The organism is Natrialba magadii ATCC 43099 (assembly GCF_000025625.1).
Classification (GTDB): Archaea; Halobacteriota; Halobacteria; order Halobacteriales; family Natrialbaceae; genus Natrialba; species Natrialba magadii.
Window position 1 is genome coordinate 2435183 of sequence record NC_013922.1, and the last position, 917533, is coordinate 3352715.

Consider the following 917533-nt stretch of genomic DNA (forward strand, 5'->3'; position numbering starts at 1 on the left):
TCTCCGTCGGCGACCGCGCCGAGGGTCGCGATGGTCGGCAGCAGATCCGGCGTGTCCTCGACCGAGACCTCGATGCCCTCGAGTGTCTTTGCTTGCACGTCGATCGTCCCGCCCGATCGATCCCAGTCGACGGTCGCACCCATTCGGTCGACGATGTCGACGATGGCAGTGTCACCCTGTGCGCTCGGGTGTGCACCCTCGATGCGGACGCCGCCGTCGCCCGCGATAGCGCCCGCCGCGAGCGGGTAGGAGATCGACGAGAAGTCGCCCGGGACGGCGTACTCGCCGTCGGCCGGGTCGTAGGTCTGGCCGCCCTCGACCGAAAATCCGGTGTCCGTTTTGCGTGCCTCGACGCCGAACGCCTCGAGCACTTCGAGCGTGATGTCGACGTAGGGCGCGGATTTGAGTGCCGTCTCGAGTTCGATTACGAGTCCCTCGTCGGTTACCGCACCAGCCATCAGCAAGGCCGTGATGTACTGCGAGGAGACGTCGCCCGGAATCGAGACGGTTCCGCCCGAGAGCGGGCCGGTGACGACGAGCGGTGCCTGACCGTTCCCGCGGGTACTCAGTGCCTCGCCGCCGAGATCGGCGACGGCCTCGAGCAGTGGTCCCTGCGGGCGCGAGCGCAGCGACTCGTCGCCGGTGAGCACCGATGTCCCGTCTGCGAGTGCGGCTGCGGCGGTGACGAGGCGCATCGTCGTCCCGCTGTTGTCACAGTCGATGACGTCCGCGGGGACGCCGGGGCGACCGCTGAAGCCCTCGATCTCGAGTGTGCTGTCCTGGCGCTCGACATTGCCGCCGAACAGATCGACGGCGCGGGCGGTCGCCTGCGTGTCGGCGCTCCAGAGGGCGTCCCGGACGGTCGTCTGCTCGGCGTAGCCGGCGGCGAGAATTGCCCGGTGGGTGTAGCTCTTCGAGGGGGGCGCTCGCGCGGTTCCCGCGACGCGCGAGGGCGTGATGGTGACGGTCGTGTCGTTCATGCTCGGGGTGTGGACCGGCCGGCCTATACCGGTACCGGTCGCGCCAGTATCTGTGCTCGTGCTGTCGGTTGGTGGCAACGCAACGAACCACAGCGTACCACGCCACTGCACACTACACCACTACGAACCACACTACAGCGTACTACACTGCAGCCCACCATACTACAGCGTACACTGCAGCGTACTACACTACAGCCCACCATACGACAGCGTACACACTGCAGCGTACCGCACCACTCCGTGTCTCCGCGGACAGCGAGCTACGGACAGCCCACCGACGCTGCGACCTCATCGAGCGGCTCCTCGACGGTCGCACTCGAGACCTCGTAACTCAGCTCCGAACAGGTCCAGAACAGACTGTCAATCCGGCCCCGCCGACGGTAGGCCGTGTGGCCGTTGACCGCGGTCTGCTCGAGTGTATCCGTGCTGAATCGCGGCTCCGTTCGGACGGCGACGTAGACTTCACGCTCCGGCCGCCCAGGATCGATGTACCACAGCATCGTCGTCGGGCCGGTCTGTCGCTCCTTCTCGACGAGCGTGACTCGATCGAGTTCGTACGGCGCTGGCACGTCGGGTTCGGGAAGGTCGTACGGCGCGTCCGCCGCGGCCGCCTCGATCGAGTCGTAGATCCCGCTCGGCTCGAGTCCGATCGTGACGACCTCGGTCTCCGCGGGCGGCTCGTAGACGAACGTTTCTGGGTCGAGGTCCGGGTCGATCTCGAGATCCTCGTAGGTCACTGTCAGCCGGTGGAGCAACTCTCCATCGCCGCTCCGGACGTCATCGCGCTCTTTGATCGGATACCGGCGCTCGTCGTCGATCCAGATCGTCCGTGAGACGGTGGCCTCGTCCAGCTCCGACTCGGAGACCGTCTCGAGTGGAATCCGATACACCGTTTCGCCAACCAGTAAGTCGATGGAACGCCCAGCATCGTCGCCCGCAGGGTCGATCGGACTTGCTTCGATCCGGCGAGCGTCGCGGCCATCGACAGTGTCGAAGCCGTCGTCGCTGAGGTCGTAGTTCGTGCGGAGGCTCTCGAGTGCGAGCCGTGGCCCGTCGGCGACGACCCGGTTCGGGTGGTGGCGCTTCATCACGAGTCGCTCCTCGGGGTAGTAGTCCCAGGAAATCTCGCGGTTCGTGACCGACACCGTTCCCGCAGCCGGATCATCGTCGTCAGACCGACGAACTGCGCGTCGCTTCTCGGCCGGCGGCTTGCGGTAGATCTCCTCGACCTGTGTCGTCGTCTCGTCAGGTGTTTCTGCCGTCACCCGTCGTCGTGCCTGGAGATCAGTGAGCGCGATGCGAGTCTCGATTGCGTCTTCAATGTACTCCTCGCCGGTCTTCTCGTCGGTTTCGTCTTCGTCCGCAGGCAGTGAGACACAGCCTGCGAGGGCGACAACAACACCCGTCGAAAGGAGCCGGCGGCGGCGCATACTCGTGGGTTGGAACCGTCAGCCATAAGTCTATGGTTCCGCGAACGCTTTCGCTGAATATATCGGTGAACCGCCAGGCAGCGGCGACCCCATCCGAGACCCTCGACATTATGTGCGGTCGGTCACACGAGAACGTATGAACGACCCCGTCGACCTCACCCCGCTGCGGACGGCACTCGAGACAGACGACCTGGACGGCTACCTCATCGACGCCGACGCGTCCGATTCGGACCAGCGCTACGTCTCCGGCTTTACCGCGCCGGATCCCTACCAGACGCTCGTCACTCAGGACGGCGTCCACCTGCTGGTGTCGGGACTCGAGTACGGCCGCGCGGAGTCGGAGGCTGCCGCGGACTCGGTGTCCCGGCTGTCGGCGTACGACTACCACGAGCACCGCGCCGAGCACGGCCCGTACGGCGGAAAACTGCACACGCTCGCGGCGTTTCTGGCGGACCACGACGTCGAGTCGGTCGCGGTTCCACGTTCGTTCCCGACCGGGACCGCGGACGGCCTGCGCGAACAGGGGCTGACGGTGACGGTCGAGAGCGAGGGAATCGTCGAGGGAATTCGCGCGACGAAGACGCCCTGGGAGGTCAACCAGATTCGGGCGACCCAGCAGGCGAACGAGGCCGCGATGGCGACCGCGGAGCGACTCATCGCGAGCGCAGAGATCGATGACGACGGCGGACTCGTCCTGGACGGCACGCCGCTCACCAGCGAGCGCGTCACAGAGGAGATCGAGGTAACGCTGCTGCGCCACGGCTGCGGACTCGACGACACGATCGTCGCCTGCGCCGCGGACGGGGCGGACCCCCACGACCGCGGCAGCGGCCAGCTCACGGCAAACGACCTCATCGTGATCGACATCTTCCCGCGAGACAAAGAGACGGGCTACTTCGGCGACATGACACGGACGTTCGCCCGCGGCGAACCGAGCGAGGAGATGGAGCGACGCTACGAGGTTACTCGAGAAGCCTACGAGGCAGGGCTCGAAGCGGTCGAGCCGGGTGTCACTGGAGAGGCTGTCCACGACGTGGTCTGTGACGTGATCGAAGACGCGGGCTACGAGACGCTGCGCAGTGATCCGAACGCCGAAACCGGTTTCATCCACAGCACCGGCCACGGCGTTGGGCTGGACATTCACGAGGAGCCACGGGTCTCCCCAAGCGGCGGGGAACTCGAGCCGGGCCACGTTATCTCGATCGAACCGGGCATCTACGACCCTGCTGTCGGCGGCGTCCGAATCGAAGACCTCGTCGTCGTCACCGAGGACGGCTACGAGAACCTGACGGAGTACCGCGTTGGACTCGAGCCGGTCGCCGCATAGTCTTGGTTGTCGGCGCTGGCGGACGGCAGAGTCGGCAGCACCGAGCGCAGATTTGCTGGCGCGCGTGACGCTCACGCGAACTGATCGATCGAACGGCTTTTGCAACGGCAGACGGTAGGAGCCACCGATGAACGTCTTGATCGTCGGCGCTGGCTCGATGGGGATCTGGCTTGGGACCGCCATCGGGAGCGTCGCGACGATCACCTACGCCGACGTCGACCGGGAGGCGGCGGCTGCAGCGGCGGCGGCGACTGGCGGGTCCGTAACGACGCTCGACGGCGACGATACCGGCCGCGACGACACTGTCGGCGGCGAGGACACCCAGAAGGAACAGGACACCTACGACGCCGTTTGCCTCGCCGTGCCGATGGCCCACGTCACCGAGGCAATCGCCGAGCAGGCCTCGCGGGCCGATCACGCCGTCATCGACGTCTCGGGCGTCATGGCCCCACCGCTCACAGCAATGCGCGAACACGCACCCGACCACGAGCGCGTGAGTCTCCACCCGCTGTTCGCCCCCGAACGCTCCCCCGGCTCGATTGCCGTCGTCCGCGACGCCGAGGGACCAGTCACCGACGACCTGCTCGCGGCGCTCGCCGCCCGCGGGAACGACCTCGTCGAAACGACCGCGGCGGAGCACGACGACGCCATGGAAACCGTCCAGGCGATGACCCACGCAACCGTGCTCTCGTTCGCCCTCGCGGCCGAGTCAGTTCCCGATGGCTTTGAAACTCCGATCTACGAGCAGCTGCAAACGCTCGCCGAACAGGTAACCGGCGGCACACCCCGCGTCTACGCCGACATTCAGGCCACCTTCGACGGTGCCGAGGCGATCGCCGACGCCGCACGCACGATTGCCGACGCCGACGCTGCCGAACTCGAGTCCCTGTACCAGGAGGCGGGGTCGCGGTGGCACGACGACAGCGAGACCGAGACCGCGACCGACAGCCCGGCGACTGCCGACCAGCCAGCAGAGGGAGCAGACCAATGACCGACCAACGAGAAGCCATTCGATCCAACGCGAAGTATCTACGCAACGTCCGGCCGATCGACCCCGACGAAATCTCCGAATACGTTACCGGCACACCACATCCGGCCGTCGTTCGCCAACATCTCCGCGAGGAGGCGCTGGACCTCGGACTGATCGAGCGCGACGACGGCACGTTCGTTCCCGTCTCTGACGAGCCAGTCCCCCCAAATCGGGGACCTGTCCAGGCGTTCCCCGACCGCTACGCACGGGCACTCGAGGACCTCCTCGTCGAGCGCTACGGCGTGAACTGGCACACGGACAGCGTCGGCGACCTCCTCCGGTCGACGATCCGCCGGTTCAAAGCCCAGTACCTCGACCGCCAGGCAGTGACGTACGACGAAGACGTGGCATCGGGCTATGCGATTTACCACCTGCCGGGCTACTACGCCGCAGTTCAGTACGCGCTCGACGACCTGGCCGAGCGCGGGCTACTCGACCGCACGCTCCGCGTGCTCGACGTCGGCGCAGGCGTCGGCGGCCCCGCGCTCGGACTCTGTGACTACCTGCCCGATGACGCGCTCGTCGAGTACCACGCCGTCGAACCGAGCGCCGCCGCCGATGTACTCGAGTCCCTGCTTGCGGAGACAGGGCAGAACATCCATACGACGATTCACCGCGAAGCGATCGAGGCCGTGGAACCGGCAGCGCTCAGCACTACTGCGCAGGGCGGCGATGAACCGTTCGACCTCATCCTCGCTTGCAACGTCCTCAACGAACTCGCAGATCCTACGGCCGTCGCTCGCTCGCTGCTCGACGCGCTCGCTCCCAATGGCACCGTCCTCGCGATGGAACCTGCCGACAAGAACACGAGCGTCGGCCTGCGCGAACTCGAGCGGACACTCGAGGACGAGCGGGTTCGAGACGCGAGCGAGTTCTCGGCGGAGTCGGTTGCGGGCGACAGCAGGGGTGACGATGGCGGCGACGACGATAGTGTCGATAACGATGACGATGGCGATGGCGATGACAGCGTGATCCCCGACAGCAGAAACGACCGCCGCGGGCGCGTCACCGTCTACGGGCCGACGGTTCGCCTCTGGCCTGACGAGCGACCGACGGATCGCGGCTGGTCGTTCGACGTTCGCCCCGACCTCGAGGTCCCCGACTTCCAGCGCCAACTCGACGAGGCGACGCCCGAAGACGACGAGGAACACGCACCCGGCGAGTTCGTCAACGTCGACGTCCAGTTCTCACACTCGCTGTTGCGCCTGGACGGCACTCGCCGGATCGACCTCGAACTCGACGACGGCGACTGGGCGAAGATGGCCGAGATGGAGCGCCACGTTCCGAACCGGATCGACCTCGTCGCGGCGAAGCTGAGCCATTCGCTGAGTTCGGACGCCGACGCCGAGTACGGCGACTCGTCGAACCCGCTATTCAAGATCAGCGACGGCAGCGAGGCGATCGACCACTACGCCGTCCTCACGAAGGAGACCTCGCTCAACCGACCGCTACTCGAGGCCGAGTACGGTGAGGTCTGTTCGTTCGAGCAGATTCTCGCGCTCTGGAACGACGACGAGGAGGCGTACAATCTGGTGGTCGACGAGGAGACAATCGTCGACCGAATCGGTTGACCGGCCGGAATACAGGCTCTTGTCGCTGGTGCACAACCGGAACTGAGCGAGCGAATCTCCGAAACCAGAGTGCTTTTCGCGTCGGACTCCAAGCCAACCGATATGAGCGACTCTCTCGAGATCCTGCTGACTAACGACGACGGGATCGATAGCGTCGGCATTCGCGCGATTCACGACGCGCTCGTCGACCACGTGAACGCAAACGTCACCGTCGTCGCGCCCGCGAGCGACCAGAGCGCGTGCGGTCGCTCGCTCTCACACAACGGTGAGATCGGCCTCGTCGACCACGAGCTCGGCTACGCCGTCGAAGGTACGCCTGCGGATTGCGTCATCGCTGGCCTCGCAGAACTCGGCCCCGACCCGGACCTCGTTGTTGCTGGCTGCAATCGGGGCGCGAATCTCGGCGAGTACGTCCTCGGCCGTTCGGGAACGATCAGCGCCGCCGTCGAAGCGGCGTTTTTCGACGTTCCTGCCATCGCAACCTCGATGTACGTCCCGGTTGGCGACGTTCCCCTCGGCGAGATCGACCTCACGACCGACGACTTCCGCGAGGCCCAGCTCGTGACGACCTACCTCGCAGAGCACGCCCTCGCCGCTGGTGCGTTCGAGCACGCGGCGTATCTCAACGTCAACGTCCCGATGGCAGACGCCAACGACGGTCCCGCGCCGATCGAGATCACGCGCCCGTCGAAGCGCTACGAGATGGACGCCAAGTCGGATGGCGATCAGGTCACCCTCTACGACCACGTCTGGGAGACGATGGACCCCGAGCAGATTCCGGATCCCGAGGGGACTGATCGGCGCACGATCGCCGAAGGCCGCATCAGCATTTCACCGCTTACTGCGCCGCACTCGACGAACCACCACGAAGTGCTCACTGACCTCGCAGCGACCTATCACGACCGCGTTGCAACGGCTGGCGAGTAACGACATCCCTGGTCGAGACTGGCGCACACACGCAGACACGCAGACACGCTCTCCACCTCTCCACCCGTTCGTATGCAGGCATGACGCTGAGAATGGATGCACACGATAACATATATGAGCGTGCTGGTCACTGGTGGCGACTGTACTACGACGATTCAGACGACCGATAGTCCGCAGCCAGTCATTTCAACTCACGTACCCGTTCTGCCAAGACGCACGGTGGACGAGTATAGTGTCCATCGAAACCACGGTACGTCACTCGCTGCCCACACACAACCGCGTTGCTCGGGCAGAGCACAGATATATAACCGATAGGACAGAAGTAGAGTATACCGACAACACTCCGCGACACGCAGTTCCGGTTCGGGTGATCGACAATGGTATTCAGCACACTCTGGACTCGCCTCTCGTCGCTCTGGCAGGGGAATTCGACAGACGAGAGCGACGCACGCGAGTCAACATCGACATCGGATGCAGTTGACGAATCGACAGACAACGGTGAACAGGAGACGCTCAGTTACGCCGAAGAAATCGAGTACGGCGTCGACGAACACGACCTGCCGGACGAGGACAAGGTATTACGGCTGCTCGTTAAACGCGGCGGCCGCGTCGACGAATCGACCGTCCGCGAAGAAACCGGCTGGTCTGCGGACCGACTCGAGTCGGTGATCGACCGTATGGAGGACGACGACCAGATCAGCGCGATCACGGTCGGCCGAAAGCGCGTCATCTGTCGGCGCGGGTTCGAGCCGAAAGGGTATCGATCGCATCTCGGCGAGTAAGCCGACAGCGAACAACGTACTGAACGCCCTGCACTGGCTGACCCTGTGACCCACTCTCTGCAGCGCAGCACTCCTCGTCTGCGAATGGTCTCTTCGATCTGTCTTGTCGGGTGACGCTTCTCGACACCACCGCGCGCAAACGTGTCTCGCTCTGGTTCCATTTCGTGAGAGTCAGCCGCTCAGGAGAGTTGCTCTCGAGTACCCCTCAGTACGTGAGAGAACGTCGACCGAGAACAGAATAGCAGTGATGTCCAGTGGTTTGGCGTATGCATGCCGAATTCATATCCACGTCTCGGGCTTGTGTCTATCCATGCTAGAACTTGCACTGCTGTTCTTCGTGATCGCAATCATCGCCGGTGCACTCGGTGCGGGCGGCGTCGCCGGACTCACGATGTCCATCGCGAAGTGGCTCGTGTTGCTGTTCCTGGTGCTGGCCGTCGTGTCGTTGCTGCTCTGACCGGCACCATCCGCGCAACCGTGTCCACACAGATCCACAGCGACTGCTTTTGTCGGGTCCCGCAGTCGCCCTCGTCGACCTGTGAAGTGACAGTAATACACTGATACTGACGATACAAAACACGCCTGCTGACGTTTCGGAACTAGATTTGTACTGAACGAGTTCCACCACATAGGAAATCAGCGCTCAGGCTACCGCCGCTATCCACTGTAGTTCTGAGAGCGGTGGAACACCATCTTCGCTGGTAGCCCGTTATGGATTACCCACAGAAACACTCCGATTGCTCAGTTCGACCGGATCATCCGGGTCTCCTTCCCATCGGATTGCGATAGTCACAGCATTGTCGTAGAGGGGCATGAGTTCAACTTCGTCCCCTTCTTCAACGGCCTCGTCGGCTGGCACTCCGGCCACATCCGCCCACGTTTGCCCATCCTCCTCAATAGTACCAGAGAATCGCAGTAGTCCTGCTTGGACTGGCTCACCAATCTCGTGCCATAGGTCTACTGTGTCTGAATCGCCCAGATGATGTCCCCATGCGAACGTCATCTGCGGGTGATCGTTGGTCTCTCCGGTATTTCCACTATCGAGACATCCCGAGAGTAGTGCGAGACCAGTTACCGACAATAGCGTGCGCCGCCCGATGTTCCACACCATATGCGAAATTCATACTTCCCGCAAGTAAGTACTATGGTTCAATACAATCATAACTATGCATTCATCACGCTGAACAAAGCAGGCTAGTCACTCGTGAACAGGGATTTGCGAGATCACTCAGTCCAGCGGGTAGTCGCCAGTAAACCTGTGTAGAATCTCCTCTCTTCGCAACACGTGCTTTTCTCGTACGATTACATCAGTCTCATCTCCTAACGGCTGCTGCAGACCCACAGCAGTCGTAGGCTGTCTTATCAGCAACCCTGAACGACGAACACGTGTTTCAATCCGATACGACGCTCTCCCGAATCAATAAGTACCCACCAGCCGACCGTCCGGACGAATACGATTTCGTCCCCACATGTCTCAGTCTCAACCACCCGCTTCAGACACAGCAGCCCCTCCCCTCACCGGCACGCTCCACATCCTCCCCTTCGGCGGCGGCTCGCTCGCCGCGCGCGTCGCAGGAATCTACTCGAGTACCCTCGAACACGACGCAGTAGCTGGCGACCCGCGGAACGTCCTGGTGCTCAAGCGGTTGCCGACGGCGATCGACGAGTTTGCGGCGTCGTTGCGCGACGAAGCCGGGCTCGAAGGGCGACCGAACGTGAAGTCGTTGCCCCGGCACGCGACGGCGGTTGTGGAGGAAGCAGAGCCGGAGTTGACGCGACTGTCCTACGAGGAGCGGATCGAGTTTCTCGCGCGAGTGCTCGACGGCTACGACTGGTCGTCGTACTTCGAGCGGGCGAGCGAGCACGATTCGTTCGGCCGGGACGTGGGGCAGTTGTTGTTGGATGCGACGTGGAACGGTGGGTTCGGTGTGACTGTAGCTGCGGATACAGGTGCAGATGCAGATGCGAATGCGGATGCGGGTCTGGGTGCCGATGAGGCTGTGGACACCGAGAGTGATGTGACCAGTGAAAGCGACGGCTCCGCCACAGACGACGATCACGACTACGACGACTACCTCCGGGAACTGGCCGACGTCAACGCCTCCTTCCACGACCACCTTGCCGAGCGCAACCTGGCGGAGCAGGCCCAGACGATCGAACGTGCAATCGCGGCACTCGAGCGCGAGGCGATTCGCGAGCGGATCGAGCGCGAGTTCGACGCGGTGCTCGTCGTCGAATACGAGGAGTGTGGCGACCTCGACCGGGAGTACCTGCGTGCGCTCACCCGGAACGTCGACCTGATCTGCGTCGCCGAGGAGCACGCGAGCATCGAGCGGACGAAGACCGAGGTGGGATCGGTTCGGCGATTTGCGGACGAACTCGAGATCGTCGATCACACCGCCGACGCCGCACTCGAGCGAGAAACCGACGCGATTCCCGGCGTTGCCTCGGATGGCGGAACGGCAGCAACACAGCCGGACACGGTGTCCGAACCGGGACGAGTCGGTCAGCCGTTCGGCGCGTTTCTCGCGACTGGACGGCCGACTCGCCGGGGAGAGAACGGCGAGTCTGCAGAACCCGAAGTCCACGGTACGACCACCGCTGCGCGCGTAATCAGTGAACCCACGCTCGACCAGCAAGTCGAGACCGTCGCGAATGAAATCGAGTATCTTCGACAGGAGCAGGGTCTCGAATACGAGGACGTAGCCGTCCTGCTCCGCTCTATCGGGAACCCTGCGCCGCGCGTCCGCAGAGTGCTCCAGCACGCCGGGGTGCCGACGGCCTCCGCCGGTGTCAACGGCCTTGAGCAGGACCTCGCCGTCCGGGAACTGCACGCGCTCGCCCAGTATCACATCGACGACCGCGAGCGGGCCTACGAGCTGCTCGCGGCGCGGGTGCCGGACCTCACCGAGGACCTCGTCCAGCGCTGTGTCGTCAGGAACTCGGTTTCGAAGAGTCTGAAGCGCTGGATCGTCACGACGGATCTCAAACGTCGAATCGCCGAGGAAGCCGACCCGATCGATGCCAGAGAGCAGTTTCGAAACGTCTCCCGGCTCCTTTCGATTGCCGAGTTCGTCGACGAACAGGATATCCTCGCGGGCGACTGGATCCAGTTCGTCACCATGCTCGAGCGGGCGATTACCTACGACGCGCCCTACGCCCACACGGCCGAAGTCGCCGTCCCCGAAGGCGGCGTCACCGTCGGTGACGTAGGGCTCGTAAAACACGATAGCCGGCGCGCCGTCTTCCTGCTCAACGTCGTCGATGGCGAGTATCCGGGGAGCGAACCGCTCTCGCCGCTCTTTCCGACCGCCTGGATCAAACGGATGGACGACTATCCGGCCGTCACGAACCCGAGTCCGGAGGCCGTCGCGGAGACGTACGCCACCGTCGACGTCGAGGAGATCACGGACAACGCGTTCGAGCGCTACCACGCCGAACGGACGCGCCGCCAGCTCGCGATCGGGGCACGCGCCGCCGAGGAGCATCTCTACTTCTGTACCTACCGCCAGACGGACGGCTCGGTTGGCCGTCTGCAACACCGCTCGCGCTATCTCCACGCAATCGACGAACATCCCCATTCCGCGCTCTCGCTCGCTGACCTCGGCGGAGCGGACGTTCCTGATCGCGACCTCTACACCCTCGGCAGCGCCTCCGCCGAAATCCTGTCCCAGCCCTGGAACGCCCTCGAAACAGTCCAGGCCGAAGCCAGCACCGGCGGCGAGGTCGCACTCGAGTCCACTGAAGAAACGCTGGCTGCGATCCAGCGGGTACTCGAGGAGAGCGATGATGTGGACCTGCGGTTCGAGCGGGCGGTCGAGACGCAGTTCGATCTGGCGAGAGGGGCGATTCGGCCGGAGAGTGGTGAGGGCGGTGGTAGTGGCGGTAGTAGTGAGAGCGGTGTGAGCGGTGAGAGCGGTAAGTGCGGTAAGTGCGGTGAGAGCGGTGAGAGCGGTGGGAGTGGTGGGAGTGGTGGGAGTGACAGGAGTGAACGAGTAGATGACGGTGGACGGAGAGATGACGACAAACTGGGCGGAAACGGTGGAGGTGAGACGCGATGACGCCGCCCTCGGCTGTTGAAAGTGAGACAGACGACGAGTTGGCTGCGCAAGCGGACCAAACCGTCGTCACCGCCGACGCGCTCGCGACACACATCGTCTGCCCGCGCCAGTACGAGTTCGCGTTCGAACGCCCGCTCTCGGCGCGCGAAACGAGCACCGACCGGGTTCGCGACCGTCGTCGGCAACTGCTCCGGCGGTCGATTATCGCTGGACTCCGCTCGGAGGCGGATTCTGAGGAGGGGCGTGTCGAGGCCGCACTCGAGTGGCTCGATCACGAGTGGCGACAGGCTAGCGCCGGCGACCGGCAGCCCTACATCGCAGACGCACAGGAGCAGTACGATGCGGACGCGCTGGCGGCTGCGGTGGAGACGTATTTCTCGAACGGCGGACACGAGCACGCCGAGCGGCTGGTCGAGGCGGACACCGTGGTCGGCTACGAACGCGACGGCGTTCGGTACGAGGCGACCGTCGATGCTGTAGTCGAGCGCGACAGGGGCTACCTCGCCATCAGGTACGTCCCGACGCTGCACGGCGTGTTGCAGGTAAGCTGGTCTGACACGCACGTCCGGGAGTTTATGGACGGCCAGTCGTACTATCCGCGCCAGATCGGGAGCTTCGTCAGGGCCGGTGTCGCCATTCGGGGGCTGAAAGCCGAGTACGGCTTCGACCTGCCCTGTGACTTCGCCTACGTCGCGCCGCTGGCTGAGAGTCGACCGGTCTACGAGTCCGAGTCGGGCGTGCGCGTCGAGGTAGAACAACGCCACTTCGAGGACGCCTTCGAGGAGGAGACGCGGGACCTCGTAGACCTGATCGAGGAGCGCGCCGCAGCGATTCGCGACGGGAAGACCGACCCGCGGGCGTGGCGGTTTGCGAAGATCACCGACTCGGCCTGCGAGTACTGTGCCTATCGGGACGCCTGTCCCGATCGGATGGGTGCCGAACTCGCGTTTATCGACCGAGAGCCGACTCGCGGTGAGCGTGGTGGACGAGGTGAGATCGATGACTGAGCGTGAGACAATGAGTGAGCGTGAGACAACGGCTGATACCGCGGACGCTGTCGCAGCGAGCGGTGAAACGGACGCCGAACCCGACGCCGCGGCTCTCGAGCCAAAGGGCAACCAGCCGGCCGTCATCGACGCGACCGGCGGCGCACACACCGTCGAAGCCGTCGCCGGCTCCGGCAAGACGACGACGATGGTCAAGCGCCTGCAGGCCGAAATCGAGGAGCGCGACGTTTCGCCTAACCGCCTGCTGGTGCTCACCTTCGCGAACGAGGCCGCCCACACGATTCAGGAGAAACTCCGCGAGGCGCTCGGCCCGCAGGTCGCCTTCGATATCGACGTTTACACCTACCACTCGTTTAGCTCGAAACTGCTGACCGAGTACGCCTACCACGTCGGCGTCTCACCCGAGTTCGACCTCGTCACCGAGGAAGACCGTCCGCAACTGATCGAGTCCGTCTACGGCGACGTCGACTTCTCGTTCGTCGCAGCCGGCTCGCCCTCCGCCGGCGGCACAAGCGACCAGACGCTCTCCGCGCTCACTTCATTCATCGAGGCGATGCGCCGCGAGGCCGTCACCCCGGCCGATATTCGGTCGTACCTCCCCAGTGACGAGGACCTGCGTGATCTGCTCGGGCTCGTCACCGATCTCGAGGAGATGGCTCACCAGGTCATCAACGTCGACGCGAACGGCATTATGTGGGACGCCGAAGCGCTCGCCGACCGCTGTGACCGCCTGCCGCGCGTCTACCGCGCAAAAGCCAGCCAGTTCGACGGCGACGGTCGGGTTCACTCCGCCGTCAGTGCCCACCTCGAGGCCATGGCCGAAACGGCCGAGAACATGGCCGACCACCTCCGAACTGAATCCGAACTCGAGTGGCAGGCGTTTCGGCTCCCCGAGGCGATGTTCGAGGGCGAGCGGGGGCCACTGACCTCGATCACGCAGACGCCGATGGGGCGGCTGTCGAACTACGTTCACATGCTCCGGCGGGCACGAGCGTTCGTCGGTGCATATGAAGCCTATCTCGAGGCGCTCGACGAGCGCAACGCCTTCGACTACGACGAACTGATTCACCGGACCGTCGACCTGCTTCGTGACGAGCGCGTCCGTGACGACATCCTCGCCGAGTGGGACGCCGTCTACTGCGACGAGTTTCAGGACACGGACGAGTCCCAACTCGAGTTGGTCGAGGAACTGCGCGACGGCCTCGACATCATGGTCGTCGGCGACAGCGATCAGGCCATCCACGAGTGGCGCGGGCAGGATCCCGAGAATATGTCGAAACTGCCCGAGTCGTTCGAGGAGATCGGCCTGGATCTGAACTTCCGGTCGCGCCAGCCGATTCTCGATCTGGCGACGAATCTCGATCCCGACAAGGACGAGATCGAGGCGTACAAGGAGCCGAACCCGCCCAGCGTCGTCACAGTCGACAGCGAGGGCGAGCGTACGCCGGCACAGGTGAGCACGACGATTTCACATCTCCTCACGGGTCGGTTCGAGGACGTTCCCGAGCGCGAACTCGAGGACATCGCGGTGCTCGTCCGCCGAAACCAGAACGCTCGCGATATCGCGTCCCAGCTGGATCGGGACAGCATTCCCTACACCCTCTCGAGCGATGCGTCGGGCGAACTCGGCCACGGCGTGCGGACGGTGCTGTCGTACTTCCGTGTCCTCGTCGAACCCGGCGATGACGTGAGCTGGCAGCGCGTCCTTCTCCACCTCTACCGCGTCCCCGAGGGAGACGTGGATACGCTGTTGCGAGCCGGCGAGACCGTTCCGGCGGGGTACGACGCGCTCGCAGAGCCGGCCGCCGAACTTCGCTGTCCCGACCGTGTCCACGAGGCGCTCACGGACTACAAGACGCTTCGATCGGTCTCGGACACCCACGCAATCTCCGAGCTTTACCGCCACTTCAAGCGCGAGACGCGTATCGACTGGTTCCTCCGGGAACACGACCGAGACGCCCTCGCCAACGTCGAGCGCCTGATCGAGGCGTTCAACGACAGTCCCGTCCAGTCCGAGCTGACGCCGGCGTTCGTCGACTACCTGGAGCGCCAGGCCCACCTGCTCTCGGCCGACGACGAGACGGCGACTAGCCCTGGCTCGCAGTCTGCGGATGCCGTCGACGTCATGACCATCCACCAGGCGAAGGGCCTTGACTTCGATACCGTTCTACTTCCCTTCCTCACCGAATCCGAGTTCGGCCACATCACTCTCGCGAACTATCAGCGAGACCTCTACCGCTACGATATACTGGTTGACGACGTGCAGGGCGAGCTGGCCGACCCGCTGCGGGCCGACTGCAGCGACGACCAGATCGCAGAGGAGTGGCGCGTCCTCCACGTCGCACTCACCCGAGCGAAGGAGCACCTGTTCCTCTTCGGCAACGACGTCGAGGAGCAGGGCCCCGGTGCGGACATGCTGGACGATCACCTGCCCAGTGAACGCAGCGAGACCCCGATCCACTGGTCTGCCGAGGGGCCACGCTTCTCCGTCTGGAACGCGCTCATGGACAGCTACGACGAGATTGCGGCCGACACACCCGACGCCGTCCGGGACTACACCGACGCCGTCAACCGCGGCGTCGACGAGGACCCGGGGACGATCACGTACTACCAAACCGAGGTCTCGACCGACGAAGCGCTCGAGACAGTACTCGAGTTCGCCGACGAGGTCGTCGCCGGGACGCTCGCTGATGGCGACAGCGCCGCAAGTCCGAACACCGCCCGCTTCGCCGACGCCCCCCTCGGCACCAGCGTCGACGTCGAACTCGCCCGCCAGCACAGCCACACCGCACTCGAGTCCGTCCGCAACTGTGAGCGAAAGCACGTCCTCGATCACGTGGTGGACGCGTTCCCCGACCCAACCCCAGCTACCGGCGGGGAAGCAGAGGTGACCCAGGCCGACGTTGGCTCGCTCTTCCACGACGTCGCCGAACTCGCCTACTGGCGCGGCTACGACAGCAAAACCGAGTGGCGCGAGGCCTGCGAGTGGGTCGCCCGTAGCCGCGACCTGACGACCGCACTGGAGCCGGCACTCGAGTGCATCGATCGCTACTTCGAGACCGACGTGCCGGAGTGGCCGGCGGTCGGTGCAGAGGTGCCAATCGCCGTCGACGGCGACGAGATTGCGGAGGTGAACGGCGACATCGCGGCTGTGGACGACGGCATCGCAGCTATCGAAGGCGACATAATCGGCTACGTCGACAGCGTTCGCCGCCACCCTGACGGCGGCCTCGTCGTACTCGACTACAAGACGAGCCAGGCCCAGAAGGACCTGGAGACGAGCCACCAACTCGAGCTCTACGTCCGCGCCTGTCGGGACCGCTTCGACGAGCCACTCAGCCACGCCGGCTACGTATACGTCGGTGACGCCGGGCCAGCAGTCCAGGTTTTCTCGGTCGACGAACTGGCCACGCTGTGGGAGTCGGTACTCGAGGACCTGGCGACGGCGGACGGCTCGTCGTTCGCGAACGCGACGCCGGGACCACACTGCCAGTTCTGTCCGCACCGGTCGCTTGGCTGTTCCGAGGGCGAAGACGAGTCACCGTCTCTGGATGCGTTCCAGATCGATGGCCAGTGAGTTTCGGACCGAGTGCAGTCGTTCGTGCGGACTCGCTCGTCCGTGTTCGGTCGAGTTTCCCGCGGCTCTATCCGTGTCAACGACTACGGCGTCGTATCAGACCCTCCGATTTGACTAGTCTCGGGTCGACGCGGTCGGTCCGGAGCGACCGCGTGCGCAAGCACCTCGAGTCCTGTCCCGAGCGGGTACTCGAGAATTGCCGCCGGCTCCTCGAGCACGCGTCCGAAAACTAGCTCAGACGCCCGTGCAACCGGGTTCCAGGTATCGTAGTAGGCGTCGTAGACGCCCGCCATCTCCGCAGTTTCCATGTACCCACAGAGCACGTACCCCTCCGGTCGTCGCTCGAGCACCACCGACTCAGTGTACATGGCTTCGGTCTCGAGCATCGCCGCGCTCCACCGCTCGACGGGGCCGAGCTCGATCTCACCCGCCGCGACGCGCCGCGAGAGTCCGGCGAATCGGTCCGCGAGCCGCTCAGCCAGCCCCGGTTTCAGGTGCAACTGGACGAGGTCGATATCGACGCCGTTCTCGAGTGCTGCACCGCTGACGGCGAGGGGGCCGTCGTCGGCCCCCATCGCGGTCCGAGGGCGGTTCGGGTTGACCGCGTGGACGAGCAGCTCGCGGTCGACGCGGGCTTCCTCGGCGACGAGCGCGTCGTCCTCGAGTGGGAACGCCGCTTCGATTCGCGATTCTGGATTCTCCCAGCCGGCCATCGCAGAATGTGGCACCTCGACGTACCAGATCAGCTCCGGGTCGTCGCCAGCGTCGAGAAACAGCGTCGCCGTGGCCGCCCCCTCGAGCCCGAGCAGCGGTCGTGGGTCGTCGGGGTCGACACAGCGCTCGGCGACTGCCTCGCGAACGGACTCGAGGCGGTCCTCGTCGATGGGTCGACGGACGAGAAATGCGCTCGCGTGGCGCTCGGTGATGTTCCGAGTTTCGTGCGCTGTCGATGCGACCCGCCGGCGATACCATGCGTAGCTGGCGGTGGCGGCGAGTGCTCCGAGGACGATGCTCCGGCGTATCCACGGTCGAAGGTCCATACTAGATGGTCGGCGCGAGCGGCGTTCGCACTGTTCCCGAAACCTATCGTGATTTTAAGCACCTGTACGTTCTGTGAAAGCAGTTACGTGCCCAGAGGTGGCGAATCCGTTCTCTCCATGGTCCGCACCTTGCGGTGTCGAACCCTGAACACAACGGAGAAATTGGAGTGGACTCGCCGGGATTTGAACCCGAAGGAAGACGGTCGTTCGCTTCGCTCACGCTGCGACTTCCAGGGCTTCAAATCCGCCATCGACGACGATTCGCGGCGCTCACGAATTTGTTCGCGCCGCAAAATAGTGGACTCGCCGGGATTTGAACCCGGGGCCTCTCCCATGCCAAGGGAGTGATCTACCTCTGATCTACGAGCCCGCTTCGCAATACGCACTTTCCCACGGGAATAGATAAACCCCTCGAAATCGTCGGGTCGGCACTGTCGTTGTCACACAGGGGTACTCGAGTACATCGCCGTTTCCGACATCCCAACCATGTCTACGACGGCGTCGGGCTCACAACCCATACCGACTGTGGCCGCTGTCTAGAAACCCTTTAGTCCGTGCCGCGGGAAGCGACGGTGGGAAGCGCACGGCCGCAAATCTGACAGTGCCACTCGCTTGGGTGGCTTGGGATTGCGGAAGTGCATCTTGCACGGAGCCGGATTGCGGTCGGCTGGGTCATTCGATCCAGTGCGAACGCTATCCATCCGAGCGGTCAGTGCGGTTCCTATCCTCACCAATGGCACGAATGCATACCCGCCGTCGTGGCTCGTCCGGTTCGGACAAGCCAGCGGCAGACGAACCACCGGAGTGGAGCGACGTCGACCCAGCAGATGTCGAAGAACGGGTCGTCGAACTGGCAGATCAGGGTCACGACCCGAGTCAGATCGGCATCAAGCTGCGTGACGAAGGCGTCACCGGCACCCCCGTCCCTGACGTGAAGCTGGTGACCGGCAAGAAGATCACCGAGATTCTCGAGGAGAACGACGCCAAGGCGGACGTTCCCGCGGACCTTCGGAACCTGATGGAGCGTGCGGTCCGACTGCGCGAGCACGTGCAGGCGAACCCACAGGACTACCAGAACAAGCGCTCCCTGCAGAACACGGAGTCGAAAGTTCGCCGTCTCGTCGACTACTACCGAGGCAACGAGCTCGAGCCGGACTTCACGTACTCCTACGAGGTTGCAGTCGACCTCCTCGAGGAGCACTGAGTGCTGAGCTGGAAGGAAGCAGACGGGAGGAGCTAGAACCTAGAAGCTGGACGCTGCGTCCGTAGCGTCCGCAGGTGACCCGCGACCGCAAACACGACACCCACAATGTCCACGAACGGCCACCCGGATCAGGAATCGAACACCGAGTTCGGTTCTGACGCCGACACTGCTGTGACAGCCGCCACCGCCATCGAGAGCGCCGGCTTCGTCCGCGTTATCACGCGGGCCGACGGCGACGCCCTCGCGGCCAGCGGCCTGCTTACGGCAGCACTCTCGGCGACGAACACACCGTTCCAGGTGACTGTCGGTCGGACAATCGCCGAGCGAACCGAGCGCGCGACCTGCCGCGCCGACACTGCCGACGCCAGTGACGAACTGACCGTCGTCTTCGGCACCGTCGACGAACCGGCGCGCGAGCACGCGATCCGTCTTGATTCCGACGAGCGGCCGGCCACACTCGCGGCGGCGGACACCGTTCGCGAACTCGGTTCGAGGGACTCGGACGACTCGAGTAGCCCGGCCGAGACACGGACCCAGACACCGACCGACGACCCACCCGGACCCGAGCCCACACTCGATCCGGTGCTCGCACTCGCAGGTCTCGTCGCCGCCGGCGTCGATCCCGGTGCCGGCGAGAGCGAGTGGGTACTCGAGTCCGCACGCGAGCGCGGACTCGTCGAACGCCGGCCGGGCGTCGCGGTGCCGACCGCGGATCCGGTCGACGGGTTGGCACACTCGACCCGACTGCGTGCGCCGTGGTCGGGCGACCTCGAGGCAACACGGGAGGCACTCTCGCCGACCGGACTCGACCTCGACCAGCCCGAGACGTTCGACGGAGACGATCACCGGACACTCGGCTCACTCGTTGCACTCGATGTCGTCGGCGCTGACGACGCAACGGAGACGGCGGCGACGTCGATCCAGCGCGTTCTTCGCCCGTACGCGATCACGAGCGACGAGTACGCGTTCGTAACTGTCGGCGGCTACGCCGCCGTCCTCGAGGCGACCGCCCGCGCGGAGCCCGGCACGGGAGCCGCGCTGGCGATGGGGCTCGATGCTCGGGAGCCAGCGCTCGCCGCCTGGCGGGCATACGGCTCGCGCGCACACGCCGCACTCGAGTCGGCATCGACGGGACGCTACGACGGGCTGTTCGTCGTCGGCATCGACGACGGGCCGGTCGAAGCGGTCGCACAGATCGCACTCGCGTACCGCTCGCCGGAGCCGACGGTGCTCGCCGTGGGTTCGGGCGAGGCGGCGCTTGCGACTCGCGAGACCGGGCCGAGTTCGGGCTCGATCGCAGCCACCGTGGAAGCGATTGTGCGTGACCTTGCCGACGATGGCGTTCAGGCGGCGTACGACGTGGGTCACCGATGCGGCTATCTGCGCTTCGGTGCAGCCGAGTCGGCGTCGGAGCCAGCGTCGGCTGCCGATCCGGACTCACAGGACGCAGTGACAGTGGCCGACGAATCGACGATCATCGCGGCAGTGAGAGGACACTACTGAGCATGCCGGCACACACGGACACGAACACGAACACGAACACGAACACGAACACGAACTCGGACGACGCGCTCGAACGCGCGACGGCGACGATCCGCACGTCCCACGACGATCCTGATCTCGTTGCACGGGCACTACGCCCGGACAACACCGACGAGATGGAGACCGTCACGGACGGCGACAGTGTCGTCACGCGGATCGAGCGCGAGTCGACGAGCGGGCTGCACTCGACGGTCGACGACTACGTCGTCAATCTCGAGGTTGCAGTCGACGTTGCTCGCACGGCACGCGAGGCCGGTGTGGCTACTGACGCCACTGCTCAGGATCCAGCACCACCTGCTTCATCCAGTTCATCTGCTCTATCCACTCCATCCACTTCATCCACTTCGGATGCAGACGCAGCCGACGAACAGCGCGACAACCCAACGGACACGGGTACTGTGTCCGACACAGACACCGACAACACACACGATACCAATGAGTGAACGTTCAGTCTCACGTGCGAAACAGGAAAAGCGGTGGTACACCGTGCTCGCTCCGGAGCAGTTCGACCGGACAGAGCTCGGCGAGACCCCTGCTGACGAACCGGAAAAGGTCTACGACCGAACCATCGAAACGACGCTCGGCGACCTCAACAACAACGCCAGCGAGAACAACACGAAGCTGACCTTCAAGATCACCGACGTGGGCAGCGACGCCGCGTACACGGAATTCAAGGAGCACTCCCTGACCCGTGACTACCTGCGCTCGCTCGTCCGCCGCGGTGCCTCGAAGATCGAGGCCTACGTCACCGTCCTCACGACGGACGACTACCGCGTCCAGATCCAGCCCGTCGCCTTCACGACGAAGAAGGCCGACGCGAGCCAGGAGAAGGCCATCCGCAACCAGATGGTGCAGATGATCGAAGAGGCAGCCGAAGAGCGCACCTTCGAGGAACTGATCGACAGCGTCGTCGAAGGCCGTCTCTCCTCGGCAATCTACGGCGAAGCCAAGACGATCTACCCGCTTCGCCGCGTCGAGATCCAGAAGACGACACTCGAGGCCCGTCCCGAGGAAGTCGCCGAAGAGGAAGCGACCTCCGTCGACGTCGACGACGAAGACGTCGCAGCCGACGACTAACGACTCGAGTCCCGTTTCGAGACGATTTCGTTTTTTAGGGTACTCGCAGGAAGTAGCAGCGGCTATAGTAACAACTGCAACTAGTTACACACTGATCGCCGAGTCGTCTGGCAATCAGGTGTGCATTGACTTGCAATGGCTACTATAGACTGCGTGTCCGTCGAACAATCCGACCGTAGCGGCCCTACCCGAGGTGGATCGGGTCGACCTTCATGAACTCCCGAAGGACGACGGTCGCGTACGATCCCTTCGGCAGCGCAAACGAGAGGGTGAGCGAGTCTGCTGCAGCCTCGGATTCAGACTCCTCTCCTCCACCCGTCTCGACTCCGAGTTCAGTCTGCACGAGGACTGCCCGCCGCGTGCCGGTCGAGTGGAACTCACCGGGCAGGTCGAAGTCCTCGGGGGCGAGATCGAGGTCGTCCAGTACGGCGCGTTCGATCTCGCCCTGTTCGCCGTCGGCGAGTTCTGTTTCGGTGCCAACGAGCGGCGCAGTGACGAACGCGCGGCCGCGCTCACAGTGACGAGTTACAGACCGGACACGGCGCTCGTCGACGCGCTGGAGGCGGTCCGTGTCGGGGAGGACGAGTTCTTCAGGCACGTCGTCGCCAGTATCGGAAAAGCACGCGACGTCACCTGCAACGGGTCGATCGAACGGTAGCCCGCGCTCGAGACGCTCCGAGAGCATCAGGTTGAACGCGTACGACTGCGCGGCGTGGACGAACAGCCGCTGGAGATTCGAGGGCAGACGCTCGAGTGCAGCGCGGAAATCGGCGGGGTCGGGGTCGCCGTTTCCGTCGCTGTTGGCCGTGCACTCTGCGAGTTCGTGAAGCATCGAGCGTTCGTAGCGCAGTCGGTTCGGGAACCGATCGAGGGCTTCCTGCCAGTCTCGCGTCTCCTCGATAAATCGGCGAGCCTCCTGGGTGCTCTCGGGTTCGGCGTTGGTCGGCGCGCCGAGATAGGCCATCACCGCGCCCTCCCAGTCACCGCGGACGATTTCGAGGCCGACCTCGTGGGTGACCGGTCGGCGGCTGCCAAAGCGCTGCTGGCCGAAGAAGTTGGGGACGCCGACGGGTGTTGTTTCCGTTTCCGAGTCCGCGCCAGCGGCCCCAACAGCGTCGAGACCGCCGAACTCGCACAGTTCGTCCGCGATCTGTGACGCGGTCTCTGGTTGGTCGGCATCGCTCACCACGATCTCGAACTGGTTCCCTGCGAGGTCACCGAACTCGAGTGACCGACCGGCGCGCCCGAGGACCTCGAGGTCGGCACCGTCGATGTCGGGGAGGCCGGTGGCACCGGCATCGCTGGTGGTATCGTAGACGGAGAAGAGTTGGGTCGTGACGGCGTACTTGTCCTTGGTGCCGGCCCAGTTGACGCGCTCGCGGGAGATGCCGAGTGCGTCCGAGAGGCGGGTTGCGAAGTCGTTGGTGTCCCAGCCGCGGAGGGTTGCGCGAAAGACGAGATGTGGGTAGGCGTCGGTTGGGGCGTCGATCGGTTCAGTCGCGAAGCGCTCGCGTTCGCGAACGCGAAAGTGGTCGTCGGCTGCGCGGAGGCGGCCGCCGACGCCGTTGGTGTCGCTGACGTAGGCCTGCATTCCGACGGCCTGCTCCGTGGGGTGTGCCGGGCGCATGTTGATGGCGGGGCTTCGGGTGCCGGCGGTAAATCGGTTCGTTCTCGGCGGTCGTGCGACCGGTTCGCCCCGTCTCCCGCTACGGGGGTAGAATCGCCGACACGGTTATTGCTGGTGGTACCCTACAGAGACAGGCGATCGACTGCCGACTACCGACTGCCGATCTGTCTTGGAACCCCATCATGGATGCAAACCACTCTCCAGAGGACCGTGCCGCCGCGACTGATGCGTTCGAGTCTGAATTGAAAACGCTCGTGACGACCAGTTTCGCACGCGGTGCGACGATCGAAGCGACGTGGGTGATCAAAACGCCGATTTCGGATGCGCCCGACTGGACCGTTACAGTCAAGCGAGCGGATACGGAGCCGAAGCCGCCCTACGACGGCGCTCCGGACGATTAGTGTCGGACTGTCCACTCACCGCGACTATTCCTTTCGCTTGTAGAATGAGACAATAAAGACTATAATGGTGCCCATCTAGGGGCACATGTACTCTGCTGAAGTCGGCTAGCGAGAATTGTCGGTGACCGGGAGCAGTGTAGGTGAAGTACGGAGCGAGTATGAAGACCCAGACACGCAATCCTACCGATGAAGCGACAGAGACACGACTGATCGACGCGACCGACCTGTTCGATGCGTTCGCCGTTCTGCGGCGACAGTACGCACTCGCCTCTCTCTCACAGCACCAATCACCGGTTCCGATCACGGACCTCGCCCGGTTCATCGCTCGCCGCGAGCGCGAGGCTGCAACCGGACCGTACGCGATGGACGATCAGTACGAACGAATACTGGTCGACCTTTGTCACGTTCACCTCCCGAAACTGGCCGATATCGGTCTGCTTCGATACGACACGGACACCGAACTCGTCGAACTACTCGTCGATACACACGTCCTCGTCCCGTACCTCGAACTGGCAGATATCGACTACCTGACCGTCGATGTCAGCGTCGACGACACTGACACCGACACACCACCCTCAGCGTGAGCCACAGCGCGCGGTTGCGAGCCGCGGACTCACTTCTATCGCCTGCACGCCGTCTCCGTGCCGTGCGCCGTCGTCGTGGACGGACGCGCTGACGCAGGAACGACCACTTTTCAGGACGGATCGCGACCGATACCGTATGGTTACGCCCGTGAGTCCCCCAGTGAGCCAGACGACGGCGCTCCCAGGTATCCCTGTCATTGCTCCCCTGCTTCCTGCCAGTGCCGTCGGCACCACCGCTGCTGTCATTGTGCTCGCCGCAGGCGTGTACACGCTTGCGTTGCTCGTCGGCCTCGTATACGTCGACGAACCGCTCTCGAGACGAACGGCCTGGTGGGCGGGCCTGTCGCTCTCGGTACTTCTCGTCGCCGCCGCGGTGTGGCAACTGTAGGGCAGGTCGTCGCTAAAACTGAAACTGACCCCCTAGAACAGCGAGAGTTCGCCCGTAATGCTATCGACCCGATCGTCACCCGCCGGTCCGACTGCGAGCGCCGTCACCGTCCCGGGCTCGAGTTGGGTGTGACCAGCGTCGCGGACGACCGCCTTTGGCACGCCGTCGCGTTCGGCGATTTCAGCGAGTTCGTGCAACTGCCGCTCGCTTTCACCCTTGAGTACGACCTTCTTCTGCCCGTTTCGCTTCCACTGGTCACGCAGTTGCGAATCTGCCTTCTCGTAGGCCGACAGCGACGCGTGTGCGACCTGCGCGGCGAGCTTTCCCTGTCCCATGCCGATATCCGTTCGGGCGACGATGGCCTGCTTCATGTCTCCGTACTCGAGTGCGAACGATAAAGCAGCGACGATCGCTCGACAGTGGTCGCCGACCGACGCTGGTGTCAATGTGAGTGGCGTCCCGGTGCCATCGTGCGAGACGATACACATTTGGGGGCCGCATCGCTAGTCCCGAGCATGAATCAGACGCGCCGTGCCTTCCTCGGGACGACGGGCACCGTCGGTCTCGGGGTCGTTGCCGGCTGTCTCGGCAGCGAGGACCCACCCGAGCCACCGGTCGCCGGCAATCCGGACGCAGACGTCACCGTGGCGGTGTACGAAGACTTCTCCTGTCCGTTCTGTCGTGACTTCAAACTCGGCGTCTTACCGGAGCTCGAGGAGCAATACCTCGAATCAGGCGACGTTCGGTACGAGCATCGAGACTTCCCGATCCCGGTCGACGACACGTGGTCGTGGGCGCTTCCGAGCGCGGCCCGCGAGGTCTTCGAGAGTGAGGGGAACGATGCGTTCTGGGAGTTTACGAGCGAGATCTACACCTACCTGGGATCGTACAACTACGGTGCCATCGAGGGCGTCGCAGACGAGATCGGAGCCGACGGCGCGGCGATCCGCGACGCTGCCGAAGAAGAGAGCCACCGATCGACGATCGAGGACGACAAGTCCTACGGCGAATCCAACGGCGTCGGCGGTACCCCCACCATTCTCGTCGACGGTGACGCCGTCGAACTCTACGAATCCGAGGACTTCGAGGCGATGGCACTCGAGGAGACGACCGCCGCGATCGACGCGGCACTCGAGTAACTGTCTGCGCTCGTCTGTTGTCTGCATCCACAATCTGTTCCTGTCGTCTGTTACTGCAATCCGTCCCTGCTGTCTGTTACTGCAATCTCCCCCTCGTCAGTCGTACCCAGTCGTCCATACTCTGCCTCGCTCACCTGCTCTCGCCCCGAAGCAGCTACTCGGGTGCCGCCAACGCTCACCCCTATCCAAACGCTGGATCGAACAGTTTACACACCCGCCGTTCGACTCCTCGGATATGATCCTCTCCGATGCGGACATCCTCCGACGACTGGAGGAAGGCGACCTCGTCGTCGACCCACTCGACGATCCTGAACTGCAGATTCAGCCGGCAAGTGTCGACCTCCGACTGGGACGGGAGTTTCTCGAGTTCCAGCGGACGAACATTCCATGTATCCATCCGACCTCGGAACGAGAGGTCGACGAGTATGTTACCGAGACGGTCGTCGAAGACGGCGACGACTTCATTCTCCACCCGGGCGACTTCGTGCTCGGAACGACCTACGAGCGCGTTGAGATCCCGGCGGATCTGATCGCCCACGTCGAGGGCCGCTCCTCGCTCGGCCGCCTTGCAGTCGTCGTCCACGCCACTGCAGGGCTCTGTGATCCCGGCTACCGCGGCCAGATCACGCTCGAACTGTCGAACCTCGGCAGTGCGCCGGTCGCGCTCACGCCGGGAATGCGAATCTCACAGCTCACGTTTACGGAACTCAAGACGGAGGCAGAGCGACCTTACGGCAGCGAGCGCGGGTCGAAGTATCAGGATCAGGACGGGCCACAGGCCTCGCGCATTCAGAGTGACCACGAGTTCGGTGGTGACCAGTTGGATCGAGACGACTGAACGCGGCCTGGACGCTGGAACCGAAGTTGGAACTGAAACTGGAATCGAAACTGGAACCGCAGTCTACACCTGCGACGAAAGCCACGTTCCGAGAACGATTCCGATACCGATTCCGATCAGAGCGGCCCATGTAAGCGAGTACCCGAGGAGTTCGGTCCCGACAACGACACCGATCAGGAAGCCGATGCTGAGTCCGGCGTAGCTACCGGCACTGCGACGCTGACTCTGAGAGACCTCACCCGTGAGCCCGGCGACGACGCCAGCGACCGCGAGCGCGCCCGCAAGCGCGCCGACCGGCAGCGCGAGGAGCATCGAGAACCCGATCATGTGCGTGAGGAGTCCCTCGACAGCGGCACTGACGACGATGAACGTTGCGAAGCCGGAGGCAATCGCGAGTGCGGGAGCGGGGACGGGTGCCGAAGTAGTGTCGGTCATTCGTTTTTCGTAAGTTTCGGCGACGACCGTATAAATGGTCCGTCGCGCCGCTGTGATTTGCCAGTCGCCTACGGCCGAGAGGAACTCCAGCGCGCGTACGAGGCCCACAACCAACGCACAACGAGACCCACAAGTTATTCCCCACGCGGTCGTACAGACACTCAACAGATGCAATTCGTCGAAGAGATAGTCGTCGACGAGTTCCTGCCGACGATCCGGTCGCTGTTGGCAGGCGAACTCCGCGAACGCGGCCTCACCCAGAGCGACGTCGCAGACGTCCTGGGAATCAGCCAGAGCGCCGTCTCGAAGTACGCCCACGGCGACGTCACGATCAACGAACGGGTCGCCAACGACGAGCGCGTCAGCGCCACCATCGAGGAACTCGCCGACGGCCTCTCGACCGGCGACGTGACGCCCGTCCAGGCGCTCATCGAACTCGAGGTCCTCGTGCGCGAACTCGAGACGGGTGGCGATTTGCTCGCCCAGCTCCACGAGGAGGCAGTACCCGAACTCGCGGATCACGGTGCGAGCTTCCGGGTGCACGACCCCGAGAGCGACCTGCGGACCAGTGAGCGGGTCGTCTCGTCGCTGCGCCGTGGGTTGCGCATCCTCGAAAATGCGAGCGGCTTTGCGAGACTCATTCCGGCGGTTGGGTCGAACCTCGTCGCCTGTACGCCGGATGCGGAGGGTATCGACGACGTGGCCGGCGTCCCGGGCCGTATCTTCGACGTAAAGGGGCGAACGACGGTCCCCGCTGCTCCCGAGTTTGGTGTCTCCGAACACGTCGCAACTGTGTTGCTCGCCGCGCGTCGTCACGGCGCGGACGCCTCGGCGGCGATCAATATCGCCTACGAGGACGATCTGCTCGCCGACCTCACCGAGCGCGGCCACGTTGCCGCCGAGTTCGACGAGGTCGACGACATCGCCTCGAGCGTCGGCGCGGCGATCGACGACCAACCCGAAGCGACTGTGCTGTACCAGACCGGCGGTACCGGTATCGAACCGCTGATTTACGTTCTCGGTGCCGATGCGGAGTCCGTCGCGAACGACGTGCGGTCGCTGCTCTAGCGTTCGCGGTTTCACAGAGCGGTGGTAGCAGACGACGATTTATCTGTCCGGTCGTGGAACTCTGAGCAGAGCACCGATAGCATGTCGATGGGTTCTGATTCTGATTCTGATTCTGATACTGACTCTGGCTCCGGCCCTGGCACTGGCTCCGGTTCCGACGCCACCTCGGACTCCGACACCACATCCACATTCCAGTCCAGATCCGGGCTCGAGTCCGAGTCCGCACAGGAGTTCTACGGCCGTTGGGCACGACTGTACGACCTGATCGCCCGCCGAACGCCCGGCATCGCACGCCTTCGACGACGAGCAGCCGCCGCCTGCCGACTCGAGCGCGGCGACACCGTCGTCGAGATGGGCTGTGGCACCGGGGCAAACCTGCCGTATCTCCGAGAGCAGGTCGGCCCCGAGGGAACCGTCATCGGGGTCGACTTCACGCGACCGGTACTCGAGCGGGCGCGTGCGATGGTCGCCGACCGCGGGTACGAAAACGTTCACGTCGTCCGTGGCGATGCGACAGAGCCGCCGTTTGCAGCCGTCGCTGACGGTGCAGCGGGTACTGAAACCGGTGACGACAAAGACGCCGACGAGGCCGACATCGACGCACTCCTCGCGACGTTCGTCGTCGGGATGCTCGACGACCCTGTCGGCGCGGTCGACGACTGGTGTGACCTCGTCGGTCCCGGCGGCCACGTCGTCCTCGCGAACGCTGCCCGCTGCGACGACAACCGCTGGTATTCGTTCCTGGTCAACGCCGTCTTCCGTGCGATCGTCGTCCTCTCGACGCCGCCGACGACCAAACTGCGCTACGAAAGCGAACCACACCTGCGACTCGATGAACGAATCGACGCGGCACACACCCGACTCAGAGAGAACTCGCGCGCCGTCGCCGACGAGACGCACGTCTTCGGCGTGGTTCGGCTCACCGGCGGTGAACTTCCAACCGACACAAAATAGCTGCGTTCACGAGTTCGGCGGCGACCATCGTGGCTCTCCGTTCGTGCTCGTTCGCTCTCGCTACGCCGGCACGCCGAGCTCTTCGAACTCCCGTACCTGCTCGCGGATCGCGTCCGGAATTGGCGCTGGACGGCCGGTCTCCGGATCGATCTGGACCATCGTCGTCTCCGCCGTCGTCGCCACCTCGTCACCCGTCCGGATTTCGTACGCCATCGTGCAACTGCTCTCGCCGAGCTCGGTCACCTCGAGTGCGACGACTGGCTCGTCGTCGATCGTGATCGGTCGCTTGTAGGTGAGTTCGAGATTTGCGATTACGAAGGAAACCTCGTCCTGCGGAATGTCGAGCACCGCCTCCAGATACTCCGTTCGCGCCGTTTCGATGTAGGTCGCGTGCACCGCGTTGTTCACGTGATCCAGCGGATCGAGATCCCGAAATCGCACGGGGACCTCGGTCGTAAACTTCTCACTCATTGTGTGTTTGAAGGAGAGGCCGACAAAAGTACACGTCGATTCCGTCGACGACTGTCGGCTGTTCTCATGCCCGAGAGGGTGCCAGACGGTCAGTGTGACGTTGTCGCGTCGTACAATGAAGCATGCTCCTCGCAGAACGTTGGTTCTCCAAGCTGGGCCTCGACCAGATCCTCGTGGTAGTGTGCGTTGAAAAGCCGACACCGCTCTTGCTCGCAGAAGGCCTCCCCCGTCTGCAAGTAGTGCACCGCCTGCAACACGTATCCCTTCAGCGCATCCGTCGTCCTCGGGTCGTCTTCGATCAAAAACTCACCTTCGACCTGGTTCTCGAGTACCTCCCGCGGCGGCGAGTCTCCTGATAGAAGCGCGTGGCGCTGTTTCTCCTTGTAGTACGCCTCCGGCTTCGCCGGCGCTTCGTAGAGCCCCGGCACCGACACGAGCGCGGGCTGGCCGAGTACGTTCACGCGCTTGTGCCAGCGGCCGTCGTGCTCGCCCCAGGTCCCAAGAACGCGGTCGAGCACCGGCACGTGAAGCGTCTCGAGGTCGCGCTCCGTCGGCGGAAGCGCCCCGTTCAGCGCCCGCTGGACGCCCACCCCGTCATAGAGCACCCCACCCGCGCGCTCGGGGGACTCGAGTGCCCGCTCCTCGTAGCGGATCGTGCCGAGCATCGTGTTGCCCGTGTCTCGGTCGTAGGGCGATTTTACGCGCGCTTTGGCGAACTGTTCGGCGAGTTCGTCGTCGTCGCTGTGGTGTACATCGAGGAACCGGTCCCGGATTGTGACCGCTGCGTCGACCCGGGGAGCGAGCCAGTTGCCGATGGCGTCGACATCTGCGACAGTCGTCGGCGCTCGGTAGAGAACGATCTGATCGACCATATATTCCCTAGTTGTACCACGCCGTGAATCAGTTACGGTCGCCGCGCTGACCGAGATCCAGTACGCTTATTCCACCCCATAGCCACAGCACTGATGACATGTTCCCGCCGCCCTTCTCGCGCGAGTCGGTAGTTCCCGACGGCGCGAACCCGCTCACTCGCGCGTACCAGGACGTTATCGTCTACGAAAGTGCCGACCCGGACGACGTGCTCTACGAGGGGCCGATCGTGGTCCACGCGAACGGCTGGCTCGAACTCGAGGGCAACCGATTGCTCTCGCCGAGTGCGGTCCATCACATCGACATCTACGACGACGAGACTGATCCCGCGGCTCGTTCAGATGAGCGAACTGATCACGGGGGCAGCGACACTGGCAACGACGCCGACAGAACCGACGAGTACGGCTTCTAACGCCGGTCCCCACGTTACCCGCTTTAGCCACCACTAGCGGTCGACGAACGACGGCCCACTGGCTGGTTCGCCTTCAGCGTCTCGCCAGGAGTGAGTGGGTTCCCATTCCAACTCCGCTCGCGCCTTCGCCGACGAGAACGCAGACTCGTCGCCCTCGAGTGCACACTCCTCGGGCAGGTCACCGAAAACGGTCTCGATCGTCTCGGCAGTCGGCCGATCCAGGAAGTTCTCCGCGGCGACTGCGAGGTAGGTTTCGTGGCCGTCGCTCGCGTTCTCGAGTGCTGCGTCTACGATCGACACCACGTCGCGTACGTCGACGTAGGTCCAGAAGTTGCCGTTTGGCTCCGCGGTTTCGGGGTCGAACTGATCGCGCGCGGCCGCCGTTTGTTGCTCCCCCGGGAAGGTAACCCAGGACGGCCGGATCGATGTCACCGACACGTCGTGCTTGCGGGCAGTCATGGCCGCGATATCCTCGCCGACCAGTTTCGAGGTCGCGTAGGGGTCCTCGGGTCGTCGGGGGTGGTCTTCGTCGACCGGAAAGTACTCGGGCAGCCACGGCTCCGCCGCGAACACCGCGCCGTAGATGCTTTCGCTCGACGCCCAGACCACATCTGCGCCCGCCTGACCGGCCGCCTCGAGGACGTGGTACGTGCTCGTGACGTTCGTCAGGAACGTCTCAGCATCTGGTTCGATTCCCACGCGCGGAATCGCAGCAAAGTGGACCACGGCGTCCGGATCGAACGATAGAATTGCATCCCATGCCTGTCCCTGGTCGGTGAGATCGGCAGCCAGGAACGTCGCGTTCTCGCGCTCTCTGGGCGGCCGATCGAGGTCGAGGCCGAGCACGTCGTGGCCCGCAGCCGCGAAGTGGTCGACGAGCCAGCTTCCGACACCGCCGGTCGCGCCGGTGACGACGATTTTCATATCGCCACCCTGTGGCCCACTGTCGAAAACAGTGTGGATTCGTCGTCCCTGTCGGTGTTTTTCGGTGTGGCTGCCTCGTGAAGATGGCTGTGGCTATGTTGATCGATGGGATCTGTCCGTGATTGTACTCGAGTCCGCCTGGGACTACGTCGCGGCTCGCACTGCTGTTGGAAGCGAACAGTAGCAGTTGCTCCGTGACTCGAAAACCGGTGGGCAAACCCACCGAAAACATGACTGAGAGTGACTGTGGGGAGTCGCTAGTGACTAGTCGTCTGCTGGTGCAGCGCGCGACGTGAGTTCGACAGGCTCGGCGTCGACGCCGAGTTCGTCGAGTGCGACCTGGGCGGCGCGCTTGCCGGAGACGAGCATAGCACCGAACGTCGGGCCCATGCGCGGGAGGCCGTAGGTCGTCGCGGTCGCCATACCGGTCGCGATCAGGCCCTCGTGGACGAGGCCGGTGTGTTCGACGATGGCGTCTTCGGACTTGCCGACCCACATCGAGTCGTGGCCGGGTGAGTCGTGGCCGGGGGCACCGTACGTGTCGTCGTCGGTCTGGTCCATGACCGTTCCGCGCTCTCTGGCGTCCTGAACGCCAGGTGCGTCGAGCACGCCGCGCTCGTCGAGTTTGGTGATCGCCATCGCGTCGTGACCCGTCGCGTCGATGACGAGGTCCGCTTCGACTGCGATCGGGTCGACACAGGTGATCTCACGCGGGAGCGCGTGGACCGGCGTCCAGTTCATGACGATCCCGGAGACCTTGTGGTCCTCACGGATGACGATGTCCGTGAACTCGGTCATGTTCTGCATCTTCGCGCCGGCGTCGCAGGCGGCCTTGATGAGGCCGGAACACGCCTCGGGTCCGTTCGCGACGTAGAGTCCCTCACTGTCCTGGGACTGCTTGTAGGAGACGTCGAGTTCGTCGAGAACCTGCTGTGCGGGATCACGCACGGTGACCTTGTTCATGAGGAAGCCGCCGAGCCAGAAGCCGCCGCCGAGATAGTTGTTCTTCTCGACGACCATCGTCTTGACGCCGCGCTCGGAGAGCTCCTTCGCCGCGGTCAGTCCCGAGGGACCGCCGCCGACAATGATGACATCTGAATCCGAGAAGTCCATGAACTCCTCGGTCCACTCCTGTCCGATTGCGCGCGTTACGTCCGCTTCACCGACGTCGCTGAACTGTTCGAACTCGCTCATACAACTAGGTGGTATCATCCAGTAGTGAAAAGTCTGTCGCGATGATTCGCAAGCAGTCACCCACCGCGAGCGAAACGGACGGGGGCTGGAGGCAACCCTAACGGAAAAAATAAAATTCCCTATTTGCTGTACCGCGAGAACGTCCCCCGTAACACTGTTGATAGCATGCATACAATAGTCGAGACACTGTGACTCCTTCCGTCTTCGATCCTGGCCTCTCTTTCACCGCAGTCGCTGAAACTGGCCTCAGCGAAATCGATGGTAACACCGGCGAATTGCGAATTCAGGGGTTCGACATCGAAGACCTCGCCGAGAACGCGGCGTACGAAGAGGTAATGTGGTTGTTGTTCAACGGACGACTCCCAACCGATACCGAATTGGCCACGTTCACGAACGAACTCTCGTCCGCTCGAAGCCTCACAGATACGATCTACAGTCTGATTCAGGAGGGTGCAGAAGAAGGTGTACCGGCAATAGACGCACTCCGTATGGGGTTGGGAGCGGGAAGCCTCTCTTTCGACAGCGAGGATACCCTCATGGCGACCCGACGCGTCGTCGCAATCTGTCCACCGATCATCGCAGCCTACTGGCGATATCGCCAAGGGAGAGAGCCGATCCTGCCACGAGAGGACCTCTCACATACGGCAAACTTCTTATATATGCTCTCCGGGGTAGAGCCGGCAGAATCGACTGTGAAGGGGGTAGAGACGTATCTCATTACGATCATTGAGCACGGGCTCAATGCCTCAACGTTCGCCGCTCGAATTATTGGCTCAACTGGATCTGATCCCTTTTCGGCGGCCACTGGTGCCGTCGGGGCACTCAAGGGACCACGACACGGTGGCGCACTCGAACGAGTTAGTGAGATGCTCACTGGCCTTGACAACGGGACAGACCCAGCAACGTTCGTTCAAGAGCGACTGGAAGGCGATGGGTCGTTTCCCGGATTTGGTCATATCGTCTATGAGACTCGAGACCCGCGAGCGGAAATCATCGAACAAGCTGCAGAACACGTGGGCGGGAAACAAGATTCGACACCGTTTCTTCGGAACGCACGACAGCTCGAAGCTGTGGCTGCGGAGTATTTCACCGAACAGTATCCCAAGCGACAACTGCACGTGACTGTCGATTACTACGCAGCAGTCCTCCTTTCCGAACTCGATATTCCACCAGAACTGTTCACCGCGATCTTTGCGATCGGACGTTCCGCCGGTTGGATGGCCCACTACCTCGAACAGCTCGAAAGCGAGACACTCCTTCGTCCTCGAACACGATATGTCGGTCCAGACGAACGGTCGTGGATTTCGCGCTCGGACAGATACGTCGCTGGCGATTCGAGTCCTCCTTCATCCACCGATCTGGAGGGAATCTCCTCGATCCTTGGCACGCTTTCAGAACCCGCTCGGTTGGAGATCTCATTGATTCTGTATGAGTCGGCAGAGCCACTTTCGTACTCGACGATTCGAGCGCAGAGTTCGATTGAAGATAAAGGACGGTTCAACTATCATCTCCGGAAACTTCGTCGCATCTATATCACGAATACAGCGGCTGGCTATTCGTTGACTGACACGGGTCGGAAAGTTGTCGAGATGCTTGTCGATGACGAGCAATTGCTCGCACAAACAATCGAATAGGTCGTTCACGCTTGAAGCTACACTCAGCCAACGAGGTTCAATCTATAGTAGCCACTGCAAGTCAATGCACACCTGATCGCCAGACTGCTCGGCGATCAGTGTGTAAACAGTTGCAGTTGTTACTATAGCAGTGCCGACTGTATCATCGTATTAGTTTGTTATATATTACAATGATGGGCACATATAATATCACATTTCTGCCACAGGAGGAAATATATACTGGCTGATACCGATCAGATGAATTATATATCGGATAGTGCCCAAGTCTAGTTTGTTAAATACCCTAATACATACTAGCCATTGAGCTTAATAAATATACCTATACCGATGAGATATGTTATAATATTGGCTTCATTTGATATATAAATAACAATCTTTATGAGGGTTTCAATATTTGACCGATATGCAATGTCAAGGAAATCAAGGCGAAAGGTGCTAAAAGCGATTACAGCAGGATCTACGTTGGGGGTTGCTTCTGGGGTTGGTGCTGCTATGGGTAGTGCGCAAAAGAAGACAGTTAATCCTAGCGAGGCAGAACCCCCATATCCGGACGTTGAGTACAAGACTGTTGGTGAAGATGTTTGGGAAGCAGTCGGTCCACAGTATTGGCTGCTGACCATTGACAGAAGTCGACTTGATGAATTGCTGAAAGTGTCCCCGGGAGGTGACGAACTGACGCAGGATCATGCTGAAACAATTGATGAAATTCGAGACTACTACGAAATTGAACAGTTACGTAGAGGTAACGAATTGATCTATACACTCTCTGACCAGGATATTGAACCTGCTAACAAAGACCGGCGCTCTGACTTCCAGTCAGTTGCAGGAACCGTTCTCGATGGGTTGGCGGCTGAATCAGACAGTGGCGACCCAAGTGTGACCTGGGAACCAGATCATCACGAGGACATGACTCATCCGGCACTGGCTGACTTCGAAATAGCAATTGGGAGAAGAGATGATATCGCCGAAAGCACGCCACAACCGGACGAATTCGGCTGTGAGGAATGTTCCTTCGACTGGCTACCAGGAACCGGCTTCTTAGATGATTTCCTCGTCGATGCTATCGCAGCTGCCGTTAACATGCATTCTGACGCACACACTCACGAGCCATATCACTTCTATTGGCCCGATCCCCCATCTATCGATCTTTATCTATGGGAGATTGGTCCATCGGCCTTCGGCGGCGCACCAGGTGAGGCTCAATATATGATGGACCAGGCCTACGACAGCAGTTTCTCGACGAGACGAGATTATCTCGGATATGCCCTCCACTACGTACAAGATATGGGTGTCCCGCTTCACACCGGTGCAGTCTGGCAGCAGCTCAACCCCGATCCACAAGGCTGTTCCACTTCAGGCTGTGATCAGTACTTTGATCCAAAATTTGACCTTCACTTCGATTACGAGGAATGGGCGGCGGATAACTTCGAAGACGCAGATTGGTACCTAGATGAACCATTCGAAGAATCGTTCAATGATTCGTTCCCGTATCATATCCCCAGCGTTGAGGAAGCGTGCAAAGATCTTGCTGAGTATACCACTCAGTATGCGACAACGGTCTTTGAGGAACTCCTCACAACAGGTAGTGACAATCCTTCGTTGTGGGATAGCAAGATTTACGAGCTTACGCACAACTGTATGTACGAGACCGGCGGCTATACTCGCGGGCTGATCACCCAGTTCTACGACATCGACTCTGACGATTGCGAACCAGGTGAACCGTGTCCAGAATACAATTAAAACAGTAGAACTGCTAGCATAACCAGCGTGATGACGCAGGGGGGGACTATGCTGTAGCGTCCTTTTCGTGCTCATCAGCGCATTAATTAGATAATATTTATATTCCCACAACATTTACCATACTAATATCGATTGTATGGTAATGTCACCCGATCAATTCCAACTCGGTACGAGTACTCGACGGCGACTGATTACAGGTATTGGAGCCGCGACCGTCGGCTCTCTCGCAGGCTGTCTCTCGGCCGGTGAAACGCGATACACACTCAGGAGTCGACCCCAAACTGGTGCAGATGCCATCGAATTATTTGCCCTCGAGCCCGCCGCATACGCGTTTCACCAGCGCCAGGTCGACGACGAGTTTGTCGAGTCCCTGCTCGACGAACTGCACGAGACCGGTTCCGTCGAAACGATCGAAGCGCCCCTCGTTGAAGAACGATCGAACGACGAGGGCGAATACGTCCCTTCCTACGTTCAGGAACAGGAAGACAGCGAGTTCAGCCGCGTTCGAGTCGACCTGGAGCCGGTCACGATGGAGCGTTGGTGCGTGTGGATGGAACCCCTCGAAGAACTGCCGGACGACGCGGAGTACGTGACTGATCCAAGTGAACCGCGAGACGTTCCGACGGAGGATCGTTCTGCACTCGACGCGGAAATCCTCGAGGAAGTGACCAGCACTGCGGTTTCGTCCGTCGTTGGGGACAGGGAGCACACTGACCTGCCGTACCCGCGTCGGGGAGTCGTCTTCTTCGACCCACTGGATCCGGCGGACAGCGAACTCGTGCCGGAACCACCGTTTCAGTACGCGCTAATCGAACCAGAGGGGCATGGAACGCCCGACGAACTCGCGCTGCGCCTGCACGGAGAGAAAGCGGCCGTGGAGACCACCAAGTACAGTCACGAGTTAGTGCCAGTCGCCGACTCGACCGATGGATTCGACGAGCACGTCCGATCCGAACACGTCGCCGTCGAATTTAGTGAGACAACTCTCTCCGAAGAGATGGAAACGATTCTCACCGAGTCGGCCGACTCGTCGAGCGGCCCGATGGAGTACGTCGAGGAGGGCGCTCGATCGGATGCGTTCGACGAGATTCTCGCTGAACTCGGGCTGGACAACACCGCGCTTTCCGATGGGGAGGAGATCGGGAGCTGGTACCGGTATTACGAGTACGACGACAGGTACTACGAGATGCGGTACCGGATCAGCGATTTGGTCTGATATTGTCGGACAAAAGTCAGTGAACACTCGATCGCGTCTCGCAGATCATTGCTAGCGTGACTCATCCCGGCCAGTCCGTTCAGGCGTCCTCGTTGTTCTCGTCGTCACCTTCGTACTCGTCGATGTCGTCGTCAGAGAGCCAGCGGAGGATTTCAGACCGTTCGCTGTGTAGCAGTCCTCAATGGCGATGTGAGAAAGAAGGAGGTAAAAGTCAACCCTCTCGAGTCACACCATCATCAGTCCAGAACCGCCAAGACTCGATGATTGAGGGTGTCAGAATTACCGGATACTTATGTCGATCTGAACACAGGGTTCGATTGTGGATGACATCGGGACGAGGATCGCTAAATTATTAGTTATCCGAGAGGATTCTGGCCTGAAATCCCATAAAACGGTTTGTTCCTTCGAATAGCCATATGTGATCTAGTGGTTTGTAGGAATCTACCTTCCGAACCTGCAGCGATAGGGAAGCAGATTTACCCTGTCGTATTGAGAATCGTTCATAGATCGAGCACTCCTTGAAACCCTCTAATGGAGTGTTCCCACTCGTTTCTGAACGAATACCCACACACGAGAACAATTCATTCACTGCCTGATCTGTTCCTGTGGTCGATGATGCGTGGTGGTCGTGGAGAAATGGCCTTCTCCAAAGCCCTATCCCCAATTCTTCCGTCTCTCGATACGAACTACCATGGGTAACCAAGAGCTCCACCGAGGGTTAGACGGTATCGCCGTCGCGGAAACACGGCTCAGTACGATCGATGGCGAGGCTGGTGAACTCAGTATCGGGGGATACCCTGTTGCAGAACTCGCCAAGAACGCAATCTACGAGGAAAGTGTGTTCCTGTTGTTCAACAACCGGCTTCCGACGAAATCGGAACTCGAGTCGTTCTGCACAGAACTCGCTGGCTACCGGAGCATTTCCACGGAAGTCAGACAGGTGCTTCGACAAGCGGCACGAGAGAACGCGGACCCGATGGATGCGCTTCGAATGGGAGTAGCCGCAGCCAATCTCGGCGTCGACGTGACGGAACCGACGGAGCTCGCCAAGCGACTGGTAAGTGTAATCCCAACTATCGTCACGACCTATTGGCGATATCGCTCGGGCAAAGAGCCGGTCGATCCACGCGACGACCTCGGCCATACCGCGAACTACCTCTACATGCTGTCCGGCGAAGAGCCCGACCCCGCAGCCGTGAGAGGGCTCGAAACCTACCTCAATACGGTTGTTGACCACGGACTGAACGCATCCACCTTCGTCGCTCGGTCTATCACGTCATCCGATTCAGATCTCGTTTCTGCAGTAACGGGTGCAGTAGGATCACTGAAGGGGTCGCTTCACGGTGGAGCGCCTGGGCCGGTTTTGGAGATGCTCCTCACAGCAGACGACTCTGGCGACCCGGAGGGGTATGTACAGGAGAAACTCGATTCCGGTGAGCGGCTTATGGGATTTGGACACCGAGTGTATCAGACGCGCGATCCACGTGCCGAGGTCCTCTCCCACGCCGCTGAACGGTTCTATTCTGGATCGGACGACAGAGCGTTCTTCGAATTTGTCGAAGAATTCGAAGAAACCGCGGTCAACCGACTGGCCGACCACAGGCCTGACCGAAACCTCGAAACAAACGTTGAGTTCTACACGGCTGTGCTCCTGCATGGAGTTGACATTCCACAGGAGTTGTTTACGACCACCTTCGCCATGTCACGAGTCGGTGGTTGGACAGCCCACTGCCTCGAGCAGTTAGCAGATAACAAAATAATTCGCCCTCTGTCCATCTATACTGGTGACCGTGACCGATCGTGGACTCCAGTCGACAGCCGCTAGCGATAGTAGCCACCGCAAATCACTGCACAGTAGATCGAACGACGCCTGTGCGATCAGTGTACAATTAGCTCTACCCAGTTCTACAATTCCATCTCGATCGATGGGAAACGACATGCTCCCAAAGATGGGCGATTGTTCTCGTTCCTACGCTGCTGAAACTCAGAACCAGTGCATACTCCGTAACTCTGATCTGACGACCCTCAACGAGTTCACTCGACCCTGGGTTTTGTATATCAATATACTGTTTACAACACCAGCACGCCGAACCGATGACAGAACGGAGCAGTCTCACACGGCAACAGAGGGACTACCCGATACGAACACAACAGGGCGAAAATCAGGCAGATCGTCACACGAAAATCCGAGAAACCGATTGAATCCGCAGTCTACTCGCGGACGACAACTGTCCCGATCATGTTGCCCTCGACGTGTGGCTCGCAAATGTAGGTGTACTCACCGGGAACCTCGAACGTGTGCTCGTACGTTTCCCGCGTTCCAAGCCGGCCACCGCGGTACTCGTGCCAGGCATCGCGAGCAGTTTGTTCGTCTTCATAATCGCCGGTGGCGAAGTACGCTGCGTCCTCTGGAATGCTGTTCTCGAGGGCCGTCACGGTGTGGTCTGCACCGCTCGTGTTCTTCCAGACGACCGTCTCGCCGACGGTTGTCTCGTACTCAACCGGAACGAACGCGTTGCGAGTCATCCCGATATCGCACTCGTCACCGCTGCAGGGTTCCTCGTCGTCGAAAACGCTCATGACCGAACTACAGCCGGCGAGGCTGGCCGAGAGGGAGGTGCCGACAGCGGCGAGGTAGACGCGCCGGTTCATACCCCACCCTTGGGAGAGTCGCGGTATAACCGCCCCGGTTCGGCGGCCCGGTTCGACGTCTGAACCACCGAAAACGGCCACCACAGGGCCGAACATCATCGCCCCTGAAATTCGACCAGTCACTACCAGAAACACAAGGGCCGTCGAGAAACGAAAACACGTAAGGTACGCGCCCGCCGACTCGGCGATATGCTTCCCCGGTTCGTCGGGCGACTCGGCATCGCCGACGCGGTGACGATCGCCAATGCCGCCCTGGGGTTCGTCGCCGTCGTCGTCGCCTTCGTCGACATCAACCTCGCCGCCCGACTCATCCTGCTCGCCGCCGTCGCGGACGGACTCGACGGACTCCTGGCCCGACGGTACGGCGGCACCGACGCTGGTCCCTACCTCGACTCGCTCGCAGATGTCGCCTCCTTCGCCGTCGCCCCCGCAGCCCTCGCGTTCGTCGTCGTCACCGACGGCCTCGGTATCCCACTCGAGTCCGTCTCCGCTGAATTGCTCCTCGTGTCGGCGATCTGTGCGCTGTTCGTCGCGATGGCAGTCGCTCGGCTCGGCATGTACACGGCCTACGACACCGCCGACGACTACACAGAGGGCGTCCAGACGACGCTCGCGGCGACCGTCATCGGTGCTGCCATCCTCGCGGGCGTCGCAGACCCCTGGCTCGTCCTCGCGGTTACGGGTGCGTTCTGTTACCTGATGGTCTCGCGCATCCCCTACCCGGACCTTCTCGCCCGCGATGCTGGAATCATGGGCGTCATCCACGTCCTCGCAATCCTCATTCCGAACTTCGCCGGCCGCACGTTCCCGTACGCGCTCCTGACGCTTGGAATCGCTTACATGACACTCAGTCCGTGGTTCTACTGGCGCGACCGCGAAGACGCCGGCTCCCAGACGACGACCACGCATGGAAACGCTTAGGACGCTCCTGACACGACCGTAGCGTATGAACAGTGGTACGTCTCGGCGTCGTCCCGCCCCAGGGACGGTGGGAGTATGAGCGACGACGAACCGCAGGACGGAGACGGCGTACAGGAACCAGAGCCAGAACCAGAGCAATCCGCCGACTTAGACGCCATCGAAGCCGATCTCGAGACATTCGCAACAGACATCGAGGCACTCGAGAACGACCTCGAGGAAGCGGAGACCGAAGACGACCTTGACGTCGTCGAAGCCGACCTCGACGAATTCCGGACCGAACTCGAGTCCGTCGAAATTCCGGACCCACCTGAGACGGACGAGGAGGACGAAGACGACGAGGACGACGAACCCGCGCGCGAGGAGGAACTGCAGGACACTTACGACGACATCGAGAGTGACCTTTCGGATCTCGAGTCCGACCTGGAAGACCAGCGCGGTCCCTACGGCGAGGATGTCGTCAGCGAAATCGACGGCGTCAGCGGAACGATTACGGGCACCCGCTGGACGTTTGAAGGCGACGAAGAACTGATCGAGGCGACCGACGCCTTCCTCGCGGACGTGAACGGCCTGCTCGGTACCAGTCTCGAACTCCCGTCCGGCCTCGAACCCGCAAGCGGTGCCGAACTGGGCGAGAAGGGCGACGAAGAGGGCAACGTCCCCGAAAAGCTGGACGAAGCCCTCGACGAGGCGACTGCAGCCGTCGAGAACGCCGACCTCGATGCGGACGACGATGCGGAGACGATCGCCGGCCTCCTCGAGGCGACCGACGACTTCGAGAGCGAGGTCGACGACGCCACCGAGTGGACCGATCTCGAAGTCCGCGAACAGCTCCGCCGCGAGGGCTTTTATGACGTGCTCGACCACATCAAGGACTTCCCGCCGGAGTGGCACGCCCTCAAGGTCCACGAGAAGCGCGGTAACGTCGAGCAGATCCTGCTCGCCTACGACAGCCTCGACTCCGACTTCATGGAGAAACACTGCCTCGAGGCGCTCGAACGCATGGGTCCCGAGGAGGCAATCGACACGATGGTCCAGAAGGCCGGCCGGCGTGATGAACACGCGATCAGCATCCTCGGCAAGATCGGCGTCGCAAGCGACGAGGTCGTCGACGCGCTGGTCGACTACGTCGACTCGAACCCGGCACTTCAGAAGCCATCCTTCCGTGCACTCGGCGAACTGGGTGCCGAGGACGCAGTCGAGCCCCTCGCCCAACAGCTTGCCGCCGACGACGCAGACGTCCGTAGCTGGGCGGCCCGCGCACTCGGGATGATCGGTGACACCCGCACAATCGACCCGCTTGCAGACGTGCTCGCAGACGACGAGGAAGACCGCGTTCGCGCGAGCGCCGCCTGGGCGCTCAACCAGATCGGCACGGCCGATGCACTCGAGATCGTCGCCGAGTACGACGACGACCGAGCGTATCTCGTGCAAGCCGAAGCCGAGAACGCGGATCTCGAGCCTGTCGCCTGAACCGGTTGAGTACCTTCCCACCGCTTCTTTGTGACGCTGCGTCTGGGTGCCTGGTTTCTCGATTACGACTGGGTTTGCGTTTCGCACCTACTTCGCCCGACACTCGCCACTGTCCGCTTCCCTTCGTCCCGTAGTTTAAGTACGAATACGCATCCAGACTCCCTGATGTCCGGCAGTTCGGGACGGGCAATCGCGCTCTGTGCACTCCTCGCGTGTAGTCTCCTCAGTGGACTCACTGTGGGTATCTGGGGCGTTGCTGCCGCGACGCCGTTGTCAGTGAGTTCGGCTGGCCCGTCCGGCTCTCCACCCATGTCCACGCCGGCTGACAGCGTCACCTGCCCCGTTGACCACCGTTCGCCGACCACGCAGGACGCGACACAGCCTCGACTCGTCGAAGTCGCACCCAACCCGACCACCGACCAGAACGTCGGCGAGTTCGTCGTCCTCGAGACGCCACCCAAAACCCACGTCGGGAACTGGACGCTCACCGACGGCCACACGACTGCACCGCTGCCCAACGAGACCGTTTCGGGGCGTACCGCGCTGAGTACGGCCCCGAACGCGACGACAGACCTGACCGACGACCCCGTCATCGAACTCGAGGGCTCGATTCGGTTCGCTGCTGACGGCGACGTACTCGAGTTACGGAACGGATCGACCACAGTCGACACCGTCGAGTACGACCGCGCCCCGCTGGCACAGCGGTGGTATCGGGGGTCGACGGCGGACAGCGACACCGACATCGCTGCCGACGCCAACGCCAGCGTCACCGCTGGTACCGCCGACAGCACCGAACCCGCCGACACCAACGGCCAGTGGTGGCCCCACGACGCAACCTGCGTCCCACCGACCAACAGCAAGGTGTCGACCGCCACCGCGTTCGTCCTTCCTGACGAGCCTGCCGTCCCACTCGAGACGATCCGATCCGCTGAGGACCGACTCCTGCTCGCCGGCTACACGATCACGTCCAGCGAAATCGCGGACGAACTCGTCGCCGCAGCCGAGCGCGGCGTCGAGGTGGCCGTCCTGATCGAAGCCAGCCCCGTCGGCGGCACGCCGGCCGCGAGCGAGCCGGTACTCGAGTCGCTCCTCGAAAGCGACGTCGACGTTGGCGCAACTGGTGGCGAGGGCGCACGCTACCGGTTCCATCACCCGAAGTATGCTGTCGCGGACGACACGGTGCTTGTGACGACCGAGAACTGGGGGCCGTCGGGCGTCGGTGGCGAATCGAGTCGCGGCTGGGGCGTGGTACTCGAGGACCCAACGCTCGCAGCCGAATTGGCGGACATTTTCGAGGCGGATTTCGACGGCTGGGACACCGTCTCCGGTGAGGCGTATCTGGCTGATACCTCGTTCGTCGAAGACGACGATGGTTTCGGTGCGGATGTCTCTCCATCGTACCCGACAGAACACGATGCGGAAGGGGTCTCGACGACGAGCGCTGAGTTACTGGTCGCGCCGGATAACGCCGAGCCCCGACTCCAGACGCTCATCGCCGACGCCGATGACGAGATTCTCCTCAAACAGGCCAGCATCGATCCAAGCCTGTCCCTACTCGAGGAGACGGTCGACGCAGCGCGACGTGGTGTCGACGTTCGGATCCTGCTCGACTCGACGTGGTACCACGAGGACGACAACGAGGCCCTGGCGGCGGATCTCGAGCAACTGGCAGAGACGGAGGAGTTACCGATCGACGTTCGACTGGTCGACGACACTGACCGGTTCGAGAAGATTCACGCCAAAGGCGTCGTCATCGACCGCGAGGTTGCCGTCGTCGGCAGCGCGAACTGGAACGAGAACGCCTTCGAGAACAATCGGGAGGTCATGCTCGCTCTGCACGGCTCGGAGGCAGCAGCGTACTACGCAGCCGTCTTCGATACGGACTGGGAGGGAGACTCCTGGTCGCTCTCGCTGGGAACGGTCGTCATCGTACTGCTCGCGCTCGCGTTCGCAGCGCTCGTCGGTCGGCGATACATTCGGTTCGGTGACGAGACCGAGAGAGTGAAACCGGAGGAAAAATCACGGTAACGAGACCCGTTCGGTGACCGGTGGCGCTCTGGGCGTGAGACGGTCGAACTCCTGGCGTTCAATCACACTGCGTCCCAGTGCCGGGACTCTCGAGTCGCTCGCAGTGATCCAGTTCGGGATCGAAGCAGTCCGGACACTCGTCCGGCCGGTCGATGATCGTATCGAGACGGTCGGCGACCGTATCGTCGATGACGCTCTCCAACGCGCGTGCCTCGTCGCGGAACTCCTCGACCTCGAGGACGTTGGTGAGAAACCGCTCGATGATGCAGTAGGTCTGGAGCGCATCGTGGGCGCGCCCGAGCCCCTCGTCCGTGAGCGTGGCACCTTTGTACTTCTCGTGCTCAACGAGGCCCTGGTCTTCGAGTTTGCCGATCATTTCGTTGACGCTCGCCGGACTGACTTCGAGCAGGTCCGCGAGTGTGCCGGTCGAGGCTGGGCCCTCTTCAATCCGCTGTGCGAGATAGATCGCCTTGAGATATTGGTCTGCCGTGTTCATTGCGTCCCTCCGTCACTGCTGGTTTCGGTCCGTCCACCGAAGCGGTTGGCGACGACCGTCCGTGCTCCGCTCATGCTCTGCGCTCCATGATTTCGGTTACCTCTTCGGCACCTTCCTTTTCCTCCTCACGAAGCGTTCTGAGCGTCTCGAGGAGGCGTTCGCGGTCGACTGCGAACTCGCTGTCCGAAGCTTCGATCGCCTCGATCAGATCGTCGTAGAACTTGTAGGCCGTCTCCTCGTTTGCGAGCTGGTCGTAGAGCACGCCATCCGTGTCCTCCGGCGGCCCGTACTGCGCGTCGACCAGCGCGTTGATTTCCTCGTAGGGGACCGTCTCCGCATCGAGATCTGCGATCAGGTCTTCGAGGCGGTCACGGTGGTCGGCGGACTCCTCGGCGGCATCGACGAGTAACGCACGTACCTCCTCGTCGACGGCATCCCGCTCTTCTGGCGGGAGCGTCTCGAGGTGGTGGGCGGCACGCGACTCGACGACCTCCTCCAGCACGACCCCGATCTGGAGGAGTCGTGTGAGCTGCCGGTCGGTCGAGACACGCTGTCCCAGGCTCATGCTACGGCGTCAGAGCCGCGGCTACTTAATCGTCCCTACTCCTCGCCACCTTCTCTTTTCTCCCCCGAACAACCCACTACTGCCACCGCTGGCACTGGTTGCTGGCGACACGAGAATTAGTCGGTGAGAGTACAGAGACAGCACGAGCGAAAAAACCGAACCGTCGCCCGCAGTCGTTAGTCGCGCTTGCGGAGCCGCGCTGCGATCAGCTCTTCTAAGTCGTCGCGCAGTTCGTCGACGGCAATCTCCTCGAGTACCGGCACGAAGAAGCCTTCGACGAGCATGTTCCGCGCGTCACGTGGCTGGACGCCGCGCGAGGTCATGTACAGGAGGTCTTCCTGATCGATCTGACCCACCGTGGCGCTGTGGGAAGCCTCGGTGTCGTGGTTGTTGATGATCAGCTTCGGCGAGGCGTCGGCCTCGGACTCATCGGAGAGCATGAGCGTGTTCTCACGCTGGTAGGAGCTGGTGTCCCACGCGCTGCGGCCGACGTCCTGCACGCCCTCGTAGACCGAGCGGGCGACGTCGTCGGTGACGCCGCGGGTGACGAGGTCGGCCGTCGTGTGTTCGGCGCGGTGCCAGACTCGCGCGTCGATGTCGAAGTGCTGGTCGTTGTGACCGTAGAACGCACCGACGATCTGGCTCTCGGAGCCGTCGCCGTTGAGTTCGGTCTCGACGCCGGACTTCGTCAGCTGGGTGCCGAGGTTGGCCTCGATCCAGTCGATCGTCGCGTACGTGTCGGCGTCGCCACGCTTGAGCGTGAAGTTGTAGGCCTCCTCCGAGAGGTTCTGGAGGCTGCCGTACTGGACGTTGCTGTTCTCGCCGGCGACGATTTCAACGATGCCGCTGTAGTACTGTTCGTCCTGCTCCTCGCCGGTCGACTGGCGTTCGAGGATCGTGACCGAACTCGACTCCTCGGTGACGACGAGCGTGTAGTTGAACAGCGAGCGGGAGTTCTGCTCGGTCCGGACCGTCACGCCCTCGGCGTCAACACCTTCTGGGACGTAGATGACCGTTCCGGTGCTAAACAGCGCCGTCGAGAGCGCCGTCAGGTAGTTCTCCTGGGGATCGACAACGCTGCCGAAGTGCTCCTTCAAGAGCTCCTCGTGCTCGTTGACGGCCTCGCTCCAGGCGAGGACCTCGGCCTCTTCCGGGCCGACCTGGTCCTTGTTCTCCGCCGCGTTCAGCGGATCCACGAGCGACTCGTAGTCGAGTTCGTGGAGGTTCGTCCAGTCGCGACCCGGCGTCCGGATGACGTCCGGCATGTCGAGGGACTCGAGTGCCTCGAGCGCGTCGAGACGGGTCTCGAGCAGCCACTCGGGCTCGTCCAGCTCGTCGGAGATCTGGCGTACCTGTTCGTCCGTCAGATTGGCGTGTACCTCTGTGTGCGTTGCTGCGCTCATATTATCCGAGGCTACCCTCCATCTCGAGTTCGATGAGGCGGTTGAGTTCGACCGCGTACTCGATCGGCAGTTCTTCCGTGATCGGCTCGATGAAGCCAGCGACGATCATCTTCTTGGCGTCGTCGTCGTCCAGACCGCGGCTCTGGAGGTAGAAGATGTCCTCGTCACCGATCTTGCCGACGGTCGCCTCGTGGGCAACGTCGACCTTCGACTCCTCGATTTCCATGTACGGCATGGTGTCCGAGGTGGACTCGTTGTCGAACATCAGTGCGTCACACTCGACGGCGGTGCTCGAGTTCTCGGCACCGTCGGCGATGTGGACGAGCCCGCGGTAGTTGGTGCGGCCGCCGTCCTTCGAGATCGACTTGGACTCGATGGTCGACTTCGTCTCGGGTGCGTTGTGGTAGACCTTTGCGCCGGTGTCGATGTCCTGGCCCTCGCCCGCGAAGGCGATGGTAATGTGGGTGTCCGTCGCGCCGCGACCCTTGAGGATCGAGCACGGGTAGAGCATGGTGGCCTTCGAACCCATGCTGCCCGAAATCCACTCCATCGTCCCGTTCTCTTCGACGATGGCGCGCTTGGTGTTCAGGTTGAACGTGTTCTTCGACCAGTTCTGGACGGTCGAGTACTGGACGTGAGCGTCTTCTTCGACGAAGACCTCCACACCGCCGCTGTGGAGGTTGTGAACACCGTACTTTGGTGCGGAACAGCCCTCGATGTAGTGGACTTCCGAGCCCTCCTCGGCGATGATGAGCGTGTGCTCGAACTGGCCCATCCCCTCGGAGTTCATGCGGAAGTACGCCTGGACCGGCATTTCGACGGTGACGCCCTCTGGGACGTAGACGAACGAGCCGCCGGACCAGACGGCACCGTGGAGTGCGGCGAACTTGTTGTCGCTTGCTGGGACGCAGGTCGTCATGAAGTGCTCTTTGACGAGCTCAGGGTGCTCCTGGACCGCGCGGTCCATGTTCATGAAGATGACACCCTTCTCTTCCCACTGATCCTGCATGTTCTGGTAGACGATTTCGGACTCGTACTGGGCGCCGACGCCCGAGAGGGCGTTCTTCTCGGCTTCTGGAATGCCCAGCTTGTCGAAGGTGTCCTTGATCTCGTCTGGCAGCTCCGTCCAGTCGTCAACGCCTTCGCGCTTGTCGACGTCCGGGCGGATGTAGGGGACGATTTCCTCGACGTCCAGCTCGGTCAGATCCGGCTGCCCGGGCCAGTCCGTCGGCATCGGCATGTTGTGGTACTGCTTGAGCGCGCGCAGACGCCGCTCGAGCATCCAGTCGGGCTCGTCCTTGTCCTCGGAGATCATGCGGATGACCTCCTCGGTCAGGCCCTTGTCGGACTTGACGGCGGCGTTTTGCTCCTTCTTGAACTCGAAGCGCGCCTCGGTGTCGGTTTCTTTGAGGTGATCTTGTTCGGAACTCATGGTTTGTATGTAGTGGTGTTTACGGCTCTGGCGTTATTACGGTTGTTCTAGCCGAATTCGGTTACGCGGTGCCGTAGACTTCTTCGCGAACCCAGTCGTACCCCTTGTCCTCGAGTTCCGCTGCGAGCGAGGCGTCGCCGCTCTTTGCGATTTGACCGTCGAGCATGACGTGGACGTGGTCTGGCTCGACGTAGTCGAGGATGCGCTGGTAGTGGGTAATCTGGAGAATACCGGTGCCTTGCTCGTCTCGAAGGGCGTTGATGCCGTTCGAGACGTCCTGCAGGCGGTCGATGTCGAGCCCGGAGTCGATCTCGTCGAGGACGGCGATCGATGGCTCGAGGATTGCGGCCTGAAGGACTTCGTTCTGCTTCTTCTCACCGCCGGAGAAGCCGGCGTTGAGGTAGCGCTGTGCGAAGCGCTCGTCCATGTCGAGTTCCTCCATCTTCTCCTGGAGGATCTGCTGGAACTCGGCGACGCCGACTTCGCCTTCGTCCGCTGGGCCTTCCATCGGCGAGGTCTCGAAGCCTTCGTCCTCTTCGTCGTCCTCGTCGGCGTCCTCGTCCTCGAAGAGCTCTTCGCGCTCGTCGATCTTGGCGTTGAGCGCCGTGCGGAGGAAGTTCGTCATCGTGACGCCCTCAATCTCGGCTGGGTACTGGAAGCCGAGGAAAATACCGAGCGCGGCGCGCTCGTTCGGTTCAAGATCGAGGATGTTCCAGCTGCGCTGGTCGTCGTCGATCTCGATTTCGTCACCGAACTCGCCCTCCTCCAGGTGGAGCAGGACCTCACCCTCGGTAACCTCGTAGGCCGGGTGGCCGGCGATGACCTTCGCGGTCGTCGACTTCCCGGAGCCGTTCGGTCCCATCAGGGCGTGAATTTCGCCCGACTTGACCTCGAGGTTGACGCCCTCGAGGATCTTCTCGTCGCCATCTGCTACTTCTGCGTGCAGGTTGGATAGTTCGAGGCGTGCCATAGTATTCTGTCGTCTGAATCGTGGGTCGTCTGACTGATAACGGTTTCGTATTCTGGCCCTATTCGGTTTCGAACACGAAAGATAATTTTCCGGAACCGGAACCTACGCGTTCAGGGTGCTCCCGCGGGCGGGCTCACGGAGTCCTGTTCTTACGGCCCATAAAATGCGAGTAGGCCGTGTGTCGACTCTGTCTGTGGTATCAAGACCGAGGCAAAAAGGTGTGTTGGACGCTGACAGAACCACTCCTTACATGAAATTGCTCAGACCGGTCTGCTCCTGGCCGCTCTTGACCTCCTCCCAGGAGACACCAAGTGCCTCGAGAATCCGCTCGATCGGTCCCTTCAGTGTCTTCTCTAACATTGTGTCGTAGTCGACTTCGAACTCCTCGGGGATCTGGTCGTCGTACTCGAAACAGATCACGTCCGGATCGCGTTTAAACGCGCCATAGATCGGATCCGTTCGTGCGTCGAGGCCCTCTTCCTCCTCGAGTCGCTCGAAGAACGAGGGGCCGACCCGATCCAGGTAGAGCCGCTTTGGCTTGCTGCCACGCTGGAAGTTGGTTCCCAGCAACCGGTTCGCGTACTTCGCGCCACGAACCTGCGCCGTATCGGTGTCGTAGTTGTCCAGTCGCTTGCCGATGCCGCCCGGAATGGCGATCTCCTCGAGTGCGATGTCGCCCTCCTGAACGTCCTCGATGACGCCGTTGACGTACTCCTTTGCGCCCTCAACGTCACCCTCTTTGACGATCATCTCGATGACCTTGTGCTGGACCTCCTTGGTGATCGGCGCGATGTCCGAGCGCTGGTACTCGAAGCCGACGATGTCGATGGTGTCGACGTCCTTGCCCTCCTTCCAGGTGATGTGGCCGGCGTAGCGCTTCTTCTTGCCTGCCTGGAAGAACCGCCGGTAGAGTTTTTCGAACTCGATCTGGAACCGATGGAACTCAGCATTGAGCTCGTCGCGCGCGAAGTCGTCGTAGCGATCGTTGATGTACTCCTCAATTTCGAACGACTGCTCTAAGGCCTCGTCTTTTGAGATATCAGGTCCGAGTTCGAGCATGACGGAGTCGGTATCACCGTAGGCAACCGTGTAGTCGAGTTCGTTCGCAGCAGTCTCGGTGAACTCGATCACTTCGCGCCCGGTAGCCGTGATTGCGGACGCCGCTTCTTTGTCGTAGAGGCGGAATTGCTCCCAACCCGACACGCCGTAGAGAGATTGGCCAACGAATTGGAATTTCCCGTTCCGGCCTGCAAGTAGCGTATGGTTGTCTTCGACGGTGACGCAGTAGACTCCGTTGTCGGCAGTACTCTGGGTCGAACTTCGATGCATTCGAAGCGTGTTCTTTGATCCTTCAGTCACGTAGATTCGCCACGTTCCGCTGTCACGGCTGTAGTTCGCTGTTAGGCCGAGATGTGCACAAAGCCGAAGAACATCGTCCCGAAGACGGTTACTCGAGGTCGTGTACCGCCAGGAGTTTGTCTGTCGGTCACCGTCGCCGTCGATAAGCACCTCAAGGAACCGGCGTTTCTGTCGGTGACTACACTCGAAGACGAGTTCAGGGATCCGTTTCTCGAAGCTTCCATCACCGCAGCACGATGTTAGGAAATTCCCGAGGAGTTTCGACGTGACCGTGTAGGAACGGTCGTCGACGTAGTAGTCGAATCCCATCTCATCGAGCAGTTCACCGATCGTCGCGTGATGACCGAGACCGCCGTCGGCAATCGGTAGTTTGTCCTGCGCCAGTTTCACTGTCGTCGCAGAGCCGCGGAAATTCTCGCCGAACTGCTTGTCTTCAGAGGTGTACACGTTCCCTTCTGTCACGAACCACGCGAGCAGGTCAAGGAACTTGTCTCCATCGTATGTCCGTGGAATCCACTTCCGTCCAGAGTCGCGATGAATAAAGCTCGTCTCACACACCTCTTCGATGTACTCTCGGTGTGCCTCGAATTCTTCGGCGGTGAAGACGTAGCCAGTTTTCCCAACGTCTGCTTTTGGTACGCGACGCGGTTTCCAGCCCAGTTCTGTGGTGAACGTATGACCGTGAACAGACGGCCGAACCCACACCTCGTACTCACCGTCGATTAGCTCCGTCAGATCGACTGTATCGAGTTCGTTTCCGTCTGGCCCGTCCCAATCATGGGGTAGTTCGTAGTTCGTTGCCCGATCAAGATCACCGGCCTCGATGAAACTGTATTCGTCTTCAGTAATTCCGTTCGTTTCGTTCTTGCGGACGAGCATCCGATGGTTCGGGGTGACGCGGAAATCGATCTTGTTAGTCTCGATGTCGACCAGATCCCCGTCGTACTCTGGATAGGCGTGGGTTTCGACGACGGGCTTTACCTCTAACGCTTCAGTCTCCGGATCAAGGGAATACACCTCGTCACCGACCTCAAGATCAGTAATATCGCGCACGCCGTCTGGAGTCAACACCTCTGTATCCGGCGTGAAGCAGTTCATGATAACCTTTACCGCACCTTGTTGGCGGTCGTACTGCTCGTACTCGGGCGTTCCGGGTTCGTGCTCGTTTCGCAGTGCTTTCTTCTCCTCGCGCTCGGCAAGGAGTTCGGTAATCATCGTCCGGTTGACGCCGTCGGGTTCCTTCTGGAAGTGTGTCCCCGTGGGTGCCTCGTAGGTCTCCCCGTCGTAGGAGTCGGGGTCGACCCTCGTCTCCGGCGACGCGTTGATCGTCGTCATGCACATCGGGTACAGCGACTTCAGGTCGAGCACGGTGACGTTCTCCTTGACGCCCGTGATCGGCTCGAAGACGGCCCCGCCCTCGTACTCCTCTCCGGCCTCCTGCTGGCCTTTCGAGGGGAGCGCGAACTCGCCGTAGGCCTGGTGAAGGACGTACATGTCCACCGCGTCGCCGGGCGTGGGAGCGTCCTCTAACTTGCAGCCGACGAACGAACGCACCTCGTCCCAGAACGGGATGATCGACTGCTGGCGATCGAGTTCCACACAGAGTTCCACGTCCCGGAGGTTGTACGCCAGTAGCTGGTAGGGGTCGTCCTCCCAGAGATCGCCGATGTCGCCGGCGTAGCGCTCCTTGCCGACGCCGAGTTCGGACTCGCCGACGGCGTCGAGCCGGTAGGAGTCGAGTTCTGAGAAGACCATCCGCTGGTAGCCATAGAGCAGGTCGAAGACGACCCGCCCCTTGATATCCGGACCGCCCCAGCCGCTGCGCCAGACTTCGTCGACTCGGGAGAGTTGGTCGATCTCGAGGTCGTAGTCGTGGTGTGGGCCCTGAAGCTCCTCGAGGCGATCTAAGAGATATGGTGCGTCGAAATCATCGCAGTTGTGGACCAAACACCCTTCAGCGATGAAGTTGTGCGTCGTCGTTTCGATGTCGTAGGTCGTCTCAGTGCCAGTTACCGAAACGTCCGTTACCTCAACGAAGACGTACTCTTCCCACTCCTCAGAGTGTGTCTCGTGACGTTTAAGGTTAATACCGCGCCGATGTTTGTCGTTACCGATCCGCTTTGCGTCAGACCCGACATCTGCTTCGAACAACGCGTATGGGATGTTCTCGGTTTGACCACTCTTGCCGCCCTCGAATTCCGTGAGGGCGTCTTTCTTTTCGGAATGGCTCATATACGGGAGCACGCAGTCCTTCAGTCGATCGATGTCGCGTTTCGCATCGGGAATTCTAACGACGTTCTCTCGTTGCTGCGCGTAGATCCCAAGGCGCTTGAATAGCTTCACGTACCACGTACCGATCGACCGGTTCTCGGCAGCAACTGTGATCCCGCTTTGCGCAATATTTCCGTCGCCATCGATAGCACCCGCTAAGAAGCGACCGATGTATTCGGACGGCATTTCGTAAATCGTCGAGAGATCGACTGGACCGTCGTTTTTATTCCCAAACGGAATACCGAGTCCGTGAAAGGCATACATCGTCGCATAGTCCAGCACGTTCTGTTTGTAACATCCCTTTCCGTCCGGTTCTAAATGATTCTCGCCGGGGAATTGTCGATGGAGTTCCTCTCGAGTGTTGTAGAACCGAACGCCATCATCTGTCGACATCGACCCGTCCGTGAGGATCAGCCCAGCGTAATAGAGTTCTTCAGGCGTTATTTTTCGTTCGAGAGCAACACCCGTTCCCCGATATTCGACGCCACCATCTGGAACGGGAACGTCGTACTGGCTCGCTGCATCTCGGCAGCGTTTCGGTGTCCAGACACTCGTGTGTGGGTGATGTAAGGTTCCGGTTGTGACATCAAACTGATCGGCTAACTCACTGACGGCACCGTATGGGAGATCCGTCTTGAATTCTGAGACCGACTGTTTGTCGGCGTATCGTTGGTTCTCTATCGGAATGAGGTCCGAAAGGGTAGGAGTGGCCGTCTCTTCGACGGAGAGTCTCCGCGGTTTGAGCACGTAATCACCCGATTCGATTTCGCTCCCTTCTTTCCAGTCCACGGCATCGTCACCCCCGACCATTATCCGATGATCGGCTGACGATCGGAGGGATGTTCCATCAGCTAACGAAAATTCACGTATCTCCTTCTCGCTTTCCCACTTGTTCGTTACTTCTGCAACGCTTGTTTGCTGTGAGTCGGAACCGACTACCGAATCCCCAATCTCGATCTCTTGTATCTCTTTCTCGGTTCCGTCCGCCATGAGGACATCGCTATCCGCTGGAAGGCAGTTCCAACCAGTGATGATGTCTGGGTCGGCCTTATTTCGATCAGCGATGTAGTCGACGAACGCCTCAAGCATCGCTTCCTCCGCGTCGAAGGCGCGAATCTCGTGGTCAATCTCGCCCTCGATTGGCTCGTAATCGGTTATTTCGTCGGGGATCTCGCCGTCGCCCTCGTCGGCCGCACAGACCCACATGATGTACTCGTCGCGGTAGGAGTCGTGGCTCGTCAGACAGACGATCGGCTCCTCGCCGTCCTCTGGGAAGCCATGGCGGTCCTCGACCTCGATGTCGAACGTCAGGACGCGCGGATCGGCGTCGACATCGACGGCCTCCACTTCGGTGTGGGGGACGACGAGCGAGCCGTCCTCGGCGCGGCGCTGGGGGACGCGAATGCCGCTCTGAACGTCCTTGTCGATGAGAAACCGGTTCGGGAACAGGATGTCAGCCTCGTAGTGTTCGAAGTCGTCACGGATCTGACCCACGTCGCGCGGTGTCTGCCCGAAGATTTTGGTGAGTTTCTCACCGCGAATACTCTCGTAGGGCTCGCCGTTCTCGTCTTCCGTCTCGCTCCCGGTGAGGCGGTCGTACTGCTCTTCTGGTGGGCGCTCGAGTGTCTCCGTCGGCGCGTAGAAGTACGGTCGGAAGCCGACGACCTGCACGTGTTCGAGTTCGTTCTCCGGGGTGCGTCCGAAGACGTGCATGATCGGTCGCTCCTCGTCGCCGTAGCCAGCGACGGTGTAGTCGACCTGCATTACCGCGATGTCGACCGCCTCACTCTCGGGTTCCGGCAGCGTTTCCTCGACGACGTCGATCACCTCGGCCGTAGTGGTCCCGCCGTTGCCCGCGACGGCGACAGCCTCTTCGTCCGGCCGCTGTGCGGACTCGTCTGAAAACTCCGTGAGTCCGGTTTGGCCCGCCTCAGTCATGGTATCGGGCTTTGTAGCCGGTGAATAAAAACCCCTGCAATCCGCTCCGGAAATCGGAGACGGCATTGCTGTGAGTCGGACTCTCTCGATTCCGTCTTCTGATCTGATATTGCAGGAGCAAAAAGACATATAATGTGGTAACACATAACACGCAATCAGGTGACCGATATGTCCACCACTCCTGACGACGCGACGGATCGTAGTGAGTCTGTAGACGCCCCGACGATCGAGTCCTACGAGACGGACGACGGCGTCGTCTTCTATGACGCCCAGAACCCGCTCGCGTGGGTCGAAACGACCAGAACACTGGTCCTCAAAGATGTCGCCTAAGTCGATACCCGTGCGACCTCGCGACCGACGCTGATCTACCCACGAACACCCTGCCGCTGTCGCCCCTTTTCTCCCGAACTCGCACCCGAAACGCGAATCCTTTTGCGTGTGGTTGCTCTCTGCTCACCCGTGACGACTGATCGGACCAGTACCGACGCAGATGGCGACCACAATACCGCCAGCGACACCGCTGCCGCCGATTCTTCCACCGACGGCACAGCCGCTGACTCCTCCGACGCCGCCACCGACGGCACAGCCGCTGACTCCTCCGACGCCGCCACCGCCAATGCGTCCACTGCCAACTCCGAATCCGAGTCCACCGCTCGCAACAAAGACGCGAGTACTCCCGACGATTCCCCACCGGGCGAGTGGGATCCCGAAGCATCGTACCGGGACTCGAGTGCCGACTCGCTGACGATTCCGCGAGTCGAGACTGAGGATGCGGGGTCGACGTTCATGTCCGATTTCAAATCCGAGCACGAACACGAACACGAACACGAGTTCGAGGCCGACTCGGTCACCATCCCGGAAGTGTCGACAGCCGAGTCGGACGTGCCGAAAGAACTCCTCAAGCTGTTCTGGGGGATCGTGCTCGTTCTCAACGCGGCGATACTCGCCGTTGCGCTCGGTCTTTTGTTCATCATTTTCGAGGGCGTCTCGCAGATGGCTCTCACACTGATCGCCGGCGGTCTCGTCCTGTTTGGCTTCGCGTACTACCGATACCGGTCGTATCGGAACCAAGAGAACGAGTTCACCGTCGAGGACGCGGACGAACTGAGTGAGGGCGACGACGATGACGACACCGCTTCGGAGAACAGTACCAATGCCGACGAGGAAGACGACGACATCGGCGAGAGCGACACTACTGGGTCCGAACGCGACGAGTCACTACAGCAGGACGACTCCGACCGCCAATACTGACGCCGGCAAAAGTACTTCAGGGACTGACGCCGAAGAACGGATACCGGACGACTCTGACCGACTATGACAACCGTCCAAGACGACACCGGGAAACGATACCTGCTTCTCAAGCGCTCCGAGCACGCGAGCCTCGTACGTGACCCACAGACAGGCGACGAATGCTACGTCCAGAACGACCGACTCGACTCCGTCGACGCCGCAGACGAACTCGACCCGGTCGCACAGGCGGTCAGCAGTCCCGTTCGGACACTGCTTACGACCGTCCACGACGAAGCCACCCTCAGTCTGCTTATCACCCTCGCAGACGAGGGTCCACTCGACATCCGCACGATTCTCGACAGAACCACCCTCTGTGAAAGCGACCTCCACGGCCGACTGACCATCCTCAAGGGTGCCGACCTGCTCGCCGAAACCGACGTCGGCGGCGAGCGTGGGTACCGTCTCACCAACACCTGCGACGCCGCACTCGAGACGATCCGATTCGATCTCGATAAGTCGGCGGCAGCGCCCGATCCAGATTCCGACGACAACGCGTCTTCTGAGTCCGATTCGGCTGCGTCCGCAGCTCCGTCGAGGTCTACGTCCACATCCACCTCCACATCCACCTCGACTCCAGAACCAGCAGGCTCACTCGAGTCGAACTGAAACAGACTCCGGTGAAAAACGAGTTTTGTTGACCGCGCCCCTCCCGACCTGCCTACTCGGACGCCAGCAGCGCCGCCTCCGGCGGCTCGCCGCGTTCGAGTCGCGAGCGGTTCGAGGTCGCGTCCTTCTCGACCCTGACGAGCGAGTCCGCCGCACCGACGAGTTCCTGATCGTGACTGACGACGACGATCTGTTCGACGCCCAGGTCGCGCATCGACTCGACCAGCGAGACGAGCTGGGTGACATGGCCGGAGTCGAGAAACACCGTCGGCTCGTCGAGGATCAGCGGCGGCATCGGCGCAGCACCCTCGACGCCCTCCGCGAGCAGCCGGTAGATCGCACACCGCAGACTGAGGTTGAACAACGCTCGCTCCCCTCCCGAGAGCTGCTCGGGATCGAGGCTCTCGCCATCCTTCTGATACACCGTCAGCTGGTAGTCGCCGTCCAGATCGATCGCCGCGTAGGAGTCGTTCTGGTAGACCAGGTCGAACGTCTCGTTCAGCAATCGCTCTAAGGTCTCGACGTTCTGCTGGCGCAGGTCCGAGCGCAACTCGCCGTAGGTCGTCTGCAGCGTCTCGGCCTCGTCGTACAGCGACTCGAGTGTCTCGCATGTTTCTTCGACTGCAACGAGTCGGTCGCGCAGGCGCTCGAGTTCGTCGAGTTTCTCCTCGACGCCGCCGATTGTCCCCTGCACGTCGTCGCGCTGTTCCTCGAGGTCGTCGAGTTTCTCCTCGACCTGCTCGATGTAGGTGTCGGCGTTCTGGCGGTCCTCGCGGGCAGCCTCGACGCGAGCGTCGTCGAATTCGTCCTCGAGTTCGCGCTTCCGATCGCGCTTTGCCGACAGCGTCTCGCGGCGCTCCTCGTTCATCTCCTGCCAGTCGGCACGACGCTCACGGCGCGTCACGATCTGGCGCTCGAGTTCGGCGCGCTCGTCGGCGATCTCGCGCAGTCGTCGCAGCGCCTGCAGCGTCTCCTTGATCGCGCTGCGCTCGCCGTTGATCTTGCCGAGTTCGACACGGACCTCGTCGACCTCCGACTCGAGTTCGCTCGCTTCTTCGCGTTTCGCTTCGGCGTCGGACTCGAGTTCGTCGGCCTCCTCGCGCAACTCGGTACACTGTTCGCGCCGGTCGGCGATCGTCTCGCGCTTCTGGGCCAGGAGTTGCTCGACGTTGTCGCGGTTGTCTGCGAGCCGTTCGACGCGGCGTTCGGCCTCCTGTAGGTCCTCGACCTGCTCGATTCGCTCGTCGAGCGCTTCGATCTCAGCTGCGAGTGTCTCTCGCTCGGCCTCGAGTTCCTCGGCTTCCTCGCGCTTTTCGGCGAGGACGTCGACGTGTGGCGAGTCCTCGACGGACTGGCCACACTCGGGGCACTTGCCTTCCTCGAGCAGCGCTTCGCCTTCCTCGATGGCGTTTTCGACGGTTCTGAGATCGGCGGTGAGATCGTTGCGTTCGGCGACTGCGTCCTCGCGGTCGGACTCGAGTTCCGCGAGCCGTGTTTCGGCCTCGCCGAACGCGACGGTCAGGTTGTCCGTTGTGTCTTCGTCTTCGTCTTCGTCTTTGTCTTCGTCTTCGTCTTTGTCTTCGTCTTCGTCTTTGTCTCCGCCAACGAACCGCCCTCGAAGCTCATCGATCTCATCCTCGAGCTCCGAGAGCTTCTCCTCGCGATCGCCGATTTCTGACTCGGTCGTCTCGAGTTCGCTCTCGATTTCGTCGGCGTCCGTGCGCGCTTCGTCGGCCCGTGTTTCGAGGTCGTCGGCCTCCTCTCGGAGCCGGTCGGCGGTCTCCGTTTTCGTCTGGATCGAGACGCGAACGTCTGCGAGGTCATCCTGGAGTTCCTCGTCTCGTTCTTCGAGGTCGTCGATATGCTGTTCGACACTCGTCTCGGCACCGGAATCTGCGCCGGGGTCGACCTCGCGCTCGAGATCTGCGAGCAACTCGTTGCGTTCGTCGGCGAGTTCCTCGCGCGCTTCTTTCCGCTCCCGAATCTCGTCTTTCGCGTCCTCGCGGTCGCGTTCGGTCTCGGTGATCTTCGATTGGAGGTCGTCGATCTCCTCGCCGAGCGTCTCGATCTCCTCGCGGGTCTCTTCGTGGCGCTCGAGCACCTCCTGGGCCGTTTCGAGCGTCTCCACGGCCTGGTCTCGCTGGGCCTCGTAGTGGTCGATCTGTTCCGTGAGCTCGTCGCGCTCTTTCTCGAGTGTGTTCAGCGTTTCGTGGAGATCCTGCTCCTCTTTTTGCTCGACCTGCGAGCGGACGTCATCGAGGACCTCCCGCTGGCCGTCGAGGACGGACTTGACGCCGAGCCGTGCATCGCTCGCGCGCTCGCGATACTCCTCGAGTGCACCCAGTTGCAGGAGGTCGTCGATCATGTCCTGGCGCTCGCTCGGCGAGGCGTGGATGAGTTTGTTGACCTCGCCCTGGCGGACGTACGCGCAGTTGACGAACGCCTCGGCGTCCATTCGCAGGAGTTCGGTGACCGTCTTACGCACGTCGCGCGCGCCTTCGATGGTGTCTTCGGGCGTCTCGAGGACGCACTTGGTCGTCGTTGCGCGGTCGCCGCGCAGTTTGAGATGGCGTTCGATGTGGTACTCGCGGTTGTCGTGGGTGAACCAGAGTTCGACCTCCGACTCGTTCTCGCCGGTCGTGATCACGTCGTCGAGCGTGCGGTCGTCGAGCGCCTTCGAGCCGTAGAGGGCGAAGAAGACGGCCTCGAGCAGCGTCGATTTCCCGCTGCCGTTGACCCCGTGGACGACGGTGACGCCGCGCTCTAAGGTGAGGTCGGCGTCGCCGTAGCACTTGAAGTTCAGCATGCGGACGCGGTCGACTCTCATGCGAAATCACCCAGTGAGGCGTGGTCGGCGTCTCGGTCCGGCTCCGTGTCGGATTCTGCCTCGCCCGCTGTGTCATGTTCGGCTGTCTCACGTTCGGCTGTGTTACGCTCGTCTGTGTCACCCTCGGAATCTATCGGGTGTTCATCGTCTGCTGTGGCAGCAGCTGACGTTTTGGTGTCTTCGGTGCCTCCGGTACCCGAGTCAGCGGCGGCCGCCGAGAGCTGATCCGCAACCGTCGTCACATCTTCGTCCTCCGGCGCGCGCTCCGGTGCTGGCTCGAACGCAGACCGGTCGTCCTCGAGTAGGTCGCGAACACGGCGCTCAACTGACTCCCGGACGTTCGAATCGGGCAGGTCGTCGTTGCGGACCGTCTCGTCGATACTGCGCGCAGCGTCGCTGAGCCCGAGGTCACGGATTCGCTCGCGAACGGCCGCGTCCGGGTCGGCGAAGCTCACCGAGACCTCCTCGGCCTCGTCGGGGATGTCGCGTCGGTCGTTCATCCGGGCGACGAGTGCGCCGCGGTCGAGTGCGAGTTCCTCGACAGCGGCGGGAGTGATCGGCCGGCCATCGCCCTCGACGGTGACGATGGCGACGGCGTCTTCGACGTCGTGCTGGCGGACACGCTCCTGGACGCGGTCGATTCCCTCCCCTTCCTCGAGTTCGACGTCGACGAAAACGAAGTCGCGGGTGTCGGTGAGTGAGCGGCGGGTGATGGCGACCGCATTATCGCTGGCGTCCTCGCTCGTGGCCTCACTATCGTCAGCCGCGGACTCGAACTCGACCAGATTGTACCCTCGCGCTTCGCGTTCGCTCGCGCTCGCACGCTCGGTCGACCCGCAGTAGGTCACCCAGGTGTCGCACACCTCGGCGGTGTCTGGCTTGTGATTGTCTCCAAGGAGGACGGCGTCAAACTCGACTGTGGCCTCCTCGAGCATTCGCTCCGTATCCCAGTCGGCGTGGGCGAAGGGCTCGAACAGGCCATGGCTCACCAGCGCCGCGTGACTCGCGGCGTCGGGAACTGGTTCGAACTCGTACTCGAGTCCCTCGCGTCGCGAGCGGGGGACGAAGTCCTGGCCGTAGAAGGCGACATCGCCGACGACTTCGGGGTCGGGACCGAGGCGCGTTGCGAGGCCGATGTCGGCGAAGAGGTCGAGCCACTGGGCGTCGCGTTTGCCCTCGTGGTTGCCGACAACGGCGAGGAAGGGGATGTTAGCGTCCGCGAGCGTTCGGAGGACGTCGATCGTTCCCTGGAGGTCGACCAGTCCAGGCCGACGATCGTGAAAGAGGTCGCCGGCGTGGATGACGGCGTCGACGTCCGCTGAAACCGCGTCCTCGGCGACGTTGCGAAACGCCTCGAGGAAGTCTCGTCGTCGGGCGGGCGAGTTGTACTGCTGGTACCCGAGGTGGGTGTCGCCCGTGTGTATCACCCGTGTCATTGTCCCGTCGTTAGACAGGCGGCCCTAAAGTGGTTCCGCGACCGGAGTGAAAGTAGTCCCCGTTGAGAGGTTCCCGTGATCGACCCGCAGATATGGCTCCGCTCTGTTGTCGCAGCGAGAGAGTTGTCGTCGCCCCAATTCCTGTGCCCGGTTTTTCGACACGGTCGGTTCCGGAATCGAACGCAGACTCGTAACCACCTGAATTCCTGGACCCTCAGCCTCGCAACCTCGCAACCTCGCAACCTCGCAACCTCACGACCTCGCGAACTCAGGCGTCGATATCGAGACTGTAGAGACGCTTTCGCGCGTCCGAGAACGAAAACCGCGAGTCGACGACGTTCTCCTCGTCGAGGCGGTTCAGTGCGTACCGAACCGTCCGCGCCGGCAGCAGTGTCTCGTCTGCAATCTCTTGCTGCGTCATCGTATCGTTGTACTCGAGTACCTTCGCGACTAGCTTCGCACTTGGTGGGAGTTCTCGGACGTCATCCCAACTTCCTCGTTCCTGTTCGGACTCCTGTCGAAACGTTTCTGACGCGCTCATCGTATACCCTTTAGCAAATACGAGGTAATAATATTTTCTGTTTCATATAATGCCTAGCAGTTATATGGCGGACTGTCCGGGTTTTCGTGACAGTCAGCCAGAACGGACTCTCGAGTAGCGAGCGGTTGATCTAGACGTTAGTCGAATCGCGGTGAGCCGGGTACAGACGGGTGAATCTGTCGGTTCTGGCGGTTGCAGTCTGGGTGGGTGACCCGAAGCCTCTTATGAGCCAATACCCAAGGGACGGGTGATGACTGACACTGTGGACGACGTCGACCTCCCATATGACGAGGACGAGGCGTCCCAACAGGAGAAAATCCAGGCACTCGAGGACAAGCTGGAGATCCTCGAGTCGCAAAACGAGGAGATGCGAGACAAGCTCCTCGATGCGAACGCCGAGAACAACAAGTACCAGCAGAAGCTTGAGCGGCTCACGCACGAGAACAAGAAGCTAAAGCAGTCCCCGCTGTTCGTCGCCACCGTCCAAGAGATGACCGACGAGGGCGTCATCATCAAACAGCACGGGAACAACCAGGAAGCGCTGACCGAAGTCACCGACGAGATGCGCGAGGAGATCGAACCCGACGCCCGGGTTGCCGTCAACAACTCCCTCTCTATCGTCAAGACGCTCTCTAGCGAGACGGACGTCCGGGCCCGTGTGATGGAAGTCACCGAGAGTCCCGAGGTCAGCTACGAGGATATCGGCGGTCTGGAAGAGCAGATGCAGGAAGTTCGCGAGACCGTCGAGATGCCACTCGAGAAGCCGGAGATGTTCGACGATGTCGGCATCGACCCGCCGAGTGGGGTCCTGCTGTACGGTCCGCCGGGCACGGGGAAGACGATGCTCGCGAAGGCTGTCGCCAACCAGACCAACGCGACTTTCATCAAGATGGCCGGCTCCGAGCTGGTCCACAAGTTCATCGGTGAGGGTGCGAAGCTGGTCCGTGACCTGTTCAAGGTCGCCCGCGAACACGAGCCAGCCGTCATCTTCATCGACGAAATCGACGCCATCGCGGCCAAGCGGACGGAGTCGAAGACCTCCGGCGACGCCGAGGTCCAGCGGACGATGATGCAACTCCTGAGCGAAATGGACGGCTTCGAAGACCGCGGCGAGATCCGGATCATCGCCGCCACCAACCGCTTCGACATGTTAGACCGTGCGATTCTTCGCCCCGGTCGCTTCGACCGTCTCATCGAGGTCCCCAAGCCGAACCAGGAGGGTCGCGAGATCATCTTCGAGATCCACACCCGCGGCATGAACGTCGCCGACGATGTCGACTTCGCCGAACTGGCTACCGAAGCCGAGGAGGCCTCCGGTGCCGACGTGAAGGCGATCTGTACCGAAGCCGGGATGTTCGCCATCCGCGACGAGCGCACCGAGATCCAGATGGAAGACTTCCTGGGCGCGTGGGAGAAGGTTCAGGCCGAATCCGACGAGACCCAAGAGGTCTCGAAGACGTTCGCCTGAATCGATCACTCCAGTCGGCTCATCTCAGTTTTGTTCGTTCGCTCTTGTGTAGTACTTTGTTGATCTCGAAGCGTAGCTTTGATAGCGTGTTTGAGTGTTACTCTTCCCGGTTTTCGCAGTAGCTTTCGTCGAAGTTGAAACGCCCGGAAATACTGCATGACTTCGTCTTTTGGAATATCTCGATGGGGGAGAGAGTCACGGTTGCAGCAGCGATTCGTGGCTCTCGCAGGTATTGACATGGACGTTTTCATCGGCATATTCACCGTCGCCGTGGACGGCGTATTCGTGGTTGAATGGTCGTCCTTCTCTAAGTGGGTCGTATGCTCGGAATCTGCCAGTATAGACTGCTAGTGGCTCCTTCTCGCTCATTACCGGTCAGAACGTCAGCGAGGGCAAGTAACACCGTTACGCCAGTGAATCTTCTGCAACAGGTCCGCTGCGACCGATTCCGATCCAAGCACACCAAGCAGAATCATGCCTAACTGACACCGCTGACGCCGTGTCCTTGCTCTCTTCAATTCCACAGCGATAGCTGAACAGTATCAATAATCACCCCCGGAAGACAGATGTAATATAATAAATATTCACCATTATATAACTTTCGCAGAAAGATATAAATTGTCCTATAATATTACTTTCAATTGCAATGAATGGTAAAAACCGCCAGGTGAATAGTAGAATTAATCGTCGAAAAATCCTCCAAACCTTTGGTGGAGGAGGGGCTGCCCTTACGGCCGTCCCAGTCATCGGTTCAGCGACGGGTTCCAACAGTTATGTTGGCTATACATACGATACTCTCACCCATGCATCGGGTCATGAGGTAAGAGGGCGAATCAACGAAGACGATCTTACTGGAACCATTAGCGTTGCAGGTTTTGACATCGAACTCAGTAAGTTAGAGAAACTGAACCAGAAAAATGGATCCATTGACATAAGGAGAGTTGGTGTTCTTGATGGGGAGAATTACGTTTATGAAACCTCTGAGAACAAAATTCCACTAAAGGTGAACGTAGTCAAATTTGGACAGTCGATTTCCGGAATGCTAAGTCGTCCATGCGGTGAATTTGGTCATCTTGGTTTCTATCTGTTAGATATAGATGGCATACAAGAAGGTTTTAACATAGATATAATGTCTATTGATTCTAAGTGGAAAGATCATACCTTGGGCTTTAATGTGCCGGAAAAAGGTCTCCCTACAGATTCGAGTCCAGCTCGATTTATTGAGCAAAAGAGAATCGAATATAATACCGAAGATCTGATTAATGAGCTAGCTAACAAAGAAAATGACGATTTCGTTGATCAAGAGAGTTTCCGCATACAGGCTGATGAAGACGCAGGGAATATTCACGAGATCCGTACTGTCAGCGATGATCTCGAGGGTAACTGTGAAGAGTCAAATATGGAGTATTGGATGGGCGTTTCGGCAGATGATGCGACAGCCTACGATTACGATGAGATCGGATTTAGTCAGTCAAACAGATGGCGATTCTGGGTGTTCTTCTCGGAGCGTCCAGACGACGTCTTTCCAGATAGCTGTGATCCAGCAAACTTCATTCACCCAAGCAATTATTCCCTCCACGTAGAACCCCACGATGAAAATCATTATAACGATCTCTACTTCTCACATCCTGAACCAGATGATGGAGATGGAGAAAGCGGTAATGATGAAGTCGGTTTGGCCTTAGACATTATCGGTGCCGCTGGTGGCCGTCTTACTGAGATTGGTGCGAGTATTGCGGACTATGTAATGGCAGGGTCGGGCAGCTCGACGGAAGTTAACTACGAACAGGGTGGTGCAATTTACAATTTCGACGTTGATTTGGATGGAGAGTATGATGATCTTCCCAGAGAGTTGTCTAATGAAGCTCAAACAACCCAATTCTCTCTCCGAGTACACAACGAACTGCATCCAGACGATTCACCCTACCTCGTCTCATTCCATCCACAATACACTTTCCACTATGCAGACAGTAATTCATGTGACTGTTTCCACGCCATGCCAATTGCCGCATACAAAACTATAGGACCCAACATAGCGTGGAGTGCGTTGTACGAATCTGTGCATGTGGACTGAAGTAGGCTATCAGCAGTAAAGTAAGGATATCAAAGACCATCCTAGTTATGTTTGTCTGCAGTTTATTTGGTGAAATTAGTTAATGAACACACAACATAGGTGGTAAATGAATTAACTTAATGAAGCGCACTCGGATCTTGAGTCAATATATTCATCGTGAATTCTGAAACTAATAGCATCTCCTTCGTCTTGTGAGCAATCTAACTCGAAATTGGTTGTTTCTTCTAATCCAGAATCGACTTCTATCGCACCCGTTAATTCCATATTCTTTGATATTCTTTCTATTTCTAGAGTGGTTTTTGATGATGGGTTCAATCCGTTCTGGCCTTCATCAGGTAAGTCAATATTTTGATGGTAAAGTACTTCATTAGAACCATATATTTTGATATTCACATTCATGGGCTCATTCGTGTGATTTATTACGTTTACTTGGAATGTACGTACTTCATTTCGAAAAGAGCATCCAGCCAGGATACCCGAGATGGGAAGAACTGAAGATAGTATTTTTCTTCTATTGAAACCCATGCCTAAAATTTTTGCTAGAAGTGTAAATTGCTTTCGGTCTCAGCCAATTTGTAGATGAAATAATATTCAAACAATTGATTGTTCGTTTTTACCGTTCCGAACATGGACATCGGCTTGAGTCTACAGCGTCGCAAACACGAGCCACGGCACGATGAACAGCGCCACGGTCAACACCGCGAGGATCAACAGATAGCCGATACCGGTGCCGACCGCGGTGATCCAGGACGGATGGTTAAACTCGGAGAGATCGACTGCCATATTCCTACCGTTCGGTGACGAGGCTATAAACGTACCGGAGACGAGTGTCGAGCGAGGCTGGCGTTCTGTACCGTGCGAGACCGGAGACCTGTGTCGGGCGAGACCGGAGACCTGTGTCGGGCGGCAGGCTGAACGACGAGCGGCCGACCGAGAATCGCTTCCGGTCCGTTTTTACCGGATCACTGGCTAGACACTGGCAATGACGAAGATCGTCGTGGTGGACAACCACGGGCAGTTTACACACCTAGAACACCGGGCGCTTCGCGACCTCGGCGTGGAGGCCGAGTTGATCGACAACGACACGCCGCCTGAAGATATCGACGCAGACGGCGTCGTCCTCTCGGGTGGCCCGGACATGGACCGGATCGGGCAGTCCCCGGCGTACCTCGAGGCCGACGTTCCCGTCCTCGGAATCTGTCTCGGCATGCAACTCATCGCCGAGGAACTCGGCGGCCGCGTCGACAGCGGCGACTACGGCGGCTACGCGGACGTAACGGTCGAACTGACCGACGAAGACGACCCCCTCACCGGCAGTCTCCACCCCGAAACGCGCGTCTGGGCGAGCCACGCTGACGAAGTCGTCGAACTCCCCGACGGATTCGAGCGAACCGCGACAAGTGACGTCTGCGGCATCGAAGCCATGAGCGACACCGACCGCGACCTCTACGGCGTCCAGTGGCACCCCGAAGTCGCCCACACCGAGGAAGGCGACGTGATCTTCGAGAACTTCCGCGACATCTGCGAGGCGAACTGAACGCCACGGCACTGCGTCGGCGCTCTCTGCCGTCGCACTCGAGTCCACACTGTCTCACTCACGGCTCGTCTCGAGTCTGATCGCTCTCTACGCTGATTTTCGGCTCTATACACTCTGCAATTGGTCCCCCATCTCACCGTCCGACACACTCGTGTGCGCCCAGATAGTTGAACCCAATCCAACGTTTGCCCCACTGATTGGCACGACCGCCACGCTATTGGGCGCGCGCCCGAATGAGTGTTCTAATGTCAACCGACACTGACGCTGTCGGCCAGTTGAAACACGCACTCGAGGAACTCGAGGTCAGGCTGGAGCGTGTGTCCGCGGCCGACGCGAGCGAGCGACTCGCGGCGCTGCTCACGGAGCCGGCTATCGGGACCACCCTCCCGTTCGAGGGCGTCTCCCTTCCGGAGTCCGTCACGACCGAGCCGACGGCTGCTGTCCTCGCCGACGCACAGACCGGAATCACGCCGGCGACGTTCGCAATTGCGGAGTACGGCACCGTCGCACTCGAGTCCCGCGCGGCTGGCGACGAACCGATCAGCGTCTATCCGGAGCACCACATCGCCGTCGTCGCGGCGAGCGACGTCGTCCCCGACCTCGCGGGCGGGTTCGACCGCCTCGCGGCTCGGTTCGATGCAGGCGGCGACAGCATCGTTTTCGCCACGGGACGGAGCGCGACTGCCGACATGGGTGACCTCGTCCACGGCGTCCACGGCCCCGGCGAAGTGACCGTCGTCGTGCTGGAGGATCGATAAGATGGCCGAACGAAGCCACGCACCCGGTCAGTCGGAAGGGGGTGGGGGTACCGCCAGCCACACACCATCCCACTCGCGCGCCGAAACCGCGGCCCATCTTCGACACCTACTCGAGACGGAAGGCGATGCAATTCACGCCCACACGAGCGTCTCCAACCTCCAGCGTCACGAGGTGTTCGACGAAACCGACGATCTCGACGCGCTTCGATCGGAGGCGCGTGCGGTCAAGGAAGACGCCATCGACCGCCTCCCGGACCTCATCGAGACCGTTCGCGAGGCGGTCGAAGCCAACGGCGGAACGGTCTACGTCGCGGAGAACGCGGCCGACGCGAACGCCTACGTCGCCGACGTGGTCGACGACCGGGCCGCGACCAGCACCGCAGCCGAGAGCGCCAGCGACCGCCCGTCCGTCGTCAAATCCAAGTCCATGACCACCGAGGAACTCGAGCTCAACGATGCACTCGAGTCCGAGGGGATCGAGGTCACCGAAACCGACCTCGGCGAGTGGGTCCTCCAGGTTGCAGACGACACGCCTTCGCACATCGTCGGCCCGGCGATGCACCTGACACGTGAGGAGATTGCCGACCTCTTCACAGAGCAGTTCGACCCCGACGAGGAGTTCGAGACCGCAGAAGAGCTCACCCGGTTCGCTCGCGACCACCTCGGTGAGCGCATCCGCGAGGCCGACGTGGGGATTACGGGCGCGAACTTCGTCGTCGCCGAGAGCGGGACGATCACGCTCGTCACGAACGAGGGCAACGCCCGCAAGTGCGCCGTCACGCCAGATACGCACGTCGCAATCGCCGGCGTCGAGAAGCTCATCCCGTCGATTCGGGATCTCGAGCCGTTCGTCGACCTGATCGCGAAGAGCGCGACGGGGCAGGAGATTTCCCAGTACGTGACGATGCTCTCGCCACCGACGGAGTCGCCGACGCTCACCTTCGACGAACCCGACGAGCCGATCGGAGCGAACACGGACGCCGAGGCCAACGGCTCTACAGACCGCGAGTTCCACCTCGTGCTGCTCGATAACGGCCGCACTGAGATGCGTGAGGACGATCAGCTTCGGGAGACGCTGTACTGCATCCGCTGTGGCGCGTGTTCGAACTCGTGTTCGAACTTCCAGGCCGTCGGCGGTCACGGCTTCGGCGGCGAGACCTACTCCGGCGGCATCGCGACGGGCTGGGAGGCCGGCGTCCACGGCCAGGACTCCGCCGCCGAGTTCAACGACCTCTGTACCGGCTGTACGCGCTGTGTCGACGCCTGCCCGGTGAAGATCGACATTCCGTGGATCAACACCGTCGTCAGGGACCGCGTCAACCGCGATGTGGAGCCGGCGGCCTACGACTTCCTCGTCGACGGACTCACGCCGGACGAGGAATCCGGCGGACTCGACCTCGGAAAACGCTTCTTTGGCAACATCGCCACCGTCGCAAAGCTCGGCAGCGCGACGGCCCCGGTCTCGAACTGGCTCGGCGAGACGGCACCGGTACGCTCACTTCTCGAGCGGACGCTCGGTATCGACCAGCGCCGAGCGTTGCCCTCGTTCGAACGGCACTCACTCGTTGACTGGTTCGATGCCCGCGGCGGTGAAGGCGAGTCGAAACGGCGGGCAGCGGCCGGCCGTCGGGAGTCTCACGACGAACCCACAGACGCGCTCGACCGCGACGTCGTCCTCTACCCCGACGTCTACACCAACTACGTCGACACCGACCGCGGGAAGGCGGCCGTGCGGACGCTCGAAGCCCTCGGTGTTCCCGTCTCGGTTCCCGACCTGCCCGAGAGCGGCCGCGCCCCGCTCTCGCAGGGGATGGTCGCCACGGCAGATACGCAGGCGAGCAAGGTCTACGCCGCCCTCGCCGAGGACCTGGACGCTGGCCGCGATGTCGTCGTCATCGAACCCTCCGACCTCGCCGCGTTCCAGCGCGAGTACGAGCGATTCCTCCCCGAACGCTCGTTCGAACGACTGCGGGACAACAGCTACGAGATTTGTGAGTTCATCTTCGGGCTACTCGAGAACGGTGCGGATCCGGCGGCACTGTCGACGGCTGGTGGTGACGGAGCGAGAATCGGTGACGGGAACGGGAACGAGAACGAGAACGAAAACGGGGACAACGGCCAGCCGATCGCCTACCACTCCCACTGCCAGCAACGCACGCTCGACCTCGAAGCGCCGACGGTCGCCGTCCTCGAACGCTGTGGCTACGCTCCGCGGACCTCGACGGTCGAGTGCTGTGGCATGGCCGGCTCCTTCGGCTACAAGCGCGAGTACTACGAGGTCAGCATGGATGTCGGCGACCGACTGGCGTCGGAGATTGAGCAGGCCAGCACCGATCTAGTCGTCGCGTCGGGTACCTCGTGTGGGGACCAACTCGAGACGCTGCTGGATCGGACGGTGCCCCATCCGGTCGAAGTGCTAGCTCCTAATGCTGGCCCTTGACCACTCCTAACGGTGTTCGGCGGTGATCCGGTCGGCTCGCGCCCGTAACTGCTCGAGGATTCGCGGCGGGCCGCGACACCGAATCGTCACCGTGTCGTCGTAGTCGACCGTCTCGACGCTCGTTCGGTCGTACGCCCGCGAAACCAGTGCCATCGCATCGTCGCAGTTCGGGACCCGAAGGTTCGCTGTCTCGGTCGGAAGCCGTTCCAGGATGGTCTCACAGAGCCGACTGAGGTTCGTCCCCTCGAGTACGCTCACAGGAATCGGGTCGGCAGCTGCGTCCGGCAGGTGCGCCGCGGCGATTGTCAGCCGACGTGCGCTCTCGTCGGCGGAGAGGCAGTCGACCTTGTTCAGCGCAGGGACGATCCGGTCGTCCGCGACAGTTTGGGCGTCGAGCACATCGAGTGCGACCTCGAGCCGCGCTCGGAACCGCGATTCGGGGTCGCTCGCGTCGACCACAAGCACGACGACATCGGCTGCACCCGCTTCGGATAACGTCGCGCTGAACGACTCGACGAGGTCGTGTGGCAGGTCGTCGACGAATCCGACCGTGTCCGTCACGAGCACCGGTCGACCATCGATCGTCGCCCGGCGCGTCGTCGTTTCGAGGGTCTCGAACAGTCGATCCCTGACGGCCGCGGTCGCGTCCTTGTCGGAGCTGTCATCGTTCGACTTCGAACTCGAGTTGGCGTCGGAAATCGATAGTTCGTCTGCGAGTCGGTGCAACAGTGTCGACTTCCCCGCGTTCGTGTAGCCGGCACACGTGACGAGGTCGAACCCTTCTTCGCGACGGCGCTCGCGGAACCGGGCCGCTGGCTCGGGGCGCTCCTCGAGTTTGCGCTCGAGGCGGTCGATCCGGTCGCGGACGTCGTAGACGGGCGACCCCTTCTCGGTTTGTTTGTTGAGTAGCCCCTCGTCGGCCGACTCGATCAGGCGCGGCAGGTCGTACCGGAGTTGTGCGAGTTCGACCTGCAATTTCGCGCGTCTCGAGCCCGCACCCGCCTCGAAGATTTCGAGGACGAGTCGGTGGCGGTCAAGGACCGCGGTGTCGGCTGGCATGGCTGACTCGAGGGTGTGGTGCTGGCTCGGCGTGAGTTCGTCGTCGACGACGACGCGGTTGGCGTCGGTTGCGGCGACGGTCTCGGCGAGTTCGTCGACCTTTCCGTGGCCGAGGTAACTGCCCGGATTCTCACGGCCTGCCTGTGTGATGGTCGCGACGACCTCGTCGCCAGCTGCTCGGACGAGTGCGGCTATTTCGTCGGTTTGGTCGGTCTGGTTGGTCTGGTCGGTTTGGTCGGTGCCGCCAACCTGGCCGGTTTGGTCGGTGTCATCGGTCTCGTTACTCTTGGCGGCGGCATCCAATCTGCTCGCGACGACTGTTCGGTTCGGTGTATTATGCGTTCGTGATCGTGACATGGGTTGCTCGATAGTGGTGGCGTCATGGCTGTCTGGGACAATACTGGTCCGGCGGCTAGCGCCGGAACACACGGCAGTGCTCACCGCTCACACACGTCGCAACTGCTGTGACGTGACGGGGCGAAAGCACCGAACTACTGAGAAGAGGTCTCCATAGTCCTCGTAGTTGTGTTCGAGGAACCGACACTTATCAGTTGTGGGTACGTCAGTAGAGAATTGTATCAGGCGACGGCGAACCGCTACTCGCCGAACAGGTCGTCGACAGCCTCGCGCGCCGTTCGCGCGGCTTCGTCGGCAACCTCGTCCGGGTCCGTGCCGTCGTCCTGTTCCGGTGCGTTGAGATAGACGTCGACCTCGAGGACGCCGTCCTCGAACGACACCGTGACGTCCATATCACGCACGTCGGACTGCTTGTATCGCGAGAAGATCAGTCCCTCAGCGGCCTCGGCGGCCGTCTGGACGACCTCCTCGTCAGTTGGCTCATCCGCCCGCTCGTCGGTCGAGTCGCTGGTCGACATCGCCGATTACGCGCCGCCGGCACCTGGGCCGCCTGGGCCGGCTGGGCCGCCCATGCCGCCGCCTGCGCCACCGAGCAGTTCCTCGAGTTCCTCCTGCAGTCCCTCGAACTGATCCTGGACACGCTCTTCTTGCTTCTCGAGGGTTTCGAGGCGGAGTTCGAGCGAGTCGACCTGCTCGTCGAGGTCGTCCTCGGCTGTGTCGTAGTCCGTCTCGACGAGGAGTTCGCCGACCTGTCGGTACATGGTCGTTTCCTGGTCGATGTCCTCGAGTTCCTTCTGGGCCGTCTGGGCCTCGGTGAGGCTTGACTCAGTTTCCTGTTTCTGGACGGCGACCTGCTGTGCGGTCTCCTGAAGGTCCTGTAGCTGTTCGATTTTCTCCTGTGCTTCTGGCGGCAGATTTCCTTGCATGTCTCGACCGTCGCCCTCCGCACTGATAAAGCCAAGCTTTGCGTTCGGCCGCAGTCTCGGGGTTGCTGGTGCAGCCTGCAGAACTACCGGGTTCGGCAGTGAGAACCCACCAATGCGACGCCGTGACGCGCTCGCTGCGGGAGGTGCACTCGTCGGGTCGCTCTCGGTGCTCCCAACCGCACTTACCGCCGGCTGTCTTGACCGCCAGACACTCCGCCGCGAGGACGCCTGGCGAGAACTGGTCGTCTATCCGTTGGATATCGTCACCCTGGTCGGCCGGTATAGTGACAATTGAAACAAATTCCACCCTGATCGCTGATCAGTCTGGCGATCAGGTGTTCACTGACGTTCAGTGGCTACTATCGTCCTCGACAGCAGCCACACCGATTGCCGCCGTCTGTTCTGCAACGTCAAGCAGCGACAACCAGGTGTTCACCGCCGCGCGAAGCGCGATCACGTCGGCCGCCCCGATTCGAACTGTGACGACCGCTCCCTCGCGCTCGATCGTCGTCTGCGAGCGCTCGTCGTCGATTTCACCGATTTCCCGGGTGACGCTCTCTGCAACGATCCGCGCTCGCGACGGCTGGTCGTACTCGAACTCGAGTGTGGTTTCGTGGGTATCCATACAGCTGTCTGTGTTGCGGTAGTGGTGAAACAGTCGCGACACGGTCTCGAACGGCGAGACGCTGGAGGCTGGACGCTGGCACAGAAGTGAAACAGGCTGGTCTCGTCCTCCGTCCTCAGGTCTCGTCGGTTCAGTGTTGGCCGCGCGTGTCGAGAGCGACGCTCGTGGGTCGGGTGGGCAGCGGTTGCCAGTCGACGATCGGCCGTCGGGCCGTCGGGCCGTCGAGCCGTCAGTTGACGTCGACTTCTTTCACGTCGCGGCTGCGTTCTTTCAGGAGTACGCGGTGACCGCAGTAGGGACAGCGGACGCCGCCGTACTCGTCGAGCTGCACGTCGCGTTTGCAGCGGGAGCACTTGTAGCTCATAGGTACGTTGTGGGGTTAGTGGGTGTCGTCGCAGTCGTAGTCGTAGTCGTAGTCGTGTGTCCGTTCAATTCTCAGTTCCGTCCTACGTTAGACGGTTTATTCGTCGTCTTCGGCGAGCGCAGCGCGGATCGAGCGTCGGACCGTGCGGCCGGCTGGGGTCTCTGGGCGGTAGGCACCGCCGGTGAAGACTTCCCCGGTTTCATCGTTCTTCCAGATGCCGGTTCCGACGCGGGTGACGTCGTCGCCGTCGACCTGTGCGTTCTGCATGTCGTCTTCGATCTCGCTGACGCGTCGTCGTGCAACGCGGCCGTAGCGTGCGCCAAAGCGGCCCGCGCTGCCGACTCGTCCTTTATCGGCCATAGTACTGCTGTCTATCCGCAGTAGATTCTTAAACCTGTTGAGTTGGTATTCTCACTGTGCGTCAGTTCGTCCCGGTTGTCGGTGTCGGCCTCGTCGCGGCAGAGTCGGCCTCGTTGCGGCAGAGTCGGTCGCTGTCGCCGTTTAGTCGTCGGAGTCGTCCGCTGCGTGTGTTGCCACGGGCCCGGTGAGCAACTCGCGAAAGACGAGCGCGAGGGCGGCAAACGGTCCCGCTGCAGTCAACGGTGCCGCGAGGAGTCCCGTTCCGACGCCCGTAGCGGTGATTAGTGATCGAAGCGCGAGTCCACTCACCGCGAGCAACGGGATCGCTGCCAGGATCGCGTCGGCGCGCTCGAACATAGCTAATTAGATCTAATTACAGCCGTCCGGATAAAGAACGGACAAGCAGCAGCGCGTGTCACTTCCATCAGATAGTGACAGTACTTGTCTCAACGTGCCATCCCGTTCGCGGCCACGGCTGGAAAACCGACAAATTCGAACGCTACCGGAAGCTACTGGAACTCGCTTTCCGCGAGCACGTCGTTCAGATCCGCACGAATCCGTTCTCCCATCTCCCGGTCTCGGGCAGTCGTCACGACGCGATTTTCCTGTACACTCGAGCCGTCCCGTAGAAGCATGCGAACGTTGCCGCCGTTGTCGGCGCGGGTGACCTTCGCGCGAAGCCCCGACTGTGAGCCCTTGCCGCCGGCATCGATCGGACCGGGAATGACCTTCTTGACGTGTGGATGGCCGGCGACGGTCTGGATTGCACGCATTCCGGTGCGACCGCCGATCAGCGTCGAGTGGCTGCCACCGATCTTCTCCGCGGGCGGGGTTTCGACAACATCGAGCGCGCGGGTTCCGCGTCGCTTGCGGACAGCCTCAACTGGATTCTCGTCCGCGACACGGTAGAAGTCGTGATGGACGTCCGCTCGAATTGCACGGATCACATCTCGCTCCCCGCCGGCGTAGACCTCCTTAGGGCGCTTGCGTCGAATCTCGTCGCCTACGAGTCCGGCAAAGTTCCGCAGTTCGACGGGTTCGTTCTCGCCGTCTTCCGGTGTGGTCGTAATCGTCGTCTCGCCGAGCACCTGATTCTGCTCACCGTCCGGACCTGAGTTCGAGTTCGGGTTCGGGTTCGAACTCGAGTTAGTGTGCGCTGGGTCGTCGTCTGCCCCAAGCATTGTGAGTGTCACCCGATCGCGTGCGACGTCGAGAACGATCGCCTCGGTGTTCTGTTCCCGGCAGATCAGACAGAAGTCCCCGGGTTTTTCGAGCGGCGAGGCACAGTGGCGACACTCCATGCGATGGTGGGGGTTGGCACCGGACGTGTAAAATCCGTCCGCTTTCGAACATGGTGTGGTTTCGGGCCGGGGTGGCTCACGAGTGGGTGGGTAGGTGGATGGGTGAATGGGTGGGTGCGTCCAGAGACCTGGTGTTGGACAAACGACTCCTACCCGAACGCTGAAGACTCAGCCTCGTCTACACTCTGCAGATGCATCGCCGTTCGGTCCTTGCCGCCGCGAGCGCGGTCGCGTCAGTCGGCATAGCCGGCTGTCTCGAGTTCTTCGAGGACAACGGCGAGGATATCACTGATCCGGGTGACATCGAAATCGTCTGGGACGACCTGGTTCGGGACGATCCGGGCACCGAGGACGAACGCGTGTTCGTCTGGGCCGCCGTCAGAAACGTCGGCGATCGGACGCTGAACTACGTCGAAATTCGGGCAACGTTCTTCGACGGAGAAGGCGAGGAACTCGAGAGCGTCATCGAACACGTCGACGAGGACGTCACGTCGGGCGAGGAGTGGTCGTTCGAAGTCGAGTTCCCCCACTTTGGGGAAGCGGCGGCCGAGGTCGAGGCGTACGAACTCGAACCGGTAACGGGGGTATGAGGTGTGGCTGTCGACGGCGTGCTGGCAGCGGTACGTCACGGCGTGGTGGTGGCTGAATCGCGGTCCGATCCACGGTAACTTACGTGGCCATGACTGACACCGACACCGACACCGACACTGGCACCGAGGCGACACGCGACGAAGGCGTCTCGACGCTCGCGAAACAGGGCAGCATCACGTTCGTCGGGAACGTCGTGAACGGCGCGTTCGGCTTCGCGATCGTCATGTTGATGACGCGATACGTGACACCCTCCGTCTACGGATTGTTCGTCCTCGCGACCTCTGTTATCCTCTTCATGCAGGTCTTTGCGAACCTCGGGTTGCCGCTCGCGATCGACTACTTCGTCCCGCAGTACCTGGACGAGGGCGAGCACGGCAAGGCCAAGGGCGTCATCGTGCAGGTGACCGCGACGGTGCTCATCACCTCTGCGCTCGTCGCGTTCGTACTCGCGGCCGGATCGGAGTACATCGGTGACGTCTTTCAGGAGCCGTCGATGCGGATCGCGCTGTTGTTCCTGTCGGTCACCATTCCGATGCTCGCGATCTATAACGTCTTGCTCACCTCCTATTACAGCATCAAGAAGCTCCAGTACCGCGTCATCATGCGCGATCTGGTCCGGCCGATCGTTCGTTTCGGCGTCACGGCCGCCCTCCTGCTCGCCGGCTTTGGCCTCCTCGGCCTCATCGCCGGCTACGTGGTCGGCCTCTTCGTCGCGATCACCGTCGGCGCGGCGCTGTTCACCTACAAGGCCTGGGACCTGCTCACCGTCGACACCGAACTCGTCGCCTCGCGCCCACTGCTCACCTACTCGCTCCCGCTCGCGATGACCAGCGTCGTCTTCGTCCTGATGGGCCACGTCGACTACTTCGTCCTCGGGTTCTTCCTCGACTCCGACGACGTCGGTATCTACCGCGTCGGCTACATGCTCGGCTCCGGGCTGATGATTATCTTCAACTCCCTGTCGCCCGTGTTCAAACCCCTCATCGCCGAAACGCGCGAGGACACCGCCCTCGTCGAGCAACGATTCCGCGTTGCCGCCCGCTGGATCGCTGGCATCACCCTGCCGATCGCAATCATCCTCTCGCTCGGCGCGAGTTCCTACCTCGCAGTGCTCTACACGCCACAGTACGCCGAAGCGAGCCTCGTCGTCGTCCTGCTCTGTGGCGCGTTCCTGTTCAACGTCACCGTCGGCGGCCCCGACGGCTCGCTCCTGCAGGGTATGGGCTACTCGCGGATCGTCTTCGCAAACACGCTCGTCCTCTTCGGCGCGAACTTCCTCGTCTCCATGGCGCTCGTCCCCATCTTCGGCATCGAGGGCGCTGCAATCGGCTCCGCGACTGCCCTCTTCCTCGTCGGCGGCCTCACGATCGCCGAAATCTACTACCTCGACGGCATCCACCTGTTCACCCGCGACTTCGCCAAGATCATCAGCGCTGGTATTCCCGCGACGATTGCAGGAGTTCCGATCGTGGTGCTACTCGAGTCCGATCTGCTTATCGTGGCCCTGTTGCCGGTCGTCGTGGTGAGTGTCTATCTGGCGACGTTGATCGTGACGGATGCGTTCACGGACGAAGATGCCCAGATGATCGGAGAGTTTAGCCCGACGGTCGAGAAGTGGTTGCCGGTGAGTTGAGTCGATTCTGAAGCCTTTCGTTGGACTGGTTGAGCTCGCTGGATTCGCGGGGTTCTCCTACTCTCACTCTCATTCTCACTCTCACCCTCTGTCTCGCCCTTCTTCCGCGTTCTCGTTCGGTAGCGACTCAGTCGTCGACGGATTCCGTATCGGCGTCCATCTCACCGCGCGAATCGCCGTCGAACGCTGCATCTGACTCCCGTCCCTCGCCGATGACGTCTTGTTTCCACGTTCCCAGCCGGAACCAGCCGACGGCGACGACGAACGAGAGCACCATGCCGATCGAGTACGCCCACCAGATACCCTCGATTCCCCAGTCGAGGGCAGCGATGGTGATGCCGAGGCCAGGAATCGTGATCGTCCAGGCGAACGCGAGCACGAGTGCGATGGGAAGCCGGAAGATCCACCGCGAGAGGAACGAGAGGACCATCGCTTCGCGGGTGTTGCCCGCCCCGCGGAACGCCCCCTGGATGACCATCACGCCGGCGAACAGCGCCCAGAAGGGTGCCATGATGCGCAGGAAGAGCACACCTTCGGCGATCACCGCCGGACTGTCGACGAAAATCCCCATGGCCTGTGCGGGGAAGACGAGCAGAATGGCGGCGACGGCGAAAATGAACGCCATCGTTCCCGCAGTCGCGACGCGCGTGACCGTTGCAGCCCGCTCCGGCGTCTTCGCGCCGAGGTTCTGCCCGACGCCGGTCGCCGTCGCGTTGCCGACTGCGCCCGCGACGGCCCAGGTGACGGACATGAGCCGGACCCCGATCCCGTAGGCGGCCGTCGGATTCGCGCCGAATCGGGCGACGAAGCCAGCCATCGCGACGGAGGCGAAACTGCGCGCCCAGCCGTCGATCGTCGACGGATAGCCGATGTCGACGAGTTTGCGCTGGATACTGAGATTCGGACGGAGGTCACCAAGTCTGAGCCGAACGCCGAACCGACCATCGAGGAGAATGAGGACGCCCACGCCGGTCGCGAACGCCCGCGAGATGAACGTCGCGATAGCCGCACCGCGAGTTCCCATCTCGGGGAACGGCCCCCAGCCGAGGATGAAGAACGGGTCGATCACGACGTTAATCCCGGCCGAGACGAAGACGAGCCACATCGCAGTTTTCGTATCTCCTGCACCCTGTAGCGAGGATCGAAATGCGAAAAACAGGAATGTCAGCGGCAGCGTGAGGAAGATGATCTCGATGTACGCGAGTGCCGCGACGAACACCTCGTCGCGCGCCCCGATGAGGATGAGCAGCGGTCGCCGGAAGTAGAGCCCGATCGCCGCGAGGACTGCCGAGACGGTAACCGTCAGCAGAATAGTCTGGCCGACAACCCGGTCTGCCATCCGATCGTCACCCGAGCCGACGTACTGGGAGACAAGCGCGATAGTGGCTGCGGTGATCCCCATGGCTGTCGAGACGAACATCCACGAGAGCGGAAACATGAGCGAGACCGCAGCGACCGAGACGCCACCGTCACCGATCTGGCCGACCCAGAACATGTCCGCGAGATTGTAGACCGTCTGCAGGAGATTCCCGAGGACGAGCGGCCACGCCAGGTGCAACAGCTTCGGCGGGATCGCTCCCGTCGTCATATCCACCCGCTTTCGCTCGTCCTCCGATTCCGTCGCTGACACGTATCGCTCTTGTCCGTGTCTCAGCCGGGGCCGTGAAAAGGGCTCGCTTCCCGTGTGGAGTTGCCGGCTCGGGTGCCAGAAATTTGACTTGACTTGACTTGACTCGAGTCGAGTCGACTCGAGTACGAACGAGCAAACGGACAGCCAACTCGTCTCGAGTACTGATACCGGTGCGTCCTGTGGGGTACCTGAATATTGATAGCCACCGACTGGGAGGTGGCCACCATGACCGCTGCCGACACACTGGACGCGGCGACGATCGACCGAATCGACTCGTTCCTCCGTGAACGCCTCCGAGAGGACGAACTCCCCGGACTGAGCCTCGCCGTCACGGATGGCGACGAACTGCTGTACGCGCAGGGCTACGGCTCGCGTGACCTCGCTGCTAACGATCCAGCGACGCCTGACACCGTCTACGGCATCGGCTCGGTCTCGAAGTCCTTCGCCGCACTCGCCGTCGCGCAACTCGTCGACGCGGGGGAACTCGAGTACGACGATGCCGCGACCGACTATCTCGATATCGACGTTCCCGACGACGTGACGCTCCACCACCTGCTGAGCCACACCTCCGGCTACCCGTCGCTCGCGGCCAGCGAGGCCCTGATCGCGCGCCAGATGGAGGTCGGCGAGTCGAACGTCCCACTCGGCTCGATGGACGATGTCTACGCCCACATCGAAGGTGCACGAGACGAAATCGCGGGCGAACCAGGAGAGCACTGGCAGTACTGCAACTCGGGCTATACGCTCGCCGGCGAAGTCGTCGAAGCCGTCAGCGACGAGTCGTTCACCGACTACGTCGAAGGGGAGATACTCGAGCCGCTCCGAATGGAGCGCTCGACCTACGACGAAGAGACGTACACCAGCTTCGACGATCGGATGACGCCGTACTTCCCAGGCGATGAGGACGATGACGAGGACGCCGACCTCGAACCGGCAGCGCTCCCCATCCGAGAACAGAGCGCGGCCGCCGGGGGCCTGCTCGCACCCGTCACCGACCTCGCATCGTACCTCCGACTGCACCTGAACGGCGGCGTCACAGACACCAGCGAGCGTCTGCTCGGCGAGGACACCCTCTCGCAGTGTTACGGCGCGTACGCTGACACCCCGTCCGGTCCGTACGGCTACGGCTGGCGGACCCGCGAGGTCTGCGGCCACGACCTCATCGGTCACGGCGGCTCAATCGCCGTCTCCACGGCCGCCGTCGGCTTCGCACCCGAACAGGATCTCGGGATCGCCCTGCTCGCCAACGCCTCACCGGGCTACGGCCTCACCGAACTCAGCCAGGCCGTCTTCGCCGCACTGGTCGGCGAGGATCCCAGCGAAATTCCGTTCTTCGCTCGCCGGCAGGTACTCGAGTCCCTCGCGGGCGAGTACGAGACCTACCGCGGGATCAAGGAGGCCGAAGTCGTCGTCGAGAGTGGTGCGCTGCGCCTGCGCGTCGGTGGTCCGATCGAGGAGGGGTCGTGGACGCCGCTGGTGCCGACGGATCTGGAGTCGGGAGAGTTCTACGTTCCGACGGTGTCGGGCGAGCGTCAGCCGGTGCGGTTCGAGGGTGATGGTGTGGGAGCGGCTGATGGTGGTGACGTGAGCCTGTTTATCGACCGCTGGCATCTGCACAAGCAGTAGCGGACTCCGTTCTCTCGCTTTTTCGTCTTGACCCGACCGCTGGTCTCGTATGACCGACTGCTGTGCAACCAACGTAATTTCGCCCGCCGATCGATAGTGACCTGATGAAGAGTAGGATATTAACAGCTGGTTAGTTGGATTATAGTATGTTGTGGAGGACTTTGGCAATCTTGGCGGTCCTGTATACGATTCTCTTCGGGCCGCTCGCAGCCCTCGTCTACTGGGACAGCAAGCGGTCGGGAATTCACGGACCCGCCAAGTGGGCCGGATTCGTGTTCCTCACGGGACTGCTCGGACTCGTGCTGTACATCTCGGACAAAGACGACGAGTTCCACGATCCCGACGATGCAGACCCGTTCTCCCTTCCAGGCACTCCACCAGCGGGTGCGGCAGACAGTGATGACAGCACGGAGGCCGTCGGAACGGACACAGACCACTCGAGTTGAGCGGCGACACGTGTGGGAAACGCACGCCACGCGACCAACCTACGCGCACGCGAGCGCACCGCCCGCGTATCGCACGCACACCCGCGCAGTCTGCCGATTTTGGCGAAAGCGTTATCAAATCCTCAGTCGTAGCCAGCGAGTATGACCGAGACTCGGCCAGTTGGACTCGAGTACACCGCGCCTGATCGAGGGAGTGATCGGCGGTGGAGCTAATTATCACGGAGAAGGACAACGCCGCGCGGCGGATTGCGGACATTTTGTCGGGTGGAACGTACGATTCGAGCCGCGAAAACGGCGTCAACGTCTACGAGTGGGGTGGCAAGCGCTGCGTGGGCCTTTCGGGCCACGTCGTCGGTGTCGACTTCCCGTCCGAATATTCGGACTGGCGGGACGTCGAACCCGTTGAACTCATCGACGCGAGCATCGAGAAGACGGCGACGAAGGAGAACATCGTCGCCACGCTCCGAATTCTTTCGCGGAAGGCAACCCGTGTCACCATCGCGACTGACTACGACCGCGAGGGCGAACTCATCGGGAAGGAAGCCTACGACATCGTCCGCGAGGTCGACGAGGAGGTGCCGATCCGACGCGTGCGTTTCTCCTCGATTACGGAGAACGAGGTGCAGGACGCGTTCGACGAACCGGACGAACTCGACTTCGACCTGGCCGCGGCGGGCGAGGCGCGTCAGATCATCGACCTCGTCTGGGGGGCCGCGCTCACTCGCTTCCTCTCGCTTTCTGCGGGCCAGCTCGGGAACGACTTCATCTCGGTCGGCCGTGTGCAGTCACCGACGCTCAAGCTGATGGTCGACCGCGAGCGCGAGATTGAGGCGTTCGATCCGGAGGACTACTGGGAGCTTGTGGCCGACGTAGCCAAAGGTAGCGAGGCGCAACGCGCCTCGGAAACGTCGAGCGGTGACGAACCGCGAGAGAGCGAGGCGTTCGAGGCCCAGTACTTCTACCGCGACGAGGACGGCAACGAGGCCGAGCGCGTCTGGGAGGAAGCCGTCGCCGAAGATGTCTTCGAGACGCTCTCTCAGCGCGACACGGCGACCGTGGTCGACGTCAACCGGCGCACCCGTACCGACTCGCCGCCCGCACCGTTCAACACGACCCAGTTCATCCGGGCGGCCAGTGCGCTCGGCTACTCCGCAAAGCGCGCCATGTCCATCGCGGAGGACCTCTACACTGCCGGCTACATCACGTACCCCCGAACTGACAACACCGTCTACCCGGACGATCTCGACCCCGAGGAGCTGCTCGACGACTTCGTCGGGCACCCGACGCTTGGCGAGTCTGCCGAGTCGCTCCTCGAGGCCGACGAGATCGAACCCACAGAAGGTGACGAGGAGACGACCGACCACCCGCCAATTCATCCGACCGGCGAGATTCCCTCCCGCGGCGATGTGAGCGACGACGAGTGGGAGGTCTTCGAGCTCGTCGTCCGCCGATTCTACGCGACGGTTGCCGAAGCCGCCATCTGGGAGCACCTCAAAGTCGTCGCCGAGGTCGCAGCCCACCGGCTCAAGGCAAACGGCAAGCGCCTCGACAAAGCCGGCTACCACGACGTCTACCCGTACTTCAGCACCACGGAGAACTACGTCCCCGACGTCTCGGAAGGGGAGGAGATCACGATCACGGACGTCGAACTCGAGGACAAACAGACCCAGCCACCCCGACGGTACGGCCAGTCGCGGCTCATCGAGACCATGGAGGACATGGGCATCGGGACGAAGTCGACTCGCCACGAGACGATTCAGAAGCTCTACGACCGGGGCTACATCGAGAGCGATCCGCCGCGGCCGACCAAGCTCGCGATGGCCGTCGTCGAGGCCGCCGAGAACTACGCTGACCGCGTCGTCTCGGAGGACATGACGGCCCAGCTCGAACAGGACATGGACGCCATCGCCTCGGGCGAGGCCGGACTCGAGGATGTGACCAACGAGTCCCGGGAGATGTTAGAAGAAATCTTCGCAAATCTCGCGGACTCGCGCGACGAGATTGGTGATCACCTCCGGAAATCCCTCAAGGACGACAAACGGCTGGGGCCGTGTCCGGAGTGTGGCGAGGACCTGCTCGTACGCCGGAGTCGCCACGGCTCGTACTTCATCGGCTGTGACGGCTATCCCGACTGTGAGAACACGCTACCGCTGCCCTCGACTGGCAAACCACTCATCCTCGATGAGGAGTGTGAGAAACATGACCTGAACGAGGTCAAGATGCTCGCCGGCCGGCAGACGTTCGTTCACGGCTGTCCACTGTGTAAGGCCGAAGACGCTGGCGAGGGGCCGGTGCTCGGCGACTGCCCAGAATGCGGGGACGAACACGGCGGCGAACTCGCTGTCAAGACACTCCAGAGTGGCTCTCGACTCGTCGGCTGTACGCGTTACCCCGACTGTGAGTACTCGCTGCCGCTGCCCCGCCGCGGCGAGATCGAGGTCACCGAGGAGTACTGCGGCGAGCACGACCTGCCCGAACTCGTGATTCACAGCGGTGACGAGCCGTGGGAACTGGGCTGTCCGATCTGTAACTACCAGGAGTTTCAGGCGCGCGAGAGCGAGAGCGGCTCCGATCTCGAGTCACTGGACGGCGTCGGCGCGAAGACGGTCGAGAAGCTCGCTGCAGCGGGTATCGAGAGTCTCGCCGATCTGACCGAGGCCGACCCCGATTCGATCGCCGAGGATGTCGACGGCGTCAGCGCGGACCGAATCAGAAACTGGCAGGCGAGCGCGTAGGTGACTGGACACCTGCGGCCGCGCTAGTCGTCTGTCTCTGCTTCCTCGACATCCTCGTTTTCTTCGTTTTCAGCACTATCCCCGCTCTCATCGTCCTCGTCTGTGGCCTCACCCTCACTATCCTCGCCGTCCGATCCCTCGCTGTCCGATCCTTCTTCGTCCGACCCCTCGTCGTCTGACTCTTCCCCCTCCGAATCCGTCCCTGACGGCTCCTCTTCGGCATCGTCAGCATCGTCGGCCGCCTCTGTCCGCTCACGGTACTCGTCGATCACCGGCGCAGCACCGTAGTAGATCTGCCTCGGGTTGATGACACCGTTCTCATCCCAGTGTTTCTCCCCGTTCTCGTCGATAACGATAATCACCGGGTAGCCAACCACCTGATAGGTGACGCCGAGTGTCCGTCCCGGATCGTGGCCGAGGTACCAGTTGCCGTCGTGTTCGTCCCACCACTCGCGTAACTCGTCTTCCGATCGGTTCGACGTAACCGAAACGATGGTGACGTCGTCACCGTACTCCTCGTTCAACTGATCGCTCGCCTCACGAAGGTTCGGCATCAGCGCCTGACAGGAGCCACAGCTTGGCGAAAAGAACATGACAACGGTGACGCCGTCGTTTGGCACCTCGATCGTCCCCTCCTCGCTGCCCGTTGCGTCGATCGTCTCGAGTACAATCGGGCCGTCGCTGTCGTCATCTTCGGTGTCTTCGTCACCGCCCGCATCCGCCGCTGGCGGCTCGTCTCCGACGGGGATACCGCGCCAGAGGACGCCGCCAGCGCCGGCAAGAACGCCAAGACTGCCGACGCCAGCGATGAGATCACGCCGACGCATTCGCTCTCACCTCCAGGGGATTTGTGTGCCGGGTGTGTACGACTCGGGGGTGGTCTGTGTCTGTCTCTGTGTCTTGGCAGGAGTCCGTGTATCGGTCTGAACCTAGACATGGACCTGGGTCTGGGTCGAAGCCCGAACACGGAACAGCCCTCGAACCCGAGTCCGACGAATTCGGCAGTGGATTCGGCCACGAAATCGACGGCGAACCAACTCGCGGGTTCGACGCCGAGCCGACTCGAAAGCGACAAACGAATCGGTGCGGGGAACGAGCGTGTCCCAGCGCAGCGGGTCGCCGGGGTATCATACGTGATAGTACGAACTCCAGGAAAATGGGTGCACTGGTTCGCGCGACGAATGCCAGCTACAATCGTCCCGGTGTCTCGCGACTCGCTGGCAGCCTCGTTGAAATCGCTCTCGCTGTTCGCCTCGATTTCAGCAGCAACCTACTCGTTGGACTCGAGTGCCGACTGCGCTGCGCTCACGTAGCTTCCCGTCGCCGTGCCGCCATCGCTTTCCCACTGGAGTTCGCCCTCGCTGTCGATGATACGCGTCGCTGGTGCACTCCGAACGCCGTAGATGTCGAAGAGTGAGTTCTCTTCGTCGATGCCGACCGTCCAGTTGCCGTCGTGTTCGGCCCACCACTCCCCGAGTTCCTCCTCGGTCGGCGTCGCTCCCGAGACGCCGCTGACGACGGAGATAACTGTGAGGTCCTCTCCTCGGCCGACGGTGTACTCGAGTGGGGTGTTGCCATCGTTGTTGCCATCGTCGCCATCGTCATCATCAGTCTCTTCAGCTTCGCTCTCAGCGATCAGTCGCTCGCGTGCGTCCCCGATCGTTTCGAGGAGCCCTTCACTGGTCGGACAGTGGAGTCGGGTGAAGTTGATGAGCAAGATGCCGTCGGTGGGGACCGTCAGCATGCCAGCCTCGCTGCCGGGGCCGTCGACGGTTGGGACGTCTATGGGGAGCGACGGGGTACCGGCGGAGCCGTCGTTGTCGTCGTTGTCGTCAGTCTCGCTCTCGCTCTCATCACCATTGTCTGTCGGCTCGTTCGACTCCAGAACTCCGAGACAGCCCGCAAGCGTCGACAGCCCGAGTCCCGCTGTTCCGGCAGCGAGTTCACGACGCGTCGGCCCCACACCCGTCATCGCCGCGCGAGGCTGTCCGCCCGTGTCGTTTCGATTCGTGCGGCCAACCGACCGGCACTGTCGTCAGTCTGGTTGCTCGGACGCAGCCGTGGATGCATAGCTAGGGACACGTCAGCGATCGACAAAGGATCATGGGTTCAGATCGCAGGGTGGCGTTCTGGGATGAACAGGCACAAACCCTCACGCTTCAGCGCGGAGAGAATGTCAACGATCGGGTGCGTTGGCAACGCAGACGAACGTCTCCCGCCGGTCGATCGCCCGACGAATCGAGAATCCAGCATCCTGTAGCTGCGAGACTGCATCGCCGAGGGAGAACCGCTCCGTCAGCGGCGGGCCGGCGTCCTGATCGCCGGTTGCAGACCAGTCGACTGTGACGAGTCGGCCGCCGGGTTTGAGCACCCGCGCGAGCTCGGCCAGACTCTCGTCGCTTGCGAACTCGTGGTACGTATCGACCGAGAAGGCCGCGTCGAGGCTGTCGGTGGCCAGCGGGAGATCATCAGTCCCAGCGTGGACGGTTTCGACAGTCTCGGGAACGCCCTTCTCGCGGTAGAACTCGTGCATCTCGTCCTGGATGTCGATCGCATAGAGTGTGTCCACGTGTGGCGCGACATCGTCCGCGTAGAACCCCGTTCCGCTGCCGAGGTCGGCAACGGCGTGCTCGCCGCGCGGGTCGAGCAAGAAAAGGAGTTCCTCGCGTGAACACCAGCGGTAGCGACTCGCGTCCTCGAGTGCAGGTGCGCGCTCGGGGTCGAAGGTGTGAAAACCCATAGCTCTCGTTCGCGGTTGAAGGGTATGATTGCTGTGGCGCGGCACAATACGGCACAGTACGCCACAGTACGCCACAGTACGCCACAGCACGCCACAGCACGCCACAGTACGCCACAGTACGCCACAGTACGCCACAGCACGCCACAGCACGCCACAGCACGCCACAGCACGCCACAGCACGCCACAGCACGCCACAGCACGCCACAGCACGCCACAGCACGGCACGGAGTCGTATTCGGTGGCCGTAGGTAGCCGACGGGGCGAGCGCTCACTCTCGCTCGTCGAGGTTCACTGTAATCGTCCTCGTCTGCAGGTACGAGTCGAGCGCCTCGAGTCCCTTCTCGCGGCCGATTCCACTCGCTTTCACCCCACCGAACGGTGTCTCGACCGATCCGCCGAACCACTCGTTGACGTACACGTTGCCAGCCTCGATCCGGCGCGCCATCGACAGCGCCTGCTTTACGTCGTTCGAGAAGACGCCGCCAGTCAGACCGAAGTCGACGTCGTTCGCGATTTCGATCGCCTCTTCGCGGTCGGCGAACGGAATCACCGTTAGAACAGGGCCGAAGATCTCCTCCTGCGCAAGTCGGGATTGTGGGTCGACATCGGTGAAGATCGTCGGCTCGACGAAGTAGCCGTCGCCCTCGAGTGGCTCGCCACCCGCCGCGAGTGTGGCGTCCGAGTCGCGTCCCGCGTCGATGTACTCGAGTACGGACTCGTAGTGAGCCTCGTGGTTGAGCGGGCCCATGTCGGGGTCGTCGACGCCGGGGCCGAGCTCGGTGGATTCGGCGCGGGCGACGAGGCGGTCGACGACCTCGTCGTAGACGGATTCGTGGACGAGCGCGCGGTCGGTTGCCGAACAGATCTGGCCGGCGTTGGTGAAGATGCCAGTCCCGATCCAGAAGGCGGCCTCGTCGAGGTCGGCGTCGGGCATCACGATGGCTGGGTTCTTTCCGCCGAGTTCGAGCGTGACGGGGGTGATGGTCTTCGCGGCGGACTCCATGACGGCCTGGCCGGTGGCGACGCTGCCGGTGAACGTGAGCGCGTCGACGTCGTCGTGTGCGGAGAGGGCTGCGCCGGGTTCACTGCCGCCGGGGACGACGTTGAACACGCCGTCCGGCAGACCGGCCTCACGGCACAGTTCGGCGAGGTGGAGGGCCGAAAGCGGTGTTGTGGGGGCGGGCTTTGCGACGACGGTGTTGCCCGCGACGATGGCTGGCGCGACGCCGCGGGCGGTCAGGTTCAGCGGGAAGTTCCACGGGATGATCTGGCCGCTGACGCCGTAGGGCTCGCGAGAGGTGACGATGAGCGAGTCCTCGTCAGTTGGGACCTGGTTGCCCTCGAGTTTGTCCGCGGCACCGGCGTAGTACTCGAAGAACCGGGCCGCACCCTCGACATCACTGCGAGCCTGGGTGAGCGGCTTGCCCTGATCGTAGCTCTCGAGGTGTGCGAGGTCGTCGGCGTTGTCGCGGATGGTGTCCGCGATGCGGGTTGCGATCCGTCCGCGTTCGTCGGGGGCGGTCGAGCGCCACTCGGGGGCTGCCTCGCGAGCGACTGCAACGGCCTGGTCGACATCGTCGGCGCTGGCCGCGTCGAGCGTGGTGATCGGCTCGCCGGTCGCGGGATCGGTGGTCGTGAACTGGTCGTCGCCCGCCGAGCGGACGAACTCGCCGTCGATGTGCGGGCCGTAGCTGTCGTACAGGATTGAATCGGGTGTTGGTGCCATGGGTGTCGTATGGGGTTGACTCGTTGCGGGTCGCCGTGCCCGTCGAGTCGTCGTCTCTAGGATGGGTGACCGGTTACATAATTGCTGGTGTCCGGTTCTGGAGGTGTTAACCACACCTGTTTTCATTTCTGGTTCGAATTCGTGTGGTGATACCTAGTGGAGTTACGTTAAATGAATGATTAGTCTCGCTTCAACCCTTGTTTCTCATCGTTCGTCTCTCGTGATGGAAGTGATCCATCTCACAGAGACTCTTCTGTGACAGTGCCGTTGGAGTAGTGAACCGGGCGCTCTTCGTGCAAGGCGGCGCAGCCCGGCTCGGGATCACTGGTTGAATAGCCACAGCCTCGGAACTCGTCGTCGAGGTACCGTTCGGTCCGCATCGCATCTGCTGCATCAGGATACGGGGCGTCGAACTCGACGCTGTAGATGATTCGGCCGGGGCACTCGTCGGATTCGGTCGTCGTATTGTGCGTGTCGACCCATACCCGATACGCCGCGACGGTTGCATCCTCCGGTGTGGTCCGGCGTATTTCGGCCGACACCTCGGTGTCTATCGAGGTGTCGTTGATTGTTCCGACCCACACCCCACTGCTGCTCGATTTCGAGTATGCAGACACCTCATCGTGACACCCTGCCTCGAGAATTTCGACGGACTCAATCTCGGGGTCCGGTGGTGTCTCGTCCAGAATCGACAGTCCGCCGACAGCGAGCGCGCCGAGGGCGAAACTACCGACGATCGCGACACCCAGTAGGAAGGGCAGTGGAACAGATCCGCCCCATCTGGATAGCCTCGATTCTGTGGGACCATCCCAGTCGGTTTCGTGTGTATTTTCTTTCTTCCCGGAACCGTTCATTGTGTTACTGGTCTTCGTAGGAAATGAAAAGGCTGCTGTTTAGTTCTTGGTCTGAGTAGTATGCGGTTTTCTTGGTGATGACCGCACCAACCCTACACAGTACCGTCTTGCAGTCACACGTGGACAAACAGTACTCGAGTGCTCGCGAATGTTGTACCGATGAGAGACGTAGGGAAGGACTGAATTCTCAGTCTGAGCGGTAGATATAAGTCACCACGAGTCAACAATTAGAACGGAAGCCAGCCAGTAAGGGTACGAAAACCCCGGATGGTGATGACATCCGAGGCATGGCTTCCAAGCGGTCAGCTTGCAGCCATGATTGCATACGTTCTACCGGGATATAAACGTCCCGCACGACCACGGAATCGCCATACCTCGTCTCCGTCGCAGACAGTGCTGACTGTCCAGTTCGACGTGTCCAACGTGCTTGTGGGTGAGACTGATGTGTGAGCAGTCGGACGCGGACGACGATACCACCACTACCACCGCCACCGCAACTGCCAGCGACGGCAACACCAACGCCGACACTGATCCACCCGACACGCTCACCCCCTGCCCGCGCTGCCAGACGCCAGTTACCACCGTCAGCGCTATCGGCCCTACCGACGCCATCGCCGGCCCCTGCGGCTGTCGTGTCGCGCCCGGGTTACTCGCTCGGAAGCGAGAGGAGCGACGGAAGCGACGTAACAGACGAGAGCGACGCCACAACCGGAGCCAGCAGGATCAACACAACCAACACGACCAACGGGACCAACGGGACTAGCGAGTCACCCGCTACGAGACCAAATACCGCAAGGGTACTCGAGTCCCGTCGGTCAGCCGGACTCTCGGGTGTGGCGACAGTCTCCGGTCCCCGGAACCACCACAATTCGGGACCGCCTTCGCATCACCACCTACCACCACCACGCCCACCCTACTCCGTCGATACTGTATCGACGGTGGGAGTCCGGTCCGAAACCGGGACGCGAGTGTGCTTCGGATTCGTTCTCGCTGCAGTGGTGAAACTATAGTCGCCACTCAACGTCAGTGCACACCCAATCGAACGATGGCAGCGCGGTTCGGAGCGAGCGCGGTTCGGAGCGAGCGCGGTTCGGAGCGAGCGCGGTTCGGAGCGAGCGCGGTTCGGAGCGAGCGCGGTTCGGAGCGAGCGCGGTTCGGAGCGAGCGCGGTTCGGAGCGAGCGCGGTTCGGAGCGAGCGCGGTTCGGAGCGAGCGCGGTTCGGAGCGAGCGCGGTTCGGAGCGAGCGCGGTTCGGAACGAACGAAGTGAGTGAGAACCGCGGACAGCGAGCGGGGAACAACGTGACCCGCGAGCGAACGAAGTGAGTGAGAACCGCGGACAGCGAGCGGGGAACAACGTGACCCGCGAGCAAACGAAGTGAGTGAGAACCGCGGACGTGCGATTGGTGTGTAAACAGTTGCAGTTGGTACTATACTGACGACCGTTCTTGCCAGGTGTACTCGAGTCGCAACAGCCCCAGGCCAGCAGGTTGGTCACGGTTCGTTGAGGTACGAGAGGAGAATCGACACGGAAACCAGGCTGTTCCGCTTCGCCGAGGTCGCTGTCCTTTTCACATTTTCCCACCTACTAAACTCGACTACACGTGCTTACTCTCGCAGGAACACTCCTGGCGGGCGTCGTCTTCGGCATCGCCCTCGCAGCCCCGCCAGGGCCGATGAACGCCATCATCGCCGAGGAGAGCGTCGTCCGCGGCTGGGCCGCCGGCTTCTGGGCCGGCCTCGGGGCCATGCTCGCCGACGTGCTCTTCTTCGTCCTCGTGCTCGCTGGCGTCGTCACCGTCATCGACCAGTACCCCGCTATCAGACCCGCACTCTACCTCGTCGGTGGTGTCCTCATGTGCTACTTTGCCGTCGGCGCGATCGAGGAAGCCAGAGCCGCCACCTCGTTCACCGACGGCGGCACCACCACGGCCAAGGGCTTCCGGAAGACGTTCGCCCTCTCGCTGACCAACCCCTACCAGCTTGGCTTCTGGCTTACCGTCGGTGTCGGACTCCTCCAGCCCGGCAGCCTCGATATCTTCGCCCACGTCCCCGCACTCGACTCCGTCCTCGCGGGAACGCTCGTCGTCCAGACCGGCTCGCCCGCACTCTTGCTCGGCTTCTTCGGCGGTATCGCGGTCTGGATCGTCGCCTACCCCGCCGGATTGGTCGCGGCGGGTCGTCGAGTCGACGCCCTCGCGCCGACGATCGCAGCGCTCAGCGCGGTCGTACTGGCGGGCTTCGGTGCGCTCTTTCTCGGTATCGGGGCGATGAGTTTCGTTTGATCGGCAGACGCTGCCCTGTGATGCGAGTCGATCGGTGCTGGCCCAACAGTCACCACTCACCACTCAACAGTCGGTGATCGATCCCATCCAGGTTCCGAGGGTACCGGACTCGGTGATTCGTACTTCGGTGCTCGTGCAGTCGGTGTCCAGTCGGTTCGTCACCGAGGTCGTCACCCACTCCTGCTCGTCGGCGAACCGTGTTCGGAGTGTGTAGGCTGTAGGCTCGCCATCGGTTCCGTCGACGACGGCGGCAACCGTCTCCCCACCAGGCGTCTCGTCTGTTCGCCCCGCAACGGTAACCGTGTCTGCGACGAACGGATCGCCGTCCCGATGCATGTCGACCTCGACCGTGTGCTGCTGGCTATCGAGGTTTCGGACAGCGACGGCGTCGAGGCCACGGGCTCGGCGTCCGCCGATCGTGCACTACACCCTGCTCCCAGCACTCCTAGCCCGCTTACTGCTGTCGTGAGTACAGCGCGTCTATGCATCGACTGCGCTATACTACCGAATACATTGTATAAAATCAATAGGTTTGGGCGGCGTTACGAGGGTCTCTGACAGTGTCACAGGTGAAGCAACGAAACCGGGGCTGCAGCCGTCGTGCGCTGTGGACTCAGTCGCCCATCCCGGCAATTTCGTCTTCGAGCCACTCGCTGAACCACTTCACGCGCTTCAGTCGCTGATGGGCGATGCCTTCGGCGGTCTCACTCTCGACGCGTGAGGCCGCATTGTAGCCGCGCTCGAGGACCCGTTCGACCATTTCGTCCGAGTCCATGTGTGTTCGGGCCTCATAGCCCATCCGAAGCAACATCAGGGCCGTGCCGTTCGCACCGACCTTGTCGAGCAGATCAGCCTCGATCAGACACTGCGTCTCGAGTGCCACGTCGCTCAGGTCTCCCTGATAGGAGTGTTGTTCGACGGCACGAGACACCTGCTGGATGAACGATTCGGGGTAGTCACCGCGCGATTCTAGGTACTCACGGGCGACGCGGGCACCGGCTTCGGCGTGGAGTTCCTGGTCGGTCTCGAGTTTCGCCACGTCGTGAAAGAGGGCGGCGACGCGGGTGACGTCGACGTCCGCGCCCTCCTGCTGGGCGATCTCGGTGGCGAGTTCGACCACGTTGAGGATGTGGTTGTGTCGGTACTCGGCGGAGTGCCACGGATACCACCGCATCCTGCCACCTTCCTCTTCTTTTTCGACGCTGGCAGCGAGGTACTCGAAGACGAACTGTTTCATCTCCTCGAACTCTGCATCGGTAACCCTGCGTTCTTTTATTTCGACGCCCACGAGAGATCCCTCCGCAAGAGACGAACGATAGTCATTGACAGAATGTTCGGTCGTTTCGCTCTTTAGCCTTTGGTTCGGGAGAGAGACACATTCGCAGACGAGTGTGTGATCGAACAGTACCTGTTCGCTTCGCTGGTGACAAGTACTCCCCCGCTGCGTCTCTTTCGTCTCCACCGTTTCTCCAGCTACCTTTTTTCATCTGCGTAGGGGTGAAAGAATTCCCGTAGCGGTTACTTCTCGACAAACACAGCCACAACAGTCACGGCAATTGATTGTTCCATTGAAAATAGTAACTAGAAATATCCAATAATTATATCAGTACGTTCGTTATTGGACTCTTATGTATTCACAAGATGTGAAATACTAAATATCGTAGGTGAAGCAGTGGAATGGTGCCATACACGCTGTGTGCGTGGTGGAACGAACACAATCAAAGACAACTACCAAATGACAGACAGACGAGAACAATGGACGGCCATCCTGTTCACGGCCCTCATGGTGCTTTCGCTCGTTGCGATCGCAGGCACCGGCCTGGCAGGCAGTGCGGCCGCAGCCGATGGAATCGACACACAAGCAGTCGACGATGAGACACCAGCAACGATCGACCCCGAACTTGAGGAGGCGACCGGAACTGAGCAAGTGTATATCGTCCTCGATCAGTACGAGGGCGACCTGAGTGACGATCGCGACCGCGCGATCGCCCAACTCCAAGAGCACGCCGAGACGTCGCAGGCGTCCGTCACGGCATCTCTCGACACGATGGCGAACGTGGACGTGGTCAACGACTACTGGATCACGAACGCAGTTCGCGCCGAAGTCGACGCGTCGGAAGTCGACACGGCTGAACTCGCCTCGATCGAGGGCGTCCAGTCGGTCGAGCTCCGCCCGGACTACGAAGTGCCGGAGCCGGAACCATCCGTCGAGCCAGCCGTTGAACCTGACGAAGACGACTACACGTACGGTCTCGATCAGGTCAACGCCTCCGAGACCTGGGCTGACTTTAACACCCAGGGAGAGAACGTGAAGGTCGCAGTGCTCGACACTGGCTTCGACATCGATCACCAGGATCTGGACCTCTACACCGAGGATGCAGATGACCCGACCTACCCAGGTGGCTGGGTCGAGATTGACGAGGACGGTGACCCAGTCGAGGGCTCCGAGCCATACGACACGCACTATCACGGCACGCACGTCGGTGGCACGGTTGGTGCAGCCGCACCGGCTGACGACGATACGCCGGCCTACGGTGTCGCGCCGAACGTCGACCTGCAGCACGGCCTCGTGCTGCCGGACGGTTCGGGCGCAGACTCCGACACCATCGCTGGCTTCGAGTACGTCGTCGAAGAGATGGACTCCGACGTGGTCAGCATGAGCTTCGGCGCTGGCTGTGGCCTCTTCGGTCCAGTGTACGAAGACGCCTGGATTCCCGCAATCCAGAACGCCAACGACATGGACGTCGTCACGGTCACCTCCTCGGGTAACTCCGGCGAGGGCTGTGTCGGCTCGCCAGCGAACACCTACGACTCGTTCAGCATCGGTGCCTCGAACGAAGCCGGCGATATTACCGACTTCTCCAGCGGTAACACCATCGAAGCCCACAACTGGGACAACCCCGACCCAGAGTGGCCCGACGAGTGGATCAAGCCAGACGTCTCCGCACCCGGCGAAGACGTCCTGAGCGCGATGCCAGACGACGAGTACGACTACCTTTCGGGTACGTCGATGTCCGCACCGCACGTCTCCGGCGTGATCGCCCTCATGCTCTCTGCCAACGACGACCTCACGCAGGAGGAAATCGAGGAGACCCTCGAGGAGACCGCCTGGAAGCCTGACGGCGAACCCGACGAAAAGGACGTTCGCTACGGCCACGGCATCGTCGACGCTTACGCCGCTGTCGACGAAGTTGCTGCGGGTGCACTCGAGTACGAACTCGGTGACGTCGACCAGGACGGCGATGTAACGGTCCAGGACGTGCAGCTAACCCAGCAGTACCTCCAGGATATGGATCCTGAGCCGTTCGCCGAGGACCTCGCAGACATGAACCGCGACGGTGAGGTCACGACGGACGACCTGAGCCTGCTCCAGCAGAAGGTACAGGGCATGCTCGACGAGGGTGAGATCGACATTACGGGACTCGACGTGCCCGACGAAGTCGACGATGGTGAGATGTTCGACGTCACCGTCGACCTCGAAAACCTCGGTGAGGAGGGTGCTGTCCAGGAAGTTGACCTCTTCCTTGGCGACGACGATGAGCCGGTCGACACCGAAGTCGTCGACATGGCAGCACCCGGCGTCGACGACCCGATTGACCACCCAGCAGAGACGACGATCACGTTCGAACTCGACGCGGGTGACCTCGACGGCGGTGACCACACTATCACCGTCGAAACCGAGGACGCGGACGCGAGCGACACGGTCACAGTCCTTGCGTCGAACTTCGAACTCTCGAACCTCGACGCACCCGATGAAGCCGACCGCGGTGACGAGATTACCGTCAGCGCGGACGTCACGAACACGGGCAACGTCGATGACACCCAGTCCGTCGAGTACCGCTTCGACGACCTCGGCGACGCACTGGACACACAGAACGTCACGCTCGAACCCGACGAGAACGCGACAGTCTCCTTCGATGTCGACACAGAGAACGTCACTGAAGGAACCTACGACCACGGTGTCTTCACCGAGGATGACGAGGCAACCGCCGCGATCGACATCCTCGAACCGTTCTTCAGCGTCGACCTCACTGACGCGCCCGAGGAACTCGCACCGGGCGACTCCTACAGCGTCAACGCAACCGTCGAAAACACCGGCGACGCGTCGGACGAACAGACAATCGCCTACGAACTCGGCGACGGCGGCGGCGACGTTGCCGTCGTCGACGTCGCAGCCGACACGAGCCAGGGCGACGCCGTTGCCAGCGTGCTCGACGAGCGACTCAACAACGACACCTACGATGTCGACATGGTCGTCGCAGACGACCTGCTCGACGAGATGGACGACTACGACACGTTCGTCGTCCAGCGACTCGGTAGCGACACACTCGCCGAGGACTTCCTCGACGAACTCGAGAGCGCCCAGAGTGCGGTCTATCTCGACTCCCACCAGGGTGGCTCCGCAGAAGCCTACGCAGACGGTATCTACCGCCTGAATAACGTCCGTGAGGACCCCGAAGAACGCGACTCTGAGGGAATCGGAACCTCGAGCGATCCGGTAACGATCGACATCGAACAGAACCACCCAATCTTCACGGGTGTCGGTGACGCCGGCGACGAGGTTGAGATGTTCACCGGCACCACAACCTGGGGGAGCTGGTTCGACGACTACAGCGGTACCACGCTTGCGGATGCCGACTTCGGCGACGGCTACGCCGGCCCGTCGGTTGCCGTCAGCGACGACGGCAGCGAACTGCTGCTCACGGCGACCGCACGCGACTTCTTCACCGACGAAGAGGACTTCACCGAGGAAGCGAACCAGTTGCTCGCGAACTCCGTCGAATTCACCACGACGGGAAGCGTGACCGCAGATGCAGAAACCGCTGACAGCTCGTCTGTCGTCCACCTCGAACCGGGCGAGAGCGAGGACCTGACGTTCTCCGACGTCGTGCCGGAGGACACCGAAGCGGGTGACGCAAGCCACATCGTTGCCAGCGAGGACGAACAGGACTTCGCCCCGGTCACGATCACCGGCGACGAAGCGAACTGGAACGTCAAGGGAACGGTCTCCGACGACGCTACCGACGAACCGATCGAAAACGCTAGCGTCGAACTCGAAGCCGACAACGAAACGTACACGAACGTGACCGACGCTGACGGCGAGTTCGGTCTCGCCGACGTGCCTGCTGGCGAACACGACCTCACGGTCGACGCCGAAGGCTACGCGAGCCACACTGACGCCGTCCACGTTCCCGAGAACGACACCGCCACGGTCGACGTTTCCCTGGAGCAGGCTGCAGGAGCGATCAGCGGCGACGTGATGGCAAGTGACGACGACGCACCAGTCGAGAACGCAACCATCGTCGCCGAGAACGACGACGGCGATGTCCACGAGGCAACGACCGACGAGAACGGCTCGTACGAACTCGACGGCGTCTCGGCAGGCACGTACGTCGTCAACGTCGTCGACACACCACCGGGCTACGAACTCGACGAGATCGTTTCCGTCGCACCCGGCGAACACGTCGACGATGTCGACTTCGTCGTCGACCGCACCGCCGGTTCGATCGAAGGCACCGTCACGAACGCCGCTGGCGTCCCAATCGCTGACGCGAACGTGATTGACGCCGACGACGGCGCGTTCAACGTGACGACCGCCGAGGACGGCTCCTACGAAATCGAGGACGTCACGCCCGGCACGAACGCGCTCCGCGCGGTCGCTGATGGCTACGACGACTCGAACGTCGAGTTCGTCGACGTTGAGACCGGCGAGACGACGACCGCGAACCTCACGCTCGGCACCTACTTCGAGGTCGACGACCTCGCAGCACCTGACACCGCCGAGCAGGGTGAGGAGATCACCGTCAACGCGACGGTCACCAACACCGGCGAGCAGGAAGACACCCGAACGGCGTTCTACTTCCCGCCGGGCACTGACTTCGGCACTGACGTCATCGACTACCAGCCTGAACTGGCCGAGACGGTCACACTCGAGGGCGGCGAGTCGACGACGGTCGAATTCACCTACGAAATTCCGGCAGACGATGAGTCGGGCGAGTACGAACACGGTATCTCGGCTGACGAGGTCGAGTCGACGACGATCACGATCGAGGCTGCTGACGACGGTGACGCCAGTATCGCCCACGACGTGACCGACGTCGCTGGACCGAACGCGAATCAGCTGGGCGCTGCTCCTGCCTGATTCCGGAGTCACGCAGTCACCACAACCTACCGACTTTTTTGACGCTGGCTGTGTCCGACCGCCGCATGTGTGTACACGCTGAATAGCGCCTCCTGTCTCTCACGGCCACCAGTGCCACTCTCACGAACGCTGAACAGTCCGATCACACAACCTCCAGAAACTTCCGTTAAAGTCAAACATGCGGCCACGGAAAGGACGGGTATGAGCAGCGAACAGGACGAGGAGTCGCAGTCACAGCCACAATCGCACGGTCAAGGCGAGGGACGGTCGATCCGCTGTCTCGTCGCCAAAGTGGGTCTCGACGGCCACGACCGCGGCGCACACGTTATTTCACGGGCCTTCCGCGACGCCGGCTTCGAGGTCATCTACTCGGGGCTGCACAAGGCCCCCGACGATATCGTCCAGGCTGCAGTCCAGGAGGACGTCGACGTTCTCGGCATCTCGATTCTCTCGGGCGCACACGACACCCTCGTCCCGAAGATTATGGACGGACTCGAGGAGTACGGCGCACGCGAGGATACGCTCGTCCTCGTCGGTGGCGTCATCCCCGAGGAAGATCGGCCAGAACTCAAAGAAGAGGGCGTCGCCGCCATCTTCGGTCCCGGGACCTCGATCGAAGAGACTATCGAGTTCGTCCGCGAGAACGCACCTGAGCGATGAACGCGGACGATCAAGATCTCTTGGACGCCCTTCTCGAGGGGCACCACCGTGCGCTCGCACGAACAATTTCGAAGATCGAGAATCGTGCGCCAGGCTACCGCAACCTGGTATCCGAACTGTACGCGCACACGGGTAACGCCGACGTGATCGGAATTACCGGCAGCCCTGGCGCGGGCAAGTCGACGCTGGTGGACAAACTCGCCGAAACCTACCGCGAGCGCGGCGAAACGGTCGGGATCATCGCGATCGATCCCTCCTCACCGTTCACCGGCGGGGCCGTTCTCGGAGACCGCATCCGGATGGCCTCGACGATCGGCGATATGGACGTCTTCGTCCGGTCGATGAGCGCCCGCGGCACGCTCGGCGGACTCTCGACGGCGACTGCGGACGCGGTCAAGGCGATGGACGCCTTCGGCAAGGACAAGATCATCATCGAGACCGTCGGCGCGGGCCAGAACGAGGTCGACATCGTCCGCACGGCGGACACCGTCGCCGTGCTCGTCCCGCCGGGATCGGGCGACTCCGTCCAGACGCTGAAAGCCGGTATCCTCGAAATCGCAGACGTATTTGTCGTGAACAAGGCCGATCGCGACGGTGCGGACCGAACCGTCCAGGAACTCCGGGAAATGCTCCACATCGGGGCGGACGTCGGCTTTGGCGGGTCGGGTCACCACGGTGCGGATGCGATGGCTGGTGCTGGGGGTACCAGCACCGACGACACCGACACCGACGCCGACACTGACGCCGACACTGACGCCGACAGCGACGAACCCGACGACTGGACACCACCTATCGTCGAAACCGTTGCGACGAAGGGAACCGGTGTCGACACCTTCATCGACGAACTCGCCGCCCACAAATCGTTCCTCGTCGACTCCGGCACTCACGCCGAAAAAGTCCGCCAGCGCTACGCCGAGGAGATCCGCACCCTCCTTCGCGAGGACGTCAATGCGTTGCTCGAGAGCGAACTCGAGTCCGCCGGCGGCGTCGATGAGTTGGCCGAGGCGGTTCGGACGGGCGAGACCGACCCGTACGCGATTGCAGACGACGTGCTGACGCCGGTCGCGGACTGCCTCTCCGAGGCAGAGATCGAGGCTGTGCAGGCGGAACTCAATTCACAGTAACCCGGCCCTGCCGGCCTCAGTGCCACTCCGGACTCCGGGGCCACTGCATGGCATCCAGACAGTGTGAGACAACCCCAGTTCTAAGAGCGTTCCCGCCGTACCCTCTCTCGTATGAAAGCCCGAACAGTCCTCGGTACGGCCCTTGGAACCGTCGGCGCGGCGATCGTCGGTAATCGCCTTCTCAAACGCCGCGCTGGCGACCTCGAAAACCCCTTCACTGGTGTCGAACGAACCCACCGCTGGCGTGGCATCGAAGTCGCCTACACCGTCGCTGGCGATCCCAACGACCCCGACATGTTGCTCTGCCATGGGGTCCACGCCGGTGCGAGCAGTCACGAGTTCAGGGCTGTTTTTGAGCGACTCGCCGAGGAGTACCACGTCTACGCCGTCGATCTCCCTGGTTTCGGACGCACGGACCGGCCGCCGCTGGTCTACTCGCCCACGCTCTACGCCGAATTCATCCGAGACTTTGCGAACGACGTCACCGATGAGCCAATCCTCGCGGCATCCTCGCTCACCGGCTCGTTCGCCGTGCAGGCAGCAGACGAGGCGGATATCTCGGAACTCGTCCTGATCTGTCCAACCGACGACACCGGCGCGACGCGGCCCTGGGTCCAGCGTCTGCTTCGCACTCCCGTCGTCGGGACAACGCTGTTCAACGTGCTCGCCAGCAAACCCTCGATTCGCTACTTCTACGACCGCGACGGCTACTACGATCCTGACCGGCTCGACGAGTCCGCCGTCGAGTACGCCTGGCGTAGCGCCCACCAGCCGGGAGCGCGGTACGCGCCGGCGTCGTTCGCGGCAGGGATGCTCGATCCTGGGGCTGGCAGTGAGCGCGTCGAATCCGAAGAGCGCCACGATGCCGAGCATACCCTCGACGAGTTCGATCTCGCCACCGAACTTGCAGCGCTCGACGTGCCGACGACGCTCATCTGGGGCCGTGACGCCGAACTCGTCCCGCTGCGTGATGGCCGGGATCTGGCCGAAGCAGCGGACCTCGATCTGGTCGTCATCGATTACGCGACGCAGTTACCCCACGCCGAACATCCCGACGAGTTCGTCGCGTATCTCACGGCGGAGCTACTCGAGGGCGGGGCGGACGATGCAGATATCGACATCGGCGATCGATAGTCGGGCTGGCCTGTTTCAGAATCAGAGTGGGGGGAGATTACGGCCAGGTTAGATCAAATCAAACTAGCCCAGTGCAGTTCAGAAGAGGGGGTCGGGGACGGCTGGCGGCGTCCGTTTGTGTTCGCTCTCCTCGTACATCGTTTCGACGTGTGAGACGTCCGCGACCGTCGTGTCGGTGAGTCGTGCGACGACCGACTTCGGAAGGTTTCCATCGACCGAAAGCGCGAGCACCGCGTCGAGCGTGTCGTAGCCGAGACCGAGTTCCTCCTCGTCGCTTTCGTAGTCGACCATGCCGCCGGTCGGCGTCTTCTGGACGACATCTTCCGAAGCGCCGAGGTGAGCCGCCACCTGCCGCACCTGCTGTTTGTAGAGGTTCCCGAGCGGGTTGCAGTCGACGCCACCGTCGCCGTACTTCGTGACGTACCCCGTCGCGAGTTCGGCGCGGTTACCGGTTCCGAGCACGATCCGATTCTCACGGTTGGCGATCAGGTACGTGATCGTCATCCGCACGCGAGCGCTCGTGTTGCCGACGTACCGACCTTCCCAGCGGTCCTCCGATTTGTTCTGGTTCTCGGCGTCGGCGAGCTCGAGTATCTCGTCCATGATCGGGTCGATCTCGATTACGTCGTACTCGATTCCAAGCTCTTCGGCGACCCGTTCGGCGTCGCTCATGTTTGTGTCTTCGTTGACTGCCTTCGGGAGCGTGATCGCGTGGACGTTGTCAGCACCGAGTGCCTCGACGGCCAGGTAAGCCATCGTCGTGCTGTCGATACCACCAGAGAGAGCGATTTCGGCCCCATTAGCACCCGCAGCGTCGACGCGGTCTCGAATGAAATTGGTGAGATGATCGACCTGTGCTTCGAGTTCGTCGGCGTCGAATCGGAGATCAAGCGGGTCGATGTGGTCCTGAGTCTGCTCGTGGAGATTGGCCATGTGAACGACCGTGTTAGCGGTAGCTATGGGAAAAAGTCGTCTGCCTTCGTACGCACCGTCTCTGGACGATGCGGACAGACTGGGGCTGGTCCTCCTGCGGACTGCGGACTGCGGACTGCGGACTGCGGACTGCGGACTGCGGACTGCGGACTGCGGACTGCGGACTGCGGACTGCGGACTGCGGACTGCGGACTGCGGACTGCGGACTGCGGACTGCGGACTGCGGACTGCGGACTGCGGACTGCGGACAACCCGCAGACCGCCTGCCGGATCAGACCGACGTAAAGCCGATGACGCGCTCGTCCGTCGTCTCCGAGCGAGTAATATCGAGTGCAACCGTCTGGCCGGTCTCGACCTCGTCGGGATCGCGGTCGACGATCTGTCCGGTGACGCGAACCGGGCCGAAGTCGACGATGGCGGTCGCGTAGGGTGCGTCGTCCTCGAAGGCGGGCGTTGGGACGTGCGTGACGGTGAAGGTCGCGATTTCGCCGGTGTCAGGAAGGGGCTGTTCGGTGAGATCCGCCGAACCGCATTCCGGACAGAGCCGGCGTGGCGGCAGCGAGGTGTGCCCCTCGGGACACTCGAGGTAGTAGGCCTCGCCGTCTTCGGCGGCGTCGAGCCAGTCGTCGAAGCCGGCGTCGCGGACGGTGTCTGTGTCTGCGTCTGTATTACTCATTACTCCATCACCTCCAGTACGTGAACCGTCGCACTGGCGACCGTTCCACCCGCGTTGTGGGCGAGACCAGTCGTCGCATCTGCGACGTGCTCGCTGTTCGGGTGCGTCCCCGCCAGTAGCTTCGTGACCTCGGCAATCTGTGACGCGCCGGTCGCACCGACCGGGTGGCCCTTCGCCTTGAGCCCGCCCGAGAGGTTGATCGGAACGTCGCCGTCTGCGGTCGTCCGCCCGTCGCGGGCAGCCGAGATTCCCTCGCCGATCTGGGCGAGATCGAGCGCCTCGATGGCGAGCACTTCGGCGATCGTAAAGCAGTCGTGGACCTCGGCGAGGTCTACGTCGCTGGCGTCGACGCCGGCGTCCGCGTACGCCTCTGTACCGGCCTCACGAGCGGCGGGTGAGCGCGCGAGGTGCTCGCGGTCGTGGAGCGCCATCCGGTCGCCGCCCTGCCCGGTGCCGGTGATGGCAACCGGTGCGTCGAGGTCGTGTTCGTCAGCGTACTCCTCGCTCGTGAGGACGAGCGCCGCCGCGCCGTCCGAGAGGGGACACGAGTCGTAGAGTCCGAGTGGACTCGAGACGGTCGGGGCGTCGAGGGCCTCCTCGACAGAGATTGCCGTCTGGTACTGGGCCTTCTCGTTGGTCAGCGCGTTGTCGTGGTTCTTGACCGCGACGTTGGCCAGGTCCTCGCGGCCGCCGCCGAACTCTTCGAAGTACGCCTGGGCCATCAGCGCGTACGCGCCGGGGAAGGTCATTCCGGCTCGCACCTCCCAGAGGTCGTCGGCAGCGATGGCGAGCGCTTCCGTCGCGCCGGCGGTGCCGAGGTTGGTCATTCGCTCTGCGCCACCGACAAGGACAACGTCATGTTCGCCGTTTCGGACGCGCATCACGGCATCACGAACTGCCATCCCGCTCGAGGCGCAGGCCGATTCGTACCGTGTCGCTGGAGCCTGAACGCCAGCGGCTTCGGCCATCAGCGGCCCCTGATGGCCCTGGTGCTCTGCCAGTTCGCCCATGAAGTTTCCGTAGAACACTGCTTCGACGTCCGCTCGTGGAACGCCGCTCTCTTCGAACGCGGTCTGTGTCGCTTCGGCAAAGAGGTCTCTGCTCGTCCGTTCGGGGGCGTTTCCGAACGGTGTCAACCCCGTTCCGGCGACGCGTACGCCACTCATACGCATTCGTACTGCGTCGTCCCGTTAATACTCCGCGGTTGCACCGAAACTGGACGCGAGGACAAAACTGTTGTCGGATACGCGAGGTAATAACCGAAGCAAATCATCGAGCAGCCGCCTTTCCACGCGTTTATAACAGTCTCGCACCGACGTGCGACTATGTCTCTCACCGACGATACCGTGCCGTTCGATATCGACCTTTTGACAGAACTCACCGAGACCAGCGGTGTTCCTGGATACGAAGACCGCATCCGCGACCTGGTCGTCGCAGAACTCGAGTCCAGTGTCGACGAGGTCCGGACCGACGCGATGGGGAACGTCGTCGGGACACTCGAGGGCGACTCCGACTACTCCGTTGCCGTCGCTGCACACATGGACGAAATCGGCTTTATGGTTCGCCACGTCCGCGGGAAGGAAGGCGAGGACGGCTTCGTCGAACTCGATCCGCTCGGCGGCTGGGACGCACGTGTTCTCAAGGCCCAGCGTGTTACGATCCACACCGACGACGGCGACCTACCGGGCGTCATCGGTTCGCCGCCGCCACACACACTGGACGAGGAAGACCGCAAGAAGACGCCGGAGGTCGAGGACACCTACGTCGATGTCGGTCTTTCCTACGAGGATGCCAACGAGCGCATCTCACCCGGCGACCTCGTGACGATGGACCAGTCGACCGAACTCGTCGGCGAAACGGTCACCGGCAAGGCACTCGACGACCGCATCTGCCTGTTCGCGATGCTCGAAGCCGCCCGCCGACTCGAGACCCCCGACGTGACGATCCACTTCTGTGCGACCGTCCAGGAGGAAGTCGGCCTGCGCGGGGCAAACGCACTCGGCGTCGACGTCGATCCCGACCTCGCTATCGCCCTCGACGTCACCGTCGCGAACGACGTACCCGGCTTCGAGGACGGAGAGCACGTCACCAAACTCGGGGAGGGGACCGCGATTAAACTCAAGGACTCGAGTGTCATCACGAATCCGAAGGTCCACCGTCGACTCCAGTCGGTCGCCGACGAGGAGGGAATCGAGTCTCAACTCGAGATCCTTCCGGCAGGCGGCACCGACACGGCTGGGTTCCAGAATACGGCAGGTGCGAAGCCGGTGGGTGCGATTTCGATTCCGACGCGATACCTGCATACGGTGACGGAGACGGCCCACGTCGAGGACGTGGCGTCGACGATCGATCTGCTCGAGGCGTTCCTCGCGAGCGAGGACGGCGAGCACGACTACACGTTGTAGGCGCACCCGGTGGGGATACCGGGTTCTGTCCCTCATATCTGCTGAGCAGACGCAATACCACGGCCGTCAGGCCGTGGATACGCACCATCACTTGGTCTCTGAGTGCGATCCCGCTGACTCCTCGCTTCTCGGTTTCTGTCGTTGCCGATCAGTGTCACTCAAAGTACCGCCGCGACCGCATCCAACACCATCGTATCGACGAACACGACGACGTGATCGCCCGTCTCGAGTACGGTCTCGCCGCGCGGAGTGATAAACTCGCCGTCGCGCGTGATCGCACCGACGACGACGCCGTCCGGGAGTTCAGCCATCGCCTCGCGCAGGCTGGCCCCGAGGAGGATGCTGTCCTCGCCGACTTCGATCTCGAGAACCTCCGCCCGGTCGTGGTCTAACATCGCGAGGTTCTCGGTTCGCTGCTCGCGGGTAAAGCGCGTGATTTCCTCGGCGGTCACCAGCCGCGGGTTGACCGCAACATCCATGCCGACGGTTTCGAAGAGATCCACGTACTCACCGTACTCGACGACCCCGAGCGTGCGCTCGACACCAATCCGCTTTGCGAGCAGGGAAACGAGCAAATTCTTCTCGTCGCTCTCGAGTGCGGCGATGACGATGTCCGCGTCGGCGACGTGTTCGCGGACGAGGAAGTCGATATCCGTCGCGTCGCTCTCGAGGACGAGTGTACCTGGGAGCTGTTCTGCCAGTTTGCGCGCGCGACGTGGATTGCGCTCGACGAGTCGTGGCTCGAGTCCGTCTGCCTCGAGTAGACGGGCGGTCTGGTAGCCAATTTCGCTGCCACCGATGATGACGACCTCGCTGGCCTGTTCGACCGTCGGGAGCGGTGTCAGTTCGCCGGCGAACTCGCGAGTGCTCTCGGCGGAGCCGATAACGACCAGTTCGTCCCCGTCTTCGATGACTGTCTCACCGCTCGGAATAACGACCTCGTCTTCGCGGATGAGTGCCGCGAACGTCAGCGACTCGAAGCGGTCGGCCTCGGAGACGGTCTCGCCGACGATCGGACTGTCCGCGTCGATACCAAACTCGGCCATTTGGACGACTCCGTTCGCGAAACTGCCGACATCCCGTGCACCCGGCAGGTTGACGATATCGACGATCGTCTCGGCGGTGTAGAGGTCGGTACAGACCATCACGTCGACGCCGAAGGCCTCCTCCGTTCGCTCCCAGGTCCGCAGGAGATCGGTCTTCTTCACGCGCGCGATGGTGAACGGATCGTCGACGGTTTTGGCCGCCCCGCAGACGACGATATTTGTCTCGTCGTCGTCGGTACTCGCGATGACGAGATCCGCCACCTCGATGCCGGCCTCCTCGAGTACCGCGCCCGAGGTCCCGTCGCCCTCGAGTGCCATGACGTCGCACTCGTAGGTGATCGCGTCGACGCGGTCCTCGTCCGTGTCGATGACGACGACTTCGTGGTCATCGTCGAGGTTGCCCGCGATGTTCGATCCGACTTCACCGGCACCGACGACGATGATTCGCATCCGTTACTCACCAGTTCGTAGTACGGGAACGAGACGCAAGAATGAGTTGCCGGCAAATATGGACCGCCCACAGGCCGGAACCGGTGTGTCTGGACAGCACACACTGTGCTCTCTTCTCTCCGCACACTGCTCTGTACTCTCTGCACTCCGCACACTGCTCTGTACTCACTGCTCTCCGCACACTGCTCTCTGCTCTCCGCACACCGCTCTCACGGCAACTCGTGAATCGTCAACTCCACCTCTCGCGGCTCACCCTCGATATCCGCCACCAGCCGCCTGACGACTTCCTGGGCCTCGTCGAGTAACCGCGGTTTGACCTTCCCGATCACCCAGTTGAGCGAAACGAACCGTGGCAGCGAAATCGCGCTCGGATCCGCCGAGTGGGGATCGTACACTGCCTCGAAATAAATCCGACTCGCCGTCTCCTCTCCCGGCGGCGCAGCCGACGGCTCCGCCTCGACCCGCCACTCTCCGCGTGCATCGAGGTTGTTCTGCAGGTGCCACTCGAGTGACTGTGGTGCCTCGATCCCGGTCACCTTCGAGCGGGCGGTGTAGTTGAGTTTCCACCAGGAGAGCCGCAGGTCGTAGACCGTACCGACGCTGCCGTTGCCGTGTGCGCGGACGTCGGTCAGGTGTTCCGTGTAGCGAGGGTAGTCGGAAAAGGATCGCACGTACGGAAAGACCTCCTCGGGTGGGCGGTACGCAACGGTGCTGAGGAGAATTCTGTCCACGGCGAGGAGTATGAGCGGTTTCACTGTAAGGATTCCCATCAGGTTCGGTCGAGGCCTCCACTCGGCGGCCGACAAACAACTTCTATACGCGGGCCTCCGAACGCAGGGACATGCGAGACGTCTGTATCATCGGCGGCGGCGTCGCTGGCCTCGCCGCATCGATCTTCACCGCACGCGCAGGGATGGATACGCTCGTCATCGACGGCGGCGAGTCCATTCTCGCCCGAAACGCGAGTCTCGAGAACTACCCCGGGTTTCCGGACGGCGTCGACGCCCGCCGGTACCTGCAACTGGCCCGCGAGCAGGCCCGAACCGCTGGCGCAGCGTTCGAACTCGGACTCGTGACGAGCGCCGACCTGCGAGACGAGACCGACTCCGACGAAGGGTTCGTACTCGAGACCGAGGGCGGCGAACCGATCGAAGCGCGGCGCATCGTCGCGGCGTCCTGGTCCGATAGTGACTATCTCGTTCCCCTCGACGTTGGCCGAACCCAGCGCGGGAGCAAACACTTTGTGGCGGCCGACGACGCCGGGCGGACGGCCGTGGATGGCGTCTACGCCGCGGGGCGACTCGCCGGCGAACCACATCAGACGATCGTTGCGGCCGGCCACGGTGCGAAGGTCGGACTCGCTGTAATCCACGACTCCGAGGTCAACTTCTACCACGATTGGGTCGTCCCCGAGGGCTACTTCACTGGACGTGACCGGGAGGTGCCACCAGGCTGTGCGGAGATCGACGATGAGGAGCGGCGCGCACGCGACGAACGTGCCCGTGAAACGATGCTCGAGGCGTTCGCGGAGCCACTCGACGAACAGCCGACGATGCATCCGAGCGTCGAGCAGGAGTAGTCAACCGGTAGTCTGGGCGTGGTCCCGAGCAGGTCTCCCTCGACGACGACGCAATGGCCAATCTGTGATCCGCAACCAACAACCAGCAACCAGCAACCGCGACCTCGCTACGCTTAACACACTCCCGTGAGAAGACCAGACGAATGCTCGAGGGAGTCAACGTCGCACTCGGGGTCACGGGCTCGATCGCGGCCGTCAAGACGGTCGAACTGGCTCACGAGTTGCGACGACGCGGTGCCACCGTTCGCGGCGTGATGACCGGCAGTGCTCAGGGGATCATCCACCCCTGGGCCGTGGAGTTTGCCACGGACAACGACGTGGTCACCGAGATCACGGGCAGCGTCGAGCACGTCGACCTCTGTGGCTACGACGGTTGGGCCGACGTGTTCCTGATCGCGCCGGCGACAGCCAACACAGTCGGGAAGATCGCCGGTGCAGTCGACGACACGCCGGTCACGACGTGCGCGACGACCGCGCTCGGCGCTGACACACCAGTCGTCATCGCTCCGGCGATGCACGAACCGATGTACGACCACCCCGGCGTCCTGGACGCCATCGACACAGTCTCCGAGTGGGGTGTTGACTTCGTCGATCCGCGAATCGAGGAAGGGAAGGCAAAAATCGCGAGCGAGGAGGCAATCGTCTGTGATGTCGCGCGCGCGGCAGGCGAACGGCCACTCTCTGGCGAGCACGTCGTCGTCACGAGCGGTGCGACGACCGAGTCGATCGACCCAGTTCGCGTCCTGACGAACCGGTCGTCGGGGAAGATGGGCCGCGCGGTCGCCGCCGCCTGCTACGTCCGCGGTGCGGACGTGACACTGGTCCACGACGGGCCGAACGTCCCCTACGCCGACGTTCAGGCGGTCGAGAGCGCCGAGGAGATGTTTACCGCGACACAAGAAGCCTGTGTCGAGGCAGATGCGCTCGTCTCCGCCGCTGCAATCAGCGACTACACCGTCGAAACGAGCGACGAGAAGATCCGGTCGGGTCAGGAACTGACGCTTGCACTCGAGTCCACTCCGAAACTGATCGACGAGGTGCGGGCGGCCAATCCCGACCTCCCGATCGTTGGCTTCAAGACTGAAACGTCGGGAGAGGACGACCAGATGATCGCCAAAGCCCGAGAGATGCTCGATCGAACGGGGCTTGCGTTCGTCGTCGCGAATGATGCAAGCGTGATGGGCAACGACGAGACGCGAGCCCTGCTCGTCCACGCTGGCGATGTCGCACAGTTTTCGGGATCCAAACAGTCACTCGCGGCGGAGGTTGCAGCGTCGATCGGCGCGCTGCTCGCAGACTAGTTCGACGACTGACGGTTCTAAAGCGGGTCAGGAGAGTTATATAGGTGGCGTTCATCCCATCGAACTAACCCATTAGTACCACCGATTGGATTCGGCAATGGACGGGGATTGAGGTGATTCGGAGTGGCGCAGAAACAACGAAACGATAGTATTGAACGGAAAACAGCGTCGCAGTCCCATGCACGTAGCAAAGCGGCTGCAACGGAGACGACGGAAAGCGATGGAAGCACGGGGGCAGTTGCCGACACGAACAGTGGGAGTGATGCGGATTCCGAGGAGACGGCCGGCACACTGGCTGCCGAGGAGGAAGATGAAGAGAAAGCGGAGAACGAGGAGGAAGAAGAAGAGGAGGAGCCGGCACCGCTCTCGAAAGGTGACGTATTCGAGGTACTTCGTAACCAGCGTCGACGGTACGTACTCCACTTCCTCAAACAGGACGGGCGTCCCGTTGAACTCGGTGACCTCGCTCAGCAACTGGCAGCCTGGGAGTACGACACGACACTCGACGGCGTCACGCCAGCCCAGCGAAAGCGCGTGTACACGACTCTCCAGCAGACCCACCTGCCGAAGATGGACGAGGTTGGCATTCTTCACTTCGACTCCGATCAGGGCGTGATCCGACCGACCGACCGGACACGGGATATCAGTGTCTATCTCGAGATCGTCCCCGGCCGCGAGTTCGCCTGGCGGGAACTGTACCTCTCGCTCGGGGCGATCAGCTCCGCGCTGGTCGCAGCGCTCTGGCTCGAGATCTACCCGCTGACCATGATGTCAAATCTGGCCTGGATGGGGCTTCTCTCCGTCGTCGTGACGCTCACTGCGGTCGTCCACATCTACCACGAGCGACACATGCGACTCGGCCACGGCGAACAGCCGCCAGAACTGAGCTACGGTCCGGGTGACTGATCAGACGGCAACTGCGCTCCGTGAGGCCACCTCGTCACATCGACTCACTGCCCGCACGTATCGTCAACTTTTACTCCGCTTCCGTCCCACCCACGACATGGATCAGTTACAGCAGTCGCTCCTCGACGCGCCGATCATCGAGAAAAACGGCTACCACTACTTCGTTCACCCGATCAGCGACGGTCTCCCGAAACTCGACCCGACGCTCCTTCGTGAAATCGTCATCCGAATCATCCGCAAGGCTGAACTGCAGGATGTCGACCGGATCGTCACCCCGGCTGCGATGGGGATTCACATTTCGACCGCCGTTTCGCTGATGACCGACATCCCGCTAACCGTTATCCGCAAGCGCAAGTACGGGCTCGAAGACGAGGTCGCCATTTCCCAGCAGACCGGCTACTCGGAGAACGAGATGTACATCAACGACGTGCGTGCGGGCGAGCGCGTCCTCGTCCTCGACGACGTCCTCTCGACCGGTGGCACGCTCGCCTCAGTCCTCGAGGCCCTCGACGGCATCGGCGCGGAAGTTATCGACACCGTCGCCGTCATCAAGAAAGTCGGCGGCGAGAACAAGGTCGACGACGCCGGCTACGACGTCAAGACGCTCATCAACGTCGATGTCGTCGACGGTGAGGTCGTTATTGTCGACGAACACGGCGACTCCTGAACAGTTCCAGCCCAGCCCGTTCTGGTGATTGGAAACGTCGTCGTACTCGAGACGGTCGAGATGAGACGACCATGACTGCACAGTCGCAGTCCAAGCAGAAACCACCGATTTTTGCCGTCCCTGCACCACATCACTCAGCAGTATCCTCCCCCCAACCTGCTGTCAGCCGGACGAGATTGGGTGTTCCGTAACGTGTAACGCGTGCAGTGACTCGAGTGCCTACTCTGTGTTGTTCCCGCTGACCGACCCGACCGTCTCCGGAACCAGCGGGGCATAGTCTTTGTGTTCGAACGAGCCGAGAACCGTCCCGTTGAGCGTTTTTGCGTGCGTAAAGAGTACTCCCTCGTCTTCGGTCGCGGCGAGCATCCCCGCGACGTGGCGTCGTTCGTACTGTCCGGCGAGTAAAATTGCCGTCTCGCTCTCGGGATCGAGATACTCGACGACGAGGAAGACCGCACCGCTCACCTCGTTCCGGTATGCTTCGAATCGGGGGAACTCGCCACGATCGAACGCATCAGAGAACGCATCTGCGTGGTTATCCGGAACGACGAAGACGATACCAAAGCGCTCGTTGTGTTTCGGGCCGGCATCGCGGCTGACTGCAGCCGTCTGGATCGCTGGAATTGCGACGGTATCCCATCCCTGTTCGCGACGCTGTTCGGCCAGTATCTCCAGCTCTTCAGTCGTCTGCGCCCAGGCGTCTTTGATTGCGGTCGTGCTGACCCGTTCGACTCGTTCAGCACTGTCGTCGTTCCCAATCCGTGCCATACGAAGGGGTGGGCACAGTAGCCGGATAACTCTTTTCACGCTAGTTCGCTACCGAACTCATCGACCAGTATCGCGGTTACAGACGCCAGTCGAGACACATTCTCTGCACAGCGTCAGACGCAGCCTCGACCGATCAGATCCCGAACACTGCCTCCATCAGAAACGAAACGAGCAAGATGGTAATGCTCCCGAGCAACAGCTTTCCTGGCGCCCGCATCCGCGCTTCCGGTGGCGGTGACTGCACCCACCGAAGCGGCGGTAACTGCTGGACGAACGCCTGAAACCGCGTCTTGTCCGCCGTCTCCGGGATCGAATCACCCTCGACGCCAGCCAGCTCGGTACTCGAGTCCAGATCGCCCGGCGTTGACGGCCAGAGTCGGACTGTCGCGTACCCCAACAGGAGGAAGCCGACGAAAAAGAGGGTGAGCTTCGCCTGTGAGGGGCCACCACCGGTGACGAGACCGAGGAGCAGCGCCGTGATCGTCGCGATCGCGGCGACGGCGCTGGCGTAGGTGAGGGCATCGATCCAGACGGACAGTCGGACGTGGAGCGAACTCCGGTGGTGTTCTGCAGTCATCGTAATCGGCGGTGGGTTCGTGGGTCGGCGTACTGGATGGTAGTCAGAGCGAGCAGAAATGGACTTCGATCGGGCTGCTTTTGTGGTGGTTTGAGTTGGTGTGCTGGGTTGGGTCGGGTTGGGCTGGGTCAGGTCGGGTCGGGTTGAGTCGGATTCGTCTGGACAGAACTGGACACCTCAACTGGGTGGTCATCCGTAGTTGCCACCTCCAGTTCCTGTCGTCCCTTCCTTCAGTGAATCCCTGTCAACCGAAACCGCCTCTCACCGATGGCGTTCGTCGAGTACCTGATCCGGTTCCTTGTGCTCGCTCTTCGGGTCGTGGCGATGGCAGAGGCTCCGCCGTCCCGTGGGGCTGACGGTGTAATACTCCGGGGGTACCGGCTCGTCTTCGGATCGGTCCTGTTCCGGCCCGTAGCCCTCACAAATGCTGCCGAACTCCTCGCCGAGGCGCTCGAGTGCAGCGACTTCGCCCTCGTTGCGCGCGAGGTCTGCAGTTTCGTCGAGGATGTCCTGAACCTCGGCCGGAACATCGTGATCATCGAACAGTTCGCCGTAGATCCCTTCGATCGTTCCGAACCGTGGCTCCTTGCCCAGCAGTTCGCGGATCCGGTCTGTAACCGATTTCTCCGCGCGGTCGCGCTCGCGCAACACCTCACGGAGTGTATCGAGCTGGACCCAGAGATCGTTGTCCAGGTCTTCGTACTCGGGTGGCCGGATACGAGCCGGACAGCGCGTGCTGAACGGACAGCCCTCGGGCGGGAACCGCGGGCTAGGCGGCGTGCCGTGAAGCGTGATCCGATCCTTGTGGGCCGATGGATCTGGCTCCGGAATAGCAGACAGCAGCGAGTGCGTGTATGGATTGGCCGGATTGGTGAACAGTTCCTCTGCCGGACCGATCTCCATGATGTTTCCGAGATACATCACAGCCACACGATCACAGATGTGGCGCACAACCGAGAGGTCGTGGGCGATGAAGAGGTAAGTCAGCCCGAACTCCGTCTGCAGGTCCTCGAGCAGGTTGATAACCTCGGCCTGCACACTCACGTCGAGCGCCGAGACTGGTTCGTCGAGGACGATGAACTCCGGTTCGAGTGTCAGCGTTCGCGCGATACCGATTCGCTGGCGCTGCCCGCCGGAGAACTGGTGGGGGTAGCGATAGTAGTGCTCGCGCTGGAGACCGACCGTGTCGAGCAACTCTTTGACGTGCTGGCGGCGCTCGCGCGGCGTCTTCCAGTCGTGTACGTCGAGCGGTTCGCGGACGATCTCCCCGATGGTCATCCGGTCGTTGAGACTCGAGTCAGGGTCCTGGAACACCATCTGAGCGTTCCGACGCCACTCTTTGAGTTCCGCTCCCGACAGCGTCGTGATGTCCGTGCCGTCGAATCGGATCTCTCCGCCCGTTGCGGACTCGAGTTGGATGAGCGTTCGCCCGAGCGTACTCTTCCCGCAGCCAGACTCACCGACCAGGCCAAGCGTTTCGCCACGCTTGATATCGAAGCTGACGCCGTCGACGGCCTTGACGGGTGTGCCACCGAAGAGACCGTCACCTTCGTAGTAGGTCCGCAGGTCACGAACCTCAACCATGACGTCCTCGTCCTGGGACGACCCTGCCTGTGGCTCCGTTTCAGTTGCGCTTGCTTCGATTGCGTTCTGGCTCATCAGTTGTCACCTCCGGTCGTGTTGGCGTCTGTCTGTGTCTCTGCCTGTACACCCGTTTCCGTCCGAACGTGATTATTCACGTATTTGTCAATGTAGAGGAGGCACGCAGCCGTGTGAGCGGTCTGTTCGTCCTCGCGCGCATCGCCAACCGAAACCGTATCTGGGTGGACCGCCTCACACTCTTCGAACGCCTTCGGACACCGCGGCGCGAACCGACAGTACGTCGCCGGCTCGTTCGGCGTCGGCACGTTCCCTTCGATCGTCTGTAGCCGGTCGCCACTCTGGCGACCCGGGATGGACTCGAGTAGCCCCTGCGTGTAGGGGTGTTTCGGATCGTCGAACAGCGAGTGGACCCCCGCCGTCTCGACGACTTCACCGGCGTACATGACGTTCACACGGTGGGTCACCTCGGCGATGACACCCATGTCGTGGGTGATGAACATGATCCCAAGGTCGCGCTCTTCCTGAAGCTCTCGCAGCAGATCCAGAATCTGGGCCTGAATCGTCACGTCGAGCGCCGTCGTCGGCTCGTCACAGATCAGCAGGTCAGGGTCACAGGCCAGCGCCATCGCGATAACCGCACGCTGGCGCATCCCGCCGGAGAACTGGTGGGGATACTCCGTTACGCGCCGGCGCGCGTCCGGAATCCCAACCGCCTCGAGCAGGTTCATCGCTTCCTTGGTCGCCTCCTGTCCCGACAGATCCTGGTGTAGCCGCAGCGTCTCCTTGATCTGGTTCCCGACTGTATAGACCGGGTTGAGACTCGTCAGCGGATCCTGGAAGACCATCGCGATTCGGCCACCGCGCATCGCCCGCTGGATCTCACCCGTACAACGGGTGAGTTCGACGAACCCGCCGGTGATCGACTCCGGATCGTTCGGACCGCCACCCTCGACAAAGACACAGTCGTCGGCGCCGACGAACTCGAGTACGTCGCCGTAGGCACCGACGAAATCTGCGATCGTTGCCTCCTCGCGGTCGTCGTAGCCGAACGTACTCGGCGTTGCGTCGACGTCGGGGTGGTCGAACAGCGAGGCAGGGTCGTGTTCTGTCTCGAGGTCGTCGAGGCTGACGGTTCGATCCGCGAACTCCGTGGCGAACGCCTGGAGTGTTTCGAGATGCTTGAAGCGAATGCTGCTTCCGGGCATAATCCGGCCAGGCGAGTCGACGAGCCCCATGATCGAGCGAGCGGTGACGCTTTTCCCAGAGCCACTCTCACCGACGATGCCGACGGTTTCGCCGGGTCGAATGTCGAAGCTCACGCCGTCGACCGCGCGGATGACCTCCTTGTCCGTGAAAAAGGAGGTCTGGAGGTTTCTGACGGTGAGGATCGGCTCTTCGTGGGCCGCGTTCCCGGCCGTCGTCGTCGATTCGGCTGTCGTGGTCGCTGTAGATGTGCTTGGAGAGTCAGATTCCATAGACATTATCCACCACCTCCGGCGGCGCCGGCAGTGTCACCGGCGTCACTCTGTGGGTCGATTGCGTCGCGAATGCCGTCACCAAGTGCGTTGAATCCGGTGACGAGCAACACGACGAGGATCCCTGGCAGGGTCGCGATGTGCCACGAGGACGTCGCGATGTAGGACTGGCCCTCGTAGACTGCACGTCCCCACTCGGGCGTCGGTGCCTGCACACCGAAGCCGAGGAACGAGAGTGCAGCGACGCCGATGATGACCCCGCCGAGCGACAGCGAGGCGTAGATGAGCATGTAGCCGGCAATGTACGGCGCCATGTGCTTTCGCATGGTTGCTGCCGGACTCTGACCGTAGCTCTTTGCGGCATCGATCCACTCCTGTTCGGAGACCTGGAGTGCCGGACCACGGACCGACCGCCACAGGAGTGGCCAGCCGGTCCCGGCGAAGATTAACGCCAGTAGTAAGCCGCCGTCGTATATCTCTGCGACCGGGTGGTTGGCCTGCATGAACAGCACGGAGAGCAACAGGACCAGTAAGAATCGTGGTAAGGAGATAATCGAGTCACTGGCCACGATGGTCACCAGGTCGGCGACGCCCTTGTAGTAGGCCGTGATGAGCGCGAGTGCCGTCGCGATGACCGCCATCAGGACGGTTGCGAGCAATCCGATGACGAGCGAGACCTGCGCTCCATACGCCAGGAAGGTAAAGAGATCCTTCCCGTCCGTATTTGTCCCGAACGGATGGAACCGGTCGTAGTCGTCGTAGCTCATCAGGCCGACGTTGTTGTCACCACCCTGGGAGCGGCTATCGGAGTTTGCCTCACCGTGGGTGATCGATTCGAGCCCATCGTCGCCGTAATACTCGAACTCGTGCTCGTACGGCTGGTACAGGTTTGCGTCCGCTGTTGCCGGGCTCACTGCCGGCGCCCACAGCGCCATCACGAGGAATATGATGACGACGACGAGACCGAACATCCCCCAGTAGTGGTTCCGGAGGCGGTCGATACTGTCGTCGCGAGGCGTCCAGTCAGCCTCACGGTAGTGTTCGCGGAAGGTTTCGTAGCCGCGCCAGAGCCAGGCCAGCCAGACAAGTGCGTACGCGTAGACGACAGCGACACGGAGCGCCCACGCAACTGCAGGTGAGAGACCGAGGAAGGTTCCTTCCCAGCTCCCATCAGGCTGCTGGTATCCTTCGTTCGGGATGAGTTCACGGCTCGTAATCGTTGGGAGCGAGCCAACCCATTCGACACCGCGGGTCAGTACGCTCACGGCCATCTCGAGGACGCCACCGACTGGCGTCAGCACGACGAGCGCCGTGGCAACGACGAGTAGCCCGGTGACGATGGCGCGTTCAACAACGTCTTTGACACCGGTACTTGCCTCGATACCGAGGCGGTCGACTAGCGTCCACGGGATCAACAGCCACTTGACGAGGATGGCTGCGATACCGAGCAACACGAGCACCGTGAGGCCGAACGCGACAAGCCCTGCAATCTCACCGAGTGAACTCGCAACGGATTCTTCGACCGATCCCGGGACCGATGCGATCCCGCCGAGTGCAAACCGGGTGGTCTCGCCGACTTGCACGAGCCCGGATGCGAGTCGCCCCAACTCGAGGACGACCAACACGAGCGCACCAGCCAACCAGGCAAGCGCCGGTTGTGGGTTTTCGGTGATTCGTTCTCGAAGCGTCTTGTCGTCGAATTCGTTCATGCTCATCTATTCGTACCCCACGCGTGGATCCAGAACGGTGTAGAGGAAGTCCTGGAGGATGTTTATCGAGACGATCAGGATGATGAAGACGAACATTAGCGATCCGACCAGCGGGAGGTCACCCTGGATGGCTGCCTGGAAGAACAGGTAGCCGAGGCCGTTGATGCCGAAGATGACTTCGACAATGACCGAGCCGCCGATCAAAATGAACGCTTCGTTCGTGATAATCGGGACGAGCGGAACCAGCGCGTTCCGGAAGACGTGCTTCCAGACGATGACGCGGTTACGAAGTCCCTTGGCTTTCGCCGTCTCGACGTAATTCGAATTAATCGTTTCGAGAACTGCCGTTCGGCCGATTCGCATCTCGTTCCCCATCGCGGCCGAACCGAGCACGATCGCAGCAGGCAAGACCTGCTTGATCGATGCCATGAGTGTTTCGAACGAGAAGTACACCCCGATCGGGATACTCACGATTCCGATCGTCATCCAGTCGGTGAACGCGATGAAATCGAGTGGCGGTTGCCCGATGAGATTACTACTGACACCAAGTGACTGCCAGTTGAGTCCGAAGAAGAACCGTTCGGACTGGCGGAGGACGGCCAGGATGATGATCGCGAGCCAGAAGTTTGGCATTGCGCGCCAGACGATACCGCCGAACGATGCGAGGTAGTCACTCTTCGTGTTCGGGTTCAGACCGGCGTAGAAGCCGAGCGGAATCCCGATGAAGATTGCGATCAGAACCGACCAGAACCCGAGCCAGAGTGTCCGTGGTGCGTAGGTCGTCAGCAGGCTTTCGACACTCCTGCCTGGCTGAATGACCCAGGACTGGCCGAGGTTGAACGTCAGCATATCAACCATGAAGTTGATATACTGTTGCCAGAGCGGTTCGTTCAAACCGAGTCGTTCTTCGATACGTCCGCGACTTGCGCCTCCCCCTTCAGGACCAACAATGGCGGCGACAGGGTCGATAGGGCCCATTCGTACGATGACGAACGTAATCGTGAGCCCGAAGAGAACGACAGGGACCGACAGGAGCAGCCGGCGGAAGAAGTACCGCCAGCGACTCACGAATGATCACCCGTCTGCAACATCTGCATCATATCTCGTACTATAGGTTGTTCGAGCATTCCTTGATTATAAACCTCCCTATTGTCGTTGAACGCGCGCGCAGTTGTGCGGGAGAGGGAGAACTCCCGGACTACGTCTGTGCGGAATCTGCTCCGCCTCAGACCGACGTTATTCGTCTAGCGTGACGTGGTTGTACCGCTGCAGGTAGTCGCCCATCGTTCCGAACGGCTCGATGTCGACGTGCTGGTAGTTGAACTGCTCGGCAATCTCGTGGTACAGTGGGAGCATGATCGCGTCGTCCCAGATTGCCTGCTCCATGTCGATGTACGCCTCGTTGCGTGCTTCCTGTCCTTCCTCGGGCTCAGGATTCGCTTCGACAGTTTCCCAGGCTTCCTGGGCCATTGCCGACGCGTCGGAGTCCTCTTCGTGCCAGTCGAGGTAGTAGCCACTCGCATCGCCAGGCATACGCGAGGTGTCGGTGTTCTCCGGCTCGAAGCCGAACATCCCGTAGTCTGCTGCTGGCCAGCTCCACGTCCAGCCGAGCGAGTAGAACTCAAGGTTGCCGTTCTCTCCCTGTTCCTGCAGCGTCGCGAACGGGGTTTCCTCGAGCTGGAGGTCGACACCGAGTCCGGAGAGCCTGTCACGGAGGTCCCGACCGGCTTCCTGGAAGACCTCGTCCTCGTAGGTTGTCAGCGTGAGCTCGTACGGATCGTCGTCATCGTAGCCAGCCTCCTCGATGAGTTCACGTGCGGCGTCACGGTCCGACTCGAACAGTTCGTACGGGTAGTCCTCGATAAACTCATCGCGGCGCTCTGGACCGCCTGGGAACGCACCTGGCGGCGTGAACGTCACTGCCTCTTCGCCACGCCCCTCGAAGATGTCCTGGACGAGGGCCTCACGGTCGAGAACGTATGCGATTGCCTGTCGAATCTCGACTGGGACAGACGGTGCGTTGAACGCGAAGTAGTAGGTCGACAGCTGTGGAACGCCGACGTAGTCGAGCATGTCGCCGTTTTCGACGGGACCGTACTCACCGACTTCACGCCCTTCGTCGTCCGTTTCTGCGTCGATCAGTGACTGATCGTAGTCTGCGGTTGGAATACTGAAAACGTCGGCACTGCGGTCCATCGCGTAGGTGAAGTGTGCAGTGTCGTCTTCGAGAATCTGCCAGTGGACACCGTCGATGTTCGCCACGCTGCCGTGGTAATCGTCGAACGTGGAGACTTCGGCTTCTGCGTCTGGGTCCCAGTTGTCGAACTCGAACGGACCGGTACCGATCGCAACCTCGCTCGAGAGTTCGCTCTGGTCGTAGTCGCCGTCGTAGCCCTCGATGTCGCCGACGATTCCCTCTGGAATCGCGGAGAAGGAGTCGTACGACAGCAGGTCGAGCGCGTTCGGGTTCGCCGAACGGAGCGTAATCTCGAACGTTCGGTCGTCGATTGCTTCGGCCCCAATCGACTCTGGAACGACTGCACCATCGTCGTCCGTCTCGTGTTCGATTGCGAGGAAGATATCGCCGAGGATAAAGTTCGCGCGCTCACTGTTCTCGGATTCAGCGAGTCGGCGGAACGCGTACACGAAGTCGTCCGCGGTCAGTTCGCTTCCGTCGTGGTACTCAGCTTCTTTCAGCGTGAACGTGTACGTCAGCAGGTCGTCGGAGATTTCGACTTCCTCGGCGAGAAGGTTTTCGACCTCTGCCCCACCGTTCGGGAAGTAGGTCAGCCCCTCGTAAATCTGGTTGATGACCTCACCCGAGGCCGTATCGGTCGACTGAATCGGATCGAGCGACGTCATCGTCGAGTTGATCCGGTTCAGAATTCCTTCGTCACCGCTCCCGTCGTCGGAGGGATCCTCGTCGGTAATGCACCCAGCAAACGTTGCCACCGCAGCACCTGCCCCGGCAGTCTTCAGGAACGTCCGCCGAGACTGATCTATTTCATTCGCCATTCGAGTGAGACGAGATGCTCAGGTCCCATAAATTTTTGTTTTGGATCCGGTGTGCTACCATTACGTAAACACAATAACCTATTGTGTGCCTTATGTGGACAATACTCGTAGATAATCACGAAAATCTACAATCGGTCACGTGCGTTTCTGGCCCCGTTACTGGATGACTACGTTTATATAGTGTTGGTTCCATATCACTATCATCAGTCGTTACAATTAAACACTGTTTAACTACCTCCTCCTGAGCAATCGAGTCCCGGGAAGGTCTCGGTGATACTACCGGGTTGCTCAGACTATTTCTCATATAAATGACTAACCGTCTCGTTAGGCATAAACACAACAAATTGTATGTTTATAGCAGTTTGCTCGCGTGTCGTACGACGCATGTTCCAGGTATATTAGTATTACAGGACAGACATCGAGTATCAACAGCCCGCCTCCGGCCTGGTAATGCTTTGTTGACTGAAAAACAACAACATATTTATACCTGTGCTAACACCGTGATTGCATGGTGGAGAATAACAATCGATACCGACCTGGTATCAATCGACGCCGTGTCCTCCAAGGACTTACTGCGGCGGGTGTGATTGGGGCTGCTGGATGTCTCGATAGTGAGGAAACCGACGAGACCGGTGACACGTACACTATCGCCGACGGAACGGACGCCGAATCGATGAACTTCATTCAGGTGTCCGACGACAACACGAACAACCGACTCGCGCTGGTGATGGACAGCGCGTACACGGTTACAACCGACGACCAAATTTTCCCACTGTGGATGGACGTCGAGGACACTGGCGACGCACAGGTGTACGTCGCAACCCTTCGCGATAACCTCCAGTGGGGCGGTGACTACGGACAGATGACCGCCTCTGACTGGGTGTACATGATTCAGGAAATCCATCAGGGTGAGGACAACTGGGCACTCTCCGAAGCAGCCGGCAACTGGGCCGGCACCCACGTCGAAGAAACCGGGGAACTCGAGTTCCAGATCGAACTCGAGAGCCCGAACGCCGACTGGCCGTTCGAGCCGGACCTCTGGGGATCGTACTGTATGCCACAGGGGCTCCTCGAACCGTACGTCGACGAGCAAGACGGTGAGGGTCTCGACCAGGACCAGGAAGTGCAGGAACTGGCCTACGGTGGAAACCTGGGGCCCTATACCTTCGAACGCTGGGACCGCGACTCCGAGTTCGTTGCTGTGAAAAACGACGAGTACTACATGAACGAACTCGACGCTGATGACTTCCCGGACTACATCAGCGACGAGCAGGTGGAAGCCTGGCAGAACGCACCGACCTTCGAGGAGTTCTCCTATCAGGCAATCGACGAGGACAGTACGCGGATGAACGCTCTCGGTCAGGGTGAGATCGAGGAGACCAATATTCCATCGACTCGCGTCGAGCAGTTCGAGGGTCGACCGGACATCGACGTCATGGAGGTACCGTATCCGTACCTGACGATCATGGCGTACAACCAGCGGATGAACGGCTGGGAAGAGCTTCGCACGCGCGAAGTCCGCCAGGCACTCTCGATGGCGATCGACAAGGTCGAGATTTCGGAGAACATCCTCCGTGGCTACGCCGAAGTCGCACACACGTTCCAGCCACAGTGGTCCGAGTGGTACGACGAATCCGAAGTGACCGAGTTTGGTGAGGGAGACAGCTACGACCCAGACGCCGCCCGAGACCTTCTCGAAGAAAACCTGAGCTCGGAGTACGGCTACGACAGCGACGGAACGCTCCTCGGACCGGACGGCGAACAGGTCACGCTGACGATGGTCTACTCGCGTGGGACCGAAACGACGGCAACCACGGCCGAGTTTATGGGCGACGAACTGGGCGAACTCGGCATTGAGGTCGAGTTCGACTCCGTGACGTTCGACCAGATGATCCCGAACTACGTCCAGAACTCCTGGCAGGGCGACGAAGACGATCAGCCATGGACGGGCGGACCAAACAACGACGGTCCGCGTGACAACTCCGCGAGTGCGGAGGACTGGGACCTGATGTACGGCATCAACTTCAACACCTACCCGCGGACGCCGGCGGCAACGGACGCGTTCTGGTCCGAGCAGGCGCCGACGAACTACTTCGGCTACGTCCCTGACGCCGACATGGACTCGCTGTTCAGTACCGTCCGGACAAGCGCAGATCGGCAAGAGCGCGAAGAGACGCTCGCGGAAATCTTCGGTATCCTGAGCGAGGACCAGCCGGTTAACTTCGTCGCCATGAGCGACGACATCATCGGCTATCAGGGCTACGTCGATGGGCCAGAAGAGGAGTTCGGTCAGGCGTGGGACCGCCACACCTGGGCGTTCGACGAGGCCTGATCGACGACCACCGAATCGACTCGAAATCAACACCAGACAGAGATTCAAACGTGTTGCTATGTTTCATACTCTTATTGGAATGCAGTGGTGATGGCGCGTGAGCATGACAACCTACATTCTGCGTCGAGTTGCCTGGGCAGTCGTCGCGTCACTGATCATCCTGACGCTGACGTTTATGCTCCTGTACTTTACGCCGGATACGCAGCTTGCAGAAATGCAGTTCCAGGCCGCACAGGCCGGTGAAGATCCAGAAGAGATCGGAGACGCATACGAGAGCTACTACGGGTACGACCAACCAGTCCACGTCCAGTACGTCGACTTCATGGGGAATATGCTCTCACTCGACTGGGGATGGTCTGAGACCCGTTCACAGCCCGTCACAACAGCGATAGCCGACGCAATACCCTACTCGATGATGTACGGGGTCCCCTCGATCATTATCTCGACGATCCTCGGCATCGGAATCGGGCTGTACTCCGCGACGAACCAGTACACCCGGAGTGACTACGCCGCGACGTTCTTCGCCTTCTTCGGACTGAGCATTCCGGACTTCTGGTTCGCGATCATCCTGCTCGTGATCTTCGGGGTGGTGCTCGGCTGGGTTCCCATCTTGTTCGACACGAGTGTCGCTATCTTCTCGTTAGAGAACGCACAACAGCTGATACTCCCCGTCATCGTGCTCACACTGAGTTCGATTGCAAGCCTGATGCGCTACTCACGTGCAGAGGCACTCGAGTACGTCGAGGCGGAGTTCGTCAAAACAGCGAAGGCGAAGGGTGTGAAGGGACGACGGATCCTATCTCACCACATCTTCCGTCCTGCATCCGTGCCGCTTGCGACGATTCTGGTCGGCGATCTGCTGGGGATTATCCTGGTTTCGTCGTACCTGATCGAAGTGGTCTACGGGATTCCGGGACTGGGGACGCTCAGCTTCCGGGCGATTATCAATCAGGATACACCGCTGGTGATGGGGACAGTCCTGTTGCCGGCGTTCCTGACGATTATCGGAAACCTGGCACAGGACATCGCCTACACGGTGCTCGATCCACGAATCGACTACGGTGATGCCTAATGGCCGTCGACAACGATTCCCGTGGTACGAGCGCAGCCGGTGAAACGTTCGAAGACGTCGACTGGGAACAGGTCGACAGCGAACGGCGGTCGTGGTCGGTCAAGATGGTCGCCATCGCGAGTATCTACCTCGTGTTTGCTGCCGGTGTCATCTACGACTACGTCATCAAGACGCCGGGGACGGAGACGATTGCAACAGTCGGCATCAACCTGCAGGCACTCGACTGGCTGTACATCCTGACTCTGCTGTCGATTCTGTGTTTCGTCGTCGTGCCGCTGTACGAGAACAAGCGCATGACGAAGTATTACTGGCGGCAGTTCCGCAAGAACAAGGCTGCCGTTATCAGCCTCGTCTACCTGGGGATCATCTTCGTCATCGGTTCGATCGGGCCGCGTTTCCTCGATCGACCGACCGTCGATCCGAGTAACGCCTACCAGCCGCCGGTGTTCATGTCGGTCGAAGAGTGGATGCCGGTCGAGTGTGCCGGTGAGGTCTCGGGTGGATACTGTCATGGTACCTGGGATCATCCGTTTGGGACGACCCACGAGGGGAAAGACATCCTCGTTTCGGTTATCTACGGGATGGAAGTCAGTATGCAGGTCGGCCTGATTGCCGCGATGATCACGATCACGATCGCAGCGATCGTCGGCGTGAGTGCCGCCTACTTTGGCGGCTGGATCGACGCCGTGCTCATGCGCTACGTCGACATCCAGATCACGTTCCCGACGTTCTTCCTGTACCTGATGGTCGTCTACCTCTACGGTGGAAGCCTCTTCAGCATGATCGTGATCTTCGGTCTGCTTGGCTGGGGTGGCATTGCCCGTATCGTTCGCAGTGAGGCACTCCAGCGCCGCGAAGAGGAGTACGTACTCGCTGCGAAGAATGCAGGCGCGAGCAGTTACTGGACGATGCGTCGTCACCTCCTGCCGAACGTTTCGAACAGCGTCATCACCGCGGTGACGCTGTTGATTCCCGGGCTTATCCTCTTTGAGGCGAGCCTGGCGTTCCTCGGCCTCGGTGATCCGACAGTCCCATCGTGGGGTGAAGTCATCGCGTCCGGACGTGACGACCTGCAGTACGCCTGGTGGATCTCGACGATTCCGGGGATTTTCCTGTTCTTCACGATCCTCGCGTTCAACTTCATCGGCGACGCGCTTCGTGACGCACTCGACCCACGCTCGGAGGGGAGCAGCGAATGACGCCGGCACCAACACCGCCGTCGTCGCCGAGTCCTGACCGGAATCGCGATGGTGAAGAGAACCAAGACGAACGCGGACACGGACACGAACACAAACACGAACACGAGGATGAGGACGAACAATCCGATTCGGCGAACGCGACGACCACAGTGACTTCGAACGAAAACACGACCACAACGGACCACGCGGCTGCAACCGACGAACCGACCATGGAAACCGCCACGAACACCCATAGAGACATCGAACGAGGCGATCCGCTGCTCACCGTCGAAAACTTGCGAACCGTGTTCGACACCGACGACGGACAGGTACAGGCGGTCGACGGTGTCGACTTCACCGTCCACCGCGGCGAAACTGTTTGCATCGTCGGCGAAAGCGGCTCCGGAAAGACGGTGACGAGTGAATCGATCACGCAACTGTTCAAGAGCCCACCCGGATCGATTGCAGATGGCTCCGTCATCTTCGATGGTGACGACCTGGCCGCACGGTCCGAAGACGAACTTGCCGACATCCGCGGCGCACGGATCAGCCACATCTTCCAGAACCCACAGGGTGCGCTCAATCCGGTCTACACCGTTGGCTGGCAGCTCGTGGAGGCAATTCAGCTCCACCGCGACATCGATAAGGACGGCGCCCGCGAGGAAGCTGTCGACCTCCTCAGCCGCGTCGGCATTCCGGAAGCCAGCGCCCGACTCGACGACTATCCACACGAGCTCTCCGGCGGCATGAAACAGCGCGTGATGATCGCAATGGCGCTTGCGTGCCAGCCAGACCTGCTCATCGCCGACGAGCCGACGACCGCGCTCGACGTGACCATCCAGGCACAGATTCTCAGACTCCTGCGCGACCTGCAGGAGGAGTTCGAGATGGGGATTATCTTCATCACCCACGACCTCGGCGTCGTCGCCGAAATCGCAGACCGCGTCGTCGTCATGTACGCTGGCAAGGTGATGGAACGCGGCAGCGTCTACGACGTCTTCGACTCTCCGTCTCATCCCTACACGAAGGCACTACTCGAGTGCCTGCCGGGTCATGGCTCGCTGGGGGGTATCCCCGGCTCGCTCCCGGACCCGATCGATCCACCCGAGGGCTGTCGGTTCGCAGAGCGGTGTCCGTACGCAATCGAGGAGTGTCGAACCGGGGACCAGCCGGCGTTCGAGTCTGCTGCAGGCGACGGACACGAGGTCTCGTGTGTCCACTACCAGACCGCCGACGATCCGTCGGTACTCGAGTCGGTCACGACTGACACTGCGGATGGCCACAGCGAACGGCGAACTGGTCGGACAGACGGAGGGACGGTGCAAACGAATGGAGGTGATCATCATGAGTGACCGGCGGACCGATCAGCACCGCCGCACCGGCGAACCGCTGCTCTCGGTGCGAAACCTGAAGAAACACTACCCGATTACGGAAGGCATCCTCTCGAAGGAAGTCGGTCGTGTTCGTGCCGTCGACGGGATCGATTTCGATGTCTATCCCGGCGAAACAGTCGGTATCGTCGGCGAGAGTGGCTGTGGGAAGTCGACCGCTGCGAGTTCACTGATCCGACTCGAGGAGCCGACTGACGGGTCAGTGCTGTTCGACGGCGAGGACATCACCGAGTATGACCGGGAGGAGATGAAAGCGTTCAGGCGTCGGGTGCAGATGATCTTCCAGGATCCGGAGTCGAGTTTCGACCCCCGCATGAGTATCGGCGATGCGATTGCCGAGCCGCTGACCGTGCAGGGACTGACCGACACCGCTCGCCGGCGCGAGATCATCGCCGACTTGCTCGAACGAGTCGGTCTCTCTGCCTCGGATGCCGACCGCTATCCACACGAACTCAGTGGCGGGCAGAAACAGCGCGTCGGACTTGCGCGGGCGCTCTCGATGAATCCCGACATGATCATCGCGGACGAACCGGTCTCGGCGCTCGACGTCTCGATCCAGTCTGAGATCCTGGCACTGATGAACGACTTGCAGGAGAAGTTTGGACTCAGTATCCTGATCATCAGCCACAATCTGGCCGTTATCCGCCAGATCTGCGACCGCGTCGCCGTGATGTACCTCGGTGAAATCGTCGAGCTCGGACGGACGGACGAGGTCTTCGCGAATCCCCAGCATCCATATACGCGGGCGCTGCTTGCTTCGATTCCGACTGCCGATCCGACGGATCGCGGGATGGGCGTCGAACTCACCGGTGACGTGCCGAGTCCGTCGAATCCACCGTCGGGCTGTCGCTTCCACACCCGGTGTCCAGAGGTTATTCAGCCCGAGGGCTACGAGTTCGAACAGTCGGTCTGGCGGCGCGTCATGGATCTCCGGCAGAAACTCGACAGTGGCTCTATCGACGTTGAGGCGATTCGCGACATGATCCTCACCGAGACGGATAGCTACGAAACGACCGCGGAGATTCCCACCGCTAAAACCAGGGTTCGAGTGCGCGAGGAGTTCGACATTCCGAAGCCGCTTTCGGATCCACAGGCAGAGTCCGTTCTCGAGGAGGCGATCGAAGAGATCGTTACGGGTAACGACGAGGCCGCCCGTGAGTATCTCGCAGCCGAGTTCGCCACTCCCTGTGAGACCCAGTCGCCGGTACTCGAGGACACGGAGTCCGGTCAGACAGCCTCCTGTCTGCGTATCGAGAACGAACTGCCACCGTCAGAAGTCGAACAAACGGTTCGATCAGACTGATCGCCGGGCTGCTCTCCCGTTTCCGTTCGGTGAGCCCGCGCGGATTTTTCTGGGCTTCAGAAGGTCACCATTGCGGGGTGTGTCAGGACTGTTAGCTGCCAGTTGGCAGTTGGCAGTTGGCAGTTCCAGTCACCAGTACTCCGTCACAAACGTCACAACGAGCACCAGCCCCCCCGCAAGCAAAAACCGAACGCCACGAGACAGGCGCTCGGACTCCGTCAATGGGGTCGAACAGTTCAGCAATGCCGCCAGCCGTTCCTGGTGTGCCGTCGGTGTTTCTGCACCGGACTCGAGTTGTGCCTGTGCTTTCGTCTCCTCGTCGGTCGGTTTGCGTTTGGCACGCGGCTGGACGCCGGGCCGGGTGAGAATCGTCCCGATCGTGACGAGGAGGACGCCGAGGACGAACGTGGCTTCGCGGACCGTTGTCCAGCCACCGCCGCGGACCAGTGAGACACCGATGCCAATGACGACGGCGACACCGGTGACGAGTGCTGCGTAGACCAACGCGTCGGCGGTGCGAAGGAGCCGACGGGACTCCTGTGTCATGGCAGTGTCTCTGCAGGGTGGGTACTTCTAGCGTCCGGTTTGTGCGTCCAGGTCCGATCGAGAACGGACGTGCAAACAGGCAGTGAGTCTGCGTCGCTATCTACTCACCTTGCTCGTCGCTCGGTAGTGAATATCTGAAACGTATCGGGAGGTAGGTCTGAACCATGTCCACTCCGGTTCCGACGCTCGCTCGTGGCCTCTACCAACCACATGCGATGGATGACGCTCACGAATTTGTTCGCGCCAAAACATAGCGGGAGGTAGATTTGAACCACGTCCACTTCGCTCCCTGCGGTCGCTCGTGGCCTACCTCAAATCTACTCGTTGTATTCACAGGGATTCAGACTCACTCCTCACACTGTTCGTCGTTCGTTGTTGAATCCCTGAAAAGTAGCGGGAGGTAGATTTGAACTACCGGTCTGCGGGTTATGAGCCCGCCGGAATCTCCTGGCTATCCCATCCCGCTACCATATCGTAACCCGGTGTGCTAGTTAAGGGTTGTGATTCGGGTGCCGTATGCGGGTTTCTACCGTCCGTCCCGATGCACTTTCCACGTGTAGAGACTCTCACAGGTGTAGTTCACGAAGAATCCAATCCCGATTCCGATGACGTTTGCCAGTACGTAGTTGACGTCGTACCAGTTCACCAGCACCGCAAGCACCGTTAGCGTTACCAGGAACCCGCCAAACCTGACCGCGTTCGAGCGCAGGAATCGCCGCCCGAACGCTGAAACACTCCTCTTCCCGTGCCCGGCAAACGTCCAGTACTCGTTCAGGAGAAAAATCACTATAATCGACAGCTCCCAGGAGATCACCTTCGCAATCACCGGATCCAGACCGGTCAACTCGACCAGCGTAATCAGACCGGCATTGTCGACCGTCGCCCCAACGAGTCCAACGCTCGCAAACTGGCTAAACCGACTCGTCGAAAGCAATGCGTGAACCCGCGTTCGAATGGCGTCGATGAGTGAGTCAGTCATCTGGAACGTGTGAGGTACTCGAGTCCGCTGTCGACACTATCCATCACTGACAGGGGTGGCGGTTTGCCTCTTGTGATAGTGTCTGTCGATGCGGTGGTGGTGATGGGATGTGCGTATTCACGCCGGTACGATGACTGTCGCGGTCGGTGACTGTCACAGTATGGGTCGTACTCCGTGCCTACCGGTCAGCTCTCTCTCTCTCTCTCGCAGGAGAGCGGATGCGGCCTGGAACGGGTGGAAAAAGTGACGGAAGAGTCAACACGGCGAGTGCGGAGTGTGTCTTCGGCCTGCTAGACTGTTCGCCCGCTAGACTGCGAGGTCGCCTTGCGGCCGAACGACCTCGACGGCACTGGCGTCGACGCGCTCGACGTCCAGAAAGTGTGGGATGTAGTTCTGATGCTCGAAGTCCTTGTACTCCGATTCGGCACCGACGGTACACCACAGCTGGACCGTTTCGGGACCGTGCCACTCGCCGTTGCGGTTGATTCCGAAACAGACCAGCTCCTCACCGTCGTGCTCGATGATCGCCCCTTTCCGAATGCCGGGGTCCCCGTGGATGATGAGCTGCTTCATACGGCACAGTTCTCAGGAGAGCGGATTAAACGCTTCGAACACCTGCGGCTATTGGCCGGGTTTCTACAGACGGGTTATATAGTAACAACTGCTACTATAGTAGCCACTCCAAGCCACTCTCCTTCTCATTATCTGCGGTATACGATTGTGGACACAACACACGTTGTGTCGTATGGATACGACACACAACGAAACGCGCGCCCGCGTGAAGGGCGCCCTCGCCCCTTCGCGGTCGACGACGAACCAAACGGGTTTTAAACAGCGCTGTCTTAGCCCACGTCAAGTGAGATAACCATGCAGATGCCACGCCGATTCAATACGTACTGTCCGCACTGCAACGAACATCACGAACACGAAGTCGAGAAATCTCGATCGGGACGTTCCTCCGGGATGAAGTGGGACGCTCGCCGAACGCGGCGCAACACTGCGTCCATCGGTAACTCCGGTCGCTTCTCGAAGGTCCCCGGTGGCGAGAAGCCAACCAAGAAGACCGACCTCAAGTACCGCTGCAGCGAGTGTGGCAAGGCCCACCTCCGCGAGGGATGGCGTGCCGGCCGACTCGAGTTCCAGGAGTGATTCACATGGCAGGAAATTTCTACAGCGTCCGATGCAGTGACTGCGAGAACGAACAGACCGTCTTCGGCAAGGCCTCCACGGAAGTCGCCTGTGCCGTCTGTGGCACGACGCTTGCGCGACCGACCGGTGGCAAAGCCGAGATTGAACACGAAATCGTCGAAACAGTCGAGTCACGATGAAGTACAGCGGCTGGCCCGACCCCGGCGAACTCGTCGTCGGCAAGATCGACGAGATCGAAGACTTCGGAGTCTTCGTCGATCTCGAGGAGTACGAGGACAAGCGCGGCCTGATCCACATCTCCGAGGTCGCCAGCGGATGGATCAAGAACGTCCGTGACCACGTCCGAGAGGGCCAGATCGCCGTCTGCAAGGTCCTAGATGTCGACAAGGAGTCCCAGCAGATCGACCTCTCGCTCAAGGACGTCAACGACCACCAGCGCTCGGAGAAGATCCAGCAGTGGAAAAACGAGCAGAAGGCCGACAACTGGATGGATCTGGCGACCGGCGACGATGTGGGTGACGAAGAGTTCACCGCCATCGCAAACGAGCTTATCGGCGCACACGGCAGCCTCTATGAAGGCTTCAAGCAGGCTGCGATCCACGGCCGCGAAGCACTCGACGACACCGAACTCACGGACGAGGAGATCGACTCACTCGTCGAAACCGCTCGCGAGAACGTCTCGGTGCCGTACGTCAACGTCACCGGCTACGTCGACCTCGAGAACCCGTCGGCAACCGGTGTCGACGGCATTCGTGAGGCACTCGAGGCCGCCGAAGGGAACGGCGAGGTGCCGGAAGAAGTCGACCTCGAAGTGACCTACGTCGGCGCACCCGAGTACCGGATCCGAGTGCAGGCACCGAACTACAAGACTGCCGAGGCCCAACTCGAGGAGAGCGCCGACCGCGCAATCGCTGCAATCCAGGGCCACGGTGGCGACGGCGAGTACCACCGCGAGCGACGGACTGACGAGGAGTAGCCGACTGAAACGGTTCCCGTTTCACAGACAACAGCCATCACTACCAATGAAATCTGATATCCGGGTGTGTTCGGAGTGGCGCGAGCGACACGACCGCCCGCGATATACCCTTTCTGCGACGTGTCCGGACTGTGGCGCTACCACCGAAAACAGCGCCCCGGCACCCTTCGATCCCGAAGATCCCTACGGCGAGTACCGACGCGCTCTTAAACGTCGCCATCGCTGCTAGGGTATATGGACGAACTCGACATCGACGCGGTCGCCGAACTCGAACTGGACGACCCCGTACTCGTCGAGGGGCTGCCGGGTGTCGGACACGTTGGGAAACTCGCCGTCGACCACCTGCTGGAGGAACTCGAAGGCGAGAGTACGCTCGTTCGACGGGTGTACTCCCGCGAGTTCCCGCCACAGGTGACTGTCGAAGACGGCGTCTCGGAACTCACCTGTGCCGAAATCTACGCGGTATCCCCGCCGGAAGGACGTGACCTGCTCTTGCTGACCGGCGATCATCAAGCGCAGACGAACGATGGCCACTACGTGCTGACGAGTGCGTTCCTCGACATCGCCGAGGAGTTCGGCGCGTCTGAGGCGTTCGCACTCGGCGGTATTCCCACGGGCGAGCTCATCGACGAGTACGCCGTCGTAGGTGCCATGACAGCGGAGTCGATGCGCGAGAATCTCGAGGAGTCCGGCGTCGAGTTCAGAGAGGACGAGCCGGCGGGCGGTATCGTCGGTGTCTCGGGTCTACTGCTCGGCCTCGGCGCGCGTCGCGAGTTCGAGGTGGCGTGTCTGATGGGCGAGACGAGCGGCTATCTCGTCGATCCGAAAAGCGCTCGCGCCGTGCTCGAGGTGTTAGAGGAGGTACTCGAGATCGATCTGGATTACGAGACGCTCGATGAGCGTGCTGGGGAGATGGAAGACGTCATCGGGAAGATTCAGGAGATGGAACAGCAACAGCAGATGGACGTACCGACGGACGACGATTTGCGGTATATTGGCTAATTCCGACCCGAAACGCGTCGAACGACGCTGGGTGTCGTTGTTCTGTTCTTCTCTCCTGTATTCTCCTCACCTATCCTCCCCCCTCCTGTACTCTCCTTTCCTCTCCTCTCTTCACCTCTCCGATCATTTCGTTTCGGAACCATTTTCTAGAGACTGGACCGTGGTTGCGATATGCCACTGACGCCGGACCGACGACTACAGGGACGCATCGCCGCTGCGTTCGCGCTGGTCGTCGGAGTCAACGGACTCGTGCTTTCGGTACTCGTCTGGAGTATTCACCGGCTCCTGTCCGCGAGCGGTCGGTCTCTGTCCGTCGAACTCGGCGTCCCGGCCTCCGTCGGCGCGCTCCTGGTCGGTGCAATCGGTCTCGTCGCTGTCCAGGCTCGATACGGGTCGCTGACGGCTGTGTCCGGACTCGAGCCCGAACCGATCGACGGTGACGGTCCCCGAAACGTCGGCGCACGGGTCCGGCGGCTGGCGACGCAGGCGGACGTCCCGCAACCGGCAGTCGCCGTCGCCGACTGTACCGAACCGAACTGTCTAACCGTTGGGAGCCAGCGGTCTCCGACGATCGTGGTCACCACGGGACTGCTCGACGCCCTCGGGGACACCGAACTCGACGCGGCACTGGCCCACGAGGTCGCCCACCTCGCGAACCGTGATCTCACGGTCGTCAGTGCTGTCGCCGCGATCGTCGCAATCGGTGATCGGCTGCTCGAGCGCGAACGCATGCTTCGAGGGGTGCTCGTGGCGATGATCGTATTCGTCATCAGGTTGGGCCCCGTTTTCGGACTAATGCTGTTGTTCGTTCTCGTCGCGCCGTTTGTCGCGATTACAGTGGGCTTTCTGGTTGTGAGCCCCGTCGCGCGATTGCTGCTCGGGATCTACGCCATTACACTCGGCCTGTTCGCAAAGGCCCGCGAGTACGCCGCCGATCGCGGGGCGAGCCAACTCGTCGGCGATCCGGCCGCAGTTGCAAGCGCCCTCGAGACGCTCGACGGTGGCGACCGTCCGAAACGGGACGCACGACTCGACGCGAGCGCAACGCTCGGAATCGTTTCCCAGTCGCTCTCGATCGACTGGGCGGACGGCGAGGGCGACGAAGACGGCGACGCCGATGAAAGTTGGTTCGAACGCCTGTTCGTCGGTCAGTTTGACATGTGGCGGGAGAACGTCTCGGAGTTTGGCAACCGACAGTCCGAGAACGGGTTCGATCAACAGCGGTCTTCCGACCGCGGCGCTGTAGATGCGGATGCGAATGCGAGTGCGGGTGCGGGTGACGACAGCGAATCGAAGTCGTGGATCGTCGAGCCGCTCGTGAAACCCGTTGTCGACCCAATACGAGATCGAATTCGGCAAGTGTTGACGTGGCGGCCTCCGACACACCCCACGACCGAGTCACGAATCGAGCGATTACAGATGCTCGAACGGCGGCGGTGTGACTGAGTGGTGATCACGTACGTACGAGTCGCAGAATATCTCGCTGCGTGCTCTGCTCGACTCCCTGTATCAGCCCTCGAGTACCTCGTACGCCACGTCCGCATCCCGAAGCGCATCCGTAACGCGCCCGACGGCATCCGTCGTCGCGATGGCAGTCACCTCGAGTCCGTGCTCGGCAGCGTCGGCTGCAACCTCACCGACGGCGAACGTCACTGCGGGTTCGACGTCTGCCTGTCGGCAGGCGACGGTCGCTTCGACACCCGTTGCGACGACGATATCCGCGTCGTCACAGGCGTCGCGAACCGTCTCGTCGTCGATCGCACGGCTACCACCCGTTCGAACCGTCGGTACCTGCAGCACCGTCACGGAGCCGGGTTCGAGCTCCATCACGCCCTCGAAACTCGTGACACCAACGTCGGTGCCGGCTTCAGCGTCGGTGGTGGCGATACCGGTTGCGGGACCCGCGCTGCCCGGGGTCGCATGAAGGAGGCCGTCCTCGAGTGTCAGTGAGACCGTATCGCCTTCTTCGATAGCATCGGCAGCGATGTAGGCGTCTTCGCTCATCGCACCGAGGACGTCGCCGGTGACGTGGTCGGCGAAGCGACGCACGTCGTCTGCGGCGCGAAAGAGCCAGTCGACGCCCTCGCGGGTGACGCGGTAGCGCGACCGACCTTCCTTCTCGACGAGCCCGTCGTCGACGAGGTCACGAATGTATTCGCTGACGGCCTGACTCGTCACGCCGACTTCCCCGGCGATCTCCCCCTGGCTGACAGCGGGCTGGCGCTCGGCGATCTGTACGAGGATCCGAAATCGCGTCGCGGCCCGTTTGTTGTCGAGGACGTCGACCATACGCTCTCTTTGTTCCGAGGGGAGCAAAAAGGTACGCGGTCGACGCGCGAGCGACTGGCGCGTCACCACTGCACTGCACGCGCCCCGTCACGAGACACCCATCAGACCACGAGACTCCCATCAGACACCAAACATCAAGTAACTCTCCCACCTATCGATTACCAGTCAGCAGCTTCAAGTAGCCGCTGTTGGGCCCGGAGCGGAGCTTACTCGAGTCCGGTCGCTCACAGCGACGACTGAACAAACTCATTAGGGTTCGAGAGAGTCACACGAGTATGACTGACCGCTACGACGTGGTGATCGCCGGTGCCGGGCCGGCGGGTGCCCAATGTGCCCGTGACCTCGCGACGCGCGGATACGACGTCGTCGTCCTCGAAACCGAATCCGAGGACGAGTTCCCGCGCCAGAGCAACAAATCGACCGCCGGAACGTTCCCCTCGATGATGGCTTCGTTCGGCATTCCAGACGACGTCGTCATGCAGTACACCGACAGCGTCGTCCTCGAGTCGCCGACCGACCACTACGTAAAAGAACAGCCCGGCGCGGTACTCGAGTTCGCCGACTTCAAACGCTATCTCGCCGAGGACGGACAGGACGCGGGCGCGGAGTACTACTTCGATTCGCGCGCGACCGCGCCGATCATGGAGGGCGGTGAAATCGTTGGGATGACCTACAACGGCGATCAGGAGGTGTATGGCGACGTGATGATCGATGCGACGGGGCCAGCAGCACCGATCGCGAAGAAACTCGGCGTGAGTGATCTCAAGCGGGAGAATCACGCCATCGGTATCGAGTACGAGTTCGAGGGTATCGACATCGATCGCCCCGGCTTCGCAGATCTCCACGACGCGATGATGCTGCGCCTGGATCACGACATTGCACCGGGTGGCTACTCGTGGATCTTCCACACCGGCGAGGATACGGCCAAGGTCGGTCTCTGCTACATCCAGAACAACGGACACGACCGATACGCACGCGATGGGTTCGCGATCGACGACTATCTCGACCACTGGCTCGACACCGATCCGCGGTTCCAGAACGCGACGCGGATCGAGGGCAAACAACACCGCGGCTCGGCCCACATCCAGATGCCAGGGCAGATGCACACCGATCGATTCATGGCTATCGGTGACACGGTTCCGACGGTCGATCCGCTCTGGGGCGAGGGGATCAACAAGTGCATGCAGTCCGGCCGAATGGCAGCAGCAGCAGTTGATAGCTGTCTCAAACACGGCGACATCGAGCCGTCCGCGGAGAATCTCGAGGTCTACGACACGCTCTGGCACCGCGAAGTCGCGCCGAACATGCAAAAGCGTCTCTGGATGACGAAACTGCTATATCTCGCCGACAACGAGCGCTACGACGAGTTTATGCAGGATCTGCGCCGACTCGATGGCGATACGCTGTCGAAGGCAAATCAGGGAAGCGTCAGCGCGATTGCGAAACTGTTCGGTCCGAGCGACGTGTCGCTGCTCGCACGCTTTGCGAAACAGGAGTTTAGCTTCGGAACCAGCTTCTAAGCTGGAACGGCGTTTTCCGCGTCGATCCGCTCAGACGTGTTCCGGTAACCAGCCGCCGTCGACTTCGATATTCTCGCCGCTGATGTACCCCGAATCCGGATCGAGGAAGAACAACAGTGGCTGCATCAGATCGTCAAAGCTCGCCGGGCGGTCACGGGGCAGTTCCTCGGGAAATTCGTCCGAGTTCTCGACGACGTACGGCGAAATCGCGTTGACAGTCACACCGTCGTCCTGCGTGTCCGCGGCGAGCATCCGGGTAAACATCAACACGCCTGCCTTCGCGACGAAGTACGGGAAGTTCACCGGGCTGACCAGTCCCTTCTCGCTCGAGGCGTAGCCGATGTTGACGATGCGGCCGTAGTCGTCCTCGTCTCGGTCTCCGTCGCGCATCGTCTCCAGTGCGCGCTTCGAACAGAGGTAGGTGCCGTTGAGGTTCGTCTCCAGCACACGATTCCACGTCTCGAACTCGAGTTCGTCCCAGTGGCTGGGCGCGAAGTCACCGACGTTGTTTACCAGTACGTCGACGGCCCCAAGTTCAGATTCGACGGCACTGAAGAGTCCGTCGACGCTGTCGGGGTCGGTTACGTCACCCTGAACCGTCATCACGTCGCCGGGGCCCCGCTCGCTCGCCGTCTCGGCAACGTCCCGCGCTGCATCGGCGCTCGTGTGGTAGTGAACGGCGGTATCAGCGCCGCGTTCGGCAGTCGCGACCAGCAGTTCGCGGCCGACGCCGCGAGCGCTGCCCGTCACGAGAACAGTCCGGTTCTCGAGTGTGTGGTCGTCCATATGGCATGCTCGTCGAGAGGAGGTAAAAAGCGCCTGGGACGGTGAATCGCCTCGGGGTCAAGTGGTTCGAGAATTGAAGATTCTCGTCATCACGAGAGAGCTTTGCTCTCTCGGTCGACCCCGAGGCTTCCTGATTCAACGACGCGCTTTGCAGACACGCGCTGAAAGCCAGCGGTGTCCGTAGGGAGCACAGTCTCCACAGGCGTTGATTCGGGCCATTCCAGCCCTAGTTCAGAAAAGCCGCGTTGAAGGACGTTCATCGCCGCGTTCGCATCTCTATCCGTCTCGAACCCGCAAGACGGACAGGAGTGTTCACGAACCCAGACGGGTTTCGCTGTCTCCACGCCACACTTCGCACACCCTTTCGTCGTGCCACGAGCAGGCACTTGGACAACGTGCGTACCGTACAAGTCTCCCTTGTATTCGAGGAGTGTGATGAATTGTCGCCACGCTGCATCCTGCTTATTCCGAGCGTTGCCGTCACCCTGAAGCATTCCAGCTACGTCGAGGTCTTCGACGAACACGGCGTCGTACTCACGGACGAGCCACGTTGTGATTTTGTGCTGGTAGTCCAGTACTTTTCGCTGAATCTTGCGCTTGACTTTGGCAACCGTTTGCCGCTGTTTCTCGTAGTTGTTCGACCCGTGTTCTTTCCGGGAGAGTTTACGTTGCTCTCGGCGCAATCGCTCGTACTCGTCTTCGAGATCGAGCCAATCCACTGTCTTGCCGTCGCTCGTGTGGATGTAGTTGAGGATGCCAAGGTCGATTCCCACGCTGTTGCTCACGTCGAGTGTGTCCAACGCAGGTTTCTCTGGGATGTGTTCGTCGTCGGTTTCGAGACTGAACGAGACGAACCACTCACCCGTCGTCTCCTTTTTCAGCGTGACTTCTTTGATCGTTGCGTTTTCGGGGAGTGATCGGTGGTAGCGGATTTTCACCCAGCCGATTTTGCTGAAGCGCACGTAGGCGTATCCGTCGCGGCCCCTCTTGTTATCGAGGTCGAAGCCAGACTGGTTGTACGTGACGCTTCGGTATTCGGCGGGTGATTGCCGTTTGAGCCGACCAACCTTGTACCCTTTCTCTTTCTTTTTACGAAGATTCGAGAGGTTGTCGTGGAAGCGTGCGACGGTGGCTTGTGCGGCTTTCGAGTGAAGTTCCGCGAATACAGGCCACTTGCGCTTCCACTCTGGCAGTTTGTTGTTCTGCTGGTATTCGCTTGGTTTGTCGTCGTCGGGACTGTTCGTGTAGTCCCATCGGACGTGGTTGTAGAGTTGGCGATGAACGTCGAGATGATGTTCAGCAGCCATCGCTACCTTGTCGCTTGGGTAAGCGCGGTAACGGTGGCTGTGTTCCATCGCTGTCTGCGTGTTTGGAATGTATCTACTTAATGGATAGTATCGCTACGCCTATCGGATTCATCCCCGACCTCAAGGGTCGGGGTATTCTCCTGTACCGCTCATAAAATAGGACGTAGGGGCCTCGGAACGGCAGCGGCTCCCGAAGTTAAGTGTCCCCCCGTACATACATGGGACATGACACTGGAAACCGTCTTGCTCGCCGTTGGACCCGGCGATGCAAATCGGAGCACCAAACTGGCGGAAACCGTCGTCGAAGCCGCCGCGCCGGCGGACTCGACTGTGATCCTGGGACACGTCTTTACTGACTCCGAGTACGACGAAGTGCTGTCCCGACTCGAGTTCGATACGGGATTCGACGGGGCCGATCCAAACGAGGTAGCTAGCCGTCACTCCACGATTCGGGAGCTACAGGACGTGCTCGACGAGCACGGACTCACATACGAGGTACGGGGAGCGGTCGGCGAGCACGGACCCACGATTGTCGAGATGGCGACGGACGTCGACGCGGATCGGGTCGTCGTCGGTGGGCGACGACGGTCGCCGACCGGGAAGGCGGTGTTCGGATCGACGGCCCAGGAAGTGTTGCTGTCGGCACCGTGTCCAGTAACGTTCGTGCGTAACGACGAGCGTGAGGTGGATACCTGAGTTCAGGTCATCGGTTGGGCAACAGCACATCCACTCCGTATGGGTCGTGATTCCGAGACACAACTCGGGGTCGAGTACAATATGTGTAGTTAAGTAACGCGGCAGCGCTCATTCGAACAGGATGGTCTACTATGCGGGCGTCGATCTCGGCGCGACGAACGTCCGGGCCGCGATCGCCACGGACGACGGGACGACGATCGGCGTCAGTCGAAACGCCACGCCACGCGGACCAACGGGAATCGACGTAACAGAGGGCGTCCTCCGGACGCTGCGTGAAGCCTGCGGCGACGCCGGCGTCACACCGGAAGCCGTCGCCGCTGCCGGCATCGGCTCGATCGGGCCGTTCGACCTCGCGGAGGGGGCTGTCATCGACCCGGCGAACCTGCCGGACTCGATCGAACGCATTCCACTCACCGGTCCGATCAAAAAGCTCCTCGAGACGGACGAGGTACACCTCCACAACGACACTACTGCTGGTGTCATCGGCGAGCGCTTCCACGCGGAGCGAAACCCCGACGACATGGTCTACATCACGATCTCCTCGGGGGTCGGTGCCGGCGTCTGCTGTGACGGTGACATCCTCAGCGGCTGGGACGGTAACGCCGGCGAGGTCGGTCACTGTATCGTCGATCCCCACGGCCGCCTGACCTGTGGCTGTGGCCACGACGGTCACTGGGAGGCTTACTGCTCGGGCAACGGTATCCCGAACTTCGCGAGACTTCTTGCTGACGACGACCCGACGATTTCGACTGATCTGCCACTCGAGAGCCCTGACTTCACCGCGAAGGACGTCTTCGAGTTTGCCGGCGAGGACGAACTCGCCGACTACGTCATCGAACAGCTCGCCCACTGGAACGCGATCGGGGTAACGAACGTCGTCCAGTCGTTCGCGCCGATCGTCGTCTCGTTCGGCGGTGCCGTTGCGCTGCACAACGAGGAACTCGTCGTCGACCCGATTCGCGAGCGCGTTTCCGAGATGCTGCTCAACAACGTGCCCGAAATTCGCGTCACCGACCACGGCGACGACGTGGTACTCGAGGGCGCGGTTGCGAGTGCGCTGACGAAGGGGACCGGCGACCGGCAGTATCTCGACGCCTGAGACAGTCCGTCGTCGCCCTTCATCGGTGGTTGTTCCGCCAGAGGCGCGGTTACCTGTCGCCCGTCCCACCGATCCGCCCGCGTACGTCCACCGAGTGCTACATTTTTGACCCGTGCACTGTAACGCGGAGTATGCGCCGACGAGCCTTCCTCCGTTCCGGACTCACCGCCTGGGCTGGCCTCAGTGTCGCCCTGTCCGCGTCTTCGGTGTCCGCGACTGACGAGCGCGCCCCCTCGCACGCGACCGTCGCTACCGGGTCACAGTCGCCCACCACGACCACCAACCCCGACTCGTTTTTCGACGAGTCGGTCGAATCGACGCCACAGGAGGCGTTTCCTGAGTCCTACGACCCACTCGGTCGCACGTCGGTCGGCGGCGCGGCCGAAGCGGTCGTCGGCGACGACGGGGAGACAGCCTATCTCGCAACGACGACCGGCTTCGCAACTGTCGACGTCTCCGACCCGACCGATCCGGAGGTACTCGCACGCGACGATTCCATTTCGGTCGACGGTGCCCCACTCACCGAAATCCTCGACGTGAAAGTCAGCGGCGACCGTCTGGTCGTCCCCGGACCGGCGAACCTGGCCAGCGACTCGGTCTTTCACGGCTTCATCTGCTACGACGTCAGCGATCCAGCAGACCCTGTCGCCGTTACTGATCCCTACGAGACCGACTACCACATTCACAACTGCTTCCTCGAGGACACCCTCCTGTACGTCGTCGCGAACAGCGAGGAGCCCGCCGAAAATCCGCTCGTCATCTTCGACATCAGCGACGACACCGTCGAAGAGGTCGGCCGCTGGTCACTACTCGAGTACGAACCCGGCTGGGAGGAGGTCCACTGGCTCCTGCGATACCTCCACGACGTCTATGTCCACGACGGGATCGCGTATCTTGCGTACTGGAACGCGGGGACCTTCCTGATCGACGTGAGCGACCCCGCCGAACCGGCATACATCTCCCACGTCGCGGAGACGGAACTCGAGGACCAGCAGGATATCCCTCACTCTAACGTGACAGACGCCCAGCAGGGCCTGCCGGGGAACGACCACTATTCGGCCGTCGACGACACCGGTACACTGCTTGGGATCGGCCGTGAGGCCTGGGCGACCGGCGGCGACGACCCCGACGGCCCAGGTGGGATCGACCTCTACGACGTGAGCGACCCGAACGAGCCGACCTACCAGGCGACGGTCGAGGCCCCACCCGCCGAGAACGAGAGGTACAGCGACGGCATGTGGACGACCGCCCACAACTTCGAACTGCGAAACGATCGCCTCTACTCTTCGTGGTACCGCGGCGGCGTGATGGTCCACGACGTCTCTGACCCCGCCTCACCCACCGAACTCGCTGGCTGGCGCGACGCCGAGGACCTGGGCTTCTGGACGGCGCGGGTACTCGAGTCCGGTGAGACGTTCGTCGCGAGCAGCACGGAGGCGATTCCGAGCGCCGATACCGAGGGTGCACTGCTGGTGTTCCCGGCGCAGGCAGACGGCGCTGGGTCGGGTGGTGGAGATGGTGGTGGCGATGACAACGAGGGCGGTGGAAGCGGAAGTGACACGGCAGACGCCATCCCAGGATTCACGGCTGCCGGCGTCGCCGGGGCGGCCGGCGTTGCCGGTGGCGCGCTCGGACTCGAAGCGCTGCGCCGACGGGTTGATGCCACGGCAGAGTCGTCACAGCAGTGAGCCGGTTTCGCGTCGAATTCGGTATAGTAACAACTGAAACGGTTTACACACTGATCGCCAGACTGATCGGCGATCAGGTGTGCACTGACTTGCAGTGGCTACTATAGGCACTTCCGTGAATGTCCGCAAAACCCTCGTGATCGTTCCTGATCGTTCGATTTTGTGGTCCAAACCTATTCATCGCTCGAGTTCCTAGAGCGGGTAATGAGTAACGCCGACGCCGACGCCGACACTGACACTGACACTGAGTCCGACACGTCGCTCCGAGAGCGCGTCGAGAGCTGGCTCACTCGCGAGATGCCAATCATCCAGATGCACGGCGGGACGAGCGCCGTTCGCGAGGCTGATCCCGAGACCGGCGAGGTCATCATCGAACTCGGCGGTGGCTGTAAGGGCTGTTCGGTCAGCGACGTGACCACAGGAAACATCAAGGCGGAACTGATCCAGTGGCCCGAAATCGACGAGGTGACGGTTCGAGTCCCCGACGCACGCGAGAGTCTCGGCGGCCCGGAGCAAGCCGAGTCCATCATGGGCATCGACCGGACGGAGGGCGGCCGCGGCGACTGGGGCTCGTCGAATCCCGGGGAAGACCACCTCTGAGGCGGTTTGGCGAACAGGTTCGTCAGTTACAGCGGCGTGTCTCACGTTGACAGGGTCGGTCAGTTTTGAGAATTCCTATATCCTTTTACGCTCGAGTTACGGAGTTAGTCACCATGACGACGTGTGGATGCCCGACTGCGGGAGGTGACGGTGATGGGTAACGAACCAATCGTCGGTCCGAACGACGATCGCGACGCAGAGTCTCACTCCGAAGCAACAGCCGAGACAGAAGCGGAAACCGGCGCTGACGCCGATATCGACACCGAAACCGACGGCGGCGTTCGCCCCTACACCGTCCGCCTCGAACTCGTCGACGAACCCGGCGAGTTGCTCCGTGCGCTCTCCCCAATCTCGGACAACGGCGGCAACCTCCTGAGTATTCACCACGAACGCGGCAACATCACACCACGCGGGCACATCCCTGTCGAGGTCGACCTCGAGTGCCCACCGGAACGCTTCGACGACATCGTCGAGGGCCTGCGCGACGCCGGCGTCAACGTCATCCAGGCCGGTGCCGAGCGCTACGGCGAAGAGATTTCCGTTGTCTTCGTCGGCCACCTCGTCGAGAACGACCTCTCGGAAACACTCTCCCGAATCGAGGCCGAGGCCGAAGCAGCCGTCCTCGACCTCTCGCTCGCCGCCCCCGACGGCACCGACGCCACCTCCAGTGCCCGACTCCGACTCGCCGTCGACTCCGGACGAACCGACGCCGCACTCGAGTCGATCCGATCGATCGGGGCCGATAAGGACCTCACCATCGTCGAGCCACTGCTCGGAGGTGAGGCCTGATGGGAGCCAGCCAGCGACTCGCGATTCTCGGCGCGGGTGACGTCGGTCGCTCCGTTGCAGACCTTGCAAGCGAGTACGGCCACGAGGTCGTCGCACTCGCCGATTCGACGACGGCGACCATCGACCCCGACGGAATCGACGTGGCAGCCGCACTCGACCGCAAACTCGGCGGCGACGACATTGGTGCCGACGATCCGACTGCCGTCTTCGAGACCGACTACGACGTGCTCGTCGAGGCGACGCCGACGACGCTCGGCGACGCCGACCCCGGCTTCACGCACGCGAAACGTGCATTAGAGACCGACCACCACGTCGTCCTCGCAAACAAGGGTCCCGTCGCCGAGCGCTACGGCGAACTCCGGGAACTCGAGGCCGACAGCGCAGGCTCGATTCGTTTCGAGGCGACCGTCGGCGGCGCAATTCCGATTCTCTCGACGATCGAGGACTCGACGCCGCAGGCTGTCACCGCCGTCCGCGGCGTTCTCAACGGCACCGCGAACTTCATTCTCACCCGGATGGCCGCCGAGGGCCTCGACTACGAACACGTGCTCGCAGAGGCACAGGACCTCGGTGTGGCAGAGGCCGACCCGACGTTCGACGTCGACGGCACCGACGCCGCCCTGAAGTTCGTCATCCTCGCGAACGTGCTTGCCGACGGCGGCTTCTCGCTCGAGGATGCGACTGTCGAGGGAATCCAGAACATCCCCGGAAGCGCGCTCAACCTCGCCGCAGAGGACGGGCGGACCATTCGACTCATCGGCGAGGCCACCCGCGACGGCGTCCGCGTCGGCCCGCGCCTCGTCCCAGAGAACGGCGCGCTCGCTGTCACCGGCACGCGAAACATCGTTCAGATCGAGACGCGGAACGCTGGCTCGCTGCACTCGAGTGGGCGTGGCGCTGGCGGCCCGGAGACGGCGACGGCAGTGCTTTCTGACGTCGGTCGACTGCCGCCGCTGTAGCGATCTGCGTGGCCTACAAGACGTATTTGTGGAACGGCCCGAGCGCCTTCCGAGCGGCTTGCAAGTGATGGCCGATCGGTGGCCAGACCGTGTGTACGAGACACAAACCGCAAGCGGGCGTCGGGTTCGACAGAATACGCTTTCGAAATGGTTTTAACCGCAACGAGACAAAGAGACCGATATAAGCGCCTCTGCGCGTGAGCTACAACAATGAGCGAACGACACCAGAACCTGGCCGTAATTGGTCACGTTGACCACGGGAAAAGTACGCTCGTGGGCCGACTCCTCTACGAGACGGGGAGCGTTCCCGAGCACGTCATCGAACAGCACCGCGAAGAAGCAGAAGAGAAGGGCAAGGGCGGATTCGAATTCGCCTACGTGATGGACAACCTCGCCGAGGAGCGAGAGCGTGGTGTCACCATCGACATCGCCCACCAGGAGTTCACCACCGACGAGTACGACTTTACCATCGTCGACTGTCCTGGTCACCGCGACTTCGTCAAGAACATGATCACGGGCGCATCCCAGGCGGACAACGCCGTCCTCGTCGTCGCTGCTGACGACGGTGTCGCGCCCCAGACCCAGGAGCACGTCTTCCTGGCTCGTACCCTCGGTATCGACGAACTCATCATCGGCGTCAACAAGATGGACGTCGTCGACTACAAAGAGTCGACCTACGATGACGTCGTCGACGAGGTTACCCAGCTCCTCAAGCAGGTCCAGTTCAACACGGACGACGCCTCGTTCATCCCAATCTCGGCGTTCGAAGGCGACAACATCGCAGACGCCTCCGACAACACGCCGTGGTACAGCGAGGAGACCCTCCTCGAGGCACTCAACGACCTGCCAGAGCCACAGCCACCAACGGACGCACCGCTCCGACTCCCAATTCAGGACGTCTACACCATCTCGGGTATCGGTACCGTCCCAGTCGGACGTATCGAGACCGGTGTCATGAACATCGGCGACGACGTCTCCTTCCAGCCAAGCGACGTTGGCGGCGAGGTCAAGACGATCGAGATGCACCACGAAGAGGTGCCAAAGGCCGAACCCGGTGACAACGTTGGATTCAACGTTCGCGGCATCGGTAAGGACGACATCCGCCGCGGTGACGTCTGTGGCCCAGCCGACGAGCCACCAAGCGTCGCCGAGACGTTCCAGGCACAGGTCGTCGTCATGCAGCACCCATCCGTGATCACGGCCGGCTACACGCCGGTCTTCCACGCACACACCTCGCAGGTCGCCTGTACGATCGAGTCCATCGACAAGAAGATGGACCCATCGAGCGGCGAAGTCGCCGAGGAGAACCCAGACTTCATCCAGTCGGGTGACGCTGCTGTGGTCACCATCCGCCCACAGAAGCCCCTCAGCATCGAGCCGTCCAGCGAGATCCCAGAACTCGGGAGCTTCGCCATCCGTGACATGGGTCAGACCATCGCGGCCGGCAAGGTCCTCGACGTCAACGAGAAATAAATGCAGCAGGCACGCGTTCGACTCGCGGGCACGAGTCCAGACGACTTAGACGACATCTGTGACGACGTCCGCGAGATTGCGAACAACACCGGCGTCAACCTCAGCGGTCCGATTCCGCTGCCGACCAAGACCCTCGAGGTGCCGACCCGGAAGTCGCCTGACGGCGAGGGCACCGCGACGTGGGAGCACTGGGAGATGCGCGTCCACAAGCGCCTGATCGATCTGGACGCCGACGAACGCGCACTCCGACAGCTCATGCGCATCCAGGTGCCAAACGACGTCTCGATCGAGATCGTCCTCGAAGACTAAGACAAACCGGCGGCGATCTGCCGCTTGGTAGTCGGAACGTCGATCACGATCGACTGTGACGAGATGAGATATCCTCATCGTCGTTGCACTGCGTTTCATCCACTTCATTTCACGACACCCTACACTGCAGAGCGACTGCACTCGTCCAGCGCTGTCACATCACACGGCTTGCTGAGCGTTCTATCCTGCGTCAGTGACAGCCACTCACGCGACAGCCACTGTATCCGGTGTGCAAACTTTTGGTGTGTCCCACCGAAAGCAACGTATGGCGAACCGATCGCGGCCACGCCCTGGCGCATCGGCCTCCCGCTCGACCGGATCCGGTTCCAGCGCCTCCGAATCCCCTGCTGCCAACGACCAGCCAAGCCCCATCTACGAGCTCCTCGTTATCTTCGGACTCGTCTTCCTTATCCAGGTGATCACCGACATTGTCGGTATCATGGCCGGCCTGTTCGTGCTCACTCTCCCACTCGCCGAGAACCCCTGGACCATCGTGACCAGTGTCTACGCCCACGGCGGTCTCTGGCACCTCCTCTCGAACAGTCTCGCGCTCGTTCTCTTCGGCTGGCCAGTCGCCCGCGCAACGTCGCGTGTGCGGTTTCACACGTTCGTCCTCGTCACCGGCTCGATTGCCGGCATTTCGCAGGTTCTCATCAGCGGCTTCGCGGCCGCAGCACCCATTGTCAGTGGCGACCCTGTCGGCGTTCTCGGCGCGAGTGGCGCCATCTTCGCACTCCTTGGCTACCTCATTACCGGCAACCGACTCTCCGCCGGCTTCGCGTCGATTATTGACGTCCCACAGTGGGTAACGATCGCCGTCTTCGTCGGCCTCGCGACCGTCGTCACTCTCATGACCGCTGCACCTCGTGTCGCCCTGATCGCTCACTTCACCGGCTTTCTGCTCGGCTTACTCGCCGGGCGCGCCCGCCTGCTCGAGATTTGAGGGGACTCGAGTACGCGCCGCTCTGTGCTGTAGCATGGAACTCGAGTGGTGAGTGCACTGCGAGAGGGGAGGAAAAGGGAGCGGGGAGGAAGGGAGATGTCTGCAGACGAGAGGCCTTTCAAAACACAAGCTACAAATACAAACCCGGGTTAGAAACGTTCGAGGGCTCGTAGATCAGTGGTAGATCGCTTCCTTCGCAAGGAAGAGGCCTCGGGTTCAAATCCCGACGAGTCCACTATTCTGCGGCGCGAACAAATTCGTGAGCGCCGCGAATCGTCGTCGATGGCGGATTTGAAGCCATGGAAGTCGCAGCGTGAGCGAAGCGAACGACCGTCTTCCTTCGGGTTCAAATCCACAGGAGTTCCCCAAACGATACGAGTACTCGATCTACACGCTGCCGATGCCGGTGCTCAAGGTCGTCGCAGTCGGGAACGTCGTTGTCTCCGTCGTGTTCATGCTGCTCGTCGCCGCCAGCGCACCCTCGGCGCTCGCGTTCGTCATCGTCTGGATCGTTCTTACTTCCGCCGGCGACGTCTACAGAATTCGCTCCTCGGCGCGACGCGATGTCGATCTTCGTGCACGGATGTCGCTGTTGCACAAACACGAATCGATTGGCGGAAGCGATGGCGATGCGAACACCGACGGCGAAACGAACACTGACGGCTGAGCGGACTGCCGTCGCTGTTTCATAGTTTCTCTTTGGCAGTTCGCGGTTTTCAAACCGCGGACAGCAACTCGTCCGAGCGAGGGTGACTCGAGTACCAGGCGACAAAAGAGCGCGACCCAACGGTGTGGGTCGCTATCGGCACTCCGCCGTTCCGATGGTCGGGCCGGCGTGTGGTGTTCGGCCGCGGGAGAGGTAGGATGCGAGGTCGGTCGTCGTTACGATACCGATGACGCCTTCGTCCTCGTCGACCACCGGGAGGTGGTGACAGCCGTGCTCGAGCATGGTGGCTGCGGCGTCGCGGACGCTGTCCTGTGCGGCGGCGGTGACGACGTTCTCGGTCATGTAGCGCTCGACCGTCGTTTCCGCTTTAGGCTGGCTCTGGGCGACGATATCGACAAAATCGGTCGTTGTCAGAATGCCCGCGAGATGGTTGTCTGAGTCGACAACGATCACGGATCCAATATCGTTCTCGCGCATGACCTGTCCGGCGGTTTCGACCAACGTGTCTTGCCGTACCGTGTGGAGTGACGTGGACATGATGCGGCCGACGAAGATATCTTCCATAGTACTGCCTTGTCCTATAGGAACATAATACTTTGCTATAGGTTATCTACTAGCACACCACACCGTCATGTATCAATTATCGCTCACCTTGGTCCTACAATTCACGCGATAACCTATGATCCAGTGGTGAACCTTTACGCTCCCGTGAGTCACACCCATCGGTATGCGAATTAATGAAGCCGTCATCGACCGACTGGTTGCGAACGGGGTCGACACCCTGTTTGGTATTCCCGGGAAACAGACCCTGCCGCTGAACGAAGCGATCAGCGAGCGCACGGACATCGACTTCATCATGGCTCGCCACGAGACTGCCGTCTCCCACCAGGCGTGGGGCTACGCTGAAACGAGCGGTGGTCTTGCTGCGACCGTCGTCATCCCCGGCCCCGGTGACATGAACGCCATGAACGGGCTGAAGAACGCGCTCAACGACTGCACGCCGCTCGTCCACATGGCCGTCGAGACCGAACCCGAGATCCGTGGCGGTGACGGTATCCACGAAACACCACCAGATACCTACGACAACGTCGTCAAGGAGAACGTCACCGTCGAAACGCCCGAGAGTACCATCGCCGAACTCCAGCGCGCGATCGACATCGCGCTCACCGCGCCGATGGGGCCCGTTCGCGTCGGCATCCCCAAGAATTTCCTCCCGATGGACGTTCCGCTCGCCGAACCCGGCGAAACCGAAACCCGAACCGTTGGCTCCCCTGCCGACGAGCGGATCGCCGAGGCTGCAGACCTCCTTGCCGAATCTGAACGGCCGATCATCATCGCCGGCGGTGGCGTCCGCGCGTCCGGCGCGAGCGACGAACTCACATCCCTCGCCGAAACACTCGACGCCCCGGTATTCCCGACCTACAAGGGCAAGGCCGTCCTCCCGGACGATCACGACCTCTTCGCGGGCGTGCTCTGTGGCGGCACCGGCAGCGCGGTCAAACACCAGATCGCCGCCGCAGACGCGGCTCTCGGCGTTGGAACCGACCTCGACGCCGTCACGATGAAACACTGGGAGATCGACGTGCCGGACGATCTCGTCCACGTCACCCTCGATGCCGACGACATCGGCGTCGGCTACGACCCCGCGGTCGGCATCGTCGCAGACGCCGGCCGAACGATGGGTGCACTCGAGTCCGCCCTCGACACTCGTTCGATCGCCTCGACGAACGGTCACGAGCGTGCGCGAGAGACGCGCCAGGCCGTCGAGGATCGCCTCGCAGAACTGGTCGCGGTTGAGGAACCGCCGCTGCCGTCTCCGAGTGCGCTGTCGGCGATTCGCGATGCAGTGCCCCGAGAGGCTGTCGTTGCCGCCGACGCGGGCGGGTTCCGCCTCTGGTCGCTCGTGATGTTCGAGGCATACGAACCTCGTGACTACGTCAACCCGGGCTCGTGGGCCACGATGGGGTCCGGCGTGCCATCGGCTATCGGCGCGAAGGCGGCGAATCCGGACCAGGACGTCGTTGCACTCACGGGCGACGGCGGACTGATGATGTGTGTTCACGAACTACACACGCTGGCCGACGAGGACATCGATGTGACCGTGATCGTGCTCAACAACAGCGATTACGCGATCATCAGCGAGGAGGCCGAACGCAGCTACCGGATGGACGCAAGCGAGTACGGCTGGCAGGACGTCCCGCTCGACTTCGATGCCATCGCGTCCGGGATGGGACTCGAGACGATGCGTGCTGGCACGCCGGATGAGATTCGCGAGACGGTTGCCGCGGCAGTCGAGAGCGACGGGCCAACGCTGGTCGAGATTTCGACGGATCCACACGAACCGCAGGCAAGCGTCTGGATGTCGGACTGAACGCCGGGCGTCTTGCTGGCCGGTTAGTTTCTCTGGCTTGCTAACCGTTATACCACGGGCAGACCGTGGTGCTTGTAGAGATGAGTACTGCGCAGACGGATCGAATGAGCGACAACGACAGGTCGATCACGGGGTTCGTGATGATCTCCCACGCGGTCGTCCACACGTACGAGCTCTCGATCCCGATTCTGATGGTAATCTGGCTCACGGAGTTCAGCGTGAGCACGGCGATTCTCGGCAGTGCGGTCGCGGTCGGCTACGGCCTCTTCGGTGTCGGCGCACTGCCGGCCGGCATTCTGGTCGACCGTTTTGGGTCGCGCGAACTCGTACTGGTCTGTCTGGCCGGGATGGGCGGTTCGTTCCTCCTGCTGAGTGCCGCACAGGGAATCGTGTCGATCACGCTGGCACTCTGTGTCTGGGGTATCGCAGCGAGTATCTACCACCCGGCAGGGCTGTCGTTGATCTCGACCGGCGTCGAACAGCGCGGCACCGGCTTCGCCTATCACGGCATGGCCGGCAACTTCGGCATCGCCTTCGGGCCGTTACTGACGGCGATTCTGCTGTTGTTCTTCGACTGGCGGCTCGTCACCGCAATTCTCGTCGTGCCGGCTGGTCTGGCGATTCTCTACGCCCTGACGGCGAGTTTCGACGAGAAGGCTGCCGTCGAGACGCAGCCTGATGGCGGTCGAGAACCAGCAGACGAGGATACCGACACCGGCGGAACGACCGACGGACAGGTCGACAACCAGATGTCGCTCTCGCGATTCCTGTCGGACAGTCGCGCGCTGTTCACCATCGGCTTCACGGTTGCGATGGTCGTCGTCATGATGAACGGGCTGTTCTACCGCGGGACGCTGACCTTCCTGCCTGACGTGCTGAGCGATTTCATGCCGGACGTCGTCGAACAACTACAGCTGTTCGACCCTGACAGCCCGATGGCCGAGGAGTTCGACCCGGCCTCCTACCTCTACGCCGGGCTTCTGATGGTCGGCATGGCCGGCCAGTACGTCGGCGGGAAGCTCACCGACCGAATCCGGACAGAAACCGGCCTCACGATAATCTTCGCTTCGCTCGCCGTCGTTGCGGTCCTGTTCGTCCCCGTCGCCGAAGCGGGCCTCGTTCCGCTGCTTCTCATCGGCTCGGTGCTCGGCTTCCTGCTGTTCTCGCTCCAGCCGATGTATCAGGCGACCATCGCGGAGTACAGCCCGCCCGGTGAACGCGGGCTCTCTTACGGCTACACCTACCTCGGCGTCTTCGGCGTCGGTGCCGCCGGCGCGGCGATTGCCGGCTTCCTCCTCTCAATCGGTTCCATCTGGCAAACGTTCGCGGCACTCGCCGTCTTCCCCGCCACAGGCGCAGTCCTCGCGATCGTGCTTCGCCGAACCGGCGATCGACGCGCCTGATACGTTCCACTCTCACTCCGGTTGCACTTTTGCTTCCGCGTCTTCGTTCTCGTCGGTTACAATGATACTGTCAACAGCTCATTTCCGCTTCAGCTTGCCACCATTTCGCAAGTCGACACCGCCAGATGTACAGTATCCAGCACCGATCCGCACTCGAGTACGACCCAATACGATTGTGTACTGTTCAACTCCTGCCGCCGAATTCGTCCGTCGAATCAACACAGCGTTTGTTACAGGACAACAATTAACTACCTGTGTCCCGATGGACAGTATATGCTAGAAGAACCAACCGGTGACCTCAACCAAATTCCGACGACGATTCCACACTGGTACGACCCAGACGGAAGCCCGCTGACACTCGAGTCAGGCGACGGTGCGACGGTGTTTGACGACGACGGCGAGGAGTACCTCGATTTCGCCTCGCAGCTGTACTGCGTCAACGCTGGGCACGGTAACCAGCAGATCATCGACGCGATGACCGAGCAGCTAGAACAGATCCAGTACGTTTCGTCCTCGAAACACTCCCCCGTACGGTCCGAACTCGGCGAGCGACTGGTCGACATTGCTCCTGGCGACCTCTCGCACGTCATGTTCTCGGTCACTGGCAGCGAGGCGAACGAACTCGCCGTCCAGCTCGCGCGTAAACACACTGGCGGCTCGAAGATTCTGACCCGCTGGCGCTCCTATCACGGCTCGACCTACGGTGCCGGCAGCCTGACCGGCGACCCCGAAACACGTGCACTCGTCGAGAGTCACGCCGCGACGACCGGGTCGACGAAGTTCCTCCCCCCGATGTCACATCCATCGCCGTTCAACGCCGACAGTCCCGAGGAACTCGCCGAACTGGCCGCCGACCATCTCGAGTTCGTAATTCGCAACGAAGACCCCGACTCCATCGCTGGGATCATGATGGAACCAGTCGCCGGCTCGAGCGGCGGCTACCCAGCACCGCCAGGCTACTTCGAGCGCGTCCGCGAACTCTGTGACAAGTACGACATTCTGCTGATCGCAGACGAGGTCATCACCGGCTTCGGCCGCTGTGGCGAGTGGTTCGGAATCGAAACCGAGGACGTCGAACCGGACATGATCACGTTCGCGAAAGGCGTTACGAGTTCCTACGCCCCGCTCGCTGGCGTGCTCGCCCGGCCCGAACATGTTTCGGGCGTCCAGGAGGACGGCTTCGACCTCGGGCAGACGTTCGGTGGTCACCCCGTCGGCTGTGCGGCCGGCCTCGCCGCGATCGATGTCTACGAGGACGGTCAGATCGACAACGTCCGCGAGAACGCCTCACTCTTCGAGGACGGACTGGCCGAACTCGAGTCCCAGTACGACGTGGTCGCGGACGCGAGAGGTCGTGGCTACCTCTGGGGCGTTGCCTTCGAAGATCCAGCAACGGGCGAACCATTCTACGACCCGCGTGTAGACGGTGACGACGTGGAGAATCCGGTTTCGGACGTCGTCTCGGGGCTCGAAGACCGCGGTGTGCTCGTCGGCACCGGCCGCCCGGCGACGCAGATCCTGCTTTCGCCACCGCTGTGTACGACAGCTGAAGAGATCGAGACGGTCCTCGACGCACTGGACGCGGCGATCACGGACGCGTTCTGAGGTCGCGGCTGCAATCAGCACTCAGTGAACAGCCGCTTTTATCTGACGCACGACGAACGGACAGCTATCAGCATATGATCGAGGCAACACTCTGTTTCGTTCTTCGCGAGTCCGAGATTGACGAGACTAACGAAACCAGCGAGACCAGCGAGACCAGCGAGACCAGCGAGACCAGCGAGACCAGCGAGACTGACTCGAACACCGATGTCCTCCTCATCGAAAAACGCCGCGGCCTCGGCGAAGGCTGGTACAACGGCCCTGGCGGCAAACTCGAATCAGGCGAAACGCCGCGGGAGTGTGCCGTCCGCGAAACCCGCGAGGAAGTCGGCCTCGAGATTGCGCCAGACGCACTCGAGTACGCCGGCGAACTCACCTTCCTGCTCGACGAGGAGATCCACACCGTCTGTCACGTTTTCCGGACGACCGAGTTCGCCGGCGAGCCGCGTCCCTCGGACGAGGCGCGGCCCGAGTGGGTGGCGGTCGACGACGTGCCCTACGACCAGATGTGGGAGGACGACCGCCTCTGGCTGCCGGGCGTTCTCGACGGCGACACCGTCGCCGGCGAATTCCACTTCGCGGGCGGGCCGCCGCTCGACGAGGCGGCGTTCGTGGACCACGAACTCGAGTGGGGGGTTTCGTTCGAGTCACGATAGAAACGGCCAGAGTCGTATTGCTGTGTCAGAACAGAATTAGGTGAGCACAACCTCCGAAACGGAGTAGCTGTGGTGTGATGGCAGAAACTGACGTACTAGCAGGAACGTTGCTGGTCACCGGGTTGTGACCCCGGGGTAGGTAGGATGGGCTGAGATGGGGTGGAACGGGAAAGCACCAGCCTGCAGTCACTCACCGTGGCACTCCAGCGACCGAATCGGACACTCGTCGGTAGAGCTGTAGTAGGAGACACCACCGCCGTGAAGTTCGGCGAGGAGGCTTAGGCAATCCGACCGGTCTGCCGTCGTGAGTGGCTCCCAGTTCTCGTCATCGGCGTCTCGCGTCATCACGCGTAGTGGGTCGTCCGGCCAGACACAGTCGACAGAGACTGCTTCGAACCCGTCCTCGGCCGCCGGCAGTTCGTACGTGTCGGTGTGAACGAGATCGTCTGTCTCGGCCTGCTCGATTCTGAGCTCGGCGACGATTGGGACGTCTCGGATATTCGCAAGGGTGAGTCGCTGTAGCGTCGCGTAGTCGTTCTCGTCGTTACGGCCGAATGCGTCCATGCAGCCAGCGAGCGCTCCTGCGCTACAGACCGCGAGAGAACCGAGCAGCCGCCGTCGATACAAAATATTACCATTGGAGATTGAAAATACATAACCGTTGTCTTCGGGATTGCCACCAGTGACGGACTCCATCCGATACCCAGAGAGGCTGAGACAACCTGTTGACGTGGACGTTCCACCTGCAAAAGGAGGTCTGGATCCGAAGAGCGATAGATCCCTAACCTGTAAAAAGAGTTAATAGTTATTATGTAAAGGTATTACCATAACAAATTCAAACGACAAACCCAAAGGTGGAAAAGACAATCAAGAATTCGGAGAGGATCAGCCACAAAAGAGCAGTGAAAAAACGGAAACGCAGTCCGGACGAATCAACCGTCGAACGGCGCTCAAGGGGCTTGCAGGCGGGGCAACCGTACCCATTGTCGGGCAGCAGTTACCGACCGCGCGAGCCGATGAGTCGAGCGTTTCGTCCGACTTCGATCCGGAATTCACGGCCTCTCGGGAGAGGCGGGTGGAGAGCTTCGACGGGACTGGCGACCCAAATAACCCCTCTAGCGGGTTTTACCTCGCGTCGAACCAGGGATTGACCGTTTCCCGAATCGAATCCAATCAGATCGGTGATCAGGTCCTCCATCAGTTCGTTCTGGGAGCGTCCGCGAGCAGTGAACTCGATAGCGCACCCGATGGAAACTGGGAGCAGACAGAGAACCTCAGTGGCATCTACCTCGAAATAGAAAACGATCAGAGCAGTCACACGTCCTCGATCCTGGCACCAGATCAGGGTGATGAACGGATGGTTGGCGCGACACAGGATGACGGCGACCCAAGCATCGACTGGCGAAGCGGCATCCAGGAGTCGATCGAGGTCGCCGTCACGGAACTGAATCTCGTCGCGAACGTTGCCATTAGTTCGTACAACATCTACGATGCCTTCCGGTACGACGGAGAGGAGTTCGGAGACGGGCAACACGCAGATTACTGGTGGAAGTACAGAACATGGACAGGCGGAGCAGATCCGCGAGATGAATTGGGTGCCGCGTGCCGTTTCTACGTCGAAGCGAACGAACCGAGTGATGGATACGACATCACCGTTCGAACGGATATCGAGTGGGATCACCCGAAAGTCGAAATCATTAGCGAAGAGGACAACACGTATATCGGGTACGACATTTCGGCATCAGGTGACGTCACGGCAGAGAGCACGGTCTCGGTAGACGACATCACCGATCCATACGTCAGGCGAAAAGCCGAGGAAGCGGGTGTCTCCGAGATTACTACAGTCGCGTACAACGACACTATCGAGCCCATCGAAGCGGATCGCGAGCCGAACGAAGAAGTCGACACCGAGTGACAGGGTCACCGAGTAACGGCAACACGCGGTTACGCAACCGTTGGGTTCCTCGGTTTCGCGTCACGCTTCGTAGTGGTGCGCACAGTACGAAGTACGAACGGTTGTTGATTAGCGGCGAAATCGACGAGACCGGCGAACAAAAGTAGCCGACGGTGGGACGGGCAATTCAGAGTAGAACCCGCCCGATAGCTGGCAGCTCAGGGCCGCAACACGACCTTCCCTGAACTCTTCCGATCCTCGATATACTGGTGTGCATCGGCCGCGTCCTCGAGTGCGAACTCCTCGCCGAGGATGACCTCGAGGTCGCCGCTGGTCAGTCCCTGTGTGAGGTCGGGAACGGCTTTCATGATCTTGCTCGGGTCGTGGTAGGAGGCCTGGCCGAGGTGGAAGCCGGAGACGCTCTTGTTCTCGAACAGAAGCCGGCGGTTCTCGGCTTCGGCTGGCACGCCGCTCGCGACGCCGTAGGTGACCATGCGTCCGAAGTGGGCCAGTGCATCGAGACTGCGCTCGAAGACGTCGTCGCCGACGCTCTCGAGGACGAGGTCGACGCCCTCGCCGTCGGTTTCTTCGTCGATGACCTCTCGGAAGTCCGTCTCGGTGTAGTTGATCGGGTGATCACAGCCTAACTCACTTGCGAGGTCGAGTTTCTCCTGCGTGCTCGCGGTACCGAAGACCTCTGCACCCGCATTCGAGGCTAGCTGGACAGCGGCGGTGCCGACGCCGCCGGCGGCAGCCTGGATCAGCACGGTTTCGCCTTCCTCGAGTCCGCCCCACTCGAACAGACAGGAGTGGGCGGTGAGAAACTGAACGGGGAAGCCGGCGGCCTCCGCGAAGCTCATTCCCTCTGGAATCGGGAAGAGCATCTGGGCGTTCGCGGTGGCGTACTCTGCGTAGCCACCGGTGTTGAGCATCGCGACGACGCGGTCGCCCTCGTCCAGGCCGACGCCCTCGCCGGTGGCATCGATCGTGCCCGCGGCCTCCATGCCGGGAACGTAGGTCGGCTCTGGGCCGCTGGGGTAGACGCCGCGGCGCTGCATGATGTCTGCGAAGTTGATCCCGGCGGCCTCGACCTCGATCCGGACCTCGCCCGCGTCCGGTTCGGGCAGGTCGGCATCGGTGACCGCGAGTTGCGAGCTGTCGCCGTACTCTGATACTTCGATGGCCTGCATAGCTTACCAATTGTAACCAAGGTGCATAAGTGTGTGAGAACTGGAAACCATCGGAACAGTGTTTCTTCACGTGGCAGTGGCGGCTGCCTGACCGGTGGGGTGGCGCGTACACGCGTTCGCACACCTTCGCATGGTTTAAGAGCGCGCTGACTGAGTATCGAACTAATGAGCGACGAAAGTCAGGAACTCGGTATCACCGAGTCGAAATCGCACAAACCCGGTGAGTGGTACGCCGAGGTCGTCCAGAAGGCGAACCTCGCGGACTACGCACCGATGGGCGGGTTCATCGTCACGAAGCCCCGCGGCTACGCCCTCTGGGAGGCCATTCAGGACGCCCTCGACGGCTGGTTCAAAGAGACCGGCGTCGACAACGTCTACTTCCCGATGTTCATCCCCGAGAGCTTCTTAGAGCGGGAGAAGGACATCGTCGAAGGCTTCGACCCCGAAGTCGCCTGGGTCACCCACGGCGGCCACGACGAACTCGAGGAGCGTCTCGCCGTGCGCCCGACCAGTGAGTCCATCATCGCGCCGTTCATGGCCGACTGGACCCGCAGCCACCGCGACCTGCCGCTGCGACTGAACCAGTGGTGTTCGGTCGTCCGCTGGGAGGCCACGGAGACGAAGCCGTTCTTCCGCACGAAGGAGTTCATGTGGCAGGAGGGCCACACCGCCCACGCGACCGACGAGAGCGCCTGGGAGGAGGTCTGGACCCGCCTCGACCAGTACGAGAAGGTGTACGAGGAGGTCCTCGCGATTCCCGTCCTGCGCGGGAAGAAGCCCGAACACGACAAGTTCCCCGGTGCGGACACGACCACGACCGTTGAGGCACTGATGCCCGACGGCAAGTCCGTTCAGGGCGCGACCAGCCACAACCTCGGGCAGAGCTTCGCCGAGGCGTTCGACATCTCGTTCGTCGACGAGGACGAAGAAGAACGCACCGCCTACACCACCTCGTGGGGGCTCTCCTGGCGCGCACTCGGTGCCCTCATCATGACCCACTCCGACGACCAGGGGCTCGTCCTTCCGCCCACCATCGCACCCACGCAGGTCGCCATCGTCCCCATCTGGCAGGAAGAGACGAAAGCGGACGTACTCGAGTACTCCCAGAATATCGCGGACGAACTCGAGGAGGCCGGCTTCAGCGTCGAACTCGACGACCGGGACGAGCGCAATCCTGGCTTCAAGTTCAACGAACACGAACTCAACGGCGTCCCGCTTCGACTCGAAATCGGCCCGTACGAGGTCGAGGACGAGGAAGTCACGCTCGTCCACCGGCCTGACAACGAGGAAGCTGTCGAGGATCGAGACGGCATCGTCGATGCGGTCGATGACCACCTGGAGACGATCTTCGACAAACTCTACGACACGGCAGCCGAGAATCTCGAGGAGAACGTTCGCGAGGCCCACAGCCCCGAAGACATCCTCGGAACGCTCGGCAAACACGGCGGCTACGTGAAGACGCCGTGGTGTGGCGACGAGGCCTGTGAGGAGGTCATCAAGGAGAAGATCGCCGCCGAGATCGTCATGCAGCCACTCGAGGACGAGGGCGGCACGACAGCGGGCGAGGTTCCCGAACCCGAGCACGACGAGTGTGGCGTCTGTGGTGACGCAGCCGACGAAATCGCGTACTTCGCGAAATCGTACTGATAGCGCCGCCATACCCCCAGTTTCATTTCTCAGTCGCTGTCGAGTCTTCCGGTGGAGAGACTGACTGCTGTGGCAACGCTCTTGGAGTGCGTGTCCTCGGTGTGGTCAGAACCGACTGCTATAGCAGATACGAATCGCAATACGGCGCGCTGGTGCCCTGTGCGGACTGATTTCTCGGAAGCTGGCGAACGAGTCACTCAGGTACACCTAATGGTTTAACCCAAGAGTGCTTACCAGTGGCGTCGAAACTACGGATGTGGTGTTCACTCTGGTGGGTGAGCACTACGTGCCTCTGACACTTTCTCTCCAAGTCCCACTGCACTCCTCGCGATAGTCACGCGTTCGCAACTGGTGGCGGTCTTTCCTGCACACACAAACTGTCTCTGCCAGTTCAGATACTGTCGAAATATACACCTTATATCCATCAATATGTGTATATAATACACTTAGACATTATGGAGCATCCTCTTATATCCGTCTTCAGAATGACGGGGTATGTCACAGCCACACAGAGCACCATCCACCGGCCGTCACCAGGGACTCGCCAACCCAGCAGACGAACGGTCGAACTGCGGTGTCGGCGTCGTCATGGACCTCGATGGGGGGACGAGCCACGACGTCGTCGCTGACAGTCTTGACTTGCTTGCCAGCCTCGAACATCGAGGCACCACCGGCGCTGAATCGAACACCGGCGACGGGGCAGGAATCATGCTGCAGACGCCCCACGACTTCTTCGAACAGAAACTCGAGGTCGACCTTCCCGAACCAGAGAGCTACGCCGTCGGCTCGCTCTTCCTCCCAACCGACGACACCGCTCGTAGGAGCCTCGTCTCGCTGCTCGAGGACACCGTCGCAACCTACGACCTCGACGTGCTCGCCTGGCGCGACGTCCCGACGGACAACGACGGACTTGGTGCAACCGCACTCGAGTCCGAACCGGATGTCCGGCAGGTCGTCCTCACGGCGACCGACGACGTGAGCGGCGACGAGTTCGACCGGCGACTGTACGTCGCACGGCGGGCACTCGAGAACGCGGTTTCGGCGGCCGATATCGACGGGAGCGAGCGCTTCTACGTCTGCTCGCTCGACTCGCAGACGGTCGTTTACAAGGGATTGCTCAAGGGCGAGCAGGTTCCCTCCTACTACCCAGATCTCACCGACGAGCGCCTGAAATCGACGTTCGCGATGGTCCACGAGCGGTTCTCGACGAACACGCTGGGGGCCTGGCAGTTGGCCCATCCACACCGGAACGTCATCCACAACGGCGAGTTCAACACGATTCAGGGCAACATCAACTGGATGCGCGCACGGGAGACGGATCTCGAGAGCGACGTTCTGTCCGACCTCGACGCCATCAAACCGATCATCGACGATCCGGAGCAGTCAGACACCGCGAGCGTCGACAACGCGCTCGAACTGCTCCTGCAGGACGGCCGCGACCTGGCCCACGCCCTGCGAATGCTCGTTCCCGAGGCCTGGCGCGGCGACGAATCGATGCCACAAGAGCGCAGAGACTGGTACGACTTCCACGCCTCGCTGGTCGAGCCGTGGGACGGCCCTGCGCTCGTCGCGGCGACCGACGGTGACCGCGTCGGAGCCGTGCTCGACCGCAACGGCCTTCGTCCCTGCCGGTACGACGTGACGACGGACAACCGCCTCGTCATGGCTAGCGAGGCCGGCGCACTCGACACCGACCCCGCCGAAATTGCCGAACGCGGCCGTCTCCAGCCGGGACAGCTCTTCCTCGCCGATCCCGAGGAGGGCCGGGTCATCCCCGACGACGAAATCTTCGCGGATCTCACCGACGACCGTTACAGCGAGTGGGTCGCCCAGGAACAGATCCAGCTCGCAGACATTCGAACGGGTGAGGATAGTTCCCCCCGTAACGCCGTCTCGAACCTTCGCAACCAGCAGGCCGCGTTCGGCTACACGCACGACGAACTCGAGAACCTCCTCGAGCCGATGACGACCAAGGGGAAGGATCCGGTCGGCTCGATGGGTGACGATACGCCGCTGTCGGTGCTCACCGAGTACAACCGACCGCTGTTCTCCTATTTTAAGCAGCTGTTCGCGCAGGTGACCAACCCGCCGCTCGACTACATCCGCGAGGAACTCGTCACGAGCCTCGAGAGTCGGCTTGGCTACCAGCGCAACCTGCTCGACGAGTCGCCGGCCCACGCCCGACAACTCGTCGTCGACTCACCCGTACTGACCGACGCCGATCTCGCGTCGATCTGCGACTGTTCGACGAACGAAATCACGGCGGCGACGGTCGATATTACCTACGAGCCAGCAGACTCAGATCCCGATTCAGCCGGAACGGAACTCCGAGACGCCATCGAACGCGTCCGCGAAGACGCTGTCGCTGCAATCGAAGAGGGCCACGATGTGCTCGTCCTCTCGGACCGCGCCGTCGGCGACGAGCGGGTTGCGATGCCGAGCCTGCTCGCGACGGGCGGCGTCCACCACCACCTCGTGCGCAACGGCCTGCGCAATCACGTTGGCCTCGTCGTCGAGTCCGGCGAACCGCGCACCGTCCACCAGCTCGCCACGCTCGTCGGCTACGGCGCTGGTGCGGTCAACCCGTACCTGGCTTACCAGACCATCGCCGACCTCACCGCCGGCCCAGACGGCGCGGACACCGGGGCCGCCATCGACGCCTACATCGGTGCACTCGAGGACGGCCTCCTGAAGACGATGGCCAAAATGGGTATCTCGACCGTCGAGAGCTACCAGGGAGCCCAGATTTTCGAAGCAGTAGGCCTCAACTCGGACCTCGTCGCAGAGTACTTCGAGGGGACCGAGAACCGAACCGAGGGCATCGGCCTCGCCGAAATCGAGGTGGACCTCCGCGAACGTCACGCGACGGCGTTCGCAGCCGACGCAGCCGATGCAGCCGACGCCGACAGCCCCGACCTCGACCGCTACGGCGAGTTCGAACACCGCTCCGACGGCCTCACCCACCAGTGGAACCCAGAAACCGTGGGGACGCTCCAGCAGGCCGTCCGCTCGAACGACTACGAACGCTACCAGGAGTTCGCCGACCTGATCAACGATCAGAACCAGAATCTGCAGACACTCCGGGGGTTACTCGAGTTCGAGTCCGATCACGAATCGGTCCCCATCGAGGATGTCGAGCCAGTCACGGCAATCGTCGAGCGGTTCTCGACGGCCGCGATGAGTCTTGGTTCGCTTTCGCCGGAGGCCCACGAGAACAACTCAATCGCGATGAACCGCATTGGTGGGAAGAGCAACTCGGGCGAAGGTGGCGAGCCACCCGAGCGCTTCGGCACGGAAAGGGAGTGCAACGTCAAGCAGGTGGCCTCCGGCCGGTTCGGGGTCACCTCGACGTACCTCTCTTCGGCCAACGAACTCCAGATCAAGATGGCCCAGGGCTCGAAACCCGGCGAGGGCGGCCAGCTTCCCGGCGAGAAGGTCAACGAGATGATCGCACACGTTCGCAAGTCGACTCCCGGTGTGGGGCTCATCTCGCCGCCGCCGCTGCACGACATCTACTCCATCGAGGACCTCAAGCAGCTGATCTTCGACCTGAAGGCGGCGAACGAAGACGCAGATATCAACGTCAAGCTCGTCTCCGAAGCCGGCATCGGTACGGTCGCAGCGGGCGTCGCGAAGGCCAACGCCGACGTGGTCCATATCTCGGGTCACTCCGGCGGCACGGGTGCCTCGCCGCGCACGTCGATCAAGAACGCGGGGCTTCCGTGGGAACTCGGGCTGGCAGAGGCGAACCAGATGCTCTGTGAAACCGGCCTGCGCGACCGCATCCGTGTCTCCGCCGACGGCGGCATGAAGACCGGCCGCGACGTGGCCGTCGCCGCCCTGCTGGGCGCGGAGGAGTACGTCTTCGGCACGGCCTCACTCGTCACCTCGGGGTGTGTGATGGCCCGGCAGTGTCACAAGAACACCTGTCCGGTCGGCGTCGCCACCCAGCGCGAGGATCTGCGCAAGCGCTTCCCTGGCGAACCCGAGCACGTCATCAACTACATGACGTTCATCGCTCAGGAACTGCGCGAGATCATGGCCGAGCTCGGCTTCCGCACGGTCGACGAGATGATCGGTCAGGTCGACGTTCTCGCCCAGCGCAACGATATCGAGCATCCGAAGGCCCGCACCGTCGACCTCTCGGCCGTGCTTGCCGAGCCTGCCGGTGACGTGCGCCGAAAAATCCGTGAGCAGGATCATGGTCTGTGCGACCAGCTCGACCACGAGTTCATCGAGAGCGCGGCGGACGCGATCGACGGCGGCGAACCGGTCGTCCTCTCCACGGACGTGGCAAACGTCGACCGCGCGGTCGGCGCGATGCTCTCGAACCGGATCACGAGCCGCTACGGCGAGGCCGGCCTCCCGGCGGACACGATCACGGCCGATCTCGAAGGCACCGCCGGCCAGAGCTTCGGCGCGTTTCTCGCGAGCGGCGTCTCGATGCACCTGACCGGTGCCGCGAACGACTACGTCGGTAAGGGCCTCTCCGGTGGGAAGCTCACCGTCCGAACACCGGAGAGTGCGGCCTACGACGCGAGCCAGAACGTCGCGATTGGCAACGTCGCGCTCTACGGCGCGACGGACGGCCAGCTATACGTCAACGGCGTCGCCGGCGAGCGCTTTGCCGTCCGTAACTCCGGAGCGAAGGCCGTCGTCGAGGGCGTCGGCGACCATGGCTGTGAGTACATGACCGGTGGCGTCGTCGCCGTCCTCGGCGAGACCGGCACGAACTTCGCAGCCGGCATGTCCGGCGGTGTCGCCTACGTCTACGACCCAGACAGCGAATTCGACCGAAAGGCAAACACCGGGCTGGTCTCGCTGCACGACGACCTCGAGGACGAAGACGAGGAGATGCTCCGCCGCCTCGTCGAGAACCACGTCGCCTACACGGGCTCCGAGCGCGGTACCGAACTCCTCGACGACTGGGAGCGCGCACTCGACGCCTTCGTGAAGGTCATGCCCGACGCGTACCACGAGGCCATCACCGAGCAAGGATCGGACGACGTTCGTGGTGAACTGCCCGGTGTGCCCGAGACTGAGGGTGACGCCGACGCCGGCGACACCGACGCAGACTCCGCCGGCTTCGCCGCGAGCGACGACTAGCCGAATTGCGATACCGACCCGACTGGTCGTTCGCTGGCAGTCTGTGAGAACGGTGTACTCGAGTTAGGCTGTTATCTGCTCTCCTGCCGTCCGATATCGGTGACAGCCACTCCAATCAGAAATTGTGCACGCTGAACTTTCATGGTCGACCCCAACCCAAACTCACCCATGAGTGACGATCCACTTGACGACGTTGATAGAGGGATCCTCCATCTGTTGCAACAAGACGCGCGCAACTACAGCGCCGCCGACATCGCCGACCACGTGGGCGTGACGGCCAATACGGTGCGTAATCGGATTCAGCGTCTCGAAGAGGGTGGCATCATCGACGGGTATGTCCCACGTATCAATTACGAACAAGCCGGGTACCAGCTCGCGGTGGACATGATCTGTACCGCCCCTATCACCAACCGGTCGGGACTCGCGAGCGAAGCGTTGGACGTAGACGGCGTCGTTCAAGTTCGCGAACGGATGACCGGTCGCCGGAATGTAACCATCACTGCTATCGCCGCCGAGAGCGACGACCTTACCGAAATTGCGACGCAACTCGACGAGATCGGGCTGACGGTCGAATCCGAGGAACTGGTCAAAAACGTCCACGTTCAGCCGTTCGACAACTTCGCCTCCAACGAGATCGAGGAGTGATTTCGGTTTCCGAGATTTCCCACTGAAAAATACACTCGAGTAGAAGGCGAGTTTCGCATATGGCGAACAATATCGGATAGCGTTTCGTAATTAGAATATATATTCGAAATTTCTTTAGCTATCGATCACCCAGGGAGTGTAACGATGCGAGAGATCACCGTGGAGACGCAAGCCGACGATTCCGTCAGCACCGTTGTCGTTGAGGCGGTGGCCGAAGCTGTCGGCGTTGACGCAACAGCGTTGCCACCGCTGTACGAGCGGGTCGACCCCGACGCACTCGACGCGGTGTTCGCGCCGACAGCGACGGGTGCACCACGCACCGGGGAGATTCAATTCTCCTACAGCGAGTACGTGGTCACAGTCGGCTGCGACGGTGATGAGATTGCAATCACACTCGATACGTGATGTGTGGTTCATCGATCGTCTGACTGGTCTGCTGGGGAGGACTTTTGCTAATCGTTTCCCGGGCAATGACGGCTGTATCCGCATGGCTACCGCGGTAGGCGTTCGCCTGTCGCTTCTGTAATTCATCACACGTCTGTTCAAAAAATCGAATCGACGAACGAATACAGGAGCTCAGTCGTCGATCTGACGCGATCGCCGAGACTGACCACGTGATACATGGCGTCGCGTCGCCGCAATGTCGAGTACCGCGGTCTACCTGGCGGCTGTCGGCTGATCCTGGCACGATCTGATCCAGTCACGGTAGTCGCGGTACGAGCCGGCTGTGTGTTTGGTCACCGAGTTCAGGTTCTCACCTCCATTACGATTGGATTATTCACCCCGACTAACTTAATCTTTAGCCCCCTCTAATCAACTATCGGCAGTCGGCGTCAGTCCCGGCCGAGCGTGTGGAACTCGTCGTTCGGCCGCATCTCAGCAAACATCGCCATTCGGTTACTCAGGTTGTAAAACGATGTTACGGCGGCGATGTCCCAGAGTGCCTCCTCGCTGAAGCCAGCGTCGCGGAGTCGGTCGAGATCCGACTCTTCGACCGCCATTGGTCGCTCGGTGAGTGTGACAGCAACGTCGAGCATCGTACGATGGGTCTCGTTGATATCCGCAGTTCTGTAGTTCGCGATCAGTTGGTCCGCTAACTGTGGATCTTGAGCATAGATCCTCACGAGTGCCCCGTGTGCGACATTACAGTAGTAACAGTGGTTGACACCGGAGACCGCGACAACGATCATCTCGATTTCCTCACGCTCGAGTGCGGTGTCCTCGACGAGTGCGTCGTGGTACTGGAAGAACGCCCGGAAGTGTGAGGGTTTGTAGGCGAACGCGGAGAAAACATTCGGTGTGAAGCCAGCGCTCTCGGTTTCCTCGGTGATCCGTTCCTGGAGGTCCTCGGGGAGTTCTCCGAAGTCCGGGACGGGGAAGTTCGCCATGGCGTCGTCTGCGAGGGTTGGTGTGGCGTTCGATTCTCCAGTTGCATCGTTGACTGAACCCGAGTCCGTGTCCGTGTCCGTGTCCGAGTCTGAGTCCGTGTCCGTATCGACTGTGTCGTCCTGATCGCTCATGCACGCTGGTTCACACGTCAGCGTATTAACTCACGGCCCTCGCCCGCGCGTCCTGGACGAAGGCCTCCAGTAACCAAGCGCCGGCGCAGGTAGCGTTGGCGAGCATGTCGAAAAGTAACACCAGTGCGGAATCGCAGCGGCCACGGGATGTCGACTGCGTAGTGAGCCGTCTGTTCGTCAGCTAACACCTATTGCATCCCTATTCTGACCGGAGGTCCTCACGATCTTTGTCCCGGTCGCCAACCGGGTCGCGTTCGTGGACGTGTCGCCGGTTGCTCATATCGTCGTCCGTCCGACCAGTGTTCTCGTTCGCACGCCGCTCCTCGTTCGCACGCCGGTCGTCGCCGTACGTATCGCCCGACCGCTGCGTGTCCGATCGCTCTTCTGTCCAACTACCCTGCTCAGAGCGGCGACCGGTCTGACGGTACTGGAGTCCGCCACCGCTCCGGTCACCGCGACCACGGTCGTCCCGCCGCTCCGTCTCCCGTGTTGTGCGTCGGTCGTCGTGGCCTCGGTCCTGCATCTCCGTTGATCGACGGTCAGATTCCCGAGACCGAGCGTCTCGCTGCCTGCTCCGGTAGTCCGATCCACTATCCTGGCTGTGGGGGCCGGGTTGTGCAGCCGTCGGTCGGGACGACGATCGAGACGAGGACGAAGACGACCGCTGGGAGCGTTGCTCCGTCGGCGGCTCACGCGTCTCCGTCCGCCGCTCACCGCCCGAACCGGTATCCCGACGGCGATCCGGCCGCCCCTCCGGCATCCGCCGGGGCTGGGGCCGAGACTGGCCACGTTCCTGTCGGGACCGGCGCTCGGACTCTCGCTGCTGCCGTCCGTCGTCGTACCCGCCGCCGCGACGATCCATCGATTCATCCCGCTGTGGCGGCTGCTGGCCCGAAAAGCCCTGACTGCGCTGGTGGCGACCCGCCGTCGACTGCCCCTGTCGCGGCCCCTGCTCTCGCCGCCGGTCGTCCTGTGTTCGTTGTGCTCCACTCCTGCCCCTGTCTCCCGACCGGCCGGATGCCGCCATCTCCGGCGGACGGTCGGACCGCCGGTCAGTCGACTCGTCCTGCCGATTCGCCCCGCGTCGCTCGCGACGTTCCTGTTGGCCCTCAGGTCGCGGCATCTCTCCGGTGTGATCCGGTCGCCGCGCCTGCCCGCCGTACTCGAGTGCAGCCGCGTTCTGCACGTCGGCGTCGGTCTCGAATCCCTGTTGTTGCTGCTGTCGTCGGTCGTCCTGGGCGCGATGCCCGCCAGTATCTCGGGGACGCCGTTCAGTCCGACCTGACTGTGACGACCGAGAGTGGGATTCGGAATCGATGGCCGAGCGGCCGGGTTCGTGCTGGTGGCGGTGGGTGTTGCGGTCCTGCGGTTGCCGTCGGCCCTGTCCTCGCGATTCACTGCGTCTGTGTCCGTCGTGGCCGCGATCCTGGCGTGACTGGCCACTCCGTTCTTGTCTCGGTTGCTGCCCACGTTCCTGTGACCGCTGTGACCGCTGTCGCCGCTGTGACCGCCCCTCCCGGCCGCGCCGGCGCTGTTGCTCGTCGACATCGACCGCTTCGTGTCCGCGCTCGTCGTACCGAGAACCGCCGCGGTCGTGGCGAGCCTGCCCACCGTACTCGAGTGAGTCGGCCTCGCCCAGGTCGGTCTCGAATCCCTGTCGTTGTCGTTGCCGCTGTCGCTGTCGCTGCTGGTGGCGCTGTTGCTGGTCGGTTCGAGCTCGCCGTCGGTCGTCTCGACCTCGCTGTCGGCCGCCCTCGCGACTACGCCCGTGTTGCTGCCCGCTATCGCGCTCGCCTCGCCGAGTGCCGTCGCGCGCTCGTCGGCCCTCCGGTTCGCGCCGCCCTTCGTCCTGTGGCCACTGCTCGCGCTCGCCGCGCGGTTGTGACCGTCGGTCGTCGCGGTAGCCCTGTTCGCGCTCGCCCGGGTTCGATGCCTCTCGCTCGTCCGATCGTCGGCGGTCGTTTCGGTTGTGTCGGTCGTTCATAGGTGATTGGTGTCCGGATCTGTCTGAACCGAGTGCTCGGTGCGTGCGCCGCGGTAGTGTTCGGTCGCGGCGCGACGAACTGTTCGCCGACTACAGTACGTGCGTCCGACGGGGATGCTACACAGATCGTGCGGATAAATCCTGAGCGTGCGTAAGCGTGCACCGGAGCTGATATCCGCCATCGACCGCTGAAACCGCCGTTGACGCGACCACCGCTAGTTCGACGCATCCGCTACCGTTTTCCCACATGTCCGCGATGTGCCCGTATGGACACCGCACTCGTCATCGGCGGTACGCGATTCATCGGCCGCCACCTCGTCTCGGAACTGCTCGAGCACGACTACGACGTCACCCTCCTCAACCGTGGCACCCGCGAGAACCCGTTCGCGGACGACGACCGCGTCGACCACATCGAGGGTGACCGCACCAACGACTCCGCACTCGAGGCCGCCGCGACGATCGACCCCGATGCCGTCTTCGACTGCGTCGCCTACTACCCGAAAGACGTGCAGGCAGCCACCCGCATCTTCGCCGACTGCGAAGCCTACGTCTACATTTCCAGCGGCGCAGCCTACGGCCGCGAGGAGATTCCCAAACGCGAAAACGAAACGCCACTCGAGTCCTGTTCGCCCGAGGAGGCCACCGACGACTCGGACGCGACTTACGGCAAGCGCAAGGCGGAGGGCGACCGCGCCATCGAGGCGGCTGCCAACCGCGGCGTGAACGCCATGTCTGTCCGCCCGTGTATCGTCTACGGGCCCGACGACTACACCGAACGGCTCGATTTCTGGATCGACCGGGTGAACCAGCACGACCGCGTCGTCGTGCCGGGTGACGGCACCAACGTCTGGCACCGAGCATTTGTCGACGACGTGGCGAGCGCGCTCCGCATCGTCGCCGAGCACGGCGAGGCCGGCGAGGCGTACAACGTCGGCGACCAGCGACTCGTGACGCTCGACGAGATGGTCGACCTGATCGCCGACGCACTTGACACCACCGTCGACATCGTCCACGCCGGGCCACGCGAACTCGCCGCCGGCGAGATTGACCCCACCGACTACCCACTCTATCGCGAGTACCCCCACGTGCTGTCGACGGCGAAACTCACCGCCCTCGGCTGGGAGTCGACACCACTCGAGTCGGCCATGGAACAGTCGGTCGAGGATCATCTCGAAAGCGACCGCGACGGACGAGAACAGGGGCCAGATCGGGAGGCGGAGGAGCGCGTGCTGGGGATACTCGAGACGCTCTGAACAGCGGACCTGGCGGAGAGACGGTTGTCGGAAAGACATTGTCGAGGAAAAACACGTATATCCCGGGGGTGACTCAGTCCACCTATGTTCGAGAAGTCGACGTGGATTCGGCTCCCCCGAAACGTCGTCGTCGGTCACGGCGTCCGGTCGTCGGTCGTCGAGGTCGTCGACGACTTACACCTGCAGGGACGGCCGCTGCTTGTGACGAGTCCAACGCCGCGACAGGTTGCCGCGGAACCGGTCGCCGCAGATTTCGAGGCGGCTGGCATCGACCCCGCGATCGTGACGATCGAATCCGCGACGTTCGATTCGGTCGAAACCGTCATCGAAACCGCAGAAGCGGAGGAGGTCTCTTACCTTATCGGCGTCGGCGGCGGCAAGGCCATCGACATTGCCAAGATGGCGAGCGACCACCTCGAGATGGGCTTTCTCTCGGTGCCGACGGCGGCGAGCCACGACGGCGTTATCAGCAACCGCGGCTCCGTCCCGGACGGAAACACCCGCCACAGCGTGGCAGCTGAGCCGCCGCTCGCGGTTGTCGCCGACACCGAAATCCTGGCCGAGGCACCCTGGGAGCTAACGACGGCGGGCTGTGCGGACATCATCTCGAACTACACCGCGGTGATGGACTGGCGGCTCGCAAAGCGGCTCAAGAACGCCGAATATTCCGAGTACGCCGCGGCACTCTCGGAGATGACCGCCGAAATTCTCGTGGACAACGCCGACCTCATTCGGCCGGGACTCGAGGAGTCCGCCTGGGTCGTCACGAAGGCGCTCATGTCCTCCGGCGTCGCGATGAGTATCGCCGACTCCTCGCGACCGGCAAGCGGTGCGGAGCACCTTTTCTCCCACCAACTCGACCGAATCGCGCCTACTGCGGCACTGCACGGCCACCAGGTCGGCGTCGGATCGATCATGACGGCCTACCTGCACGGCGGCGAGCGCGGCATCTGGCGGGATATCCGCGACGCGCTCGCGAGCATCGACGCGCCGACGACCGCAGCGGAACTCGACATCGACGACGAGACGGTGATCGAGGCGTTAACGACCTGCCACGAGATTCGCGACCGCTATACGATTTTGGGTGATGGGATGGACGAGCACGCGGCTCGCGAGGTTGCGACGAAGACTGGCGTTATTTCTTGAAAGGGTCTCTGTAACGCCGTTTTCGGTGTTCTCGAAGTCGTCCCAAAAAGCGCCAACAGTACCAGTAAATCGGTACCAGCTGTTTCGCGCTCGGGTGGATTTGTTTTGACATTCCCATAGTGACGACACACTTATTATTTGACACCCTCCATACACACATATGTCGGTTCCCCGTCGTATGATGGGAGCGGCCCTCCTCGGAGTAGTAGCCGGCTGTCTCTCAATCGGTCCTGGAGCCGAAAACAACACTGGCGACGAACACGAGGCGGCCGACGAATCTGACTCTGAAACGAACGAGGAAGACGAAAACGACTGTCGAACCACTACGACCGCACGTGTGTACCTTCGAGGTGAGTTCGTTTCCGAATCCGAGCGGCCCGACGACAAGCACGTGTACGACAGCGACGACGATCGGTTCGACGGCGTTGAACTGTTCGAGGTCCTCTTCGACGCGGCGAGAGACATCCCAGAGGAAGAGCGGTCCGACGGAACGAGCACAGTGACCACGATCGGCGACGGTGGACTGACAGGAGTAGCGCCAGACGATGACCGTGCAACCGCTGCTGAAGCAGCCTACCATACCGAGCCAGCACCACCAACGGATGCGCTCTACGTCGAAGACGAAGCGTTCGTACTCAGAGTTCGGCTGCACAAAGAGCAAGACGAAGCCGAACAGTGTTGACCACCTCAAGGACTTCTGGGCGGAGATCTAACGCGGTACAGGTATCGCTCAGCCGGTCGCAGTTGCACCAAAACCGTCGTCCAGCGACCGGGTCGTGCTCAATCTGCTACTCAATTCTACTCACGGGATCGTCGCCGACGAGACACACGTATGGTCGCCGCTGAGTCGGCCGGGACGTGTTCGAAAAGCCGACGGGGACCCGTCGCCCGCGAAACGTCGCCACCGCCCACGCCGTGATGGATAACGCCGTTGATGTCATCGATGACCGCTACCCACAGAGGTTTGTCCCCGCTACCGCTGAAACCGCTGCGTCCCGAGCAGCGACATCGCGAGCGCGACGACACCACCGATCGCCAAATGCGCCCAGTAGGTCGTCAGCCGGTAGAGGATCGCTCCCGCCGTCGCCACATCCGCCGGAACGCCTGCCGTGGCGACGAGCAAACTCGCCAGCACAACCTCGATGCCGCCGCTCCCGCCGGGCAACGGCACGACGCCGCCGAACGACGCCAGCGGCGCACAGACGAACACCAGCGCCAGCGGCACGTCAACGCCCAGCGCGACCAGCCCGAAATACAGCGGCACCGCGTTGAACACCCAGCTCACGACCGCGATTCCGAACGCCGCGACGAGCGTCCGCGGCGACGCCTGAATCGCTTCTAGCGTCCCGAAGAAGCCGTCGATCCGACTCGTCAGCGCTCCCTCTAACTGCGTCAGCCGCGAGAACGGCAGTTTCCCCACCAGGGTTTCCGCGTGGCCGGCCAACTCGAGTGCCACGTGTCTCGCGACCCCGCGGTGGAAGACGATGACGACGACGCTCGCTGTGAGGAGTCCGCCGCCACCGAGGACGGCGAGGCTGGCACCGATGGAGTCGAGCGAGCCGTCGCCCGTGAGGACGAAGATGGCTGCGCCGAGGCCGGCGATGACGAGGCTGCCGATGACGTTGAATCCCTCCGCGGCGGCGACGGCGGCCAGGTTGTCCTCGAACTCGGAGTCGGAGTTGTTCGCGAGCAGGTAGGCGGTGACGGGGGTACCGGTCGAGCGACCCCAGGGAAGCGCGCTGCGGGCGAAGTAGCCCGAGAGATAGGCGGTCGCGAACGCGGTGCCGCGGGCTGCGCCTTCGACGGGTGCGAGGAGTCGTTTGACGAGCAGGCCCCGGAGCGCGAGCATGCCGAGACCGGTGAGAAGGGCAGCGGTGAGCGCCGCGGGATGGGCTTCGCGGACGTTGTCGAGGACGGCATCCCAGCCGACGCCGTAGATGAAGAGCCCAATGACTACGACGGCAACTGTGAGCCCGCCGACCGCCCGCCGCCAGTGCATACCTTCGCTACGCACCTGCAGCGGGTTAACGCCAGTGAATCGGAAGCGCTGGCCGTTTGTTAGTGTAGAGATGTGTTCTCGACTGCGAACGTCCTGACGCCTCAGACGTGCTCGTCGAGGAAATCTGCAATCTCAGAGTACGCTTCGATCCGGTTCTCGAGCTTCGAGAAGCCATGCCCCTCGTCGTCGAAGAGCAGTTTGCGGACCGGAACGCCCTGCTCCGCCGCCTCCTCGGCGATCTGTTCGGCCTCACCGACCGGCACGCGCGGGTCGTTCTCGCCGTGAAGGACGAACAGCGGTGCCTCGATCTGCTCGACGTTGTTGATCGGCGAAATTTCCTCCAGGAACTCCCGGTCCTCTGCGAGCGAGCCGTACTCCGCCTCGCGTAGTTCGCGACGCCAGTCGCCGGTGTTCTCGAGGAAAGTGACGAAGTTGGCGATGCCGACGATGTCGATGCCGGCTGCCCAGAGGTCGGGATACTCGGTCAGCGAGGCGAGCACCATGAAGCCGCCGTAGGAGCCGCCCTTCGCGACGATGCGGTCAGGATCGACGGCCGGGTGATTCTGCAACCACTCCACGCAGGCTTTGATGTCCGTGACGGAGTCCATCCGCTTTTCGACGTCATCGAGTGCGGCGTAGTCAGCTCCGTAGCCCGCCGAGCCGCGAACGTTCGGCTCGAAGTAGCCGTAGCCCCGGTCGAGGAAGTACTGCTTGACGCTGGAGAAAGATGGCCGGCGCTGGCTCTCGGGACCACCGTGGATGTCGACGATCACTGGCGCGCCGTCGTCGCTGCCAGCCCCGGCTTCGTTCTCCCCGTCCGGAAGCGTGAGAAAGCCCGGCACCTCCAGCCCGTCGAAGCTCTCGATGTGGACGAGTTCTGACTCGTCGAACGTCTCCCGCGGAATCCCCGCCGTCGGCGCGCTCGTCCAGCGCTCGGCCTCGCCGGTCTCGATATCGACGACGAAGACGTTCGTGTTGACCGTATCGCCGGTGGTCGACAGCGCGAATCGTTCGGCGTCAGGATCGAAGCTTACGCCGCCGGAAACGCCTCCCGGCAGGTCGGGTTCAGGGAACTCCTCGAATTCTGTGGGGGCGTCCGTATCGAACTCGCCGACGGTCAACTCCGTATAGCCCTCTACGTTCTGCGAGTAGACGAACCGCCCCGTCTCATCGTCCAGCGCAATGCCGTCGACGTTCCACTCGTCAGCGACGACGGACTCGAGTGCCCCCGACTCGAGATCGAGGTAGGCCAGATAGAGGGTATCGGTGTCGCCGTGGTCGGTCACAAGGTAGATACCCTCGCCATCCGGTGCCCAGCTCGCGCTCTGATAGCGGACGTCGCCCTCGTGTGGAGTAAGGTGCTCGAGTGTTGGCTTCTCGGCTTCGAGGTCGAGTACGTACAGATCCTGGTCGAAGTTGGAGTAGGCCTGGGAAACGAGCAGGCGGGAGTCGTCGGGGCTCCAGCCGGACAGGGAGAGCCAGCCGTCGCCCTCGTAGACGAGTGCTGCCTCGTCGCCCGTTTCGTCCCGGTCCTGCACGTAGACGTCGAAGACGGCCTCGTCGCGGCGATTCGAGGTGAACGCGAACTGGTCGCCGTCGTGGCTCCAGCCGCCCCAGCGGTGTTTGGCGTCGGGCATCGCTGTCACGTTCTCGATTGTACCGGTTTCTGCGTCGAGTCGGAACAGTTGGGCGCGCTCGTTGCCACCCTCGTCCATGCCGAAGATTAGTTCCGGACGCTCTGGCGACCAGGAGGCAAACGTCACTCGTTCGTCGGCGAACGTTCGCTGCTCGGGCCACTCGCGAGGTCCGGTAAGCGTCCAGACCTGCGGCGTTCCCGTTGTATCCATTAGGAACGAGAGTTCGTCGCCGTCCGGACCAAACGAAGCCCCGTAGGCGCTGCGAATGTTGAGATAGCGTTCGATTTCGTACGCTGCCATACCAGACGCTGTGGCGTGGGACCCGGTAGTCGTTTGGGTTGCGGCGAGGCCCCCTCACAGTAGTCACGGACTAGCACTGCCTGGTACGTCGCCAATAGTCGCCACAGCCTCTCCCCACGTCATCGAGTGGGAACGCGACTTGATTCTGACTGCGGTGACGTGAATTGCTGTGCTTAACAAAGGCCGCTCGTCGTCCCTGTTCAGTCGATGACAGCCGACGGCACGGATGGGACGGACACGAGGACGTCATCCATCACCGGTCCACCGAACAGGCACACCACCGCAGGCACTGAACCGAGCAGCAGCGTCGGGGCGGTCGTCGTCACCATTCTAATCGTCCTCGTCGCCTTCGGCATCACCGTCGCCGTCGTCGGACCGGACCTGCTGGGCAGCGACACCGACGCCACCACCACTGACGGCGACGTACTCGACTCCCTCGACACGACTGAAGGTGCTGGCGTGGGAGATTCGAACGAATCAGAGGCAGAGTCTGAGTCAGAACCAGAGTCAGAGTCCGAGCCAGAGTCTGAGTCAGAGTCCGACCCTGACCCAGACGCAGGCGGTGACGATGGAGATGACGACCATGAGCAGGACGACGGCGACGCTGCCGATGCAGGCAGCAGTGACGAAACGACCAACGAGTCTGGGGCGGCCGACGATAACTTGCCGGATGACGACAGCAATGAGACCGGTGGAGAGAGCGTCTTCGACGACTTCGACTCGCTCTTCGACGACATGTTCGACGACGATGACGCGAACGAAACAGACGGGTAGCGAGTAACGACTGACTGAACACGACTAACGAGTAACGACTGACTGACGCCCACTCTCCCGCCTGAGAACGATTCATCACACCTCCAACGCGCACTGTTCAATACCAGTTTCAGGCGGGTAATATCTGATATCGACAGAGATGCCGAGTGTCGCTGGTTTTGCAGTCATTCTTTTGTCCACGTGGCCACAGACCAGCCCGGGGTTTCGTTCCCGTCTTCGGTGCTGAAACGGTTCAACCGTCGCGGAGAAACGGTTCCATCGATCGAAATACCGATTTTCTCGATACTTTAGTTCCTGGGTTCAGGGGCCGAATATAGTGTGCAGACAGCCCCGTTCTCCTGATAGGCCATTACGATCGTGTCTGGTGACCATAACAAAGACCACCTCTCTCAAGTGCTATCGTCGAGGGCCGCGTTGATGAGAGACATACTCGCACAGAAACCAGACGGACGCATAGGGCAGACAGACACACGAAAACGACTGCTGGCGGGCTTCCTCACGATCGTCGTGGTAGTCGGGCTTACCATTGCGAGCGTCGGCGGGGCAGCAGCGATAGGGGCACAGGACGACGAGCCAGTGGATTCTGAGCTCGGCGACGAACTCCTCGTCACAACGGACTGCGAGGACGAACCACACATCACGGTCGAGAATCCGACGGATAGCGATACCGAGCTGACGATGGACTGGACCTCCGAGTACGACCAGTTCCAGGTCCAGACACAGGGGCAGCTCCTGATGAATCTCCAGACTGAGAGTATCGCTACCGACGACGGTCAGGAGACCACCCACTCACTGACCGTGACGGTGCCGGCGAACGACAACGTCACGTTCGTCGGTCTTCCTGACAGCACCTACGAATTCTCCGCGACCGCAGACGGCGACGACGTCGGATTCGATGAGGACGAAGTGGTACTCGAGTGTGAGAGTGAGGTGGACACAGCGGAGCTGTCACTCGATGAGCTCATGGATCGGTACGGACCGAACGTTGTGCTCGTGTCGTTCGTGATGGATGATGTGGATGAGGAACCGGTTGATGATGCACCAGTGGATGAGCCGGAGAAAGACGATGATGCACTGGTTGACGAGCCTGAAAAGGACGAGAAGGATGAGAAGGATGAGAAGGAGGATGATGCGCCAGAGAAGGACGAGAAAGAAGAGCCGGTGAAAGATGACGACGAGGCACCGGTGGATGAACCGGAGAAGGAGGACGAGAAAGAAGAGCTAGTTGATGAGCCTGAAAAGGACGAGAAAGATGACGAGAAGCCAGTAACAGACGACGAGAAACAGGTTGACGAACCGGAGAAAGAAGGGCTAGTTGATGAGCCTGAAAAAGACGAGAAAGATGACGAGAAGCCAGTAACAGACGACGAGAAACAGGTTGACGAACCGGAGAAAGAAGAGCCGGTTGATGAAAAGGACGAAGTCGAGGAGCGGGTGATTGACGAACCAGAGAAGGAAGAGAAAGACGACAAAGAAGAGGCTGAAGCCCTCGACGTTGAGGAGGACGAGAAGGACGACAAGGAGGAGAAAGACAAGGACAAGAAAGCCGACAAGAAGGACGACGATGAGAAAGATGAGAAAGATGTAGCGGCGCTGGAGGAGCCGGACGACGATAAGAAGGACGACAAGTACGAGAAAGACGACGATAAGAAGGACGACAAGTACGAGAAAGACGACGATAAGAAGGACGACAAGTACGAGAAAGACGACGATAAGAAGGACGACAAGTACGAGAAAGACGACGATAAGAAGGACGCTGAACCTCTCGACGTTGAGGACGAAGACGAGAAGGACGAGAAAGACGACGACAAGAAGGAGAAGAAAGCGGATGAAAAGAAACACGATGACAAGAAGGACGACGATAAGAAGGACAAGAAAGACAAAAAAGACGACAAGAAGGACGAACCTGACGCAGAAGCGCTAGAGGAGCCGGAGGAGAAGGACAAGAAGTACGAGAAAGACGATAAAAAGAAGGCTGACGCGGGACACCAGGCCAGCGGCCCATCGTCGATGGTTGAGCAGTTCTCGGACGAAATTGAACTCGCGAACGAACTGTTCGACTGACGCAGTGACGGACGACTGACGTCGTGGTTTCCAACCGGTGGACGCCCGTTCACCGGTCGCTATGCAGTTCTTTTGTAGCAGAAATCGATAGCTGGTGGCAGCTCTGCTGTTGCTGGATCGGCTAGCGTCACCGCGCGAAAGAAGTGACTTTTTATCCTGTCCCTGCGTGGCGATGCCATATGCGAGTCGCGTTCGTCTCCGCTGAAACGGTTTTTCACCGCGACACTGAGACGAACCGACGACTGCAGACCGTTGTCGAACTGCTTGATGAGGCCGGTCACGACGTCCACGTCTACTGTACGCAGTTTTGGGACGGCGAGCACGCAACGTTCGAACGCGAGGGACTCACGTACCACGGCGTTTCCGTCGAACTCGAGGCCACCGCCTCGTTTCTCGTTCGACTGCCGTTCGTCCTCGCCCGTGCGCGTCCCGATATCGTCCACGTCAGCGCACAGCGACCCGGACAGGTCATCGCGGCCAGTCTCGGTGCGACGCTGTCCAGAGCACCAATCGTCGCCGAGTGGTACGGCATGGACGGCATCCCAACGGACCGCTGGCACAAACTCGCCGCCCGATCCGTCGACCGAAGCCTCGTCCCCTCCGAACTCGTCGCAACCTGGGTTCGAGAACTCGGCGTGAGCGAACAGGCGGTCGACCCGATCGCCAATCCGATCGATGTCGAACGGATCCGCGACGTCGAACCTGGCGACCGGGCCGACGTCATCTACGCCCGCCGCCTCGACGACGGAGCAAACCTCGAGAGCCTCCTGCTCGCGCTCGCCGAACACCGCGACCGCGACTGGCGGGCAACCGTCATCGGCGACGGCCCCGAGCGCGAGGCGTACGAACGGCTCGCGAGCGACCTCCGGATCGAAGACCGAGTCACGTTCGCCGGCGACCTCTCACTCGGGGAGCGAATCGCCGCCTACCGAGGCGCCCACGTCTTCGCCCAGACCGCAGAACACTGTGTCTTCCCGACGGAAATGCTCTGGGCGCTCGCCGCCGGCTGTGTCGGCGTCGTCGAGTACCACGCCAACTCGAGTGCCCACGAACTCGTCGAGGGCTGGGATCGGGGCTTCCGGACGACGAGCGAGGACGAACTCAGCGATGCGATTATCGAGGCGGGGGGACTCGAGTACCAGGATGTCGACGACGAGTTCGACGAGTACGATCTGGCAGAGGTTCGGGATCGGTATCTGACGACGTATCGGGCGTTGCAGGATTCGTCGGGGCTGTTGTAGCGAGGTGGGGCACGTCCTCGACAGGAGCAGTCCAGTACGAAGTGGGCGGTGAGTGAACAGACACCCAGGCAAACAGGTATTTAATTGTTTACTGAGTGGCCTCGGTATGGACGATGCTGGGAGTGCGGACGGAAACGAGGGCAGCCAGGCAGACACCGATGCGATCACCGGCACCGAGACGACAGCTGATTCTGCCACCGACACCGACACGACCACCAACTCACACCCGAACTGTGACTTCTGCCAGATAAGCGCAGGTGCTGAACCTGCAGCGCTGCTCTACGAAGACGACCGAACGATCGCATTTCTTGACCGGCGACCCGCAGTCCGCGGACACACAGTAATCGCACCGCGTACGCACGACGAGGAACTGCTGCTCATGGACGAGGCCGACACCGCCGCCGTCTTCGACACGGTCCAAACTGTCGCGACGGCACTCGAGTCCACCCTGGAGCCGGACGGCTTCAGCGTCTTCCACACGAGCGGGCCGCTAGTTGGGACGGTCGATCACGCGCACGTCCACCTGGTGCCGCGGTTCGAGGACGATAACGTAGGCCTCTCGCTGGCTCGACGGGAACTCGAGTCGGCCGACGCAGCGGCGATTGTCTCAGCGGTCCGCGACAAACTGTAATCGGCTGCGCAGTGTGGCTCTGTTGAAACACTTAGTCTTTGATAGGTTTTAGTAGCCGTGTTGAATACACAGCGCGTCTCTTCCACGGGGGTTCGGTCTATTTGTGGTTTCTGTGATCGGTCAAGAGGGCGAGTAGTGCGAAACCGTTCTGCAGACCCAGTATATCAGTGGCCTCGACAGTCGAACACTGACGATGTACTGGTACTGGTACTGGTACTGGTACTGGTACTGGTACTGGGACTGGTACTGGTACTACGTGCGATCGAGTGTTGCATCGAAGAAAATCCAGCTTGCCTCCTCGTCCTCAGCAAGTGTATTCGGAGCGCCGTACTCGGTTTCGATCTGAAACCCTGCGTTCTCCAGTTGCACTCGGGTCGCCTCAGCACCGGCAATGTACCACTGCATCTCGGTAGCAGCGTCTAACCAATCCGGATTCGTCCCCTGCCATTCGCCGGGGCCTTCCGACACGAGTAGCTGACCACCTGGACGAAGCACCCGTGCAAACTCGTCAATGACTGCCTGGTGTTCCCCGGCCGGGACGTGGATCAACGAGTGGTAGGCAAGCACAGCATCAACTGTGCTGTCGGGTAGCGGTAATCGAGTCATATCGCCACGCAGCAATCTCGCTTCCGGAGCATTCGACTGAGCCTTCTCCAGCTGTTGTGCAGAAAAGTCAAGCCCGATTGCCCGTTGTGACTGGCTGCTCAGGTGCTGGAGCACTGGCTCTCCCCCTCCACAACCAGCGTCCAACACCCGTGACTCAGTCGGAATTTTCTTCAGAAACGAGGCCAGGGCCTTCTGCTCCGCATCGCTCGGCGATCTCTCCTCGGCATACACATCCGCAATATCCTCGTATCCCTGTAACACCACTTCTTTATCAACCATATCCGGTGTGTATCGGGGGTGAGCAAGAGTGTTTTGACCGTGTGTATACGTGTGTCATGGCTCCCTCTCCCTCTCTCATATCCAACGCCTGACACGGCAAATCGGTTCCTTCGGCACTCACAGTGTTCTTGTAGTGTTTCTCAGCGTTATTTCATATCGCTCACTGCTGAATCACTGTTCGTTCGTAATGGTTGAAATCAACGGTAACCAACTGCTGACTACACGCTCTGTATTCAGCAGACCGTTTGTGATAGCCGCCGAGCATTTCAACAGAACCAGCAGCTTCAACCAGCCTCAGAATCCACACAGACCCTGCTCAGAGCTCGAATTTCTCCGCAGCCGTCTCCATGTCCTTATCGCCACGACCCGAGAGGTTCACGAGAATCGTCTCGTGTTCGCCTTCCTCGGCGAGTTGAATCGCGCGAGCGATGGCGTGACTGGACTCGAGTGCCGGAATAAGTCCCTCGGTCTCGCTCAGTTCGCGGAAGGCTGCGAGCGCCTCTTCATCTGTAATCCCAGTGTACTCACAGCGGCCGACGGCGTTGAACATGGCGTGTTCGGGGCCGACGCCGGGGTAGTCGAGGCCGGCAGAAACGGAGTGGACCTCGACGTCGTCGTCGAGCACGCGCGTTTTCATGCCGTGGATGATGTCGTCCTGTCCCTTCGCCAGCGGCGCGGCGTGGCGACTCGAGTCCGCACCCTCGCCGCCACCCTCTGCGCCGTAGAAGTCGACAGGATCGTCCCGGAAGGCGTGAAAGAGGCCGATAGCGTTCGACCCACCGCCAACGCAGGCGACTGCGGCGTCCGGGAAGTCGCCGGTTTGCTCTAGTTCCTGGAACTGCTCGCGGGCTTCCTCGCCGATGACGGACTGGAAGTCACGGACCATTCGCGGGAACGGGTCCGGGCCGACGACGCTGCCGACGAGGTAGTGCGTATCGTCGACGTTCTCGGCGAAGTCCTCGAGTGCGACGTCGACAGCGTCGGCGAGTCCCTCACCGCCGCGGGTGACCTCGTTGACCTCGGCACCCATCAGCCGCATTCGGAAGACGTTCATCGCCTGACGCTTGGCGTCCTTCTTGCCCATGTAAATCTCCGTCTCGAGGCCGAGCAGCGCGCCGACCATCGCGGTTGCAACGCCGTGTTGGCCCGCGCCGGTCTCGGCGATGAGTCGGTCACGACCGGCGCGTTTCGCGAGTAGTGCCTGCCCGAGACAGTTGTTGATCTTGTGTGCGCCGCCGTGGAGTAGGTCCTCGCGTTTGAGGTAGATCTCAGCGCCGTAGCGTTCGCTCAGGTTCGCCGCGTGATACAGCGGCGTCGGCCGTCCGGCGAACGACTCGAGATGGTCGCGAAAGTCGGCCTGAAAGTCGTCGGTCGATGCGACCTCGTCATAGGCGGCTGCGAGCTGGTCGAGCGGGTCCTGCAGCGGTTCGGGGACGTAGCGTCCGCCGTATCCCTCGAACTCGCCTGTAGACTCTCGGTCGGTCATATATCCGGTGTGACGCACCTCACCGGCAAGTAAGTTCCGCGCCACTGTGGGCGATGACAGTGCCGCTACCGTCGCTGCCAGCGTTACGGTGACGGCAGTGACAGTGACCGTGACAGTGACAGCGCTGACGAACGTCCAACGACCCACGAGTCAGTGTCACCGTCGCGTGTCGCCTGCCGGCCGATGTATTATCCGAGTCGCTGTGGTACGATATCCGTCTCCGATGACGGCTGATACTGCAGCCCAGCGCTCGACAGCGCACCGACGCGAATCACGCAGACAGGTCGCCACTCGTCCCGGTATCGCCGTCCAGCCCGGGGTGAGCCGACCGTGTCCCTGAGACTCTCTCGGCTGCTGGCCGGCGAAGACTCGACGCCGCCGGGCCTGCCGAACTTCGACTCAACGACGGTGTTCGTCCGTGCGGCGGCGAGCGCGCTTCGCGGCGAGGAGTTTCCCGCACTGGGGATGTTTCCTTCCTGGCTGATCCCCGTCGCAGCCCGGCTCAATTCACTGCCGCGACGCGCTCGAACCGGAATCTACACCACCGGCGGCGCGAACGAGGGCGTCTCACCGGACGAACTGGGAAACGTCGACGTCGAGCGGTTCCGCCAGTGGGTCGTCGACCAGTACCCAGACCGCGGCTATCCCGCCGTCATCGTCGGCTCGAGCAACGGCGCGGCGGTCCACCTCGCCGCGCTGCTTGGCGTTCCCTGGCTTCCACAGACCTTTCTCGTCCCCGTCTCGCGCTCGCTCCCACCCGACGCAATCCACGCGGATCTCGAGTGGGGTGCCGAACACGCCGAGCCCTTCCTCGCGGCCAACCCGGACGTCACCCTCCACCAGATGCACGACCCGAACCAGGACCGGCTGATGGTCCAGAAACTGGCTTACTTCCGGACGAAATCCCGCCGTCTCGGCGACGCCTACGAGGAGTTCATCGAGACGGTGTTAGCGTCCAACGGGACGATCATCACACTCGAGTGCGAGTACGACTGGCCGGTCGCCAGAATCGACGACCGCCACACGTACCAGGTCGGCGGCCACGGTGGGCTCGACCCCGAGGAGTACTACGAGGGGAGCGACGAGATTGCGGCGTTCCTCGAGCAGCAGGGAGCGAACCGCGACCGGTGGTACACGCCCGAACCGGACGAGCGCGTTCCCGAGGCGGAGTGGGGCTTCGAGCCAGCACTGGGTGGGGATATCGACCGCCTTGCGGACGAGAACGGCTACGACGTCCGGCGACTGCGCTTCAACGAGCCACACGAGCTGAGTACCTTCGTCGCCGATCGGTACCGCGAGCGCTACGCGGAACTCGGCCGACCGGTCGACCGGCTGTTCGTCCAGTCGTTCGCACTGGTCGAGCCGTGGTGGACTCTCCGAACCGGTTCGGTGCCCTACTGGACGCCGTTCACCACCGAACCCGACGCCGCACAGTTGGATTCCTATCTGGACGGCGTCGAGCCGTACGACGAAATTTGGACGACTCTGTTCGCCCACGGCGTCGACTCCGCTGGCCTGGGATCGATCGATCGTTGGCGCTCCGTCCTCAGCCGGGCACGCGACCAGTACGGATTCGTCGGCGTCGACGAGACCGAGTTCCCGTACGACATCGAAACACACGTCCGGTATCACGAGGACCTGCCGGAGACGATCCGCGCCCGCTACGCCCACCCCGCACCGATGGCGTTCGACCGGTTCGATTCGATTGCCGACGACGCTGCCTCGGCGTACGGGATCGGCTGGCGTTCGTCGTGAAAGGGAGTGGATCGGCTGGCGTTCGTCGTGAAAGGTAGTGGATCGACTACTGCGTGACTATAGCCGGCTTATCGCCGGCGTCACCGTCCTGCTCATCCGCGCCGGACGCAGCGTCGGACTCGTCTGCGGACCCCTCGAGATACGTCGACGCCCCGTGACCCGAGATGAACTCCTTCGTTCGGTCGGCCTGCGGGTTCTCGAAGAACGTCCGTGCGTCGTTGGCCTCGACGAGTTCGCCGAGGTAGAGAAAGACCACGTCGTCGGCGAGCCGTCGCGCCTGGTCCATACTGTGGGTGACCATGATGATCGTGTACTCCTCCTTGAGGGACTCGAGTGTCTCCTCGACCTGCTCGGCCGAGATGGGGTCGAGCGCGGAGGTCACCTCGTCGCAGAGCAGGATCTCGGGTTCGACGGCGAGCGACCGGGCGAGACAGAGGCGCTGGATCTGGCCGGTCGAGAGCGCTGCGCCGGGGTCGTCGAGTCGGTCTTCGACCTCGTCCCAGAGGTTGACCTTCCGCAGGCAGGTCTCGACGAGATCGTCGAGTTCCTCGCGGGAGTAGTCGCCGTGGATCTTCGGGCCGTAGGCGACGTTGTTGTAGATCGACATCGGCAGCGGCGTCGGGGTCTGTGGGACGTAGCCGATCTGGCGGCGAAGTTCCGGCAACGGTTCGTCGGTGTCGTAGACGGTCTGGTCGCCGAAGTGGACCTCGCCGGAAATTTCTGCGTTTGGCTGGATCTCGTGCAGGCGGTTCAGCGACTTTAGCAGGGTCGATTTCCCACACCCCGAGGGGCCGATGATGGCCGTCAGGGCGTTCTCCGCGAAGTCGACGCTGACGCCGTCGAGTGCGGTGACTGTTCTGTTTCCGGTGTACGTTACGTCGAGATTGTCGGTGCGGAGTGCTGGCTGGTTGCTCATGACTGTCTCCCTCCTGGTGCGAACCGGGCGTAGCGCCCGGCGAGTAGTTTCGATGCGACGATCAATGCGAGGACGGCGACGATGAGGACGAACGACGCCGCGTAGGCGTGCGAGCGGACCTCGGCGTTGAACGACGCGGCCTGCTCGAAGATGAGGATCGGCAGCGTCGTCGCCGGATCGAACGGCCCGCCGGGCATCTGCGTGCTCCGCCCGGCGGTAAACAGCACCGTCGCGGCGTCACCGATCCCGCGAGCGAAGCCCATGATGATGCCGGCGATGATGCCGGGCAAGGCCGCGCGAACGGTCACGCGAGCCGTCTCGAAGCGCGTCGCGCCGACCCCGTAGCTCGCTTCCTTGACCGTATCCGGTGTAGCTTTGAGCGCCTCGTCGGCGTACCGGGTCATGATCGGATACTGGAAGATCGCGATCGCGATGACGCCGAAGATCAGGCTCGTCTGTGCGCCGACGGCGATGATTACCGTCAGCACGAACACCCCGTAGACGATCGGCGGCGTCCCCCAGAGCACGTTCAAGAACATGTTGATGACCTCCGAGGTGCGCTCACTCGAGTAGTCGCTCTGGAGGTAGATCGCCGTCGAGAGCGAGAGCACTATCGCGATGACGGTCGCCGGGACGACGATGAAGAGGCTCCCCAGCACTGCGTGGAGGAAGCCACCGCCGCCATCGAGCATGTAGCGCGAGCCAGGCGGCGTGACCGCGACTGCCGGGTCCGTAAGGAACACGCGGCCGCCGCGGTAGAGCGTTACGCCGACGACGAGCGCCAGCACGCCGACGATGAGCGCGGCGCTTGCGCGAGCGAGCAGGCCGAAGAGCCGCTGTTCGGTGTAGCGATCCATCAGTACTGCCACCTCCGTTTGAGCCGGCGACGAACGAGCATCGCGCCGAAGTTGAACAGCCAGACGATGACGAGCAACATGAGCCCGACGAGGATGAGTGCGGACTGCGTCAGCGGCAGGCTCATCAGTTCGCCGAAGTCGTTGACGATCAGCGTCGGTAGCGTCTCACCGGCGTCGAACGGGCTGTCCGGAATCGCGGTCTGACCGCCGATGAGCATCGCCGGCACGATGGTCGCGCCGAAGACGCGCCCGAAGCCGAGCAGGATGGCCGAGAAGATTCCCGGCCCCGCGGCTCGCAGGAGGACCGAGCGGATGGTCTCCCACTTCGTCGCACCCACGCCGAGCGACGATTCACGAAGTTCGTCGGGCAGCGCCTCGAGTGACTCGACCGACAGCGAGATCATGAACGGCGTGACGATGATCGCCATTACCAGACTCACTGTCACGATACCGAGGCCGATGCTGTGTGCGCCAAGCGCCGGCGCGAGGTAGTCGCCGACGAACGGGACGACGACGATCAGGCCGACGAGCCCGAAAATGACGCTCGGAATCGCCGCGAGCACGTCGATGAACGACGAGACGATCATCTTTGTCCGCCCCTCGGCGTATTCGGCGATGTAGATCGCCGCGAGAATCGCGATCGGCGTCCCCATCGCCATCGAGAGCACGGTGACGTAGATCGTGCCGACAATCGCCGGCAGGAAGCCGAACTCCTCCTGTGCGGGGTCCCAGTTCGACGAGGTGACCATCTCCAGCAGGGAGTGCTCGGAGACGATCGGAATCGACTGCTGGACGAGCGTCAGGACGATGAGCCCAAACAGGGCAATCGCGAACAGGCCGGCACCGAGCAGCCAGTAGCTGCTCAGCCGTTCGATCGTCAGCCGCCACTCGAGTCGGTCCGAGCGAGCGTCGTCTGTGCTCGGTGGCGTCCCGGGGTTTCCATTCGTGCCCGCGCCGTGGTCCGTTGTCGAGGACATCTAGCCCGTCACCTCGAACTCGAGTTCGTCGTGTCGGTCCGCGAGTCGCTCCCGTTCTTCTGCGAGTCGTTCGTCGCTGATCGGGGCGTAGCCGTGGTCGCGGACGTACTCCTGGCCGTCCGTGAGCACCCACCTGGCGAACTCGGCGGCTTCCTCCTCGAATTCCTCGTTGGCCGCGATGAACATTTCGCGGGCCGGCGGGGCGGGGTAGATTTCTTCCTCGACAGCCGTGAGGAACTCGTCGCGGTTATCGTAGAAGTCCTCCTCGGGCGAGAGCGTACCGCTCCCGTCGAGGTCGAGCGGTACCGGCCGAATGTTCATCTCGAGGTCGCCCGTGTTGAAGTCGTAGACGTAGTTCAGATTGTTCAGCGAGATGCCGTGCGAGTCGTTGTTGATCGCCTGGGCGACCTGCTGGTCGCCGTCGAAGTTGCCGTCGGCGTAGTCCTCGAGTTCGTTCTCGGTGTGGGCAGTGTCTTCGCCGCCGAGGAAGTTCCCCCACTGCTTGTAGGCTGCAGAGGAGTCAGACCGGCCGTAGACGTAGATCGGCTCGTCGACGTTCGCGTCGACCAGTTCGTTCCAGTTCGTGACCTCGTCAGTGAAGATGGACTCGAGTTGCTCGCGCGTCAGTCCGTGTTCGCGAATCTCGTCGTAGACGGGGTTGTTGACGTTGATCGTTCCGACGACGGTGTCGATGAGCATGGCCACGGCAAACAGGCCCTGCTCGAGTTCGGCCTCGTCGGGTTCGCGACCCATCATCGCGATGTCGACCTGGTCGTTCAACACGTCGGAGACGCCGACGCCGGTGCCGCCGCCGGAGACGTCGATGCCGACGCCAGTCTCGGACCGGTACTCGTCGGCCCAGACCTGCATCATCGGGAGCGGGCCAACGCCCCCGGAGATGCGAATCGAAGCACTGCCAGAATCAGCACCGGTGAGACAGCCTGCGAGGGCGAGTGTCGACCCGGTTCCGACCGCCTTGAGCGCCGCTCGACGGGACAGTCCGCGTCGGTCGGGTGGAGACGGTGTTCGGTTGGCCGCACGTTCCATAAGTACAGATCCGTAGCCGTCACGCGCTTGAATGGCTGTGTAACCCAGCAACACTTCGGTGAACAACCGAGCCCCTGCAATCCTTTCCGCAGCATCTGGATGGTACCATCCCACATTCGATGGCAATTGTCCTGTTATCGATCGGAACAGGCCCGCTATGGGTCCGTCACATGAGTCTCTGATTCGGAGAGCAGGTCAGTAGCTGGATACCCCGCAAGTGGCCACATCGTCGACTTCTGGGCCGTCTCGGCAGTGTTCGCCTGATGCGGAGAATGTTGCCACCAGTGCCGACAGCGAATCAGGGGCCGGCCGCCGGTGTCGGCAACGCGACACTCACCAGCAAGAGCGAGAGCGAACTCACTACAAGCAGTGCCAGCAGGACGACGACGGCAGGAGTGAGACCAGTCTGGCGGAGTTGTCCGATCCGGATTTCGGTTCCCAGTCCGACGAACGCGAGCAGGAACAGCCAGTTGTAGGCGTTCTCGATCGATGCCTGTTGGTCTGCGGAAAAGACGCCAAGCGTCGAAAGCGCAGCCAGGGCGAGAAAGCCGAGGACGAACTTGGGAAATTCGGCCCAGAGTGTGCCCAGTGTCGACCGGAGTGAACCGAAGGGGGAGGGAGTACCATCAGCTGTCCCCGCCGCGGGCGTCTGTTCGCGAGCGTAGTAACTGGCGTACGCGAGCACGACGACACCGATCAACGCGTTGCGTGCGAGCTTGGTGATCGTCGCCCACTGGCCCGCGAGCTCGGAGTGGGCGAATCCGACCGCCACGACAGGTCCCGTCGAGAACATGCTGAGTCCCGCCCAGATGCCGAATACCTGTCCCGAGAGCCCGAGTAGATCGCCAACCAGCGGGTAGACGACGATCGTAAGCGCGTCGAACAGGAGCACCGTCGCGGCCGCGTAGGCGACGTACTCCTCTCTGGCGCGAATCGCACCGGCGACGGCGACGACAGCCGAGACGCCACAGATGCCACTGCCTGCCGCGAGCAGCGATCCGAGTCGGTCCGTGAGTCCGAAGACGAACCGAGAGAGCGCTTCGACGAGCACCACCGTCGTCACGACGACGAGGCCGATTGCGAGCAACACAAATCCGCCCGCCTCACGAATCGCATCGACCGAAATCGACGCCCCCATGAGCACGATTCCGGCACCGAGCCAGAGCTTGTGCGTTGCAATACCGGGCTCGAGACGCGACGGCACGCCTACCGTGTTCGCGAGGAGAAACCCGAGTGCAATCGCGAGCAGCAGATGATTCCCACCGATCGTCCCAGAGAAGAACCGAGCGACGAGCGCACCGAGACAGAGTGCAGCGATTCCAAAGAGTCGGCGAGAGAGAGCCATTCAGTTCGCTACCAGCTCCAGGTCCAGGGAATGTGGACATCGAGCACCGACACGAACGCAACGATCAGTGCGCCGACCACAACGCTCTGCCAGTCACGCTCGAGTGCGTTCCAGCGCGAACGCACTGCGACGAGCGATGGCAGCCGAGACTCTCCGTTCATACATCGGTTCGGTCCGCTGGCACACTTAACGTTTGCCGATTCCGTCACCGATGCCGGAGATTGTTGCCCCCACCTGTGACGAGAGTGGTGAGATGAGACGCTGCATGCACACCTCGAGTGTCAGCTGTCTCTCCAGTTGGACTCACAGCGACTGGAGTTCGCGCCAGAGTGCCGCTGCAACGGTAAAGTCCCCAACCGCTGCGTAGCCACGCTTGACGTACGGCTCCCCCGTCACCCTGTAGAGTTCGAGAAACGTTCCGACCGGCGCGAGACAGCGTTCAACGCGTTCGGCCTCCCGCCTCGCCCGCTCGTCGAACCCGTACCGACGGAGACCAACCGCGTACGCGAAGCTATTCCAGGGCCAGATCTGGGTGTGGTAGTCCCGGTGAAGCAAGAAAAACGGGTGCACCTCTCGTCGTGAGAACGACGCCTCGCGCAATCTGAGTCCGTTCGACGTCTCGAGTACCCCAAGCGAATCCACAATCGTCTCAGCCACCGACGGCTCGACGAGGCCGAAGTACAGCACGGGGACGTTCGCATCGCACGCGAGCACCGACGAGCCCCGGTGCTCGTCGAAGTACGAGCCGTTCCACAGCCGTCCGAGCCCCTTACGGAGCGCCCCCGAGCGCCCGGTGAACACCGTCTCGATCCCGCGGCACTCGAGTACCCCCGTCGCTGCGAGCAACAGCGCGGTGTTGTAGGCTTCCCGCGGCGCGGCAGCCGAGTCCCACCACGAACTGCCAGCACCGGTGACGAGACCGAGTTCCGAATCGACGAATTTCCGGTCGTGGAGGGCAGCCAGTGTGGCGATGGCGTTGGCGTGGTACTCGAGTCGGTCTGCTTCGGCGAGCAAGAGCACGAGTGCGGGGAACGTGTCGACGCCTTCGGCGGGCGTCGCGGCGTTGACGCTGGTGCCAGTGTGAAAGTCGGTGTAGAAGATATCCGAAAGCTGAGAGACGAGCCAGTCACCGGTTTTGGCGACGGTGTCGCGGTAGCCGGCGGCGACCAGCCCGCGAGCGGCAAAACAGAGGTCTCGGGGCCAGATACCGTGAAAGTGGCCGCCGGATTCGACGCCACCGGTGGCCCGTTCTGCGAGGATCGTTTCGGTGGCCCGCTCGAGTGAGCCGTGGTCGGGGTAGCCGTGTCGGCGAACGTGGCCGTAGTGTGCGAGCCGCCGCCAGAGCTCACGACTGTAGTATCGCGTCGCCGAGAGTGTGCCCATTATCGGGCGTGTGACTCGTCGTTCTCGTCCTCGGGATCGTTCTCATCCCCGTCTTCACTCTCACTCTCACTCTCACTCTCGCTTCCAGCGTTGTCGTCGTCTTCCGTTTCGGATTCGGCCTCGCTGTCGTCTTCGTCCTCGCCAGCGTCTCCTGCACGTTCGTCCGCCAGGTCCTCTCTCGGCGTCGCCTCCGGCTCCGTTCCTTCGGTCTGGGCGGGTTCTGCCTGTGTTGGGTCCGGCCCGGTTGCCTCAGAGGCTTCACTCATCGTCGCTGATTCGGAGACGTCGATTTCGACCTCCCCGTCCTCCGCCTCGGCCCGTCGCGGATCACCGCTCTCGCCGTCGAGACTCGGTTTCGATCGTGGTTCCGAGTCGTCGGTGACGAACTCGATCGGAGAGGATGCAGCGGAATTGTCTCCTGGATCGCTCTCGTCGGCGAACGATTCGAGATCGGTCTGTTCGGAAGCGCCCTCCTGGCGTTTTGAGAGACCGTACTTGAGCAGGCCAACGCCGGCCGCACCGATCGGAATCGACCGGAGTTGACCGCGAAGGAGCGCACGGGCGGCAGAGAGAACCAGAATGCCGCCGCCAACCAGTGGCAGTGTTCCCGGTTTGGAACCCACGTCGGGCGACACCGCCCCGTCGGTTCCGTATTCGTACCCGCTCGATTCGTCGTCGTCCCGATTCTGATCCCGGCCGTGATCGGAGGGTGTGTGTGCTGTCATCGATACAATGGTACCCGTCCCGGACGGTTGAAAGTTGGACCGGCAGATGACTACACTCGCGACCGTCGGCAACGAATCCAGCGGACCGCGACTCGATTCGGTGCTGGACCAACAGGATGGCAGAATGACGGGACGATAGGACAGCAGGACGACAGCACGGCAGCACAGCAGCACGACAACAGCGAACTGACACCGGATGGTTGACTCTGGCACCACCAGACCACCAAAGCGGCTCCCGCGACCCACTATGATTCCCAGTCGAACCGCTCCGGATCCCGCGCTGCAAGCGCCGTCCGGACCGCCGCGACGTTCTCCGGCACGTCGTGGACCCGGATGAGATCCGCACCCCGATCCGCCGCGAGCGCACTCGCCGCAACCGTCGCGTCACGCCGCTCGTCCGGCCCCTGGCCGACGTGGGCGAACATCGACTTGTGCGAGTGACCGACGAGCACCGGATAGCCGAGCGCGCAGAACTCCTCGAGTCGGTCCAGAATCTCGAACGACTCCGCCGCCGACTTCCCGAAGCCAATTCCGGGATCGACGACGATCTGCTCCCGGTCGACGCCTGCCTTCTCGGCAAGCAACAGCCGATCTGACAGCTGATCGATCACGTCCTCGACGACGTCGTCGTAGGTCACCTCGCGGTCCGGGTCGACGATCGAATCGATACTGTGCATCACGATCAGCCCCGCGTCGTGCTCGGCCGCGACGAAGCGCATTTCGGGATCCTCGAGCCCGGAGACATCGTTGATGATGTCCGCGCCGGCCTCGAGTGCGGCCTCGGCGACGACCGCCTTTCGCGTATCGATCGAGATAGCAACATCGAGGTCCGCGATCCGCTCGATAACGGGGACGACGCGCTCGATTTCTTCCTCGACCGGCACCGGCTCTGCACCGGGGCGGGTTGACTCCCCGCCGATGTCGATCACGTCCACGTCGGCCGCGACCATCGCCTCTGCGCGCTCGACGGCGTCCTCGAGTGCGTCGAACTCGCCGCCGTCGTGGAAGCTGTCGGGGGTGACGTTAAGGATACCCATGACGGCGGTGCGGTCGGCCCAGGGCGGTGTCTCGGCGCTGGTGGGTGTGGCTGTAGCGGTGTCTGACTCCGGAGCCGCAGTGGCTGCCGACTCGAGACCGAGCGTCTCGCCAATCTCACGCGCAACCGTCTCGAGTCCGTCCTCGCGATCGAGGGTCGATACCAGTTGCTCGAACTGCGCGAGCGTTCCCATCAACACCGCATCGACGCGCTCCTCGTGTCCGTCCTCGGCTCCCGACACGACACACTCGCCGCCGAGACGCACCAGTTCCGTTCGCAGTCGGTTCGCCTGCGACGACTGCAGGTTCGTCTTGACTACGCGGTGGACCGCTTCGCCGTCGAAGCGGTCGACGTCGGCGTCTGAAACCTGTGCGGACTCGAGTGCATTCCGTGCGTCCGACCGGTCGCGGATTCGCTTGGTGATCCCGGTCGTCGTCCAGCGCGAGCGGGCCTCGGCGACGGCGAACAGCGAGCCCGTGACGAGGACGCAGTCGTCGGGACCGGCGTCGGCGAGCGCCTGCGAGAGCGCGTCGGGGACGCTCCGCGTCGTCTTTACCTGGGCTGTGCCGGCGTCATCGAAGACAGTCGCGAGCACGTCGCGGTCCTCGGCGCGGTCGAGTCCCGGCTCTGCCGTAATTACAGCGTCGGGGGTCGGCAGCGCGGCGACCATCTCGCGGTGGTCCTTGTCGTGCATCGCACCGAAGACGAGGTGGAGGTCGTCGAACTCGTACGTTCCGAGCGTGGCAGCGAGTTGTTCGCAGGCACCGGGGTTGTGCGCGCCGTCGAGGACGACGAGCGGCTCGGTATCCAGCACCTCGAAGCGTCCCGGCCAGTGGGCGTTTCGCAGCCCGCGTGCGAGTTCGTCGGTCGACACGTCGGCGATCTGGCGTGCGAGTGCGGCGGCGATGCCGGCGTTCTCGGCCTGATGAGTGCCCGGCAGCGGAATCTGCGTCGAGACGGACCAGTCGTCGGCGTCGATCGAGACCGCGGCTTCGGTGTGGTTTGCGCGCCCGCCGTACTCGACGCGGACGTCTGGCGCAGTCGTCTCGTCGTCACCGTCCGCTCCCTGCCCCCCACCCCTCGTTCCAACTGTAACGACCTCGCCTGCAACCTCCCGAATGGACTCGAGTACCGGCCCGGTGACGCCTGTAACGAGCGGTGCGTCCGCGGGTGCGACGTGTGCCTTGTCGCGGGCGATTTCGGCTTCCGTCTCGCCCAGAATGCCGGTATGTTCGAGCGTCACGCTCGTAACCGCGCTCGCAACGGGATCGACGACGCTGGTCGCGTCGTACCGGCCGCCGATACCGACCTCGAGGACGGCCACGTCGACGTTTTCGCGGCCGAACTGCCAGATCGCCATCGCGGTCATCGCCTCGAAGAACGTCGGCGAGTTCCCGTCGGCGGCCTGCTCGGTCAGGTAGTCGTGGACCGATTCGACGTACGCACAGACAGCTGAGCGGGGAATCTTCCGGCCGTCGACCTGGACACGCTCGCGGAGGTCCTCCAGGTGGGGAGAGGTGTAGAGTCCGACCGAGAGCCCCGTCTCGCGAAGCGTCTGTTCGACCATCCGCGCCGTACTGCCCTTCCCGTTCGAGCCGGCGACCTGCACGAACGCGACGTCCTCGTGTGGATCGTCGAGGGTTGCAAGTAGCTGCGCCGTCGACGCCGTCCCCGGCTTCGGCCGAAAGCGCCGCAAGCCGAAGAGAACGTCCGCCGCCTCGTGATACTCCATATCCGAACCACAGAGCCAGTCCGCTTTAGGGTGTCGGACTCGACCCCAATTCGGGTGACTGCACGTCGGTCTCTTCACCGGTTCCTCACGTCGACTGGTGGTCTGTGAACCGCCCACCGTCCCAGCCGCCGAGTTTCGCTCGCAGCCAGTACTCGACCGCCGCGGCGATGAGCAGACCGACCGCGTACGGCCCAAACAGAAGGATGTGAACGGGGCTGTCTGTGGTGAGGAACACCTCGACCGCGAGCGCGTATGGAACCAGCGCGAACAGGACAACTGGGATGACCAGCCCGCGCGAAAACAGCGCCGCCAGCGGAACCGCGGCGACGGCAGTCGCGACGACGAAGCCGACGAGTACCGACGCCGACGGCTGAATTCCCGCCCGGAGCACGAGCAGCGCCGTTGCGAGGCCGACGAGTCCGGCAGCGGTGGCGACAGTCCGACCGAGACCGATCCGTGAGAGCGGGAACGATGGCAGGTTTCGAAGTCGTCCATCGCCGACGCCGTACCCCCGCCGAAGTCCGAACTCGACGAGCCCGGCCACGACGACCAGCGAGAGCCAGACGTACCACGTGTGGGCGTAACTCGAGACGTGCGTCGGGCCGTCGACGATCACGTAGCCACCTAGCTCGTCCCACTCTGGCAGCGGTGTCGTGAGTTCGAGGTATGCCGCCCCCGCAAGAACAGCGAGAAAGCCAACGGCAGGAGTCAGTAACCGGGTATAGGACGTGATAAACAGTGCAACGAACCCCAGCGTGAACCCTGCCAGTACGAGCACTGCGAGCTGTGTGGGAGAGTCAAGCACCGGGTAGTTCCCACGGGCGAAGAGCGCCAGTATGCACGTGACGTTCAGCAGGCCACCGATGGCACCAGCAGCGAGCGAGCGCAGTGATGGTCGGCGTGGTGAGTCCGCTGTTGTCATACTCAATCTCTCCTGGGTTCCGATGTGGAGGGGTGTTGGAATCAGTCTGGAACGGGACTGAAATGAGGACTGGATCGAATTCGGATCGAACACGGATCGAATCTGCATCGGACCCGAACCGCATCCGGATCGAACTCGAACCCGACTACTCGAGTCCACCCTCCGCAGCCAGTCCTGCTGAATCGTCGGCGGAATCCTTCGTAATCTCGAGGAACGCATCCTCGAGGCTGCGTGTCTCTGCTGTCTCGGCACGTGACTTCAGCGTCTCGGGGTCGTCCTGTGCGACGAGTTTTCCATCGTGGAGCACGCCGATCCGGTCGGCCAGATCGTCGACGACTGAGAGGATGTGCGTCGAGAGGAAGATGGTCATCTCCTGATCGGCCAGATCCGCAATCGTCTCGCGCATCGTCCGGGCCGCACGCGGGTCAAGCCCACTCGTCGGCTCGTCGAGAAAGGCGACTGCGGGCTCGTGCAGCACCGCCTGAATAACACCGACCTTCTGGCGCATCCCCTTCGAGTAGTCCGAAATGCGCTTATCCGCGTCTTCGGTGAGGTCGAACCGCTCGAGGAGGCTCTCGATTCGCTCGCTCGCTTGCTCGTCCGGCAGGTCCCGCAGACCGGCGGCGTACTCGAGTTGCTCGCGGCCCGAGAGTTCGTCGTAGATCGGCGGCTCCTCGGGGAGATAGCCGATGTGTGGCGTGACGGATTCGCGGTCGGTGATCGGGTGGCCGGCGACGTGGGCAGTTCCCGACGTGGGCTGTGTCAGTGTCGTCAGCATCCGCATCGTCGTGGTCTTACCGGCGCCGTTGGGGCCGAGAAAGCCGTAGACGGTGCCGCGTTCGACTTCGATCGTCAGGCCGGAGACGGCAGTGGTGTCGCCGTACTGCTTCGTGAGATCGTCCGTGACGATGGCAGGGGCTGTTTCGGGCGTCGCCGCCGGTTCAGCGGACTTATCGCGGGCCATACTGATCGTTTCGTGTACAGGGAGTTAAATTTGTGACATACTTATCAGGGTAGCGTCGCCTCGGTTAGTCACCCGGCCCTGACAGAGAATGACAACAGTCCGAATTGTTTATGCCGATCATCGTTCAACGGTCAGTATGGCCCTTCAATTCCTCGCTCTCGCCGTTTTCTCGACGGGGTATACACCACACCCCGGTGATCCCCGATGAGTTCGCCCGCAACCGTCATCGCGCGAACGCAAGTCCGACGGACGATCCGGACGGTCGTCGGCGATCGAATGAAACTGCTCATGATGGCCGGAATCGCCCTCCTCGCGCTCGGTCCCATCACCGCGGTTGGGCTGTTGATCCTCCCTGCCTTCGGTGAGGAGGTCGCGACCGGTGCGGTCGACGCACCGATTGCACTCGAGATCGTCTCGGGCGTCACCGCACTCGCCTGGCTCTTTCTCATCCTCATGGCGGGGATTCGAACGTTTACCGCCGCCGCGAACCTCGACCAGCCCGCGCTCGTGTTGCCCTCCGCGCCACTCCGTTCGACCGTAATCGGCAACATCGTTGCCGAGATCCTCCTCTTTGCAATCTGGCTCGTGCCGCCAGTCGTGGTCTACTCCGCTGCGTTCGCAAGCGGAGCAGGAACGGTACTCCCCGCGCTCGCGATTCCGTTCGTCGCCGTTCTCCTGCTCGTTACTGCCGTTCCCATCGGCTTCGTGGTCGGCACCTGGGCGCGACACTTGCTGACGGTTTACGAACCGATCGCACGTTACCGGACGCCGGTTATCGTTCTCCTCGCACTCGCCTACTTTGGCTCGATCGCCACCGGCTGGTTCGATACAGTCGCCACGTTCCTGTTCGACCTCGTCGGCGACGGCCCACTTGGCTGGTTCGGCCACGTACTTTTCCTCGGGATTCCGACGATCGACCCCGACCCCGCCGCCGTCGTCGGCGCGATAGTTGGCTCGGCCGTCCTGATTCCGGTCGCCGTCGCAATCGGCGTCGTCTCCGCCCGCGTTCACTGGTACGCTGACCCGGCACGCATCCAGGACGACTCAGAGCCTGCCGCGACTGGTGAGGGTACCGACCGACTGTCTGGACTCCTCGATCACGGCCTCTCAAAGCCAGTCAGGACGATGACCGTGACGGCGATCCGCCGAACGAAGCGCGCACCGATTCGGCTCGCCTACGCCGCGTACCCGCTGTTCGGCATGCTCTTTTTCGCACAGGAGATCATCGAGACCGGGACAATTCCTAGCTACATCGCCGTGCTCCTCTGTCTGTACGTCGTCTGGGGAACCGGCGTCCTGTTCGCACTCAACCCGCTCGGCGACTTCGGCCGGGCGCTGCCTGCTGTGATGACCTCGTCAGTCGCCGGGAAGACGGCCGTCCGAAGCCGTCTCATCGCGAGCGCACTCGTCGGCGTCCCGCTCGCCGTCGTCGTCTCGCTCTCGGTTGGCATCATCAGCCCACTCTCACTCGAGGAGACCGCCGTGCTGGCAACCGGAACCATCCTCGGGGCGTTCGTCGCGCCGGCACTCGCAGTCGGTGTCGGCTCGGCGTTCCCCCGATTCGGCTCGGTGGCAGTCACCAGTAACAGCGAGGCGGTCATGCCGAGCAAGATGGCCTTCCTCGTCTACTCAGCGGGGATCATCCTGCCGACGATGGCCGCCGTCGTGCTGTACACGGAGGCCGCACCGGTGGCAGCGGAAATCGCCACTGCACTCATCACTTTGCTCCCGGAACTCGAGTTCACGATTACTGGCGACCAGCTCACGCTGGCCGCGTGGGCGGTGCTGATCGCCGGCATCGTTGCGCCGCCGGTTGCCTACCGCTACGCGGTCGAGCAGTTCGACTGGTATCGGATTGACTAGGGCTGGATTTGAGGGCTGAAACGCTGCTAGAACCGACGTACACCCGTCGTCCGCTCACGACTCCTCCTTTTTCCGATCCTCGATAAACAGCCGCACACCCATCACCGGAATAAACAGGAAGAACGCGAGCAACATCATACCGACAAAGATGGCGTTTGCGAACGCTGGCGACAGTGCCGGTGTCATCATCCACGACGCCAACACGAACCCACCGACGACGGAGATCACCACGAGGGCGTAGAGGTCGGTCCGCCGAACCGGGACTTCCTCAGTCATAGTCGACCGTTGCGACTGGACCCATATAGAGTGTCGTATCTCAGTCGCTGACAGCACGTCCTCGACATCCCTTCAATCTCGCAGTTCGCTCCCGGTACGCGGTTGACCGGTTCGACTGATGCGCCCTCGAGTGACCGGCCATTTCGATCGCTATCTTCGATACTATGAATAAATTTTTGTATTATTGGACGAAATTTCGAATAACGTGCGTCTTGAACGGTCCGTTGTTGCTGGATCTGCCCTCCTCGCTACCGTTGCGCTCGGTTTCTCGGCGTCAGCCCTCGAGACGGCGTCGGTTTCGTCGTCTCCAGCGCCGGACCTAGCGGCTGAGAATGGGGGTGGGTCAGCGCTATCGATCTTCGCCGCGGTCATGGCAGTTCTGGATATGCTGCTCAGTCTTTTTGGTATCGACCTCGAGTCTGCCACGTCTGGTTCCGCACCCGGATCTTCCCTCGAAGTGCTTTTTACCGTTGCCCACGCCGCGTACCCGATTGTTCTTCTCGCCCTCATCGTCCTCGTCGTGGGTGCCACCGGAGTGTTCTCGCGGCGTCGGCTTCCGTCGTCGACACTCGCGCTGGCACCCACCGTAGTGAATCCCCGGTGGTGGGCTCGAAAACCGGCGGAGAACGAGACACCTGCTGATTCCTGGCCTCCCGAAACCGCACCGGACGAAGCCACTCGAGAGTGGCTCGAGTTAATTGAGGGAATCGACGCGAGCAGTCCTCGGTCCCGAACGCCCGCGGAGTGGGCGACCGAGGCCGTCGATTCCGGGTACGACGAGTCGTCCGTCGAAACCGTAACGCAGCGGTTCAGGGAGGCGCGATACGGGTCGGACTGCCAGGCGTCATCGCGGAATCGGACTCCAACCGACGCGGACGAACCCCGTGACGTCTGATGGGGGCGGTTTCTCTCGTTCGAACGACGCTCGTCGGGGTGGGCCTCTTGTCGTTCGCCGCAGGACTCGTTCTCGTGACGAGTTCGACAGCGGCGACGACGATTCGGTGGCCGTGGTCTGACGAGTTGCTCCTGGTTTCAATCTTCACGCTGTGTTTCCTGCTTGCAACCTCACTGATTCCGTTCGGTGTCTTTCCGTTGCAGGATCCATCGGAGACCGAGCCAACCGCACCCGGACAGGTTCCGCCGACGCCAGCCCCAGGACGCGATGTCGAGCGGGTCGTCGATAGTCGCTGGCCAGCGTCCCTGCCACGGCACCGACGCCGCCGACTTCGACAACGGATGCGCGAAACCATCGTTCGAACGCTCGTCCGACGGACCGACTGCGACGAAACGACGGCCGAAGCAATGATAGCGAACGGAACGTGGACGGACGATCCAATCGCAGCAGCGTTCGTCCGCACCGATTCAGAGCGAACTGAAACCCGTCTCGAATCGATGACTGACCGTCTTCGGTTCACTCGCCGATTGCGACGAACAGTGCAGGCAGTACTGGCACTCGAGGACCGGGAGGTGGACGGCCGGTGACGCCACGACGCACCGTCCGGTGGAACGTCCCCATCGTCGCCGGACTGTGCGCAATCGGGACGGGCGTTCTTTTCGAGGAACCGACAACGCTCCTGCTTGCGGTTCCCGCGCTCGTGTTCGCGGCGTACGGCTACCTCGCGCCAATGTCCGCGATGGCACTCGAGATCGATCGAACGCTCTCCGTGGACCGACCCGCGAGCGGCGAGGCGGTCGAGGTCACCGTGACGATTCGAAACGCCAGCCGACGACCGATTTTCGATCTCCGCGTTGCGGACGGGGTTCCTCGACTGCTCGCCGTGGAAGACGGGTCCGCTCGACACACGGCAGTTCTCTCCCCCGGCGAAGAGACGGCGTTCTCGTACACCGTGGTTGTGACCCCCGGCGTGCACCGGTTCGAACCGGCGTCCGTTCTCGTCCGGGGTCTCGCCGGAAGTACCGAAGTTGTGGCCGAACTCGAGACCGAGACGGTACTCGCGTGCCAACCGACCGCTCGAACGATTCCGATCGAACGTACGAGGCGACGCCAGCCCGGATCGAACGCCGCCGTCGATACTGGCGACGGACTCGAGTTCGACGCAGTGCGAGCGTATCGGAGGTGAGATCCGGTAACCCGAATCGACTGGAACAGATACGCTCGCTCCGGAACGCTCTCGACGGTCCGGTTTCGCGACGAGCAATCGCGCTCGGTCGTCCTCTGTCTGGACGCGCGAGCAACGTGTTACGCGTCCACCCCCGACGAACCGCACGCGGTGGCCTACGAGGTCGCAGCCGCCCGTGCAGTGCTCGATACGATCGAAAAACGGGACGAATCAGTTGGTATAGCAGTGCTAGGCCAGGAGTTCGAGTGGATTCCAACGGGCAGCGGCTCACACCACGTCGCGACGGTTCGACGGGCACTCGAGTTCGAAGCCGACGGGTTCGTCCCGATCGATCCGCCGACGTCGGAACGAGGGTCGGAAGCCACACCGTTCGACGAGCAGGTTCGAACGGTCGAAACCCACCTGGTGGGCGGAGCCGCCGTCATCCTCTGTTCCCCGCTTCTGGACGACAAGCCACTCACTGCGGCGCGAACACTCGAGTCAGCGGGGTGTTCGGTGACGGTCCTCTCACCCGATGTGACGACGGACCGGTCGCTTGGATCCGAACTGGCGCGTCTTCAGCGCGACAATCGAATCAACTCGCTCCGTCGAACCGGAACCGGCGTGATCGACTGGCAACCCGACCACTCGCTCGAGGCGGCGATCCAGCGGGGGCTCCGACAGTGACGTCGTTTCCGAGCAGTCCCGAAAGTGGGATCCCAACCGCGACAAGCGGGTATATATCGCTTTTTACCGCCGTTTCAGCATGTTTTGTCGGCATGACGGAACCGTTCCAGATCGCGCCACTTCTCGTCCTCGCGGCGGGAATCGTGTTTTTCACCGGCGGCACAACGCTTCGGCACCGCGGCGTCCGAATCGGCGGCCGAATACTCACAGGAATCGGCATCGTAGTCGGCGGTGGCGCGGTCGTCGGTGCACTCGCTCTCGCCCCGTCACTGCTGGGGCTCGTTTCGATCCTGCTCTGTAGCATTGGCGTCGCCTTGCTGGCGATCGCCCTGTTACCGACGTACGTCCTGTGGCTTCGCGGACTCGCGCTCACGGGTTTGGCGCTGGTATTTCTGGGACTCATCGCGAACACGGTGATCGGAGAGCCGCCGCTCTGGCGATCGGTCTGTGCCGTCTCGCTGCTGTTCGTCTCATGGGATACCGCCGAACGTGGAATTTCGCTCGGCGAACAGGTTGACAGCGAGACCGAAACGGCTGCACTCGAGTTCACGAGCATCGCAGCGACGGGACTCGTCGGCGGGGTCGCCCTTCTCCTGACGCTCACCGTTGCGCTCCTTCCAACAAAATCCCCGTCACTTCTCGGGATCGGCGCACTCCTGATTGCCGTGGTTGCCTTCGGACTCGCGTTCTTCCGGTTTCCGTCGGAACGATAAATTGGTGGCCAGACGACAGGGTTACTCGTTGCGACCCCACTTCGCAGCGTGCTTCGGTCGCTCGCTGATAGAGTCGACCTCGAGTTCTCCCTCGAACGCGTCGAGCGCCTCGACGTACGCCTCGGCGCTGGCTTCCGTCGAGAGATACGGAATCTCCTCTTCGACGGCCATCTCCAGCGAGTCGCGGTCGCGGCTGACGACGAAGTCGACCTCGCCCTCGCGGATCGCCTGCGGCACGTCGTCGAACTCGGCGATCTCGAAGTGGGTCTCGAAGCCATCCACGTCGAAGTCGACAACTGCAGTCCCCTCGCTAACGGCGTTGTACGCAGCCTGCTGAGCCTTCCAGTAGGCCGTACCGAAGTCGCTTGCGGTTCCCATCACTTCGCCGGTGGACTTCATCTCCGGACCGAGACGTGGGTCCGAGCCCGGCAGGCGGTCGAACGGCAGCACGACCTCCTTGATCGAGGTGTGGTCCGGCACCTGCTCGGTCGCCTCGAGACTCGAGAGGGTCTCGCCGGCCATCACCTTCGCGGCGAGTTTGGCGATCGGGACGCCGGTCGCCTTCGAGACGAACGGAACGGTGCGCGAGGAGCGCGGGTTCGCTTCCAGCACGTACACTTCACCGTCCTGAACGGCGAGCTGGACGTTCATCAGGCCCTTCGTCTTTAGCGCCTCAGCGATGTCCTCTGTGACCTCGCGGACGCGAGCCAGCGTGTCGTCGTCCAGCGAGCGCGGCGGGATCATACACGCCGAGTCACCGGAGTGCACACCGGCGCTCTCGACGTGTTCCATGATACCGCCGATGAGGACGTTTCGGCCGTCGGAAACCGCGTCCACGTCGAGTTCGACCGCGTTCTCGAGGAAGTCGTCCACCAGAATCGGCTTTTCTGGACTGACACGCACTGCCTCCTCGATGTAGGTCTCGAGTTCCTCATCGGTGTAGACGACATCCATCGCGCGGCCGCCGAGCACGTAGGACGGGCGGACCAGCACGGGGTAGCCGATATCGTGAGCCAACTCGAGTGCCTCTTCCTTGGAGAAGGCGGTGCCACCCTCTGGTTGGGCGATCTCGAGTTCGTCCATGAGGGCGTTGAAGCGGTCGCGGTCCTCAGCGAGGTCCATCGCCTCGACGCTCGTCCCCATGACCTCGCAGTCGAGGCCACGGCGGTGGAGTTCGTCCTCGAGCGGTTCGCCGATGTTGACGGAGGTCTGGCCGCCGAACTGGACCATGACGCCGTCCGCGCCGGTGGCTTCGGCGACGTCTGCAACCTCCTCGGCCGTGATCGGTTCGAAGAAGAGGCCGTCGGAGGTGTCGTAGTCCGTCGAGACGGTTTCGGGGTTGTTGTTCACCACGTGGGCGTCGATGCCAAGTTCTCTGAGCGCGCGGACCGCGTGGACCGAACAGTAGTCGAACTCGACCCCCTGGCCGATGCGGATCGGGCCGCCGCCGACGACGATCACGCTCTCGATTTCGGGGTCGACTTCGAGTTCGCCGGCAGCGGCCTGGCCCTCGAGCGGGCCGGACTCGAACTCGTTCTGGCGTGCGGAGTAGTAGTACGGCGTCTCGGCCTCGAACTCGCCGGCACAGGTGTCGACCTGCTTGTACGTGCGGCCAGGGACTTCCTGTTCGACGGAGCCGACGTCGGTGCCGGCGGTGGTCGCGATCGAGGCGTTCGTGTGGCCGGCGATCGCGGCCTCGGTGAAGTCACCTTCCTGTGCGGCGCGGACCGACTCCGCGATGCGGCTGTAGCGCTCGGTGTACCACTCGAAGATGCCAGTCAGGGAAACGACTTCTTCGACGCTGTAGCCGCGTTCGAACGCTTCGAACATCGCGTACGGACGGTCGGGGGATGGGCGCTCGAGATAGTGGGACTCGAGTTCCTCGTCGCTCACGTCGGCCCAGGCGACATCCGGCTCGTATTCACTCGAGCGCAGCGCCTTGAGCAGCGATTCCTCGAAGCTGCGGCCGATGGCCATCGCCTCGCCGGTCGACTTCATCGCAGTCGTGAGTTCGAAGTCGACGTCGTCGAACTTGTCCTTGGGCCAGCGCGGCACCTTCGTGACGACGTAGTCGATCGCGGGCTCGAAGGCAGCGGTCGTCTCGCCGGTGATTTCGTTGTCGATTTCGTGGAGGCGCTTGCCGAGGGCGACCTTCGCGGTCACGCGGGCGATTGGATATCCGGTTGCCTTCGAGGCCAGCGCGGAGGAACGGGAGACACGCGGGTTGACCTCGACCACACGGTACTCGCCGCCGGGCGTGCCGTCGTCGTGCCAGGCGAACTGGATGTTACAGCCGCCCTGGATCCCGAGTTCCCGGATCACGTCGAGCGCTGCGGTACGCATCTCCTGGTGACCCTCGTCGGGGACGATCTGGGAGGGCGTGACGACCGTCGACTCCCCGGTGTGGATGCCCATCGGGTCGATGTTCTCCATGTTACAGATGATGATACAGGAGTCGTCGGCATCGCGCATGACCTCGTACTCGTACTCGACCCAGCCCGCGATGGACTCGGTGATGAGCACCTCGCTGTTGCGCGAGAGGCGAAGCCCCTTGCGGACGCGCTCGATGAGTTCGTCCATCTCCTCGACGACGCCCGACCCGGAGCCACCAAGGGTGTACGTCGTGCGCGCGATGACCGGCAGCCCGCCGACCTCGTCGACGGCGGCCTCGACTCGCTCGCGCAGGTCGTCCTCACTCAGACTCGTCGCAGACTCGCCCTCCTCGAGTGTGATCGTCGTCGAGCCGGGAACCGGCTGTCCGATCTTCTCCATGCGCTGGCGGAAGAGGTCGCGGTCCTCGGTCGCGTAGATCGTCTCGAGTGGTGTGCCCATGATCTCGACGTCGAACTCTTCGAGGATGCCCTCCTCGGCGAGTTCGGCGGTGACGTTGAGGCCAGTCTGGCCGCCGAGGCCGGCGATGACGCCGTCGGGGTTCTCCTTCCGAATAATCTCGGCGATGGCGTCGGTGGTGATCGGCTCGATGTAGACTTCGTCCGCCATCTCCGGGTCCGTCATGATGGTCGCCGGATTCGAGTTGACGAGGACGACGCGAGCGCCTTCCTCTTGCAGCGCCCGGCAGGCCTGAGCCCCCGAATAGTCGAATTCAGCGGCCTGCCCGATCTGGATCGGGCCGCTCCCGATCAGCAGGATCGTACGTCCGTCCCCTGGAGTCTCGTCGTGGTCCGTACTCATTGGTCTTGTCCGTTCGAAGTTCGCACATCGTAATAAGCCCCACGATACAATACGATTCTCGAAATGGTTTTTCGAAATTCGAACCGTCCGTGAAACCGAAGCGAATCAACGCGTCGAGCGGCCGTTCTGTCGGTAGCCAGACCGCTCCATGTCGGCTCGGGTATGAGTCGCCCCTGAACTCGAACCGCGTACTGTCCCGACCCGCACCTAGTAACACGCTCGTCAGGCGGTGTCGTCGATGTCCGGGAATTGATATATGTACTCGAGTGCCTACCAGCTACTGCGATGAACTCAGCTACTGTCTGTGACTTTGTATACGTTCGACATGATAACCAAAGCAGTCAAGAAGGAGAGGTGTTTGCCTAATGTTTGACGCGCCTGGTGCCGACGTGCTCTTCGTCCTTGCACGAGTGCTCTTTGGCGGCGTCCTTGCGTTCACCGGTCTGAATCACTTCCTGAACGTCGAGGAGATGGCGGGCTACGCCGAGTTTAAGGGCATTCCAGCGCCGACAGCGTCGGTCCTCCTTAGCGGTCTCCTGCTCGTCTTCGGCGGTGTCTCCATCGTCCTCGGGATTTTCCCAGCAGTCGGCGCTGCGGGACTCGCTATCTTCCTTGCCGTCTCAGCGATCACGATACACGACTTCTGGAACGTCGACGGCGCGGACGCACAGGACGAATTCAACAGCTTCCTCAAGAATATCTACGGCAGCGGTGGTGCGCTGCTGTTCCTCGTCGTGAGTAGCACCCACTGGCCCTACGCGTTGAACGTCGGGCTCTAGAGCAGCTTCAACCAACCTCTCCTCAGAGCGCGCGGTCGTGCTCGCTCTCGAAATCGCGCTGCTGGCGGTACTGCTCGACGAACTCGCTCACGTCGAACTCGAGCATCTGCGACTCGAACTCGCTTACCGCCGTATCGTCCTCGGCGTGGCTGATCGCGTGCTCCATCAATTCGACGACCAGTTCGACGATAATCTCGTGCAGTCGCCGCGCATCGAAGTCCGTCACCCAGACCATCGAATATCCCACGGCGCCGTCGTCACTCGCGTCGTGCGTGACGACTTTCTCCGGAAATTCCTCTAACACCACGCCCATGAGATGGGGCGTGCCGAACTCGCCGAAATCGTCCTCCGTGTCGATCGTCTCCTGGAGAATCGTCACGAGCGACTCCGGGAAGAACCGGGAGGGCGGGTGGACGTCTGTAACGACTGCGTGGGTCTCTCCGCAGGAGTCCGCGTCGGGGCCACCCGGACACGTGAACTCGCGCATCCCCAGATCGATCTCGTGCGGATCGATCGTCGCACCGCAGGGTAACTCGAGTTGCCGTTCGTCCTCGGGACCCGGGACACGGGGAGTTGCCATCGGCGAGGATTAGGTCGGATTGGGGATAAGGGCGACGACTCGATTCGCTCAGAGATCGGCTGCGACAAACCTGGCGTAGCCGACGGCGAGTGGAACGAGCAGCCACAGAGCGAGAATCACGATCCCGATTTCCGGACTCGCATAGAGGGGCTCAGCTTCCGCGGCCGTTACCTCGACGCCAGCGCCGGTCTGGGCCGGTTCAGCGCCGGCCGTCTCCGCGAGGTCAGGCAACAGCGCGACGATCGACGAGAGGTACGCGGACGACGGCGAGAGTTGCGTGACGGTGAACGTCCAGTCCGGCACTGTCGACGGGAACGAAAACCCGTTAACGACGTAGAGAATTCCCATCGGGACCACGTCCCACAGCAGTTCGAACACGACAAAGAAGCCGAGTGCCAGCGTCGTCGCCCGCGATGTCGATCCCGTCATCGCCGAGATGCTGACGACGACGGCCGCGTAGACGGCCGCAAACGACAGCGTAACGAGGACGAACACCGCGAGGGCGACGGCGTCGATCTCGCCGAGCAGTACGGCACCGAATCCGAGTCCGACGACGAGTCCGACGCCAAGCCCAAACGCGAGGACGCCAGCCCGTCCGACGACTTTCCCGGCGAAGACCCGGCCGCGAGTGGTCGGCAAGGAGAGCAAGAGCTTGATGCTACCGAGTTCGCGCTCGCCGGCGAGCGATTTGTAGCAGACGACGATCGCCGCGAGTGGAACGAACAGCCCGACGAGTCCGACGGTAAAGAAGAGCAGGCCGCCGAACGTTGCTCCTTCCGGCGAACCGAACAGCTCGGGGACCTCGACGTACGCGTACGTAGAAACCATCGAGAGCACGACGAAGACGGAGACGAGCGCCCACAGTGCTCGCGACTGCACGGCGTCGCGAAAATCCTTCGTCGCGACGATGCGCCAGGTCATGCCTCGACCTCCTGGTCTTCCGACGTGTACCGAACGAACAGATCCTCCAGCGACGATTCAGTAACCGAGAAGTCCTGCACTCCCGCTTCCTGGTCGATCGCGTGCAGGACGGCGAACTTCGAGTCGCCGTCGACGGTCACTCGTAGCCGGCCGTCGTCGATCGACGCGTCACCCACGCCCTCGAGTTCCCGAACGCGTTCGAGAACTCCCTCGTCGAGTTCGGCGACGTAGACGGTCAGCGTCTCGCCGGTCTCGGTCGAATCCCGGAGGCCGTCGATGGTATCGACGGCGACGAGTCGTCCCCGATTGATGATCGCGACACGATCGCAGACTGCCTCGACCTGTTCCATGACGTGACTCGAGAAGAACACCGTCGTACCGCGGTCGTTTTCCTCGCGAATGATCTCACGCATCTCCCGGGCCCCGTTCGGGTCCAGTCCAGTCGACGGTTCGTCGAGGATCAACAGATCGGGGTCGCCGACCAGCGCCATCGCCAGGACAAGCCGCTGGCGCATCCCCTTCGAGTAGCCGCCGGCCTTCCGGTCGGCCGCGTCAGCGATCCGGACGCGCTCGAGTAGCGCCGCCGGATCGTCGTCGACGCCTTTCATCTTGACGGCAAACTCGACGTGCTGTCGCCCGGTGAGTCGGTCGTAGACGTGATAGCCGTCCGGAAGAACACCGGTTCGGCTCCGAACGGTCTGTCCGGCCGACTGGGCGTCGTGGCCCAGCACGGTCGCTGTCCCGTCGGTCGGTCGGATGAAATCGAGCAGGATGTCGATCGTCGTCGACTTGCCTGCACCGTTCGGTCCCAGAAAGCCGAATATTTCGCCCTCTTCGACGGTGAGGTCGAGTCCGTCGACAGCGACGACATCGCCGAAGCGTTTCGTCAGCCCGGTGAGTTCAATCGCCGCCATACCCACCCTCCTGGAGTGTCAGTATCTCGTGCAGTATCGGTGAGACAGAGAGCATATACGTTCATACGCGGCGATCGAAATAAATATTGTCATCATCCGAACATATTGACAGCGGCGCTACTCAAATTTGTTTGAGTCAGACAGACAGGCCAACACCGGCGGCTCCAGTACAAGCGACAGCAGTTCACGCATCGATCGCACTGCTCACGGCCCTCACTCGATTCGCTCCTCTGAACCGCATACCACGGATCTCTGTTCGGTTGGGCAGCACTCCCCTCAGTGGGTGTTACAGCGCTCGTCGGCCCGGACGGGAGCCACCCGCAGCGAATCGCTCACGTCGAGCATCTCGAGTTGGAGCGTCTCGTGGTCGACCGTGAACTCGACCGTCGCCTCGAGTGGGTCGAGAGTGTTGACATCGGTCGTCACGACATCCGTGATGAGGAACTCGAAAAATTCCCAGAGGGGCAGTTCCGGCACGGAGATTCCGTGTTCCCAGAAGAAGCCGACGGCGGCGGGGTGTGCCGCCGCAACCACTTCGAGCGGCACGTGAATTGTGAGCCAGCACTCGCGGCACGTGCATCCGAGCGTGTAGAGCGTTCGGCCGTCGTGGCGGTGGGAAGTGACACTGGTATCGACCCACCCATAGCATTCCGGACAGACCGATCCCCGAACCAGCATCCCCGTGACCCAGATTCGACGACCGACGCTATCGATGATCTCCGAGGCCGATCTGTGACGTGTCTGGCTTCGAGGGAGCAGGTCAATCAGGAGCGTCGATCCACACCCGTCACAGCGGATGCGGAACTGCTCCTCGTCGACCATCGCGACGAGCGAGGATGCCTCGCAGAATACACAGACGCCGTCCACAGCGGTGTCGTCGAACGAGCTGGTGCTCTCGTACAGTCCGGAGAGAATCGTTCGGACGATCTTGTCACCACCGTACGTCAACCGGTAGCCGTCCGCTGTTTCGGCGACGAAGTGACCGACGAGTCGGTCCAGATGGTACGAAAACTGTGACGTGCTCTCGACACCGACGGCGTCGTAGAGCTCCGTAAACGACAGACGGGGCCACTGTTCCTTTCGTTCCCGTTCCACTTCGGCCAACGCAAGCAGAATCTCGAGCCGCGTTCGGTTTCCGAGCGCACTGATCGACTCGACAACATCCGGATCGATACGCGCCTCGTCTATCGAAGTCATTGATTTTGGCCTCCACTCGTCAATCCTGCTCTGACGAGTTCTGGAGCGAACGGAGGGGGCCGTTCAGCGCTGCGTCCGATCGCAGCTGGAGTGTCGTCTCGCTGGTGGTATCGGTTCCGTCGATGCCGTCGATGCCGTCGATGCCGTCGATGCCGTCGATGCCGTCGATGCCGTCGGTTCCGTCGGTTCCGTCGGTTCCGTCGATGCCGTCGATGCCGTCGGTGCCATCGATACCAGCTTCAGGGCCAGTCGTCTCGAACCGGTTCAGTATCGTCTTCTTCCTCCTCGACGTTCGTCGCGAGAATCCAGTCCGCTGCCTCTGCGGCATCGTCGACAGCGAGATACTCCCAGTCGACCTCCTCGGCTAACTGTTCGTCCTCGTCGTCGACACCGATATAGACGTAGCGGTCGGTATCGAACTGATCTTTGACACCCTCGAGACTCTCTGCCTTCCCGCGCGGACCCGAAAAGAAATCCTGTCGGATGCGGTTCTTTCGGGTGAAGTTCGTCACGACGTAGGTCGGCTTTTCAGAGACCACGCCGATGTACTCGGTCCAGCCGCGTGCGTCCTCGAAGACACTCTCCGGCGAGGCGAACTTCTTGAGCGCCTCGAGTTCGAACGCCAGGGTCATGTCGCTACCGCCGTTCATACTGTCTCAAAACGGCGCACTGGGGAAAACGGCTTCGATACGTCCGACTCGTCGGGTGCCCACGAGCAGGGTACTCGAGTACCAGTGTCCGGCACCGGAACGGCAGATCGGAGTAGTGGTACTGAACAGACATATCGCGTGCGAGGCGTCAAGTTGATAGCGAGAGAGTCCTTCGGATTCGCTTACCTATGCCGCCCGCATCAGCCGGGGCCGACGGGATATCGGCCGCCGGTCTCGAGTTCGCAGGCGACGCTGCGGTTTCGTCCGTGTTCGCGTTCGCATCCGCGTCGGGCTCCGTCTCCGGTCCCGCAATCGCGTCGACGCTCATCGATTCGCCGCTGACTGACGTGCTCGCGTGGCTCGCAATCGGCGCGTTCCTCGCCGCGGTCGTCCTCCAGTGGAACGGTGCCGTCGATGGCGCGCGCCAGCTTGCGGCGGCCGCGTGGGTCGTCTTCGGCGTCTTCTGGCTCACGATGTTTCCGTACTACTACTACGAGATGCAGAGCCCGCTGCAGACGATTCTGACGGTCGTCGCCCTTCCGCTGTGTGTCTACGTTGCCTACCTGCTCTACACCGGCCGGCAATCGCTCCTCTTGCTCTCGAAAGCCGTGGCGCTCATGGGGGTGATCTACCTCCCCGTCGAGACGATTCCGGTCGTTCGCACGTGGCTGATCGAAACGACGGCGATCCAGACCCATTACGGAATGGAACTGCTCGGCCATAGTCCGGGCATCAACGAGGGGGCGAACGGCTACCAGAGTCGGTTCGACTTCGACCCTGACGAGACAGTAACGGGACGAACGACGTACATCATCCTCGCCTGTACTGGAATCGGAAGCATGGCGATCTTTGGGGGACTGATCGCTTCGGTCAGCGCCCCACTCAAGCGGAAGGTTCCGGCGTTCGTGATGGCGATCGGCGTCATCTGGTTCCTCAACCTCCTCCGAAACGTCTTCATCGGCCTCGCCTCGCCGTGGGGCTGGTTCCAGCAGGACTGGGTCGTCTCGTTCATGACAACCTACATGGGCGCAGAAGCCAACCGGGTCTCGTTCCTCGTCGCGCACAACTACATCGCCCAGGCGCTGTCGGTCGTCGCGCTCATCGGGATTACCTACCTCGTCGTCAAACTCGTCCCGGAAGTGCTCGCGCCGCTGGAGGACGTACTCTTCGTCCTGACGGGTAACGAGTACGACCTCTTCGAGGCGCTGAACGTCGAGGAGTATCGGCCGGCGAACGCCCCAAGTGCGCTCGAGCAGTAAGCACCGCTACCGCCAGTGACGTCCGCCACCGATACCAACGATACCGGCACTGACCGCTCGTTCACGCTCCGCTCGCGCGCCGCCTTCATCCCCGCTGCCGAGACGCTCGTCATCGCCGACCTCCACCTCGGTCGCGGCCGTTCCTCCGCCGTCGACGCACCCATCGACGCCACCGAGAATATCCAGTCGCGACTCGCTACGCTTCTCGAGTACACCGGCGCAACGACCGTCGTCGTCGCCGGCGACCTCCTGCACGCGTTCGACTACGTCCCACAAGGTGTCGAAGAATCACTGGGGGTACTCGAGTCCACCGTCGAGTCGGCGGGTGCAGCACTGATCGTAACGCCGGGAAACCACGATTCGATGCTGTCGTCGGTGTTCGAAGGTGAGACGCAGCCAGTGTGGGAACTCGAGCACGAAGACGTACACAAACGCGAACTCGAGACCACCGCAATTGCCGTCTGCCACGGACACGAGGAACCGGACCGTGAGGCAGACCTGTACGTCGTCGGCCACGATCACCCGGCGCTGTCGATCGAGGGCCGAAAGAAGCCGTGCTTTTTGTTTGGACCAGCGGCCTACGATGGGGCAGACGTGCTGATGCTACCGGCGTTTACCGAACTTGCGGGTGGGGCGACGGTGAACGGGATGCGTGCTCGCGACTTTCAGTCGCCGCTCGTAACGGATGCGGACGCCTTCCACCCGATCGTCTGGGACGACGGCGCTGGGGAGTCGCTGTGGTTTCCGCCGCTTGGGGAGTGTCGGCGACTGTTGTAGCACCGTCAGTGTCGACGGCTACTGTCGCCTCCGTGAGTGCCGACTTTATGCTGTTGCCTACACGAACGGCACCGCACTGAGAAACAGCACGGCATTGAACGCGCCGTGGACCAGCGCCGGGACGACGAGCGTTCCCGTCCGTTCGTAGACCACGCCGAAGATTGCCCCCATCACGGAGTAGTAAACGGTCATGTGGGCAATGACCGTAGTGGGTGCCTCGAGCAGGAGAATCGGGTAGAAGTGAAAGAACGCGAAGACGAAGCTCGCGAGGCCGATGGCCGCGACCGGCCCGAATACTGCACGAAGTCGCCCCTGAATCACACCCCGAAAGAGGAACTCCTCGACGGGACCGACGATGAGCAGTGAGAGCACTGCTCCGAGAACCAACACCGACAGTGAGGAGACATTGTATCCCGAATATGCCGTGAAATCTGGCCACAACTCGAGAGCGGGAACCACTACATCGGTGCTGGCAAACGAGAGTGCCACAGCGACCAGTCCGGCCACAAGACCCCCACCGGCCAGAGCCAATTCGTCTCGAGTCGGCCACCGAACTGAGACCGTCATCCCCGGTCGGTACCACAGGTAGCCAACGCCGACAACAAGAAACGACATCTGGATTGCAAGCAGATTTTGTGCAAACGCCAGGCTCTCGTTGCCGAAGTCACCCATCCGAAGAGTGAGTACGCTGGCTGCGGTGTTGGCGACCACTGCTGCAAGACTGAGCGCCGCGACGACGGCCAGTGCCCGAGTGCGTCCGGAGCGGTCAGTTGGAGTGTCGGTACCACCACGTTGTTGGGTTGTCTCAGCCATACCGATTCGTTGGAACCTGACACAATAATTGTTATCTGTATGACATTTAAGTTGAGTGGTTGACAGGTTCGCAACAACTATTCGGACAGGAGACGATACGCGAGTCGTGCCTCCGGAGTACTCCGTCCCCAACGATGCGTACGCGGCCCTCGGTGACGAGACGCGACTCGAGATTCTGTTCGAACTGGCCGACCACTACGATGAGGCGTGGTCGTCCGGGTGGCTCTCCTTTAGTGCACTCTGTGAGCGGGTCAGCGTCGACGACACGAGCCGATTCAGCTACCATCTCGGGAAGCTACAGGATCAGTTCGTCGTCAAGGAGCGCGAACAGTACCGGCCGACGATCGCTGCGCTCGAGGTCGTAACTGCGATCCGCGCTGGTACGTACGACGACACGACGACTCGCGAGACGACTATTGACGCGTCCTGTCCTCACTGCGCCCAGTCGCTGCTCGCCCGTCACCACAACCACATGCTGACGCTTTCCTGTTCAGACCATGGCGTTGCGATGGGCTATCCCGTCCCGCCGATCGCTGCCGCCCACCATTCACTCGAGACGGTGGTCGATCTCGTACTCCAGCGACACGCAGCCCACGTCGAGTCGCTTCGTCGCGGCGTCTGTCCGTACTGCTGGGGTCCAGCCACCCTCTCTCTGCCATACGAGGAGATTCCCGAATTCATCCTTCAGTATGACACCGTCTACGCGACAGCAGCCTGTGAGGAGTGCTGGATGTCCTACCCGCTCCCAGTTCCCGAACTGCTCGTTTCACATCCCGCTGTCCACGCGTTGTACGCCGCTCACGACCTTGAGCCGCCAGCCACCCACCTCGGCTCGAATTCACTGGTGAACCTGAGCGATGTCAATCTTCTCGAGGACGGCGGGGCCAACGTCACAATCTCACTCGAGGAGGCAACGCTCGTCGTCGAGCTCCGCGACGATGGTTCCCTCGAGCAGTGGCACGAATCCTGAACGATGTCCGATCTGGATCTACGCCCTGGCAACGTTTGGGCCCCACGTGGCGACAGTACCCCCTGATACTGAACAGCGCGCAGGTCTCTATAATTGACCAATCGACGGCTGAGAAGCCGTCACCACCGATCACCTCGACAGGTCCTTGAGCACCGCTCTCGCCGCTTGCCGGCCGCTCTCCATTGCGCCCTGAATCGACGACCAGCGCGTGTAGTCGCCAGCAAGATACACCGGCCCCTCGGGATCGCGCACGTCCGGCAAGCGCTCGTACACGCCTGGCGGCTGGGCAAACTGGGCGAATTCGATACGCTCGGTGTGTACCGGCTCGAGTTCACCGACGGCTCGCTCTGGGTACCAGGACTCGAGTGCCGCCTGCGTTCGATCCGTGAGTTCCTGGTCGCTCTCCTCGCGGTGACCGAGATAGGTCGCGCTCAGAAGCGTCTCGTCGGGCGGTGCGTACTCGGGTGCGACCTCGCTGTGGGGAACGACGTGGACGGGGCCGTCGTCGCTGGCGTTCAAGAGGAGCCGCCGACCGGTATTCAGCGTGGTTCGACCAGAGAGCCGATAGTACTGCGTCGTAGACGCCCGGCCCTCGGTTGGGATTGCCGACACGCCGGTGAGTGACTGGGCTGTCGGCGGGTCGGCCGCGACAATGACGGCGTCGACGTCACGGTTGGCTGTTCCGCCGTCGTGGTTGTCGTCGCTCTCGTGGCTGTCGTCGCTGTCGCCGTTATTGTCATCATCACCGTCCTCGAGCGAGACGGTGACAGTCTCGTCACGCTCTCGATACTCAATCGTTTCAACCTCGCACCCTGTTTCGATCGTCGCACCAACTGCTCTGGCACGATCTGCGAGTTGTGCCGGAATAGCACCCATCCCCGCAGCGGGAACCGCGGTCGAACCGGATGCGAGCGCCGCGAACGTGTACTCGAAGACGCGGCTCGACGTCGAGAGCGAGCGATCGAGAGTGATACCGCCGTAGAACGGTGCTACGAAGCGCTCGCGAAACCGATCCGAAAAGCCGCGGTCGCGAAGGAACTGATCGATCGTCGTGTCCTCGCTACGGTCGGCCGCGAACACCGCGTCGGGATCGTGTTCGCGTCCGCGGAGCTCTCGCCACAGCGAGAGCACACGGCGCTTGTCGCCGACCGTGATGTCGGGATTGAGCAGCGTACTGAGGGCGGCACGCGGCTCACGGAGCGGGTCCGACAGCGTCGACCGGTGGCCCGGCCGAGCAATCGTCGCTCCCGGCGCGAACGCTCGCAGGTCGAGCGCCTCGAGATCGAGTTCACGCTGCACCGCAGGATAGGCGGTAAACAGCACCTGAAAGCCCCGATCGAACCGAAAGCCATCCCGCTCAATCGTCCGGACCCGGCCACCGACCGTGTCGCGTCGTTCGAGCAGCGAAACGGTAACACCACCGCCAGCGAGATGCCGTGCGGCAACGAGTCCAGCAAGGCCACCACCGACGACGAGTACTCGAGGAGTCGACTGCATCTGTCTCTGTCTACCTCACCATTGGACGGCCAGGGAATAAACGCTCGACCTAACGAGGGACTCGAGTGTGGCCGGTGGGTTACCATGGATTTCCAGCGAAAGCTGGCGATGGGAGGGAGTGACGTCCACCCACGACTGAAGTCGTGGGCTTTCTCGCCTACTCTCTGGACGATTGGGGCTGGGGTCGGCGTACTTGGGCGTTTCGTCCCCCTTTCTCACAGATCGGTCCCAATCCTGAGGATGATCCCGAGGAGAATTACGATCACGCCCAGAATGGTAGCGATCGGAGGGATTGGGACGAAGAGCAATCCGATACCGACGAGGATGACGACTGTCGATAGTCTGACCATAGTGGGTACTCAACGGACAGGATGGTAGTAGTATGACCGGCATTGTCAGTTCGCACGTCTCACCTGATGTCGTTCTGATCAGCTGGCGTGGACAGAGGCCGGACTAACTGCGTCGTTGTGGCTGTTAGTCGTCCCCGGTTTGGTTTCCATCATCGTTCTCGTCCACCTGATCGCCGTCGCCGTTTGCATCCTGATCTCCATTTTCATCTTCGGACTCATCCTCATCCTCGTCCTCGTCTTCCGCAACAACGATCGCACCTCGCATTCCGTCGGGTTCGTGCGCTGTACAGACGTAGAGGTAGGTCCCCGCTTCGTCGAACTCGTGTTCAAACGTGTGCCCTTCTTCCTCAGTGAGGTCAGTCTCGAATTCGGGTTCCAGATCGTCGTCTTCGTCGACGTCGTCCTCTTCAGTATCATCGTTATTGACGTCATCGCTATCGCCACCGTTCTCGAGTTGCTCCTCCTCTGCATCGGGATCGTGGACGACATCGTGTGAACCCCCGTCGCCGGTCCACTCCCAGACGACCGTCGTTCCCTCGGAAATCCGAACGGCCTCGGGATCGAATCGGTTTCCATTGTCGCCCGCCCCGACGGCGATTTCGACCTCGTCCTCGCCAGTTTCGTCCGCCGGTTCGTCGACGTCTTCGAGCCAGTCGCCGAACTCGGGCTCCCCGCGTTCGTCGTCGTCCTCGTTCTCGCCGGCCACGACACCGCCGAACCCGACGAGCGATGTTGTGATACCGATTCCCTTGAGCGCCGTCCGCCGATCGAGTTGTCGCATACCGCCCTTCCGCGAGACGAAGGGAAAGCGCCGCGGCCTTCACACCAACCGTTTGTCTGTGAGCAATCCCCGCCTGTGGAGTTATACCAGATCAGCAATACGTCTCTCACATCTCAGTAGAAACACGTCACGAGTCACGGGCCACAAGTCGCGAGCCACAACTCCAACAACCGCTCGCCTGCCGCAGCCGGTACGACTTTACCGATTCCACTGGCCCTGCTAGTATGGCAACTGATGACAAGACTGAGGCGACGTTTCAGCCGGTCTTCGAAAACCGCGTTCGCTTCGCCGAAACAGACCTCCAGGGAATCGTCTTCTACGGCGAGTACTTCACCTTCCAGGACGAGGCCATCTCTGCATACCTCCGTGAACTCGAGTACGGCTACGAAGAGATGGTCGACGACGGCTGGCAGATCCACGTCGTCAACGCAGAACTCAATTATCGTGACGGCGCGCAGTTCGGCGACCGTCTGATGAACGAGGCCCGCGTCGTCGAGGTGGGCAACTCGAGTATCACCTTCGAGTATCGCGTGCGGCGGGTGGGGCGAGACGAGGGTCGGCGTGAGCGTGCGGAACTCGAGTTGGAGTCGGAGGAGAGAGGCGAATCGGATGGGACAGACAGAGACGAATTGGATGAGTCAGATACAGACGGACCGGATGGGGGAGACGCGAACGAAACTGGCGAGCCAATTCTCGCCGAGGGGACGGTCACCCACGTTGGCGTCGACCTGGAAACGGAGGAACCGATCCGGATTCCGGATGCGTTCCGGGATGCTGTTGTCGCGCTTCAGGGCGGAATTTGAGGGCGATTTAAGCGCGATTTGAGCACGGTTTGAGGGCGATTTGAGGAGTCGAGGGGATTTGAGGGCGATTTGAGGAGCCGAGGGGATTTGAGGGCGATTTGAGGAGTCGAGGGGGATTTGAGGATAGGGGTGGCGGCGCACGTTCAGGACAATCACTGCGTCCGCTCAGACGGTCCGTCTCAGTCGTCGGCCGTCACCACGTGATCGATCTCGACATCGTCTGCATTGTCGATGAGTCGATACTCGCCGTCGTCGAACTCGACGACGCCTTCGTGGCGCAGGTGATCCAGATGGGCGTAAGCCTCGCCAGGCCCGTGGACGATGTGGATCCCTTCGAGGTCACCGAACAGGTGGGCGCTGACGGTCCAGGCGTCCGCCGGGCCGTGCTCGGCGAGCACGTCGAGGACGTTCTCGGTTCGCTCACGGTGGTGCTCGGCGATGGTCAGCGCACGATCGGTCGGCTCGTCGATCGGATCGCGGTGACCGGGCCAGATGCGGTCGTAGTCGCGGTCGGCGAGTCGGCGAAGCGCCGTGAGGTACTGCTGGAGTGGCCGTTCGACGCGAACGTCTGCACCGCCCACATTCGGGGTGTACACCGGCAGGATGGCGTCGCCGACGAACGCCTCGGCACCGTCGTCGACGGCGTCCGCGTGGGCCGTCTCCGGACCATCCCGGATTTCGTAGCAACAGAGGCCTGCTGCGTGGCCCGGCGTGTGGATCACCTCGAGCGTCCGGCCGCCGACCTCGAGTACGTCGCCGTCTTCGATCGTCGTCACGGCTGCGGGTTCGCCCTCGATTTCGGCGGAGGAATCGAGGAAAGAGAGCAGTTCCGCCTGCGAGTCCTCAGGGACACCCCACTCGTCGAGGTACGCACGCCGGCGCTCATCGAGGGCCGCGAGCGCGTCGGGCTCCTGTTCGACCATCGGGGCGTCGGCCTCGTGGACGTAGACCGTCGCGCCGCTTTCAGCCTGAATTTCGCCGGCAAGCCCGGCGTGATCAACGTGAAAGTGCGTGAGCACGATGTCGTCGACGTCACTGAAGTCGTAGCCGCGTTCGGCGAGGCCGTCCGCGAAGTCTGCGCGGATGTCGGGGGTCGCGATCCCGGTGTCGACGAGCGCGAGCGCGTCGCTGTCGGGGTCTGCGAGCACGTAGGCGTTGTTGTGTCCTTCGAACTCGTCGTTACCCAGCGAAATGCGGTCCATACCGACAGGGATCCGTTGAGCGCTAATAACTCACAGGGTATCGGAACAGCAGTCGGTCCGGGCGTGGTGTGAAAATGGGCTCCTGCAGGCTGTGTGGGTCGTCAGTCGTCGAGTTCGGCTCGCAGCAGCTGATTCACGTCACCCGGATCCGCACTGCCGCCGGTCTTTTGCATCACCTGGCCGACGAGGAAGTTGATCGCGCCGTCGTCGCCAGACTCGTAGTCTGCCACCGCGTCGGGGTTCTCGTCGATCGCTTCGACGACCGCCTGCTGCACTTCGTCCTCGCCCGTCTTGCCGAGTCCTTCCTCGGCGACGACCTCGTCCGGAGTCCGACCGTCGTCGAGCATCGATCGCAGCACAGTTTCGCGGGCGTTCTTCGCCGTAATCTCGTCCGTCGCGACGAGTTCGACGAGTCGCGTGACTTCGTCGAGACGGCTCTCGATCCCCGTAATCTCCATGTCACGGTAGTTGAGTTCGCCGAGCAAGTTGTCCGCAACCCACGTCGCAGCCAGATCCGGGTCGAACTCGCTCGCGATGTCCTCGTAGAAGTCAGCCACCTGCTTCGTCGAGGTAAGCTTCGAGGCAGCCTCCTCACTCAGACTGTATTCGTCCTGGAAGCGCTCCCGGCGTGCCGAGGGGAGTTCCGGAATCGAAATCTCGTCTTTCCAGTGAGAGACCCGCAGCGGCGGCAGATCCGCCTCCTCGAAATACCGGTAGTCCTTCTCTTCTTCCTTCGAGCGCATCGAGACCGTGATCCCACGGGACTCGTCCCAGTGGCGCGTCTCCTGTTCGACCGCTCGGCCGCGCTGGATGGCGTTCTTCTGGCGTGTCTCCTCGTAGGCCAGCGCCTTCTCCGCACCCTTGTGACTCGAGATGTTCTTGACCTCGGTGCGGTTCGCGGCCGCCAGTGCCTCCTCACCGATCTCCGTCACGTCGTCGCTCTCAATTTCGTCTTCCGGGATAATCGAGAGGTTGGCGTCGATCCGGAGACTGCCGTCTCGTTCCGCGTCGAAGACGCCGAGGTACTCGAGTACCTCCTCGAGTTCAGCCAAAAAGGCGCGGACCTCGCCGGGGCTGCGGAAGTCAGGGGCGGTGACGACTTCCATGAGGGGCGTGCCAGCGCGGTTGTAGTTGACGAGCGTGTAATCGGCGGAGTCGATGCCGCCACCGCCGCCGACGTGCTGGAGGCTGCCGGGGTCCTCTTCTAAGTGCGCCCGTTCGATCGTCACGGTTCGGCGCTCGCCCTCGACGGAGATTTCGAGGTCGCCGTCGGCGCAGATCGGTTCGTCGTACTGCGTGATCTGGAAGTTCTTGGGCAGGTCGGGGTAGTAGTAGTTCTTCCGGTGGAAGCGGGTTTCTTCGGGGATGTCGGCGTCGATGGCTTTGCCGATCTTGACAGCGGCTTCGACGGCACCCTCGTTCAGCACCGGCAACGCGCCGGGGAGGCCGAGACAGACGGGGCAGACGTTCTCGTTCGGTTCGTCGGTCTGGTCCGTCGAGCAGCCACAGAAGATCTTCGTGTCGGTTTCCAGCTGGACGTGGACCTCGAGCCCGATGACGGTTACGAGGTCGCCCTGCTGGACGGTTTGGGCAGTCATTGAGCCACGATTCGGCCCGGTGGGGGTAAAGCGTAACGGGATAGCGCTCCCGCCACGCGTGCATGCAATCGGAAACCGACCCCTGGTTGCCGATACTGGCCGTGAGAACCCGGCTGTCGCGCGGCTACTCCGAACCATTATGCTGTCGGATGTACAATATTTCGTATGGAACTCCCTGCCTGGTTTCGCGACCTGCCGCCGGGGACAACGGTTCTGATAGCTCTGTTCGCAGTGTTCGTTGGTTTGACAGCGCTGTCGATGGTTCTCGGAATCGTCTTTGCAGGGATCGCGCTGGGACTCGAGTTCGGTAGTCTGACGCTGGGCATCCTCACTGCCCTCTTTGGATTGGCTATCGTCGTCGTTCCGTTCATCGCGGCTCTCAAGGTGCTCTCGAACGGCGGCAACGACGTGGACAGTACCGACGAGGAGTCAGACCCGGTCGAGGCGCTCCGGGCGCAGTACGTCGCCGGTGAACTCGACGAGGAAACGTTCGAACAACGGCTTACTGCCTTGCTCGACGATCATGGCCGCGACGGTGAACCCGACAAGACATCGGCCATCGCCACCGATGAGGAGCGATCGCTTCTCGAGGACCACGACTAACACACGCTGCAGACAGCAGTTCTCGAACGAGTCCGATCAACTGTGTGCTGTGAGATCGATGCGTATTTTGTCAATTAGTATGGGAAGTCCACCACCGTTGCCATCACTAAACGCCAAACGGTGAGTCAGAACCAGCCGGGACTGTGGGTGCACCGGCTCTGTTTGAATTCGATATACCGATCACCAGTCTCGCGTTCGGTTCGAGCCTCGATGAACAGTACGTCGTCGGTGCGCTCGCTCGCTTCGCAGTCGGGGTAGTACTGATAGGCCGCTCTCGTCGCCGGCGCGTTGTCGAGATGGACCCGAACGAGATAGCGGTCGCTCTCCAGCAGATCCGCCTCAGTATGTTGCTCTGCGGTACGGTCCTCGGGCGGCGTCCCGAGTTCGTACTGTTCTCGAAGCACGACGGCATCGCTGTGCTGGTCGGCGTCGGCTCGAAGCATTTCGACAGCGATCGTATGCGGTTCGGAGTCGAAGTTCAGGAAATGTAGGGTGAGATACTCGGGTTCGGAACGCAGAGCGGTACAGCCAGCGAGCGCCGTCGTACTCAGTGTGGCACCGAGTGCGAGTGTTCGTCGTCGGGAGGGCATCAGCAACTATCGATTCAGCGACGATTGGTTTAATTGTTGTCGTTATTCGAGTGGATGAATTGTGGCCTGAATCGCTGCCACAAACGGCGCGAGCGAGGTCCCGACTGCACCGCAGGTGGACGTGGGATGCAACGGTGCTTCCCGCCTCTGAGCGGGGCTTCAACTAGTCCCTTATTAGTACGGCACCTCCTTCATATCGTCTGGGCACAAACATAAACTCATAGTCATGAAACTGAACGGAGTACAGGACATCGTCCTGCAAACACCGGAAACCCAGCGAGAAATTTTCGAGTTCGTGTTCGAAGATACCCTGCTCGCACTCTCGTTCGTGGCGAACATCGCCCTCGCAGGCCTGACGATCCTCTTTATCGTCGCGATGGCCAGAGGGGTGACCGACCCACGAACGAAACTGATCGTCGTCGCGACCATGTTGATCTCGATCGTCTCGATCTCGAGTTACACCGGGCTCACGTCGGGTCTGACGTTGAGATTCATCGAGATGCCCGCGGGCCACCCGCTCGCAGGTGAGGAGGTCCTCACGATGTGGGGCCGGTACCTCACCTGGACGTTCTCCACGCCGTTCATCCTGCTCGTGCTCGGGATGATCGCTGGCTCGAACCTGACGAAAATACTGACAACCTGCGCGATGACGATTGCGATGTGTGTTACCGGTCTGGCGGCCGCGCTGACCACCTCCTCGTACCTCATGCGCTGGTGGTGGTTCGTGCTCAGTTCGACGTTCTTCCTGGTGATCGTCTACGTTATCCTGGTCGACTGGACCCGCGAAGCCGAACGGACCGGCACCTCGGACCTGTTCACGAAGCTAAAGATCCTCACCGTCGTCGGCTGGTTCGGCTACCCGATCCTGTGGGCGCTCGGCGTCGAGGGCTTCGCCCTGCTCGAGGTGTGGATGACCTCCTGGGGCTACAGCGTGCTGGACGTCATCACCAAATACATCGTCACCGTGCTGATCGTACTGTACGTCATCGACGAACCGGAGACGATCACCGCCGACGCAGACTACGGGTCGACGCTGAAAGGCGTCGGTGCGCCCGCGGACGACTGATCCAGTTCGCTGGTCCCCTGTAACCCGGTGTGCGAAATCGCAGTCGGTCGGCTACCGTGCGTCCTCGAGTTCCTCGAGTGCGGCCGGGTTCTCGATGCTGCTCATGTCACCGAGGTCTTCACCGGTGTAGGTTGCCTCGATAGCGCGGCGAATGATCTTGCCTGATTGCGTTTTCGGGAATTCGTCGACGAACAGGATTTCCCGGGGACGGAACGGCTTGCCGAGTTCCTCGCCGACCTGCCCCCGAAGCGCTTCGCGGAGGTCGTCGGTTTCGTCGACGCTGTCCTCGAGGATGACGTAGGTGACGACCGCGGTGCCGGTGGTGTCGTCCGGCGCGCCGATGGCGGCGGCCTGGTTGACCGCGTCGTGGTCGATGAGCGCGCCCTCGACTTCGGCGGGGCCGACCTTCCGGCCGGCGACGTTCAGCGCGTCGTCGGCGCGGCCGTGGAGGAACCAGAAGCCGTCCTCGTCTTGCTGGGCCCAGTCGCCGTGGTCCCACATCGGCGGCTCCTCGAACGTCGACCAGTATTCGTTCAGGTAGCGTTCGTCGCCCGACCAGAGCGACTTGGTCATGGAGGGACAGGAGTCGCGGGCGACGAGGAAGCCGCGTTCGTGATCATCTTTGACGGACTCGCCCGACGAGTCGACGATGTCGATATCCATCCCGATCCCCGGCCCGCCGAGCGTGCAGGGCTTGAGGGATTCGGTCGGCATCGGCATCAGGAAGCAGCCACAGATTTCGGTGCCGCCGGAGATGTTGATGATCGGACAGTCGCCGCCGCCGACGTGCTCGTAGAACCAGCGCCAGGATTCGGGGTCCCAGGGTTCGCCGGTCGAACCGAGGATGCGCAGCGAGGAGAGGTCGTGACCCTCGAGCCACTCGTCCCCGTGCTTTCGCAGGGCGCGAATTGCGGTCGGAGAGATACCGAACTGGGTGAGTTTGTGGCGGTCGATCATCTCCCAGAAGCGGTCCGGTTCGGGGTGGTCCGGCGCGCCCTCGTACATGAAGACAGTACCGCCGAAGGTGTGGGTCCCGATGAGGGTCCACGGCCCCATCATCCAGCCGATGTCCGAAACCCAGAAGAACCGGTCGGACGGCTTCAGGTCCATTCCGAAGTAGACCTCCTTGGCACACTGGACCTGCACACCGGCGTGGGTGTGGACGATCCCCTTCGGCTTGCCGGTGGTGCCAGAGGAGTACAGCAGCATAGACTCCTGACCCGAGGGAACCGATTTCGTCTCGTAGTCGTCGGACTGCGGATCGACGGCGTCGGCCCACCACTGGTCGCGGACGTCGTCCCACGGAATCTCGTGTTCGCTGGTGTCGTCGCTCGCACCGAGGCGGTCGAAGACGATGGTGTCCTCGACGTAGCCCGCCTCCTCGATGGCATCGTCTGCTGCGCCCTTGAGGTAAACCGGATCGCCGCGGCGGTAGAAGCCGTCACCCGTGAAGAGGACGGAGCACTCCGAATCCGCAATGCGCGTCGCCGCAGCGTCGACGCCGAAGCCCGAGAAGATCGGGACCGCGATCGCGCCGACCTTGAAACAGCCATAGAGGATCGAGACGACCTCCGGCACCATCGGCATGTAGAGCCCGACCGTATCGCCGGTCTCGATGCCGCGCTGTTCCAGGGCGTTCGCGACCTGGTTCGACTGCCGGCGGAGTTCGTGGTACGTAACCTCCCGCACGTTGCCGTCCTCGCCTTCCCAGATGGTGGCGACCTTGTTTCGGCGCTCTTCGTCGACAGCGGCGTGGCGATCGACCACGTTGTGTGCCACGTTGAGTTCGCCGCCGGGGTACCAGTCGGTGAACTGCGGTCCATCGCCGTCATCTCGGACCGTCTCGTAGTCTTCGTAGAACTCGATATCCAGGTAGTCGACGATCTCGTCCCAGAACCAGTCGACGCCGCTGTCTGGCTCTCCCGCAATATCGGTCGTCGTTCGTTCGATTAGCTCCTCGTACCCACCGATCCCGTAGGTCTGCATGAACTCGGCGACGTTCGTCTCGTCGACGAACTCCTGGCTGGGTTCGTGGACGATTTCGTCGACGTCGTCGAGACTCGTGTTCGCTGTCATGGTGATCGTGACTCTCACTCGTACGTTAGCGTCATGCCCCCATCAAACAACAGGTCGCCGCCGTCCAGATGCCGGCCCAGTTCGGAAAAGCCGAGCACAAAGAGATTGCCGACGTCGATTGGCGCCATCATCTCTGTGACGCGGGACTGGCCGAGCATCACGTCCTGAATCACCTCGTCGACCGAGATGCCCCGCTGCTCGGCCGTGTCCTCGAGTTGGTCCATCACGAGCGGCGTCTGGACGTACCCGGTGCTGATCGAGAACGAGCGAACGTCGCCTGCACCTTCAGCCGCTATCGACTGTGTGAGGCCGCGTAGCCCGAATTTCGAGATGTTGTACCCGACCTTGTCGCTCGTGACGTAGTGGCCGTGGACCGATGCCATGTTCCCCACACAGCCATCACCGCTCGCAGTGTCACGGAAGTGAGGAAGACACAGTTTCGAGAGATACAGCGGTGCTCGAACCATCACCCGATGCATGCGATCGTAGGCATCCATCGGGAAGTTTTCGATCGCATCAATGTGTTGCATTCCGGCGACGTTCGCGAGGTACTTGATGTCACCGTGGCTTGCGGCCGTCTCGACGATTTGTTCGATGTCGTCGTCGACCGTGAGGTCACCGACGATTTGCTCGATTTCACCCTGCAGATCGAGTTCGTTGCGTCGGGCGACCGTTTCCGCGAGTGCGTCCTCGTCGATATCTGTCGCCGCGACGGTCAACCCGTTTCCGGCGGCGGCGAGTGCGGTTGCACGACCGATCCCAGAGCCCGCTCCGGTAACGAGACAGACGTTCCGTGCAGTGAACGAGTCGTCGTCGATCGTATGGATATCCGAGCGCGTTACCGACGGTGGCGCGACCTGTTGCTGTGACATAGCTGTATACGATAAAACTCCGTCTAGATGACGCTAAACACAGGCGTTAACATATCAACAGAACACACGACCAGTTTATCGCAGCGGCTGATGACTGGATATATTATAATAAGTATTAATACAACTGTTTGCTAGGTCATACCTAGCAATGATCGATCTCGATATCGACATGCGGCAGTACGATTGCCCGTTCATCGACACGACCGATGACGTCGATATCGCCTTCTCGGCCGTCCAGTGGCAACTCGACACTGACGACGAAACACTCGAAACACGACTCATTGCACGGGGCGATTCGGTAGGTGCACTCGAGAACGGATTGCACACGCTCCGCAATCACTCGAACATGACCGACTGTTACGTCCTCTCGAAGCGGGGGAACGTCGCCCAGATTGGGACGACCATCGAAGAGACGAACGCGATGCGGACGATCCAGCGAAACGGCGGCTACATTACCGGTCCGTTCCAGATCGAAAACGGCCGCGAACACTGGCGCGTCGGGTTCGACAGTGACGAGGACGAGGACCACACGCTCGCCGAACTCGAGCGACACAACGAGTTCAACGTCGAGGACCGAGATCAGTTCGGCCCGGCGGCACTGTTCGATCTCCTCGATAACTCGAGTAGTGCGATGCGATTGCTCGAGGGCTGTCGGTCACTGACCGAGACTGAACGCGAGACGTTCCGGATCGCGTCACAGAACGGGTACTACGAGACGCCGCGCGAGACGACGCTTGGCGAACTTGCAGATCACTTCGGCATCTCGAAGACGGCGGTTTCGATGAACCTCCGTCGGAGCGAACGGAAGATTCTGCAGGGGGCGCTTTCGGTTCTGGACGATATCGACGACGAGTCGTTCTGACAGAGGGCTGTTCTGCTGGCGGGTATTCTGCCGGCCGTTGTTCTGCTAACGGGTTTGTTCTGCGAGTAAATCGTCTGGCGGAGATTGGTCTGGGAGTGAGCCGTTCTGAACTCGATCTGCCAGGGATGTCGGGACCCAACGACACCACCGACCGTCTACAGTATGGCGACAACTGTGGAGCCTGTTTACACAACTGCGTCGGAGGTGCCTCCGTCTCGTCGACGACCTGGAGAGTCGCTCGCGGTCGGCATCTCCCAGTTCTCGCCGAGCGAATGCGCACGATATGCCAAACCGAGAATATGTGTCTGACGTACGTTTATGTGTCAGGCAACAGGCCTAGAACGTATGTCGAACAATCGCGTCGAGCAGCTCGAATCGACGGTCGCCGAACTCGAGTCGACCGTAGAGGGACTGACCGACGAACTCATCGAAGCCAAAGAGCGAATTCGCGTTCTCGAGGCCGAACTCGATACGGAGACGCCGACGCGCGTCCCAGAGCGCCGCCAGAACGAGACAGGAACGACCGAGATCGACGAAACGCCTGAAGCTGCACCGGAAGAAGTCGAAGAAGCGACGGCAGACGCCGACACCGACGCGGCGGAAGACGCCCAGTCCGGTGACGAAGCGGAAGACTCAGGTAGCGACGATATTATTGTCGCATAACTGCACGGCGTACGGCGTCTCGCAGTCGGAAAGAGGGACCTGAGGCGGCCGCGTGGCGGCCGACTCGTTCGCCAACTCGCTGGTCGACTCCGATTGCGAGCCCCGACGGCACGGAGGGCCCGGACAACAAATGTATATCAAGGCAGTCGTTCTGGACAAGTTCAAGAGCTTCGGTCGAAAAACGAAGATTCCGTTCTACGAGGATTTCACCGTCGTTACCGGGCCGAATGGCTCGGGCAAGTCGAACATTATCGACGCCGTCCTCTTCGCGCTCGGACTGGCACGGACCCGCGGCATTCGCGCGGAGAAACTGACTGATCTCATCTACAACCCCGGCCACGAGGACGGCTCGGACTCTACCGGGCCACGCGAGGCCATCGTCGAAGTCATCCTCGACAACTCCGACGAGACGCTCTCCCGCTCGCAGGTCGTCAACGCCGCGGGCAGCGAGGACGTCGGCGACGTCGACGAAATCCGAATTCGTCGCCGCGTCAAGGAAACAGAGGACAACTACTACTCCTACTACTACCTGAACGACCGCGCGGTCAATCTCTCCGACATTCAGGATCTGCTCGCACAGGCCGGCGTCACCCCGGAAGGTTACAACGTCGTCATGCAGGGCGACGTGACCGAAATTATCAACATGACGCCCCACGCACGCCGGCAGATCATCGACGAAATCGCCGGCGTCGCCGAGTTCGACGCGAAGAAGGAGGACGCCTTCGAGGAACTCGAGATCGTCGAGGAACGCATCGACGAGGCCGAACTGCGTATCGAGGAGAAACGCGACCGCCTCGACCAGCTCGCAGACGAGCGCCGCCAGGCCATGCGCTACCGGCGGCTCCGCCGCGAGAAGGAGGAGTACGAGGGCTACAAGAAGGCAAGCGAACTCGAGGAGAAACGCGCCGAACTCGAGTCGGCCGAGGATTCGGTCGACGACCTCGAGTCCGATCTCGAAGACCTCCAGCGCGAACTCGACGAGCGCCAGGGGAAAGTCGTCCGGCTACAGGAGGACCTGGAAGATCTGAACGCCGAAATCGAGCGCAAGGGCGAGGACGAACAGCTCCGGATCAAGAGCGAAATCGAGGAGATCAAAGGCGACATCTCCCGACTCGAGGACAAGATCGAGGCCAGCGAGGAACAGATCGAGGACGCCGAATCCACGCGCCGCGAGGCGTTCGTCCAGATCGATCGCAAGCAAGAGACCATCGAGGAACTCGAGGACGAGATGCGCGAGCACAAACTCGAGAAGGCCCAGCTCAAGACGGAAATCCAGGAGCGAAAGACGAAACGGGACGAACTCGAGGCCGAAATCGACGCCGTCGACACCGAGTTCGACGAGCTCAAGGCCGATCTCGCGGAGCGAAAGAGCGACCTCGAGGAGGCAAAAACCGAGAAGAACGACCGCCAGCGCGAGCAAGACCGCCTGCTCGACGAGGCTCGTCGCCGCTCGAACACGATCAGCGAGAAAGAAAATACGATCGAAGAGCGTCGCAAGGAACTACCGGAACTCGAGAACAGACGCAGCGATCTCGAGCGGGAACTCGAGAAGGCCGAGAAGAATCGCGCGAACATCTCGGAAGTCGTCGACGACCTCAAAACGGAGAAGCGCCGCACACAGTCCGAGATGGACGAGCTGGACGACAAAATCCAGGCCAAACAGCAGGAGTACGCCGAACTCGAGGCCAACGCGGGCGAGAGCGGCGACTCCTCGTTCGGTCGCGCGGTGACGACGATCCTGAACTCGGGAATCAACGGCGTTCACGGGGCAGTAGCCCAGCTCGGAACCGTCTCCGGCGAGTACGCCGTGGCCTGTGAGACGGCCGCCGGCGGTCGACTCGCGAACGTCGTCGTCAACGACGACGTGGTCGGCCAGCAGTGTATCGAGCACCTGAAGTCCAGAAACGCGGGTCGGGCGACCTTCCTGCCGCTGACGGACATGAGCCAGCGTGGGCTCCCGAACGCGCCGACCGACCCGGGCGTCGTCGACTTCGCGTACAACCTCGTCGACTTCGACGACCAGTTCGCCGGCGTCTTCTCGTACGTCCTCGGTGACACCCTCGTCGTCGAGGACATCGAAACCGCCCGGTCGTACATGGGCGACTACCGGATGGTCACCCTCGACGGCGACCTGGTCGAGAAGAGTGGCGCGATGACCGGCGGCTCCCGGAAGGGGTCGCGCTACTCGTTCACCGGCGGCGGCGAAGGCCAGTTAGAACGTGTCGCCAAGCAGATTACGGATCTGCAAGAAGAGCGCGAATCGCTCCGTGAGGACCTGCGCAGCGTCGAAGAGCGCCTCGACGACGCCCGCGACCGCAAGACCGACGCCGCAGACGAGGTGCGCTCGATCGAGAGCGAACTCGAGTCCCTCGACGAGAAACGCGACGCTATCGAAGACGAGATCGAGACACTCGAGCACGAACTCGAGGAGCTCCGCGAGGAGCGCGAGTCGGTCGACGAGCGGATGAACGAGATTGCCGCCGAGATCGACGAGCAGACCCAGGAGATCGAGGCCATCGAGGCCGACATCGACGAGCTCGAAACCGAGCTCGCAGATTCGAAGATTCCGGAACTCACCGCAGAGATCGAGGAACTCGAGGCCGAAATCGACGACCGCGAGGACACGATCGCGGATCTCGACGGGAAACTCAACGAACTCGGACTCGAGAAGGAGTACGCAGAAGACGCAATCGAAGACCTCCACGACGACATCGAAACGGCCCAGAACCGGAAGGCCGAGCACGAAGACCGGATTTCGGAGCACGAGGAGGCAATCGCCGAGAAGCGCGAGACACTCGAGGCGAAACACGAGGCCGTCGAGGAGCTCGAGGCCGAACTCACCGAGCTGAAGGGCGAGCGCAGCGACCTCAAAGAGGAACTCTCTGCGGCCCGCACGAACCGCGATCAGCAACAGGACCGCGTCAACGCCGTCGAGAGCAAACTCGAGGACAAACGTGAGCGTGTCACCAGTCTGGAGTGGGAGATCGAGAGCCTCGAAGCCGAGGTCGGCGACTACGACCCCGAGGACGTGCCCGATCACGAGACCGTCCTCGAGATGATCGACCTCCTGCAGGCCGATATGGAGGCGATGGAACCGGTCAACATGCTCGCGATCGACGAGTACGACGAGGTCCGCAGCGATCTCGACGAACTCGAGGAGGGTCGTGCGACACTCGTCGAAGAAGCGGAGGGGATCCGCGACCGGATCGAGCAGTACGAGACCCAGAAGAAGCAGACGTTTATGGACGCCTACACGGCGATCTCCTCGCACTTCACGGAGATTTTCGAGCAGCTTTCGGAGGGGACCGGCACGCTGCATCTCGAGGACGAGGACGACCCGTTCGAGGGTGGGCTAACGATGAAGGCACAGCCGGGTGACAAACCGATTCAGCGCCTGGATGCGATGTCTGGTGGCGAGAAGTCCCTGACCGCGCTGGCGTTCATCTTCGCGATCCAGCGGCACAATCCGGCACCGTTCTACGCGCTGGACGAGGTCGACGCCTTCCTCGATGCGGTCAACGCCGAGCGGATCGGCGAGATGGTCGAGGAACTGGCCGAGCAGGCCCAGTTCGTCGTCGTCTCACACCGCTCGGCGATGCTCGATCGCTCCCAGCGCGCGATTGGGGTGACGATGCAGGACGACAACGTGAGTGCTGTGACGGGGATCGATTTGAGTGAAGGGGTGCCGGCTGATGACTAGGGAGGGGCCCGAGGAACCGAAGGTGACGCAGGGGTCCTCCCAAAAACCGAGCGGGGAGCGAAGCGACCCGCGAGAGAGCGAGGAACGTAGTTCCTCGAAAAGTGCGAGCGGCAACGCCGCGAGCAGGGAGTCGCTACGCGACTCCGAACAATCGAACGGGGTGCGAAGCGACTCGCAAGAGCGCACGGAACTCCGCACCGACGGCGGCGACGACATCCCCCTCCAGATCGCCGGCCACGAAGACCGGGAGCGACCGGGAACAGCCAGCGACGAAGAAGATGATAATGATGATGGGACGGTACTCGAGTTCGCCGAGTCCGCATCGTCGTCTGAACCGTCGTCTGCGGTGGAAGAGGGAATTGGCGACGGGGATGGCGCGGACGGCGACGACGAAGACGAGGTCGAACCCGTCGAACTCCTCGTACAGCTCGCCGAGGACGGCGAAATCGACCCCTGGGACATCGACGTTGTCCGGGTGACGGACAAGTTCCTGGCGGCGCTCGACGACGCCGACCTGCGGACCTCCGGTCGGGCGCTGTTCTACGCGAGCGTTCTGCTGCGGATGAAAAGTGACGAGTTGTTCGCGACGGACGAGCCCGAGGAAGAGGAACTGCCGCCGTGGGAGGCTCCGTTCGCCGACGACGGGCCGATGGGCCACGGTGGTGGCGCGCCCGACGAGGACGGCACACCCGGGTTCGACCCCGTCGAAGGCCTCGAAGCCGAGATGGAGCGCCGACTCGAGCGCAAGCACGTCCGCGGAAAGCCAGAGACGCTCGACGAACTGGTTCGGGAACTCCGTAGCGCAGAGCGTGGCACCTGGTGGAAGGAATCTCGCAGCTACGACACGAGCGATTCCCCACGGGGCTACGACCGCGGGATGCAGGAACTGAGCTACCACTCGGGCGATGACTTCCGGGTCGACGACGAGCCGACGAGCGACGACGTGACGCATACGACCCACGAGGAGGACATCGAGACGGTGATCGACGACGTCGAAGCCGTACTCGAGGAACACTACGAGAACGGACGTGATGAAGTGCTGTACGCTGAAATCGACGAAGAAGGTGGCTCGCGTGTGATGACCTATCTCGCGTTGCTCTTTCTGGCCCACCGCGGTCGCATCACGCTCGAACAGGACGAACTGTTCGGTGACCTCTGGGTTCAGCAGGCGACACCCGAGGCAGAGTCCGAAGAAGCGGTTGCAGATTGAGCCGGTCTCGAAAAGCGAACCGGGACTGACTGACGGGGTTGAATACGATGGCTACTGGCAGCTGTCAGCGACGGAGTTGAATACGATGGCTACTGGCAGCTGTCAGCGACGGAGTTGAATACGATGGCTACTGGCAGCTGTCAGCGACGGAGTTGAACACGTCGTGACTCGACCTGAAGCCGCGTTTGCGTCCACACGAGAGTCCGCCAGCTCCACCAGGCCGCCTCAGGGAAGGTAGTGTTCCCGATGGACAATCGTCTCGTCACCGTCCTGAGCGATTCTGACGACGATTTGGTCGCCCTCAGGATGGTAGGTGACGGTTCCCCAGGAACGAGACCAGCTGCTCCCGACTTCGAAGTGGCCGCCGTCGATCGTGGATTCGGCCCGGACGGCGTCGGCCTCGATACCGGGCTCGTCCGTGAATTCGACGCGAGCCATCTCGACGTCGTCGAGGTGACCGTGTTCGTCGTCCTGGTCCTCCGGCTGGTCCTGTTCGTGCTCCCAGTCGATCTCCGCGACGACGTCTTGATCTTCGTCGATGATCTCCTCCTCGAAGGCCTCGGTCGGGTCCTCGGGCGGCTCTTCTTCTTCGGCCCCCATGAAGAGGAGCCGCCACTCGTCGTCCTCGGTGGCCAGCGCCCAGGTCGTGACCTCGGGCTCCTCCTCGAAGTCGTAGTCGACGCCAACGCTATCGTCGTCATCGTCGTCCGCGACGGCTTCCGCTTGCTCGAGCCAGTCCTCGTCGGCCCGGACGAGTGCGAGCTGGTCGTCGGCGAGTTCCGCCTCGAGGTCGGTTTCCATGAACAAGAACTCGGCGCCCTCGAGTTCGAGCACGTCGTCGACGGTCCCGTCCGCGGTCACGATCTCACCCTCGAACGGGGACGGCACCTCGCCGTCGCCACCCTGGTATTCCCAGCCGTCTTCCTCCCACTGGGCCGGATTCAAGGGATTCAGGCTGTGCATCACGTCGTCGATCGCCTCGAGGTCGCCCTCTGCAGCGGCCTCGAAGTAGGCGTCCAGCACGGCGAACAGTTCGTCCTCGAGTTCCTCCTGTTGGGTTTCCTCACTCTCTCTACTCGTGCCGTCGCCGTTTCCATCGTCCGCGTTGCCGTCATCGTCACTGGAACCGTTGTCGTCGTTGTCATCGCCGCCAGTTGACTGTTCGTCGAGACAGCCGGCCATTGCAATCGTGGCGACTGCTGCGCCACCAGAGAGGACCGAGCGGCGCGAACGCAGCGTGGGAGTGGTCGATCGGTCGTCGGTACCGCGCGGGGAGTGTGTCGGGCGTTGCGACATAGGTACACGTTCGACGACGACCTCCTTCAGTATTCATCAGTTATCGACTATAGTAATGGTACTTAGATTACTATTGAGACTGTCAGGAGTGTCGACACCGGAAACACCTAAACCAATCGACTACAGCCGCTCGTTTCGAGGCGCATGGTCGCCAACCAACCCACCACATCGGTACCAAACGGCCCTAGAGATAGTCCTCAAAACCTTCCCTGCGGCAGTATCTCTGACGAAAACGTTCCTGCCAGACCCCAATCAAAACTCACAGACCGTCTCGGCGCAATCTTCCTGGGGACTGTCGCCAATCACCCACTCACTCCAGATACTCGCCAACCAGCAGGTCGACCCGCTCGCGCGTTTCGTCCGGAATCGCCTCCGTCGGCGTGTTGATCGTCCCCTCGAGTGCACTCCAGGCGTCGCTCTCGAAATCCTCGGGCATCGTCCGGATCGCTGCTTCGATCACCGCGTTGATCGACTCCTGGTTGGCCGCAGCGTTCTCGAGTACCTCCTCGAGTGTGACCTCGCTATCTTGCTTCCAGACGTCGTAGTCGGTGATGCCTGCGATGGTCGCGTAGCTCAGTTCGGCCTCGCGGGCGAGTTTGGCCTCCGGAATCGTCGTCATGCCGACGACATCCCAGCCCTGGTCGCGGTAAAACTCGCTCTCGGCGCGCGTCGAGTACTGTGGGCCCTCGATGCAGACGTAGGTGCCGCCCTGTTCGGTTTTTGTTTCCGCGTCGGTCGCCGCCTCAGCCGCAGACGCGAGGTGGTCGACCATTGCGGGACAGTACGGTTCGGCAAAGCCCATGTGGACGACGATGCCATCACCGAAGAACGTCGGAGAGCGGTGTTTCGTCCGGTCGAACGTCTGGTCCGGAACGACGAGCGTCTGTGGCGGCAGGTCCTCGCGCAGACTCCCGACCGCGTTCGTCGAGATGACGCGATCGACGCCGACAGACTTGAGCGCGTAGATGTTCGCGCGGTACTGTGCATCCGTCGGCGTGTGCTGGTGGTCCTCGCCGTGGCGCGGCAAGAATGCGACCTCGTTGCCGGCGAGTTCGCCGAGCGTTACGTCTTCGCTCGGCTCGCCGTAGGGAGTCGAGACCGATTCGGTGCGGGTGTTCTCGAGTGGCAGTGCCTCGTAGATGCCGCTGCCGCCGATGACGCCGATAGTCATGCTGGCACGTGGTTGGCGAATCACTGTAAACGGCCCGGGTTTTCCGGACGGATTCCGTGCGTGTGCGCGAGTCAGTGCAGTACGATACCACATCTCCCAAGTGGTCAAGTACGATGAACGACTGTGATCTGGTATGTCTTCCAGCGAGAACTCGGATAACGGCTCTCTCACTGAGGGGGAGTTGGTTGGTCCGATGTTCAAGCTGGCCTGGCCGCTCGTCGTCATCCAGTTGCTGCAGGTCGCCTACAACGTGGGCGACACGATCTGGCTCGGTGCACTCTCAGGCGACGCGGTCGGTGCGGTGAGCCTCGCGTTCCCGCTGTTATTCCTCCTGATCGCAGTCGGCAGCGGCTTCACGACGGCCGGTGCGATCTTGATCGCCCAGCACACAGGTGCAGAAAGTGGCAAAGGCGGTTTGATCGCCGGCCAGACGCTCTCGTTCATCTCGCTTGTCGCCATCGGACTCGGAATCCTCGGCTACTTCCTCACCGTCCCGATGCTCGAGGCGCTGCCCGCGGATCCACAGACCGACGAGGCGATCATCCCGCTCGCGGCGGACTACCTCCAGATCTTCTTCCTGGGGCTGCCGTTCGTGTTCGGCTTCTTCGTCTTTGTCGCGCTCATGCGCGGCTACGGCAACACGCGCGCACCGATGCGAGTGATGTTCATCAGCGTCATCATCAACCTCGCTATCGACCCACTGCTCATCTTCGGCGTCGGACCGCTGCCCCGTCTCGAAGTCGCCGGTGCCGCCGTCGCAACCGTCATCTCCCGCGGCGTCGCGACAGCGATCGGCTTCTACCTGCTGTACTACACCGACGTCGGCCCCGAAATTGAGGCCGCCCATATTCGGCCCCGACTCGAGTACGTCCGAGAAATCACGCGCCTCGGTGTGCCGACGGCGCTGGAGCAGTCGATGACGGCGATGGCGCTGGTCGCGATGACGGCGATCGTCGTGACGTTCCCGCCGGAGGTCGTCGCGGCGTACGGCCTCGGGAACCGGCTGGTCTCGCTGGCGTTCCTGCCGGCGCTCGGAATGGGACAAGCAACTGACTCGATTGTCGGCCAGAATTTGGGCGCGGGGATGGCAGATCGGGCAGAGCGAGCCGTCGGCATAGCTGCGGGTGTGGTCGGCTCGATCATGTTCGTCTCGGCACTGGTTGCGTTTCTGTTCCCGGAGCCGTTCGTTTCGGTGTTCCTGCTGGCGGAGGAAGAGGGACGCGCGACGATTATCGACTACGGGGTGACCTACCTGCAGTTTTCGGCGGTCGCGTTCGTTTTCATGGGTGTTATGCAGGTCGTACAGGGTGCGTTCCGCGGTGCAGGGAACACGAAGACAGCGCTCGCGTTTGCTGTCTTCGGCCTGTGGCTCGTTCGCGTCCCTGTGACGTACTATCTGGCGTTCGTCGCCGGCTGGGGGCCGACCGGGATCTGGGCGGGCGTCGTCACCGGCGATATCGTGGGCGCTATCGCGGCGACCGCGTGGTTCACCCGCGGGACCTGGAAGGAGTCGATCGTCGACGATTCGGATGAAGACACAGGCGACGATTCGGGGAAAGACAACGGCGACGACCCGGATGATGATGATGATGATGACGGGAACGACGACGTGGACGAAGGAATGGACGTGGAGAAGAGTGAAGACACGGACGCTCCAGAGCCGCCAGTAGCGGACGGGAACGAGGGCAAGCGTGAGCCGACGCTCGACTGACGTTCTCGACTGATGGGGTGTAAAAGTAGCGCCACTACCGTTCGCTACGCGCCGACTATTCGTTACTCTGAGTCAGTCTCTGCACACAGCGCCCACTTCCCGGGTTCGGTCATTTCGATTACGTCGCGTCGCTCCATCTCCGAGAGCACCTCGGTCACGCGGTTGGGCTGGGCAATCTCCATCTCGATGCGTTCGATGCCGTGGAACTCCGCGAGGTAGTGGCGGATCTCGTCCGCCGAGAACGACTCCTGCTCGGCCTGCTCCATCGCACCCGAGATCAGGTCGATCATATCTTCGATGAAGTTCCAGGGGTAGACGATCCAGGTCCACTCCTCGAGTCGCTCGCCGACGTAGTCGGGGTCGAACTCGCTCGTGCCGAGTAGTTGCAGGGTCGCCGTACGGACTTCGCCGGCGTTTCGTTCTTCGACGTACTCGTGAGCGCGCTTGATCGAGCCACCGGTGTCTGCGATGTCGTCGATAATCAGCACGTCCTTGCCCTCGACGCTGCCTTCCGGCATCGGGTAGCGGACGGTCGGCTCGCCGGTCTTCTCGGCGGTGCCGACGTAGTGTTCCATCTTCAGGCTCGTCAGGTCGTTCAGCCCCAGGAAGTCACAGAGACATCGGCCCGCGAACCAGCCACCGCGTGCGAGGGCGACGATGACGTCTGGTTCGAACTCGTCGTGACGAACCTCGTCGCTGACGTCGCGACACAGGCTGTAGATGTATTCCCAGTTCGTTATCGTACAGTCGAAATCGTCCGGTAGATCGGACATCTGGTGGCCACCTGGGTGAACAGAACGGGGCAATCCCCATAAGTGGGCTGAAATGCGGCCCGTGACGAACGGGGCGAGACCCCACGTCCCGAACACCGGGGCATCGATCGGTGCCACGAATTTATAATCTAGTAATACAACCTAGTTATCCATGGGTCGAACCCAGCTAGCTGCTGCCCAAAACGGAACCGTAACCACAGAGATGGAACGCGTCGCCACTCGCGAGAACCGCGACTCCGAGTTCGTCCGCCAGCAAGTTGCTGACGGACAGGCCGTGATCCCGGCCAACCGGCATCACGACGCACTCGATCCGATGATCATCGGCCGCGAGTTCGCCACGAAGGTCAACGCAAACATCGGGAACAGCGAGACGACAAGCGACCGCGAGACTGAACTCGAGAAGCTCCACACAGCAGTTCACTACGGCGCGGATACGGTGATGGATCTCAGTACGGGAACGGACTTAGACGAGATTCGCGAGATGCACATTGAGCACTCTCCGGTGCCGATCGGAACAGTGCCGCTGTACGAGGCCGTCAAACGAGCCGAGAGTCCAGGGGACATCACGACAGACCTGCTGCTGGAGGTCATCGAAAAACAGGCCGAGCAGGGCGTCGACTACATGACGATCCACGCCGGAATTCTGGCGGAACACCTCCCGTTGACCGAGGGCCGAACCACGGGAATCGTCTCCCGCGGTGGCTCGATCATGGCGAAGTGGATGGAGGAGAACGGCGAACAGAACCCGCTCTTTCAGGTCTACGACGAAATCTGCGAGATCTTCGCCGAGCACGACGTGACGTTCAGTCTCGGAGACAGCCTCCGCCCAGGATCGCTCGCAGACGCGTGTGACGAAGCACAGTACGCCGAACTCGACACACTGGGCGAACTGACTCGCCGCGCCTGGGAGAAGGACGTGCAGGTGATGGTCGAAGGGCCGGGCCACATCCCGATGCACAAAGTTGCGGAGAACGTCGAGCGCCAGCAGGAAGTCTGCGACGGCGCGCCGTTCTACGTCCTCGGGCCGCTGGTGACTGACATCGCGCCCGGCTACGACCACATCACGAGCGCGATTGGTGCGGCGATGGCGGCACAGGCCGGTGCGGCGATGCTCTGTTACGTGACGCCAAAGGAGCACCTCGGATTGCCGGACGAGGAGGACGTTCGCGATGGGCTGGCAGCCTACCGGATCGCCGCCCACGCGGGCGACATCGGGAACGAACGACCCGGCGCACGCGACTGGGACGACGCCCTTTCGGAGGCGCGATACGCGTTCGACTGGCGCGAGCAGTTCCGCCTCGCGCTGGACCCCGACCGGGCACGCGACTCCCACGATCAGACGCTCCCCGAGGATAACTACAAGGAGGCGCGCTTCTGCTCCATGTGTGGCGTCGAGTTCTGCTCGATGCGGATCGATCAAGACGCGCGAGCGGCCGGCGAGATGGCGGCCCTCGAGACGGACACGAAAACGGACCTCGACGCATCACCGGCCGCCGCCGTCAATCTCCCACCAGTCGGCACCCACGAGGGTGCGGCGTCGGAACTGTTCGGCGCGGGCAGTGACGACGGACCAGCCGATGGTGTCGAGAAAGGCAACGGAATCGATGAAACCGAGGCGGAACTCGAGTTGACTACAGAGACTGGAGCAGAGAGCGACGGCTGATGGCACGCAACCGATAACCACCCCGTCGTTGACACTCGATACAACTCGAGACACGTCCTTCGTACACGTGGTCGGACGAGAGTGAAACAATGAATACCCCCGCGTGAAACGTCACCCTATGAGCACGACGACCACGCGAATTCTCCAGGTCGACGCCTTCACCGATGACCCGTGCACCGGCAACCCGGCCGGCGTCGTCCCCGACGCCGACAACCTCTCGGAGAGCCAGATGCAGGCCATCGCCGACGAGATGGCCGTAAGCGAAACCGCCTTTCTGCAGGCGAGCGACGAGGCCGACTACCGCGTCCAGTACTTCACACCGACACAGGAGGTCGACCTCTGTGGCCACGCAACGATCGGCTCGTTCGCTCATCTCCACGAGGAGGGGCTGGAGCCTGGCACCACCACACTCGAGACGAACGTCGGCGTTCTCGACATCGATGTCAGCGACGACGGCACGGTCTGGATGACGCAGAACACCCCGCAGGTCCGTGAGGTCGACCTCTCCTACGCCCGCGCCGCCGAGGTTCTCGGCGTCGAGCAGGCCGCACTCGAGGGCGCGCGCGACGACATTCCCCTCGCGGTGTCCTCGACGGGACTGCCGTTCCTCGTCGTTCCGATCACGTATCTCTCGGATCTCGGCGACGCAGCGCCTGATATGGCTGCCGTCGAGGAACTCACCGACGAGTTCGACGCGGCCGGCGTCTATCTGTTTACATTCGACGCGCTCGACCGAGAGTCGACGCTGCACGGACGAATGTTCGCGCCTGGTGCTGGCATTCCTGAGGACCCCGTCACCGGCACCGCGAGCGGCGCAGTCGCGGCCTACCTCGACCACTTCGGGGCGTTCGACGACGACCTGCCTGAGGAACTCCGACTCGAGCAGGGCCACTACGTCGACCGGCCTGGCTACGTGCGGGTGCAACTCGAGGGGAGCACGGTTCGCGTCGGTGGGCGCGGGGTGACCACACTCGATGGCTCGATCGTGATCCCCAAGGACGACGAGGACGAGATTCTCGAAGCTTAATTGATCCATTTCCCATGCTGTTATATATGGGTATGGGGGCGAAAGCATCACCTGAATAACAATACATAAGACTCCCCATTATTTAATATATAGTGATGTATTCTGCCTTTATTCATATACAATACACTTTAGGAACAATTAAGTTACATCACCATGTATAACCGCCTATGGTTATGAAGGATAAGTTACCGTCCTCAATCCACAACGAAACGAGCATTGATAAAATGAATAAGAGAGCATTCATGTCTACTCTTGTAGCAGCAGGTTTTTCTGTCGGGTCTGCCATATCGCTCTCTTCAGATAGCGTTGCAGCAGCTGAGAGAGATGAAGTACCAATTGTAGTCGGACACCGAACTATAGTAAAAGTTAGAAATAATTGCTCACTTTTGGTATAGAGATTTGGTCAAGAGCTGTATCAATCGCCGTTGTAAGATCGTCGAGTGACTCAAAGAAACGGTTGCTGAGAGCGGCTTGGAGTTGTCTCCAGCACTCCTCGACAGGATTGAGCTCTGGCGAGTACGCCGGTAACGTGACGAAGTCGAGGTCGTCACGGGCCGCCAGGTCCGTGACGGCCGACGCCTGGAAATACGGCGCTCCATCCAGTACGATGAGCAGATCATCTTCAAATTCTTCACATAATGCAAGAATGAAATGTTTGGCGTGTTCGGCGGTTACGTACTCTTCGAATCGAGCGAAAAAGCGATCACCGTCTTCGGTGATCGCGCCCAGTAGGCACGTCCAGTCGCGTTGGCCGGATAATTTGACGGCCGGCCGCGTGCCGCGAGGAAACCACGCGGCACGCGGCTCGACTTGCACGGATTTTTTGGTTTGATCGATACAGACTACTGTGGCGTCCATCTCCCGCCGCTTTTTTTGAACTCTTCGCGGAAGGTTTCTTGCTCGTCAGCATCAGATTCGGCGGCTGTACGGCGTGGTTTTTGATAGCTCAATCCCGCTTCTTTGAGCAACCGCCGGCAGCTCGGGATCGAATACTCGACATCGTACGTCTCGTCAAGATATTGCTGGACGAGCGCCGGCGTCCACGCCGGCGCGTCGATCCCGACTTCCTTGGGAGGTTCGTGAACGGTTTGTTCGAATTCTTCCTGCTGTGTTTCTGAGAGCTTCCGGTTTCTTCCGGATCGGTGAGCATCAGAAACGGCTTGCTCAAACGGTTCGTCCGTATCGAGTCGCATGAGCCAGCTGTAGATCGTTCTTCGACCGGTGTCGTGCCACTCTGCAAGTTCGGTCTGCGTAACGCCGTTTTTGTACGCGATCGCCGCTAGTAAGCGCTGTGTCGGCTTGTTATCCTCAACCCTGTCGAGAGCGTCTTGGAGTTCTTCGACGGAGATCTCGTCGAGATGGTCCATTGACTACAATAACAATATCTGGGCGGAAAATTCTAACGGTTACTATAGCGGAGATCCCAATCAAGACGTTGAAAGCATTGAAAAAATGGTGCCAGCACGATGGTATGATAATCTCACAAAAGCCAGAAATGTATATTACGATTTCCTTAACGGAGATAACATACACAACCATCAATTATCGGATGACAATGTCAAAGGTGTTTGGGTTTCCGCAGGCACAATTGATGGACAAAAGCCGTTTATTGAGATTGAATCGACTAGTGATGAAACACTTCCCTTAGGATATGTAGAGTCCAATGGAGTACCCATAAAAGTAACAAATCTAGAACCAAAAGAGAAAGCAGAGGACTCAGATAAAGACCCAAATAAATCTGGTAGAACTGAGCCACAGTCCAATTATATCGGCGGAGGTGACCGCTGTGGGAACGGTGATGGATCCGCAGGTACACTAGCAACACCAGTATGGAAATCCGGAAACGCTTCGGACAGATACTTTCTAACATGTGAACATATCGGTGCCGAAATGTCCGATTTTGGTGATGAGTTATTTAGAACGGGCGGAGGGCTCTCAGAAGGGGATAAACTGCACACTGGCGGCTCTTCCTTTTCATCGGAAATTGGAGAAGTGATTGACGCAAGTTGTTCTAATGACTTTGCAGTAGTTGATCCAGAAGATGGATACACACCAGATTTCTCTATTAATGGTGAGTCAAGTCCTATTGTAGGAAGCATTTCCAAGGATGGCTTATCAGATATGGAGAGTAATGGAGAACAGGTGAAGAAATCAGGACAAGTAACAGGAGTAACAAGTGGCGAAGTTAAGGCATACAATGGCACTGTTTTCCCATATCTAGGAACTTGTGGAACGAGACGTACTAACCAGTTAAGATGGGGTACAGAAGATGATTCCAAGGATGGTGATAGTGGTTCTCCAGTATATACTGATGAGTACACTTCTGCCGACGAGATCTTGATTGCGGGAGGACTTGATGGAGGTTGGCCGTCCTATGGCTATGTGGGGGACTATGCTTTTGGGACGGCAGCATATGTTCTTCATCAGGATTATGACTATAGATTCAGCGACCCATCTTATCGACCACGGTCATAATACTGTTATTACAGAACTGACATATGGGATAGTCTTCTGGATGACTTGAGAACCGAAATAGTTAGTGACTTGTTCCTTACTGGGTGATTGGATGGCCTTCACCTAATCCGTAACTTGATCGTAGTTCTAGACAGTGTATCACACTACCAAGCGGCAACCGTCACGGACTTAGCGGCCCATAATGACCTGAGTTTGTCATGTTCCGAAGATATCAATATGAAGTAAATCCGATCGAAGAAGGCTGGAGACAACTTCAATAAGTACGTAGCAATCGGTTCCCCGACTCACTTCTTAACTCACAACAGCGATTGACTCTACTTTGATCAGTTCCGTATCAGAAACGGCGGGTCATTCCTAATGGCTGTTGCAATCTATTGTATGGGAAGTATTAATACTTATTGAACATTTATATATGCTGTGATGGAGAAAGAACGAGTAGAAAAATATCGTACACTATTCCTAGGGTCTGATCCAACAAATCTACAAACTGTGGTGATCTCTGGGATTACTTCATTTGTTGTTCTCGGAATCCTCTTTTCCCAATCAATCCAAAGAATGGGATTATCACAACAAGAAGCGTTTGATATGCCAATCATAGTTTATATAGCATTTGTTGTACTTATAGCAAGTTTAGTCGGACTACTTGTTGTATCCACTGGAGGAACTCGGCCTGTGACGACGGGTCTTGCCGTAGGGTTTTTATCAGTCCTTGTCGTCTTTTCTACCCTCATTATATTAATTGAGATCGTTGAACTCGGTGCAGATGGTCTTGTTCTATTTGGTGTCTTCACACTGATAGGGACAAGTATTCTGGCAGCACATTCCAATAATGGATTGGCAATATGTTGGTACGTCGTTGCGATGCCGACTGCTGGTTTCCTGTCCCCAATTATAATCGGTGGAACCCCAATGGGTGACGGTGGGTCGGTACTCGGTGGGCTACTCGAGGGCATCGCGCTCGGCGTTTTGGTCGGGATCGTCGTGGGTACCATCGGGTTCGCCCTTGAGAAATTGCTCACCAACATCGTCATCCGATGGGACAGAGGGGGTTGAGATAAATTCGAACGCTCTTCGGTAGTACTGCGGAACTGGCTCTAACAAGTGGATGGTCTACTCCGTTTTGCCGCAGTTCCGGCACTGCAGCCTGTAACTCAGGGATGAGAGCTGTTTGTTAACACTCTATCCACCAGTCTACACAAGAGCGAATTCGAAAGTACCCTCATTATGGTTTTCTGAAACTAGTATCGTATCTAATAAGCAGCTAGGAGTCGGATGTAGTCGCGGCTTGCCAGCCATCATCAGATAAGTTCATTCAGTTCTGAGTAGCGAAACATGCCCCTGGTTCGCAACCTTCTTAATCGAATCCGGTGTCCACACGACTACAGATGGCTGTACTCTGGCTGGACGAGATCAGCGCCGGCGACATCGAGAAAGTCGGCGGCAAAGGTGCCTCCCTTGGCGAACTTACCGGAGCCGGGCTCCCCGTCCCCCCAGGTTTCGTCGTGACCGCCGGAACCTACCGATCATTTATCGAATCGGCCGAGATCGACGAGGAACTCTTCGCCGCCGTCGACGTCGATGTCGAGGACTCGAGTGCGCTCGCGGCTGCGGCCGACCGCGCGCAGGAACTCATTCTCGAGACGCCGTTCCCCGACGAGTTGCGCGAGGAAATTCTGGAGTCCTATCGCGAGGTTGGGGACGGCGAGGCGTTCGTCGCCGTTCGCTCCTCCGCGACCGCCGAAGACCTTCCGGACGCGTCGTTCGCGGGCCAGCAGGAGACGTTCCTCAACGTGACCGAGGAGAACCTGCTCGAGCGCGTCCGTGAATGCTGGGCGTCTCTCTTTACGCAGCGTGCGATCTACTACCGACAGGAACAGGGATTCGACCACTCGGCAGTCAACATCGCCGTCGTCGTCCAGCAGATGGTCGACGCCGAGAAGTCCGGTGTGATGTTTACCAGCCACCCCTCGACCGGCGATCCGACGATGATCATCGAGGCCGCCTGGGGACTCGGTGAAGCGGTGGTTTCCGGGGCAGTCTCGCCGGACAACTACGTCGTCGAACGCGAGGACCGCTCGGTCGACGTCACCGTCGCCGAGAAGAAGGTGATGCACGTCAAGGACGAAGAGACGGGCAAAACCGTCGAGCGCGAGGTGTCCCCAGACAAGCGGAACGCTCGCGTCGTCGACGACGACGAAATCGACCGCCTGCTCGACCTCGGCGAGCGCGTCGAGGACCACTACGATACCCCACAGGACGTCGAGTGGGCAATCGCTGGTGGCGAGGTGTACATGCTCCAGTCCCGTCCGATCACGACGATCGACGAGAGCGAGAGCGCACCCGATGCCGCGTCGGGCTCGGGTGCTGCCGGTATCGACGCGACACAGGGACTCACCGACGGCAGCGGCAGTGCTGCAGCTGCCGGGAGTAGCGACAACGGGCCCGATACCGGCTCCGACGACAGTTCCGGCGGCATTCTCGTTGACGGCCTCGGCTCGAGTCCCGGCACTGTCAGCGGGGCCGCCCGAATTATCACGAAACTCGACGACCTCGACAAGGTCAGCGACGGCGACATCATGGTCACCGAGATGACTATGCCCGACATGGTGCCGGCGATGAAACGTGCCGCCGGCATCGTCACCGACGAGGGTGGCATGACCAGCCACGCCGCCATCGTCTCGCGCGAACTCGGCGTCCCCGCCGTCGTCGGCACGACGAACGCGACGACCGTCCTGGAGGACGGCCGCGTCATCACGCTCGACGGCGACAAAGGCGCAATACTCGAGGGCCAGGAGGTCGACCCCGACGAGGAGACCGAACCCGTCGAGGAGGTCCGCCCGCAGTCGCCGGTCAAGCCGATGACCGCGACCGAGGTGAAGGTCAACGTCTCCATTCCCGAGGCCGCCGAACGCGCAGCCGCGACCGGTGCCGACGGCGTCGGCCTGCTGCGCATGGAGCACATGATCCTCTCGCTGAACCAGACGCCAGCCAAGTTCATCGAGGAAAACGGCGAGGACGCCTACATCACGGAACTCGTCGAGGGCATTCGCGGCGTCGCCGACGAGTTCTACCCGCGCCCCGTCCGAACGCGCACCCTCGATGCACCCACCGACGAGTTCCGGCAACTCGAGGGCGGCGCGGACGAACCCGACGAGCACAATCCGATGCTCGGCTACCGTGGCATCCGGCGCTCGCTGGATCGTCCCGAGGTGTTCGCCCACGAACTCGAGGCGTTCCGTCGGCTCTACGAGATGGGCTACGACAACGTCGAGATCATGCTCCCGCTGGTCAACGACGCCGAAGACGTTTACCAGGCCAAGCGCCTGATGGAAGAAGCCGGCATCGACCCCGAGAAACGCAAGTGGGGTGTGATGATCGAGACGCCGGCCTCCGCGCTAGCGGTCGAGGAAATGGCCAATGCAGGGATCGACTTCGCCTCGTTCGGGACGAACGACCTCACCCAGTACACGCTTGCCGTGGATCGGAACAACGAGCACGTCGCAGATCGGTTCGACGAACTGCACCCCTCCGTGTTGCGACTGATCAGCGACGTGATCGAGACCTGTCGCGAGAACGACGTAGACACGAGCATCTGTGGCCAGGCAGGCTCGAAGCCCGAGATGGCACAGTTCCTCGTCAACGAAGGCATTAGCTCGATTTCGGCGAACATCGACGCCGTGCGTGACGTCCAGCACGAGGTCAAGCGCGTCGAACAGAAGTTGTTGCTCGATTCGGTCCGCTAACAGCGCTCCGTCCGGTCACGTTTTCGACTCCGTTGAGGGCTCCTTTCACGCCGCCAGTCAGTAAACGCAACGACTAAACGCCGGACGGCCCACCGACGAGATATGCAACGCGAGCCCCAAGCGTTCGACCGGGTGCTCTCCTCGATGTGTACGACACCCCATCCGGTCGCACGCGAGGCGGCCGAACGATTTCTTGCGACGAACCCCGGCGATCCGGGAACCTACCCCACGATTTCGGCCCTGGAGGACGAGGCCATCGAACTACTGGGAGAGGTGGCGGGGCTTGACGACCCTGCCGGCTACGTCGCAAGCGGCGGCACGGAGGCGAACATCCAGGCCGTTCGAATCGCCCGCGAACGCGCCAGGTCGACGGCTGCGACAGCCGAGACGCCGACCGTCGTCATGCCCCAATCGGGCCACTTCAGCTTCCAGAAGGCAGCGAATGTGCTCGGCGTCGACCTCGAACTGGTCCCCACCGACGACGAGCACCGCGTCGATCTCGAGGCCGTCCGCGCCTGCGTCGACGAGACGACGGCGATGGTCGTCGGCGTTGCCGGCACGACCGAGTACGGCCGCGTCGACCCGATTCCCGAACTCGCTGAGATCGCTCAGTCGGTCGACGCACTACTCCACGTTGACGCCGCCTGGGGCGGGTTCGTCCTGCCCTTTACCGACCACGCATGGCACTTCGACCACGCACCCGTCGACACGATGGCGATCGACCCACACAAGATGGGCCAGGCCGCGGTCCCCGCCGGCGGCTTGCTCGTCCGCGACGAGACGCTGCTCGACGAACTCGCCGTCGACACGCCGTACCTCGAGTCCACCTCGCAGGCGACGCTGACTGGAACCCGGTCCGGTGCCGGCGTCGCGAGCGCCGTCGCCGCGATGGAAGAACTGTGGCCCGACGGCTACCGCGACCAGTACGTCCGCTCGCAGAACAACGCCGAGTGGCTCGCCGCCGAACTGGCAACCCGGGGGTACGACGTCGTCGATCCCGAACTCCCGCTCGTCGCAGCCAACGTGCCAGAAGCCACGTTCGAGGCGCTTCGCGACGCTGGCTGGCGAATCTCCAGCACCGGCAGCGGCGAACTTCGAGTCGTCTGCATGCCCCACGTGACGCGGACACAACTCGAGTCGTTCGTCGCTGCGCTCGATGCACTCGAGTCTGAGTCGGAGACGCCAACTGCGACGACGTAATTCAATTTTCGATACTCGTTTATCACCGCCGCCGCGAGAGGTGTGTATGGCGCTCGATCGGATCGATGGCGTTGCGCTCGTCGGCTTCGCACTGTTGGCCGTCGCATCGCTGACGCTGTCACTCGAGCAAATCGCGGTCGCAGCCGCCTTCGGCGGGTTCGTCCTCTCGCTGTCGGTCTGGCGGCTCTATGGCGGGCGGCCCTGGGAGGCGCTCGGCTGGCTCGCCTGGGTCGGTGCGGCCGTCGCGCTCGTCGTCGATTTCGATCTGCTGACGTTTCTCGTCACCTTCGGTGGGTTTGGGTTGATGGGTGCTGGATTGCTGCTCGGGAGCCGACTCGATCTCTTTCCAGCAATCTGGGACGCGGAACCAGGCTCCGAATCTGACGATAGTGACGCTGTCGACAGTACGACGGATGAATGAGTGATGGTCGTGCAGGACCGCGATTTCTCAACCACCAACAGTTATAGACGCCGACCGTCTAGGGTTGCGTACAGATGACGACGCGCGCTGTCGTTCCGGTCTGTTCTCGCCCGATGCGAATGTAGCGACAGCGCCGTCACCGAGTAGAGCATCACGACCGCACCCGGTCATACGGGTTCTTCGTGGCGCGAAACTCGGTTCGATCGAGTGGACCACTGCTCTGGTCACGGGGCACTGGTCACCGTTTACCGCTTTCCGCTTCCCAGTTGCTGCTCACCGCCGACTGGCGAGCAGACTCGTGAGCGAGCCCACTGGCGAAGCGAGCAAACCGACCCAAATCCCATCCCAAACCGGCGGGTTTTACGCCCGCCACCGACAGAACACGCATATGAGCACGGATTCAACAACAACTGACGACGCATTTCCGACGGATCGTCCCGCCGTCGTGACCTGCGGGTTGCCCTATGCCAACGGCGACCTGCACATCGGTCACCTGCGGGGGTACATCGGCGCAGACGCATTCTCGCGCGCACTCGAGACGCTCGGCCAGGAAACGGCCTACGTCTCCGGCTCGGACATGCACGGCACGCCCGTCGCCGTCAACGCCGAGGAGGAGGGCGTCTCGCCAGAGGAATTCGCGATGGAGTGGCACGAACAGTACGAAGAGACGTTCCCGAAGTTCAACGTCGACTTCGACAACTACGGCCACACGCACGACGAGACGAACACCGAATTCACCCAGGAAATCGTTCGCACGCTGGACGACGAGGGGTACGTCTACGAGAAAGAGATTCAGGTCGCCTACGACCCCGACGCAGATCAGTATCTGCCCGACCGCTACGTCGAGGGGACCTGCCCCTACTGTGGCGAGAAGGCCCGCGGCGACGAGTGTGACGAGGGCTGCCAGCGCCACCTGGAGCCAGGCGAGGTCGAGGACCCAACGAGTACGATCACCGGCAACGCAGCGGAGTACCGCGACCGAACCCACAAGTTCTTCGAGGTTTCCGAATTCGCCGACTACCTCACCGAGTTCCTGGACGGCCTCGAGGGTACCTCGAACGCGCGCAACCAGCCCCGGCAGTGGATCGAAGAGGGGCTGCAGGACTGGTGTCTCACCCGAGATATGGAGTGGGGGATCGACTATCCAAACGGAGATAGCGAGACCACGGAAGACATCGTCCTCTACGTCTGGGTCGACGCTCCCGTCGAGTACATCGCCTCGACGAAGCAGTACGCAGACCGCGTCGGCACCGACGAGTACGACTGGGAGCGTGTCTGGAAAGACGATGGCGACATCGTCCACGTCATCGGCCGCGACATCATCCAGCACCACACCATCTTCTGGCCCGCGATGCTCGAGGGCGCAGGCTACAACAAGCCCCGTGCGGTCGCCGCAACGGGCTTCATCACGATCAACGGCAAGGGGCTCTCCACCAGCCGGAATCGTGCGATCTGGGCAAAGGAGTACCTAGAGGAGGGCTTCCACCCCGACCTGCTTCGGTACTACCTAACTACGACCGGCGGCCTCCAGCAGGACGTCGACTTCTCCTGGGACGCCTTCCAGGAGAAGGTCAACGGCGAGTTAGTGGGGACGGTCGGCAACTTCTGGTACCGCTCACTCCTGTTCGCCTATCGCAACTACGAGGGGACGCCGGAGGCAGACGTCTCCGAAGAAGTCGCAGAGCGTATCAAGGGCGCTATCGGCCAAACCCGCGAGGCCGTCAACGACTACTCGCTGCGCGGCATCGGCCAGGCCGCAACCCAGCTCGCCCAGTTCGGCAACGAGTACATCCAGCGCAACGAACCCTGGAAGCTCACCGACGACGACCCCGAGCAGGCTGCACAGGTTATCCGTGACTGCGTTCAGATCGCCAAGGCCGTCGGCGTCCTCCTCGAACCAATCGCCCCCGACAAAGCCCAGGCGCTCTGGGAGCAGTTAGGCGAGGACGGCGACGTGTCGGACGTTCATCTCGAGGACGCACTCGAGTCCCCGCCGCGAAACTTCGACGAGCCGGGTGAGCTCTTCGAAAAGATCGAAGACGACCGCGTCGCGGAGCTGAACGAGAAGTTGGAAGAGCGAGTTGCGGCGGCCGGCGATGATGACGAGAGCGACGACAACGAGGAAACCGAAAGCGACGACACTGCGTCGGACGAATCGGCGGCTATGGCAGACGAAGATGAAGGCGAAGACGCAGCCACCGGCGACCTCGAGCCGCTCCTCGAGGAGCGTATCGGCTTCGAAGACTTCCAGGAACTCGACATCCGCGTCGGTCGGATCGAGTCGGCCGAGGGGATCGAGGGTGCGGACGATCTCGCGAAGCTCGAGGTCGACATCGGGTTCGAGACGCGCCAGGTCGTCGCGGGCATCAAGCAGCTGCACGACCTCGACGAACTGCCGGGCGAGAAGTGCATCCTGCTCGCAAACATGGAGCCCGCGGAGCTGTTCGGTGTCGAATCGAACGGCATGATCCTCGCGGCGGGCGACGAAGCGGATCTGCTGACGACCCACGACGACGCTGTCGTGGGCGAGAAAGTGCAGTAACGCCGTCCCAAGTCAAGTCTCCCGGACGCGTCGATCCTGGCGCAAAACTCGATTTTCACGTCTTACTCGCGGCGTTTGTTTTGTCAATCTCGAGCAGGCGACAGCCTACAGCGGAATCGTGAGCAGGTTCCAGTACCCCAACAGCAGGCAGAACCCAGCCGTCGCGAGCACGACGAGCGTGTAGTGGACCCGAGAGCGCAGCGTCCACCACGAGAGCCGCCAGGACTGGACGGCGTACCCTGCCGCGACGACCGTTCCGAGCGCGCCGACCAGTGGTAACACGGCGAGCAGCTGGAAACTCGTCGGCGGGTTGCTGAACAGCGTATACGGCTGCAACAGGTAGAGCACGACAGTACCGACGAGGAAGCCGAACAGCGCCCCACTCGAGCCGCCGGCGACCCAGCGCGCCCACCCTGCGTTGTGAAGCGGTGTTGATGACTGCGAGGACTGGGTCCGTGTCTGCGGCTGGGACACCGACTTCGATTGTGACTCCTCGGCTACGGACGCACTCGAGTCCCCGTCTGACTCAGGACTGGCGCTGTCCGAATCTGTGGTACTTGAAGCCGCCGAACCGTCGATCTGCTGCGTCTCAGACGGCGATTCCGTGTCAGGCGCACCACTCGGTGCTGACGCAGCGGAATCGGTGTCGGCCTCGCCAGTAGTTGCGTCGGAAAGCTCGTTCTCACTCCCGCTATTGCCGCCACCGCCGCTCCCATCGCGACCACTACGGAACCGCCGCCAACCACGTGCCAGCGGCCAGCCAACGGCACCCGAGAGCATTCCCAGCATCGTCGCGCCGGCGACTCCGCCGTGCAGCGAGAGTGACTCGTGCCACGACTGGCGTTCGAACGCCTGGAAATCGAGGAAGAGATATCGAACGTCACCATCTTGCTCGCCGAACGCAAGCTGCGTATCGCCCTCGACCGCCTCGAAGCGGAGCGGCTCGACCTCCACCCAGCGGTCGGGACCCCCACCGAAATCCGTGACGAGAAAGCCATCGTCGTCGACGCGGACATCGGCGCTGGCCGCTTGCACCGTCGACGGCAGCTTCCCCATCGTCGTTTCGACGACCCGAACGCTGCGGTAGGTGCCCTCGAGTTCGCCGGCGCGAGCGGGTGGACCATCGGGTTCGCCTGGCGTCAGCTCGTCTTCGCCCTCTGCATCGGACAGAAACTCAGCAGCGAACCCTTCACGGAACTCGCCGCTTGCCACCGCCCCGCTGTCGGTGTTGTACGTGACGAAGACGCCGAGATCGGCCGCGGGAACCAGCCAGAGGTCGCTGTAGAACGAACCCGGAATGTGGCCGTTGTGCTCGAGTGTCCGGTGTGCCTGCGGGCCGATGGTACCCTCGATGAACCCGAAGGTGAAGCCGTCGAGCGCGTCGTGGTGGGTGAACCACTGTTCCTGGAGCTGGGACACGGCATCGGACTCGAGTACCCGACTATCGTCGGTGCCAAGAGAACCGTCCCCAAGCTGTGCGCGCATGAATTGCGCCATGTCGGTCGCCGACGCGCTCATCGAGCCAGCGGGGGCGAACTCGAGGAGCAGACCGGGCGCTTCCTGGGGCGATCCAAGAAGCGCGCTGTATCCCGTGGCGGCGTTCTCGCTCGCCGCCTCGTCCGGGAACGGTTGTGCGAACGACGACTGGGTCATCGACAGCGGGTCGAAGACGTTCTCCTGAGCGTACTGTCCGAAGGGTGTGCCGGCGATATCGGCGACGACCTGGGCGGCGAGTGCGGTTCCGTAGTTCGAGTAGGCGATCACCTCGCCGGGCGGGCGGACACGGGCCGGCTGTTCGTCTGAGAGCACTGTTGGCAAGTCTCGCATGTCGTCGGGATCGGTGACCCACGTTCCCTGAAACCGCTCTTCGAAGCCGGCCGTGTGCGTCGCGAGATGAGCCATCGTGATCGATTCGGTGTGTGTTTCAGGAATCGAGACGGACTCGAGGTACGTCGTTACGTCCTCGTGTGGATCAAGCTGTCCGTCCTCGATCAGTTGCATCGCAGCCGTCCAGACGATCGGTTTCGAGACGGATCCGATTCGGAACCGCGTGTCGGCGGCGTCGACGGGCTCCTCGGTGTCGGCGTCTGCCACGCCGTATCCTTTCGTGAGGATGGCCTCGTCGTCGTGGACGACGGCGACGGACGCGCCGACGATATCGTGTTCGTCGAGGGCCGTGTCCAGTGCGTTGTCGACGAACGACTCGACGGCGTCGGGATCCAGCTCTAGGTCGAGTTCGGCCGCGTCTTGCTGTGCGTGCAGTGTGGCGGTGGTCGGACCGCTTCGTCCGTTTCCGTTGTGCTCCGAGTGTTCACCCGGCTGAGACAGTTCGGATGTCGATGCGTCAGCACCGGCAAGCTCCGTGAGCGGCCCGGCGAGCGATGCCGTTCCGAGAAGCGCCGAGCCGGCGAGAAGCTGCCGGCGGGAGGGATCGGTCGACATTACAGATAGGTGTCGATTCAAACGGGTACAACATATGTGTTTGGAGTAATATTTTACTCCTGTCCGGCGAGTCGATGACGAGAGAGAGAGACAACGGAGAGGTGATGGACAGATGCCGAGCAGACGGCTAGACAACGGGCAGATACCAGACAGACGAACAGGAACTGACAGATGACTTCATAGGCGAATGACAGGACCGAACACGACACCCGACGAAGCGACGCCAGAACGGCCCGCCGACCCGTTCAAACCGCTCGGCAACGAGACCCGACTCGAGATCCTCCGCGTGCTCTACGACCATCTGCAGTCGACCTCACGAGAGGCGACGCTCTCGTACTCGACGCTCCGATCGGAAGTCGGTGTTACGGATAAGGGTAACTTCAACTATCACTTGCGACAGTTAGATGGGTTGTTCGTCGAGCGCGGGAGCGAGACTGAGCCTACGGCCAGTACCGGTTCTGGTACCGGGAGCGACACTGACACCGAGACCACCACCGACACAAATTCCAGTTCCAACAGCCATTCACCCACCAGTACGGACTCCAGTCCCGACGGCTACCGACTCACGTTTGCCGGCTTCGAAATCGCCAAAGTGATCGACGTCGACGCCTGGCGATCACACGAACCGTGTGGGCCCGTCGTACTCGACGACCCGAGAGAGAACCCAGTCGATACCAGTGCGAACGAGACCGACGACGGGCCGACAGCACAGGACCCGCTGACGGCAACCTACGAGGACAGCGTTGTCGAGATCCGACGTGGCGACGACCTCCTGTACGCTCACGCCGTCCGACCCACCGGCGCAGCGGCGCGAGGAATGGCAGTCGACGAACTGCTCGACACCGCCTCGACGCTGTGGCGACACACCGTCGAACAGCTCCTCAAAAACATCTGTCCCTACTGCCACGCGCCCATCGAACGGGCACTCGAGTACACCCCAGACCGGCGCTGGGAACACGCGTTCAGTGCGAACTGTGACGAGTGTGGCTCCCTCGGCGGGTCACACGTCGGCATTGTCGCGATCACTCATCCGGAAGCGATTGCGTTCTGCTGGGACCACGGACTGGATCTCACGAGTACCCGTGTCTGGAGTCTTCCGTTCGTCGACGACGACGCGGTAACGGTTCTCAGTGACGAACCGCGTCGCGTGCGACTCGACATCACGTTCGAAACAGCGCGACTCGAACTGGTCGTTAGCGACGACGTTCGGATCGTCGACACCGAGCGGGTGTGTCGAGCCGAACGATAACGCTCCAGCCGTCACACTTCGTCGACGAGTTGCGAGAAATTGTCAGTGTCGAGGAGTTCCATCGTCTGCGCCTGGAGGCCGTGCCGACGCAGCGTGAGCGCCGATTTGAACGCGGCCTCGCGGTCGCCAGCTTCGAACACGGCGAGAAAGTCGTGCTCGCCGAGGATCGCGTACGACTCCTGGAGGTCGGCGTTGTGCTGTTCGAACTCCGTGCGCACTTCGCCCCAGATCGACGCAAGTTCCTGTGCGTTCTGGACGTCACGGTCCGCAACGTCGATCAGTGATGCGTACGTTGGCATGTCCCAGGACGAACCGGGCAAACGGAAAACAGTTGCCGTGGCAGACGACGGTCGCAGTAAAGGCAAACTCGGCTTTGAGTAAGTCACCTATCTTTTTGCCCGTGCTCGCGCTAGCGCAAGCCATGAGAAACGCAAAGATCGTCTGTACGCTGGGTCCCGCCTCGAGCGATCAGCGGACGATCCGCGACCTCGCCGACGCCGGGATGTCCGTCGCCCGGCTGAACGCGAGCCACGGTAGCCGCGCGGACCGAGCCGAACTCATCGACCGCGTCCGGACGGTCGACGAGCAACGCGAGAAGCCAGTCGCCGTCATGCTCGACATGCAGGGCCCCGAGATTCGCACCGCCCCGCTTCCTGACGGCGAAACGGTGACACTCGAGTCCGGCTCCGAAATCGAGTTCGTCGAGAGCGACCAGGTCTCGGCCGAACGGGTGGGGCTCTCGCTGCCGATCGACGCCGTCGAAGTGGGTGATCGTATTTTGCTCGACGACGGATTGATCGAGACGACAGTTCGCGAGCACGAGGACGAGGGCGACACGATACGGGCACACGTCGACACGGGCGGCGAACTCGGCGGCCGGAAGGGTGTGAACGTCCCCGGCGTCGATCTGGACCTCGATGTCGTCACCGAGTCCGACCGTCGGGACCTGGAACTGGCCGCCGAGAAGGAGGTCGACTTCGTCGCGGCGAGTTTCGTCCGTGACGCCGAAGACGTCTTCGAGGTTAGCGAGGTACTCGAGAGTTTCGGCGCGGAGATCCCGATCGTATCGAAGATCGAGCGCGCAGGTGCGGTAGACAACTTGGACGAGATCATCGACGCGTCGGACGGAATCATGGTTGCCCGCGGCGATCTGGGCGTCGAGTGTCCGATGGAGGACGTGCCGATGATCCAGAAGCGAATGATCCGGAAGTGTCGCGAGGCAGGCCTGCCGGTTATTACGGCGACGGAGATGCTGGACTCGATGGTTCACGCGCGCCGACCGACGAGAGCGGAGGCCTCGGACGTGGCCAACGCCGTTCTCGACGGCACGGATGCGGTGATGCTCTCGGCGGAGACCGCCATCGGCGACCACCCTGTCGCCGTCGTCGACGCGATGGACAGTATCGTCCGCGAGGTCGAGAACTCTGGGGAGTACGACGAACTGTTAGAACAGCGCGTTCCCGCGGCCGGCGAGGCCCGAACGGACGCGCTGGCACGATCGGCTCGCTTCCTTGCACGCGACGTTGGCGCCGACGCAGTCGTCGCGGCAACCGAATCTGGCTACACGGCATTGAAGACCGCGAAGTACCGGCCCGGTGTTCCGGTCGTCGCCTCGACGCCGAGCCACCGCGTTCGGCGGAAACTCGCCCTCTCGTGGGGCGTCACGCCGCTGTATGCCGAAATCTCCGATCAGGGGGCTGATACCGTCGTCGAGAAGGCAGTACAGGCAGCACTCGAGGCCGGGATCGCCGAGAGCGGTGCCACCGTCGTTGTTCTCTGTGGGATGATGACCGAACTCGAGGGTGCGAGCACGACGAACATGTTGAAGGTCCACGTCGCCGCGGAGGCACTGACGACGGGCCGTGTCGTCGTCGAGGGCCGAGCCACGGGACCGCTCGCCCGCGTCCCGGACGGCGACCTCACCGACGTGCCGGACGGTGCTATCATCGCTCTCCCAGCGGATTTCGACGAGGAGTTCACGGGTGATTTGAACACGATTGGTGGCATCGTCAACGCCCAGCGTGGGATGACGGGGTACCCGGCACTGGTCGCCCGAGAGATCAACGTGCCGATGGTCAGTGGGGCAGATATTCCGGATGCTGCTTCCGGAACCGTCGTGACCGTCGACGCAGAGCGTGGCGTCGTCTACGAAGGTAACATCAGTGACCGGCGCAACCAGGACGAGTAAGCGAGTCGGCGTACCCAGTACTTGCACCCAGTTGGGACAAAATACTCTCTCGGACCGGACGATCACCAGGACGGCGGGTTTTTGTCGCCGGCCTGTATACTCCTATGTATGGCAGACGAGACGTCCGACGACGACCATCGCGACGACTGGGGGGCGTCGTGGGGGACGGATTCAGAATCTGGTTCACGGTCGGACTCGACCTCGAACTCGAACTCGAACTCGAACTCGGACCCGAAGCCGGACTCGGACTCGGACTCGGGCTCAAACCCAAACCTGAACTCGAACTCCAATTCCAACTCGAATCCAGCAACTGCGCCTGAGCCACGCGCAGGCCCACCATCCGCATCGGATGACCGCACTGAGACTGATCGCATCTCTATCGATCTCTCACGAGACACCGACCCCGACACGACTCGAGAAACAGCCCAGGACGACGATGAGGAGACCGACGAAGACGACCCCTATGCTCCCGAACCAAGTTCGGCACCGATCGAAGCTGGTGACCCATCGCTCGAGAACGCACTCTTCGTCGCACTTGGCGCGCTCATCATGCTCTTCGTTCTTGTACGCGTCTTCTCGATTATGCTCTGATCGGGACTGATTACAGACTCTCAGTTCTTGACCCCGAACAGCGCCTGACCCAGAACAGCGCCTGACCCAGAACTCGCCACCTAGATCTCAGTCACCTCTTTCGCACGCTCCAGTCCGTTCGTTGCCTCGGTCTTCGTCTCCTCGAGTGGCCCCACAATCTCGTCGGGCAAGTCCATCCGATCCGCAAGCGCCAGTAGCGTCTCGAGTTTCGTGATCTCGAGGCGCTCGATCGTCCGGCCGAGTTCGGCCTCGACGAGGTCGCCGAGTGCCGGGTCCTGTATGTCCGCAATGAGGTCCTCGCGCTCGCTCGTGAGAGTATCGAGCACGTCACTCTCGACGACGCCCGGTTCGGCCTCGACCGCGTCGAACAGCGGTTCTATCCGGCCGATCTGTTCGGTCGTGGTCTCGCTGTGGGCCATGTAAAACGACTCGCGTTCCTCGTCAGTCGCAGCCTCGGCCAGTTCGGTCTGGAGGTCCTCGAGTTCGCGCTCGAGGTGGTAGATGGTAGAACTCGCGCAGTCGCTGGATGAACAGGTCTCGTTCGGTTTCGATCATGTTGGTGTGGGCATTGCCGAGCCCCAAAGCGGTTCGGCCGTCGTGTGACGACCGGGTAGTAGGCCGTTGCAGTAGCCAACCAGTCAGAAATATGAATGTACTTATGCGGTACTGTCGATTATCCAAAACAATCACATGCGACAGCTTGCCGCCCTCCTGTTGGTTGCCTTGCTCGTGATGAGTGCCGGCTGTAGTGCGTTCGACTCATCGCCAGACGGTGATCGAGAGCCACTCAGTGTCGAGAACGACGAACTCGTGCCGGGACTCACCGAAGACGGAATCAACGACACGACCGCCTTCGCGAACGCTCACTACGATGGACTCGAGTACAGCGAGTTCGAACGGACGGAACAGCGAGTAATTCACAACGAGTCGGGCGATGTCGTTTGCACGACGAATACGACACAGACGGTTACCGAGGAGGCGGCTCGTTACGTACTGCGGGTCGACCCGGATTCGCTTGCGGACCCTGAGCCGGATGCGGTGATGACACGCGAAACGTGGCGGGAAGACGGTGATCGGATGAGTATCAGCCGCGTCACCGATGCTGCGGGTACTACTGAATTCCACGGTCAGAACATGGGAATGGAGTCGACGAGCCTTCCAGTGTCGTTATACGAACTCAGCGAAGTCGAGCACACGGTCAGCGTCGACGAGTCTGACAGTGGTACTGAACGGTACCGAATCGAAGGCGCGGGCAACATCACCCAACAGAGTGACCAGCACGTCGAGTTCGACCTTCTGGTCGACTCGTCAGGTCTGATTCAAACCTACGATATTACACACACGATGCGGGTCGACAACGAAGAACAAATCTGGGAGTACGTTGGCGAGTTTACTCGCAACGACGACCTCGAACTTGAGGAACCCGACTGGGTCGAGGAGGGCTGGGCCGAACTCGAGTCCCAGTCGGCTGACGACTGATTAGCCGGCGAGGACGAGCAGCGCGAGCAAGAGCGCGAAGAAGCCGACCCAGATCAGCAGCGAGACTTTTGTGTACGACTACGGTTCGGGCTCGAACTGCTGGCCGCTTTCGACGCAGCCTTCGGAACGGCCTGTTTGAGAACCAGTAGTCAGCCCACAGTACCCCATCCCACAGCTACATACCATCACGACGATATGGCGCAGGTAGTCAATGTACGTCGATCTTACCCACCCAATCGAGTCCGGAATGCCGGTCTTTCCAGACGACCCGTCAGTAGACGTGACCACAGCAGCGACAGTCGACGCGGACGGCTACCGCGTCACGGACCTCCACTGTGGCAGCCATACCGGGACACACATCGACGCACCGAGTCACACCGTCCCCGACGGCGCTGTCCTCGACTCGATGTCGATCGATCGATTCGTCTTCGATGCTCGGGTCGTCGACTACACCGGTCTGGGCCCTCGGGAACCGATTACGACGGCTGACCTGCCTGAACCCGACACCGAGACCGACTGTAACCTCCTGCTCTGTCGAACCGACTGGGACGAGTACTGGGGGACCGACCGCTACTTCGACCATCCCTATCTGACACCGGAAGCCGCCGGCCACTGCCGTGAGGCCGGCTGGAACGTCGGACTCGACACGCTCAACCCCGATCCGACACCAACCGAGAACGCAACGGAATCGGAACCAGCCGGCTTTCAGGTCCACCAGACACTCCTTGGGAACGATCTGCTCATTATCGAAAACCTGACTAATCTCGAGCAACTCCCGACCAGCCAGCCCATCACACTCTATGCCTTCCCGCTCGCGCTCGCTGAGGCCGACGGCGCACCGATCCGGGCGGTTGCAGAAGCCGCATCGACCGCTGACTAATGCAGGCTAATGCAGGCTAACACAGGCTCAACGGACCGCTACTCGAGTGTTGCGTCGGTCACCCGAATCGACCCACGGCCCCCGTCTCTGTCCCACTCCGTCTCGTACTCGAGTGCAATCCGCTGGTCCATGTGCGGGCCGTCGACGACGAGCGTCTCGAACTCACCGCCTTCGCCGAGAATGTGGACGCCGTACTCCTCGTTGAGCGTCTCGAGTTCGGCCAGTGCGTCCTGGTCGAGCGTGCGGCCGAGCCAGGATTCATCTAACCCGTAGGCAGCTGTCTGGATGATTTTGATTTCGAAGCCGGCCTCGAGCATTTCGTCCGCCAGCGTTCGGGGATGTTCCTGCCAGAGTGGCGCGAAGAGATCACAGCCGAGGCGGTCGCACATCGCTTCGATTCGGTTGGTCTGGAACTCGCTCTCGACGGCACCGGCCGTGACGCCCGCGATGCCGCCGTCGAGGTCGGCGTCCAGTTCTTCGAGTGCCGCCTCGAGTGGCTCCAGTTCGGCATCGCCCTGTTCACCGGAGTCGGTCGCGCTGTCGGCGTCGAAATCAGCGGGGTCGACGTCGACGAGTTCGATGCCGGTGCTCTCGGCTGCGAGTGTGGCGAGGTCGGTTGCCGGAACGTGATACATGTAGGAGTCCTCGGACGGGTGGACGGTGACGAGTCGCTGGACGTCGAGGTCGGTCTCGAGGGCCTGATACAGTGCCCACGAGGAGTCCTTGCCACCGGAGAAGAGGCTCACCCACGCGCCCGTGCCGTCTGCATCGCTCATGAAAGACGGTTGTGGTGGGAGAGTAAATGGGTACCGAGTCTCGAATGTCGAATCCAGGACTCGTCGTACTCGAGTAGCCAGGTGTTACGGAGTGGTCAGGGGTTGTTGGGGGTGTCGCGATCGTCGGTGTTGTTGTCGGGGCCGTTGCGGTCGATGGTGTTGTCGGGGGTGTCGGTGTCGGTGTCGGTGTCGGTGTCGTGATCAGTGTCGGTTCCAGTACCCTTACTGGTGTCGTCGCTGCTGCCGTGGCTGGTGTCGTCGGTATCGCTATCAGGGCCACTGCCAGTGTTGGCGTCGGCCCCGGTAACGACGCTACGACTCTGCTCTCGAGTGTGCTCACGGTCGGTGGTCTGGTGGGAGTCTCGAGTGTGTTCGTGCCCCCGATCGGATTCGTGATCGTGGCCACGTTCGTGTTCAGCCCCTGTCTCGCGCTGGGTATCATGGGACGCTGGTACATCGTCGTCCGACGTAACGACCTCGACGTTTGCAGGCGTTGGTGTCGACAGTGGCCCGGCAGAACCCGGACCGCCATCGGTAAGCTCGGAGGGAGAACTGGTGTCTGCGGTGCCGCCAGCGCTGGGAGTGTCTCCCGTCGTCCCCTCCTGATTGGTGCGGTCATCAGAACCGCTCATCGCGCTCGCGATCCACGCACCGAGGAGGCTGATCAGAATCGCGCTCACGACGAAGACGGCGAGTCGCTCGCCCGCTGTCAGCGAGAATCCCTCGACGGTCAGCGGCCCAACCGCCGCCGGCGGGACCGCCAGCGGATCGATCAGTTGCTGTTGTTCGAGGAAGTACGCTGTGAATCCACGGACGACGAGGCCGACCGCGACCACGATGAACGGCAGGTTCAGGTAGGAGCTTCGTATTGGGTCCTCACCGATCACTTCGTCGAGCAGTCGACCGGCGCTTGCGGTGAGCGCTGCCATGGCTAACCAGGGAACGCTGTCGAAGGCAAACTGTACGGCAGGGATCCCAATACCCGCAGGATCGTCGAGATTCGAGACACCGAGTGCCCCGAAGAAGAGGCCGACGAGCGTCAATCCGGCGGCGACGACGTAGGTGACGACCGACACCTGCCCGGAGTACAGCGACTCGCGGACCTGGTGGCCAAAGCCAGTCATGATCTCGTCGATGTTGAACCCCTTGTACAGCAAGAAGAGGCCGATGACAGTCGTAATCGCTGCTGCACCCTCCGCAGGACTTGTCACGGTCGCAAGCATCGGGAAGACGAGCAACGTCAACCCAACCGGGATGAGAACCGTCTGGCGAAGCTCCTCGTCTGCGAGGAACTGCTTCAGCAGATAGTACGTCGACTCGATGTCTCGTGCCTGTCGAACGACGACCCGATCGACCGAGTCGACCCGCACCCGGCTCTCGACGATCGGCACCAGTCGTTCGTCCTCTGCGCTGTCGATCACGACGACCGCGGAATCCGGGTCGTGCTCTGCGATGAGTTCGTCAAGCTGGCGGGCAACTGCCCTGTCTGCCGAGACCATCGACTCTCGGTCACCGGAGACGACCGCTACGACTGTCTCCTCGTCCTCGTCACGAAGCGACTGGGCGACGCGTAAGGTCTCGAGGAGCGTGTTCACTCCCGAGTCCTCCGGATCTGCGAGCCCGATATCGGTGACGAGTGCCCGGACGGCCTCCCATCCGACGATCGGTGATCGGAGACCGGTCTTCCGACCAACATCGTCGGTCCGATCCAGACAGACGACCAGCGTTGTCACGATTGCTGTTGCATTCCGTATAACGATAAAACCACTTACTCGCGACGCACTGTGACCGGTGAGAGTCGCCGCCGGCGCCGTTGCCATCCGATTCGCGACGACTGTGTAGAAACGTCGTGACGCAGAGTGCAATGGTGTTGGTTGCACAATGGGTGGCGGCGCAATGGAACAACAGCGCGGTAACACAATAGCGCGGTGACACAGTGAGTGTCCCAGTGGGCAGACAACAGACACGTATCTGATTGTCTATAGTAACAACTGCAACTAGTTACACACTTATCGCCGAGCAGGCTGGCGATCGGGTGTGCAGTGACTTGCAGTGGCTACTATAGCTTTCCAATCGCCCAGTCGTCAAATAGTCAAATAATCAAATTGTCGGATCGTCGAATCGTCAAATAGTCGAATCGCTGTGACTGACCTCGCTCAATTCCGCAGTCGAAGCCTGAATTCCCTGTCAGCGCCCAGCCCGGCAATACCAGCACCGAACGCATACGCGACCTGCTGGGCACCCGTCCCTAGACGCGCCATCAGCGGCCGCTGGGGCTCGAACTCCTCGATCACGACCTCGTCCGTCTCGAGTTGGTCCGTCAGCTCGTCCTCGAGATCTCGTCGCGTGCCGAGCTCGTCGACCAGCCCCAGCTCGTGGGCCTCTTCGCCGAGGTAGATCCGGGCTTCGGTGTCGCGGACGAACTCGGGATCCATGTCGCGTCCGTCACTGACCCGGTCAACGAACGTCTCGTAGTAGTCGTCGATCAGCCCCTGGAGGTACGCACGCTCGTCCTCCTCGAGTTCTTTCAGTGGCGTCCCGGCGTCTTTGAACTCGCCAGCGGCAAAGCGCTCGTAGGAGAGGCCGACCTTCTCGGCGAGGTCGCTGGCGTTGACGCGCGAGCCGATGACGCCGATAGAGCCGACGATAGAGCCGTCACGAGCCCAGAGTGCGTCACAACCGCTCGCGATCCAGTAGCCGCCGCTCGCACAGACGTCGTTGGTGTAGGCGACAGTCGGCCCGTCGAAGCGTTCGGCGGCGAGCCGAATATCGTCGCTCGGAACGACCTCGCCACCCGGTGTGTTCAGTTTCAGAAGGAGCGCATCGACGTTCTCGTCCTCGTCAGCGCGGTCGATCTGCTCGACGATGTCGTCGGCCGGCGTCGACTGTGGCCGCGAGGGAAGCGGGCCACCGCCACCGCCGTCACGGGTGATCGGCCCCTCGACGGCAACTTCGGCAACGTTGTAGCTCGCGAACATCGAACTCGCGATGCCACTGATAACCTTGATTCCGAGGAGGATCACGACGAGTGCGATAACGAGTCCGAACAGATCCGTCAACGAATCGGGATAGAAGACGAATAACCCGACGCTCAGGATCGCTACTGCTATGATTCCGAGTACGACCACGGCGAGCTGTCCGATCTCTCGCGTCTCAACCATCACAGACACCTCTGTTCATGTCGGTATCTCTGAGTGCTGTCCTGTTAACCGTTGTCGTCGCGTCTGCTGTGAGAGGGGGGACAGGAGAGCGGTGACACATCCACGCGACAATGGAACAGGACAGCACCGTGACAACGGAAAACGACAAAGAGAAAAAAACCGCAGCGTTCTCAGCCAGTGACTGTTACACCGATCGCGTCTCGGCGTGTCTGCCACCACAGCAGCCGCTGTCTCTCGTCAGTTCTTCTCGCCACCATGCCGTCGTCCAACTGGCGCCCGTACTGTCACCAGTAAGAGAAACACGCTCAACAGTACGCCGAGCGTGGGACGAATCGAGCGCAGACGACGCGCTTAGAGCAGTCCCGTCTTCTGGAGCTTCATCAGGTCCTCGGTATCGAGGGTTTCGCCCTCCTTGAACTTCTGATAGATCTCCTCGGCCTCTTCTTTGGCCTCCTCTTTCTTCTTGTCGCGTTCGGACTTGCGCTCTTGCTCTTCTTCCTTGTCGAGCTCGCGCAGGCGCTTCTGGACGCGGACGAAGTCCTCGTGGTGCTGGTCGGCTGCTTCCTGGGCCTCGACGAACTTCTCGTGCATCTCGTCGGCCTCGTCACGGATGTCGTCGGCCTCGCGGTAGGCCTCGATCATCTGATTGTGATGTTCCTGGGCCTTGTCCGCAAGCTCCGTCACCTTCTGGTGGTGCTGGGATGCCTCGGAGCGAACCTCCTCAGCTTCCTCGACGAGTTCCTCGAGATCCTCGTTCTGCTCGAGCTTTCCCTTGCGCTCTTCGTACTCTTCGCGCTTGGACTCGATCTTCTCGATGAGTTCCTGCTCTTCCTCACTCGAGAGGACCTCGGTCTGCTGCTTGAACTCGAGTTGCTCGATTTCCTCTTCGAGCTCTTCGAGATCCTTGCCCTCGTCGAGCTCCATATCGGACTTGAGCTTGTCGACCTTGTCGAAAAGTTCGTTGGCGTCGGCGTTGAGCTCGTTGCGCTTGTCCTTGTGCTCCTGGACTTGCTCGTTGAGCTCGTCGCGCTGTTCGCGGTGTTCCTGGGCTTCGTCGACCTTCTCACGCGTCTTTGCGTTCAGGTCGTCGCGCTTGGATGCGCGCTCGGATGCCATCTGGTTCAGGTCGTTTCGCCGGTCTCGGAGCTGACCGGCCATCTTGATGAGCTGTCCTTTGGAGTTGTTTTCGAGGTCGTCGTCTGTCAGTTCGATGTTTTTCGATTCGTCTACCATGTGTTATTCAAACCTCTGTGCCATACCCGCACCGGCCCGCGTTCGCGTCTGCGTCTGGTTTTGGTTCTGCACCAACTGTACCAACTGCTGCGTTCGCGTTCGTGGTATACAGCGATCGCTCACAATCTGCGAAACCTCGGTGAATAAGATTTCCTGTCATCGATCGTCGAGCGATACGCGCCCCGGTGGCGTTCTGGTACCGGTATCTACTGGTGCCTGTAATTTAAATGTACCGGTCCACAACTCCGTGAAAACCGTTATCAGGGGCCGTGTTCCACCCGCTCGTTCACGATGGCGATTCTACCGGCGTATAAATATGTACGTCGCGTACCTATTCTGTCGGCCACGACTCGACTCAGCCGGTCTACTGTCACGATTTACCGGCGCAACCGCAGGATGGGTCGTGGGACAGAAATGACGGACAGCAGTCCGTCTTAGAAGAGATTCTCGAGTCGGTCGTCCGTAAACTGTTCGATGTGGTCGGGTTCCTCGGTGTCCTGTTCGCGCTGTGCCTCGCGCGCACGCTCCATGAACTCCTCGATGCGCTGTGAGCGCTCTGCCCCACCGAGGAGGACGAGGGCACCGAGTCGGTCGCTCTCGAGTGGGAAGTCTCCACCCCGTACCTGCATGCTCCCGGTTTCGTCCTCGAGCCAGCGCCGAGACTTTTCGACACCCTTGCGCGGGATTTTCTCGGGATCGCCGGCGATGACGAGCAGCGCGGAATCGGCTGTCGTCGCATCCGGAAGGCTCGTCCCGGTCAAGAGTGCCTGTCGGGAGACGCTCATCGCCGTCCGGACGTTCTCGGCGCTGTCGTCGCTTGCAACCTCGCTCGCGTAGCCGAGGGTCGCAATGCCACCGCTTCGCAGCGTGTTGATGACTTCACTCGAGTCAACCACGCTCTCGCCGACGCCCTCGGTTGCTTCGCCGGAGGCGAACAGGAGGCCGACGCGGCGGGCGATTTTCTGGTTGATCGTCTTGAACGCCCCCTCGACGCTCTCGCCCTGCTCGTGCCAGGCGTCGTTGTCGATGAGGAGGGTCGAATCTGCCTCGCGGGCGAGTGTCTTCAGCGAACGGCCGGCGTTGGCCTGGTAGAGCGCGCCTTCGTTGCGTCCCGGGAGGACACCGAGGGCGTAGACGGGGACGTCGTACACTTGCTGGAGGTGATGGACAAGTACCGGTGCGCCACCGCTGCCGGTGCCGCCGCCGAGCCCGGCGACGACGAAGATCGCTTCGGCGCTCGAGGTCACGCGACCATCCAGAGCACCCAACACCTGCTGAATGTCCGATTGCATGACCTCGGTTCCGAGTTCGTTGTCGCCACCGACCCCGTGGCCGTTGACGCGATCGGCACCGATTAGCTGTGTGTCGACAACATCGAGGGACCGAAGGTCGGGTTTCGCGGAGTTGACCGCCAGCGCGCCACGGACTGCACCAAAGCCCATGTCCGCATCGAATCGAGCGAGTCGTTCCGTGACCTTCCCACCGGCCTGACCGACTCCGATCAGGGCTACTTTCATACCGCTATCCTGTGAGTGCAAGGTGTTGAACGTTCCGGTGTGCGTACCAGTCACTCTCCTTTCAATGGTCCATTGACTGCCAGTCAGTCAGTCATCTCGTACCGTTCACCCAGCAGTCAGCCAGTTATCGCGCACCGGTGCCATTGCGGATGATAACCCACTTGTGGCCGCCCGCTGTCACTCCCGATATGTTCTACGAACAGCGGATGGCCGTTCCCGACTCACCTGCAGACCTGCGAGCGGAGTATGCTGCCGACCTCGCCGGCGTCGTCGACCAGCACGGCGCGAGCACCATCGCCGACGACACCGAACTGGATGCAGCAACGCTCGAGGACCTCGATGCCGACACCGTCGCCGACCTCTCACTCGAGGAGGCGGCCCAGATTCAGTCCCAGGTAGACGGCGAACCGGACGCCGGGACGATCGTCGAAATCGCGTGTGAACACCTGCTGCTCGGGATGACGACGGCCGTGCTCGACGTGGACGCCGTCGAGAGCGAGCTGGCAATCGAGATGGACGCAAAGGAAATCCAGCAGAAGATCGAACGCCGCGCGCCAATGAGCTTCGAGGAGTACGTTCAGCTCCAGCACACGATCGTCGATAGCGCGCGATAAGCGGCAGCGTGCGCTCGGTGTCGAATCCAGACACCAAACGCCAACCCGGCTTCGTCTCCGGAGACCATACTCAGCTTCGGCTCCGGTGCCGTTATTGCCTCACGCACGCGACCTGCAACTATGACTATGCGAGTTGCACTCCTCGGCTGTGGCTACGTCGGCCTCGAACTCGGCCGCCAGCTCAGCGCCAACGGACACCACCCGATCGGCATCCGCCGCTCGGACGACGGCATCGCCGCAATCGAAGCCGCCGGTTTCGACGCCGTCCAGGCCGACGTCACCGACCGCGACGACCTCCAGGCAGTTCCGGACGTCGACGCCATCGTCTTCGCCGCCAGCAGCGGCGGCCGTGGGGCCGACGCAGCGCGGGAAATCTACGTCGACGGCCTCCGAACCGCCATCGAAGCCTTCGGCGAGCGCGACTCGCCATCGAAGCCCGACCGGCTCGTCTACACCTCCTCCACCGGCGTCCACGGCGACCACGACGGCGACTGGGTCGACTCCGAGACGCCGATCGAACCCACGACACCCAAAACCGAAGTGCTCGCCGAGGCAGAGCAGATTGCACTCGAGTACTCCGCCGAGTTCGGGATCGACGGCACGGTCGCGCGCTATGCCGGTCTCTACGGGCCGGACCGGTACCGGTTACAGCGCTATCTTGAGGGGCCGGTGACAGAGGGCTATCTCAACATGGTCCACCGCGACGACGCCGCGGGGGCAGTTCGGTTCCTCCTCGAGGAGGATCTCGGTCGCGGAGAGGTCGTGCAGATTGTCGACGACGAACCGGTCGAAAAGTGGGCTTTTGCGGACTGGCTAGCGGACGGGTGCGGGCGTGAGCACCCACCGAAGCGGACGAAAGCGGAGCGACTTGCGGATGGCGACCTCTCGGAGCCGGCACAGCGACGTATTCTGACGAGTAAACGCTGTGCAAACGACCGGCTGCGCGAGTTGGGATACGAGTTTAGCTATCCGACGTTCCGTGAGGGATACCGGGCGGCGATTGAGTCGGTCTGTGACGGTGAGTCGTAGCGATCACGCCGATCACGCCGATCACGCCGATTCGCGCTCTGGGTCGTGATCCCTGTCAATCTGGGTGAACACGTACCAGAATCCGATCAGGATGGCGAAGAACACCACGCCAATCCCGACTCGGAGTGCGATTTCTTCGAACCCGCTCATTTCGGCTTGCACCAGTGCAGCCGCCCAGCCACCGCCGACGATGGCGAAGCCGGTCGCAACGATGATCATGATGAGGAGTCTATCGGTGGGAACGTTCATCACGGTCAGTTCGACTCGAACGTGGGTAAATGACAAGCCTGAGTTCGCCACGGCCGGTCAATGACAGCCATACCGCACTCAGTACCGCCGTGACGGGAGCACCTCACAGTGAATCAACACTCACAAATCGATGACCGTCACAAACGGGGGAAATTTCTTGGTTGTTGAATTTGAGTGTCCGGTATGGACGTTCAGGACGCCTCGACGAAAATGGGGGCCGTCGAGGCGGCAACAGAGCGGCCGGTCGCAGCCATGGAAAGCGCCGTCGATTCGCTCGGAGCGCTCGATCCACTGGTCCTCTCGCTGTTGATTCTCGCACTCGTCGGTCTCGCACTTGGCAGCTGGTGGCTCGTCCGCTGGTTTCGCCGACCACCTGGCGTTCGACTCCAGCGCGTGCTCGCAGACTACGACGACGTGACGGTGTTGATGCACCCGAACCCAGACCCGGACGCGATGGCGTGTGCACTGGGCGTCTCCGCAATCGCACACGACGTGGGGACGGAGACGACGCTGCAGTATCCCGGCGAGATCCGCCACCAGGAGAACCGCGCCTTCCGAACCGTGCTCGGCCTCGACCTCGAGCAGATCGCCTCGAGTTCCGAACTCGCAAGCGACGCCGTCGTGCTGGTCGACCACAACACGGCGCGTGGCTTTACGGGTGCACAGACGGTCGAACCAGTCGCCGTCGTAGATCACCATCCCGGCAACGGTACGGGAACGAAGTTCACCGACGTGCGTACGGACTACGGCGCAGCCTCTACGATCGTCGTCGAGTACCTCGAGGAACTCGGAGCCGTCTCCGAGGCAGACGACGAGGACGGACTCACGCTCGCGGCCGAACTGGCAACCGGACTGCTCTACGGCATCCAGTCCGATACGGACCATCTGACCAACGGCTGCTCACGAGCCGAGTTCGACGCCTGCGCGTACCTCTTCTCGGAGATCGACGAGGACCTCCTGGAGCGAATCGCGAACCCGCAGGTCAGCGACGACGTGTTACAGATCAAGGCCACGGCGATCACCGAAAAGCGAATCGAGGGACCGTTCGCGATCTGCGATGTTGGGACGATATCGAACACCGACGCGATCCCGCAGGCTGCGGACGAGTTGATGCATCTGGAGGGCGTCACCGCTGTCGTCGTCTACGGCGAGAGCGACGGCACGATCCACCTCTCGGGCCGGTCGCGCGACGACCGCGTCCACATGGGCGAAACGCTGCGCCACGCGGTGAACGACATCCCGATGGCGAACGCTGGCGGTCACGCGCGAATGGGTGGCGGCCAGATCTCGGTCGATCATATGCGAGGGCTCGGTCCCTCCGACGGCGTCGACAAGGCCGAGTTCGAAGAACGGCTGTTTGCAGCGCTCTCCGGCGAACGGTAATCCGCCCGTTGTCACTCCCAAACTCACGACTCTCTGAACTGAACAGCACATGCGAACGCTCGCAATCAGTAACCAGTAATCAGTAACCAGTCCAAAAAGTAGTCCGGCAGAGCTCGCGCGGTCGCTCGCTGCAGGCCCGGCGACGGATGTGGTGGCCGTCAGCGGACGAAGCAAAGGGAGAGAGCGGGACTTCGGTCAGTAACGAGTGGAGCGGGAGGTGCGCCCCAATCCAGTCCTATCGGATCTCTTTCCACTCAGCAGCGCAGTCGGGGCAGATCCGAACCGTCTTGATCTGATCCGGATCGTTCTCGGTCTTCAGCGGCTTCTCGCACTCGTTGCAGACGAGTCGGTCGTAGGTGTCTTTGTCGAGTTCGCCCTCTCGAAGTGCCTTTCGGACAGATTTCATGTTCACTGCTTTGGAAGGTCTAGATGAAAAAGACCGGGGCTTCGCCGTTGACATAATTGCCCTCTCAGGTGGGTATCGGGCTCGATATCTGTTGCGATAGAAACATGTTATGGGATACCACGACAGCCGATGAGCCGTGGCCATTTTACCGATCCGCCCGAACACTCTACCGATGGAGTACGTCCAGGAGCGGATCGCGACGCTTCACGACTTCCGCGCCCTCCGCGGACACCACACGGAGACAGCGAGAGAAGGTGGAGGAGACAGAGACGAAGACGCAGACACCGATACCGCCACCACAAACGGCGAGGACGAGCACCAGCGCCCCGTCGCTGCCGCGCCCGACACCGCCACCCCCGCGCTCAATCTCGACGCATATCTCCGCAAGACTGCCGTTATTGTCCCGATGGCCGGCCGCGAACACGAGAGTCCCGCCGCCGAGCGCGTGCTCACGGAACTCGAGTCCCTCTCGCCTGCGCCCGCCGCCGTCTTCGTTCCCGTTCGCACCGCTCCGGACCGAATCGATGCGTTTCGCGAGTGGCTCAGTGGCTTCTCGCTGCCGATCCGACTCCTCTGGTGCAACGCGCCCGGCGTCGAAGCACGACTGGCCGACGCCGGACTGCCCCACGGCCCGGAGACGGGGAAGGGGCGCGACGTCTGGCTCGCGCTCGGTCCGGCTGCCGAGGCGGCCGACTACGTTGTGGTTCACGATGCGGACGCGCGAAGCTACGAGGCCGACCACGTTCGCCGACTGCTGGCACCGCTTTCGATGGCGGACCAGAAGTTCGAATTCGTGAAAGGGTACTACGCGCGCATCGAGGATGAGCAGCTCTACGGCCGGCTGTTTCGGCTGTTCTACCAGCCGCTGTTGCGCGCGCTCGAAGCGGGTCCCGGTGGTGCAACTGGGAGCGACCACGAAACCGACCCCGGTGGTGCAACTGGGGCCGACCACGAAACTGGCACGGCCATCCTCTCGTACCTCACCGCCTTCCGCTACGCCCTGGCCGGCGAGTTCGCCATGACCGCCGCCCTCGCTCGCCGCATCCGCGCCCCGCAGTCGTGGGGCCTCGAGGTCGGCGTGCTCGGCGACGCCTTCGAGCACGCCGGCTTCGCGGGCAGCGCACAGGTCGACCTCGGTCACCACATCCACGACCACCGCGCCGTCGCCGGCGACACCGGCCTCGAAGGCATGAGCCACGAAGTCGGCGCTACGCTCTTGACCGTCCTTGAGTCCGGCGGCGTCGAACCCCACTACGAGACGCTTCCCGAGCGCTACCTCGCGGCGGGCGACGAACTGATCGAGCAGTATCGCGCGGACGCAGCGTTCAACGGACTCGAGTACGAACGGGCGAGCGAGCGGGCGCAGTTGGAACGCTACGCTGGTGCACTCTCCCCGCCAGATTCCGACCCCCGACTCCCCCGGTGGACGGCTGCACCGCTCTCGCCGGCGGCGGTACTCGAGGCCGCCCGACCCTGGTTGGTTGATGGGGCTCGACCCGAACCGAACTCGAGTGACTGACTGTACACGGACGACTGACCGTACACAGACGGCTGACCGTACGCAGACGGCTGATTGTACACAAACGATTGACCGCGGACAACCGTCGCTCGTGTCAGCGCTCCACAGCCATCCAGGACGCCGGCTATCAATCTTTATCTGCGGACCACCCGTTACACCGCGTATGAACGCGACCGCCGACGAACTGGCCGGTGTCGTCGAGCTCTTCGGCGGGCTGACGCGCGCGGAACTCGAGCGCGCCCTCTCGGAGGCCGCCTACCGCGCTGACGGACAGTCCGTCGACGAGGACGCACTCGAGACGGCGATCGAGGAGGCGCTCGCGGCGTTCGCGCTCGTCCGCTACGACGGGAGCGAGGCCGACGCACCGCTGCTCGTCGCCGGTCCGACGGCGTTCCCGACGGTGCCGAACCACGCCGAGGACGTTCCCCATATCCTCGACGTCGAACCGCGCCGTCTCGACCGCGAAGCCCTCGGCGAGACCGCACACGACCGGTTCGCGACGGCAGTCGATCGGGCTCTGACGAACGACGACGCCGATCGACTCGAGACGCTCCTCGACGTTAGCTACGACCTCGAGGCCTGGGCACCGCTCGACCTGGCAGCCGAACGCGACGACCTCTCGGAGGCACTCGAGTGAGATGAGTCGGGTCCCCACCTTCGACCTCGATCCGGTTGCGGCACACGAACCCACCGGGATCGATGACCAGCGGTTCGACGCCGCGGTGCTCGCGCCGGTCATCGACCGAGACGGCGAGGATCACCTGCTGTTTACCCGCCGTGCGGACCACCTCGGCGAGCACCCCGGACAGATGAGCTTTCCCGGCGGCGGTGCCGAATCGGTCGACGATACCATTCTCGACACCGCGCTCCGGGAGGCCAACGAGGAGATCGGCCTCGATCCCGAGGAAGCGGAAATCGTCGGCCAACTCGACGACATCCGAACGATCAGCGAGTACGCGGTCACGCCGTTCGTCGCGCGCGTTCCCGACCGGACGTACGACCGACAGGCCAGCGAGGTCGCCGAAATCGTCGTTCTTCCGCTTTCCGGGCTGCTCGATCCCGAGAACTACGAGTACGAACGACGGGACCATCCGTACTACGGCGACATCGTCGTCCACTACTTCCATGTCGACGGCTCCACCGTCTGGGGCGCGACAGGTCGGATTCTCGTCCAGCTACTCGAGTTAGCGACCGAGTTTGAGGCTCCGGTTTCGGACGACCGCACGCGGAGGTAGGGATCCGTTACCGGCGGTATCCGTGGCCGGCCACCGAAAGAACCGCAGGGAACGTCAGCTTTTTGCGCGCGCCGCTCGCAGCAGGTGTATGGTCGCACAGACGATGGATCGAGTTCCGCACGGGCACCAGTAGTTTCACCCACAGTAGCTCCCGCGACAGGAGCCCACGGAGCCGCCGTCGACCTGTTTCTGTTCAGTTGCACCGTTCACACGGAGCGTTCGCTTCGTCTCGAATCACCAGCAGTCAGACTCTCACAATCACACCCACCAGTATCGACACCTCTCTCCGAGGTGGTCGCCAATGTTGACCACAAGTACCGTCTCGCGCGCCGGTCTGGACGCCATCGCGCTCAAACCAGCCGAGTGCGACGTCGAGCGAGCAACGGCCATCCCAGCCGACACCATCGCAATCGACTACGAGGGCCGCGAACACGTTCCCGACCGGGACACGATCGAGGCCCTCGCAGCCGACGCACGGGTCCTGCTGACGACACCGGTCAGAGCCGACGGCTTCGACCCGATCGGCGACAACTCGCTCGCCACCGAACTGCCGCCCGCGGTCGACCGCATCCTCGTCGCCGGCCACCCTGCCTACCTGACCGACGACGAACGCAGTCGCGCCGTCGCGCCACGGCTCGGGGCTGCACTCGAGTCCGCGCCAGAGTCCTGGGTCGGGACCGAGAGCGTCGAGCGCATCGCGATGGCGACGGGTGCGACCCAGTACGACCTGCTCTCGCGTTCGACGGAACGAGAGCTGCGTGCCCTGCGCGCGGCCGGTTTCGACGGCGACATCGCCGTCTACGCGCCGACGGTGCTCTCGGACGACGAGGACGTGATTCTGGACGCTGTCGGTGACTACGTCTCTCGCCGGCGTCCAGTTGCTTCGGCGCTGCCGGAAAGTGGTGACGAACAGACGGACTCGCGGGCGACGGGGCGTGCACGAGAGGTGTTGCTCGCTGCCGCGAACGACTACGCACTCGTCGGCACCGAGACCGACGTTCGAGAGCAGACCGACGCGCTGCGCGAGGCTGGCGGAACCACCGTGGTCGGCTACCCGGCGCGCGACATCGAGCCGTTTCTCGAGTAATCTCGCCCACCCCCCACACGTTTCGTTTCTTCGCGCGCAACGCCCGACGATATAAGTCACTGCGGCGACCAGAGGTCCGCATGACACTGCTCGCAGAGCGAACCACGACCGACGCCGCCGCCGACCTCGAGGCGGCCGAGGTTGCTGTTGTCCCGACTGGAAGCACCGAACAGCACGGCCCAGCGCTCCCGCTCGGCATGGACCACATGGCCGCGCAGGCGTTCGCCCGCTCCGCTGCCGACCGGGAGGATACGGTCGTTCTCCCAACGATTCCGGTCGGCGTCAGCGTTCACCACCGCCAGTTCGACGGCACGCTGTACGTCTCCGCGGAGACGTTCGAGCAGTACGTCGAGGAGACGATCGCGAGTCTCGCCGAGCACGGCGTCCGCAAGGCAGTCGTCGTCAACGGCCACGGCGGCAACAGCGGCGCGCTCCGGCGTGCTGCCAGAACGCTTCGCGACGAGGAAACTGCCTTCGCCCCGCCGTGGAACTGGTGGGACAGCGTCGAGGACGTCGCAGCCGATCTGTTCGACGAAGACGGCGGCCACGCCGACGCGATGGAGTCGAGCCTACTCTGGCACATCCGCGACGACCTCGTCCAGCCCGACGAACTCGAGGCCGCCGAAGCCGGCGCGAGCGAGTCCTGGGGCGAGTCGGTCCACGGTGCAGCGCTCGGGTTCGACACGATCGACTTCTCCGAGAGCGGCGCGGTTGGCCGGCCGACCCAGGCCGACCCCGAAAAGGGAGAGGCGCTGTTCGAAGCCGGTGCCGACCAGCTCGACGCACTGCTCGACTGGCTCGCAGCACAGCCACTCGAGGACTGCTGGGCGCGTGCGCACAAATGAGCGAGGACGCACCCGAACTCGCGGTCGGTGCCGACGCCTTCGTCGACCAGGGTGCCGGCCACTCTATCGCCGTCGTCGGCGCGGGAGCCGTCGGCGCGACCGCAGCGTACGACCTGGCTCGACAGGGAGCCGACGTAACCCTGTACGAGCGCGGTACCGTCGCAAACGCGTCGAGCGGCCGCGCAGCGGGCGTCTGCTATGACGCCTTCGCCGGGCCGATCGACGCCGAAATCGCGAGCGACGCGATCGAGCGCTTCCGCGCGCTGTCGGGCGACGAGACGTTCCCGTTCACCGAGTGTCCCTACGTCTGGCTCGCCCGCGAGGGCGACGACCGGCGCGCCGACGCGATCCGCGGCCAACTCGAGCGCATGCAAGCACAGGGCGTCGTCGCACTCGAGATGACTGCCGACGAACTCGCGGAGCGATTCCCGGCTGTGCGGGCCGACGACGTCGCGGTCGCGGGCGTCGCGGGCGGTGCGGGCTACACCGATCCCGGCCAGTACACCGCCTGCCTCGCCGCGGCGGCGACCGGCGCGGGCGCGACACTCGAGACGGAGACGCCGGTAAGCCTCGAGACCGATCCGGCACGGATCGTCCGCGACGATGGCACGACGGAGGCGTACGACGCCGTGCTCGTCACTGCCGGTGCACACACGAAGCGCCTGCTCGCGGACGCCGGGATTTCTATCGCGCTCAAGCCCTACCGCGTCCAGGCGCTCGTCGCGAGCTGTGACCATCCGGAGCCGATGTGTTACGACGCGACCGGTGGCTTCTATCTCCGCCCGCATCCCGAGGGGCTGCTCGCCGGCAACGGCACCGAGGAGTGGGAGGCCGATCCGGACGAGTACGACCGGGCGGCGAACGACGGCTTCGCCGACGACCTACTCGAGCGCGTCCGTCACCGGCTCCCCGACGCCGCCGGGATCGAACTCGAGCGCGCGTGGGCAGGGCTCTGCACAGCGACACCCGATCGAGATCCGCTGGTCGGCCAGCTAGAGGAAGGGCTGTACGTCGCGACAGGGTTCCAGGGCCACGGCTTCATGCGCGCGCCGGCGATTGGACAGCGGATCGCGGACCAGATCCTCGGTGGTGAGGGCATCGATGCCTTCGATCCGACCCGCTTCGACGGCGATGAGGAGTTCGACGTCGTCGAGGGGATGGGCGTTACGGACGACTGACAAACGGTTCGCATAGCCAGTTTGAACGGCTGCACACGCGTTTTCGCCACACCGTGGTCTCGCTCCCCTCGCGACAGGCGGGCAAACGTTTTAGTCGTGTGGTGGAGTACCACACCTGCGAACGATGGTTCACGCGTTTATCATGGTCAAGACGGCCGCCGGCAAGTCGGAGGGACTTCTCTCACAGATTACTGACATCGAGTCTGTCGCAGGTGCCCACATCGTCGCGGGGAACTACGACATCATCATCGAGATCGATGCCCCCGAAGTGTACGATGTGCTCAAGGCCGTCTCCTCAGATATTCAGGGCCTGGATGGCGTGACCGACACGAAGACATACATCGCGATGGATCAGAACGACGGCTGATCACGACACACCGGCTGTTTTTCCATATGTCGGCAGTGGCTCGTCCTCGGGACGGCGGGACTACTCTTCAAGTGCCGTCGCCAGCACAGATCGGACCGTCTCGAGTACCGACTCGGGAGATTGCGTCGCATCGACCCGAACGAATCGGTCTGCGTAGCGCTCGGCCAGCAGGTCGTAGTTCTCGCGGACGGATTCGAGATACGCGGCGTGCTCGAACTTGTTCGTCGATCCGGCGCGACGGGCGGCCGTCTCCGGGTCCAGGTCGAGGTAGATCGTCAGATCAGGCTCGATCGAGAACGGTTCGTGGACGTCGACGACGTACTCGAGTGGCTCCGCAATCCGACCGGTTTCTGCGAGCGTTGCGCCCTGGTAGGCGTAGCGGGAGTCGGCATAGCGGTCGGAGATGACGAGGTCGCCGCGCTCGAGGGCGGGTTCGATTTTGCGCGAGAGGTGGTCGGCGTGGTCGGCGGTGTAGAGGAAGAGTTCGGCGAGCGAGTCGGCGTCGTCGTCTTCGATAGAGCGGTAGACGGCATCGCCGTACCAGGAGTCGTTGGTGGGTTCGCGAGTGAAGACGGCGTCGGGATAGGTGTCCTGCAGGGCCTCCCAGACGGTGGTTTTGCCGCTGCCGTCGAGTCCCTCGAGCGTGACGAGCGTGGCCATGGATCTGCTCGCACGTCGTCGGGTGAAGTATTACAATCTGTCGAGAATCCGTCGTCGGTTTGGATACTCGGTGACGTGGATTTCCAACAGCACCGGCAGGATCGTCCCGAGTATCTGAGGGTGGCCCAAATACATCTTAATTAAATAAAAATAAATAATTCGAGTGGTTTAATAGAACGTAGTGAAGCGCCATACCGTGATAGTGATCGCAGTAGTGATCCCACTGTTCGTACTGGTCAGCGCCGGCAGCCTTGGATTCTATCTCAGTCCGTACGAACCGCTCGCTCCGGAGTATGCGGTCGCACACGAATCCACGAATGCGTTCGACGACGTACTCGAAAACCAGGAACTCGAGACGGACAATGCGAGACACGTGGGCTCCCTCTCACCGAGTGCACAGCGCGTCTTCGAAGACGCGACTGATCGCCCACCCGAAGTGAGAGGCGGTGTGTCGGGATGGCAGATAGCCGATGTCTCGGTCTGTCAGGACACGATGCTCGTCTGTGATGCGGTTCGCGACCCACCACTCGTTGACGATGGCACGTACACCGTGGTCGAACAGGACGACGAGCTGTACGTCGTGGAGACACAGCAGAATTTCCCACCGGCGCTGGGAACGACGGCGGTTAGCTACCTCACGTTCGCATTGGTCGCCGTCTTTGCTGGACTCCTCGCGCTGGTCGGGTACAAACACCGAGACGCGCGGACACTCGAGTCCGGTCTGCTCGCCGCCGCAGCCATCGGCGTGACCGTTGGCCTCTGGCCGTATCTCCTTCTGGTCGCCGGAATCGCGTCCTACTGGTGGCTGGTTTTGCCACTTATCTGTCTCGGGATTGGGCTGCTCGTCCGCCAGATTCAACTCCTGTTTCAGTACGCGGAGGCGAGGGCGTCTGAGACGCGGACCCGCAACTGATGCTGTTGGGACGCCGATCGCACCGCCGGGCCACGGCAACTACTTATTTGAGGAATCGGGCCCATAGAACAGCTATGAAGGTCCTCGTCGCCGGCGGCACTGGCTTTATCGGCTCCCATCTCTGCACCGAACTCGTCGAGCGTGGCCACGAGGTCACGTCCCTCTCTCGAAACCCAACGAGCGAGGACGCGGCCGACCTCCCCGACGAGGTCGATCTGGCCAGTGGCGACGTGAGCGACTACGATACAATCGTCGACACCGTTGCCGACCACGACGCCGTCGTCAACTTCGTCTCGCTCTCGCCGCTCTACCAGCCACCGAGCGGGACGGATCACGAGACGGTCCACCTCGGCGGCACCGAAAACCTCGTTCGTGCCGCCGAGGAGGGCGAGGTCGAGCGGTTCCTCCAGATCAGTGCGCTCGGCGCTGACCCCGATGGTCCGACGCCCTACATCCGCGCCAAGGGCCGCGCCGAAGAAATCGTCCGCGAGGCAGCCCTCGGCTGGACCATCGTCCGCCCGAGCATCGTCTTCGGCGACGGCGCAGAGTTCCTCGAGTTCACCAAGCAGCTAACTACACCCTACCTGACCGGACTTCCCGGCGGCGGCGAAACGCGTTTCCAGCCGATCTGGGTCGGCGACTTCGCCCCCATGCTCGCCGACGTACTCGAGGACGACACCCACGTCGGACAGACCTACGAGATCGGCGGCCCACAGATCGTCACCCTGGCCGACGCGACCGAACTCGTCTACGAGGCCGAGGGGCGCTCGGTGGCGATTCTGCCGATTCCGATGGCGCTGACGAAGCTCGGACTCGCGGTCGCCGATCCACTGCCGCTGATTCCCTTTGGCACCGAGCAGGGGGAGTCACTCGAGTTCGATAACACGGTCACAGAGAACGACGTGACGGCGTTTGGGGTCGAGCCAGAGGTCCTGTTGACACTTGGTTCGTATCTCGGCGTTCGGCCGGGAGAACCCCGCGAGGAGAGCCGCCCGCTCGCATAACACGGCGGCTGTCGGCTCCCATCGTGCTACGTCCAATCATTCGTCAAGTAGCCAATGAGTAGATGTTGAATATAGTATAGGTATTTCTTCGATCCCGCTCCCGTCTATCGATTTATGGTGATATAGAATTATGCAAGAAATTCACTTCATAGAAAGACTTATAGTCCTAATCGCTCTGGTCCAATTCAACGGAGCCCCCTGACAAAGTATGAAGCTGGCGATGATCGGATTTGGACAGGCCGGTGGCAAAATCGTCGATCGATTCCTCGATTACGACGATCGGACTAACAGCGGTATCGTCCGTGCGGCGATCGCTGTGAACTCTGCGAAGGCGGATCTGATGGGTCTCGAACGGATTCCACAGGACAATCGCGTTCTCATCGGTCAGGCCCGCGTCAAGGGCCACGGTGTCGGAGCAGACAACGAGCTCGGCGCGGAAATCGCCGAGGAAGATATCGACGAGGTACAGAACGCGATCGACGCGATTCCAACGCACGAAGTCGACGCGTTCCTGGTCGTTGCTGGAATGGGCGGCGGAACCGGGTCCGGTGGAGCTCCGGTTCTCGCGAAGCACCTCCAGCGAATCTACACGATTCCCGTCTACGGTCTTGGTGTTCTCCCAGGGACGGACGAGGGTGGTATCTACACCCTCAACGCGGCACGATCGTTCCAGACGTTCGTCCGCGAGGTCGACAACCTGCTCGTCTTCGACAACGACTCCTGGCGACAGACCGGCGAGTCCGTCGAGGGCGGTTACGAGCAGATCAACGAAGAGATCGTTCGACGATTCGGACTCCTCTTCGGTGCTGGTGAGGTAAGCGGCGACCAGGAGGTCGCAGAGAGCGTGGTCGACTCCTCGGAGATTATCAATACGCTCTCCGGTGGTGGCGTCTCGACTGTTGGCTTCGCGAGCGAGGAAGTCGACCTCAACACCGGCGGCGGACTGCTCTCTCGCTTTACAGGCGACGGCAGCGGTGAGGACGACCTCGACGCCGCGAACACGACCAACCGCATTACGAGCCTCGTCCGCAAGGCCGCACTCGGTCGGCTCACACTCCCCTGTGAGATCGAAGGCACCGAGCGTGCGCTGCTCGTCCTCGGTGGTCCCTCGGAGTATCTGAACCGGAAAGGCATCGAACGCGGGCGCAAGTGGCTCGAAGAGGAAACCGGCAGCATGGAAGTCCGCGGCGGTGACTACCCGCGTGAGAAGCCGGAAGTCGCCGCAGCAATCCTGCTCTCGGGTGTCACCAACGTCCCGCGCATCAAGCGACTCCAGCAGGTCGCGATCGAAGCGCAGGACAACATCGACGACATCCAGGCAGAGAGCGAAGAAAACCTGGAAGAACTCGTCGAAGACGACGAGGACGAACTCGAGCCGCTGTTCTAGGCGGTTTGCAGCGATATCGTTTCAGTCGCACTGGCGAATCGAGACGCAATCCGTACAAGAGACGCGAACATCGCGGGAGTGTGAGTGTGAGTGTGAGTGTGCGTCTCGAACTAAAGCCGATGACTCGACGGCTGTCGAGTCGATACCCGTACGAACTGACGACCTGCGGGTCGAACGACCGGAACGAGGCCGATATCAGACTTTCGTGTCGGGGGGCACGAAGTGGGACTGCCCGGCCTGATCCGGGAGTTCGATGTTCTTTTCCACACCCGTTGACAACCGTAACCAGATGCACGTCGTCGTCCCGTTCGCCGCCGACACGCCGAAAACGCGCCTCAGCGAAGTGCTGTCTCCCCCGGAGCGAACGGCGCTCGCGCGAGCAATGCTCGCGGACGTGCTCAGCGCAATTACGGCGACTGGACACGTCCCGACCGTTCTCTCAACGTCGCCGCTCTCACTCGAGAACGGCTGTTCCTGTGACGACCTGCCGTCGACGACTCCTCCCGGACTCGAGTCCGCAAGCGACATCCCCGTCACGGTCGACGACCGGCCGCTGACGGCTGCGGTCAACGCCCAGCTCGAGGCCGCCGAAGAGCCGGTCGCGATCGTAATGGCCGACCTCGCGCTCGCGACACCAGCCGCGCTGTCGACCCTGTTCGCCAGCGGCGCTGCCGACGGCGTCGCCATCGCCCCCGGCCGCGGCGGCGGGACGAACGCTCTCGTCGTTCGCCACCCCGACTTCCGCGTCGACTATCACGGCGCGTCCTACCTCGACCACCGCGAGCACGCTGCCGAAATCGGCGCGCCACTCGAGTCCGTCGACTCGTTTCGGCTCGGGACCGACGTGGACGAACCGGCGGATCTGGTCGAGGTGTTGATTCACGGCCGAGAGACAGCGGCCGATGGGGGTGAGAGCCGGACCGCAACACGACTCCGGGAACTGGGATTCGAACTCGAAACGACGGACGGGCGAGTCACAGTCGCCCGAGATCGCTCCTGACTGCGAGTCTGTTTGTGTGTGTATGCGTATATGGCCTCGAACAACACCTGATTGGGCCTGTTCGAACAACACCTGATTGGGCTGTAAGAACCCACAAGAGGCTGCAAGAACCGATCCGACGTGAAGACTTTTGCTCTCGCACACATCACGTGAGAGAGTGACACAGACTTCGTACGACGCAATCGTGATCGGCGTCGGAGGCATGGGCAGTGCAGCCGTCTACACCCTCGCGAAACGAGGTGTCGACGTTCTCGGGCTCGAACAATACGATATTCCGCACACGCGGGGCTCCTCGCACGGCGAAACGCGAATTTTCCGACTGACACAGCCGGAACACCCGTCGTACGTCCCGCTCGCCCAGCACGCACACAAGCGCTGGCGCGAACTCGAGGCCGAGTCCGGCACCGACCTGCTGACGACCACCGGTTCGGTCCACGCCGGCCCGAAAGATGGGGAGCTAGTGGCGGCTGCACTCGAGTCCGTCCGGGCGAACGAGGTTGACCACGAGCTGTTGACCAGCACGGAGCTGGGAGAGCGGTTTCCGGCCTTCGAGTTGCCGGAGGGTCATCGGGCGGTCTACCAGCCAGATGGCGGGTTTCTGTCCTGCGAGCGGGTGATTACGACGAACGTGAATCAGGCGCACGAACACGGCGGTGTCGTTCGCGCTCGCGAGCGCGTGCGAAGCTGGGAACCACGCGAGTCGGGTGTGACGGTGCGAACGGATCGGAACACGTACGAGGCGGACCACCTCGTGATCACGGCCGGGGCCTGGGCGGCAAACCAGCTCGACGTGCTGCAGAACCACCTCTCACCCCAGCGGCGGGTAATGATCTGGCTCCAGCCGGAGGAGCCAGCGAACTTCAGCCCGGACCGGTTCCCGGTGTTCAGCGTCGACGTGCCCGAGGGCAACTTCTACGGTTTCCCGACGGCCGAGCGGCCGGGGTTCAAGTTCGGCCGCAGCCCGGACGTAACGGAGGTCGTCGATCCGAACGACTGGCAAGACGAGCCAACGATACAGGACGAACACCTCTTGCGACAGCTCCCCGACGGCCACTTCGCGGGTGATGCGGGGAGTGATCGAACGATGGGGATGGCGACCTGTCTCGTTACGACCTCGACCGACGGCCACTTCTATCTCGATACACACCCCGAGTATCCACACGTCTCGTTCGCCGCGGGATTCACTGGCCACGGCTTCAAATTCGTCAGCGCGATTGGTGACGTGCTGGCGGATTTCGTCACCGAGGGCGATACGGAGCTTCCGATCGACGTGCATCGGCTGGACGGCCGGGTCTGATACGTCGAGACGGAGCACGACACGAACAGAGCGCGAACAGAGCGCGAACACAAAACGAACACAAAACGAACACAGCACGAACAGCGCCACCGCCAACCGAAGTGAAATCCTTTACCACCCGCCCACCCCATGTCGAAACGATGATCCCCGGCGCGAGCGAGTACGGCGTCGAGCTGTCGATCGATGAGCACGCAGTCGAGGACTTGCTGTCGGTCGAGCCCGACGACGTCGACTCGCCGTCCGAGCTCACGTTCGCGCGAAACGTCTTCGTCCCGCTGACGACCGCGTGTCGGTACACCTGCACCTACTGCACCTACTTCGACGCACCTGGACAGGCCTCTCTGCTCTCACTCGAGGCGGTTCGAGACATCTGCGAGCGCGGCGCGGACGCCGGCTGCACGGAAGCCCTCTTTACCTTCGGCGACGACCCCGACGACCGCTACACCGAGATTCACGACCAGCTCGCAGAGTGGGGCTACGACTCTATCCACGACTACCTGCGGGCCGCCTGCGAGGTTGCACTCGAGACGGGCCTGCTTCCACACGCCAATCCCGGCGACCAGACACGAGAGCAGATGGCCACCGTCGCCGATGTCAACGCCAGCATGGGCGTCATGCTCGAGACGACGGCCGAGGTCGACGCTCACGCGGGGCCGCGTCGGAAGGAGCCCGGCCAGCGCCTGCGCACACTCCAGAACGCGGGCGAGCTCGACGTGGCGTTCACGACCGGTATTCTCGTCGGCATCGGCGAGGACTGGCGCGACCGCGCGGAGAGCCTGCTCGCCATCCGCGACCTCCACGAGCGCTACGACCACATTCAGGAGGTGATCGTCCAGCCCGTGACGAACAACGAGCGCTGGACCGACGGCTCGCCCGATCTGGAAACGATGCGCCGCGTGACCGCGATGGCACGAGCCGCCCTCCCCGAGGAAGTCTCGGTACAGGTCCCACCGAACCTGACCGCCGCCGGCGACCTCGTCGACTGCGGCGTCGACGACCTCGGGGGCGTCTCACCGGTGACAGACGACCACATCAACCCGGACTACAGCTGGCCAGCGCTGCGGGAACTCGAGTCGATCGCGAGCGACGCGGGACTCCCACTTCGCGAGCGGCTGCCGGTCTACCAGCGATTCCTCGACGACGAACTGCGGACCGAGACGTTCGGCGGGACGCCCGCGGAGGACGGCGAGTGGATCTCGCCACGGATTCGGGCGGCGCTGACGGCAGACGACGCCGCCGGCGAGCGATATCGGGCGGTCCTCGATGGAACGGCGACGATCGATACGAAGGAGACGAACGTCTCACCGTAGGTTGGGCTGAGACAGCGAGAAGCAAGTAAAAGAGAGAAAATCAGCGTCTCAGGGCTGACTCGTCGCCGCACCGTCAGGATCGAACTCCCCCTGTTCTGGGGCGCTCACGTCATCCGCACCCTCGTCGGCATCATCGGGCGCACTCGGCGCTCCCGGCTCTTTCTGCCCGCCGACGAGGAACTCGAGTAGGTTCGCGATGAAGACCTCGTTGTCGGCGACGTTGTAGTTCTGACTCGACATGAAGCCGGTGTCGCCGACGGCGACCGTATTGTCGTGCTGGACGGCGACGGAGTAGACGCCGGCGTCGCGGCTCTCTGAGTGCTCGGCCGTTTCGCTCGTCTCGAGGAGCGATTGTCCCTCAGAGGCGACCTGTGTCGGGCCGTCGAGGACGACCTGGTCGACGCCGTCGGTGAGGTCGTTCTCGGCCGCTGGCGAGACATCGATCGTCCGGTAGTTGGTGCCAGGGCCGTCCATATCGTAGAGGTAGCCGGTGCCGTAGGCGATGCCGAGCGGTGAGGTCACGGCAGCGAACTCGCCCTGGCCGCCCGCGTCAGCCGCTGCACCACCGAGAAGGTCGTCGACGAGTGCACCGACACCGTCGCCGCCGGGACCGGCAGCGAACATGACGCGACCGCCCGCATCGGCGAAGTCAGCGACGGCCTCGGCTTCACCGGTCGTGTACCGCTGTGTCGGCTCGGCGACGATGAAGGCGTCGGCCTCCTGCAGATCGGCGCGCAGGTCAGCCGGATCGTTCTCGGCGAACTCGTCTTCCAGTTCGTGGTACTGAACAGTGTGCCCAGCCGCTGTCAGCGCCGAGACGACGGGCTGGAGGTCGGCTTCAGAGATTCCGTTTCCGTGTGCAACGTCGATGAGGATTGTCTGCGAGCCCGTCGAATCGAGCGCAATTTCGCCGCCGCGGTCGAGTTCGTCCACGTCGACCGCGTCGGGCTGGAAGTGCGCCTGATCGACGGTTGGCTTGGCCGTCTGGCCCTGATCCGTGACGAAGCCGGCCGCAGTAACCGCAGCGACCGAGAGGACGACGATGGTCACGAACAGCGCGAGTCGCGTTCGGTGGTCGTTGCCTGCGCTCACGGTGTCTCACCTCCCGCCGTCTCGGCCGACGCGTCCAGTGACGGCGTCTCCGCCGGCGCTGTAGTCGTATCGGCAATCACGGATTCACCCTCGACGCTCCCCCAGAGTGCGAGAAACGCCGGTGTCGTCACGTCACCGTACTGGCCGAACGTCTGCGGGTGGACGTGTGGCTCTGAACCCGCGTCGACCGACTCACCGCTCTCGAGTACGACTCCCGTTCCGAGCGCGGCCTCGCGTTCCATCCTGACGACCTCGTAGTCGTCGAGCCCGGCACGGTCTGCGGCCGCGCCGATTGCGACCTCGGTGTCACCGATTTCGTCTGCGAGTCCGTTCTCGACGGCCTCCGTTCCGATGTAGACCTTCGCGTACGAGAGTTCGCGCTCGGTGAGTTCGAGTTCGTCGCCGCGGTGCTCAAGTACAGAGCCGAGGAACGTCTGTTTCATCTGTTCGGTCTGGTCTTTGACCTGGTCAGCGGTCATCGACCCCTTGTCCGGACCCGTCGTAACCTCGCCGTCCATCGGCGGCGAGTCGAGGTGTGTTGCACGAACACCGATGCTACCGACGGTCGAACTCGGACTGACGTACATCTCGTCCGTCGGTGCGCTCATGTAGTATGCACCAGAGGTGCCCATCGACTGGACACTCGTGACGACCGGCATCTCCGCGGCGGTTCGGTCGACTGCAAGGTAGAGTTGCTCGCTCGCGGTCACACCGCCACCGGGGCTGTCGACGTCGAGAACGACGGCGTCGATGGACTCGTTCTCGCGGGCTTCTGCGAGGTCCGCCGTGATGTCGGCGGCGGATGCTTCGGTAATCGACTGGTCGACTTCGATAACGGCAACAGTGCCATCCGGACCGCTTGCGGCACCCCACGCGACCGGTGCAAGCGCCGCACCAACGAGGAGGGCGACGACAACGACCGTCACGTATGACCGCGCGATCGCTCCGAGGCCATCACGAACGGCAGCGAGTATTCCTGTCATTCCACTGTGGCTGACAGTCGGGACTACTGGTATAAAAATTCAGCTATAAATAGGATAGAATTTTCACGAAGAGATGGCTCTATCCGACAGGGCGAAGCGAGCGACGCGCCACCACGGCGGGCGCCGCGTCCTGTTCCCATCGGACAGGCAAGACTGGGAAGCCGACTATAAAAGACCCCGACGGGTGTTTTCCAACCCTGAAACTGCGTGCGCGACGATAGGTGAGTGCAACTGTTGCCGAACCAGGCGTATCGATGAGCGGTGTCGGACTAACTGGCCGTCAGCGAATCTGATACCGGTCCGCCGGCTGGCGCTCGAGTACCGCTTCCTCGCGAAGCTTCACGATCCGCCCCGTCGGCTGGGGTTCGACGACCGCGCTCGCGTCGACGGACTCGAGTGTCCCCAGGAGTTGTGCACTCGGTGGTTGCTGGGCGGCACCACAGTCGTAGATTGTGAGGAGGCCACGGCTGTCGCTGTCACTGGTTTCGTCGCTATCGCTGACACTGTCGCTATCGTTCTCGGCAACGACGGATGGCTCACTGCCAGCTCCCTGCTCACGCTCGTAGACGACAATATGGGCGTGCTGGGGGAGTCGCCAGGTGTCGTCGCCGTTGCCGTCACCGTCACCGTCACCGTCGCCGTCGTCGGTCGGAACGAGATGATTCATACTCGCCGAGACGGCGGACGGGATCAAAAAGCCATCCCGCACAGTTGTTCGGACGCCTCCGACAGCGCAGCGTCGCTCAGTCGTCCGCCGAAACACGGCGCTCATCGGTCGTGAGCAGCGGCGTTCCGTCTGCCTTCGGGCCGAGTTCGGGGCCGAGCGGTGGGTCCGCGTGCTCGGGATCGATCACGCGGCGCATCTCGTAATCCGTCGAGCGCTCGACCGGCACGCGGCCGATGGAGGAGATCATCTCGACGTACTCGCCGACTGAGCGGAACTCGCCGTAGCCGCCGCCGGCGCGTTTGGTGATTTCCTCGGAGAGAATTGTTCCCATGAAGTCGTCTGCACCGCAGTTGAGCATCTTCAACCCTTGTTCGTCGCCGTACTTGACCCAGGACGATTGGATGTGCTCCACGTTGTCCAGAAAGAGCCGCGAGACGGCGATCATCAGTTCATCCTCGTCGGTGCTTGCACCGCCGGTGACGACATCGTGTTCGAACAGCGGCGTGTTCTGGTGGACGAACGAGAGCGGGACGAACTCCGTAATCGCACCGTTGACGCGCTCTTGCAGGTCGCGGACGCGTTTGAGGTGCATCGCGCGGTGGGCCTCGTTCTCGACGTGGCCGTACATGATCGTCGCCGTGAGCCCGAGGCCGACGTTTGCGGCGGCCGTCATCGCCTCGAGCCAGCCGTCTGTGGTGATCTTTCCCGGACAGATCACGTCTCGCACCTCGTCGACGAGAATTTCGGCGGCCGTGCCTGGAACCGTATCGAGACCAGCATCCTTGAGCCGGCTGTAGACCTCCTCGTAGGACCAATCCGTGCCGCGGCGGGCGTGGTAGCCTTCTTCGGGTGTCATCGAGTGGACGTGCACGCCGTCGACACTCATCGCCGAGAGCTGTTCGGCGTAGGTACCGGGAGCCGTCGCGTAGCGCTCTGGCGGCTTGTAGTTGACTTCCTTCGGGTTCGGGTGTGCGTCGAGAATCTCGAGGTGTTCCTCGTCGAGCGCGAACGCGGGGTGGAGCCCAGAGACAGAGGTCACCTCGTAGATGCCGCGGTCGACGGCACCGGCGACGGCCTCGCGCGACTCTGCGGGCGTCTTCGTAAAGCCAGCCGTCTCGACGTCTGCACCACGCTCGAACGTGTGTGCGGCGTCCTTGAAGTTACAGAACAGACAGCCCACGTTACAGGCCGTCGTCACGTTGTTGTTCAGGTTCGCGACGAAGGTGACCTCCTCGCCGACAACCTCGGCCCGTCGCCTGTCGGCCGCCTCGAGTACCAACTCCTTTCGCGCCCGGTCGATCCCGTCGCTGTCCGACCCTGTGGTGAGCAACTCGATCGCGTCGTCGACGGTGAGTCGCTCGCCCGCACGTGCCTTCGCGAGCGCGTTCTCGAACGACTGGTCGGTTTCGGGAACGTGCTCGAACGCCAGATCCGCCTCGGTTACCGGACGCTCCATCGGCGTATCAATGCCGGCACAGTGAGAAAAACGTGGTGGAACGCGGGGTATGTTGGCGGTACTGTGCTAGTTCTGTTTCACAAACTATTCAACGAACTGAACGGACAACGGCGTATGGTCTCCCGCAGTCGACGGCGACTCCTGGGTGCGATTGGGACGGGCGCAGCACTCGCTGGTGGCGGCTACTGGCTCTCTCGCCGCCGCGGGGTGGACTGTCCGGACCAACTCGAGCCGACACACGAATACACCCAGTCAGAGTTCGGTATCTGGTCACGACCAGTGCTCGACGACGGAACGGTTTTCGTCGGGGGTGGCGAGAGCCTAATCCGGATAGGTGGAACGCGACCGTTTCGTCTACTTGCACTCAATACCCGGGGCGAACCGGAGTGGGTGGCCAGACGCGACCTCGAAGGTGGGTTCGGCACGCCGTGCCCGACAGCCGATCGTGTCTTCGTCTCGACCGGCGCAAACAGGCTGTTCGCGTTCGACCGGGCCACCGGCCACTTGCAGTGGGAGTTCGACGCTGGAAACAACAGCACCGGCAGCATGGGGGTAATAACGCTCGTCCACGACGAGACCGTTATTGCATCGGTGAACGAACCCAGCGAGGACCGTCTCGAGGACGACCGCTACGTCGTCGGCCTTTCAGCAACCGATGGCGAACTCCGGTGGTCGGTCGCGGTCGACGGCTCGATCTCGAACGGCTTCACCAGACAGGGCGACACTGTCATCGCTGTCACGGAGGACGGCAACGCACTCGGTATCGACCCTGAGACGGGAGCGGAGCAATGGCAGACTGAGCTGGAGGGGGCGCTCAGCTGGAACGCCAGCCCAGTCGTATTCTCCCAGACCGTCTGGGTACCCCGTGAGGACGGCACAGTCATTGGTTTCGATCCAGAAACAGGACGGATCATCGAACGACTCTCCACTGGTCCGCCGGCAGTTGTCGACGCCGAGAAGCGTGACGGCGCGTTCGGTTCGGCGGTCTATGCCACCGATACCAAACTGCTCGTCGGCGACCTGGGTGGAACCGTCACCGCGTACGATGCTGACCAGTCTGAATCCTGGCGGTACGAGGGTGACGCCCGGGTCGCAGCACTCGACGAGCGGGACACACGGATCGCCGTCGTAGACCAGCGCGGAGTCTATACTGAACTCGACCGGACAACGGGCGAGCAGTACCGATCGTTTCTGCTCGCCGACAACCGGGGAGACGACCAATGTGGTCGCTGGCCGTCCGATGAACGGTACAGAGGAATTGTCACAACGGGTCGGTCACTGTTCACCACCGGACGAGTGGTCGGAACGAACCGGTATCGAGTACCGGTGCACGAGTGAGTCGAAACGACTGTGCCTGCAAGCGGCTGTCTTACTCGTCGGTCCTTGCTGTCGGTGATCCCGCCGATTCGGCCAATTCGGTCGTCTCGTCGTACGAAACCATCTGCTCTGCCCCGGTCGTGTTCGAGCGACCGACGTCAGCATCCACCTCGAAGACAGCCAGCGATCCGCGCAGTTCGTCGGCCATCTCGGTGAGCGACTGCGCACCCGCGGTGACCTCCGAGACGGTTGCTGCCTGCTCCTCGGCCGCGGCGGCGACGGTCTCTGTCTCGTCGCGTGTGTCCTCGCTGATCTCGGTCGCCTCGTCGACCATCGTCACGACGCGCTCGCTGGCGCGGGCCTGCTCGTCGGTCGCGTCGTTGATCGACTGAATGCTGTCGTTTGCCGTCTCGACCTGTTCGGTAATCTCGTCGATGGCTTCGATACCGTCCTCGACGACAGCACTGCCCTCCTCGACGCGATTACGCATCCGTTCGATCTCCGTCACCGTCTCCTCGACGGACTGCTGGACGCTCGTAATCCGCTCGTCAACTTCCTGGGTCGCCTCGCCGGTCTCCTCCGCGAGGGACTTGACCTCGTCTGCGACGACCGCGAAGCCGTCGCCCTCGTTACCGGCCCCTGCGGCCTCGATGGAGGCGTTGAGTGCGAGTAAGTTCGTCTGGCCCGCGATGTCGTCGATCAGGTCGACGATCTCACTGATTTCGCCCATCTCGGCGTCGAGCTGTTCGACCTGCTCGGTGATCGCGTCGGCACGGCGCTCGAGTTCGGCCATCTCCGACTGGATCTCGTCGGTCGCCTCGCTCGCCTCCGTGGCGCTGTCTGCCGCCTGATTGGAGACGTGTGCGACGTCGTCGGCCGTCGAAGCGATTTCCTCGACCGTCGCCGAGAGCTCGTTCATCTCGCCGTAGACGTTCTGGAAGCGCTCGCTCTGGTCCGCTGCGGCCGTCGCGATCTCTTCAGAGGAGCGGCTGACCTCGCCGCTCGCACGTTCGATTTCCTCGACGCGCGTGGTTACGTCCGCGCTCACGTCGTCGACCTCCTCGGCCAACTCCTGAATGTCGACGATCGTCCACTCGAGTTGGTCGAGCATCTCGTTGAACGAGGTTGCAATCTCTGCGAGCGCCTCGTTGTCCACGTCCTCGTCGAGGCGCTCCGTGAAGTCGCCGTCCGCTGCTGCGGTCATAGTGTTCCCGAACTCGACTGCCTTCTGCTCGAGTCGGTCAGCCATCTCCTCGGCCTGGCGCTGGGCCTCGGCGGCCTCCTCCTTGGATGCCTCGGCTGCCGCGCGGGAGTCCTCGATGTCCTCGATGTACGTCTCCAGATCGTGGCGCATCGCCTCCAGCGACCGGCCCAGTTCACCGGGAACGTCCTTATCGAGTACCGAGTCATCGAACTCCTGCTCCGCGACAGCGGTCGACTGCGCGGCCGCGGTCTCGAGATACTGACGGATGCCCTCGAAGGCGTCGCGGACTCGTCCTACCTCGTCGATTCGACCGTCGTCAGTGATTGTAACGCTGGTATCGCCGTTCGACAGTGCCGTGGCTCGGTCTTCGAGGTCCTCGAGTGCGTTCGCAGTCGAGCGACCGATGGTCGCCCCGATGACGAGGAAGCCGCTCAACGCGATTGCGATCAGGATGATCAGCGAGTTCGCGACGGTGTCGGCGACGTCGTAGGCTTCCGTCGCTGGTGCGTGTGTGACGAGCGCCCAGTCGGTGTTCGGAACCTGCGCGTAGCCGACGACTTCGTCGTACTCGTCGTCCTCGGTGACACCGGCTCGGTAGGTGGCGATCTCGGTCATGATGTGTTCGCCCTCGCCGTCACGGTACTCCGAGAACATCGTCGACTCGTTCGGCGCGAGAACGACGTTCCCCTCGGGATCGATCGCCTGCGTGTAACCGCCGTCGACTGGCGTCGAGAAGTCGTTGGCGAGCACGGAGACATCTGCAGTGATCATCACGAGCCGTGTCGTGTCATCCTGAGCTGTGATGTGCTCGTCAGCCTGGGCTTCGTCCCCGTCCACAGCGGCGCTTGGCGCCTCGACCGGACTCAAGAAGGACACAACGGGGACGCCATCTTGCTCGTACGTGTCCGTGTAACTCGAGTCGAAGTCGCGCTCGACCAGCCGGTCGTAGTCGAGTTCGGTGATGGTGCTGCCGCCGCTGCGTCGTGTTTCGTGCACGTGGATCTCCATGTCCTGTGCCGAGAGATCGGTCCCAACGGCGCTCTCGTCCGTACTCTGTTGAATCGTCTCGCCTTCGATGTAACTCACCGAGTGGACGTCGTCCGAGGCGAACTCGAGTTCGGACTCGAGTACGTCCGAAATCTCGTCGTCATCACCGGCGATGATGGCTGGATAGCCAGAGAGCATGCGGGTCTGCTGTTCGTTCTGTTCGATCCAGGTGCTGACCGCCAGCGCCTGATCGTCAGCGGACTGGTCGATGTCCGACATGACGTCGCTCGTCATCTCGTCGGAGATGCCGGCGTGGAAGAAGACGGCAACGGCGACAGTCAAAAAGAAAACCGCAAGGACGACCACGCTGAACTTCGCGATGTAGCTCCGGCGAATCCGATCGGGGAGCAAATTTCCAAGTGATTCTGAGAGGGTTTCCGTCCGCACTGATTTCATTTCCTGAACGTGGCCGCTACCATGGAAAAGTGCTTGTGGCCCATCATGAGCAATACTAACACAGGACTATGACAGGAAGATGCAGACAAACCAACCGGTTCGTCGCTGGGCTGTCCGCCTCGCCACCCGATACTGAAACCTTCTTGACCCACGAACGCGGCATCTGAGATATGGACGACGGTGACCGGTCCCGTACCAGCGTGAGGTGGCGAACGTGACGAGCGTCAAGGAGTTCCAGATCGACGAGGAAGCGACCGAAACCGACCTCGGTCGCGGCCTGTTCGTCTTCACCGACGACTACTCCGTCTTCGACTGGGGGAAGATGCCCGACCAGATCTCCGAGAAGGGGGCGAGCCTCTGTACCATGGGCGCGTACAACTTCGAGCTACTCGAGTCCGAAGGCGTCGCGACCCACTACCGCGGCGTCATCGAGGGCGGCGAGGTCATTCGGCTCGCCGACGCCTCTCGCCCGCCCTGGCAGATGGCGATCGACCTCACGCAGGTTCCCGACCTACCAAACGAGGGTCGAGACTACGACTACGACCACTACCACGAGGCTGCCGGCCACAACTATCTGATTCCACTCGAGATCGTCTTCCGCAACGAGGTGCCGATCGGCTCGAGCCTTCGTAGTCGAACCGCGCCCGAGGACCACGGCCTCGACTTCGATAGCTGGCCGGAGGGGGCGGTCGACCTCGACGAGCCGATTATCGAGTTCTCCACGAAGTACGAGGAGAGCGACCGGTATCTCACCCGAGAGGAGGCGGACGCGATCGCCGGCCGCGCTGACATCGATGCGCTCGCGGATCTCGCCCGCGAGGTCAACCGGATCATTACCGAGCAGGCCGAGTCGGCTGGACTGACCCATCAGGACGGCAAGATCGAGTGTCTCTACTACGACGGTGAGATCCGTGTCGCAGACGTCGTTGGCACCTTCGACGAGAATCGCTTCAGCTACGAAGGGACCCAGCTCTCGAAGGAGGTGCTGCGCCAGCACCACAAGCGAACGCAGCCGGAGTGGGTGCAGGCGGTCAAGGCCGCGAAGGCCGAGGCGAAACAGGAGAACGTCGCGAACTGGAAGTCACTGTGCGATCGTGATCCACAGCCGCTCGACGAGGACGTGCTAACTACTGCCCGGAACATGTACTGTGCAGGGGCCAACGCCTACACTGGGCAGGAACTGTTCGATGCGCCGCCGCTCTCGTCGGCGATCGGCGCTGTCCAACGTCTGTAACGCGTCCCACGACCGAGACTGAACGCAGATGTGGCCGCACAGTTTTGTTGTGTGATGGCACGACACAGACTATAGCGCACCCGATCTTGCCGGTGGTCGATCGAGACAGTAATCCTCATATGCACCGAATAACGAACAGTTACTGAGCGCAAATGACGTTTTCCACGAGCGTCGCATCAAGTATCGCCCCGTTCGACCCAACGTACGGTATTACAGTCGTTGCGAGCGTAATGCTCGTCGTCTTCGTCGTCGCAATGGTGTTTATTGCACTCGCCCCGGTCGTTTCCGGCGACTCGTCGGAAACCGCCCCACACGGCGGGCCGGCTCTCGAGACGAACACCAACGAAGCCGACTAATATCGCTGACGCCGACTCGGTTGTCTGCTCGCTGATTTTTCGGTCGGTCGCGGTTCCAGAGCCAAGACCGGTAGCGATGTGTTATCAGCCGTCCAGATCGTACTGCTCACGCACCAGCGGTGCGAGCCCCTGTTCTTCGAGCCGCTCCATCGGAGCGAGCATATCGAGCTGGACGACGCCCGGCAACCGCCCAACCTGAACGCCGCCGGTGAACGTACACCGTCCGCGAACCTCACCCTCGGTCATGTCGAGCAGCGTGCCGGCCCGGTCGAACGCGTTCTCGGTCGCGTCGTTGATCGTCGCGCCGCTTCCGATGACCTGGATCGGACCCATATCGTCCGTGAGGTCGACCCCGTGAGCGGCGGCCAGTTCGCGACCGGCTGCGAGTTCATCGTCGCTGTAGGGTTTGCTAATGAACGGCAGATCCTCCTCGTTCGGCAGGAGGATCGGGCCGTCGATCTCGAGTCCCTTGATCACCTCGACATCCATCGTGACGGTGCCGCTCACGTCGGTCGTGTGCAAGGAGAGTTCGCCGTCACCCTGGTTCGCGTGCAGATCGCCGACGTAGACGCCCGCGCCGTCGACTTTCACGGGACAGATGAGCGTCGAGCCGGCGCGCACTTCGGAGATATCCATGTGACCGTCGGTCCGCTTCTCGAGTTCGGCCTCGCTCTCGAGTCCCCAGTCGTGATTGGCGCCGAGCAGGAACTGGCCGAAGTCGCCGGCGTTGTGCGAGTCAGGGAGTTCGACCGGTGGCGTGGTCCCCACGTTGCCGATAAACGGACGCAGGCGGCCGAGCGTGCCGGGCATCTCCGAGGGTTCGTACAGCAAGATCGGGTGCTGGCGCGAGTTCTCGGGGATGTCCATCATGTCGTCGGCATCTTTGGCGAGTTCGTGAGCGCCGCCCTCGTCCATGGTGACGCCGACGGTACGGTCCTCGTCGAAGACGACGGTGTAGCCGTACTCGAACCCGAACGCGGAGGCGTTCGCGCCGCACTCCGCACAGCGGATCGCGTCCTCACCGGTCCCTTCGACGACCGACTCGGGCCACTCAGTGCCACACTCGGGACAGCGGTGGTCGACGAACGGGTCGTCTCCGAACGCGCCCTCGCGCTCACGCATCGTCCCCGTACTCGTCGCGAGACTGGTCACCTCGATGTCTCGGATGGTTAGTGCGACGGCGTCACCGACGGCTGCGTTCTCGACACGGATCGGTCGCGTGACTTCGTGTCCGCCGCGGAACTCGGGCGTGATCATCGGACCCCAGCACGCCGGCGGCGTGTACGTCTCGATCGTTCCGCCGTCGGCGACAGTGCCTGTCCACTCCTGGTCCGGCCCAACGAGACCGCGCGTGTACTGATCGACAGAAATTGTCTGCTTGATTTCGTGTTGTGACATGCCATGACATAGTATGGGGCTGACGACGATAAAACGTACAGTAGCACACACGCAAACACAGACAAGTAGCACGCACAGTTGCGATTACGCCGTCAGACGGCCGATACCGACCGATCCAGAACACACCTTGCATCCGAGTACCAAACTCAGACACTCGTGTCCCTGTCCCGTGAACACCCACACGTGCAATCCGACGAGTTCTACGGCTACGTTCAAGAACGCAGCCACCTCGACACCAGACGCGAACCGAAACCACAACCGCGGCCGTCCTCGACACCCTCCGAGAGACCTGGACTGGCGGGCAGGCCGAAGGTGTCGCCCGTTAGTTCCCGTCCAAACTCGCTGACCACCTGGCGGACACAGAGCACGACGGCGTGGGCAACGACCGAGACGATTCCATGAACCGCGTCGGCGAGCGCCTGCAAGAGAGCGAACTCGAGTCCGATGATGCAGCGCGCTGTACTGAGGCCGTGACGGATGCAATCGCGGCCTCGCTTACGATGGGCGAACGAGAGAACCTGATCGCACAGCTGGATTCAGAGCTCCAGTCGTTGTTCGAGGGTGTGGCTGTGGATCAGGACGAGCACGAGTAGTGACGTCCGCGAACACTGGCTGAGACGAGTGTATGAAGGTAACGCAACAGCACCAAGAGAACGCAACAGCACGCAACAGCACGACCGCGGGCGTCAACGCGGACGAATCAATCCAGAACTACCGCCACTGCTCGAGTTCGGCGGCGCTCGACGGTGTCGCCGAAAGCCACGCGTCGTCGCGAGCAATATCGGCGATGATGAACTGTACCTCGCCGTCGATCTCGTCGACCGCGGCGACCACGTCGGGGTCAGTTCCCGTCTGCCGACCACGTGACTCCGTTCTGGGAGGCATGTTTGCACATCATTCCCACGCAATGATGAACGTTTCGGATTAGAACCTATGGCTAGCAGTCCAGGAACTGTGAGTCGAAATAGCGAAACAATTGGGTATTAATTCACTCAGTTTCGAAACAGTTGCACCAGGTTCAGTGACACACGGTTCAACAGATCCATCCCGTTCACTGTTCGGACTCGAGTACGAGCCGTTGTGTATTAGTGATCGTCTGCAACGACGCTTCCGATGCCGTCAACCGGCCGGTCGGGCGTCACCTCGTCGATTTCGGCGGGGAGGCCGAGCTGGTAGCCCGTGCCGTTTTCCCGAACCGTCGTCCGCCCGCGGTGGACCGACACGTCGCCGTTGAGATGGAGTTTGACCGCCTCGAGGAGCGCGTCCGCCTCGAGTGGCTGGCCACGGCGTTTCATCTCGTCGACGTCGGCATCGTCCGGGACGTCGAACGCACGCTGGGTGATGATCGGCCCCTGATCCAGGTCCGTGGTCACGTAATGGGCGGTGACGCCGGCGACGCGAACGCCCTCCTCGACGGCCTGTCGGTAGGCTTCTGCACCGGGGAACGCCGGCAGCAGCGACGGGTGGACGTTGATAATTCGGTCCTCGTAGCGGAAGACGACGTTCGGACTCAGGATGCGCATGTAGCGTGCGAGCACGATGAGGTCGGCGTCGTACTCCGCGAGGACCTCGAGCAGGCGCTCCTCGTTCTGTTGGCCCTTCTCGTCGCCGATATCGTGGAACGGGACGCCGTAGTGTTCGGCCAGCGGCTGGAGGTCGTCGTGGTTGCCGATGACGACCCCGATGTCGGCACCGAGTTCATCGTTTGCCCAGGACTCGAACAGCGCCTCGAGACAATGGCTCTCCTTCGTTCCGAGGACGGCGATCTGCTGGGTCTCTCGGTCGGCAGGGAACCGAACCTGCACGTCGAGACCGAGGTCCTCGCCGAGTTCGTGCAGATCCTCGCGGAGCGTCTCCTCGGTACAGACCATCTCCGAGGTATCGACGGCGAGGTACATACGGAAGACGTCGTCGCGAACCGCCTGATCGAGGTCTTCGATGTTGATCCCGCGCTCGAACAGGAGGCTCGTCACACGGGCGACGAGCCCAGTGTCGTCGTCTCCAATCACCGTGATTTCGGTCACGTCTGTCGTCATCGTGGCCACCTCCGCTCGAGCGTTCGTCGGGTCGTCAACATCAGCATCAGCATCAGTATCAGTACGCACCTCAGTCTATGGGTGGCTAAAAGTCCTGCTTTCCGCAGCGCCACTGCGAGTGATTCGATACCACCGCTGTCCGATCTTGCCTGTCCCCACCACAGTGCCATCTACGCCACTGCAACCGCTTGCCACTGCAACCGCTCGTCGCCACAACGAACACTCGATCGTCCGCTCCTCGGCGAACAACTCGAGTTCGGCCGTCGCCTGACAGTTGGCCACGTACTCGAGTGCCTGGTGGCGGAACTCGCCACGGAGGCTGTCGGTGCGGACGATGACGTCGAGGGTGGTTCGGTCGCCATTGGTGGCGAGTTCGTCGAGTGCGTCGTATCGGTGCGGGCGTAGCTACAGCGATCTGGTCAGCTATCGCCACTCCTCACGCGAGGCGAAGGCGTCACCGACAGCCCTGATCCAGGTGTCCCGGGCCGTGCTTGGATTGAATTCGGAGTAGATGGTGCAGACGGCTCGGCTGCGGTCAGTTTGGTCGATATACGCCCGATAACACGGAGAGATGTCGGTCTCCTCGTGTAGTTGTTCCTCGTGGCATTTCTCCTCGCGCAACTCGTCCCGCTGGGTGCCGTTCTCCCCACCTGTGCTCCCGTCGGCAGCGGACGGAGATCGCGCCGGTGACGAGGCCGGTGGCGACGACGATGACGGGGATGATGAGGGTGATGATGCTGTCGATGACTGTGCGTCGGCCTGACTATCTGTATCGTTATCTGTCACTGAATTACCCCTCGTTCAGTTCGTGCGTGTTCACTCTGCAATGCCGATCTCTTCTGCGTCCCCGTCGGTGCTCGACACGGACTGTTCCTCGGCTCGGTCGTCTTGCTGTTCGTCTGCTGGAGCGTCGTCCAGGGACTCCTCGTCCTCCGCCAGCACCTCGAACGTCGGGAATCGGTCCTCGTACGTCGCGTCGTCGGCCAGTTTCTCGACCGTGAGCAGACACGCCTCGAGTTCCGCACGAACCGCCGGATCGAATCGTCCATTGGTTAACAACATAGCTCGACCCCTATTAGTAGTTATTATCCATTACTCCAAAATTATTAATACTGTTGCAGATCGTCTAGATCGGTGACTACTGCCCTCACACGGCAGCCAGCCGAACCGGTTCGGCCGACGAGAGCGATAGGTAGTGACTAGGGACGTTCGTCCCGCGAACGGTGACGACGCTCCGAGTTCAACGCTGTTCGAGTAAGTCTTCCATGGAGAGGCAGCGAGACGACGATAACGGCCGCAGGACCGACATTCGAACACTGGTCGCCGCGCCCTCCTCGCCCGACCCAGTTGCTGGTGTGTACTGCCAGGATACGACCGTGCACGGTCGAGATACGTCGCACATAACAATCGACCGACCCAGGATGTACGTTCGATGAAACGATGGACCGACGAACGTATCTCTCGACGAGCGCAGCGACTATTTTTGCCGGGTGTACGGAACTCAGTGGAGCGGACGAACCGGACGCCGACGACGATCGCAACGGCAGCGAATCGACCGACGGCGACGAATCGACCGACGGCGCTACCGACGACCCCAACGGATCGGACCAGCAGGACGACTACCCGGAGTTGGCCGGGTCGTTTGACAATTTCGAGGATCTCGACGAGTGGTGGGAGTGGCAAGATATCGGCTTCCTCGAGGCGGACAGGAGCCGCTCGTACGACGGAACGCAGTGTGCGCTCCTGACGTCGTCGCCGGAGTCGGAGGGCCAGGTCCGGATCCGCCGCCGACTGGACGAACCTATCGACGTCCGGGATGTCGCCCCTGGACTCGCCCTGGCCACCGACACAGACCAGGGAGTGGTACGCATCCAGTTGCAGGACGAGGACGCCCACTACCTCGAGTACAGCACGCAGTTTCCGGGTGGGACGTCGCTCACGCACGACAACTTCGGGGTCACCCGCGTGCGGGGCGATCCCGACCTGAGCGAGGTCGTCGTCCTTCAGGTCATCCGCTGGTTCGGTGGCGACGCCGAGGGGCGACAGTGGGTCGACGACTTCCACTTCGTTCCCAAACCAGAGCGGGGGAAGGTGTTGCTCCAGTTCCACGGCGGCTACGAGGAACACTACACCGACGCGCTGTCGCGCGTCTCGTCGACCGGCATCCCGGCGGCCGCGTTCGTCCCGCCTGAGCGACTCCGCGGCGGGGAGTCGGCCGAAGACGACCGCCTCACGCGCGAGCAGGTCGGCGAACTCGCCGACGAAGGGTGGACGATCGGCGTCCAGGCCGCCGCTGGCCGGCACCTCGAGGCCGCCGACGCGGATCGGGTGGAAGCGGCCGTCGTCGACCCCGTCGAGTGGCTCGCCGACGAAGGGTACGACGACGTGGGCCGCTTCTTTGCGTATCCTTACTCCCAGTACTCCGAGGCGGCATCCGAACTCGTCCGGGAGAACTATGATCTCGCGTTCGCGGGACACTCGTCCGCTCAGGGATTCGCGAGGAACCCCCACCGGTGCTCGGTGCTCACCAACCCGACCCCCGAGGAGGCGACAGCGGCGCTCGAACGAACGGTCCGGTGGAACGGGATCACGACGTTCGCGTTCCACCGACTCTCGAGTCAGAACGAACGGACAGAATTCGAAGAAACGCTCTCCCGGATCGAGGCGCACGCGGCGGCGGGCGAACTGGACGTGATCACGCCCGCGGAGATGGCCGACGAGTACGTCTACTGAGACGGATCGTTGTCCACTTCTCACTCGGTCGACCGCTCGAGTTCCGAACTCGAGTGCCCCTCGGTCTTCGAGCGGCTACTATTGCGTCCGCGTGCACGCCCATGTCTATTCCCACTCCCATGTCCACGTCCACTGTCGTCCGCAAACGCTTCGCCGGCATCGTCGCTCGCGAGGTATCGCTCAGCGTCGCCAAGAGAGCCGGTTTCGAGGAGTATCTCGAGTCGGCGCTCGAACTCGGCGTCGGAGAGTTCGCCGTCGGCGTACCTGACCCGGAGCCGTTCGAGGGCGTCTTCGGGGTCGGTGGCGGCTCCATCGTCTCCCTCGTCGACGGAAACGTCCGACTCGGGCGCGGGCGCAGTGAGTGCCGAAGTGAGATCACGGAGCAAGTCACCGCCAAAGATGAGAACCATAATCCCGAGAACGATTGCGACCGACGAGTCGATCACGACGAGCGCGACAAACGCCGCAAGCAGTGCAACGAGGAGAATGGCAACCGCCATGGGTGACGACCTGCCCGTAGTCCGCGCTCCGCTCATGCCGTCCTGTTCGGAACACAACAGTAAAATGCCATCGTTCGCGTGGCAACTCCATCCACACGCTGGTATGGTGTCGTTTCTCGACAGTCGAGTACTAACACCCCCACACCCAATAGCAGTAGTTAATAATGCAGTGGATTAAAATAATAACGCCACGTAGCAGCTGTCGATGTACAAGTGCGTCATCGTCGGCGGCGGTATCCATGGCACGTATTGCTGCCAGCGGCTCCTCAACGATACCGACCTTACGCGCGACGATCTCTGCATCGTCGATCCACACGAGCAGCTACTCGAGTCGTTCCGGCAGAAGGCTCGCGCCTGTGACATGGATGCACTGCGGTCGACGTTCGTCCACCACGTGGGTACCGATCCGTTCGGCCTAGAGAGTTTCGCGGAGGCGCGCGACCGGGAGGACGAACTTCTGGCGCGACCGAGCTATCCGCGCCGGCCGTCGCTGTCGCTCTTCCTCGACTACGCCAAATTCGTTATCGGCCGGGCAGGTCTCGACGAACTCCACCAGCAGGCCTCCGTCACGTCGATCCGCCGCGACGGTCCGGACGGCAATCTCGTCGTCGAGACGACCGACCGGGCAGACCGGACAGGGTCGATCCGCACGCAAGCGTGCGTCCTCGCGATCGGTCCTGGCGACCGCTATCGGCGACCGGGGTGGGCCGACGGTGTTGAGTCGATAACGCACGTCTGGGACGACGAGTTCGACCCTGTTCAGGCCAGAGACGAGGAGGGAGACACAATTGTGGTCGGCGGTGGCGTCACCGCAGCCCAACTCGCGCGCTGTCTCGCTGAGCACGATGATGCACCTGCTTCCATGACCGCCGAGAGCGCCGATACCACGCTCCTCTCGCGACACGACCTCGAGACCGCCGCCATCGAAGCCGACCCACACTGGATCAACTGGAACCACATTGAACGCCACCTCCACCGCCATCCACCAGGGTCGAAGGCACGATACGACACGATTCAGGCCGCGCGAAACGATGGGACAGTCCCCCCAACGGTCGTCGAACAACTCGAGTCGGCGGCCGACGCAGGCTCGCTGGAACTCCGTCAGGGAACGGTTCGCTCCGCTCGGACGACAGCGGGACGCGTACGGCTGCTGCTGGCCGACGATGGCTGTCTCACCGGCGACCGCGTCGTGCTCGCGACCGGCTTCGAACCGGTGTTCGACCACCCCTTCGTCGACCGACTCGTACAGGAGTTTGCACTCGAGTGCGGCCATCGCGGCCTGGCGGTTCTGGACGACGAGACACTCGCCTGGATGCGGACTGATGGGACGCAGTCCCCACTGTTCGTCACCGGCGCGTTGGCAGCGGGAACCGTTGGCCCGTTCGCAGCGAACATCGCTGGTGCCCGACGAGCGGCTGACCGGTTGACGGAGTCAGTACCGATGGCCGTCGACGCTGCTAGCAACGGGGAGCCGACGAAAACGGTAACCCACACCGTTTAGTGTGCCTACCGAGTATTGTACTCTATGGACAAGATTAATCCGGCAGAGCTGGACGATCGCCTGTCGAACGGGACAGCGCCATACGTCCTCGACATTCGCCCCCGAAAAACGTACCAGCGCAGCCACATCGATGGCAGTCAGAACGTTCCAGTGTACAACGACCTGCGCCGCGGCGACGACGATGAACTCCGCCAGTCGCTGTCACAGATTCCAGCAGACGAGACTGTCGTCACGGTCTGCAAAGCCGGCGTCGTCGCACGGAAAGCGACGACCGTCCTCGAGGAAGAGGGCTACGAGGCGGCCACGCTCGCCGGTGGGATGCGACGATGGAACGGCTACCAGAACGGATCGCTCGGGTATCGACTCTCCTCGCTCGTCCGCCGAGTGCTCCCGTGACACTGCGGCTGTCTGGCACTCCGAACACATATCCACGAACGTGTATCACGGACCAAAGCCGAAAGCGTTTTTGAGCACGGTTACGGGGTTTCAGGTGATGACCGCCTACACCGCGACGGTGACGGTTCGACTCAAACACGGCGTCCTCGATCCCGAGGCCGAAACCACGAAACAGGCCCTCGAGCGCCTCGGCTTCGAACTCGACTCGCTGCGCTCGGCCGACCGCTTCGAGATCGATCTCGAGGCGGACTCGAGTGAGGCCGCGCGCGAGCGTGCAGACGAAATGGCAGAACGGCTGCTCGCGAACCCGACCATCCACGACTACGACGTGGAGGTCGACGAACGGTAGATGACGGTCTCTATCACACTGATCGAAACCGCCGGTCACACCACCGAGGGGTGTCGACTGTGACGGTTTCGATCATCAGGTTCGGCGGCTCGAACTGCGACCGCGACGCCGAGCGCGCCCTCGCCCACCTCGACATCGACGCCGAAATCGTCTGGCACGAGGACGGCCTCCCGGCAGACACGTCGGGCATCGTCCTCCCCGGCGGCTTCTCCTACGGCGACTACCTCCGCGCAGGCGCGATGGCGGCTCGCTCGCCGATCATGGCAGAGGTTCGCGAGGCTGCAGCCGACGGCACGCCCGTCCTCGGCGTCTGCAACGGTGCGCAGGTCGGCTGCGAGTCCGGCCTCACCGACGGCGTGTTCACGACCAACGAGAGCGCCCGCTTCCAGTGTGAGCACGTCTATCTCCGCGTCGAGCGCGACGACACGCCGTGGACCGCTGCCTACGACGAGGGCGACGTCATCGAGATCCCGATCGCTCACGGCGAAGGTCGCTACGAGATCAGTGAGGAGCGACTCGCCGAACTCGAGGACGACGACCGCGTGCTCTTTCGGTACTGCGACGAGGACGGCGAGCCAAGCGCCGAAGCGAATCCAAACGGCTCAAAACACAACGTCGCGGGAATTCTCGGTGACCGCGAGACCGTCGCCGTGTTGATGCCCCACCCCGAGCGCGCGACGCTCCCCGACGTGGGGCCGACGGACGGGCAGGGCGTGCTGCGCGGCTTCAAATCGGCCTGACAGACGAGGTACCATTATCACCGCGGACGACGTTGGGCCGTCCGTATGGACCCGAAAATCACGCTCGTTACGCTCGGCGTCTCGGATATCGAGGACTCGATCCAGTTTTACCGAGACGGACTCGGGTTCCCGATGCGCGAGCGCGACCCGGACGGCGATGTTGCGTTCTTCCCACTCGAGGGAACGTGGTTGGCCATCTACCCGCGCGATCGTCTCGCCGAAGATGCCACCGTTTTGGACGATGGGAACGGGTTTTCCGGCGTTACGCTGGCACACAACGTCTCCTCGAAGACGGAAGTAGATACGATTCTGGAACGAGCGGAAGACGCCGGTGGACGGGTGGTGAAGGTAGCACAAGAGGTCTTCTGGGGCGGCTATTCGGGTTATTTTGCGGACCCCGATGAACACCTCTGGGAAGTCGCGTATCCGCCGCTCACTGCGGAGTGATACAAGACCAATTTTCGAGAAGAACGAGCCGCTATCGAGTCAGCGGCTGGTTAAAACTCCGCTCGCGCTCCATCACGACCTCCCACGTCCGCTCGCACTCACACGAGACCTGCTCGAAAACGGTGGGATCCTGTCGCAGGTCGAAATCCTTGATCGCCTTCTGGACGAGATCGTCACACTCCTGGCAGTTGTGCGGCCCGCGGTCCGAGCCGTGACCGACCGGGTCCGAAACGACGATGGCGTCGACATCGGCGGTCTCCTCGAGTACGTGTGCGACAGACCAGAGCCACGGCGGACGGTAGCCGTCGTTGAAATAGAGGTCGTCGACCATCGTGTAGCGCTGGACGTTACACGGGTTCATCGAGACGGTGTGACAGCCCTCGACGGCGGCACAGCGTTCGACAGAGGAGATCATGTCCTCGACAGCGTCGGACTCCGTGAGGAACGGTGGCTTCATCAGCAGGTAGGCCTTGATGCCGGCGTCGGCTGTGTCGCCGGCCTCCTCGTCGGCAGCGGCAGCCTCGGCGCAGGCGTCCTCGAAGTCCGCGAAATCGAAGTACTTGTTCACGCAGTCGTGACGCACGCGATCCGTGGCCGTCTCGAGACCGATCGCGACGTCGGTGTCGACGCCGTGCTGGGTGAAGTCGCCGATCTTCTCCCGGTCGACGAAATCCGGCAGGGATTCGACGACCATGCGCTCGCGGTCGGCGAAGGTGTCGGCGATCGCGCGACGGGTTTCTGCGCCGACTTCGCGCTCGTCGAGGAACGAACCGGAGGTGTAGATCTTGATGAGTTCGGCGGGTTCGTCGCCATTTTCCGCCTCGTGCTCGAGGCAGACGTCGATCTGATTCATCAGTGCCTCGTGACTGACGCTGCCGCCGTCGACACTCTCGGCGACGTAGCCACACATCGTACAGCCACCGGCGCGTGCCCAGCGACAGCCGCCGGTGTTCAGAATGATCGTCAGGCTCTGCTTGACGCCAGTGGGGGTGTTGTCCTCGTCCAGCCAGACGCGGGTCGGCTCGTGGGGGTCGTAGCTCGCCTCCTTGCGCGAGCGAATCTCCCGCATTACCTGATTGTGGGCGTCCATGCCCTTGCCCTGCTCGTAGACCTCGGGCGTGGGTTGACTCATTGGGAGGACAAAGCGGGCCAGCGCCTAAAGCGCCTTCGTCTGGACCTGCTGCTATACGCGCTCGACAATAGCGACAGCGTCGCTTCCACGACGGCTCGACGGCGACTCAGAGCCGCATCTCCCGCGTCTCGACCGCATCGCAGGACGGACAGACGAATCGGTACTGGACGCGGCTACCCGACGAATTGACCTGCCACCCGCCGCTCTCGTCGTGGAACCCACACTTCCGGCACTCGAGTTCGGCCTCGTCGAACTTCGCCCGGAGTCGGTCAAAGGGGGAGCGGTAGGTAGACATGTGCTATCATAGGTCGTGGTACGACTTAACCACCGGGGGTACCCGTTAGGAACCTCACTGATCAGAGAGACAACGGTTTGGGCGAACAGGACAGTTCGATAAATCAGATATTGCGATAGGAAACTGTTGCTGAGGTGCTGCTGGACGCCGGCGAAACTCCGCTGTAAGAGCGTCCTATGGGACTACCAGTCGAGACTGCCGCCGCTCTGGTATTCGGTCACCTGCGTCTCGAAGAAGTTTTTCTCCTTGTTGAGATCGACCTGTTCGGAGAGCCACGGGAACGGGTTATCCGTCCCGTACTGCGTCGGGAGGTCGAGCTGTCCCAGTCTGCGGTCGGCGATATGCTCGACGTACTCCGCGAACTGATCGGCGCTCATCCCGAGTATCTCGTCCGGGCACGCCTCGTAAGCGTAGATTTTCTCTAGCTCGACCGCTTCGGTGATCAGTTCAACTACCTCGTCGCCGAACGCATCGGTCCAGACGTCCGGATTCTCCATCCGAATCTGGTCGATGAGGTCGACGCCGAATCCAACGTGGAGGGATTCGTCGCGCATGATGTACTCGAACTGCTGGCCGATCCCCACCATCTTGTTCTGGCGTTTGAGTCCGAGCATCATGGCGAAGCCGGCGTAGAAGAAGATCCCCTCCATAATGACGTAGAACCCCACGAGGTCGCGAATGAAGTCCCGGAGGTCTTCGTCGGTCTCGATGACGAACCCGTTCTGATTGATGACTCGAGTAAGGTCGATGACGAACTCGTCTTTCTCTGCGATAGACGGAATGCGGTCGTACATGCCGTACATGTAGTCCGGTTCGAATCCGAGCGAGTCACAGCAGTAGATGAACGTGTCCGTGTGGATCGCCTCCTCGTAGGCCTGTCGGAGCAGGTACTGGCGACACTCTGGGGCGGTGACGTGGTCGTACACCGCGAGGACGATGTTGTTCGCGGTGAGCGACTCGGCCGTCGAGAAGAAGCCGAGGTTCCACTCGACGAGCTGGCGTTCGGCGTCGGAGAGCGCGTCGCCGTTCCACTGGGAGACGTCGTCTTGCATCGGAATCTCCTCGGGGACCCAGTTGTTGTTCACTCCCGCTTCGTAGTACTCGCGTGCCCAGTCGTAGTCGATCGGGAGGATCTTGTTCGGATCGTGTTCGGCGTCGGTGTTGATGATCGGCATCTGTGGTTGTGTTCGTGTGCAGTGATGGTTTCGAGACGGTGCGCTACTGGCAGGCCTCACAGGTTGGATCGTCGACGCGGCAGAGTTCGTCTCCGGAGCCGGGATCGGAGTCAGAGTCGGTGTCGGAGCCGGAGCCGGGATCAGGGTCAGAGTCGGTGTTGGTGCTGTCGTCATCATCACCATCGAACCGCGCAGCCGAATCGCTATCTCGGTGCTGGGTCTTCCCGTACTCGCCCATGTCAAGCGTCGACTTCTCGATCTGGGAGGCCCCGAGCGTGCGGAGATAGTACGTCGTCTTCAGCCCGAGTTCCCAGGCGGTCCGGTAGACATCGTCGAGGAGCGAGCCGTCAGTCGACGGGAAAAAGACGTTGTGAGAGACCGACTGGTCGATCCACGTCTGTCGGTGAGCAGTGAGCCGAAGCTGGTGGCGGGGATCGATCTCGAACGCGCCACGGTACAGCTCCTGGAGGTCGTCCGGGACAGTATCAATCTCCTGTACGGACCCGTCGTGGAATTTGAGTCGGTCGACCATCTCGTCGTCCCAGCGGTCGCGTGCCTTCAGATCCGCGACGAGCTTGTCGTTGATAACCGTGAAATCACCCGACATGTTGGACTTTACGTAGAGATTCGAGTAGATCGGCTCGATAGACGGCGTCGTCCCGTTGATCGTGGAGACAGTTGCGGTCGGCGCGATCGCCATCGTGTTCGAGTTTCGCATTCCGTGTTCGGCAACGTGCTCGCGGACAGTGGCCCACTCGAGTGTCTCCTCGCGGTCGGTCGGAATCTCGCGGTCGCGTTCGTCCTCGAGGAGGTCGACGGTATCCTGTGGCAGGAGGCCGCGGTCCCACTTCGAGCCCTCGTAGGAGGGGTAGGCCCCACGCTCGCCGGCGAGTTTCGACGAGTTCAGGATGGCGTGGTAGGAGACGAACTCCTGCCAGCGGTTGGCTGCTTCGACCGCGTCTTCCGAGTCCATCGGAATGCCGAGTTCCATCAGTGCGTCGTGGAATCCCATCGTCCCGAGTCCGACCGGTCGGTGGCGCATGTTCGAACGCTTCGCTTCCTCGGTCGGATAGAAACACAGATCGACGACGTTGTCGAGCATCCGCATCGCCGTCTCGATGGTGTCTGCGAGGTGTTCGCGGTCGAGTTCGCCGTCGGAGACGTGTGTGGCGAGATTCACGCTGCCGAGGTTGCAGACGGCGTGTTCGTCCGCGCTCGTGTTGAGCGTAATCTCCGTACAGAGGTTCGAGGAGTGGACCGTTCCGACGTGGTCCTGTGGCGAGCGGACGTTGCAGGGGTCTTTGAACGTCAGCCACGGATGGCCCGTCTCGAACAGCCGTGTGAGCATCGTCCGCCAGAGTTCTGCCGCGTCGACGCGTTCGTACTGCCTGAGTTCGCCGTTGTCGGCCTGTCGCTCGTACTCGCAGTAGCGCTCCTCGAACGCCTCACCCGACAGGTCGTGCAGCTCCGGCACCTCGTCGGGGCTGAACAGCGTCCACTCCTCGTCGGCCTCGACGCGCTTCATGAAGAGGTCCGGAATCCACGCGGCAGTGTTCATGTCCGGCGTGCGGCGGCGCTCGTCGCCGGTATTTCGCTTCAGGTCCGTGAACGCGGGGAAATCCAGGTGCCAGCAGGCGAGGTACGCACACGCCGCACCGCGGCGTTTCCCCGACCGGTTGATCGCCGAGGTCACGTCGTTGCTGATCCGAAGGAACGGCACCACACCAGTCGACTCGACGCCCGTACTCTCGATCAGCGCGCCCGCAGACCGAAGGTTCGTCCAGTCATTTCCGAGCCCGCCGCTCCACTTCGAGAGCTGTGCGTGGTGCTTGTACGAGTCGAAGATGTTCTCGAGACTATCTTGTACCGTCGTCAGATAGCACGACGACAGCTGTGGATGGGTCGACCCGCTGTGGAACAGCGTCGGCGTCGACGGCGTGAACTCGAGTGCCGAGAGCACGTCGTAGAACTCCAGCGCCCGCTGTTGTGGGTCGTCCTCCTCGAGTGCGAGTCCCATCGCGACCCGCATCCAGAACGCTTGCGGGAGTTCGAGGTGCTCGCCGTTCTCCTCGGTTTTGAGGAAGTACCGCTGGGTCAGCGTCTCCATCGCCATGTATTCGAACTGCTCGTCGCGTTCGAGTTCGAGAGCCGCTGCCAGTTTCTCGAGATCGAAGCGCTCGAGGAGTCGTTCGTCGAGCAAATCGAGTTCGACGGCTCGTTCGAGGTTGGTGACGAACGTGTCGCGGTAGGCCGTCTCGAGTGCAGCGCCCGTGAGGTCCTCGCCGAGAACGGTTCGATAGTAGCGTTGGCGAAAGACGGCGGCGGCGAGTTGTTTGTACGTCGGTTCTCGCTCGATGCGTGCGGTGAGTGCCTGGAGGATGGCCTGATAGCACTCGTCGGGAGATGCACCGTCGTAGAGGTTGCGTTCGATTTCGGTGGCTAGCTGGTCTCGTTCCGCTGGTGAAAGCACTTCCTCGGTCCCCGTCTGCGCTCGGTCGAGTACTGATTCGATATCGATAGTCTGTGCAGTCGATTGCTGTTGGTGGTGACTCATGGATTCGTCGTGTCAGAGTGGTAGTTGTCTGTCTCGGTCGTCGGTTGCGGCGACTGGCCCTCATCGACGCCACTGGTCCCGTCGAGGACAGCGTCGAGTTCACGCCGGAACGCTTCGGGATCGGAGAACGCCTTGTAGACCGAAACGAAGCGGATGTACGCGACAACGTCGACCTCGCGTAACTGCGCTGAAACGAGTTCGCCGATCCGGTTCGACGAGACGAGTCGCGTCTCCCGTTCTTGCAGCGTCGCCTCGACCTGGTCGATGAGCGACGTGACGGTCGTGTCGGTGACGTCGCGTTTCTCGACGGCTCGTTCGATTCCCGCACGGAGTTTCGCTCGGTCGAACGGTTCGAGGGCGCCGTCGCGTTTCTTCACCTGCAGGGAATCCCACGCAGGTCGTTCGTAGGTTGTAAATCGGAACGAACAGCACCGACACTCGCGACGCCGTCGGACGGCTGTTCCGCCGGTTCTCGCCTCAGTGTCGATGACTCGTGTTCGGTCGTGGGTGCAGTCCGGGCAGTTCATAGTTGTCACTGGGCACCGCCGCTGGTACGACCCCTACAGAGCGGGTGAGAGCTGCAGCAGCCGCAATATCTGGTGTCATCGACTGGTACATAAAACTTACCAAACTCACTTTCACGAGTGAAAATTCACTTGTGTTTCTTGGACGAACAGGACGAGAAACGCTGCCGGAGTCGGATCGAAGAACGTCACAAAATATGGGCTGTGGCTGTAGACGACTAGTGATCCGGCGTTCGATCTGCGAGTTCCCGGCGGCGAGCTCGCCGCTGTTCCAGCGCGATCGCACGAAGTTCTTGCTGTGCGTCCGACGGACAGCGAAGGTCAGGGACGCTGGCAGGCGTCTCTTCCGCATCGAGCGCGACAAAGCTGAAAAACGATGTTGCCGCTTCAGTTCGTTGTCCGCTCTCAGGACGTTCGGCGTGGACATCGACTTTGACATCCATACTCGTGTGACCGGTCTCGAACACGTACCCGGTCGTCGTCACAATATCGCCGAGGTCGATCGCAGCGATGAAATCGACGTGGTCCATCGCCGCCGTCACGACCTGACAGCGAGAGAACCGTCGCGCAGCAATTGCACCGCAGATGTCCATCCAGTGAAGTACTGATCCACCAAGTGCTCGGCCAAGGTTGTTCGTCTCGTTCGGCATCAGAATTTCACTCATCTCCGTGTACGATCGCTCAAGTGTGGCTGTGGAATCCTGCGATTGGTCAACTGGCATGCATTGTCGTCGACAGAGGGCCTACAAAATACTACCTAATTTTCTCTAGTGAAAGTTCATTTGTATTGGTTGCTGCGAGAGTCCCAGTTCGACCTGTTGCAACCCGAGGAACACGCCGAGCAGCTGGAAGCTGACCTTACTGTACTGTAGCCCGCAGTTAGCGTCACAAACTGTGATTGACGGTCCTCGGCGTTTATGTGGGGTCATGGCGATACCCGAATTCATGTTCGAATTCGCGCCACCGCTCCAGCTCGCCGGCGATGGATTCCTGTACTGGGCAATTGTCTTCTTCGTCCTCGCGATCGTTGCAGCCGCCGTCGGTGCGCGAGGCGTCGCCGGAATTTCGATGGAGATCGCACGAATCTTCGTGCTGGTGTTCATCGTGCTGGCGATCGTCGCACTCCTGTTATAAACCTCGCTCTCAGCGGTTCGCGGCGGGGCTCTCATACGGCCCGCTGTCGTTCATTACCGGTGATCATTCCGACGAGACGGTGATCACCGGCAACACGCTACAACGACCCGCATCAAGAGTGATCGGTAATCCGTACCCCCTTCGATAGCGATGGTGCCAGAACCGACAGTCGAACCGTGGGAACCGTGGGCCCAAACGCCGCAACTATCGCCGTAACCGAAACCCGTTACGGATGGGTGTGAACAACTAACAACCTGGGGCGCCTATTAAAGGGAGAGAGATTACCATGACCGAACTCGGCGGTTTTCAGGACCGGCTCGCACGCATCGATCTGTCCGACGGCTCGGTCGGCTACGAGTCGATTGACGAGGAAGACGCACGGAAGTATATCGGTGCACGCGGACTGGGTGTAAAGCACGTGTTCGAACAGGGGCCGGACGTCGATCCGCTCGGACCGGACAACCTGCTCGCGTTCATGAACGGACCACTCTCGGGGACACAGGTGACGATGAGCGGCCGGATCGCCGTCTGTACGAAGTCACCACTGACCGGCACCGTCACCGACAGCCATCACGGCGGCTGGTCCGGCGCGCGCCTGAAGTGGGCCGGCTTCGACGGCCTACTGGTCGAAGGCGAGGCCGACGACCCCGTCTACGCCTACGTCGAAGACGGCGAGGTCGAACTCCGCGACGCCAGCCACCTCTGGGGGCTGGGCGTCCACGAGACCCGCGACCAACTCGAGGAGGAGGTCGACGGCAGCTATGGAAAGAACCTCTCGCTGATGGCCATCGGCCCTGGTGGCGAGAACGAGGTCAAGTACGCCTGTATCATGAACGAGGACGACCGTGCCTCGGGCCGCGGCGGCACGGGCTGTGTCATGGGGTCGAAGAACCTCAAGGCGATCGTCATCAAGTCGACGACGAAGATGCCCCAGCCGGCCGATCAGGAGACGTTCCGCGAGGGCCACCAGCAGGCGATGCAGGCGATCACGGAATCCGAAGTCACCGCGCCGAACGAGGGCGGCCTCTCGATGTACGGGACGAACGTCCTGATGAACATCGGCGAGGAGATGGACGGTCTGCCGACGAAAAACGGCCGCTACACCTCGACTGAGGCTATGCGCGACGCGGAAGGCGTCGACATCGACGCAGAACGCGTCTCCGGAGAGAACGTCCGCGAGAACATTCTCGTCGACGAACCGACCTGCCACTCCTGTCCGGTCGCCTGCAAGAAGGAAGTCGAAGTCCAGGCGATGCACAAGGGCGAGGAGATGAACGTCCGCACCGAATCCTACGAGTACGAATCCGCCTACGCGCTCGGTCCGAACTCCGGCCACACCGACCGCGACGCCGTCGCGCTCATGCTCGAGCGCTGTAACGACATGGGCGTCGATACCATCGAGACGGGCAACATGATGGCGATGGCCATGGAGATGTCCGAGGAGGGCAAACTCACTGACGAGGGTGAACTCGAGTGGGGCGACACGGAGACCATGATCGACATGATCGAGCGGATCGCCCACCGCGAGGATGACCTCGCGGACCTGCTCGCGGAGGGGCCACGCCGCGTCGCGGATCGCAAGGAGGCTCACGACAACTCCCTCGCGGTGAAGGGCCAGACGATCGCGGCCTACGACCCGCGCTGCATGAAAGGAATGGGCATTGGCTACGCCACCTCGAACCGGGGGGCCTGTCACCTGCGCGGATACACGCCCGCCGCAGAGATTCTGGGCATTCCGGAGAAGGTCGACCCCTACGAGTACGAGGGGAAGGGCGAACTCACCGCCGCCTTCCAGGATCTGCACGCCATCAGCGATTCGTTCGACATCTGCAAGTTCAACGCCTTCGCGGAGGGAATCGAAGAGTACGTCCTCCAGTACAACGGCATGACGGGCCTCGACGTTAGCGAGGAGGAACTGCTCGAAGCTGGCGAACGCATCTACAACTTGGAGCGCTACTACAACAACCTCGTCGGCTTCGACGGCGCTGACGACTCGCTCCCGGCGCGCTTCCTCGAGGGCGAGGACGGCATCCCCGGGCAGGGCGCGAGCGAGGGCGAGTTCTGCGAACTCGACGAGATGAAAGAAGAGTACTACGACCACCGCGGCTGGGTCGACGGCGTCGTCCCCGACGAGAAACTCGAAGCCCTCGAGATCGATATTGGGCCGGGGACGGGTGTCTCTGCGGGCGATTCGCCGGCACCGGCAGACGACTGATCACCTCCTGCAATTTTTCCATCCCAGCGCGATTGTGGTGCTGTGTCCTGTCCGGAGCACTGTGACAGCCGCAGGAATCCGGCCACAAACACAGAACCCGATGCTGCTATACCAGCCCCATCCCAATCACGGATAGACGCACGATGATGGCCACGACCCACGCCCTTGCCGGGCTCGCGCTCGCCGCCGCCATCGCGACCGTCTCCCCCGCGTTCGGCACCATCGCCGCCGTCGCCGCGATTCTCGGCGGCCTCTTTCCCGATTTCGACCTCGCGGCAGGCCATCGTCGCACGCTTCACTTTCCCGTCTACTACTGGGTGCTCGCCGCGCCCGCGTCGCTCGCCGCCGTTCTCGCACCGAGTGACCTCACCGTCGCGCTCGCCGTCTTCCTCGTCGCTGCCGGCCTGCACTCCGTTATGGATCTCTTTGGCTGCGGACTCGAGTTCAAACCCTGGCTCGGCACCTCGGACCGGGCAGTCTACAGCCACTATCACGGCCGGTGGCTCGCGCCGCGGCGCTGGATTCACTACGATGGTGCGCCATCAGATCTCGCGCTGGCGGCGGTGCTCGCGTTTCCCGCGCTGTTCGTCTTCGACGCGAGCGCCACGATCGAGACGGCGGTCGTGGTGTTGCTTCTGGTTTCTATCGGGTATGCCGCGCTCAGACAGCCGCTGGCTCGACTGGGTGAGTGGCTGCTAGAGCGGCTCCCAGCGCCCGTCGTCGCGGTGGTGCCGGAGTGGATCGCGTCGGCTGGCGAGCAGCGACGGCCGGAACAACAGCGACGGCCGGAACAACAACGGACAGACCAACACCGACGGGAGCAATAGCGACGACACACCGTTCGGTTCGCATGCAGTGACCCAAACGCACCCACCGACTCGAGTGCACCTCGTGCACGCCGGGCAGCCACTGCACCAATGTCAACAAATACCTACCTACGACAGCAGCGCGTCTCACTCGGTGGAGGTCACGACCATGGCAACACCAGAAACCCAGGCGGAAATCGAACAGATACTCGGTCAGGTACCAAGCTGGATGGAAACCATTGCAGCACCTGCAAGCGACCACAGCTGGGGGATCTTCCGAGACCTCACGCTCGGCGAGACGGAGCTCTCACCGCGCGAGAAAGGACTCATCGGTGTCGGCGTCGCCGCCGCCATCTCGTGTCCGTACTGCACGCACTTCCACCGCGAGGAAGCACGGCTGGCCGACGTGAGCGAGGACGAACTCGAGGAGGCCGTCTCACTCGCCAGTTCGACCCGGTACTTCTCGACGACCCTGCACGGCAACGAGATCGACATGGACGAGTTCGTCGCCGAGACGGCCGAAACCGTCGACCACCTCAAGGAACAAGAGGCAGCGCCGGCCGGTGCCGACTGAGTCGAGAGAGTGAGAAAGTGGTGGTCTGTGAGCGAGGAAATTCGAAGGAATTCGAGGCGACTCGAGTACGACCCGATTCAACTGGCGGCTGCACGGGAGGGGCGCCGCCAGCAGCTTCTTCGGAGAGAGTGGCGGAGAGAAGACACCAGAGCCAAAACAGTTACCGCGCGATAAGCACCGGCTCCCGAATCTCGAACGCCGTCTCGAACTCCTCTTCACGATCCTGCCGGCGACCGATTCGACGCACCTGCTCCTCGTGTGCCCGCCGAACCGCTGCCGTCTCTCGCTCGGTCAACTCGAGTTCCTCGCCGAGGTCGTCCCAGTGACCCCATGCGACGAGAAAGGCTTCGTGATCGTCATCGGCGAACACGCGCTCGAACTCGCGGCGGTAGCGTTCGCGTCGGGGTGCAAGGAGTGTCTGCGCTCGGTCGACGAGGTTGGGAAGGCGCTCCGGCGGGACACTCGCTTTGGCGGCCGTGAGCAGGAGGATCTGACCCTCTATTGGATCACCGGGTTCGGTCATCTAACCACCCGCGCGCATGGCTTTCTGGGCGAAGTCCTCGACGAGCGTCTCGAGTGGGGCAGATTCCTGGCCTTCGAAGACGACCGTGACCTCGGTTAGCGTGAGCGTCGGCCCGATCTGGACGGACTCTGAAGAGAGCGTCGCTTGCCAGGTGTCACCCACGACGGTTGGCGGTGTGCCGTCGCGGGGTGCATCGTGGTCGTGGTCGTCGTCGCGTTCGTAGTCGGAATCCACACTGTCGTGATCGGGTGTGCGTGTGGGCGTGGGCGTGGGCGTGGGCGTGGCCTCGGCTGCCGATTCGACGCGCTCGCCGCCGAGATTTGTCAGGTACCGAATCGCGAGCCGCTCGGAGATTCCCCGAAAGGAGCGTTCGATACGGCGGGTCATACGGACTATGTACTCGCAGAGATCATAAAGGCGCGTCGGCGATCCGCTGTCCACGCCGCTGTCGCATTAGAGTAACGCTCTGAAGCCCACGACCGAAAGCACACCCGCACAGAGCGCGAGCAGAATGCTCTCGGTGCGCCACATGACGACCAGAACGACGGCTGCGGCACCCCACTCCGCCGGGCCGCCGTTCGCGAGTTCCGGGCCAAGAACGGCGATCACGATCGCGCCCGGGAGGACGTTCAGCCCGGCCTCGAATCGCTCGCTGAGTTCGAAGCGGCGGACGATCCAGATGCCGCCGACCTTGGTGAGAACCGTGACGGCAGCCATCGCGAGGACGACGCCGACGACGAGCGGGTCGAGCGAGAGCGCGTCACTGATCATAGCGAATCACCTCGACGGCGGCCGCTGCGAGGCCGCCGAGCAGAATGTACCATCGGCCCGGGACGAGTTCTGCTGCGACGATAGCGACTGCGAGCGCGACGGTCCACGGGACGAGCGAGGATTTGCCTTCCCAGAGTTCGGCGGCAAGTGCGAGGAAGACGGCCGCGAGAATGAAGTCGAAGCCGTACTCGGTCGGATCGCCGACGACGCCGCCGGCGACGGCACCAATGACGGTCGCACTCACCCAGAAGAGCCAGACAGCGAATCCGCTACCGAGCAAGAACGCGCCGTATCCGGCCCCTGATCGGAGATTTCGCATCGTCAGCGCCCAGTTCTCGTCAGCCATGACGAAGAGGCTGCCATACACCTTCGCCGCCGAGAGGTGCTTGAACCACGGCTGGAGCGCTGCGCCCATCAGCGAGTATCGAAGGTTGATCGCGAACGTCGTGACGAGCACCGCAGCGATCGGAATCGGATCGGCCCAGAGTTCGACGGCGACGATCTGTGAGGCCCCGGCGACGACAGTCGCGCTCATCAGCGCGGCTTCGGCGACGCTCAAGCCAGCCTGGTTAGCGAGCACGCCAAAGGCGATGCCGTAGCCGCCGACGCCGAGCGCGACGGGAAGACAGGTGAGAAAGCCGGTTCGAATGCCTTCCCAGCCGAACGTGACGGTCTCGGGGTCTGGATTCGCGCTGGTGCGTGAGACGTGCCCAGAATTCGAGTCTGATTCAGGTTCGGTCCCGGTACCGGGCACCCTCTCGGCCCCGTCATCGGACTCGCGTTCGGCTCTGCTATTGGACTTGCCCTTAGCTCCAGTAGATTCAGTTTCAGCCACCACACCCGACTCCGCCGCGCACTCGGCCGTCTCGTCAGTTTCCCGTCTAGATCGTTCCTGATCGGAATACGCGTCAGTCTCCGGGTCTATTTCCATTCGATCACTCTTCGCTCACTCTCGGCGGGCCAACGCGTAAAGTGTTCTCGGAATCGCCGGACGGCGCAGCTGTATATCTTCGGGAGTTCAACGCAGCCCGCCAAACTGGTGGTCACCGGCACCAGTCTCACACGCATCTACTGCCTCAGTGGCTCACCGCACCACCACCAGCACCACCTCAGCCAATAACCGACCGGTCGCTCACAAGGATGACCCACTGTCACTACCAGCACCACCACCAGCACCACCACCACCAGCACCACCACCCGCTACCGGTGGAAACACCGACACAACGTCGCCGTCCTCGAGTACAGTCTCAGCTCCAGCCATGTGCGTCACGTCTCGCCCGTTCTTGAGCACACTCAACTGCGGGCGAATCTCGTCGGACTCGAGTAGCTGTCCGTCGAGGCCGTCGTACTGCGACTCGAGGTCGGCAAGGACGTCGCCGACAGTTGCATCGTCGTCGACGGTTCGGGTTCGTTCCTTTTCGCCGACTGCGTCGCGGTACGTCGCAAAGAAGCGGAGTGTGAGTTCCATGGTTGCTACTTGAGCGGAGTCGACATAAGTGGGGGTCACGCTGACACCCGCGACGGTGGACACGCCGGCGGTTTCGCATCGCAGAAGCGGGAGAGACTCCGCAGCGACGGCGCTGCAGGCACGCAGGTGTCGGCTCAGCGTTTATTCGCGTTGGTAGAGAAGAACGGGTATGGCTTCTGATCGTGACCAAACGCGGCGACAGCTGCTCGGACTGGCTGGTGCAACGGTGTCGACGATGCTCATCGCTGGATGTGGCGATACCGAACCCGAAGACGAGAACGGCGAACCGGAAGCCGAGGAGGGGACGGGCAACGGGCAAGATATTGATGATGAAGATGACGACGAGGACGAGAACGAGGAGGCAGGGACCGGTGTGGCGGACGACGAGAACGGTGATGAAGAGAATGGTGCCGACGAGGATGCGGACGAAGACAACGGTGATGATAACGGCGCTGACGAAGATGATGAGGACGATGGGGGTGCAGACGAAGACGACGGGGACGACGGGGACGACGAAGACGGCGAAGACGACACCTGATCGAAACCCAACACCACTGGCGGACCAGCACAGCCGACAACACCCACCTTTTCAGCCAGTCTGTTGTGATCTGCTACCCGTAATCGCTCAACCCGGGAACTAATCACAGCCAGCACGCCACAGAATCCGCATCAGTCCGGATCGAACGGCGTAATCGAAATCGACTGTGCAATCGTCGAAATCCGAAGTACTGCAGCCGCGAGCAACGCAATCGGAAACAGTCCGACGAGAATCGTCCCCGTCACAATCGAAACAGACAGCGACGACAACGTCGCACCACCGTCGTACCCACTGAGGTGAATCAGGGAACCGCCGGCCAGCGCAATCGCTGGAAGCCCCGCGTAGACGAGCAACCGCGACAGCCGCGAGAGTTCCTGCTGGATGTACATCGAGAGAAAGTAGTACCGCGCGATGTCGAGGGACTCGAGTGCGACCACAGTTTTGGCGAGGCGGTCGTCAGTTTCGGCAGGGCTGGGTGCAGTATGGGCCGCCTGAATCGAGTAGATCTCCTGTACATAGTCGAGGTAGCGGACGGGATAGATGGCGAGGACGACGGTACGGAGACTGTCGTCATCGGTGCCGAGACGCGCTGAAACGCGGTCGGTGTGGGTCTGTAGGCGCTCCCGAACGGAGAGTAATGACTCCTGAAACGGTGTGTTTGCTGGGACACCAGTGCCGAGGTCGGCGAGTGTCGCGTCGAGATCGGCGACCGCGGCTCGGAGGAAACCGGCAGGCGAGAGGGATGCCGACGAGCCGTTCGTTGCGCGATGGTGAAAAGCGAGCGTCTCACGGATCTCACGCTGGAGTTCGGCTGGTGTACCGAAGTCACGGGAGATGACGAGTTGGTTGATCGAGACGACAACAGTGATGAGTGTTATGTTGCCGGCGACGAGGCTGCTGAGCAGGTAGTACAGCGGCGACTGATTCTCTCGGACGACGCCGACACCAGCGAAGCCGATGACAAGAGCGAGAACAGCCAGTGTGACGACGGCGACCTGAAGACGGTTCCCCGTCAGGAGTGCCCAGCGAGCGATCGCATCGCGTGTCTGTCCCGTCATTGGCCAGTCTGACGACCGGCCCAGACGCACAAGTAGGTACGGGTGTCACGGGCGGGGAGTCAGAGAGTCGACGGTGAGACAGCGGTGAGTCAGAACAGTGAGTGACAGACGAGTCCGTCTGTGAAAGTGCCTGAAACTCGTCAGGAGCTCGTTCAGACGTCGACGTACTGGTTGACCCACTCCTGACGGCGTTGCAAAATCCGTCGTCCTTTCGGTGTCAATGCGTAGTAGTTCGTCCGGCGGTCGAGTTGCCCTTTCTCGACGAGCTGTTTCTCGACGAGTGTATCGAGATTCGGATACAGCCGTCCGTGAGTGACCGGCTGGTCGATATATCGATTGATATCGTCGAGAATCTGCTGGCCCGACGGTCGATCCTTCCCTGCGATTACGTACAGCAAATCACGCTGGAATCCGGTTAACTGATCCATGGATCATCCTCTGAATTGCAACCTTCATCCATTCGTGGCTTTGTTATAGAGTCTGTACGACCGCTGAGGGCGGCAGAACGGACCGCATAGTCCATCCACCCGTCGATTTAGCCGGTGATGGATTTGAGTTGGATATCGTCACCCACCGTGACGCCGCGTTTTTGACAGACTGCGCCGTACCGGTCGGTATGCCGACCGATCCGCTTGCCTGGGAAACCACCGATCGAGAGGTAGCATACACCTGTCCGGGCTTCGATATCGTTAACGAGTCCGTTCGATTGCCCGACGGCACCGAAACCGACTTCGATTATCTCTCCGAACCGTCGAGCGTCTGCATCCTCCCGTTCACACCCGACGGCGACGTCGTCTGCATCGACGAGTGGCGACAGGCTGTCGCCCGTGTCAATCGTGGCCTCCCCGTCGGCGGCACCGAACCCGACGACACCGACCTCGAAGCCGCTGCCCGCCGCGAACTCCGCGAGGAAACCGGCTACGAGGCCGACCGCATGGAACCGCTCGTCACGGTCGAACCCGCCAATGGCATCGCCGACTCCGTGTTGCACGTCTTCGTCGCCGAGGACTGTCAACCAACGGCTGAACAGGAACTCGACCACAACGAAAGCATCCGCGTCGAACCGGTCGCCTTCGAGACGGTACTCGAGTCCCTGCTGGCTGGCGACATTCGAGATGGCCGGCTGGCGCTTGCGCTGTCGTACTATCAGCTTCAGGAGGAAACTGAGTAGCGTGAGCAGCGGGCACAGCGTGGTCGTGGGCGACGGGCAGTACAATACTACCCGCCCTCAGTGCAAGAGACTGCAAGACTGACTGCCGTCGGCCGGCGATTGTAGCCTAGCCTACTGTGGCGATCGCTTCGTGTGAGGGCTACGTGCGCCGTCGCCGTCGCTACTGTATGAGTCTGTTTTGGGTGTGGTGAGAGGACAGTACAGTAGCGGATACGTGATGCCGGTGTGGCGCGTGATGCGCGAAAAAATACTAACTCAGGACCGGGCGTGCCGATGGCACGCCGGTGCCGAATGGGTGCAGGGACGCGTCGGTGCGTTTGCGTTCAGCGGCTCCTGGATGGGAGCTGCGGCGTCAGCTTAGCCCAGGATCGCGATGGAGTTCTGGTCGTCGTTATCGTCGTCCATCCCATCGTCATCGTTCATCTCATCGTCGTCGTCCATCTCGTCATCGTCCATCTCGTCATCGTCCATCTCGTCATCGTCCATCTCGTCATCGTCGGTCACGTCCTCGAGGTCGGACGCGTCACCGAGCGTGACGGTTTCTGCGGTTGCGTCACCGATCGAAATCGAGGATGCGCTCGCGTGCGAGACGGTCTCCTCATCGTTCATGTCGTTTTCGTCGTCAGCGACATCGTTCTCGTCATCTGCGTCATCCTCGTGGTTTTCGTCGTCGACGCCGTTATCGTCATCGGCCATCTCGTCGTCCTCGTCATCGACGCCGTTTTCGTCGTCATCGACGCCGTTGTCCTCATCGTCGACACCGTTGTCTTCGTCATCTACTTCGGTGTCGTCGGTCTCGTCATCGTCGGCTTCCTCGAGTGACTCGACCGTCATCGAGTCGATGGTGACCTCGTCAACATCGAACTGCTCGATGGTCAGGTGCTCGAGTTCCTCACCGTTTGCGTCGTCTTCGTCGTCAACGACGCCATCGTCATTCTCTTCGTTTTCGTCGTCGACGCCGTTATCGTCGTCAGCGGCGTCGTCGTCAGCGGCGTCGTCGTCAGCGGCATCGTCGTTATCATCGACGCCGTTGTCCTCGTCATCTGCCTCGTCGTTCTCGTCGTCATCGTTGAAGAGGCCCTCGAAGAAGTCACCGACCTGGTCGAGGATACCGTCGTCATCCTCGATCTCCAGGTTGTCGATCGTCATCTCATCGACATCCATGGTCTCGATGGTGAGTTCGTGGACGGTTAGCTCGTCAGCGTCCTCATCGAAGAGGTCGAACTCGTCGTCAGTGGCCTCGTCGTCGTCAGCCATGTCGTCGTTGTCATCGACGCCGTTGTCGTCATTGTCGACACCGTTGTCCTCATCGTCCGCGTTGGTGTCGTCGTTGTCGTCGACGCCGTTGTCAGCGTCATCGTTTTCGTCGTCGACGCCGTTCTCGTCGTCGGCGTCAGCCTCGTCGTCCATTTCCGCATCATCCATCTCATCGTCATCGAGTTCGAGGTCCTCGATCGAGACGTCCTCGAGTTCGAGGTGCTCGATCTCGATGTCAGAGATCATGACGGACTCAGCGTCGTCATTGTCGTCGACGCCGTTGTCAGCGTCATCGACACCGTTGTCAGTATCGTCCGCGTTGGCGTCGTCGTTGTCATCGACGCCGTTCTCGTCGTCAGCGACGTCGTCGTTATCGTCGACGCCGTTGTCCTCGTCATCTGCTTCGTCGTTATCGTCCAGTTCCTCTTCAAGCTCCTCGTCGTCAACGTCGAACTGGTCGACGTTCAGTTCCTCGATAGTGGCGTTCTCGATCGTGACGTTGTCAAGATCGAGTGTGTCTACCTGTACGTCCTCGAGTGTTGCGCTCATGTCTCCGGTGTCGTCTGCGGCAGGTGCTGTCGCGCCTGCGAGGGCAGGACCCCCCGAGAGGGCGACCAGCAGTGCAACGAAGACGACTCCGATCTGTTGTGGTCGTGAAACCATGCGGACTGACATACCCCCTACTATTGGCTAAAACGAGCCGACTGTTACAGGCTTATCGCAGCGAAAAGTCCAGTTAGAATTCGTGCAAGAGTCGCTAATCACTCGTTCATTATCTCAGGTTTCGAGTACGTTTTCGGCGACGATTTCGGGCACCCGTTTGAACTGAATTGCGTTTGTGCCTGCGGCTGCCACTTGATTATCGGAAGCACTCATTTACCGCCGCTCAGTACATGTCCGATGACTGTACTCAACCCATGAACGACACGAGCACGGATTGTTCCAGTGGTGGCGTGGACTCGAGTAGAGCGAGTCAGTCGGCCGGCTCGCGGACAGCCAGCGCAGGACTATAGTAGCCACTGCAAGTCACTGCACACCTGATCGCCAGCCTGCTCGGCGATCAGTGTGTAACTAGTTGCAGTTGTTACTATAGAGCCGGCAAGGGGTGTGGATCAGAACGACAGAACTCGAGGCTGCAAGGAGAGGAGTCACTGCGAGCCACTGTGCACCTGATCGCACGACAGTGGTGTGAACAGTGTGTGAATAGGGGCAATTGGGACTAGCGCACGGACGGGCTGCTCGGATAGGGGAACGGACACTGTCCGAGGATTGCAGTCCAAAAATAGAATCGCCGACAACTGGCCGGCGGGTCGACCGGGAAGCGGTCGGTGCCGGTCGTCTGGCTGGACCGCCTCTCGTCTCGGTTTCGCCTTAGTTCGCGTTAGACGGCGAGTGCGTACTCTTCGTCGTTGTCGTCGTAGTCGTTGTCGTCGTAGTCGTTGTCGTCGTAGTCGTTGTCGTCGTAGTCGTCATCCTCGGCATCGTCGAGTTCGTCATCGTACTCGTCCTCGGCTCCGGTTATCTCGCCAACCGAGATGCTGTCGGCAGTCGCGTCACCGACGGTGATCGACGAGACGTAGAGTGATTCGATGGTCATCTCGTCGGTATCGGTATCGTCGATGCCGTTGTCATCGACGGCGGTTTCGTCGTCCTCGACACCGTTGTCGTCTACGTCAGCGTCGCCAGTATCGTCGACACCGTTGTCTTCGATTCCGTTGTCGTCGTACTCGTCGTCAGCGTCAACGGCGTTCTCCGCGTGGTCGTCTTCCTCAGCGTAGTCGTCGTCAACGTGTTCGTCCTGTTTGTCGTCGTACTCGTCATCGTGGGCGGCTTTGTCATCGTACTCGCCATCGTGGGCAGCTTTGTCATCGTACTCGTCATCGTGGGCAGCTTTGTCGTCCTTGTCCGCGTGCTCGTCGTCAGCCTCATCGACGTTGCACTCGGTCACTGCCTCGTCATCATCGTCGACAGCAACGTCGTTCTCGTCAGTTTCATACTCGTCGTCAGTCTCGTCGGGTGCAGCTTCCTCGTCAGGTTCGTCGAGTTCATCGTCGACTTCGACGCCATCATGCATCTCGTCGATGGCGCTGACGCTCATCGATTCGACGGTGAGTTCGTCGACGGTGAACTGCTGGATCGTGAGCTGGCTGATTTCGTGGACGGCTTCCTCGGTGTCTTCGACACCGTTGTCCTCGTACTCGTCGTCAGCGTCGTCAACGCCGTTGTCCTCGTACTCGTCGTCAGCATCGTCGATACCGTTCTCGTCAGTTTCGTATTCGTCGTTAGCGTCGTCGGTTTCGACACCGTCATCCATCTCGTCATCCATGGCGCTGACGGTCATCGATTCGACGGTGAGTTCAGTGGTGGTGAACTGCTGGATCGTGAGGTGGCCGATTTCGTGGACCGTTTCCTCGGTGTCTTCGACACCGTTGTCGTCTACTTCAGTGTCGTCGGTATCGTCGACGTCGTTGTCTTCGACACCGTTGTCATCGTACTCGTCGGCATCGTCGACACCGTTCTCGTCGAGGTCGTCATCTTCGTACTCGTCGTCGGCATCGTCAACGCCGTTCTCGTCGAGGTCGTCGTCAACGCCGTCCTCGTCATCCGCTGCACCGCAACAGGCACCGGTGTGTTCCTCGTCGTCAGTTGCCTCCTCATCGTCGACCATCTCGTCGTCCTCGTCGACCATCTCGTCATCCGCATCGATGGCAGTCTCGTCGTCATCCATCATGTCATCATCGTCTGCCATCTCATCGTCGTCGACCAGCTCGTCATCCTCATCATCCGCCAGTTCGTCGTCCGCTTCTTCGTCGACACCGTCATCCAGCTCGTCATCGGCCATCTCGTCTTCGACGACGAGTTCGTCGATGGTGAGCTGTGCAACGGTCATCGATTCGATGGTGAGTTCCTGGACGGTTAGTTCGTCAGCGTCCTCGTCGAAGAGGTCGTGGTCGTCGGCGTCATCGACGCCGTTCTCGTCGAGTTCGTCATCTTCGTACTCGTCGTCAGCGTCGTCAACACCGTTGTCTTCGACGCCATTGTCCTCGTACTCGTCGGCAGCGTCGACACCGTTCTCGTCGAGTTCGTCATCTTCGTACTCGTCGTCGGCATCGTCAACGCCGTTCTCGTCGAGTTCATCGTCGTCGACGGCCTCATCCTCGTCGACAACGATGTCCTCATCTGCCTCGTCCTCGACATCCTCATCCATCATCTCGTCCTCGAGTTCAACGTCCTCGATGGAGACGTCAGTCAGAACGAGCTGGTCGATCTGGATGTCGGAGATGGTGACGTGGTCCATCTCGTCAGCGTCGTCGACACCGTTCTCGTCTACCTCGTCGGTGTCCTCAACGCCGTTCTCGTCGTATTCGTCGTCCTCGACACCATTGTCTTCGACGCCATTGTCGTCGTATTCATCATCAGCAACGCCGTTATCCTCGTACTCGTCATCAGCGTCGTCGACACCGTTCTCGTCGAGTTCGTCATCAGCGTCGTCAACGCCAGTCTCATCATCGAGCCCGTCAGCATCAGCCGCATCGTCATCTACACCGGGCTCGTCGGCGTCTACATGCTCATCGTCAAGCAACGCATGCAGTTGCTCGTCGTCAACGTCGAACTGTTCGATGGTCAACTCCTCGATCGTCGCCTCCTCTACCGTAACCTCATCTAACTCGAGTGTGCCTACCTGTGCGTTCTCGACCGTCGCGCCCATGTCTCCGTCCTCAGTGTCGTCTGCGGCTGGTCCCGATCCGCCAGCGAGGGCAGGACCCCCCGACAGCGCGACCAGGAGCGCCACGAAGACAACACCGAGTTGCTGTGATCGTGAAACCATGCGCCCGGTGGTTCCCCCCGCGAGCGGCTAAAACAAGCTGACTGTTTCAGTCATGTCTGGATGGAAATGCTAGTTAGAACCCCTGCAATCGTCGCTAATGACCCATTCATGACTGTTGTCATGACTGTCATCCGTCGCAAGTATCGTGCTGTAGCTAGCAGCTAGTGCAGACGACAGATCGCTTGCCATCGCCAACCGGAGTTCGCTGTTGACGCCCAGTCACCGGCCTCCCTGTCCACGGACGCCCGGAGAACGGAACGTTTACCGGTTCGCTCGTCAACACACTGTCGATGCGCGAGTGCTTCGAAATCCGGGAGACCGACGCTGGCGGCCGGCTTGGCGAGCTCACCGTTCCGAGAGCCGACACCACCGTCGAAACGCCCGCCCTCCTGCCGGTGATCAACCCGAATCTGGATACGATCAGCCCCCGTCGGCTCGCCGACGAGTTCGGCGCTGAAATTCTCATCACGAACTCCTATATCATCCACGGCACCGACGACGTCCGCGAGGAGGCACTCGAGAAAGGCCTCCACGAACTGCTCGACTTCCCGGGGGCGATCATGACTGACTCGGGCTCGTTCCAGCTCGCCGAGTACGGCGATATCGACGTCACCACGGAGGAGATCCTGGAATTTCAGCACGCGATTGGCTCGGATATCGGCACGCCGGTCGACATCCCGACGCCGCCGGACGTCCCCCGCGAGCGGGCGGAGGAGGAACTCGCGACGACACAGGAACGCCTCGAAGCCGCCGAAGACGTGGACACGGGCGAGATGCTCGTTACCGCACCTGTCCAGGGATCGACCTACCCGGATCTCCGGGAAGAGGCGGGCCGCCACGCCGACGCGACGGAGCTCGACGTCTTCCCAGTCGGCGCGGTCGTCCCGCTGATGAACGACTACCGCTACGACGACGTGGTCGACGCCGTTGCCGCCGCAAAGCGTGGCCTGGGTGCTGACGCACCGGTTCACCTCTTCGGTGCCGGCCACCCCATGATGTTCGCACTCGCCGCTGCGATGGGCTGTGACCTCTTTGACTCCGCGGCATATGCGCTCTACGCGCGCGATGACCGCTACCTCACCGTTCGCGGCACTCGGAATCTCGATGACCTGTCATATTTCCCCTGCTCGTGTCCCGTCTGTGCCGCCAACTCGCCGTCTGACATCCGTGAACTCCCGGACAAGGAGCGCGAAACAGAGCTCGCCGCCCATAACCTCCACGTCACGTTCGCGGAAATCCGACGTATCAAGCAGGCCATCCGTGCCGGCAACCTGCTCGAACTCGTCGAACAGCGCGCTCGCGCCCACCCGACGATGCTCGACGGCTACCGGGCACTGCTCGACCACGCGGCGGCACTCGAGCAGACGGATCCCGTCTCGAAGGGCGCGTTCTTCTACACGTCCCACGAGAGTGCGCGACGCCCCGAGGTCCTGCGACACCACCAGCGACTCGACCGGCTCTCGGTGCCGGACTCGCTGCTCCTGACAGAGGGAGACGCCCCGCGAGGCGACGAGTTCGACGATTCCTGGCGTGTCGAACCGCCGTTCGGTCCGTTCCCGCGAGCGCTCTCGAAGAGCTATCCGCTCACGGCCGAGGTGCCGGATCGGACGGACCGCGCCGCGATTGCAGCCGCTGCAGACGGCGTCACACGCCTGGTCGAGGCGAATCCGGACACAGCGTTCACGCTGGCACACCGGGGCTGGCCCGCGGCGGTACTCGAGACAGTACCAGCGACAGTTGAACTGGTGGATCTCGACGACGAGTGAGAGTGAGAGTGATCGTCATTCTCGACAGTCTGGTCCACTGCTCTTCGACGACCAGACCAGACCGTATATCTCATTGAGGTACAAACACCCGCTGTGCGCGAACGCTCTCGGAACACGTTGCGTCTCGGCGTGGCACTCGTCATCGGAGTCGTGTGTATCGTCGGGCTCACCGGCCTCTTTATCGCCGACGTCGGCTCGACGACACCGCCACCCGCCGAGTTCGACGATACCGTCCCCGTCGGACTCACACTCGAGGACGAGCGCGGCCTCGACGACGCCGTTTCTCTCCCGCAGGCGCAGGTGTTCTACTCGCAATACCAGTACGTCGTCGGCTACTACGGCGTCGAGACCTTCGTCGACGAGCGCCAGCAAGCCGGCCACGAACAGCAGTTCGGCCACCCGCTGACGGTGTACGTCTCCGACTACAGCGACACCGCACTCGAGTTGAGTGCCGAGGGGTATCCGATTCCCGAGCAGTCACCCGGTTGGACCGACGCCGAGACCGCGTGGTTCGTCGTCGACAGTGACGCGCAGACGCCGGCGGGCGACACGGTTGTCCCGTTCAGCGAGCGCGAGGATGCCGAGACGTTCGCTGGTGACCACGGCGGTAGCGTCTACGACTGGGAGTCAGTACTCGAGCAGTCGTTCGACCGAGATGATGCGACGGTCGCTCGTGACCGTGTCGACGACCATCACCAGGTAGCGGATGACCGTATCGAGGCCGTCGACTCGGCCGCTGACCGGCCACCGTCGATCGTCGCCGGCGAAGAGACGGAGACGATTCAGGAGGCGATCGATCAGGCACCGGCGAACACGACCGTCGTTGTCCCCGAGGGAACCTACGAGGAGACACTCGAGATCGACCGACCGATCACGCTCGCCGGCGAGGGAGAGGTGACGATTCGCGGCGACGATAACAGTACTGTCATTACCGTCACAGGAGACGGCGTCGGGATCCAGAACCTCGCGATCACCGGCGTTGGCAACCAGACACAGGGTGGCGAGGATCTCCCCGTTGATGTCGACGAGGACGAGTGGGACGCGACCTTCACGACGTACTACGCCGGCACTGACGCAGGAATCGGAGCCTACGGTGCCGACAACCTCCACGTATCTGATATCGATGTCGAGACGCCTGCAAGCGGGGTGATCGGCTACGACAGCACGGATGCCGTTGTCCGGAACGTCTCAGTGACGGGTCCCGATGACCCGACAGATGGTCTCGCCGGCATCTTGCTGTTTCAGTCGCCCAGCGTGGTCGAATCGTCGAGCGTTCAGGGTGGAACGAACGGGATCTATCTCTACCGGTCTCCGGAGACGGTTCTCCGATCGAACGAGGCCGACGGCAACGAAATCGGCGTGCACCTGATGCACACGAGCGATACGCTGATCGACGGAAACGAACTCCGATCGCATCCCGGCGCTGGGATCTACGTAATGACCGGTCCCGAACGAAATGCAATCGTCGACAACGATATCCGAGCGAGCGAGACCGCCATCAGCGTCGGTGGCAGCGAGACGTACGTCGCATCGAACGTCGTCACCGACAACGGGCTCGGACTACGGGTGGAGTCCACCACCTCGTTCTACGACGGCAACGTCCTCGCCGGTAACACCGTCGGTGCGGACGTGACGGCGATGCTTCCGACCAATCGTGTCATCGAAAACGACTTCGTCGAGAACGACGAGCACGCGACGGCAACGTCCGGGCCACTTCGGATCTGGAACGACGGCGACAGCGGCAACTACTGGCAGGGCGGTGCAGCGATCGCAGGCGACGCCACCGGGACTCACGCCGACCGCTCGTATACGCCGACTGATGCAGTCGACTCTCAACTACACCGCACCGACGGAACACAGACACTCGTTCGAGCGCCGTCACTGCAAGCACTCGCCGGACTCGAGGGCTCGGTTCCCGGCATGCGGACGGGAAGTATCGTCGACCAAACGCCGACCTGCGAGCCGAACAATCCGGAACGACTCGACCGAACCGACTGGGCCGAGGCCGCCTGGCCGTGTGCCGACGCAACCATTTCGACCAATGACTGACGAACTATCGCAATCGACGTCACCGCGTTCATCGGTATCACCAGCAGAATCAGCGCCTGAATCAGGACCGGAATCGAAACCGAAACCCGAATCTGAGTCGGGGTCGGGGTCGGGGTCGGAATCGAGATCGAAGTCTGAGTCGGAATCAGGACCCGAACCAGCACAGACACCTGTCCTCGAAGCGACGGGGCTCGACCACGACTACGGAGCCGTCTCCGTCCTCGAGGACGTCTCAGTCTCGCTACGCCCTGGAACGGTAACGGCGCTAATCGGCCCGAACGGCTCTGGAAAGACGACACTGATCCGCGCGCTGGCGGGCCTCCACGAACCGACCGCGGGGACCGTTACCTACCACGGCCCCGACACGGCGCGCCAGATTGGCTACCTTCCCCAGCAGCCGTCGTTCCGACCTGATTTCAGCGTCATCGAGACGCTTCGGTTCTACGCGTCACTCGTCGGCGCAGCCAACCCAGAGGCAACGGCGCGAGCACACCTCGATCGGGTCGGCCTGGGCGACGCAGCATCGCGTCCGGCCGACGCACTCTCCGGTGGTATGACTCGCCTGCTCGGTATCGCACAGGCGACGATCGGTGATCCGCCGGTTATCATCCTCGACGAGCCCGGAAGCGGGCTCGATCCGGGAATGAGCATGCACGTGTTCGACATCGCAGCAGAACTCGCTGCAGACGGCATGGCAGTCCTCCTGAGTTCACACGACCTCGAACTGGTCGAACGGGTCGCCGACGACGTGTTGTTGCTCGACGACGGCCAGATTATCCAGCGCGGCTCGACTGCCGACCTCAAGAACCGCCTGGACGCAGACTCGCTGTGGGACGTTTACCGGAACGCGACGGGCGGCGACACTGACACGGTTACCGTACAGGGTGAATCAGCATGAGTGACGAGAATCCGACTCGAGATGGAGTTGAGGCGCAGGCGCAGGCGCAGCCCCACAACCAACCCCAGACAGCCACCACAACCCCCCCTGGAGCAAAACACGTCCTCAAAACCATCATCGGACGCGAACTCCGAACGATCGCCCGAACCCGAACGTTCTACGTCCTCGCCCTCGCACTCGCCGCCGTCGTCCTGGGGGTCGCCTGGACCGGCGGCGGAATCCGTGCCGGGTTCGTCCCCACCGCCGTCGATCTCCTGACACCACTCGAGTTACTCGTTCCCGTCGTCGCGGTCGCGTTCGGCTACCGCGCCGTGCTCGCCGACGAACAGCGCGGTGAACTCGACGTTCTCGAGACGTATCCCGTCTCGAACCGATCGATCGTTCTCGGTGTCTACGTGGGGCGGGTGATCGGACTCCTCGTGGCGATCGTCGTCCCGCTGGTGCTCGTGGCGATTGCCGTCGTCGTCGCCGAGGAGGATCGGATACTGATCTACGCCAGCCACGCGGGTGTCGACTCGCCGCTCCTGTTCGCTCGGTTCGTCGTGCTGACGGCGCTGTTCGCGATGGCGGTGCTTGCCGTCGCGATTGCGGTTTCGGCGGCAGTGAGCGCTACGCGGAGTGCACTTGCACTCGCAGTCGTTGCACTCGTCGTGTTACTGGTCGGGCTCGACCTGCTGCTCGTCTACGGCTTTACGTCCGGGCTGATCGGTGACGGCGCGCTCGTCCACTCGCTCGCGCTCAGTCCGCTCAGTGCCTTCCGGGGACTGGTCTTCGATACCGTGGTGGTCGTCGCGGCCGGCACCGGTCCGGCAGTTGCCTCGCCGCTGGCGAGTGTGCTCGGATTGGTCGGCTGGACTGTCGGCTCGCTTGCGCTCGCGAGTTGGCTACTGAATCGCTAAGAACTGTTGTCTCGGTTGTTGCTCTGAAGTCTGCTAAGAACTGTTGTCTCGGTTGTTGCTTCGGTGCGACGCCAAGAACTGTTGGCTACTGAATCGCTGCTTCGGTGCGACGCTACATCAACGACATTACGAGTTCCCCGGTCACGTCCTCGTGCTCGTAGTGCTCACCGCCATACTCCTCGTTGAACGCGTCCGCATCGTCGGAGTCGCTAAATGCAACGATCGAGCCACCCATCGCACCTTCGACCTCGCTATCGACGATGAGGTCGAGTCCGGTCGCTGCTGCAAACGCGTCGGCGTCCAGATGACGGCTGAGGACGTAGTTGTCGCTGTCGCTGCTCTCGTCGACCTCGTAGTCGACGGCGGAGTAGTCAGTCAGGTACGTCACCTCGGGATCTGCGGTGTCTTCGTGCTCGAACGAGAAGGCATACGCACACAGCGAGCTACAGAACTGAGCTGGTCGGTCCGCATCGTCGTCGAGAACGTCCGCGGGGTCTTCGTAGTGGACCTGGCCCGCAGGCCCCGGCTGGTTTCCGATCGTCATCGTACAGTTGTCACAGCCCTGTTCGCTGTCGATACTGATCGGATCGGGGACGGACTCCTCGTCCTCGCTGAGACAGCCGGCAGCCAGGCCGATCGCGGCAGTCGTCGCCCCTGCGAGGATCGTTCGACGTGTCGTTCCCCGTTCAGCATTCGCTGACCGATTTCGTCTGTTCATATGCCCAGTTAGGAGTAGCACTGTAAATCCGGTCTGGTATGATTCGCGAACGGCCGTGAGTACCACACCGCATGCGGCGACTCCGACCGTGGCCACTTTACCATCGTCATCAGAAACAGCAAAGGTGCGAGGGCGAACCAGTAGCCAATATGCTCGGACCAGCGTCGCTCGTCCTGGGGGTATTCGTGATGATACTGTTCGCGTCGTGGCTCGTCCGCCGTGTTCGCGGCTCGAGTCGGACCTCGGGTGACCAACGCGAGTCCTGGGAAAGTCACCAGGAGGCCCAGGGTCGCGAACCGCCAGTCGAGATCGGCGAGGAATACGAAGTCGCAATTCAGGAGTTTACCGAACACCACACGGGCGAGCGCCAGGCCGTCTGCAAGGTCGAAGGGTTCGTGATCTTCGTCGAGGACGTGCCGGACCACCACGAACCGACAGACGTGATCAGCGCCTCTATTCTCTCGTTCAACCGTGGGCACACGTCGGCGACGGCGACCTACGCCGGCTGATCCGCCGCTACTTTCTGACCCGCAGTCTCGCCGTCACCCCGAGACCGACACGAACGACGCCCCCAGCACGACGATCACCGCAGCCACGCCAACGCGCCAGCTGACGTGCTCGAGTCGCGTCGGCAAGAAGAGTGCAGAGAGCACGACCACGAACAACGGCGTGAGCTGAAGCAGCGGCATGACCACGACGACGGGGGCGATCTCGAGTGCCGCAAAGTACGCGACGAAGGCAACGGTCGTCGAGACGCCGGCTGCAACGTACCAGAACGTGGCCCGATCGCGAAGTGGAATCCGCCGAAGCGAGCCAGTCCAGAGCTGGTAGCCCACGAATCCGATCGTCGCCGAACCAGCCATGGCGACCAGGCCCGGCAGGACCGCCGTCCCCTCGGCCAATCCGACGGAGACGAAGATCGGCTCGAGTCCGATACAGACCGCGGCTCCGAGTGGTAACAGGAGCGTCACACCGGTTTCGCGGAGCGAGCGGTCGCGTGCCGTCGTCGCAGCGGTTTCCCAGGAGACGACGGCCAGGCCGGCGACGACAAGCACGATGCCGAGGAGGTGGACCGGTGTAAGCTGCTCATCGAGGAGTACCACGGCGAACACCGTCGCGAAGAGCACGTTCGAGGCCACGATCGGTGAGGTCAGACTCGCGCCGATCTCGTCCGTGCTCTTGAACATGAGCAGCCGTGCGACGAACATCCCGACAAGGCCGGCCGCAGCGAACGACGCGAGCGAGGTCTGGGTGTACAGTCCCGTGTACGGCGGTGGGTAAAGCACCAGCACGGGGAAGCCGACGAGGACGACGTTACATAGCAAGACGACGAGTACGGCGTCCGTGACATCGCCGTCGTGGACACCCAGGCGCACGCACAAAAACTGGCCGGCGAACGCCAACGCACCGGCGACTGCGAGCCCGACTCCGAGCGCTGACTCGGAGACCTCGAGTACCATGACCCTCCTTTCGAGCGAACTGTCATAATTACTCTGTCGAGCCCGCGAACGCGACACGGACGCTGCGGTCCACACCGACAGCCTCTTTCGCGCTCCCCCACCCAGTTCTGATATGACCGAGTACTTCGAAGTCCACGAGCGCGACGGGGCCGCGCGCGTGGGCGAGCTGCGCCTCGATTTCGAGGCCGTCGCTGGCGATGCTGATTCCGATTCGGACACCGATTCGAACCCCGACACTGCTCCCGATCGAACCCCACCCCAAACGACACCCGCGCTCGTCGACGACGTACTCGAGGACGCGGGCTCGCTCTGGTCGGCAGAGCGCGAGTTCCCGGACGGCGACGAGTCCGCACTGACGGTGCTCCCGCATCGGTCGTTCCCGGGCGGGACGGCCGACGAGGTACAGGAGTCGTTCGCCGTCGACTATCCGGACGTCGAGTTTCCCAGTGTGGCAGTCGTCTCGAGTGACCACGTCGACGACCACGGGACGGACGCCTACGCAGTCTCTGACGTGCAGTCGTTCACCGGCCACGGTGCGGGGCTCGTCGAGGCGGTCGTGAACGTCCGCGACGAAATTCCGACTGACACCGCGCTGTTCTTTTCGGGTGTCGCAACGCCACGAAACGTCGCGCTGCTGGCGTACGCTGGCGTCGACCTCTTTGACCGAACCGCGGCCATCGTAAAGGGAACTGAGGGTCGGTACCTGACCACCGACGAGGCCTACTTCCTCGAGGATCTGGAAGAGTTGCCGTGCTCCTGTCCAGCCTGCCAGCAGCCCCGCGAGGCGTTCACCCGCGAGGACTGCGTCGACCACAACGTCAACGCTCTGGAGGCGGAACTCGGTATCGTCCGCCGGCGGATTCGTGACGGCCGCCTGCGCGACTACGTCGAGGGCCAGGCCCGCCAGGATCAGTGGCTCACCGCCGCAATGCGCGAACTCGACTCGCAGTGGGGCTACCTGGCGGAACGGACGCCGATCCTCCGTGATGCACAGATCGACGCCGCGACCGAGGACACCCTCCGTCGCGTCGAGATCCAGCGCTACGCCGACCGGGTCACCACACGGTACCAGAACCGATTCAAGAACCCGCTCGTGCTGGTCCCCTGCTCGGCCGCCAAACCCTACAGCGAGTCCCAGAGCCACCGCCAGTTCCACGACGCAATCCAGTGGCGCGCCCACCTCGTCTCGATGACGAGCCCCATCGGCGTCGTTCCGCAGGAACTCGAGACCACCTACCCAGCCCAGCACTACGACACCGTGGTCACGGGCCGCTGGTCTGAGGACGAAAAGCAGTTCGTGAGCGAGGTGCTCCGGCGGTATCTCGAGCGCAACGAGTATCCGAAGATCATCGCTCACGTCCCCAACGAGGGGTACCGCGACATCGTCGGCCGTGTCGAAGAGGAACTGGATCTCGACATCACCTACACCGTCAACGAGCATCCTACCGACGACGAATCCCTCGCGAACCTGAGCGAGGCGCTGTCGGGCGAACTCAAATACTCCAAACGCGAGCGCGAGCACAACACCGTCCGCGCCATCGCGGACTACCTGCTCGGCGACGGGGCCGGTGACGACCTCTTCGAGGATATCCAGACCACCAGCCGCTACCCGAAGATTCAGGTCCGCGACCGGGAGGACACGCAACTGGCGACGATGGTGCCCCAGTACGGCACGCTCTCGTTCACACTCGCAGGCGCGCGCCGCTGGGTCGACAGCGATGCGCCGGTCAAGCGCGTCGAAATCGACGGCTTCGTTCCCCACGGCAGCGTGCTCGCGCCGGGTGTGGTCGAGGCCGACGAGGAGATCCGCGTGGGAGACGAGGTCGTCGTCGAGGGGCCGAAGGCGTTCGGCGTCGGCCGCGCCGAGATGTTCGGCCGCGAGATGGCCGAGAGTTCGCGCGGGATTGCGGCTGAGATTCGCCACGTTGAAGAGAAGTAAGTCGAGGTGTTCGTCCGGTAGGCAGGAGGCTGCACGTCCCTCGGACGGACGGTTCTGTTGAATCCCAGTAAGGCGACGGTTTTCACTGTTTGACGGTACGTTTGATGTTGTAGACGACACACATCAGAGCGATTTCACGGAACCCACGTTACCGCTACACAATCGAGTTATGAGTCTTAGTTAAAAACCTGGATTGATACTGAATATATCCATCACCAGTGTCTTTAATGGGTGTATGAGGGAAAGTGACAGTAGAGCTATTGACAGATATGCGAATCCAAAGAATAGACCACTGCTTTCGGGCATAGACTGTAGCGCTAAGACTGCTGATGTCAGAGCACCTATTCCAAAGCAAATCGATTGCAAGTATTTCTCCATATTTTCAGTTTTCTCCAAGTCTATAAATAGGTAGCCGAAATTATTATAGCGGCACGATCTATTTTAACATGTGGTTATACGTCGTCAGAGGCATCAATTGGATCACTCAGTGTGAATGCATCGTCACCCAGCGATCCGCTTACACCCACCTCGAAAGCGCCTACTGATGCCGAAATACTAAGACTCCCATATGGAGTCTCGGCAGTGGTATGTCCGTAGTGTGCACCCAGTGTACTTGGTGTTCCTTCCAATGCTAAGTTAATAACATTTGATACATATCCTGGTTTTGGAATTGTTTGGTAACTCCCCCACGGGGTCATTCTCCGTTTAGTATCAAGCTCAATCTCAAACGCAGTTCCGTGATCCCCCGGACTACCGGAGTACCAACTCACATCATGCACATCGGACTCGTAGGTACCCGTTCCAACTTGACTCCAATCATTATTGTCGTAATTGAAACCTGACCCATCCTTCACATAGTATGGTTTATTAACTCTGTCGCGCAAGACCGCGTCTTCAAAGTCAGCCGTGAATCCGACAAGGACATCACCCTCTGAATGATCTGAGTCGCTTGACCATGTGGTGAAATCAGCCGCACTTTGACTATATCTCTGATCAGGAGAAACACCTTCACGATCCTCACCATCACTTTCTAGGATCTCTACCCCAAGATCTTCGGGAACATATTCTGTATGTGATACTTTCACTCCATTACCAAGTCCTTCTTCATCCAAGATTTCTTCAAATCTTTGGGTAGTGGCTTCTTCAGTGTCCTCAACATCACTGTCTCTTGCAACTTCAACCGAAGCTTGGATCATTTTCGTTTCCAGTGTTTGATCAGATTCGGATGATGCGCTTGCACTCCCGATTAAACCGGTTGCCCCTAAAAGAGCAACTGAGGTCCCCATTTTTAGCACATTACGACGGCCAATTGATAGTCTCTTTGACTTCATTGACATTCATTTTATCCATAACACCACCAAATATATAAATACATTGTTTTAGTCTCTGATCCACACTAATCAAAATTAAATATGATGTGATCAGCACCAACTAATATGAGACACGAAACTAAAACATTGTTCTGGTTGGGAGAACGTATTCACTATACCGGCATTGTCTAGTTTAGCACCCCCGCTGGCATCTGTCCGTTGAGTGTCTGATGTAGTCGTTGTGTGTTATAATAGTGTACGCACTGCTCAAGCCCTTCTCTGACACTCGACCAACTGCCCACCCACGAATTATGGAAGCGGTCAACCCGTAACTTACGGGTATGAAACTGCTTTTCCATCAGGTTTCTCTCGGCATAGTCAAGCTGACCGCTTAATCCTAATCGGTAGAATGAAGTCAGATACCCGAAGTAATCGACGAGAAACACCGTGTTGTCAAGATGTGTTTCTCGGTTACTCGATACAGGAACGCAGTAGATGGGTCGGTGCCTCGCCATCCAAGCACTGCGACATCAAAGACCATCCGCGAGTCTAGGTCTATTGTGGCGTATACCCAAGACCAGTCGCCGTTGATCTTGACAGCGGTCTCATCAACTGCGACCCGCGACGACTGCGTCGTCCTCAGAACGCGGAGCGTTCTGATGGGCCGCACGAGAGCACTGCTCTCGTGGACATCAGCGGATCTGTCATTATATAAGGGAGACGACACACCCAGTGCCGAATTGCTTGATGAGTGCGTTCTACGCCGATCAAGCGAAGAATCGCTTGTGTTTCTCGAAGCAACGCCCGGTCGCGTGGAGTCGGACGGCGAAGTCGTTTGAGGCTATGTGGCGTCCGATCTGGCCGATTGCACGCCGAAACAAATCGAACGGCTCTACTGGAAACGGTCAGCGATCGAAACGAGTTACCGTGTATTTCCCCAAGCATGGGTGCTAACGACAACACAAGACCCAATCATCCGCTTCACGTTCGTCCTGGTTGGATTCCTGTTGGAAAACCTCTGGCTTATGCTTCAATGGGCGGGCGCGACCTGCCCCGAGGAATTCACGTTCAAGCCTTCTCTGACTGGGTTAGGCACGGGTTAGAGGAAGAGTTAGAGCGGACGTGGGAGACTGAAATGAACGGCATCGATGTGACAGAAGCGTACGCATCAGCCGCGGGCTGACGCCAGCCTGCGGCCTTGGGCAGGATCCAATGAGCAATAGCATTCGCTTCGAGTGGCGTAGTTCAGCCTTCTTACTCCGGATTTCTTCATCTATGAACTCTATTTCGTGCTTCACTTAGCTACCACACCAGCGTTTGCTCCAGCTACCCGTGACTCAGCACAACTCACGAAGCGACGTTCGGGATGCACCAACACTAGATGAGCACGGTCCTCTATTAAATATTTGATGACTATCTCGCTACTTACACGGACGGTTCACGGATTGGACCCTCTTACGAACTGTCGCTTCGTGTCTAATTGTGATTTGACGCCCGTGTCCGATTATCATGCGTCGCTCCGTACCCAAGACGGGTTTTGGCTGCGGAGCAACGCTGTCGGTCAAGGGTGACAGCGCGTGCACACCCAACTTTTTCACAGAAACTCCAGTAGTTATATTACTCTCCTTAACAAACTGTCACAACGGAAGCCACCCAAATGAATACGCGGGGGCATGCGTACGAAATGCCCCGGGTGCTGTAACACCCGAGACGTGGCTTCCATCGCGGCACGCAATGGTTGCCATGTTTCCATTACTGCTACCGAGACAAAAAGGTCTCGCACGACGCACAGGTATAGACACAGACACAGGTATCGCTCCCAAGCAGCGCACTCACGATCAGCACACAGAACCGTGCGGCTCCGAGCACGGACCCGTTCCGGACCGTCTCCTCCCTGATCGTCGATGGTGGTCTCGATGACTGCACGGTTCGACGACCACACCGACGAGTCGACACCACTCGAGTCGGCCTCCCACGAACCAGCCGACCTCGACGCGCGAACCGAAATACGCTGCTACCGCTGTGACCGCGCCATCGAAACCGATCACTGGATTTGCCTCACCACGCGTCCGGGTCCCGACGCGACGAACCACTACGAAGCCACGAGCCGGCCCTGCTGTCCTGACTGTGTGGCTGCCATCGGGCTACTCGAGTTCGCTGCCGATCCGGGGTCGGGATCAGGAGCGGGGTCGGCCGGTTCGGACTGAGTCGGTAGTCGATAGTCGGTTGGACGGCCCTCTTTGCCGACGGGGTCTCGGCGAGGGGTGAGCACTCCGAAGAGCAGGTCTGCTGAAACGCTAGTCGTCGGATAGCTGTCTCTGCATTGCACACCACCGCTGTGTGCTGTTCAGCAGTTCAGTAGTTCAGCAGGGGAGCCACCTATCGCTCCTCACACCCACACTTCGACACGCCCAACGGCGTCCACAACATCCTCAAGCCCCATTTGTGAACACCTCCTGTTTCACAGCATCCAACGCAGCAGCGGGGCGCAGCGTAATTCCGTCGGTGAGAATGTCCGAAATTCGATCGTGCGTCGGGGCGGCATCTCGCGTTTCGACGACGATATGGAACTCGTACCGATGGCCGTCGAAGCGTTCGGTGGCGATCTCTTTCTCGATCTCGTGCGCTTCTCGTTGTGCCACCATCCGCTTCTCCGGTACCACGACAAAGAGATCCACGTCGCTGGCTCTGTCGGCGTCACCACGAGCGACACTTCCGAACAAAACCACGCCGATTTCGCTGCTCACAGAGTCGACGAGTCGTGTGAGGACCTCGCGGATCGGCTGCCGGAATTCCCTCTGCGGAACTAACGTGACGCGATCATCCGGCTTGGAGAGGTTCGTCATATTGATTGTCACTTGATTCGCCCGGGCGTCGCGCTGTACTGTAATCAGGTCTGCGGCCTCCAACGCATCTACAGCGCCGTTTACGTTTCCCATCCCCTTCCCGGTTAGCCGCTGAAGTTGACGATTACTGAACGCTCGGTTTGGGTTGTCTGCTAGCAGGTTCAGAATGTCGCCAGTCGCGGTATGCCGGAAGAGTTCGGATCCATCGATGGGGAGTGGAAGACGAATGTGAATTCCATCCGGCCCCTCACCAGACTGAACAGGTCCGCAGTTCATGAACAGGTATACGGTTCAGTCTGTGTTGGATGTTACGGATACGACTGTATACAGGGTAGGGACGTTTGCTTCGCGAATCAAAACGCGCTTCGGCTTCTGTAGCCCGTTTTTCTTGCCAAACCGGCCACTGACTCGTCTCGCCGTGTGGACGAATCCCACCGTGACGAGCGAGTACGGGTCCACGAGTCGCCCCCCTGCTGTTCCGGCTGGTGGCCGTATCGATTCACAAGCCGTCGCCGATCCACAATCGGCCAGCGTGAACTGAATCGGTGGCAACTGGGTTCGCTACTCACTTTGTCGACGACATCACTCATCGATACAACGAACGTCCGCTTGTACAATCGTCGAGGCCCCACGAGATCGCCCAATTTGCCGTGGCGATCCCCGTCGGCCGAGATTGCTCACTCGCGCAAGGCGACGATGTGATTGTCCGCCGTCGACGCGTACAGTGTCGAGTCCGCAACGGCAAATCGGGCAGTTTCGACCGCGTCGTCCCCATCCCTCCCTCCGTCCCACTCCCAGAGACGGTCCCCGGAATCGGCATCCATCGCGGTCAGCGGGTCGCCAGCGTACACCGTCCCGTCGGCGACGATCGCGCCCGCAGCCCCACTCACCTCGGCGCTCCACCGGCGGCTCCCGTCAGGGTCCAGTGCAAGGAGGGCAGCACCGCTCGTCGCGACCGGCGACACGATCGGCCCGCTCTCGGCAGCAGTGATCGCGACCGACCCGTACTCGAGTTCGATGCTGTGCTGTGTTTCACCATCGACGCTAGAGACAATGATGGTCGCTGTATCGTCGGGAGAGTGATACTGAGGGACGTAGAGCTGTTCGGCTGCAATCGTTGGCGGGCCTGCTTCGGCCGCGGGCTGGCTCTGGACGCGCCATCGCTCTGTGAGCGTGCGGCTGTCTGCCTCGTAGCTGGCGAGCAGGCCCGAGAAGGCCGCGTACAGTATGCCGTTGGCGGACGCCATATTCCGGACCCATAGCTCGCGATCGCGGACGATTTCACCGGTGTCTGCGTGGAGTGTCCAGTACCGGTTTCGACCGGCAACGAAGACATAGCCATGCTGTTCGTGGACGCCCGTGAGCTGGTCCGGGACGGTAGCTCGCCATTGCTCGTCTCCGGTAGGCGAACGTGCTACCAAGGTCGATTCCTGGAGGTCCCTGTGCAGTTGGTAGAGGCGTCCATCAACGTATTTCAGCCTGGCAGCGCTGTCGAGGTCGTGGTCCCACTGGAGCGTTCCGTCGGCGGCGTCGAGCGCCACCAGTCGGTGAGATGTCGTCACGTACACCGTCTCGTTGGCGACGACGAGTGAACCATCACCGAGCGGGTCCTCGAGGTCGTATCGCCAGTCGATTTCGGGTTCGGTCCGTGGCGGTGTTGCGTGTGGGTTGTACCGACGGTTCGCGGGGCCGTAGTCGTCCTCGGCCCACGTGCCAGGTCCGGGTTGCCAGTCTGCCTCAACGCGACGCTCTGGAGCACTGCGGCGTACGTCCCCGAGGCGTTCCTGAGCGGAGGTACAGCCAGCGAGGCCGACGGTCGTAGCCGATGCGGCCACGAGGAATGGGCGACGGCGCATGGAGGGTTCAATCGTGTCTCACCGGTTGATACTAAATATCTGACGAATATGTAACAATACGTACGATGCCGCTAAGTCTCGTTCATCTGAATCTCTCCCCGTGTAACATAACACGTTTTGAACATTCACCCTCCACCACAATACACTTCGATCCGAACTCGCGTAATACAGTTTTGAGACGCCAGTATCGGAGTTTCTCCGACTTTCGGACCGGTCCGTATTCGCGACCTACTGTCAAACTGTGAAAATGTGTTATCTCCGTACACTGCGTACGTCTCTATGGAGACGATTATGTCCTCGAACACAGCAACTGCTGACCACGAATCGTACGGCTACTCACTCAAGCGCGGATGGCGGACATTGGCTATCGCCGGTGGCGTCGTCGGCCTGATCGGCCTCCTCGCAATCGTGTTTCCGCTCGCGACGGGCATTTCGGTTACCCTCGTAATCGGCGCACTGCTCGTCCTGAGCGGGATCGTCCACGGCGCACACGCCTTCACCGCACGCGGGTGGAGCGGCTCGATGTGGCAACTCGCACTCGGCGTCATCTCGGTCGTCGCGGGTGTACTCGTGCTCGCGAACCCTGTCATCGGGCTCGTGACCCTCACGCTGCTCGCGATTGCCTACCTGCTCGCCGACGGCGTGGCTGAACTCTGGCTGTCGATGCGGATGGCCGACCAGCCCGGTCGGATGTCCGTCGCCGCGAGCGGCGTTCTCTCGCTCGTCCTGGCCGGTCTGCTCTGGATCGGCTTCCCGGCGGACGCAGCCTGGGCGATCGGCCTGCTCGTCGGCATCAGCCTCTTCATGACCGGGCTCTCGATGGGCATCGTGGCCATCACTGGCCGCAACATGGAGGAGACGACTGCCGCCGGCGAACCACGAGCCGCGTAAGCGCGTGACGCACGCCTACCCACGTTTTCGACCTCTTTTGACGGTGTCAGTACTTGACCTGTGAGCGAGCGCCCTGTCACGGAGCACCCTACTACCAAAACAGACAGCAACGGAGCCCCCAAACCAACCACCAGCAGACAGCAAAACAGCAACTATAGTAACAACTGCAACTCGTTACACACTGATCGCCGAGCAGGCTGGCGATCAGGTGTGCAGTGACTTGCAGTGGCTACTATACCTCACGCACGTGACAAAGCGAGCCGTTATTCGGCCTTCGGTCCCGAACACACTGCGTGAACCTCTCGATCGTCGATCTCGCGCCCGTTCCCGACGGCGCGAGCGCAACCGAAGCGTACGAGAACACGGTCGAACTCGCCCAGTTGGCCGAGCAACTCGGCTACTCGCGATTCTGGGTTGCCGAACACCACGGCATGGCTGACTCGATCGCGAGCACGACACCAGAGGTCCTGATCGCCCACCTGGCCGCACAGACCGACGAGATCCGCGTCGGGTCGGGAACCGTGCTGCTCAACCACTACAGCCCGTTCAAGGTCGCCGAGGCGTTCAGCACACTCGACGCCCTCGCCCCGGGTCGCATCGACCTCGGTCTTGGCCGTGCCACCGGCATGCCCGCCGCCGACCGCGCGCTCCAGACCGAACAGCGAAAACGCAATCCCGACGAGGACCACGCCGAGAAGATCGAGGCGGCCGCTGCCCACCTCTACGACGAGTTCAGCGCGGACCATCCGTACTCGAAACTCACCCTCGCGCGCTCCGAGAGCGACGTACCAGAGATCTGGGTCCTCGGCTCGAGTCCCTCCAGTGCGAAAATCGCGGGCGAACTCGGTCTTCGGTACTGCTTTGCCGCGTTCATCCGTCCAAATCTCGCCGAACGGGCGTTCGAGACCTATCACGAGCACTTCGAACCGACCGATTCCGACGCCGGTCTGGACGAACCAGAAGGGATGCTCGCAGTGAACGTCGTCTGCGACGAGACCGACGAGGACGCTGCACGGCTCCGTGCGAGCGCCGAAGCATCCTACAAGCGCATGCAACGCGGCGTCGTCGGCTCACTGCCGTCGGTCGAAGAGGCGATCGACGAACTCGGCGGCGTTCCGGAGCCGACGCCGCAGTCGCTCCCGTCCGGGGAGTGGCCCCGTGCACTCTCCGGCAGCCCCGAAACGGTTGGCACGCTACTCGAGAACCTGACGGATCGAGTCGGTGTCGACGACATGATCGTCCAGAATCTTATCGCAGACCACGACGACGTGTGTCGGTCGCACGAACTGCTTGCCGAAGCGGTCGGGTTAGAGGGCCGCTGAGTATCGTCCGCCGCGCTCACTACTCGCCCTACTCGCCGAGCACCGAATCGAAAAACTTCCGCTCTGCCGTCCGGAGGTGTTGGTTGAACGTCGCCGGCGCGATACCCAGCCGATCCGCGATATCCTCGCCCGTACTCTCCCGGGGCCACTCGAAGTAACCCGCGAAGTAGGCCGTCTCGAGTGCGGCCCGTTGTTTTTCCGTCAACTCGTCTTCCAGCACGGCCGTTGCAGTTGATCCCCGCCCCGAGCCGCTGCGGTCACTGCGTTCGGTCGTCCGCTGGGCGAGGTAGGTGGCGTCTGGCCGCTGTTCTTTGATGAGTTCGATCATCTGGCGGGTGTCCCGACCCCGCGGGAGTTCGACGACGAATCGGAACTCGCCGTTGGCGATCGTTGCCGATTCGACCCGGCCACCGTGAGTCGCGATCGCTTCGAACAGTGCGGCTGCGGCGGGCATCACGACTTCGAACTCGAACTCGTCCCGGCGCGCCGATAGGAACCGGGCGTCGCTGACACCGTCGATCCCTTCGACCGTCTCCGCGAACTCGTCCTGTGCAATGTCCGTCGCCGAACCGTAGGCGAGCAGCGTCTCGTCGCCGCGGACGAGCTGGTTGATCGAGATCCGGCCGGAGTCGGCCTCCGAGAGACCGACCAGTTCTGGGACCATCTCCTCGAGTCTGAACTCGAGTTCGATGACGGCGTCACTGACGAGTGCATCGCGTCGTTCGAGTGCGGTAATCGCGTGCGCGACGGTGTCCCCAATGCGAGCGAGGATCTGTGTTTCTGCTGAGGTGAACGCCCGCGGCGAACTCGAGTAGATGTTCAGGACGCCGTAGATGAGGTCTTCGTGGATGATTGGAATCGCTGCCGAAGAGTGATAGCCCCGCGAGGTGGCATCCTCGCGCCACGGTTCGAAGTCTGGGTCGGAACCGATGCTGTTTGCGACCTGCACCTCGCCGGCGCGAATCGCGGTTCCCGACGGTCCTTTTCCGGCGGCTGTGGTTTCGTCGACGCTGATTTCGACGTCCTCGAGGTACCCCTCTTCGACGCCGGCGGCCGCCTTCGGAACGACGTCGTCGCTCCCGGGATTGACCTCGCCGATCCAGGCGAACCGGTAGGCGTCCGACGCGGTGAGGCGATCACAGACCTCCTGTTCGAGTTCGGCACGCGTCTCGGTCGTGATTACCGAGTTGATGATGTCGTGTCCGATATCGTTCAACCGGTTGACCGTCTCGAGTTGCTCGCGCTGGCGGCGGCGTTCGTACTCCTGTCGTGCGCGCTCGATCGCGTGGTGGATCGTTCTGACGAGCAGTTCACTCGTCACCTCGTCTTTGACGAGGAAGTCCTGTGCCCCCTGCTGGATCGCCTGAATTCCGACCTGCTGATCCCGAAGGCCGGTCAGGACGACGATCGGCGTTGCAGTGCTGGCATCGGACACCGTCTCGAGCGTCTCGAGTCCTTGGCTGTCGGGAAGGTTCAGATCGAGCAGGACGACGTCGATCGAGCGTTGCTCGAACAACTCGAGTCCCTCCTCGAGTCGCGTTGCGCGGGAGATATCGGGTGTTCGGCCGGCGGTCTCGTCGGAGCTCACGCGTTGTGCGAGTTCTTCGGTACCGCGAAGCATCTCCTCGATCAGCCGTGCGTCGCCTGGGTTGTCCTCGATGAGGAGAATGCGAAGCATCGCTTCGGCGTCCGCAGCGTCTGGGGTGTCTGAGAGTTCTGTGGCACTTGTTCTTGCTCCTGCTCCTGCACCTGTTCCCGCTCCCGCTCCCGCTCCCGATTCTGATTGCGATTCTTGCACCGGTCCCGTCCCTGGCCCAGCGCCACCATCTGCAGCTCCCGTCTCAGCGTTCTCCCCCGTCGCGTCTGCCCCACCGTTCTGTCGATCACCACTCTCGGAATCACGCATCCGGTCGGGATCATCCTCGTCGTGTCCGCCACTCATAGCTGATCACCCTCCGGTGGCAGTCGAACGACAGAGAACCAGAACTTCTCGAACGCCCGAACCGTCTCGATGAACTCGTCCGGATCGACCGGCTTCGTCAAATATGCGTTCGCGTGCAACTCGTACGACTTCGCGACATCCTCTTCTGCTCGCGAACTCGTCAGCACGATCACCGGAATCGAGCGCAGTTCCGAATCTCCCTTGAGCTCCTCGAGTACCTCCTCGCCATCCGTCCGCGGGAGGTTGAGATCGAGCAGGATGAGATCCGGCCGCGGCGCATCCGCGTATTCGTTTCGCTGGTGGAGGAACTCGAGTGCCTCCGTACCGTCGGAGACGACGTGCAGGTCGTTCTCGATGCGACCCTGTTTGAACGCTTCCTTGGTGAGGCGGACATCACCGGGGTTGTCTTCGACGAGGAGTATCTGTGCAGTTGTTGGCGTCGCGGATCGTCTCGTGGTCATTGCTGGATGCGTGTTGTGTCGGTGGTCGCACGGTACGTGCTTGGATGGCGGTTCGACAACCGAGAGCGGGCCACTGGTCCGCGAACGGACGAAGAGATGCGATGAACGCGACGTCTCGCGTGCGTGTGTGGGGAGGTCGAAAAACGAACGATAGCCGAGTCGACGATCGATATCGAGCCCCGGCGGTGATTGCAGGGGAGTATCGACGTTCGGTCGAAACGGACACACTTGCTGGTGTCCGACCACGACCGGGGAAAAGCGGCCATTTCGTACTATCGCAAAGTTGATTGGGAGGGATAAATGTAGTGTTCAAACCTCGTATGAGGAGAATATCCGAAATTTCGGACAGTGCTGAACACGTGTTCACCACAATATGGAAAAATAGGACCCCATTGTAAGGTGTGGCAACGCCGTTGTTGGCTACGACGTCTCGTCCTTCTCATCAGAAACCAGCCGATACCGTCTGCCACGGTGTTTCCCAACCGATTTGATCAGGTCGTAGTGGACCATCTTCGTCAGGTGATTGCGCAGGGTTCGGGTCGTTTTGGGCTCGTCAACCCGCTGTTCGTACCGTTCGTAGAGCGACCCTGGTTCGATCTCTCCCGCTTCTTTGATGACGTCGTACAGCACTCGCTGGTGTTCGAGCAAGCCTTCGACTGTCTTCCGGCGGATTGCCGTCCGCGCGTCTGGAATCGCCGACTCGATCTCTGTGGCCGTCACTCGTTCGGTACCGGCTTGTTCGGCACGCCGCGCTGCCGAACGCAGGATTCCGATACCGACGCGAGCATCACCCGAGGCTGCCTCAGCAATCGTCTGCAACTGGTCAGTCGTGACTGCGTTCGGTTCCAGCCCCTGCGTTGCGCGCTCGCGCAAAATTGCGACGAGTTCGTCCATCCCGTACCGATCGAACTGGACACGAGTTCCAGCGTGGAAGCGCGACCGAACCCGGTCGTCGAAACTCGCGAACAACTCCTCTTCTCGGTTGGCGATCAATACGAGCGAGACATGTGGGAGTCGGTAAAGATCGTAGAGGACGGCCGTCTCTTCGAGTTGATCGACCTCGTCGAGGACAGCGACAAGTGGTTGATCGGCTGCCGCCTCGAGTCGCCCGAACAGTTCGTCTTTCGGCGTCGATCGGTGGATCGACGTGGTCTGTCCGATGGACTCGAGGAGGCTGTACAGCACCCGAAAGCGCGTATACTCCTGCCAGCAGTTGACGTAGGCGACGCGGACGGCCGGGTCCTGTTCGCGTAGCTGGGTGAGCGTGTACCGTGCGAGACAGGTTTTGCCGACGCCGGTCGGACCGAACAGGAACGCGGGATCGGTTCGGTGACCGGAGAGCAACGGCTCCAGCGACTCGGAGAGGAGGTTGACCTCGTCGTGCCGGTGAACGATTTCGCTCGGAACGAAATCCTCGCGCAGGACGCGGGCGTCGACGATCACACGAGCAGGGTTTCTGACCAATCATAATAAGTGACCGGTGGGATGGAACGTTCGATCGCTTTCTATATCGCCACATGCGATTTATCACCGGTGCTGGCATCACCCACAGTCGTCTGTGGGCGGACTCACCGTGTTCAGCGACCGCAGCGATGAGAGGGTGGAGCCAAACGGAGAGCGCGGGCGAGTTCGCATAGGGCGCGTATCGCGTCTGCTGTCTCCAAAATGGCCGGTATTTACAGGAAGTGCAGCATAACGTTGACGAGTCGCCACTGGAGAATGTAGGGGTGCAACTGGAGAATGTAGGGTGCAGTTTGGAGTTTGGAATACGCGCGCGTGAGCGGTACCACCCATCAAAACCCAACCACTCACTTCCACCTGCCACCACAACTCAGCCACTACCTCCCACCTGCCACCACAACTCAGCACCACGACAACACACCCAACTCAGTAGACGGCTGCCAACTGGAAAACACACACCGGCGCTACTGCACTCGGTGACTCTCACTGAGCACCCTGACCCCACCATCACACTCGAGTACCCCGACCTACTATCTCTGCCCACCACAGCGCGACCACGTTTTGCGGTCGAGTACCCTACCCTGGCCATCGATCCAGTCACACAATCGCGGAGTGTGCTAGACCAGTTTGTTCCAGGCGTATTTTGGTCACCGATGTCCCCCTCGGTACTCGAACGTGGCCCAGCGTGTGCCTGACTATGGCCCACCAGTCTCCACATCACATGTTCTCTTTTCAGTCGAGAGAGTGGGTGTACTCGTCTCGGTCTCGAGTACATCGCGCCAGAGAGACTCCCGGTCAACCGGCGTAGTGTGGTGGACGAGTGTGTTCGCTTACCGAGATCGTGTGGTGGATTCGACAGCGACAGGAGAGGCGGGTACCGGCCGTGATCTGCAGGCACGTCTCTTAGTGAGCCACAGTAGTCGTGGGCTAACGTGTAGTGAGCGACAACGAGACCAGACATACATCGTATATCACGATACAGAACGTGGGCGAGACGGTGCGACAGCAACGGGTCAGTCCGCGAACGACTCACCGTGCAGTCCGCAAACAACTCACCGTGCAGTCCGCGAACAACTCACCGTGAGCGCAGTGATCGAAACCAGTAACGCAGATCAGACACCGAGTCAGCAGCGTACTCACTCATACTGATTGCAATGGCCACTCTCGCTGCCTTCGAACACCCGCGGTTACTCGAGTCCCTATCCGGAAGAGAGATCGAACGGGCAGTTGCTGAGTCGTCGACGAGCTGCTGTTTGCAGTGTGGCCTACAGTTTCTTGAGGATCGCTGACAGACACCAGCGTATGGAAGAGATCGAACTGGGTGTTCCGAAACCGTTGCTCGAACGATTGCCAGCGGACGATGACGTCGCTGCGGCTGATATGCAGCGTGCCGTTGGCGGCTGGGAACAGCAGATAAACGAGATCATTGAGTCAGTCGAGGACGACCGAGAGGCGGCTGCCCAGATTCTCGACGTGATCGATCGGTTCGAGGCGCGCTACGAGACCTACGACGACCTGGTGCCAGAACTTCGGGCCTGGGGACAGTCACCGATTTACGCGATTGCCTGGCGAACGCTCTACGCAGATATTATCGCACAGTTGTACGAGCACGACGACCTCGCAAGCCATATCGACCGGGAGCGAAACGCACGCCTCGTTGACGACGGTATTCGACTCCGCGACCTGTGACATCCTCGCCCACCGTGAACGGCAGGACTCCCTCACTGCTTGAAGAGAAGGAAGAGAGATTTTTCGACCCAGGAGCAGTGTTGCGGGCGACCAGACGAACGCCGTTTGAAACCTACTGAGCTGTGATTTGCGCGGCGAAAGAAGTCACCGTCCTATGGCATGGCCACACTATTGCAATGCTGAAGATTGGGTTCGTAGTCACGGTTGTATGCCAAGTGATAGGTAGGTGTCTTGGATGGAACTGTTCTATCCTCTCGACTGCTTCCTGACTTCTGTTTCCCATACTCGTTGAGTTCGTTAGTTTCACCCAACAGTCGTATAAATCTCACAGACCCTCACATCGGCAGAACAGATTTACAAATAGAAACGCTAATTCGGGAGATATTGCAACTACTCTTTCGAGAGAGATGGCGAATAGAGATGATGTATCAAGAGAGTTGGCGAAATGTACGAGCTGTGACTCTATCTATGCGGCTCGACAGTGGCCTGATGGCGAGATTCAACTGATCGGGAGCGGCAGTTGTCCCTGCGGTTCGACTGAGTTCGTTATAGTCGACGATACCGACAGTGAGCAAGCGGGTGGTAGCGACGAACCCGACGGGAAACGTGATCCCGACAGAGACGACGACCCATCTCCAGGACGGACCACCGCAGAATAGGTATCGATTGCCACCGATATCGGCCCCCGAGAATCGGGGTACTGGTGTTTCCAATCGACGTTATGGTTCACGGACGCTATGAGCCTCGCGTCGCTACGTGCCGGTCGGCGGTGTAGAGTGCGAGAGTAGAATAGGCCGGCGCAGATTACGAACCACGGTCGGAGCGAAGCTCCTCGTCGTTGGTCGGTGGGAGAAATGGGCCGGCGCAGATTCGAACTGCGGTTACGGCCACCCGAAGGCCGAAGGATACCAGGCTACCCCACCGGCCCGCAGGCGGAATGAGCACAGCAGATTGTTTAACGGTTCCGAAAATCGACTCTGTAGAACGCGCATCGTCCCCACACGACACTCACAGCACCGCTACTGGAACATCTCACTTTGGGTCCAGTGTCCAGTGTCCAGTGCCCAGTGCTCAACACTCAACACTCAGCACACAACCTCAGCACTCAACACTCCACACACCACTCAACACTCCTCGTATCCCGCCGTATCCAGATAGTGATGCACCACCGTCACCGCTTGATCCGCATGTAACAGGGTCGGCCCGAGCCGAAGCCGCTGGTCGACCTGCCCTGTGAGTACCGCTTCCTCTTCGGCCGTGAAATCGTGATGATCCGAGAGGACGAAGACACCGGACTCGAGTACACCCGGCTCACAGTCGGTGATTGGTGTCCCATCTTCGTGGAGTTGGACGATGGGGCCGCCGTCGATTGTCTCGAGTGTCGCCTCGAAGCCGCGCCGGTAGAGTTCGATGCCAGGGTTCGGTTCGGCGGGGAGTGCACCGATCGCTTCGTCGCGGTGCTCGAGTGCGGTTCGGACGAGTGCGGCGGTGCTTCGCTCGTCGGGGTTGAGCCGGCGGAGTTCGGAGCCATCAAAGACGATGGTGAGGGTGTCCTGGACGACGAGGTGGACGCGGACGTCGTCGCGGATACCGTGGGAGGTGACGAACGAGGCGGTAATTGATCGGGAGAGGGCATCGAGCCGGCCGGCACCGCCGGCAAGATCGTCGAGTGAGAAGTCAGCATCGAGTGGGACGTCGTGGGCGATAAGGACGAACTGGCGCATGCTGTGGTGGATGGGTGGTAGCGGGATAGCAGCCACGGTTTGCCGTTGTGCGTGTGTAGCAGTCTGCAGGTGGTTGAACCGGTAATGCAGCGGATAGCTGGTATGGGCGGATAGCTGGTATGAGCGGGTGCTGGTATGGGCGGATAGCTGGTATGGACGGATAGCTGGTATGGACGGATAGCTGGTATGGACGGATAGCTGGTATGGACGGATAGCTGGTATGAGCTATGAGCAGGTGCTGGGTACTGACCGCTGCTGGTCGGTACCTGCCAACCGCTCAGGACTCACCCACGACACGACGACGGAGGGACGTCCGAACGGTCGCCAGTCCGGGTAGCCCGTCGCGGTACCAGACGAGGATGGCGAGGGCGAAGAGGGCGAACTGAAACCATTCGTAGGGACCGAGTGCGTAGTAGTTGAGGATAGCGTCGAGTATGCCGTCGACCGGATCCTCGGGTGGCTGTTCGATCAGGGGCCAGAGGAGGAACTCGGTTCCCGCAAGGTCACCGCGAAGCACCGACGGCGGCAGATCTGCGACGAGGTGCGAAACGTGCCCGATGAGAAACGCGATACCGATCTGTTGGCGGTCGAGTCGTGCTGCGACGAGGAGGACGGCAGGGATCAACAACGCGGCGAACAGCAGCGAGTGACCAAGGGTTCGACCACCGGGAAGCACGCTCACCGACCAGGCGAGTGGCTTGTCGATCAGGTCCGGGAACTGCGATCCGATCGCGAGCGCGATTAGTGGGAGGGCACGCGGCGGACGGTCGAACCGATAGTGCGTGTACGCAGTGTAGAGCAGATACGCGACGGCGAGGTGTCCCCAGGGCCACATACAGATTCAGGCTGGACTTTTCCGCGGACGGTATAGTAGCCACCGAAACCGGCTGTCCGAGTCGACGCGCTGTCGACAGTCAGTATCGCGACCGCTGGCAAATAACTCATTACTGCAAGCCACAGCGTCGTTCGATCCCGTCTAGAACTGAAATTCGGCCAGTGAGAATCACATCTTACCGAGACGACATTGCATAGACAGGGCCAACCGTTTCCGGTACATCAAGACTGGAACCCCTGTATGGCGAAATCACGATCTGGACAGCACGACGCGGGTCAGAGTCGGGACCAGGGTCAGGGTCAGGACCAAAACCAAAACCCAGACCAGGACGATCCACAACTCCTCTCGCTTCTCGAAGGACGATCGTGTCCTGCCTGTGCAACAGGCGAACTCGAGTGCAGCCAGTACAAGGACAACAGGGCGGCAGTCTGTGATAGTTGCGGAACGCCCCAGGCGCAGGTCTGGTCGTCGTGACAGCCCGCCCCGGTGGGCTCGAAACACAGCTCAGCAAGGATAGCACGTCAGTTCGCGGTAGTGACGCCGCTTTTCACACGGGCGAGTTTTGATAGTTGTGTCCAACGACGAGGGCGACGACGTTGACGGCGATGAGTCCCAGAAAGAGCGAAAATTGTGTAATCGAGTCGATGCCGGTGAGAAAGACCGGCAGGTAGACGATCGGGAGGAGCGTGCCGAGCCAGAAACTGATCATCGTGACGGTGCTTCCAAGGTGCATTGACTAGCGCATCGAATCGAGGTCGACGAACGAGCCTTCGATCGCCGAGATCCAGTTTGTCATGAGCTCTTCTTCGGGTGCGTCAGCGGGGAATAGTGCACACTCGTCTGCCTCTGGACCGTTATCGATCGTTACGTGGTCGAGTTCGACCGAGGGTGTTGGTCCGTCTCGCTCAGTGAGAGGTTCGTGATCGTGAGCGGTCTGATCGGGCTGATCGGGCTGATCGGGCTGGTCAGCACGGTCTGGAGTTCGTGGAGACGTCTCGCTTTCGCCGTCGGTTTCGGCCGGCTGTGCATCACCGAACTCGGTATCGGACGACCAGTTGTCAGCATCGTATGTCATGGTGTGCAGGCGTCGAGTGATCGCGCCATTGGCGAGCAGACGGAGGACACCTATTGTTATCGAGACTCTAATCGGCGCAAACGGAATCCTGACAGTCACTTTTCTCCGATTCGGACGATTCAATACCGCGTGGGAGAACGTAATAGGACCTGATCTGTACGAATCCGTTATGGTGTTGATGAGTGGCGATAGGCAGTGCATATCCGGGTTGGTTCCGACCGACAATGTCGAATTGAACGGGCAGCGCGAACCGGCTTCCACTATCCAGGGTGCTATCTACGACGAGACGACGAGACGACGAGACGACGAGACGACGAGACGACGAGACGACGAGACGACGAGACCGTCCGAACGGTTTCAGTACGGATGAACGGTCCGACAGCCGATGTCGAGAAAACGATAGTGAATTTGGAACCATCGTTTCGAACGGAGCAGAATTGAAACGCGAAATCGGCAGCGAGAGTCTCACGTTTCTTTCTTCCTTCCTTTCCCTTCCCAGCTCTTCTCGTCCCCGCTTCCTTTCCCTTACCGTGCACCGAGGACCATCGTCTCGGTCGTCTCTTCGCTGTCGCGCCGGAGCGTGAGCTCGAGTGTGTCGCCGGGGCTCGTTTCGAGCGCGAGGTGTGTCGAGAGCGCGTGGCGGTCCGGAATCGGTTCCCCGTCCATCTTGAGGATGACATCGCCACCGACAGGAATGGGTTCTCCCCCGCGTCGTGTCCGTGTATGTGACCCCTGAAGCGTACCATGTGCAGGCTGGCGCGGACGGACCTCGTCGATGATGACACCGGTCGCCTCAGGAAGGTCGTTCTCCTCGGCGACAAACCGGTCGACGGTCATGAGCGTGATACCCATGAACGAGTGATCGTACTCGCCGTCTTCGATGAGCGCGGGCACGACGCGTTGGGTCAGCGCTGCCGAAATCGCAAACCCAATGTTGTCACCGCCGGCTGCGTTGACGACGCCGACGACGTTGCCGTTCATGTCGACGAGCGGGCCGCCGCTGTTGCCTGGATTGACACCGGCGTCAGTCTGGACGACGTTCGGGAACGAGAAGTCACGATCCGGTGCGTCGACCGTTCGATCGATGCCACTGACAATCCCCTGTGACATCGACCCCTCGAGACCGTATGGATTGCCGATAGCAAGCACCTGCTGGCCAGCAACTGGCCGCTGTTCGGAGAGCGTAAGCGGTGTCGCAGTATCTGGGACGTGGTCCACCTCGAGGACGGCCAGGTCACTGTAGGTATCCCTGCCGACGACGCGAGTCGTCGTCCAATCACCGTTGATGTACTGGAGGTCGACCTCTTGTCCGCCAGCGACGACGTGTTCGTTCGTGACCACATGAGTGTCGTCGATGAGAAAGCCCGAACCCTGGCCGCGCCCCGGAGAGTCAGATAGCGGGCTGTCGACGCCGAAGACGCGGACCTGGGTGACAGAGTCGATGACCGACTCGTAGATGTCGGTGTACGTCGAGCCATCGGCGCGGTTGTCGTGGTCGATTTCGTGCGACGACCCACCCTCGATCGAACTTGCGTTGTTGGGTTCTGAACAGCCGGCAACGACGCCGGCGAGTCCAGCCCCCGCTGCCGCCAGAAACTGTCGTCGGTCCAGCCGAGAATCGTTCATACGAGACGGATAGCACTCGACCTATTTTGTAGTACCGAGGACTGCCGCCGCAAACCGACGGGTCGGGCGAGCACCAATCACCGAAGGGAAAACGTGTTACCCGCGGCCCCCCGACAAATGGGCATGACGACGCTCGAGAACGCCCGTGCGCTGCTCGCGACGGGTCCACTCTGTAACTCCTGTCTCGGTCGGCCCTTCGCCGATCGGAGTTTCGGATTGACGAACGCCGAACGCGGCCGGGCACTCCGGACGACCATCGCGCTGGCAGACGATACGGACTACGAACCCGACGACCCTGAGACGTGCTGGGTCTGTGAAGGCTACTGCGGCACGTTCGACGCCATCGCCGACACCATCGTCGACGCTCTCGGAGACGTCCACTTCGAAACCTACCAGGTCGGCACACAGGTCTCTCCGCTGGTCGAGGAGAACGACCGTCTACTCCGAGAAGACGCCGGACTTGACCCCGAGGTCGGCGAATCCCTCAAGCGCGAGATGAACCGCGAGGTCGGCCGCCGCGTCGGCGCAAAAAGCGGCGCAGAGGTCGACTTCGACCGACCAGACGTACTCGCCGTCATCGACCTCGACGGCTTCGACTCGTTCGAGGCACTCGAGTCCGACTCCGTCACAAGCCACGCGGTAGACGTCCAGATCAACCCGGCGTTCGTCTACGGCCGGTACCGCAAGCTCGAACGGGACATTCCGCAGACGGAGTGGCCCTGCCGAGAGTGTGGCGGCAGCGGCGTCCAGCTCGGCGACGACGGCGAGGAGCCCTGTGACTACTGTGGCGGCTCGGGCTACATGTACGACACGAGCGTCGAGCAGGTCGTTCGCCCGCACGTCGTCGAGGCGATGGACGGCGACGAGGGAACCTTCCACGGTGCGGGCCGCGAGGACGTCGACGCCAGGATGCTCGAGGAGGGTCGTCCGTTCGTCCTCGAGGTGAAGCGACCGCGCGAGCGCACGCCCGACGTGGCCGCACTCGAGTCCGAGATCAACGAGGCCGCGGAAGGTGCGGTCGAAGTCGAGGGACTGCGCCTCGCGACCTACGAGATGGTCGAGCGCGTCAAGGAACACGACGCGAGCAAGCACTACCGCGCGGATGTCGAGTTCAGCGACCCGGTCGAAGAGGACGACTTCGAGACAGCACTCGAGGAACTCCGCGGGACGACGGTCGAGCAGGACACGCCACAGCGCGTCGACCACCGCCGAGCGGCGCTCACCCGCGAGCGGACAGTGTACGACACCGAGGGAGAACTCCGCGAGCCAACGCAAGCGGAGGTCCGGATTCACGGCGAGGGCGGGCTCTACATCAAGGAGCTCATCAGCAGCGACGAGGGGCGCACGGTGCCGAGTCTGGCGGGGCTACTCGAGACGGATGCAGTCGTGACGGCACTGGACGTGACGGGTGTCGAGGGTGAGCACGAGCCGTTCGAGATGAAGATGTACTTCCGGGACGAGCCGCGGTCTGACGCCTGAATCGCTGTTGCTCGCGTAACTGTTGTGACTCGTGTTCTGCGTGCACGGTCAGGGATTCTTCCCGCGGCTATCGTCACCGAGTTCCTCGAGTCGGTCGAGTTCGGCCTCCGCCTCTGCTGACCGGCGGTGCTGAGGAGAGGTAATCGCCTCGCCCGAGCCCTCGATGCGCTCGTCGGCGTCCTCGACGGCAAAGCGCTCACGCAGCCGCGTGAGGGCGGCTCGGAACATGTACCGTGGCTTCAACTCCAGGAATAAAAAATCTCTCGACGACACGTCTCGTGTTCGGTACTGGATGTCTCGCGCCCGGTACTGTCCTCGTCCAAATGAGCACGCAAAAGTGCACGCAAGAGAGCGCGCAAACGCAACCGTTTAGCAGTCGGGCGCAGATCCACAGCCTATGCCAATCGGCGTCGACGAAGCGGGAAAGGGACCCGTGCTGGGATCGATGTTCGCCGCAGCCGTCCACGTCGAGCGCGAGACAGTGCTTCCCGACGGTATCGCGGACTCGAAGCGCCTCACACCCGCTCGACGCGACGAACTCGCCGCCACGCTACGCGAGGACGACCGGATCGGCGTCGGCGTCGCCGAAATCACGACCGCCCAGATCGACGACCCCGAGACGGACATGAACTCACTCAGCGTGCGGGCGCACGCCGAGGCGATCGAGGCCGTCGCGGCCGATACCGTGCTTGAGGCACCCATAACTGGGCTCTGTGACGCCTGCGACACCGACGCCGATCGGTTCGCGCGCCGAGTCGCAGATCGGTGTGGACTCGAGTGCACCATCAGCGCGGAACACGGGGCGGACGACGACTCACCAATCGTCGGTGCGGCGAGTATTATCGCGAAAGTAGAGCGGGATACGCACGTCGAGTCGGTTTCGGCCGCGTTCCCCGACTGCGGCCCGGTGGGCAGCGGCTATCCGAGTGATCCGAACACGCGTGCGTTCCTCGAGTCGTACGTCGACGCCCACGGCGAGTTGCCCGCCTGTGCTCGCGAGTCGTGGTCGACCTGCGAGGACGTGCTCGCGGCGGCGGAACAGACGGGACTCGGGCAGTTCTAGGCGGTCGTTGGAACCGACAACGCGCGCTCGCTTTTATATCACTGTTCGTGGGCCGAACAGGCCGTGCTCGGCGTTCTCACCCTGCTCGCACTCGCTGTCGTCGCCACAGTCGTCGTCTGGCAGGGGAGTATCTGGCTCGAGTCGGCCACCGACCAGCTCGCGGTCGGCTACGGCATCCCGCCCGTCGTGCAGGGCGCGGTTATCGCCGCCGCCGGCTCGAGTACCCCCGAGTTGATGAGCGTCATCCTCGCGACGCTCGTTCACGGCGAGTTCGAACTCGGCGTCGGGGCGATCGTCGGCTCGGCGGTGTTCAACCTGCTTGTCATCCCCGGACTCGCCGCGCTCGCCGGTCCAAAAGAGATGGCGACCACCCGTGACCTCGTCTACAAGGAATCGCTGTTCTACATGCTCGCCGTCGCAGTCCTGTTGCTGACGTTCTCACTCGCCGTGATCTACTCCCCACTCGAGGGCACAGGGCTGCAGGCCGAGGTCACCCGCGGGTTGGCGCTGTTCCCGCTTTCACTGTACGCGCTGTACGTCTTCACGCAGTATCTGGATGCGACGGAGGACGAACTGCGACCCGACGCGAACATCGACCGGGCCAGGGCGTGGCGCTGGTTCGGCCTTGGACTGGTGGTCATCATCGTCGGCGTCGAGGGACTCGTTCGTGCGGCGATCGGGCTCGGCAACGCCTTTGGAACTCCGGCGTTCCGCTGGGGGATGACCGTCGTCGCGGCGGGCTCGAGCGTCCCCGACGCGTTCGTCAGCATCGTCGCCGCGCGCTCGGGTCGCGCCTCGGTCAGCCTGGCGAACGTGCTCGGGAGCAACATCTTCGACCTGCTGGTGGCGGTGCCGGTCGGCGTCCTCATCGCTGGTGCGCTCGCGATCACGTTCGCACACATCGTTCCGATGATGGCGTTTCTCGTGCTCGCGACCGTTGTCTTCTTCGCGATTTCTCGGACCGGTATGTTGCTCTCGGAGCGAGAGGTCTGGCTCCTGCTCGGATTCTATGGCCTGTTCGTGAGCTGGCTGGTACTCGAGAGTGTCGGGCTGGTGAACGTGGTGCCGACGTGAGCCGAGCCAGTGGGTATCTTTGGCTGCACACTGGCGCTAGAGGGATTGCAGCGGCAGTCTGACCGCTCTTGCTGGTTCCCGTGGTCTCTCGAGTACGATGCCGGTCTGTACGCAGTGTGAGAATCCCGTCTCGATCGATTTCGTACAGGCACACGGTAACGGAGAGACCGTCGACTGGTGTCCACGATGTCGTACTGGGTGAGACGTCCGAGACTGCTGGAGAATCTCGTTGTCGATCCGAAAGTGAAAATAGAGCCATCGGAGTCGTCGAAGCTGAGGGGTGTTGGAGCCGCCTGATGTCGGAGCCGCTTACTTGTCCGTCAGGAGCCGCTGTAGGATGTTCCCGTAGGCGGGACGGGTGACGAGCACGCCGATCAGCACGCCGAGGATCGTGATGATCGCGAAGCCACGGAGGTCGCCGAGACTCATCACGGCGAGTGGGGACATCGCGATGATCGTCGTCGCGGCGGCGGCTCCGATGACCCAGAACGCCTTGCGGAAGCGCGACTCGAAGACCCGCTGGGAGCTCACCTCGCCGTCGTCCATCACCTCGTCGGCGATGATGACGAGGTCGTCCACCCCCGTCCCGACGACGGCGATGAACCCGGCGACGTGCGAGAGATCGAGTGGCATCCGGATCATCGCGGCGAAGCCAAGCAGGATGAGCACCTCGGACATCGCAGTGAGGACCATCGGCGCGGCCACGCGCGGATTCCGGTAGCGCAGGAAGACCATGCCGCTGACGGTCAGCACCGAGAGGATCCCGATCAGCAGCGAGTAGGTCTTGAACTGATCTGCGAGCGCCGGCTCGACGCTGAACGTCTGCTGGCGGTCGAAGTCGAGCGGCGCGGTCAGCGCACCGGATTCCAGATTGACTGCGAGCTGGTGGGCGTCCTGCTGGGTAGGCGTGATCATCTCGAACGTCGGATCGTTTGCCCACTCGCCGGATGCCATGTTGCTTCCGAGGCGGTCACCCATACTGTGTGCGTCGACGACCTCGCCGTCGACCATCGTCAGGAGACACCACTGTGGCTGGTCGTGATCGAAGTCGAACTCGCCGGCTTCGCGGTCCTGGATGCCACACTGCTGAATCCCTTCTGAGGTGAAGCCGTACTCGTTCATCGCGGCCTGATACTCGGAGGCCGCGCTGTTGCCGTCAGCATCTTCAGTGTCGTCGACGGTGACCGGGACGTAGTTGTAGCCTTGCTCGTCGTTGTACGAGGCGACACCTATCCTGCTGAAGTCGTCTTCTCCGTGCAGGACAGTCTCGTTCGTCTGGTTACCGTCCTCGTCCGGGTAGTACGCCTGAACCTGCACGTCACCGCGGTCGGCGAGCAGTTCACGCAGTTCCTCCGGACTCATGCCGGGAACCTCGGTCACGATGTAGTAACTACCCTCGACGGTAGCCTCCTGGTACACCTGTCCGCCGGAGAGGCCGGCCTCGTTGACGCGCTGCTCGATCGTTTGCACCATCCGGTCCCGGGTTTCCTGCGTGACACCGTTCTCGACATCGTCCTCGCTCACGTCGGCATCGTACTCCGCGATGACGGCTGCGAAGTCGGCTGCGCTAACGTCATCGACGAACACTTCGGCCGTATAGCGGTCCTCGTCCTCGTGATGGCGAACCGTCGCATCGGCCGTCTCGAGACCGAGTTCGGTGTACAGCGATGACTCTAACTCGGAGTGTTGCTCGGATTCGAGATCGATGTTGTCGACCATCATTCCCGTCGGAGGCGCACTCACGCGTGTGCCGCCGTCGAGTCCGATACCGTACTCGATATTCGACATGCTCTCCTCGATGGTCTGGTTCTCCTCGTCTTCCTCGAGGTCGCCAGCGAGGGAATCGTCCGCCATGATGCCGCCAGGGATGAACAGTGCGACGAGCGCGAACGCGATGAATATCGCGAGCAGGAGGATCCGCCAGTACTCCTTGACGAACCCGATCGGATTCGCGCTCATGATCGCACCCCGTGGAACTTGTACCACCGAAGGAGACTGAGGTTCAACAGGTACGTGTTCATAAGGTCTGCTGCGAGGCCGATGAAGAGGATGATCCCGATCGACGCGAGCAGTTCGACGCCGAACAGCGTGGCGGCGATTCCCATAACGAGCATCGCAGCCATCGAGGTCACGGTCATCGTCACACCCGTCCGCGTCGCACGGTAGGTGCTCTCGTAGAAGTCACCGCCGCGTCTGAGGATGTGCGTGTTCAACAGGATGTCCGAGTCGACCGAGTATCCGATCAGCATCAGGAGGGCGGCAACCGTCCCGAGCGAGAGTGGAATGTCTGCAACCGACATGAACGCGAGCGGGATCATAATGTCCGAAAACGCCGACGCGACGATTGCGATCGACGGCACGAACGTTCGAAAGAGCAAGAACGCGAGCACGCTCATGCCGGCGAACGCGACGCCGAGACCGAGCAGCGCGGTCTGCTGGGTCTGTGCTGCGAAGCTCGGTGACGCCGTCGATTCTTGCTGGACGATTTCGTTATCGCCATCCTGGGCGAGTTCCGTCTCGGCTTGACTACTCAACTCCTGAATCGCGTCCTGGTCCTCGATACCGGCAAACTGAACGGTGTACTGGTTCTCGACGCCAGGTGCCTGAATTCCCTGCACGGAGTCCGGCTCAACGCTGAACGCTTCTTCAATCTCCGCCTGTGAAGACGTCGTCTGGACCGTCAGCTCTGCACCGCCTGCGAAGTCCATACCGAGCGGGACCGGCGTGCCGGTCAGGAGAAACGAACCGCTCAGAATGAGCAACGCGACGGCGAGGACTGCAAGTGGTACCGCCGCAAGTTGGCGGTTCGTGTACCGGGTGTACGATATGTCCGGTACGTCGAAATACCCCATATATCGGACTACTAGTAAGCGATTGAAGTAAGCCTTCTCAATTTCTCCTGTCGGTTTCGAAGAACGATCACCTGAAACCACAGCACGCTCAAGCACCTCGAGACCGTATCTGCGTCCATGACGACACACACAGAGACGGAGCGTTCCGACAGTCGCGATCGAACCGGACGCGACCCCGCGACACGCGTCGTCGTCTCCTACCCCGAGGACCTCTCGGAGTGGGGACGATTCCAGGTCGAAAAGCCGTCGTTCCGTGCGTTCCTCCGGAAAACCCGCGACCACGCCCGCGAAGGCGACGAGTGGGAAGAGTTCGTCGGCGTCGGCTGCTGTGGCAACTCACTCGATGTCCCGCTCCGTGTCGAATCGATCGAAGGCGGCACCGCGATCAACGAGCACACCGAAATCAGCTATACGGTTCGCGAGGCGTGTGGCATTCAGGGTAGCTGGCGCGTCCAGAGCAAGGGTGGGCCAAACCAGGCCTAAAACGGGCCTAAAACCGGGCTACTCTGGTAACGCAGACCACCCACACACACCACTCAATCCGGGAGATACCGCACACTCAACACACCGCCGTCCACCGCATCGAGCGCCGTCGTCCGGCGTACCTCCACCCGAACCGCATCGAGTCGTGCCGCCCGCGCGATTGTCTCCTCGTCCTCGAGTACGTCCTGTGCTGCGGCCTCGGTTTCGTCGGCCGGGACGCGGAAGATATGGATCTCACCCGTCCCCGCGCGCTCTTCCTGAATCAGGTCGCCGGTCTCGGCGTCGGCCGCCAGCTCGGCTGCGTGCTTGGTCGGTGAGAGATCACTGTCAACGAGTTCGACGCGCCGGCGCTCGGCCACCTCGATCACCTGCCAGGTGACTTCGAGCGGCGGCTCCGGTGCGACGGTCGCCTCGAGTACGTCGTTCGCCTCGAGGCCGGGATTCGAGCCGAGGGTGTGTATCTGTGCAGTGTCGACGTCGCGGACGACGGCCGACTCGGTCTCGGCGTGCGTGACGACGAAGGTCCCGGTTTTCTCGTTCCCGGATCCGGTTTCAGTCTCAGTCATAGACGACCGTATGCGCGAGACCATTTTCGGGGTTTCGGCTTTCGGCCGTCGAACCGAATTGCCAGCCGCGAGCAATTCACCGCAGTACGCCACGACACCGACCCGATGACGGAACGCCTTTACACTCAGCGGTTGCCCTCTCGGGCATGAACGTCGACATCGGAAACGCGCTCGCGAGCGTCGCCTCACCGGGTGTTTCTCGGGAGGCACTCGAGTCCCTCGATGACCAGGTGGCGGCTGCACACGAGCGCATCGAGGCCGGCATGGACGCCGGCGAGCACGGCTACGAAGCGCTCAATCTGCCGGAGCGGACGGAGACCGACGAGATCCGGCTCGCTGCCGACCGCGTTACCGGACCGGAGACAAGCGCCATCGTCACCGTTGGCATCGGTGGCAGCGCGCTCGGGGCAGCGACGATCACCGACGCGCTAAACGGCGAAGAGGACCCGGAAGCGATCTACCTCGACAACGTCGATCCCGAGTGGCTCACGAGCGAACTCGCGCGCCTCGATCTCGAGACGACCGTCGTCAACGTCGTCTCGCGCTCCGGGACGACTGCGGAGACGCTCGCGAACTTCCTCGTCGTCCGTGAGGCCTTCGAATCCGCCGGCGTCGACTGGACCGAGCGAACCATCGTCACGACCGGCGAATCGGGACCGCTTCGTGACCTTGCAGACCGCCACGACCTCCCATCCCTCACGGTTCCTGACGGCGTCCCGGGGCGCTTCTCTGCGCTCTCGGCGGTCGGCATGGTCGCCGCCGCCGTCTGTGGCCACGATCTGGACGCCCTTCTCGAGGGCGCGGCCGCGGAGGCCGAGACACTGACCGGGTCGCTGTTCGAGTGTCCGGCCTACGCCTACGGCGCGACGGCCTACGCGCTTGACGCGCGCGGTGCCGGCATCAACGCGATGATGCCGTACGCGGAGGCACTCGAGACGTACGCCGAGTGGTTCGCCCAGCTCTGGGCGGAGAGTCTGGGGAAGGACGACCTCGGACAGACACCTGTTCGCGCGCTCGGGGCAACGGACCAGCACTCCCAACTCCAGCTCTACCGGGCAGGCCCGCGGGACAAGCTCGTTACCTTCGTCTCGGTCGAGGAGACCGCAGACTGCGAGATTCCGTCTACCGAGGTCGACGACCTCGCATACCTCGGTGATGCGACGCTCGGTGAATTACTCGACGCCGAGTTCGAGGCGACGGAGGCGAGCCTCGCCGCGGCAGGCCGACCTAGCGTCCGCGTCGAAATCGAACGCGTCGACGAGTTCGAACTCGGCGGCCTCCTCTACGGGATGGAAGCCGCGTGCGTGCTCGCAGGCGAACTGTACGGCGTGAACACCTTCGAGCAGCCGGCGGTCGAGTGGGCGAAGAAGGCAACGCGCGGCCTGCTCGGCGGCGGCGAGTTCGAGGAGGCAGAAGCAGTTGCGGAGAAAACTGAACTACGCGTTGAGCGCTGACTGAGCGCGGGTTTTCGTCCTCACATCCTGCCTGCGAACAGACGTTGGGTTCCGGATGCGGAGCCCATATGAGTACTCACACGAACAGACAGGTATGACCGAAACCGCACGGACCGAGTCCGAGTCGGTCGCGACCGACGCCGTCCCAGGCATCGGAACCGGCCTCTCGGCGGTGATGGCGGCGACTGTGCTCGTTCCCGCCAACCGAGGGATCACCGACCCTGCAGTCGTCGCAGCAGCCGTCTTCGCCGTCGTCGCCGTCGGTGCCTTCCTCGCAAGTCGCTACGGGAGTGGAACACAGCGGATCGCCGCTGGAATCGCAACCGCCGCCAGTGGTGGCGTCCTCCTCTGTACCGCCTACGCACTGAATCAGGGACTCACCGCCTCGACCGAGTTACCGGGGCTCTCGACGTCAATCTCGCTCCTCATGGCCGGTTTCCTCACCGCCGGCCTCACAGTCGGCGTCGGCGTCGCTGCCGTCCTCAAAATAAGTGTTTCAGGGCTCAAAGATCGAAGTTCTCAGATGGTCGTCCTATCCCTTCTCGGGGTTACCGGGCTCTTCGCAGCCGAACTCGCCGGCGTCTTTCTCGCACTTCCAGTGATGGAGATCGCCGGAGATCTCTCGACCACCGAGTTCCTCGTCATCGCACAGCTCGGCATGGCGCTCGGCACCGCAATCATCGCCGGTATCTACCTCTCCGTCACCGACCGGGGACTCGAGTTCCTCGACCTGCGCGTCCCGACGAAGTGGGACGTGATCTGGACGGTCGGCGGACTCGTCATCCTCTTTGGCGCGCTGATGACTATTTCACTGGCCTTTCAGACGGCCGGCGTCGAGAGTGCAGACCACGGAACAACCGAGCAGGCCGCAGAGAACCCCGAGATTCTGCTCGTGTTGATTCCGGCGTCGCTGCTCGTGATCGGGCCGTTCGAGGAGTTGCTGTACCGGAACGTCATCCAGAAGGCACTGTACGACACCTTCTCTCGCGCCGGTGCGATCGTCGCCGGGAGCGTCATCTTCGCTGGCGTCCACGTTCTCGCTTACGCGACCGCTGGCCCAGGCGCAGTCATCGCGAGCCTCGGCGTCATTTTCGGGCTCTCGCTCGTGCTCGGCACGCTCTACGAGCGAACCGACAACCTGCTCGTGCCGTCAGTCGTCCACGGTGTGTACAACGCGATTCTCTTCGGGAATCTCTACCTGGTTTACGGCTGAGCGACAGGCGAGTGGGTGCGTCACTTGCCACTTCTGCGCGGTTTCGTTTTGGGAGTATCGCTGAGCAGCCGCGAGCAGCGGAGGGCTGGGAGCAGCCGGAACGCAAGATTGCAGCCGAGACTCGAGTACCGCCCAAAGTCGTCACTCGACAGGCGAACATGCTGCCGGGACGACGGGCTGGCGGGATGGTGAGAACCCGTCGTGTCAGTAACCGATGAGACGACGCTACGACGGATTCTTGCGCGCCAGACCGGAACCGCAGATCGGACAGCGCTCCTTTTCCTCGTCGAACTCGCGGCCACAGCCCTGACACTGGTAGTGCCAGTGGCGCTGTTCGTCGATGCCCTCGCGGGCGATTACTTCGACGGCGACGTTGAGTTTCTCTGCAACGTTTTGCATCGCGTAGTCGTCGGTGACGAGTGTGGCGTCGAGTTCGAAACTCGCGGCGACGAGCCTGATGTCCGTATCGGAGAGCACGCCGAGATCACCGGATTCCTTGGCTGCCCGGCGGACCTTCTCGGTCGTGTCCTCGTTTGGAATGTGGATGTGCATCCCCGAGCCCTCCATCGCGTCGTAGCGATAGGCGCTCTCGTCCTCGAGTTCTTCGCGGACGAGGGGGATGGTTGCAGTCTGTTCTGTCGTGTGGAAGTCGTGGATAAAAGCCGAGGAGTCGAGAACGTACATGCCCTTAGCGCTGAACGACGATGTAGTCTTTCACCGCTTGAACGCGGCTGACGGAGACGAGAAACCGGCCGGCGTCGTCGACGTTGAAGTCGACGGCCCGCTCTGGCAGTTCGTCGTCGGGTTCGATAACGAGGTCGTGGAGTTGTCCCGACTTGAGGTCCATCGTGATGTTGTACAGCAGGCCCAGCTCGGTGCCGTCCGATCCCATGACGGACTTGCCCGAGAGATTTTCAGCGAGTATCTCACTCATGCATACTCGTATTTACTAATCGGTATTAAAAACCTCGGGCTCAGAAAGGGGGTGGTCTCCGATCGTCGGTCGCATGTTGCCGACTAATCGGGACGAATCGGCTTCCAGAGCGTGACGATGGGTTTAACTACTGGCCGGCAGACCTCTAGACAAGACCTTCTCTGGTGGTTCATCATGTCGGATACCGATACGGACACGGACACGGGCGCGGGATCGCACGATCCCACATCTCTCAGAACGCCGATCGTCGCCGTCCTCGGACACGTCGATCACGGCAAGACAAGTCTCCTCGACAAGATCCGCGGCTCTGCGGTCATCGAGGGTGAAGCAGGCGCGATTACCCAGCACATCGGGGCGACGGCCGTCCCGCTCGACGTCGTCTCTTCCATCGCGGGCGACCTCGTCGACCCGGACGACTTCGACCTGCCGGGGCTGCTCTTTATCGATACGCCGGGACACCACTCCTTTACCACGCTTCGCTCCCGGGGTGGCGCACTGGCGGACATAGCGATTCTCGTCGTCGACGTCAACGACGGCTTCCAGCCGCAGACACTCGAGGCGCTCGACATTCTCAAGCGCTCCCAGACGCCGTTCATCGTCGCGGCGAACAAGATCGATACCGTTCCCGGCTGGAACGCAAACGAGGACTCGCCGATCAACGCGACCTACGAGGCCCAGTCAGACCGCGTCAGCTCCCGCCTCGACGAAAGTCTCTACGAGATTATCGGTAATCTATCGGACGAGGACTTCTCCGCCGACCTCTACTGGCGTGTACAGAACTTCCAGCGCAACGTCGGCGTCGTCCCCGTCTCCGCGATGACCGGCGAGGGCGTCCCCGACCTGCTCGCGGTCATGATGGGGCTCTCCCAGCGGTATATGAAAGAGGAGATGGAGATCGACGTGCAGGGTCCCGGCGTCGGCACCGTCCTCGAGGTCAAAGAGGAGAAAGGATTCGGGACGACGATCGATATCGTCCTCTACGACGGCACGATCAAAGCCGACGACAAGGTCGTCGTCGGTGGGATGAATCAGCCAATCGTCACCGACGTGCGGGCGCTGCTCCAGCCCCGCCCGCTCGCCGAAATCCGAACCGAGAGCCGGTTCGAAAAGGTCGACGAGATCTCGGCCGCCTCCGGTATCAAGGTCGCCGCACCCGACCTCGCGGATGCGATGGCCGGTGCGCCGGTTCGCGTCGTCCGCAACCGCGAACTGGATGAGGTCGTCGACGAAGTCGAGGCCGAACTCGCAGACATTGCCGTCGACACCGAAGAACAGGGCGTCGTCGTCAAGGCAGACACCCTCGGCAGCCTCGAGGCGATGGCCGACGCGCTGGGCGAAGCCGAAGTGCCGATCGTCCGCGCCGAAGTCGGTGACGTCGCACCGCGGGATGTTTCGGTCGCCTCGACCGCAGAGGAGCCAAAACAGCGCGCGATCCTCGGCTTCAACGTCGAGACGCTCGCTGACGCCGAACAGCGCGCAGAGACCGAGGACGTGACGGTGTTCACCGACGAGGTTATCTATCAGCTCATCGAGGAGTACGAGGAGTACATCGACGAACTCGAGCGCGCCCAGCAGGACACGATCCTCGATAACATCGTCCGACCGGCCCGGTTCCGCATTCTCCCGGATCACACCTTCCGCCAGAACGACCCCGCCGTCGTCGGCGTCGAAGTCAACTCCGGCACCGTCCAGAACAACGCGAACGTTGTCAAGTTCGAGGGGAACGAGCCCGACCGCGTCGGCCAGGTCAAGGGGATTCAGGAGCAGGGTGAGGACGTGGACGAAGCGCGCGCGGGCAACCGCGTCTCGGTTGCGATCGACGGCCCAACTGTTGGCCGCCAGATCGAGGAAGACGACGAGCTCTGGATCGAGATTCCCGAAAAGCACGCAAAGATCTTAGAACAGGAACTGGCGAGCGAGATTCCCGGCGACGAACTCGAGGCGCTGAACATGTATCTGGACAAACAGCGCAGCCGAGATCCGTTCTGGGGCAAGTAGCGACGCTACAACGTTCTGGCTCTTCTGTGAGGGCGCTCTGATAACAATCAAAGCAACGCGTCAGAATCGAATTGACCCTACGGCTCATTCGACTCACTCAGATCAACTAGTTCGGATCGAGTTCTGGATCAGTAGCATCTGATTGGCTTCTCGAGCGGTCGGGGCCTGGTTTCGGTTCAGCCTCATGGCCGGATTTGTCCGGTCCGCGCTCGTGATCGGACTCGAGTACCGATCCTGACTCGGAACCGAACGTAGATTCCGACTCCGGCTCCAATTCCGACGCTGACTCTGACTCGGACGCGGCGTCGGCGTCGACGTCGTGTTCGCTCCATTGGTCGTACGCATCCCGACCCTCACCATCTCGCAGGCGAACGAGGGTTGCACGTAACGACTCCGGATCGTCGATCACCGAGCGGTCACAGCGGACGTCGAACCACCGGTGGCGTTCGATGATCAACTCGTCGTCAGTGAGCCGAATCTCACCAACTCGGTTCCAGGAAACGAGTCGTCGCTCGAAGTTGTCGACGAGCAGGCCGTTCTCGTACGCTTCGAGGGTGGTCATCCCCCACTGGCTATCCGCGTTCGGCTCCTCCCAGATATTCCATCCCCAGTTATACCGGTCGCTCAGCCACATGAACGCCGGAATGAGTGCGTAGATGAGAACCCAGGCGCTCGAACCATCGCCAACGAGCAGCGAGCCGAGGCCGAAGACGACCGTCAAGATCGTGAAGCCGAGCAAAATCGCTCCCTGGAATCCGCTCTTGAACGACGGTCGGCGCCACTGCCACGTCACTACCGGTTCGTCCGGCGTCACTGCGTCGATGTGACGGTGGCGAGCCATCTGAGAAACACCCAGTGTGACGGCTCCGCTGAGCACTGTAAAGAGCCCCGCCGTGAGCGAGAATCGACCGGTGGACTGGAGGACACCCATGGCGGGCGCGATTACACTGGCACCGAACCCGAGGCTGGGCAGATACCAGGCGAGGCGGCGGCGACGGCTGGTACCGAGTCGTTCGGGCAGGTCGCCGAGGCGGTCGCCGAAGACGAGCGAGAAGAGCAGGGCGGCGACGACGGTGCTTGGTGTCGTGACGAGGATGGTTTCGGTTCCAGCGCCTGCTGCGACGGAGCCAAGTGCGACGACGCCGGCAGCGATGATGCCGAGGTAGAACCCGAAGCCGGCTTTGAAACTGAGGTCGGGAGTGCGGTCAGACATGTTGGCGGTGGCGGTGGTTCTGGTTCTGGTTCTGGTTCTGGTTCTGGTTATGGGAGTGAACGTGATCCCGGAGGGTGAACGCCGGTTGGAGGGCGTCACACAGATAAATCATGTCACACTACAAAATAATTCGGACACGTCGGCGACTGTAGCGGTTCTATGGTGGTCGTCTGCTCGGTTTGGTGCGGTCTGGTAGGGTAGTATGGTAGCGGATGGGGTCTGGCGGAGGTATGTGGTAGCGAATAGGGACTGGCGAGGGTGACAATCGCTATCGGAGGCCGTCCAGTCCCGAAATCGTTTTCAACCGCTCACGCGGACACTCGGTATGCCGACGGAACCGGACACTCATTATGACCCCACACTGGGGAACAAGTTCATCTTCGTCACCGGCGGCGTGATGTCGGGACTCGGAAAGGGGATCACGGCCGCGAGCACTGGCCGACTCCTGAAAAACGCCGGGTTCGACGTTACCGCCGTGAAGATCGACCCGTACCTGAACGTCGACGCGGGGACGATGAATCCGTACCAGCACGGAGAGGTGTACGTCCTGGAGGATGGCGGCGAGGTCGACCTCGACCTGGGGAACTACGAGCGATTCCTCGACATCGACATGACCTCGGACCACAACATCACCACCGGGAAAACCTACCAGCACGTCATCGAAAAGGAGCGTGCCGGAGACTACCTGGGGAAGACGGTCCAGATCATCCCGCACATCACCGACGATATCAAGCGACGCATCCGCGAGGCCGCTGAGGGCACCGACGTCTGTATCATCGAGGTCGGTGGGACGGTCGGGGACATCGAGGGTATGCCGTACCTCGAGGCCCTGCGCCAGTTCGCCCACGAGGAGGACGAAGAAGACATTCTGTTCACGCACGTCACGCTCGTCCCCTACTCAAAAAACGGCGAGCAGAAGACCAAGCCAACCCAGCACAGCGTCAAGGAGGTCCGATCGATCGGTCTCCAGCCCGACGTGATCGTCGGCCGCTGTGAGGACAAACTCGACCCCGAGACCAAAGAGAAGATCGCGCTGTTCTGTGACATTCCAACCGAGGCCGTCTTCTCGAACCCCGACGTCGAGGACGTCTATCACGTCCCGCTGATGGTCGAAGAAGAAGGACTCGACCAGTACGTCTTAGAGCACTTCGGCCTCGCCGACGAGGCGCTGCCGGAGGGCGAACGTGCGAACGACTGGCGCGAAATCGTCACGACCGAGAAAAACGGTGCGGTCGACATCGCGCTGGTCGGCAAGTACGACCTGACCGACGCCTACATGTCGATTCACGAATCGCTCAAACACGCCGGCTTCGAGGTCGGTGTCGACGTGAACGTCCACTGGGTGCCAGCCGGCGAACTCGCCGACGGCCACGACGACCAACTCGAGTCGGTCGACGGTGTCATCGTCCCCGGTGGCTTCGGCATGCGCGGGACGGAAGGCAAGATCGAGGCGGTCCGGTACGCTCGCGAAAACGACGTGCCGTTCCTCGGGCTCTGTCTCGGCTTCCAGATGGCCGTCGTCGAGTACGCGCGGAACGTCCTCGGCTACGAGAACGCTCACTCCGCCGAGATGGACGAGGAGACGGCACACCCGGTCATCGACATCCTGCCCGAGCAGTACGAGGTCGAGGACATGGGTGGTACGATGCGCCTCGGTGAGCACACGACGGTGATCGAACCGGAGACGCTCGCCTACGAACTGTACGAGGATACGTCCTGTTCCGAGCGTCATCGCCACCGCTACGAGGTCAATCCCGAGTACTTCGACGAATTCGAGGAGGAGCCGATGACGTTCTCCGGCACCGCGGGCAACCGGATGGAAATTCTCGAACTCGAGGACCACCCGTACTTCCTCGGGACGCAGTTCCACCCCGAGTACACGTCCCGGCCGGGACAGCCGAGTCCGCCGTTCCTCGGGCTGGTCGAGGCGATCGTCGACGAGAGCGGTGGAAACGCGTCGGCGGGTACAGATATGGAGCACGATGCAGACAGCGACACCGACGCAGACACCGAAACAGAGGTTACACACTAATGGTAGACACAGAGACGTTCGTCCCGGAAGCAATCGAAGAGATCGAAGACGAAATCGGCGACGCAAATGCCGTCATCGCCCTCTCGGGCGGTGTCGACTCGTCGGTCGCCGCAGCGCTCGCTTACGAGTCCATCGGCGACCAGCTTACGCCGGTTTACGTCGACACCGGCCTGATGCGTAAGGGCGAGACCGACCAGATCCGCGAGACGTTCGACTACATGGACTCGCTGCAAATCGTCGACGCGAAAGATCGCTTCCTCGATGCCCTGGAGGGCGTGATCGACCCCGAAGAGAAGCGCAAGATCATCGGCGAGCAGTTCATCCGCGAGTTCGAGCGCGAGGCGACCGAGGCCGACGCGGACTACCTCGTCCAGGGGACGATCTACCCCGACCGGATCGAGAGCGAAGGCGGGATTAAGTCCCACCACAACGTCGGCGGGCTCCCGGACGTCGTCGACTTCGACGGCATCGTCGAACCCGTCCGCGACCTCTACAAGGACGAAGTGCGCGAGGTTGCACGCCATCTCGACCTCGACGAAATCGTCGCCGAACGGATGCCGTTCCCCGGCCCGGGGCTCGCCGTGCGCGTCATCGGGGAAGTCACCGAAGAGAAACTCGAGGTCGCCCGCGACGCCTGTCACGTCGTCGAGGAGGAACTCGAGGAGTACGAGCCGTGGCAAGCCCTCGCCGCAGTGATCGGCAAGGCCACGGGCGTCAAAGGTGACAACCGCGTCCACGGCTGGGTCGTCTCCGTCCGCTCCGTCGAGTCGCGTGACGGCATGACCGCACGTGCACAGGAGATTGACTGGGAGACCCTCCAGCGCATCCAGTCGCGTATCACCGGCCAGAACGAGAACGTGGCCCGCGTCGTCTACGACGTGACCCACAAGCCACCGGCAACGATCGAGTACGAATGAGCGAGGACGACCAGAACCGACGGGCGATCGTCGCCGGTCCCGATGAAGACGAGATCGGTGTCGCACTCGAGAACGAAGGCGTCACGGTCACTCGAGTCGATGGCGTCGTCACGCGGCCACAGCTAGAGGAAGCCGGTATCGTCGACGCCGACCTGTACGTGTTGACCGATATCGATCAGGCGACGACGATCCCGATCGTCTGTGATCTCACCGACGACCTGCGGACCGTCACCTACGCACGCCGAACGGTGCCCGAGTTCGTCAAGGGACAGCTTGACCTGGCAATCGACCCCCAGCTGATGTCAGCTGCGATCGTCGCGGAAGAACTCGTCGCGTGAAGTGCGAGCACGGGGTGCACCCGTGAGTGCGATCGAGGGTATATGAATCGGCAAGTACTGCCACTCTCGGCCCAGCTGACCGGCAAACTGGATGAAAGTCGGCTTCACCGTCTATGAACGGTCTCAGCGCCAAAATTGAGAGATTAAATCTGGCTTAAATCGGGCGAAATCCGGCGCAAGATGGTTCGACCATCACGACGCTTCAAGTAGGTCCCACCAGTAGAACTCGATGGAGGTCGACGGGCTACCCTCACCCAAGGCACCCAACGCCAACTCCCGTGACTTCCAGCAATCCCACCACAGCACCCTTCCCCCCACCATTGCCACACCGTTGTGGCGCGGGCTTCGCTGCACCGGCCTGCGCCACGTCCTGCGGTTTTGGCAGCTAACTCGGGACACCATTATGTCCCGGGTTCGCTTCGTTTCCGAGCAGCAGCGCTCGTTGTCGCGTCGGCTCTTTCTGAACCAGCCACTGGTTTCGTTCGCGGTCGGTTCGTCCGTTCGTCAATTCGTCAGCCCAGCCGTTCGTCAATTCGTCGCCCAGCCGTTCGTCCGTTCCAGCCCAACCGTCCACCCGGTCTCGAGCGAACAAGCACACTCTCAGGAGTTCAGGAGTCCGACCGAACGCGCTCGAGTACCGGAATTTCTGCGAGCCGTTCCTCGGAGAGGCACTCCCAGTCGAGTCCGTCAGGTTTCTCACCACCACCTGGCCGCACCACCCGCCCTGGCGTAACGACCAGATCCATCGGCACGTCGTGGTCGCCCACCTCGAGTCCCTCGGCCTCGGCGCTCGTCAGGAGTTGGCGCTCGTGGATCGTCGTCGCGACGGGTGTGTCCGCGTCGACGAGTCCAAGTTCGAAGAGGACGGCGAACTCGAGGTCGCTGTAGCCTTCTCCCTTGCCGATTCGGCCGCCATCTGCGGGAGTGAACTCGGGATCGGCACGAACGCCGACGCTCCCGGAGACGATCAGGTCGATTTTGTCGACTGCTTCGGGGCCGACCTGTTCGCCGTGTGTCGACGAGCCAGAAACAGTGGTGGCCGCGTCGTAATCGTCGAGTTCGGCGGGATCGAGTTTCAGGACGCACTCCTCGTCGCGCAGCCGTGGCACTGCCATGTAGACGGTCTTGCCGTCGCGCAGCGCCCGACGGCGAACCGGGAGCTGTGGCGCGTCGGGATTCGCCTTGATCGTCGTCGCGTGCTCCCACTCCGGCTGGGCAGCCAGGCGCTTGGCTGCCGAGTTCGCGTCTTCGAAGTTTGGAATCCGCCCGTGCGGTGGAAACGGGAACCGCGCGACGCCGCTGTCCTCGAGTTCGTCCCAGACGCGTTCGCGGATCGTGTCTTTCGAGAGGTCGTTGTCAGCTTGTGATGGCTGTCCTCCTGGATCGTCACCGGTGATCCGTTTGTCACTCACACGTCCTCACCACCGTTCGGCTTGGCAGCCTCATCCGATTCGATAGCTGCTGTGGAGTCGTCCGACGCAGCAGCAGCCTTCTCGGTGTCTTCTGAGTCGTCTCCATCTCGTGCGAGTTCGACGAGATTGGGGCTCTCTGGAACGAGAATCTCTGTCGCCGCGAGTTCGGCTGCGTCCGCATTGCCGGGAAGCACGAAGATGAGCGTCCCCTCGGTGACACCGCTGATCGTGCGTGCGCCGACGACGCGACTGCCGTGTGCCTCGTAGGAGAGATGGGTAAAGAGTTCGCTGAACGTGGTCAACGACTTTTCGATGAGTGGCTGGACCGCCTCGATCGTGATATCGTCGGGTTCGATACTCGTCGCCCCTGCTGTCACGACGACATCCACGTCGCCACGGTCGATCATCCGCGAGACGATCGACTGGACGGTGTCGTGCTCGCGACCGACGTGCTCTCGCATCACCACTTCGTGGCCCGCCTCGGTGAACGCCGACACGATGGCCTTGCCAGCGGCGTCGGACTCGAGTGACCGGTCGTCGGCGATGGTGACGAGACCGATGCCGAGCGTGTCGGGTGTCTCAGTGGTCGTCGATTCGATGGCTGTGCCGGCTGGTGATGGCTCCAACGGAGAATCGCTCGACTCGTTCATGGACCGCATTGACTGCCAGTGGGTAAAACACTGGTTCTTGTGGGTGTGGACGCGAGCGATGCTGGGGTGTGCTCGGTGATACACGTGACGTCCGCGTCCGCGTCGAACGGTGAACGTCGAACATCGAACGGTGAAAATCAGCGGGACCGGACGGTCCGCTATCGAACAGATCGGTACTGTGAAGCGCCCTTTCTCGATAGCCGTCGAAAAATTGGGGTCAGCCCACCAGGTTCACAACTGTTATGCCACTGTTTCGGAATGTTTGTATCCATGCAGGCGATCAAGATCACCGCACACGGCGGAACCGACGGCATCGAGTACGGCGAGTACCCCGACCCCGAGGTGGGTCGCAACGACGTGCTCGTCGACGTCAAAGCCGGCGCGCTCAACCACCTCGACGTGTGGGTTCGACGCGGCCTGCCGACGCTCGATCTCGACCTGCCCCACGTCCCCGGGAGCGACGCTGCGGGTGTCGTCGAAGCCATCGGAGAAGACGTTTCCCGCTTCGAACCCGGCGACCGCGTCGCGGTGACCGCGGGCGTCAACTGCGGCCACTGCGAGTTCTGTCGCAGCGGCGACCCGACGCTGTGCGTGAACTTCCACCTCCTCGGTGAGCACGTCACCGGCGTCCACTCCGAGTACGCCGCCGTTCCCGAGGACAACCTGATTCCCGTTCCCGAGCACGTCGACTGGATCACCGCAGGGGCGTCCTCGCTCGTCTTCCAGACTGCCTGGCGGATGCTGATCGACCGCGCAGACATCGAGGCCGGCGAAAAGGTGCTCGTCCTTGGCGCGAGCGGCGGCGTCGGCCACGCCGCCCTCCAGATTGCAGACTACGCCGGTGCAGAGGTGTACGCGACGGGCAGCACCGAGGGCAAACTCCAGTATGCCCGCGAGCACGGTGCAGACCACGTCGTCAACTACGAAGAGCAGAACTTCGCAGAGTGGGTTCGCAGCGAAACCGGCAACCGCGGCGTCGACGTCGTCGTCGACTACATCGGCGCGGGCACCTGGCGCGACTCGATTAAGAGCCTCGCGAAGAACGGCCGTCTCGTCACCTGCGGCGGCACGGCCGGCGGCAACCCGGAAACGGACATCCCACGTATCTTCTGGAACCAGCTCCAGATCATCGGTTCGACGATGGGGTCGCCCGGCCAGGTCGACGACGTGATGGAACTCGTCTGGGATGGGACGTTCACGCCCGCAATCCGCGAGGTACTGCCGATGAGCGAAACCGCCCGCGCCCACGAAATTATCGAGGGCCGGGAAGGGTTCGGTAAGGTGGTCGTGCGTCCGGATAGCGAACTCTAAGTCGAACGACCGTCAGCCCGGCACGGCAGCCGCACACACCGGTGAACCGTGAGTGCTTTTATCACCGAGGCGAAACCCTCCACTGTGACCTCGAGCGACGACGGCGGCTACGTCCACGACCCATCGGCATTCGACGGCGACGGGACGGCCAGCGCCGAGAATAATGCGGGCGACAGCGCCGACGAAACCGGCGCAGACTGGACGGAGAACCCGCGCAACCCGGCGGCGGTCGACCGCGAGTTTGACTGGCGCGGCTGGGTCCTCGTCGGCGTCATCATCATCGCGTTCATCGTCGCCCCGATCTCGATCCTGCTCTGGCCGCCGACGCTCAACTACTTCGTTGCACTCCTGATCTTGCCGCTGTTCCCGGCGGCACTGCTCGCAATTACGGCAGTATGGGCGACGACGCGACCATAGCTCACGAGTCGAATTAGTACTGTGGAGCGCTCGAACCAACAAGAGACGAGTTAGCCTGCTTCAATCCCGCTGTCAGTTGACTGCCGGGGATGAACTATCCACGGGACTCGAGTACCCCGTCCAGCCGGTCGATGGCAGCGCGACCGTGTTCGACGTCTCGCGCCGGCGTCTCCTCGCGGTCGACATACTCGGTCAACAGCGTCGTGAGTCGTCGAATCTGTGCCGTGGTGAACTGTTCTGTGTCGTCGTTCGATTCGACCGTTTCGACCAGGGAGAGTGTCCAGGATGGTGGTGATGAGTCCTCGTCGAGCGCGTCGTCGACTCGGTGGACGAGCGAGTGGTGGACGACCCATTCTTCTTCTCTGGAGAGCGTGACGTCGTGGTATTCGGTTTCCGATGGTGGGGTACTCATTGCGATACTGGACCGATTTCGTCGGCCCTTGCCCAACACTACGAGGGACGCGCTCATAAAGTTTGTCACGTGGTATCACACATCACCCAACGGCGACGTACCGACAGATGTCGGCTCGAATGCACGGGGCCGTAATCAAGTATACCAGAACATGCGGACGCCTGATTCCGGATCGAACAGGCTATGGGTCTCGTCCGCCGACCGGTTCGTCCAGGACGTGCTCCGCTTCGATTCCCGCTGCCGCGTCTGCGACGGTGATGTGCTGGGGGCGAACCCGACGCGAACGTCGCGTTCGACGTAGCCCTCGAGTTGGTCTGCGCTGGCGTCGAGGGAGATGGTGTGGCCGCCGAGAGCGACAGCTGCGGTGCCGGTTGCGGATTCGACGTGGGTGTCGAAGAACGCCATCGCTGACTGGCCGATGAATTCGCCGACGAAGTCGTTCGCGGGTTCGTCGTAGACCGCTTTCGGTGGGCCGACGGAGCCAGACAGGTAGCTGAAAAGACACCGTGGAACGCGTCTCGTACTTCTGCTGGGCTACTCGAGTCCTGCCTTCGTCTGCGCATCAACGTCAGTCTGCACATCGCGTCGCATCGCGATTTCGAACCACGGACAGAGTCTGAGCTGTCGGTACCACTCGGGATTGTCGGCCAGACGCTTGTAGGGGACCCACAGTAGCCCTGCGACCTCCTCCTCGTTCGGGTCGAGCGTGACGTCGGCCAGGGTGAGTTTCAACACGGCACAGACCTCGTGTTCGACACCCGCGTTCTCGAAGTAGCGCTTGTACTCGAAGCGGTCAGTGACCCGCAGGTCGTCGTACTGATCGGGCATGATCCCGAGTTCCTCCTCGAGTCGCTGGCGAGTCGCCTCCGTCTGGCGCTGTCCCTCGACGGGGTGAGAGGCGACGGTCCCGTCCCAGTAGGTCCCCCAGAGACGCTTTTCGGGTGCCCGTTGTGCCAGGAGTACGTTGTCGTCCTCGTCGAACACGAGCGCGGTGAACGCGCGGTGGCGAATGCCCTCGCCCGTGTGGGCCTCGAGCCGGTTGACGGACTCGAGTGCGGTGTCGTCTTCGTCGACGGCGATGACGTTCTGGCGAGCGTTCTTGTGCTCGGGCTCGTGCTCGTGCTCGTGTTCCTGGTCGGTGTCGTCGTGTTCGTGATCCTCGGCCGGCGCGCCAGGTGTGCTCATGGGTACACAATCACAGCGATGCGTGAAACCAGTTCGCCTTCTGTGGTTCCCGTGGGCAGTGCAGTCGATCCGCCGCCCGGTCTGAACGCTGGGCTAGCAACCAGCGGCACCGAATCCATTGGAGGAGCCACCGTCATTGTTGCCATCGCCATCGCTGTCGCCGTCGCCGTCGCTGTCGCCGTCGCCGTCGCCGTCGCCGTCGCCGCCGCTGCCGCCGACCGGTTGCATAGCCCACCGTATACCAACCAAGCGCAAAAGAGTCTGCCCGGCGTTTGTCCCCACATGTACACCGTGGATCTCCACGCACACACCCGGTTCTTCCACGGCCGGCGATCGGTCGGCGACCGGTTCGATCCGTTCGGCACGCGTGTACTTACGAGGATGGCCCACAGGAACGGTCTGGACGGTGTCGCGACGACCAATCACGACTACTACACGCCAGTCGAGTCCGCAGCCGTCGCCACGATCCCCGGCATCGAAGTATCGACCACCCACGGACACGTCCTCGTCGTCGGTCCCAACCCGCCGCGCGAGACGGTGCCACTCGAGTACACGCCGAGAGAGGTCGTCGAGCTGGCACACGAGCGCGACTGTGCGGCGATCGTCGCCCATCCATACCGCGACAGCGAGGTGTTGAGCGAGCGATTTGCGGACGTGCCGTTCGACGCAATCGAGATCAACGGAAAGCACCCGCGCACGCGGCCGCTCGTCGAATCGCTGGCGACGGAGTGGGAGGTACCGATCGTCGCAGGCAGTGACGCACACGTTCCGTTCGAAGTGGGACGGGCGTACACGATGATCGATGCACCAACGCTCACCCCGGCAGCGGTCGTCGAGGCGATTCGTGAGGGACGGGTACAGCCGTGTGTCGCGAACGGACCGCTCAATGCAGCGCTTCGCGAGGGATACCGATGGCTCCACGAACGAAAGCACCCGGACGACGTGCTGGCCGAGTCCCCGGGGGCGCTCAAGCGACGCGCGATGGAGCAGATGGAGTCGGATGACGTATCGGCCTGGGATCTCCCTCGTTAAAATATTGAACCGAGGTGGCGTCCACACTTCGAGGTCAATAGCGTTCTGCTGATACGGATCGTTGTCGCGTCGTATCAGCGATTGTTGCCCCGTTGGCACGATCACCAGTACCGAACGACAACGGGCCATATGAAACACGACCCACACAGGGACACCGTACAGCCCCAAGGCCGAGCATACGTCGCTGTACGAGAAGATAACTTAACCAACGACGCCGCCTCCAACTCGGAGACAACAGATGTCCTCACAAGCGACAGCCAGCACTCACTCGAGTCGATCCGAGACGACCGACTCGGAAACGGGGCTCACGGTTGCCGCCGTCGATACGATCCGGGAAATCGATCGCGATCGCTGGAACGAGGTGGTCGAACGCGCCGACCTCGGGACGGTATTTCACCGCTACGAGTGGCTTGCGGCGGTCGAACTGGGGATCGGACACCCAGCGAGACACCTGCTGGTCGAAAAGGACTCGAACCTCATCGGCGTCGTCCCGAACTTCGTCGTGCCGATCCCGAAGACGCCATTTTCCCGGCTAACCTCGATCTATCCCGGCTTCGGCGGCCCGTTACTGACGACCGACGTCGACGACTCACTCTCACTCGTACTCGAGACGATCCCAGACTGCTGTTCGCGGCGGACGATCGTGCACGGAATCCGTGCCTGCAACACGAACTTTCTCCGGTACGACGGCGCGCTGTCTGGGGCTGGCTACGAATCGAATCGCGTCGGCGGGCGATTCGTATTGCCGCTTTCGAACGGCTACGATGCGGTGTTCGATGGGATGGATAGCTCGAAGCGCCGGGCGATCAGACGGGGGCGAGAGACCGACCACGATATCGTCGAGGCGGAGCTCACGCACCAGGAACTGACGCGCTTCTACGAGCGGTACCGCCAGCATATGGCGAGCGTCGGCGGGCACGTCTATCCCCGCGCGTTCTTCGAGCAGTTGCGGGAGATGGAAGACCGCATCCTGCTCGCACAGCTCTACGTCGAGGGTGAGTACGCCGGCGGCTTCCTCGAACTCCTCAACGACGAGCGAAACACCGTTCACGGCTTCTTCGCGGCGATTCCGCCGGCGTACTTCGAGTACTACGCCTCCGAACGGCTCTACGACTACGTGTTTCAGTGGGCGATCGAAAACGGCTACGAGGCGTACGATTTCGGCGGCGGTGGCGCGGACTTCCGGGACGGTGCGTTCACCTTCAAAGAGGAGTTCGGCGGCGAGCTCGTTCCGAACGTCTACTGGGAGCGTGGCACGAATCCAGTCTGGCCGCTCGTCCGTCGAGGGCGGTCGCTCTATCAGCGCTTCGACGGCGTCTGAGAAACCCGCGTTCAGCCGAGCTGTTCGTCGAGAATCAGCCGCGTTTTCGTGCTGACGACTTCCTCCTGGTCGCGCGCCTTCGTGATTAGATCGTTCACCCCGCGCGTGTCCGCGGCGTCGACCACGAGGACGACGTCCTGTTCGCCCGAGACCATCCAGACGAAGTCGACTTCCTCCCATTCGGCCATCCGTTCGGAGATGCCCTTCGTGTCGACGTCGACCGCGACGCTGATCTCGAGCATCGCCTTCACGTTGCCCGTGTGCGTCGAAATGGTAAAGCGTTCGATGACGTCGTTGTCCATCATCCGTTCGACGCGGTTGCGCACCGTTCCCTCGCTCGTCCCGACCTCGTCTGCGATTTCCGTGTACGGCGTTCGGGAATCTCGGCGCAGGATATTGAGGATCGATCGGTCGAGTTCGTCCATAGAGATCTGACACTACGAGGGTGGCACACTTACCCATTACGAAATTCGTAACTGAGTTTCGAAGACAACACTTATGGCGGTGTGTCCAATACGTAGTTCGTAATGACAGCAGCCTACGTTGCGCTGGAGGGCGGGCACGTACTCGAGGGACGTGGTCGTGCTTCAGGAACGGCTCGCGGTGAGGTGGTTTTCACTACCGCATACACCGGCTACGAGGAGAGCCTGACCGATCCATCCTACGAGGAACAGATTCTCACCTTCTCTTACCCACTGATCGGCAACTACGGCGTGCGAGAAGAACGGTTCGAGGACGACCGCGTCCACCCACGCGCCGTGCTCGCGAAGGAACTCACCGAAGAGGTCGCCGACTGGCTCGAGACGGAGGGCGTGCCAGCAGTCGACCACCTCGACACGCGAGACGTCGTCACCGACATCCGCGACGGCGGCGCGATGAAGTGCGGTATCGCCGTTGGCGAGGACGTGACCGAGGAAGATGCACTCGAGCAACTCGAGCAGTGCAAGGCGATGAGCGACCACACCGACATCGGCGCACAGGTCAGCGTCGACGAACCCACCGTCTACGGTGTGGACAACGACGGCGAAACCGTCGCGCTCGTCGACTGCGGCGCGAAGGGGTCGATCGTCGACTCGCTGCTCGCCCGCGACGCGACGGTTCACGTGCTGCCCTACGACGCAGCCGTGAGCGATGTCGAAGCCGCCGATCCGGACCTTCTGTTCATCTCGAACGGCCCCGGCGACCCAACGAACTATGAGCAGGCAATCGCGCTCGTCGAGGCGTTCGTCGAGGACACGCCCGTCGCCGGCATCTGTCTCGGCCAGCAGATTGTCGCCGAAGCGCTCGGTGGCACGACGGCCAAGATGGACTTCGGCCACCGCGGCGTCAACCAGCCGGTGCTCGACCTCGACTCCGGTCAGGTCGTCATGACGACCCAGAACCACGGCTACACCGTCGACGAACCCGGCGACTACCTCGAAGTCACCCAGATCAACGTCAACGACGACACGCCGGAAGGACTCGACGGCGTCGACCACGATATCATCACCCGCCAGTACCACCCCGAAGCGAACCCCGGTCCGGAGGACACCCTCGACTTCTTCGACAACGTCCTCGAGATGGCCGAAAACACGCCCCAGCGAGCGGTTCCGGCAGACGATTGAGTTGGGCGCTGTTTTCTCGTTTCTAGGACAGAGGCAGCTGTTTCGCATACAGACTCTGTAGAATCGCTACACGCCGTCGTCTTACTCCGGTTAACACTCCGTATATCCAGTCGCGTCGAAATGGATCTGGTCCGTTTTCACGAGCCGGATTGTCGCTCTGGCACACTTATCCCTTGGATCAAGATTATGTGATATTGAATGTTCGACTGACTCATCATTGATTGTGACTTTCAACGTATAGTTTCCTGGGTCGTCAACAGGGTTCTCGAGAGTAGTCATATTCTCCGCTTCGATCGGTTGTGTAGCGGTGTACGTTTCAGCCCCGTCGTCATCCACAACAGCGACGGTCACATCGTGGTCGGTCTCGTCTTCGTTAAAGATTCGAATGGAGAGTATTCGTACCCCCTCGGTATCTCCGTTTGAGATACGCTCGAGACAACCTGAGATGGCGAGTATGCTGCCCAAGACAGCAACAAGAGATGTACGCCGATCAATCATCGGAACAGTAGTGCATAAAGATATCATCAAGATTTATTGTGGCGGTGATGCAAATAGCGTGCTATCGTCGATACCGTCAACGATAGTATCTGCGATCAAATAGTGCGTGTAAGCCCGAAAGCCTTCTCGGTCGTCATTAGTCGCTTCAAATGCACCAAACGATTCAGTCCCGCTATTGAATTCTAGACGGGCCAGTTTCAGGAGGAACCGTTCAAGATCGCAGTTGATTGAGCTTACAGCTTGATTAAATCGATCTGCAGTGAGTTCCTGTTCGACTTCCAGCGTCGATATGTCGATTACATCAGGCAGATCACCATTAAGTTGCGATGCAGCTTTGAGATAGGCTAACGCGTAGTACAGATCTAACCCAGCTGCGGTGGTGTATCCAGTTTCGAATCGTTTCTGTGCTCGCTCAAAATACCCCTTAGCGTTTGATACTGCGTATTCGACATTACGATTGCTATCACCTGGTGCGTCTTCGAGTTTCTTTCGAACCATCCTTTCTATGTCCTTGTATCGTTCTAGAACGGCCTCTTTTTGAACGGGTCCATCTGGGGGACGGGTAGCCGTTTCGAGATATTGTTCGCCGTCATCGAGATTGCCATGCGCAAACTCGAGTGCAGAGTCCGCGTACTGGATCTGCTCCGGTTCGCTTACGGCGTCGAAAGATAGAGCATCAAAAACGCTGTCGAGCCATGACTGGGCAGACAAAAGGCACTTTTCAATCTGTCCAGTTGTCGCGAGCACCTGATTGACTGATTCTCCTTGGTATTTAACTCGCTTGTGAGCAGCGGAAATTTTGCTTTCGACTTCTTTGGCTCGGCGTTTGATATTCTGTTCATTGATTTCGCCGTTAGCAGCGCTCTCTCGAGAAACACTCCCCTTCGAATGAGCCGTCGCACTTCGATAGGCGACTAATTCCCGGAACCGAGTTTCTGCTTCAGCAGCCTCTTCAAGGGCCGTTATCGCCTCATCTTCAAACCGACTATCCGTGCGGTGGTCGATAGCATCGACATGAGTTTCCGCTTTATCTTTTGCTTCACTGAGGTGTGCATCACTAATCTGGATCGGTTTTGCAACAGGGGACAACTCGCAACATGACCGGACTTGAACTTCAGGACATGGAGGTCCCCCAGGGCAATCATCAGTTTCGCAAATACTTTCGTCCTCCTGGTAGATACAGAAAGCACTACCCAGCGCTATCTGATGCCCTCGGTCTATTTCGAAGTGATGGCCGCTATCGGAATTATACATATAATGTCCGTTGTCAACTTCCCGATTCGCACCGACGTAGTTCCACCCAGCATCAATCCCACCGCCGCCGATTTCCCACTTCCAATCCGCGGAATGAGTGGTCGTATCGAAGTCAATCATTGAGGGGATTGGGTCGGGATAACTAATCTCTGCTGACTTGCCTGATGCATCTCGATCAATATCGATCGAACTATCATCTCCAACGCTCGGCGGTCGAGGCGGTAGCCAAAATGGTGTTCCGTTGTCTAACGCGCTCCATGCAACGTCAAACGCATATTCGGCGAACGCAGTTTGTGGGAAATCGTCATTATTTTCATTTTCAAAATATCCATAGATGCTATCGAGTTGTAGATCGACCATAGTAGAGCTAAGTTCTTCAATTGTGACGCGACTGTTGTTTGACGCTGGGAAATGGGTGGTATCTCGGGCACTATAATTTGTGTCGTCGTAGGCGTTTACCCAGGTCCCAGATTGCCAAGTGTAAAACGAGGCATCGGCGGCGTATTTTTTCCTTTCGTATCGAATTGCACCGCTATTTGAGACCTCACCGTCACCGGGCATGTCGATGACATAATCGAGTTGGTAATCGACATCATCCATCTCAACATTCAAGGTATCAATGGTATTATTCAGATTGCTTTTGTCATCAGTAGCGCTGACACTCGCTTTTCCTGTAACTGATCCTAGTAGGATGCCACTGGTTGCTTTTAAAATGGCTCTTCTCCTATCCGAATGGTTATTGCCATCAACCATAGCTCAACATCAACATCACATCATATAAATCTTTAGTTCTTAGATATTAGAAATATTTTATCTATTGGAGCTCATATAAAACCTTGATCTGGTGAATACCAGTGAATACGGTTGGACATCTGGTTACAAATGACGGTGGTTCCATTTCGGGCGGAGAAAGTGCTATTTCTCGCAAGGCGGGTTGTTAGTTAGACGATTCCCTGCGACGGAAAGTCGAAACAGCCACCGGTGTGACAGTACACATTGTTCGCCAAACAGCACGTCGACAAACCAGATAAACCCGGTGGCCCGACACGACAGTGGGTTCGTCAATTGGGACACGTTGTGCTACCTCTTCCCCGGGGCGGCCTTGACAATAGTTGACCGCAAAAGTACACCATTCGTTGATGCCTATGCCCCGTCGTCTGAGAACCCGTACTCAACCGTCGCGCTCGCCGTGACGCTCACCGGATCCGCATCGATCTCGGTCTCGGGTGCGGCGTCAGCAGCGTCATCCGTCTCGTAGGCCACGTCGTGGCGAACCGTACTCACCCGCACGTCACTCGTCGTCACCGCCGTCGTGCCGGTGAGTTCGACGCCGCGATTCGAGGCGATGTGCTCGGCCTCCTCGTCGGCAGTCGCCAGTGCATCGTCGATTGCATCCTTTCGAAGTTCGGAACGGGTCTCGTCCCGAACCGTGAAGTTCACTCGACCAACGTCGTCAGCGCCGGCGTCGACCGCGGCGTCGATCACTTCGCCGACGCGCTCGACGTCGTCGAGTGTCACCTGATAGGAGTGGGTTCCGACGAACTCCTCGACCCCATCCTCGCGTCTCGCCGCCGGCGAGGGGCGGACGCTGTACCGTCCCTCTTCGACGTTGTCTTCGGGAATCCCCAGGTCGTCGAACGCCTCCCGGAGCTGCTCCGAGCGAGTCGCCAGATCGTCGCTCACCGCGTCGGCTGACTCGTCGACACTCTCGACACCGAGACTCATCGTCGCCCGGTCGGGCTCCGTTTCGACCTCGCCGTCGGCAGTAACGGTGATCGTGTTGTCTGTATTTGTCGTGTCCGCATCTTCGCCCGCCTGCGCGGGATCGTCCGTACTCGAGAGCGCGTTGCCGAGACATCCTGCCGTCGTCGCTGCGACACCGACGGTCGATGCCGCGAGGAACTGTCGTCTGTCCATACGCTCCCGACACGTGCCACTCAAATAATGATTCGTCAAGCTCAAATCGCTCTTTCAGCGTGCTGTGGGTGTTCGGCTGCCACAGGTGGCGATTAGCGCCGTCTCGCACGTGCTGGAACGCCACGGAGCGTTCTTGCCGGTCGACGGTGAGTGTCGACTCGACCGTATGGCTGACAGGCTGCTCGTTCCCATCGCGAACCCCGAAACCGCCGACCGACTGCTCGATACTGCCGTCGACCTCGCACACGACCGCAACTTGGAACTCGTCGTCCTGTCGGTTGTCACCGTTCCGATGCAGTTGTCACTCGAGCACGCCCGCGACACGCTCGACATCGAGGACGAAGAGGCGCTGCTCGCGGACGTGGTCGAGCGGGCGCGCGGCTACGGCGTGGACGCAACCGGCCGGATTCGATTCGGTCGTGATATCGCGGACGGAATCTGCCATGTCGCCGCGGAACTCGACGCCGCCGCAGTGCTGGTCGGCTGGCGCGGCCGACCACAGCGTCGTGACGTCGTACTCGGAAGTCACATCGACACGGTCCTGGCCACTGCGCCGTGTGACGTGCTGGTAAAGCGCATCGACCGAACCGTGACCGACGTCGATTCGATCCTCGTTCCCGTCGCTGGCGGCCCGAACACCGAATTTGCGGCCGAAACCGCTGGCGCACTCGCTCGCGCCCACGATGCACGAGTCGAACTGCTGACGGTGGTGCCAACGCGAGACGACGAGCAACTGGCCGGTGCGCGCGGGATGCTCACCGAAACGAGTTCGTCGCTCGGCGTCGTCGACTCGGTGACGGAGACGGTACTCGAGGGCGACGTAACCGAGACGATTCTGGAGCAGGCCGACGCACACGACGTGGTGGTTATCGGTGCCGCGGAGAGCGGCCTCCTCAGGAGCGTGCTCGTCGGTGACGTTTCCGAGACGGTGGGCCGAGAGGCCGAGAGTGCGGTCATTATGGCGAAACGCCACCAGGGTGTGTCGAAGACGGTGTGGCGGCGGGTTCGTGACCGGCTCCGGTAGCGGCTGGCGAAGTGTCGAAAGAACGAAAGAATGGACAATAGCCTTCCAGAACGCGCTGCTTGCAATTTCGCTAAGAGTCAGGAGTCAGTCGTGTCGGAACGACCGCTGCCCCGTAAACGCCATCGCGATGCCGTGCTCGTCCGCCGCCTCGATCACGTCGTCGTCGTTGACCGAGCCACCGGGCTGGACGACAGCTTCAATGCCCGCGTCGGCGGCCTCCTCGATGCCGTCCGGGAACGGGAAGAACGCATCCGAGGCCATGACCGCGCCCTCGGCGTCCTTGCCTTCGGCGTGTTCGTCCGCCTTCATCGCCGCGAGGCGGACTGCATCGACGCGGGACACCTGTCCCATCCCGATGCCGACCGTCTCCGTCCCGTCCGCGAAGAGAATCCCGTTCGACTTCACGTGCTTTAGCGTCTGCCACGCAAACACCATGGACTCGAGTTCGTCCTCAGTTGGTTCACGCTCAGTCACGACCTCGAGGTCGTCGGTCGAGATCGACTGCAGGTCGCGTTCCTGGACGAGTCGACCGCCGACGAGCGGCTTCTCGGTGAATCGCTCCGTGCGCTCACCCAATTCACCAACGTCCAGAACGCGCAGGTTCTCCTTCTCGAAGAGTACGTCGAGTGCGTCGTCGGTGTAACCCGGGGCGACGACGACCTCCTTGAACGAGTCGATGATCTGCTCGGCGGTGGCGGCGTCACACTCGCGGTTGAGCGCGACGATGCCGCCGAAGGCGCTCATCGGGTCCGTGGAGAGGGCCTTCTCGTAGGCTGCGGCGAGGGAGTCGGCCGTGGCGCAGCCGGCCGGGTTCGTGTGCTTGATCACCGCGGCAGCGGGCTCGTCGAACTCCTTGATCAGGTTGAGCGCGCCGTCGGCGTCGTTGTAGTTGTTGTACGAGAGGGCCTTCGCGCCCTCGTTCAACTGGTCGGCGTGGACGACACTCGCCTCGTCGCAGGTGTAGTCCGCGTAGACGGCGGCGTCCTGGTGTGGGTTCTCTCCGTAGCGGAGGGTATCGAGTCGGTCGCTCGAGACGAGTCGGCGACCGGGCAGGCCGTCTCGCGGCTTCGCAGCTCGACTGTCCGAGGCGCGTGGCCCCTCGCTTCCATCGTTGTCCGCGTCGTCGACGCCCGCCACGTCGTCCTCGACACGTACGTCGCCCGCCTCGATATCGACGTCGACCGCCCCCTCGGCGAACCACTGCACCGCTCGCGGGTACGCGCGGAACTCACCCTCGTAGAGCACACGCTCCTTCAGACGCTCCGGGTCGTCGCCTTCGTAGATCGGAATCGGTTCCTGGGTAACGATTGGCCCGCCGTCGACCTCGCTCTCGACGACCTCGCCGTCTCCGTCGGTCGCGTCGGTAACCACGTGGACCGTACAGCCCGTCACCGAGACGCCCGCCTCGAGTGCGTCGCCCCAGGCGTCCATCCCCGGGAACGACGGCAGCAGCGACGGGTGCACATTCAGCGTCGTCGGCGCTGCGTCGAGGAACGTACTCGAGAGGATGCGCATGTAGCCGTCGAGGCAGACCAGATCGAACTCGTAGTCAGACAGGGCCTCGAGGACTGCCTCCTCGTGTTCCGTTCGGCTCATGTCGTCTGCGAGCGGGACGACCTCGGTCGGAATCCCGCGCTCTTCGGCGGACTCGAGTACCGGTGCGTCTGCACTGGTTGCAAGCACGACGGCCAGTTCCGCACCGCCCGGTCGGCGGTCGGCGATGTTCAACAGGTTGCGCCCTCGGTTGCCGGCCATCCCGGCGATTCGCGTCATGGGTGTACGGCCACCCGCGAGGGGGAAAGTGGTTGCGGTCTTCGTCCGCAGTGTATCCACGTTCGTGTATCGAATATAATCTATATCGAGTTCTATTCGAAGATGTATACACAGTCGTGGCCGAAACGGGCACACGTTTCGACACCCTTTTGCACGGCGCTAGAAACTCTCGGACAATGACCGACACCGACGCACTGTACGCGGTCTCGCCGCTCGACGGGCGCTACGGCAACCGAACGGAACGGCTCTCGCCGTACGCCAGCGAGGCCGCGCTCATGCGCGCCCGCGTCCGCGTCGAAGTCGAGTATCTGATCGCCCTTGCTGACCTCGAGGCGACGCCGCTCGAACTCGACCTCGACGAGCGCGAGACGCTTCGAAGCCTGTACAAACACTTCGCCGAGGAGGACGCCCGACTGATCAAGAAACTCGAAACCACGGGCCACGAGGAGTTCGAGGCGACGAACCACGACGTGAAAGCCGTCGAGTACTTCGTCCGCCACCGGCTACCCGAGGACAGCGACGCCTCCGCGTGGATCCACTTCGGACTGACAAGCGAGGACGTGAACAACCTCGCCCACCGGCTGCTCGTCCGCGACGCCGTCGACGGGGTGTTGCTGCCGGAGCTGTACGACGTGCAGGACACCCTCGCCGAGATGGCCAGAGAGTACCGCGACCTGTCGATGCTCGCACGGACCCACGGCCAGCCCGCGACGCCGACGACTTTCGGCAAGGAACTCGCCGTCTACGCCGCCCGACTCGGGAGAGCGACCGGCCAGATCCGCACGGCGACAGACGACCTCTCGGGCAAACTCGGCGGCGCGTCGGGAACCTACGCGGCCCACGTCGCCGCCTACCCCGACGTCGACTGGCAGTCCTTCGCCGCCGACTTCGTCGAGCGACTCGGACTCGAGTTCACCGAACTCACGACGCAGGTCAACCCCTGTGACGACCTCGCGGCGCTGTTCGACGCGTTCGGACGTGCAAACAGCGTGCTCCTCGACCTCGACCTGGACATGTGGCTGTACGTCTCCGACCGCTACCTCGGCCAGGAGGCCGTCGCAGGTGAGACGGGGTCGTCGACGATGCCCCACAAGGTCAACCCGATCGACTTCGAGAACAGCGAGGGCAACCTCTCGAAGGCCAACTCCGATCTCACGTTCCTGGGCGACTACATCACCACCTCGCGGCTCCAGCGTGACCTCTCCGATTCGACCGTTAAACGCAACATCGGTGCCGCCTTCGCTCACTGCCTGATCGGCTACTCGAAGACAGCCGCCGGCCTCGAGAAGGTCGTCCCCAACGAGCACGTCATGCGCGAGGCACTCGAGTCCACGCCAGAAATTATCGGCGAGGCGGTCCAGACGATTCTTCGCCGTGAGGGCCAGGAAGATGCCTACGAACAGGTGAAAGCGCTCACCCGCGGGAAGGACGTGACACTCGACGATTTCCAGGAACTGTTCGCAGATCTTGACGTGGATGAGGACGTGCGCGAGGAACTCGCCGCGCTGACGCCGGCGGGATACACCGGTATTGCGGCTGGGCTGGTCGACGACATCGAAGACATCGAAAACTGAGAATCAGTACCGATTTGACGCTCGACTGCCAACGCTCGACTATGGTCGAGCGTCTCTTCCCCGAAATCGCCACCGCGATCCTCTTTCTCATCGCGATCCTGTGTATGATCGCGCTGTTGTACATCTCGACGAAGTGGTGAGCAGCGTTCTGCGATACCGCTACCGCTCAGCCGACGAGGACAGACAGCGTCTCCTCGACTGCGTCAGCCGCAGCCTCGACGGCTGAGAGCCGCACGTACTCGCGCTCGGCGTGTGCGACAGCACCTTCTTCGTCTGCGAGGACACCCGGACCGAAGACGACCGTCGGCGCGTCAGCAGCAAAGAAACCAGCCTCGGTTGCCGCCCCGAACGGCCGCACCTCGCCGCCGCTTGCGTCCTGCAGCGTTCGCACCAGCTCTGTCTCCCCGTCGGTCACGAACGCCTGCGGAAACGGCGTATCGGGGCGGATGAGATCCACCGAGACGTCGACTGCGTGATCGCTCGGTAGCCGATCCACGAGAAACCGCTCCAGATCCGCACGGAATGACTCGCTCGTCTCCGGCGGGACGCTCCGACGATCGAACGTGAGCCGACAGCGCTCTGGAACGCGGTTCGACGCCTCGCCGCCCTCGAGTACGGTCGGCGTCAGCTTCGGTTCGCCGAGCACGTCGTCCGCGCCGAGACCCGCGGCGTCGTCGTACTCGCGGAGGGACTCGAGTACGTGCTCGAGGCCGAAAACGGGGTTTCGTTCGGCGGGGACGCTCGCGGCGTGGCCGCTCTCTCCCTCGATGGTGACGGTCCCCTCACACTGGCCGCGGGCGGCGATACAGACGTCGAGGTCGGTGGGCTCGCCGACGATGTAGCCGTCCGCGGAGAGTCGATCCTGCAGTCCTGCCGCACCGGTCATCAGCGTCTCCTCGTCGGGCGTGATCGCGAGCGTCAGTTTGCCAGTCGTCGGATCGACCCGCATAAAGGCAGCCAGCAGGGCGGCGAGCGGTCCCTTCGCGTCGCAGGCCCCACGCCCGCGGACGACATCGCCGTCGCGCTCGTAGGGAACGTGCGGCGCGACGGTGTCGATGTGTGTGTTCAGGACGAGGTGTGGACCGTCGTCGATACCTTTGCTCGCGAGAACGTTCCCGAAACCGTCGGTCTCGGGTTCGAGGCCGGCGTCCTCGAGCGTTTCAATCAGTAGTTCGCGCATCTCGCCGACGTCTTCGTGGGAGGACGTCGATACGGCATCGGCGTGGAAAGCAGCAATATTAAAGCTCATTATTGTGGTTTCGTCGATCTCGTCGACGAACGTGGATAATCCTCGTTTCCCACTGGCGGGTGATAAGCGCAATCTTTCGTTCGATAGCACGACTCTGCCGTCGTCCTGTCCGGTCCGGTATCTGTCGAACGAACGTTATTTTTTGCTGTGGTTTCAATTGTGTGTCATGCCCTCCGACAGACGAACGTTTCTCACCATCTGCGGGACGGGCGCGACAACGGCGCTCGCTGGATGTGCCGACGCTCGTGTGTCGGCTCGAGACGTCGTTACTCCACACGACCCGATCGAGGCGTCGCTCGGTTCCAAGCGAGTGTTTGGCGTCCGGAACGACCACGCCTACGAACTGTTCGATGCGCGTCCGTTTGCAGACGAGGACCTTCCGCTCGAGGAGAACGACGCACCAGTAGTCTTCCCACAGCGTATCGAGCCCGAAACGTATCCGGGCATCCCTGACGGAGCACACGTCGCTCCGATGGTTCCCGACGAGATCGTCATTTCTCCCGTGTACGAGGAGACGCTCGAGGACGGGGCAGAGTATTCGACCCCCGAGCCACCGCTCACCGTCGAATCGGTCGTGACTGATCGACTTAGTGAATCGTTCGACGAGTTCGTCTTCGACGGTCGAGTGACGCTAGCCGACCGAGACGACGCCGCGTCGAGCGATTCGTCGATGCCGTTCCTTGCGGGTGATACGACCAGTTACCGTCTGAGCCAAGAAGCGTTTAGCGACCTCAAAATCGGCGATCTGTTTCGATTTCGGCCATCCTACAGCCAGCCGGAATACGTGTCGGAAGTTCTCGAACGCTGGACGGCGTACTGACTACTGCTCGACGCGGGTCACGTCGTCGAGCGTCTCCCGCCGGCGCACGACGCGCGCCTCGCCGTTCTCGAGTGCAACCTCCGCTGGTCGGGGCTGGGAGTGGAACTGACTCGCGAGTTCGTAGCCGTAGGAACCCGCGTTCCCGATAGCGATGATGTCCTCGCGCTCCGGGCGGGCGACCGGCCGGTCGTGTGCGAAGACGTCCGCGCTGGTACAGACCGGGCCGCCGACAGTGACCTCGTGGGGCTCGCGATCCGGCGCACTGACGTTGTACATCGGGTGGTAGGAGCCGAACATCGCGGGTCGGATCAGCGTCGCCAGGCTGGCGTCGATGCCGACGACCGTGGTGTCCGGTGCCTCCTTGATCGTGTTCACCTCGCTCAGGATGACTGAGGCGTCAGCGACGACGTAGCGACCCGGCTCGAGTTTGAGCGTGGCCTCGAGGTCGCCCACGGCGTCGCGGACCATGTTCGAGGTCTTCTCGAGGTCGAGCGGCTCGTCGTCCTCGCGGTACGGGACGCCGTAGCCGCCGCCCACATCGACGAACTCCAAGTCCTCGTCGCCGACGCGACGGGCCATCTCGCCGACGCGTTCGATTGCGCGGCAGTGCTCCTCGAGCCCCTCCGTCAGAACGCCGCTGCCCGCGTGGGCGTGGAGGCCGACGAGGTCGAACTCTTCGCGGACGCGGTCTGCGACCTCGGGGACGCGATCGTAGGGGATGCCGAACTTCGCGTCCGCGCCGGTGGCAACCTTCTCGTGGTGACCCGTGCCGATACCGGGATTGATTCGGATGGCGATCCGGCCGTCGTAGCCCCGTTCGGCCAGGCGGTCGAGGGTGTCAGTCGCGCCGATGGTGATCGTTAGTCCCGGGTTCTCGGCGGCAAGATCGGTCGCGTAGTCCAGATCGTGATCCGGCGGATTGACCGCGGTGTACTGGAGCGTGTTCGGGTCTGCGCCGGCGTCGATCGAGCGCTGTAGTTCGCCCCAGGCCGCACACTCGATTTCGCCGCCAGCCTCGAGAACGGCCTCGAGAACCGCCTTCCCCGTGTGCGCCTTCGCGGCGTACATGACCTCGGCGTCGGGGAACGCCGACGCGAAGCGGGTGTAGTTCTCCTTGACCCGGTCGAGGTCGGTCACGTACAGCGGCGTGTCGTACTCCTCGGCGAGGGATGCGAGTCGGTCGTGATCCCAGTCAGCGAGCCGGCGAACGGCCGGCGAATCCGCAAGGTCGGTCATTGGTCACCATACGTGACCAGGAGCAGTCAAGGGTTTGGGTTCGGGCAGTCGTGGACCCCGTTCATTCCGGAAACAGTTCTTTAGTTCGGTCGATCGTGTCGATGCGCTCACACTCGGCAGGCGAAAGTTCGAGGTCCTGTGCCTCGAGATTCGCCCGCAGGTGATCGGCGCTGCTCGATTTCGGAATCGTCACGACCCCGTCTTTCGCCAGTAGCCACGCGAGACAGACCGCTTCGGCCGTCGTCTCGTGATCCTCGGCGATGTCGACGAGTGCGTCGACCTGCCGTGCCTGCCCGTTCGCCAGCGGCGAGTACGCCACGAGCGGATAGCCGTGCTCGCGGGCGTGAGCGAGCAACTCGTCGGGCTGGAACAACGGGTGGTACTCGACCTGATGGGCCGCAATCGGCGTGTCGAGAACGGAGTGGACCGTCTCGAGTTCCTCGCGCGAAAAGTTGCTCACGCCGATGCCACCGATGGTGCCCGCGTCACAAAGGGTCTCGAAGGCCGGCAACGTTTCCTCGGGATCGTACGCCTCGATCGGACGGTGTACGTACAACAAGTCGACGAACTCGAGTCCCAGTCTGTCGAGACTCTCCGCAGTCGTGCGGTGCACGTCGTCCGGCGCGAGGCTGTCGGCCCAGACCTTCGTCGCGACGGTTACGTCCGCACGCGGGACCGAACTCTGGGACAGTCCGTCGCCAACGACGGCCTCGTTGCCGTATATCTGCGCTGTATCGAGATGTCTGTAGCCGTACTCGAGTGCCGTCTCGATCACGCCAGGATTGTCGATTCCCATTGTGCCGAGGCCGACGGGCGGTAAGGAAAGATGTGTCCGCGTCACACGTACTGTTCACGGCGCGAGGGGAAGTGCACTCCGACGGGAGGATGTGTCGCTGAAAACGGTCGGCTCTCGGATTCTCGGATTCTCGGATTCTCGGATTACTCGCGCAGTGCGTCCTCGCGCTCGGTCGCCTCGAGTGTCTCCGTCTCGAGGTCGGTGGCGACGACGGCGGGCTTGTACGCGCCACCCTCGAAGAGGTCGTGGTCGCTAACCGAGGATTCGACGAAGCGGGTGAACGCACGGCGGTTCGCGGGCAGTTCGCCGTACAGCACCTCTTCCTCGACGAGGTCGTAGACCGGGATCCGCGGCGTCAGCAGGGTATTCTCGCCGACGACGCTGTTCTCGCCGACGACGAAGCCGCTGGTGACGCGGCAGCCGGCACCGAGCGAGACGTTGTCCTCGACGATGACCGGCGCGCTCTCGACCGGCTCCAGCACGCCGCCGATGAGAGTATTCGCGCCAAGCTTGACGTTCTCGCCGATCTGCGCACAGGAGCCGACAGTGTCACAGGAGTCGACGAGCGTCCCGTCGCCGATGTGCGCGCCGATGTTGACGAAGCTCGGGCTCATCATGATGCAGTCCGAGCCGAGGTAGGCCCCGCGGCGGATCGTCGTCCCGTCCGGCGTGTTGCGGGTGCCGCGCGCGCCGAGGTCGTCAGTCTCGCGCAGCGGCAGTACGTCGTAGTGGTCGACGTTGCCGTACTCGTAGGCCTGATTTTCCCGGAGGCCGAAGTTGAGCAGGATTCCCTGCTTGACCCACTGGTTGGCTTCCCACTCGCCATCGGTCTTTGCTGCGGCACGGATCTCGCCGTCCTCCAGCGCCGAGAGGAATGCCTCGAGGGTGTCGAGGGCATCCTCGCCGGCCGAGTCGGCGTCGATCTCACCGTTCTGTTTCCGTTCCCACAGCTCGTCGATTTCGGTTTCGAGCGTACTCATACTCATGCGTCGATCACGTCCGCAAAGTCGTAGCTTCCTGCCTTTGCTCCTGCGATCCAGACCGCTGCGTCGACCGCGCCCGCGGCAAAAACGCCCCGGTCCTCGGCGCGGTGGGTCAGGCGAACCTCCTCGTGGTTGCCCGCGAGGATAATCTCGTGTTCGCCCGTGATGTTGCCCGCGCGGATCGCGTGGACACCGATTTCGCTTCCCTCACGTGGGGCCTCGCCCTCGCGGCCATGGGTACGGTCACCGAACTCTCCGTTCGCCTCAATCTCGTCGAGCAGCCGGTTTGCCGTCCCGCTCGGTGCGTCTCGCTTTGCGTTGTGGTGGGCCTCGACGAGTTCGACGTCGTAGCCCGGCAAATTCTGGACCACGTCGCCGACGACGTTCACCAGCGCCTGCACGCCGCGCGCGAAGTTGGGCGCGTGGAGAACCGGAATCGACTCGGCGGCGGACTCGAGTACGTCGTGCTGGTCGTCGGTGAAGCCGGTGGTGCCGGTGACGAAGGCGGTGGTCGTCGTGGTGTCGTCGCCAGCGTCGGCGTCGGCGTCGGTACAGGCCTGCACGTACTCGAGTGCCGATTCGGGACCGGTGAAGTCGATGACGGCGTCTGGCTCGCGCTCAGCGAGTAGCGAGTCGAACTCCGCTGCAGGCTCGATCTCGACGCCGTCGACGGTCTCGCCGTTGGGTTCACGGTTGACCGCAAACGCGACCACACAGTCCTCACGGTCCGTGATAGCGGCGATGACCTCGCGGCCCATGCGGCCGGTTGCACCGGTGACGCCGATTCGGGTCGGCTCCGTCATCGATCACCCTCTGGTTCGGCGTTTGCTACGTCGGTCGTCTCACGCTCGAGGTCGTCGAGGACAGCTTCGAGATCCGCGCGGTACTCCTCGGCGAGTCGGGTGAGCGGCGGCCGCATCCGGGCTGGTCCGTAGCCGCGGATCTGCATGGCTTCCTTGACCGGAATCGGGTTCGTCTCGACGAACAGCTCGCGGAAGAGCGGCCCGAGTTCGTGGTGGAGGTTCTGTGCGCGTGCGTAGTCGCCGTCGAGCGCCGCGCCCACCATCGCGCAGGTCCGTTCGGGCTCGATGTTCGCGGCGACGCTAATCGTCCCCGTGCCGCCGACCGAGATGATCGGCAGCGTCATCGCGTCGTCACCCGAGAGGACGGCGAACTCCTCGTCCATCGTGCGCTCTGCGATCTCACCGATCATGCCGAGGTCGCCGCTTGCGGCCTTGTAGCCCGCGATATTCTCGTGGCTCGCGAGTTCGACGGCGGTGTCGGGTTCGATCGTCTGTCCCGTCCGCGAGGGGACGTTGTAGACGATCTGTGGCAGGTCGACTGCGTCAGCGATCGTCCGATAGTGGTCGACCAGCCCGCGCTGTTCAGGCTTGTTGTAGTACGGGGAGATCAGCAGCAGGCCGTCCGCGCCGGCGTCGGCCGAGCGCTCCGAGAGTTCCAGGGCTTCGCGCGTGTTGTTGGATCCGGAGCCAGCGATGACGGGCACGTCGTCGACGGCGTCGATTACCGCTTCGACGACGCGGACGTGTTCGTCGTGGGTCAGGGTCGCGGATTCGCCGGTAGAGCCGACGGGAACGAGGCCGTCGACGCCTGCCGCCTCGAGTCGCTGTGCGTCCTGCTGGAGTGTTTCAAAGTCGATGCGTTCGTCTTCGTCGAACGGCGTACACATTGCGGGGAAGACGCCGGAAAGGTCGAGTTCTTGTGTCATAGTGGATTGAGCTGCGTTGTTGCGGTGGTGCGTTAGTCGTATTGTGCGTCGGTCGTGTGGTGTATTCGTGTTGTGTGTCGTGAGGGGGACACACATCCTGGCCACGTCCTTACTATCGTGTCAGTGGCCGTTACGAGTCGAGACTGTCGACAATCGGTCTGCAGGAGTGACAGTCGGTCGAAGCGTGCCCGAAACGAGTTCGCTACGCTCGCGACGAGCACTCTCAGACGCGTTTACGTTTCGGAAAGCGAGAAAAGACGCCACTCACGACGAGGTCGCCGATCCGATGAGTGACGTGACGCATACCCGATAGCGTGACCCGGACGAACTTAGCCGTTGTGACTTCCCTCGCTCGATGGTATTCGCTGACCTGCCTTCGCAGGGCCCATGACTGACCGGAACGTCAGTTCGGCCACTCACCAGCATAGTGGCATCTGTTAGCATGGCCTCGGAACGCGATTTGCTCGCCGAGTCCCGCTTCCTTTATACTTCCTGATTGCTAACCACCGGCTATGCGAAACACACAGTTAAAACTCCGAATGGCGTTCGTTGGATTCGTCCTGTTCGCCCTGTACTTCGCCGCCGCGCTGTTCTTCTCGGCGATGTTCGGAGTCAGCCTCCTGCCCGTGCTGGCACTCAGCATCATCGTCCTCCCCGCAGCCCAGTACAAGTTCGGCAAGTGGATGGCGCTTCGCGGCACCGAAGAGATGCCCAACGAGGGCCAGTACCGCGAGATTCACCAGATGACCGAATCTCTCTCACGGGATATGGGCCTCGACAAGCCAAAGCTCGTCGTCCAGGATATGGGCGTTCCAAACGCGTTCGCGACCGGGCGGAAAGGTGCCGGCGTCGTCTGCGTCTCGAACGAACTCATCCAGCTCCTCGAGCGCGACGAACTCGAGGGCGTCATCGCACACGAACTCGCTCACCTGAACAACCGCGACACCATTACGATGATCCTCGGACAGTCGGTCGGAATGGTCATCAGCTACGCCGTGTTCTTCTTCGTCCGCGACGACAACAACTTCTTCGTTGCCTACGCCGCGATGATGATTTCCCAGCTGCTCACGACGATCCTCGTCATGGCCATCTCGCGCTACCGCGAGTACGTCGCCGACGACGACGCCCGACAGTACATCGGCACCGGCGACCCGCTCGCCCGCGCACTCGAGAAGATCTCCCGCGGCGCCGAGGGTCGTGAATCGCAGGTCGACGAGACGGTCAGCGCGCTGTGTATCCTGAATACGGACCGCAGCCTCATGCAGAAGCTGTTCGCGAGCCACCCGCCGACCGAGAAGCGTATCGAGAAGCTTCGGCACTGATCGCAGTTCCTGCCGGCGGTTTCGACTTGCCATTTCTGTTTTGCTGGTCACTTGCGACAGCGGAGCCGTTCGAGATGGTGTGATGGGTGGAGTGAGTACAACAGATGGCTGGAGTGAGCATGCCGTCCAGACCGAGAACTCCGAGAGAGCCGTCAGTCCACCCCGAACACCCTTCACGAACGGGGTTCTTTTTATGCGTACCCAGTCCAAGCTAACACATGACGGAAATTCATCCCGGTCAGCGCGTTGCCGTTCTCGTCGACGCGCAGAACCTGTATCACTCGGCGCAGAGTCTGCACAGCCGCAATATCGATTATTCGGCCCTCCTCTCGAAGGCCGTACAGGATCGCCAGCTCACGCGCGCTATCGCGTACGTGATTCGCGCGGACGCCCCCGAAGAAGAGAGCTTCTTCGACGCGCTGGTGGATATCGGCTTCGAGACCAAGATCAAAGACATCAAGACGTTCTCCGACGGCACCAAGAAGGCCGACTGGGACGTCGGCATGAGTCTCGACGCGGTGACGCTCGCGAATCACGTCGACACGGTCGTCCTCTGTACGGGTGACGGCGACTTCTCACGACTCTGCTCGCACCTGCGACACGAGGGCGTGCGCGTCGAAGTAATGGCGTTCGAATCCTCGACGGCCGACGAACTCATCGACGCGACGGATACGTTCCTCGACCTCGACGAGCGACCCGAGACGTTCTTGCTCTGAGCGCGCGCTCCGCAGTTCGTATTTCACACTTCCGACTCACGGCGTGAGACGACACGCCGTGAGACGACAACACGAGCAGACGTGCACTCGAGTTCGAATCCGACACTGACAGACGGCTTCTGCGGTTGTCGCTGTCGACGCTACTGACGCTACTGGCGATACCGACGCTTACGACGGCGTCGACCGTGCGAGGTCGAGCACGACAGCGATCGCGCCGACGGCGAGGGCCGCCCCTGCGACGACGCCAGCGACAGGGTAGCCGCCTGCGTTCGTCTCAAGAATCGATGGGCCGGCGAGAACGAGCCCACTCACCGCGAGCAGTATCGTTCCGAGCGCAATCTGAACGACATCCATTCACGCGATATTACCAAGTCGGAGTATATAATAGTCGTGATCAACGGCTGCACCCGGTCGTCTCGTTGTATTCACGTAGACGTGTCCGTTGGCTGTGATCGGTACCCAACAGGCCATCGAAGGGCTTTCGACCCAGCGGACGAAACCACGCCCAATGAGCGAGCCAGTCGACGGAAACGCGGGTCTCTCCACGCTGCGGACGATCGCGGATTACCAGTTCGGTGCTGGTGCAGGCGCGGCACTCTTTCCCGATACAGACGGTTCTGCGGCCGCCACAGACACCGACACAGACACAGACACAGACACAGACACAGACATCGACACCGACACAGACACCAACGAACTCACCATCAAACGAACCTCCTCCGGCCGCCCCCAGCAGGTCCACGCCAAGGACGGCCGCATCGTCTCCTTCGGCATCGACGGCCGATTCACCCTCGGACTCGAGGGCGGCCGCCGGCTGGCGGAGGTACTCGAGTCCCCGGTCTATCGCGTGATCGTTGACGACGAGAGTGAGCCGTTCGTGCGCGACGAGAAAAACGTCTTTACGAAGTTCGTACTCGATGCGGGCGAGGAGATTCGACCGGGCGACGAGGTGCTGGTGGTTCACGAGCGCGGCGAGTTGCTCGCGGTCGGTCGTGCGGAGCTGGACGCGGCGTCGATTGCGGATTTCGAGACGGGGATGGCGGTGAACGTTCGCGAGGGTGCGCCTGCGCCAGAGTAGGTGTTACGCCAGCCGATATTCGTATTCTTTTTGACTAATCGCTCGAATCTGTCCGTATGGTTTCGACACTTCTTCTCACACTCATCTTACTACCCGTCGTACTCCTGGGTGTCGTCTGGTCGTCAGTTCAGTACGTCCCGGACGGGGAAGGACGGTTGCTCGTGGTCTCTGGTGAGGTTCGCGACGTACTCGGGCCTGGCATCTACTTCGCACCACCGTTCGTCTCGGAGACGTTTCCGATCGACTTCGAGACGATGCAGTACGAAACGCCGAAGCCACATCCGTTACCGACGGAACTCGAAGACGACGCCGAGCGGATTGCATCGACGGAGACAGAGACCACGGACGCAGGAACCGCAGACTGATCCAGGACGGAGCCGACGAACGACAAAGTAAAAGGTCGCGGGAGGCGACGTGTCGGGTATGTTTGGAGGAGGCGGCGGACTCAATCCGCGCAAGATGGAACAGATGATGCAGCAGATGGGTATCGACGTCGAGGACGTCGACGCTGAAGAGGTCATCATCCGCACCGACGAGTACGACCTCGTCTTCAACGACGCCGAAGTCACGAAGATGGACGCTCGCGGTCAGGAAACCTACCAGATCATCGGCTCGCCCGAACAGGTCGAAGCCGGCTCCGCCGGCGGCGATGCGGGGAGCGCAGACTCAGAACCCGCCATTCCAGAAGGCGACATCGAAATGGTTGCAACCCGAACTGGCGCCAGCGAGGACGAGGCCCGCGCCGCACTCGAGGACAACGACGGCGACCTGGCCGCAGCGGTCGAGGAACTCGAGTGACTCGAGTCGTGCATCGATGCGGAGATGGATGCAGAGAGGGGCGCAGACAGAGACGAAACCAGTGTCGAGAACAGCAACACGAACGGAGTGAGCGCCCGTGAGCGACGGTGAGAGCGACCAGAGCGCCGAAGCGGACGCGGACGTGGAAGCGGAATCGGACGCGGACGCGGAATCGGACGCGGACGCGGAATCGGACGCGGACGCGGAAGCCGAAGCAGAAACCGACGCGGAAGCAGGAGTGGAAACAGAAACGAATGCGGACACGCAACCGGACGAGGAGTCACCAGACCAGCCACCCGTCCTGCTCGTTCGGGACGACCGCGAGTTCCTCGTCCAGCCCGGCGAGGAGATGGGGACCGACCTCGGCATCCTCGAGGTCCCCGCAGACGTCGAACCGGGTGATACCGTTGAGACGCACCTGGACGAAGCCTTCCACGTTCGACGACTCCGCGGCCCGGACCTCTTTCACCACTTCGAGCGCACGGGTGCGCCGATGGTCCCCCGCGATATCGGGCTTATCATCGGCGAAACCGGAATCGCCCGCGGTGACCGCGTCCTCGACACCGGTACCGGGACCGGCGTCCTCTCGGCCTCGATGGCCCGCGCTGGTGCCACAGTCGTAACGTACGAACGAGACCCCGAGTTCGCCGACGTCGCTCGCGAGAACATGGAACTCGGCGGCGTTGCAGATGCCGTCGACGTCCGGACCGGCGACCTGACCGAAGAACTGGAGGCAGGGGCACTCGAGTCCGCACCGTTCGACGTACTCACCCTCGATACGGGTGACGCGGCCGAGATTGTTACGCACGCACCAGAACTGCTGGTTGAAGGTGGCTTCGTCGCGGTCTACAGTCCGTTCATCGAGTCGACGCGCGACGTCGTGGAGGCGGCCCGCGAGGCCGGGTTGGCGAATATCCGGACGCGAGAGACGATCCAGCGCGAGATGCAGTTCGACGACCGCGGCTCGCGGCCGTCGACGGCACCCGTGGGACACACGGGGTATCTGACGATCGCCCGGAACGAGTAGTTCTCCCTCTCTCCGTTACGTCCCATGTGGATCCGTCCACAAGAGAGGTGTCAGCGAGCGAGAGGTTCGAAGAACCCGAGCGACGCTGTTTACCGCGTGTGAACGGAGTGAGCGCGCGGGCCGACGACTGATGTGGAGACTCGCGAAGCGAGTCGGAACGGAAGGAGGAGTGTTTTTCATCGAAGTTTTTCCGAGTGTGGTCGCGAAGCGACCGCACGCAGAGAAAAAGTTCGGTTCTAGTTATCGTCTTCGCGCCACTTGTGCTCGCACTCAGAGCAAATGAAAAAGCGCGTTTCGGACTCGTCGGCCGAACGAATCTGCTGCATGTACCAGTACGCGCGGTCGTGGCCACACTCGGGACAGTGGGCGTCGGTCTCGGGCAGCGACGTCTCCTCGGAGGACTCGATAACCTCGGTCGCCTCCTGACTGTCCGTGACGACGTACTCGTCGGCGTCGCCTTTGGGTTTCGTATAGCCACAGCTGCCACACTCCCACAGCCCATCGTCGGCTTTCATCATCGAACCGCATTCGTCGCAGAATTCCATCGTTGTCCGGGCTACGTCGGCCGAGAGACTTAAACGGCCCGTTTGGATTCGGAGACGCTCTCACCGTTCTTGCTGACGAAGCGGCTCAGCCCTCCGACTGAAACGGCTCCCCAACTGCCTCCCGTGGCAACACGTTGTGCAACGCCGCCTCGAGTCCACCAGCCGACTCGTACCGCTCCTCCTGTGCCGCCCCGAGAAGCGATCCCAGATTCCGCTCGCCGTCTGCAAGCACCAGCGTCGTTGCCTCGAACGCGCCCGCTGCCTCGGCTTTCGTGACGGGGTACTCGAGTGCCTCGAAGGTGGACTCGAGTTCATTCAGTTTCAGTGTGGTTCCCAATAAGAACGGACGCGCCGCGAGCGCTTGTAGTGTCGGGTAGAGTATCGTCTCGCAGGCGCGCGAGACAGTTGATTTCAGCAATATTTCGTTTCGAAATGTTAATCGGGCGCGACGCCGCAGACGTATATCGATGCGGAATCTGGGACGACGGGTCGCGGCGCAGTTCGCCGTCGACCGGCGGGTACTGGCGCTCGCGTTCGCGCGGATGGCAGACGGGATCGGGAACTCGTTTCTAGTGATCGTGATTCCGCTGTACGTGGCCAGCGACGTCGTTGGCGGACCGACGTTCGGGCTGGCAGAGTCGATGATCATCGGGATCATCCTCTCGATTTTTGGCTTTCTCAACAGCAGCTTTCAGCCGTTGACGGGGCGGTTTTCGGATCGTGCCGGGAAGCGAAAGCTGTTCGTTCTGATCGGACTCGCTGGACTCGCGACGATGAACGTGGCGTATCTCTTCGCCGAATCGTACCTCTCGCTGCTCGTCATCCGCGGCTTGCAGGGAATCAGCGTCGCGTTCATCATTCCTGCGTCGGTCGCGCTGGTCAACGAACTCGCGACCACGGACGACCGCGGCGGGAACATGGGCGTCTACAACACGTTCCGACTGATCGGCTTCGGTGCCGGCCCGGTCGTCGCGGGTGCAGTGGTCAACGCAGGACCGTACACGCTTCCGATTGGGGGGCTATCCATCTCTGGCTTCGACGCGGCGTTCTACATCGCGGCGATCACGGCGATCATCAGCTTCCTGCTCGTGACCGTGCTGATCACCGATCCCGAGTCGACGCGGGCGAACGCGAGCGCGGATCTCGCCATTCCAGTGTGGGACCGACCGGGGCCGAACCTGCTCAATCCAATCTTCACGCTCGGCGTCGCGTCGCTGTTCATGGCGACGGCAATCGCGCTCTTCGCGACGATCCAGCCGCAGGTCAACACCCACCTGGAGCAGGGTGCGACCTGGTTCGGCCTCCAGTTCGCGGCGTTTATCGTCGCCCAAATTCTGCTGCAGACGCCGATCGGGCGCGCTTGCGACCGCTATGGCCGGCGGCCGTTCATCGTCGTCGGGATGGGGCTGTTGATTCCGACGACGCTCGCGCAGGGGTACGTTCCAACCTCCGAGACGATGTTCGTCGCGCGACTCCTGCAGGGAATCGCCGGCGCGATGGTGTTCGCGCCGTCGCTCGCGCTCGCGGGAGACCTTGCAGGCGAGGGTGAGTCGGGTTCGAAGCTCTCGGTTCTCACGATGGCCTTCGGCTTCGGAATCGCTATCGGCCCGCTCTCTTCGGGCGCGCTGGTCGGCTACGGCTTCGAGGTGCCGTTCATCTTCGGCACTGTGCTCGCCGTGATCGGCACGGTCCTCGTCTACACGCAGATCGAGGAGACGCTGGAACAGACACAGCCGGTGCCGTTCGTCGGGAGCGACTGAGCCGCGCCAGCCGGTGCGATAGCGGGTACGGCGGCCAGAGAAGGGAGCCAAACAGGAAAACGGCGAACGCGACGGGACGCAACGCAAAAGTACCACATGCCCGTACGATGCGACGATGACGCTCTCGGAGGAGGCCACGGAACGGCTAGCCGACGTGGTGGAGCTACAGCCGACGAAAAATTCCGAGTTGCAAGACCGGTGGGAGATGGAAAGCGGCAGTGAGGTCCACCAGTACTTGGAGAACGAACTCGGCGACTACTACTTTCGCGACGACAACAGCCTGATCCGGGCGACCGCCGAGGCTGCAGATCTGGTCGACGTCGAGCCGGGGATCGAGAGCGACCCCGACGCGGAGGGTGCACCTTCCCGCGTTCGCGTACCAGAGCTGCAGGTACAGATCGTCGACGTACTCGCCGGTCCCGACGAGGAATCAGAGAGCGTCGTCTCAGTGTTACACGCGCTCCGAGACGAGTTCGACGTCGATCCAGGCGCGGAGGACGTCCGCTCCGGCCTCCAGAGTCTGCGCCGGAAGGGTGTCGTCGAGGTAGAGTACCGGACGGTTCCGACGTTCCGACTGGCAGCACCACGAGACGAAATCGAGGTTGAGGCGGCGAACTAAGCCGACGCACTGAGACAGAGTCGGCTCATTGAGCCCGAGGTGACTCGCTGGAAGCGTATCGCTTCCGGCGCATTCGTCGCCGCAGTAGCAGTTGTTTCTCACGAGGAGGTTTGTGACCGGCCAGGGCCACAGTCGGACTCCGAGTTGGTACACTCGTCAACAGAACACTATTGATACCGTGCTAACAAGTGTGTGGTATGTCCGACGCAGTCGTCCGCCTCGATGTCCCCATCGTCGACGCGATGGCCCTCCTCGGTGCGAGTTCCGTCGCCGTTGTCGGTGGCACGCTCTTCGACACCATCCTCGGCGTCTCGCCCGTCTGGCTCGGTGTGAGTCTCTACGTGGTCTTTCTGTGTCACCGGCTAGTGCTCGCGGTCGAGCGACGCACGGGTGAAATGTACCGTGCGGACAACAGGTACTTCCACGAAGCAGTGTCCGTCCTTGTCTGGACTCCAGTTGTGTACGGGAGCATTGGATCGTCCCAACAGATCCGTGGAACTGCCGTCGTCTGGCTCAGTATCGGGCTGTACGCCAGCTACTTGCTTTACAGGTTGGTCGTTGCCGTCGAACGAGACACGTACAGTACTGCCTGAGTTTCCGTCAGTCACAGCCTCCCGCGTTCTGGCCTGGCCGCCGTCGCCGCCGTCGTTTCGCGAGGAGACGCTGCAACCGTTTTCCCGGGCCGCCCTCGATCGGCCAGTCCTTCGTTCGCCAGACCGGCGGCTCGGGTTCGAATTCCGGGCAGGAGCCCGAACACTCGGCCGCTGTCGGCTGACACGCCTTGGCGCTGCAGTACGGCACGAGCTGTGGTCCCTCCCGTGCGCGCAGTTCGAAGTGACGACAGTCCGGGCGCATCGTCTCGACGAACGACCGCCAGCCGCGCTCGTAGGCACGTTCCGCGAGTGCGAGTCGTTTCTCGGCTTTCGTCTCCGGCTCGACGTACTCGAATCGCGCCGCCGACCCATCGCGCTCGCCGCCATCGGGTCGCTCGAGTATCCGCGTTCCCGGCTCGTCGACTGCGAGTTGTCTGGGATGCCAGGCTACCTCGGCCGTGAGCGCGTCCGGATCGAGCGTGAGAATGCCCGCCGCCACCGGTAGCCCCTCGAACAACGCCGGTGTGATCGTCTCGTCCGTCGCCTGGGTCGCCACCCAGACCTCGTCCGCCAGCGCCAGCGCCACGTCGAACTCGAGTTGCGGCCCGAGCGCGCGGGCGGCGCTCGCGTCGAGGTCGGGCTTGTTCTCGATGGCGATAATGCGCTCGATCCAGTCGGGGTAGGGCCACTTGCGGCGGATCTGGATGCGGTTGCCCTGCTTTCGCATCTCGAGAATCCCGCGGTCATCGGCCTGATGGATCGCTTCGCGGACGTAGCGCCACGGGTAGCCGGGGTGGGGTAGCGCGTCGCGGTAGTACGCCCACTCGGTAGGCGCGTTACGGACGATATGCAAGAGGTCGCTGTCGAGGCGCTTCGCGCCGAATCGTGCTCGATTTCGGAGGCCGGTGGGGTCGCACTCGAGTACGATGGTATCCCAGCGGCGGCGTTTGGTGCCGAGTTGGCGGGCGACGATGTGGTGGGTGTCGTCGTGGCCGTGGCCGCGGTCTGGTGGCCACTCGCGTTCGGCCCAGCGACAGGTTCGGAGTTCGAAGGCGAACTCGGAGTCAGGGGTCATGTGGCTGGTTTAGCGTAGAGCGCGTGTGAGTGGAGTGGAGTAGATACGTCTGGTGCGCCGGTGTCCCTACTGGTGGGCCGGCGGTACGGTGGCGTTGGATTCCTCGCCCACTCAGACCGACTCGAGTTCGTCGAGGAACTCGTGGGCGTCCTCGAGAATCTCTCGGGGGCCGTCTTGTGTGACGGTGTTGACCGCCTGCTCGTAGTCGCGCCACTGGAGGTCTCGATGCTCGTTCGAGAGCTCGGCGCTCGCCTCGAACGACTTCGCCACGAAGAGGTGAACGGTCTTGTGGATCGTCTTGCCGTTGGCCTCGAAGACGTAGTCGTAGTCCTCACGAAAGCCATCGAGTAGTCTGAACTGGTCGATACCTGCCTCTTCCTTTATTTCGCGGATCGCCGTCTGTTGTAGCTCTTCATCTCCTTCGACACCGCCCTTCGGAAACTCCCAGTCGCCCGGGCGGCTCTTGAGTAGAAGATACTCGCGCCGGCCCCGCGTGTCGCGGAAGAGGATCGCGCCTGCGCTCGTAGCTTCGACTGCCATTAACAGGGCTAATAGATGAGACGTTAAGAGAATATCGGACTGTTCGTCGCGCGTAGACGTATCTCAGCAGGTTTTTACGCGACGACCGTGGAAGAATGAACAACACCGCTATGACCTTCGTCACCCGTCTCACGCTCCAGAGCGGCGATCGCGCCGCCCTCGACGGTATCGTTAACGACATCAAATCCTCCGCCGAGCGAAAGGGCGCTGCCCTCAAAGGCCCGCACTCCCATCCGCCGAAGAAAATCTCGGTCCCCCAGCCGTGTCGGCTGCACACCGACGACGACCGCCACTTCGACTCCTGGGAGTACACCGTCTTCACCCGCGAACTCGAGATCCACGGCCACGACAATCTCGCGCGCAACATCGCCTCGCAGAACTTCCCCGACTCGGTCCATATCGAGGCCGAAGTCGAACAGATCCACGGCGCAGGTCGCGGGAACTGACGAAGGAGGGGGCGTCCGACTGTTTACCGCTGTCTATCCCGCATGATTTCAGCCAGAAACAGCTCGTGCTCGGCAACATGATCAGCGGCGAGTTAGTAAGTGCAATCAGCCCGATCAAAGGCGACAGCCCGGCTGGTCATGCTGTGCTCGCGGGGTGCCTAGATAACGATACATTCGTCTTCGTGTGCCTGTTTGAAATGTTATATCACTTTTCTCTCCTAACTGGGTTAGCCATTATCGATTCATTACAATCTTGAGTGTAGTCGTCAGTATTGATCGGTTCCCAAACAGGTATCCCGTTGCCATCTGACCCAATCCAATAGGCTATCTGGATAGCATGCTCACCCAACTTTTCCTCTGACTCGAATGTTATCCAATCTTCATCGGCATCCATACGCATATGAACACGAAATTGACTCGGCTTGTCAGGCCAGTCTTGCGAAATCCATTTCTGTTGGTCTTGTCCATTTTCCTCGCGGCCATCGATAGTATACGAATTGAAGAGGACTTCTTCGTTCTCATACTCGACACGAATATGAACGGTATGCGATTGATTGTCTACATTGACAATCTCGATACAGCTGAGAATGGGTGGATCCCTAGGCAGCATGGAAGAGACACACCCGGAAAGCAGGCTGGCAAACAGTGGAATCGTCGCTTGGAGGGTTGTTCGACGAGATAACATACTTTTATGTTTTAATGAAGTTGTATTAAAACTTCTGTAGGATCTGGATGGCTGCTATCTGCGTATCCGTACTAACCAAGATCGTTCGCCCAGTTCAGTTCACTGTAGCAAGTTCGAGTGGTCTTAAAGCACGATATTAAGACCAAATTCGCTGACGCTTCGACCTAGCCCAATCCCGCATGTGTATTTTCAATATATAATGTATGAATTATAGTTCAATAATCGAATAATATGGTGTCTAAGTCAGGGTTCATAGTCTGTCACTACATTATCGATTGAGTCAGATGGATAGTCATTATCAGAGTAATGTATAAATTCGCTTTTGATTTCCCCATCAGTAATAAATATCGATGCAGAAGAATCTACCTTAAAAATACCAGCGTTACTGACTCTACAAGTTTCGTCACCACCTCGATCGGCATGTGAAGTTGGAGATCCATATCCATATTCTGTTTCAACAGTTTTTCCAGGGTCAGACTGATTTTCGATTGAGTCCACTTCATTATTAGAGGTGTCAACTGTTACCTCACCATATGGTCCAGATGGACTAACCCCTACTGTTATATTACTTAGGCTGTATCCACCCGACTCATTCCGATTTGGTGAGAAATCTACTAATTCTACATCTTCAGCCGAAGTTATTGAAGGGACCCAGTTCTGTTCCACAGTTGTTGACTTATTAAGTCCACGACCGTCATCTACTGCAGAGTCCTGATCATCAAGGTATGTTCCTGGCCATACATATCCTGACAAACCGCAAGCGTACTCTATTATATCATCATCATCCGGATGGTAATCTTCACCACGATACACGTTCATATTCATATCAATACGACCACTAACGTATTCATTACCGTCAACATCTTCACTATCTACATAGACATGATCTGCAAAATTACCTATCTCATCCCACCCATCATCAGGATCAACTGAGGCACTACCCACGGATGCCACGTTTACACCGGCGACATCTGTTTTAGCCTTCTCAACCACTTCTTCGGCACCTGATTCACCCGGGCCAAACGGCGCTGACCAGAACCGTTCCGTAGGCGATTTTTTCTTCCATTCGACATAATATGCGACAGTATCTTGCCGATTCTGCTCCTCAAATCTTTTTTCTGAGTCAATTACGTGTACGCTCTCACCTTCAGATTTTGGTAATGAAAGAATCACATTCCGTGCATACGCTACATGTCCTTTGGTAATTCCGTCACCGTTTGGTTTGGTGATGAGCAGTCCATTTTCGGTTTCTATTGTACTCAATCCGGAATTGGACTTTGCCACACTGGTTCCAGGCACTGTACTTAGGCCTATAAGGGCTGTTCCGGTTGCAGCGATACATTCTCTCCTTCCGAATAGTCTTTCATTCTGCATTGTGTTTGTATTATTTGAATCAAGTGTATAAAATACTATCGGAAATAGATTCTAGTTATTAACTTAGGAAAGGGCTAACAACAACCACTCTCGTGAGATAGGTTGTTGATTTTCAGAGCGCAGCAGCAATAGAATGTTAAATCCCACCACTATTTGTAATTTTATTAGGTTGTGTAGGAACAATTCTCTAAGACACGGTGTTAGCTTTTCTTTCGATACCACTCGATGTGGTAAGGTCCGCGGGTCGTTAGTGCGAGCGTGGCTCTCGCTGGTATTGAAGCGCACATATCCATCAGCGAACACACCATCGTCGTGGACGGCGTATTCGCGGACGAATGCGTCGTCCTTCCAACCGTCTCGTACGCTCGAAATCCGTCGGTATAACCATTAACGACTCCCCCTTCGTGATCCGAGAGCAGGAGCCGAATCGTCGATTCGTCAATAGATTCGCCGGCACAACGTACCGCTGATCATTGCCGCGATTAACGAGCATGAACACCGGTGGCTTGTCCCCCTTGCACAAGCCACAACCGCGACCCGCAGTCGCGCTCGCGGCCTTTCAGCCCCGACAAGACGTATATTTCTCCGATTTCTCGAGCTGAAATACGAGACACCTGTGGGTGGTCGGCGACAGTGTCACCGTTCGCGATGCCGACAACCGCCCGCTGTATATCGCTCGCGTCGAACGGCAGCGTTGTTGGGACGCTGACTGTTGTCCGCACCGCGAGCGGCTTCGACTTCGAGCGAGAGTCCCGCCGACCCGTGTATTTCCGGTTTGAAAAAGGGTGCACGGAGACCGATACGACGTGCCGCGATATCCGGACCATTCACGGACCGACGCCTGCGGCTGGCTTACCGATCCTGGGTTGTTGCCGGCTGCCCGCCGAATCCAGGCACGGGCGACTGACCCGTCCGTCAAGTTCGATTCGACACGCCAATCACCGTTCAATCTCGAAATATGGTGTGGGAAAGGCCTTCTTGACAACGTTCACGTGCTTGCGGACGATCTCGGCGTGAACGTGATCGTCGAAGGCGACGGCGACCTGTCGATTACGCTCATTCTCGTCGAACAACATACAACAGTGTGACACTCTCTCAAGCCGGCACGTCTTTGACACCCCTCGACAATACCTCCCTATGGTCACGAGCGACCTCGTCACACTCCGTCGAGACCTGCACCGCAAGCCCGAACCAGCCTGGCGCGAATTCTACACCACCGCGCGCATCGTCGAGGAAGTCCAGTCCCGCGTCGATCTGGACGAACTCCATATCGGCCCCGACGCCATCGTTGGCGAACACCGACTTGCCGTCCCCGACGACGCAGAAATCGCCGAGTGGTACGAGCAAGCCAGCGAGTACGATATCGACGAGGAGATTCTGTCCCAACTCGAGGGCGGCTACACGGGAGCCGTCGCGGTCCTCGAGCGCGGCGAAGGACCGACGGTCGGCCTGCGGGTCGACATCGACGGCCTGCCACAGCCCGAATCCGAGGACGGCGAGCACGCGCCCGTCGCCGAGGGATTCCGGTCGGAACACGACGGCGCGATGCACGCTTGCGGGCACGACGCCCACGCGACGATCGGTGTTGGCGTGCTCGAAGCAATCGCCGAAAGCGACTTTTCGGGGACGTTCAAGGTGTTCTTCCAGCCCGCAGAGGAGGTTATCGGCGGCGGAAAGTCGATGGCGACGAGCGAGCACATCCAGGATGTCGACGCGCTGCTCGCGGCCCACATCGGCCTCGATCATCCGACCGGCGAAATCGTCGCCGGCATCGACGGCTTCCTCGCGGTTTCCCACCTCGATGCGACGTTCACCGGTGCGCCGTCTCACGCGGGCGGCCACCCCGAGGAGGGACGAAACGCCGTCCAGGCGATGGCAACAGCGGTCCAGAACCTCTACAGCATCCCGCGACACAGCGACGGTCCGACGCGGATCAACGCCGGCGTCGTCGAGGGCGGCACTGCGGCGAACGTCATCCCCGAGGAGGCCCACATCGAAGCTGAAGTTCGGGGCAAGACGACCGAACTGATGGAGTACATGCGCTCGAACGCGCGCCGAGTGATTCGGAACGCCGCCGAGATGCACGACTGCGAGGTCGAGATCGAACTCGGTTCGGAGGCACCGAGTGCGACCAGTGATCAGGACCTCGTCTCGATTGTCAGCGAGGTCGCTGGCGAGACGGCAGGCGTCGAAAACGTCATGGAGCGCGACGAACTCGGCGGCAGCGAAGACGCGACCTTCCTGATGCAGACGGTCCAGGACAACGGCGGCTCCGCGTGCTACATCGGCGTCGGCACGGACCACCCCGGCGGCCACCACACCGCGACGTTCGACGTGGACGAGGCGAGTCTCCAGCACGGCGTCGACGTGCTCACCGGCGCAGTCGAGCAGATCAGCCGCGACTGGTAGCGGTAGGCTAGACTACCCTGCTACACAGGCTGGTCTCGTACCGCCGGCATCGAGACATGCAAACGCTTTTCTATACCACATAGAAGTGTTGAAACAACTAGCAGGGAAGCCCGCGCCGGTCGACAATAACGATGACGATGACGATGACGATGACGATGACGAACGAAACACTGCAACGGACTCGAGTACGAGTGGGTCTCTGGCTTCGAATAGTAGCCGCCGGTTCGATCGCCACACTCGGGTTCGTCCTTTTGTTTCTCATCGAGGTCGCAGCCATCACGCTGCTGTCGATGTTCATGCTCGTGGTGGCCCCGTTTGCAGTTGCCATGTTGCTGCTTTTCGTCGGTCTCTGGGTGTTCACTGCGGGACTCTACCGCCGACTGATGCCGACCTCGCTGGTCGTTGGTCGCATTTCGAACAAGTGGTTGGGCGATCTCGAGCAGGTCGCACGCCAGGTTGCAAACCCCAGGGACGGCCTCAAGAGGCGGCCGATCGCGCTCATGCTTTGCGCGCTCGTCGTCTGGCTCGTTGGGGCCGTGCTCGTCGAATCCACCACACTGATCTCGACGTTTGAGGCACTCCTCGTGGTCAGCACGGTCATCGGTGTCGGCAGCGCAACATACTACACGGGCAAAACGATCGCAGAAGAACGTGGTCGCGGGGGCGTCGTCGAAGCACAACTCGAAGACGACATCGACGTCCTCGAGACCACTGCGGCTGCCAACGAGGAACTAGCCGGCGAAGCCGGGTACAGCCTCGCGGAGCTTCAGGCGCGCGTCGATCGCCTCGCGGCGCAGGCGGGTGCCCCCGCACCGACCGTTCGCCTCGGTCGGGAACGAGTGCCGTTTGCGGCGACGGTCGGCTTTCGACCAGGCACCTCGACGATCATCGTTTCCACTGGCCTCTGTAGCGCACTCTCGACCCGCGAACTCGAGGCCGTGCTCGCACACGAACTCGCCCACGCTGTCAATCGAGATGCAGCGGTTCTGACCGCGCTGGCCCTGCCCAACGCGAAGTTCGAGACGATGCTCGAGACAGCACTCGCGGACCCCCACGACGACGCGACAACCCCGATACAGGGGCATCCGATGCTCTTGCTGGCTGCGCTTCCGATCGTTGCGTTCACGCGAGCGTCAGTAATTCTCGTTACCAGATACCGTGAGTACGTCGCCGACCGCGGGGCTGTCGCGCTCACGGGCGATCCGGCCGCCCTGGCGAGCGCCCTCGAGACATTGGACCAGGAACTCACTCGTCGTCCCTCGAGTGACCTCCGGACGCATCACTCGACGGCAGCCTTTTCGATCGTCCCGCCGCCGTGGGAGGAACACCGCTTTTTCGACCGCACGCGGCGGTTCATCGCACGGACGCTACTCGGGACACATCCATCGACCAAGAAACGGATCGAACGTCTGCGTACTCGAGTCTGAGGAGTAAACGGGTGGCTTTCGCCTCGCTACCGCTGTAACGAGAAACGAAAAATGGGGAAACGAGACGCCGAGACCACGGTAAGTCACACGCTCTAGTCTGTGGCGTTCGAACCGACAGTCAAGTATCGGACAGGGCAGGGGACTCGAGTACTCACTCGGATTCGACGGTTTCGGTCGGGGTGTCTGTGCTGGAATCTCTGTCAGTGTCAGTGTCAGTGTCAGTGTCAGTGTCAGTGTCAGTGTCAGTGTCAGTGCCAGAATCCGTGTCAATCGCAGTGTCTGTGTTAGTGCCAGTACCAGTACCAGCACCAGTACCAGTCTCTGCAGCGATGTCCGCCTCGTCGTCTGGAAGTGCGCTCGATTTCGGAATCTCGATGCGGAGCGTTCCGGTCTCAGAGAGGGTTGCGGTGCCGGCGTCCGGGTTAACGACGGCGTCGGGAGGGAGTTCGGCCTCGCCGCCGAGGTGCATCCCGCGGCCGGGGAACCGCATCGAGTACTCCTCGCGGAAGGGGCGGAAGCGATCGACTTTGATCTTGACGTTGCCGTCGATGTAGCGGACCTGGATGTCGTCAGTCTCCGCACCTGGAACGTCGAAGACGACGAGATAGGACGTGTCGTTCTCGAGGACGTCGACGGCCAGGGTGCGGTGGTTCTGGATGCGCCCGCTCGCGCGACCGAGCTGGCGATACAGTACATGTTTGATCGAGGAGCCGAGGTCGTTTGCAGTCACGGTGTTACCTCCGATACAGGAGTGTGCGATGGAGGGCAGCGATACTGGCACGAGCGACGCGTGCTGAACGGGAGCGACGGCGGGGAGTGAGCGCGTAGCATGGCCGGGAGTACGGCTACGTGATCCCCGTTCATATTGGTTTTGGTGACGAGTAAATTAACGTCAGACGCGTCGCCGAGCGCGATGGGGACACGGTATAGCGCCCGGTTACGGCTCGTTGCCGCCGATCACGGTCGTGACCGGTCACAACTCGACTGGTTCGAGACAGTCGGTTCCGCTACAGACGGGACAGGAGAGTTCGGAGACGTCGAATTCGTCCGGCACGTCGTAGGTGTAGTGGTTTTCGAACAGGTCGAGGAAGCAGTCATCGTCAGTGCAGACGATCTCTTCGGTTGGTGGCATGGGCGACAGTACCGGGACCAGGATCATCAACGCGGCGGTTGCGGCGGTCCGTACACGATGTCCTCGCCGTCCCGCGCGTTAGTCACCGTTTTGTCGTTCCAGGCGCTATCCGACGCTATGACTGACTCCGGTCCCGGTACCCGCTCTGGCTCCAGTCCCGCCTCCGGGACGGAGCGCGGGAGCGAAGGGCTCTCGGTGACGATCGTCGACGGCTACGTCGACGAGCCCGCCCACTTCGGCGTGCCGCCGTATATCTCGACGTATCCGCGCTACACGGCCGGCGCACTCGTCGACGCTGGCGTTCCACGCGAGCAGATCACCTACCACACGATCGACGGCCTGCGCGACGAGCCAGACCGCTGGCGTGACGTCGACGAAGCGGATCTCATGATCTATCTCGGCGGGATGACCGTCCCCGGCAAGTACGTCGGTGGGACACCTGCCGAACCCGACGAAGTTCGCAAACTGGCGTGGACCGCCAACGGTACGAGCCTGATGGGTGGCCCCGTCAAGTTCGGCGTCGGCGACGAGAACGCCGGCGCGACCGAAACCGAACGGCAGGACCTGGACTTCGACTTCGTCGCCAAGGGCGACGTCGAGGCCGCCGTCCACGACTTAGTCGAGAGCGGACTCGAAGGCTTTAACAACCGAATGCGAGACGTGGACGAGGTCTCCCGGTGGGCCCAACAGGGCGCGTTCGTGGTCGAACAACACCCGAACCATCCCGACTATCTGATCGCCGAACTCGAGACGTCCCGCGGCTGTGCCTACCGCTGTTCGTTCTGTACCGAACCACTGTACGGCAACCCGACGTTCCGGCCGCCGCCGACGGTCGTCGGTGAGGTCGACGCGCTCGCAGATTACGGTGTGAAACACTACCGAATCGGTCGCCAGGCCGACATTCTCGCCTACGGCGGCGACGGCGAAGCGCCGAATCCCGACGCCCTTCGACAGCTCTACGGCGGCATCCGTGAGGTTGCGCCGGACCTCGAGACGCTCCACCTCGACAACATGAATCCGATCACCATCGTGGAGTGGCCCGAGAAGAGCCGCGAGGGGATCCGGATCATCGCCGAGCACAACACGCCCGGCGACACCGCCGCGTTCGGACTCGAGTCCGCCGACCCGCTGGTCCAGGAGGAGAACAACCTGAACGTCACCGCCGAGGAGTGCTTCGAGGCGGTCAGGATCGTCAACGAAGAGGCGGGCTGGCGACCGGGTGGGCCGGACGATCCGACGGCCGGTTCGTCACAGTCCGACTCGAACGTCCGTCAGCTCCCGAAACTCCTCCCCGGAATCAACCTCTTACACGGGCTCAAGGGCGAACGCGAGGAAACCTACCAGCACAACCGCGAGTTCCTCCAGCGCGTCTACGACGAGGGCTACATGCTCCGACGGATCAACATCCGCCAGGTCATGTCCTTCGACGGCACCGACATGTCCGACACCGGCGCGGAAATCGCAAACGAGCACAAGAAGCTCTTCAAACGCTACAAACGCCAGGTTCGCGAGGAAATCGACAACCCGATGCTCGAACGCGTCGCCCCACCAGGAACCGTGCTCTCTGACGTGCATCTCGAGTACCACCAGGACGGCAAGACCTTCGGCCGACAGCTTGGAACCTACCCGTTGCTCGTCGGCATTCCGGGCGAACGAGAACTCGGGCGCACGATCGACGTTGCGGTCGTCGACCACGGGTATCGCTCGGTAACGGGTGTTCCGTACCCGCTCGATCTAAACGATGCGTCGATGGACGAACTCACGGCGATTCCGGGCGTCGGCGATCGGACGGCGGGCGACATCGTCGTCAACCGCCCTTACGACTCCGTCGCGGCGGCCGACCTCGAGACGACAATCGATCTCGACGAGTTCGTGACGACAAAGCCGTTCGAGCCCGCGGACTGACGTGGCCGGTGCCCCCTCGACAGTCTCAAACGACCGGTTGAAACCGACCGTCTGCGGAAAATTCCCGTTCATGGTCGGTAGTTCTAATACGGATGAGCGTTAGAGGTGGGATTGAGGGTCTACCTGTGGAAATATCTGAAAAGCTCCTGTGTCTGTTCAGTACGGAGGTTTCGGCAGAGGAGGACCGATACGTCATCGAGGTACCACGTCAAGAAGTCGAGACCGGCGACATCGATCCCGACGAGATCTATCGCGTCGCACTCATTTCCCGCGAAAGTGAGGGTGGCGAGACCGAAGCGTCGACGGCACAGCCACAGCCGCAGGCGCAAGCGCAGACGCAAACGGCTCCGTCGGAGCCACAGCCACCAGTCGATGTCGGCGAAACGCGCTACGTCGAAATCGAAGACATTGGCAAACAGGGTGATGGGATTGCTCGCGTCGAACGCGGGTACGTCATTATCGTCCCAGGTGCCGATGTCGGCGAACGCGTCAAGATCGAAGTAACGGAAGTCAAGTCGAACTTCGCCGTCGGCGAAATCATCGAAGAGACGTTCTGACTCCCGTTCGGGAGTCGGCCGGTCTTTGCAGTGTACAACGTGTCACAGCGTCGTGTCGCCCTCCAGCGGCTGTGATTTCGACAGTTCTCTCCGTCGGTTTCGACTGACCATGCGCACTCGTTCTGGCCTGCTGGCCGCGCTTTTGTTCGTTGCTCACTGTCTCGATTGTCAGTGAAATGTAAACCACAATACCCACGCTGCTACACACAGATACAACGCCGCCACACAGCCGCTGTACAGACCGGCCTCCGCTCTCAATCGTGAAGCGCGCACCTACCGACTCGGAATCGTTCGCTGATACAGCGCCGGATCATCGTGATAACAGTCGCCGACGACAACGGCGTCCGCACCTGCCTCGAGTATCTCGGTCGTCTTCGCGGCCGAGTCGATGCCGCCGCCGTAGAGCAACACCGTCTCGTCGAGGTATCGTGCAGCGGCTTTCACGTCCTCTGGACCGCCGTAGGTGCCCGAGTACTCGACGTAGAAGATCGGAAAGTCATAGAACATCTCGGTCGCGAGCGCAGCGCCAGCGACCTGTTCGGACGTGTACGCGGTTTCGACGCCGGAGACGTCCGCTGCAGCCGAGTCGACGTGCTGGACGACGTACCCCTCACCGACCAGTTTCGCCGCCAGTTGCTCGACGGCGTCGACGCCCTTGGAGGTGATCAGGTCGCCAACGAGCGGGACGCTGCTCCCAGTAAGTTCGTCCGGCTTGCGAGCGATTTCGGCGAAGAGATCGAGGTGCTTCCCGACGAAGTTGTCGCGGTTGCCGTTGTAGACAGCGGGAACGGAGAGATAATCGATCACGTCGAGCGTGTCCGTTGACACCTGCTCGGCGCTGTAGGGCTCCTGAAAGATCGGCACGTCCGGAGCGAGCCGTGAGATTGACTGAATCGCCTCTAACGAGTTTGACTCCGTCACGTTGTCCGACCCACCGACGATCACCAGATCGGTGTCCGCGATGACGCTAGCGTCGTCAGGAAAGGGCTTCGCGGGGTCGACCTTCGTCACGTGCCGGATGTCGGTCCACGGAATGTCCATACTGAGCTATTTGACGACGCGTATAAATTTCCCGCTGGTTTTGCGTTACGCCGAGCTGATCAGTCATCGACCGGCGTCCCGTCCGGCCGTTTTGCCCCCTCAGAGTCGTGGACGACGACCTCGCCGGAGGCTACTGCCGTGGGTTCGTACGCATCCCGAACGCCGATCGCCTCCTCGAGTTCCCGCACGGCGCGCTCCTTGAGCGCCGCTGCGAGGTCCTCGGCGTCCGACCGGGAGATGTCGCGACCGAGTCCCTCACACTCGTGGGCCCGGACGACACCCTCTTCGTCACCGGTTTCACCGGTTTCACCGGCTTCACGTTGTGCGCCAAGCGCAACGCTGTCGACGACCGCACCCATTGGCTGGCTAGTGCCGTCGAGCGCAACGCTGAAAGGATACGTCCGACAGATCAGCGGCCGGTCGTCGTGTGCGACACAGGCACCGACGCCGTCGTCGTCCTCCTCGTAAAAGGCACAGTCGCCACAGCTGTCGGTCTGGAGTGCCCACTCGAAGGTCTCCCCCTCCGGCCCGTCCTCACCGTCGGCGAGTCCGTACGGCATCGGTCGGGCGACGTCACGCCAGTCTCGCTCCGTCGACTCCTGGAGCTCGCGCACTTCGTCAGGGAACACCGTCGCCGTGTGATCGTCCTCGGCCTCGCCCGTACAGCACGCGCCACAGCGCGTACACTCGAACCCGATCGACTCGATGGCGTCGGCGAGCGTGTCTACCTTGAGGGCGCGGGCCGTCTCGAGTTCCGACTCCAGTGATTGCACGTGTACGTCTGGTCATACGCGCCGAGCGGGAAAAGCGAGTCGCTCGTGATGGCGGTGGTGTGTCGTTCCCGTCCGCTCGTTGGACGGGCGGCTGGGTCGAACGCGGGACAGACCGTTACGACCGCCCGTGGCAGATGGAACGTGTATTGTCCAGAAGAGAATCCTTGCAGAGGAGCAGATGACGACTGGGGTCCCGTTGGCTCCGTGGGGATAAGCGAAGCCAGAGAGGGATTGAAACCTCACGCGCGCGTTTTTGCGACCGATCGCTGGATGTGAGTTCGGAGTGCATCTGTTGCGAGCGATCCGGTGACGTGCCCTTTCTCAAGGATGCCAAGAGTACGTCCTTCGTAGGCCGATCGTTGTGTTTCGAACTCGATTATTCTGTCGTAGCGAGCAAGCAGCGGGTCGCAGTTGTCCGCATCGTTGCTGGTGAAAGCGTCCGCAAAGTCGAGGGCGGTACGTAATACCGCTGGATTCGTTCGTGCGGAGACGGCCGTCACGTTCCGATAAATAGACGATACGAACATGTCTCCCAGGTTCGCCCCGGCAAATATCGGGACGTACCGATCGACACCCCCATAATAGGCGCGGTGGAGATTGACAGCCCAGCCACCGAGGCTGATGCCCGCAGCAAGGATGGCAGGGCAGCCTGTGTCTCGCAATCGGCCGGTCAGTGCCTCGATGAGCGAAGCTGATGTGGCGAGCATTCCAACGAAGTTTTCGAGGTCGTTCATCGCCCGTATATACTCTCTATTCGAACGATCGTGAAACGGCGCTCGAAGGGCAATCAGGTTGAGATTGCTGTCGAAGTTCGTCTCGAAGAGTCGCTGAAACGAGTTCGAACTGAACCGCCCAAAGTCAAACGGTTGTTCGCCGCTTCCATGATGATACAGCAGCGTCGGCGCGTCTCTCCCTCGCCACTGGGAGACGAGATATGCTGCCTGAAATTCTCCAATTGGAGTGGATGCAGAGACGTCCTGAACACCCCCGGTTCGAATGTTCTCGATATCGATCGTCGTATCACTGACGACGTCACCGATCGGAGCGCTGGAAACCGACTGGGAAAAGAACCTGGAATTCCGCAAGAGTAACCCACTCATCGAGATCGTTGCAACGTCGATGAGTTCGTGTCTGTTCATCGGTTCTTGGGGTCACGGTCGTCGTATGTGTTCCGACCGAGTGTGCGATTCGCTGGACACTTCTCGGCACCGGCTGTTCCCAACAGCACGAATGAAGCAAGGAGGAGGACGACAGCGACGATTCCCTGTGTCGGTTCGCCGAGTGGCTCTCCGAAGGCGACCGTCACCATCATCGCCCCGACCACGACGAGTCCGAGAGCGATTCGAACCGTTCGGTCCGTTCCGCCAACGTTCTTCTCCATATCAATCACACCGGTCGTTTTCACCGCGGGATAGCAGCCACCAGAGCGTGACGAACATGCCGATGAAAACAACGGTCCCCCTGAAGAAACTTGGTTCGTCGTGTTTTCGAGTGGTCAGTTGACTGTACCCGAATCGCTGCTCGGCCAGACCTGTCGTCAGTTGTGCGCTCGAACGTGGGCAGCAATTTCATACTCGGTTCGCAACTCGTCACGAACGACGGTACGTATACGAGTCAATTCTTCGGCTCCGAGATCAATCCGCTTCCTTGCCCTCCCATCGTAGCTCGGCGAGAAACGATGAGACCAGCACGACGCTTGTGAGTGAAGGACTCGGACGGACAAGCCCACGCAACTTCGAGGACACGTCAAATTTTCAACCGGGGCACTGGCATCGCACAGCTGTCGATTAGTCCAGTGATTCCAGAAACGGAGACAGAATTTCGTTGAACGCCGCCGGATTATCGTGGTTCGCAAGGTGTCCCGCATCTGGCACGGCCTTGTACTCGCTGTTGCGGAGTTTTTTGTCCCACTCCTTCGCTTTCTTCTGGAGCCAGAAGTACTCGTCTTCACCGGCCACAATCAATTGCGGGAGTTCGGTCTGTTCAGGGATCCCTTCTTCAATGTCTTCGAGGAACACTCGTTCGAGGGAAACCATGTTTGCCTTCCCAGTACGTTCACTCGCCCGTTTCGCGTACTCCTGGGCCTCGGGAGTACGAGCGACCAACCGACCAAACATGTCGCACGTCAGTTTCTCCGGCAAGAGTTGGAGTAGCCTCACGTGCACCCCCATCAGTTTGATCGTGCGTTCGGAGAACCCTTCGTGTAGCGGGAAGCCTCCAACGTGAACGAGCGCTCGAACGCGGTCGGGATGGTGGTATGCAACGTACTGGTTCAACAGGCTCCCCATCGACTGGCCGACCAGGACGGCCTGGTCGATTCCTTCGTCGTCCAGTACGTCGAGCAACTTGCGAGTCGAGACATCGAATCGGACCGGCACACTCGACTCGGCAGACTCACCACATCCAGGGACGTCCCACGAGAGAACCCGATACGACTCCGACAGCGTAGCGGTCTGCTCCCGCCACGTCTCGCGGCCGAGAGCAAATCCGTGCGTGAACACCACGGCGGTCGCCTCTTCGGGTCCGCCCACCTCGTAAGAGATGCCACCAGATTCACGTTCGGCCGCGGAATCGGCGCTCGATTTCGAGCGCAAACGACGGAGGGCGAGTGCGAGCGCGACCGCGAGCGTCACCATTCCTCCCACGGGAGCGACGAGACCACCCCACTTCATCGAGAGGTCCCGTTTCCCTGCAGGATAGGAGGGTGTGTCGGGATCGTAGTACGGAGCCAGTTGATCGATTGCCTCCGTGTCTCCATCCGCCTGCTCGATGAGAGCACGCAACTCCGTGAACAGATACGCCATTTCGTCTCGCCCGTCGCGGGCGTGGCCTTCGACAGAGACCTTCGCGTACTCGTTTCGCATGAGCCAGCCGATAGTCCAGACACAAATCGGCTCCGGGACATACTCGAAGCTCCGGACGACCGGCGGACTGGGCGAGTAGCCCGCCTTGCGGAGTCCCCGAAGCGCTTCCTTCGTCGCACGGACCGAACGCACCAGCAGGTCTCTGGTTTCGCCCAGCCGATTCATGCGAGTGTCAGCGGCATACAGCGCGGGGACGAGACCGGACATGAGTAACGCGACGTGGTATTTCAACCACTCGTCCATGTCCGTCCGAATCTCGACGTCGTACCCTCGCATGTCCGAAAGCACTGCGGCCACCGCTCGAGTTCTGGATCGAATCGACCCATCGACCTCCCCGATCGGGATGGTGTATTGGTTGTCCTCATTGATCGGAAGCACGCGCATGACGTGTCCGTCTCGTTTGCCACCAGGGTACGGAAACCCCAGCATCACACGCTCTTTGCCGAGTGCCTGGACCATTTTGTCGGGACCGCTGACGTTGTTCCCCATGAAGCAGAACGTCGGTACGTGTTCGTTTTCCGCCAGCGTATCCAGAATCTGTACCGATTGCTGTTCCCCCATGACCACCAGGACGAGATCGTAGTCGTCGTCCGGTTCCAGAGAGTCAACCACATCGACGTGCGTGACTTCCTCCTCGTCGGCGTCGTCCTCCTGAATAACGATTCCGTGTTCGTTCAGCTCCTCCAAACGTTGTCCCCTGGCGAGCAGCGTAACGTTGTGTCCCACCTCGTGGAGTCGTGCTGCTTTCAAACTGCCCAGCGGTCCCGCACCGAATACCAGAATGTTCATTCTGATGACCCCCTCCCATCGCAGTACCGGTGCTCACCGCAAGCCCCGTGAGGCTCGAGTTGACGAACGCGACGAAATCCGAGTTCGGTTGTGCCACCCATAGTGTACATAGCGTATCGCATTCGATATAGGCGCGGGAGAGATATGAAATACGAGCGCCATCACCAAGCGATGGCTGTTTGTCCGTGTTCACAACCGATGTCTGTTTGTCTGTGTGCACAACCGATGTCGACCGCCTCGCAATGAAGGCAGATAGCGAACGTCCTGATGGGCATCGTTGTCCACTCGTTCACCCACGAATTCGACATCAGTATCTCTCGCTGAGAGGCCTGTGAGACCGATTGGACTCGAGTAGTGAGTCAGCGTCACGAGCAGACTCTCACTTGCTCGTCCCCGGGCCAAACCTGCCGTTGTTCCACTGCGGTCTGGGGAGGATAGCAGAAAGCAGTACTCTGACGCTACAGTCGTAATTCCAGGTCGTTCGAGGTTGGTAACTGGCGAATAGTGGCTGGTCGCGCAACTGGATTTCAGAGAAGGTACTGAGTACAACTGGACGGATGAGTTTCAACGGGCGCTGTAGAGTCGATGAGTAATCACAATGGTATCGTACAGTCTGTCACTTTCTCAGACACAATTATACATCTAGATGATAACAATATGTGCCATTGATGATGGTCAGGTATGGTCGAGTTGACCAATAGACGACAATTTTTGGCAGCGTCCGGAACAACAGCCATCGGCCTCGGTGCCGGGTTTGGATTCACGAGCGGCACGGGTGGTGCCCAGGAAGATCCTGCTGAGGGGTTCGAACGCAGGATCCAGTGGGGTGGGATGGGCAGTGAAAACGCGACGCAGCGTGTCCGGGAGAACTCGGATTCTGGAAGTGGAACCTCACGCGCGGTGGGCCGACGGCGATTCAGGAGGCTCAGTTGACCGTCGTTTTCTCTGACGGCGAAACCCTGACTGTGCCCGGATTTTTCCCGGGTGGTGGAGGTGGTGCAATCCAGTTCGAGGTGACACGGCCAGGTGGTGGGACTGTCGAGAGTGCCTTCGTCGATTTCAACGGCGGTGGTCCAAATGCCCTGTTGACGATCAGCGAAGGCGATTGCATCGAAGATCCAGACCAGATTCCGGAGATAACGGCGATGACCGACGTTGCGACCGATGTCAATGGCGGCGGGGCCACTCTCAACGGATCCCTGATGACTGTTGGTGATCCCTTCCCTGTCGAGGTCTTCTTCCAGTATCGGGTGGCTGGCGAGGCCGCCTGGGAACCCACCGGCGCGACGACGCTCACCGCACCCGGGCCGTTCAGCGTTACGATCGATGGGCTGGCCCTCGACACCACCTACGAGTACCGCGCCGTCGCGGTCGCGGCCGATGGAACCACTAGCACGGGTGCGATCATGCAGTTCACCAAGTCTGCTGAGCCGGTCATGGACCCGGTCGTCTTCACCGGCCCCGCGACCGAGATTAACGAGTCGACCGCGACGCTGAACGGCGAGCTCGTCGAACTCGGCGATTTCTCTCCGGTCAACGTCTTCTTCGAGTACCGCATCGTCGGTAACAACGACTGGCTCGAGACGGCTCCCCAGCCGTTCACCGCACCCGGACCGTTCAACGCCGAGGTAGACGTCGAACCCGGGAACGACTACGAGTACCGCGCCGTCGCGGTTGCAGACGGGGTCCGGATCGAGGGACTGACACAGACGTTCACGAAGCCCCTGCTCCCACCGGAGGAGGAACTGCCGACCGTCGGCACCGAACCCGCCACGGAAGTCAACGAAGCGACCGCGACTGCAAACGGCGTTCTCGTCGATCCCGGAACGTTCGGCGAAGTGGAGGTGTTCTTCGAGTACCGCCTCGTGGGAGTCGAAGACTGGTCCGAGACGATACCGCCCGAGACGCTCACCGCACCCGGACCGTTCAGCGCCGAGATACCCGGGCTGACCGAGGGTCTCGAGTACGAGTACCGTGCGGTCGCGGTCGCGAACGACAGCGTCGTCGTCGGACCGATCCAGCGATTCGCGAAGGTCGAACCGCCAGTCGATCCACCCGAGGAACCAGACGATCCACCGGTCGATCCACCCGAAGAACCAGACGATCCACCGGTCGACCCACCCGAAGAACCAGACGATCCACCGGTCGACCCACCCGAGGAGCCAGACGACCCACCGGTCGACCCACCCGAGGAACCAGACGACCCACCGGTCGACCCACCCGAGGAGCCAGACGATCCACCGGTCGATCCACCCGAGGAACCAGACGACCCACCGGTCGACCCACCCGAGGAACCAGACGATCCACCGGTCGATCCACCCGAGGAACCAGACGACCCACCGGTCGATCCACCCGAGGAGCCAGACGATCCACCGGTCGACCCACCCGAAGAACCAGACGATCCACCGGTCGACCCACCCGAAGAACCAGACGATCCACCGGTCGATCCACCCGAGGAACCAGACGACCCACCGGTCGACCCACCCGAAGAACCAGACGATCCACCGGTCGACCCACCCGAGGAACCACCCTTCGAACCACCGATCCAGCCACCGATCGAACCACCCTTCGAACCTCCAGTCACCCCACCGTTCGACCCACCTGAGACGATCCCGATCGAACCGCCAATCGTCGTCGACCTGCCGACGGTCGGTACCGAACCGGCGACCGACGTGAACGAGTTTAGCGCCACGTTGAACGCCACTGTCACCGATCTCGGGCAGTTCCCCACCGTCACCGCCGGCTTCGAGTACCGCGCTGTCGGAATTGACACCTGGCTCACGACGGACACCGTCTCACTCGAGGAACCCGGGTCGATCAGCATCGAAGTCACGAATCTCGAACAGGGCGTTCAGTACGAGTTCCGCCCTGTCATCATCACCGATGCAATCACCATCAGGGGCGACCTCGAGACGTTCGTCAAGGACGAACCCGACATAGTCCTGCCGGCCATCGGCACCGATCCCGCGACGAATGTCAACGAGTCCTCGGCAACACTCAACGCGACACTCGAGACACTCGGTGATTTCGCGACCGTTGACACCTCGTTCCAGTATCGCGTCGCCGGTACCGAAACATGGCTCGAGACCGACGTGATCTCACGGACTGAACCAGGCTCGTTCGCCGCCGATATCGACGGACTGGAGTTTGGGATTCGGTACGAATTCCGTGCAGTCGTCGAGGTAGACAACCTGTTGATTGTCGGTGAGATCCAGTCGTTCACCAAGGGTCTACCTGAGCCAATTCCTGCCCCAAAACCGCTGCCGGTCCCTAGTATCGAACCGACACCGGTGATGCTTCCAGCACCGGTCGAGATTCGAAAGCCCCCGAAACGAAAGCGAGAGACGAAGCGGAAACCACAGACGAAGTGAACCACACATCCAACTGGGTGTAGTGAGTCCGCTGTGTCGGTGGGTTAAGCCCGTTCCACCCACCTCGTTTGCGGAAAGCATGCCTCGTCGGTGTCATCGTCGTGTCGGTCAGTACTTTGGATCAGCGCCGGTCGCCTCGTAGACCGCCTCCATCACGTCGTCACGTCGCTGTTGCCAGTGCTCGAGTGCGGCGGGATGGTCGGGATAGTGGTCGTAGAGTTCGAGCAGGTCGTCGGCGCGGCGTTTAGTCTGGAACAGCGTCCAGATGGTGCCCCAGTGACCGCGACTGTTGAGCAGGCTCTCGAACGCGAGCTTCGGGCCGACGCTGGTGCTGCCCTCGTAAAGGGCCTCGGCGAGTTTCTCGCCGGGCATCGCGGCGAGCAGCCCCATCAGGTCGTCGACGTCGATGGCCGTCGAGAGAATGTTGTAGACGTCCAGTGCAGCGTAGCGAGCGCCGAAATGGTCCATCACGCGTTCGTTGTACTCCCAGAGGGCTTTCTCGCTGACGTCGCCCGTCTCGAGTCCCTCGATAGCCTGTTCGGCAGCGTATTTGCCGGCGTAGGCTGCACCAGCGATGCCGCCGCCGGTGGTGGGGTTAACGTGGCCTGCGGCGTCGCCAACGGCCATGTAGCCGGGGTGGACGGCCGAGTCGTACGGCCGGCGAGTCGGCAATGCAGCGCCGAGTTTGTCGTCGACCTCGGCACCGTCGAACTCGGCACGGTTCTCGAGGTCGTGTTTGAGGTCGTCGACGAGTTTCATCGGCTCTTCGGTCATCTGGAAGCCGAGGCCGGCGTTGATTTCGGTTTCCGTGCGCGGGAAGTACCAGAGGTAGCCCGCAGCGCGTTCGGTCGGCTTGAACACGAGCGCGTCCGACCACTCTACTGGCTCCTCGACGTGGACGACCTCGCGGTAGGCCGAACAGAAATGTGAGTAGTTGACGTTGGTGTCGAACGTCGAGGTCGAGAAGTCGACGTTGTCCTGCAACACCGAGAGCGCGCCCGCGGCGTCGATGACGATGTCGGCCTCGTAGGTGAGCGGTTGGCCCTTCCGGATCGCCTCGACACCGGTGACGCGGCCGTCGTCGGCTTCCTGCGTGACGTTCTGGACGACAGTATCGTAGTGGAAGTCAGCGCCTGCCTCCGCCGCTCCCTCGATAATGCGTCGGCCATACTCCCAGCGGTCGATGACGGCGAGTTCGCCGGGAACCGGGATTTCGAGGACGGTATCCTCCTGTGGAATCTCGAAGCGGCCGTGATCGACGCCGGTGTTGGTAAACGCGGGTTCGAGTTTGGACTTCGGAATCGCGTCGGGGAACGCGTCGGCTCCCTTCAGGGCGTCACCGCAGGCGATGTGGCCCGCCTCCTCCTCGGTTTTGCGCTCGAGGACGACAACCTCATAGCCCGCCTGCGCAATCGTCGCCGCCGCGTAACAACCCGACGTCCCCGCGCCGACGACGACCACGTCGGGTGATCGGGTTTCGGCCTCGGGCGTCGACCCGGCAGCCGACTGTTCCTGTGTGCTCATACCAACAGTGTGGACACCGTGGTAAGAAAACGTTTTATGGTCACTTCGTCCTCATCGGGAGGACAGAACGGACGCGGGCGACGCGCTATCCTCGCGAACTGCCACAGATCGGAGTGGTTCACTCCGGGACACGTTCTCAGGCGTGAGTTTCGTCCTATCCTCGAGGACAGATGTGTAATAAAGAGTTTTAGTGTCGTTCTTCGTAGCACCCCGTATGACCGAATACACGATCGAGTTCGTCGGCACGGGCGAGACGATCACCTGCTCGGACAAGGAGACCATCCTGAGCCGCTGTCTCGAGGAGGGCATCGCCCAGGAGTACTCCTGCCGTGTTGGCATGTGTCTGGCCTGCTCGGCCGAAATCATCGAGGGTGAGGTCACTCAGCCAGCGGCCCGTGGGTTCACCGAGGAGGAGGCAGAAGCCTACGCCCTGACCTGCATGGCGCGCCCGCAGTCGGACCTCAAACTCGAGCGCGGCAAGTACCCGCCGAGCATCGAATCGGATCTCGAGGCGGGCGAGGCCGGGAACGCAGGCGGCGACACTGCGGCAGCCGACGACTGAGTCTGGGAGTTTGATTTTGACGCGGCGCTGTACGCGGATTAGCGTGAGCAGTGCAACCATGGACCAGCGAGAGCACTGCAATTACTGCCGGGCGTGACCAGCAACGCAGCGAACAACTCGAGTTGCGATGCCAGGACGCGACAGTAGAAGCGGGATGACGAACAGCGCCGCCAGTAGATCGGTGTACAGCGAGAAACAGCAGATTCCGAGCAAACGGGGGGTCCGTGACTAGTTCACAACTGCAGCTATCGCCCGCAGACCACACGACGGACGCCGACTCGATCAGTCGACGAAGTCGATGTCGTCGGCGTCCATCTCGGGCTGGACCGTCTCACCCTCCGGGCGTCCGTAGATCTGTGGCGACTGGACACCGGTGACGACGATCATCGTGCGCATGCTGCCCTCGAGTGTCTCGTCGATCGAGGTCCCCCAGATGATGCGCGCGTCGGGGTCGATCCGGTCGTAGATCTCTTCGACGACGCCCTCGGCTTCCTCGATGGACATGTCGTTGCCACCGGTGACGTTGACCAGTGCGGAGCTGGCACCGGAGATGTCGACGTCGAGCAGGGGCGATCGCAGGGCGGTCTTGACCGAGTCCTCGGCCTTCGCTTCGGAGTCGGACTCGCCGAGTCCGATCATCGCGACACCGCCGCGTTCCATCACGGTACGAACGTCTGCGAAGTCCAGGTTGACGAGACCGGGCTTCGTGATGAGTTCGGTAATGCCCTTCACCGAGCGCATCAGCACTTCGTCGCTGACTTTGAACGCCTGGCGGACGGGGAGCTTGCCGACGGAGTCGAGCAGCCGGTCGTTCGGGACGACGATGACGGTGTCAGAAACGTCGCGCAGGCGCTCGAGTCCCGCCTCGGCGTTGGTTCGGCGAACCTCTCCCTCCGCGGTGAACGGCGTCGTCACGATCGAAATCGTCAGCGCGCCCGACTCGCGGGCCGCCTTCGCGACGACGGGTGCCGAGCCGGTGCCGGTACCGCCACCGAGTCCGGCGGTGACGAAGACCATGTCCGAACCGTCGATGGCGTCGTAGATATCCTGCTGGCTCTCGAGTGCGGCTTCCTCGCCGACCTGGGGGAGCGAGCCCGCGCCGCGCCCGCCAGTCTTCTCCTCGCCCATGAGGATCTTGGTGTCGGCCTCGATTTCCACGAGGTGCTGGACGTCGGTGTTCGCGGCGACGAGCTTTGCACCGTGGATACCTTCCTCGTGCATCCGGTTGATGGTGTTCCCGCCGGCACCGCCGCAGCCGACGACGGTGATGTCGGTCTGGAGGTCCTGCAGAACGTCCTCCAGTTCGTCGTCTGTCATCGTCCCGGTTTGTCTACTCTCTGACCCGTCTGCCGACTGACCGTCCGCGGGGGCGTCGGTCGGCTCCCCCTCCTCGGCCTCGTCGATGGCGTCGTCGATGAGTGAGTCCATTCTTGGCCCCTTCTAAACGATGGAGCATAATTACCTTTCCCCTACACGTCAGCCACCTGGCTGACATGTTACTGAAATATTACCTGTCGGCCCCCGATTGTGTGACAACCAGCAACCACGAACGGGTAATTACTGCTTACGCTCAGCTCCCAAACCACTCAGATTTCGAACCGATCGATCTGGCGGCGCTCCACGCGGTCGGGCGCGATCTCCTCTCCGTCGACCGTCACCGGTTCGCCGCTCGCGAGCGCGCCGAACTTCGGCCCCTCCGGGACGCCCGCTTTCTGGGCGAGCGCGGGGTCGAACGCTGTTTTCTCGGCGACGACTGCGTTCACGACTGTGTCCACGTTCGCGTCTGCGTCCGCATCCATGTCCGTTTCCGCACCCGTGTCTGCGCCCGCATCCGCCTCTCCTGCGATCTTCTCCGATGTCTCGACCGTGACCGTCTCGTACGCTGACTCGAGTACCCCCGCCAGTTCCTCGACGAGTTCGAGCCGCGTCGCTCCCTCCGGCAGCGCGAACTGGGTGCCGACGCGGCTGCCACCGTTTTCAGTCGTGAACGCGACGCTGTGGGCCTCGACGATGGTTCGGACGCGCTCGGGGTCGACTCCCTCCGCGGTGTCGATCAGGTCGCCCGGCAGGTCGACGACGGTGAACGACGGCTCTCGGTGCTCGCCGAAGCGGATACCCTCCTCGACCGTCCCCAGATCTGATTCAACGGCGTCGATGAGGTCGAACGGCCGGTCGCCGACCTCTCGAAGCCACGTCTCGCTGACCACACGATGGCCCGCCTCTTCCAGAGTGGACTCGAGTACCGGCCACTCGCCGTCGAGCAGTGCGACGTCTGTGCGGCTGGCTTCGAAGGCGGCGTCGATGACTTCTCGGTGGGCCGTCGGATGGCCCATGGACTCGAGTGCCCAGTCGGCTGCGATGTGGCCCACGGCCCAGGGCGTTTCGCGGACGACGCGCTCGAAGCGCGGCGCGTAGTGGTTGCCGCCGAAGCCGACGAGTTGCCGGTCACGATGGGGCGCGACGTCGTTGCGAGCGAGTTCGAGAATTCCACGGGCGACGGCGCGCGCACCGTCGGGGTCGTCCCACTGTTCGTCGTCGCTGCCGAGTTCGGCGAACAGCGACGGACAGCCAACGTCGGTCGGGCCGTGGTGGGTGCACTCCATTCCAACGTCGTACTCCTCGGGCGCGAACTCGTCGAACGCCGCGAGCAGTTCCGCGAGCGCGTTCGGACAGGCTTCGGCGACGGTATCGTCGTCGCCGCCGTACTCGGCCGGGCCGAAGTTCCCCGTGAAGTGGCCGGTCAACAGCGCGCCCGTGTCGCCGGAGTGGCGGGAGGCGAAGACGAGCAGGTCCGGGTCACAGTCGAACGCATCGGCGGGGGACTCGAGTTCGATGTGCAGCGTGTCGAAGGATCGGAGTTCGATGTCGCCGTAATCGTCGAGGGTGTCGAGAGTGTCAAGGGTGTAGTAGGTGCCGCCGCCGTCGGCGTCGGGACGGTCCTCGTCCCGGTGTTCCGTCCAGTCTGCGAGGTCGCGAAGCTGATCGCAGATGTGTACCGACGCCCGATCGGCGCGGCTTTCGACGATCGCAACGTCCGTCTCGGTCATATCTGTGCTGGTGTGCTGGGTGTCGTTAATGCTGTCGAACAGCGATCACCAGAACAGTGCCCGCTTTCGGCCGGCTACGGCAACAGGAGGTAGATGAATCCCACGTAGCCCGCGAGCAGTAGCGCACCGTCGAGCCGGCTCAGCCGCCGGCCGTGAGCCATTAGGCCGACCAACAGCAGGGTGAATCCGAGCAGGTAGGGGAATTCGAATCGGATCGTTCCCGGCGAAATTTCGATCGGCGTGATGACGGCGACGATCCCGAGGACGGCGAGGATGTTGTAGATGTTCGAGCCGACGACGTTGCCGACGGCGAAGCCGGTTTCGTCGCGGATTGCGCCGACGGCGGAGGCCGCGAGTTCGGGCAGCGAGGTGCCAAGTGCCAGTACCGTCAGTCCGATGAAGAGGTCGGAAAAGCCAAGCGCCTCGAGGAGGTCGGTGCCGCCGGAGATGAGCCAGCGCGAGCCAAGGACGAGCGCGAGGAGGCCAGCGAGAACGAGGCCGATGTCTCGGAGAGAAACGCCGTCACGGCTGTCCGCATCAGTTTCTGGAGTGTCATCCAGCGGCAGCGAGTCCGCGCTGGCTGCATACAGCAGGTAGCCGGTGAAGACGAAGAGCACGAGGAGGAACACGACGCCCTCGAGCCGTCCGAGCGTGCCGTCGACGCCGAGGACGACGAGCAAGACCGCGGCGAGCACCATCGTCGGAACGTGTCGGCGCATGACGAGCCCACCGACCGGGAGCGGGCGGATAAGCGCCGCGACGCCGAGCACGAGGCCGATGTTCGCGATGTTCGAGCCGAGGACCGCGCCAAGTCCGACGTCCGTCGAGACGTCGAGCGCGCCGATCGTCGCGACGAACAGTTCCGGTGCGGTCGTCGCGAACGCGATCACCGTGACGCCGACGGTTGCCGCACGGAGCCCGATTCCAAGGGCGAGCCGGCCGGCTCCGGCCACGAGGAGTTCAGCACCAGCATAGAGGGCGACGACGCCGGCAACGAGGAGGAGGGCAGCAAATCCGAGTCCGAAGTCGGCGGCCATACACGTCGATACTCGGAATCGTCGTATAACAGTTGTTGTAAATACGATTTCTTTATTCACGGAACCGAGTGATGTTTAGTTGCCGATTCGCCTGTCATCGTCCGGTTCTCTCACTCCGTAGTTTTGCCGTTCTTCTCTGAGTTCTTACACTGATCTGGACGGGGGTCGACCGGCTTCACTCGAAGCTCTCCGAACCCGTACTTCGAGTGCGTCCCGACCCGGAGGATGCCGCTCTTCGCGGTCTCGACTGGGCGGTCGCCCTCGTACTTCACGAACTGTCCGTGGTCGACGGTCTGGAGCCGGTAGACCTCCCGTTGCTCAAGGATCTTCTCCTCTCTCTCACGGAGATCGCGCCGACTCTCTTTCCACCACCACGGCACGTCCTGGTCGGCGGCGCTGGGATACTCCGACTCCAGTACGAACGGCGTCGTCACCTCCACAAGGAAGGTATCACCGTCCTCGAGCCGGGAGTAGTCCAGGTCATCGAGATCAACAACTTGCGTGTCCTTCAGCCGGGTGACGCCGTAGCCGTAGTTCCGTTTGCCTCCGAACTGGAGGCCCTCCAGCACGTCCTCGCCCAACGGGAGTGCACCGGGGTCATCCGCGTGCAGGTAGGCGTTGATGTACCACTTCGTGGTCTGCTGCTGCTTGCGAACACCCTCCGGCTTGCCCATGATCGTTTCGTGGGACAGCGTCGGGTGCCCGCTCTGCGGGCGGATGTCGTGCGTGTTCAGCGCGTCTCGCGGTCGACTGTCGAGAAGCCAGCGCTGGGCCGGGTTCCGCATCAGGAACAGATCATCGTAGCTCTCGACGTCCGGCAGGCCGCTTCCGAGGTACGGCCGGATGCCGCTCTGAGAGTGCTCTTCGGGAAACGTCCCGAACTGGCCGGGAACGAACATCCCGTGACTAGCCTGGAGGTGCTGGTGGACATCGTGCGGAACGTGCTGGTCGAGGGCGTGGAGGATGGCGTTGCCCGAGACGTAGTACGGATGGCCGATGTAGTCCATCTCCAGCTCCCAGTGAACCTGCTGGATGCGCGTCACTGGTCGAAAACCCCCTGGAAGTCCTCGATGGACTGGAGTGCCGTCGACCACGCGCCGATCCGGCGGAGGTTCGAATCCAGCACCATGTCGTACTTGTCGTGTGCCGTGTCCAGCGGGTGTGCCGTGAGGCGATTCCACGTCGACGCCCAAGACCGCCACGGGCGACTCCCAAGTCGGGCCGACGGCTGGCCTCGAGCGTCGACATCGATCCGCAGGGCGAACTCCTCGCTGGCGTAGATCGTCCGGTGAAGTACGATCTCGTCGGCGTCGTCGACGACCAGCCGGAGATCGGCGAACTCGTGACCGGCGCGGTAGTTGTCCAGCAGGGCCGCCACGAGCAAGGTGTGGTACTTCAGGCTCGTGTACGGGTAGTAGACGCTCTCGTTGAACGCCGAGACGACATCGCTCTCCAGCCACATCCGATGGATGGTCTCTGGATCGTCTTCGGTCAGGAGTTCCTGGACGGCACCCTCGACACCGTTGCGCGTGAATTCCTGCGGGTCGTATCGGCTTTCTCCCTCGATGAGCGACAGCCGGTAGAGCGTCTCGTGGTTCTCGACTGTTTGCTCAGGCTGGCCGCTGGGCCGGCTCAGTGCGGACGCATCGCCATCAGCGCCGTGAGGGACGGTCTGGTTCACGGGCACCCCCGCGAAGGTCTCGGGGGCGTACTCGTGGGGCTGCCCGTTCATCTTGTGGGCGTCGTGGCGGTAGACCGCCACCATCGTGTCGTCGCTCATGATCCCTCCTCGATGCGCTCCTCGAAGGCGTCGACGAACGCCGGACGGAAGTCTTCGGCCCACTGGTCGTCCTTCTCGTCCATCGCGTTCGTATTGCCTTTCCCGCGGTCGAACACACGCTTCAGTTCGCGCTCCTCGTAGAGCGGGTTGATGAGTTCGCAGTCGACGATCCCCGCGCCGAAGTTGCGAGCACCGCCCAGTTGGTGCATGAAGTCGGTCTTGTGGGCATCGAGGAAGTCGATGCTCTCGGCTAACAGGCCCAGGAACTCCGGCTTCATCTCCCGGAAAGAGAGGTGCCAGCAGCCGTCCAGATTCGCCACGGCGTCGATCTCTGCGTTCCGCAACGGTTCGCGATTGTCCTCTCGATTCCGGGAGACGACGTTCCGATTGAGCCGGCGGTAGTGACCTTCGGCTTGCCCGCGCGTGTAGTCCACGCTGTTGCGGACTGGATTGAACTTGATTGGTCGTCGCATCACCTTGCCAGGAACACTACCGAAGCCGCCGAAGAGGTCGAAGACGACACAGCCGTCGTCTTCCTTCGGATCGTCGGTACACACGCCCTTCTTGTGGTAGCCCGCCTCGAGATCGCGATCGTAGACGCCATCCTTGCGGAAGTTCGCGTTCGCTTCCCCAGGGTGGCAGGCAGTACCGCCGTACTGCTGGACAATCTCCTCCATCCCATGACGTAGCCATCCAGAGAGTGGGAAGGCGGGGATGATCCCACCGATCTGGTTCTGTGGATCGTCGTCCTCGTAATTGCCGTTGCTGGCGTGGTGCCGATCGGTCATAATCGAGTCGCCGACTACCAGCAGGTCGGTCTGAATCCGGACGAACACGTCGCGGTCGATGTCTTCAATCATGATGGCCGATCACCTCGGTTGTCTCTCCGAGGTCAACTTGCTGGGCAATACTCACAGCGGCACTTCGATCACGGCATACGGTGTCGACGGAGCAGTCTTCGGTAGTACACTCCAGCGTGTCGTTCTTGAGGCGACCGAGATCGCCACAGACGTGGCACTGCTGGGTCGTGTACTTCGGATTAACGTACGTCACGGGAATTCTGACCTCCTGTGCTTTCAGTGCAACCGCGTGCTGGAGGGCCGAGAGCAACCACGTCCCGACGTCGTCGACCGTCCGACGTTCCCACAGTGTCGCCTCGCAGAACGATAGGTCCTCGAGCACGAGCGTCGGTGCGGGAAGCTCCTGGGCGTAGCGAACAACGCGGACAGCGGCATCGTAGACCTGCGGTCGGATCTGGTGCCAGAGTGCCGCGAACAGCTGAGTCTGCCCGTCTGTGGTGTCAAATTTCGCGCCTTGGAGTGCTTGCATCGCCTCGGCGAGGATTTTGTGGCGTTTCCGAACGTGATCGCCCTCGATCACGAGCGCTGCCTCCAAGTCGCCGTCTGCTGGGGCTACGGCGACGAGGTTCTTCACCCCGACATCCACACCGACCGGCGTGGGCTCCAGTGGTCGATCTCGGAAAGTCGTCGCGGGGAGCGATGTGCTGCTCATCGGCTGTTCACCCACTTCTCACGGTCAGCTGGATCGAAGGCCACGATCTCGTTGAGCGCTTCCTCGAGTTCGGTGGCCGTTCGGAAGGCGTCGAGATTCAGTGACTCGATCATCGGCCCGTCCTCCGCGTGGACGTGCCAGACGTTCGTCGTTCGGCCGTCGTCGACCTGGCTGATCAGAACCAAATCGTGGTACTCGAGAGCGACACCGTAGGTAGACGCGCCCTCCATCATTTGTGTGAGGAAGTCGAACGTCAAGTGGGAGATATTCTCACAGGGGGCGATCACGTCCGTCAGCTCGAGGAGACTCATCGTGACTCCTCCTTGCAGTAGCTGTAGCCGTCATCGCGGCGATTGTGGCGGCACGTTGCTTCGACGCCGCAGCAAATCCATCGGACACGTCTCTTGTTGGTAATGCGATCGTCTTCGTTCGCGTCGGTGCCGGAATTCTGAAGTCCGGCGGATGCCTTCATTGACATGCTTCGTCTGCTGGCGAAGCACGGTCGGGCGTGCTCCAACACGCCCCGGCCAACTTCTGACCGGTGTCCCGCGCTTCTTACCAGAAACATGTATCTCCGTGATAATAAAAGTTAGTTTATAAGCTAATGTTGGCTTATAAGCTAACCATTATGGCGATATAACCTAATGTCTATGTTGTATGCCACCATCGGATGGCGGTATGGGAGTCACGGCGATTATGACTAAGACGGACCGGGAACGTGTCAGTGGGGAAGCAGATGTTCCCGACAGCAAGCGATACGAGTCCATCTCTCGCGTGCGCCAACGGATTGATGAGCTTGAGACGGATGCCGAGATTCTGAAGGAAAACCACCCTGATCTGTACGAGGAGCTCCGAGAGGCGGTTTGTGACGAATGAGCGACGAGAACGACGAGAATTAAACAGAACTCTATCACTTATAAGTGAGATGGTTCCGTAGTCCTTCGTGAATAAAGAAATGTATTCACAACAACTGATAAGCGACGCGGAACGAGCACACGAGGACGAGAAACAGAGCGGACGCTAATGGGCCAGCGTCCGATGGGAAACCCTGCCGGAGTCACACCCGTTATGTCGCCCCCGCGTCGACTACGAGCCAGCTATGGCTATGGATGTCTTCGGACTGCTCGGCAATCCCGTCGGGCACTCGCTGTCGCCGCCGATGCACGAGGCCGCCTACGACGAACTCGCATACGACGCACGTTACGTCACCTTCGAACCAGCTCCCACCGATCTCGAGACCGCAATCACCGGCGCTGACGCGCTTGGTATCACGGGGCTGAACGTAACGATCCCGTTCAAGCAGGACGTGCTCGACCTGGACCTCGTCGAACCCGACGAACTGGCCACCCGGATCGGCGCGGTGAACACCATCGATTTCGAGCCGGACTCGAGTCGCTCGAACTCGTCGGGACGAGCCACCGGTCACAACACCGACGCCGCCGGCGCGCTGCGCGCGCTGCGTGAGCACGACGTGACCATTGCGGGCGCTGACGCCGTCGTCGTCGGTGCCGGCGGTGCCGGCCGCGCCATCTCGTTCGCACTCGCGGACGCGGGCGCAACCGTCGCCATCGCGAACCGGACCGAATCGACCGCACACGATCTCGCCGCTGACGTGCCGGACGCAACGGGACATGGGCTCGATGGGACGGTACTCGAGTCCCTGCTTGCCGAGGCCGACGTGCTGGTCAACGCGACGAGCGTCGGGATGGAAGAGGACGCAACGCCGGTGCCGGCGGACGCGCTCCACGGGGAGCTTACCGTGATGGATGCGGTGTATCAGCCGCTGGAGACGCGATTGTTGCGTGATGCGGCCGCCGCTGGGGCGACGACGGTCGACGGTGCGTGGATGCTTCTCTTCCAGGGCGTCGAAGCGTTCGAACTGTGGACCGGCCAGGATGCGCCGGTCGGTGTGATGAACGAAGCGCTGCGCGCGCGGCTGTAGGCTGGAAACGGGGGTGGCTGTAGACTGGAAGCAGGGGTTTGAGAGGGGTATATACAAGCGGTCAGAGATGGTGGAGAGAGATCACCATCGGAAACGCGAACACACACTGCGGTTTTGGCCCATCGTATCAGGCGAATTTAAGTGACAGAGACGACTATGTCGGAACAATGGCAATCCTCGATAAGCTGAAGTCGTTGTTGGGACTCGACGACTCGAGTTCGGAGCGCCGGGGGTCTCGGGACGTTGGTGTCACAGTCGAACGGGAACGATCGGAGAAACGAGAGGGTGAGGAGGCGACACAGAGCACGCCGGCACCGGCGTCGGCGACCTCGTCTCGGGAGGCAGAGACAGAGACAGAGACAGAGTCAGAGACAGAGACAGAGACGGAGCCGGAGCCGGAATCGGAGTCGGACGAAGCTGGCGACGCGGAGGATGTCGGTGAGTCGGACGACGAGTCAGCGGTGATCGAAGAGGCGGAGGAAGAGCAGGAGACAGAGACAGCATCGGACACAGAACTCGAAACCGACGCCGCTGCAGCCGGCACCAGTGCGGCCGGCTCGACCGGCTCGATGACCGAGACGAGCGACGGCCCAGACGAGGCAGCAGAGCCGGCCGAAGCGACCGGTCCGACGGATTCGGACGCGGCACCGACCGAGGAGAAGACCCCAGAGATCGACGAGCAAGCGCACGTCGAAGCGGCCAGCGACGTCGACAGCGAAGCCGAGACGGACGAAACTGCCGACGAAGCCGACAACGAAGATGCAGCTATCGACGAGTCTGACTCCGACGCCCCCGCCGAATCCGTCACCGAAATCAAGGGTATTGGACCGGCCTACGCTGACCGCCTCGCAGGTGCTGGCGTCGAAACCGTTGCCGAACTCGCCGACGCCGACGCGGCCGAACTCGCCGAGGGAACGGATATCTCCGAAAACCGCATTCAGGGCTGGATCGACCGCGCAGAAGTACGATAGCGACGGTCTATTTCTGCTGTCACACGTTGTAGCGGCCGAGATCCAGTCCCAAAACCGCAACATGATTAGGGAACTGGGTCCTCTCAGCGGCTATGAGCGAGCCGCGCGTCGTCACGTCGTTCGAATCGTTTCGAGCCGCCCTCGAGTCAGCCGACACTGAATCTGGGCGCTCGGACGGAACGACGCGCGGACCGATTCGCGTGCCGGTCGAAGTTACCGTTACGGCTGAAGACCCCTTCCAGGCGTACTGCCGGGCTCGAGGCGCACGTACGGGGGACGCCAGTGAGGACGACACCCACGGTGCCTTCCTCGAGACGACGGGCGGACAGCCCGGCTGGGGATACTTCGGCGTCGACCCAGTCGACCGGCTGCAGGCCGCACCCGAGGCGGTCACGCGGTGGGACGCACAAGACGACGACCGAAACGTCGGCTCCAGCGCACCGACACTCGCCGCACTCGAGGGTCTCCTCGAATCCGACCGACTCGCCCGCGGCGACTGTTCGGTTCCGTATCCGTGCGGTGTGATTGGGTGGCTCTCCTACGGCATCGCGCGGGAACTCGAGGACCTCCCTGAATCGGCAGTCGACGACCGCGGACTACCACAGCTCGAGGTCGCGACGTACGACCGGCTGGTGTCGTGGGAGGAACCGATCGAGGGCGACGAGGTGACGCTGCGAATTACGGCGTGTCCGCGGGTTGGTGGTGCACCGTCGTCCCAATCACCCACCTCCCCCGCAGCACTCGCCACCGACCCCGTCTACAGCCGGGACGACCTCGAAGCCGCCTACGAACACGGCCGCGACCGCGCACTCGAGGTAGCCCAGCGCGTACAGGACGGCGATTCCGCGATCGGTGAGCCACCGGTCGACACCACGGAAGCGACGTTCGAAAGCGCCTGTGGCCGTGAGGCGTTCGCCGAGCGCGTCCGCCGGGTCAAAGAATACATTCGCGACGGCGACACCTTCCAGGCGAATATCTCCCAGCGGCTGGTCGCCCCCGCGGCGGTCCACCCCGTCGCGGCCTACGACGCGCTGCGGGGCGTGAATCCTGCGCCATACTCGTGCCTACTCGAGTTCAGAGCCGCGGATCTAGTAAGTGCGAGTCCAGAGTTGCTGCTCGAGCGCGAGGTGGCACACACTTCGACGGCCGATGGCCGCCATGGGTCGCGAGAGCGCGCCACCGATTACGTCAGGACCGAACCCATCGCGGGTACCCGGCCACGCGGTGAGACGCCAGAACAGGACGTCGAACTCGAAGCCGATCTGCTGGCAGACGAGAAAGAACGCGCCGAGCACGCAATGTTAGTCGACCTCGAGCGCAACGATCTGGGAAAGGTCTGTAAATACGGCACCGTCGAGGTCTCGGAGTACCGCCGGGTCGACCGCTACGCCGAGGTGATGCACCTCGTCTCGGACGTGACCGGCCGACTCCGTGCCGACGAGACGCTCGCCGACGCCATCGCAGCGGTGTTCCCCGGCGGGACGATCACCGGCGCGCCCAAGCCGCGGACGATGGAGATTATCGACGAACTCGAGTCCACCCGGCGCGGGCCGTACACGGGTAGCGTTGGCATTTTCGGCTTCGACGGGCGGGCGACGCTCAACATCGTGATCCGAACGCTGGTCCGCCAGGACGCGGAGTATCACCTCCGGGTCGGTGCCGGAATCGTCCACGATTCGGAGCCGGAACTCGAGTACGACGAGACGCTGGCCAAGGCTCGCGCGCTGGTGAACGCGGTCGACGATGCGCTGGGTGAGCGGGCTGAGATGGGTGTCAGTGGGGACGGGGAACGTGGCGGAGCGAGCGAGAACGGAGAGCGTGGCGGAGCGAGCGGGGAGGGCGACGAGATGAACGGAGGTGGTCCCGATGAGTAACCAGGAGCCGACGCGGTTGCTCGTCGTGGACAACTACGACTCGTTCGTCTACAACCTTGTCCAGTACGTCGGCGAGGTGGCAGACGAGGTGATCGTCCGCCGGAATGACGATCTAGATCTCGCGACGGTGCGAGCACTCGACCCGACGGGTATCGTCGTCTCGCCTGGCCCGGGAACGCCCGAGGAAGCCGGCGTCTCGATCCCGCTATTCGCAAAGACCGAGTACCCGATCCTTGGCGTCTGTCTCGGTCACCAGGCGCTGTGTGCGGCAAATGGTGCGCCGGTGGGTCACGCGCCAGATGTCGTCCACGGCAAGCCTTCGACGATCAGTCACGACGGCGAGGGTGTGTTCGCCGGCCTCCCAGAACACTTTCAGGTCGGGCGGTACCACTCGCTGGCGGTCGAACGTGACGAGCTACCGGACTCGATCATCGAGACAGCGCGGACGACAGACGACGGCGAGATTTCGATGGCGGTTCGCCATCGTGAGAAACCACACATCGGCGTCCAGTTCCATCCGGAAAGTATTCTGACGCGGGCGCTCGATTCGGAACACGAACGAAGAGGGAACGATGAGACAGGGGCTACAGCGACGGGTGATACGGACGGCACAGACGGCACAGACGCCACAGACGGCACAGAGGCCACAGACGGTACAGACGACACGGACGGCACAGACGGCATCGAACTCACACTGGGCAAACAGATGATCAAAAACTTCTGCGAATTCGCCGCGGACGCCACCCAGAGGGGCGCTACTGAGATGAGCGCTACTGAGACGGACACGGCCGAAACGGACACTACCGGAACGGACACTACCGGAACGGACACTACCGGAACAGACACTACCGAAACGGACACGACTCGGACTGACGGTGAGCGGCGATGACGAACGGCATCGACAGACCGGACGAACCAACCGGTTCGACCGAGAGCGAACTGCACTACCACGTCAACGGCGACCTCGTCCCCGCGAGCGAGGCCACCGTCAGCATCGACGACCGCGGCTTTCGCTACGGCGACGGCGCGTTCGAAACGCTTCGCGCCTACGGCGGCACCCTCTTCGGCTGGAACCGCCACATGCGCCGGCTCGCGGAGACCTGCGAGGCGCTTTCGCTCGACCACGGACTCTCGCCGGACGACCTCCACCAGCGAATCGACGAGACGCTCGCGGCAAACGACATCGAAGACGCCTACGTTCGCCTCTCGATCACGCGTGGCGTCCAACCCGGCAAACTCACCCCCCAACCCGTCGACGACCCGACCGTCGTCGTCTACGTCAAACCGCTCCCCCGCGGCGGCTTCCAGGGCAAGACCGTCTGGGACCGACCCGCCGTCCTCCAGAGCGTCGAAACGCGCCGAATTCCCGACGAAGCGCTCCCCGCGGGCGCGAAAACCCACAACTACCTCAACGGCATCCTGGCCCGCACCGAACTCGATCAGGCCGCCGACGAAGCCCTCATGTGCGACACCGACGGTCTCGTCGCCGAAGGGACGACGAGCAACCTGTTTTTCGTCCGCGACGAGACGCTCTACACCCCCGCTGCCGACGGCTCCCTGCTTCCGGGCATTACGCGCGAGCTGGTACTCGAGTTGGCTGCTGAAACGGACGTACCAGTCCAGGAGGGATCGTACGAACTCGAGTTCGTTGCGGGAGCGGACGAGGCGTTTCTGACGAACAGGACGTGGGAGTTGCGACCGGTGGCGAGTCTGGATGGGACGCCGATTGGTGGTGGGCCGATTACGGCACAGTTGTCGGGACTGTACGACGAGTTAGTCGAGCGGACGTGTTATTCGCGGACGGGTGACTGGCTGTAACTGGGACGTTCGCGCCTGCTACTGAGCGTTGAGTGATGCACACGAGACGCCGGCGGGGCCGGCATCGCAGCGTCGTCCGACGCAGTCGAAACGTTGACCACTCGCGACTCAAAACTGCGTGGCGATGGGGATAGACGCTGCTCGACGGATTGCACCGCTTTCTGCCGTGCCGACTGACTCGACGCTCCTGTTTCGAGTTGCCGACCGAGATCAGATCGAGGAACGCAACAGTAGTGACAGCGAAAGTAACACAACGACCTGCAGCGACGGCGGTGTCGACTGCGAGGACGAACGCGAGGCAATCCTCGTCGCCACCGAAACCGACGACACTGATACCCCGACCGCCGTCTCCTGCTGGCTCAACTTCTGCCAGCACTTTACACACATCAAACTCGACAAGGGCTCGGGCGCGGCCATGCGAGACGACGAACTCATCTGCGAGAATCACGGCGCGTACTTCGAGGCCGACTCCGGACTATGCACGTACGGCCCCTGTGAGGGCGCGACGCTCGCCGCACTCGAGACGACCGTCGTCGACGGCGATGTCTATTTGACGGACGACGAGTACGAGTTCGTCGGCCGCGGTCCGGTCGAGACGGACGACGATCTGACGTCGACGTCGAACGTCGAGTTCTGAGACGATCGTCTCGCAGAAATCGCACCCGAGCGGGGTGTGAGCCGTTAGTGCTCACGAACCGCCGCCGGCCGAACGAGATCGCGCTCCTGATCGTACGCAACGAGACCCGCGTCAACGAGCCGCGGCAGATGGTCGTGATACAACGAGATATAGACGTCCGCGACGCACTCTGCAGAGAGTTCGGTTACGGGTTCGCCCGTCTCGCGAACCGCAACCTCCTCAGCAACATCGGGGAGGGTAAGCGCCTCCTCGTGGGTCGTCATGACCGAAAGGAACTGTCGACGGCGCTCGCTCGCGAGGAGATCGAACGCCGCATCGACTCCCTCCGGATCGAGGCGCTGCTCGCGCTGGTCGAACCACTCGAGTACCGCGAGAACGAACGCGGCGTGATCGGGTTCAGAGTGTGAGGTCGCAGTCATATGATGGGGGTGAGGTGGGTTGGGTCTGGGTCCGAGTCTGGGTTTGGGTCTGGATCTGGGTCCGAGTCTGGGTTTGGGTCTGGATCTGGGCCCAAGTCTGGGTTTGGGTCTGGATCTGGGTCCAAGTCTGGGTTTGGGTCTGGATCTGGGTCCAAGTCTGGTCCTGAGATCGGGTGTGGCAAGCGGTCAGTTCAGCCGCGTAGTGGCGAGTCGTGTTGTGAGTCCGTGGCTGCGTGCGGAGACAGCGGGTTATGGTATCGGTCGAGGTGAGACGCTAACCAGAGTCCGGCAGCGTGTGTGCCGAGTCAGGGGTAGCATCAGCAGTTCGAGCCAGAACCGCTGAACTGCTGAACCGCTGAACTGCTGAACTGCTGAACCGCTGAACCGGCCCGGAATCATCGTTCTGGGCTGTCACCACCTGTGAGTACGTACCGGTTTCTCGGGGTCGCGATAAATATTAGTGTCGAAACGACCTCAGTTTTGTCACGCTTTCTTACCTGTTTGTGCTGCACAATCCGACCCCTCGCAGTTCGCGGTCGGACACCGTGCGGACAGACGGAATTGCAGGGTGGCGAGCACAGATTCTGGCCGCAGGGAAACCGCCCTACTCGATGGTAAACGTTGGCTCCTCGACGGATTCGCTCTTGCAGGAGGGACACCGCGAGGGGCGATTCACGAGATCGTCGAACTCCTCGAAGCCGCAATCGCGACACCGCGGCGGAGCGACGAGTAGTTGCTCGTCGTCCGTCGCGTCGACCGACCGGGAGACGTGTTCGACGTGGCGAACCACTGCCTGTGGCGTGAGATCCAGTTCGACTGCGAGCTCGCTCGGTGTCGCCGGCTCGGCGCGCAGCGCGTCCGCAAGTCGCTGGCGCGTCGTTTCGTCGGCTTCTCGCATGAGCGGGTGTATCACCGCGACCGTTATCCGTCTACCGCTCTGCCTGCCACGACCGAGACCTGTGAAAGGGCAAGTGACTTACATCCTGCTGGTGAATCACGGTCCATGAAGGCCGTCGTCCTTGCAGGTGGCTATGCGACTCGGATGTGGCCGATCACGAAACATCGGCCCAAGATGTTCCTCCCGATCGGTGACTCGACCGTTATCGATCGTATCTTCGCCGACCTCGAGGCGGACGAGCGAATCGACGAGGTCTACGTAAGCACGAACGAGCGCTTCGCGGCCGACTTCGAGGCCCACCTCGCAGACAGCGAGTTCGAGAAGCCACAGCTCTCGGTCGAGGACACGACCGAGGAAGACGATAAGTTCGGCGTCGTCGGCGCGCTCGCGCAGTTGATCGACCGCGAGAACGTCGACGATGACCTACTGATCATTGCGGGAGACAACCTGATCAGCTTCGACGTCTCGGCGTTCGTCGATTACTTCGAGGCAAAGAACGCGCCAACGCTCGCCGCCTACGACGTTGGCTCCCGTGAAAAGGCGAAATCCTATGGACTGGTTGAACTCGAAGACGACCGCGTGGTCGACTTCCAGGAGAAACCGGACGAGCCGAATTCGACGCTGGTCTCGATCGCCTGCTATGCGTTCCCCCAGGAGTCGCTGTCGCTCCTGCCGACGTACCTCGAGGAGGGGAACAACCCCGACGAACCCGGCTGGTTCGTCCAGTGGCTCCAGAACCGCGAGCCAACGTACGCCTACACCTTCGAGGGCGCGTGGTTCGACATCGGAACACCCGAGAGTTACCTCGACGCCGTCTCCTGGCATCTCGATGGGGAGTCACTGATCGCAGACTCGGCGACACTCGAGAACACCACCATCGGCGACAACGTCCACGTGATGGAGAACGCGACACTCGAGGGGACGAACCTCGACCATGCCGTGATCTTCCCGGACGCGACGGTCCAGGACGGCGATATCCGGCGCTCGATCATCGATGAAGGAACGCATATCAAGAATCTCGATCTCGCGGGTGCGCTTATCGGTGCGCATACGACGATCACGAACGGATCGTAGTTGCACGAACGAATCGTAACTGCACAATCAGATCGTAGCTGCACCGGCTAAAACGGCGAGAGAACAGGGGAGCCAGCAACGAGAATCCGATGGCGAGAGCAGTTCGAGCTCATATTGCCGTCGCGTGAAACGCGGTAAACATTTAATCAGGGTGAGCCCTTAGCATCAGGTATGCTCGACGCCCTCTTTGGGAACGTGGCGCTTTTGCTCCTCTCGGCGGGTCTCGTACTGATGGCGCTCGAGGCCCTTTCACCGGGAGCACACCTCATCGTCATCGGGATTGCGCTGGTCGGTGCGGGCCTGATCGGTGTCTTGACCCCGGTCGGCAGTCCGTTCATTCTGGCAGGACTGACGCTCCTCATCGGTATCATCGCGGCCTACATCTACAACGAGTTCGACTTCTACGGCGGGAAGGGAACCGCCCAGACCTCAGACTCGGGCACGCTCGCTGGCTCGACGGGCTACGTCACGGAGACAGTCACGACTCGCGGCGGCGAGGTCAAACTCGACGACGGCGGCTTCGCACCGTTCTACAGCGCCCGCACGACCAGCGGCTCCATCGAAGAGGGCGAGGAAATCATCGTCCTCGACCCCGGCGGAGGGAACATTTTGACCGTCGAATCGCTCGGTGCGATCGGCGAGGACGAAATCGACCGCGCACTCGCATCGAACGCGAGCGAGGCGGAGACGGATGAAGCGACCGAGCCAGCGGACTCGGAGATGGACTCGAGTTCGAGTACGACCTCACAAGCGGGCGGTGCAGAGACACAGACGGGGAGCAATACTACCGGCAGTATCGACGAGTCGGTAACGGAGACAGAGAAGTCCGGATAACTGCTCAGTCGGAGACGAGTGAGTCGGACGAGCACGTCGCAGCGATGGTGTTTTTGCCGTGCAATTCTGTAGCAAAAATTGGTTAAACAAGGGAACATTTTTCCCGTCACCGACGCAAGGGTGAGTTATGGTCGCAGAACTGATTCCCCTACAAACCACTGGTGGCGCCGTGTTGTTCCTCGGTGCTCTCGTTCTCGTCGTGGTCGTCGCTGCACTGCTCAGCGCGATCGAGATCGTCGACGCGTACGAGAAACGTGCCCTCACCGTCTTCGGCGAGTACCGCAAGCTCCTGGAGCCGGGTATCAACTTCGTCCCGCCGTTCGTCTCGAACACATACCGGTTCGACATGCGAACGCAGACGCTGGACGTTCCCCGACAGGAAGCAATTACCCGCGACAACTCGCCTGTCACCGCCGACGCCGTCGTCTACATCAAGGTGATGGACGCGAAGAAGGCCTTCCTCGAGGTCGACAATTACAAGAAGGCGACCTCGAACCTCGCCCAGACCACCCTCCGTGCCGTGCTGGGTGACATGGAACTGGACGACACGCTCAACAAGCGCCAGGAGATCAACGCTCGCATCCGCCAGGAACTCGACGAACCCACCGACGAGTGGGGGATCCGTGTCGAGTCCGTCGAGGTCCGTGAGGTCAACCCATCGAAGGACGTCCAGCGCGCGATGGAGCAACAGACCTCCGCAGAGCGCAAACGCCGTGCCATGATTCTCGAGGCACAGGGTGAACGCCGCAGTGCCGTCGAGAAAGCAGAGGGTGAAAAGCAGAGTGAGATCATCCGAGCACAGGGTGAAAAGCAGAGCCAGATCCTCGAAGCACAGGGTGACTCCATCTCGACCGTCCTCCGTGCCCGTTCGGCCGAATCGATGGGCGAACGCGCTGTCATCGACAAAGGCATGGAGACGCTCGCCGAGATTGGCCAGGGCGAGTCCACAACCTTCGTCCTCCCACAGGAGCTCTCGTCGCTCGTCGGCCGCTACGGCAAGCACCTCTCCGGCAGCGATGTCCAGGAAGACGGCACCGAACTCGAGAGTCTCGGGTTCGACGAGGAGACGCGCGAACTGATCGGTCTCGACGATATCAGCGAGATCATCGGCGAGATCGACCAGGAAGCCGACATGGATGTCGAAGCGATGGAGCAGGAAGCCCAGGCGATCAAGGAAGGACAGGATCCCGCAGAAATCTCGGACCCTGACGAAGTCATCGAAGAGATGGATCAGGAGTTCCAGGGACAGGGCCAAACTGACGGCGGCTCACCTGTCGACGACGCCAACACCGGCAGCTCGAACTAAGTCGCGCAGTCGACCGCGGTTTTACGCTTCAGATCGCCTTTTTTGCGGGCGTATGGTGCAACTAAAGAGTGGTTGGCGTCCCTGACGCTCACGTCCTGCTGAACGAAACGGAGCGAAACCGGTTTTACGGTCGGCGTTCTTTCGGATGGTAGACAGACATGACATCGTCCGACGGGGTCGACGACGAGAAACGAGCGACCCTGCGCCGATTCGCCGCCGTCGGCGCGTCCACTCCGCTCGCCGGCCTCTCCGCGACAGCGTCAGCTGAAACCGGCGACAGCGACGCTCGCGATGCGATCACGGGCTATCTTTCGACGACACCGGGCGCGCACTTCTCGAAGATCCGAGACGACCTCCAGCTTGGGACCGGTGAAACCCAACACCACCTGCGACGACTCGAAGATGCCGACACGATCGAACGATACAGCGACGGCGACTACAAACGGTTCGTACTTGCCAACCGCTTCGACGAGTTCGAAAAGCAAGCACTCGGCTACCTCCGCCGGGACACGCCACGAGGCATGCTGGTCGAACTGCTCTCGACTCCCGACGCAACGGCGGGCGACCTCGCAGAGGCACTCTCGGTGTCCGCGCCGACGGTGAGCAAGTACGCAGGTGAACTCGAGGAGGCGGGGCTGCTCTCCCGGGAGGGCGGCTATACGGTCGAACGGCCGACGACGGTGCTGTTGCTCGTCGTTCGCCACGCGGATTCGTTCGACGAGCGCGCCACGCAGGTCGCGCGCAACGCGGATCAGTATCTGAGCTACGAGTCGGAGACCGACGCCGACCCGGACACAGTCTGAGTGTTAGTGTTTCACCGCGGGACCGCCTCAGCGCGGTCAGGTATCAGTCCCCCCTTCTATAGTAACAACTGCAACTAGTTACACACTGACTTGCAGTGGCTACTATAGTTCGTCGAGCACATCGAGCAGTTCCGAGAGGGACTCGAGTTCGTACGTCGCGTCAGCGGGGCGCTCCAGCCCGCGATTGTGCTCGCGGCGGACGAACGCGGTGTCGAGACCAGCGGCGGTGCCGGCGGTGACGTCCTTTTCGAAGTCACCGACGTAGAGGCCTCGCCGGCCGTTGTTGGTGTCGCTGTTATTCAGATCGAGTGAGGCGAGTGCGTCCTCGATGTAGTAGGGGTCTGGCTTGCGTCGGTGGTAGCCCGGGAACGTCGGGTCGCGTCCACGAACGACGTCGAACGCGAAGTCGTAGTAGTCGGCGACGAACTCGGCGGTCTGGTGGCGGTTGTTGGTGACGAGTCCAATCGTCGTACGCTCGGCGAGATCGGAGAGGACGCCGGTGTCGTCGTAGCGGCCGCGCTCGCCGGAACGGAGGCGTTCGTGAGTTCCCTCGGAGGCGTAGCGTTCCTTTCGCTTCCAGAAGTGATCAGGGTCGATTTCAAGTTCGGCACAGCGACGCTCGACTGCGTCGGTGCCGTGCCGTCTGAGGTCGCGACGTTGTTCTGGTGTCGGCGAGACGCCGAAATCGGAGAGCGCGGCGTCAGCCGCGTCGGCATACACCTGCGGTTCGGTGCGGGGACCCTCGAGAATGATCCCGTCCATGTCGAAGAGGATCGGTATCGTCATTCGTCCGTTCGTAGTTGCGCAGTGAGCCGAATAAAGGAGGGGGCAGCGACTGCGGCGTTCGCTCGCTGTGGCTGGAGCGAACAGTTCGGTAACCAACTCGAAGCAGGGCAAAATCGAGTCCAAACGCAGGACCACCACTCCGGAGCGATCGCTGGATCAAAGCCGAACTAAAACCGAAGACTCAGCAGCTAACCTTCCAGGTCGTACTCGAGGAGTAACCCCACTTCTCGATCTCGATATCGTAGTCGCCTTCCTGGAGGGCACTAATGTTCGAACCGACCTCTTTTGCCGTCATCCCGAGCTCCTGCCCGATAAGCCGGGACTTGAAGTACGTCTTCGTTGCAGCATGCTCTCGGAAGTACTGCAGGATCTGACGCTGTTTGCTCGTGAGGTCGGGGGCCATTGCGGTGCTCATACTAGCAGAAACGACGGGGCCACCCTTAGGGGGTTTGGTACGTGCAGTTAATGGGCTCCCGTCTTGCGATTTTCACACCAAGTAATCGATGAATAATCGGCTGGAAACGGGAAGTTGGTACGGCCAGTTAATGGGTTCGCTGCCCGGACTCTCAAACAACGCTGAAGGTTGGGTGGAGGACGGCCGACGATCAGTCATCGTAGTAGGCGGTGAGAAACGGACCGAACGCACACGCGACACCCGCCCCGAGTGCTCGCGTACGGTCGGTGAGCCCGTCCGTAAGAACTCCGGCAGCGCCGTTCGTCTCCGCGATGCCGGTCGTGTCGAGTACGTCGTCCATCACCGGCCCGAGCTCCTCGCCGTTCTCGAGTCGACATGCCACCTCGTCAGGGAGACGAAGCGACGGCCCGCTGCCAACCTCGAGTCGATCTCCGTCGGTGACGGCAGCCCACATGATAAGCGACAGGCCATCGACACCGTCGAAGCGGGCAACGCCGCCCTCGAGTCCGACGGCGTAGTCGGGCGCGACTGTCACCTCCTCGGTTGCACCTTCGTCAGTCCGATCGAACGCACCAGCCTCGTACGCTCGCCGGGCGCGATTTCGCGCACCTGTACTAGTCTCTGCAACCGACCAGGGCTGTTCCGGGACGCCCGAATCGACAGCCACCGGGGTGACCGTCGGTTCGAGTAACGCGTGGGACTCGAGTGTGCGTTCGACGGCATCGACCTTGACTGGGTTCGTACTCCCGACCGCAATCTCCATGTTCGACGGTGAGCGCGGTTCACACTTGGATTCGCCGGTTTGGTGTCGCGGATTTTATCGTCATTGATCATACCAGTTCCCACGAATTACGCGTTTTCGCGGGGTGTCGAAGGTGGATTCCGAAATCCTTAACCCGTGTGTCTCGGAACGAAGTAGGTAACGAATCCGTCCGGGCTTTTGCAGTCGTCTGTCCGGGCAGTATTTGCCATCGTATGAACAACGCACCATCAAACACGAGAGTACGACGTAGCGAACAGCGAACGGCCGAGGAGGAGACCGAGAGCGAGCAGAACGACCTTGCCTGCCCCGAGTGTGCGGGGAATCTCGTTGTCGACGACGAACACGGCGAAACGGTCTGTGAGGACTGTGGACTCGTCGTCGAGGAGGACTCTGTCGACCGCGGCCCCGAGTGGCGTGCATTCGACGCCGCCGAGAAAAACGAAAAGTCCCGCGTCGGTGCCCCGACGACGAACACGATGCACGACAAGGGCCTGTCGACGAACATCGACTGGCGGAACAAGGACGCCTACGGCAACTCGCTTGGCTCCCGCCAGCGCGAGAAGATGCAGCGCCTGCGCAAGTGGAACGAACGCTTCCGGACCCGCGACTCGAAGGAGCGTAACCTGAAGCAGGCACTCGGTGAAATCGACCGCATGGCCTCCGCACTCGGCCTACCAACCAACGTCCGTGAGACCGCATCTGTCATCTACCGACGCGCACTCGACGAGGATCTGCTCCCTGGGCGCTCGATCGAAGGTGTCTCGACTGCCTGTGTCTACGCTGCTGCCCGGCAGGCCGGCGTTCCCCGGTCGCTCGACGAGATCGCAGACGTCTCGCGCGTCGAGAAGAACGAAATCGCGCGTACCTACCGCTACGTCGTTCGCGAACTCGGCCTCGAAGTCCAGCCTGCAGACCCAGAGAGCTACGTGCCACGCTTTGCCTCCGGTCTCGATCTCTCCGACGAAGCCGAACACCGTGCCCGCGCACTCCTCCAGAACGCAAAAGAGAAGGGCGTCCACAGCGGCAAGTCGCCGGTCGGCCTCGCAGCCGCAGCCGTCTACGCCGCAGCCCTGCTAACCAACGAGAAGACGACCCAGGCCGCCGTTTCGGACGTTGCTGACATCTCCGAAGTGACGATTCGAAACCGCTACCACGAACTCCTCGAAGCCGAGGAGACGCTCGGACTGGCCTGAATTCGGGTTTTCTGTTCTCAGTTTTTATATCGACAACAGTATTCAACACTAGTGTCGACACTGGTTGCGCACTACTGCGATCCATACTCTAATAGCAACAACAGCACCAGTGCCAATAACAGCACCAACAGCAACACCAACACCAACACCAACACCAACACCAACACCACACAAACTGCAACAACCGACACCGTTTTTCGATCACTCACCCACCACTGCATACGAATGGGTCTCGAGTTCGAGTCGTTCACGCTCACCGCGTCGACAGCCGACCTCAGTGAGGAGCCAGCCGCACGCAGCCACGCCGATGCAATCGAGTTCCGGATGGACCTGGCCAGTGAGCCAGTCGCCGCACTCGAGTCGTACGATGCTGTGTACGAAGAGACGGCCGATGCACTTCCCGTGCTGGCGACGAACCGCGCCGTCTGGGAGGGTGGCGAGGCCGAAGACGACAAAGAGCGCCTGGACGCGCTTGGTGAGGTAACGAAACTTGACGCAGTACAGGCGATCGACATCGAACTCGCGTCGCTGCGTGATGGGACAGCCACAGCGCTTCGCGAGACGGCTGCAGCGCGCGACGTGACTGTCGTGGCCTCCGCACACGACTTCGAGGAGACACCGAGTGTCGCCGCGATGAGCGAAACGCTCACCGACGCCTGTCGGTACGGCGATGTGGGCAAACTCGCCGTGACGGCGACGGACCGAAGCGATGCGCTGGCGCTGTTGACCGTTACACACCAACTCGCACGAGAGGGGGAACAACGAGAAGGAGAACACACCATCGCCACGATGGCGATGGGCGCTGCCGGGAGCCACACACGGGCCGTCGCACCGGTGTACGGCTCGCGAATCGGCTACGCCCCGGTCAACCCGGCGAAGGCGACTGCACCGGGACAGTACGATCTCGAGACGCTGTCACGGCTGGTCTCGGAACTGGAGCCGGCAGACGACTGAGAGCGATCCGTCTCACAGCGACCGAGACGGATAGCCGAAGGACTCGAGTGAACAGCAAACAGAATCGGAATGTTAAGGAGTCGCCTCTCATATCATTACACACGATGACATGGCTTCGTGCCCTCGTTGCCGGCGGCGTCTCTCTGTTCCTCCCCGGCGTCGGCCACGCACTGATCCGTGACTGGATCCGTGCGCTCATTTTCGGCGGACTGTTCATCTCTGCAGCAGTGGTCTTTCTCCCGACCGGAGAGATCGCCGCGGCCGACTCAGTCTCCGAGAGTATGACTGCGGTCGCCGACGAGACGGATACGATTACGCAGTTCCTCTTCTCCTTTATCGCTCTGTTCGCCGCAATCGACGCGACGTTCCGCGGACTCGGCTTCCCACCGGGGTCGAACACGAACGCAGACGGTGAGGGTGGACCGTCCTGTCCGGAGTGTGGCAAGGAACTGGACGAGGACCTGACGTTCTGTCACTGGTGTACGACGCGACTCGAACCCGCGGCGGCTGAGGCGGATGCAGATGGTGCTGCAGAGCATGTTGAAGAGCCGCCTCGGCAGTGACAGCAGTAGTAGCATAGTAGTGGTATCAGTACCAACACCGGCAATACCCCGCTAATCCGGCTGATTCGGCCAATGCAACCGATCCAGCTGATTCGGCCAATACAACCGATCCAGCTGATTCGGCCAATGCAACCGATCCAGCTGATCCGCATCAGCCAGCACCACTTTTCCGGTCGCGACGTTGTTCCGTCCGCAAAACCACACTGTTCTTGACGCTGCAACCGCCGTGGACGAACCGATTTGGGTCACAACCCGGCGAACCTACTCGAGTCGGTGTCCCGAACCGAGGCTACTCTACTTTTCGATGATACTCTCCTCGACCGCTTCGCCGAAGTGACGCGCCGTATCCTCGTAGTACAACAGGAGTTCGTCACCGGCTGCGAGATCCGTGACGGCCGTTCGACCGTCGCCGGTTGCGACCTTGATCGTCTCGGCGTTCTGGAGCAGCGTCTCGATGTGGTCGCCGTCGTCGGTTTCTAAGGCCACGCGGAACATCGGTCGCTTTTCGATTTTGACTCGGCCGACGATCGCTTCGCGCGTGTTGCCGTTCGTATCGACGACCTGCACCTCGTCGCCGCTCTGCAGTTCAGAGAGGTACTTCGTCCCGCCGTCTGGCGTCCGCACGTAGGCGTGGACCGCACCCGCGTTGACCCGGAAGGGGCGTGAGGCGACGTACGGCGACTCGGCCGTCTCGGCGTGGACGAAGACGAGACCGCGACTCATCGACCCGACGAGCATCCCTTCGTCGTGCTCGAGGAGGCTCCCGGTGTCGACACACACTCGATCCGCGCTGCCGATTTGCTCGACGTCGGTCACCTCGGCGTACTGGAGGTCGAGCGATTCGCGTTCTGCCTCGTCGCGAACCTCGACCGTTCGTCTAATCTCGTCGGGGTTATCGGAATCGAGGAGGACCGCATCGGAGCCGAGCTCGAGCGTTTCGAAGGCGGTTTTGGCCTCCTCGGCGCTGGTGACGCCCGCAATGAGATCGGTCTCCTCACCGATGCGAGCGATCAGGTTCTCGAGTGGAATGATCGTCCAGTCCTCGCCGATGACGATGGTGTACTCTCCCTCCTCGGCGGCGGCTTCGGCGAACGCCTCGTACTCGGTGTCGAGGATGCGGACGTAGGCGCCGCGGTCGATGTCCTTGTCGCCGTCACGACGCAGTGTCGAGAGGTCGGCCGAACCGGAGAAGTCGTTTGGCAGGTCGATCGTCGCGTCGCCCTCGCCGTCCTTGCCGACGATGACGGCATCGGCAGCTGTGCCGTTGCCCGTCTCAGCGGAGAGTTCCACATCGAGGTTCTCGGGATCGCCGACGTTGTCGATTTCGTCGAGTTCGTCGACGCCGGTGCTTTCGGTGTCAGTGTCGTCGTCGACATCGGCTTCCGCATCGTCGACCAGCGTCACGTCGCCATCGGTTCGGAACGCAGCGACGTTGATGTCGCCGAGTTCGCGCACGCGTTCGACGTCCTTCTCGTCGACCAGTACCCAGTCCGCGCCGGCCTCGAGTGCGGCCGTGATACGGGCACGGCGGTCGTCCCAGTCGCCGACGGTGTCGTCGGCTTTGATCCAGACGGATCGTGTCATGACTCGACGGTCGAAGGGAACCGGCTTGAACGTGGCGGATCTGGCAGGCGATGTCGATGAGCGTTGTCTCATGTTGGCGGGAGCGATGGCGGCGGAAGCGTGTACTAACGATCCGTGTATCCCGGTAGTAAGATAGTACTGATAGTATCGATAGTATCGATAGTATCGATACTTTTGTAGAAGTAACTAATACTCTATCCAGACATAGTCTAACCATGGGTCAGCGCCAGTTCGAATCCGACGACGCGGACGCGACAACCACCCCAGCCGAGACGGATACCACGGATGCAACGGACGCATCCGACTCCGTCATCACGGTCGGTGAGGCCATCGACCAACTGGATGCCGACGCACTCGGCCCGGTTGCCCGTGCAGCGTTCGCCCACGCCGGTGAACTGGCAACACTCGAGTACGGTCGCCCCGCTGCCGTCCTGGGGGCAATTCGACTCGCGAGTCGGCGCAGCCGGCACGCGACACTCGAGTGTGAGCGGCTCGCGGCTGTGTTCGATGCGGACCCCGACGCGGTGTCGAGGGCCGACGCAGCTATCGCGAGTACGCTGACCCCACCCGCTGACGCATCGACGATTCGCACCCTCCGCCGGCGACTCATCGTCGTCGAGGAGTTGCTGGCCGCAGCGCGCGCTGCCGAATCGTCAGCAGTGCCCGCCCACCACACCCAGCAGTGGAGTCCGACGTTCGCTGACACAGCCCCCTGGCTACTCGGCCGTGTGGAGGCTGCTGCAACCCGCTGTGAGGACGCCGCCCCGTTCGGACTCGACGAAGATGGATTACAGGCTCACGCCGACCGACTGCGTTCGGATCTCGAGTTCGCCCGGCTCGGAACGACGCTCGCGACGCTGGTGGCACGACGCCAGACAGTGTGATTGACAACGGGAGAAGCGAGACGACAGGCGGCGTCGGTCGTGAGCTGTGACGTGCTACGAGTTGTTCTGTTGGTCCAAGTCCGAGAGTTTGTGCTTGAATGCCCGATACGCGTTGTCACCCTGCTCGGTGAGTGAGACGACTCTGCGACGGCCGACGGATTCGATCGTAACGTAACCGTCGGCTTCGAGCGGGTCCAGCACGTGCGTATCGAGGACGCGAAACGCCCCTTTGTCCTCCCCGGTTCGCTCGTCGGGCGACTGACGATCAGCCATAAACGAGAGGCCGTGGTCGCGCGCGAACTCGATGAGATCCTTCTTTTTCGGTGGTGCAGTCCGGTCGTCGTGGTAGCCGTCCCACGAGGCCGGATCGCGGAGAAATCCCATGATGGCGATCTGGTCCGCAGTCGGCGAGTCGATCGGGTACGTCGGCAGCCCGTCGACTTCGTCGATCCCGGTCGATGCCGGCTCGACCGACCCATCGTGGGCGTAGGTCTCCGGTTCGACGTAGAACGCCCGCGCGTCGGTCGAGACGTCCATACAGGCCATCGTCGCCCCGATTGCGGCGATGGTCCCGCCGCCGGAGACGTTGACCGAGACGTCGTCGGCGGCGTGCTTCGAGGCGATCGTCGTCACGGCACCGAGGACGGCGTAGACGTCCGTGAGATCGCACTCCCACGTCTGGACGTCCGGCACGATAGACTCGAGTTCGTCGCGTAACTCGTCGTGGTACGTTGCGGGTGGACCGTTGCCGTCGGTGGGAGTCGCGGTATCGGCGGGAGTTGCGGTGTCAGCGGGATCACCAGAACTGGAGCCAGCGTGATCCATGCCAGCAGTCGATTCAGGTCCCGGAACCGGCGATTCGCTCGCCTTGCCGTAATCTGTCAGCGACCCACCGTCGTGTTCGAGGAGGTAGACGAGGTCGGCGCGCTGGCGACGAATCGGTTCGACGATTCGGTCGTACTCGTAGCCCAGCGGCACGATGTGCACTCGCTTGACGACGTCCATACGCCGACAACGACCGCCTCCGAAATAACACCTATCGAATCAGTGGACTCTCACAGAGACCAACGGCCAACTCGTGTGGAGCGGATCACGACGAAACGTTCAGAACCGTCGCGTTCGTACGTACACACAATGGCAGCTTACGACGCGATTTATTTCGATCTCGACAGCACTCTCTGCGAACCCATCCAGGATCCGGACACTCTCCTCGCTGGCACGTTCGACGACGCCGGTATCGAGCCGTTCTGCACGCCCGCCGACCTCCGAGCCGCGATTCCGGACCTCCCGACGGCAGAGACCGCCCGCGAGTTCTACGAATCGCTCTTCTCGACCGTCGCCACACAGGCCGAGCCACACGTCCAGGATCGACTCGGCTCCGACGGTCCAGCGGAACTCGCCGCGGCCTACCTCGAACGCGAGGACCCGACCGCCGTCGAGTTTCGACCCGGGGCGAAGACGGCACTCGAGTTCGCTCGCGAACAGGGGCCGGTCGGCCTGATTACGAACGGCGGCCGCGAGACGCAAACGCAGAAGCTCCGCGCGCTCGACATCGAGGATGCGTTCGACGTGCGTGTCTTTACGGATCCGGCGGCCGGCATCTTTCCAAAGCCGGACACTGCACCGTTCGAGTACGCGCTTCGAGAGCTCGAGGCGACGCCGGAGACGGCGATTCACATCGGTGACTCGTTGCACGCGGATGTCGGCGGTGCGAACGCGATCGGGCTCGATTCAGCCTGGATCGAACTCGAGAATCAGGTGCAACACGGCGATCCGACGGTACACCAGCCAACGTACGAGCTTGGGACGCTAGAGTCGTTCGAGGCGATTCTCTGAGGAGATGGCTGTGGCGTGTCCGACGAGTCCTGAGTTGCAGTTTCGGACCTACTCGAGAAGGTCCGTGTGGACGACCGCGCGGTACTGGCTGTCGGTCGCGTCCTGCAGGCGAGTCAGGAGGGCGGCTGCGTCGGCGAACGAGTCGGGGAGTTCGAACGGGTCGTCTGGCTGGTCGTCGCGTTGCTTGCACAGTTTGGTGAACGCGAGTAGCCGGTCGTCGGTGCCGGGTCGGGCGTAGACGGTGGTGATGGTGTTGCTGTCGGTGTGGCTGCTAGCGTCGGTGTTGCTGTCGGTATGGCTGCTGTCATCAGCACTCTCACTGGTGCGTTCCCCAGCAGCGCCGACCTGCTCGCGCCAGTGTTCGATGACAGGCTCGACAACACGGCGCGTCTGTCGTTTCTGTTCGGCGAGGTCCGAAGCATCGATACCGGCGTCACCAAGCACGTCGTCGAAGACGTCCTGCAGTTCCTCGGTCTCCTCTTCTATGTATGGCGCGTCAGCCTCGGCCTCGATTAGTTTCTCGAAGGCGACTACCTCCTCGCGGCGGACGGCGATGGGGTAGACGAAGTCGTGTGTCTCCTTCGGAAGCGTGTACGACTGCCCCTCCACGCCCTGTTCGCCCGGCTCGGACGAGCCGAGCATTAGATCGAATAGTCCCATGTCTAGAACAGGTCCACAGCGCCGAATAAGTGTTCCGCGCTCGGTTACGTCTCACGTCTCACGTCTCATGTATCTCACGTCTCATGTGACGTGGGTGGTGGGCAACCGACAACGGGCAAGCAGACGACACAACAACACACTACCACTCATCACCCAGCGCCGCCTTCACCCCACCGTAGCCGCTCGACGACGACCACGTTCGGCCACTCTCGACGTGCTCGACCTCGTACTCGCTCCCACACACGCCGCAGCGATAGCCGTCCGGCGCACGAACCGGCTTCGACGCCTGATGGCGTTTGGCCGACCACTCGCAGTCGGTGTCGAGACAGCGCAACACGTACCGCGGCTCCGAAAACGACCGACAGTGTCGCGGCGCGTCCAGGTCGGCCGCCCGCTCGCGAAACCGCGGCCCGTGTCCTGATTCGCCAAACTGCTGGTACTCCCAGGCGTGGACGAGTTCGTGCCTGACGACCGCGGCGAACTCCGACCACTCGTAGCGCTCGTACGCCCGCCGCGCCAGCACGATCGTCGCCTCCTCGCAATTCGCCCGCCAGCGACAGAGTCCCGCCCGGCGCTTTGCCCGCGCGGAGACATCCCACTCGAGTGCGGACAGATCGAGCGTCAGGTCGCTGTCGGCGACGACTTCGCGGGCGTGGATCCGCGCCCGTGCGATGATTTCGTCGTCGATCGTGAGCTGTTCGCCGTCGGTCACGTCTAGGGGCTGGGAACGCAGACGGTGACTGAAATTCTTCCGGTCCAGAAGACGACGTTGTACACGGTTTTGCCGTCTCCGGTGGACGTGATCTGTTTCCGACCACGACCACAACCACGATCACGACTGCGGTCGGTGCGTCTTTGCCCGTTCGCTGCAACCGCCACAGCATGAACGACCTCGCAGTTCCGGAACCGCGGGAGCCGGATCCGGGCAAGTCGATCCGCCCCGCGGCGCTAGTGCTCCCAGCCGTCGCGGAACCGCCGCTAACCGAGCGCCGACCCTGGCTCGAGCGCACCGCCATCGTCGACGCTTTCTCGATCACGGGTGTGAAAACGCCAGTCTACCTGACGGCCGCCGGCGTCGCGATCACGACGACCGGCATCGGCAAGAGCGACGCGGCGACAACGGTGACGGCACTGCTCGCCTCGTCCGAAATCGACCTCTCGGCCGCCTACGTCGTCTCGGCGGGGATCGCAGGCGGACCGCCGGAACGGATCGCACTCGGATCCGTCGCCATCGCCGACGCGGTGGTCGACTGGGATCGAAAGCATCGCTGGGATCGGGCGACGGACGGGAATCACGAGACGCAGGCGGATCACGAGGCACAGGCGGATCACACGGTTCGTCCCGAACCCAACGAGGGCAGCGACGACCCTGACGCCGGGCTCGACCTCCTCGCGTACCGACCGCACGACTACGTCCACGATCTCGAGGACGCACTCGTCAATGCCGCCTGCGAGGCCGCCACCGATGTCTCGCTTCGAACGGATGCTGACGCGCAGGCGTATCAGGACCGATACCCAGGCGCGCCGGAGGCAGGTCCTGCGGTCGAGCGCGGCCCGACTGTCTGCGGCGACGAGTTCTGGCACGGCCCGCGCTACGCCCGCGAGGTCGAGTGGCTCTGTGACGCCTACGGAGTCTCACCGTACCTGACGACCCAGATGGAAGACGCCGCGACGGCAACCGCACTCGAGCGCTTCGACCTCCGCGATCGGTATCTGAGCGTGCGCGCCGTGGCGAACTACGACCGCGCAGCGCCCGGCCAGTCCGTCGAGGAGAGTTTCGACGGGAACGAGGCCAGTCTGGCGCTGGCGCTCGACAACGCGGCCCGTGTGGGCGGTGCAATCGTCGATGACCTCGTCGAAAGCGACCCACTCGAGATCAGGCCAGAAAACGGCGTTTGAGTGGCGAGTGTGGAGAGTGTGGAGAGTGTGGAGAGTGTGATGAGTGAAACGGACGTGACGAGAACGTCGAGAGCGCCAAAAGTCCGAGAAGAACAGTAACCAACCGTAGCGAGCGGTGATCGGTGATCCGAGATCCGGGTCAGTGCTCAGTTCTCAGTGCTCAGTGTTCGACTTCGAGTGCGAGACCGGCCTTTGCGAGCGCATCCTCCGTCGACAGGTCGTCGTGGACGACACCGGAGACCGCGCGGGTGATAGCCTCTGGGTTCTCGTGCTGGAAGATCGACCGGCCCATCGAGACGCCAGACCCGCCGGCGTCCATGACGCCACGGACCATCTCCACCGTCTCTCGGTCGGTGCCCTTCGAGCCGCCGGCGATGACGACCGGCAGGCGAGTTGATTCGACGACGTGCTGGAAGCTCTCGGCGTCGCCGCTGTAGCCTGTTTTCACGATATCTGCACCGACCTCTTCGGCGAGACGGACCGCGTGGCCGAGCGCCTCTGGGTCCTCGGAGTCGACGCCGGGGCCGCGAGCGTAGGCCATCGCGAGCACCGGAATCCCAAACTGACCCGCTTTTCGCGTCACGTCTGCAAGCTGGCTGGTCTGTTCGGGTTCGTAATCAGAGCCGACGTTGATGTGGAAGGAGACGGCATCAGCACCGGCACGAATCGCCTCTTCGACGGTTCCGGTCAGACGTTTATCCTGCTCGTCCGGACCGATCGTCGTCGAACCGTTGAGATGGACGATGTAGCCCTTCCCGTTCGTGTTATCGTGGACACGCGGGGCGATCCCCTTCTGCGTGAGGACGGCGTCCGCACCGCCGCGGGTGACGCCGTCGATAGTCGATTCGATATCCTTCAGTCCCTGGACGGCCCCCATCGTGAGCCCGTGGTCCATCGGGATAATTACGTACGAGTCGTCTGTGCCGATTCGATTCAGTCGTGCTGTGAGTCCTGCTGTAGTCATTGCGAGTGTATAGCAAACTTGCGGTTATGGCTGTTCTGGTTCCGGTGCTTCTTCCCGCCGCCGCTCGTGTCCGTTCCGCTGTCCCTGCTCGCCGCCGCGGCGCGCCCCCCGCTTGAGTTCGCGCGCCTTGGACTCGAGTGCATCCGCCGCGGGCGCGTCGCCGGTGCCGTGCTCGGCGATGATGTCGACGAGCGCGCTGCCGACGATGACTCCGTCCGCGCCGGCCTCGATGATTTCGGCGGCGTGGTCGCCCTCGCTGACGCCGAAGCCGACGGCCTTGGGGACATCGTACTCGGAGAGCCGAGTCAGGCTGTCGTGGGTCGCGTTCGAGACATCCGCTCGCGCGCCGGTCGTCCCGAGTCGGGCCTGAACGTAGGCGAAGCCCGAGACCTGGGACATGATTCGGTCCAGGCGCTCGCCGGCGGTCGTCGGCGCGACGATGAAGACGAGATCGAGGCCGTAGTCGTCGCAGGCGTCACGGAGCGGGTCCGCCTCCTCCGCGGGGAGGTCGGGAACGATGATCCCCGAGAGGCCCGCGTCGGCTGCTCGCTCCACGAACGGACGGACATCGGGTTCAGAGCCGTACTGGAGGATCATGTTGTAGTACGTCATCACCAGCAGCGGCGCGTCCGTCTCGAGTTCGTCCACGAGTTCGAAGAACCGCGCGGGCGTCGTCCCGGCGTCGAGCGCGCGGTTGATCGCGGCCTGGATGGTCGGGCCCTCGGCGATCGGTTCGGAAAACGGCAGTCCGAGTTCGATCAGGTCCGACCCGCCGCGGTCAAGGGCCTCGACGTATTCCTTGGTGTCCTCGAGCGAGGGGTCACCCGCCGTGATGTACGTAATGAGCGCGGGGTGGTCCTCGCGGATGGCGGCCTCAATGTCGCTGTCTATCGCCGCTGTCTGTTCACCGCTCATGTATCGAACACCTCCACGTCCGGCGCAGCGTCGAGGTCGCGTTTCTCGGTCTCCTCGAGTACCGTCTCCAGATCCTTGTCGCCGCGTCCGGAGACGTTGACGACGACGAGGTCGCCGAGTTCCGCGTGGTTTTCTTCAAGGTATCCGAGGGCATGACTCGATTCCAGCGCCGGGATAATTCCCTCGAGATTCGAGAGTCGGTGGAAGGCGTTGAGTGCAGCGTCGTCGTCGACACTTGCCGGTGTCACGCGGCCGGTGTCGACGAGGTGTGAGAGCTCCGGCCCGACGCCGGCGTAGTCAAGCCCCGCGCTCACGCTGTGAGATTCGACGATCTGGCCGTCGGTGGTCTGGAGGAGTTTCGTCATCGCGCCGTGGAGGACGCCGTCGGTGCCCGTCGAGAGCGTCGCGGAGTTGGGTGCGAGTCCCTCGTCCTGATCGATCTCGAGACTCGAGCCGCCGGCTTCGACTGCGTAGAGGTCGACACTCGAGTCCGGTACGAACTCGTGAAATGTCCCCATCGTGTTCGAGCCGCCGCCAGCGCAGGCGACGACGCTGTCGGGGAGTCGACCGGCCTGTTCCTGTATCTGGTCGCGAGCCTCGGCGCTGATGACGGACTGGAAGTCACGCACCAGCCGCGGGAACGGGTGTGGGCCGACGATAGAGCCGATGACGTAGTGGGTGCGTTCGACGGTGGTTGCCCAGTCGCGCATCGTCTCGTTGATCGCCTCCTTCAGGGTGCCGCTGCCGGCGTCGACGGGGTTGACCTCGGCACCGTTCATCCGCATCCGGTAGACGTTCGGGCGCTGGCGGTTCACGTCGGTCCGGCCCATGTAGATCTCGCAGGGCATGTCGAGGTGGGCCGCCGCCATCGCGGTGGCCGTCCCGTGCTGGCCAGCGCCGGTCTCGGCGATGATCCGCTCTTTGTCCATGTATTTCGCGAGCAGTACCTGGCCGAGCGCGTTGTTCAGCTTGTGTGCGCCGCCGTGGACGAGGTCCTCGCGCTTGAGGTAGATCTCGCGACCGTAACGCTCGCTGAGCCGATCCGCACGCTGCAGCGGCGTCGGTCGGCCGCCGAAGTCGCGCATCCGCTCGCGAAACTCGTCCATGAACCCGTCCTCGTTGTCGAGGACGTATCGCTGGTAGGCGTCCTCGAGTTCCTGCAGGGCGGGCATCAGTGCCTCCGGAACGTACTGACCGCCGTAGTCGCCGAACGTACGCTCGCGGTTCGGTTCGTCCTCGGCGGGTGGGTTTGATTCGGTTTCGCTCATGTCTGTGTGCGTGTCTCCGTCGTTGCTGTCGGTTCTGCTGCCTCCACCAGTCGTCGCGTGTTGGCCGTCACATCGCCGTCAGCGCCGTGGTCCATGATGGCGCTTCCGACCAGTAACGCGTCCGCGCCCGCGTCGCGCATCCGACGGACGTCCGCAGGAGTAGAAATCCCGCTTTCGGCGATCAGCGTGACATCGTCCGGGTCCTGTCTCGCGGTTCCACCGCTCGACTCATCGAGGCGACAGAGTCGCTTCGCGTGCGGTGCGACCGATTCGAACGTCCCCAGATCGACCTCGAGTTGCGCGAGATCTCGGTTGTTCACTCCGATGAGCGTCGCGCCGGCGTCGAGTGCGTCAGCGAGTTCCTCGCGGTCGTGAACCTCGACGAGGGGCTGGAAGCCGCGCTCACGAGCGGCCGCCACGAGGTCAGCGAGATTGTCGACGAATCGGGCAATCAAGAGGATCAGATCGGATTCGACCACGTCCAGACTCGCCTCCTCGAGGATGAAGTCCTTCCGGAGGACGGGGACGTCGACGGCCTCTCGAACCTGCCGCAGGGCGTCCGGCGAGCCGCCGAAGTGGGTTGGTTCAGTCAATACTGAGATTGCCGTTGCACCGCCTGCAACCATCGCTTCGGCCAGTTCGGCAGGGTCGTCCTCGCGCGTGCCGTCCGTCGTCGGACTCGTCGGTTTCACCTCTGCGATGACCGGTACCCGGCCGTCGTGTTCAGTCCGCGCGGCCGCGTCGGGAAACGACCGCGCATCGACATCGAGCGGTGCTCGTCCCTGGGTGCGCACCTCCCCAGCGCGCTCGGTGGCGGCTGCGAGAATGGATTGCACCGGTGGTGCGAGCTCCGTACCAGAAGTCATTGTTGTACATCAACGTACTCATTTGTACAAAAGTGTTGCGCCATCCGCCGCTGCTCACGGCGACGACCGGCGACTATTCAAGGCCGTATTCCCTACGGACCGCGTATGGAGGACGTTACGGACGCCGGGATCTACGCGCGGGAGTCGACGTATCTCGACCGGTACGTACAGCTCGGTGCCGCCAGCGGGCGTGTGCTGACCGTTTCCTTTCCAGACACACCCGAGGACGACGCCGGAACCGACCATCCAGTACTCGATCAGGTCTTCGAGTACTTAGACGGCCTCGAGCCGGTGACGTTCGACGACGTACAGGTCGCACTGACGATTCCGACCGATCAGCGCGCCGTACTCGAGCAAGTGCGGTCAATTCCCTACGGTGACCAGGTCGACGTCGCCACGCTCACACAGATGACGCCCAACCTCGACCCCGACGATCAGGACGACGTCATCCTGGTTCGGACCGCGCTCGACGAGAACCCGGCCCCAATTCTGATCCCCGACCACCGCGTCCGCGACGGGCCAAGTGCTGCACCCCCGGCTGTTGAGCAAAAACTGCGCTCGCTCGAAGAACTATAGTTGTACTGTCAGTCGACTCTTACTCTGCCGTCCACGTCACGTACAGATACAGTCCAATCCCGACGAAGACCAGCAGCGACGACACCTGATCGAGTGTCGGCGACTGCGCGAACAGCGCCCCAAACTGTGTGATCCCGCCCACGATCAGAAAGACGGCACCGCCTAACGCCGCCGAGAGCTCACCATCCGACAGATCGAACAAGACGACCCCGACACCGATCGCGATCGTCCCGAAGACGAACTCGGCGGCAAGCGACGCGATCACGTCACCAGTCATCGCACTGTAGACGACCAGCGCGAAGTAGAGGATAATTCCGAGAAAGATCGCACGATACGCTGCATCCGGTACGGCGTCACTACGACTCATACCCCATTGTCTTCGCGTAGAATTGTTACCGTTCGGATTTCGTGTCACTCCTCGAGGTCCGAATCGGACGCCGCAGACGTGGAGGAGGGTGTAGACGCTGACTCTGTCCCCACCAACGACTCACTCCACTCGAGTCCGATCGCTTCGTGCACGACGAACTCGAGTGCGTTGATCAGGTAGTGAGCGACGACGACGACGAGGAAGCTGCCGGTGACGATGAACAGGGCGGCGAGGACGAGGCCGAGTGCGCCGGTGACGATAATGCCGACGGTGCCTTGCATGCCGTGGCCGAGCGCGAACGCGATCGACGAGAAGACGGCGAGCAGCCACGGTGAGATGTCGAAGCCGGCCGAGAGGACGCCGATGAGCGCGGCGCGAAAGAGCAGTTCCTCGAAGATGGCGATGATTGGGAGGACGACGAGCAGGAGGACGAGCCAGCCGCGTGCGGAGTCGGGAGCGAGCATCGACCGGAGCCGTTCGTCGTGGTCGAAGCCGAATCGTGTCGCGAGTGCGGCACCGAATTCGTTCCCGATGTAGAGAAGGATGCCGGCGACTGTGCCGATGAGGAGTCCGGTCGTGAGGTAGTCGACGCTGAACTCGATGCCGAGTGCCCATGCTGGGATACCGGTGTAGAGAATTGCGCCGAGGATGAGCAAGAGGAAGAGACCCTGCGAGATGGCGACGTTCGCAAGGAGCATTCCGGTCGAGAGATCGGTGGGGTCGATTTCGTCGCGCTGGGCACGGGAGGGAGAACGTGCTGTGTCGTGTGGTCGGTCGCTGTCCTCAGTGTCGGTTTCGGTAACCGACACGGGACGATCCTGATCGGGTTCCGTCGGTACGTCTGTGGACGTCGCAGTGTCCGCTGACGGTGAGTAAGCGGTAGAATCAGTGGTGACAGTATCAGTGGTGGTTGTAGTGGTACCGGCACCGGTGCCGGCACCATCGTGTTCACCATCACCAGTGTCAGTATCAGCATCAGCAAACGACGACTGTGTGAGATGCGAAAGAACGAGCAACAACACGAGGACGACGCCCGTGATCGCCGCGAACGCCGTCCACTGTACCATCGATCGACCCTCCTGTCGTTACTGTGGACTTGGGTTCGACCCGCTTGCGGAGCCGACCGTCTGCTGGTCGAACGCCGAGCCGGTGATCGACTTCAGGCGGTCGACGAGCGAGTCCTTCTTCGGTTCGCCCTCGAGGGCGACATCGAGCACTTCGCTGATGTTTTCACAGGGGATGATCTCGACCATCTCGTCGTACTCGTCTTCGATCATCACGTCCTGCTCGTTGGCCTTCGGAATGATGACCTTGCTACAGCCGGCCTTGGCGGCGGCTTCGATCTTGTGGGTCACCCCACCGACCGGGAGCACGTCGCCACGGACCGACAGCGAACCGGTCATCGCGACCGACTGGTTGACCGGGATGTCCTCCAGTGCGGAGATGACGGCGGTTGCCACCGTGATGGAGGCGGAGTCTCCGTCGACACCCTGCTGGCCGGCCTGGACGAACTGGATGTGGATGTCCTTCTCCGAGAGGTCAACGTCGGAGAACTTCTTGATGATCGCCGAAACGTTCTGGACGGACTCCTCGGCCATCTCCTTGAGCTTCCCGGTGGCGATGACCTGACCGCCACCCTGTGCGGGCGCGATCTCTGCCATGACGGGCAGCATGATCCCCGAGTCTTCGCCCATGACTGCGAGGCCGTTGACGCGGCCTTCGACGCCGTCGTCGGTGACCTGCAGTTCGTAGTCCTTGCGGCGCTCGATGTAGTCGTCGGCCAGCTGCTGTTCGATCGACCGGGAGCGCTGCTTGGCCTGGAGCACGTCGTCGCGAGTCGTGCGGTCGCGGTCCTCGGCGCGGGCGATGTCGCCAGCGACGCGGACAAGTCCACCGAGGCTGCGGAAGTGCAGCGTCAGGTGGTTCTTCCGGCCCGAGCGGCGCTTGGCCTCGAGGAGCAGTTCCTCGACGGCGTCACGGGTGAAGTGTGGCAGGCGACCGTCGCGTTCGACCTCCTGGGCGATGAACCGGGCGTACTTCCGGCGCATCTCCGGCGTGGACTCGATGGTGTCGTCCATGTAGACCTCGTACCCGTATCCTTTGACACGGTTGCGGAGTGCGGGGTGCATGTTCTCCATCGCGTCTAAGTTCCCTGCAGCGATCATGACGAAATCACAGGGGACGGGCTCCGTCTGGACCATCGCGCCCGAGGAACGCTCGGACTGGCCGGTGATCGAGAACTCGCCTTCCTGGATCGCCGTCATCAGCTTCTGCTGGGTGCGCACGTCGAGCGTGTTGATCTCGTCGACGAACAGCACGCCCTTGTTGGACTTGTGGATCGAACCCGGTTCGACGCGGTCGTGAGATGGCGTCTCCATCCCACCGGACTGGAACGGGTCGTGACGAACGTCGCCCAGCAGCGCGCCGGCGTGAGCGCCGGTCGCGTCCTCGAACGGTGCCTGGCGCTGCTCGCCGTTGTTGACGATCATGTTCGGCACCATTGCGTCCGTGCCGCGGCTGGTGTAGCGGAAGATCAGCCAGATAACACCAGCTGCGATGATCCCCATCAGGATACTCGCCGGGCTGAGGATCGTGTAGCCGATGATGATCGCGATGATGATCCACATCAGGATCGAGCGCATCTGGTTGCGCTTTCGCGCTTCCTCCTTGTGCGCGTCGATGATCTGTTCACCTTTCCCTGCTGGGACGGTGCGAACCTTCGGCTCGTTGCCGTCGTCCGGGTTGTGATAGACCAAGACATCCTGCAGGTCCTCCTGTGGCAGGAGCTGACTCATCGCCTTCGCCAGCATCGACTTGCCAGTCCCCGGGGAACCGATCATCATCACGTGCCGGCGCTGCTTTGCTGCCTTGATGATGATATCCCGCGCTTCGTCCTGCCCGATGACCTGATCGACGAGTCGGTCGGGGACCTCGATGTCCTCGGTCGAATCGATCTGGAGACCACCGAGGAGGTCGTCTTCGGCAATCTCCTCGTCTACTTCGACACCTGGATCGACTTCGACCGTACTACCGAGGTCTTCGACGGTCTCAATGTCGTCGTCGCCACGGTCAGTACTATCGACAGCACCGCCAGAACCGGTAGAACCGGCATCATCCCGCTCGTCGGACTCACTGGTTCCAAGGCCGTCGTTTCCGACGGTAATCGTACTATCCTGTTCGCCCTCGTCGCTGGTGACATCAGTTCCGCCGTCGACATCATCTGGGTCACCGGTTTCATCGGTCGGCGACCGGTCTCCCTGACGCTCTTGCTCCGTAGACTGCGAGTTGGATGCGGGGGCATGAGACTCCGAACGCTCCTCCGTGCGCTCGGGCTCCCGCTCCGACTCCTGCGCCTGTTCCTCGTCCGGCGCAGCTCCGGAGGCGTCCTCGGGAGGGTCGTCAACGTTCGTATCGTTGCTCATAGAACTCTGTTCGGTACCTGTTTCGAAGGGATTGCCACTGATATACTTTCTCCATGCGTCGAATCGTGTCGAGTGCCGAAAACAGCGGATAGGGAGGCTAATGGACACGTCTTCAATCTGGACAGTATGGTATCGAACGCGGCCGAACGCAGTCGTACGTGACGAACGAACAACCGTTAGTTTCCTAGACACTCACAGCTAGAAACCGGTTGTGCATACGAGAACTCCGAATCGGTTCATACCTGCCGGCGACGTATGTGTGGGTGTGCATGCGTGTTCGGCTCTTCGAACCAAACCTCGAACCAAACCTCGAACCAAACCCGCCTCCCCCACCCTCTGAACAAGATTCGCCTGACCACCTGAAGCCAACCGTAGCTGAATCGCGTACAACCAACTCGCCACGCTTAAGCGCGAGGCCAAAACAGTATCCGGCATGACCCGGGGGTTCTACATCGGCCGCTTTCAGCCCTTCCACAACGGCCATTACAACATGGTCGAACGCATCGCCGCCGACGTCGACGAACTCGTCCTCGGCATCGGCAGCGCCGACAACTCTCATACTATTCGCAACCCATTCACCGCCGGCGAACGGATTATGATGATCACCAAATCACTCGTCGACACCGACCTCGTCACCTACGCCGTCCCCATCGAGGACTTAGAACGCAACTCCGTCTGGGTGAGCCACGTCCAGAGCATGAGCCCTGACTTCGACGTCGCCTACTCGAACAACCCGCTCGTCATCCAACTCTTTCGCGAGGCCGACATCGAAATCCGCCAGTCCCCGATGTTCAACCGAGATGTACTCGAGGGCTCCGAGGTTCGCGAACGGATGATCAACGGCGACGACTGGGAGTCGCTCGTCCCCGAACCGGTCGTCGAAGTCGTCGGCGAAATCGGCGGCATCGAGCGCATTCAGATGGTCAGCGGCTCGGATTCGAACGGCGGGTAGCGCGTGTACACCCCGGTTCCAGACCGCTCACAGGGGCGTGATTTGTCTCGGTTTCCATCAGTCTGGGTAGCGACAGCGATAGCGATACTCGGCGTCGCTGCACTCGGTGGGATGCTCGTAACACTCGCCGTCGTCACCGAGGTAACGACACCGACGAGCGGTTTTGGTGCACTCAGTAATACGCTGCAGAGCCTTTCGATGTACGCAGTCGCGCTGGCGTTGACCGCCGGTCTGCCACCGGGTTTTGTCGTGCTCCGACGAGTCATCGACGCAGCAAGGTCGGGAACAGAGCTTGCACTCAGACCCGGCACGTTCGTCCTACTCTGTCTCGAGTGCTGTGCGCTCGCCAGCGCCGCCGTGAGCTATCCGATCGTCGTCATCTTTGCGGAGTTCTGGGGACCCGGGTTCCGACCAGCGTCGATCGCACTGACGCTTGGACTCGAGTCCGTCGCTGGCGTAACCGGCCACGAGGCGGTCGCCCTGTTCCTGCTGGCAGTGGTCTGCTGGGCGGTTGCCTGGCTGGTTGCGGCAGTTCGTGGCGAGGCGTGAGGAGCCGGCGGAGTCTCGCCCTCCGACCGGGAGTCCGCTTCCGAACAGCCTTTCCTGAATCGTCGAGTTCGATACAGTATGATCACGATCGCGTCGGACTTTGGGTCGCCGTATCCGGCGGCGATGAAGGGCGTGCTCTGTCAGCGTGTGGGTGCCAGCGCTGAAACGGGAACTGGCGCAGGAACAGGAACAGGCACGGCCACGGGTACAGACGCGGAGACGGACACAGACACCGGAACTACTCCCGTCACTTCATCCACCTCGCCCACTCCGTCCACCACTACCAGCACCACTCCCAACACCGACACCACCACCAGACTGGTCGACATCGCCCACGACTTCCCACGTCAGGACATCCGGGCGAGCGCCTTCTGGTTGCGCGAAATCCTGCCGTACTACCCGCCCGCAGTTCACCTCGTGGTCGTCGACCCCGGCGTCGGCACCGACCGCGATGCACTCGTCGTCCGCGCGGGCGATCACATCCTCGTCGGGCCGGACAACGGCGTCCTGCTACCCGTCGCCCGCCGACTCGCAGGCGTCGACGAAGATGCATCCGTCAGTGGCACGACAGTGAAAGGAGTACTCGAGTACTACGTCATCGACGAAACTGAACTCGAGCCGCCGGCGGTTGCGGGCCAGGGTGGTCCCCAGCGCAGCAATGACAACACTGCTGGCCCAGCAAGCAACACGTTCCACGGCCGCGACGTGTTCGCACCCGCTGCTGGCGACGTTCACGAGTTTGGCCTCGACCGGCGCGACGAGCTGCTCGAACTCCCTTTCCTCGAGCGGACCGACTCGGTCGTCGACTGCACGCTGCCGAGCGCAACTGTCGACGACGACCGCGCCGAGGGGGAGGTGCTCGTCGTCGACGATTTCGGCAACGCCATCACGAACGTTCCGGGGCGGTTTCTGACGGCAGGTGGCCGTGACCACGACAATGACAACGACAACGGCCACGACCGCAACCACGTACTCGCGAACGGCGAACGCGTTCCGGCTGTGGACACCTTCGCCGCCGTTCCCGTCGGCGAGCGCCTCGCAACCGTCGGGAGCCACGGCTACGTCGAACTCGACGTCAACCAGGGACGGGGCGACGAGGCGTTCGACCTCGGGGTTGGGAATGCAGTGGTACTCGAGTTCCCCGCGGTCGACTCGTAGCGGTGAACGACGAGCGAGGAAACACTAACTGGTGACCGAACAGTTGTGAGCGCCAGCGCTGGGGCTAATTGGCACGGGCAAACAGATCAAGAGGGGCCAGAAAACGGCTATAGTAGCCACTGCACGTCAGTGTGTGAATAGTTACAGTTGGGATACAATAGTGCGTTAGCCAACGATGTCAGTTCGCTGGGGATCAATCACGATCTCGCCGTCGTCGTGAATCGTCACGCCGTGTTGGGCGAACAGAAACGAGATCGAACCGGTCCGCTCGCCGATCCGGTGTGTCGAACGCTGCCGCCAGTCGGTGACCAGCGTGTCCAGGGCGTCCGGATCAATGCTATCAGCGAGCGGTTCGAGTTCGGCTGGCTCAACGTCTGTAATCGAAGAGATGGCGATCGGAAGCGACGTTGTCACGGGATCGTACTCGCTATCGTCACACCACATGTGGTACGTTCCACGGGTGTCGTCGTAGTAGACGGTCTGTCCAACCGCCTCGTCGACCGGCGTCAGTCTGTCTACTGGAGCCATGCCGGACATAACAACTACTGGGTATGGGTGTTAACACTTAACACTATTGGCCAATCAGTCGACGGGACCAGTTCGAACATCAGAATACGTTACCCAAACGTTCGGAAAGTGGTTCCGGCATGCCGTGCGGATGCTCCCTCTTGCAACGCGTACGGAGACGGATCACTACGGAACACGGACAAATACGGACGAAGACGGGTGAACACAGACGAACGCGGACGTACACGGACGAACGCAGACGAACACAAACGAAACACAAAAAACCGCAACACGGTACACCCGTACCGCTGCGGAAGTCGGAAGACAGCGACGAACGCGTTACTCGGCAGCGATGACGTCGTCGATACGGACGATCATCGTCGCGGCTTCGGTCGCGCTCTCGACCGCTTCACGCTTGACATCGGCCGGGTCGACGACACCGGACTCGAGTGGGTCGCCGATCGTGACGTCTTCGCCGTCGGTGATCAGGCCGGCGCGGCCCTCGGATTCGTGGGCGGCGCGGAGGTCGACGAGTGCGTCGATTGGGTCCTGACCGGTGTTCGCGGCGAGCGTTCGTGGCACGACGTCGAGCGCGTCCGCGAAGGCGGTGACAGCGAGCTGTTTGCGGCCCTCGATCCCGGCGGCTTCCTGGCGGATCTTGTCGGCGATGGCGATCTCGGTGGCACCTGCGCCGGGGACGACCTCGCCCGACTCGAGTGCGGTCGCAACGACGTCGAGTGCGTCACCGATGGCGCGCTCGAGTTCGTCGACGACGTGTTCGGTGCCGCCGCGGACGAAGACGGTAACGGTCTCGGCGGCTGCGCCGCCCTCGATGAACGCGAGATCGTCGTCGCCGTAGTTCTCGGCGCTGATGCGGTCAGCGTGTCCGAAGTCGGCCTCCTCGAGGTCGTCGAGAGCGCCGACGCGGGTGGCGCCGGTTGCGGAGATGATGTCCTTGGTGTCGCTGCTGCCGACGTTCTCGAAGACGAGGATGCCCTCGTTCGCGAGGAACGTGCTTACGCGGTCGTCGACGTCGTCCGTGGTGACGACGACGTCAGCGCCGCTTTCAGCGACGGTTTCGGCGTAGCCCTGCACTTCGCTCTCCTCGGCGTCGATGGCCGCGTTGAGCTGGTCGATGGAGTCGATGGCGTACTCCGCGTCGACGTCGCCGGTGCGAACGCCGAGTTCGACGTCGAGGACAGCAATCGACGCGTCCTCGACCGACGAGGGCATACCCTCGTGGGCCGGCTCCTCGTCGATGACGATGCCAGGGACGAGTTCGGTTGCGTTCGAGGAGGCACCGACCTGGGTGTGGACGGTGACGTTATCGCGAGCGACGCCGTCGTCGGTCTCGACGTGGCGGACGGCCTCGACGACCGTCTCGGCGAGGGATTCGGCGGTGAGACCGCCGGTGCCCTTGCCGGTCATGCTGGACTCGCCAACCTGCTTTAAAATCTCGTCGTCGACGGCGGCGTCACCGACCTGCTCGTCGATCGCTTCCTGTGCGATCGATGCGGCCTCGTGGTAGCCCTCGACGATGGTCGTGGCGTGGACATCCTGTTCGATGAGGTCCTCGGCTTCACCGAGCAGGTTGCCAGCGATCACGCCTGCGGTCGTCGTCCCGTCGCCGACTTCCTCCTCCTGAGTCTCGGCGACTTCGACGATCATCTGGGCCGCGGGGTGCTCGATGTCCATCTCGTTCAGGATGGTCGCGCCGTCGTTGGTGATGACGACCTCACCACTCGAGTCGACGAGCATTTTGTCCATCCCACGGGGTCCGAGCGTCGTCCGTACGGCCTCGGCAACTGCCTTGCCGGCCATAATATTAGACGACTGGGCGTCACGGCCCTGTGTTCGCTGGCTGTCCTCGCTCATAATGAACATGGGCTGCCCGCCCATGCGTCGCTGTTGTGCCATGGTTGAATCCTCACTAACAATGTCGTCAGCACTTCTATATAAGTGTTTCCCTCTTGCACCTCCTCCGTCTTGCGATTCCTGCAGCGACGCGTAACCGTCGCCTGTTATCCGCGGAGTCGGTAGCAAAATATGGTTCGACTCACAACTACCGCGTGGGATGCTGGAGCTGGAACATGGGTTTCGCGTCGTCGACAGCTACGCCCGGCTGGCCCCCGGACGACGCGGCGAACCGCGCGGTCGGACGATTACCCCTGACCGCCTCGAACGGGAGATGCATCAGGCAGGAATCACCAGATCGGTCGTCTTTCCGCCGGCCGAACCGGAAACGAGCTATATCGCGGCCAACAACGGCGTCGCCAGACGCAGCGTCGACCGGCCGTTCGTCGCGTTCGCCCGAATCAACGGCACGCGACGAGCGAGTGCAACCGCCACGAGTCGCCTTCACAACGCCGTCAGCTGCCGCGGCAGGAAAGACTTCCACACGACACCCGACGACGTCGAAAAGTACGCCTACGACGACCGCTTTCACGGCTTCGTCCTCGATCCACTCACCGACGGCCTGCCAGACGAGGAAGTACTCGAGACACTCGATGACGTGGGCCTCCCGCTGATTGTCCGCGGTGGGGCGGACGCGCCACCGGCTGCGCTCGCCGAAACCGTCTTCGGCCGCTCGTTCCCCGTCGTCGTCGCACACTTCGGCGGTCATCCCCTCGACCGGGACCACATGCACGAGATGGTGGACTTGCTTTCCGAGTTCGACGACTGCTACGTCGAGACGAGTTTCGTCCGCTATCGGGACGTACTCGAGCGCGCGCTCCTCGAGCACCCCGATCGCGTCCTCTTTGGCAGTGGTGCGCCGGCCTGTCATCCGAACGTCGCGGTGATGGAGATTTTGACGCTGGATGTCTCCAAAGACAAGCTCTGGCGGGCGTTTTCGAAGAACGCGTGTCGCGTGATCGAGGCGCTGTCGCCGGATGCACAGTTTCGGATTCGTCACTGAGAGCTGTGAGGTGAGCATCGAGCATGACGACCGTGCCCCGCCAACCTCCCAGACCTGACAACGATACTCCACTGCTGCGACGAGTGCAGTGATTTATAGTCGTGCCCCAATACCCGCCACGTATGAACGCGGGACGGATTCGGATGCGGTCATTATTTGCTCGACACTCGACGAGCACCCGGTGCTCCTGGCGCACCCAGCGCACCCTGCTCACCCGGCGTACCCAGCGCACACAGCGTACCCAGCGCCCCCGGTACAGCTGGAACACCCAGCGACCACCAGCCAATGGGATATAACGTCGACCAGGGCGTCGGCGACCGCCTCGCCCTCCTCCGGACCTACTGCTACGGCCTCTGTATGGGCATCGCCGACGCCCTCCCCGGGATCTCCGGCGGCACCGTCGCCCTCCTCCTTGGCTTTTACAGCCGCCTCATCACCGCCGTCACCGCCCTCACGCCCGGCCGCGCACTCGAGATCCTCCGCGGCTACGACCCCGACCGCCGTGACCGTGCGCGCGAGGCCCTACTCGAGATGGACCTGCAGTTTCTGCTCCCGCTCGGTATCGGGATGGTGACGGCGGTCGCGCTTATCGGCAGTGCGGTCTCTGCGCTCTCCGAATCACAGCCGATTGCGCTCTTTGGGTTCTTCATCGGGCTCATTGCCGCCTCGGCGGTGGTCCTCTTTCGGAGCCTGCCGTTCAGCACGACGAGACACGTGCTCGCGGCAGGGGCAGGAACTGCGCTCGCGTTGCTCGTCGCGAGTAACGTCCTCCAGCTACCGGGGACCGGACTGGTGCTCATCTTCCTCTCGGGCGCGCTCGCGATCAGTGCGATGATTCTCCCCGGCGTCTCGGGCTCGCTCATCCTGATCTTACTCGGCCAGTACGTCGTCATGATGACCGAACTGAGCGACTTCATCACCGCAATCGGCCAGTTCGCCTCGGGCGTCGGCTCGGTACAGGCCGTGTTCGATCCGGGGACGGCCGTCGTCGTCTTCGTCCTCGGCGGGCTGGTCGGCCTCGTCACGATCGCCCGTGTCGTCCGGGCGGCCCTCGACTGGCAGCGCGACCTGACGTTGCTCTTTCTGGTCGGGCTCATCGCCGGCTCGGTGCCCGCACCGCTTCACAACATCGGGGAGGCACACGCCTGGACGACCGAGGTTATCGGACTCACGCTCGCCTGGGCGGTGCTCGGGGCACTCGTATTGTTCGCACTCGATGCGCTGGCAGGCGGGTTCGACCCAGAGTAAGATTCCTCGCCGTCAGCGCTTCGTTCAGACTACCGGCGGTCGTACACTCGAACCGCCCGATCGTGGCGCACCGAAATTCCGTTCGGATTGCGCTGTGCCGAGCGATCACCGACACGTGCCCGAATCCCGTCGACGAACCCGCGTGCGGTGTTGGTAACGACGTCAGTGCCGTCAGAGACCCAGCCCGTCGGTGTCGCCTCGCCGGAGACGATCCGGCGAACACCAGCGCCACCGTCGCGAAGCGCGCTGCCGATCGTCCGCACGACGACCGTCGGTCGGGGACCGTAGTTCTTCGCGAGTCGGTAGGAAAGCGCTCGATACGTCGTCCCCCAGTCACGTTTAGTCTGGCCGCCATCGGCACCGACTTCGGCACGAACGGCCATCTCGGACCGCCAGTGGACGTCGAAGTCGAGACCAGCCACTCGGTGGGCACAGTCTCGGGCGCCGTCTCCCTTCAGATACTCGTCGAAGCCGTCGAGCGCGTCGAGAACGGTCCGATCGAAGGCGACGTTGCTCCCATCGAAGAGCGTCACCGATCGGCGAGCGACCGTCTTCGTCTGCTCCTGTTCGGTCGTCTCGAGTTCCACCGAGCCAGTGACCGGCCCGGTGGCCACGTCCGCGCCGTCCGCAAACGCGGTTTCGATGGCGTCGACCCAGCCCGATTCGACTGCGTGCGAGCCGTCCAGAAAGGCGATCACGTCGCCCGTCGCGACGCCACAGCCGGCGTTACGCGAAACGTTTTCGTTTCGCTCTGAGATTTCGACGAGAACATCGACATCAGGTCGGTCGCGGACGACACCCGTCGTTCCGTCCGAGGAAGGGCCGTTGACGACGATCACTTCCGTCGACTGCGGTGTGACCTCGTAGAGTGCATCCAACGAGGACAGCAATCGCTCCCGGTCGTTGAGCGTCGAGACGACTACCGAGAGCTCCATATACACTGGTAGAACACCCCCGGGAGTAAAAATACGATGGGATTGTCCCCGGTGGTGATACCGAGTGGTGGGTTACCGAAGCCGCGTGTTCCAGTACGACACCGACGCAAAGTGATCGGTGACTGCGTTTCCACCAACCGCTGTATCGATCGTCCGAATCGGCGAGGCGAGCGCGTTCGGAATCGACCGGTAGAGACCGTACGGAACGAGGAAGTCGTCCTCGACGTCGACCAGCGTCAGATTCGTCTTCGCGAGCAACTCACTGACCTCGCTCTTCGAATACAGTCGCGATCCCATCGGCAGCGCCCAGTTGTAGACGCTGCGTGCGCTAAACCGGTTGAACGTATCGAAGACGATCTGGTCGCGCGAGACGCGACGCATCTCCCGCAAGAACGCCTCCGGATCGTCCGCGAGGTGGAAAAAGCGCATCGCGATCACCGTATCGAAGTGATCGTCCGGGAACGGCAACCGTCCAGCATCACCACGCAGGAACTCGAGTGTCCCCGCGAGATCGGCGCGCTGTGCTTTTGTTCGTCCCTGTTGGAGCATCGCTGCAGAGATGTCGAGTCCAACGACGTCGGCGCCCTGTTCGGCGAGCATCACCGTGAATCGCCCGGTACCACAGGCGATCTCGAGGATATTCCGGTCCTCGACGGGCATGATCGCCTCGAGGACGGCTTGCTTCTCGCGGCGGTCAATTAGCTGTCCGCCCTTCGAGAAGCGTTTGTCGTCGTACTCCTCGGCGACGTCGTCGGCCTGGTACCACTCCTGTCCTTTCACACTGGGCGCAACTACAGTAGCCGTGGGATAAAACGATACTGGAGTCGGTCGGCAAATCTGACTGGTCACCAGACCAGCCAGTCCCGAACAAATTCGCCAGGTTACCTGTCGTGTTCCGGCGACGGCCGGCGATCACCCCGCACCGAGCTCCGTATTAATATCACATGTGTATTCCTTATACAACTTGGATTATTCGTATCCACATATAGGGAAGCTTTACCAGCACTGCTTCCGCTCGACATGGTATGAGCACGAGTACCGCAGAGGATGGCACCGCAGCAGCCGAGGAGGTTCTCTCAGCCGACGAGTACCGCGAGCGCCTTCGTGACCTCCCGCCGAGCGCGAAACTGGTCGCGAAAGTTCTCGAAACTGATTCGCCGCTCTCGCAGGGACAGCTCGCCGAAGAGTCGCTGCTTCCGGACCGCACCGTTCGCTACGCGCTCAACCGCCTCGAGGACGTTGGCCTCGTCGGTTCGCGCTACAGTTTCCGCGACGCACGCAAGCAAGTCTACTACCTGAAGAACTGATCGATCGATCGGTTCCGTTCTGCCGACAGCCACATTGTCTTCGCCCGTGAGGTCGACGTATGGTCGCGTCTCCGTCCGACACCGCCGCCGTGACTGAGTCCATCACTGTTACTCGCTGTGCCGTCCCTGTCGAAACACGCGCGCCGAGCGGCGAGACGAACGCGTACGTCCTCGGCGAAGCCCCCGCCGTGCTCGTCGATCCAGCAGCCAGAACCGACGCACTCGACGAACTCGTCGCCAACCGCACCATCGAACACATCGTCGTCACCCACACGCACCCGGATCACGTCGGCGCTGTCACCGCCTACGCCGACGAAACCGATGCAACCGTCTGGGCCAGACGCAGCCATCTCGACCGATTTGAGGCTGTAACCGGGTTCACACCCCACCGCGAGTTCGGGCCGGACACGACAATCCGGCTGGACGATACGGTCCTCCGCATCCTCGATGCACCAGGCCACGCACCCGACCACGTCGCACTCGAGTGCGGCCGCAACGGACCAATCCTTTGCGGTGACTGTGCGATCAGCGAGGGGAGTGTCGTCGTCGGCGCTCCCGAAGGAGACATGCGCGCGTACGTGACGACGCTGCGCCGACTCTGGGCACAGAATCCGCCAGCCCTCTATCCGGGACACGGACCAACGATCGACGCGCCGCGGGAGACGCTCGAACGACTACTCGAACACCGTGCACAACGTGAGCGGCGCGTACTCGCGGCCGTCGAGGACGGCGCGACGACGCTCGCAGCGATCCTCGACAGCGCGTACGAGAAGAATCTAACCGGCGTTCGTGACCTCGCGCGAGCAACCGTCCGTGCGCACCTGCAGAAACTCGATGCCGAGGGGGCACTCGAGTGGGATGCTGACCGCGGGGATACTCGAGTGGGATGGTGAGTGCGTGCGATTGCGGTGAGTCTATCTTCGCCAACAAGTGGGTGGGAATCACATCGACGTGAGCTGCCTCGGAGCGAATGGTTCAAGAATCTCCGATTCTCGCCATCTCGAAGAACTTCGTTCCGCGGCGACCCATCGACGTATCTTCGGCACGTCGAAATCACAGGAGAGCGTTGCTCCCTCGAACGACTCTGAGACATCCTGCTTCTACGACGTGCTTTGCAGACACCGGAGGTGTGTCCATAGTGCCCACAGTGAACGCAGTCGCGACAGGCTGGCTCGTCGTCCCGATCGTCACCGAAGACGCTTCGGACTCGCCCGATGACCTGGAGCGCTGCAGTGTTCGCAGGTCGAACGGTCGACCGACGGCCACGGTGCGACCGTCATGCTGACCACCCCGGTTCGGCTACTACTTTCGCAAGACGGCAGCGACCCGAAACCAATCGCTGGTTCAGTTCCAGTTCAGAGCTTCCTGTTTCCAAAACACAAAACCGGCTCTTTGGCGGGTGAAGTGCCGGAGGGCAGCCGAATACGATTCGTCCATACGTCGGGTCTTTTGCGGATGGGCCCTGACGGGACTGGACTGTGCGACTCTCTGAACGTTCGAGATTTCGTGGATCATGGTTATAGGTCGGGAAGGTAGTCACGTCGCTGTTCGGCTTTCTCGCGGGCGTTACGGCGGTCGTAGTGGCGATCGAGGATATCGTCGCTCGCGTCGAGGCGATCGCCGACGACTCGACGCGGAACGTCCTCGCGGCGGTAGGCCGTCACCCGACCGCTCCGGACGTCGTGGGGCGACCTCGAGGACGGACACGTGCTCGCTTTCGCGTAGTAGGTCGCGTCGCACTCCTCGGGATCGCGATCGTGCCGGAGGCGGTGACGATGCCGAGCCACAGAGCGAACAAGTGGGGAACCGCGTGCGAGTACCGGCTGGCGGAGAAATACAACCTTGAACTCGAACGCGCCAGCTGGCACGACGCCGTAAAGAACGGGACGCCGTGGGAACTGAAAGCGACGAAACGGACCCACGCAGACGGCCAGCCGGGGAACTTCAAGATCTACCGGCAGTATCACGAAAGGCTCCAGGAGGCAGGCGGGCGTTACGGGTTCGCCGTCTATCGTATTCGCGGCCGCGGCTGCCAGGTTCTGCAGACGACGACGATCGCGGCCTCGAGGCTCCCGACCGTGCGGTGGCACGGGGGCGGCGATCACCGCGGGACCGAGCAAGCGAAGCTCGCGATCGGCGACGTCTTCTGACGGTCCGTCTCTGTTGAAGTCCTCAATAGCTGATCAGATTTGCCTGTTCAATACAGATAATGAGTTCTTTCAAGAAGGCTCACTATCTGGTGGTCAGACTGCGATGCGGAAATCGCAATTGTATACAAAATGCCCTGACTGCAGGCAACCTTAGAACTCAAATAGCCCAGCGCCAATCTCTTTCCCAATACTATCTGACCTGTACTATCGCAACCCAATCGTCATCAGGTACCTCACCATCGCCCATCACCTCTGGCGGAATCGTTCCTCCGGGTTCTTCGCTTTCGACGTCTAATGCCAAAGTCCGAACGATCTCCTGGTACTGCTTGACCCTGTAATTGATTCTATGACACGCTCTTTGCAGTAATCTTTTCCTATGCGACCCGCCGTTGAAAGTGCCCCGGAGAACTCATTGGTCCCACTATCGCTCGCTAACTCGACGGCCGGTTCGCCACTCCCTCATTATTCGTCGACGCCGCCGTCGTCGACCCACACTCTGAGCGTCCAGCCGTCATATTCGACGTAGTGAGTCGCCTCTCTCGATCTCGCCCCGTCGTTTCGATGCTGGCCGTTGGAGCCGCTTTCGGAGCGCGCGTTCCGTGCGGTTTCGAGGGTTTCCTGGCCCTCGTCGCTCGCCCGCCCCGTGTGGTCCGATTGGGCGGATCGACCGATCGGATCGTCGGCCTCAATGCGTTCGACTGCCTCGAAGAGACTCGGATAGAGGCCACGGCCCGCGATGTATTCTTCGTCAGCGTCGAGAACGGAGTAGCCACTGTAAACGTCGGCTTCGTCGACGACTTCGGCATGGAGGAAGATCCATCCACCGCCATCGTTTCCGTCGTCCTCTTCGGGTTTGTCATCGTCATCTGGTTCGTCGTCCAAACCTTCGTCGTCAGATCCGACGCACCCTGCGGTGAGAAGTATGGCCACGCACACTAATCGTCGAGTCACATACATTGGTTAAACTACTTCGACGTTGAATCCATCTTCTATGTCTCCGATCCATATACCAAGGGCTAGATCTTGGGGCGGCCATCCATCGCCAGGATCCCTCCTGTCACCTGCTCTATGGAGGCCGGAAACCATAAAATCGCCGTTTTCATCGACAAAATATGGACAACCTGAGTCACCCCCGCCGTCAGATGCGTCACGCATCAGTTCGATCTGGTCGGGACGATCGGGGTCCTCATCGTATCCCCAAAGCGTGTGTTCGCACCGACCTGTTCGGATCCCTTGTTTACAGGTTGGACCCATATTGTCTTTGTAGTAATCTTTTCCGATGCGACCTGCCGTTGAAAGCGCCCCGGAGAACTCATTGGTCCCACTATCGCTCGCTAACCGATTACCAGCACTGAGCTCTTCATCAATGCCAACCCTATATGTCTCGATCAACGCAGCATCCCACGGCCAGCTTTCTTCTCCCCTCCGGTCTTTTATTTCATCAACTTCACCAATTTTGTCAGTATTGAGAATTCCTCCCTGATGAATTGTCCGTCCAATTGCATCTTGTGGATCTTCCTCCGGTTCACCGTCGTCGTCCAGGTCACTCTCGAAAACACCATGTGCTGAAGTTAAAAATTTCGGATCTCCAAAGGTTGATTTCACGCGAGGGCCAAGCGAGAGCGTCCCGTCGTACCCGTCGGGATCAGTATCTATCCGACACCCAGTAGCGCAGGTAATGTCTCCGTCATCGTTCTCGTATCTATATGGATGCTGGAAAAATTCGACACCGGTCGTTCCCTCGTCGCATTCTTCGTCGTCACAGGATTCATCCCACTCGACTGATTCAGAAAACCGCAACTCAATACCATCTCTTTCGGTTTCATAGTCGCCTTCGCCTGCTACCCCAGAAACCGTGTCTGGGAGTTCGCCTTGTAACTCGTCTACGGTGATGTCCGCGGTTTCTTTTTTTGTTTCCGACAGTTCGGAGAGTGAGGTTCGTTTATCAAACGAGTCGTATCTAATTCTCGTTGAGCGGACGACGCCGACGTGGTAGGGTTCAGTTCCGTTGTTACTTTGCATGATGACTTTAGACGAAATTAGTCCGCTGTCATCCAGTTGATCGATTCTCCGTTGAACCTTTCTCGCAGCATCGAACGCAGTTTCCGCTACCATCCAATCGTTGTGTGAGATTGTGTAGTATTCGGGTTCACGTTCGCTGAGGGTTTCGGGATACGGTGGTTCCTCGTACTTTTCAGCATCTGGTCGCTTGAGAGCTCCCAATCGGGGAACTTCTTCTGTGGGATCACCGGTTATGTTTTCTAGTTTTTCTTTGTCCAGGTGCAGTGCAGCCTCGGCTGATACGCCCATTGTCACAAGCGATTTGACGAACCTTCGCCGTCCCATTCCACGCAACTTGTTGGTTCTATCGACCATGTTTCCAGAATTAATTTCATGATATAAAAAATTATCGTTGGTAGTGATTGTCTATGGAACGGCCGTGGTGAATCGCCATACGGCGGTTGATTTCACTGTTTGATGGCACGCTTAATGTTATAAACGACACACATCAGGTCAATTTCACGGAACTCTCGATACCAGGATCGCGCACGCACGGCGTCGCCGAGCGTGCGCTTGATCACTGAGAAGACGGTCTCAGACAGGGCTCTTTGGCCGTAGAGAGCCTCGTCAATCCGCGCGTTATGCGCGTGATCGATGGGGCGGAACTCACGATGCTTGATCAACGGTCTGACGCCCTCTTCCCTCAGTTTTTCACGTAACCGTTGCCAGTCGTAGCCTTTGTCCGCAGCGAGGCTGTGCAACTCGCCCGCGTTGCGGCGGGCGAGTTGCCAGCCGATCTGCGTATCGTGGCGTTTCTTCGTCGTACAATGAACGTCGAGAATGGCCTGCGTTGCGGTGTCAACGAGAGCTGTTACTTTGAGTGTCGGGACGCGATAATTCGTTCGACGGCAGTAGTGCTTGCTTGCGGTTTCACGGTCGAAAAATGTTGCGTCCATCGCCGCTTGACCGGAGGACTCGTGCAGCTGCGACGACAGTCGCAGCAGCACTCGCCAGACGGCGATTTTGATTCTTTCGGCTCTGGTGAATCACTAGACGGCGTCGACTTCGACCGTCAGAACTAGGGAGTTGAAGCGGGAAACAGCGGATGCTCTCTATGTCCAAAGTTGCCCGCTTCACTGGGAAGGTCGTGACGTTGGCTAAAAGTGCTGTTGGTGGCCGAGGCGAAGCCGCCGCCCCGCACGGCGGTGGCGGCTTCGCCGACTACGCCGTCGTTTCGCTGCATTGTCTGCGGATTTACCTGGAGAAATCCTACCGCGAGTCGCTTGATTTACTGAGCGAGATGCCACAAATACTGGCGGAGATCGGCCTCAATGCGGCCGATCTCCCGCATCACTCCACGTTAGTAAAGGCGTTTGAAAGAATAGCAGTGGTGAGAGACCTGATTACAGAGGCACGGCGTGAGGGTGAACTCGTGGGTAAGATGACGCTCGCTATCGACGAGACGAAAGGCCACCCGTGGACGGGCGAGATCGAACTCGACATCGTCGTACCGCAGCGGGAGTCGCGGCCGACGGTGGCCCTCGGAACACTCGCTGCGTTTCCAGCCGACCCAGATCTCACACGCAGGGCAGTACCACGGCGATTCCGCCCGATCACGATCGCCGCGACTCATCGCGAATCACCGCCGTCGCGATCAGTAGCCGTGTGTATTGATCGACTCCTTTCTGGTATGACTGTTCGAATAACAACGCAATATATTACCAATATTAGACGTATTTGAGAGGTATGGTTTCCGTACAATTTCGGGAAGACGTTGGAAAAACGGAGGGAACAATAGCTCTCTTGATCGCACTGACGGGCGTCGTTTTTGCCGCTGTCTTCCCCGGAATCACCGTTATTCTGACCGTTCTTGTACTGCTCGTCAATCTGTGGCTGCTGTACCTCGTCTATAGACTGCTGATGGCAGTAGAGGAAATCGCGTATCAGTCCTGATCGATCAATACCGCTCGAAGAGTGACCCCCATCCGTTCGAACCTCCAAACTCTCGATCGCGCGGCGAACGTCGTCGTCGCTCGCTTGATGGGCCGGATGGGCGATGGGCGTCCGGCTGTCGACGTCGTACAGCCGACTCGCGGGGACGAACTCGTCATCACGCATCCGCCTCACCCCCGTGACGGCCGGGCGACGTCTCCGGGTCCGGAGTCTCGACGTCTTTTCCAGCAGCGGACCCGCGGCTCAGACGGCGGTAGCTATCGCACTCGTTACAGCGATGGGCTCGGTCGTCGTCGTCACCGAAGACGCGCCGGAACCGATCGGTGACGTGGGCACCGCAGTACTCGCACGACGATCGGTCGGCCGGTGGCCACGGCGCGATCGTCACGCAGACCACCCCGTTTCGGCTACGAATTTCGCGGGACGGGAGCGACCCGGAACCAGTGACTGGTTCGGTTCAGGTTCTGAGGGCGGTTCCCCCGAAGGGTAAAATGGGCTGCTTGGACGAGTGAGGACCCGAGTATCGGCCGAATCGGTTTCGGCCACGCTTCGGGTTTTTTTCGGATGGCCCTGACGGATTACGAACCTCGGTCGGAGCGAAGCTCCTCCCTGCTTCGAATCCGTCATTGGTCCATTCCGCGACCCTCGCGGAGTGCTCGGTTCGCTCCATGGGCCCTGACGGATTCGAACCATCGACCACTCGGTATCTCACACAACCGCACAGAGCCGGTCGTGTTATGAGCCGAGCGCTCTAACCAGACTGAGCTAAGGGCCCCGGTCTATCCGGAAGGAAACGGGGATTGTAGTTAACCCTTACTCTCCGACTTCCGTGAGGGCATGCTATCTGCTTTCTGGGGACCAGGTTCCAGGTTCCAGATTCCAGATTTCAGGTTCCGGACACCGGGCACCAGGCTCCAGGTTCCGGGTTCCCGGTTTCACTTTTCACTCTGGCCTCACTCCCGTCCACTGAGGACGATCAAGTAAATACGAGATTGAGCCAACGCCCCACAGGTACAATGACAACCGAGTACGACCCCGAGCAGCGACGGGCCTATGTGGCAGGCGACCGAACGAGTACAAGTACTATGTCGGATCGGCGGCGGCTTGAGCGGTTCCTTCGGTCGAAACTGCAAGAGGCGGGTGAGCAGTACGAACAGCTGCGGGACTCGACGGATAAACAACTCGAGGACGCACAGCAGGCGTACGAAGTAGCGAAGAACGCTCGGCAGTTGCCGTCGGACGACGACGGGCGTGTAAAACTGGTCTGTCGGCGGTATGCAGAGCGGCGAGCAGCGATGCTCGACGAGGAGTATCGGCCGGCATGTTACGAAGCGGGGCACCCGGATTGTGAGGGATGTGCAGAGGATGTTCGGGAGGGGCGGATTGAGACCTGGTGAGTTGTGAGTTGGCAGGTTGTCTGGTTGGAGGGTTGATAGACTGGCTGGTTGGTAGGCTGGTGAACCGATGAATTAGTGAGTCAAAACAACCCCTAAAAAGAACGCGCACTCTCCGAACGACAGAAATCACGCGCTCGCCTGCAGTCTGTCGAGGTCACGTTCCAGACGATCTGCATACTGGAGCCGAAGTTCGCGTGCGTCCTCGAGAGAAACCGATTCGCCTGAATCAACCTCGGTAGTCAACGGATCGTACCGATCCGTCTGGAACCCAAGTCTGTCGAGGTAGTCGACGACAGCCTCTGAGTCGAGCCCATCGATCATCGCGGCGTCGACGTACTCGTGGAGCGAGTCGAACGTGGGCAGGACGATGTCATCCGTCCCGTGGCTTGTGGTCTCGCCTTCGATTCTGACGTTCGTGTGGTGGAGGGCTTCCATGATGGAGTCCATGTCGGAAACGAGTTGTAGCACGTGACTTGGGAGCGTCGCGTCGGGCGAGCGCCACTCGACAGTCGGCATCTCGTCGCGCAACCTGACTGGTGCCCACACGGCGTCGTCGACCGTGAAGTGCTCATCGATCTGTGCCCGAGAAATCCCGTTTGCTGCCGCTCGCTCGGTGAACTCGTCGAAACAGTGCTCGAGTCGGCGGTGCCACTCGGCGACGGTGTCGACGTAGTTCCAGAGCTGACCGTGATTCGGCAAGTCCGCATAACACTGTCTGCGGTAGATGTGTGCACGAGCGCTACTCGCGACGTATTCGCCCTGAAAGTACGGCGAAGAGTTACACAGTGCAAGCGCCGGATCGAGTGCGATGAGTGTGTTGAGCTGGTCGGTGACGTTTCGCTTTTCGAAGTGGATGTGCGTTCCGGCGCAGTGTTTCGCGTAGTCGAAGTTCGTCCCGAGTAGCTGGCGCTGAATCTCTCCTCGCTCGTCGGCTCGCAACTCGATCGACTCACTGTTGATCGGGGTTCCGAGCGGGACCAGCGCCTTGTCGAGTTCGGCTGCCCGGTCGAGAACCGTACGGAACTGTTCGACGAACGTCCGTCGGAGTTCAGGAATTGTTTCACATGGCGGTGTCTTCAACTCGAAGAGACAGTCAACGAACTCCGTCTCTGTAAATTCCGAGATGTCGGCCAGTTCACCAGGTGCTGTGAGCGCACCTTCGTTATCGACGACCCAGTATTCGACCTCAATACTCTTTTGCATAGGTGAAAGCAGGTAGCTGATTCGGGGGGCAATTGGGGACCAAGCGGGCCGAGGCTCGACTCGCTCGGGTAGTCGACGGGCAGTCGCACTGACACTGGTTGGGAGATAGTCTGTCCAACGTTTGTTAGTGTAGGGCTGGAAGCCGAGAATGCCCAGTGCTTGCTAGTGCCACCTCCGATCACATTACTCAGACGGTCAACGATTCCTGTATGCCCCTTCGACCGCCGACGAAAGCCACCTTCGACGACCTCGGCGACGAACTGTTTCTCGATCTGACTGATGAGGAACTCGAGTACTTCGTCGAGTTGGCCAACGAGAAGCGCGACGCCTACGAGACGGTGATGCACTACGAGCCGACGCCGCGACTTGGCGGTGCAGAACGACGCGAGCGCAGTGGCGGAACGCGGGTACCACCGGCGGAAAACCCACACAATGCGTGGGTGAACGCGTGTTACGTCGGTGGCGACGAGGATGGAGCGCTCGACGGCTGGGAGGTCGGCATCAAGGATAACGTCTCCGTTGCTGGCGTCGAGATGACCTGTGGCTCGCAGGTCGTCGCGGGCTACGTACCGAACCGCGATGCGACGATCGTCACGCGGTTGCTGGAGGCCGGCGCGGATATCGTCGGCAAGACGAACATGGACGACATGGCAATGACCTCGACGGGCCACAGCGCGTTCGGCCCGATTACGAACCCGCACGATGAAGCCTATCTGGCCGGTGGCTCGAGTGGTGGGAGCGCAGTCGCCGTCGCTCGCGGCGAGGTCGACGCCGCAATCGGCTCCGATCAGGGCGGCAGTGTCCGCGTGCCGGCAGCCTTCTGTGGTATCGTCGGCCACAAGCCAACGTACGGACTCGTCCCCTACACGGGCTGTATCGGCATCGAGCACGCGATCGACCACCCCGGTCCGATGGCTGCTGACGTGGAGACCGTCGCCCGAATGCTCACCGTCATCGCCGGGAGCAACGAGCGCGACCTGCGATCACACGCACCCGTCCCAACCGAACAGTACGAAGACGCACTGGACGGCGACATCTCCGACCTGACGATCGGCGTCCTCGAGGAGGGGTTCGATATCGACGGTGCAAACGAGGCAGTACTCGAGACGGTTCGCGATTCGATCGACGACCTCGAAGCGGCGGGTGCGACGACCGAAGCGGTGTCAGTGCCGATGCACTCGGACGCGAAGGACATCCACGACGTCTGTACCTCGGAGGGGCTACTCGATGCGATGCTTGGCGAGGGACTGGGTCACGGCTGGAAAGCGTGGTACAACCGGTCGTGGATCGAGTCCTTCGGCAAGGCGCGTCGCGCACAGAGCAACGACCTTCCCGCGCGGCTCAAGCTCCTGTTACTCATGGGCGCGTACACGAACAGCGAGTACCACTCGCGCTACTATGCGCAGGCGATGAATCTCGTCGTCGAACTCACTGAGCAATACGATTCCGTACTCGAGGACGTCGACCTGCTCGCGATGCCGACGGCCGTCACGAAACCGCCAAAACACGACCCCGACCGCGATCAGTACGACCGCCTGCAAGAGACGAACCTGATCCACAACGCAACGCCGTTCAACCGAACCGGTCACCCAGGTGTCAGCGTTCCCGCCGGACCCGTCGATGGCCTCCCAACCGGCCTCATGCTGGTCGGCCAGCGGTTCGACGACGCGACCGTGTTGAACGCAGCGAGTGTACTCGAGTCCGAAAGTGAGATGGACTGATCGCCAAGGACGAGAAGTGTGTGTGAGTATGAAACGGAGAGAACCTGCGGAAGTGTGGAACTGGAACGAATAGCGGAGTGGACGAAGAGGGACTTATCGCTCGGTCAATGAGTACTTCGAGAAAAGCCTAGGCCGGGATTTGAACCCGGGCTCTCGTCCTTACCAAGGACGCGCTTTACCGCTAAGCTACCCAGGCACGCATTTAGATGGAGTAGTGCCATGGGTTATATCCCTTTCCATCTACGCCAGCCGTGTCAGGCGATTTCACTCGTTGAGCCAACAGGCTCACGCCAGTTTTGACACACGAAACAGGTGAGCGAAGCACATGGCAGCCGGGGCGACAGGAGTGGCAGACTCACGAACAGGTACTCAAGTACACTGAGACTGTGATCGCTGCGGGAGGAAGAGTTAAGGGTCGGTGGCAGAGGTGGCGCGACCGGTGGAGCAGTCCTCGAGTGAGCGCTCGGTTGCCGTCGGGTCGAGAGAGATGTGACACGCTGCGACGGGTGGAAACGCCGGCGGGGAAGTTGTTGTAAGTCGAGCGACGAGTGTGCGTGCACAGTCGAGAACGCGGGGATCTGGTGACGCGTCGACGGCGGCGGCACCGGTTCGGACAGCGAGTTCGATGATGTCGCACTCGAGATTGGTGTCGAGTGTAGTCGGGGATGGAGGGGTGGTGGTTGGCGCTGTCTCTGTGGGAGTATCGCTGTTGGCGTTGGCGTCGACGTCGGCGTTGGTGTTGGTGTTGGTGTTGGTGTTGGTGTTGGCGTTGGTGTTGGTGTTGGTGTTGGTGTTGGTGTTGGCGTTGGTGTTGGTGTTGGCGTTGGTGTCGCCCTCGATGTCGATGTCGCGGGCCACAGCGGCGTCGCTGACCGGCGTTCCACCGTCGGAAGCCGCAGCCGGTGTGGATTCTGTGGCGAGGTCAGCGCGTCTGGTCTGGTCGTGACCGAAGGCCTGGACGGTCCGGACAGCTTTCTCGGCGGCATCGGTGTGTGCGAGGAGATAAAACCCGCGAGCGACGAGGATATCGGCGGCGAGGATTGCGAGGTCCCCGGTAGCTGAGTCCATTGGTGTGTCGGTCGTGTCAGTGCTATCGGCGCTCACCGATGCTGACTCACCCGTCGCCGGCGAGGCACTCCAGGGTTCGTCGTGAGCGAGCGTCCGCGTGAGTCGGAGTCCTTCGTAGATGAGCTGTACGCCGGCAGCGCGAGTGAGCAGGGACGCTGGGTCGACGCCGGCTGGAATGTCGGTATCGCCCGTGTCGTTGGTGTCGCTGGTGTTGGGTGTCCCAGTGTCGACAGCAGTGTCGAACTCACCCTCACTAATCGATGCGTGGATCGTTGCACTCTCGATCGTCAGTGCTCCCGGTACCATCGACGCCTCCTCGAGTACAGCGTCGACGAGCTCGGACAATCGCGGCGGTTCGACGTCCGCGACAGCGTCGGAGGCGGCACGCCGACAGGAGTCGGCTTTGTCCATTATTGGGACCTTACGAGGGCGGAGGCAAAGACCTTTGGAAACGCCCGATCGACTCTCGCCATGATCGACAGTTCCGACGGCCTGGGGCCTGCTGCCAGTCCCACAGCTAGCGCCGACGACGCCGACGCATCCATCCGAACGATCACCCTCGATCGACCCGAGGCACGAAACGCACTCACTGTCAACGGACTCGAGTCCCTCGCCGCAACGATCGAATCGTGCACAGCCCGCGCTGACGCCCCCGCAGTCATCTACCTTCACGGTCGCGGCCCCGCCTTCTGCGCCGGCGCGGATCTCGACGCTGTCGCCGATCTCGACGGCGACCGCGACGCTGCCCGCGAGTTCGCGCGTCTCGGCCAGCGCGTCGCCCGCGCGATCGAAACCTGTCCATCGATCGTTGTCGCTGGCATCGACGGCCCCGCGATGGGCGGTGGCCTCGAACTCGCGCTGGCCTGTGACGTTCGCGTCGGCACACCGGATTCGACCTACGGCGAACCGGGCGTCACCTTCGGCCTCTTCGGGGCCTGGGGCGGCACCGTCCGGCTCCCGCAGGTGATCGGCCAGGGTGATGCACTCGAGTTCGCTCTCTCTGGACGAGCGATCGACGCCGAGGAGGCACGTCGGATGGGACTTATCTCCCGGATCGAGGACGAGCCCCACGAGGTGGCGGGGTCGATCGCCGAGAATCCGAGTGAGACGCTGGCTGTGTTGAAGCGTCGGCTTCGAGACGACAGCGAGCACGCAGAACAGGAACGGCGTGAGGCAGATGCGTTCGCGGATCTGGTGGCTGCGCACGCAGATGAGATCGAGTCGGTGCTGGAGTGAACTGCTGGTGTGAGTCGGTGCGCAAGTGAGCCGCTAGTAGGCGAGTCGGTGTGAGTGAACTGCTGCTTCGATACCTCTCTCAAACGACGCGTGGCGACAGGCTGTGTCTGCCGGAGCGGACGGACTTACGAGAGTGGTTCTGGCGACGGTGGGACCTGCCGCTTGTGCTCGCTATGTTGGTACATCTCGCGAACACGTTCGACGGTTTCTGGTTCGACATCGAGTTCGCGACAGGTCGCGGCGACCGAGAGTGGGCCGTCGACGTGTGTGACGAGGATCGAGTCGAGTGTTTCGTAGCTGAGTCCCATCTCGTCCTCGTCGGTCTGGTCGGCCCACAGCTCCGCGGTCGCGGGCTTGGCTGCGAGGTCCTCGGGGACGCCGACGTGGCGGGCAAGCTGGCGAACCTGTGCCTTGTAGAGATTTCCGATCGGATGGCAGTCGACCGCGCCGTCACCGTACTTCGTGAAGTAGCCGACGGCGGCCTCGCTGCGGTTGCCCGTTCCCAGCACGAGTCGGTTCTCGTGGTTTGCGACGAGGTAGTTGAGAACCGCCCGAACGCGGGCGCGAGCGTTGCCGACGGCCTCGCGGTCGCCCTCGGCTTCCGGATACGCCGACAGCAACGAGTCGACGATCGGTTCGATTTCGATGAGATCGTGCGGGAGTCCGAGGTCCAGGGCGACCCGCTCGGCGTCACTCATGTTCTCGTCGCCGCTGACGACAGCGGGGAGGACGAGGCCGTGTACGTTCTCGGCACCGAGTGCATCTGCTGCGAGGTAGGCCGTAAGCGTGCTGTCGATCCCACCCGAGAGACCGAGGACCGCGCCGTCGGCGCCCGCCGTATCGATCTGGTCTCGGATGAACGTGGTAATATGGTGTTGGTGCTGGTCGAGTTCGGCCTCCGAAAATCGTGGATCGATCATGGGCAACTATACGCTGCCAGGCATCTAATATGCTGCCCACGCGGGCAATTGTTGGACGGGCGGTCACTCATCGCCCGATCTGGTAGCCAAAAACACCCAGAGATGGGAGTACAGCAGTGATTTTAACGACTGACAGAGCGAATTGCGATCACAGGTACCCGAACAGCGTCCCGACGAGTACCAGCACCCACGTGCCGGCACCGACGAGAAGCATGTCGTTGAATCGGCTCTCGCGTGTCGCCCGGTGTGCAGCGCCACCGGCGATCAGTCCGAGTGCGACGACGACGAGCATGCGCTGGACGACTACGTCGAGCGGCAACACGTCGACGCCAAGCAGGCTGTAATCGAGCCAGATTGCCACTGCCAGCGAGGCCGATGCTGCAAGTGCAGCGTCAAGACGGCGTTCGAGACCGCTCGCGATCACGTACGTTGCAATCGGCAGACCGAGTGCGATGAGCGGGTAGAGCGTCGCTGCGATCATATGGACGGTCATGAACGAGAGCGTCCGGTCGAAGGCAATGCCAAGAATCCTGACGCCGAGAACGATCGTGAGGATCGTACCCGCGAGGATGAGGTGTCGTGCCTCGACGCGGTCTATGGCTGCAGCGAGTCGTTGTCGGCCGCTCTCGCTGAGTCTGTCAGTGAGTTCGGCGCTGGTCCGTTCTGCGATTCCCTGTGGTGGCAACCGTTCGTCGGACGACCGCTCTGCTGGGTCGATCGACGAGAGTTGGAGCCAGCCACGCCCACCGTGATCGATACGATTATCGCGGCTGTCACACCCACCCCAACCACGACCGCCACGACTGCCACACCCACCCCAACCACGACCGCCAAACCGCAAACCGGCTCGGCGATGCAAAAGCATCCCGAGAAGCAACGGCACAACGAGTGCGGGAGAGAACGTCAGATCGACCTTGGTCGCCCAGCCATCAGCATCCGACGGGCCGCTGTTGTCGAGGTAAATCCGCTGGAGGTCCTCCTGCTGGTCGACACCCGGAATCGCCATCAGATCCTGTTCGAGACGCGACTGTGCACCCTCGACGCCGTCGACGCGATGTCGCAAAGTGAACCAGTCGAAGTGCTCCGAGTGCGTCTGCATGACGACCCACTGGTCGTCAGGATTCGGCGTCTCGTAGAGTCGGATGTGGTAGCGGTAGCCGTAGTACTCACCATCCTCGAGTTGCAGCGTTTCGGTCGTCCAGTACGCCGACTCGTCCGGCCCCGGATCGAGGTAGGCAAACCGGGTCGCTCCATCGGCCTGCGACCACGGGATATCCGTCGGCGAGACAGGGCGAATCACGTGCTCGTGGCCGGCCCCGGATTCGTTGCTGGGCTCGGTCTCGGTCGGCTCCGTTCCCTCGGTGCGCTCGACGCCAGTCGCACTGTCGCCGCTGTCGTCTGTCTCACCCGCATCGTTTCCGTCGGCTGTCTCGGTTTCGTCTGTTGACTCGGCTTCGTCCGTTGACTCGGTTTGTGCAGTTGTCTCGGTTTCGTCCGTTGTACTCGAGTACGAGGCGGAGTCTGTCTCAATGTGTGATTCTGGGTCTGGTGTGGACTCGGGTTCTGATTGTGTGCTTGGTTCCGTGTCGGATTCCATACCCGATTCCGTGCGCAGTTCTGTCTGCAGTTCTGCATCTTCGCCTGTGTCCACAGTCGACCCCGTTTCGGAATTTGGCAGTTGATTTGGTTCTGACTCGGTCTGAGTCACGGTCTCGGCCTCGGCCTCGGTTTCGGTCTCGGCCTGAGTCTCCGCTTCCGACACTGACTCAGTCGTCGCTGCCTCTTCAGAAGATTCCGCTGGTGAGTCTTGGTCAGTGTGATCGTCCTCGGATGTCTCGTTTTGGGCAAATCCAACGAGTTCGTCCGCATCGAAGTGGTCGTGGTCCGTTTCTTCCCAGTCACCGGTGCCATAGGTGGTCAGCAACTGAACGATTGTATCCGTTTCACCGCGAACGATGACGTTGAGCGGACTGCGCTGTTCGTGGCTCTGTTGAGCGTTGAGGTACGGCCAGAAGCCGCTGTCACTGTCCTCGAACGAAATGATCTCGGGTGTGGGTTCGTCCTCAGTCTCGGGGGCCACGTCACTCGTCGACGGCGAGAATAAGAGCGACGGACCACCGATAAGCACGATGGTAGCTGCCAACAGAATACCTCCGATCACGATCGAGCGACGCATCTCGCCACACTACCGACTCCTGTGTTATCAATCTACTCTATCAGCCGCTGTTCTCCCAGCAGCGCCAACACGACCGGTGCAGAGAACGACGGCTACTGCTCGGATTTCCAGTTCAACTCGATCCGTACCGTTTCCCGGTTGCCGCGAAACATCGTCGATCGTTCGATCACGTCGACCGACGTCTCGATCGTTTCGGGTGGCGAGAGCGAGACCGTCTTGTTCCCAACGTCGATATCGACGTCTTCGCCCCCGGCTCTGAACTCCGCAGCGAGGTGCTCGAAATAAGCCGCGAGGTCTTCGCGTGACTGTGCCGCATCGGCCGTCGTGCGCTGTGCCATACTCGCTGGTGCCCTCGGGTTCGGAAAAGTATGGGCTGCGAACGGATTCCTAGTCGCGGTTTACTCCTGAACGGCGTCCCCCACGGACACGCATACGCAACCCACCTCGAATCCAGAGCCAGGGCCTCGAATCCAGAGCCAGGGATGATTTTTTGCCACCGGCGACGGTACTCGAACCGATGGCAGACGATCCGGATGCCGCCGTCACTGTTGGTCTCGTCGCTCAGCGGGCGAACGAGCGGGCGCACGAACTCGCCGCAGCGCTCCAGGAGGGACTCGAGAGCCAGGCCGCAGTCCTCGACGTTGTACTCGACGAACTGACTGCGTCAGCGCTCTCGGTATCGGGCCGGCCTGTCGCGGCGATGAGCGACTGTGACCTCGTCGTGAGTATCGGTGGCGATGGCACGCTCCTGTTCGTCGCCCGCGAGGTCAGCGACACGCCGATTCTCGGTGTCAACCTCGGCGAAGTCGGCTTTCTCAACGCCGTCGCACCCGGGGACGCGCTCGACGTCGTTCCCGAGATTGTTTCACAACTGCAGACCAGTGAGGGCCTGGAGACGCAACGACGAACGCTCCGCAGACTCACGGCGATGCCCGTCGCCAACAGTACCGAACCCACGACCGACAGCTGGACGCTCGACCCCGCGCTCAACGAAATCGTCGTTCACGGCCCACGTCGCGGACACGGCGGCGGTGCAACGATCACCGTTGAGGTTGATGGGCGACAGTACGTCGACGGCCACGCCGACGGCGTGCTCGTCACGACACCCACGGGCTCGACCGCGTACAACCTGAGCGAGGGTGGCCCGCTCGTCCACCCCGACTCGGAGTCACTCGTCGTCACACAGATGGCCGCTACGGACGGACGACCCCCGCTCGTCGTCGACGCCGACGCAACCGTGACGGTCACCGTCGACGATGCAGACTCCGCGTTCGTAATCAGTGACGGCCGCGACCGCCAGCAACTCGAGCCACCTGCGAGCGTCACGATCGCGAGCGCAGACGACCCGGTTACACTCGTTGGTCCCCAGTCGGATTTCTTCGCTGCACTCGAGAAACTCGAGTAACGTGTCGTGCCGGTGGGTCAGTTGGTGGTGTGGTCGCTGGAGTTGGTACTGGTATCAGAATCAGTATCAGTATCAGAATCCCCAGTCGCATCGGCATCGGTCGAAGCCGGCAAGTTCGGATCCCGGTACGGATTTCGCCCATACGCCGGCAATTCCTCGTCGAGCTGGGCCTTCAGCACGCGCCGAAGGCGGTTCAGACTCGTCGTATCGAGGCCGTGGTCCGCCGCGAGGCGTTTGAACGTCTGCTCGTCGGTGATGTCGTGAGCGCGGTACTGACCGAACAGTTCGTCCATTCGATCGGTCGACAGCGCCTGTACGTCGAGCTCATCGAGTCCAAAGTAGGCCCGGCGGTCGACGTCGACGACGTGACGGATCACGACCAGCGCGACCTTGGGAATCGCACGCTGGCTGCCGAACTCGGTGAGGTCGATTTCGTCCATGACGCCGAGCGCGAGGTCGCGCTGCCAGGGTGTCAATTCCAGGGCGTTACACAGCGCCTGGGTCGTCCGCAACCGGTCGAGGTGGTGAGCGCGCTCGCTGTAGCCCGGCGTGGCGGCGTGCTGTTCGTCGTGGAGTCGACGAACGCTCTCCGAGAGGTCCGCATCGGGTGACTCTGCGCGGCCGATGACGGTCGCACTCGGTGTGACGACACCCCACTGGCGGACGGTCGTATCCCGCCTTGCAGCGGCACGGGAAAGCGTCCCCGCACCGGGACGGGTCTCGAGCGGGTGCTCGGGACGCTCAGAAGGGCGATCTGGGCGGGCAGTGACGGCTCCTGCCCGCTCGGGGACTGGACCGGGATCAGCACCGTCGTCGTACATTGTCTGTCGCTCAGACAGGGAGACAGAAAAAGGCTCGCTCGTTTCGCGTGGCGTTTCAGCGGAACTGACAATTATGACGATAGCTCTGGACGGGAGGAGACTCGAGTGGAGACGATCACGACCGATGCGGTCGCTCCGGAGTGCGTAGCCTCACCGCGAAAAGCCCTTCGTAGCTACACCTTGTGACCAGAAGCACTTAAAGGACGAGTGAGGGACGAGTGAGTGGTGACGTTCCGCAGAATCGGTCCGAGAAGACGGTGAACCGGCATCGGGAGGGAATCGGGACGGAATAGTGGCTGGGGCGAAACGAGCGACCAAATGGAGCACGGAACAGTCCGGCAGCTCCGCACCCAGGACAAGCAGGAATGAGACCGACGCAAAACAGCGCGTCGGTGACCCGTCGTATCTACACCTTGTGACCAGAAGCACTTAAAGAACTGCCGCGAGCAACTCGTCGGTGAACTCGTCCAACCGCGCTGGCTCCGGCCCTGAACGTACGTGAATCGACGGCTCGATCTCGACCGACGGCTGTGCGAACTCGCGACCGACGACGTCGCCGACTTCCTCGTCGCCCTCGCCACGGCGCTTGCGCTCGAGCAGGTCCCGCGCGCGCTGGATTCGTTCAGTGTCGAAGACTGCCGGTGCCTGTTCGGTGAGAAATTGTTCGAACTCGAGTGCTGGGAGGTCGTGACTGGTGTTGGTATCGGTGCCGGCATCACCAGTGGCGACAGTGTTGCCACCAGTTTCTCCGCACTCACCGGTTGCTTTCAGGTAGCGCGCGGCCATCGCCGCGCGATAGATAGTGAGGTTTCGTTTGACGGTGGGTTTCGTCTGTGTTTCAGTGAAACGCTCGTCGTCCGCAGCGATGGTCGTCGTCGGTACGTCGTCGCCATCAGTTGCCAACGTGTCGGCTGGTTCGGCTGTTTCGACGACGTATTCGTCCGCGCGCGTCTCCACGATCGGAAAGAGTTCGTCGTCGCTGCGCACGAGGTGGTGTGAGATGTATTTCCGGTAGTTACTCGTGGCGATTCCACGGTAGGCGTGGTAGAGATCCATCGGGTTGTAGGTTCGTTCGACGTAGACCCGGAGTTCGTCGAGAACGGACGGATCGCACGCAAGTCGGTAGCGGATCGGGCTCCGAAGGAGGTCGATTGCGCCGTCGTTGGAGTTGGCAAGTAGGCGCATGAACTGCCGTATGTCCCAGCCCTGGTAGTCGAATTCGGCTCTGTTCTCGTCTCCGGTGGTGCTGTCTCTGCCGTCTCCGCTGTCGTTGCCGCGGTCGCTGTCGTCTCCGCAGTCTCCGTGGGCTCCAACGTCTTGATCCCCGCTATCGCCACGCTCCTCGCGCTGGATCACGATTGTCTCGTCAGGTCTCTGGAGGTGTGCGTATCGCCGGAAGTCAGTCGGAACGAAGACGAATCCGACGTCGTAGTCGCTCGCTGGACTCGCACCGCCCCAGGCGTAGCTCCCCCGGGCGACAGCCAGTACGACCGTCACGTCGTGCACTCGTTCGATATCCTCGAGATGCGTCTCGACGGTTGTTCGAACGCGTGTAGAGATCCGCGATGCTGTCGGTGACACGTGTGTCTCAACCGATGATAACGGAATGAAGTGTAAAGAGAACCGCGGTAACCGTGACGGGGTGGTGACCGCGAAGTGCCGTTCGTATCTACACCTTGTGACCAGAAGCACTTAAAGGAATACTGGCAGCGGTGTGCGACGAACTCACGCCTGTCTTTCCGGCTTCTCGAAGGTTTTTGGTGATCCTCGGCGGGGCAGTAGTATGATGGATGAAAACACACTACAAGGGAAGTCAGCACTGGTGACCGGCGCAAGCGCAGGTATCGGACGCGAAACTGTTCGCGCACTCGCAGACGAAGGAATGAACGTCGCACTCGCGGCACGGCGCGCCGACGAATTGGACGAGCTGGCTGGGGCGGTCGAAGCGGAATATGGTGTCGAAACGGTCGCAGTACCGACGGACGTAACCGACGAGGCTGCTGTCGATGACCTGGTCGCCGAGACAGTCGAGACCTTCGGCGGGCTCGACGTAGTGGTCGCGAACGCGGGAACCGGAACCGAACGCGGCGTCGGAATCGAGGAGTTAGACACCGAACAGTATCGGACCGTGATGGACGTCAACACCGACGGAATGTTCTTCACGACGCGAGCGGCCGTTCCACATCTCGAGGAATCGGCCGGGACGATCGTGTTCGTTGGCAGTTTCGCGGGGAAGTTTCCGCGGTCGGGAAGCCCAGTTTACGCGGGAACGAAGTGGTGGACCCGCGGGTTCGCGTTGAGTCTAGCCGCACAGGTCGGACCGGACGATATCGGTGTGACGGTCATCAATCCGTCCGAGGTCAGAACGGAATTCGGCAAGGAATATCGTGACGAGGCGGAGTTATCGAAACAGCGGTACGAGCCGGGAGAGATCACCGAACCTGCGGACATCGCGGCGGCGGTTGTCTTCGCCGCGCAGCAGGAACCGCCAAACACCGTCACCGAGATTGACCTCTACCGACGGGATAAGTTCGAGATGATGTGAAGGACGAGTGCGAACCGGATGGCACTCCGTTGAAGCGCTGCCGACGCAGATTTTGGCAGATGCCGCGCATGATCTGTCCTGTGTGGACGCAGGGTCTCCCTCAGAACTGTGCGGAATAGAGGGGTGCGGTCGATATGTGGAGTCCAGTCTCTTCAGTCAGAACAGTATGGAGCACGATCTGCAGAACGACGTTCTTCCGTCGTATCTACACCTTGTGACCAGAAGCACTTAAAGAGATGTTGTGCTGGAGTGGTTTCGCCGTTCGCCACTGCAACCGAGCCGTCTGCCGGTATTCGGCAGTGAACTGTCCGTTCCGAAAGGCATAATCGCGCGCTCCCCTGAATGCTGACAATGAGTCACCAGTTGCCGGACGTACAGGCGTCTTCGCCAGACGTCACCGTCGGCCTGAGCCAGGTCGGTGTCACCGGTGTCGAAAAGCTCGTCAAGCTCGCCCGCGAGGACAAGCGCCCGATCGTCCTCACCGCCGAGTTCGAGGTCTTTGTCGACCTTCCTGCCTGGCGCAAGGGCGCGGACATGAGCCGCAATATGGAGGTCATCGACGAAATCCTCGAAGACGCCACGCGCGAAGAGGCCTACCGCGTCGAAGAGGTCTGTGGTGACGCTGCAGAGCGCCTCCTCGAGAAACACGACTACACCTCTACTGCGAAAGTGTCGATGGAAGCCGAGTTCATGCGTCGCGAGCAGACGCCCGCAAGCGACCGCGAGACCCAACACACCGTCGACATCATTGCCTCCGCGACAGCGACCGAAGACGGCACGCGCGAAGAAATCGGCGCGGAAGTAACTGGGATGACCGTCTGTCCGTGCTCGCAGGGCATGTCTGCCGCGCGTGCAAAGCAGACACTCGAGAACCTCGGCGTCGAGGAGGACACCATCACGCAGTTCTTAGAGGAGGTGCCACAGCCGGGTCACTCCCAGCGCGGGCACGCGACGCTCACCGTCGAAGCAGGAGGTGACCCGGACGTGGATCTGAACGACATCATCGATATTGCGCGGGATTCGATGAGCGCGCGAATCTACAACCTGGCCAAGCGTCCCGACGAGGATCACATGACGTACGAGGCACACGCAGACGCGAAGTTCGTCGAGGACTGCGTGCGCTCGCTGGCCGAGGGCGTCGTCGACGAATTCGACCACCTGTCGGACGATGCAGTTATCACGATGAAGCAGTCGAACGACGAGTCGATCCACCAGCACAACGCTCACGCCGAGCGCATCGTCGAGATGGAGACGCTACGCGAGGAAGTAGCGGCCGATGAGTGACTGAGAGCGGAAGAGCGGAAGAGCAGAAGAGCGGAAGAGCAGAAGAGCGGAAGAGCAGAAGAGCGGAAGAGCAGAAGAGCGGAAGAGCAGAAGAGCGGAAGAGCGGAAGAGCAGAAGAGCGGAAGAGCAGAAGAGCGGAAGAGCGGAAGAACGGATACCGAAACTAAAATCAGAACTTCAGCGGCTCTGCATCCTCCCACCGCGGCGCGAACTCGTCGTGGACGTTCGCCGCGAACTCCGGGTCCTTGAGGTCGATCATGCCGAACGCATCGCCCGACGAAAGCGGATTCGGCACCTGAATACAGACCTCGGAATCGTCGAGGAGGTTGAACGACCCGGTCACTTCTTCACTCGTTCGGACATCGAAGTCATCACGTGCCTGTAGCGTCGTCCGATAGCGCTCGCCGACGTTCTCGGAGAGCGAGTTGACGAGTCGGCGCGTCATCAACACGTCGACCGAAACGCCGCGGTCGAGGGCGTCCTCGAGTGTCGCCAGCACGTCGTCACCGACGGTCCGCATGTCCCGCTGTGGAACGGGGTCCGCAGCGACCATGATGATCGACTGATCGGCGGCAGCGAGTCGCTCCAGGAAGAGATCGATCGTCTCTTCAGGTCCGACGGCTGCGGTCCAGAACTGCTCTTCGACCGGATCAGCAGCGTCGAGTTCGTCCGAGAGGTCGTCGACGATGGATTCGTACTGATCCGCTTTCTCGGCGAGTTCGCGCTTCTTGTCGTCGAGCAAGCGGTCGAGCGCAGTCGAGGGCTCGACGGCGACGTACTTCTTCGGCCGACTCGCGGTCTGTGTTCGAACGAGATTGTACTGCTCGATGCTGTTCAACACGTCGTAGATACGGCCCATCGGAACGTCACTGGCGCGTGACAACTCCTTGGCCGTTGTCGGACCGGTATTCAACAGCGCTCGATACGCTCGAGCCTCGTACTCCGAGAGCCCGAGGTCCCTGAGGCTGGCCATGTACTGACCACTCGACCGGAGAAACATAAACGCTGTGGTGGTTTGCGATCGGGTCGATCCGACCCGTTTCAGCCCCCGACTAGTCAAGAACGGACTGCACCGCCTCGCTCAACTCAGTTGGAGTTTCAGCGACAGTCGAGCTGCGATCGCCGCGGAGTACGCGGGCTGTTCCAGGCTCGACTTCGGGTGCACTCTCGACCGCGTCTGCGCCGGGAACGACTACCTTCTCGTGGTCGGCCATTCGCAACGCTGCCCGGTGCAGGTCCGTTCCCGGCTCGTCGGCGACCGCAATGACGAGCGGCCCCTCGAGTAGCCGCGATGTCGCTGTCGCGTACTGTGCGATCTGGACACCGAACCGATCGCTTGCGCCGGCGAAGGACTCCAGTACCTCCCGGGCGACGGTGCGGTACGCATCGTCGCCGGTGAGCGCCGCGAGGTCCAGCAGCGCGTCGGCGAGTGCGACGTTCGAATCGAGCGGCCGCAGCGGCTGATCGAGGAGCCCTGCGCCCGCTGCCGGCCCGTCGACGAACGAGTCGCCATCGCGCAACTGGTCGATGGTCGCGTCGGCGACGGCGGTCGCGGTCGACAGGACAGCCGGATCGAGAACACTCGCGGCCGTCGTCAGTGCCGAGAGCGTCCGGGCCTGGTTCGCGAGCAACGGCGCGGTTGCACCAGCGTCGTCGGCGACGGTGTCGGGATGCGCGTGCGTGACGACACCCTCGTCGATCAGCTCAGTCTGAAGCGTCTCGAGTGCCCGCGTTGCGTACCGTCGCGCGCGCTCATCGTCCGTGTAAGCCGCGTAGGTGAGCAGCCCCTCGATCGCGAGCGCGTTCGGGCCGGCGAGGACGATGTCGTCGACTGGCGGCTCGGCTGCCGCCTCGCGATCCGTCGCATCGAGGCTGTGGGCGTCGGTCTCACCAGGTGGCTGGCTGTTCGCGAAGGCATCGACGGCGTCGTTCCAGAGCGTCGTCGTCAGGAACTCGATCGTCCGCGCAGCCGGCTCGCGGTACTCGTCTTTCCCAGTAAGCAGATACGCGTTCGCGAACGCGCGCACGAGCGCGCCGTTCGAATCTAACAGCTTCTCGTGCTGGAGACCGGACCAGTCGGAATCCGTTGCGAAACGGTAGAAGCCCCCGTCGTACTCGTCGAGCAAGTTCGCACTCACCGCGTCGAACGAGCGCAGCGCCATCTCCCGGTCGCGCTTCAGAGCGAACTCGAGTGCGTCGGGCAGCGGGAACTTCGGTTGTTGGCCCCAACCGCCGGCGGTCTGGTCGTACACCTCGGAGAGTTGGCCGAGCATGGCGGATTCGACAGCCGACGTGAGTTCACCAGCAGGCGGGTTGTCCTCGCGGAGCGGTCGCGGGACGCGACCGGCACCGCTGCCTTTGGTGTCCCACATGGTGCGGACGCTGTCGAGGACCTGTCGCATGCCATCGTGGCCGAGATAGCCCGCACCGGTCAGCACTGAGCCGTCGGGGGCGAGAAAGACAGTCGAGGGAAAGCCGCCCATATTGTACCGATCACGCACGCGCGGACGACGGTCGACGTCGACGCGGACGGGCACGAAACTGTCGTTGACGTTCGCCGCGATCCGCGGCTCTGCATAGGTCTCTTCGTCCATTTCGTGACAGTGGTCACACCACGTCGCAGTGAGCGAGAGTAAGATGGGGCAACCGGCCTCCGCTGCCTCGTCGAAGGCTTCCTGGCCCCACTCGCGCCACTCGACGCGCGTTCCGTCGTCGCGGTCACTGCCCATACCGATACCCATACCGGAGGGTGGGTGAGTGAGCGGCGTAAGCCCTTCGTTCGGCCGTGCTGGCGGTCGTCGTGAGCCTGGTCGTCAGGTGTAGTGAGAGTAAAGGGTTTTCACCCTTCGCTGGCTATATTGCGGTATGCTCCGGTGGATCTTCGCGCTGTTGCTCATCCCGTTTCTCGACGCGGTGCTTCTCGCGGTCGTCGTCAGTCAGACGACCTACATCGGCTGGGTCGGTATGGTGCTTCTCGTCGTTCTCACCGGCCTCGTCGGCATGCTCCTCGTCCGTGCAGAGGGGCGCAGAACGCTTCGGAAGATGCAACGCTCGCTCGTCCAGGGTGAGCCGCCGACGAATCAACTCCTCGATGGGGCACTCCTGATTGCGGCCGGTGCGTTCTTGCTCACGCCCGGCCTCGTCACGGACCTCATCGGGTTCCTGATCGCGGTTCCGATCACTCGGATCCCGATCAGAACTGCCCTCAAGCGGTACGTGGTCATCCCCTACGCCGACAAGAAGACCGACGGCCTCGCGAGTGGTGCCGTCTGGACGTTTGGGTTTCCCGACGGCGACCATCCGGGTGCAGGCGGGCCGACGGATACGGGCAGTGCGGGTCCCGCGGGTGGTTCTGGGTCGAGGACGCAAGGCCCTGGAACCGGGATCGGCACCGGTACCGCCGGTGGCACGTACGATCTCGGCGACGACGACTACACGGTCGACACCGGCTCCAGCTCCAGTTCCGGAACGGAAGCAAGGAGCAGTCGGGACAGCGCTACCGATAGCAACACGATCGACATCGGCACGGGTGAGGAGACAGAGAACGCGGATGACAGCGACGAAGACAGTCAGCACGCGCGGTAGCGCATCGCACAGGACAAACAGAAAGAAACCCTTAAACATCCCACCGAGCAACTAACGAGTGCAGACGCGGGCCAATAGCTCAATCAGGTTGAGCGCCACTCTGATAAGGTGGAGGCTCTCGGTTCAAATCCGAGTTGGCCCATACTTTTCCGACGAACAAATCCGTGAGTCGGAACTATAGAATCCGAGTGACCCACTTCTCTCAGCGAGCAAACTCGTGAGCGTAGCGAGTGGAACTGTCCACAGGATCTCACAGGTAGTCCACTCACGTCCTCGTTACAACTCACTCTCCAATCGTACTTTGCGGGCGGTGTCCGTTCGCAGACAGTGCCTGTCTCACTACGCTACTTTCCTGTAACGTAGTACCCAACACAGCCGATACGACCGTGCAACGCGGTTCTTCTCACCTGCCTGCTCCCACAGAACTCTCTCCCCTCGCTTCGGTCGGTCTGTCGGTACTCGAGTACGCCGTACTCCACAGTCAGCCGCTCGATACCAGCGGGAGACAGACGCGACAGACGCGACAGTGGTGACAGAAAAATAGTAGGTTCTAAAAGTACTATGGTAGGAGAACAATATTGGAAGATGATCCTTGGAACACCCATAACTGACATATTCCTCGAAATGCGGCGCTAGAGTGTCTATTAGTGGATGAGGCGTGGACAACTGCAAAGGTGAGAGGACACCGACAGGATTGGCCGTTTCAGTCCGATATACGGCCGCTTATACACGTATACTACAAGACAGCACCACGTCTGTAGAGCAAGCAATCTAGGAGGTAATATATTTATGGATAGTATAGTTGGGATCTGATAGTCGACAACTGTGCCGGTTCAGGAAAGGTTCGCAATAACGAGCCCTTCAGCTCGAAGGACGACACCCACGTCGCCGCTGTCTCCCTCGAACACCTCTTCGTGCGAGGTAATATCGTCGACACCGGCACCGACACGGAACTGCGCTACGTCCGGCAGGGATGCAAGCGTCCGTCGTTCATCCGGTTGCAACTCGAGATCCTGCATGAAGACCGTCTCCTCGGCCGTCTGGCAGCGCACGCGAACCGTCGCCGCCCGCGGCAGTTTGTTCTGGACGACCAGCGTCCCTGCCCCGAGTCCGACGACCCCCTTGACGGTCGCAACAAGCATCGAAAGGTTCGTCGCACGAATCTGATGCGCGATTTTGGTGACCTCCTCCTCGAGTATCCCTGGGACGGCGGCCGGTTCCGGCGGGAAGTTCTCCGGATCGTTACGGTAGACGAGCAGGGTGAGCGACGAGACGAGGACACCAAGGAGCCCGAGGAGGATGAGGAACCACGGAAGACCCGCCTCCTCTTCCGGCGGGTCGGTTGCCGATTCGGATTCGTTAGTTGGCTCCGTATCGGACTGGTTAGACGATGGCTCGTCCGACTCGTCACTCGGCTCGTCGTCGATAATCTCGACACCAACGCCGACCGTCTCCTCGGCGGTCTTGTCGTCTGTCTCAACGGTAAAGTCGTACGCGCCACTCTCTTCTGGAGCGTCGATCGTCGTCGAAACGTTCGTCGACTCCCAGGGATCCAGACTGACTCGGTCGACGTAGACGAGTTCGTCGTCGAGCATGAACTCGACGTACTGATCGTCAGGCTCGGTTCCGGTATTGTTGATCTCGGAAGATAACGTCAGTTCGCGGTCAGTGTCGTTCGTGTACTCTGCCGTCAGATTCTGTGGTTCGTACCGTGAAGTGCTGGCACGAACGGTTGCGTTGCCGAGTGCCTCGTCAGTTTCGCTGAGTATCGCAACTTCTACTTCTGGAACGTCTCTATCTGCGGTCCGGTACGAGAATTGTTCTGTCGTTCGTTCCCCGACATCGAGGGAGATGTTCTTGCGGTCCCGGATCTGTCGATTTGTTCGGTGTGGATCGCCGTATCCAGTATCGATCCGCATCCGAACTTCTTGCTCGCCCGCGAGATCACCGGTGTTCTCGAGTACGACCGTTGTCACGAGTTCCTCGCTCGCGTTGACTGGTTCGTCGATGGCCTCGATTTCGACGTCGAAGCCGCTGCCGTTGACGCGCGGGCGTGCTGTATCACCGGATCCCGGTGTGTCAAGTGCAGCGTCGACACGCGGTGCGTCGCCCTGTTCGGTTTCGTACTCGAACGTTTCGGTGAGCGTCTCGTCGCCGTCCAGTTCGACTGTTCGGTTCTCGACGAGTTCGTCGTCGATGCTGAACTCGATGGGGTACTCCTGTGGCTCGTCGGGGATTCGATCCCATCTATCGTATCCGATTTCAGCGGTAAGCTCGAGTGTGTCGCCCTCGTCCGGCCAGTTGCGGTCGACGAACTCGGCCTCGACGTTCTGTTCGTGGGTCGCCTGTCCGAGGACGTCGACGACAGCAGTAGCCGGGCCCCCGCTGCCACTCTCGACGGTCGCTTCGACTGATGGGGAGTCGCTCTCGTTGGTTTCGTAGGTGAACGTCTCGGTTGCCTCTCCGCCGGGTTCGATGTCGACGGGTTTCGTGGTGACGTGGTCGCCGTCGATCGAGAAGTCGATCAAGAACTCCTGGTCACCAGGTGGGTAGTTGCCGTATCGATTGATTTCGGCGACAACCTCGAGTTCGTCGCCTGCAGCAGTGTTCGTCCAGTCACTGATATTGACTACTGCCTTGGACTCGTGAATCGTCACCGCTTGCCGATCCTGGTTCCCATCGTACTCCACGTCCACGATCACCTCGTCTGCAGTGTGATCGCCACGGACCGTTTCGTACTCGAAGGTCTCCGTCGTCGTCTCACCGCCCTCGAGTGAGACTGACTCGTTCAGTGTCGCGAGCTCGTCGCCATCGGAGAGCGTGAGCGTGACGTTCTTCTCTCCTGTCCCGTACTCCGTATTCGTGATATCGACTGTCACTTCGAGGGGTTCACCTTCGCCTGGCGTATTGATGTCCGTTATTTCCGGCCGAAAATTCGTTTCGTTGACGTGGCGGTAGCGAACACCATCACCGTCTTCAGTCGTGACGGCCGATTCACCTTCGACTGTCTGGATGCTCCCGTTCTCCGTGACTTCGAGCGTATCGTTCAGCACGTGGCCGTCAGTAACGACGAGATCGGGGTCGCCGTCGACGGCTCGGACCGTATGATTCTCGACAACGATGGGATCACCGCTGTCTGTTTCGACAGTTCCGTCAACGACTACGAGGTCATCACCATCAGCAGTGACGACCGGATCTGACGGAACCGACTCCGCAGCGTCACCTGTGACGACGTGTTCGTCGGCAAATCGCACGACGACAGTGTCTGTATACTCCTCAGAGTCCACATCAGAAACGGAACCGGAGCTACTCGCGACCACAGCAGTCGAGAGCTGTCCCTCACCTCCAGCGGCCGCAGTCGGGACAGCAGCGAGCAAAACGACAGCGAAGAGCACTCCAAGAACGAGCGTACTCACGGCAAGCGCGCGCGTTGAATCCAAGTCCAAGTGAAACACCCCAACCCCACTTCCTGTCGTTTTCTGCTGCCTATCCAGAGTCCCTCGTACTCCACCGAACCTCGTCCGAAGACCTCGCCACAGCTGTCCGACCGCCATTACTGCCGATTGCCCACCACGGACACTGTCCTTCTGTTCCATACTTATCCTCTCTCAGCAACCTCGAACAACAGCCGAGTCTCTCATTAACGAGCAGTAGGAAATCCATTCATATCATATTGCCGGCCCCGCGAACTGCGTTCTGGCACCAAGGGGCCGAAACAGTTACCCGTACACACCGAACGGCCGACGAATTTTTCACGGTCTGGTGTGACGGCATCGTAACGATGCCACGATATCCTGGGGGGCGCTCTGTTTGTGACGACGAGAGTGACCGGGACTCTTTACGAGATCGATCACCGACTACCTCACCACCAACACGGACCGCTACCAACGCCGACTCGAGTTCGACTCCCCACTCGAGTACCGGTGCCGGACGCTCTGGTTTGACTCGCCGCACTGCGCTGGGGGCGATGACGACCGCCGCGGTTGGACTGACGGCGGGTTGTCTGGACTCGGTCCGCCAGATTGGCCAGACTCGAGTGGCGGTCGATCCCGAAGAGCCGGGTGACGATCCGGATGCGACGCCTGGTGAGTTCTACCACCTTCTCGAGCAGAACGATATTGCGGTCGACGAGCTGTATCACGATACGGAGGACGACGACTGGATTTTGTTCTACGAGTCTGCGGCGTCGGATGCGGTCGAATCAGACGACGAGATTGCGCTCATCTACCGCGTGTTCAGCGAGGGAATGGTCGACCGCGGTGCAGACGTCGACCACCTCTACACTGAAGTCGAAGGTCGATTCGATGGGCAGGTAGAAGGCTGGGCGGTCAACGCCCAGTGGGCCGAAGAACACCTCGACGGAGAGGCCTCGGATATCGAAGTGTGGAACGCGATCGCTGGAACGAAACAGTACGAAGATGGCGAGGAGCCAGGAGCCGATGCGAACGAGTCCGACGAGAAACTCGGTGAGGCGCCCGACGAGGGTGATGAAGATAGCGCTGACGGGGACGAAGAGAGTGGTAACGAAGACGGTGGTGACGACAGTGACGAGGGTGGCAATGGTGACGATAGTGACGATGGAGACGGCAGTGACGATGATGACGGCAGTGACGATGATGACAATGGTGATGATGACGACAGCACCGAAAGCGACGAAACCGATGGGAGCAACGAAAACGACAAAAACGACGATCCGTCGGACGAATCACCCAACAACGAGACAACAAATGGCACTGAAAGCGACGAGTAAGTGCACTCGGCGTCACAGCCGATCCCGAACCGCCACTGTGAGAGCGCACCCAGAACCTGCACCGCGGAGACAGGTTTCTGGCCCCCAGCGGTGATCCCGTAGCTATGGCGTTATTCGAACTCGAGCGCAACGCGAACTTCGAACAACTCATCCGGCACCTCGAGGGCAGTTCCAACCCGGACATCCGCCGCCGGGCTGCCGAAATCCTCGGTAGTCTCGAAACGAGTGCGGACGACGTAGTCAGCGAGGGACAGCCGCGGTCCGTTCGGGACGACGTCGTCGAGGCACTCATCACGGCCTCACAGGACGACGAGAACGACGAGGTCCGGGCCGCAGCGATCGACGCCCTGGACCAGTACGGCCAGGACGCACTCGAGGAGTTCATCGGCGAACTCTCGGGCCAGGACTTCGAGAACCTCGCGGAGTGGAAGAAGGCGAAAGTGCTCGCGCGCGGGCTGTCCGCTGATCGCCCAGAGCTACGGATGGCAGCGGCAACCGGTCTCGGTCGAATCGGTGAGGACAACGTTGTGACGGCACTGGTGAACCGACTGGACGATCCAGACGAGCGCGTCCGAAAACGCGTCGCCCGCGCGCTCGGGCGCATCGAAGCCGCAGAGAGCGTCCCCGCGCTTTCGAAGCAGTTCCACGCCGATACCTACGGCGTTCGAATCGAGATTGCCTACGCGCTCGCGGATATCGGGACAGACAACGCGCTTCGCGAACTCATCGATGTCGCCGACGCGGAGGACGAGGTGCTCCGACGGATTGCGGTCGACGCACTCGGTCGCCTCGGCAGCACGGAGGCCGTCGAGGTCCTCGCGAACGCGCTGAGCGACGAGACGGACATGGTTCGCCGGACGGCCATGTTCTCGCTCGTCCAGTTGCTCTCGGAGGCCCCCGCGAACGCGAGCCACCAGGTGCGCGAGAAAATCGTGGGGGAACTCGAGGCGGCCGACACCGACGAGGTGATCGATCCGCTGATCGAGATTCTGGACCGGAGTACCGAGACGGCACAACGGCGCAACGCGGCGTGGCTTCTCGGGCGCGTCGCGAACGACAACGACGGCCAGACGGAGGCCGCCCAAAATGCGCTCATCGAGACGATGGGCGACGACGACGAGATGACCTCGAAGTTCGCGGCGACGAGCCTCTCGTTGCTCGACAGCGACGGGCTGGAGTTGCGGCTGATCGAACTCGTCGAGGACGGGCTAAAGGACGAGGAGCTGCGCGTCAAGGCGCTGTTCGTCCTGGGGAAGATCGGCACGGACACCTCACGGCGGCGGCTCTCGAGTTTCGTCGAGCGAACCGACAGCGATCGGCTGCGAAAGCGTGGCTTCTCCGCGCTCTCGAAGCTCGGTGGCGTCGGCACAGTGGCTGGTGACGCAGTATGAGCAGTGGAGAACAGAAGCTGGCGGACGTGACGGGCAAGTTCACGCAGGTCGTCCGCGAGGGCCGCAAGCTCTCGGATACGAACTGGTCGAACGGCCGCATCGTCCTCTCGAACAAGCGAATCGTGATCGTCAGCAACGACGGGAAAGTGACGATTCCACTCGGGAAGGTGCAGTCGATCCGCGGCCGGTACGACGTGAATCAGACCGTCGCGAAGGTCTCGAACTATATCAGCATCAACTACGGGGCGAACGTCTACCTCATCTCGATGGGCGACGTTCAGGAGTTCGAACTCCAGATCCAGAAGGCAGTGCTGGACGGCGAAATCGTCCTCGTGAGACACCCCGCGGTGAAAGGTGGGGTCGTCCAGGACTCCTCGTGGCGCAAGGCGCGCGTGAAGATCAACGAGGGCGTCGCGAACTTCGCCATCGAGAGCGGCGAGTTCGTCCAGATCGAGGTCGACGACGTGGGGACCGTCGAGAGCGGCGAACGGACCGTCCGCTCACAGGAACGACCCGTGATCGAAGCCGAGCACACGGAGGACGGCTCGAGTGTCCAGACGTATCTCTCGGGCTCGAGCCAGAACTGCGCGATGTTGAAGTCCGTGCTGGATCGCGGGGCGGAGAAGAACGCCTCGCAGATCGACCTCTCGGGGAAGGAAGAGGAGGTGTTGATGGCGATCTACTCGGGTGTGTCGCCGTTCGAGGTGCCGGAGTTTTTGGATATCGACACGGACGAAGTCGAGGAGATTTACGAGCGCCTGATCGAGTTGCAGGTGTTAGAGGAGGTTCGCGTTCGGCGGGAGGTCGCGTTGAAGCCACGCGGGCGGAACATCGCGAGTGAAGCGATGAACAACAAGTAAGGCGTGACACGGGTGCGGTAAGTAAGGAGTGACACGGGCACGGGTGCGGTCGGCAACGTTCGCGGCGATACGTTCTACACGGGTACTTTCCATACTGAGATTATAGTGGGTAGGTGCGACTAGTTGTCCAGCGAACCGAGAGAATAGTGGGAGAAACCAGCGTGTTCCCCATCCCCCAGTGTGTCGTCTCTCCTGTCGTGCGCAGTGTGTCGCCAGCCGGCCGTCAATCGGTCTTGAGGTAGCTCACGTCGCGTTCGAGCTCGTAGCCGCGCGGGACGCCGACGTTTTCCAGACAGTCGTTGCAGAGTGGCTTCGCGTAGGTGCGGTTGTTCGTCTTGCCGAGGATATTCGCATCGTCGAGTAAGATGAGGTCGTCACAGCGGCTACACTCGATCTTGTCGCCGTCAATGATATTCATGGCGCAAATTCGTTCGAGCGGGGAGATAAGTCTCCCGGCCGACTGGAAGTCGACGGGGGTGGAACGGGGGAATCGGCCACCAAGTTTAATTACCTGTCCAGCAGTTCGGCCATTAGGTTTAAGATATCCACCTATCGGCAGTTAGAGTTAAGAGTGTAAAGTTTGGCAAGTAGACTTAAGAACAATCGCTCTGAATCTGTGTCCACTGCCCGGTATCGCCGGGTGTATAATACCAATGTTCGAACAAAACGACGACCGCGACCGTGGTCAGGTGGGGATTGGCACCCTTATCGTGTTCATCGCGATGGTGCTTGTCGCTGCGATTGCCGCGGGCGTGCTGATCAATACGGCTGGCATGCTGCAGACGCAGGCAGAAGCCACCGGTGAAGAGAGTACAGATCAAGTAAGTGACCGCCTGGACATCGTCAGTGTCTCAGGGGATGTTGATGATCCCGATGACCCTACTCAAATCAACAACATCAGTATGGTGACTGCGACTGCGCCGGGATCGGATCCAGTTGACTTGAATCAAACAACGGCGCAGTTCATCGGTGAGGGTGGTGAAGAGATGTTTAATCTTAGCCACGAGGGCGTCTTCATCAACAGCATCCAAGGCGTCAGCGATGAACCCGATAACAACGTCTTGACGGAAAGTTCGGACCGTGCTGAAGTTGTGTTCGAATTAGACGGAGCCCCAGGTAGTTACGATATTGGCTACGAAGCATTGGATGAGAGTGAACGGTTGACGGTTATCCTGACGACTGACGCCGGTGCGTCCACCGAACAGGAGATTCGCGTTCCAAGTACCTTCATTGAAGACGAAGAATCGGTGAGACTGTAGCCATGTTCACTAACGACACCGACGACGGCCGCGGTCAGGTGGGGATCGGCACGCTCATCGTGTTCATCGCGATGGTGCTGGTCGCTGCGATTGCTGCGGGCGTCCTGATCAACACAGCTGGGATGTTGCAGTCCCAGGCTGAAGCAACTGGTGAAGAGAGTACCGACCTTGTCTCTGAACGGATCGATACCACGAGCGCAGTGGGTACCGTATCCACCCATGTGGCAGACGGTGAAGACGGTGCAGATCGCGGTGACTTAGCGGAGATCAGTATTGGCGTTACCGGTGCACCCGGGGCAGATGATATTGACCTCAATGAGACGATAATTCAGGTCGTCGGTCCTGAGGGGCAAGAGAATCTCGTCATGGCTGACGGAAGCAATGACATGAGTGAAGCTGGGTGGGACGAAACTAGCACCACCGACATTGGGAGTACTGAGAGTACTGACCAAGGAGATACTGACGACGACGTAAACGCCTCAAACATCGAGAGCGGATACTTCGCTGTCGAAAACGAAGACGGATACTTTGTCGAGGGTAGCGATGCAGTCCTCGATGACAACAATGGCGAACTCACGATCGTCTTCAATCCAAAAGTCGCACCATTTGGTGAGGCTGATGATGTAAGCGGCATCACCCCTGGAGATCTTCATGAAGATGACGTCTTCGGTGCGGGCGACGAGGCCTCGGTCGACATCGTCTCGCCATCCGGTGCAACCACCTCGGTCGAACTGAACTCCCCAGACCTCTTCAGCGAGCCTGGTGAAGCGGTCCGACTCTAACTCGGATTTCTTATCTTTGCAATAATCATGTTCACATCCAATACAGATGACGACCGTGGCCAGGTGGGGATCGGTACGCTCATCGTGTTCATCGCGATGGTGCTGGTCGCTGCGATTGCTGCGGGCGTATTGATCAATACGGCTGGCATGCTGCAGACGCAGGCCGAAGCCACCGGCGAAGAGAGTACAGATCAGGTAAGTGACCGACTTGAAATCTCGAGTACGTCTGGAGATTTCAGTGACGTAAATACCCTTGGTGCCGGTGAAGGCGAAGAATTGGAGGTAACGGTTGAAGCCGGTGACGCTACGGCAGCAGGCGAAGAAGTCGTAATAAGAGTTGCAACAAGTGCTGAATCTGGATTTGAGGACTCGAAGGCAATCGAATTACCTGATGAAGCCGGAGATCCAACAACTGTCACACTTGATAATCTTCCTTCAATAGGTGGTGCATTGGTAACTGTTGATGGAGAAAATGTTCAAGCAGTAACGGAAGACAGTGTGGACCTCACTCAAGGAGATCCAAGCGTCAGTTTTAACGTAGACGAACTCAGTGATGATTCCGAGTCGACTATTGGTCTTCAACTCACCGCTGATGCTGGTAACAACTTCTGGGACGAAATAGCGGAAGATAATATCGAAGATACCGTTACTGTTCAGTTGACCGACTACGAGCGTACTGAAGCTGAAATAACGAACGTGAATAATTGGGGCAGTGATGACGCAGAGATTGAGTGGGAAGCAACGGTGCCGGCTGACGAGGGAGACTATGCAGTGGAAGTAATAGGATTCGACTCAGCACGGATGCTTCCAATTTCGACAAATGAGGTAGCAAGTACAACGGAAGATCCAGAACTTGGTGAAACTGACACTCAAATCGACAACCTTCAGTTCTCTGTCGCTACTGCACCTGGCTCTGACGCGATCGATCTTGAGGAGACGTCAGTGCAGTTCATCGGTGATCAGGGCGAGGAGACGGTTACGATCACTGACCGGAACGTCGAGAACATCCAGGGTGTCGACGGAAACGTCCTGACGGATAATTCCGATCGTGCACTCGTCTCGTTCGACCCAGTCGCCGACATTGACGGATTCAACCGAATCGAAGAGAGCGAGGACCTCACCGTCATATTCACGACGGCATCGGGAGCCTCGACAGAGACCGAACTACGCATTCCAAGCACCTTCCTCGAAGGTGACGAATCTGTGAGGCTATAACCATGTTTGTCAACGAAACTACCGACGACCGCGGCCAAGTGGGGATCGGTACGCTCATCGTGTTCATCGCGATGGTGCTGGTCGCTGCGATTGCCGCAGGTGTACTGATCAACACGGCCGGGATGCTGCAATCCCAGGCCGAAGCAACCGGTGAGGAGAGTACCGATCTCGTTTCCGAACGGATCGATTCAACGACTGCAGTCGGTATTGTCTCCGAAACCGAAGTTAGCGAGGAGGCTGGTGCCGACCGAGGTGAACTCGAAGAGATTCGTCTTGGCGTCAGCGGTGCTGCTGGCTCCGACAATATTGACCTCAGTGAAACCATCATTCAGGTTGTGGGCCCTCAAGGACAGGATAACCTTGTGATGGCTGATCCTGGTGATGATGAAATCGATGCCAATGATGATGGATTCGTCACGGTGACTGACGAAGATGGTAATGTGGATGGAGACAGTACTGATGCAACTGATGCTGACCCATCCCACATTGCGTCTGGACACTTCGCCGTTGAAAACGAAGATGGCAATTTCGTCGAGGAAAGCGATGCAGTCCTCGATAACGACAACGGCGAACTCACGATTATCCTCAATCCGAAGGTAGCACCGTTCGGATCGCAAATAAGCGAAAGTGATGAGGAACTAGATCTGCAGGATCTGGACACTGAGGACGCCTTCGGTGCTGGAGACGAATCCTCTCTCAGTATCGTTTCGCCATCCGGTGCAACGACGGAGGTCGAACTGAACGCGCCTGACCTCTTCAGCGAGGACGGCGAAGCAGTTCGCCTCTAAGCAGGCAGTACTTCATTTTTTGCAGCACTGGCTGATGACTGTCCAGTGACATCGTACGCTCCGTTGACCCACACTCCAATGGCCAGAGGTCTTTTAACAACCTGAGCGAAACTACATACCTGAGTATGGGGTTCAGTACGAGCGGCGCTGTTCTTATTATCCTGGTCGGATTTCTCATGGCGGTCAGCGTCATCGTCCCGACCGTATTCAGCGTTAGCTCCACAACTGGCGACGCGTTCGCCACCCAGAACGACCAGCTTCGGGACCAACAGAACACTGCTCTCACCATCGACTCGTTCCACCACATCGATGAGTCGGACTCCGACACCGACGCAATCGTCATCATAACCAACGACGGCTCGAACTCACTCTCTGTCTCCGAAACAACCGCCGTTGTCAACGGCCACTACTACCCCGTAGGCCCGTATACAGAGGCAACAACGATCATCGACGGTGATACGGAACGCGAGGACAGCAACGTCTGGGCACCCGGCACCCAACTCGAGATCGAACTCTCCGAATCTGACTCCGAGGTCACCATCGACGGCGACAGTGACAGCATCCGGATCACGACCGAACGCGGCGTCGCTGACCGGGCAACGATAAGCGATAGTGAGACCGATGGCGAAAGCGGAGGCGAGGACTAATGGGACAGGACTCGACAGCCCAGCCCGCAGACGCGACACCACGAACACCGCTCAGTGAGGTGTGCCACTAATGGCGAGCGTCTCGGCAACACATCTGATCATGTTCATCGGCAGTCTCATCATCGCCTCAGCCGTCGCCGGAACGGTCATCATGGAGGTCGGGAACGTGAGCGACTCAATTGAGATGCGCGGCTCGTCGGTCGCCGAAGAGATCGAAACCGACATCGCGATTATCAGCGACGAATCGCAAGGTGACACGATGGTCGAAGAAACCGGCGACGGCATCTACAACGTCACCGTCCTGGCCAAAAACATCGGTAACAAGGACATACCTGCTGAACAACAGATCATCGACGCACTGATCGACGGCACCTACTCGACAGTCACGGACGTGACTCGAGTAGACGAGGACAGCGACACCTGGCAGTCCGGTGGCGTCGTCGAGGTGACGATCGAAACGCACGAGGTAAGCGGCGACACTGAGGTCATCCTCCTCGTCAAGGGCAACGAGGATACGATCTCGTTCTACTGGGATGGAGACGAAGGCGGACACTGAGACACTGAGAGCGAACCCGAACGACTGCACGCATAGACCGGCAACAGCCCCCAACACACACTGAAACGAAACCAGACTACCCATGACACTACTGCTATTCAGCCAACTCGGTGGCGGCAACGAATCGGACGACGCTGACGATACCGACGCCGACGAGGGCGACGACCTCCTCGGCAGCGACGACGGCCTGATCGGCGACGACCTCGGCTTCGACGACGGCGACGACGAAGACTCGATGGACGAGGAACTCACCTACCGTCTCGACGAGGTCGAAAAGGAGGTCGACTCCCTCGAGAACAAGGTCGAAACCGTCCGCGGGGAGAACGAACAGATCAGCGACTCGATCACGAGCGTCGAGCGCAACGTCGACAAGCTCGTCGACATGTACGAGATCGTCACCCAGGGAATCAACCCCTTCGTCGGCGATCAGGAACTCGGCAACGCGTTCGAAACCGCCGCGGGGCAGGGCGGCGTCTTCGGCGGCGAGGACGATCCTGCCGACGAGATCGACGATGATATCATCAACTCCGAAGCGGAGGACTTCCTCGATGACGACCTGGGTGAGGACCCCGCGGACGACGAGTTCGACGACGTGGATACCTTCGAGGAGACGGGTGACGACGTGCTGACGGACGAGTTCGACGATGACGACGATATCAACGAGGAGGATGGCACCGAGTTCGACGACGACCTCGGTGTCGAGATGGATGCGGAGTCGGAACTCTCCGACGAGCTCCTGGACGAAGCCGGTGCAGACGACGAAGACGACGAGGACGACGAAGACGGCGAAGACGGCGAAGACGGTGCAGAAAACGAAGACGAGATCGAGGCAGACCCCGTCGAATCGATCAGCGACGCAGACCCAGCTTCCGATGCAGCCTCTGAGTCAGCGCCAGCAGCCCAGGACCCACCTGCTCCAGCACTCGACGGAACGAACGGCGAGGACGGCGACCTCCCGTATCTCGTCACCCTCCCTGCCAGAAACGACGCCGAACTGGCGACACTCGAGTGGCTCCAGTTTCTCGTGGATGCGGCGGGACTCGAGGGGGCGGCACAGACGATTGCGTACTACGAGTCGGTGGGCTGGATTTCGCAGCCGGTGGAGACGTACTTGCACCGGCTGTTGAACGGGTTTGGCGGTGACGATGCGCCGCTTGCGGCTGCGGAGATCGAGCCGAAGTCGGTGTTGCGAAACGACGAGCACAAGCGGAGTTTGCGGTATATTGCGGGGATTGCGACGCCGGAGCGGGGTGTGTCGGATGTTGCTTCTGGTGTTGCTGGTGCCGCTGGTGTTTCTGGGGGGGCTGGTTCCTCTGCTTCCGCTAGTGCTTCTGCTTCCGCTGATGTTTCTGCTGCTGATGGAGGTGGTGGGACTGAGACGAAAAGTGTGTCAGATGCCGATACCGGATCTGAGACGGAGGGTGTCGCCGTAAGCGAGTCGGAGGCGGATGTGGGAGAGCTGAGAGAGTCGGAGGCGGATGTGGGAGAGCTGAGAGAATCGAAAGCGGATGTAAAGTCCGGTCGAGAGTGAACTCGGCGTCTGACCGGCAAGCACTGACCCGGATCGCCGAAATGAGACGTGTTCGCACACCGGCGCCGCCAGTTTTTGCCGAGTCGACAGTACCAGCCAGAAGTTTTGTATGCTGAGCATTCAAAGGAGTGTCTACGACACGGAAGTAGTCGTGGCTGCGCCGACAGCTGGTGACGGAATCGACTGTTGGCGGTGTCGATCGGCAACGGCCACTACAACCAGCGCAGGCGGAAGACGCAGGATGCACAATGGGTATTGCGGATAACACAGCGGCGATCAACGACCTCAGCAAGTCCATCATTCGGTCGTACGACGAGATGGATCTCCCGGCACGGTTGTACGTCCCGGGGGTACTGCTGCCTGCGTTCCTGTTCTTCCTCGCAACCATCGTCATCGCGGTGGCCCTCGACGTCTTCGTGCTGGTCAAACTCCTGATTCCGGTGCTCGGCCTCCTCGTCTTTGTCGCGGCGGTGGGCTATCCCCGACTGGCAGTCGACCAGCGCCGCATCGAGATGGAGAACCGGTTCCATCTGTTCATTATTCACATGACCATTCTGTCGACGACGAACATCGACCGGATGGAAGTGCTGCGTAGGCTCGCCCAGGAAGAGGAGTACGGCGAACTGGCAGACGAGGTCCAGCGCGTCGTCGACCTCGTCGATGTCTGGCACCTGAGTCTCGGCGACGCCTGTCGCCGCCGGGCGAAGGCGGTTCCGAGTGAGTCTGTGGCCGACCTCTTCGAGCGGATGGCCTACACGCTCGGGGCTGGCCAGCAACTCGACGAGTTCCTACATCAGGAACAGGACGTCCTGGTAGAGAAGTACTCGACAGTGTACAGGCAGTCGCTTGGCAACCTGGACGTGCTGAAGGACCTCTATCTCTCGTTGATCATCTCGATGACGTTCGCGCTGGTGTTTGCGATCGTCCTGCCGCTGCTGACCGGCAACGACCCGACGCTGACGACGAGTATCGTCATCGTCCTGTTCGTCTTCATCCAGATCGGGTTCTTCTTCGTCATCCGCGCGGTCGTCCCAGACGATCCGATCTGGTATCTGGAGGATGGGTATCGCACGGCGACCAAAAAGCGGATGCTCGCCTCGACGGTCGTCGGCGTCGGGCTGAGCGTCCTCACCGTCATCCTTCTGGGGCTGATCTTTCTCGGCGTACTGCCGGAGCCAGGTGGTCTCCCGATTCGTGACCTGCCCTCGATGCTCCACATGCCCATCGCAACCCTCCCGCTGTTGATTCCGGGACTCGTCTTCTGGTACGAGGAACGGCGCGCGTTCCAGCGTGATCGGGCGTTTCCAAACTTCATCCGCGCGCTCGGGACAAGCGAGAGCGCAAAGCAGAGTACGACCTCCGAAGTGCTCGCGACGCTGCGCTCGAAGGACTTCGGCCCGCTTACCGAGAACGTCGACGACCTCTATCGCCGGCTGAACATGCGCCTGAGCACCGAGAAATCCTGGCGCTACTTCACCGGTGAGGCAAACACGTTCCTGATCCAGAAGTTCAGCGAGATGTATCTGGTCGGTCGCGAGATGGGTGGTGGGCCAAAGCGCCTCGGCGAACTCATCAGTACGAACATGAGTGAGATTATCAACCTGCGCGAAGAGCGCAAGCAGCAGACGACCACGCTCGTCGGCGTCATGTACGGCATCACCGCCGCCTCGGCGTTCGCGTTCTTCATCGGACTCGAGTTAGCCCTGATGCTCTCGAGTTTCGATATCGATCTCGACGGCCAGATGGGCGGGCAACTCATCCACACGGACGAGTACAACGTGCCGGTGCTCCGGTATCTGATCGTGCTGGTGTTGATTTTCAACGCGTTCATCTCGTCACTGGTGCTTCGGGTGGCAGACGGCGGCCACTTCGGCAATTCGTACGTTCACTTCACGGCGCTGTTATGGATCGGCGCGGTGACGGGGACGCTCACGGAGCGACTGGTCGACCTGCTGATCACGGTGGATCTGTGAGGAGATCTACAGACAACTATCGTGAGCCGACCGCTGGGAACGGCCACAAGACAATTAGTAGCTGCAGCGAAACCGATGGGATAGATAACGATGCGTCTCGACCGAAATCAGCGGTTCCACGCAGCGACACGCGGCATCGAATCGGTACAAAGCGGTGCCCTTCTCTTTGGGTTCTCGCTTCTGCTCTCGTTTTTCATGGGAACGGTCATCTTCATGAACGGCGGGTAGCGCGGGATTTGCAGAGATAGTCGCCTTCTGCAGAGATAGTCGTCTCCGTCCTATAGTAGCCACTGCAAGTCAATGCACACCTGATCGCCAGATGACTCGGCGATCAGTGTGTAACTAGGTGCAGTTGTTACTATAGCAACGCGTACGCGCTTGAGTACAGACACAGAGACAGACAGACAGACAGACTCAGAGAGACAGACAGACTCAGAGAGACAGACAGACAGACAGAACCAGCGACCCACAGGCAACTCGAGTGACGCTGACTGCAGGGGCGACTCACAGTACACAAGACACAATTCACAGCTCACAGCTCACAGCTCACTCGAGTGCATCGCGCAGGTCGCCGATGGTGTCGGTTTCGTCGAGTCCGTGTTTGGCGGCGGTTTTTCGCAGTTGTGACTCGGTGAGTTCGGGGGCAAATTCGGATTTCGCGAAGAGGAGGGAGGCGGTTCGCATCGTGGGTGTTTTGCGAGCGACGTGTTGGGCGTACCAGAGGACGAGATTGTCGAAGGTGCCGACGATGTCGTCGGAGGCGGTTCGGTGGCGGACGGAGTCGCTGCCGAACTGGGCGACGATGTCGAGCGCGAGTCGCGCGTCGGTCCGATCGAGTTCGTCGGCGAGGATGGAGCGGGCGTGTTCGGGGCTCTGGGGGGGTTGTGGGGTGGGTTGGTGTGGGTGTTGTTGCTGTTGCTGGGGCGGTTGTTGGTCCTGTTGCTGTCGTCGTCCCTGTCCCTGTCCCTGCCCCTGCGCTTGCTGCGCTCGGTCCTGTTCGGACTCGACCTGTTCTCGTGCTGGCGCTTGCTGTGACGGGCGTTCCTTTCGGGTTTCGGTGTCGGTGCTGCGTCCGTCTGCAGTGCCTGGAGTGTCCGTAGCATCCGCAGCGGGCTGTGTCTGTGTGCTTGCGGATTCGTCGCGACTACTCGGCCGTCTCTGTGTCTCGTCTGGGACGTTCGGTGGGCTGTGGTCGGCCGAAACGACGTACCGGCTCTCGGAAACCTCGGCCACGTAGGGGCTCTCGGTGAAGTCCAGTTCGTCGGGCGAAAGGACGCCGCCGCCGTTGTTGCCGCCCGGTTGCTCGCTGGGGAGGACCGGCGGAACGTCGGCGTCAGCATCGGCGTCGGCCGTCGACTCGGGATTGCCACCCTCGTTACGATCTGTCATGAAGCGATCGGTAGTGAGCGTACGAGAGCAACCGAAAAGAAACCTTTGTTCGGGTGAGCCCTGTGAGAACGGGAAAATCGCCCACTGTCGGAAGCGAGCAGAGACCCACATCGACGCTGGAACGCAGAATCTGACGGCTCGGAACGTAACGAGCCAATCGGCCACAATTACTTAATACGTAGGTTGTCATAGTTTTCCTGAATGACGACTCGTAGCCAGTCAGAGCGCAGGGCCACCACGCGGATTCGGTCCGGTGGCCGGCTCCGGATGGCGGCGAGCGAACGAGCGGTAGACGCCAGCGGAACAGGTTCACCATGGTACTCTCGATAATCGGCAACATACTCGGAGACGGCGATGGCAACAGCGGCACTCGCTCGAGCTCCGGGAACGATAGCGATGACATCCTCGGTGGTGACCTCGCCGGCAGTATGAGCGACGACGAGTTGTTGCCCGGAGCGCGAGCGGAAAGCGCTACTGGGGGCAACGGCGGCGATGGCACTGGTGACGAGGCTCTCTTTGACGATGGCGATCTCGGCGGTGGCGACGACTTCCTCGACGACGACTCGATGTCCATCGACGGCATGGGCGAGATGTCTGACATGGACGAGATGGGCGGTATGGGCGAAATGTCCGATATGGGGTCGATGGATGGCATGGACGCCATGGACGACGGCGGAACCGTCTCGAGTGAAGTCGAAGCGCGCGTCGAAGAGATGGAGAACAGCGTCGGCTCGCTCTCCTCGACGGTGAACACCGTCCAGAGCGAGAACGAAAAGATCGGCGAATCGCTCGACGACATCGAGGAGAACATCCGGAAACTCCTCGAGGTCTACGAGATGGTAACGCAGGGTGTGAACCCGTTCGTCGAGGGCGACTCTCTCGCCGATTCGATGGGCGCTGGTGCCGCTGGCAGCGGTGACTTTGGCGGACAGAGCCTTTTCGACAGCGGCGACGGCGGCGAAGCGGACGAGACGATCGACGAAGATATCGCGAACGCCGAGGCGGACGACTTCCTCGACGAGAGTATCATCGACGACGATGATGGCTTCGACGACGACTTCGACGACCTAGAGGACGAGACGAGCATGGACGGAGACGACAACCTCGACCCCGATGCAGACGCAGACGCCGCTGGTGACGATGAGCTGTCGTTCGACGAACTGAAATCTGAATACGAATCCGGTGACGCCAACTGGGACAGCGACGAAAGCGCTGCCGACGACGGCGACACCACCGACGACGAGGACGACCTGGCAGCCGACGACGATGACGGTTTCGACGACGATCTCGCCGTCGACGGCGACGAAGCGGACGAGACCGACTCGCTCATCGACGACGCTGACGCCATTGCGAGCGACGAGACGAGCGATACAGACGGCGACACAGCCGACCTCGCTGCACACGACCGTTCCCACCCCGTGTGGGACGACGGCGGCCGCCCGTACCTCGAAACCATCCCCTCCGAGTACGACACCGAGTTCGTCGTCATGGACTGGCTCGAGTACCTGGTCGACGAACTGGGGCTCAACGGTGCGGCCCGAACACTCCGGTTCTACGAGTCAGTCTACTGGGTGAGCACGTCGGTGGAATCACACCTACAGACGGTGCTGAACGGCTTTGGTGGCGGACCGGACATCGGCGAGCCAGAACCACACTCCTCACTCGGCGTCGATCACAAACGCAGCCTCTGGTGGATCAGCCAGATCGCAACGCCGGAGAAGAAGCGGCGCCCGTTCGACGTGTGGGTCGACGAAGAAAATATCACGGTCGAGCAGGCGATGGCTGTCGCGGAACAACACCAGCCGGAAGTGGGCGCTGAGGATGGAGGTGACAGTCACGGTCACGGTCACGATCACGATCACGATCACGGTGAAAACAAAGTCGAACACAACGACGCCGACCCAGCCGCCGGAACTGACCACACAACTGCAGTCGACGAGTTCGAACCAGTTGCGGCGACAACTACGACCACGACCACGACTACGACTGACGCAATCGACACCGCCGATACTGCCACTGGTGAGGAACTCACGTTCGATGAAACGACAGTGGCCGACGATCACGCCGAACTCGAGTCACCGACGGAAACGGCTGCGGGAGACAACAGTCATATCGACCAGAATCTCGACCCTGATCCCGACCCCGACCCCGACTACGACCTAGACCCAGACTCAGACCCAGACCCCGACACAAACTCATCCGAAGACGACATCGAACTCGAGTTCGCCACGGACGAACCACTCGATCCGTTCGCGGCCGAGGACGACTCGACCGACCAGACCGAGGGTGACGGCGAAGCTGACGGCCGGCCGGCTTCGGGTGCGGACACCGATGGGGAAGTAGCGACGACCACACCGGCAGCCGACACCGAACTCGAGTCCAGCGGCGCACAGAAAATCTTCATCGAGGAGGCAGAGGAGGACACGGTGGAGCAGAACCACCGCAACGAACCGGCCGGCGAGCGAGTCGAGCCGGAAGCGGAGGTGACGGATGGTGGGCAGATGATCTGGGTCGATTCGGATGTCGTGCTCTCCGAGTCCGGTGCCAGACTGTGCAACACGCGCGCGACCACCGGTGGCGTCGACCGTGGGGAGCAGGCCGAAATCGCAAAGCCGCTCGTCGTTTCGGACGAACCGGCGGATCTCGACGGCTGGCAGGTTGAACGGATCAAGCTCCTGCTCGCGCCGGAGGAGTTCGAGGGTGGGTGTGAGCAGCCAACCGACGAGGCTGCACACGACCACGAACAGTAAGACGCTGGACAGGACGAGCAAGTAGACTGAAGACTGAAGAGCCCGGAGAACGAGCCACGAGGCAAGACCAAGACGAGAGACGATGAGTCAGTTTAAAAATATCTTCTCACTCGGTCTCGACGACCGCGACCGACTGAACAAGGAACTCGGGGGCGGTATCCCGACCGGGAGTATCGTACTGATGGAAGGCGACTACGGCGCCGGCAAGAGCGCCATCTCACAGCGATTTGCGTACGGTCTCTGTGAAACGGACAAATCCGTGACGTTCCTCTCGACCGAACTCGAGGTCAAGGGGTTCGTCGACCAGATGGACTCGCTGAACTACAACGTCGAGGAGCACCTCCTCTTCGAGAACATGCTGTTTCTCCACGGCGACCTCGACAGCGGGAGTGTACTCTCTGCGACTGACGAGGAACAGACCAGACAGGATCTGCTGACCGACCTCATGGACGAGGAAACCCTCTGGTCCGCCGATGTCATCATCATCGACACCTTCGACGCCATCCTGCGTAACGATCCGAAGTTCGAGGCGCTGGTTCGCCAGAACGAAGAGCGCCAGGCCGCCCTGGAGATCATCTCGTTCCTTCGCAACATCATTTCGCAGGGAAAGATCGTCGTGTTGACCGTCGACCCCTCGACGGTCGGCGACGAGGCGATCGGTCCGTTCCGGTCGATCGCTGACGTTTTCATCGAACTCGAGATGATCGAGGTCGGGAACGACATCCGTCGGCAGTTGTTCATCAAGCGCTTTGCGGGGATGGGCGAACAGGTCGGTGACCGAATCGGGTACTCGGTTCGGTCGGGAACAGGTATCGTGATCGAGAACCGGAGTGTTGCCTAGAGGGTGACGGTTGTATGACGGAAATGGGAACGCCGAAGCCGTCGGACGAGCTCCAGGAGCTGGCCGCACGCCGCCCGCATCTGCGCGAGCATTTGAAGAAGTTCAGGCAGATCACGGGTGAGTTCCCGCTGTTGATCGACGAACCGTCCGCTGAGTACGAGACACCGCATCCGAACGTCCTGTACCCGGTCGGTGGCCCGATCTATAGCCACGTCTACGGCGACGTGGGGACGAAGATGCAGTACTTCGCCGTCGAGCCAACGCTCTCTGACGAGGAGCAGTCCGTGTTCTCGACGGTCAAAGACTCGCTGCTTCGTCGAAGTGCGACCAAGGTAGCACCCGAGAAGGACGCAGAGTACAGCGACCGAATCGAGGAGTTACTGAGCGAGACGACCCACATCAAAGGCGACGAGGTCGAAAACATAATCGAGCGGCTCAAGGTCCGCTTCCATCCGGGTATTCAAGAGATTCCACAGGAGACCTACGAGAATATCCGCTACCGGTTGAATCGAGACATCGTCGGCCTGGGGCCACTCGAGCCGGTCATGCGCGACCCGGCGAACGAGGACATTCACGTGATCGGTCCCAACGAGTGTTACGTCGATCACGGTGTCTACGGGATGGTTGAGACGACGGTCGACTTCGGCACGCAAGAGGAGTTCGACCGCTGGCTCTCGAACATGGGTGAGCGCATTGGAAATCCGATGACCGACGCCGAGCCAATCGTTGACTCGACGCTGCCCGATGGCTCGCGTCTGAACGTCATCTACAGCGACGACGTGAGCGTGAAGGGGCCGAGCCTCACGATTCGTCAGGGCGACGAGGTGCCCCTGTCGGTCACCCAGATTACGAACTGGGGGACGCTCTCGCCCGAGCTAGCGGCGTACCTCTGGCTCTGTCTGGAGAACGAGCGAACGGTGTTCGTCGTCGGCGAGACGGCATCCGGGAAGACGACGACGCTGAACTCGATCATGTCGTTCATCCCGCGGGACTCGAAGATCTACACCGCAGAGGACACGGCAGAGGTGCTTCCGCCGCACGACACGTGGCAGCAGCTACTGACCCGCGAGAGTCGCAGCGAGGACAGTGCGGACGTCGACATGTTCAACCTGGTCGAGGCCGCGTTGCGTTCGCGTCCCGAGTACATCGTCGTGGGTGAGGTTCGTGGTGAGGAGGGGCGTATGGCGTTCCAGGCGGCCCAGACCGGGCACCCGGTCATGCTCACCTTCCACGCGAGCGACATCGTTTCGATGATCCAGCGCTTTACCGGTGACCCGATCAACGTCCCCGAGACGTTCATGGACAACGCCGACGTGGCGCTGTTCCAGAACCGCGTCAAGCAGGGCGACGACGTCCTCCGTCGGGTGACCTCGGTCCAGGAGATCGAAGGCTACTCCGAGCAGATGGATGGGGTCGTCACCCGGCAGGTGTTCTACTGGGACCCCGTCGAGGACGAGATCGTCTTCCAGGGAATGAACAACTCCTATGTGTTAGAAGAGCAGATCGCGACCCTGCTCGGATACGCCGACACCCGCGACATCTACGACGACCTCCAGTTCCGTTCGGACATCATCGAGCGGATGATCCAGGAGAACATTCTGGCGTACCACGAGGTAAACGACACTATCGACTCCTTCCAGCGCGACGGTGTCGAGGGACTGCCGTTCCACGTGACTCGGCCTGATTAACGGCCTCTCGTTCTCGATTCCGACACGTCGGCGAATCGACCGCACCGGCGAAAACGTGTAAAGAGCTAAGAGATTTCGACGAGAAGGAACTGCTATGTCTGAAGACGTCGTTGCCGACTTTACCGGTCGGTTCTTCCGCAACCACGGAGAGTCACCGGGCACGCCAACGTCGGGACGAATCATCATGACGAAACGCCGCCTGGTCCTCGCGACGAACGACGACAAGACGACGATTCCGCTCTCGACAGTGATCGACGTCAACGTTGGAACCGTCCCCAGCCACGTCAAACAGTTCTTCGACGACACAGTGACCATCGGCTACAAGGACGACGGCCAGACCCGAAGCGCTGTCATCGAGAGCACGGGTGAAACCGTCGACACCTTCGTCGCAATTCTCTTTCGCTGTCTCCTCAACGGTCGCAAAGCGGCGGTCAAACACCCCGCACGGGTCGGTGGCCGCGTGAAAGACACGCCCGTCGTGCCTGGGAAAATTCGAATCAAGAATCGGCGGATCGAAGTCGCGAGCAAGCGCGGAACCTTCAGCTTCGACGTCGAGACTGTGATGCGAATCGAACGCTCGAACAAACTCGGCGAGAGTGCCGACCGCGTCACGCTGGTCGTCAAGTATATCGACACGGATACCGACGCTGGCCTGACCAAAACGTCGCTCATCTCACCCGTCAAGAGTCAGTACGTCAACCTGCTCGGACGCTTCCTCCGACTCGAGCTCGACGAGTTGCGCGAGGAGGTCGCCGACATCGAGTTGACGAATCCCGAAAAACGCGTGCTGGTCGGCATTCACGCGACTGGTGGCGACATCGACTTTACGAACATGCTGGACGGCGACCCGGCGTACGTGACGAACGTCCTGAACTCGGTCCAGAACAAGGACCTGGTACTCGAGAACGCAAGCGGACTGTCGTTGACGTCGAAGGGGCGGATTGTCGTGAGCGAGCGGATCGAGGACGTGAACGCCTGACTACCGAACGGGGCGTTCGAGTGTGATTGGGATTGGAGTGTCGTGGCCGTTTCAGATGGATAGAAACGGACGACTCGCGCTGTACTGCAACACTGAGACGAAAAACGATTGCACAACACCGCACGACACCACTGCGTCTCGGAGGTGCGCTATCGCTGGCGGTCGAACAACTCGGCCGGATCGACGCGGGTGTTTTCGGAGTTTTCGATCAACAAATCGCCGAGCGCCTGCTTGAGTTCGGACCGTCGCGGTAGTGCGAGCATCTGGCAGGTGAACACCTGGTCGCTGTTGGTCTGGATGTTCGAGTCGAGCATGAACGCGTGATCGTCGGTTTCGGCCATCTTGGCCGTGATCGGCGTCATGATCGACGAACCGGTGTCGGCGACGAACTGCGGCGGCTCGTGTTTGATCTCGGCGTTCAACACGTTCGCCCAGCCGTCGACGAAGCCGCTGGTCATGATGTTGCCGAGTTCCTTCAGCGCGCCCTGTTCGACGGAGCCCCACTGCTCGTCAGTTTCCATCGGAACCAGCGAGTCGACGACCGCCCGGCCGGAGGGCTGGTCGAACAGGATGACCAGATTCCCGCTGAACTTGCCGTCGAACGGCATGACGGTCCCCACGTATCGCTTATTGCCGACCTCCGTCGGAATATCTTCGATCGGAACGAGCGTCAGACGGCTGATCTCGACCGTCGTGTCGATGCCGGTCATCGACGTGATGTTCGTCGCGGCCTTCTCTGCACCCTCCTTGGTCATGTCGTTGAAGACCTTGAGTTTCTCCACCGAGACGATGTCCTCGGTTCGCGGCTCGAAGGCGCGCTCGAGTGAACTCGAGTCGGGGACGAGCAGGATTCGGAAGTCGATCGGTTCGTTGACGCCTTCCTCGGCGGCTTCGACACGGCTCCGGAAGACGAACAGGTAGTTATCTTCGGTCGTTGCAGACTTTGGCAGCACGTCGGTTCCGGTGCCCTGGATGTACGTCGGCGGCGAACTCTTGATCTTCGCGTTCAGGTAGTTCGCCCAGCCGTCGACGAAGCCGCTTGACATGATGTTGCCGACCTCCTCGATGCTGCTTTTTTTCTTTGCTGGATCGTCGGCCGGGACGAGTTTGTCCGTGATCGCTTTTCGGCCCTGTTCGTCGAACGCGAGGACGACTTCGCCCGAAATCTCACCAGTGAGATCGATATTGACGCCGGCGAACTCGTTGCCGATGAACTCGTACTGGAGGTCCGAGGAGGACATGAGCGAGACGTTCGTCACCTGCACGCTCGTGCTGATGCCCGTCAGTTGGGAGAGCGATTCAGCAGCCGATTGTGCGCCGTCGTGAGCGAGCTCCTGGTAGGTTTCGAGCTCGCGAATATCGATTTCCATGGAGAGTTACCCGGCCGCGATGCTGTTGAGTTCCTCGAGGACGCTTTCCTTCTGGAACGGTTTCGTGATGTAGCCCTCGGCACCGGCTTTGATCGAGTCTTTCATCTGCTCTGCCTGCTCGACGCTGGTGCACATGACGACCTTCGCGTTCGGATCCATATCCGTAATCTCGTCGGTCGCCTCGATGCCGTCTTTGATCGGCATCACGATGTCCATGAAGACGATATCCGGCTGTTCTTCCTGATAGAGTTCGACGGCCTCGACCCCGTTTTCGGCCTCACCGACGATGGTGTGGTCTTCTTCCAAAATTTCACGGAGAAGATCCCGCATGAAGCCGGAGTCGTCCGTGATCAGCACATCCATGAACGAGTCAATACACGCAGATTACTTAATAATATTGACCAAGATGGTGACACTCGACCGACTGTAATCCGCTGACAGCGTGGTGGTCGAGTATGCGGACGGGACGGACGATGAGGGACGAGTACGTAACGCTGGCCAATTACAGCGACACGAGGTCGTTTACGCCCCAAAACCAGGTTCAGCGTGTCTGTACTCGTCCTGGTTGACTGCACCCGAAGCGAGAATCGGCCATAAGCTTTACAACCGTATGGCCATAAATCGGTTTCAAATCTGATAATACGGTGTACCCGGTCGTTAGTACATCGGCGGGGGCGAGAAAACAAACGCTCCAGTCGTCTACGCGGCAGGTTTGGTCAATAGCGGGAACGCAGTACTCGTACAGACAGCACTCACTCGGCCGTAGACACAGTCTGTGTTCTCACACGCGCACACGCGCACTCGTCGACTACTACTACTCGCCCAGTAGCGACAGCACACATCGACTCACACCCGCTGGTAAATTCGGTGCCGGTTATCCGTCGCCTCGAACGTCGACTTCAACGACGGCGGAATCGTCTCACTCTTGCCGATCACCAGATACCCATCCTCCTCGAGCGACTGAGCAATCGTCTCGAGCATCGACCGCTTGTACTCCGTATCGATGTAGATGAACAGGTTGCGACAGGTGACCAGATTGAACCCCGACTTCGACGCCCCGCTGATCAGGTCGTGGCGCTCGAACGTCACCGGCCGCTTGACCCGGTCGCGCACGCGATAGACGCCCTCCTCTCGGTCGTGGTCGACGTACTGCTCGTAGTTCGAGAGGTACTCGAGTTCCCCGCCGAGATCGGTGGTTCGTGACTCCTCGTAGACACCGTCGCGGGCGACGTCGAGGGCGTCCTCGCTGATGTCTGTGGCGCGAATTTCGACGGCGGATTCGTCGATCTGGGGGTCGGCGTGGACGAGCATCGACAGCGAGTAGGGTTCACGGCCGTCGGCGCAGGCGGCGCTCCAGATCGAGACCTGCCGTTCGCGCGCGGAGAGGGTACGGAGGACATCGCGGATGCCGTCCCAGACTTCGGGGTTGCGAAAGAAGCCGGTGACGTTGATGCTCATCGAGTCGAGGAGGGCTGCTTGCTCGTCCGGGTCAGTCCGCAACTGGTCGAAGTACTCGCTGTAGTCGTCACACTTCGTCCGGCGGAGGCGAGCCGTGACTCGTCGGTCGAGGTAGCTATCGTTGTAGTGGCTGGTCGAGAATCCCAGTTCGGTTTCCATGTAATCGAGGAGAGCGCGGAACGAGTCATCGGCGGGCACGGTTATACATAATTCTCAGATTCCGTGCAATAATAATCTTACGACACTGTTTAGCTCTCTTACGTCTCTGCAGTAGTTGATTCGAATATGTATTCATAGTTATGAGTGTGGTGAACTGCGAAAATCACAGGCAGGCAGCGGGGCGAAACGAACGGCGGCGCTGACGGGAGTGGAAACCGGCTGGAACTATAGGTTCACAAACAATTATATGGGTTGTCACTCTATCACGAGTGGGTGAGTGCCTCTGACAGTACGCAGTACTCCGCGACACAGCGAACGATGGGGCTGTCGGAACCGTTTCAAAAACAGCCGATACGGCACGGTGCGGGCTGAACGACGGCAGGCAGCAATCCGACGGAGAAGGCCGACAACGGAGGGGCGGCAATGATCGCGAGCGAAACGATCCTCACGGGATCCGGACTGGCACTGCTCGTCGGTGCCGGCGGCTTCGCACTCGGAGCGCGAGCGCTCCCCGCAGCGACGCGCCGATTCGGCTACGCGGTCGTTCTCGCCTGTGCGGGTATGGGGGTTGCGTACCTGCTCATGGCGGCCGGCGTCCTCACCGTTACGACCTCCGGCCGCGAAGAGTCTGCCGTCCGGTTCCTCGGCTACTCGGTCGCAATGACCGTCGGTAGCGTCGTCATCGGTGCACTCGCCGGCGCGAGTACCCGGCGAACAGGTGCACTCGTCGGTGGGAACCTGCTGGCAGTCTGGGGAACGCTCGGAAGCTGGGTGTTCAGCGGAACCGGTGAAACCGTCGCCACAGTCCTCATCCTGGTGTCGTTTCTCGGCGTCGCCGTACTCCTCCTCGGACCGATGGCACGCACTGCCAGGACGGTCCACGCCGAACGCACGCTCCTCTACGGCAAACTCAGAAACCTGGTGTTGCTCGCCTGGGCCAGCCTGATCGTCCTCGGCGCGATTTCGGCGCAGACGCTCGGCCTCACCGACGCCTTCGTCGGCCAGCTCGCCGCGACCTACGTCGACCTCGTCTTCCTGTTTGGCTTCGGCTTGCTCCTCTTTCGGAACGCCGACGCACTCGAGTACATCGGGACCGCTGGGGACGCCGACACTGGGTCGCAGTCAGGCGATGAGCCGTACGCGAGCACGGGTGTGAGCGGCAGGTGAGCGGTGGTCCACGACGGGGGTCGACGCACCGTCGTGCATGCCCGACCCACATGAAGCGAGCTATCGCGGCGGCAATAACGGTTATCAGGTGGCAGTGAGACGTCTATCCCAGGATGGGAGCCAGCAGTCCGTCCTGTCGGACGGGCTCGCTCCGAAGATGCATGAGGGAAGATCACGGGATGCAATTCGATTCACTACTACCAGCACGGATTCGCCAACAGTACAGTGTCAAGATCGCCGGTGCGCTCGGTTTCGTCGCCGTCGTGACGATCGGGTTCGGTGTCCTGTTCGGACTCCATATCGTCAGCGGTCCGACCGAGGGACTGCAAGAACGTGCCATCGCCGGACTGACCGGACTGCTCGTGATTTTCTCGGTCAATCTCGGGCTCGTCGGGATCGTCCTCGGCGGCAACGTCGCGCTCTCGCTGCGCCAGCTTGGCGAGCGAACCGAGCGGATCGGGGACGGCGAGTTCGACGTCGACCTCGAAACCGATCGAGTCGACGAGATCGGCCAACTCTACAACTCTGTCGACACGATGCGCGACTCGCTCGAGACGACACTCGAGGAGGTCGAGGCCGAGCAGGAACGTGCGGAGACGGCACAGGCGGAGGCCGAAGAGCAAGCCGCCCAGCTCGAAGAAGAACGCGAGCGGATTCAGGACCTCCAGCATCAGGCCGAACAGCAGAACCAGGAACTCGTCGCGGAAGCCCAGCGCTTCTCTGACGTGATGGACGAGTGTGCGGCCGGTGACCTCAGCCAGCGTCTGGCTCCGCAGACGGACGACGAAGCGATGCAGGCGATTGCAGACTCGTTCAACCGGATGCTCGATCGGATTGGCGACGTCGTCGCCGAAGTGCAGGACGCGAGCGAGACAGTCGACGAGATGTCCGGCGACCTGCAGGGTTCGAGCCAGCAGATTCGTGCCGCCAGTCAGGAAGTCGCCGAGTCAGTCCAGGAGATCGCAGACGGCGCGACGAGCCAGACCGAGGACCTCGAACTCGCCGCCAGCGAGGTCAGCGACCTCTCTGCAGCCACGGAGGAAGTTGCAGCGACCACCTCCGAGATCGCGACCCAGTCCGAGGGGATGGCGACGCTGGCCGACGACGGCCAGGACGCCGCCGCCGACGCCGCACAGAACATCGACCAGCTCGTCGAGACGACTGAAACCGTCGTCGAAACGGTCGAGGAACTCAACGAGGAGGCCGCCCAGATCGGCGAAGTGATCTCCCTCATCGACGACATCGCCGATCAGACGAACCTGCTCGCGCTCAACGCGAACGTCGAAGCCGCCCGCGCCGACGAGAGCGGTGACGGGTTCGCAGTCGTCGCGAACGAGATCAAATCGCTCGCCGAGGAAACCATGGACGCCGTCGACGAAATCGAAGGGACACTCGAGTCCATCCGTGATCGGACGGGGACGACCGCAGAGGAGATCACGATGGTCGACTCGAACATCAAGACGACGGCAACGCGCGTCGACGAGTTGCAGTCCCAACTCGAGACGATCAGTTCCGAGGCGGACCAGATGGACGCGAGTATTCAGGAGATTACGCAGACGGCGGACGACCAGGCCAGTTCGGCACAGGAGCTTGCGACGATCGTCGACGACGTGACGAGCGTGTCGGCGGAGACGAGCAGTCAGGCCGAGCAGGTCGCAGCAGCCTCCGAGGAGACGACGGCGACGACGGAGAGCGTCTCGACGATGGCGGGCGACCTGGACGAGCAGGCACAGCGGTTGAACGGGTTGATGGAGACGTTCACGATCGATCGCCGAGCCCAGTCTGCTGGGGCGGCCGCTGTCGCGCGAACGGGAGACGACTAACCCGTCTCGTCGCTTCCTGACCAGTACCGAAGTCGACCAGACCAGCACACCAACCACCAACACACCAACATCAGAACCATATCTACGATGATCGAACACACCACGACGTTTGTATTGACGAGCACGATTCTTGCAGTGATGACAGCGGTCTTCCTGCTGTGGACTCGGCGACTCGAGGACGGATCGCGGCGGCTCGGCTACGCGGTCGTCGCCGCCTGTGGAGCGATGAGCGTCGCGTACCTGCTCATGGCTGCGGGCGTGCTGTCCGTGTCGACGACCGGGCGAGACGAGTCCATCGCGCGGTTCCTCGGCTACTCGGTCGCCTGGGGCGCAGTCTGTTACGTGATCGGGATGATCGCCGACGCAGAACGGCGGTATACACTCCTCCTGCTCGGCGGGATCCTGCTAAGTCTCTGGGCGACCGTAGGAAGCTGGATACTCGGCGGGGCAGCGGGTACCGTCCTCACACTCGCGATCGTGGCCGGAGTCAGTGTGATGGGGGGCGTTCTATACGGCCCACTCGCACGCGAGGCACAGACCGTGAGCAGCGAGCGAACGCTGCTGTACGGGCGACTCAAGAATCTGACTATGCTCGTCTTCGTCGGCCTCCTCACAACCGGGATGCTCTCCGCACAGAATCTCGGGTTTACCGACGCCTTCATCGGACAGGCCCTCGCGACCTACCTTGATTTCGTCTGGCTTGCAGGCTTTGGCGGACTGGTACTCCGGAGTAGAGCTGCGCTGTCGGATGCTGGCAACGAGCGCGACGCCACGGAAGCGACGGGATCGAACGCTGAACGCGTTGCCGTCGGGACGGCACAGTCTGCCGACTGACTGCGAGCGCGAACCCGTCACAGCAGGCCCACAACCACAACGACAGCAACGGAGTGTTTTCGGCAGCGAAATCGAGACGTGAGAAGAGCGGCCGAGACGAAAGAAGAACAGATCCAGGCGAGAGAAGAGTAGGCCGAGACGAAAGAAGAACAGACTCAGACAAAAAGGAGCGCAAACAGAACAGTTGCGACAGCGCGACGACGCGCGTGGCTACGTCGATACCGTCTCGTCCGCGAGTCGGCCGACCTCGGACTCGATTTCGTCCACCAGCTCGTCGACCTGCTCGTTCTGACCGACGATCGCCTCGATTTCGGTTGCGACCTCGTGTGACTGTTCCATCGCGGTGTCGGTCATGCTCGCGACCTCTTCGGTGCTTGCCGCCTGGTCGTCAGTCGCCATCGCGACCTCCTGAATACCAGTACTCGCCTCCTGGACGGATTCCTCGATGCGCTCTAAGTTGTCGACCGTCTCCTCAACCAGCCCGACGCCGCTTTCGATCTCCTCGTTTGCCGTCTCGAGACTATCAACCGTCTCCTCGGTATCCGCCTGGATCTGGTCGATCATCCGTTCGATGTTCTTGGCTTCGTCCTGCGATTCTTCGGCCAGGGACTTGACCTCGTTTGCGACGACCGCGAACCCGTCTCCTGCTTCGCCCGCCGTCGCCGCCTCGATCGACGCATTGAGCGCGAGCAGATTCGTCTGGTCGGCGATATCGTTGATCACATCCACGATTTCGTCGATCTTCTGGACGCTCTCGCGCAAGTCCTCGACGTCGTCGGTCACCTCGTCCGCCGCATCGTCGACGACCGCCATCTTGTCGATCGCTTCCTCGGCCGTCTCCGTCGTGTCGTTCGCGATTTCCTCCGCGCGCTCGCTGGTTGCGCTGACCTCCTCGGCGTTCGAGGCAATCTCCTCGACCGTCGCCGATAGTCCCGCTACTTCGCCCGAAATCTCGCCCATCGCGTCGGACTGTTGGGCCGCCAGGTCGCTGATCTCGTCGGAACGGTCGGAGACCTCTACCGAACGCTCGCGGAGCTCGGTGACTGACGACTGGACGTTCTTCGAGACCTCGGTCCGGTGCTCGAGTTCGTCCTCGATATCGGCGTAGGCGTCGATGTAGGTGTCCATCGCGATCTGCTGGTCGACGTTCAGTAGTTTGAGCGCAGAGAGCGATCGCTCGACAACGTCGTCGACCATCTCCTGGGCGTCGGAGAGGGGCACGAGCGGCTCATCCTGGGATGGGGCTGTCGACGACTCCGCGGACAGCTCTGTCTCCGTTTCGGGTGCATCCTCGACAGCCGTACTGGCGAGGTCGTCCATCGCTTCGTCCGCAAGCGCCGTCAGAATCCCCTCGTAGTAGATCGAATAGCCGCCGAGATAGAACTTCGGCCCCATGTCCAGCATATCGTGAATCTTGCCGATCCTGGCACGGCGCTCGGCGTACGCCGTCCCGTACTCACCACGACCGATATCCATGAGATACTCATACTGGGTCCGCTCGAGTGCATCGACGGATTTCGAGGACGAGTTGAGAATCGCAGTGGCGTCGGCGTTCGACTGGAGGTGGGAGTAGAACTCAGCGACGAGGTCATCCGCAATCTCCTCGAGAAGCGGCGCCATCGACTCGAGTCGATCGGCATCGGTCTCATCGAAGCCGACGAACTCCTTTCGCCACTCGAGTTCACGGCGATCGAGCCCGATCCGGTCGGTAAGGTCACGTCCGTCGACCTGCCGTCTGTTGTGCTCGTCGATTGTAGCCTGCGCCTGACGCTCGTCCTGGTGGGTAGGCATTGTCTCGACATTCCGGCGATCCGAACATATACTTACTGGCGGCGGTGGAGTTCACAGGCGTTCTCGGTTTGGAATGTGGTCAGGGACGAGGACTGAATCTGGGTCAGGTCTGGAACTGAGTCTGTGCTCGAGCTGGAGCCAGGGTTTCGAAACGCGACCGAAGCCAACCGCACCGTCAGATCAGGACCACTCAGTGTCACCAACTGGTAGCCACTGAATAGCAAACTGTGGCTGTACTCGAGTGCCGTTCGGTCGGTGCCGACCCGAGCCGGCGGAGCAATTAAATACGAACGGCAGTCGGGTCGATCCACAGCACGAACTCGTCGTTCTGGCGGACGATGCCGGCGATTCCGTCGCCATCGACGGACGTATCGACTGTCGTCGCGTCGATCTGGCGTACCTGTCGGACTTCGTCGGCGAGCCAACCGATTCGGTCGGTCGAGTCACGCTTTCGTTTGAAGACGATGATCCGATTACCGAGGTCGTCGTTCTCGTTCTCGCCGAAGATCGTTCGCAGGTTGACGATCTTCGTCGTCTCGCCTCGGAGGTCCATCACGCCCTCGACGTGGTCGGGCGTGTTCGGGATCGCGGTCAGTTCGTCGGTGTTGACAATCTCCGCGACGTAGCCGATGTCGACGCAGTAGCGGTTCTCGCCGAGGTCGAACTCGAGGACGTGGACGCTGAGGTCGTCGGGTGTGGCTGTGTTGGTGGGCGTGTTGGTGTCTGTATTGCTGTTCGTATTCGCGCTCGTCTCCGTATTCGTAGTCGTCTCGTCGGTCGCGTTCGATTGTGTGGATTGGTTCGTAGATACCATGGCAGTTCGGTGGGTGGGTGGTGATCGGTGGTCGGTAGTCGGTAGTCGTGGTCGGTGGTCAGTGGTCGGTGATCGGTGGTCAGTGGTCGGTGATCGGTGGTCAGTGGTCGGTGGTCGGTAGTCGTGGTCGGTGGTCGGTAGTCGTGGTCGGTGGTCGGTAGTCGTGGTCGGTAATCGGCGGTCAGTAGTCGATGGCCGATGATATGCCGTGCAAGAGAGCGCTCAGCGATGCGCTACTCGTCCGCAGAGAGACTGCGAACATCGGCTTCAACCTCGTCGACCAGCTCGTCGACGGTCTCGGCGTGGCGTTCGATCGCCTCGAGTCCGTTCGTGACCTGCTGGGACGTCTCCATCGCAGTGTCGGTCATGCTCGCGACCTCTTCGGTGCTTGCCGCCTGGTCGTCGGTCGCCGTCGCGACCTCCTGAATGCCCGTGCTTGCCTCCTGGACGGATTCCTCGATACGCTCTAAGTTGTCGACCGTCTCCTCGACCAGATCGACACCAGTCGAGACGCGCTCGTTCGCCGTCTCGAGGCTGTCGACCGTCTCCTCGGTATCCGCCTGAATCTGGTCGATCATCCGTTCGATGTTCTTGGCTTCGTCCTGCGATTCTTCGGCCAGGGACTTGACCTCGTTCGCGACGACTGCGAACCCGTCTCCCGCTTCGCCCGCCGTCGCCGCTTCGATCGAGGCGTTGAGCGCGAGCAGATTCGTCTGGTCGGCGATATCGTTGATCACGTCCACGATCTCGTCGATCTTCTGGACGCTCTCGCGGAGGTTTTCGACGTCGTCAGTCACCTCGACGGCTGCCTCCTCGACGCCTTCGATCTGATCGATCGCTTCCTCGGCCGTCTCCGTCGTGTCGGTCGCGATTTCCTCGGCGCGCTCGCTGGTGGCACTGACCTCCTCGGCGTTCGAGGCAATCTCCTCAACCGTCGCCGACAGCCCCGAGACCTCACTCGCAATTTCGTTCATCGAGTTCGACTGCTCGGCCGCGAGATCCGTCATCTCCGCGGTCCGATCGGTCACGTCGGCAGTCGAATCCGAAACCTCACGCAGCGACTCCTGAATCCGATCACCGACGGCCTCGCGCTGGCGCTTCGTCTCTACCTGATTCGTGAGTTGCGCTTCGTACTCGGCGATGCGCTCTTCATCTGCTGCCTGCTGGCTGCGCTGTGCACTGGCGTAGGTCTGCATCGCGAGTTGCTGGTCGACCAGACTGTGGCGCAGCAGCGACAGCGTCCGGGAAACGACGGTGTCGACTGCGTCGTCGACGGCTTCTCCAATGGCACCGGACTCGCCAGCAGTCTCAGCGTCAGGCGTCCCAGCATCACCCCCTCCTCCTCCTCCTCCTTCTCCCTCTCTCTTCCCCTCAAACCCCGCTTTGACGTCCGCCGCAATCGCCTCGAGTGCCTCCTCGTAGTACGCGCCGAACGACCCGATATAGGCGTCAGGCCCTGCTGCAAGGACCGCCCCAACGGCCGGCGACTCGAGTCGATCCGAGAAAACCGCCACGTCGGTCCGGCCCGCCGCTGCCGCGTCGACGAGGCCGGCCTGGTCCGATTCGAGTTGGGCTTTGCTCGCGCCCGACTGCGTCTCGAGTGCACTCGAGACAGCCGGCTTGCGGCTGGCGGCGTCGGCGGACGCTGCGGCGATGTCCGCACGGGCGTCTGCGAGGGCGTCCGAGAGCGACTCGAGTCGGGCCTCGTCGTCGGCGTCCAGTGAGACGAAGGTGTTCGCGCGCTCGACGCTGGCGGGGTCGATGCCAGTGTTCATGATGGCGTCGACGTCCGCACTCGAGACCGAGGCCGAGGCCGAGCTCAAAGCCGTCCCACCGGAATCAGTGGAATCGGCTGCGGCTTCGAGACGGGACGCTCCGCCGTCTGTTCTGGGCATAGTCGTGACAGTGAGAGTCAGCTAAATAAGTGTTTTTGCAGATCCCATCCATCGGGGAGTTTAGCGGCCACAACAGTCATATACGGTGTTCTGGCAAAGCGTGATTCCCGGAGTGGCAGCGACTGGATCAGCGAAAGTGGATGAAAGTGAACGTAAAACGGGAACTGCGCTACTCGTCGCGTCGGTCCAGTGTCAGTCGATGGTCGCGATGAGTTCGTCGATGTCCAGCCAGGCGACGAGCGTCGTTCGATCCTCGTCGTCCTGCTTCTTGATGATGCCACGGACGCACTCGTGCTGGTGGTCGCCCGCGGCGTCCATCACGCTGCCCGTCTCATCGATCTGGCTGTCGTGATAGGTGACCGCCTGCGAGACGTCGGTCACGCGGACGCCGAGCTTTTGCTTGTCGTCGTCGCGTTCTAAGACGACGATGTACTGGTCGTCGGAGAGTTCGTTGTGCTCGACGTCGAGCATCGTCGTCGGGTCGAGAACACCCGTGATCTCGCCGCGGAGGTCCGTCACGCCGTCGATGGCGGTCGGACCGCGCGGGAACCGCGTGATGTCTTTCATCTCGACGATAGCGCTGATCCGATCGATCTCGATGGCGTAGCGGTTCTCGTTCAGGTAGAACTCGAGCATCTGGATTGTCGACTCGCTGTCGTGTGTCGAGTGGATCAGCGTGTTCCCCTGATCGAACATGGCGTCCTTACGGGCGCTGGTCGCGTCGCCGTACCCCTCGGCATCCGCCATCGTCGCAGAGCCGTCGACGGTTGGCTCCGCGCTGGTCCCCGTGAGTTCGGCGACGGTGGACTGGCTGGCGATTGCACCACCGAGTGCAGCGAGCGGGCCGTCCGCGCGGGATTCGGATTCGCCGTCGTCGAACGAGAGCGTAACATCAGTGTCGCCCGTCTCCATCGACGCTTCGGTATCTGTGGTCCCGGCAGCCACCCCTGCAGAGTCAACAGCCGCAGCATCGCCGGCGGCGTCAGCGCCAGCGGCGTCAGAATCGCCTGCTGTATCCGCAGCTTCTATCGCATCTGCCTCCGAATCGGCCGCGTCCGACCCCTGTTCGGGTTCGGAACTGGCGTCTGCTGTCTGTTGTCCGTCGCCGCAATTATCGTCACTGTCACCCGTGGCCCTGTCACTGCTCGCTGCTGGTTCGTCGCGTTTGCCCGCCGATTCGGTACCACTCTCTGTGCTGTCGTCGGCTGCGGACGGGGATTCTGCCGCTGACTCGTCTGCTTCGTCTTGTTCCGCGGTCTCTGCGGTCTCTGCGGCCTCCGCGGTCTCTGCAGCCTCTGCGGTCTCTGCGGCCTCCGCGGTCTCTGCAGCCTCTGCAGCCTCTGCGGTCTCTGCGGCCTCCGCAGTCTCTGCTGTCTCACGTGCCCCCCCAGCTGCACGGTTGCGCATCTCCCGAAGTCGACGTGCTCTGTCGTCAGTCATGCTGGTATCTCCTGTCGTAGCAACTGCTCGTCTACCTGCTCGGCCATCTCCATGAAGACCGCGCTCATATCCGTCTCTTCTTCCGCCGCAAACACCGACTTCCCCGACGCGAACGCCCGCTGCAACGCCACACGCTTTCGTATCCGATACAGCGGCACATCCGGCAACGCCTCGTCGAACCACTCGAGCATCTCTGTCGCCGCTCGCGTGTTCTCGATCCGATTCGCCACTAGCGCCAGCGGCTCGATCGTCACGTCGTGATCCAGCTCCAGTGCACCGACGTAATCGAAGAGCAACTCGAGTGACCGCTTGCTCGTCGGTTCGGCGAGTGCGGGGATCACGAGATTCTCCGTCGCGTACAGCGCGTTGTCGGTCAGGAGGCCGAGGTGGGGTGAGCAGTCGACGACGGTGACGTCGTACTCGCCCGCCTCCTCGAGTCGGTCGAGGAGTGCGTCGAGTCGCGTCTCGCCGTCGGGTTCCTGGACGAGCGTGGACTCGGCGGCGTTCATGTCGACGTTGCTCGCGACGACGTCCATCTCTGGGTGAGCAGAGACGAGGTCATCGGGGTCGACAGCCGCCGGGTCGACGAGCGCGTCGAGTAGCGACGGCGGTTCGGCGTCGTAGGCCTCGAGCAGGCCGAGTCCTTCGGTCGCGTTCCCTTGCGGATCGAGGTCGACGAAGAGGACGTTACGTCCGAGTTCGTTCAGCGCACCCGCGAGGTTGATCGCGACGGTCGTCTTGCCGACGCCTCCTTTCTGATTTGTCACACACAGCCGAGCAGCTCCCGCCATTCGAGTGAGTCGTTTCAACTCTGCCTACATAACTCACACGGCCAGCACGGGTGAGAACGTGGCAGTCGCCGGATCGAGCGGCGCTTGCCGGTCGGTCCGGCCGAACGCTTTATGCGGGGATCATTACAAACCAGTGCCATGGCAGTGAACGGATCGAGCGCTGATGCCGTCGATTCTACTCGCGCACTGGGAGGCGACCGCTGCGTGGGATGCGTGGGACGCGTGAAACTCGTGGAACTCGTGGAACTCGTTAGACGAATCGACGCGTGGGGGCTCGGCGCTTCGGCGCAGCGCGGTGTGGAACTGAATCGCGACTGCAGCCGTCACAATCGACGAGCACCGAACCCGTCGGCCCAACCGACCGGGACACGGGAGGACACCTGATGGTCGATGCAGTAATCGCGGACGACTCGGCGGTGATGCGCGAGACGCTCGGGAAGATTCTGGAGGACGGCGGGATCACCGTCGTCGCCCGTGCCAAAGACGGCACCGAGGCGGTCGAACTCATCGAGCGCCACGAGCCGGATGTGGCGACGATCGACATTCAGATGCCCGGTCTGACCGGCCACGAGGTGATCGAGCAGGTGATGGCCGAGAACCCGATTCCGATGCTCGTCATCAGCTCGCAGACGACGCGCAATGCTGACGCGACGTTCGACGCGCTCGATGCCGGTGCGGTCGACTTTCTGGCAAAGCCGTCCGGTGACGGCTCGGTCAACATCTGGTCCCAGCAGGAGACGATCGTCGACCGCGTCCGTGCGGTTGCGGAGGCTGATGTCGCAGGGATGGAGACCGGCCGCGTGAGCGAGGAACAGTCCCAGACGATCAGCGTCAGTTCCGAGTTTCCCTGCAATCCGACGCTCGTCATCGGCGCATCGACCGGCGGCCCACGGGTCGTCGAACAGGTGCTGTCCGAACTCCCACAGCGGGCAGGGTTACGAGTGCTTGTGGTCCAACACATGGCAGATCATTACACAGAACGATTCGCGAAACGGCTCAACGAACGAACGGCATACGACTTCAGACAGGCCCGAGATGGAGACACTGTCGGCCCCGGAGAAGGCGTACTGGCGAAAGGTGGCTCACACCTACGGGTGACTGCCGACCGAAACGGTCGACTCACCGTTTCCCACGACAACGGCCCCAAACGCCATAACGTCAGGCCCGCCATCGACGTAACGATGGAAACCGCAGCCGAAACGGTCACCGGGAATCTCACCGGTGTGATTCTGACCGGGATGGGTGCCGACGGCGCTGCCGGCCTCGCCGCGATCAAAGACGCCGGCGGGAAAGCGATCGTCCAGGACGAGGCAACCTCGCGCGTCTACGGCATGCCGAAGGTGGCAGCCGAGGAAGTCGACGTGAACATGGTGCTCCCGAAGGATCGCATCGCCGAGGGAGTCACAAACGCCTTCCGGGGGTGGTCCGCGTGAGCGACGCAACGAGCACCTTCGTTCAGGAGAGCCAGGAAGACATCCAGAAGCTGAACAACGCACTGCTCGACCTCGAGGACGACCCCGAGGGCTCGGACGCCATCGAGACGGTGTTCCGCGTCGCCCACAATCTGAAGGGGAACTTCGGCGTGATGGGCTACACGACGGCGAGCAACCTCGCCCACGCCATCGAGGACTTGCTCGATTGCATTCGCGACGGCGAACTCGAGGTCACCCCCGAACGGATGGACCTCATCTTCAACGGCGTCGACCACCTCGCCCAGATGGTCGCGGAGATTTCGGACACCGGCGAGACGAACACCGACCCCGAGGAGACGATCGAGGCGATCCGCGCGTCGATCGAGGATGGGGAGTCCGCAGGGGGAGAAGATGATGGGAACGACGCCGACACTGATACGAACACTGACGCCGTCGCCACCGACCGCAAAGTCCCACTCGAGGACCTCGCCGACGACATCGACCGCGAGGCACTCGAGAACGAGACGAACGTCTACCGGGCAGCACTCGAGTTAGACGACAGCGGTTCGCCGCAGGTCGACGCGATGTTCGTCCTCGACGCGGCCGGTGACGAGTTCGAGTTGCTCCGGACGGTGCCGGCGAACGAGACGATCGAGGCGGGCGAGTTCGATGCGGTCTTCGACGCCTACGTGACGGCGGCGGACGATGAGACGGACCGCGGTAGCGTCGAGGCGTTCTTCGACGACAATCGGTACGTCGAGGGTGCCAGCGTCACGGACGTAACCGACGACATTGTCGACGAGTTGACGGCGGATGGAGACGATGCAGGCGATTCAGACGAAGAATCGGGTGACTCGACAGGTAGCAGCACGAACGTCACCCACAGCAGCAAGGAAGTCGAGTCGATCCGCGTCGACGTCGAACAGATCGACCAACTCTACAACCAGGTCGAGGAGATGGTCACGAGTCGGATCAAACTCCGCAAGATCATCGAGGGCAGCGACCTCGTCGAAGCCGAGGACGAACTCGAGGAACACGGCAAAATTACGGCCAGTCTGCAGGATACGGTCCTCGAGATTCGGCTGGTGCCGCTGAAGAAGATCGTCGGCAACTTCCCGCGGATCGTCCGCGACATCTCGCGCGATCAGGGCAAGGAGATCGACTTCCAGATGGAAGGCGTCGATATCGAGATGGATCGTTCGATCCTGAACGAACTGGGTGATCCGTTGATGCACCTCATCCGGAACGCGGTCGACCACGGCATCGAGTCGCCCGAAGAGCGCGAGGAGAAAGGCAAACCTCGTGAGGGGACGATCAAGCTCATCGGCGAGCGCGAGCGCGACCGCGTCTCCGTGACGGTGAAAGACGACGGTGGCGGCCTCGACGTCGAGAAGATTCGCTCGAAGGCGGTCGAGAAGGGCGTGATGTCCGAAGACGAGGTCCAGTTGCTCGACGACTCCGAGGTGTACGACCTCATCTTCCACCCCGGCTTCTCGACGACGGAGGAAGTGACCGAGGTCAGCGGCCGCGGCGTCGGCATGGACGTGGTCAACCAGGTCGTTCGCGGCGTCGACGGTTCGATCAACGTCGAGAGCGCACCCGACGAAGGGACCGCGATCACGCTGATGCTACCCGTCAGCGTCGCCATCGTTCGTGTCCTGTTCGTCACGGTCGGCGACGAGACCTATGGCGTCCCGATCAAGAACATCGACGAAATCTCCGAGTTCGAGGACGTCGATATCGAATCCGTCGAGGGACGAAAGACCGTCACCCACGACGGCAACGTCTACCCGCTGCTGTCGCTTGGCAACCGCCTCGACGTTCCCGACACCGAACCCGACGATGACGACATGGTCGTCCGCATCAAAGACAGCGTCAGGCAGGTCTGTCTGCGCTGTTCGGACGTGATGGGACAGGAGGAAGTCGTCATCAAACCGTTCGAGGGGGTCCTGAGTGGCGCACCCGGAATCAGCGGCGCGTCGGTGCTCGGCGAGGGTGAAGTCGTGATGATCCTCGACGTGGATACGCTGTAGCAACGCCTCTCCTACTCGAGTTCGACGGTGGCACAGACAACAGGTGCGGGTGGTGGCACACTGCCGGAACCGAACAGCCAACAATTCAGACTATGACGGACGAAAAACGACTCGGTCGGGACCAACCCACGCCAGGACAGGCGGAGACGCCGTCAACCGGCGAGAGTACAGATAAGATCATCGCGACCCTGCGTACAGACCCTGACTCTGCAGCCCGCTCTGCAGCGCGCGACGAAACCGACTCGATCCCCGTCGGCATCGCCGACTACGCGCTCACCGACGACGAGACGACGCTCAAAACAAGCGGCCTCGGCTCCTGTATCGGCGTCGCGATCCACGACGAACGCGCCGGTGTCAGCGGCCTCCTCCACTTTATGCTCCCCGCCGCCGCCGACGCGAACGGCACCCATCCCGATGCGAAGTTCGCCGATACCGGCTTCGAATCCATGCTCGACGCCTTTCGCGACCTTGGCGGCACGCCCGCCCGCTCGTGGGCCAAAGTCGCCGGCGGTGCCGCAATGCTCGACACCCAGCTCACCGCCACCATCGGCGAGCGCAACATCGAAGCCGTCACGGCCGAACTCGAGTCCGCCCACATTCAGATCCGCGAGACTGATGTCGGTGGCTACCACGGCCGGTCACTCGCGTTCGATCCGGCGACGGGGACGTTGACGGTGACGAGCGCGAACGGAGATGTTCGGCAGCTGTGACGGTTGTCGAAGGCGTTTGCGGCGGATGAGCCGTAACGCGTCGTGAAACACGGCCGCCAGAATTTATTTAGTGGGTACGTCCCTGATTCCCGACAATGCGAATTCCATCGGGTGTACCGGGGTTCGACGAACTGATCAGCGGCGGGCTGTTGAAAGACCGCCTGTACGTCGTTAGCGGTCCGCCCGGCAGCGGAAAGACGACGTTTTGCTCACAGTTCGCGACCAAAGGTGCAATTGACGGGGAGACGACGCTGTTTTTAACCCTCCACGAGTCCCAGCAGGAACTCGTCTCGGACATGGCAAACTACGAGTTCGGCTTCGATAAGGCCGTCAGCTCCGGCCACGTGAAGGTGCTCAACGTCTTCGACAAGGAAGCACAGCGACTCTTCTCGTCGTCCTCACGAAGTTCCGGAGACTTCCCCTCGAACGTCGAGAATCTTTCGAACCAGCTCGTCGCCTTCGTCGAATCGCGCGACGTCGACCGGCTGGTCATCGACTCGACAATGCTACTCGAGTACTACTTCTCTGACGACCTGAACGCGCTGATCAAGTTCCTGACGAAGTTGAAGCGGGCCGACGCGACGGTCGTCCTGATATCGGAGATGACAGATCCCTCCTCGTACTCGGATGGCCACTATCTGGCCCACGGCGTGGTCTTCATGCACAACTATCTGGAGGCCGGCGGGATGACGCGCGGGGTTCAGATCATCAAAATGCGCGGGACCGAGATTGACTGTGACATTCGGCAGGCCGAGTTCACGAACCGCGGATTGCGAGTCGATCCGAGCACGAAGATCCAGACCTGAGTTCGATGTACGACAAAAGCTTCGGCACGGACTGGGAGTCGATCGACGGCCGCGAGGAGGTCGTCGAACGGGCCTACGCCCTCGGCGTCGCGGTGCGCCTCGGCGACACGTACAGCGACGAACTCGATCGGTTGACAGATCAGGTGGAGACGACCTACGACGAGAGTTTCGTCAATCTCGCCTATCAGAAGGGGCGCGACGAGGCGGCCGGCCTGTCGAGTCAACCTCCCAGGGAGATCTGGGAGGAACTCGTCGAGGGACAGACGATCATCGAGACGAACGAAACTGAGGAGACCGACGACACGCTCCCGGATGCAATTCGTGGCGTCGACATCGACAGTCCACCTGCCGACAGCACGGAGAGTCTCCGCAGACCGGGGCTGCTAGAACGCCACCGTGCAACACAGGGCGAGTCGGAAGACGGTGTGCAGAGCCTGTTTGGCGACGGTCGGTCGATCTTCGGCCGCTCGATGGCCAAGATCAGGCGGACCCAATCACGTTCCGACTCACAGGACGGTGAGAGCGATGGTGACGGCGATAGCGACGACTCTGACGGCGACGGAGAGACAGCAGGCGAGGAGAACGAATCGAGCCAGCGCCAGACTCAGAATGAGAGTCAGAACAAGCACCAGTCGACGGGGAACTCGAGTAGCGCCGGACGAACGTCGTCTGCCGACGGCGCTCGCCGATCGCAGTCGGGTGATCGGTCTCAGTCGACCGACGACCGTGACAGGTGATCGGTCTCAGTCGACCGACGACCGCTGACGGAGTCACGTCGGCACACCAAAGTCACGTATTGAGTTGTTGTTCTGTCTGATACCATACTATGAGCCATAGTAGACAAGAGTTGGACAACCGCTAGCTAGATCGCTGGCTACTGACCAGTGCTACACCGGTGTTCTATAGTAACAACTGAAACAGTTTACACACCAATCGCACTTCCGCGGCTCTCACTCGCTCCACTCGCTCACGGGTCACGTTGTTCCCCGCTCGCGGTCCGCGGTTCTCACTCACTTCGTTCGCTCACGGGTCACGGTGTTCCCCGTTCGCGGTCCGCGGTTCTCACTCACTTCGTTCGCTCCGAACCGCGCTCGCTCCGAACCGCGCTCGCTCCGAACCGCGCTGCCTTCGTGCGATCGGGTGCGCACTGACGTTCAGTGGCTACTATACCGTCAGGGACCGCTGCGGCAGGCGATTGTTGTGACAGCGAGTGAGACGTGGCTACAACCGGTACTCGAGTACCGGTGCACGCACGACACACCAACAGAGACAGGATCTGGTGCGACAGCGTGTGTGGTTGCGATTGGCGGCGTGTCTAGTTGCGATTGGCAGCCATAGAACTACCGAAGTTGGCAGTGACGGCTCAGTCTAAGAACCGGTGTATGAATTCAGACGGTTCTTCCAACCCCTCAGGTGAAATGAATAGTCGCGGGCAGGGTCAGAACGACTGTAGGTCCTCGAGTACCGCTGCGGCGCTGCCGTCGTCGATGACCTCGCGGGCGCGCTCGAGTCCGTCTTCGAGACTGTCGACGTCCTGGCGGGCGTACATCCGGAACGCGCCGTTGAGTGCGATGGCATCGGCGAACTGGTCGTCGCGCTCGCCGGCGAGGACGGCCTCGGTGATCGCCGCGGAATCGGCGGTCACGTCGTCGACCGCGAGGTCGTCGCCCTCCATCTCCATGCCGTACTCGGCGGTCTCGATCTCGTAATCTGCGAGGTCCTCGCCCTCGTCCCACTCGGCAACCTTCGTATACCCCGGGCGGATGTCGTCGTAGCCTTCCATTCCCTGGAAGAAAATCGCGCGGGTGAACTCGAGTGCCTCGCTCTCTTTGAGCAAGTCGGTCATCTTCTTCGCGAACGCGAGGTGGTAGAACGAGCCGAGGTGAACGTCGGCGTTCGCCGGGTTAGCGACGGTTTCGATGGTGTTGACGAAGGTACGGACGCCCATCTGGTCGCGCCGGTCGAAGAGGTCGTGGACGCCGGGGTTGAACTCGGGCTGGTAGTAGAAGCCGAATCCGGTCTCGTCGACCATGTCGGCGCTCTCCTGCGGTGCGAGTTCGGTCCGGACACCGAGTTCGTCGAGGACGTGCTTGTAGGCAGTCTCCTTCTGCGTGGGCACGCCGTCGCCGGAGTGGACGACGACGGGGGTTCCCGCAGCCGCAGCGACGACGCCGGCACCGACGCCGAGCAGGGCGGAGGTGTGCTTGCCGTCGTAGTTCGCGCCGCAGTCAACTGGATCACAGTCCGGTTCGGCGGTGATCACGGCCTCCTCGCGCATCACGTCGGTGTAGGCCGCGAGCTCCTCGGGGTTGTTGCGTTTCCAGCGATTCGCCAGCCAGAACGCGCCGAGCGTCGTCTCGTCGGGTTCGCCCGCGAGGATGCGCTGGAACGCCTCTCGCGCCTGCTCGCGGGTCATGTCGTCGGCGGACTTGTGCCCTGAGCCGACGACCTCGGTCATCAGCCGTTTGAGCGGCCACTCACCGAACTCCTGGGATGCCTGAGCCATACGAACAGCTTGGGACGGGCGGCGCAAAAGCTTCCCGTTTCCGCCGTCGGATACGCACCGAACACGATCGTTGGGAGGTATCACACCGTGCGTGTCACCTCGCTGAATCGCGGTGGGTTGTCCTCACGATCGGTGTTACGTGGACCTGCAGACAGACAGTGACGACACCAGACACAAGCCCCGTTAGACAGTCTCCCGGTCGCTATTTCGGCAAGATCTATTTCGCTCCGGACGCTACATCAAGCGTACGAGATATCTATGTCTGCCCACGACGAACGAACAGATGTCGACGTCGTCATCGTTGGTGCTGGGCTGTCCGGGCTCACAGCAGCGAGGGAACTGACGGCCGGCGGCCACGAGGTAGCGGTGCTCGAGGCCAGAAACCGTGTTGGCGGACGACTCGCTTCCCACAAACTCCCAGATGGCACCGTCGCCGATCTTGGTGCCCAGTGGATCGGGGCGTCCCACGATGCCGTCATGTCGCTCGTCGAGACGTTCGATCTCGAGCTGACAGCACAGTACGAGGACGGGCGTGATCAGCTCGTTATCAGCTCCGAGCAGCTAGAAGCAACGGACGCGACCCAGGCGCTCCCGTCACAGGCCGACGCGGAGTTGACTGCAGCGGTCGACGAGCTTGAAACGCTCACAGCACAACTCGACTCTGACACCCCCTCTGCGACGCCGCACGCTGCAACACTGGATGCAACCACACTCGAGTCGTGGAAGCGAGACAGGATCGACTCGGCAGTCGCTCGCACGGCGTTCGATGCGTTCTTCCAGTCTGAGTTCCCCGTCGAGACAACCGATATTTCGGTGCTGTACTTCCTCACGCTTCTCGACGGGGTCGGCGGCATCGAACGACTGGTTGGCGAAACCGCGACGACCGAATCCTACCGACTCGTCGGTGGGTGCCAGCAACTCGCGAAACGGCTGGCCGACGACCTCGGTGACGCGGTTCGACTTGAAACACCCGTGCGTGCAATCGAGCGGAGCGATGACAGCATCTGCGTTCGGGCTGCTGACACACAGGTCACCGGATCGTACGCCATCGTCGCCGTCCCACCAGCGGTAGCCGGACAGATCGAGTACTCGCCGCCGCTCCCCGTCCGACGAGATGGACTTCACCAGCGCATGCCGATGGGCGCGGTTATCAAGTTCGTCGTGGCGTACGAGGACCCGTTCTGGCGTGCTGAGGGCTATTCGGGGACGGTAGTCGACGGCGATGGTCCTGTCAGAGCAGTCGCCGACAGTACGCCACCCAACGGAGAGTGTGGCGTCCTCGTCGGCTTTCTTACAGCAGACGACGCTGTCGAGTGGAGCGACCGGCCGACCGACGACCGACGCGAGTGCGTACTCTCAGCACTCCAGAACTACTTCGGCCCCGACGCGGGCGAGCCACTCGAGTACGTCGACTGTTCGTGGTCGACCCAGCAGTGGTCACGCGGGGGGTATGCTGGCAACATGACGCCGGGAACGCTAACGAGCTACGGTGCTGCGCGGTCGACGCCGGTTGGACGGCTCCACTGGGCGAGCACGGAGACCGCACACGAGTGGAGCGGTTACATGGAAGGAGCCGTTCGCTCGGGCAGACGTGCGGCGGCGACAATCGGAGACCAGTTGGGAGCGTAGCGGGCCGGTGCGTTCGAACGACCCGAAAGCGATACAGTACCCGTTTCCCTAGAACAGCTAATGACCACATCGGCGGGAACCTGGCGCGACGCCATCGACGACGTCGACGCAGCGCTGATCGACGGCTACCAGAGCGGCTTCCCGATCGAGGAACGGCCGTTCCAACGGGTCGCAACCGACCTCGGAATCGAGGAAGACGCCGCCGTCGACCGCGTGCAGGCACTCATGGACGCCGGCATCGTCCGCCGGTTCGGTGCCGTGCTCAACCCGCCGGTGATCGGCTCCTCGACGCTCGCAGCAGTCAAAGCCCCCGAGGACCGGTTCGACGAGGTTGCGGAAACGATCAACGACTACCGGCAGGTCAACCACAACTACGCCCGCGACCACGAGTGGAACATGTGGTTCGTCGTCACTGCCGGCTCACAGGCCACACGCGACGCGATCCTCACCGAGATCGAGGAGAAAACGGGGTGTACGGTGCTCACCCTTCCGATGCTCACCGACTACTACATCGACCTCGAGTTCCCCGTCGTCAACACCGACCGCTTCGCCCGCGAGTCACTCACCGCACAGACCGACGCGTCGGCGACCCGGATCAGCGAATCTGCGACTGGCTCACTGTCGGTACTCGAGTCCGAGCTCTTGCTCGCAATTCAGGACGGGTTTCCGCTGTCGGCGACGCCGTACCGAGACGTGGCCGACGAACTCGATGCAGAGGTCGAGGCTGTCCTGGCTGCAATCGAGCGGCTGCACGGTAACGGCTGCATCAAGCGAATCGGCTGTATCATCAACCACGTCGTGACTGGCTTCGATTCGAACTGTATGGTCGTCTGGGACGTACCGGACGAAAAACTCGACGAGTGGGGCGAGCGTGCTGGCGGGCTGCCGTACGTAACGCTGTGTTATCACCGACCCCGCCGGCCCGAGCAGGACTGGCCGTACAACCTGTTCACGATGATTCACGGCAGGGATTCCGACGCCGTCGACGAGAAAATCGACGAGTTGGCGGCAGACTACCTGCCAGTCGACCACGATCGGCTCTATTCGACGGAGACGCTGAAACAGACGGGTGCGCGGTACGACGAAATCGTTAGTTCAGCCGACGAGTGAACGGTCATTGTTGTAGCGTCAGACCACAGCGTCGAACTACGCCTCAGCCGAACTTCTCATTCTCCGGATGCGTGGCGCTTCGTGCCTCCCGATGTTCCTGCTCTTGGTGTGCTTGCTGTGCCTGTGCGGCCTGTTCTGCGTCGAACTGGCCGCTCTCACGGCCGACGTTCGTGCAAGCCAGACGGCACCGTAACTCACCGCGACGAACCAGATGACGGCGATGAGCACCAGCGACCAGCCGCCGAGAGCCACGATGGCGACGGCACCGATGCCACCGAGGGACACACCAGCAGCGGAGACTGCTTGTCCCGCTCTCGGCGAGAGCGTGGGGCGCATACGTGTTCGTTCAGTCTAATCGGTGATAAGTATTGGTCGCAGAATACGTTTTCGCAGGGCGCTACCGAATCAGTTCTCGAGTTCCTGCTCGACGAGTTCGATCGGTGTTGGCGGCTTTTCGTCTGTACTCGAGCGGGCCTCGAGTTGGCTGCGACAGGAGGCACCGGGGGCGACGACGCGGTCGCCGTCGCTGTCGTCAACCTGGTCGAACAGGATCTCCGCGATAGCGTCGCTCATCGAGGCGTGTTCGGCTTCGTAGCCGAAACTGCCGGCCATGCCACAGCAGCCGGAGTCGAGCGGGTCGACTTCGTAGCCGGCGCGTCGAAGGACGCCGACGGCGTGGTGGTCCTTCTTGGTCGCCTTCTGGTGGCAGTGGCCGTGGTAGGTGAGCGACCGACTGGGTGCGCTGTCGCCATCAGCGCCAGCAGCAGACGCGAAGTCGATCGCATCGTCCAGCCGGAAGACGTCGAGGTACTCACAGACGCCGTAGCTCGCTCCGGCGAGTCGCTTCGCGGACTCACTCGAGAGCAAGTCGAGGTAGTCCGACTGGAACATGACCGCGTCGGAGGGTTCGATGACAACGACGTCCCAGCCGTCCGCGACGAGCGGCGAGAGGGTCGCGACGTTTTCGCGGGCTGTCTTTCGGGCCTTCTCGAGGAAGCCCTTCGAGAACGCCGGCCGGCCCGTGTCGTCGAGTTCGTCGGGAACGGTGACGTGGACGCCCGCGGCCTCGAGAACGCGGACGGCGGCCTTCCCGGCCGCCGGGTTGCTGTAGTTGGTGTACGTATCAGGGTAGACGACCGCCTTGTGTTCGGCCTCTGTTTCAGGGACGTGTGCGCCGCCGCGTTCCTGAAACCAGGTTCGGAACGTCACCGGTTCGAACGTCGGAATCGGGCGCTTCGAATCGATGCCGACGGTCGCCTCGAGGAGCGTGCGCGCGCCGGGGATCGACGCCATGGCGTTCGAGAGCGGCGCGAGCCGCGAGCCCCACCGCGAGAGCGTCGCGACGTTCGCAAACAGTCGATCCCGCAGGCTCGCCCCGTTTCGCTGGTGATACTCGTGAGTCACTTCGGCCTTGAGCTTCGCCATGTCGACCTCGCTCGGACAGTCGATCGCACAGCCCTTGCAGCCGATACAGAGGTCCATCACCTCCTCGACGAACTCGTCCGACGTCGCCTCGTCGGCATCCATCCCGCCGCTCATGGCCTGTCGGAGCGCGTTCGCCCGGCCGCGCGTGGCCGTGATCTCCTCCTGGCTTGCCCGGTAGGTCGGACACATCACGCCGCCGGTCGTCTCCTGCTCGCCGCGACAGCCGCCACAGCCGTGACAGAGTTCGACCATGCCCTGCATGCCGTTGTCGTTTTGCCACTCGAGTGTGGGCTCGAAGTCGGCCTCGAAGTCGTAGTCGGGATCGAACCGAAGATTCTCGCGCAGGTCGGTCGGGTTTTCCTCGCGGAAGACGACCTGCCCGGGGTTGAGAATCCAGTTGGGGTCGAACGCCGTCTTTAGGTCCTGGAAGGTTTCCCAGAGCTCCTCGCCGTAGAGTTTGCGGTTCCACTGGGTGCGTGCGCGGCCGTCGCCGTGCTCGCCCGACACCGATCCGCCCAGTTCGACGACGAGGTCGGTGACGTCGTCCGCGATGCCGTGGAGTTGATCGAGACCAAAATCGGTCTTCGTGTTGAGCAGCGGGCGAACGTGGAGTACGCCGGGGCCGGCGTGGGCGTAGAAACTCGCGTAGGTATCGTGCTCCTCGAGAATGGTCTCGAAGCGTTCGACGAATTCGGGGAGCTTCGCGGGCGGGATGGCGGTGTCTTCGATGAACGAGATGTGTTTTTCGTCGGTCGTCCGCGAGAGCAAAATTGGGAGGCCGGACTTGCGGAGCTTCCAGAGCTTCGCGCGTTCTGCCTTCTCGTAGGCTTCGAGCCCGTCGATCGCGTGCCGGTCGGCGTCCGTCGTCGGGGCATCTGCGGCCGGCTCGCCCTCGGCCGTCGCATCGGGACAGCGGTCGGCGAACAGGCCAGCGACCTGCTCGCGCCCGTGGTCCATATCCTCGGCGTAGAACTCGACGAGGAGCACGGCGTTCGTCCCCTCGGGCAGCATCTCGGCGACGGGGCCGAATTCGGCCGTATCGCGCGCGAGGTCGAGCAGCACGTCGTCTAACACCTCGACGGCGGCCGGGCTGTGTTCGAGAATCGGCGCGACATCTTCCATCGCCTGGTGGAGGTCGGGATAGCACAGCAACGAGACCGCCTTCGTTTCCGGCACCGGTTCGAGTGAGACCGTCGCCTCGGTGACGACCGCAAGCGTGCCCTCACTTCCCGCGAGCAGCCGCGCGAGGTTGACGGAGCCGGGGTCGCCGGTATCGCCTGCGGTCTCGCCACCGGGGAGGTCCGCCCCACGGTCCTCCGCGACGAGACGGTCCAGGTTGTACCCCGAAACGTTGCGCTTGAGGTTCGGATAGGCTTCGTCGACGAGATCTGCTTTCTCGTCCAGAATGTGTGCTACTTCGGCGTAGATTCGCGCCTCGAGGTCACCCTCCGGATCCGCCCGTTCGTCGATTTCCTCGCGGGTGACCTCACCGAACTCGGTAACGGTGCCATCCGCGAGGACGACCTCGCACGCCTCGATGTAGGCGTCCGTCTTCCCGTACTTGAGCGAGTGCGAGCCCGTCGAGTTGTTCCCGATTGCGCCGCCAATGGCGCTCTTGTCGCCCCAGGCTGGGTCCGGCGCGAACTTGAGATCGTGTTCGGAGAGCGTCTCGTTCAGCGTTCCGAGCACCGTCCCGGGCTGGACGGTCGCTGTTTCCCCGTCGAGGTCAATCTCCCGAATCGCGTTCATGTGGCGGGTGAAATCGAGGACGACGGCCCGGTTGACCGTCTGGCCCGCGAGGCTCGTCCCGCCCCCGCGGGGCAAGACTGGAATTTCTCGTTCGGCACAGTACTCGAGTATCCCCGAAACGTCGGCGGTCGATTCGGGGAAAGCGACGGCAATCGGCGTCACCTCGTAGGCGCTCGCGTCGGTCGCGTAGAGCTGTCGAGAGTAAGAGTCGGCACGGACGTCGCAGTCGACGAGCCGCGTGAGGTCGTCGACCAGCGCGGGCCGATCGACGTCCGAACTCTGATAGTCGTAGGTCGCACGTCGGTCGGCGGCCGGGTCGACACTCGGCTCCAGGGACATACCTGACCCTTGCCCGTCGGTGGCTTAAATGATCGTCCTTTGCGGAAAGATACCGTATCAATATGTACCGATTAGCAAGTCTCCCACAGCCATACTCATAAACCTGTATTCATACACTGTTTTCTGATATTTTCACAACAGTTGAACGGAGTTGGGCCCGACGGACACCGGCACAGGATCAAAAAACACGGTTCAGTGGGCGTCCGTGGTGCTCCCACACTCATAGGTGCACAAGTGGTGAGGAACGGAGGGAGACATCACTCAGCAGTAGCGTCTTCCCACAGAGAGAGGCAGTATCCACCACGTTCGCACGCTATCGGACACAGGTAGCGCGACTATCTAAAAACGAAGTGGAAGCATATTCTGTCCGAGGGGTTTACCAAAATGAAATGAATGAAAGCTATGTCCCAAGTTACCAACTGCCGCGGTTGTTTACTCGCCAGTGAACTCCGGCTCGCGCTTCTCGAGGAACGCCTCGATTCCCTCGTCCTTGTCCGTCGTCGCGAACAGCTGTACGAACAGTTCCGCCTCGTAGTCGAGTCCCTCCTCGAGTCCCATGCGGGAGCCAGCCTTCACCGCATTCATGGCGAACTCGAGTGCGATCGGACTCTTTTCGGCCATCGATTCGGCGAGGTCGTAGACGGCTTCATCCAGGTCGGTCGCGTCGTAAACCTCGTCTACGAGGCCGATCTCGTGGGCCTCCTGGGCGTCGATCAGTTCGCCGGAGAGGATAAGCCGCATTGCCTGCCCCTCGCCGACGAGGCGGGCGAGACGCTGGGTGCCGCCGCCGCCCGGAATAAGGCCGAGGTTGATTTCGGGCTGGCCGAGTTTCGAGCCCTCGGCGGCGATGCGGACGTCACAGGCCTGTGCGAGTTCACAGCCACCGCCGAGCGCGTGGCCGTTGATCCGCGCGATGACGGGAATCGACGCATCGTCGACGGTCTCGTAGACCCGCGGGCGCTGACTGGCCTCGCGCTGCTCGACGAGGCTGCGGTCTTTGAACTCCGTCACGTCCGCACCGGCGACGAACGCGCCAGAGCCCTCGCCACCGGTGAGCACGAGCACGCGCACGTCATCGTCGTCTTCAGCGGCCGCGACGGCCTCCTTCAATTCTGTGCGAACCTGGCCGTTGAGCGCGTTGCGCGCGTCGGGACGCTCGATTGCGATCGTCGCGACCTTCTCGGCGTGCTCGCCGACTGAGACGGAGACCAACTCGAGTTCGGTCTCGAGCGCAGCGAGGTCGCTCATTCGTCTTCACCCCACTCGCCGCTCATGCCGACACGCTCGCCGTCCTCCCAGACGTAGAAGCCCTCACCGGACTTCCGGCCGAGGTTGCCCGCGCGAACCTTCCGGCGCAGCGCCTGCGGCGGCTTGAATCGTTCACCGAGTTCCTCGCGGAGGTGTTCGGCGATGTGCAGGCGCACGTCGAGACCGACGTGATCGCCGAGTTCGATCGGCCCCATCGGATAGCCGTAGCCGAGTTTCATCGCCTCGTCGATGTCCGCCGGGCTGGCGACACCTTCCTCGACCATTCGGATCGCCTCGAGTCCCGTCACGAGTCCGAGTCGAGAGGTCGCAAAGCCGGCGCTGTCGCGGACGACCACATCCTCCTTCTCGATCTCGCGGACGTACTCGACCGCGAACTCCTCAGTCCGGTCGTCGGTCTGCTCTGCGATCACAATCTCGACCAGGTCCATCAGATGCGGCGGATTAAAGAAGTGCAGCCCGACGACGCGCTCGGGGGACTCGAGTGCGCTCGCCATCTCCGTGACGGAGAGCGAGGACGTGTTCGAGGCGATCACCGTCTCGTCGCCGGTTTCTGCCTCCACGTCGGAGAGGACGTCCTTCTTCAGGTCCATGTCCTCGGGGACGGCCTCGATGACGAGGTCGGCGTCGACGACGGCGTCGGCGAGGTCGGTCATCCCCTCGATGCGCTCGAGCGTGGCGTCCATCTCGTCTTCGGTGAGTTTGTCTCGATCGACACCGCCCTGGAGGTTCTCGCGAATGCCCTCGAGTCCCTTCTCGACGAGGTCGTCCTCGATGTCTCGCAGGACGACATCGTAGCCCGCCATCGCGGAGACCTGTGCGATTCCATGGCCCATACTACCGGCTCCGAGTACCGTGACTTGCATGATCGAAACTCACACAGGAATCGATCAAAAGCGTTCCTGTTCGCACACCGCGCCAGTCTATTACGGTATGTGGATGCCATATAGTTACCGTCAAAAAACACTTACCAAGCACACGTCAATAGCACTTAATGAACTCCCGCGCCCTCCTGATCGCAGCCTTCCTCGTCGGGATACTGCTCCCGGGAGCACTGATAGCGTCACCCGGCGTGTACTACGTCCCACTCGAGTCCCACAGTTACGGCGTCGCCAACGAGTCGACTGTCGCGTTTCACACGACGGTCGGTGAAGCCGATCTCGACAGGGAGGACGCGACGGCAGTTAGCGATCTCTCGCCCGCGACGCAGCGCGCGTTCGACGAACCCCGCTCGGAACTGACGGATGGCGAATCCGGCTGGCAAGCGGTCACGGTGACGGTCTGTCACGACTCGCTGCTTGTCTGTCCGGTCTACGACGAACCTCCTGATTTCCCGCGCGACGGAATGACGGATCCCGGAGCGCGAACTGGAAACAGTTACGGACTCGTCGAGGCCGACGACGAGCAGTACGTCGTCGAAACGCGAGACGTAACCAGCCTCGGATTCGGATTTTTCGTTGTCCACCCGATTGCGCTGAGTTCGGTCATACTGTACGCGTTCTATCTTGGACTCACGGCGATTCACTATCACGACTCACAGCCCGCCAGAGTTGTTGGTTGTACGGGTTACGGCGTGCTGTTACTCTGCTGGCCGCTCGTCGTCGCCGCCGGGTACACGCTGGGGCTGAATATGTCCGTCCTGTACCTTCCAGTCGCCGCACTCGGTGGCATCGGTGCGACAGCCCTCTGGTATGGCGTCATCAGAACGCGCCTCGGCCGGGCAGTGAATCGGTCCTGCCAGTGAATCGCTGAAGGCCGTCGAGAGACGAACGGATGATGAGCCAGCCGAGGAAAACCGCCGGTTCGGTGGGAGCGCAGTTCGCACTCGAGTACCCGCCCCGACCACCAGACTGCAACGTAGGCACACAGGCGATGTCTGCGAAGAACGGAGCGATTTTACCCCTCCCCCTGAAACACCGTGACAACCGATGAGCGACACCCAGCCAGTAGTCGTCCAAGCAGTCAGGACTCCACAGGGAAAACACGGCGGCGTCTTCGCCGAAACCGGCAGCGAGGAACTGTCTGTCCCGCTGGTCGACACGATACTCGAGCGCACCGGGCTCACGGGCGCAGACGTCGACGACATCCGGTGGGGCTGTGCGAAGCAGGTCGACGAGCAGAGTAACAACATCGCCCGCGTGATCGCGCTCTGCTCCGAACTCGGCGAGGATGTGCCGGGGACCACCATTGACCGGCTCTGTGCCTCCTCCGCGGAGGCGATCATGAGCGCGAGCGACGCTATCCGCGCGGGCCAGCGTGAGGTCATCATCGCCGGCGGTGTCGAGAACATGAGCCGCACCGAGCGCCGGAAGGGGATCGGCTCCTACGACGGCATCGCCGAACAGTACGACGCCGCGGACCTCCAGATGGGCCAGACGGCCGAGACCGTCGCGGACCGATACGATATCAGCCGGGAGGAGCAAGACGCCTACGGCGCACGCAGCCAGCAGCGCGCCTGTGAGGCCACCGAGGAGGGCCGCTTCGACGACGAAATCGTCCCGATCGACACCGGCGAACAGGTCGTCGAAGAAGACGAGGGTCTCCGGCCCGGTACGACCCAGGAGAAGATTTCGGGGCTACCACCCGCCTTCGAAGAGGACGGCTCCGTTACTGCCGCCAACGCCTCCCAGATATCCGACGGCGCAGCGGCCGTCATGCTCACAAGCAAAGCGTTCGCCGAGGACAATGGACTCGAGATCATGGCCGAAGTCGGCGATCACGACGTCGCCGGCGTCGATCCCGAAGTGATGGGGATCGGGCCCGTCCCAGCCGTTCGGGGTATCTGGGAGCGAAACGGCCGCTCAGCCGACGACTACGACCTCGTCGAACTCAACGAGGCCTTCGCCAGCCAGACGCTGTACTGCCAGGACGAACTCGGCTTCGACGACGACGTGTTCAACGTCAACGGCGGCGCAATTGCGTTGGGCCACCCGCTCGGTGCCTCTGGCGCGCGGCTCCCGGTGACGTTGCTCCACGAGTTGCAGAAACAGGGCGGTGGCCTCGGTCTGTCGACGATGTGTGTCGGCTACGGACAGGGGGCTGCAGTCGAGTTCCGCGTGCCTGACGAAAAATAGCGTCTCGAACGGCGCTTACAGCAGCTGATCCGCGATGATGTTCTTCTGAATCTCCGAGGTACCCTCGTAGATCTTCGTAATACGGGCGTCACGGTAGTAGCGTTCTGCGGGATAGTCCGTGACGTAGCCCGAGCCGCCGTGCACCTGGATACCCTCGTCGGCGACTTCGACCGCAATCTCGCTAGCGAACAGCTTCGCCATACTCGAGAACTGCGCAGCGACGTCCTGGTTGTTCTGCTCGACTTCGGTTGCAGCGCGGTAGGTCAGTGAGCGGGCTGCCTCGACGCGGGTCGCCATCTCGGCGAGCTTGTGCTCGATGGCCTGGAACTCCTTGATCTTCTGGCCGAACTGCTCGCGCTCGCCGGCGTAGTCGATCGCGGCGTCGAGTGCACCCTGTGCGGCACCGACCGCCTGGGAGGCGACGCTCGTGCGGCCGGAGGCGAAGAACTCCATCAGCTGGTAGAAGCCCTTGTCGACCTCGCCGATGACGTTCTCTTCGGGGACGCGCACGTCGTCGACGACGACCTCTGCGAGGTCCGAGGCGCGGATGCCGAGTTTGTTGTCGATCTTCTCGGTCGAGATGCCGTCAGTGTCCATCTCGACGAGAAACGCGGTGATCCCGCGGTGGCCCTCGTCCGGGCTGGTCTTGGCCATCAGAACGCCGACGTCGGCGACCGTGCCGTTCGTGATCCACATCTTGTTTCCGTTCAGGACGTAGCCGTCGCCGTCCGCTTCGGCGACCGTCTCGATGCCGGCGACGTTCGAGCCGTGTGCGGGCTCGGAGATCATCGAACAGGAGGCCGTCTCGCCGTTTGCGACCTTCGGCAGCCACTCCTCTTTCATCCACTCGTCACCGAACTCGATGATCATGTTCGTCCCGAAGCCGGCGGAGCCGACGGCCGAGCCGATACCGGGGTCCGCTCGCCAGAGCTCTTCGGTGACAATCGTACTCGAGATCTTGTCCATGCCGGCACCGCCGTACTCGATCGGGATGCCCGGCGCGACGAAGTCGTACTCTGCGGCCTTCTTGCGCAGTTCGAGTGGGTATTTCCCCTCGCGGTCGTACTCCTCTGCGACCGGCTTGATTTCGTTCTCACCGAACTCACGAACGGCGTCGCGAATCGCTTCGTGTTCGTCGGATAGACTGAAAGCCATACGGGATGCTCGTGGGCAAGTTACAAAATAGCTTCGATGGTTCCAAACGCTGCAAAATATTCTGGCCAGTATATTACCACTGTAAAGTAACCTCGGTGTCAGATGCAAGTGGCTATCGGTGCCACCACGTGGTCAAGAGACGGTGACACTGGTGGGTTGCGTCAATTGTAGTCGGGGTCGCCGTCGGGAGTCGCGTTCTGCCCGGCTGTACTCGAGTACGACGAGGTCTGATCACCAGCGTCCGACTGGCGAGGGTCGACCGGCTAGGGCTGCTCGCCACCGAACTCGAGTCGTGTCGAACGGTGGTTTGTTCGACGGTGACCGTGTGTTCGATGGTGACCGTGTGTTCGACGGTGACCGTGTGTTCGATGGTGACCGTGTGTTCGACGGTGACCGTGTGTTCGACGGTGACCTGTACACTCGTACACTCGCACTCGAGTTACCCGTGGATGCGGGTTCGCTTACTCCTCGTCGCGAATCTTGAACTTCTGGACCTTTCCGGTCGTCGTTCGTGGCAGTTCGTCGACGAACTCGACCTCACGGGGGTGCTTGTACTCCGCGAGGCTCTCGAGGCAGTACTGTTTGAGGTCTTCCGGCGTAGCGTCGGCGTCCGGCGTCGGCACAACCAGCGCCTTCACCGTCTCGCCGCGGCGTTTGTCCGGCACGCCGACGACGGCGGCGTCGGCGACGGCCTCGTGCTCGAAGAGCAACTCTTCGACCTCGCGCGGGTAGACGTTGTAGCCGCCCGTGACGATCATGTGCTTCTCGCGGTCGACGACGAAGAAGAAGTCGTCCTCGTCCCAGTAGCAGATGTCGCCGGTGTGGAACCAGGTCGTCCCGTCTTCCTCGGTGAAGGCGTCCTCGTTCGCCTCGGGCAGTTCGTAGTAGCCCTGCATCACGTTCGGTCCTGAGATGACGAGTTCGCCCGTGATTTCGTGGAGGTCTGCCTCCTCTTCGTCGATTGGTCCCTCCTCGACGCGGGGAACCGTCTCGAAGTCGTCATCGACGACCTTCGCCTCAACGCTGGTGTCGCCGGGGCCGTCGAGCGGCGTCCCGATGCTGCCCTTCCGGCGCGCCCCTTCGTGGTTTGCGTGCGTAACCGGACTCGTCTCTGTCAGGCCGTAGCCCTCGTAGAGTTCGACACCGTACAGTTCCTCGAAGCGCTCGAGCACCTCGTGTGGGAGACTGGCACCACCGGAGTTAACGAACCGGAGCGCCTCGAGGTCGTATTCTGCGGCGTCGGGCTGGTTGATCATGTCGTTGAACATCGCCGGAACGCCGAACATGATGGAGAGGTCTTCCTCCTCGATCAGGTCCATCACAGTTGGTGCGTCCCACTCGGGGATCGGATAGTAGGCACCGCCGCTGTACATCGCGCCGTTCATCACGACGGACATGCCGTAGATGTGAAAGAGCGGCAGGGTACCGACGAGGCGGTCTGTCGCCTGGAAGCCGCCGTGGGGGACGTCGGCGTTAGCTTCGGTCGTCCAGCGGATGTTGTTATGGGTGAGCAGAACGCCCTTCGGCGTGCCGGTGGTGCCCGACGTGTAGGGCTGGACCGCCACGTCGTCGTCCGCGCGGTCGACGATCGCTTTCGTCTCGTCTGCGAGGAAGTCCTCGAAGGCCGTTGCGCCCTCGGCGTCGCCGCCGACGCTGATAACCTGTTCGACGTCAGTGTCGTCGAGCACATCACGGACGTTTGGGACGTTATCCGCGAGCGAGACGACGGCTTTTGCCCCGCTGTCGCCCAGTAGATGGCCGATCTCGCGGGCCTTGTACTGCGGGTTCATCGGCACGACGATACCACCAGCACGCAGCGTGCCGTAGAACGCCGTCACGAACTGCGGCAGATTCGGGAGGTAGATACCGACGCGGTCGTCCTCGCCGATGCCGTTGTTCTCGAGTGCCTGTGCGAACTGCCCCGCGCGCGTCCAGAACTGTTCGTAGGTGAGTTCGGAACCGTCGTAGACAATTGCGGGGGAATCCGAGTTCGATTCGACAGTCTCGGCGACAGTTGTGACGAGATTGGTCATTCGCTTGTTCGTGAGTTGCGTGAGAACTACTAAAGGATTGCTGTCCAATAGCGTGGAGAGTTGCGAACGGCCACGGCTGCAGTGGCTACAGGCGGGTACTCGAGTTGCGGGGACTCGAGACAGCCGATGCGAGAACGGAGCCGACCTGCCGGGTGGTGCCGGACTCAGTCCAAGGTGGACTCAGCGTTGCGGTCGGACTCGGTTCCAGCCCCCGTTTCGGCGTCGACGGCGTAGCCGACAACGAACTTCGCGTGGGCTAACGCGCCAACGATGGCGGCGGCAGCCACGACCTGCACCAGGACACTGGCGAGCGAGCCGAACATCGCGCCGAACGCGGCGATAGCGTACAGCCCGCGGGCAGGATAGGAGAGGTCGCGTGCGCCGTCGAAGCCAATCGTGGCCACGATGAGCGCGACCGTTCCGGCGAGGACGACGGGGAACGCGAGCAGCGTCTCCTGGGTCCAGTAGATGAGGCTGTTGTTCGTCACGAACGCGAACGGGATGATGAATCCGGGTGCACCGATACGAAGCGCCTGGATACACGACCGGACGAAGTCCGTGCCGGCGATGCGCGATCCGATCGCGACCGAGATCGCGACCGGCGGCGTGATCGCCGAGAGCATCGCGAAGTAGAAGACGAACATGTGTGCCGTGATGTCCGGGACACCCATCTCGGTGACGCCGGGAACGACGAGCACGACGACCAGCACGTACGCAGCGGGCGTCGGCATGCCGAGCCCGAACAGGATACTCGCGATCATCGCGAGGACGAGCACGACGACCAGCAGTCCGCCGCCGAGACCCAGAATACCGGTGCTCACACGCGGTGCGAGCCCGGTAAACGTGAGCATCTCGATGATGACACCCATCGCGGCGAGGACACCGACGAGCGGGGCCATCTCGAGTCCACCTCGCCGGAGGCCGAGGGCGATTTGCTCGATCACACGATAGCACTCGCGGAAGACCCAGTAAACGCGGTAGCCGATCGACGAGTACTCGGCGTCCGTCTTGCGAGCCTCCAGGATGTCGACCGCGACGAGCTTCAGGCTGCCGACGACGAAGATCGTCACGATGGTGTAGAGCCCCGCATAGAGCGGTGTGTATCGCAGGACGACGAGCGTCACGATCAACACACCGAGCGGGACCGCGAAGTGGATGCCCTGCAGGAGCATCCGCCAGTCGAACGAGCCCCTGTTCGGCGTCGTCCAGCCGAATTTGAGGATCGCGAAGTGGATCCCGATACCGACGCTCAGATAGAACAGCGCGGCCGGAATCACGCCGGCCTGGACGATAGTGAGGTAGCTCTCTCCGAGCAGGTCGGCCATCAGGAACGCGGCGACACCCATCACGGGCGGGAGCATCTGCCCGCCAGCGGAGGCGACAGACTCGATCGCCGCAGAGAAGTCGTCGCGGACCCCCTGATCCTGCATCATCGGAATCGTGAAACTCCCGGTAGTCGCGGTGTTCGCCGCGGCGCTGCCGGTGATCGACCCCATCACCATGCTGGCGATGACTGCGATCTGGACGACACCAGTGCGGAGCGTCTTGCCGAGTTCACGACCCACATCGAGGACGAAATCCATGAGGCCGTAGGCTTTCGCGATCCCGGCGAACATGATGAAGATCGCGACCCAGGTGGAACCGATCCCCATCAGGGTATCGTGGTAGACACCGGTGAGATCGATCGCCCCCTGTCGCGCGATGCGCTCCCAGCCGTAGCCGGTGTGGCGGAGCACGCCTGGCAGAATCGTCGCGAACAGAACGTGTGCGTAGGCGATTGAGACGACGGTAACGCCGGCAATGATGTTTCCGAACGCCCGCCGCGTCGCGTCGACGACGAGCAGGATCAACAGCGCACCAACGTAGAGGTCCGTCTGGGTGTGCCCCATCAGGTGGACGTCCTCGTGGAGCCGCTGGAAGTTGAGTTCGACGTAGGCCGTCGCCAGTAACGCGAGCGCGGCGAACGAGAGCGCAACGTACGGGTCAATGCGATCGTACGCCGCTCGGAGGCGAGCAACCCGTTCGCTCCAGTGCGGACCGAGACGCGAAGCAACACTCGGTGAGCCCACATCCGCACTCGAACTCGCACTCGAGTTCGAGCTCGACTGTGCGTTCGACTCTGCCGCAGCGGACGACGAGGGTTCGGATTCGGCTGCTGAGACACTGGCGGTGTCGGTGTCGGTGTCAGCGGGAGTGTCGGTGTCAGTGTCAGCGGGAGTGCCACTGTCTGCTTCGGTTTCAGCTTCAGCTTTGGCCTCCGCTTCAGCTTCAGCTTCAGCTTCAGCTTCGGCTTCGGCTTCGGCTTTGTACCGCCGTCTCACCACATCGAGATAGTACAGCGCCAGTCCCAGACCGAGAAACACGTTCGAGTACCGAAGCCGCATCCACATCAGCGAGTACGCGTAGTAGATCGTCCACACCGTGAAGGAGATTGCAAACAGCGTCACCAACACGTTGAGCACGAGCAACCGCGTTACCGTCACTCGCCGCGGGATATCCGTCGCTACGAACGGCGGCAACCGGTCGTTGATCGGAGCTGCAAGTGGAATCGGGAGTTCCATCGTGACTCAGTCTCAGGGCTCGTCGGCGCGTTCGAACTCGTCCTGCCAGATACCCAGTTCCTCGTAGAAGTCCGCCGCCGCCGCGTGGAACGGAATATCGTCGTAGGCATTCTCCAGCCAGAACTCCTCGTCCTCGAGTGGTGCGAGCACAGCACTGTACTCTTCGAGTTCCGCGCGGTGCTCGTGCATGAGCTCTAAGAAGTTGTAGACGAGGTCGTAGTCGAGGTCAGCCCGCGACATGAAATTGTACGCAAACGTCGGGCAGTGGACCTCGTCGGGGACCGACGCTGGCGTGGCCTCGCCCTCCTCGAGTTCCGCGCCGTCAAAGGACTCGATGAGCAGGCGATCGTCGTCTTCCCACTCGGCGAGCACATCGTCGTCGACGTCGAGAATCGAGAGATCGACCGTGCTCATCATCTCCTGGAGCCAGCCGGGCTCGATGTCGAAGTTCATGTAGGTGCCGACGCCGACATCGAGGCGACCCTCCTGCATCGCACTGCTCTGCTCGCCGTAGGTGAGGCTCTCTCGTTCGTAGTCATCGACCGCCGCGTCGAGGGCGTGCTCGAGTGCGGGTGCAGTCCCAGACCCTTCTGGCGTTGGTGAAACGCCGTGGTCTTCGGTGATGTCGGTGAGAGTCTCGAGGTCCTCGTTTGCGGTACAGAAGAACCACGGGAGGTCGTAGTAGTGAAAGACTTGCGAGATCTGGAAGTCGAGATCACCGAGTTGGCCGGTGCCTTCGGAAATTTCGTGCGCCGACCAGTTCTGGAGATAAACCATTTCGGCCTCCTCGTTGGAGAGTGCGCCGATGTTGGCTTCAGTTCCGCGACTCGTCTGGGCTTCGGCGAAGAGGTTGTCAGTATATTCGTTGACAACCGCCGTAATTCCCTGGTTGGCGGCGTAGGCGGTCGTCCCTTCTGTGGCGGTTCGCATTCGAACGGGGTCCTCATCTTGACTGTCAGAACAACCCGCGAGTGCTGCCGTCACGCCGGCACCGGCGGCGCTCAACACTGCGCGTCGACTCGTCAGTTTGGACTGACCACTCGGTTGGTGTGCCATGCCATGCACGTCTGTAAGCCATTATTATATATGTACCGAAACAAACCTAAGCACAGGAAATCAGTTCACAGTTTTTGTAAAATCAAACGTCGGCTACACGAAGGCGTGTGGATGACAGGCAAACCATAATACCTATGCTTCCGTTGGCTGATGTTCAATCCATGCTGGATTTCGTTCAGCTCGAAGCGGATTTAGACCAGGAAGAACGGTTGATCCGGGACACTGCCCGGGAGTTCGTCGAGGAGCACGTCAAGCCTGACATCGGCGAACACTTCGAAGAGGGAACGTTCCCAACCGAACTGATTTCCGAGATGGGCGAGCTCGGCTTCTACGCGCCCAACCTCGAGGGATACGGTTCACCGAACGTCTCCGAGACGGCCTACGGGCTGTTGATGCAGGAGCTCGAGGCCGGCGACTCGGGACTGCGCTCGATGGCCTCCGTACAGGGTGCGCTCGTCATGTACCCGATCCACGCCTACGGCAGCGAGGAACAAAAGGAAGAGTGGCTTCCAAAGCTCGGTCAGGGTGAGGCCGTCGGCTGTTTCGGCCTCACCGAACCCGAACACGGCTCGAACCCGTCGGGAATGGAGACCTACGCCGAAGCGGACGGCGACGGCTACGTTCTCAACGGTTCGAAGACCTGGATCACGAACTCACCAATTTCGGACGTCGCCATCGTCTGGGCGCGCGACCGCTCGAGTGAAGACAATCCCGTTCGCGGCTTCCTCGTCGAGACCGACCGCGACGGTGTCTCGACGAACAAGATCACCGAGAAGCTCTCGCTGCGCGCGTCGATCACCGGCGAGATTGGATTGAACAATGTTCACGTTCCGGAGGAGAACGTCCTGCCGGGCGTCTCCGGCATGAAAGGACCACTCTCCTGTCTCACGCAGGCCCGCTACGGCATCGCCTGGGGGGCGATCGGTGCAGCGCGTGACGCCTTCGAGGAGGCACGACAGTACGCACAGGACCGCGAACAGTTCGGCGGCCCGATCGGTCGATTCCAGCTCCAGCAGCGCAAGCTCGCGGAGATGGCGACCCAGATCACGCTCGCACAGTTGCTCGCCTACCGACTGGCCGAGCTCAAAGAGCGCGGTGACATGCAGCCACACCACGTCTCGCTGTCCAAGCGCAACAACGTCCGCATGGCTCGCGACCAGACCCGCGTCGCCCGCGAGATGCTCGGCGGCAACGGCATCACCACGGACTACTCGCCGATGCGTCACATGGCGAACATGGAGACGGTCTACACCTACGAAGGTACCCACGACATCCACACGCTGGTGCTCGGCGAGGAGCTAACCGGTATCAAGGCTTACCAGTAAGCGAACGCTGGCGTCAGCGCCTTCACCTTCACCTTCGACTTCCGACTACCACATCGCTGTCTTCTCTGCTCTGCTCGTTTTGTCTCTCTCCGTCTCCGCTCACACTGCTCGTCTCTCACTCTGCTCGCCTCTCACTAACTCGGTTCTAGACACCCGTCCGTTGCACGCTCCGAAATATGCTACCTCACACTGAGCAGGGCCGAACAGCGGACAACAGTAGTCTCCAACGACGGTGCCAAACGAGTTGTACTCGAGACACTGAAGCGGGCGCGTGGAGCCGGTCAGTCGTACTCGACAGTTGGAATCTGGACTCGTGTTCCAGAGAGCGGACACACCAGTTCGCATGGTGAAACACCGCAGTTACTGTGTGAAATGGACGTTACACGGTAGCAGCCAGCACTGGTCGCAAACAGGCTCAAGCGTCACATTTGCCATCGTCTGTTTCACGCTGAGGTAGTCTCGTTTTACTCTCCGGAACATTCATTGGCGCGCCGCCGGAACGCGCTGCTATGCGCACCGACCGAACCGACCGGGACGATGTGGGGGTTTCCACGACCCGCAAAACGTTCGAAATCCTCGAAACGCTCGCGGACGAGGACGGCGTGACGATCACGGAACTCACCCGTCGAACGTCGTTCACCAAGAGCACCGTCTACCGCCACCTCTCGACGCTCGTCGACCTCGGCTACGTCGTCGAGCGCGACGGCGCGTACTTCGTTGGTTTTCGGTTCCTCGAGATCAGCGAGCAGGCCCGCGGCCGCAAGAAGGGGTACACCGCGGCGAAACGGAAGGTGTTCGAACTCGGCAAGGAGACTGACGAGCGCGCCGTCTTCATCGTCGAGGAGGACTACGAGGGGGTCTACATCCACCGATATGGAAGCCTCTCCGATACGATGATCGGCAAACGCCGCCCGCTGCACTCACTGGCCGCCGGAAAGACGATCCTCTCGGAGTGGGACGACGACGCCGTCGCCGAGTTCATCGACACCGTCGGGCTGGATCCCAGCACGGACAACACCATCACCGATCCCGACGAACTGTACGCCGAACTCGAGACGATTCGCGAGCGCGGTTACGCGGTGAACAACGAGGAGCACATGGCCGGCCTCCGTGGCGTTGCCGTCCCGGTCTATACACCGGACGAGACGCTGCTCGGTGCACTGAGTGTGTTCGGGCCGACGAGTCGGTTCAAGGACGAGTACGTCCACGAGGAACTGCCAAATCGCCTCTGGGACAAGGCGGGCGAAATCAAAGTGACGCTGGCGTACGGCTGAGCTACAGGCGCTGGTCGCAGTATTCGGTTCTCGTTCTCGTTCTCGTTCTCGCTCTTGCTCTTGCTCTCTGTCTATCCGTTGTATACACCTCATAGCCCGCCTGAACGAAAGGCACCAGCCAGTCCAATTTCGGCATACGAAACGAGCCCCAGCGAGTGTCGGACTGGGGACTACCGCCTTGCTATGAAGGGACACTATCAGCCGTCGCTGTTTCACCAGTATCCCAGATGGTGGTAGCAAGTGTCCGCCATGCGGAACGAGCGTCTTATCGGACGGGCGTGCCACCACCGAAACGACTTTCGGGGGCTGACCGAAAGTCGTCGCAAACGATGGATCACGAGAACGATCGGTGGGGTTGGAATCAACGCGAGATACAGCCATCGAAGCCGGGAGCTGCCAGCTCACCATGACCGACGAATCGTCGACGCCAGGTCCGAAGCCGAAAGTCGCCCGTCTCATCGACGCGTACGGGCCCGAACTCGCTGGAATCGGTGAGGAACTCGAGGCACGGTGGACGGACCCCGAGACCGACGACAGCCTGCGGACGCTCGCAGACTGGTTCAACGAGCAACTGCTACAGGCGGCGCTCGCCGACGCCGGCGTCGAGACGGTCACCGACGACGTCTCACAGCTCTACTCGCTGCTCGCAGGTGATACCGGGAGTCGCGGCGAACGAACACAGATCGAGCGTCGACTCGAGCGCCAGGGCGTCGACGTGGCGTCACTCACCGACGAGTTCGTCTCCTACGGCGCGATCCGGTCGTATTTGACCGGCTACCGAAACGCGTCACCGCCGCCGGCCGACGGACGGGCGAACGCGGCGACGACGGCCCGAACGATCGATGGCCTTCGCCAGCGGACGGTCGCCGTTACGGAAAGTAAACTCGACCGATTACAGGACACCGACCAGCTACGAGTGGGTCCACATCGAGTGTTCGCAGACGTGCAGGTACTCTGCGAGCGCTGTGGAAAGCAGTACGACGTGGCAGATCTGCTGGATGCGGGCTCGTGTGACTGTTATGAGTCCTGAGGACTGGCGCACGGACCGGCTGTCGGGCGTAGATGGTACGTGTTACGCGTTACGTGTCATGTGTTACGTGTCACGTGCCATGTGCCATATACCGTCGAATACCGACAGTCGCGCCGCTCTCGAGACGTAACTGCAAACAGCGGTCGAGCTAGTTCGGATACTGAACCCATAACACCGATACCGGTGTTACGAGATACGTCCAACGGGCCGTGATTAAATCTCGGTCACGCGGTCGTACTCGTCGTCGATCGCCGCTGCGTCCTCGGGCAGCAAGGCAACGACGAGGAAGTCGGTGTGTGATTCGAAGTACTCTACAAGCGATGCGATTCGGTTCGAGTCAAGCGCTTCCAGCGAGTCGAGCAGCATGAACGGCACCTCCTCGTAGACTTCGTGGACGAGATAGCCCGCGAGTCCGAAGATCAGGCCCGTCACCTCCCGTTCACTCTCGCTCAGGTGGTCGATTGTATCCTCGTAAGTCCGCCCATCTGCCGTGCTGCGGACGATGTGCAGATCGAACGCCGTCTGTTCGACCTTCCGGCGACCTTCCCGAACCGTCTTCCCAACCCGCTCGATCCAGATCCGGTCGATATTGTCGTACTCGAGTACCTCGAGCACGGCGTCCATGTGCTCGTTGAACGACTCGACGGCCTCGCGTTCGATTCGGTCGATACGAGTGCGCAGTTCCTCGAGTTCGTCGCGAATTTCCTCACGGCGCGCTTCGAGACGCGCCTGTTCGTCGAGGTCGGATTCGATCTCCTCGATGCGTTCGGTCGTCGTCTCGAGGTCGCGCTCGAGCCGTCCGAGGGAGAACTCGAGTTCGTTTGCGCGGCGGTTGAGGTCGAGGAGACTCTCCTCATCGTCCTCGCTCTCGTCGTCGGATTCAGCCTCGAGTTCCGCGGCTTCGGTTTCGAGGGCGTCAATTTCGGCTTCGAGTTCCTCGCGGCGGTCGGTGAGGTCGTCGAGACGGGCCTCGCGCTGGTCGATCTCGTCGCTGACGGACTCGAGACGGCGGTCGACGCGTTCGTGGCGCTGGCGTGTCTGGTTAATCTCACGGCGCTCAGTACGAAGCGATTCGATCCGGTCTTCGAGGTCGTCGCGCTCTGCGAGTTTCGTCTCCTGGTGGTCGCGCAGGCGCTCGATCGTGCCCTCGATTTCGTCGCGCTCGACCTGTGTTCCGCAGGTCCAACAGCGGACGGTTTCCTGGTCCTCGACGAGCTGGTCGGTGAGCGATTCGGCGTCCGACTCGTGTTCGACGCCGTCGGCCAGCAACTGCCGAATTTCGGGGTGCGATCCCTCGAGCATCTCCTCGTTGAACTGGACGATGCTCTGTAGCTGACTGATGACGCCGTCGATCGACTGCGACTGGCGCTGGAGGCGGTCGATTTCGTCGTCGACCTCCTCGCGGTCGAGTGAGTCGAGATCGGGGAGATCTGCGCGTTCGTCCTCGAGTTCCTCGCGCTCTCCGCGCAGTGCGGAGAGACTCTCCCGTTCAGTTTCGAGATCGAAGCGGACGTCCTCGAGTGCAGACCGTCGCTCACGGAGTTCGCTCAGTTTTGCCTCGAGTTCGTCCTGGCCCTCCTGCTGGGCGTCGGCGCTAGCTTCGGCCTCCTCGATCGCCTCTTTGACGACCTCGAGTTCCTCGCGCTTGTCCTCGATTTTGTTCTGAAGGTCGGTACGCTCCTGTTCGAGCCCCGGGAGCTCGTTCTTGAGCGACTCGAGTCGATCGAGTTCGCTCGAAAGTTCGTTCTTCTCGTCGGTCAGCCGCGAGATTTCCCGTTCGATTTCGTCGGTGTCGACCGGCCGAAGGATGATCTCGCGCAGGTCGTCCTCCATCGTGACGGCGCGGCGCGCCGGGTTGGACTCGAGAAGGAACGCGTAGAGGTCGGCGAGTTTCGGATCGTCGAGATACGGGTCGCCGTCGGTGACGACAGAGTTCCCCGTGCGTGTAAGCGTCCGAGTGTACGTTTCGCCGTCGAGTTCGAGTTCGGCATACCCCTCCTCGGCGTCGGCCTTGAGTGAGGCAGATTCGCCACCAAGTGCGGCCATAAACGCCTGGAGAAGCGATGTTCGGTTCGTCGCGTTGCGCCCGGCGAGGACGGTTATACCCGACTCGAGTTCGACTGTCGTCTCATCGATCCCACCAATGTTCTGCGCCCGTAATCGCGCCTCGTGGGCAATCGACTCCTGTGTAGCCATCATTCGAATAACTTCCTAGCCGAGTGATAAACCTTTGGAGGGGAACGATAAGTGTGGGTGGGGACTCGACCGAGGAACCGCCGAGTTACCGCGAACACATATAGAAGTGTTATAGAGATTAGTTATATTTCTTTCTTATGTATAAGGTGCTATTCTCGAACGATGGTATGCATACAGTATGGCTACCTCCATAGTAGTCGGTATATACCGTATAACCTGCATATCTCTGTCTGCAGGAAACGCGTGGGACAAAACTGAGACTGTGGTGAATTAATCAGGATACAAACACATATCAGTAAATATCGATGGAAAATACAATTGGGTACGTAGTATTAAATTCTGGCCTACACTTCTATGCCACCTGTTATCTCTTGATCCATTCCATCTGGTGGTTTATATACAATAACGCAACCAGCGAAGCTATGGCCTCACAGAAGACGCCATCGCGACGCACTGCACTCCGAACGCTGACCACCCTCGCAACTGGCCTGACACTCGGCGGTCCGAGTGTCGCTGGGTCCGTGGGTGCACAAACCGACGCAGACTCCGATGGACCTGCCGATACCGAACGGTACGTCGCCGTCGTCGACCGGATCGTCGACGGCGAACACGTCGTCTTGCTACTCGAGGAGGACGGCCAGATCGTGGACGAGTTGGTCGTTCCACGGTCAGAGTTCGATACCGTCTCCGAGAGTGATATTCTGGCCGTGATCATCGCGGACGACGAACTGCTCGACTACCGAATCCTGCCGGAGCGACCCTGTGATATCGACGCTGTGGACATCGCTGCCGACAGCCAGGACGACCTGGATGCCGACCGTGAGACGACGCCAGCACCATCCCGTCAGAGTCGTGCTGAAGAAGCCGACTGTCTCTAGCACATCCGCTACCATTGTTTCCAGAGTAGACGCCGTTGCCGAACAACGGCAATCTCTGGCGGGGAAACAATGAACGAATTTATATATGGTCCGGATGATGGCGTACCCATGCGACTCGCTGACAAAACCGTGGTCATCACCGGTGCAGCGGCAGGGATCGGACGGGCAACCGCCGAACGGTGTGCCGAGGAGGGCGCACACGTCATCGTCACGGACATCAACGACGACGGCGTGGCCGTCGCCGAGGCCATCGAGGAGGCAGGCGGCTCCGCCGCGTTCTACAAACTCGACGTGACCGACGCCGAGCAGTTCCACGACGTAATCGACGACATCGTCGCCGAGCACGGACTCGACGTTCTCGTCAACAACGCCGGCACCGGCCACCCCAGTGGCAGTCTGGAAACCATCGACGAGTCGATCCGCGACTTCGTCGTCGACGTGAACATCAACGGTGTCTGGAACGGCTGTCACGCCGCGTTACCGCACCTGAAAGAGCAAGGCCACGGCGCAATCGTCAACGTCGGCTCGCTGGCGAGCCTCCTTGGACTCCCGAAACAGGCAGCCTACTCGCTGACGAAGGGGGCCGTCCTGAACATGACTCGTGCCGTCGCGGCCGAGGCTGGTCCCTACGGCATCCGCGCGAACACGGTCTGTCCGGGCTTTACTGAAACGCAGTTGCTCGACCAGTATCTGGCCACTCGAGACGACCCCGAGGCAGCGCGCGAGCAGATGGCCGAAGAGTACCCACTGAAACGCCTCGCCACGCCGGAGGAAATCGCCGATGCGATTCTCTTCCTCGCAAGCGACGAGGCCTCGTTCGTGACCGGCCATGGACTGGTCGTCGACGGTGGGTTCTCGGCATAGCGCCGTCCCGCGGGTACCGTTTCACCAACCCGCGACCCCGGCGCAGTTGCAGTTGCAGTTGCGGTTCCAGTTTCAGCTCCAGCACCAGTTTCAGTTCCAGTCGCAGTTACACCCCGTCGCTCTCATCAGTTCTCCGACTCGCGAACCAGCGCAACACTCGCAAGCGTCTCTCCCTCCACAACAGTCGCCTCCTGTGTAAGCGCGTACAACACTCCCGATCGCTCCGTCGTCGCCGTCGCCAACGGCTCGTAGGTCGCCGGATCGAACACCGTCCCCAGGGTCGTCCCCGCCGAAATGAACTCGCCTAACTCGAGTGCCTGCTCGGGACGGAAGAGGCCGGATTCGGGTGTCGTCACCTTTCCAAGGTGGTTCCGGGCGATGGTCTGGTCGTGGTCGATGACGTCGCCTGGAAGGAGTTCAAGTGTGCGACAGACGTTGAACAGGCCATCGACACCGGTTTCGACAGCACTCTCGACGATCTGTTTGTTGTGCGCGAGTTCGGGGGTGATCGCCGGAATGCCTTCCTCGGCGGCGGCGACGCGGAGTTTACCGGCGAAGCCGCGGCGGTGCCACTCCTCGGAGGCGTCGTCGTTCGCCTCCTCTGAGAGGAGTAAGTCGGTCCCGAACGCGGTGGCGAGGTCGCGGGCACGGTCGTCGCCCTCGCGGTAGACGACGTGTGGGTACATGTCGGGACTGCCGGTGTGGAGGTCGACGATCGCATCGGCCTGTGTTACGTACTCCCAGAGCGTGGCGGCCATGCGCTGGTGGAGGCTGCCATCAGCGTCGCCCGGCCAGACCCGATTCATATTGCTGTTGACGCTGTCGAAGGCCTCTGGGGCGGTGTAAGAGACGCGGTCGAAGGTGAGTGGATTCGCGACAGGGACGGCGATGATGGTCCCCGACAGGGGTTCCTGCAGGAGCCGCTCGTGAAAGCGCCGCAGGGTTTCGGTACCGTTCACCTCGCGGCCGTGCTGGGCAGCCTGGATGTACAGCGTCGGTGCGTCGTCGGTGCTGGGGTCGTCAGCCGTGTCGGCGTCCGCGCCGGCAGGACGATAGGTGTGAACCGTCGTCGTAAGCGCAACGCCGGACGGGAGCCGTGCGAGTGTCACCGTCTCGGACGTATGCTCCGTCTCGGTCATACCCGACGATACCACCGCCTGATGTATGTAGTTGCGGTCCGCGAGGGACAGCCAGCGGCTGTCCAGTAGCGAGTCGAGACCACTACCGTTTTCACTCGTCCCGTCGACCCCGACGTATGGGCAACGTTACTGCAACCCTGCACACGAACCGGGGCGACATCGAGGTCGAACTCTACGACGAGCGCGCACCAAGCACCGTCGACAATTTCGTCGGGCTCGCGACCGGCGGCAAGACCTGGGAAGACCCTGAGACCGGCGAGGAAGTCGACGGCGAGCCGCTGTACGACGACGTTGCCTTCCACCGCGTCATCGAGGGCTTCATGATTCAGGGCGGTGACCCAACTGAAACCGGCCGCGGCGGCCCGGGCTACCAGTTCGACGACGAGTTCCACGAGGAACTGCGCCACGACGACGCCGGCATCCTGAGCATGGCGAACTCCGGCCCGAACACCAACGGCTCGCAGTTCTTCATCACGCTCGACGCCCAGCCACATCTCGACGACCGCCACTCCGTCTTCGGCAAGGTCACCGACGGCATGGACGTCGTCGAAGAGATCGGCAGCGTCGACACCGACCGCAACGACAAGCCGCGTGAAGAAGTCGTACTCGAGTCGGTTTCGGTCGACTACGAATAAGCAGTGTTGTTCGGGCTGGCACAGTTCGGTCCAGTCCGGTTTCGTTCAGTTCCACTCTGTATCGAGTGACAACGCTATTTGCGGGCGGTGAACTGGGACAGTCCTGCAGTCATCCGGAGTTGGACTCGAGTTCAGAAACGGGAGTGAGGTCGAGTTCAAAATCCGGCTCGAAGAGCTCCTCGATGTGACACTCGAAGAAGGCGGCCAGTTTGAACGCGAGTTCCAGCGACGGATCGTAGCGTTCGCGCTCGATTGCGTTGATCGTCTGGCGTGTCACGTCGACGGCCTCGGCGAGGTCGCCCTGACTCAGTCCCGCTTCTTCCCGCCGTTCGGTGAGTTGGTTTTCCATGCTGGAGCAATCAGGAGCGACGACTGACGATCGTATAACAGACACCGTAGAAGAGCCCAAAGGCTGAGAACAGGTAGATCCCGCCCCAGACTGTCGGCGAGATCGTGATGTAGTTGCCCGCGTTCAGGACGTAGAGCGCTGGAATGATCCCGACTCCGACCATGAACGCGATGCCGATCATCATCCCGCTCGCGCGGTTGTGAAGGCGCTCGTCGCGCTCGTCGACGAGTTTCGTGTCGCTGACGTATGGAACCGCCACTGCGACGATCATCGCCGCCCACACCGTCACGAGATACGTGGCGGTTCCAACAAGCTGCTCGCCAAGGAGGATGCCAGCGAGAAGGCCGAGGCAACCAATCCCAACGAGTCCCCAGACTGATCGTTCGTACGTTTGCCTCCCGATTCCGAATACCGTGTTCACCTGCTGTCTGGTGTCGGACATGCTTTACAGTAAAGCGTACTTTACACCAGTGCTTAAAGCTACCGTTGGTTGTTCGACGCGTATGGGCTGGACAACTGACGACATCCCCGACCAACAGGGCCGGACAACCGTCGTTACGGGCGCGAACAGCGGTATCGGACGCGAGACCACCTGCGAACTCGCGCGCAACGGTGCGACCGTGATCATGGCATGTCGGAGCCTCGACCGCGGCGAGAAGGCCGCCGTCGACATCTGTCGGGAGGTTCCGGACGCAGACCTCCGCGTCAAACAGTGTGACCTTGCCAGCCTCGAGTCAGTCCGGGAGTTCGCGGCGCGTGTTGACGATCCGATCGACGTCGTGATCAACAACGCCGGGACAATGGCAATCCCGCGCTCAGAGACGGCGGACGGTTTCGAAACGCAGTTCGGCGTCAACCACCTCGGTCACTTCGCACTCACCGGATTGCTGCTTGATCGGTTACAGACCGCCGCCGACGAGAGCGGGGACGACGCTCGTATCGTCACCGTCTCGAGTGGTATGCACGAACGCGGCGATATCGACTTCGACGACCTCCATCACGAGTCGTCGTACGACCCCTGGGATGCCTATGCGCAGTCGAAACTCGCGAACGTACTCTTTGCGTACGAACTCGAGCGGCGGTTGCTCACCGCGGATGCGAACGCAAAGAGTATTGCTGTCCATCCAGGCTACGCGGCGACCAAGCTCCAGTTTCGTGGTCCCGAAGAAACGGGCGCGCGGGGGAGAAAAGCAGTGCGGTGGCTGCTCAACACTCTTCTTGCGCAGTCGTCTAAACGCGGGGCGCTTCCGACGTTGTACGCTGCAACTGTCCCAGACGCCAAGGGTGGGGCGTACTACGGTCCCGGTGGACTCGCAAATATGCGCGGCACACCGGAGCGACAGGCTTCCGCAGGTCGGTCGTACGACGAGGAGACAGCCCGCCGTCTCTGGAAGGTTTCGCGCGAATTGACCGGCGTCACGTACGACCTGCCACAGCCAGACTCTGAGTCGTCGACACCGGCTGGCAGCTCACCGCAATCGTAACGCGAAAGGCGACGTAGCCGAACAGCCATATAATGACTGACGACGGCGACGACGGCATCCAGCGCGCGAGCGACGTCGGCTCAGCCGACGCGCCGCCGATCGAGGAGAAGCCTTACAAGATCATTTTCGAGGCGAACAAGTGCTTCGGGGCCGGGAAGTGCGCCGAAGTCAGTGACAACTGGGAGATGTCGATTGCGTCCGGGATCGCCAAACCGAACGAGTACTTCATCGACGAGGAAGAGCTGGACCACAACGTCCGTGCGGCGGAGGTCTGCCCAGCGAAGAAAGATGACGGCTGCATCCACGTCATCGATCGCCGAACTGACAAGGAAATCGCGCCGGACCCACACGGTGATGGGACGCTGAGCGTCGACTGGTAGACTGGGATACTGGTAGGCCGGTAGGCCGGGAGACTGGTTGCACCAGTTGCACCGGTTACGTTCACTGCGGGTGACTCCAGTGATTCCAGTGATGTTTCTGAGAGACGAACACCGAAACGCACATTTTAGCGGGGCGGATATCCACGAGTGCCTTTTGTGCGAGGGTAGCCAAGCAGGCCAACGGCGGTGGGCTTAAGACCCGCTCCCGTAGGGGTCCGAGGGTTCAAATCCCTTCCCTCGCATGTTACCGCGAACATCCGTGAGCGGTGACTGCGAGATGACGGGATGTGAACGACGGAACGAGGGAGCGAAGCGACCGAAGTTCAGGTGGTTCAAATCCCTTCCCTCGCGGCGTGTTACTCCAACCGGTATTTGTCACCTGTTCGCTATAGCAACAACTGCAACTGCTTACACACGGACCGTACAGCAGTCACACGACCAGGTGCTCATCGACTTGCAGGGGCTACTATAGTTCAGTCCGTCAGCTCTCGTTCCACACGCTCCCCAAACAGCGTCTGTTTGCATCGCCGGTAAAAGCTTCACGAGGGTGGCCGCGATAGAACGTCCGGCTATGTCCGACGACGCGAACGAGCGAGGCCGCAACGTCTTTCACTGGACTGTCATCGAAGGAAACCGGTTCGCGGTCGCGGGCGTACTCCTCGGCGGGATTTTCGTCCTCCTCTGTGCACTCCTCGCCGTGAATCTCTTTCCCAGTGAGCCCGGCGAACCGCTGTACTTGCTGTTCAGCGCATTTCTCGGTGGCAACCTCACACTGATCACAGTCGTCATCGCGATCAACCAACTCGTCTTCTCGCGGGAACTCGGATCACCTGGTGACTTAGAACAGCGGACACGGAACGCTGTCGAGTACAGGAACGAAGTCCAGTCGGTGATGGACCGCGAGGTGAGTCCGGTGATGCCCGGCTCGTTCTTGCTCGTCCTCCACGAGAACCTGGGGAACCGGGCGCAGCAATTACGCGAGACGAACACGGGCGGAGAGTCGGACACCCTCTCGGCCGAACTCGACGAACTCATCCGCGCGCTTCGGGAGGACGTTCGCCGGGTGACGCAAGCGCTCGACACACCCGCAGCCGACGAGCAAATCTTCGGTGCAATTGCGGCGACGCTCGGGACGACGCAGGCCGAACAACTGTACGAACTCACACGGATCGAAACCGAGTACGCAGAACAACTGTCTGAGGAGCAGCGAGAGCTCTTCGAGTCGATCCGTGAACATCTGCTCCACATCGACGTGGCACGGAAGTACTTTCGAACCGTCTACATCACGAAGGAGCTCTCGTTCCTCTCGCGGACGCTGCTATTCGTCGGCCTCCCAGCGCAGTTTCTCACCGCCGCGACGCTCGCAGTGTACGACCTCGCGGCGATCGAAGCGCTGCCGGCGGCCGCCATCGTCGGTGCAACGCTCGTCGCCATGATCGCCTGTTTCGCACCGCTCGCGATCCTCGCCTCGTTCGTTCTGCGTCTCTCGTGGGTCGCACAACGAAACGCGACTGTCATGCCGTTTGCGGCCTCGGAGAAGGATTACACGCTCTAGCAGAAGTTGCAGGGTGACCCGCCAGGCCGCCGGGATAGACCCAACAAGTCAGAACGGATACTCCCGCGGCTCACGCTGCACCGAAATCCACTTCGTCGTCGTTACCTCCTCGAGTATCGACTCGCCGTTGTACCGTCCCAACCCGGACTGCTTCATCCCGCCGAACGGAACGTGAGGTTCGTCGTTGACCGGCTGGTCGTTGATGTGGATCATCCCCGTCTCGATCCCGTCTGCAATCCGGCGCGCCTGGGCGAGATCCTGGCTGTGCACCGAACCCGAAAGCCCGTGAATCGTGTCGTTCGCCAGTTCGATCGCCTCCTCGGTACTCGAGTACGGGATCACTGGCGCGACGGGGCCGAAGTGCTCGTTGCAGGCGGCGGGCATGTCGTTGTTGGCGTCCGAGAGCACCGTTGGTTCGACGACGAGGCCGTCGTGGTCGCCGCCGGCTTCGACTGTGGCACCCTCCGCGACGGTGTCCTCGACGTACTCGACGATCTGGTCGCGCTGGCTCTCGTCGATGATTGGACCGATGATCGTCTCCTCGTCGGTCGGGTCGCCGGTCGGCAGGCTCGCGGCGCGCTCGGCCAACTGGTCGACGTACTCGTCGTAGACCTCCTCGTGGACGAGGTGGCGGTTGGCCGAGATGCAGATCTGGCCCTGGTGGAGGAACGAGCCGAAGGCACCGGCGTCGGCGGCCTGTTCGACGTCTGCCCGGTCAGTGACGACGTGAACGTTGTTCCCGCCGAGTTCGAGCGCCGGCAGCGCGCAGTTGCCCGCGGCCTGCTCGGCGACGGAGAGGCCGACCGGCGTCGAACCGGTGAACGCGACCACGCGCGGGATATCGTGGCCAGCAATTTCGTCGCCGATTTCGGAGCCGGAACCGGGAACGACACTAATCAGTCCTTCCGGCGCGCCCGCTTCTTCGAAGATGCGGGCCAGCAAGAGACCACCCGTGATCGGCGTGTTGGAGGCTGGCTTGAGCACCACCCCGTTGCCCGCCGCAATTGCCGGCGCAACCGCCCGCATCGAGAGATGTAGCGGGAAGTTCCACGGTGAGATCACGCCGACGACGCCGACCGGGACGCGCTCGACGGTGTTTTGCTTGCCCGGGACGATCGATTCCGCCTGCTGGCCGTCCATTCGGAACGGAAAGCTCGCCGCCTGCTGCATCATTCCCGTCGCCGTCTGTATCTCGGCGACTCCCTTGACCCGCGCGCTCCCTGCCTCGAGTGCGAGCAACTCGAGTACCGCCTCGCGATTGTCGCGGACGAACTCGAGTGCGGCGGTGACGACCTGGGCGCGGTCCTGCGGTGGCTGGTCGGCCCACTGTTCCTGTGTCGCTGCAGCGGCTTCGTAGGCTTGATCCACGTCGTCTGGCGTGCCGGTGGGGACCGTCGTGAGTTCCTCTCGTGTGAATGGGTTCTCGACGGAAATCGAGTCTCGGTCACCCTGTTCGGTCCACTCGCCGGTGAGATACAGCGCGTTCCAGCCGTCAGTCTCTGCATCGGTTCCGGCGTCGGGAGAAAGGGGAAGTTCCGTCATGGCCCGGCCTACCTGACTAGCGACGAAAAACGACTGACCGGCAGTCGCAACCTGGAAAGGGCGGTGAACAGAGACGGTTGCGGGGGAGAGCGTGCAGGCGGGAGCAGCGTCCGGCTACTCGAGTTGGGCGTTCGGAAGCAGCCACGCGAGCGGGACGTAGAGGCCGGCACCGGCGAGGAGTGCGATAGCGAGTCCGAGGAATGGATCGAGCTCGACGAACTGCGTGGTAAACAGGACGATGCCGGCGGGCGGGAGTGCCATGCCGGCGGCGAGTCGGTGGAACGAGCGGAACGGCCCGCCGCCGTTCTCAGGAACCATGTTCTCGAGGCCACCGTGTGGCTCCGCCCACATGAACAGCGGGAGGAACAGGAAGATACCGCCGCCGACGAAGGCGCCAGCGAGCGCACCGAGTGCAGGGTCCTCGAACGTGAAGTGGCCGATGACGGCGAAGACACCGATGTCGACGAGCCCCACTGCCGCACCGATTCGCTCGGGTGTGACGGGACCATCCTCGAACTGCGCAGTGTTTGTTTCGTGAACGTCTTCCATGAGCAGTAGACAGGTCCTTACACCATCATTTTTTCGTTTCATCGAGAGACGGAGGATTCCAACGGCAGGGCGTCGACTGGAGGGACCGACAGCAACGGACGTCGAGTTACAAACGGCGACTTGTAACGAGTGGGTCGATCACTCCCCCGTCCGGAACGACAGGTCCAGCGACGGTGCGGAGTGAGTCAGTGATCCCATCGAAATCACGTCTACGCCTGTGGCCGCGTAGTCGGCGACGGACTCGAGTGTGATCCCGCCGCTGGCTTCGGCTAGCACGCCCTCGTACTCTGCGAGCAGCGAGACGGCGTCGCGGGTCTGTGCCGGCGTCATATTGTCGAGCAGGACGATATCCGCACCCGCCGCCGCTGCTCGCGGTGCGTCCTCGACTGTTTCCACTTCGACGTCGAGTTTCGTCGCGAACGACGCGCGATTTCGGAAGTGCTCGATTGCGCCCTCGAGACCCATCTCCGCGATATGGTTGTCCTTTACCATGATCATGTGCGAGAGGTCGAGCCGGTGGGTGTCGCCGCCGCCGGCGACGACGGCGCGCTTCTCGAGTCCGCGCAGGCCGGGCGTCGTCTTTCGGGTTGCAGCGATTCGCACGTCGGTAGAACTGGGTCTGGAGCCGGAATCGGAGTCGGATTTGGATTCGGTTCCCTGCTCGCGGTCTGCGGCCGCTTGCGTCTGCGGGGCGCGTTGTGCCTCGCGCGCCTCGTCGACGACTCGACGCGTCCGCGTCGCGATGCCCGAGGCGTGGCCCGCGAGGTTGACCGCGACGCGCTCTCCGCGGAGGACATCGCGGGCGCTCCCCTCGACGGCGAGCAGTTCGTCGCCCGCCTCGATTCGCGCGCCCGACTCGAGTTGGGCCGTCACTGTCACGCCGAGGTACTCGAAGACGGCGGCTGCAGCCTCGAGGCCGGCGGCGACGCCGTCCGCTTTGGCGACGAGTCGGCCGGTCGTCTCGCCGGGCACCTGATTCGTCACGTCGTGGTGGCCGACGTCTTCGCGGAGCCAGCGGTCGATCTGTTGGTCGGTGATCATGGTAGGTGATGGGTGTGGTGATCAGTGATCATCGGTCGTCAGTCGTCCGCTGTCTGCTCCGGCGCTTGCTCGTCCCCGACGACGTGATGACACCCCACGGATTCCGTGTTCTCGCTGGCAGCGCGTGCGATCAACAGCGCGACGACGCTCGCGTTCCGCAGTTCGTAGAGATCACGCGCCGTCCGCGTGCGGGTGTAGGCGTCCACCTCGCCCTTGAGTCGCCGGAGGACGGCACCCGCGCGAGCGACCTCCTCGGGGTCGCGCTCGAGTCCGAGGTACTCGTCCATCGTCCGCTGAAGTCGTTCGAACTTCTCGGCGGCGAAGCGCTCGGGGAGGTCGGGATCACGGTTCAGGAGGTCCGGCGCATCGACGCCTGTGGGGTCAGGGTCGGAGTCCGCCCCAGCCCCGGCCGCGTCCTCTCCCGCCCGCAGTCCCCAGACGAGCCCCTCGAGAAGGCTCGTACTCGCGAGGCGGTTCGCGCCGTGGACGCCCGTCCGGGCACACTCGCCGACGGCGTAGAGCCGGTCCAACGAGGTGCGCCCGCGGTCGTCGACCGCGATGCCGCCACAGAGGAAGTGCTCACAGGGCGCGACGGGAATTTCGTCGCCCTCAATGCCGCGGTCGCGACACTTTGCGGCGATGGTCGGGAACTCGGCGTCGAACTCGAGTGGGCTCACGTCGAGCACGACCTCGCCGGTCGCCTCGCGCTCGGTTTCGACTGCGCGAGCGACGACGTCTCGCGGCGCGAGTTCGGCGTCGGAGTGGTAGTCGGGCATGAACCGTTCTCCGTCGGCGTTGCGGAGGAGTGCGCCCTCACCGCGGAGGGCTTCGGAGAGGAGGAACGTGTCCTGCTTTGCGGCACCGTCGCGTCGCCTCGAGGTGCTACGCGCCTCGTTGCCGGCGTAGGCCGTTGGATGAAACTGCACGTACTCGAGATCGGCCACGTCCGCGCCGGCGAGTGCGGCCATCGCGATTCCGTCGCCGGTGGCGTCGTCGGGATTGGTCGACCGGCTGTAGAGGGCACCGATTCCGCCGGTCGCAAGGATCGTCGTCCCGGCGTAGATCGGGTGGCCGTCGGGCGCTTCGTCCGTGACCACGCCGTGGACTCGGCCCTCGTGGGTGATGAGCTCGAGTGCAGCCGTATCCTGGCGGACCTCGATCCGCTCGTGGTCGTCGACGTAGTTGAGAAACGGACGGAGGATGTGGGTGCCCGTCGCCGCGTCGACGTGGAGAATGCGATTCTCGGAGTGGGCGGCCTCGCGAGCGTAGTCGAACTCGCCGCTGTCGGTCTCGTCGAACCCGATCTTCAGTGTGTCGAGGAGTACGTCCTCGACCGCCGCATCGGCGTGCTCGACGAGGACGTCGACGGCGTCGGGATCGGCAGTGCCGTCGCTGGCTGCAATAATGTCCTCCGTGAGCGCGGCGGGATCGCCGCGGGTGGTCGAGATGCCGCCTTGCGCCCAGTCGGTGCTGGCGTCGTCGGGTTTCGTCGCTTTGGTCAGCAAGAGCACTTCGGCTCCCTCGCGAGCGGCGGCGAGTGCGGCCGAACAGCCCGCGATGCCGCTACCGACGACGAGCACGGCTGCGGTTTCGGTGGTCGCTGCGACGTTCGGAGAGGATTGTGTGTCGGTCATCGTCTCAGATCTCGAGCATTCGATCGAGTGCGACCTGTGCAAGCTCCTTTTCCTCGGGTGCGACCTCGATCACGTTTCGCTCTCGGCCGGCGACGAGTTCTTCCAGGACCCACGTCAGATAGTTGGGGTCGATCTGGCGCATGGCGTTGCAGTCCATACAGGCGTCGCCACAGAGGGGAAGCACGTTCACCTCAGGGTGCCAGCGCTGGAGGTGGCGGGTGAGGTGAATTTCGGTGCCGATCGCCCACGTGTCGCCTGGCTCGGCGTTCGCGACAGTGTCGCAGATGGTCGCAGTCGAGCCGGCCACGTCGGCAGCTTCGACGACCTCACGGCGACACTCAGGGTGGACGATGACGTTCGCATCCGGATCGTCCGCGCGAACCTGTTCGATGTGCTCCTCACGGAAGCGCTCGTGAACCTGGCAGTAGCCGTCCCAGAGGATGATGTCGCTCTCAGCGACTTCCTCGGCGTCCTTGCCCTCGGGATCCCAGGGGTCCCACTCGGCGATGGCGTCTTCCATGCCGAGTCGGTGGGCAGTGTTCTCACCGAGGTGCTTATCGGGCAGGAACAACACCTTGTCGCCGCGGTCGAACGCCCACTCGAAGGCTCGGTGTGCGTTCGAGGAGGTGCAAACGAGGCCGCCCTGGCTGGCACAGAAGGCCTTCAGGTCGGCGTAGGAATTCATGTACGTGATTGGGATGATGTTCTCGTCGGGCGCGGCGGCGGTGATCTCCGCCCACGCGGCGTCGACCTGGAGCGCCTCGGCCATGCCGGCCATCGGGCAGGACGCCTCCATGCTCGGGAGGATTACCGTCTGCTCGTCGTCGGTGATGATGTCCGCGCTCTCGGCCATGAACGTCACGCCGCCGAAGATAACGTACTCGGCGTCCGCCTCGGCGGCCTCCTTCGAGAGCTGGTAGGAGTCACCCACGAAATCGGCGTGCTCGACGATCTCGCGTCGCTGGTAGTTGTGCCCCAGAATAACGACATCGTCGCCGAGTTCGGCGAGCGCCGTTTCGATGCGGTCCGTTCGTTCTGCCTCGTCTAACTCCCGGTAGGCTGCCGGGAGTTGTTCTAACGAGTCGTACTTGAACAGACTCAGGTCGGTTTCCAGTTCCGCAGTTTCCATCGTGACCATTGTATGGTACCTATCGGTACTTCGACCACACACGGCAGTATTGAATAACTTTTTCCTTCAATTCGGCACACCGGTTGTGTTCGAGAGTAGTAAGTCCACGATTGAGACGGAAACTGCCGTAAATCAGGCTGCACGATAAGTTCAATTCGTGGCTGATCCGCTGTTGCTGAAAGCAGCTTTCGGGTCGGCTACCAGAGTAACTCGAGACGGGTACTCGAGTACCCCGCCGCGCAGTGGTGTGAGTCCCGGAAGAAGATCATGGTGCACAAGGCGGACGAGACGCGCTGCTTGTGGGGTCTGAGTGTAGTGGAGCGGTGGGTCGGTGGAGCAGTGGAGCGGTGAGGCGGTGGGTCGGTGGAGCAGTGGAGCGGTGGGTCGGTGGAGCGGTGGAGCGGTGAGGCGGTGGAGCGCTGGAGTAGTGATGATGGAGGAAACTGGCAGATAGACAGCAGTTGTGACTTGCAGACCGCTCCCGGCCGGTTACAGGCGCGTAGGCGCCAACGCGTCGATCGTCGCCTCGGTCACGGCGTTCGAGGCCGGCTCTGGCACAACGACGATTGGGTGGTCGATGCCGGTCTCCGACACCAGCGACCGGAGCTGGTCGCGTGCGTCGTCGGGCGTGCCTGCGATGCCAAGGTCTCCGAGCATCTCGTCGGAAACTGCATCTGTGGCGGTCGCCCGGTCTCCCTCGCGCCAGGCCGTCGCGATTCGGTCCGCCCGGTCGGGATAGACCGTCGAAACCGCACGCCGGTAGCCCTCGCCGCTACCGACGTAGTAGGCAACGTGCTGGCGTAGCGTCTCTCGGGCCTCGTCTGCGTCCGCGCTGACCGCCGATGGGACGTACGGTGCGATGGTGATCTCGTCGGGATCTCGGTCGCGTTCGCGCGCGGCATCCGCAACCTCCTCGAAGGCCGAGTCAAGATTCGAGAATGGGATGTTGTGCGGGATCCAGCCGTCACAGAGGCGACCGACGACGCGCCGGTTCGCTGGGCCGAGTCCCGCGTGGTAGATCGGTACCGGGGCGTCGACCGAAGGGAAGTCCGCGGCCTGGAGGAGTTGTCCCTCGTAGTCGACCGGCTCGCCGTCGCCTGTGGTGAACTCGCGGACCAGCTCGATCGTCTCGTGGGCGCGCCGAACGGGCCGATCGAAGGACATGCCGTGGAGGTCTTCGACAGCTTTCGGCGTGCTCGTTCCGAGCCCAAGTCTGAATCGTCCGTCGGAGGCCTGCGAAAGCGAGGCCGCGGTCATCGCGAGCACGGCCGGCGACCGGGAGTAGACGTTCAAAATCGCGCTGCCGAGGTCGATTTCGTCAGTCCGACAGGCCATCTTCGTGAGTTGGACGACGCCGCTCGCGCCCCAGAGTTCCCCGACCCAGACGGCGTCGTACTCGCGTTCTTCCGCCCGAACGGCGACGTCTGCCTGGTCGACGTCACCGAACGACGTGACCATGAGTCCTACGTCCATGGCCGGAGGATACATGCGAATTGATAAAAGTGTCCGTACTCACTCCACGCTGGAGCGGTGACAGATACATTGTGAAGACGGTCCCAACACAACCCATACGTCTGGGTGGTTCGCATACTGTCGGACAAAAGTCAGTGAGACGGGTCGATGCGACGTTTCACTGGTAGTCACGTCCTCGGTCGAACGATTGTCGATACCAAATCGCAATAGATCGTTTCACTCAGGGTAGACAGTCAACGACGGATAGTACGTTTCGTAGAAGGCGGTATCGAAACTGAGCAACGCGTCAGCGTCTACAGTCGCGTGTGCGCCGATAACGAAGTCCGCAGCAATGTGCTGGCGCGGTGAGAGGTCGTTACTGCACTCTTCGCAGTGAATGCGTTGTTTCGTCCCGCAGGATGGACACTGGAGACCATCGGGTCGACGTTCAGTGTATCGCTGGAATCCCTCGCCTGCCTGGAACAACGCTTCTTGTGACGGGTCGACGACCTGAATACTGAAGTCGGACAGAAACCGATCTAGCTCGACCGTCGTATCGAAGTGACCGTCTGCTGCAAGCTCAGCGTACGCGACCGAGGTAATAACGAGTCGTCCCCGCCGATAGGCCCGCCGTAGTTCCGCTTCGCTAGCGTTCGCGTAGTCGTCTTCGTAGAGCAGCGCAAGAAGAGCGTTCGTATCAACTGCTGTCGCTGTCGTCACGCGTTCTCCTCCGAACCAGAGTCATCGGATTCATCACTGACATCACGGGGGTATTCGCCGCGAAGTCGGCGCATTCGTTCGGGCATCGTTTCATCACTGTCTGCGCTCCCGCGATATTTCTCGAAGGGATCTTCACCATCCGCAGTCGTCGGTTCCTTCTTCCGAATTTTGTAGCCGGAGCGGACCTCTTCGAAGGCAACTTCGTCACCGGGTTCGATTCCGAGCGCCTCTCGAATTTCCTTTGGGATGGTGACCTGTCCCTTGGTAGTGACGCGTGGCATGTATTACATCTATCTACGGAGTAATACTGAATAAGTATTACTCACAGCGTTGCCTTCGATCTGTGCTCCATCTTTCAGGAAGACTGGCACTGCTTGCGCTGGCTCGCTATCACTCTACAACACGAGTCAATCTCCTCTCCGTACGCAGAAGAATCGTACTTTGGAAGTCCTGCTCCAGTTTAGAATACCGTTGCAGCCGTCATCCAGAGCCCGAAGACCAAGACGATCGAACTGATCGCGAGCCACGAGAGTTTCTGCCTGACGAGCAGTCTGGCGGCCCCGTCCTGACACGAGTCCGCGACAACGAACGCCGGCGTATCCGGCCCATCGCCGACGACAGCACTGATGTCGCGCATCGTCTCCCGAGCTTCCACGTCATAGCGCGACTGGCCGAAGACGTACGCCTCCTCGCCGGGGTCGAGCCGGCGTTCGTGGTACTTTCGATCGTTCCCCGTCGCGAATTCGACCACGCCAAGATCGAGTGAGGTGTTCTCGGACTCGAGATCCGACTCGTGCTCGAGGAACCGTCGGATCGACTCGGGTTCACGCTCGCCGCCGTCGATTCTGGTGCTGGCCGACGTAGAGAGGGCGAGGTCGGCACCGGCCGGTTCGACGCGGACGCTCGCCGTGCGGTCCTCGAGTCGGAACGGGAGCCCGCCCATCCCGCTGTCGACGGTGTCCCACGAGGAGTTCTTCCCGCTCGACTGGAGTTCTTCGACCTCGTACTCGTAGACGAGACAGGGCGTGCCGGTCAGCGGGGCCTCGACGGTGCCGTCGATCTCGCTCGCGGTGCCCTCGAGTTCGACCGGGCCGTCGGCGCGCTCGGCGGCGATCACGTCGTCGGTGTCGCCGCGGTAGACGTGGTAGGCGGGGCGAAGTCGGTAGCCGGTGTAGAGGAAGCCGGCGATGCCGAGGAGGAGTACTGCGGGTCCAATCATCGGCGGAACGTCTCAGTTTGTGACCATAACGATAGCGATTCCCCCATTCGTCGTCCGCTTGGGCATGTGCCGACACGCACACCGGATGGCTCACTCGTGGCGCAACGCCTCGATCGGATCCACCCTCGCCGCTCGCCAGGCCGGATACAGCCCCGAAACGACACCCACACCGATCCCGACCGCCGCCGCGATGGCGATCCACTCGAGTGGGTAGACCATCGGCCACCCGATGAGTTGCACGCCGAGGTAGCCGACGCCGAGGCCGAGTGCGATGCCGAAGACGGCACCGACGAGCCCGAGGATGACGGATTCGATGAGGAACAGCTGCATGATGTCTCGCTTCGTTGCGCCGATGGATTTCATGACCCCAATCTCGCGGGTGCGTTCGGTGACGCTGACGATCATGATGTTCGCGATGCCGATGGAGCCGACGACGAGCGCGATGGCGGCGACGGCGGCGACGAAGCCGGTGAGCTGGTTCACGAGGTCCATGAACTGGTCGATAGCGTCCTCGACGGTCTGGACCTCGATCTGGTCGCCATCCTGTTTCAGTTCGGCGGCGTGGGAGTCTGTTTCGAGATAGTCGGTGACAGCGTCCTGTGTGGGTTCGACCGCCTCAACGTCCTCAGCACCGATTTGGAGGAGCGGATACGCGTGCTCCTCGTCGCCGTCGGGCGTTTCGATCGTCGTCGTGTAGTACGACTCGGCGGGAACGTAGACGTGTGGCGGCGTCTGGCCACCGAACTCTTCCTCGACGACGCCAGTTACCGTTACAGTCGTCGTTTCACCGTCCTCGAAGGTGAGCGTGAGTTCGTCGCCTGCCGAAGCGTTCTCTTCGAAGACCTGGCTCGCGGGTTCGTTGATTACCGCCTCGTCCTCGGCGTCGCCGTCGAAGGTCTCACCGTCGACGAACGGTGTGAACTCGAACGCATCGTCCGTCGTCGCCTGTACGTCGACGAGGCCGGTCATCTGCTCTTCGTCTGTTTCGGTCTGGACCACGTCGAGTGATCCCTCTGGCGCGACGAACTCGACGCCGTCGATCTCCTCGAGTGCCTCGATGTCGCTCTCCGTGTAGATCGGCGTCTCGACCGGCATGATGCCGAATCCGTCCTCCGGTTCGGTCTGGGTCTGGACGAGCATTACCGGCTCCTGGTCGTCCTCGATATCGCCGACGATGCTCTCGGAGAAGCCCGAGCCGAGCACCATGAAGGTGATCACCGCCGCGATACCGATGATGACGCCGATGGTGGTCAGCGTCGAGCGAAGCTTGTGGGAGGTGATCGACCGCCAGCTAATTCGGAGACTCTCGAGTAGGTTCATGTCGACCACGGCCCGCGCGAGCGCATGGCGCTCGCTACCTCGTACAGCCAGTTAGTCGTTTCAATCGGTCAACAGGCGTGAGAATCGAGCGGTTGGTATACAGACGGCGAAACGTTGACCGCTGGACTGTCGTTCGCTCTGGTCCAAGTGCGTCAAGTTCCACCAGTCGCACCCAGTCAGTCACAGTTAGTCCCAGTCACTCAGCGGCGTCGTACACCACATCGCCGTCGACCAGCGTCATCGCCACGTCAATCTCGTCGATCGCCTCGGGCTGCTCCCACGGCGACTCCTCGAGGACGACCAGATCGGCGCGCTTGCCGACCTCGACGGTTCCCAGTCGATCCTCGTCGAAACCGGCGTACGCACCGCCGCACGTGTAGGCCCGGATCGCCTCGGTGACCGAGAGACGCTGAGCGTCCGTGCCGGCGGTGACCGCGTGGTGGATGCCGAGCAGCGGGTCGAGCGGCATGCAGTCCGAACTGAACGCGAGCGGGGCACCGGCCTCGAGAACACGGCGGAATCGGTTGGTCTGCTTGCGCCGCTCCTCGCCGAGGCGCTGATCGTAGAGCCCGCCCTCGTCGGCCCAGCGGTGGAAGTTGGGCTGCATCGAGGCGACGATTCCAGCGTCTGCCATCCGGGCCAACTGGTCGTCGTCGACGAGTTCGGCGTGCTCGATACGGTGGCGCGAGCCGGCCGGATCGTCGGTGGACTCGAGTAGGGTGAGCGTTTCCTCGATGGCCTCGTCGCCGATGGCGTGGATGGAGAGCTGGAAGTCGGCTTCGTCGGCACGGTCGACGATGTCGCCGAGTTCGTCGGGATCGACGACCCATTGGCCGCGTCCGTCGTCTGCGTCCGTGTCTGCGCTTGTGCTTGCGTCGTCTCCATCTCCATCTCCATCTCCATCTCCATCTTCATCTCCGTCTTCGTCCCCGCCTGCACCAACGTACGGCTCGTACACCTTCGCCGTCTCACCGCCGAAACTGCCGTCAGAGAAGGACTTGATCGCACCTACCTGGACGCGTTCGCTGCCCGCGTTCGTCGGCATGCCAGCCGCGCTGAGGTGCTCGAGGAAGTCACTCCAGTAGTTGATCCGCACGCGAAGCGGCAGGTCGCCGTCGGCTGCCAGGTCGCGGTAGGCCCGAGCGGCCGTCGAGCGCTGCACCATGTCGTGAACGCCCGTCACACCGAGTTCGACCGCATGTTCTGCGGCCGCCGAAATGATCTCGCGCATCTCCGCGCGACTGGCTGCGACCTCGTCTTTGACGACACCGATTGCGTCCTCGACGATGACGCCGGTTGGTTCGCCGGCCTCGACGTGGACCTCCTCGTCTGGCAGGTCGTCCTCGAGTCGCTCCAGTGCGACGGAGTTCAGCGAGGCCGTGTGGCCGTCGACCCGAATCGCGGCGATGGGGCGCGTCTCGGACACCTGATCGAGGTCCTCGCGCGTGAGGTACTCTGCTCCGGTTTCCCCTTCGCCGCCCCACGTGCTCTCGTCGTAGCCGAATCCGAGAATCCAGTCGTTCTCGGCGCTGGCAGCCCCATCCTCCACGCCCACTGCGTCCTCCACGCCCGCTGTTTCGTCTCCGCGCGCGGCGAGGGACTCGAGTGCCGCCTCCCGCGAGTCGACGTTCGAGAGGTCGGCGTGAACGATGTGTTCGCCGAGGTGGTCGAGGTGGGTGTGGGCGTCGATGAATCCCGGGAGGACGGTGCGGCCCTCGCAGTCGATGACCTCGGTTTCGACGCCCTCGAGGAACTCGATTTCGTAGGTGTCGCCGAGACGGACGAGTTCGCCGTCGCGGATTGCAGCGGCTTCGTGGACGGTGTCTGGCTCCGTCAGGCTGTGGATCTCTGCGTTCGTGAGCAGCAGATCGGCGGCTTCGGTCATGATCGTGGTGTGGGAAACCAGGGGCAAAGAGAAACCGGTTTGGAATGCGACTGATTCGTGATCGTCTCAGTGGTGGGGCCCCACGAAGCACCCGCGCGAATCAGCAACCCTTAGGAGACACCGCTGTCTCCACCAACGCATGACCACGACCGATCCGGAGGCTCTCGCCGACCGCGTCCAGAATGGCGACCTCCGCATCCACGAACTCGAGGAGCATGTCGACGCCGACACCGCGGCCGAGGCCCGCCGCCTGTTCGTCGAACGCGAGACGGGAACCGACCTCAGCACCACTGGCGACTACGCCTTCCCCGCGGAGGAGGCCGACTCCGCAGTCGAAAACATGATCGGCGCGGCCCAGATCCCGATGGGCGTCGTCGGTCCGGTCGACGTCTCCGGTAGCGCGGCCGACGGCGAGCACTACCTGCCGATGGCGACGACCGAAGGGGCGCTGCTGGCGTCGGTCAACCGCGGCCTCTCGGTGATCCGGTCGGCTGACGGCGCAGACGCCCGCGTGACGAAGAACGGGATGACCCGCGCCCCCGTGTTTCGGGTCGAGGGCGTTGCGGAGGCTGCTGAAACCGTCGAGTGGGTCGACGACAACGTCGATGCCCTGCGGGAGGCCGCCGAGTCGACCACCAGCCACGGCGAACTGCTCGCTGTCGACACCTACGTCGTCGGCGACTCGGTCTTCCTGCGCTTTGCTTACGACACGAAGGACGCGATGGGAATGAACATGGTCACCATCGCCACCGGCGAGGCCTGCGAACTCGTCGAAGCCGAGACGCCCGCCTCGCTCGTCGCCGTCTCGGGCAACCTCTGCTCGGACAAAAAGCCGGCGGCCATCAACGCCGTCGAGGGCCGCGGGCGCTCGGTCACCGCCGACGTGCTGATTCCGGGCGAACTCGTCGAGGAGCGCTTGCACACGACCGCCGACGCGATTGCGGAGGCCAACACCCGAAAGAACCTGACCGGCAGCGCCAAGGCCGGCAGCCTCGGGTTCAACGCCCACGCGGCGAACGTAATCGCCGCGGCCTTCCTCGCGACCGGCCAGGACGAAGCCCAGGTCGTCGAAGGCGCAAACGCCATCACCACGATGGAGGCCCGCGAGCGCGAGGACGGCACGACGGACCTCTATGCTGCCGTCTCGCTCGCCTCGCTCGAGGTCGGCACCGTCGGCGGCGGAACGAAGCTCCCGACACAGGCGGAGGCACTCGAGATCCTCGGGCTCCGCGGCGGCGGCGACCCAGCCGGATCGAACGCCGACGCGCTGGCAGAAATCATCGCGGTCGGTGCGCTGGCTGGTGAGCTCTCCTTGCTCGCTGCACTCTCCTCACGGCATTTGGCGAGTGCACACGAGGATCTCGGCCGATAGAGCCGGCGAAAATCCGCAGAGACAGTACTGAAGAATCAGGCTGAATGCCGTCCCGCTTCGTCTGAAACGTCCATCTTGTTCTGTCTGAACTGTCCGTCTCGGTTACTCTGAACCGGCCGCTTCGTTCAGTTCCCGTCGCACGCGAATCGTCGTGATCGCGATGTAAATACCGCCGCCGAGGAGTAACAGTAGTCCCAGAAGCGCCTGCCGGCCGTCCGAGGCAAGCAAGAAGACTCCCAATCCGAGTGCGGCGGTTCCGTGTGCGGCCGCGAAGTCCCGTCGGCCGTACGCGCCGTGAAAGACGGCGACTGCGGCGAACGTCCCGACGAAGACCCACATCGCGAGCGTCGTCGCCTCGTAGCCGAACAGCGTCTCGTCGACGAACGTTCCGTAGCCATAGAGCACCAGCGCGGCTACCGTTCCGACTCCGATCGTCTCCTGCTGGACATCCACCATTTCGGCCATTGCGTCTGCGCTGACGTTTTCGCGCCCGGCGGAAAGCTTTGCCGTTCGAGTCCGGCGAACAACGGACTCCTCCCCAGAAATCACCACCCTCTCACAGCAGCCGATACTCCCCTCGACTCTCGCTCACTGTTCCCTGTCTCGTGAGCTTCTCGAGTGCCCGCTGAACGTACCCGGCCGAGACCCCGCGCTCGCCGGCGTAGGAGATGATCTCGTCCTCGGTGGGAGAGTCGAGTTCAGCAAGCGCCCGTTCGACAATTTCCTTCTTGCTCCCGCTGCGTGTCGACCCGCGCGGGTCGCGGTCACCAGCCGCCTCGACCTCGTCCACGTCGAGGCCGGACTCCGCCAGGTATTCCGTGTCGTCGACCACCCCGTCTGCGACGTTGGACTCGAGTACCTCGAAGGACTCGAGTTCGGCGAAGGCCTCGCCCTGGCCCTGCCGGTTCGCGAGCATCGAGGCGCGGACCTCGCGGGCGTGGTTGGCGTCGTCAGTTTCGACGAACTTCTTCCGGCGCTCGTAGGGGCGACGGGCACCACAGCGGGGACACTGCGTGGTTTCCGAGCGTCCCTCGATGATCCAGAGGTTCGAACACTCGCTACAGCCGACGACGGCGTACATGGCTCTTCGTGGGTGAGCGACGTAGTTCAAGGTTAGGCAACCGGAGCGAAAGTGGTCCGCTGGTGGGCAAATAGCTATGGGGCCGACGGTCAATGCGGAAACATGGAACGCGTTTCCCTCGCCGACCTCGATCCGTCGGAAGCGGCAGACGGCGTCAATCTGGCACTGATGGCCGGCTCGGAGTCGATGAACGTCCAGCACTTCGAAATCGAACCCGGGGCAACCGTCGAGGAGCATAGCCACCCCCACGAGCAGGCCGGCTTCATTTACGAGGGCGAACTAACCTTCCTGACCGATGGCGAGGAAATCGTCTGCGGTCCCGGCGATTCCTACGCGCTGCCGGGTAACCAGCCCCACGCAGCCGAGAATCGCGGCGATGAACCGGTTCGCGGGGTAGACATCTTCAGCCCGCCACGCGAGAATCCGAACTGGCAGTCAGCGTCCGATTCTGACGCTGCACCAGAGTAGCCGTTCAGGTCCCGAACCACACCCGAATACCACGAGGTTATATGCACCCATTGGCAAGCACGTCCGATGGCAGCCGAGACGCAGTCGACCGACTGGTCGTTCGGACGGATTGAGTCGTTTGTCAGACGACTGGGGCCGACGTGGCTTGCGGGCGCGATCGCAGCCGGGCCGGCAACGATGGTCAGTTTACTGGCAGCGGGCGCGGGCTACGGCTATACACTACTCTGGGTCGTCGTCCTCGCGGCGGTCCTCGGAACCGTCGGCCAGTACCTCGCGATGCGACTGGGGCTGCTCACCGAGGCGGGAATCGTTTCTGTCGTCGAAGCGCACCTCGGCTCGTTCTGGGCCTGGGTGCTCGTGATCGACGTCGTCCTCGCGGCGGGGCTCGCACAGCTCGTGATCATGAAGACACTCGCGGACGTCAGCGCGACGGTGATCGCGAGCGCGGGCATTGCAGCGCTCGCAGACCCGCGGATATGGGGCGTTCTCTGGGCAATCATCCTCGCACTTGGGCTCGCGGGCGGCGGCTATCGCGTCGCCGAAATCGGGGCCAAGGTGCTCGTCTCGTGTGTCGTCCTCGCGTTCGTCGCCTCGCTGTTCGTGGTGCCGGTCGATCCTGCTGCGGCGGCAACCGGACTCGTTCCCGAGCTGCCCGGCGTCGGTGGCGCCGTCGTCGCTGCCGGTGTTCTCGGCGGTGCGGTCCACATCACCTTACTGACGATGCAGAGCTACACGATGCGGACTCGCGGCTGGACCGAAGCCGATCGGGACATCGCCATCTTCGACGTTGTGAGTTCGATGCTCGTCGCATTCGGCATCTTCAGCCTCGCTGTCTTCCTCGTCGCGGCGAGTGTGCTCCCCGAGAGCGGCCTCGATCCGGCGACGATCGACGAAATCCAGGCCGCAGAGGCACTCGGCCCAATCGCCGGCGAGCACGCGATGTGGGTGTTCCTGCTCGGACTGCTCGGTGCGGCCGTCTCGACGCTTGGTGGGAACACGATCGTCCCACCGTACCTTCTGGCCGACAAGCTCGGCTGGGAACAGTCCGTTTCGGATCCGCGCTACCGGGCTGCTATCGTTGTCGTCGCACTCGCCTCCGCGGTCGGCGTGTTCCTCGAGGGCGCGTTCTTCCAGCTGCTCGTGATCATGCTCGCGTTCGGCCTCGTCGGCACGCCGTTCGCGCTCGCCGTGATCCTCTACCTGCTCAACGACCCTGATGTCGTCCCGGAGACGAACTCGTGGCTCGAGAACCTCGGCGGTGTCGTTCTCTTCGGAATCGCGACCGTCCTCGCCGCCGAGTTCGTCCAAGAGGAACTCCCCGGCGCAATGGACGGCGAGCTATCCTCGCTGTTCGTCGTCGCCTTCGCGGTCGCGATGGGGCTCGCAATGTGCGGTCTCGCTGTGCGATACGTCCGCGAACGGTACTGACAACGGACAACGGACAGCAGACAACAGATAACGGACAACGGGCAACGGACAACGGACAACGGACAGCAGACAACGGGCAACGGACAACGGACAGCAGACAACGGGCAACGGACAACGGACAGCAGACAACAGATAACGGACAACAGACGAATGCTTTTGAGACCGCCAGCCGAATACACTCCCATGAGTGATCACGCCCCTGCTCGGGGCGGTGAGAACCGACTTCGCTCGTTCGTCGGCGTCGCCGGCGAGCCCCAGACCTATCGCAACCTCGCCTACCTGCTGCTGGCGATTCCGATCGGTATTGCGTACCAGTTCGGACTCATGCTCGGCTTTTTCGGCGGACTCATCCTCACGTTCATGCTCGTTGGCATCCCGATTCTGGTCGGCACTATCGTTGGCTCGCGATATCTCGCCGAACTCGAGCGCCTGCTCGCAAACCGCCTGTTAGGGACGGAGATCCAACGACCGGGTGGCGGTCCGATACGCGGTACTGACGCCGGTGTTCTCGGCTCGCTGAAGGGGATCATCATCTCGGAGGTTACCTGGAAGGGCGTCGGCTTTCTCGTTCTGCGGTCGTTTCTCGCCCTCGTCGTCCTCTTTCTGGTCATACTCGGTGGCTTCGTCTCGCTCGCACTCGTGTTTGCACCGTTCTCTAGTTCGACCATCGTGCTGGGGTGGGAGATCGACACACTCGCCGAGTCACTGCTTGCGGTGCCGCTGGGGATCGTGCTGGGGCTGGTGTTCTTGCACGTCACGAACGGCGTTGCGCGGGTTGTCGGATCGATCGCAACGGCATTGCTCGGCGACGAGTCGGCTCCAAATCCAGGCCCTCAGAGCGGAGGCGGGAACGGGACCGATCCAGAACCCGGCAAACGGGCGGCTCCTTGAGCGGGCAGACGTAAGATGCATCGTCGGGTAGATCCGACTGGACATCGTACCCAATGCTCGATCATCACGACCTGCTCGTTTTTCAAGACTGCTGAACTATACGGTTCTTGAGAAAGTTAATAGTATCCTATAATAACTACACAGATATGAACCGTCGGGTTTTGATCGGAAGTGTGGCAATCGTACTAATGTTCATTGGGCTCACATCCATGTTTTTGCTCCCTTTGAGCGTTGATTCGACAGATAGCCCGGTGGAGCTTGGTGAGTCCGAGTCGTACATCACCTCGGGAGAAATATCGGCGGAGAACGATGGAGTACTAGTCGCACACGAGGGGACGGTCCTCGCTGACGACGACGCACACCTTACGTTTGAATACGGAAACAGGACCATCGAACACGTCTACGACGACGAAACAATCTACACGAAGTACGAGACCAACACCACCGACGAGGACTGGATAGAGTCGATCGGGTCAACCGACGCGGAGGAGATACACTTCGGAGAGCACCAGGACAGGGTCGTCCGGATAACCGAAGAGAACGGAACCGTAGACTCCTCGGATATGACGTTCGTACGCACACAGACCAGTCACCACCTGCAGAATCTGGAGTACGAGCAGAGCAACGAGCAGGACAACCGGACGGTCTACGTTCCGTCGTCGACGTGGACCACGGTGAATACAGAGACGATGCATGCCAGTCCAGAGGTGGGTGAGCTCAGCGTCGACACAGAAACTGGGGTCTTACGGGAAGCGTCCTTGCAGTATCAGCTGACCAATGCGTCATCGTACGGGGAATCTCTGCTTCGATTAGGCGAAACAACGACGGTAGACGTACGATACGAGTACGACCCCGATCCCTATATTGATGACATCGAGACGCCCGCGTGGGTAAATCAGTGTGTCGGGAACGATCGCTGTGAGTTCTAACCTGAACCGAATCGGCTCTCCCGACGGCAACGACTCTGGTCTCGAGGCCGAAACTGAACCCGTACCTCAATAGCCACCGCCGGTTCAGACGGCCTCTGCCAAGCGGAGCGGGTTCGTGTGGATTATCTTTCGCAAATTTCTAACTCCTCACCAGTGTCAATACTCCTGATCCCAAACGGAAGCGCGACGACTGGCTCATCCGAACCATCGTCCACGACGGTGACCGCAAGATCGTAGGACCCTGTCGTGTTGAACACCAGTTCTTGGGTGAGGTCGAAGTCGATGTCCGGTGGGAACTCGATCGGTTCGTCCGTGAGCGTGCCGATAAGCGTACCATTGTCTTCCTCAAGATCCTCCCCGCTCGCGAATTCGACTTCAGTTTCGGAGACACCTTCTTCGCTCGTGATCTCGATTTCGAGTCGGATGTCGCCACCGGCCTCGTCTGACCTATTGGCAAGTGAGAATTCGAGGTCGGTGAAGGACCCAGTCTCGACGACGGATGGCGCCATAATATCGAGGTCGACCGCGGTCTGGATGACGACCTGATCGCCGCCGATCGCAGCAGGCGGCCGATCGCTTTGCTGTGCGTTCCGTATTAGAACATCGAGGAAATCGGGTATTGAGTCCTCCTCGAACGATTCATGATAGCAACACCAGCCACCCATGCCACTCTGTGTCAAGCCGAGTTCTTCGCCTGCTGCCGTGACGTCCACCGAGGAAAAGCTGGTTTCGATCGGATCTATGTCTGCGATCTCGCTGACATAGGCCCAGGAGTCGTCCAGGCCATCCTGTGTCTTGCCTAGGAGTCCACCGCCGTCGTTTACGAACTCCGCAATGTCGCTTTGCCGGTCGATGAGCGCCTGATTCTCGCTGTCGACGAGGCCGTTGCTGATCTGACCTGTACTACTGACAATCCCGATCATCGCGTACCCCTCGAAGTCGACGTCACGATACTCCGTTCGCTCCTTGAGGACGGGGGCTTAGCGCCCTCTTCTTCAGCTAAACACGCTGTGAAGGGGTTCACCGACGCGCTGCGGATGGAACTCGAGGAGGAGGGCGCGCCAGTGTCGGTGACGCTCGTCAAACCCGGTGCGATCGACACGCCGTATCCGGAGCACGCGAAGAACTACATGGACCAGGAGGCGACGGTTCCAGCGCCCGTCTATGCCCCGGAAACGGTCGCACGAGCGATTCTTCATGCAGCCGAGAAGCCACAGCGCGAAGTGACCGTCGGCGGCGGTGGCAAGGCCCTCACCGTCGCGAGCCAGTACGCACCGCGGCTCCTCGACCGCGTCATGGAAGCGATGTTTATCGAGCAGCAACAACGGGACCAACCGGCCAGCGAGGGGACCGAAGCCGAGTCGGACAGCGGCCTCGAGGAACCCTCCGCGGGCGGCGAACTCGCCGAACGCGGCGAGTACGAGGGCCACGTTGCCGAGACGAGCCTCTACACGAGACTCACCCAGCGGCGATCGGTTCCAACCTCAGCACTCGCCGGCCTGGGCGCAGTCGCTGGGTACGCGATCTATAGAGTCCTCCGCGGCGTAACGTCGGGAGAAACGAACCCGGAATCGGCAGGAGAAGTCGCCGAAGCGGACGACGGCATCACCTCACGTCTCCGTTCCCGTACTCGAGTACGCGAGTGAGTGCTCCATCGCCACGTGCGGAATCCCCGCTTCGTCGAACTCGTCGCCGTAGGTCTCGTAGCCGAGTCCCTCGTAGAAGCCCGCGGCGTGTGTCTGTGCGTGCAATGTGAGCGTCTCGAGTGACTGCTCGCGGGCCTCCGCCTCGAGTGCCTTCATGAGCGCGCGGCCGACGCCCGTGTCGCGGTGGGACTCGAGTACGGCGACGCGTTCGACCTTCCCGGTCGTCTGGTCGACGGCGCGGAGGCGGGCAGCGCCGATGGGGGTGGCCGTCTCGGGTTCGGTGTCGCTTGCGCTGGCGCTGTCGGCAGCGTACGCCACGAAGTGCACCGCCTCTGCCTCCGGTTCGTCGTGCACGTCGTACTCGAGTTCTTCGTCGACGTCTTGCTCCTCGACGAAGACATCGTAGCGGACATCGAAGGCGTCCTCGAGTTCGGTCTGTGTGGTGGCGACGCGGACGGTTGCGAGGTCGGCTGTGCCTGCGTCTGCGTTCGGCCTCATTGTGTCTGTGTTCTGGCTGGGATGTGGAGAGCGTTACGGGACGCTGTGGGTTGGAGTGGGTGTAACCGTGAGCGTGTCCGAGAGGGAGACGCGACAAAAAATCGAGTTCCGAAGTGTGTAGACGCTCTCCGAGAGCGTTTCAACGTTCTGGCGGCAACGCCGCCAGCGGACGGGAAGCGCTCTACGACAGCTTCTCGATATTTGCGACGACTTCGTCGGCGAACTCGCTCGTTGCGAGCTTCTCTGCGTCGTCGAGCTGGCGCTCGAGGTCGTACGTGACCTTGCCCGAGGAAATCGTCTCCTCGACGGCGTCGCGAACGAGGTCTGCGGCGTCGTCCCAGCCCATGTACTCGAGCATCATGCGGCCCGAGAGGATCATCGCGGTCGGGTTGACCTTGTCCTGGCCCTCGTACTTCGGTGCGGAGCCGTGAACTGGCTCTGCGAGCAGGCGGCCGTCGCCGAAGTTGGCGCCGGGTGCGATGCCGAGACCACCGATCTGGGCACCACAGGCGTCGGACATGTAGTCGCCGTTCAGGTTCATCGTCGCGACGACGTCGTACTCGTCGGTGCGGGTGAGGATCTGCTGGAGCATGTTGTCCGCGATGCGGTCGTTGACGACGACGGCGTCTTCTGGTGCCTCGCCGTCGCGCTCCTCCCAGAGGGTGTCCTCGGTGATGACTTCGTCGCCGTACTCCTCGTTGGCGACCTCGTAGCCCCAGTCACGGAACTGGCCTTCGGTGAACTTCATGATGTTACCCTTGTGGACGAGGGTAACGGAGTCACGGTCGTGCTCGAGTGCGTAGTCGATTGCGCGGCGAACGAGGCGCTTCGTTCCGAACTCCGTAATCGGCTTGACGCCGATGCCGACAGGGCCGTCGTGGATGACGTCGTCATCGCCCATCTCGTCCTCGACGAACGCCTTGACCTGCTCGACTTCGTCGGTACCGGCTTCCCACTCGATGCCGGCGTAGACGTCTTCCGTGTTCTCACGGAAGGTGACCATGTCCATTTTCTCCGGCTCCTTTACGGGCGATGGAACGCCGTCGAGGTGGTAGGTCGGGCGAACGTTTGCGTAGAGATCCAGCAGCTTGCGCAGACCGACGTTCAGCGAGCGGAAGCCGGCACCGACCGGCGTCGTGAGCGGGCCCTTGATGGCGACGCGGTGTTCCTTGATCGCCTCGACGGTTTCGTCCGGAAGGTTCTCGTCGTACTTCTCGCGGGCGGACTCGCCGGCGTAGACGCGCATCCAGTTGATCTCGCGACCAGTTTCCTCTGCAGCGGCCTCGAGGACCTTCTGGGCGGCAGGGCCGACGTCGCTACCGACGCCGTCGCCGTGGATGATCGGGATAATCGGGTTGTCAGGGACTTCGAGCTCGTTCTCGCTTCCCTCTTTCAGCGTGATCTTTTCTCCCTCTTCAGGGACCTCGATCTTGTCGTAGCTCATCTCGTCTATACGGTTCTTCGACTGGGGTAAAAGGGCTACCATTTCGTTCGAAGAACGGCAAATATTGCACAGGCCGGGCCGCTGTCAGGATTCGTCTAGAGTGGAGTCTATCGTTTCGGAGAGGCTCGTAGATGGCGGTTCGATCGCAGACGTCGGTGTGACCATCGACACCGTGCGGTGACAGAACTGGCTCTCTCAGTCAGATTGCAGGTCGTCGGAGCCGCCGTCTCTGTCCTCGTTTTCGGAGCGAGAACGACCGCTATTTGACTGGCGAATCGGCGTCGTATCGTGCCAGTAGCGGACGATCACCCCGACACCGACGGCGACGGTTCCGATCCCGAAAAGGCCCAGCAAGAGTTGTAACTCAGTCGAGAGCAAGCCCTCCTGATACGTTGCCCAGAACGTCGCGAGAAGCGTGATTCCGAGAATGACGACGGCCGAGCCGAGGTCGACCTGATCCGCCTCGTCGTCGACAACCAGCCGCCCAGCTGCGAGAAGCGACAGCACCGCGCAGAACCCGGCGAGCAACAGGGCTGGCGTCATCGTCGTCATCGGTTCTCAGGCATCGGCCGTAAGTGTGTGGGTTTCGGCCGGTCTGTTCCCCGATTCGGGCCCGTCGCGAACCGTCACCGTGCCTGCCGTGCCTGGATCGCTGGAACCCAAAGGCCGTTATAATACGTCTGTGAAAGCCCGCCCATGCACGTACTCGTTCACGGCGGAGCCGGTAGCGATCCCGACGAACCAGTGCCGCGACAGGCCGTCCTCGACGAGGCAGCCGAAACCGGCGCAGCGACGAGCGACCCGGTCGACGCCGTCGAGGCAGCGATTCACGTTCTCGAGTCCTCGCCGCGGTTCAACGCAGGTGTCGGCAGCGCCGTCCAGAGCGACGGCAACATCCGCACGGATGCAGGTATCATGACCGACGACCGCGCAGTCGGCGCAGCCTGCTCGATGCCGAGCGTCGAACACGCCGTCAGCGTCGCCCGCGTCGTCATGGAGGAAACCCCCCACGGATTCGTCTCCGGCGAGCACGCCGTCTCACTCGCCGAGGCGTTCGACGTCGAAACCGGCGTCGACCTCTGGTCCGAACGCACGCGCGAAAAGTGGGCCGAGACCGAAGCAGATCGACCGACCGACGGCGTGGCGAGCGAACTCGAGTGGATCCAGAACCAGTACGGACAGACGGATCCGGGTGGGCGTGACGAAGCTAGCGGCAGGGAGACAGACACCACGGAACAGACGGAGACCGGTTCGCGAGACGGCGATCTGGACCACGACACGGTCGGTGCGGTGGCGTTCGACGGCGAGCACCTCGCGGCGGCGACCTCGACGGGCGGGCGCTGGCTCGCGCTCGCGGGCCGCGTCGGCGACGTACCGCAGGTCGGCTCCGGCTTCTACTGCTCGCCCGCTGCTGCGGTCAGCGCAACCGGTGCCGGCGAGGACATCGCCCGCGTCACGCTCTCCCGGCGGGTCGCGCGACACGTCGAGCGCGGACTCGACGCCGACGCGGCAGCCGAACTCGCGATCGACGAGTTCGCCGAACTCACCGGATCGACGGCCGGCGTGATCGCAGTGGACTCGAGTGGGACGCTCGGATCGGCGTTCAACAGTTCGATGATGCAGACGGCGCGGGCGACGAAGCGCTGAAAAGCGGTTTCGATACGTCTGCGACGACGCGAGGCGGAACCTCTTTTTGATGACCGGTCCAACCCGAAGGCATGGCCGAATCCGAGGACGTGGATCTTCAGTCCGAGAAGTACGAAAAGCACCGTGAAGCGGGCGAAATCCTCGCCCAGGTGCGCGAAGAGACAGCCGACCGCGTCGAGGTCGGCGCGAGCCATCTCGAGGTTGCCGAATACGCCGAGGACCGCATCCGCGAACTTGGCGGGAAGCCGGCGTTCCCGGTCAACATCTCGATCGACGAGGAGGCAGCCCACGCGACCCCCTCGATCGACGACGACTCGACGTTCGGTGAGGAAATGATCAACCTGGACATCGGTGTCCACGTCGACGGCTGGCTCGCCGACACCGCGATCACCGTCGACCTCTCGGGCAACCCGGAACTCGCCGAGGCGTCAGAGCAGGCGCTCGAGGCCGCCCTCGAGGTCGTCGAACCCGGCGTCGAGACGGGCGAGATCGGTGCGGAGATCGAGGACGTGATCAACGGCTACGGCTACAACCCGGTCGTCAATCTGACGGGCCACGGACTGGATCACTGGGAACAGCACACCAGTCCGAACATCCCGAATCGAGCGGTTTCACAGGGTGCAACGCTCGAAGTCGGCGACGTGGTCGCCATCGAGCCGTTCGCCACCGACGGCGGTGGGAAGGTCACCGAGGGCGCAAGCGAGGAAATTTTCGCACTCGAACGCGAAGGGACTGTCCGAAACCGACAGGCCCGCGAGGCACTCGAGCAGATCACTGAGGAGTTCCGAACGTTGCCGTTTGCGACTCGCTGGCTCGACACCGACCGCGCAGAGATGGCGCTGCGCAGACTCAAGCGCAACAACATCGTCCACGGCTACCCGGTGCTTCAGGAGGACGAGGGTCACCTCGTCAGTCAGAAGGAACACACGCTGATCGTCACCGAAGATGGGTGTGAAGTGACGACCAGGTAGTCACACAGGGCCGGCCGCTGTGCTTGCCGGATCGTGTTGTGTGTCGAATTGGGAGGACACAAAGCGGTCGACGAATCCTCGAAGAGGAGACAGACCACGGACGGGGATGCGATTCTGCAGCGATCGAATCGGGAACGAGGTCAGTCGCTCAGGCGTTGTTCATCCGCTGACTCGTGCGGTTGCCACAGCGCTGGCACTCGCTGACGCGATACGGTTCACGGGAGAACTGTGCGTTCTCCTTCTTGATGCTCTCCGTTCGAATCTGCACCGACACTTCGTGAAGCGTATTCAGGTCGCAATCGTCGCAGTACTCTGTAAGTCCGTTTATAGAGTCGTCCGTCGTTGCCATTGGCGAAAGAGTTGCGACAGTGAACTCATAAATGCGCGTCTCATTTCGAGTTCTGAGTCATAGGTTCTGACATGTGTGTCGACGGGCGCATCATGGAGAAGAAACGGTATAGAGCGTCCAGCAACCCTCGTTCTCACTTCGAGCCACCAGTTACCAAGACAACAGTCAACAACCACCCATAAAACAGTTGGGTATTTCCATTGGCGTCCGGATAGACTGCCGAACTCCGAGTGCCATGCCCCAGCCACGACGCTCACGAGACACAACCAGTATACGGTTGCCACGACTCACACATCCCATGGAACAGGTGTTTGCACCCTGGCGAATCGAATGGGTCAAACGGGACAAGGAAAACCCCGACATCGACGGCTGTGTCTTCTGCGAATTTCCGGCACAGGACGATGACCGAGAGAACCGCATCGTCGCCCGCAGCGAGCACGCGTTCGTCCTCCTGAACAACTATCCGTACAATCCGGGTCACGTAATGGTGATCCCGCGCCGCCACACCGGTGACTACACCGCGCTCACCGACGAAGAACTGCTCGATCACGCTCGGCTGAAACAGCGAACGTTCGATGCACTCGAGTCCGCCCTGCAGCCGGATGGCTTCAACGCAGGCCTCAACCTCGGGGACGGGGCCGGTGGCTCGATCAGCGATCACCTCCATACGCACGTCGTCCCGCGCTGGCAGGGTGATACAAACTTCATGCCGGTGATCAGCGACACGGCGGTGATCATCGAGGCGCTTGCAGAAACCTACGCGCATCTCCACGACGCCTTTGCCGCACAGGATGGGGCAACCGTCACCGACGAGTCGCGAGCAGTCAGCTTTGAGTGAGCGCGTGAGGACCAAGACGCCACTGTAACAGGCCTGACACCCCAGTTGGCCGTACGTTTTTGCACTCGTGTCCCGTGTCCACAGACAGTATGGAGTACGACGTAGTTCACACCGACGACGTCCCACTGACGGATCTCTCGGAGACCGACGAGGTACCACCGGATCTCCAGATCAGGGCCATCGACGACTTTCTGCCGACTGACCATCTCCAGCTCAAGCTCTGGTACTTCGAGCCCGGCGAGGAGATTCAGTATCACGCTCACGCGGAGCAAGAAGAGCTGTACTACGTGCTCGAGGGCGAGTTTTCACTGAAACTCGGGCGCTCCGGCGCGGAAGAGTACGTCGAGGCCGGACCGGGTACGTTCTGGGTTGCCAAGCCCGAAGTCGGCCACGGGCATCGGAACGTCGGCGACGAAGAAGGCGTCGTGCTTGCGATCGGTGCACCAGCGGTCGATGATCCAGGCCTGGATCCACACGAACTTGACGACGCTGACGACTGATCGGCCTCACGGGAGTCGGTTGTTGGCAGTGTCCACACCCGAGTTCGTTGCCGTGTGCGCCACTCAGGCGTACGTCGACTCGAGATACTCGAGTATCCGTTCGGACTCGGCCATCGTCACGCCGTACTCGTCGTCGACGACGACCGGTACCTGACGCTGGCCGGAGACACGCTTGACTTCGTTTCGCTTCGAGTGCAGCCCTTCGACCCAGACGCTCTCGAACGCTACGTCGAGTTCCTCGAGTTCGTCGACGATAATCTCACAGAACGGACAGCCCTCGAGCCGGTAGAGCGTAACCATACGCCCGCGTTCGTGGCGCTGTCGTAAAAGCGTAGGTGGCGGTGTCGACCGTCCCCCGCCAGTTGTGGGCGGCGGTCTGGAGCGACCGGAGCTTTTTGTCACCTGCAGCCAACGACCAGCTATGGCACCGACCGAGGGAGACGTGATACCAGACGTCGAGGCGCCGCTGTGTGACGGCGAAACGTTCCGGTCGACCGCACTCTCCGACGCGCTCGGACCGCGCGGCGGCGTGCTCGTCTGCACCGGCTTCGCGTTCAGCGCCATCGCACAGAACTGGTGGACGCGCCTCGTCGCTGCCGGCTGGGCGGAGTTCGACGACGTGTCCGTCCTCGGCGTCAGCCGCGACGGCCCCTACGCCCAGAACGAGTTTCTCCGCTGGCTCGGCTCTCCCGACCTCCAGTTCGTCGCCGATGTCGACGGCGTCGTGAGCGATGTACTCGAGTTACGCACGTCCAGAGACGGGATGGCAAACGTGTCGACGCCGTGGAGGGCGGCGTTCGTGCTCGATTCGGATCGCCGGGTACAGTACGCGTTCGTAGCAGACGACTGGATTTCGCCGTTGCCGCGAGACGAAATTGAGGCGGCAATCGACTCGCTGTCGTGAGAAACTCGAGTGGGTGGAACGCAGAGAGTGTGGCAGCGCCCCGGAGACAGCGAACCTACTGGCGGACCAACATATATTTCTACCTGGCAGCGGCACCCGGAACTAATGGCCCCGCCATCCTCACCACCGTCCCCACCCTCCTCCGGGTCGTGGCCGACCGACGACTCGAACGACAGGTCGCGTTCACCGTCGCGGTCGAACGACGGCATACCACTCGGACTGTGGATTATCGTCGGCATCGGCTTCCTCGGCGTTTTGCTCGGCCTATTCGCCTCGCTCGCACTCATTGGCGAAGGGGCAGGCACCATCGGCGTGCTGCTTCTCGCATTGACTACACTCGAGGTCGTCGTACTCATTGGACTCCTCGGATTGCGATCCTGGGCGCTCGTACTCGCGCTCGTGGTCTACAGTTTCGGGGCGCTGTTCGATCTGTTGACGGGCGAACTGTTGGGGTTCGTCGTCAGCGTCGTCATCATCGGCTACCTGCTCTCGATTTCGGGGCGATTCGAGTGACCACCTGCCGTCGTTGGAGGTAGCGTTATGCCTGAACGAACGAAATAACAACGTAGGATGGCCAACTGTCACGTGTGCCACGAGCAGCTCTCCCTGCCGAACGCCTGCAATTACTGTGGAGAGTATTACTGCAGCGCCCACCGGTTGCCCGAGAACCATCAGTGTCCACACCTCGATCAGGTACAGACACTCGGTCCGGAATTTCGGCGCGGCGCAGCGGTCATCGACGGCGACACTGACGACAGCGATAGTAATCTCTCACGCGTAGTGATCGGCGCAGGCGTGGTGTTCATCGCGATAATGCTCGTCGCGATGGTGCTCCTTCTCTGAGACGGTTTCCTGTCAGTCATTTCCGGCACAACCGCCGCACTGGTCGGGGTTGTAGTGGCCGACGGCCGGAACCACTGTAGCTGGACTCGCTTGAGCGATCACGATCCCTATTGTTCACCCCGAGTGTAACTAACTACTACTCTCACAATCGATGTTTATGCGGGGCTCACCTCATTGTCAACCAGATACGCATCAATCGACCGGAACAGCAACTGCAGCCAGAACCAAAGCCCAATCACCCAGATAGGTATACCAGTACCAACCATGGATTCAGCGAAAATAGCACCATTAAGACAGAGAATAAATAGAATCGTGGATCTCAGAAACAGCCAATTTGCGATATCTGATGATAATTGGGTCGAATCTGGTTCAAATACGTCCATGAAATGTATGTGAACATATTAGTTAAAAATTAACTACATTTTCCACTTTATATAGACAAGGCTCTCCAGGGTGGCAAATTGGATTACTTCCATCATATCCCTGAGGACTTACTTTGACGTGGTTGATCCACAATCCAGGGAGTAAACCATCTCTTCCACCTGCTGCGACATAGTATCGATGACGCGCACAAACGAACTGGAGTCCAGTCGGACACTCAAGTATTAGACTGGCGTTCCGAACGCGTACATCGTCTCGTGGGCCGTCACTTCGAGGTCGACGAAATCGCCCGGCTCGAGTCCGTACTCACTCGCGTTCTGCACGATAATCTGCCGGTAGGCGGCGTCCCGACACTTCACAGAGTCGGCAGTCCCCTGCTCGACGACCAGCACGTCTTCACGTGTCTCGCCGACCATCTCAGCGTAGGCCTCGCCGACGAGTTCGCGCTTCGCCGCGCTCATCTCCTTCGAGCGGTCCTTCTTGACCTGGCCGCCGAGACCCTTCATTTCCGCCGCATCGGTGCCCGGCCGCTTCGAGAACCGCGTGACGTTGATCTTCTCCGGGCGCGTCTCGCGCAGCAGCGCCATCGACTGCTCGTGATCGTGGTCCGTCTCCGTCGGGAAGCCCACGATGAAGTCCGTCGACAGCGTCCAGTACTCGAGTACATCGTCGAACGTTTCGATGACCTCGAGATACTCGCTTACCTGGTGCTGGCGGCGCATGTCGCCGAGGACGTCGTCGCTGCCGGACTGGACAGGGGCGTGCAGGAAGTCGTAGAGTTCGTCGTTGGCGGCGAAGACGTCTGCCAGCTCCTCACGGATGCCGTGGACGCCCTTGGGGTTGGCCATGCCGACGCGGACGCGAAAGTCCCCCTCGATGGCACAGATTTCCTCGAGCAGGCGGTGGAGCTTTCGTTCGCCCTCGTCCCAGCCGTAGACGCCGGTGTCCTGGCCGGTAATGCGGATTTCCTTCGCGCCGGCGTGGATGAGCGCGCGGGCCTTTTCGACGTTTTCCTCGATTGAAGGGGAGTCGATCTTGCCGGTCGCCTTCTTCGTGATACAGTACGAACAGTCGGACATACAGCCCCGGGCGATGGGGAGGATGCCGACGACGCCGTCCAGAATCGGCTCGGCGTCGGGAGTCGTCGTCGGACACTCACCGTTGGTGACGGCCTCGGGGACCTCGTCCCAGTGCAGCACCTGCCCGTCGACGTCGGCCTGGGCGAACTCCTCGCCCTGCGCGAGGGCCATACAGCCGGTGATGAAGAGGTCTGCCGTCTCCGTGGAGAGCTCCTCAGCCCGGCGGAGCATGTTGCGCTCGGTCTTCTCGACGACGGTACAGGTGTTCAGAATGGCGACATCGGCCTCGTCCGGTCCGTCGACCCGGTAGTGGCCGGCATCACGGAGCCGTCGCTCGATCTCGCGACTCTCTCCGCGATTGGACGTACAGCCGTACGTTTCGATGTGATACCGGGCCATCGTCGTACACCGGTATCGGATCCGGGCGGCCAAAAGCCCGACGGATCACGGCCGCGGTGCACGCTGGCTCCAGCGAGTAGATGACCGTCACACAACATTTTTGGTAATTCACTGAGAACCTACAGAAAACTCCCCTCCATGCGTCTTCGCCTCCGGATCGCTGCCGTCCTTGGCGTCTTCGTCGCGGTAAACGCCCTCTTCGTCCTCGCAGTCGTGTGGGCCTACGGCGTCTTGCTCCCGGCGATCGTCGGCGGCACGTTCGTCCTCCTCTCCGACGGCCGGCTTGCCCTCCGACTAGCCCAATTTCCGGTCTCGTGGCCGACCGCCCTCCTCCTCGTCGGTCTCTTCCTCGCCGGGCAGCTCTACTACGGCTACCGGAGAGTGCTCGCACACACTGGCCAGCGCGCCGGCGAGCACGAAGCTAGAACAGACACCACCGACGACACGGACGACCACAACGTCGACCGCATCGTCCGGCGACTGTCGATGACCGCTGATATCCCGGAACCCACGATCCGCGTCGTCGACGACGACACTCCCAGTTGCTACACTATCGGCCGATTCACCGACGCAACCATCGTCGTCACGACAGGACTTATCGACCGCCTCGATGCAGCCGAACTCGAGTCCGTTCTCGCACACGAAATCGGCCACATCGCAAACCGGGACGTGACCCTGATGACGGTCACGACGCTCTTTCTGGAGATTACGGACCGGGTCTACCACAGTTCGATGCTCGCGCGGCGGGCGGTGTTGAATCCCGGCAGCCTCTCAGAGCAAGACCGGGCGGCGCTAACGTGGTTCCTGCCGCTCGTCGCGCTCACGTCGGTGTTCGTCGCGCCGATCCTCTGGCTGTTCCCGCGGGTGGCCGACTGGGCAACACGGACGCTCTCACAGACGCGTGAGTTCGCCGCCGACGCTGCGGCGGCTGAGATTACTGGCAACCCGCTCGCGCTCGCGACCGCACTGATCGACCTCACCGACGCATCGGAGACGCCCGCGACGGACCTCCGGACAACCAAAATTCGTGCGCTGTGTATCGTCCCCTCGGAACTCGTGAACGGCCGCGAGGCGTCCGCACTGCCGGCGGTGTCGCCGCCAGCGGCCGACGAAGACCGAGACCGCGAACAGCGAGTCCGGGCGTGGCTCGACGGAACCACGCCAGCAACGGGCGATGAGACACCGGCTGAAACACAAACACAAACACAAACACAAACACAAACGCATCCCGCAGTCGACGAACGTGTCGAACGACTCGCCGCGCTCGCGGCTGGCGAGGAACGAACTCGAGTACGAGTACGAACGCAGGTGGGACGGACGTGAGCGACGCGCGACGCATCCTGTTCGTCGCGGGGTGTCTCGTCTGCCTGCTCGCGGTCGCTAGCGCGTTACCGGCGGCCGATCCGCGACTCGATGCGCCGGGGAGCGAGGAGAATGTGACGACTGGAAGCTGGGACACACTCGTAGATCCCTTTGATCCGATGGCTGCGGTGACCAATACCTCGGTAACGGGCGGAGAGGGGTCCTCGGACACGGACACGGACACGGACTCGGACAGCACAGAAACCGACGAGCCGACCCGTGCAATCGAACTCGAGGGCGATCCTGAACCGGGGAGCGAGCGGACGGTAACGGTCGAGGACACGGGTGCGTTCACGGAGCGGACGCTCACTGTCAACGGTGAGCACGCTGGCGAGACGGACCACTTCGGGGAGGCCACGATCACCGTCCCCTACGCCGAGGAGATGACGATCGACGTCACCGAAACGGATCAATCAAGAACGTTCGATATCGACACAGCGGCCGCCATCGAGCACGAACCCGGTGCGGCACCGACCCGGGACCTCGAAATCGCGACGGCCGTCGGCTCGACGCCGGTCGCAAACGGAACAGTGTATATCGAGGACGAACGGGTCGGGACGACCGCCGAAAACGGCACGGCGACCGTTCCATTGCCGGAGAGTGCGGAGCCAACGACGGTTCGCGTCGAACGCGGCCCCGTAACCGGTACAGAAACGATCGACGTGGCGGAGCCAACGGTCGAGTTCGCCTCGCCGCTGTTGCTCCCCGGCATGCCGGCTCCGGTGCACGTCTCTGCTGACGGTGCTGGGGTCCCTAATGCGAGCGTGTCGGTCGCCTCGGACGGTTCTGGGACGACTGGTTCGGATGGGACGACCTACGTCCGCCTTCCGTTCGACGACGAGGCGACGGTGACCACCACGCTTGGTTCGGAGACCGCAACGGCGACGGTAGACGACCTCTATCTTCGGCTGACCGCTATCGTCGTGATCGTTCCCGGATTCGTTCTCGGGGGAGTCCTGACGTATATACGGTACATCCCGTCCAGGCAGGAGCGGCGTCAACAGCGTCTCTCTGGCTTCTTCGTCGGACTTGCTGGCGCGTTTTCCAACCTCGGAAGCGTGGTCGGCGGATTTGCTCACTCCCTTCGACACGCATCACGCCCCAGATTTGAGTGGGCACTACTGCGTCCGCGTCTCGGGATTTCGCTCTCCACACTCTCACGTCTCGTCCCATCGCTCCCGTCGACCCCGCCGATTGGCAGCACGCTCTCGTCGCTCTGGACGCTCCGCTGGGGCAACTCGTCCGATCGCGACCGGCGCTTTCGCTCGATTCTCAGACGCAACGATGAGGAGACGGCCGAAGACACGACCGCCGACACCGATCGCACCGTCGCCAGTGAATCGGGCGCTTCCCACCTCGGTGAGAAGCTACTCGAGCCCCGATCACCCCAGGCAGAGGTTCGTGCCATCTGGCACGCCGTCCTCGACCGACTCGGCGTTCGCAACCGCGAGACACGGACACCCGGCGAGGTTGCCCGCGACGCCCTCGACGAGGGGTATCCCGCCGTGAGCATGCGCCGACTCGTCACAATTTTCCGGGAACTCGAGTACGGCGACCGCGAGCCGTCTGCAGACCAGGTGCTGCATGCGCGCGCTGCGGCGGCGAACCTGGTCGAATACGAGCCCGACGAGTCGGAGGAGACGGGTGCTGTGACACAGACAGGTGGCGAAGACAGGGACGAGGATCGTATGGAGGGTGGCGAATGAGCCGATTCCACTCGATACAGCGGCTGCGAGAGCGAACGGACAGAGCCGACGCAGAAGTGGTGGCGGTGGCGATCGTCGGGCTGGGCAGTCTGCTCACCGTTTCGGTGATCGCGCTTGGCGGCTATCTGCCGACAGCCGGCTCGTGGGGCGTCTCGATACTGTACCCGCTTGCACTCCTGTTCCCGGTGTTCGGACTCGCCATACTCGGAGTCACGTTCTGGTGGGTGTTGAACACGCGATACACCACACCGGAGCCGATTCACCGCGGTGGGGCCCCCGAGGAGGGAGAGCTTGGAAGACTCGAACCCGTCGGCCGCAGTACGGCCCACTCCCTCGAGATCGCCGCACACGCCCAGTACCGGTGTAGCGCGTCCAGTTCGGCCCACGAGATACGGTCTCGACTCATCGAGAGCGCTGTTCGCGTCGTCCGGACGAGACGCGGACTCGACCGCGAGACGGCCCGCGAACAGGTCGACGACGGGACGTGGACCGACGACCCGGTCGCCGCAGCGTTCCTCTCAGCTGATCGGCCACAACCCCTCGGCGAGCAACTCCGGAACGCGCTGGACCCCGGTGTGGCCTACTACCGGCGCGTTGATCGGACGATTTCAGCGATCGAGAACGTTGACACCGACAGTGGCGCTACGGCGAGCGACCGTGGCGGGTCGGCGACGGCGATTACGACGGACGAGGAACTCGAGTCCGGTGAGGTGAGTCGATGAGTGAGCGTGTACGTGTACGTGAACGTGAACATGAACACGAACATGAACAACGAATGAAACGCGGACGTGGGCATAGAGACGGATCGGGACGCGAACAGCACGGAGACTACGGAAACCACGGAGCACACGAAAAACACGAACGTCGCCATCGAGTCGACCGGGGCGAGTGGGCGCTGTTCGCCTCGCTCGCACTCGCAGGCGTTGGGTTGCTCATGGGGAGTCAGGTGCTCGTCGCGGCGGCGACGGTGCCGCTGTGCTACGTTGCGGCGGCGGTGTTTCGCACGCGGCAGGAGCCGTCCGTTCGGATTCGACGGGAGTTCCAGACGGACGGCGGTGTCGGTCGCTCAGGCGGGAGCGAGTGTGCAGATGGAGATAAGAATGGGGATACTACTACCGTCACTACCGCTACCACTACCACTACCGCTACCACTACCGCCTCTCCCACCACTACAGCCGCCACAGCTGCCACGGGTTCCACAGCCGCCACAGCCGCCACAGCCGCCACAGATTCCACAGCCGCCACGGATTCCACAGCCACCACAGACACCACCGTCACCGGCAACCCCGGGGAAACCGTCACCGTCCACACCACCGTCGAAAACACCGGTCACACAGCACTCGTCGACCTTCGACTCGTCGACGGCGTCCCCGACGCCCTCCCGGTCGTCTCTGGAACCCCGCGCCACGCAACCACACTCGAGCCCGGTGGCACGACAACACTCGAGTACGACGTCGAACTGCGCCGGGGCGACCACGAGTTCGGGACGGCAGCGCTGCGGGCGCGTGATCTGACGGGAACGGTCACGGAAACGCGGACGGAGCCGGTCGGCGGGGCCACGCGCCTGCGCTGCTGGCCGTCCGTCGAGGACGTCCCGCTGACGAGCGGCAGCGACGAGTACGCAGGCGAGGTGCCGACAGACGAGAGCGGCAGTGGCCTCGAGTTCCACTCGGTGCGAGAGTACGCCGCGGGCGACCCGGCGCGGTCGATCGACTGGCGTCGGTACGGTCGAACGCGAGAGTTAGCGACGGTCGAGTACCGGGCGGAGCGCTCGACGCGTATCGTCTGCGTCGTCGACGCGCGGACGAGTCAGCGGCGGGCGTCAGTAGCTACCGAACTGGCTGGCGTCGAACTGTCTGCGAGTGCGGCCGAGCGGGCCAGTGAGTCGCTGCTCGATGCGGGGTATCCGACCGGCGTTGCGACGCTGTACGTTCGCACGGTCGCCGCGCTTTCGCCGGGGACCGACTCGAGTACCCGGAAGCGACTGACCGAACAGCTACAGCGTGTTCGTGATCGCGACGCGAACGAGTCCGCCGACCTGCAGCGCCTGGTCGGGTCGCCGGTCAAGACTCTTCCGCGGCTGTTGCCCGACGAGGCGCAGGTGTTCCTGTTCTCCTCGTTCGTCGACGACGAGCCACTGGCGCTGGTCAAACGGCTGCGACAACTCGGCTATCAGGTTCGGGTCGTGAGCCCTGACGTGCTCGGCGACACTGCGGGTGAATCCGCCAGCTCGGAACCGAGACAACGCGATGCAACCCAGACGAGACACGACACTGGTGCGCGACTCGAGGCGCTCGACCGCGAAGCCAGACTCGCCCAGGCACGGGCGGCGGGGGCTCGAGTCGTCGACTGGGACCTTGCGCGACCGATCGGACTCGTGCTGCAAGAGGCACTCGGAGGGGAACAGCACCGATGAGTGAGTTCACACGACTCCCGAAACCGACCGCGTGGGCGATCACTATCACGGCTGCCATCGCGACCCTCGCGCTCGCCACTGTCGATCCCGTAATCGCCGTCGCCGTCGTCTGTGGCCTGCTTCTCAGCGGTATACTCACCCGGTTCGACCGATCACATCGGCACATCGCGCTCGCAGCGACGCTGCTCCCTGCGTTCGTGCTGGTGACTACCGTCGTCGTCATCCAGCCAGCCACACGAGCCGTCGTCGCCCTCGCCGGGCTCGGACTCCTCCTCGGCACAGGCGTCGGCGGCACGCTCTATGGCTCCCCGTCGTCCACCGCGCGTGACCGCGCTGCGGTCGCCATGGTGCTCGCCGCAGTGCTCACCGCCATCGCCGCGATCATCACCTTCGCCGTCGACGCAGTCGGCCACTGGCGGCTTGCACTCGAGTCCCTGCGCTGGCTGGGTGGCGACGGCCTGACGGGGCTGTTCATCGCCCTAGTCGTGGCGGCACTTGCGGGAGTCGCCGCCCTGGTCGCGCTTCCCGATGCGATGATCACGACTGCACGACGGCGGGATGCAGCAAAGACGAGGCGGTATACGCTCGCGCAGTTGTTCGGCGTCCTTCTGGTCGCCACACTTGTAAGTCTCGCAGCAGTGACCGTCGTCGGCTGGTATCTACCGACGGTCGGCTGGCTGATCGGAACGCTCGTCGCCAGCGACCTCGTTCGCGGGTTCCTGGCTCTGCTCACACTCGGAGGCGGGGGACTCGCAGCGTTCGGACTCGTCGTCCGTCGCTTCTGGAACCAGCCGAGTGAGTCACCCGAGACGAACGGAATTGTTCCGATAACCGTCGGCACGGCGGTCGGAACGCTACTTTCGTTCGTGTTTGTGAGTGCCCTCGGCGCACGGGCAGGGGAACTCGAGTCGGTTGGGATCCTGTTCGGTGTCGTGACGGTCGTGTTGGTACTCGCAAGCGTCGTCACCTGGCACGCAGGCGCAATGGGGGGAAGTACGCTCCCGAGATCGCCGTACGTGGTCGTCGTCGCACTCGCTGCAGCAGGTGTCGGTCTCGGCTTACTCGCCGAGAGCGAAGCGAGTGGGACGGGTGTGGGGGCAGGGGCGGTTGGGGCCGGGGTACCGACGTTCGTCGTAATCGCTGCGGCGCTGCTGTGTTACGACCTTGGCCGGTACGGACGGCGTCTCACGCGAGAGATCGGGACCGCCGGTGCCGCACCGATGCCGCAACTGGTTCGCGTTGGCTGGAGTGGTGTCGTTGCGACCGTGGGCGTCGTCGTCGCAACCGGAGGATTCTGGCTTGCAACGGTGTTCCAGCCGACGCTGTCCGTGCCGGCGACGGTGGGTGTCGTCGCCGGATTCGGAGTGTTGGTAGCTGGAGCGCGGTTACTGTTGCGCTGAGGGCGTTTCTGGTTCTGCCCCTGTCTCCGCATCCATCGCCGGCACGTCGACAGTATCGAGGACGCTGTCGATAACCGCGCGACGGCTCAACCCCTGAATGCTCGCCTCCGGATCGAGCACGAGGCGGTGAGCCAGGGCGGGAGCGGCGATGCGCTTGACGTCGTCGGGGACGACGTACTCGCGGCCGGCGAGTACGGCGCGGGCACGACTCACTTCGAAGAGTCGCTGGACGCCACGCGGCGAGACACCAACGTCGACGCGGCCGTCAGTTCGTGTCGCGCGACAGAGGTCACCGATGTAGTCCCGGAGTGGCCCCTCGACGGTGACGGTTTCGGGAACCTGCTGGAGCGAACGGACTGCCTCGCGGTCGACGACTGGCCCGACGGTTGGATCCGGTCGGTCGCGGTCGGCACGGCGATCAATCAGTTCCCGCGTCCCGTCGGCGTCGGGGTAGCCAAGCGAGGTCTTGATCATGAACCGGTCGCGCTGGGCCTCCGGCAGTTCGAAGGTCCCCTCCTGCTCGACCGGGTTTTGGGTCGCAATGACGATGAACGGGTCCGGCAACTCGTGCGTCTCGCCGTCGACCGTCACCTGTCCCTCCTCCATCGCCTCGAGCAGCGCCGACTGCGTCTTCGGCGGCGCACGATTGATTTCGTCGGCGAGGACCACGTTCGCGAACACCGGTCCCGGCGTGAAGTGGAAGTCGGCAGTCTCCTCCTCGAAGACGTAGGAGCCGGTAACGTCTGCGGGCATGAGATCAGGCGTGAACTGAATCCGGGAGAACTCGAGTCCGAGTGCGGTAGCGAACGAACGGGCGGTAAGCGTCTTTCCGGTGCCAGGGACGTCCTCTAAGAGCACGTGGCCACGGGCGAGGACGCCAGCGACGATGTCCTCGAGGACGGCGCGGTCGGCGACGACGGCGGAGAGGATTTCGTCGACGACGGTGGTAGCCGTCGTCGCGGCGTCGGGGACTGACTGCGTCATACCGAGCATCGGTGTCCCCGGAAACTTATAACTCCCGACACGTCTGCTGGAACGCGAGTGGACACGCCCAACGTCACAGCATGCCGTACTCTTCCGCCAGCCGGTCGTACTCTTCGTCGAGGACTTCGATGACGGTGATCAGCGCGCCAACGACGACCGGCCCGAAAAACAGTCCCATAATTCCGAAGGCGTAGATCCCCCCGAGGACGCCGAGAATGATGACCGCGGGGCTAATCTCGGCGTAGCGATCGACGACGACCGGTCGGAGATAGTCGTCTGAAACACCGACGACGATCGCGCTGTAGACCGCTAACCCGGCTGCGAGCAGCGGCTCGCCGATCACGACGAGGTAGATCGAGGCAGGAATCCACACGAGCGGCGCGCCGATTAGCGGCACCAGCGAGAGAATCACCATGATAAACGTCCAGAACGCGGCGTTTGGAATCCCAACGGCGAACAACGCGAGTCCCGCAATCACTCCCTCGATGATGGCGATCAGGACGTGGCCGACGAGGACCGCCCACATAACGTCGCTCAGTTCGCCATAGAGGTCGTCCTGCACGTCCATCGGCAACGGAGTGACCTCGCGAATCCACTCGAGTAGGTTGTCGCCGTTCTTGAGGAGATAGTAGAGCAAGAACAGGGCCAGCCCGAACCCGATCAGAGCGTGTGTGAGCGCGCTGAACCAGGCGGTCGCCTGCTCGAGGACGAAGGTGCCGACCTCCTGTGCGGAATCAGCAGCCGTCTCTATCAGGTCCACCTCCATCCCGGTCTGATCTTCGATGGTGGACTCGAGTTCGCTCACTTGCAGTGTCTCCGCGTCGAGTGACTCCAGAAGGTTTGCCGCGTCGTCTGCGACGACAGCGACGATGAGAAGAAATGGGATGATGAAGCCGATGATTGCAAGGAGGACGAGTGACAGCGCAGCGAGCATGGGTGAGACGTACGATTCGAGCCGTTGCTGCAGCGGAAACAGGAGGAATGCGAGGAGAACGGCAAGCAGGACGTACTGCAGGAACGGGACGACGAGCTGCCAGGAAAGATACGCGAAGATGAGCACGAGCGTCAGGAGATAGCCCTTGCTGATGTTCACGGGCAAACAAACCACGAGTGACAAAATAAAACCGGACCCGGCATCGGTCAGAATACGCCGATTCACGGCTCACAACTCACGGCTCACGACTCACAACGCCACCGTCAGACCACAGTCAACAGCGACATCTACAAGGCGCTCGCTTCAGTACCTGACACCTGTCCAATGCGTACCGCCCCCCACCAGCGCGTACTCGAGCGGCTCACAGACGAGCAGTTGCGAGTGGCGACGCTCGTTGGGCTGCTCACGATTCCGTTTCTTGTCGGTCTCTCCTGGCAAACGGTGGGCGATCCGACCACAGCCGTCGGCGGGTCGATTTCGGGAGCGCCGATCCTCCTGTCTGGATTCATCGTCGGCTATTACTACAGTGACCGACCGACCCCAACTCGTCGGGCGAGCGTTCGAACCGGACTCGTGAGTTCGATCGGGGTACTGATCGTTTACCTCGGGACGACGTACACGGCAGTGCTCACGGAGCCAGTCGAGATTGCTATCGTCGCATCGGTACTGACGCCGATTGCAGGAATTCTTGGTGTCGGGATTACGGTCGTGCTGACGGCAGTTGCGGCGGTCCCTGGCGAGTGGTTCGCGAACGGGGGTGCAACGGGTCAGAAGGCAGAGCAGTCGGGTGCTGACGTGACAGCAGCGGCGATGACAGGCTCCGACCACGCCGGCCAAACCGGCCACACCGCCCACACCGGCCACACCGACCACACCGCCCACCGGTCGCGCTGGTGGCTGTTCGTCGCCGCCTACGGCGTGATCGTGCCACCAGCCCTCGTCTACGCACTCGTCGTGAACCCCGAAGCCGGACCAGGGGTTGCCGTCGCCGTGCTCTCGATGTTCGCCATGGTGTTTGGCTCGGTGGGAACGATGCTCGCACTCGCGAAAGATATCGGAACGCTCGGAACGGCAAGAACCGCCAGATGGGCCAACTGGCGGCTGCACGTCCTTGGTGCGGTCGGGCCAGCCGCACTCGTGTACGCCGCTGCAAGTTACCAGGGTGTCTCGTACCCGCCCGGCTACGCCATCTACACGTTCATCGGGTCGGTCTGGCTCGTTGCCGTCGCCTATCTGGTCTACCGGCACCGGCACACCGGGACGAGACCGAAATCGGGCTCTCCGACTGGATAACGGTTCCCGTTGTGCCGTCTCGCTCAGCCGTCAGTCTCGACGAGCGTCGCAGTCGGAACCGCCCGTCGGACTCCGCGAACGGCACGCTCGGCGTTCGCCCGAGAGGTGTATCCCTCGCCACTGTCGGCGATTATATTGCCGTTCCAGTGAACCAGTCGCCAGCGCCACTCGTCCGCGCGGTCCTGGTAGACCTCGAAGCGACTCGTTCGGCCGGTGTCGGTCGCTGGCGATGGATCGACCGTGTCGTCCGCCTCACCGTCGTTATCGGACGATGAAGTTGTTCCGCCCGGCGAGAGGACTACCGGTTCTGGTTCTGATTCTGCGTCCTGTTCCGACTCTTGCTCTCGCCCCTGCCCGTGTTCCGACTCCTCGCCCTCTCTTTCGCCGCTACCGGTCTCTCCGAGCGCCTCGCTATCTTCACCGCCTTCACCGCCTTCACCACCCTCACTATCCCCGCCGCCCGATCCCGCCACCTCGTCCTCACCAGCCACTCTCTCCTCGATCCGCACACTCACCTCGTCGGCTGGCTCCTCCCACTCGAGTTCGATCTCGAATTCGGCGGTGGCAACACGGAGGTCGTCGGTGTCGGTTGCGGTGTCTTCGTCGTCGTCGCCGTCGTCGCCGTCGTCGTCGGCATCCGCAGCCGATTCGTACTCGTCGTACTCGCGTTCGACTTCGAGTTCGAGGTCGACGCGTGAGGGGATTGTCACGGAGACGGTCTGGTCGTCGTCGAGGAGGTGAATCGGGCGTCCGTGGTCGATTGCGACGGCGAGGTCGTGAAACAGGTCGACGAGCGCATCACGGTCTGCGGTCTGTTCGCGTTCGATGTCGATCTCGGCCGATACGGGGTCGACGTCGGCGTCGGTGTCGGTGTCGGTGTCGGTGTTGGAGTCATGATCGCGTGTCTCGTCGGTGTCCATATCCAGCGGAGTACTACGACGGCCGGCGGCGTAACAGTTGTCGGCAATCTGCCGGTGTTGAGAACGGGTGATCCCGGAGCCAGCGCCAGCGAGGCCGGAGTGTTTTTGTCGGCGCGCTGTCTTCGCTCGCTCGTGACTTCCCGCGAGCGCCGCGTCGACCAGAACCAGAACCTGGACCAGGACCTGAACCAGAGCGTCGTATTCGACCGAGACGAGTACACCTGCCAGCACTGCGAGCAGACGGCCGACGCAGCATCGCTGCGAGTGATTCCGGTCGACGAGATTGCGGGCGTACGGAATGCGGATACAGAGATAGAGAGAGGGACAGGAACAGAGACAGGCGCAGACACAGAGACACCCGATAGCACAGCCGAAGAACACAGCAGCGCGTACGTAACAGTCTGTCTCTCGTGTGCAGCCATCTTCGAACCCGCCGGCTTCGACGCGGAGACAGAGACAGAGACAGAGACAGAGACAGAGACAGAGACAGAGACAGAGACAGAGACAGAGACAGACGTGACAACCGCAGAGCTGTTCAGCCTCGTCCGCGAGACGACCCAGAAACAGGGCGCAACCGTCTCCGACGTGGCCTCGTTCGCCTCGCTCACGACGACACTGCCAGCGAAGATTGCAGCTGCCGGTGCGGCGGCGAACGAGGGCGACGCAGACGGGACAAACGATGAGAACGAGGGCGTAAACGGGGACGAGGACGAGGACGCAAACAACGACGAAAACGAAACCAACAGCGACGGAGAACGACGAACGCAAGCAGCCCAGACGGACACAGCAACACCACCCACAGACCCAGCAACAGCACTCGCCGACACCGCCCAGGAGTTCGTCGCAACCCGCCGAACCATCCTGCTCGCTATCGCTACCGTCGATCAGCGCCTCGCTCGACTGGGCGGACTCGAATGCGACGCGGTGGCCGGCGCCCGCGCCCCCCTGCTCGCAGACTTCCTCGAAACAGCGAGAGAGTTACAGCAGACGCTTCGAGAACTCGTGTCGCTGGCTGAACTCGTGGCTGCGGGGCTCGGTCGGTGTCACGGCTGCTTCGGGGGACTCTCCGAGGGTGAGATACCAGTGACAGCCACGGCGTGTCCGACATGCGGGCGACTGAGCGCGGAGACGAGCGACTGGCAGCAAACAGCGTCCGGATCCGGATCCGGATCCGGATCGACGGGAGTCGATTTCGAGCGGCTCTTTTCGGCGACGAACGACACGCTGCAGGAGGCCTCGGCGACGACCGAGCGGCTCACAGACCGGACGACGGTACTCGCGGCCGAACTCGTGACAGAACAGTAGCGAGACGATCAAGGGAGCGTGTGGAGATCGATAGGAGAGACAGTCAGCAGACGAGGACGACTCGGAAATCAGGTTAACAGGGACTAGAGCTCAGTCGCCGACTCGAGTGCAATGTCGATCGCACGGGCGACGTTGTTCTTCGCTTTCTCCGGCAGTTCGTCGTCTTCGGTATCGGTTCCCTTCTGGGTCCCTTCGACGAGGTTGCCGTCGACGGTGCAGATTGCGCCAGCACGCAGGCCCTTACGGCGGGCGAGCGTGAAGATCGCGGCGGCTTCCATCTCGACGCAGAGCAGGCCGGCGGCCTCCCAGTCGTCGACTGCCTCGTCGGTTTCGGCGTAGTAGGCGTCGTCGGAGGCGATCGGACCGACGTGGATAGCCTCATCGTTGGCTTCTGCGGCGTCGACGAGCGAGGAGAGCACGTCGTACGATGGGACGGCGGGGTACTCGACGTCCTCGTAGCGCTTGGACGTCCCTTCGTTCTTCGCCGCACCGCTGGCGACGACCATGTCGCCGATTTCGATACCGGACTGGAGCGCACCGGTCGTGCCGACCCGGACGAACGTCTCGACACCGACGTTCGCGAGTTCTTCGATGGCGATTGCCGCTGACGGGCAGCCGATCCCGGTCGAGCAGATCGTCAGCTCTCGGCCCTCGTAGGTGGCGTTGACGACCTTGTACTCGCGGTTCTGTGCGACGGTTTCGGCCTCGTCACAGTGGGATGCGATGCGATCGACACGTCCCGGATCGCCCGGAAGCAGTGCGATATCGGTCAGGTCTCCCTCGTCGACCAGCAGATGCGGTTGCGTTGCCATACCGTCGCCTTCCGCGGGTGACGAGAAAAAAGGTTCGAGAAAGCGGCGTCTGCGAGCGGTGAGCGGCGAGCGACGAGTGACGAGTGACGAGCGACGAGCGACGAGCGAGTAGCCGATCGTTCGAATTGTGCGAGTTGCGAGTTACGGGTTACGGGTTACGAGTGACGAGTGCCAGGCGGCGAGGACCAGACGAATAGCCGAACCAACTGCGGACGGCGACCGTACCGTCAGTTCGGCGCCACAACAACCTCGTCAGGGAGCACCGTAACGGCGGCGTCACCGACGTGGAACGTCACTTCCTCGACTGTACGTTCACGACCCATGTTCGTGTTTTCGAAGAGGGCATCGAGGGCTTCCGGGTCGACGTAGTCGTACAGCCGGGTGCTCGCCGCCGTCACGTCCTCGTCCCGGTACTGCGCTAATGCCGTTGCGACGGCGATACTCGGCGGTTCCGATGCTGTGCGAGTGTACCGGACGCGCCGACTGAACTCGCATCCGTGGGACTTGCGTGGCCTGTATTCTGTCATGTCTCTCCGTCACGTCTCCGTGACTATCTACTCAAGTGGCCAACGGGGTCGCCCATATAGCTACCGTCAGACAACATGGGGTGAGAACCGCACGACGGCACCACAATCGGTGTCAGACGTTTGTATGACGTATTTTGCGGTTAGAATCTCGTTTTGAGAAAGGCGGTCACTCGTGACAGCGTCGGTGCACTTCGTGCGCCTTTTTCACTCGCCGTCAGCGCACCACAGGCGTTTGCGAACTCGAGTGCCTGTTCGATATCGACGCCTGAGACCGAGGGTATCGACGGCACCGACGGCACCGATGACGCCGACGACACCGACGCAGCGTCAGAAGCGAGCGACTCGCCCTCGTGTTGCTCGAGGAGCGTCGCAATGAACCCCGCGGCAAAGGCGTCACCAGCGCCAGCCGTGTCGACGGTGTCGACATCGAACCCGGGATGGACGTAGGAGCCACCGGGCGTGTGCACTTCGGCACCATCGCCGCCGTACTTCACGACGACGATCCGGTCGTCGAACGCCGAGCCGACGTACTCGTCCTCGAGAAGGCTGGCGATTTCCTGGTCGTTCGCGAAGACGATGTCGGCCACGGCGAGTGCGTCGGTGTAGTCGCGGTCGCAGAGTCGCCGTCCCGGATCGAAACTGACACCGACGCCGGCTTCGTTCGCCGTCTGTGCGATCGCACCGGCGGTCTCAGGTCGCTGACTCGTGAGGTGGACGTGATCCGCGCTGCGAATTCGATCACGGTCGAGATCCGCGGGTGTAACGGCCTCGTTGACGCCGTCGTTCCCGAGGACGGCGACCTCGCCCTCGTCGTCGACGAGCAGATATTTAACCGCGGTGTCTGCACCCTCGACGACCCGGAGCCCGTCGAGCGAGACGCCGGCGGACTCGAGTTCCCGGCTGGCGAGCAGGCCATTGTCGTCGTCGCCGACGCTGCCGATGAGACCGGTATCGAGGGAGAGATTCGCGAGTGCGGCGGCGACGTTCGCAGCGCTGCCGCCGCCGGAACGGTGCTGTGAGCGGATTGCAGACTCACAGTCAGCTTCGGGGAGCCGATCGACACGGAGGGTCACGTCCCAGTTGACGTGACCGGCAGTGAGCACCCTGACCATTCATCGGAACGACGACCGCGGGCGAGAAAAGTCTAGGCAACTGCGAACAGGAGCACGTTGTGTGCGCCCGGGCCGAGGCCGACGGCGGCGATGAACGCAAGCAGGAGTCGGGCCTGTCGCGGCGCTTCCTCGACGTACTCGCGAAAGAGACCGAGAATGACCATCGCGAGCGCGAGTTTGACGACGACGAACAGCCAGCCGCCACCGATGTAGTCGGCCGTCGGCAGCGCGTGCCCGGCGTCGAGGATGAGTTCGGAAAGCGGGACTTCCTCGCCAGCGCCGAGAATGTCGTAGCCGATCGCGGTCGAGACGCCATCGAGGACGTGGCCGAAGACGACGAGCACGCCCGTCGCTCCCGTGACCGCGGCGACGTCGGTGAACCAGAGGCCGAGGATGAGCCAGGCGAGTGCGGTGACGACGCCGGAGATGACGACGGCGATAACTGGCCAGAACGGCTCGAACGTGCCAAGTTCGACGCTTTCGAACAGCAGAAACATCGTGAAGACGGCGAAGAAGCCGGTGCCGACCGTCCCGAGCGGCCGCTCGATCGTCTGCTGCAGGCCGCCGCTGTAGAGGAAGATCGACAGCACCCAGACGAGCCCTGCAACCGTCGCTGTCACCAGGTAGACACTCGGCGCAGCGAACAGTACTTCGATCGAATCCGGATACGCCTCCGTCCGATGGAGGACGTGTAACGTCGATCCGAACAACATCCACGGCGCAAATGCGAGCACCGTTCGGTCGGTGACTGGCGGCCCCAACGTCCACAGCAGCGCAACGACACCCCCGAGCACAGCGAGAAGTGGCACGAGAAGGTACCACGCCGGGAGGACGAAACCCTCAGGCAATACCATACCCCCTACTGTCGACACCAGTAACTAACACTTTCCGATCAGTGACGATTCGTCTGACACCTATCGTCGCTCCTCCCAGGGTTCTGCCGTCGTCTCGCCGAACAACTCGCGCATCAGCGTGACGATACTCTCTGGCGGGAACTGCCCGTGTTCGGTAACGATCGCGTCGATGTGCCGCGGCGGCGTCACGTCGAACGCCGGATTTTCGACAGTCAATCCGTTCTCGTCCTGCCTCCTGGCTTCATCGCCGTTCCCGTCTCCAGCAGCCGATCGAGCTGTCTCGCCAGAAGGCTCGATCTCCGTCCGCTCCTCCATCGAGAGCACCTCTCGCTCGTCACGCATCTCGATCGCAACCGTATGCCCCGTCATTGTATCCGGATGCAACTTGATCGTCTGAGCCGCCACCACCACCGGCACACCACGTTCGCGCGCGTTCACCGCCAGCCCGCTCGTTCCAACCTTGTTGATCACGCTTCCGTCCGCAGCGATGCTGTCGGCTCCGACCAGCACGTGATCTGCCTCGTCCAGATACCGCCGCGCCGCGTTATCCACGATCAGCGTCACCGGAACACCTAGCTCACGCAACTGGCGCGCCATAATGTGACCCTGCTTTCTCGGGCGCGTCTCCTTGACTATCGCCTCGATACGCTTGCCGGACTCGAGTGCAGCCTCGATACACGCCAGGGCGTCCGTCGAGTGACAGTGGGTCATCACCACGTCGCCGTCGCGGAGCCGATTCGAACCGATCTCGCCGAGCGTCGACTGGGCCTGCTCGAGTTCGGTGCGAAACGTGTCGGCGCGCTCGATGGTCGAGTCGCGGAGCGCGGCGACGGTCTCGCCCTCCATCCCGCGGAGGACGTACCGGAGGGCGTTCGGCAGGCTCACGGCGGTCGGGCGGGTCTCGTACAGTTCGCGTGCGCCGGCGCGGAGGTCGCGCTCGAAGGCCGCCGGGTCAGTCGCCTTGGAGCGTTCGGCCTGCGTCGCGAGCGCCGCGGCGGCGGCGTCTGCGATCGCTGCAGCGCCGCGAATCCGCATCGCTGCGATGTCGGCGGCCGTGTCGGTGACGGCCGGGTCGACGACGGGGTGGTTGGGGTCGGGGTCCGGGTCCGAGTCCATGTCACACCGTTACACGCCACCGGGCAAAAGTAATCGGGCGGGTTTTTGATCGTTCGACGAGTCGGTCCGCTATGGCTCCGGAACTGGACCGCGACGAACTCGCGCCACTGATCGACCACACCGTCCTCGGTCCCGAGACGACGACCGCCGACGTGGCTGCCGTGCTGGATGAGGCAGCCGAACACGGTATGAACGCCTGTATTCCGCCCTACGCGGTCGAGGACGCCGCTGCAACCCACGACGATCTGACTATTGCAACGGTTATCGGCTTCCCCCACGGCCAGCAGACCCAGGAAATCAAGCGCCGCGAGGGCGTCGACGCCTGGAAAGCCGGCGCGGACGAACTCGACGTCGTCATCAACGTCGGGCGGCTGAAAGCCGGCGAGGACGACGTGGTCCGGGCCGAATTGGCCGAACTCGTCGCCGCGGTTCCGATTCCGGTCAAGGTCATCATCGAAACCGCACTCCTCACCGAGGAGGAGAAACACCGAGCCTGCGAGACTGCCGTGGCCGCAGACGCGGCGATGGTGAAGACTTCGACTGGATTCGCGAGCGTTGATCCGGGGGATCAACGAGCGAACGGTGAAACCGTGAGCAGTGGGGCGACGATCGAGGACGTCGAACTGATGAGCGAGTACCTGCCAGTCAAGGCAAGCGGCGGCGTCGGCAGCTACGACGAGGCGATGGCCATGATCGAGGCCGGGGCCGAGCGAATCGGGGCCTCGAGTGGGATCGAGATTCTGTCGGGTGCGCCGACGGCGGAGACGGAGTGAACGGAGGCAACGAAACGGAGAACGAGAACGAGGAACACTGCCGATAGAATTAGCTCAGATCTGCGGATTTGAATCGCACGTATCCAATGGCGAGCGGTGCGACGATCCACGCACAGAGGACGACGGGTGCAAACTCCGGTTGGACGTAGAACGGCGCGTCGGCTGGCGGGAGACTACCCGCCGCGATGTCAACGTCAATCGTCCGTGTGATCTGAAAGAGCGCTTCGCTGGGGAGGAGTTGCGAAACAAAACGGTACAGCATGGGCGCTTCGGCGAAGCCGAGTACGTCTACGTGGAGCCGCCGTACCAGATACCCAGCCGAGACGAACAGTGTGAACACGTTGAGCGTGACGTACACGCCGAAGCCGACGGCCGCTGCACGGGCCTTACTGGCGACCGACGCAGAGATACCGATCGCGATGGCGACGTAGATGACAGCGTAGAGTGCCATCACACCCATTGCGACGAGATACGTTCCAACCGGGAAAACCGGATACAGCGCAAGCAGCGAGACAGCGACGACGAGCGAGGCACAGGCGACGCCGAGTACGATCACCGCACTTCGGCTCACGAACTTACCCACGACGACATCCCGGCGCGTGTTCGGCAACCCGAGCAGGAACGCGATACTGCCGGTCTCTCGCTCGCCGGCGATGGCAAGGTAGGCGACGACCAGCGCGACGACGGGAATCAGGAGCGAGCCAATCGTAGCGACGCCGGCCAGAACCGAAACGACACCCTCGCGGGCAGTGTCGTGAAACCGTACCTGGCTTCTCTGTATGAACATGAAGAATCCGACAAACCCGACGTAGATGGCAACGGCAAGCCAGACGATTTTCGAGCGACGGGCGTCCAGAAAGTCCTTCCAAGCAACGTCGAGCGCACTCATACGGACACCTCCGTGGACGACTGACGACCATCGCCAGTTCCGTCGTCGTCAGTAGCGTCACTACTCCCACTACTTTCGCCACTACCGCCACCGCTGCCACTACCACCACTACCGCCACCGCTACCACTACCACCACTACCGCCACCGCTGCCACTACCACCACCGCCACCGTCGCCACCACTACCGACATCACCACTACCACCCCCGTCAGGCACATCTCCCGTATACTGATTGAATAACTCCTCCATCGAAGCCGGTTCAGAGACAATGTCCACAACCGACGCTCGCTCGTCGACGTGCCTCACCACGTCCACCTTCGCAGCCGCGTCGTGGCAGTCGACGCGAAGTTCCGCTCCCTCGAGTGCAACCGCCTCGACGACGGGCAGTTGGGAGAGTCGGGCGGTGATCGACTCCGGCACCGACTCGAGTGCCAGGCGAATTCGAGACGAGTGCTCAAGGTCGTCGCGGAGGGTCTCGATGTCGTCGAGCGCGACCAGCCGTCCCCCGGACATGATGGCGACGCGGTCGCAGACGGCTTCGACCTCGGAGAGGACGTGACTCGAGAAGAAGACGGTCGTCCCGCCGGCGGCGAGGTCCTGAATCGTCGCCCGCAGTTCTTGAACGCCGGTCGGATCGAGACCGGACGACGGCTCGTCGAGTACGAGGAGATCCGGGTCGCCGACGAGCGCCATCCCGAAGGCGAGTCGCTGGCACATGCCCTTCGAGAAGCCGCCGGCACGGCGATCCGCTGCGTCGGCAATGCCGACCCGTTCGAGGATAGTGTCGGGATCGTCGACTGCGTCTTTCGTTCGGATGACCCACTCGAGATGCTCGCGAGCGGTCAGTCTGTCGTAGAGGCTGTAGCCGTCGGGGAGGATACCGATTCGTTTGCGAGTCGGCGCGAACTCGCCGCTGACGTCCTGGCCGAGCACCGTTGCGCTGCCGGCGGTCGGCGAAACGTAGCCGAGGAGGATGTTGATCGTCGTCGACTTTCCGGCTCCGTTGGGGCCGAGAAAGCCGAATATCTCGCCCTCGTCGACGCTGAAGGAGAGGTCGTCGACGGCGAGGACGCCGCCTGGATACGCCTTTCGCAACCCGGAGACTTCGATGGGGACCATACTGGTGCTCGCCGCTATAGTGACAATATATTTTCTAATGTGTCTGAAAGAAAGGAGTATGGAACGGCGACCCACCGGGTCAGCACGTCAGCACGCAATGTATTGGAGCTACTCGGACTCGAGTAGCCGCGAGACCACGGACGACTCGTCGGATCCGAGTGCCGACCGGACAAGCAGGTGACCGCCGAGTTCGGCGAGGCTGATGACGTCGTCGGCACCGGCGCGCTCGAGTTTCGCCGTGTTCTCGCGGTCGGTTGCGGCGGTGACGATGCGAACGTCTGGCCGGAGTTCGCGGGCGGTGAGAATCGCCATCGCGTCTTCGGCGTCGTTGTTCGTCGTGACGACCACGGTGCGTGCACTCTCGATTTTCGCCCGCCGAAGCGGTCCTTCGTCGCTCGGGTCCCCCGAGAGAACGCGGATATCACGCTCTGACAGCTCGCTCGCAGCCGTTTCGTCTCTGGTGACGACCAGGAACTGTTCGTCCGTGTCGGCGAGTTCGTTGACGATCGGTTCAGTCAGGTCCCCGTAGCCGAGGACGAGCACGTGGTTCTCGAGGAGTTCGAGTTCTGAGTCGGTCATAATTCCGAGTGTTTTTGAAATCCGAGCCTGAATCGCGGGACCAACGAGCGCACCGATGGCGATACCGAAGCTAGCGACGCCAAGGACGACGACGGACATGGTAAACAGCTGTGCGATTTCGGTCGTTGGGCCAATGTCGCCGTAGCCGACAGTGCTCGACGTAATCAGGGTGAAGTAGAAGGCGTCGAGCAGGTGCTCGACGCCGTCGAAGTCCTCGCGGAGCGCGTACGCGCCAAAGGTGCCGTAGGCCTGCACGCCGACGAGCGCGCCGCCTGCAGCGAGTTGCGTCGTCGTCAGCGAGAGCGAGCGGTCGAACCGCCGACGCGTCAACAATAGCGTCGGCATCGAGACGAGCGAGAGCACGACGAGCGGGAGCGAGTACGGACTCGCCTGGAGAAGTCCCTGCACAGCAGTTAGCGGCAAGAGCAGCAGTGTTGCCCACCAGCCAGCTCGCAACCCGCGTCTGAGTGCAAGTACACTCCCAAGCATGAGAAACCCGGTGAGTGCACCGGTGAAGCCGACCGCATCCTGCACAGCGACGGGCACGTGGGGCGCGAGCGGGCCGAAGTCGGCAGCCGCCTGGTCGATCCTGAGGATACCGGTCGCAACCGACAGCAGTGCGACGACCAGCACGAGGGCGACGGCTGCACGTGTCGTCACGATCCAGCGCCAGTTCTCCGGCAGTCGTTCGGTCACCCAGTCGCCGACCATTCTATACACACCGTTCCAGCCTGGGTGGAGTTAAGCGTCTCCGTCCGTCACGGCCCGTCGGGCAACTGTTGTACAACTGAACACGCCGACCAACTGAACACGCCGAGCAACAGGTCACCTCGACCAACAGGGCAGCGCTACTGCACACCACAGAGCGGTAGCTACTTGCCTCCGGCACCGATATCGCCACCTATGCCAACGGAGTGGAAACTGTTCGCAGACCTCGCCGAACACGCCGGGGACAAACACGTCACCGTAGATGCATCGGCCGGCGACACCGTCGACGACGCACTCTCCGACCTCGTCGACGACCGCCCCGCCATCGCAGACCGTGTGCTCACGGACGACGGCGACCTACGGTCGCAGATCAACGTCCTGCGAAACGGGACGAACGTGCTCGTCGAAGAGGATGGACTCGAGACGGAACTCGAGGAGGGCGACGAACTTGCGTTATTCCCGCCGGTCAGTGGTGGGTGAGGACGGTGAGCGAGGAGCGGAGAGCAATTAGAGCGCGCCGCTGAGAACGAAGTCCGGCTCCTCGGAAATCGTCGCACCCGCGTAGGAGGCGTCGCTGACGACAGCGGCCGTCTCCGGGATCAGTACTCGCGTCCGATCAGCGCCGAGAGCGGCGGCGTCGCGGCTGATGGCCGCGAACAGCGATCGAGTTGCGTCAACGTCCTCCCAGGCACCGACGCCGTACTCGGCCCAGGTTTCGGACTCGCCGTCGTCGTTCTCGCGCTCGTAGGTTCGGAGGCGATAGGAGGCACCGACATATCGACCGTCGCGTTCGACGGCGAAGACCTCGGTCTCGTCGTCTGCGTCGATTGCGCCGTTCCCCCCGTTCCCACCGCCTGAATCGGACGCGAAGTCCAGAAAGTCCTGTCGTGTGAGTTCGCGCATGGACCACGTCTCCTCCGGCGCGTAGCCGAGTCCGTTCAGGTGCTCGCGGGCGTCGCTGTGGGTCCAGTAGCGCCACGCGGCAGCGGGGTCGTTCGTGACGGTGTCCGGGCCGGAGGCGCCAGAATCCGGTTTCGGATGCGCAAACCGGAACTCGGTCGCTGGTTCGAGGCCGCTCTTTCGTGCCGCACCGAGCGACGCAGCGTTCCACGAGAAGATCATCACGCGACCGACGCTCGCGCCCTGCTCGCGCGCCCACTTGAAACAGGCGTCGTTGAGCCGGCCGCTCAGGCCCTGGCGCTGGTAGTCGGGATTGACCCGCATTCCTTGAAACCAGGCCTCGTCGGGCGAAACCATCACGGCCTGAACGATCCCCGCGACGTCGTCGCCGGCGTCGGCAAGGAACGTCTTCTTGTGATCGTCGCCATCGTCCTCGAGCCAGTCGTGGTAGACCTTCGGGATGTAGTCGCCGCCGCGGTCCGTCCAGATCTTGTCGGTGAAGGCCTTGACGCCCTCGTAATCGTCGTGCGTCGCTCGCCGGATGTGAATTCCTACCGACATCCCGATCACTCCCAGGGAACCGACCGTTCCTGCAGTTCGCCGGCAATCGAGGTCTGCATCGTCTCTGCGACCGACTCCTCGTTTGCGAGGGCCCACATCAGCTTGACTTTGGCCGTCCCTGGGAGGGTGTCGCCAGCCTCGATGACACCGGCGTCGAGGAGGTCACGACCCGTATCGTAGACTCTGTCACAGACTCGTCCCTCGAGACACTGGCTGGTCATCACGACAGTCGTGCCGTCTGCGACCAGTTCCTCGATTCGCGGGATCAGGTCCGTATGGACGTGTCCGAGTCCAGTTCCTTCGATGACCAGCCCGTCGGCACCCTCGACTACGTCGAGGAAAGCCGGGTCCATTCCCGGTGTGAACTTCAGCAGTTCCACGTCGGACTCGAGTGCGTCCGAACGCTCGAGGTCGACCTCGCCGCGTTGCTGGTAGTCCCGGCGGAAGCTGACGGTTTCATTGTGGTAGTCGACGGTGCCGAGCGGTTGCGCACCGACGGTTTCGAAGGCGTCGCGGCGGGAGGTGTGGTTCTTTCGGACGCGAGTGCCGCGGTGGAGTGCACAGACGTCGTCCGACTCGGAGGCGTGCATACAGACGAGGACCTCCGCGCAGTCACTCTTTGCGGCTTCGACGGCCGAGACGGCATTCATCACGTTGTCCGAGGAGGGACGGTCGGCCGAGCGCTGGCTGCCAGTGAAGACGATCGGAACCGGTGTCTCGAGCATGAAGGAGAGCGCCGACGCGGAGTACTGCATCGTGTCGGTGCCGTGCATGACGACGACGCCATCCGCGCCGTTCTCGATTTCCTCGTGAACCGCCTGAGCGAGGTCCTGCCAGATCGGCGGTTCCATGTTCTCAGAGAGGATATTGGCGACGACGCGCCCGCGATAGTTTGCGCGGCCAGCCAGGTCGGGAACGGCGCGAAGCACGTCCTCAGCGTCGAACTGGGCGGTCACCGCGCCAGTCCGGTAGTCGACCGTCGAGGCGATGGTACCGCCGGTCGAGATGAGCGAAATGGTCGGGAGGTCGTCGTCGAACTCGACTGCAGAGTCTACGTCAGTGTCGTCAGTCGTGGTCTCGTCGTCACTGTCACCGTCGCCGTCGCCGTTACTATCGATCTCGTAAACAGCTTCTTCGAGAACGGAAACGTCAGCGCCGTCCCGGGAAACACCGACGTTGTAGCCGCCTTCGAGTTTCACCACAAACTGCTCGTCCGTGCTGGAGGGGAGCAACACGCCTTCGTACGTGCGATCCGCGCGGTCGACGCGAACGCGATCGCCTGGATTCATGCGACACCGTTGCGCGTCGGCGGACTTGAAGGCACGCTTTCGGGTCGAGCGACCTGCGACAGAACACGACACGGGCGAGTGCTAGCCGACAATACCGATCACGACCAACCCCAGCCCCGAAAGCACCAACACACCCGCGATCATCGCCGTCAGCAACCGAACCGTCGCCATCGCATCCTCTGACAACTCGAGTCGGGGGTACAAGTGACGACTGGCAGAGAGCGCCCCTACCCCGATCGCGATGGCGATGATTCCGAAGGCGACCAGATCGACGTTCACACACCTCTCTACCAGCCCGTTCATGATAAACGTCGTCCGTGTCGATGAGGACGGTCACGGCTGGAAACTGAACTCACACTCACACTCAAAATCGAACTCGACCTCGAATTCAAATTCGAACGTAAACCCGAACTCAAACCCGAACTCAAACTCCGTCCTGCCTCTGGCAGACCTACTCGAGCATCCGGTCACGAAACGGAACATCCCGCTCACGGAAGGTGACAGTACAGGGAAAAGGCCATGGTGCCAGCCGCCCAGCGTTTGCGTATGAACGACCGCTCGGATGAGGTGACCGAGCAGCGAGACGGTGATCCCCGCTCGACCGACGACCTCCTCTCGGAAACGGAGCAACTGCTTTCGGAGACTGGTGGTAGCGGTGGTACTGGCGGTACCGGTGGTGCTGCTGGTGCTGCTGGTGCTGCTAGTGCTGGTGATCCCGATGATCCCGGTAAGACAGCCACCACCGACGCCACATCGAGCAACACCGCCGATCCGGGACTGGACGAATTTTCGGAGTTTGGCTCCAGTTCCAAGACAGAGCCCGAGCTCGAATCACGCGAACGGGCAGAGACTGGCTCAGGAGGCTCTCGCCTCGGTAACCTCACAGGCGGACGCTCGCTCGAGGAGTACTTCTCCCCCAAGGCGTTTCTCGCCCTCGTGCTAACCCTCGGCGCTGGCCTGTTCGCCGGCGGCGCAGTGATCCCCGTCGCCGGCCAGCTCGTCGGTATCTTCGCCGCAGCCTTCCTGATTGGCGTCATTATGTCGAAACGGCGGTATATGGAGCTAACGGGCGCTGGAATCACCGCCGGGATGCTGACGACACTGGACCCGGTCTACTTCGCACTCGGCTCCGGCCTGACACTGCTCGGCATCGGTGCAGCGATCGGGTTCGTCGCCTCCGTCGCCGGCTACTACTTCGGTCGCGACCTTCGCGACGGATTGGTCCGAGACGTGCCGTAAGCCGCCACTCACACACCCCTGCGTCAGATTTCAGAAATTACCACACATGTCACAGGAGTACGACAAACTCGTTCGAGACGACATTCCGGAGATAATCGCGGATAGTGGAGCGACGCCAGTCACACGAACCGCCAGTGACGCAGAGTACGAAGCCTACCTCTGCAAGAAACTGCGCGAAGAGGTCGAGGAGTACGTCACTGACCGGGATGTAGACGAGTTGGCCGACGTACTCGAGGTGCTCCACGAAATACGGGCGTTCGAGGGAGTCTCCGAGCAGGAACTTCGTGATCGGAGAGAACAGAAGGCCGACGAACGAGGCCGGTTCGACAAACGACTTATTCTCGAGCGCGTGACGGACTGATCGAGCGCGTGGCAGAATAACCGGACGAACTACCCGTTCGTCGTCAACTCCCAGCCGCGCTCGGTCCGCTGAACGATTCCTTCGTCGGCCATCGACTCTAACAGCTCCGCGATAACCTCTCGCGGCGCGTCGAGTTCCCGACCCAGCTCACCCACCGACTTCGGTTCCGTCCGAATCGTCGCCAGCAAGTCGGCGTAGATTCGACTCTCCGGGCCAGCACCGACGCTTTCTGAAATTTGATCGAGCACGTCGTACAGCTGGCTCTGCACCCAGCGCTGTGCCAGCGACAGTTCGTTCTCGAGTTGTTCCAGTTCGTCGAGTGCGCCAAGCAGTTCGTCGAGTTCGTCGAGTTCGTCACAGGCGATGTCGAGAGTGAGGTGGCGGCAAGTAGTGATATCGAAGCTGTTGTTGGTCGGATAGGCGCTCTTGCTGGCGAAGCCGTAGGGAGAGACCGTGACCTCGAGGCGGATGTTGCGGGCGATATGGAAGTACTTCCGGCGCTGGTCGTCGACGCGGCTCTCGATCAGACCGGCCTCCTCGAGTTTGCGGAGGTGTTCGATAACTGCCTTGGGACTGACGCCGATGTATTCAGAGATTTCAGTCACGTAACAGGGTTTGCGAGCGAGGAGGCGGAGGATACGCCTCCGGTTCTCGTTACCCAGTAGATCCAACAAAGCGGCAGAGTCCATCGTGGGAGGATAAGGTATCACCGCGGAAAAGCGTGTCTGCTCGGTGGAGGAGGCGTGAACCACTGGCACAGGAACGGACCAGTACGAGATCCCGATCGGCAACGCAACCGGTGAGTTGACCAGCAGACGGGGAGGTGAATAGACGGGGCCGAGCCCCCGTATCTGCCCGCAGGAACCGGTTTGGCGCCCACCAAATTCGGATGTGGGTTTAACTTACCCCTTCCTCATGCTCTGATTACAGAGACGATGTCCACGCTTCCGCCCTGGATCGAGAACCGGATTGAACACAGTCTCGACAAAAAGCTCACACAGCGTCACGTGGTCGAGATAATGCTCAACGCTGAGCGGCCGTACTTTTCAGCCGAACAGATTCGCGCTCGAGTTCGTCCTGATAGAGATACGAGCGCATACCCCCGCCTTCCCGTGAGTGACGAGTGTTCCGACGCTCTGTCGGAACCGAGGAACGAACAGGCGGGGGTATGCGCTCGTATCTCTATCACGGGTCTGAACGGTCGTCCGTCCGCCGCTGTCCACGCTGTGACTTCCGAACGACTGATCCGGAATACGAGTTCTGTCCCCGTGATGGGGCGCGATTGCGAGTACGAAAGTGACGGCTCTCGAGCACCGAACACGGGAACGACCACTGACCGTCTCTCTCCGCTGAACTCGGCACGGCGCTTATGTGCGGTCGCGGAGAACAGCCAGCAGTGAACGAGGTCGCGTTGCAAATCGGCGATGCACCACTCGACGAGACGGTCGTCCGGATCGCACTCGCCGGTGCGCTCGGTATGTTTCTCGGACTCGAGCGCGAGTGGTCCCAGAAGTCTGCAGGCATTCGGACGTTCTCGCTGATCAGCCTGCTCGCTGCGGTTTTTACGATTCTCGTCCTCGAAACCGATGTTGGAGAGGGGCTGCTCGTTCTCGGCGGGCTGCTCGTCATCGTCCAGGGCGTCTTACTTGCGGTGCAGGGGCTACTCGGCGACGAGGACGCCGGTCTCTCGCTCACCACGTCGGTGTCGATGCTCGTCGCCTACGGCGTCGGCTCGCTCGTCGCGGCCGGCTTCATTATCGAGGGCGTCACCGTCGCCGTCCTTTCGTCACTCTTGCTCGTCCTCAAACGCGAACTCCACGAGTTCGCGTGGGGACTCACCCGCGAGGAGATGCGCTCGACGACCGAGTTCGCCATCCTCGCGTTCGTCATCTATCCGCTCTTGCCGGCCGAAGCCGCCCTCGACCTCGGTGCGGTGACGATCCCGCTCGAACCGCAGGTGATCTGGCTCATGGTCGTCGCCGTCGCCGGCATCGGCATCGTCAACTACGCCATCGTCTCCACGTATGGCGGGCGTGGCATCGCCGTTACGGGCTTTTTCGGCGGCCTCGCCTCCTCGACGGCCGTCGTCGGCACGATGCTCGACCACGTCCGCCAGCGACCCGAAGCGGCCTCGTATGCCGTCGCCGCCATCTTGCTCGCCAACGCCGCAATGGCTGCCCGCAACCTCGCGATCGCAGTCGGGTTCACGATGGGAACCGAGTCCGGTATTCTCTTCGAAGCGATCCTCCCCCTCGGCGCGGTCATCGTGATTGCGTTCGCAATCGCCGGTCTCACCGCCGACTGGCGAGAGTCCGGTTCGATGGAACTCGAGAGCCCCTTCTCGATGAAGAACGCACTCGCGTTCGGCGCCGTCTTCCTCGTCGTGCTCGTCTTCGGATCGCTCGCCGAAACCTGGTTCGGCACCCTCGGCTTCTACGCGACCGCCGTTGCGAGCGGCTTCGTCTCGAGTGCCGGTGCGACCACGTCCGCCGTGGTGCTCTATCGGGGCGGCCAGCTCAGCGCGCCGGAGGCAACGATCGCGATCTTGCTCGCGACCGTCTCGAGTATCGTCGTGAAGGCGATGCTGGCGGCGACGTCGATGAACAAGAGTTTTCGGAATCAGATTGCCGTGTACAGCGTCCTCCTCTTGCTGGGTGGCGCGGCAGCGGTGCTCGTCATCGTTGTGTAAGTGGGCCTGCCACAGCAGTGCGTTGCTGGCGGCCTCCACACGAAGGGCGTAGGCTCTTGCCCGCACTCGTCCTACGACGGCCACAATGATCGGCTTGCTTACCGTCGGGAAGAAGGCGATGACTGTCGGCTACCGGCGCTACGGTGTGCGGGGCGCGTTGGCGATGGGCCTCCTCACGATCGCCGGTTACGTCCTCTTGCGTCGGGCGCTCGACAGGGCGGCAGATTCGGAGCGGGTGAGCACTGCAGTCGATGTCGAGACAATCCAGTCGGCCGTCGACGACCAGGGGGTCGGCGCGGTCGCCGACCCTGGAACGCTCGGCGAGGCGGTCAATCCAGCGGGCGTGGGCGACGCGATCCGAGGCGGCGACGCACAGTCAATCGAGTTCGACGATGACGAGTCAGACTCGGGCCAGTAACGTCGCTGTCGCCGCGAGACAGTACTGAAAAACGCCGCTACCGCTACAGCAGCAGTCGCGACTGCAGCTACTCGCTGCGCAACGCTTCGACGTGATCGATTCGCTGCTGCACCAGTTCCGGTTTCCCGATATCGTGGCGCATGTGTAGCCCCTCTTCGCCGGCGACTTCGAGCGCGTCTTCGGCAATCTCCTCTGCGTCGGTAATCGAGTCCGCACGTCCGACGACGGCGAACGAGCGCGAGGTCGTCGTGTAGATTCCGTCGTCGCGTTCGTCGACACTGGCGTAGTACAGGAGCGCATCGCCGGCACTCTCCTCGTCCACCTGCACTTTCGCGCCCGCTTCCGGCTCCGTTGGGTACCCCTCCGGAACCGCGTACTTACAGACCGTCGCCTGCGGCGCGAACTCGAGTGCCGGGAGCGAGTCGCCGTCCCGTGCAGCTGTCAGAACTTCGAGGAAGTCCGTCTCGAGGACCGGAAGCGTGTTCATCGCCTCGGGGTCGCCAAAGCGGGCGTTGAACTCGATGACCTTCGGGCCCTCGCTGGTGAGCATGAACTGGCCGTACAGAATTCCACGGTAGTCCTCGAGTGCGTCGACGGTCGCCTCGATGATCGAGACGGCGTCGTCGTAGTCTGCGTCAGTCATGAACGGGAGCGCGGTGGTCGCATCGGAGTAGCTGCCCATGCCGCCCGTGTTTGGCCCCTCGTCGCCCTCGTAGGCGCGTTTGTGGTCCTGCACGGCGGGTGCCGTTCGGACGTCGCCGTTGGCGACGAACGCCTGGACCGTGAACTCCTCGCCGATGAGGCGCTCCTCGAGGACGATCCGATCGTAGTCGGAGTCACGAATGTACGCTTTGCCCTCCTCAGCGGTGACCTGGTCGCCGATGACTTTGACGCCCTTGCCGCCGGTGAGTCCCGCGGGCTTGATCGCCAGGTCGCCGTCGTACTCGTCGACGAACTCGCAGGCGGCGTCCATGTCGTCGAACGTCTCGAAGTCCGGGCAGCCCGGAATGTCGTGTTCGGCCATGAACCGGCGCTGGAAGGCTTTGTCCGTCTCGATGCGGGCTTCAGCCTCCTTCGGGCCGAAGGCGTAGATGCCGGCGGACTCGAGTTCGTCTGCGACGCCGGCCTGCAGGGGCGCTTCGGGGCCGACGACGGCGATCGTCGCGTTGACTTCCTCGGCGAACTCGAGGACGGCCTTCGGGTTGGTCGTCTCGAGTGTTTCGAAGCCGTCTGCGATGCGGGCGATGCCGGGGTTTCGGTTGCCGGCGCAGGCGTAGAGGTCTGCTTCACTGTTCTCCAGCGCGCGGGCGATGGCGTGTTCGCGACCGCCGCCGCCGATCAGGAGCACGGTCTCTGACATGGTCGATACCGAAACGCACGAACCTGTAAGTGTTGCTCTTTCCACGAGCAAGAAGTACGCATGTTTGTGTACATTGGCCACTGCCCCAGCCAGTGTACCGACACTGCATGCAGCGCCATTACCGATGCTGAGCGTGCTCGAAGAACCGCGTCACACCCCACCACGAACCGCCGAGTACAGCCGCGAGACAGACGGCCAGTGCGACCCCGGTGACCGAGCCGTCCGTCAGTTGCATCGAGCTGTATACCGCCACACCAGCCGTGACGACAGTGACGATGCGATCCGCGTCCCACTCGAGAAGCGCGGTTCGGAGGGCAGACATTGCACTAGTTGACTGTCACACAAGTCGCATATTGCACCTTCGGCTTTCTTCGAGCGCGAGTTCGGTTTCAGTTCTGGGGTATACCCGGTTACAAACCAGTCGTTTCAATAGGACAACCTTTGTATCCGGTTGGTATGGTTGCTGGTCCCCCACACTCAAAGCGCGAGAACACGAGCTACGAACGCCACGGCGACATGGTCGACGACCCGTTCCGCTGGCTCGAATCGGACGACGAAGCCGTCGACGACTGGGTCGACCGCCAGAACGAGTACGCCAACGACTATCTCGAGTCCCGAGAGGCTCGCGAACAACTGCGCCCGCAGTTCGAGTCGCTGGCCCGGACGACCGACTACGGCGCGGTGACAGCAGCGCCGACGGGGTATTTTCAGGAAATCGAGACAGACGAGGACGACCAGGCAGTGCTGTACGTTCGAGAGTCACTCGAGTCCGAGCGCGAGGTGCTCGTCGATCCGAACGAGTTCAGCGAGGACGGAACGAAGGCGATGGGGTGGTGGACCGTTTCACCGGACGGCGAGCGCCTCGCGTACGGCGTCGACGAGGGTGGCGACGAACTGTACGACATCGTCGTCATCGAGGTGCCCTCGGGAACCGTGATCGAGGAACTGTCGGCCGTTGGCCGCACTACTCCCCAGTCACTTGCGTGGACACCCGACGGATTCTACTACAGCCGAACGGGGTTGGCTGGCGAGGCCCAACTCGAGAAGAGCATCCACTACCACGAACACGGTGCCGACCCCGATGGTGACGAGGACGACCTCGTCTACGAGATCGACGAGGCGTCGACGTGGCCACTGCTCGTGACGGATCGAGCTGGTGACCAGCTGCTCGTCGCGTTGGTCGCCGACTGGGACCGCAGCGACCTGCTGTACGCCGCGGTCGGCGACACCGACCTGACACCAGTCATCACTGACGCCGACCACGTCTACTTGCCACTGATTCACGAGGACGGTGCGTACCTGCAGACGGACCTCGACGCACCGTACTACCGATTTCTCGAACTCGACCTCGCCGGGTCCCTCGATGTAGTCGATCCCAACGAACTCCCAGAACTGATCCCCGAACGAGACGGCATCATCAAAGACGCGGCTGTCGTCGACAACCACCTGCTGGTACAGTACGAGCGCGCGGCCGTCTCCGAACTCGAGTTGTTCGACCTCGCGGGCGAGCACGTGCGGTCGATCGATCTCCCCGGAGCCGAGACGGAGACGGAGACGGAGACGGGGACGGGGGCGGGAACGGGAACGGTGGCCGGCCTCGATGGCACTCCTGACGCCTCCGAGGCGTTCTTCAGCTACCAGTCGTTCGACCACCCGCCAGCCGTCTGTCGTTACGACCTCGAGGCAGACACCGTCACGGAACTCGACCAGCCTGACGTTACACTCGAGTTCGACCTGACCGTCGAACAGGTCCGGTACGAGTCCGCCGACGGGACCGAGGTTCCGATGTTCGTCGTCCACCGGGCCGACCTCGAGTGCGACGGCGACAACCCGACGCTGCTGTACGGCTACGGTGGGTTCGAAAACAGCCTGACGCCGAGTTTCCGGAAGTACAGGCTCGAATTCCTTCGTGCGGGTGGCGTGTACGCACACGCAAACCTCCGCGGTGGCGGCGAGTTCGGCAAGGAATGGCACGAGGCGGCACGCCACGAGAACAAACAGCGCACGTTCGACGACATAATCGCGGCCGCGGAGTACTTGATCGACGAGAAGTACACGTCGAGCGATCGCCTGGCGATTTCGGGTGGCTCGAACGGTGGGCTGACCGTCGGTGCCGCACTGACACAGCGGCCGGACCTGTTCACAGCGGTCTGCTGTCACGTTCCGCTGCTCGACATGCTCCGATTCCACACCTTCCTGCTCGGTGCGTCCTGGACGAGCGAGTACGGGTCACCGGACGATCCGGAGGCCTACGAGTGGATCAAGGCGTACTCACCGTACCACAACGTTACCAATGGGACGAACGGCTCCGGCCCCGAGTATCCGGCTGTCCTCTTCAAAACGGCCGAAGACGACACGCGCGTGCATCCGGTACACGCCTGGAAGATGGCCGCACGCATGCAGTCGGTCGCCGCGGGTGGTCCGTTCTTCTGTAAGACATACCGGGATACCGGCCACGGAACTGGCAAGCCGACCTGGATGGTCGTCGAGGAGCAACTCGACGTCTGGTCGTTCGTCTTCGATCAGCTTGGTGTCTCAGTTGCTGCTGCGTCGTCTCACCCTCAGACGTAGACCATCAGGCGTAGAATAGCGGCGGCCGTCTGTCATCGGTCTCACGAGTGTCATGCTTGTCGCGATCTCTACCTCTCTCCCCATCTCCGCTCTCACCGTCGTCTACCAGCAGATCGGACTCGAGTACACTCTTTTTACCATCCCCACTCGCACTCGCTAGGAGGAGGTCTAACACGTCGACGGCCGCCTCGCGGTGTAGTGGTTGGTTGTCGTTCCCGCACTGGTCGTCCATCACGCAAGCGGGACAGCCGTCGATGCGGCCGCAGTCACAGGTTTCGATCAGGGCGCGCGCCCGCCGAGCGACGGCCTCGAAGTTCTCGTAGATCGCCCGCGAGAAACCGAGTCCGCCGTCGATTCCGTCGTAGATGAACCAGCCGCTCGCGGGTTTGCGGTCGAGGCCCATCGCGAGTTCCCTGACGGTGGCCTCGGCAGCGGCGATGTTCTGCGGGGCGGGATCTTCGCCGACGCTCGTCTCGTCGTCACCGTTCCCGTCCGATGCGGCGCTGGCCAGATGCGAGTCGATCGACAGCGTCGCCAGTCCGCCGAGGTCGCGCTTGTCGACCATCAGTTCCAGTGGGGCGACACCGATCGTCGCGTGCTCGGCGGCGTGGAGGCCGCCCGCGTAGCCGAGATGGGCGGTATCTGCGAGGTCGCTGTCCAGTCCCGGCACGGAAAAGTCTCGGTACCGCTCGACCAGCGCGGACTCGACGTGCTCGGGGACTTCGAGCCAGCACAGTTGCGTCTCCATCGAGAGCGGCGGGTTTCCGGTGGGGAGTTGCTGTGCTTTCTTTTTGCCGCCGTGGATCGCGACCTCGTCGTAGGTGTCGTGGTAGACGAGCACTCGCCCGCGGCCGAAGTGGAGCGTAAAGGACCCAATCTCGCGCGACTCCTCTGAGACGGCGTCGAGAACCGTCACGTCCGTGCGCGTCCGTGTGTGGTACGCTACATCCGTCGGGCGCAGCGTCACCGAGGGCCGCGGCGTCGTGTGATCGACCGCACAGACCTCGTACTGCTGGCCCTCGTGGAGCCTGACCGCGCCCTCGTGGAAGTCCCGCAGCACGCGCTCCTCGGCGAGCGGTTCCATCTCGGGGTCGTGGCGCTCGTCGACGCCGTCAGCGAGTTCGACCGTATACTCCTCGCCGGTCGTGGCGTACAGCGAGATCGATCCCTGCGGTCTGGGCGGACCGGTGTAGGAGACGCCCGTTTCGAGGTGGCCCGTCAGCTTCCCTGCGCGTCGCCACATCTCGATCGCCCGATCGAGTCGCTCACGGTCGGCGAGTCCGTCTGCACCGGCGTCGCGCTCGTCGAGCGCGAGTTCGGCCGCCGCACAGAGCAGGTGCTGTGCGAAGACCGCGTCGTTCTCGGTGTCGACGACGGCGTCCTCGACGTCGTTCTCGAGGAGGTAGTCCGGATTACTCACGACGTACTGATCGAGGGTACGGTGTCCCGCGACGAGCACCGAGAGCGCGCGGTTTGCCCCACGGCCAGCGCGACCGATCTGCTGCCAGAACGACTGGCGCTGGCCGGGGTAGCCCAACTGGACGGTGGCGTCCATCTTGCCAACGTTGATCCCCAACTCGAGTGCATTCGTCGAGGCGACGCCGTCGAGCACGCCGGTCTTGAGCTGGTGTTCCGTGCCGTGTCGATTCCGCCGCGAGTGGCCCGCGTGGTAGGGTTCGATGGCGCTGCCCCGGTCCGGGTTCGTGTAGTATCGCGACCGGTCGCGGCGGTGTTTCGCTGCGCGCTTGACCGAGAGTTCGGCGAGCTTTCGGGAGGGCGTAAACAGCAGCGTCTGGGCGTCGTGGTAGGTCAGATGCGAGAGGAGCCGCGGTGCTTCGACGGTGGCAGGGACGCGGTCGGTGACGGCGTCTTCGGCACCGGCTCTGTCCCCGTCTTTCTCGCTCGACTGCGGCGGCGGATTCCACAGCACCAGTTCCCGCGGCCCCGTCGGGGAACCGTCCTGGTCGACCACCGTTACCGGGTCGTCGATCAGGGTACTCGAGTGTGCGCCCGGATTTCCGATCGTTGCGCTGGTGAGGACGAACTGCGGATCGGCGTCGTAGTAGGCGAGCACGCGCTTCAGTCGGCGGATAATCCAGGCGACGTGCATGCCGTGGACGCCGGTGTAGGTGTGGGATTCGTCGATGACCACGAGGTCGCAGGCGGAGAAGAAGCGTGCCCAGCGGTCGTGGTCGTGCAAGTAGGTGTTCACGCCGGCGAAGTTGGTGATGATGACGTCCGCTTCCTCGCGGATCTGGCGGCGCGTCTCCCCGCGTTCGGTGTCGCCGTCGTAGACGCGGACGGTGATATCGAGACCGAGATCGTCGTAGAAGTCGTTCAGTTCGCGCTCCTGGTCGCGCGAGAGAGCTTTCGTGGGGTAGCAGATGTAGGCGGTCGGCGTGGGAGCCGACGCTGCACGTGCACCCGCCTTCTCGCCTCCGTTCTGTCTTTCCTTTTTCCCGCCTGTCTCTGCGGCCCGCTCGCGCGCATCCAGATAGTGTCTCGCGATCTGGAGCGCATAGATTCGTGTCTTCCCCGAGGCAGTGCTCGTCGCGACGCAGACGTTCTGCCCACACTCGAGTTCCTCGAGCGCCTCGGCCTGGTGAGCGTAGAGGTCGTGGTCTAACTGCTCGGCGAGTTCCGGGCGGAGGACGTCGGCGTTCGAAACGGTCGCTGCGTCCCGGCCGGGGAGTTCGAGGACGGAGATGTCACCGGACTCGCGAGCCCCTGCGCGCGGGAACGTCTTTCGCAACTCCTCGCCAGTGATCGGGATCGCTTGTTGGTCGCCCCGGTCGCCCTGTTCGTCCTGATCGTCCTCATCTCCCCCATCTCCGTCCTCGTTCGTTGCCATTCAGAAATCACCAAGTCCAGTCTGCTTGCTGGTCGAACCGCCGGTGCTGTCGTCGCGTGAGTCGTCTCGAGTTGGCGACGATCCTGCTGCACTCCCCACACCCGACGCTCGCGGCGCATTCCGAAGCCGCTCGTAGACGTGCCACAGCGCCCGACAGTCGTCCTCACAGTAGGCTTCGTGGCGGTCCCACTCGAGTACAGCCGATTCTCCCGTCCGCATGAATCGCTGGTAGGCCGCCGCCGTTCGCGCGCCGTCGAGTCCGGTTCCCAGGCCCTCGTAGCCGAGTTCGGCCGCGACGACGTCGAGTTCGTTCGTCCGGCCGGGGAGGAGCGCGTTGCCGGTGTCCTCACGGTCGGTCGCCCAGCGGTAGAGGTCGAATTTCGGGATTGACTCCCAGTCGTCAACGTACTCGGGGCAGTGGCGAGCGACGAACGCATCCAGATGTCGGTAGTCGAATCCTCGGCCGTTCCAGGTGAGCAGCGCCCGATTCGGGTGGACGCCGAGCAGCCAGTCGCAGAACTCTCGAACGACCGATGCCCCGTCGGTGGGATCGTCGCGCTCGACGAACGCTCGATGGGTGTCCGATTCAGGATCGTAGACCCCGATCTGCCAGATGATCGTCGGCGAGAGCCCGTCGGTTTCGATGTCGAGACAGAGCGGCGGCCGCCCCCACGCTTCGCCGGGGAGTGGCTCGTCCGTGAGTCGGCGCGGCTCGCCCGACTCGAGTACCCGCGCGTGGTCGTGCATTCTGCGCGCGCTCTTTGCCCCGATGCCCTCGATATCGGCGAGCGCTGCGACCGATACGTCCAGTAGCTCCGCCCGAGTCGTCACTCCCTGCGATTCGAGGCGGTTCGCTGTCTTCTGGCCGACTCCGGTGACCGCTTCGAGTCCGAAATCACCAGGTGCGTAGGCTGTACTCGAGAGTGTTCCGTCGGCGCTGTACTCGAGTGCCACGACGGATTTCGCGCCGCCATAGCCGTCGACGGGGCCGGCTCCCCGGACGCGGACCGCAACGGCGTCGTCGGCGACTGACTCGGCGGTAAGCAGCGGGTCGTGCGCGACGGTTCGAACGGCTCCCGTTCCGGCGTCGAGGTGCCACCGTTCGTCGTAGCCGGCGGGCAGTCCACCAGTCAGCACGCTGGTCTCCTGACCGGACGGGAGCGCCGCCGCAAGTTCGCCCGCGTGATCGAGGGTCGTCTCGAGTGCGGTGGGCCGCGTCGTGGTCGTGATCTGGTCGCAGATGAGGGCGTCGGCGCTCGTGGGTTGAGTTTTGCTCCCGTTATCAGCACCGTCACCGTCACCGTCACTGTCGCTGTCGCCGCCACCAGCACTGTTCCCAACATCAGCAGCCCTCTCAGCACCAGCAATCGCGCCAGCATTAGCACCAGAATCAGCACCAGCAACCGCACCGAGCGCCCGCGGATGCTGCGCCACAACGAACTCGAGTTCGTCACCAATTCTGTGTCGAGGGAGCGCCCCACTGTCGGCCGTCTCGAGCGGCGGGTGAATCACCGGCACGCCCATAACGTGGCGCGCGCGGGCCGCCGCCGTCGGCTCGCGCGCGTATCCGAACAGCCAGACCGCATCCGGACCGACCGTCGCCGCGATATCTTCGAGCGTCGCAACCGATCGCTCGAGTACCGTGGTCGGCGGGAGGGCGAGTACTCGAGTACCGGTGGGACCTGCCATAGTGTCGTCGTAGTCGGTGGCAGGGACGCGGGGCTAAAGATGGTTTGGACAACGGAGTGAAAGTGTTCGTTTGGAGACCGGCACGACAGTTACGCCGATTCTCCACGTCTATGTCTACATGGGCGACACCGAGTACCGGAACGTCCGTCTTACCGAGGACGCGTATCAGCGGCTCAACGCGCGGAAGCGAGGGGGAGAATCTATCTCGGACACGATCGACCGGATCGCAGGCGAGCGGTCGTTGCTCGATCTCGCGGGAGTGCTCACCGACGCGGAGGCCGAGACAATGCGCGATGCGATTCGTGAGTGAATCGAGTGCTCACAAGCAACTGATCAGCTAATCGGCGACGGTCTTTTTGTTGTTACACTCACAACTGCAAGCATGGATTTCCGGGACGCGATTCTTGGAGAGAAACGCCCCCGAATTCTCGTTCTGATCGCGACACTCCTCCTGCCGCTCTTTGCGTCAGTCCTCTTTCTACTCGGCTTCGACAGCGGGCTCGGCGTTCTACTGGTGTTCCTCTCAGTGGGGATTGCATTTTGTGCCGGCTGGTCACGAGCGGGTGTGCTCTCGGGACTCAGTGTCGTTTTCAGTAGCATCCTCTGGCTGTTCGTGTTTCCACCAGCCGTTGGGTATCTGCGTGGCTCGATGGACACTCGGTATACTCCTCCGAGAGCACTCGGGTACAAACTCGACCCTCGTGGAGAACTTATCGAGGGGCTGACTAATGGACCACTGGCAGGGATAGTTGGTGCCGTACTCTTTGGTGGAATGGCCTATCTCATGGGTCTCGCCGTTCGACAGGCAATACAGGAGCGAACCGCTGATACACAAACATGATTGATGTATGAATAGTCGGCGGCGTATGCGAACTATTCTGTGACTTCCTCGAAACTCAACGCTAAAGGCGACGCACACAGAACGGGCCGACAATGCAACAGTACCTGGACCTCGTCGACGCGGCACTCAGCGAGGGGGCGTACAAGCCCAACCGCACCGGCGTCGACACGATTTCCTCGTTCAGCGAGCACTACGAGGTCGACCTACAGGAGGGCTACCCCCTGCTGACGACCAAGCAGATGGACGGCTACCGCTGGAACTCGATGCTCCACGAGGTCTGCTGGTATCTCTCGGGTGAGGAACACATTCAGGACCTCCGTGAGGAAACCAAAATCTGGGACGCCTGGGCAGACGAGGAGGGCCACCTCGACACCGCCTACGGCCGCTTCTGGCGACGCTTCCCGGTTCCCGAGGAACCCGCACAGCTGCCGGGCGAGTCCTGGCCGGACGAGAGCCACCAGTGGGTCACCGCAGAGGAGACCGCCGACGGCGAGACGCGGCGGACCTTCGACCAACTGCAGTACGTAATCGATACGCTCTCGGACTCGCCGAACTCGCGCCGACTCGTGGTCAACGCCTGGCACCCCGCGAACGCGGCCGTTTCGACCCTGCCGCCGTGTCACTACTCGTTCGTCTTCAACGTCCAGGGCGACCGGTTGAACTGTCACCTTACCCAGCGCTCGGGCGACATCGCGCTCGGAATCCCGTTCAACATCGCGGCCTACGCGCTCCTGACGAAACTCGTCGCCAAGCAGACCGGCTTCGAACCCGGCACGTTCGCCCACACCGTCGTCGACGCCCACGTCTACTGCGGCCGCGGCGACCGCGGGGAGTGGTACGCGGACAACCTCGAAGCGCTGCAGACTCGACTCGCCGACGTCGAGGAGCGCACCGAGTACCGCGAGATCCGCGAGTGGCTCGAGTCCGAAGCACCCGCCGAGGCCGACGGTGACGAACGCCTCGATCACGTCCCGGGACTGCTCGAACAGCTCTCGCGCGAACCACTCGAGCGGCCGACGCTCGAGGTCGACGCGGCCACGATCGACGACCTGTCCTACGAGGATGTCACGCTGCGAGAGTACGAGTCACACGACGGGCTCACGTTCGGAGTCGCCGAATGACCGTCAACACCGGCGCTGACACCGACCCGGTCGTCGAACCCGACCACGAACTCGTCGGCATCGTCGCCGTCGCCGACAACGGCGTCATCGGCAAGGACGGCGACATGCCCTGGCACATCCCTGAAGACTTGCAACACTTCAAGGAGACCACGATGGCCCATCCGGTCATCATGGGCCGGGTTACCTACGAGAGCATCGTCGACGCGCTCGGCGAACCGCTCCCCGGGCGAACCACAGTCGTTCTGACGAGCCGGGACCTCGAGACGCCCGAGAACGCAGTCGTCGCTCACGACTTGCAGTCGGCCGTCGAGGAGGCAGCAGCCGCGGCCGACGAGCGCCACGACGGGGCCGACCGGGTGTTCGTCGCGGGCGGCGCGACCGTCTACGAGCAGTACCTGCCCGCGCTCGATCGACTGATCGTGACCGAAGTGCACGAGGAGCCAGACGGTGACACGCAGTTCCCCGACTGGGATCGAACCGACTTCGACGAAGTTGAACGCGACGAGCACGACGGCTTCGCGTTCGTCGAGTACGTCAGAACGCCGTAAGCGACCGAGACGCGGAGCAACTGAGACACAACTGAGTATATAAAGCAGCCGAACGCAGGCAGAGACTCACGCTCCGGACGATTCTCGAGAGATTCAAAACACCCCGGTCCGAAGTCTAGCTATGGCAACCGATACGTTCTCGGACGCGATCCGGGAATTCGAACACGACGGCGAGACGTACAAGATGGCTGACCTCACCGTTCTCGAGGAACAGGGCCTTTGCGACCTCGACAAACTGCCGGTAAGTATTCGTATTCTACTCGAGTCCGTCCTCCGAAACGCTGACGGCGACCAGATCGACGCGGACTCGGTCCGCGCCGCGGCCTCGTGGGAGCCCGACGTGCCGGACGCTGAAGTCCCCTTTACGGTTTCGCGGGTCGTTCTGCAGGACCTGACCGGCGTTCCCGCAGTGGTTGACCTCGCGGCGCTTCGCTCGGCAGCGGACCGCAAGGGCGTCGACCCGGCGGTCGTCGAGCCCGAAGTTCCCTGTGACCTCGTGATCGACCACAGCGTGCAGGTCGACCACTTCGGCAGCGACGACGCCTACGAGAAGAACGTCGAAATCGAGTACGAGCGCAACGAAGAGCGATATCGTGCGATCAAGTGGGCCCAGCAGGCGTTCGACGAGTTCAACGTCGTGCCACCGGGGACGGGGATTGTCCACCAGGTCAACTTAGAACACCTCGGCCGCGTCGTCCACGAGCGCGAAGTGGATGGCGACCAGTGGCTCGTTCCCGACACGCTCGTCGGCACCGACAGCCACACCCCGATGATCGGCGGCATCGGTGTCGTCGGCTGGGGTGTCGGCGGTATCGAGGCCGAAGCGGCGCTGCTCGGCCAGCCGATCAACATGTCCCTGCCGGAAGTCGTCGGCGTTCGCCTCTCCGGTGACCTTCCCGAGGGCGCGACCGCGACCGACCTCGTACTCCACATCACCGAAAAGCTCCGCCAGGTCGGCGTCGTCGACAAGTTCGTCGAGTTCTACGGCCCCGGCGTCTCCCAGCTTTCGGTCGCGGACCGCGCGACCATCTCGAACATGGCCCCCGAACAGGGCTCGACCATCAGCATGTTCCCCGTCGACGAGAAGACACTCGAGTACCTCGAACTCACGGGGCGCGACGAGGACCACATCGAACTCGTCCGCGAGTACCTGGAGGCCCAGGGTCTCTTCGGCGAGCAGGAGCCGGAGTACACCGAAACCGTCGAGTTCGACCTCAACGAGGTCGAACCGAGCCTCGCAGGCCACAAGAAGCCCCACCAGCGCATCCCGATGGGCGACTTAGACGAGCACTTCCCGACCCTCCTCGAGGAGCAGGGTGTCATCGGTGCGGGCGGCGAGCCCGCAATCAGCGACGGCAGCGGCGCGGCCGCTGCTGACTCGACCGGCTCCGGCCCGGGTCTCCCGCTCGACGAGAAGGTTCCCGTCGAACTCGAGGATGGCACCGAGGTCGAGATCGGCCACGGCGACGTCCTCGTCAGCGCGATCACGTCCTGTACGAACACCTCGAACCCGTCCGTGATGGTCGGTGCCGGGCTGCTGGCCCGTAACGCGGCCGAAGAGGGACTCGAGGTGCCCGACTACGTCAAGACCAGCCTCGCACCAGGTAGCCGCGTCGTCACCGAGTACCTCGAACGTGCGGAACTGCTCGACGATCTCGAGGAGCTGGGCTACCACGTCGTCGGCTACGGCTGTACGACCTGTATCGGTAACTCCGGACCACTCCCAGAGCCGATCGAGAACGCGATCGACGAACACGACCTCTGGACGACGAGCGTCCTCTCGGGCAACCGCAACTTCGAGGCCCGCATCCACCCGAAGATCCAGGCCAACTATCTCGCCAGCCCACCGTTGGTCGTCGCCTACGGCCTCGCTGGCCGGATGGATATCGACCTCGAAAACGAGCCGATCGGCACGAACGACGACGGCGAGGAGGTCTACCTCGAGGACATCTGGCCGGACACCGAGGAGATCCGTCAGACGATCCACGACAGCATCTCCCCCGAGATGTTCGCGGAGAAGTACGCGAGCGTCTACGAGGGCGACGAGCGCTGGGAGGCGCTCGACGCACCGACGGGAGAGGTCTACGACTGGGACGACGAGTCCACCTACATCCGCGAGCCACCGTTCTTCCAGGACTTCCCACTCGAGAAGCCCGGCGTGGACAACGTCGAGGACGCCCGCGCGCTGCTCACTCTCGGTGACACGGTCACGACCGACCACATCAGCCCCGCCGGCCTGTTCGGCGAGGATCTGCCGGCCGGTCAGTGGCTCACCGAGCGCGACGTCCCGGTCCACGAGTTCAACACCTACGGCTCCCGCCGCGGGAATCACGAGGTCATGATGCGCGGCACGTTCGCGAACGTCCGCATCACAAACGAACTGCTCGACGGCAAGGAAGGCGGCTACACCGTCCACCACCCAACCGACGAGGAGACGACCGTCTTCGACGCCTCCGAGCGCTACCGCGAAGAGGACACCCCGCTCATCGTCATGGCCGGCGACGAACTCGGTACCGGCTCGAGCCGTGACTGGGCCGCGAAAGGGACCGACCTGCTCGGCATCCGCGCGACCATCGGCAAGAGCTACGAGCGCATCTACCGCGACAACCTCATCGGCATGGGCGTTCTGCCGCTGCAGTTCGAAGACGGCGAGGGCTGGGAAGAACTCGGTCTCGAGGGCGACGAGTACTTCGAGATTTCCGGTCTGGAGGACGGCCTCGAACCGAACGCCGAACTGGACGTCACCGCCGAGACTGACGACGGCGAGACCGTCGAGTTCTCGGTGACCGCACAGGTCGACACGCCGATGGCTGTCGAGTACGTCGAGAACGGCGGCGTGCTCCACCTCGTACTGCGACGGCTGCTCACCGAGGAACTGAACTGATCGAGCGCGCTCTTCGAGGGGTCTGAGCCCGGGCGGGCGACCTTCGAGCGCATATTTTCTGGCTGTCTCGTAGCCGTTAACGTCACGTATTTGATGCCGACGCGCCGTACGTGTAACTGACGCCAGCCGTTGCAGTCGGCAACGCTCTGCTCAGTCCGATTCGCCCGCTCTCCCACCGACTGTCACTTGGCCATCCGATCGCGTACCGACTGCCCACACAACCCCATACCGACTCCAGTACAACCCCATACCGACTACCCGAACAATCCCATACCGACTGGCCACACAATCGCATGTCACTCACGCCGCTCCTGGTCGACGTTGGAACGACACTCGAGGACGCCACCGGGTTCGTCCAGTACCTGCTGGTGTTCGTCTTCGCTGCGATCCCGGTCGTCGAGATCCTCGTCGTGATTCCGATTGCGATCGGACTCGGATTCGATCCGATTCTGACGGGGGTCGTCGCTTTCGCGGGCAACATACTCTCGGTCTATGCGCTAATCCTGTTTCACGGGCGGCTCTCGACCTGGTGGTCGAACTGGCGCGGGCGTAAGAACGACGAGTCGGAGCCGAGCGACCGCTACGCGCGAGCACGAACCCTCTGGGATAAGTACGGTCTGCCCGGAATCTCCTTTGGCGGCCCGATCCTCACAGGTGTGCACATCGCTGCGCTCGTCGCGCTGCTCGCGGGGAGCAGGGATCGGCTCGTCGCGGGGTGGATGACGGTCGGCATCGCCATCTGGACCGTGATTCTGACGGCCGCATCCGCGTTCGGTGTCTCACTGCTCGGTATCGCGTAGCGCGGCGGCGCGTTCTGCGGGTGTGCGTACTGCGATGCCGGCGCACGTACGTCGGTCTTTTACAACCACCAGCCGTAGGCGTGGGTATGACGACATCCACGCCGACTGATCGCAATCGGCTCGACGAGGAGGAGAGTCCCTACCTGCGCCAGCACGCGGACAATCCCGTCAACTGGCAGCCCTGGGACGAGCAGGCCCTCGAGACGGCCCGCGAGCACGACGTGCCGATCTTCCTCTCGATCGGCTACTCGGCGTGTCACTGGTGTCACGTCATGGAAGACGAGAGCTTCGCGGACGAACAGGTCGCCGAGGTCCTGAACGAGAACTTCGTTCCGATCAAGGTCGACCGCGAAGAGCGCCCGGACGTCGATTCGATTTATATGACCGTCTGCCAGCTCGTCACCGGCCGCGGCGGTTGGCCCCTCTCGGCGTGGCTCACCCCCGAGGGGAAGCCGTTCTACGTCGGGACGTACTTCCCCAAAAACGCCAAACGCGGCCAGCCCGGCTTCCTCGACATTCTCGAGAACGTGACGAACTCGTGGGAGGGAGACCGCGACGAGGTCGAGAACCGCGCCGAGCAGTGGACCGACGCCGCGAAGGACCGACTCGAGGAGACTCCGGATTCAGTCAGCGCATCGCAGCCACCATCGAGCGACGTACTCGAGGCGGCCGCGAACGCTTCACTCCGGAGTGCGGACCGCCAGTTCGGCGGCTTCGGTTCCGATGGACCGAAGTTCCCCCAGCCCTCGCGGCTCCGGGTGCTCGCCCGCGCCGCAGCTCGGACCGGACGCGACGACTTCCAGGACGTGTTCGTCGAAACACTCGATGCGATGGCTGCTGGCGGCCTCTACGACCACGTTGGCGGCGGCTTCCACCGCTACTGCGTCGACCGCGACTGGACGGTTCCTCACTTCGAGAAGATGCTGTACGACAACGCCGCGATTCCGCGTGCGTTCCTCGTCGGCTACCAGCAGACCGGGGACGAGCGCTACGCCGAAGTTGTCGCCGAGACCCTGACGTTCGTCGAGCGCGAACTGACCCACGAGGAGGGCGGCTTCTTCAGCACGCTCGATGCCCAGAGCGAGGACCCCGACACCGGCGAGCGTGAGGAAGGTTCGTTCTACGTCTGGACCCCCGACGAGGTTCACGACGTTCTCGAGAACGAGACCGATGCCGACCTGTTCTGCGACCGGTACGACATCACGGAGTCGGGCAACTTCGAGGGCTCAAACCAGCCGAATCGCGTCGCCTCGGTGTCTGATCTCGCGGCCGAGTACGATCTCGACGCGACCGACGTTCGGGAGCGACTCGAGTCCGCCCGCGAAAAACTGTTCGCGGCTCGCGAGCAACGCCCCCGACCCAACCGCGACGAGAAGGTGCTCGCCGGCTGGAACGGCCTGATGATCGCAACCTGCGCCGAAGCCGCTCTGGTCCTCGGCGGGGGCGAGGATGGGGACGAGTACGCCACCATGGCCGTCGACGCACTCGAGTTCGTTCGTGATCGGCTCTGGGACGAAGACGAACAGCGACTCTCCCGCCGGTACAAAGACGAGGATGTGGCCATCGACGGCTACCTCGAAGATTACGCCTTCCTCGCGCGTGGCGCGCTGGGCTGTTATGAGGCCACCGGCGAGGTCGACCACCTCGCGTTCGCCCTCGATCTCGCGCGCGTTATCGAAGACGAGTTCTGGGACGCAGACCGGGGAACGCTCTACTTCACGCCAGAGAGCGGCGAATCGCTCGTCACTCGCCCGCAAGAACTGGGCGACCAGTCGACGCCCTCGGCGGCGGGCGTCGCGGTCGAGACGCTGCTCGCGCTCGAGGGGTTCGTGGATCAAGGCGACGAGTTCGAGGAAATCGCCACAACCGTGCTCGAAACCCACGCCAACCGGATCGAGACGAACTCGCTCGAGCACGCGACGCTCTGTCTCGCCGCGGACCGACTCGAGTCCGGTGCACTCGAGATCACGGTGGCCGCGGACGACCTGCCCGACGAGTGGCGCGAGGCGTTCGCCGGCAGATATCTGCCCGATCGGCTGTTCGCGCGGCGACCGGCGACGGACGACGAACTCGAGTCGTGGCTCGACGAACTCGACCTCGCAGATGCGCCGCCGATCTGGGCCGGGCGGGAAGCGAGCGACGGCGAGCCGACGCTGTACGTCTGTCGCGACCGGACGTGTTCGCCGCCGACCCACGACGTGAGTGAGGCACTCGAGTGGCTCGCGGGAGAGGAGCAGACTGAGAGTCCGTTCTAGTAGTGGTGCTTGCTGTCGACGTTACTCGAGTTCGTGCTCGCGTTCGGGATCCTGCTGTCCATTCGGTGACTGTGTTCGCCCATCACGCGCTGCCCGCGACCGGTTTGCGGCCTCGCGATCGAACGCCTCGTCGGCTTCCAGCAGGCGGTCGAGTCGGTGTTCGAACTCGTCTTCGCTGAGTTCGCCGCTCGCGTACCGGTGTTTGAGTTGTGCGAACGCGTCGGCGTCGCTGTTGGTGTCGCTGTCATTGCCAGTGTCGGCTGCGGACGATTCAGGCCACGTCGTCCCCGTCGACCCAGTCGACTGCTTTCGCTCAGCCATGAGCGCCGCGATATCCTCTCCCCAGAACAGAAAGACAGGTGTCAGGACGAACCAGCCGATCACCGCGAGTACAGCGACGACGAACTCGAGTCCGATCAGGCTCAGGATGCTGATGATGCCGAAGGTTACGATCGCGATCAGGAGCCAGAGGTCCTCCGCGACGAACCGTTCGAGACGGCTCTCCATACAAGTCGTCTTGGACGCTAGAGGTAAAGAATCGTTCGGCGCAGTTACACGTTACAGCTCGCTCTCGAGTTGGTCGGCGAGCCAGATTGCTGGCGGGACGGCCTCTTCCTCGACGAAGCGGGTGACTTCCTCGCCATCGTCCGTTTCGACCACAATCGTGGGAATGTACTCGATACCGTACTCGTCGACGCCGGAGCCTTGCTTGTCCTGGTCGACGGCGATTTCCTCGATGCGGTCGTCGGGGACGGAAGCGGCGTCGAGTGCAGCGCCGAAGTCGGGGAGGAGCTTTCGGCAGTCCTTACACCAGTCGCCGCCCCAGACTTTGTAGACGACTTCGTCGTTGTGTACTTCGAGTGTATCGACCGCGTCCTCGTAGGAGGCGGCGTCCCACGCTGGATTCGGCTGCATGGTTTCGAGACTCATACGCGATACTTCTGAGTCGAGGGGCTTAATGGGCGTGTTCTTGACACTCGTTGCAGGTGTCGGTCATTTGGACTATCTTTCGAGTGCTACTGGCCGCGAGTCGGTAGCATTTTTACACCAAACCCAAGAGTTATCAGCATGGTATTCGACTCAATCTCCGAGACAGGGCACGAACAGATCTCGTACTTCTCCGACCCGGAGACGGGACTGACGGCTATCGTTGCGATTCACGACACGAGCCTCGGGCCGAGTCTCGGTGGGACACGCATCCGTGACTACGAATCCGAAGAGGCCGCGCTAACGGACGTTCTTCGCCTCTCGGAGGCGATGACGTACAAGGCGGCCGCAACCGACCTCCCGCTTGGTGGCGGCAAAGCAGTCATCATCGGCGACCCCGAGGAAGTCAAAACCGAAGCGGCACTCGAGGCCTACGGCCGCGCGGTCGACTGTCTCGCGGGTCGGTACATCACCTCGGTCGATATCAACTCCGGTGCCGAGGAGATGGACATCGTCGCGCGCGAGACGGACCACGTCGTCGGTGGGACGGACGGGCTGGGGAACCCGTCTGAAGTCACGGCACACGGCGTCTTCTCGGGTATTCGCGCCTGCGCGGAACACACCCACGGCACCAGCACCGTCAGCGATCTGGACGTCGTCGTCCAGGGGCTCGGGAAGGTCGGCCGACTGCTCGCGGAGGAGCTACTCGAGCACGGCGCGTCCGTGACGATTTCGGACGTGAACCAGGAGGCAGTCGACGAGTTCAGCGCGGCGTACGATGTCGACGTCGTCGCGCCAGATGCGGTTTACGAGGAACCGTGTGACGTCTTCGCGCCGTGTGCAATCGGCGGCGTCGTCAACGACGAGACGATCGACCAGCTGCAGTGTGACATCGTCGCCGGGTCGGCGAACAACGTCCTCAAGGAGCGACGACACGCGGACGCGCTCGCCGAGCGAGACATCCTCTACGCACCGGACTACGTGATCAATGCGGGCGGCCTCGTCACCGTCGGCAAGGAGTACCTCGGCGGAACGTACGAGGAGGCCTACGAGGAGTCGGAGAAGATCGGCGACCGCCTGAGCGAGATGATCGAGCGCGCCGAGGCCGACGACAGCACGGTGCTCGACGCTGCCGAAGCGTACGCCCAGGAACGAATCGACGAGTCCGACACGGTGACGCCGGCACTGCCGTCGAACTAGCCTGTTCTGGCTGTTTTGATCTCAGGTTTCTTTCTCACCGCTGTCATCACCACCGGCACGTCCTGCCTGTGTCCAGCACGGGTTTACGTCTCGACTCCCTAGCCGGACCCAATGAACGGAAGCATCCTGGACACCATCGGCTCACCGCTCGTCCAGGTCGACTCACCGGAAGGGGCGACCGTCGCCGCGAAGGTCGAATCCTTCAATCCTGGCGGGTCGGCCAAGGACCGGCCGGCCCTCGAGATGATCCGCACCGCCGAACGCGACGGCGCAATCGAACCCGGTGACTGGCTCGTCGAACCGACCAGCGGCAACACCGGCATCGGCCTCGCGCTCGTCGCCGCCGCCCGCGGCTACGACCTCACCATCGTCATGCCCGCCTCGAAATCCGAGGAACGCCGCCGCGTCATGGCCGCCTACGGCGCAGACCTCGAACTCGTCGACGGCGAGATGGAAGACGCCCGCGAGCGCGCGGACGAACTCGAGTCCGAGGGCGCGGTCCAGCTCGGCCAGTTCGAGAACCCGGCCAACCCCGAAGCCCACTACAAGACGACCGGCTCGGAGATCATCGAACAGGTCGGTGACCGAGAAATCGACGCCTTCGTCGCCGGTGTCGGCACCGGCGGCACCCTCTCTGGCACCGGCCGTCGCCTCCGCGAGGAGTTCCCCGAGATGGACATCATCGCCGTCGAACCCGAGCGAAACGCTGTCCTCTCGACAGGGGAATCCGGCACCGACGAGTTCCAGGGAATGGGACCGGGCTTCGTCAGCGACAACCTGGATCGGGACCTGATCGACCGCGTCGAGACGGTTGCACTCGAGAACGCCGAGGACGAGTGTCGCCGGCTTGCGCGCGAGGAGGGGATTCTGGTCGGCCAGTCGAGCGGTGCGACAAGCCTGGTTGCGAACAGAATCGCGAGCGAAATCGCCGAACCGGAACGGGAGTGCCCGGAGATTCCGGACGCCTTCGAGCGCCAGGAACTCGCCACACCGGAACCGGATGGCGGCCAGCAGGTGGAGGATTGCCCGCTCGTCGTCACCGTCTTCTGGGACAGCGGCGAGCGGTACATGTCGACCGGGCTGTTCGACTACTAAGGTAGCCAAAAGACCTCTTTCACCTAGAGCAATCGTCTTTATCCGTCCCCGTGTATGTCCGAGTACGATGACACACCCCTCCAGACGAACGCTCCTCGGAAGTACGGCGGGACTGCTCGCGCTGACGGCTGGTTGTATCGCCGACAATGATGATGACGATGACGATCCAGATCCGGGATCAGGATCCGGTGACGACGATGAGTCGGAGAACGGCGGCGACAATGGAAACGGCGACGAAAACGGCGCGGAGAACGGTGACGAGGACGAAGACGGCGAAACCGGAAACGGAGACGAAGACGACGGTGACGACGGAACTGGGACCGACGGCGTCTCCATCGACGACCACCAGTACCAGCGCTCCGCGGTTAGTGAGGAGCCGTCCATGGAACACCTACGATCGGCCGACGATGCCGAGGACTGGCTCGCAGAACGCGACGACGTAGACGACGATACCACCGAGTTCGTGGACGAAACCGACTTCGACGAGTCGGTACTCGTCGCACTCGAGGGCGGCGGCCCGAACCTGTGTTACGAACTGGCCGTCGAGCGCGCCGAACTCGAGGACGACACGGTTGTCGTTGAGGCCGCGGTGGTAGACGAGTCGACGCCGGAAACGGCCTGTGCTGACCAGGAAGTGACTGTCGGTGCAGTGGTTCGGGCGACGTTCGACGACGATCCGGTGACGGACGTGTCGGTGTCGCTCACCGACCGCCACGGGAAAGAACACGGAATGGCTGCGGCGAGCGACAGTGCGACCGATTCTGCGTCCGATTCGGCTGAGACGGACGCGTAAAAAACAGCATCGACGAGCTAGTCCCCCTGACGCTTCTTACGGCGAGTGCTCTGCTTCAGTTATTCGAACGACGAGCGTCGAGTCGACATCCCTGAGGTCGTACTCGGGGAGGTCCCCGCCTGTCCGACGGACGTACAGCGGTTCGACGAGTCGACGGCGTGGAGTCGGTGTCGTCGGTTCAGTTGTAGTTTCAGTCTGCTGTGTCTCGGTCCGTGCCTGCCCTCCTCCCGTTCGTGTCGCAGCATCCCCTCTCTCGTCGCTCTCGCCTCCGCTTTCTTCCTCGGAACCGTGTTCGCCTTCGCTTTCGGTGTTCGCTCCGGCGGCTGATGCGGCAGGAGCGCCGGGAGCAGACGCGGGATCGGCACGTTCCACGCCGTAAATCTTGCAGAACTCATCCGTCTCATCGGGTCCGACTGCGCTGTTTCGCAGTTGTGTCGCGAGTTCGCGCGAGAGCCACTCTTCGTCGCTCACGCTCGGTTCCTGTACCAGCGCCTCGTCGACGAAGCGGGTGAGATACCAGTCGAGATCGTTCAACAGCGAGATGGCCGCCCCGACGCTGACGGTTCGCAAGGCGATCGTGTTCTCGAACGGCCGGCGAAGGTCGTACGTCGAGAGCGCCTCGCGAGCGGTCTCGCGGGAGAGTAGCTCGTACTGGAGGGTGCAGTCGTCGGCCCCGATGAGACAAACGCGCGTCACTGTCGGGTGATGCGGTCGGTTCGGTAATGTCGGTTTCGGGTTGCGTTCAGAACCTCGCACCGATGGGGCCGACGAACGCCGACGAACGCCGACGAACGCCGACGAACGCCGACGAACGCCGACAACTGACCTACGAAATCGAGCTGTCCGGGTCACCAATCGCATCGTCTAGCCCGTGCAGCGCTGCCGGGCCGAGTGCCTCCTCGGCACGGTCGAACTCGAGTTCCCGGTCGGCTGGATCGGAGCGCTGGGTTTCGACGACGGATTCGGCCTCGCCGTCGGTGATCGAGAGGTAGACTTCGGTGAGGCGGTCGGTTGCGGTGGATTCGGGGCCTTTCTCTGTGGCTGCCGCTGCGTCCGCGGTGTCTCCCGCTGGACGGCCCGTTTCGGCGTGTTGTTCGGCGTCAGTGTCTGTTGCGTCCGTTTCGTCCGTCGCTTCTGACTGTGTCTTGGTCATGGGCTGCATCCTGACTGAACGGTCAGACAGTAAAATACGTTTGTGTTTCTCCCGGTTGGTGGGATCTAGTGGACTGTTGCCACACTACCAAAACCGCCGCTGTTGTTACTCGAGTCTCGGTGCAGGCGGATGAAGAGAGAAAGAGAGTGAGAGTGAACCGCCAGTTAGTCGTCCGCGTCCGCAACCGCATCTGCAGTCGTATCCGCGTCGACGGCAACCCGTGTGCCGTACCCCGACTCACCGACGACCGACCCGTCCTCGTAGACGACTTCACCACGGACAACCGTCGTGGTGGCCTTCCCGGTGAACGTCTCGCCTACGAACGGCGTGACACAGTTCTTCGAGTGCAGTTCGTCGCCGCTCTCGAGTGTCCACTCGTGTTCGGGATCGACGATCGTGAAGTCCGCGTCCGTTCCGACCTGGAGCGACCCCTTTTGGGGGTACATTCCCCAGACCTGCGCCGGCCGGGTCGAGTGGCGACGGACCCACTCCTCGAGTGTAAGTCGCCCCTGATCGACGAAGGTGAGCATCGTCGGCACTTCGGTTTCGAGACCGACGAAGCCCGAAATGGCGTCCCAGGTGTTACCGAACGGGTCGTCGACTTTCTTTTCCTCGGGGGTATGGGGCGCGTGGTCGGTCGCGATGCAGTCGATCGCGCCGTCGTCGATGCCGACCTCCCAGAGTAGGTCGCGCTCGTCGGCATCGCGGATCGGCGGCTGAATGCGTGCGGGGTTGCCGACCTCGCGCATGACTTCCTCGGTGAACCAGAGGTAGTGGGGCATCGTCTCGGCCGTAACGTCGACGCCGCGTTCCTTCCCGCGAGCGACGGCCTCGGCGGCCGAACCCGAGGAGACGTGGAACATGTGGATCTTCGTACCGGTCTCCTCGGCGAACGTGATCATTCGTTCGACGGCCTCCTGCTCGGCAATCACTGGTCGCGAGTGTGAGTGATGAATCGGCTTGTTCTTGCCTTCTTCTTTGAATTTTTGCGTGTAATGGTCGATGATCTCGCCGTTCTCCTCGTGGAACCCGAGGCGTTTGCCCGTCTCCCGGATTTTTGCCATGGCCTCGAGGATTTCGCCGTCGTTCGGCGGCGGCACGTCGCCGACCGTCGACCCGAGGAAAATCTTGTACCCCAGCGCGCCGGCCTCGTCAAGCGCGGGGATCTGATCCAGATTCTCGCTCGTGACGACCACGTAGCTCTGGAAGTCGACGTGAGCCGACGCCTCGCCGCGCTCGAACTTCAGTTCGAGATGCTCGGGCCGGTCGATCACCGGATCCGTGTTCGGCATCCCGACCACGGTCGTGACGCCGCCCGCCGCGGCCGCGCGGGTCGCGGACTCCCAGTCTTCTTTGTACTCGAGTCCGGGCTCGCGATTGTGGATGTGGCAGTCGACGATACCGGGGACGAGGACCTGTCCCGCGGCGTCGACGACGCGATCAGCGTCGGGGAGGCGGTTGCTGCGGCCGACGGCGACGATGGTTCCGTCCTCGACGGCGACGCCGGCGTCGGGGGTGCGGCCGGCAGGGGTGACGACGGTGCAGTTTCGCACGACGAGGTCGACGGTGTCGCTTTCGCTCTGGCTCTGGCTCTGGCTCTGGCTCTCGCTCTCGCTCTCGCTCTCACTCTCACTCTCACTGGCACTCATTGGCGTTGGCGTAGCGTTGCCGAGGTGGGCGCATATAGCTTCTGTTGGGCGTTACGATCACCGACAGCGAGCGGTTGGAGGCGTTGCGAAACGGGGAACGCCAGTTCGCTGGCTGATCGGTAGGTTCTGTGTACAGTTCGGGTACGCGTGCTATACTAAACCGATGCCAGATGCTCGAGTGAGCCATGACCTCGCCGGCGATTCGCGACAGGACAGTACTCGTCACCGGCGGTGGCGGCTTCATCGGGAGCCACCTCGTCGAGGCGCTGGCACCGTACAACGATGTCCGCGTACTGGATAACTTCTCGACCGGTTCGCGGGACAATCTCTCGTCGGTGACCAGTCCGCAGTGGACCAACGATGCGCCGACAAGTGCGGATGGTGGGTTCGACGACGCTGGAGGCGGCGGAGACGCTGGAGACGCCGGAGACGCTGGAGACGCCAGGTACGACGGCTCGCCCACGATCATCGACGGAGACATTACCGATCCGATGGCCCTCCAGCGCGCCGCTCGCGGCGTCGACCTCATTTTCCACCAGGCCGCGCTCGTTAGCGTCGCCAAGAGCGTCGACGCGCCACGCCGGAGCAACGAGACCAACCTCGACGCCAGCCTACTCGTCCTCGACCAGGCCCGCCAGGAGGACGCCCGCGTCGTCCTCGCCTCGAGTGCGGCCGTCTACGGTCACCCCGACGAATTACCCGTCTCCGAGACGGCAAGGACGGAGCCGACCTCGCCCTACGGCATTCAGAAGCTCGCACTCGACCAGTACGCTCGCCGCTACCACGAACTATATGACCTCCCAACCGTTGCGCTACGCTATTTTAACGCGTACGGACCACGCCAGCAGGGCCCCTACAGCGGCGTCATCTCGACGTTCCTCGAGCAGGCCCGTTCCGACGATCCGATCACGATCGAAGGTGACGGCGAGCAGACGCGAGACTTCGTCCACGTTTCAGATGTCGTCCGTGCAAACATCCGCGCTGCGACGACTGACGCCGTCGGCGAGGCCTACAACGTCGGTACCGGAGACCGGACCTCGATCCGGGACCTCGCCGAACTCGTTCGCGACGCCGTTGGTTCGTCCTCGCCAATCGTCCACCGTGAGCCTCGTCCGGGCGATATCAGACACAGTCGTGCAGATGTTTCGAAAGCGAGTCGCGAACTCGGCTTCGAGACCCGCGTCGGTCTCGAGTCCGGGATTCGATCGCTTGTCGCTGAGACTGGGAGTGAACAGGGGCGTTCGACTTCGCCTCCGCAGGAACAAGGACAGGGACAGGGACAGGGACAGCAACAGCAACAGCAACAGCAACAGCCACTGACCGCCAGACCAGAGCGACAGTCACAGGACTAGATACCTCATCTCAGATGGCGCAGGTAACACCGTTTTCTGACTGTGACACCCTGTTTCGGTCCGGTTGGAAATCGACCAATTCTCTCAGATAACGGTCGCCCTTCGTTACGGAAGTACGTCGTAATTACCTGCGTTGACGGGCGAGAGCGCTTGGCTGTGTCGTTCACAGATCGCAGATTAACGGACGACTCTGGTTCGTGTAGGTGAGAGATAACTATCGGTATGCACGGCCTCACCCATAGTTATGATCGAGAGCCTCATCGTGTTCGCGGTTAGCCTGCTCATCGGTGCCCTCGGCATCTTCCTGGGTGCCAGGCTCGTAGTCGACACAGAGGACTACACGTACGCATTCATCACAGCCCTGATCGGCGCAGTTGTCTGGGCACTCGTGGGATTCTTCCTCGGCTGGATCCCACTGCTCGGCCCGCTCCTGGTGTTCGTCGCCTATCTGGCCGTGATCAACGCCCGCTACCCCGGCGGCTGGGTGGACGCGGTCGCGATCACGATCGTCGCGTGGATTTCGGTCCTGATCGTCCTGTACGTCCTCGCGTTCCTGGGCGTTACCGGATTCGAGGCTGCCGGTGTCCCGGGAACGTAAGCGCAGGCGGAAGCGAGCCAGCGACTGGTGGACCGTGAGTCCGAAGCATTCAGACGCACCTCGTCTGTTCGTCGTAACTGAGGATTACCGGCGAAACGCGATCCATGTTCGAACCAGGCACGCCGGACGTCCGTGCGCATGTATCCAGTCCAGCGTCGAGCGATCGCAGTGTCGGTCTCAGAACGGCACCTCAAGGGCTCAGATGGCTGGTGTGGACTGGTCAGCAGCCAAAATCGCTCGCTTGGCCTCGCCGGCGGGTGCTGGGTCGCGACTCCACAGTCACCTGAAACCACGATCACCTGAAACCACGATGGCCGACGAGCGCCAACCCGTCATCGTTACGTCGGCATCTCGGAGAGACACTGACACGAGACATACAGATAATCTAATAACAATACATGACCCATAAAAAATACTTTGAGGGACGGTCACGACGGTACAGAAACGAGTGACTCAGTGAACAGCCGTTCGTCGCCATCATGATCTCAATCCTGCGCACGACTATGCACGCACCTCTGCCAGTTCCCACGTCGGGCACGGCGCTCGACATCGGGTCGTTGTTCGCACAACCCGGTCCCGGCATTCGCTCCGGGCTGGGAGCATCGGTTACAGCGTTCGTCAACACAGCCGTCCCCTGTGGGAGCGCTCTCTGTCGCGTCTGTAGTTCCTGCGGAGCGAGCGAGGCTGACATTGCGACGGTCTCCCTGCTCGGACTCGGACTCGGACTCGGAATCGGAATCGGGCTCTTGGCGCTCCTCCCGACACTGCTTGCTATGCCACCACTCGCTCTGTCCATGTATTTCACCTCCACACCAATCGTTTCCCAGTTCGTCGACGTCGTCTTCGCACCGCTACAGGCGAGCGGACTCGCCCACATTGCTGCTCTCCTTGGGATGATCGTTCTCGCGCTTCTCGGTTCGTTGCTCGCCATTCGCGATCGGCTCGAGGAGCGCAATTCGCTCGGAAACGACTACGAATCCCACCGCGAGGAGTTCATGACGGACCAGGAGAAAGTCCAGCGACTCATCAGCGAGAACGGTGGGCGAATGAAACAATCACGGATCGTCGACTCCGTCGACTGGTCGAAGGCCAAAGTCAGTCGACTGCTCGCCGAACTCGAAGAGGACGGCCAGATTACGAAGCTTCGCCTGGGGCGTGAAAATCTCGTTTGTTTGCCGGGCCACGAACCGACGGCATCCAAGTCACCGGACCAGCCGAACGAATAGCTGGTCTGTCAGTCTTCTTTTCCCGCGGGCGTCAATAATTGCTTTCGGCGACCCACAGTCACGACTGGATTTGCCTCGCACACGTAGTGCGTAGTGGCGAATTACTCTCGAAATAGTTGTGCTGGTTTAAGAACCGAACAGGCGATTGGCCACTGCCTTCACGGCAGATTATGATCACACGCAATCAGCTATTCGTACTACTTGTCACGACGTTACTCGTGACATCGGGCGCGGCGATGGTCGCTGGGGCGACACCAGGCGCGAACGTCAGCGACCAGGACGAGGCAGAGACAGAGACAGACACTGAAGCGGATACAGTAGAAACAGATACTACAAACGACACGGCGACGGACACAGAAACTGACCCCACAACCACAGCCGACGACCAGGGAATCGAACCCGACCCTGACGACGACACCGAGGCAGACACTGCAACGGTCACCTTCGAGGACCAGGCAACCACCGGTGACTCCGTCGTCGTTGACGAGGCAACGCTCCCCGACGGCGGTTTCGTCACAATCTACGATAGCAGTCTTCTTATCGGCGAAACCATCGATAGCGTGATCGGCACGTCCGACTACCTCGAGGCAGGCAGCCACGAGCAGCTCGAGATCGAACTCGAGGAGCCACTCGAGGAGAACGAGACGCTGATCGCGATGCCACACCAGGATACGAACGATAACCAGGAGTACGATTTCGTCGAAACGGAGGGTGACGAAGATGGGCCATACCTGACGGCGGATGATGAGCCAGTGACCGACGAGGCGGTTGTGACGGTTGAAGAAGAGGTTCCTGACGAGAAAGCGGAAGAGCCGGTTGATGAGGAACCGCCAGTCGATGATGAGGATCCGGTTGATGATGAGAAGCCGGTTGACGACGAGACACCAGCGGACGATGAACCGAAGGAGGAAGAGGAGGAGAAGCCGGAAGATGACGAGCCAACGGAGGAGAAACCAGAAGATGACGAACGGGTTGACGACGATGAGAAAGTAGACGAGACGGATGAGAAAGACGAGCCTGATGAAGTAGACGAAACGGACGAGACGAAGGACAAAGAGCCGGACGAGAAAGAGGACAAGGACGACGAGGAGAAAACAGACGACAAACCAGTCGACGACACTGAAGAGAAACCCGCAGACGATGAGGAACCAGCCGAAACGCCCACTGCGGGCGAACTAACTGTCACCATCGACAGCGCGCTCCTCGTCATGCATGACCTCCACGATTACGACGGCGTGCACGAACAAGAACATGAGCATGAGCATGAGCATGAGCAAGAATACGACCAAGACCAGCAGAAATACCACAACGGGACCACGAGCGACCAGCAACTCGAGGTCACCATCGAGGAGCCAACGATCTCCGGCCTCTCCGACATCACTAACGACACCGCCACAGAGCACACCATAGACAGCGCCGCAATTCTCGTCGTCGTCGAAGACGACAAGCTCGCCGACCAGGACGCCATGGACGGCGATCGTGAGGTGACACTCGAGTCCGCCACGATTGTCGTGGTGGCTCACGGTGTTGATGGTGAGGCTGACGATGTCGGCGCTGACGACGGTATGGAAGACGACGAGGCTGTGGCCGACGACGAGACCGATGTGAACGAGACTGGCGATGATGGCGTCTGTTGCGGTGTCGCGGATGACGAGGCTGCTGAGACAGACGACTCCGACGATCACGAGGAGGATGCGTCCGACGATGCTGACGACCGTGTAGATGATGCCGATGAGTACGATGACGATGCTACCGACGACGTTGACGATGCCGACAAGCCGAACTCACTCGACGTGACGATCGAGCAGGCGACCGTCTTCGTCGTGCTCGACGATCACAGTGCGATGGACGGCGAAGCAGCTACTGAAACCGAGACGGAAACGGAAACTGGTGTCGAGGACGCTGACACTGGCACTGATACTGACACCGACACCGACACCGACACCGACGCCGACACCGAGTGTCCCGGACCCGACGCTGACGATGCAGACGACACCACTGCTGCAAACGAAACCACCGACACTGACGACGAGTCAGCTACCGGTGTACTCGAGGTGACCGTCGAACAGGCGACGATCATGGTCATCATCGCGGACCACGATACGGCCGATGACGATGAGATGATCGAAGAGCCGGATACCGACGACGAGGACGGTGAATACGAGAACGACGACGAGAATGCCACCGACGGCGACTGTTCCGCACCGGACGGTGTTGATGACGACACGACCGCTGCACTCGCCGCACTCGTATAGCGCCGCCATCAGTACCAGACCGGACGACAGCACACGACACGTTTTCACTCTTCTTTTCGCGTCCGCATGGAGCAGCGTACCTGCGCGTTCGTCCCCTACTGATTCCGTGCGGCGCGTGGAGTTGCCGTTGCCACCCCACCGTTGCACCATGTGCAACTGTTTTCACAACTGGAATCGCCGTCCAGCGCTCATATGGCCCTACTGGACACTGGATGCCGAACACTGAACACCGAGTCACTCTCGTGTTGCCCGCACCGACAACGCGCTGGCATCGACGACTCTCCCGTGTGTCGATGAGTTGCGTTTGATTTTGGCTCCCAGCTCCTGGCTCCCGGCTCCCGGCTCCTGGTTTCTGGTTTCTGGTTTCTGGTTTCTGGATTCCGTCCGTCGATCAGTAAAACAGCCGGTACAGACTGCTCACCGCGACCGCGAGCAAAATGAGTACACTCCAGAGAACTGGATCGACACTCGAGAGCACTGGCAGATCGAGGCCGGACAGTGCAATCAGTCCGAGGCCGAGAAAACAGGCGGCGAGGTGGAACTGCAACACGGTCGAGCGGTCGCGGTCGTGGCCGTCGATGTAGCCGACGACGGTCTCGAAGTTCGGGCCGGGCTGGATGGTTTTCGCATCGGAGTCGTACTCGATGACAGCGTCCTCCTCGAGCTGGGGGAGATGTGTCTGTTGGAGGGAAACGTAGACGCTCTTGTAGAGGTTGTTCGGAACGGGCGTCGTGTCGGATTCGGTTGCGGCGATCTCCGTCGCGACGTCCGAGACGTCGACGTGTCCGGACTGGCGTGCGAGCAACTGGACGATTGCACGCCGTCTGTCGTTACCGAGGATGTGAAACACCTCGCTTTCCGCGAGCGTCTCAGCTCTAGTCCTCTGCACAGACATTGCTTAGTGTGACGTCAGTGGTCGCGTCTCGGCGAGCAGTTCGTCGTCGGCCCTCATACACGTCATCCATTTTGCGAACCACTGACTTTAACCTGCGGTATTTTGTCCCCGCATACTAGTGTAGAAACTAGCTGACTACGTCGCGTAAGCGACTGCTTCGTCGCGAGAAAAGTATGCAGTCCCTGACTGTGCTCGATACCGAACCGCCGACATGGATACGATGTCGGAGCACACAACGTCTCAACTCGCTACGCTGAACGAAGAAACGTCTCAAATCGACGGTGAGCGATAGTCACTCTCGTGCTTCGCCCGGTAGATGGCCACCGGATTGCATTTCCCGATACGTCGTACAGGCCGGACAGCCATGGACGACGTCGCCGTTGTCACCGAATACGCGGGCGAACTGCTGGGTAACGTGGGTGTCACAGTTTCGACAGCGAGCGCCTGCTGTCGACGATTCCATCGGCCGCCAGTTCTGTTGTGATGATTTCATGGTGATCGTGTTGTGGATTGTGGCTGTCGGTGCAGACAGGTGGTGTCTCGAGTGTGGTCGTCAGTCGATGCTCGTGGGTGGTTGGCGTCGCCGTCACCGGTCGACAGTCGCCATTACACCCGGGGTGAACGTCATTACATCCGAGTCCACGCTGCAATCGGCCTGCCGGCGGCGACCCCAGTTCTCACAGTCGACGACACCGTCGCGGTCATCTCGACCACTGGATCGACTGCACGGTCCGCAACGACTGGGGCCTACCCGCAACGACGGAGGCGATCGCGTGTGACTCGGCATCACTACGACCGAGGGGGACAGATCCGAATAAAGGACGGCGTCCGTTCACCATACCGGCCACCGGACAGTACTGGAAATACCTACTTTCCACCGGTTATACTACTTCTGCGGCCGTTTCGTGGTCGCTTCCTGCCGATCCGTTCCACAATCATCAAGCTGGATTTGGTTCGATTGCGTGTCGTTCGGACATCATCTTCGACCCCAGCGCACTGTTTGAACGAGCGAAACACGATATTTCGCGACCGAAATACAATGTTTCGTAGCGGAATGCGTGACTTTCCAGCGAGAAGGCACATCGTTATAAAATACCACTCTCGCTTACCGGTTGTATTGTTGGAACGTACTATCGGTCGCCGTGATCGCGCGGCATCACCGTTCCGATCGTTCCCGATCGCCCCTCTCGACACCGAGAGCGAACCAGCGTAACTTCCGCAGACAGGTGAGCACGATGTCAACGAAAGCGACCAACTCTCAAACGACCCCGACGACCGACCCAACAATTCAGCTCGACGTCCTCGGCGACGAGTGCGCGCGAACGATCCTCGTCGCAACGAGCGCAGGACCGAAAACAGCCAAGGAACTGACCGACCGAACCGACAGCTCCTCGGCAACCGTCTATCGCCGAATCAACAACCTACTCGAGAGCAACCTCCTCGCTGAGTGTGTCCGATTCGAGAGCGACGGCTCACATACGACCGCATACGAGGCGACAGTCGAACACGTCGAGGTGCAGATCGATTCGGACGGCATCGATGTCGCGCTCTCGGCGATGGACGAGTGAGAATCGTGTTACTGGCGGGACTCTGATAGAAACTCACTCGAATTCGGTGCTGTCGACCGCTGTCAGAGACTGTCCGGTGGGCTGAACAGTCGCCACGAAACCGTTGTCACGAGAACAATCGGTTTAGACAGTCTGAAACATACTGAAAGAAGTACTAACAACCCTGTATGATACGGATAACAAATATCTACTCAATGGTACGGTCACTGTGATTGAGCAATGCACGACCTGACCGGCTTCCAGCGAGATTTGTTGTACGTAATCGCAGGGGCTGACCAGCCATCTGGACAAACGGTTAAAGATGAGGTGGAACAGTACTATAGTTCCGAAATAAACCACGGGCGACTGTATCCGAACCTGGACACGCTCGTCAACAAAGAGCTCGTCGAGAAAGGCCAACTCGACAGGAGAACGAACTATTATGCGATTACAGACGATGGTCGCCAACAGATCGACGAGCGCCGGGAGTGGGAAGGACAGTACGTGGATTTCTGAGGGGAAAGCAGACACGGGAGTTCGTGAGGGTGTGCGATGACCAGCGTAAGTGCTGGAAGTCACAGGTAATGCCGCTTGCGAGTGTCGTAGTTATACGTACTACAGCCGGTAGGGAGCAGACACCGGACAGTTCGCAGGTCACTTGTCGACAACACAACTGGGTAGCCAACGGCTGCAGAGCACGATAGCGGCCGCGGACGTGTTATTTCACTCCCGCACAAAACACCGAGTTGACTCACTCGTTCACGGCGGTCCCCTTTTCAGCAGTGTCCACCCCTGGTTGTTGTGACGGTGGTAGTCGCTGTTCATCACTGCATACAGTTGTCTCCCCCAATCGCGCTGCCGAGTTACCCATTTCGAGCCGTTAGCGGGCAATACTCGCCCACAGCAGGTCATCCAGCGAGAATATCGCAGACATAACAAAGCGGCTACGGCCGGTGTGTCCGTCCAAATGGTACGAAGAGCACCCTCAGTTGACGGATTCGGTGTCCACGCGGTGGTGTTGTCGCGATGAGTTTACGCACGGACACACAGACGCGGCTGGGGACCGTCCGCCAGTATCCCGGTGACCTCGCAGTAGTCTCGCTTCTGGCCATTTTCACGTATCTCGTTGTGACGAGCCTCGGTGAGGGCAGCGCATTTCGGTTGCTCGCAACGCTCCCACTCGTGTTATTTCTCCCCGGATACGCGCTCGTCGCCACGCTCTTTCCGGCACGCGAACGAGTCGCCCAGGAAACGACGGCGACCGCCATCGACGTCGAAACGTACCCTCGCGGAATCGATCTCGCCGAACGGCTCGGACTGGCGTTCGCCCTCTCACTTGCGGTCGTTCCGGTCGTAGCGCTTGTCCTGGCTGTCACCGAATGGGGGTTAGCTACCGATCCCATCGCTGCCACACTCGCAGTTGTCACCGTCTTCCTGGCGCAACTCGGTGCAATTCGCCGACTGCGAGTTCCCGAATCCAAGCGGTTCTCCGTCGCACCGCTTGCAGCACTCTCCCGATCACAGCGTGAGGACACCACCGCTGGAACACTCTCCTCGATCATCCTCGGCGTTGCCATCGTCGCCGCGGTCGGCGCGCTGCTCGTGGGGCTCATCGCCCCGCTCTCCGCTGGCGGCTTTACACAGCTCGCGCTGTATTCCGAGGGTGACGGCGGCGAACTCGTCGCGGGTGAACTCGAGGACGAGGTCGAACCCGGCGAATCCGTTCCAGCCACGATCGAGATCGAAAACCAGGAGGGTGAGGACGTGACCTACACCGTCGTCGTCCAGCAGCAAGTACTCGAGAACGGTGCGGTGATGGATCGGGCAGCACTAGAGACGCGGACAGTGTCGGTTGCGGACGACGAGGCGGTGGTCGAGGAGTTCAATGTGGCACCGGCCGCGGAGCCGGGTGAGACGGTTCGGATTGCGGTGTTGCTGTACGAGGAGGAGCCGTCGGGAGTGCCGACGGCCGAGGATGCGGTCGCGGACACGAATTTCTGGGTGACGGTGACCGAGCCGGATGCGGAGGTTGAGGAGTGATCCTGCAGGCGGGAACGTCGTGACAGCGACGTGATTCGGTGGGAGGTCGGTGGCAAGGCGGAGGCAGAATCGACGACAGGAGCGGACCGGTCCACGGGAGGCGGGCCGCTTTGATCGATGACGACTCTTCTTTTCGAGTCTGTGAACACGACACTGCGCCAGGGGATCGCTCGGTGTCGGTTTCTTCCATTTGGATGCGTTCCTGAGAGGACGCTGGTGTGACAGTCTGAGATGGGCGCTACGTACAGCGATCGCCGTGGTTGAAGCGGTGGGGCGGGTGCGCGCACGGTCGTGGTCGTGATCGTGGCAACACTCGTGCGCACAGCCGCCACACTCGTGCACAGAATCGTACAGAGCCGTGGTCGTGACACAGCCATCTACATCACAGGAATCCTGACACGAAAAATCGGTGTTCGAACGGAGTCGAGGGCGATTCGACGGGTGGTAGACTGTCCTCTCCCGGTCGTCGCGGTGGTCGCTCTGTCAGCCGTGTCTCGCTCGCACGCAACAGACCGCGGCTGTGATCCTGGTCGTGGTCGTAGCCGTGGCCACCACTACCCACTCGCCAGTCCGAACGGGAACTCGAGTTCGGGCCGACGCGAGATGTGCTGGGCGGCCGAGACCGCGAGGATGGCGACACAGATGGCGAGTGCGACGACGGGGGCGGCGGCAGTCGTCATCGGTCCGACGGCGAGTGCCGCGAGTGAGAACGCGGCGAGGCCGACGGCGGCGACGGCGACGTAGAACTGGTGCCACGGTCGCTGTGTGCCGAGTTGGCGGTCAAGGTATGGCTCGAACAGTTCGTCGTTTGGCAGGAGTGTGATGGTGTGGCTGTCCGGGTCCCAGTCAACGATGCCGTGGTCTTCGAGCATCGGCAAGTGGGTCTGGTACAGCGAGATGTAGACGCGGCGGCGTTGCGTCCGTGTCACATCGTCGGGGTCGGTGTCGTTCTCCCAGGCGGCGACCTGCTCGACGAGTGGGGCGAGGTCGCAGGTACTGCCCTGTCGTTTGAGGAACTGCACTGTGCGTCGTCGTCTGGCGTTGCTGAACACGTCGAACAGCTCGGCCTGGGTGAAGCCGTCCTCAGACATGGATATCGACGTTGAAATGGACATGAGTGCCCTCTCGTTCCCGAATCGGCTGTCGATCGGGTGTGTTCGAATACCTCACATCACTGCGTGACACGGACTCGCCCTTTACTATCGCTCGGCTACCCGCTCGAAAGCCGATTGTACCGGTTAGTACTCGTGAAAGACGGGAAATCCAACGATTCGGGCAGTCTCGAGCGAGTTGGTGATTTCTCGCAACGATGGTGGCTCACTCCTGTATGCGGAGCAACTGATCGGTTCTCGTTGCTGTAGTTCGTGGCTACGGACCCGTCAAGACGGGGATAACAAAACCTCGTTACCGGCTGTATCTGGACGATTCCCACGCGGGTATCGAGTAACCAATGACACGACAGAACCGACGACGGTCCGGGGCGTGGCCGTGTACGACGGGACTTCTCGGCCGCGAGCGCGCCGTTCCCGTGACAGCACGGCCACGCCAGTCGCGGACCGAGCGACGGCAGTACGACCACCGACACCGCCAGCGCCCCCGTTCTCGGCGGCGAGATTGCCACGAGCGTCGGGTGCCCTCCGATCAGTGCGGCTCTCGCTCCTGTCCTCGATTGTGGATACGAGCGCGAACGCAGACACAGACACGAGCCCGAGCCCGAGCACGCACCCGAACCGTAAGTCGATCGCGACCACAAACGCGGTCCCAATCAGCCGGAGGGATCCACCGATGACCGCGTTCGAGTCCGGTGAGAACTGTACGATCGATCCCGAGGCAACGGTCGGCTACGGCGACTTCGACGAGCCGACGCTGCTCGGCGACGACGTGACTATCAGAGCGGGTTCGATCGTCTACGGCGACGTTACCGTCGGCGACGGCTTCACCACGGGCCACGATATTCTCATTCGCGAGTCGACCGACATCGGCGACGACGTGCTCGTCGGCACGAAGACCGTCATCGACGGCCGGACGACCATCGGCTCGAACGTCAGCCTCCAGACGAACGTCTACGTGCCGACCGACACGCAGATCGGCTCGAACGTCTTCGTCGGCCCGGCTGCGGTGATGACTAACGACGAGTATCCCGTCCGTACCGACGCCGGACTCGAGGGCCCGACGATCGAAGACGGCGCCTCGATCGGCGCGAACGCGACGCTGTTACCTGGCGTGACGATCGGCGAGAACGCCTTCGTCGCGGCCGGCGCGGTCGTCACGGACGACGTGCCGGCGAACAGCCTCGCACTCGGTGCACCGGCAACGATCAGACCGCTTCCTGCCCCACTCGAGGGACCGAATCAGCTCGAATGACAGACCGATCACCTCCAGATTCCACGGACCCGACAGGCGAGACGGATCGTGACGGCGGACGCGAGTTGGGTCGCAAGTCGAACCACGACAGCGACCACGGCAACGACTACGACCGCCAGAACAACCGCGGCCGCGACCGCGAGCGTGGGCATGAACATGAACATGAACATGAACATGAACATGAACATGAACATGAACGGTCGACGGAACCCGCAACCGACGGCGGGACCGGCGCGGGTCGCGATACCACAACTGGTGTCGAGACCGGAGCGGACTCCAGTACTTCCGCCGGGACCGAAACGAACAACGGCCAGCAGACCGCCGAGCCGGTCGAGCACGTTCCCATCGCTGACCCTTCCCTGAGCGACACGGTACGTGAGCGCGTCGAGGCCGTCCTCGAGGACGGCATGCTCGCTGACGGACCGGAAGTCAGGGCCTTCGAGGGCGAATTTTCGGGCTTCTGTCGCACCCAACACGCGGTCGCAACCTCTAACGGAACGACCGCGCTCCACGCCGCACTCGAGGCGTTCGGCGTCGAGGAGGGCGATGCCGTCATCACCTCGCCGTTTTCGTTCGTCGCGAGTGCGAACGCGATCCGTCTCTCGGGCGCGACGCCCGTCTTCGCGGATATCGACCCTGAAACGTATACTCTCGACCCGGCCGACGTGAAGCGCGTCCTCGACGAGCGCGACGACATCGTCGGTCTGCTGCCGGTCCACCTCTACGGCCTGCCAGCGCAGATGCCGAAACTCTGCGACATCGCCGACGAGCACGACCTGTTCGTCCTCGAGGACGCCTGCCAGGCCCACGGCGCGACGGTCGATGGTAAGCGCGTCGGCGGTCTCGGCGACGCCGCCTGCTTCTCGTTCTACCCGACCAAGAACATGACGACCGGCGAGGGCGGCGTCGTCACGACCGATCGCGACGACATCGCCGACGCAGTCAGGCGGTACGTCAACCACGGCCGCGACCCCGGCGAGGGCGGCTACGACCACGTCGACCTCGGGCACAACTACCGGCTGACCAGCCTCGCCGCCGCCATCGGCCGCGTCCAGCTCCAGCGCTTACTCGAGTTCAACGACGCGCGCCAGGAAAACGCGGCCTACTACGACGAGCACCTCGATGCGGTGCCACTCGAGACCCCGACAGTGCCGGACGGGTACAGCCACGTTTACCATCAGTACACAGTTCGGACGAAACACGCCGACGAGCGTAACGCACTTGCGGAGACCCTCGAGGCACGAAACGTGGACTCGGCTGTCTACTACGATCCGCCGATCCACCGCCAGCCGGCCTACGAGTCGGTGAGCACCGCGGCTGCCTCGTTCCCCGACACCGAGCACGCCGCTGAGACGGTGCTCTCGCTGCCTGTGCATCCCTCTCTCTCGGCACAGGAGCGCCGCACCGTCGTCGAAGCCGTCCACGACCACTACAATCTATGAGTACGGAACGAACGCGACACACGACCGCAGCCACGTCACCGACACCGGTTCGCGCCGGCGTCATCGGCGTCGGCTCGATGGGACAGAATCACGCGCGCGTCTACAACGAACTTCCGGGTGTCGACCTCGTCGGCGTCACCGACCACGACGCGAGCGTCGCCCAGCAGGTCGCTACCGAGTACGGCACGGCCGCACTCGAGTTCGACGCGCTGCTCAGTGAGTGTGACGTCGTCACGGTCGCCGTGCCGACCCACGCCCACTACGAGACGGTCTCGAACTGTCTCGACGCCGGCGTCCACGTGCTGGTCGAGAAACCGATCGCCCAGACTGTCGAGGAGGGACGTATGCTGGCCGAACAGGCCCGAGAGGCCGGCCTCGTCCTGCAGGTTGGCCACATCGAGCGGTTCAATCCGGCGGTGCAGACGGTGATGGAACTGATCGACGATCTGGACGTGATCAGCCTCGAAGCCGAGCGGCTCGGACCACCGGTCGACCGGACCGCGCGCGACGACGTGATCTTCGATCTGATGGTCCACGACGTCGACATCGTCGGTTCGATTCTCGACGGACAGCCGTCGACGATCAACGCGATCGGTACCGACGACGGCCAGTATGCGACCGCGACGATGCAGTACGACGACGTGGTCGCCTCGCTGACGGCGAGTCGCGTCACCCAGAAGAAGGTGCGCAAACTCACCGTCACGGCCCGTGAGTGTCTCGTCGAGGTCGACTACCTCGAACAGTCGGTGCTGATCTACCGCGACTCGTATCCCGAGTATCTTACGGACGACGGTCCGAACCGGTATCGTCACGAGAGCGTCGTCGAGAACGCGCGCGTCGACAACGGCGAGCCGCTGCGCCACGAACTCGAGTCGTTCGTCAAGACGGTCCAGACCGGCGTCGAACCGGCCGTCACGGCGGAAGACGGTGTCAGGGCACTCCAGACAGTACAGGATATCGCCGCGCTCGTGGCCGACGAAACGCCACACCGGGAGCGCGAACGGGAGGTGGAAGCCTGATGCGTGCGAATGATGCGCCGACGGCGGAAAGCCATGCTCCTCCGGTCTACGGCACAGATCTCGACGAAACGGACCAGCACGCGGCGCTGACCGGCGGCGACGTCCCAGTCGCCGTCTACGGCCTCGGCAAAATGGGGCTGCCGCTCGCGGCCGTCTACGCTGAGACGACCGGGAACGTAACCGGCGTCGACGTCGACCCGGATGTCGTCGAGACGATCAACGCCGGCGAGAGCCACGTCATCGGTGAACCCGGACTCGCCGACCTCGTCGCCGAACAGGTCGAACAGGGCCGTTTCGAGGCAACCACCGATGGCAGTGCTGCCGCCGCCCAGGCACGAATTCACGTCATCATTGTTCCGACACTGCTCGACGAGGACAACGAGCCGGATCTGACGACCATCGAGTCCGTCGCTGCAGATATCGCGGCCGGCCTCTCGCCGGGCGACCTGGTGATCGCCGAGTCGACGCTCCCACCGGGCACCTGCCGAGACGTGCTCCAGCCGTTCCTGGCCACCGAAAGCGGTCTCGACACTGACGAGTTCGGACTCGCATTCTGCCCGGAACGGACCTCGAGCGGGCGCGCGCTACAGGACATCCGCGGGGCGTACCCCAAAGTCGTCGGCGGCGTCGACGACGAGAGCACCCGCGCCGCGACGGTACTCTACGACGAACTCTCAGACAACGAGGTTCATCCAGTTGCCGACGCGACGACCGCAGAAGCGGTCAAGGTCTTCGAGGGCATCTACCGTGACGTCAACATCGGGCTGGCGAACGAACTCGGCCGCCTGGCGGACGAGCTCAACATCTCGGTCCGTGAGGCCATCGAGACGGCGAACGACCTGCCGATGTGCCAGCTACACGACCCCGGCCCCGGCGTCGGTGGTCACTGTATCCCCTACTACCCGCACTTCCTGCTCTCGCGGATGGACGAACCGATGGACCTCACCCGAACTGCCCGACGGGTCAATCACACCATGCCCTCGGTCGTCGTCGACCGACTCGAGTCCGAACTGGTTGCGACTGGGATCGAGACCGAGACCGAGACCGAGACCGAGGCCGGGGCCGGGACCGAGACCGAGACCGACCTGGCGGACGCGTCGGTCGCAGTCCTCGGGATCACCTACCGCCCTGGCGTCGAGGAAACGCGCGCATCGCCCGCAATCGGCGTCATCGAGCGCCTGCACGAGCACGGCGCGTCGGTGCTTGGCGTCGACCCGCTCGTCGATCCGGCCGAGTACGGCACACAGCCGTGCTCGATCGACGCGTTCGAATCCGCCTCGGTCGACGCCGCGGTCGTCGTTACGCCACACGAAGAGTTCAACGACATCGACTGGGACGCGCTGGACCCAACCGTCGTGATCGACGGCCGGGACGCGCTGGATCGGGGGGTACTCGAGTCGGCCGGCCATCGAGTTTACACGCTCGCAGGGTCGGCGGATGGGCGGCCACCAGCAGCAGGCACTGGCGCGTTCACGACGGATGACACCGGCAGCCGCAATGCGAGCAGTGAGGAGCACGACGGCCGTACGGAGGCTGTTATCGAGACTGTCGAGGGTGACGATGATGGAAAGGACGACCAGACGACCGACGCTGCCGTGAATCGAACCGACGGAGGAACCGATGTACAACGGTAACTCGATTGGCGTCGTCGTCACGTCCTACAACGAGGAACCGTTCGTTGGCGAGGTCATCGAGACGGTGCCGTCGTACGTGGATCGGATCTACGCGGTCGACGACGCCTCGCCGGACGGCAGCTGGGAAGAAATTCAGCGGGTTTCGGAGCGCCTGAACGTCGACGGCGAGCGTGATGATACTGCCGGGGTGGAGTCAGAATCAGAATCAGAATCAGAATCAGAATCAGAATCAGAATCGGAATCGGAGCCAACCCACGCGGTCGCCGACGGCGGCGACAACCGCCGCGTCGTCCCGATCCGTCACGAGGAGAACCGCGGCTACGGCGGCGCGGTCAAGACTGGCTACGAGCGCGCCGCGGCCGACGGGATCGACGTCGTCGCCGTGATGAACGGCGACGGCCAGATGGATCCCACGATTCTCGACCGGATCATCGACCCCGTCGTCGCAGGCGAGGCGGACTACGCGAAAGGGAACCGGTTGCTCTATCGTGACGACCGCGAGGGGATGTCCACGTTCCGCTTCGTCGGCAACTCGATCCTCTCGGGACTCTCGAAGTTCGCCTCGGGCTACTGGACGATTAGCGACCCGCAGAACGGCTACACCGCGATTTCGCGCGAGGCGATCGAGGACCTCGACCTGGACGCGATCACTGACCAGTACGGCTTCCTCAACCACATCCTCACACACCTCAACGTCAACGACTGCCGTGTTGCCGACGTCTCGATGTCCGCAATCTACGGCGACGAGGAGAGCAGCATCCGGTACGTGCCGTTCATCCGGTACGTCTCGTTGCTGCTGCTGGGGAGCTTCTACTGGCGGCTCAAGCGCCAGTACGTGATCGAACAGTTCCACCCGGCGGCACTGTTCTACAGCACCGGAACGGCCGGGCTCGCCGTCGGGAGCAGCGGTCTCGTGGGCTCGATCGCGCAGGCCGCCCGCGGTCGCGATGGCTTCACCGGTGCGATCGCATCGGTCCTGACGGTCCTCGTGGGGCTCGTCTCGCTCGGCGTCGCGATTGCGATGGACGCCGAAGAGAACGAGGACCTGCAGTGTACCTGGTACGAGGACAGCGCGGGCCGGGAGCAGGCTCGTACGGAGGCGGCCGCGCAGTCGGCGCAGGCGGAGACGACTGGCTCTGGGTCCGAATCTGAGTCCGAGTCGGTGGCTGCGGCTGGTGTTGACGGTGTTGCAGCGGGCACAGACACAGGCACAGATACAGACACAGGCACAGATACAGACGCTGACACTGCCGATACCACCGAAAGCGGCAGCGACAGCAACGCAGAATCCAACACTGAAACCGAACCCGACTCCAATCTCGAACAGCCTGCCGAACCGAGTCCGGCACGTTCGTTCGAGTAACGCGTTTTCCCCAGTCGTTGGGCTCGTCGATTCGTTCTTCGCTAATCGGTAGCCACCGTTCAATACATTCTCTACACCGTGCTATTGCACCGGTGCGCGTGGCTGCAACACCTCACGCACGTCGGACTCGAGTACCCCCACCTCACCACGAGCTTCTGCGACGGCGACGATGAGGTCGGTCAGGTTGACGAGGTCGCCGACGTACTCCGCTCGCCGTTGCTGCCAGCGCTCGCCGGCGGCAGTCTCCGTCGTTAGCAGTTCGACAGCCCGGTCGCGGACAGCCGCGTAGTCGTCGAACTGCTCTGCGAGACCCGCACGCTCGAGTTCGGCGAACTCGCCGTACTCGTGGTCGTCGGTGCCCTGGAAGCGCAGTGCGGGCGTTCCGAGGAGCCCCGCTTCGTTGACCATCGTCCCCGTGTCGGCCACGAGCAGGTCCGCACCCGCCATCGCGTCGTGGATCAGCGCCGGATGGAGGTCGTACTTCCGTGCGGGGAAGTCGCTGAAGTCCATCGTCCCGCTCTCGTCGGAGACGAAGACGGTCGCGTGCTCGCTCAGGTGCTCGAGCAAGTCCCGCCGCTGCGCGCGGGAGAAGCCCTCGAGTCCGGCGTCGTGAAGCGCGTCCATCGCGTTGAATCGGACCAGCACGTACGGCTCGTCGGGATCGATCGCGAGGTACTCGTGAATCGCCCGGTCTGCTGTGAAAACGTCGGGGTGGAGATAGGCACACTCCTTGAACCCCTCGAAGGTGTAGTGATCATCGCCGAGATCGCGGCGCGTGACGGCCGGCGAGATGATGCAGTCGGCGAATGGCTGCGAGACGGTGTGGTTGAAATCCCCCGGTTCGTCGTCCAGCACGAGGACGGTCGGTGTGCGCGTAACGGTTCCCGCCAGTGCGGCGTAGGGGCCGCGACCGAAGACGACATCGGGATCGAACCGTCGCGATTCCCAGATGATTCGTCCGAACTGCTCGCCCAGCTCGCGGGCCAGTTCCGGCTTCGACGGTGCGCGTGTCTCGTGGGTACCGTATCGGCGATAGGGGAGTCCGAAAAACTCGAGTAAGTCGGTCGTACAGGCGTACTCCCGGGTCAACACGAGCACGTCGTGGCCGGCCGCCTCGAGCCGATTGACGGCGTGACGGTACAGGTGCACGTGCGCAGGGGTGTTCGCAAAGACGAGAACTCGCATCGCACAGAGGTAGACGATTGCGATGCTTTGTAATCATACACGTACAGTAGGACGTCTATCGTTGCTGTTTTCTACACATTCCACTACAGACGACCGTTCAGAAAAAGTTGCGGATAACAAAACGCTGAGAGCGGCTTTTTCCACTACCGAGATGCACGTCCTTACGCTGACGACGAACGCCGACGCGCCGTTCATGACCGAGCAGATGCGCGCACTCGAACGTCGTGGCGTCACTTTCTCGACGCTCTCGGTCGCCGGCGACGTCGACGGCGGGACGTCCCGGAGTCCACTCGAGTACCTGAAGTTCTTTCCGTCGGTCCTGAAGGAGTCGGGCAACGGCTACGATCTGATCCACGCCCACTACGGTCTGACGGGGCCGATGGCGGTCGCACAGTGGCGCAAACCCGTCGTGCTCTCCCTCTGGGGTTCTGACGTGTATGGGCCGGTTGAACCCGTTAGTCGCGCCTGTGCGCCCCTCTGTGACGAACTGGTCGTCATGTCCGAGGAGATGCGAACGTACCTCGGACGAGACTGTGCCGTTATCCCGGACGGCATCGACTTAGAAAAGTTCCAGCCCGCACCGCAGGCGGAGGCCCAGGAGGCGGTCGGCTGGGATTCTGACGCCCACCACGTACTCTTTCCCTACACGCCCGAGCGCGAGGTGAAGAACTACCCGCGTGCCCGGCGGGTCGTCAACGCAGTCAACGGCCTGTTTGATGATCCAGTACACCTACACACGGTCTACGACGTGCCCCACGACACCGTGCCTGACTACATGAACGCCGCCGACGCCCTGTTGTTGACCTCTCACAGCGAGGGCTCGCCGAACTCGGTGAAGGAAGCCCTTGCGTGTAACCTCCCCATCGTCGCGGTCGATGTCGGCGACGTTCGCGAACGACTCGACGGCGTTTCGAACTCCCTCGTCGCGGACAGTGACGAAGCGCTGATCGGCGGGCTACGGGAGGTACTCGAATCCGGTGAGCGCTCGGATGGCCGGAACGCAGCGCGAGAGATTAGCGTCGAGCAGACGGCAGACCGGTTGCTCGAGGTGTATGAGCGCGTTGCGTGAGTTGGGTGAGGAATACTGGGTGAACCGACTGTTCTCGACTACGAATTATCTGGCTCGAGTGCCTGGACACTGATCGAGATGAAGTAGACGAACATGAACATGAAAAAGCCGACGGTGAGCGGCAGCAGTCGCCGGTCGACGATCGCGAGGTCTAACACCGCTGCGCCGACGATTGCGAGGCAATAGACGAGAATAATGAAGATGCCGATCGCGTAGTAAAAGCGGATGTCAGACTCGAAGTACTCTCGCACGACCATCGTATAGTAGACGCTTGCGAGACGCCAACGAAAAGGGTACTGGTCCGCCTGTGGAACGCCGCTTTGGAAACTGAGATCGCCACTTTGCTGCAGGGGCTGTTCTGAAAGGATGGATACCGTGGTCGTCGTTTAGTGCCGGTATCCGTTGCTGTCCGAGTGGTCGCTGCCCAGTCCAATCACAACCAGTAGCGTTTTCGCCACCACCCTTCATCCAGTCTACATGTCCGCACACGACGACGCGATGACGGTACTGAAGTGGTTCGTCGCACCGGCAGTCCTCGTCTTCGCGCTGGTCAACCTGTTCCAGATCAGTCCGCTGCTCGCGAGCTGGACGACGATCACGGTGCTCGGCGCCGAGGAAATGCGCTCTACTGGCTCGTCCTGATTTACGTGTATTCGGTCCTGCTCGCAGTACTCGGCGGCTTCTGTAGTTACTCGCTCGCGACCTGACCGGCGTGTCGTACCGCACGAAGCACGAAACCGGTACTCGAGTCGCGGATGCGATCCGGGGCAGTGCAGCGGGCGGACGAGCGCATTGGTCTTGGGTTAGGTCTGCGTTTCGGTGGTTTCGTGACGGTGGTGATGGTGGTGGTAACCGTAGACCCAACACGCAGCAATTCCACCCGCCCAAGCCCACACGCACTGCCCCAGCGCCCCGCCGCAATTCGAGTCCGGGTGTCTGGCTCGAAGAACTCACGATGCTCGACCGCAACTCGGTGGCGACTCAATTGTCGCCCGGTGATACGAGTAGCATCGAGTTCCAGTCCGTTGCTGTCGGTTGTGAGCGGTTGCGACGGGTGTAAGCAGTTGCAGCCGGTCGTATTCACTCTGCAGTCGGGGTGTGGGGCGCTACTCGTCGCGGGTGTGAGACTGGCTCCGGTTGCTGAACCCGGGTGCGACCCGACAACCGCAGGGGCCGGCGACCGTATCGGTGGGGCCGATCATCGTGGTCCGTGCGACGGGACGGGTACAGCGCGGGCAGTTGGGAAGCGGTGTGTCCTCGGGATCGAGTTCGGATTCTGGGTTCAGGTGGTTGCCGTCCGAGTGGGATTTGTTCTCGAACTTGTCTTCTCCTTCTCCTTCTCCTTCTCCTTCTCCTTCTCCTTCTCCTTCTCCTTCTCCTTCTCCTTCACCCTCACCCCCACGTTCACCTTCGGCGTCGTCACTCATTCTCACACTCCTGACCAGTCTCGCTGTGCTGGCCCGGTTTGTCAGTCTCGTCACTTCCATCCGTCCCGAATCGCGGGCCGGCGGCTACTCGAGTACGACACGTCGATTGTCGTGCGGGGCGTTTATATCCCGGTAAAATGTATGCAATCATGGCTTCGAGCTGCATGTTGGAAGCCACGTCTCGGATGCGCCAACATCCGGGGCACTTTCGTACCCGGTGCGGCTTCCGTTCTAATTGTTGACTAGTGGTGACTTATATCTAACACTAAATGAAGGGAAAGAGCTGACGAACAGCCTGCCAGCACCGCCGTTGCCGCCTCGCTCGTCCAGTCCTCGCACTCACTGTTTTGACCGCCAGACCTCACTGACACTCAGTACGATACCACTCGAGTGCAGCGGGCAGATGCGCTTCCAGCGGCTGGTACTCGTAGCCCAGTTCTTCGTGGGCCTTGCGCGAACTGTAGAACATCCGATCGGTCGCGAGTCTGGCCATCTGGCGGTCGAAGGGGAACACCTGCCGATCAGTAACGGTACCGACGACTTCGGCGACCGGACCCGCGGCGTGGATAGCGGTCGCCGGAACGGGCAGGCGGGCGGGTGAGCCGCCGGCGAAGGTGGCGATGCGCTCGACGGCGCGGTCGTAGGTGAGGTTCTCACCGCCGAGGATGTAGTGCTCGCCGTTTCCGCCGTGTTCGTAGGCGGCGAGGATGCCGTCGATCACGTCCTCGAGGCCGACGATACTCAGTCCACCCGGGAGGTACGCCGGCATGGTTCGATCGAGGCCCATCGAGAGCAACTGGGCGGTGAAATCGGCGTCGCCCGGTCCGAAGATCGAGGTCGGGTGGACGGTCACGGCGTCGCCGTCGTCGGCGGCGTACCGGTCGACGAAGCACTCTGCGGTCGCCTTCGAGCGCTGGTAGGCCCCGATCGGCTCGGCAACGTCTGCTTCGGTTGCGAACGCATCGTCCTCGACAGCCCGCCGTGTGCCGGCCGTGCTGGTGAAGACCAGTCGGCCCACATCACCGCCGCGGCAGGCGTCGAGCACGTTTCCGGTGCCCTCGCGGTTGACCCGTTCGACGGTGTCGGCGTCGGCGCTCCAGAGGCCGATCCCCGCGAGGTGAAAGACCGCGTCGGCTCCGTCGACCAGCGAGCGCAGCGTTTCCGGCTCGAAGAGGTCGCCGACGTACCACTCGACGTCGTCGAGGTCGCCGCGGTCTGACGTCGGGCGGGAGAGACCCCGCACAGTCCAGCCCTCGGCGAGCAGGCGTTCGCAGAGCGCGGAGCCGAGGAAGCCAGTCGCGCCGGTGACGGCTGCGACACGCCCGCTGTTCTCGACAGTCGTCGCGCTCGCCGTGCTCGCCCGTCCTGTTTCCGGACCAGCGTCCGTACCGGGTGGGGTCTCCGTCGCCATTAGCTGCCACCCCGCAACTCGAGTTGGGGCGGGACCGCGTCGCCGCCGACGGCGGCGTACAGCCGGTAGGCGATCGAGACAGCGGGGTGTGTGTCGTCCGATGGTGGCAGCGCCCCTCCCTCAAGGCGATCTCGGAGTGTGTCGAGTTGCGCCTCGAAATCGACCACAGGATCGGTCGCCGCGCGGCCGACGGATTTGACGCGAATTTGGGGTGTCGAGCCTGCGCCGGGTTCGACGCCGATTGCCGCCTCGGTCGCATCGGGTGCGAGTTCGATCGCGCGGTCGTCGAACCCGGTGCCGAAGAGCGACGCACCGAGTGCGTCGACGACGGGTGTTGGCCCCGCAAACAGCGCGTTGGCCGCGTAGGGCTCGTCACCGTAGACTGTCGTCGCGTCGAGCAGACAACAGGCTGGTTCGATTGCGCGTGTTGCGGCGACGGCAGTCAGTGCCGGCTCGGCGACCGCGTCCGCGAATCCGCCGAGTGTTCGCATCCCGCCGGCGACGTTCCCCTCGTCGGTCGGTCGCAGCGACGGAACCACCAGGACGGTATCCTCGCGAAGCCACTCGGGGACTGAAACCGCGACCGACCGACCGTCTACCGGGAAGACGTGTCGCGTGTACTCCGTCTCCCCTCTGTCCGGCGCGAGGTCGACGAGGTCCGCGCCAGTTCGTTCGCAGAGATCGGGATAGCCCAGGTACTCTGCCGTTCGATCGAACGGCATACACGCTGTGCTCACACCGGCGACGGCGAGGTCGGCATCAGTCCGCCAGGAGAGCTGATCGAGCACCGCACCGACCACGGCAGGATCCGTCACCATCCCCGTCGAGGGGTGGAACGGGTAGTGTGCGTCCGGAACGACAGTAATTCGGTCAGATTCGTCCGCGACGGACTCGAGTACCGGGCCGAGCGCCTCGCCGACGGGGGACTCGAGCGCGGAGAGTCGCGCGTCGAGGGTGGGGGTCCAGCCGCCGCGTCGCGTGGGGTGGTCGGAAGGGGTGCTGGAGTGTGCGGGGGCGTTGGGGTCAGCGGCGGAACCGGGACCGGAACCGGAACCTGAGTCGCCCACGAGTGTGCCACGAACAGTGTTCGACTGACCCATTACCGGGTCACCTCCACTGGCTCGAGTCCCGCGGTGTTTTTCTCCGCGGCCAACTCGGCGGCAGTTTCGGCGAGTTCGAGGCTGCGCCGGCCGTCCTCCCCGTCGATCGGCGGCCGCTCGTCCTCGCGAACCGCCTCACAGAACGCCGAGAGCGCCTCATAGTGGGCCTGCAGATAGAACGTGGGTCCGAAGACGTCGGGCTCGTCGCCCGTGATCCGGCGCATGACGTTGGTCAGCGCCGATTTCGCCGCACCAGCATAGAAGTTCTGCGGCAGGTGGTCCTGGTTGCTGATCGTCCCGGTGATCCCCTCCAGCCGGAGCCTGGTGTTCACTTCGGGGAGCTGTTCCCACTGGTAGGAGCCACAGTGCAGCGTGATCGATGTCTCTGTCTCTGGGGCTCGCAAGAGTACCGTCGCCGCGTCCTCGACCGGGATGTCGAGCGTCGAATCGGTCGACGCATCCTGTACCTCGAGCTCGCCGAAGAGCCACTCGAGTACGTCGAAACAGTGGATGCCGAGTTCGAGCAGCGAGCCACCGCCGGCGGCGTCGGGGTCGAGGGGCCACGAAGGGGGTGCGTTCTCGACGGGTGGTCGACCCAGCGGGCCGTCGTTGAGCCGGGTAATCGATGCATACGGGACGTGACCGACGGTACCGTCCTCGAACTCGGACTTGACGCCGATCATGTCGGGCTGATAGCGCAGCGTGTGGTCGACGCCGACGGCGATGCCGGCCTCGCGTGCGGTGTCGAGCATGCGATCCGCTTCCTCGGTCGAGCGTGCGAGGGGCTTTTCGACGAAGACGTCGACGCCGGCCGCGGCGGCCCGCTCGACCGCGTCGGCGTGGAGAAACGGCGGTAGTGCGATCACGGCGGCGTCGAGTTCCTCGCGCTCGAGCAGAGTCGTGTAGTCGTCGTACGTCTGGGGAACGCCGACGCGCTCCGCTCGGGCGCGGTTTTCGGGGAGGGCGTCGGCGACCGCGCGGACCTCGACGCCGGGCATCGAGCGCGCGGACTTCAGATGGACCATGCCGATGTTTCCGACGCCGAGCACCCCGAGCGTGAGGGTGTCGGAGCCGGTCAGTCGGCCAATCGTTGACGAGAGCATCGTAGCCAATACCCAGCCGTATGCAGGCTTTGTTATCGCCGTCGTACTTTCTGCACGCACTGAATACCACGTCCACGTCCACGCCCGCGCCCACGTCCACGCCCGAGCCCACGTCCACGTCCGCGCCCCCGTACCTCGAGAGCGCAAACGCGCTGTCAAACTGGCCGCATCAGTCGTCGCCCATCGTTCCACCGTCCGCAGCAACCGTCCCGCCATCGACGCCCTGGGGCGCATGCACCCGCCTGGCGACGTCGGCTATCGTCTCCACCCTGAGGTCCGTCTCCGCTCGCCGCTGGGCCAGGTACTCGAGTATGGCGCGCATTCGGCGGTCGTCGCGGGGGTGAGTGAGGTTGTTTGGGTGGAGCCACATGTGGAAGAGACCGTCGTTTTGGACGGCCTCGTCGATGCCGCGTTTGGCCTGGAGGACCATCGGATCCTGCCAGATAGATTCGGCGACGGTTCGTGCAGGGCCTTCGAAGCCGAAGAGAAACATCGAAGCGGGGACGTTCACCAGGCCGTACTCGTCGACGGTTGGCTCGACGAGCATGGGCTGGTCGCGGACGGTCGAGTCGAACAGGCCGCGGACGCCGTCGTACGTCGGTGACGTTCCGCGGTAGGCGCTGAGGCCGAACTCGGCGAGCACGTCTCGGTGGCCGACATCGTTTCGTGGGTAGATGAACGAGTCGACGTGCTGACCCCACTGGTCAGCGAGGTCGAGGCTCCGCTCGAGTTCGGCGACGGCGAGTTCACGGTCGGTCGACGGTGCACCGAAGAGGACGTGTGAAAAAGAGTGGCTGGCGAACTCGTGGTCGACGTCGGACTGGAGGAGGTCGTCGACGAGATCGCGGCCGAAGCGGAGGTCGGGACGGTCCCACCAGTCCGTTCGTTCGCGGTCGAACCAGCCCTCGGGTGCCGGGTGGTCGTCGTGGACACCGTCACAGTCTTCGAGCATAAGGTGGCCGACGACGGCCCAGGTCGCCGGGATTTCGAACTCCTCGAATAGGTCGAGCATCACCGACCAGCCGCGCCGCCCGGCTTCGACGCGCTCCGCCGGAAGCGGTTCCAGATCGTGAAATCCCCAGCCAAGTTCCGCATCCAACGAGCAGACGACACTACCCATCTGTCTCACCACGCAATCGTATCATACGATGGACGGATTCTATCTGCCGGTTTTGTTATTGGTTGCTTTTGTCCTCTCGTGGGCGGGCTACGGCCGGTATGGTGACCGAACACGGGATCGCGCTGATCCAGACGCCGGTCCCATCCAGCCTCGCCGTCGTTCTGGATGCGCCCTGATCGAGGACAGTAACGTCACCGAACAACGTTATTTTCGTCTGAACGGTCCATGAACGTTCCCTATAACAAAGCGCTCATCGCGCCACCTGCACGACAGCAGGCTTCTTGACAATCATGAGCGGATCTACTCACCCTTCCGGGCAAGCATTCGTGCTCGGGCTCGACGGCGTCCCGTGGCGACTGATCGAACAGTGGAGCGACGAGGGGAAACTCCCCAACTTCGCCAGACTACGCGAGGAAGGCGCAAGCGGCACACTCGAGAGCACCCGCCCACCGACGACACCGCTCGCCTGGCCCTCCATCGCGACCGGCGTCTGGGCCGACAAACACGGCGTCTACGGCTTCCAGAACCTCTCGAGTGAGTATTCACACGAGATGTACACGAGCCACGACATCAACCAGCCCACGCTCTGGGAACAGCTCTCGCCGGCTCACGTCGGCAACGTGCCGATGACGTATCCTGCACACGACCCCGAGGACGGTGGCAGCATGGTCACCGGGATGATGACACCTTCGACCGACCAGCAGTTCGCCGTTCCCGACGATCTCCAGTCCGAGATCAAATCACAGATTCCCGACTACGAGATCAGCCTCGACTATCCCGAGTACGCCGATCGACTCGACGACTTCGAGGTCGCCGTCGACGACATGCTCGCAACCCGGCGTGAACTCATGCAGCACCAGATGGACCGCGCTGGCGACGACTGGCGGCTGTTCTTCTTCGTCTACACCGCACCCGACCGGTTCCAGCACCTCATCTGGGATATGGACCGGATCCTCGCCCACTACCAGAAACTCGACGACATCCTCGGCGAGGTACTCGAGTACACCGACCAACACGAGGCGGACCTCTACGTCGTCTCGGATCACGGTTTCGGGCCGATCAACGAACTCGTCTATATCAATCACATCCTGGAGCGAGAGGGGTACCTGGTGCGACGCGAGGACGAGGGGACGCGGGGCGCGCTCGCGAGTCTGGGTATCTCGCGGGATCGCATCACGGACCTCCTCGGGAAGGTCGGTATCTCCGAGGAGTTGCTCGTCTCAACGTTGCCGCGAAAGCTGGTCGACTCGGTGGCCGAGCAGATTCCGGGCGACCACGCGCTCTACGACGTCGACTACGAACAGACGACGGCGTTCGTCCACGGAGCAGGAAACTGTTACATCAACGACAGCGATCGGTTCGCGGATGGCATCGTCTCACCGTCGGATGTGCCGCAGGTCAAGTCGGAACTGGTCGACCTCTTCGAGTCGATCACCGACGAGGACGGCGAACCAGTGCTCAGAGTCGATGACGGCGACGAGCTGTTCCCGACCGATCCAGACTCGCCGGATCTCGTCGTCAACGGTGTCAACGGCTACGACTGTCGGAACGCGATTACGGACCAGCCGTTCGGTGAGACTGGGACGTACGCCGCAAGCCATCGTAACGAAGGGATCATCCTCTGTCGTGGGCCGTCGATTGAACCTGGGGCCACGCTCCGCGGCGCGCGCGTCGTCGACGTTGCGCCGACACTCTTGCATGGAATCGGCGAACCGGTTCCCCAGAACGTCGATGGCCGGGTGTTGTTCGACGCCTTCGACGCATCGGCGACGCCGTCGAAGACGAAAGTCGAGCGAACGTCGGTCGACCACCCCCAGACCGCCGATTCAGTCGACGAGGACTTCACCGACGTCGAGGACCGGCTGAAGGGACTCGGGTACATGGAGTAACGCCGGGTCGCGCCGTTGTACTGTTCTGATCCAGTTCAAAACTATCGTCCTCACAGAATAGTACCAGTACTGCCACATTCCTGTCGACTATGACTGTGTTGCTCCGATAATGTTCAGTCACCGGGGGAATATTGTTTATTACCGTGAGTTTCGTCTGGTTATCCTATGTCTGCTCCGAACGGACCACAGACCGGCCGACCGCCGACGCGGGCGGAGAACGGAATGATCGCAACGTCGCATCATCTGGCGAGTCAAGCTGGCCTCACAGCACTCGAGGAGGGTGGCAGTGCAGTCGACGCTGCAATCGCCGCAAACGCCGTTTTGAGCGTTGTCTATCCGCACATGGCAGGCCTCGGCGGCGATGGGTTCTGGCTAATCCATGACCCCGACGAATCGGCGGTTCAGGCACTGAATGCGAGCGGGCCGGCCGGTGACGAGGCGAGCAGAGAGTTTTATCGTGAGCGTGGCCAGGATTCAATTCCTGACCGCGGACCCGAGGCTGCGTTGACGGTTCCCGGTGCCGTCGATGGCTGGCGAGAGACCCATGACGCCTACGGGGAACTCGAGTGGTCGAGTCTCTTCGAGTCAGCGATTGGGTACGCACGCGATGGGATGCCGGTGAGTCGGTCAGTCGCTGACTGGATCGTCGAGGATGTTCCGGTTTTCGAGGAATATCCCTCGACACACGACATTTTCCTCCCCGATGGCTCCCCGCCGGCGGTCGGAGACCGAATCAAGCAACCTGATCTCGCTGATTCGCTCGAAGTGATTGCAGAACAAGGTGCGCGGGCGGGGTTCTACGAGGGCGATATCGCAGAACGCATCTGTGAGGATTTGCACGACCGCGGATCACCGCTCCGTTCGGACGATTTCGCAAACTTCGAGGCGGAGTGGGTCGATCCGATCACCACCACATATCGTGGATACACTGTCCACGAGTTTCCGCCGAACACGCAAGGGTTCGCCGCGCTTCAGATTCTCAACCTGATCGAGGAGTTCGATGTCGCCAGTTGGGGTGATGGAACTGTCGAGTACTATCACCACCTTGCGGAGGCCGTCAAGGTAGCTTTCGCCGACCGCGATGAGTGGCTCACCGATCCGGACTTCGTCGATATTCCCGTCGATGAGTTGACCGCGAAGAAGTACGCCGATGAACGACGGGACCTCATCGAGAGCGATAGTGCTCTCGAGATGGGTGCCGTCGATCCAGGGATCGAATTCAGCGGAGATACCGATCGAGTGGACGATCAGGGCGGCGATACCGTCTACTTCTGTGCCGTCGACGAGGACGGTCTCGCTGTGTCGGTGATCCAGTCGATCTATCACGACTTCGGGAGCGGTGTTATCGGTGGTGATACGGGAATCATTATGCAAAACCGTGGTTCGTTTTTCTCGCTGGACGACGATCATCCGAATCGTCTCGAGCCTGGAAAGCGGACGTTCCATACACTCATCCCAGCGATGCTTACCGAGGGTGACGACCCGTATCTGCTCTATGGGACGATGGGTGGTGAGGGACAACCCCAGACGCACGCAGCGATGGTGACGCGACTCGTCGATTTCGGATACGATGTCCAGCAGGCTATCGAAGCGCCGCGGTGGCTCATGGGGCGTACCTGGGGGACCGAGAGCCGCGACCTCTCGCTCGAGGGGCGGATCTCCGATGAAGTCATTCGTGGGCTACGCGTTCGTGGCCAGCCGACGAAGGTCCTGGCTGACTGGGACGACAATATGGGACACGCGCAGGCGATTCGATTCGATCGTGAACGTGGTTGGCTCGAAGGTGGAGCCGATCCGCGAGGCGACGGTGCTGCACTTGGGTACTAAAATATCATGGATCGACGGACACTCCCGGAGGTGCGATAGGCATGGCCGAAGCCTTGCCAGTTGACGTGTTCCACTGGGCCGTTGCCAGTATCCCGATTCTGATCCTGCTTGTGCTGTTGGTGCGCTATCGCTGGTCAGCACACACAGCCGCCGTCATTAGCATGCTCGGGGCGTCTGCCATTGCCCTCACTGTGTTCCAGGCACCGCTTTTCGCGTACGCTGTCGCGGTCGGAAAAGGTGTTTGGGACGCGATTTTTGTTCTGTACGTTGTCTGGCCGGCACTGCTGATGTATCTCGTCACGGAGCGTGCTGGCGCACTCTACGCTCTCAGAGTCGAAATCCAGCAGTTCAGTAGTAACGATCTCTTTCTCGTACTCGCCTTCGGCTGGGTGTTTGTCTCGTTTCTTCAGGGAATCGCTGGATTCGGTGCCCCTATTGCTATCGTCGCACCACTGCTGCTCGCTCTCGGTGTCCGCCCGGTCTACGCCGTCGCAATCCCCTTGATCGGGCATGCATGGAACAACAACTTCGGCACATTAGCCGTCGGCTGGTTTGCTGCCGATTCAGTCGCACCGTTCGAGGCTCCGGTCGAGACTGCACTCCAGACAGGCATCATTCATATTGCTCCGATTATCGCTGGTGGGATCGCCATCGCCTGGCTCTACGGGCGGTGGGAGGGGGTCCGACACGGGTTGCCGATGATCCTCGTCATCACTGCAGCACAGTGGATCGGACTGATGACAGTGGCAGTCTACAGTCCGTTCCTCTCGGGCTTTCTCGCCGGAACGGTCGCGCTCGCCGTGCTGTATCCCCTTTCGCGGTGGGAACGATACGATCAACAACACGAGCCGTTTGAGCGGCCAGCCATGGAGGAGTCGATGTCCCGAGACGTGGCAACGGATGGTGGTGAACCGACCGAGGAGGAAGACGAGCCGGACCCAATCATGGGGCTCGTCGAAGCGTTTCTCCCGTACGGCGTCCTGCTTGCGATCGCACTCGTCGTTGCCCTCCCGCCGGTCGATACCGTCCTCGCCCAGTTCGAAATCGGCTTCCCGTTCCCCGCGATCGAAACCGGCTATCTCGAACAGGAAGCTGCAGACCCCTACGAGCCGTTTGCGATTCTCACGCATCCGGGGTCGGTTATCCTGGTCGGTGTGATCTTTGGCTATGGCCTGTTCAGGTCCAGGGGCTACTATAGCGAGTGGCGAGACGTTATGGAGACCTCTCCTCACGTCGAGGAGGAAGGCACGATCCTCGACGGACTGAAAGAGAACGGTGTTCCGGCCTCGCTGTCGATCATCCTGCTCATCATCATGGCTATTGTGATGGTCGAAACCGGACAGATAACCGTTCTCGCGCTCGGAATCGCGGCAGTCCTTCCCCCGACGGCGTACCTCTTTGTCTCGAACGGGATCGGCGTACTCGGAGCGTTCATCACCGGGAGCAACACTGCGTCGAACATTATGTTCTCACCCCTTCAGGACGAAACAGCTGCTGAACTGGATCTGCCCCAGTGGTCAGTACTCGCCAGCCAGATGACCGGCGGGGCAGTCGGGAACGCGATCTCCCCGTCGAACATCGTCCTCGGGACAGGAACCGTCGGGATTCCGGGAGAAGAAGGCGACGTTCTTCGTCTTACGCTTCCCTGGGTTGCGATCGTGATCGTCCTCGTCGGAATCCTCACGGTGCTCGTGAGTGGGTTCGTCTTCCTCGGAGGTGGCGGATGAGCCCCGATATCGATCCGATAAACGTCGACGGGATTGCGTTTGTCCTGATCCTCCTCGTTCTTCCCGTCGTCAGCTACGGCACAATGGTCGAGAGCGAACTCATCTGGGGCTTCGGGCTAGCACTGTTACTGCTCGGTTCGCTCATCCCACTCGTCACGGAGTTCTGGCTCCAGGAGGACGACGAAGCGTAAGGGCCGAGACCGCATCAGCCGGACAGCGTTGGTGGTCGACCGCCACCACCTCACGCACGGTTTCCTCACGGTCCGACTCTCGCAAGCACAGCGGCTACCCGACTCGAGTACCTCCATTCGCTATGGTCGACGAGGACCTCGAACTCGAGCGCGACCTCGGTGAGGCAACGATCGTCTACGACGAACCGGACGAAGACGCGGTCCACAAGACGGTACCGAACGAGCACATCGCGTACTTCCAGGACCACTGGATCATCAAGACGGACGAGGACGACGAAGGGAACGACATCGTTCGGCGGATTCCCTCCCAGCGCGTTCACTACGTCGAGCGCTCCGTCGAGGAGTTCCAGTCGGAGGTCCAGACGGTTGCGGATCAGGTGCAGTCGTTCGCCTCCTCGCTGCGGACGAAGATTCCGGTCGGCGGAGACAAGGAGGGCGGCCGCGACGAGCACGGCCGGGCGGGCGAGGGTGCAGGCGAGGTACACCCGATCGAGATTACGCCAGGCGAGGTCGACCGTGATGTCGCCGATGACAGTGCCAGAGGCACCGACACAGACGCCGACCGCGACGAGTAACAACTCCGTTTCGAACTGGGTAGAGACCTGTTCCTCTCCGGTTTGTGAGGAGAATCCGCTGTAGTACTAACGCTCTCAGGCGCGGATCGACCTGCCGGCGAGAACGTACCAGATGAGACCGAGTAGTACCATCCCGACGTATACTTCCGTGAAATAGGTCTCTCCGTCCACGCCGGCTATAGAGAGGACGACGGTGGCAACAGTCGCTGTGAGCAGCGCGAAGAATAGCCAGAAGATGGCCACCAACACGAGGTCCACCCTCTCATGCCGAGTTGAGCCTGTCGAGTTCCCGGACGGGGACTCCATAGGCGTGCTACGACCAACCGGGATAAAACGCTTCGTGTCGCCGACACTTCCCTTGCTACCGTCCCATTCGAACCCGGTGCAACCCCGTCTTCATCGCCTTCCACGCTGGATACGCTGCATTGTAGACCGGCGTCGGGGCGTTCCTCGCGCCCGCGCGTAGTACACGATGTGAGAGCGGCGGTCCCGACTCTGAGACGAGCGCGTTCAAATCCGCCGTCTCGAGCCACTCGAAGAACTCGCGCTCGGCGGCCGACTCTGGTTCGCGGTCGGTCTCGCGAACCCGCTCGCGGATGTCCTCCCACATATACCGCTCGTCCTGTCCCAGCACCCACTGTCCCTGCTCGAGTGCAGTCCGTAGCTCGCGGTAGTCTGACTCATCGAACGGGTAGCCGTGTGCCGTCGGCTCGAGTCCCGACAGCCGCAGGCCGACGGCGGTCCGATAACACTTCTCGCAGCGCCCGCAGTTGCCGTCCATCCGCGTGTTACACGTCTGCAGTTCCAGTTCGGGCGCGTCGCTTGCAACGTACTCCGCAATCGCGTCGAGGCGTTCCTGGCGCGTGAGTTCGTAGGCGTCGTGGTGACACTGCGTCCCCGTCCAGCGCACGTTGTCGTCGATGTCCGGGCGCGAGCCCCACTCGAGTTCGATGCCGTCCCAGTGGGTGGCGGCGACGTAGAGGTCGTCGATGGTACGGGCGTACGCCATGGGGGCACAGAGGCCGAGGAGGCCCAGTCCGTGCCCGACGGAGCTGTACCAGGCACCGTCGACGTAGCGCTTGTAGTGGGCGAGCAGCATGGCGTGGTCGAGTGCGGAGAGGGCGTTGGTTTCGATGAAGGCAGTGTCGAGGTCGCGCTCGGCGGCGAACTCGGTGACGCGGTCACGGAGGTGGGTCCAGTCCTGATCGTCGGCGGGGTCCATGGTGATGGTCCAGCCGCGGATGCTGACGAGGGTGGGGTTCTCCTCACGGTGGCGGACGTACGAGCAGGTGGAGTCGACGCCGCCGGTAAAGAGGAGGGCGCTGTCAGCGTCCGCAGCATCGGCTTCGTCTACCGACGGCTCCTGTGCTGTTACTCGCCTGGCGTACAGTTCTCCACCCTCGAGAAAGTCGTGCATCGCACACAGTGACGCCTGCACATCCTCGAGTGCGCGCGCGAACGTTGCGTCCACCTCCTCGACGTAGACGTCCGCGCCGTTGGCCCACGCGACCGGACAGACCTGTGCGAGGACGGGAATCACGAGAATGCCCTCCGGTACGTCCTCGAGGGGCCGATCATAGCTCACGCGGAACGGTTCGGCCGTGAAGAAACGGCGCAGATCCGGCGACGGACTGACGTCGCACTCGAGTGTCGAACCGGAGACGGTCGGAGAGTCGACGGTGATCGATGACATGGCAGTTGTATCGCCTCGACGAACCACGAGCGGCTACAAAAACCATCAGAACCGTTGATCGGTCGCCGACTGTGAAATCGATGCATAGCCGACCCTTCGGTTCGCGACAACGAGGCCGTACAGGTGTCAGTCGGCACACCACTCGCGTGCGGGTGGGACTGGTCTCGTCGGTCGGTTTGTCGGACGACGGTCGCCCCGGCGTGTGTATGAGCGCCGTACTGAGGCTGGCTGGCGTGCTCGGTGTGCGCTGCGTGGGTACTCGAGTGACAGAACACTGTACTATTGCCGGGGTAGTTGTGCTGTTACACACCGTCGTTGATAAGATCCGTATAACAAACCGCCGATTCGGTGTGCTGACGGCAAGAGATGCATATCGACACGAGAGGCGAACCTATTTTGGGAGTGATACGATGAGTAAATCAGTGCGCAACGCCACGTCCGCAGTTGGATTTCTCGCTCTCGCCGTCGGACTCTTCGTCGCACGCGCAAATCCCGCGATGGGGTACGAGGAGTCGATCTTTGCAGGGACACCGACAGCGACCTGGGTCGGGTTCGCCGTCGCGCTCGCGATTGCAGTCGTGCTGGCGCTTGCCTGCCGCGGCCGACAGCAGGGCCTTGCGATTGCGCTCGGCGCGACGACGGTGACGGCTATCGTGAGTCTGCCGTTGATCCGCGATTACCGGTTCTCCGGCATGGGTGATGCGCTGACACACCTCGGCTGGACTCGGGACATCGTCGACGGCGGGTTGCAACCCCACGAACTGTTCTACCCGGGTGTACACTCGATCGCAGCGGTGATTCACTTCCTGTCAGGAGTTCCAATCGAGCGGGCACTGTTGCTCAGCATGGTTATTCTGTTCATCCCGTTCTTGGTATTTGTCCCGCTCGTCGTTCGAGATATAACTGGCAATGGGCTCGCCGTCGGCGTCGCCGCAGTCGTCTCCTGGATGGTGCTGCCGATCAACAATATCGCGACGCACATGGGGGTACACACGAATTCGAACGCGCTGTTTCTGGTTCCGGTCGTCATCTTTGCGTTCGTCGCGTACCTCCACCGTCGCTCGACGATCGAACAGTTGCCATTCGGCCTCTCGCCGTTTAGTCTGCTCATCTACCTCTCTGGGATCGCACTCTTGTTCGTCCATCCACAGCAGATGATCAACGTTGTCGTCTTCGTTGGCACGATTGCGGGGATTCAGTACCTCGCCAGCTGGCGCTACGAGGAGCACCCGGTGCTCGAACACCCGACGACGTACACGCACGCGGCCGTGCTCGGTGTCATCTTCACCATCTGGGTGGTGACGAACGAACGGTTCCAGACCGCTGTTTCCGGCCTCGTTTACGGTATGTTCTCCGCGGATATCGGCGGCGGTGAGACGGTCGACCAGCGTGGTGGCTCGCTCACGGAAATCGGCGGCAGCCTCGGTGAGATGTTCGTCGTTCTCTTCCTCGACGCCGCGATAATCGGTCTCGTCGCCGCGCTCTTCGTGCTGGTCATGTGGCTTGGCTGGACCGCGACCGACCGTGAAACGTCGACGCTCGTCACCTACTTCGCGCTCTCGCTCGTTCCGCTCGGTGGGATCTTTCTCGTCTACTTCGTCGGGACGCCGACGATGGCGTTCCGGCAAGTCGGCTTCATCTACGTCCTGTTGACGATTCTCGGCGGTATCGCAATCGCACACGTGATCGGCGGACTCTCACGGTACATCACGACGCCGGGCGCGAACGCGGTCGGAGCGGTAGCACTCGGTGCCTGTCTCGTCCTGGGACTGATGACGGTGTTCGCGTCGCCGATCATCTACAACCCAGGCCAGCACGTCACCGACCAGAAATTCAGCGGCTACGAAACGGCCTTCGAGCACGGTGCGGAGGACCGACCACACGTCGGCCTCGGCTACGATCCGTTCCGGTACGACCACGGCCTGTACGGCCTCGAAGAGCGCGACGAGCCGCTATCGGGTGCGGGAACGGCAAGTGGTGAGGTCGATCCCGAGTTGTGGGAGGCCGGAAACTATAGTGGGGCGTACAACGACCTCGACTACTACTTCATCGTCACCGAGTTCGACGTCACCAGAGAGTTCGGAGTCTATCAAGAACTGCACTACAGTGAAGCCGCACTCGAGGACGCCTCACAACAGCCGGGTGTGAGTAAGGTGGTTTCCAACAGCGAGTTCGAGATGTACGCCGTGAACTCGTCAGAGGAGAGTGCTGTGGCGTAGGGGAGTTTCGAGGCGGTTGAAGACGGCGGGGGTCGTGTCGGGATGGAGTCCGTATCGGGGTGGCTGGATGGAGTCCGTATCGGGGTGGCTGGATGGAGTCCGTATCGGGGTGGCTGGATGGAGTTCGTATCGGGGTGGCTGGATGGAGTCCGTATCGGGGTGGCTGGATGGCGTATCGGAGAGGAGAGGAACGGAAGCGAGTGAACCAGTTTTGCTGTCAGTCCAGACGCTGTGGATGAGCGAATCCGTGCGGGGGGTGCAGACTCGGAGACCGACTGATACTCTGATCACGAGTAACAGGTATCGACCGCGTGTGTCTCGTCTTCGAGGCAGTCAGGCTCTGGGACTGGTCTACAACTGTCTGTGTCATCACTTGGTACACACTCCGAGCCGGAACAGGTGTTAGTAACCAGTGACTGGCCGACCGTTTCAGGGATAAACAGTCACTCTCTCTAGCTCAAACGACTCACGGACGTCGTTGGCAAAACAGTCGATAGAGCCCACTACAACGCGAGTAAAGGACTGTTTACTCGGAATACAGGAGGTTACGAGACTCGTTTCAACGGTTTATCGTTCGTATGTTCGTGACCAAATCGTCATTCATTGTGATCTATTCCGTACTGTTCATAATACTATCTGTTAATTCAACTCTCCTGGACAAAGAAAGGTTTATGAGTATAAGATGATGTTACGGTAGTGTATGGCGCAGAATTCCCGTCCGTCCGAAACGGAGAATACTCCGACTACCGGCCGTAATTCGAGCTTAACCCGCCGCAATTACGTCCGATCCATCGCAGCGGTCGCAACCGCAGCGACGACCCTTGGCGTAGCCGGTACGGCAACGGGTCAGACGGACTACGAACTCATCGAAGCCGAAAACCAGACGATCACGATCGGTTCCGGTGAGACCTGGGAGAACAAGCTTATCGACATGACCACCGGTCAGGACATCATCGTCACCGCACACGGCGAGGACTGGACCGTCCGGAACGTCGGCTTCGCCGGCGAGAACACCTCCGGAACTGGCTCCGCCACGTTCGGTATCTCTGACTCCGGCGGCTCGAGTACCATCGAGAACGTCTACCTCGGTGACGGCTCCGACGAGCGCAACGGCAGTTCCAGCGGCCACGGCCAGACGGCCTTCTGGGTCGATCCCGACCACGCGGGCCACATCGACTTCCAGAACGTCAACATCCAGGGCTTCGCGGACAACGCGATCTACGCCTCCGCACCCGGAAACGCCGGCGGCGGTACGATCCACATCGACCGCTGTTTCGCCGCGAACTGTTATGTCTCCCACTTCCGTCTCGCGACGGCGGGAAGCAAGGTCACGAACTCGAGTGTCTACATCAACGAGGAGGGTTACCAGGGCCGCGGGATCTGGGCCTGGGCACCCGGCACGATCGAGGTCGACAACTGCCAGCTCGAGATGAACGGGCAGAACGTCGCGATCGACGCCGGTGCGAACGGCAACCCGACCGAAGTCGTCGTGACCGACACCGACTACGACGAACAGGCCGGTGTTGGCGAGAACGACGGCTCGACAGTCCAGCTCGGCGACGATGTCGGAACTGATCCGTCCGCCTTCATTCCGGATGGAACGCCGACGAGTGCCGAGGAAGCGGCTGCCGGCGACGCGAACTGAGCGGACGACGACGAGAGACGACCACCGAGCAACGTGCGACAGGTAGTTGGCCACCGCTGCCAAGGGGATGTGGCGGCGATGGCCGGTCCCGCCGTTCCGACGATTCCGAACCGCTCACCCGCTGTGGGATGGGGTGAGTGGTCCACCGTTTGAAACCCGCTGACGACGGCCCTCCACGACCGGTCGTTCCGGGCTGCTGTCCGTCGACGACACTGGCTGCCCGGTGCCGACCGCCGATCGATACACACCGTTGATCGACGGCCCTCCCGCCGCTGCGATCCAGTTTTGGTTTCCATTTTCGTACGACTGAGTGAGTGGCTGGCTCGTTTCGCAGTGACCCTAGATACGGACCTGGCTCTGGCCATGGCCCTGATTATGACCGTCTCTATAAGAATAGCAGCGCGAGTACCACGGGCCACCGTGCCCGTGGGTGAAGCGCGTCACAACACGAACTTTTAACAAGTGTCAAATTATACTAGAATACAGTGCAGTCGTCCAAACTCACCCAATCACTGTCGTTCGGACTAGACATCCACACGGGGAGTGGGGACGACCTGCAAACGGGCTGTATTGAGGCCCGCCGCATCCGCAACGAAGCCAATCGACTCGACCGAGCCGGTTGGGATTGGGGCGACATTAAATCGACTGTCGTTGATAACGCCGATCACGTCAACAACACCACCCAACTCATCGTTGACAAGGCACTCGGTGAAATCGAGACCTATCACGACAACAAAGATGACGGATGGGGTCGACCTTACCCATACATCGACGAGTCGTACCCGATGGTGATGAACCACAGCGAAGGCTATCGCCTGTTCCCCGAAGACGACGGGACGGTTCGGTTCCGTATCACTGCCACAAGAGGCACGCACGTCAAAGGCGAACTCCGTGGCAACCCCGACCACTTCGACAGACTCCAAATCGCATTCAACGACGAAGAATGGCGGGTTGGAACCGCTGAAGTCGTTCACAAACACAATGAGTGGCGACTCCACGTAACAGTCACCCACGAGACTCATCGCGTCGCCAGCAAGAACGACGCGGACACAATTGTTGGCGTGGATGTGAACGAGGACTGTATTGCCCTTGCTGCAATGAGTCGGAACGGTGGGGTGAAACAGTCGGTGGTGTTCGAGTATCCGTCAGTGAAAGAACAGCGACACGAGTTTTTCACCAAGCGCAAGCGGATACAGAAAGCCGGGCAGACTGCGTTCGAGACGGCCGTGAAGACTGAGGAACGGGACTACGTTCACGATTGCCTACACAAAGTATCGCGGCAGGTAGTTGACTGGGTCTCGCAATTTACCGACCCGGTGATCGTCTTTGAAGACCTCAAAGACATGCGAGAGTCCATCGACTACGGAACGCGAATGAACCGTCGGCTACACTCACTGCCGTTCGCAACTCTCCAAGAGATGGTATCGTACAAAGCTGCGTGGGAAGGGGTTTCTTCAGATGTGGTTGACCCCGAATACACGAGTCAGCGATGCCCACGGACGGAGTGCCAGCACACAGACCGAGCGAATCGACAGAAGAAGCGATTCAAATGCAAACGGTGTGAGTTCCAAGACCACGCTGATCGGAAGGCGGCGGTATGCGTTGTGCAGAATTGGTTAGACGAACAGTATGGAAATGTGCTGTCTCTCGAAACCCTTCCACACGTTCGGACGGTGAGACGGGCGGCATCGGGGGCTGGTGGAGGCCCCGACTCTCACGGACACGATTTGTGTTCGGGTGTTGACCGACACGGGACGTCGGCGCAACCAGGGATGGGAGCGCGAGAGGAATTAAAGTCCGTTGCGTCAGCAGTGCAGGACTAAACACGGACGCCCCGCGCCACCGTGCGCGGGGTACTTCACACCGGGACCGGGGCCTGAATTCTAACATCACGTGTCGAGCGCGTCCCTGCGATGACTGCAGACGATCACATCAATGCTGCATAGCAGTTGCTTCCTCGATCTCGTCTACTGTCTGAATAGGGCGTGTTGTTCACGCGTGCGAGGCGCGTAGTGGGTTGCATCGAACGTGTTTGATCAGTGAGTATAATATCGTTTTACCCGTCAGATTTTGCTGCTATATTCGCGGCGATTTTGGGTAATACCGTATTACTTGCCGGAGAAGACCGAATGCGGCCTCCTTTCGATTATAAACGTAGATAGTTTTGTGAACGATCGATCAGACCACATCTACTGTCTGTAAATTTTAAGTGTAGTGAAAGGGAAAGTTTATTGCGGTAGTTCTGTATTACCCGTAGTACATGGCACGTGAACGTTCGGTACCGGGTGACGGTTCATCCGGAGACGACATGACGACCGAGAGTAATAGCGGATTACTCGACCGTCGTTCCTACATGAAACTGGCTGGGGCAACGACTGCAGCGACCGCGTTCGGCGCAACCGCCGGTGCGGCAAACAGTGACGACTACGAGACAATCACCGCCAACGGACAGGTCATCCGTATCGGGCAGGGTGACACCTTCGAAAACAAACTGATCGACCTGACCAACGGCAACAGCGTCCTGTTGCTCGTCGAGGGCGGAAACTCCGTTATCCGAAACGTCGGATTCGAGGGCCTCCACCGTGGAGACGCGTTCATGATCTCGATCACGGCACCAAGTGGGGACGTTCTAATCGAGAACGTCTACCTCGGTGACGGATCGACCAAGGAAGGCGAAAGCTTCGTCCACGGACCTGGCGCGGTGTTCTACCACAGTAACGCCGCCTGTGACGTCACATTCCGCCACTGCAACGTGCAGGGCTGGCCGAACAACGGCTTCTACTGTTCGAACACCGCTTCGGGTGGCTCCGCGCGCTTCGAACACTGTTACGGCAAGAACAACGGTGTCAGCACCTACCGCGTCGCCGGTGGGAACGACGCGATCGTCAACTCGGTCGCCTACAACGACAACACCGATTACGGCCCTGGCTGGGGTGGCTACACTGAAGACAGCGGCCGTCCGGTCTGGGTCTGGCCCGGCAGTACCGTCTCGATCGAGGATTCGCACTTCGCGAGCGGCGGCTACCCGCACGCGCTCATCATGCGCGGTAATGCAACCGCCCAGATGTCCGGCGGCGCAATCAGCGGCAGCGTTCAGGGCGGCGGCCTGGATCGCTCGAACGTCTCGAGTTCCCCCGACCTCTCGGTCCCCGAGGGGACTCCGACATCTGCCGTCGAAGCAGCGTCGGGCGAGACGAGTGAGACGGGCGGCAGTGAGCCCGATGCTGGTGAGGATACCGATGACGATGACGACGAACCCGCACTCGATAACCTCCTGCTCGTGGAGGGAGACGACTCGGACGTGACTCGCTACGAGTTCGAGGCCGAGGGCGATGTCGAGCCATCGACGGCAGAGGGTGCGACAATTGACGCGGCTGCGGGCGTCGAGGACGGCGTGGCATACGGCGTCGTCGCCGACTGGAAGGATGCCTTCCGGTTCGATGGTGACCTTCTCTCGCTGACGGTCGACGGCCCGGGGACGGTCTTCGTCAACGGTGAGGAAGTCGATCCGTCCGACTACGGCGAGGATCTGCCACACGTACTCGAAATCGAGGGTCGGGGAGCGCCGACCAGCTACGAGATCACGGTCGACGGCACGATCGAACTCGACGCAGACGAGGATCCGGACGACGAAGTGACGACGATTTCCGGCTCGACGGTCCAGAGTTCGGTGACTGACTCGACCCAGACGTTCCGCTTCTCGGGTGCGCTCACCGACGTGACGTTTACCGACGGTGAGGCTGCAGTCTTCCTCGATGATGAGGAGATCGACCCAGCCGAGTACGGTGAGACCGAACTGCTGCCACACGCACTGGTTATCGATGGTGGCGAGAGTGACGGTCCGAGTACGTACTCGTTCCGTATCGACGGGACGGTCGTCAAGTCGGACCACCGCTCTGCGACGATCGACGACGAAGACATCATCGACGACCGCTTCGTCCGTGGCATCGTCGACGACGAACTCGATGCCTACTGGTTCGAGGGGACAATCGAGGACTTCACGCTGTGTGGGCCTGCGACTGTCGACGTGCAGTACAACGCACGCAACCAGTAACACAGCAGCGGCCACACGCACACCGGCACAGTGACCGACGGCGGACGGCTGCCGACCGACGACTGACTTTTTTCACAGCGATCAAGCGTCTCCACGAGTCATCGTTTGGAGCGTCTGGTTTGACCGCGAAGTTGTGTCGCTGTGTCTGGTTGTGACTGGCAGCTGACCGGTCATCGGTCGCAGTGAGAAGATGGCTCCCGCGCGAGGAACAGCAAGCTGGCACGCGAACTGTCCCGGTACTGGATGACGGTCGCCGGGAGCCATCTCGTGTTACGAACGGGGTGGATAAAAGTCCTTCTTGATCCTGTTCGAATTTGAGAACACCAGTCAACGAAACAGGTCCCTCACCGTGACGGTCGTGGTCAGTACCGCTCGAATCGATCGCAGCACGCTCGCTTGCTCCTCACTCGATGCGTGAGAGTTTGCCATCGACGTTTCGCTCGTGCTCGCGATTCGTCGCGGCGTGAGCCAGCGAGAGAACGAAAAATGCGAGTACGACGCTACCCGCGAGTGCAAGCGTCGGGAGGGAAGCGAGACCGGGAACACCGAGCAATGCTGCACCAATGAGCACGCCGCCGCCGACACTGAGACTCGCGTACCAGCGGTCCCAGCGATCCTGTCGATGTGAATCCGTATCGAGATACATCATCAACAGGTCAGCGTTGTCCGACAGCGATATCAGCCCGCGGTCCTGGTCGTACTCGACGATTCCAGCGTCGTCCATCTTGGGAAGATGGGTCTGGTAGAGGGCAACATAGACGCGCTTTCGTTGATCAGAACTGAGCGCATTGACGCTGGTATCGTTCTCCCAGGCAGCAATCTGCTCGGCGAGTTCGCCGAGGGTGACAGTCTCGTCGGCCTCGAGTAAGTACGTCAGTACTTCGCGCCGACGGCGGTTCTTCAGGAGCTCAAAAATAACGTCTTTCGACAGCTGATCCTCAGTTTCCTCATCGCTCACGGAGGAGGCGAGTTCGTCCGGGAGTGAGGTATCGACGGAAGACATTATCGGATCCCTCCGGCTGTACGACCACGTAGAAGAGCTCCGGTTGCGGGGAGTCGGCGTCGGGTGGTAAAACGACCACCGGGCTGTCGAGCCGACAGCGACCCCTGTACGCTCAGACGGCGATTCGCAGTCACGATTGACACACCAAGTTGTACACCAACAGAGACACTCTTAAGCACGTCCACGTTTCGCACCGGCTGCAAAGTGGGTACGGATCCACTTCCCGGAAGACGGCCGTCGCGACGCTGTTGGCGGGTGTTTCGGCCAGCAACGGCGCGTGTTGATCCTGGAAGTATCCCTCGATTGGGCGTCTGTACCGACGGCGTACAGCTGTTGCTACGACGTCGCTGGCGATTCAGGGGTCGATGTCGGTGTGCGGATCGGCGACACAGCACTGCTACGAAACGTTTGACTCGAGCGACATAAAATCTCCTGACGGTTTGGCCGCGAAAGCGAGCTTTACGCGAAGAACTACACTGTTACCCACCGGCGAAACTGACTTCGATCGATCGGTAGAGTGGCGCTTGCGACCGGTCTCGTGGTCGGATGAACGCATTCGCGGCGAAGTGACGAGTGAGTCTGTGGACAACTGTACTCGAGTGCCACGCGCTGATAGCGACGCGTTTTCGCGGCTGTCACCCAGTCGGTGCGGTCGCGTGAGCGGACTGGCTTGATGCCCACCCCTGCCGTCGCCGGGCCGTGAGTTAATGTCCAGTAAGTCGGGGTTTCTCTCGAAACCATGTGAACCCCTTACAGTGGCTGCACGGCTTCCGTCCACTACTGATGACGCAGTCCATCATCGACCACACCAGAAGCGAGGTCCAGGAGTCGGAACCTGGATTATGTCCCGACTGCGAAACTGATACCATCGTCCACGATCCGGACCGCGGCGAGCGCGTGTGTGGTGAGTGCGGGCTCGTGCTGACCGAGGACCCGATCGACTACGGTCCGGAGTGGCGCGCGTTCAACGCTCAGGAACACGACGAACTCTCCCGGGTCGGTGCCCCCCTTACGCAGTCCATGCACGACCGGGGGCTGACGACGACGATCGACTGGCGCAACAAGGATGCAAACGGTCGCTCGATGTCGGCCGATAAGCACGGCCAACTCCACCGTCTGCGGGTCTGGCAGGAGCGCATTCGCACGAAGAACGCGGGCGAACGCAATCTCAAGTACGCACTCTCGGAGATCGATCGCATGGTCAGTGCACTCGGCGTCCCAAAGCCGGTTAAAGAGACCGCGAGCGTGATCTACCGGCGGGCACTCGAGCAAGACCTCATTCGCGGGCGTTCCATCGAGGGCGTCGCGACCAGTGCGCTCTACACCGCCTGCCGAAAGGAGGGCATTCCACGCAGTCTCGAGGAGGTTACATCCGTTTCGCGGGTCGATCAACGCGAGATCGGCCGCACCTACCGCTACATCGCGGACGAACTCGACATCAATCTCGAACCGACGAACCCCCGCCAGTTCGTGCCGCGGTTCTGTTCGGAACTCGACGTGAGCAAGGAGGTCGAAACCAGAGCGGTCGAGATCATCGACCAGACGACCGACCTGGGACTCCACTCCGGGAAGTCACCGACCGGATTCGCCGCGGCAGCGATCTACGCCGCCGGCTTGCTCTGTGACGAAACCATCCCGCAGCGCGCAGTTGCCGACACCGCGCAGACGACCGTGGTGACCGTCAGAAACCGCTACCGGGAACAGCTCGATGCGATCGATCAGTCGCCGGTTACATGATCGACCGCTCGCTTTCGTTGTAGACGTCCTCGTTGAGCAACGCGTGAAGGTTTGCGTACGGCACGAACGCGATGAAGTCGCCGGACTCGTCGTACAGCCTGAGCCCGTCGTCCGTTCGGTCGTAGTCCTCGCACATGATCTGTCCCTCGGGGAGGATCGCACGGAACATACGAGAAAACACGACGCCGCGAGGCATATAGTGTTGCACTGTCAAGGATTGCTACCTGCACGCGCTCCCAGACCCGACCAGACCTGAACCGACCCGCTCGACCGGACCCGACCAGACCTGAACCGACCCGCTCGACCGGACCCGACCAGACCTGAACCGACCCGCTCGACCGGACCCGACCAGACCTGAACCGACCCGCTCGACCGGACCCGACCAGACCCGACCAGACCCGACCAGACCCGACCAGACCCGACCAGACCCGACCAGACCCGACCAGACCCGACCAGACCCGACCAGACCCGACCAGACCCGACCAGACCCGACCCGACCCGACTCGAGACGAGGCGAAATCGGTTTACTCCCACCACCGTTACGGCCCTGCAGTGACCGACGAACGTTCGTCAGCGACACGAAGCGGCGAGCATCCCCCCGACGACTCCGACGACACCCCGTCTGACACACCTTCCGACGACGAGGACACCGGCGAGTCGACCTCAGCCAGTGGGACGACCAGCCACTCTCTCTCACTCGAGTCCTTCCACGACGCCTGCCAGCAGGCTGGCCGTCCCGTCCTCACCGCCGGCGCCGTCGCCCGTGCCCTGGACCGGCCCCACGAGGCGATCAGCGAGGACCTCGACGCACTCACAGAACGAGGGGCACTCGAGCGCCTCTCCGTCTCGACCGACCCCGTCGTCTGGTATCCGAGCGAACTCGAGGACCTGACCGATCGCGAGCGCGTGGTCGTCTTCCCGAAGCGCCGGGAGATCATCGTCGACCGCCCCGACCAGTTCACCCGCGCCCAGCTCGCGCAGTTCGCTCACCTCGCGGACGGCAACGGCGAGGAGGGCTACCGCTACGTCGTCAGACCGGAGGACATCTGGCAGGCCCCCCACGACTCCTTCGACGAACTCGCCCGAACCATGCGCCAGGCACTCGGCCAGCGCTCGCGGGCACTCGAGGACTGGGTCGAGAGCCAGTGGGATCGCGCCCATCAGTTCCGCCTCACGACGCACGAGGAGGGCTACACCGTGCTGGAGGCAAAGAGTCCCGAAGTGATGGGCAACGTCGCGCGCCAGAAACTCGACGAGGAGCACGTCCACGCCCCCATCTCTGAGACCGAAGACTGGGTTCGCGAGGGAGCGGAGGCTGCGATCAAGCGGATTCTCTACGAAGCGGGCTATCCCGTGCAGGACCACCGCGAGCTGGAGGCCGGCGAGCAGCTAGACATCGAGCTCGGTGTCTCGCTGCGCGACTACCAGCAGACGTGGGTCGACCGCTTCGCCGAGGCCGGCGAGGGCGTCTTCGTTGGCCCGCCGGGTAGCGGAAAGACGGTCGCTGCGATGGGTGCGATGGCCCACGTTGGCGGCGAGACACTGGTGCTGGTTCCAAGCCGTGATCTCGCGCGCCAGTGGGCCGAGGCCATCGAGGAGTACACCTCGCTCGAACCGGACCAGATCGGCCAGTACCACGGTGGCCAGAAGAACGTCCGGCCCGTTACAATTGCGACCTACCAGATCGCGGGGATGGATCGCCACCGGTCGCTGTTCGACGACCGCGAGTGGGGGCTCGTCGTGTTCGACGAGTGCCAACACGTGCCCTCGGACGTCTACCGGCGGAGTACACACCTGCAGTCCCGGCACCGCTTGGGACTCAGCGCAAGTCCAATCCGCGAGGACGACCGTCAGACCGAGATCTTCACACTCGTTGGTCCGCCAATCGGCACCGACTGGCAGGCGCTGTTCGAAGCCGGCTTCGTCGCCGAACCGGAACTCGAGATCCGCTACGTGCCGTGGGGCGACGACGAGCAGTCAAACGCCTACGCCTCCGCCGATGGCCGCGAGCGGTACCGCATCGCCGCCCGCAACCGGGGGAAGATCGACGAGGTCCGATACCTGCTCTCCGCACACCCCGGCTCGAAGTCGCTCGTCTTCGTCGACTACCTCGAACAGGGACGTGACCTCTCCGACGCGCTCGACGTCCCCTTCCTCAGCGGGGAGACCCCTCATCACGAGCGCCGGCGGCTACTCGAGGAGTTCCGTCGCGACGAGCGCGACCTGCTGATCGTTTCGCGCGTGGGTGACGAGGGAATCGACCTTCCGACGGCGGATCTGGCGATCGTCGCCTCCGGACTCGGTGGCTCGCGCCGGCAGGGGACCCAGCGCGCGGGGCGGACAATGCGGCCGGCAGGTGGCGCGCTCGTCTACGTGCTCGCGACGCGCGGGACGCGCGAGGAGGACTTCGCTCGGCGGCAGTTGCAGCATCTCGGCCGAAAGGGGATGACGGTGCGTGAGGAGACTATCGAGCGGGAAGACGACGCGAGTGACGGACAATAGTACATCGAGGCACTCCGCTCGAGGGCAGCCAGATCGCCCTCGCTCTATTGTTGGCTATCTAAATCGCGATTTTACTAATCATAATTTTACTAATCACGATTTTACTAATCTGCATGTTCCAATCCGGCTTCGGTCAGCCAGTAACATGCAAACCGGAACACCGGGTCGAAACGAACGGTCAACAGGTCGCGACTCCTCGAGACGAGTCTGACAATCTGGCAATCCTCGACGGAAATCAAGACGCACGAGTCTGATCCGACCCTAGCCAACTTCCGCGAGCGGCGGCGTGTCCGCTTCGACTTCGTCGACTTCTTCAACCCGGTCGACGGCACGCACACCGACACCCGACTCGAGTTCGCGTCTCGCAAGCGATTCATCCGCAACGCGGTCAACGACGAACAGGCGTGCCTCGAGGTCGACGGTCGTCTCGTTCAGTGCGGGCGAGACGCCGCGAATATCGACCGTGTTGACAGCGTCGACCGCGCCGATTCGTTCGAGGACGTCGACCGCACCCTCCGCGAGGCTGCCAGCGGCACCAAGCGGCACGCGAACGGTGAGCGTTGCAACGACTGCAGTCTGGGTACTGTTCATGAGGCTCCCGTCGAGAGTCGAACTCGTGTTGGATCGTCGCTGCCGAGTCCCTGCGACGATCGGTGCCAGCCCAGTATGCTGCGGGAGCGGTGTGCCCCGCGCAGGTATCGCTGGCCGGCATCGCAGAGACAGACAGCCTCCGAGGGGAGACGGAGAGGCTGAGAAACGTCGCGGCGACCCCGACCGGCGAACACGTGCGCGGTGCGGACGGGGTCGAATCGACGGCGCGGTGCCGTCAGCGGTCCCGTCCACGACCACCGAGACGTCCATTTCCAGTGAGATAGACACTGGAGATGGACGCAAGCACTCCCTTGCCGACAGCGATGGCTGCCGGATGGCGAGTGCACGGTGGCGTGGTCGGGATCATCGGAACGATCGATACGTTGAGCGGCAGTGACATAATTGTTTCTCAGGTATGCTGTGGGTGGACTTACCACGACCTGAGAGGCCAGCACGCCGAGGACCGGTCGTCCAGACGGACTGTCACGCAGAGGCCAATATTCAAGGTCGCGTGTTCGGACTGTACTGATAATGACCGAGTCGCGCGCAGTCGGGGTGGGATGGCGGTGAGCGAGCAACGCGAGGTGCTCGTGGGCGAAACGGCCGACGGCACGGATCTACACCTGCCGGTCGTCGAACTGCTGACCGGCCGGGGATTCGTCACCGGCAAGTCCGGATCCGGGAAATCAAACACCGCTTCCGTCATCGCGGAGGAGTTGCTCGAGGCCGGCTTCCCCCTCCTCATTGTCGACACCGACGGCGAGTACTACGGCCTCAAAGAGGAGTACGAGATGCTCCACGCCGGGGCCGACGAGGAGTGTGACATCCAGATCGGGCCCGAGCACGCCGAACAGATGGCGACCCTCGCCTTAGAGGAGAACGTCCCCGTCATCCTCGACGTTTCGGGCTATCTGGACGAGGACGTTGCAAACGAGCTGTTGCGCAAGATCGCCCGCCAGCTGTTCGTCAAGGAGAAGAAACTCAAGAAACCGTTCCTGCTCGTCGTCGAGGAAGTTCACGAGTACATCCCCGAAGGCGGCGGCGTCGGCGAGACCGGCAACCTCCTGATCAAGATCAGCAAGCGCGGGCGCAAGCACGGCCTCGGCATCCTCGGCATCAGCCAGCGCCCCGCCGACGTCAAGAAGGACTTCATCACGCAGGCGAACTGGCTCGTCTGGCACCGCCTCACCTGGGACAACGACACCAAGGTCGTCGGCCGGATCATCGACACGGAATACTCGGAGATGGTCTCCGATCTCGACGACGGCCAGGCGTTCGTCCAGACCGACTGGACCGATATCGACGTCCGCAAGGTCCAGTTCCGCCGCAAGCGCACCTTCGACGCCGGCGCGACGCCCGGTCTCGACGACTTCGAGCGCCCCGAACTCAAGTCCGTCTCCGACGCCCTCGTCGGCAACTTACAGGACATCTCAGAACGCAAGGACCGCGAACAGGACCGCATCCACGAACTCGAGAACGAACTCGAGAAGAAAGAGAAACGAATCGAGACCTTAGAGGACGAACTCGAGTCGGCCCGCGACGTCTCGAGTGCGGCGAAGCAGATGGCCGACGCGCTGAGCGGCCGGAGTACGGTGCAGACGCAACTTGGCGGCGGAAGCGATGAGGAGTTGCGGCGATTGCACGAAGAGGTCGTCGAACTGGAGGATGAGCGGGACGAACTGGCGGACGAGCGAGATGCGTTGGAGACCGAGCGCGACGAACTACGCGAGCAACTCGAGTCCCGCGAGAAACGCATCGAGTCGTTCGAGGGGACACTCGAGTCGCGCGCGGAGACGGTAGCGAGTTTGCGGTCCCAGCGGGATCGGTTGCGGTCGCGGGTGCGAGAGCTGGAACGGGAGCTTCGTAGCGGCGAAACTGCGTCTACTGGTGTCGCTGCTGATTCAGACACAGCCTCCGCCGCTGAAGCGGAGTCCTCGACTGACACAATCGTGCAAGCGGGCGGCACGCCGGTCGAACTCGGCTACGTGACCGTCGACGACGAGGACGAGGACGAGGCGGACGGCGATACCAGTGACGACATCCACCCCCGATTTATCGTCGCTAACGACCAGGACGAGTACGACCTGCGCGATGTCGTCACGCTCTTCGAGACCACCTGGATCGGCGACCGGCTCCACCGTGCCAGCGAGGGCTCTCGCTGTACCGTCGAAACCGCCGCCCACGTGCTGGAGGTGCTCGCGCGCGAGGGTGCACTCGAGACGGAGCAGATCGCGAGCAGGGTCGATCGGTCGACGGTGGCAGTCCAGAGCCTGCTTTCGGAGCTCCGAACGGAGTCGATTCTCGATCGGACGGAGGTACGGTCGTACGAACTCGCGGGTCCAGTGCGGGCGAAGTTACACGCATTGGCGACCGACGAGTACGACGCGGAGGTTCCTGATGAACAGACAGGGAACGAGGACGCCGACGCCGATGGAGACGGAGACGGAGACGGGGACGGAGACGGGGACGAGGGCGATCAGACACAGAAAGACCACAAACAGGACCGGCGAGAAACTCACTCCCACTGAAGCGCATCACCGACCGACTCGAGTGCTGCCGAATCGACGTGCTGGTGGACCGGCAGTGTCACGATTTCTCGCGAGAGCCGGGTCGCCGTTTCGTACGCGGGATTCTCGAGGACGGTGCCGGCGAGGCGCGGCCAGGTATGGACGCCGTCGACGCCGACGCGCTCGAGTTCAGCGATGAACGCGCGGGCGTCGTCGGTTCGAACCGGAAACGCCTGGGGGCAGATGCCGTCAGGCAGCGAGTCGAAGACCGGGTCAAGGGTGTCGTAGTCGTCGAGAATGTGCCGCCAGATGCGGAAGTTGTCCCGCCGCGTCTGCCGAATCTCCGTGGGGTCGATATCGTTCGCGAGGTAGGCTGAAAGCGTTGACATCTGTGTCTTCCACGCTTCGTACCGGTCTGCGGGGCTGCCGACGGTCGGCGTGGTGGAACCGCTACGTCGCCCGGTGAGTAACGCGTCGACGGAGTGGCGGACAGGTGGTGCCGTGTCGAGGAACTCCTGAATTACCGATTTGAGGATATACCGACAGTCAGACGCGTCGACGCGCCCGCGGATACCCGCGAGCGGCGACGGTTCGTAGCGGTCGCTGACCGATTCGTCGGTACAGTAGAGAATCGCTCCGTTCGGAATCGGCAGCAGTTTCCAGAGACTCGTGATGCCGATGTCGCCGCGGGTTCCGAGCAGTGTGCCGTGGTCGACGCTCAACGGGGCGTGGGCGTTGTCGTCGATGTGGTAGCAGTCGGCGTCTGCAACGATTGACTCGAGTTCCGCGAGGCCAGGCTGGGGAAAGCCGAAGTAGTTTACCGACATGACGGCGAGCGTGTCTTCGTCCAGCCGTCGCTCCAGGTCGACGAAATCTGGGGCGAGCGTCGGTTCGACGGCGTAGTATCGCGGCTCTACCTCGAGTTCGCGAAGTGGTTCGACGACGCCGTCCGGCAGGTACGCCGGGACGAGCACGTTCTGTGAGCGGGCCCCGTCGACGAGTCCGGCGAGTCCGTCTCGTAGTGCGACCTTTCCGGAACCGTAGAAGTGATACTCGTCGGCGTAGCGGTCGATGAACCGTTCAATGCCGGTTGGCTGCTGGGTCGGCAGCGATGTCACGAGCAACGATGGTGTCCCGCTATCATCGATTTGAAAGCCAGCTCGCAATCCTTGCCACCGATACACACATCACGCATGCGTGATTGCCGGTGCGGGCCTTAGTGATGCGGCCGATACAGTCGACAGCGGTCGCGAAAGCCGAACTTACGGCGACGAATCGATTCGTCGATTGCCGACGGCTTCCCGCTGCAGACCGGGCTTACAGGTCACAAGAGTTCGCATAACAAAGCCCGGACGCCGAAACATGTCATCCATGGACGATTCGACAGACGAACCTGGGCTTCGATTGCTGGTCGTCGGTCTCGACGCCGGCTGTCGGCCAATTCTCCATCGACTGTTCGAGAATGGCGAGGTTCCGACGCTCCAGCAACTGTTCGACAACAGCGCTAGCGGGCCACTCGAGTCCCAGATTCCGCCGTGGACGGCCAGCGCCTGGCCGTCGATGTACACCGGGAAGAACCCCGGCAAACACGGCGTCTTCGACTTCCTTTCTTTCGATGGCTACGACTGGGACGTGGTGAACTCGACGCACGTGCGCGAACGCCCTGTCTGGGAACTGCTCTCCGACCACGGCATCTCGAGTGTCGTCGTCAACGTGCCGGTCACCCACCCCGCACGGGAGTTCGACGGCGCACTGATTCCGGGGATGACCGCACCCGAAGACCCCGACTGCCATCCGGAAGGGATACTCGAGGACGTGAAGCTCGCCTGCGGTGACTACCGGATCTACCCCCAGAGCGGTCCCGAACCGGACCGATCGATCGAGGGCTACGAACGGACCCTCGAACTCCGCGGGAAAGCGTTTCGCTACCTCTGTCGGCGCATCGAGCCCGGCTTTGGCTTTCTCCAGTTCCAGCTCACTGACTCCGTCTTCCACGAACGTCCGGGCGACAAGAAGGCCATCGAGGCAGTCTACCGCGAAGTCGACCGCCAGCTCGAAGCAACACTCGAGGAGACCGACCCCGACAACATCCTGGTCGTTAGCGACCACGGGATGGGGCCCGTCTCCGGCCCCGAGTTCCGGGTCAACGAATTCCTGCGCGACCAGGGCTACCTGGACGGCCAGAAGGGCGGCGAGGGAATGCCAAACTGGTCGACCGCCTGGGAGAACGATCTGCTGGAAGGCGAGGACGCGAGCGAGCACGAGGCGGGCGCGGTAGAACGGGCGATGAACGCCGCGGCCAGGGTCGGGATCACGACCCAGCGCGTTGCGAGTGCACTCGAGTACGTCGGGCTCAAGGAGCCGATCGGGCGACGGGTACCCAACGATATGATCCGTGCGGCGAGCGAGCAGGTCGACTTCCCGAATTCGATGGTCTACATGCGCTCGAAGAGTGAGCTTGGGTTACGGATCAATCTCGAGGGGCGCGAGCCGAACGGGCAGGTGCCAGCTGATGACTACGAGCGGGTGCGAGACGAGGTGATCGACGCGCTGGCGGACGTGCGAACGCCGGACGGTGAGCCGGTGTTCGACGCCGTCGCGCCGCGGGAAGCCTACTTCGACGGCCCGTACGTCGAGCACGCGCCGGATATCGTCACCGTCCCGGCCGACTTCGATACAGCCGTCGCCGCCGACCTCGGACAGGCGCAGTTCGGCGAGCCGATGGAGGCCTGGAACCACAAGCAAACCGGCGTGGTGGCGACGTCAGGCGAGGCGTTCGACGAGCGTGCCGGCGTCGCGGGTGCGACGATCTTCGATATCGCACCGACGATCTGCTCGCTGTTCGACGTGCCCATCGATGCCGAGATGGACGGGACCACACTTCCGGTGATCGAGGAGAGTTCGCGCACGGAGTACCCGGCCTACGAACCCGACCCGATCACCGTGACCGACGACCGGGCGGTCGAAGACCGTCTCTCTGATCTGGGGTACCTATGAGTATCGAGATTACCGAACTCGACCCGTGGCAAGACGCCGACGAGTGGGACCGGTACGTCGAGCGCTCGGACGGGACGAACCCGTTCTTTCGTGCGGACGCGATCCGGCTGCAGGCACAGGACACGGAGACGACGCCGCACCTGCTCGTCGGCTTCAAGGGCCAGGAGGCGGTCGGCATCTTTCCGATCTTCGAGTTCACCAGAGGACCGGTCACGGGCGCGTTTTCGCCTGCCCCGCAGTCGTGGTCGTGTTACCTCGGCCCCGCCCTACTGAACGTCGACAAGCTCAAACAGCGCAAGGCTGACCGGCGAATCAAGCGCTTCCTCGAAGGCTGTTTCGAGTGGCTCGAAACCGAACTCTCGCCGCTGTACACCCAGTTCGCCGCCGCCGAGTTCGACGACGTTCGCCCGTTCGTCTGGAACAAGTACAACGTAGAGCCGGAATACACCTACGTCGTCGACCTCGAAGGCTCCGAAGACGATCTCCTCGACCGATTCAGCAGCGACGCACGGAGCAACATCCGAAACGCCGACGAGGACGCCTACACCATCGAGGAGGGCGACACCGACGACGTCGAACGAATCGTCGAGCAGGTCGCCGCCCGCTACGAGAACCAGGGGCGCGCGTTCCACCTCAGCCCAGAGTTCGCCCGATCACTTCACCGCACGCTTCCCGACGGTTCGCTCCGTCCCTACGTCTGCCGCGTGGATGGTGAGTTTCTCGGCGGTATTCTCGTCGTTGAGTCCAAGACGACCCGCTACCGGTGGCAGGGTGGTGTCAGACCCGACGCAGACACCACCGTCAGCACCGATCTCGCCATCAACGACCTCCTCGACTGGCACGTCATGCGCGACGGTCTCCGGGATGGACTCGAGTACTACGATCTCGTCGGGGCGGGTGTGCCGAGCATCAACCGCTACAAAGCGAAGTTCAACCCCCGCCTGGTGACGAACTACGTGATCACCTCGGGGGCGTTCGGGTTCGATCTGGTGGTGGATCGATATCGGAAGTATCGGTAACCGGTTCGAGGCTCCTGTTCGACTATTTAGCACCACCTACTGCTCGGCGATCCGGTACTTCGACTGCCGTGCATCCTGCAAACTGACTCGACTGTCGACGTGCTCCGCGTTCTCCAGTTTGCCGAGCGCGTAGCGAACCGTCCGCGAACACAGCCGCGACTCCGCGGCGAGTTCCTCTTGAGTGAGTGAGCCCTCGTACTCGAGTACCTTGTAGACGAGTTTGGCGCTTGGCGGGAGGTCGGTGAGGGTGGTGCTCGGGTCGGGCGCTGACTCGGATTCGGATTCGGCTTCGGATTCGAGTTCCGGATCTGGATCTCGGTCTGGTTCGGCGTCGGGCTCGGAGTCAGTGGCACTCATAGTCAACTGTCTCGGCGTACCTCGTGGCGCTTCTATACCGTTTCGACGGTTCAGAATCATAGGATTGTGCTAACCGAAAGTTGGTGGTCCGTTCTTTGCAACGCAACGACCGACGACACTCGTTTACACGAGCGAGCGCTGTTAACCACAACATAGTAAGGCGCTGGGTCGCGTCACGACCGGTATGTTCGGAACGAGTGGCATCCGCGGGACGGTCGGCGAGGAGGTAACGGCAGACCTCGCACTCGCTGTCGGCCGAGCGGTTGCTTCGGATGGGTACGACACGGTCGTCCTCGGACGAGACGTCCGCGAGAGCGGCCTGCTGCTAGTCGACGCGGTCGCGGCCGGCCTCCGTGAGTGCGGCGCGGACGTGATCGAGGTCGGGGTCGCGGCGACGCCGACCGTCGCCCGCGCGATCGACCACCTCGACGCAGACGCCGGCATCGTCGTGACGGCCTCGCACAACCCGAAGACGGACAACGGCCTCAAGCTCTGGACGCCCTCGGGCAAGGCGTTCGGTCCCGACCAGCGCGACGAAATCGAACGCCGGATTCACGAGTCTGACTACGACCTTGCCGCCTGGGACGAACTCGGCACGCGCCGGCAGTATGAAGACGCGACCGAGCATCACGCGGCACAGCTCGCGGAAGCGGTCACCATCGAGGGCACCCCACATGTCATCGTCGATATGGGCAACGGGGCTGGCGGAATCACTGCCTCTGTCCTCGACGGCCTCGGCTGCACCGTCGAAACGCTAAACGGCCAGCCTGACGGCTCGTTCCCCGGCCGGCCGAGCGAGCCGAACGCGGAGACGCTCGACTCTCTCGCTGCAATGGTCGAGCACACCGACGCGGATCTCGGGATTGGCCACGACGGCGACGCGGATCGGATGATGGCGGTCGACGAGACGGGAACGTTCGTTCCGAAAGACGCGTTGCTCGCGCTGTTCGCCCGCAAGGCAGCGGCTGACGGCGACCGGGTCGCTGCACCGGTCGATACGAGTCTCGCGGTTGACGACGCGCTCGCGGCCGTTGGCGCGTCAGTCACGCGGACGCAGGTCGGTGACGTCTACGTCGCAGAGCGAGCAACCGAGGACGACGTAACCTTCGGTGGCGAGCCCAGCGGGGCCTGGATCTGGCCAGCGGAGACGCTCTGCCCGGATGGTCCGCTCGCAGCCTGCAAGCTGGTCGAGTTCGTCGACACAGCGGGCCCACTCTCCGAGCTCGCGGGCGAAATCGAACAGTACCCAATTCGGCGCACATCGATCGAGGTGGCGGAGAAAGAAGCAGTGATGGCAGCCGTGCAAGAGCGCGTGACCGAGGCCTACGACGACGTAGACACGCTGGATGGGGTCCGCGTCGAGACGGACGAGGGCTGGTTCTTGCTCCGTGCGAGCGGGACAGAACCGCTCGTCCGGGTGACGGCGGAAGCCCGCTCTGCAGCCGCCGCCGAGCGCGTCTTCGACGAGGCACAGACGCTGGTCGAAGACGCGATCGATGCGGTTGGGATCACAGAGCAGTAACGGGATAGCGATGTGTTCGGCGGTTTTTCGGACAGTTGGCTCCTCTACTTGTTCTGGCTTTGCTGACTCTCCCGATTCTCCTGGCCCTCTCGACCCTCTCGGCCCTCTCGACCCTCTCGGCCCTCTCGGCCCTCTCGACTCACCTGACTGCCCCCTCGCATAGCCTGCTGTCTCATCTCACTCACCTGCTCCTTCCCCTGCAAAACGCGGCGGGCATACCAGAACAAGTGGCGCAAGCCGGTGAGCGGTGAGAAGACAGTGATCGCTGTGGGCTGACAGCGGAATGTGCACTCGAGTGGAGCGGGCTGGGAGTGGAGCGGCTGGGTGTGAGGCGAAGAACAGTGAGTGAGAAAGTGAGACGTGGGTACAAGAAAGCGAGATCGGAGGGGGAAGAAAATCGAGAGAGGAGGTAAGCCGTCCATCAGACGAAAGTGAGGAGTCGATGAGCACGACCTCCCCAGTCGGGTGGTGGGACGGGAACGCAGACGGGCGATCCTGCCACGGAGCCGCATCTTCTGGTGTCTGTTACGGTGTCTGTTACCGTCTTTCGACGTATTTGTGCGTCTAGCGCTCCTCTTCGGGGATGAAATCGGAGGTCTTCATCTCGCGATACGTCGCACAGTCGGGGCAAGCGTGGACGACGTCGCGATTGTCACCGAAGACGCGAGCGAACTGGCGGGTGACCTGGTTGCCGCAGTTGACACAGCGGGGGGCGCTCGTTTGCTGGCGAGACGTCATCGGCGTCCACTTCGCATCAGTTGGTTCCGTCGACATCATCAGGCCGTAGCCACAGAAGGGTATTTAATATAGACCGCATAACTCGATTTCTGGACGGTAGCACCGCCGTTTATACCGAATTTACCCGGTTCCACCTGGTTGTGGAAATCGACACTGTAACCGGTTCTACGTTGCGAAATTCAATATTTCCTGAACGTAATGGCTCGTTTTACTGGCCATTCTCGCCACAGTTTCAGATTCGAGTGGCGTTCGCCAGCGCCGCTGGTCGAGCGAGTCGCTGTCAGTTTCACTACGGGTGAGCGTGGCGCTCAGTTGGTGCCACTTGTGGTCTGTCCAACACCAGCGATATCGACTGTGTCGAACGCTGTGAACTGTTTTTCTCACGCTCCGTTCGTTCGATTAGATGCTGTATATTTATCCCCGACATCGCCGTAGGTCAGGGTCATGAAAGCAGTCGTTCTCGCAGCGGGAGAGGGCACCAGGATTCGGCCGCTCTCCGGGTCCGTCCCGAAACCGATGTTACCAGTCGCCGACCGACCGCTCGTTGCCCACACCGTCGACGCCGCGATCGACGCCGGGGCCGAGGAAATCGTCCTCGTCGTGGGCTACGAGGCTGAAACCGTCAGAGCGCACTTCGACGACAGCTATCGTGGGGTCCCGATCACCTACGCCGTCCAGGAGGGCCAGGACGGCACCGCGGACGCCGTCAACGCCGCGAGCGAGCACCTCGACGGCCCCTTCGCGGTCCTCAACGGGGACAATCTCTACGACCCTGCCGCGATCGACGCGCTCTTCGACGCCTGCCCCGCCGTCTGCGCCGTCGAGGTCGAGAACCCGAGCAACTACGGCGTGCTGAGCACCGAGGACGACACCATCGTCGATATCGTCGAGAAACCCGCCGATCCGCCAACGAACCTCGCCAACGCCGGCGCGTATGCCTTCCCCGAGCGCGCCCGCGAGTGGCTCGAGGTCCCCGCCAGCGAACGCGGCGAACACGAGATCACGGACGTCCTCGCTCGGGTCATCGACGAGTTCGCGGTCACCCCGGTCACGACCGATCGCTGGATGGATGTTGGCCGCCCGTGGGAACTCCTCGAGGCCAACGAGTGGAAGCTCGGCGACCTCAACCGGCGCATCGAGGGCGAGGTCAGCGACGCGGCCCAACTCGAGGGCGACGTCGTCGTCGAGGAGGGTGCAACGGTGAAGCCGGGCGTCCTGATCGAAGGACCAGCGCTGATCCGCTCGGGTGCGACGGTTGGGCCGAACGCGTACATTCGCGGGGCAACGCTCGTCGACGAGGACGCGTCGGTCGGCAACGCGGTCGAGATCAAAAACAGCGTTCTCTCTCGTGGAACGTCCGTCAGCCACCTCTCCTACGTCGGGGATAGTGTGCTCGGCCGCAACGTCAACTTCGGTGCGGGGACGACGGTCGCCAACCTTCGCCACGACGACGAGGCGATCAAGTTCACCGTCAAGGGCGAGCGGCTCTCGACGGGACGCCGGAAGTTCGGCGTCGTCGCCGGCGACGGGGTCAAAACGGGGATCAACACGAGTCTGACGCCGGGTCTGAAACTCGACGCCGGCGCGACGTCGCGACCGGGTGAAGTGGTCGAACGAGATCGATAGACCGGTCCTGTTCCTTCCCCAACACTGTCGAAATCGATGAAACCGTTGAAACCCCCGAAGCCGACGTTCCCAGGGGCCGATTTTATGTAACCTGCTCCGGCTAGTCACAGTGGAGGAGTGTCGGTCAGTACCACACCGTTGCTCGATCGTCGCTCTTCCAGCCCACTCGAGTTCGACATCACTCGAGTATGGGTCACGATCACCCGGCGCTGCGCGGAGCCGGGGCTACGGGGGTGGCCTCGGCTCCGGTAGCTGCCGTTTCTCGTCACCTGTACTCTTGTCCTGACCGCAAAACAGCACAGAACTGCCGTGGGCAGCGGTCGCTGCACGTTCGCTACTCGACCGTGACGCTCTTGGCGAGGTTCCGCGGCTTGTCGATCGGCCGATCGAGCAGCTCCGCCGCGTGGTAGGAGACGAGCTGGAGCTGCACGTTCGCGAGCAGCCCCGCCAGTTCGTCGTCAGCGTCGGGAATCTCGAGATGCTCGTCTGCGACCTCGGCCGCGCGGTGTCCCTCGGGACAGACCGCGATGACCGGCGCACCACGTGTCTGGGCTTCCTCGGCGTTCTTCAGCGTCTTCTCGTCCTCCTCGCCGGTGAAGACCGCGAACACCGGCGTATCCGGCGTTACCAGCGCGAGCGGCCCGTGCTTGAGTTCGCCCGAGGCAAAGCCCTCTGCGTGTTCGTAGGTAATCTCCTTGAATTTGAGCGCGCCCTCGAGTGCAACCGGATAGCCGAGGCCGCGACCGATGAAGAAGTACGACTGGCTGCCCTGGTATTGGCTCGCAATGTGTGCAGCGTCGTCTGTGGCGAGCAGGTCCTCGAGTTGGCCCGGCATCTGGGCCAGGTCGGGGAGTAGTGACTGCAGGTCCGCCGGAGTCTCGTCGCGGGCATCGGCGGCGATCCGCTGGGCGAGCAGTGTGAGCATGACGGCTTGCGAGGAGAACGTCTTGGTTGCGGCGACGCCGATCTCGGGGCCGGCGCGGATGAACAGCGTGTCGTCAGCTTCGCGGGCGGCGGTCGAGCCAACGACGTTCGTGACCGTGAGCGTGTCGGCACCCGCTGCGGTCGCCTGCCGGAGCGCACTCAGCGTGTCTGCCGTCTCGCCGCTCTGGGTGACCGCGATTACGAGTGTGTCGTCGTCGACCGGCGGTGCCGTCACGCTATACTCGTTCGCGAGCAGCGCCGTCGCGTGGATGCCGGCCTGATTCAGCGCGACCGAGCCGTACAGGGCAGCGTGATAGGACGTCCCGCAGGCGATGAGCTGGACGTTCTCGACGCCGTCGAACGTCCCCGGCGGGAAATCCTCGAGCGCGATTCGCCCGTTTTCGGGGTCGATTCGGCCCTCGATGGCCTGGGCGAGCGCGGTCGGTTGCTCGTGAATCTCTTTGAGCATGAAGTGGTCGTACTCGCCCTTGCCAGCCTGTTCGGGGTCCCACTCAACGGTCTCGAGTTCGCGCGAGATTGACTCGCCTGCGAGGTCGGTAAACTCGACGCCCTCCACGTCGATAATCGCTACGTCACCGTCCTCCAGATAGGCGACGGTGTCGGTGTACTCGAGGAACGCCGGCACGTCGCTGGCGAGGAAGAACTCGTCGTCCTCGACGCCGACGACGAGCGGGGAGCCCTTGCGAGCAGCGTAGAGAACGTGTTCGCCGTCGACCATCGCGGTCACGGCGTAGCTCCCCTCGAGTTCGTCGATGGCACGACGGAATGCGGCCTCGCTTTCCATGCCTTCGTCGAGGTAGTACTGAATGAGGTGTGGGATAACTTCGGTGTCGGTATCGCTCGTGAACGTGTGGCCACGCTCGCGGAGCCACGTTTTGAGCCCAGCGTAGTTCTCGATGATGCCGTTGTGGACGACGGCGACGTCTTCGGTGCCGTCGGTGTGTGGATGGGCGTTCTCGTCGGTCGGCGGCCCGTGAGTCGACCAGCGCGTGTGACCGATGCCGACGTTACCCTCGATGTGGCGCTCTCCAATCGAACTCTTTAGCTCCTCGACCTTCCCAGAGCGTTTCTGGACGGCGATACCGGAGCCGTTCTGGACCGCGATACCGGCGGAGTCGTAGCCACGATACTCGAGATTCTCCAGCCCGGTCAGGAGTGTATCCAGTGCGTCGTCAGTGCCGACGTGACCGATAATGCCACACATTAGCAACTCACCAGTGAGTAGGGGTCTGTGGTCGCAGTTTCGTGTCTGTACTCGAACGCAATCTCGAACTCGGGCCGACCGTGCCTGTGTTCGGATCCACATTCGCCAGTCCCGCAGCTACCTGCGGGCTGGGACCGGGAGTCGGACCGGAAGCGAGAGCTGGATGAGCGAGACGACCGACGGCGAATCGATCGGTCCCCTGTCCCGATCCGGTGGGCGTTGGAACGGTGCGCGGACATAGTAGCTTCTCAATCAGGCCGAACCCATTACTATAGATTGACTACTCAGGACAGTCACAGCGACAGGTACTGCCAGTTCTTCACTACTCTCCGACAGTGTTCCGGCCGTGACCGTTCTACGTTCGTGAACGACTTTCTGAAAAACGTTCTCTCTGCTGGCAATTTCTCCGAACACCCACACTGAACCTGCACGACTTCGAGGGTATGTCAACCAAACATGCGAGGGAGACCCGAGTATGGCACACCGAACGATGGTGTACGCGCTGCCGAACGTCCAGTTATGGCGTGGAAACAGCAGGATGAATGGGGGTGGTCGGAGCACGACTCAGTTGGCGATGACCAGCGCGACGTGCCGTCGGCAATCGGCTACAAAACTGGCGAGTAGCGAGTCAATAGTGGGACAATCGGTCGCCCCTCCAGTTTCGATTCCACGGACGGGACGAAATTGGTCACTCATCGATATTTGCCGATCGAAATCCTGCATTTTATTAACTTCCTCCCCCGTTTGTCGCGATGAGTACGCCGTTCCCTCTCGAACGACGACAAAAGTTGCATAACTTGCCGGAACTATCGAGCAGTTGCTGTTACCAACCGCTATACAGTCGCCTCATCGATGCTCTCACCACTCGTCGTCGAACCGGTCTCTCTCCCGCTCGAGGAACCCGTATTCGTCTTTACGGCCGCTATGGTCGTCTTCCTCGTCGGGCCGCTCCTCGTCAAACGATTCGGCCAACCTGGTATCGTCGGCATCGTGCTCTTTGGCGCGCTCATTGGTCCGGACGCACTCGAACTCGTCGAGCACTCGGACGCGATCGAACTACTCGGTGAGGTCGGCCTCGTCTATCTGCTGTTCACTGTCGGGCTAGAACTCGACATTCGGACGTTCAAGGAGGCACCGGAGAACGCGACGTTGTTCGGACTGGCGAGTTTCTTCATTCCGTTTCTCGTCGGGACGTTTGCCACACACACGATTCTCGGGTTGCAACTCGAGGGCGCACTCCTGCTGTCTGCGGTGTTCGCTTCGCATACGCTTCTGGCGTACCCGGTCGTCAACCGACTCGGCGTCACGAAGAATCGGGCCGTTGCGGCCGTCTTCGGTGGCATTCTCTTCACCGATACGCTCGCGCTCGTCGTTCTCGCGGTCGTGACGGGTGCCGTCGAGGACGGGTTCTCGTTCCTGCTGTTCGGTGAGGTCGCCCTCTCGATCGTCCTTCTGTTCGGCAGCGCCTGGCTCGTGGTCCCGCCGGTCTCGCGGTGGTTCTTCCAGAACTTCAGCCAGGAGAGTTACTTCGAATTCCTCTTCGTCATGGCGGCAATCTTCGCTGCGGCGACGCTCGCAGAGATCCTCGGCCTCGACGCGATTCTGGGGGCGTTCGTCGCCGGGATTGCGATCAACCAGCTCATTCCGCAGGGTGGAACGTTGATGAACCGGATCGAGTTCGTCGGGAACGCCTTCTTCATCCCGTTCTTCCTGCTCCACGTCGGGATGCTCGTCGATCCGACAGTTATCATGGCTGGTCCAGAAACGCTGCAAATTACGGCCCTGGTCGTCGGCATTATGGTTGCCACAAAAGGGGCCGCCGCTCTCCTCGTTTCGAGGATACAGGGCTATACACCGAACGAGCGAAACGTCATCTTCGGACTGTCGACTGGACAGGCCGCGGCCGCACTGGCGATTACCCTCATCGGCTTTGAGATTGGGCTGTTCACCGACGAAATCCTCAACGCCGTCGTGTTGTTGTTGCTCGTGACGGCGGTTTTGAGCCCGTGGGTCACCGAACGTGCCGCGACGAAACTCGCCTACGAGAGCGAGGTCGGCGAGGACGACGGCGACGGCCGCGACCCCTCGATCCTGCTCCCGCTTTCACACCACGCCAATCTCCAGCACCGGCTCCTCGAACTCGCGTTCGTGCTCAAGGGCGACCGCAGTAGCGAGCCGATCAACGCAATGACCGTCGTCCAGCCCGACGGTTCCACACCGACAGAAAAGCAGGTCGCCAGCGTCCAGTCCGATCTCAACGAGCTCGCGGCCGCCGGCAGCGCCGCAGAGGTCCCAGTCGAGACCGAGACCCGCGTCAACCACAACGTTGCGTCCGGAATCGTCCAGGGTGCCGTCGAGGTGCAGGCAAACCAGATCCTCATGGGCTGGGACGCAGGCGAGAGCTTCCGCCATCGCATCTTCGGGAGCATCATCGATCAGGTCCTGGAGCAGACGACGCTTCCCGTCCTGATCTCTCGGCTCGGTCACCCGATCAACACGACGCGCCGGCTCTTCGTCGTCGTCCCGCTCGGCGCGGACCACCACGAGGGCTTCTACGAGGCCGTCCACATCGTCAAGCGCCTCGCCTCCAATCTCGGTGCCGAACTGAACGTGATCGTCATCGAGGGCTCTGCCCATCAGTACGAACAGCTGTTCGACCTCGTCGAGGAAGATACCCCAGCCGAGTTCGACGAAATCGATAACTGGGGGCGGCTCCTGCCGCGACTCGAGAGCCAGACTGAAGACGACGACCTGATCGTCTCTATCGCACCGCGTCGCGGTGACGTCGGCTGGCACTCCGAACTCGAGGACCTCCCGGCACGTCTCGCCGAGTTGCCACCGGAGTCGTTCATCACGATTCACCCGCGACAGGGCGAGCCGGAGTACGACCGCCAGTACCTCCGGCTGAAGTGAGGAAGTGGGGAAGTGAGGAAGTGAGAAAACAATTCAGCCGAAAAACACGTGCGAACCCGTTGCAGAGCAGGTTCGAACCGCCACACCTATGCGTGGTCCCGACCCAGGTATCCTATGGGTTTTGGTAGCTACGACGAATCCGAGCAGCAGCAACAGACGACCGACGACGATGACGATGTCGAAGCGGTCAACGTCCACCAGAACGACCACGACGGTCAGATGTCCTTCGAATCCGACGTTTCAACCGACGAACTCGTCTCCCAGCTCGGCGAGATGCGAGACGACGACGGCGACGACGAGTAACGGCCGTTTGCTCACTTCGTGTTTTCGCAGCTCCGTCTCTTCGTACTCGAGTACCCCTGTTTCCACGATCGCTCGTCGATAGTTGCCGCTGACCGGTGACGAGGAGAGTAGTTGTATAGTAACAACTGCAACTCGTTACACACTGATCGCACAGCCCACTCGCGGGTCACGTTGTTCCGCGTTCGCTGTGTCGCGGTTCTCACTCACTTCGTTCGCTCGCGGGTCACGTTGTTCCCCGCTCGTCGTCCGCGGTTCTCACTCACTTCGTTCGCTCGCGGGTCACGTTGTTCCCCGCTCGCGGTCCGCGGTTCTCACTCACTTCGTTCGCTCGCGGGTCACGTTGTTCCCCGCTCGTCGTCCGCGGTTCTCACTCACTTCGTTCGTTCCGAACCGCGCTCGCTCCGAACCGCGCTCGCTCCGAACCGCGCTCGCTCCGAACCGCGCTCGCTCCGAACCGCGCTCGCTCCGAACCGCGCGCTCGTCGTGCGATCAGGCGTGCATTGACTTGCAGTGGCTACTATAGAATAGCCTCCGACACGCAGCGTCGCTACGCGATCGTCGCGCCACAAAGTTCGCCGATTGCACGGCGAAGACGCTGTGACACCGCAGACTTCGAGACACCGAGCCGGTCCGCGAGTTCGTCCTGCGAGATGCCACGTGGTACGTCGAAGTACCCTTCCTGGTAGGCGACCAGCAGGAGTTCTTGCTGTTTCTCCGTGAGTGCGACGACGCCGTCGTCCTCGTCGTCGGAGACGCGGAGGTGCTCGACGGCGACGGACATCCCGCGCGTGCGACACTCGTCGTTGAACGAGACAAGCGAGTCTCGGTTCGGGAATCGAAGCTGTACGAGCCAGCCGTCGCGCGTACTGGTGATCTCGAGTACTCGGCCGTTCGTGTCGGTCGCGATCGGCATGAACGTCAGCGCGCGCTCGGTCAGCGTAACCCGGTAGACGCGCCTGTCAGGGTAGCGATCGACGAGTACGGGGTCGGTAATCGTGGGATCCTCCGCGAGCGCGCCCTCGAAGCCGTCGAACTCGGTGCCGTAGACGGTAACGAACAGCACGGTGCGGTCCGTCGTCGTCCAGTATTCCGGTTCGACAGTGACGTCGAGTGCGCGTCGAAGCGTTGGGCGAAGCACGAGATCGGCGTGCTCGAGGCGCAGTTGCGCCACGATTCCACCATCCGCCTGTGATCGGAGGACGTCACACTGGGCCTCGCCCGGCGGCGAGGGTGGGCTGTCAGTCGTCGTCTTCGGTTCCGAATCGGTCTCAGCCGACGTCTCGCCGTCGGTGAGATCGAGACTCACGCATCACTCCCCCATCCGTGTGGATGGCTGTCGTAAGCTGTTGTTACCGGACGATCGCTCATTACGTACGAGATTCGACGCGACTTACATGGACGTGCCAGCTAGATAGCAACATCGGTTAGAAACGCGATACAATATGTATTCATCCGTCGAAAGACGTGAGCGTAGCGCTGCGAAAGAAACAGTGAATTATCGCTCGCACACGCCTGGCAGTTGTGGCTAAGAGTGGACTACAGATGGGTAATACGATATTACGCAGGGATTCGAACGGCTTCGAACCGGTTTCACACCGACCCACCATCACTCGACTGCGTCGAACAGCAAGTCGAAGAGCTTCCGCTGTGCCGTTCGGAGGTGGCGACTGAACGTTGGCTGCGATACATCGAGTGACGCTGCGATTTCCTCGCCCGTACTCTCGCGAGGCCACGCGAAAAACCCGCCGTAGTACGCCGCCTCGAGCGTCCGCCACTGCCGATCCGAGAGCCGATCGCGCAGTTCCGCATCAAACGCCCGCGTGGGCCGTGGCCGTGCATCTCGCTCGCGTCGAGCGACCAGCCGTGTACTCTCAGCAGTCGCCTCGAGTCGTTCGACGATCGATCTCACCGGGCTCGTTTCCGAGTCTGGTCCGGGAACCGTCAGCACCAACCGTGTCCGCCCATCGAGTGGCACTACTGATCGGAGGACACCACCGTGGTCCGCGAGGATATCCGCAATCGTCTCCGACTCGAGTACGAGTTCGATTGGGGGGCCGTTTCCGGTGTTGGTGTTGTTGGTGTGGATGTCCGTTCCTGTGCCCATGTCGGTGTCGTCACCGGCTCCAGTCTGTGCATCCCGATTACTGACGAGTCGCGCGCGTGTCACCCCGTCGAGTTCGGTCGCCGACTCGAGGAGTGCCGACAGCGAGTCGCCCGTCTCATCAGCGGGTACGCTTTCGGCGGGCTCGGTGTCTAACTCACGAACCGTACAGTAGAGTGCTGACCCGCCATCGGGTCGTGGAACGACTGCCCGCACGTCGAGCCCTCGGCCGAGACGGCCTGCGACGCTCGTTATCGGATCGGTCGACTCGTGGAGGACGACCTCGAGTTCGGTCACACGGTCGGTGAGCAGCGCCTGCGTTCGTGCAAGCGCGCTGAGCGCGTAGCCTGCAACGTCTCCCAGCCGGCGATACGACTGCTGTGCACGCTCGTCGAAGGCGTTCGGACGGTCGGCGTAGACGGTAAACACGCCGTAGCTGATCCCACCGTACTCGACCGGCACGCTGACCGCCGAGCGAACGCCGGACTCGAGTAACGTCTGGTGCCACGACTGGGTTGCTGGTTCGAGGTCAGCGTCATCGAGTGTGGCAAGATCGTCGACGACGGCGGGTGTTTGGGTTGCTGCTGCGCGGGCAGTGGGGTCTGTGGCGGCTGTATCGATGGTGATCGATGGCTGTGGCTGTGGTTCGGTTTCGGTGTCGAATGCTGTTTGGCCCTTGCCCTCACCCTCGCCCTTGCTCTCGCCCTCACCCTCTCTCGCTCCGTCGCTCTCACCCACGTGAGTCCCGTCGGTCGAACCCGCCCAGCGCTGTGGAGTGACGGTTTCCGAGCCGGTTTCGATGCGGCCGAACCAGGCGAGTGTGGGGGTAGCGCCACTCCCCGCCTCACTCGTCGTCGGGAGCGACTGCCCCACGTCACAGAGCCGTTGTTCCACTGCACTCCGGCTCTCGGCTGTGAGCACCTCGCGTTCACCCGCCGTGACCGCATCAGCGTGCGAGAGTGTGGCTGCGAGCCGCTCGCGCTCGCGGTGACAGTCCTTGGTCCGGTCGCGTGCGACGGCGCGCTCGAGTGCGATGCTCCCCGCGGCAGCCAGTGCGGACACTGGTTCCGTCTCGAGTGCGTCGAACGCGAGCGGGTCGCTGCCGGTTGCGAGGATCACGTCGTTGTCGGTGATCGGGACGGCGAGGACGCGGGCTGCACGGAGTCCGGTCCGGTCGAGAAACGCGCTGGCAGTGGTGTCGTCGACGATGCGAACTGTGTGTGGGTGGTCGTCGGTGTCGGCGTTGTCGGCGCTGTCGGCGCTGTCATCGTCACCGTCGCCGTCCACACCCTCGAACGCCAACGCGAACGCGAGCGACGCCGGCTCAACCGGGGGCGGATCGAGCCGCGGAACGTCGGCTCCAGTCGCGAGTGCAACGGGACGGAACACCGACACTGAATCGTCCGCGGCCGAGCCCGAACCCGTCTCCGACTCCTCACGCCGGTACCAGCCAGCAAACTCGGCGTCCACCTCCGTGCGCAGCCCATCGACGACCGCCTGTTGAATGGCCGTTTGGGATGCCTGCTCTCGAAGCGACTCGAGTGCCGCCGTGAGCCGCGAAAGTGAGCCAGCGGCCGAGCGCTGGCGGTCGCGCACGACACAGAGGGTTCGCCCGGCGTCAGAAAGCGGGGCAACCAGCACGTCGACTCGCTGGCGGTCGCCGTGAGGTCCGAGGAGGTCTCCCTCGACGGGGTCCATCCACCGGAAGACCGGCGAGTCCGCCCGTTCACGAATCGTTGCGACGAGGTCGTCGTCGAACAGCGAGTGGATCGATGTGTCTGCGAGTGTGTCGGTGTTGATGCTGGTACCGGTGTCGGTGTTCATATCGGTAGCAGTGTCGGTATCGGTGTCGGTAGCAGCAAGTTCACGTAACGCCGTATTCGCAAACTCGATCGTTTCCCCATCGAGAACGGCAATTCCGTCATCGAGTGCGTGGACGAGTTCCTCGAAAAGTGCGAGTCGCTGTCTCTCTTCGGCGGGAGTCGACGCCGAGTCTGCGTCGTCAGCAGTACTGACACGCATCTCGTGGATACTGACCGTAAGGCCGTCCTCGCCCGGAGCGGCTGTCACGAGGAGTCGACCGTCGCTGTCGGACTGGGCTGCATCGGAGCGTGTCGCGGGTTCTCCCACCGATACCCCTGGCGGCGCTGGCGTCTCGAACTGCGCTCCCGAACCCTGGTCGCTGGCGTCGTGCAACCGCTCGACAAACGTCTCCCGTATCGCTGCCGGTAGGCAGTCCCAGATGACCGTGCCCTCGAGTGGGCCGCGTGCTCTCGACCACGCCTCCGCTGTTTCGTCCGTCTGCGCTGACCGCTCGCTCGGTGTGTCGCCGAGGAACCGGCGGGCGGCATCGTTCGCCCACCGGAGTTCCCAGTCAGGACCAAGCGAGCAGAGTGCGACCGGCAACTGATCGACGACAGCACGGTCGGGCGCGTCGTCAGCGTCGCCACTCTCGTCAACCTCGGCTGCCGCACCGACCGACTCGACCGTGGCAACGATACCCTCGAGTGCCGGGTCCGAGAGCCGGGACACGCAGGCGAGTTCGACGACGCGCCAGGTGCCGGCCGCCGTCCTGAGACGAACCTGCACGCGTTCGGTCGTACCGACTGCGCCGTCTGCGACAGTCCTGATAGTCTGGTGAAGCCCCTCGCGGTCGTCCGGGTGGACGAACGCGCTGAGGCGCTCCCCCTCGAGTACTGGTGGCGCGTGACCGGTCTGTGATTCGATGGCCGGGTTCACCGACCGGATCTCGCCCGTCTCCGTGAGAACCAGAACCGGCGTGGTCGTGGTTTCGAGGATCGTTTGAACGCGCGCGTGCTCGCGATTGCGTCGCTCCCGATCATCCGTTTTCTCGACCTGCTGTCGGCCAACGAGGCCGTCCACGCGGGCTGCGACCACCGCCGTCGGATCGGCTGGCGTCAGTACGTCGGTGGCACCGGCCGCGAGCGCCGCAGTCCCATTCTCGGGTGTCGTGAGCGCCAGGATTGGCGGCAGTCTGGCCACCGCACTGTCATCCTCGAGTGCAACGAGGGCTTCGAGCGGTGAGCGCTCCTCATCGGCGCTGTAGGCACAGACGAGACAGTCGACCGGCCGACTCGCTCCCTGCTGGCGCGTCGCATCGACGAGTCGCTCGCGTGCCGACCCGACGCTGTCGACGCTCTCGACCGAGACGGACTCGAGTGCATCTGCGAGCGCGGCGGCGGTGCGCTCGAGTGGTGCGGTGTCACCGACGACGAGAACGAGTGGGCGATCACCGACAGCCACAGAAGTGCTGTCGCGGTCGCTCATCGGCAACTCACCGCCGATTTCGGGGTTGGTAGTCCGCGTGAGCGAACTGGTGGTCGGCGACTGCTTCGGTATCGATACCGACCGAGTGCATGCCGGCGACCGAGGCGCACGGTCACACCGGAGTCTTCGCCTCTGGCACGTTAATTATCGATTCCGTATGGGTGGGTAAGTGTGTGTTACGGGTACTGATACTGGTACAGGTACTGACACTGGTACTGGCACTGACATTGGTACTAGCACTGACATTGGTACCAGACCGGTACCGGTTCCGTTCCTCTCACTCAGCCTCCGACTCTCGAACGGTGACGACCGGAACCGACGCGTTCTGAATCACTTCCTCAGCAACACTCCCGACAACCAATTTGTCGAGTCCGGAGCGACCCACAGTGCCGACGATAATCATATCCATCCCCTGTTCGTCGGCGAAGCCAACGATTTCATCCTGTGGGACCCCGTCGAGGATGGTCGTCGTCACTTCAATCCCGACATCGGCGGCTGCACGCTCCGCTTCGGCAACGGCGGCTTCAGCGTCCGATTCCGCGTCGGTGCGCATCTCGTCGCGTTTCTCGGTACTGTGTGGTCCCTCTTCGGCAACCGAGAGAATATGCAGTGTGCTCTCGAGTCGGTAGGCGAGTTCGATCGCGTGTTCAGTCGCTTGCGCTGCGCCCTCACTGCCGTCGGTCGCGAGCACCAGATCCTGATACATCGTCTATTTATTTCGGGCGTGTCCGGGATACATCTCTGACTTGCCGTTGCCGGCCCTGGTGTTCTTCCGAAACGCGAATTGTACTCGAGCCCCACTCGAGTGAGGCGGATAGCGGCCAGCCAGCAGTCAAAACACGACGATCCAATCGTTTCCGCAGTGTCGACACTCGAACGTTCGTTTGAGCCCGGATTCCGTTATCGTTCGGCTCCGTTCGGTGGCAGTTCCTTCGAGGCAATTTGGGCACTGTTCTCGTCGCACACCCCCGTATACTGACCGCCCTTACAAATAAGCGGCCGGCAAAGTATGTTGGTCCGGAGGTGACCGCCTTCGAGATCGAAGGAGAGTGGTGTTGTTGCTGGATTGCTGGCGGTGTGAGCCCCACCGGAGTACATCGAGAGTGTCGGACCGGGCGCGCCGTTCAGATCACGTCCAGAATAAAAATGGCCAGGTAGAGTTGTCCCAGTCCGGCCAGGACCATGATCGCACCGGCCACACGCTTGAGCAGGCCGCTGTAAGCCGCCAGCGAGCCGGCGCTTGCGACGAGTCCCATCCCCGTTGCAACCGTCAACGCGACCATCAACACGACGACGCTGCCGACGTACATGCCGAGTACTACCGCCGCGGACATCGGTTCGAACGTGAGCGCACTCGCGATCACCGCACCGAAAAGCGGAGCGACACAGCCTGCAGCTGCCAGTGCGTAGCCAACGCCGAAGATCAGAAAACCGCTCACACCCGACCGCCGCTTCGGCAGAGCGACCGACAGCGAGGGGGCACGATCGAGCAAGACGAGCACGCCGAAGACGACGAGCACGGCACCGACGATCGGTTCGAAGAGTGTTATGTTGGTCAGCGTCGAGTGACCGATCCAGAACGCCGCGCCAAGCAGCACGACGAACGTGGCGAGGACACCGAGACCGGCGATCAACCCTCGACTCAGTGCACCGGTGAGAGTGGCCTCTTTCTGTTCGGTCTGGCTCACGTAGAAGCCGACGTAGCCGGGCAACAGCGGGTACGCACATGGAGAGAAGAACGTTGCGATACCTGCGGTCAGGGCGAACGTGGCCGCAGAGAGGAGTTCAACCGTCGCCATGTTCAGGGAGATTCCTCCACATCGGTTTCTTCCTCAATCGTCGCGACGATCTCGTCGGCCGAGTGGACGCCACTGTCGGACCACTGGAGGCGGCCCGAGGCGTCGATGACGGCTGCGGTCGGAAAGCCCCCGTCGAGATAGCGTTCCGTCATCTCCGCGTTGTGGTCGACCCCCAGTAGCCAGTTCCCGTCGTGTTCGGCCCACCAGTCGACGAGTTCGTCCTCGGTAATCGACCGGTTCTCACCGACACCCTCACTCGTGACCGAGATGAAAAGCACCTGGTCTCCGATTCGCTCGTTGGCTACTGCGAGTTCGGGCATCTGTTCGACACAGGGTGGACACCAGGTACCGAAGAGGTCGATGAACGTCGGCTGGTCCTGTGCGGGTATCAGTACCTCACCCGCCTCACTTCCTTGCGCCTCGACGGTTTCGATGGGGAGTGGTTCGTGGCGCTCGCCATCTTCGCCGAGAAGCGTCTCGGGTGAGGGGACACCGTAGACTGCGACCGCCCCGGCTCCCGCGAGCACACCAGCGCTGCCAATTCCGGCGAGGACATCTCGGCGCTGCATGATCAGTGCTGTGCGACGGTTTGGGCGTCCTCGACGATCTGTTCGATACTCGTCCCCTGCTCATCGTTGAGCACCTGTGGATAGGCGCGCTCGACGATACCCTCCTTGTTGACTAGCACGACCAGGTTGATGTGGTTGAAGGTGTATTCGCCGTGGTCGTGGTCGTCGTGGTCGTCGTGGTCGTCGTGGTCGTCGTGGTCGTCGTGGTCGTCGTGGTCGTCGTGGTCGTCGTGGTCGTCGTGGTCGTCGTGATCATCATGCTCACCGTTCTCTCCGTGCCCCTCGTGTGCATCTGCAATCTCGTCTTCGTCTTCGACCCGTTGAATTCGCATCCCGATCTCCTCATTGACGAGCTCCTCTGCCTCCTCGTACGTCTCCGGCCGAAGGAAATGCCAGTTCCCCGCATCGAGGTCTGCCCCCTGCTGCTGGCCGTACTCCTCGAGTACGTCCGCGGTGTCTCGTTCGGGATCGAACGTCAACCCGAGCAGGCTAATGTTGTCGCCGTAGCCTTCTTCGGCGGCGTCTTCTTGGACTCGGCGCAGCCGCAAGAGGAGGGCCGGACAGGCGCCATCGGGACAGGCAGTGAAGAAGAACGTAATCACGAACGCACGCTCGCCGACGAAGTCCTCGGTCGAGATGGTCTCCCCGGTGAGCGGATCCGGTACCGAGATCGGTGGGAATCGATCGCCGTAGACTGGATGTGAGTATGCCTGGGGATCACCAGGCATATCCTGCGTGTCGAGCACGGTCTGGTCCGCGTACTCGCCATACGACAGTTCCTGGTCGTCGTCGCCGCTCAGCTCGTCGAGACAACCGGCGAGGCCGGTGAGGCCAGCAGCCCCCGCCGCCCCAAGCGAGCCGAGGTACGTCCGTCGCTCCATAGGGGTTACTGTGGACGGCGTGAGCAAAGGTTCGTTGGTTTCTCTCCCGAAAGCACCGGACAATTCCCGAACATATACGCTCACTCCTGTGGGTGTCGATGGGTGGTCGATGTTCGCCGTTTCTGGCTGTGTTTGCGTCTACTCTCATCCATGCTCGTGCCAACACTTGAAGCTACGTGCTACATCTCGGTTCAGACCGTGTCTACAGGCTGTACAGGACGATTAACCCGGGGTCGGACGGACGACTGTGATTGCCGTGACTGAGCGGAGCGAAACTTTGCGGGGTCCGCGGAGTCCGCGAGACCTTCGGTCTCGCTTGATGAGGAGAATAGTTGTCCCTCGAACCACCTGCCCCCGAAGAGTTCACACAGCAACGCAACGGTTTCCAGTCACAACCAGGTAGTATCGTCCAACGCTATCGAACGACATCGCGGGGACTCGACGGCGTTCGAAGGAATCTGAGGCAACCCGAAGGAACCGGTTGCCACCTCTTTGCCCCCGTCTTGTCCGCGTAAACCGAACCATATCGGACGGAACGATGCCAAACGGTCGAAAACCGTCACGGTACGGCGGTGATAACTAACCCCGATCCACCACTATCAGTGTGGCATGTCTCGATCAGAACACTCGACTATGCCGATCGGCTGCCCGGAGTGCGATTCGACAGTTGACGCCGCCGTTCCCGCCGGCCCAGGTCTCGTCGCCGACCGCGAACCAACCCGGTTACGCGGAACGGAGACAACCTGTCGCAACTGTGGGCACGAACTCGAGTTGTACTTCTACTGAGCCGGCTGTGGGCTGTGATTGGGTGTGTTTCTCGGCGTCGGGAGGGAACATGCGGCTTATTTTCGAGGGATGGCTGGTTCCGTTTATCGCCGTAGTAGACTCTCACACCGTCTGAACGGTCTGTTCAGTGGAAACAGTAGGGGGAAAGTAATAGACCACCTGCGGCTGCAGGCCACGAAGCAACCAGTGGCGACGCTGTTCTGTTTCAGCGAATGCGAGTTCCCGACGAGCAGTCGTCGACGCACACGTATAATCTTCGAGCTGACGGGTCTGGGCGAGATCACGACCGAGAACGACCGAGTGACGCTGAGTTCGAATTCGAATCTGCATCTGCATCTGAAGCTGAATCCGGCCGCGAACACGAGCACGAGTGTGAAGCCGAGTCAGATAGCGAGTCCGCAGGAACAGACGGTGACGCGACACCGGACACAGCGACGGCGTCAGCGTCGAGTTCGGATTCGGATGCGGGTTCGGACTCGGACTCGAACTCGGACTCGGACTCGGACTCGGACTCGGACTCGGACTCGGACTCGGACTCGGTTCCCGAATCAGACGCAGACCATGATCACGCGACCAACGCACGCACAATGCAGTCTTCTCCACCCACCGACTGTCCTGACTCTCTCATCGTCGTCTCGAACCGACAGCCGTACCGGCACACCTACGACGAGGAGTCGGTTGCGGACAACGACGACGAGAATGAGGATGAGGATGAGGATGAGCACGCTACAGACACGACGAACACGTCCGAGACGGACGCAACGTCGCCGCCAATCTCCGTCGACGAGCCTACCGGTGGACTAACCGCCGGACTCGACCCTGTCCTCCAGGAAGCCAACGGCACCTGGATTGCCTGGGGCGACGGTGACGCCGACTTCGACGTCACGAACCAGCGCGACTGCGTTCGCGTTCCACCAGGCGACGAGGACTACACGCTCCGGCGCATCGACCTCTCCGAGGAAGCCGTCGACGCCTACTATCGCGGGTTCAGCAACCGCGTCCTCTGGCCGCTCTGTCACGGCTTCGCCGAACTCGTCGATGAGCGTCCGAACGATCTCGAGTGGTACCGAACCGTCAACGAGCGCTTCGCTGCAGCGGTCGCCGACCACGCGAGCGACGAGTCGGTCGTCTGGCTACAGGACTACCACTTCGCACTCGCACCCCGCATGATCCGCCAGGCGATTCCCGACTCGGCGAGTATCGCCCAGTTCTGGCACATCCCCTGGCCGGCACCCGCGACGTTCGACTACTGCCCTGCCGGCGAGGAGGTACTCGAGGGACTCCTCGGCAACGACCTCCTTGGATTCCACGTCGAGCGCTACGCAAATGCGTTCCTCGACTGTGTCCGACGGTTTCTGCCGGATGCGACGGTCGACCACGAGCAGGGGACGATTCAGTACGAGGGTCAGATCACCCGCGTCGTCGCGACGCCGATGGGCGTCGACGCCGAATCGTACGACCAGCACGCACACGACGCCGACGCAGACCAGTTGCTCTCGCTGTTCGACCGCTACGATATCCCGCGGAACTCGGCGATCGGACTCGGCGTCGACCGACTCGATTACACGAAGGGGATCCCGGAGCGCTTGACTGCACTCGAGCGCTTCTTCGCCGAGAACCCGAGCTGGCACGGTGACTTCACGTTCATCCAGAAGGCAACACCGTCGCGCACTGAAATTCCGGCCTACGCGCGCCACGGCGACCTCGTCCGCAGCGAAGTCGACCGGATCAACCGCCGGTTCGGCACCGACGACTGGCAACCGATCGTCTACACCGAGGACTACGTCGAACACGACGATCTCTGTGCGCTGTATCGCCACGCCGACGTGATGATCGTCAGCCCGCTGATCGACGGCATGAACCTGGTCGCACAGGAGTACGTCGCTGCGAGCGTCGACGCCGACGGCACGCTGCTGTTGAGCGACCGTGCGGGCGCACACGAGCGTCTGAGTTCGCACGCACTCACTATCGACCCCACTGACGTACAGGGCTTCGCGACAGCCATCGACGACGCGCTTTCGATGCCACCACAGGAGCGGACAACGCGGATGAAGGCCCTCCGGTCGAACGTCTTCGACGGCGACATCGCCGACTGGATGGCAACCCAGTTCGACCTGTTGCGCCGCGTCCACGAGGGCGCGGACTCGAGTAACAGTGCGGAGCGGGTGCCACAGTCACAGAGACAGAGACAGTCGGTCTCGAAGACTGGATCGGGGAGAGAGTACGGAGTGGAATCAGAGATGAGGTCGGAATGGGAATCAGATTCTGGCACGGATGCAGACTCGGGTTCTGATTCTGATTCTGATTCAGACTCAAATTCAGATTCGGACTCGGACTCGGACTCGGACTCGGACCCGGACCCGGACTCGCGCGAACGAACCCCACCGGTGTAACGAACCCGTGTCCACCAGCCACTCCATCACTCGACCGCGAGGTCTCTCGAGCGACAACCATCCGGGAGCAACAGCCGCTGATACCCCCACTTCCGCAGTTTCCGATCCAGAGAGCCATGTCTGAGCAGCACTCATCGACCGAACCGACCCGCGAACCTGACGAGACGACCCAGCACAGTTCGACAGACGACCGCCCTACACCGCTCACCGGTGAGCACCTGCCACAGCTCCGCGCGACGCTCGCGGACGCCAGCCATCTGCTCGTCTGTCTCGACTTCGACGGCACGCTCGCGCCAATCGTCGACGACCCCGACGCCGCAGCGCCGACGGCCGCAAACGAGACCGCGGTAGCGTCGCTCGCCGCAGCCAAACCAGTCACCACCGCAATCGTCAGCGGCCGCGGTCTCAACGACGTTCGCACGCGCGTTGACGAGCCACGGATCTACGCCGGTAACCACGGCCTCGAACTCGCCTGGGACGGCGCACTCGCAATGCATCCCGCAGCCCGCGAGCGCGCTGCTCGCGTCGAGGCCGTCTGCGAAACGCTCGAGACGGTCCTCGAACCGATCCCGAACGCGCGCGTCGAAAACAAACGACTCACCGGCACTGTTCACGTCCGAACCGTTCCCGCTGGCGCGCGTCCCGTCGTCCGCCGACTCACTCGCTCTGTCGTCGAGCGTCTCGGCGGCGACGATCTCGAACTCTCACCCGGCAAACGAATCCTCGAGATCGGTCCCGATGTCGACTGGGGAAAAGGCGACGCCGTCTCGCTCATCAGTTCCGAACTCCCAGCGGAGACCGTCCCAATCTACATCGGCGACGACGTCACCGACGAATCCGCCTTCCGCGCCGTTGCGCCGGACGGAATCGGAATCAGAGTTGGTGATGACGAGCCGTCCGCTGCCAGCTACCGCGTCGACTCCCCTGACGATGTCGCGGGGGTACTCGAGTGGCTCGGTGCTGCTGGAGTGTCACTCGTTACTGAGGGGAGTGCTACTTATCCAGACCAGTCGGACGCGAGGCACGACGACGACCAGCGCTTCGAGCGAGGCCCGAAGCGCTGGTCGGTGTCGATGGCGAATGAATAGGGTGTGTGGGGTAGTGCCGGCATGGTGGAGTGCCGTACAGCAAACCGGGGTGTGGATGGGTGTTTGTAATTCACACGCCTGGCTTGCTTCCCCTTTGTTACAAAGGCTCGCCCCAACATATAGTCTTACCGATAGGGATTACCAATGGATTCTGGTGAGGCGGAGCCGAAAGTATTAGTTACCAGTGGAAATCAAGGTATAGTACGAGAGTGATTGAGAGTGAAGCTACGCCAACCAACTGACTTTCTGATCCTCGAGGCACTCGAGGACAAGGGTCGAAACGTCGCGACGAACCTGGCTGCACACACCGGAAAGAGTCGAAAGAACATCAACACGAGGCTGCCAGTTCTCGAAGATTACGGACTCGTCGAAAAGATTGGTCCGGCAGAGCGCTCCGGCCTCTACGAGATTACGTCGATGGGCAAGGCAGCACTGGTCTACCAGGATCAGTACGACGAAGTCGACGACTTCGAAGACCTTATCGAAGGACCCAGCGCCGGCGATATCGAAGTGGATGCAGACGCAGACGCACAGACTGCGTTCGTCCGCGGCGAGAACGACGATGTCGACGACGATGTCGACGCAGACGAAGAGTAAGATCAGGGGGCTGGGATTGGAGGGATCGGGATAACTACTCCCTTCAATCACTGGTAGCCATCTGTGGTCCGGCGAGCGGCTGTGGCGAAAGCAAGCTTCCTTACTGTCTGGGCACAGGTTCATACGGATCGGTACAACGCGTTACCGGTGATCGATCCGACGGGGGCAGCGATCACCAGTACAGAACGACAATGGACCGTTTCAGTCACACTGTTCAGTCACAGTTACCGTCGTCGTCCGGCGGGTCACGCCGCCGCGTATCGACGACACGCGTTGTGTCCCCATCGATTCTGATTTCGGCCCACCGCGGCAGTGAATCGGGCTCAACGGCCGCCAACAGGAGGAGCGTCTCGCCTGGCAGTTCGACGAGCCAGCGTTCTGTCCTGTGCTCGCGGAGACAGAGCTGCCAGGGACCGTGCTCGAGTTTTGCACAAACCTGTTGTTCGGTGTAGTAACGGCCGTTCGAGCCGGCGAGCACTGTTTCGAGCGGCGAGGTATCTACCACGAGTGCTCACACTCCCGCGCCCGGTCCTGTGTCGTCGTCTCTGCCCACCTTCGTTCCAGTTCTGATTGCTGCCTATTCTTGGGTTGTCCCTGTCTACGATTCCAATCTCGCACCCGGATTCGGATTCGGGCCCGGTCCCGACACGTCGCCCGAGTCCGATAAGCCGAGTGAGCCAGCCGAGTCAGCAGCACCATCGTCTCGTTACAGCCACGCCGTCCCTATCGCCGCTCGGGTTCACATAGGCGACCTTTATAGGATCTTGAGTGTCTGTCTTTCCTGAATTAGGTAGGAAGATTTTATCAGTTGACACTCATTACAGAGTGTCTCTCTTGTACGTTGACCATCGAAACTAGCCACTCGTTGGATGGAGAGCCCTAGCCCACGATCCACTCACGATCTGCTCAACTTTCGTCCCGCTCAACTCTCGTCCCGCTCAACTCTCGTCCCGCTCAACTGTTCGTCCGATCGTCCGTTCTCGCCTCACTGGCTCCCGTCGGCACCACCGCCAGCAGTGTTTCCTTCCGCGAAAAACTCCGTGAGAACCGTCTTCAACGCCTTCCGCAGATGCTGGTGCATCGTCGGCGGCGTCACTCCCAACGCCTCGGCAATCTCCTCGCCCGTACTCGAGCGCGGCCACTCGAAGAACCCGCCGAAGTACGCCAGTCGAAGGGTCGTCAACTGCCGATCCGTCAACTCGCCCAGGACCCGGTTTCGGCGCTCGATAGCGGTATGGACCGGTCGGTCGACCTCGTGGCGAGCGGTCAGTTCCGTATTCTCGTAGACGACCGATAGCGCCTCCGCGACATCACGGACGTCACCGTGCTGTGGCACCTCGACGACACAGGTGCCGACGCCGTCTTCGACCCGCACATCCCTGATCGTCGCACCGTGGTTTGCGAGCGTCCGCACGCCGGACTTGGTCAGGCGCATCTCGATCGTGCAGTGGTCGTGTCCGTCGTGGATGAGCCGACACGACTCTACTGATTCGTGTGCCGTCGCTTCCTCGAGTACGGTCTCTCCGTCGAGTCCGTCGATTCGAACGTACTGGATCGGTTGCCCGTCCGAGGTCGTTCCCGACCACTCGAGTACACACGTACAGTCGTAGGTTTCGGAGAGGTCGAACGAGAACGTCTCGCCGCCGTCGATCCGGAACTCGAGTTCGGTGACAGTGTCAGCAAACAGGAGTTGCCGGTTTTTGACGGCCATGATCGAGAAGCCCATGGTCTCGCCGAGCAGTCTGAACTCTTCCTGTTCGGTGTCAGAGAACGCCTCGGCGCGACTGGCGAGGACGGTCAGGACGCCGTAGGTCGTCTGTTCGTGGACGATTGGGACCGAGATTGCCGCGCGGACGTTGTCGGCGTGAGCGGCTTCCTGCAGTGGCTCGGGAAGGGGTTCTGTTTTGAGGATGTTGTTGACGGAGGTGATTTCGCCGGTGATTCCTGTATGTTCGGTTGGCCGTCGTTGGCGTTCTGTGGTTTTGTTGTCGGTGTTTGTGTCAGCACTTGTGTTCGTGTTAGCGCCAGTGGTGGTGTCCGTGTCCGTGTCCGTGTCCGTGTTTGTGCCTAGGTCCGTTTTGGCATTGGCATCGGCATCGGTATCAGCATCGGCATCGGTATCAGCGTCGGCATCGGCATCACCGCTCATTTCCTCGTACGGCGTCGCCGACGACAGCGCGCTCGCATCGTCCTCTAGCTTGCGAATCGCTTCGAGATAGGTCGTCGCTTCCCCCGCACCCATTCGATAACGAAACTCTCCGGCACCCGTCCGTTCGGTAATCCAACAGCCACAGTACAGTTCAGAGTTGACGAGTTCTGCACAGACTTTCCGTTCGATGGCGTCGCGCGTCGGCGCATCGACCAGCGTCTCGATCACCTGTCGGATGACCGCATTGATCCGGTTGAGCGTCTCAAGTTCGGCTTCGCGCTGTGCTCGTTCGGTAACGTCACGTGCGAGCCAGATCACCGCTCGTTTGCCGTCGATCCGCTCGTCGATCGGAACGACCCGCGCCTCGAAGAGTCGCTCTTCGCCCCTCGTCTCGGCAGGATACTCGATTGTTTGGACATCCTCGGTCTCGATGGCGCGAGTCACGCATTCAGAGAGCGACGACGCGGTTTCCTCGGGGAAAATGTCGTCCAGCGAAGCGCCGACGAGGTCGGTAGCCGGTGAGGTGTACAGTTCGGCAGATGCGGGTCGAAGCTTCGCTTCCAGGTAGATGCCGTCCTCGTCGATGACGAACGCCTCGTCGGGCAGTTCGTTGGCGATGATTCTGTGGTACTCGTCGTCAGGTGTCGATGCTGTCGGCTCGGCAACCGTCTCGAGTACGCGGTTGAGAGCATCCTCATCTGACGGGACGTACTGATCGACGTCCTGGCGGAGTGCCGCAGCCGCGAGTGCCTCGTTGCCGTCCTGTGGCGCGACGACGCGCGCCGAAGATTCGATCGCAGGATCGTGGTGACCGTCGACCCAGTCGAGGGCCGTCTCGAGTGCTGCTGGTTCGTCGACATCGATAACGACGGCATCGACATCGTCTGGCAGCCCGTTTGCCGTGCCACCCTCGGCGCGCTCGAGGTCCGCGAGCGTCCGTTCGATGATGGTCAGGTGGTCAGGTTCGATGTGTGAGGTGGCAGTGATCTCTGTGGTGGTGTCGGTGTCTGCAACTGCGGAGGCGTTAGCACCGCCAGTGCTCGACCCAGCGTCGACACCACGCTCTGAAAGAGCAACCGAAAGTCGGTGCTGTCGGTCCGCTGTCCCCGTTACACAGATGAGTGCATATCGCTGCTCCGACTGTTCCATAGACGTCTTGTGTTCAGTGTCGACGCACGCCCAACTCCGTGTCCGGTACCACCGCCGTCACGTTGTTCTTTCTATCTACTATCGGATATACAATAAAACTCGGGGTCAGTGTCGGTATTGACACGTCACCCGCCAGTCGAGAGAACGAACGTGTGGTTTGCAGTGGGGGAGCGCCTCTGATTGCCCAGGTCGGCCACCGGTCGAGCGACCGAGGCGGACAGCAGCGTGCGGTTCGTGCCGTCTCCCGTGTCGCTTCGTTTGCGCTTCGTTTGCGCTTCGTTTGCGCTTTCGCTTCGGTGGCGCTATACCGCTCCGCCGTTCTCCTGTTACAGTTCACCCTGGTCTTTGAGGTCGTCGATGATGTCATCGACGAACGTCTCTGCATCGTCGTACGGGAAGTCTCCGCCCGACGTCTTTGTGTTCAGTTCCATCGCGGTCATCGAGAACTCTCCCGACTCGAACTTCGTTCCCGGGCCGTTCGGGAGCGCGGGGACGAGGTCCATCGGACTCGAGATGGGGTAGTCAGCACCTTCGAACGCGTCGATCATCTGCTCACGGATTTCGTCTTCGTCTGCCATTGCGTCTCCCCGTTGCGTCCGATAAATAATAAATTTGTAGGTAGTTGCGTACAGGCTCCGTTCGGTCGACGCTCTCGTTCACTGGCGTTTCCTGGACTCTATTCGTTCTGATAGGCATTCTCTTTCACTCTGAACGGGGGCTGTGTGTTCCACTCAGCAAACACGTTCCCGAAACAGTAATTATGTCCCAGCGTGCACGTTGAGGACATGGCTAAAGATACCGTCAGGTACCCAGACGAGGTCGTCGATCAGATCGATGAACTCGTCGAAGACGGTATGTTCGAGAGCAAATCCGAGTTCTATCGGTTCTCCGCGGAGTACGTCCTTACGCTGGTTGACTCCGACCACGACGTCAAGACGTTCAACTTCGACGAGATTAAATCCGAACTCGACATCAGCGAGGCTGACCACGCGAAGGCGCTCGGCACAGACGGCGGGACGTTCTTTTTGGATGCCGTCATCACGGTCCGGAAACAGGGACTGCGCGGCAACTACGAGGCCGCAGAGCGCTTCATCGATTCGCACTACGAGCCGACCGATCAGGAGTGTATCATCCTCGAAGAACTGCTCGGAACGTACCGCGACGGGGCGAATAGCGCGTAACCGACCACTTCAATTCTCGGCACCGACCGCTGGCTCGTCGCACTACCCGTTTACCAGTCGTTCAACCACCTCCGCATCGACGTTCTCCCGGAGCAACGACGCCGCCCGGTCGAACGGCGACTGTCCCCTCTGCCCACCAGTTCGCGCTGTCTGCGCCCCAGTCGGGCTCGCCGGCGGCCACTCGAGTCCCCGCTCTCTCGCAACTGCCTCGAGAAACGCCGTCCGAACCCCCTCGTTGTCGAACAGCCCGTGGAGGTAGGTCCCGAGAACCAGTCCGTGTGCCGCGCTCGACTCGCCGAGCGGGCTGGCGACGGACTCGTGGTCGAGTATGCGCGTCCGCCCGGCGTGAATCTCGTAGCCCGATGCGGTGCCGGCTGCGCCGGCGAGCAAGGGGCTCGCCGCGCCGTCGACGGGGACCGTCGTCCGTTCGAGGTGTTTCGTCTCGTCGAAGCGGGTTTCGACGGGGAGGAGACCGAGACCCGGAACGGTGTCGCACTGGCTGGTGTCGGTGCTCTCGAGTGCGGCGTTCGTCAGCCGTTCGCCGAGAAGCTGGTAGCCGCCGCAGATGCCGACGATGGGACCGTCGAACGAGCGCAGTGCGTCGGCGAAGCCCGCGGCGTGGAGCGCACGGCAGTCGTCGACGGTGTTCTTGGTACCGGGGATGACGACGGCGTCGGCGGTGGCGTCGAGGTCGATCTCGATCTCGGCGCTCGCGAACGAACCGCTGGACACCGCCTCTGCGTTGGCGTTCGTCCCCGAATCGTCGACCGGGAGATAGACCACCGTAACACCCGGTTCTGCGGCGAGTGCCTCGAGATCGGTCGCGTTCGAAATCCGCGGGAGTCGCGGTACCGCGATCCGGAGGCGCTGCTCGTCGGGGACGCCATCATCGCCGCCGCGTACCCCCCGTGAATCCGCACTCGGAAGGCCAACGCTGTCCTCCTCGGGCAATCCGGGATCGTCGTACGGCAGCACGCCCAGAATCGACACGCCGGTTCGGGATTCGATCTCAGCGATGCCGGACTCGAGTAGCGACGGATCACCGCGGAACTTGGTGATGACCGCACCAACGACGCGCTCTCGGATATCGTCGGGGAGGAGTTCGATCGTCCCGTAGAGGCTGGCGAACGCGCCGCCGCGTTCGATGTCGACGAGCAGAAGGATCTCTGCGTCGGCGAAGCGGGCCGTTTCGACGTTCGCGAGGTCCTGGTCGTGGAGGTTGATTTCGGCGATGCTGCCTGCGCCTTCGGCGACGATGACGTCGTGGTCAGCGGCAAGTCGCTGGTAGGACTGTGCGGCGGCGTCGCGGGCGTCGTCCCAGTATTCTTCGTAGTAGCTGCCTGCGGGGACGTGCTCGCGGGCCTCGCCCTGAACGATGAGCTGGCTCTCGCCGTCGCCGCGCGGTTTCAACAGGATGGGATTTACGTCAGTCGTCGGTGTGAGTCGGGCCGCACGGGCCTGGGTGAACTGCGAGACGCCGATTTCGCCCCACTGGTCGGCGGCTTTCATTGTTGCACCGTCTCCAGTCGGACGCGATTCCTGCCCCTTCACTTCGCCTTCTTTTCCATCTACGCCAGCCGCCCGCACGACGACCCGCGCATTGTTGCTCATGTTCTGCGCCTTGAACGGCGCGACGGAGACACCATGGTCGGCGAGCAGGCGACAGAGGCCCGCGACGACGGTCGATTTGCCGACGTGGCTGGCGGTTCCGGCGACGAGAAGCGTCCGCGTCATTCACACCCACGTGTTCTGGCGTGGGCTATCGGCCTGTCGATTCCGGCTTGGCTGCCAGTGCCAGCTAGCTTGCTGCCGGCATCGGCTGACCTGTCAGCACCGACTGGTTCGTCGTCTCCAACGAACAGCGTTTACTCGTCGTCCTCATCGTCGCTGTCGCTCTCCTCATCAGCACCGCTTTCCTCGCCGCTCCCACGAACCTCAAGCGTCTCCTCGCTCCCGAACACGACTTTCTCCTCGGGATGTGGTTCGATGTGGCTCAGAATCTCGTGGGGAACGTAGCCGATATTGTACCCCTCCTCGTTGTGCAAGACGATTCCCTGATCGTACTCGCGAAAGTCGTAGCAGTTGATCTCCTCGTACGCGTTACCGGGTTTGTAGACGACTTTCATATTTCTCCCCTCTCCGTCCGGCCGTTTTTCCGCACTCCTTGCAGGTGAAGGGTAGTTCCAGCTGTCCGATCGGTTCTCGTGTTGAGGGGACAGGATGCCGACGAAGCGCTGAATTGGTGCACACGAGGGTTGCTCGCCTCACCTGGTATCGCCGTGGCGATACTGCTCATCCCACTTCGGCCCCGCACGACTCGAGAGCACTGCGCCAATCGCGCCGAACCCGATACCGACCCCGGCAAGCGCGAGCGCGATTTCGGGCGTCGGTGGCACGACGACGAAGCCCGCGACCAGCGCCGGGACGAGCGCAACCGCGACGCCGACGGTGAACTGCCCGAACCGGACCGAATCGAAGAGGAACTCGTTCGGATCGAAGCCGGCGATGTAGACCGTGAGGCCGTAGTAGTACAACCCGAAGCCGGCGAGCAATAACGCGCCGACGAGCGCATCGATGAGCGCCGCCTCGAACCAGCGGACTGCGGCGAGGTAGGGCACGGCCACCGCCGGCGCACCGACGAGGACGAACGCCGTCCGCTTGGCACGGAAGACGTCGGCGATCGTCACCGGATACGCGAGGTAGGACTCGAGTGCGTCGAACTGTGTGAGCCAGTTGTAGGTGGTGAACGCCGAGAGGCCGAGCACGCCGCCGAAGAAGATACCGGGGGCGGGTTCGATCCCGGTAATCTCGTGGACGACGCCGACGAGCGCAGCGACGAGCGCGAGCAGAATGCCGGCGGAGACGAACGGCTTCCAGACGCCGCCGGCGGAGCGCGAGAGGTCGAGTAGCGTCTTGACGACCAGCGGATCGTTCGCGCCGGTCGCGCCAGGGACGGTGTCGCCGAGGCTGCGAAGTCGCGCGAACTGGTCGGCCGTCGTTCGGGTCGGCTTCCCGTACGTCGGATCGTACACCGCGAGCGACGCGGTAGCAACGAGCGCAGTTGCACCCGCGAGCCCAGCGCCTGCAGAGAGCGACGCGGACTGTGGAACCACCAGCGTCTGAGCCGCCGTGAGCGTCGCTGAACCAGAGCCGAGGACACCGCTCGCGAGGGCAGCGACGGCGACGAGAGCCAGCAGCGACCACGTCGGGACGCCCCGCGTTCGCAACGCGATCAGCGCGACTGTCACGGTCATCCCGGCAGCGAAGACGAGCGAGAGCGAGAGCCATAGCGCCGCAACGTCGATCGGCGTCGTCGCCGACAGACCCGCGAGGGGAATCGCCGCGGTCGCCATCGGCAGGACGAAGACGACGGCGTAGAACAGCGCGTCCTTCACGAGGAAGATACCGAGCAGTCGTCGCCGTGAGAGCGGGAGTGTCGCAGCCGTTCCAAGGACGAGCGAGAGGCCGCCGAAGACGTTCTCGAGCATGCTCGAGCCCGCGAAGCCGGCGGTGCCGCTGTAGAGTCCGAAGCCGAGCGCGAGGACGTGGAGACCAAGCACGACCGTCGAGGCGGCGGTTCCCGTCTCTACGAGTGCAACCGTCGCGCCCGCGGCGAGCACGGCGATCAGCAGCGGGAAGGAGAGAAAGCGCCCGCCGCCGAACAGCTGGGTGTGCAGCCGCCACTCCTCGCGCAGCAGTGCGGCGAACAGCAGCCGGTTCGTCCCGTCGCCGACGAGGCTCGAGCCGCCGCGCTGAGGGCCGGTGCTATCTTGCTGGTAGCCGGAACTCCCTCGCTGGCCCTGTGCAGGTGACGGCGTGTCAGTACCGGCCCCGCTCATGTCTGGATCGCGTCCCGCTCGAGTGACGGGAGATCACGCGCGTTCGCATCGTCGACGTGGTCGAGGAACGTCTCGAGGAGGTCGTCGCTCGTCTCGTTCGCAACCGAGCGTTCGGTGACGATTTTGCCGTCGGCGACGATGCCGACGCGGGTGCAGATATCCGCCGCGACGTCGATGTTGTGCGTCGAGACGAAGACGGCGTTGTCCGCTGCGGCGTAGCTCGTGAGGAACTGCTTGACCTGCTCCTGGACGAGCGGGTCCAGATTCGCCAGTGGCTCGTCGATGAGCACCAGGTCGGGTTCGTGGAGGAACGCCTGGGCGATCATCACCTTCTGCTGCTGGCCCCGTGAGAGGTCGGTGTGGAGCGTCTCGAGTTTGCTCTCGAAGCCGAGCCGTTCGGCCCAGCGGTCGATGCCGTCCGCGACGACCGCCGCGTCGAGGTCGCGCACGTCACCGACGAACTCGAGATACTCCCGTGGCGTGAGAAAGCTCGGCGGTGTCGCCTGTTCGGGGAGGATGCCGACGCGCGTTCGCGTTTCGATCGGCGCTGTCGTCGGATCGGTTCCGAGCACGTCGATTGTGCCCTCGTCGGGGACGATCTGACCGGTCAGCGAGCGGATCGTGGTCGTCTTCCCGGCACCGTTGGGGCCGAGAAAGCCGAACAGTTCCCCGCGCTCGACGTCGAAGGACATGCCGTCGACAGCCCGAACGTCGCCGTACGACTTGCGCAACTCGTCGACTCGAAGGACTCCCATCAGTATCAGCTGACCGATCGTTCACAGTGACTGGTAATAACTGTGCTGGCACCAGTTTCTGTCATACCGGTTTGGTTTTGTGCTATCGCTCCCAGGCGGGGATGTCCGAGTTTTGTACGCTGTAGGTAATCCCGAAAATACATGGTAATGCATACTATTCGTCATGTATGACTGTTCGGTGGTCCATCCTCACCCTCCTCCTTCTCGGGATCAGCCTCGCGTTCGTCGGCGTCGGGCTGTCTGACAGCGCCTATGCCTCACCGTACGAGGACCCGAGCGAGTACCCACACTACATCGCACCCGAATCGACGGCAACGTTCGAAACGCACGTCGACGACGCTAACCGGGACGAACCGATTCCCGTCGACGAGTTCTCCCCACTGGCCCAGGAGTTCATCGAACGGACACTCGAGGAAGGGACCAACAGCGGGGCAACACAGGGGGAGGTTCCCTACTGGGAACCGAACGTCTGTACGGATGTCGTGATCTACTGCGCCGACGGCTACGAAGCGCCCCCATCCTCGTTCGAGTATCACGACGCCGAAAATGGGGCGGTTCTGTTCGAAGACGGCGACGAAGTGTTCCTCTTGCTGACGTACGACGCGTCACAGGACTCCGGAACACCGTGGCACTTCGATGACTGGTTCGAGGGTGTCGTTCCAGCGCTGACGCTGTTTCTTCCGGCGCTCGGTCTCGGCGCGTTCGCTGTGAAGACACAGCCCTCGACGCGAACGACCGTCCGTGTCTCCGGGTTCGGAATCGCTCTCCTACTGCTGGCTCTCGGGACGCCGTATTTCGTCATGGCCGGTGTGAGCCGGACAGTCCTCGTTTTCGTTGGAATCCTCGGTTCGGCCGTCTTCCTCGCATTCCTCGGACAGCTCGTTCGTCGCTCTGCTGGCTCGAGTCCGACTAGCGCGTGAGGTGCACACCGACGATTCAGCTAGAATTCCGTCCCGCGACGAGCCCGCTGCCCAGCCTCGATTGGATGCTTCTGCTTGCGAACGTTCGTCATCAGATCCACCCGCTCCGCCAGATACGTCGGCTCCTCGTGACCGCCGGAGAGGACCAACTCGAGTCCGTCTGGTTTCGCATCCAGTAGCTCGTGCACGTCGGCTTCACTGATCAGGCCGCGCTCGGCGGCGTAGAGCACCTCGTCCAGAATCAGCATGTGGACGCCGTCGGCCGGGTCGCCCTCGAGTGCGAGCGGCGCGCTGAGGTCGGCCTCGGCCGCCGCGTCGATGACCTCGCGGGCGCGCTCAAGTCCGGCCTGTGCTTCGGCCTCGTGCTGGGCTTCGTCGCTGCCGTCGGCCATCCCGTGCCAGCCGTAGTGGCCCAGATTCTCGTAGCTGATCCCCGGCAGGGCGTCGATCGCGTTGTACTCGCCGCGGACGGCGTCGACGCTCGACGCGCCGCCCTTCATGAACTGGAGGACGTGCACGCGGTAGCCGTGGCCCGCAGCGCGCATCCCCATCCCGAGCGTCGCCGTCGTCTTCCCCTTGCCGTCGCCCCACCAGACCTGCACGAGTCCGAACTCCTCGGGGGCGTCGGCCTCGATCCGCTCGGCTTCGGGCGTCCGTCCCTGGCCAGGGGTGTTCTCGAGTACCGATTCGCTTGGCGGCTGCTCCTCGCTCATAGCCCAGTCGTCGGCGTGGGTGTACATGTAGTTACTCCTCGCCGGGCATCGTTCGAATTCCCAGTTTCCAGCGGTTTGGGTTCTAGCGGCTCGATCTTGGCCATCTGAAACGTTGCGGGCGAGAGTAGAAGGGTGAGCGTAACCAGTGCGTTACTGGGAGAGGTAGCCGCCTTCAACGGGGAGCGTCACACCAGTAACGCGCGAGGAGAGATCCGAGCCGAGGAAGAGTACGGCGTTCGCGATTTCCTCGGGCTCTGCGAGACCTGGCATCGGTTCGGTTTCCTCGAACTGTTCTTCCATCTCGGGGTGTTCCTCGATCGTTCGCTCGATCATCTCGGTGCGGACGATACCGGGTGCGACTGCGTTCGCGCGGATGCCCTCCTCTGCGTACTCGATGGCCGCGTACCGGGTGAGCTGGCCGACTGCGGCCTTCGCCGCACCGTAGCCGCTGTACTGGGGCACGGCGACCTCGCCGCCGATCGAGGAGGCGCTGATGATCGAGCCGCCGCCGTCCTCGAGCATCGCCTTGATGCCGTACTTCATCCCGTACCAGACGCCCTTGAGGTTGACGTCGATAACCTGCTCGAAGGCGTCGTTCTCGTAGTCGTCGAGTCGTGCGACTGGCCCCTCGATGGCGGCGTTGTTGAACAGCACGTCGAGACCGCCGTACTCGTCGACGGCGGTGTCGACCATCACCTGGGCATCGTCGAGGTCCGAAACATCCGTCTCGACAAACGTCGCTTCGCCACCATCGTCCGTGATCGTCTCGACGGTCGCTCGTCCGCCCTCAGCGTCCACGTCTGCGACGACGACCGACGCGCCGTGGTCGGCGAACGTCGTCGCCGTCGTTCGTCCGATGCCGGAGCCAGCGCCTGTGATGACTGCAACGCGGTCGTCAACGAGAGTCATGAGTTATTAATTCACACTATCGATAGATAGATGTTTGGTGTGTCGTGGTAATCCACGACAATACGCTCTACAGTCACCCAGGGACCAAGATACAGGTTCACATTCAATTACCACTTCTATTATGTTTGGCGAGAATATTTATTTAGAATGTTCATAATTACTTCTGTAATGGCATACTACGACCGCGATCATCTGACGATCGAGTGGGACAACGATCTCGAGACTGTCCTCATGAACTGGCAGGCATTCGCGAAAGGTGATGACTACCGGGACGGCCTCGATGCCGGCCTCGACCTCGCGATCGAGCACGGTGCGGAAAACTGGCTCGCCGACCTCCGGGATCTGGGGACAGTCACCCAGGACGACCGCGACTGGACCCACGACGACTGGCACCCGCGCGCGTTCGAGTCCTCGCTCCAGAACATGGCGATCGTCCAGCCTGCAAGCGTCGTCAGCAACATGTCCGTCGAGGAGATGGTAACCGAAGTCGGCGAGAACACGACATCACGTATCTTCGATAATCGAGACGACGCACGCGAGTGGCTGCGTAACCAGTAACCAGTAACCAGTAATCCAGGTCTTCGGGGACAAGGGTGTCCGACCACGTACTCACTCCTCACCCATCCTGATCGACCAGATCAGCATCCGTCGGCCCACGGCCATCGAACTCGTCGACGAACGCATCGAGTTCGCTCGCCGACGAGGCACCGATCAGTTCTCGCCCGGCCGTCGTACTCGAGTTCCCCACCCCAAGCCGATCCGCAACCAGATCGGAAACGGACTCGGCCATCCGCCGGTACGTGGTGAGTTTGCCGCCGACGATACTGACGAAGTTGGCGACGCCGTCCTCGGCGTGATCGAGTTGAACGAACCCGCGCGAGATACCGCGGCCGCCGCGAGCCGCCTCGTCGGGTTCGTACAGCGGGCGGATGCCCCACCACGTCCGAACCTGTGGGGCGTCGGCCACGGCGGGGAGCATCGTCGCACACTCGCGGATCGTCCGCTCGACTTCCTGCTGGTCGCGCTCGAACTCGTCGAGATCGTCGACCGGCACGCTCGTCGTCCCGAGCACGACCTCGTCGTCGTGCGGAACGATGATATCGCCGTCCGCTGGATCCCGACAGCGATTGAGCACCGGTTCGAGGCCGTCGTGGTCGACCGAAACCATCACGCCTCGCGTCGGGCGCATTTCCACTGTCACGCCCGCCATTGCTGCGACCGCGCCGGCGTGTGGCCCCGTCGCGTTGACAACGAATTCGGGTTCGACGACGGTCTCTGCTGCGCCGCCGAGCGAAACCGAGTCGATGCGCTCGCCCTCGAGTACCATCGATTCCACCGGTGCGTGTGTCAGAATGCGAGCGCCGTGTTCGCGAGCGTCGGCGGCAGTAGCCGCGACCAGCCGCGAGGGGAGGACGACGGCGTCCGGCACCCACATCGCGCGTTCGACAGCTGCGGCGAGTCCGGACACCGCCTCCCGCGCGTCGTCGCCGTCGACGACTTCGACCGGAATGCCCAGTTCCTCGCAGGCCGCACGTTTCTCGTCGAAGTACGCCGAGTCGTCGCCGGCCACTTGCACGAAGAGACCGCGAGTCTCTCGGATGCACTCGCCCGCAATCTCCCGCAGGATTTGGTTCTCCTCGAGGCACTCGAGTGCACCCTCGGCGTCGGCTTCGGCGTAGCGGGCGCCGCTGTGAAGGAGGCCGTGTGAGCGCCCGGTGGTGCCGGCCGAGAGGCCGCCGCGTTCGGCGAGTGTGACGTCGACGCCGCGAAGGGTGAGGTCGCGGGCGATTCCAGTTCCGGTTGCGCCGCCGCCGATGACGAGGACGTCGGTTGTGATGGGCATTGCGTGTACCAGTGCGTATTAGCAGGTTTCAGTGATGTCGTGCCATAACAGGAACCAACTCTTCCGAAGCTGTCACGGCGACAAACTCCCTCAGTCCGTGTCCGCTACTGCGTCGCCGTCGCATCCGACCCAAACTGCTCGCGCACCTTCTCGACCTTCGGTGCCGCATGCATCGAACAATACGCGTCGTTCGGGTTCTTCTCGAAGTAATCCTGATGATACTCCTCGGCCTCGTAGAACGTCTCGAGTGGCTCGATTTCGGTAACGATCCCCTCGTACAGCCCTTCGTCTTCGAGTGCCGCCGCAAACGCCTCGGCCGTCTCGAGTTGGTCCTCGTCGTGAGCGTAGATCGCAGAGCGGTACTGCGAGCCGATATCCGGCCCCTCTCGATCCTTCGTCGTCGGGTTGTGAATCGTGAAGAAGACTTCGAGCAGGTCCTCGTAGGCGATCTGGTCCGGCTCGTACTCGAGTTGGACGACTTCCGCGTGACCAGTCTCGCCGGAGCAGACCGCTTCGTAGGTGGGGTTCTCGGTGTGGCCGCCGGCGTAGCCGGAGGTGACGGACTCGATGCCGTCGAGGGCCTTGAACGCGGCTTCGACACACCAGAAGCAACCGCCGCCGAAGGTGGCTCGTTCCATGTGCTGGGGTATGTGATGCGTGAGGAAAGGTGTGACGGGATACGGGACGGTGGGAGACCACGTGGTGGGCGGCAAGAATCCAGTTAGTCCGCGACGCGCCACGTCAGTAACACACCGCCGTCGAGGCGCTCGACCTCGCCCAACTCGAGTTCGGGAAAGTTCTCAACGAAGCCATCGCCGTCGGCCAGCGTCGGCGCGTCCCGCCCGCCGATCACTTTGGGGCCGACGAACACCGAAAGGTCGTCGACCAGGCCCGCCTCGAACAGCGAGAAGATGAGTTCGCCGCCGCCCTCGACCATCACCCGTTCTATGCCCTGTTCCTGCAGCGCGGCGAACGCCCGCAGGAGGTCGACTCGCTCCTCGCCCGCAGTGATGAGGTCGGCGTGCTCGGCGAGCGCCGCTCGCTGCTCGACCGGCGCTGCGTCGCTCACGCAGACGTAGGTCGTCGCGGCGTCGTCGAGGACTTCGGCGGAGGATGGCGTCCGTGCACTCGAGTCCACGACGACGCGAGCGGGGTTCGCTGGCTTGCCGTTGGTTCGGCGCTCATCACGAAGGTTCTCGTCCTTGACGGTGAGGTGTGGGTCATCCGCGAGAACGGTGCCGACGCCGACGACGACGGCGTCGCTGTCGGCGCGGAGTCGGTCGACGCGGTCGAAGTCTGCGTCACCGCTGATGGCGATCTGTTCGCGCCGGCGCGAGGAGAGTTTCCCGTCCGCGCTCATGGCGGCGTTGACGACGACGTGCATACGTCCGCTGTGGTGGGGATCCCCAAGAAGATGGTGTGTTTCGGCCGACAGGGAGCTCAGCCGTTGTATGCTTCTTCGAACACTTCCTCGTTGTCGCGTCCATCGACGACGGTTACCTCGACCGTAGTCAGGTGAGCATCGTCGACAGAGACTCGAACGAGTCCTGCCGGGAACATCGGTGCTTGGTCGCCTTCTTCTGCGTTGTCCCCGATTGCTCTCACCGTCCCAACGAGTGTATCCCCAGACAGCGTTAGATTCTCCACCTCGATTTCAGACTGGTTGGTCAGTGGCCATTCCGTTACGACGTAGATCAGGAGTTCGGACTCGAAGTCAGTCGCGTCGATGAACGCTTCGTTCGTCGAACGGCGATCAGCGAGCGGACCCAGATCCAGCGGTACGCTACGATATGCCTCCTTCGATGACTCGTACAGTTCTACTGCCCCAACTGAGGACTCGGTATCGAAGCGAAGTGAGGAGGCGTGCGTAGCGAGCACTGCCCCCAGCTGGTGGGTATCATAGCCGACGTCGCTTCCAGCCGTGGCTGAGCCTTCATTGTTGGAAGAGCCACCCTGTAGACAGCCGGCTGTCGCGAACGACAGAGACGCACCGATTGTCGTTAGAATATGGCGACGCTTCATAGGCGTTTTTTACACAGTAGTATACATGAACGTTGTCACCACTCAAAACAGTGTTTCAGCTTGGAGCGATTCAGTGAGTGGAAACAGCCTACCGCTCCTGATCGAGTAGTTCGTCGACCAGCGTTTCCATCGAGTACTGCTGCAGTGGCTCGTGGCCGTCCCGGAGCGTGCTGATCGTGAACGTCGATTTCGTGCGCACGACGCCGTCCATCGACTCGAACTCGCTCACCAGCGACTCCACCATCGAGCGATCCGAGAGCTGCGAGATAGCGATGAAGTCCGTATCCCCGGCCGCGAAGTAGACCTGCGTCACGCCGTCGATCTCGAGGAGACGGTCGCCCACGTCCTCGCGGTAGCCCTCGCCGTGTTCGGCGATGACCTCGACGATGAAGGTGATGGGAAAGCCCAGTGCGGCCATGTCGATGTCGTAGTGGTCGTTGCGGATGATGCCCCGCTCCTGGAGGGAGTCGATCCGATAGTGCACCGTCGAGAGCGGAACGTTCGTCAACTCGGCGATTCGCTCGGGGCTGCGCGTTTCCTCGTCCGCGATGGCCTTCAGAATACGGAGATCCTTCCTGTCGACGTCCATACGCGGTCCTCACCGTCCAGCCCCACAAGCACTCCGGTTGTGTTAGAGTATTCTCTAACTGCCTGCTGTCGGCCATTCTTGCGAGCTGTCTGTGTTCCGTACTTTTGACGCAGCTCGCGGACGTTCGAAGGATTTATGCAATTTATTGTTATTGCAGTATCCTTCAACACTGGATCGATATGGGCTATAGAGTTGGAGTCCCATACAACTATTTCAGCCATCGTAGGAAGAAAGACTAAGTAGTGGCCGTGACATCGATACTGCATGGCAGACGCACCCACGGGAACCCGAATTATCGACAGCGACGCAGTCACTGAACTCGTCGACCACGAGGAAGCGATCGACGCCGTCGAAGCGGCGTTTCAGGCCCACGCGACGGGCGACGCACAGATGCCGGCGAAGTCCTACATCGACATTACAGAAGAGAACGGCGACTTTCGATCCATGCCGGCCGCCGTCGGCGAGGGTGCCGGCGTAAAGTGGGTCAACGTCCACCCGGACAACCCCGAGCGCTTCGGCCTTCCGACCGTCATGGGACTCGTCGTCTACAGCGACCCAGCTTCCGGTTACCCGCTCGCCGTCATCGACGGTACGAACCTCACCCGCATCCGCACCGGAGCCGCAGCAGGTGTCGCGACGGACCACCTCGCACGTGAGGACGCAGAGACGCTCGGCCTGCTCGGTGCCGGCCAGCAGTCTCACACCCAGCTTGCGGCGATTGCGGCCGTACGAGACCTCTCGGAAGTCGTCGTCGCCGACCTCGACGACGAGGCCATCGAGCGGTTCATCGAGGCAGAATCCGACCGAGACCTCACCGTTCGCGGCGGCTCCCCCGAGGAGGTCGCCGGCTGTGACGTTATCTCGACGACGACCCCATCCCGCGAGCCGATCCTCCGCGAGGAGTGGGTCGAGCCAGGAACGCACATCAACGCGATGGGCGCGGACGCCGAGGGCAAGCAGGAACTGGCGACCGATCTGCTTCTCTCGGCCGACGTGGTCATCGACGACTGGGAACAGTGCTCGCACTCCGGCGAAATCAACGTCCCAACCGCTGCAGGCGACTTCGAACGCGACGACGTCTACGGCCTCCTCGGCGATCTCGTCGACAGCGAGCAGGGTCGCCCGGACGCTGAAGCAGTCACTATCTTCGACTCCACTGGCCTCGCGATTCAGGACACCGCAGTCGGCTCCGTCGTCTACGAGGCTGCGGTCGCGGACGATGTCGGGACGGTTACCCAAATCGTCGACCAGTAATCCTCGTTTCGGCACCCGATCTTCTTTCTGACCGCCGTCTCCAGTCAGCGGCCACACCACTTTCACCCCGCTGCGGGAACGCTTTTGAAGCCCCCACACGAAAGGCAAATGATGGAACTCGACGATCATGCCGAGGATCTCGCCTCCGACCTCGGTGTTGACAAAGAGGAGGTCAAATCCGACCTGCAGAACCTCGTGGAGTACAGCGTTCCGATCGACGAAGCCACACAGAGTCTTCGCCGCAAATACGGCGACGGCTCGAGTGGTGGGGGCGGCGCGCCCTCGAGTAAGAACATCGGCGAGATCACGCCCGACGACGGCAACGTCACGGTCACCGGCATCGTGCTGACCGCTGGCAAGCGCTCGATCCGCTACCAGGGCTCCGACCACGTCATTGTGGAGGGCGAACTCGCCGACGAAACCGGGACAATCGATTACACGGCCTGGGAGGACTTCGGCCTCTCGGCGGGCGATACGATCACCGCCGGCAACGCCGGCGTCCGCGAGTGGGACGGCGAACCGGAACTCAACCTCGGTGAGAGCACCTCGCTCTCGTTTGTCGACGACCCGATCGAGATCGACGCGACGATCGGCGGCAACGCAACCCTCGCCGACCTGCAGACCGGCGACCGGGCCGTCTCCGTCGAGGTCGACGTAGTCGAGTGCGAGCGCCGAACGATCGACGGCCGCGACGGCGAGACGGATATCCTGAGCGGCGTCTTTGGTGACGAGAGCGGCCGGCTCCCGTTCACGAACTGGGACCCAGCCCCCGAAATCGAGGAAGGAGACCCAGTCAGAATCGAGAACGCCTACGTCCAGGAGTTCCGTGGGGTTCCCGAGGTCAACGTCTCGGAGTTCTCGACCGTGAGTGCGATCGACCGCGAAATCGATGTCGGCGCTGACACCACCTCGATGGACGTCGGCGAGGCTGTCCACACGGGCGGCATCTACGACGTCGAGGTCGCTGGCAACGTGATCGAAGTGCGTGATGGCTCCGGACTGATTCAGCGCTGTCCGGAGTGCTACCGCGTCATCCAGAAGGGCCAATGCCGGACCCACGGCGACGTCGACGGCATCGACGACCTTCGCGTGAAGGCGATCCTCGACGATGGGACGGGCTCCGTAACGGTCGTCCTCGACGACGAAATTACCGAGGACGTCTACGGCGGGACGCTGGACGATGCACTCGAGCAGGCCCGCGAGGCGATGGATCAGTCGGTCGTCGCCGACACGATTCGTGACAACATCGTTGGCCACGAGTATACCGTCCGCGGCCACCTCTCGGTCGACGAGTACGGTGCGAATCTGGACGCAGAGCAGTTCGGCGAGAGCGACGACGACCCGCAGGCACGTGCGAGTGCGTTCCTCGCGGACGTCGATAGCAGGACAGACGATGGTGTCGCCGCGGACGAGGAGGTGGACGCATGAGCGCGAACGGGTCCGATGACGACGAGATTCCGGGGCGAGAGATTGCCTACCGACTCTTCGCGGCGGAGTACGACGATGCCGAGTTCTCCTACGCCGAAAGCGACGAGGAGCGCGCACCGAACTACGTCGTGTCTCCCACCGGCGCACGGCTCAACCGCATGTTCGCCGTCGGGACGCTCACCGAGATCACCTCGGTCAACGACGAAATGCTTCGCGCCCGGATCGTCGACCCGACCGGCGCGTTCGTCGTCTACGCCGGACAGTACCAGCCCGAAGCACTGGCAGTTCTCGAACAGCTCGCCCCACCCGCGTTCATCGCGGTCTCGGGCAAGGCTCGAACGTTCGAACCCGAGGACGGCGACCGCGTCTACACCTCGATCCGACCGGAGAGCATCGCCGAAGTCGACGCCGCGACCCGCGACCGCTGGGTCGTCAGCACGGCCGAGCAGACGCTCGACCGGATCGGCACCTACGCCGAAGCTGCGACGGTCGATGCCCACGGCGACGCGCTGACGGACGCACTTCACGAGGCCGGCGTCGAGTCCGGGCTCGCAGCCGGCATCCCGCTCGCACAGGACCACTACGGCACGACGCCGGCATACCTCGCGGCGCTTCGCGACTGTGCCACTGAAGCGGTCGAGGTCGTCGCAGACGAGCGCGACGAGGTCAGCGGCTTTTCGATACAGCCCGACGCGAGTGGCAGTGGTGACGTGGCGTTCGACACACTCACCTCGCTCGCGGCTGTCGACGGCCAGGACCTCGACCTCGAGGCTCACACACCCACGGCTCCAGCCGAGACGGGAGCGACGGACGAGGCTGGCGAGCAGGACCCAGAGCCCGAGCCAGAACCGATCGCGGCAACGGCCGACGCGAGCGACGAAACCGCAGCCGCAGCAGGCACCGCGACCACGAGCGAACCGGAGACGGCTGCCGTCGAGTTCGACGAGTCTGCGGGGGACTCGAGTACGAGTCCTGCCGACGCCGAGGATGAGTCCGGAACTGCGGTCGAGGCGGAGACCGAATCTGAATCTGAACCGGAGTCTGCGTCTGTGCCGGAGTCAGAATCAGAGTCGGAACTGGAGGCAGAAGCGGAGTCCGAGTCCGAGCCAGTAGCCGAGACGGAGTCCGAGATCGACTCTGAATCCGACTCTGAATCCGAGCCGGAGCCCGAGTCCGAACCAGCGCCCGAGGGAGAGGCCGAAGCTGCGGCTGACTCGGACGACGCCCTCGGCGACTTCGACGGCGGCGACCCCGGTATGTACGAGATGGACGAGGAGGAACGCGAGCAGATCGAAGACGAGTTCGGCACCGAGTTCACGACGGGTGCCGAGGTCGACGAACCTGGTGAGGCGGATATCGACGTGCCGTCGGATGGGGACGACACAAGCGACGAGCCGGAACCAGCATCGGATGAGTCGCCAACTGGCGAGGCATCGACCGCTGCAGACGACGAACTCGGCGAGCCGCCAGCGTCGACGGTTGACGATGACGCTGCTGACGAGCCAGCAGCGGATACGAATGACGAGACAGACGAGGCAGACGAGACCGTCGAGCCTGACGAAACAGCGGACGCCGAGTCCGACGCCGACCAGACTGAATCGGACAGCGACGACGCAAGCGACGAACCGGCGGACGAACCCGCTGAAGACGTCGACCTGCAGGAGTACGTCGTCGACACCATGCAAGACCTCGACGACGGCACCGGCGCTGACCGTACGGAACTCGTCGACACTGTCGCTGCCGACACCGGAGCGTCCGAGGCAGACGTCGAAGACGCCATTCAGGACGCACTCATGGGCGGCCAGTGTTACGAACCGGACGACGAGACGCTGAAAGCGATCTAACGGTCTCCGATGCCTGCTCCCCGCTCTGGCTCCGGTTCCTGCTCTGATCTCGGTTCTACTCCCACCCCCTCCACTGGCCCGCGGGTCGAACCAGTGCCCGGCGAACCCGCTGCAATTGCGACGCTCGACCTCGAATCCGGGGACACGTCGGACTCTCCGCAGGCACCCGAACGCGCCCTCCTCATCGCCGACTACCACGCCGGCTACGAGGCCGGCCTCCGCTACGAACGCGGCGTCGACGTCCCCAGCAACGCCGCCGAGCGCCGCGAGCGACTCTTCTCTCTCATCGAACGCACCAACCCCGACCATCTCGTTGTCCTCGGCGACCTCATGCATTCCATCGGTGACCCAGGTGGTGCAGAGCGAGGTGAACTCGAGTACCTCTTCGAATCCGACCCGCTCCGGTCACTGGATGTGACGGTTGTTAAGGGGAATCACGATGGGGCGATCGAGACGTGGCTGGATGCGGATGTGAACGGGTCGGCAGCAGCGGAACCGGCATCGGCATCCGCGCCACCACCATCGCCGACCTCACTCACCATCACCCCCGGCGACGGAATTGCCCTCGGCGACGGCTCGGTCGGCGTTTGCCACGGCCACACCTGGCCATCACTGGCGGTACTCGAGTCCGACGTGCTCTGTCTCGGGCACGAGCACCCGTGCGTGCGCGTTGAGGACGAAGTTGGCGGGAGTCGTGTCGAACGAGTCTGGTTGCGCGGCCAGGCTAATCCGACGGTGTTTCGAGAGCACCCCGGACTCGACCGTGACGCGCTGCCGGCGTGGGTAATGGACGATGATGTCGAACCGCCGAAGGTGGTCGTGGTGCCGGCGTTCAACGAGCTGGTGGGGGGGACCTGGGTGAACGTTACGGGCCAGTCGTTTCTGTCGCCGTTCCTCCCTGATGGTGTGTGCGGCGGTGAAGCGTATTTACTCGATGGGACGCGGCTCGGACCGTACGAGTCTGTGTGACGGTGGTGCGCCGGACAGCGGTGTGACGGTGGCGCGCCGGACAGCGGTGTGACGGTGGTGCGCCGGACAGCGGTGTGACGGTGGCGCGCCGGACAGCGGTGTGACGGTGACGCGCCGGACAGCGGTGTGACGGTGACGCGCGACTGCGCTACGCATGCGTGCGCAGGCCCCAGTCCCATCATACGATTTGGCGAAGGCCGACTATGCCACGACAGACATACAGGCTTGCAGTCTCCGAGACAGACGACGGAGCGGGTGGACTCGACGCGACGATCTACGACGAGGACGAAGCGATTGTCGCGTCCACACGAGTCGCTTCCGAGGAGTACGATTTCGAACCGCCGTCGCAGGGTGTCTCTGACGCGGAGACATCATTCACGGCAGATGTGACGACGATCGACCTGCAGTTCGTCCACGACAGTGCGAGTATCGTGTTTCGCGTACTCGGTGATCGGGATGAGATTGCGACGGTTCGGCTCCCGGACGAAGGCGAATCAGTCGGGTAAGCCACGACTGCTTCGGTAGCAGGTGGTCACGCTGTGGGCACTGTTTTGTTTTCATCGCAGTTGAGCCATCGCTCGACTGGCGGATATCCTGCCAGGAGATGCCGTCTGTGAGCCATTGACTGCGCCAGAGAAAGCGGTCACTCCTGTTCATCTTTGTCCTGTCTCGGACATACAAAATTTAAATACTCTAACAACATCGAGTGATAGCACGCAGCGAATGGTGCACCATAACATATATCATGGCGTCATGGGAAACAGTGGCACAACGGAGGGTATGAATGTCGACTGTAGATGACGTCGTTACACGGGGAAGGAGTCTGTCAACGGAGCAGATCCTGCTAATTGCCGTTGGCATCGGTGTCGTACTTCTGGTGGGAGATCTCGTCCTCGGCGTCCTTGACGGCTCGTACAGTATCTCGCGTATCGGCAGGTACGTGATGGAAGGAATCCTCTACGGATTGATTATGGGGCTTGCTGGCATCGGGCTCTCGATGACCTACAGCATCCTCAACTTCGCCAACTTCGCCCACGGAGATACCATCACCGCGGGCGCGTTCATCGGCTGGGGTGGCACGTATCTCATCGCGGGCTGGGGTGCGGCGAGTATTGGTCACCTGGCGCTGGTCGGACCACAACGTGGTCTCGGTGGCCCGCAACTGGGCATCTCGGTCACGTCGACGCCGATCGCAATATTCGGCGGACTACTCCTTGCCGGGGTCGGTACCGCACTGTTCGTGGTGCTGATCGATCGCCTGGCGTACAAGCCGATGCGCGGTGCCGGTGGTATCCCGCTGTTAATCACCAGTATCGGTGTCGCGTTCGCGCTCCGATACATCATCATGTTCGTCTACTCGAGTCAGTCCCGGGGAACGACGGCGAGTGTGCCCTCGGCCGACCTGTTACTTGTCGACGGCTACGTGTCGCTGGACGCCCACGACGGGACGTTGATCGGAGCGGCCGTGGTGTTGATGCTCGGAGTCCACCTGATGCTCCAGCGGACGAAGCTGGGGAAGGCGATGCGGGCGATGTCCGACAACAAGGATCTGGCGCTCGTGACGGGGATTCCAACCGAGCGCGTGATCCGCTGGACCTGGATGATCGGCGGTGGACTCGCTGGCAGTGCGGGATACCTGATGGTGCTGTGGACGGGGACGATCGACTGGCAGTTCGGCTGGCTGCTCCTGTTGTTAATCTTCGCTGCGGTGATCCTCGGCGGGATTGGCTCGATCTACGGTGCGATCGTCGGTGGGCTCGTCATCGGTGTCAGTATGCACATGTCGATGATCTGGCTCCCCGGCGGTGACTTTACGACCATCACGGCGTTCCTGATGATGATCCTGGTTCTGTTGATCAAACCATCCGGGCTCTTTGGAGGGAAGACGACAGCATGAGTTCGACAGCACACGCAGACAGACGCACACAACTGGAATCGCTGTGGGAACACGACGCGATCAAGATCATCGCCGTCATCGGTGCGATCTACATCGTCTACGCCCTGATCGGGTTGATCCTCGGCTACTCGCTCGACGGTATCATCAACACCCTCCGGCGGATGACGTATCTGATCGCGGTCTACGGGATGGTCACGCTCGCGTTGAACCTTCACTGGGGATACACCGGTCTGTTCAACATCGGCGTTGCCGGCTTCATGGCGATCGGCCTGTACGTCACCATGATGCTGGCGAAACCAGTCGATCCAGGTGGGGCAGCCCAGTACTCCGGTCTCGGGCTGCCGATGCCGATCGCAATCATCGGTGGCGTCGTTGCGGCCGGACTGGCCGGCCTCGTCGTCGCACTGCCCGCGTTGCGGTTGCGAGCCGACTACTTCGCGATTACGACGATCGCGTTTGCAGAAATCGTTCGTCTCGGGGTCACGTCGGACGCGCTGCAACAGTTCACGATCCTCGGTGCGGAACTCGGTACTGGCGGGGGTCGTGGGCTCATCCGAAACTACGACGACCCGATGAACGTCATCTTCCAGCTCGAGATCTTTTCCTCGTTCGTCAACCTGACGAACAGCCTGTTCGGCTTCGGGCCGACGCAGGCACGGGCGCTCGCATACTCCATCGTGCTCGTGATCGTGCTTGCCGGCATCTACTGGCTCATCCAGCGCACGAGCCGGTCGCCGTTTGGCCGTGTGCTCAAGGCGATCCGTGAGGACGAGGAAGCGGCCCAATCGCTCGGAAAGAATACGAACATGTTCAAAATCAAGGTGTTCGTGCTCGGCTGTGCGCTGATGGGGCTCGCCGGCATCCTCTGGCGGTTCCGCCGAACTGGCGTGACGCCCGAGGCGTTCCGCCCGCACGTCACCTTCTACATCTGGATCGCGCTGATCATCGGTGGTGCAGGCTCGAACACCGGGAGCATCCTCGGCTCGGGCCTGTTCGTGGCTGTCCTCTTCGAGGGTCCACAGTACCTCCGCCGGGTGATCGACCAGCTGGTTGCGGTCGGTGATGCGCCGAATACGTTTGCAGGTGCTGTTGGCCCGCTCCTCTCTGCAAATCCGGTTCCGCTGGTCCGGTACACCTTCGCCGAGTTCCTGACGCTACAGTTCGTCATCATGGGGGTCGCGCTGATTCTCCTGATGCAACGTCGGCCAGACGGGTTACTTGGCCATCGTGAGGAAACAGCGGCCGCCATCCCGCTTGGGGCACGCCCGAGCGCGGCTGGCGGCGGGAGCGGTGGCGGTGGCGGTGGCGGTGGCGGCGGTGGCAACGGCTCCGATAGCGGATTCGCCCACAGCCAAACCCGCGACCAGCACGACGACTCCGACCAGCAGACTGACGGCGGTATCGACGCTGACGGGGCCCGGACGCAGGCCGGCACCAGCGAGAGTAGTAATGAAAGCAGTGGCAGCACCGATCAAACCGATGACTCAGTCACCGACGGTGAGACACAATGAGTGATAGCTCGACCGACGTCCAGTCAACCGAACCGGGCACAGCAGCCGACACGGCGGAGACGTCGTCCGATGCACCAATCGACGCGGACGCCATTGCACCGTCTGCAGTCGACCGTACCGGCGAAATCGAACTCGCCGTCGACGGTCTCGTCAAACGCTTCGGCGGCATCACGGCCGTCGACGGGGCGTCCTTCGAGGTCGAATCCGGGTCAATCACCGGGCTTATCGGCCCCAACGGCGCCGGTAAGTCGACGACGTTCCACTGTATCACCGGCATCCACCAGCCGGACGAGGGCTCCGTCGCGTTCCAGGGACAGGACATCACCGGCATCGCACCCTACGAGTGTGCCGACTACGGCCTCGTCCGTACCTTCCAGATCGCTCGCGAGATGGCCAACATGACCGTCCTCGAGAACCTCATGCTCCCGGCGAGACAGCAACAGGGCGAAGCCCTCTGGCGCTCCGTCATGCCACTCGCCAGACGCGAGGTCGAAGAACAGGAACGCGAACTCCTCGAGCGCGTCTGGGACACACTCGAGTTCTTCGAAATCGAGCACATTGCAGAGGAAAAGGCGGGTAACCTCTCGGGTGGCCAGCGAAAGCTCCTCGAGATGGCGCGGGCGCTGATGACCGAACCGGAGATGTTGTTACTCGATGAACCGTTCGCGGGGGTCAACCCGACGCTCGAACGGAAGCTACTCGAGCACATCCACGAGTTGCGAGCGGAGGGGTACACGTTCTTGATCGTCGAACACGACATGGATCTGATCATGGAACACTGCGAGCACGTGATCGTCATGCACCAGGGATCGGTGCTGGCAGAGGGCGCGCCCGGACAGGTGACCTCGAACGAGCAGGTGATCGAAGCCTACCTCGGAGGTGAGGTCTGATGGCGATGCTCGACGTAGCGGGACTCGATGCGGGCTACGGTGATTTGCAGATCCTGAGCGACGTGGATCTCGAGGTCGAAGCAGACGAGTACGTCGTTATCGTCGGCCCGAACGGGGCCGGCAAGTCGACGGCGATGAAATCCGTCTTCGGATTGACGACGTTCATGGGTGGTGCCGTGGAGTTCAACGGTGAGGACATCACAGGTCGCTCGCCGGACGAGATCATCCACAAGGGAATTGGCTACGTCCCCCAGACGGAGAACGTCTTCCCGTCGTTGACGGTCCAGGAGAACCTCGAGATGGGCGCGTACATCCTCGACGAGGTGCCCGAGGAGGCGCTGCAGGACGTCTTCGATCAGTTCCCAATTTTGCGCGAGCGTCGCGACCAGAAGGCGGGATCGATGAGCGGCGGCCAACAGCAGATGGTCGCGATGGGACGGGCGCTGATGCTCGATCCGGATCTGCTGTTGCTCGACGAGCCAAGCGCGGGGCTGGCACCCGATCTGGTCGACGAGATGTTCGACCACGTCGACGCGATTAACGAGGCCGGAACGGCGGTGCTCGTCGTCGAACAGAACGCGAAGGAAGCGCTCCGTCGCTGTGATCGAGGCTACGTGCTTGTCCAGGGACAGAACCGGTACGTCGACGACGGCGACGCGCTGTTACACGACGAGGAAGTCCGCCAGCAGTTCCTGGGCGGCTGAGCCCGGGCCCGGACCCGGACCCGGACCTCGGCACGGCCTCGGTTTTTGCCGTGATGTGTGGAGTCACCGTGGTGATGGCTGAAGAGCCCCGTCTCTCCGCTGCTGTGGAACATCGCGGTGAGAAAGTGCTGTTGCGAGACGGGCCGGGTAGCCGGCTACTGCCGTGTCTACTCAGCGAGCGCGGACTCGAGTTCGCCGGTGTAGGAACCCTGCTCGGCTTCGAACGAGACCGTGTTGAGTTCCTCGCCGCCCTGATCGTCGGCGAACGAGTCGATGAATTGCTCTGAGAGCTGCTGTCCGTAGTCGTTGTTGACGTACAGCGTCGCAGCGGTCTCGCCATCGAGTCGATCAGCGGCCACTTCGGCCATGACCTGTCCCTGCAGGAGGTCACTCGGTGCAGTTCGGAAGAAGTAGCCGTCGTCTTCGACGTTCGATAGCGAGAGTGCCGTACTCGCAGGTGAGCATTGGACGACGTTCGCACCGCTGGTCTCGCCGACGAGCGGGACGGAGTTCCCGGACGATGCGGCACCGATGATGGCCGGGTAGCCAGCGTCGATGAGCGCCCCGCCGTTCGAGAGTGTTGTGTCTTCGTCAGTTTCGGTGTCTTCGATCGCGAGGTCGATTTCGAAGCTCGTCCCCTCGAACTGGTCGGCTGCGAGTTCGCCGGCCTGAATCATCGGGCTTCCGAGCTCACCCAGGTCCCCCGTTTCGGGGAGCAACATCGCGACCATGACCTCGCGATCCGTGCCGCCCGGCGAGTCGTCTGCCATCTCGCCATCTGGGTCGTCGCCCTCGAAGGCGATTGTGTCGATCGTCTCGGTCCCATCATCTCCGAACTCCCAGACGTCGTAGCCTGCGTCCGCGGGATCGCCGACGTCGTCGAAGTTGACGCCACTCGAGGCGCCCTGGTAGGAGATTTCATCGCCATCAGCAGCGGCCTCGGCGGCTTCTTGCAGTTCGCCGGGTCCGTACTCGTCCCCGCCGGGATTTGCGACGCGGCGCATCTGGTCACGGACCGCTTCTCCGTCGTTGTCGCCGGCGGCAATGTTCGCGAGGATGCAGACCGCGACCGCGTCGAACGTGTGAGAGTTGAAAACGCCTGGTGAGGAGTCGAACTCGTCTTCGTACAGGTCCTCGAAGGCGGCCTCGTTTGGCCCCTCTGAGGCAGGTGCGGTTCCGAGGACGTTGTCCATGTCGTTGCCGACCTCTCCCGGCAGATCGTCGTCCTGGAGCCCGTCTGGAACGATAATATCTGTTCCATCGTCGAAGTTCGAGTAGTAATCGCGGAAGATCTGTATCCCGCTTTCGGGATAGCCGATGATGTTCAGGACATCTGGTCCTCCCTCGGTAACCTCCTCTTCGTCTCCGATACAGCCTGCAAGACCTGCAATTCCTGCTGCACCGACACCACTGAGCACCCGTCTTCGGTTGAGTTCCCAAACCATGGTATATGGTCACAGCCATCATATAAAAGAGTTTAGGTGGCCGACACGATGCCTCATCGAAGCTGACGGGTGATTTTGCCCGATGCGATTCAGGCAGCGCTGGCTATCGTCGCCACCGAAAGTCAGTGACTACTATAGTAGCCACTGCAAGTCACTGCACACCTGATCGCCAGCCTGCTCGGCGATCAGTGTGTAACTAGTTGCAGTTGTTACTATCGTCTCTGGGCCAGCATCGAGCCGCCCGCAAAAAAGTCAGCAAGCGATTACCGACGTTACAGGTTTTCGTCGAGCCACCCGGCGAAGTCACCGGTGAGGAAGTCGACGTACTCGACGACCCCCAGGTACAGCGAGATGATCAACACGATGACGATCGGGATCCGGAGCGCCCAGATCCAGACCTGGCCGAGCGTTCCGAGGTTGCCGATCCCCTTCTCGAGTTCATCGACGGCAGCCTGCGGAGCGATCCAGCCGACGAGGATCGTCAGCATGAGCGCACCGAAGACGAGCAGGATTGCGTCGGCGAAGTAGTCGAGCAGGTCGAGGAAGATCAGGTCGTAGGTGACCGGAACGCCGAGGAGGTAGATGACACCACCCATTCCGATCGCAGCCTTCCAGCGCTCGATACCGATCTCGTCGATCGCGTAGGACGTGACAACCTCGAGCAACGAGATTGCACTCGAGATGGCCGCGATTGCGACCGTCGCGAAGAAGATCAGGCCGAGGAACTGCCCGCCCGAAACGTCCGCGAACGCCTGGGTCATTGCGACGAAGATTTCGCCGGGACCACCGGAACCGGGTTCAGTGAGTGCGCCGGCCCACATGATCGGGAAGACGACGAGGCCGGTGAGGAACGCGATCCCGGTGTCGAAGCCGATGATGGTGATGCCGTCCCTGGTGAGGTTTCGGTCTTCACCGAGGTAGGAGGCGTAGGTAATCATCACACCCATTCCGAGCGAGAGTGTGAAGAACGCCTGTCCGGCGGCGGCCGGCAGGAGTTCGGCCCAGTTCGCAGCGATGACGCTGAAGTCCGGCGAGAGGTAGTACTCGTACCCGCCACCGGATTCGGGCAGCGTGAACGCCCAGATGGCAAGACCAACTAGCAGGAGTATAATCGCGGGGACCATCACCTTCACGGCGAGTTCGATACCCTGGCGGATGCCAAGGGCGACGATGCCGACCGTGATCGCCATGAAGACGGTGTGCAGGATGAAGGCGTCGAGTCCGGTCGACAGCGCACCGAACATAATCTCCGGATCGCCCTCGTACGCTGCGATGTGGCTGGCGTAGTCGCCGCGGAAGCCTTCAATTGCGTAGCGGATGAACCAGCCGCCGATGACGCTGTAGTACGAGAGGATGATGAATCCAGTTGCGATGAAGATACCGCCGACGTACTTCCAGGCGCCGCCACCGTACGCTTTGAGCGCACCGACCGGGTTCCGGTCAGTCCGCCGGCCGACGACGAATTCGGCCAGGATTGCTGGGAACCCGATCAGTGCGACGAACAACAGGTACACCAGCAAGAATGCTGCACCGCCACCTTCGCCGGTGACGAACGGGAATCGCCAGATATTACCAAGGCCAACTGCGCTGCCGACAGCAGCAAGGATAAACCCTGTTCTCGTTGCCCATGTCTCACGTTGTGCCATGACTACGCTGTTTAAATAGGACTTATATATAACTTTCCGTGAGTATCATTACCTGTCAATATGTCGTCTATTAATCGTGATGGAGTTACGGAATCCTTTTCCTATTGGTCCGCACACAACGGCGTATGAATCTGAGCGGGGTGTTTCCTGCATGACGATGGACGAGCGAATCGACGAACTCGAGGAGTTGCGCGAGGAGGCACGCCTCGGCGGTGGCGAGGAACGAATCGAGAAGCAACACGACAAGGGGAAGATGACCGCCCGCGAGCGGGTCGACTACTTCCTCGACGAGGGCACGTTCACCGAATTCGACCAACTCCGGACCCACCAGACCCGGCAGTTCGGCATGGACGAAAAGAAGGTTCGGGGCGACGGTGTCGTCACCGGCTACGGCGAGGTAAACGGCCGAACCGTCTTCGTCTTCGCACACGACTTCACCGTCTTCGGCGGCTCGCTCGGCGAAGTCTTCGCCGAGAAGGTCTGTAAGGTCATGGATATGGCGATGGAGGTCGGCGCACCTGTCATCGGCCTCAACGACTCCGCTGGTGCCCGCATTCAGGAGGGTGTCAAGAGCCTCGCCGGCTACACCGAAATCTTCCGCCGGAATCAGGAGGCAAGCGGTGTTATTCCCCAGGTTTCCGCGACGATGGGGCCGTGTGCCGGCGGTGCGGTGTACTCGCCCGCAATTACGGACTTCATCTTCATGGTGAAGGACACGAGCCACATGTACATCACCGGACCTGGCGTCACCAAGACCGTCACCGGTGAGGACGTCACTCACGAGGAACTCGGTGGGGCGATGACTCACGCAGACAAGACCGGCGTCGCCCAGTTCGCCTGCGAGTCGGAAGAACAGGCACTGGACGACATCAAGCGGCTTCTCTCGTATCTCCCGCAGAACAACGTCGAGGACCCGCCGCGGGTCGACCCGTGGGACGATCCAGACCGACGCGACGACGCGCTGACGTCGATCGTGCCGGACAATCCACAGAAGCCCTACGACATGACGAACGTGATCGACTCCGTCGTCGACGAGGGTTCGTTCTTCGAAGTCGCCGAAAACTTCGCCCAGAACATCGTCGTCGGCTTCGGTCGCCTCGACGGTCGCTCCGTCGGCCTCGTGGCCAACCAGCCGCGGGTCAACGCCGGCACGCTCACCGTCGACGCCTCGATGAAGGCCTCGCGCTTCGTGCGCTTCTGCGACTCGTTCAACATCCCGATCGTTACCTTCGTCGACGTGCCCGGCTACATGCCCGGAACGGAGCAGGAACACCGCGGAATCATCCGCCACGGCGCAAAGCTCCTCTACGCGTACGCGGAGGCAACCGTCCCGCTCCTGACGGTGATCACCCGGAAGGCCTACGGCGGCGCCTACTGTGTCATGGCCTCGAAGAACCTCGGCGCGGACGTCAACTACGCCTGGCCGACAGCCGAAATCGCCGTCATGGGACCGAAGGGCGCAGTCAACATCCTCTACCGCGAGGAACTCGCCGAAGCGGACAATCCCGACGAACTCCGCGAGGAACTCATCGAGGAGTACCGCGAGGAGTTCGCAAACCCCTACACCGCGACGGACAAAGGCTTCCTCGACGACGTGATCGTCCCGACCGAAACTCGCCCACGCCTGATCGCCGACCTCGAGATGCTGGAAACCAAGCGCGAACAGAATCCGGACAAGAAACACGGCAACATCCCACTCTAACATGACCGCACAGCACCCCGACGCCGAAACCGGCGACGCCGTTACACAGGCTCCGGCGGAGGACGACTCCTCCGAAGCCAACTCACCGTCGCCGTCGGCGAGCGACGGTCCGCTTCCGTCTGGTGTTGCACTCGAGTTACCGGCCAATGCGGACGACGAGGAGGCGGCGGCTATCGTGGCTGCGATTGGCGCACACCTCCACGATCAGGCCCAAGCGGCCGCTGCAGCGGCGGCCCAGACGGAGGAGACGTGGGAAGGCAAGCGCTGGTCGTTCGCGGGCCGTGTACGTGCTCAGCAGGGCACAGACGTTCGTGTACCGAAGTCGGCACCGACGGACGCGTGGACCGCAGCGGGTCGGACGGATCGGTTCTGAATCCAGCTGCCCGCGACACACATCTTCACACGCGTTTCGGCGACGGCGAACTGATTCTCGCCTCGTTGCGAAAAAGTAAGGTAGTGCCCCCGCAACCGTTCCCACAGGAATGTTCAGGAAGGTTCTCGTGGCGAACCGCGGCGAGATCGCGGTCCGCGTGATGCGGGCGTGCGAGGAGTTGAACGTTGGGACTGTCGCAATCTACTCTGAGGCTGACAAGGGCTCGGGACACGTTCGGTACGCCGACGAGGCGTACAACGTCGGTCCCGCTCGCGCGGCGGATTCGTATCTCGATCACGAGGCCGTTATCGAGGCCGCACAGAAAGCCGACGCTGACGCGATCCACCCCGGCTACGGCTTCCTCGCGGAGAACGCGGAGTTCGCGAGCAAGGTCGAGGCAGCCGATGGAATCACCTGGATCGGCCCGTCCAGCGACGCCATGGAATCGCTCGGCGAGAAGACGAAGGCCCGCCAGATCATGGACGAAGCAGCGGTGCCGATCGTCCCCGGAACGACGGACCCGGTCACCGACCCCGACGAGGTCGCTGCCTTCGGCGACGAACACGGCTACCCGATCGCCATCAAGGCCGAAGGTGGTGGCGGTGGCCGCGGCATGAAGGTCGTCTGGGACCAAAGCGAGATCGAAGACCAGTTAGAGAGTGCAAAGCGCGAGGGTGAGGCGTACTTCGACAACGACTCTGTCTATCTGGAGCGCTACCTCGAACAGCCCCGCCACATCGAAATCCAGATTCTCGCGGATGGACACGGCAACGTCCGCCATCTCGGTGAGCGCGACTGTTCACTCCAGCGCCGCCACCAGAAGGTCATCGAGGAAGGCCCATCCGCAGCCCTCTCCGAGGAACTGCGCGAAAAGATCGGCGAGGCCGCCCGCCGCGGGGTCGCCGCCGCGGACTACACCAACGCCGGCACCGTCGAGTTCCTCGTCGAGGAAGAGCCCGGACGCGGCCCCGAGGAACCCCTCGGTCCCGACGCGAACTTCTACTTCCTCGAGGTCAACACCCGGATCCAGGTCGAGCACACGGTCACCGAGGAAATCACGGGCATCGACATCGTCAAGCGCCAGATTCAGATCGCAGCGGGCGAGGAAGTCGATTTCACACAGGAAGAGGTGGACATCGACGGCCACGCGATGGAGTTCCGAATTAACGCCGAGAACGCGGCCGAGGACTTCGCCCCCGCGACCGGCGGCACACTCGAGACGTACGATCCGCCAGGTGGGGTCGGCGTCCGGATGGATGACGCGCTCCGACAGGGCGACGAACTCGTCACAGACTACGACTCGATGATCGCGAAGCTGATCGTCTGGGGCGAGGACCGCGAGGAGTGTATCGACCGCTCGCTGCGCGCCCTGAGTGAGTACGAAATCGCGGGCATCCCGACGATTATCCCGTTCCATCGCCTGATGCTCACCGACGAGGAGTTCGTCGCGAGTACGCACACGACGAAGTATCTCGACAACGAACTCGACGAGAGTCGGATCGAGGAAGCCCAGGAGCAGTGGGGCGGCGACACCGGCAGCGGTGCCAGCGACGACGAGGAGACCGTCGAACGCGAGTTCACCGTCGAAGTCAACGGCAAGCGCTTCGAGGTCGAACTCGCAGAGCACGGCGCGCCGGCAATTCCGGTCGGTGACGTCGACGCAAGCGGCGCGTCCGGCCCGCCACAGCCCGCGGGCGGCGACAGCAGCGGTGACGACGATATCGCTGGCGACGGCGAGACCGTCGACGCTGAAATGCAGGGAACGATTCTGGACGTCGCCGTCGAAGAGGGTGACGAGGTCGCAGCGGGCGACGTGCTGGTCGTCCTCGAGGCGATGAAGATGGAGAACGATATCGTGGCCTCCCGCGGCGGCACCGTCACCGAAATTGCCGTCGAGGAAGAACAGAGCGTTGACATGGGCGATACGCTGGTCGTTTTGGAGTAACGCCGAACGGCGGACACCGGACCGATCAGCAACAGAACATGAACGGGTAGACCAGCGCGACTCGGTCGCCGTTTTCGAGTTCCGTATCGAACCCCGCGTCGTGTTCGTTGAACCGACCGTTGATACAGACCCGCGCGTAGGGCCGCGTCTGCTCACCTTCTGGATTCTTGCGCCAGGTTCCCGGCAGTTCGTCGGGGACCGGTTCCCAGCCGCGTGCGGTGGCGTCGGCCTCTGTTTCGGCGATCAACATTTCTTCGAGGTCGTGCGCGTCGAACTCGTCGAAGAACGACTCGATAAACTCACGAAGTCGCGTTCCCGGGAAGGTGTACTCGAGTTCGTGTGTTCCAAGAGCGGTTCTGACGTGGCCGGTGCAGCGGACGGTGACGGTGGTCGTATCCGTGCCAGCGCTTGTACCCGACTCTGGGTCACCATCGACCGGCGACGAACTGGAATCGGGACTGTCGTCAGTGGGCGCGTCGGCAGTCATACTCGAGTACAGGCCGTCAGGAACAAAGCAACTGTATCCGAACGTGTTCGGCCGCTGTTCGAATCCGTTTCGGGAGGAGAGTTAGTCTGTGCGGTATTCGCTGGATATGGTGGCAGTCCCAGTCCCAGTCCCAGTCCCTCGAACACCCTGCTACGGCGCTGGCTCCGTGACAGTCCGGACATCACCCGAGACGGCGTCGACGCTGAGTCGAACGGGGTCGTCCGCCTCCGGCGTTTCGAACTGGAAGTACCAGGTGGCACTGGTTCGGCGCGGTTCGGCAGCGAGTGCGTCGACGGCGTAGCCTTCTTCGGCAGCTCGTTCGCGTGCGCGTGCTTCGGCGTCCTCGAGGTCCGTGAGCTGGATTTCATCGGTCGCGCGAACCGTGACGATTGGCATCTCCGCCATGCGGACGACTCGTTCCGTGACGCTACCGACCAGCACCCGATCGAGCCCCGTTCGTCCCTGGGTTCCCATGACGATCATGTCGACGTCGTTCTCGTCGGCGTACTCGAGTATCACCTCGTGTGGGACGCCGTTTTCGACGCTGGTTGTCGCCTCGATGCCGGCGTGTGTGGCTTCGGCGGCGACGTGGTTGACCGCGTGGTGCGCCGTCGGCGTCGCTTCCTCGCTCTCGAGCGTGCCGAGCGGTCCTTCCGGGACGACCGAGAGTGCGTGGACTCGTGCGTCGAATTGCTCCGCGATAGTGAGTCCGTGTGCGATCGAGCGGCGAGTTCCGTCGCTCCCGTCAGTTGGGATGAGGACGTCCTGATACATTGCTCTGGATACCCAGGATTGGCGGTACAGACGTAAATAGGCTTGACTGTGCCGGGGTGGAGTCCCCTGTGAGCGATCCAGCCACCACCACTGGCAGTCATAACGCCGGAAGGTAGCTGACCATACAGTTTAAACAATGTAAATATTTTTTATGCCACGCGACAACGTACCGCTCGGTACATGACAAATCTCGTCACGAACGTCGCGGCGGCCGTCGAGGAGCACGGATCGAACACCGCGATCGGCTTTCAGGGGGACGACACCAGCTACGAGGAGTTCTGGGCACAGACCGGAGCCTTCGCGACTGCACTCGAGTCCCGCGGCGTGGGCGAGGGTGATCGGGTTGCGCTCTACCTGCCGAACGTGCCGCCGTTCCTGATCGGTTTCCACGGGACGCTGCGCGCCGGCGGGGTCGTCGTGCCAATGAATCCGCAGTACAAGGCCCGCGAGATCAGCCACCTGCTGGGCGACAGCGAGGCAAAGGTGGTCGTCACGCTGGCAGATCTGGTTCCGTTCGTTACGGAAGTACAGGACGAGACGAGCGTCGAGCACGTCGTCAGTGTGGGCGGCGAGGCCGAGGGCGCAACGGAGTTCACGGCGTTCCTCGAGCGCGGTGCGCCGGACATCGCCGACCGCGCGGACGACGACGTGGCGGTCCAGCCCTACACGTCGGGGACGACGGGCAAGCCGAAGGGCGTCCAACTCACCCACAGCAACCTCGCCTCGAACGCGAAGGCGTCGGCGGAGCTGGTCCCAGACGGAATCCGCCCTGACGACAAGCAACTGGGCGTTCTCCCGCTGTTCCACATCTACGGGATGACCGTCACGATGAACGGGGCACTGTTCAACGGCGCGGGCTACTACCCGATGCCCAAGTGGGACGCTCAGGACGCCGTCTCGCTCGTCGCGGACGCAGGAATCACGATTTTCCACGGCGTGCCGGCGATGTACAACGACGTGATCAACCAGCCCAACGCCGAGGAATTCGACTTCTCCTCGGTTCGCCTCTGTGGTGTCGGTGGTTCCGGCATCCCGACCGAAGTGCTGCGCCGGTTCGAAGAACTCTACGAGCCCGACGTCTACGAGGGGTACGGACTCACGGAGACAGCCCCGATTACGCACTTCAATAGTCCGATCGAGGGCCGGCGCGTCGGGAGCATCGGGAAAACGGTCCCCGGCGTCGACTCGAAGGTCGTCGATAGCGATTTCGAGGAGGTCGACCCCGTTGAGGAAGGTCCAGTCGACGAAGACGAGGTCGACCTGACGGAGACGACAGGCGAGATCGTCGTCGCTGGACCGAACGTGATGAAGGGCTACTACGGCCTGCCCGAGGCCAACGAGGAGGCGTTCACCGAAGCGGGCGGGCGAACCTGGTTCCACACCGGCGACATCGGTTATCAGGACGAGGACGGCTTCTTCTACGTCGTCGACCGCGAGAAGCACATGATCGTCACCGGCGGCTACAACGTCTACCCGCGCGAGGTCGAAGAGTTACTCTTCGAGCACGAAGACGTGGCCGACGCCGCCGTCGCGGGGATTCCGGACGATCGGCGCGGCGAGACGGTGAAGGCGTTCATCGTGCCGACGCCCGATGCCGATGCGACCCCAGAAGATCTCAAGGAGTACTGCCTGACCAACCTCGCGGAGTACAAACACCCACGCGAGGTCGAGTTCGTGGAGGAACTGCCCCGAACGACGACCGGCAAGGTTCAGAAGTTCAAGCTCCGCGAGCGCGAGGAGGACGCTGAAGCGGCCGATGAAGACGCAGACGCAGAGACGGGGGCCGAATGATGTCCCTCGGCGAGGCCGTCCATCTCGAGTCCAGCGACGACGGACACGTCGCGACAATCACGCTCGACCAGCCAGACCGTCGCAACGCGCTCTCACGCGAGATTAACGCTGGAATCACCGAGGCGCTCGACGTGATCGAAGACGACGAGGTGTATGCCGATGCCCGCTGTGTCGTCATCGAGGGCTCGGGTGGTTCGTTCTCCGCCGGCGGCGATATCGAGGCCATGATCGAGGGGCTGGAGGGAGACATGCCCCTCGACGAGCGCGTGCGGGCACTCGAGCGCCGGACGAATCAACTCATGGCCCGACTCGTCTCGTTCCCGCTGCCGACGATTGCGCTAGTCGACGGTCCCGCCGTGGGTGCCGGGGCGAACCTGGCCATCGCGTGTGACATGCAGCTCGCAACCGCAGACGCCGCCTTCGGCTTCGTCTTCCGCCAGGTCGGGCTGAGCATCGACGCTGGCACGTCGTACCTGCTCCCGCGAATCGTCGGCGAAAACGTCGCACAGGAACTCGTCCTGACGGGTGACATCATCGGCGCGGACCGCGCGGCCGACCTCGGACTGGTCAACCACGTCTACCCGAGCGAGGAGTTCGACGAGCGCGCCGAGGAGTTCGTCGAGAAGATCGTCGCCGGGCCGCCGGTCGCGATGCGCCACATGAAACGGCTCATTGGCGAAGGACTGGACAAGTCACTCGAGCAGGCGCTGACTGACGAGGCGACGGCACAGGGGATCGTCTTCCAGACCGACGACCACGCAGAGGGTGTGAGCGCCTTCTTCGAGGACCGAGAGCCCGAGTACGAGGGTCGCTAACCGACGCACCCCTCGTTCGCTGCACGCTCGTCACCGAACGAGCGTCGAAACGCGCGCGTTCTCCTTTATTTGTATCCCACCGTCGGCAACCGACAGCGGCACCAACGGCAGGTGCGATCGAACCTGCACCGTCGGATGCGAGCCGCCGCGAGCCAGCAACTCGTTTCGCGGCTGCAGCTGGAGCGGTTCCTCGAGATCGCCCAGAAACTCGTTGTGCTGGACGACGTACTGACCGCCGCCGAGGTCCCACCAGCCGAACTCGTCGTCCGGCGCTCGCAGTTCCGTCGGCACCGGCTCGAGATCGGCATCTTCGAGTTCGTCACCGCCGAAATCGAGTTGGCCAGGGCCGGCGACCTCGTAGATCGCGCTCACCGTCAGATCGACACCGCCGTCGTGGATCTGCGTCGGCTCGTGTACCAGGTTTTCGACGGCCGAAGCGAGCGATTCGTCTGCAGTCGAATCGGCGTCTGGGTCGGAGTCGATTGACATCTCGGGGAAGACTGACCGCAGAGATGAGTAAAAAGATGGCGCTCGAGTCAGTCGAATACCCCGAGTAGGCGCAAACTGCGCCGGCGGCTGAACTTGTATCTGCCTGGGCTCGAAACGACGGTCTATGGACGTGAGACAGGACCGGCTGCGGGCCGACATCGAGGCGAACGCGACGTTCGGTGCACTCGAGTACGACGATTCAGACACACCGAACGAGGATGGCGGCGACAGGGAGGGACAAGAACAGGCACAGGCACAGGCACAGACACAGGCACAGGCACAGGCACAGACACAGGCACAGGAACAGGCACAGCCACAGACACAGGCACAGGAACAGGCACAGCCACAGACACAGGCACAGGAACAGGCACAGCCACAGACACAGGCACAGGCACAGCCACAGACACAGCCACAGCCACAGACACAGCCACAGAGACAAAAACACGGCCGAACCGTCCGCACCGGAACCGAGGCAAACCGGCGGGCCAGAGATCATCTCGTTTCCCGACTCGAGGACGCCGGGCTCGCAGTCGAGATAGACGCCGTCGGCAACATCACTGGTACATGGACGCCGGAGAGCGCAGACCCCGACGCCGCCCCCGTCGCGGCCGGGAGCCACCTCGACTCCGTTCCCGAGGGCGGCATCTTCGACGGCCCACTCGGTGTCTACGCCGCACTCGAGTCCGTCCGCGCGCTGCAGGACGCCGAGGCCGAGCCAGAACGGCCAATCAGCGTCGTTTGCTTCACTGAGGAGGAGGGGACCCGCTTCGGTGGCGGACTGCTTGGTTCGTCGGTTGCGACCGGCCAGCTTGGGGTCGAGGAGGCGCTAGCCGCAACGGACGACAACGGTGTGCAGTTGGGCGACGCACTCGAGAACATCGGCTACCGCGGCGAGGGTGTACTCGACCCCGCTGACTGGGACTCATTTCTCGAACTGCACGTCGAGCAGGACACCCGACTCGAGGATGCGGGCGTTCCCGTCGGCGTCGTCTCAACGATCACCGGTATCGCGCACGCCACTGCGACGTTTACCGGTGAGACGAACCACGCGGGGACGACAGGAATGGCTGAGCGGGCGGATGCGTTCACAGCTGCGAGTGCGTTCACGTTGGCACTCGAGGAGGCCGGGATGGAGGCGGCGCTCGCGGGTGTGAGTGAGGCTGCTGACAATGGCGACGCTGACGCGGACGGTATAGACGAACCCATAGGAGGCACAGCAGTCGCAACCGTCGGCAAATGCAACGTCGCCCCAAACGCGACGAACGTCGTCCCCGGCCGCGTCGAACTCGGCGTTGACATCCGGGACGTCGACAGCGAGACGATGGCTGGCCTGCTTGAGCGAGCGGAACAGGTACTGGCACGAATCGAAGCCGAACGGCCGGTCGAGACCACCTTCGAACTCGAACTCGATGTCGCGCCAGCGCCGATGAGCAAGCGCTGCCGGGAAGCACTCGAGTCCGGTGCCGATGCCACGACAGTTGAGTCGCGCATCCTGCACTCGGGCGCGGCCCACGACGCGATGTGCGTCTCGCGGGTGACCGATGCCGGGATGCTCTTTGCGCCGTCTCGAGATGGGCTCTCGCACACGCCACTCGAGTGGACTGACTGGGACGACTGCGCGACGGCGACGCGGGTGCTTGCCGAGGCGATTGCACGGCTCGCCGGCGCAGCGTCGGACTGATACGGTTTCCCGTACGTCAGCCCCGGCGCAACCACGACCCATGCGGCGGTTGCGCCGGTACATCGGTACAGCAATCCGTATGAGTGTACCGCGCCCTGACCTTGATATGGGCTCGGCGGGAGGGGTCAGCTATGGTCGACGTTCTCGCAGACGAGATCAGGCGTTTCGTTCGCGCGGTCGGTCCCGAACCCGACGAGACGCTGGCGGAGATGGACCGCTTCGCCGAGGAACACGGATTCCCACACGTCGGGCCGGAGGTTGGCGCGTTCCTTCGGTTCGTTGCCCGCATGAGCGACGCCGAACGCATCTTTGAGTTCGGTTCAGGCTATGGCTACTCCGCCTACTGGTTCGCCGACGCGCTCCCAGACGATGGAAGCGGCGAGATCGTCCTCACCGAGGTCGACGAAGACGAACTCGAGCAGGCCCGTGAGTACATGGCCGCAGGCGGCTACGACGACCTCGCACGGTACGAACTCGGTGACGCGGTCGAGACCGCAAAAGGGTACGACGGCCCCTTCGACGTGGTGTTGATCGACATCCAGAAACACCAGTACGAAGATGCCTTCGAGGCGATTCGATCGAAAATCCCGGTTGGAGGCGTCATCGTTGCCGACAACGCCATCTCGGCGAGCGTTATCGAATTCGAGAACCTGCTCGATATGGTCGAGGCCGCACAGGCCGGCGACGACGCGGCACGCCGCGTCATCGAAGCCGAGAGCAACGAACACACGCGCGGCATCGCGGACTATCTCGACCGCGTGACGGCAGATTCGGCGTTCGAGACGGTCGTCATCCCGCTTGGAGAAGGAATCGCAGTGAGCTACCGCGTCGAGTAATCCGAGGTGTCGCCCTCGAGCACCTGTTCTTCTGGCGTGTCGACACCGACTGTCGCGCCGTACTCTCGGAAGCCGAGGAACGTCGTTGCCGCACAGGCGGTTAGCAGGGTAGCCCAGGTGAGCACCGTGAGCCCGAGCGCGACCGCGCCCTCCGGCCCGGGTGTTACCGCGCCGACGGTTCCCAGGCCGACGAGGTGCGTCGCGGAGATGGCGAGGAAGCCACTCCAGAGTGCAAACGCGTGGATAGCGAGCGACCGGCGCGAGATGCGATTCGCGTAGCGTGCACCGGTGTAGACGCCACCGATGGCGAGCACCGTCGCTCCGAGTGTGAGGCCAAGTCCGTCGGCGGTCGCCCCGGCAGCGCCCGCGACGCCAAAGCAGGCAAACGATACGGCGAGCAGGTGTCGATCCGAACGGAGTGTTGTCGGAATCACGTCGTGCACCGCGTTGCTGGCAGGTATATCCGGCCGAATATATAGCTGTTGGCTCGGGTACGTGCCGTGACGGACAGCGTGGGTATCATATACGTCCGAGGGAAGGAGCCCCTCGTTACCGCTCGTCGCCACTACACTCCTTCTCGACCGCTTCCCGGCTGCGTATCGACGTGTGACTCGGGCATGAGTGCCTCGAAGGGCTGTTCGTCGAGCCACTCGAGTAGCGCCACCAGTTGCTCGGTCGCAGCGTCGAACAGTTGCTCTCCTACTTCGGGCGTGGCGTCGGTCTGGTCGCCGAAGACGCCGTTGGGACTGTTTTCGATGGCGTCGTAGAACGTCGTCGCGCCGTGGACGCGCGCAGCGTCGCCGTCGAAGTCGACGCCGCCGTCGCGGGCCTCCTCGAGGCGGTCCTCGCGGACGAGTTCGTTCGCGATGTGCATGATCATCGCCGTTTCCTTGGGGCCGCCGTGGGGGCCGGGCGTCTCGAAGACCTCCTCGATCAGGTTGGGGATGGATTCGTCCCACATCCATTCGATGGCGTAGGCGGTCTCGTCCTGATGAAGTCGGCGGCCGACCTCTCGGAGATGGGCAACGTTGCCGCCGTGGGCGTTGACGTAGACGATGCGGTCGATGCCGTGATAGGTGAGGTTCCGCGAGAGGTTCTCGACGTAGTCACGAAAGACCGGTGCATCGACCCACATCGTGCCGTGAAACTGCCGGTGGTGGGAGCTGACGCCGATCGAAATCGGTGGGGTGCAGAGATAGCCAGTCTGCTCCGTTGCGGCGCGCGCCAGCGCCTCGGCGATCATGTGATCCGTTCCTTCAGGCAGGTGTGGGCCGTGTTGCTCGGTCGAGCCAAGCGGGACGACCGCGAGCGATTCCGACTCCGACTCGATGTAGTCGGCGAGGTCGGGCCAGGTATGGGCTGGAAGATACATTCGATAGTGGAGCATCGTACCGAATCCGCAAAACAGTGCCTGCTACAATGCAGTTTCAGCAAGAACTCGACCAAGCCGAGCGACGACGCTACGCGAGATGATAAACCTTAATAGATTTCTGCCGTTGAGTTATTATATGGCAGTCGTCAGCGTCTCGATGCCGGACGAACTTCTCGATCGACTCGACCAGTTTGCAGAGGAACACGGCTACACCGGCCGCAGCGAAGTCGTCCGGGAGGCCTCCCGCAACCTCCTCGGCGAGTTCGAAGACACCCGTCTCGAGGACCGCGAACTCATGGCGATCGTCACGGTCCTCTTCGACTACGAGACAACCGCCGTCGAGGAGCGCATGATGCACCTGCGCCACGAACACGAAGGTCTCGTCGCGTCGAACTTCCACAGCCACGTCGGCGATCACTACTGTATGGAACTGTTCGTTCTCGAGGGTGAACTCGAGGAAATCTCGACGTTCGTCGGGAAGATTCGCGCAACGAAGGATGCGCTGACAGTCGACTACTCGGTGACGCCGGTCGACAGTTTCGATCCGCTCAGTCAGGATCACTGAGACCGACGGTGAGCCGGAACTGAACCCGTTCCCGAATTGCACTGAACGCGTACCTTTACTGTGATCCGCGCCAAGAGTCAGCCATGTCCTACCGGAAGGTGAACTACGAGGAGGTCGATCAGGTGTCGAGCGCGATGCACGTCCTGAGCGGCCCACTCGAGACGGAGCAGGTCGGGGTGACGGTCGCCCGCTGCGATCCGGACTGGAAGAGCAAGCCCCACGATCACACGGACAACGACCACGAGGAGGTCTACGTCCTCATCAAGGGCGAGGCGACGGTCGTGGTCGACGACGAGCCAGTCGAAATGGAGACCGGTGATGCGCTGTGGATTCCGCCCGAATCCACGCGACAGATCCGCAACGGTGACACGGAGAGCGCATTCGTCCTCGTGAGCGCCCCGAGTCTGCAGAACGGCGACGATAACGACGGCGAGTGGCTCCTCTCCGGCTTCGCCGGGTAGCGACCTCGAGCGAGCAGTCGCGCACACTGACCAGTTACACGCCGTCGCACGTTCACCCGTTCCCGGACGCCGTGCCAGAACGACGATGACCAGGCCGAGACAGACGCTTCCCGTGGTCACTACACCCGCGAGGCGAGCTTCGAGCGGGTCGCAATGAGCCGCGCACACGTCCTCTGTGTGAGCCACGATCCGTCGACGCGGGCCAGACTTACCCTGGCGCTCACCGATGCACCCATCCGCGTGAGCGTCGTCTCGGACACCGAGGCGGCCATCGACCAACTCGAGTGCGGACGAGACCGTCCCCACCCGCAGCGTCACGACTCGGACGATGGTGAGACGCAACCAGAGCACCAGTACGGAGGGCACGACCACATCGACGCTGTCCTTCTTGACCCCCGGATGGTTCGCTCACTACCGGAGACGACACGTCGACTCGAGGAGGCCGCGCTGTCCCCAATCGCGGTGTTCGCGTACTGGGAAGCTGATGCTGGGGCAGGGAGTGATGCTGACGCTGATCCAGGATCGGATTTCGGTTCAGGATCGGGCCTGGAACCGAGTTCAGCCCCGGATACTGGTCTCGATACGTCGTCACAGCCAGTGCTCGCTGAACTGTCGACCACGCGATTGGAGGACGGAACGCAGTTAGAACCACAACGGAATCGATCAACGGCGAATGGGTCAACGGCGAATCGGTCAACAGCGAGTCGATCAACGGCGGGACGAACGGAAACAGGATCTGCCGATATCGCCTCGACCATTCTCACCGGTATCGACGCGGAAACTGGCTCCGACGGATCCGGCTTCCCCGAACTCGGGGTGACGAGAACGAGAGTGGGTACTGCCGCCACTGCCGCCATCGCCGCCACCGCCGCCACTCCCGAGGGGCCCGATTCAGCCGAGGAGACGACCGACGTTGCTCATCCGTCACTCGTCGCGACTGTTCGACGTGAACTGGCCGACACAACCTCGCCACAGACCGTCGAGCGGGTGCTTCGGACCGTCTTCACGGAGCACGAGGAATTCGTCTTCGCCTGGGTCGGCGAGTACGACCGCGGCGAGCACGCCGTCGTCCCCTGGGCGACCGATCCCGACGCAACGGCGTGGCCCATCCACCGCACGTTCCGCGTCGGAAACGGCGCTAATCCGCTCCTCGAGCGAGCGCTGTACGCACAGCAACTCCAGACGCAGGACCTCGCCTCACAGCCTAACCTGGCCATCACGGGCGGTGCGTTCACCCCCGCGCCGTTTCACGAACAGGCACGCGAACACGGCGTCCGATCCATCGCTGTCGCGCCGCTCGCGACGGACACAGACCGATACGGCGTCCTCATCGTCTACGCACCGACGACGTTCACAGCCGGCACCCGACAGACGATCCGTGCCGTCGCCGACGTTGCCTCGCACGTCCTCGAGACGATCGCAATTCGCGGCCAACTCGAGCAACAGGAGCGAACGTTACACCGGTATGAACGCCTCGTGAAAACCGCGGGCGACGGCATCTTCGTTCTCGACGGCGCTGGTCACGTAATGACGGTGAACGACGCGTTCGTCGAGATGACTGGCTACAGCCGCGAGTGGCTCCTCGGAGAACACATCTCACTGCTCTTTGACGAGCAGACCATCGAGCACGCCACGGAAACGGTCCGGGCGCTCATCGAGGCCGATGGTCGCTCGACGACGATCGAAGTCCCACTGGAGACGAAAGACGGCTCGTACGTCACCTGTGAGGCCCAGATTGCCATCCTCGATCGTACCGATAGTGGTGGAAATGGCAGTACTAGCAACGGTAGCAACGACACCGACAGCGACCCTGACACCAACACCAGCACTGTCACCGACACCGATACCGTCACCAACACCAGCACTGTCACCGACACCGATACCGTCACCAACACCCACACCCAGACCGACACCGACACCGACAGCACGTTCGGCGGCACCGTCGGCGTCCTCCGCGACATCACCGAACGAAAGCAAAACGAGCGCCGCCTGCGCAAACAGAACGAGCGCCTCGACGCCTTCGCACGCATCGTCAGTCACGACCTGCGCAACCCACTCGGCATCGCGCAGGGCTACCTCGACCTCATCGACGAAACGGAGTCACTCGAGTACCTCCCGACGGCCAAGCGGAGCCTCGATCGCATGGAGGCGATCATCCACGACGTGCTCGCCATCGCCCGCGACGGGACGTGGGCGAGCGACACCGAGCGCGTCGACCTGGAAACCGTCGCCAGCGAGGCATGGGAGCACGTCTCGACGGGCGAGGCCACACTCACGCTGACCGGTACAACAACGTTCATGGCCGACCGCTCCCGACTCCTGCGCGTCTTCGAGAACCTGTTTCGAAACGCGATCGAACACGGCTGTCCGGACGAGGAGGTCGGTGAGTTGGCTGTTCGTGTGGGGGTACTCGAGTCCGAGTCGGAGTCCGGGTCCGAGTCCGGGTCCGACGACCAGCGACGGACTCCGATCACGGACGGCGACGACGGAGACGGCGGAGACGGCGGAGACGGCGGAGACGGCGGAGACGGCGGAGACAGCGGAGACAGCGGAGACAGCGGAGACAGCGGAGACAGCGGAGACAGCGGAGACAGCGGAGACAGCGGAGACAGCGGAGACAGCGGAGACAGCGAGCAGGTGGGCGAGCCGTGTGGCTTTTTCGTCGCGGACAACGGGTCCGGATTGCCGGACGATCTGGCAGCAAACGACGATCTGTTCGATCCGTCGATTTCGTCCGAGACGGACAGTCTGGGGATTGGCCTCTGGATCGTTCGGGAGGTGGCGACGGGCCACGACTGGCAGGTACGTGCGCGTGAGAGCGAGGCTGGTGGCGCACGATTTGAGTTCGTGACTGCGGACGCCGACCAGTAGTGTTGCCATAGACAGCGACGGCTCAGGTGTCGCAACCGTCAAAAAACATCGAATCGATCGCTGTCCCTGTTCACGGCCGGCATCTGGCTGTGTTCAGTTCCAGTTACTATTCGAGTTCGCTCTTACTTCCCTTCGAAGTCCGGCTCGCCGTCACCCATGAACGCCGTAATACCCTCCATCAGGTCGTCCGTCGCCATCAGGTGACCGAACGCGGAGGCCTCGTACTCGAGTCCCGCCTCGGTGTCGTCGCGGCCGGCGAGCATCGCGCGCTTGGTGAACTTCTGGGCGATCGGTGGGCCGCCGGCGAGTTTCGCGGCGAGATCGAATGCGGCGTCCTCGAGGTCGTCGTTCTCGACGACGTCGTTGACGAAGCCGTAGTCTTCCATCACGTCGGCCTCGTAGCGCTCTGCGGTGAAGATGATCTCCTTTGCGCGGCCCTCGCCGACGATCTGGGAGAGGCGCTGGGTGCCGCCCCAACCGGGAATCAGGCCGAGGTTGAGTTCTGGCTGGCCGAACTCCGAGCGCTCGCTGGCAACGCGCAGATCGGCACAGGTGGCGAGCTCCATCCCGCCGCCGAGACAGAAGCCGTCGATACCGGCGACGACCGGCAGGTCACAGGACTCGAGTTCGCCGAAGGTGGACTGGCCGTCCTTCGAGAGTTCGATCGCACCGAGAGAGTCCGCGCCGCCGGCAGCCATGCTCTGGACGTCGGCACCGGCGGAGAAGGCCTTCTCGCCCTCGCCGGTGATGAGGATCGCACGGACCTCCTCGTCGTCTTCGAGCAGGTCGATGGCCTCGGAGAGTTCGGCGAGCAGGTCGTCGCTGATCGTGTTCATGCGGTGTGGCCGGTCGAGAACGATGTGGCCCACCATTTCGCCGGGGTACTCGACGCGGATGGCGTCGAAGTCGACGCCGTCCTCCTCCTCGTCGCTCTCGTAGAAGCCGCCCTCGTCGGCGCGCTCTGCGAGGAAGTCAGCCGGCTCGTAGCGTTCGTGACCGGTCTCGTCGTAGGCCTCCTCGAGCGTCTCGAGCAGGGTATCGAGACCGTATTCGTCGACCAGTTTGACCGGCCCATCCGGGAAGCCAGCACCGAGCTGTACTGCCTCGTCGATCGACGCTGGCGGCGCGACGTCGTTGCCGATCAGCTTCGCGGCCTCGTTGGCCATCGTCGCCAGCAGGCGGTCCTTGACGAACTCCGACTGTTCGTCAGTCGGAATCTCGGCACCGGAGCCGTCCTCGTAGTCGTAGAAGCCCTTGCCCGTCTTCTTGCCGAGCTCTTCGTTCTCCACCTTCTCCTCGAGCAGTGGCGCTGGCTCGTAGGCTTCACCGAGCACGTCGTGCATGTACTCGAGTACGTGGAAGCTCACGTCGTTGCCGACCTGGTCGCCGAGTTCGAAGCTGCCCATCGGGAGGCCCATGTCGTACTTCGTCGTCGAGTCGACCTCCGAGATGGTCGCTTCGTCCTCACTGACGAGCCAGGAGGCTTCGTTCATCAGGGGGACGAGAATGCGGTTGACGATGAAGCCGGGCGAGTCCTTGTGGACGCGCACTGGCGTTTTGCCGAAGTCGTCGGCGAGTTCCTCGATGACGTCGAGCGTCTCGTCGGAACTCTCCGCACCCGAAATTACTTCGACGAGCTGCATCCGGACCGGCGGGTTGAAGAAGTGCATGCCACAGAACTGCTCGGGGCGCTCGGTCACGTCGGCGAGGTCCGTGATCGAGAGGCTCGAGGTGTTCGTCGCGAAGATGGTGTGGTCGGGCGCGTGCTCCTCGACCTCACCGTAGACGTCCTTCTTGATCTCCATCTTCTCCGGGACGGCCTCGATGACGACGTCGGCGTTGCCGACGGCTTCCTCGACATCAACGATCGGCGTGACGCGCTCGAGTGCGGCGTCGGCTTCGTCCTGGCTGAGCTGATCCTTTTCGGCGAGCTTGTTGAGCGACCACTCGATCTGCTCGTAGCCGTTCTGGACGAACTCTTCTTTGATATCGCGCAGTGCGACGTCGTAGCCGGCCATCGCGGCGACCTCCGCGATGCCGTGTCCCATGTTCCCTGCACCGAGAACTGCGACGGTGTTGATATCTTCCAGTTCCATGGGTCAGTGTGCAATGGGAACCCGTTTGAACGTTTCCCTCTTCGCGGAAGGAAACTATCTTTGAGTTTACTGCCGGTTACAAAGCTCTTTATCGCTCGGATAGTAACGATTGTGCATGGAATTCGGTCTCTCCGAAGAGCAACAACAGATCCGCGAAGAGGTACAGCGGTTCGCCGAGAACGAAATCGTTCCCGTCGCCGAGGAGTACGACACCGAGGAGAAGTACCCACACGACGTCATCGACAAGGCCGCCGAGATGGGGCTGACCGGCTCGTACATCCCGATCGACTACGGTGGTGCCGGCTACTCCATCCTCGACACCGCGATCATCACCGAGGAACTGTTCTCCTACGACCCAGGTATCGCGCTGTCGATCGTCTCGACCTCCTTCGGCTGTGAGGCGATCATGAACTTCGGCACTGAAGATCAGAAGGAGCGCTTCCTCGAACCCGTCGCGATGGGCGAGAAGATTTCCGGTGCCGCGATCTCCGAGCCTGACACCGGCTCAGACGTCTCCTCCGTCTCGACGCGCGCCGAGAAGGACGGCGACGAGTGGGTGATCAACGGCAACAAGATGTGGATCACCAACGGGACCGTTGGCGACTTCTTCGTCGTCCTCTGTAAAACCAACCCCGACGCACAGGGCCGCTACAACGGCTTCAGTCAGATCATCGTCGAATCCGACCGCGACGGCTTCTCCGCCGAGAAGATCACCGGCAAACTGGGCATTCGCGCCTCCGACACCGCCGAACTCGTCTTCGACGACGTTCGCGTCCCAGAGGAGAACCTCGTCGGCACCAAGGACGCCGCGTTCATGCAGCAGATGCAGTTCTTCGACGAAACCCGGACCGCCGTCGCCGCACAGGGCGTCGGCATCGCGAAGGGTGCCACGCGCGCTGCACTCGAGTACGCCCAGGACCGCGAGCAGTTCGGGCAGTCGATTTCGGAGTTCCAGGCGATCCAGCACAAGCTTGCTGAGATGGCGACGGACACCGAGGCAGCCCGTAACCTGACGTACAAGGCAGCCTGGAACGTCGACCAGGGCAACGACATCACGAAGCTGGCCTCGATGGCGAAGGAGTACGCCTCCCGTATCGCCGTCGACGTTGCTGACGAGGCTGTCCAGATCCACGGCGGCGCTGGCTACGTCAACGACTTCCCGGTCGAGCGACTCTACCGCGACGCGAAGATTACGCAGATCTACGAGGGGACCTCGGAGATCCAGAAGAACGTTATCGCGCGCGAGATGCTCGGCAAGGGCTTCTAACAACCTTTTACTCTGCGGTCTTTCGGGCTCACGACAGGTTCTGTCGTGAGCCCGCTGTCCCTCGGTAAAAGGTTGATCAAAAGCACTCCTCGCTTCCGGAGTCGCTCGTCGGCCCGAGCGCTGCGCGGCGCGCAGCGCTCGGAGAACGGCGTCACTCGGGTTCTTCGAACCGCTCGTTCGCCGAGAGATGGCTCCTCCAAAATGTAGGGCTGTTCCTTGCACGCGGCGCTACTCTTTCTCGCACCTCACTCTTCGACCGTGTGGCGAGTTTCCGCCTCGAGACGATCCCGTGGAGAGGATGTAGAAGGAGTTGTCCTCGTGAGACGACGCTAGTCGTCGCTGGGACCAGGAGCAGGATTTGGTTTGTCGTCCACGGGAGCGGCGTCCTCAGCATCGAACAGCGGGCTCTGCTCACCGGGGACGATCGTGTTGAGAATCAGCGCCGAAAGCGCGGTCAGGATCACCGGTTCGCCGAAGAACGTCTGGGCCGCGTTCGGCAGCCCGCTGATTGCTTCGGGAGTGGTCGCAATACCGAGTCCGAGGCCGAGCGAGACGGCGACGATGACCATGTTGCGCCGGTTGAGTTCAGTGTGCAGGACGATCAGCCGGAAGCCGCTGGCGGCGACCATACCGACCATCAGGAGGACCGCGCCACCGAAGACGGCGCTCGGAATGGTCGTGACAAACCCGCCGATCACCGGACTGAGGCCGAGTATCGCGAGAATCACGCCGCTAATACCGACGACGTGGCGGCTCATCACGCCCGTGAAGGAGATAATACCGACGTTCTGGGAGAACGAGGTCACCGGGAACGTGCCGAAGATCGAGCCGAGCGAGCTCAGTGAGCCGTCGTTGAACAGCGCGCCGCGAAACTCGCGGTCGTCAGGGTTGCGCCCCTCCGCGGCGGTGACACCAGACATGTCGCCGACGGTTTCCATCGCGGAGACGAGGAAGAGGAACGCGAAGACGAGAATCGCGATCGGTTCGAACTCGAGACCAAAGTGCATCGGTGACGGGAACGCGACCGGGTCGGCACCCCGCACCGACGAGAAGTCCACGAGGCCGAAACCGTAAACGAAATCCAGCGCGAGTGCGGCGGCGTAGCCGACTACGATCGCGGCGAGAATACTAAGCAATCGTGTTACCCCGCGCGTGAGCATGTTGAGACCCACTGCGATGGCCAGCACGAGCGCCGCCAGGCCGATGTGGTGGACAGCGCCGAACTCGCCGGCCTCCTGTGCTGCGGAGCCGCCGGCAGCGTAGTCCATCCCCGTCGGGATCAGGTAGAGTCCAATAATCACGACGACGAGTCCGGTCACGAGCGGCGGAAAGAACGGTTTGATGCGCTTGAACTGCCAGCCGATGACGCCCTCGACGACAAAGCCGGTGACGAGAATCGCCCCGAAGACGGCGGCCATACCGAACTCGATGCCGATCGTCGTCGCCGCGCCGACGAACGTGAAACTCGAGCCCATGACGATCGGCAGTTTCGCGCCGACGGGACCGATCGTGTACGCCTGGATAACAGTCGCCAGCCCCGAAAAGAGCAACACCATCTGGACGATGTAGGCCGTGTCGGCCGAACTGAGCCCGACGTTGCCGGCGACGATGTACGCCACCGCCGTCGCCGGCACGATCATCACCGCCACGTGTTGCAACCCGAGCAGGATCGACTTTGCCATCGGCGGCTTCTCGTCGAGGCCGTACTCGAGTTCGATGCCATCCCCTGGTTCGTTCGTCATCTATGACTGGGGTCTGATGATCGAGGGGTAAAAAATTTCGTATATGCGCTTAGAACTGCGCCTGGATTGCCCCATAATATGCACTATTGTGTATATAATCTGGTTCCGTGGAACGCAGCATGTGCACAGCACACGCTCATCAGTTCGTGTATGGGGTGAGTGTGCTCCGTACTCGAGTCCGATTCGGTTACAAAACCGCGATCAGTGAACGACGACCTCGCCGTCCTCGACCGTGATGTCGATGAGACTCGTCGCGTCGAACTCGGTGTCGTCGAGGGCGGAGGGGCCGACTTTTCGCATGACGACGACGATATCGGAGATGTCAGCGCCGATGTCGTCCAGGGCGGTACAGATTGAGGCAAGGGTGCCGCCAGTCGAGAGCATGTCGTCGATGATGACGACGCGGTCGCCGGGTTCGACGTCGTTGATGTACATCTCCGATTCGGAGTAGCCGGTCTCCTGGTGGAGCGAGACCTCGCCCTCGAGGCCGTATTCGCGCTTGCGGATGACGACGAGTGGGATGTCCGTCTGGAGCGAGACGGCGGTTGCGAGGTGGATGCCCATCGCTTCGGGGGCGACGATTTTGTCGACGTTCAGGTCGGCGGTTTGCATGACTTCGATGACGACCTCGCGCAACAGTGCGGGGTCGAGCATCGGGACGCCGTTGCTGATCGGGTGGACGAGGTACTCGTAGCCGTCCTTGTCGACGATTGGTGCGTCGTCGAGCGACGCGAGGAGTCGATCCATGGGGTGGGTTGGGTCAATCGTGGCAAAAGGGGTTCGTTCTCGGCTCCGGTTGAGGGTGGTTCGCTCAGGAGGCCAGGAGATCGTGGGTGTTGGTGCTGTCTCCGGTTATTCGTCGTGATCCGAGTTGGCGTCACCGTTGTCACTGTCTGAGTCGGTGTCACCGTTGTCACTGTCTGAGTCGGTGTCGCCGTTTGCGCGGTCTGAATCGGTGTCGCCGTTTGCGCGGTCTGAATCGGTGTCGCCGTCGTCGGCATCCGAATCGCTGTCTGTATCAGTATCACCGTAGTCGTCGTTCGAGTCGCTATCAGAATCTGTGTCGCTATCGCTATCCGTATCGGTATCGCCGTCGGTACTCGAGTCAGAATCCGAATCTCGCCCGCCTGGCGGGTGCATCAGCGCAGTTTCCGGGTCGGCTGGCTCCGTCTCAGTCACAGTCACAGTCTCAGTCTCAGTATCTGTCACAGGGCCAGTATCGACCTCGCTACGTGCTTTGGAATCGTTTTTCCTCTTCTCGCCGTGGTCGCTCTCAGCAGCGGCTGCACGCTCGCGAATCCGGTCCGGTGCCAGCAGATACAACGCGATCGGCGGGACGACGTAGCTGGCGACCGCGAGCGCGGCAAACCACGGATCGAGAAAGACGAGCAGCCCGAAGATCGCGAGTCCCGCCGCGGCGGCCGCGTGCGCAGCTGTCTTCGTATAGTTGCGGTAAAACACCCAGAAATCGCTGAGTGCTGCCACCGCGTGGGAGTTTGCTGACCGCCCCATGCGAACTGTACACGACCAAGCGGGAAACCATTTGTCGCACGGGCCCCTACACACAGCCGATGAGAGAGTTCGTCTTCGCCCTGGAGTACGAACCGGGAACCAACCCGGTCGCCGACGTCCTCGCGGACCACCCTGACGCGTCGGTCCGCTCCCTGTCGTGTCACGTCAGCGCCGACAGCCTCTGGCGCGTCGACCTCGCGACTGGCTCCGAGACCGCCCTCGCTGAACTGGAGGCCGCCTACGAGACGGCGGACTACTTCGCCGACTGTCTCGTGAAGGACGACTGCGGTGCAGACTGTGAGGTCCAGGTTCTCGACCGCTCGAGTGATACGCTCGTCGTCTACACCTACTGGGACCGAACCGATGTCTGCACGTCGGTCCCCCACGTCGCCCGCGAGCACCTCGGCGACGGAATGCTGTTCGAGACCTACCGTGAAGGCGGACGCTACCGCTGGCGGATCGTCCTCGCGAGCGATGCACCGATCCACGCGTTCTTCGACGCACTCGGCGAGGAGGTCGGCGAGTGTACCGGCATGGAGATGCTCCGGCTGACGGAACTCGATCCGGAACACGGCGGGAACGGCGCGGCTGCCGGTGCCGAAACCGGCGGTGTCGCCAACGGCGCTCTCGCTGACTCCCTCCCGACGGAACAGCGCGAGGCCCTACAGGCGGCGGTCGACCGCGGCTACTACGAGACGCCTCGCCGGATCGACCTCTCGGAACTCGCCGAGGAACTCGACGTCCCGCGCTCGACGCTCTCCTATCGCCTCCGCCGAGCCGAGGCGACGCTTGCAACGACGTTCGTCAGCGAGGCAGACTCGATCGAGCAGTTAGCTGCTGGACTCTAGTCCGCAGTTTCTGGCCTTTTCAGCTACTCGCCAGCCCGTCCTGGCAACACTTGGCTATAGTAACAACTGCAACTAGTTACACACTGATCGCCGAGCAGGCTGGCGATCAGGTGTGTATTGACTTGCAGTGGCTACTATAGAGTCTGGTGTCGCTGTGGTACTCGAGTACAGCTGAGAGAAAGAATATGTGAGAGAAGGCACTCTCTCGCGCTACTGACCAGTCCACAACACTGTTACTGGTGCCAACCAATTCTCAAACGTGCCGCCGACACCGAACCGACAACTGCAGATTCGAATCGCTGGTGCGCTCGCGCTGGTGATCGCTGTCAATGGCGTTCTCCTCGCGGCGCTGGCCTGGAGCGCCGTCGCCATCCTCGGGGCGGGTGGCTGGTCGGTGTCGTTCGATGGTGGACTGCCTGTGGCGGTCGCACTCGTCCTCGTGAGTGCCGTGGCTCTCGTCGCGATGCAGGCCCGCTACGGCACGCGAACCGTCGTCTCGGGGCTCGACATGACCGAAATAGAGGGCGATGGCCCCCGAACCGTCGGCGGACGCGTTCGACGACTGGCCGCACAGGCGGACGTCCCGCTCCCGTCGGTCGCTGTCGCCGACCGAGACGAACCCGCCTGTCTGACCGTCGGCACCCAGCGCTCGCCGACAATCGTGGTCACCACAGGGCTGCTCGACCAACTCGACGACGACGAACTCGACGCCGCGCTCGCACACGAAGTCGCCCACATTGCAAATCGTGACCTCCCGGTCGTCACGGCCGTCGCCGCAGCGGTCGCAATCGGCGACCGACTACTCGAACGTGAACGGAAACTCCGCGGTGTACTCGAGGGAGTGGCGATGATCGCTCTTTTCTCGGGCATTGGTGCCATCCTTTTCGCGGTTCCGATTCTCGTACTTGCGGTGATCTTCCTCCTCGTGAGTACCGTTGCACGTGTGGTGCTCGCGATGAACTCGATTGCGCTTGGGCTGTTTTCGAAGACGCGCGAGTACGCTGCCGACCGTGGTGCGAGTCAGCTCACCGGCGATCCGGCCGCGGTCGCGAGCGCGCTTGCGGTGCTCGACGACGAGTGCAACATTCCGACACGGGACGCGCGCCTCCACGCGAGTGCAACGCTTGGAATCGTTCCCCAGCCGCTGCCGCTTGAGCGGGCAGCCGACGATGACGGTGACGCTGGCGATGATACCGAGGAAGAACACTGGTTCGATCGCTGGTTCGTCAGCCAGTTCCAACTGGAGACAGTCGACGCAGACGACTCGGATGAGAGCGAATCACCGGGATACATCGACCGACAGGTGGGACGAATCAAGGCGTGGATTCGGCGAACGATCGTATCCCCGATTCGATCCGGCGCTCGGCGGGTACTCATGTGGCGACCGCCGACTCACCCGTCGACCGAGTCACGGATCGAGCGTTTGCAGGCGGACGACCGTCGGTATCGCCGATAACAACCGTTTGCTTTCCGTCAGCAGCTGTGTCTCACAGCTTACTCCGTTGTGGCCTCGGCTGTGACAAATGCGTAGTTGGCGTCTCCCGACTCCCGAGTTGGCGCACGCCAAATAACCTGTATGCTATCTCAGCCAGTAGACACTGGTAATGAGAGATTCCACCCCCGGTGTGCCGCCCGATTCGGCGGATTCGGCGGGCTCGACGGATGCGACGGACGCGAATCAGTGTGCGGATGACTGCTGCTCGGACGAGAACTCGAGTACCACACGCACACTCGAGTTACGGATCCCCGAGATGGACTGTCCCTCCTGTGCGGGTAAGGTGACGAACAGCGTCGAGCGACTCGAGGGTATCGACGACCTCAACGCGCAGGTGACGAGCGGCCGGCTGCTGGTGTCCTACGACGAGACAGCGACGAGAGAGTCGGAGATCCGAGACCGCGTTCGTGCGGCGGGGTACGAAATCGTTGGCGAGCGTAGTGGCAGCGATGCCGGTGCTGACGGAACTGCCGGAACCGCCGGTACCGCATCGGCAGGCGAGCACTCGTTCTCGGTCCCCGAAATGGACTGTGCCTCGTGTGCATCCAAGGTCGAGAACGCACTCGAGTCCGCCGACGGCGTGAGCAAAATCGAGACCCAGCCCACGTCGGGCCGTGTCACCGTCTCGACCGACGGCGACACCGACACCGCAACTGTCGTCGCCGCCATCGAATCTGCCGGCTACGACGCCACGCCGATCGACGACGGCAGCAACCGGATGGGCGACAAACAGGCCGTCTGGAAGAGCCGCCGCGCCGTCGGCACCGCACTCGGTGGCGTCCTCGTCACGGTCGGGATGGTACTCGAGTTCGTTCTCCCCGCGCTCGATCCGGCGCTCGGGACCGTCGCGGGTCGGACTTACGAACTCTCGCACCTGCTGTTCATCGCGGCGGTCGTGGTTGCGGGGACGCCGATCATCCGGAACGGCTACTACTCGGCGCGAAACCGGAGTCTGGATATCGACTTCCTGATGACCGCCGGTATCCTCGCCAGCGTCGCGGCTCACCACCCCTTCGAGGGGGCGATGCTCGCGGTGCTCTTCTCGGTTGCAGAGCTTTTGGAGCGCTTCTCGATGGACCGTGCGCGTGACTCGCTGCGAGAACTGATGGATCTCTCGCCGGAGACGGCGACGGTCCGCCGTGAGGACGGCACCGAGGAAACGGTGCCCGCGGGCGAACTCGAGGTCGGCGACGTGGTCGTCGTTCGACCGGGTGAGAAGCTCCCGGCCGACGGCGTCATCGTCGAGGGCGAGAGCGCGATCGACCAGTCGCCGATCACGGGCGAAAGCGTCCCGGTCGACAAAACGGCTGGTGACGAGGTCTTCGCCGGCACGATCCTCGAATCCGGTTACCTCGAGGTCGACGTCGAGAGTGAGGCCAGCGAGTCGACCATCGCGCGTATCGTCCGAATCGTCGAGGACGCAGAGCGCGAGCAGACCAAACGCGAGCAGTTCGTCGACCGCTTTGCGAGTGCCTACACCCCGATTGTCGTCGTGCTCGCACTCGCCGTCGCAGTTGCCCCGCCGCTCGTCGCCGGCGCGTCCTGGAACACCTGGTTCCTGCGCGGGCTCACGCTACTGGTCATCGCCTGCCCCTGCGCGTTCGTCATCTCGACGCCGGTCAGCGTCGTCTCGGGGATCACGAGCGCCGCCCGCAACGGCGTGCTGATCAAGGGTGGCCGCCATCTCGAGGCGACCGGCGAGAGCGATGTCCTCGCGGTCGACAAGACCGGGACGCTGACCCAGGGCGACCTTTCCGTGACGGACGTGATCCCACTCGAGGGCGCGACGGAGGAAGACGTGCTCCGCCGTGCTGGCGCAGTCGAGCGACGCAGCGAACATCCGATCGGCCAGTCGGTCGTCGGGTACGCCGAAGAACAGGGTGTGGCCGTCGACGAACCAGACGTTTCGGCGTTCGAGGCGCTGACCGGCAAGGGGGTCCGTGCGGATCTCGACGGCGAGACCCACTACGTCGGGAAACCGGGCCTCTTCGATGGGCTGGCGGATCTGGAGCACGTTCATGCGACGACTGACGGCGGTATCAACGTCGACGGCTCGACGAGTCCGCAGGGACAGCGCGAGCGCCAGTGCGAGCACGAGAACTGTCTCGACGTGCTCGAAGACGTCGTCCCAGAACTCGAGGCGGAGGGCAAAACCATCGTCATCGTCGGCACCGAAGACGGCCCGATCGGCGTGATCGCCGTCGCGGATCAGGTCCGTCCGGAGGCCGCCTGGGCCGTCTCGCAGCTTCAGGAACAGGGCGTCCGCGTCGTGATGCTCACCGGCGACAACGAGGGTACCGCCCGCGCTATCGCGACCGAGGTCGGCATCGACGAGTTCCACGCGGAGCTGCTCCCCGAGGAGAAACTCGAGTGGATCGAGCGACTGGAGCGCGAGGCCGGCGGAGGCGAGGACGGTGTGATCGGCGGCGACGGTACCGGCCACGTCGCCATGGTCGGCGACGGCATCAACGACGCGCCCGCGATGGCGACCGCAACCGTCGGTATCGCCATGGGCGCGGCTGGAACGGATACCGCACTCGAGACGGCCGACGTAGCGCTGATGGGCGACGACCTCACGCGCCTGCCGTACCTCTACGAACTCTCGGGGAAGGCAAACGGCGTTATCCGGCAGAATATCTGGTCGAGTCTGGCCGTGAAGGCGGTGCTCGCGGCCGGGGCACCGGTCGGAATCGTCACGGTGATCCACGCCGTCGTCATCGGCGACATGGGGATGAGCCTCGGCGTGACGGGGAACGCGATGCGCTTAGCGAACGTGGAGCCGGAGACGCCGGCTGACGCGGAGTTCGAATCGGTTGCTGGCTCCGCTGATGCTGTTGCCCCCGCTGATTCCGTTGACTCCGCAACTGAGGCAAACGCAGTAGCAGAGTAACGTCAGTTCGGCCATACCGTTGGTCCGGGTCACTCGAGTACATCACTCCCGCGACCTGTTCCTGACCCACCGCACGAGTCCAATCGTGCCGAGTATGGCGAGAACGAGCCACATCCCGATGATAAGTACGGCAAGGACCTGAACGACGACGGCCCGGGGATGCTCGACAGAGGAATCCAGCACCGCGAGTTCGATGCTGACCCACTGGATGACAGCGAATCCTCCGACGACGAGACAGAGTACGAGCAGCCGGTCCCGGAAGAACTCGCGGCTCAGGTAGTACTCCAGGTAGTCGTCTTTGTCCATGCGCGTTCGGTCCCTCGTCCCGGTGAACACGGCTGGGCAGGAAGAGTCTTTCTCTTGTGTTGGTCATACTGCCGGACAGAACTATTCGAAGACCGGTCGCGCTACTGCGGCCGTCCCCGAGGTGACGGCCGCGACTTTCCAACCGGCTTCTCACTGACTTCTGTCCGACAGTATCACTCGCCACGGGCGGCCCGAACGATCGGTTCCGTTCCAGGATAGCCGTCGGCCCGCCAGAGCGCGATCCCGGCAACGAGGATCACCGCCTCGAGCCACAGCGTCGTGACTGTTATCTCGAGTGCCGGTACGGTTCCGAGCGGTTTCGTCCCCGTGTACTCGGGCATCGGCGTGAGCGGCCAGAGCAGAAACCCGAGTTCGTGGAAATCACCCGAGAGCACGTGCCACGGGATATCCGTCGCGATATGCGTCCCGTAGCCGATGGCGAAGGCAATCCCGAGCGCTTGCTGGCCCCGTACTCGAGAGACGAGCCAGACGGCGGCGACGACCGGAATCGCAAACAGTAGTGAGTGCCCGATCGTTCGTCCGACGTCGACGAGGCCGGCGAGCCAGATCGGCTTATCGAGCAGGTCGGGGAGCGCCGCGCCTGCAATGGCGACGAGCGCTGCCGTCTCGGTTGGGATACGTCCGGTACGCCAGCGCGTGTACAGCGCATAGCAGATGTACCCCACTGCGAGGTGAACGACCGGTTGCACGAGTGGTGAGTACGACATCGGAGGCGAAAAATGTCCGCGTAGCGATGCCGTGGTGTTGGGTTGCTGTAGTCTACTCCTGATCGAGCCCGCTGTCAGTGAGGGTTCACCTGTCACTTCGATCAGGATGGGGCAAACGAGTACCGAACCGATAGTCAGAGTGCTGAGACCTGTCGAGAGCGACGGGCTGGCGACTGGCTACTGTTACACGTGCAGGCACTACCACTGCCATCCTGTGCTCACTGGTCACGGGAATTCAACGGCCAGCAACCGTGTCTATTCGATGTAGAAATCGAGAACTGCAGACAAAAACACCTCGGCTGTGTTAGTGAATTCCTCGACTGATCCGCGATACTCGATGAGGACTCGTGTCCCTCCTTGCGTGGTGATGTCCGTGTTGTTGGCAATCGACTGTGGAAGCAACCCGTCTTCGTCGTCCCGGCTAATCAATTCCTGAGAGAGGGTCTCGGCCAGGTCATCCCTTTCATCGGCTGGTGTTAGCACAGAGACCCTCGCGACACACTCATCAGTGCCGTAGACGAGCTTTCCCCAGAGTTCCCTGACAGGGTCGTGTAGTTGCCATTCAGCAGCAGCAGTAGTGTCCGTTTCGATACAACTGAACGCAACATCTCCTTCGGGTAGCGAGCGCTCGTGGACGGAGACGATGTTACCGCCGGCGTGCTGACTGTCGTTTCGTAACCCTGCAAACCGGCGGACAGCGTCCGGCTCACCGACGATCGTTGGACGAATTGTGGCTGCAAGGGAATCAGTTTCGTATATCGTCTCTGCTCTCTGTGTTGTCTCCTGGATCGAGTCGTCGAGACCGAGATTTCCCAGTACCTCGTCGTCGTCCCAGTTCGTCCATAGACGGGTTGCCGTTGTCCCGTCTGTGAGCCCCATTTGCAACACGGAACGAACCCCTGTCGCCGCCACGTCGCTCCCGTCGAGAATGCCGGCTACCGTTCCAGAAGCGGGTGCAAGGGCCAGTTTTCGTGCGAGAACGCGAACGTCGTCGATCATAGTCGCGTCACGTTCGCCGGGGAGATTGATCTGTAAGAGTCTAGTCGTCTCTTCGTGTATTGAACGCATGTCGAGTGCCGCAACAGGCTCCAAATCGCCATCGAGAAGACCGGCATCCAACTGTGCCCCAGTCCAACCGATGGCAACGCCCATGCATCCAGCAGCACTCATCGTCAGGATATCTCGTCGCTGCAGCGGGCCAGACTGAGAGTGTTCGTTGTTCATACTATTAGATCGGCACCAACATATTATTTAGGGAAGTAGTATAGAAACACAAGTGCTTTCGGTTAGCTGTGTCTGCTCACATGCATAGAGCCAGCCAGTCCGAACCGAGACGCCTTTCCCTTCTCAGACCCGTATTACGGTACTTTCGTATGATAGACGAGGCCGAACCCGTACTCCGAGAGGACCCGGTCATGGACCGACTGGTCGACACACACGACCCCTACGTCGAACCCGACTGGACCGAGTACGAGCGTCTCTGTATCTCGATTATCAATCAACAACTCTCGACTGCGAGCGCGGCGGCCGTCCGTGAACGCGTCTTCGACGTCCTCGAGGACGAGGTCACACCCGAGACCGTCCTCGCGGCGGACGACCAGGCGCTTCGTGACGCCGGCCTCTCCCGGAGCAAAGTCGACTATATTCGCAACGCTGCTCACGCCTTTCAGGAACAGGACTTCACGCGAGCGGGCCTGGCCGGCGTCGACAACGACGAGGTCGTCGACCGTCTGACCGACATCAAGGGCATCGGCGAGTGGACCGCCCGAATGTACCTCTTATTCGTCCTGGAGCGACCCGATATTCTGCCACTCGGCGACCTCGCCGTTCGACGCGGGATCGAACAGCTATACAGCAACGGCGACGAACTGACGCGAGCCGAAATGCGCGACATCGCCGAGGACTGGCGTCCCTACCGCAGCGTCGCAACCCGCTACATCTGGGCCGAATACGAGGCGGACTCGAGTATCGATCTCGATGGCGTGGGTGTGTACAGCGAGTGATCAGTCACGGGGAGGACCGCAGTCATGTGGGAACCCGGCGAGTCGAGCAGCTGAGCGGAACGGTAATCCGTGACTGTCTGTCCGCTCCCGAGAGTCTGGGGCCACGTTCGTCGGTGACGAGTCCCGGCGAGTTGCCGTTATCACCGCTTGGCCGTCATCCGATCGTTACCCAGGGGTGTGTCACAGGGTAACCCCTAATCCGTGATTACGTTTCAGGTGATGGACTCGAGTTCCCCGGCCACACCGTTAGGCCCGGAAATCAACGACTGATTTGCAAAGACGGCCCCGCCGACTAAAGTACAGATCGGGTGCAGATGGGCGTATGTCCGAGGAGGAACCCAGCAACGACCCGACCGAGATGATGGACGGAGCCGTAGACGAGCGGCGAGCGAGCAATCGCGGTGGGCACCGTCGGATGACGACGGATCCGGAACACATTCGCGAGTGGGCGGAGTCGCGTGACGCCGTTCCGGTGTCGACACACGGCGGCGAGGGCCACGGCCACTCGTTCGTTCGCCAGGGCGAACTCGGAGACGAGCACGAAGAACAATCCTGGGACGAGTTTACCGAGACGTTCAGAAACGAGGATCTGGTGTTCGTCTACGAGGAGTACGAGCGGGCTGAAGCCGGAATGGGGGATGGGATGGAGATGGAGATGGAGATGGAGATGGAACACGAGTCGAACGCCGACATGGACGAGCTGGAGGCAGACGCTGACACGGCAGAGATGGCTGCCGACGCCGAGCGAGCGAGAGCGGGCGGCGATGAAGACATGCGCGGCCGTGACCTCGGAACCTTCGAACTCATCAACCGCACCGAGGCGTTCGACCGTGCCGAACTCGGCGGCAGCGACCTCGAAGACCAGCTTCGCCAGGGCGAACGCGTCACCACCGAACTCGTCGAAACGCAGGTCATCGAGCGCGAAATCACCGAACGCGACACGATCGAAAGCGAAGTCATCAACACTGAAATCGTCGAACGCCACGTCGTCGACTCCGAACTCGTCGACCGGGACGTCGTCGATATCGAGTTCGTCGACGCCGACTACATCGAGGTTACGACCGACGAAACGCGACTCGAAACCATCGAGGAAATCGAACGCTACACCGTCGAGAGCCGCGTTGTCGACGTCGACATCGACCACAGCGAGGCAATCTCGCGGGATGAAATCGAGACGGACATGGCACTCGAGTCCGTCCAACAGTCGATACTCGAGAGCGACATCGTTCGGACGGACGTCGAAGCCGAGGAGGTGATCGAACAGGAGGTCATCGAGAGCCAACGAGGCGAGTGTGATACGGTCCGAAGCGACCTCATCGAGCGCCGAACGGTCGAAGAGCAGATCGACGAGCGGTCACTGATGCGGTTTACGCTCGAGGACAGCGAGATCATCGAGTCGGAACTGGTCAGCAGCGAGCTGCTGGACGGAGAGATCGTCGACAGCGAGGAGTACGAGACGATTCGAGCGGGTCAGGAGACGACTACGGAGACGAGCGAGATGGAGGGGGCGGGTGTCGAAGCGCAACCGGGTGAGATGGGCGAGACAGGCGAGCGAGCGGAACCAGGAGCGGCCAGCGGCGAGATGGCAGCGGCCGACTCGAGTGACGAGGCGATGGCGGGCGGCGAACCGGGCGGTGAGACCGGGGTAGCAGACGAGCAGCCGACCGTCGGCGACGAGGTCGCAGCGACCATCACCGAGGACGATCAGGGGAAGGATGTGATCGACGAGACGGGCAACCAGATCGGGATCATCTCGGCCGTCGAGGAGGGGACGGCCTACGTAGATCCAGAGCCGGGACTCACTGATCGACTCAGAGCGCGTCTCGACTGGGGATCACACAGCAGCGACGAGTATCCGGTCGAGCCCTCGCAGGTAAAAGACATCACGGACGACGAGGTCATCATCAGAAGCGAATAACGAGGGTTCAGCAGTTCTGCAGCACACCGCCTGAAACGGCGGCGTTTGGTTCTCGAGCTGGGCCGAGCTTACTCGAGATCGAACCGGTCTGCCTGCATTACCTTACTCCAGGTGTCGACGAAGTCCTGCACGAACTTCTCTTCGGCGTCGTCGGACGCGTAAACGTCCGCGATGGCGCGCAGGCGGGAGTTCGAACCGAAGATGAGGTCTGCACGGGTCGCCGTCCACTCGACGTCGCCGCTCTCGCGGTCACGCAGTTCGAAGACCTGATCGGTCTCGGAGTCGACGTCCGTTTCCCAGCCCATGATGTCCTGAGAGCTGTCGGACGCCTCCCACTCGTAGTCCATGTCGAGCAGGTTCACGAAGAAGTCGTTGGTCAGCGTCTCCGGCTGGTCGGTGAGGACACCGAGTTCGGAATCCTGGTAGGTCACGTTCAGTGTGCGCAGCCCGCCAACGAGCACCGTCATCTCGGGTGCCGTCAGGTCGAGCAAGTCTGCCTTGTCGACCAGCAGTTCTTCCTGCGACTCGTCGGCCTCGTCGCTGTAGTAGTTCCGGAAGCCGTCGGCCGTGGGCTTGAGCGCCTCGAAGGACTCGACGTCGGTCTGTTCCTGTGAGGCGTCGGTACGGCCAGGTTCGAACGGCACGTCGACATCGTGGCCGGCATCTGCAGCAGCCTGCTCGACGGCTGCGTTGCCGCCCAGCACGATCAGGTCAGCAAGCGAAACACGAACGTCGTCCGAACGGGAGCCGTTGAATTCCTCCTGGATTTCCTCGTAGGTCGCAAGCACCGACTCGAGTTCCTCGGGCTCGTTGACCTCCCAGCTCTTCTGCGGTTCGAGACGGATGCGAGCGCCGTTTGCACCGCCGCGCTTGTCGCTGTCGCGGTAGGTCGACGCCGCCGCCCAGGCGGTCTTGACGAGTTGGGAAATCGAGAGCTCCGACGCGAGGATTTCCTCCGTGAGTTCGTCGATCTCCTCGTCGCCGATCAGCTCGTAGTCGGCGTCCGGGATCGGGTCCTGCCACAGCATCTCCTCGTCCGGTACTTCCGGACCGAGGAAGCGCTCCGTCGGACCCATGTCGCGGTGGATCAGCTTGTACCAGGCCTTCGCGAACGCTTCCTGGAACTCCTGTGGGTTTTCCTGGAAGCGCTCGATGATCTCACGGTAGTCAGGATCGCGCTTGAGCGCGATGTCCGTCGTGAGCATCATGACGTCCTCTTTCTCGTCCGGATCCTCGGCACCCGGCGCGGCCTCGTCGAGTTCGCCGTTCTGGGTGGTCCACTGCCAGGCACCGCCTGGCCCCTTCTCTGGCCACCACTTGTACTCGAGCAGGTTGTCGATGTAACCCATGTCCCACTGGGTGGGCGTGGTGTTCCACGGCCCCTCGATTCCGCTGGTGATCGTGTCTGCACCCTTTCCGGAGCCGTGAGCGCTCTCCCAGCCGAGTCCCTGCTGGTCGATTGGCGCTGCTTCGGGCTCTGGACCGACGTGCACGTCGGGGTCGTCGGCACCGTGGACCTTTCCGAACGTGTGTCCACCGGCGATGAGCGCAGCGGTCTCCTCATCGTTCATCGCCATCAGGCTGAACGACTCTCGGATCCGCTCTGCCGAGGCTTCCGGATCTGGCTCGCCGCCAGGGCCTTCTGGGTTCACGTAAATGAGACCCATCACGGTGGCAGCGAGCGCACCTTCGAGTTCGCCTTCCTCGTTGAACCGGTCGGATGCCTCCCACTCGTCTTCTGGACCCCAGTCGACGGCGTCGTCAGGCTTGTAGTCGTCCTCGCGTCCGCCGGCGAAGCCAAACGTCTCGAATCCCATGGACTCGAGTGCGACGTTTCCGGCCAGGACGATCAGGTCGGCCCAGGAGAGCTTGCGGCCGTACTTCTGCTTGACGGGCCAGAGCACTCGGCGTGCCTTGTCGAGGTTCGCGTTGTCGGGCCAGCTGTTAAGCGGCGCGAAGCGCTGTCGACCGCCGGAAGCGCCACCGCGGCCGTCGCTGGTCCGGTACGTGCCTGCGCTGTGCCAGGCCATGCGGATGAAAAGCGGTCCGTAGTGGCCGTAGTCTGCCGGCCACCAGTCCTGCGACGTCGTCATGACGTCTTCGATGTCCGCCTTCACTTCGTCGAGGTCGAGTGATTCGAACTCCTCGGCGTAGTCGAAGTCCTCGTCCATCGGGTTGGACGTGGGGACGTTCTGGTCGAGGATGTCGACGTTCAACTGGTTTGGCCACCAGTCTTGATTTGACTTGCTCATCACTGGACAGTTGCTACTTTCGCCTATTAAGATTTCCTACTGCAGTGATGAAGTCTTTTCTCCATCCCAAACAATTTTGTCGAGTTGAGAATTTTACTGGGAGGGAGGTTGCCTGTGTTCCCCGTCAGAGCAGTAGTGAGACGGGTGTAGATTGCGACAATAAGTTTTACCTCGGTGACAGCTTTGACTGTGCTGGTCGTTCAGCGTCGAACGCTACTTACTCTTCTTCCTCTGGTCGATCCTCCGCATCCCGATCCGCGCGCCGACCAACGTCGACCCGGTAGTTCGAGAGGATATCGCGGCCAAGCAGGACGGGATAATCCATGTGGTCCCGATCCTCGATACTCGCGGTCACTGTGTGTTGATTGCCGCCGACGCCGACCACGACGTCGACGACCGGACGGCTCCGCGCCGTCTTCCTGCTGCCGGATTTGACGCGCGTGATCGATTTGATCGGACCGGCTCCGATCTCCGCTGCGAGCCCGGTATCGATGCTCGTTCTGGTCGCTCCCGTGTCTGATTTTGCCAGCACAGACGTCGAGCCGCTCGTCCCGGAGAGGACGACCTCTTCGGTGTAACCGATGACGGTTGGCTCCGTTTCCGTGATTGTGTGGGTGATCGGCTGGGCCGTCGGCTGCGAATCGTCCAGCTTCATCGAGAGTTCCTGCACGCGGTCATCATCGACGCTGCCGCCCGCGCTCTCGATAGCGTGTTTGGCAATGTACGGCGCCGGACTGATCTCGGTCGCCTCGTAGAGTCCCTTGAAACCGGCCGTCGGATTGACCTCGAGGACGTACCAGCCCTCATCGCTCTCGACGAGGTCGACGCCGGCGTAGTCAAGTCCAATAGCATCAGCCGCCTGCGTCGCCAGTTCCCGAGCAGCCGGCGGTAGATCGTCGGTCGCGTTTTCGACGCTTCCACCTAGCGCGACGTTCGTCCGCCAGTCGTTATCCGGCGCGTAGCGATACATCGCACCGATGATCTCGCCGTCGACGACGTAAATCCGCACGTCGCGGTGGCGTTCGTCGTCGCGATCGATGAGTTCCTGCAAGAAGGCATAGCGGTTGCCGACCTTGGCGTTCACCGGATCGCCGGGACCGACTTTCCACGTGCCGCCACCGTGTGTTCCAATCGCCGTCTTGTAGACCGCTTCCTCGCCGTACTGGTCGCGCACGGCGTTCAACTCGTCGCTGCTGAGCGCGAGAACGACGTCAGGCGTCTGGACGTCGGCCATCGCCAGCGTCGTCGCCGTCGAAAGTTTGTGGATCGCGGTCAGCACCGTCGCTGGTTCGTTCAACATCGGCACGACCTGTGCGAACGTATTCGCGAGCCCGAGCTCCTCGGCGGGCTGTTCGGTGTTCGAGAGCAGCATCCGATTGGCGATGATATCGACGTCCGGCTCGAGTTCCACCTGGCCATCAGCAACCCTGATCGACGTGTTTTCGTGTCGTAGCCACTCCGTACCGTGGCCGAGTTCCTCGACCGCGTTGAGTATCGCTTTTGTCTCTTTGCTCGTATGCAGGCTCAGTACCCCGACGGTGACGGGATCGGCAGCGGGCATAGGACTTCCACACCGACCGGAGGGAAAAGTATTGGTTCACCGCCGGCCGACAGGTCACCGGTCCGACGAACAGGATTTCCCGCCGGGAACGGCGATCACTGCGCCGCGACGTTCATCAGGGTATCGACAGACAACGAAGAAGAGAGTCAGGCTGTGAGACGGATCGGTGCCGTATTCTCCCGGAGATTGCTCCAACGGGGCGGCGACCACCGGTACCGAACGGCAACGGTTCGTATGACTCATTTCTATAGTAACAACTGCAACTAGTTACACACTGATTGCCGAGCAGGCTGGCGATCAGGTGTGTATTGACTTGCAGTGGCTACTATAGCTGGGATCGCTTCACATCGACTTCCTCTCGATCTGCCCCGTCTCACGTAATTGCCGCTCGCACCTCGTTTGGATCCAGGAGTCCGCTGACGACGGCGAGCACGGCCCACGTGAACCCGCCAAGTCCGACCGCCGCAAAGAGCATGAACAGGTTCGAAACGAGCGGCGTGACGAGCAAGACTGCGACCGCCATCACACCCGTGATTCCGCAGATCATCGCGATCGAACGACCGAGCGACTCGAGTCGAAGCGAGAGTTCGGAGTGGACGATGTAGAGGTTCACCGCGACGTAGACCGTGTGCGTGATGACCGTCGCAATCGCCGCGCCAATAACGCCGATCATCGGGATGAGGAGGATGTTCAGTCCGAAGTTCGCGATCGAAGTCCCACCCTTCGCGATCGCACGGGACCGCGCGCGGCCGAGGTAATCCAGACTGTCGCTGGTCAGGTTCGTAATCGCCTGCAACACGATGAAGCCCGCGAGGATCTGGAGAACCGGGACCGCACCGGCGTAATCACCGCCGAAGATCATCGTGATGAACGGCTCTGCAACGAGCACCAGTCCGACCGCAGCCGGAATGTACACCAACATCGTCTTCACCAGCGACGTCTCGTAAATCTCGCGCGCTTGCTCGAGTTGGTCCGCCGCCTTCTGCTCGCCGAAGTTCGGCGAGATCGTAAAGCCGAGCGCCTCCGCCGGCGCGAGCACGAAATCCGTGATCTGTTTGCCGAGCGTGTAGAACGCGACCGCCGCCGGCGTCAGAAAGACGCCCACCAGCACCGTGTCGATCTGCTTGTCGACCACGTTCGCACTCCGTGTCGCCGTCAGCGGCACGCTGTACTCGAGTAGTCGCCGCGAAAGCCCGGACTCGTACTCCTCGGCGGGCTCGTACTGGCGGTAAAAGCGTTCGTAGAGGATGGTGATGCCGACCGCCGCGGCGATGGTGTAGCCGACGATGTAGCCAAAGAGTGCGCCGAGTGCGCCGAAGCCAGCGAGGACGAGTGCGACGACGAAGACGAGGCGGGCGACGCCGGAGATTGCCTGGATGGCGGCGCTATAGCCGAGTTTGTTGAAGCCCTGGAAGGCGATCTGCGAGAAGCCGTTGAAGGAGTTGACGACGATGTAGATGACGCCGACTGCGAGGAATGGGGCTGCCGAGGTGTCGCCAAGCAGTGCTGCAATTTCTTCGTGAAAGAGAAAGAGCGTGGAGCCGACGACGCTAATGACGATCAGCTTGTAGGCGATCGTCGTTCGCAGGAGATACGGAATCTGGCCGGGATCCTTCTCGTTGTATTCGGAGATGTATCGCGCGGTCGACTTGCCGAGACCGACGTCGGCGAGCAGCTGGACGACGGCGAGAATGCCGATCACCCAGTAGAGTGTCCCGTAGCCGTCGGGATCGAGGAGGAAGCGAGCGAGAACGAACATTAACAGCGCACTCGAGACCATGTAGATGGCCCGAGAGACGAGCGTTGCCTTGAACCCGCGGAGGATGTGGTCCTGTGTCGTACTCATGTGTTAGGGGGAGTGGAGGTGGGGCGAGGGGGGATAGCGCAAGGGCTGACAGAGGCGTGCTGCAAGTCGTGCCGCCGGACATCTCCGACTGTCTGCTTCGGCAACCGAACACCGGAGAGAGCCGCCTACGTCGTGCTACTCGCTCGAAAGTGAGCGTCCCCAATTGTAATGCACAGACAACAGCTGTAGGGCGGACGTACCGTCCGCAAGGCGGTGGCGAAACGACCGTCTAGCAAGTGCCGAACTCGGTCTCAACTCGCTACAGATACGAGGCGTCCCACCGAGTCGCCTTCCGCCGATTCCCACAGACGTTACACTCGATTCGTCCCATCGCATCCATCGCGTTCTCGAGTGAGTCGCAGTTGCCACAGAACCAACCGTACTGTGAGTCTCGTTCCTGGCTCTCGTAAGCGACGTAAAACGGCGACTTCGAGCCGCGGGTCGCCTCGCCGTAGTTCACGTAGATCGTCTCGCCGTCGGTCTCGAGTTCATCGAGCGTCGCCCACTCCTCGTCGCCGATTTCCTGTTCGACGTAGACGTTCTCCGTGTACGTTTCCTCGCCGATGTCGACCTCGCGCTGGCCCGCCTGCTCGAATCCCTGTTCTGCGTAGAACTCGTTGCCGCGCTCGTTGTCCGCCAGCACCAGACACTGAATCTGGTCTGCACCCTCATCGAGGAGTCGCTCGCGGGTTCTGACGAGGAGTCGCACACCGATACCGCTGCCGCGCGCGTCCGGGTCGACGTGCAGCCAGAGGATGCGGCCGGTGCCGTGTTGCTGGCCGACGAAATCGCTCTGAGAGAAGGCGACGACCTCGTCGTCTTCCTCGACGACGAGGACGAGCGAGTGGTCGGACTCGAGTTCGGCTGCAAAGTCCTCGCTGTACCATTGGTTGATCGCGTCGTCAATTACATCGGCATCGAGGAAGTCGGTGTACGTCGAGTTGAGCGAGTTAGCTGCGATAGATCGAATCGTCTCGACGTCGTCGGTGGTCGCTTCACGGAGCTCCATGCGCTGGTGTATCATGACCTTGTATAAAACGTATGCCCACGAGACGACGCTTGCCGCTGTCTCGTGTGGTGGTGTGTTGGCGTGTGGGTGTGTTGGCGTGTCTGTGTGGCGGTGTATCTCCGTATTGGCGTGTCAGCGTGGCAGATACCCGCCAGCCGACTGTATCCATCGAGTCCGAAACCGAGACGAAGATTCACGGTGCTGCCTATCGACGGAGGCCTATGGGCGGAGAGACCCCGACCGACGAGTCGTCCCAGGAGGAGGCGGCGACAGCGTCGGCCGGTTCATCGGCTACGAACGAGTCGAGCGATGCCTCCAGCGAGGCGGCGGCGATCGACGGGACAGCGACCGCGGAGCCGTTTACGTACGACGATGGAAGCGTTGCTCCCGGCGAGTCGGCAAACATCCGCTACGGGATCAGTGAAACGTATCTGGGAGATCCGATCAGAATCCCAGTGACGATTATCAACGGCGAGCGGCCGGGACCGACGGTCTTTCTCTCGGCTGCGGCCCACGGCGACGAACTCAACGGCATCGAGGTCGTCCGCGAGGTCGCACACGACTGGAACCACTCCGAACTCCACGGCACGCTCGTCTGCCTGCCGGTGATGAACGTCCCCGGCTTTCTCGCACAGGAGCGATACTTGCCAATCTACGACCGCGACCTGAACCGATCGTTCCCCGGCCGGCAAGGCTCGACAAGCGCACGCCGGATGGCACACCGCATCTTCACGAACTTCATCGAACCCTGTGACCTGGGAGTGGACTTTCACACGTCCACACGCGGGCGAACCAACATGCTCCACGTCCGGGCGAACATGGACGACGAAACGGTGCGACGGCTCGCACACGCGTTCAGCTCGAACGTCATTATCGGCGGCGAAGGTCCCTCCGGAACCCTCCGCCGAGAGGCGACAGAGGCTGGCGTTCCGACGATCACCGTTGAGATGGGCGAAGCCCATCGGTTCCAGCGGCGGCTCATCGACCGCGCGTTGACCGGCGTCGCGAGCGTCCTCGCCGAGTTCGGCTGTCATCGCGACTCCTCGGTCCACTGGCCCGGCTGGCGCGTCGTCATCGACAGCGACGACGAGAAAACCTGGCTCCGGGCCGACGCGGGCGGTATCGTCGACATGAAACACGGCCGCGGCGCTCTCGTCGAAGAGGGCGACGTGATCTGCACGATTACGAATCCGTTCAAAGAAGAAGACGACATCCTCGACGTCGAGGCTCCCTTCACCGGACTGATCGTCGGGGTACTCGAGAACCCCGTCGTCTATCCGGGGAATCCGCTCTGCCATCTGGTCGGGCTGAAACACGAGACACGCCTCGCACTCGAGCGCGAAGGCGGGACGGAGCGCTCGCGGTCTGAACTGCGGTGAGTGGACCGAGCGTTGAGACGGTCGAGAATGCAGTCGGTCACGGAGTGGACTCGAGTCGAGTTCCACTCAGTGAAGGGATGCAATTGGTAGCCGAGGAATCACGACGCGTTCCCGAATGGGGCAATGAAGGAGATAAAAGTAACTTCTATACCCCCACGGTCTAACGGTCAACATGAGCGTATGAGTCAGTCTTACAATCGCGGCCTCATCGAGGACTTCGGCCGCTGGAAGGAGTTCTCGGCCGGCATGTGGGCGTGGATCTTCCACAAGTTCACTGGGTGGATGTTGATCGGCTATCTGTTCACCCACATTGCCGTGCTGAGTAGCGCCATCGCAGCGGCGGACGGTCAAACGATGATGCTCGCCGGAGAGCAAGTCGATGCATACACTGGAACGTTGCAGGGACTCGAGAGTCTCTTCATCGTTCGAGTGCTCGAAGTCGGACTACTGGCAGTCGCTGTCTTCCACATTCTGAACGGCATTCGGCTGCTGATGGTCGACCTCGGGGTTGGCCTCACTGCACAGGATAAGAGTTTCTACGCCTCGCTCGTCCTGACGGGCGTTATCACCGTCGCGAGCGTGCCAACCTTCATGGCAGGGGTGGGACTCTAATGGCAGAACGCTACTCTTCGTTCACGCCCGGCGGGACCGCCTGGTTCCTCCAGCGTGTGACGGCAGCGTTCCTGATCGTTGTGCTTGCTTTCCACTTCTTCCTCTTGCACTTCGTCAACCACGCGTCCGAAATCACGTTCGCGGGGACGCAAGCCCGCATGGAGAACATTGGCTACTTCCTGACGATGGTGTTGTTCCTCATTGCTGGCGCGTTCCACGGTGTCAACGGCGTCTACAACGCGCTCGTCAATCAGGGCCTCAGCGGGACCCCAAAGAAGGTAGTGCTCGCAGTGCTAACTATCGCAGGTGCCCTGCTCATCTTCCAGGGAATCTGGGTTGCACTAGTCATGTCGGGAATGATCTAATATGAGTACGCAACAACAAGAACCGGAGAGTCAGGAATCGCCCCAGGACCCCGAGATGAAGGGGACCGAGTCGCCACAGCAGCGGCGACTCAAGGAAAAAGAGGAGGGAATGGTCGACGAACACGCAGAGGAGGAGGCCGAAGCGGCCGGCGAGACGGTCCACATCAAGGTCTTCCGCTACGATCCGGAAGTCGCAGACAAACAGGAACCACGCTTCGACGACTTCCACGTCCCCTTCGAGAAGGGGATGACGGTCCTCGACGCGGTCATGTACGCCCGTGACGAGTTCGACTCCTCGCTTACGTTCCGCCACTCCTGTCGCCAGGCAGTCTGTGGCTCCGACGCCTTCTTCGTCAACGGCTCGCAGATGCTCGGCTGCAAGACGCAGCTTTCGGAGCTCGAGCAGCCGGTTCGTATCGAGCCGCTGCCACACCAGGAGGTCGTCAAGGACCTGGTCGTCGACATGGACCACTTCTACGACCAGATGCACGCCGTCGAGCCGTACTTCCAGGACGAAGACACGCCAGCCGCGAGCGACCTGGAAGAGCAGCGCCAGAGCCCAGAAAACCGTGAGAAGATCAAGATGTCCTCGCGGTGTATCTGGTGTGGTGCCTGTATGTCCTCGTGTAACATCGCTGCGGGCGACAACGAATATCTCGGCCCGGCCGCGATCAACAAGGCCTACAAGTTCGCGATGGACGACCGCGAAAGCGAGGAGATCAAAGAGCACCGACTCCGCATCCTGGAGCAAGAACACGGTGTCTGGCGTTGCCAGACCCAGTTCTCCTGCACCGAGGTGTGTCCGAAGGACATCCCGCTCACCGAGCACATTCAGGAGCTCAAGCGGGAAGCGGTCAAGAAGAACCTGAAGTTCTGGTAATATGTACGAACACGACGTTCTCGTGGTCGGCGCCGGTGGCGCCGGCCTCCGCGCCGCGATCGCAGCGCACGAGGCGGGAGCCGACACGGCGATCGTCTCGAAACTCCACCCCGTCCGCAGCCACACGGGTGCGGCGGAGGGTGGCATCAACGCCGCCCTACAGGAGGGTGACGACTGGGAACTGCACGCCTACGACACGATGAAGGGCTCCGACTACCTGGCCGACGCGCCAGCAGTCGAAACCCTCGCTCAGGACGCCCCCGAAGACACGATGCGACTCGAGCACTGGGGAATGCCGTTCTCCCGCGAGGAGGACGGTCGCGTCTCCCAGCGTCCGTTCGGTGGTCTCTCGTACCCGCGAACGACCTACGCCGGCGCAGAGACCGGTCACCACCTGCTGCACACGATGTACGAGCAGGTCGTCAAGCGCGGCATTCAGGTCTACGACGAGTGGTACGTGATGAACCTCGCGACCACTGACGAGGAGGATCCAAACGACCGCCAGTGTGAGGGTATCGTCGCCTACGACGTCCAGACCGGCACGGTTGAAGGGTTCAAGGCCAACCAGGGCGTTATTCTCGCGACCGGTGGTCCCGGACAGGCGTTCGACCACACTACCAACGCCGTCTCCTGTACCGGCGACGGTCACGCGATGGCCTACCGTGCGGGTGCACCGCTCGAGGACATGGAGTTCATCCAGTTCCACCCGACCTCGCTTCCCTCCACGGGTGTCCTTATCAGTGAGGGTGTCCGTGGTGAAGGTGGTATCCTCTACAACAACGAGGGCGAACGCTTCATGTTCGAGTATGGCTACGCGAACAACTCCGGCGAACTCGCTTCCCGCGACGTCGTCGCTCGTGCCGAACTCGACGAAGTCGCCGAAGGTCGTGGCGTCAAGGACGAGTACGTCCACCTCGACATGCGCCACCTCGGCGAAGAGCGCATTCTCGACCGCCTGGAGAACATTCTCCACCTCGCGGAGGACTTCGAGGGCGTCGACGGCCTCGTCGAACCGATGCCAGTCAAGCCCGGCCAGCACTACGCGATGGGCGGCATCGAGGTCGACGAGAACGGCCAGACCTGTATCGACGGCCTCTACGCGGCCGGCGAGTGTGCCTGTGTTTCCGTCCACGGCGGCAACCGTCTCGGCGGGAACGCACTCCCCGAACTCATCGTCTTCGGCAAGCGCGCCGGCGCACACGCCGCTGGCGACGACCTCGGCGAACCAGAAATTCGGACCGGCTACGGCGACGACGTCGAGGACGACGACACCGAGCTTCCGGTCGCACCCGGTGCGTCCGGTCTCGACTCTGCTGACAGCGTCGCCGCAGACGGCGGTGTCGCCGCAGAGACGGGCACACTCGAGCAGGCCGTCGAACGCGAACGCGCTCGCGTCGACCGCCTGATGGACAAGGACAGCGGCGTCCAGCACGCCGAGATCCGTGCGAAGCTCCAGAACGCGATGACCGACTATGTCAACGTCTTCCGCAACGAGGAAGGCATCGAGAAGGCACTCGAGATCATCCGCGAGTGCCGCGAGGAGTACCAGGACGTCTACGTCGACGACCCATCGACGACGTTCAACACGGACCTCCAGCAGACGATCGAGACGCGCAATCTGATCGACGTCGCCGAGACCATCGCACTCGGCGCACTCGTGCGCAACGAGTTCCGCGGCGCTCACTGGCGCCAGGAGAATCAGGTTCGTGACGACGAGAACTGGCTCAAGCACACGCTCGTCTCGTGGGACGACGGCGAGCCGTCGATCTTCTACCGCCCGGTGATCCTCGAAGGCGAGGAGAAGACCTACGAGCCGAAGGTTCGCAGTTACTGACGGACTGACTCTCCCGGTTTTCGCGTCTGTTTTGTTTCTTGTTTCCAGTCTCGTGGTTCGTATTCCGAGACGGTTTCTCAGACTGGGGTCTCACTTCGACGGACCACCAGAGCTAAGGCACCACCCCCGCTACCCTGTGGCGGTATGTTGCTGTCGGGAACCGTTGTCGCCGACGCGGACACCGTCATCGCCGACGGTGCCGTCGTCGTTGCTGACGACGAAATCGTCGCCGTCGGTGATCGTTCGACCTGTCTCGAGGAGTACCCAGAGCACGAGCACCACGCCTGTGACGTGCTCGCCCCCGGCACCGTCGGCGGCCACGTCCACTCCGTTCAGAGCCTCGGACGCGGTATCGCCGACGACACGGAGCTACTCGAGTGGCTCTCCGAGTACGTCCTCCCCATGGAGGCCTCCCTCTCTGCTGACGGCATGCGCGTCGCGGCGGAGTTGGGCTATCTCGAACTGATCGAGAGCGGGACGACGACCTGTATCGACCACCTCTCGGTGGCACACGCCGACGAGGCGTTCGAAGCGGCTCGGGAACTCGGTATTCGCGGTCGGCTCGGGAAGGTGCTGATGGACAAGGAGTCGCCGCCGGGGCTACTCGAGGACACGGACGAGGCGCTGGCCGAGAGCGAGCGACTCATCCAGAAGTACCACGGCGCGGCAGACGGCCGGATTCGCTACGCGGTCACGCCGCGCTTTGCCGTGAGCTGTACCGAGGAGTGTCTGCGCGGCTCGCGGGAGCTCGCAGATGCCTATGACGGTGTGACGATTCACACGCACGCGAGCGAGAACCGCGGCGAGATCGCGGCCGTGGAGGAAGAAACTGGCCAGCGAAACATCCACTGGCTCGACGAGGTCGGCCTCACAGGTGAGGACGTGGTGCTGGCCCACTGCGTCTGGACGGACGAGGACGAGCGCGAGGTGCTTGCCGAGACTGGTACCAACGTGACCTACTGCCCGTCCTCGAACATGAAACTCGCGAGCGGGGTCGCACCGGTGCTCGACTACCTGGACCGGGGAATCAACGTCGCGCTGGGGAACGACGGGCCGCCGTGTAACAACACGCTCGATCCGTTTACGGAGATGCGGCAGGCGAGCCTGCTCCAGAAGGTCGACCAGCTCGATTCGGAGGCGCTGCCGGCCGACACGGTGTTCGAGATGGCAACGGTCAACGGCGCGCAGGCGGCCGGCTTCGAGCGCGTTGGCAAGCTCCGCGAGGGATGGAAAGCGGATATCATCGGTCTCGAGACCGATATCACCCGCGCGACGCCGTTACACGACGTCCTCTCCCACCTCACGTTCGCGGCCCACGGCGACGACGTGCAGTTCACGATGGTCGACGGCGAGGTGCTCATGCGCGAGGGCGAAGTGCTCGTCGCCGATGCCGCCGATATTCGAGCACGAGCACGCGAATTTGCGGCTGAACTCCACGTTGCTCCCTGAATCGAGGACGACAACAGGTATCCGATACGATCGAACCCAGCCGCTCGTTTTGACGAACGGGGTATTCGACAGTCGACGTGACAGTCGTCAGAGTCCGATCGAATCCAGAATATCGAGACTCAACCCGGCCGCCTGCACGAGTTTGTAGCCCAGAAAGAGCCCCACGATTCCCATGAGCCCGGGGAGTTCAGGCGGTGCCGGAATTGGTACATCGACGAGCGCGAAGAACGCGCCGGTAAGTGCGCCGGTCAGCAGTCCCAGGACGATGAGCTGCAGGTCCATATCGGTGTGAATGCGGGCAGCGCCAAAAGAACGCTGACTCGAACCGACACCAGTACTCGAGTACCGGCTGGTCCGAACGCGCCGCGTTCCGCCCTTCGAATTTCGACAGCTGACGATACGCAGTTTTAATATCGTCGAACACTGGAGACTGTCGTATGCAACTCGACGGACAGTCACAGACTGCTGTCACGGTTCCCGACGAGTTCGACTCGGCGCAGGCAAAGGTCGTCTACCTCTATCTGCACGTCTGGCCGGACTCGACCGCAGACGACCTCTGCGGCGCACTCGGGATCAACAAGGGAACGGTGCTCTCGATCGTTCGAACACTTCGAAAACAGGGCTACGTCGAACGAGTCGACGGGCGGTATCGGCTCTCCTGAGCAGCGACAGCGTCTACAGCTCGATCCGTTCGACCAACTGCTCGTGATTCTCGTTCGTGTTGACCGCCACGATCCGAACGTGATCCTCGAGTCCAGAGTCCCGTAGCTTCGCCTTTAGCAGGTTGTCAACCTGATAGACACCCGCAGCGTTGGTCATCGCAATTTCGACCATTACAGGACTGCTCTCGCCTTCGTAGAGCGAGACGCGTTTGATCGCCTGGCTCGAGAGCGTGTTGATCCCGCGGCCACCGTGTTCGTAAGGAATGCGCGAGCGCCCGCTTTCCATATCCAGTGCGTCTGAGACGCGGATGACGCCGGCCTCGGTCGTCAGCGGCGTCTCGGCCGTGTGGTGACAGAGAATCGCGTGGAGCACCTCGCCCTTCACACGGACCTGATCAGCGAGATCGTAGAACTCCGGCAGCACGCGGTCGAGAATGTCCGCGGCGATCGGAATCGAGTAGTAGACGTGCTCGTCGCGGTGGACCACGTGGCCCACGTCGTGCAACGTCGCCGCGAGTGCGATGATCACCGACTCGTCCTCCTCGGCGAGCCCCTGCTGGCGCGCCCCGTTGAAGTCGACGTTGCCCGCCTTCAACAGGTCGTACAGACAGAGCGCCCGGTTGCGAACGATCTCGATGTGCTTCTTGCCGTGGTCGTTGTAACGCATCCGGTCGACAGCGTTGACGTTCTGGGCCTCGAGATAGGTCTGAATCTCCTCGTCCGCGTCGATGTACTCGAGTACGGCGTTCAGTTTGTCGTCTGGAAAGTTGTGGTCGGCGTCGGGGGTGTAGATGCGACTGCCGTTGTCGTTTCCGGTGTCGGTATCGCTACCGGTGCCGGCCCCGCTCTCGTAGGTCTCGTCGCTATCTGGAGTCGGAGTATCAGTCATACCGTTCACGTCGGGTGCGGGCTAAAAAAGCGCTGCGCCGGGAGTCGGCGTGGTGAAACGGGCCGTCGATTCGAACTTCTTACGCTGCCGCTTCGACTGCGTCCTCGACCTCTGCGTACTCCGGCTCGACGCCGGGGTCGTCGCTGACCCACGAGTACGTAATCACGCCGTCGGAATCGACGACGAAGACGGAGCGCTTTGCGACGCCGTAGACACCGAGGTCCTCGAAGTCCATCTCGACGTCGTAGGTCTCGATGATCTCCTTATTGAAGTCGCTGATCAGGCCAAAGTCGAGGTCGTTCTGGGCACGGAACTCGTTGAGCGTGAACGGCGAGTCGCGGCTGACGCCGTAGACCGTCGCGTCGACGTCCTCGAACGCGGCGAGGCGGTCCTGGAACGTACACATCTCGTCCGTACAGACGCCGGTAAACGCGGCCGGGAAGAACGCGAGGACGATCGGTGCATCCTCGGAGAGAGCGTCCGAGAGGCTGAACTCGTCGACGTCGCCGTTTGCGAGCGGTGCCGTGAAGTCGGGTGCGGAATCGCCAGTTGCTGGCATCACTCCCATTTACGTCCAGGCAGGAAAGACAGTTTCGCTCGCGGATCAATCATCGTTCATCATTGAACAACCGCTTGTCACGTCGTGGCGACTCAGTAGGACTTTGGCAACCCAAGCACGTGCTCCGCGATGTAGTTCTTCACCATCTCGTTCGAAATCGGCGCAACGACGTTGATCATCGTCTCGCGCCAGTAGCGCTCTACGTCGTACTCACTCGCGTATCCCATCCCGCCGTGGACACGAACCGCGCGCTCGCAGGCCTCGAGTGCATCCTCGCTCGCCCGGAGTTTTACCGCGTTCGCCTCCGCGCCGCAGTCACGGTCGTTGTCGTAGAGCCAGGCCGCCTTGCGGACCATCAACTCGTCCTGTTCCAGTTTCGACCACGAGTCCGCAAGCGGGTGCTGGATTCCCTGATAGCTCCCGATTTCGTTTCCGAAGACGACGCGATCATCCGCGTAAGCCGCGGCCTTCTCGAGTGCGGCCTGGCCGATGCCGACGGCGTTCGCGGCGAGGGCAATTCGCTCCGTATTCGCAAAGCGCAGCAGGTAGCGAAAGCCCTCGCCCTCCTCGCCGATGCGGTCCTCGATGGGGATGTCGTACTCGTCGAACCAGACTTCGTTCGAGTCGGAGGCACCGCGGCCGGCTTTCGGGATTTCGGTGACCTCAATGCTCGCCGTATCGCGGTCAAACTCGGTGAAAAAGAGCGTGAGACCGCCAAAGCGGTCGGCTTCTTCTCGCGGCTTCGTTCGGGCGAGTAGCATGATCACGTCGGCCTCCTGTGCCTTCGAGGTCCAAATCTTCTGCCCGGAGACGCGGTAGATCCCTGCCTCGTCGTCACGGTCGGCGGTCGTTTCGATTCGCGAGGTGTCGGTTCCCGCGTTCGGTTCGGTGACGCCGGTACAGACCTGCACGTCGCCGGCGGCAATCTTCGGAAGGTAGCGCTCCTTGTGTTCCTCGTCGCCGAACGCGACGAGCGGTTCGGAGCTAAACGTGTGATGGGCGGTGATCGACGTGCCGGCCATCGCAGCGCCCGAGCGTGCGATTTCCTGCTGGACCAGCGCGGCCTCCTGGACGCCGTACCCCTGGCCGCCGTACGCTTCGGGTATCGTCAGCCCACACCAGCCGTGTTCCGCAAATGTCTCGAAGAACGATTCGGGGTACTCGTGGTTCAGATCGCGCTCACGCCAGTAGTCGTCGCCGAATTCGGCACAGAGGTCGCGAATCTCCGAGCGGATGAGTTGCTGTTCGTCTGTGAGATCGAAGTCCATGGATAGATTCTCTCGTGTCGTATGGTAAGTGTATTCCAGCCATGGGTGAGTTACTGCCGGGGTATTGTCGTCCCGATACAGACTCGACGACCCACCGCGGCCCCCACCGTTGCCGAGCGATGATAGACACGATTCGCGACCTGTTATGCTCGACCGGCCCCAGATCCGTCTCGAATGAGAACTCGTACTGGGAGCATACAGCACGGAACGGGCTGCTGTCGGCGAAATATCACAATCACTCTCGTGGACGAATGCATCCGGTACGTGAACTGTCGTCCGCACTTCGATAACTGAGCGGTCCAAAAAGGTTATAATTGCCAGCGGGTAAGCCACGCATAGAGATGGTAGTCGAAATCGCACCGCTGTTCATCCCTGGTGCACCCGGGGGTCCGGAACTATTGATCATCCTTTTCATCGCCATTCTGCTGTTCGGGGCAAACAAGATCCCGAAGCTGGCACGGTCGACCGGCGAGGCCATGGGCGAGTTCCAGAAGGGGCGTGAAAAGGTCGAAACAGAACTCGAGGAGATGCGCGACGGGGACTTCGAGGGCGACCTCGACGAGGAAGACGACGAGTTCGTCGACACCGAACCAGTCACGTCCGAGGACGACGAGACCGAAACCGAGACCGAAACGGAAACGAGCACGAACTAACGGTTTTTCCCGGGGCGTGTGGCCTAGCGGAGAGGGCAGGAGGTTCCTAACCTTCTGATCGTGGGTTCGAATCCCGCCACGCCCGTTCGCACGGAGCGGACGCGACGAGCGAACGGGCACGGGATTCGAACGAGAGAAGACGCGCGCAGCGAGCACGTCTTCGCGTTGTTCAAATCCCGCTGCGTCTTCTCTCACCCACGTAGTACGTCTCGTACGCATCACTTCAACAGCAACGACAGCAGTGCCGCCAGGCAAACCGGGACTCGAGTACACCCCAATTTCCGATTCGGTTTTGGTTGCTGTCTGCCCCGGTCGTGAGTTGTCGTACTACTTCTGGCCGTCTACTTCCCCCACGAGACCGTCACCGAGCTGTCCACCCGCCGTCGACCGACAGACACGACCCGGTCACGTAGCTCGCCGCGTCGCTCGCCAGAAACACTACCGGCCCAGCGATTTCGGCTGGGTCGGCAAAGCGCTCGAGTGGCGTTCGATCGAGAATCGACTGGCGGAGTTGCTCGTTGGACTCGAGTTCCTCGGTTAACTCGGTGGAAACGTAGCCGGGTGCGACGGCATTCACCCGGACGTCGGGTGCCCAGTCGAGCGCGACGCTCTTGGTGAGGCCGACGAGTCCGTGTTTGGAGGCGACGTAGGGGTGTTGGCGCGGGAGACCGACCAGCCCGCCGACGCTGGCGACGTTGACGACAGAGCCGCCGCCGTTGTCGTGGAGGTGCTGTGCTGCTGCAGTCGCCACCTCGTAAGCACCGCTGAGATTGACTGCGAGCGTTCGGTCGAAGCTCTCGGTCGTGACGTCCTCCGGCCGGCCAAGCGCGTCGTCCGGGTTGAAGCCAGCGTTGTTGACGACGGTGTCGAGACCACCGAACTCCTCGACGGTGCGGTCGATCGCGTCTGCGACGGCATCCGGGTCCGTAACGTCCGCCGGAACTGCGAAGGCCTCACCACCATCGGCTTCGATTTCGGCGACGACCGACTCGAGTTCGTCGGTCGAACGAGCAACGGGAACGACGGCAGCGCCTGCGGCCGCGAGTTCGCAGGTGATAGCACGGCCGATGCCGCGACTGCCGCCGGTGACCAGTGCAACCGTGTCCTCGAGTCTGAACGTCGTCGGTGGAGTCGTCGGAGTCGTACTCATCGTGGTGAGTAGATGCACCGTGTGACAGCCACATTAACGTACGCTCGTTGGTGGGCGACAGCCCAAACCCGTCTGCCTGCCTGATCTGTTTTTCTTCGAATACAATCCGCCATCAGTGGACACGGTATGTGCCACCAGACCACCAGACGGAAGCACGTGTCGACGAACTGACTTGCCGAGTTATCAGATATGGTAATGAGTGGATGAATTTTTTGAAGGGTGACTGAGAGGGTCGGGATAATGGCTATTGACGAAGCCGACCAACCGGATGCTGACGGCGCGTCGACGGGTGAGGCGTCGGCATCTGGGTCGGGGGATGCAGGCTCCCACGAGTCGGACGCCGGTTCGGGATCTGGCGTGCGTGTCGGCGAGTATACGTGGGCGGATTTTATGGAGGAGTATGGGTACGGGGACGAGGCCAAAACGGTGTATTCGGGCCTCGAACGCGACGAGAAGAGCACGGACCAGCTCGGACTCGACACCGACGAGGAGCCCGAGGCGGTGGTGCCGACGGATACGGACTTCGCGGATGTCTCGTTCGATCCCGAACCGTATCTCGGCTACACACCAGACGACCTCCACGACCGTGTTATCCCGATGGCCGGGTCGAACTACGACGCACTCGAGGAGCCGTTCCTCGAGTACGTCGACCCGGAGACGACACCGGTCGTCAAGGATGTCTGGACCTGGGAGCACTACAAGTGGGAGTACTACTACGAGGACGACGGTAGTCGACCGCGCGATAGCGACGGCGAAATCGTTCGTCACGACGAGGAAGACGCTCTCGGCTTCGATCCGGACACGCTCGAGGATCGCCTCTCGATCGCCGACGACATCGCGATGGAACTCGATGACGTCATCGAGGAACGGACGGTCAACATTCAGGACGACATCGACGAGGACGAGTTCTTCTCCACTGCAGACGGGAACACGACCGTCAGCAACCGCTACGATCTCGAGAAGACGGTGCCGATGGAGAAGAAGACCCACTATCGGGAACTCGAGCGCTACTGGGTGAACAAACCCTACGCCTACGTCGTTATCTTCCACTCCGAGAAGGAAAACGAGAAGAAGTACTACATGATCGAGCCGCACCTGAACGAGATCGAACTCGAGTTGCAGGACTTTCTCTCGGGCAAACTCAGGAAGGCGATCAAGTACTCGGACGACGGCGTCAAGGAGAAAGCGGACGAGGACGGCCGACGGATCGTTATCGAGGACGAGACGCGCCAATTGTTAAAGCGCTATGACCTCTTCGAGAAGACGTCGGGGAGTAACAAGGCGGGGATCATCGAGACGATTCAGACGCTGTTGGACGACGAAGACGAAGCTGACGAGGACGACGGGCCGGCCCAACTCGAGGGAATCGAGGTACGCCCGGAGCCGATTATCCTCGCGGAGGACCCCGACACCCTGAACGAGTATCAGGTCGAGAAGCTACTCTACTTCCTCAAGCGCAACTTCATCGGCTACGAGCGGATCGACGGGATCAAACACGACATCAACGTCGAGGACATTTCCGTAGACGGCTACAACTCGCCCGTCTTCGTCTATCACTCCGAGTACGAGCAGATCATTTCGAACATCTATCACGGCGAGGACGAACTCGACGACTTCGTCGTCAAACTCGCCCAGCGATCCGGGAAGGGGATCAGTAAACGGCTGCCGCAGGTTGACGCAACGCTACCCGACGGCTCGCGTGCCCAGCTCACGCTCGGCCAGGAGGTCTCCGACCACGGAACGAACTACACTATCCGTCAGTTCAAGGACGTGCCGTTCACGCCGATCGACCTCATCAACTGGAACACCTTCAGTCTGGACGAGATGGCGTTCCTCTGGCTCGCCATCGAGAATCACAAGAGCCTGATCTTCGCCGGAGGTACGGCATCCGGGAAGACGACCTCGCTGAACGCAGTGTCGCTCTTTATCCCCTCGAGTGCGAAGATCGTCTCCATCGAGGACACCCGCGAAGTCGAGTTGCCACAGCGTAACTGGATCGCGAGTGTTACCCGGCCCTCGTTCGCCGACGACGAGCAGGGTGACGTCGACGAGTTCGACCTGCTGGAAGCCGCGCTCCGACAGCGCCCAGACTACATCGTGATGGGTGAGATCCGTGGTGAGGAGGGTCGAACGCTGTTCCAGGTCATGTCGACTGGTCACACAACCTACACGACATTCCACGCAGACTCCGTCGACGAGGTCCTGAAGCGATTCACGACGGACCCGATCAACGTCTCGAAGACGATGTTCACCGCACTCGACCTGGTCTCGATCCAGACCCAGACGCGGGTGCAGGGCCGGAAAGTCCGCCGGAACAAGTCGCTCACCGAGATCAACCACTACGAGGCCGAACACGACGAGATCAACGTCCAGGACGTCTACCAGTGGCAGGCAGAAACGGACGAGTTCCTCAAGATGGGGGACTCAAACACGCTAGAGGAGATCCAGTTCGACCGCGGCTGGAGCACCGAAAAGCTCGAGAACGAACTGTTCAAACGCGAGGTCATTCTCGCCTACCTCATCAAGAACGGCCTCAACACCTACGCCGAAGTCGCGGCGACAGTGCAGGCGTTCATCAACGACCCCGACACAATCTTGACGCTTATCGCGAACGGGCAACTCGAGGAGAGTCTCGAGGACCTCCGTGAGATGGAGAGCGTCCTGATCGACGTCGACCAGGAGAAAGAGGAACTCGTGCCGCGTCCGGACGCGACGAGCGAGACGTACAACCTCTCGATGGACCTCCTCGAACGAGCCGAGGAGTCGCTGTTCGAAGAGTACCGCGGGAAGGTTCCAAGCGGGCTTGCGAGCGCACTGGGGGAGGTCGAGAGTGAGGACACAGTCGAGGCCGATACCGGAGCCGACGAGTTCGACTTCTCGGGGGATATCGACGATGGGCTCGCAGACGAGTGGACGTTCGGCGACGGACCGACCGCGTTCGAGACGGCTGCCGGGTCGGGAGCAACGACGGCGACGGCGACGGCGACGGCGACGGCTGCTGCAGACGACGAACCCGACTGGTTTGCTGAGTCCGACGACAGCGGATTCGGCATCGAGGCCACCGCTGCCGAAACGGGCCCGAACGCCGGTCCGGCCCCTGACTCGGCATCGACAGACGACACTGCCCCAGCGGCTGCCACTACTTCATCTTCGGGTGTGGACAGCATGGATAGTTCTGGTGGTGAAACCGCTACCAGCACCGATACCGACCCCGTCACTGAAACGAAAACTGAAACTGACGTTCTTGACACCGTCGACACAGACGACTTCGGCTCCGGGGAGCCACCTGCCTGGAGCGTCGACGAACCGACAGACGACACTGACGGCCCATTCAGTGGCTCGGGATCGGGGCCAACCGGGGGCTCGATGTCGGCCGACGGGACGGCAACAGATGCAGCCGACGACATCACCGTTTTCCCATCCGATGAGGCGGACGACGGTGACCTCGGCGGCCTCTTCGACGACATGGGTGAGACGCTCGACGAACTCGAGTCCGCCACCGAAGCGTCATCCGACCAGCCGGTCGAGACGGATTCGGAGAGGACGTCGACAGCAGATGGTGATGCGATGTTTTCGGGCGATGAACTCGAGGACGTATTTGATCCGGATCCGGATCCGGATCCGGAACCAGGACCGGAACAAGGTCCGGAACCGGAATCGGAGCAGGAGTCGGTGCCCAGTAGTGGCGAAGCGGGCGGTGGAAATGAAGGCGAAGGCGAAGGCGATGGCGAAGGGGGAGCGAACACCGATACCGACCAGCCAGACGGCGACGTAATCTCGTTTGACGAGTCGGAGATCGATTCCGCCGACGAGACAGCCGTTACCCCCGAGCAGCAAGAGACGGACGATGGTGGCGATTCGGGTGGTGATAGCGATGACGGTGACGATGAATCACGATCGATTTTCGGTGACCAGTCGGAGACGGTCTTTGGTGATGCAGACTCGACGGCGGATGGGGAGCAGGAAGCGCCACAGCCGGAGTCTGAAGACGGCTCACTCTTTGACGATGCCGAGCCCGGACCGAAATCGAGCATCTTCGCGGACGAGAGCGAAACTGACGATGCAGACGACGCCGGGAGCACAGTCGATGCAGGCGGTGGTGAGAGCAAGGCCGGTAACGACGAGAGTGACGGTGGCGAGCATGAGACCACCGAGAACACCACCAGTACCAACAGCAACAGCACGGAGACCGACGAATGAGCCTCAAAACCGATTCTAGCGCCACCTCTGGGAACGTTTCCGGTGGTTCCGACCTCCTCGGTGAAACGTTCTACCCCCTCTATGACGTGCTCTTCAGCGAGGACAGCGAATTCGTCAAGGACGTCGAGACGAAACTCACCCAGGCCCGGATGACCGATACGGTCGAGATGTACCTCTCTCGGTCGCTCGGCATCGGCTTCATCAGCGGCCTCGCACTCTGGCTGATCGGACTGACGCTTGGCTATCTCCTGTTTGCAACCGGACTCATCGCCGTCGACGTCATTATCGGCTTCCCCGTTGGCAACGAGACACTGCTCGCGATCATCGAGGCACTTCGAATTCCGGCGCTCGTCTTCGTCACCGGACTCATATTCGGGACGATTGGCTTCGCCCTCGGCTTTGGCTCACTGGTCGCGATACCCTACTCTCGTGCTTCCGCTCGGAAGCGTGAGATCAACATGCTGCTCACAGACTCCGTCTCGTTCATGTACGCGCTGTCGGTCGGTGGCCTGAACCAACTCGAGATCATCGAGGCGATGGCCCAGGCCGACGACACCTACGGCGAGGTCGCAAAGGAGTTCCAGAGCATCGTCAAGGAAACCGAGTACTTCGACGTCGACTACCGAACTGCGATCCGAAATCAGGCGATCGAGACGCCGAGCGACGAACTCTCGCAGTTCCTGACGGACATGCTCTCGATCGTCAACAGCGGCGGTGACATGGAGAGCTTCCTCGAGGACAAGAAAGAAAAGCACATGCGAACAGCCAAGCAGGAACAGGAGATCACCCTCGAGACGCTCGAACTCTTCGGCGAGATGTATATGACGCTCTCGCTGTTCCCACTCCTGTTGATCATCATCATGGTCGTCATGCAGATGATCCCGCAGGCGGATGTCACCAACGAGATGCTGTACATGACCGTCTACGGGCTGATTCCGCTCACAGGGATCGGGTTCCTCGTCCTCGTTTCGACGGTCAAACACGACGAACCGGGCGATGGCTTCCTCTCGAACACGACCGGCGACAAACACGTCCAGAGTGGGTCTGAGCGAGGGCTGTTGAACCTCGGCCTCGTCGAGCAGTTCACCGGCGAACACAGCGTCTTCGACCGCATCAAGAACCGCGAGGGGACCCACGAGACACTCGAGGTGCTCAAGCGACCACACATCTTCTTCCGAGATAATCCGCTGTACACCCTCGCAGTCACGGTTCCGACGGCACTCGTGGTCGTGACGACTGCGATGATGACCGGCGCAGCACCGCTCTCCTGGAGTGCGCTGCTCAATAACGTCATCTGGGGGACGGTGCTCTACGTCTACATTCCGTTCTACATCATCGCGATCCCACTCTCGATCTTCCGCGAGTGGAACGTTCGCCACCGTAACACCGTCGTCAAGACGCTCTCGGAAGACCTCCGAAAGCTCTCGAGTGCGAACGACACAGGACTGACCCTACTCGAGTCGTTCCAATCCGTGGCCGACACGACGAACGGCAAACTTGCCCGCGAGTTCGAGTTGATGCACACGAAGGTCAACTACGGAACGAGTCTGAAGGCGGCGCTCATCGAATTTAACAACAAGTACCACATTCCGCGACTCGCACGGACGACGCGGCTCATTACGGAAGCACAGGAGGCATCCAACCAGATCACAGACGTGCTCCGAACGGCTGCGAGCGCGAGCGAGAATCACGACGATATCGAGCGCGAGCGCAAGTCTCGAACCCGGATGCAGGTCGTCATCATTATCATGACGTTCCTGACGGTGCTCGCCGTGATCGCGATTCTCAAGACCCAGTTCATCGACACGATGGCGGGGCTGGAAGCAGGCGGTGGCGATGCCGGTGCCGACAGTGAACTCGCCCAGGCAGACCTGAGTGACAACATCAATATCGACATGCTCTCAGCGTTGTTCTTCCATGCAGTGACGCTGCAGGGAATCATCTCCGGGTTCATCTGTGGCTATATCCGCGATGCTGACGTACTGAGCGGACTCAAGTACGCGATCGTGCTGGCGACGATCGCGCTTCTCGGCTGGACGCTGGTGGCCTAATATGCGCGACGAACGCACGATTTCAGTTGGGACGTCGGCCTGGGAACGAGGACAGACGACGCAGGATTTCGTCGTCGGTATTGGAATCTTTATCCTGGCGATCGCGTTCGTCTTCTCGTTTCTGCCGTCGCTGATTACGCCGTTTGATTCGCCAGCCGGTGGTGCCGAGACTGCACAGGCGGACCGGATTGCGGATCAGGTTGTCGCGAATCTATCTGATGGCGTGCAGGCAAACGAAATCATCGATGACGAGTTCGAAGAACGGTATGTGGAGGCAAACGAAACGGAACTGAGTAAGCAAATCGGACTCCGTGCAAACGAGGATGAAGAGATTGTCTACGACAATGTGAACATCAGTATTGAAAGACTGAATCCGCAGGGCGAGGACGGCCGCTACGTGAATACGGACGAACTCGCCGCTGGAGACACGTACGACAACCAATCGGCGGCGAGTGCGGCACGAATCGTCACTGTCGTAGATGAGGATGGAACACCCCCAGAAGGCTGTGAGTCTGCCTGTAGGCTCGTTGTGAGGACGTGGTGACAATGGATCGAGAACGCACACAGAGAACGGAAACGGAGCGACACACCGACCGCGGTCAGGCCTACACACTCGAGGGCTTCATCGGTGCGATGATCGTCCTGATGGCGGTACTCTTTGCACTCCAGTCGGTCGTTATCACGCCAACATCGGGTGGACTGGCCGATCGCTCGGTCCAGTCCCAGGTTCAGCAGGAAGCACAGGACGCACTGATTGTCAGCGACCAGCATGACAATCTGTCGGCACTCGTTCGCCACTGGGACGAGGATGAAAGCTTTGCAGGGGCTTCTGGGTCACCAGCGCCTGATGAAGAGTATCAAACGTTTAGCCAGGATGATCTCGAAAATGCGTCCGTCCTCGGGCAAGTGTTGAACAAGCGCTTTGCAGACCAGGGCTGGAACTACAATCTCGAGTTCCACTACACTGATGGAAGCGAGTTCGATCACAAAACGGCGGTGTACCAGGGAAGTCCACCGTCGGATGCGATCACTACAAGCTACATGGTGACGCTATATGAGGATCAGTACGTCAAACCAGATGAGGAAGAGGAGATCGGGGAGTTTGAGGACCCAATGATCCCACGCGCAACGAGCGAGGGAGATCCCGTCTACAACGTCGTGGAGGTGCGACTGGTCGTATGGTAGGCGATTCTACTCACACGCCCCGAGAAACTGATGAGCCACAACGCAACCGCGGTCAGGTCATCCTCATCGGTGCGATCGCACTCGCGTTCATCATCCTCGGCATCGTCGTCGTCTTCAACGGCGTCCTCTACACCGAGACGATCTCCTCGAGTGCGACGAGTCAGAGCACCGCTGATGCGGAGCTGACACAGCACGAAGTTGAACAGACCGTTGCAGAAATCGTTCATCGCGACAATATGGGTGAGCTCTCGGGGGAGTACAGTACGGTGATCGATGGCTTTGCTGACTACCACCAAAACGTAACAACAAACAGCGGGCCAGTCATCACAAACGTGTCCGTTGATCCGAATACCGCTACCGAAGGCACGATCGCCAGGGGAGACCTAGGCGATTTCGACACATTGTCCGATGACGACCTTACAGACGAATCTGACACCCTACAGGCTGGGCACTTCGTTCTCGAGGTTGATCCAGACGATCACGGTGAGCTTACGATCGACAGTTCACAGTCTACTGTTACGATCGAAACGAATGCTGGAGGAACAGTCGAAATCAATGGTGAACCCATCGGATCTGATCCAGTTCGCATCGACCTCGTTGCGGGGACTGTGGACGGATCACCCCATTCGGCTGTCCCTCGCGTTTTCGATCCAAACGAGGCGTATGAAAACGCGCAAGCGGAATACCAGGGCGAGATCCAAGGCGAGTACGAAATTATTACAAAAGAAGATACGCTCGCTGTCGGATCCAATACAGGTGACGATCCTATCTGGTCGGTAGACATGTCGTTCACGTACGAATCTAACGATATCTCTATCGAACAAGAGTCTGTGTTTCCAGTTTACGGGGGTGACACATGATCTCCGATCACGAGTCTAACGGAGATAACCGAGAGCGCGGAATGTCCATCGCCGTCACACACGTCCTCACCATCGGGATCACGACAATCCTGATCGCGCTCTTGCTCACCAGCGCTGGCGGCCTACTCGAGACGGAGACCGATCGCTCTGCGGAGCGATCACTCGAGACGATCGGTGAACGAATCGCTGGCGAGGTCGAGAGTGCAGACCAGCTCGCCGCCAAAGACGATCCGGACGTGACGATTACAGCAGCCCATCCACGCACTGTGGCGAACTCCGGCTACACCGTCACGTTGCGTGAGGACTGCGAAGCGCCGTTACTCGATGGTGAGACAGACTGCGTCGAACTGACGGCGAGTAACGCAGATACCGTGGTTCACGTGCCGTTTACGACAGATCGAGACATCGATGAAAACGAGGTCGCTGGCGGAACGATCGAAATCGAGGTTGACGACGATGGAATCTCACTCACCGGAGGGAACCGATGAAGCGATCTGAACAGTCACCGGGGCGATTCAGTTGTGATGACCGCGGTGTCTCTGAGGTCATCGCGTTCGTCCTGGTCTTCGGAATCATCCTCTCGTCGGTTGCACTGCTCTCGATGACTGGCTTTCAGGCGATGGAAGACTACCAGGAAAACGAACAACTGCAAAATGCTGAGCGGGCGATGGACGCGCTCGCGGAGAACTATAACGATGTGTTACAACACAGCGCGATCGAAGAGCGCTACGCCGAACTCTCCCTGCGAGAAGGAACAGTTTCGACCGGCAGTAGCGGAACGGAGGTTACAGTCTCAATCAATGGTGAATCGATTCACGACAATTCGGCGAGCAACTTCTACGACCCTAATACGGATTCCGTCAGTCTCGGTGAATTTGCCTACACCACCGGTTCGGATACAGTCGCCTACGATGGTGGAGCCGTCGTTCGGGAGAGCGAATTCGGGAGCGCCGTCGTCAGGCAACCGCACCTAACGTGCAATGATGACCGAGCTATCATCTCACTCGTGGCGATCGACGCCGACGAGCGGTCGATCCAGAGCAGTGACGGTCTTGGGTTCACGATGTCTGTCGAGAATCGAACGACAGAAGTGTACGATGAGGACATTGACAACGTCTCAGTTTCTGCCGGCTCATCACCAGCACAGACCGCCTGGGAGGATCACATCCTCGACCGAGGTAATTGGGACGAGGGCGAGTGTACTGCAGACGAAGTTCTCGTAACAGTCGTGGAAGTCTCCATCGAGTACTGATCACACAACCACCACAACCACCGCGACTCCCTCTCCTCTTACTCGTCGTTCCACGCACCCGTCAACATCGCCCGCAAGCCCGCTCGCTTCGTGAGTGCCTCAACTCGAGTACCATGCACGTCGAGCGTACCAGCCGTTTCGAGGTAGAGTCCGTTCGAGAGTTGGCGTGGCTTGGCCATAGGTGTGCCATCGGCAGCGTGCGGAGTGTCGTTCAAGATTGTTGTCGACGGGGGACTCGAGTTGGTGCTGTCCCCGTCTACGCCACTGCTTGCGTGCTCGGTATCTACACTCTGCTCCGAGTCCACGTCTGCCGGACTCCAGGGGACCGAAATTCCGCTGAGGCCGCGTTCGAAGAGATATTCCGTGGCCTGTACGAGTGCTTCGTGCGACTGCGAGTGACCGATCGCGCCGATCGAGCCGCGGTCGTTGAAAAAACGGACGACGTAGGGGTCGGTTGCTGCGTCGTCGTCGGTGTCCACCGTAGAGTCGGCGCTGTCGTCCGCGTCTGTCGCTCCTTCAGACGTCGGCGTTTCAGCCGTTCTGTGGGTGCCGTCACCGCCGACAGGCCCGTCCTGGTCGACCCCCTCGTCCGGATCCACCGCTGATTCGGTCTCCGTGTTCGGTTCGGCCTCCGACGCTGACGCTGGTTCTGTGTCGCTCCCTCTCCCTTCTCCCTCGTCTTCTGCGGTCGCGCCACCAGCGCCAGTGGTCTTGTCCGCCGTCGACTCTGTAAACTGGAGCGACACGTCCTCGTGGACATCGCCAGCATCAGCCGGAAGTTGCAACCCATCGTCGGATCCGAACGAAACGAGCAGTTGATCGACGAACCGCGCCGTCGCCGTCTCGAGTGCCGCCGCGCTCGCTGCCTCCCCTGTCGCGTCGGTGAGCGTCGCGACGATTTCGTCGACCAGTTGCGGGCGCTCGAGTGCAAACTGTCTCGCGATGGCCTGTCGACTGGTCGGATCGAGGCGCTGGCCGACCGCGGCACGCGTGAAGTACTCGATCGACTCCTCGTGGTCGACGAGTTCGTCGAGTGAACAGACGAGTCGATCGATAGCGCCCACTCCAGTCTCCGTCCCGGCGAGAAAGAGGAACTGGCGGCCGTTCGTGTAGAGTGCCCGGTCGATCCCACTCCAGGTCATCGCTTCGAGCAGAGAGCGCGCTCGATCTGTTTCGAGTGTCTCGGTTGCGGGTTCGACAGCGACGAGGAGAGCAGGGACGTCATCGACGGCAAAGACGTACTCGAGTGCGGTGTCGTCGACTGTCGTCTCGGCCGTACACGAGTCGGCGTGGACGTCCCAGCCGAGCGTCTCGAGGAAGGGGTCGACGAACCAGGTGCGCGTCGCCGGGCGCACGGCCGGTGGTGCGGACTCGACCACGGAGCGTGATCGAGCGACGAACGTGCGAAGCGCAGCGCCGGTCATGTGACAGCGATACTCGGCGAGGGGTCATGTAACGCTCGGCTGACTTTCAGGGGACGAAGACGGACGGTGATCTGTGATCTATCGGTTGCTGTGATCTATCGGTTGCTGTGATCTATCGGTTGCTGTCACGTTCGAAGGATGGCAAGAGGACCACCAGGTGCTGACTGGAACGTACTCGAGTAGAGATGCTGAGAGACAGGTCCCGAACGCTACGGGGTGTCACACTGGTAGATACGTCGACGTGCGTCGCGGACCTCGAAGGCGGATTTCAGTGATGGCGGAATCGTCTCGGCCTTGCCGATAACGAGGAAACCGTCGTTGGTCAGCGAGCGTGCGATCGTCTGCAATATTGGGCGCTTGAACTCGTTGTCGATGTAGATAAACAGGTTTCGGCAGACGACGAGGTCGAAGTCGCCGGTCGATTTCGGCTCGTCGTTGATGAGGTCGTGGCGTTCGAACGTCACGGACTGGCGAATATGATCATCGAGTGTATATGTTCGGCCCTGGCGTTCGACGTACTGCTCGTACTGTTCGTCGTACTCCTCGAGGAACGAGAGCTGGTCGTCCAGGTCGACGGTACGGGGCGCTTCGTAGACGCCGTTTCGGGCAGTCTCGAGTGCTGGCTTGCTGATGTCGGTGCCGAGGATTTCGACGGCGTCAGCGTCGATTTCGGGGTCGAGATGGGCAAGCAAGGATAGCGAGTACGGTTCGCGACCGTCTGCACAGGCTGCACTCCAGATTCGGATCGTCTCGTCGGTGTCCTTTGTACGGGCGCTACAGTGGCGCAGAATCTGGCGGATACCGTCCCAGACCTCGGGGTTTCTGAAAAAGCCGGTGACGTTGATGCTGAAAGACTCGAGAAGAGACTCCTGTTCCTCGGGTTCGCTGTGAAGCAGGTCGACGTACTCGGCGTAGGTATCGGTCTGTGTTCGGCGCATTCGCGAGGAGATGCGCCGGTCGAGGTAGCTGTCGTTGTAGTGGCTCGTCGCGAAGTTGAGTTCGTCCTCGACGAACGCGAGGAGGTCGTCGAAGGCGTCTTCATCTGTCTCTGCGGGAGCTTTTGGACTTGAGCGTGAGCCTGGGCCCGGATTTGAATCTGGATCTGAACCTGATACAGTGTCTGTCTCGCTATCAGCAGCAGACTCTGACTGCCCGCTCACAGCTCCGTCACTTCCTGCGTGCCATCCTCGTTCGAACTCTTCACTACGAGCGTCCCCGTTCCGGGGGTGAACTCGACCGTTCGGCCGCGGTCACCACCCAGGTCAGCCGCGACCAGCGGCACGCCAAGCTTCTCGAGTTCGGCCTTGGCCGCGGCGATATTTCGCTGGCCGACGCCGTCGCCGAAGCTATCGAACTCGAACATGTCGCTGCCGCCCGCGAGTTTGGCCTCGACGGCGGTGTAGCTCGCGCCGCGCTCGACCATGCGCCGAAGCAGTGCGCGGATGGCAGTATCCGCGTACTTCCCCGGTTTTCGGTCGCTGTTCTCGGCTGCGTCGCCGTCAGGGAGCATCGTGTGGGCGAGGCCACCAATCTCCGTCTCGGGATCGTAGAGGGCAATTGCGACACAGGAGCCGAGTCCGTAGGATTTGAGTGTATCGTCGCCGTCGCTGACGGTCAGTTCGGAGATACCAACCTGGACCGGCGTCGGCGCGCCCGGTTCTGTTCCGTATGTCTTCATGTGTCAGTAACTTCCTGGAATTCGGCGGTCGTCGGTGCCTGTTCGATTCGGTCGACGTCGAGATCGTTTAGCGCGCGTTCGAGGTCTGACTCGTCAGGGATCGCGTAGATCTCACAGTCGAACTCCTGTCCGTCGGCGACGATAACCGTGTCGAAGACGAACGCAAACTCCTGTTCCTCGCCGAGCTGGATCACGACGGGATCGACCGCGGCAGCGCCGATATCGTGGATGAATTCCGGCGTCGAGTGGTCGATCGTCGTATCGAGCACGTTGGCCCAGCCGTCGAGGAACCCGCTGGCCATAATGTTCCCCAGTTCCGTGATCGCACTCTGGCCCATCTGGCCGAAGCCATCCTCGTCAACCTCCATCGGAACCATCGCGTCGACGATTTCGTTTGCCGACTCCTCGTCGAACAGGAACAGCAAGTATCCGCTTGGGAGACCGTCGAATTCGAAGGCAACGCCGACGAGTCGCTCGTCGGGCACCTGCTCGGGAATCGTCTCGAGTGAGACGAAGTTGAGCCGCCGGATCTCGACGCTTGTATCGATACCGGTGAGCGTCGTTGCCGTTTTTGCGACCTCCTCTGCGCCCTGTTCTGCCATACGGTCGAAGCCATCGAGTTTGTCGTACTCGATCCCGTCACTGGCTCGGAGTTGTTCGAGAAGCGACGCCATCGACTCGCGTTCGGGGAAGAGGTAGTGACTGAACCCGACCTGGGTCTCGATTGTCTCGATCTGGCTCTGAAAGAGCAGTGCGAGGTCGTCACCGGCTGGCGCTTCCTCGACTTCGTCGAAGAACGTCTCGGCCGAGTGACCCTCGACGAACTCGGGCGTCGACACGTCGATCACCGTCTCGAGGACGTCCGCCCAGCCGTCGATAAAGCCGTTGTTCATGATGTTGCCGACCTCGGTGGCCGCACTCTTGGTCATCTCGTCGAACTCCTCGAGGTCGCCGTCTTCGTTAGTGGCGTCAGCGTCGGTCGCCGACTCCTCCAGGAGTGTCTCGACGATACGAAGCGCGTTCTCACGCTCGAAGACGATGACGGAGTAGCCGTCTATCGCGCCGGTGAGTTCGACCCGGACGCCGACTTTCGCGGTCGAATCCTCGAAGTCGCGGCGGATCTCCCGGCCGCGCATGAAGTTGAGCTTCGTGACACCAGCTCGGGTTTCGACGTCAGTCATGTGTGTCAGCCGCCCCGCTGCGAGGCCGGCACCCTCTCGAGCCATCCGGTAGAACGTCCCGAGTGCGTTGACGTCGAGTTTCATGCTGGTTGCACGTCGATACCGTTGACCAGTTCGACGAACTCTTCGAGATCCGGGAAGGCGTAGATCTCGGCCTCGATCTGGTAGCTCGGAACCGTAAGGTCCGAGTCGAAGAACAGGGCGAGATCGTCGTTCCCGAGTCCAGCCGTTCGCGTGACGATTTCCTCACCGGGCGCGTAGACGAGCTGTGGGGCCGCCGTGTCGATCATGCGTCCCATCACGTCCGCCCAGCCGTCGATGAACCCGCTTGCCATCATGTTCCCCATCTCCTCGACGGCGCTGCGAGCCATCTTTCCGGAGACGTCGGACATGTCGTCGACGACGTCGTTGAGCATAATCGCGGTGATTTTCTTCGCACTCTCTTCGGGGAAGAGAATGAGAATGTGCCCGTGTGGCGGGTTGAGAAGCCGTACCCGAACCCCGACTCGCTTGCCGGGCTCGAGCTGGGAGTCGAGGTCGTCTACGTCGATGAAGTTCGTTTTCATCACCTCCATCTGGGCGTCCTGCCCGGTCAGTTTGGTCATGTTGTCGGCGACGCCGTTCGTCCCGACCTTTGCCATTTCGTTAATGAAACTTAGTTTCCGAATGTCGACCATCAGCGTCATGAATTCCTCTGTCGATATGCGTCTGTATCTGCGTCTGCGTCTGCAGCCATTTGTCCGTGTCTCGATACCGTTTCGTTCGCGTTCATAGTGTCGTCACATCCAGGATATTCACGATTTTCCCGCGGCCACGGACTGTTGCACCGCTCAGCCCGGGCAGATTCGCCATGAATCCCTCGAAGGGTTTGACGACGACCTCCTGCTGGCCGTGAACGGCGTCACAGCGGAGTGCAATCGGTCGTACGTCCTCACGAATCCGGACGACCATCCCGTTCGCGGGCGTCCGAAGGGGTTGTTCGTCGCCGTCGGGACCGGAGTCGGAGTCGGAATCGGAATCGGAATCGGAATCGGAATCGGAATCGGAGCCGGGGCCGGAACCACTCGAGTACATCGCCCCGTCATCCGAACTCGACGTGAGCACATTGTCGAGATCCAAGACCGGCGTACCGGTGCTCGGATCCGCGGTGTCGATGTCCTCGGCATCTGTCTCTGCATCCGAGCCGGACGCCTCCTCAGGATCCAACCCGACACCGTCGTCCATAGTCGTGTCCGGAGCCATCCCGGAGACAACTGCCGAGTCGTCATCGTCGGCGCGTGCCTCGTCGCGAAGCACCGGTTCGCCGTCGACGGTCTCGATTAGCTCGACCGGCACGATGTCCGAGACGGCCTTCGTGGGTATTCCGTACTCCTCGCCGTCGCTTTCGACGAAGAGCACGTCGTCGATCGCGATCGAGACGGGAACCGTCATCGTCACGGTTGTTCCCTCACCGGGGTCGCTGTCGATCGACACCGACCCGTCTAACTCCTCGATCGTTCGCTTGACCACGTCCATCCCGACACCGCGACCGCTGACATCGGTGACTTCGCTCGCGGTCGACAGCCCTGGATGGAAGATGAGTTCGGTGACAGCATCATCAGCGAGGTCGGCTGCGTCGGCTTCCGAAAGCACGTCAGCTTCGACTGCCTCGGATCGGAGCCGTTCGGGGTCGAGACCGCTCCCGTCGTCCGAAACCGAGATGGTCACTCGGTCGCGCTCCCGTTCGGCTGTCACCTCGACCGTTCCCTCTTCTGGCTTGCCGGCATCTGCACGTTCCGACGGCGGTTCGATACCGTGATCTACCGCGTTTCGCACGAGGTGGATCAGCGGATCGCGCAGTTGGTCGAGAATACTCCGGTCGAGTTCGACGCCTTCGCCGCTCATCTCGAAGGTTACTGTCTTCTCCTGTTCGCGAGCGATGTCGCGGACGACCCGCGGCAGTCGGTTTGCGACCGTCCGTAGCGGGACGAGACGGACGTCCATCACCGTTTCCTGTAAGTCCGTCGTCAGCGATTCGAGGTCGTCGAGTTCGGCCGTGATTGCGCCGGCGTCTGCCACCGCCTCAGCGAACTCACCGGATTCGACCTCGTGACGGAGCCGAACGCGACTCGTCACCAGCCCCTCGACGAGCGTGAGCAACTCGTCGATCTGTTCGACATCGACGCGGACGGACTGGGTTTCGTCCGTCTCTCGCTCGGTATCCGGTCGGTCCGCTATCTCCGGAACCGTGATGTCGGGTATCTCGAGATCGGGTTCGTCGACGATCGGCCCGCTGTCAGCGTCGGTCCCAAACCCGGGCGACGCTTCGCCAGCGGCGTCTCCCCCGAGAGCAGTTGCCTCGGTTTCGGTCTCGGGTTCGGCCTCGAGTTCGGATTCGCCGAAGCTCACGTCACTCGAGTACTCGTCGCCGAACAGGCCACTGTCACGCTGTGAATCGGGGTCGGCGTCGGCAGCGTCGGCACCGAAGTCGATATCGAGGTCGGCGAACGCGTCGTCCGTGAGATCGTCGTCGAAGCTATCGGTGAACGAATCGCCAGTTACCTGTTCGGCTTCGGCTTCGGCTTCGGTTTCGGTTTCGGTTTCGGCTTCAGCTTCGGTGTCCGAATCGCGGTCCCAGTCGTCGAACGAGTCGGTCTTGGCGGGTTCGCCGTCGTCGTCCACGTCGCTCGTGAACGTACCGGCGTCTGTCGCGTCCGCTCTGTCGCTTTCGCCGAAGGCGACGTCGTCTTCGATCGATGGATCGAACGCCGTGTCGGCGGTTGTAAATTCGCTGTCGTCGGTTTCGGTTGCGAATTCGTCAACAGGTGTGTCCGTACGTTCGTCCGACGCCGTGTCGGTAAACTCGTCGTCAGCCGCGTCCATGGCACCATCGGTAGCCGTGTTCGCGAACTCGTCATCGGTCGGCTCCTGTGGCTCGAAGTCAACGTCGACGTCGACGTCGGAACCGCTGTCAGAGCCGAAGCCAGAGCCAGCGTCACCGTCAATTGATGATTCGATCTCAAATTCGACGGCTGAGTCGGAGTCGGCGTCGAAGTCGGAGTCGGAATCTGACTCAGAGACGGCGTTGAAGTCGGAGTCGGAATCTGACTCAGAGACGGCGTTGAAGTCGGAGTCGGAATCTGACTCAGAGACGGCGTTGAAGTCGGAGTCGGCTTCGGAATCATCAGCCGTCGCTGAGTCGTCGTCGGTGGCCGAGAACGACAGTTCGTCAGTCGGTGTGTCGGTTGCGTCCGCAGTACCGAACGGGTCAGCAGCATCGGCTTCCGTGCCAGTCTCGTCACCGAACGGCGTCGTACTCGAGTCGGTGTCGTCACCGTTGAACCAGGATGCGACATCGTCGGCTCCCAGGTCGTGCTCATCGGCTGTCGGTGTCGAGTCAGCAGCGGTTACCGAGTCGGGAGCGGTATCGCCGTCGGTGTCTTCGTCGTCGGCTTGCTGGTCGTCAACATCGATCCCGAAGTCAAACGCGCTGTCGTCTTCGGTTGTTCCGAAGTCGGGGTTGGAGTCAGAGTCAGTTTCGACTTCGACTTCCGCTTCGGATTCGGCTTCGACTTCCGCTTCGGATTCGGCTTCGACTTCCGCTTCCGCTTCGGTACCGATCCCATCTTCGGATCCGAACTCAGCCGAGTCAACCGCCTCGGTCACCGCAATCGACTCCGTCGAGTCGGTCTCGTGGTCGCTGCTGACTGTCTCAGCCGATTCATCGGTTTCGGTGACTGACTCCACTGCATCGTCATCGCCATCCGCCTCGTCACCCACACCTGCATCGTCATCGCCATCCGCATCGTCGTCGGTTGTCTCCGCGACATCTCCAGCAGCAACCGTACCGTCCGTTTCATCCGCACCGGTGTCGGCCATGGCCATCTCGTCCGCATCGGGGCCGCCCATCTCGTCCGCATCAGTGTCGGCCACCGTTGCAGGCTCGTCGACGGCTTCGACTTCCTGTTCACCTGGTGCTTCCACGGCAGACTCTGACTCCTCGGAGACAGTCTCGTTGACCAGCAGGTCGTCGAGTTCCTCGTCTGAAACCGCCACAGCGCCATCGTGCTCGGACGGAGCTTCGTCGGTCTCGACTGACTCTGAACCCGGCTCAGCACCAGCCAGGAACGGCTCGTCAGGATCCGCCGCATCGCCGAGGAGTTCGTCCATGCTAACCTCGTCCTCCTGATCGAACTCGTCGAACTCGAGTTCGTCGAGTTCGTCCTGGAGTTCGTCGAAGCCAACGGTGTCGACTTCGGCTTTGAGTTCGGCGAAGACGGCTTCCGCGTCGTCGACTTCGTCGTCTGCCGAACCAGGGTCGGAGTCGACTGCCGTTGCTGGCGACTGTGTCTCCATTGTGTCGGACGCCTCGTCGCTCGAACCCACCACGGGGTCGGTCGCGGTCGAATCGGGGTCGGCTACGCCGTCGTCACCAGCGACGTCAGCGACGCCAGCACCCGACGAGTCAACCAGACCGTCGTCATCGAAGTCAGTATCCGCGTCGGCGAGCAGGTCGTCGAACGAGCCTGCATCGCCCATGTCGTCGAAGACGTCGAGGTCACTATCATCGACTTCCTCGACCTTCTCATCGAGGTCGTCGAACTCCGTAAACTCGTCGAGCAGATCGTCTACCTCGAGTTCCTGCGCTTCGTCCGCGCTCAGGTCACTCCCCGGAGCAGGTTCCGGCCTGGGATCGTCGCCGGTAGCGATGGCGGCGAACGTCTCGGAAACGTCGACGAGGTCGAAGTCGGCGACCTCACCGACCGGGTCGAGTCCCGACGCGATCGACTCCTCGCCGACCGCGCTCCCGAAGATTGCATCGAACGTCCCACCGTAGGAGCCGTCTGCGATCGTCTGGCGGTCCGGGTCGGTGCCGATCAGATCGAACGCGTCGATGAGCGCCTCGACGACCAGCAAGCCGTTGTCGATGTCATCGTATTCGTCTGCATCACGCCCACTCTCCGCAGCGTCGGTATCGACCTCGATACGGGCGAAGTAGGCGTTGTGGTTGGCATCTGCTGGCGGCTCGAATTGCGAGAGTACAGCCTCGATCTCACCCTGTGACGGTTCGGAGAGGCCGACTGTCGGGTCCGAATCCGAATCCGAATCCGCGTCGGAGCCCGCGTCCGCACTACCGGCGTCGGCAGCGGACTCGAGTTGTGCTCGCAGCGTGTCGATCGTCGGCTGTGGGTCGGTCTGGATCTCGCCCTCGAGTGCGACCTCTTCGATCAACTTTTCGAGTTCGTCGACGCCGTCGAAGATGGCGTCCATCAGTTCCGGTGTGACCTCGAGTCTGTCGCGTCGGACGGCATCGAGGACGTCCTCGATCGCGTGGGCGAGATCACTCGCGGACTCGAGTCCCGCCGCGCCGCAGTTGCCCTTGAGCGTGTGGGCGATGCGGAAGATATTCTCCATGGCCTCCGTGTCGTCGGGCGAGCGTTCGAGTGTCAGGAGCGCGTTGTTCAGTTCCGTAATGCGGTCTTCGCTCTCACGAACGAAGTCGGTCCAGTACTCGGTCATTGGTTGCCTCCGGCGGTGTCACCGCCATCGTTACGTCCGTCGCTTGCTGTGAACGTGTCGACGATCGTTGGCACGATTTCATCGTCCGGCACGACCGCCTCGACACATCCGGTTTCGATTGCCTGACAGGGGATTCCAAAGACGGGGCTGGTCGCCTCGTCCTGGGCGATTGTGTAGCCCCCAGCGTCGGCGATTGCCTCGATTCCGGCAGCACCGTCACTGCCCATTCCCGTGAGGACAACCCCACAGAGCGGACCGGAGACGTGTGCAGCCGCCGTTTCCATCGTTTCATCGATCGCTGGCCGGAGCCCGTGACGTCGGGGGCCGTCGTCGAGGGTGACCTCGAGTGTGGTCCCGGCGGTATCGTCATGGCCATCGGTGACGGGAGCGTCGGGAGCGTCGGCAGCGGAGGCGTCAGTCACCTGCAGGTGGAAATCTCCCGGTGCGACGAGCGCTTCACCGGGACCGACTCGGTCGCCGTCTGTCGCCTCGCGAACCGCGTACTCACTGTGTGAGTCGAGTCGTGTCGCGAAGCGGCCCGTGAACTCGGGCGGCATGTGCTGGACGATCAGCACCGTCGCTTCGAGCGTGCTCGGCAGCTGAGCGAACAGCCGCTCTGCGATTTTCGGGCCGCCGGTTGACGCCCCGATGACGATGACCGGTGCCGTCGTCGACGCAATGTCGTCCGACGTTGTCCGGTCGTCGTCGGTGGGAATCGGTGTCGACCAGCTATCTGCATCCGCCCCTGGATTCGAACTCGGCCCCTGCGTCGATGCGGCCGCCCCAGTCGGCCCCGCCGGTCCACTTCGTGCAGTTTTCGTCGAGCCGGCTGCCGAGCCCGATCCGGCTCTCGTCCCGACCGGCGTCGTCGCTGACGCGGATGATCCCGTCGCCGACTCGAGTGCCGACGACGTTGCGTACGCACTTGCCGATGCTCGCGCGAGAGCGAGCGCCGAAATATCGGCGTCTGCGAGTTCGTCGACCGCCTCGACGACGTCATCGGCGAGATGAGCGATGTTTCGCGACCCCGAACCGTCGGGCTTCGGGAGGAACTCGATCGCCCCGCGCTCGAGTGCATCGAGCGTGGCGTCGGTTCCCTCGTCCGTGTAGGCGCTTAGCATGAGAATGAGAGTCGGATTTTGCGCCATAATCCGTTCAACGGCTTCGATGCCGTTCATCTCGGGCATTTCGACGTCCATTGTCACGACGGCGGGGTCGAACTCGGCTGCGGTGTCGACCGCTTCGACGCCGTTCGTTGCCGTTTCGACCTCGTAGCCGGCCTCGGTGAGCGCGTTGCCGATGACTGTTCGCATGAATCTGGAGTCGTCGACAACGAGTACTCTCGTCATGCCGCAATGACGTCTGTGAGCGCCTTCCTGACGCTTGGCTCTTCGAACGGTTTCGTGACGTAGCCGTCGGCCCCGGCCTTCACTGCCAGTTTCATCTTCTCTCGCTGCCCGACACTTGTACACATGATGACACGTGCATCGGGATCGATCTTCTTGATGGCCGCGGTGGCCTTGATCCCGTTGCATTTGGGCATCACGATGTCCATCATCACGATGTCGGGATCGTGTTCTTTGTACAGTTTGACTGCTTCAGCACCGTTAGACGCCTCGCCGATAATGCGGTGATCCTGCTCCAGGATCTGACGAAGGAGATTCCGCATAAAATGTGAGTCGTCTACGATGAGCACCCCTGTCGACATTCACTAGTACACCACATTCTCGTACCGATACAACTACCATAAATGCTGTCTCTCGATTATCAGTCGTGATAAGTGACAAGTGATAAGTGATAAGTGACAAGTGAAGTGAATCGTGGTGCGTGCCGGCGCGTCCGGGTACTGACTTTCGGGAGGGATTTAGCGATCTAGTACAGGGACGCGAGTCTCTACCTGTCCGGAAGCGAGCAACATCGCTTCGACGTCGATAATTGGCGTCGCCTCGACGACGGGTCGAGGAGTTGCCGTGCCAGCCCCCTTCCTGCTCGTCATCGCGTCGCTTCCTGTCTCACTACCTGCAGTCGATGCTGGGTCAGCCGACGCCGCATCGACGGCCTCGATAACAGCACCGCTCGGGCGTTCGAGACCACGTTCCGTCGCCTGGTCGTCTCGAGAACCAATGGCGCTGCCAGTGGAGCCATCACGTCGTGGCCCGCCCCCACCCTCTGACTCGGAAGCCGCCGCTCGTTCCCGTTTGACGAGTGCGCTCACGAGCGGATGCTCGAGTGCCCCGCCGTCGAAGACACTCTCCTCGATCGACTCGCTGTCGTACACGTCGCTCTCGGGGATGGCATCGACGCCGTAGACGTCGGTAACACGAATCGCGGCAGCCTGGTCGTCCGCGTTGCGGTCGAACACGAGTAACTGTTCGCGGTCCACAGCCGTCTGTTCGGTCGGGAAGTGAACGGTCGGATCGATGACGGCCGTAATCTCGCCGCGGAGGTCAGTCACTCCCTCAATTGCCTCGGGCGACCGTGGCACTGCCGTTACGTCTGCCGGCAACTCCGTGGTCGTCCGAACATCGTCAACCGGTGCGGCGAGCCGGTGTGAGCCGACGCTGAAAAAGACGAACCGAACGCGGTCTTCCTCCTCTGCCTCACGTTCCGACCGAGACTGCCGTGAACGGTCATCTCCCTTGTTGATGTCGATCCCGAGTACTTTCTCGGGCAGCTCCGGGGCCATAGTCCTGTTCGTGTATCCCAGTCCAGCGATAAAACGTTGACTCCTATGTTTGTGTCCGGCTCTGAGAAGTCCCGACAACTGATAGTAATCGCTTCTCTCACAGCACAAAGTACTTATTATCGACGTTGGAACTCTCTAAAAGAGTATGGCGTCGACCGAACACGAAGATGGGGCGGACGAGGCTGCTGATGGCGGCCGCGAGCGTGTCGAGATGGACGCTGATACAGATACTGACACTGACACTGACACTGACACTGGCACTGACACGCGGGAGCGATTCGCCAAAAGCAGCGCAAACGACGCAGTCGGACCCAATGACAACGACACACCAAGCCGACTGCGCGTCCTCACGTTCGACCTCGGGACGACCCGATACTGTGTTCGCGCCGACGCCGTCGCCACCGTCCTCCCCATCGCCGACGCCAGCGGCCTCGACTCGAGTACCGATCCGTGGAACGCCGGTGTCGTCACCGCAGACGACGCGCGGATTCGTGTCGTCGACCTTCACTCGATTTTCGAGGGGACGGACCGTGATCCGGCTGTCCTCGACGACCCATTGTTACTCGTCTTCGCCGAGACCGACGAGGACGAGGCCCAGTACGGCTGGCTAGTCGACGATGTCGATGTGACGCGGACGATCCGACTTGACGACGTGGTGGCAACACAAACGACGACGCAGTTCGTTGTTGGTCGACTCGAACTCGACGCTGGACGGCGAGTCGAGGCGACCGACACTGACGTCGTATTGCTCGACGATGCGGCACTGCACCGCTGAATCGCTGGCTGCTAGTGTGATACTGAACTCGAGAACGACGAGTTTGCAAGTCGATATTGATAGTACTATAGTACCAACTGAAACTGTGTACACACCACACACCAATCGCGTCGCCTCCGCGCGAGTGGGTGTGCACTGACTGTCAGTGGCGACTATCTCTCCAGTGGTGACTCGAGTGTCGGCTACAGAAACGAGGCCACTCGAGAGTGAGATGGTGGCGGCTACGGTTACAGTACAGTTACGAGCAGGGTGTCCCGATGAATATCTCTGTGCGGCGATGGAGAGTGTCAGAACTAATTTATTGAAGCGCATCCAGTTCTTGGATCGATATACTCCTCATGAATTCTGAAGCCAATAGCATCTCCCTCGCTGGGTGTGCAATCTAACACAAAATCAGTCGTTTCTGCTACGCCAGTGTCAGTCTCAATTGTCGCCGTCAATTCCATCCCTTCCGATAGCCTCTCGAGTTTCATCGTCGTACTTGCTGATGGATTCAATCCGTCCTGGTCTTCAGCAGGCAAATCAAGCGTTTGCTGGTAGAGGTCCTCACCAGAATCGGACACAGCCACATCTGCTTCGATTGGATCGTTTGTGTGGTTGATAACGCTCACCTCGAACAGATGCACATCATCTCGGAACGAGCAGCCAGCGAGGAGACCTACCGCAGGAAGCAGAGACTGCAGTATTGTTCGCCGATTATACTCCATACCTCAAACAGCTGTTGGGAATTCAAACTGTTTTTGTTCTTAGAGGAGTTGTGAAGTACCAGTGCCGTCCAACTGCGCACAGTTGCTTCCGGATCTACGACATCCGCACTGAGACGGCTACTTGAGCCCTGGCGGCGGCCCATCGTCGTCGTCTTCGATTTCCACGTCGAGGCCGAGTTCCTCGCGCTGTTCCTGTAACTGCTGGACCTGCCGGTAGTAGTAGGCGACGCCGATGCCACCGACGACGACGACCACACCGACGAGACCGAGGAACAGCGACACGCCACCGGCGCTATAGTAGCGCAACGAAATCGTGCCGTCTGCGTGGTCCCAGTACAGTCGCTCCTGGTCGTCGACGACCTCGCGGTCGTAGCCGCTCGGACTGGCGTCACCGAACAGGAAGTTCGACGTGCGCTCTCCCTCCGGGAGCGTCACTTCGTAGGAGCCAGTGACGTACGTCGGCAACTGGAACGTACTCCTGCCCGTCGCGCCGGAGAACGCGAGCGTCCCATTCCCGTCCGGGACGGAGAGATCGGTACTCGAGCGGTCCTGATCGACGTCGAGTTCGGAGCCGGTGACTTCGGTGCCGTTCGGGTACCAGTAGCGGACGCTATGGATGTCGAGGGGTTCTTCGCTGTAGAACGTCGATTGCGAGAACGAGAAGTCCTCGGTGCCGTTCAGATCGTACACTGTGCGGTACTCGCCGCTACTCAGGATTCCCCCTTCTTCGATGTCGATCCTGACGTCGGCGTCACTGTCACGAAGGTCGTCGTACTCCTGCTCGCGGTCGAGTTCGTCGTCCGAAATGCCGGTGAAGAACATGGTGCAGCCTGCCAGACCGATAAGCAGGACGACCGCGAGTGAGCCGAAAACGAGCCGTCTGTTCATGATAGTGATGACTGGTCAGGGGACAACGCAGCGCAGTTCGGCTGGCAGGTACTGCCCGACGCTCGCGAGCAGTCCGGGCGGATCGGTGTTCTCGGTGCAGATCACGCTCTGTTCTAGCAGACCGAGGCGCTCGATCGTGACGTAGTCCTGGGCGTGGCCGGCGCGATTGAGCGTCGCACGAACTTCGGCACGGGTTGCGCTGTTGACGTTGAGACGGCCGTCACCGCGCGTCCACTCGTAGAGGCGGTCGCGTTCTTCGTCTGCGAGGCGCGACGGTTCGTCTTCGTCTTTGTCTTCGTCTCCCTCGGCGTCAGCAACGCCACCACCGCCATAGACGAACTGCATCGGCAGATGCTGCACCAGTCCGTAGCGCTCGCGGATCTGCGTCGGCGACCCAGGTCCAAGCCCGAGTTCGTCCGCCGGAATGCGAACTGGCTGGCCGGCATCGAGCACGATACCGTCCTCGTCCCACGAGTCGAGCGTCCCGATGTAGGTCTCGCCGGCTTCGAGGTCGGGAACGATCTCGCCGAACTCCTCGCGCAGGACGTTTCGCGCGACCGTCGCGTCGTCGCCCTCGATGGTGACCGACGGGAAGTCGTCGTGGCGTACCCCGAGATCGAACTCGACCTCGAGATCACCGATTTCGTTGTTCACAAGCGAACGCAGGGAATCCAGCGAGCGCTCGCGGGCATCGCCCTCGACGTACAGTTTGGTTGCGAGTACGACCATCTATTCAGGCATCCACATCCACGTCAGCATCGAGATTCAGTTCGCTCTCGAGTGCCGCGAGTCGGTCCTCCATCGACGTGACGAGTCGGTCGTTGTCCATGGACTCGAGTGGCGAGCCACACTCGGGGCACTCGAAGCCAAAGTCCATCGCCTCACCGAACTCGAAGCGGATCGAGCAGATTTCACAGAGGTAGAACTCGTGATTTCGCTCGTACTCCTGGCGCTGTTCGAGTGCGTCGTGGAGGCGGTACATCTCCTCTTCTAGGTTCTCGGGGATGTTGTCGTACTCGAAGGTCCAGAGGTACGTCAACCAGCCTGAGTCCTCGTCGCGCAGCCGTCGGTAGCTGGCGAGATCGTTCTCGTACAGGATAAACAGCGCGCGCCGAACGTCGTTCAACTCGAGATCCAGCTCCTCCGCGAGTTCCTCGTCGGTCACTTCCCCGTCCGGTGGTGCCGCCGCAACGGGCATCCCCTTGGGACCGACCAGCTCGTGCAAGTACTTCTGGATGACTGGATCCTCGAGCAGGTCCTCAAAAGCCATTACCTATGCGTAACGCCATGTGGCCATTAAGTCTTTTGAGGGACGGCGCTCGGGCAGCGGGCTGTGTGACGACTGCCGCTCGTCCGTTTCGGGTGACAGGCGCTACAGCACGCCGTCGTCCTGCTCCTCTCGCTCTTCGTCGGGCCGGTGGTCTCGTTCTTGCTCGATGTCTGCATCCGCCGTCGCCTCTTCCCATCCCAGCGTGATCGTAACCTCCTCGCGCTCACCGCCGAGCATCGGCGAGCGCTCCTCAACTTCGATGCCGTACTCGAGTCGGTCGTCGGGCGAGAGCGTCAGGAGTTTGTTGCCCACCCGGATGTCGGCGGTGCCGGTGCCACCGAGTTCGGCGGCGATCGCCTCCAGCAGATCGGCGGCCTCCGAGCGGGACACCTCGTCGTCGTAGGTCGTCGTTTCACCCATATCGACTCTTCCATCGAATGGACACAAATAGGTTGGCTGGGAAGCAGCAGGGAAGATTCGGGCGTTGTTCCGGGAGACCCTCGCTCGTGGCTGATCGCGCTTCCTGCATGGTGACTTTATCGTGTTCGTCGTGGTGCGACTACACGTTCATCACCATGCCCACGACAACGGCACTCTCGAGCTTCGAGAGCGACGAATTTACCGCACAACTCGAGCGCACACTGGGCAAGGTCTACGACGGCTGTGCCGACGTCGGCGAGTGTCTCGCGACGGCAGGCCGAATCGAGGACGGCGATTACGAGAGCTGGTACGACGAGTGGTTTGCGACCGCCGAGTCAGTCGAAGATACTGCTCGTGAGGCGCGTGAACGGGGCCACGACGTAAGCGCTCGTGAGGCGTTCCTGCGGGCGACTGAGTACTACCGCTCGGCGTATTTCTTCCGCAGACACGACCTCGACGACCCGGACTTACACGAGACGTGGCAGCGCCAGCGCGACTGCTTTCGGGCCGCAATGGAGATGGCTGACCACACCTGTGAGTCCGTCGATATCCCCTACGAGGAGACGGTACTCGAGTCCTACTTCCTCGCGCCGGATGATTCGGGGGCCGCTCGCCCGACCGTGATCGGCTTTCCTGGGTACGATTCGCCGGTCGAGGAGTCGTACGCGATGCTTGCGCGGGCCGCCCTCACTCGCGGCTACAACTGCCTGCTGTTCGAGGGACCCGGACAGGGCGGGATGCTGTACGAGAAGCGACTGTTCTTCCGGCCGGACTACGAGACCGTCGTCACGCCGGTCGTCGACGTTGCCGTTGGTCGCGAGGCTGTCGACGAGAGCCGACTCGCGCTGGTCGGCCGAAGCTTCGGCGGCTACCTCGCGCCGCGGGCGGCGACCGCGGAGCACCGCCTCGCCGCCCTCGCTGCTGACCCCGCGATCTACGACCTCGGGACGCTCGTGTTACAACTGGTCCCCGAGGAGCTTCGGGCGCCGGTACTCGAGGGCGATCCCGATGCCGACGCTGCGCTCGACGGTCAACTCGAAGACCCCCACGCACTGGAGTTCTTCGGCTCGCGAATGGCAGCCCACGGGCTCGATTCGCTCGGCGAGTACGTCCGCGAGTTACAGGAGTACACGTACGAATCGGAGATTGGATCGATCAACTGTCCGACGTTCGTCGCGGACAACGAGTCGGACCGGTTGGCAGTCCAGTCCCACGATCTCGCAACCCGCCTCACGGCACCGACGGAGTACACGAAATTCACCGACGCGGAGGGTGCAGGCGGCCACTGCGAGGGGATGGGACAGTCGGTGTTCCACCAGCGACTGTTCGACTGGTTGGACGCAACGCTCGACGGAACAGCGTCGCCCTGAGTCAGTGACTGTCGGTGGTGCAGGCCGGAGTTCAGAAGTCGTCCGTCGAAGTTCAAAAGCCGTCCACGAGAAGTGCGCGCAGATTACGACTCAGACTCCGGATCCACGTCGCCCACAGAGCCAGCGCCACCGTCCTCCTCCGACTCCGCCGGGACCACCCGCTTTCCCGTCGCCATCGGCACCACTCGCTGCTCGGCGTCTTCCCAGTCGGACTCGAGTTCGTCGCCCTCGAAGAGCCGGTCCAGAAAGACCGCAAGGCCGGCAACCTCGGAGTGGGGCTGGTTGGTAACACCGACGTTCCAGTCTGCCTCCTCGTAAACGTCGAACGAGACTTTCTCGGAGCCGACGACGACGAGGACGGACTCGCCGTCGCGGTGGCGCTCACGGATCTCGCCCTCGACGTCCTGGACGCGCTCGCCGTACATCGTCAGGTGGACGACCTGTCCCTCCCAGTTCCGGATGATGGCTTTCGGCGAGTCGGTCAGGTCGACCTCGAACGGGCCGCCGAAGCGGTCCGTGATGTCGGCGACGGTGTCGCGTGACTGGCCAGCATTGTCCGGAATCCAGACGCGGTCCGCGCCGAGTGCTCGCGCCGTCAGGCCCACGTGGGTCGTCATCCGTTCGTCACGGCCGGGTCGGTGGCCGAGGCGGAGGACGGCAACCTCGGCACCGGCCGCAGCGTCGTCGTGCATGGTCCCACTCTGTCCTGCAGTGGGTTAGGGGGTTTCGCTTTCGGGATACACCGGTCCGTTCGGTCGTCCGGACGGTTCGAGCACGGCAGTTCGTATCGCGTACCCCACACACCGAACCCACGCGCTGACCCCGCACCCCACGCGCTGATCCCACGCGCTGACCCCGCACGCTGAAGCCCACTCTCCGAGCCCCGCACGCCAAACCCCACACGCCAAGCACCACATGCCGAACCCTGCACAAACCTTCTTTGCACACCATCTTGGATACGAGCCATGGAGCACGTCAACACCGACGCACTCGAGTGGCGCGAGTACGACCACGGCGATGCAACGTTCCGACGGAAGCAGCTCTCGAGTGCGGTCGGCGCGGACGACATCGGCTGTAGTCTCTACGAGTTACCCGCCGGGAAGCAGTCGTGGCCGTACCACTACCACACGGCGAACGAGGAAGCCCTGTATGTCCTCGCGGGGGAGGGACAGCTCCGCTGCGTCGACGGCGAGGAATCACTGACGGCAGGCGACTACGTAACGCTCCCGGCAGACGAGCGCGGCGGGCACAGAGTCGTCAACGATAGCGAGGAGCCGTTTCGATACCTGCTGCTGTCGACGATGAACGAGCCGGACGTCACCATCTATCCTGAGATGAACAAGTTCGGCGTCTTCGTCGGCTCGCCGCCCGGCGGTCGCGACGAGCGGACGTTCCACGGCTACTACGACCTAGATGAGGACACCGACTACTGGCCAGAATAATCGCTCGCCGGTACGCTTTTTCGTTCACCCTGCGAATAACTCCCACGATGACAGGATGGTGCGGCCGGCGTCCGCAGGTGACGAGTCGATGAGCGGACTCGCAGAGTGGGTCCAGACTGCTCGCGAGGAGCGGTGGGGACTACTGTTCGACCTGGTCTTCGCAATTGTCTGGGTGACGATGATCGACGTTCTCTTTCGCGTCCTCGAGGGACCGGACTGGGCCTACTACGGATTCATGCTCGCGGGGATCGTCGCGTACTTCGGTTTCGTGACGAGTCTCGAGTACGCGCAGTCGGAGCCTGAGTGAGAAGTGAGGTGGTGTGGTATGGTGTGTGACTGGGATGTGACTGGAGTATGATATGGGGTGTGACTCCGAATTCTGTACTTGACGGGAACCGTGACATTTCATTTAGTGTCAGAGCGCACTCATCAGCTACGGGTAAGTAAGCTATCAAACCCCGAGATCCTATTCCGGGTCACTGACTCTAATTTGGAGTGTGAGCTCCAGTTCCGCATCTACAGGGTGATCGGTTGTAAGCCGTTCATCGGAAAACGCGTACGTTCCACGGGGGAAGCACTTCTCATTGGTTGGACTGCTGAGAACGGTGAACGTCCCTGTCTGCTGTTCTCCCGGCTGCAACTCGATAGTGGGATACCCCACATCTGGCCAGACCGGTCTGGTCTCGGTTTTCGCCATCCAACACCCGTCCGTTGGTGCTTCTGGAATCCACTCGTCAGGCTGTTCTTCGTCGGGGTCGGCGGAGAGCTTTTCTGTGTCGTCTGGGATGAAGTGGATCGTTGCATCGTCGTTCGTACGAGTTCCACCGTAGCTCCGCCATGGATACGGGTATGGAATCTCTCCCTCGTACAGTTCGTTTCCATCGTTCCGCATCTCGAGTGTAATCTGCGGTGGAGTCTCATCCGTGGGTTGTTGTTTGACTGCTCCCTCGAATCGAATTGTCCCAGTAAACTCTCCTTCGCGTACCTCCGTCTCAACAGCTATCTCTGGCCACTCACTACCCGCAGAACCGTTTCCTGATGACGAATTTCGGTCCGCCAACTCGGACAGACAGCCGCTAAACGCCGAGAGTGTCCCTACAGTGGTGGCCGTGAGCCAGGTTCGACGGTCCATACGCAGTACAGTATGGCAACAACGAAACAACAGATGAGTGTTGGGAACGGTCAAACGGTCCTTTCATCTTCACCGTTCAACAGGCCCCGCCGTTACCCGAGAAGCGCGCCCTCGTCTGTCCCGGCTGTCAGTCCGACCCAGTCCCGGTCTCAGCGTCAACGACGAGGACGGGCCGGCGGGTCGTTCGCAGCGTTCGTTCGGCGACGCTGCCGAGCAGTGCCCGGCGGACGCCGCTTCGGCCGGCCGAGCCCATGACGATCAGGTCGACGTCGTGGTCGTCCGCGTAGTCTGCGATCTGTCCGTGTGGTTGCCCGCCGACGACAGCTTCGGTGACGTCGAGACCGCAGTCGGCGGCTTTCGTTGCGACGGCCCCTGTCGCGTCTCTGGCTCGCTGTTCGAGTTCTGGCATATCGCCGAACTTCCCCTGTCGGATACGGTCGACCTGTTCGGTGCCGAGTCCGATATCGACTGCGCTTGTGTCGACGACGTACAGCGCGTGGACGGTTGCGTCGTACGTTTCGGCGAGGTCGATCGCGTGGTCAACGGCGTGTTCGGCAACGGTGCTTCCGTCGGTTGGAACGAGGATGGTGTCGTACATGATTGGTGGTGTGATTACGTATCTGTTATCAGTCGTCAGCCGGTGCCCCACCGTTCGCAGCGTCTTCCGCCGACTCCGTCTGACTCATCGGTTCCGGGCTGTGACACTGCCGGACGAGTCGTTTGACGTGCTGTGGTGGGTTGTCCGTCACGATCGAAACGACGATGATGACCCCGAAGACGACCGGCACGCCGACCAGTGCCGAGGAGGTCCCCGGCAGCCAGGTCGCGAGCGCGGGAATTACCGCATCTTCGACGCCGGTGTACATCGGGATCGCCGTGTCGTTGAGGATCGCACCGAACGAGAGCAGGATGCCGGTGAGCATTCCCGCGAGTGCGCCCTCTTTCGTGGTGTTTTCCCACCAAAGCCCGAGGAAGAACACCGGGAAGAAGACGGTGCCCGCGATGGCGAACGACATCGCGACGAGTTCGCCAATGAGCGCAGGCGGGTTGAGACCGATGAGCGTCACCAGGATACCGATTCCCAGGATCGTCACGCGGCCCACGAGCATCTGCTCGCGCTGGGTTGCGTTCTCCTTGTAGAGATTCGTGTAGATGTCGTGTGCAGCGGCCGAGGAAGCCGAGATGAACAGCCCCGCGGTGGTCGCAAGCGCTGCGGCGACGGCACCGGCAGCCACCAGTCCGACGAGCCACGTCGGCAGTTCAGCGAGTTGTGCAGTCAGAACGACTAGCGCGTCGGCTTCGATGGGGAGCATGTCGGCGAAGCCACCGCCGCCGGTTACCTCGCTGTCGTAGAGCAATCCGCCCCACGCGGCGTAGGTGGCCGTTCCCCAGTACAGCAGGCAGATGAAGAACAGGCCCCAGACGGTCGACCAGCGGGCCGTTCGCTCGTTCTCGACGGTGTAGAACCGGACGAGAACGTGCGGCAGACCGCAGGTGCCGACGATCAGACTGAACGCTAGCGCGATCCAGGCGTAGTAGGAACCGTCGGCGAACGGCTCAACGAACTGCGCTTCGATCTCAGCCGCCGCCGCGACTTCGCTGCCGAATTCGAAGTACGGCAGAACGGTCGACCAGCCCTGGCTCCAGCCGACGGCGTAGAGGCCGATGGTGAAGGCAATGATGAGAATCACGTACTGGATCGCCATGTTCTTCGTCGTCCCCAGCATCCCCGAGAGGGCGACGTAGCCGATAGTGACTCCCATCAGGACGATCACACCCATCTCGTAGGAGATTCCGAAGATGTACTGGGCCATCAACCCCATGCCGCTGGCCTGCCCGATGGCGTAGGTGAACGCGATCGCAAGTGTGGTGAACGCCGCGATACCGCGTGCCCAGTCGGAGTAGAACCGGTCGCCGACGAAGTCAGGTGCCGTGTACTTCCCGAACCGACGGAACTGGGCTGCCAGGAAGATGAGCAGGATGAAGTAGCCCGTCGTCCAGCCGACGACGTACGCCAGTCCGAAGTAGCCCGAGAGGGCGATAATCGACGCGACACCGAGGTAGGATGCCGCACTCATCCAGTTTGCACCGATCGCCATCCCGTTCTCAACTGCACCGATCGATCGGCCGGCAACCCACAGATCGTCGACGGCCGCGACCCGAAAGAAGTAGCCGACGCCGAGGAACAGCGCCAGCATCGCCGCGACGGTCAGCGCCGGCACGAGTTTGAACTCGCCGACGTCGAGCGCCGTCTCCTGGAGGACGAACGGCTCGAGTAGCTCGATCATTTTGCACCCCCGTCTGCGGCGACGGTGTCTGAGTCGGAGTCAGCGTCGGTATCGGCGTCAGGGTCTGTCCCACCTGCTCCTCCATCTTCGTGCGAAATGCCGTACCTGGTATCCAGTCGGTCTCGCTGCATCGCGTAGCCGACCGAGAGCACGAGTGCACCAAGCGGCGTGACGATCGCCGCCAGGAAGAAGTGCAACGGGAACCCGCCGAGTATTGTCGTCTCGGTCATCACGCTGGTCTCCAGCCACAGGGATTCGATCAAAACCGCCGTCGTCGGGCCGAAGACGACGACCACCCAGGCTGCAAACGATAGCCAGATCACCCGTAGATGATCTCGCATGAACGGCGTCGCGGGTTTGAAGATGTTTATCTCCTTGTCAAGGTACGAGTCCGTCGTGACACCGCCGTCAGTTCGGGCGTCTTCTCTAGATTGAGTGTTATCATCAGCCATGGTTTGCGGATTGTAGTTATCAGTATTGGTTATTTTTGAGCCGTGTTAGGTTGACTGTCGTGTAGTTGGAAATCGTGAAATATAGAAAATTGTGACCGTTAGCTCTCCTCGACCTGTGCAGCGATGTCGTCGACGACGCCGGGGTTGCGCAGCGTCGAGGTGTTGCCGAGTTCGTTCCCGCTCGCGATATCCTCTAACAGACGGCGCATAATCTTGCCGGACCGCGTTTTGGGAAGTTCTGGCGTGAAGACAACGTCTTCAGGTTTCGCGATCGGACCAATCGAGTCGAGCACGCCTTCAACGGCGCGCTCCTCGAGTTCGGCGTCAGCGTCGTAGCCGTCCTCGGGAATGGCATAGACGTAGACGGCTTCGCCCTTGACCTCGTGGTCGCCGCCGACGACGGCGGCTTCGGCGATGCCATCGACGCCGACGACGGCGGATTCGATCTCCATCGTCCCGAGGCGGTGGCCGGAGACGTTGATCACGTCGTCGACGCGGCCGAGGATCGTGATGTAGCTGTCGTCGTCGATTTTCGCCCCGTCCTCTGGGAAGTAGACCCACTCGTCTGTCTCCTCGTCCGAGTATTCGCGCCAATACTCGTTGATGAATCGCTCGTCGTTGTTGTACAGCGTCCGGAGCATGCCCGGCCACGGTTTGTCGACGGTGACGTAGCCGGCCTGTCCAGCGTCGACCTCTTCGCCGCTAGCGCTGACAACACGCGCGTCGATACCCGGGAGCGGCGGGCCGGCAGAACCGGGTTTCATCGTGTTGATACCCGGCAGTGTCGTGATCATCATGCCACCCGTCTCAGTCTGCCACCAGGTGTCGACGATGGGACACTCCTCGTTGCCGATGTGTTTGTAGTACCACTTCCAGGCTCGCGGGTTGATCGGCTCACCGACGGTGCCGAGCAGGCGCAGCGAGGAGAGATCGTGTTTCTCGGGATACTCCTTCCCCCACTTCATGAAGGCGCGGATGGCCGTCGGCGCTGTGTAGAAAATATCAACCCCGTAGTCCTCGACGATCTGCCAGAGGCGATCCTTCTCGGGGTAGTCCGGCGTCCCCTCGTACATCACCGAGGTCGTTCCGAGTGCAAGCGGCCCGTAGACGATGTAGGAGTGGCCCGTGATCCAGCCGATGTCGGCCGCACACCAGTAGGTGTCGTCGGCCTCGATATCGAGGACGGCGCGGCTGGTCCAGGCCGTGTACGCGAGGTAGCCGCCAGTCGTGTGTTTGACGCCCTTCGGCTGACCCGTCGTTCCCGAGGTGTACATCAGGAACAGCATATCCTCGGCATCTCGCGACACCGGCTCGACCGTCTCTCCCTCGTAGTCGGCGACGAGCTCGTCGTAGTCGTGCTGGTTGTCCGCCAGCGAGTGCTCGAGGTCGTCACCCAGTCGGTCCACGACGACGACATCGGAGACCTCGTGCTCGACGCCCTCGAGTCCCTCGTTGGTCTTCGAGATGTGATCGAGTGCGTCACCGCGACGGTAGTAGCCGTCACAGGTGACCAGGTACTCGCTGTCGGCCGAGTTCATCCGGGTCGCGAGTGCGTCCGCGGAGAAACCCGCGAAGACGACACTGTGTGGCGCGCCGATGCGAGCACAGGCGAGCATCGCGATCGGGAGCTCTGGAATCATCGGCATGTAGAGGGTGACGACGTCGTCTTCCTCGACACCGAGTCCGCGCAGCGTCGCCGCGAACTCGTTTACCTCCGCGAGCAACTCGTCGTAAGTGTAGCTGCGAGTCTCCCCGAGTTCGCCGACCCACTCGATCGCCGCCTCGTCCGCCCGTCCGTCCTCGACGTGGCGGTCGAGACAGTTGTACGAAGCGTTCAACTCGCCGCCGGTGAACCACTCGTAGAACGGTGCATCCCCGTCCTCGAGGACGGTATCGTACTCCTCGTCCCACGAGATGAGGTCAGCGGCCCGCTCCCAACAGTCGGGCCAGTTCTCCTCGAACTCCTCGTAGATTCCCGGATCAGTGACGTTTGCCTGCTCGACGAACGACTCTGGCGGATCGAACGCCTCCTGCTCTTCGAGTCGTGCCTCGAGGTTGGCATCCTCCTGTGACATGATACACACTCTCAATGATGTACAAGGGTAGTAAAGGCAACCTCTAGGTGTACAAACCGAGAACTGCAGGAACAGACTGGTACAATCGTACAATCCGACGCAAAACGAACAGGTGACAGATTCGTGACTGTCAGAGCGGGCGACGACAGGCAGGCTACAACGGGTCGACAGCCACGTACGTGCCCGTTCGCCGGGGCCCTCTAGAAGCTTAGCCGGCAACACCTCTCACTTACACAGCGATTGCTACTGATCGCCCTGTTCTTTCCCCGCCGTTGACCCGGTCCCGTTCTCGGTGCGACTCCGTTGCTCGCCCACCGTACCGGCCCCCGTCTTCCGTTCGCCGTCGCTTCGACGCTCGCGCCCACTCGAGTCCCGGCTGGAATCGGCTGCCTGTCGAACGCCCTGTTCCCTCGATGGATCGTCGAAAAACGTCCGCAACAACTCGTGTTGTCCCTTTCGGAGATGATTGTGCAACGTCGGTGAGGAGATCCCCATCGCGTCTGCCACTTCCTCCGCCGTACTCTCGCGCGGCCAGTCGTAGTAGCCCGCGAAGTACGCCGCCCGTAGCGCCGTGACCTGCCGTTCGGTCAACCGCTCCTCGAGTCCCGCCCGGAACTCGCGAGCGGTCTGGACGGTCCGTTCGGCGTCACGCTTGCCAAGCAGCGACGACGATGGGAACACAGACTGGAGTCCCTCGAGTACCGTCCGCACATTCGCCTCCGCCGCGGCCTCCGCCGTGATCGTCGTTGCGCCGTCCTCGGTAACCGCCTCGAGCACCGTCAGCCCGTGCTCTGTCAGTGTACGCGCAGGCGACGACCCCTCGACGACGACCTCGATACGCCAGCCGTCAGGGTCCGTCTCGAGAAGCCGACAGTCTTCGATTCCCGGGTCGTCCGCCGCGAGGTCGAACACGTCGGCTGGCGGTGCATCTTCGAGTCGGAGGTAGTACAGCTGTGTCGACTCGGAGATGGGAACGAGGGACTCGAGTTCGAACCGACAGCCGAGCCGCTGGGAGGCGTCGACGAAGAACGAACTGGTGTCCCGACAGCGAACGTCGAGTTCGACGACGCGGTCCGAGAGGAGGAGGTTCCGTCGGCGAACGGCGGTGATAGCGGAGCCAATCTGTCGGCCAACGGTGGCGAGCCACTGTCGCTCGTCAGTTGAGAAGGCGTCCGTTCGGGCCGTTGCGACGCCGAGTGTCCCGTAGGTGGTATCGCCGTAGGTGAGGGGGACGCAGGCGAGTGTGAGTTCGGCGTCGAGTTGCTCGTCCAGCACGGTCGTGACGGAGACCGTCGCTCCCCGCTCCGGCGCAGATTCGCCGTCCACAACAGCCCTCTCGGCGGCCTCCCACTCCGAGGGAACGAGTCTGTCGACCGTCGTCGCATCGACCTCACTCCCGTCGCGCACCCCGCTCGTCGTGCGCCAGCCCTCGCGGGAGGCACCAGTCGTTCGGTCGATCCAGCTGAACACGTAGGACTCACCTTCCGCAAGCGCGTCACAGACCCTGGATTCGACTTCCTCGCGATCGTTCGCATCGAGCAGCGCTGCCGTTACCGCTCGATACCGCTCGGCGATACCCACCGCTTGTTGCAGTTCGTCGCGCTCCGTGCGAACCGACTCGAGTACCTCGTGTTGTGCCGAACTGTCACGGACGAAGACGGCGTACCCATCGTGGCGGCCGCGGTCGTCCCGCAGCGGCGAGATGACCTCGGTCGCTCGAAAGCGCGAGCCGTCACTGTGGACGCGCCAGCCTTCCTGCTCGGTGCCAGCCGCCTCGAGTGCTGCCGAGAGTGTCTGGTCAGGGATGCCGTCTTCGACTGCCTCGTCCGTGTAGAACGCCGAGACGTGCGTGCCGACGATTTCGCCTGCTCGATACCCGAATAGCGCGGCCGCGCTGCGATTCCAGCGCTCGACGTAGCCCTCCTCGTCGAGTCGAACGAGCGCGTAGCGGTCGCTCGCGGCCAGTAGCAGGCGAACGACGCTGTCGTCGCTCATCGGCCGCCCGGTTCGGCCGGAACCGCTTGCACCCGCGAGCCGCGGTGTCGACGGCCGCTCGACGGTTTCGAAGGCGTCGACGAGTTCCGTGTCCGAGGGCTCCGGCAGGTAGGACTCGAGTGCCTCGAAACTTTGCCAGCCTCCGGCGGTCTTGACCGCGCGCGGGTTGATGTCGTGGTCGACCAGGGCGCGGCGGGCGAAGTACTGACGGAGGTCACTCGAGGAGGTGGCTGCGAGTGCGGGTCGGTCGAACCGATCGCTGGCGCGGGTTGCAACCTCGGAAACGAGCATCTGCAGTCGGCGAGGCGTGACGTCGAAGAGGTGGTCGTCGGCACCGAGGCCGTTGCTTCGGGCGTAGCGGCGGAGTTCCTGTTCGACGCCGGTTGGGAGGTAGGCGGTCCGGTGCTGTGTGGGGCCAGTGGAGTCAGTGGGACCAGTGGAGTCAGTGGAGTCAGTGCGGTCAGTGCTGTCACCGGTTGCAGGAACGCGAACGACGTACCGCGGTGGATCGATGCGGACCTGCTCGACGTCACCAACCGTGAGTTCGGCAAGTTCGGCGGGTCGCAGGCCCACCTCGCCACAGCAGCGGAGGACGAGAACTTCGCGGTACGTTCCGGCGGCGTCCAGGAGACTATCGTACTCGCGGGCCGAGAGCGCCGCCTCCGCAGTCATGTTTCGCAGTTTCAGCTACGGAGAATATAATAGTACCGCCTCTAAGAGTCGAGTACCACGCACATCCGAAGAGAAGGCTATGTTCTGCCGGCTCAGCTATTTCGTTCTATTTGGAATTCCGAAATACTACGAACGGTTCCGTTCGCTCTGGATCTCGCCGACAATTTCGGGGTTCCGGAGCGCGCTCGTATCGCCCAGTTCCTCGTCGTTCGCGATGTCCTCGAGAAGTCGGCGCATAATCTTCCCGGAGCGGGTCTTGGGGAGTTCAGGGGTGAAGACAACCGCTTCGGGAGTCGCGATTGGACCGATTGCAGTCTCGACGCGTTCGAGGATGGTCTCACGTAACGTTTCGCCGGGGTCGCGGTCGCTCGCGGCAGAGACGTAGGCGTAGATCTCAGTGCCACCCTGTTGGCCCGATCGGCCGACGACAGCGGCTTCGGCCACGCCGTCGACATCGGCGATGGCACCTTCGATCTCCATCGTACTCAGTCGCGTACTGGCCACGTTGATCACGTCGTCGACGCGGCCGAGCATCGTGATGTAGCCGTCCTCGTCGACTGCAGCGGTGTCGCCGCTGAAGTAGCGCCAGACACCTACGTCGGGGTCTGAAAACCGATCCCAGTACTCGGCGCGAAACCGGTCGTCACCGTCGTACAGCGTCCGGACCATGGCAGGCCACGGACGCGGAATCGTGAGATAGCCGGTCTGGCCGGGATCGACCGCGTTGCCGTCTTCATCGACGACGGCCACGTCGATGCCGGGCAGCGGTGGCCCCGCAGCGCCGGGTTTCATCTCGTCGACGCCCGGCAGCGTCGAGATCAGGATCGCACCGGTTTCGGTCTGCCACCAGGTGTCGACGACCGGGCACTCGCCGTTGCCGATGTGGTCGTGGTACCAGCGCCAGGGGCCGGGACTGATCGGTTCGCCGACGGTGCCCAGCAGTCGGAGCGACGAGAGGTCGTGGCTGTCGGGGTACGATTCTCCCCACTTCATGAACGCACGGACTGCCGTCGGTGCGGTGTAGAAGATGTCGACCGCGTTCCGGTCGATGATCTCCCAGAGTCGATCCCGGTCAGGATAGTCTGGCGTGCCTTCGTACATCACCGTCGTCGTCCCAAGTGCCAGCGGGCCGTAGACGATATAGGAGTGGCCCGTGATCCAGCCGATGTCGGCCGCACACCAGTAGGTGTCTTCGGGCCGGATGTCGAGCACGCTTCGGGCCGTCCAGGCGACCTGTGCGAGGTACCCTCCCGTCGAGTGAACGACGCCCTTCGGGTCACCGGTCGTCCCCGACGTGTACATCAGGAATAACATGTCCTCCGCGTCTCGCGAGACTGGCTCGACTGACGCGCCTGCAAACGCCTCACGGAGTTCGTGATAGTCCGATTCGCCGTCGCCGAGGACGTGGGGCAGTTCGTCACCCAGTCGGTCGACGACGACGGTTTCGACGTCCTGGTCGACCGAGAGCCGGGCGTTGTCCGCCTTGCTCTTCTGATTGAACGCGTCACCGCGACGATAGTAGCCGTCGCAGGTGACCAGATATTCGCTGTCGGCGGCGTCTAGCCGCGTCGCGAGCGCGTCTGCCGAGAGCCCCGCGAAGACGACGCTGTGGGGCGCGCCGATGCGGGCGCAGGCCAGCATCGCGATCGGGAGCTCAGGAATCATCGGCAGGTAGATCGTCACCACGTCGTCCGCTTCGACGCCCAAATCTCGAAGGGCCGCGGCGAACTCGTTGACCGCGACCGAGAGATCCTGGTACGTGTAGGTCTCGCGCTCGCCTTGCTTTCCCTCCCAGCGGATCGCCGCGTGATTTTTTCGACCGGCCTCGAGGTGCCGATCGACGCAGTTGTAGGCGGCGTTCAGCTTGCCGTCGGTAAACCACTCGTAGAACGGCGCGTCCTCGTCGTCGAGGACGGTGTCGTACGACTCGTCCCAGGTGAGGAGGTCTGCGGCCCGCTCCCAGCAGTCGGGCCAGTCGCGCTCGAACTGCTCACCGAGCGGTTGGTCATCGCTCGTGTCCGTGACGTTCGCCTGTTCAACGAACGATTCCGGTGGGTCGAGCGTCGGCCCGGTGGGCTCGGGACGATTTCGTCCCCACCCGTTCCGATCGTCCATGCTCGTTCGGACCGAAGCCGGTCAGCGGAATAAACGTTCCTCCGCCGGAAAGGGAGACGGCGACGGGATTTGCCGGTATCTGCTCACGACTGCAGTCGGTGTCATGGTCACCACTACAGCCCTGCACTCTGTTACGTTCCGTCGATTCCAACGCTGTCCGCAGCATCGTTCTCGTCCTCGTTCTCGTTCTCGTCCACATCGCCTTCGCCCTCCCCATCAACGACGAGAACCGGCCGATCAGCGAACCGAACCACTGCATCGACGGTGCTTCCGAGCAACGCCCGCTTGAATTCCGAACTGCCACGTGCGCCAACGACGATCGCATCGACCTCCCAGCGATCGGCCGCAGCGAGAATCTCCTCGTGTGGAACACCCGACCGAACCGCCGTCTCAGCCGTGATATCCGCCGCTCGGGCGCGCTCTCCGAACGCAGCGAGCGAGTCCTCTGCGGCCCCACGGAGATTCCGCTCGCGCTCGTCGGGATCGACGATCGCGTTATCGTACTCGGTTCTGGATTCGACAACTGCCACCCCGTAGAGCTCAGCCCCTAGATCGGATGCGAGGCCGATGCCGTGTGCTGTGGCCGCCGTCGCGTCGTCGCTCCCGTCCGTCGCAACGAGCAAAGACTCGTACATAGCTCTGCGTATGCGGCCCTCCGTGAAAGATGTGAACCAGATCTCCGCCCGAAAGTGTCGGACAGGCGACTGGCTTCTCCGAGGTCGTCTATGACAGAGTGTTCCATAGAGTGACCGGATTGGTGGAACTCGAGTAGCACTGTTTGCTCACTGCCTACTCGTCTTTCTTTGGCATCGTCGAAAACCGAGCCGGCGACTTCATGTCTGCCCGCTTCGAGGGAGACGGTGCCAGCGTCGAGTGGCGAACGACGCCACGCGAGGATTTTCCGTCATCTGAACCGGATTCTGTATCAGATCCGAGATCAGGGTCGAGGTCTGGGTCGATATCAGCTTCCAGTCGTTCGTCGAACAGTTCGTCATCGTCTTCGGTTGCGGATTCCTCGTGGTCACGGTCACCGTCACCATCACCATCACCATCACCATCACTCACTTCGTCGACCACACCGTCGTCCTCACTCTCACCACCCACCGACGCCAATTTCTCCTGCAGACCGTCTACATCATCGCCGAACGACGACACCCGGTCGCGCAACGCTGTGCCCAGTTCGGACTCGACGGACTCGAGTACGTCACTGTCGTCGTCTGCTTCAGATTCGGGTTCGGACTCGGACTCGTCCTCCCCATCATCGGCTTCCATATCAGCATCGGCATCAGCATCTGCAGCACGATGCTCACTGATCGCCTCTCGCAACCCCCCAATCGCCTCGTCCATCGTCTCCTCATCAGCACTGTCAGCTAACCCACTCAGCCGTAACAGCCGCTCTAACTCCGCGACGTGCTCTGGGTCGCCCTGTGCGATCGCTGCCGGCAGCGACTCGGGCTCACTCCCGTCCGGCAACGTTCCGAGCCCCACCGCCTCGAGTATCTCCCGCGGCTCGGCCGACTCGAGGAGGGCATTGGCGTCGGCGGCAGCCTCGGATATCGCTTCGCCACTCGGTGTGTCGTCCGCCTCGACCAGCGCTCCGGCCTCGATATCAGCGGTTTCGAGGATCTCGGTGACGCGTTCCTGGAGGTCGCCTGTGTCACTCATGGATACTGCTAGGCAGGCGAGTTCCGTTAACGTTGGCCGGGCCTGTTCCGGGTGCCCTTCCCGGACTGTCTGTTCCAGTACGGTGAGGCGAGGTCGGACTCGAGTACGACCGAGTTGCGGTGCCGGCGATTACGGTGCCGGCGAGCTACGACGCGTCGTCCGCGTCTGTCACGGTATCGATGATTTCGTCGGTCATCTCGTCCCGGCTGAGGTTGGCCTTCACGCCGACTTCTTTGGCGACGGACTGGAGGTCCTCGTAGGACATCACGCCGAGGAAGTCTGTAAGCGTGTCCCGGCGGAGGTCTTCGAGGTCGGCAGCGTCGTAGTTGCTTTCGTCGGTTTCTGCTGTGTCGGTTTCTTCGTCGTCTTCGTCTCCGTCTCCGTCTCTGTCTCCCTCTCCGTCTTCGGCCTCGTCTTCGACCTCGTCCACATCCACGTCCTCGCCGTCAGTTTCGTCCTCACCGGTCTCTTCCCGTTCCTCGTCCGTATCTTCGTCAGCACTCTCCTCATCCTCCTCACCAACCACGCCCTCCAGACTCGTTCCCTCCGTCACCGAGGCCGCGGCTGACTCGACAGAATCGCGCGCAGTACTGTCCGTGAGTGCCGTCTCGACTCCGCGTTTGACCGCCTTCGCGAGTTCTGTGACCAGGCTTTTGAGCGTCGGGCCGCCAATCACACCGCTCTCGTCGGCTGTGTCTGTTTCCGTTTCCGTTTCCGTTTCACGCTCGTCTTCAGCGTCTCCGTCCGCCTCGTCCGCAGCGGCGTCATCGGGCTCGGATTCGAACGCACTCGAGAGCGTCTCGTGTACCTCCGCTCCGACTGAGGCTCCGACGGTGCGTCCGAACTGTTCGCCGAACTGCCGGCCGACCGATTCACCGACCTCGCCGGCGTCGATGCCGTCTTCGATCGAACCGCCGTTGATGAGTTCGGCAACGTCGAGCTGTTCAGTGACCTCCTCGGTGACGAGTTGTTTCAGGTCGGTCTCCTCAGCCATTGGTGTCACCTCGGACGCGATGGGGTGGCCACCAGGGGTTGGCGGAGTACATGCTATTCATCGTCTGTGTCGTCGGTTTCGTCGTCGGTTTCGCTGTCGTCCTCGCTTTCGTTACCACCGTTTTCGTCTTCCTCCTCCTCTTCGCCCGCTTCTTCCTCGCTTTCGTCGTCCTCGTCTTCGCCTTCATCTGAGCCCTCGTCCGCTCCTTCATCCTCGGTTTCCGACTCCGTGCTCTCGTCTTCGCGTTCGTCGTCAGCTTCGTCTTCGTCCTCTTCGTCCTCTTCGTCCTCTTCGTCCTCTTCTGCCGCTTCTTCCTCGTCTTCGCTCTCGTCGTCCGCTTCGGCTTCGTCCTCTTCGTCCTCTTCTGCCGCTTCTTCCTCGTCTTCGTCCTCCTCTTCCTCACCCCGCTTGAGTACCTCATCGAGTGCCATCTCACCGATCATCCGACCTAGGCTCGCCCCAATCTTCCGTCCAACTACCGCACCAATTAGCGCCCCCAGCGACTCACCCAGCGGTTTGTCCTCGTCGATCTCACCCTCCCAGCGCGTCCCCTCGAGAAGCTCGCGCAGGTTGATGTTCTCGACGATTTTTTCGTAATCGATTCGGCTCGTCACTGACTCCGCTGCCGCCTCTACGCCGGTCTCTGACTCTGCTTCTGCATCAGTCTCTGTCTCTGACTCTGCTTCCGTCTCTGTCTCCGTATCTGTCTCGTCACTCATGAGCTTGCCTCCGGCTGTTCCGCATCCGCAGTTTCCTGTCCACCCGATTCATCAGCGTTCGAACCCGAACCCGAACCCGCACCCGCACTTGAACCCGAATCCGTCTGCTCGATGAGCTGTTTGAGCACTTCCCGAACGACAGTCGCAACGAGTTCCTCGATGGGCAGGCCAGGCACGAGTCCGAGGGCTTTCTGTTTCACTGTGTCAGTGGCACTCGAGAGCGAATTGCTCGCTGAATCGGCGAGTCTCGAGAGTGGGCCGTCGGTGTCCTCGCCGTCGTCTTCCTCGTCTTCGGCTGTTTCGTCCGCGCCCTCACCGTTTCCGTCGTCGGACTCACGCTCTGCAGCACCGACACCAGGAAGCCGTCCAACCAACGACTTGAGCCAGCGGATCGGGGTTTTGAGAGCTGCTTTCGCTGCCGAAACCGGCATCCCCAGAGCAGACCGTACTCGTTCTCCCATCGACCCGAGTATCGATCGGAGTTTTTGTGCGGGTTTCGCGAGGAGCGATTTGGCTTTCTCGAGTAGCGCACGGGGTCCGTCCAGAAGGCCGGTCACGGCCGAAAGCAGGTTTCCGAGCAGGTTGTTCTGTCCCGGTCGGGCCGAGACGTCGAGGGTAACTGGGTTCAGGTTGACCTCGAGCCCGAGCAGGTCGAGAAAGAGTCCGTCGAGGTCGAGGTGGAGGACACCGCTCGCGTCGTTGTCCTGATAGACGTCCTCAGCGTCCTCAACGTGGCCGCTGGTGACGGAGTCGTCTTCGCTTTCGTCCGCAGCTTCCTCTGTCCCTCCGTGTTCGGCTTCATCGTCGCTTTCATCGTCTTCGCCTGCTTGTTCGCTTGTTTCGTCCGTTTCGTTCGTTTCGTCTGCTTCACCTGTTTCGCCCGTTTCACTCACTTCGTCCGCTTCGTCCGCTTCGTCTTCCTCACTGGGCCCACCACCTTCCTCACCCTCATCTTCTGCTGCTTCCGTTGCTTCCGCCGCCTCCGCCGAATCGTCACCACCGTCTTCGCGTTCTGTCTCGCCAGACTCGTCCTCACCGCCCGTCTCAGCAGCCTCATCCTCGTCCGCTGTCTCGTCCGCGTCTGTTTCTTCGTCAGTTTCCGCGCGATCACCAGCTGCTTCAGACCCGCTTTCGCCGTTCTCCTCGGCACCCTCAGTCTGGCCGCCGTCGGTTACCAGCCGCTGCCGACGGCGTTCTGAGACTGAGACGGGGGTACGAGGTGACGGCCTCTCGAGTCCGGGTGGGCTATCCCACCCAATACCGTCTCTCTCTGACCCATCTGTCATTATCCGAGAACATAAACGGCAAACAGAACTGTGGTAATTTGCCTTGCGTGTGCACCCGTTTCCGGCAGCTCTGGGATCCGATCTCCCAAAGCTACCGTACACGAGACAGTATCGGAACAGCGAGTTTCACAGCTACGCAGTCAATCGCCGTTACAGCGACTCGAGGAACCGATCGAACGCGCCGCTCCCAGGATGAACGTGTGCGTACGTCCCCAGAGAGTCGTACGCCAGCAGCCCGTCGTGCTCGCCGTCGATCCCCCTTCCGCGAACCGCCTCGAACGCGAACCGTACGTCTGAGTCCACGTCGGCACTCGAGTAGTGGAACTCGTGGCCACGAAGCGTCTCACCGGCGTGGGCGGTGAGGGTGTCGTTGACGGTCTCGAGTTCGATGTGGTCGAGCGCCTGATAGCGGTCGTGCATGGTGACGTCGGCGGGGAGGATGCCAGCCATCTCGTGGGTTGTGGGGTCGGCGTCGGTGTCGGCGTCGGTGTCGGTGTCACCCTCACCAGTGGTCGTCAACGACCGACTCATCGCCATCAACCCACCACACTCGCCGAACACCGGCAAGCCCTCGCTTGCCCGGTCGCCGAGTGCCGTCAGCGTGCCAGCGGACTCGAGTACATCGGCGTGCAGTTCGGGGTAGCCACCGGGGAGGTAGACGCCGTCACAGTCGGGGACAGGGTCGCCGGCGACAGGCGAGAACGTGACGAGGTCGGCGCGCTCGCGAAGGCGCTCGATCGTCGCAGGATACCGGAAGCAGAACGCCGCGTCGCTGGCGACGGCGACAGTCGCGTCGACCGGAGACGCGGATTCGGCCGGCGTCTCGGGTGTAGCGGGTTCGCGGGCGGCCGCGAGGAGTTGGTCGGTGTCGATCGTCTCTGCAGCCTCCCTGAGCGCCGAGCGCGACAGTGCGGCTTCCGACCCCATCTCGAGCCCGAGGTGGCGGTCGGGGATTTCGAGGTCCTCGCGTGGCGGAATGCGGCCGAAGTACTCGAGTTCGTCCGGGAGCGCGTCCTTGATCCCCTGCTCGTGACGGCCGCCGTGGGCGCGCTGGGCGATGATGCCCGCAACGTCGATGTCGCGGCCGATTTCGGCGGCGTACTCGCGGAAGCCGTACGCCGTCGCGGCAACGCTCTCCATCCCGGCTTTGGCGTCGGCGACGAGGACGACGGGCAACTCGAGTGCGGCGGCGACCATGGCGGTACTCGAGACATCGCCGTCGTAGAGGCCCATAACGCCTTCGACGAGGCAGATGTCGGGTTGGTCGGCAGCGTCGGTGTCCGCTGCGCGGGCGCAGTTTCGCCGGACTCCATCCTCGCCGGAGAGCCACAGGTCGAGCGTTCTGGAGGGGCGGCCGGCGATGGCCTCGTGATGGCTTGGGTCGATGAAGTCTGGGCCGGCCTTCGCGGGCTGGACGGATTGTCCTGCGTCGGAGAGCGCCTGCATCGTCGCGAGCGTCGCAACGGTCTTGCCGACGCCGGAGCTGACGCCGCCGAAGACGAGCCCATTCATCGGATTTCCTCGAGACTTCTGTCGACGCTGCGCGTTCGGCTTTCTCGTCCGGTTCCGATCGACGTCGGCCTGCGGGTTGCCATTGTACTTGTCTTCACACAACTGTACTTGAACTCATCGGTGGAACGAGTGCCCAGCGGGTCACACGGACCCTGCAGGGGAGGTAAACCAAATCGGCTAAACAGGAAGTCAGTATCGAGCGGTTCGCATACTCCGGTGTGCCAGCCTGACGAACAGTACGTGCTGGCCGTGTACAACGAGTGAACGGGGACTCTTAGTCAAAGACGGCTTCATACGCGAGCGCCAGAACTACCATCGAAAGAAGCGTTCCAACAACTGCTCCAACCGGACCTGTACCGAGATACTCGGAAGCCGTGACTCCGAGTACGAGCGAAATAGCTCCCAATACCCAGGCTACTCGTGACGGCAAGCGCTTCGACGCAGTAGGAGTTGCCACATCACCAATTGTCCCACGAGATATAATAGTGCTATCCAGATGGACGTTGAGGATGAGTCACCGCGGCAACGTGAGTACGTATGGGACATCCGCACACCGAGGTATCGATGACGACGTATCGGCTACTGCATCGAACTATCGGTGATCCCCTCTCTGGGAACCGCGCTCTGACAGCCGCTACACAGCAAACGCCGAACCGGCGACGAACTTAACGGCACCAATCGGCTAGCAATGAATCTGGACCACTCATGACAGACGACCAGCCCGCAAACGAGACACCGCCCGATGAGACGCCCGCAAACGAATCCACAGCGGCCGACGACAGTCCCGAAGCCAACCTCCGCGAGGCGCTACGCCACCTCGACGCCGCGCGGGACACCGGTGAGCTCCGGAAGACGCACACGGTTGCACTCGAGGAGGTCGCGCGCACGATTACGACGGTCCTTCGAGAGTACGAGACAGACGGGAACCCCGAACAGGACGGATAGCGTGTCTCTGCGGTGACGATTCGGGCGCGTTATGGCCGAGGATCAACACGCCTTTGAGCCCCCTCGCGCGTTATCCGGTAAGTCTACATGACGGGGGACGACGCTGGGGACAGGACACGCGCCGACGGTATCGAGTATGGGGTCGACGACAAGCCACCGCTCGGTGAGTCGGCGGTGCTCGGTATTCAGCACTATCTGACGATGGTTGGAGCGAACATCGCCGTGCCGCTGATTCTGGCCGAGGCGATGGGAATGCCCGAAGAGTTGTGGCCACAGTTCATCGGAACCTTCTTCGTGGTGTCGGGGATCGCGACCCTGGCCCAGACGACGTTCGGGAACCGGTACCCGATCGTGCAGGGCGCACCGTTCTCGATGCTCGCGCCGGCGCTCGCGATTATCGCGGTCGTCACGGCTGGCGGGGTAGCCGGACAGCCCGACTGGCAGGCCGCACTCTTGCAGTTACAGGGCGCGATCATCGTCGCGGCGATTGTCCAGGTCGCGATGGGGTACTTCGGCCTCGTCGGGAAACTACAGCGGTTCCTCTCGCCGGTCGTTATCGCGCCGACGATTGCGCTGATCGGGCTGGCGCTATTCGACGCCGGACAGATCACGTCGCCAGACCAGAGCTGGTGGTTGCTCGGGCTCACCCTGGGCCTCATCCTGCTGTTCTCGCAGTACCTCGATCTCAAGCACAAGGCGTTCCGACTGTATCCGGTGATTCTGGCGATCGCGCTGTCGTGGATCGTCGCCGCAGCGCTGTCGGCGGCTGGTGTAATCGGAATCGACCACCCCGGCCACGTTCCACTTGGGGATGTTACCGAAACCACACTCATCCTGCCGATCGCACCGTTCCAGTGGGGAATTCCTGAACTCACGACGGCGTTTGTCATCGGCATGTTCGCCGGCGTCCTCGCCTCGATCGTCGAGAGTATCGGCGACTACTACGCCGTCGCAAACCTGACCGGGGCCGCCGCACCTAGCGAGAAGCGGATCAACCACGGTATCGGGATGGAGGGACTGATGAACATCTTCTCGGGGATCATGGGCACTGGCGGCTCGACATCCTACTCCGAGAACGTCGGTGCGATCGGACTCACTGGCGTCGCCTCGCGCTACGTCGTTCAGATCGGGGCGCTCGTCATGCTGGTCGTCGGCTTCATCGGTTACTTCGGTCAGCTCATCGCGACGATCCCCGATCCGATCATCGGTGGCCTGTTCATCGCCATGTTCGCCCAGATCGTCGCCGTCGGGATCGGCAACCTTCGCCACGTCGATCTCGAATCCTCGCGCAACGTGTTCGTCATCGGCTTCGCGCTGTTCATCGGCCTCGCGATTCCGGAGTACATGGCTAACTTCGAGACGACGCTTGCCTTCCGCGACGCTGTCGGCATCGAAGCCGCGATCGCGCCACTCGCTACCGCTGACGTCATCACCGCGATCGGACTCGGTGCAGGAATCGAAGCTGCCGCCACCGTCGCCGTCGACACGGTGTTCATCATCGGCTCGACCGGGATGGCAATCGGCGGACTCGCCGCACTGCTACTCGACAATACGATTCCAGGCACCCGCGAGGAACGTGGCCTTACCGAACTGAATCAGCTCACCGAAGAGGATGAGGAGTTCGAATCGTTCTGGGACCGCTGGGTCAGTTCGGACGGCGAACGCGGACAGTAACTCGGTTTTCGTTTCTTTGGCGGTTTGACTGCCAGCTTGTCCGTAAGTCTCCGCACACGTGGTGCACCGGACTCGAGTACAGCCGACACGGATGCGGTTCGGTCCGCCAACTTCAGTCTGTATCGGGGCCAACTTCAGTCTGCATCGGGGGCCTCATGTGGAGATGTGCCGGGCGAATGTGGGTGGCGTGAGGAGTCGGGGACTCGAGTACCGATATTCTGAGCCAGCGGCGCAGGGTCCGTGCGGGTACGCAGTACAAACGGAGGATTGTCTTTCACTAATGGCACTGGCCAGTTGGTCTGCGACCGAGTGGGGTGCAAGAGACAATTCGCTACCGATTGGTCGTGAGGAGAGCTGATACCATAGTACCGAGCCGGCTACTCATCCGCAATAATAATTTCTTCAGACTCTTCCTGCTCGCACTCTTGAATTGCTTCTTTGACGTCTTCTTGTGTCGCTTCTTCCATCCTGTACCCTCTTTGGCGCTAGCATTCGACTCTGGGAGTGTAAAACAGCACTAGCGTATTCTCATCGAGAAAATACCCTCGTTCGTTTTGGAAGGGGTGACGCCAGGGTGATGCGGTGTCCTCGATCTTCCAACGGACTCACTCTATCCCGTGCAGTTCTCGGTGTGCCTGCAAGGCGTCCGAAGACGGCTGCTTCGCTGGCTCTTGGGGGACAGCGAGTTGTGTTCCCTCGAGTGTCCGAATTTCCTCGGGGGCCGTCTCGTCAGTTCGGTCGTTCAGGATGATCTCACGGTCGCTCGTCACTGCGAACCAGCCTGTATCGAACGCCCAGTGGTGGAGTCGGCACAGTGCGAGTCCGTTGTGGACCCTGTCTATGCCGCCTTCGGCTTTTGGAAAGATATGGGCTGCTTCGACCTCTGGGCTGCCGTCCGGTGATCGCCGCGCTGCACCGCACGCCGCACACGTGTCGTCGTAGGCATGCTTGACCTGCTTGGCAAACGCCGATGACCGTGTGAGTCGTGTCGTTCGTTCGCGCTCCGTTGTGTCTGTGAGCGACGGGCCGTCGTCTGCAGCCATCACAACTGTCGCTTGGGCGTCGGTGTACTCGTCCCAACCCGCAATTCCAAGCTTTTGCATCTCGAACCGGTAGACCATCCGTTCGCCGTCGTTCACGTACGTGTGGTCCACGACGTTGACGAGTCCCTCGTACTCGTACGCATCCACGCCCTCTACGCTGGTGAAAAAGTAGATCGGAATGAGTTCGTGGGTCGCCTCCTTCAACGCACGATTGGCGGCTGTCTCCAGCTGGTCGCCCTTCTCGGGGACCCCTCGCCAATGTAGCGAAATTGGTCGCCATGCCCGATACGGTCGTCGTAGATCTCGCCCTCGTTCGACAGCAAAATTATGTATCAGTAGTTGGTAATACGGTTTCTTTATTCAGTATGGGACGTGAAACTCGCGTTCAGTATAGGCAAACTACCTTCCTATTCAAAGAAGTTATCAACTCGTCCTATCAAAAACCCTGAAAGCGTAATTAGAATACTTCCCCACATCAACATAACCATCTCACCCTCTGCTGCAGGGGCTAATTCCTGAATGATTGCCACTGTTCCGGCAATAACGGCTATTTGTAGACCAAGAATACCGACAAGAATTTTGTCAGAGGCCATAGAGTGAATGATACGAGGATTGATGTAAATGTCTTGCGGGAATCGGTCAGTTCGCACACGTAGTTACCGAACAGCCGATTCAGTTTCAGGGCCGATTCTGAATAAAGAAATCGCGCTACTATCTACTGGTATCTGTGGTCGTCCGCCCGGCGAAGATTGATCCCCTTGATCTGATAGCCGAAGTTCGTGGTGAATACGCTCTCCAGTTCCGCCTGTGTGACTGTCTGGTGCAACTCGAGTTCAAACTCCCCTGGGCAACCCATTGTCTGAATTGACTGTCTTCGTCAGGGGAACCCTAAAGCTGCTGGCATCAGTCTGTCCCCCGTCGATTTTGTCTTGGTCTCAGACATCAATTCTAGCGAAAGGGCACTGTCTAGTTGAGTTAGTTTGAGAAGTGAGCAGGTCGTTGAGTTAATTTGGAATGAAGCTCGCAGACCTGCCCAGCGAGAGCTACGACGCGGATTTAGAAGAAACTTGGGAGAACGAACGGACGGCAACGCCCGTCAGGGCGTTTGCCGTCCGCCTCCACGCCACCGGTTGTTCGCTTCGGGAGACAACAACGATTCTTGCCGAATTAGGCGTTGAACGCTCTCATGGAGCGGTTTGAAACTGGGTACATCGGCTGGCTGACAGCGTCCCTGACCCGCCGAGGGCGAAGCCCTCGCGGGTCGCGGTTGACGAGACCGCTGTCAAAATTAACGGCGAATGGTCTTGGCTGTACGCTGCAATAGACCTCGATACAAAGTTGATTCTCGACGCCCAGCTGTTCGGTCGCCACGGCACCGATCCGGCCGCTGCGTTCCTGCATGGACTCCGCGAGAAACACGATCTCTCAGAAGTGGTGTTTCTCGTTGATCAGTTTGGGTATCGGACTGCCATTGCTCGATTAGGATTGAACGGTCGGGTTGACTACACCGACCGAAACCTCATCGAAAAGTGGTTTCACACCTTCAAAATGCGCGTCGACCGTTTCCATAACTCATGGGTGGGCAGTCGGCGGGGCGCTCGCAAGTGGGTTGAACAATTCGTGCATTACTACAACCGTCAGAGACCGCATCAATCGCTCGACGGACGAACACCAGCTGAGGAGGTGCTAAACTAGACAGTGCCGTAACAACAAATGGGAAAGAGCACTGAAAGGTATATTATTGTGGCTATCGTCTATGAGACCCACTCTGTTTCACATTCTACGCTATTGATTGTGAGTCCTGGAATGTCTTCACCCCCAAGATCTCCTCCCCAGTCTGAGTCTGAGCCCACACCAGCCCTTGAATATGAGAGGCCGTATGCTTGAGCAGATGTTGCTGTTGCGATGAGTACTCGATAGTGGGTTTTTGGTTCAAGCAGGAACCCAGTTGCGCCACCAACTGTGAGAGTACCATCGTCTGTTACGACCTTTTCGTCGAGCCCGTCATTGTCAGCATATTCGAAGATTTCGTGTTGGTATTCTGGATCTGGGTCTTCGGGAAAAGTCCCATCGTCTTGCTCTTTTACTACAGATACTGTGCCAGCCACACCTGCATTGGCTCCCGTTATGGCTCCGAGAGCTAGTGTTCCGATTGTCCAAGCGACTTTAGCCCAGTTCTGAGGAGTGACCGTATCGTCGATGGGCACTTCACCTTTCCTCTCGTTGTCTGTCTCCTCCGAAGTATCGGTTGATTCACCTGCTGAAAAGGGATCAGTGGCATCAACTACACCGTATTGAGCACGGTATTCCCAGTCTATTTCCATAGTCAGGTCCGCCTTTTGAGTTGGTGCCGCGTTATAGATATCAATATAGGAGGCGGAAATGGCTGCGGCAGAGGGATTGGATCCACCTGAAGAGGATACCGCTTTGAGGCTGTACCCATCATCTCCAATATAGTAGTTTGCTGTCGAATTATTGGGGTCGCAAGTGTAGTAGGCCCCCATACTAGTGTTCGGTATCTCTTGTTCGGAAATGAGTGCGTAGGTATTTCGTGGTTCTTCAGAAACTTCTAATTCTAGGTCGCACATACTTTCTGGTGTTACAGGTTCCCGCTCTTCGTTGTCGGCATTGGTTGTTCCAATAAGCATCCCGCTCCCTAAACCTGCTACACCGACTGTCTGTAGGACTTTTCTCCGATTAATTCTTGAGAATCTTTTATTGGTTGGTGGCATCATTTTTCACCATCTAACATACTTTCACCATTTGTATTAACTTTAACTATCAAGAATGTCGCCATCACATGAGTGTCTGCACCTACCCTGGCTGATTAATCACTTCCTGGGGATATAATCATATCTGGTCCTTTATGTTATCGAAGAAATAGAGGAGTAGAGCTCCTGTTATTATTAGAGAGGTTGAAAACCAAAGTGGTGTTCCTCCCCCTGTTAGGATGTTGCCTAGGATTGCAAATCCGTATAGAAACAGTACTATTCCAATAAGCCAGATACCGAAAACTGCTGTTTCTTTGATTGCCAGATTCATCGGTTAGTTATGGTTGGGTGATTTTCATTATGAGGTTTTTGGTCGACTCAAAAAATCCATCTTGTGAACCAAGTACAGATGAGATTGTTTGGTGAGACTAGTTCGTCTGATGTAATAGTCTTGTTGAGTATCACACGTTCGATAGACTGACTGGGTTAGTAGTGGATTGTTAACAACAGCTTCAGAGTGTTTTCCCCTGTTCTTTTTTGTTCACTCGATTGTAAACTACATGTCGCATATCAAGGGTCTGGCCGAGCTAATGGAGATACCTCTATGATAAGCACGCCTTTGTTCCAGCAATAGAGCAACCGAACCGTCTATTTAGACGGCACTGTCTAGTTGAGTTAGTTTGAGAAGTGAGCAGGTCGTTGAGTTAATTTGGAATGAAGCTCGCAGACCTGCTCAGCGAGAGCTACGACGCGGATTTAGAAGGAACTTGGGAGAACGAACGGACGGCAACGCCCGTCAGGGCGTTTGCCGTCCGCCTCCACGCCACCGGTTGTTCGCTTCGGGAGACAACAACGATTCTTGCCGAATTAGGCGTTGAACGCTCTCATGGAGCGGTTTGAAACTGGGTACATCGGCTGGCTGACAGCGTCCCTGACCCGCCGAGGGCGAAGCCCTCGCGGGTCGCGGTTGACGAGACCGCTGTCAAAATTAACGGCGAATGGTCTTGGCTGTACGCTGCAATAGACCTCGATACAAAGTTGATTCTCGACGCCCAGCTGTTCGGTCGCCACGGCACCGATCCGGCCGCTGCGTTCCTGCATGGACTCCGCGAGAAACACGATCTCTCAGAAGTGGTGTTTCTCGTTGATCAGTTTGGGTATCGGACTGCCATTGCTCGATTAGGATTGAACGGTCGGGTTGACTACACCGACCGATACCTCATCGAAAGGTGGTTTCATACCTTCAAAATGCGCGTCGACCGTTTCCATAACTCATGGGTGGGCAGTCGGCGGGGCGCTCGCAAGTGGATTGAACAATTCGTGCATTACTATAACCGTCAGAGACCGCATCAATCGCTCGATGGACGAACACCAGCTGAGGAGGTGCTAAACTAGACAGTGCCAGCGAAAGAATAAATTCATTCCACTGAGGTATTTAGCCATTGATGGTATCACAGGAATCACTCAACAGACTCAAGCCGTTTATCGACGAGGGCGAGACGACGATCGATGGCTACTCCACCAGCCACGAAATCGGTGTCCTCACCGACCGCCAACTGCTCAGCCTCGAAGTACGTGGCCGAGAGAACACCACGACGGTGGTCGACACAACGTACCTCGACCAGCTCGGTGGCGTCTCGATCGAACACAATACGACTCCCGACTTCCATCAGGACAAACTCCTCTCCGGTATCGTCTCGCTGACCGTCGCACTCATCTCGTTGGCCCTTTTCGGCACGATCGACGCGGAGGCACCTGCGGCAGTCCTCCTGCTCGTCGGCCTCGGCGTCGGCGTCCTGAGTCTAGTCCTGTTCGCAGAAGCGTTCAACACACCCGAGGATACGGTTCACATCCAGCTACAGACCGATACCGGAGAGATCGCCTGGCAGGCCCGGCTCGATGAGGAGTATCTCGAGTTCGCTGAAACACTCTCGCGAACAGTCAGTTCGGCCCACGCGACAGCAGAATCCGTGACCCGGACGGTTGGCCGGTATTGACCTCCTCCCGCGCCTAAAGTCGCGGGAATCCCACCATGGGATTTCAGGCCGAGCGAAGTGGCCTGTTGGTTTCAAGACGCATTCGTTCCATGCGTCACCTGCTGGGGTTCAGCATCGGCATGGCTGTCTTGTGGCCCGGTCAATGAGGCCCCATCCGTAGCCGAGTCATCGTCACCAGCCTTCTGCCGGGAAGTCCGGTCGCTTTGGCGGTGGCTCTCTCCACTACGGTAGCGGTCTGCGATATTCATCGCCCCGTTCACGTCAGCCTGGTATTCTGTGACCCAACAGTCGTCGTTCGAACAGCGGAACGTCGCCTGTCGTGGTCGAGAGCCGACCTTACCACAGGCGTGGCATTCTTTCGACGTGTTCCGGGGATTCACCGTCTCGACGGGAATCCCCTTCTCGGCGGCTTTGTACCGAATCTGTGCGTGGAGCTTCGCAAAGCCCCATCCATGTAACCGCCGGTTCATGTACGCGCCGTAGTCCATGTTCTCGCGGATGTACGTCAGGTCTTCCAGTACCAGCACCGGGTTCTCGACGGACTCGGCGTATTCAACGACCTCGCGAGTTACCCGGTGGACCACGTGGTCAATCCGGTTCCACAGCGATTCGCCGTAGGACTCCGCGATTCGCTCACTGCCACGTCTCTGAAGCCGTCGCTTGGCGGTGAAGTAGGTTTTGCGGAGCCTCCGGACGGTTTTGCCGTCGTTGGCCCACAGTTTGGGGCGAACCGGAGAGCCACTCTCATCGCGGTGACACACCGTGACGAGACTCGCTTCTCCGATGTCGACGCCGATCGGCGTCCTGTCGAGCCCAACGAGACAGGGCTCGCCAGACGAGTCTGGCGGGGTCCGCTCGTTGGCAGACGTCGCAGATTGTTCCTCTACGTCGCGGGTGGCGGTGATGTGGAGATACCACGTCCCATCCCGCTCGAGGAGCCGACTTTCACCCATCTCGACATCACCAGCATACACTGCTTCCAGCCAATCCCGCTGGTCTGGATTGGCGTGTGCCGGGATCCAGAGGTGGTAATCGTCGTGATGGGGAATTTTGATGTACCACTCGAGGGAGTTCTGTGGCTTGTGGTCGAGTTGAACACCTTCGTTGGTAAACTTCACCGGATGGTCGTCGTGAAGTTCGTCGGTATCGTAGCTGCCGCCACAGAGTTGCGGGACGTACTGCTTGAGGGCGTTTTTAGCGTAGCCGGAAAGGTCGTACTCGACAACAATGTCGTTTGTGGCTGACTGGGTGGTGCAGTCGGCGTCGAAGGCTGCCTGAAGTGCCTGCTGATATGCCTCACGAGTCTCACAGAGCTTGCGCTCCTTGTGAGCATTGGGGTCGACGAGGCGCAACTCGAGCGTCTTCGTGACTTCAGGCATCCGTTCTGTACCCATCAATACGGCACAGGACACGATATACGTCAGCCATGCGGAGTGAAAGTAAAGGATGGAAATCCACCGCAGCGTCACTCCGAAAACGGACAATCACTGCCTATCGCTCGACCTGCGCCTGAAGACGCAGGTATGCGCTAGCAATCTGTATCAACTGTAGACGTTGACCACCCGCACTCGCGGAGGCGCGAGCCAGAGACCAGCCACAAACGCAGATACGCAGACACGCAGACACGCAGACACGCAGACACAGACGGCCAGCGATGTCACGCACACCCACTCGAGCGTTTCACGGTGAACGATCGAACGCTTACCTCTCCTGGCTAGCGATCGCAGTGGTACTGTTCCTCGGAATTCGAGCACTCCGTGCCGGCCTCGTTCACGAAATGTTGTTCGCCGCGACCGTCGTCACTGTCGCGCTCGTCCCCGCCGTCGTACTCGAGTCGAAACGTGCTTCACTCCCGTGGGAAGTGACAGGTATCGCAGTCGTGCCGCTGCTGGTGGCTGTGTTCGCACCTGACCTCTGGAGTCGACAACTCGTCCTCTACGCCGGTGGGGCGACGATCGCACTCGCGCTCACACTCGAGGTACACGCGCTCACAGAGATCCGTCTCGAGCGAGGACTCGCCATCGCGTTCGTCACGATGGTGGCTGCGTCGATCGCGGCAACGTGGGCAACGCTCACGTGGGTACAAGACATCGTCGCGGGCACGGCCGTTCTCGCGAGTAATACGGAGGTGATGTGGCTTTTGATCGCTGCAACGGTCGCTGGGCTCGTTGCGGGGATCTGTTTCGATCTGTACTATCGACACTTCCCCGGTGAGGAGCTCGTATCGGCGCCTATCGACGGCATCGAGGAAGACGTGTTCGCGATCAAAGCCGACATCGACGGCCAGCCGCCACTCGAGGAACGGCTTCCGCTCTCCAGGCGTGTACAGTATGGACTCGTTCAGCTGTTGCGCCTCGGCATGGTTGCGATACTTGGCTACGGTGTGAGTGTGTTCGATGTCGGTGCTGTCTCCAACGCGGCTGCGATGCTCGCGGTCACGTTCGTGCCAACGGTCCTGCGCCGACGATATGACGTGCCGTTCGACACCGGCCTCGTACTCTGGATCACGGTGGTCGTCTTTATGCACTCGATCGGTTCGTTCTATATCTACGATCGTTCGTTCTGGTGGCACAATCTCACGCACCCGCTTTCAGCAACGCTCGTGGGTGCGATCGGATACGTTGCAATCCGGGTTCTCGACGAACACCGTGACGAGGTTCATCTGCCACCAGGGCTGACACCGGGTTTTGTCGTGATTTTCGTGCTTTCGTTCGGCGTCTTCTGGGAAATCGGCGAGTTCGGGTTCGATGTCGTTGCCGGCCGTACCGGACTCGAGATGCCCCTGGCCCAGCACGGTCTCGACGATACGATGACAGATATCGTGTTTAATACGATCGGTGCGATCGTTGTCGCACGCTGGGGGCTGCCGTATCTCACCGACGTTACAGACGCTGTGACGGATCGTCTCGACGGATGGTCGGTATGTAACCACTGAGATGATGGGGGACGGCGAACCCAACGCGGGGCGAGGACGTTCGAAGATGGGAGCCAAATACCTGGATCACAGAGGCACCTTCCCTGACACCTGGATCAGAGATCGTCTCCGTCGCGAACAACCAGTGTATAAAGTCCGCTACTGTTCGTGGTCCGCTATTGCAGGCAGCGTAAGCGAGAACGTTGCTCCCTCGCCCGGCTCGGAATCGATCCACATCTTCCCGCCATGACGCTCAACGATGCGCTGGCAGAGTGCCAGTCCAAGGCCTGTTCCGTCGTACTCGTCACGGCTGTGTAACCGATTGAAAATATCGAACACGCGGTCCTGATTCTCTGGTTCGATACCAATCCCGTTGTCGTGAACCGAGAGCACCCACTCGTGCTTTCGACGCTCTGCATCGAGGTAAATACGGGGCGTTGCATCCCCGCTATAGGTGATGGCGTTTTCCAGCAGATTCTGCAGCACCTGCCGAAGCTGGTCGCCGTCGCCTTCCACGCAGGGGAGGGGTTCTGCAGTAATTGTGGTGTCGGTGTCTTCGATCTGTAGCTGTAGATCCTCACGCACGTCATCAAGGACCGTCTCTAACTCGACCGGTTCGAGTGGATCACCGCGAGTTTCGACGCGGGAGTACGCGAGCAGGCCATCGATCATCCGGCGCATTCGATCCGCGCCATCGACGGCGAACTCAAGGAACTCCTCGCCGTCCTCGTCGAACTCCTCGCCGTAGCGCTGTTCGATCAACTGGAGATAGCTCGAGACCATTCGCAGCGGCTCCTGTAAGTCGTGCGAGGCAGCGTAGGCAAACTGCTCGAGTCGCTTATTCGATTCCCGCAATGCGCTTTCGCGGTGCTCCCGTTCGATCTCGTAACTCACCCACTGCCCCATCAACTCGAGGAAGGTGTGCTCGGTCTCTGTGAACTCGTGGTCTCGGGGCTCAGTACTCCCGACCCATAGTGTCCCATACGGCGTTGTGCCGTTCATCACCTTCGTGCCAAGATAGCACGATAAGCCGTACTCCTGATAGATCTTGTCATCCTCCCAGTCGGTGCCGCGAACGTCTGCCATTCCGACCGGCTCGTCACTCTCGATGGCCTGCCGACAGTAACACCCGTCACCGGGATCGGTCCACAAGGTATCAGAGTCGTCGACCATGTCACCCCAGTACCCGATCGTGAAGTCGTTTCGGAACCGGTCGTCCCACGAGGGCAGATGAGTCAGTCCGGCCGTCTCGAGTCCCATCCACTCGCGGCCGAACTCGAGTAACTGCTCGAGTTTCGTCTCGAACGCGAGGTCGGGGTCTGCCGTGATCTGGTAACTCTCCTGCAGGAACTCCTCGCGTTGCTGGCGCTCAAGTTCGTACTCGATCCACTGTCCCATCAGGTCGAGGTACGTCCGCTCGGCGTCGGTGTACGGCTTCTCGCGGGGTGTCTGACTCGCGAAACAGAGTGTGCCGTACTCCTCGCCGCTGACGTGGACGGCTGTCGCGAAGTACGCGTCCAGTCCAAACCGCTCGTAGGCACGGTCGGTGGTCCAGCCCACCTCGGCGGCGTCCGTCACGGCGATCCGGCCGGGTGCCGCGAGCAATTTCTCACAGTATGTGTCAGACAGTGAGTCTGTGCTGCCCGCTGTGATCTGGTCGTGATCGCCGACCGCTTCGACGATGTCGTACATCCCGTCAGCGGTTGTCTGGGCGAAATAGCCGATCTCGAGACCGAATCGCTCGCTACCCAACTCGAGCAGGCCACGGACCTTCGTCTCGAACAACCGATCTGAATCAGCCGTCACCTCGTAGAGGTCCTTCAGGAATTGCTCGCGCTGTTGGAGTTCTACCTTTGCTGTTGTCCGCTCACGGAGCGTCTGGAGCATGCGCTCGTTTTCGCGAACAGGCGCGTTGTCGCCGAAGAGTTCCTCAGGTGGCGTATAGTAGAAGTTGTGACATGCTGCGCCGTTGTAGATGAGATGCGGATGGGTTCGGATAACGTTCTGGATCAGCTCTGGATCGAACAGTTCGCGGTCGTACTGGCAGATGGCAAGGACATCCTCGTGATTGAAAAGATCGTTAATTTTCGACTCGTACTCCATTAATTGTTCAATCGTCGTCTCGTCTTCCTTGATCCACGACATCTCGGCGACGAGACGGAGTGCCTCGAATTCCTCGGTGGCCTCCGAGGTCGCATCGGCATAGAACTGGATCATCTCGTGCTGGTCGAACGTCCCGCTTCGGAGGTAGGTTTCAGCAACGGTGTAGAACTCCAGCGCGCCCGACTCAAGCGCGGCATCGACATCAATTCCAGCAGTGCGCAGTGTTTGCTGGACCTCGGCTTCGGTGCTCTGATCGACAACGTAGGCGATGCGCTCGCCGCGCTCGAGGCCGTGGCGGACGAACGGTACAGCGGCTTCGAACTTCTCGCTGGACGTCTCGTAGATGTGTGCGAAGTGATCGTTGCAGTCGTGACCGTCGAGTGCTTCGACCGGACCGCTGAACTCTCGGCTCTGCTGGAACGCTTCAAGCCCGGTCTCGAGGGTCACAGCGTCACTGGCCACGTCGGTTGGAGAGACGTTTTGACTCATGTATCACCCACTGTTCGCTGTCGCAGATACTTGCTCTCGCCCACAACGACAAGCCTCGATTAAACTGGCATCGAACGCGAGAAGGGGACGAACGACGGCTTCCGCGGTTAGAGTCGCTGGTTCAGTCATCGCTAATACAGTCATTACCGAATCGAGATTAGCGAGAGGGAAAAGGTTGTTGTATATTATTCCATAGTACAAAATCTAGAAATATTCAGCTGGGATACGGTCTGGCCAGGCCACAGTATTCTCCTGTACCGTGTCGCACTTCGCTTCGCTCGGCGTTCTCTCCTTAAATCCTACGCGAAATCCTACACGATCTAGTAACTGTGGCTCACGAAGTTGTTCGCGACAGAAACGTGGGCGCTACAGGATTTGAACCCGTGACAGCTTGGTCCGAAGCCAAGTACTCTGTCCAGACTGAGCTAAGCGCCCGCACCCTTCCGTATCCGTCGACCTCCTATAAGTCACTCGATTTTCACCGATTCAGACAGACACCACCATACCTCTCCAACACACCCCCTCACTCGAGTCGCTTCGGGTATTCCCAGTCCGTGAAAACCACCGCGACTTGTCTTTATCTGTGAGCCAAAGGGGGAATGATGACCGCACACGAGTACACGGCCACCGACGAGCCGCCCTTTTCCGAAACCGATGCACTCGAGTTGCATCACACCGAGCCGGGGATGGTGACGGTGGTGCCGGCGGATGCGAGTGAAGTCGAGCGAGCCGAGGCGTGGTTGGCGGTGTCGGAGTCGGTGTGCTGTGAACTCGAGCAGTGGCGGTAAGTCAGGCTCGTAGACAGGGTGTCGATATCGTGTTCCGACGTGATGGTGTGCCACCGACACGAGTCGGTCACCGTTGTCGTTGTACCGGCGGGCTGACGACAGTGAACTACCCCACCCTACTCGCTCACGGCTGACGCCGTTCGCTCCTTGAGGGCGGGGCTTCCTGTTTCCACGACGCGCTTTGCAGATACAGGTGTATCCACAGGGAACGCAGTCTCCACAGGCGTTCGAAAATCGCTGTGCGATTTTCGCAGCCCATCAGAATCGCAAAGCGATTCTGAGGACGTTGATTCGGAGCGTCCCGCTCCTAACCGCTCTTTGACACCGCGAGAAAGGATGTTCCACGCCGCGTTCGCGTCTCTATCTGCCTCGAACCCGCAGGAAGGGCAGGAGTGTTCGCGCACCCACAGCGGTTTCTCGGTCGAAACGCCGCAGGACGCACACTCCTTGGTCGTCCCTGCTGGTTCGACTGCCACGAAGTGCGTCCCCTCTTGCTTGCACTTGTATTCGAGCATCCGCAGGAACGTCCCCCACGCCGCACCTGCCCGATTTCGAGAGTTGCCCGGGAGTTCGACCAATCCCTTCGCATCTAAGTCCTCCACAGCCACGAGGTCGCACTCTCTCGCGTAGTAGTTCGAGAGTTTGTGCAAGAAGTCTCGGCGCTTGTTCTTCAGCACGGCGTGGCGTTCGGCCACGACACGGCGCTGTTTCTCCCAGTTGTTCGAGCCGTGTTCCTTCCGCGAGAGGTCGCGCTGTGCGCGTTCCAACCGCTCTCGCTCGTCGGACAGGTCGAGGGATTCGACGGCGGTTCCGTCGGTGTCGTGGGTGTACTTGAGAATCCCTACGTCAATACCGACGCACCGCTCAGGATTCTCGGGCTTCTCCGGTGGGTCGTCCGGGGTTTCGACGCCGAGGATAGCGTACCACTTGCCGGTCGGTTCCTGTTTGACTGTGACGGTCTTGACTTCGGCGTCGTCGGGCAGGTTGCGGTGGAAGGTGAGCGGGATTTCACCGAGTTTCGAGAGCCACAGCCGCGTCCGACCGCTCGTGTTCTTGAGCTTGAAGCCGGATTGACTGTAGGTGAAACTGCGGTACTCGCCCGGAGCCTTCCGCTTGAGCGTCCCGACGCGGTAGCCGTTCTCTTTCCGACCGCGAAGCGTCGAGAGGTTGTCGTACAGCCGTTGTACGACCTTCTGTAGTACCTTCGAGTGGACTTGTTTCAGTTCGCTCCACCACTTCTTGAGGCTCGGTAGGAGTTTCTGCTCGGAGTACGCCGAGGTGTCGCTGGTTCGGTTGAGTCGGTGGAGGAAGTGGTTGTAGACCTGTCTACAGGTATCGACAGTCCACGCTAACTGTTCTTCGAGAGCATCGGACGGTCGGAGCCGATACCTGTAGTTGTAGTTCATCTACGAACGTTCTTCGATGAGTTCGTCGAGTTTTCCGCGAACGAACGACGAGAGGTTGAGGTGGTTCTCCTCGACCCATTCGGCTTGGTCTTCGCGGATGGTGATGTTCTTCCGTCTCACGACATGCGCACTATGCGCACTTGTGCGTATAGTTGTTGCGATTGCGTGGGCCTGTGTGCTGGGCATCGAACGTGTTTGATACTCGTGCGGCGCTGTATCCCCTCCCTACTCGCTCGCTCCGCTCGTTCGTTGAGGAAGGGGCCTTAGCGCCTCAATTCAGGTAAATAGCAACTCACGAGCGAAGTGATCGTTGCAGACGCCGCTGTGATTGTTCGTGGATGCTGGCACCCGGCTCGAAATAGTATGGTGACACTTTCTGGGACGCGGACCGTACCGTTTAACCGGCCTGCCTGAGCACTCCCGCCCAATGACAGCGGGGGAGACGATTCGCGGGTTGCTCGAGTTGACACGACCGGTGAACGTGCTGGCCGCGAGCGTGTTGACGTTCATCGGCGCGTTCGTCGCTGGTGGCGTTGGCTCGTATCCGCTGCAGACGGGCGCGGCAGTCGCCGCGACCGGGCTGGCGGTCGGTGCAGGGAACGCGATCAACGACTACTTCGACCGGGAAATCGACCGGATCAACCAGCCCGGGCGGGCGATCCCCCGCGGCGCGGTGAGTCCGCGCGGCGCGCTCGTGTTCAGTATCGTGCTCTTCGCCGCCGCAGTCGGCCTCGCACTCACCCTTCCCCTGGAAGCACTCGCCATCGCCGGGATCAACCTGGTTGCGTTGGTGGCCTACACGGAGTACTTCAAGGGCTTGCCCGGTCTCGGGAACGCGCTCGTGGCCTACCTCGTCGGGAGTACCTTCCTCTTTGGTGCGGCGGCGGTCGGCGAGATTGGCCCCGCAGTCGTCCTCTTCGCGCTCGCGGCAATCGCGACGCTCACCCGCGAGATTATCAAGGATGTCGAGGACATCGAGGGCGACCGCGAGGAGGGGCTGAACACCCTTCCGATCGCCATCGGCGAGCGTCAGTCGCTGTACATCGCAACTATCTTGCTCGTGATCGGTGTCGCCGCGAGTCCACTGCCGTACGTGCTCGGCTACTTCGAACTCGAGTACCTCCTTGTCGTGCTCCCGGCGAACGCGATCATGATCGTGGCGGTCTACGAGAGTTTCGAGGACCCTACGATTGGGCAAACCCACCTGAAGTACGGCACCTTTCTCGCGGCGCTGGCGTTTATCGTGGGGCGGGCGGCACTCGAAGTCAACGTGCTCTGAGCTGACTGGGGTGCGTGTACCATGTGCCGGCAGGATGGGAACAGCCACAGCCACAGCCACAGCCACAGCCACACAAGGACCGAACGAGGAGGCGAGCACGGCGAATCATACAACTGCCTGGAGTCGGTACAGCAGGGCATGGCATCTCCCGTGGGAATCAGCGAACCGGACGCGCTCCGAGAGATACTCAAGTCCGAGACGATTGCGGTCGTGGGCTGTTCGCGGACGCCGGGGAAGGCGGCCAACGGCGTGCCGGCGTACCTGCTCGAGCAGGGGTACGACGTGATTCCGGTGAATCCGTTCGCGGACGAGATTTTTGGGCGGGAAGCGTTCGAGTCACTCGCAGACGTTGCCGAGCAGTCCGATGTTGACATCGTCTGCGTCTTCCGCCCGAGCGAGGAGGTCGCCGACGTTGTCGAGTCGGTACTCGAGCACGAGGTTGGTGAGGTGATCTGGCTTCAGCAGGGAATCCGCGACGATCAGGCGGCCGAGCGCGCTATGGACGCTGGGTATCGCGTCGTTCAGGACCGGTGTCTCAAGGTCGATCACCGGCGGCTCGCGACCTGAACGAGACCCCAAACGGGCGTCGTGAGCGGAGTGGCAGGTGAAGACGCCAATTGATCAAACACTGAGGGGTACCACCGACAGAGACTTACATACCACCGGACTACACGAGAGACGTACATATGTGTGACCGGTCCGGGAACTGTTCCAACGACGGGGTCTGCCAGCTCGTCTTGCGGAACCGGAAGACGGGCATGGACGTCGTCGAGCACCACTGCAAGGCACATCTCGTCCTCCGGGTGTGGGAGGTCGAGCGCGATGACGAATTCGAGGTCGTCGATGCGACGACGCTTCAGCAGCCCTCGACGGCCGGATAGCGGCTGAGTGCAGCAATCGGCCTTCGGTGGGTGACTGTCGAGGACCTGGATTCACGACGCCTGTCTCTCCCGTGAGAGCAGGTGCTCGTGTTCTGCCCGTGCATCTCGCCCTAGTACACGCGTTCTATTTTGCGGCCGCTTGAGTCTCACAGCAGGATACGCTGCAGTCACACGGTCACAGCCATCGGTATAGCCACGGTCACACGATCACGACTGGATATAGCCACAGTCGTAGTCTCGGCCCCAGCCACAATTCTCCAGTCAGAACTCGAGTACTGCGTCTCGAACCGTTTCACCGGTGACGCTGTGTTCAGGAACTCCACTCCTCGAACGAGCGGTAGATCCCCTTCGAGAGATAGCGTTCACTCGAGTCCGGGAACACAGTAACGACGGTATCGTGAGGCGTCTCGATCTCACCGGACGCGATCTCGCGGGCAACCTGCTTCGCGGCGACGCCGGCGGCACCGGCACTCGAGCCGACGAGGTGTCCTTCCTCGCGTGCGAGGCGCTCGAGTTCGCCATGTGCGTCCTGATCCGGAATCGGGTACACTGCGTCGACGAGTTCGGGGTTGAACAGCTCGTTCGTTTCGACGTTGTGGGTGCCGATGCCCTCGATCTTGTACTCGCCTTCCTCGCGATCCTCATCGAGGAGTTCGCCGTACAGGGAGCCTTCGGGCTCGACTGCGCCAACGTAGGTGTCCGAGTCCTGCTCGAGTGCGTAGCGGGCGATTCCCATCAGCGTGCCCGCGGTGCCACAGCCCGCGACGACGGCACCGACGTTGCCGTCGAGTGCCTCGTAGATTTCTGGGCCGGTGGTGGCGTAGTGGGCCTCCGTATTCAGCGGGTTCGCGAACTGCTGGGGGACGACGGCGTCGTCGAGTTCGTCGGCCAGTTCGTGGGCGCGGTCGATCGCACCACCCATGCCGTCCGCCGTTGGCGTGTTGATAACTTCTGCGCCGAGGGCGTCCATGAGCTGCTGTTTCTCGACGCTGAAGCGCTCGGGGACGACGAAGATGGCGTCGAGGCCGAGTTGCTGGGCGGCCGTCGCAAAGCCGATACCGGTGTTTCCTGCGGTCGGCTCGATGACCGTGCCGCCCGCGGGAACGTCGCCACGTTCGAGCATTCGCTCGAGCATGTAGCGGCCGATCCTGTCTTTGACGCTCGCGCCTGGGTTGAACGACTCGAGTTTGGCGTAGATTCGGACGCCCTGCGGGCCGTCTCGAATCCGTACGAGGGGCGTTTGCCCGATCGTCTCGAGCACCGAGTCCAACGGTCGCTCGTGGGTCGTCATCGTGCTGGCAAATGTTGCCACTGTTGTTAGGTCTTCCCTTTCTTTTTGTATCTGACTGAGTTTGCTCTCACTCGGTCACTGTCTCACCCGAACCCACAACGGACTGAGTCAGTTTCTGCTGTGTCAGCTACAGAAGCGACGTACGCGGTTGAGCGGTCGAAACGTGTGACCGCCCGGAGCTATTCAGCGGGCTGTTCGCCAGCGTCAGTACTTGCACTCTCTCCGCTTTCTGAACCGTCGCCATCCGTCTCGTCGTCTGCCTCTGCCGCGGCGAGATCGTCGGCGTCGTCGATGGCGGCATCGGCGAGGATCTGTTCCCCGTCGATGTCGTGCTCATCGGCGATCGCGAGCAGCAACTGGCGCTGTTCTGCGAGCTGGTGATCCATGCGCTTGACGGTATCGTGCGTGTCGTCGACCTCCCCTTCGAGGTTCGTGATTCGCTGCTGAAGCTGCTGTACCTGCTTGTACATCGCTTCGGCGCGGTCGGAGAGGCCCTGAATCTTCTTTGCGGTGCTGCCAAGTCCCATGTGTCAGCAATATAGCGGCTGGCTAATGGGCTTTTTCCTCCAACTGGGTCGCGAAATCAGCTGCCGGGCAACTAACCGATGGCGTCCAGATCAGCGCGCCCTCGTGCGGTTGTCGAGGCGAAAGGTCCTTAAGTAGCCGGCCAGTATGATACGATGGATAGGTCGGGCAGTTTGGCCCTGCTCCCAACCCGCGCTATGGTCATTAGCGGGGACCGAATACCGTGGGCGTCCGGTCAGACCGGCCGGGGCCCCGGGAGCCAACGTGGAAGCCTCGTCCGTCGGGGACAGCGGTCCACGGTGGCCGTCCGCAGGGACGTCCCATCGTGGTTAGCCGGCGACAGCCCATCAGGCGCGGAAGCGAGCAGTGGACCGCCGGACACCTGTCGCTCGACGGGTCGCGGGGTGGAGAAGGCAACCGGGATTCCCCCGGCCGGAACGCCGGGCAATCGCGGCCTCCACATTCATACTTCATACTGCAACCTACTCGTTCAGCGTCAGCCACGGCCGCAGCGCTGGCCGACGCGCATCCAGCATCGCAGTTCCAGCCGCGACCATAACACGATTGGCCATCGGCCACCAGCCACCACGTATGATCAGCCTCGCGCTTTCGATCCGGCAGGACGACTGCCCACTGAGCGCGGCCAGCGACGCCCACGACGTCGCGTTCGTCACTCCACACTGGCACTACGACCACGACCGCTCCCAACTCGAGTTGCGCATCCTCGCAGACGCCGCCGACCGGACCGCACTCGAGTGCGGACTGGACGTGATCCGCGCGCACCCCGAGACGGACGCCTTCAATTTGCTCGCAAAGCAGGGCGGAACCGCGCGCGTCCACCTGACGATGGGGACGACCGTGACGATGGGCACCGTTGTCGCGAACGGGGGCTATCTCACTGCCCCCTTCGAGAACGTCGACGGCCGCGAGCGCTGGCAGCTTGGCTTCGACGATGAGCGCGCTGCCGAGCACACGCTGGCCGTCCTCAGCGAGCACGACGACGAGTTCGAGGTCCACGAGCGTCAGCGCCTCGACCCCGAGACGGTACTCGCGGACGTGCGCGCCGACGCGATCGGTACCACCGTCCTCGAGGGCGCGCGACGACTCACGAACACCGAGCGCGAGACTATTCGCCGGGCCGTCGCTGGCGGCTACTATTCGGTCCCGCGGACGGCGACGCTCGGTGACCTCGCGGCCGATCTCGGCGTTTCGGACGCCGCCGTCTCGAAGACGCTCCGGCGCGCCGAACAGAAGTTATTGGCGCCGATGGTGGGGGTACTCGAGTCCAGCCCGGAATCCCGAAGTGGTCGACTCGGCTGGCCAGAGAGTGACTGCGAGCAGACGTGAGCCGCCAGGGTGTGGCTGTTACTGGTCTGTAGGCGCTGGTCCTATTACTGTCCCTGTTCCCACCTCTGAGAAAGGCGAGCCCACAGCCAGGGGTTAACATCCTAACGATAGCACCCATTCCCGGACAGTCCCTACTCCGAATGTGTACTGGAAAGCTGTTTCACTGCCGTCGCTCTCGCCGTATCTCTTCGCACTGGCTCCACTCGCTGCAGCCGGGCTCTGGGGCGGTCTCTACGGTGTGAGTAAATGGGGTTTCGATGCCGTTCCGCCGCTGACACTCGCGTTTCTGCGGGTCGCCGTCGGCGCGGTTGCACTACTCACCGTCGTCAATCTGGTCTACCCACGCCGGCGCTTTTCCCGCCGAGACCTGCTCAGTTTCACGTTTCTGGGGGCTGTCGTCGCCGCCTCGCTTGCGACACAGTTCGTCGGCACTGCGCTGACGACTGCCAGCCAGGGCTCGCTCATCACCGTTCTGACGCCGATTTTCACGATCCTGCTCGGTGTCTCCCTGCTCGGCGAGGACCTCTCGCCGCGGCTCGTCGCCGGGATCACCATCGCGACCGCTGGCACCGTCATCGTCCTCTCCGGGCAGTACCACCTCGCCGAACTTGCGGGCGTCGCGACGACCGGCATCCTCATGCTCCTGCTCGCGAGCGCGACCTGGGCGCTGTACACCGTCCTCGGCAAACCGCTGATCGAGCGCTACTCCGCACTCGAGACGGCGACGTACTCCTGTGTCGCTGCGGTGCCCATGCTCGCGGTCCTCGTGCCGGTCGAACTCGCCCGCACGGAGGCCTCACTGTCGTCCATCCCGGTAACGCCGGAACTAATCGTCGCGGTGCTCTACCTCGGCCTCCTCGGCACTGCGGCCGCGTGGTATCTCTGGTACAAGGGACTCGAGTACGTCGACGCGAGCGTCATCTCGGCGTTCTTCTTCCTCCAGCCGGTCGTCGGTGCGATTTTCGGGGCGGCAGTGCTTGGGGAGTCGCTCGGCTCGCGGTTCGTGCTGGGCGGTGCCGTGATGGCGGTTGGCGTCTATCTGGTGTCGACGGAGTCGAACCCCTGAGCAGCCGTCCGGACTACGAACTGCGAACAGCCCGCTCGAAAAGCATCGCTTCGTACTGGGTCGCTGCGTCTCGTTATCGGTGCAATACGGCCGTGTGACCGCGCGTATCGATCAACTGTGCGTTGACGCGGTCTGCGAGGTCCGCTGCTTTTTCCTCGGTCGAACTACCGGCGCGGGCCGCGCGGAGGAACTTCACCTTCACGAGGTCTCGGTCCGCGAGCTGGTCGTTGAGTTCGTCGACGACGGCGTCGACGCCGCTTTTGCCGACCCAGACGGTGACGTCGACGTCGTGGGCCCGCTGTTTGAGTTTCTGCTGGTCCATATCGACACGTATCGGGTCCAGGCGGTTAATCCTCTCGAAGATGCGGGACTGTCATGTGCGCCGCCGCTGTGTGCGTGCTGGTCACGTCACAATCGTCCGCGTCAGCGACTGTTGGCTGCCGACTCCGTCTCGGTACCCGACTCGTCAGCGTCTTTCTGGTCACCGTCGTCTTCCCGGTCACCATACGGATATCGAGCGTGAGCGCCACAGTCACAGGAGATCACCACGTGGCCGTTCTGCAGCCTGACCCGTGCGTTCTTGCCCGGGCGAAGATAGGTATCACAGGCATCACAGGTGAACCGTCGAAACTCGCGTGGCAGGGTCAGGCGGTTGCGCTCTGCGATACGACGGGCGAGTCGAACGTAATATCGCGCGCGGTCGTCCTCGCCGTCGGCTGCCGCCGCTCGAGCGAGATCGTGAAGGCGGTCGATCCGTTCCTCGGCGACGGTCATGACCACGGGTTGTACTGGTCTGCCTATTGATGTTGTGTTCTCCGCCGTCGGTTCCACACTGTCTACTGGCGCGATTCAGCACCCCACGTCGTCAATTTCACGTCAGGAACGGTTTACACACAGCATAGCGGGTCGCCTGTTTCTCTGTTGGCCCGGATTCACTCGAGTACACCACCGTTCACCAGCACCGTATTTCGAAGCGTTTTATACGTGGGGTGTCGACGGACTGAAGTGTACGACTAAACGTATCGTCTCGACCTGTGACTCGCCCGCGAGACGCCCCCTCCATCGACTGCCGAATGAAACCCAGTACCCGTGCTACACTCCCCCTCCACCCCGCTGACGGCTGTCGCTCCTGCGCATAAATCACCAGAACGAATAGCGAATGCTACGCATCCCCATCACGCAGTTACCCTCACTATAACGATACGGAGTTGGATCGAAGCGAAACTGAGCCCGACGTACACACGACTACCATCTACACTACCGGACCGTTCCGATCCCTCCCAGACTACTCAGAATGACGACGATTCCCAGCACGACCGCCGAAGCGAGGACGGCAGCGAGAGAGACGACGAGTGGCCCACGTACGACCGCTTCTATGCAGACGACCGCAGCCACGACCAACGGAGGTGTCCACCATGAACTCGATGTCCGGAGACGCTGACACCGGCTACAGCCGTCGCTCGCTCCTCGCTGCCGGCGCGACTGGCCTCTCGATTGCTGCCAGCGGTTGTATCGACCGTGTCCAGAGCGTCGTCGACCCTGATGCCTCCGAACAGCTCTCACTGTCTATCCTCTCGCTCCCCGCTGCCGACGGTGACAGAGAGACCGCCGAAATCGCACGTCATCTGGAGTCCAACCTCGAAGCGGTCGGCATCAATGCGACGATCAGCACTCGCTCCGAGTCCGAGTTCCTGGAGGCGATTCTGATCGACCACGACTTCGACCTCTACGTGGGCCGCCACCCGGCTGACTTCGACCCGGACTTTCTGTACGAGACGCTGCACTCCACCTACGAGTACGACCGAGGCTGGCAGAACCCGTTTGGCTTCACCGACCCGCTGTCGATCGATCCGTTGCTCGAGCGCCAGCGCAACGAAACTAGCGCCAATCGCGAGCGGACTGTCACGGCGCTCCTCGAGGCAATTGCACAGGTGAAACCGTTCGAACCGATCTGCGTGTCGAACGAGTACCGCGCCGTCCGAACTGATCGGTTCGACGGCTGGGACGAGACCCACCTCGGAACCGGACGGGGCTACCTCGGACTCGAACCTGACGCTGCGTCCGACGCCGAACAACTTCGTGCGCTCGTCACGGACCAGCGGCTGACCCAGACCTTCAACCCGCTCTCCCCGACGACGCGCGAGCAGGGGGTCATCGTCGACCTGCTGTACGACTCGCTTGCCGTTCCAACGTGGTCCGTTCCCGACGAGGCTGAGGCAACGGACGAGGAGACGCGAGCGGGTGCAGAAGTGATCGACGCGGCAAACGTCTCGATCGAACCCTGGCTCGCGACCGACTGGGAGTGGGACGGTGAGGACCGAACCATGACCGTCGATATTCGCGAGGACTGTCTGTTCCACGATCACAGCGAGGACGGCGACGACACTGACGCAGACACCGGCGATAGCAACGGTAACGATAGCGCCATCCCCCTCACCGCCGAGGACGTCAGGTTCACCTATCGATTCCTCGCAGACACGACGTACGGACGCACCTCGAGTGCTTCCCCCGCACCACGCTATAAGGGCCATGCAAGCGCAGTCGACTCGGTCACCGTCGAAGACGACTACCGAGTCACAATTTCGTTCTCGACGGATCGGGCCGTCGCCGAGCGTGCGTTGACGGTCCCGATCCTCCCATCCGGCTCTGACTCACCCTGGATCACCCATCTCGAGAACAGCGTCGAGTCCACAGACGACGACTGGTCGCCGACGCAGGGTGACTGGAGCATCGTGACGACCGGTCACGCGCCACCGACAGGTAGCGGTCCCTACAAGTATGACTCCCACGACGCGGGAGAGTCCGTCACGCTCACGCGCTTTGAGGATCACTTTACGCTCCGGGACGACGATCACGACCTGCCAGCGCCTACCGCCGACGAACTTCACTTCGAGGTCGACCCGGGAACGAGTTCGTCGATCGAACGGGTCGCAAGCGGCGACGCCGATATCACGACATCGGTACTCGATACCTACGCACTCGAGTCGACGGTCGACGACGACGCTGTGTCGTTCGTCGAGTCGCCGTCGTGGTCGTTCTATCACGTCGGCTTCAACACGCGCAACACGCCGTGTGGCAGCCCCAACTTCCGTCGTGCGGTCTCGCAACTGATCGACAAGCAGTGGATCGTCGACGAGGTGTTCGCTGCCGAGGACAGTGCACGGCCCGTCGCGACACCGGTTGCCGAAGAGTGGACGCCCGACTCGCTCGCCTGGGACGATGGCGAGTTGGTGACGACGTTCGTCGGCGAGGACGGGGAACTCGACGTCGACGCCGCGCGAGAACTGTTTGCATCACACTTCGAGTACGACGACGGAGCGCTGGTCCGGTAGCACGACACGCCATGCTCACACAAGTACTCACACGAGTCGCGCTCGTCGTTGCGCTCGCACTCGTGTTTTCGCTTGCGGTCTTCATCGGCCGTGACCGACTCGCCTCGCTTCGCACCGAGTGGCGACCGCGGCTCCGCCAGAGCGCTCCCGCGTTTGCGCTCTTGCTCGTGATCCTCGGCCTCAACCGGATCATGCGCCAGGACGGATACGACATCTCCCAGGCGTACGGCGTCCACATGACCGAGGTGTTCTACTCGCTCGAGGGTGATTTCGTTCTGCTCTTTCGATCGATCGCGACACCGGAAGTGACGACGTTCTTCTCGGTCTCGTACGTCTACGTCTACGCGTTCGTGCTGGTCTTCCCGGTCGTCGCCTACTTCGCGCTCTCGAACACCGTCGTCCTCCGCCAGCTGTTGACGGCGTACTCGCTCAACTACGTGATCGGACTCACGTTCTACCTGCTCGTGATCGCCTACGGGCCGCGAAACGTCATGATCGAGGGAATGGACGCGACGCACCTCTACTACGCGAATCCGGAGTATATCCACCTTACGACAGAGGTCAACCAGAACCGAAACGTCTTCCCATCGCTGCACACCTCGCTGTCGGCTACGGTCGCCATCTTCGCCTACATGACCCGCGACCAGTATCGAGCGTGGTTCCCCGTCGCAGTCGGCCTCGCAACGAGCGTCATCATCTCGACGATGTACCTCGGCATCCACTGGGCAATCGACGTGGTCGCCGGCCTCGTCCTCGCCGCCGTCTGTGTCGTCCTCGCGACGCAACTCGTCGGCCGTTGGTCGCTGTCGGCCCTTCTCAAGCGTGTACAAGCCGCTGGTCAGAGCACGGCTGCGTCTGGGCCAAATCGAGAGCAGGGAGACGATGGCGCGTAAGGAGACCCAGAAGTCGACAATTCACCCCCCGAGTGACGATGTTACAGCGCAATACTGTTATATCGCCACGAGCGAACTGTGGCAACGGACCTAATGAGCGACCCCGCCCCGTCAACGAGCCCCGACAACCACACACGCGACAGCGACGACGCCGCTCGCGGCGGTCCCAGTCGCCGGTCGATGCTCGCCGCGACAGCCGGTCTCACCGTCTCGATGAGCGGCTGTATCCGCGAAGTACGAAGCATCGTCAACCGCGACGAGGTTGCCCCACTCTCACTGACGATTTCGACGGTTCCCGCCGACGGCGACCGAGAGAGTATCCAGCTCGCCCGCGCCGTCGGCTCGGCACTCGAGTCCGTTGGCGCCGACATCGCGATCGATATGCTGTCTCAAGAGGAGTTTCAGCGTGCGATCCTCGTCAATCATGACTTCGATCTCTACGTCGGTCCCCATCCCGGGGACACGACGCCTGACTTCCTTTATGAACTCCTGCACTCGCGATTCGCGGAGGAAGCCGGCTGGCAGAATCCCTTCGGACTGACGAATCTCGCTATCGACGACCGGCTGGACGAGCAGCGTGTCGCCACAGGCGTAGCCGCAGACGCAGACGGGAACGGGAACGGGAACGGGAACGGAGACGAAGGCGAAAATGGAGACGAAAACGAGACCAGCGACCGCGAGGACGCGATCACGGCAACACTCGAGACGGTTGCGCGCGAGCAGCCGTTCGTCCCGATTTGTCGGCCGACGGAGATCAGACTCGCGCGCTCGGATCGATTCCAGGGCTGGGGAGAGGGGCATCCAGCGACTCGATTTGGCTATCTTGGTCTCGAGCCACAGTCTGATGGGGCGTCTGCGGAGCTTCGGGCAGTACACACGGACGCACGGCCGTCACAGAATCTGAATCCGCTGTCGGCGGAGTATCGGGAGCGTGGTCTCTCGACCGAGTTGCTGTACGACTCGCTTGCAGTGGCGCAGTGGCGTGGTGCTGGCGACCGTGAGTCGGAGACCGACACCGCAACCGATGTCAGTCCCTGGCTCGCGAGTGACTGGGAGTGGAGCGACGACGACACCCTCCTCGTCACCCTCCGGGAGGACTGTGAATTCCACGACGGCACGCGACTCACTGCCGAGGACGTCGCCTTTACCTACGAGTTCCTCGCGGACACGACCCGCGGCAGTCGGCGCTTTGCCGCACCAGCCCCCCACTACCGCGGCCGCGTCGCCGCCGTCGACGACGTGACCGACCTGAGCGAGACCGAACTCGAGTTCACCGTCGCAGCGAGCCAGCCGGTCGCCGAGCGCGCACTGGAGGTGCCGATCCTCCCGAAACACATCTGGGACGAGCGCACGGACCAGGCGAGCCTCCGCGGCGTCACGGTTTCGGAGGGGACGACCGAAGCGCTCGTCACCGACAACGTGCCCGCAATCGGCAGCGGCCCCTATCAGTTCGACGAGCGGACCGACCGTGATCACCTTACGCTCGCACGCTTTGACGCACACTTTACGCGCCGCGACGGCGTCGATCTGCCGGAACCGACAAGCGAGCACCTGCGCATCCAGATCGACCCGCGGAGCACGTCCGCGATCGAACTCGTCGAAAGCGACAGTGCCGACGTGACGTCTTCGCCACTCGAGTCCTACGTCGTCGATGACGTGTTCGAAGACGACGAGGCAATTTCGGAAACGACGGTACTCGAGTCACCATCCTGGTCGTTCTACCATATCGGGTTCAACACGCGTCGAGCGCCGCTTTCCAATCCGCGGTTTCGCAGGGTCGTTGCCCGACTCCTCGACAAGGAACAGTTGGTCGAGGAGGTGTTCCACGGCCATGCACAGCCGATCGCAACGCCGGTGGTCGAGGAGTGGGTTCCCGACTCGCTCGCCTGGAACGGCAGCGATCCGGAGACGCCGTTTTTCGGGACTGACGGGGAGCTCGATGTCGCGGCTGCGAGGGATGCGTTCGAAGATGCGGGACTGCGCTACGACGATGACGGAAGACTCCGGGTGAGACACTGATGCTGACGCAAGTACTCCTCCAGCTGACCGTCGTCGTCACGCTCCTGGTACTCGTCTCGATCGGTCTCTTCGTCGGTCGCTACCGGCTTCGGGACACCCGAACCGAGTGGCGAGCCCGTGTTCGAGCGGCGGCTCCCGTCACGGCGTTACTCGCCGCAGTCTTGCTCTTCAACAGCGTCGCCAGACAGTACGGTCCAGATGTCTCCTGGATGATTCACTGGAATCTCACGTGGCCGATCTACGACGTGGAAGGCGAGTTCATCCTCTGGCTGCAGTCGTTCGAAGCGCCGGCGATTACGGCGTACTTCTCGTTCATCTACATCTACGGCTACGTCTTTCTGCTGGTCTTCCCGGTCATCGCCTACTTCGCGCTCTCGAATACGCGTCCGCTGCGCGAACTCCTGACGGCGTACACGCTGAACTACGTGCTGGGGCTTGGAATCTACGTCTTCATCGTCGCCTACGGGCCGCGAAACATGATGCCGGAACTGGTGGACGCGCTGCTGTACGATACGTATCCACAGTACCAGCACCTCACACGACAGGTCAACCGGAACACGAACGTCTTCCCATCGCTGCACACCTCGCTCGCGGCAACCGTGACGTTCCTCGCCTTCCGGACCCGGGCGATCTATCCGAAGTGGTTCCTCCTCGCGACGGGTCTTGGCGTCTCGGTCGCGATTTCGACGATGTATCTCGGGATCCACTGGGTGATCGACGTGGTGGCTGGAATCGTCCTCGCCTACATCTGTGTCGCGCTCGCCGGTGTCCTCGTCGGTCGCTGGTCGCTCACAGACTGGATCGCAACGCTTCAGGGTTCGAGCACGGGTGCCGATGGTCGGTCTCGACCAGACACAGGCGTAGCTTCGAGTTCGGACGCGGGTGCGGTCAGCGCGGATTCGAGCCCCAGCGAAGAAGCGTCCGAACCAGCCCGTTCCGAATCGGGATCGGGAACGAGGTCGGATCCTGACGCTGAACCGGACTCAGATCCAGACCCAGACACAGAGCCAGATCCAGACTCAGATCCGGACCCATCCGGACCTCGCGCCTGAACACTGTTCCCGCTCGTTTGCTATGCTGTACAACTCGAGTACGGTGTCTGTATTGGCGGTGCTGTCAGCGTCAGCGTCACCGCCACAGCGTTGTCACTGTTCTATCTCGGTTGGTGACGGGTACGAACGTGAATGTGGTGTAGGGTATGATGCGCACCGAGCGCTACACAGAGCCCACAGCCGTGGCGTTACTCGTCTTCGAGCGCGTCAGCGATCCGCTTGAGCGCGCGCGTCTGGTCGCGCATCTCGTCGCGCAGTTGTCGAACTTCGCGGACGAGTTCCTCGTTGCCGACTTCTTCGCTGCCGCCTGGGCCACCGCCCATGCCGCCCGGGCCGCCTGGGCCGCCGCCCATCATGCCGCCCATCATCTGTGCGAACGGGTTACCGCCGCCGCCCATGCCGCCTGGGCCGCCGCCGCCAAACGGACTCTCTGGGGGCTCGCCCTCGCCTTCACCTTCTTCGGCGCGCTTCTCGCGGATTTCTTCGACGCGCTCTCGGAAGGATTTCTCTTCGCCGTCGTCGCCGTCGGTGCCGTCGCCGGCGTCGCTACCGTTGTCAGGTTCGGTTTCGTCCGTCATACCCTCGGATTCTTGACCGCCGCGGAAAAGGATTGCCATGTTTTCGGGGTTGCTGACGTGTTGTGCCTCGGGCCACAGCCGAGACGGCCGATGCCGAACGCAACCTGAGACCACGCTGAAGCCCAACGACTATCTCGATCCGACGCCAGAACGACCGTATGACCGGTCAGATTCACGCGATCCATATCGCTCCCGAACAGGGTGCACCGCCAGAACGGGTCGAACGCGTCGAGGCCGTCGCCGGCCGTGGACTCGAGGGCGACCGCTACTACACCGCCGAGGGAACGTTCGAGGACCGCGAGGGCAGCGACCTCACACTCATCGAACGCGAGACGCTCGCCGCCGTCGAACGCGACTACGATATCGATCTCGAACCCGGCGTCCATCGGCGCAACGTCACGACGACCGATATTGCGCTGAACCACCTCGTCGGCAGTCGCTTTCGCGTCGGTGACGCCGTCTGTGAGGGGATCGAACTCTGCGAGCCGTGTTCGTACCTCGAGCGCCACCTCGAACGCGAGGGGGTCCGCGACGCGCTGGTCCACCGCGGCGGCCTGCGCGCACGGATACTCGAGGGCGCGACACTCGAGATGGGTGATCGTGTCGCCGTTGTTGTCGATACTGATACTGATACTGATACTGATACTGATACCGAGACCGATACTGATACTGATACCGAGACCAGCGAGGCCAGTCAAGACAGCGAGACAGACACTGACAACGACACGAACCGAACACAGACGGCACGCTCGCACTGCTGAACCGGCACCGTTTTCGCCGCTCGCCCCTGACGCTGACATAACGGCGACAGCACACATGAACGAGCGAGGAACGCAATCACTGATGGATCAAGAAACGCTCGACCGGCGCGTCCAGGCCGGTGAAACACCACAGTGGGTCGCCGACCACTGGGAGTCCTTTCGGGAGGGGCTGCTCGGCGAGCGAAACAACTCGCCGTTCCCCTGCTTCTTCGGGGCGGAATCGGTCGCCGCCGGCGAACCGATCTACACCGCCGTCCCGTCGATGAGCGACGCCGATGCCCTGTTGACCCTGCGCGACCGGATACTCGAGTACCTCGACGTCTACCAGGACCACGCGGGACGCGCGTCGCTTGTCACGTTCTTCAAGCCGCCCGAGGAACCACTTTCGGAGCGCGAGTATCACGACGCGCTCTGGCACATCCTCCAGACGCTGCACCTGCACGACCCGGAGCCCTGGCCCGAGGACATCCCGACGGATCCCGACGACAAGCACTGGGAGTTCTGTCTGGGCGGCGAGCCGATGTTCCCGACCTGTCGTGCGCCGTTCTACGACACGCGGAAGAGTCGCTACTGTCCGATCGGTCTCGAGATTACCTTCCAGCCGCGGGCACTGTTCGAGGACCTGAACGTCACCGCAGAGTACGAGGCCGGCCAGCGCGCCCGCGACGTAATTCAGGACCGACTCGAAGAGTACGACGGCGTCTGTCCGCACGCTGATCTCGGCGACTGGGGCGTCGACGGTGACCGGGAGTGGCCCCAGTACATGCTCTCCTCGGACGAGGAACAAGCGCCCGCCGAGTGTCCAATCACCGTCACGCGAGAGCATCCGAAGCCGGCAGCGAGGCTGTCGTGACCGACGCAGCCACTCCGTCGCCGACCGACGCAGACCTGGCCGACGCCGCGCTCGTCCTCGTCGACTTCCAGACGGGCTTCGACGATCCCGCCTGGGGAACGCGAAACAACCCCAACGCCGAGGAGCGAGCCGCCGAGTTGCTCGCACACTGGCGCGAGACGGAGCGCCCCGTCGTCCACGTCCGCCACGCGTCGACGGAGACAGAATCACCGCTTCGGCGCGACCAGCCTGGATTCGCGTTCAAACCTGCTTTCGAACCGCGTGACGACGAGCAGACGTTCGCCAAGTCCGTCAACGGCGCGTTCGTCGACACCGCACTCGAGTCCTGGCTGCGCGAGCGCGACATCGAGTCGCTCGTGGTCGCCGGACTGACGACGGATCACTGTGTCTCGACGACGACGCGGATGGCCGAGAATCGCGGCTTCGATGTCCACCTGGTCGCCGACGCGACTGCGACGTTCGACCGGACGTTCGACGGCGAGGAGTTCGATGCGGAGACGATGCACCGAACGGCGCTGGCGCAGCTAGACGGTGAGTTCGCGACGGTCGTACGGGCGGCGTCGCTGGTCGACAGCTCACAGTAGTTGGTAATACGGTTTTTTTATTCAGCGTGTGGCCTGAAACTCGCGGTAGGTACAGTAACTGGACTTACCGATTACCTCGGTCGGAGTCAACTTCCCTATCGTCGCTATCCAGCGTGAAATTTTTCAACACGGGGTCAACGTGGTCGGGGCCGAAAAACGACCGCAGTGCCAATGTCGTCCCAAGGTACGACGCAAGGAGAAGGATACCAAAGCCGATAACGAAGCTAATAGCCAGTTCGGAGACCATGCGCATAATCAACCAACTGTTGGAATAAATAACATACGGTGTTCAGTACGCACACGTAGTTACCGATTTGTCTGTTTTCAGTTTCAGGTGTGAAACTGAATAAAGAAATCGTGCTACTATCTACTGCTAAGAACTGGCTCCCGAGAACGGAGAACAGCACCCCTGTCAGCCGAACGAGCCAAGCGACGACTGCAACTCCCGTTCGGTCTCGCCGTCCTCGAGTTCGTAGCCGACCAGATCACGCATGTCGACCGCGTAGGTCGTCCCACCCTTCTCGACCACGAGAATTCGTCCCTTCACACCGCGAACCGTCCCCGACGCGATGGTCTCGCGAACCGGTCGGGACTCGAGTACGGGTTCGAATTCGTAGTCGAACGCGAAGCGCTCGATGACCTCGAACTCCGCGAGCACGTCGTCCCAGGCGTCCTCGTCGACGCTGCTCGCGAGCGCGGCGACCTTCGGGCCGGTACGGACGCGGTCGACGAGCCACGTTGCGATTTCGGCCTCGATTTCGCGGGCAATTTTCCCGTTCGAGACGGTGTGGACGTGCGCCGCCCGGTCGGCACCCTGCTCGCAGAGGCGCGTTTCGAGCCGCCAGCTTCGGGTGACGCCGACTTTGAACGTGTCAGGGGCGAAGGCGGCGATGTAGACGGCGTGTTCCTCGTAGCAGTCCATCTCGTCCTTCAGACAGGTGCCCGTACAGCGCGCACAGACCCAGGTGCTCGTGTGGAACTCACAGTACGGTGCCGACGAGCGGTCGCAGGCGATGTGGCCGGCCTCGCCGATGGTGCCGGCGCAGTGGCGCTCACCGAGCGAGTACGCGAGTTCGTCGCCGGACTCGAGTGGCCGGTGCTCGATGTCGTCGCCGTCAGCGTCGCCGTCTGCGAGGAGGAGAGCCGAACCGCGCCCGCTCGGCTCGTAGCCGACCACTTGCACGCGCGTTCGTTGGTGGTGGGGGCAAATATACTCCTCGTTGTCGCCACAGGCGAGGCTCGACTCGAGTGGCGCGTGTACTCGAGTCGAGTTCACCGCTGACCCGCGTTCGTCTTACCGACTATCTGGACGAACAATTATGGGCCGTGGGGGAGATGCGGACGTATGGCACTCGAGGGACGACTCGACGCGACAGTATCGTCGGACGCGGCGGGGTCGGATACCGTCGCGCTCGCGTTTACGGTGCGAAACGAGGGATCAGAGACGGAAACGCTGCGGTTTTCGGATGCCTGCAAGGCGGAGTTCGTCGTTCAGGAGGAGGGTCGAGAGGTCTGGCGCTACACGGACGGGCGGATGTTCGCCCAGATGCTGAGCGCCGAGGAACTCGATCCGGATGAGGAGACGACCTACGAGGCGGCGTGGGAGGAGCCACAGTCGGGCGAGTTCACGGTTGTTGCGGAGTTACAGGCGCGGGAGACGACGTGCGAGGCGCGGACAGAGTTGACGGTTTGAGGGGCGCTGTGCGTTGTGGTACGGGAACTGAGACAGTGGTTGCAGTGTCACGGCCCGCCGTCGAGACGTAGCGTGCGACCAGTAGTGAGCGAAGCAAGTGGATAAGCGAACCGCCAACCCAAAGACTGGTTTTCGATACCAGACATCTTCTTTCCACTTTCCGATTTCGAGTTCCCGGTTCGGCAGAAACAACGAAGTGAATAAACCATCCCCCTCCTAACGAGTAGGTATGCAAGCGCTGGTCATCGCGGCGCACGGATCGCACCTGAATCCGGATGCCTCGACCCCGACGTACGCCCACGCGGACACGATCCGCGAAACGGGCGCGTTCGACGAGGTCCGCGAGGCGTTCTGGAAGGAGGAACCGCACTTTCGCGAGGTGATCCGCACACTCGAGTCCGACGAGGTGTTCGTCGTCCCGCTGTTCATTAGCGAGGGCTACTTCACCGAGCAGGTCATCCCGCGCGAACTCCGTCTCGACGACTGGGGCCCCGATAAGTGGGACTCCGATGGCACCAGTGCCTCCCAGGTCACCCTTGAGGCGACGGACGTCGGCAAGACGATTCACTACTGCGGACCGGTCGGCACGCACGACGCAATGACGGACGTGATCGTCCAGCGCGCCGAAAGCGTCACCGAGGATCCCGACGTGGGCGAGGGAGTCGGCCTGGCGGTCGTCGGCCACGGCACCGAGCGCAACGAGAATTCGGCGAAGGCCATCGAGTACCACACCGAGCGAATCCGCGAGATGGGCCGCTTCGACGAGTCCAAGGCGGTGTTCATGGACGAAGAGCCGGAAGTCGACGACGTGACGGACTTCTTCGAGAGCGAGGACATCGTCGTCGTCCCCCTCTTTATCGCCGACGGCTACCACACACAGGAAGACATTCCCGAGGATATGGGCCTCACCGAGGATTACCGCCTTGGCTGGGACGTCCCCGCTGAAGTCGACGGTCACCGCATCTGGTACGCCGGCGCAGTCGGCACCGAAGGCCTGATGGCCGACGTCCTCCTCGAGCGTGCCGCCGACGCAGGTGCGGAACTCGGCGATGCGATCAACCGCGTTCGTCAGATCACGAGCACAGCCAGCGGCGCTGACAGTGACGCTGAACGACACAGCCAGGCGGGTGACTGACGATGGGGATCGGTGACGATGACGAGTCGACAAGCGCCACACAGCGGCTGTTGGCGACGCTCACGGCTGCCGACGAGAGCGAGGCAGACACAGACCAGGACCACACCATCGCCTTCGACGGCCTCCAGATCACACGAGACGCAGACGACGAGTTCACACTCACGATCGACGCCGCTGACATCGCCCAATCCGGTCTGGATGCGGACGCACTCGAGTCCGTGCTCGCTGGCGACGAACTCGAGGGTGTCGCGGCGTACGTGACGAACTGGCACTACTGGCAGGAGACGGTCGGCGGCGAGGGAACTGCCCGGCGAGCGTTCCTGCGGTGGTGTGAGCACGCGTCGCGTTCGGTTTCGGGGAGTACTTCAGCTGGTGGTGATGCTAATGGTGATGCTGATGCTGATACTGGAGCCGGTGGTGATGCTGATACTGGAGCCGGTGGTGATGCTAATGGTGATGCTGGTGACGGCGACGGGGCCAAAGCGGGAGACAAGCAAGAGCAGAACCAGGCACTCACCGTCCCGGATCGCTACGCCGCCCTGCAGGGCGGCATCGACCGCGAGTGGGGCCAGCTCTGTATCACCGCCCGCTTCGCGGACGTCGACCATCCCGACGGCGAGCGCGTCTATGACCTCTGGCACGTTGAGGACGCTGGAGCGGACGTTACCGAACTCACAGTGTACGACGACCCGCGCGCGGCACGCGAAATAGCCACCTACGACGAGGGCGGTCGGTACCGTCCGCTAAAGACCGCGCCGACGCTCGAGACGGGCTGGGCCTTTACGGGTCTCTCGGGCGACGAACTCGTCGACGCCGTCGGCTTTTTCTACCCAGCGACGATCGCCAACTGGCATCGCGAGCGCGAGGGCAACCTGGACGTCGACCACTGGACCGAGACCGCAGACCGCCAGAGCGGCATCTACGAGGTCGTCTCCGAACTCCCTCGCGAAGCCGTCGACTGGATGGCTGAAGCCTGCTGTGTCGACTCGCAGTGTCTCCGCCGACGAGAGTGGGAGTACGAAGACGGCGACGAACTCGACGCCGACGGCGGTGCCGGCCCGTTCCCCTGCCGGGAGCCGTGCTCGCTCGTCGTCGCTGCTGCGCGCAAGTGGGCCATCGCTGAATCGGAAGCCGAGCGGACGTACGAACTGGAGCTCACGCCAACCGAGCGCAACCAACTCGAGGAGCTAATCGACGCGGTTGCAGACGGCAAAACGGACGAGATCCGCGAGGCGGATGTCAACGACGGCGCGAACCGCTATCGCGCACGGTACCTGCGAGCGAAGCGGTTCTCTGACGAGGGTGGACTTGCGATGCGAGAGCAGTCACAGGCAGGGTCGGAATAAGGAGACAGAACGAGACTGGGACAGCCGCTTTCACCAGTACAACAATCCCAGTGCAACGACGACACCGACGAGCACGATTCCGGTGCCGATAGTCGCGATGGGACCGCCGACTGCAGACGTAACCGCCACGGCGAGCGCGAGCGCGAAGAGTCCGAGCCCGACGACGGCGAGCGTTCCCGAATCGAGTCCGAGCGTCCGTGTCAGTTGGTCGGTGAGCGACAGTTCGTCGTCGTCTTCGGAGCGCGCCGGCGCAGCGAGCGACTCGTCGACGTCGACGCCCGCCGGCGGCGGTGTCACCGTCACCGTGATCGAAACCGATTCGGATCCGTAGCCGGTGAGCAACTCGAGTTCGCCCCGAATTGGCTGGTTGAGTCCGTCGGCGGTGACGTCGATGGGGACCGGTGTTACGGCGTTGGGTTCGATGTAATAGTTAGGGGTCCGAAGCGAGGCAACGCGTGCGAGGGTATCGCCGAGTCGGCAGTGAACGTGTGCCGGCGAGTCCTGCCCGTGGAGTTCGATGACGAACGAGGAGTCCGTTTCAATCGCGTTGCGTTCGGGTGAGAGTGCGTCTTCTCGTTTGCGGTCTACGTGGACGGGGAGGGCTGTGGTCGTGGTCGTGGTCGTGGTGTTGGTGTTGGTGCTGGCGCTCGCACTCGCACTCGCACTCGAGGTAACTGTCGAACCGGCAGCCGTGGCACCCGTCGTTGCTGCACTGTCACCAACTCGCGAGTCGGTCGTCGCCTGCGTGTCACTGGCCGACGACTCGTTCTCGCGCGACGGTGTGGACGATGTGGAAGGTGTGGATTCGGACCCAGTCACGGTACAGACACAGGTAGTGGTCTGGTGCCAGTTACAAGTAGCTTCCGTCGTTTTATGCGATCGCGCCGACGAACGTTCCGTTACCCCCGACCCTATGCAGGCGATCCCTCTCGCATATCTGGCGGGAGCAAGTTGGGAATGCCGTCCTCGATCGGGTAGCGCTCGCCACACTCGGCACAGACGAGCGTTCCGTCGACGACCTCGGCTGCGGCATCACCGTCAGCACTCTCATCGTACGTCGCGTCTTCGAGTTCCAGTTCGTGCTTGTCGAGCGGGCAGCGCAGGATATCAAGCAACGACTCCTTCATACTTGGAAGGCATATCGCAGACAGCAAAAGGCTTCGGGAACGGACGCCACCACCGTTCCCGACCAGTGAACATATATACGAAACTGTGCATCACAGTACCAATGCATTCGAGCACCGTTTTGAGGTGACTTCGACAGATGACGTCTTCCTCTCTCGTCGATAGCGTCGCTGCACTCGGTCGCCTGGCATCCGAACTCGACGCACTCGATTCAGTCACGGAAGTCTACACGCACGCCATTCGAACGGCCGACCACGTTCTCGAGTTCGATGCGGCGATAATCTGTACAGTCGAGAACGGCGTTTTTGAACCCCAGGCGATCCACACGACACGTCTCATCCCGGCAGCACCACTCACAGCCGATGCCGGTATCGCCGGGAAAACCCACCAGGAGAACGAAACCTACGTCGTCGGTGATCTGACGACCCACACTGACGCCGAACCGGCAAGCGACGCGTTCCGATCCGTCCTCTCGATCCCGCTCGAAGACGGCGGTGTCGTGCAGTTCCATGCAACCGAACCGGACGCCTTCTCGGAGGCTGACCAACACCTCGGCGAGTTGTTCGTCGCGACGGTGACGAGCGCGCGAAATCGGGTCAGCTACGAGAGTGCACTCGAGACGGAACGTGATCAGTTCGCGGCGCTGTTCGAGAACGTTCCCGATGCGGCGCTGCAGTACCGTCTCGAGGACGGGCGGCAAGTCATCGACGCGGTTAACTCCGCGTTCATCCGCGTGTTCGGTTTCGACGCCGAGGATGTCGTTGGCGAACCACTCGTGGAACTGATCGAACCGGCGACGCACGACGGAGCTGACGGGGGATCAGACGGAATCACGAGACCGAGAAACGGCGGGGACAGGACGCTGCCACCGGCCCAGACACCGATCGAAGAGGGCACAGGAGTACCGACGGATCGGCCACGAACACAGCCACACCTCGCGGAAACGGAGTTATCGGAACGGACCGACGTCGAAGTCGTTCGCGAAACCGCGGACGGACCGCGTCCGTTCTTACTCCGCAACATTCCGGTCGCAACGACCGACGGAACGACACGTGGCTACCTGATCTACACTGACCTGACCGAACTGAAACTCCGCGAGCGGGAACTCGAACGCAAGAACGAGCGCCTCGATAAGTTCGCGAGCATCGTCAGCCACGATCTGCGAAACCCGCTCACAGTCGCCGATGGCTATCTCGATCTCGCACTCGAGGACGCCTCGGACGATATCCGGCCTGCACTCGAGGAGATACAGGACGCACACGGCCGGATGCAGCAGTTAATCGAGGACGTGTTGACGATGGCCAGAGGTGAAACGGTCGACAATCCCAGTTTGATCGACGTCGCCACAGTTGCCGAGGCTGCCTGGGACAACGTCGATACTGCCTCGGCATCGCTGGAGACGACGAGTTCGCTCCGGATCGAGGCCGATCGGACGCGGCTGTTACGGTTGCTCGAGAACCTCTTTCGGAACGCGGTTGAGCATGCAGGCACAGATGCGACCGTCCGTGTCACCAGCCTTGAGGATGGCTTTGCCGTCGAAGACGACGGGCCTGGGATTTCATCCGAGCGCCGTGACGCTATTTTCGAGTCCGGACACACCGACACGGCCGAAAACACTGGTCTTGGACTGGCGATCGTCGACCAAATTGCGACCGAACACGGCTGGACGGTCGACGTAACGTCGGCTAGCACCGGCGTCTCGTCGGAGACGGAGCCCGGTGCACGCTTCGAATTTACTGGCTGTCGCCTCGGTGACGACACAGCCACAGTTACTGACCGCGAGCGTGACCGCACCCTCGACTGGGACAGAGAACTCGCCAGACACCAACTGGAGGGATGGCGATGAGGCGAACGACGATCACCGATCCCGTGACGATTTCGGTGACCGGGACGACGCTGCAGGCCCGCGATATTGCCGGCAACACGAGCTCGTTCGGGCTGGTCGGGTGGGACCAGCTTGAAGACCCCCACTCGTTCGACGAACCGATCGACGCGGTCACCGTCGGCCGCGTCTCCGAGATACGATACGACCTGTTGAACATGGTCGATATACAGCGCGTCGACGGCACGCTTCCGCAACCACAGTCCGAGTCCGGTAGCGACGAGGACGGCGGGGATAACGCTGTCGGGCCGACAGACACTCCCGACACGGAGAGTGCGGCCGAGCGCACAGCTGGCGACGAAGACGCCACCAACCCACGTCTCTCCGTCGAAGCCGGTGATCAGGAACTCACGCTCCCCGATGGCGCGTACATCTGTCGATTCGATGCGAATCTGTTCGTCCGCCTCCGGTTCGATGCACCAGTAACGATCAAAAACCGGTCTCGCGGGCCGATGACCATTTCGTTCGAACACCCCACACGCGTGACGTTCGGGTTCAAATCACCTGTCGACTACCCACGCGACGAGATCACGGTGGCACCGACACCGAACGGCGTCGCAACCGCTCTCTCGTATCTGTCGCGATCGATCGAGACCACGACAGCGGATCGCGTCCACCGAAACTATCGCGGCTACCCGCCGCTACTCGCAGTCGACGACAACGCGACTGAGACGATCGTTCCCGACTCGATCCGCGAAAACACACCGGAAACCGGACTCGAACTGGTTGTTCCGCCCGACCTGTCGACACTCTTTGTCGCCGCGCCGCTCGCGTACTACCTCGGTGCGCGAGTCCGGACGACAGAGCAGGTGGGACTCGAGTCGGACCGAGCGGGAGCGACAGCAGGTGCAGGTGCAGGTGTAGGTTCGGGTGCGGGAACAAAGAATATGGATGCAGGCGAAGCGAGAGACGACAGTTCCTGCGATAGCAACGGCAACGACAGTAACAGCAGCGACAACAGCGATAGCAACGACAACAGCGCCAGCAACAGCACCATCACCCCCTACCTGCACGCACCCGCCATCGACTTCCACCACGAGTTCGCAAACGGCCCCGCGTTCGCAACAGCGGTTCGTGCCCTCCTGCAGCGGACGTTCTTCCTCGACTTGCTCGTCTCCTGGATTGAACCAACAGAACCGACAGTACTCGAGTCCGACGCGCTGACGGACGCAGGCATCGACCTCTCGGACTGTCCCGAACAGTCGATTGCCGAGCGGGTGCAAACGTATCTCTCCCTCCCAGACGAGCCGATCGACGAGATTCTGCCCCAGTGGCCCTACCGGATGACTGTCGCGCCGACGGCGGCACACATCGACGTATTGCCGCACCTACTCTACGACCTGGCAGCGATCGAGACGCCGGCGGGATCGTGTTTTGAGGTTGAGGGCGATGGCGAGAGTGGGAGTGGGAGTGGGAGTGAGTGTGAGTGTGAGTGTGAGTGTGAGAACAAGGTAGTGGACAAGTCAACCGGCACGGCCAGCGACTCGAACACGGAGGATTCGAGGCGAATTGGGGAGCTACGGTCGTGGGATACTGAAGACGAGGCGGACACCCTCGACGATCCCCTCGCAATGCGCCGCCGGATTCACGGTGTCCTCGATGATGGGACGATTGCTGATGAGGCGGGCAAGCGCGCTGACGGCGACCCACTGACTCCTCACGCTCCTCGCTCTCAGGCAAACTGGTCGACGTTCATTGCGCATCCGAAGGCCTACGAGAATCGGCTTTCGGATCTCGAGCAGCAATCAGACGAGCGAACAGTAATCGTCGTCTTCGCAACCGAAAGCATCCCCGAATCGGCGCGCGAACAGATCGTCGATACCTACAGGCGTCGCTCCGATGCGGTCTCGCCGCGTGTCGAGCGAGTCGACGATCCGACGCGAGTCGAACTCGCAGACGTGTTTACAGCTGGTGCTGATTTCCTCCACTATATCGGCGACTGTGACGACGATGGTGTCGGGTTCGCGTGTACAGACGGGACCCTGTCGCCGACGGCGCTTCCCGGAAACGAGGTTGGACTGTTCCAGCTTGACGCAGCGAACGCGGCCGGTGTTGCCCGGCGACTGATCGAGGTGGGGAGTATCGCTGGCGTCGCGGGCTACCGGACCCCAGCGTCTGAGCGCGACGTGTCGGTGACGACGACCATCGGTGAACTCCTGCTCTACGGGCAGAGCCTCGCGACGGCCCACACCTGTGCAACTGTCCAGACCGACGGCTCTGGCGGTGTCGTCGTCGGTGACGGGACACATCGCTTCGTGGCGAAATGGCAGCCCTCGGAGATTCAGTCGCTACAGGAGGCCGACGATGGGACGATTCGAGGGCTCTCCGTCCCGTTCCCGGTCGATCCCGTCGGAGCCCACTGGCGCGGCAATCGCCCCGAGAACAAGCGACTGATCCCGGCGACGATCACGCACGAAATCGCCCCGGAGGGACTCAGCGAGTACATTTCGAATACGGTCAGACCGATCTACTACAACGGCGAGTTCTACTGGCCTGAAGAACAGAAGCAGTTGTTGTATCCGATGTCGTAGCGCGTCGCTCGCGCTATGGCGCGTCTGTCGGCGTCTCGACGACGACAGTCTCCTCGCGACCTGGACCCACGCCAACTGCATAGATCGGCGCGTCGAGTTCGTCGCTGATGTACTCGAGATACGTCCGTGCGTTCTCGGGGATTGCGTCGTACCCCTCCTCGGCGACGGCGGCCCAGTCGACGTCGTCCCAGCCGTCGAACGTCTTGAACGTCGCCTCGCAGCGACCCCACTCCTCGGTCGTCGGGGGCATTGCGAGCAGTTCCTCGCCGTCGAGTTCGTAGCTGTGGCCGATCTTCACTTCGTCCAGACCGGCAAGCACGTCGATGTGGTTGATTGCGAGGCCGGTGAAGCCGTTGACGCGCGCAGAGTGGCGCAACATTGGCATATCGAGCCAGCCGACGCGGCGCGGACGGCCGGTAACAGTCCCGTACTCGCCGCCCTCTTCGCGAATATACGTCGCAAGCTCCTCGTTCTCGCCGTCGCCCTGCTTGTCGTAGCCGGGCGTGTCGCCTTCGACGCCGCCGAGTTCGGTCGGCAACGGGCCGCTCCCGACGCGCGTGAGATAGCCCTTGACGATACCGATGATCTCTCCCTCGGCGATGACGTTGGGGCTGAGCCCCGTACCGACAGCCGCACCGCCCGCAGTCGGGTTCGAGGACGTGACGTAGGGATAGTTCCCGTGGTCGATGTCGATGATGGTCCCCTGTGCTCCCTCGAACATGACAGTCTCGCCATCGGCCATCGCATCCGTGAGGAACGCGCTTGCGTTGACGGTCATGTTCTGTTCGGCGAGGCGCTCGCCGATCTCTCTAAACTCCTCGAAGAGCGCGTCGACGTCGAACGCGTCCGGATCGTCGAGGTCCGAGACATCGGCGCCGTAAACGTCCTCGATGAGCGCGCGCTTCTGTGGCACGACGTACTCGAGTCGGTCTCGGAGCACGTCGGGGTCGAGTAGGTCGCCGATGCGGACGCCGCGGCGGCCGGCCTTGTCCTCGTAGGTTGGGCCGATGCCGCGACCGGTCGTGCCGACTTCCTGATCGTCTTCGCTCTTGACGTCTTCCTCGATACCGTCGAGGACGCGGTGGAACGGCAGGATAACGTGGGCGCGCTCTGCGACCCGAACATCGGGATCGAGGCCTTTCTCCTGGAGCGCCTCGATTTCGTCGAACAGCGTCCGTGGGTTGATCACGCAGCCGTTGCCGAGAACGCCGATCTTCCCTCGGACGGCTCCCGAGGGGACGAGCGATAGCTTGTACTTCTCGCCGTCGTGGACGACGGTGTGTCCGGCGTTGTCGCCGCCCTGGTAGCGGGCCACGACGTCAGCGGTGTCGCCGTAGAGGTCGACGACGCCGCCCTTGCCTTCGTCGCCGAGTTGAGCCCCGACGATTGTGACGGTCATAACAGCGGCGGATTCTTGCCGGTCCGATAAACAGATTACGGTATCACTGGGGGTATCTGCCCGGGAGGGGCAGCAATATATCCACCTTCGTGCACACATCCTGTGAAGGCGCGAACAGGAATGCACGTGTTCGTTCGGTGAACACCGTCAGCGAGAACCGCGCGTTGGGCCTCACAGAAACACGTGAGTGACAGCGCCGGTATAACTGAACGAACAGTTTCGGGTCGTAGACCACCATGAGACGGCGAATATCATCATCATCGTTCATCGTATAGACACGCAAGCGGAAGCGTTAACTACTGGCAAAAACGAGCATCGGGTTGAGAGTGGTCGTCTCAATCTCGGAGAGTAACTTTTAAAGGGTACAAAGACAAGTTAACAAATGCCATGATAGACCGACTTGAGAAGGAAGTCGATATGCTTGAACGACATCTGCAGGTCCTGAAGATGGTCATCGAAAACGAACCAATCGGTATCGTGAAGATGTCCAACGAGACCGGCTACCCACACCACAAGGTTCGCTACTCGCTGCGTGTCCTCGAAGAGGAGAACCTCATCGAGCCCTCCAGCCAGGGAGCGATCAAGACCGAGCGCACGGTCGAGTTCGTCGACGAACTCGACGGCAAAATCGACGACATCGTCGACAAGCTCGACAGCATGAAGATCGAAGACGTCGCCGAAGTCGAAGGCTGATTAGCCGCGAACGACGCGACTGAGCCAACCTGACCGACCCGTATCAGCTCGAACAGATCGACACCGCGTTTCACCGGATCCGTCCCCGCTCTCGCAGACGCCGGTTTCGGCCGGTGGAGCCGCCATCGATCTGTCTTTACTTTCTCACAACACCAACCCGAAAAGCACTGCCTGTGAGCAGCGCTCTGTTGCGTGCGCTGGTCAGACAGAAGTGTGTGAGCACCGTGTGCGAGCACAGACAGTGCGCAAGCGACGAAGCGAGGCAGCAAGAAAACGTACCGTCGTCAGCAGAGACGCCAGCTCACAACTCCGGCACGTTCATATGGAACCCTTCACTGCGTGACTCCACCAGACAGAGATGATAGCCACTCTTGCGCGAGAGGTTCACGTAACTCAGCTTCGAACCGCGGCTCAAGAATCCGCTGCTCGTCGCCTGCTCTGTCACCTCGAGTGCACCCGGCTCGAAGTAACTCGAGGTCACCGCGACTGCCGCTGCAAGATCCGGATAGTTCGCCTTGACCGCCGAGGCCGCAACCTCGAGTTCCTCGAGTAGCGCCTGGCTCGCGGGCTCGCGCGAGTCGTTGAGTGTCGCGAGAACGAGCGGGTTGCCCATCTTGTCGAACGCGACAACATCGAAGGTGACCTCGTCAGGGACGTCTTCGGTGTCGTCATCCGCGAGCGAGATCGTCGCTCCCAGTTCTGCGCGGTCGATTCGCGGAATCGCGTCGTAGAGATCCGCTAGCCCGTCCGCGTGTCCCGTATCGCGAATCTCGTACAGCACCATCTCGGTGAGCCAGTCGACGAACGAGTACTCGATAGTCTCAGTGAGGAAACGTTCGTACGGCTGGCCGTCGACAGCGACCGTCTCTGTGTCGAACTCGGTGTGGTGTTCGAGCCGGAGATTCGAGGCAACCTCGTTGCGATCCGCTGCGCCATCGTGGGCCGTCTCGAGTGTTGGCTGGCTCTTCGAGTCGTAGCGCACGAAGAGGTTCGTTCCCGACAGTGCCTCCGTCGGCGAGAGGTGCGTTTCGGCGTCAAACCCGGACTGGCTGTCACCGTCACCGCCACTGCCACTGCCACCGCCACCAGCCCGTGCCTGTTCCAGTTCGGACTCGAGTTCACTCACTCGCGTCTGGAGCGACTCGACCGTGCTCGTGAGCTGTTGATTTTCGGCGTGCAGTTCGTCACGTTCGGTTTTGAGCTCCCTGGCCTTCTCTGCGAGGGCGTTGTGTTTCTGTTCGAGTTCCTCGATCCGGCGGGTGTACTGGGCGAGGTTGCGTTTGTGTGCGTCGCCTGCACCGCTTCCGGACGTGTTCTGTTCGGTACTGTTCTGTCCGTCGCTGCGCTGGCGAGACGATGTCTGCGAGTGTGACTGTGGAGAGTCTGTACTGCGGGAATCGCCACCGGCGTTCGAACTGGTGTTGGATCGATCCGCGTTGGTAGCGCGACGCTGGTTCGATCCCGACTGGTCAGCTGATGACTGGGACTGCGTGCTCGGTTTGGAAGATGCTGTTGACGACCGTGACTGTGACTGTGACTGTGACTGTGACTGTGACTGTGATTGCGATCGCGACCGACTACTGGCTGCACGCGAGGGTGCACCAGTGCGCGCCCCATCCTCACTCGCCGCCGAATTGTCCGGATCGATCGACGGAATCGATCGGGTTTCTCGCCAGGCCTCTTCGGCCTCGAGTTGCTGATCGAGTTCGCCGTCCTCGTCATCGTCCGTGTTTCCGTCGGGATCGGTCTCGTCACGGGCCGTTGTGTCGCTGTTCGCGTCTGCGACCGTGGCTGTGTCTGTGGCTGCGGCCGTGGCTGTTTCTGTGGCTGTGGCTGTGGCTGTTTCTGTGTCACCGTCTGCCGGCCCTGGCTCCGTCTCTGCCTCGACTGGCGGTGCCGGCGTCGCCTCCGACACACCGCTGGCATCGCCAGCACCGGCGTCCGCACCGTCACCGTCCTCTTCGATCCAGGAGATATCGTTCTGTTCGAGTTCTTCTGCCGCCGCTTCGACCGTTTCCGGATCGGGGCTCGACATGCCCGCCCGGTTTGTACCGTCGCTGGGACTGTCTTCGACCTCGGCCGCTCCCGTCACCTCTTCGCCCGCGCTGGCCGGCGCATGCGTACCGGCGTCGGACTCGCGCTCAGCGTCAGCCTCCGCGCCGACCTCCCTCTGTTCCGTCGACGCCGACTCGTCGTCAGATGCCACTGGTGCAGTGATTCCACCCGGCCCGTCCGTCTCGGCCTCGGTGATGGTACTCGAGTCGTCGGTCGTGATTCCGGAGCCAGTTCCAGCCTCGCTTCCGGTTTCGGCCCCGACTCCAGCGTCACCGCCCGAGGGTAGCTCTGTGTCGAGAGCTGTGTCGATGTCAGTGTCTGCTCCCGTTCCTGCGCTCGCGCCCGTACCGTCCGAAACGTCGAGTTGGTCGATCGCCGACTCGGTAGGGTCGAGGCTCGGTTCGGCCCGTGTTCCGGCGTCGTCGACACTGCCGGCAGCGTCACTGGTGTGGCTTGCGTCACCAACTCCTGTGCCTTGCCCAGTTTCAGCCGTGTCTTCGTCGTTGGTCGTTCCTGTCCGTCCCGTCTCCTCGGACGCGCCTGTGCCGGGGATGTCGGTGACATCGATATCGACGTTGAGGACCTGATAAATGCCGACCTCGTCGTCGGCCCGCTCGAACGCTTCGTCACCGGTGAGCAACCGCTCGGCGTTGCCGATGTAGGCTGCTGCCATCCGCCGACCGCCGTAGTAGATGGCGTAGTAATCCCCACTGAGAACGTTCTCGCTCAGTTCGATGTAGCCCGTAAACGAACCGTTCTGGAGCGTCTGATCGACTTCGCGAAGCGGCGTTTTGTTCGTATAGTACTTCGCCTGTACGTCGCCGCCGCGCTCTTCCATCGTACAGAGCAACGGCAGTGCCGGGTCCGGGGCGCGGTAAGCGGTCCCGTCTGCGTCCTCGAAGTCAGTTATTTCACCGTCGATGATGCCAACGACGCGGCCGTTAAGCATAAACAGCCACGCGCCAGATGCAGCGACTGCTCCCGAAAAGTCACTGTCGGCGAGAGTAGACAGGTCATCGAAACCACCGCTGAACGGGCGAGAATCCCACTGCTCGACGCGCTCTTGCGTGCGCGAGTCCATAGTTCAACAAGCGGGAAGTGCAACAAATACGTTTCGCCTAGATTTTCGATTCGGCATCCTCTGCGAGTTCTTTCATCCGCTTGCCAATTCGGCCGGCACTCGAGAACTCGTCTTCGCTCATTCCCTTCGCAAGGGCGTTTCCGAGGACGAAGACCGCGTGTTTGTGTTCGCTCTTCGATTTGTGGACATGCGAGGGGTCGACGTCGAGCTGGTGGTACGGCTCAAAAAGGCCCTCGTCGACCTCCTCGCGCTCTTCGAAGTACTCCATAATGACGACGAGTTCTTCGTGGAGTTCGAGGAGTTCATCCTTGTGCATGCCCACGGCTACGAACGGTTTCGGCTTAAGAGTTGTGTGCCGTGTAGTCGCAAAAGCGGCTGCTGGTGGGTATGCGGGCTGAGTATGGAGTTGCAGGACTGAATTCGGGCCACGGGCTCGACGGATCGGGGGTGCTGTGTGCAATCAGTCGAGGGGGAATCGCCAGTCAGTCGGCGGCCGTCGCCGGTGTGCGGTCGCGCTGGTCCGCGGGGAACCACGCCAGTTCGTGTTCGGCGGTGACGCGCACCGCGACGCGCTCGTCGAGGCCGATCCGATCCGAGTGGTTGTGCATACACTCGATCGTCTCACCGGTGTCGAGTTCGACACGGTAGAGCACCGTCGGACCGAGGTAGCGTCGGTAGACGACGCGGCCGTTCGCCTCGCCGTCTGCCGCCGGCAGCGCCGTTACATCGTCCGGGCGGACGAGCAAGTCGATACCGGTGCCGTCGTACTGGTGGGCGAGCCCGTTCACGTCGTCGCGGAGTACGCGCCCGAGCGCAGTGTCGACGTGGTCGCCATGGACCTCACCCGAGAGAAAACTCGCGTGGCCGAGAAAACCCGCAACGAAGCGCGATTTCGGCTGCTGGAAGACGCGTTCTGGCGTATCGATCTGTTCGATCTGGCCATCGTTCATCACTGCAACACGGTCCGAAATCGAGAGTGCCTCCTCCTGGTCGTGTGTAACCGAAATTGCCGTCACACCGGCTTCCTTGATGATCCGGCGCACTTCCTCACGCATCTCGACGCGTAGGTCCACGTCGAGATTCGAGAACGGTTCGTCGAGCAGGAGCATCTTTGGCTCGGGCGCGAGCGAGCGCGCCAGCGCAATCCGCTGTTGCTGGCCGCCCGACAACTCGTTCGGATAGTGTTCTCCGTGGTCTGCGAGCCCAACCATCTCGAGTAGCTCCGCGACGCGAGCGTCGCGTTCGTCGCTCGACCACTCCTGCAGGCCGAAGGCGACGTTCTCCCAGGCGGTCATGTGTGGGAACAGGGCGAATTCCTGAAAGACGACGCCGACACCGCGCTCCTCTGGTGGGACGAACCGGCGCTCGCCGGCCACGGGGGTTCCCTGAAGCATAACGTGGCCAGCGTTCGGTTCCTCGAGGCCGGCGATCAGCCGGAGTGTCGTCGTCTTGCCACAGCCGGAGGGGCCGAGGAGGGTGAGAATCTCACCGTCCTGAACGGATAGCGAGAGATCTGAAATGACGGTCTCAGAGCCGTATCGTTTTCCGATCCCGTCGAGTTCCAGTACGACGTCGTCGGCGACTGTAGTCGTTCGTGTGTGAGCAGTCTCCTCAGGCGTCGTCGTAAGCAGTTGTCCATTCCCCATTATCGACTCCCCGGCTGCGGCCGGGACACATTCGATTTAGGGGTGCCTAAAACACTTATAATTGCCGGTCCGTTTCCATCGGGCGAGAGGCAATCGAGCGCGTTCGAACGCGAGAAAAGTGCTGTTGGCGGCGTGTAGTGCGTGTAGAGGGTTCGTAGCGAGAGTAGCGACGCAGGGACACAGCCCGGCCAAATCGCCTCTCGAGACTGGTCAGAGTTCGACCCCGCTCGGGATCAGGCTGTGCTGTCGAAGCAGGCTCCCCTCGTCGTCGTAGACGAGGAACGTCCGTTTGTCGTAGGTGACGAACTGCTCGCCGTCGAGCGTAATCTCGACCTCGTAGCGGCCATCGTCGTCGTTTTCTTCCTCACCGTAGCCCCGCGCTGCACGAATAAACCGAAGCACGTCGGTTGCCTCCTCGTTCAACTCGAGGATGAAATCACCAGTGACCCGGTTCGTGACACTGACGACGCCAGCGGCGTCTCCGTCGAGTGGCTCCTGTAGCCGGAGGGCTACATCAGTCTCGCCTGCGTCGAGAACCTCGTCGCCGGGTCCTGTAAGGCGCTCACGAAGCATCGCCGCTGGGCCGGTAAAGTCGATCGATACCGAGGGTTTGCTCGGTTCCTCGTCGGTTTCAACCCAGTCGACATTGCTGACATGTAACGTGAAGTGCTCGCGCCTCATTCCGTAGTCATCGGTTAGCGCTCCCATCGTATGAACGTAACGCACGGTGCATCATCTCGTTGAACAGACACCAGTTCGAGACAGTTGTGGAACCGGGATGTTCAGTTTGTATCTCCGGATCAGATTCGTGATACGACGGCTCGCGCAGTTTCTGTCGACCGGTCGGACTCCGTTACGAACGCTTTTTGCGCGCCCGTCGACGATATCGAGCAATGGCTGACCGTCACGACCGTTCGCACGACCGGGCCGACCGCGCAGCCGTTCGTGACACCTACGATCAGATCGCGACGCACTTCGCAAAGACCCGCGAGTACGCCTGGCCCGAAGTCGAATCGTTCGTCGAAGATGTCGTTGCAGACGGGTCGACCAGCCGTGACGAGGCTGACGATAGAGTCTCTGCTGACGGTGACGACGCCGACGACGCCGACGACGCTAGCGACGCTGACAACACTGCCGACAGCGACCAACCGACGACGGTCGGCCTCGACCTCGGCTGCGGGAACTGCCGTCACGCCGAACTGCTGGCCAAGACCGACCACTTCACCCACGTCCTCGGCGTAGACGTCAGCCGCGGCCTCCTCGAAACCGGCCGTGACCGCGCACGAGAGCGTGACTTTACCGTCAGCCTCTGTCAGGGCGACGCCGCCGAACTCCCACTCGCAACCGACGCCGTCGACAGTGCCGTCTATGTCGCGACACTCCATCACCTCCCCACGCCGGCCGCCCGACAGGCCAGCCTCGACGAACTCGGTCGCGTGCTCGCCCCCGCCCCTGACGGCCGCGCACTCGTTAGCGCCTGGTCAACCGCCCACGACCGCTTCGACGAGGACGAACTCGACACCGCCGACGGCACCGGCTTCGACACCACGATCGAATGGACCCTCCCGGGCGGCGAGACCGTCGACCGCTTCTACCACATCTACACCCCCGAAGAGTTCGAGCGGGATCTTGCTGCGAGTTCGCTGGAGGTACTCGAGTGGGAGGTCTCGAGCGGCAACTGTTATGCAGTCGTTGCTGGCGCTGACGAATCAGACACGTGATCGGTTACGGTGAGTGTCCCGACTGCGCCAGCTGGGGCCGATAGCGCGCCAATCGCTGGCAGGCGGTGACTCCGAAACGGAAGCGCCTTAAACATGGAGCCAAAACTGGGGAGTGAGCGCGGATGGTCTAGTGGTAGGACCTGAGCCTTCCAAGCTCATGGCCCGGGTTCAAATCCCGGTCCGCGCACTTTTCGACGAACAACACCGTGAGCCGACGGAATCGAATGAGGGATTTGAAGTAGAGAAGTCGCAGCCCGCACAGTGAGCGAAGCGAACGAGCAGGACCGTCTTCGCGTGGTTCAAATCCCGGTCCGCGCATCACCGTTCTCCGCATCGTTAGCGCCCGCTCGAGCGAAGCGCCTCCCAGTGCAGTAAGTCAGCGACCCACGAACAGGGTTCACGCGAAACTGGTCGAGACGTAACTCGTGGCTTCCAGGTTTCCTCACGTAGACAGTACACGGTCCATCGACCTATGAGTGAAGAACCCGAGAACATCGTCCTCGTGCCCGAACCGTCAGCGAAACACCTCAACCCTCGACAGCGCGTTTCCTACCGAAACCATCGACGCAACCTCGTCGATTGGATGCTCTCCGAGGGAAAAGATCCGAAGCGATCGATCGGCTACGCCCATTCGACGACTCGTCAGCGGGCGTACCGCCTCGACACGCTTTACCGAAAAACGTGGAAGGCAGAGAACCGATACACGGAAAAGATCACGCCCACACATGCGGACGCCTGGATGGAGGAGTTAGCGGAGACGGACTACTCCCAGAGCTACAAACACTGTTGTCAGAAAGCGGTACAGACGTTGTTCAAGTGGGAACGACACGAGTTCGCAAGCGCGGTCGAATGGGAGCCGAAACTATCGTTTGCATCGCGATCGCTCCACAGTCCGCGCGATTTCCTCACGCGTGACGAACGGGCGCGCGTCCGGGAGGCTGCGCTCGAATACAGAGGAATTCCCGATTACAACGCCGTTACACCGGATGAGCGTGAACACTGGTGGCGATATCTCGCACAGCGATTGGGAAAACCGAAGGACGACGTGACGGTAGACGAATGGGAAGCCGCAAACAGGTGGAAGATACCGTCGCTACTGTGGACGACGCTGGACGTCGGGCTGCGTCCGATCGAAGTGCGGCGAGCGACGACATCGTGGATAGACGCGGCGAACAGCGTAGTACGGATTCCAAAGGAAGACTCGGCGAAGAACACGGAGCACTGGCGGTGTAGCTTGTCGGATCGAACGGTGATGGCAGTCGAGCGGTGGCTCGAAGAGCGGGGATGTCGGGAGAAATATGAGAACACGGAACAACTCTGGCTCACCCGGTTCGAAAACCCGTACTCGACCGGATCACTGAACCGAATATTTCGGGAGATCTGTGCGGAAGCCGGAATCGCAGTGGCGGATCGCGACTTGACGTGGTACTCGATACGCCACAGCGTCGGGACGTACATGGCGGACGAACTGACGATGAAGGCGGCCGCAGCGCAGTTGCGCCATCGATCGATTAAATCCACGGTACGGTACGATCGAGCGCCGATCGAGGAACGAAAGGCGGCACTCGAGCAGATGGGGTAATTCCTATTCAAATAATTAGTGTACGCACAAGGTTATTGTTCTCGAGGTCAAATAATCGGTCAGGATATGGCTGACGACGAATCTCTGGCACCACCCGAAGCGATCGAGATCGGGGACGAGGGGGAACACACCGACGAATGGACGGAGGAGATGCCGGGAGTCGACCGCGTGATTTCGGTCGCGTTGACACTCGAACAACCGCGGACGGCGGACTGGATCGCGGAGCAAACGGAGGTATCACCGACGACGGCACGGAGTCACCTCGAGCGGTTGGTCGATCTGCATATCCTGAGTGCAGTCGAACAGCGAGGTGCGAAGACGTACTACCCCGATGCCGCGTACCAGCGGTTCAAAGAAGTATCACAGTTGATCGAGGAACACACTCGAAGCGAGATCGAGACGATAGCGGTCACCGCAAAGGAGGACATCGAGGAGCTCAGGGAAACGTACGGTGTCGAGAGCGCGGATGAACTACGGAAACTCGCGACGGCCGAAGACACCTCCTCGACGGAGGCGCGGGAGTGCTTCAAAAAGGCTTCCGAGTGGGACTCGCACTCGCACATGGTCTCGATAGCAGAGGAAGCGCTCGAGCGATACGAGAAATTCAGCGAGCACTACCAACCGTCGGTGGATTCTGCTGCATAAATGTATCCCGACGATTTGCTGGCAGATGGCGGATCCGATCCGATCGGTCTCTCCGGTCGGCGGAGTCGGATCTTCGAGCAGTTACGGATCAATCTGAACCACCATCCCGCGACTGAGACGGTAGCCGTCAGACCGACACGCGACCAGAAAGACCGGAAACTCGTCGCTCACTTCGATACACAGATTTTGGTCGATGGACTCGTCGATGCGGCCGAAGCCAAACTCGAGATCAACTGGTGGACCCACCCGGCCGGAATCGACGACCAGTTCAAGTTCCACTACATCGAGCCGTCGGGCTACGATTGCGGCTGGCACCGACAACCGCATCCGGAGGAATCGAACATCCCGTTCGACCACTTTCAGCAGCGGGCCTCGCCGGAGAGCGACTACCAATACCAGGGCGTCGATTTTCTGGAAGACACTCCCGTCGGACTACTGTGGGAAGTGACTCAAACGCGACTCCCGAGGATCATCCGAGCTCGGTACGATCCTGAGACGGAGTTTTAGGATTCGTCGGCTACCGCGTCGTAATCCCCTGGTGACGGTCCACGTCGCGTCGTCCGATGAACCGCAGCGATTGCTCACGAACCGCATCAGGTGTCCTCGAGTTCGTCGTCAGTCGGGAAATCAGGATCAGTTATCACGGCCTATGCCTCCGCGTTCGAGTAATCGTTCGGATCGAGCACTGGGGACTCCCCGTAGCGGCGAGAGATCGTGACCGACTGAAAACAGCGGTAAACTGGATAGTACGTGTTACGGATGTAAGCCCCGAAGCTCACGACACCGGCCTTTATAATATACTAGATAGTATTACGAGTCGAGGAAATCAGGAACGCTGACGAGGGAAAATACAACACGGAGGCGGGGTTACCGTCGAAACAGTCGTGGAGTCTGTGTCGTTCGACGTCGATTTGACCTCTGTTCGATGGGTGAAATCACACGGGTTGTGACAGACCCCTTCCAAGCTCATGGCCCGGGTTCAAATCCCGGTCCGCGCATTTCTTCGGCGAACAACACCGTGAGCCGACGGAATCGAATGAGGGATTTGAAGTAGAGAAGTCGCAGCCCGCACAGTGAGCGAAGCGAACGAGCAGGACCGTCTTCGCGTGGTTCAAATCCCGGTCCGCGCATTACTACTGCGAGCAACACCGCGAGCAGCAGCAACCCCGGTCCGTGCCTACGTCTCACGCACTGCTCACACTCGTTCCTGCAAACCGCCTTGCACCCTTGCACATCCGCGCATCGACACTACTGCCGCCACTGCCCAGTACTCGAGTATACCCGAGACTGACACCAGATACGAGGAAGGCGACGTTGTCGCAACGCCGGACGGCCGCGGTGTCGTCGCAGCGGTGCTGACGAGCGAGTTCGAGTTCCCGACAGGAGAGGGAGAAGACGACGAAAACGTCACCGCTGTCGACGCAAGTGATGCTCAGCCTGCGTACGTCGTCGGACTCGGCCCCGAAACCATCGGTTCGGCGGTGTATCGTGCCTCGGTACTCGAGACAAGCGACCTGGAGGACGACGACGCGACGCAGTCGACTGCCGGTGACGGCGACGCGGAGGCGCTCACACCGATCGTCAACGACGACGTCACCGGTTTGGACGATCTGCCGGAGGGGTGGGACAGAGACAGTGTACTCGAGTTCTGGTCGTCTATCGGTGGCTCCTGGGAGTCGTGTGTCGAGGAGATGACGGACGAACTCGGCGAGGATCGAGCGAAGGCGAACTGTTCGGCGATGAAAGACGAAGTGATGCGAACGCAGCGGTGGCGGAATCGTTTCTGAACCGCGGGGGCAGTTTTCGGCTTTCGATTTTCGATCTTCGGTCAGCGGCCAGCGGTCAGCAGTCAGCAGTCAGCAGTCAGCGGTTAGCGGTTAGCGGTCAGCGGTTAGCGGTCAGCAGTCAGCAGTCAGCAGTCAGCGGTCAGTGGTCAGCCTTCGAGCGGCGTCTCGGCAGCCCCCGGCTGAAGGTTCGTGACGAGGGCAAAGGCGATGCCGAGCACCGTCCCGAACAGCAGGTGGCCGATCAGACTCTCGACCGCTGTCGTCGGGAAGTCGGCTGCTGCCTCGGTGCCGATCGCCTCGAGCCAGACCGGCAGGACGAGCAGCGGCAGGAGTGCCCAGACAGCCAGCCCGAAGACGAAGCCGGCGGCGACGACGCGCAGCGTGATCCCGGTCCGCGAGAGCGACTCCGTTTCGGGATTCATCTGGAGCGTCCCGAGGATCGGCTCGCGGGTGACGAGGAAGCCGAAGATCAGCCCGAGGACGATTCCGTGGGCGAGGTGGATTCCCCAGCCGACGACCCCGGTCGGGTCCAGCCCGTAGATACCGGGAATCGCCGCCGAGACGACCTCGGGATCGAAGAGCCAGATGAGGGCCCCGAAGACGAGTGCACCGACTGCACCACCGACTGCGCCACCGACCGGCCAGCCAATCGAGCTCTCGACACCGACTGTGGTCTGTGTATCTGACTCTGCGCTCATGATGGGGCTAGTGTACCACAACGGGCTCCATAATGGTTTGTCCGGCACGTGTCACGTCCGCCGGGCAATCACGACGCGTACACAGTGCGGTGGGCTACTCGAGTTCGCTTCTCACCCGCCGTCGCCGGCTGGACGATGGCTATTAGTTTCCGTTCGACCAAGCGGACCCAACCCGTGTCTCAGGACCTCACGTACGAACTGCTCGGGTGGCCACCCGGCGGGCCAAAGCTGCCACTCGACCACAAGCGGTTCAGTTACGCCGGCAAGTTCGTCATGACGAACACCGGCAAGGCGGTCGCCCGCGACGGCGAAACCATCGTCGCAGCGATCGCGTTCAACGAGGATCGAACCGACGAGCACACGCTGTGGCTCCGGTACGTCACCGTCGCTCGCGACCGCCGCGGCGAGGGGATCGGCCCCGAACTCGTCTCGCTCGTCCGCGACCACGCCGTCGAGCGCGGCTACGAACGCATCCGTATCGCAGTCAACAACCCTTTCGCCTACGAGGCGCTCTACCGTGCTGGCTTCACCTACACCGGTGAGACGACGGGAATCGCCGAACTGGTACTCGAGTACCAACCATCCACACCTGGTGAGAACGGCACCACGACCGAACGCGAACGAGACACGTACCAGGACGGACTCGACGAGTTTCGAGATCGGGACCTTTCCGGGGACGAAACGGCGTTTCTCGAGTCACGGGTCGGGAGCGAGCCGCCGGATCGATAGCCCCCAGCAGTCATCGGCCGCGAGTCGAGAGGGGACAATTCAAATCCCAGACCCACCAATGAAGAGTCAATGGGAAATGCTGCTTTACGCGACATCGCCGTCATCGAGGACGTTCCGTTCTCCGAAATCGAGGGCGTCGTCGCCGTCGACGCGCACAACTGGCTCTATCGGTACCTGACGACGACCGTCAAGTGGACCAGCAGTTCGAAATACACCACCGCAGACGGCACCGAGGTCGCAAACCTGATCGGCATCGTCCAGGGACTCCCCAAGTTCTTCGAGAACGACGTGACACCGGTCATGGTCTTCGACGGCGGCCCCTCCGAACTCAAGGAAGACGAGATCGAATCCCGCCGCGAGCAGCGCCAGACGTACGAAGAGCAACTCGAGACCGCCCGCGAGGAAGGCGACGAGGTCGCTATCGCCCAACTCGAGTCGCGCACGCAGCGACTGACGCCGACGATCCAGGAGACCAGCCGTGAACTCCTCCGATTGCTCGATGTGCCGATCGTCGAAGCGCCGGCAGAGGGTGAGGCACAGGCGGCCCATATGGTTCGACGCGGCGACGCCGACTACGTTGGCTCCGAGGACTACGACGCACTGCTCTTCGGTGCACCCTACACCCTCCGACAGCTCACGAGCAAGGGCGATCCCGAACTGATGGACCTCGAGGCCACACTGGACCACCACGACCTCACACTCGAGCAACTCATCGACGCGGCCATCCTCATCGGGACGGACTTCAACGAGGGCATCTCGGGAATCGGCCCGAAAACGGCACTCACGGAGATCAGCGAACACGGCGACCTCTGGAGCGTGCTCGAAGCGCGCGGCGAGACACTCGAGTACGGCGACCGCGTGCGAGCGCTCTTCCGCGAGCCAAACGTGACTGACGAGTACGAGTTTGAGACGACACTGGATCCGGACATAGAGGCGGCGCGAGAGTACGTGACTGAGGAGTGGGGAGTCGATGCCGATGAGGTTGCACGCGGGTTCGAGCGGATCGAGGAGAGTGTGACACAGACCGGGCTGGATCGGTGGACCTGAGCGCAGTGGTTGTATACGTACTCGGGTTCGGGGGCTGTAGCGGACAGCGGACAGCGGGCAACGGGCAGCGGACAGTGGGCGGCGGACTGTTTCGTGAATCGAACGGTTTTCTGCGCGGTTACAGCACTGCTAAGAGAGGCAGACAGGAGCGACTGCGGTTTGCGGTGCAGGTCGAGCGCCATCGCTTAGGTGAGCTATAATAATCTGGCTACCCCTGGTCGTCGTGATCGGGGTGACCGAGTATGTCCCAACGCGAACGCACCCGGTCCGAGTCGGCGGCAGACGCTCCCGCCAGGGAACGAGAGCCGCGGACGGACCAGCGACGACGCGCGCGGTTCGACTTCGGCGCATGGCTGCTGTCGACCGCGGTGCAAACGATCGTCGTGCTCGTTGGCCTCGCGGTCGTGCTGTTCGCCCTTGGCCAGGCAACCGGTGTCGATCTGCTCGGCGCAGTCGGCGGCGCGTTGCTGACGCACACCGGCCAGTGGCTCGCGGTAGCGTTCATCTCGCTACTCGTGCTTGGCATGGCGCTCAGAGCCATGCGGTACACGCGGCCGCGATAGTGACGATGTCGTGCAGGGGCGAATCGATCGTGCGGTGGTGTTGTACACTACCGCACTACGCACATCATCCCCACCACCATCCACACCACTCCACCACCCAACCATCCACACCTCTCCACCACTCCACTCCACTCCACCACCCTACTCCACCACCCACACCTCTCCACCACCCTACTCCACCATCCACACCTCTCCACCATCCACACCTCTCCACTCACTGTGAGCCTCACAGCAGCAAGTCAGTACAGGCACCCCACTATAGACCACCCACCAGATCACACCGGACACAGCTGACGCATCTGCCCCGCACGACGCATCGGCCCCACTCAGTCGGACAAATCGACGTCCGGACCGAAACAGCACATCATCCGTTTCGCTATATTTCGTCCCGTTCCGCTTCAGTCCACCCTCTTTCTCACCCCATTCATACGGATTGCTGTACCGATTCATCGGTGCAACCGCCTCACGGGTCGCGGTTGCGCCGGAACTGACTGACAGCAAACCGTCTCAGGCTACGGCTCGCGACCCAATTCGAACGGGAGTCGGTGATCAACCTCCTCGCGTGCAAGCACCGCTGCCCGATCAGTCGCGCCGATCGCAGCGAGGTACCGAAGCCTGACACCAGTCTTGAGCAGTCGCGCGCCACGACCAGTGAGCACTCTCGACCCAACCTGTGCGACCGCCTCGTCACCCACGCTAACGACCCAGCCTGGTGAGTCGAACGCAAAGTTCGCTGCTGTCCAAGCCGACACCGACTCCGCTCCACGACTCTGGTCACGTTCGCCGCTATCGTCACGTTCGCCGCTATCATCACGTTCGCCGCTATCATCACGTTCGTCGTTCACGAGACCTGCAATCGTCGGCGCAAGCGCCCGCGCTGCCTGTATCGCACTCTGGGCACTCGCCGGAGCCGCCTCCCCCTCCGCGTCGGTCATCCGCGCCGCATCGCCGAGCAAAAACGTCCGCTCGTCGAGTTCTAACGCCGGCCCAACCGCCGGCCGTTCTCG

At 61.9% G+C, this 917533-nt stretch carries 832 protein-coding genes, 11 tRNA genes, 1 other RNA gene and 14 pseudogenes (2 of these 858 cut by a window edge); 440 read left to right on the top strand and 418 right to left on the bottom strand.

The features are described from left to right. Both aroA and NMAG_RS11460 read right to left on the bottom strand, forming a co-directional pair. On the bottom strand, positions 1-980 hold the 5' portion of the coding sequence (gene aroA / locus NMAG_RS11455) for a 3-phosphoshikimate 1-carboxyvinyltransferase (RefSeq protein ID WP_004215477.1). The gene continues 319 nt to the left of window position 1, outside the view; the window shows 980 of its 1299 coding nt (coding positions 1-980); the start codon lies at positions 978-980; the stop codon falls past the left edge of the window. A 260-nt stretch (positions 981-1240) separates the two neighbouring features. Continuing rightward, positions 1241-2410 carry a LolA family protein gene (locus tag NMAG_RS11460; protein ID WP_004215476.1) on the bottom strand — a complete coding sequence of 390 codons (1170 nt, stop codon included), beginning with the start codon at positions 2408-2410 and terminating at the stop codon, positions 1241-1243. Positions 2411-2546: 136 nt separating this feature from the next. On the opposite strand from NMAG_RS11460, the gene NMAG_RS11465 reads away from it, so the two are divergent. From NMAG_RS11465 to NMAG_RS20660, 6 genes are all read left to right on the top strand, one after another. Further along, positions 2547-3737 carry a M24 family metallopeptidase gene (locus NMAG_RS11465; protein ID WP_004215475.1) on the top strand — a complete coding sequence of 397 codons (1191 nt, stop codon included), beginning with the start codon at positions 2547-2549 and terminating at the stop codon, positions 3735-3737. A 127-nt stretch (positions 3738-3864) separates the two neighbouring features. Continuing rightward, entirely contained in the window at positions 3865-4728 is an 864-nt protein-coding gene (locus NMAG_RS11470; RefSeq protein WP_004215474.1) for a prephenate dehydrogenase/arogenate dehydrogenase family protein, read from the top strand. Further along, the gene (locus NMAG_RS11475; RefSeq protein ID WP_004215472.1) at positions 4725-6338 is read left to right on the top strand and encodes a small ribosomal subunit Rsm22 family protein; all 1614 of its coding nucleotides are present in this window, start codon (positions 4725-4727) and stop codon (positions 6336-6338) included. The genes NMAG_RS11470 and NMAG_RS11475 overlap by 4 nt, the downstream gene beginning before the upstream one ends. Positions 6339-6440: 102 nt before the next feature. After that, on the top strand, positions 6441-7265 hold the full coding sequence (surE, locus tag NMAG_RS11480; protein ID WP_004215469.1) for a 5'/3'-nucleotidase SurE: 825 nt from the start codon (positions 6441-6443) through the stop codon (positions 7263-7265). Positions 7266-7642: 377 nt separating this feature from the next. Then, positions 7643-8047 carry a helix-turn-helix transcriptional regulator gene (locus NMAG_RS11485; RefSeq protein WP_004215464.1) on the top strand — a complete coding sequence of 135 codons (405 nt, stop codon included), beginning with the start codon at positions 7643-7645 and terminating at the stop codon, positions 8045-8047. A gap of 310 nt (positions 8048-8357) precedes the next feature. Further along, a complete protein-coding gene (locus NMAG_RS20660; RefSeq protein ID WP_004215463.1) occupies positions 8358-8504 on the top strand; it encodes a DUF1328 family protein in 147 nt (48 codons plus the stop codon). A 252-nt stretch (positions 8505-8756) separates the two neighbouring features. Here the strand turns inward: NMAG_RS20660 and NMAG_RS22115 are convergent, their stop codons facing one another. Next, on the bottom strand, positions 8757-8915 hold the full coding sequence (locus NMAG_RS22115; protein WP_160165661.1) for a hypothetical protein: 159 nt from the start codon (positions 8913-8915) through the stop codon (positions 8757-8759). Between the two features lie 601 nt (positions 8916-9516). Here NMAG_RS22115 and NMAG_RS11495 point away from each other — a divergent pair. Genes NMAG_RS11495 through NMAG_RS11505 form a run of 3 tightly spaced genes read left to right on the top strand, consistent with a single transcriptional unit; the run spans position 9517 to position 16692 of the window. Next, a complete protein-coding gene (locus NMAG_RS11495) occupies positions 9517-12108 on the top strand; it encodes a PD-(D/E)XK nuclease family protein (protein ID WP_004215460.1) in 2592 nt (863 codons plus the stop codon). Further along, complete coding sequence (locus NMAG_RS11500) at positions 12105-13115, top strand: hypothetical protein (protein WP_004215459.1); 1011 nt, start codon at positions 12105-12107, stop codon at positions 13113-13115. Before NMAG_RS11495 ends, NMAG_RS11500 begins: the two co-directional genes overlap by 4 nt. After that, on the top strand, positions 13108-16692 hold the full coding sequence (locus NMAG_RS11505) for an ATP-dependent helicase (RefSeq protein WP_012996673.1): 3585 nt from the start codon (positions 13108-13110) through the stop codon (positions 16690-16692). The genes NMAG_RS11500 and NMAG_RS11505 overlap by 8 nt, the downstream gene beginning before the upstream one ends. An 83-nt stretch (positions 16693-16775) precedes the next feature. Here NMAG_RS11505 and NMAG_RS11510 read toward each other — a convergent pair whose 3' ends face one another. Together NMAG_RS11510 and NMAG_RS11515 are read right to left on the bottom strand one after the other, a co-directional pair. Then, positions 16776-17732 carry a hypothetical protein gene (locus NMAG_RS11510; RefSeq protein ID WP_004215457.1) on the bottom strand — a complete coding sequence of 319 codons (957 nt, stop codon included), beginning with the start codon at positions 17730-17732 and terminating at the stop codon, positions 16776-16778. 298 nt (positions 17733-18030) lie between these two features. Then, a tRNA-Ala gene (locus tag NMAG_RS11515) sits at positions 18031-18102 on the bottom strand. 363 nt (positions 18103-18465) lie between these two features. On the opposite strand from NMAG_RS11515, the gene NMAG_RS11520 reads away from it, so the two are divergent. From NMAG_RS11520 to NMAG_RS11535, 4 genes are all read left to right on the top strand, one after another. After that, entirely contained in the window at positions 18466-18936 is a 471-nt protein-coding gene (locus tag NMAG_RS11520; RefSeq protein ID WP_004215456.1) for a 30S ribosomal protein S15, read from the top strand. Positions 18937-19041: 105 nt separating this feature from the next. Beyond that, on the top strand, positions 19042-20439 hold the full coding sequence (locus NMAG_RS11525; protein ID WP_004215455.1) for a hypothetical protein: 1398 nt from the start codon (positions 19042-19044) through the stop codon (positions 20437-20439). Between the two features lie 2 nt (positions 20440-20441). Then, the gene (locus tag NMAG_RS11530; protein ID WP_004215454.1) at positions 20442-20921 is read left to right on the top strand and encodes a KEOPS complex subunit Pcc1; all 480 of its coding nucleotides are present in this window, start codon (positions 20442-20444) and stop codon (positions 20919-20921) included. Continuing rightward, positions 20914-21555 (top strand): 30S ribosomal protein S3ae, encoded by a 642-nt coding sequence (locus NMAG_RS11535; protein ID WP_004215453.1) that lies wholly within the window; start codon positions 20914-20916, stop codon positions 21553-21555. The genes NMAG_RS11530 and NMAG_RS11535 overlap by 8 nt, the downstream gene beginning before the upstream one ends. 184 nt (positions 21556-21739) lie before the next feature. Here NMAG_RS11535 and truD read toward each other — a convergent pair whose 3' ends face one another. After that, a complete protein-coding gene (truD, locus tag NMAG_RS11540) occupies positions 21740-23182 on the bottom strand; it encodes a tRNA pseudouridine(13) synthase TruD (RefSeq protein WP_004215452.1) in 1443 nt (480 codons plus the stop codon). A gap of 182 nt (positions 23183-23364) precedes the next feature. Here truD and NMAG_RS11545 point away from each other — a divergent pair, with 182 nt between their 5' ends. From NMAG_RS11545 to NMAG_RS11555, 3 genes are all read left to right on the top strand, one after another. Then, a complete protein-coding gene (locus NMAG_RS11545; RefSeq protein WP_004215451.1) occupies positions 23365-23583 on the top strand; it encodes a hypothetical protein in 219 nt (72 codons plus the stop codon). 158 nt (positions 23584-23741) lie between these two features. Further along, positions 23742-24167, top strand: a complete 426-nt coding sequence (locus NMAG_RS11550) for a DUF7344 domain-containing protein (RefSeq protein ID WP_012996674.1) — start codon at positions 23742-23744, stop codon at positions 24165-24167. Positions 24168-24303: 136 nt separating this feature from the next. Then, positions 24304-24555, top strand: coding sequence for a hypothetical protein (locus tag NMAG_RS11555; protein ID WP_004215448.1), 252 nt, complete (start codon positions 24304-24306; stop codon positions 24553-24555). A gap of 32 nt (positions 24556-24587) precedes the next feature. Here NMAG_RS11555 and pth2 read toward each other — a convergent pair whose 3' ends face one another. After that, positions 24588-24926 carry a peptidyl-tRNA hydrolase Pth2 gene (gene pth2, locus NMAG_RS11560; RefSeq protein ID WP_004215447.1) on the bottom strand — a complete coding sequence of 113 codons (339 nt, stop codon included), beginning with the start codon at positions 24924-24926 and terminating at the stop codon, positions 24588-24590. 144 nt (positions 24927-25070) lie between these two features. On the opposite strand from pth2, the gene NMAG_RS11565 reads away from it, so the two are divergent. Both NMAG_RS11565 and dcd read left to right on the top strand, forming a co-directional pair. Continuing rightward, on the top strand, positions 25071-25694 hold the full coding sequence (locus NMAG_RS11565) for a DsbA family protein (RefSeq protein WP_004215446.1): 624 nt from the start codon (positions 25071-25073) through the stop codon (positions 25692-25694). 235 nt (positions 25695-25929) lie between these two features. Then, on the top strand, positions 25930-26532 hold the full coding sequence (gene dcd / locus NMAG_RS11570; protein WP_004215445.1) for a dCTP deaminase: 603 nt from the start codon (positions 25930-25932) through the stop codon (positions 26530-26532). Positions 26533-26595: 63 nt separating this feature from the next. Here the strand turns inward: dcd and NMAG_RS11575 are convergent, their stop codons facing one another. Beyond that, entirely contained in the window at positions 26596-26967 is a 372-nt protein-coding gene (locus NMAG_RS11575; RefSeq protein ID WP_069673591.1) for a hypothetical protein, read from the bottom strand. Between the two features lie 168 nt (positions 26968-27135). On the opposite strand from NMAG_RS11575, the gene NMAG_RS11580 reads away from it, so the two are divergent. Both NMAG_RS11580 and NMAG_RS11585 read left to right on the top strand, forming a co-directional pair. Continuing rightward, positions 27136-28035: a thiamine-phosphate synthase family protein gene (locus tag NMAG_RS11580; RefSeq protein ID WP_004215443.1), complete on the top strand. Its 900-nt coding sequence runs from the start codon at positions 27136-27138 to the stop codon at positions 28033-28035. 81 nt (positions 28036-28116) lie between these two features. After that, a complete protein-coding gene (locus NMAG_RS11585) occupies positions 28117-28989 on the top strand; it encodes a class I SAM-dependent methyltransferase (RefSeq protein WP_004215442.1) in 873 nt (290 codons plus the stop codon). A gap of 60 nt (positions 28990-29049) precedes the next feature. On the opposite strand, the gene NMAG_RS11590 is transcribed toward NMAG_RS11585, so the two are convergent. Together NMAG_RS11590 and NMAG_RS11595 are read right to left on the bottom strand one after the other, a co-directional pair. After that, positions 29050-29460 (bottom strand): acyl-CoA thioesterase, encoded by a 411-nt coding sequence (locus NMAG_RS11590; protein ID WP_004215441.1) that lies wholly within the window; start codon positions 29458-29460, stop codon positions 29050-29052. Between the two features lie 89 nt (positions 29461-29549). Further along, on the bottom strand, positions 29550-30332 hold the full coding sequence (locus NMAG_RS11595; protein WP_004215440.1) for a DUF7001 family protein: 783 nt from the start codon (positions 30330-30332) through the stop codon (positions 29550-29552). Between the two features lie 98 nt (positions 30333-30430). Here NMAG_RS11595 and NMAG_RS11600 point away from each other — a divergent pair, with 98 nt between their 5' ends. Further along, positions 30431-30742, top strand: coding sequence for a hypothetical protein (locus NMAG_RS11600; RefSeq protein ID WP_004215439.1), 312 nt, complete (start codon positions 30431-30433; stop codon positions 30740-30742). Between the two features lie 33 nt (positions 30743-30775). On the opposite strand, the gene NMAG_RS11605 is transcribed toward NMAG_RS11600, so the two are convergent. Together NMAG_RS11605 and NMAG_RS11610 are read right to left on the bottom strand one after the other, a co-directional pair. Then, complete coding sequence (locus tag NMAG_RS11605; RefSeq protein ID WP_004215438.1) at positions 30776-31666, bottom strand: NAD-dependent epimerase/dehydratase family protein; 891 nt, start codon at positions 31664-31666, stop codon at positions 30776-30778. A gap of 264 nt (positions 31667-31930) precedes the next feature. Further along, positions 31931-32860, bottom strand: a complete 930-nt coding sequence (locus tag NMAG_RS11610; RefSeq protein ID WP_004215436.1) for a sulfide-dependent adenosine diphosphate thiazole synthase — start codon at positions 32858-32860, stop codon at positions 31931-31933. 188 nt (positions 32861-33048) lie between these two features. Here NMAG_RS11610 and NMAG_RS11615 point away from each other — a divergent pair, with 188 nt between their 5' ends. The 4 genes from NMAG_RS11615 (at position 33049) to NMAG_RS11630 (ending at position 39275) form a co-directional block, all read left to right on the top strand. Then, positions 33049-34494, top strand: a complete 1446-nt coding sequence (locus tag NMAG_RS11615) for a citrate/2-methylcitrate synthase (protein ID WP_004215435.1) — start codon at positions 33049-33051, stop codon at positions 34492-34494. A 408-nt stretch (positions 34495-34902) separates the two neighbouring features. Next, a complete protein-coding gene (locus tag NMAG_RS11620) occupies positions 34903-36234 on the top strand; it encodes a phospholipase C/P1 nuclease family protein (RefSeq protein WP_237076782.1) in 1332 nt (443 codons plus the stop codon). A 142-nt stretch (positions 36235-36376) separates the two neighbouring features. Next, positions 36377-37450, top strand: a complete 1074-nt coding sequence (locus NMAG_RS11625; RefSeq protein ID WP_004215433.1) for a hypothetical protein — start codon at positions 36377-36379, stop codon at positions 37448-37450. A gap of 691 nt (positions 37451-38141) precedes the next feature. Further along, on the top strand, positions 38142-39275 hold the full coding sequence (locus NMAG_RS11630; protein WP_004215432.1) for a citrate/2-methylcitrate synthase: 1134 nt from the start codon (positions 38142-38144) through the stop codon (positions 39273-39275). A 386-nt stretch (positions 39276-39661) separates the two neighbouring features. Here the strand turns inward: NMAG_RS11630 and NMAG_RS11635 are convergent, their stop codons facing one another. Further along, a complete protein-coding gene (locus tag NMAG_RS11635; protein ID WP_004215431.1) occupies positions 39662-40102 on the bottom strand; it encodes a cupredoxin domain-containing protein in 441 nt (146 codons plus the stop codon). A gap of 189 nt (positions 40103-40291) precedes the next feature. Here NMAG_RS11635 and NMAG_RS11640 point away from each other — a divergent pair, with 189 nt between their 5' ends. The 3 genes from NMAG_RS11640 to NMAG_RS11650 all read left to right on the top strand — a co-directional run bounded on the left by NMAG_RS11640 (position 40292) and on the right by NMAG_RS11650 (position 44521). Next, complete coding sequence (locus NMAG_RS11640; protein WP_004215430.1) at positions 40292-41023, top strand: protein sorting system archaetidylserine synthase; 732 nt, start codon at positions 40292-40294, stop codon at positions 41021-41023. A 75-nt stretch (positions 41024-41098) separates the two neighbouring features. Continuing rightward, positions 41099-42493 carry a HEAT repeat domain-containing protein gene (locus tag NMAG_RS11645; protein WP_004215429.1) on the top strand — a complete coding sequence of 465 codons (1395 nt, stop codon included), beginning with the start codon at positions 41099-41101 and terminating at the stop codon, positions 42491-42493. Positions 42494-42658: 165 nt separating this feature from the next. Then, positions 42659-44521 carry a phospholipase D-like domain-containing protein gene (locus tag NMAG_RS11650; RefSeq protein WP_004215428.1) on the top strand — a complete coding sequence of 621 codons (1863 nt, stop codon included), beginning with the start codon at positions 42659-42661 and terminating at the stop codon, positions 44519-44521. Positions 44522-44579: 58 nt separating this feature from the next. Here NMAG_RS11650 and NMAG_RS11655 read toward each other — a convergent pair whose 3' ends face one another. From NMAG_RS11655 to NMAG_RS11680, 6 genes are all read right to left on the bottom strand, one after another. Next, positions 44580-45017, bottom strand: a complete 438-nt coding sequence (locus NMAG_RS11655) for a metal-dependent transcriptional regulator (RefSeq protein WP_004215427.1) — start codon at positions 45015-45017, stop codon at positions 44580-44582. A gap of 70 nt (positions 45018-45087) precedes the next feature. Beyond that, complete coding sequence (locus NMAG_RS11660) at positions 45088-45582, bottom strand: hypothetical protein (RefSeq protein WP_004215426.1); 495 nt, start codon at positions 45580-45582, stop codon at positions 45088-45090. Between the two features lie 176 nt (positions 45583-45758). Next, positions 45759-46985 (bottom strand): Fe-S cluster assembly protein SufD, encoded by a 1227-nt coding sequence (gene sufD, locus NMAG_RS11665; RefSeq protein ID WP_004215425.1) that lies wholly within the window; start codon positions 46983-46985, stop codon positions 45759-45761. 1 nt (position 46986) lies between these two features. Further along, positions 46987-48417, bottom strand: coding sequence for a Fe-S cluster assembly protein SufB (gene sufB / locus NMAG_RS11670; protein WP_004215423.1), 1431 nt, complete (start codon positions 48415-48417; stop codon positions 46987-46989). Positions 48418-48478: 61 nt separating this feature from the next. After that, complete coding sequence (locus NMAG_RS11675) at positions 48479-49387, bottom strand: ABC transporter ATP-binding protein (RefSeq protein ID WP_004215422.1); 909 nt, start codon at positions 49385-49387, stop codon at positions 48479-48481. 246 nt (positions 49388-49633) lie between these two features. Beyond that, positions 49634-54955 carry a DNA polymerase domain-containing protein gene (locus NMAG_RS11680; protein ID WP_004215421.1) on the bottom strand — a complete coding sequence of 1774 codons (5322 nt, stop codon included), beginning with the start codon at positions 54953-54955 and terminating at the stop codon, positions 49634-49636. A gap of 168 nt (positions 54956-55123) precedes the next feature. Between NMAG_RS11680 and NMAG_RS22120 the strand changes: the two genes are divergently transcribed. The 3 genes from NMAG_RS22120 (at position 55124) to NMAG_RS11690 (ending at position 56851) form a co-directional block, all read left to right on the top strand. Beyond that, complete coding sequence (locus NMAG_RS22120) at positions 55124-55285, top strand: DUF7331 family protein (RefSeq protein ID WP_004215420.1); 162 nt, start codon at positions 55124-55126, stop codon at positions 55283-55285. 129 nt (positions 55286-55414) lie between these two features. Beyond that, entirely contained in the window at positions 55415-56206 is a 792-nt protein-coding gene (locus NMAG_RS11685; protein WP_004215419.1) for a DUF7322 domain-containing protein, read from the top strand. 63 nt (positions 56207-56269) lie between these two features. Continuing rightward, on the top strand, positions 56270-56851 hold the full coding sequence (locus tag NMAG_RS11690; RefSeq protein WP_004215418.1) for a DUF7346 family protein: 582 nt from the start codon (positions 56270-56272) through the stop codon (positions 56849-56851). 52 nt (positions 56852-56903) lie between these two features. On the opposite strand, the gene NMAG_RS11695 is transcribed toward NMAG_RS11690, so the two are convergent. The 3 genes from NMAG_RS11695 to NMAG_RS11705 form a co-directional block, all read right to left on the bottom strand. Next, positions 56904-59678: a DNA double-strand break repair ATPase Rad50 gene (locus NMAG_RS11695; protein WP_012996675.1), complete on the bottom strand. Its 2775-nt coding sequence runs from the start codon at positions 59676-59678 to the stop codon at positions 56904-56906. Then, positions 59675-61114 (bottom strand): DNA double-strand break repair protein Mre11, encoded by a 1440-nt coding sequence (gene mre11 / locus NMAG_RS11700; RefSeq protein ID WP_004215416.1) that lies wholly within the window; start codon positions 61112-61114, stop codon positions 59675-59677. The genes NMAG_RS11695 and mre11 overlap by 4 nt, the downstream gene beginning before the upstream one ends. 268 nt (positions 61115-61382) lie before the next feature. After that, positions 61383-61655, bottom strand: a complete 273-nt coding sequence (locus NMAG_RS11705; RefSeq protein WP_004215415.1) for a MarR family transcriptional regulator — start codon at positions 61653-61655, stop codon at positions 61383-61385. Between the two features lie 250 nt (positions 61656-61905). Between NMAG_RS11705 and pan1 the strand changes: the two genes are divergently transcribed. After that, entirely contained in the window at positions 61906-63123 is a 1218-nt protein-coding gene (gene pan1 / locus NMAG_RS11710; RefSeq protein ID WP_004215413.1) for a proteasome-activating nucleotidase Pan1, read from the top strand. 68 nt (positions 63124-63191) lie between these two features. Here the strand turns inward: pan1 and NMAG_RS20960 are convergent. Next, a pseudogene (locus NMAG_RS20960) lies at positions 63192-63486 on the bottom strand (IS1595 family transposase); the annotation flags it as partial. 283 nt (positions 63487-63769) lie between these two features. Between NMAG_RS20960 and NMAG_RS11715 the strand changes: the two are divergent. Continuing rightward, positions 63770-65197: a hypothetical protein gene (locus NMAG_RS11715; protein ID WP_012996676.1), complete on the top strand. Its 1428-nt coding sequence runs from the start codon at positions 63770-63772 to the stop codon at positions 65195-65197. Positions 65198-65308: 111 nt separating this feature from the next. Here NMAG_RS11715 and NMAG_RS20965 read toward each other — a convergent pair whose 3' ends face one another. Then, a complete protein-coding gene (locus tag NMAG_RS20965) occupies positions 65309-65722 on the bottom strand; it encodes a hypothetical protein (RefSeq protein ID WP_081446719.1) in 414 nt (137 codons plus the stop codon). Between the two features lie 120 nt (positions 65723-65842). Next, a complete protein-coding gene (locus NMAG_RS22125; protein ID WP_004215410.1) occupies positions 65843-65980 on the bottom strand; it encodes a hypothetical protein in 138 nt (45 codons plus the stop codon). 199 nt (positions 65981-66179) lie between these two features. Here NMAG_RS22125 and NMAG_RS11720 point away from each other — a divergent pair, with 199 nt between their 5' ends. From NMAG_RS11720 to NMAG_RS11730, 3 genes are all read left to right on the top strand, one after another. Beyond that, the gene (locus tag NMAG_RS11720; RefSeq protein ID WP_004215409.1) at positions 66180-66734 is read left to right on the top strand and encodes a GMP synthase subunit A; all 555 of its coding nucleotides are present in this window, start codon (positions 66180-66182) and stop codon (positions 66732-66734) included. A gap of 245 nt (positions 66735-66979) precedes the next feature. Beyond that, a complete protein-coding gene (locus tag NMAG_RS11725) occupies positions 66980-67492 on the top strand; it encodes an LUD domain-containing protein (RefSeq protein WP_004215408.1) in 513 nt (170 codons plus the stop codon). Between the two features lies 1 nt (position 67493). Beyond that, positions 67494-69932: an LUD domain-containing protein gene (locus NMAG_RS11730; protein ID WP_004215407.1), complete on the top strand. Its 2439-nt coding sequence runs from the start codon at positions 67494-67496 to the stop codon at positions 69930-69932. Positions 69933-69938: 6 nt separating this feature from the next. On the opposite strand, the gene hflX is transcribed toward NMAG_RS11730, so the two are convergent. The 3 genes from hflX to NMAG_RS11745 all read right to left on the bottom strand — a co-directional run bounded on the left by hflX (position 69939) and on the right by NMAG_RS11745 (position 72274). Then, a complete protein-coding gene (gene hflX, locus NMAG_RS11735; RefSeq protein WP_012996677.1) occupies positions 69939-71348 on the bottom strand; it encodes a GTPase HflX in 1410 nt (469 codons plus the stop codon). A gap of 239 nt (positions 71349-71587) precedes the next feature. Then, positions 71588-71866: a DUF3194 domain-containing protein gene (locus tag NMAG_RS11740; protein ID WP_004215403.1), complete on the bottom strand. Its 279-nt coding sequence runs from the start codon at positions 71864-71866 to the stop codon at positions 71588-71590. Between the two features lie 6 nt (positions 71867-71872). Further along, on the bottom strand, positions 71873-72274 hold the full coding sequence (locus tag NMAG_RS11745; RefSeq protein ID WP_004215402.1) for a prefoldin subunit beta: 402 nt from the start codon (positions 72272-72274) through the stop codon (positions 71873-71875). A gap of 112 nt (positions 72275-72386) precedes the next feature. On the opposite strand from NMAG_RS11745, the gene NMAG_RS11750 reads away from it, so the two are divergent. Continuing rightward, positions 72387-72569 (top strand): hypothetical protein, encoded by a 183-nt coding sequence (locus NMAG_RS11750; RefSeq protein WP_004215401.1) that lies wholly within the window; start codon positions 72387-72389, stop codon positions 72567-72569. Between the two features lie 54 nt (positions 72570-72623). Here the strand turns inward: NMAG_RS11750 and NMAG_RS11755 are convergent, their stop codons facing one another. From NMAG_RS11755 to NMAG_RS11775, 5 genes are all read right to left on the bottom strand, one after another. Then, complete coding sequence (locus NMAG_RS11755) at positions 72624-72899, bottom strand: KEOPS complex subunit Pcc1 (RefSeq protein WP_004215400.1); 276 nt, start codon at positions 72897-72899, stop codon at positions 72624-72626. A gap of 229 nt (positions 72900-73128) precedes the next feature. Further along, positions 73129-73263, bottom strand: a complete 135-nt coding sequence (locus NMAG_RS11760) for a DNA-directed RNA polymerase subunit P (protein ID WP_004215399.1) — start codon at positions 73261-73263, stop codon at positions 73129-73131. Positions 73264-73359: 96 nt separating this feature from the next. After that, positions 73360-73623 carry an eL43 family ribosomal protein gene (locus tag NMAG_RS11765; RefSeq protein ID WP_004215397.1) on the bottom strand — a complete coding sequence of 88 codons (264 nt, stop codon included), beginning with the start codon at positions 73621-73623 and terminating at the stop codon, positions 73360-73362. Positions 73624-73764: 141 nt separating this feature from the next. After that, entirely contained in the window at positions 73765-73980 is a 216-nt protein-coding gene (locus NMAG_RS11770; protein WP_004215396.1) for a hypothetical protein, read from the bottom strand. A gap of 152 nt (positions 73981-74132) precedes the next feature. Further along, positions 74133-74924, bottom strand: coding sequence for a DUF2103 domain-containing protein (locus tag NMAG_RS11775; protein ID WP_004215395.1), 792 nt, complete (start codon positions 74922-74924; stop codon positions 74133-74135). A 191-nt stretch (positions 74925-75115) separates the two neighbouring features. On the opposite strand from NMAG_RS11775, the gene NMAG_RS11780 reads away from it, so the two are divergent. Together NMAG_RS11780 and NMAG_RS11785 are read left to right on the top strand one after the other, a co-directional pair. After that, positions 75116-75514 (top strand): FxLYD domain-containing protein, encoded by a 399-nt coding sequence (locus tag NMAG_RS11780; RefSeq protein WP_004215394.1) that lies wholly within the window; start codon positions 75116-75118, stop codon positions 75512-75514. A gap of 89 nt (positions 75515-75603) precedes the next feature. Next, entirely contained in the window at positions 75604-77148 is a 1545-nt protein-coding gene (locus NMAG_RS11785) for a flippase (RefSeq protein ID WP_004215391.1), read from the top strand. A 127-nt stretch (positions 77149-77275) separates the two neighbouring features. Here NMAG_RS11785 and NMAG_RS11790 read toward each other — a convergent pair whose 3' ends face one another. Continuing rightward, a complete protein-coding gene (locus tag NMAG_RS11790; protein WP_004215390.1) occupies positions 77276-78778 on the bottom strand; it encodes an MATE family efflux transporter in 1503 nt (500 codons plus the stop codon). Positions 78779-79003: 225 nt separating this feature from the next. On the opposite strand from NMAG_RS11790, the gene NMAG_RS11795 reads away from it, so the two are divergent. From NMAG_RS11795 to NMAG_RS11805, 3 genes are all read left to right on the top strand, one after another. Continuing rightward, positions 79004-80404 (top strand): serine hydrolase, encoded by a 1401-nt coding sequence (locus NMAG_RS11795; protein ID WP_004215389.1) that lies wholly within the window; start codon positions 79004-79006, stop codon positions 80402-80404. A 170-nt stretch (positions 80405-80574) separates the two neighbouring features. Further along, on the top strand, positions 80575-80850 hold the full coding sequence (locus NMAG_RS11800) for a hypothetical protein (protein ID WP_004215387.1): 276 nt from the start codon (positions 80575-80577) through the stop codon (positions 80848-80850). Positions 80851-81053: 203 nt separating this feature from the next. Beyond that, positions 81054-83585 carry a DNA topoisomerase I gene (locus NMAG_RS11805; protein WP_004215386.1) on the top strand — a complete coding sequence of 844 codons (2532 nt, stop codon included), beginning with the start codon at positions 81054-81056 and terminating at the stop codon, positions 83583-83585. A gap of 23 nt (positions 83586-83608) precedes the next feature. Here the strand turns inward: NMAG_RS11805 and NMAG_RS11810 are convergent, their stop codons facing one another. The 5 genes from NMAG_RS11810 to NMAG_RS11835 all read right to left on the bottom strand — a co-directional run bounded on the left by NMAG_RS11810 (position 83609) and on the right by NMAG_RS11835 (position 88905). Next, positions 83609-84412 carry a TlpA family protein disulfide reductase gene (locus tag NMAG_RS11810; RefSeq protein ID WP_004215385.1) on the bottom strand — a complete coding sequence of 268 codons (804 nt, stop codon included), beginning with the start codon at positions 84410-84412 and terminating at the stop codon, positions 83609-83611. A 443-nt stretch (positions 84413-84855) separates the two neighbouring features. After that, the gene (locus NMAG_RS11820) at positions 84856-85557 is read right to left on the bottom strand and encodes a peroxiredoxin family protein (RefSeq protein ID WP_004215384.1); all 702 of its coding nucleotides are present in this window, start codon (positions 85555-85557) and stop codon (positions 84856-84858) included. A gap of 204 nt (positions 85558-85761) precedes the next feature. After that, positions 85762-86325, bottom strand: a complete 564-nt coding sequence (locus tag NMAG_RS11825) for a class I SAM-dependent methyltransferase (protein ID WP_004215383.1) — start codon at positions 86323-86325, stop codon at positions 85762-85764. Positions 86326-86593: 268 nt separating this feature from the next. Continuing rightward, complete coding sequence (locus NMAG_RS11830; RefSeq protein WP_004215382.1) at positions 86594-88051, bottom strand: aldehyde dehydrogenase family protein; 1458 nt, start codon at positions 88049-88051, stop codon at positions 86594-86596. Positions 88052-88290: 239 nt separating this feature from the next. Continuing rightward, a complete protein-coding gene (locus NMAG_RS11835) occupies positions 88291-88905 on the bottom strand; it encodes a hypothetical protein (RefSeq protein WP_004215381.1) in 615 nt (204 codons plus the stop codon). Positions 88906-89347: 442 nt separating this feature from the next. Here NMAG_RS11835 and NMAG_RS20975 point away from each other — a divergent pair, with 442 nt between their 5' ends. The 3 genes from NMAG_RS20975 (at position 89348) to NMAG_RS11845 (ending at position 91188) form a co-directional block, all read left to right on the top strand. Beyond that, positions 89348-89668: a hypothetical protein gene (locus NMAG_RS20975; RefSeq protein WP_004215380.1), complete on the top strand. Its 321-nt coding sequence runs from the start codon at positions 89348-89350 to the stop codon at positions 89666-89668. Positions 89669-89950: 282 nt separating this feature from the next. Beyond that, positions 89951-90229 carry a hypothetical protein gene (locus NMAG_RS22130; protein WP_049939270.1) on the top strand — a complete coding sequence of 93 codons (279 nt, stop codon included), beginning with the start codon at positions 89951-89953 and terminating at the stop codon, positions 90227-90229. Positions 90230-90507: 278 nt separating this feature from the next. Continuing rightward, the gene (locus NMAG_RS11845; protein WP_004215378.1) at positions 90508-91188 is read left to right on the top strand and encodes a LysE family translocator; all 681 of its coding nucleotides are present in this window, start codon (positions 90508-90510) and stop codon (positions 91186-91188) included. Between the two features lie 63 nt (positions 91189-91251). Here the strand turns inward: NMAG_RS11845 and NMAG_RS11850 are convergent, their stop codons facing one another. Both NMAG_RS11850 and NMAG_RS11855 read right to left on the bottom strand, forming a co-directional pair. Then, positions 91252-91524 carry a hypothetical protein gene (locus NMAG_RS11850; protein WP_004215376.1) on the bottom strand — a complete coding sequence of 91 codons (273 nt, stop codon included), beginning with the start codon at positions 91522-91524 and terminating at the stop codon, positions 91252-91254. Between the two features lie 277 nt (positions 91525-91801). Continuing rightward, positions 91802-92476, bottom strand: coding sequence for an HD domain-containing protein (locus NMAG_RS11855; protein ID WP_004215374.1), 675 nt, complete (start codon positions 92474-92476; stop codon positions 91802-91804). Between the two features lie 447 nt (positions 92477-92923). Between NMAG_RS11855 and NMAG_RS11860 the strand changes: the two genes are divergently transcribed. From NMAG_RS11860 to NMAG_RS11875, 4 genes are all read left to right on the top strand, one after another. Next, positions 92924-97330, top strand: coding sequence for a S8 family serine peptidase (locus NMAG_RS11860; protein WP_237076783.1), 4407 nt, complete (start codon positions 92924-92926; stop codon positions 97328-97330). A gap of 201 nt (positions 97331-97531) precedes the next feature. Further along, positions 97532-97990 carry a cobalamin B12-binding domain-containing protein gene (locus NMAG_RS11865; protein ID WP_004215373.1) on the top strand — a complete coding sequence of 153 codons (459 nt, stop codon included), beginning with the start codon at positions 97532-97534 and terminating at the stop codon, positions 97988-97990. Next, complete coding sequence (meaB, locus tag NMAG_RS11870) at positions 97987-99114, top strand: methylmalonyl Co-A mutase-associated GTPase MeaB (protein WP_004215372.1); 1128 nt, start codon at positions 97987-97989, stop codon at positions 99112-99114. Before NMAG_RS11865 ends, meaB begins: the two co-directional genes overlap by 4 nt. 111 nt (positions 99115-99225) lie before the next feature. Then, positions 99226-100248: an alpha/beta fold hydrolase gene (locus tag NMAG_RS11875; protein WP_004215371.1), complete on the top strand. Its 1023-nt coding sequence runs from the start codon at positions 99226-99228 to the stop codon at positions 100246-100248. Positions 100249-100326: 78 nt separating this feature from the next. On the opposite strand, the gene NMAG_RS11880 is transcribed toward NMAG_RS11875, so the two are convergent. The 3 genes from NMAG_RS11880 to NMAG_RS11890 form a co-directional block, all read right to left on the bottom strand. Next, positions 100327-101181: an NAD+ synthase gene (locus NMAG_RS11880; RefSeq protein ID WP_012996681.1), complete on the bottom strand. Its 855-nt coding sequence runs from the start codon at positions 101179-101181 to the stop codon at positions 100327-100329. A gap of 271 nt (positions 101182-101452) precedes the next feature. Beyond that, positions 101453-101857 carry a Zn-ribbon domain-containing OB-fold protein gene (locus NMAG_RS11885; protein ID WP_004215362.1) on the bottom strand — a complete coding sequence of 135 codons (405 nt, stop codon included), beginning with the start codon at positions 101855-101857 and terminating at the stop codon, positions 101453-101455. Next, a complete protein-coding gene (locus NMAG_RS11890; RefSeq protein WP_004215360.1) occupies positions 101857-103023 on the bottom strand; it encodes a thiolase domain-containing protein in 1167 nt (388 codons plus the stop codon). Before NMAG_RS11890 ends, NMAG_RS11885 begins: the two co-directional genes overlap by 1 nt. A 159-nt stretch (positions 103024-103182) precedes the next feature. Here NMAG_RS11890 and NMAG_RS11895 point away from each other — a divergent pair, with 159 nt between their 5' ends. Next, on the top strand, positions 103183-104262 hold the full coding sequence (locus NMAG_RS11895) for a M42 family metallopeptidase (protein WP_004215359.1): 1080 nt from the start codon (positions 103183-103185) through the stop codon (positions 104260-104262). A 158-nt stretch (positions 104263-104420) separates the two neighbouring features. Here NMAG_RS11895 and trkA read toward each other — a convergent pair whose 3' ends face one another. Beyond that, positions 104421-105758, bottom strand: a complete 1338-nt coding sequence (gene trkA / locus NMAG_RS11900; RefSeq protein ID WP_004215358.1) for a Trk system potassium transporter TrkA — start codon at positions 105756-105758, stop codon at positions 104421-104423. Positions 105759-105967: 209 nt separating this feature from the next. After that, positions 105968-106528, bottom strand: coding sequence for an SRPBCC family protein (locus tag NMAG_RS11905; RefSeq protein ID WP_004215357.1), 561 nt, complete (start codon positions 106526-106528; stop codon positions 105968-105970). 71 nt (positions 106529-106599) lie between these two features. On the opposite strand from NMAG_RS11905, the gene NMAG_RS11910 reads away from it, so the two are divergent. From NMAG_RS11910 to hpt (NMAG_RS11925), 4 genes are all read left to right on the top strand, one after another. Continuing rightward, positions 106600-107337, top strand: a complete 738-nt coding sequence (locus NMAG_RS11910) for an NAD(P)/FAD-dependent oxidoreductase (RefSeq protein WP_004215356.1) — start codon at positions 106600-106602, stop codon at positions 107335-107337. A 143-nt stretch (positions 107338-107480) separates the two neighbouring features. Then, positions 107481-108638 (top strand): bifunctional phosphopantothenoylcysteine decarboxylase/phosphopantothenate--cysteine ligase CoaBC, encoded by a 1158-nt coding sequence (gene coaBC, locus NMAG_RS11915; protein ID WP_004215355.1) that lies wholly within the window; start codon positions 107481-107483, stop codon positions 108636-108638. A 123-nt stretch (positions 108639-108761) separates the two neighbouring features. Beyond that, complete coding sequence (locus NMAG_RS11920) at positions 108762-109544, top strand: DUF7344 domain-containing protein (RefSeq protein ID WP_004215354.1); 783 nt, start codon at positions 108762-108764, stop codon at positions 109542-109544. 97 nt (positions 109545-109641) lie between these two features. Continuing rightward, on the top strand, positions 109642-110211 hold the full coding sequence (gene hpt / locus NMAG_RS11925; protein WP_004215353.1) for a hypoxanthine/guanine phosphoribosyltransferase: 570 nt from the start codon (positions 109642-109644) through the stop codon (positions 110209-110211). Between the two features lie 219 nt (positions 110212-110430). On the opposite strand, the gene NMAG_RS11930 is transcribed toward hpt (NMAG_RS11925), so the two are convergent. From NMAG_RS11930 to NMAG_RS11960, 7 genes are all read right to left on the bottom strand, one after another. Then, positions 110431-110979: a DUF7529 family protein gene (locus tag NMAG_RS11930; protein ID WP_004215352.1), complete on the bottom strand. Its 549-nt coding sequence runs from the start codon at positions 110977-110979 to the stop codon at positions 110431-110433. A gap of 133 nt (positions 110980-111112) precedes the next feature. Beyond that, positions 111113-111556, bottom strand: coding sequence for a DUF7555 family protein (locus NMAG_RS11935; RefSeq protein WP_004215351.1), 444 nt, complete (start codon positions 111554-111556; stop codon positions 111113-111115). Positions 111557-111817: 261 nt separating this feature from the next. Continuing rightward, the gene (locus NMAG_RS11940) at positions 111818-113215 is read right to left on the bottom strand and encodes an ABC transporter ATP-binding protein (RefSeq protein ID WP_004215350.1); all 1398 of its coding nucleotides are present in this window, start codon (positions 113213-113215) and stop codon (positions 111818-111820) included. Next, the gene (locus tag NMAG_RS11945; protein ID WP_012996682.1) at positions 113215-114639 is read right to left on the bottom strand and encodes an ABC transporter ATP-binding protein; all 1425 of its coding nucleotides are present in this window, start codon (positions 114637-114639) and stop codon (positions 113215-113217) included. Before NMAG_RS11945 ends, NMAG_RS11940 begins: the two co-directional genes overlap by 1 nt. Then, complete coding sequence (locus tag NMAG_RS11950) at positions 114639-116348, bottom strand: ABC transporter permease (RefSeq protein ID WP_004215346.1); 1710 nt, start codon at positions 116346-116348, stop codon at positions 114639-114641. Before NMAG_RS11950 ends, NMAG_RS11945 begins: the two co-directional genes overlap by 1 nt. Then, positions 116349-117410 (bottom strand): ABC transporter permease, encoded by a 1062-nt coding sequence (locus tag NMAG_RS11955; protein ID WP_004215345.1) that lies wholly within the window; start codon positions 117408-117410, stop codon positions 116349-116351. Positions 117411-117578: 168 nt separating this feature from the next. After that, on the bottom strand, positions 117579-119357 hold the full coding sequence (locus NMAG_RS11960) for an ABC transporter substrate-binding protein (RefSeq protein ID WP_012996683.1): 1779 nt from the start codon (positions 119355-119357) through the stop codon (positions 117579-117581). Between the two features lie 508 nt (positions 119358-119865). On the opposite strand from NMAG_RS11960, the gene NMAG_RS11965 reads away from it, so the two are divergent. The 5 genes from NMAG_RS11965 (at position 119866) to NMAG_RS11985 (ending at position 126633) form a co-directional block, all read left to right on the top strand. Further along, on the top strand, positions 119866-121689 hold the full coding sequence (locus tag NMAG_RS11965) for an ABC transporter substrate-binding protein (protein WP_012996684.1): 1824 nt from the start codon (positions 119866-119868) through the stop codon (positions 121687-121689). 103 nt (positions 121690-121792) lie between these two features. After that, positions 121793-122761: an ABC transporter permease gene (locus tag NMAG_RS11970; RefSeq protein WP_004215342.1), complete on the top strand. Its 969-nt coding sequence runs from the start codon at positions 121793-121795 to the stop codon at positions 122759-122761. Continuing rightward, complete coding sequence (locus tag NMAG_RS11975; RefSeq protein WP_004215341.1) at positions 122761-123960, top strand: ABC transporter permease; 1200 nt, start codon at positions 122761-122763, stop codon at positions 123958-123960. Before NMAG_RS11970 ends, NMAG_RS11975 begins: the two co-directional genes overlap by 1 nt. A gap of 209 nt (positions 123961-124169) precedes the next feature. Beyond that, positions 124170-125291: an ABC transporter ATP-binding protein gene (locus NMAG_RS11980; RefSeq protein WP_049916248.1), complete on the top strand. Its 1122-nt coding sequence runs from the start codon at positions 124170-124172 to the stop codon at positions 125289-125291. After that, positions 125269-126633, top strand: coding sequence for an ABC transporter ATP-binding protein (locus NMAG_RS11985; protein ID WP_004215339.1), 1365 nt, complete (start codon positions 125269-125271; stop codon positions 126631-126633). Before NMAG_RS11980 ends, NMAG_RS11985 begins: the two co-directional genes overlap by 23 nt. 129 nt (positions 126634-126762) lie before the next feature. Here NMAG_RS11985 and NMAG_RS11990 read toward each other — a convergent pair whose 3' ends face one another. From NMAG_RS11990 to NMAG_RS12005, 4 genes are all read right to left on the bottom strand, one after another. Continuing rightward, a complete protein-coding gene (locus NMAG_RS11990; RefSeq protein WP_004215338.1) occupies positions 126763-127179 on the bottom strand; it encodes a DUF7555 family protein in 417 nt (138 codons plus the stop codon). 391 nt (positions 127180-127570) lie between these two features. Then, positions 127571-127645 (bottom strand) — tRNA-Met (locus NMAG_RS11995). 60 nt (positions 127646-127705) lie between these two features. Beyond that, positions 127706-128158, bottom strand: a complete 453-nt coding sequence (locus NMAG_RS12000) for a GtrA family protein (RefSeq protein WP_004215337.1) — start codon at positions 128156-128158, stop codon at positions 127706-127708. A gap of 306 nt (positions 128159-128464) precedes the next feature. After that, positions 128465-128731 carry an HAH_0734 family protein gene (locus NMAG_RS12005; RefSeq protein ID WP_004215336.1) on the bottom strand — a complete coding sequence of 89 codons (267 nt, stop codon included), beginning with the start codon at positions 128729-128731 and terminating at the stop codon, positions 128465-128467. 294 nt (positions 128732-129025) lie between these two features. On the opposite strand from NMAG_RS12005, the gene NMAG_RS12010 reads away from it, so the two are divergent. From NMAG_RS12010 to NMAG_RS12030, 6 genes are all read left to right on the top strand, one after another. Further along, positions 129026-129307 carry a 50S ribosomal protein L44e gene (locus tag NMAG_RS12010; protein WP_004215335.1) on the top strand — a complete coding sequence of 94 codons (282 nt, stop codon included), beginning with the start codon at positions 129026-129028 and terminating at the stop codon, positions 129305-129307. Positions 129308-129312: 5 nt separating this feature from the next. Next, positions 129313-129486 (top strand): 30S ribosomal protein S27e, encoded by a 174-nt coding sequence (locus NMAG_RS12015; protein ID WP_004215334.1) that lies wholly within the window; start codon positions 129313-129315, stop codon positions 129484-129486. Then, positions 129483-130283: a translation initiation factor IF-2 subunit alpha gene (locus NMAG_RS12020; RefSeq protein WP_004215333.1), complete on the top strand. Its 801-nt coding sequence runs from the start codon at positions 129483-129485 to the stop codon at positions 130281-130283. Before NMAG_RS12015 ends, NMAG_RS12020 begins: the two co-directional genes overlap by 4 nt. Positions 130284-130329: 46 nt before the next feature. Then, positions 130330-130512, top strand: coding sequence for an RNA-protein complex protein Nop10 (locus tag NMAG_RS20985; RefSeq protein WP_004215332.1), 183 nt, complete (start codon positions 130330-130332; stop codon positions 130510-130512). 5 nt (positions 130513-130517) lie between these two features. Further along, on the top strand, positions 130518-131285 hold the full coding sequence (locus NMAG_RS12025; RefSeq protein WP_004215331.1) for a proteasome assembly chaperone family protein: 768 nt from the start codon (positions 130518-130520) through the stop codon (positions 131283-131285). A 171-nt stretch (positions 131286-131456) separates the two neighbouring features. After that, complete coding sequence (locus NMAG_RS12030) at positions 131457-132731, top strand: M48 family metallopeptidase (RefSeq protein WP_004215330.1); 1275 nt, start codon at positions 131457-131459, stop codon at positions 132729-132731. A 63-nt stretch (positions 132732-132794) separates the two neighbouring features. Here NMAG_RS12030 and NMAG_RS12035 read toward each other — a convergent pair whose 3' ends face one another. After that, positions 132795-133574, bottom strand: a complete 780-nt coding sequence (locus NMAG_RS12035; RefSeq protein WP_004215329.1) for a DUF7839 domain-containing protein — start codon at positions 133572-133574, stop codon at positions 132795-132797. Positions 133575-133849: 275 nt separating this feature from the next. On the opposite strand from NMAG_RS12035, the gene NMAG_RS12040 reads away from it, so the two are divergent. Further along, positions 133850-135094 (top strand): digeranylgeranylglycerophospholipid reductase, encoded by a 1245-nt coding sequence (locus NMAG_RS12040; protein WP_004215327.1) that lies wholly within the window; start codon positions 133850-133852, stop codon positions 135092-135094. A 30-nt stretch (positions 135095-135124) separates the two neighbouring features. On the opposite strand, the gene NMAG_RS12045 is transcribed toward NMAG_RS12040, so the two are convergent. Then, a complete protein-coding gene (locus NMAG_RS12045) occupies positions 135125-135880 on the bottom strand; it encodes an SDR family NAD(P)-dependent oxidoreductase (protein WP_004215326.1) in 756 nt (251 codons plus the stop codon). 89 nt (positions 135881-135969) lie between these two features. Continuing rightward, positions 135970-137235: an RNA-guided endonuclease InsQ/TnpB family protein gene (locus NMAG_RS12050; RefSeq protein WP_012996685.1), complete on the bottom strand. Its 1266-nt coding sequence runs from the start codon at positions 137233-137235 to the stop codon at positions 135970-135972. Positions 137236-137412: 177 nt separating this feature from the next. Here NMAG_RS12050 and NMAG_RS12055 point away from each other — a divergent pair, with 177 nt between their 5' ends. The 12 genes from NMAG_RS12055 to NMAG_RS12105 all read left to right on the top strand — a co-directional run bounded on the left by NMAG_RS12055 (position 137413) and on the right by NMAG_RS12105 (position 146410). Beyond that, positions 137413-137883 carry a universal stress protein gene (locus NMAG_RS12055; protein ID WP_004215320.1) on the top strand — a complete coding sequence of 157 codons (471 nt, stop codon included), beginning with the start codon at positions 137413-137415 and terminating at the stop codon, positions 137881-137883. A 121-nt stretch (positions 137884-138004) separates the two neighbouring features. Then, on the top strand, positions 138005-138982 hold the full coding sequence (locus tag NMAG_RS12060) for an ROK family protein (RefSeq protein ID WP_004215319.1): 978 nt from the start codon (positions 138005-138007) through the stop codon (positions 138980-138982). Positions 138983-139113: 131 nt separating this feature from the next. Then, entirely contained in the window at positions 139114-140670 is a 1557-nt protein-coding gene (locus NMAG_RS12065) for an LVIVD repeat-containing protein (RefSeq protein WP_004215318.1), read from the top strand. Between the two features lie 204 nt (positions 140671-140874). Beyond that, the gene (locus NMAG_RS12070; RefSeq protein ID WP_004215316.1) at positions 140875-141270 is read left to right on the top strand and encodes a NifU family protein; all 396 of its coding nucleotides are present in this window, start codon (positions 140875-140877) and stop codon (positions 141268-141270) included. A 153-nt stretch (positions 141271-141423) separates the two neighbouring features. Further along, positions 141424-142059, top strand: a complete 636-nt coding sequence (locus tag NMAG_RS12075) for a hypothetical protein (RefSeq protein ID WP_004215314.1) — start codon at positions 141424-141426, stop codon at positions 142057-142059. Then, positions 142059-143018, top strand: a complete 960-nt coding sequence (locus NMAG_RS12080) for a homoserine dehydrogenase (protein ID WP_004215313.1) — start codon at positions 142059-142061, stop codon at positions 143016-143018. Before NMAG_RS12075 ends, NMAG_RS12080 begins: the two co-directional genes overlap by 1 nt. Positions 143019-143228: 210 nt before the next feature. After that, entirely contained in the window at positions 143229-144491 is a 1263-nt protein-coding gene (gene tuf, locus NMAG_RS12085) for a translation elongation factor EF-1 subunit alpha (protein WP_004215312.1), read from the top strand. Beyond that, positions 144492-144800, top strand: a complete 309-nt coding sequence (gene rpsJ, locus NMAG_RS12090; protein WP_004215311.1) for a 30S ribosomal protein S10 — start codon at positions 144492-144494, stop codon at positions 144798-144800. 83 nt (positions 144801-144883) lie between these two features. Beyond that, a complete protein-coding gene (locus NMAG_RS22780) occupies positions 144884-144997 on the top strand; it encodes a hypothetical protein (protein ID WP_160165659.1) in 114 nt (37 codons plus the stop codon). 68 nt (positions 144998-145065) lie between these two features. Continuing rightward, positions 145066-145743, top strand: coding sequence for a rhomboid family intramembrane serine protease (locus tag NMAG_RS12095; protein ID WP_004215302.1), 678 nt, complete (start codon positions 145066-145068; stop codon positions 145741-145743). A gap of 163 nt (positions 145744-145906) precedes the next feature. Then, positions 145907-145978, top strand: a tRNA-Ala gene (locus tag NMAG_RS12100). Positions 145979-146056: 78 nt separating this feature from the next. After that, positions 146057-146410, top strand: a complete 354-nt coding sequence (locus NMAG_RS12105; protein ID WP_004215301.1) for a hypothetical protein — start codon at positions 146057-146059, stop codon at positions 146408-146410. 132 nt (positions 146411-146542) lie between these two features. Here the strand turns inward: NMAG_RS12105 and NMAG_RS12110 are convergent, their stop codons facing one another. Beyond that, complete coding sequence (locus NMAG_RS12110) at positions 146543-146974, bottom strand: CBS domain-containing protein (protein WP_004215300.1); 432 nt, start codon at positions 146972-146974, stop codon at positions 146543-146545. A 163-nt stretch (positions 146975-147137) separates the two neighbouring features. Between NMAG_RS12110 and NMAG_RS12115 the strand changes: the two genes are divergently transcribed. The 4 genes from NMAG_RS12115 to NMAG_RS12130 all read left to right on the top strand — a co-directional run bounded on the left by NMAG_RS12115 (position 147138) and on the right by NMAG_RS12130 (position 152442). Then, positions 147138-148781: a thiamine pyrophosphate-binding protein gene (locus NMAG_RS12115; protein WP_004215299.1), complete on the top strand. Its 1644-nt coding sequence runs from the start codon at positions 147138-147140 to the stop codon at positions 148779-148781. Between the two features lie 80 nt (positions 148782-148861). Further along, on the top strand, positions 148862-150184 hold the full coding sequence (locus tag NMAG_RS12120; RefSeq protein ID WP_004215298.1) for an MFS transporter: 1323 nt from the start codon (positions 148862-148864) through the stop codon (positions 150182-150184). 273 nt (positions 150185-150457) lie between these two features. Then, the gene (locus tag NMAG_RS12125) at positions 150458-151789 is read left to right on the top strand and encodes an aminotransferase family protein (protein WP_004215296.1); all 1332 of its coding nucleotides are present in this window, start codon (positions 150458-150460) and stop codon (positions 151787-151789) included. A 74-nt stretch (positions 151790-151863) separates the two neighbouring features. Beyond that, positions 151864-152442, top strand: a complete 579-nt coding sequence (locus tag NMAG_RS12130; protein ID WP_004215294.1) for an 8-oxo-dGTP diphosphatase — start codon at positions 151864-151866, stop codon at positions 152440-152442. 186 nt (positions 152443-152628) lie between these two features. Here NMAG_RS12130 and NMAG_RS12135 read toward each other — a convergent pair whose 3' ends face one another. After that, positions 152629-153006, bottom strand: coding sequence for a hypothetical protein (locus NMAG_RS12135; protein ID WP_004215293.1), 378 nt, complete (start codon positions 153004-153006; stop codon positions 152629-152631). Between the two features lie 511 nt (positions 153007-153517). Between NMAG_RS12135 and NMAG_RS12140 the strand changes: the two genes are divergently transcribed. Then, positions 153518-154357 (top strand): hypothetical protein, encoded by an 840-nt coding sequence (locus NMAG_RS12140; protein WP_004215291.1) that lies wholly within the window; start codon positions 153518-153520, stop codon positions 154355-154357. A gap of 197 nt (positions 154358-154554) precedes the next feature. Here NMAG_RS12140 and NMAG_RS12145 read toward each other — a convergent pair whose 3' ends face one another. Further along, complete coding sequence (locus NMAG_RS12145; RefSeq protein ID WP_004215290.1) at positions 154555-155526, bottom strand: quinone oxidoreductase family protein; 972 nt, start codon at positions 155524-155526, stop codon at positions 154555-154557. Positions 155527-155691: 165 nt separating this feature from the next. Here NMAG_RS12145 and proS point away from each other — a divergent pair, with 165 nt between their 5' ends. The 4 genes from proS (at position 155692) to NMAG_RS12165 (ending at position 163329) form a co-directional block, all read left to right on the top strand. Continuing rightward, the gene (proS, locus tag NMAG_RS12150; protein ID WP_004215288.1) at positions 155692-157173 is read left to right on the top strand and encodes a proline--tRNA ligase; all 1482 of its coding nucleotides are present in this window, start codon (positions 155692-155694) and stop codon (positions 157171-157173) included. Positions 157174-157668: 495 nt separating this feature from the next. Then, a complete protein-coding gene (gltB, locus tag NMAG_RS12155; protein ID WP_004215287.1) occupies positions 157669-162279 on the top strand; it encodes a glutamate synthase large subunit in 4611 nt (1536 codons plus the stop codon). A 168-nt stretch (positions 162280-162447) separates the two neighbouring features. Then, a complete protein-coding gene (locus NMAG_RS12160) occupies positions 162448-162924 on the top strand; it encodes an Lrp/AsnC family transcriptional regulator (RefSeq protein ID WP_004215285.1) in 477 nt (158 codons plus the stop codon). Between the two features lie 144 nt (positions 162925-163068). Beyond that, positions 163069-163329 carry a HalOD1 output domain-containing protein gene (locus tag NMAG_RS12165; RefSeq protein ID WP_004215283.1) on the top strand — a complete coding sequence of 87 codons (261 nt, stop codon included), beginning with the start codon at positions 163069-163071 and terminating at the stop codon, positions 163327-163329. 428 nt (positions 163330-163757) lie between these two features. Here NMAG_RS12165 and NMAG_RS12170 read toward each other — a convergent pair whose 3' ends face one another. Together NMAG_RS12170 and NMAG_RS12175 are read right to left on the bottom strand one after the other, a co-directional pair. Beyond that, the gene (locus NMAG_RS12170) at positions 163758-164444 is read right to left on the bottom strand and encodes a peroxidase-related enzyme (protein WP_004215281.1); all 687 of its coding nucleotides are present in this window, start codon (positions 164442-164444) and stop codon (positions 163758-163760) included. A gap of 199 nt (positions 164445-164643) precedes the next feature. Then, a complete protein-coding gene (locus NMAG_RS12175; protein ID WP_004215279.1) occupies positions 164644-166428 on the bottom strand; it encodes a hypothetical protein in 1785 nt (594 codons plus the stop codon). 266 nt (positions 166429-166694) lie between these two features. Between NMAG_RS12175 and NMAG_RS12180 the strand changes: the two genes are divergently transcribed. From NMAG_RS12180 to NMAG_RS12190, 3 genes are all read left to right on the top strand, one after another. Further along, the gene (locus tag NMAG_RS12180; protein WP_004215277.1) at positions 166695-167681 is read left to right on the top strand and encodes an NAD-dependent epimerase/dehydratase family protein; all 987 of its coding nucleotides are present in this window, start codon (positions 166695-166697) and stop codon (positions 167679-167681) included. An 84-nt stretch (positions 167682-167765) separates the two neighbouring features. After that, positions 167766-168827 (top strand): NAD(P)-dependent glycerol-1-phosphate dehydrogenase, encoded by a 1062-nt coding sequence (locus NMAG_RS12185; RefSeq protein ID WP_004215275.1) that lies wholly within the window; start codon positions 167766-167768, stop codon positions 168825-168827. Positions 168828-168987: 160 nt separating this feature from the next. Next, positions 168988-169509 carry a hypothetical protein gene (locus NMAG_RS12190; protein WP_012996689.1) on the top strand — a complete coding sequence of 174 codons (522 nt, stop codon included), beginning with the start codon at positions 168988-168990 and terminating at the stop codon, positions 169507-169509. Between the two features lie 291 nt (positions 169510-169800). Here NMAG_RS12190 and NMAG_RS12195 read toward each other — a convergent pair whose 3' ends face one another. Both NMAG_RS12195 and NMAG_RS12200 read right to left on the bottom strand, forming a co-directional pair. Then, positions 169801-170826, bottom strand: coding sequence for a lysylphosphatidylglycerol synthase transmembrane domain-containing protein (locus NMAG_RS12195; RefSeq protein ID WP_004215271.1), 1026 nt, complete (start codon positions 170824-170826; stop codon positions 169801-169803). A gap of 101 nt (positions 170827-170927) precedes the next feature. Continuing rightward, positions 170928-172763, bottom strand: coding sequence for a S9 family peptidase (locus NMAG_RS12200; RefSeq protein ID WP_004215269.1), 1836 nt, complete (start codon positions 172761-172763; stop codon positions 170928-170930). Positions 172764-172970: 207 nt separating this feature from the next. Between NMAG_RS12200 and NMAG_RS12205 the strand changes: the two genes are divergently transcribed. The 4 genes from NMAG_RS12205 to NMAG_RS12220 all read left to right on the top strand — a co-directional run bounded on the left by NMAG_RS12205 (position 172971) and on the right by NMAG_RS12220 (position 177473). After that, positions 172971-173537, top strand: coding sequence for a hypothetical protein (locus NMAG_RS12205; protein ID WP_004215268.1), 567 nt, complete (start codon positions 172971-172973; stop codon positions 173535-173537). Positions 173538-173954: 417 nt separating this feature from the next. Beyond that, complete coding sequence (locus NMAG_RS12210) at positions 173955-175601, top strand: hypothetical protein (RefSeq protein ID WP_012996690.1); 1647 nt, start codon at positions 173955-173957, stop codon at positions 175599-175601. Positions 175602-175780: 179 nt separating this feature from the next. Then, positions 175781-176842 carry a glycosyltransferase gene (locus NMAG_RS12215; RefSeq protein ID WP_004215266.1) on the top strand — a complete coding sequence of 354 codons (1062 nt, stop codon included), beginning with the start codon at positions 175781-175783 and terminating at the stop codon, positions 176840-176842. Positions 176843-177005: 163 nt separating this feature from the next. Further along, complete coding sequence (locus NMAG_RS12220) at positions 177006-177473, top strand: HIT family protein (protein ID WP_257719846.1); 468 nt, start codon at positions 177006-177008, stop codon at positions 177471-177473. Between the two features lie 252 nt (positions 177474-177725). On the opposite strand, the gene NMAG_RS12225 is transcribed toward NMAG_RS12220, so the two are convergent. Together NMAG_RS12225 and trpB (NMAG_RS12230) are read right to left on the bottom strand one after the other, a co-directional pair. Then, positions 177726-178358, bottom strand: a complete 633-nt coding sequence (locus tag NMAG_RS12225; protein ID WP_004215264.1) for a class I SAM-dependent methyltransferase — start codon at positions 178356-178358, stop codon at positions 177726-177728. 316 nt (positions 178359-178674) lie between these two features. Continuing rightward, positions 178675-179844 (bottom strand): tryptophan synthase subunit beta, encoded by a 1170-nt coding sequence (gene trpB, locus NMAG_RS12230; RefSeq protein WP_004215263.1) that lies wholly within the window; start codon positions 179842-179844, stop codon positions 178675-178677. 330 nt (positions 179845-180174) lie between these two features. Between trpB (NMAG_RS12230) and NMAG_RS12235 the strand changes: the two genes are divergently transcribed. Next, complete coding sequence (locus NMAG_RS12235; protein ID WP_004215262.1) at positions 180175-181599, top strand: hypothetical protein; 1425 nt, start codon at positions 180175-180177, stop codon at positions 181597-181599. A 46-nt stretch (positions 181600-181645) separates the two neighbouring features. Here NMAG_RS12235 and NMAG_RS12240 read toward each other — a convergent pair whose 3' ends face one another. The 11 genes from NMAG_RS12240 to NMAG_RS12285 all read right to left on the bottom strand — a co-directional run bounded on the left by NMAG_RS12240 (position 181646) and on the right by NMAG_RS12285 (position 193503). Next, positions 181646-182515 (bottom strand): phosphate ABC transporter ATP-binding protein, encoded by an 870-nt coding sequence (locus NMAG_RS12240; RefSeq protein WP_004215261.1) that lies wholly within the window; start codon positions 182513-182515, stop codon positions 181646-181648. Beyond that, positions 182512-183372, bottom strand: coding sequence for a PstA family ABC transporter permease (locus NMAG_RS12245; protein WP_004215260.1), 861 nt, complete (start codon positions 183370-183372; stop codon positions 182512-182514). The genes NMAG_RS12240 and NMAG_RS12245 overlap by 4 nt, the downstream gene beginning before the upstream one ends. Continuing rightward, positions 183372-184349 (bottom strand): phosphate ABC transporter permease subunit PstC, encoded by a 978-nt coding sequence (gene pstC / locus NMAG_RS12250; RefSeq protein ID WP_004215259.1) that lies wholly within the window; start codon positions 184347-184349, stop codon positions 183372-183374. The genes NMAG_RS12245 and pstC overlap by 1 nt, the downstream gene beginning before the upstream one ends. Next, the gene (locus NMAG_RS12255) at positions 184350-185396 is read right to left on the bottom strand and encodes a PstS family phosphate ABC transporter substrate-binding protein (RefSeq protein ID WP_004215258.1); all 1047 of its coding nucleotides are present in this window, start codon (positions 185394-185396) and stop codon (positions 184350-184352) included. Positions 185397-185694: 298 nt separating this feature from the next. Continuing rightward, entirely contained in the window at positions 185695-186741 is a 1047-nt protein-coding gene (locus tag NMAG_RS12260; RefSeq protein ID WP_004215257.1) for a YeiH family protein, read from the bottom strand. A gap of 8 nt (positions 186742-186749) precedes the next feature. Next, entirely contained in the window at positions 186750-186902 is a 153-nt protein-coding gene (locus NMAG_RS22135; protein ID WP_004215256.1) for a hypothetical protein, read from the bottom strand. Between the two features lie 142 nt (positions 186903-187044). After that, positions 187045-188124 carry a glucosidase family protein gene (locus tag NMAG_RS12265; protein WP_004215255.1) on the bottom strand — a complete coding sequence of 360 codons (1080 nt, stop codon included), beginning with the start codon at positions 188122-188124 and terminating at the stop codon, positions 187045-187047. Next, the gene (locus NMAG_RS12270; RefSeq protein WP_004215253.1) at positions 188124-188849 is read right to left on the bottom strand and encodes a hypothetical protein; all 726 of its coding nucleotides are present in this window, start codon (positions 188847-188849) and stop codon (positions 188124-188126) included. The genes NMAG_RS12265 and NMAG_RS12270 overlap by 1 nt, the downstream gene beginning before the upstream one ends. A gap of 245 nt (positions 188850-189094) precedes the next feature. Then, the gene (gene folP / locus NMAG_RS12275; protein ID WP_004215251.1) at positions 189095-191617 is read right to left on the bottom strand and encodes a dihydropteroate synthase; all 2523 of its coding nucleotides are present in this window, start codon (positions 191615-191617) and stop codon (positions 189095-189097) included. Between the two features lie 85 nt (positions 191618-191702). Then, on the bottom strand, positions 191703-192539 hold the full coding sequence (locus NMAG_RS12280) for a hypothetical protein (protein WP_004215250.1): 837 nt from the start codon (positions 192537-192539) through the stop codon (positions 191703-191705). Positions 192540-192684: 145 nt separating this feature from the next. Then, on the bottom strand, positions 192685-193503 hold the full coding sequence (locus tag NMAG_RS12285) for an ABC transporter ATP-binding protein (RefSeq protein WP_004215249.1): 819 nt from the start codon (positions 193501-193503) through the stop codon (positions 192685-192687). Positions 193504-193707: 204 nt separating this feature from the next. On the opposite strand from NMAG_RS12285, the gene NMAG_RS12290 reads away from it, so the two are divergent. Continuing rightward, the gene (locus NMAG_RS12290; protein ID WP_004215248.1) at positions 193708-195366 is read left to right on the top strand and encodes a hypothetical protein; all 1659 of its coding nucleotides are present in this window, start codon (positions 193708-193710) and stop codon (positions 195364-195366) included. Between the two features lie 54 nt (positions 195367-195420). Here the strand turns inward: NMAG_RS12290 and NMAG_RS12295 are convergent, their stop codons facing one another. Continuing rightward, positions 195421-195642, bottom strand: coding sequence for a hypothetical protein (locus tag NMAG_RS12295; protein ID WP_004215247.1), 222 nt, complete (start codon positions 195640-195642; stop codon positions 195421-195423). Positions 195643-196027: 385 nt separating this feature from the next. On the opposite strand from NMAG_RS12295, the gene NMAG_RS12300 reads away from it, so the two are divergent. From NMAG_RS12300 to NMAG_RS12315, 5 genes and pseudogenes are all read left to right on the top strand, one after another. After that, positions 196028-196537, top strand: coding sequence for a DUF4129 domain-containing protein (locus NMAG_RS12300; RefSeq protein WP_012996692.1), 510 nt, complete (start codon positions 196028-196030; stop codon positions 196535-196537). Next, positions 196537-197124, top strand: coding sequence for a DUF7269 family protein (locus NMAG_RS12305; RefSeq protein WP_004215245.1), 588 nt, complete (start codon positions 196537-196539; stop codon positions 197122-197124). Before NMAG_RS12300 ends, NMAG_RS12305 begins: the two co-directional genes overlap by 1 nt. Further along, positions 197121-197723 (top strand): DUF58 domain-containing protein, encoded by a 603-nt coding sequence (locus NMAG_RS20990; RefSeq protein ID WP_004215244.1) that lies wholly within the window; start codon positions 197121-197123, stop codon positions 197721-197723. The genes NMAG_RS12305 and NMAG_RS20990 overlap by 4 nt, the downstream gene beginning before the upstream one ends. Before the next feature lie 12 nt (positions 197724-197735). After that, positions 197736-198389 (top strand): annotated as a pseudogene (locus NMAG_RS20995) (DUF58 domain-containing protein); the annotation flags it as partial. Between the two features lie 92 nt (positions 198390-198481). Beyond that, entirely contained in the window at positions 198482-199102 is a 621-nt protein-coding gene (locus tag NMAG_RS12315) for a DUF7519 family protein (protein WP_004215242.1), read from the top strand. 21 nt (positions 199103-199123) lie between these two features. On the opposite strand, the gene carB is transcribed toward NMAG_RS12315, so the two are convergent. Further along, a complete protein-coding gene (carB, locus tag NMAG_RS12320; RefSeq protein ID WP_004215241.1) occupies positions 199124-202294 on the bottom strand; it encodes a carbamoyl-phosphate synthase large subunit in 3171 nt (1056 codons plus the stop codon). A 365-nt stretch (positions 202295-202659) separates the two neighbouring features. On the opposite strand from carB, the gene NMAG_RS12325 reads away from it, so the two are divergent. Next, positions 202660-203073, top strand: a complete 414-nt coding sequence (locus NMAG_RS12325) for a DoxX family protein (RefSeq protein WP_004215240.1) — start codon at positions 202660-202662, stop codon at positions 203071-203073. Positions 203074-203095: 22 nt separating this feature from the next. On the opposite strand, the gene NMAG_RS12330 is transcribed toward NMAG_RS12325, so the two are convergent. The 6 genes from NMAG_RS12330 to NMAG_RS12355 all read right to left on the bottom strand — a co-directional run bounded on the left by NMAG_RS12330 (position 203096) and on the right by NMAG_RS12355 (position 207335). After that, positions 203096-203653 (bottom strand): DUF5815 family protein, encoded by a 558-nt coding sequence (locus tag NMAG_RS12330; RefSeq protein ID WP_004215239.1) that lies wholly within the window; start codon positions 203651-203653, stop codon positions 203096-203098. A gap of 48 nt (positions 203654-203701) precedes the next feature. Continuing rightward, positions 203702-204574 carry an ABC transporter permease subunit gene (locus NMAG_RS12335; protein ID WP_004215238.1) on the bottom strand — a complete coding sequence of 291 codons (873 nt, stop codon included), beginning with the start codon at positions 204572-204574 and terminating at the stop codon, positions 203702-203704. Further along, entirely contained in the window at positions 204571-205488 is a 918-nt protein-coding gene (locus NMAG_RS12340; RefSeq protein ID WP_004215237.1) for an ABC transporter ATP-binding protein, read from the bottom strand. The genes NMAG_RS12335 and NMAG_RS12340 overlap by 4 nt, the downstream gene beginning before the upstream one ends. Before the next feature lie 276 nt (positions 205489-205764). Next, the gene (locus NMAG_RS12345; RefSeq protein ID WP_004215236.1) at positions 205765-206685 is read right to left on the bottom strand and encodes an ArsR/SmtB family transcription factor; all 921 of its coding nucleotides are present in this window, start codon (positions 206683-206685) and stop codon (positions 205765-205767) included. A gap of 19 nt (positions 206686-206704) precedes the next feature. Beyond that, the gene (locus NMAG_RS21375; RefSeq protein ID WP_049939271.1) at positions 206705-207013 is read right to left on the bottom strand and encodes a hypothetical protein; all 309 of its coding nucleotides are present in this window, start codon (positions 207011-207013) and stop codon (positions 206705-206707) included. Continuing rightward, positions 206925-207335: a DUF7124 domain-containing protein gene (locus NMAG_RS12355; protein WP_004215235.1), complete on the bottom strand. Its 411-nt coding sequence runs from the start codon at positions 207333-207335 to the stop codon at positions 206925-206927. The genes NMAG_RS21375 and NMAG_RS12355 overlap by 89 nt, the downstream gene beginning before the upstream one ends. A gap of 188 nt (positions 207336-207523) precedes the next feature. Between NMAG_RS12355 and artA the strand changes: the two genes are divergently transcribed. Together artA and NMAG_RS12365 are read left to right on the top strand one after the other, a co-directional pair. Continuing rightward, positions 207524-208594, top strand: a complete 1071-nt coding sequence (gene artA, locus NMAG_RS12360) for an archaeosortase A (protein ID WP_004215234.1) — start codon at positions 207524-207526, stop codon at positions 208592-208594. A 15-nt stretch (positions 208595-208609) separates the two neighbouring features. Next, a complete protein-coding gene (locus NMAG_RS12365) occupies positions 208610-209371 on the top strand; it encodes a metallophosphoesterase (protein WP_004215232.1) in 762 nt (253 codons plus the stop codon). Positions 209372-209428: 57 nt separating this feature from the next. Here the strand turns inward: NMAG_RS12365 and NMAG_RS12370 are convergent, their stop codons facing one another. After that, positions 209429-210184, bottom strand: a complete 756-nt coding sequence (locus NMAG_RS12370; RefSeq protein WP_004215231.1) for a CPBP family intramembrane glutamic endopeptidase — start codon at positions 210182-210184, stop codon at positions 209429-209431. A 106-nt stretch (positions 210185-210290) separates the two neighbouring features. On the opposite strand from NMAG_RS12370, the gene NMAG_RS12375 reads away from it, so the two are divergent. Then, positions 210291-211154: a winged helix-turn-helix domain-containing protein gene (locus NMAG_RS12375; protein ID WP_004215230.1), complete on the top strand. Its 864-nt coding sequence runs from the start codon at positions 210291-210293 to the stop codon at positions 211152-211154. A gap of 129 nt (positions 211155-211283) precedes the next feature. On the opposite strand, the gene NMAG_RS12380 is transcribed toward NMAG_RS12375, so the two are convergent. The 3 genes from NMAG_RS12380 to NMAG_RS12390 all read right to left on the bottom strand — a co-directional run bounded on the left by NMAG_RS12380 (position 211284) and on the right by NMAG_RS12390 (position 213782). After that, positions 211284-212651: an NAD(P)/FAD-dependent oxidoreductase gene (locus NMAG_RS12380; RefSeq protein WP_004215228.1), complete on the bottom strand. Its 1368-nt coding sequence runs from the start codon at positions 212649-212651 to the stop codon at positions 211284-211286. Between the two features lie 215 nt (positions 212652-212866). Further along, positions 212867-213001 (bottom strand): hypothetical protein, encoded by a 135-nt coding sequence (locus NMAG_RS12385; RefSeq protein ID WP_004215226.1) that lies wholly within the window; start codon positions 212999-213001, stop codon positions 212867-212869. 124 nt (positions 213002-213125) lie between these two features. Beyond that, on the bottom strand, positions 213126-213782 hold the full coding sequence (locus tag NMAG_RS12390; RefSeq protein ID WP_004215225.1) for a plastocyanin/azurin family copper-binding protein: 657 nt from the start codon (positions 213780-213782) through the stop codon (positions 213126-213128). A 224-nt stretch (positions 213783-214006) separates the two neighbouring features. Between NMAG_RS12390 and NMAG_RS12395 the strand changes: the two genes are divergently transcribed. Continuing rightward, positions 214007-214585, top strand: coding sequence for an acyl-CoA thioesterase (locus NMAG_RS12395; RefSeq protein WP_004215224.1), 579 nt, complete (start codon positions 214007-214009; stop codon positions 214583-214585). Between the two features lie 179 nt (positions 214586-214764). Here the strand turns inward: NMAG_RS12395 and NMAG_RS12400 are convergent, their stop codons facing one another. Further along, positions 214765-215787: an MBL fold metallo-hydrolase gene (locus tag NMAG_RS12400; protein WP_004215223.1), complete on the bottom strand. Its 1023-nt coding sequence runs from the start codon at positions 215785-215787 to the stop codon at positions 214765-214767. 101 nt (positions 215788-215888) lie between these two features. Next, the gene (gene gatB / locus NMAG_RS12405) at positions 215889-217385 is read right to left on the bottom strand and encodes an Asp-tRNA(Asn)/Glu-tRNA(Gln) amidotransferase subunit GatB (RefSeq protein ID WP_004215222.1); all 1497 of its coding nucleotides are present in this window, start codon (positions 217383-217385) and stop codon (positions 215889-215891) included. 165 nt (positions 217386-217550) lie between these two features. Between gatB and NMAG_RS12410 the strand changes: the two genes are divergently transcribed. Continuing rightward, positions 217551-217988, top strand: coding sequence for an SHOCT domain-containing protein (locus NMAG_RS12410; RefSeq protein ID WP_004215221.1), 438 nt, complete (start codon positions 217551-217553; stop codon positions 217986-217988). Positions 217989-218113: 125 nt separating this feature from the next. Here the strand turns inward: NMAG_RS12410 and NMAG_RS12415 are convergent, their stop codons facing one another. Further along, positions 218114-218578 (bottom strand): hypothetical protein, encoded by a 465-nt coding sequence (locus tag NMAG_RS12415; protein ID WP_004215219.1) that lies wholly within the window; start codon positions 218576-218578, stop codon positions 218114-218116. 226 nt (positions 218579-218804) lie between these two features. Here NMAG_RS12415 and NMAG_RS12420 point away from each other — a divergent pair, with 226 nt between their 5' ends. Beyond that, on the top strand, positions 218805-219644 hold the full coding sequence (locus tag NMAG_RS12420) for a bacteriorhodopsin (RefSeq protein WP_004215218.1): 840 nt from the start codon (positions 218805-218807) through the stop codon (positions 219642-219644). A gap of 51 nt (positions 219645-219695) precedes the next feature. On the opposite strand, the gene NMAG_RS12425 is transcribed toward NMAG_RS12420, so the two are convergent. Then, the gene (locus NMAG_RS12425; RefSeq protein WP_004215217.1) at positions 219696-221720 is read right to left on the bottom strand and encodes an AMP-binding protein; all 2025 of its coding nucleotides are present in this window, start codon (positions 221718-221720) and stop codon (positions 219696-219698) included. Positions 221721-221734: 14 nt separating this feature from the next. Next, positions 221735-222592: an SDR family NAD(P)-dependent oxidoreductase gene (locus NMAG_RS12430; protein WP_004215216.1), complete on the bottom strand. Its 858-nt coding sequence runs from the start codon at positions 222590-222592 to the stop codon at positions 221735-221737. A gap of 148 nt (positions 222593-222740) precedes the next feature. On the opposite strand from NMAG_RS12430, the gene NMAG_RS12435 reads away from it, so the two are divergent. The 4 genes from NMAG_RS12435 to NMAG_RS12450 all read left to right on the top strand — a co-directional run bounded on the left by NMAG_RS12435 (position 222741) and on the right by NMAG_RS12450 (position 229027). After that, positions 222741-223454 (top strand): helix-turn-helix domain-containing protein, encoded by a 714-nt coding sequence (locus tag NMAG_RS12435; protein WP_004215215.1) that lies wholly within the window; start codon positions 222741-222743, stop codon positions 223452-223454. Between the two features lie 345 nt (positions 223455-223799). Next, positions 223800-224117 carry a DUF7518 family protein gene (locus NMAG_RS12440; RefSeq protein ID WP_004215213.1) on the top strand — a complete coding sequence of 106 codons (318 nt, stop codon included), beginning with the start codon at positions 223800-223802 and terminating at the stop codon, positions 224115-224117. 130 nt (positions 224118-224247) lie between these two features. Then, positions 224248-227817 carry a chromosome segregation protein SMC gene (gene smc / locus NMAG_RS12445; protein WP_004215212.1) on the top strand — a complete coding sequence of 1190 codons (3570 nt, stop codon included), beginning with the start codon at positions 224248-224250 and terminating at the stop codon, positions 227815-227817. After that, a complete protein-coding gene (locus NMAG_RS12450) occupies positions 227810-229027 on the top strand; it encodes a segregation and condensation protein A (protein WP_012996693.1) in 1218 nt (405 codons plus the stop codon). Before smc ends, NMAG_RS12450 begins: the two co-directional genes overlap by 8 nt. Before the next feature lie 225 nt (positions 229028-229252). Here NMAG_RS12450 and NMAG_RS12455 read toward each other — a convergent pair whose 3' ends face one another. Both NMAG_RS12455 and mtnP read right to left on the bottom strand, forming a co-directional pair. After that, a complete protein-coding gene (locus NMAG_RS12455; protein WP_004215210.1) occupies positions 229253-230323 on the bottom strand; it encodes a hypothetical protein in 1071 nt (356 codons plus the stop codon). 310 nt (positions 230324-230633) lie between these two features. After that, positions 230634-231494: an S-methyl-5'-thioadenosine phosphorylase gene (gene mtnP, locus NMAG_RS12460; protein ID WP_004215208.1), complete on the bottom strand. Its 861-nt coding sequence runs from the start codon at positions 231492-231494 to the stop codon at positions 230634-230636. A gap of 133 nt (positions 231495-231627) precedes the next feature. Here mtnP and NMAG_RS12465 point away from each other — a divergent pair, with 133 nt between their 5' ends. Continuing rightward, positions 231628-233205 (top strand): MATE family efflux transporter, encoded by a 1578-nt coding sequence (locus NMAG_RS12465; RefSeq protein ID WP_004215207.1) that lies wholly within the window; start codon positions 231628-231630, stop codon positions 233203-233205. A gap of 62 nt (positions 233206-233267) precedes the next feature. Here NMAG_RS12465 and NMAG_RS12470 read toward each other — a convergent pair whose 3' ends face one another. Continuing rightward, positions 233268-233978, bottom strand: a complete 711-nt coding sequence (locus NMAG_RS12470; protein ID WP_004215205.1) for a phosphoribosyltransferase — start codon at positions 233976-233978, stop codon at positions 233268-233270. A 151-nt stretch (positions 233979-234129) separates the two neighbouring features. Between NMAG_RS12470 and thiC the strand changes: the two genes are divergently transcribed. The 3 genes from thiC (at position 234130) to NMAG_RS21665 (ending at position 237063) form a co-directional block, all read left to right on the top strand. Beyond that, positions 234130-235641, top strand: coding sequence for a phosphomethylpyrimidine synthase ThiC (gene thiC / locus NMAG_RS12475; RefSeq protein WP_012996694.1), 1512 nt, complete (start codon positions 234130-234132; stop codon positions 235639-235641). A gap of 118 nt (positions 235642-235759) precedes the next feature. Continuing rightward, complete coding sequence (locus tag NMAG_RS12480) at positions 235760-236668, top strand: PhzF family phenazine biosynthesis protein (RefSeq protein WP_004215203.1); 909 nt, start codon at positions 235760-235762, stop codon at positions 236666-236668. Positions 236669-236835: 167 nt separating this feature from the next. Next, positions 236836-237063, top strand: a complete 228-nt coding sequence (locus tag NMAG_RS21665; protein WP_148221914.1) for a hypothetical protein — start codon at positions 236836-236838, stop codon at positions 237061-237063. Here the strand turns inward: NMAG_RS21665 and NMAG_RS21000 are convergent. Beyond that, positions 237035-238035 (bottom strand): IS630-like element ISNma5 family transposase gene (locus NMAG_RS21000; RefSeq protein ID WP_012996695.1). Its coding sequence is split into 2 segments (ribosomal slippage): positions 237035-237543 and positions 237543-238035, totalling 1002 coding nucleotides; the frame shifts between segments, so codons are not numbered across the junction. The genes NMAG_RS21665 and NMAG_RS21000 overlap by 29 nt on opposite strands. A gap of 85 nt (positions 238036-238120) precedes the next feature. Here NMAG_RS21000 and NMAG_RS21670 point away from each other — a divergent pair. The 7 genes and pseudogenes from NMAG_RS21670 (at position 238121) to metG (ending at position 247049) form a co-directional block, all read left to right on the top strand. Then, positions 238121-239143 carry a chymotrypsin family serine protease gene (locus NMAG_RS21670; protein WP_012996696.1) on the top strand — a complete coding sequence of 341 codons (1023 nt, stop codon included), beginning with the start codon at positions 238121-238123 and terminating at the stop codon, positions 239141-239143. 111 nt (positions 239144-239254) lie between these two features. Further along, a pseudogene (locus NMAG_RS22460) lies at positions 239255-239501 on the top strand (IS630 family transposase); the annotation flags it as partial. Between the two features lie 59 nt (positions 239502-239560). Beyond that, entirely contained in the window at positions 239561-240196 is a 636-nt protein-coding gene (locus NMAG_RS22465; protein ID WP_237076784.1) for a hypothetical protein, read from the top strand. 332 nt (positions 240197-240528) lie between these two features. Beyond that, complete coding sequence (ppsA, locus tag NMAG_RS12500) at positions 240529-242886, top strand: phosphoenolpyruvate synthase (RefSeq protein ID WP_004215197.1); 2358 nt, start codon at positions 240529-240531, stop codon at positions 242884-242886. A 102-nt stretch (positions 242887-242988) separates the two neighbouring features. Continuing rightward, entirely contained in the window at positions 242989-244086 is a 1098-nt protein-coding gene (mfnA, locus tag NMAG_RS12505) for a tyrosine decarboxylase MfnA (protein ID WP_004215196.1), read from the top strand. Between the two features lie 46 nt (positions 244087-244132). Then, positions 244133-244507: a hypothetical protein gene (locus NMAG_RS12510; RefSeq protein ID WP_004215195.1), complete on the top strand. Its 375-nt coding sequence runs from the start codon at positions 244133-244135 to the stop codon at positions 244505-244507. 388 nt (positions 244508-244895) lie between these two features. After that, complete coding sequence (gene metG / locus NMAG_RS12515) at positions 244896-247049, top strand: methionine--tRNA ligase (RefSeq protein WP_004215193.1); 2154 nt, start codon at positions 244896-244898, stop codon at positions 247047-247049. 105 nt (positions 247050-247154) lie between these two features. Here the strand turns inward: metG and NMAG_RS12520 are convergent, their stop codons facing one another. Further along, positions 247155-249491: a serine hydrolase domain-containing protein gene (locus tag NMAG_RS12520; protein WP_004215191.1), complete on the bottom strand. Its 2337-nt coding sequence runs from the start codon at positions 249489-249491 to the stop codon at positions 247155-247157. Positions 249492-249678: 187 nt separating this feature from the next. On the opposite strand from NMAG_RS12520, the gene NMAG_RS12525 reads away from it, so the two are divergent. Next, positions 249679-250740, top strand: coding sequence for a DUF7351 domain-containing protein (locus NMAG_RS12525; protein WP_004215189.1), 1062 nt, complete (start codon positions 249679-249681; stop codon positions 250738-250740). 11 nt (positions 250741-250751) lie between these two features. Here the strand turns inward: NMAG_RS12525 and NMAG_RS12530 are convergent, their stop codons facing one another. Continuing rightward, complete coding sequence (locus tag NMAG_RS12530) at positions 250752-251039, bottom strand: GYD domain-containing protein (RefSeq protein WP_004215187.1); 288 nt, start codon at positions 251037-251039, stop codon at positions 250752-250754. A gap of 122 nt (positions 251040-251161) precedes the next feature. Between NMAG_RS12530 and pyk the strand changes: the two genes are divergently transcribed. After that, positions 251162-252928 (top strand): pyruvate kinase, encoded by a 1767-nt coding sequence (pyk, locus tag NMAG_RS12535; protein WP_004215185.1) that lies wholly within the window; start codon positions 251162-251164, stop codon positions 252926-252928. Between the two features lie 108 nt (positions 252929-253036). Beyond that, on the top strand, positions 253037-253519 hold the full coding sequence (locus NMAG_RS12540; RefSeq protein WP_004215184.1) for a DUF7312 domain-containing protein: 483 nt from the start codon (positions 253037-253039) through the stop codon (positions 253517-253519). Positions 253520-253599: 80 nt separating this feature from the next. Here the strand turns inward: NMAG_RS12540 and NMAG_RS12545 are convergent, their stop codons facing one another. Next, on the bottom strand, positions 253600-254022 hold the full coding sequence (locus NMAG_RS12545) for a DUF892 family protein (RefSeq protein ID WP_335332180.1): 423 nt from the start codon (positions 254020-254022) through the stop codon (positions 253600-253602). 187 nt (positions 254023-254209) lie between these two features. On the opposite strand from NMAG_RS12545, the gene NMAG_RS12550 reads away from it, so the two are divergent. Both NMAG_RS12550 and NMAG_RS12555 read left to right on the top strand, forming a co-directional pair. After that, positions 254210-254998 carry a hypothetical protein gene (locus NMAG_RS12550; RefSeq protein ID WP_004215182.1) on the top strand — a complete coding sequence of 263 codons (789 nt, stop codon included), beginning with the start codon at positions 254210-254212 and terminating at the stop codon, positions 254996-254998. Between the two features lie 211 nt (positions 254999-255209). Next, positions 255210-255878, top strand: a complete 669-nt coding sequence (locus tag NMAG_RS12555) for a cyclase family protein (protein ID WP_004215181.1) — start codon at positions 255210-255212, stop codon at positions 255876-255878. Between the two features lie 38 nt (positions 255879-255916). Here NMAG_RS12555 and NMAG_RS12560 read toward each other — a convergent pair whose 3' ends face one another. From NMAG_RS12560 to NMAG_RS12580, 5 genes are all read right to left on the bottom strand, one after another. After that, entirely contained in the window at positions 255917-256654 is a 738-nt protein-coding gene (locus NMAG_RS12560; protein WP_004215180.1) for a diphthine--ammonia ligase, read from the bottom strand. Between the two features lie 95 nt (positions 256655-256749). Then, positions 256750-258387 (bottom strand): DUF373 family protein, encoded by a 1638-nt coding sequence (locus tag NMAG_RS12565; protein WP_012996697.1) that lies wholly within the window; start codon positions 258385-258387, stop codon positions 256750-256752. 423 nt (positions 258388-258810) lie between these two features. Continuing rightward, positions 258811-259815, bottom strand: a complete 1005-nt coding sequence (sppA, locus tag NMAG_RS12570) for a signal peptide peptidase SppA (protein ID WP_004215178.1) — start codon at positions 259813-259815, stop codon at positions 258811-258813. 351 nt (positions 259816-260166) lie between these two features. Further along, positions 260167-261048 carry a coiled-coil protein gene (locus NMAG_RS12575; RefSeq protein WP_004215177.1) on the bottom strand — a complete coding sequence of 294 codons (882 nt, stop codon included), beginning with the start codon at positions 261046-261048 and terminating at the stop codon, positions 260167-260169. 434 nt (positions 261049-261482) lie between these two features. After that, positions 261483-262565: a tubulin/FtsZ family protein gene (locus NMAG_RS12580; RefSeq protein ID WP_004215175.1), complete on the bottom strand. Its 1083-nt coding sequence runs from the start codon at positions 262563-262565 to the stop codon at positions 261483-261485. A gap of 188 nt (positions 262566-262753) precedes the next feature. Between NMAG_RS12580 and NMAG_RS12585 the strand changes: the two genes are divergently transcribed. Next, entirely contained in the window at positions 262754-263179 is a 426-nt protein-coding gene (locus NMAG_RS12585) for a DUF5791 family protein (RefSeq protein ID WP_004215172.1), read from the top strand. A 126-nt stretch (positions 263180-263305) separates the two neighbouring features. Further along, entirely contained in the window at positions 263306-264208 is a 903-nt protein-coding gene (locus NMAG_RS12590) for an NAD-dependent epimerase/dehydratase family protein (protein WP_049939273.1), read from the top strand. 21 nt (positions 264209-264229) lie between these two features. On the opposite strand, the gene NMAG_RS12595 is transcribed toward NMAG_RS12590, so the two are convergent. After that, a complete protein-coding gene (locus NMAG_RS12595; RefSeq protein ID WP_004215170.1) occupies positions 264230-264457 on the bottom strand; it encodes a hypothetical protein in 228 nt (75 codons plus the stop codon). Between the two features lie 183 nt (positions 264458-264640). Between NMAG_RS12595 and NMAG_RS12600 the strand changes: the two genes are divergently transcribed. Then, on the top strand, positions 264641-265840 hold the full coding sequence (locus tag NMAG_RS12600) for a DHH family phosphoesterase (RefSeq protein ID WP_004215169.1): 1200 nt from the start codon (positions 264641-264643) through the stop codon (positions 265838-265840). A 235-nt stretch (positions 265841-266075) separates the two neighbouring features. Here NMAG_RS12600 and NMAG_RS22140 read toward each other — a convergent pair whose 3' ends face one another. After that, complete coding sequence (locus NMAG_RS22140; RefSeq protein WP_004215166.1) at positions 266076-266246, bottom strand: HVO_0758 family zinc finger protein; 171 nt, start codon at positions 266244-266246, stop codon at positions 266076-266078. Between the two features lie 172 nt (positions 266247-266418). Here NMAG_RS22140 and NMAG_RS12605 point away from each other — a divergent pair, with 172 nt between their 5' ends. The 7 genes from NMAG_RS12605 (at position 266419) to NMAG_RS12635 (ending at position 272477) form a co-directional block, all read left to right on the top strand. Then, positions 266419-267765 carry a glycosyltransferase family protein gene (locus tag NMAG_RS12605; protein ID WP_004215164.1) on the top strand — a complete coding sequence of 449 codons (1347 nt, stop codon included), beginning with the start codon at positions 266419-266421 and terminating at the stop codon, positions 267763-267765. Between the two features lie 163 nt (positions 267766-267928). Beyond that, positions 267929-268402 carry a DUF7109 family protein gene (locus NMAG_RS12610; RefSeq protein WP_004215162.1) on the top strand — a complete coding sequence of 158 codons (474 nt, stop codon included), beginning with the start codon at positions 267929-267931 and terminating at the stop codon, positions 268400-268402. A gap of 1 nt (position 268403) precedes the next feature. Continuing rightward, positions 268404-269000 carry an NUDIX hydrolase gene (locus NMAG_RS12615; protein WP_004215160.1) on the top strand — a complete coding sequence of 199 codons (597 nt, stop codon included), beginning with the start codon at positions 268404-268406 and terminating at the stop codon, positions 268998-269000. A gap of 301 nt (positions 269001-269301) precedes the next feature. Beyond that, the gene (locus tag NMAG_RS12620) at positions 269302-270087 is read left to right on the top strand and encodes a DUF7388 family protein (RefSeq protein ID WP_004215158.1); all 786 of its coding nucleotides are present in this window, start codon (positions 269302-269304) and stop codon (positions 270085-270087) included. 80 nt (positions 270088-270167) lie between these two features. Continuing rightward, a complete protein-coding gene (locus NMAG_RS12625) occupies positions 270168-270932 on the top strand; it encodes a creatininase family protein (protein ID WP_004215155.1) in 765 nt (254 codons plus the stop codon). After that, entirely contained in the window at positions 270929-272110 is a 1182-nt protein-coding gene (locus NMAG_RS12630; RefSeq protein WP_004215153.1) for an NAD(P)/FAD-dependent oxidoreductase, read from the top strand. The genes NMAG_RS12625 and NMAG_RS12630 overlap by 4 nt, the downstream gene beginning before the upstream one ends. A 124-nt stretch (positions 272111-272234) precedes the next feature. After that, positions 272235-272477 (top strand): Lrp/AsnC ligand binding domain-containing protein, encoded by a 243-nt coding sequence (locus NMAG_RS12635; protein WP_004215151.1) that lies wholly within the window; start codon positions 272235-272237, stop codon positions 272475-272477. 60 nt (positions 272478-272537) lie between these two features. On the opposite strand, the gene tmk is transcribed toward NMAG_RS12635, so the two are convergent. Next, positions 272538-273137, bottom strand: coding sequence for a dTMP kinase (gene tmk, locus NMAG_RS12640; RefSeq protein ID WP_004215149.1), 600 nt, complete (start codon positions 273135-273137; stop codon positions 272538-272540). Positions 273138-273351: 214 nt separating this feature from the next. On the opposite strand from tmk, the gene NMAG_RS12645 reads away from it, so the two are divergent. The 6 genes from NMAG_RS12645 (at position 273352) to cofG (ending at position 280048) form a co-directional block, all read left to right on the top strand. Continuing rightward, entirely contained in the window at positions 273352-274050 is a 699-nt protein-coding gene (locus tag NMAG_RS12645; protein WP_004215148.1) for a hypothetical protein, read from the top strand. Positions 274051-274124: 74 nt separating this feature from the next. Continuing rightward, positions 274125-275054, top strand: coding sequence for a complex I NDUFA9 subunit family protein (locus NMAG_RS12650; protein WP_004215147.1), 930 nt, complete (start codon positions 274125-274127; stop codon positions 275052-275054). A gap of 208 nt (positions 275055-275262) precedes the next feature. After that, the gene (locus tag NMAG_RS12655; RefSeq protein ID WP_004215146.1) at positions 275263-276441 is read left to right on the top strand and encodes a tubulin/FtsZ family protein; all 1179 of its coding nucleotides are present in this window, start codon (positions 275263-275265) and stop codon (positions 276439-276441) included. Positions 276442-276730: 289 nt separating this feature from the next. Continuing rightward, positions 276731-277441 carry a 2-phospho-L-lactate guanylyltransferase gene (gene cofC / locus NMAG_RS12660; protein WP_004215145.1) on the top strand — a complete coding sequence of 237 codons (711 nt, stop codon included), beginning with the start codon at positions 276731-276733 and terminating at the stop codon, positions 277439-277441. 157 nt (positions 277442-277598) lie between these two features. Then, complete coding sequence (gene solA / locus NMAG_RS12665; protein ID WP_004215144.1) at positions 277599-278738, top strand: N-methyl-L-tryptophan oxidase; 1140 nt, start codon at positions 277599-277601, stop codon at positions 278736-278738. Between the two features lie 140 nt (positions 278739-278878). Then, positions 278879-280048, top strand: coding sequence for a 7,8-didemethyl-8-hydroxy-5-deazariboflavin synthase subunit CofG (gene cofG, locus NMAG_RS12670; protein ID WP_004215143.1), 1170 nt, complete (start codon positions 278879-278881; stop codon positions 280046-280048). 48 nt (positions 280049-280096) lie between these two features. Here the strand turns inward: cofG and NMAG_RS12675 are convergent, their stop codons facing one another. The 4 genes from NMAG_RS12675 to cofH form a co-directional block, all read right to left on the bottom strand. Then, positions 280097-281140 carry a DUF4350 domain-containing protein gene (locus NMAG_RS12675; RefSeq protein WP_004215141.1) on the bottom strand — a complete coding sequence of 348 codons (1044 nt, stop codon included), beginning with the start codon at positions 281138-281140 and terminating at the stop codon, positions 280097-280099. Beyond that, on the bottom strand, positions 281137-282123 hold the full coding sequence (locus tag NMAG_RS12680) for a S49 family peptidase (RefSeq protein ID WP_004215140.1): 987 nt from the start codon (positions 282121-282123) through the stop codon (positions 281137-281139). The genes NMAG_RS12675 and NMAG_RS12680 overlap by 4 nt, the downstream gene beginning before the upstream one ends. Positions 282124-282403: 280 nt before the next feature. Further along, positions 282404-282790 carry a hypothetical protein gene (locus NMAG_RS21675; protein WP_012996701.1) on the bottom strand — a complete coding sequence of 129 codons (387 nt, stop codon included), beginning with the start codon at positions 282788-282790 and terminating at the stop codon, positions 282404-282406. Positions 282791-282866: 76 nt separating this feature from the next. Next, positions 282867-284246 carry a 7,8-didemethyl-8-hydroxy-5-deazariboflavin synthase subunit CofH gene (gene cofH / locus NMAG_RS12690; RefSeq protein ID WP_004215137.1) on the bottom strand — a complete coding sequence of 460 codons (1380 nt, stop codon included), beginning with the start codon at positions 284244-284246 and terminating at the stop codon, positions 282867-282869. A 114-nt stretch (positions 284247-284360) separates the two neighbouring features. Between cofH and NMAG_RS12695 the strand changes: the two genes are divergently transcribed. Then, positions 284361-285584, top strand: a complete 1224-nt coding sequence (locus tag NMAG_RS12695; protein ID WP_004215135.1) for a PQQ-binding-like beta-propeller repeat protein — start codon at positions 284361-284363, stop codon at positions 285582-285584. A gap of 31 nt (positions 285585-285615) precedes the next feature. Here the strand turns inward: NMAG_RS12695 and NMAG_RS12700 are convergent, their stop codons facing one another. After that, positions 285616-288210: a methyl-accepting chemotaxis protein gene (locus tag NMAG_RS12700; protein ID WP_004215133.1), complete on the bottom strand. Its 2595-nt coding sequence runs from the start codon at positions 288208-288210 to the stop codon at positions 285616-285618. A gap of 214 nt (positions 288211-288424) precedes the next feature. Here NMAG_RS12700 and NMAG_RS12705 point away from each other — a divergent pair, with 214 nt between their 5' ends. Further along, a complete protein-coding gene (locus tag NMAG_RS12705) occupies positions 288425-289444 on the top strand; it encodes a phosphoribosylaminoimidazolesuccinocarboxamide synthase (RefSeq protein WP_049939283.1) in 1020 nt (339 codons plus the stop codon). Positions 289445-289596: 152 nt separating this feature from the next. Continuing rightward, positions 289597-289800 carry a hypothetical protein gene (locus NMAG_RS12710; protein ID WP_004215127.1) on the top strand — a complete coding sequence of 68 codons (204 nt, stop codon included), beginning with the start codon at positions 289597-289599 and terminating at the stop codon, positions 289798-289800. 84 nt (positions 289801-289884) lie between these two features. On the opposite strand, the gene NMAG_RS12715 is transcribed toward NMAG_RS12710, so the two are convergent. Further along, on the bottom strand, positions 289885-291198 hold the full coding sequence (locus NMAG_RS12715) for an acetamidase/formamidase family protein (RefSeq protein WP_004215125.1): 1314 nt from the start codon (positions 291196-291198) through the stop codon (positions 289885-289887). A gap of 398 nt (positions 291199-291596) precedes the next feature. Between NMAG_RS12715 and NMAG_RS22470 the strand changes: the two genes are divergently transcribed. Beyond that, positions 291597-291791: a DUF2267 domain-containing protein gene (locus NMAG_RS22470; protein WP_335330917.1), complete on the top strand. Its 195-nt coding sequence runs from the start codon at positions 291597-291599 to the stop codon at positions 291789-291791. 118 nt (positions 291792-291909) lie between these two features. Here NMAG_RS22470 and NMAG_RS22145 read toward each other — a convergent pair whose 3' ends face one another. Together NMAG_RS22145 and NMAG_RS12725 are read right to left on the bottom strand one after the other, a co-directional pair. Further along, positions 291910-292083, bottom strand: coding sequence for a DUF7556 family protein (locus NMAG_RS22145; RefSeq protein WP_012996703.1), 174 nt, complete (start codon positions 292081-292083; stop codon positions 291910-291912). A gap of 200 nt (positions 292084-292283) precedes the next feature. Continuing rightward, complete coding sequence (locus NMAG_RS12725) at positions 292284-293234, bottom strand: formyltetrahydrofolate deformylase (protein WP_012996704.1); 951 nt, start codon at positions 293232-293234, stop codon at positions 292284-292286. An 81-nt stretch (positions 293235-293315) separates the two neighbouring features. On the opposite strand from NMAG_RS12725, the gene NMAG_RS22150 reads away from it, so the two are divergent. Together NMAG_RS22150 and NMAG_RS22155 are read left to right on the top strand one after the other, a co-directional pair. Further along, positions 293316-293639 (top strand): hypothetical protein, encoded by a 324-nt coding sequence (locus tag NMAG_RS22150; RefSeq protein WP_004215120.1) that lies wholly within the window; start codon positions 293316-293318, stop codon positions 293637-293639. Between the two features lie 166 nt (positions 293640-293805). After that, on the top strand, positions 293806-293997 hold the full coding sequence (locus NMAG_RS22155) for a hypothetical protein (RefSeq protein WP_160165657.1): 192 nt from the start codon (positions 293806-293808) through the stop codon (positions 293995-293997). Positions 293998-294050: 53 nt separating this feature from the next. On the opposite strand, the gene NMAG_RS12730 is transcribed toward NMAG_RS22155, so the two are convergent. Then, complete coding sequence (locus tag NMAG_RS12730; protein ID WP_004215119.1) at positions 294051-294296, bottom strand: hypothetical protein; 246 nt, start codon at positions 294294-294296, stop codon at positions 294051-294053. Positions 294297-294674: 378 nt separating this feature from the next. On the opposite strand from NMAG_RS12730, the gene NMAG_RS12735 reads away from it, so the two are divergent. After that, positions 294675-295967 (top strand): polysaccharide deacetylase family protein, encoded by a 1293-nt coding sequence (locus NMAG_RS12735; protein ID WP_004215118.1) that lies wholly within the window; start codon positions 294675-294677, stop codon positions 295965-295967. A 20-nt stretch (positions 295968-295987) separates the two neighbouring features. On the opposite strand, the gene NMAG_RS12740 is transcribed toward NMAG_RS12735, so the two are convergent. Beyond that, positions 295988-296467: an SHOCT domain-containing protein gene (locus NMAG_RS12740; protein ID WP_004215116.1), complete on the bottom strand. Its 480-nt coding sequence runs from the start codon at positions 296465-296467 to the stop codon at positions 295988-295990. Between the two features lie 205 nt (positions 296468-296672). Here NMAG_RS12740 and NMAG_RS12745 point away from each other — a divergent pair, with 205 nt between their 5' ends. From NMAG_RS12745 to NMAG_RS12765, 5 genes are all read left to right on the top strand, one after another. After that, complete coding sequence (locus NMAG_RS12745) at positions 296673-297968, top strand: FAD/NAD(P)-binding protein (protein WP_004215114.1); 1296 nt, start codon at positions 296673-296675, stop codon at positions 297966-297968. 24 nt (positions 297969-297992) lie between these two features. Beyond that, positions 297993-298364 (top strand): rhodanese-like domain-containing protein, encoded by a 372-nt coding sequence (locus NMAG_RS12750; protein WP_004215113.1) that lies wholly within the window; start codon positions 297993-297995, stop codon positions 298362-298364. Between the two features lie 97 nt (positions 298365-298461). Then, positions 298462-298713 (top strand): phosphoribosylformylglycinamidine synthase subunit PurS, encoded by a 252-nt coding sequence (gene purS / locus NMAG_RS12755; protein ID WP_004215112.1) that lies wholly within the window; start codon positions 298462-298464, stop codon positions 298711-298713. 59 nt (positions 298714-298772) lie between these two features. Further along, positions 298773-299453 carry a phosphoribosylformylglycinamidine synthase I gene (gene purQ, locus NMAG_RS12760; RefSeq protein WP_004215111.1) on the top strand — a complete coding sequence of 227 codons (681 nt, stop codon included), beginning with the start codon at positions 298773-298775 and terminating at the stop codon, positions 299451-299453. A 45-nt stretch (positions 299454-299498) separates the two neighbouring features. Next, the gene (locus NMAG_RS12765; protein WP_004215110.1) at positions 299499-299900 is read left to right on the top strand and encodes a VOC family protein; all 402 of its coding nucleotides are present in this window, start codon (positions 299499-299501) and stop codon (positions 299898-299900) included. 31 nt (positions 299901-299931) lie between these two features. Here NMAG_RS12765 and NMAG_RS12770 read toward each other — a convergent pair whose 3' ends face one another. From NMAG_RS12770 to NMAG_RS12795, 6 genes are all read right to left on the bottom strand, one after another. Further along, positions 299932-301032 carry an archaeosine biosynthesis radical SAM protein RaSEA gene (locus tag NMAG_RS12770; RefSeq protein ID WP_004215109.1) on the bottom strand — a complete coding sequence of 367 codons (1101 nt, stop codon included), beginning with the start codon at positions 301030-301032 and terminating at the stop codon, positions 299932-299934. A gap of 106 nt (positions 301033-301138) precedes the next feature. Beyond that, on the bottom strand, positions 301139-301327 hold the full coding sequence (locus NMAG_RS12775) for an HVO_0649 family zinc finger protein (RefSeq protein WP_004215107.1): 189 nt from the start codon (positions 301325-301327) through the stop codon (positions 301139-301141). Positions 301328-301509: 182 nt separating this feature from the next. Continuing rightward, positions 301510-302502: a ribonucleotide-diphosphate reductase subunit beta gene (locus NMAG_RS12780; RefSeq protein ID WP_004215105.1), complete on the bottom strand. Its 993-nt coding sequence runs from the start codon at positions 302500-302502 to the stop codon at positions 301510-301512. Positions 302503-302545: 43 nt separating this feature from the next. Next, positions 302546-305056 carry a ribonucleoside-diphosphate reductase subunit alpha gene (locus tag NMAG_RS12785; RefSeq protein WP_004215103.1) on the bottom strand — a complete coding sequence of 837 codons (2511 nt, stop codon included), beginning with the start codon at positions 305054-305056 and terminating at the stop codon, positions 302546-302548. After that, positions 305053-305583 (bottom strand): transcriptional regulator NrdR, encoded by a 531-nt coding sequence (gene nrdR, locus NMAG_RS12790; RefSeq protein WP_004215101.1) that lies wholly within the window; start codon positions 305581-305583, stop codon positions 305053-305055. Before nrdR ends, NMAG_RS12785 begins: the two co-directional genes overlap by 4 nt. Positions 305584-305798: 215 nt before the next feature. Then, the gene (locus NMAG_RS12795) at positions 305799-306302 is read right to left on the bottom strand and encodes an acyl-CoA thioesterase (protein ID WP_004215099.1); all 504 of its coding nucleotides are present in this window, start codon (positions 306300-306302) and stop codon (positions 305799-305801) included. A 223-nt stretch (positions 306303-306525) separates the two neighbouring features. Between NMAG_RS12795 and NMAG_RS12800 the strand changes: the two genes are divergently transcribed. The 4 genes from NMAG_RS12800 to NMAG_RS12815 all read left to right on the top strand — a co-directional run bounded on the left by NMAG_RS12800 (position 306526) and on the right by NMAG_RS12815 (position 310309). Then, positions 306526-306714, top strand: a complete 189-nt coding sequence (locus NMAG_RS12800) for a DUF1328 family protein (protein WP_004215098.1) — start codon at positions 306526-306528, stop codon at positions 306712-306714. Positions 306715-307000: 286 nt separating this feature from the next. Then, complete coding sequence (locus NMAG_RS12805; RefSeq protein WP_004215097.1) at positions 307001-308929, top strand: aldehyde ferredoxin oxidoreductase family protein; 1929 nt, start codon at positions 307001-307003, stop codon at positions 308927-308929. A 143-nt stretch (positions 308930-309072) separates the two neighbouring features. After that, positions 309073-309756, top strand: coding sequence for a hypothetical protein (locus NMAG_RS12810; protein ID WP_004215096.1), 684 nt, complete (start codon positions 309073-309075; stop codon positions 309754-309756). Between the two features lie 148 nt (positions 309757-309904). Next, a complete protein-coding gene (locus tag NMAG_RS12815; protein WP_012996706.1) occupies positions 309905-310309 on the top strand; it encodes a carboxymuconolactone decarboxylase family protein in 405 nt (134 codons plus the stop codon). Positions 310310-310469: 160 nt separating this feature from the next. On the opposite strand, the gene NMAG_RS12820 is transcribed toward NMAG_RS12815, so the two are convergent. The 5 genes from NMAG_RS12820 to NMAG_RS12840 all read right to left on the bottom strand — a co-directional run bounded on the left by NMAG_RS12820 (position 310470) and on the right by NMAG_RS12840 (position 313071). After that, a complete protein-coding gene (locus NMAG_RS12820; protein ID WP_004215094.1) occupies positions 310470-310832 on the bottom strand; it encodes a hypothetical protein in 363 nt (120 codons plus the stop codon). Then, entirely contained in the window at positions 310833-311219 is a 387-nt protein-coding gene (locus NMAG_RS12825; RefSeq protein ID WP_004215092.1) for a hypothetical protein, read from the bottom strand. A 66-nt stretch (positions 311220-311285) separates the two neighbouring features. Further along, complete coding sequence (locus tag NMAG_RS12830) at positions 311286-311603, bottom strand: AzlD family protein (protein WP_004215090.1); 318 nt, start codon at positions 311601-311603, stop codon at positions 311286-311288. After that, entirely contained in the window at positions 311593-312534 is a 942-nt protein-coding gene (locus NMAG_RS12835; protein WP_004215089.1) for an AzlC family ABC transporter permease, read from the bottom strand. The genes NMAG_RS12830 and NMAG_RS12835 overlap by 11 nt, the downstream gene beginning before the upstream one ends. Before the next feature lie 201 nt (positions 312535-312735). After that, positions 312736-313071 carry a ubiquitin-like small modifier protein 1 gene (locus NMAG_RS12840; protein ID WP_004215087.1) on the bottom strand — a complete coding sequence of 112 codons (336 nt, stop codon included), beginning with the start codon at positions 313069-313071 and terminating at the stop codon, positions 312736-312738. A 169-nt stretch (positions 313072-313240) separates the two neighbouring features. On the opposite strand from NMAG_RS12840, the gene NMAG_RS12845 reads away from it, so the two are divergent. Further along, on the top strand, positions 313241-313609 hold the full coding sequence (locus tag NMAG_RS12845) for a hypothetical protein (RefSeq protein ID WP_004215085.1): 369 nt from the start codon (positions 313241-313243) through the stop codon (positions 313607-313609). Between the two features lie 131 nt (positions 313610-313740). Here NMAG_RS12845 and NMAG_RS12850 read toward each other — a convergent pair whose 3' ends face one another. Further along, positions 313741-314667, bottom strand: a complete 927-nt coding sequence (locus tag NMAG_RS12850; protein WP_004215083.1) for a hypothetical protein — start codon at positions 314665-314667, stop codon at positions 313741-313743. A gap of 152 nt (positions 314668-314819) precedes the next feature. After that, a complete protein-coding gene (locus NMAG_RS12855) occupies positions 314820-315095 on the bottom strand; it encodes a PadR family transcriptional regulator (RefSeq protein WP_004215082.1) in 276 nt (91 codons plus the stop codon). Positions 315096-315283: 188 nt separating this feature from the next. On the opposite strand from NMAG_RS12855, the gene NMAG_RS12860 reads away from it, so the two are divergent. Beyond that, a complete protein-coding gene (locus tag NMAG_RS12860; RefSeq protein ID WP_004215081.1) occupies positions 315284-315838 on the top strand; it encodes an NUDIX hydrolase in 555 nt (184 codons plus the stop codon). A 357-nt stretch (positions 315839-316195) separates the two neighbouring features. Here NMAG_RS12860 and NMAG_RS12865 read toward each other — a convergent pair whose 3' ends face one another. Together NMAG_RS12865 and NMAG_RS12870 are read right to left on the bottom strand one after the other, a co-directional pair. Further along, positions 316196-317758 (bottom strand): hypothetical protein, encoded by a 1563-nt coding sequence (locus tag NMAG_RS12865; RefSeq protein ID WP_004215080.1) that lies wholly within the window; start codon positions 317756-317758, stop codon positions 316196-316198. Positions 317759-318476: 718 nt separating this feature from the next. Next, positions 318477-320924, bottom strand: coding sequence for a hypothetical protein (locus NMAG_RS12870; RefSeq protein ID WP_004215078.1), 2448 nt, complete (start codon positions 320922-320924; stop codon positions 318477-318479). Between the two features lie 290 nt (positions 320925-321214). Between NMAG_RS12870 and tgtA the strand changes: the two genes are divergently transcribed. The 4 genes from tgtA (at position 321215) to NMAG_RS12890 (ending at position 326536) form a co-directional block, all read left to right on the top strand. Beyond that, a complete protein-coding gene (gene tgtA, locus NMAG_RS12875) occupies positions 321215-322690 on the top strand; it encodes a tRNA guanosine(15) transglycosylase TgtA (protein ID WP_004215077.1) in 1476 nt (491 codons plus the stop codon). Between the two features lie 93 nt (positions 322691-322783). Next, positions 322784-324739 (top strand): NosD domain-containing protein, encoded by a 1956-nt coding sequence (locus NMAG_RS12880; protein WP_004215076.1) that lies wholly within the window; start codon positions 322784-322786, stop codon positions 324737-324739. Beyond that, the gene (locus NMAG_RS12885) at positions 324732-325637 is read left to right on the top strand and encodes an ABC transporter ATP-binding protein (protein ID WP_004215075.1); all 906 of its coding nucleotides are present in this window, start codon (positions 324732-324734) and stop codon (positions 325635-325637) included. Before NMAG_RS12880 ends, NMAG_RS12885 begins: the two co-directional genes overlap by 8 nt. Next, on the top strand, positions 325634-326536 hold the full coding sequence (locus NMAG_RS12890; RefSeq protein WP_004215072.1) for an ABC transporter permease: 903 nt from the start codon (positions 325634-325636) through the stop codon (positions 326534-326536). Before NMAG_RS12885 ends, NMAG_RS12890 begins: the two co-directional genes overlap by 4 nt. 112 nt (positions 326537-326648) lie before the next feature. On the opposite strand, the gene NMAG_RS12895 is transcribed toward NMAG_RS12890, so the two are convergent. Then, positions 326649-327254 carry a nitrous oxide reductase accessory protein NosL gene (locus NMAG_RS12895; protein WP_004215070.1) on the bottom strand — a complete coding sequence of 202 codons (606 nt, stop codon included), beginning with the start codon at positions 327252-327254 and terminating at the stop codon, positions 326649-326651. A 149-nt stretch (positions 327255-327403) separates the two neighbouring features. Here NMAG_RS12895 and NMAG_RS12900 point away from each other — a divergent pair, with 149 nt between their 5' ends. Then, positions 327404-327763 (top strand): TRAM domain-containing protein, encoded by a 360-nt coding sequence (locus NMAG_RS12900; protein ID WP_004215069.1) that lies wholly within the window; start codon positions 327404-327406, stop codon positions 327761-327763. Between the two features lie 33 nt (positions 327764-327796). On the opposite strand, the gene NMAG_RS12905 is transcribed toward NMAG_RS12900, so the two are convergent. Then, the gene (locus NMAG_RS12905) at positions 327797-328714 is read right to left on the bottom strand and encodes a DMT family transporter (RefSeq protein ID WP_004215068.1); all 918 of its coding nucleotides are present in this window, start codon (positions 328712-328714) and stop codon (positions 327797-327799) included. Positions 328715-328826: 112 nt separating this feature from the next. On the opposite strand from NMAG_RS12905, the gene arcS reads away from it, so the two are divergent. Then, positions 328827-330653, top strand: coding sequence for an archaeosine synthase subunit alpha (arcS, locus tag NMAG_RS12910; RefSeq protein WP_004215067.1), 1827 nt, complete (start codon positions 328827-328829; stop codon positions 330651-330653). A gap of 452 nt (positions 330654-331105) precedes the next feature. Here arcS and NMAG_RS21680 read toward each other — a convergent pair whose 3' ends face one another. Further along, on the bottom strand, positions 331106-331990 hold the full coding sequence (locus NMAG_RS21680) for a hypothetical protein (RefSeq protein WP_012996709.1): 885 nt from the start codon (positions 331988-331990) through the stop codon (positions 331106-331108). A 161-nt stretch (positions 331991-332151) separates the two neighbouring features. After that, a pseudogene (locus tag NMAG_RS21015) lies at positions 332152-332844 on the bottom strand (DDE-type integrase/transposase/recombinase). Here NMAG_RS21015 and NMAG_RS21685 point away from each other — a divergent pair. Further along, positions 332803-333146: pseudogene (locus tag NMAG_RS21685) on the top strand (ISH3 family transposase); the annotation flags it as partial. The pseudogenes NMAG_RS21015 and NMAG_RS21685 overlap by 42 nt on opposite strands. 721 nt (positions 333147-333867) lie before the next feature. After that, positions 333868-334170 carry a hypothetical protein gene (locus tag NMAG_RS12920; protein ID WP_004215065.1) on the top strand — a complete coding sequence of 101 codons (303 nt, stop codon included), beginning with the start codon at positions 333868-333870 and terminating at the stop codon, positions 334168-334170. A gap of 225 nt (positions 334171-334395) precedes the next feature. Here the strand turns inward: NMAG_RS12920 and NMAG_RS12925 are convergent, their stop codons facing one another. Both NMAG_RS12925 and NMAG_RS12930 read right to left on the bottom strand, forming a co-directional pair. Next, the gene (locus tag NMAG_RS12925) at positions 334396-334902 is read right to left on the bottom strand and encodes a nucleotidyltransferase domain-containing protein (protein ID WP_237076785.1); all 507 of its coding nucleotides are present in this window, start codon (positions 334900-334902) and stop codon (positions 334396-334398) included. A gap of 584 nt (positions 334903-335486) precedes the next feature. Continuing rightward, positions 335487-336665, bottom strand: a complete 1179-nt coding sequence (locus tag NMAG_RS12930; RefSeq protein ID WP_004215063.1) for an outer membrane protein assembly factor BamB family protein — start codon at positions 336663-336665, stop codon at positions 335487-335489. A 291-nt stretch (positions 336666-336956) separates the two neighbouring features. Between NMAG_RS12930 and NMAG_RS12935 the strand changes: the two genes are divergently transcribed. Next, positions 336957-337556, top strand: a complete 600-nt coding sequence (locus tag NMAG_RS12935) for an HdeD family acid-resistance protein (RefSeq protein ID WP_191219359.1) — start codon at positions 336957-336959, stop codon at positions 337554-337556. Between the two features lie 293 nt (positions 337557-337849). Beyond that, positions 337850-338878 carry an LLM class flavin-dependent oxidoreductase gene (locus NMAG_RS12940; RefSeq protein ID WP_004215058.1) on the top strand — a complete coding sequence of 343 codons (1029 nt, stop codon included), beginning with the start codon at positions 337850-337852 and terminating at the stop codon, positions 338876-338878. A 28-nt stretch (positions 338879-338906) separates the two neighbouring features. On the opposite strand, the gene NMAG_RS12945 is transcribed toward NMAG_RS12940, so the two are convergent. The 3 genes from NMAG_RS12945 to NMAG_RS12955 form a co-directional block, all read right to left on the bottom strand. Further along, positions 338907-340556 carry a bacterio-opsin activator domain-containing protein gene (locus tag NMAG_RS12945; RefSeq protein ID WP_394295564.1) on the bottom strand — a complete coding sequence of 550 codons (1650 nt, stop codon included), beginning with the start codon at positions 340554-340556 and terminating at the stop codon, positions 338907-338909. Between the two features lie 260 nt (positions 340557-340816). Beyond that, positions 340817-341281 carry a response regulator gene (locus tag NMAG_RS12950; RefSeq protein ID WP_012996710.1) on the bottom strand — a complete coding sequence of 155 codons (465 nt, stop codon included), beginning with the start codon at positions 341279-341281 and terminating at the stop codon, positions 340817-340819. A gap of 420 nt (positions 341282-341701) precedes the next feature. After that, positions 341702-342724 carry a Cdc6/Cdc18 family protein gene (locus NMAG_RS12955; RefSeq protein WP_004215055.1) on the bottom strand — a complete coding sequence of 341 codons (1023 nt, stop codon included), beginning with the start codon at positions 342722-342724 and terminating at the stop codon, positions 341702-341704. Between the two features lie 1320 nt (positions 342725-344044). Between NMAG_RS12955 and NMAG_RS12960 the strand changes: the two genes are divergently transcribed. Beyond that, a complete protein-coding gene (locus NMAG_RS12960) occupies positions 344045-344431 on the top strand; it encodes a hypothetical protein (RefSeq protein ID WP_004215054.1) in 387 nt (128 codons plus the stop codon). Between the two features lie 855 nt (positions 344432-345286). On the opposite strand, the gene NMAG_RS12965 is transcribed toward NMAG_RS12960, so the two are convergent. From NMAG_RS12965 to NMAG_RS12975, 3 genes are all read right to left on the bottom strand, one after another. Further along, positions 345287-345359, bottom strand: a tRNA-Pro gene (locus NMAG_RS12965). 196 nt (positions 345360-345555) lie between these two features. After that, complete coding sequence (gene trmY / locus NMAG_RS12970) at positions 345556-346155, bottom strand: tRNA (pseudouridine(54)-N(1))-methyltransferase TrmY (RefSeq protein ID WP_004215052.1); 600 nt, start codon at positions 346153-346155, stop codon at positions 345556-345558. Positions 346156-346432: 277 nt separating this feature from the next. Next, positions 346433-346990, bottom strand: coding sequence for a metal-dependent hydrolase (locus tag NMAG_RS12975; protein ID WP_004215050.1), 558 nt, complete (start codon positions 346988-346990; stop codon positions 346433-346435). A gap of 240 nt (positions 346991-347230) precedes the next feature. Here NMAG_RS12975 and NMAG_RS22715 point away from each other — a divergent pair, with 240 nt between their 5' ends. Next, positions 347231-347464: an HVO_A0556 family zinc finger protein gene (locus NMAG_RS22715; RefSeq protein WP_004215049.1), complete on the top strand. Its 234-nt coding sequence runs from the start codon at positions 347231-347233 to the stop codon at positions 347462-347464. 73 nt (positions 347465-347537) lie between these two features. On the opposite strand, the gene NMAG_RS12985 is transcribed toward NMAG_RS22715, so the two are convergent. The 3 genes from NMAG_RS12985 to NMAG_RS12995 form a co-directional block, all read right to left on the bottom strand. Continuing rightward, positions 347538-347723: a hypothetical protein gene (locus tag NMAG_RS12985; RefSeq protein WP_004215048.1), complete on the bottom strand. Its 186-nt coding sequence runs from the start codon at positions 347721-347723 to the stop codon at positions 347538-347540. Positions 347724-347726: 3 nt separating this feature from the next. Then, positions 347727-348065 carry a DUF7511 domain-containing protein gene (locus tag NMAG_RS12990; protein WP_004215047.1) on the bottom strand — a complete coding sequence of 113 codons (339 nt, stop codon included), beginning with the start codon at positions 348063-348065 and terminating at the stop codon, positions 347727-347729. Positions 348066-348590: 525 nt separating this feature from the next. Then, the gene (locus NMAG_RS12995; protein WP_012996712.1) at positions 348591-349691 is read right to left on the bottom strand and encodes a S1C family serine protease; all 1101 of its coding nucleotides are present in this window, start codon (positions 349689-349691) and stop codon (positions 348591-348593) included. Between the two features lie 123 nt (positions 349692-349814). Between NMAG_RS12995 and NMAG_RS13000 the strand changes: the two genes are divergently transcribed. Continuing rightward, positions 349815-351170, top strand: coding sequence for a tRNA pseudouridine(54/55) synthase Pus10 (locus NMAG_RS13000; RefSeq protein ID WP_004215043.1), 1356 nt, complete (start codon positions 349815-349817; stop codon positions 351168-351170). 48 nt (positions 351171-351218) lie between these two features. Here the strand turns inward: NMAG_RS13000 and NMAG_RS13005 are convergent, their stop codons facing one another. After that, entirely contained in the window at positions 351219-351398 is a 180-nt protein-coding gene (locus NMAG_RS13005; RefSeq protein WP_004215042.1) for a hypothetical protein, read from the bottom strand. Positions 351399-351567: 169 nt separating this feature from the next. Here NMAG_RS13005 and rnhB point away from each other — a divergent pair, with 169 nt between their 5' ends. Together rnhB and NMAG_RS13015 are read left to right on the top strand one after the other, a co-directional pair. Then, complete coding sequence (gene rnhB / locus NMAG_RS13010) at positions 351568-352233, top strand: ribonuclease HII (protein ID WP_004215041.1); 666 nt, start codon at positions 351568-351570, stop codon at positions 352231-352233. A gap of 63 nt (positions 352234-352296) precedes the next feature. After that, on the top strand, positions 352297-353307 hold the full coding sequence (locus tag NMAG_RS13015) for a sodium:calcium antiporter (RefSeq protein ID WP_004215040.1): 1011 nt from the start codon (positions 352297-352299) through the stop codon (positions 353305-353307). A gap of 309 nt (positions 353308-353616) precedes the next feature. Here NMAG_RS13015 and NMAG_RS13020 read toward each other — a convergent pair whose 3' ends face one another. Both NMAG_RS13020 and secF read right to left on the bottom strand, forming a co-directional pair. Further along, positions 353617-355266, bottom strand: coding sequence for a preprotein translocase subunit SecD (locus NMAG_RS13020; protein ID WP_004215039.1), 1650 nt, complete (start codon positions 355264-355266; stop codon positions 353617-353619). Further along, positions 355263-356159 (bottom strand): protein translocase subunit SecF, encoded by an 897-nt coding sequence (gene secF / locus NMAG_RS13025; protein ID WP_004215037.1) that lies wholly within the window; start codon positions 356157-356159, stop codon positions 355263-355265. The genes NMAG_RS13020 and secF overlap by 4 nt, the downstream gene beginning before the upstream one ends. A 117-nt stretch (positions 356160-356276) precedes the next feature. On the opposite strand from secF, the gene NMAG_RS13030 reads away from it, so the two are divergent. Further along, positions 356277-356642, top strand: coding sequence for a hypothetical protein (locus NMAG_RS13030; RefSeq protein ID WP_004215036.1), 366 nt, complete (start codon positions 356277-356279; stop codon positions 356640-356642). 53 nt (positions 356643-356695) lie between these two features. On the opposite strand, the gene NMAG_RS13035 is transcribed toward NMAG_RS13030, so the two are convergent. Beyond that, on the bottom strand, positions 356696-357208 hold the full coding sequence (locus NMAG_RS13035) for a DUF5812 family protein (RefSeq protein WP_004215035.1): 513 nt from the start codon (positions 357206-357208) through the stop codon (positions 356696-356698). A gap of 146 nt (positions 357209-357354) precedes the next feature. On the opposite strand from NMAG_RS13035, the gene NMAG_RS13040 reads away from it, so the two are divergent. After that, complete coding sequence (locus NMAG_RS13040) at positions 357355-358662, top strand: hypothetical protein (protein WP_004215034.1); 1308 nt, start codon at positions 357355-357357, stop codon at positions 358660-358662. A gap of 94 nt (positions 358663-358756) precedes the next feature. Continuing rightward, a complete protein-coding gene (locus NMAG_RS13045) occupies positions 358757-359875 on the top strand; it encodes a CPBP family intramembrane glutamic endopeptidase (RefSeq protein WP_004215033.1) in 1119 nt (372 codons plus the stop codon). Positions 359876-360100: 225 nt separating this feature from the next. On the opposite strand, the gene NMAG_RS13050 is transcribed toward NMAG_RS13045, so the two are convergent. Together NMAG_RS13050 and NMAG_RS13055 are read right to left on the bottom strand one after the other, a co-directional pair. Next, positions 360101-360559 (bottom strand): NOB1 family endonuclease, encoded by a 459-nt coding sequence (locus tag NMAG_RS13050; protein ID WP_004215031.1) that lies wholly within the window; start codon positions 360557-360559, stop codon positions 360101-360103. A gap of 4 nt (positions 360560-360563) precedes the next feature. Beyond that, positions 360564-360809 (bottom strand): PRC-barrel domain-containing protein, encoded by a 246-nt coding sequence (locus NMAG_RS13055; RefSeq protein WP_004215029.1) that lies wholly within the window; start codon positions 360807-360809, stop codon positions 360564-360566. Positions 360810-360983: 174 nt separating this feature from the next. Between NMAG_RS13055 and infB the strand changes: the two genes are divergently transcribed. Further along, complete coding sequence (infB, locus tag NMAG_RS13060; protein ID WP_004215026.1) at positions 360984-362807, top strand: translation initiation factor IF-2; 1824 nt, start codon at positions 360984-360986, stop codon at positions 362805-362807. A 106-nt stretch (positions 362808-362913) separates the two neighbouring features. Here the strand turns inward: infB and NMAG_RS13065 are convergent, their stop codons facing one another. Continuing rightward, positions 362914-364020, bottom strand: a complete 1107-nt coding sequence (locus NMAG_RS13065; protein WP_004215024.1) for a hypothetical protein — start codon at positions 364018-364020, stop codon at positions 362914-362916. 325 nt (positions 364021-364345) lie between these two features. Between NMAG_RS13065 and pyrG the strand changes: the two genes are divergently transcribed. The 3 genes from pyrG to NMAG_RS13085 are packed head-to-tail and all read left to right on the top strand — an operon-like array spanning position 364346 to position 367307. Next, complete coding sequence (gene pyrG, locus NMAG_RS13075; protein WP_004215022.1) at positions 364346-366052, top strand: glutamine hydrolyzing CTP synthase; 1707 nt, start codon at positions 364346-364348, stop codon at positions 366050-366052. Then, on the top strand, positions 366052-366969 hold the full coding sequence (gene guaA / locus NMAG_RS13080; protein WP_004215021.1) for a glutamine-hydrolyzing GMP synthase: 918 nt from the start codon (positions 366052-366054) through the stop codon (positions 366967-366969). Before pyrG ends, guaA begins: the two co-directional genes overlap by 1 nt. Beyond that, complete coding sequence (locus NMAG_RS13085; protein WP_004215020.1) at positions 366966-367307, top strand: DUF7126 family protein; 342 nt, start codon at positions 366966-366968, stop codon at positions 367305-367307. Before guaA ends, NMAG_RS13085 begins: the two co-directional genes overlap by 4 nt. 608 nt (positions 367308-367915) lie before the next feature. Here NMAG_RS13085 and NMAG_RS13095 read toward each other — a convergent pair. After that, on the bottom strand, positions 367916-368719 hold the full coding sequence (locus tag NMAG_RS13095; protein ID WP_004215017.1) for a 5-formyltetrahydrofolate cyclo-ligase: 804 nt from the start codon (positions 368717-368719) through the stop codon (positions 367916-367918). Further along, positions 368716-369369, bottom strand: coding sequence for a MogA/MoaB family molybdenum cofactor biosynthesis protein (locus NMAG_RS13100; protein ID WP_004215016.1), 654 nt, complete (start codon positions 369367-369369; stop codon positions 368716-368718). The genes NMAG_RS13095 and NMAG_RS13100 overlap by 4 nt, the downstream gene beginning before the upstream one ends. 270 nt (positions 369370-369639) lie before the next feature. Between NMAG_RS13100 and NMAG_RS13105 the strand changes: the two genes are divergently transcribed. Continuing rightward, positions 369640-370680 carry a zinc-binding dehydrogenase gene (locus tag NMAG_RS13105; protein ID WP_004215015.1) on the top strand — a complete coding sequence of 347 codons (1041 nt, stop codon included), beginning with the start codon at positions 369640-369642 and terminating at the stop codon, positions 370678-370680. Positions 370681-370764: 84 nt separating this feature from the next. After that, positions 370765-371097, top strand: a complete 333-nt coding sequence (locus tag NMAG_RS13110; protein ID WP_004215013.1) for a hypothetical protein — start codon at positions 370765-370767, stop codon at positions 371095-371097. Between the two features lie 94 nt (positions 371098-371191). Here NMAG_RS13110 and NMAG_RS13115 read toward each other — a convergent pair whose 3' ends face one another. From NMAG_RS13115 to NMAG_RS22660, 4 genes are all read right to left on the bottom strand, one after another. Continuing rightward, positions 371192-371509, bottom strand: a complete 318-nt coding sequence (locus NMAG_RS13115; RefSeq protein WP_004215012.1) for a DUF7853 family protein — start codon at positions 371507-371509, stop codon at positions 371192-371194. 135 nt (positions 371510-371644) lie between these two features. Then, positions 371645-371914: a hypothetical protein gene (locus NMAG_RS13120; RefSeq protein ID WP_004215011.1), complete on the bottom strand. Its 270-nt coding sequence runs from the start codon at positions 371912-371914 to the stop codon at positions 371645-371647. A 129-nt stretch (positions 371915-372043) separates the two neighbouring features. After that, positions 372044-372694, bottom strand: a complete 651-nt coding sequence (locus NMAG_RS13125; protein WP_004215010.1) for an NUDIX hydrolase — start codon at positions 372692-372694, stop codon at positions 372044-372046. A gap of 93 nt (positions 372695-372787) precedes the next feature. After that, positions 372788-372922, bottom strand: coding sequence for a hypothetical protein (locus NMAG_RS22660; protein ID WP_004215009.1), 135 nt, complete (start codon positions 372920-372922; stop codon positions 372788-372790). Positions 372923-372976: 54 nt separating this feature from the next. On the opposite strand from NMAG_RS22660, the gene NMAG_RS13130 reads away from it, so the two are divergent. Together NMAG_RS13130 and NMAG_RS13135 are read left to right on the top strand one after the other, a co-directional pair. After that, the gene (locus tag NMAG_RS13130) at positions 372977-373726 is read left to right on the top strand and encodes a PHP-associated domain-containing protein (protein ID WP_004215008.1); all 750 of its coding nucleotides are present in this window, start codon (positions 372977-372979) and stop codon (positions 373724-373726) included. A gap of 238 nt (positions 373727-373964) precedes the next feature. Next, a complete protein-coding gene (locus NMAG_RS13135; protein ID WP_004215007.1) occupies positions 373965-375047 on the top strand; it encodes a GNAT family N-acetyltransferase in 1083 nt (360 codons plus the stop codon). Between the two features lie 11 nt (positions 375048-375058). On the opposite strand, the gene NMAG_RS13140 is transcribed toward NMAG_RS13135, so the two are convergent. After that, positions 375059-375472: an Lrp/AsnC family transcriptional regulator gene (locus NMAG_RS13140; protein ID WP_004215005.1), complete on the bottom strand. Its 414-nt coding sequence runs from the start codon at positions 375470-375472 to the stop codon at positions 375059-375061. Between the two features lie 102 nt (positions 375473-375574). Between NMAG_RS13140 and carA the strand changes: the two genes are divergently transcribed. Next, complete coding sequence (gene carA, locus NMAG_RS13145) at positions 375575-376651, top strand: glutamine-hydrolyzing carbamoyl-phosphate synthase small subunit (protein ID WP_004215003.1); 1077 nt, start codon at positions 375575-375577, stop codon at positions 376649-376651. A gap of 90 nt (positions 376652-376741) precedes the next feature. On the opposite strand, the gene NMAG_RS13150 is transcribed toward carA, so the two are convergent. From NMAG_RS13150 to NMAG_RS13160, 3 genes are all read right to left on the bottom strand, one after another. After that, positions 376742-377149 (bottom strand): hypothetical protein, encoded by a 408-nt coding sequence (locus NMAG_RS13150; protein WP_004215001.1) that lies wholly within the window; start codon positions 377147-377149, stop codon positions 376742-376744. 33 nt (positions 377150-377182) lie between these two features. After that, positions 377183-379156: a hypothetical protein gene (locus tag NMAG_RS13155; protein ID WP_012996716.1), complete on the bottom strand. Its 1974-nt coding sequence runs from the start codon at positions 379154-379156 to the stop codon at positions 377183-377185. 390 nt (positions 379157-379546) lie between these two features. Further along, positions 379547-380320 carry an SIMPL domain-containing protein gene (locus tag NMAG_RS13160; RefSeq protein WP_004214997.1) on the bottom strand — a complete coding sequence of 258 codons (774 nt, stop codon included), beginning with the start codon at positions 380318-380320 and terminating at the stop codon, positions 379547-379549. A gap of 64 nt (positions 380321-380384) precedes the next feature. Between NMAG_RS13160 and NMAG_RS13165 the strand changes: the two genes are divergently transcribed. Next, positions 380385-381344 (top strand): universal stress protein, encoded by a 960-nt coding sequence (locus NMAG_RS13165; protein ID WP_004214995.1) that lies wholly within the window; start codon positions 380385-380387, stop codon positions 381342-381344. Positions 381345-381428: 84 nt separating this feature from the next. On the opposite strand, the gene purH is transcribed toward NMAG_RS13165, so the two are convergent. Then, complete coding sequence (gene purH, locus NMAG_RS13170) at positions 381429-383117, bottom strand: bifunctional phosphoribosylaminoimidazolecarboxamide formyltransferase/IMP cyclohydrolase (RefSeq protein ID WP_004214993.1); 1689 nt, start codon at positions 383115-383117, stop codon at positions 381429-381431. A gap of 176 nt (positions 383118-383293) precedes the next feature. Between purH and purB the strand changes: the two genes are divergently transcribed. Next, positions 383294-384691, top strand: coding sequence for an adenylosuccinate lyase (gene purB, locus NMAG_RS13175; protein ID WP_004214992.1), 1398 nt, complete (start codon positions 383294-383296; stop codon positions 384689-384691). A gap of 166 nt (positions 384692-384857) precedes the next feature. Here the strand turns inward: purB and NMAG_RS13180 are convergent, their stop codons facing one another. Continuing rightward, positions 384858-385940, bottom strand: a complete 1083-nt coding sequence (locus tag NMAG_RS13180; RefSeq protein WP_004214990.1) for a M20 family metallopeptidase — start codon at positions 385938-385940, stop codon at positions 384858-384860. A gap of 166 nt (positions 385941-386106) precedes the next feature. Here NMAG_RS13180 and NMAG_RS13185 point away from each other — a divergent pair, with 166 nt between their 5' ends. Continuing rightward, complete coding sequence (locus tag NMAG_RS13185; protein ID WP_004214989.1) at positions 386107-386760, top strand: hypothetical protein; 654 nt, start codon at positions 386107-386109, stop codon at positions 386758-386760. On the opposite strand, the gene lysA is transcribed toward NMAG_RS13185, so the two are convergent. The 5 genes from lysA to dapA all read right to left on the bottom strand — a co-directional run bounded on the left by lysA (position 386761) and on the right by dapA (position 391504). Beyond that, positions 386761-387996: a diaminopimelate decarboxylase gene (lysA, locus tag NMAG_RS13190; protein ID WP_004214988.1), complete on the bottom strand. Its 1236-nt coding sequence runs from the start codon at positions 387994-387996 to the stop codon at positions 386761-386763. 61 nt (positions 387997-388057) lie between these two features. Then, complete coding sequence (locus tag NMAG_RS13195; RefSeq protein WP_004214987.1) at positions 388058-388792, bottom strand: aldo/keto reductase; 735 nt, start codon at positions 388790-388792, stop codon at positions 388058-388060. A 143-nt stretch (positions 388793-388935) separates the two neighbouring features. Continuing rightward, complete coding sequence (locus NMAG_RS13200; RefSeq protein WP_049916221.1) at positions 388936-389772, bottom strand: 2,3,4,5-tetrahydropyridine-2,6-dicarboxylate N-succinyltransferase; 837 nt, start codon at positions 389770-389772, stop codon at positions 388936-388938. 2 nt (positions 389773-389774) lie between these two features. Next, entirely contained in the window at positions 389775-390578 is an 804-nt protein-coding gene (gene dapB, locus NMAG_RS13205) for a 4-hydroxy-tetrahydrodipicolinate reductase (protein WP_004214985.1), read from the bottom strand. Next, positions 390575-391504: a 4-hydroxy-tetrahydrodipicolinate synthase gene (dapA, locus tag NMAG_RS13210; RefSeq protein WP_004214983.1), complete on the bottom strand. Its 930-nt coding sequence runs from the start codon at positions 391502-391504 to the stop codon at positions 390575-390577. The genes dapB and dapA overlap by 4 nt, the downstream gene beginning before the upstream one ends. Before the next feature lie 512 nt (positions 391505-392016). On the opposite strand from dapA, the gene NMAG_RS13215 reads away from it, so the two are divergent. Together NMAG_RS13215 and NMAG_RS13220 are read left to right on the top strand one after the other, a co-directional pair. After that, positions 392017-392826: a M48 family metallopeptidase gene (locus tag NMAG_RS13215; RefSeq protein ID WP_004214981.1), complete on the top strand. Its 810-nt coding sequence runs from the start codon at positions 392017-392019 to the stop codon at positions 392824-392826. A 218-nt stretch (positions 392827-393044) separates the two neighbouring features. Next, positions 393045-393542 carry a LabA-like NYN domain-containing protein gene (locus NMAG_RS13220; RefSeq protein ID WP_004214977.1) on the top strand — a complete coding sequence of 166 codons (498 nt, stop codon included), beginning with the start codon at positions 393045-393047 and terminating at the stop codon, positions 393540-393542. Positions 393543-393710: 168 nt separating this feature from the next. On the opposite strand, the gene NMAG_RS13225 is transcribed toward NMAG_RS13220, so the two are convergent. Beyond that, positions 393711-393896 (bottom strand): hypothetical protein, encoded by a 186-nt coding sequence (locus NMAG_RS13225; RefSeq protein WP_004214975.1) that lies wholly within the window; start codon positions 393894-393896, stop codon positions 393711-393713. Positions 393897-394050: 154 nt separating this feature from the next. Between NMAG_RS13225 and NMAG_RS13230 the strand changes: the two genes are divergently transcribed. The 4 genes from NMAG_RS13230 (at position 394051) to NMAG_RS13245 (ending at position 396445) form a co-directional block, all read left to right on the top strand. Beyond that, the gene (locus NMAG_RS13230) at positions 394051-394620 is read left to right on the top strand and encodes a PUA domain-containing protein (protein WP_004214974.1); all 570 of its coding nucleotides are present in this window, start codon (positions 394051-394053) and stop codon (positions 394618-394620) included. Between the two features lie 56 nt (positions 394621-394676). Then, complete coding sequence (locus tag NMAG_RS13235) at positions 394677-394985, top strand: hypothetical protein (protein WP_004214972.1); 309 nt, start codon at positions 394677-394679, stop codon at positions 394983-394985. 58 nt (positions 394986-395043) lie between these two features. Beyond that, complete coding sequence (locus NMAG_RS13240; RefSeq protein WP_012996718.1) at positions 395044-395418, top strand: nascent polypeptide-associated complex protein; 375 nt, start codon at positions 395044-395046, stop codon at positions 395416-395418. A gap of 238 nt (positions 395419-395656) precedes the next feature. Continuing rightward, complete coding sequence (locus NMAG_RS13245; RefSeq protein ID WP_049916226.1) at positions 395657-396445, top strand: methyltransferase domain-containing protein; 789 nt, start codon at positions 395657-395659, stop codon at positions 396443-396445. Between the two features lie 236 nt (positions 396446-396681). Here the strand turns inward: NMAG_RS13245 and NMAG_RS13250 are convergent, their stop codons facing one another. Together NMAG_RS13250 and NMAG_RS13255 are read right to left on the bottom strand one after the other, a co-directional pair. Further along, positions 396682-396990: a transcription factor S gene (locus NMAG_RS13250; protein WP_004214967.1), complete on the bottom strand. Its 309-nt coding sequence runs from the start codon at positions 396988-396990 to the stop codon at positions 396682-396684. 85 nt (positions 396991-397075) lie between these two features. Further along, a complete protein-coding gene (locus NMAG_RS13255; RefSeq protein ID WP_004214965.1) occupies positions 397076-397327 on the bottom strand; it encodes a DUF5789 family protein in 252 nt (83 codons plus the stop codon). A gap of 130 nt (positions 397328-397457) precedes the next feature. Here NMAG_RS13255 and NMAG_RS13260 point away from each other — a divergent pair, with 130 nt between their 5' ends. The 3 genes from NMAG_RS13260 (at position 397458) to NMAG_RS13270 (ending at position 399962) form a co-directional block, all read left to right on the top strand. Next, a complete protein-coding gene (locus tag NMAG_RS13260) occupies positions 397458-398750 on the top strand; it encodes an MFS transporter (RefSeq protein ID WP_004214963.1) in 1293 nt (430 codons plus the stop codon). A gap of 115 nt (positions 398751-398865) precedes the next feature. Beyond that, a complete protein-coding gene (locus tag NMAG_RS13265; protein ID WP_004214961.1) occupies positions 398866-399369 on the top strand; it encodes a DUF5797 family protein in 504 nt (167 codons plus the stop codon). A gap of 197 nt (positions 399370-399566) precedes the next feature. Then, positions 399567-399962 carry a hypothetical protein gene (locus NMAG_RS13270; protein WP_004214960.1) on the top strand — a complete coding sequence of 132 codons (396 nt, stop codon included), beginning with the start codon at positions 399567-399569 and terminating at the stop codon, positions 399960-399962. A 7-nt stretch (positions 399963-399969) separates the two neighbouring features. On the opposite strand, the gene NMAG_RS13275 is transcribed toward NMAG_RS13270, so the two are convergent. Both NMAG_RS13275 and NMAG_RS13280 read right to left on the bottom strand, forming a co-directional pair. Continuing rightward, entirely contained in the window at positions 399970-401037 is a 1068-nt protein-coding gene (locus tag NMAG_RS13275) for a DUF5787 family protein (protein WP_004214959.1), read from the bottom strand. 111 nt (positions 401038-401148) lie between these two features. Beyond that, positions 401149-401577 (bottom strand): bis(5'-nucleosyl)-tetraphosphatase, encoded by a 429-nt coding sequence (locus NMAG_RS13280; RefSeq protein ID WP_004214958.1) that lies wholly within the window; start codon positions 401575-401577, stop codon positions 401149-401151. Between the two features lie 110 nt (positions 401578-401687). Here NMAG_RS13280 and NMAG_RS13285 point away from each other — a divergent pair, with 110 nt between their 5' ends. Further along, positions 401688-402023, top strand: a complete 336-nt coding sequence (locus tag NMAG_RS13285) for an uS10/mL48 family ribosomal protein (RefSeq protein ID WP_049916225.1) — start codon at positions 401688-401690, stop codon at positions 402021-402023. 205 nt (positions 402024-402228) lie between these two features. On the opposite strand, the gene NMAG_RS13290 is transcribed toward NMAG_RS13285, so the two are convergent. From NMAG_RS13290 to NMAG_RS22480, 3 genes and pseudogenes are all read right to left on the bottom strand, one after another. Continuing rightward, positions 402229-402708 carry a hypothetical protein gene (locus NMAG_RS13290; protein ID WP_012996720.1) on the bottom strand — a complete coding sequence of 160 codons (480 nt, stop codon included), beginning with the start codon at positions 402706-402708 and terminating at the stop codon, positions 402229-402231. A 243-nt stretch (positions 402709-402951) separates the two neighbouring features. Next, a complete protein-coding gene (locus NMAG_RS21025; protein WP_004214954.1) occupies positions 402952-404082 on the bottom strand; it encodes a hypothetical protein in 1131 nt (376 codons plus the stop codon). Between the two features lie 186 nt (positions 404083-404268). Beyond that, a pseudogene (locus tag NMAG_RS22480) lies at positions 404269-404708 on the bottom strand (IS1595 family transposase); the annotation flags it as partial. Positions 404709-404888: 180 nt separating this feature from the next. Here NMAG_RS22480 and NMAG_RS13295 point away from each other — a divergent pair. The 3 genes from NMAG_RS13295 to NMAG_RS13305 all read left to right on the top strand — a co-directional run bounded on the left by NMAG_RS13295 (position 404889) and on the right by NMAG_RS13305 (position 407918). Continuing rightward, entirely contained in the window at positions 404889-405170 is a 282-nt protein-coding gene (locus NMAG_RS13295) for a hypothetical protein (protein ID WP_148221916.1), read from the top strand. 49 nt (positions 405171-405219) lie between these two features. Next, entirely contained in the window at positions 405220-406491 is a 1272-nt protein-coding gene (locus NMAG_RS13300) for an amidohydrolase (RefSeq protein ID WP_004214953.1), read from the top strand. 131 nt (positions 406492-406622) lie between these two features. Further along, positions 406623-407918: a M48 family metallopeptidase gene (locus NMAG_RS13305; protein WP_004214952.1), complete on the top strand. Its 1296-nt coding sequence runs from the start codon at positions 406623-406625 to the stop codon at positions 407916-407918. A 151-nt stretch (positions 407919-408069) separates the two neighbouring features. On the opposite strand, the gene NMAG_RS13310 is transcribed toward NMAG_RS13305, so the two are convergent. Further along, positions 408070-408648 (bottom strand): Hsp20/alpha crystallin family protein, encoded by a 579-nt coding sequence (locus NMAG_RS13310; protein WP_004214951.1) that lies wholly within the window; start codon positions 408646-408648, stop codon positions 408070-408072. Between the two features lie 243 nt (positions 408649-408891). Beyond that, entirely contained in the window at positions 408892-409050 is a 159-nt protein-coding gene (locus NMAG_RS22160; protein ID WP_004214950.1) for a DUF7559 family protein, read from the bottom strand. Positions 409051-409167: 117 nt separating this feature from the next. On the opposite strand from NMAG_RS22160, the gene NMAG_RS13320 reads away from it, so the two are divergent. Both NMAG_RS13320 and NMAG_RS13325 read left to right on the top strand, forming a co-directional pair. Beyond that, positions 409168-410955 (top strand): radical SAM protein, encoded by a 1788-nt coding sequence (locus NMAG_RS13320; protein WP_004214949.1) that lies wholly within the window; start codon positions 409168-409170, stop codon positions 410953-410955. 125 nt (positions 410956-411080) lie between these two features. Further along, on the top strand, positions 411081-411512 hold the full coding sequence (locus NMAG_RS13325) for a TRAM domain-containing protein (protein WP_004214948.1): 432 nt from the start codon (positions 411081-411083) through the stop codon (positions 411510-411512). 273 nt (positions 411513-411785) lie between these two features. Here the strand turns inward: NMAG_RS13325 and NMAG_RS13330 are convergent, their stop codons facing one another. The 5 genes from NMAG_RS13330 to NMAG_RS13350 form a co-directional block, all read right to left on the bottom strand. After that, the gene (locus NMAG_RS13330) at positions 411786-412553 is read right to left on the bottom strand and encodes a geranylgeranylglyceryl/heptaprenylglyceryl phosphate synthase (RefSeq protein WP_004214946.1); all 768 of its coding nucleotides are present in this window, start codon (positions 412551-412553) and stop codon (positions 411786-411788) included. A 59-nt stretch (positions 412554-412612) separates the two neighbouring features. Next, entirely contained in the window at positions 412613-413326 is a 714-nt protein-coding gene (locus tag NMAG_RS13335; RefSeq protein ID WP_004214944.1) for a YkgJ family cysteine cluster protein, read from the bottom strand. A gap of 239 nt (positions 413327-413565) precedes the next feature. Next, positions 413566-414465 carry a hypothetical protein gene (locus NMAG_RS13340; RefSeq protein WP_004214942.1) on the bottom strand — a complete coding sequence of 300 codons (900 nt, stop codon included), beginning with the start codon at positions 414463-414465 and terminating at the stop codon, positions 413566-413568. Continuing rightward, entirely contained in the window at positions 414462-414707 is a 246-nt protein-coding gene (locus tag NMAG_RS13345; protein WP_004214940.1) for a YgaP family membrane protein, read from the bottom strand. The genes NMAG_RS13340 and NMAG_RS13345 overlap by 4 nt, the downstream gene beginning before the upstream one ends. 406 nt (positions 414708-415113) lie before the next feature. Then, positions 415114-416979 (bottom strand): alpha/beta fold hydrolase, encoded by a 1866-nt coding sequence (locus tag NMAG_RS13350; protein ID WP_012996724.1) that lies wholly within the window; start codon positions 416977-416979, stop codon positions 415114-415116. Positions 416980-417908: 929 nt separating this feature from the next. Between NMAG_RS13350 and NMAG_RS13355 the strand changes: the two genes are divergently transcribed. After that, positions 417909-420350 (top strand): hypothetical protein, encoded by a 2442-nt coding sequence (locus NMAG_RS13355; protein ID WP_004214937.1) that lies wholly within the window; start codon positions 417909-417911, stop codon positions 420348-420350. 108 nt (positions 420351-420458) lie between these two features. Here NMAG_RS13355 and NMAG_RS13360 read toward each other — a convergent pair whose 3' ends face one another. After that, positions 420459-421874, bottom strand: a complete 1416-nt coding sequence (locus NMAG_RS13360; protein WP_004214935.1) for a geranylgeranyl reductase family protein — start codon at positions 421872-421874, stop codon at positions 420459-420461. 214 nt (positions 421875-422088) lie between these two features. Here NMAG_RS13360 and NMAG_RS13365 point away from each other — a divergent pair, with 214 nt between their 5' ends. Next, a complete protein-coding gene (locus NMAG_RS13365) occupies positions 422089-422436 on the top strand; it encodes a 2Fe-2S iron-sulfur cluster-binding protein (RefSeq protein ID WP_004214934.1) in 348 nt (115 codons plus the stop codon). 282 nt (positions 422437-422718) lie between these two features. Here NMAG_RS13365 and ftsZ read toward each other — a convergent pair whose 3' ends face one another. From ftsZ to NMAG_RS13405, 8 genes are all read right to left on the bottom strand, one after another. Continuing rightward, positions 422719-423864 carry a cell division protein FtsZ gene (gene ftsZ / locus NMAG_RS13370; RefSeq protein ID WP_012996726.1) on the bottom strand — a complete coding sequence of 382 codons (1146 nt, stop codon included), beginning with the start codon at positions 423862-423864 and terminating at the stop codon, positions 422719-422721. 158 nt (positions 423865-424022) lie between these two features. Then, positions 424023-425483: a D-aminoacyl-tRNA deacylase gene (locus NMAG_RS13375; RefSeq protein WP_004214931.1), complete on the bottom strand. Its 1461-nt coding sequence runs from the start codon at positions 425481-425483 to the stop codon at positions 424023-424025. A 74-nt stretch (positions 425484-425557) separates the two neighbouring features. Continuing rightward, positions 425558-426520: a calcium/sodium antiporter gene (locus NMAG_RS13380; RefSeq protein WP_004214930.1), complete on the bottom strand. Its 963-nt coding sequence runs from the start codon at positions 426518-426520 to the stop codon at positions 425558-425560. A 110-nt stretch (positions 426521-426630) separates the two neighbouring features. Beyond that, a complete protein-coding gene (locus NMAG_RS13385) occupies positions 426631-427563 on the bottom strand; it encodes a hypothetical protein (protein ID WP_012996727.1) in 933 nt (310 codons plus the stop codon). Next, complete coding sequence (locus NMAG_RS13390; RefSeq protein WP_004214928.1) at positions 427560-428300, bottom strand: hypothetical protein; 741 nt, start codon at positions 428298-428300, stop codon at positions 427560-427562. The genes NMAG_RS13385 and NMAG_RS13390 overlap by 4 nt, the downstream gene beginning before the upstream one ends. Continuing rightward, positions 428297-429160, bottom strand: coding sequence for a hypothetical protein (locus NMAG_RS13395; RefSeq protein ID WP_004214927.1), 864 nt, complete (start codon positions 429158-429160; stop codon positions 428297-428299). The genes NMAG_RS13390 and NMAG_RS13395 overlap by 4 nt, the downstream gene beginning before the upstream one ends. Then, complete coding sequence (locus NMAG_RS13400; protein WP_004214924.1) at positions 429153-429812, bottom strand: zinc ribbon domain-containing protein; 660 nt, start codon at positions 429810-429812, stop codon at positions 429153-429155. The genes NMAG_RS13395 and NMAG_RS13400 overlap by 8 nt, the downstream gene beginning before the upstream one ends. Continuing rightward, on the bottom strand, positions 429809-430123 hold the full coding sequence (locus NMAG_RS13405; protein WP_004214921.1) for a hypothetical protein: 315 nt from the start codon (positions 430121-430123) through the stop codon (positions 429809-429811). Before NMAG_RS13405 ends, NMAG_RS13400 begins: the two co-directional genes overlap by 4 nt. A 367-nt stretch (positions 430124-430490) precedes the next feature. On the opposite strand from NMAG_RS13405, the gene NMAG_RS13410 reads away from it, so the two are divergent. The 7 genes from NMAG_RS13410 (at position 430491) to NMAG_RS13440 (ending at position 437054) form a co-directional block, all read left to right on the top strand. Further along, complete coding sequence (locus tag NMAG_RS13410) at positions 430491-430688, top strand: hypothetical protein (RefSeq protein WP_004214920.1); 198 nt, start codon at positions 430491-430493, stop codon at positions 430686-430688. Between the two features lie 229 nt (positions 430689-430917). Beyond that, positions 430918-431754 carry a shikimate dehydrogenase gene (locus NMAG_RS13415; protein WP_004214919.1) on the top strand — a complete coding sequence of 279 codons (837 nt, stop codon included), beginning with the start codon at positions 430918-430920 and terminating at the stop codon, positions 431752-431754. Between the two features lie 167 nt (positions 431755-431921). Next, positions 431922-432725, top strand: a complete 804-nt coding sequence (locus NMAG_RS13420; RefSeq protein ID WP_004214918.1) for a helix-hairpin-helix domain-containing protein — start codon at positions 431922-431924, stop codon at positions 432723-432725. A 92-nt stretch (positions 432726-432817) separates the two neighbouring features. After that, a complete protein-coding gene (locus NMAG_RS13425; RefSeq protein WP_004214917.1) occupies positions 432818-434599 on the top strand; it encodes an anthranilate synthase component I family protein in 1782 nt (593 codons plus the stop codon). Then, on the top strand, positions 434592-435488 hold the full coding sequence (locus tag NMAG_RS13430) for an anthranilate synthase component II (protein ID WP_004214916.1): 897 nt from the start codon (positions 434592-434594) through the stop codon (positions 435486-435488). Before NMAG_RS13425 ends, NMAG_RS13430 begins: the two co-directional genes overlap by 8 nt. Further along, entirely contained in the window at positions 435485-436417 is a 933-nt protein-coding gene (locus NMAG_RS13435) for an aminotransferase class IV (RefSeq protein WP_004214915.1), read from the top strand. Before NMAG_RS13430 ends, NMAG_RS13435 begins: the two co-directional genes overlap by 4 nt. Before the next feature lie 124 nt (positions 436418-436541). Continuing rightward, the gene (locus NMAG_RS13440; protein WP_004214914.1) at positions 436542-437054 is read left to right on the top strand and encodes a Rieske (2Fe-2S) protein; all 513 of its coding nucleotides are present in this window, start codon (positions 436542-436544) and stop codon (positions 437052-437054) included. 44 nt (positions 437055-437098) lie between these two features. On the opposite strand, the gene NMAG_RS13445 is transcribed toward NMAG_RS13440, so the two are convergent. Together NMAG_RS13445 and NMAG_RS13450 are read right to left on the bottom strand one after the other, a co-directional pair. After that, a complete protein-coding gene (locus NMAG_RS13445; RefSeq protein ID WP_004214913.1) occupies positions 437099-437473 on the bottom strand; it encodes a DUF7344 domain-containing protein in 375 nt (124 codons plus the stop codon). A gap of 604 nt (positions 437474-438077) precedes the next feature. Then, positions 438078-438371 carry a transcriptional regulator gene (locus NMAG_RS13450; RefSeq protein ID WP_004214909.1) on the bottom strand — a complete coding sequence of 98 codons (294 nt, stop codon included), beginning with the start codon at positions 438369-438371 and terminating at the stop codon, positions 438078-438080. Between the two features lie 105 nt (positions 438372-438476). On the opposite strand from NMAG_RS13450, the gene NMAG_RS13455 reads away from it, so the two are divergent. From NMAG_RS13455 to NMAG_RS13470, 4 genes are all read left to right on the top strand, one after another. After that, positions 438477-439445, top strand: coding sequence for a sugar phosphate nucleotidyltransferase (locus tag NMAG_RS13455; RefSeq protein ID WP_004214908.1), 969 nt, complete (start codon positions 438477-438479; stop codon positions 439443-439445). Between the two features lie 171 nt (positions 439446-439616). Further along, positions 439617-440279, top strand: coding sequence for an NfeD family protein (locus NMAG_RS13460; RefSeq protein ID WP_004214907.1), 663 nt, complete (start codon positions 439617-439619; stop codon positions 440277-440279). 127 nt (positions 440280-440406) lie between these two features. Next, positions 440407-441585: an SPFH domain-containing protein gene (locus NMAG_RS13465; protein WP_004214906.1), complete on the top strand. Its 1179-nt coding sequence runs from the start codon at positions 440407-440409 to the stop codon at positions 441583-441585. Between the two features lie 158 nt (positions 441586-441743). Then, positions 441744-442388, top strand: a complete 645-nt coding sequence (locus NMAG_RS13470) for a winged helix-turn-helix transcriptional regulator (RefSeq protein WP_004214905.1) — start codon at positions 441744-441746, stop codon at positions 442386-442388. 102 nt (positions 442389-442490) lie between these two features. On the opposite strand, the gene NMAG_RS13475 is transcribed toward NMAG_RS13470, so the two are convergent. The 3 genes from NMAG_RS13475 to NMAG_RS13485 all read right to left on the bottom strand — a co-directional run bounded on the left by NMAG_RS13475 (position 442491) and on the right by NMAG_RS13485 (position 444352). Continuing rightward, positions 442491-443174 carry an HAD family hydrolase gene (locus tag NMAG_RS13475; RefSeq protein WP_004214904.1) on the bottom strand — a complete coding sequence of 228 codons (684 nt, stop codon included), beginning with the start codon at positions 443172-443174 and terminating at the stop codon, positions 442491-442493. 181 nt (positions 443175-443355) lie between these two features. Further along, a complete protein-coding gene (locus NMAG_RS13480) occupies positions 443356-443577 on the bottom strand; it encodes a DUF7123 family protein (protein WP_004214903.1) in 222 nt (73 codons plus the stop codon). A gap of 202 nt (positions 443578-443779) precedes the next feature. Further along, a complete protein-coding gene (locus NMAG_RS13485) occupies positions 443780-444352 on the bottom strand; it encodes a DUF84 family protein (protein ID WP_004214902.1) in 573 nt (190 codons plus the stop codon). A 212-nt stretch (positions 444353-444564) separates the two neighbouring features. On the opposite strand from NMAG_RS13485, the gene NMAG_RS13490 reads away from it, so the two are divergent. From NMAG_RS13490 to NMAG_RS13500, 3 genes are all read left to right on the top strand, one after another. Further along, the gene (locus tag NMAG_RS13490) at positions 444565-445545 is read left to right on the top strand and encodes a transcription initiation factor IIB (RefSeq protein WP_004214901.1); all 981 of its coding nucleotides are present in this window, start codon (positions 444565-444567) and stop codon (positions 445543-445545) included. A gap of 225 nt (positions 445546-445770) precedes the next feature. Beyond that, positions 445771-446499, top strand: coding sequence for a type I 3-dehydroquinate dehydratase (locus tag NMAG_RS13495; protein ID WP_004214900.1), 729 nt, complete (start codon positions 445771-445773; stop codon positions 446497-446499). A gap of 104 nt (positions 446500-446603) precedes the next feature. After that, positions 446604-447062, top strand: a complete 459-nt coding sequence (locus NMAG_RS13500; RefSeq protein WP_004214899.1) for a DUF7575 domain-containing protein — start codon at positions 446604-446606, stop codon at positions 447060-447062. A gap of 294 nt (positions 447063-447356) precedes the next feature. On the opposite strand, the gene NMAG_RS13505 is transcribed toward NMAG_RS13500, so the two are convergent. Further along, on the bottom strand, positions 447357-448646 hold the full coding sequence (locus NMAG_RS13505) for a 3-dehydroquinate synthase II (RefSeq protein ID WP_004214898.1): 1290 nt from the start codon (positions 448644-448646) through the stop codon (positions 447357-447359). Between the two features lie 215 nt (positions 448647-448861). Here NMAG_RS13505 and NMAG_RS13510 point away from each other — a divergent pair, with 215 nt between their 5' ends. After that, positions 448862-449530 carry a hypothetical protein gene (locus NMAG_RS13510; protein ID WP_004214897.1) on the top strand — a complete coding sequence of 223 codons (669 nt, stop codon included), beginning with the start codon at positions 448862-448864 and terminating at the stop codon, positions 449528-449530. Positions 449531-449584: 54 nt separating this feature from the next. On the opposite strand, the gene NMAG_RS13515 is transcribed toward NMAG_RS13510, so the two are convergent. Beyond that, positions 449585-450535, bottom strand: coding sequence for an HFX_2341 family transcriptional regulator domain-containing protein (locus NMAG_RS13515; RefSeq protein ID WP_004214895.1), 951 nt, complete (start codon positions 450533-450535; stop codon positions 449585-449587). A gap of 129 nt (positions 450536-450664) precedes the next feature. On the opposite strand from NMAG_RS13515, the gene NMAG_RS13520 reads away from it, so the two are divergent. Further along, positions 450665-451366 (top strand): HAD family hydrolase, encoded by a 702-nt coding sequence (locus tag NMAG_RS13520; RefSeq protein ID WP_012996732.1) that lies wholly within the window; start codon positions 450665-450667, stop codon positions 451364-451366. A 48-nt stretch (positions 451367-451414) separates the two neighbouring features. Here the strand turns inward: NMAG_RS13520 and NMAG_RS13525 are convergent, their stop codons facing one another. Further along, on the bottom strand, positions 451415-452026 hold the full coding sequence (locus tag NMAG_RS13525; protein WP_012996733.1) for a hypothetical protein: 612 nt from the start codon (positions 452024-452026) through the stop codon (positions 451415-451417). Between the two features lie 139 nt (positions 452027-452165). Beyond that, complete coding sequence (locus tag NMAG_RS13530) at positions 452166-452738, bottom strand: SprT family zinc-dependent metalloprotease (RefSeq protein ID WP_004214889.1); 573 nt, start codon at positions 452736-452738, stop codon at positions 452166-452168. Between the two features lie 170 nt (positions 452739-452908). Here NMAG_RS13530 and NMAG_RS13535 point away from each other — a divergent pair, with 170 nt between their 5' ends. Then, positions 452909-453925 carry a phosphorylase family protein gene (locus NMAG_RS13535; protein ID WP_004214888.1) on the top strand — a complete coding sequence of 339 codons (1017 nt, stop codon included), beginning with the start codon at positions 452909-452911 and terminating at the stop codon, positions 453923-453925. Between the two features lie 160 nt (positions 453926-454085). Here NMAG_RS13535 and NMAG_RS13540 read toward each other — a convergent pair whose 3' ends face one another. Genes NMAG_RS13540 through trpC form a run of 4 tightly spaced genes read right to left on the bottom strand, consistent with a single transcriptional unit; the run spans position 454086 to position 457938 of the window. After that, positions 454086-454889 (bottom strand): 2-amino-3,7-dideoxy-D-threo-hept-6-ulosonate synthase, encoded by an 804-nt coding sequence (locus tag NMAG_RS13540; RefSeq protein WP_004214886.1) that lies wholly within the window; start codon positions 454887-454889, stop codon positions 454086-454088. A 24-nt stretch (positions 454890-454913) separates the two neighbouring features. Further along, positions 454914-455804 carry a tryptophan synthase subunit alpha gene (gene trpA, locus NMAG_RS13545; protein WP_004214884.1) on the bottom strand — a complete coding sequence of 297 codons (891 nt, stop codon included), beginning with the start codon at positions 455802-455804 and terminating at the stop codon, positions 454914-454916. Continuing rightward, positions 455801-457072, bottom strand: coding sequence for a tryptophan synthase subunit beta (gene trpB / locus NMAG_RS13550; RefSeq protein ID WP_012996734.1), 1272 nt, complete (start codon positions 457070-457072; stop codon positions 455801-455803). The genes trpA and trpB (NMAG_RS13550) overlap by 4 nt, the downstream gene beginning before the upstream one ends. After that, on the bottom strand, positions 457069-457938 hold the full coding sequence (trpC, locus tag NMAG_RS13555; RefSeq protein ID WP_004214880.1) for an indole-3-glycerol phosphate synthase: 870 nt from the start codon (positions 457936-457938) through the stop codon (positions 457069-457071). Before trpC ends, trpB (NMAG_RS13550) begins: the two co-directional genes overlap by 4 nt. A gap of 105 nt (positions 457939-458043) precedes the next feature. On the opposite strand from trpC, the gene NMAG_RS13560 reads away from it, so the two are divergent. Then, on the top strand, positions 458044-458514 hold the full coding sequence (locus tag NMAG_RS13560; protein ID WP_004214879.1) for an MGMT family protein: 471 nt from the start codon (positions 458044-458046) through the stop codon (positions 458512-458514). Between the two features lie 19 nt (positions 458515-458533). Here NMAG_RS13560 and NMAG_RS13565 read toward each other — a convergent pair whose 3' ends face one another. Genes NMAG_RS13565 through lonB form a run of 3 tightly spaced genes read right to left on the bottom strand, consistent with a single transcriptional unit; the run spans position 458534 to position 462303 of the window. Then, complete coding sequence (locus tag NMAG_RS13565; RefSeq protein ID WP_004214876.1) at positions 458534-458881, bottom strand: hypothetical protein; 348 nt, start codon at positions 458879-458881, stop codon at positions 458534-458536. Between the two features lie 44 nt (positions 458882-458925). Then, positions 458926-459948 (bottom strand): CPBP family intramembrane glutamic endopeptidase, encoded by a 1023-nt coding sequence (locus NMAG_RS13570; RefSeq protein ID WP_004214875.1) that lies wholly within the window; start codon positions 459946-459948, stop codon positions 458926-458928. Positions 459949-459966: 18 nt separating this feature from the next. Then, complete coding sequence (lonB, locus tag NMAG_RS13575; RefSeq protein WP_004214874.1) at positions 459967-462303, bottom strand: ATP-dependent protease LonB; 2337 nt, start codon at positions 462301-462303, stop codon at positions 459967-459969. A gap of 433 nt (positions 462304-462736) precedes the next feature. On the opposite strand from lonB, the gene NMAG_RS13580 reads away from it, so the two are divergent. From NMAG_RS13580 to NMAG_RS13590, 3 genes are all read left to right on the top strand, one after another. Further along, a complete protein-coding gene (locus NMAG_RS13580) occupies positions 462737-463255 on the top strand; it encodes a nicotinamide-nucleotide adenylyltransferase (protein WP_004214873.1) in 519 nt (172 codons plus the stop codon). 111 nt (positions 463256-463366) lie between these two features. Next, complete coding sequence (locus NMAG_RS13585) at positions 463367-463804, top strand: hypothetical protein (protein WP_004214872.1); 438 nt, start codon at positions 463367-463369, stop codon at positions 463802-463804. 78 nt (positions 463805-463882) lie between these two features. Further along, the gene (locus NMAG_RS13590; protein ID WP_004214871.1) at positions 463883-464962 is read left to right on the top strand and encodes an SAM hydrolase/SAM-dependent halogenase family protein; all 1080 of its coding nucleotides are present in this window, start codon (positions 463883-463885) and stop codon (positions 464960-464962) included. 165 nt (positions 464963-465127) lie between these two features. Here NMAG_RS13590 and NMAG_RS13595 read toward each other — a convergent pair whose 3' ends face one another. Then, positions 465128-465499 carry a HalOD1 output domain-containing protein gene (locus tag NMAG_RS13595; protein ID WP_004214870.1) on the bottom strand — a complete coding sequence of 124 codons (372 nt, stop codon included), beginning with the start codon at positions 465497-465499 and terminating at the stop codon, positions 465128-465130. 309 nt (positions 465500-465808) lie between these two features. Beyond that, positions 465809-467353 (bottom strand): thermosome subunit alpha, encoded by a 1545-nt coding sequence (gene thsA, locus NMAG_RS13600; RefSeq protein WP_004214869.1) that lies wholly within the window; start codon positions 467351-467353, stop codon positions 465809-465811. Positions 467354-467543: 190 nt separating this feature from the next. Here thsA and NMAG_RS13605 point away from each other — a divergent pair, with 190 nt between their 5' ends. After that, complete coding sequence (locus tag NMAG_RS13605) at positions 467544-468386, top strand: amidohydrolase family protein (RefSeq protein ID WP_004214868.1); 843 nt, start codon at positions 467544-467546, stop codon at positions 468384-468386. Between the two features lie 285 nt (positions 468387-468671). Then, entirely contained in the window at positions 468672-469634 is a 963-nt protein-coding gene (locus tag NMAG_RS13610; RefSeq protein WP_004214867.1) for a DUF368 domain-containing protein, read from the top strand. 29 nt (positions 469635-469663) lie between these two features. Here the strand turns inward: NMAG_RS13610 and NMAG_RS13615 are convergent, their stop codons facing one another. Together NMAG_RS13615 and NMAG_RS13620 are read right to left on the bottom strand one after the other, a co-directional pair. After that, a complete protein-coding gene (locus NMAG_RS13615) occupies positions 469664-470569 on the bottom strand; it encodes a glycosyltransferase family A protein (protein ID WP_004214866.1) in 906 nt (301 codons plus the stop codon). A gap of 72 nt (positions 470570-470641) precedes the next feature. Continuing rightward, positions 470642-471349, bottom strand: a complete 708-nt coding sequence (locus NMAG_RS13620) for a class I SAM-dependent methyltransferase (protein WP_004214865.1) — start codon at positions 471347-471349, stop codon at positions 470642-470644. A 245-nt stretch (positions 471350-471594) separates the two neighbouring features. Here NMAG_RS13620 and NMAG_RS13625 point away from each other — a divergent pair, with 245 nt between their 5' ends. After that, positions 471595-471876 (top strand): MarR family transcriptional regulator, encoded by a 282-nt coding sequence (locus NMAG_RS13625; protein ID WP_004214864.1) that lies wholly within the window; start codon positions 471595-471597, stop codon positions 471874-471876. A gap of 59 nt (positions 471877-471935) precedes the next feature. Next, positions 471936-472769, top strand: coding sequence for an MBL fold metallo-hydrolase (locus NMAG_RS13630; RefSeq protein ID WP_004214863.1), 834 nt, complete (start codon positions 471936-471938; stop codon positions 472767-472769). A gap of 624 nt (positions 472770-473393) precedes the next feature. On the opposite strand, the pseudogene NMAG_RS22165 reads toward NMAG_RS13630, so the two are convergent. Further along, positions 473394-473636, bottom strand: a pseudogene (locus NMAG_RS22165) (site-specific integrase); the annotation flags it as partial. A 15-nt stretch (positions 473637-473651) separates the two neighbouring features. Between NMAG_RS22165 and NMAG_RS13635 the strand changes: the two are divergent. After that, positions 473652-474026 (top strand): hypothetical protein, encoded by a 375-nt coding sequence (locus tag NMAG_RS13635; RefSeq protein ID WP_049916214.1) that lies wholly within the window; start codon positions 473652-473654, stop codon positions 474024-474026. A gap of 462 nt (positions 474027-474488) precedes the next feature. Here NMAG_RS13635 and NMAG_RS13640 read toward each other — a convergent pair whose 3' ends face one another. The 3 genes and pseudogenes from NMAG_RS13640 to NMAG_RS13650 all read right to left on the bottom strand — a co-directional run. After that, a complete protein-coding gene (locus NMAG_RS13640; RefSeq protein ID WP_237076786.1) occupies positions 474489-474908 on the bottom strand; it encodes a hypothetical protein in 420 nt (139 codons plus the stop codon). Between the two features lie 78 nt (positions 474909-474986). Next, positions 474987-476402 (bottom strand): hypothetical protein, encoded by a 1416-nt coding sequence (locus NMAG_RS13645; protein WP_012996737.1) that lies wholly within the window; start codon positions 476400-476402, stop codon positions 474987-474989. A gap of 92 nt (positions 476403-476494) precedes the next feature. After that, positions 476495-477061 (bottom strand): annotated as a pseudogene (locus tag NMAG_RS13650) (IS5 family transposase); the annotation flags it as partial. 80 nt (positions 477062-477141) lie between these two features. On the opposite strand from NMAG_RS13650, the pseudogene NMAG_RS21035 reads away from it, so the two are divergent. Both NMAG_RS21035 and NMAG_RS13660 read left to right on the top strand, forming a co-directional pair. Beyond that, a pseudogene (locus NMAG_RS21035) lies at positions 477142-477411 on the top strand (IS5/IS1182 family transposase); the annotation flags it as partial. A 362-nt stretch (positions 477412-477773) separates the two neighbouring features. Continuing rightward, positions 477774-477980 carry a hypothetical protein gene (locus NMAG_RS13660; RefSeq protein ID WP_004214854.1) on the top strand — a complete coding sequence of 69 codons (207 nt, stop codon included), beginning with the start codon at positions 477774-477776 and terminating at the stop codon, positions 477978-477980. 157 nt (positions 477981-478137) lie between these two features. Here the strand turns inward: NMAG_RS13660 and NMAG_RS21040 are convergent, their stop codons facing one another. Together NMAG_RS21040 and NMAG_RS13670 are read right to left on the bottom strand one after the other, a co-directional pair. Beyond that, positions 478138-478377 (bottom strand): DUF7563 family protein, encoded by a 240-nt coding sequence (locus NMAG_RS21040; RefSeq protein WP_081446723.1) that lies wholly within the window; start codon positions 478375-478377, stop codon positions 478138-478140. A gap of 272 nt (positions 478378-478649) precedes the next feature. Next, a tRNA-Ile gene (locus NMAG_RS13670) sits at positions 478650-478755 on the bottom strand. A gap of 310 nt (positions 478756-479065) precedes the next feature. Between NMAG_RS13670 and NMAG_RS13675 the strand changes: the two genes are divergently transcribed. After that, on the top strand, positions 479066-479377 hold the full coding sequence (locus NMAG_RS13675; protein WP_049916206.1) for a DUF7091 family protein: 312 nt from the start codon (positions 479066-479068) through the stop codon (positions 479375-479377). A 126-nt stretch (positions 479378-479503) separates the two neighbouring features. On the opposite strand, the gene NMAG_RS13680 is transcribed toward NMAG_RS13675, so the two are convergent. Further along, positions 479504-480580: a glutamate-cysteine ligase family protein gene (locus tag NMAG_RS13680; RefSeq protein ID WP_004214852.1), complete on the bottom strand. Its 1077-nt coding sequence runs from the start codon at positions 480578-480580 to the stop codon at positions 479504-479506. A gap of 209 nt (positions 480581-480789) precedes the next feature. Between NMAG_RS13680 and NMAG_RS13685 the strand changes: the two genes are divergently transcribed. After that, positions 480790-482301, top strand: coding sequence for an amidase (locus NMAG_RS13685; protein ID WP_004214851.1), 1512 nt, complete (start codon positions 480790-480792; stop codon positions 482299-482301). A 124-nt stretch (positions 482302-482425) separates the two neighbouring features. Here the strand turns inward: NMAG_RS13685 and NMAG_RS13690 are convergent. Together NMAG_RS13690 and NMAG_RS22170 are read right to left on the bottom strand one after the other, a co-directional pair. Further along, positions 482426-482497 (bottom strand) — tRNA-Thr (locus NMAG_RS13690). A 212-nt stretch (positions 482498-482709) separates the two neighbouring features. Then, positions 482710-483780 carry a DUF7114 family protein gene (locus tag NMAG_RS22170; RefSeq protein WP_004214850.1) on the bottom strand — a complete coding sequence of 357 codons (1071 nt, stop codon included), beginning with the start codon at positions 483778-483780 and terminating at the stop codon, positions 482710-482712. 60 nt (positions 483781-483840) lie between these two features. Here NMAG_RS22170 and NMAG_RS13700 point away from each other — a divergent pair, with 60 nt between their 5' ends. Continuing rightward, entirely contained in the window at positions 483841-484605 is a 765-nt protein-coding gene (locus NMAG_RS13700; RefSeq protein ID WP_004214847.1) for an enoyl-CoA hydratase/isomerase family protein, read from the top strand. 125 nt (positions 484606-484730) lie between these two features. Here the strand turns inward: NMAG_RS13700 and NMAG_RS13705 are convergent, their stop codons facing one another. The 3 genes from NMAG_RS13705 to NMAG_RS13715 form a co-directional block, all read right to left on the bottom strand. Next, complete coding sequence (locus NMAG_RS13705) at positions 484731-485525, bottom strand: NAD+ synthase (protein WP_004214846.1); 795 nt, start codon at positions 485523-485525, stop codon at positions 484731-484733. 148 nt (positions 485526-485673) lie between these two features. Then, on the bottom strand, positions 485674-487056 hold the full coding sequence (locus NMAG_RS13710) for a hypothetical protein (RefSeq protein WP_407059703.1): 1383 nt from the start codon (positions 487054-487056) through the stop codon (positions 485674-485676). A gap of 737 nt (positions 487057-487793) precedes the next feature. Then, positions 487794-488039: an amphi-Trp domain-containing protein gene (locus tag NMAG_RS13715; RefSeq protein ID WP_004214844.1), complete on the bottom strand. Its 246-nt coding sequence runs from the start codon at positions 488037-488039 to the stop codon at positions 487794-487796. Positions 488040-488218: 179 nt separating this feature from the next. Here NMAG_RS13715 and NMAG_RS13720 point away from each other — a divergent pair, with 179 nt between their 5' ends. Next, positions 488219-489106, top strand: a complete 888-nt coding sequence (locus NMAG_RS13720) for an NAD(+)/NADH kinase (protein WP_004214843.1) — start codon at positions 488219-488221, stop codon at positions 489104-489106. A 17-nt stretch (positions 489107-489123) separates the two neighbouring features. On the opposite strand, the gene NMAG_RS13725 is transcribed toward NMAG_RS13720, so the two are convergent. Both NMAG_RS13725 and NMAG_RS13730 read right to left on the bottom strand, forming a co-directional pair. Further along, positions 489124-489927 (bottom strand): hypothetical protein, encoded by an 804-nt coding sequence (locus NMAG_RS13725; RefSeq protein ID WP_004214842.1) that lies wholly within the window; start codon positions 489925-489927, stop codon positions 489124-489126. Between the two features lie 429 nt (positions 489928-490356). Continuing rightward, a complete protein-coding gene (locus NMAG_RS13730; protein ID WP_004214841.1) occupies positions 490357-491508 on the bottom strand; it encodes a nucleotidyltransferase domain-containing protein in 1152 nt (383 codons plus the stop codon). 205 nt (positions 491509-491713) lie between these two features. On the opposite strand from NMAG_RS13730, the gene NMAG_RS13735 reads away from it, so the two are divergent. Further along, positions 491714-492472, top strand: a complete 759-nt coding sequence (locus tag NMAG_RS13735) for an SDR family oxidoreductase (RefSeq protein ID WP_004214840.1) — start codon at positions 491714-491716, stop codon at positions 492470-492472. Between the two features lie 351 nt (positions 492473-492823). Further along, entirely contained in the window at positions 492824-493756 is a 933-nt protein-coding gene (gene mptA / locus NMAG_RS13740; RefSeq protein ID WP_004214838.1) for a GTP cyclohydrolase MptA, read from the top strand. Between the two features lie 169 nt (positions 493757-493925). Here the strand turns inward: mptA and NMAG_RS13745 are convergent, their stop codons facing one another. Then, the gene (locus tag NMAG_RS13745) at positions 493926-494729 is read right to left on the bottom strand and encodes a TrmB family transcriptional regulator (protein ID WP_012996742.1); all 804 of its coding nucleotides are present in this window, start codon (positions 494727-494729) and stop codon (positions 493926-493928) included. Positions 494730-494808: 79 nt separating this feature from the next. Next, entirely contained in the window at positions 494809-496497 is a 1689-nt protein-coding gene (locus tag NMAG_RS13750; protein WP_004267197.1) for a DUF255 domain-containing protein, read from the bottom strand. Between the two features lie 124 nt (positions 496498-496621). Between NMAG_RS13750 and NMAG_RS13755 the strand changes: the two genes are divergently transcribed. Both NMAG_RS13755 and NMAG_RS13760 read left to right on the top strand, forming a co-directional pair. Next, a complete protein-coding gene (locus tag NMAG_RS13755; protein WP_004267196.1) occupies positions 496622-497341 on the top strand; it encodes an FxsA family protein in 720 nt (239 codons plus the stop codon). 68 nt (positions 497342-497409) lie between these two features. After that, positions 497410-497483 (top strand) — tRNA-Ile (locus NMAG_RS13760). Positions 497484-498174: 691 nt separating this feature from the next. Here NMAG_RS13760 and NMAG_RS13765 read toward each other — a convergent pair. Then, positions 498175-500937, bottom strand: a complete 2763-nt coding sequence (locus NMAG_RS13765; RefSeq protein ID WP_012996743.1) for a hypothetical protein — start codon at positions 500935-500937, stop codon at positions 498175-498177. Positions 500938-501281: 344 nt separating this feature from the next. Between NMAG_RS13765 and NMAG_RS13770 the strand changes: the two genes are divergently transcribed. The 3 genes from NMAG_RS13770 to NMAG_RS13780 all read left to right on the top strand — a co-directional run bounded on the left by NMAG_RS13770 (position 501282) and on the right by NMAG_RS13780 (position 504342). Beyond that, positions 501282-502091 carry a hypothetical protein gene (locus NMAG_RS13770; RefSeq protein ID WP_237076788.1) on the top strand — a complete coding sequence of 270 codons (810 nt, stop codon included), beginning with the start codon at positions 501282-501284 and terminating at the stop codon, positions 502089-502091. Between the two features lie 104 nt (positions 502092-502195). Beyond that, the gene (locus tag NMAG_RS13775; protein WP_004267193.1) at positions 502196-503482 is read left to right on the top strand and encodes a HEAT repeat domain-containing protein; all 1287 of its coding nucleotides are present in this window, start codon (positions 502196-502198) and stop codon (positions 503480-503482) included. After that, entirely contained in the window at positions 503479-504342 is an 864-nt protein-coding gene (locus NMAG_RS13780; protein ID WP_004267192.1) for a CheF family chemotaxis protein, read from the top strand. The genes NMAG_RS13775 and NMAG_RS13780 overlap by 4 nt, the downstream gene beginning before the upstream one ends. A gap of 223 nt (positions 504343-504565) precedes the next feature. Here the strand turns inward: NMAG_RS13780 and NMAG_RS13785 are convergent, their stop codons facing one another. After that, entirely contained in the window at positions 504566-504760 is a 195-nt protein-coding gene (locus tag NMAG_RS13785) for a hypothetical protein (RefSeq protein WP_004267191.1), read from the bottom strand. Positions 504761-504995: 235 nt separating this feature from the next. Between NMAG_RS13785 and flaB1 the strand changes: the two genes are divergently transcribed. From flaB1 to NMAG_RS22175, 10 genes and pseudogenes are all read left to right on the top strand, one after another. Further along, a complete protein-coding gene (flaB1, locus tag NMAG_RS13790) occupies positions 504996-505601 on the top strand; it encodes a flagellin B1 (protein WP_004267190.1) in 606 nt (201 codons plus the stop codon). A gap of 2 nt (positions 505602-505603) precedes the next feature. Further along, positions 505604-506383: an archaellin/type IV pilin N-terminal domain-containing protein gene (locus NMAG_RS13795; protein WP_004267189.1), complete on the top strand. Its 780-nt coding sequence runs from the start codon at positions 505604-505606 to the stop codon at positions 506381-506383. A 27-nt stretch (positions 506384-506410) separates the two neighbouring features. Continuing rightward, positions 506411-506674, top strand: a pseudogene (locus NMAG_RS22810) (archaellin/type IV pilin N-terminal domain-containing protein); the annotation flags it as partial. Next, entirely contained in the window at positions 506660-507598 is a 939-nt protein-coding gene (locus tag NMAG_RS22675; RefSeq protein WP_407060157.1) for a flagellin, read from the top strand. The pseudogene NMAG_RS22810 and the gene NMAG_RS22675, both read left to right, overlap by 15 nt. Before the next feature lie 2 nt (positions 507599-507600). After that, a complete protein-coding gene (gene flaB4 / locus NMAG_RS13805) occupies positions 507601-508386 on the top strand; it encodes a flagellin B4 (RefSeq protein WP_004267187.1) in 786 nt (261 codons plus the stop codon). A gap of 125 nt (positions 508387-508511) precedes the next feature. Further along, the gene (locus NMAG_RS13810) at positions 508512-509033 is read left to right on the top strand and encodes a flagellin (RefSeq protein ID WP_004267186.1); all 522 of its coding nucleotides are present in this window, start codon (positions 508512-508514) and stop codon (positions 509031-509033) included. Between the two features lie 70 nt (positions 509034-509103). Continuing rightward, positions 509104-509589, top strand: a complete 486-nt coding sequence (locus NMAG_RS13815; RefSeq protein ID WP_004267185.1) for a flagellin — start codon at positions 509104-509106, stop codon at positions 509587-509589. A gap of 82 nt (positions 509590-509671) precedes the next feature. Continuing rightward, positions 509672-511120, top strand: a complete 1449-nt coding sequence (locus NMAG_RS13820; RefSeq protein ID WP_004267184.1) for a FlaD/FlaE family flagellar protein — start codon at positions 509672-509674, stop codon at positions 511118-511120. A 248-nt stretch (positions 511121-511368) separates the two neighbouring features. Beyond that, positions 511369-513093 (top strand): archaellar assembly protein FlaJ, encoded by a 1725-nt coding sequence (gene flaJ / locus NMAG_RS13825; RefSeq protein ID WP_004267183.1) that lies wholly within the window; start codon positions 511369-511371, stop codon positions 513091-513093. 90 nt (positions 513094-513183) lie between these two features. Beyond that, positions 513184-513321: a hypothetical protein gene (locus NMAG_RS22175; protein ID WP_004267182.1), complete on the top strand. Its 138-nt coding sequence runs from the start codon at positions 513184-513186 to the stop codon at positions 513319-513321. Positions 513322-513639: 318 nt separating this feature from the next. On the opposite strand, the gene NMAG_RS13830 is transcribed toward NMAG_RS22175, so the two are convergent. Continuing rightward, the gene (locus NMAG_RS13830; RefSeq protein WP_004267181.1) at positions 513640-514482 is read right to left on the bottom strand and encodes a DUF7500 family protein; all 843 of its coding nucleotides are present in this window, start codon (positions 514480-514482) and stop codon (positions 513640-513642) included. Between the two features lie 314 nt (positions 514483-514796). On the opposite strand from NMAG_RS13830, the gene NMAG_RS13835 reads away from it, so the two are divergent. The 4 genes from NMAG_RS13835 to NMAG_RS13850 all read left to right on the top strand — a co-directional run bounded on the left by NMAG_RS13835 (position 514797) and on the right by NMAG_RS13850 (position 520740). Continuing rightward, positions 514797-517232 (top strand): FlaD/FlaE family flagellar protein, encoded by a 2436-nt coding sequence (locus NMAG_RS13835; RefSeq protein WP_004267180.1) that lies wholly within the window; start codon positions 514797-514799, stop codon positions 517230-517232. A gap of 82 nt (positions 517233-517314) precedes the next feature. Continuing rightward, the gene (locus NMAG_RS13840) at positions 517315-518073 is read left to right on the top strand and encodes an ATPase domain-containing protein (RefSeq protein WP_004267179.1); all 759 of its coding nucleotides are present in this window, start codon (positions 517315-517317) and stop codon (positions 518071-518073) included. 14 nt (positions 518074-518087) lie between these two features. Beyond that, positions 518088-519761 carry a type II/IV secretion system ATPase subunit gene (locus NMAG_RS13845; RefSeq protein WP_004267178.1) on the top strand — a complete coding sequence of 558 codons (1674 nt, stop codon included), beginning with the start codon at positions 518088-518090 and terminating at the stop codon, positions 519759-519761. 94 nt (positions 519762-519855) lie between these two features. Beyond that, positions 519856-520740, top strand: coding sequence for a CheF family chemotaxis protein (locus NMAG_RS13850; protein WP_004267177.1), 885 nt, complete (start codon positions 519856-519858; stop codon positions 520738-520740). Between the two features lie 149 nt (positions 520741-520889). Here NMAG_RS13850 and NMAG_RS13855 read toward each other — a convergent pair whose 3' ends face one another. The 3 genes from NMAG_RS13855 to NMAG_RS13865 all read right to left on the bottom strand — a co-directional run bounded on the left by NMAG_RS13855 (position 520890) and on the right by NMAG_RS13865 (position 523766). Continuing rightward, positions 520890-522110 (bottom strand): chemotaxis protein CheC, encoded by a 1221-nt coding sequence (locus NMAG_RS13855; RefSeq protein WP_004267176.1) that lies wholly within the window; start codon positions 522108-522110, stop codon positions 520890-520892. Positions 522111-522116: 6 nt separating this feature from the next. After that, a complete protein-coding gene (cheY, locus tag NMAG_RS13860) occupies positions 522117-522473 on the bottom strand; it encodes a chemotaxis protein CheY (protein WP_012996745.1) in 357 nt (118 codons plus the stop codon). 483 nt (positions 522474-522956) lie between these two features. After that, complete coding sequence (locus tag NMAG_RS13865; protein WP_004267174.1) at positions 522957-523766, bottom strand: CheR family methyltransferase; 810 nt, start codon at positions 523764-523766, stop codon at positions 522957-522959. 384 nt (positions 523767-524150) lie between these two features. On the opposite strand from NMAG_RS13865, the gene NMAG_RS13870 reads away from it, so the two are divergent. The 3 genes from NMAG_RS13870 (at position 524151) to NMAG_RS13880 (ending at position 527551) form a co-directional block, all read left to right on the top strand. Further along, entirely contained in the window at positions 524151-524894 is a 744-nt protein-coding gene (locus NMAG_RS13870) for a bacteriorhodopsin (protein ID WP_004267173.1), read from the top strand. A gap of 179 nt (positions 524895-525073) precedes the next feature. Then, on the top strand, positions 525074-526717 hold the full coding sequence (locus NMAG_RS13875) for a methyl-accepting chemotaxis protein (protein ID WP_004267172.1): 1644 nt from the start codon (positions 525074-525076) through the stop codon (positions 526715-526717). 87 nt (positions 526718-526804) lie between these two features. Beyond that, positions 526805-527551, top strand: coding sequence for a bacteriorhodopsin (locus NMAG_RS13880; protein ID WP_004267171.1), 747 nt, complete (start codon positions 526805-526807; stop codon positions 527549-527551). Positions 527552-527761: 210 nt separating this feature from the next. Here NMAG_RS13880 and NMAG_RS13885 read toward each other — a convergent pair whose 3' ends face one another. The 5 genes from NMAG_RS13885 to NMAG_RS13905 form a co-directional block, all read right to left on the bottom strand. Then, a complete protein-coding gene (locus tag NMAG_RS13885) occupies positions 527762-529342 on the bottom strand; it encodes a globin-coupled sensor protein (protein ID WP_004267170.1) in 1581 nt (526 codons plus the stop codon). Between the two features lie 280 nt (positions 529343-529622). Then, positions 529623-530156, bottom strand: coding sequence for a chemotaxis protein CheW (locus NMAG_RS13890; RefSeq protein WP_004267169.1), 534 nt, complete (start codon positions 530154-530156; stop codon positions 529623-529625). Positions 530157-530389: 233 nt separating this feature from the next. Continuing rightward, a complete protein-coding gene (locus tag NMAG_RS13895) occupies positions 530390-532051 on the bottom strand; it encodes a methyl-accepting chemotaxis protein (RefSeq protein WP_004267168.1) in 1662 nt (553 codons plus the stop codon). A gap of 192 nt (positions 532052-532243) precedes the next feature. Then, complete coding sequence (locus NMAG_RS13900) at positions 532244-533491, bottom strand: chemotaxis protein CheW (RefSeq protein ID WP_004267167.1); 1248 nt, start codon at positions 533489-533491, stop codon at positions 532244-532246. Next, the gene (locus NMAG_RS13905; protein ID WP_004267166.1) at positions 533488-534282 is read right to left on the bottom strand and encodes a ParA family protein; all 795 of its coding nucleotides are present in this window, start codon (positions 534280-534282) and stop codon (positions 533488-533490) included. Before NMAG_RS13905 ends, NMAG_RS13900 begins: the two co-directional genes overlap by 4 nt. A 383-nt stretch (positions 534283-534665) precedes the next feature. Here NMAG_RS13905 and cheB (NMAG_RS13915) point away from each other — a divergent pair, with 383 nt between their 5' ends. The 5 genes from cheB (NMAG_RS13915) to NMAG_RS13935 all read left to right on the top strand — a co-directional run bounded on the left by cheB (NMAG_RS13915) (position 534666) and on the right by NMAG_RS13935 (position 539980). Continuing rightward, a complete protein-coding gene (gene cheB, locus NMAG_RS13915; protein WP_004267165.1) occupies positions 534666-535715 on the top strand; it encodes a chemotaxis-specific protein-glutamate methyltransferase CheB in 1050 nt (349 codons plus the stop codon). After that, positions 535703-537727 carry a chemotaxis protein CheA gene (gene cheA, locus NMAG_RS13920; protein WP_004267164.1) on the top strand — a complete coding sequence of 675 codons (2025 nt, stop codon included), beginning with the start codon at positions 535703-535705 and terminating at the stop codon, positions 537725-537727. The genes cheB (NMAG_RS13915) and cheA overlap by 13 nt, the downstream gene beginning before the upstream one ends. Before the next feature lie 92 nt (positions 537728-537819). Beyond that, positions 537820-538437 carry a chemotaxis protein CheD gene (locus NMAG_RS13925; RefSeq protein WP_004267163.1) on the top strand — a complete coding sequence of 206 codons (618 nt, stop codon included), beginning with the start codon at positions 537820-537822 and terminating at the stop codon, positions 538435-538437. A gap of 95 nt (positions 538438-538532) precedes the next feature. Continuing rightward, positions 538533-539243: an RAD55 family ATPase gene (locus NMAG_RS13930; protein WP_004267162.1), complete on the top strand. Its 711-nt coding sequence runs from the start codon at positions 538533-538535 to the stop codon at positions 539241-539243. 5 nt (positions 539244-539248) lie between these two features. After that, positions 539249-539980, top strand: coding sequence for a hypothetical protein (locus NMAG_RS13935; RefSeq protein ID WP_004267161.1), 732 nt, complete (start codon positions 539249-539251; stop codon positions 539978-539980). 701 nt (positions 539981-540681) lie between these two features. Here NMAG_RS13935 and NMAG_RS13940 read toward each other — a convergent pair. After that, complete coding sequence (locus NMAG_RS13940) at positions 540682-541749, bottom strand: anthranilate phosphoribosyltransferase (protein ID WP_004267160.1); 1068 nt, start codon at positions 541747-541749, stop codon at positions 540682-540684. A gap of 258 nt (positions 541750-542007) precedes the next feature. Here NMAG_RS13940 and NMAG_RS13945 point away from each other — a divergent pair, with 258 nt between their 5' ends. Then, complete coding sequence (locus NMAG_RS13945) at positions 542008-543378, top strand: flavin monoamine oxidase family protein (protein ID WP_004267159.1); 1371 nt, start codon at positions 542008-542010, stop codon at positions 543376-543378. Positions 543379-543438: 60 nt separating this feature from the next. Beyond that, the gene (gene ahbB / locus NMAG_RS13950) at positions 543439-544488 is read left to right on the top strand and encodes a siroheme decarboxylase subunit beta (protein ID WP_004267158.1); all 1050 of its coding nucleotides are present in this window, start codon (positions 543439-543441) and stop codon (positions 544486-544488) included. A gap of 36 nt (positions 544489-544524) precedes the next feature. Here the strand turns inward: ahbB and NMAG_RS13955 are convergent, their stop codons facing one another. The 4 genes from NMAG_RS13955 to NMAG_RS13970 form a co-directional block, all read right to left on the bottom strand. After that, positions 544525-544824, bottom strand: coding sequence for a hypothetical protein (locus tag NMAG_RS13955; protein WP_004267157.1), 300 nt, complete (start codon positions 544822-544824; stop codon positions 544525-544527). 69 nt (positions 544825-544893) lie between these two features. After that, a complete protein-coding gene (locus NMAG_RS13960; protein ID WP_004267156.1) occupies positions 544894-548001 on the bottom strand; it encodes an FAD-binding and (Fe-S)-binding domain-containing protein in 3108 nt (1035 codons plus the stop codon). A 432-nt stretch (positions 548002-548433) separates the two neighbouring features. Then, a complete protein-coding gene (locus NMAG_RS13965) occupies positions 548434-549249 on the bottom strand; it encodes an enoyl-CoA hydratase/isomerase family protein (protein WP_004267155.1) in 816 nt (271 codons plus the stop codon). After that, on the bottom strand, positions 549246-550133 hold the full coding sequence (locus NMAG_RS13970) for a 3-hydroxyacyl-CoA dehydrogenase family protein (RefSeq protein WP_004267154.1): 888 nt from the start codon (positions 550131-550133) through the stop codon (positions 549246-549248). The genes NMAG_RS13965 and NMAG_RS13970 overlap by 4 nt, the downstream gene beginning before the upstream one ends. A gap of 128 nt (positions 550134-550261) precedes the next feature. On the opposite strand from NMAG_RS13970, the gene NMAG_RS13975 reads away from it, so the two are divergent. Continuing rightward, entirely contained in the window at positions 550262-551011 is a 750-nt protein-coding gene (locus NMAG_RS13975; protein ID WP_004267153.1) for a hypothetical protein, read from the top strand. Between the two features lie 184 nt (positions 551012-551195). Continuing rightward, positions 551196-552341 (top strand): thiolase family protein, encoded by a 1146-nt coding sequence (locus NMAG_RS13980; protein ID WP_004267152.1) that lies wholly within the window; start codon positions 551196-551198, stop codon positions 552339-552341. A 15-nt stretch (positions 552342-552356) separates the two neighbouring features. Here the strand turns inward: NMAG_RS13980 and NMAG_RS13985 are convergent, their stop codons facing one another. From NMAG_RS13985 to NMAG_RS14005, 4 genes are all read right to left on the bottom strand, one after another. Further along, the gene (locus NMAG_RS13985) at positions 552357-553496 is read right to left on the bottom strand and encodes an acyl-CoA dehydrogenase family protein (RefSeq protein WP_004267151.1); all 1140 of its coding nucleotides are present in this window, start codon (positions 553494-553496) and stop codon (positions 552357-552359) included. Positions 553497-553957: 461 nt separating this feature from the next. Further along, positions 553958-555529, bottom strand: coding sequence for a long-chain-fatty-acid--CoA ligase (locus tag NMAG_RS13995; RefSeq protein WP_004267149.1), 1572 nt, complete (start codon positions 555527-555529; stop codon positions 553958-553960). A gap of 164 nt (positions 555530-555693) precedes the next feature. Further along, a complete protein-coding gene (locus tag NMAG_RS14000; protein WP_004267148.1) occupies positions 555694-558090 on the bottom strand; it encodes a TRAP transporter permease in 2397 nt (798 codons plus the stop codon). 12 nt (positions 558091-558102) lie between these two features. Beyond that, positions 558103-559146, bottom strand: coding sequence for a TAXI family TRAP transporter solute-binding subunit (locus NMAG_RS14005; RefSeq protein WP_004267147.1), 1044 nt, complete (start codon positions 559144-559146; stop codon positions 558103-558105). Positions 559147-559307: 161 nt separating this feature from the next. Here NMAG_RS14005 and NMAG_RS14010 point away from each other — a divergent pair, with 161 nt between their 5' ends. From NMAG_RS14010 to rdfA, 3 genes are all read left to right on the top strand, one after another. Beyond that, entirely contained in the window at positions 559308-560471 is a 1164-nt protein-coding gene (locus tag NMAG_RS14010; protein ID WP_004267146.1) for an acyl-CoA dehydrogenase family protein, read from the top strand. Positions 560472-560980: 509 nt separating this feature from the next. Next, entirely contained in the window at positions 560981-561745 is a 765-nt protein-coding gene (locus tag NMAG_RS14015) for an IclR family transcriptional regulator (protein ID WP_004267145.1), read from the top strand. 406 nt (positions 561746-562151) lie between these two features. Further along, complete coding sequence (gene rdfA / locus NMAG_RS14020; RefSeq protein WP_004267144.1) at positions 562152-562775, top strand: rod-determining factor RdfA; 624 nt, start codon at positions 562152-562154, stop codon at positions 562773-562775. 213 nt (positions 562776-562988) lie between these two features. Here rdfA and NMAG_RS14025 read toward each other — a convergent pair whose 3' ends face one another. Next, positions 562989-564971 (bottom strand): archaea-specific SMC-related protein, encoded by a 1983-nt coding sequence (locus tag NMAG_RS14025; RefSeq protein ID WP_049916202.1) that lies wholly within the window; start codon positions 564969-564971, stop codon positions 562989-562991. A 422-nt stretch (positions 564972-565393) separates the two neighbouring features. Here NMAG_RS14025 and NMAG_RS14030 point away from each other — a divergent pair, with 422 nt between their 5' ends. Together NMAG_RS14030 and NMAG_RS14035 are read left to right on the top strand one after the other, a co-directional pair. Continuing rightward, the gene (locus NMAG_RS14030) at positions 565394-565849 is read left to right on the top strand and encodes a hypothetical protein (protein ID WP_004267142.1); all 456 of its coding nucleotides are present in this window, start codon (positions 565394-565396) and stop codon (positions 565847-565849) included. A gap of 108 nt (positions 565850-565957) precedes the next feature. After that, positions 565958-566713: an SDR family NAD(P)-dependent oxidoreductase gene (locus NMAG_RS14035; protein ID WP_004267141.1), complete on the top strand. Its 756-nt coding sequence runs from the start codon at positions 565958-565960 to the stop codon at positions 566711-566713. Positions 566714-566838: 125 nt separating this feature from the next. Here the strand turns inward: NMAG_RS14035 and NMAG_RS14040 are convergent, their stop codons facing one another. Continuing rightward, entirely contained in the window at positions 566839-567852 is a 1014-nt protein-coding gene (locus NMAG_RS14040) for a succinylglutamate desuccinylase/aspartoacylase family protein (protein WP_004267140.1), read from the bottom strand. A 116-nt stretch (positions 567853-567968) separates the two neighbouring features. Between NMAG_RS14040 and NMAG_RS14045 the strand changes: the two genes are divergently transcribed. After that, the gene (locus NMAG_RS14045) at positions 567969-568487 is read left to right on the top strand and encodes a peptidylprolyl isomerase (RefSeq protein ID WP_004267139.1); all 519 of its coding nucleotides are present in this window, start codon (positions 567969-567971) and stop codon (positions 568485-568487) included. Positions 568488-568596: 109 nt separating this feature from the next. Here the strand turns inward: NMAG_RS14045 and NMAG_RS14050 are convergent, their stop codons facing one another. After that, the gene (locus NMAG_RS14050; RefSeq protein WP_004267138.1) at positions 568597-568836 is read right to left on the bottom strand and encodes a helix-turn-helix transcriptional regulator; all 240 of its coding nucleotides are present in this window, start codon (positions 568834-568836) and stop codon (positions 568597-568599) included. A gap of 10 nt (positions 568837-568846) precedes the next feature. Next, positions 568847-569278 carry a hypothetical protein gene (locus NMAG_RS14055; RefSeq protein ID WP_012996750.1) on the bottom strand — a complete coding sequence of 144 codons (432 nt, stop codon included), beginning with the start codon at positions 569276-569278 and terminating at the stop codon, positions 568847-568849. 61 nt (positions 569279-569339) lie between these two features. Between NMAG_RS14055 and NMAG_RS14060 the strand changes: the two genes are divergently transcribed. The 4 genes from NMAG_RS14060 to NMAG_RS14075 all read left to right on the top strand — a co-directional run bounded on the left by NMAG_RS14060 (position 569340) and on the right by NMAG_RS14075 (position 572255). Next, a complete protein-coding gene (locus NMAG_RS14060) occupies positions 569340-570320 on the top strand; it encodes an oxidoreductase (protein WP_004267136.1) in 981 nt (326 codons plus the stop codon). A gap of 32 nt (positions 570321-570352) precedes the next feature. After that, complete coding sequence (locus NMAG_RS14065; RefSeq protein ID WP_004267135.1) at positions 570353-570700, top strand: ferredoxin; 348 nt, start codon at positions 570353-570355, stop codon at positions 570698-570700. Between the two features lie 158 nt (positions 570701-570858). Beyond that, positions 570859-570942 (top strand) — tRNA-Leu (locus NMAG_RS14070). Between the two features lie 329 nt (positions 570943-571271). Then, positions 571272-572255: a hypothetical protein gene (locus NMAG_RS14075; protein WP_004267134.1), complete on the top strand. Its 984-nt coding sequence runs from the start codon at positions 571272-571274 to the stop codon at positions 572253-572255. Between the two features lie 48 nt (positions 572256-572303). Here NMAG_RS14075 and NMAG_RS14080 read toward each other — a convergent pair whose 3' ends face one another. The 11 genes from NMAG_RS14080 to NMAG_RS14130 all read right to left on the bottom strand — a co-directional run bounded on the left by NMAG_RS14080 (position 572304) and on the right by NMAG_RS14130 (position 584746). Continuing rightward, positions 572304-573797, bottom strand: a complete 1494-nt coding sequence (locus NMAG_RS14080) for an aldehyde dehydrogenase family protein (RefSeq protein WP_004267133.1) — start codon at positions 573795-573797, stop codon at positions 572304-572306. A gap of 114 nt (positions 573798-573911) precedes the next feature. Continuing rightward, entirely contained in the window at positions 573912-574346 is a 435-nt protein-coding gene (locus tag NMAG_RS14085) for a hypothetical protein (RefSeq protein WP_004267132.1), read from the bottom strand. Positions 574347-574484: 138 nt separating this feature from the next. After that, positions 574485-575387 carry a carboxylating nicotinate-nucleotide diphosphorylase gene (gene nadC / locus NMAG_RS14090; RefSeq protein ID WP_004267131.1) on the bottom strand — a complete coding sequence of 301 codons (903 nt, stop codon included), beginning with the start codon at positions 575385-575387 and terminating at the stop codon, positions 574485-574487. A gap of 38 nt (positions 575388-575425) precedes the next feature. Further along, a complete protein-coding gene (locus tag NMAG_RS14095) occupies positions 575426-577021 on the bottom strand; it encodes an L-aspartate oxidase (protein WP_004267130.1) in 1596 nt (531 codons plus the stop codon). Between the two features lie 4 nt (positions 577022-577025). Then, positions 577026-578159, bottom strand: coding sequence for a quinolinate synthase NadA (gene nadA / locus NMAG_RS14100; protein ID WP_004267129.1), 1134 nt, complete (start codon positions 578157-578159; stop codon positions 577026-577028). A 480-nt stretch (positions 578160-578639) separates the two neighbouring features. Continuing rightward, positions 578640-579623 carry an LLM class flavin-dependent oxidoreductase gene (locus NMAG_RS14105; protein WP_004267128.1) on the bottom strand — a complete coding sequence of 328 codons (984 nt, stop codon included), beginning with the start codon at positions 579621-579623 and terminating at the stop codon, positions 578640-578642. A gap of 216 nt (positions 579624-579839) precedes the next feature. Beyond that, positions 579840-580322, bottom strand: coding sequence for a type II toxin-antitoxin system VapC family toxin (locus NMAG_RS14110; RefSeq protein WP_004267127.1), 483 nt, complete (start codon positions 580320-580322; stop codon positions 579840-579842). After that, positions 580319-580603, bottom strand: a complete 285-nt coding sequence (locus NMAG_RS14115; protein WP_004267126.1) for an AbrB/MazE/SpoVT family DNA-binding domain-containing protein — start codon at positions 580601-580603, stop codon at positions 580319-580321. The genes NMAG_RS14110 and NMAG_RS14115 overlap by 4 nt, the downstream gene beginning before the upstream one ends. A 179-nt stretch (positions 580604-580782) precedes the next feature. After that, positions 580783-581541 (bottom strand): hypothetical protein, encoded by a 759-nt coding sequence (locus NMAG_RS14120; RefSeq protein ID WP_004267125.1) that lies wholly within the window; start codon positions 581539-581541, stop codon positions 580783-580785. A 90-nt stretch (positions 581542-581631) separates the two neighbouring features. After that, a complete protein-coding gene (locus tag NMAG_RS14125; RefSeq protein ID WP_012996751.1) occupies positions 581632-582861 on the bottom strand; it encodes an ABC transporter permease in 1230 nt (409 codons plus the stop codon). A gap of 196 nt (positions 582862-583057) precedes the next feature. Continuing rightward, complete coding sequence (locus NMAG_RS14130; protein WP_004267123.1) at positions 583058-584746, bottom strand: amidohydrolase; 1689 nt, start codon at positions 584744-584746, stop codon at positions 583058-583060. A 139-nt stretch (positions 584747-584885) separates the two neighbouring features. Here NMAG_RS14130 and hmgA point away from each other — a divergent pair, with 139 nt between their 5' ends. Then, positions 584886-586118, top strand: coding sequence for a hydroxymethylglutaryl-CoA reductase (NADPH) (gene hmgA / locus NMAG_RS14135; protein ID WP_004267122.1), 1233 nt, complete (start codon positions 584886-584888; stop codon positions 586116-586118). A gap of 102 nt (positions 586119-586220) precedes the next feature. On the opposite strand, the gene NMAG_RS14140 is transcribed toward hmgA, so the two are convergent. Together NMAG_RS14140 and NMAG_RS14145 are read right to left on the bottom strand one after the other, a co-directional pair. Then, positions 586221-586583 (bottom strand): hypothetical protein, encoded by a 363-nt coding sequence (locus NMAG_RS14140; protein ID WP_012996752.1) that lies wholly within the window; start codon positions 586581-586583, stop codon positions 586221-586223. Between the two features lie 91 nt (positions 586584-586674). Beyond that, the gene (locus NMAG_RS14145) at positions 586675-587199 is read right to left on the bottom strand and encodes a DUF5817 domain-containing protein (protein WP_004267120.1); all 525 of its coding nucleotides are present in this window, start codon (positions 587197-587199) and stop codon (positions 586675-586677) included. A 102-nt stretch (positions 587200-587301) separates the two neighbouring features. Here NMAG_RS14145 and NMAG_RS14150 point away from each other — a divergent pair, with 102 nt between their 5' ends. From NMAG_RS14150 to NMAG_RS14165, 4 genes are all read left to right on the top strand, one after another. Beyond that, entirely contained in the window at positions 587302-587667 is a 366-nt protein-coding gene (locus NMAG_RS14150) for a cupin domain-containing protein (protein WP_004267119.1), read from the top strand. 66 nt (positions 587668-587733) lie between these two features. Then, entirely contained in the window at positions 587734-589095 is a 1362-nt protein-coding gene (locus NMAG_RS14155) for an NRAMP family divalent metal transporter (protein ID WP_004267118.1), read from the top strand. Positions 589096-589278: 183 nt separating this feature from the next. Next, positions 589279-589986 (top strand): sensor domain-containing protein, encoded by a 708-nt coding sequence (locus NMAG_RS14160; protein ID WP_004267117.1) that lies wholly within the window; start codon positions 589279-589281, stop codon positions 589984-589986. Between the two features lie 107 nt (positions 589987-590093). After that, on the top strand, positions 590094-590915 hold the full coding sequence (locus tag NMAG_RS14165; RefSeq protein ID WP_237076789.1) for a hypothetical protein: 822 nt from the start codon (positions 590094-590096) through the stop codon (positions 590913-590915). A 122-nt stretch (positions 590916-591037) separates the two neighbouring features. On the opposite strand, the gene NMAG_RS14170 is transcribed toward NMAG_RS14165, so the two are convergent. Further along, positions 591038-591838 (bottom strand): hypothetical protein, encoded by an 801-nt coding sequence (locus tag NMAG_RS14170; protein ID WP_004267115.1) that lies wholly within the window; start codon positions 591836-591838, stop codon positions 591038-591040. A gap of 69 nt (positions 591839-591907) precedes the next feature. Here NMAG_RS14170 and NMAG_RS14175 point away from each other — a divergent pair. Next, positions 591908-592561: pseudogene (locus NMAG_RS14175) on the top strand (SDR family NAD(P)-dependent oxidoreductase); the annotation flags it as partial. Here the strand turns inward: NMAG_RS14175 and NMAG_RS14180 are convergent. The 3 genes from NMAG_RS14180 to NMAG_RS14190 all read right to left on the bottom strand — a co-directional run bounded on the left by NMAG_RS14180 (position 592526) and on the right by NMAG_RS14190 (position 595055). Then, positions 592526-593059, bottom strand: coding sequence for a GNAT family N-acetyltransferase (locus NMAG_RS14180; RefSeq protein WP_004267113.1), 534 nt, complete (start codon positions 593057-593059; stop codon positions 592526-592528). The pseudogene NMAG_RS14175 and the gene NMAG_RS14180 overlap by 36 nt on opposite strands. A 181-nt stretch (positions 593060-593240) precedes the next feature. Further along, complete coding sequence (icd, locus tag NMAG_RS14185) at positions 593241-594503, bottom strand: isocitrate dehydrogenase (NADP(+)) (protein ID WP_049939279.1); 1263 nt, start codon at positions 594501-594503, stop codon at positions 593241-593243. A gap of 195 nt (positions 594504-594698) precedes the next feature. Continuing rightward, positions 594699-595055 (bottom strand): hypothetical protein, encoded by a 357-nt coding sequence (locus NMAG_RS14190; RefSeq protein WP_004214833.1) that lies wholly within the window; start codon positions 595053-595055, stop codon positions 594699-594701. Positions 595056-595199: 144 nt separating this feature from the next. Here NMAG_RS14190 and NMAG_RS14195 point away from each other — a divergent pair, with 144 nt between their 5' ends. Continuing rightward, positions 595200-596150, top strand: coding sequence for an isoaspartyl peptidase/L-asparaginase (locus NMAG_RS14195; protein ID WP_004214832.1), 951 nt, complete (start codon positions 595200-595202; stop codon positions 596148-596150). A gap of 71 nt (positions 596151-596221) precedes the next feature. Then, on the top strand, positions 596222-597121 hold the full coding sequence (gene map, locus NMAG_RS14200; protein WP_004214831.1) for a type II methionyl aminopeptidase: 900 nt from the start codon (positions 596222-596224) through the stop codon (positions 597119-597121). A gap of 148 nt (positions 597122-597269) precedes the next feature. Here the strand turns inward: map and NMAG_RS14205 are convergent, their stop codons facing one another. Then, entirely contained in the window at positions 597270-597470 is a 201-nt protein-coding gene (locus tag NMAG_RS14205; protein ID WP_004214830.1) for a DUF7835 family putative zinc beta-ribbon protein, read from the bottom strand. Between the two features lie 298 nt (positions 597471-597768). Here NMAG_RS14205 and NMAG_RS14210 point away from each other — a divergent pair, with 298 nt between their 5' ends. Continuing rightward, entirely contained in the window at positions 597769-598308 is a 540-nt protein-coding gene (locus NMAG_RS14210; RefSeq protein ID WP_004214829.1) for an HIT family protein, read from the top strand. A gap of 89 nt (positions 598309-598397) precedes the next feature. Next, a complete protein-coding gene (locus tag NMAG_RS14215; protein WP_004214828.1) occupies positions 598398-598808 on the top strand; it encodes a cupin domain-containing protein in 411 nt (136 codons plus the stop codon). Positions 598809-598871: 63 nt separating this feature from the next. Here NMAG_RS14215 and NMAG_RS14220 read toward each other — a convergent pair whose 3' ends face one another. Further along, positions 598872-599108: a glutaredoxin family protein gene (locus NMAG_RS14220; protein ID WP_004214827.1), complete on the bottom strand. Its 237-nt coding sequence runs from the start codon at positions 599106-599108 to the stop codon at positions 598872-598874. A 121-nt stretch (positions 599109-599229) separates the two neighbouring features. On the opposite strand from NMAG_RS14220, the gene NMAG_RS14225 reads away from it, so the two are divergent. The 3 genes from NMAG_RS14225 (at position 599230) to NMAG_RS14235 (ending at position 600555) form a co-directional block, all read left to right on the top strand. Next, on the top strand, positions 599230-599712 hold the full coding sequence (locus tag NMAG_RS14225; protein WP_004214826.1) for a redoxin domain-containing protein: 483 nt from the start codon (positions 599230-599232) through the stop codon (positions 599710-599712). A 105-nt stretch (positions 599713-599817) separates the two neighbouring features. After that, a complete protein-coding gene (locus tag NMAG_RS14230) occupies positions 599818-600225 on the top strand; it encodes a hypothetical protein (protein ID WP_004214825.1) in 408 nt (135 codons plus the stop codon). 57 nt (positions 600226-600282) lie between these two features. After that, the gene (locus tag NMAG_RS14235) at positions 600283-600555 is read left to right on the top strand and encodes an AN1-type zinc finger domain-containing protein (protein ID WP_012996755.1); all 273 of its coding nucleotides are present in this window, start codon (positions 600283-600285) and stop codon (positions 600553-600555) included. A gap of 605 nt (positions 600556-601160) precedes the next feature. Here the strand turns inward: NMAG_RS14235 and NMAG_RS14245 are convergent. Beyond that, the gene (locus NMAG_RS14245; RefSeq protein ID WP_004214823.1) at positions 601161-602414 is read right to left on the bottom strand and encodes a tRNA (N(6)-L-threonylcarbamoyladenosine(37)-C(2))-methylthiotransferase; all 1254 of its coding nucleotides are present in this window, start codon (positions 602412-602414) and stop codon (positions 601161-601163) included. Between the two features lie 138 nt (positions 602415-602552). On the opposite strand from NMAG_RS14245, the gene NMAG_RS14250 reads away from it, so the two are divergent. From NMAG_RS14250 to NMAG_RS14270, 5 genes are read left to right on the top strand one after another with little or no spacing between them, the layout of a single operon-like run. Continuing rightward, positions 602553-603737, top strand: coding sequence for a M48 family metallopeptidase (locus NMAG_RS14250; RefSeq protein ID WP_004214822.1), 1185 nt, complete (start codon positions 602553-602555; stop codon positions 603735-603737). Further along, positions 603734-605482: a DUF4129 domain-containing protein gene (locus NMAG_RS14255; protein ID WP_004214821.1), complete on the top strand. Its 1749-nt coding sequence runs from the start codon at positions 603734-603736 to the stop codon at positions 605480-605482. The genes NMAG_RS14250 and NMAG_RS14255 overlap by 4 nt, the downstream gene beginning before the upstream one ends. Continuing rightward, positions 605479-606204 carry a DUF7269 family protein gene (locus NMAG_RS14260; protein ID WP_004214820.1) on the top strand — a complete coding sequence of 242 codons (726 nt, stop codon included), beginning with the start codon at positions 605479-605481 and terminating at the stop codon, positions 606202-606204. Before NMAG_RS14255 ends, NMAG_RS14260 begins: the two co-directional genes overlap by 4 nt. Before the next feature lie 53 nt (positions 606205-606257). Beyond that, positions 606258-607898, top strand: a complete 1641-nt coding sequence (locus tag NMAG_RS14265; RefSeq protein ID WP_004214818.1) for a DUF58 domain-containing protein — start codon at positions 606258-606260, stop codon at positions 607896-607898. Next, positions 607895-609298 carry a hypothetical protein gene (locus NMAG_RS14270; protein WP_004214817.1) on the top strand — a complete coding sequence of 468 codons (1404 nt, stop codon included), beginning with the start codon at positions 607895-607897 and terminating at the stop codon, positions 609296-609298. The genes NMAG_RS14265 and NMAG_RS14270 overlap by 4 nt, the downstream gene beginning before the upstream one ends. Here NMAG_RS14270 and NMAG_RS14275 read toward each other — a convergent pair. Both NMAG_RS14275 and NMAG_RS14280 read right to left on the bottom strand, forming a co-directional pair. Continuing rightward, positions 609284-610291 (bottom strand): AAA family ATPase, encoded by a 1008-nt coding sequence (locus NMAG_RS14275; RefSeq protein ID WP_004214815.1) that lies wholly within the window; start codon positions 610289-610291, stop codon positions 609284-609286. The two genes, NMAG_RS14270 and NMAG_RS14275, sit on opposite strands and share 15 nt — an antisense overlap. Positions 610292-610355: 64 nt before the next feature. Then, the gene (locus tag NMAG_RS14280; protein ID WP_004214814.1) at positions 610356-611375 is read right to left on the bottom strand and encodes an AI-2E family transporter; all 1020 of its coding nucleotides are present in this window, start codon (positions 611373-611375) and stop codon (positions 610356-610358) included. A gap of 165 nt (positions 611376-611540) precedes the next feature. Between NMAG_RS14280 and NMAG_RS14285 the strand changes: the two genes are divergently transcribed. After that, positions 611541-612509, top strand: coding sequence for a DUF5518 domain-containing protein (locus tag NMAG_RS14285; RefSeq protein ID WP_004214813.1), 969 nt, complete (start codon positions 611541-611543; stop codon positions 612507-612509). 23 nt (positions 612510-612532) lie between these two features. Here NMAG_RS14285 and NMAG_RS14290 read toward each other — a convergent pair whose 3' ends face one another. Next, the gene (locus NMAG_RS14290; RefSeq protein ID WP_004214812.1) at positions 612533-613429 is read right to left on the bottom strand and encodes an amphi-Trp domain-containing protein; all 897 of its coding nucleotides are present in this window, start codon (positions 613427-613429) and stop codon (positions 612533-612535) included. Between the two features lie 132 nt (positions 613430-613561). Here NMAG_RS14290 and NMAG_RS21705 point away from each other — a divergent pair, with 132 nt between their 5' ends. Continuing rightward, positions 613562-614734 (top strand): hypothetical protein, encoded by a 1173-nt coding sequence (locus NMAG_RS21705; protein WP_012996757.1) that lies wholly within the window; start codon positions 613562-613564, stop codon positions 614732-614734. Between the two features lie 83 nt (positions 614735-614817). On the opposite strand, the gene NMAG_RS14300 is transcribed toward NMAG_RS21705, so the two are convergent. The 5 genes from NMAG_RS14300 to NMAG_RS14320 all read right to left on the bottom strand — a co-directional run bounded on the left by NMAG_RS14300 (position 614818) and on the right by NMAG_RS14320 (position 619155). Further along, entirely contained in the window at positions 614818-615546 is a 729-nt protein-coding gene (locus NMAG_RS14300; RefSeq protein WP_004214809.1) for a nucleoside phosphorylase, read from the bottom strand. Positions 615547-615773: 227 nt separating this feature from the next. Beyond that, the gene (locus tag NMAG_RS14305) at positions 615774-616073 is read right to left on the bottom strand and encodes a HalOD1 output domain-containing protein (RefSeq protein ID WP_004214808.1); all 300 of its coding nucleotides are present in this window, start codon (positions 616071-616073) and stop codon (positions 615774-615776) included. 140 nt (positions 616074-616213) lie between these two features. Continuing rightward, entirely contained in the window at positions 616214-617185 is a 972-nt protein-coding gene (locus NMAG_RS14310; protein WP_012996758.1) for a carbohydrate kinase family protein, read from the bottom strand. Between the two features lie 32 nt (positions 617186-617217). Beyond that, positions 617218-618039 carry a DUF63 family protein gene (locus NMAG_RS14315; protein WP_004214806.1) on the bottom strand — a complete coding sequence of 274 codons (822 nt, stop codon included), beginning with the start codon at positions 618037-618039 and terminating at the stop codon, positions 617218-617220. A gap of 60 nt (positions 618040-618099) precedes the next feature. After that, complete coding sequence (locus NMAG_RS14320; RefSeq protein WP_004214804.1) at positions 618100-619155, bottom strand: ribose 1,5-bisphosphate isomerase; 1056 nt, start codon at positions 619153-619155, stop codon at positions 618100-618102. Between the two features lie 71 nt (positions 619156-619226). Here NMAG_RS14320 and deoC point away from each other — a divergent pair, with 71 nt between their 5' ends. Continuing rightward, positions 619227-619928, top strand: a complete 702-nt coding sequence (deoC, locus tag NMAG_RS14325; protein ID WP_004214802.1) for a deoxyribose-phosphate aldolase — start codon at positions 619227-619229, stop codon at positions 619926-619928. 49 nt (positions 619929-619977) lie between these two features. Here the strand turns inward: deoC and NMAG_RS14330 are convergent, their stop codons facing one another. The 3 genes from NMAG_RS14330 to NMAG_RS14340 all read right to left on the bottom strand — a co-directional run bounded on the left by NMAG_RS14330 (position 619978) and on the right by NMAG_RS14340 (position 623225). Further along, positions 619978-620817 carry an ABC transporter permease subunit gene (locus NMAG_RS14330; RefSeq protein ID WP_004214801.1) on the bottom strand — a complete coding sequence of 280 codons (840 nt, stop codon included), beginning with the start codon at positions 620815-620817 and terminating at the stop codon, positions 619978-619980. Next, a complete protein-coding gene (locus NMAG_RS14335; protein WP_004214799.1) occupies positions 620814-621935 on the bottom strand; it encodes an ABC transporter ATP-binding protein in 1122 nt (373 codons plus the stop codon). The genes NMAG_RS14330 and NMAG_RS14335 overlap by 4 nt, the downstream gene beginning before the upstream one ends. 108 nt (positions 621936-622043) lie before the next feature. Next, a complete protein-coding gene (locus tag NMAG_RS14340) occupies positions 622044-623225 on the bottom strand; it encodes an NAD-binding protein (protein ID WP_004214798.1) in 1182 nt (393 codons plus the stop codon). Positions 623226-623417: 192 nt separating this feature from the next. Here NMAG_RS14340 and NMAG_RS14345 point away from each other — a divergent pair, with 192 nt between their 5' ends. After that, positions 623418-623702 (top strand): ubiquitin-like small modifier protein 1, encoded by a 285-nt coding sequence (locus NMAG_RS14345; protein ID WP_004214796.1) that lies wholly within the window; start codon positions 623418-623420, stop codon positions 623700-623702. A gap of 27 nt (positions 623703-623729) precedes the next feature. Here the strand turns inward: NMAG_RS14345 and NMAG_RS14350 are convergent, their stop codons facing one another. The 3 genes from NMAG_RS14350 to NMAG_RS14360 form a co-directional block, all read right to left on the bottom strand. Then, positions 623730-624683, bottom strand: a complete 954-nt coding sequence (locus NMAG_RS14350) for a GNAT family N-acetyltransferase (protein ID WP_004214794.1) — start codon at positions 624681-624683, stop codon at positions 623730-623732. Between the two features lie 5 nt (positions 624684-624688). Continuing rightward, positions 624689-625972, bottom strand: coding sequence for a Glu-tRNA(Gln) amidotransferase subunit GatD (gatD, locus tag NMAG_RS14355; protein ID WP_004214793.1), 1284 nt, complete (start codon positions 625970-625972; stop codon positions 624689-624691). 81 nt (positions 625973-626053) lie between these two features. Next, positions 626054-626275: a hypothetical protein gene (locus NMAG_RS14360; RefSeq protein ID WP_004214792.1), complete on the bottom strand. Its 222-nt coding sequence runs from the start codon at positions 626273-626275 to the stop codon at positions 626054-626056. 243 nt (positions 626276-626518) lie between these two features. Here NMAG_RS14360 and NMAG_RS14365 point away from each other — a divergent pair, with 243 nt between their 5' ends. Further along, positions 626519-627211, top strand: a complete 693-nt coding sequence (locus NMAG_RS14365; RefSeq protein ID WP_004214790.1) for a hypothetical protein — start codon at positions 626519-626521, stop codon at positions 627209-627211. Positions 627212-627257: 46 nt separating this feature from the next. After that, a complete protein-coding gene (locus tag NMAG_RS14370) occupies positions 627258-627572 on the top strand; it encodes a nucleoside triphosphate pyrophosphohydrolase (RefSeq protein WP_004214789.1) in 315 nt (104 codons plus the stop codon). A 29-nt stretch (positions 627573-627601) separates the two neighbouring features. Here the strand turns inward: NMAG_RS14370 and NMAG_RS14375 are convergent, their stop codons facing one another. Next, complete coding sequence (locus tag NMAG_RS14375) at positions 627602-628261, bottom strand: ArsR/SmtB family transcription factor (protein WP_012996759.1); 660 nt, start codon at positions 628259-628261, stop codon at positions 627602-627604. 707 nt (positions 628262-628968) lie between these two features. Here NMAG_RS14375 and NMAG_RS14380 point away from each other — a divergent pair. Beyond that, positions 628969-630261 (top strand): MgtC/SapB family protein, encoded by a 1293-nt coding sequence (locus NMAG_RS14380; protein WP_004214784.1) that lies wholly within the window; start codon positions 628969-628971, stop codon positions 630259-630261. 85 nt (positions 630262-630346) lie between these two features. After that, positions 630347-630679: a hypothetical protein gene (locus NMAG_RS14385; RefSeq protein WP_004214782.1), complete on the top strand. Its 333-nt coding sequence runs from the start codon at positions 630347-630349 to the stop codon at positions 630677-630679. A 67-nt stretch (positions 630680-630746) separates the two neighbouring features. On the opposite strand, the gene purD is transcribed toward NMAG_RS14385, so the two are convergent. Next, complete coding sequence (gene purD / locus NMAG_RS14390; RefSeq protein WP_004214780.1) at positions 630747-632039, bottom strand: phosphoribosylamine--glycine ligase; 1293 nt, start codon at positions 632037-632039, stop codon at positions 630747-630749. 118 nt (positions 632040-632157) lie between these two features. Next, positions 632158-632361, bottom strand: coding sequence for a hypothetical protein (locus NMAG_RS14395; protein ID WP_004214779.1), 204 nt, complete (start codon positions 632359-632361; stop codon positions 632158-632160). Between the two features lie 134 nt (positions 632362-632495). On the opposite strand from NMAG_RS14395, the gene NMAG_RS14400 reads away from it, so the two are divergent. Continuing rightward, positions 632496-634610 (top strand): prolyl oligopeptidase family serine peptidase, encoded by a 2115-nt coding sequence (locus NMAG_RS14400; protein ID WP_004214778.1) that lies wholly within the window; start codon positions 632496-632498, stop codon positions 634608-634610. A 4-nt stretch (positions 634611-634614) separates the two neighbouring features. On the opposite strand, the gene NMAG_RS14405 is transcribed toward NMAG_RS14400, so the two are convergent. Together NMAG_RS14405 and NMAG_RS14410 are read right to left on the bottom strand one after the other, a co-directional pair. Further along, on the bottom strand, positions 634615-637461 hold the full coding sequence (locus NMAG_RS14405) for a DEAD/DEAH box helicase (RefSeq protein ID WP_004214777.1): 2847 nt from the start codon (positions 637459-637461) through the stop codon (positions 634615-634617). After that, positions 637462-639150 (bottom strand): ribonuclease H-like domain-containing protein, encoded by a 1689-nt coding sequence (locus tag NMAG_RS14410; RefSeq protein WP_004214776.1) that lies wholly within the window; start codon positions 639148-639150, stop codon positions 637462-637464. Positions 639151-639268: 118 nt separating this feature from the next. On the opposite strand from NMAG_RS14410, the gene NMAG_RS14415 reads away from it, so the two are divergent. The 7 genes from NMAG_RS14415 (at position 639269) to NMAG_RS14445 (ending at position 647599) form a co-directional block, all read left to right on the top strand. Continuing rightward, positions 639269-639460, top strand: coding sequence for an antitoxin VapB family protein (locus tag NMAG_RS14415; protein WP_191219360.1), 192 nt, complete (start codon positions 639269-639271; stop codon positions 639458-639460). A gap of 72 nt (positions 639461-639532) precedes the next feature. Then, positions 639533-639991 (top strand): hypothetical protein, encoded by a 459-nt coding sequence (locus tag NMAG_RS14420; RefSeq protein ID WP_004214774.1) that lies wholly within the window; start codon positions 639533-639535, stop codon positions 639989-639991. A gap of 92 nt (positions 639992-640083) precedes the next feature. Further along, complete coding sequence (gene thyA / locus NMAG_RS14425; protein ID WP_004214773.1) at positions 640084-641112, top strand: thymidylate synthase; 1029 nt, start codon at positions 640084-640086, stop codon at positions 641110-641112. Beyond that, on the top strand, positions 641109-641660 hold the full coding sequence (locus NMAG_RS14430) for a dihydrofolate reductase (protein WP_004214772.1): 552 nt from the start codon (positions 641109-641111) through the stop codon (positions 641658-641660). Before thyA ends, NMAG_RS14430 begins: the two co-directional genes overlap by 4 nt. 121 nt (positions 641661-641781) lie before the next feature. Further along, entirely contained in the window at positions 641782-644544 is a 2763-nt protein-coding gene (gene acnA, locus NMAG_RS14435) for an aconitate hydratase AcnA (protein WP_004214771.1), read from the top strand. Positions 644545-644837: 293 nt separating this feature from the next. Beyond that, the gene (locus tag NMAG_RS14440; RefSeq protein WP_004214770.1) at positions 644838-645344 is read left to right on the top strand and encodes a small multi-drug export protein; all 507 of its coding nucleotides are present in this window, start codon (positions 644838-644840) and stop codon (positions 645342-645344) included. A gap of 86 nt (positions 645345-645430) precedes the next feature. Continuing rightward, positions 645431-647599: a thioredoxin domain-containing protein gene (locus NMAG_RS14445; RefSeq protein ID WP_004214769.1), complete on the top strand. Its 2169-nt coding sequence runs from the start codon at positions 645431-645433 to the stop codon at positions 647597-647599. A 21-nt stretch (positions 647600-647620) separates the two neighbouring features. Here the strand turns inward: NMAG_RS14445 and NMAG_RS14450 are convergent, their stop codons facing one another. Continuing rightward, the gene (locus NMAG_RS14450; RefSeq protein ID WP_004214768.1) at positions 647621-648106 is read right to left on the bottom strand and encodes an SHOCT domain-containing protein; all 486 of its coding nucleotides are present in this window, start codon (positions 648104-648106) and stop codon (positions 647621-647623) included. Positions 648107-648157: 51 nt separating this feature from the next. After that, positions 648158-648529: a TlpA family protein disulfide reductase gene (locus NMAG_RS14455; protein WP_004214767.1), complete on the bottom strand. Its 372-nt coding sequence runs from the start codon at positions 648527-648529 to the stop codon at positions 648158-648160. Between the two features lie 138 nt (positions 648530-648667). Between NMAG_RS14455 and NMAG_RS14460 the strand changes: the two genes are divergently transcribed. The 3 genes from NMAG_RS14460 (at position 648668) to NMAG_RS14470 (ending at position 651614) form a co-directional block, all read left to right on the top strand. Further along, the gene (locus NMAG_RS14460; RefSeq protein WP_004214766.1) at positions 648668-649726 is read left to right on the top strand and encodes a Leu/Phe/Val dehydrogenase; all 1059 of its coding nucleotides are present in this window, start codon (positions 648668-648670) and stop codon (positions 649724-649726) included. A 111-nt stretch (positions 649727-649837) separates the two neighbouring features. Then, a complete protein-coding gene (locus NMAG_RS14465) occupies positions 649838-650821 on the top strand; it encodes a PLP-dependent cysteine synthase family protein (protein ID WP_004214765.1) in 984 nt (327 codons plus the stop codon). A gap of 67 nt (positions 650822-650888) precedes the next feature. After that, on the top strand, positions 650889-651614 hold the full coding sequence (locus tag NMAG_RS14470) for a hypothetical protein (RefSeq protein WP_004214764.1): 726 nt from the start codon (positions 650889-650891) through the stop codon (positions 651612-651614). A 36-nt stretch (positions 651615-651650) separates the two neighbouring features. Here NMAG_RS14470 and NMAG_RS14475 read toward each other — a convergent pair whose 3' ends face one another. The 3 genes from NMAG_RS14475 to allB all read right to left on the bottom strand — a co-directional run bounded on the left by NMAG_RS14475 (position 651651) and on the right by allB (position 654416). Next, positions 651651-652310 (bottom strand): DUF5804 family protein, encoded by a 660-nt coding sequence (locus NMAG_RS14475; protein WP_004214763.1) that lies wholly within the window; start codon positions 652308-652310, stop codon positions 651651-651653. 130 nt (positions 652311-652440) lie between these two features. Next, positions 652441-652767 (bottom strand): hypothetical protein, encoded by a 327-nt coding sequence (locus tag NMAG_RS14480; RefSeq protein WP_004214761.1) that lies wholly within the window; start codon positions 652765-652767, stop codon positions 652441-652443. A 164-nt stretch (positions 652768-652931) separates the two neighbouring features. Next, entirely contained in the window at positions 652932-654416 is a 1485-nt protein-coding gene (gene allB, locus NMAG_RS14485; RefSeq protein WP_004214760.1) for an allantoinase AllB, read from the bottom strand. Positions 654417-654601: 185 nt separating this feature from the next. Between allB and NMAG_RS14490 the strand changes: the two genes are divergently transcribed. From NMAG_RS14490 to NMAG_RS14505, 4 genes are all read left to right on the top strand, one after another. Then, positions 654602-655768 (top strand): NAD-dependent epimerase/dehydratase family protein, encoded by a 1167-nt coding sequence (locus NMAG_RS14490; protein WP_004214758.1) that lies wholly within the window; start codon positions 654602-654604, stop codon positions 655766-655768. A gap of 244 nt (positions 655769-656012) precedes the next feature. Next, positions 656013-656366, top strand: coding sequence for a hypothetical protein (locus tag NMAG_RS14495; protein ID WP_004214756.1), 354 nt, complete (start codon positions 656013-656015; stop codon positions 656364-656366). 794 nt (positions 656367-657160) lie between these two features. Next, positions 657161-657592 carry a helix-turn-helix transcriptional regulator gene (locus NMAG_RS22495; protein WP_237076848.1) on the top strand — a complete coding sequence of 144 codons (432 nt, stop codon included), beginning with the start codon at positions 657161-657163 and terminating at the stop codon, positions 657590-657592. Between the two features lie 218 nt (positions 657593-657810). Beyond that, entirely contained in the window at positions 657811-659847 is a 2037-nt protein-coding gene (locus tag NMAG_RS14505) for a DUF7282 domain-containing protein (protein ID WP_237076790.1), read from the top strand. A gap of 391 nt (positions 659848-660238) precedes the next feature. Here NMAG_RS14505 and NMAG_RS14510 read toward each other — a convergent pair whose 3' ends face one another. Then, positions 660239-660742: a DUF7344 domain-containing protein gene (locus NMAG_RS14510; RefSeq protein WP_004214746.1), complete on the bottom strand. Its 504-nt coding sequence runs from the start codon at positions 660740-660742 to the stop codon at positions 660239-660241. 292 nt (positions 660743-661034) lie between these two features. After that, positions 661035-661205, bottom strand: coding sequence for a DUF7563 family protein (locus NMAG_RS21055; protein ID WP_012996762.1), 171 nt, complete (start codon positions 661203-661205; stop codon positions 661035-661037). A gap of 772 nt (positions 661206-661977) precedes the next feature. Here NMAG_RS21055 and NMAG_RS14515 point away from each other — a divergent pair. From NMAG_RS14515 to NMAG_RS14525, 3 genes are all read left to right on the top strand, one after another. Beyond that, positions 661978-662310 carry a winged helix-turn-helix domain-containing protein gene (locus NMAG_RS14515; RefSeq protein ID WP_004214745.1) on the top strand — a complete coding sequence of 111 codons (333 nt, stop codon included), beginning with the start codon at positions 661978-661980 and terminating at the stop codon, positions 662308-662310. Between the two features lie 219 nt (positions 662311-662529). After that, entirely contained in the window at positions 662530-662805 is a 276-nt protein-coding gene (locus tag NMAG_RS14520) for a PadR family transcriptional regulator (RefSeq protein ID WP_004214744.1), read from the top strand. Positions 662806-663315: 510 nt separating this feature from the next. Next, a complete protein-coding gene (locus tag NMAG_RS14525) occupies positions 663316-664329 on the top strand; it encodes a DUF1616 domain-containing protein (RefSeq protein WP_004214743.1) in 1014 nt (337 codons plus the stop codon). Positions 664330-664883: 554 nt separating this feature from the next. Here the strand turns inward: NMAG_RS14525 and NMAG_RS14530 are convergent. Further along, the gene (locus NMAG_RS14530; RefSeq protein ID WP_004214742.1) at positions 664884-665420 is read right to left on the bottom strand and encodes a DUF7344 domain-containing protein; all 537 of its coding nucleotides are present in this window, start codon (positions 665418-665420) and stop codon (positions 664884-664886) included. A 694-nt stretch (positions 665421-666114) separates the two neighbouring features. On the opposite strand from NMAG_RS14530, the gene NMAG_RS14535 reads away from it, so the two are divergent. From NMAG_RS14535 to NMAG_RS14555, 5 genes are read left to right on the top strand one after another with little or no spacing between them, the layout of a single operon-like run. Next, the gene (locus NMAG_RS14535; protein WP_012996764.1) at positions 666115-666693 is read left to right on the top strand and encodes an acyltransferase; all 579 of its coding nucleotides are present in this window, start codon (positions 666115-666117) and stop codon (positions 666691-666693) included. Further along, positions 666690-668135 carry a DegT/DnrJ/EryC1/StrS family aminotransferase gene (locus NMAG_RS14540; RefSeq protein ID WP_004214738.1) on the top strand — a complete coding sequence of 482 codons (1446 nt, stop codon included), beginning with the start codon at positions 666690-666692 and terminating at the stop codon, positions 668133-668135. Before NMAG_RS14535 ends, NMAG_RS14540 begins: the two co-directional genes overlap by 4 nt. Then, positions 668132-669154, top strand: coding sequence for a Gfo/Idh/MocA family protein (locus NMAG_RS14545; protein WP_004214736.1), 1023 nt, complete (start codon positions 668132-668134; stop codon positions 669152-669154). Before NMAG_RS14540 ends, NMAG_RS14545 begins: the two co-directional genes overlap by 4 nt. Then, the gene (locus tag NMAG_RS14550) at positions 669154-670788 is read left to right on the top strand and encodes a nucleotide sugar dehydrogenase (protein ID WP_004214735.1); all 1635 of its coding nucleotides are present in this window, start codon (positions 669154-669156) and stop codon (positions 670786-670788) included. Before NMAG_RS14545 ends, NMAG_RS14550 begins: the two co-directional genes overlap by 1 nt. Beyond that, entirely contained in the window at positions 670775-672151 is a 1377-nt protein-coding gene (locus NMAG_RS14555) for a glycosyltransferase family 2 protein (RefSeq protein ID WP_004214734.1), read from the top strand. The genes NMAG_RS14550 and NMAG_RS14555 overlap by 14 nt, the downstream gene beginning before the upstream one ends. An 81-nt stretch (positions 672152-672232) precedes the next feature. On the opposite strand, the gene NMAG_RS14560 is transcribed toward NMAG_RS14555, so the two are convergent. After that, positions 672233-673336, bottom strand: a complete 1104-nt coding sequence (locus tag NMAG_RS14560; protein WP_004214733.1) for a DUF354 domain-containing protein — start codon at positions 673334-673336, stop codon at positions 672233-672235. Positions 673337-673487: 151 nt separating this feature from the next. Between NMAG_RS14560 and NMAG_RS14565 the strand changes: the two genes are divergently transcribed. Then, positions 673488-674405, top strand: a complete 918-nt coding sequence (locus tag NMAG_RS14565; protein ID WP_004214732.1) for a glycosyltransferase — start codon at positions 673488-673490, stop codon at positions 674403-674405. A gap of 38 nt (positions 674406-674443) precedes the next feature. Here NMAG_RS14565 and NMAG_RS14570 read toward each other — a convergent pair whose 3' ends face one another. Next, positions 674444-674662, bottom strand: coding sequence for a hypothetical protein (locus tag NMAG_RS14570; protein WP_004214731.1), 219 nt, complete (start codon positions 674660-674662; stop codon positions 674444-674446). 220 nt (positions 674663-674882) lie between these two features. On the opposite strand from NMAG_RS14570, the gene NMAG_RS22180 reads away from it, so the two are divergent. After that, positions 674883-675047: a hypothetical protein gene (locus NMAG_RS22180; protein WP_004214730.1), complete on the top strand. Its 165-nt coding sequence runs from the start codon at positions 674883-674885 to the stop codon at positions 675045-675047. A gap of 464 nt (positions 675048-675511) precedes the next feature. Here the strand turns inward: NMAG_RS22180 and NMAG_RS22185 are convergent, their stop codons facing one another. The 5 genes from NMAG_RS22185 to NMAG_RS14590 form a co-directional block, all read right to left on the bottom strand. Then, entirely contained in the window at positions 675512-675832 is a 321-nt protein-coding gene (locus NMAG_RS22185) for a hypothetical protein (RefSeq protein ID WP_012996765.1), read from the bottom strand. A gap of 361 nt (positions 675833-676193) precedes the next feature. Continuing rightward, positions 676194-677243, bottom strand: coding sequence for an NAD-dependent epimerase/dehydratase family protein (locus NMAG_RS14575; protein WP_004214728.1), 1050 nt, complete (start codon positions 677241-677243; stop codon positions 676194-676196). Next, complete coding sequence (locus NMAG_RS14580; RefSeq protein ID WP_004214726.1) at positions 677243-678343, bottom strand: DUF362 domain-containing protein; 1101 nt, start codon at positions 678341-678343, stop codon at positions 677243-677245. The genes NMAG_RS14575 and NMAG_RS14580 overlap by 1 nt, the downstream gene beginning before the upstream one ends. After that, on the bottom strand, positions 678343-679446 hold the full coding sequence (locus tag NMAG_RS14585) for a Gfo/Idh/MocA family protein (protein WP_004214725.1): 1104 nt from the start codon (positions 679444-679446) through the stop codon (positions 678343-678345). The genes NMAG_RS14580 and NMAG_RS14585 overlap by 1 nt, the downstream gene beginning before the upstream one ends. A gap of 169 nt (positions 679447-679615) precedes the next feature. Next, positions 679616-680566: a polysaccharide deacetylase family protein gene (locus NMAG_RS14590; RefSeq protein ID WP_004214724.1), complete on the bottom strand. Its 951-nt coding sequence runs from the start codon at positions 680564-680566 to the stop codon at positions 679616-679618. Positions 680567-680856: 290 nt separating this feature from the next. On the opposite strand from NMAG_RS14590, the gene NMAG_RS14595 reads away from it, so the two are divergent. From NMAG_RS14595 to NMAG_RS14615, 5 genes are all read left to right on the top strand, one after another. Beyond that, positions 680857-682455, top strand: coding sequence for an alkaline phosphatase family protein (locus NMAG_RS14595; protein ID WP_012996766.1), 1599 nt, complete (start codon positions 680857-680859; stop codon positions 682453-682455). A 165-nt stretch (positions 682456-682620) separates the two neighbouring features. Further along, on the top strand, positions 682621-684282 hold the full coding sequence (gene ggt, locus NMAG_RS14600) for a gamma-glutamyltransferase (RefSeq protein ID WP_004214722.1): 1662 nt from the start codon (positions 682621-682623) through the stop codon (positions 684280-684282). Between the two features lie 41 nt (positions 684283-684323). Then, positions 684324-686009, top strand: a complete 1686-nt coding sequence (locus tag NMAG_RS14605; protein WP_004214721.1) for an L-lactate permease — start codon at positions 684324-684326, stop codon at positions 686007-686009. After that, positions 686006-686200: a hypothetical protein gene (locus NMAG_RS14610; protein WP_004214719.1), complete on the top strand. Its 195-nt coding sequence runs from the start codon at positions 686006-686008 to the stop codon at positions 686198-686200. The genes NMAG_RS14605 and NMAG_RS14610 overlap by 4 nt, the downstream gene beginning before the upstream one ends. A 122-nt stretch (positions 686201-686322) precedes the next feature. After that, the gene (locus tag NMAG_RS14615; protein ID WP_004214718.1) at positions 686323-686775 is read left to right on the top strand and encodes a hypothetical protein; all 453 of its coding nucleotides are present in this window, start codon (positions 686323-686325) and stop codon (positions 686773-686775) included. Between the two features lie 75 nt (positions 686776-686850). Here NMAG_RS14615 and NMAG_RS14620 read toward each other — a convergent pair whose 3' ends face one another. Together NMAG_RS14620 and NMAG_RS14625 are read right to left on the bottom strand one after the other, a co-directional pair. Further along, positions 686851-687081, bottom strand: coding sequence for a hypothetical protein (locus NMAG_RS14620; RefSeq protein WP_012996767.1), 231 nt, complete (start codon positions 687079-687081; stop codon positions 686851-686853). Between the two features lie 55 nt (positions 687082-687136). Continuing rightward, positions 687137-688468: a hypothetical protein gene (locus tag NMAG_RS14625; RefSeq protein WP_004214716.1), complete on the bottom strand. Its 1332-nt coding sequence runs from the start codon at positions 688466-688468 to the stop codon at positions 687137-687139. Positions 688469-688878: 410 nt separating this feature from the next. Between NMAG_RS14625 and NMAG_RS14630 the strand changes: the two genes are divergently transcribed. From NMAG_RS14630 to NMAG_RS14645, 4 genes are all read left to right on the top strand, one after another. Continuing rightward, the gene (locus NMAG_RS14630; protein WP_012996768.1) at positions 688879-690687 is read left to right on the top strand and encodes a hypothetical protein; all 1809 of its coding nucleotides are present in this window, start codon (positions 688879-688881) and stop codon (positions 690685-690687) included. 700 nt (positions 690688-691387) lie between these two features. Then, on the top strand, positions 691388-692332 hold the full coding sequence (locus NMAG_RS14635; protein ID WP_004214714.1) for a hypothetical protein: 945 nt from the start codon (positions 691388-691390) through the stop codon (positions 692330-692332). A 485-nt stretch (positions 692333-692817) separates the two neighbouring features. Then, complete coding sequence (locus NMAG_RS14640; protein WP_004214713.1) at positions 692818-694155, top strand: RNA-guided endonuclease TnpB family protein; 1338 nt, start codon at positions 692818-692820, stop codon at positions 694153-694155. 530 nt (positions 694156-694685) lie between these two features. Then, positions 694686-696386, top strand: coding sequence for a hypothetical protein (locus tag NMAG_RS14645; RefSeq protein WP_004214712.1), 1701 nt, complete (start codon positions 694686-694688; stop codon positions 696384-696386). A 403-nt stretch (positions 696387-696789) separates the two neighbouring features. On the opposite strand, the gene NMAG_RS14650 is transcribed toward NMAG_RS14645, so the two are convergent. Further along, entirely contained in the window at positions 696790-697389 is a 600-nt protein-coding gene (locus NMAG_RS14650; RefSeq protein WP_004214711.1) for a DUF7344 domain-containing protein, read from the bottom strand. A 783-nt stretch (positions 697390-698172) separates the two neighbouring features. Here NMAG_RS14650 and NMAG_RS14655 point away from each other — a divergent pair. Then, entirely contained in the window at positions 698173-699126 is a 954-nt protein-coding gene (locus NMAG_RS14655; RefSeq protein ID WP_004214709.1) for a transcription initiation factor IIB, read from the top strand. Here the strand turns inward: NMAG_RS14655 and NMAG_RS22190 are convergent. Then, complete coding sequence (locus NMAG_RS22190) at positions 699119-699295, bottom strand: hypothetical protein (RefSeq protein WP_012996770.1); 177 nt, start codon at positions 699293-699295, stop codon at positions 699119-699121. The two genes, NMAG_RS14655 and NMAG_RS22190, sit on opposite strands and share 8 nt — an antisense overlap. A gap of 383 nt (positions 699296-699678) precedes the next feature. On the opposite strand from NMAG_RS22190, the gene NMAG_RS14660 reads away from it, so the two are divergent. Beyond that, positions 699679-701628 carry a DEAD/DEAH box helicase gene (locus tag NMAG_RS14660; protein WP_004214707.1) on the top strand — a complete coding sequence of 650 codons (1950 nt, stop codon included), beginning with the start codon at positions 699679-699681 and terminating at the stop codon, positions 701626-701628. 261 nt (positions 701629-701889) lie between these two features. Here NMAG_RS14660 and NMAG_RS14665 read toward each other — a convergent pair whose 3' ends face one another. Continuing rightward, positions 701890-702219: a hypothetical protein gene (locus tag NMAG_RS14665; protein ID WP_004214706.1), complete on the bottom strand. Its 330-nt coding sequence runs from the start codon at positions 702217-702219 to the stop codon at positions 701890-701892. Between the two features lie 560 nt (positions 702220-702779). Here NMAG_RS14665 and NMAG_RS14670 point away from each other — a divergent pair. Then, positions 702780-704747, top strand: a complete 1968-nt coding sequence (locus tag NMAG_RS14670) for an ATP-binding protein (RefSeq protein WP_004214705.1) — start codon at positions 702780-702782, stop codon at positions 704745-704747. On the opposite strand, the gene NMAG_RS14675 is transcribed toward NMAG_RS14670, so the two are convergent. Further along, positions 704735-705910, bottom strand: coding sequence for a DegT/DnrJ/EryC1/StrS family aminotransferase (locus NMAG_RS14675; RefSeq protein WP_012996772.1), 1176 nt, complete (start codon positions 705908-705910; stop codon positions 704735-704737). The genes NMAG_RS14670 and NMAG_RS14675 overlap by 13 nt on opposite strands. Positions 705911-706097: 187 nt before the next feature. Here NMAG_RS14675 and NMAG_RS14680 point away from each other — a divergent pair, with 187 nt between their 5' ends. After that, the gene (locus tag NMAG_RS14680) at positions 706098-707723 is read left to right on the top strand and encodes an alkaline phosphatase family protein (protein ID WP_004214703.1); all 1626 of its coding nucleotides are present in this window, start codon (positions 706098-706100) and stop codon (positions 707721-707723) included. After that, entirely contained in the window at positions 707720-708742 is a 1023-nt protein-coding gene (locus tag NMAG_RS14685; protein WP_004214702.1) for a lipid II:glycine glycyltransferase FemX, read from the top strand. Before NMAG_RS14680 ends, NMAG_RS14685 begins: the two co-directional genes overlap by 4 nt. Before the next feature lie 36 nt (positions 708743-708778). On the opposite strand, the gene NMAG_RS14690 is transcribed toward NMAG_RS14685, so the two are convergent. Next, positions 708779-709099: a MarR family transcriptional regulator gene (locus tag NMAG_RS14690; RefSeq protein WP_004214701.1), complete on the bottom strand. Its 321-nt coding sequence runs from the start codon at positions 709097-709099 to the stop codon at positions 708779-708781. A 184-nt stretch (positions 709100-709283) separates the two neighbouring features. Between NMAG_RS14690 and glmM the strand changes: the two genes are divergently transcribed. After that, positions 709284-710621: a phosphoglucosamine mutase gene (gene glmM, locus NMAG_RS14695; protein WP_004214700.1), complete on the top strand. Its 1338-nt coding sequence runs from the start codon at positions 709284-709286 to the stop codon at positions 710619-710621. A gap of 564 nt (positions 710622-711185) precedes the next feature. Here glmM and NMAG_RS14705 read toward each other — a convergent pair. After that, positions 711186-711395, bottom strand: a complete 210-nt coding sequence (locus tag NMAG_RS14705) for a DUF7563 family protein (protein WP_049912840.1) — start codon at positions 711393-711395, stop codon at positions 711186-711188. 408 nt (positions 711396-711803) lie between these two features. Between NMAG_RS14705 and glmU the strand changes: the two genes are divergently transcribed. Next, positions 711804-712985 (top strand): bifunctional sugar-1-phosphate nucleotidylyltransferase/acetyltransferase, encoded by a 1182-nt coding sequence (gene glmU / locus NMAG_RS14710; RefSeq protein WP_004214697.1) that lies wholly within the window; start codon positions 711804-711806, stop codon positions 712983-712985. A gap of 334 nt (positions 712986-713319) precedes the next feature. On the opposite strand, the gene glmS is transcribed toward glmU, so the two are convergent. Next, entirely contained in the window at positions 713320-715134 is a 1815-nt protein-coding gene (gene glmS, locus NMAG_RS14715) for a glutamine--fructose-6-phosphate transaminase (isomerizing) (RefSeq protein ID WP_004214696.1), read from the bottom strand. An 852-nt stretch (positions 715135-715986) separates the two neighbouring features. Between glmS and NMAG_RS14720 the strand changes: the two genes are divergently transcribed. Continuing rightward, the gene (locus NMAG_RS14720) at positions 715987-718047 is read left to right on the top strand and encodes a cation:proton antiporter (protein WP_004214693.1); all 2061 of its coding nucleotides are present in this window, start codon (positions 715987-715989) and stop codon (positions 718045-718047) included. A gap of 114 nt (positions 718048-718161) precedes the next feature. Continuing rightward, positions 718162-718350: a DUF5786 family protein gene (locus NMAG_RS14725; RefSeq protein WP_004214691.1), complete on the top strand. Its 189-nt coding sequence runs from the start codon at positions 718162-718164 to the stop codon at positions 718348-718350. Positions 718351-718897: 547 nt separating this feature from the next. On the opposite strand, the gene NMAG_RS14730 is transcribed toward NMAG_RS14725, so the two are convergent. The 6 genes from NMAG_RS14730 to NMAG_RS14755 all read right to left on the bottom strand — a co-directional run bounded on the left by NMAG_RS14730 (position 718898) and on the right by NMAG_RS14755 (position 726988). Continuing rightward, positions 718898-719656, bottom strand: coding sequence for a helix-turn-helix domain-containing protein (locus NMAG_RS14730; protein WP_004214690.1), 759 nt, complete (start codon positions 719654-719656; stop codon positions 718898-718900). A 300-nt stretch (positions 719657-719956) separates the two neighbouring features. Then, positions 719957-723739: a bacterio-opsin activator domain-containing protein gene (locus NMAG_RS14735; RefSeq protein ID WP_012996773.1), complete on the bottom strand. Its 3783-nt coding sequence runs from the start codon at positions 723737-723739 to the stop codon at positions 719957-719959. A 277-nt stretch (positions 723740-724016) separates the two neighbouring features. Then, a complete protein-coding gene (locus NMAG_RS14740) occupies positions 724017-724445 on the bottom strand; it encodes a universal stress protein (RefSeq protein WP_004214687.1) in 429 nt (142 codons plus the stop codon). A 418-nt stretch (positions 724446-724863) separates the two neighbouring features. Then, on the bottom strand, positions 724864-725538 hold the full coding sequence (locus tag NMAG_RS14745; RefSeq protein ID WP_004214685.1) for a cytochrome c biogenesis CcdA family protein: 675 nt from the start codon (positions 725536-725538) through the stop codon (positions 724864-724866). 2 nt (positions 725539-725540) lie between these two features. Continuing rightward, on the bottom strand, positions 725541-726107 hold the full coding sequence (locus NMAG_RS14750) for a TlpA family protein disulfide reductase (RefSeq protein ID WP_004214683.1): 567 nt from the start codon (positions 726105-726107) through the stop codon (positions 725541-725543). 2 nt (positions 726108-726109) lie between these two features. Next, on the bottom strand, positions 726110-726988 hold the full coding sequence (locus NMAG_RS14755) for an SCO family protein (RefSeq protein WP_012996775.1): 879 nt from the start codon (positions 726986-726988) through the stop codon (positions 726110-726112). 609 nt (positions 726989-727597) lie between these two features. Here NMAG_RS14755 and NMAG_RS22195 point away from each other — a divergent pair. The 4 genes from NMAG_RS22195 (at position 727598) to NMAG_RS14770 (ending at position 731852) form a co-directional block, all read left to right on the top strand. Further along, positions 727598-727774: a hypothetical protein gene (locus NMAG_RS22195; RefSeq protein WP_160165656.1), complete on the top strand. Its 177-nt coding sequence runs from the start codon at positions 727598-727600 to the stop codon at positions 727772-727774. 212 nt (positions 727775-727986) lie between these two features. After that, positions 727987-730167, top strand: a complete 2181-nt coding sequence (locus tag NMAG_RS14760) for an alpha,alpha-trehalose-phosphate synthase (UDP-forming) (RefSeq protein ID WP_004214679.1) — start codon at positions 727987-727989, stop codon at positions 730165-730167. Positions 730168-730283: 116 nt separating this feature from the next. Continuing rightward, a complete protein-coding gene (otsB, locus tag NMAG_RS14765) occupies positions 730284-731255 on the top strand; it encodes a trehalose-phosphatase (protein WP_004214678.1) in 972 nt (323 codons plus the stop codon). Positions 731256-731474: 219 nt separating this feature from the next. Then, positions 731475-731852, top strand: a complete 378-nt coding sequence (locus NMAG_RS14770; RefSeq protein WP_004214677.1) for a winged helix-turn-helix domain-containing protein — start codon at positions 731475-731477, stop codon at positions 731850-731852. A gap of 214 nt (positions 731853-732066) precedes the next feature. Here the strand turns inward: NMAG_RS14770 and NMAG_RS14775 are convergent, their stop codons facing one another. The 3 genes from NMAG_RS14775 to NMAG_RS14785 all read right to left on the bottom strand — a co-directional run bounded on the left by NMAG_RS14775 (position 732067) and on the right by NMAG_RS14785 (position 735728). Next, the gene (locus tag NMAG_RS14775) at positions 732067-732357 is read right to left on the bottom strand and encodes a hypothetical protein (protein WP_004214675.1); all 291 of its coding nucleotides are present in this window, start codon (positions 732355-732357) and stop codon (positions 732067-732069) included. Positions 732358-732837: 480 nt separating this feature from the next. Further along, complete coding sequence (locus NMAG_RS14780; protein ID WP_004214673.1) at positions 732838-735150, bottom strand: bacterio-opsin activator domain-containing protein; 2313 nt, start codon at positions 735148-735150, stop codon at positions 732838-732840. A gap of 326 nt (positions 735151-735476) precedes the next feature. Continuing rightward, positions 735477-735728 (bottom strand): MTH865 family protein, encoded by a 252-nt coding sequence (locus tag NMAG_RS14785; protein WP_004214671.1) that lies wholly within the window; start codon positions 735726-735728, stop codon positions 735477-735479. Between the two features lie 207 nt (positions 735729-735935). Here NMAG_RS14785 and NMAG_RS14790 point away from each other — a divergent pair, with 207 nt between their 5' ends. After that, entirely contained in the window at positions 735936-736331 is a 396-nt protein-coding gene (locus tag NMAG_RS14790) for a ribbon-helix-helix domain-containing protein (protein WP_012996777.1), read from the top strand. 42 nt (positions 736332-736373) lie between these two features. On the opposite strand, the gene NMAG_RS14795 is transcribed toward NMAG_RS14790, so the two are convergent. The 4 genes from NMAG_RS14795 to NMAG_RS14810 all read right to left on the bottom strand — a co-directional run bounded on the left by NMAG_RS14795 (position 736374) and on the right by NMAG_RS14810 (position 740925). After that, entirely contained in the window at positions 736374-738065 is a 1692-nt protein-coding gene (locus NMAG_RS14795) for a cobyric acid synthase (protein ID WP_004214666.1), read from the bottom strand. A 131-nt stretch (positions 738066-738196) separates the two neighbouring features. Continuing rightward, positions 738197-738457, bottom strand: a complete 261-nt coding sequence (locus tag NMAG_RS14800; RefSeq protein WP_004214664.1) for a hypothetical protein — start codon at positions 738455-738457, stop codon at positions 738197-738199. Positions 738458-738595: 138 nt separating this feature from the next. Further along, complete coding sequence (locus tag NMAG_RS14805; RefSeq protein ID WP_004214662.1) at positions 738596-740170, bottom strand: hypothetical protein; 1575 nt, start codon at positions 740168-740170, stop codon at positions 738596-738598. Then, on the bottom strand, positions 740167-740925 hold the full coding sequence (locus tag NMAG_RS14810) for an ABC transporter ATP-binding protein (RefSeq protein WP_004214660.1): 759 nt from the start codon (positions 740923-740925) through the stop codon (positions 740167-740169). Before NMAG_RS14810 ends, NMAG_RS14805 begins: the two co-directional genes overlap by 4 nt. A 167-nt stretch (positions 740926-741092) precedes the next feature. On the opposite strand from NMAG_RS14810, the gene NMAG_RS14815 reads away from it, so the two are divergent. Continuing rightward, complete coding sequence (locus tag NMAG_RS14815) at positions 741093-741845, top strand: hypothetical protein (protein WP_004214659.1); 753 nt, start codon at positions 741093-741095, stop codon at positions 741843-741845. 20 nt (positions 741846-741865) lie between these two features. Here NMAG_RS14815 and NMAG_RS14820 read toward each other — a convergent pair whose 3' ends face one another. Then, positions 741866-742585 carry a cob(I)yrinic acid a,c-diamide adenosyltransferase gene (locus tag NMAG_RS14820; RefSeq protein WP_004214658.1) on the bottom strand — a complete coding sequence of 240 codons (720 nt, stop codon included), beginning with the start codon at positions 742583-742585 and terminating at the stop codon, positions 741866-741868. Between the two features lie 123 nt (positions 742586-742708). Next, on the bottom strand, positions 742709-743467 hold the full coding sequence (locus NMAG_RS14825; protein WP_004214656.1) for an SDR family NAD(P)-dependent oxidoreductase: 759 nt from the start codon (positions 743465-743467) through the stop codon (positions 742709-742711). A 168-nt stretch (positions 743468-743635) separates the two neighbouring features. Here NMAG_RS14825 and NMAG_RS14830 point away from each other — a divergent pair, with 168 nt between their 5' ends. After that, the gene (locus tag NMAG_RS14830; RefSeq protein ID WP_004214654.1) at positions 743636-744025 is read left to right on the top strand and encodes an STAS/SEC14 domain-containing protein; all 390 of its coding nucleotides are present in this window, start codon (positions 743636-743638) and stop codon (positions 744023-744025) included. Positions 744026-744083: 58 nt separating this feature from the next. Here the strand turns inward: NMAG_RS14830 and NMAG_RS14835 are convergent, their stop codons facing one another. The 5 genes from NMAG_RS14835 to NMAG_RS14855 form a co-directional block, all read right to left on the bottom strand. Further along, entirely contained in the window at positions 744084-745310 is a 1227-nt protein-coding gene (locus tag NMAG_RS14835) for an FAD-dependent oxidoreductase (RefSeq protein ID WP_004214653.1), read from the bottom strand. A 104-nt stretch (positions 745311-745414) separates the two neighbouring features. Further along, positions 745415-745948, bottom strand: a complete 534-nt coding sequence (gene msrA / locus NMAG_RS14840; protein WP_004214652.1) for a peptide-methionine (S)-S-oxide reductase MsrA — start codon at positions 745946-745948, stop codon at positions 745415-745417. An 83-nt stretch (positions 745949-746031) separates the two neighbouring features. Further along, on the bottom strand, positions 746032-746694 hold the full coding sequence (locus tag NMAG_RS14845) for a 2,5-diamino-6-(ribosylamino)-4(3H)-pyrimidinone 5'-phosphate reductase (protein WP_004214650.1): 663 nt from the start codon (positions 746692-746694) through the stop codon (positions 746032-746034). A 56-nt stretch (positions 746695-746750) separates the two neighbouring features. Next, positions 746751-747332, bottom strand: a complete 582-nt coding sequence (locus tag NMAG_RS14850; RefSeq protein WP_012996778.1) for a hypothetical protein — start codon at positions 747330-747332, stop codon at positions 746751-746753. 88 nt (positions 747333-747420) lie between these two features. Beyond that, the gene (locus NMAG_RS14855; protein WP_004214648.1) at positions 747421-747921 is read right to left on the bottom strand and encodes an Lrp/AsnC family transcriptional regulator; all 501 of its coding nucleotides are present in this window, start codon (positions 747919-747921) and stop codon (positions 747421-747423) included. Positions 747922-748185: 264 nt separating this feature from the next. On the opposite strand from NMAG_RS14855, the gene NMAG_RS14860 reads away from it, so the two are divergent. From NMAG_RS14860 to NMAG_RS14900, 9 genes are all read left to right on the top strand, one after another. Next, on the top strand, positions 748186-749175 hold the full coding sequence (locus NMAG_RS14860) for an alanine dehydrogenase (RefSeq protein WP_004214647.1): 990 nt from the start codon (positions 748186-748188) through the stop codon (positions 749173-749175). A gap of 111 nt (positions 749176-749286) precedes the next feature. Next, positions 749287-750603: a Single-stranded DNA binding protein gene (locus NMAG_RS14865; protein WP_004214646.1), complete on the top strand. Its 1317-nt coding sequence runs from the start codon at positions 749287-749289 to the stop codon at positions 750601-750603. Beyond that, positions 750600-752447 carry a hypothetical protein gene (locus NMAG_RS14870; RefSeq protein ID WP_004214645.1) on the top strand — a complete coding sequence of 616 codons (1848 nt, stop codon included), beginning with the start codon at positions 750600-750602 and terminating at the stop codon, positions 752445-752447. The genes NMAG_RS14865 and NMAG_RS14870 overlap by 4 nt, the downstream gene beginning before the upstream one ends. 9 nt (positions 752448-752456) lie before the next feature. Then, positions 752457-753416, top strand: a complete 960-nt coding sequence (locus tag NMAG_RS14875) for a metallophosphoesterase (protein WP_012996779.1) — start codon at positions 752457-752459, stop codon at positions 753414-753416. Positions 753417-753619: 203 nt separating this feature from the next. Then, a complete protein-coding gene (locus NMAG_RS14880) occupies positions 753620-753922 on the top strand; it encodes a hypothetical protein (RefSeq protein ID WP_004214643.1) in 303 nt (100 codons plus the stop codon). Positions 753923-754200: 278 nt separating this feature from the next. Further along, complete coding sequence (locus tag NMAG_RS14885) at positions 754201-755313, top strand: branched-chain amino acid ABC transporter permease (protein ID WP_004214642.1); 1113 nt, start codon at positions 754201-754203, stop codon at positions 755311-755313. Beyond that, positions 755310-756824, top strand: a complete 1515-nt coding sequence (locus tag NMAG_RS14890) for a branched-chain amino acid ABC transporter permease (RefSeq protein WP_004214641.1) — start codon at positions 755310-755312, stop codon at positions 756822-756824. Before NMAG_RS14885 ends, NMAG_RS14890 begins: the two co-directional genes overlap by 4 nt. Beyond that, positions 756821-757714: an ABC transporter ATP-binding protein gene (locus NMAG_RS14895; RefSeq protein WP_004214640.1), complete on the top strand. Its 894-nt coding sequence runs from the start codon at positions 756821-756823 to the stop codon at positions 757712-757714. Before NMAG_RS14890 ends, NMAG_RS14895 begins: the two co-directional genes overlap by 4 nt. Continuing rightward, a complete protein-coding gene (locus NMAG_RS14900) occupies positions 757714-758418 on the top strand; it encodes an ABC transporter ATP-binding protein (protein ID WP_004214639.1) in 705 nt (234 codons plus the stop codon). The genes NMAG_RS14895 and NMAG_RS14900 overlap by 1 nt, the downstream gene beginning before the upstream one ends. A 167-nt stretch (positions 758419-758585) precedes the next feature. Here NMAG_RS14900 and NMAG_RS14905 read toward each other — a convergent pair whose 3' ends face one another. Next, a complete protein-coding gene (locus NMAG_RS14905) occupies positions 758586-759863 on the bottom strand; it encodes an ABC transporter substrate-binding protein (protein WP_012996780.1) in 1278 nt (425 codons plus the stop codon). A 272-nt stretch (positions 759864-760135) separates the two neighbouring features. Further along, positions 760136-761509: a sodium-dependent transporter gene (locus NMAG_RS14910; RefSeq protein ID WP_004214636.1), complete on the bottom strand. Its 1374-nt coding sequence runs from the start codon at positions 761507-761509 to the stop codon at positions 760136-760138. A gap of 157 nt (positions 761510-761666) precedes the next feature. Between NMAG_RS14910 and NMAG_RS14915 the strand changes: the two genes are divergently transcribed. From NMAG_RS14915 to NMAG_RS14925, 3 genes are all read left to right on the top strand, one after another. Then, positions 761667-763211 (top strand): acyl-CoA carboxylase subunit beta, encoded by a 1545-nt coding sequence (locus NMAG_RS14915; protein ID WP_004214635.1) that lies wholly within the window; start codon positions 761667-761669, stop codon positions 763209-763211. A 1-nt stretch (position 763212) separates the two neighbouring features. Further along, positions 763213-763584: a hypothetical protein gene (locus NMAG_RS14920; protein WP_004214633.1), complete on the top strand. Its 372-nt coding sequence runs from the start codon at positions 763213-763215 to the stop codon at positions 763582-763584. 109 nt (positions 763585-763693) lie between these two features. Further along, complete coding sequence (locus tag NMAG_RS14925; protein ID WP_004214632.1) at positions 763694-765529, top strand: acetyl-CoA carboxylase biotin carboxylase subunit; 1836 nt, start codon at positions 763694-763696, stop codon at positions 765527-765529. Between the two features lie 25 nt (positions 765530-765554). Here the strand turns inward: NMAG_RS14925 and NMAG_RS14930 are convergent, their stop codons facing one another. Together NMAG_RS14930 and NMAG_RS14935 are read right to left on the bottom strand one after the other, a co-directional pair. Continuing rightward, positions 765555-766016 (bottom strand): hypothetical protein, encoded by a 462-nt coding sequence (locus NMAG_RS14930; RefSeq protein WP_004214630.1) that lies wholly within the window; start codon positions 766014-766016, stop codon positions 765555-765557. A 150-nt stretch (positions 766017-766166) separates the two neighbouring features. Beyond that, positions 766167-766790, bottom strand: coding sequence for a universal stress protein (locus NMAG_RS14935; RefSeq protein WP_004214629.1), 624 nt, complete (start codon positions 766788-766790; stop codon positions 766167-766169). A gap of 180 nt (positions 766791-766970) precedes the next feature. Here NMAG_RS14935 and NMAG_RS14940 point away from each other — a divergent pair, with 180 nt between their 5' ends. Both NMAG_RS14940 and NMAG_RS14945 read left to right on the top strand, forming a co-directional pair. Beyond that, entirely contained in the window at positions 766971-768581 is a 1611-nt protein-coding gene (locus NMAG_RS14940) for a long-chain-fatty-acid--CoA ligase (protein ID WP_004214628.1), read from the top strand. After that, positions 768581-769396: an enoyl-CoA hydratase/isomerase family protein gene (locus tag NMAG_RS14945; protein WP_049916191.1), complete on the top strand. Its 816-nt coding sequence runs from the start codon at positions 768581-768583 to the stop codon at positions 769394-769396. The genes NMAG_RS14940 and NMAG_RS14945 overlap by 1 nt, the downstream gene beginning before the upstream one ends. 30 nt (positions 769397-769426) lie before the next feature. Here NMAG_RS14945 and NMAG_RS14950 read toward each other — a convergent pair whose 3' ends face one another. Then, a complete protein-coding gene (locus NMAG_RS14950) occupies positions 769427-769885 on the bottom strand; it encodes a dCTP deaminase/dUTPase family protein (protein WP_004214626.1) in 459 nt (152 codons plus the stop codon). Between the two features lie 124 nt (positions 769886-770009). On the opposite strand from NMAG_RS14950, the gene NMAG_RS14955 reads away from it, so the two are divergent. Both NMAG_RS14955 and NMAG_RS14960 read left to right on the top strand, forming a co-directional pair. Then, complete coding sequence (locus NMAG_RS14955) at positions 770010-771566, top strand: M20 family metallo-hydrolase (RefSeq protein WP_004214625.1); 1557 nt, start codon at positions 770010-770012, stop codon at positions 771564-771566. A gap of 131 nt (positions 771567-771697) precedes the next feature. Then, positions 771698-772402, top strand: coding sequence for an O-methyltransferase (locus tag NMAG_RS14960; protein ID WP_004214624.1), 705 nt, complete (start codon positions 771698-771700; stop codon positions 772400-772402). Here the strand turns inward: NMAG_RS14960 and NMAG_RS14965 are convergent. Together NMAG_RS14965 and NMAG_RS14970 are read right to left on the bottom strand one after the other, a co-directional pair. Then, complete coding sequence (locus NMAG_RS14965) at positions 772387-772845, bottom strand: hypothetical protein (RefSeq protein WP_004214623.1); 459 nt, start codon at positions 772843-772845, stop codon at positions 772387-772389. The genes NMAG_RS14960 and NMAG_RS14965 overlap by 16 nt on opposite strands. Positions 772846-772967: 122 nt before the next feature. Continuing rightward, positions 772968-773774 (bottom strand): creatininase family protein, encoded by an 807-nt coding sequence (locus NMAG_RS14970; protein WP_081446730.1) that lies wholly within the window; start codon positions 773772-773774, stop codon positions 772968-772970. Positions 773775-773910: 136 nt separating this feature from the next. On the opposite strand from NMAG_RS14970, the gene NMAG_RS14975 reads away from it, so the two are divergent. The 3 genes from NMAG_RS14975 to NMAG_RS14985 all read left to right on the top strand — a co-directional run bounded on the left by NMAG_RS14975 (position 773911) and on the right by NMAG_RS14985 (position 777671). Next, positions 773911-774339: a CopG family ribbon-helix-helix protein gene (locus NMAG_RS14975; protein ID WP_004214620.1), complete on the top strand. Its 429-nt coding sequence runs from the start codon at positions 773911-773913 to the stop codon at positions 774337-774339. An 83-nt stretch (positions 774340-774422) separates the two neighbouring features. Continuing rightward, complete coding sequence (locus NMAG_RS14980; RefSeq protein ID WP_004214619.1) at positions 774423-774800, top strand: cupin domain-containing protein; 378 nt, start codon at positions 774423-774425, stop codon at positions 774798-774800. A gap of 153 nt (positions 774801-774953) precedes the next feature. After that, positions 774954-777671 carry a PAS domain S-box protein gene (locus NMAG_RS14985; protein ID WP_012996783.1) on the top strand — a complete coding sequence of 906 codons (2718 nt, stop codon included), beginning with the start codon at positions 774954-774956 and terminating at the stop codon, positions 777669-777671. Positions 777672-777793: 122 nt separating this feature from the next. On the opposite strand, the gene NMAG_RS14990 is transcribed toward NMAG_RS14985, so the two are convergent. Beyond that, a complete protein-coding gene (locus NMAG_RS14990) occupies positions 777794-779767 on the bottom strand; it encodes a 3-hydroxyacyl-CoA dehydrogenase/enoyl-CoA hydratase family protein (RefSeq protein ID WP_004214616.1) in 1974 nt (657 codons plus the stop codon). A gap of 115 nt (positions 779768-779882) precedes the next feature. Here NMAG_RS14990 and NMAG_RS14995 point away from each other — a divergent pair, with 115 nt between their 5' ends. Next, on the top strand, positions 779883-781034 hold the full coding sequence (locus tag NMAG_RS14995) for an acyl-CoA dehydrogenase family protein (RefSeq protein ID WP_004214615.1): 1152 nt from the start codon (positions 779883-779885) through the stop codon (positions 781032-781034). A gap of 329 nt (positions 781035-781363) precedes the next feature. Here NMAG_RS14995 and NMAG_RS15000 read toward each other — a convergent pair whose 3' ends face one another. The 3 genes from NMAG_RS15000 to NMAG_RS15010 form a co-directional block, all read right to left on the bottom strand. Beyond that, a complete protein-coding gene (locus NMAG_RS15000; RefSeq protein WP_004214613.1) occupies positions 781364-782776 on the bottom strand; it encodes a uracil-xanthine permease family protein in 1413 nt (470 codons plus the stop codon). A gap of 201 nt (positions 782777-782977) precedes the next feature. Then, positions 782978-783523, bottom strand: coding sequence for a hypoxanthine/guanine phosphoribosyltransferase (gene hpt / locus NMAG_RS15005; protein ID WP_004214612.1), 546 nt, complete (start codon positions 783521-783523; stop codon positions 782978-782980). A 105-nt stretch (positions 783524-783628) separates the two neighbouring features. Then, entirely contained in the window at positions 783629-784288 is a 660-nt protein-coding gene (locus NMAG_RS15010) for a hypothetical protein (RefSeq protein WP_012996784.1), read from the bottom strand. Positions 784289-784347: 59 nt separating this feature from the next. Between NMAG_RS15010 and NMAG_RS15015 the strand changes: the two genes are divergently transcribed. The 3 genes from NMAG_RS15015 to NMAG_RS15025 all read left to right on the top strand — a co-directional run bounded on the left by NMAG_RS15015 (position 784348) and on the right by NMAG_RS15025 (position 789521). Next, positions 784348-785136: a helix-turn-helix domain-containing protein gene (locus tag NMAG_RS15015; protein ID WP_004214609.1), complete on the top strand. Its 789-nt coding sequence runs from the start codon at positions 784348-784350 to the stop codon at positions 785134-785136. 259 nt (positions 785137-785395) lie between these two features. After that, on the top strand, positions 785396-786592 hold the full coding sequence (locus NMAG_RS15020; protein ID WP_004214607.1) for a M48 family metallopeptidase: 1197 nt from the start codon (positions 785396-785398) through the stop codon (positions 786590-786592). A gap of 148 nt (positions 786593-786740) precedes the next feature. Further along, on the top strand, positions 786741-789521 hold the full coding sequence (locus NMAG_RS15025) for a heavy metal translocating P-type ATPase (protein WP_012996785.1): 2781 nt from the start codon (positions 786741-786743) through the stop codon (positions 789519-789521). Positions 789522-789563: 42 nt separating this feature from the next. Here NMAG_RS15025 and NMAG_RS15030 read toward each other — a convergent pair whose 3' ends face one another. The 3 genes from NMAG_RS15030 to NMAG_RS15040 all read right to left on the bottom strand — a co-directional run bounded on the left by NMAG_RS15030 (position 789564) and on the right by NMAG_RS15040 (position 791725). Beyond that, positions 789564-789827, bottom strand: a complete 264-nt coding sequence (locus tag NMAG_RS15030; RefSeq protein ID WP_004214604.1) for a hypothetical protein — start codon at positions 789825-789827, stop codon at positions 789564-789566. Positions 789828-790000: 173 nt separating this feature from the next. Further along, positions 790001-790555, bottom strand: coding sequence for a metal-dependent hydrolase (locus tag NMAG_RS15035; protein WP_004214602.1), 555 nt, complete (start codon positions 790553-790555; stop codon positions 790001-790003). Between the two features lie 255 nt (positions 790556-790810). After that, a complete protein-coding gene (locus NMAG_RS15040; RefSeq protein ID WP_237076791.1) occupies positions 790811-791725 on the bottom strand; it encodes a hypothetical protein in 915 nt (304 codons plus the stop codon). Positions 791726-791928: 203 nt separating this feature from the next. Here NMAG_RS15040 and NMAG_RS15045 point away from each other — a divergent pair, with 203 nt between their 5' ends. Together NMAG_RS15045 and NMAG_RS15050 are read left to right on the top strand one after the other, a co-directional pair. After that, positions 791929-792558, top strand: a complete 630-nt coding sequence (locus tag NMAG_RS15045; RefSeq protein WP_004214597.1) for a DNA-3-methyladenine glycosylase family protein — start codon at positions 791929-791931, stop codon at positions 792556-792558. A 322-nt stretch (positions 792559-792880) separates the two neighbouring features. Beyond that, the gene (locus tag NMAG_RS15050) at positions 792881-794476 is read left to right on the top strand and encodes a hypothetical protein (RefSeq protein WP_004214596.1); all 1596 of its coding nucleotides are present in this window, start codon (positions 792881-792883) and stop codon (positions 794474-794476) included. Between the two features lie 68 nt (positions 794477-794544). Here NMAG_RS15050 and katG read toward each other — a convergent pair whose 3' ends face one another. The 4 genes from katG to NMAG_RS15070 form a co-directional block, all read right to left on the bottom strand. Beyond that, on the bottom strand, positions 794545-796731 hold the full coding sequence (katG, locus tag NMAG_RS15055; protein WP_257719839.1) for a catalase/peroxidase HPI: 2187 nt from the start codon (positions 796729-796731) through the stop codon (positions 794545-794547). A gap of 214 nt (positions 796732-796945) precedes the next feature. Continuing rightward, entirely contained in the window at positions 796946-798289 is a 1344-nt protein-coding gene (locus NMAG_RS15060) for a RimK family alpha-L-glutamate ligase (RefSeq protein WP_004214592.1), read from the bottom strand. 373 nt (positions 798290-798662) lie between these two features. Beyond that, positions 798663-800135: a flippase gene (locus tag NMAG_RS15065; RefSeq protein ID WP_004214590.1), complete on the bottom strand. Its 1473-nt coding sequence runs from the start codon at positions 800133-800135 to the stop codon at positions 798663-798665. Positions 800136-800394: 259 nt separating this feature from the next. Beyond that, positions 800395-801144 carry a GNAT family N-acetyltransferase gene (locus NMAG_RS15070; RefSeq protein ID WP_004214588.1) on the bottom strand — a complete coding sequence of 250 codons (750 nt, stop codon included), beginning with the start codon at positions 801142-801144 and terminating at the stop codon, positions 800395-800397. Between the two features lie 221 nt (positions 801145-801365). Between NMAG_RS15070 and NMAG_RS15075 the strand changes: the two genes are divergently transcribed. The 6 genes from NMAG_RS15075 to NMAG_RS15100 all read left to right on the top strand — a co-directional run bounded on the left by NMAG_RS15075 (position 801366) and on the right by NMAG_RS15100 (position 807663). Next, positions 801366-802523, top strand: a complete 1158-nt coding sequence (locus NMAG_RS15075) for a succinylglutamate desuccinylase/aspartoacylase family protein (protein WP_004214587.1) — start codon at positions 801366-801368, stop codon at positions 802521-802523. 180 nt (positions 802524-802703) lie between these two features. Beyond that, positions 802704-803135, top strand: coding sequence for a succinate dehydrogenase, cytochrome b556 subunit (gene sdhC / locus NMAG_RS15080; protein ID WP_004214585.1), 432 nt, complete (start codon positions 802704-802706; stop codon positions 803133-803135). Further along, complete coding sequence (locus NMAG_RS15085; protein WP_004214584.1) at positions 803135-803500, top strand: succinate dehydrogenase; 366 nt, start codon at positions 803135-803137, stop codon at positions 803498-803500. Before sdhC ends, NMAG_RS15085 begins: the two co-directional genes overlap by 1 nt. A 1-nt stretch (position 803501) precedes the next feature. Next, entirely contained in the window at positions 803502-804380 is an 879-nt protein-coding gene (locus NMAG_RS15090; protein ID WP_004214582.1) for a succinate dehydrogenase/fumarate reductase iron-sulfur subunit, read from the top strand. A 1-nt stretch (position 804381) separates the two neighbouring features. Then, a complete protein-coding gene (locus NMAG_RS15095) occupies positions 804382-806214 on the top strand; it encodes an FAD-binding protein (protein WP_004214580.1) in 1833 nt (610 codons plus the stop codon). A 144-nt stretch (positions 806215-806358) separates the two neighbouring features. Then, entirely contained in the window at positions 806359-807663 is a 1305-nt protein-coding gene (locus NMAG_RS15100) for a 5'-deoxyadenosine deaminase (RefSeq protein WP_004214579.1), read from the top strand. Positions 807664-807750: 87 nt separating this feature from the next. On the opposite strand, the gene NMAG_RS15105 is transcribed toward NMAG_RS15100, so the two are convergent. Beyond that, positions 807751-807945, bottom strand: a complete 195-nt coding sequence (locus NMAG_RS15105) for a XapX domain-containing protein (protein WP_004214578.1) — start codon at positions 807943-807945, stop codon at positions 807751-807753. Positions 807946-808100: 155 nt separating this feature from the next. On the opposite strand from NMAG_RS15105, the gene NMAG_RS15110 reads away from it, so the two are divergent. Then, positions 808101-808325: a helix-turn-helix domain-containing protein gene (locus NMAG_RS15110; protein WP_004214577.1), complete on the top strand. Its 225-nt coding sequence runs from the start codon at positions 808101-808103 to the stop codon at positions 808323-808325. Positions 808326-808338: 13 nt separating this feature from the next. Here NMAG_RS15110 and NMAG_RS15115 read toward each other — a convergent pair whose 3' ends face one another. The 3 genes from NMAG_RS15115 to NMAG_RS15125 all read right to left on the bottom strand — a co-directional run bounded on the left by NMAG_RS15115 (position 808339) and on the right by NMAG_RS15125 (position 811041). After that, complete coding sequence (locus NMAG_RS15115; protein ID WP_004214576.1) at positions 808339-809214, bottom strand: HD domain-containing protein; 876 nt, start codon at positions 809212-809214, stop codon at positions 808339-808341. A 79-nt stretch (positions 809215-809293) separates the two neighbouring features. Next, positions 809294-809773 carry a redoxin domain-containing protein gene (locus tag NMAG_RS15120; RefSeq protein WP_004214575.1) on the bottom strand — a complete coding sequence of 160 codons (480 nt, stop codon included), beginning with the start codon at positions 809771-809773 and terminating at the stop codon, positions 809294-809296. A 92-nt stretch (positions 809774-809865) separates the two neighbouring features. Continuing rightward, positions 809866-811041, bottom strand: a complete 1176-nt coding sequence (locus NMAG_RS15125) for an acyl-CoA dehydrogenase family protein (protein WP_004214570.1) — start codon at positions 811039-811041, stop codon at positions 809866-809868. Between the two features lie 341 nt (positions 811042-811382). On the opposite strand from NMAG_RS15125, the gene tatA reads away from it, so the two are divergent. Both tatA and NMAG_RS15135 read left to right on the top strand, forming a co-directional pair. After that, entirely contained in the window at positions 811383-811694 is a 312-nt protein-coding gene (gene tatA, locus NMAG_RS15130; RefSeq protein ID WP_004214566.1) for a twin-arginine translocase TatA/TatE family subunit, read from the top strand. Between the two features lie 12 nt (positions 811695-811706). Then, positions 811707-811779 (top strand) — tRNA-Arg (locus NMAG_RS15135). A 276-nt stretch (positions 811780-812055) separates the two neighbouring features. Here the strand turns inward: NMAG_RS15135 and NMAG_RS15140 are convergent. Then, the gene (locus NMAG_RS15140) at positions 812056-812844 is read right to left on the bottom strand and encodes an SDR family NAD(P)-dependent oxidoreductase (protein WP_004214565.1); all 789 of its coding nucleotides are present in this window, start codon (positions 812842-812844) and stop codon (positions 812056-812058) included. A gap of 240 nt (positions 812845-813084) precedes the next feature. Between NMAG_RS15140 and NMAG_RS15145 the strand changes: the two genes are divergently transcribed. The 7 genes from NMAG_RS15145 to NMAG_RS15175 are packed head-to-tail and all read left to right on the top strand — an operon-like array spanning position 813085 to position 822392. Further along, the gene (locus NMAG_RS15145; protein ID WP_004214562.1) at positions 813085-817044 is read left to right on the top strand and encodes a type II/IV secretion system ATPase subunit; all 3960 of its coding nucleotides are present in this window, start codon (positions 813085-813087) and stop codon (positions 817042-817044) included. Then, positions 817041-819095: a type II secretion system F family protein gene (locus NMAG_RS15150; protein ID WP_004214560.1), complete on the top strand. Its 2055-nt coding sequence runs from the start codon at positions 817041-817043 to the stop codon at positions 819093-819095. Before NMAG_RS15145 ends, NMAG_RS15150 begins: the two co-directional genes overlap by 4 nt. Position 819096: 1 nt before the next feature. Beyond that, the gene (locus NMAG_RS15155; protein ID WP_004214559.1) at positions 819097-819639 is read left to right on the top strand and encodes a DUF7287 family protein; all 543 of its coding nucleotides are present in this window, start codon (positions 819097-819099) and stop codon (positions 819637-819639) included. Between the two features lie 2 nt (positions 819640-819641). Next, entirely contained in the window at positions 819642-820280 is a 639-nt protein-coding gene (locus NMAG_RS15160; RefSeq protein WP_004214558.1) for a DUF7288 family protein, read from the top strand. Then, the gene (locus NMAG_RS15165) at positions 820274-821140 is read left to right on the top strand and encodes a hypothetical protein (RefSeq protein WP_004214557.1); all 867 of its coding nucleotides are present in this window, start codon (positions 820274-820276) and stop codon (positions 821138-821140) included. Before NMAG_RS15160 ends, NMAG_RS15165 begins: the two co-directional genes overlap by 7 nt. Then, positions 821137-821628: a DUF7266 family protein gene (locus NMAG_RS15170; RefSeq protein ID WP_004214556.1), complete on the top strand. Its 492-nt coding sequence runs from the start codon at positions 821137-821139 to the stop codon at positions 821626-821628. The genes NMAG_RS15165 and NMAG_RS15170 overlap by 4 nt, the downstream gene beginning before the upstream one ends. Further along, positions 821625-822392, top strand: a complete 768-nt coding sequence (locus NMAG_RS15175; protein WP_004214554.1) for a DUF7289 family protein — start codon at positions 821625-821627, stop codon at positions 822390-822392. Before NMAG_RS15170 ends, NMAG_RS15175 begins: the two co-directional genes overlap by 4 nt. Positions 822393-822430: 38 nt before the next feature. Here NMAG_RS15175 and NMAG_RS15180 read toward each other — a convergent pair whose 3' ends face one another. From NMAG_RS15180 to NMAG_RS15220, 9 genes are all read right to left on the bottom strand, one after another. Further along, on the bottom strand, positions 822431-823816 hold the full coding sequence (locus NMAG_RS15180) for an ICP22 family protein (protein ID WP_004214553.1): 1386 nt from the start codon (positions 823814-823816) through the stop codon (positions 822431-822433). A gap of 209 nt (positions 823817-824025) precedes the next feature. Beyond that, on the bottom strand, positions 824026-824976 hold the full coding sequence (locus NMAG_RS15185) for a CheR family methyltransferase (RefSeq protein ID WP_004214552.1): 951 nt from the start codon (positions 824974-824976) through the stop codon (positions 824026-824028). Further along, the gene (locus NMAG_RS15190; RefSeq protein WP_004214551.1) at positions 824973-825494 is read right to left on the bottom strand and encodes a chemotaxis protein CheD; all 522 of its coding nucleotides are present in this window, start codon (positions 825492-825494) and stop codon (positions 824973-824975) included. Before NMAG_RS15190 ends, NMAG_RS15185 begins: the two co-directional genes overlap by 4 nt. Further along, complete coding sequence (locus NMAG_RS15195) at positions 825491-826759, bottom strand: chemotaxis protein CheC (RefSeq protein WP_004214550.1); 1269 nt, start codon at positions 826757-826759, stop codon at positions 825491-825493. The genes NMAG_RS15190 and NMAG_RS15195 overlap by 4 nt, the downstream gene beginning before the upstream one ends. Beyond that, positions 826756-827361: a chemotaxis protein CheC gene (locus NMAG_RS15200; RefSeq protein ID WP_004214548.1), complete on the bottom strand. Its 606-nt coding sequence runs from the start codon at positions 827359-827361 to the stop codon at positions 826756-826758. The genes NMAG_RS15195 and NMAG_RS15200 overlap by 4 nt, the downstream gene beginning before the upstream one ends. 82 nt (positions 827362-827443) lie before the next feature. Then, a complete protein-coding gene (locus NMAG_RS15205; protein WP_004214546.1) occupies positions 827444-832174 on the bottom strand; it encodes an ATP-binding protein in 4731 nt (1576 codons plus the stop codon). After that, positions 832171-833523 carry a chemotaxis-specific protein-glutamate methyltransferase CheB gene (gene cheB, locus NMAG_RS15210; RefSeq protein ID WP_004214544.1) on the bottom strand — a complete coding sequence of 451 codons (1353 nt, stop codon included), beginning with the start codon at positions 833521-833523 and terminating at the stop codon, positions 832171-832173. Before cheB (NMAG_RS15210) ends, NMAG_RS15205 begins: the two co-directional genes overlap by 4 nt. Continuing rightward, on the bottom strand, positions 833520-833882 hold the full coding sequence (gene cheY / locus NMAG_RS15215; protein ID WP_004214542.1) for a chemotaxis protein CheY: 363 nt from the start codon (positions 833880-833882) through the stop codon (positions 833520-833522). Before cheY (NMAG_RS15215) ends, cheB (NMAG_RS15210) begins: the two co-directional genes overlap by 4 nt. A gap of 156 nt (positions 833883-834038) precedes the next feature. Then, on the bottom strand, positions 834039-834860 hold the full coding sequence (locus tag NMAG_RS15220; protein WP_004214533.1) for a chemotaxis protein CheW: 822 nt from the start codon (positions 834858-834860) through the stop codon (positions 834039-834041). A 145-nt stretch (positions 834861-835005) separates the two neighbouring features. On the opposite strand from NMAG_RS15220, the gene NMAG_RS15225 reads away from it, so the two are divergent. Then, positions 835006-835635, top strand: coding sequence for a chemotaxis protein CheW (locus tag NMAG_RS15225; RefSeq protein ID WP_004214531.1), 630 nt, complete (start codon positions 835006-835008; stop codon positions 835633-835635). Positions 835636-835928: 293 nt separating this feature from the next. On the opposite strand, the gene NMAG_RS15230 is transcribed toward NMAG_RS15225, so the two are convergent. The 5 genes from NMAG_RS15230 to NMAG_RS15250 form a co-directional block, all read right to left on the bottom strand. Then, the gene (locus tag NMAG_RS15230) at positions 835929-836342 is read right to left on the bottom strand and encodes a hypothetical protein (RefSeq protein ID WP_004214529.1); all 414 of its coding nucleotides are present in this window, start codon (positions 836340-836342) and stop codon (positions 835929-835931) included. A gap of 117 nt (positions 836343-836459) precedes the next feature. Beyond that, entirely contained in the window at positions 836460-837230 is a 771-nt protein-coding gene (locus NMAG_RS15235; protein ID WP_004214528.1) for a DUF5803 family protein, read from the bottom strand. 15 nt (positions 837231-837245) lie between these two features. Beyond that, entirely contained in the window at positions 837246-837959 is a 714-nt protein-coding gene (locus NMAG_RS15240; RefSeq protein ID WP_004214527.1) for a DUF2110 family protein, read from the bottom strand. A gap of 4 nt (positions 837960-837963) precedes the next feature. Further along, entirely contained in the window at positions 837964-838500 is a 537-nt protein-coding gene (locus tag NMAG_RS15245) for a transcription factor (RefSeq protein WP_012996787.1), read from the bottom strand. A gap of 102 nt (positions 838501-838602) precedes the next feature. Beyond that, on the bottom strand, positions 838603-838920 hold the full coding sequence (locus tag NMAG_RS15250) for an amphi-Trp domain-containing protein (RefSeq protein WP_004267110.1): 318 nt from the start codon (positions 838918-838920) through the stop codon (positions 838603-838605). A gap of 155 nt (positions 838921-839075) precedes the next feature. Here NMAG_RS15250 and NMAG_RS15255 point away from each other — a divergent pair, with 155 nt between their 5' ends. Beyond that, positions 839076-840290, top strand: coding sequence for an alpha/beta hydrolase family protein (locus tag NMAG_RS15255; RefSeq protein WP_004267109.1), 1215 nt, complete (start codon positions 839076-839078; stop codon positions 840288-840290). An 83-nt stretch (positions 840291-840373) separates the two neighbouring features. On the opposite strand, the gene NMAG_RS15260 is transcribed toward NMAG_RS15255, so the two are convergent. Next, positions 840374-840982, bottom strand: a complete 609-nt coding sequence (locus tag NMAG_RS15260) for a tRNA (cytidine(56)-2'-O)-methyltransferase (protein WP_004267108.1) — start codon at positions 840980-840982, stop codon at positions 840374-840376. A 273-nt stretch (positions 840983-841255) separates the two neighbouring features. Between NMAG_RS15260 and NMAG_RS15265 the strand changes: the two genes are divergently transcribed. Further along, complete coding sequence (locus NMAG_RS15265; protein WP_004267107.1) at positions 841256-841732, top strand: cupin domain-containing protein; 477 nt, start codon at positions 841256-841258, stop codon at positions 841730-841732. An 88-nt stretch (positions 841733-841820) separates the two neighbouring features. Next, the gene (locus NMAG_RS15270; protein ID WP_191219362.1) at positions 841821-842039 is read left to right on the top strand and encodes a hypothetical protein; all 219 of its coding nucleotides are present in this window, start codon (positions 841821-841823) and stop codon (positions 842037-842039) included. Between the two features lie 159 nt (positions 842040-842198). On the opposite strand, the gene NMAG_RS22500 is transcribed toward NMAG_RS15270, so the two are convergent. The 13 genes from NMAG_RS22500 to NMAG_RS15335 form a co-directional block, all read right to left on the bottom strand. Beyond that, positions 842199-842624, bottom strand: a complete 426-nt coding sequence (locus tag NMAG_RS22500; protein ID WP_237076792.1) for a hypothetical protein — start codon at positions 842622-842624, stop codon at positions 842199-842201. Positions 842625-842991: 367 nt separating this feature from the next. Beyond that, positions 842992-843462, bottom strand: coding sequence for a universal stress protein (locus tag NMAG_RS15280; RefSeq protein WP_004267104.1), 471 nt, complete (start codon positions 843460-843462; stop codon positions 842992-842994). 28 nt (positions 843463-843490) lie between these two features. Continuing rightward, positions 843491-845152 (bottom strand): sodium:solute symporter family transporter, encoded by a 1662-nt coding sequence (locus NMAG_RS15285; RefSeq protein WP_004267103.1) that lies wholly within the window; start codon positions 845150-845152, stop codon positions 843491-843493. Beyond that, positions 845149-845604, bottom strand: coding sequence for a DUF4212 domain-containing protein (locus NMAG_RS15290; RefSeq protein ID WP_004267102.1), 456 nt, complete (start codon positions 845602-845604; stop codon positions 845149-845151). The genes NMAG_RS15285 and NMAG_RS15290 overlap by 4 nt, the downstream gene beginning before the upstream one ends. A 98-nt stretch (positions 845605-845702) precedes the next feature. Further along, complete coding sequence (acs, locus tag NMAG_RS15295; protein ID WP_004267101.1) at positions 845703-847679, bottom strand: acetate--CoA ligase; 1977 nt, start codon at positions 847677-847679, stop codon at positions 845703-845705. 243 nt (positions 847680-847922) lie between these two features. Beyond that, positions 847923-850346 carry a bacterio-opsin activator domain-containing protein gene (locus NMAG_RS15300; protein WP_004267100.1) on the bottom strand — a complete coding sequence of 808 codons (2424 nt, stop codon included), beginning with the start codon at positions 850344-850346 and terminating at the stop codon, positions 847923-847925. Between the two features lie 126 nt (positions 850347-850472). Further along, positions 850473-852461, bottom strand: a complete 1989-nt coding sequence (acs, locus tag NMAG_RS15305; protein WP_004267099.1) for an acetate--CoA ligase — start codon at positions 852459-852461, stop codon at positions 850473-850475. Positions 852462-852592: 131 nt separating this feature from the next. Beyond that, complete coding sequence (locus NMAG_RS15310; RefSeq protein ID WP_004267098.1) at positions 852593-853096, bottom strand: universal stress protein; 504 nt, start codon at positions 853094-853096, stop codon at positions 852593-852595. A 154-nt stretch (positions 853097-853250) separates the two neighbouring features. Further along, positions 853251-854126 (bottom strand): hypothetical protein, encoded by an 876-nt coding sequence (locus tag NMAG_RS15315; RefSeq protein ID WP_004214525.1) that lies wholly within the window; start codon positions 854124-854126, stop codon positions 853251-853253. 145 nt (positions 854127-854271) lie between these two features. Next, on the bottom strand, positions 854272-855120 hold the full coding sequence (locus NMAG_RS15320; protein WP_004214524.1) for a hypothetical protein: 849 nt from the start codon (positions 855118-855120) through the stop codon (positions 854272-854274). A 53-nt stretch (positions 855121-855173) separates the two neighbouring features. After that, the gene (locus NMAG_RS15325; protein WP_004214522.1) at positions 855174-855839 is read right to left on the bottom strand and encodes a hypothetical protein; all 666 of its coding nucleotides are present in this window, start codon (positions 855837-855839) and stop codon (positions 855174-855176) included. Then, positions 855836-857125, bottom strand: a complete 1290-nt coding sequence (locus NMAG_RS15330) for a hypothetical protein (protein ID WP_004214520.1) — start codon at positions 857123-857125, stop codon at positions 855836-855838. The genes NMAG_RS15325 and NMAG_RS15330 overlap by 4 nt, the downstream gene beginning before the upstream one ends. 150 nt (positions 857126-857275) lie before the next feature. Continuing rightward, entirely contained in the window at positions 857276-858637 is a 1362-nt protein-coding gene (locus NMAG_RS15335; RefSeq protein WP_004214519.1) for a cobyrinic acid a,c-diamide synthase, read from the bottom strand. A 705-nt stretch (positions 858638-859342) separates the two neighbouring features. Here NMAG_RS15335 and NMAG_RS15340 point away from each other — a divergent pair. After that, positions 859343-859582 carry a hypothetical protein gene (locus NMAG_RS15340; protein ID WP_004214518.1) on the top strand — a complete coding sequence of 80 codons (240 nt, stop codon included), beginning with the start codon at positions 859343-859345 and terminating at the stop codon, positions 859580-859582. A gap of 87 nt (positions 859583-859669) precedes the next feature. Further along, on the top strand, positions 859670-861256 hold the full coding sequence (locus NMAG_RS15345; RefSeq protein ID WP_004214517.1) for a uracil-xanthine permease family protein: 1587 nt from the start codon (positions 859670-859672) through the stop codon (positions 861254-861256). Positions 861257-861861: 605 nt separating this feature from the next. Here the strand turns inward: NMAG_RS15345 and NMAG_RS15350 are convergent. Together NMAG_RS15350 and NMAG_RS15355 are read right to left on the bottom strand one after the other, a co-directional pair. After that, a complete protein-coding gene (locus NMAG_RS15350; protein WP_004214516.1) occupies positions 861862-862503 on the bottom strand; it encodes an HNH endonuclease in 642 nt (213 codons plus the stop codon). A 203-nt stretch (positions 862504-862706) separates the two neighbouring features. After that, the gene (locus NMAG_RS15355) at positions 862707-862892 is read right to left on the bottom strand and encodes a hypothetical protein (RefSeq protein ID WP_004214515.1); all 186 of its coding nucleotides are present in this window, start codon (positions 862890-862892) and stop codon (positions 862707-862709) included. Positions 862893-863313: 421 nt separating this feature from the next. On the opposite strand from NMAG_RS15355, the pseudogene NMAG_RS21065 reads away from it, so the two are divergent. Beyond that, positions 863314-863994 (top strand): annotated as a pseudogene (locus tag NMAG_RS21065) (IS6 family transposase). Between the two features lie 59 nt (positions 863995-864053). Here NMAG_RS21065 and NMAG_RS21735 read toward each other — a convergent pair. Further along, positions 864054-865031: a hypothetical protein gene (locus tag NMAG_RS21735; RefSeq protein WP_148221919.1), complete on the bottom strand. Its 978-nt coding sequence runs from the start codon at positions 865029-865031 to the stop codon at positions 864054-864056. 118 nt (positions 865032-865149) lie between these two features. Continuing rightward, positions 865150-865341 (bottom strand): hypothetical protein, encoded by a 192-nt coding sequence (locus NMAG_RS21740; RefSeq protein ID WP_012996790.1) that lies wholly within the window; start codon positions 865339-865341, stop codon positions 865150-865152. A 383-nt stretch (positions 865342-865724) separates the two neighbouring features. On the opposite strand from NMAG_RS21740, the pseudogene NMAG_RS21070 reads away from it, so the two are divergent. Together NMAG_RS21070 and NMAG_RS15375 are read left to right on the top strand one after the other, a co-directional pair. Continuing rightward, positions 865725-866405 (top strand): annotated as a pseudogene (locus NMAG_RS21070) (IS6 family transposase). Positions 866406-866455: 50 nt separating this feature from the next. Further along, complete coding sequence (locus tag NMAG_RS15375) at positions 866456-867007, top strand: hypothetical protein (protein WP_004217568.1); 552 nt, start codon at positions 866456-866458, stop codon at positions 867005-867007. A gap of 71 nt (positions 867008-867078) precedes the next feature. On the opposite strand, the gene NMAG_RS15380 is transcribed toward NMAG_RS15375, so the two are convergent. Beyond that, complete coding sequence (locus NMAG_RS15380) at positions 867079-868386, bottom strand: RNA-guided endonuclease TnpB family protein (protein ID WP_049939284.1); 1308 nt, start codon at positions 868384-868386, stop codon at positions 867079-867081. A 275-nt stretch (positions 868387-868661) separates the two neighbouring features. Between NMAG_RS15380 and NMAG_RS15385 the strand changes: the two genes are divergently transcribed. Beyond that, positions 868662-869942 (top strand): hypothetical protein, encoded by a 1281-nt coding sequence (locus NMAG_RS15385; protein ID WP_004216062.1) that lies wholly within the window; start codon positions 868662-868664, stop codon positions 869940-869942. A 138-nt stretch (positions 869943-870080) separates the two neighbouring features. On the opposite strand, the gene NMAG_RS15390 is transcribed toward NMAG_RS15385, so the two are convergent. Together NMAG_RS15390 and NMAG_RS15395 are read right to left on the bottom strand one after the other, a co-directional pair. Beyond that, on the bottom strand, positions 870081-872513 hold the full coding sequence (locus NMAG_RS15390) for an MEDS domain-containing protein (protein ID WP_004216061.1): 2433 nt from the start codon (positions 872511-872513) through the stop codon (positions 870081-870083). A 360-nt stretch (positions 872514-872873) separates the two neighbouring features. Beyond that, positions 872874-872948: transfer RNA gene (locus tag NMAG_RS15395), tRNA-Arg, on the bottom strand. Positions 872949-873115: 167 nt separating this feature from the next. On the opposite strand from NMAG_RS15395, the gene NMAG_RS15400 reads away from it, so the two are divergent. Next, positions 873116-873301: a DUF7511 domain-containing protein gene (locus NMAG_RS15400; protein WP_237076793.1), complete on the top strand. Its 186-nt coding sequence runs from the start codon at positions 873116-873118 to the stop codon at positions 873299-873301. A gap of 116 nt (positions 873302-873417) precedes the next feature. Here the strand turns inward: NMAG_RS15400 and NMAG_RS15405 are convergent, their stop codons facing one another. Next, a complete protein-coding gene (locus NMAG_RS15405; protein ID WP_004216059.1) occupies positions 873418-874707 on the bottom strand; it encodes an RNA-guided endonuclease InsQ/TnpB family protein in 1290 nt (429 codons plus the stop codon). Positions 874708-875134: 427 nt separating this feature from the next. Here NMAG_RS15405 and NMAG_RS15410 point away from each other — a divergent pair, with 427 nt between their 5' ends. The 3 genes from NMAG_RS15410 to NMAG_RS15420 all read left to right on the top strand — a co-directional run bounded on the left by NMAG_RS15410 (position 875135) and on the right by NMAG_RS15420 (position 876867). After that, entirely contained in the window at positions 875135-875986 is an 852-nt protein-coding gene (locus NMAG_RS15410) for a geranylgeranylglycerol-phosphate geranylgeranyltransferase (RefSeq protein WP_004216057.1), read from the top strand. 138 nt (positions 875987-876124) lie between these two features. Beyond that, positions 876125-876553, top strand: a complete 429-nt coding sequence (locus NMAG_RS15415; protein WP_049916358.1) for a CoA-binding protein — start codon at positions 876125-876127, stop codon at positions 876551-876553. Positions 876554-876672: 119 nt separating this feature from the next. Beyond that, the gene (locus NMAG_RS15420) at positions 876673-876867 is read left to right on the top strand and encodes a hypothetical protein (RefSeq protein ID WP_004216055.1); all 195 of its coding nucleotides are present in this window, start codon (positions 876673-876675) and stop codon (positions 876865-876867) included. A gap of 310 nt (positions 876868-877177) precedes the next feature. Here NMAG_RS15420 and NMAG_RS15425 read toward each other — a convergent pair whose 3' ends face one another. Together NMAG_RS15425 and NMAG_RS15430 are read right to left on the bottom strand one after the other, a co-directional pair. Next, on the bottom strand, positions 877178-878158 hold the full coding sequence (locus tag NMAG_RS15425) for a PLP-dependent cysteine synthase family protein (protein ID WP_004216054.1): 981 nt from the start codon (positions 878156-878158) through the stop codon (positions 877178-877180). Positions 878159-878337: 179 nt separating this feature from the next. Beyond that, complete coding sequence (locus NMAG_RS15430) at positions 878338-878685, bottom strand: DUF5798 family protein (RefSeq protein WP_004216053.1); 348 nt, start codon at positions 878683-878685, stop codon at positions 878338-878340. A 150-nt stretch (positions 878686-878835) separates the two neighbouring features. Between NMAG_RS15430 and ffs the strand changes: the two genes are divergently transcribed. From ffs to NMAG_RS15440, 3 genes are all read left to right on the top strand, one after another. After that, positions 878836-879147, top strand: an RNA gene (ffs, locus tag NMAG_RS17460) — signal recognition particle sRNA. A gap of 127 nt (positions 879148-879274) precedes the next feature. Beyond that, the gene (locus NMAG_RS15435) at positions 879275-880030 is read left to right on the top strand and encodes a helix-turn-helix domain-containing protein (RefSeq protein ID WP_004216051.1); all 756 of its coding nucleotides are present in this window, start codon (positions 879275-879277) and stop codon (positions 880028-880030) included. Positions 880031-880172: 142 nt separating this feature from the next. Then, complete coding sequence (locus NMAG_RS15440) at positions 880173-881096, top strand: DMT family transporter (RefSeq protein WP_004216050.1); 924 nt, start codon at positions 880173-880175, stop codon at positions 881094-881096. Between the two features lie 73 nt (positions 881097-881169). Here the strand turns inward: NMAG_RS15440 and NMAG_RS15445 are convergent, their stop codons facing one another. Further along, positions 881170-881418 (bottom strand): YhbY family RNA-binding protein, encoded by a 249-nt coding sequence (locus NMAG_RS15445; protein ID WP_004216048.1) that lies wholly within the window; start codon positions 881416-881418, stop codon positions 881170-881172. A 101-nt stretch (positions 881419-881519) separates the two neighbouring features. Next, complete coding sequence (locus NMAG_RS15450) at positions 881520-881870, bottom strand: ribonuclease P protein component 4 (protein WP_004216047.1); 351 nt, start codon at positions 881868-881870, stop codon at positions 881520-881522. Between the two features lie 641 nt (positions 881871-882511). On the opposite strand from NMAG_RS15450, the gene NMAG_RS15455 reads away from it, so the two are divergent. From NMAG_RS15455 to NMAG_RS15470, 4 genes are all read left to right on the top strand, one after another. Next, positions 882512-884428 carry an ABC transporter substrate-binding protein gene (locus tag NMAG_RS15455; protein ID WP_004216046.1) on the top strand — a complete coding sequence of 639 codons (1917 nt, stop codon included), beginning with the start codon at positions 882512-882514 and terminating at the stop codon, positions 884426-884428. A gap of 11 nt (positions 884429-884439) precedes the next feature. Continuing rightward, positions 884440-885321, top strand: a complete 882-nt coding sequence (locus NMAG_RS15460) for a phosphatase PAP2 family protein (RefSeq protein ID WP_004216045.1) — start codon at positions 884440-884442, stop codon at positions 885319-885321. A gap of 93 nt (positions 885322-885414) precedes the next feature. Beyond that, positions 885415-887340, top strand: coding sequence for an ABC transporter substrate-binding protein (locus NMAG_RS15465; RefSeq protein ID WP_004216044.1), 1926 nt, complete (start codon positions 885415-885417; stop codon positions 887338-887340). Continuing rightward, complete coding sequence (locus NMAG_RS15470) at positions 887340-888392, top strand: phosphatase PAP2 family protein (RefSeq protein WP_004216042.1); 1053 nt, start codon at positions 887340-887342, stop codon at positions 888390-888392. The genes NMAG_RS15465 and NMAG_RS15470 overlap by 1 nt, the downstream gene beginning before the upstream one ends. 188 nt (positions 888393-888580) lie before the next feature. Here the strand turns inward: NMAG_RS15470 and NMAG_RS15475 are convergent, their stop codons facing one another. Beyond that, positions 888581-889009, bottom strand: a complete 429-nt coding sequence (locus NMAG_RS15475; protein ID WP_004216041.1) for a hypothetical protein — start codon at positions 889007-889009, stop codon at positions 888581-888583. Between the two features lie 119 nt (positions 889010-889128). On the opposite strand from NMAG_RS15475, the pseudogene NMAG_RS15480 reads away from it, so the two are divergent. The 3 genes and pseudogenes from NMAG_RS15480 to NMAG_RS15490 form a co-directional block, all read left to right on the top strand. Then, positions 889129-889575: pseudogene (locus tag NMAG_RS15480) on the top strand (MOSC domain-containing protein); the annotation flags it as partial. Positions 889576-889786: 211 nt separating this feature from the next. Then, positions 889787-890584, top strand: a complete 798-nt coding sequence (locus NMAG_RS15485; protein ID WP_004216039.1) for a YqcI/YcgG family protein — start codon at positions 889787-889789, stop codon at positions 890582-890584. Then, the gene (locus tag NMAG_RS15490; protein WP_004216038.1) at positions 890581-891168 is read left to right on the top strand and encodes a cysteine hydrolase family protein; all 588 of its coding nucleotides are present in this window, start codon (positions 890581-890583) and stop codon (positions 891166-891168) included. Before NMAG_RS15485 ends, NMAG_RS15490 begins: the two co-directional genes overlap by 4 nt. Positions 891169-891580: 412 nt before the next feature. Here the strand turns inward: NMAG_RS15490 and NMAG_RS15500 are convergent, their stop codons facing one another. Further along, positions 891581-892351, bottom strand: coding sequence for a DUF2797 domain-containing protein (locus tag NMAG_RS15500; RefSeq protein ID WP_012996796.1), 771 nt, complete (start codon positions 892349-892351; stop codon positions 891581-891583). Positions 892352-892513: 162 nt separating this feature from the next. Between NMAG_RS15500 and NMAG_RS15505 the strand changes: the two genes are divergently transcribed. The 3 genes from NMAG_RS15505 to NMAG_RS15515 all read left to right on the top strand — a co-directional run bounded on the left by NMAG_RS15505 (position 892514) and on the right by NMAG_RS15515 (position 895342). Then, the gene (locus NMAG_RS15505) at positions 892514-892861 is read left to right on the top strand and encodes a BsuPI-related putative proteinase inhibitor (RefSeq protein WP_004216035.1); all 348 of its coding nucleotides are present in this window, start codon (positions 892514-892516) and stop codon (positions 892859-892861) included. Between the two features lie 229 nt (positions 892862-893090). Then, positions 893091-893996 (top strand): CbiX/SirB N-terminal domain-containing protein, encoded by a 906-nt coding sequence (locus NMAG_RS15510; protein ID WP_004216033.1) that lies wholly within the window; start codon positions 893091-893093, stop codon positions 893994-893996. Between the two features lie 2 nt (positions 893997-893998). After that, complete coding sequence (locus NMAG_RS15515; RefSeq protein WP_004216031.1) at positions 893999-895342, top strand: DR2241 family protein; 1344 nt, start codon at positions 893999-894001, stop codon at positions 895340-895342. Between the two features lie 30 nt (positions 895343-895372). Here NMAG_RS15515 and NMAG_RS15520 read toward each other — a convergent pair whose 3' ends face one another. Both NMAG_RS15520 and NMAG_RS15525 read right to left on the bottom strand, forming a co-directional pair. Then, positions 895373-896161 carry a DUF7524 family protein gene (locus NMAG_RS15520; RefSeq protein ID WP_004216030.1) on the bottom strand — a complete coding sequence of 263 codons (789 nt, stop codon included), beginning with the start codon at positions 896159-896161 and terminating at the stop codon, positions 895373-895375. Between the two features lie 92 nt (positions 896162-896253). Further along, entirely contained in the window at positions 896254-896469 is a 216-nt protein-coding gene (locus NMAG_RS15525) for a methytransferase partner Trm112 (protein ID WP_004216028.1), read from the bottom strand. Positions 896470-896606: 137 nt separating this feature from the next. Between NMAG_RS15525 and NMAG_RS15530 the strand changes: the two genes are divergently transcribed. Both NMAG_RS15530 and NMAG_RS15535 read left to right on the top strand, forming a co-directional pair. After that, the gene (locus tag NMAG_RS15530; protein ID WP_004216027.1) at positions 896607-898313 is read left to right on the top strand and encodes an ATP-binding protein; all 1707 of its coding nucleotides are present in this window, start codon (positions 896607-896609) and stop codon (positions 898311-898313) included. Then, positions 898304-900880, top strand: a complete 2577-nt coding sequence (locus NMAG_RS15535; protein ID WP_004216026.1) for a hypothetical protein — start codon at positions 898304-898306, stop codon at positions 900878-900880. Before NMAG_RS15530 ends, NMAG_RS15535 begins: the two co-directional genes overlap by 10 nt. Before the next feature lie 13 nt (positions 900881-900893). Here NMAG_RS15535 and NMAG_RS15540 read toward each other — a convergent pair whose 3' ends face one another. Continuing rightward, positions 900894-902279 (bottom strand): adenylosuccinate synthase, encoded by a 1386-nt coding sequence (locus NMAG_RS15540; protein ID WP_004216025.1) that lies wholly within the window; start codon positions 902277-902279, stop codon positions 900894-900896. Positions 902280-902322: 43 nt separating this feature from the next. After that, positions 902323-902547, bottom strand: coding sequence for a hypothetical protein (locus NMAG_RS21745; RefSeq protein ID WP_148221920.1), 225 nt, complete (start codon positions 902545-902547; stop codon positions 902323-902325). A gap of 119 nt (positions 902548-902666) precedes the next feature. Here NMAG_RS21745 and NMAG_RS15545 point away from each other — a divergent pair, with 119 nt between their 5' ends. Beyond that, positions 902667-902972, top strand: a complete 306-nt coding sequence (locus tag NMAG_RS15545) for a hypothetical protein (RefSeq protein WP_004216024.1) — start codon at positions 902667-902669, stop codon at positions 902970-902972. 301 nt (positions 902973-903273) lie between these two features. Here the strand turns inward: NMAG_RS15545 and NMAG_RS15550 are convergent, their stop codons facing one another. The 4 genes from NMAG_RS15550 to NMAG_RS15565 all read right to left on the bottom strand — a co-directional run bounded on the left by NMAG_RS15550 (position 903274) and on the right by NMAG_RS15565 (position 908435). Continuing rightward, on the bottom strand, positions 903274-906108 hold the full coding sequence (locus NMAG_RS15550) for a DUF7527 domain-containing protein (RefSeq protein ID WP_004216023.1): 2835 nt from the start codon (positions 906106-906108) through the stop codon (positions 903274-903276). Between the two features lie 37 nt (positions 906109-906145). Further along, positions 906146-906424: a UPF0058 family protein gene (locus NMAG_RS15555; protein WP_004216022.1), complete on the bottom strand. Its 279-nt coding sequence runs from the start codon at positions 906422-906424 to the stop codon at positions 906146-906148. Between the two features lie 166 nt (positions 906425-906590). After that, on the bottom strand, positions 906591-907754 hold the full coding sequence (locus NMAG_RS15560) for an ABC transporter ATP-binding protein (protein WP_004216020.1): 1164 nt from the start codon (positions 907752-907754) through the stop codon (positions 906591-906593). 210 nt (positions 907755-907964) lie between these two features. Beyond that, entirely contained in the window at positions 907965-908435 is a 471-nt protein-coding gene (locus NMAG_RS15565) for a DUF5793 family protein (protein ID WP_012996797.1), read from the bottom strand. A 212-nt stretch (positions 908436-908647) separates the two neighbouring features. On the opposite strand from NMAG_RS15565, the gene NMAG_RS15570 reads away from it, so the two are divergent. The 6 genes from NMAG_RS15570 (at position 908648) to NMAG_RS15595 (ending at position 913489) form a co-directional block, all read left to right on the top strand. After that, positions 908648-909475: a class I SAM-dependent methyltransferase gene (locus tag NMAG_RS15570; RefSeq protein ID WP_004216018.1), complete on the top strand. Its 828-nt coding sequence runs from the start codon at positions 908648-908650 to the stop codon at positions 909473-909475. A gap of 116 nt (positions 909476-909591) precedes the next feature. Beyond that, positions 909592-909662: transfer RNA gene (locus NMAG_RS15575), tRNA-Gly, on the top strand. 285 nt (positions 909663-909947) lie between these two features. After that, entirely contained in the window at positions 909948-911057 is a 1110-nt protein-coding gene (locus tag NMAG_RS15580) for a tyrosine-type recombinase/integrase (protein ID WP_004216017.1), read from the top strand. 66 nt (positions 911058-911123) lie between these two features. After that, positions 911124-911702 (top strand): winged helix-turn-helix domain-containing protein, encoded by a 579-nt coding sequence (locus NMAG_RS15585; RefSeq protein ID WP_004216016.1) that lies wholly within the window; start codon positions 911124-911126, stop codon positions 911700-911702. Continuing rightward, positions 911703-912209 (top strand): hypothetical protein, encoded by a 507-nt coding sequence (locus tag NMAG_RS15590; RefSeq protein ID WP_004216015.1) that lies wholly within the window; start codon positions 911703-911705, stop codon positions 912207-912209. A gap of 566 nt (positions 912210-912775) precedes the next feature. Further along, positions 912776-913489, top strand: a complete 714-nt coding sequence (locus NMAG_RS15595; protein ID WP_012996798.1) for a hypothetical protein — start codon at positions 912776-912778, stop codon at positions 913487-913489. A 146-nt stretch (positions 913490-913635) separates the two neighbouring features. Here the strand turns inward: NMAG_RS15595 and NMAG_RS15600 are convergent, their stop codons facing one another. Continuing rightward, positions 913636-914187, bottom strand: a complete 552-nt coding sequence (locus tag NMAG_RS15600; RefSeq protein WP_004216013.1) for a hypothetical protein — start codon at positions 914185-914187, stop codon at positions 913636-913638. A 135-nt stretch (positions 914188-914322) separates the two neighbouring features. Here NMAG_RS15600 and NMAG_RS15605 point away from each other — a divergent pair, with 135 nt between their 5' ends. The 3 genes from NMAG_RS15605 (at position 914323) to NMAG_RS15615 (ending at position 916526) form a co-directional block, all read left to right on the top strand. After that, positions 914323-914916: a GNAT family N-acetyltransferase gene (locus NMAG_RS15605; RefSeq protein ID WP_012996799.1), complete on the top strand. Its 594-nt coding sequence runs from the start codon at positions 914323-914325 to the stop codon at positions 914914-914916. Positions 914917-914985: 69 nt separating this feature from the next. Further along, on the top strand, positions 914986-915963 hold the full coding sequence (gene fen / locus NMAG_RS15610) for a flap endonuclease-1 (protein ID WP_004216011.1): 978 nt from the start codon (positions 914986-914988) through the stop codon (positions 915961-915963). A 242-nt stretch (positions 915964-916205) separates the two neighbouring features. Further along, positions 916206-916526: a hypothetical protein gene (locus NMAG_RS15615; RefSeq protein WP_004216010.1), complete on the top strand. Its 321-nt coding sequence runs from the start codon at positions 916206-916208 to the stop codon at positions 916524-916526. A gap of 512 nt (positions 916527-917038) precedes the next feature. Here NMAG_RS15615 and NMAG_RS15620 read toward each other — a convergent pair. Then, positions 917039-917533: the final stretch of an NAD(P)/FAD-dependent oxidoreductase gene (locus NMAG_RS15620; RefSeq protein ID WP_004216009.1), read on the bottom strand. It continues 765 nt past the right edge of the window; 495 of the gene's 1260 nt are visible here — the last part of the coding sequence; its start codon lies beyond the right edge, outside the window; it ends in the stop codon at positions 917039-917041.

Bases quoted from the DNA above. Each gene is read 5' to 3' on its own strand.
- NMAG_RS12865 (WP_004215080.1), bottom strand. From the start codon at position 317,758: ATGGTTTCACGACCACAACAGATCGGAGTCGTCTTCGTTGCACTGCTG.
- NMAG_RS12240 (WP_004215261.1), bottom strand. From the start codon at position 182,515: ATGAGCAACCAGCCAGCACTCCGCACCGACAATCTCGACGTAACGTAC.
- NMAG_RS14420 (WP_004214774.1), top strand. From the start codon at position 639,533: ATGGATTTCCGGGACGCGATTCTTGGAGAGAAACGCCCCCGAATTCTC.
- NMAG_RS14085 (WP_004267132.1), bottom strand. From the start codon at position 574,346: ATGGAAGACGTTCACGAAACAAACACTGCGCAGTTCGAGGATGGTCCC.
- NMAG_RS14455 (WP_004214767.1), bottom strand. From the start codon at position 648,529: ATGAGTCTCGAAACCATGCAGCCGAATCCAGCGTGGGACGCCGCCTCC.
- NMAG_RS13250 (WP_004214967.1), bottom strand. From the start codon at position 396,990: ATGGAATTCTGCGACGAATGCGGTTCGATGATGAAAGCCGACGATGGG.
- NMAG_RS11940 (WP_004215350.1), bottom strand. From the start codon at position 113,215: ATGAGCCAGAACGCAATCGAAGCAAGCGCAACTGAAACGGAGCCACAG.
- NMAG_RS14900 (WP_004214639.1), top strand. From the start codon at position 757,714: ATGGCGATGCTCGACGTAGCGGGACTCGATGCGGGCTACGGTGATTTG.
- NMAG_RS13700 (WP_004214847.1), top strand. From the start codon at position 483,841: ATGATCGACAGTTCCGACGGCCTGGGGCCTGCTGCCAGTCCCACAGCT.
- NMAG_RS13450 (WP_004214909.1), bottom strand. From the start codon at position 438,371: ATGCGAGAAGCCGACGAAACGACGCGCCAGCGACTTGCGGACGCGCTG.
- NMAG_RS13580 (WP_004214873.1), top strand. From the start codon at position 462,737: ATGACCCGGGGGTTCTACATCGGCCGCTTTCAGCCCTTCCACAACGGC.
- NMAG_RS12045 (WP_004215326.1), bottom strand. From the start codon at position 135,880: ATGGACGACCACACACTCGAGAACCGGACTGTTCTCGTGACGGGCAGC.
- NMAG_RS22120 (WP_004215420.1), top strand. From the start codon at position 55,124: ATGTCCACCACTCCTGACGACGCGACGGATCGTAGTGAGTCTGTAGAC.
- NMAG_RS14810 (WP_004214660.1), bottom strand. From the start codon at position 740,925: ATGGGAGTCCTTCGAGTCGACGAGTTGCGCAAGTCGTACGGCGACGTT.
- NMAG_RS13765 (WP_012996743.1), bottom strand. From the start codon at position 500,937: ATGGAACAGAAGGACAGTGTCCGTGGTGGGCAATCGGCAGTAATGGCG.
- NMAG_RS11835 (WP_004215381.1), bottom strand. From the start codon at position 88,905: ATGAACGGTTCCGGGAAGAAAGAAAATACACACGAAACCGACTGGGAT.
- NMAG_RS14995 (WP_004214615.1), top strand. From the start codon at position 779,883: ATGGAATTCGGTCTCTCCGAAGAGCAACAACAGATCCGCGAAGAGGTA.
- NMAG_RS13535 (WP_004214888.1), top strand. From the start codon at position 452,909: ATGAACGACCTCGCAGTTCCGGAACCGCGGGAGCCGGATCCGGGCAAG.
- NMAG_RS11635 (WP_004215431.1), bottom strand. From the start codon at position 40,102: ATGAACCGGCGCGTCTACCTCGCCGCTGTCGGCACCTCCCTCTCGGCC.
- NMAG_RS13120 (WP_004215011.1), bottom strand. From the start codon at position 371,914: ATGGCGTTCTTCGACACCCACGTCGAATCCGCAACCGGCACCGCAGCT.
- NMAG_RS15335 (WP_004214519.1), bottom strand. From the start codon at position 858,637: ATGAATGGGCTCGTCTTCGGCGGCGTCAGCTCCGGCGTCGGCAAGACC.
- NMAG_RS14805 (WP_004214662.1), bottom strand. From the start codon at position 740,170: ATGAGCGGGGCCGGTACTGACACGCCGTCACCTGCACAGGGCCAGCGA.
- NMAG_RS15355 (WP_004214515.1), bottom strand. From the start codon at position 862,892: ATGGCCTCTGACAAAATTCTTGTCGGTATTCTTGGTCTACAAATAGCC.
- NMAG_RS14170 (WP_004267115.1), bottom strand. From the start codon at position 591,838: ATGATCGGGATTGTCAGTAGTACAGGTCAGATCAGCAACGGCCTCGTC.
- NMAG_RS13030 (WP_004215036.1), top strand. From the start codon at position 356,277: ATGACGACACACACAGAGACGGAGCGTTCCGACAGTCGCGATCGAACC.
- NMAG_RS12415 (WP_004215219.1), bottom strand. From the start codon at position 218,578: ATGCCCTCCCGACGACGAACACTCGCACTCGGTGCCACACTGAGTACG.
- NMAG_RS13455 (WP_004214908.1), top strand. From the start codon at position 438,477: ATGAAGGCCGTCGTCCTTGCAGGTGGCTATGCGACTCGGATGTGGCCG.
- NMAG_RS13610 (WP_004214867.1), top strand. From the start codon at position 468,672: ATGGGATATAACGTCGACCAGGGCGTCGGCGACCGCCTCGCCCTCCTC.
- NMAG_RS15410 (WP_004216057.1), top strand. From the start codon at position 875,135: ATGACAGCGGGGGAGACGATTCGCGGGTTGCTCGAGTTGACACGACCG.
- NMAG_RS14755 (WP_012996775.1), bottom strand. From the start codon at position 726,988: ATGGAGCGACGGACGTACCTCGGCTCGCTTGGGGCGGCGGGGGCTGCT.
- NMAG_RS11895 (WP_004215359.1), top strand. From the start codon at position 103,183: ATGTCTCTCACCGACGATACCGTGCCGTTCGATATCGACCTTTTGACA.
- NMAG_RS14705 (WP_049912840.1), bottom strand. From the start codon at position 711,395: ATGTCGACGGAACCAACTGATGCGAAGTGGACGCCGATGACGTCTCGC.
- glmM (WP_004214700.1), top strand. From the start codon at position 709,284: ATGTTCGGAACGAGTGGCATCCGCGGGACGGTCGGCGAGGAGGTAACG.
- NMAG_RS15075 (WP_004214587.1), top strand. From the start codon at position 801,366: ATGGGCGGAGAGACCCCGACCGACGAGTCGTCCCAGGAGGAGGCGGCG.
- NMAG_RS22135 (WP_004215256.1), bottom strand. From the start codon at position 186,902: ATGAACGGAGAGTCTCGGCTGCCATCGCTCGTCGCAGTGCGTTCGCGC.
- NMAG_RS14040 (WP_004267140.1), bottom strand. From the start codon at position 567,852: ATGACCGAGACGGAGCATACGTCCGAGACGGTGACACTCGCACGGCTC.
- NMAG_RS15510 (WP_004216033.1), top strand. From the start codon at position 893,091: ATGCAAGCGCTGGTCATCGCGGCGCACGGATCGCACCTGAATCCGGAT.
- NMAG_RS14410 (WP_004214776.1), bottom strand. From the start codon at position 639,150: ATGGCAGGTCCCACCGGTACTCGAGTACTCGCCCTCCCGCCGACCACG.
- NMAG_RS12185 (WP_004215275.1), top strand. From the start codon at position 167,766: ATGTTCGAGAAGTCGACGTGGATTCGGCTCCCCCGAAACGTCGTCGTC.
- NMAG_RS13380 (WP_004214930.1), bottom strand. From the start codon at position 426,520: ATGGCCGCCGACTTCGGACTCGGATTTGCTGCCCTCCTCCTCGTTGCC.
- NMAG_RS14990 (WP_004214616.1), bottom strand. From the start codon at position 779,767: ATGGAACTGGAAGATATCAACACCGTCGCAGTTCTCGGTGCAGGGAAC.
- NMAG_RS11680 (WP_004215421.1), bottom strand. From the start codon at position 54,955: ATGACTGAGGCGGGCCAAACCGGACTCACGGAGTTTTCAGACGAGTCC.
- NMAG_RS11580 (WP_004215443.1), top strand. From the start codon at position 27,136: ATGCAATTCGTCGAAGAGATAGTCGTCGACGAGTTCCTGCCGACGATC.
- NMAG_RS15415 (WP_049916358.1), top strand. From the start codon at position 876,125: ATGGCATCTCCCGTGGGAATCAGCGAACCGGACGCGCTCCGAGAGATA.
- NMAG_RS11725 (WP_004215408.1), top strand. From the start codon at position 66,980: ATGTCAACCGACACTGACGCTGTCGGCCAGTTGAAACACGCACTCGAG.
- NMAG_RS12400 (WP_004215223.1), bottom strand. From the start codon at position 215,787: ATGGACCGCATTTCGCTGGGTAACGACGAGTTCGAAGGACACAACAAC.
- NMAG_RS15220 (WP_004214533.1), bottom strand. From the start codon at position 834,860: ATGGCCCCGGAGCTGCCCGAGAAAGTACTCGGGATCGACATCAACAAG.
- NMAG_RS12385 (WP_004215226.1), bottom strand. From the start codon at position 213,001: ATGGTCAGACTATCGACAGTCGTCATCCTCGTCGGTATCGGATTGCTC.
- NMAG_RS14310 (WP_012996758.1), bottom strand. From the start codon at position 617,185: ATGGTCAGGGTGCTCACTGCCGGTCACGTCAACTGGGACGTGACCCTC.
- NMAG_RS13795 (WP_004267189.1), top strand. From the start codon at position 505,604: ATGTTCACTAACGACACCGACGACGGCCGCGGTCAGGTGGGGATCGGC.
- NMAG_RS11740 (WP_004215403.1), bottom strand. From the start codon at position 71,866: ATGTCGACCAGCGACTCGACCGACGAGCGGGCGGATGAGCCAACTGAC.
- NMAG_RS12095 (WP_004215302.1), top strand. From the start codon at position 145,066: ATGGCGAACCGATCGCGGCCACGCCCTGGCGCATCGGCCTCCCGCTCG.
- NMAG_RS14605 (WP_004214721.1), top strand. From the start codon at position 684,324: ATGGCCGAAGCCTTGCCAGTTGACGTGTTCCACTGGGCCGTTGCCAGT.
- NMAG_RS14035 (WP_004267141.1), top strand. From the start codon at position 565,958: ATGCGACTCGCTGACAAAACCGTGGTCATCACCGGTGCAGCGGCAGGG.
- NMAG_RS14250 (WP_004214822.1), top strand. From the start codon at position 602,553: ATGCGTCTTCGCCTCCGGATCGCTGCCGTCCTTGGCGTCTTCGTCGCG.
- NMAG_RS12075 (WP_004215314.1), top strand. From the start codon at position 141,424: ATGGGTAACGAACCAATCGTCGGTCCGAACGACGATCGCGACGCAGAG.
- NMAG_RS14300 (WP_004214809.1), bottom strand. From the start codon at position 615,546: ATGGCAACGCAACCGCATCTGCTGGTCGACGAGGGAGACCTGACCGAT.
- NMAG_RS11745 (WP_004215402.1), bottom strand. From the start codon at position 72,274: ATGCAAGGAAATCTGCCGCCAGAAGCACAGGAGAAAATCGAACAGCTA.
- NMAG_RS14745 (WP_004214685.1), bottom strand. From the start codon at position 725,538: ATGGCGACGGTTGAACTCCTCTCTGCGGCCACGTTCGCCCTGACCGCA.
- NMAG_RS15155 (WP_004214559.1), top strand. From the start codon at position 819,097: ATGCGCGACGAACGCACGATTTCAGTTGGGACGTCGGCCTGGGAACGA.
- hpt (WP_004214612.1), bottom strand. From the start codon at position 783,523: ATGGATCGACTCCTCGCGTCGCTCGACGACGCACCAATCGTCGACAAG.
- NMAG_RS13460 (WP_004214907.1), top strand. From the start codon at position 439,617: ATGCTCGACGCCCTCTTTGGGAACGTGGCGCTTTTGCTCCTCTCGGCG.
- NMAG_RS11860 (WP_237076783.1), top strand. From the start codon at position 92,924: ATGACAGACAGACGAGAACAATGGACGGCCATCCTGTTCACGGCCCTC.
- NMAG_RS14785 (WP_004214671.1), bottom strand. From the start codon at position 735,728: ATGGCAGACGAAGACGAAATCCGTGAGCAGATGATCGACGCGTTCGAA.
- NMAG_RS15255 (WP_004267109.1), top strand. From the start codon at position 839,076: ATGCCCACGACAACGGCACTCTCGAGCTTCGAGAGCGACGAATTTACC.
- NMAG_RS22190 (WP_012996770.1), bottom strand. From the start codon at position 699,295: ATGTTCCGTGCGATCCTCCCCGAGGGACAGATCATGTGCGAGGACTAC.
- NMAG_RS14970 (WP_081446730.1), bottom strand. From the start codon at position 773,774: ATGTATCTTCCAGCCCATACCTGGCCCGACCTCGCCGACTACATCGAG.
- NMAG_RS11980 (WP_049916248.1), top strand. From the start codon at position 124,170: ATGGAAACCGCCACGAACACCCATAGAGACATCGAACGAGGCGATCCG.
- NMAG_RS11535 (WP_004215453.1), top strand. From the start codon at position 20,914: ATGAGTGAACGTTCAGTCTCACGTGCGAAACAGGAAAAGCGGTGGTAC.
- NMAG_RS12070 (WP_004215316.1), top strand. From the start codon at position 140,875: ATGAGTAACGCCGACGCCGACGCCGACACTGACACTGACACTGAGTCC.
- NMAG_RS12020 (WP_004215333.1), top strand. From the start codon at position 129,483: ATGAAGTACAGCGGCTGGCCCGACCCCGGCGAACTCGTCGTCGGCAAG.
- NMAG_RS12840 (WP_004215087.1), bottom strand. From the start codon at position 313,071: ATGGAACTCACACTCCGCTTCTTTGCGACGTACCGCGACGCAGTCGGC.
- NMAG_RS14285 (WP_004214813.1), top strand. From the start codon at position 611,541: ATGCGTACCGCCCCCCACCAGCGCGTACTCGAGCGGCTCACAGACGAG.
- NMAG_RS12985 (WP_004215048.1), bottom strand. From the start codon at position 347,723: ATGCACCTTGGAAGCACCGTCACGATGATCAGTTTCTGGCTCGGCACG.
- folP (WP_004215251.1), bottom strand. From the start codon at position 191,617: ATGGAGTATCACGAGGCGGCGGACGTTCTCTTCGGCTTGCGGCGCTTT.
- NMAG_RS14925 (WP_004214632.1), top strand. From the start codon at position 763,694: ATGTTCAGGAAGGTTCTCGTGGCGAACCGCGGCGAGATCGCGGTCCGC.
- NMAG_RS13660 (WP_004214854.1), top strand. From the start codon at position 477,774: ATGGTTTCCGTACAATTTCGGGAAGACGTTGGAAAAACGGAGGGAACA.
- NMAG_RS15615 (WP_004216010.1), top strand. From the start codon at position 916,206: ATGTCCCAACGCGAACGCACCCGGTCCGAGTCGGCGGCAGACGCTCCC.
- NMAG_RS13265 (WP_004214961.1), top strand. From the start codon at position 398,866: ATGACGCTCTCGGAGGAGGCCACGGAACGGCTAGCCGACGTGGTGGAG.
- NMAG_RS15150 (WP_004214560.1), top strand. From the start codon at position 817,041: ATGAGCCTCAAAACCGATTCTAGCGCCACCTCTGGGAACGTTTCCGGT.
- NMAG_RS12470 (WP_004215205.1), bottom strand. From the start codon at position 233,978: ATGTCCGATCTACCGGACGATTTCGACTGTACGATAACGAACTGGGAA.
- NMAG_RS15250 (WP_004267110.1), bottom strand. From the start codon at position 838,920: ATGGGTGAAACGACGACCTACGACGACGAGGTGTCCCGCTCGGAGGCC.
- NMAG_RS15345 (WP_004214517.1), top strand. From the start codon at position 859,670: ATGACGGGGGACGACGCTGGGGACAGGACACGCGCCGACGGTATCGAG.
- acnA (WP_004214771.1), top strand. From the start codon at position 641,782: ATGGCAACCGATACGTTCTCGGACGCGATCCGGGAATTCGAACACGAC.
- NMAG_RS13715 (WP_004214844.1), bottom strand. From the start codon at position 488,039: ATGGCACAGCGCACGACGGCCGATGCGGCACAGTCACGCGAAGACCTC.
- gatD (WP_004214793.1), bottom strand. From the start codon at position 625,972: ATGAATCCAGGCGATCGCGTTCGCGTCGACCGCGCGGATCGCACGTAC.
- NMAG_RS14095 (WP_004267130.1), bottom strand. From the start codon at position 577,021: ATGACCGACACACAATCCTCTCCGAACGTCGCAGCGACCACCGAAACC.
- NMAG_RS12870 (WP_004215078.1), bottom strand. From the start codon at position 320,924: ATGGTTTCACGATCACAGCAACTCGGTGTTGTCTTCGTGGCGCTCCTG.
- NMAG_RS15560 (WP_004216020.1), bottom strand. From the start codon at position 907,754: ATGGGGAATGGACAACTGCTTACGACGACGCCTGAGGAGACTGCTCAC.
- carA (WP_004215003.1), top strand. From the start codon at position 375,575: ATGACAGCAGCCTACGTTGCGCTGGAGGGCGGGCACGTACTCGAGGGA.
- NMAG_RS11630 (WP_004215432.1), top strand. From the start codon at position 38,142: ATGGGTAACCAAGAGCTCCACCGAGGGTTAGACGGTATCGCCGTCGCG.
- NMAG_RS12885 (WP_004215075.1), top strand. From the start codon at position 324,732: ATGACTGACGAACTATCGCAATCGACGTCACCGCGTTCATCGGTATCA.
- NMAG_RS12225 (WP_004215264.1), bottom strand. From the start codon at position 178,358: ATGGTTGATAAAGAAGTGGTGTTACAGGGATACGAGGATATTGCGGAT.
- NMAG_RS11775 (WP_004215395.1), bottom strand. From the start codon at position 74,924: ATGGAGTGTCGCCACTGTGCCTCGCCGCTCGAAAAACCCGGGGACTTC.
- NMAG_RS14370 (WP_004214789.1), top strand. From the start codon at position 627,258: ATGTCACAGGAGTACGACAAACTCGTTCGAGACGACATTCCGGAGATA.
- NMAG_RS14525 (WP_004214743.1), top strand. From the start codon at position 663,316: ATGAGTTTACGCACGGACACACAGACGCGGCTGGGGACCGTCCGCCAG.
- NMAG_RS13810 (WP_004267186.1), top strand. From the start codon at position 508,512: ATGGGGTTCAGTACGAGCGGCGCTGTTCTTATTATCCTGGTCGGATTT.
- NMAG_RS12345 (WP_004215236.1), bottom strand. From the start codon at position 206,685: ATGACTTCGATAGACGAGGCGCGTATCGATCCGGATGTTGTCGAGTCG.
- NMAG_RS13440 (WP_004214914.1), top strand. From the start codon at position 436,542: ATGGGGATAGACGCTGCTCGACGGATTGCACCGCTTTCTGCCGTGCCG.
- NMAG_RS14630 (WP_012996768.1), top strand. From the start codon at position 688,879: ATGAGTAAATCAGTGCGCAACGCCACGTCCGCAGTTGGATTTCTCGCT.
- NMAG_RS13720 (WP_004214843.1), top strand. From the start codon at position 488,219: ATGGCAGACGATCCGGATGCCGCCGTCACTGTTGGTCTCGTCGCTCAG.
- NMAG_RS12305 (WP_004215245.1), top strand. From the start codon at position 196,537: ATGGGGGCGGTTTCTCTCGTTCGAACGACGCTCGTCGGGGTGGGCCTC.
- infB (WP_004215026.1), top strand. From the start codon at position 360,984: ATGTCGGATACCGATACGGACACGGACACGGGCGCGGGATCGCACGAT.
- NMAG_RS14955 (WP_004214625.1), top strand. From the start codon at position 770,010: ATGGACGTGAGACAGGACCGGCTGCGGGCCGACATCGAGGCGAACGCG.
- NMAG_RS13750 (WP_004267197.1), bottom strand. From the start codon at position 496,497: ATGGGTATCGGTATGGGCAGTGACCGCGACGACGGAACGCGCGTCGAG.
- NMAG_RS13415 (WP_004214919.1), top strand. From the start codon at position 430,918: ATGGATGTCTTCGGACTGCTCGGCAATCCCGTCGGGCACTCGCTGTCG.
- trpC (WP_004214880.1), bottom strand. From the start codon at position 457,938: ATGACTTCTGGTACGGAGCTCGCACCACCGGTGCAATCCATTCTCGCA.
- NMAG_RS15140 (WP_004214565.1), bottom strand. From the start codon at position 812,844: ATGAGTACGACTCCGACGACTCCACCGACGACGTTCAGACTCGAGGAC.
- NMAG_RS13645 (WP_012996737.1), bottom strand. From the start codon at position 476,402: ATGGTCGATAGAACCAACAAGTTGCGTGGAATGGGACGGCGAAGGTTC.
- NMAG_RS12300 (WP_012996692.1), top strand. From the start codon at position 196,028: ATGCTGCTCAGTCTTTTTGGTATCGACCTCGAGTCTGCCACGTCTGGT.
- gltB (WP_004215287.1), top strand. From the start codon at position 157,669: ATGTCACAGCCACACAGAGCACCATCCACCGGCCGTCACCAGGGACTC.
- NMAG_RS12615 (WP_004215160.1), top strand. From the start codon at position 268,404: ATGAGTCGGGTCCCCACCTTCGACCTCGATCCGGTTGCGGCACACGAA.
- NMAG_RS13820 (WP_004267184.1), top strand. From the start codon at position 509,672: ATGACACTACTGCTATTCAGCCAACTCGGTGGCGGCAACGAATCGGAC.
- NMAG_RS12120 (WP_004215298.1), top strand. From the start codon at position 148,862: ATGAGTACTGCGCAGACGGATCGAATGAGCGACAACGACAGGTCGATC.
- NMAG_RS12510 (WP_004215195.1), top strand. From the start codon at position 244,133: ATGGCGCTCGATCGGATCGATGGCGTTGCGCTCGTCGGCTTCGCACTG.
- NMAG_RS12125 (WP_004215296.1), top strand. From the start codon at position 150,458: ATGCTAGAAGAACCAACCGGTGACCTCAACCAAATTCCGACGACGATT.
- purH (WP_004214993.1), bottom strand. From the start codon at position 383,117: ATGACGCGAATCGCCGGGATGGCCGGCAACCGAGGGCGCAACCTGTTG.
- NMAG_RS12145 (WP_004215290.1), bottom strand. From the start codon at position 155,526: ATGCAGGCCATCGAAGTATCAGAGTACGGCGACAGCTCGCAACTCGCG.
- NMAG_RS13540 (WP_004214886.1), bottom strand. From the start codon at position 454,889: ATGACTACAGCAGGACTCACAGCACGACTGAATCGAATCGGCACAGAC.
- tatA (WP_004214566.1), top strand. From the start codon at position 811,383: ATGGTAGTCGAAATCGCACCGCTGTTCATCCCTGGTGCACCCGGGGGT.
- NMAG_RS14575 (WP_004214728.1), bottom strand. From the start codon at position 677,243: ATGGCGACGGAGACCCCACCCGGTACGGACGCTGGTCCGGAAACAGGA.
- NMAG_RS13500 (WP_004214899.1), top strand. From the start codon at position 446,604: ATGACATGGCTTCGTGCCCTCGTTGCCGGCGGCGTCTCTCTGTTCCTC.
- NMAG_RS12825 (WP_004215092.1), bottom strand. From the start codon at position 311,219: ATGACCCGCCGTATCGAACGCTCCTTTCGGGGAATCTCCGAGCGGCTC.
- NMAG_RS12620 (WP_004215158.1), top strand. From the start codon at position 269,302: ATGTTGACCACAAGTACCGTCTCGCGCGCCGGTCTGGACGCCATCGCG.
- NMAG_RS13725 (WP_004214842.1), bottom strand. From the start codon at position 489,927: ATGTACGACGACGGTGCTGATCCCGGTCCAGTCCCCGAGCGGGCAGGA.
- NMAG_RS14930 (WP_004214630.1), bottom strand. From the start codon at position 766,016: ATGACTGCCGACGCGCCCACTGACGACAGTCCCGATTCCAGTTCGTCG.
- NMAG_RS12245 (WP_004215260.1), bottom strand. From the start codon at position 183,372: ATGGATCGCTACACCGAACAGCGGCTCTTCGGCCTGCTCGCTCGCGCA.
- NMAG_RS14235 (WP_012996755.1), top strand. From the start codon at position 600,283: ATGGCCAACTGTCACGTGTGCCACGAGCAGCTCTCCCTGCCGAACGCC.
- NMAG_RS21675 (WP_012996701.1), bottom strand. From the start codon at position 282,790: ATGAATCATCTCGTTCCGACCGACGACGGCGACGGTGACGGTGACGGT.
- dcd (WP_004215445.1), top strand. From the start codon at position 25,930: ATGATCCTCTCCGATGCGGACATCCTCCGACGACTGGAGGAAGGCGAC.
- NMAG_RS15160 (WP_004214558.1), top strand. From the start codon at position 819,642: ATGGATCGAGAACGCACACAGAGAACGGAAACGGAGCGACACACCGAC.
- NMAG_RS15180 (WP_004214553.1), bottom strand. From the start codon at position 823,816: ATGACCGGCGCTGCGCTTCGCACGTTCGTCGCTCGATCACGCTCCGTG.
- NMAG_RS15455 (WP_004216046.1), top strand. From the start codon at position 882,512: ATGAACTCGATGTCCGGAGACGCTGACACCGGCTACAGCCGTCGCTCG.
- NMAG_RS11495 (WP_004215460.1), top strand. From the start codon at position 9,517: ATGTCTCAGTCTCAACCACCCGCTTCAGACACAGCAGCCCCTCCCCTC.
- NMAG_RS12170 (WP_004215281.1), bottom strand. From the start codon at position 164,444: ATGAGCGATCAGGACGACACAGTCGATACGGACACGGACTCAGACTCG.
- NMAG_RS12695 (WP_004215135.1), top strand. From the start codon at position 284,361: ATGGTCTCCCGCAGTCGACGGCGACTCCTGGGTGCGATTGGGACGGGC.
- NMAG_RS14635 (WP_004214714.1), top strand. From the start codon at position 691,388: ATGGCGCAGAATTCCCGTCCGTCCGAAACGGAGAATACTCCGACTACC.
- NMAG_RS11810 (WP_004215385.1), bottom strand. From the start codon at position 84,412: ATGCGTCGGCGTGATCTCATCGCTGGCGTCGGCAGTCTTGGCGTTCTT.
- NMAG_RS12945 (WP_394295564.1), bottom strand. From the start codon at position 340,556: ATGCTTCGCATTCTCCTCATCGAGGACAACCCAGGCGACGCACGGCTG.
- artA (WP_004215234.1), top strand. From the start codon at position 207,524: ATGCCGCCCGCATCAGCCGGGGCCGACGGGATATCGGCCGCCGGTCTC.
- NMAG_RS13885 (WP_004267170.1), bottom strand. From the start codon at position 529,342: ATGCCTACCCACCAGGACGAGCGTCAGGCGCAGGCTACAATCGACGAG.
- NMAG_RS15385 (WP_004216062.1), top strand. From the start codon at position 868,662: ATGTCACGCACACCCACTCGAGCGTTTCACGGTGAACGATCGAACGCT.
- NMAG_RS13985 (WP_004267151.1), bottom strand. From the start codon at position 553,496: ATGGCTTTCAGTCTATCCGACGAACACGAAGCGATTCGCGACGCCGTT.
- NMAG_RS12390 (WP_004215225.1), bottom strand. From the start codon at position 213,782: ATGCGACAACTCGATCGGCGGACGGCGCTCAAGGGAATCGGTATCACA.
- surE (WP_004215469.1), top strand. From the start codon at position 6,441: ATGAGCGACTCTCTCGAGATCCTGCTGACTAACGACGACGGGATCGAT.
- NMAG_RS21025 (WP_004214954.1), bottom strand. From the start codon at position 404,082: ATGCAGAATGAAAGACTATTCGGAAGGAGAGAATGTATCGCTGCAACC.
- NMAG_RS15115 (WP_004214576.1), bottom strand. From the start codon at position 809,214: ATGACTGATACTCCGACTCCAGATAGCGACGAGACCTACGAGAGCGGG.
- NMAG_RS13585 (WP_004214872.1), top strand. From the start codon at position 463,367: ATGCTCGTAACACTCGCCGTCGTCACCGAGGTAACGACACCGACGAGC.
- NMAG_RS12450 (WP_012996693.1), top strand. From the start codon at position 227,810: ATGACTAGGGAGGGGCCCGAGGAACCGAAGGTGACGCAGGGGTCCTCC.
- NMAG_RS15550 (WP_004216023.1), bottom strand. From the start codon at position 906,108: ATGGACTCGCGCACGCAAGAGCGCGTCGAGCAGTGGGATTCTCGCCCG.
- NMAG_RS15095 (WP_004214580.1), top strand. From the start codon at position 804,382: ATGTACGAACACGACGTTCTCGTGGTCGGCGCCGGTGGCGCCGGCCTC.
- NMAG_RS12465 (WP_004215207.1), top strand. From the start codon at position 231,628: ATGTCTTCCAGCGAGAACTCGGATAACGGCTCTCTCACTGAGGGGGAG.
- NMAG_RS15235 (WP_004214528.1), bottom strand. From the start codon at position 837,230: ATGAACAGACGGCTCGTTTTCGGCTCACTCGCGGTCGTCCTGCTTATC.
- NMAG_RS11595 (WP_004215440.1), bottom strand. From the start codon at position 30,332: ATGGTCGATCAGATCGTTCTCTACCGAGCGCCGACGACTGTCGCAGAT.
- NMAG_RS13045 (WP_004215033.1), top strand. From the start codon at position 358,757: ATGACCGAAACCGCACGGACCGAGTCCGAGTCGGTCGCGACCGACGCC.
- NMAG_RS11990 (WP_004215338.1), bottom strand. From the start codon at position 127,179: ATGACACAGGAGTCCCGTCGGCTCCTTCGCACCGCCGACGCGTTGGTC.
- NMAG_RS13035 (WP_004215035.1), bottom strand. From the start codon at position 357,208: ATGACTGAGACTGAAACCGGATCCGGGAACGAGAAAACCGGGACCTTC.
- NMAG_RS12260 (WP_004215257.1), bottom strand. From the start codon at position 186,741: ATGGCTCTCTCTCGCCGACTCTTTGGAATCGCTGCACTCTGTCTCGGT.
- NMAG_RS14625 (WP_004214716.1), bottom strand. From the start codon at position 688,468: ATGTCATCGATCACCGTCGACTCTCCGACCGTCTCCGGTTCGACACTC.
- NMAG_RS12525 (WP_004215189.1), top strand. From the start codon at position 249,679: ATGACAGGACCGAACACGACACCCGACGAAGCGACGCCAGAACGGCCC.
- sdhC (WP_004214585.1), top strand. From the start codon at position 802,704: ATGAGTCAGTCTTACAATCGCGGCCTCATCGAGGACTTCGGCCGCTGG.
- lonB (WP_004214874.1), bottom strand. From the start codon at position 462,303: ATGAGCAACGATACGAACGTTGACGACCCTCCCGAGGACGCCTCCGGA.
- NMAG_RS11520 (WP_004215456.1), top strand. From the start codon at position 18,466: ATGGCACGAATGCATACCCGCCGTCGTGGCTCGTCCGGTTCGGACAAG.
- NMAG_RS11625 (WP_004215433.1), top strand. From the start codon at position 36,377: ATGTCACCCGATCAATTCCAACTCGGTACGAGTACTCGACGGCGACTG.
- NMAG_RS12050 (WP_012996685.1), bottom strand. From the start codon at position 137,235: ATGGAACACAGCCACCGTTACCGCGCTTACCCAAGCGACAAGGTAGCG.
- NMAG_RS21670 (WP_012996696.1), top strand. From the start codon at position 238,121: ATGGTGCCAGCACGATGGTATGATAATCTCACAAAAGCCAGAAATGTA.
- NMAG_RS12080 (WP_004215313.1), top strand. From the start codon at position 142,059: ATGGGAGCCAGCCAGCGACTCGCGATTCTCGGCGCGGGTGACGTCGGT.
- NMAG_RS12270 (WP_004215253.1), bottom strand. From the start codon at position 188,849: ATGACAGCACACACACCCTCCGATCACGGCCGGGATCAGAATCGGGAC.
- NMAG_RS13780 (WP_004267192.1), top strand. From the start codon at position 503,479: ATGAGCAGTGGAGAACAGAAGCTGGCGGACGTGACGGGCAAGTTCACG.
- NMAG_RS11530 (WP_004215454.1), top strand. From the start codon at position 20,442: ATGCCGGCACACACGGACACGAACACGAACACGAACACGAACACGAAC.
- NMAG_RS11470 (WP_004215474.1), top strand. From the start codon at position 3,865: ATGAACGTCTTGATCGTCGGCGCTGGCTCGATGGGGATCTGGCTTGGG.
- map (WP_004214831.1), top strand. From the start codon at position 596,222: ATGGCCGAATCCGAGGACGTGGATCTTCAGTCCGAGAAGTACGAAAAG.
- NMAG_RS12920 (WP_004215065.1), top strand. From the start codon at position 333,868: ATGGTGGTCTCGATGACTGCACGGTTCGACGACCACACCGACGAGTCG.
- NMAG_RS12335 (WP_004215238.1), bottom strand. From the start codon at position 204,574: ATGACCTGGCGCATCGTCGCGACGAAGGATTTTCGCGACGCCGTGCAG.
- NMAG_RS14960 (WP_004214624.1), top strand. From the start codon at position 771,698: ATGGTCGACGTTCTCGCAGACGAGATCAGGCGTTTCGTTCGCGCGGTC.
- NMAG_RS15195 (WP_004214550.1), bottom strand. From the start codon at position 826,759: ATGAAACTCGACGTCAACGCACTCGGGACGTTCTACCGGATGGCTCGA.
- NMAG_RS11850 (WP_004215376.1), bottom strand. From the start codon at position 91,524: ATGCATCGGGACGGCGATCCGTTCGTCGCAGACACGGTTACCGTTGCG.
- NMAG_RS15265 (WP_004267107.1), top strand. From the start codon at position 841,256: ATGGAGCACGTCAACACCGACGCACTCGAGTGGCGCGAGTACGACCAC.
- NMAG_RS14130 (WP_004267123.1), bottom strand. From the start codon at position 584,746: ATGACCGAAGCCGCCGATCTGCTGCTCACGAACGCAGAGATCCACAGC.
- NMAG_RS20965 (WP_081446719.1), bottom strand. From the start codon at position 65,722: ATGGGTTTCAATAGAAGAAAAATACTATCTTCAGTTCTTCCCATCTCG.
- NMAG_RS14590 (WP_004214724.1), bottom strand. From the start codon at position 680,566: ATGGGTAGTGTCGTCTGCTCGTTGGATGCGGAACTTGGCTGGGGATTT.
- NMAG_RS14680 (WP_004214703.1), top strand. From the start codon at position 706,098: ATGGACGATTCGACAGACGAACCTGGGCTTCGATTGCTGGTCGTCGGT.
- NMAG_RS14060 (WP_004267136.1), top strand. From the start codon at position 569,340: ATGGGCTGGACAACTGACGACATCCCCGACCAACAGGGCCGGACAACC.
- NMAG_RS12530 (WP_004215187.1), bottom strand. From the start codon at position 251,039: ATGCCAACGTACGCATCACTGATCGACGTTGCGGACCGTGACGTCCAG.
- NMAG_RS15545 (WP_004216024.1), top strand. From the start codon at position 902,667: ATGATAGACCGACTTGAGAAGGAAGTCGATATGCTTGAACGACATCTG.
- NMAG_RS11760 (WP_004215399.1), bottom strand. From the start codon at position 73,263: ATGAGCTACAAGTGCTCCCGCTGCAAACGCGACGTGCAGCTCGACGAG.
- NMAG_RS14025 (WP_049916202.1), bottom strand. From the start codon at position 564,971: ATGGCTACACAGGAGTCGATTGCCCACGAGGCGCGATTACGGGCGCAG.
- NMAG_RS13185 (WP_004214989.1), top strand. From the start codon at position 386,107: ATGCCCTCCGACAGACGAACGTTTCTCACCATCTGCGGGACGGGCGCG.
- NMAG_RS11655 (WP_004215427.1), bottom strand. From the start codon at position 45,017: ATGAACACGGCAGACCAATATCTCAAGGCGATCTATCTCGCACAGCGG.
- NMAG_RS12190 (WP_012996689.1), top strand. From the start codon at position 168,988: ATGTCGGTTCCCCGTCGTATGATGGGAGCGGCCCTCCTCGGAGTAGTA.
- NMAG_RS11985 (WP_004215339.1), top strand. From the start codon at position 125,269: ATGGAGGTGATCATCATGAGTGACCGGCGGACCGATCAGCACCGCCGC.
- mre11 (WP_004215416.1), bottom strand. From the start codon at position 61,114: ATGACACGGGTGATACACACGGGCGACACCCACCTCGGGTACCAGCAG.
- NMAG_RS15470 (WP_004216042.1), top strand. From the start codon at position 887,340: ATGCTGACGCAAGTACTCCTCCAGCTGACCGTCGTCGTCACGCTCCTG.
- NMAG_RS12850 (WP_004215083.1), bottom strand. From the start codon at position 314,667: ATGACGGGACAGACACGCGATGCGATCGCTCGCTGGGCACTCCTGACG.
- NMAG_RS12165 (WP_004215283.1), top strand. From the start codon at position 163,069: ATGCGAGAGATCACCGTGGAGACGCAAGCCGACGATTCCGTCAGCACC.
- NMAG_RS13020 (WP_004215039.1), bottom strand. From the start codon at position 355,266: ATGAGCGCGAATCCGATCGGGTTCGTCAAGGAGTACTGGCGGATCCTC.
- NMAG_RS14320 (WP_004214804.1), bottom strand. From the start codon at position 619,155: ATGGACTCGGACCCGGACCCCGACCCCAACCACCCCGTCGTCGACCCG.
- trpB (WP_012996734.1), bottom strand. From the start codon at position 457,072: ATGAGCGAAACCGAATCAAACCCACCCGCCGAGGACGAACCGAACCGC.
- hflX (WP_012996677.1), bottom strand. From the start codon at position 71,348: ATGTCACGATCACGAACGCATAATACACCGAACCGAACAGTCGTCGCG.
- NMAG_RS14115 (WP_004267126.1), bottom strand. From the start codon at position 580,603: ATGCCACGCGTCACTACCAAGGGACAGGTCACCATCCCAAAGGAAATT.
- NMAG_RS15000 (WP_004214613.1), bottom strand. From the start codon at position 782,776: ATGACGAACGAACCAGGGGATGGCATCGAACTCGAGTACGGCCTCGAC.
- NMAG_RS14725 (WP_004214691.1), top strand. From the start codon at position 718,162: ATGGGTTTTGGTAGCTACGACGAATCCGAGCAGCAGCAACAGACGACC.
- NMAG_RS12295 (WP_004215247.1), bottom strand. From the start codon at position 195,642: ATGACTGAGGAAGTCCCGGTTCGGCGGACCGACCTCTACGCCCTCGTG.
- NMAG_RS12355 (WP_004215235.1), bottom strand. From the start codon at position 207,335: ATGAACGGCGGTAGCGACATGACCCTGGCGTTCGAACTCGAGGCGCTC.
- cheY (WP_004214542.1), bottom strand. From the start codon at position 833,882: ATGTCGACAGGGGTGCTCATCGTAGACGACTCACATTTTATGCGGAAT.
- cofC (WP_004215145.1), top strand. From the start codon at position 276,731: ATGCACGTCGTCGTCCCGTTCGCCGCCGACACGCCGAAAACGCGCCTC.
- NMAG_RS12425 (WP_004215217.1), bottom strand. From the start codon at position 221,720: ATGACAGCGAACACGAGTCTCGACGACGTCGACGAAATCGTCCACGAA.
- NMAG_RS12255 (WP_004215258.1), bottom strand. From the start codon at position 185,396: ATGGAACGTGCGGCCAACCGAACACCGTCTCCACCCGACCGACGCGGA.
- NMAG_RS12975 (WP_004215050.1), bottom strand. From the start codon at position 346,990: ATGTGGCCCTGGGGACACCTCGCCGTCGCGTATCTGCTCTACACTGCG.
- NMAG_RS15540 (WP_004216025.1), bottom strand. From the start codon at position 902,279: ATGACCGTCACAATCGTCGGGGCTCAACTCGGCGACGAAGGCAAGGGC.
- NMAG_RS11695 (WP_012996675.1), bottom strand. From the start codon at position 59,678: ATGAGAGTCGACCGCGTCCGCATGCTGAACTTCAAGTGCTACGGCGAC.
- NMAG_RS13590 (WP_004214871.1), top strand. From the start codon at position 463,883: ATGATCACGATCGCGTCGGACTTTGGGTCGCCGTATCCGGCGGCGATG.
- NMAG_RS15040 (WP_237076791.1), bottom strand. From the start codon at position 791,725: ATGAGTGCTGCTGGATGCATGGGCGTTGCCATCGGTTGGACTGGGGCA.
- NMAG_RS13065 (WP_004215024.1), bottom strand. From the start codon at position 364,020: ATGTCTGACCGCACTCCCGACCTCAGTTTCAAAGCCGGCTTCGGGTTC.
- NMAG_RS11485 (WP_004215464.1), top strand. From the start codon at position 7,643: ATGGTATTCAGCACACTCTGGACTCGCCTCTCGTCGCTCTGGCAGGGG.
- NMAG_RS14615 (WP_004214718.1), top strand. From the start codon at position 686,323: ATGGTCGACGAGGACCTCGAACTCGAGCGCGACCTCGGTGAGGCAACG.
- acs (WP_004267099.1), bottom strand. From the start codon at position 852,461: ATGGACGATCGGAACGGGTGGGGACGAAATCGTCCCGAGCCCACCGGG.
- NMAG_RS12990 (WP_004215047.1), bottom strand. From the start codon at position 348,065: ATGACATACGATGCTGACAACTGGTCGTCCGATACCGAGTTCGGTGAT.
- NMAG_RS12795 (WP_004215099.1), bottom strand. From the start codon at position 306,302: ATGCCAGTTGACCAATCGCAGGATTCCACAGCCACACTTGAGCGATCG.
- NMAG_RS14315 (WP_004214806.1), bottom strand. From the start codon at position 618,039: ATGGTATTGCCTGAGGGTTTCGTCCTCCCGGCGTGGTACCTTCTCGTG.
- NMAG_RS14565 (WP_004214732.1), top strand. From the start codon at position 673,488: ATGCACGTCCTTACGCTGACGACGAACGCCGACGCGCCGTTCATGACC.
- NMAG_RS14140 (WP_012996752.1), bottom strand. From the start codon at position 586,583: ATGGCCGAAATGGTGGATGTCCAGCAGGAGACGATCGGAGTCGGAACG.
- NMAG_RS13195 (WP_004214987.1), bottom strand. From the start codon at position 388,792: ATGGGAATCGACAATCCTGGCGTGATCGAGACGGCACTCGAGTACGGC.
- NMAG_RS11885 (WP_004215362.1), bottom strand. From the start codon at position 101,857: ATGAGTAATACAGACGCAGACACAGACACCGTCCGCGACGCCGGCTTC.
- NMAG_RS13235 (WP_004214972.1), top strand. From the start codon at position 394,677: ATGGTTTCGACACTTCTTCTCACACTCATCTTACTACCCGTCGTACTC.
- NMAG_RS15420 (WP_004216055.1), top strand. From the start codon at position 876,673: ATGTGTGACCGGTCCGGGAACTGTTCCAACGACGGGGTCTGCCAGCTC.
- NMAG_RS12785 (WP_004215103.1), bottom strand. From the start codon at position 305,056: ATGAGTCACCACCAACAGCAATCGACTGCACAGACTATCGATATCGAA.
- NMAG_RS13130 (WP_004215008.1), top strand. From the start codon at position 372,977: ATGTACACCGTGGATCTCCACGCACACACCCGGTTCTTCCACGGCCGG.
- NMAG_RS22195 (WP_160165656.1), top strand. From the start codon at position 727,598: ATGTCTCGATCAGAACACTCGACTATGCCGATCGGCTGCCCGGAGTGC.
- NMAG_RS12030 (WP_004215330.1), top strand. From the start codon at position 131,457: ATGCCACTGACGCCGGACCGACGACTACAGGGACGCATCGCCGCTGCG.
- NMAG_RS11965 (WP_012996684.1), top strand. From the start codon at position 119,866: ATGGTGGAGAATAACAATCGATACCGACCTGGTATCAATCGACGCCGT.
- NMAG_RS11465 (WP_004215475.1), top strand. From the start codon at position 2,547: ATGAACGACCCCGTCGACCTCACCCCGCTGCGGACGGCACTCGAGACA.
- NMAG_RS13955 (WP_004267157.1), bottom strand. From the start codon at position 544,824: ATGCGCCCCACGCTCTCGCCGAGAGCGGGACAAGCAGTCTCCGCTGCT.
- NMAG_RS14480 (WP_004214761.1), bottom strand. From the start codon at position 652,767: ATGACCAAGACACAGTCAGAAGCGACGGACGAAACGGACGCAACAGAC.
- NMAG_RS15270 (WP_191219362.1), top strand. From the start codon at position 841,821: ATGAGCGGACTCGCAGAGTGGGTCCAGACTGCTCGCGAGGAGCGGTGG.
- NMAG_RS14850 (WP_012996778.1), bottom strand. From the start codon at position 747,332: ATGAAGCGTCGCCATATTCTAACGACAATCGGTGCGTCTCTGTCGTTC.
- NMAG_RS11650 (WP_004215428.1), top strand. From the start codon at position 42,659: ATGTCCGGCAGTTCGGGACGGGCAATCGCGCTCTGTGCACTCCTCGCG.
- NMAG_RS14650 (WP_004214711.1), bottom strand. From the start codon at position 697,389: ATGTCTTCCGTCGATACCTCACTCCCGGACGAACTCGCCTCCTCCGTG.
- ggt (WP_004214722.1), top strand. From the start codon at position 682,621: ATGTCTGCTCCGAACGGACCACAGACCGGCCGACCGCCGACGCGGGCG.
- NMAG_RS13995 (WP_004267149.1), bottom strand. From the start codon at position 555,529: ATGACCAATCTCGTCACAACTGTCGCCGAGACTGTCGAATCGAACTCG.
- NMAG_RS15515 (WP_004216031.1), top strand. From the start codon at position 893,999: ATGGGGATCGGTGACGATGACGAGTCGACAAGCGCCACACAGCGGCTG.
- NMAG_RS21740 (WP_012996790.1), bottom strand. From the start codon at position 865,341: ATGAATCTGGCAATCAAAGAAACAGCAGTTTTCGGTATCTGGCTTATT.
- NMAG_RS13905 (WP_004267166.1), bottom strand. From the start codon at position 534,282: ATGGCGGGAGCTGCTCGGCTGTGTGTGACAAATCAGAAAGGAGGCGTC.
- tmk (WP_004215149.1), bottom strand. From the start codon at position 273,137: ATGGCCACGCTCGTCACGCTCGAGGGACTCGACGGCAGCGGCAAAACC.
- NMAG_RS15325 (WP_004214522.1), bottom strand. From the start codon at position 855,839: ATGAGTGACGAGACAGATACGGAGACAGAGACGGAAGCAGAGTCAGAG.
- NMAG_RS13510 (WP_004214897.1), top strand. From the start codon at position 448,862: ATGGGTCAGCGCCAGTTCGAATCCGACGACGCGGACGCGACAACCACC.
- NMAG_RS14520 (WP_004214744.1), top strand. From the start codon at position 662,530: ATGCACGACCTGACCGGCTTCCAGCGAGATTTGTTGTACGTAATCGCA.
- NMAG_RS12580 (WP_004215175.1), bottom strand. From the start codon at position 262,565: ATGAAAGTAGCCCTGATCGGAGTCGGTCAGGCCGGTGGGAAGGTCACG.
- NMAG_RS13505 (WP_004214898.1), bottom strand. From the start codon at position 448,646: ATGACACGATCCGTCTGGATCAAAGCCGACGACACCGTCGGCGACTGG.
- NMAG_RS14265 (WP_004214818.1), top strand. From the start codon at position 606,258: ATGAAACGCGGACGTGGGCATAGAGACGGATCGGGACGCGAACAGCAC.
- NMAG_RS12330 (WP_004215239.1), bottom strand. From the start codon at position 203,653: ATGGCAACTCCCCGTGTCCCGGGTCCCGAGGACGAACGGCAACTCGAG.
- NMAG_RS12410 (WP_004215221.1), top strand. From the start codon at position 217,551: ATGGAACTCCCTGCCTGGTTTCGCGACCTGCCGCCGGGGACAACGGTT.
- NMAG_RS15175 (WP_004214554.1), top strand. From the start codon at position 821,625: ATGAAGCGATCTGAACAGTCACCGGGGCGATTCAGTTGTGATGACCGC.
- NMAG_RS14940 (WP_004214628.1), top strand. From the start codon at position 766,971: ATGACAAATCTCGTCACGAACGTCGCGGCGGCCGTCGAGGAGCACGGA.
- NMAG_RS13230 (WP_004214974.1), top strand. From the start codon at position 394,051: ATGAGCGAGCCAGTCGACGGAAACGCGGGTCTCTCCACGCTGCGGACG.
- NMAG_RS13395 (WP_004214927.1), bottom strand. From the start codon at position 429,160: ATGATTGAAGACATCGACCGCGACGTGTTCGTCCGGATTCAGACCGAC.
- NMAG_RS12205 (WP_004215268.1), top strand. From the start codon at position 172,971: ATGACAGCCGACGGCACGGATGGGACGGACACGAGGACGTCATCCATC.
- NMAG_RS14430 (WP_004214772.1), top strand. From the start codon at position 641,109: ATGACCGTCAACACCGGCGCTGACACCGACCCGGTCGTCGAACCCGAC.
- NMAG_RS13635 (WP_049916214.1), top strand. From the start codon at position 473,652: ATGCCGAGCCACAGAGCGAACAAGTGGGGAACCGCGTGCGAGTACCGG.
- NMAG_RS11730 (WP_004215407.1), top strand. From the start codon at position 67,494: ATGGCCGAACGAAGCCACGCACCCGGTCAGTCGGAAGGGGGTGGGGGT.
- NMAG_RS13005 (WP_004215042.1), bottom strand. From the start codon at position 351,398: ATGTTCCGAGCCGCCCTCACGCGGCTGCGTGAGCGCTTTGCCGTCGAG.
- flaB4 (WP_004267187.1), top strand. From the start codon at position 507,601: ATGTTTGTCAACGAAACTACCGACGACCGCGGCCAAGTGGGGATCGGT.
- NMAG_RS13180 (WP_004214990.1), bottom strand. From the start codon at position 385,940: ATGAGCTTTAATATTGCTGCTTTCCACGCCGATGCCGTATCGACGTCC.
- NMAG_RS13285 (WP_049916225.1), top strand. From the start codon at position 401,688: ATGACCTTCGTCACCCGTCTCACGCTCCAGAGCGGCGATCGCGCCGCC.
- NMAG_RS12555 (WP_004215181.1), top strand. From the start codon at position 255,210: ATGTACGTCGATCTTACCCACCCAATCGAGTCCGGAATGCCGGTCTTT.
- NMAG_RS11785 (WP_004215391.1), top strand. From the start codon at position 75,604: ATGACTGACACCGACACCGACACCGACACTGGCACCGAGGCGACACGC.
- NMAG_RS12735 (WP_004215118.1), top strand. From the start codon at position 294,675: ATGGACCGACGAACGTATCTCTCGACGAGCGCAGCGACTATTTTTGCC.
- NMAG_RS12935 (WP_191219359.1), top strand. From the start codon at position 336,957: ATGTCCTCGAACACAGCAACTGCTGACCACGAATCGTACGGCTACTCA.
- NMAG_RS15300 (WP_004267100.1), bottom strand. From the start codon at position 850,346: ATGACTGCGGAGGCGGCGCTCTCGGCCCGCGAGTACGATAGTCTCCTG.
- msrA (WP_004214652.1), bottom strand. From the start codon at position 745,948: ATGGAACGAGCCACCTTCGGCGGCGGTTGCTTCTGGTGTGTCGAAGCC.
- NMAG_RS14245 (WP_004214823.1), bottom strand. From the start codon at position 602,414: ATGGCCCGGTATCACATCGAAACGTACGGCTGTACGTCCAATCGCGGA.
- NMAG_RS14030 (WP_004267142.1), top strand. From the start codon at position 565,394: ATGGCCTCACAGAAGACGCCATCGCGACGCACTGCACTCCGAACGCTG.
- NMAG_RS13890 (WP_004267169.1), bottom strand. From the start codon at position 530,156: ATGGTATCTACGAACCAATCCACACAATCGAACGCGACCGACGAGACG.
- NMAG_RS11795 (WP_004215389.1), top strand. From the start codon at position 79,004: ATGACCGCTGCCGACACACTGGACGCGGCGACGATCGACCGAATCGAC.
- flaJ (WP_004267183.1), top strand. From the start codon at position 511,369: ATGGGTATTGCGGATAACACAGCGGCGATCAACGACCTCAGCAAGTCC.
- NMAG_RS11765 (WP_004215397.1), bottom strand. From the start codon at position 73,623: ATGGCCGATAAAGGACGAGTCGGCAGCGCGGGCCGCTTTGGCGCACGC.
- NMAG_RS13275 (WP_004214959.1), bottom strand. From the start codon at position 401,037: ATGACCCCTGACTCCGAGTTCGCCTTCGAACTCCGAACCTGTCGCTGG.
- allB (WP_004214760.1), bottom strand. From the start codon at position 654,416: ATGAGTGCCAGTGAGAGTGAGAGTGAGAGCGAGAGCGAGAGCGAGAGC.
- NMAG_RS11960 (WP_012996683.1), bottom strand. From the start codon at position 119,357: ATGGCGAATGAAATAGATCAGTCTCGGCGGACGTTCCTGAAGACTGCC.
- NMAG_RS12625 (WP_004215155.1), top strand. From the start codon at position 270,168: ATGACACTGCTCGCAGAGCGAACCACGACCGACGCCGCCGCCGACCTC.
- NMAG_RS15145 (WP_004214562.1), top strand. From the start codon at position 813,085: ATGGCTATTGACGAAGCCGACCAACCGGATGCTGACGGCGCGTCGACG.
- NMAG_RS14655 (WP_004214709.1), top strand. From the start codon at position 698,173: ATGACGCAGTCCATCATCGACCACACCAGAAGCGAGGTCCAGGAGTCG.
- NMAG_RS13240 (WP_012996718.1), top strand. From the start codon at position 395,044: ATGTTTGGAGGAGGCGGCGGACTCAATCCGCGCAAGATGGAACAGATG.
- NMAG_RS22175 (WP_004267182.1), top strand. From the start codon at position 513,184: ATGCGTCTCGACCGAAATCAGCGGTTCCACGCAGCGACACGCGGCATC.
- NMAG_RS14230 (WP_004214825.1), top strand. From the start codon at position 599,818: ATGGCCCCGCCATCCTCACCACCGTCCCCACCCTCCTCCGGGTCGTGG.
- NMAG_RS22140 (WP_004215166.1), bottom strand. From the start codon at position 266,246: ATGAAATCTGTCCGAAAGGCACTTCGAGAGGGCGAACTCGACAAAGAC.
- NMAG_RS11475 (WP_004215472.1), top strand. From the start codon at position 4,725: ATGACCGACCAACGAGAAGCCATTCGATCCAACGCGAAGTATCTACGC.
- NMAG_RS12835 (WP_004215089.1), bottom strand. From the start codon at position 312,534: ATGGAAATAGACCCGGAGACTGACGCGTATTCCGATCAGGAACGATCT.
- NMAG_RS14180 (WP_004267113.1), bottom strand. From the start codon at position 593,059: ATGAGGCCGAACGCAGACGCAGGCACAGCCGACCTCGCAACCGTCCGC.
- NMAG_RS14515 (WP_004214745.1), top strand. From the start codon at position 661,978: ATGTCAACGAAAGCGACCAACTCTCAAACGACCCCGACGACCGACCCA.
- NMAG_RS13895 (WP_004267168.1), bottom strand. From the start codon at position 532,051: ATGCCCAGAACAGACGGCGGAGCGTCCCGTCTCGAAGCCGCAGCCGAT.
- NMAG_RS13515 (WP_004214895.1), bottom strand. From the start codon at position 450,535: ATGGACGTCGTCAAGCGAGTGCACATCGTGCCGCTGGGCTACGAGTAC.
- NMAG_RS14885 (WP_004214642.1), top strand. From the start codon at position 754,201: ATGTCGACTGTAGATGACGTCGTTACACGGGGAAGGAGTCTGTCAACG.
- NMAG_RS14080 (WP_004267133.1), bottom strand. From the start codon at position 573,797: ATGACGGAACTTCCCCTTTCTCCCGACGCCGGAACCGATGCAGAGACT.
- NMAG_RS12575 (WP_004215177.1), bottom strand. From the start codon at position 261,048: ATGGTAGACGAATCGAAAAACATCGAACTGACAGACGACGACCTCGAA.
- NMAG_RS13345 (WP_004214940.1), bottom strand. From the start codon at position 414,707: ATGGAGAAGAACGTTGGCGGAACGGACCGAACGGTTCGAATCGCTCTC.
- NMAG_RS12845 (WP_004215085.1), top strand. From the start codon at position 313,241: ATGGCTTCTGATCGTGACCAAACGCGGCGACAGCTGCTCGGACTGGCT.
- proS (WP_004215288.1), top strand. From the start codon at position 155,692: ATGAGCGACGAAAGTCAGGAACTCGGTATCACCGAGTCGAAATCGCAC.
- NMAG_RS13975 (WP_004267153.1), top strand. From the start codon at position 550,262: ATGAACTCCCGCGCCCTCCTGATCGCAGCCTTCCTCGTCGGGATACTG.
- NMAG_RS15125 (WP_004214570.1), bottom strand. From the start codon at position 811,041: ATGGACTTCGATCTCACAGACGAACAGCAACTCATCCGCTCGGAGATT.
- NMAG_RS14555 (WP_004214734.1), top strand. From the start codon at position 670,775: ATGTACAACGGTAACTCGATTGGCGTCGTCGTCACGTCCTACAACGAG.
- NMAG_RS11675 (WP_004215422.1), bottom strand. From the start codon at position 49,387: ATGGCACGCCTCGAACTATCCAACCTGCACGCAGAAGTAGCAGATGGC.
- NMAG_RS13940 (WP_004267160.1), bottom strand. From the start codon at position 541,749: ATGGCTCAGGCATCCCAGGAGTTCGGTGAGTGGCCGCTCAAACGGCTG.
- tgtA (WP_004215077.1), top strand. From the start codon at position 321,215: ATGCGCGAGTGCTTCGAAATCCGGGAGACCGACGCTGGCGGCCGGCTT.
- NMAG_RS13485 (WP_004214902.1), bottom strand. From the start codon at position 444,352: ATGGAGATTGCGGTCGGGAGTACGAACCCAGTCAAGGTCGATGCCGTC.
- NMAG_RS14910 (WP_004214636.1), bottom strand. From the start codon at position 761,509: ATGGCACAACGTGAGACATGGGCAACGAGAACAGGGTTTATCCTTGCT.
- NMAG_RS12035 (WP_004215329.1), bottom strand. From the start codon at position 133,574: ATGGTCGACGTCCTCGACAACAAACGGGCCGCGACGCGATTTCGGATC.
- NMAG_RS12680 (WP_004215140.1), bottom strand. From the start codon at position 282,123: ATGACAGGAATACTCGCTGCCGTTCGTGATGGCCTCGGAGCGATCGCG.
- NMAG_RS14915 (WP_004214635.1), top strand. From the start codon at position 761,667: ATGGACGAGCGAATCGACGAACTCGAGGAGTTGCGCGAGGAGGCACGC.
- thyA (WP_004214773.1), top strand. From the start codon at position 640,084: ATGCAACAGTACCTGGACCTCGTCGACGCGGCACTCAGCGAGGGGGCG.
- NMAG_RS12635 (WP_004215151.1), top strand. From the start codon at position 272,235: ATGGTTCACGCGTTTATCATGGTCAAGACGGCCGCCGGCAAGTCGGAG.
- NMAG_RS14870 (WP_004214645.1), top strand. From the start codon at position 750,600: ATGAGCGCGAACGGGTCCGATGACGACGAGATTCCGGGGCGAGAGATT.
- NMAG_RS15435 (WP_004216051.1), top strand. From the start codon at position 879,275: ATGATCAGCCTCGCGCTTTCGATCCGGCAGGACGACTGCCCACTGAGC.
- NMAG_RS11750 (WP_004215401.1), top strand. From the start codon at position 72,387: ATGCGACGCCGTGACGCGCTCGCTGCGGGAGGTGCACTCGTCGGGTCG.
- NMAG_RS13475 (WP_004214904.1), bottom strand. From the start codon at position 443,174: ATGACGATACCGATCCTCTTCGACATGGACGGGATCATTCTCGAGGGT.
- NMAG_RS13350 (WP_012996724.1), bottom strand. From the start codon at position 416,979: ATGAACATTCTGGTATTCGGTGCGGGACCGCTGGGCAGTTTGAAAGCA.
- tuf (WP_004215312.1), top strand. From the start codon at position 143,229: ATGAGCGAACGACACCAGAACCTGGCCGTAATTGGTCACGTTGACCAC.
- NMAG_RS11550 (WP_012996674.1), top strand. From the start codon at position 23,742: ATGAAGACCCAGACACGCAATCCTACCGATGAAGCGACAGAGACACGA.
- NMAG_RS13705 (WP_004214846.1), bottom strand. From the start codon at position 485,525: ATGATCGATCCACGATTTTCGGAGGCCGAACTCGACCAGCACCAACAC.
- nadA (WP_004267129.1), bottom strand. From the start codon at position 578,159: ATGGTCACGATGGAAACTGCGGAACTGGAAACCGACCTGAGTCTGTTC.
- NMAG_RS13085 (WP_004215020.1), top strand. From the start codon at position 366,966: ATGAGCGAGGACGACCAGAACCGACGGGCGATCGTCGCCGGTCCCGAT.
- NMAG_RS13420 (WP_004214918.1), top strand. From the start codon at position 431,922: ATGGCAATCCTCGATAAGCTGAAGTCGTTGTTGGGACTCGACGACTCG.
- NMAG_RS14670 (WP_004214705.1), top strand. From the start codon at position 702,780: ATGGCGGTGAGCGAGCAACGCGAGGTGCTCGTGGGCGAAACGGCCGAC.
- NMAG_RS12650 (WP_004215147.1), top strand. From the start codon at position 274,125: ATGAAGGTCCTCGTCGCCGGCGGCACTGGCTTTATCGGCTCCCATCTC.
- NMAG_RS13525 (WP_012996733.1), bottom strand. From the start codon at position 452,026: ATGGGACTATTCGATCTAATGCTCGGCTCGTCCGAGCCGGGCGAACAG.
- NMAG_RS12745 (WP_004215114.1), top strand. From the start codon at position 296,673: ATGTACAAGTGCGTCATCGTCGGCGGCGGTATCCATGGCACGTATTGC.
- NMAG_RS22715 (WP_004215049.1), top strand. From the start codon at position 347,231: ATGGCGAAATCACGATCTGGACAGCACGACGCGGGTCAGAGTCGGGAC.
- NMAG_RS15260 (WP_004267108.1), bottom strand. From the start codon at position 840,982: ATGCACGACGACGCTGCGGCCGGTGCCGAGGTTGCCGTCCTCCGCCTC.
- NMAG_RS14055 (WP_012996750.1), bottom strand. From the start codon at position 569,278: ATGTCCGACACCAGACAGCAGGTGAACACGGTATTCGGAATCGGGAGG.
- pth2 (WP_004215447.1), bottom strand. From the start codon at position 24,926: ATGAAGCAGGCCATCGTCGCCCGAACGGATATCGGCATGGGACAGGGA.
- NMAG_RS13520 (WP_012996732.1), top strand. From the start codon at position 450,665: ATGGCAGCTTACGACGCGATTTATTTCGATCTCGACAGCACTCTCTGC.
- NMAG_RS12995 (WP_012996712.1), bottom strand. From the start codon at position 349,691: ATGAACGATTCTCGGCTGGACCGACGACAGTTTCTGGCGGCAGCGGGG.
- NMAG_RS13845 (WP_004267178.1), top strand. From the start codon at position 518,088: ATGACGGAAATGGGAACGCCGAAGCCGTCGGACGAGCTCCAGGAGCTG.
- NMAG_RS14195 (WP_004214832.1), top strand. From the start codon at position 595,200: ATGCACGTACTCGTTCACGGCGGAGCCGGTAGCGATCCCGACGAACCA.
- NMAG_RS14460 (WP_004214766.1), top strand. From the start codon at position 648,668: ATGGTATTCGACTCAATCTCCGAGACAGGGCACGAACAGATCTCGTAC.
- NMAG_RS12000 (WP_004215337.1), bottom strand. From the start codon at position 128,158: ATGACTGACTCACTCATCGACGCCATTCGAACGCGGGTTCACGCATTG.
- NMAG_RS12370 (WP_004215231.1), bottom strand. From the start codon at position 210,184: ATGGCTGAGACAACCCAACAACGTGGTGGTACCGACACTCCAACTGAC.
- NMAG_RS22145 (WP_012996703.1), bottom strand. From the start codon at position 292,083: ATGCCTCCCAGAACGGAGTCACGTGGTCGGCAGACGGGAACTGACCCC.
- guaA (WP_004215021.1), top strand. From the start codon at position 366,052: ATGGTAGACACAGAGACGTTCGTCCCGGAAGCAATCGAAGAGATCGAA.
- NMAG_RS11935 (WP_004215351.1), bottom strand. From the start codon at position 111,556: ATGACTGCAGAACACCACCGGAGTTCGCTCCACGTCCGACTGTCCGTC.
- NMAG_RS21680 (WP_012996709.1), bottom strand. From the start codon at position 331,990: ATGTCAATGAAGTCAAAGAGACTATCAATTGGCCGTCGTAATGTGCTA.
- NMAG_RS12175 (WP_004215279.1), bottom strand. From the start codon at position 166,428: ATGAACGACCGACACAACCGAAACGACCGCCGACGATCGGACGAGCGA.
- NMAG_RS12280 (WP_004215250.1), bottom strand. From the start codon at position 192,539: ATGACAACAGCGGACTCACCACGCCGACCATCACTGCGCTCGCTCGCT.
- NMAG_RS11705 (WP_004215415.1), bottom strand. From the start codon at position 61,655: ATGAGCGCGTCAGAAACGTTTCGACAGGAGTCCGAACAGGAACGAGGA.
- NMAG_RS12160 (WP_004215285.1), top strand. From the start codon at position 162,448: ATGAGTGACGATCCACTTGACGACGTTGATAGAGGGATCCTCCATCTG.
- NMAG_RS13465 (WP_004214906.1), top strand. From the start codon at position 440,407: ATGGTCGCAGAACTGATTCCCCTACAAACCACTGGTGGCGCCGTGTTG.
- NMAG_RS13560 (WP_004214879.1), top strand. From the start codon at position 458,044: ATGGAGGACGTTACGGACGCCGGGATCTACGCGCGGGAGTCGACGTAT.
- NMAG_RS14860 (WP_004214647.1), top strand. From the start codon at position 748,186: ATGGCAGACGCACCCACGGGAACCCGAATTATCGACAGCGACGCAGTC.
- NMAG_RS15290 (WP_004267102.1), bottom strand. From the start codon at position 845,604: ATGGCTGATGATAACACTCAATCTAGAGAAGACGCCCGAACTGACGGC.
- NMAG_RS15200 (WP_004214548.1), bottom strand. From the start codon at position 827,361: ATGACGCTGATGGTCGACATTCGGAAACTAAGTTTCATTAACGAAATG.
- NMAG_RS15070 (WP_004214588.1), bottom strand. From the start codon at position 801,144: ATGGAGCTCCGTGAAGCGACCACCGACGACGTCGAGACGATTCGATCT.
- NMAG_RS12610 (WP_004215162.1), top strand. From the start codon at position 267,929: ATGAACGCGACCGCCGACGAACTGGCCGGTGTCGTCGAGCTCTTCGGC.
- NMAG_RS14895 (WP_004214640.1), top strand. From the start codon at position 756,821: ATGAGTGATAGCTCGACCGACGTCCAGTCAACCGAACCGGGCACAGCA.
- NMAG_RS12130 (WP_004215294.1), top strand. From the start codon at position 151,864: ATGATCGAGGCAACACTCTGTTTCGTTCTTCGCGAGTCCGAGATTGAC.
- metG (WP_004215193.1), top strand. From the start codon at position 244,896: ATGAGCACGGATTCAACAACAACTGACGACGCATTTCCGACGGATCGT.
- NMAG_RS13605 (WP_004214868.1), top strand. From the start codon at position 467,544: ATGCTGGAGCTGGAACATGGGTTTCGCGTCGTCGACAGCTACGCCCGG.
- NMAG_RS14830 (WP_004214654.1), top strand. From the start codon at position 743,636: ATGGCATACTACGACCGCGATCATCTGACGATCGAGTGGGACAACGAT.
- NMAG_RS11715 (WP_012996676.1), top strand. From the start codon at position 63,770: ATGAATGGTAAAAACCGCCAGGTGAATAGTAGAATTAATCGTCGAAAA.
- NMAG_RS12005 (WP_004215336.1), bottom strand. From the start codon at position 128,731: ATGAAGCAGCTCATCATCCACGGGGACCCCGGCATTCGGAAAGGGGCG.
- NMAG_RS13900 (WP_004267167.1), bottom strand. From the start codon at position 533,491: ATGACTGACGACAGAGCACGTCGACTTCGGGAGATGCGCAACCGTGCA.
- NMAG_RS13125 (WP_004215010.1), bottom strand. From the start codon at position 372,694: ATGAGCACACCTGGCGCGCCGGCCGAGGATCACGAACACGACGACACC.
- NMAG_RS15320 (WP_004214524.1), bottom strand. From the start codon at position 855,120: ATGGCTGAGGAGACCGACCTGAAACAACTCGTCACCGAGGAGGTCACT.
- NMAG_RS22180 (WP_004214730.1), top strand. From the start codon at position 674,883: ATGTCCGCACACGACGACGCGATGACGGTACTGAAGTGGTTCGTCGCA.
- NMAG_RS13785 (WP_004267191.1), bottom strand. From the start codon at position 504,760: ATGAATATCATTGACGGCGACAAGATCGAGTGTAGCCGCTGTGACGAC.
- NMAG_RS13340 (WP_004214942.1), bottom strand. From the start codon at position 414,465: ATGAACAGACACGAACTCATCGACGTTGCAACGATCTCGATGAGTGGG.
- NMAG_RS14360 (WP_004214792.1), bottom strand. From the start codon at position 626,275: ATGAACGGGCTGGTAGAGAGGTGTGTGAACGTCGATCTGGTCGCCTTC.
- NMAG_RS14800 (WP_004214664.1), bottom strand. From the start codon at position 738,457: ATGAAAGTCGTCTACAAACCCGGTAACGCGTACGAGGAGATCAACTGC.
- NMAG_RS12800 (WP_004215098.1), top strand. From the start codon at position 306,526: ATGTTCGAATTCGCGCCACCGCTCCAGCTCGCCGGCGATGGATTCCTG.
- NMAG_RS14820 (WP_004214658.1), bottom strand. From the start codon at position 742,585: ATGTACACCCACGCCGACGACTGGGCTATGAGCGAGGAGCAGCCGCCA.
- NMAG_RS11690 (WP_004215418.1), top strand. From the start codon at position 56,270: ATGACAACCGTCCAAGACGACACCGGGAAACGATACCTGCTTCTCAAG.
- NMAG_RS14350 (WP_004214794.1), bottom strand. From the start codon at position 624,683: ATGTCGGTAGGAATTCACATCCGGCGAGCGACGCACGACGATTACGAG.
- NMAG_RS12315 (WP_004215242.1), top strand. From the start codon at position 198,482: ATGACGGAACCGTTCCAGATCGCGCCACTTCTCGTCCTCGCGGCGGGA.
- trpB (WP_004215263.1), bottom strand. From the start codon at position 179,844: ATGACCGACCGAGAGTCTACAGGCGAGTTCGAGGGATACGGCGGACGC.
- NMAG_RS14010 (WP_004267146.1), top strand. From the start codon at position 559,308: ATGCTGGATTTCGTTCAGCTCGAAGCGGATTTAGACCAGGAAGAACGG.
- NMAG_RS12770 (WP_004215109.1), bottom strand. From the start codon at position 301,032: ATGAGTCAACCCACGCCCGAGGTCTACGAGCAGGGCAAGGGCATGGAC.
- NMAG_RS12340 (WP_004215237.1), bottom strand. From the start codon at position 205,488: ATGGCGGCGATTGAACTCACCGGGCTGACGAAACGCTTCGGCGATGTC.
- NMAG_RS15165 (WP_004214557.1), top strand. From the start codon at position 820,274: ATGGTAGGCGATTCTACTCACACGCCCCGAGAAACTGATGAGCCACAA.
- pan1 (WP_004215413.1), top strand. From the start codon at position 61,906: ATGACTGACACTGTGGACGACGTCGACCTCCCATATGACGAGGACGAG.
- NMAG_RS11945 (WP_012996682.1), bottom strand. From the start codon at position 114,639: ATGTCTATGGAATCTGACTCTCCAAGCACATCTACAGCGACCACGACA.
- pstC (WP_004215259.1), bottom strand. From the start codon at position 184,349: ATGTCCTCGACAACGGACCACGGCGCGGGCACGAATGGAAACCCCGGG.
- rpsJ (WP_004215311.1), top strand. From the start codon at position 144,492: ATGCAGCAGGCACGCGTTCGACTCGCGGGCACGAGTCCAGACGACTTA.
- NMAG_RS15190 (WP_004214551.1), bottom strand. From the start codon at position 825,494: ATGAAGACATACGGAACAGAACCGGGCGCGCCGACGCCGGTCCAGGTT.
- NMAG_RS14490 (WP_004214758.1), top strand. From the start codon at position 654,602: ATGACCTCGCCGGCGATTCGCGACAGGACAGTACTCGTCACCGGCGGT.
- NMAG_RS14270 (WP_004214817.1), top strand. From the start codon at position 607,895: ATGAGTGAGTTCACACGACTCCCGAAACCGACCGCGTGGGCGATCACT.
- NMAG_RS13410 (WP_004214920.1), top strand. From the start codon at position 430,491: ATGGGAGTCACGGCGATTATGACTAAGACGGACCGGGAACGTGTCAGT.
- NMAG_RS11575 (WP_069673591.1), bottom strand. From the start codon at position 26,967: ATGACCGACACTACTTCGGCACCCGTCCCCGCTCCCGCACTCGCGATT.
- NMAG_RS14050 (WP_004267138.1), bottom strand. From the start codon at position 568,836: ATGGAAAACCAACTCACCGAACGGCGGGAAGAAGCGGGACTGAGTCAG.
- NMAG_RS13735 (WP_004214840.1), top strand. From the start codon at position 491,714: ATGGATGAAAACACACTACAAGGGAAGTCAGCACTGGTGACCGGCGCA.
- NMAG_RS14585 (WP_004214725.1), bottom strand. From the start codon at position 679,446: ATGCTCTCGTCAACGATTGGCCGACTGACCGGCTCCGACACCCTCACG.
- NMAG_RS12725 (WP_012996704.1), bottom strand. From the start codon at position 293,234: ATGACGACAGACGTGACCGAAATCACGGTGATTGGAGACGACGACACT.
- NMAG_RS14445 (WP_004214769.1), top strand. From the start codon at position 645,431: ATGACGACATCCACGCCGACTGATCGCAATCGGCTCGACGAGGAGGAG.
- NMAG_RS14740 (WP_004214687.1), bottom strand. From the start codon at position 724,445: ATGTATCAGGATCTGGTGCTCGCGACCGACGGCAGTGAGGGCGCAGCG.
- NMAG_RS12015 (WP_004215334.1), top strand. From the start codon at position 129,313: ATGGCAGGAAATTTCTACAGCGTCCGATGCAGTGACTGCGAGAACGAA.
- NMAG_RS14835 (WP_004214653.1), bottom strand. From the start codon at position 745,310: ATGCCCATCACAACCGACGTCCTCGTCATCGGCGGCGGCGCAACCGGA.
- NMAG_RS12710 (WP_004215127.1), top strand. From the start codon at position 289,597: ATGACGTTTTCCACGAGCGTCGCATCAAGTATCGCCCCGTTCGACCCA.
- NMAG_RS13365 (WP_004214934.1), top strand. From the start codon at position 422,089: ATGACCGAATACACGATCGAGTTCGTCGGCACGGGCGAGACGATCACC.
- NMAG_RS15170 (WP_004214556.1), top strand. From the start codon at position 821,137: ATGATCTCCGATCACGAGTCTAACGGAGATAACCGAGAGCGCGGAATG.
- NMAG_RS13870 (WP_004267173.1), top strand. From the start codon at position 524,151: ATGATCGCGAGCGAAACGATCCTCACGGGATCCGGACTGGCACTGCTC.
- cheB (WP_004267165.1), top strand. From the start codon at position 534,666: ATGGTCGATGCAGTAATCGCGGACGACTCGGCGGTGATGCGCGAGACG.
- NMAG_RS12950 (WP_012996710.1), bottom strand. From the start codon at position 341,281: ATGACCACGAGACGATCCGCGACGCCAACAACTGCACAGATACTCCTC.
- NMAG_RS11660 (WP_004215426.1), bottom strand. From the start codon at position 45,582: ATGAGCCTGGGACAGCGTGTCTCGACCGACCGGCAGCTCACACGACTC.
- ahbB (WP_004267158.1), top strand. From the start codon at position 543,439: ATGACCACATCGGCGGGAACCTGGCGCGACGCCATCGACGACGTCGAC.
- NMAG_RS12180 (WP_004215277.1), top strand. From the start codon at position 166,695: ATGGACACCGCACTCGTCATCGGCGGTACGCGATTCATCGGCCGCCAC.
- NMAG_RS20985 (WP_004215332.1), top strand. From the start codon at position 130,330: ATGAAATCTGATATCCGGGTGTGTTCGGAGTGGCGCGAGCGACACGAC.
- pyrG (WP_004215022.1), top strand. From the start codon at position 364,346: ATGCCGACGGAACCGGACACTCATTATGACCCCACACTGGGGAACAAG.
- NMAG_RS15555 (WP_004216022.1), bottom strand. From the start codon at position 906,424: ATGCACAAGGATGAACTCCTCGAACTCCACGAAGAACTCGTCGTCATT.
- NMAG_RS14980 (WP_004214619.1), top strand. From the start codon at position 774,423: ATGTCCTACCGGAAGGTGAACTACGAGGAGGTCGATCAGGTGTCGAGC.
- NMAG_RS14190 (WP_004214833.1), bottom strand. From the start codon at position 595,055: ATGACGACGATGACGCCAGCCCTGTTGCTCGCCGGGTTCTGCGCGGTG.
- mtnP (WP_004215208.1), bottom strand. From the start codon at position 231,494: ATGACTATCGGCGTCATCGGCGGCAGCGGCATCTACGAGGCACTGCCA.
- NMAG_RS11770 (WP_004215396.1), bottom strand. From the start codon at position 73,980: ATGTTCGAGCGCGCCGACGCGATCCTGGCAGCGATCCCGTTGCTCGCG.
- NMAG_RS15330 (WP_004214520.1), bottom strand. From the start codon at position 857,125: ATGACAGATGGGTCAGAGAGAGACGGTATTGGGTGGGATAGCCCACCC.
- NMAG_RS13830 (WP_004267181.1), bottom strand. From the start codon at position 514,482: ATGACAGATCGTAACGAGGGTGGCAATCCCGAGTCGACGGCCGACGCC.
- NMAG_RS13480 (WP_004214903.1), bottom strand. From the start codon at position 443,577: ATGGCCCCCGACCTCACGAGCAAACAGCGTCAGATCCTGCAGTACTTC.
- NMAG_RS12290 (WP_004215248.1), top strand. From the start codon at position 193,708: ATGAGTTCGCCCGCAACCGTCATCGCGCGAACGCAAGTCCGACGGACG.
- NMAG_RS15405 (WP_004216059.1), bottom strand. From the start codon at position 874,707: ATGAACTACAACTACAGGTATCGGCTCCGACCGTCCGATGCTCTCGAA.
- NMAG_RS12040 (WP_004215327.1), top strand. From the start codon at position 133,850: ATGACTGACCGCTACGACGTGGTGATCGCCGGTGCCGGGCCGGCGGGT.
- purS (WP_004215112.1), top strand. From the start codon at position 298,462: ATGACCGCCTACACCGCGACGGTGACGGTTCGACTCAAACACGGCGTC.
- NMAG_RS14450 (WP_004214768.1), bottom strand. From the start codon at position 648,106: ATGGAGAGCCGTCTCGAACGGTTCGTCGCGGAGGACCTCTGGCTCCTG.
- NMAG_RS12200 (WP_004215269.1), bottom strand. From the start codon at position 172,763: ATGGCAGCGTACGAAATCGAACGCTATCTCAACATTCGCAGCGCCTAC.
- NMAG_RS13680 (WP_004214852.1), bottom strand. From the start codon at position 480,580: ATGCAAAAGAGTATTGAGGTCGAATACTGGGTCGTCGATAACGAAGGT.
- NMAG_RS13360 (WP_004214935.1), bottom strand. From the start codon at position 421,874: ATGAGCACACAGGAACAGTCGGCTGCCGGGTCGACGCCCGAGGCCGAA.
- NMAG_RS13835 (WP_004267180.1), top strand. From the start codon at position 514,797: ATGGTACTCTCGATAATCGGCAACATACTCGGAGACGGCGATGGCAAC.
- NMAG_RS12055 (WP_004215320.1), top strand. From the start codon at position 137,413: ATGACACTGGAAACCGTCTTGCTCGCCGTTGGACCCGGCGATGCAAAT.
- NMAG_RS14935 (WP_004214629.1), bottom strand. From the start codon at position 766,790: ATGTATCAGGACGTCCTCATCCCAACTGACGGGAGCGACGGAACTCGC.
- NMAG_RS15340 (WP_004214518.1), top strand. From the start codon at position 859,343: ATGACAGACGACCAGCCCGCAAACGAGACACCGCCCGATGAGACGCCC.
- NMAG_RS13040 (WP_004215034.1), top strand. From the start codon at position 357,355: ATGAACGTCGACATCGGAAACGCGCTCGCGAGCGTCGCCTCACCGGGT.
- NMAG_RS22660 (WP_004215009.1), bottom strand. From the start codon at position 372,922: ATGCAACCGGTCGGCGGCAGCGGCGGCGACGGCGACGGCGACGGCGAC.
- NMAG_RS12740 (WP_004215116.1), bottom strand. From the start codon at position 296,467: ATGGCGGTTGCCATTCTCCTCGTTGCACTGCTTGCGGCGTTTGTCGCG.
- NMAG_RS15110 (WP_004214577.1), top strand. From the start codon at position 808,101: ATGCAACTCGACGGACAGTCACAGACTGCTGTCACGGTTCCCGACGAG.
- carB (WP_004215241.1), bottom strand. From the start codon at position 202,294: ATGAGTACGGACCACGACGAGACTCCAGGGGACGGACGTACGATCCTG.
- NMAG_RS12715 (WP_004215125.1), bottom strand. From the start codon at position 291,198: ATGTCACAACACGAAATCAAGCAGACAATTTCTGTCGATCAGTACACG.
- NMAG_RS13625 (WP_004214864.1), top strand. From the start codon at position 471,595: ATGAGCACGAGTACCGCAGAGGATGGCACCGCAGCAGCCGAGGAGGTT.
- flaB1 (WP_004267190.1), top strand. From the start codon at position 504,996: ATGTTCGAACAAAACGACGACCGCGACCGTGGTCAGGTGGGGATTGGC.
- NMAG_RS13375 (WP_004214931.1), bottom strand. From the start codon at position 425,483: ATGACCGAGACGGACGTTGCGATCGTCGAAAGCCGCGCCGATCGGGCG.
- NMAG_RS14005 (WP_004267147.1), bottom strand. From the start codon at position 559,146: ATGGCACACCAACCGAGTGGTCAGTCCAAACTGACGAGTCGACGCGCA.
- NMAG_RS14075 (WP_004267134.1), top strand. From the start codon at position 571,272: ATGTCCGACGACGCGAACGAGCGAGGCCGCAACGTCTTTCACTGGACT.
- NMAG_RS15380 (WP_049939284.1), bottom strand. From the start codon at position 868,386: ATGCCTGAAGTCACGAAGACGCTCGAGTTGCGCCTCGTCGACCCCAAT.
- NMAG_RS12960 (WP_004215054.1), top strand. From the start codon at position 344,045: ATGGAAGAGATCGAACTGGGTGTTCCGAAACCGTTGCTCGAACGATTG.
- NMAG_RS14815 (WP_004214659.1), top strand. From the start codon at position 741,093: ATGACTGTTCGGTGGTCCATCCTCACCCTCCTCCTTCTCGGGATCAGC.
- NMAG_RS11910 (WP_004215356.1), top strand. From the start codon at position 106,600: ATGCGAGACGTCTGTATCATCGGCGGCGGCGTCGCTGGCCTCGCCGCA.
- NMAG_RS13595 (WP_004214870.1), bottom strand. From the start codon at position 465,499: ATGTCCGGCATGGCTCCAGTAGACAGACTGACGCCGGTCGACGAGGCG.
- NMAG_RS11525 (WP_004215455.1), top strand. From the start codon at position 19,042: ATGTCCACGAACGGCCACCCGGATCAGGAATCGAACACCGAGTTCGGT.
- NMAG_RS13840 (WP_004267179.1), top strand. From the start codon at position 517,315: ATGAGTCAGTTTAAAAATATCTTCTCACTCGGTCTCGACGACCGCGAC.
- NMAG_RS14205 (WP_004214830.1), bottom strand. From the start codon at position 597,470: ATGGCAACGACGGACGACTCTATAAACGGACTTACAGAGTACTGCGAC.
- trpA (WP_004214884.1), bottom strand. From the start codon at position 455,804: ATGAGCGGTGAACAGACAGCGGCGATAGACAGCGACATTGAGGCCGCC.
- NMAG_RS13470 (WP_004214905.1), top strand. From the start codon at position 441,744: ATGACATCGTCCGACGGGGTCGACGACGAGAAACGAGCGACCCTGCGC.
- NMAG_RS14760 (WP_004214679.1), top strand. From the start codon at position 727,987: ATGCGAGTTCCCGACGAGCAGTCGTCGACGCACACGTATAATCTTCGA.
- NMAG_RS14665 (WP_004214706.1), bottom strand. From the start codon at position 702,219: ATGAACAGTACCCAGACTGCAGTCGTTGCAACGCTCACCGTTCGCGTG.
- NMAG_RS13925 (WP_004267163.1), top strand. From the start codon at position 537,820: ATGACGGACGAAAAACGACTCGGTCGGGACCAACCCACGCCAGGACAG.
- dapB (WP_004214985.1), bottom strand. From the start codon at position 390,578: ATGACGGAGCCGACCCGAATCGGCGTCACCGGTGCAACCGGCCGCATG.
- NMAG_RS14405 (WP_004214777.1), bottom strand. From the start codon at position 637,461: ATGGCAACGAACGAGGACGGAGATGGGGGAGATGAGGACGATCAGGAC.
- NMAG_RS14045 (WP_004267139.1), top strand. From the start codon at position 567,969: ATGGGCAACGTTACTGCAACCCTGCACACGAACCGGGGCGACATCGAG.
- NMAG_RS15400 (WP_237076793.1), top strand. From the start codon at position 873,116: ATGACCGCACACGAGTACACGGCCACCGACGAGCCGCCCTTTTCCGAA.
- NMAG_RS15120 (WP_004214575.1), bottom strand. From the start codon at position 809,773: ATGCCAGCAACTGGCGATTCCGCACCCGACTTCACGGCACCGCTCGCA.
- NMAG_RS13280 (WP_004214958.1), bottom strand. From the start codon at position 401,577: ATGGCAGTCGAAGCTACGAGCGCAGGCGCGATCCTCTTCCGCGACACG.
- NMAG_RS13570 (WP_004214875.1), bottom strand. From the start codon at position 459,948: ATGGTACAGTGGACGGCGTTCGCGGCGATCACGGGCGTCGTCCTCGTG.
- NMAG_RS15010 (WP_012996784.1), bottom strand. From the start codon at position 784,288: ATGGGGCGGTCAGCAAACTCCCACGCGGTGGCAGCACTCAGCGATTTC.
- NMAG_RS14510 (WP_004214746.1), bottom strand. From the start codon at position 660,742: ATGTCTGTGCAGAGGACTAGAGCTGAGACGCTCGCGGAAAGCGAGGTG.
- NMAG_RS15050 (WP_004214596.1), top strand. From the start codon at position 792,881: ATGTCCGAGGAGGAACCCAGCAACGACCCGACCGAGATGATGGACGGA.
- NMAG_RS12560 (WP_004215180.1), bottom strand. From the start codon at position 256,654: ATGAGCGATGCAGACGGCACGGGCGCGTGGGTGAGCCTCTTCTCCGGT.
- NMAG_RS13405 (WP_004214921.1), bottom strand. From the start codon at position 430,123: ATGAGTCTCCTCGAGCTGACGGACGTGATCGCCCCCTGTGAGAATATC.
- NMAG_RS15025 (WP_012996785.1), top strand. From the start codon at position 786,741: ATGAGAGATTCCACCCCCGGTGTGCCGCCCGATTCGGCGGATTCGGCG.
- rnhB (WP_004215041.1), top strand. From the start codon at position 351,568: ATGCCAATCGGCGTCGACGAAGCGGGAAAGGGACCCGTGCTGGGATCG.
- NMAG_RS15585 (WP_004216016.1), top strand. From the start codon at position 911,124: ATGGCTGACGACGAATCTCTGGCACCACCCGAAGCGATCGAGATCGGG.
- secF (WP_004215037.1), bottom strand. From the start codon at position 356,159: ATGGGGTATTTCGACGTACCGGACATATCGTACACCCGGTACACGAAC.
- NMAG_RS12540 (WP_004215184.1), top strand. From the start codon at position 253,037: ATGGCAGACGAGACGTCCGACGACGACCATCGCGACGACTGGGGGGCG.
- NMAG_RS14215 (WP_004214828.1), top strand. From the start codon at position 598,398: ATGGAGTACGACGTAGTTCACACCGACGACGTCCCACTGACGGATCTC.
- smc (WP_004215212.1), top strand. From the start codon at position 224,248: ATGTATATCAAGGCAGTCGTTCTGGACAAGTTCAAGAGCTTCGGTCGA.
- NMAG_RS12480 (WP_004215203.1), top strand. From the start codon at position 235,760: ATGAGCACGACGACCACGCGAATTCTCCAGGTCGACGCCTTCACCGAT.
- NMAG_RS14395 (WP_004214779.1), bottom strand. From the start codon at position 632,361: ATGTCTGCCCTCCGAACCGCGCTTCTCGAGTGGGACGCGGATCGCATC.
- NMAG_RS14645 (WP_004214712.1), top strand. From the start codon at position 694,686: ATGAAACTGGCTGGGGCAACGACTGCAGCGACCGCGTTCGGCGCAACC.
- NMAG_RS15230 (WP_004214529.1), bottom strand. From the start codon at position 836,342: ATGGAGTATAATCGGCGAACAATACTGCAGTCTCTGCTTCCTGCGGTA.
- NMAG_RS15390 (WP_004216061.1), bottom strand. From the start codon at position 872,513: ATGAGTCAAAACGTCTCTCCAACCGACGTGGCCAGTGACGCTGTGACC.
- hmgA (WP_004267122.1), top strand. From the start codon at position 584,886: ATGACCACGACCGATCCGGAGGCTCTCGCCGACCGCGTCCAGAATGGC.
- NMAG_RS12810 (WP_004215096.1), top strand. From the start codon at position 309,073: ATGATGGCCACGACCCACGCCCTTGCCGGGCTCGCGCTCGCCGCCGCC.
- NMAG_RS13930 (WP_004267162.1), top strand. From the start codon at position 538,533: ATGCGAATTCCATCGGGTGTACCGGGGTTCGACGAACTGATCAGCGGC.
- NMAG_RS15310 (WP_004267098.1), bottom strand. From the start codon at position 853,096: ATGTACGAGTCTTTGCTCGTTGCGACGGACGGGAGCGACGACGCGACG.
- pyk (WP_004215185.1), top strand. From the start codon at position 251,162: ATGAGAAACGCAAAGATCGTCTGTACGCTGGGTCCCGCCTCGAGCGAT.
- NMAG_RS11610 (WP_004215436.1), bottom strand. From the start codon at position 32,860: ATGAGCGAGTTCGAACAGTTCAGCGACGTCGGTGAAGCGGACGTAACG.
- NMAG_RS14595 (WP_012996766.1), top strand. From the start codon at position 680,857: ATGAGCGGATCTACTCACCCTTCCGGGCAAGCATTCGTGCTCGGGCTC.
- NMAG_RS15505 (WP_004216035.1), top strand. From the start codon at position 892,514: ATGGCACTCGAGGGACGACTCGACGCGACAGTATCGTCGGACGCGGCG.
- NMAG_RS12820 (WP_004215094.1), bottom strand. From the start codon at position 310,832: ATGACCGAACCCGGTGATCCAATAGAGGGTCAGATCCTCCTGCTCACG.
- NMAG_RS11755 (WP_004215400.1), bottom strand. From the start codon at position 72,899: ATGGATACCCACGAAACCACACTCGAGTTCGAGTACGACCAGCCGTCG.
- NMAG_RS14150 (WP_004267119.1), top strand. From the start codon at position 587,302: ATGGAACGCGTTTCCCTCGCCGACCTCGATCCGTCGGAAGCGGCAGAC.
- NMAG_RS12010 (WP_004215335.1), top strand. From the start codon at position 129,026: ATGCAGATGCCACGCCGATTCAATACGTACTGTCCGCACTGCAACGAA.
- NMAG_RS13425 (WP_004214917.1), top strand. From the start codon at position 432,818: ATGAGCGAGCCGCGCGTCGTCACGTCGTTCGAATCGTTTCGAGCCGCC.
- NMAG_RS14875 (WP_012996779.1), top strand. From the start codon at position 752,457: ATGCCTGCTCCCCGCTCTGGCTCCGGTTCCTGCTCTGATCTCGGTTCT.
- NMAG_RS14125 (WP_012996751.1), bottom strand. From the start codon at position 582,861: ATGAACCTACTCGAGAGTCTCCGAATTAGCTGGCGGTCGATCACCTCC.
- NMAG_RS14305 (WP_004214808.1), bottom strand. From the start codon at position 616,073: ATGACAGAATACAGGCCACGCAAGTCCCACGGATGCGAGTTCAGTCGG.
- NMAG_RS12805 (WP_004215097.1), top strand. From the start codon at position 307,001: ATGACCGAACTCGGCGGTTTTCAGGACCGGCTCGCACGCATCGATCTG.
- NMAG_RS12455 (WP_004215210.1), bottom strand. From the start codon at position 230,323: ATGTCGCAACGCCCGACACACTCCCCGCGCGGTACCGACGACCGATCG.
- NMAG_RS15570 (WP_004216018.1), top strand. From the start codon at position 908,648: ATGGCTGACCGTCACGACCGTTCGCACGACCGGGCCGACCGCGCAGCC.
- NMAG_RS14905 (WP_012996780.1), bottom strand. From the start codon at position 759,863: ATGGTTTGGGAACTCAACCGAAGACGGGTGCTCAGTGGTGTCGGTGCA.
- rdfA (WP_004267144.1), top strand. From the start codon at position 562,152: ATGACCGACGAATCGTCGACGCCAGGTCCGAAGCCGAAAGTCGCCCGT.
- acs (WP_004267101.1), bottom strand. From the start codon at position 847,679: ATGTCACAGGAGGATGCCAACCTCGAGGCACGACTCGAAGAGCAGGAG.
- NMAG_RS22155 (WP_160165657.1), top strand. From the start codon at position 293,806: ATGTCGGTCTCCTCGTGTAGTTGTTCCTCGTGGCATTTCTCCTCGCGC.
- NMAG_RS13495 (WP_004214900.1), top strand. From the start codon at position 445,771: ATGGGTCTCGAGTTCGAGTCGTTCACGCTCACCGCGTCGACAGCCGAC.
- NMAG_RS14495 (WP_004214756.1), top strand. From the start codon at position 656,013: ATGATCGAGAGCCTCATCGTGTTCGCGGTTAGCCTGCTCATCGGTGCC.
- thsA (WP_004214869.1), bottom strand. From the start codon at position 467,353: ATGTTCATTATGAGCGAGGACAGCCAGCGAACACAGGGCCGTGACGCC.
- NMAG_RS15465 (WP_004216044.1), top strand. From the start codon at position 885,415: ATGAGCGACCCCGCCCCGTCAACGAGCCCCGACAACCACACACGCGAC.
- NMAG_RS13050 (WP_004215031.1), bottom strand. From the start codon at position 360,559: ATGTACGTTCTCGACTCCTCGGCTTTTATCCACGACTTCCACACGACA.
- NMAG_RS13115 (WP_004215012.1), bottom strand. From the start codon at position 371,509: ATGAGTACCCCACCATCGGAAACCGAATACCACGACGTCACGCTCTCC.
- NMAG_RS12115 (WP_004215299.1), top strand. From the start codon at position 147,138: ATGCGAATTAATGAAGCCGTCATCGACCGACTGGTTGCGAACGGGGTC.
- NMAG_RS13000 (WP_004215043.1), top strand. From the start codon at position 349,815: ATGACGACGCTCGAGAACGCCCGTGCGCTGCTCGCGACGGGTCCACTC.
- NMAG_RS22495 (WP_237076848.1), top strand. From the start codon at position 657,161: ATGTATTTCACCTCCACACCAATCGTTTCCCAGTTCGTCGACGTCGTC.
- NMAG_RS13160 (WP_004214997.1), bottom strand. From the start codon at position 380,320: ATGGACAGACGACAGTTCCTCGCGGCATCGACCGTCGGTGTCGCAGCG.
- NMAG_RS13155 (WP_012996716.1), bottom strand. From the start codon at position 379,156: ATGGTTGATGGCAATAACCATTCGGATAGGAGAAGAGCCATTTTAAAA.
- NMAG_RS14735 (WP_012996773.1), bottom strand. From the start codon at position 723,739: ATGAGCGACCGCGACAGCACTTCTGTGGCTGTCGGTGATCGCCCACTC.
- NMAG_RS21665 (WP_148221914.1), top strand. From the start codon at position 236,836: ATGGTTATGAAGGATAAGTTACCGTCCTCAATCCACAACGAAACGAGC.
- NMAG_RS15035 (WP_004214602.1), bottom strand. From the start codon at position 790,555: ATGTCGTACTCACCACTCGTGCAACCGGTCGTTCACCTCGCAGTGGGG.
- NMAG_RS15045 (WP_004214597.1), top strand. From the start codon at position 791,929: ATGATAGACGAGGCCGAACCCGTACTCCGAGAGGACCCGGTCATGGAC.
- NMAG_RS13220 (WP_004214977.1), top strand. From the start codon at position 393,045: ATGACGGAAATTCATCCCGGTCAGCGCGTTGCCGTTCTCGTCGACGCG.
- NMAG_RS22185 (WP_012996765.1), bottom strand. From the start codon at position 675,832: ATGAGTGACGACGCCGAAGGTGAACGTGGGGGTGAGGGTGAAGGAGAA.
- NMAG_RS21055 (WP_012996762.1), bottom strand. From the start codon at position 661,205: ATGGAATCGTCGACAGCAGGCGCTCGCTGTCGAAACTGTGACACCCAC.
- NMAG_RS14340 (WP_004214798.1), bottom strand. From the start codon at position 623,225: ATGGTCGGCGACTGGGTGACCGAACGACTGCCGGAGAACTGGCGCTGG.
- NMAG_RS11510 (WP_004215457.1), bottom strand. From the start codon at position 17,732: ATGGACCTTCGACCGTGGATACGCCGGAGCATCGTCCTCGGAGCACTC.
- NMAG_RS12900 (WP_004215069.1), top strand. From the start codon at position 327,404: ATGCTCGGACCAGCGTCGCTCGTCCTGGGGGTATTCGTGATGATACTG.
- NMAG_RS14545 (WP_004214736.1), top strand. From the start codon at position 668,132: ATGAGTACGGAACGAACGCGACACACGACCGCAGCCACGTCACCGACA.
- NMAG_RS15475 (WP_004216041.1), bottom strand. From the start codon at position 889,009: ATGGCAATCCTTTTCCGCGGCGGTCAAGAATCCGAGGGTATGACGGAC.
- NMAG_RS11970 (WP_004215342.1), top strand. From the start codon at position 121,793: ATGACAACCTACATTCTGCGTCGAGTTGCCTGGGCAGTCGTCGCGTCA.
- NMAG_RS14720 (WP_004214693.1), top strand. From the start codon at position 715,987: ATGCTCTCACCACTCGTCGTCGAACCGGTCTCTCTCCCGCTCGAGGAA.
- NMAG_RS15445 (WP_004216048.1), bottom strand. From the start codon at position 881,418: ATGGACCAGCAGAAACTCAAACAGCGGGCCCACGACGTCGACGTCACC.
- NMAG_RS14260 (WP_004214820.1), top strand. From the start codon at position 605,479: ATGAGCCGATTCCACTCGATACAGCGGCTGCGAGAGCGAACGGACAGA.
- coaBC (WP_004215355.1), top strand. From the start codon at position 107,481: ATGCTCGAGGGAGTCAACGTCGCACTCGGGGTCACGGGCTCGATCGCG.
- NMAG_RS13140 (WP_004215005.1), bottom strand. From the start codon at position 375,472: ATGGACGAACTCGACCGATCGATCCTCAATATCCTGCGCCGAGATTCC.
- NMAG_RS13435 (WP_004214915.1), top strand. From the start codon at position 435,485: ATGACGAACGGCATCGACAGACCGGACGAACCAACCGGTTCGACCGAG.
- NMAG_RS21745 (WP_148221920.1), bottom strand. From the start codon at position 902,547: ATGAACGATGATGATGATATTCGCCGTCTCATGGTGGTCTACGACCCG.
- NMAG_RS13300 (WP_004214953.1), top strand. From the start codon at position 405,220: ATGGTCACGAGCGACCTCGTCACACTCCGTCGAGACCTGCACCGCAAG.
- NMAG_RS15100 (WP_004214579.1), top strand. From the start codon at position 806,359: ATGTTGCTGTCGGGAACCGTTGTCGCCGACGCGGACACCGTCATCGCC.
- NMAG_RS14945 (WP_049916191.1), top strand. From the start codon at position 768,581: ATGTCCCTCGGCGAGGCCGTCCATCTCGAGTCCAGCGACGACGGACAC.
- NMAG_RS15600 (WP_004216013.1), bottom strand. From the start codon at position 914,187: ATGAGCGCAGAGTCAGATACACAGACCACAGTCGGTGTCGAGAGCTCG.
- glmS (WP_004214696.1), bottom strand. From the start codon at position 715,134: ATGTGTGGCATTATCGGTCACGTCGGCACTGACGACGCACTGGATACA.
- NMAG_RS13850 (WP_004267177.1), top strand. From the start codon at position 519,856: ATGTCTGAAGACGTCGTTGCCGACTTTACCGGTCGGTTCTTCCGCAAC.
- NMAG_RS15015 (WP_004214609.1), top strand. From the start codon at position 784,348: ATGAGAGAGTTCGTCTTCGCCCTGGAGTACGAACCGGGAACCAACCCG.
- NMAG_RS11640 (WP_004215430.1), top strand. From the start codon at position 40,292: ATGCTTCCCCGGTTCGTCGGGCGACTCGGCATCGCCGACGCGGTGACG.
- NMAG_RS14560 (WP_004214733.1), bottom strand. From the start codon at position 673,336: ATGCGAGTTCTCGTCTTTGCGAACACCCCTGCGCACGTGCACCTGTAC.
- NMAG_RS22470 (WP_335330917.1), top strand. From the start codon at position 291,597: ATGAACCGCGTCGGCGAGCGCCTGCAAGAGAGCGAACTCGAGTCCGAT.
- glmU (WP_004214697.1), top strand. From the start codon at position 711,804: ATGAAAGCAGTCGTTCTCGCAGCGGGAGAGGGCACCAGGATTCGGCCG.
- sufD (WP_004215425.1), bottom strand. From the start codon at position 46,985: ATGAGCGCAGCAACGCACACAGAGGTACACGCCAATCTGACGGACGAA.
- NMAG_RS13685 (WP_004214851.1), top strand. From the start codon at position 480,790: ATGCCCCTTCGACCGCCGACGAAAGCCACCTTCGACGACCTCGGCGAC.
- NMAG_RS14400 (WP_004214778.1), top strand. From the start codon at position 632,496: ATGGTTGCTGGTCCCCCACACTCAAAGCGCGAGAACACGAGCTACGAA.
- NMAG_RS12325 (WP_004215240.1), top strand. From the start codon at position 202,660: ATGTTTGACGCGCCTGGTGCCGACGTGCTCTTCGTCCTTGCACGAGTG.
- NMAG_RS14550 (WP_004214735.1), top strand. From the start codon at position 669,154: ATGCGTGCGAATGATGCGCCGACGGCGGAAAGCCATGCTCCTCCGGTC.
- NMAG_RS15065 (WP_004214590.1), bottom strand. From the start codon at position 800,135: ATGAGTACGACACAGGACCACATCCTCCGCGGGTTCAAGGCAACGCTC.
- NMAG_RS14465 (WP_004214765.1), top strand. From the start codon at position 649,838: ATGAACGGAAGCATCCTGGACACCATCGGCTCACCGCTCGTCCAGGTC.
- NMAG_RS13320 (WP_004214949.1), top strand. From the start codon at position 409,168: ATGACTGACTCCGGTCCCGGTACCCGCTCTGGCTCCAGTCCCGCCTCC.
- NMAG_RS12765 (WP_004215110.1), top strand. From the start codon at position 299,499: ATGGACCCGAAAATCACGCTCGTTACGCTCGGCGTCTCGGATATCGAG.
- NMAG_RS14385 (WP_004214782.1), top strand. From the start codon at position 630,347: ATGATCGGCTTGCTTACCGTCGGGAAGAAGGCGATGACTGTCGGCTAC.
- NMAG_RS13855 (WP_004267176.1), bottom strand. From the start codon at position 522,110: ATGGAAATCGATATTCGCGAGCTCGAAACCTACCAGGAGCTCGCTCAC.
- NMAG_RS12775 (WP_004215107.1), bottom strand. From the start codon at position 301,327: ATGTCTACCTACCGCTCCCCCTTTGACCGACTCCGGGCGAAGTTCGAC.
- NMAG_RS14225 (WP_004214826.1), top strand. From the start codon at position 599,230: ATGGCACCGACCGAGGGAGACGTGATACCAGACGTCGAGGCGCCGCTG.
- NMAG_RS13150 (WP_004215001.1), bottom strand. From the start codon at position 377,149: ATGATTGATCGGCGTACATCTCTTGTTGCTGTCTTGGGCAGCATACTC.
- NMAG_RS13755 (WP_004267196.1), top strand. From the start codon at position 496,622: ATGCTCCGGTGGATCTTCGCGCTGTTGCTCATCCCGTTTCTCGACGCG.
- ppsA (WP_004215197.1), top strand. From the start codon at position 240,529: ATGGCTGTACTCTGGCTGGACGAGATCAGCGCCGGCGACATCGAGAAA.
- NMAG_RS14275 (WP_004214815.1), bottom strand. From the start codon at position 610,291: ATGCTCGGTATGACGCAGTCAGTCCCCGACGCCGCGACGACGGCTACC.
- NMAG_RS11600 (WP_004215439.1), top strand. From the start codon at position 30,431: ATGTTCCCGCCGCCCTTCTCGCGCGAGTCGGTAGTTCCCGACGGCGCG.
- NMAG_RS11720 (WP_004215409.1), top strand. From the start codon at position 66,180: ATGACGAAGATCGTCGTGGTGGACAACCACGGGCAGTTTACACACCTA.
- NMAG_RS12905 (WP_004215068.1), bottom strand. From the start codon at position 328,714: ATGGTACTCGAGGTCTCCGAGTCAGCGCTCGGAGTCGGGCTCGCAGTC.
- NMAG_RS14015 (WP_004267145.1), top strand. From the start codon at position 560,981: ATGCGCACCGACCGAACCGACCGGGACGATGTGGGGGTTTCCACGACC.
- NMAG_RS14610 (WP_004214719.1), top strand. From the start codon at position 686,006: ATGAGCCCCGATATCGATCCGATAAACGTCGACGGGATTGCGTTTGTC.
- NMAG_RS12855 (WP_004215082.1), bottom strand. From the start codon at position 315,095: ATGGATCAGTTAACCGGATTCCAGCGTGATTTGCTGTACGTAATCGCA.
- NMAG_RS11820 (WP_004215384.1), bottom strand. From the start codon at position 85,557: ATGACGGGTGTGGGGCCGACGCGTCGTGAACTCGCTGCCGGAACAGCG.
- NMAG_RS13390 (WP_004214928.1), bottom strand. From the start codon at position 428,300: ATGAGCGACGACACGATGGTGGCGGTCTACCGCCACGACGCCCACAAG.
- NMAG_RS14750 (WP_004214683.1), bottom strand. From the start codon at position 726,107: ATGCAGCGCCGAGATGTCCTCGCCGGAATTGGCAGCGCTGGTGTGCTC.
- NMAG_RS13675 (WP_049916206.1), top strand. From the start codon at position 479,066: ATGTCGGATCGGCGGCGGCTTGAGCGGTTCCTTCGGTCGAAACTGCAA.
- sufB (WP_004215423.1), bottom strand. From the start codon at position 48,417: ATGAGTTCCGAACAAGATCACCTCAAAGAAACCGACACCGAGGCGCGC.
- NMAG_RS12925 (WP_237076785.1), bottom strand. From the start codon at position 334,902: ATGGGAAACGTAAACGGCGCTGTAGATGCGTTGGAGGCCGCAGACCTG.
- NMAG_RS22160 (WP_004214950.1), bottom strand. From the start codon at position 409,050: ATGCCACCAACCGAAGAGATCGTCTGCACTGACGATGACTGCTTCCTC.
- NMAG_RS12815 (WP_012996706.1), top strand. From the start codon at position 309,905: ATGGCAACACCAGAAACCCAGGCGGAAATCGAACAGATACTCGGTCAG.
- NMAG_RS13490 (WP_004214901.1), top strand. From the start codon at position 444,565: ATGAACAACGCACCATCAAACACGAGAGTACGACGTAGCGAACAGCGA.
- NMAG_RS11545 (WP_004215451.1), top strand. From the start codon at position 23,365: ATGGATGCAAACCACTCTCCAGAGGACCGTGCCGCCGCGACTGATGCG.
- NMAG_RS21735 (WP_148221919.1), bottom strand. From the start codon at position 865,031: ATGCCACCAACCAATAAAAGATTCTCAAGAATTAATCGGAGAAAAGTC.
- NMAG_RS11780 (WP_004215394.1), top strand. From the start codon at position 75,116: ATGCATCGCCGTTCGGTCCTTGCCGCCGCGAGCGCGGTCGCGTCAGTC.
- NMAG_RS21375 (WP_049939271.1), bottom strand. From the start codon at position 207,013: ATGCCGCAGAGGCAGCGGACTGGATTCTCGCGACGAACGTCGAGGAGG.
- NMAG_RS13815 (WP_004267185.1), top strand. From the start codon at position 509,104: ATGGCGAGCGTCTCGGCAACACATCTGATCATGTTCATCGGCAGTCTC.
- NMAG_RS13270 (WP_004214960.1), top strand. From the start codon at position 399,567: ATGTCCGACGCAGTCGTCCGCCTCGATGTCCCCATCGTCGACGCGATG.
- NMAG_RS13630 (WP_004214863.1), top strand. From the start codon at position 471,936: ATGGTCGCGTCTCCGTCCGACACCGCCGCCGTGACTGAGTCCATCACT.
- NMAG_RS14780 (WP_004214673.1), bottom strand. From the start codon at position 735,150: ATGGAACAGTCGGAGCAGCGATATGCACTCATCTGTGTAACGGGGACA.
- icd (WP_049939279.1), bottom strand. From the start codon at position 594,503: ATGAGCTACGACAAGATCGAGGTCCCTGAAGAGGGAGAAAAGATCACG.
- NMAG_RS12630 (WP_004215153.1), top strand. From the start codon at position 270,929: ATGAGCGAGGACGCACCCGAACTCGCGGTCGGTGCCGACGCCTTCGTC.
- NMAG_RS15225 (WP_004214531.1), top strand. From the start codon at position 835,006: ATGGCGTCGACCGAACACGAAGATGGGGCGGACGAGGCTGCTGATGGC.
- NMAG_RS14335 (WP_004214799.1), bottom strand. From the start codon at position 621,935: ATGGTCCCCATCGAAGTCTCCGGGTTGCGAAAGGCGTATCCAGGCGGC.
- NMAG_RS14160 (WP_004267117.1), top strand. From the start codon at position 589,279: ATGAGTGATCACGCCCCTGCTCGGGGCGGTGAGAACCGACTTCGCTCG.
- NMAG_RS14530 (WP_004214742.1), bottom strand. From the start codon at position 665,420: ATGTCTGAGGACGGCTTCACCCAGGCCGAGCTGTTCGACGTGTTCAGC.
- NMAG_RS13105 (WP_004215015.1), top strand. From the start codon at position 369,640: ATGCAGGCGATCAAGATCACCGCACACGGCGGAACCGACGGCATCGAG.
- NMAG_RS14685 (WP_004214702.1), top strand. From the start codon at position 707,720: ATGAGTATCGAGATTACCGAACTCGACCCGTGGCAAGACGCCGACGAG.
- NMAG_RS12590 (WP_049939273.1), top strand. From the start codon at position 263,306: ATGCGAGTTGCACTCCTCGGCTGTGGCTACGTCGGCCTCGAACTCGGC.
- NMAG_RS12700 (WP_004215133.1), bottom strand. From the start codon at position 288,210: ATGAAATCAGTGCGGACGGAAACCCTCTCAGAATCACTTGGAAATTTG.
- NMAG_RS12210 (WP_012996690.1), top strand. From the start codon at position 173,955: ATGAGAGACATACTCGCACAGAAACCAGACGGACGCATAGGGCAGACA.
- NMAG_RS11585 (WP_004215442.1), top strand. From the start codon at position 28,117: ATGTCGATGGGTTCTGATTCTGATTCTGATTCTGATACTGACTCTGGC.
- NMAG_RS14375 (WP_012996759.1), bottom strand. From the start codon at position 628,261: ATGGACTCTGCCGCTTTGTTGGATCTACTGGGTAACGAGAACCGGAGG.
- NMAG_RS13980 (WP_004267152.1), top strand. From the start codon at position 551,196: ATGAGCGACACCCAGCCAGTAGTCGTCCAAGCAGTCAGGACTCCACAG.
- NMAG_RS14065 (WP_004267135.1), top strand. From the start codon at position 570,353: ATGACTGACGACGGCGACGACGGCATCCAGCGCGCGAGCGACGTCGGC.
- NMAG_RS13055 (WP_004215029.1), bottom strand. From the start codon at position 360,809: ATGAGTGAGATACTCGCTGAAAATCTCTCGGGCAAGTCCGTCATGGGA.
- NMAG_RS11620 (WP_237076782.1), top strand. From the start codon at position 34,903: ATGTCAAGGAAATCAAGGCGAAAGGTGCTAAAAGCGATTACAGCAGGA.
- otsB (WP_004214678.1), top strand. From the start codon at position 730,284: ATGTCTGAGCAGCACTCATCGACCGAACCGACCCGCGAACCTGACGAG.
- ftsZ (WP_012996726.1), bottom strand. From the start codon at position 423,864: ATGGACTCACTCATCGACGACGCCATCGACGAGGCCGAGGAGGGGGAG.
- NMAG_RS14290 (WP_004214812.1), bottom strand. From the start codon at position 613,429: ATGGACACCGACGAGACACGCGATCATGACTCCAACACCGACACCGAC.
- NMAG_RS12025 (WP_004215331.1), top strand. From the start codon at position 130,518: ATGGACGAACTCGACATCGACGCGGTCGCCGAACTCGAACTGGACGAC.
- NMAG_RS13290 (WP_012996720.1), bottom strand. From the start codon at position 402,708: ATGTTATCTCGTCGAACAACCCTCCAAGCGACGATTCCACTGTTTGCC.
- NMAG_RS22125 (WP_004215410.1), bottom strand. From the start codon at position 65,980: ATGGCAGTCGATCTCTCCGAGTTTAACCATCCGTCCTGGATCACCGCG.
- cheY (WP_012996745.1), bottom strand. From the start codon at position 522,473: ATGGATGTGCTGATCACGGACGACTCCGGCTTCATGCGGGATCTTCTC.
- NMAG_RS13965 (WP_004267155.1), bottom strand. From the start codon at position 549,249: ATGAGCGACCTCGCTGCGCTCGAGACCGAACTCGAGTTGGTCTCCGTC.
- NMAG_RS11565 (WP_004215446.1), top strand. From the start codon at position 25,071: ATGAATCAGACGCGCCGTGCCTTCCTCGGGACGACGGGCACCGTCGGT.
- NMAG_RS14790 (WP_012996777.1), top strand. From the start codon at position 735,936: ATGGCTAAAGATACCGTCAGGTACCCAGACGAGGTCGTCGATCAGATC.
- NMAG_RS14330 (WP_004214801.1), bottom strand. From the start codon at position 620,817: ATGAGTGCGCTCGACGTTGCTTGGAAGGACTTTCTGGACGCCCGTCGC.
- NMAG_RS12895 (WP_004215070.1), bottom strand. From the start codon at position 327,254: ATGAACAGACGAAATCGGTCAGCGAATGCTGAACGGGGAACGACACGT.
- meaB (WP_004215372.1), top strand. From the start codon at position 97,987: ATGAACGCGGACGATCAAGATCTCTTGGACGCCCTTCTCGAGGGGCAC.
- NMAG_RS14985 (WP_012996783.1), top strand. From the start codon at position 774,954: ATGAGCCGCGCACACGTCCTCTGTGTGAGCCACGATCCGTCGACGCGG.
- NMAG_RS15105 (WP_004214578.1), bottom strand. From the start codon at position 807,945: ATGGACCTGCAGCTCATCGTCCTGGGACTGCTGACCGGCGCACTTACC.
- NMAG_RS14145 (WP_004267120.1), bottom strand. From the start codon at position 587,199: ATGTACGCCGTCGTCGGCTGTAGCGAGTGTTCGAACCTCTGGATCATC.
- cheB (WP_004214544.1), bottom strand. From the start codon at position 833,523: ATGACGAGAGTACTCGTTGTCGACGACTCCAGATTCATGCGAACAGTC.
- dapA (WP_004214983.1), bottom strand. From the start codon at position 391,504: ATGACACAAGAACTCGACCTTTCCGGCGTCTTCCCCGCAATGTGTACG.
- sppA (WP_004215178.1), bottom strand. From the start codon at position 259,815: ATGGTTGAGACGCGAGAGATCGGACAGCTCGCCGTGGTCGTACTCGGA.
- nadC (WP_004267131.1), bottom strand. From the start codon at position 575,387: ATGATCACCGACCAACAGATCGACCGCTGGCTCCGCGAAGACGTCGGC.
- NMAG_RS14365 (WP_004214790.1), top strand. From the start codon at position 626,519: ATGAACGACCGCTCGGATGAGGTGACCGAGCAGCGAGACGGTGATCCC.
- NMAG_RS12605 (WP_004215164.1), top strand. From the start codon at position 266,419: ATGGAGTACGTCCAGGAGCGGATCGCGACGCTTCACGACTTCCGCGCC.
- NMAG_RS11865 (WP_004215373.1), top strand. From the start codon at position 97,532: ATGAGCAGCGAACAGGACGAGGAGTCGCAGTCACAGCCACAATCGCAC.
- NMAG_RS15450 (WP_004216047.1), bottom strand. From the start codon at position 881,870: ATGACCGTCGCCGAGGAACGGATCGACCGCCTTCACGATCTCGCTCGA.
- NMAG_RS12430 (WP_004215216.1), bottom strand. From the start codon at position 222,592: ATGTCACAGCAACAGGTCGCGCCACCGTCGGTAACGCGCTCGGATATC.
- NMAG_RS14580 (WP_004214726.1), bottom strand. From the start codon at position 678,343: ATGGGTCAGTCGAACACTGTTCGTGGCACACTCGTGGGCGACTCAGGT.
- NMAG_RS14535 (WP_012996764.1), top strand. From the start codon at position 666,115: ATGACCGCGTTCGAGTCCGGTGAGAACTGTACGATCGATCCCGAGGCA.
- trkA (WP_004215358.1), bottom strand. From the start codon at position 105,758: ATGCGAATCATCGTCGTCGGTGCCGGTGAAGTCGGATCGAACATCGCG.
- NMAG_RS22130 (WP_049939270.1), top strand. From the start codon at position 89,951: ATGGCAGCGCGGTTCGGAGCGAGCGCGGTTCGGAGCGAGCGCGGTTCG.
- NMAG_RS14415 (WP_191219360.1), top strand. From the start codon at position 639,269: ATGGGCGACACCGAGTACCGGAACGTCCGTCTTACCGAGGACGCGTAT.
- NMAG_RS12380 (WP_004215228.1), bottom strand. From the start codon at position 212,651: ATGCAGTCGACTCCTCGAGTACTCGTCGTCGGTGGTGGCCTTGCTGGA.
- NMAG_RS12585 (WP_004215172.1), top strand. From the start codon at position 262,754: ATGTTCTACGAACAGCGGATGGCCGTTCCCGACTCACCTGCAGACCTG.
- NMAG_RS15565 (WP_012996797.1), bottom strand. From the start codon at position 908,435: ATGAGGCGCGAGCACTTCACGTTACATGTCAGCAATGTCGACTGGGTT.
- NMAG_RS14890 (WP_004214641.1), top strand. From the start codon at position 755,310: ATGAGTTCGACAGCACACGCAGACAGACGCACACAACTGGAATCGCTG.
- NMAG_RS12420 (WP_004215218.1), top strand. From the start codon at position 218,805: ATGAAACTGAACGGAGTACAGGACATCGTCCTGCAAACACCGGAAACC.
- NMAG_RS11460 (WP_004215476.1), bottom strand. From the start codon at position 2,410: ATGCGCCGCCGCCGGCTCCTTTCGACGGGTGTTGTTGTCGCCCTCGCA.
- NMAG_RS13430 (WP_004214916.1), top strand. From the start codon at position 434,592: ATGAGTAACCAGGAGCCGACGCGGTTGCTCGTCGTGGACAACTACGAC.
- NMAG_RS12215 (WP_004215266.1), top strand. From the start codon at position 175,781: ATGCGAGTCGCGTTCGTCTCCGCTGAAACGGTTTTTCACCGCGACACT.
- NMAG_RS11590 (WP_004215441.1), bottom strand. From the start codon at position 29,460: ATGAGTGAGAAGTTTACGACCGAGGTCCCCGTGCGATTTCGGGATCTC.
- NMAG_RS15375 (WP_004217568.1), top strand. From the start codon at position 866,456: ATGGTATCACAGGAATCACTCAACAGACTCAAGCCGTTTATCGACGAG.
- NMAG_RS15090 (WP_004214582.1), top strand. From the start codon at position 803,502: ATGAGTACGCAACAACAAGAACCGGAGAGTCAGGAATCGCCCCAGGAC.
- NMAG_RS12600 (WP_004215169.1), top strand. From the start codon at position 264,641: ATGGACGTTCAGGACGCCTCGACGAAAATGGGGGCCGTCGAGGCGGCA.
- hpt (WP_004215353.1), top strand. From the start codon at position 109,642: ATGGATCAGTTACAGCAGTCGCTCCTCGACGCGCCGATCATCGAGAAA.
- NMAG_RS14540 (WP_004214738.1), top strand. From the start codon at position 666,690: ATGACAGACCGATCACCTCCAGATTCCACGGACCCGACAGGCGAGACG.
- nrdR (WP_004215101.1), bottom strand. From the start codon at position 305,583: ATGAACTGCCCGGACTGCACCCACGACCGAACACGAGTCATCGACACT.
- NMAG_RS14000 (WP_004267148.1), bottom strand. From the start codon at position 558,090: ATGGAACTCCCGATTCCACTTGCAGCTCCGATCAACGACCGGTTGCCG.
- NMAG_RS12285 (WP_004215249.1), bottom strand. From the start codon at position 193,503: ATGGCCCGCGATAAGTCCGCTGAACCGGCGGCGACGCCCGAAACAGCC.
- NMAG_RS13135 (WP_004215007.1), top strand. From the start codon at position 373,965: ATGTCCTCACAAGCGACAGCCAGCACTCACTCGAGTCGATCCGAGACG.
- NMAG_RS13875 (WP_004267172.1), top strand. From the start codon at position 525,074: ATGCAATTCGATTCACTACTACCAGCACGGATTCGCCAACAGTACAGT.
- trmY (WP_004215052.1), bottom strand. From the start codon at position 346,155: ATGCGCCAGTTCGTCCTTATCGCCCACGACGTCCCACTCGATGCTGAC.
- NMAG_RS15530 (WP_004216027.1), top strand. From the start codon at position 896,607: ATGACGTCTTCCTCTCTCGTCGATAGCGTCGCTGCACTCGGTCGCCTG.
- NMAG_RS11950 (WP_004215346.1), bottom strand. From the start codon at position 116,348: ATGAGCATGAACGAATTCGACGACAAGACGCTTCGAGAACGAATCACC.
- NMAG_RS13945 (WP_004267159.1), top strand. From the start codon at position 542,008: ATGTCTGCCCACGACGAACGAACAGATGTCGACGTCGTCATCGTTGGT.
- NMAG_RS14440 (WP_004214770.1), top strand. From the start codon at position 644,838: ATGTCACTCACGCCGCTCCTGGTCGACGTTGGAACGACACTCGAGGAC.
- NMAG_RS20975 (WP_004215380.1), top strand. From the start codon at position 89,348: ATGTGTGAGCAGTCGGACGCGGACGACGATACCACCACTACCACCGCC.
- NMAG_RS14105 (WP_004267128.1), bottom strand. From the start codon at position 579,623: ATGGACGTAGGACTCATGGTCACGTCGTTCGGTGACGTCGACCAGGCA.
- NMAG_RS11505 (WP_012996673.1), top strand. From the start codon at position 13,108: ATGACTGAGCGTGAGACAATGAGTGAGCGTGAGACAACGGCTGATACC.
- NMAG_RS11830 (WP_004215382.1), bottom strand. From the start codon at position 88,051: ATGGCACCAACACCCGATTCAATCCTGTACGACAGCTACGGCCCGCAC.
- NMAG_RS14920 (WP_004214633.1), top strand. From the start codon at position 763,213: ATGACCGCACAGCACCCCGACGCCGAAACCGGCGACGCCGTTACACAG.
- NMAG_RS14880 (WP_004214643.1), top strand. From the start codon at position 753,620: ATGCCACGACAGACATACAGGCTTGCAGTCTCCGAGACAGACGACGGA.
- NMAG_RS13330 (WP_004214946.1), bottom strand. From the start codon at position 412,553: ATGGACATTCCGTGGACCGACATCCGGCACGTGACGAAGGTCGACCCC.
- NMAG_RS14825 (WP_004214656.1), bottom strand. From the start codon at position 743,467: ATGACTCTCGTTGACGACCGCGTTGCAGTCATCACAGGCGCTGGCTCC.
- purD (WP_004214780.1), bottom strand. From the start codon at position 632,039: ATGTCAGAGACCGTGCTCCTGATCGGCGGCGGCGGTCGCGAACACGCC.
- NMAG_RS13100 (WP_004215016.1), bottom strand. From the start codon at position 369,369: ATGAACGAGTCGAGCGATTCTCCGTTGGAGCCATCACCAGCCGGCACA.
- NMAG_RS15280 (WP_004267104.1), bottom strand. From the start codon at position 843,462: ATGTACGACACCATCCTCGTTCCAACCGACGGAAGCACCGTTGCCGAA.
- deoC (WP_004214802.1), top strand. From the start codon at position 619,227: ATGGCTCCGGAACTGGACCGCGACGAACTCGCGCCACTGATCGACCAC.
- NMAG_RS11555 (WP_004215448.1), top strand. From the start codon at position 24,304: ATGGTTACGCCCGTGAGTCCCCCAGTGAGCCAGACGACGGCGCTCCCA.
- NMAG_RS14795 (WP_004214666.1), bottom strand. From the start codon at position 738,065: ATGACGCGGACGCTTCTCGTCGCCGGAACCGCCAGCCACGTCGGCAAA.
- NMAG_RS12195 (WP_004215271.1), bottom strand. From the start codon at position 170,826: ATGCACTGGCGGCGGGCGGTCGGCGGGCTCACAGTTGCCGTCGTAGTC.
- NMAG_RS13615 (WP_004214866.1), bottom strand. From the start codon at position 470,569: ATGGAGCTCTCGGTAGTCGTCTCGACGCTCAACGACCGGGAGCGATTG.
- cofH (WP_004215137.1), bottom strand. From the start codon at position 284,246: ATGGAGCGTCCGGTAACCGAGGCGGATCTGGCGTTCGAGCACGTTCCC.
- NMAG_RS13970 (WP_004267154.1), bottom strand. From the start codon at position 550,133: ATGCAAGTCACGGTACTCGGAGCCGGTAGTATGGGCCATGGAATCGCA.
- NMAG_RS15285 (WP_004267103.1), bottom strand. From the start codon at position 845,152: ATGATCGAGCTACTCGAGCCGTTCGTCCTCCAGGAGACGGCGCTCGAC.
- NMAG_RS14220 (WP_004214827.1), bottom strand. From the start codon at position 599,108: ATGGTTACGCTCTACCGGCTCGAGGGCTGTCCGTTCTGTGAGATTATC.
- NMAG_RS11875 (WP_004215371.1), top strand. From the start codon at position 99,226: ATGAAAGCCCGAACAGTCCTCGGTACGGCCCTTGGAACCGTCGGCGCG.
- NMAG_RS15245 (WP_012996787.1), bottom strand. From the start codon at position 838,500: ATGGCTTTTGAGGACCTGCTCGAGGATCCAGTCATCCAGAAGTACTTG.
- NMAG_RS14345 (WP_004214796.1), top strand. From the start codon at position 623,418: ATGCCAACGGAGTGGAAACTGTTCGCAGACCTCGCCGAACACGCCGGG.
- NMAG_RS14845 (WP_004214650.1), bottom strand. From the start codon at position 746,694: ATGCACGTCGTCGTCAACGCCGCCATGAGCGCGGACGGGAAACTCTCC.
- NMAG_RS11825 (WP_004215383.1), bottom strand. From the start codon at position 86,325: ATGGGTTTTCACACCTTCGACCCCGAGCGCGCACCTGCACTCGAGGAC.
- cofG (WP_004215143.1), top strand. From the start codon at position 278,879: ATGATCCCCGGCGCGAGCGAGTACGGCGTCGAGCTGTCGATCGATGAG.
- NMAG_RS15030 (WP_004214604.1), bottom strand. From the start codon at position 789,827: ATGGACAAAGACGACTACCTGGAGTACTACCTGAGCCGCGAGTTCTTC.
- NMAG_RS15240 (WP_004214527.1), bottom strand. From the start codon at position 837,959: ATGGTCGTACTCGCAACCAAACTGTACGTCGAGGGCGATGCCCGCGAG.
- NMAG_RS15485 (WP_004216039.1), top strand. From the start codon at position 889,787: ATGAACGAGCGAGGAACGCAATCACTGATGGATCAAGAAACGCTCGAC.
- NMAG_RS11645 (WP_004215429.1), top strand. From the start codon at position 41,099: ATGAGCGACGACGAACCGCAGGACGGAGACGGCGTACAGGAACCAGAG.
- NMAG_RS13225 (WP_004214975.1), bottom strand. From the start codon at position 393,896: ATGGATGTCGTTCAGATTGCGCTCGGAACGATACTGCTCGCGGTGAGT.
- NMAG_RS13260 (WP_004214963.1), top strand. From the start codon at position 397,458: ATGCGGAATCTGGGACGACGGGTCGCGGCGCAGTTCGCCGTCGACCGG.
- NMAG_RS13960 (WP_004267156.1), bottom strand. From the start codon at position 548,001: ATGTCCCTGGAGCCGAGTGTCGACCCGGCCGCCGACCGACGTGCGACC.
- NMAG_RS14470 (WP_004214764.1), top strand. From the start codon at position 650,889: ATGACACACCCCTCCAGACGAACGCTCCTCGGAAGTACGGCGGGACTG.
- NMAG_RS14975 (WP_004214620.1), top strand. From the start codon at position 773,911: ATGGCAGTCGTCAGCGTCTCGATGCCGGACGAACTTCTCGATCGACTC.
- NMAG_RS15590 (WP_004216015.1), top strand. From the start codon at position 911,703: ATGTATCCCGACGATTTGCTGGCAGATGGCGGATCCGATCCGATCGGT.
- NMAG_RS15060 (WP_004214592.1), bottom strand. From the start codon at position 798,289: ATGCCCGCTGCCGATCCCGTCACCGTCGGGGTACTGAGCCTGCATACG.
- NMAG_RS13215 (WP_004214981.1), top strand. From the start codon at position 392,017: ATGCGAAACACACAGTTAAAACTCCGAATGGCGTTCGTTGGATTCGTC.
- truD (WP_004215452.1), bottom strand. From the start codon at position 23,182: ATGCGCCCGGCACACCCCACGGAGCAGGCCGTCGGAATGCAGGCCTAC.
- NMAG_RS15085 (WP_004214584.1), top strand. From the start codon at position 803,135: ATGGCAGAACGCTACTCTTCGTTCACGCCCGGCGGGACCGCCTGGTTC.
- NMAG_RS14620 (WP_012996767.1), bottom strand. From the start codon at position 687,081: ATGGAGTCCCCGTCCGGGAACTCGACAGGCTCAACTCGGCATGAGAGG.
- NMAG_RS14570 (WP_004214731.1), bottom strand. From the start codon at position 674,662: ATGGTCGTGCGAGAGTACTTCGAGTCTGACATCCGCTTTTACTACGCG.
- NMAG_RS15425 (WP_004216054.1), bottom strand. From the start codon at position 878,158: ATGACGACCCACGAGCGACCGTTGGACTCGGTGCTCGAGACGATCGGG.
- NMAG_RS11500 (WP_004215459.1), top strand. From the start codon at position 12,105: ATGACGCCGCCCTCGGCTGTTGAAAGTGAGACAGACGACGAGTTGGCT.
- NMAG_RS12860 (WP_004215081.1), top strand. From the start codon at position 315,284: ATGCCGACCGATCCGCTTGCCTGGGAAACCACCGATCGAGAGGTAGCA.
- NMAG_RS13400 (WP_004214924.1), bottom strand. From the start codon at position 429,812: ATGAGCAGCACATCGCTCCCCGCGACGACTTTCCGAGATCGACCACTG.
- NMAG_RS15605 (WP_012996799.1), top strand. From the start codon at position 914,323: ATGGCTATTAGTTTCCGTTCGACCAAGCGGACCCAACCCGTGTCTCAG.
- NMAG_RS13880 (WP_004267171.1), top strand. From the start codon at position 526,805: ATGATCGAACACACCACGACGTTTGTATTGACGAGCACGATTCTTGCA.
- NMAG_RS15460 (WP_004216045.1), top strand. From the start codon at position 884,440: ATGCTCACACAAGTACTCACACGAGTCGCGCTCGTCGTTGCGCTCGCA.
- NMAG_RS15205 (WP_004214546.1), bottom strand. From the start codon at position 832,174: ATGACCGAGTACTGGACCGACTTCGTTCGTGAGAGCGAAGACCGCATT.
- NMAG_RS12135 (WP_004215293.1), bottom strand. From the start codon at position 153,006: ATGGACGCATTCGGCCGTAACGACGAGAACGACTACGCGACGCTACAG.
- gatB (WP_004215222.1), bottom strand. From the start codon at position 217,385: ATGACTGCCCAAACCGTCCAGCAGGGCGACCTCGTAACCGTCATCGGG.
- NMAG_RS12830 (WP_004215090.1), bottom strand. From the start codon at position 311,603: ATGATCAGTGACGCGCTCTCGCTCGACCCGCTCGTCGTCGGCGTCGTC.
- NMAG_RS12520 (WP_004215191.1), bottom strand. From the start codon at position 249,491: ATGTCGACCGATCCCTCCCGCCGGCAGCTTCTCGCCGGCTCGGCGCTT.
- NMAG_RS12440 (WP_004215213.1), top strand. From the start codon at position 223,800: ATGTCGAACAATCGCGTCGAGCAGCTCGAATCGACGGTCGCCGAACTC.
- NMAG_RS13565 (WP_004214876.1), bottom strand. From the start codon at position 458,881: ATGAGTCGTAGTGACGCCGTACCGGATGCAGCGTATCGTGCGATCTTT.
- NMAG_RS13200 (WP_049916221.1), bottom strand. From the start codon at position 389,772: ATGAGTACGCTCGAAACCGAAATCGACGAGCTGTGGGAACGGAAACAG.
- NMAG_RS11905 (WP_004215357.1), bottom strand. From the start codon at position 106,528: ATGGGAATCCTTACAGTGAAACCGCTCATACTCCTCGCCGTGGACAGA.
- NMAG_RS12890 (WP_004215072.1), top strand. From the start codon at position 325,634: ATGAGTGACGAGAATCCGACTCGAGATGGAGTTGAGGCGCAGGCGCAG.
- NMAG_RS11930 (WP_004215352.1), bottom strand. From the start codon at position 110,979: ATGGCACGGATTGGGAACGACGACAGTGCTGAACGAGTCGAACGGGTC.
- NMAG_RS11975 (WP_004215341.1), top strand. From the start codon at position 122,761: ATGGCCGTCGACAACGATTCCCGTGGTACGAGCGCAGCCGGTGAAACG.
- NMAG_RS22500 (WP_237076792.1), bottom strand. From the start codon at position 842,624: ATGCGGAACGATGGAAACGAACTGTACGAGGGAGAGATTCCATACCCG.
- NMAG_RS14120 (WP_004267125.1), bottom strand. From the start codon at position 581,541: ATGATTGGACCCGCAGTACTCCTCCTCGGCATCGCCGGCTTCCTCTAC.
- NMAG_RS12435 (WP_004215215.1), top strand. From the start codon at position 222,741: ATGATCGATCTCGATATCGACATGCGGCAGTACGATTGCCCGTTCATC.
- NMAG_RS15525 (WP_004216028.1), bottom strand. From the start codon at position 896,469: ATGAAGGAGTCGTTGCTTGATATCCTGCGCTGCCCGCTCGACAAGCAC.
- NMAG_RS11890 (WP_004215360.1), bottom strand. From the start codon at position 103,023: ATGAGTGGCGTACGCGTCGCCGGAACGGGGTTGACACCGTTCGGAAAC.
- mptA (WP_004214838.1), top strand. From the start codon at position 492,824: ATGAGTCACCAGTTGCCGGACGTACAGGCGTCTTCGCCAGACGTCACC.
- NMAG_RS13305 (WP_004214952.1), top strand. From the start codon at position 406,623: ATGACGATGACGATGACGATGACGATGACGAACGAAACACTGCAACGG.
- lysA (WP_004214988.1), bottom strand. From the start codon at position 387,996: ATGACCGACCTTGCGGATTCGCCGGCCGTTCGCCGGCTCGCTGACTGG.
- NMAG_RS14950 (WP_004214626.1), bottom strand. From the start codon at position 769,885: ATGTCAATCGACTCCGACCCAGACGCCGATTCGACTGCAGACGAATCG.
- NMAG_RS12065 (WP_004215318.1), top strand. From the start codon at position 139,114: ATGCGCCGACGAGCCTTCCTCCGTTCCGGACTCACCGCCTGGGCTGGC.
- NMAG_RS20660 (WP_004215463.1), top strand. From the start codon at position 8,358: ATGCTAGAACTTGCACTGCTGTTCTTCGTGATCGCAATCATCGCCGGT.
- NMAG_RS14690 (WP_004214701.1), bottom strand. From the start codon at position 709,099: ATGAGTGCCACTGACTCCGAGCCCGACGCCGAACCAGACCGAGATCCA.
- NMAG_RS12730 (WP_004215119.1), bottom strand. From the start codon at position 294,296: ATGTTGTTAACCAATGGACGATTCGATCCGGCGGTTCGTGCGGAACTC.
- NMAG_RS11880 (WP_012996681.1), bottom strand. From the start codon at position 101,181: ATGGCCAATCTCCACGAGCAGACTCAGGACCACATCGACCCGCTTGAT.
- purB (WP_004214992.1), top strand. From the start codon at position 383,294: ATGACCGACACCGACGCACTGTACGCGGTCTCGCCGCTCGACGGGCGC.
- NMAG_RS15580 (WP_004216017.1), top strand. From the start codon at position 909,948: ATGAGTGAAGAACCCGAGAACATCGTCCTCGTGCCCGAACCGTCAGCG.
- NMAG_RS14210 (WP_004214829.1), top strand. From the start codon at position 597,769: ATGGAACAGGTGTTTGCACCCTGGCGAATCGAATGGGTCAAACGGGAC.
- NMAG_RS14155 (WP_004267118.1), top strand. From the start codon at position 587,734: ATGGCAGCCGAGACGCAGTCGACCGACTGGTCGTTCGGACGGATTGAG.
- NMAG_RS15430 (WP_004216053.1), bottom strand. From the start codon at position 878,685: ATGGGACTTGGCAGCACCGCAAAGAAGATTCAGGGCCTCTCCGACCGC.
- NMAG_RS12265 (WP_004215255.1), bottom strand. From the start codon at position 188,124: ATGGGCACACTCTCGGCGACGCGATACTACAGTCGTGAGCTCTGGCGG.
- fen (WP_004216011.1), top strand. From the start codon at position 914,986: ATGGGAAATGCTGCTTTACGCGACATCGCCGTCATCGAGGACGTTCCG.
- NMAG_RS15315 (WP_004214525.1), bottom strand. From the start codon at position 854,126: ATGAGTGACACAGGCGACCTCCAGGAACGCGTCACCGAGATCCTCGAA.
- arcS (WP_004215067.1), top strand. From the start codon at position 328,827: ATGACCGAGTACTTCGAAGTCCACGAGCGCGACGGGGCCGCGCGCGTG.
- NMAG_RS12060 (WP_004215319.1), top strand. From the start codon at position 138,005: ATGGTCTACTATGCGGGCGTCGATCTCGGCGCGACGAACGTCCGGGCC.
- NMAG_RS12110 (WP_004215300.1), bottom strand. From the start codon at position 146,974: ATGGAAGATATCTTCGTCGGCCGCATCATGTCCACGTCACTCCACACG.
- NMAG_RS12930 (WP_004215063.1), bottom strand. From the start codon at position 336,665: ATGCGCCGTCGCCCATTCCTCGTGGCCGCATCGGCTACGACCGTCGGC.
- thiC (WP_012996694.1), top strand. From the start codon at position 234,130: ATGGGTCGAACCCAGCTAGCTGCTGCCCAAAACGGAACCGTAACCACA.
- NMAG_RS14855 (WP_004214648.1), bottom strand. From the start codon at position 747,921: ATGGACGTCGACAGGAAGGATCTCCGTATTCTGAAGGCCATCGCGGAC.
- NMAG_RS12655 (WP_004215146.1), top strand. From the start codon at position 275,263: ATGAAGCTGGCGATGATCGGATTTGGACAGGCCGGTGGCAAAATCGTC.
- NMAG_RS22170 (WP_004214850.1), bottom strand. From the start codon at position 483,780: ATGGACAAAGCCGACTCCTGTCGGCGTGCCGCCTCCGACGCTGTCGCG.
- NMAG_RS13745 (WP_012996742.1), bottom strand. From the start codon at position 494,729: ATGGCCAGCCTCAGGGACCTCGGGCTCTCGGAGTACGAGGCTCGAGCG.
- NMAG_RS13445 (WP_004214913.1), bottom strand. From the start codon at position 437,473: ATGACTGCGACCTCACACTCTGAACCCGATCACGCCGCGTTCGTTCTC.
- NMAG_RS13935 (WP_004267161.1), top strand. From the start codon at position 539,249: ATGTACGACAAAAGCTTCGGCACGGACTGGGAGTCGATCGACGGCCGC.
- NMAG_RS15535 (WP_004216026.1), top strand. From the start codon at position 898,304: ATGGCGATGAGGCGAACGACGATCACCGATCCCGTGACGATTTCGGTG.
- NMAG_RS12595 (WP_004215170.1), bottom strand. From the start codon at position 264,457: ATGAACGTTCCCACCGATAGACTCCTCATCATGATCATCGTTGCGACC.
- NMAG_RS12750 (WP_004215113.1), top strand. From the start codon at position 297,993: ATGGACAAGATTAATCCGGCAGAGCTGGACGATCGCCTGTCGAACGGG.
- NMAG_RS12550 (WP_004215182.1), top strand. From the start codon at position 254,210: ATGCGACAGCTTGCCGCCCTCCTGTTGGTTGCCTTGCTCGTGATGAGT.
- NMAG_RS11605 (WP_004215438.1), bottom strand. From the start codon at position 31,666: ATGAAAATCGTCGTCACCGGCGCGACCGGCGGTGTCGGAAGCTGGCTC.
- NMAG_RS12395 (WP_004215224.1), top strand. From the start codon at position 214,007: ATGGCAACTGATGACAAGACTGAGGCGACGTTTCAGCCGGTCTTCGAA.
- NMAG_RS13775 (WP_004267193.1), top strand. From the start codon at position 502,196: ATGGCGTTATTCGAACTCGAGCGCAACGCGAACTTCGAACAACTCATC.
- NMAG_RS12780 (WP_004215105.1), bottom strand. From the start codon at position 302,502: ATGCCGATCATCAACACCGACGCCGAACACGATCCGAACAAGATCCTC.
- mfnA (WP_004215196.1), top strand. From the start codon at position 242,989: ATGCAACGCGAGCCCCAAGCGTTCGACCGGGTGCTCTCCTCGATGTGT.
- NMAG_RS14865 (WP_004214646.1), top strand. From the start codon at position 749,287: ATGGAACTCGACGATCATGCCGAGGATCTCGCCTCCGACCTCGGTGTT.